This window comes from Algoriphagus machipongonensis, from assembly GCF_000166275.1.
GTDB lineage: Bacteria > Bacteroidota > Bacteroidia > Cytophagales > Cyclobacteriaceae > Algoriphagus > Algoriphagus machipongonensis.
Genome location: NZ_CM001023.1, coordinates 3114456 through 4037201 on the forward strand (window position 1 = coordinate 3114456; position 922746 = coordinate 4037201).

Annotated in this window: 795 protein-coding genes, 3 tRNA genes, 2 pseudogenes and 1 riboswitch (1 of these 801 cut by a window edge); of the genes and pseudogenes, 440 read left to right on the plus strand and 360 right to left on the minus strand. The window is 38.6% G+C overall.

The window, feature by feature from the left end; genetic code table 11:
- Positions 1-1238, minus strand: the 5' portion of a protein-coding gene (locus ALPR1_RS13005; protein ID WP_008201318.1) for an alpha-ketoacid dehydrogenase subunit alpha/beta. The gene continues 1177 nt to the left of window position 1, outside the view; the window shows 1238 of its 2415 coding nt (coding positions 1-1238); it begins with the start codon at positions 1236-1238; the stop codon falls past the left edge of the window.
- A 433-nt stretch (positions 1239-1671) separates the two neighbouring features.
- Between ALPR1_RS13005 and ald the strand changes: the two genes are divergently transcribed.
- Both ald and ALPR1_RS13015 read left to right on the plus strand, forming a co-directional pair.
- A complete protein-coding gene (gene ald, locus ALPR1_RS13010) occupies positions 1672-2790 on the plus strand; it encodes an alanine dehydrogenase (protein ID WP_008201320.1) in 1119 nt (372 codons plus the stop codon).
- A gap of 202 nt (positions 2791-2992) precedes the next feature.
- Positions 2993-3577: an outer membrane beta-barrel protein gene (locus ALPR1_RS13015; protein WP_008201322.1), complete on the plus strand. Its 585-nt coding sequence runs from the start codon at positions 2993-2995 to the stop codon at positions 3575-3577.
- A 41-nt stretch (positions 3578-3618) separates the two neighbouring features.
- Here ALPR1_RS13015 and ALPR1_RS13020 read toward each other — a convergent pair whose 3' ends face one another.
- Together ALPR1_RS13020 and ALPR1_RS13025 are read right to left on the minus strand one after the other, a co-directional pair.
- On the minus strand, positions 3619-4251 hold the full coding sequence (locus ALPR1_RS13020) for a LysE family translocator (RefSeq protein WP_008201324.1): 633 nt from the start codon (positions 4249-4251) through the stop codon (positions 3619-3621).
- Positions 4248-5798, minus strand: coding sequence for a GH3 family domain-containing protein (locus ALPR1_RS13025; protein ID WP_008201325.1), 1551 nt, complete (start codon positions 5796-5798; stop codon positions 4248-4250). The genes ALPR1_RS13020 and ALPR1_RS13025 overlap by 4 nt, the downstream gene beginning before the upstream one ends.
- Positions 5799-5846: 48 nt before the next feature.
- Here ALPR1_RS13025 and ALPR1_RS13030 point away from each other — a divergent pair, with 48 nt between their 5' ends.
- The 13 genes from ALPR1_RS13030 to ALPR1_RS13090 all read left to right on the plus strand — a co-directional run bounded on the left by ALPR1_RS13030 (position 5847) and on the right by ALPR1_RS13090 (position 16805).
- The gene (locus ALPR1_RS13030; protein WP_008201326.1) at positions 5847-6524 is read left to right on the plus strand and encodes a YggS family pyridoxal phosphate-dependent enzyme; all 678 of its coding nucleotides are present in this window, start codon (positions 5847-5849) and stop codon (positions 6522-6524) included.
- Positions 6525-6543: 19 nt separating this feature from the next.
- A complete protein-coding gene (locus ALPR1_RS13035; RefSeq protein WP_008201327.1) occupies positions 6544-6939 on the plus strand; it encodes a DUF423 domain-containing protein in 396 nt (131 codons plus the stop codon).
- Positions 6917-8224, plus strand: coding sequence for a D-alanyl-D-alanine carboxypeptidase (locus tag ALPR1_RS13040; protein WP_050776396.1), 1308 nt, complete (start codon positions 6917-6919; stop codon positions 8222-8224). Before ALPR1_RS13035 ends, ALPR1_RS13040 begins: the two co-directional genes overlap by 23 nt.
- A 164-nt stretch (positions 8225-8388) precedes the next feature.
- On the plus strand, positions 8389-8748 hold the full coding sequence (locus tag ALPR1_RS13045) for a hypothetical protein (protein WP_008201329.1): 360 nt from the start codon (positions 8389-8391) through the stop codon (positions 8746-8748).
- Positions 8749-8901: 153 nt separating this feature from the next.
- A complete protein-coding gene (locus tag ALPR1_RS13050) occupies positions 8902-9942 on the plus strand; it encodes a S66 peptidase family protein (protein WP_008201330.1) in 1041 nt (346 codons plus the stop codon).
- 3 nt (positions 9943-9945) lie between these two features.
- Positions 9946-10668, plus strand: a complete 723-nt coding sequence (locus tag ALPR1_RS13055) for an SGNH/GDSL hydrolase family protein (RefSeq protein ID WP_237701542.1) — start codon at positions 9946-9948, stop codon at positions 10666-10668.
- Positions 10665-11342, plus strand: coding sequence for a DUF4377 domain-containing protein (locus ALPR1_RS20365; protein ID WP_008201332.1), 678 nt, complete (start codon positions 10665-10667; stop codon positions 11340-11342). The genes ALPR1_RS13055 and ALPR1_RS20365 overlap by 4 nt, the downstream gene beginning before the upstream one ends.
- 9 nt (positions 11343-11351) lie before the next feature.
- Positions 11352-11963 (plus strand): fumarylacetoacetate hydrolase family protein, encoded by a 612-nt coding sequence (locus ALPR1_RS13065; RefSeq protein WP_008201333.1) that lies wholly within the window; start codon positions 11352-11354, stop codon positions 11961-11963.
- Entirely contained in the window at positions 11950-13821 is a 1872-nt protein-coding gene (locus ALPR1_RS13070; RefSeq protein WP_040303622.1) for a M23 family metallopeptidase, read from the plus strand. Before ALPR1_RS13065 ends, ALPR1_RS13070 begins: the two co-directional genes overlap by 14 nt.
- 30 nt (positions 13822-13851) lie before the next feature.
- Positions 13852-14301, plus strand: coding sequence for a thioredoxin-dependent thiol peroxidase (bcp, locus tag ALPR1_RS13075; protein WP_008201335.1), 450 nt, complete (start codon positions 13852-13854; stop codon positions 14299-14301).
- Positions 14302-14310: 9 nt separating this feature from the next.
- Entirely contained in the window at positions 14311-15162 is an 852-nt protein-coding gene (locus ALPR1_RS13080; RefSeq protein ID WP_008201337.1) for a transketolase, read from the plus strand.
- A 35-nt stretch (positions 15163-15197) separates the two neighbouring features.
- Positions 15198-16166 (plus strand): transketolase family protein, encoded by a 969-nt coding sequence (locus tag ALPR1_RS13085; RefSeq protein ID WP_008201338.1) that lies wholly within the window; start codon positions 15198-15200, stop codon positions 16164-16166.
- 102 nt (positions 16167-16268) lie between these two features.
- Complete coding sequence (locus tag ALPR1_RS13090; protein ID WP_008201340.1) at positions 16269-16805, plus strand: GNAT family N-acetyltransferase; 537 nt, start codon at positions 16269-16271, stop codon at positions 16803-16805.
- 56 nt (positions 16806-16861) lie between these two features.
- On the opposite strand, the gene ALPR1_RS13095 is transcribed toward ALPR1_RS13090, so the two are convergent.
- The 7 genes and pseudogenes from ALPR1_RS13095 to ALPR1_RS20900 all read right to left on the minus strand — a co-directional run bounded on the left by ALPR1_RS13095 (position 16862) and on the right by ALPR1_RS20900 (position 25051).
- Positions 16862-19228 carry a YDG domain-containing protein gene (locus ALPR1_RS13095; protein ID WP_008201342.1) on the minus strand — a complete coding sequence of 789 codons (2367 nt, stop codon included), beginning with the start codon at positions 19226-19228 and terminating at the stop codon, positions 16862-16864.
- On the minus strand, positions 19197-20102 hold the full coding sequence (locus tag ALPR1_RS20885) for a YDG domain-containing protein (RefSeq protein ID WP_237701543.1): 906 nt from the start codon (positions 20100-20102) through the stop codon (positions 19197-19199). The genes ALPR1_RS13095 and ALPR1_RS20885 overlap by 32 nt, the downstream gene beginning before the upstream one ends.
- Complete coding sequence (locus ALPR1_RS21010; protein WP_050776398.1) at positions 20035-21657, minus strand: beta strand repeat-containing protein; 1623 nt, start codon at positions 21655-21657, stop codon at positions 20035-20037. The genes ALPR1_RS20885 and ALPR1_RS21010 overlap by 68 nt, the downstream gene beginning before the upstream one ends.
- Positions 21658-21738: 81 nt before the next feature.
- Positions 21739-22197 (minus strand): annotated as a pseudogene (locus ALPR1_RS20890) (YDG domain-containing protein); the annotation flags it as partial.
- Entirely contained in the window at positions 22106-23086 is a 981-nt protein-coding gene (locus ALPR1_RS20380; protein ID WP_008201349.1) for a YDG domain-containing protein, read from the minus strand. The pseudogene ALPR1_RS20890 and the gene ALPR1_RS20380, both read right to left, overlap by 92 nt.
- Positions 23073-23660 (minus strand): YDG domain-containing protein, encoded by a 588-nt coding sequence (locus tag ALPR1_RS20895; protein ID WP_008201350.1) that lies wholly within the window; start codon positions 23658-23660, stop codon positions 23073-23075. The genes ALPR1_RS20380 and ALPR1_RS20895 overlap by 14 nt, the downstream gene beginning before the upstream one ends.
- Positions 23591-25051 (minus strand): YDG domain-containing protein, encoded by a 1461-nt coding sequence (locus ALPR1_RS20900; RefSeq protein ID WP_008201351.1) that lies wholly within the window; start codon positions 25049-25051, stop codon positions 23591-23593. The genes ALPR1_RS20895 and ALPR1_RS20900 overlap by 70 nt, the downstream gene beginning before the upstream one ends.
- Positions 25052-25322: 271 nt before the next feature.
- Here ALPR1_RS20900 and ALPR1_RS21015 point away from each other — a divergent pair, with 271 nt between their 5' ends.
- From ALPR1_RS21015 to ALPR1_RS13120, 3 genes are all read left to right on the plus strand, one after another.
- Positions 25323-26213, plus strand: a complete 891-nt coding sequence (locus tag ALPR1_RS21015; RefSeq protein ID WP_008201353.1) for a hypothetical protein — start codon at positions 25323-25325, stop codon at positions 26211-26213.
- Positions 26210-26863 carry a glycoside hydrolase family 99-like domain-containing protein gene (locus ALPR1_RS21020; protein ID WP_237701545.1) on the plus strand — a complete coding sequence of 218 codons (654 nt, stop codon included), beginning with the start codon at positions 26210-26212 and terminating at the stop codon, positions 26861-26863. The genes ALPR1_RS21015 and ALPR1_RS21020 overlap by 4 nt, the downstream gene beginning before the upstream one ends.
- Positions 26864-26999: 136 nt before the next feature.
- Positions 27000-27584 (plus strand): helix-turn-helix domain-containing protein, encoded by a 585-nt coding sequence (locus tag ALPR1_RS13120; RefSeq protein WP_008201357.1) that lies wholly within the window; start codon positions 27000-27002, stop codon positions 27582-27584.
- Here the strand turns inward: ALPR1_RS13120 and ALPR1_RS13125 are convergent.
- Complete coding sequence (locus tag ALPR1_RS13125; protein WP_008201359.1) at positions 27574-28869, minus strand: DUF5690 family protein; 1296 nt, start codon at positions 28867-28869, stop codon at positions 27574-27576. The two genes, ALPR1_RS13120 and ALPR1_RS13125, sit on opposite strands and share 11 nt — an antisense overlap.
- 300 nt (positions 28870-29169) lie before the next feature.
- Here ALPR1_RS13125 and ALPR1_RS13130 point away from each other — a divergent pair, with 300 nt between their 5' ends.
- The 5 genes from ALPR1_RS13130 to ALPR1_RS13150 all read left to right on the plus strand — a co-directional run bounded on the left by ALPR1_RS13130 (position 29170) and on the right by ALPR1_RS13150 (position 32714).
- Complete coding sequence (locus ALPR1_RS13130) at positions 29170-30279, plus strand: zinc-binding dehydrogenase (RefSeq protein WP_237701546.1); 1110 nt, start codon at positions 29170-29172, stop codon at positions 30277-30279.
- Between the two features lie 21 nt (positions 30280-30300).
- Positions 30301-30993, plus strand: a complete 693-nt coding sequence (locus ALPR1_RS13135) for a phosphonatase-like hydrolase (RefSeq protein ID WP_008201363.1) — start codon at positions 30301-30303, stop codon at positions 30991-30993.
- Positions 30994-31417: 424 nt separating this feature from the next.
- Entirely contained in the window at positions 31418-31921 is a 504-nt protein-coding gene (locus ALPR1_RS13140) for a DUF937 domain-containing protein (protein ID WP_008201365.1), read from the plus strand.
- 5 nt (positions 31922-31926) lie between these two features.
- On the plus strand, positions 31927-32328 hold the full coding sequence (locus ALPR1_RS13145) for a hypothetical protein (protein ID WP_008201366.1): 402 nt from the start codon (positions 31927-31929) through the stop codon (positions 32326-32328).
- The gene (locus tag ALPR1_RS13150) at positions 32325-32714 is read left to right on the plus strand and encodes a hypothetical protein (RefSeq protein ID WP_008201367.1); all 390 of its coding nucleotides are present in this window, start codon (positions 32325-32327) and stop codon (positions 32712-32714) included. Before ALPR1_RS13145 ends, ALPR1_RS13150 begins: the two co-directional genes overlap by 4 nt.
- A 74-nt stretch (positions 32715-32788) precedes the next feature.
- Here ALPR1_RS13150 and ALPR1_RS13155 read toward each other — a convergent pair whose 3' ends face one another.
- The 3 genes from ALPR1_RS13155 to ALPR1_RS13165 form a co-directional block, all read right to left on the minus strand.
- On the minus strand, positions 32789-34039 hold the full coding sequence (locus ALPR1_RS13155; RefSeq protein WP_008201368.1) for a M14 family metallopeptidase: 1251 nt from the start codon (positions 34037-34039) through the stop codon (positions 32789-32791).
- A gap of 70 nt (positions 34040-34109) precedes the next feature.
- Entirely contained in the window at positions 34110-35450 is a 1341-nt protein-coding gene (locus ALPR1_RS13160) for a Gfo/Idh/MocA family protein (RefSeq protein WP_008201369.1), read from the minus strand.
- Positions 35451-35524: 74 nt separating this feature from the next.
- Positions 35525-36292, minus strand: coding sequence for a 3-keto-disaccharide hydrolase (locus tag ALPR1_RS13165; protein WP_008201370.1), 768 nt, complete (start codon positions 36290-36292; stop codon positions 35525-35527).
- A gap of 127 nt (positions 36293-36419) precedes the next feature.
- On the opposite strand from ALPR1_RS13165, the gene ALPR1_RS13170 reads away from it, so the two are divergent.
- Positions 36420-38960: a M14 family metallopeptidase gene (locus ALPR1_RS13170; RefSeq protein WP_008201371.1), complete on the plus strand. Its 2541-nt coding sequence runs from the start codon at positions 36420-36422 to the stop codon at positions 38958-38960.
- 99 nt (positions 38961-39059) lie between these two features.
- Here the strand turns inward: ALPR1_RS13170 and ALPR1_RS13175 are convergent, their stop codons facing one another.
- The 10 genes from ALPR1_RS13175 to ALPR1_RS13220 all read right to left on the minus strand — a co-directional run bounded on the left by ALPR1_RS13175 (position 39060) and on the right by ALPR1_RS13220 (position 47973).
- Positions 39060-40214 carry a M56 family metallopeptidase gene (locus tag ALPR1_RS13175; RefSeq protein ID WP_161599233.1) on the minus strand — a complete coding sequence of 385 codons (1155 nt, stop codon included), beginning with the start codon at positions 40212-40214 and terminating at the stop codon, positions 39060-39062.
- Positions 40215-40292: 78 nt separating this feature from the next.
- Positions 40293-40658 carry a BlaI/MecI/CopY family transcriptional regulator gene (locus tag ALPR1_RS13180; protein ID WP_008201373.1) on the minus strand — a complete coding sequence of 122 codons (366 nt, stop codon included), beginning with the start codon at positions 40656-40658 and terminating at the stop codon, positions 40293-40295.
- A gap of 129 nt (positions 40659-40787) precedes the next feature.
- Positions 40788-41195, minus strand: coding sequence for an energy transducer TonB (locus ALPR1_RS13185; RefSeq protein ID WP_008201374.1), 408 nt, complete (start codon positions 41193-41195; stop codon positions 40788-40790).
- A gap of 33 nt (positions 41196-41228) precedes the next feature.
- The gene (locus ALPR1_RS21025) at positions 41229-42503 is read right to left on the minus strand and encodes a M56 family metallopeptidase (protein ID WP_008201375.1); all 1275 of its coding nucleotides are present in this window, start codon (positions 42501-42503) and stop codon (positions 41229-41231) included.
- Positions 42500-42874, minus strand: coding sequence for a BlaI/MecI/CopY family transcriptional regulator (locus tag ALPR1_RS13195; RefSeq protein ID WP_008201377.1), 375 nt, complete (start codon positions 42872-42874; stop codon positions 42500-42502). The genes ALPR1_RS21025 and ALPR1_RS13195 overlap by 4 nt, the downstream gene beginning before the upstream one ends.
- 304 nt (positions 42875-43178) lie before the next feature.
- Positions 43179-43805, minus strand: a complete 627-nt coding sequence (locus ALPR1_RS13200; protein WP_008201379.1) for a low molecular weight phosphatase family protein — start codon at positions 43803-43805, stop codon at positions 43179-43181.
- Between the two features lie 7 nt (positions 43806-43812).
- Positions 43813-44295 carry a DUF6428 family protein gene (locus tag ALPR1_RS13205; protein ID WP_008201381.1) on the minus strand — a complete coding sequence of 161 codons (483 nt, stop codon included), beginning with the start codon at positions 44293-44295 and terminating at the stop codon, positions 43813-43815.
- 42 nt (positions 44296-44337) lie between these two features.
- Positions 44338-44676 (minus strand): ArsR/SmtB family transcription factor, encoded by a 339-nt coding sequence (locus ALPR1_RS13210; RefSeq protein WP_008201382.1) that lies wholly within the window; start codon positions 44674-44676, stop codon positions 44338-44340.
- 55 nt (positions 44677-44731) lie between these two features.
- Positions 44732-45571 (minus strand): DUF4249 family protein, encoded by an 840-nt coding sequence (locus tag ALPR1_RS13215; protein WP_008201383.1) that lies wholly within the window; start codon positions 45569-45571, stop codon positions 44732-44734.
- On the minus strand, positions 45571-47973 hold the full coding sequence (locus ALPR1_RS13220; protein WP_008201385.1) for a TonB-dependent receptor: 2403 nt from the start codon (positions 47971-47973) through the stop codon (positions 45571-45573). Before ALPR1_RS13220 ends, ALPR1_RS13215 begins: the two co-directional genes overlap by 1 nt.
- A gap of 143 nt (positions 47974-48116) precedes the next feature.
- On the opposite strand from ALPR1_RS13220, the gene ALPR1_RS13225 reads away from it, so the two are divergent.
- The 10 genes from ALPR1_RS13225 to ALPR1_RS13270 all read left to right on the plus strand — a co-directional run bounded on the left by ALPR1_RS13225 (position 48117) and on the right by ALPR1_RS13270 (position 58016).
- Complete coding sequence (locus ALPR1_RS13225) at positions 48117-49082, plus strand: VWA domain-containing protein (protein WP_008201387.1); 966 nt, start codon at positions 48117-48119, stop codon at positions 49080-49082.
- Position 49083: 1 nt separating this feature from the next.
- A complete protein-coding gene (locus ALPR1_RS13230; protein WP_008201388.1) occupies positions 49084-49731 on the plus strand; it encodes a hypothetical protein in 648 nt (215 codons plus the stop codon).
- Positions 49721-50347 carry a hypothetical protein gene (locus ALPR1_RS13235; RefSeq protein WP_008201389.1) on the plus strand — a complete coding sequence of 209 codons (627 nt, stop codon included), beginning with the start codon at positions 49721-49723 and terminating at the stop codon, positions 50345-50347. Before ALPR1_RS13230 ends, ALPR1_RS13235 begins: the two co-directional genes overlap by 11 nt.
- A 117-nt stretch (positions 50348-50464) precedes the next feature.
- Positions 50465-51646 carry an acetyl-CoA C-acyltransferase gene (locus tag ALPR1_RS13240; protein ID WP_008201390.1) on the plus strand — a complete coding sequence of 394 codons (1182 nt, stop codon included), beginning with the start codon at positions 50465-50467 and terminating at the stop codon, positions 51644-51646.
- Positions 51647-51927: 281 nt separating this feature from the next.
- Positions 51928-52959 carry a toxin-antitoxin system YwqK family antitoxin gene (locus ALPR1_RS13245; RefSeq protein ID WP_040302831.1) on the plus strand — a complete coding sequence of 344 codons (1032 nt, stop codon included), beginning with the start codon at positions 51928-51930 and terminating at the stop codon, positions 52957-52959.
- A gap of 63 nt (positions 52960-53022) precedes the next feature.
- Positions 53023-53961, plus strand: coding sequence for a phosphoribosylaminoimidazolesuccinocarboxamide synthase (locus tag ALPR1_RS13250; RefSeq protein WP_008201392.1), 939 nt, complete (start codon positions 53023-53025; stop codon positions 53959-53961).
- A 13-nt stretch (positions 53962-53974) separates the two neighbouring features.
- Positions 53975-54355, plus strand: a complete 381-nt coding sequence (locus ALPR1_RS13255; RefSeq protein ID WP_008201393.1) for an STAS domain-containing protein — start codon at positions 53975-53977, stop codon at positions 54353-54355.
- A complete protein-coding gene (locus tag ALPR1_RS13260) occupies positions 54352-55272 on the plus strand; it encodes a ribonuclease Z (RefSeq protein ID WP_008201395.1) in 921 nt (306 codons plus the stop codon). The genes ALPR1_RS13255 and ALPR1_RS13260 overlap by 4 nt, the downstream gene beginning before the upstream one ends.
- Positions 55273-55274: 2 nt before the next feature.
- Entirely contained in the window at positions 55275-56069 is a 795-nt protein-coding gene (locus ALPR1_RS13265) for a queuosine precursor transporter (protein WP_008201397.1), read from the plus strand.
- Between the two features lie 204 nt (positions 56070-56273).
- Positions 56274-58016 (plus strand): DEAD/DEAH box helicase, encoded by a 1743-nt coding sequence (locus tag ALPR1_RS13270; RefSeq protein WP_008201399.1) that lies wholly within the window; start codon positions 56274-56276, stop codon positions 58014-58016.
- A gap of 152 nt (positions 58017-58168) precedes the next feature.
- Here ALPR1_RS13270 and ALPR1_RS13275 read toward each other — a convergent pair whose 3' ends face one another.
- Together ALPR1_RS13275 and ALPR1_RS13280 are read right to left on the minus strand one after the other, a co-directional pair.
- Complete coding sequence (locus ALPR1_RS13275) at positions 58169-60775, minus strand: FtsX-like permease family protein (RefSeq protein ID WP_008201401.1); 2607 nt, start codon at positions 60773-60775, stop codon at positions 58169-58171.
- Positions 60768-61106, minus strand: coding sequence for a PadR family transcriptional regulator (locus tag ALPR1_RS13280; protein WP_008201403.1), 339 nt, complete (start codon positions 61104-61106; stop codon positions 60768-60770). The genes ALPR1_RS13275 and ALPR1_RS13280 overlap by 8 nt, the downstream gene beginning before the upstream one ends.
- 197 nt (positions 61107-61303) lie before the next feature.
- Here ALPR1_RS13280 and ALPR1_RS13285 point away from each other — a divergent pair, with 197 nt between their 5' ends.
- From ALPR1_RS13285 to dprA, 3 genes are all read left to right on the plus strand, one after another.
- On the plus strand, positions 61304-62008 hold the full coding sequence (locus tag ALPR1_RS13285; protein WP_008201406.1) for a 16S rRNA (uracil(1498)-N(3))-methyltransferase: 705 nt from the start codon (positions 61304-61306) through the stop codon (positions 62006-62008).
- A gap of 87 nt (positions 62009-62095) precedes the next feature.
- Positions 62096-62449, plus strand: coding sequence for a MerR family transcriptional regulator (locus tag ALPR1_RS13290; protein WP_008201409.1), 354 nt, complete (start codon positions 62096-62098; stop codon positions 62447-62449).
- Entirely contained in the window at positions 62430-63551 is a 1122-nt protein-coding gene (gene dprA / locus ALPR1_RS13295) for a DNA-processing protein DprA (RefSeq protein WP_008201411.1), read from the plus strand. The genes ALPR1_RS13290 and dprA overlap by 20 nt, the downstream gene beginning before the upstream one ends.
- Here dprA and ALPR1_RS13300 read toward each other — a convergent pair.
- Both ALPR1_RS13300 and ALPR1_RS13305 read right to left on the minus strand, forming a co-directional pair.
- Positions 63548-64099 carry a PepSY domain-containing protein gene (locus tag ALPR1_RS13300; protein ID WP_008201413.1) on the minus strand — a complete coding sequence of 184 codons (552 nt, stop codon included), beginning with the start codon at positions 64097-64099 and terminating at the stop codon, positions 63548-63550. The genes dprA and ALPR1_RS13300 overlap by 4 nt on opposite strands.
- A 1-nt stretch (position 64100) precedes the next feature.
- A complete protein-coding gene (locus tag ALPR1_RS13305; RefSeq protein ID WP_008201415.1) occupies positions 64101-64955 on the minus strand; it encodes a hydroxymethylglutaryl-CoA lyase in 855 nt (284 codons plus the stop codon).
- Positions 64956-65276: 321 nt separating this feature from the next.
- Between ALPR1_RS13305 and ALPR1_RS13310 the strand changes: the two genes are divergently transcribed.
- On the plus strand, positions 65277-65801 hold the full coding sequence (locus ALPR1_RS13310; protein ID WP_153231813.1) for a hypothetical protein: 525 nt from the start codon (positions 65277-65279) through the stop codon (positions 65799-65801).
- A 72-nt stretch (positions 65802-65873) separates the two neighbouring features.
- Here ALPR1_RS13310 and metF read toward each other — a convergent pair whose 3' ends face one another.
- The 6 genes from metF to ALPR1_RS13335 all read right to left on the minus strand — a co-directional run bounded on the left by metF (position 65874) and on the right by ALPR1_RS13335 (position 76470).
- Positions 65874-66827: a methylenetetrahydrofolate reductase [NAD(P)H] gene (metF, locus tag ALPR1_RS13315; RefSeq protein ID WP_008201420.1), complete on the minus strand. Its 954-nt coding sequence runs from the start codon at positions 66825-66827 to the stop codon at positions 65874-65876.
- Positions 66824-69502 carry a methionine synthase gene (metH, locus tag ALPR1_RS13320; RefSeq protein ID WP_040302833.1) on the minus strand — a complete coding sequence of 893 codons (2679 nt, stop codon included), beginning with the start codon at positions 69500-69502 and terminating at the stop codon, positions 66824-66826. Before metH ends, metF begins: the two co-directional genes overlap by 4 nt.
- A gap of 22 nt (positions 69503-69524) precedes the next feature.
- Positions 69525-70577: a homocysteine S-methyltransferase family protein gene (locus ALPR1_RS13325; RefSeq protein WP_008201423.1), complete on the minus strand. Its 1053-nt coding sequence runs from the start codon at positions 70575-70577 to the stop codon at positions 69525-69527.
- Positions 70578-70637: 60 nt separating this feature from the next.
- Positions 70638-70736, minus strand: a riboswitch (SAM riboswitch).
- A gap of 87 nt (positions 70737-70823) precedes the next feature.
- Positions 70824-72140, minus strand: a complete 1317-nt coding sequence (locus ALPR1_RS13330) for a hypothetical protein (RefSeq protein ID WP_050776399.1) — start codon at positions 72138-72140, stop codon at positions 70824-70826.
- Between the two features lie 68 nt (positions 72141-72208).
- A complete protein-coding gene (locus ALPR1_RS20390; protein WP_050776400.1) occupies positions 72209-72604 on the minus strand; it encodes a response regulator in 396 nt (131 codons plus the stop codon).
- Positions 72605-72618: 14 nt separating this feature from the next.
- Positions 72619-76470 carry a PAS domain S-box protein gene (locus ALPR1_RS13335; protein WP_008201426.1) on the minus strand — a complete coding sequence of 1284 codons (3852 nt, stop codon included), beginning with the start codon at positions 76468-76470 and terminating at the stop codon, positions 72619-72621.
- A gap of 221 nt (positions 76471-76691) precedes the next feature.
- Here ALPR1_RS13335 and ALPR1_RS13340 point away from each other — a divergent pair, with 221 nt between their 5' ends.
- Entirely contained in the window at positions 76692-77012 is a 321-nt protein-coding gene (locus ALPR1_RS13340; protein WP_008201427.1) for a YbjQ family protein, read from the plus strand.
- 20 nt (positions 77013-77032) lie between these two features.
- On the opposite strand, the gene ALPR1_RS13345 is transcribed toward ALPR1_RS13340, so the two are convergent.
- Genes ALPR1_RS13345 through ALPR1_RS13360 form a run of 4 tightly spaced genes read right to left on the minus strand, consistent with a single transcriptional unit; the run spans position 77033 to position 79911 of the window.
- On the minus strand, positions 77033-77275 hold the full coding sequence (locus ALPR1_RS13345) for a (2Fe-2S) ferredoxin domain-containing protein (RefSeq protein WP_008201428.1): 243 nt from the start codon (positions 77273-77275) through the stop codon (positions 77033-77035).
- Positions 77276-78529: a DUF819 family protein gene (locus ALPR1_RS13350; RefSeq protein ID WP_008201429.1), complete on the minus strand. Its 1254-nt coding sequence runs from the start codon at positions 78527-78529 to the stop codon at positions 77276-77278. It abuts the gene before it with no gap.
- 55 nt (positions 78530-78584) lie between these two features.
- Positions 78585-79226, minus strand: coding sequence for an NUDIX hydrolase (locus ALPR1_RS13355; RefSeq protein WP_008201431.1), 642 nt, complete (start codon positions 79224-79226; stop codon positions 78585-78587).
- Positions 79216-79911 (minus strand): hypothetical protein, encoded by a 696-nt coding sequence (locus ALPR1_RS13360; RefSeq protein ID WP_040302834.1) that lies wholly within the window; start codon positions 79909-79911, stop codon positions 79216-79218. The genes ALPR1_RS13355 and ALPR1_RS13360 overlap by 11 nt, the downstream gene beginning before the upstream one ends.
- A gap of 317 nt (positions 79912-80228) precedes the next feature.
- On the opposite strand from ALPR1_RS13360, the gene aceK reads away from it, so the two are divergent.
- A complete protein-coding gene (gene aceK, locus ALPR1_RS13365; RefSeq protein ID WP_008201435.1) occupies positions 80229-81956 on the plus strand; it encodes a bifunctional isocitrate dehydrogenase kinase/phosphatase in 1728 nt (575 codons plus the stop codon).
- A 50-nt stretch (positions 81957-82006) separates the two neighbouring features.
- On the opposite strand, the gene ALPR1_RS13370 is transcribed toward aceK, so the two are convergent.
- From ALPR1_RS13370 to ALPR1_RS13380, 3 genes are all read right to left on the minus strand, one after another.
- Complete coding sequence (locus ALPR1_RS13370) at positions 82007-82774, minus strand: TIGR02757 family protein (RefSeq protein WP_008201437.1); 768 nt, start codon at positions 82772-82774, stop codon at positions 82007-82009.
- Complete coding sequence (locus tag ALPR1_RS13375) at positions 82774-83157, minus strand: hypothetical protein (protein WP_316929451.1); 384 nt, start codon at positions 83155-83157, stop codon at positions 82774-82776. The genes ALPR1_RS13370 and ALPR1_RS13375 overlap by 1 nt, the downstream gene beginning before the upstream one ends.
- Positions 83158-83450: 293 nt before the next feature.
- A complete protein-coding gene (locus tag ALPR1_RS13380; RefSeq protein ID WP_008201439.1) occupies positions 83451-84623 on the minus strand; it encodes a LysM peptidoglycan-binding domain-containing protein in 1173 nt (390 codons plus the stop codon).
- Positions 84624-84819: 196 nt separating this feature from the next.
- On the opposite strand from ALPR1_RS13380, the gene ALPR1_RS13385 reads away from it, so the two are divergent.
- The 11 genes from ALPR1_RS13385 to ALPR1_RS13435 all read left to right on the plus strand — a co-directional run bounded on the left by ALPR1_RS13385 (position 84820) and on the right by ALPR1_RS13435 (position 95873).
- Complete coding sequence (locus ALPR1_RS13385) at positions 84820-86169, plus strand: NfeD family protein (RefSeq protein ID WP_008201440.1); 1350 nt, start codon at positions 84820-84822, stop codon at positions 86167-86169.
- A 28-nt stretch (positions 86170-86197) separates the two neighbouring features.
- Positions 86198-86575: a globin domain-containing protein gene (locus ALPR1_RS13390; RefSeq protein WP_008201441.1), complete on the plus strand. Its 378-nt coding sequence runs from the start codon at positions 86198-86200 to the stop codon at positions 86573-86575.
- Positions 86568-87308, plus strand: coding sequence for a lysophospholipid acyltransferase family protein (locus ALPR1_RS13395; protein WP_008201442.1), 741 nt, complete (start codon positions 86568-86570; stop codon positions 87306-87308). The genes ALPR1_RS13390 and ALPR1_RS13395 overlap by 8 nt, the downstream gene beginning before the upstream one ends.
- On the plus strand, positions 87295-87582 hold the full coding sequence (gene gatC, locus ALPR1_RS13400; protein WP_008201443.1) for an Asp-tRNA(Asn)/Glu-tRNA(Gln) amidotransferase subunit GatC: 288 nt from the start codon (positions 87295-87297) through the stop codon (positions 87580-87582). The genes ALPR1_RS13395 and gatC overlap by 14 nt, the downstream gene beginning before the upstream one ends.
- A complete protein-coding gene (locus ALPR1_RS13405) occupies positions 87582-90362 on the plus strand; it encodes a tetratricopeptide repeat protein (RefSeq protein ID WP_008201444.1) in 2781 nt (926 codons plus the stop codon). The genes gatC and ALPR1_RS13405 overlap by 1 nt, the downstream gene beginning before the upstream one ends.
- Positions 90363-90448: 86 nt before the next feature.
- Positions 90449-91165, plus strand: coding sequence for an ABC transporter ATP-binding protein (locus ALPR1_RS13410; protein WP_008201445.1), 717 nt, complete (start codon positions 90449-90451; stop codon positions 91163-91165).
- A 57-nt stretch (positions 91166-91222) separates the two neighbouring features.
- On the plus strand, positions 91223-91771 hold the full coding sequence (locus ALPR1_RS13415) for a cob(I)yrinic acid a,c-diamide adenosyltransferase (RefSeq protein WP_008201446.1): 549 nt from the start codon (positions 91223-91225) through the stop codon (positions 91769-91771).
- A gap of 43 nt (positions 91772-91814) precedes the next feature.
- On the plus strand, positions 91815-92882 hold the full coding sequence (locus ALPR1_RS13420) for a branched-chain amino acid aminotransferase (protein WP_008201447.1): 1068 nt from the start codon (positions 91815-91817) through the stop codon (positions 92880-92882).
- A gap of 90 nt (positions 92883-92972) precedes the next feature.
- Entirely contained in the window at positions 92973-93479 is a 507-nt protein-coding gene (locus tag ALPR1_RS13425; protein ID WP_008201449.1) for a hypothetical protein, read from the plus strand.
- Between the two features lie 67 nt (positions 93480-93546).
- Positions 93547-94648 (plus strand): peptide chain release factor 2 gene (prfB, locus tag ALPR1_RS13430; protein ID WP_153231814.1). Its coding sequence is split into 2 segments (ribosomal slippage): positions 93547-93606 and positions 93608-94648, totalling 1101 coding nucleotides; the frame shifts between segments, so codons are not numbered across the junction.
- Positions 94649-94694: 46 nt separating this feature from the next.
- Entirely contained in the window at positions 94695-95873 is a 1179-nt protein-coding gene (locus tag ALPR1_RS13435; RefSeq protein ID WP_040302838.1) for an MFS transporter, read from the plus strand.
- Here the strand turns inward: ALPR1_RS13435 and ALPR1_RS13440 are convergent.
- The 5 genes from ALPR1_RS13440 to ALPR1_RS13460 all read right to left on the minus strand — a co-directional run bounded on the left by ALPR1_RS13440 (position 95870) and on the right by ALPR1_RS13460 (position 101152).
- Positions 95870-97222, minus strand: coding sequence for a M24 family metallopeptidase (locus ALPR1_RS13440; RefSeq protein ID WP_008201454.1), 1353 nt, complete (start codon positions 97220-97222; stop codon positions 95870-95872). The two genes, ALPR1_RS13435 and ALPR1_RS13440, sit on opposite strands and share 4 nt — an antisense overlap.
- A 68-nt stretch (positions 97223-97290) precedes the next feature.
- Entirely contained in the window at positions 97291-98649 is a 1359-nt protein-coding gene (locus ALPR1_RS13445) for an MATE family efflux transporter (protein WP_008201456.1), read from the minus strand.
- 3 nt (positions 98650-98652) lie between these two features.
- Positions 98653-99195, minus strand: coding sequence for an NUDIX domain-containing protein (locus tag ALPR1_RS13450; protein ID WP_008201459.1), 543 nt, complete (start codon positions 99193-99195; stop codon positions 98653-98655).
- A 60-nt stretch (positions 99196-99255) separates the two neighbouring features.
- Positions 99256-99738 carry an Lrp/AsnC family transcriptional regulator gene (locus ALPR1_RS13455; RefSeq protein ID WP_008201460.1) on the minus strand — a complete coding sequence of 161 codons (483 nt, stop codon included), beginning with the start codon at positions 99736-99738 and terminating at the stop codon, positions 99256-99258.
- A 208-nt stretch (positions 99739-99946) separates the two neighbouring features.
- Positions 99947-101152 (minus strand): tetratricopeptide repeat protein, encoded by a 1206-nt coding sequence (locus tag ALPR1_RS13460; protein WP_008201461.1) that lies wholly within the window; start codon positions 101150-101152, stop codon positions 99947-99949.
- 75 nt (positions 101153-101227) lie between these two features.
- On the opposite strand from ALPR1_RS13460, the gene ALPR1_RS13465 reads away from it, so the two are divergent.
- Complete coding sequence (locus ALPR1_RS13465) at positions 101228-101878, plus strand: hypothetical protein (protein WP_008201462.1); 651 nt, start codon at positions 101228-101230, stop codon at positions 101876-101878.
- Between the two features lie 65 nt (positions 101879-101943).
- Here ALPR1_RS13465 and ALPR1_RS13470 read toward each other — a convergent pair whose 3' ends face one another.
- The gene (locus tag ALPR1_RS13470) at positions 101944-103464 is read right to left on the minus strand and encodes a DUF4394 domain-containing protein (protein WP_008201465.1); all 1521 of its coding nucleotides are present in this window, start codon (positions 103462-103464) and stop codon (positions 101944-101946) included.
- 124 nt (positions 103465-103588) lie between these two features.
- The gene (locus ALPR1_RS13475) at positions 103589-104395 is read right to left on the minus strand and encodes a sulfite exporter TauE/SafE family protein (RefSeq protein ID WP_008201467.1); all 807 of its coding nucleotides are present in this window, start codon (positions 104393-104395) and stop codon (positions 103589-103591) included.
- Between the two features lie 200 nt (positions 104396-104595).
- Here ALPR1_RS13475 and ALPR1_RS13480 point away from each other — a divergent pair, with 200 nt between their 5' ends.
- Positions 104596-105399 (plus strand): universal stress protein, encoded by an 804-nt coding sequence (locus ALPR1_RS13480; protein WP_008201468.1) that lies wholly within the window; start codon positions 104596-104598, stop codon positions 105397-105399.
- Here ALPR1_RS13480 and ALPR1_RS13485 read toward each other — a convergent pair whose 3' ends face one another.
- The 3 genes from ALPR1_RS13485 to ALPR1_RS13495 form a co-directional block, all read right to left on the minus strand.
- Positions 105400-106056 carry a Crp/Fnr family transcriptional regulator gene (locus tag ALPR1_RS13485; protein WP_008201470.1) on the minus strand — a complete coding sequence of 219 codons (657 nt, stop codon included), beginning with the start codon at positions 106054-106056 and terminating at the stop codon, positions 105400-105402. It abuts the gene before it with no gap.
- Between the two features lie 133 nt (positions 106057-106189).
- Positions 106190-110314 (minus strand): hypothetical protein, encoded by a 4125-nt coding sequence (locus tag ALPR1_RS13490; RefSeq protein WP_008201471.1) that lies wholly within the window; start codon positions 110312-110314, stop codon positions 106190-106192.
- Between the two features lie 21 nt (positions 110315-110335).
- Positions 110336-115663: a hypothetical protein gene (locus ALPR1_RS13495; protein WP_008201473.1), complete on the minus strand. Its 5328-nt coding sequence runs from the start codon at positions 115661-115663 to the stop codon at positions 110336-110338.
- 264 nt (positions 115664-115927) lie between these two features.
- Between ALPR1_RS13495 and ALPR1_RS13500 the strand changes: the two genes are divergently transcribed.
- From ALPR1_RS13500 to pfkA (ALPR1_RS13560), 14 genes are all read left to right on the plus strand, one after another.
- Complete coding sequence (locus ALPR1_RS13500) at positions 115928-117190, plus strand: NAD(P)/FAD-dependent oxidoreductase (protein ID WP_008201474.1); 1263 nt, start codon at positions 115928-115930, stop codon at positions 117188-117190.
- 141 nt (positions 117191-117331) lie between these two features.
- Complete coding sequence (locus ALPR1_RS13505; RefSeq protein WP_008201475.1) at positions 117332-119746, plus strand: TonB-dependent receptor plug domain-containing protein; 2415 nt, start codon at positions 117332-117334, stop codon at positions 119744-119746.
- A gap of 80 nt (positions 119747-119826) precedes the next feature.
- A complete protein-coding gene (locus ALPR1_RS13510) occupies positions 119827-120459 on the plus strand; it encodes a hypothetical protein (RefSeq protein ID WP_008201476.1) in 633 nt (210 codons plus the stop codon).
- A gap of 102 nt (positions 120460-120561) precedes the next feature.
- The gene (locus tag ALPR1_RS13515) at positions 120562-120789 is read left to right on the plus strand and encodes a FeoA family protein (RefSeq protein ID WP_008201477.1); all 228 of its coding nucleotides are present in this window, start codon (positions 120562-120564) and stop codon (positions 120787-120789) included.
- A 5-nt stretch (positions 120790-120794) separates the two neighbouring features.
- The gene (gene feoB / locus ALPR1_RS13520; protein WP_008201478.1) at positions 120795-122921 is read left to right on the plus strand and encodes a ferrous iron transport protein B; all 2127 of its coding nucleotides are present in this window, start codon (positions 120795-120797) and stop codon (positions 122919-122921) included.
- 4 nt (positions 122922-122925) lie between these two features.
- Entirely contained in the window at positions 122926-123042 is a 117-nt protein-coding gene (locus ALPR1_RS20835) for a FeoB-associated Cys-rich membrane protein (RefSeq protein ID WP_153231815.1), read from the plus strand.
- A gap of 51 nt (positions 123043-123093) precedes the next feature.
- On the plus strand, positions 123094-124560 hold the full coding sequence (locus ALPR1_RS13525; protein WP_008201479.1) for an MATE family efflux transporter: 1467 nt from the start codon (positions 123094-123096) through the stop codon (positions 124558-124560).
- A gap of 455 nt (positions 124561-125015) precedes the next feature.
- Entirely contained in the window at positions 125016-125942 is a 927-nt protein-coding gene (locus ALPR1_RS13530; protein WP_008201481.1) for a universal stress protein, read from the plus strand.
- 124 nt (positions 125943-126066) lie between these two features.
- Positions 126067-126615, plus strand: a complete 549-nt coding sequence (locus tag ALPR1_RS13535; RefSeq protein WP_008201482.1) for an RNA polymerase sigma factor — start codon at positions 126067-126069, stop codon at positions 126613-126615.
- Positions 126616-126648: 33 nt separating this feature from the next.
- Entirely contained in the window at positions 126649-127005 is a 357-nt protein-coding gene (locus ALPR1_RS13540) for a hypothetical protein (RefSeq protein WP_008201484.1), read from the plus strand.
- A gap of 2 nt (positions 127006-127007) precedes the next feature.
- The gene (locus tag ALPR1_RS13545; protein WP_008201486.1) at positions 127008-127439 is read left to right on the plus strand and encodes a hypothetical protein; all 432 of its coding nucleotides are present in this window, start codon (positions 127008-127010) and stop codon (positions 127437-127439) included.
- 130 nt (positions 127440-127569) lie between these two features.
- Positions 127570-129630 carry a S9 family peptidase gene (locus tag ALPR1_RS13550; RefSeq protein WP_008201488.1) on the plus strand — a complete coding sequence of 687 codons (2061 nt, stop codon included), beginning with the start codon at positions 127570-127572 and terminating at the stop codon, positions 129628-129630.
- 108 nt (positions 129631-129738) lie between these two features.
- Complete coding sequence (locus tag ALPR1_RS13555; protein WP_008201490.1) at positions 129739-130101, plus strand: methylglyoxal synthase; 363 nt, start codon at positions 129739-129741, stop codon at positions 130099-130101.
- Positions 130102-130111: 10 nt separating this feature from the next.
- The gene (gene pfkA / locus ALPR1_RS13560; protein WP_008201491.1) at positions 130112-131098 is read left to right on the plus strand and encodes a 6-phosphofructokinase; all 987 of its coding nucleotides are present in this window, start codon (positions 130112-130114) and stop codon (positions 131096-131098) included.
- Positions 131099-131166: 68 nt separating this feature from the next.
- Here the strand turns inward: pfkA (ALPR1_RS13560) and fbaA are convergent, their stop codons facing one another.
- On the minus strand, positions 131167-132228 hold the full coding sequence (fbaA, locus tag ALPR1_RS13565) for a class II fructose-bisphosphate aldolase (protein WP_008201493.1): 1062 nt from the start codon (positions 132226-132228) through the stop codon (positions 131167-131169).
- Between the two features lie 270 nt (positions 132229-132498).
- Here fbaA and ALPR1_RS13570 point away from each other — a divergent pair, with 270 nt between their 5' ends.
- Complete coding sequence (locus ALPR1_RS13570; RefSeq protein WP_008201495.1) at positions 132499-133371, plus strand: substrate-binding domain-containing protein; 873 nt, start codon at positions 132499-132501, stop codon at positions 133369-133371.
- Here ALPR1_RS13570 and ALPR1_RS13575 read toward each other — a convergent pair.
- The 5 genes from ALPR1_RS13575 to dnaG form a co-directional block, all read right to left on the minus strand.
- Positions 133321-135282: an ATP-binding protein gene (locus ALPR1_RS13575; RefSeq protein WP_161599234.1), complete on the minus strand. Its 1962-nt coding sequence runs from the start codon at positions 135280-135282 to the stop codon at positions 133321-133323. The genes ALPR1_RS13570 and ALPR1_RS13575 overlap by 51 nt on opposite strands.
- A gap of 182 nt (positions 135283-135464) precedes the next feature.
- Positions 135465-136253, minus strand: a complete 789-nt coding sequence (gene surE / locus ALPR1_RS13580) for a 5'/3'-nucleotidase SurE (RefSeq protein WP_008201499.1) — start codon at positions 136251-136253, stop codon at positions 135465-135467.
- Positions 136253-136891, minus strand: coding sequence for a hypothetical protein (locus ALPR1_RS13585; RefSeq protein WP_040303628.1), 639 nt, complete (start codon positions 136889-136891; stop codon positions 136253-136255). Before ALPR1_RS13585 ends, surE begins: the two co-directional genes overlap by 1 nt.
- Before the next feature lie 90 nt (positions 136892-136981).
- Positions 136982-138193, minus strand: a complete 1212-nt coding sequence (locus tag ALPR1_RS13590) for a bifunctional 3,4-dihydroxy-2-butanone-4-phosphate synthase/GTP cyclohydrolase II (RefSeq protein ID WP_008201501.1) — start codon at positions 138191-138193, stop codon at positions 136982-136984.
- A gap of 84 nt (positions 138194-138277) precedes the next feature.
- Positions 138278-140215 (minus strand): DNA primase, encoded by a 1938-nt coding sequence (gene dnaG, locus ALPR1_RS13595; protein ID WP_008201503.1) that lies wholly within the window; start codon positions 140213-140215, stop codon positions 138278-138280.
- Positions 140216-140379: 164 nt separating this feature from the next.
- Here dnaG and ALPR1_RS13600 point away from each other — a divergent pair, with 164 nt between their 5' ends.
- The 6 genes from ALPR1_RS13600 (at position 140380) to ALPR1_RS13625 (ending at position 147831) form a co-directional block, all read left to right on the plus strand.
- Positions 140380-141474, plus strand: coding sequence for an Mrp/NBP35 family ATP-binding protein (locus ALPR1_RS13600; RefSeq protein WP_008201505.1), 1095 nt, complete (start codon positions 140380-140382; stop codon positions 141472-141474).
- Positions 141475-141478: 4 nt separating this feature from the next.
- Positions 141479-141727 carry a NifU family protein gene (locus tag ALPR1_RS13605; RefSeq protein ID WP_008201507.1) on the plus strand — a complete coding sequence of 83 codons (249 nt, stop codon included), beginning with the start codon at positions 141479-141481 and terminating at the stop codon, positions 141725-141727.
- A 13-nt stretch (positions 141728-141740) separates the two neighbouring features.
- Entirely contained in the window at positions 141741-144815 is a 3075-nt protein-coding gene (locus ALPR1_RS13610; RefSeq protein ID WP_040302842.1) for a T9SS-dependent choice-of-anchor J family protein, read from the plus strand.
- Between the two features lie 144 nt (positions 144816-144959).
- The gene (locus ALPR1_RS13615) at positions 144960-145700 is read left to right on the plus strand and encodes a PASTA domain-containing protein (RefSeq protein ID WP_008201511.1); all 741 of its coding nucleotides are present in this window, start codon (positions 144960-144962) and stop codon (positions 145698-145700) included.
- Positions 145701-145704: 4 nt separating this feature from the next.
- Positions 145705-147531, plus strand: coding sequence for a T9SS type A sorting domain-containing protein (locus ALPR1_RS13620; RefSeq protein WP_008201513.1), 1827 nt, complete (start codon positions 145705-145707; stop codon positions 147529-147531).
- Between the two features lie 3 nt (positions 147532-147534).
- Positions 147535-147831 (plus strand): rhodanese-like domain-containing protein, encoded by a 297-nt coding sequence (locus ALPR1_RS13625; RefSeq protein ID WP_008201514.1) that lies wholly within the window; start codon positions 147535-147537, stop codon positions 147829-147831.
- A gap of 24 nt (positions 147832-147855) precedes the next feature.
- Here ALPR1_RS13625 and ALPR1_RS13630 read toward each other — a convergent pair whose 3' ends face one another.
- Positions 147856-148965, minus strand: a complete 1110-nt coding sequence (locus ALPR1_RS13630; RefSeq protein ID WP_008201516.1) for a site-2 protease family protein — start codon at positions 148963-148965, stop codon at positions 147856-147858.
- On the minus strand, positions 148958-149587 hold the full coding sequence (locus tag ALPR1_RS13635) for an HAD family hydrolase (RefSeq protein ID WP_008201518.1): 630 nt from the start codon (positions 149585-149587) through the stop codon (positions 148958-148960). Before ALPR1_RS13635 ends, ALPR1_RS13630 begins: the two co-directional genes overlap by 8 nt.
- A gap of 103 nt (positions 149588-149690) precedes the next feature.
- On the opposite strand from ALPR1_RS13635, the gene ALPR1_RS13640 reads away from it, so the two are divergent.
- The 4 genes from ALPR1_RS13640 to ALPR1_RS13655 all read left to right on the plus strand — a co-directional run bounded on the left by ALPR1_RS13640 (position 149691) and on the right by ALPR1_RS13655 (position 150971).
- A tRNA-Ile gene (locus ALPR1_RS13640) sits at positions 149691-149767 on the plus strand.
- A 58-nt stretch (positions 149768-149825) separates the two neighbouring features.
- A complete protein-coding gene (locus ALPR1_RS13645) occupies positions 149826-150116 on the plus strand; it encodes a GIY-YIG nuclease family protein (RefSeq protein ID WP_008201520.1) in 291 nt (96 codons plus the stop codon).
- Positions 150117-150251: 135 nt separating this feature from the next.
- Positions 150252-150542 carry a GIY-YIG nuclease family protein gene (locus ALPR1_RS13650; protein WP_008201522.1) on the plus strand — a complete coding sequence of 97 codons (291 nt, stop codon included), beginning with the start codon at positions 150252-150254 and terminating at the stop codon, positions 150540-150542.
- A 138-nt stretch (positions 150543-150680) separates the two neighbouring features.
- A complete protein-coding gene (locus ALPR1_RS13655) occupies positions 150681-150971 on the plus strand; it encodes a GIY-YIG nuclease family protein (protein WP_008201523.1) in 291 nt (96 codons plus the stop codon).
- 149 nt (positions 150972-151120) lie between these two features.
- Here ALPR1_RS13655 and ALPR1_RS13660 read toward each other — a convergent pair whose 3' ends face one another.
- Both ALPR1_RS13660 and ALPR1_RS13665 read right to left on the minus strand, forming a co-directional pair.
- Positions 151121-152551, minus strand: coding sequence for a DUF1501 domain-containing protein (locus ALPR1_RS13660; protein WP_008201525.1), 1431 nt, complete (start codon positions 152549-152551; stop codon positions 151121-151123).
- A gap of 133 nt (positions 152552-152684) precedes the next feature.
- Complete coding sequence (locus tag ALPR1_RS13665; protein WP_008201527.1) at positions 152685-155060, minus strand: DUF1549 domain-containing protein; 2376 nt, start codon at positions 155058-155060, stop codon at positions 152685-152687.
- A 576-nt stretch (positions 155061-155636) separates the two neighbouring features.
- On the opposite strand from ALPR1_RS13665, the gene ALPR1_RS13670 reads away from it, so the two are divergent.
- From ALPR1_RS13670 to ALPR1_RS13685, 4 genes are read left to right on the plus strand one after another with little or no spacing between them, the layout of a single operon-like run.
- Positions 155637-156713: a hypothetical protein gene (locus tag ALPR1_RS13670; RefSeq protein ID WP_153231817.1), complete on the plus strand. Its 1077-nt coding sequence runs from the start codon at positions 155637-155639 to the stop codon at positions 156711-156713.
- A 44-nt stretch (positions 156714-156757) separates the two neighbouring features.
- Entirely contained in the window at positions 156758-157786 is a 1029-nt protein-coding gene (locus tag ALPR1_RS20395; protein WP_008201530.1) for a sensor histidine kinase, read from the plus strand.
- A complete protein-coding gene (locus ALPR1_RS13680) occupies positions 157783-158847 on the plus strand; it encodes a histidine kinase (RefSeq protein ID WP_040302844.1) in 1065 nt (354 codons plus the stop codon). Before ALPR1_RS20395 ends, ALPR1_RS13680 begins: the two co-directional genes overlap by 4 nt.
- Positions 158844-159617, plus strand: a complete 774-nt coding sequence (locus ALPR1_RS13685) for a LytR/AlgR family response regulator transcription factor (RefSeq protein WP_008201532.1) — start codon at positions 158844-158846, stop codon at positions 159615-159617. The genes ALPR1_RS13680 and ALPR1_RS13685 overlap by 4 nt, the downstream gene beginning before the upstream one ends.
- Here ALPR1_RS13685 and ALPR1_RS13690 read toward each other — a convergent pair.
- The 3 genes from ALPR1_RS13690 to ALPR1_RS13700 form a co-directional block, all read right to left on the minus strand.
- A complete protein-coding gene (locus ALPR1_RS13690; protein ID WP_040303638.1) occupies positions 159614-161953 on the minus strand; it encodes an outer membrane beta-barrel family protein in 2340 nt (779 codons plus the stop codon). The two genes, ALPR1_RS13685 and ALPR1_RS13690, sit on opposite strands and share 4 nt — an antisense overlap.
- Positions 161954-162014: 61 nt before the next feature.
- Positions 162015-163268 (minus strand): sensor histidine kinase, encoded by a 1254-nt coding sequence (locus ALPR1_RS13695; protein ID WP_008201534.1) that lies wholly within the window; start codon positions 163266-163268, stop codon positions 162015-162017.
- On the minus strand, positions 163265-163948 hold the full coding sequence (locus ALPR1_RS13700) for a response regulator transcription factor (RefSeq protein ID WP_008201535.1): 684 nt from the start codon (positions 163946-163948) through the stop codon (positions 163265-163267). Before ALPR1_RS13700 ends, ALPR1_RS13695 begins: the two co-directional genes overlap by 4 nt.
- 1141 nt (positions 163949-165089) lie before the next feature.
- Between ALPR1_RS13700 and ALPR1_RS13705 the strand changes: the two genes are divergently transcribed.
- The 5 genes from ALPR1_RS13705 (at position 165090) to ALPR1_RS13725 (ending at position 168718) form a co-directional block, all read left to right on the plus strand.
- Entirely contained in the window at positions 165090-165659 is a 570-nt protein-coding gene (locus tag ALPR1_RS13705) for an RNA polymerase sigma factor (RefSeq protein WP_008201536.1), read from the plus strand.
- Positions 165628-166833 carry a porin family protein gene (locus ALPR1_RS13710; protein ID WP_008201537.1) on the plus strand — a complete coding sequence of 402 codons (1206 nt, stop codon included), beginning with the start codon at positions 165628-165630 and terminating at the stop codon, positions 166831-166833. Before ALPR1_RS13705 ends, ALPR1_RS13710 begins: the two co-directional genes overlap by 32 nt.
- A gap of 91 nt (positions 166834-166924) precedes the next feature.
- Positions 166925-167317 (plus strand): hypothetical protein, encoded by a 393-nt coding sequence (locus tag ALPR1_RS13715; RefSeq protein ID WP_008201539.1) that lies wholly within the window; start codon positions 166925-166927, stop codon positions 167315-167317.
- Between the two features lies 1 nt (position 167318).
- Complete coding sequence (locus ALPR1_RS13720) at positions 167319-167855, plus strand: YceI family protein (RefSeq protein WP_008201541.1); 537 nt, start codon at positions 167319-167321, stop codon at positions 167853-167855.
- Positions 167852-168718, plus strand: coding sequence for a DUF5777 family beta-barrel protein (locus tag ALPR1_RS13725; RefSeq protein WP_008201543.1), 867 nt, complete (start codon positions 167852-167854; stop codon positions 168716-168718). The genes ALPR1_RS13720 and ALPR1_RS13725 overlap by 4 nt, the downstream gene beginning before the upstream one ends.
- A gap of 92 nt (positions 168719-168810) precedes the next feature.
- Here ALPR1_RS13725 and ALPR1_RS13730 read toward each other — a convergent pair whose 3' ends face one another.
- The 3 genes from ALPR1_RS13730 to ALPR1_RS13740 form a co-directional block, all read right to left on the minus strand.
- A complete protein-coding gene (locus ALPR1_RS13730; RefSeq protein ID WP_008201544.1) occupies positions 168811-170160 on the minus strand; it encodes a S41 family peptidase in 1350 nt (449 codons plus the stop codon).
- Between the two features lie 308 nt (positions 170161-170468).
- Positions 170469-171464 (minus strand): glycoside hydrolase family 43 protein, encoded by a 996-nt coding sequence (locus tag ALPR1_RS13735; protein WP_008201545.1) that lies wholly within the window; start codon positions 171462-171464, stop codon positions 170469-170471.
- A gap of 244 nt (positions 171465-171708) precedes the next feature.
- Positions 171709-173685, minus strand: coding sequence for a M1 family metallopeptidase (locus ALPR1_RS13740; RefSeq protein ID WP_008201546.1), 1977 nt, complete (start codon positions 173683-173685; stop codon positions 171709-171711).
- Positions 173686-173900: 215 nt separating this feature from the next.
- On the opposite strand from ALPR1_RS13740, the gene ALPR1_RS13745 reads away from it, so the two are divergent.
- The 5 genes from ALPR1_RS13745 to ALPR1_RS13765 all read left to right on the plus strand — a co-directional run bounded on the left by ALPR1_RS13745 (position 173901) and on the right by ALPR1_RS13765 (position 179059).
- Positions 173901-173974, plus strand: a tRNA-Pro gene (locus ALPR1_RS13745).
- 203 nt (positions 173975-174177) lie between these two features.
- Entirely contained in the window at positions 174178-175107 is a 930-nt protein-coding gene (rbsK, locus tag ALPR1_RS13750) for a ribokinase (protein WP_008201547.1), read from the plus strand.
- Entirely contained in the window at positions 175104-176522 is a 1419-nt protein-coding gene (locus ALPR1_RS13755) for an ADP-ribosylglycohydrolase family protein (protein ID WP_008201548.1), read from the plus strand. Before rbsK ends, ALPR1_RS13755 begins: the two co-directional genes overlap by 4 nt.
- A gap of 281 nt (positions 176523-176803) precedes the next feature.
- A complete protein-coding gene (locus ALPR1_RS13760) occupies positions 176804-177814 on the plus strand; it encodes a glycoside hydrolase family 43 protein (protein WP_008201549.1) in 1011 nt (336 codons plus the stop codon).
- A 69-nt stretch (positions 177815-177883) separates the two neighbouring features.
- Positions 177884-179059, plus strand: coding sequence for a PQQ-dependent sugar dehydrogenase (locus tag ALPR1_RS13765; protein ID WP_008201550.1), 1176 nt, complete (start codon positions 177884-177886; stop codon positions 179057-179059).
- Between the two features lie 160 nt (positions 179060-179219).
- Here the strand turns inward: ALPR1_RS13765 and ALPR1_RS20400 are convergent, their stop codons facing one another.
- Positions 179220-183593, minus strand: a complete 4374-nt coding sequence (locus tag ALPR1_RS20400) for an HYR domain-containing protein (protein WP_008201551.1) — start codon at positions 183591-183593, stop codon at positions 179220-179222.
- Between the two features lie 828 nt (positions 183594-184421).
- Between ALPR1_RS20400 and ALPR1_RS13775 the strand changes: the two genes are divergently transcribed.
- Complete coding sequence (locus ALPR1_RS13775; RefSeq protein ID WP_008201552.1) at positions 184422-185513, plus strand: transporter substrate-binding domain-containing protein; 1092 nt, start codon at positions 184422-184424, stop codon at positions 185511-185513.
- A gap of 296 nt (positions 185514-185809) precedes the next feature.
- Complete coding sequence (locus ALPR1_RS13780) at positions 185810-187231, plus strand: alanine/glycine:cation symporter family protein (RefSeq protein ID WP_008201555.1); 1422 nt, start codon at positions 185810-185812, stop codon at positions 187229-187231.
- A gap of 147 nt (positions 187232-187378) precedes the next feature.
- Here ALPR1_RS13780 and ALPR1_RS13785 read toward each other — a convergent pair whose 3' ends face one another.
- From ALPR1_RS13785 to ALPR1_RS13805, 5 genes are all read right to left on the minus strand, one after another.
- A complete protein-coding gene (locus ALPR1_RS13785; protein ID WP_008201556.1) occupies positions 187379-190552 on the minus strand; it encodes an efflux RND transporter permease subunit in 3174 nt (1057 codons plus the stop codon).
- A gap of 30 nt (positions 190553-190582) precedes the next feature.
- The gene (locus tag ALPR1_RS13790) at positions 190583-191695 is read right to left on the minus strand and encodes an efflux RND transporter periplasmic adaptor subunit (RefSeq protein ID WP_008201557.1); all 1113 of its coding nucleotides are present in this window, start codon (positions 191693-191695) and stop codon (positions 190583-190585) included.
- A 31-nt stretch (positions 191696-191726) separates the two neighbouring features.
- On the minus strand, positions 191727-193046 hold the full coding sequence (locus ALPR1_RS13795) for a TolC family protein (RefSeq protein WP_008201559.1): 1320 nt from the start codon (positions 193044-193046) through the stop codon (positions 191727-191729).
- A 44-nt stretch (positions 193047-193090) separates the two neighbouring features.
- Positions 193091-193666, minus strand: coding sequence for a TetR/AcrR family transcriptional regulator (locus tag ALPR1_RS13800; protein WP_008201560.1), 576 nt, complete (start codon positions 193664-193666; stop codon positions 193091-193093).
- A 133-nt stretch (positions 193667-193799) separates the two neighbouring features.
- The gene (locus ALPR1_RS13805) at positions 193800-194885 is read right to left on the minus strand and encodes an AI-2E family transporter (protein WP_008201561.1); all 1086 of its coding nucleotides are present in this window, start codon (positions 194883-194885) and stop codon (positions 193800-193802) included.
- A gap of 126 nt (positions 194886-195011) precedes the next feature.
- Between ALPR1_RS13805 and ALPR1_RS13810 the strand changes: the two genes are divergently transcribed.
- A complete protein-coding gene (locus ALPR1_RS13810; RefSeq protein ID WP_008201562.1) occupies positions 195012-195866 on the plus strand; it encodes an alpha/beta hydrolase in 855 nt (284 codons plus the stop codon).
- Positions 195867-195954: 88 nt separating this feature from the next.
- A complete protein-coding gene (locus tag ALPR1_RS13815; RefSeq protein WP_008201563.1) occupies positions 195955-197100 on the plus strand; it encodes a 1-acyl-sn-glycerol-3-phosphate acyltransferase in 1146 nt (381 codons plus the stop codon).
- Here ALPR1_RS13815 and ALPR1_RS13820 read toward each other — a convergent pair.
- The gene (locus ALPR1_RS13820; RefSeq protein WP_008201565.1) at positions 197097-198317 is read right to left on the minus strand and encodes a GAF domain-containing sensor histidine kinase; all 1221 of its coding nucleotides are present in this window, start codon (positions 198315-198317) and stop codon (positions 197097-197099) included. The genes ALPR1_RS13815 and ALPR1_RS13820 overlap by 4 nt on opposite strands.
- An 89-nt stretch (positions 198318-198406) precedes the next feature.
- Here ALPR1_RS13820 and ALPR1_RS13825 point away from each other — a divergent pair, with 89 nt between their 5' ends.
- From ALPR1_RS13825 to ALPR1_RS13875, 11 genes are all read left to right on the plus strand, one after another.
- Positions 198407-199000: a peptidylprolyl isomerase gene (locus tag ALPR1_RS13825; protein ID WP_008201567.1), complete on the plus strand. Its 594-nt coding sequence runs from the start codon at positions 198407-198409 to the stop codon at positions 198998-199000.
- 35 nt (positions 199001-199035) lie between these two features.
- On the plus strand, positions 199036-202155 hold the full coding sequence (locus ALPR1_RS13830) for an AsmA family protein (protein ID WP_008201569.1): 3120 nt from the start codon (positions 199036-199038) through the stop codon (positions 202153-202155).
- Positions 202156-202179: 24 nt separating this feature from the next.
- Positions 202180-203259, plus strand: coding sequence for a Gfo/Idh/MocA family protein (locus ALPR1_RS13835; RefSeq protein WP_008201571.1), 1080 nt, complete (start codon positions 202180-202182; stop codon positions 203257-203259).
- A 67-nt stretch (positions 203260-203326) separates the two neighbouring features.
- Positions 203327-204082, plus strand: a complete 756-nt coding sequence (locus tag ALPR1_RS13840; RefSeq protein ID WP_008201573.1) for an SDR family NAD(P)-dependent oxidoreductase — start codon at positions 203327-203329, stop codon at positions 204080-204082.
- A gap of 51 nt (positions 204083-204133) precedes the next feature.
- Positions 204134-204994, plus strand: a complete 861-nt coding sequence (locus tag ALPR1_RS13845) for a fumarylacetoacetate hydrolase family protein (protein WP_008201576.1) — start codon at positions 204134-204136, stop codon at positions 204992-204994.
- Positions 204991-205821 carry an amidohydrolase family protein gene (locus ALPR1_RS13850; protein WP_008201577.1) on the plus strand — a complete coding sequence of 277 codons (831 nt, stop codon included), beginning with the start codon at positions 204991-204993 and terminating at the stop codon, positions 205819-205821. Before ALPR1_RS13845 ends, ALPR1_RS13850 begins: the two co-directional genes overlap by 4 nt.
- 24 nt (positions 205822-205845) lie before the next feature.
- Positions 205846-206616 carry an L-fucose dehydrogenase gene (locus ALPR1_RS13855; RefSeq protein WP_008201578.1) on the plus strand — a complete coding sequence of 257 codons (771 nt, stop codon included), beginning with the start codon at positions 205846-205848 and terminating at the stop codon, positions 206614-206616.
- On the plus strand, positions 206616-207932 hold the full coding sequence (fucP, locus tag ALPR1_RS13860) for an L-fucose:H+ symporter permease (RefSeq protein ID WP_008201579.1): 1317 nt from the start codon (positions 206616-206618) through the stop codon (positions 207930-207932). Before ALPR1_RS13855 ends, fucP begins: the two co-directional genes overlap by 1 nt.
- Before the next feature lie 152 nt (positions 207933-208084).
- Positions 208085-208405, plus strand: coding sequence for an L-rhamnose mutarotase (locus ALPR1_RS13865; protein ID WP_008201580.1), 321 nt, complete (start codon positions 208085-208087; stop codon positions 208403-208405).
- A 216-nt stretch (positions 208406-208621) separates the two neighbouring features.
- The gene (locus ALPR1_RS13870) at positions 208622-209536 is read left to right on the plus strand and encodes an alpha/beta hydrolase (RefSeq protein ID WP_008201581.1); all 915 of its coding nucleotides are present in this window, start codon (positions 208622-208624) and stop codon (positions 209534-209536) included.
- A 188-nt stretch (positions 209537-209724) separates the two neighbouring features.
- Positions 209725-210414: an HAD family hydrolase gene (locus ALPR1_RS13875; RefSeq protein WP_008201583.1), complete on the plus strand. Its 690-nt coding sequence runs from the start codon at positions 209725-209727 to the stop codon at positions 210412-210414.
- A gap of 85 nt (positions 210415-210499) precedes the next feature.
- On the opposite strand, the gene ALPR1_RS13880 is transcribed toward ALPR1_RS13875, so the two are convergent.
- The gene (locus tag ALPR1_RS13880; protein ID WP_008201586.1) at positions 210500-212245 is read right to left on the minus strand and encodes an ABC transporter ATP-binding protein; all 1746 of its coding nucleotides are present in this window, start codon (positions 212243-212245) and stop codon (positions 210500-210502) included.
- Between the two features lie 238 nt (positions 212246-212483).
- On the opposite strand from ALPR1_RS13880, the gene ALPR1_RS13885 reads away from it, so the two are divergent.
- From ALPR1_RS13885 to ALPR1_RS20405, 8 genes are all read left to right on the plus strand, one after another.
- Positions 212484-214277 carry a helix-turn-helix domain-containing protein gene (locus ALPR1_RS13885; protein WP_008201588.1) on the plus strand — a complete coding sequence of 598 codons (1794 nt, stop codon included), beginning with the start codon at positions 212484-212486 and terminating at the stop codon, positions 214275-214277.
- Between the two features lie 120 nt (positions 214278-214397).
- Positions 214398-215372: an NAD(P)-dependent alcohol dehydrogenase gene (locus ALPR1_RS13890; protein WP_040303648.1), complete on the plus strand. Its 975-nt coding sequence runs from the start codon at positions 214398-214400 to the stop codon at positions 215370-215372.
- Positions 215373-215409: 37 nt separating this feature from the next.
- Positions 215410-216084 (plus strand): DUF4386 domain-containing protein, encoded by a 675-nt coding sequence (locus ALPR1_RS13895; protein ID WP_008201591.1) that lies wholly within the window; start codon positions 215410-215412, stop codon positions 216082-216084.
- A 333-nt stretch (positions 216085-216417) separates the two neighbouring features.
- Positions 216418-218124, plus strand: coding sequence for a GH39 family glycosyl hydrolase (locus ALPR1_RS13900; RefSeq protein ID WP_008201593.1), 1707 nt, complete (start codon positions 216418-216420; stop codon positions 218122-218124).
- A 79-nt stretch (positions 218125-218203) separates the two neighbouring features.
- Complete coding sequence (locus ALPR1_RS13905) at positions 218204-219202, plus strand: SAM-dependent methyltransferase (protein ID WP_008201595.1); 999 nt, start codon at positions 218204-218206, stop codon at positions 219200-219202.
- A gap of 124 nt (positions 219203-219326) precedes the next feature.
- Positions 219327-219911 (plus strand): aspartyl/asparaginyl beta-hydroxylase domain-containing protein, encoded by a 585-nt coding sequence (locus ALPR1_RS13910; RefSeq protein ID WP_008201597.1) that lies wholly within the window; start codon positions 219327-219329, stop codon positions 219909-219911.
- A 219-nt stretch (positions 219912-220130) separates the two neighbouring features.
- Positions 220131-220721, plus strand: a complete 591-nt coding sequence (locus ALPR1_RS13915) for a hypothetical protein (protein ID WP_008201599.1) — start codon at positions 220131-220133, stop codon at positions 220719-220721.
- Positions 220718-221611 (plus strand): DUF5694 domain-containing protein, encoded by an 894-nt coding sequence (locus tag ALPR1_RS20405; RefSeq protein WP_008201602.1) that lies wholly within the window; start codon positions 220718-220720, stop codon positions 221609-221611. Before ALPR1_RS13915 ends, ALPR1_RS20405 begins: the two co-directional genes overlap by 4 nt.
- 42 nt (positions 221612-221653) lie before the next feature.
- Here ALPR1_RS20405 and ALPR1_RS13925 read toward each other — a convergent pair whose 3' ends face one another.
- From ALPR1_RS13925 to ALPR1_RS13935, 3 genes are all read right to left on the minus strand, one after another.
- Positions 221654-222505 (minus strand): alpha/beta hydrolase, encoded by an 852-nt coding sequence (locus ALPR1_RS13925; RefSeq protein ID WP_008201604.1) that lies wholly within the window; start codon positions 222503-222505, stop codon positions 221654-221656.
- 210 nt (positions 222506-222715) lie between these two features.
- A complete protein-coding gene (locus tag ALPR1_RS13930) occupies positions 222716-223111 on the minus strand; it encodes a DUF1573 domain-containing protein (RefSeq protein WP_008201605.1) in 396 nt (131 codons plus the stop codon).
- A gap of 112 nt (positions 223112-223223) precedes the next feature.
- Positions 223224-224669, minus strand: coding sequence for an ATP-dependent DNA helicase (locus ALPR1_RS13935; protein ID WP_008201606.1), 1446 nt, complete (start codon positions 224667-224669; stop codon positions 223224-223226).
- A gap of 14 nt (positions 224670-224683) precedes the next feature.
- Here ALPR1_RS13935 and ALPR1_RS13940 point away from each other — a divergent pair, with 14 nt between their 5' ends.
- Genes ALPR1_RS13940 through coaD form a run of 4 tightly spaced genes read left to right on the plus strand, consistent with a single transcriptional unit; the run spans position 224684 to position 227114 of the window.
- The gene (locus ALPR1_RS13940) at positions 224684-225193 is read left to right on the plus strand and encodes an NUDIX domain-containing protein (protein WP_008201609.1); all 510 of its coding nucleotides are present in this window, start codon (positions 224684-224686) and stop codon (positions 225191-225193) included.
- A gap of 49 nt (positions 225194-225242) precedes the next feature.
- A complete protein-coding gene (locus ALPR1_RS13945) occupies positions 225243-225824 on the plus strand; it encodes a hypothetical protein (protein WP_008201611.1) in 582 nt (193 codons plus the stop codon).
- Between the two features lie 12 nt (positions 225825-225836).
- Positions 225837-226655 carry a DUF3822 family protein gene (locus tag ALPR1_RS13950; protein WP_050776401.1) on the plus strand — a complete coding sequence of 273 codons (819 nt, stop codon included), beginning with the start codon at positions 225837-225839 and terminating at the stop codon, positions 226653-226655.
- 3 nt (positions 226656-226658) lie between these two features.
- Complete coding sequence (coaD, locus tag ALPR1_RS13955) at positions 226659-227114, plus strand: pantetheine-phosphate adenylyltransferase (RefSeq protein ID WP_008201615.1); 456 nt, start codon at positions 226659-226661, stop codon at positions 227112-227114.
- Here coaD and ALPR1_RS13960 read toward each other — a convergent pair.
- Entirely contained in the window at positions 227102-227791 is a 690-nt protein-coding gene (locus tag ALPR1_RS13960; RefSeq protein ID WP_008201618.1) for an NUDIX hydrolase, read from the minus strand. The two genes, coaD and ALPR1_RS13960, sit on opposite strands and share 13 nt — an antisense overlap.
- 97 nt (positions 227792-227888) lie before the next feature.
- Between ALPR1_RS13960 and pyrE the strand changes: the two genes are divergently transcribed.
- On the plus strand, positions 227889-228533 hold the full coding sequence (gene pyrE / locus ALPR1_RS13965) for an orotate phosphoribosyltransferase (RefSeq protein WP_008201620.1): 645 nt from the start codon (positions 227889-227891) through the stop codon (positions 228531-228533).
- 157 nt (positions 228534-228690) lie between these two features.
- Here pyrE and ALPR1_RS13970 read toward each other — a convergent pair whose 3' ends face one another.
- Together ALPR1_RS13970 and ALPR1_RS13975 are read right to left on the minus strand one after the other, a co-directional pair.
- On the minus strand, positions 228691-229209 hold the full coding sequence (locus tag ALPR1_RS13970; RefSeq protein ID WP_008201623.1) for a hypothetical protein: 519 nt from the start codon (positions 229207-229209) through the stop codon (positions 228691-228693).
- A gap of 92 nt (positions 229210-229301) precedes the next feature.
- Entirely contained in the window at positions 229302-229814 is a 513-nt protein-coding gene (locus ALPR1_RS13975) for a gamma carbonic anhydrase family protein (protein ID WP_008201625.1), read from the minus strand.
- A gap of 148 nt (positions 229815-229962) precedes the next feature.
- Between ALPR1_RS13975 and ALPR1_RS13980 the strand changes: the two genes are divergently transcribed.
- From ALPR1_RS13980 to ALPR1_RS14020, 9 genes are all read left to right on the plus strand, one after another.
- Complete coding sequence (locus ALPR1_RS13980; RefSeq protein ID WP_008201628.1) at positions 229963-230688, plus strand: YceI family protein; 726 nt, start codon at positions 229963-229965, stop codon at positions 230686-230688.
- 65 nt (positions 230689-230753) lie between these two features.
- Positions 230754-232010 carry an anthranilate synthase component I family protein gene (locus tag ALPR1_RS13985; RefSeq protein ID WP_008201630.1) on the plus strand — a complete coding sequence of 419 codons (1257 nt, stop codon included), beginning with the start codon at positions 230754-230756 and terminating at the stop codon, positions 232008-232010.
- Entirely contained in the window at positions 231991-233088 is a 1098-nt protein-coding gene (dinB, locus tag ALPR1_RS13990) for a DNA polymerase IV (RefSeq protein ID WP_008201631.1), read from the plus strand. Before ALPR1_RS13985 ends, dinB (ALPR1_RS13990) begins: the two co-directional genes overlap by 20 nt.
- Positions 233089-233186: 98 nt before the next feature.
- The gene (gene miaB / locus ALPR1_RS13995; protein ID WP_008201633.1) at positions 233187-234665 is read left to right on the plus strand and encodes a tRNA (N6-isopentenyl adenosine(37)-C2)-methylthiotransferase MiaB; all 1479 of its coding nucleotides are present in this window, start codon (positions 233187-233189) and stop codon (positions 234663-234665) included.
- Positions 234662-235951: a sigma-54-dependent transcriptional regulator gene (locus ALPR1_RS14000; RefSeq protein WP_008201635.1), complete on the plus strand. Its 1290-nt coding sequence runs from the start codon at positions 234662-234664 to the stop codon at positions 235949-235951. Before miaB ends, ALPR1_RS14000 begins: the two co-directional genes overlap by 4 nt.
- Positions 235935-236480 carry an LPS assembly lipoprotein LptE gene (gene lptE, locus ALPR1_RS14005; RefSeq protein ID WP_008201637.1) on the plus strand — a complete coding sequence of 182 codons (546 nt, stop codon included), beginning with the start codon at positions 235935-235937 and terminating at the stop codon, positions 236478-236480. The genes ALPR1_RS14000 and lptE overlap by 17 nt, the downstream gene beginning before the upstream one ends.
- Before the next feature lie 33 nt (positions 236481-236513).
- Positions 236514-237272 carry a hypothetical protein gene (locus ALPR1_RS14010; protein WP_008201639.1) on the plus strand — a complete coding sequence of 253 codons (759 nt, stop codon included), beginning with the start codon at positions 236514-236516 and terminating at the stop codon, positions 237270-237272.
- A gap of 10 nt (positions 237273-237282) precedes the next feature.
- Positions 237283-237648, plus strand: coding sequence for a preprotein translocase subunit SecG (secG, locus tag ALPR1_RS14015; RefSeq protein WP_008201643.1), 366 nt, complete (start codon positions 237283-237285; stop codon positions 237646-237648).
- Positions 237649-237812: 164 nt separating this feature from the next.
- A complete protein-coding gene (locus ALPR1_RS14020; RefSeq protein WP_008201644.1) occupies positions 237813-238760 on the plus strand; it encodes a sterol desaturase family protein in 948 nt (315 codons plus the stop codon).
- Here ALPR1_RS14020 and ALPR1_RS14025 read toward each other — a convergent pair whose 3' ends face one another.
- Positions 238761-239480: a hypothetical protein gene (locus tag ALPR1_RS14025; protein WP_008201646.1), complete on the minus strand. Its 720-nt coding sequence runs from the start codon at positions 239478-239480 to the stop codon at positions 238761-238763.
- A 215-nt stretch (positions 239481-239695) separates the two neighbouring features.
- Here ALPR1_RS14025 and ALPR1_RS14030 point away from each other — a divergent pair, with 215 nt between their 5' ends.
- The 3 genes from ALPR1_RS14030 to ALPR1_RS14040 all read left to right on the plus strand — a co-directional run bounded on the left by ALPR1_RS14030 (position 239696) and on the right by ALPR1_RS14040 (position 242210).
- Positions 239696-239974 (plus strand): co-chaperone GroES, encoded by a 279-nt coding sequence (locus ALPR1_RS14030; RefSeq protein ID WP_008201648.1) that lies wholly within the window; start codon positions 239696-239698, stop codon positions 239972-239974.
- Positions 239975-240011: 37 nt separating this feature from the next.
- A complete protein-coding gene (groL, locus tag ALPR1_RS14035) occupies positions 240012-241643 on the plus strand; it encodes a chaperonin GroEL (RefSeq protein WP_008201650.1) in 1632 nt (543 codons plus the stop codon).
- Between the two features lie 171 nt (positions 241644-241814).
- Positions 241815-242210, plus strand: coding sequence for a response regulator (locus ALPR1_RS14040; protein WP_008201651.1), 396 nt, complete (start codon positions 241815-241817; stop codon positions 242208-242210).
- Between the two features lies 1 nt (position 242211).
- Here ALPR1_RS14040 and ALPR1_RS14045 read toward each other — a convergent pair whose 3' ends face one another.
- Genes ALPR1_RS14045 through ALPR1_RS14055 form a run of 3 tightly spaced genes read right to left on the minus strand, consistent with a single transcriptional unit; the run spans position 242212 to position 245316 of the window.
- Entirely contained in the window at positions 242212-243336 is a 1125-nt protein-coding gene (locus tag ALPR1_RS14045; protein WP_008201652.1) for a serine hydrolase domain-containing protein, read from the minus strand.
- 3 nt (positions 243337-243339) lie between these two features.
- Positions 243340-244848, minus strand: a complete 1509-nt coding sequence (locus ALPR1_RS14050; protein ID WP_008201653.1) for a S10 family peptidase — start codon at positions 244846-244848, stop codon at positions 243340-243342.
- Between the two features lie 57 nt (positions 244849-244905).
- Entirely contained in the window at positions 244906-245316 is a 411-nt protein-coding gene (locus ALPR1_RS14055) for a GNAT family N-acetyltransferase (protein WP_008201654.1), read from the minus strand.
- 24 nt (positions 245317-245340) lie between these two features.
- On the opposite strand from ALPR1_RS14055, the gene ALPR1_RS14060 reads away from it, so the two are divergent.
- Positions 245341-245607 (plus strand): hypothetical protein, encoded by a 267-nt coding sequence (locus ALPR1_RS14060; protein ID WP_040302854.1) that lies wholly within the window; start codon positions 245341-245343, stop codon positions 245605-245607.
- Here ALPR1_RS14060 and ALPR1_RS14065 read toward each other — a convergent pair.
- From ALPR1_RS14065 to ALPR1_RS14090, 6 genes are all read right to left on the minus strand, one after another.
- Complete coding sequence (locus tag ALPR1_RS14065; RefSeq protein ID WP_008201655.1) at positions 245604-245885, minus strand: GNAT family N-acetyltransferase; 282 nt, start codon at positions 245883-245885, stop codon at positions 245604-245606. The two genes, ALPR1_RS14060 and ALPR1_RS14065, sit on opposite strands and share 4 nt — an antisense overlap.
- Before the next feature lie 2 nt (positions 245886-245887).
- Positions 245888-246307, minus strand: coding sequence for a VOC family protein (locus ALPR1_RS14070; protein WP_008201656.1), 420 nt, complete (start codon positions 246305-246307; stop codon positions 245888-245890).
- A 13-nt stretch (positions 246308-246320) separates the two neighbouring features.
- Positions 246321-246683: a DUF2116 family Zn-ribbon domain-containing protein gene (locus ALPR1_RS14075; protein WP_040302856.1), complete on the minus strand. Its 363-nt coding sequence runs from the start codon at positions 246681-246683 to the stop codon at positions 246321-246323.
- Between the two features lie 64 nt (positions 246684-246747).
- Entirely contained in the window at positions 246748-248214 is a 1467-nt protein-coding gene (locus tag ALPR1_RS14080) for a hypothetical protein (protein ID WP_008201659.1), read from the minus strand.
- A 122-nt stretch (positions 248215-248336) separates the two neighbouring features.
- The gene (locus ALPR1_RS14085; RefSeq protein ID WP_008201661.1) at positions 248337-249491 is read right to left on the minus strand and encodes an aminotransferase class V-fold PLP-dependent enzyme; all 1155 of its coding nucleotides are present in this window, start codon (positions 249489-249491) and stop codon (positions 248337-248339) included.
- Between the two features lie 37 nt (positions 249492-249528).
- On the minus strand, positions 249529-250032 hold the full coding sequence (locus ALPR1_RS14090) for a GNAT family N-acetyltransferase (RefSeq protein ID WP_008201663.1): 504 nt from the start codon (positions 250030-250032) through the stop codon (positions 249529-249531).
- Positions 250033-250302: 270 nt separating this feature from the next.
- On the opposite strand from ALPR1_RS14090, the gene ALPR1_RS14095 reads away from it, so the two are divergent.
- Both ALPR1_RS14095 and arsS read left to right on the plus strand, forming a co-directional pair.
- Positions 250303-250638: an arsenosugar biosynthesis-associated peroxidase-like protein gene (locus tag ALPR1_RS14095; protein WP_008201664.1), complete on the plus strand. Its 336-nt coding sequence runs from the start codon at positions 250303-250305 to the stop codon at positions 250636-250638.
- 3 nt (positions 250639-250641) lie between these two features.
- Positions 250642-251694 (plus strand): arsenosugar biosynthesis radical SAM (seleno)protein ArsS, encoded by a 1053-nt coding sequence (gene arsS / locus ALPR1_RS14100; RefSeq protein WP_008201665.1) that lies wholly within the window; start codon positions 250642-250644, stop codon positions 251692-251694.
- A 99-nt stretch (positions 251695-251793) separates the two neighbouring features.
- On the opposite strand, the gene ALPR1_RS14105 is transcribed toward arsS, so the two are convergent.
- The 5 genes from ALPR1_RS14105 to ALPR1_RS14125 form a co-directional block, all read right to left on the minus strand.
- Entirely contained in the window at positions 251794-253557 is a 1764-nt protein-coding gene (locus tag ALPR1_RS14105; protein WP_008201666.1) for an SGNH/GDSL hydrolase family protein, read from the minus strand.
- A gap of 112 nt (positions 253558-253669) precedes the next feature.
- Positions 253670-254296, minus strand: a complete 627-nt coding sequence (locus ALPR1_RS14110; protein WP_008201667.1) for a YdeI/OmpD-associated family protein — start codon at positions 254294-254296, stop codon at positions 253670-253672.
- 24 nt (positions 254297-254320) lie between these two features.
- Positions 254321-254899: a YdeI/OmpD-associated family protein gene (locus tag ALPR1_RS14115; RefSeq protein WP_008201668.1), complete on the minus strand. Its 579-nt coding sequence runs from the start codon at positions 254897-254899 to the stop codon at positions 254321-254323.
- Between the two features lie 116 nt (positions 254900-255015).
- Entirely contained in the window at positions 255016-256455 is a 1440-nt protein-coding gene (locus ALPR1_RS14120) for an alpha-L-fucosidase (RefSeq protein WP_008201669.1), read from the minus strand.
- Positions 256456-256596: 141 nt separating this feature from the next.
- A complete protein-coding gene (locus ALPR1_RS14125; protein WP_008201670.1) occupies positions 256597-256986 on the minus strand; it encodes a hypothetical protein in 390 nt (129 codons plus the stop codon).
- A 183-nt stretch (positions 256987-257169) separates the two neighbouring features.
- Between ALPR1_RS14125 and ALPR1_RS14130 the strand changes: the two genes are divergently transcribed.
- Entirely contained in the window at positions 257170-257634 is a 465-nt protein-coding gene (locus tag ALPR1_RS14130) for a (2Fe-2S)-binding protein (RefSeq protein WP_008201671.1), read from the plus strand.
- Positions 257635-257643: 9 nt separating this feature from the next.
- Entirely contained in the window at positions 257644-259863 is a 2220-nt protein-coding gene (locus ALPR1_RS14135; RefSeq protein WP_008201673.1) for a xanthine dehydrogenase family protein molybdopterin-binding subunit, read from the plus strand.
- Between the two features lie 2 nt (positions 259864-259865).
- Here the strand turns inward: ALPR1_RS14135 and ALPR1_RS14140 are convergent, their stop codons facing one another.
- The 5 genes from ALPR1_RS14140 to ALPR1_RS14160 form a co-directional block, all read right to left on the minus strand.
- Positions 259866-260231, minus strand: coding sequence for a DUF2200 domain-containing protein (locus ALPR1_RS14140; protein ID WP_008201674.1), 366 nt, complete (start codon positions 260229-260231; stop codon positions 259866-259868).
- 99 nt (positions 260232-260330) lie between these two features.
- Positions 260331-261494, minus strand: coding sequence for a BamA/TamA family outer membrane protein (locus ALPR1_RS14145; RefSeq protein ID WP_008201675.1), 1164 nt, complete (start codon positions 261492-261494; stop codon positions 260331-260333).
- Positions 261495-262079: 585 nt separating this feature from the next.
- The gene (locus ALPR1_RS14150) at positions 262080-262595 is read right to left on the minus strand and encodes a MepB family protein (protein WP_008201678.1); all 516 of its coding nucleotides are present in this window, start codon (positions 262593-262595) and stop codon (positions 262080-262082) included.
- Positions 262592-263185 carry a hypothetical protein gene (locus ALPR1_RS14155; protein ID WP_008201679.1) on the minus strand — a complete coding sequence of 198 codons (594 nt, stop codon included), beginning with the start codon at positions 263183-263185 and terminating at the stop codon, positions 262592-262594. Before ALPR1_RS14155 ends, ALPR1_RS14150 begins: the two co-directional genes overlap by 4 nt.
- Positions 263186-263217: 32 nt before the next feature.
- The gene (locus tag ALPR1_RS14160; protein ID WP_008201680.1) at positions 263218-264345 is read right to left on the minus strand and encodes a ligand-binding sensor domain-containing protein; all 1128 of its coding nucleotides are present in this window, start codon (positions 264343-264345) and stop codon (positions 263218-263220) included.
- 117 nt (positions 264346-264462) lie between these two features.
- On the opposite strand from ALPR1_RS14160, the gene ALPR1_RS14165 reads away from it, so the two are divergent.
- Positions 264463-265350 (plus strand): winged helix-turn-helix domain-containing protein, encoded by an 888-nt coding sequence (locus ALPR1_RS14165; RefSeq protein WP_008201681.1) that lies wholly within the window; start codon positions 264463-264465, stop codon positions 265348-265350.
- Between the two features lie 149 nt (positions 265351-265499).
- Here ALPR1_RS14165 and ALPR1_RS14170 read toward each other — a convergent pair whose 3' ends face one another.
- The 6 genes from ALPR1_RS14170 to ALPR1_RS14195 all read right to left on the minus strand — a co-directional run bounded on the left by ALPR1_RS14170 (position 265500) and on the right by ALPR1_RS14195 (position 270920).
- Positions 265500-266396, minus strand: a complete 897-nt coding sequence (locus tag ALPR1_RS14170) for a polyketide cyclase (RefSeq protein ID WP_153231818.1) — start codon at positions 266394-266396, stop codon at positions 265500-265502.
- Positions 266397-266487: 91 nt separating this feature from the next.
- On the minus strand, positions 266488-267285 hold the full coding sequence (locus tag ALPR1_RS14175) for a CPBP family intramembrane glutamic endopeptidase (RefSeq protein WP_008201683.1): 798 nt from the start codon (positions 267283-267285) through the stop codon (positions 266488-266490).
- A 131-nt stretch (positions 267286-267416) separates the two neighbouring features.
- Positions 267417-268175: a nuclear transport factor 2 family protein gene (locus tag ALPR1_RS20410; protein WP_161599235.1), complete on the minus strand. Its 759-nt coding sequence runs from the start codon at positions 268173-268175 to the stop codon at positions 267417-267419.
- A gap of 385 nt (positions 268176-268560) precedes the next feature.
- Complete coding sequence (locus tag ALPR1_RS14185) at positions 268561-269106, minus strand: Yip1 family protein (protein WP_008201685.1); 546 nt, start codon at positions 269104-269106, stop codon at positions 268561-268563.
- A gap of 142 nt (positions 269107-269248) precedes the next feature.
- On the minus strand, positions 269249-270268 hold the full coding sequence (locus ALPR1_RS14190; RefSeq protein WP_008201687.1) for an FRG domain-containing protein: 1020 nt from the start codon (positions 270266-270268) through the stop codon (positions 269249-269251).
- Positions 270269-270503: 235 nt separating this feature from the next.
- On the minus strand, positions 270504-270920 hold the full coding sequence (locus tag ALPR1_RS14195) for a hypothetical protein (RefSeq protein WP_008201688.1): 417 nt from the start codon (positions 270918-270920) through the stop codon (positions 270504-270506).
- Between the two features lie 284 nt (positions 270921-271204).
- On the opposite strand from ALPR1_RS14195, the gene ALPR1_RS14200 reads away from it, so the two are divergent.
- Complete coding sequence (locus tag ALPR1_RS14200; RefSeq protein WP_008201692.1) at positions 271205-272260, plus strand: IS110 family RNA-guided transposase; 1056 nt, start codon at positions 271205-271207, stop codon at positions 272258-272260.
- Here ALPR1_RS14200 and ALPR1_RS14205 read toward each other — a convergent pair.
- Positions 272257-272445: a hypothetical protein gene (locus ALPR1_RS14205; protein WP_153231819.1), complete on the minus strand. Its 189-nt coding sequence runs from the start codon at positions 272443-272445 to the stop codon at positions 272257-272259. The genes ALPR1_RS14200 and ALPR1_RS14205 overlap by 4 nt on opposite strands.
- Positions 272446-272633: 188 nt before the next feature.
- Positions 272634-273116, minus strand: a complete 483-nt coding sequence (locus tag ALPR1_RS14210; protein WP_008201694.1) for a DUF4265 domain-containing protein — start codon at positions 273114-273116, stop codon at positions 272634-272636.
- Between the two features lie 175 nt (positions 273117-273291).
- Here ALPR1_RS14210 and ALPR1_RS14215 point away from each other — a divergent pair, with 175 nt between their 5' ends.
- Complete coding sequence (locus ALPR1_RS14215) at positions 273292-273486, plus strand: hypothetical protein (protein ID WP_008201696.1); 195 nt, start codon at positions 273292-273294, stop codon at positions 273484-273486.
- 128 nt (positions 273487-273614) lie between these two features.
- On the opposite strand, the gene ALPR1_RS14220 is transcribed toward ALPR1_RS14215, so the two are convergent.
- Entirely contained in the window at positions 273615-274091 is a 477-nt protein-coding gene (locus tag ALPR1_RS14220; RefSeq protein WP_008201697.1) for a hypothetical protein, read from the minus strand.
- A gap of 828 nt (positions 274092-274919) precedes the next feature.
- Positions 274920-275510 carry a hypothetical protein gene (locus ALPR1_RS14230; protein WP_237701551.1) on the minus strand — a complete coding sequence of 197 codons (591 nt, stop codon included), beginning with the start codon at positions 275508-275510 and terminating at the stop codon, positions 274920-274922.
- A gap of 212 nt (positions 275511-275722) precedes the next feature.
- Between ALPR1_RS14230 and ALPR1_RS14235 the strand changes: the two genes are divergently transcribed.
- Positions 275723-276106 carry a single-stranded DNA-binding protein gene (locus tag ALPR1_RS14235; protein ID WP_008201703.1) on the plus strand — a complete coding sequence of 128 codons (384 nt, stop codon included), beginning with the start codon at positions 275723-275725 and terminating at the stop codon, positions 276104-276106.
- Positions 276107-276294: 188 nt separating this feature from the next.
- On the opposite strand, the gene ALPR1_RS14240 is transcribed toward ALPR1_RS14235, so the two are convergent.
- The 12 genes from ALPR1_RS14240 to ALPR1_RS14290 form a co-directional block, all read right to left on the minus strand.
- Complete coding sequence (locus tag ALPR1_RS14240) at positions 276295-276717, minus strand: DUF1801 domain-containing protein (RefSeq protein WP_008201704.1); 423 nt, start codon at positions 276715-276717, stop codon at positions 276295-276297.
- 10 nt (positions 276718-276727) lie between these two features.
- Positions 276728-277189 (minus strand): SRPBCC family protein, encoded by a 462-nt coding sequence (locus ALPR1_RS14245; RefSeq protein ID WP_008201705.1) that lies wholly within the window; start codon positions 277187-277189, stop codon positions 276728-276730.
- Positions 277190-277317: 128 nt separating this feature from the next.
- The gene (locus ALPR1_RS14250) at positions 277318-277893 is read right to left on the minus strand and encodes a YdeI/OmpD-associated family protein (RefSeq protein WP_008201706.1); all 576 of its coding nucleotides are present in this window, start codon (positions 277891-277893) and stop codon (positions 277318-277320) included.
- A 15-nt stretch (positions 277894-277908) separates the two neighbouring features.
- A complete protein-coding gene (locus tag ALPR1_RS14255; protein ID WP_008201707.1) occupies positions 277909-278256 on the minus strand; it encodes a VOC family protein in 348 nt (115 codons plus the stop codon).
- Between the two features lie 9 nt (positions 278257-278265).
- Positions 278266-278580 (minus strand): DUF1905 domain-containing protein, encoded by a 315-nt coding sequence (locus ALPR1_RS14260; RefSeq protein WP_008201708.1) that lies wholly within the window; start codon positions 278578-278580, stop codon positions 278266-278268.
- 393 nt (positions 278581-278973) lie between these two features.
- Positions 278974-279900, minus strand: a complete 927-nt coding sequence (locus ALPR1_RS14265) for an alpha/beta hydrolase (RefSeq protein WP_008201709.1) — start codon at positions 279898-279900, stop codon at positions 278974-278976.
- 141 nt (positions 279901-280041) lie between these two features.
- Entirely contained in the window at positions 280042-281523 is a 1482-nt protein-coding gene (locus ALPR1_RS14270) for a cryptochrome/photolyase family protein (RefSeq protein ID WP_008201710.1), read from the minus strand.
- Positions 281507-281653 (minus strand): DUF2256 domain-containing protein, encoded by a 147-nt coding sequence (locus ALPR1_RS20570; protein WP_008201711.1) that lies wholly within the window; start codon positions 281651-281653, stop codon positions 281507-281509. The genes ALPR1_RS14270 and ALPR1_RS20570 overlap by 17 nt, the downstream gene beginning before the upstream one ends.
- Positions 281650-282279: a flavin reductase family protein gene (locus ALPR1_RS14275; RefSeq protein ID WP_008201713.1), complete on the minus strand. Its 630-nt coding sequence runs from the start codon at positions 282277-282279 to the stop codon at positions 281650-281652. The genes ALPR1_RS20570 and ALPR1_RS14275 overlap by 4 nt, the downstream gene beginning before the upstream one ends.
- 11 nt (positions 282280-282290) lie before the next feature.
- Complete coding sequence (locus ALPR1_RS14280; protein ID WP_008201715.1) at positions 282291-283388, minus strand: FAD-binding domain-containing protein; 1098 nt, start codon at positions 283386-283388, stop codon at positions 282291-282293.
- On the minus strand, positions 283388-283651 hold the full coding sequence (locus ALPR1_RS14285; RefSeq protein ID WP_008201716.1) for a TIGR03643 family protein: 264 nt from the start codon (positions 283649-283651) through the stop codon (positions 283388-283390). Before ALPR1_RS14285 ends, ALPR1_RS14280 begins: the two co-directional genes overlap by 1 nt.
- Before the next feature lie 168 nt (positions 283652-283819).
- Positions 283820-284293 carry a Cif family virulence factor gene (locus tag ALPR1_RS14290; protein ID WP_008201717.1) on the minus strand — a complete coding sequence of 158 codons (474 nt, stop codon included), beginning with the start codon at positions 284291-284293 and terminating at the stop codon, positions 283820-283822.
- 306 nt (positions 284294-284599) lie between these two features.
- Here ALPR1_RS14290 and ALPR1_RS14295 point away from each other — a divergent pair, with 306 nt between their 5' ends.
- Entirely contained in the window at positions 284600-284983 is a 384-nt protein-coding gene (locus tag ALPR1_RS14295) for a single-stranded DNA-binding protein (RefSeq protein WP_040303676.1), read from the plus strand.
- Positions 284984-285168: 185 nt separating this feature from the next.
- Here ALPR1_RS14295 and ALPR1_RS14300 read toward each other — a convergent pair whose 3' ends face one another.
- Both ALPR1_RS14300 and ALPR1_RS14305 read right to left on the minus strand, forming a co-directional pair.
- Positions 285169-287358 (minus strand): acylase, encoded by a 2190-nt coding sequence (locus ALPR1_RS14300; RefSeq protein WP_008201720.1) that lies wholly within the window; start codon positions 287356-287358, stop codon positions 285169-285171.
- 88 nt (positions 287359-287446) lie between these two features.
- The gene (locus tag ALPR1_RS14305) at positions 287447-288337 is read right to left on the minus strand and encodes an aldo/keto reductase (protein WP_008201723.1); all 891 of its coding nucleotides are present in this window, start codon (positions 288335-288337) and stop codon (positions 287447-287449) included.
- 129 nt (positions 288338-288466) lie between these two features.
- Between ALPR1_RS14305 and pfkA (ALPR1_RS14310) the strand changes: the two genes are divergently transcribed.
- Together pfkA (ALPR1_RS14310) and ALPR1_RS14315 are read left to right on the plus strand one after the other, a co-directional pair.
- Positions 288467-289441 (plus strand): 6-phosphofructokinase, encoded by a 975-nt coding sequence (gene pfkA, locus ALPR1_RS14310; protein ID WP_008201724.1) that lies wholly within the window; start codon positions 288467-288469, stop codon positions 289439-289441.
- Positions 289442-289514: 73 nt separating this feature from the next.
- Positions 289515-289778 (plus strand): hypothetical protein, encoded by a 264-nt coding sequence (locus ALPR1_RS14315; protein ID WP_040302869.1) that lies wholly within the window; start codon positions 289515-289517, stop codon positions 289776-289778.
- On the opposite strand, the gene miaA is transcribed toward ALPR1_RS14315, so the two are convergent.
- Positions 289763-290674, minus strand: a complete 912-nt coding sequence (miaA, locus tag ALPR1_RS14320; RefSeq protein ID WP_008201729.1) for a tRNA (adenosine(37)-N6)-dimethylallyltransferase MiaA — start codon at positions 290672-290674, stop codon at positions 289763-289765. The two genes, ALPR1_RS14315 and miaA, sit on opposite strands and share 16 nt — an antisense overlap.
- A gap of 44 nt (positions 290675-290718) precedes the next feature.
- On the opposite strand from miaA, the gene ALPR1_RS14325 reads away from it, so the two are divergent.
- Genes ALPR1_RS14325 through ALPR1_RS14345 form a run of 5 tightly spaced genes read left to right on the plus strand, consistent with a single transcriptional unit; the run spans position 290719 to position 294480 of the window.
- Positions 290719-291477, plus strand: coding sequence for a response regulator (locus ALPR1_RS14325; RefSeq protein WP_008201730.1), 759 nt, complete (start codon positions 290719-290721; stop codon positions 291475-291477).
- Positions 291477-291854: a response regulator gene (locus ALPR1_RS14330; protein WP_008201731.1), complete on the plus strand. Its 378-nt coding sequence runs from the start codon at positions 291477-291479 to the stop codon at positions 291852-291854. The genes ALPR1_RS14325 and ALPR1_RS14330 overlap by 1 nt, the downstream gene beginning before the upstream one ends.
- 3 nt (positions 291855-291857) lie before the next feature.
- The gene (locus ALPR1_RS14335; RefSeq protein WP_008201732.1) at positions 291858-292136 is read left to right on the plus strand and encodes a hypothetical protein; all 279 of its coding nucleotides are present in this window, start codon (positions 291858-291860) and stop codon (positions 292134-292136) included.
- Positions 292133-292897: an MBL fold metallo-hydrolase gene (locus tag ALPR1_RS14340; protein ID WP_040302872.1), complete on the plus strand. Its 765-nt coding sequence runs from the start codon at positions 292133-292135 to the stop codon at positions 292895-292897. Before ALPR1_RS14335 ends, ALPR1_RS14340 begins: the two co-directional genes overlap by 4 nt.
- The gene (locus tag ALPR1_RS14345) at positions 292897-294480 is read left to right on the plus strand and encodes an NFACT RNA binding domain-containing protein (protein ID WP_008201734.1); all 1584 of its coding nucleotides are present in this window, start codon (positions 292897-292899) and stop codon (positions 294478-294480) included. The genes ALPR1_RS14340 and ALPR1_RS14345 overlap by 1 nt, the downstream gene beginning before the upstream one ends.
- A 74-nt stretch (positions 294481-294554) precedes the next feature.
- Here ALPR1_RS14345 and pyk read toward each other — a convergent pair whose 3' ends face one another.
- Together pyk and ALPR1_RS14355 are read right to left on the minus strand one after the other, a co-directional pair.
- Positions 294555-295985: a pyruvate kinase gene (pyk, locus tag ALPR1_RS14350; RefSeq protein WP_008201735.1), complete on the minus strand. Its 1431-nt coding sequence runs from the start codon at positions 295983-295985 to the stop codon at positions 294555-294557.
- A gap of 7 nt (positions 295986-295992) precedes the next feature.
- Entirely contained in the window at positions 295993-296421 is a 429-nt protein-coding gene (locus ALPR1_RS14355) for an IPExxxVDY family protein (RefSeq protein WP_008201737.1), read from the minus strand.
- Positions 296422-296573: 152 nt separating this feature from the next.
- On the opposite strand from ALPR1_RS14355, the gene ALPR1_RS14360 reads away from it, so the two are divergent.
- The 5 genes from ALPR1_RS14360 to ALPR1_RS14380 are packed head-to-tail and all read left to right on the plus strand — an operon-like array spanning position 296574 to position 301810.
- Positions 296574-296810: an acyl carrier protein gene (locus ALPR1_RS14360; protein WP_008201739.1), complete on the plus strand. Its 237-nt coding sequence runs from the start codon at positions 296574-296576 to the stop codon at positions 296808-296810.
- Positions 296811-296829: 19 nt separating this feature from the next.
- A complete protein-coding gene (fabF, locus tag ALPR1_RS14365) occupies positions 296830-298080 on the plus strand; it encodes a beta-ketoacyl-ACP synthase II (RefSeq protein WP_008201740.1) in 1251 nt (416 codons plus the stop codon).
- A gap of 8 nt (positions 298081-298088) precedes the next feature.
- A complete protein-coding gene (gene rnc / locus ALPR1_RS14370; protein ID WP_040303678.1) occupies positions 298089-298829 on the plus strand; it encodes a ribonuclease III in 741 nt (246 codons plus the stop codon).
- Between the two features lie 31 nt (positions 298830-298860).
- A complete protein-coding gene (gene nadE, locus ALPR1_RS14375; protein ID WP_008201742.1) occupies positions 298861-300705 on the plus strand; it encodes an NAD(+) synthase in 1845 nt (614 codons plus the stop codon).
- Position 300706: 1 nt separating this feature from the next.
- A complete protein-coding gene (locus ALPR1_RS14380) occupies positions 300707-301810 on the plus strand; it encodes a prolipoprotein diacylglyceryl transferase (protein ID WP_008201743.1) in 1104 nt (367 codons plus the stop codon).
- Here ALPR1_RS14380 and yidD read toward each other — a convergent pair.
- The gene (yidD, locus tag ALPR1_RS14385; protein WP_008201744.1) at positions 301807-302034 is read right to left on the minus strand and encodes a membrane protein insertion efficiency factor YidD; all 228 of its coding nucleotides are present in this window, start codon (positions 302032-302034) and stop codon (positions 301807-301809) included. The two genes, ALPR1_RS14380 and yidD, sit on opposite strands and share 4 nt — an antisense overlap.
- 104 nt (positions 302035-302138) lie before the next feature.
- Here yidD and ALPR1_RS14390 point away from each other — a divergent pair, with 104 nt between their 5' ends.
- The 8 genes from ALPR1_RS14390 (at position 302139) to ALPR1_RS14425 (ending at position 314874) form a co-directional block, all read left to right on the plus strand.
- Positions 302139-303554, plus strand: a complete 1416-nt coding sequence (locus ALPR1_RS14390) for a POTRA domain-containing protein (RefSeq protein ID WP_008201746.1) — start codon at positions 302139-302141, stop codon at positions 303552-303554.
- A 74-nt stretch (positions 303555-303628) separates the two neighbouring features.
- Positions 303629-304444 (plus strand): PorV/PorQ family protein, encoded by an 816-nt coding sequence (locus ALPR1_RS14395; RefSeq protein WP_008201748.1) that lies wholly within the window; start codon positions 303629-303631, stop codon positions 304442-304444.
- Positions 304435-306543, plus strand: coding sequence for a ComEA family DNA-binding protein (locus ALPR1_RS14400; protein WP_008201749.1), 2109 nt, complete (start codon positions 304435-304437; stop codon positions 306541-306543). Before ALPR1_RS14395 ends, ALPR1_RS14400 begins: the two co-directional genes overlap by 10 nt.
- 64 nt (positions 306544-306607) lie before the next feature.
- Positions 306608-309037: a zinc-dependent metalloprotease gene (locus tag ALPR1_RS14405; protein WP_008201751.1), complete on the plus strand. Its 2430-nt coding sequence runs from the start codon at positions 306608-306610 to the stop codon at positions 309035-309037.
- A gap of 332 nt (positions 309038-309369) precedes the next feature.
- The gene (locus ALPR1_RS14410; protein ID WP_008201753.1) at positions 309370-310740 is read left to right on the plus strand and encodes a tetratricopeptide repeat-containing protein; all 1371 of its coding nucleotides are present in this window, start codon (positions 309370-309372) and stop codon (positions 310738-310740) included.
- Positions 310741-310763: 23 nt separating this feature from the next.
- Positions 310764-312803 carry a M3 family metallopeptidase gene (locus tag ALPR1_RS14415; RefSeq protein WP_008201754.1) on the plus strand — a complete coding sequence of 680 codons (2040 nt, stop codon included), beginning with the start codon at positions 310764-310766 and terminating at the stop codon, positions 312801-312803.
- 66 nt (positions 312804-312869) lie between these two features.
- Positions 312870-313958: an AI-2E family transporter gene (locus tag ALPR1_RS14420; RefSeq protein ID WP_008201757.1), complete on the plus strand. Its 1089-nt coding sequence runs from the start codon at positions 312870-312872 to the stop codon at positions 313956-313958.
- On the plus strand, positions 313927-314874 hold the full coding sequence (locus ALPR1_RS14425; RefSeq protein ID WP_008201758.1) for a tetratricopeptide repeat protein: 948 nt from the start codon (positions 313927-313929) through the stop codon (positions 314872-314874). The genes ALPR1_RS14420 and ALPR1_RS14425 overlap by 32 nt, the downstream gene beginning before the upstream one ends.
- Here ALPR1_RS14425 and ALPR1_RS14430 read toward each other — a convergent pair.
- The 3 genes from ALPR1_RS14430 to ALPR1_RS14440 form a co-directional block, all read right to left on the minus strand.
- Entirely contained in the window at positions 314862-317807 is a 2946-nt protein-coding gene (locus tag ALPR1_RS14430) for an ATP-binding protein (protein ID WP_008201760.1), read from the minus strand. The two genes, ALPR1_RS14425 and ALPR1_RS14430, sit on opposite strands and share 13 nt — an antisense overlap.
- Before the next feature lie 245 nt (positions 317808-318052).
- Positions 318053-320314, minus strand: a complete 2262-nt coding sequence (locus ALPR1_RS14435) for an aconitate hydratase (RefSeq protein ID WP_008201762.1) — start codon at positions 320312-320314, stop codon at positions 318053-318055.
- 147 nt (positions 320315-320461) lie between these two features.
- Positions 320462-321769, minus strand: a complete 1308-nt coding sequence (locus tag ALPR1_RS14440) for a TIGR00366 family protein (RefSeq protein ID WP_040302876.1) — start codon at positions 321767-321769, stop codon at positions 320462-320464.
- A gap of 105 nt (positions 321770-321874) precedes the next feature.
- On the opposite strand from ALPR1_RS14440, the gene ALPR1_RS14445 reads away from it, so the two are divergent.
- The gene (locus ALPR1_RS14445; RefSeq protein ID WP_008201766.1) at positions 321875-323629 is read left to right on the plus strand and encodes a sensor histidine kinase; all 1755 of its coding nucleotides are present in this window, start codon (positions 321875-321877) and stop codon (positions 323627-323629) included.
- Between the two features lie 8 nt (positions 323630-323637).
- On the opposite strand, the gene ALPR1_RS14450 is transcribed toward ALPR1_RS14445, so the two are convergent.
- Positions 323638-324654, minus strand: coding sequence for an acyl-CoA reductase (locus ALPR1_RS14450; RefSeq protein ID WP_008201767.1), 1017 nt, complete (start codon positions 324652-324654; stop codon positions 323638-323640).
- A 137-nt stretch (positions 324655-324791) separates the two neighbouring features.
- On the opposite strand from ALPR1_RS14450, the gene ALPR1_RS14455 reads away from it, so the two are divergent.
- From ALPR1_RS14455 to cas6, 5 genes are all read left to right on the plus strand, one after another.
- Positions 324792-325139, plus strand: a complete 348-nt coding sequence (locus ALPR1_RS14455; RefSeq protein ID WP_008201768.1) for a 4Fe-4S binding protein — start codon at positions 324792-324794, stop codon at positions 325137-325139.
- A 170-nt stretch (positions 325140-325309) separates the two neighbouring features.
- Entirely contained in the window at positions 325310-325633 is a 324-nt protein-coding gene (locus ALPR1_RS14460) for a DUF3276 family protein (protein ID WP_008201769.1), read from the plus strand.
- 82 nt (positions 325634-325715) lie between these two features.
- The gene (locus ALPR1_RS14465) at positions 325716-326801 is read left to right on the plus strand and encodes an AI-2E family transporter (protein WP_008201770.1); all 1086 of its coding nucleotides are present in this window, start codon (positions 325716-325718) and stop codon (positions 326799-326801) included.
- A gap of 6 nt (positions 326802-326807) precedes the next feature.
- Positions 326808-327905 (plus strand): redox-regulated ATPase YchF, encoded by a 1098-nt coding sequence (gene ychF / locus ALPR1_RS14470; protein ID WP_008201771.1) that lies wholly within the window; start codon positions 326808-326810, stop codon positions 327903-327905.
- 94 nt (positions 327906-327999) lie between these two features.
- A complete protein-coding gene (gene cas6, locus ALPR1_RS14475) occupies positions 328000-328908 on the plus strand; it encodes a CRISPR-associated endoribonuclease Cas6 (RefSeq protein ID WP_008201772.1) in 909 nt (302 codons plus the stop codon).
- A 40-nt stretch (positions 328909-328948) separates the two neighbouring features.
- Here cas6 and ALPR1_RS14480 read toward each other — a convergent pair whose 3' ends face one another.
- Together ALPR1_RS14480 and ALPR1_RS14485 are read right to left on the minus strand one after the other, a co-directional pair.
- A complete protein-coding gene (locus tag ALPR1_RS14480) occupies positions 328949-330223 on the minus strand; it encodes a type IX secretion system plug protein (RefSeq protein WP_008201773.1) in 1275 nt (424 codons plus the stop codon).
- 41 nt (positions 330224-330264) lie between these two features.
- Complete coding sequence (locus ALPR1_RS14485; RefSeq protein WP_008201774.1) at positions 330265-332187, minus strand: ABC-F family ATP-binding cassette domain-containing protein; 1923 nt, start codon at positions 332185-332187, stop codon at positions 330265-330267.
- 122 nt (positions 332188-332309) lie between these two features.
- Between ALPR1_RS14485 and ALPR1_RS14490 the strand changes: the two genes are divergently transcribed.
- Positions 332310-333482, plus strand: coding sequence for a PQQ-dependent sugar dehydrogenase (locus ALPR1_RS14490; RefSeq protein ID WP_008201777.1), 1173 nt, complete (start codon positions 332310-332312; stop codon positions 333480-333482).
- 31 nt (positions 333483-333513) lie between these two features.
- On the opposite strand, the gene ALPR1_RS14495 is transcribed toward ALPR1_RS14490, so the two are convergent.
- The 4 genes from ALPR1_RS14495 to ALPR1_RS14510 all read right to left on the minus strand — a co-directional run bounded on the left by ALPR1_RS14495 (position 333514) and on the right by ALPR1_RS14510 (position 337926).
- Positions 333514-334833, minus strand: coding sequence for an ABC1 kinase family protein (locus ALPR1_RS14495; RefSeq protein ID WP_008201779.1), 1320 nt, complete (start codon positions 334831-334833; stop codon positions 333514-333516).
- Between the two features lie 3 nt (positions 334834-334836).
- Positions 334837-335502, minus strand: coding sequence for a TetR family transcriptional regulator C-terminal domain-containing protein (locus tag ALPR1_RS14500; RefSeq protein ID WP_008201780.1), 666 nt, complete (start codon positions 335500-335502; stop codon positions 334837-334839).
- Positions 335503-335611: 109 nt separating this feature from the next.
- Positions 335612-336151, minus strand: coding sequence for an ATP-dependent protease subunit HslV (hslV, locus tag ALPR1_RS14505; protein WP_008201782.1), 540 nt, complete (start codon positions 336149-336151; stop codon positions 335612-335614).
- Positions 336152-336297: 146 nt separating this feature from the next.
- Entirely contained in the window at positions 336298-337926 is a 1629-nt protein-coding gene (locus tag ALPR1_RS14510) for a pyruvate dehydrogenase complex dihydrolipoamide acetyltransferase (protein WP_040302878.1), read from the minus strand.
- Positions 337927-338046: 120 nt separating this feature from the next.
- Here ALPR1_RS14510 and ALPR1_RS14515 point away from each other — a divergent pair, with 120 nt between their 5' ends.
- The 5 genes from ALPR1_RS14515 to ALPR1_RS14535 all read left to right on the plus strand — a co-directional run bounded on the left by ALPR1_RS14515 (position 338047) and on the right by ALPR1_RS14535 (position 343086).
- Positions 338047-339006 carry a YheT family hydrolase gene (locus tag ALPR1_RS14515; protein ID WP_008201787.1) on the plus strand — a complete coding sequence of 320 codons (960 nt, stop codon included), beginning with the start codon at positions 338047-338049 and terminating at the stop codon, positions 339004-339006.
- A 32-nt stretch (positions 339007-339038) separates the two neighbouring features.
- Positions 339039-339737 (plus strand): SOS response-associated peptidase, encoded by a 699-nt coding sequence (locus ALPR1_RS14520; protein WP_008201790.1) that lies wholly within the window; start codon positions 339039-339041, stop codon positions 339735-339737.
- A gap of 91 nt (positions 339738-339828) precedes the next feature.
- Positions 339829-340827, plus strand: coding sequence for a 3-oxoacyl-ACP synthase III family protein (locus tag ALPR1_RS14525; protein ID WP_008201792.1), 999 nt, complete (start codon positions 339829-339831; stop codon positions 340825-340827).
- Between the two features lies 1 nt (position 340828).
- Positions 340829-341404 (plus strand): hypothetical protein, encoded by a 576-nt coding sequence (locus ALPR1_RS14530; protein ID WP_008201794.1) that lies wholly within the window; start codon positions 340829-340831, stop codon positions 341402-341404.
- 107 nt (positions 341405-341511) lie between these two features.
- Positions 341512-343086 (plus strand): toxin-antitoxin system YwqK family antitoxin, encoded by a 1575-nt coding sequence (locus ALPR1_RS14535; protein ID WP_040303684.1) that lies wholly within the window; start codon positions 341512-341514, stop codon positions 343084-343086.
- A gap of 266 nt (positions 343087-343352) precedes the next feature.
- Here the strand turns inward: ALPR1_RS14535 and ALPR1_RS14540 are convergent, their stop codons facing one another.
- A complete protein-coding gene (locus tag ALPR1_RS14540; protein WP_008201798.1) occupies positions 343353-343874 on the minus strand; it encodes a cupin domain-containing protein in 522 nt (173 codons plus the stop codon).
- A 199-nt stretch (positions 343875-344073) separates the two neighbouring features.
- On the opposite strand from ALPR1_RS14540, the gene ALPR1_RS14545 reads away from it, so the two are divergent.
- From ALPR1_RS14545 to ALPR1_RS14560, 4 genes are read left to right on the plus strand one after another with little or no spacing between them, the layout of a single operon-like run.
- On the plus strand, positions 344074-345321 hold the full coding sequence (locus ALPR1_RS14545) for an ROK family transcriptional regulator (RefSeq protein WP_008201799.1): 1248 nt from the start codon (positions 344074-344076) through the stop codon (positions 345319-345321).
- A gap of 17 nt (positions 345322-345338) precedes the next feature.
- Positions 345339-348626 carry a VCBS repeat-containing protein gene (locus ALPR1_RS14550; protein ID WP_008201801.1) on the plus strand — a complete coding sequence of 1096 codons (3288 nt, stop codon included), beginning with the start codon at positions 345339-345341 and terminating at the stop codon, positions 348624-348626.
- A complete protein-coding gene (locus ALPR1_RS14555; protein ID WP_008201802.1) occupies positions 348623-349957 on the plus strand; it encodes a vanadium-dependent haloperoxidase in 1335 nt (444 codons plus the stop codon). The genes ALPR1_RS14550 and ALPR1_RS14555 overlap by 4 nt, the downstream gene beginning before the upstream one ends.
- A 26-nt stretch (positions 349958-349983) precedes the next feature.
- Positions 349984-351429: a sulfatase family protein gene (locus tag ALPR1_RS14560; RefSeq protein ID WP_008201804.1), complete on the plus strand. Its 1446-nt coding sequence runs from the start codon at positions 349984-349986 to the stop codon at positions 351427-351429.
- A gap of 51 nt (positions 351430-351480) precedes the next feature.
- Here ALPR1_RS14560 and ALPR1_RS14565 read toward each other — a convergent pair whose 3' ends face one another.
- The 7 genes from ALPR1_RS14565 to ALPR1_RS14595 all read right to left on the minus strand — a co-directional run bounded on the left by ALPR1_RS14565 (position 351481) and on the right by ALPR1_RS14595 (position 366968).
- A complete protein-coding gene (locus ALPR1_RS14565) occupies positions 351481-353355 on the minus strand; it encodes an FAD-dependent oxidoreductase (protein WP_008201806.1) in 1875 nt (624 codons plus the stop codon).
- Positions 353352-354212, minus strand: coding sequence for an ROK family protein (locus ALPR1_RS14570; protein ID WP_008201807.1), 861 nt, complete (start codon positions 354210-354212; stop codon positions 353352-353354). The genes ALPR1_RS14565 and ALPR1_RS14570 overlap by 4 nt, the downstream gene beginning before the upstream one ends.
- Positions 354213-354356: 144 nt before the next feature.
- On the minus strand, positions 354357-355955 hold the full coding sequence (locus ALPR1_RS14575; protein WP_008201808.1) for a SusD/RagB family nutrient-binding outer membrane lipoprotein: 1599 nt from the start codon (positions 355953-355955) through the stop codon (positions 354357-354359).
- A 2-nt stretch (positions 355956-355957) separates the two neighbouring features.
- Complete coding sequence (locus ALPR1_RS14580; protein WP_008201810.1) at positions 355958-359023, minus strand: SusC/RagA family TonB-linked outer membrane protein; 3066 nt, start codon at positions 359021-359023, stop codon at positions 355958-355960.
- Between the two features lie 401 nt (positions 359024-359424).
- Positions 359425-361011 (minus strand): SusD/RagB family nutrient-binding outer membrane lipoprotein, encoded by a 1587-nt coding sequence (locus ALPR1_RS14585; protein ID WP_050776428.1) that lies wholly within the window; start codon positions 361009-361011, stop codon positions 359425-359427.
- Between the two features lie 25 nt (positions 361012-361036).
- Entirely contained in the window at positions 361037-364348 is a 3312-nt protein-coding gene (locus tag ALPR1_RS14590; protein ID WP_008201812.1) for a SusC/RagA family TonB-linked outer membrane protein, read from the minus strand.
- 457 nt (positions 364349-364805) lie between these two features.
- Positions 364806-366968, minus strand: coding sequence for a glutamine synthetase III family protein (locus ALPR1_RS14595; protein WP_008201814.1), 2163 nt, complete (start codon positions 366966-366968; stop codon positions 364806-364808).
- A gap of 233 nt (positions 366969-367201) precedes the next feature.
- Here ALPR1_RS14595 and mtaB point away from each other — a divergent pair, with 233 nt between their 5' ends.
- The 3 genes from mtaB (at position 367202) to ALPR1_RS14610 (ending at position 371589) form a co-directional block, all read left to right on the plus strand.
- Positions 367202-368521, plus strand: coding sequence for a tRNA (N(6)-L-threonylcarbamoyladenosine(37)-C(2))-methylthiotransferase MtaB (mtaB, locus tag ALPR1_RS14600; protein WP_008201815.1), 1320 nt, complete (start codon positions 367202-367204; stop codon positions 368519-368521).
- Between the two features lie 111 nt (positions 368522-368632).
- A complete protein-coding gene (locus tag ALPR1_RS14605; protein ID WP_040302881.1) occupies positions 368633-370651 on the plus strand; it encodes an alpha amylase C-terminal domain-containing protein in 2019 nt (672 codons plus the stop codon).
- Between the two features lie 53 nt (positions 370652-370704).
- Entirely contained in the window at positions 370705-371589 is an 885-nt protein-coding gene (locus tag ALPR1_RS14610) for a diacylglycerol/lipid kinase family protein (RefSeq protein WP_040303687.1), read from the plus strand.
- 4 nt (positions 371590-371593) lie between these two features.
- Here ALPR1_RS14610 and ALPR1_RS14615 read toward each other — a convergent pair whose 3' ends face one another.
- Positions 371594-372664, minus strand: coding sequence for an acyl-CoA dehydrogenase family protein (locus ALPR1_RS14615; RefSeq protein WP_008201820.1), 1071 nt, complete (start codon positions 372662-372664; stop codon positions 371594-371596).
- On the minus strand, positions 372645-373271 hold the full coding sequence (pnuC, locus tag ALPR1_RS14620) for a nicotinamide riboside transporter PnuC (RefSeq protein ID WP_008201821.1): 627 nt from the start codon (positions 373269-373271) through the stop codon (positions 372645-372647). Before pnuC ends, ALPR1_RS14615 begins: the two co-directional genes overlap by 20 nt.
- Positions 373272-373545: 274 nt before the next feature.
- Here pnuC and ALPR1_RS14625 point away from each other — a divergent pair, with 274 nt between their 5' ends.
- Positions 373546-373899 carry a DUF805 domain-containing protein gene (locus tag ALPR1_RS14625; RefSeq protein ID WP_008201822.1) on the plus strand — a complete coding sequence of 118 codons (354 nt, stop codon included), beginning with the start codon at positions 373546-373548 and terminating at the stop codon, positions 373897-373899.
- Positions 373900-373933: 34 nt separating this feature from the next.
- Here ALPR1_RS14625 and ALPR1_RS14630 read toward each other — a convergent pair whose 3' ends face one another.
- From ALPR1_RS14630 to lpxK, 6 genes are all read right to left on the minus strand, one after another.
- Positions 373934-375622: a GMC oxidoreductase gene (locus ALPR1_RS14630; protein WP_008201823.1), complete on the minus strand. Its 1689-nt coding sequence runs from the start codon at positions 375620-375622 to the stop codon at positions 373934-373936.
- A gap of 109 nt (positions 375623-375731) precedes the next feature.
- The gene (locus ALPR1_RS14635; RefSeq protein WP_008201824.1) at positions 375732-376976 is read right to left on the minus strand and encodes an ABC transporter permease; all 1245 of its coding nucleotides are present in this window, start codon (positions 376974-376976) and stop codon (positions 375732-375734) included.
- 115 nt (positions 376977-377091) lie between these two features.
- Complete coding sequence (locus ALPR1_RS14640; RefSeq protein ID WP_008201825.1) at positions 377092-377580, minus strand: GyrI-like domain-containing protein; 489 nt, start codon at positions 377578-377580, stop codon at positions 377092-377094.
- Positions 377581-377583: 3 nt separating this feature from the next.
- Complete coding sequence (miaE, locus tag ALPR1_RS14645; protein WP_008201826.1) at positions 377584-378195, minus strand: tRNA-(ms[2]io[6]A)-hydroxylase; 612 nt, start codon at positions 378193-378195, stop codon at positions 377584-377586.
- Between the two features lies 1 nt (position 378196).
- Positions 378197-380149: a putative porin gene (locus tag ALPR1_RS14650; RefSeq protein WP_008201829.1), complete on the minus strand. Its 1953-nt coding sequence runs from the start codon at positions 380147-380149 to the stop codon at positions 378197-378199.
- Positions 380146-381192 (minus strand): tetraacyldisaccharide 4'-kinase, encoded by a 1047-nt coding sequence (gene lpxK, locus ALPR1_RS14655; RefSeq protein WP_008201830.1) that lies wholly within the window; start codon positions 381190-381192, stop codon positions 380146-380148. The genes ALPR1_RS14650 and lpxK overlap by 4 nt, the downstream gene beginning before the upstream one ends.
- Positions 381193-381233: 41 nt before the next feature.
- Between lpxK and ALPR1_RS14660 the strand changes: the two genes are divergently transcribed.
- The 3 genes from ALPR1_RS14660 (at position 381234) to ALPR1_RS14670 (ending at position 383637) form a co-directional block, all read left to right on the plus strand.
- Positions 381234-382334, plus strand: coding sequence for a Nif3-like dinuclear metal center hexameric protein (locus tag ALPR1_RS14660; protein ID WP_008201834.1), 1101 nt, complete (start codon positions 381234-381236; stop codon positions 382332-382334).
- A gap of 3 nt (positions 382335-382337) precedes the next feature.
- Positions 382338-383105: a zinc ribbon domain-containing protein gene (locus ALPR1_RS14665; RefSeq protein WP_008201836.1), complete on the plus strand. Its 768-nt coding sequence runs from the start codon at positions 382338-382340 to the stop codon at positions 383103-383105.
- Between the two features lie 112 nt (positions 383106-383217).
- A complete protein-coding gene (locus tag ALPR1_RS14670; RefSeq protein ID WP_008201838.1) occupies positions 383218-383637 on the plus strand; it encodes a hypothetical protein in 420 nt (139 codons plus the stop codon).
- Here the strand turns inward: ALPR1_RS14670 and ALPR1_RS14675 are convergent.
- Positions 383621-384244 carry a histidine phosphatase family protein gene (locus ALPR1_RS14675; RefSeq protein WP_008201839.1) on the minus strand — a complete coding sequence of 208 codons (624 nt, stop codon included), beginning with the start codon at positions 384242-384244 and terminating at the stop codon, positions 383621-383623. The two genes, ALPR1_RS14670 and ALPR1_RS14675, sit on opposite strands and share 17 nt — an antisense overlap.
- A gap of 53 nt (positions 384245-384297) precedes the next feature.
- Here ALPR1_RS14675 and ALPR1_RS14680 point away from each other — a divergent pair, with 53 nt between their 5' ends.
- Genes ALPR1_RS14680 through menD form a run of 3 tightly spaced genes read left to right on the plus strand, consistent with a single transcriptional unit; the run spans position 384298 to position 387622 of the window.
- Entirely contained in the window at positions 384298-384720 is a 423-nt protein-coding gene (locus ALPR1_RS14680; RefSeq protein WP_008201842.1) for a hotdog fold thioesterase, read from the plus strand.
- Entirely contained in the window at positions 384720-385937 is a 1218-nt protein-coding gene (locus tag ALPR1_RS14685; RefSeq protein WP_008201843.1) for a chorismate-binding protein, read from the plus strand. The genes ALPR1_RS14680 and ALPR1_RS14685 overlap by 1 nt, the downstream gene beginning before the upstream one ends.
- A complete protein-coding gene (gene menD, locus ALPR1_RS14690; protein ID WP_008201846.1) occupies positions 385934-387622 on the plus strand; it encodes a 2-succinyl-5-enolpyruvyl-6-hydroxy-3-cyclohexene-1-carboxylic-acid synthase in 1689 nt (562 codons plus the stop codon). The genes ALPR1_RS14685 and menD overlap by 4 nt, the downstream gene beginning before the upstream one ends.
- A gap of 5 nt (positions 387623-387627) precedes the next feature.
- On the opposite strand, the gene ALPR1_RS14695 is transcribed toward menD, so the two are convergent.
- From ALPR1_RS14695 to ALPR1_RS14705, 3 genes are all read right to left on the minus strand, one after another.
- Positions 387628-388749: a glycoside hydrolase family 16 protein gene (locus ALPR1_RS14695; RefSeq protein WP_008201847.1), complete on the minus strand. Its 1122-nt coding sequence runs from the start codon at positions 388747-388749 to the stop codon at positions 387628-387630.
- Between the two features lie 68 nt (positions 388750-388817).
- Positions 388818-389603, minus strand: coding sequence for a helix-turn-helix domain-containing protein (locus tag ALPR1_RS20415; RefSeq protein ID WP_161599236.1), 786 nt, complete (start codon positions 389601-389603; stop codon positions 388818-388820).
- 155 nt (positions 389604-389758) lie between these two features.
- Complete coding sequence (locus tag ALPR1_RS14705) at positions 389759-390628, minus strand: LysR family transcriptional regulator (RefSeq protein WP_008201849.1); 870 nt, start codon at positions 390626-390628, stop codon at positions 389759-389761.
- Between the two features lie 92 nt (positions 390629-390720).
- Here ALPR1_RS14705 and hutH point away from each other — a divergent pair, with 92 nt between their 5' ends.
- From hutH to ALPR1_RS14735, 6 genes are all read left to right on the plus strand, one after another.
- Positions 390721-392286 (plus strand): histidine ammonia-lyase, encoded by a 1566-nt coding sequence (hutH, locus tag ALPR1_RS14710; protein WP_008201850.1) that lies wholly within the window; start codon positions 390721-390723, stop codon positions 392284-392286.
- Between the two features lie 12 nt (positions 392287-392298).
- Entirely contained in the window at positions 392299-393549 is a 1251-nt protein-coding gene (gene hutI / locus ALPR1_RS14715) for an imidazolonepropionase (protein ID WP_008201851.1), read from the plus strand.
- A gap of 64 nt (positions 393550-393613) precedes the next feature.
- Positions 393614-395614, plus strand: coding sequence for a urocanate hydratase (locus tag ALPR1_RS14720; protein WP_008201852.1), 2001 nt, complete (start codon positions 393614-393616; stop codon positions 395612-395614).
- A gap of 118 nt (positions 395615-395732) precedes the next feature.
- Entirely contained in the window at positions 395733-396710 is a 978-nt protein-coding gene (gene hutG, locus ALPR1_RS14725) for a formimidoylglutamase (RefSeq protein WP_008201853.1), read from the plus strand.
- A gap of 133 nt (positions 396711-396843) precedes the next feature.
- Positions 396844-397665, plus strand: coding sequence for a mechanosensitive ion channel family protein (locus ALPR1_RS14730; protein ID WP_008201854.1), 822 nt, complete (start codon positions 396844-396846; stop codon positions 397663-397665).
- Between the two features lie 98 nt (positions 397666-397763).
- Complete coding sequence (locus tag ALPR1_RS14735) at positions 397764-398954, plus strand: 6-bladed beta-propeller (protein ID WP_008201855.1); 1191 nt, start codon at positions 397764-397766, stop codon at positions 398952-398954.
- Between the two features lie 19 nt (positions 398955-398973).
- Here the strand turns inward: ALPR1_RS14735 and ALPR1_RS14740 are convergent, their stop codons facing one another.
- On the minus strand, positions 398974-401910 hold the full coding sequence (locus tag ALPR1_RS14740) for an FAD-binding and (Fe-S)-binding domain-containing protein (RefSeq protein ID WP_040302882.1): 2937 nt from the start codon (positions 401908-401910) through the stop codon (positions 398974-398976).
- A gap of 170 nt (positions 401911-402080) precedes the next feature.
- Between ALPR1_RS14740 and ALPR1_RS14745 the strand changes: the two genes are divergently transcribed.
- The gene (locus ALPR1_RS14745) at positions 402081-402851 is read left to right on the plus strand and encodes a YdcF family protein (protein WP_008201859.1); all 771 of its coding nucleotides are present in this window, start codon (positions 402081-402083) and stop codon (positions 402849-402851) included.
- A gap of 5 nt (positions 402852-402856) precedes the next feature.
- On the opposite strand, the gene ALPR1_RS14750 is transcribed toward ALPR1_RS14745, so the two are convergent.
- The 4 genes from ALPR1_RS14750 to ALPR1_RS14765 form a co-directional block, all read right to left on the minus strand.
- A complete protein-coding gene (locus tag ALPR1_RS14750; protein WP_008201861.1) occupies positions 402857-404161 on the minus strand; it encodes a type II toxin-antitoxin system HipA family toxin in 1305 nt (434 codons plus the stop codon).
- Positions 404155-404490, minus strand: coding sequence for a helix-turn-helix domain-containing protein (locus tag ALPR1_RS14755; protein ID WP_008201862.1), 336 nt, complete (start codon positions 404488-404490; stop codon positions 404155-404157). The genes ALPR1_RS14750 and ALPR1_RS14755 overlap by 7 nt, the downstream gene beginning before the upstream one ends.
- A 122-nt stretch (positions 404491-404612) precedes the next feature.
- Positions 404613-408482 (minus strand): AAA domain-containing protein, encoded by a 3870-nt coding sequence (locus tag ALPR1_RS14760; RefSeq protein ID WP_008201863.1) that lies wholly within the window; start codon positions 408480-408482, stop codon positions 404613-404615.
- Entirely contained in the window at positions 408483-409295 is an 813-nt protein-coding gene (locus tag ALPR1_RS14765) for an SDR family oxidoreductase (protein WP_008201864.1), read from the minus strand. It lies immediately after the preceding gene.
- A 108-nt stretch (positions 409296-409403) separates the two neighbouring features.
- Here ALPR1_RS14765 and rlmD point away from each other — a divergent pair, with 108 nt between their 5' ends.
- Together rlmD and ALPR1_RS14775 are read left to right on the plus strand one after the other, a co-directional pair.
- Positions 409404-410810: a 23S rRNA (uracil(1939)-C(5))-methyltransferase RlmD gene (gene rlmD / locus ALPR1_RS14770; RefSeq protein WP_008201865.1), complete on the plus strand. Its 1407-nt coding sequence runs from the start codon at positions 409404-409406 to the stop codon at positions 410808-410810.
- Positions 410807-411184, plus strand: a complete 378-nt coding sequence (locus tag ALPR1_RS14775; protein ID WP_008201866.1) for a hypothetical protein — start codon at positions 410807-410809, stop codon at positions 411182-411184. The genes rlmD and ALPR1_RS14775 overlap by 4 nt, the downstream gene beginning before the upstream one ends.
- 149 nt (positions 411185-411333) lie before the next feature.
- On the opposite strand, the gene thiL is transcribed toward ALPR1_RS14775, so the two are convergent.
- A complete protein-coding gene (gene thiL / locus ALPR1_RS14780) occupies positions 411334-412362 on the minus strand; it encodes a thiamine-phosphate kinase (protein ID WP_008201867.1) in 1029 nt (342 codons plus the stop codon).
- 98 nt (positions 412363-412460) lie between these two features.
- On the minus strand, positions 412461-412877 hold the full coding sequence (mce, locus tag ALPR1_RS14785) for a methylmalonyl-CoA epimerase (protein WP_040303699.1): 417 nt from the start codon (positions 412875-412877) through the stop codon (positions 412461-412463).
- Positions 412878-412973: 96 nt separating this feature from the next.
- Between mce and ALPR1_RS14790 the strand changes: the two genes are divergently transcribed.
- The 3 genes from ALPR1_RS14790 (at position 412974) to ALPR1_RS14800 (ending at position 415260) form a co-directional block, all read left to right on the plus strand.
- Positions 412974-413300 carry a HesB/IscA family protein gene (locus tag ALPR1_RS14790; RefSeq protein WP_008201869.1) on the plus strand — a complete coding sequence of 109 codons (327 nt, stop codon included), beginning with the start codon at positions 412974-412976 and terminating at the stop codon, positions 413298-413300.
- A 155-nt stretch (positions 413301-413455) separates the two neighbouring features.
- Complete coding sequence (gene gcvT / locus ALPR1_RS14795; protein WP_008201870.1) at positions 413456-414550, plus strand: glycine cleavage system aminomethyltransferase GcvT; 1095 nt, start codon at positions 413456-413458, stop codon at positions 414548-414550.
- Positions 414550-415260 carry a 2-phosphosulfolactate phosphatase gene (locus ALPR1_RS14800; protein WP_008201871.1) on the plus strand — a complete coding sequence of 237 codons (711 nt, stop codon included), beginning with the start codon at positions 414550-414552 and terminating at the stop codon, positions 415258-415260. Before gcvT ends, ALPR1_RS14800 begins: the two co-directional genes overlap by 1 nt.
- A 4-nt stretch (positions 415261-415264) precedes the next feature.
- Here ALPR1_RS14800 and ALPR1_RS14805 read toward each other — a convergent pair whose 3' ends face one another.
- The gene (locus ALPR1_RS14805; RefSeq protein WP_008201872.1) at positions 415265-416023 is read right to left on the minus strand and encodes an SDR family NAD(P)-dependent oxidoreductase; all 759 of its coding nucleotides are present in this window, start codon (positions 416021-416023) and stop codon (positions 415265-415267) included.
- 193 nt (positions 416024-416216) lie between these two features.
- On the opposite strand from ALPR1_RS14805, the gene ALPR1_RS14810 reads away from it, so the two are divergent.
- Together ALPR1_RS14810 and ALPR1_RS14815 are read left to right on the plus strand one after the other, a co-directional pair.
- On the plus strand, positions 416217-417695 hold the full coding sequence (locus tag ALPR1_RS14810) for a sulfatase (protein ID WP_008201873.1): 1479 nt from the start codon (positions 416217-416219) through the stop codon (positions 417693-417695).
- Between the two features lie 67 nt (positions 417696-417762).
- Positions 417763-418233, plus strand: coding sequence for a hypothetical protein (locus ALPR1_RS14815; RefSeq protein ID WP_008201874.1), 471 nt, complete (start codon positions 417763-417765; stop codon positions 418231-418233).
- Positions 418234-418240: 7 nt separating this feature from the next.
- Here the strand turns inward: ALPR1_RS14815 and ALPR1_RS14820 are convergent, their stop codons facing one another.
- The gene (locus ALPR1_RS14820) at positions 418241-418579 is read right to left on the minus strand and encodes a nucleotide pyrophosphohydrolase (protein WP_008201875.1); all 339 of its coding nucleotides are present in this window, start codon (positions 418577-418579) and stop codon (positions 418241-418243) included.
- Between the two features lie 85 nt (positions 418580-418664).
- On the opposite strand from ALPR1_RS14820, the gene ALPR1_RS14825 reads away from it, so the two are divergent.
- A complete protein-coding gene (locus ALPR1_RS14825) occupies positions 418665-419279 on the plus strand; it encodes a MarC family protein (protein WP_008201876.1) in 615 nt (204 codons plus the stop codon).
- Between the two features lie 26 nt (positions 419280-419305).
- Positions 419306-419683, plus strand: a complete 378-nt coding sequence (locus ALPR1_RS14830; protein ID WP_008201877.1) for an iron chaperone — start codon at positions 419306-419308, stop codon at positions 419681-419683.
- Here the strand turns inward: ALPR1_RS14830 and ALPR1_RS14835 are convergent.
- A complete protein-coding gene (locus ALPR1_RS14835) occupies positions 419680-420942 on the minus strand; it encodes an aminotransferase class V-fold PLP-dependent enzyme (RefSeq protein ID WP_008201878.1) in 1263 nt (420 codons plus the stop codon). The two genes, ALPR1_RS14830 and ALPR1_RS14835, sit on opposite strands and share 4 nt — an antisense overlap.
- A 201-nt stretch (positions 420943-421143) precedes the next feature.
- Between ALPR1_RS14835 and ALPR1_RS14840 the strand changes: the two genes are divergently transcribed.
- On the plus strand, positions 421144-422709 hold the full coding sequence (locus ALPR1_RS14840) for a hypothetical protein (RefSeq protein WP_008201879.1): 1566 nt from the start codon (positions 421144-421146) through the stop codon (positions 422707-422709).
- Positions 422710-422914: 205 nt separating this feature from the next.
- Positions 422915-424141, plus strand: a complete 1227-nt coding sequence (locus tag ALPR1_RS14845; RefSeq protein WP_008201881.1) for a tetracycline resistance MFS efflux pump — start codon at positions 422915-422917, stop codon at positions 424139-424141.
- Between the two features lie 18 nt (positions 424142-424159).
- Here the strand turns inward: ALPR1_RS14845 and ALPR1_RS14850 are convergent, their stop codons facing one another.
- From ALPR1_RS14850 to ALPR1_RS14890, 9 genes are all read right to left on the minus strand, one after another.
- Positions 424160-425491, minus strand: a complete 1332-nt coding sequence (locus tag ALPR1_RS14850; RefSeq protein ID WP_040302885.1) for an NAD(P)/FAD-dependent oxidoreductase — start codon at positions 425489-425491, stop codon at positions 424160-424162.
- Entirely contained in the window at positions 425484-427301 is a 1818-nt protein-coding gene (locus tag ALPR1_RS14855) for a cyclic nucleotide-binding and patatin-like phospholipase domain-containing protein (protein WP_008201885.1), read from the minus strand. Before ALPR1_RS14855 ends, ALPR1_RS14850 begins: the two co-directional genes overlap by 8 nt.
- Positions 427302-427608: 307 nt before the next feature.
- Entirely contained in the window at positions 427609-429093 is a 1485-nt protein-coding gene (locus ALPR1_RS14860) for an ATP-binding cassette domain-containing protein (RefSeq protein ID WP_008201887.1), read from the minus strand.
- Between the two features lie 93 nt (positions 429094-429186).
- The gene (locus ALPR1_RS14865) at positions 429187-430662 is read right to left on the minus strand and encodes a sulfatase family protein (protein ID WP_008201889.1); all 1476 of its coding nucleotides are present in this window, start codon (positions 430660-430662) and stop codon (positions 429187-429189) included.
- A gap of 86 nt (positions 430663-430748) precedes the next feature.
- Positions 430749-431201, minus strand: coding sequence for a D-aminoacyl-tRNA deacylase (dtd, locus tag ALPR1_RS14870; RefSeq protein WP_008201891.1), 453 nt, complete (start codon positions 431199-431201; stop codon positions 430749-430751).
- Positions 431198-431911 carry an NAD-dependent epimerase/dehydratase family protein gene (locus ALPR1_RS14875; RefSeq protein WP_008201897.1) on the minus strand — a complete coding sequence of 238 codons (714 nt, stop codon included), beginning with the start codon at positions 431909-431911 and terminating at the stop codon, positions 431198-431200. The genes dtd and ALPR1_RS14875 overlap by 4 nt, the downstream gene beginning before the upstream one ends.
- Positions 431908-432534, minus strand: coding sequence for a thioredoxin family protein (locus ALPR1_RS14880; protein ID WP_008201898.1), 627 nt, complete (start codon positions 432532-432534; stop codon positions 431908-431910). Before ALPR1_RS14880 ends, ALPR1_RS14875 begins: the two co-directional genes overlap by 4 nt.
- A gap of 31 nt (positions 432535-432565) precedes the next feature.
- Positions 432566-432979 carry a YkvA family protein gene (locus ALPR1_RS14885; RefSeq protein ID WP_008201900.1) on the minus strand — a complete coding sequence of 138 codons (414 nt, stop codon included), beginning with the start codon at positions 432977-432979 and terminating at the stop codon, positions 432566-432568.
- A 4-nt stretch (positions 432980-432983) separates the two neighbouring features.
- Complete coding sequence (locus ALPR1_RS14890) at positions 432984-433505, minus strand: DUF7935 family protein (protein WP_008201901.1); 522 nt, start codon at positions 433503-433505, stop codon at positions 432984-432986.
- Between the two features lie 111 nt (positions 433506-433616).
- On the opposite strand from ALPR1_RS14890, the gene ALPR1_RS14895 reads away from it, so the two are divergent.
- From ALPR1_RS14895 to ALPR1_RS14910, 4 genes are all read left to right on the plus strand, one after another.
- Entirely contained in the window at positions 433617-433931 is a 315-nt protein-coding gene (locus tag ALPR1_RS14895) for a HesB/IscA family protein (RefSeq protein ID WP_008201902.1), read from the plus strand.
- 32 nt (positions 433932-433963) lie between these two features.
- Positions 433964-434467 (plus strand): DUF6265 family protein, encoded by a 504-nt coding sequence (locus tag ALPR1_RS14900; RefSeq protein ID WP_008201903.1) that lies wholly within the window; start codon positions 433964-433966, stop codon positions 434465-434467.
- A 127-nt stretch (positions 434468-434594) separates the two neighbouring features.
- Positions 434595-435089 (plus strand): DUF4136 domain-containing protein, encoded by a 495-nt coding sequence (locus tag ALPR1_RS14905; protein ID WP_008201904.1) that lies wholly within the window; start codon positions 434595-434597, stop codon positions 435087-435089.
- A 100-nt stretch (positions 435090-435189) separates the two neighbouring features.
- Positions 435190-435684 (plus strand): DUF4136 domain-containing protein, encoded by a 495-nt coding sequence (locus ALPR1_RS14910; protein ID WP_008201905.1) that lies wholly within the window; start codon positions 435190-435192, stop codon positions 435682-435684.
- 33 nt (positions 435685-435717) lie between these two features.
- Here ALPR1_RS14910 and ALPR1_RS14915 read toward each other — a convergent pair whose 3' ends face one another.
- From ALPR1_RS14915 to ALPR1_RS14935, 5 genes are read right to left on the minus strand one after another with little or no spacing between them, the layout of a single operon-like run.
- Entirely contained in the window at positions 435718-436176 is a 459-nt protein-coding gene (locus ALPR1_RS14915) for a DUF4268 domain-containing protein (protein WP_008201906.1), read from the minus strand.
- A gap of 5 nt (positions 436177-436181) precedes the next feature.
- Complete coding sequence (locus tag ALPR1_RS14920) at positions 436182-437045, minus strand: ChaN family lipoprotein (RefSeq protein WP_008201907.1); 864 nt, start codon at positions 437043-437045, stop codon at positions 436182-436184.
- Positions 437038-437403, minus strand: coding sequence for a dihydroneopterin aldolase (gene folB, locus ALPR1_RS14925; protein WP_008201909.1), 366 nt, complete (start codon positions 437401-437403; stop codon positions 437038-437040). The genes ALPR1_RS14920 and folB overlap by 8 nt, the downstream gene beginning before the upstream one ends.
- Entirely contained in the window at positions 437403-438425 is a 1023-nt protein-coding gene (locus tag ALPR1_RS20420; protein WP_008201911.1) for a DivIVA domain-containing protein, read from the minus strand. Before ALPR1_RS20420 ends, folB begins: the two co-directional genes overlap by 1 nt.
- 3 nt (positions 438426-438428) lie before the next feature.
- On the minus strand, positions 438429-439343 hold the full coding sequence (locus tag ALPR1_RS14935; protein WP_008201912.1) for a WD40 repeat domain-containing protein: 915 nt from the start codon (positions 439341-439343) through the stop codon (positions 438429-438431).
- Between the two features lie 37 nt (positions 439344-439380).
- On the opposite strand from ALPR1_RS14935, the gene ALPR1_RS14940 reads away from it, so the two are divergent.
- On the plus strand, positions 439381-440010 hold the full coding sequence (locus ALPR1_RS14940; protein WP_008201913.1) for a 4'-phosphopantetheinyl transferase family protein: 630 nt from the start codon (positions 439381-439383) through the stop codon (positions 440008-440010).
- Positions 440011-440086: 76 nt separating this feature from the next.
- Complete coding sequence (locus ALPR1_RS14945) at positions 440087-440665, plus strand: redoxin domain-containing protein (RefSeq protein ID WP_008201914.1); 579 nt, start codon at positions 440087-440089, stop codon at positions 440663-440665.
- On the opposite strand, the gene ALPR1_RS14950 is transcribed toward ALPR1_RS14945, so the two are convergent.
- From ALPR1_RS14950 to ALPR1_RS14960, 3 genes are all read right to left on the minus strand, one after another.
- The gene (locus ALPR1_RS14950) at positions 440662-441504 is read right to left on the minus strand and encodes a transglutaminase-like domain-containing protein (protein WP_040302891.1); all 843 of its coding nucleotides are present in this window, start codon (positions 441502-441504) and stop codon (positions 440662-440664) included. The two genes, ALPR1_RS14945 and ALPR1_RS14950, sit on opposite strands and share 4 nt — an antisense overlap.
- A 52-nt stretch (positions 441505-441556) precedes the next feature.
- The gene (locus ALPR1_RS14955) at positions 441557-443167 is read right to left on the minus strand and encodes an acyl-CoA carboxylase subunit beta (RefSeq protein ID WP_008201916.1); all 1611 of its coding nucleotides are present in this window, start codon (positions 443165-443167) and stop codon (positions 441557-441559) included.
- A 574-nt stretch (positions 443168-443741) separates the two neighbouring features.
- Entirely contained in the window at positions 443742-444542 is an 801-nt protein-coding gene (locus ALPR1_RS14960; RefSeq protein WP_040302893.1) for an N-acetylmuramoyl-L-alanine amidase family protein, read from the minus strand.
- Between the two features lie 106 nt (positions 444543-444648).
- On the opposite strand from ALPR1_RS14960, the gene ALPR1_RS14965 reads away from it, so the two are divergent.
- The gene (locus ALPR1_RS14965) at positions 444649-447336 is read left to right on the plus strand and encodes a putative LPS assembly protein LptD (RefSeq protein ID WP_008201918.1); all 2688 of its coding nucleotides are present in this window, start codon (positions 444649-444651) and stop codon (positions 447334-447336) included.
- On the opposite strand, the gene ALPR1_RS14970 is transcribed toward ALPR1_RS14965, so the two are convergent.
- Positions 447333-448547 (minus strand): arginine deiminase, encoded by a 1215-nt coding sequence (locus tag ALPR1_RS14970; protein WP_008201919.1) that lies wholly within the window; start codon positions 448545-448547, stop codon positions 447333-447335. The genes ALPR1_RS14965 and ALPR1_RS14970 overlap by 4 nt on opposite strands.
- 219 nt (positions 448548-448766) lie before the next feature.
- On the opposite strand from ALPR1_RS14970, the gene ALPR1_RS14975 reads away from it, so the two are divergent.
- Both ALPR1_RS14975 and ALPR1_RS14980 read left to right on the plus strand, forming a co-directional pair.
- Complete coding sequence (locus ALPR1_RS14975) at positions 448767-449519, plus strand: DUF4197 domain-containing protein (protein ID WP_040303711.1); 753 nt, start codon at positions 448767-448769, stop codon at positions 449517-449519.
- Between the two features lie 162 nt (positions 449520-449681).
- A complete protein-coding gene (locus tag ALPR1_RS14980; protein ID WP_008201926.1) occupies positions 449682-450119 on the plus strand; it encodes a response regulator in 438 nt (145 codons plus the stop codon).
- A gap of 88 nt (positions 450120-450207) precedes the next feature.
- Here the strand turns inward: ALPR1_RS14980 and lysS are convergent, their stop codons facing one another.
- On the minus strand, positions 450208-451914 hold the full coding sequence (gene lysS / locus ALPR1_RS14985; protein WP_008201928.1) for a lysine--tRNA ligase: 1707 nt from the start codon (positions 451912-451914) through the stop codon (positions 450208-450210).
- Positions 451915-452022: 108 nt separating this feature from the next.
- Complete coding sequence (locus ALPR1_RS14990; RefSeq protein ID WP_008201929.1) at positions 452023-453204, minus strand: proline dehydrogenase family protein; 1182 nt, start codon at positions 453202-453204, stop codon at positions 452023-452025.
- Positions 453205-453728: 524 nt separating this feature from the next.
- Here ALPR1_RS14990 and ALPR1_RS14995 point away from each other — a divergent pair.
- From ALPR1_RS14995 to ALPR1_RS15055, 13 genes are all read left to right on the plus strand, one after another.
- Positions 453729-454826, plus strand: a complete 1098-nt coding sequence (locus ALPR1_RS14995) for a chorismate mutase (RefSeq protein ID WP_008201931.1) — start codon at positions 453729-453731, stop codon at positions 454824-454826.
- Positions 454827-454912: 86 nt separating this feature from the next.
- Positions 454913-455956 (plus strand): 3-dehydroquinate synthase, encoded by a 1044-nt coding sequence (gene aroB / locus ALPR1_RS15000; protein WP_040303717.1) that lies wholly within the window; start codon positions 454913-454915, stop codon positions 455954-455956.
- A gap of 10 nt (positions 455957-455966) precedes the next feature.
- A complete protein-coding gene (locus ALPR1_RS15005; protein ID WP_008201935.1) occupies positions 455967-457208 on the plus strand; it encodes a 3-phosphoshikimate 1-carboxyvinyltransferase in 1242 nt (413 codons plus the stop codon).
- 3 nt (positions 457209-457211) lie between these two features.
- Positions 457212-458036, plus strand: coding sequence for a prephenate dehydratase (locus ALPR1_RS15010; RefSeq protein WP_008201937.1), 825 nt, complete (start codon positions 457212-457214; stop codon positions 458034-458036).
- Positions 458036-459190: a pyridoxal phosphate-dependent aminotransferase gene (locus ALPR1_RS15015; RefSeq protein WP_008201938.1), complete on the plus strand. Its 1155-nt coding sequence runs from the start codon at positions 458036-458038 to the stop codon at positions 459188-459190. Before ALPR1_RS15010 ends, ALPR1_RS15015 begins: the two co-directional genes overlap by 1 nt.
- Complete coding sequence (locus ALPR1_RS15020) at positions 459187-460035, plus strand: prephenate dehydrogenase (RefSeq protein WP_008201939.1); 849 nt, start codon at positions 459187-459189, stop codon at positions 460033-460035. The genes ALPR1_RS15015 and ALPR1_RS15020 overlap by 4 nt, the downstream gene beginning before the upstream one ends.
- 161 nt (positions 460036-460196) lie before the next feature.
- The gene (locus ALPR1_RS15025) at positions 460197-461174 is read left to right on the plus strand and encodes a Kelch repeat-containing protein (protein ID WP_008201941.1); all 978 of its coding nucleotides are present in this window, start codon (positions 460197-460199) and stop codon (positions 461172-461174) included.
- A 107-nt stretch (positions 461175-461281) separates the two neighbouring features.
- Entirely contained in the window at positions 461282-461974 is a 693-nt protein-coding gene (locus ALPR1_RS15030; protein ID WP_008201944.1) for an SIMPL domain-containing protein, read from the plus strand.
- Between the two features lie 146 nt (positions 461975-462120).
- On the plus strand, positions 462121-464394 hold the full coding sequence (locus ALPR1_RS15035) for an aminotransferase class III-fold pyridoxal phosphate-dependent enzyme (RefSeq protein WP_008201945.1): 2274 nt from the start codon (positions 462121-462123) through the stop codon (positions 464392-464394).
- A 53-nt stretch (positions 464395-464447) separates the two neighbouring features.
- The gene (locus ALPR1_RS15040) at positions 464448-465029 is read left to right on the plus strand and encodes an O-methyltransferase (RefSeq protein WP_008201947.1); all 582 of its coding nucleotides are present in this window, start codon (positions 464448-464450) and stop codon (positions 465027-465029) included.
- A gap of 94 nt (positions 465030-465123) precedes the next feature.
- A complete protein-coding gene (locus ALPR1_RS15045; protein WP_161599237.1) occupies positions 465124-466434 on the plus strand; it encodes a polysaccharide deacetylase family protein in 1311 nt (436 codons plus the stop codon).
- Between the two features lie 46 nt (positions 466435-466480).
- A complete protein-coding gene (locus ALPR1_RS15050) occupies positions 466481-467158 on the plus strand; it encodes a hypothetical protein (RefSeq protein ID WP_008201952.1) in 678 nt (225 codons plus the stop codon).
- Between the two features lie 160 nt (positions 467159-467318).
- Entirely contained in the window at positions 467319-468209 is an 891-nt protein-coding gene (locus ALPR1_RS15055; protein WP_008201958.1) for a dienelactone hydrolase family protein, read from the plus strand.
- Between the two features lie 40 nt (positions 468210-468249).
- On the opposite strand, the gene ALPR1_RS15060 is transcribed toward ALPR1_RS15055, so the two are convergent.
- A complete protein-coding gene (locus ALPR1_RS15060) occupies positions 468250-468819 on the minus strand; it encodes a Pycsar system effector family protein (protein WP_008201959.1) in 570 nt (189 codons plus the stop codon).
- 95 nt (positions 468820-468914) lie between these two features.
- Positions 468915-471095, minus strand: coding sequence for a B12-binding domain-containing radical SAM protein (locus tag ALPR1_RS15065; protein WP_008201961.1), 2181 nt, complete (start codon positions 471093-471095; stop codon positions 468915-468917).
- Between the two features lie 143 nt (positions 471096-471238).
- Here ALPR1_RS15065 and ALPR1_RS15070 point away from each other — a divergent pair, with 143 nt between their 5' ends.
- Positions 471239-472009: an NYN domain-containing protein gene (locus tag ALPR1_RS15070; RefSeq protein ID WP_008201962.1), complete on the plus strand. Its 771-nt coding sequence runs from the start codon at positions 471239-471241 to the stop codon at positions 472007-472009.
- 392 nt (positions 472010-472401) lie between these two features.
- Here ALPR1_RS15070 and ALPR1_RS15075 read toward each other — a convergent pair whose 3' ends face one another.
- A complete protein-coding gene (locus ALPR1_RS15075) occupies positions 472402-472815 on the minus strand; it encodes a DsrE family protein (RefSeq protein WP_008201965.1) in 414 nt (137 codons plus the stop codon).
- 11 nt (positions 472816-472826) lie between these two features.
- Positions 472827-473507: a hypothetical protein gene (locus ALPR1_RS15080; RefSeq protein ID WP_008201968.1), complete on the minus strand. Its 681-nt coding sequence runs from the start codon at positions 473505-473507 to the stop codon at positions 472827-472829.
- A gap of 343 nt (positions 473508-473850) precedes the next feature.
- Between ALPR1_RS15080 and ALPR1_RS15085 the strand changes: the two genes are divergently transcribed.
- Entirely contained in the window at positions 473851-475392 is a 1542-nt protein-coding gene (locus ALPR1_RS15085; protein ID WP_008201970.1) for a thiol-activated cytolysin family protein, read from the plus strand.
- A gap of 22 nt (positions 475393-475414) precedes the next feature.
- Here the strand turns inward: ALPR1_RS15085 and ALPR1_RS15090 are convergent, their stop codons facing one another.
- Both ALPR1_RS15090 and ALPR1_RS15095 read right to left on the minus strand, forming a co-directional pair.
- Positions 475415-477955, minus strand: a complete 2541-nt coding sequence (locus tag ALPR1_RS15090; RefSeq protein ID WP_008201972.1) for a serine/threonine-protein kinase — start codon at positions 477953-477955, stop codon at positions 475415-475417.
- A gap of 13 nt (positions 477956-477968) precedes the next feature.
- On the minus strand, positions 477969-478466 hold the full coding sequence (locus tag ALPR1_RS15095) for an ECF-type sigma factor (RefSeq protein WP_161599238.1): 498 nt from the start codon (positions 478464-478466) through the stop codon (positions 477969-477971).
- Between the two features lie 151 nt (positions 478467-478617).
- On the opposite strand from ALPR1_RS15095, the gene ALPR1_RS15100 reads away from it, so the two are divergent.
- Both ALPR1_RS15100 and ALPR1_RS15105 read left to right on the plus strand, forming a co-directional pair.
- Positions 478618-480243, plus strand: coding sequence for a M20/M25/M40 family metallo-hydrolase (locus tag ALPR1_RS15100; protein ID WP_008201976.1), 1626 nt, complete (start codon positions 478618-478620; stop codon positions 480241-480243).
- A gap of 134 nt (positions 480244-480377) precedes the next feature.
- Positions 480378-481463: a DUF4421 domain-containing protein gene (locus ALPR1_RS15105; protein WP_008201978.1), complete on the plus strand. Its 1086-nt coding sequence runs from the start codon at positions 480378-480380 to the stop codon at positions 481461-481463.
- Here ALPR1_RS15105 and ALPR1_RS15110 read toward each other — a convergent pair.
- Positions 481460-482173, minus strand: coding sequence for an NUDIX hydrolase (locus ALPR1_RS15110; RefSeq protein ID WP_008201979.1), 714 nt, complete (start codon positions 482171-482173; stop codon positions 481460-481462). The two genes, ALPR1_RS15105 and ALPR1_RS15110, sit on opposite strands and share 4 nt — an antisense overlap.
- A gap of 374 nt (positions 482174-482547) precedes the next feature.
- A complete protein-coding gene (locus tag ALPR1_RS15115) occupies positions 482548-484809 on the minus strand; it encodes a helix-turn-helix domain-containing protein (protein WP_008201980.1) in 2262 nt (753 codons plus the stop codon).
- A 97-nt stretch (positions 484810-484906) separates the two neighbouring features.
- Between ALPR1_RS15115 and ALPR1_RS15120 the strand changes: the two genes are divergently transcribed.
- Positions 484907-485521, plus strand: a complete 615-nt coding sequence (locus tag ALPR1_RS15120) for an FMN-binding negative transcriptional regulator (protein WP_008201981.1) — start codon at positions 484907-484909, stop codon at positions 485519-485521.
- Between the two features lie 19 nt (positions 485522-485540).
- Here the strand turns inward: ALPR1_RS15120 and ALPR1_RS15125 are convergent, their stop codons facing one another.
- On the minus strand, positions 485541-487142 hold the full coding sequence (locus ALPR1_RS15125; protein ID WP_008201982.1) for an AsmA family protein: 1602 nt from the start codon (positions 487140-487142) through the stop codon (positions 485541-485543).
- A gap of 199 nt (positions 487143-487341) precedes the next feature.
- On the opposite strand from ALPR1_RS15125, the gene ALPR1_RS15130 reads away from it, so the two are divergent.
- The 3 genes from ALPR1_RS15130 to ALPR1_RS15140 are packed head-to-tail and all read left to right on the plus strand — an operon-like array spanning position 487342 to position 490301.
- Complete coding sequence (locus ALPR1_RS15130) at positions 487342-488178, plus strand: endonuclease/exonuclease/phosphatase family protein (protein ID WP_008201983.1); 837 nt, start codon at positions 487342-487344, stop codon at positions 488176-488178.
- 1 nt (position 488179) lies between these two features.
- Positions 488180-489040: a 3-keto-disaccharide hydrolase gene (locus ALPR1_RS15135; RefSeq protein ID WP_008201984.1), complete on the plus strand. Its 861-nt coding sequence runs from the start codon at positions 488180-488182 to the stop codon at positions 489038-489040.
- A gap of 13 nt (positions 489041-489053) precedes the next feature.
- Positions 489054-490301 (plus strand): DUF2264 domain-containing protein, encoded by a 1248-nt coding sequence (locus ALPR1_RS15140; protein ID WP_008201985.1) that lies wholly within the window; start codon positions 489054-489056, stop codon positions 490299-490301.
- A 70-nt stretch (positions 490302-490371) separates the two neighbouring features.
- On the opposite strand, the gene ALPR1_RS15145 is transcribed toward ALPR1_RS15140, so the two are convergent.
- The 16 genes from ALPR1_RS15145 to ALPR1_RS15220 all read right to left on the minus strand — a co-directional run bounded on the left by ALPR1_RS15145 (position 490372) and on the right by ALPR1_RS15220 (position 506296).
- Complete coding sequence (locus tag ALPR1_RS15145) at positions 490372-491757, minus strand: Gfo/Idh/MocA family protein (RefSeq protein ID WP_040303723.1); 1386 nt, start codon at positions 491755-491757, stop codon at positions 490372-490374.
- A gap of 139 nt (positions 491758-491896) precedes the next feature.
- Entirely contained in the window at positions 491897-492109 is a 213-nt protein-coding gene (locus ALPR1_RS15150; RefSeq protein ID WP_008201989.1) for a YgaP family membrane protein, read from the minus strand.
- A gap of 177 nt (positions 492110-492286) precedes the next feature.
- Complete coding sequence (locus tag ALPR1_RS15155) at positions 492287-493327, minus strand: glycoside hydrolase family 113 (protein ID WP_040302897.1); 1041 nt, start codon at positions 493325-493327, stop codon at positions 492287-492289.
- Positions 493324-494544, minus strand: a complete 1221-nt coding sequence (locus tag ALPR1_RS15160; protein ID WP_008201991.1) for a bifunctional alpha/beta hydrolase/OsmC family protein — start codon at positions 494542-494544, stop codon at positions 493324-493326. Before ALPR1_RS15160 ends, ALPR1_RS15155 begins: the two co-directional genes overlap by 4 nt.
- A gap of 5 nt (positions 494545-494549) precedes the next feature.
- On the minus strand, positions 494550-495299 hold the full coding sequence (locus ALPR1_RS15165) for a DUF6503 family protein (protein WP_008201992.1): 750 nt from the start codon (positions 495297-495299) through the stop codon (positions 494550-494552).
- A gap of 20 nt (positions 495300-495319) precedes the next feature.
- The gene (locus ALPR1_RS15170) at positions 495320-496060 is read right to left on the minus strand and encodes a DUF6503 family protein (RefSeq protein WP_008201993.1); all 741 of its coding nucleotides are present in this window, start codon (positions 496058-496060) and stop codon (positions 495320-495322) included.
- The gene (locus ALPR1_RS15175) at positions 496053-497405 is read right to left on the minus strand and encodes a glycosyltransferase 87 family protein (protein ID WP_008201994.1); all 1353 of its coding nucleotides are present in this window, start codon (positions 497403-497405) and stop codon (positions 496053-496055) included. Before ALPR1_RS15175 ends, ALPR1_RS15170 begins: the two co-directional genes overlap by 8 nt.
- Positions 497402-498277: a hypothetical protein gene (locus ALPR1_RS15180; RefSeq protein ID WP_008201995.1), complete on the minus strand. Its 876-nt coding sequence runs from the start codon at positions 498275-498277 to the stop codon at positions 497402-497404. Before ALPR1_RS15180 ends, ALPR1_RS15175 begins: the two co-directional genes overlap by 4 nt.
- A gap of 11 nt (positions 498278-498288) precedes the next feature.
- On the minus strand, positions 498289-498999 hold the full coding sequence (locus tag ALPR1_RS15185; protein WP_008201996.1) for a glycosyltransferase family 2 protein: 711 nt from the start codon (positions 498997-498999) through the stop codon (positions 498289-498291).
- Positions 498989-500458 (minus strand): cellulose synthase family protein, encoded by a 1470-nt coding sequence (locus ALPR1_RS15190; protein ID WP_008201997.1) that lies wholly within the window; start codon positions 500456-500458, stop codon positions 498989-498991. Before ALPR1_RS15190 ends, ALPR1_RS15185 begins: the two co-directional genes overlap by 11 nt.
- Entirely contained in the window at positions 500459-502003 is a 1545-nt protein-coding gene (locus ALPR1_RS15195; protein WP_008201998.1) for a 4Fe-4S binding protein, read from the minus strand. It lies immediately after the preceding gene.
- Complete coding sequence (locus ALPR1_RS15200) at positions 502000-503355, minus strand: NAD(P)/FAD-dependent oxidoreductase (RefSeq protein ID WP_008202000.1); 1356 nt, start codon at positions 503353-503355, stop codon at positions 502000-502002. The genes ALPR1_RS15195 and ALPR1_RS15200 overlap by 4 nt, the downstream gene beginning before the upstream one ends.
- Before the next feature lie 48 nt (positions 503356-503403).
- A complete protein-coding gene (locus ALPR1_RS15205; protein WP_008202002.1) occupies positions 503404-504204 on the minus strand; it encodes a DUF547 domain-containing protein in 801 nt (266 codons plus the stop codon).
- A gap of 290 nt (positions 504205-504494) precedes the next feature.
- Complete coding sequence (locus ALPR1_RS15210; RefSeq protein WP_237701559.1) at positions 504495-505010, minus strand: rhodanese-like domain-containing protein; 516 nt, start codon at positions 505008-505010, stop codon at positions 504495-504497.
- A gap of 36 nt (positions 505011-505046) precedes the next feature.
- On the minus strand, positions 505047-505760 hold the full coding sequence (locus ALPR1_RS15215; protein ID WP_008202005.1) for a Crp/Fnr family transcriptional regulator: 714 nt from the start codon (positions 505758-505760) through the stop codon (positions 505047-505049).
- 62 nt (positions 505761-505822) lie between these two features.
- Positions 505823-506296 (minus strand): type I restriction enzyme HsdR N-terminal domain-containing protein, encoded by a 474-nt coding sequence (locus ALPR1_RS15220; RefSeq protein WP_008202007.1) that lies wholly within the window; start codon positions 506294-506296, stop codon positions 505823-505825.
- A gap of 27 nt (positions 506297-506323) precedes the next feature.
- Between ALPR1_RS15220 and ALPR1_RS15225 the strand changes: the two genes are divergently transcribed.
- On the plus strand, positions 506324-507988 hold the full coding sequence (locus ALPR1_RS15225; protein ID WP_008202009.1) for an amidohydrolase: 1665 nt from the start codon (positions 506324-506326) through the stop codon (positions 507986-507988).
- Here the strand turns inward: ALPR1_RS15225 and ALPR1_RS15230 are convergent.
- Positions 507973-508653 carry a ComEA family DNA-binding protein gene (locus ALPR1_RS15230; RefSeq protein ID WP_008202011.1) on the minus strand — a complete coding sequence of 227 codons (681 nt, stop codon included), beginning with the start codon at positions 508651-508653 and terminating at the stop codon, positions 507973-507975. The genes ALPR1_RS15225 and ALPR1_RS15230 overlap by 16 nt on opposite strands.
- A 208-nt stretch (positions 508654-508861) precedes the next feature.
- Here ALPR1_RS15230 and hemA point away from each other — a divergent pair, with 208 nt between their 5' ends.
- Positions 508862-510130 (plus strand): glutamyl-tRNA reductase, encoded by a 1269-nt coding sequence (gene hemA / locus ALPR1_RS15235; RefSeq protein ID WP_008202012.1) that lies wholly within the window; start codon positions 508862-508864, stop codon positions 510128-510130.
- Between the two features lie 99 nt (positions 510131-510229).
- Complete coding sequence (locus ALPR1_RS15240; RefSeq protein WP_008202013.1) at positions 510230-511798, plus strand: WG repeat-containing protein; 1569 nt, start codon at positions 510230-510232, stop codon at positions 511796-511798.
- A gap of 20 nt (positions 511799-511818) precedes the next feature.
- Here ALPR1_RS15240 and floA read toward each other — a convergent pair whose 3' ends face one another.
- From floA to proS, 3 genes are all read right to left on the minus strand, one after another.
- On the minus strand, positions 511819-512826 hold the full coding sequence (floA, locus tag ALPR1_RS15245; protein WP_040302900.1) for a flotillin-like protein FloA: 1008 nt from the start codon (positions 512824-512826) through the stop codon (positions 511819-511821).
- 3 nt (positions 512827-512829) lie between these two features.
- Positions 512830-513288 carry an NfeD family protein gene (locus ALPR1_RS15250; RefSeq protein ID WP_008202015.1) on the minus strand — a complete coding sequence of 153 codons (459 nt, stop codon included), beginning with the start codon at positions 513286-513288 and terminating at the stop codon, positions 512830-512832.
- Between the two features lie 90 nt (positions 513289-513378).
- Positions 513379-514860 (minus strand): proline--tRNA ligase, encoded by a 1482-nt coding sequence (proS, locus tag ALPR1_RS15255; protein ID WP_008202017.1) that lies wholly within the window; start codon positions 514858-514860, stop codon positions 513379-513381.
- A gap of 120 nt (positions 514861-514980) precedes the next feature.
- On the opposite strand from proS, the gene ALPR1_RS15260 reads away from it, so the two are divergent.
- The gene (locus tag ALPR1_RS15260; protein ID WP_008202020.1) at positions 514981-516309 is read left to right on the plus strand and encodes a hypothetical protein; all 1329 of its coding nucleotides are present in this window, start codon (positions 514981-514983) and stop codon (positions 516307-516309) included.
- A gap of 76 nt (positions 516310-516385) precedes the next feature.
- Positions 516386-517897, plus strand: coding sequence for an OmpP1/FadL family transporter (locus ALPR1_RS15265; RefSeq protein WP_008202021.1), 1512 nt, complete (start codon positions 516386-516388; stop codon positions 517895-517897).
- On the opposite strand, the gene ALPR1_RS15270 is transcribed toward ALPR1_RS15265, so the two are convergent.
- The 3 genes from ALPR1_RS15270 to ALPR1_RS15280 are packed head-to-tail and all read right to left on the minus strand — an operon-like array spanning position 517887 to position 520055.
- Entirely contained in the window at positions 517887-518417 is a 531-nt protein-coding gene (locus tag ALPR1_RS15270; RefSeq protein ID WP_008202025.1) for a shikimate kinase, read from the minus strand. The two genes, ALPR1_RS15265 and ALPR1_RS15270, sit on opposite strands and share 11 nt — an antisense overlap.
- Entirely contained in the window at positions 518414-519514 is a 1101-nt protein-coding gene (locus ALPR1_RS15275; RefSeq protein ID WP_008202027.1) for a BT_3928 family protein, read from the minus strand. Before ALPR1_RS15275 ends, ALPR1_RS15270 begins: the two co-directional genes overlap by 4 nt.
- Complete coding sequence (locus ALPR1_RS15280) at positions 519507-520055, minus strand: DUF1599 domain-containing protein (RefSeq protein WP_008202029.1); 549 nt, start codon at positions 520053-520055, stop codon at positions 519507-519509. The genes ALPR1_RS15275 and ALPR1_RS15280 overlap by 8 nt, the downstream gene beginning before the upstream one ends.
- A gap of 16 nt (positions 520056-520071) precedes the next feature.
- Between ALPR1_RS15280 and folP the strand changes: the two genes are divergently transcribed.
- Both folP and cdaA read left to right on the plus strand, forming a co-directional pair.
- Positions 520072-520953: a dihydropteroate synthase gene (gene folP, locus ALPR1_RS15285; protein ID WP_008202031.1), complete on the plus strand. Its 882-nt coding sequence runs from the start codon at positions 520072-520074 to the stop codon at positions 520951-520953.
- Positions 520950-521831, plus strand: a complete 882-nt coding sequence (gene cdaA / locus ALPR1_RS15290) for a diadenylate cyclase CdaA (RefSeq protein WP_040302903.1) — start codon at positions 520950-520952, stop codon at positions 521829-521831. The genes folP and cdaA overlap by 4 nt, the downstream gene beginning before the upstream one ends.
- A gap of 28 nt (positions 521832-521859) precedes the next feature.
- Here cdaA and ALPR1_RS15295 read toward each other — a convergent pair whose 3' ends face one another.
- On the minus strand, positions 521860-522471 hold the full coding sequence (locus ALPR1_RS15295) for a helix-turn-helix domain-containing protein (RefSeq protein WP_008202034.1): 612 nt from the start codon (positions 522469-522471) through the stop codon (positions 521860-521862).
- 312 nt (positions 522472-522783) lie between these two features.
- Here ALPR1_RS15295 and ALPR1_RS15300 point away from each other — a divergent pair, with 312 nt between their 5' ends.
- A complete protein-coding gene (locus tag ALPR1_RS15300) occupies positions 522784-523506 on the plus strand; it encodes a DUF5715 family protein (RefSeq protein ID WP_008202037.1) in 723 nt (240 codons plus the stop codon).
- Positions 523507-523613: 107 nt separating this feature from the next.
- Here the strand turns inward: ALPR1_RS15300 and kbl are convergent, their stop codons facing one another.
- Complete coding sequence (gene kbl, locus ALPR1_RS15305) at positions 523614-524810, minus strand: glycine C-acetyltransferase (RefSeq protein WP_008202038.1); 1197 nt, start codon at positions 524808-524810, stop codon at positions 523614-523616.
- A gap of 153 nt (positions 524811-524963) precedes the next feature.
- Here kbl and ALPR1_RS15310 point away from each other — a divergent pair, with 153 nt between their 5' ends.
- From ALPR1_RS15310 to ALPR1_RS15330, 5 genes are all read left to right on the plus strand, one after another.
- A complete protein-coding gene (locus tag ALPR1_RS15310) occupies positions 524964-525911 on the plus strand; it encodes an NAD-dependent epimerase/dehydratase family protein (RefSeq protein ID WP_008202040.1) in 948 nt (315 codons plus the stop codon).
- A 115-nt stretch (positions 525912-526026) separates the two neighbouring features.
- Positions 526027-528765, plus strand: coding sequence for a DUF1553 domain-containing protein (locus ALPR1_RS15315; protein ID WP_008202042.1), 2739 nt, complete (start codon positions 526027-526029; stop codon positions 528763-528765).
- 1 nt (position 528766) lies between these two features.
- Complete coding sequence (locus ALPR1_RS15320; protein WP_008202044.1) at positions 528767-530275, plus strand: DUF1501 domain-containing protein; 1509 nt, start codon at positions 528767-528769, stop codon at positions 530273-530275.
- Positions 530276-530277: 2 nt separating this feature from the next.
- Positions 530278-531153 carry a sugar phosphate isomerase/epimerase family protein gene (locus ALPR1_RS15325; protein WP_008202046.1) on the plus strand — a complete coding sequence of 292 codons (876 nt, stop codon included), beginning with the start codon at positions 530278-530280 and terminating at the stop codon, positions 531151-531153.
- Positions 531146-532528, plus strand: a complete 1383-nt coding sequence (locus tag ALPR1_RS15330; RefSeq protein ID WP_008202047.1) for a c-type cytochrome domain-containing protein — start codon at positions 531146-531148, stop codon at positions 532526-532528. The genes ALPR1_RS15325 and ALPR1_RS15330 overlap by 8 nt, the downstream gene beginning before the upstream one ends.
- Here ALPR1_RS15330 and ALPR1_RS15335 read toward each other — a convergent pair.
- Entirely contained in the window at positions 532525-532878 is a 354-nt protein-coding gene (locus ALPR1_RS15335; RefSeq protein WP_008202049.1) for a Spx/MgsR family RNA polymerase-binding regulatory protein, read from the minus strand. The two genes, ALPR1_RS15330 and ALPR1_RS15335, sit on opposite strands and share 4 nt — an antisense overlap.
- Before the next feature lie 118 nt (positions 532879-532996).
- Between ALPR1_RS15335 and ALPR1_RS21100 the strand changes: the two are divergent.
- Both ALPR1_RS21100 and ALPR1_RS15340 read left to right on the plus strand, forming a co-directional pair.
- Positions 532997-533050 (plus strand): annotated as a pseudogene (locus ALPR1_RS21100) (zinc-ribbon domain-containing protein); the annotation flags it as partial.
- Positions 533051-533071: 21 nt separating this feature from the next.
- Positions 533072-534049, plus strand: coding sequence for a DUF3667 domain-containing protein (locus ALPR1_RS15340; protein ID WP_237701564.1), 978 nt, complete (start codon positions 533072-533074; stop codon positions 534047-534049).
- 29 nt (positions 534050-534078) lie between these two features.
- On the opposite strand, the gene hemL is transcribed toward ALPR1_RS15340, so the two are convergent.
- The 3 genes from hemL to guaA all read right to left on the minus strand — a co-directional run bounded on the left by hemL (position 534079) and on the right by guaA (position 538716).
- Complete coding sequence (hemL, locus tag ALPR1_RS15345) at positions 534079-535371, minus strand: glutamate-1-semialdehyde 2,1-aminomutase (protein WP_008202053.1); 1293 nt, start codon at positions 535369-535371, stop codon at positions 534079-534081.
- Positions 535372-535374: 3 nt separating this feature from the next.
- Positions 535375-537027 (minus strand): ABC transporter substrate-binding protein, encoded by a 1653-nt coding sequence (locus tag ALPR1_RS15350; protein ID WP_008202061.1) that lies wholly within the window; start codon positions 537025-537027, stop codon positions 535375-535377.
- Positions 537028-537186: 159 nt separating this feature from the next.
- On the minus strand, positions 537187-538716 hold the full coding sequence (gene guaA / locus ALPR1_RS15355; RefSeq protein ID WP_008202062.1) for a glutamine-hydrolyzing GMP synthase: 1530 nt from the start codon (positions 538714-538716) through the stop codon (positions 537187-537189).
- Between the two features lie 244 nt (positions 538717-538960).
- On the opposite strand from guaA, the gene ALPR1_RS15365 reads away from it, so the two are divergent.
- Positions 538961-540682, plus strand: coding sequence for a M28 family peptidase (locus ALPR1_RS15365; protein ID WP_008202063.1), 1722 nt, complete (start codon positions 538961-538963; stop codon positions 540680-540682).
- Positions 540683-540968: 286 nt separating this feature from the next.
- Positions 540969-543692 carry a DUF6797 domain-containing protein gene (locus ALPR1_RS15370; protein WP_008202064.1) on the plus strand — a complete coding sequence of 908 codons (2724 nt, stop codon included), beginning with the start codon at positions 540969-540971 and terminating at the stop codon, positions 543690-543692.
- A 27-nt stretch (positions 543693-543719) separates the two neighbouring features.
- Here ALPR1_RS15370 and ALPR1_RS15375 read toward each other — a convergent pair whose 3' ends face one another.
- The 3 genes from ALPR1_RS15375 to ALPR1_RS15385 all read right to left on the minus strand — a co-directional run bounded on the left by ALPR1_RS15375 (position 543720) and on the right by ALPR1_RS15385 (position 547531).
- Positions 543720-545288 carry an L-serine ammonia-lyase, iron-sulfur-dependent, subunit alpha gene (locus ALPR1_RS15375; RefSeq protein ID WP_008202065.1) on the minus strand — a complete coding sequence of 523 codons (1569 nt, stop codon included), beginning with the start codon at positions 545286-545288 and terminating at the stop codon, positions 543720-543722.
- A 119-nt stretch (positions 545289-545407) separates the two neighbouring features.
- Positions 545408-546409, minus strand: coding sequence for a phosphotriesterase family protein (locus ALPR1_RS15380; RefSeq protein ID WP_008202066.1), 1002 nt, complete (start codon positions 546407-546409; stop codon positions 545408-545410).
- Positions 546410-546421: 12 nt separating this feature from the next.
- Positions 546422-547531, minus strand: coding sequence for a hypothetical protein (locus ALPR1_RS15385; protein ID WP_153231822.1), 1110 nt, complete (start codon positions 547529-547531; stop codon positions 546422-546424).
- A 152-nt stretch (positions 547532-547683) separates the two neighbouring features.
- Between ALPR1_RS15385 and ALPR1_RS15390 the strand changes: the two genes are divergently transcribed.
- From ALPR1_RS15390 to ALPR1_RS15400, 3 genes are all read left to right on the plus strand, one after another.
- Positions 547684-548094: a DUF4174 domain-containing protein gene (locus tag ALPR1_RS15390; protein WP_040302911.1), complete on the plus strand. Its 411-nt coding sequence runs from the start codon at positions 547684-547686 to the stop codon at positions 548092-548094.
- Positions 548095-548233: 139 nt separating this feature from the next.
- Positions 548234-548611, plus strand: a complete 378-nt coding sequence (locus ALPR1_RS15395) for a nuclear transport factor 2 family protein (protein ID WP_008202070.1) — start codon at positions 548234-548236, stop codon at positions 548609-548611.
- Between the two features lie 88 nt (positions 548612-548699).
- Positions 548700-549641 carry a PLAT/LH2 domain-containing protein gene (locus tag ALPR1_RS15400; protein ID WP_008202071.1) on the plus strand — a complete coding sequence of 314 codons (942 nt, stop codon included), beginning with the start codon at positions 548700-548702 and terminating at the stop codon, positions 549639-549641.
- A 106-nt stretch (positions 549642-549747) separates the two neighbouring features.
- Here ALPR1_RS15400 and ALPR1_RS15405 read toward each other — a convergent pair whose 3' ends face one another.
- Positions 549748-550338, minus strand: a complete 591-nt coding sequence (locus ALPR1_RS15405) for a DUF4136 domain-containing protein (RefSeq protein ID WP_008202072.1) — start codon at positions 550336-550338, stop codon at positions 549748-549750.
- Positions 550339-550733: 395 nt separating this feature from the next.
- Here ALPR1_RS15405 and ALPR1_RS15410 point away from each other — a divergent pair, with 395 nt between their 5' ends.
- Positions 550734-552155: a sulfatase-like hydrolase/transferase gene (locus ALPR1_RS15410; protein ID WP_008202073.1), complete on the plus strand. Its 1422-nt coding sequence runs from the start codon at positions 550734-550736 to the stop codon at positions 552153-552155.
- Between the two features lie 86 nt (positions 552156-552241).
- Here the strand turns inward: ALPR1_RS15410 and folE are convergent, their stop codons facing one another.
- Entirely contained in the window at positions 552242-552946 is a 705-nt protein-coding gene (gene folE, locus ALPR1_RS15415) for a GTP cyclohydrolase I FolE (protein WP_040302914.1), read from the minus strand.
- Positions 552906-553316, minus strand: coding sequence for a 6-pyruvoyl trahydropterin synthase family protein (locus ALPR1_RS15420; RefSeq protein WP_008202075.1), 411 nt, complete (start codon positions 553314-553316; stop codon positions 552906-552908). The genes folE and ALPR1_RS15420 overlap by 41 nt, the downstream gene beginning before the upstream one ends.
- A 294-nt stretch (positions 553317-553610) precedes the next feature.
- Here ALPR1_RS15420 and ALPR1_RS15425 point away from each other — a divergent pair, with 294 nt between their 5' ends.
- Entirely contained in the window at positions 553611-554321 is a 711-nt protein-coding gene (locus tag ALPR1_RS15425; protein ID WP_008202076.1) for a murein L,D-transpeptidase catalytic domain family protein, read from the plus strand.
- Here ALPR1_RS15425 and ALPR1_RS15430 read toward each other — a convergent pair.
- From ALPR1_RS15430 to ALPR1_RS15450, 5 genes are all read right to left on the minus strand, one after another.
- A complete protein-coding gene (locus tag ALPR1_RS15430; RefSeq protein ID WP_008202077.1) occupies positions 554272-555960 on the minus strand; it encodes a L,D-transpeptidase family protein in 1689 nt (562 codons plus the stop codon). The genes ALPR1_RS15425 and ALPR1_RS15430 overlap by 50 nt on opposite strands.
- 204 nt (positions 555961-556164) lie before the next feature.
- Positions 556165-557811 (minus strand): L,D-transpeptidase family protein, encoded by a 1647-nt coding sequence (locus ALPR1_RS15435; RefSeq protein ID WP_008202078.1) that lies wholly within the window; start codon positions 557809-557811, stop codon positions 556165-556167.
- A gap of 11 nt (positions 557812-557822) precedes the next feature.
- Positions 557823-558671: a 3-deoxy-8-phosphooctulonate synthase gene (kdsA, locus tag ALPR1_RS15440; protein WP_008202079.1), complete on the minus strand. Its 849-nt coding sequence runs from the start codon at positions 558669-558671 to the stop codon at positions 557823-557825.
- Positions 558668-559243: a KdsC family phosphatase gene (locus tag ALPR1_RS15445; RefSeq protein WP_008202080.1), complete on the minus strand. Its 576-nt coding sequence runs from the start codon at positions 559241-559243 to the stop codon at positions 558668-558670. The genes kdsA and ALPR1_RS15445 overlap by 4 nt, the downstream gene beginning before the upstream one ends.
- Positions 559225-560766, minus strand: a complete 1542-nt coding sequence (locus ALPR1_RS15450; RefSeq protein WP_008202081.1) for a GNAT family N-acetyltransferase — start codon at positions 560764-560766, stop codon at positions 559225-559227. The genes ALPR1_RS15445 and ALPR1_RS15450 overlap by 19 nt, the downstream gene beginning before the upstream one ends.
- Before the next feature lie 166 nt (positions 560767-560932).
- Between ALPR1_RS15450 and ALPR1_RS15455 the strand changes: the two genes are divergently transcribed.
- Positions 560933-561835 (plus strand): mechanosensitive ion channel family protein, encoded by a 903-nt coding sequence (locus ALPR1_RS15455; protein WP_008202082.1) that lies wholly within the window; start codon positions 560933-560935, stop codon positions 561833-561835.
- A gap of 52 nt (positions 561836-561887) precedes the next feature.
- Positions 561888-562811, plus strand: coding sequence for a DUF6089 family protein (locus ALPR1_RS15460; RefSeq protein ID WP_008202084.1), 924 nt, complete (start codon positions 561888-561890; stop codon positions 562809-562811).
- A gap of 1 nt (position 562812) precedes the next feature.
- Here the strand turns inward: ALPR1_RS15460 and ALPR1_RS15465 are convergent, their stop codons facing one another.
- On the minus strand, positions 562813-563637 hold the full coding sequence (locus ALPR1_RS15465; RefSeq protein ID WP_008202085.1) for a universal stress protein: 825 nt from the start codon (positions 563635-563637) through the stop codon (positions 562813-562815).
- 105 nt (positions 563638-563742) lie between these two features.
- Positions 563743-564207 carry a GNAT family N-acetyltransferase gene (locus tag ALPR1_RS15470; RefSeq protein ID WP_008202091.1) on the minus strand — a complete coding sequence of 155 codons (465 nt, stop codon included), beginning with the start codon at positions 564205-564207 and terminating at the stop codon, positions 563743-563745.
- Positions 564208-564282: 75 nt separating this feature from the next.
- On the opposite strand from ALPR1_RS15470, the gene ALPR1_RS15475 reads away from it, so the two are divergent.
- Complete coding sequence (locus ALPR1_RS15475; protein WP_008202092.1) at positions 564283-564795, plus strand: RidA family protein; 513 nt, start codon at positions 564283-564285, stop codon at positions 564793-564795.
- A 2-nt stretch (positions 564796-564797) separates the two neighbouring features.
- On the opposite strand, the gene ALPR1_RS15480 is transcribed toward ALPR1_RS15475, so the two are convergent.
- From ALPR1_RS15480 to ALPR1_RS15490, 3 genes are all read right to left on the minus strand, one after another.
- Positions 564798-565262, minus strand: a complete 465-nt coding sequence (locus ALPR1_RS15480) for a methylated-DNA--[protein]-cysteine S-methyltransferase (protein ID WP_008202093.1) — start codon at positions 565260-565262, stop codon at positions 564798-564800.
- Positions 565263-565351: 89 nt separating this feature from the next.
- On the minus strand, positions 565352-566047 hold the full coding sequence (locus ALPR1_RS15485; RefSeq protein ID WP_008202094.1) for an XRE family transcriptional regulator: 696 nt from the start codon (positions 566045-566047) through the stop codon (positions 565352-565354).
- Between the two features lie 354 nt (positions 566048-566401).
- Entirely contained in the window at positions 566402-566740 is a 339-nt protein-coding gene (locus ALPR1_RS15490) for a four helix bundle protein (RefSeq protein ID WP_008202095.1), read from the minus strand.
- Between the two features lie 272 nt (positions 566741-567012).
- Between ALPR1_RS15490 and dinB (ALPR1_RS15495) the strand changes: the two genes are divergently transcribed.
- Together dinB (ALPR1_RS15495) and ALPR1_RS15500 are read left to right on the plus strand one after the other, a co-directional pair.
- Positions 567013-568203 carry a DNA polymerase IV gene (gene dinB, locus ALPR1_RS15495; RefSeq protein ID WP_008202096.1) on the plus strand — a complete coding sequence of 397 codons (1191 nt, stop codon included), beginning with the start codon at positions 567013-567015 and terminating at the stop codon, positions 568201-568203.
- Between the two features lie 58 nt (positions 568204-568261).
- Positions 568262-568840, plus strand: a complete 579-nt coding sequence (locus ALPR1_RS15500; protein ID WP_008202097.1) for a GNAT family N-acetyltransferase — start codon at positions 568262-568264, stop codon at positions 568838-568840.
- Positions 568841-569190: 350 nt separating this feature from the next.
- Here ALPR1_RS15500 and ALPR1_RS15505 read toward each other — a convergent pair whose 3' ends face one another.
- Positions 569191-570009 carry a ferritin-like domain-containing protein gene (locus ALPR1_RS15505; RefSeq protein WP_008202099.1) on the minus strand — a complete coding sequence of 273 codons (819 nt, stop codon included), beginning with the start codon at positions 570007-570009 and terminating at the stop codon, positions 569191-569193.
- Positions 570010-570033: 24 nt separating this feature from the next.
- Positions 570034-570738: a ferritin-like domain-containing protein gene (locus ALPR1_RS15510; RefSeq protein ID WP_008202102.1), complete on the minus strand. Its 705-nt coding sequence runs from the start codon at positions 570736-570738 to the stop codon at positions 570034-570036.
- Between the two features lie 327 nt (positions 570739-571065).
- On the opposite strand from ALPR1_RS15510, the gene ALPR1_RS15515 reads away from it, so the two are divergent.
- The 5 genes from ALPR1_RS15515 to ALPR1_RS15535 all read left to right on the plus strand — a co-directional run bounded on the left by ALPR1_RS15515 (position 571066) and on the right by ALPR1_RS15535 (position 578687).
- Positions 571066-571674, plus strand: a complete 609-nt coding sequence (locus ALPR1_RS15515) for a hypothetical protein (RefSeq protein ID WP_050776405.1) — start codon at positions 571066-571068, stop codon at positions 571672-571674.
- Between the two features lie 184 nt (positions 571675-571858).
- Entirely contained in the window at positions 571859-573751 is a 1893-nt protein-coding gene (locus tag ALPR1_RS15520) for a tetratricopeptide repeat-containing sensor histidine kinase (protein WP_008202106.1), read from the plus strand.
- A gap of 26 nt (positions 573752-573777) precedes the next feature.
- Complete coding sequence (locus ALPR1_RS15525) at positions 573778-574587, plus strand: creatininase family protein (protein WP_008202107.1); 810 nt, start codon at positions 573778-573780, stop codon at positions 574585-574587.
- A 57-nt stretch (positions 574588-574644) separates the two neighbouring features.
- On the plus strand, positions 574645-575205 hold the full coding sequence (locus ALPR1_RS15530; protein WP_008202108.1) for a pentapeptide repeat-containing protein: 561 nt from the start codon (positions 574645-574647) through the stop codon (positions 575203-575205).
- A 524-nt stretch (positions 575206-575729) separates the two neighbouring features.
- Positions 575730-578687 carry a DNA polymerase III subunit alpha gene (locus ALPR1_RS15535; protein ID WP_008202109.1) on the plus strand — a complete coding sequence of 986 codons (2958 nt, stop codon included), beginning with the start codon at positions 575730-575732 and terminating at the stop codon, positions 578685-578687.
- Between the two features lie 80 nt (positions 578688-578767).
- On the opposite strand, the gene ALPR1_RS15540 is transcribed toward ALPR1_RS15535, so the two are convergent.
- Positions 578768-579322 carry an REP-associated tyrosine transposase gene (locus ALPR1_RS15540; RefSeq protein WP_008202110.1) on the minus strand — a complete coding sequence of 185 codons (555 nt, stop codon included), beginning with the start codon at positions 579320-579322 and terminating at the stop codon, positions 578768-578770.
- Positions 579323-579608: 286 nt separating this feature from the next.
- On the opposite strand from ALPR1_RS15540, the gene parS reads away from it, so the two are divergent.
- Positions 579609-580070, plus strand: coding sequence for a type II RES/Xre toxin-antitoxin system antitoxin (gene parS, locus ALPR1_RS15545; RefSeq protein WP_008202111.1), 462 nt, complete (start codon positions 579609-579611; stop codon positions 580068-580070).
- Positions 580071-580074: 4 nt separating this feature from the next.
- The gene (locus ALPR1_RS15550; protein WP_008202112.1) at positions 580075-580530 is read left to right on the plus strand and encodes an RES family NAD+ phosphorylase; all 456 of its coding nucleotides are present in this window, start codon (positions 580075-580077) and stop codon (positions 580528-580530) included.
- A gap of 74 nt (positions 580531-580604) precedes the next feature.
- Here ALPR1_RS15550 and ALPR1_RS15555 read toward each other — a convergent pair whose 3' ends face one another.
- The 8 genes from ALPR1_RS15555 to ALPR1_RS15590 all read right to left on the minus strand — a co-directional run bounded on the left by ALPR1_RS15555 (position 580605) and on the right by ALPR1_RS15590 (position 587255).
- Positions 580605-580784: a hypothetical protein gene (locus tag ALPR1_RS15555; RefSeq protein WP_153231823.1), complete on the minus strand. Its 180-nt coding sequence runs from the start codon at positions 580782-580784 to the stop codon at positions 580605-580607.
- 98 nt (positions 580785-580882) lie between these two features.
- On the minus strand, positions 580883-581461 hold the full coding sequence (locus ALPR1_RS15560) for a porin family protein (RefSeq protein WP_008202115.1): 579 nt from the start codon (positions 581459-581461) through the stop codon (positions 580883-580885).
- A gap of 38 nt (positions 581462-581499) precedes the next feature.
- The gene (locus tag ALPR1_RS15565; RefSeq protein WP_008202116.1) at positions 581500-582633 is read right to left on the minus strand and encodes a hypothetical protein; all 1134 of its coding nucleotides are present in this window, start codon (positions 582631-582633) and stop codon (positions 581500-581502) included.
- Between the two features lie 79 nt (positions 582634-582712).
- Entirely contained in the window at positions 582713-583741 is a 1029-nt protein-coding gene (locus tag ALPR1_RS15570; protein WP_008202117.1) for a hypothetical protein, read from the minus strand.
- Between the two features lie 174 nt (positions 583742-583915).
- A complete protein-coding gene (locus ALPR1_RS15575; RefSeq protein ID WP_008202118.1) occupies positions 583916-584647 on the minus strand; it encodes a 3-keto-disaccharide hydrolase in 732 nt (243 codons plus the stop codon).
- A gap of 12 nt (positions 584648-584659) precedes the next feature.
- Positions 584660-585562: a formate/nitrite transporter family protein gene (locus tag ALPR1_RS15580; protein ID WP_008202120.1), complete on the minus strand. Its 903-nt coding sequence runs from the start codon at positions 585560-585562 to the stop codon at positions 584660-584662.
- Between the two features lie 42 nt (positions 585563-585604).
- A complete protein-coding gene (locus ALPR1_RS15585; RefSeq protein ID WP_008202122.1) occupies positions 585605-586003 on the minus strand; it encodes a group III truncated hemoglobin in 399 nt (132 codons plus the stop codon).
- 1 nt (position 586004) lies between these two features.
- Entirely contained in the window at positions 586005-587255 is a 1251-nt protein-coding gene (locus tag ALPR1_RS15590) for an alkaline phosphatase family protein (RefSeq protein ID WP_008202124.1), read from the minus strand.
- Between the two features lie 311 nt (positions 587256-587566).
- Here ALPR1_RS15590 and ALPR1_RS15595 point away from each other — a divergent pair, with 311 nt between their 5' ends.
- Positions 587567-588244 (plus strand): OmpA family protein, encoded by a 678-nt coding sequence (locus ALPR1_RS15595; RefSeq protein ID WP_008202125.1) that lies wholly within the window; start codon positions 587567-587569, stop codon positions 588242-588244.
- Positions 588245-588305: 61 nt separating this feature from the next.
- On the opposite strand, the gene ALPR1_RS15600 is transcribed toward ALPR1_RS15595, so the two are convergent.
- The 5 genes from ALPR1_RS15600 to ALPR1_RS15620 all read right to left on the minus strand — a co-directional run bounded on the left by ALPR1_RS15600 (position 588306) and on the right by ALPR1_RS15620 (position 593685).
- The gene (locus tag ALPR1_RS15600) at positions 588306-590684 is read right to left on the minus strand and encodes a tetratricopeptide repeat protein (protein ID WP_008202126.1); all 2379 of its coding nucleotides are present in this window, start codon (positions 590682-590684) and stop codon (positions 588306-588308) included.
- An 84-nt stretch (positions 590685-590768) separates the two neighbouring features.
- A complete protein-coding gene (locus ALPR1_RS15605; protein ID WP_008202127.1) occupies positions 590769-591287 on the minus strand; it encodes a GNAT family N-acetyltransferase in 519 nt (172 codons plus the stop codon).
- A 4-nt stretch (positions 591288-591291) separates the two neighbouring features.
- Positions 591292-591900: a hypothetical protein gene (locus tag ALPR1_RS15610; protein ID WP_008202128.1), complete on the minus strand. Its 609-nt coding sequence runs from the start codon at positions 591898-591900 to the stop codon at positions 591292-591294.
- A 1-nt stretch (position 591901) separates the two neighbouring features.
- Positions 591902-592480: a helix-turn-helix domain-containing protein gene (locus tag ALPR1_RS15615; RefSeq protein WP_008202129.1), complete on the minus strand. Its 579-nt coding sequence runs from the start codon at positions 592478-592480 to the stop codon at positions 591902-591904.
- A gap of 77 nt (positions 592481-592557) precedes the next feature.
- Positions 592558-593685, minus strand: a complete 1128-nt coding sequence (locus tag ALPR1_RS15620; protein WP_008202130.1) for a TIGR03364 family FAD-dependent oxidoreductase — start codon at positions 593683-593685, stop codon at positions 592558-592560.
- Between the two features lie 329 nt (positions 593686-594014).
- Here ALPR1_RS15620 and ALPR1_RS15625 point away from each other — a divergent pair, with 329 nt between their 5' ends.
- Positions 594015-594593, plus strand: coding sequence for a phosphonate degradation HD-domain oxygenase (locus ALPR1_RS15625; RefSeq protein WP_008202132.1), 579 nt, complete (start codon positions 594015-594017; stop codon positions 594591-594593).
- 34 nt (positions 594594-594627) lie between these two features.
- A complete protein-coding gene (locus tag ALPR1_RS15630) occupies positions 594628-595533 on the plus strand; it encodes a pirin family protein (protein ID WP_008202134.1) in 906 nt (301 codons plus the stop codon).
- 83 nt (positions 595534-595616) lie between these two features.
- Here ALPR1_RS15630 and ALPR1_RS15635 read toward each other — a convergent pair whose 3' ends face one another.
- On the minus strand, positions 595617-596540 hold the full coding sequence (locus ALPR1_RS15635) for a helix-turn-helix domain-containing protein (protein WP_008202136.1): 924 nt from the start codon (positions 596538-596540) through the stop codon (positions 595617-595619).
- Between the two features lie 11 nt (positions 596541-596551).
- Positions 596552-597313 carry an SDR family NAD(P)-dependent oxidoreductase gene (locus ALPR1_RS15640; protein ID WP_008202138.1) on the minus strand — a complete coding sequence of 254 codons (762 nt, stop codon included), beginning with the start codon at positions 597311-597313 and terminating at the stop codon, positions 596552-596554.
- A 239-nt stretch (positions 597314-597552) separates the two neighbouring features.
- Here ALPR1_RS15640 and ALPR1_RS15645 point away from each other — a divergent pair, with 239 nt between their 5' ends.
- Both ALPR1_RS15645 and ALPR1_RS20575 read left to right on the plus strand, forming a co-directional pair.
- The gene (locus ALPR1_RS15645; protein ID WP_008202140.1) at positions 597553-598947 is read left to right on the plus strand and encodes an amidohydrolase family protein; all 1395 of its coding nucleotides are present in this window, start codon (positions 597553-597555) and stop codon (positions 598945-598947) included.
- Positions 598948-599674: 727 nt separating this feature from the next.
- Positions 599675-600226: a toll/interleukin-1 receptor domain-containing protein gene (locus ALPR1_RS20575; protein WP_083796181.1), complete on the plus strand. Its 552-nt coding sequence runs from the start codon at positions 599675-599677 to the stop codon at positions 600224-600226.
- 99 nt (positions 600227-600325) lie between these two features.
- Here ALPR1_RS20575 and ALPR1_RS15655 read toward each other — a convergent pair whose 3' ends face one another.
- Together ALPR1_RS15655 and ALPR1_RS15660 are read right to left on the minus strand one after the other, a co-directional pair.
- The gene (locus tag ALPR1_RS15655; RefSeq protein ID WP_008202145.1) at positions 600326-601645 is read right to left on the minus strand and encodes a toll/interleukin-1 receptor domain-containing protein; all 1320 of its coding nucleotides are present in this window, start codon (positions 601643-601645) and stop codon (positions 600326-600328) included.
- 298 nt (positions 601646-601943) lie between these two features.
- Positions 601944-602711 (minus strand): hypothetical protein, encoded by a 768-nt coding sequence (locus ALPR1_RS15660; RefSeq protein ID WP_008202147.1) that lies wholly within the window; start codon positions 602709-602711, stop codon positions 601944-601946.
- Between the two features lie 169 nt (positions 602712-602880).
- Here ALPR1_RS15660 and ALPR1_RS15665 point away from each other — a divergent pair, with 169 nt between their 5' ends.
- Positions 602881-603318: a VOC family protein gene (locus ALPR1_RS15665; protein ID WP_008202149.1), complete on the plus strand. Its 438-nt coding sequence runs from the start codon at positions 602881-602883 to the stop codon at positions 603316-603318.
- 53 nt (positions 603319-603371) lie between these two features.
- Here ALPR1_RS15665 and ALPR1_RS15670 read toward each other — a convergent pair whose 3' ends face one another.
- From ALPR1_RS15670 to ALPR1_RS15695, 6 genes are all read right to left on the minus strand, one after another.
- Entirely contained in the window at positions 603372-604466 is a 1095-nt protein-coding gene (locus ALPR1_RS15670; protein WP_008202151.1) for a hypothetical protein, read from the minus strand.
- Between the two features lie 173 nt (positions 604467-604639).
- The gene (locus ALPR1_RS15675; protein WP_008202153.1) at positions 604640-605800 is read right to left on the minus strand and encodes an efflux RND transporter periplasmic adaptor subunit; all 1161 of its coding nucleotides are present in this window, start codon (positions 605798-605800) and stop codon (positions 604640-604642) included.
- Entirely contained in the window at positions 605800-610131 is a 4332-nt protein-coding gene (locus ALPR1_RS15680; RefSeq protein ID WP_008202155.1) for a CusA/CzcA family heavy metal efflux RND transporter, read from the minus strand. Before ALPR1_RS15680 ends, ALPR1_RS15675 begins: the two co-directional genes overlap by 1 nt.
- Before the next feature lie 88 nt (positions 610132-610219).
- Positions 610220-611587: a sensor histidine kinase gene (locus ALPR1_RS15685; protein WP_008202157.1), complete on the minus strand. Its 1368-nt coding sequence runs from the start codon at positions 611585-611587 to the stop codon at positions 610220-610222.
- Positions 611584-612252, minus strand: a complete 669-nt coding sequence (locus ALPR1_RS15690; RefSeq protein WP_008202158.1) for a response regulator transcription factor — start codon at positions 612250-612252, stop codon at positions 611584-611586. The genes ALPR1_RS15685 and ALPR1_RS15690 overlap by 4 nt, the downstream gene beginning before the upstream one ends.
- A 210-nt stretch (positions 612253-612462) precedes the next feature.
- Entirely contained in the window at positions 612463-613680 is a 1218-nt protein-coding gene (locus tag ALPR1_RS15695; protein WP_008202159.1) for a PepSY-associated TM helix domain-containing protein, read from the minus strand.
- 191 nt (positions 613681-613871) lie between these two features.
- Here ALPR1_RS15695 and ALPR1_RS15700 point away from each other — a divergent pair, with 191 nt between their 5' ends.
- Positions 613872-614636, plus strand: a complete 765-nt coding sequence (locus ALPR1_RS15700) for a DUF6503 family protein (RefSeq protein ID WP_008202160.1) — start codon at positions 613872-613874, stop codon at positions 614634-614636.
- Between the two features lie 12 nt (positions 614637-614648).
- Here ALPR1_RS15700 and ALPR1_RS15705 read toward each other — a convergent pair whose 3' ends face one another.
- A complete protein-coding gene (locus ALPR1_RS15705) occupies positions 614649-615635 on the minus strand; it encodes an alpha-E domain-containing protein (protein WP_008202161.1) in 987 nt (328 codons plus the stop codon).
- A gap of 6 nt (positions 615636-615641) precedes the next feature.
- Complete coding sequence (locus ALPR1_RS15710) at positions 615642-617069, minus strand: circularly permuted type 2 ATP-grasp protein (RefSeq protein WP_008202162.1); 1428 nt, start codon at positions 617067-617069, stop codon at positions 615642-615644.
- 299 nt (positions 617070-617368) lie between these two features.
- Here ALPR1_RS15710 and ALPR1_RS15715 point away from each other — a divergent pair, with 299 nt between their 5' ends.
- Positions 617369-618274, plus strand: coding sequence for a YitT family protein (locus tag ALPR1_RS15715; protein ID WP_008202163.1), 906 nt, complete (start codon positions 617369-617371; stop codon positions 618272-618274).
- 211 nt (positions 618275-618485) lie between these two features.
- Here the strand turns inward: ALPR1_RS15715 and metG are convergent, their stop codons facing one another.
- Entirely contained in the window at positions 618486-620546 is a 2061-nt protein-coding gene (gene metG, locus ALPR1_RS15720; protein WP_008202164.1) for a methionine--tRNA ligase, read from the minus strand.
- An 82-nt stretch (positions 620547-620628) separates the two neighbouring features.
- Entirely contained in the window at positions 620629-621261 is a 633-nt protein-coding gene (locus ALPR1_RS15725) for a TetR/AcrR family transcriptional regulator (protein WP_008202165.1), read from the minus strand.
- A gap of 184 nt (positions 621262-621445) precedes the next feature.
- Between ALPR1_RS15725 and ALPR1_RS20840 the strand changes: the two genes are divergently transcribed.
- The 8 genes from ALPR1_RS20840 to ALPR1_RS20425 all read left to right on the plus strand — a co-directional run bounded on the left by ALPR1_RS20840 (position 621446) and on the right by ALPR1_RS20425 (position 631686).
- Complete coding sequence (locus ALPR1_RS20840; RefSeq protein WP_008202167.1) at positions 621446-621601, plus strand: DNA ligase, NAD-dependent; 156 nt, start codon at positions 621446-621448, stop codon at positions 621599-621601.
- Positions 621602-622023: 422 nt separating this feature from the next.
- Positions 622024-623562, plus strand: a complete 1539-nt coding sequence (locus ALPR1_RS15730) for a sulfatase (RefSeq protein WP_008202169.1) — start codon at positions 622024-622026, stop codon at positions 623560-623562.
- A 526-nt stretch (positions 623563-624088) separates the two neighbouring features.
- Positions 624089-626539 (plus strand): NAD-dependent DNA ligase LigA, encoded by a 2451-nt coding sequence (gene ligA, locus ALPR1_RS15740; protein WP_040302925.1) that lies wholly within the window; start codon positions 624089-624091, stop codon positions 626537-626539.
- A gap of 74 nt (positions 626540-626613) precedes the next feature.
- Positions 626614-627477, plus strand: coding sequence for a 4-hydroxy-tetrahydrodipicolinate synthase (gene dapA / locus ALPR1_RS15745; RefSeq protein ID WP_008202171.1), 864 nt, complete (start codon positions 626614-626616; stop codon positions 627475-627477).
- Positions 627478-627482: 5 nt separating this feature from the next.
- Positions 627483-628793, plus strand: coding sequence for an exodeoxyribonuclease VII large subunit (xseA, locus tag ALPR1_RS15750; RefSeq protein ID WP_008202172.1), 1311 nt, complete (start codon positions 627483-627485; stop codon positions 628791-628793).
- Entirely contained in the window at positions 628790-628978 is a 189-nt protein-coding gene (gene xseB, locus ALPR1_RS15755) for an exodeoxyribonuclease VII small subunit (protein ID WP_008202173.1), read from the plus strand. The genes xseA and xseB overlap by 4 nt, the downstream gene beginning before the upstream one ends.
- A gap of 133 nt (positions 628979-629111) precedes the next feature.
- Positions 629112-629813 (plus strand): hypothetical protein, encoded by a 702-nt coding sequence (locus ALPR1_RS15760; protein ID WP_008202174.1) that lies wholly within the window; start codon positions 629112-629114, stop codon positions 629811-629813.
- Between the two features lie 160 nt (positions 629814-629973).
- Positions 629974-631686, plus strand: a complete 1713-nt coding sequence (locus tag ALPR1_RS20425; RefSeq protein ID WP_008202175.1) for a toll/interleukin-1 receptor domain-containing protein — start codon at positions 629974-629976, stop codon at positions 631684-631686.
- A 9-nt stretch (positions 631687-631695) separates the two neighbouring features.
- Here ALPR1_RS20425 and ALPR1_RS15770 read toward each other — a convergent pair whose 3' ends face one another.
- From ALPR1_RS15770 to ALPR1_RS15790, 5 genes are all read right to left on the minus strand, one after another.
- Positions 631696-632208: a UpxY family transcription antiterminator gene (locus ALPR1_RS15770; protein WP_008202177.1), complete on the minus strand. Its 513-nt coding sequence runs from the start codon at positions 632206-632208 to the stop codon at positions 631696-631698.
- Between the two features lie 135 nt (positions 632209-632343).
- Positions 632344-635748 (minus strand): efflux RND transporter permease subunit, encoded by a 3405-nt coding sequence (locus tag ALPR1_RS15775; RefSeq protein ID WP_008202179.1) that lies wholly within the window; start codon positions 635746-635748, stop codon positions 632344-632346.
- A 2-nt stretch (positions 635749-635750) separates the two neighbouring features.
- Positions 635751-636884 carry an efflux RND transporter periplasmic adaptor subunit gene (locus ALPR1_RS15780; RefSeq protein WP_008202180.1) on the minus strand — a complete coding sequence of 378 codons (1134 nt, stop codon included), beginning with the start codon at positions 636882-636884 and terminating at the stop codon, positions 635751-635753.
- Positions 636885-636930: 46 nt separating this feature from the next.
- Positions 636931-638313 carry a TolC family protein gene (locus ALPR1_RS15785; protein ID WP_008202183.1) on the minus strand — a complete coding sequence of 461 codons (1383 nt, stop codon included), beginning with the start codon at positions 638311-638313 and terminating at the stop codon, positions 636931-636933.
- A 62-nt stretch (positions 638314-638375) separates the two neighbouring features.
- The gene (locus ALPR1_RS15790) at positions 638376-638975 is read right to left on the minus strand and encodes a TetR/AcrR family transcriptional regulator (RefSeq protein WP_008202186.1); all 600 of its coding nucleotides are present in this window, start codon (positions 638973-638975) and stop codon (positions 638376-638378) included.
- A gap of 298 nt (positions 638976-639273) precedes the next feature.
- On the opposite strand from ALPR1_RS15790, the gene purL reads away from it, so the two are divergent.
- The 9 genes from purL (at position 639274) to ALPR1_RS15840 (ending at position 649476) form a co-directional block, all read left to right on the plus strand.
- Positions 639274-642957, plus strand: a complete 3684-nt coding sequence (purL, locus tag ALPR1_RS15795; protein WP_008202188.1) for a phosphoribosylformylglycinamidine synthase — start codon at positions 639274-639276, stop codon at positions 642955-642957.
- Positions 642958-643456: 499 nt separating this feature from the next.
- Entirely contained in the window at positions 643457-644179 is a 723-nt protein-coding gene (locus ALPR1_RS15805) for an endonuclease domain-containing protein (RefSeq protein ID WP_008202190.1), read from the plus strand.
- A 222-nt stretch (positions 644180-644401) separates the two neighbouring features.
- The gene (locus ALPR1_RS15810; protein ID WP_008202192.1) at positions 644402-644926 is read left to right on the plus strand and encodes a GNAT family N-acetyltransferase; all 525 of its coding nucleotides are present in this window, start codon (positions 644402-644404) and stop codon (positions 644924-644926) included.
- A 185-nt stretch (positions 644927-645111) separates the two neighbouring features.
- Positions 645112-645570, plus strand: coding sequence for a hypothetical protein (locus ALPR1_RS15815; protein ID WP_008202194.1), 459 nt, complete (start codon positions 645112-645114; stop codon positions 645568-645570).
- Between the two features lie 135 nt (positions 645571-645705).
- Entirely contained in the window at positions 645706-646356 is a 651-nt protein-coding gene (locus ALPR1_RS15820) for a hypothetical protein (protein WP_008202196.1), read from the plus strand.
- Between the two features lie 227 nt (positions 646357-646583).
- Entirely contained in the window at positions 646584-647318 is a 735-nt protein-coding gene (locus tag ALPR1_RS15825; RefSeq protein ID WP_008202198.1) for a CPBP family intramembrane glutamic endopeptidase, read from the plus strand.
- A gap of 177 nt (positions 647319-647495) precedes the next feature.
- Positions 647496-648254 carry a DUF6090 family protein gene (locus ALPR1_RS20430; RefSeq protein WP_008202200.1) on the plus strand — a complete coding sequence of 253 codons (759 nt, stop codon included), beginning with the start codon at positions 647496-647498 and terminating at the stop codon, positions 648252-648254.
- Between the two features lie 170 nt (positions 648255-648424).
- Positions 648425-649087, plus strand: coding sequence for a hypothetical protein (locus ALPR1_RS15835; RefSeq protein WP_008202201.1), 663 nt, complete (start codon positions 648425-648427; stop codon positions 649085-649087).
- Positions 649088-649287: 200 nt separating this feature from the next.
- Positions 649288-649476, plus strand: coding sequence for a hypothetical protein (locus tag ALPR1_RS15840; protein ID WP_153231819.1), 189 nt, complete (start codon positions 649288-649290; stop codon positions 649474-649476).
- Here ALPR1_RS15840 and ALPR1_RS15845 read toward each other — a convergent pair.
- On the minus strand, positions 649473-650528 hold the full coding sequence (locus ALPR1_RS15845; RefSeq protein WP_008201692.1) for an IS110 family RNA-guided transposase: 1056 nt from the start codon (positions 650526-650528) through the stop codon (positions 649473-649475). The two genes, ALPR1_RS15840 and ALPR1_RS15845, sit on opposite strands and share 4 nt — an antisense overlap.
- 190 nt (positions 650529-650718) lie before the next feature.
- Here ALPR1_RS15845 and ALPR1_RS15850 point away from each other — a divergent pair, with 190 nt between their 5' ends.
- The 10 genes from ALPR1_RS15850 (at position 650719) to ALPR1_RS15890 (ending at position 658134) form a co-directional block, all read left to right on the plus strand.
- Positions 650719-651309 carry a cupin domain-containing protein gene (locus ALPR1_RS15850; RefSeq protein WP_008202202.1) on the plus strand — a complete coding sequence of 197 codons (591 nt, stop codon included), beginning with the start codon at positions 650719-650721 and terminating at the stop codon, positions 651307-651309.
- Positions 651310-651400: 91 nt separating this feature from the next.
- Positions 651401-652324, plus strand: coding sequence for a leucine-rich repeat domain-containing protein (locus tag ALPR1_RS15855; RefSeq protein WP_040302927.1), 924 nt, complete (start codon positions 651401-651403; stop codon positions 652322-652324).
- 143 nt (positions 652325-652467) lie between these two features.
- A complete protein-coding gene (locus ALPR1_RS15860; protein ID WP_008202205.1) occupies positions 652468-652797 on the plus strand; it encodes a DUF6984 family protein in 330 nt (109 codons plus the stop codon).
- A 97-nt stretch (positions 652798-652894) separates the two neighbouring features.
- The gene (locus ALPR1_RS15865; RefSeq protein ID WP_008202206.1) at positions 652895-653374 is read left to right on the plus strand and encodes a hypothetical protein; all 480 of its coding nucleotides are present in this window, start codon (positions 652895-652897) and stop codon (positions 653372-653374) included.
- Positions 653375-653516: 142 nt separating this feature from the next.
- Positions 653517-654386, plus strand: coding sequence for a helix-turn-helix domain-containing protein (locus tag ALPR1_RS15870; RefSeq protein ID WP_008202208.1), 870 nt, complete (start codon positions 653517-653519; stop codon positions 654384-654386).
- 107 nt (positions 654387-654493) lie between these two features.
- Entirely contained in the window at positions 654494-654850 is a 357-nt protein-coding gene (locus ALPR1_RS15875) for a cupin domain-containing protein (protein ID WP_083796183.1), read from the plus strand.
- A 226-nt stretch (positions 654851-655076) separates the two neighbouring features.
- Entirely contained in the window at positions 655077-655385 is a 309-nt protein-coding gene (locus ALPR1_RS15880; protein ID WP_008202212.1) for an EthD family reductase, read from the plus strand.
- A 124-nt stretch (positions 655386-655509) separates the two neighbouring features.
- The gene (locus ALPR1_RS21035) at positions 655510-655629 is read left to right on the plus strand and encodes a DUF6090 family protein (protein WP_262480525.1); all 120 of its coding nucleotides are present in this window, start codon (positions 655510-655512) and stop codon (positions 655627-655629) included.
- 227 nt (positions 655630-655856) lie between these two features.
- Complete coding sequence (locus ALPR1_RS15885; RefSeq protein WP_040302933.1) at positions 655857-656837, plus strand: hypothetical protein; 981 nt, start codon at positions 655857-655859, stop codon at positions 656835-656837.
- Positions 656838-656937: 100 nt separating this feature from the next.
- Entirely contained in the window at positions 656938-658134 is a 1197-nt protein-coding gene (locus ALPR1_RS15890) for a metallophosphoesterase family protein (protein ID WP_008202215.1), read from the plus strand.
- Between the two features lie 130 nt (positions 658135-658264).
- On the opposite strand, the gene ALPR1_RS15895 is transcribed toward ALPR1_RS15890, so the two are convergent.
- A complete protein-coding gene (locus ALPR1_RS15895; RefSeq protein ID WP_008202217.1) occupies positions 658265-659632 on the minus strand; it encodes a hypothetical protein in 1368 nt (455 codons plus the stop codon).
- A 312-nt stretch (positions 659633-659944) separates the two neighbouring features.
- On the opposite strand from ALPR1_RS15895, the gene ALPR1_RS15900 reads away from it, so the two are divergent.
- From ALPR1_RS15900 to ALPR1_RS15910, 3 genes are all read left to right on the plus strand, one after another.
- Positions 659945-661330, plus strand: coding sequence for a M61 family metallopeptidase (locus ALPR1_RS15900; protein ID WP_153231825.1), 1386 nt, complete (start codon positions 659945-659947; stop codon positions 661328-661330).
- A gap of 151 nt (positions 661331-661481) precedes the next feature.
- Positions 661482-662015, plus strand: coding sequence for a dihydrofolate reductase family protein (locus ALPR1_RS15905; protein ID WP_008202221.1), 534 nt, complete (start codon positions 661482-661484; stop codon positions 662013-662015).
- Between the two features lie 270 nt (positions 662016-662285).
- Positions 662286-663176 (plus strand): alpha/beta hydrolase, encoded by an 891-nt coding sequence (locus ALPR1_RS15910; RefSeq protein WP_008202223.1) that lies wholly within the window; start codon positions 662286-662288, stop codon positions 663174-663176.
- Between the two features lie 99 nt (positions 663177-663275).
- Here the strand turns inward: ALPR1_RS15910 and ALPR1_RS15915 are convergent, their stop codons facing one another.
- The gene (locus ALPR1_RS15915) at positions 663276-664013 is read right to left on the minus strand and encodes a phytanoyl-CoA dioxygenase family protein (protein WP_050776406.1); all 738 of its coding nucleotides are present in this window, start codon (positions 664011-664013) and stop codon (positions 663276-663278) included.
- 117 nt (positions 664014-664130) lie between these two features.
- Here ALPR1_RS15915 and ALPR1_RS15920 point away from each other — a divergent pair, with 117 nt between their 5' ends.
- The 3 genes from ALPR1_RS15920 (at position 664131) to ALPR1_RS15930 (ending at position 667137) form a co-directional block, all read left to right on the plus strand.
- Entirely contained in the window at positions 664131-664433 is a 303-nt protein-coding gene (locus ALPR1_RS15920) for a hypothetical protein (RefSeq protein WP_008202227.1), read from the plus strand.
- Between the two features lie 104 nt (positions 664434-664537).
- Positions 664538-665476, plus strand: coding sequence for a bifunctional Delta(1)-pyrroline-2-carboxylate/Delta(1)-piperideine-2-carboxylate reductase (gene lhpI / locus ALPR1_RS15925; RefSeq protein ID WP_008202229.1), 939 nt, complete (start codon positions 664538-664540; stop codon positions 665474-665476).
- An 86-nt stretch (positions 665477-665562) separates the two neighbouring features.
- A complete protein-coding gene (locus ALPR1_RS15930) occupies positions 665563-667137 on the plus strand; it encodes a phage tail sheath family protein (RefSeq protein ID WP_008202231.1) in 1575 nt (524 codons plus the stop codon).
- 134 nt (positions 667138-667271) lie between these two features.
- On the opposite strand, the gene ALPR1_RS15935 is transcribed toward ALPR1_RS15930, so the two are convergent.
- Together ALPR1_RS15935 and ALPR1_RS15940 are read right to left on the minus strand one after the other, a co-directional pair.
- Positions 667272-667910, minus strand: coding sequence for a hypothetical protein (locus ALPR1_RS15935; RefSeq protein ID WP_008202232.1), 639 nt, complete (start codon positions 667908-667910; stop codon positions 667272-667274).
- A complete protein-coding gene (locus tag ALPR1_RS15940) occupies positions 667894-668388 on the minus strand; it encodes an RNA polymerase sigma factor (RefSeq protein WP_008202233.1) in 495 nt (164 codons plus the stop codon). Before ALPR1_RS15940 ends, ALPR1_RS15935 begins: the two co-directional genes overlap by 17 nt.
- A gap of 261 nt (positions 668389-668649) precedes the next feature.
- On the opposite strand from ALPR1_RS15940, the gene ALPR1_RS15945 reads away from it, so the two are divergent.
- From ALPR1_RS15945 to ALPR1_RS15975, 8 genes are all read left to right on the plus strand, one after another.
- The gene (locus ALPR1_RS15945) at positions 668650-669345 is read left to right on the plus strand and encodes an SDR family NAD(P)-dependent oxidoreductase (RefSeq protein ID WP_008202234.1); all 696 of its coding nucleotides are present in this window, start codon (positions 668650-668652) and stop codon (positions 669343-669345) included.
- Positions 669346-669351: 6 nt separating this feature from the next.
- Complete coding sequence (locus ALPR1_RS20845) at positions 669352-669528, plus strand: Lacal_2735 family protein (RefSeq protein WP_008202235.1); 177 nt, start codon at positions 669352-669354, stop codon at positions 669526-669528.
- Positions 669529-670944, plus strand: coding sequence for an SDR family oxidoreductase (locus tag ALPR1_RS15955; protein ID WP_008202236.1), 1416 nt, complete (start codon positions 669529-669531; stop codon positions 670942-670944).
- A 385-nt stretch (positions 670945-671329) separates the two neighbouring features.
- Entirely contained in the window at positions 671330-671791 is a 462-nt protein-coding gene (locus ALPR1_RS20750) for a carboxypeptidase-like regulatory domain-containing protein (protein WP_085946736.1), read from the plus strand.
- A gap of 53 nt (positions 671792-671844) precedes the next feature.
- Positions 671845-673731, plus strand: coding sequence for an outer membrane beta-barrel family protein (locus ALPR1_RS15960; protein WP_085946737.1), 1887 nt, complete (start codon positions 671845-671847; stop codon positions 673729-673731).
- A 6-nt stretch (positions 673732-673737) separates the two neighbouring features.
- The gene (locus ALPR1_RS15965; protein ID WP_008202237.1) at positions 673738-673986 is read left to right on the plus strand and encodes a DUF2867 domain-containing protein; all 249 of its coding nucleotides are present in this window, start codon (positions 673738-673740) and stop codon (positions 673984-673986) included.
- Positions 673987-674117: 131 nt separating this feature from the next.
- Complete coding sequence (locus tag ALPR1_RS15970; RefSeq protein ID WP_008202238.1) at positions 674118-675596, plus strand: APC family permease; 1479 nt, start codon at positions 674118-674120, stop codon at positions 675594-675596.
- A 3-nt stretch (positions 675597-675599) separates the two neighbouring features.
- Complete coding sequence (locus ALPR1_RS15975; protein WP_008202239.1) at positions 675600-677057, plus strand: aldo/keto reductase; 1458 nt, start codon at positions 675600-675602, stop codon at positions 677055-677057.
- Between the two features lie 2 nt (positions 677058-677059).
- Here ALPR1_RS15975 and ALPR1_RS15980 read toward each other — a convergent pair whose 3' ends face one another.
- Positions 677060-680167 carry a WD40/YVTN/BNR-like repeat-containing protein gene (locus ALPR1_RS15980; RefSeq protein ID WP_008202240.1) on the minus strand — a complete coding sequence of 1036 codons (3108 nt, stop codon included), beginning with the start codon at positions 680165-680167 and terminating at the stop codon, positions 677060-677062.
- 160 nt (positions 680168-680327) lie between these two features.
- On the minus strand, positions 680328-682163 hold the full coding sequence (locus ALPR1_RS15985; RefSeq protein WP_008202241.1) for a rhamnogalacturonan lyase: 1836 nt from the start codon (positions 682161-682163) through the stop codon (positions 680328-680330).
- Between the two features lie 369 nt (positions 682164-682532).
- Here ALPR1_RS15985 and ALPR1_RS15990 point away from each other — a divergent pair, with 369 nt between their 5' ends.
- Together ALPR1_RS15990 and ALPR1_RS15995 are read left to right on the plus strand one after the other, a co-directional pair.
- Positions 682533-683975, plus strand: coding sequence for a hypothetical protein (locus tag ALPR1_RS15990; protein WP_008202242.1), 1443 nt, complete (start codon positions 682533-682535; stop codon positions 683973-683975).
- A gap of 93 nt (positions 683976-684068) precedes the next feature.
- Complete coding sequence (locus ALPR1_RS15995; protein ID WP_008202243.1) at positions 684069-684758, plus strand: DUF5995 family protein; 690 nt, start codon at positions 684069-684071, stop codon at positions 684756-684758.
- On the opposite strand, the gene ALPR1_RS16000 is transcribed toward ALPR1_RS15995, so the two are convergent.
- On the minus strand, positions 684755-685936 hold the full coding sequence (locus ALPR1_RS16000) for a dicarboxylate/amino acid:cation symporter (RefSeq protein ID WP_008202244.1): 1182 nt from the start codon (positions 685934-685936) through the stop codon (positions 684755-684757). The two genes, ALPR1_RS15995 and ALPR1_RS16000, sit on opposite strands and share 4 nt — an antisense overlap.
- A gap of 298 nt (positions 685937-686234) precedes the next feature.
- Positions 686235-686861 (minus strand): hypothetical protein, encoded by a 627-nt coding sequence (locus ALPR1_RS16005; RefSeq protein WP_008202246.1) that lies wholly within the window; start codon positions 686859-686861, stop codon positions 686235-686237.
- A gap of 454 nt (positions 686862-687315) precedes the next feature.
- On the opposite strand from ALPR1_RS16005, the gene ALPR1_RS16010 reads away from it, so the two are divergent.
- Both ALPR1_RS16010 and ALPR1_RS16015 read left to right on the plus strand, forming a co-directional pair.
- Positions 687316-688113, plus strand: a complete 798-nt coding sequence (locus ALPR1_RS16010; RefSeq protein WP_008202247.1) for a M90 family metallopeptidase — start codon at positions 687316-687318, stop codon at positions 688111-688113.
- Between the two features lie 74 nt (positions 688114-688187).
- Positions 688188-689486: an alpha/beta hydrolase family protein gene (locus ALPR1_RS16015; RefSeq protein ID WP_008202249.1), complete on the plus strand. Its 1299-nt coding sequence runs from the start codon at positions 688188-688190 to the stop codon at positions 689484-689486.
- Between the two features lies 1 nt (position 689487).
- On the opposite strand, the gene ALPR1_RS16020 is transcribed toward ALPR1_RS16015, so the two are convergent.
- Positions 689488-690042 (minus strand): DUF2911 domain-containing protein, encoded by a 555-nt coding sequence (locus ALPR1_RS16020; RefSeq protein WP_040303769.1) that lies wholly within the window; start codon positions 690040-690042, stop codon positions 689488-689490.
- A 388-nt stretch (positions 690043-690430) separates the two neighbouring features.
- On the opposite strand from ALPR1_RS16020, the gene ALPR1_RS16025 reads away from it, so the two are divergent.
- The 4 genes from ALPR1_RS16025 to ALPR1_RS16040 all read left to right on the plus strand — a co-directional run bounded on the left by ALPR1_RS16025 (position 690431) and on the right by ALPR1_RS16040 (position 693805).
- Entirely contained in the window at positions 690431-690943 is a 513-nt protein-coding gene (locus ALPR1_RS16025) for an OsmC family protein (RefSeq protein ID WP_008202252.1), read from the plus strand.
- 11 nt (positions 690944-690954) lie between these two features.
- On the plus strand, positions 690955-691773 hold the full coding sequence (locus ALPR1_RS16030; protein WP_008202255.1) for a class I SAM-dependent methyltransferase: 819 nt from the start codon (positions 690955-690957) through the stop codon (positions 691771-691773).
- A gap of 151 nt (positions 691774-691924) precedes the next feature.
- On the plus strand, positions 691925-692884 hold the full coding sequence (locus ALPR1_RS16035; protein WP_008202257.1) for an NAD(P)-dependent alcohol dehydrogenase: 960 nt from the start codon (positions 691925-691927) through the stop codon (positions 692882-692884).
- Between the two features lie 114 nt (positions 692885-692998).
- Complete coding sequence (locus tag ALPR1_RS16040; protein ID WP_008202259.1) at positions 692999-693805, plus strand: metallophosphoesterase family protein; 807 nt, start codon at positions 692999-693001, stop codon at positions 693803-693805.
- Positions 693806-693891: 86 nt separating this feature from the next.
- Here ALPR1_RS16040 and ALPR1_RS16045 read toward each other — a convergent pair whose 3' ends face one another.
- Positions 693892-694425, minus strand: a complete 534-nt coding sequence (locus ALPR1_RS16045; protein ID WP_008202261.1) for a pyridoxamine 5'-phosphate oxidase family protein — start codon at positions 694423-694425, stop codon at positions 693892-693894.
- 234 nt (positions 694426-694659) lie between these two features.
- Between ALPR1_RS16045 and ALPR1_RS16050 the strand changes: the two genes are divergently transcribed.
- The 14 genes from ALPR1_RS16050 (at position 694660) to ALPR1_RS16115 (ending at position 707999) form a co-directional block, all read left to right on the plus strand.
- Entirely contained in the window at positions 694660-696897 is a 2238-nt protein-coding gene (locus tag ALPR1_RS16050) for an FdhF/YdeP family oxidoreductase (RefSeq protein ID WP_008202263.1), read from the plus strand.
- A 22-nt stretch (positions 696898-696919) separates the two neighbouring features.
- Positions 696920-697648, plus strand: a complete 729-nt coding sequence (locus ALPR1_RS16055; protein ID WP_008202266.1) for a peptidylprolyl isomerase — start codon at positions 696920-696922, stop codon at positions 697646-697648.
- Positions 697649-697742: 94 nt separating this feature from the next.
- Positions 697743-699332, plus strand: a complete 1590-nt coding sequence (locus ALPR1_RS16060; protein ID WP_008202267.1) for a sulfatase — start codon at positions 697743-697745, stop codon at positions 699330-699332.
- Positions 699333-699363: 31 nt separating this feature from the next.
- Entirely contained in the window at positions 699364-700296 is a 933-nt protein-coding gene (locus tag ALPR1_RS16065) for an aldo/keto reductase (protein ID WP_008202269.1), read from the plus strand.
- A 12-nt stretch (positions 700297-700308) separates the two neighbouring features.
- The gene (locus ALPR1_RS16070) at positions 700309-701331 is read left to right on the plus strand and encodes a zinc-binding alcohol dehydrogenase family protein (protein WP_008202270.1); all 1023 of its coding nucleotides are present in this window, start codon (positions 700309-700311) and stop codon (positions 701329-701331) included.
- Between the two features lies 1 nt (position 701332).
- The gene (locus ALPR1_RS16075; protein WP_008202271.1) at positions 701333-702148 is read left to right on the plus strand and encodes a sugar phosphate isomerase/epimerase family protein; all 816 of its coding nucleotides are present in this window, start codon (positions 701333-701335) and stop codon (positions 702146-702148) included.
- A 12-nt stretch (positions 702149-702160) separates the two neighbouring features.
- Complete coding sequence (locus tag ALPR1_RS16080; protein ID WP_008202272.1) at positions 702161-702502, plus strand: L-rhamnose mutarotase; 342 nt, start codon at positions 702161-702163, stop codon at positions 702500-702502.
- 11 nt (positions 702503-702513) lie between these two features.
- Positions 702514-703428: an alkaline phosphatase family protein gene (locus ALPR1_RS16085; protein WP_008202273.1), complete on the plus strand. Its 915-nt coding sequence runs from the start codon at positions 702514-702516 to the stop codon at positions 703426-703428.
- 77 nt (positions 703429-703505) lie between these two features.
- Positions 703506-705068 (plus strand): M81 family metallopeptidase, encoded by a 1563-nt coding sequence (locus ALPR1_RS16090; RefSeq protein WP_008202275.1) that lies wholly within the window; start codon positions 703506-703508, stop codon positions 705066-705068.
- A gap of 80 nt (positions 705069-705148) precedes the next feature.
- Positions 705149-705601, plus strand: a complete 453-nt coding sequence (locus ALPR1_RS16095) for a nuclear transport factor 2 family protein (RefSeq protein ID WP_008202277.1) — start codon at positions 705149-705151, stop codon at positions 705599-705601.
- Positions 705602-705606: 5 nt separating this feature from the next.
- Positions 705607-706539: an SGNH/GDSL hydrolase family protein gene (locus tag ALPR1_RS16100; RefSeq protein ID WP_008202280.1), complete on the plus strand. Its 933-nt coding sequence runs from the start codon at positions 705607-705609 to the stop codon at positions 706537-706539.
- Positions 706540-706542: 3 nt separating this feature from the next.
- On the plus strand, positions 706543-707130 hold the full coding sequence (locus tag ALPR1_RS16105) for a TMEM175 family protein (protein WP_008202282.1): 588 nt from the start codon (positions 706543-706545) through the stop codon (positions 707128-707130).
- 6 nt (positions 707131-707136) lie between these two features.
- The gene (locus ALPR1_RS16110; protein ID WP_008202284.1) at positions 707137-707523 is read left to right on the plus strand and encodes a hypothetical protein; all 387 of its coding nucleotides are present in this window, start codon (positions 707137-707139) and stop codon (positions 707521-707523) included.
- Positions 707523-707999: an acyl-CoA thioesterase gene (locus ALPR1_RS16115; RefSeq protein WP_008202286.1), complete on the plus strand. Its 477-nt coding sequence runs from the start codon at positions 707523-707525 to the stop codon at positions 707997-707999. The genes ALPR1_RS16110 and ALPR1_RS16115 overlap by 1 nt, the downstream gene beginning before the upstream one ends.
- 33 nt (positions 708000-708032) lie before the next feature.
- Here ALPR1_RS16115 and ALPR1_RS16120 read toward each other — a convergent pair whose 3' ends face one another.
- The gene (locus tag ALPR1_RS16120; RefSeq protein ID WP_008202289.1) at positions 708033-708914 is read right to left on the minus strand and encodes a DUF808 domain-containing protein; all 882 of its coding nucleotides are present in this window, start codon (positions 708912-708914) and stop codon (positions 708033-708035) included.
- Positions 708915-708965: 51 nt separating this feature from the next.
- Entirely contained in the window at positions 708966-711002 is a 2037-nt protein-coding gene (locus tag ALPR1_RS16125; protein WP_008202291.1) for a beta-N-acetylhexosaminidase, read from the minus strand.
- A gap of 250 nt (positions 711003-711252) precedes the next feature.
- Here ALPR1_RS16125 and ALPR1_RS16130 point away from each other — a divergent pair, with 250 nt between their 5' ends.
- Positions 711253-712581: a GntP family permease gene (locus ALPR1_RS16130; protein WP_008202292.1), complete on the plus strand. Its 1329-nt coding sequence runs from the start codon at positions 711253-711255 to the stop codon at positions 712579-712581.
- 21 nt (positions 712582-712602) lie between these two features.
- Complete coding sequence (locus ALPR1_RS16135; protein WP_008202294.1) at positions 712603-713391, plus strand: polysaccharide deacetylase family protein; 789 nt, start codon at positions 712603-712605, stop codon at positions 713389-713391.
- A gap of 54 nt (positions 713392-713445) precedes the next feature.
- Here the strand turns inward: ALPR1_RS16135 and katG are convergent, their stop codons facing one another.
- On the minus strand, positions 713446-715692 hold the full coding sequence (gene katG, locus ALPR1_RS16140; protein WP_008202296.1) for a catalase/peroxidase HPI: 2247 nt from the start codon (positions 715690-715692) through the stop codon (positions 713446-713448).
- A gap of 382 nt (positions 715693-716074) precedes the next feature.
- Here katG and ALPR1_RS16145 point away from each other — a divergent pair, with 382 nt between their 5' ends.
- From ALPR1_RS16145 to ALPR1_RS16155, 3 genes are read left to right on the plus strand one after another with little or no spacing between them, the layout of a single operon-like run.
- Positions 716075-716638, plus strand: coding sequence for a LemA family protein (locus ALPR1_RS16145; RefSeq protein ID WP_008202298.1), 564 nt, complete (start codon positions 716075-716077; stop codon positions 716636-716638).
- A 35-nt stretch (positions 716639-716673) separates the two neighbouring features.
- Positions 716674-718383, plus strand: a complete 1710-nt coding sequence (locus ALPR1_RS16150) for a DUF2207 domain-containing protein (RefSeq protein ID WP_153231826.1) — start codon at positions 716674-716676, stop codon at positions 718381-718383.
- Positions 718384-718392: 9 nt separating this feature from the next.
- Complete coding sequence (locus ALPR1_RS16155) at positions 718393-718929, plus strand: dihydrofolate reductase family protein (RefSeq protein ID WP_008202302.1); 537 nt, start codon at positions 718393-718395, stop codon at positions 718927-718929.
- Between the two features lies 1 nt (position 718930).
- On the opposite strand, the gene ALPR1_RS16160 is transcribed toward ALPR1_RS16155, so the two are convergent.
- From ALPR1_RS16160 to ALPR1_RS16170, 3 genes are read right to left on the minus strand one after another with little or no spacing between them, the layout of a single operon-like run.
- Positions 718931-719722 carry an SDR family NAD(P)-dependent oxidoreductase gene (locus tag ALPR1_RS16160; protein ID WP_008202304.1) on the minus strand — a complete coding sequence of 264 codons (792 nt, stop codon included), beginning with the start codon at positions 719720-719722 and terminating at the stop codon, positions 718931-718933.
- A 43-nt stretch (positions 719723-719765) separates the two neighbouring features.
- The gene (locus ALPR1_RS16165) at positions 719766-720875 is read right to left on the minus strand and encodes a sugar phosphate isomerase/epimerase family protein (protein WP_008202305.1); all 1110 of its coding nucleotides are present in this window, start codon (positions 720873-720875) and stop codon (positions 719766-719768) included.
- Between the two features lie 19 nt (positions 720876-720894).
- Positions 720895-723441: a DUF7133 domain-containing protein gene (locus tag ALPR1_RS16170; RefSeq protein ID WP_008202307.1), complete on the minus strand. Its 2547-nt coding sequence runs from the start codon at positions 723439-723441 to the stop codon at positions 720895-720897.
- A gap of 350 nt (positions 723442-723791) precedes the next feature.
- Between ALPR1_RS16170 and ALPR1_RS16175 the strand changes: the two genes are divergently transcribed.
- The 6 genes from ALPR1_RS16175 (at position 723792) to ALPR1_RS16200 (ending at position 731447) form a co-directional block, all read left to right on the plus strand.
- Positions 723792-725027: a multidrug effflux MFS transporter gene (locus ALPR1_RS16175; protein WP_153231828.1), complete on the plus strand. Its 1236-nt coding sequence runs from the start codon at positions 723792-723794 to the stop codon at positions 725025-725027.
- A 315-nt stretch (positions 725028-725342) separates the two neighbouring features.
- Entirely contained in the window at positions 725343-726476 is a 1134-nt protein-coding gene (locus tag ALPR1_RS16180; protein ID WP_040302937.1) for a DEAD/DEAH box helicase, read from the plus strand.
- Between the two features lie 34 nt (positions 726477-726510).
- Positions 726511-728274, plus strand: a complete 1764-nt coding sequence (locus ALPR1_RS16185; RefSeq protein WP_040303780.1) for an arylsulfatase — start codon at positions 726511-726513, stop codon at positions 728272-728274.
- Positions 728275-728409: 135 nt separating this feature from the next.
- Positions 728410-729717, plus strand: coding sequence for an APC family permease (locus ALPR1_RS16190; protein WP_008202313.1), 1308 nt, complete (start codon positions 728410-728412; stop codon positions 729715-729717).
- 109 nt (positions 729718-729826) lie between these two features.
- Positions 729827-730693, plus strand: a complete 867-nt coding sequence (locus ALPR1_RS16195; RefSeq protein WP_008202315.1) for a cation diffusion facilitator family transporter — start codon at positions 729827-729829, stop codon at positions 730691-730693.
- Between the two features lie 46 nt (positions 730694-730739).
- Positions 730740-731447, plus strand: a complete 708-nt coding sequence (locus ALPR1_RS16200) for a class I SAM-dependent methyltransferase (RefSeq protein WP_008202317.1) — start codon at positions 730740-730742, stop codon at positions 731445-731447.
- Between the two features lie 34 nt (positions 731448-731481).
- On the opposite strand, the gene ALPR1_RS16205 is transcribed toward ALPR1_RS16200, so the two are convergent.
- From ALPR1_RS16205 to ALPR1_RS16255, 11 genes are all read right to left on the minus strand, one after another.
- Positions 731482-731901, minus strand: coding sequence for a nuclear transport factor 2 family protein (locus ALPR1_RS16205; RefSeq protein ID WP_008202319.1), 420 nt, complete (start codon positions 731899-731901; stop codon positions 731482-731484).
- A gap of 57 nt (positions 731902-731958) precedes the next feature.
- The gene (locus ALPR1_RS16210) at positions 731959-732972 is read right to left on the minus strand and encodes a bile acid:sodium symporter family protein (RefSeq protein WP_008202321.1); all 1014 of its coding nucleotides are present in this window, start codon (positions 732970-732972) and stop codon (positions 731959-731961) included.
- A gap of 162 nt (positions 732973-733134) precedes the next feature.
- A complete protein-coding gene (locus ALPR1_RS16215) occupies positions 733135-734619 on the minus strand; it encodes a mandelate racemase/muconate lactonizing enzyme family protein (RefSeq protein WP_008202322.1) in 1485 nt (494 codons plus the stop codon).
- A gap of 113 nt (positions 734620-734732) precedes the next feature.
- Complete coding sequence (locus tag ALPR1_RS16220) at positions 734733-735695, minus strand: RraA family protein (RefSeq protein ID WP_008202323.1); 963 nt, start codon at positions 735693-735695, stop codon at positions 734733-734735.
- A gap of 50 nt (positions 735696-735745) precedes the next feature.
- Entirely contained in the window at positions 735746-737023 is a 1278-nt protein-coding gene (locus ALPR1_RS16225) for a mandelate racemase/muconate lactonizing enzyme family protein (protein ID WP_008202324.1), read from the minus strand.
- Between the two features lie 26 nt (positions 737024-737049).
- On the minus strand, positions 737050-737985 hold the full coding sequence (locus tag ALPR1_RS16230) for an RraA family protein (protein ID WP_008202325.1): 936 nt from the start codon (positions 737983-737985) through the stop codon (positions 737050-737052).
- 60 nt (positions 737986-738045) lie between these two features.
- Positions 738046-739563, minus strand: coding sequence for a SusD/RagB family nutrient-binding outer membrane lipoprotein (locus tag ALPR1_RS16235; RefSeq protein WP_008202326.1), 1518 nt, complete (start codon positions 739561-739563; stop codon positions 738046-738048).
- An 11-nt stretch (positions 739564-739574) separates the two neighbouring features.
- A complete protein-coding gene (locus ALPR1_RS16240) occupies positions 739575-743108 on the minus strand; it encodes a SusC/RagA family TonB-linked outer membrane protein (protein ID WP_237701574.1) in 3534 nt (1177 codons plus the stop codon).
- A 43-nt stretch (positions 743109-743151) separates the two neighbouring features.
- Complete coding sequence (locus ALPR1_RS16245) at positions 743152-744165, minus strand: FecR family protein (protein ID WP_008202328.1); 1014 nt, start codon at positions 744163-744165, stop codon at positions 743152-743154.
- Between the two features lie 112 nt (positions 744166-744277).
- A complete protein-coding gene (locus ALPR1_RS16250; protein WP_008202330.1) occupies positions 744278-744865 on the minus strand; it encodes an RNA polymerase sigma factor in 588 nt (195 codons plus the stop codon).
- A gap of 104 nt (positions 744866-744969) precedes the next feature.
- Complete coding sequence (locus ALPR1_RS16255; RefSeq protein ID WP_040303791.1) at positions 744970-746100, minus strand: DUF819 family protein; 1131 nt, start codon at positions 746098-746100, stop codon at positions 744970-744972.
- Positions 746101-746255: 155 nt separating this feature from the next.
- Between ALPR1_RS16255 and ALPR1_RS16260 the strand changes: the two genes are divergently transcribed.
- Positions 746256-747098: a VOC family protein gene (locus ALPR1_RS16260; protein ID WP_008202334.1), complete on the plus strand. Its 843-nt coding sequence runs from the start codon at positions 746256-746258 to the stop codon at positions 747096-747098.
- 194 nt (positions 747099-747292) lie between these two features.
- Here the strand turns inward: ALPR1_RS16260 and ALPR1_RS16270 are convergent, their stop codons facing one another.
- The 3 genes from ALPR1_RS16270 to ALPR1_RS16280 all read right to left on the minus strand — a co-directional run bounded on the left by ALPR1_RS16270 (position 747293) and on the right by ALPR1_RS16280 (position 751220).
- Positions 747293-748378, minus strand: coding sequence for a DegT/DnrJ/EryC1/StrS family aminotransferase (locus ALPR1_RS16270; RefSeq protein ID WP_008202335.1), 1086 nt, complete (start codon positions 748376-748378; stop codon positions 747293-747295).
- Positions 748359-749648 (minus strand): glycosyltransferase family 4 protein, encoded by a 1290-nt coding sequence (locus ALPR1_RS16275; protein WP_008202336.1) that lies wholly within the window; start codon positions 749646-749648, stop codon positions 748359-748361. The genes ALPR1_RS16270 and ALPR1_RS16275 overlap by 20 nt, the downstream gene beginning before the upstream one ends.
- 117 nt (positions 749649-749765) lie before the next feature.
- Positions 749766-751220, minus strand: coding sequence for an NADP-dependent isocitrate dehydrogenase (locus tag ALPR1_RS16280; protein ID WP_008202337.1), 1455 nt, complete (start codon positions 751218-751220; stop codon positions 749766-749768).
- 215 nt (positions 751221-751435) lie between these two features.
- Here ALPR1_RS16280 and ALPR1_RS16285 point away from each other — a divergent pair, with 215 nt between their 5' ends.
- From ALPR1_RS16285 to ALPR1_RS16365, 17 genes are all read left to right on the plus strand, one after another.
- Positions 751436-752221 carry an enoyl-CoA hydratase/isomerase family protein gene (locus tag ALPR1_RS16285; protein WP_008202338.1) on the plus strand — a complete coding sequence of 262 codons (786 nt, stop codon included), beginning with the start codon at positions 751436-751438 and terminating at the stop codon, positions 752219-752221.
- A 14-nt stretch (positions 752222-752235) separates the two neighbouring features.
- Positions 752236-753741 (plus strand): lipopolysaccharide biosynthesis protein, encoded by a 1506-nt coding sequence (locus ALPR1_RS16290; protein ID WP_008202339.1) that lies wholly within the window; start codon positions 752236-752238, stop codon positions 753739-753741.
- A gap of 200 nt (positions 753742-753941) precedes the next feature.
- Entirely contained in the window at positions 753942-755633 is a 1692-nt protein-coding gene (locus tag ALPR1_RS16295) for a tetratricopeptide repeat protein (RefSeq protein WP_237701575.1), read from the plus strand.
- Positions 755626-756366, plus strand: coding sequence for a DUF4292 domain-containing protein (locus ALPR1_RS16300; protein ID WP_008202342.1), 741 nt, complete (start codon positions 755626-755628; stop codon positions 756364-756366). The genes ALPR1_RS16295 and ALPR1_RS16300 overlap by 8 nt, the downstream gene beginning before the upstream one ends.
- 5 nt (positions 756367-756371) lie before the next feature.
- Positions 756372-757619 (plus strand): murein hydrolase activator EnvC family protein, encoded by a 1248-nt coding sequence (locus ALPR1_RS16305; protein WP_008202343.1) that lies wholly within the window; start codon positions 756372-756374, stop codon positions 757617-757619.
- 109 nt (positions 757620-757728) lie between these two features.
- Positions 757729-757929: a Sec-independent protein translocase subunit TatA/TatB gene (locus tag ALPR1_RS16310; RefSeq protein WP_008202345.1), complete on the plus strand. Its 201-nt coding sequence runs from the start codon at positions 757729-757731 to the stop codon at positions 757927-757929.
- Positions 757930-757947: 18 nt separating this feature from the next.
- Positions 757948-759375 carry an Asp-tRNA(Asn)/Glu-tRNA(Gln) amidotransferase subunit GatA gene (gene gatA, locus ALPR1_RS16315; protein ID WP_008202347.1) on the plus strand — a complete coding sequence of 476 codons (1428 nt, stop codon included), beginning with the start codon at positions 757948-757950 and terminating at the stop codon, positions 759373-759375.
- A gap of 15 nt (positions 759376-759390) precedes the next feature.
- The gene (locus ALPR1_RS16320; RefSeq protein WP_008202349.1) at positions 759391-760782 is read left to right on the plus strand and encodes a LysM peptidoglycan-binding domain-containing protein; all 1392 of its coding nucleotides are present in this window, start codon (positions 759391-759393) and stop codon (positions 760780-760782) included.
- A 123-nt stretch (positions 760783-760905) separates the two neighbouring features.
- Positions 760906-762003 (plus strand): DUF4837 family protein, encoded by a 1098-nt coding sequence (locus tag ALPR1_RS16325; protein ID WP_008202351.1) that lies wholly within the window; start codon positions 760906-760908, stop codon positions 762001-762003.
- A 22-nt stretch (positions 762004-762025) separates the two neighbouring features.
- Positions 762026-764296, plus strand: a complete 2271-nt coding sequence (locus tag ALPR1_RS16330) for an NADP-dependent malic enzyme (RefSeq protein WP_008202353.1) — start codon at positions 762026-762028, stop codon at positions 764294-764296.
- Entirely contained in the window at positions 764293-764892 is a 600-nt protein-coding gene (gene ruvA / locus ALPR1_RS16335; protein WP_008202354.1) for a Holliday junction branch migration protein RuvA, read from the plus strand. The genes ALPR1_RS16330 and ruvA overlap by 4 nt, the downstream gene beginning before the upstream one ends.
- 177 nt (positions 764893-765069) lie before the next feature.
- Positions 765070-772038 carry a T9SS outer membrane translocon Sov/SprA gene (sov, locus tag ALPR1_RS16340; protein ID WP_008202355.1) on the plus strand — a complete coding sequence of 2323 codons (6969 nt, stop codon included), beginning with the start codon at positions 765070-765072 and terminating at the stop codon, positions 772036-772038.
- 56 nt (positions 772039-772094) lie between these two features.
- Positions 772095-772469: a glycine cleavage system protein GcvH gene (gcvH, locus tag ALPR1_RS16345; RefSeq protein WP_008202357.1), complete on the plus strand. Its 375-nt coding sequence runs from the start codon at positions 772095-772097 to the stop codon at positions 772467-772469.
- 59 nt (positions 772470-772528) lie between these two features.
- On the plus strand, positions 772529-772852 hold the full coding sequence (locus ALPR1_RS16350; protein WP_040302943.1) for a VanZ family protein: 324 nt from the start codon (positions 772529-772531) through the stop codon (positions 772850-772852).
- A gap of 68 nt (positions 772853-772920) precedes the next feature.
- The gene (locus tag ALPR1_RS16355; protein WP_008202360.1) at positions 772921-773595 is read left to right on the plus strand and encodes an energy transducer TonB; all 675 of its coding nucleotides are present in this window, start codon (positions 772921-772923) and stop codon (positions 773593-773595) included.
- Positions 773596-773743: 148 nt separating this feature from the next.
- Positions 773744-774415 carry an energy transducer TonB gene (locus tag ALPR1_RS16360; RefSeq protein WP_008202361.1) on the plus strand — a complete coding sequence of 224 codons (672 nt, stop codon included), beginning with the start codon at positions 773744-773746 and terminating at the stop codon, positions 774413-774415.
- 132 nt (positions 774416-774547) lie between these two features.
- Positions 774548-776116 (plus strand): N-acyl-D-amino-acid deacylase family protein, encoded by a 1569-nt coding sequence (locus tag ALPR1_RS16365; protein ID WP_008202362.1) that lies wholly within the window; start codon positions 774548-774550, stop codon positions 776114-776116.
- A gap of 132 nt (positions 776117-776248) precedes the next feature.
- Here the strand turns inward: ALPR1_RS16365 and ALPR1_RS16370 are convergent, their stop codons facing one another.
- Genes ALPR1_RS16370 through ALPR1_RS16380 form a run of 3 tightly spaced genes read right to left on the minus strand, consistent with a single transcriptional unit; the run spans position 776249 to position 781511 of the window.
- On the minus strand, positions 776249-777130 hold the full coding sequence (locus ALPR1_RS16370; RefSeq protein WP_008202363.1) for a YicC/YloC family endoribonuclease: 882 nt from the start codon (positions 777128-777130) through the stop codon (positions 776249-776251).
- Positions 777131-777145: 15 nt separating this feature from the next.
- Positions 777146-780442: a biopolymer transporter Tol gene (locus ALPR1_RS16375; protein WP_040302946.1), complete on the minus strand. Its 3297-nt coding sequence runs from the start codon at positions 780440-780442 to the stop codon at positions 777146-777148.
- A gap of 22 nt (positions 780443-780464) precedes the next feature.
- Positions 780465-781511, minus strand: coding sequence for an NAD(P)/FAD-dependent oxidoreductase (locus tag ALPR1_RS16380; RefSeq protein WP_008202367.1), 1047 nt, complete (start codon positions 781509-781511; stop codon positions 780465-780467).
- Between ALPR1_RS16380 and ALPR1_RS16385 the strand changes: the two genes are divergently transcribed.
- Genes ALPR1_RS16385 through ALPR1_RS16405 form a run of 5 tightly spaced genes read left to right on the plus strand, consistent with a single transcriptional unit; the run spans position 781510 to position 788645 of the window.
- Positions 781510-782220, plus strand: coding sequence for an MBL fold metallo-hydrolase (locus tag ALPR1_RS16385; protein WP_008202369.1), 711 nt, complete (start codon positions 781510-781512; stop codon positions 782218-782220). The genes ALPR1_RS16380 and ALPR1_RS16385 overlap by 2 nt on opposite strands.
- Positions 782217-782909, plus strand: a complete 693-nt coding sequence (gene pssA, locus ALPR1_RS16390; RefSeq protein WP_008202370.1) for a CDP-diacylglycerol--serine O-phosphatidyltransferase — start codon at positions 782217-782219, stop codon at positions 782907-782909. Before ALPR1_RS16385 ends, pssA begins: the two co-directional genes overlap by 4 nt.
- Entirely contained in the window at positions 782906-786163 is a 3258-nt protein-coding gene (gene porU / locus ALPR1_RS16395) for a type IX secretion system sortase PorU (RefSeq protein WP_008202371.1), read from the plus strand. The genes pssA and porU overlap by 4 nt, the downstream gene beginning before the upstream one ends.
- Positions 786160-787374, plus strand: a complete 1215-nt coding sequence (gene porV, locus ALPR1_RS16400) for a type IX secretion system outer membrane channel protein PorV (protein ID WP_008202372.1) — start codon at positions 786160-786162, stop codon at positions 787372-787374. The genes porU and porV overlap by 4 nt, the downstream gene beginning before the upstream one ends.
- Positions 787374-788645, plus strand: coding sequence for a M16 family metallopeptidase (locus tag ALPR1_RS16405; protein WP_008202373.1), 1272 nt, complete (start codon positions 787374-787376; stop codon positions 788643-788645). Before porV ends, ALPR1_RS16405 begins: the two co-directional genes overlap by 1 nt.
- Here the strand turns inward: ALPR1_RS16405 and ALPR1_RS16410 are convergent, their stop codons facing one another.
- Genes ALPR1_RS16410 through ALPR1_RS16420 form a run of 3 tightly spaced genes read right to left on the minus strand, consistent with a single transcriptional unit; the run spans position 788646 to position 790936 of the window.
- A complete protein-coding gene (locus tag ALPR1_RS16410; protein ID WP_008202374.1) occupies positions 788646-789596 on the minus strand; it encodes a glycosyltransferase in 951 nt (316 codons plus the stop codon).
- Between the two features lies 1 nt (position 789597).
- Positions 789598-790524 (minus strand): hypothetical protein, encoded by a 927-nt coding sequence (locus ALPR1_RS16415; protein WP_008202375.1) that lies wholly within the window; start codon positions 790522-790524, stop codon positions 789598-789600.
- Entirely contained in the window at positions 790499-790936 is a 438-nt protein-coding gene (locus tag ALPR1_RS16420; RefSeq protein ID WP_008202376.1) for a sugar 3,4-ketoisomerase, read from the minus strand. Before ALPR1_RS16420 ends, ALPR1_RS16415 begins: the two co-directional genes overlap by 26 nt.
- A gap of 97 nt (positions 790937-791033) precedes the next feature.
- On the opposite strand from ALPR1_RS16420, the gene ALPR1_RS16425 reads away from it, so the two are divergent.
- The gene (locus ALPR1_RS16425; protein ID WP_008202378.1) at positions 791034-791645 is read left to right on the plus strand and encodes an IMPACT family protein; all 612 of its coding nucleotides are present in this window, start codon (positions 791034-791036) and stop codon (positions 791643-791645) included.
- Here the strand turns inward: ALPR1_RS16425 and ALPR1_RS16430 are convergent.
- The 3 genes from ALPR1_RS16430 to ALPR1_RS16440 are packed head-to-tail and all read right to left on the minus strand — an operon-like array spanning position 791635 to position 794972.
- Positions 791635-792240 carry a 3'-5' exonuclease gene (locus ALPR1_RS16430; protein WP_008202380.1) on the minus strand — a complete coding sequence of 202 codons (606 nt, stop codon included), beginning with the start codon at positions 792238-792240 and terminating at the stop codon, positions 791635-791637. The genes ALPR1_RS16425 and ALPR1_RS16430 overlap by 11 nt on opposite strands.
- The gene (gene nhaC / locus ALPR1_RS16435) at positions 792237-793694 is read right to left on the minus strand and encodes a Na+/H+ antiporter NhaC (protein ID WP_008202381.1); all 1458 of its coding nucleotides are present in this window, start codon (positions 793692-793694) and stop codon (positions 792237-792239) included. Before nhaC ends, ALPR1_RS16430 begins: the two co-directional genes overlap by 4 nt.
- Positions 793695-793745: 51 nt before the next feature.
- Positions 793746-794972: an NAD(P)/FAD-dependent oxidoreductase gene (locus ALPR1_RS16440; protein ID WP_008202382.1), complete on the minus strand. Its 1227-nt coding sequence runs from the start codon at positions 794970-794972 to the stop codon at positions 793746-793748.
- Between ALPR1_RS16440 and ALPR1_RS16445 the strand changes: the two genes are divergently transcribed.
- Positions 794954-795433: an Mpo1 family 2-hydroxy fatty acid dioxygenase gene (locus tag ALPR1_RS16445; protein WP_008202383.1), complete on the plus strand. Its 480-nt coding sequence runs from the start codon at positions 794954-794956 to the stop codon at positions 795431-795433. The genes ALPR1_RS16440 and ALPR1_RS16445 overlap by 19 nt on opposite strands.
- Here ALPR1_RS16445 and ALPR1_RS16450 read toward each other — a convergent pair.
- Positions 795427-797715 (minus strand): hypothetical protein, encoded by a 2289-nt coding sequence (locus tag ALPR1_RS16450; RefSeq protein WP_008202384.1) that lies wholly within the window; start codon positions 797713-797715, stop codon positions 795427-795429. The genes ALPR1_RS16445 and ALPR1_RS16450 overlap by 7 nt on opposite strands.
- A gap of 196 nt (positions 797716-797911) precedes the next feature.
- Here ALPR1_RS16450 and ALPR1_RS16455 point away from each other — a divergent pair, with 196 nt between their 5' ends.
- A complete protein-coding gene (locus ALPR1_RS16455; protein ID WP_008202385.1) occupies positions 797912-798412 on the plus strand; it encodes a DUF4494 domain-containing protein in 501 nt (166 codons plus the stop codon).
- A gap of 45 nt (positions 798413-798457) precedes the next feature.
- Here ALPR1_RS16455 and ALPR1_RS16460 read toward each other — a convergent pair whose 3' ends face one another.
- The 3 genes from ALPR1_RS16460 to ALPR1_RS16470 form a co-directional block, all read right to left on the minus strand.
- Positions 798458-799480 (minus strand): DUF6515 family protein, encoded by a 1023-nt coding sequence (locus ALPR1_RS16460; protein ID WP_008202386.1) that lies wholly within the window; start codon positions 799478-799480, stop codon positions 798458-798460.
- Between the two features lie 18 nt (positions 799481-799498).
- Complete coding sequence (locus ALPR1_RS16465) at positions 799499-800230, minus strand: DUF2092 domain-containing protein (protein WP_008202387.1); 732 nt, start codon at positions 800228-800230, stop codon at positions 799499-799501.
- A 70-nt stretch (positions 800231-800300) separates the two neighbouring features.
- Positions 800301-800909: an HD domain-containing protein gene (locus ALPR1_RS16470; protein WP_008202389.1), complete on the minus strand. Its 609-nt coding sequence runs from the start codon at positions 800907-800909 to the stop codon at positions 800301-800303.
- A gap of 72 nt (positions 800910-800981) precedes the next feature.
- On the opposite strand from ALPR1_RS16470, the gene ALPR1_RS16475 reads away from it, so the two are divergent.
- A complete protein-coding gene (locus ALPR1_RS16475; RefSeq protein ID WP_008202391.1) occupies positions 800982-802058 on the plus strand; it encodes a PAS domain-containing protein in 1077 nt (358 codons plus the stop codon).
- Positions 802059-802100: 42 nt separating this feature from the next.
- Here ALPR1_RS16475 and ALPR1_RS16480 read toward each other — a convergent pair whose 3' ends face one another.
- Positions 802101-802973 carry an SDR family oxidoreductase gene (locus tag ALPR1_RS16480; protein ID WP_008202394.1) on the minus strand — a complete coding sequence of 291 codons (873 nt, stop codon included), beginning with the start codon at positions 802971-802973 and terminating at the stop codon, positions 802101-802103.
- 100 nt (positions 802974-803073) lie between these two features.
- Between ALPR1_RS16480 and ALPR1_RS16485 the strand changes: the two genes are divergently transcribed.
- Positions 803074-803880 carry a hypothetical protein gene (locus ALPR1_RS16485; RefSeq protein WP_008202396.1) on the plus strand — a complete coding sequence of 269 codons (807 nt, stop codon included), beginning with the start codon at positions 803074-803076 and terminating at the stop codon, positions 803878-803880.
- A gap of 48 nt (positions 803881-803928) precedes the next feature.
- On the opposite strand, the gene ahcY is transcribed toward ALPR1_RS16485, so the two are convergent.
- Positions 803929-805248 carry an adenosylhomocysteinase gene (gene ahcY, locus ALPR1_RS16490; protein ID WP_008202398.1) on the minus strand — a complete coding sequence of 440 codons (1320 nt, stop codon included), beginning with the start codon at positions 805246-805248 and terminating at the stop codon, positions 803929-803931.
- Positions 805249-805328: 80 nt separating this feature from the next.
- Positions 805329-806090 carry a biotin--[acetyl-CoA-carboxylase] ligase gene (locus ALPR1_RS16495; RefSeq protein WP_008202399.1) on the minus strand — a complete coding sequence of 254 codons (762 nt, stop codon included), beginning with the start codon at positions 806088-806090 and terminating at the stop codon, positions 805329-805331.
- 61 nt (positions 806091-806151) lie between these two features.
- On the opposite strand from ALPR1_RS16495, the gene rsfS reads away from it, so the two are divergent.
- From rsfS to ALPR1_RS16515, 4 genes are all read left to right on the plus strand, one after another.
- On the plus strand, positions 806152-806499 hold the full coding sequence (gene rsfS / locus ALPR1_RS16500) for a ribosome silencing factor (RefSeq protein ID WP_008202401.1): 348 nt from the start codon (positions 806152-806154) through the stop codon (positions 806497-806499).
- Between the two features lie 65 nt (positions 806500-806564).
- Entirely contained in the window at positions 806565-808634 is a 2070-nt protein-coding gene (gene ftsH, locus ALPR1_RS16505; RefSeq protein ID WP_008202404.1) for an ATP-dependent zinc metalloprotease FtsH, read from the plus strand.
- 62 nt (positions 808635-808696) lie between these two features.
- Positions 808697-809473: a UDP-2,3-diacylglucosamine diphosphatase gene (locus tag ALPR1_RS16510; RefSeq protein WP_008202406.1), complete on the plus strand. Its 777-nt coding sequence runs from the start codon at positions 808697-808699 to the stop codon at positions 809471-809473.
- Positions 809470-810306 (plus strand): hypothetical protein, encoded by an 837-nt coding sequence (locus tag ALPR1_RS16515; protein ID WP_008202407.1) that lies wholly within the window; start codon positions 809470-809472, stop codon positions 810304-810306. Before ALPR1_RS16510 ends, ALPR1_RS16515 begins: the two co-directional genes overlap by 4 nt.
- A gap of 7 nt (positions 810307-810313) precedes the next feature.
- Here the strand turns inward: ALPR1_RS16515 and ALPR1_RS16520 are convergent, their stop codons facing one another.
- The 3 genes from ALPR1_RS16520 to ALPR1_RS16530 form a co-directional block, all read right to left on the minus strand.
- Positions 810314-811171, minus strand: coding sequence for an inositol oxygenase family protein (locus ALPR1_RS16520; protein WP_008202409.1), 858 nt, complete (start codon positions 811169-811171; stop codon positions 810314-810316).
- A gap of 39 nt (positions 811172-811210) precedes the next feature.
- A complete protein-coding gene (locus tag ALPR1_RS16525; RefSeq protein WP_008202410.1) occupies positions 811211-812788 on the minus strand; it encodes a solute:sodium symporter family transporter in 1578 nt (525 codons plus the stop codon).
- Positions 812789-812992: 204 nt separating this feature from the next.
- Positions 812993-813418 carry an FKBP-type peptidyl-prolyl cis-trans isomerase gene (locus ALPR1_RS16530; RefSeq protein ID WP_008202411.1) on the minus strand — a complete coding sequence of 142 codons (426 nt, stop codon included), beginning with the start codon at positions 813416-813418 and terminating at the stop codon, positions 812993-812995.
- Positions 813419-813602: 184 nt separating this feature from the next.
- On the opposite strand from ALPR1_RS16530, the gene ALPR1_RS16535 reads away from it, so the two are divergent.
- The 6 genes from ALPR1_RS16535 to ALPR1_RS16560 all read left to right on the plus strand — a co-directional run bounded on the left by ALPR1_RS16535 (position 813603) and on the right by ALPR1_RS16560 (position 821147).
- Positions 813603-814985: a sigma-54-dependent transcriptional regulator gene (locus ALPR1_RS16535; RefSeq protein WP_008202412.1), complete on the plus strand. Its 1383-nt coding sequence runs from the start codon at positions 813603-813605 to the stop codon at positions 814983-814985.
- The gene (locus ALPR1_RS16540) at positions 814975-816318 is read left to right on the plus strand and encodes a sensor histidine kinase (protein ID WP_008202413.1); all 1344 of its coding nucleotides are present in this window, start codon (positions 814975-814977) and stop codon (positions 816316-816318) included. Before ALPR1_RS16535 ends, ALPR1_RS16540 begins: the two co-directional genes overlap by 11 nt.
- A 63-nt stretch (positions 816319-816381) precedes the next feature.
- Entirely contained in the window at positions 816382-817911 is a 1530-nt protein-coding gene (locus ALPR1_RS16545) for a glycosyltransferase family 39 protein (RefSeq protein ID WP_008202414.1), read from the plus strand.
- Between the two features lie 137 nt (positions 817912-818048).
- Positions 818049-818426, plus strand: a complete 378-nt coding sequence (locus ALPR1_RS16550) for a DUF3703 domain-containing protein (protein ID WP_008202415.1) — start codon at positions 818049-818051, stop codon at positions 818424-818426.
- Between the two features lie 201 nt (positions 818427-818627).
- On the plus strand, positions 818628-819509 hold the full coding sequence (locus tag ALPR1_RS16555) for a TraB/GumN family protein (protein WP_237701577.1): 882 nt from the start codon (positions 818628-818630) through the stop codon (positions 819507-819509).
- A gap of 108 nt (positions 819510-819617) precedes the next feature.
- Entirely contained in the window at positions 819618-821147 is a 1530-nt protein-coding gene (locus ALPR1_RS16560) for an FG-GAP repeat domain-containing protein (protein WP_008202418.1), read from the plus strand.
- Between the two features lie 72 nt (positions 821148-821219).
- On the opposite strand, the gene ALPR1_RS16565 is transcribed toward ALPR1_RS16560, so the two are convergent.
- Positions 821220-822032 carry a hypothetical protein gene (locus ALPR1_RS16565; RefSeq protein ID WP_008202420.1) on the minus strand — a complete coding sequence of 271 codons (813 nt, stop codon included), beginning with the start codon at positions 822030-822032 and terminating at the stop codon, positions 821220-821222.
- 487 nt (positions 822033-822519) lie between these two features.
- Here ALPR1_RS16565 and ALPR1_RS16570 point away from each other — a divergent pair, with 487 nt between their 5' ends.
- Together ALPR1_RS16570 and ALPR1_RS16575 are read left to right on the plus strand one after the other, a co-directional pair.
- On the plus strand, positions 822520-823344 hold the full coding sequence (locus tag ALPR1_RS16570; RefSeq protein ID WP_008202422.1) for a sialate O-acetylesterase: 825 nt from the start codon (positions 822520-822522) through the stop codon (positions 823342-823344).
- Positions 823345-823512: 168 nt separating this feature from the next.
- Positions 823513-823872, plus strand: a complete 360-nt coding sequence (locus ALPR1_RS16575) for a hypothetical protein (protein WP_008202424.1) — start codon at positions 823513-823515, stop codon at positions 823870-823872.
- A 60-nt stretch (positions 823873-823932) separates the two neighbouring features.
- Here the strand turns inward: ALPR1_RS16575 and ALPR1_RS16580 are convergent, their stop codons facing one another.
- The gene (locus tag ALPR1_RS16580; protein WP_008202426.1) at positions 823933-826416 is read right to left on the minus strand and encodes a S9 family peptidase; all 2484 of its coding nucleotides are present in this window, start codon (positions 826414-826416) and stop codon (positions 823933-823935) included.
- Between the two features lie 336 nt (positions 826417-826752).
- On the opposite strand from ALPR1_RS16580, the gene ALPR1_RS16585 reads away from it, so the two are divergent.
- Positions 826753-827619, plus strand: coding sequence for a UDP-2,3-diacylglucosamine diphosphatase (locus tag ALPR1_RS16585; protein WP_008202428.1), 867 nt, complete (start codon positions 826753-826755; stop codon positions 827617-827619).
- Between the two features lies 1 nt (position 827620).
- Positions 827621-828742 (plus strand): glycosyltransferase family protein, encoded by a 1122-nt coding sequence (locus ALPR1_RS16590; protein ID WP_008202430.1) that lies wholly within the window; start codon positions 827621-827623, stop codon positions 828740-828742.
- A 13-nt stretch (positions 828743-828755) separates the two neighbouring features.
- Here ALPR1_RS16590 and ALPR1_RS16595 read toward each other — a convergent pair whose 3' ends face one another.
- The gene (locus ALPR1_RS16595) at positions 828756-830993 is read right to left on the minus strand and encodes a M56 family metallopeptidase (protein ID WP_008202432.1); all 2238 of its coding nucleotides are present in this window, start codon (positions 830991-830993) and stop codon (positions 828756-828758) included.
- A complete protein-coding gene (locus ALPR1_RS16600; protein WP_008202434.1) occupies positions 830993-831361 on the minus strand; it encodes a BlaI/MecI/CopY family transcriptional regulator in 369 nt (122 codons plus the stop codon). Before ALPR1_RS16600 ends, ALPR1_RS16595 begins: the two co-directional genes overlap by 1 nt.
- A gap of 295 nt (positions 831362-831656) precedes the next feature.
- On the opposite strand from ALPR1_RS16600, the gene ALPR1_RS16605 reads away from it, so the two are divergent.
- The 4 genes from ALPR1_RS16605 to ALPR1_RS16620 all read left to right on the plus strand — a co-directional run bounded on the left by ALPR1_RS16605 (position 831657) and on the right by ALPR1_RS16620 (position 837420).
- Positions 831657-834329, plus strand: coding sequence for an MGH1-like glycoside hydrolase domain-containing protein (locus ALPR1_RS16605; protein WP_008202435.1), 2673 nt, complete (start codon positions 831657-831659; stop codon positions 834327-834329).
- A complete protein-coding gene (locus ALPR1_RS16610; RefSeq protein WP_008202436.1) occupies positions 834301-834903 on the plus strand; it encodes a ribonuclease HII in 603 nt (200 codons plus the stop codon). The genes ALPR1_RS16605 and ALPR1_RS16610 overlap by 29 nt, the downstream gene beginning before the upstream one ends.
- A gap of 80 nt (positions 834904-834983) precedes the next feature.
- Positions 834984-835358 carry a VOC family protein gene (locus ALPR1_RS16615; RefSeq protein WP_008202437.1) on the plus strand — a complete coding sequence of 125 codons (375 nt, stop codon included), beginning with the start codon at positions 834984-834986 and terminating at the stop codon, positions 835356-835358.
- A 196-nt stretch (positions 835359-835554) separates the two neighbouring features.
- Positions 835555-837420 carry an Nramp family divalent metal transporter gene (locus tag ALPR1_RS16620; RefSeq protein ID WP_008202438.1) on the plus strand — a complete coding sequence of 622 codons (1866 nt, stop codon included), beginning with the start codon at positions 835555-835557 and terminating at the stop codon, positions 837418-837420.
- Positions 837421-837437: 17 nt separating this feature from the next.
- On the opposite strand, the gene ALPR1_RS20435 is transcribed toward ALPR1_RS16620, so the two are convergent.
- The 6 genes from ALPR1_RS20435 to tsaD all read right to left on the minus strand — a co-directional run bounded on the left by ALPR1_RS20435 (position 837438) and on the right by tsaD (position 841637).
- Positions 837438-838106: a DUF502 domain-containing protein gene (locus ALPR1_RS20435; protein WP_008202439.1), complete on the minus strand. Its 669-nt coding sequence runs from the start codon at positions 838104-838106 to the stop codon at positions 837438-837440.
- A 241-nt stretch (positions 838107-838347) separates the two neighbouring features.
- Positions 838348-838788, minus strand: coding sequence for a hypothetical protein (locus ALPR1_RS16630; protein WP_008202440.1), 441 nt, complete (start codon positions 838786-838788; stop codon positions 838348-838350).
- Between the two features lie 94 nt (positions 838789-838882).
- A complete protein-coding gene (locus ALPR1_RS16635; protein ID WP_008202441.1) occupies positions 838883-839392 on the minus strand; it encodes an HNH endonuclease in 510 nt (169 codons plus the stop codon).
- A 1-nt stretch (position 839393) separates the two neighbouring features.
- Positions 839394-840191, minus strand: coding sequence for an SH3 domain-containing protein (locus ALPR1_RS16640; RefSeq protein WP_153231829.1), 798 nt, complete (start codon positions 840189-840191; stop codon positions 839394-839396).
- The gene (gene smpB, locus ALPR1_RS16645; protein ID WP_008202445.1) at positions 840154-840621 is read right to left on the minus strand and encodes an SsrA-binding protein; all 468 of its coding nucleotides are present in this window, start codon (positions 840619-840621) and stop codon (positions 840154-840156) included. The genes ALPR1_RS16640 and smpB overlap by 38 nt, the downstream gene beginning before the upstream one ends.
- 2 nt (positions 840622-840623) lie before the next feature.
- Positions 840624-841637 (minus strand): tRNA (adenosine(37)-N6)-threonylcarbamoyltransferase complex transferase subunit TsaD, encoded by a 1014-nt coding sequence (gene tsaD / locus ALPR1_RS16650; protein WP_008202447.1) that lies wholly within the window; start codon positions 841635-841637, stop codon positions 840624-840626.
- Between the two features lie 110 nt (positions 841638-841747).
- Between tsaD and ALPR1_RS16655 the strand changes: the two genes are divergently transcribed.
- From ALPR1_RS16655 to ALPR1_RS16695, 9 genes are all read left to right on the plus strand, one after another.
- Positions 841748-846292, plus strand: coding sequence for a translocation/assembly module TamB domain-containing protein (locus ALPR1_RS16655; protein WP_008202448.1), 4545 nt, complete (start codon positions 841748-841750; stop codon positions 846290-846292).
- A gap of 9 nt (positions 846293-846301) precedes the next feature.
- Positions 846302-847600 (plus strand): cryptochrome/photolyase family protein, encoded by a 1299-nt coding sequence (locus ALPR1_RS16660; RefSeq protein ID WP_008202450.1) that lies wholly within the window; start codon positions 846302-846304, stop codon positions 847598-847600.
- The gene (locus tag ALPR1_RS16665) at positions 847597-848547 is read left to right on the plus strand and encodes a Smr/MutS family protein (RefSeq protein WP_008202452.1); all 951 of its coding nucleotides are present in this window, start codon (positions 847597-847599) and stop codon (positions 848545-848547) included. The genes ALPR1_RS16660 and ALPR1_RS16665 overlap by 4 nt, the downstream gene beginning before the upstream one ends.
- A 3-nt stretch (positions 848548-848550) precedes the next feature.
- A complete protein-coding gene (locus tag ALPR1_RS16670) occupies positions 848551-849384 on the plus strand; it encodes a hypothetical protein (protein WP_008202454.1) in 834 nt (277 codons plus the stop codon).
- A 206-nt stretch (positions 849385-849590) separates the two neighbouring features.
- Positions 849591-850226 carry an MOSC domain-containing protein gene (locus ALPR1_RS16675; RefSeq protein ID WP_008202456.1) on the plus strand — a complete coding sequence of 212 codons (636 nt, stop codon included), beginning with the start codon at positions 849591-849593 and terminating at the stop codon, positions 850224-850226.
- An 83-nt stretch (positions 850227-850309) separates the two neighbouring features.
- Complete coding sequence (locus ALPR1_RS16680; protein ID WP_008202457.1) at positions 850310-851542, plus strand: hypothetical protein; 1233 nt, start codon at positions 850310-850312, stop codon at positions 851540-851542.
- A gap of 238 nt (positions 851543-851780) precedes the next feature.
- Positions 851781-853043: a serine hydrolase domain-containing protein gene (locus ALPR1_RS16685; RefSeq protein ID WP_008202458.1), complete on the plus strand. Its 1263-nt coding sequence runs from the start codon at positions 851781-851783 to the stop codon at positions 853041-853043.
- A 28-nt stretch (positions 853044-853071) separates the two neighbouring features.
- Positions 853072-854613, plus strand: a complete 1542-nt coding sequence (locus tag ALPR1_RS16690) for a hypothetical protein (protein WP_008202459.1) — start codon at positions 853072-853074, stop codon at positions 854611-854613.
- A gap of 208 nt (positions 854614-854821) precedes the next feature.
- On the plus strand, positions 854822-856156 hold the full coding sequence (locus tag ALPR1_RS16695; protein WP_008202460.1) for a YfcC family protein: 1335 nt from the start codon (positions 854822-854824) through the stop codon (positions 856154-856156).
- Positions 856157-856242: 86 nt separating this feature from the next.
- Here the strand turns inward: ALPR1_RS16695 and ALPR1_RS16700 are convergent, their stop codons facing one another.
- Complete coding sequence (locus tag ALPR1_RS16700) at positions 856243-857388, minus strand: cystathionine gamma-synthase (RefSeq protein WP_008202462.1); 1146 nt, start codon at positions 857386-857388, stop codon at positions 856243-856245.
- A gap of 130 nt (positions 857389-857518) precedes the next feature.
- On the opposite strand from ALPR1_RS16700, the gene ALPR1_RS16705 reads away from it, so the two are divergent.
- Positions 857519-858220, plus strand: coding sequence for a TVP38/TMEM64 family protein (locus ALPR1_RS16705; RefSeq protein ID WP_008202464.1), 702 nt, complete (start codon positions 857519-857521; stop codon positions 858218-858220).
- Between the two features lie 363 nt (positions 858221-858583).
- On the opposite strand, the gene ALPR1_RS16710 is transcribed toward ALPR1_RS16705, so the two are convergent.
- The 4 genes from ALPR1_RS16710 to ALPR1_RS16730 form a co-directional block, all read right to left on the minus strand.
- Positions 858584-859663, minus strand: a complete 1080-nt coding sequence (locus ALPR1_RS16710; protein WP_008202466.1) for a DUF1254 domain-containing protein — start codon at positions 859661-859663, stop codon at positions 858584-858586.
- Positions 859664-859837: 174 nt separating this feature from the next.
- Positions 859838-860917: a DUF1254 domain-containing protein gene (locus ALPR1_RS16715; RefSeq protein WP_008202468.1), complete on the minus strand. Its 1080-nt coding sequence runs from the start codon at positions 860915-860917 to the stop codon at positions 859838-859840.
- A gap of 349 nt (positions 860918-861266) precedes the next feature.
- Positions 861267-866291: a putative type IX secretion system sortase PorU2 gene (porU2, locus tag ALPR1_RS16725; RefSeq protein ID WP_008202469.1), complete on the minus strand. Its 5025-nt coding sequence runs from the start codon at positions 866289-866291 to the stop codon at positions 861267-861269.
- Positions 866288-867382 carry a putative type IX sorting system protein PorV2 gene (locus ALPR1_RS16730; protein ID WP_153231916.1) on the minus strand — a complete coding sequence of 365 codons (1095 nt, stop codon included), beginning with the start codon at positions 867380-867382 and terminating at the stop codon, positions 866288-866290. The genes porU2 and ALPR1_RS16730 overlap by 4 nt, the downstream gene beginning before the upstream one ends.
- Positions 867383-867775: 393 nt before the next feature.
- On the opposite strand from ALPR1_RS16730, the gene ALPR1_RS16735 reads away from it, so the two are divergent.
- The 9 genes from ALPR1_RS16735 to ALPR1_RS16775 all read left to right on the plus strand — a co-directional run bounded on the left by ALPR1_RS16735 (position 867776) and on the right by ALPR1_RS16775 (position 876497).
- Positions 867776-868105 carry a PadR family transcriptional regulator gene (locus ALPR1_RS16735; RefSeq protein WP_008202471.1) on the plus strand — a complete coding sequence of 110 codons (330 nt, stop codon included), beginning with the start codon at positions 867776-867778 and terminating at the stop codon, positions 868103-868105.
- A gap of 87 nt (positions 868106-868192) precedes the next feature.
- Positions 868193-870145 (plus strand): PspC domain-containing protein, encoded by a 1953-nt coding sequence (locus ALPR1_RS16740; RefSeq protein ID WP_008202472.1) that lies wholly within the window; start codon positions 868193-868195, stop codon positions 870143-870145.
- 64 nt (positions 870146-870209) lie between these two features.
- Positions 870210-871610 carry an MBL fold metallo-hydrolase RNA specificity domain-containing protein gene (locus ALPR1_RS16745; protein ID WP_008202473.1) on the plus strand — a complete coding sequence of 467 codons (1401 nt, stop codon included), beginning with the start codon at positions 870210-870212 and terminating at the stop codon, positions 871608-871610.
- A 24-nt stretch (positions 871611-871634) separates the two neighbouring features.
- A complete protein-coding gene (locus ALPR1_RS16750) occupies positions 871635-872093 on the plus strand; it encodes a carboxypeptidase-like regulatory domain-containing protein (protein ID WP_008202474.1) in 459 nt (152 codons plus the stop codon).
- Positions 872094-872275: 182 nt separating this feature from the next.
- Positions 872276-872845 (plus strand): RNA polymerase sigma factor, encoded by a 570-nt coding sequence (locus ALPR1_RS16755; protein WP_008202475.1) that lies wholly within the window; start codon positions 872276-872278, stop codon positions 872843-872845.
- On the plus strand, positions 872838-873653 hold the full coding sequence (locus ALPR1_RS16760) for a hypothetical protein (protein WP_161599241.1): 816 nt from the start codon (positions 872838-872840) through the stop codon (positions 873651-873653). Before ALPR1_RS16755 ends, ALPR1_RS16760 begins: the two co-directional genes overlap by 8 nt.
- 31 nt (positions 873654-873684) lie before the next feature.
- On the plus strand, positions 873685-874725 hold the full coding sequence (locus ALPR1_RS16765) for a hypothetical protein (RefSeq protein WP_040303827.1): 1041 nt from the start codon (positions 873685-873687) through the stop codon (positions 874723-874725).
- A gap of 23 nt (positions 874726-874748) precedes the next feature.
- Complete coding sequence (locus ALPR1_RS16770) at positions 874749-875546, plus strand: hypothetical protein (RefSeq protein ID WP_008202478.1); 798 nt, start codon at positions 874749-874751, stop codon at positions 875544-875546.
- A gap of 18 nt (positions 875547-875564) precedes the next feature.
- Positions 875565-876497, plus strand: coding sequence for a DUF4097 family beta strand repeat-containing protein (locus ALPR1_RS16775; RefSeq protein WP_008202480.1), 933 nt, complete (start codon positions 875565-875567; stop codon positions 876495-876497).
- A 52-nt stretch (positions 876498-876549) separates the two neighbouring features.
- Here ALPR1_RS16775 and ALPR1_RS16780 read toward each other — a convergent pair whose 3' ends face one another.
- Together ALPR1_RS16780 and ALPR1_RS16785 are read right to left on the minus strand one after the other, a co-directional pair.
- Positions 876550-877032 (minus strand): hypothetical protein, encoded by a 483-nt coding sequence (locus ALPR1_RS16780; RefSeq protein ID WP_008202482.1) that lies wholly within the window; start codon positions 877030-877032, stop codon positions 876550-876552.
- 2 nt (positions 877033-877034) lie between these two features.
- Complete coding sequence (locus tag ALPR1_RS16785) at positions 877035-878123, minus strand: ferredoxin--NADP reductase (protein WP_008202483.1); 1089 nt, start codon at positions 878121-878123, stop codon at positions 877035-877037.
- Positions 878124-878338: 215 nt separating this feature from the next.
- On the opposite strand from ALPR1_RS16785, the gene purB reads away from it, so the two are divergent.
- From purB to ALPR1_RS16815, 6 genes are all read left to right on the plus strand, one after another.
- Positions 878339-879682: an adenylosuccinate lyase gene (purB, locus tag ALPR1_RS16790; protein ID WP_008202484.1), complete on the plus strand. Its 1344-nt coding sequence runs from the start codon at positions 878339-878341 to the stop codon at positions 879680-879682.
- 170 nt (positions 879683-879852) lie between these two features.
- On the plus strand, positions 879853-880302 hold the full coding sequence (locus ALPR1_RS16795) for a GNAT family N-acetyltransferase (RefSeq protein ID WP_008202485.1): 450 nt from the start codon (positions 879853-879855) through the stop codon (positions 880300-880302).
- 4 nt (positions 880303-880306) lie between these two features.
- Positions 880307-880630: an MmcQ/YjbR family DNA-binding protein gene (locus tag ALPR1_RS16800; protein WP_008202486.1), complete on the plus strand. Its 324-nt coding sequence runs from the start codon at positions 880307-880309 to the stop codon at positions 880628-880630.
- 43 nt (positions 880631-880673) lie between these two features.
- Complete coding sequence (locus tag ALPR1_RS16805; protein WP_008202487.1) at positions 880674-881069, plus strand: hypothetical protein; 396 nt, start codon at positions 880674-880676, stop codon at positions 881067-881069.
- A 16-nt stretch (positions 881070-881085) separates the two neighbouring features.
- Positions 881086-881445, plus strand: coding sequence for a DUF1801 domain-containing protein (locus ALPR1_RS16810; RefSeq protein ID WP_008202488.1), 360 nt, complete (start codon positions 881086-881088; stop codon positions 881443-881445).
- Positions 881446-881652: 207 nt separating this feature from the next.
- Entirely contained in the window at positions 881653-882306 is a 654-nt protein-coding gene (locus ALPR1_RS16815) for a carbonic anhydrase (RefSeq protein WP_008202490.1), read from the plus strand.
- Positions 882307-882692: 386 nt separating this feature from the next.
- Here ALPR1_RS16815 and ALPR1_RS16820 read toward each other — a convergent pair whose 3' ends face one another.
- The 6 genes from ALPR1_RS16820 to ALPR1_RS16845 form a co-directional block, all read right to left on the minus strand.
- Complete coding sequence (locus tag ALPR1_RS16820; RefSeq protein ID WP_008202491.1) at positions 882693-883217, minus strand: transposase; 525 nt, start codon at positions 883215-883217, stop codon at positions 882693-882695.
- A 646-nt stretch (positions 883218-883863) separates the two neighbouring features.
- Entirely contained in the window at positions 883864-884793 is a 930-nt protein-coding gene (gene ctlX, locus ALPR1_RS16825) for a citrulline utilization hydrolase CtlX (RefSeq protein ID WP_316929453.1), read from the minus strand.
- A gap of 5 nt (positions 884794-884798) precedes the next feature.
- Complete coding sequence (locus tag ALPR1_RS16830) at positions 884799-885665, minus strand: hypothetical protein (RefSeq protein WP_153231831.1); 867 nt, start codon at positions 885663-885665, stop codon at positions 884799-884801.
- Between the two features lie 180 nt (positions 885666-885845).
- Positions 885846-888128 carry a xanthine dehydrogenase family protein molybdopterin-binding subunit gene (locus ALPR1_RS16835; protein WP_008202494.1) on the minus strand — a complete coding sequence of 761 codons (2283 nt, stop codon included), beginning with the start codon at positions 888126-888128 and terminating at the stop codon, positions 885846-885848.
- Positions 888129-888155: 27 nt separating this feature from the next.
- Positions 888156-888611 carry a (2Fe-2S)-binding protein gene (locus ALPR1_RS16840; protein ID WP_008202495.1) on the minus strand — a complete coding sequence of 152 codons (456 nt, stop codon included), beginning with the start codon at positions 888609-888611 and terminating at the stop codon, positions 888156-888158.
- Between the two features lie 49 nt (positions 888612-888660).
- Positions 888661-889938: a Gfo/Idh/MocA family protein gene (locus ALPR1_RS16845; protein ID WP_237701579.1), complete on the minus strand. Its 1278-nt coding sequence runs from the start codon at positions 889936-889938 to the stop codon at positions 888661-888663.
- Positions 889939-890189: 251 nt separating this feature from the next.
- Between ALPR1_RS16845 and ALPR1_RS16850 the strand changes: the two genes are divergently transcribed.
- The 3 genes from ALPR1_RS16850 (at position 890190) to ALPR1_RS16860 (ending at position 891559) form a co-directional block, all read left to right on the plus strand.
- Positions 890190-890263 (plus strand) — tRNA-Asn (locus tag ALPR1_RS16850).
- Positions 890264-890318: 55 nt separating this feature from the next.
- Positions 890319-890612, plus strand: a complete 294-nt coding sequence (locus ALPR1_RS16855) for a GIY-YIG nuclease family protein (protein WP_008202497.1) — start codon at positions 890319-890321, stop codon at positions 890610-890612.
- Between the two features lie 506 nt (positions 890613-891118).
- The gene (locus ALPR1_RS16860) at positions 891119-891559 is read left to right on the plus strand and encodes a hypothetical protein (protein WP_008202498.1); all 441 of its coding nucleotides are present in this window, start codon (positions 891119-891121) and stop codon (positions 891557-891559) included.
- Positions 891560-891852: 293 nt separating this feature from the next.
- Here ALPR1_RS16860 and ALPR1_RS16865 read toward each other — a convergent pair whose 3' ends face one another.
- Positions 891853-892542 carry a LytR/AlgR family response regulator transcription factor gene (locus ALPR1_RS16865; protein ID WP_008202500.1) on the minus strand — a complete coding sequence of 230 codons (690 nt, stop codon included), beginning with the start codon at positions 892540-892542 and terminating at the stop codon, positions 891853-891855.
- Complete coding sequence (locus ALPR1_RS16870; RefSeq protein WP_040302961.1) at positions 892530-893648, minus strand: sensor histidine kinase; 1119 nt, start codon at positions 893646-893648, stop codon at positions 892530-892532. Before ALPR1_RS16870 ends, ALPR1_RS16865 begins: the two co-directional genes overlap by 13 nt.
- A 201-nt stretch (positions 893649-893849) precedes the next feature.
- Between ALPR1_RS16870 and ALPR1_RS16875 the strand changes: the two genes are divergently transcribed.
- The 3 genes from ALPR1_RS16875 (at position 893850) to ALPR1_RS16885 (ending at position 899228) form a co-directional block, all read left to right on the plus strand.
- Positions 893850-894728, plus strand: a complete 879-nt coding sequence (locus ALPR1_RS16875) for an ABC transporter ATP-binding protein (protein ID WP_008202503.1) — start codon at positions 893850-893852, stop codon at positions 894726-894728.
- Positions 894725-898288, plus strand: coding sequence for a M1 family aminopeptidase (locus ALPR1_RS16880; RefSeq protein ID WP_008202505.1), 3564 nt, complete (start codon positions 894725-894727; stop codon positions 898286-898288). The genes ALPR1_RS16875 and ALPR1_RS16880 overlap by 4 nt, the downstream gene beginning before the upstream one ends.
- Positions 898289-898382: 94 nt before the next feature.
- Positions 898383-899228 carry an N-acetylmuramoyl-L-alanine amidase-like domain-containing protein gene (locus ALPR1_RS16885; protein ID WP_008202506.1) on the plus strand — a complete coding sequence of 282 codons (846 nt, stop codon included), beginning with the start codon at positions 898383-898385 and terminating at the stop codon, positions 899226-899228.
- Positions 899229-899294: 66 nt separating this feature from the next.
- On the opposite strand, the gene ALPR1_RS20440 is transcribed toward ALPR1_RS16885, so the two are convergent.
- The 6 genes from ALPR1_RS20440 to ALPR1_RS16915 all read right to left on the minus strand — a co-directional run bounded on the left by ALPR1_RS20440 (position 899295) and on the right by ALPR1_RS16915 (position 909121).
- On the minus strand, positions 899295-901988 hold the full coding sequence (locus tag ALPR1_RS20440; RefSeq protein WP_008202508.1) for a DUF4184 family protein: 2694 nt from the start codon (positions 901986-901988) through the stop codon (positions 899295-899297).
- A gap of 10 nt (positions 901989-901998) precedes the next feature.
- Positions 901999-902385 (minus strand): response regulator, encoded by a 387-nt coding sequence (locus tag ALPR1_RS16895; protein WP_008202510.1) that lies wholly within the window; start codon positions 902383-902385, stop codon positions 901999-902001.
- 140 nt (positions 902386-902525) lie between these two features.
- Entirely contained in the window at positions 902526-903020 is a 495-nt protein-coding gene (locus ALPR1_RS16900) for a cupin domain-containing protein (protein ID WP_008202511.1), read from the minus strand.
- Entirely contained in the window at positions 903017-907087 is a 4071-nt protein-coding gene (locus tag ALPR1_RS20445; protein WP_008202512.1) for a PAS domain S-box protein, read from the minus strand. Before ALPR1_RS20445 ends, ALPR1_RS16900 begins: the two co-directional genes overlap by 4 nt.
- On the minus strand, positions 907084-907626 hold the full coding sequence (locus tag ALPR1_RS16910) for a heme NO-binding domain-containing protein (protein WP_008202513.1): 543 nt from the start codon (positions 907624-907626) through the stop codon (positions 907084-907086). Before ALPR1_RS16910 ends, ALPR1_RS20445 begins: the two co-directional genes overlap by 4 nt.
- A gap of 142 nt (positions 907627-907768) precedes the next feature.
- Positions 907769-909121: a sigma-54-dependent transcriptional regulator gene (locus ALPR1_RS16915; protein WP_008202514.1), complete on the minus strand. Its 1353-nt coding sequence runs from the start codon at positions 909119-909121 to the stop codon at positions 907769-907771.
- 177 nt (positions 909122-909298) lie between these two features.
- On the opposite strand from ALPR1_RS16915, the gene ALPR1_RS16920 reads away from it, so the two are divergent.
- The 7 genes from ALPR1_RS16920 to ALPR1_RS16950 are packed head-to-tail and all read left to right on the plus strand — an operon-like array spanning position 909299 to position 917351.
- The gene (locus ALPR1_RS16920) at positions 909299-910177 is read left to right on the plus strand and encodes a glycosyltransferase (RefSeq protein ID WP_153231832.1); all 879 of its coding nucleotides are present in this window, start codon (positions 909299-909301) and stop codon (positions 910175-910177) included.
- A 14-nt stretch (positions 910178-910191) separates the two neighbouring features.
- Complete coding sequence (locus tag ALPR1_RS16925; protein WP_008202516.1) at positions 910192-911277, plus strand: mannose-1-phosphate guanylyltransferase; 1086 nt, start codon at positions 910192-910194, stop codon at positions 911275-911277.
- A 17-nt stretch (positions 911278-911294) separates the two neighbouring features.
- Complete coding sequence (locus ALPR1_RS16930) at positions 911295-914306, plus strand: hypothetical protein (RefSeq protein ID WP_008202517.1); 3012 nt, start codon at positions 911295-911297, stop codon at positions 914304-914306.
- A complete protein-coding gene (locus ALPR1_RS16935) occupies positions 914303-915127 on the plus strand; it encodes a hypothetical protein (protein ID WP_008202518.1) in 825 nt (274 codons plus the stop codon). Before ALPR1_RS16930 ends, ALPR1_RS16935 begins: the two co-directional genes overlap by 4 nt.
- Positions 915124-915660, plus strand: a complete 537-nt coding sequence (locus tag ALPR1_RS16940; protein WP_008202519.1) for a hypothetical protein — start codon at positions 915124-915126, stop codon at positions 915658-915660. The genes ALPR1_RS16935 and ALPR1_RS16940 overlap by 4 nt, the downstream gene beginning before the upstream one ends.
- 21 nt (positions 915661-915681) lie before the next feature.
- The gene (locus ALPR1_RS16945; protein WP_008202520.1) at positions 915682-916857 is read left to right on the plus strand and encodes a glycosyltransferase; all 1176 of its coding nucleotides are present in this window, start codon (positions 915682-915684) and stop codon (positions 916855-916857) included.
- Positions 916858-916859: 2 nt separating this feature from the next.
- A complete protein-coding gene (locus ALPR1_RS16950) occupies positions 916860-917351 on the plus strand; it encodes a GtrA family protein (RefSeq protein WP_008202522.1) in 492 nt (163 codons plus the stop codon).
- Between the two features lie 48 nt (positions 917352-917399).
- Here the strand turns inward: ALPR1_RS16950 and ALPR1_RS20850 are convergent, their stop codons facing one another.
- Positions 917400-917573, minus strand: a complete 174-nt coding sequence (locus ALPR1_RS20850; protein ID WP_193352726.1) for a hypothetical protein — start codon at positions 917571-917573, stop codon at positions 917400-917402.
- Positions 917574-917982: 409 nt separating this feature from the next.
- Here ALPR1_RS20850 and ALPR1_RS16955 point away from each other — a divergent pair, with 409 nt between their 5' ends.
- From ALPR1_RS16955 to ALPR1_RS16970, 4 genes are all read left to right on the plus strand, one after another.
- Positions 917983-918375, plus strand: coding sequence for a hypothetical protein (locus tag ALPR1_RS16955; RefSeq protein ID WP_202795638.1), 393 nt, complete (start codon positions 917983-917985; stop codon positions 918373-918375).
- Complete coding sequence (locus ALPR1_RS16960) at positions 918372-918563, plus strand: helix-turn-helix transcriptional regulator (RefSeq protein ID WP_008202526.1); 192 nt, start codon at positions 918372-918374, stop codon at positions 918561-918563. The genes ALPR1_RS16955 and ALPR1_RS16960 overlap by 4 nt, the downstream gene beginning before the upstream one ends.
- Positions 918564-918718: 155 nt before the next feature.
- The gene (locus tag ALPR1_RS16965) at positions 918719-920062 is read left to right on the plus strand and encodes an ammonium transporter (protein ID WP_008202528.1); all 1344 of its coding nucleotides are present in this window, start codon (positions 918719-918721) and stop codon (positions 920060-920062) included.
- A 96-nt stretch (positions 920063-920158) separates the two neighbouring features.
- Positions 920159-922666: a phosphocholine-specific phospholipase C gene (locus ALPR1_RS16970; protein ID WP_008202530.1), complete on the plus strand. Its 2508-nt coding sequence runs from the start codon at positions 920159-920161 to the stop codon at positions 922664-922666.
- Positions 922667-922746 lie beyond the last annotated feature (80 nt).

Consider the following 922746-nt stretch of genomic DNA (forward strand, 5'->3'; position numbering starts at 1 on the left):
AACGCTTTTCGAACAGTAGAAATAACATCCTTTCTGATAGGATTAATTGTGCGAGTCAGTTCTTCCGCCATCTGATTCAACAGCACTTTTCTCGAACTATCCTCTGCAGCCTCTCTTATAAGAGCAATCGCTTCTTGAAAGTCCGATTTAATTTCTTTAGAAAATTCCGCCCAGGCTGTCTCCTTTTGTTTCTTCACATCCGCCTTAACAGTAGCTTCTATCTTATCCAAGGTTTCGGCAGTGGCTATTTCAGAAGAAAGAATGTACTCCCTAAATTTCCTAATGCAATCCCAGTCTTTTTCCCACTTTAGCCTTTCTGCGGATTTGTATCTTTCGTGTGAACCGGAAGTAGAATGTCCTTGTGGTTGAGTCATTTCTTCCACATGGATCATCACTGGCACGTGTTCTTCTCTTGCTAAGGTACCGGCATCAAAAAATGCATTCATCAAAGCTTCATAATCCCAACCTTTTACTTTGATGATTTCTATCCCTTTCTGACTATCCGTTCTTTCAAATCCTGCCAAAGCATCTGAAATACTTCCTTTGGTGGTGTGGAATTCTTGAGGCACAGAAATCCCATAAGCATCATCCCAAATCGAAATGACCATTGGCACCTGCATCACTCCGGCTGCATTGATTGTTTCCAAAAACAAACCTTCAGAAGTTGAGGCATTTCCTATGGTACCCCATGCAACCTCGTTACCTTGTTTTGAAAATTTAGTAAGCCCTTTAAGGCCTTTATTTTGTCTATATAACTTTGAAGCAAATGCTAACCCCAAAAGTTTTGGCATCTGCGCTGCAGTAGGTGAAATATCTGCTGCTGAATTATACTTCTTTGTTAAATCTTTCCAGCTGCCATCTTCATTTAATGACCTGGTAGCAAAATGACCATTCATTAGTCTTCCTGCACTTGCTGGTTCAGCATCAACATTGGTATGTGCATAAAGCTGAGCAAAATATTGCTGAACAGTCAACTCCCCTAAGGCCATCATAAATGTCTGATCACGGTAATAACCAGATCTAAAATCTCCAAGTTGGAAAGCTCTTGCCATAGCGATTTGAGCGAGTTCCTTACCATCTCCAAAAATCCCAAATTTCGCTTTTCCCATAAAGACTTCCTTCCTACCAACTAGGGAGGCATGCCTACTTAAAAGTGCAACTCTAAAATCTTCTAAAATTGACTCTTTAGTAAAATTGGGTGAATGTTGATTTTTTGGAATTGGGTGTACTTCTGCCATAAATCGATTAGTCTAAAATTATTTTGGGCATATAATTGCTAACTACTAGCATATTCCAAAAATAGCCAAAACCTGTATTTTTACAAATTTACTAATCAGAAATTTTCGATTAAATATTTGGAAAGAGACGATTATTACAATTGACTACAAAATATAATTTTGTAAAAAATTATTTGTCAGCTAAAAAGATTGATAAAATCCTTTTCCAGAAGTAGAAGGTAACAATTTTTTCCACAGAAAAAAATTTTCCAAATTAAACTTGTTTAAAACTCATTTATTAAAAGATTCATAAAATTAGAATTCTTAAACAGAATATTATTTTGATTTCAAAGTTTTTTCGAAATCATACCAAATACTATTCTTTAAACTGCTTTTCAGTTTATTTTTGTGTTGTATCTTTGTAAACATTTATACAAATCCAAATTTACGAGCCATGATTATAGGTGTTCCTAAGGAAATCAAAAACAACGAAAATCGTGTAGCACTAACCCCCGCAGGTGCTAAAGAATTGGTCAAAAGAGGTCATACCGTTTATGTACAACATACTGCAGGTGAAGGGTCTGGCTTTCTAGATGAAGCCTATGTAGAAGCTGGTGCAAACATACTTCCAACCATTGAAGCTACTTATGAAATAGCTGAAATGATTATGAAGGTAAAAGAACCTATTGAACCAGAATATAAATTGATTAAAGAAGATCAATTGTTGTTCACTTATTTCCATTTTGCTTCTTACGAGCCTTTGACTAAGGCCATGGTCGAAAACAAATCGGTTTGTTTGGCATATGAAACAGTAGAAAAAGCAGATAAAAGCCTTCCCTTATTAGTTCCAATGTCTGAAGTGGCAGGAAGAATGGCTGTTCAAAAAGGAGCCAACTACCTTGAAAAACCCCTTCAGGGAAAAGGTATTCTTCTTGGCGGAGTACCAGGAGTTCTTCCAGCAAAAGTATTAATCTTAGGTGGAGGTATTGTAGGTACTCAAGCTGCTTGGATGGCAGCAGGACTAGGTGCAGATGTTACCATCATGGACGTTTCTTTGGCAAGAATGAGGTATTTATCAGATGTGATGCCTGCCAACGTAAAAACAATGATGTCTAACGAATACAATGTTCGTAAGATGATCCAAAATCATGATTTGATCATTGGTGCAGTTTTGATCCCAGGCGCAAAAGCTCCTCACTTAATCACTCGTGATATGCTGAAGGATATGCAACCGGGAACAGTACTTGTAGATGTGGCAGTAGATCAAGGAGGATGTATCGAAACTTGTAAGCCAACAACGCATCAAGACCCTACTTTTATCATTGACGATGTGGTTCATTACTGTGTTGCTAATATGCCTGGAGCAGTACCTTATACTTCTACCCTAGCATTAACAAACGCAACACTTCCTTACGCAATCCAATTAGCTGATAAAGGTTGGAAAAAAGCAGCTCAAGAAAACCCAGAGTTAGTCCCTGGATTAAACATCATTTCTGGAGACATTGTCTATCAAGCAGTTGCAGAAGCATTTGATATGGATTACACTCCTGTAATAAAATATCTTGCTGATTAAAACAATCACGAACTTTATTTAGAGCCTTTCAGTCATCTGAAAGGCTTTTTTTATGCCTAAATAATTCTAACCAATCATTAGAATCGACAGAGTTTATATACTTAAAGAAATAGAAAAATCTATTTAAGCTAAATTGGATAGCTATCACAATGTAATTATTCATATATTTATTTAAATTTTTACATCCTTTAATCTTCACAATATGAAAAAGCTTCTAGTATTAGTTACCATGGTTTTGATTTCCTTCTCTGGATTTTCTCAGATCAAGTCAAAAGCATCCGTAGGTCTTTCATTTTCTAATTTCTCCAATGATGTCAATGAAGCCAAAGCTCAACCTGGCTTTCAACTCGGTACCAATTTAATTTTTGGTAATAAATTCTACTTCGAGCCTGGGATTTTCTATCTCGCCAAGTCTACTGAATTTGTTACTGAAAACTCTACCGGTTCAACAACTAATTTCAGTGCAGATGTGAAAGGGTTTAGGGTTCCTGTAGGTGTCGGGGTAAATTTACTTGGCGATGGAACTTCAAATTTTGACATTCATGCCTCTGGAGGATTTTCAGGATATTTCATTACTGGAGTGGGTGACGATTTTGAAAAAGATGACTTTGAGAATCCGACTTGGGGAACATATTTGAGTGCAGGAATCGATATCTGGAAAATTTTTCTAGATGCTACCTACGAATGGTCATTGACTAATGTCCAAAAAGATGTCTCAGCAATAGACTTGGGCAAACATAGAAATCTCTATATCAACCTTGGAGTTAAACTCAATTTTGGCCAATAAATGTCAGTAAGAAGGAGTGCTTGAAAATGGTACTCCTTTTTTTATACAATTGACCCATTAAGAGTTAAATAAAGCATTCTTACTCCAAAGCCGATCATTATTGTCCCTACCACCTTGTTAAGGCCATTCATCATTTTAGGCGTCACCAAATGTGACAATTGTTTAGCGACATAAGCTTTTATAAGGTCAATACAAAAAACAGTGCCTAGAATCCCCAGATAATACACCATCACATCTCCTTGATCAAAACTCTTTTTCATCTGAACTATACTGGCAATAGAAATCCAGAATAGTAATACAAAAGGGTTGATCCCATTGATACTAAAACCTTTAATAAAAGCTGACCTTTTCTTGACTTGAGGAATTAAAATACCTCCTGTATTGGGTCTAACAGGATTCTTTTTCACCAATGAAGATATTCCAAAACCAATTAAGATTAACCCTCCTGAGTATCCCAATACCTCTTGAAAATAGGTAGCACCTGACAAGTAACTAACCCCGAAATAAGTAAGTAAAACATAAAAACTATCACTACTTAGGATCCCCAAAGCTAGAGTAGCAGCATACCGGAACCCATGCTCCAAGGAGCTTTGAATCAAAGTGAAAAATACCGGCCCTACCAGCGCGGAAAGTAACAACCCCATGCTGAGACCTTCTATCAATGCTGTAGTCAAACCTCAAACCCTTTTTCTTTCAAATAATCTAGCCAAGACTGAGAGCGTTCACCTTTGAGAACACGTGGAAACTTATTTTGCCCTCCTTCTTTGCCAATAGATTTCATCCAGCCATAAAATTCTGCAGCAGGCAAAACCTTCAATTTCACCTGCTTTAAAGCATGCTTTCTTTCTACGGCGTAATCATCATTCAATTCTTTAAGATGTTGATCTAATTTTTCTTTAAATAAATCTTCATCTATTTTCTCATCACTTCCGATAAACCAATAATGTGCAAATAAACTACCATAGGGAACCCCTAATACAGTAAACTCACGAACATTCACATTCAAGTCTTCCGCGGCAAGTTCCACTCCTTTGTTCATATTGTCCACAGACAAATGCTCTCCACATAGACTTAAGTAGTGCTTTGTCCTTCCGGTGATGATAATTTCAGATTCTTCTTTTGAAACAAACCTGACCACATCACCAATTAAATACCTCCAAGCACCTGCGCAGGTACTGATCAAAAGGGCATAATCTACCCCTTCTTGTATTTCATCAATTTTTAAGGTTTGAGCATTGTCTTTAATATTTCCTTCCTCATCAAAGTTCTCATCTTTGAAGGGGACAAACTCATGAAAAATCCCATTATTCAAAACTAAACGCATTGACTTTCTATTGGGCAATGCTTGGAATGCCAAAAAGCCCTCTGATGCAAGATAGGTTTCAATGTAAATCATGGGCTTTCCTAACAGTTTTTCAAAGCCCTTTTTATAAGGTTCAAAGGAAACCCCACCATGAACAAAAATCTTAAGGTTAGGCCAAATTTCATGAATATTATCTACCTGATATTCTTCAATGATCTTTTCAATCAAAATTTGTAGCCATGCTGGAACGCCTACAATAATTCCAATATCCCATTTGGGAGCATTTTTTACGATTTGATCAAGCTTTTCGCTCCAGTTTTTATTTCTAGAAATCTTCTTTCCTGGTTTATAAAAACGTTGGAACCAAATAGGCAATCTCCCAGTAGTGATTCCGCTTAGATCTCCAGAAAAATAGGTTCCATTAAATTCTAGATCTGTGCTCCCTCCCAACATTAAAATTCCCTTTGTAAAAAGCGAGCCCGGTAATTCATATTTAGAAAGTGATAAAATTTGTCTCACACCAGTTTTCCTGATCGCTCTTACCATATCAGTCGTGATAGGGATAAATTTTGAGGTAGCTCCCGAAGTCCCACTGCTAAGTGCAAAGTACCTAACTTCACCAGGCCAGGTCACATTGGATCTTCCTTCCTGCAACAAATACCACCATTCAGCATGTATTTTATTGTAATCATAAATAGGAACTTGAGTTTTGTATCGATTGTAAAACTCATTATCTCCAAGTTTAAAGCCTCTAAGTATAGCCGAGAAATCATATTTTGATGCAATCTCTGTATGCCGAGCTTTAATTAAGAGTTTTTTAAGAGTGTCTTTTTGAAGTTCTAATGGGGAGGAATATTCCTGCTCCAAACTTTCTCTTAATCTGATGCCTCTTTTTAGTAAAGTACTGATGATCGCCATATCTTTGTTTTAGGCCTTGTGGGCAAAAGTGAAGCATAAAAATAGAAAATGGACATTAAAGCCAATCTCGAAAACGTAAAAAAAACTTTCGTCAACCCAAACTGTTTGTTGGTTGCTGTAAGCAAAACCAAACCAATAGCGGACCTGAAAGCTGCCTATGCTACCGGAATTCGCGATTTTGGTGAAAACAAAGTGCAAGAACTGCAGGATAAACATCCGGAATTACCAGAAGATATCCGTTGGCATATGATTGGACATTTACAGAGAAATAAGGTTAAATACATAGCTCCCTATGTGTATTTGATCCATGGAGTTGACTCATTTAAGCTGCTTAAGGAGATTAATAAACAAGGGGCGAAAATAGATCGAGTGATTTCAGTCTTACTACAAATTCATATTGCTGAAGAAGAAAGCAAATTTGGTTTTGATAAAGCTGAGCTGGAATCCATGTTTAAAGACGATCATTTTAAAGCTTTGACTCATGTCAAAATAAAAGGTCTCATGGGAATGGCCACTTTTACCCAAGATCAAAACCAAGTGAGAAAAGAATTCAAAAGTCTAAAAGGACTTTTCGAAGAATTAAAACAACAAGAGCTTCCAGACTTTGTTAAGATGGAAGAACTATCCATGGGAATGAGCGGAGATTACCTGATCGCACAAGAGGAAGGAAGTACCATGGTGAGGATAGGTTCAGCGATTTTTGGAGCAAGAGATTACAATCACTAATACATTTAAAAGGCAAAAAATGAATGGCAGACAAACAATAATGATCGCAGCGCTTTCTGGTGCTTTGGCAGTAGGAATTGGAGCATTTGGTGCGCATGGACTTGCCGACATACTTACAGCAAATGGCAGAATAGAGACCTATGAAACCGCTGTCAAATATCACTTTTACCATTCCTTAGCCTTATTATTGATAGGAACTATCTTATTGATAAAACCCAATTGGAAAAGCCTTCAATTTAGTATTTGGAGTATGATTTTGGGTATCCTTATTTTTCCTGGTTCACTTTATGCTTTATCCCTAACGGGCGTGACCTGGTGGGGAGCAGTTACACCTATCGGTGGTGTTTTCTTTATCATGGGTTGGCTAGGTTTATTTTATGCAGCTTTAAGAAATGATCAGATTGTCGTTGACTAAAAAAATCCTTTTCATATTCCTTCTCTTTTGTTTTAGCCAATTTTCTTATGGCCAACTAACTAGAGATCAATACCTCAAACTAGAGTCTGCTTTAGGAGATCAGAGTTTCTTTTCAAAACATCTTTCGGGCTTTGAACTCTATGATCTTGACAGCCAAACGGTGGTTTTTGAAAGAAACAGCGAGCAGCGATTCATCCCAGCTTCTACCACCAAGCTTTTCACTCTTTTTGCTGGAGTGTCTATCTTAAATGATTCCACTCAAACGCTCAGGTACACCACTCAGGGAGACACTATTCGAATATGGGGAGCTGGAGATCCAAGTTGGGGCTATAAAGAACTATATCAACCAGAATTCAAAAAATTTCTAGCGCCCTTTCAAACAGTGATTTTCTCAGATGCGAATCAGGATTCTCCAGCTTTTGGATATGGCTGGCAATGGGATGACTATTATTATGATTACTCAGCCGAGAGAACCTCTCTTCCCATTTTTGGAAATCTTGTACAGGTGAAGAGAAATGGAAATAGACCGGTTGTTTCTCCCAAAGTTTTTCAATCATCAGTTTACCCTACTCAAAGAAGCACACGAGAACTGGAAAGAGACTTTCATTCCAACAGGTTCTATTACAATCCAAACAACTTTCGAGGGCGAGAAGAATTTATCCCATTCATCTATAGCCCTGAATTATTTACCCAATTGGCAAGTGAAGCCACAGGGAAAACATGGATTTACCAATCCGATAGCTTACCCAAAGAAAACCAAGTTTGGAGAGCCTCTCCCCTCCTTCCAATTCTAAAAGAAATGATGTTGGAAAGCGATAATTTTTTGGCTGAACAAACGATGCTTATGGTCTCAGACCGGATTTTTCAACGTTTGGATACAGAAAGAGCCATCGAATACTTGCTAAAAACTTATCTTTTTGACCTACCAGATAAACCCCAATGGGTTGATGGTTCTGGTCTAAGTAGACATAATTTGATGACTCCAAGAACCATGGTTGCACTTTTCGAAAAGATCTATAGGATGCTTCCTGACGATCAACTCTATGAATTATTGCCCACAGGTGGAGTTTCGGGAACAATTGAAAATAGCTATCAAGCTCAGGAACCTTACATTTTTGCCAAAACCGGAACCATGAGTAATAACCATAGTTTAGTAGGCTTAATCAAAACCAAAAGTGGAAAAATCTATTGCTTTGCTTTTATGAACTCTAACTACCCGTACAAGGCTTCTGTAGTTCGTAGAGAAATGGAAAAAGTGATGGTAATGATAAGGGATATGTTGTAAGTTTTAGAATGCAAGTTTTGGATCCATGAGATAGACAACTCCCGGTCTTTGATTTGTGAATTTGATATAAAAATTTTTCAACAATTATACTTTATGGATCACTGTAGCAGATCAACTTAATCTTACGTACAGTTAAAAATAAGATCAACTTTTATCTCCTCAATATGAAAAAGGTCCTCATCCCCTTCCTATCTGTTTTAATTTTTCTTGCTTCTTGTAAGGATTCCGAGGAACCCGTAAGTGCCTGCGGTGTCACTGATCCAGTTGAAAATTTAGCTTGGCTAAATGATAGCATTACCAATATTGAATCAGGTGATTTTAAAGATGAAACCTACTTGGTCATGGCTACTTACGAAGGTCAAACTGTATTCTTTTTTGGGTATTGCTGCCCCAGTTGCTTATCAATCGCGATTACATTTTATGACTGCAATGGAGATGTTATAGAGGAACAAGGAATTATCAATAACCTGGAAAACCAACAGGTAATTTGGAAGTCAAGAAATTCAACATGTAATTTAGATTAACCAGAATAATATTAGTATTCAGGATAGAAATTAAAGTGAATACCCGCTTGGTATTTCCTGCATATCTCCACATCGCAGAAGAATAGGAAACAGCTCCTAGACAACAAATAAAAAAACCTTAATTTCACATCTTAGATTTGATTTTATTCTAAGATGCAAAAACGAGATTTTCTAAAATCCATAGGCCTTTTGGCTACCTCAATTCCTGCTTTTTCTTTTGCCCTTCCAGAAGGGAATCTAGCGAAGGAATTGAAACCTTATGCAATCAAAAAAGGTGATACCGTTGGGCTAATAAGCCCTTCTGCTGCCTCTTCTGACAGAATGCAATTCACTTTTGCAAAAGAGGCATTGGAAGCATTGGGATTCCAAGTAAAACTAGGAGACCATGCTATGAGTCGAAGAGGTCACTTGGCAGGCACCGATGAAGAAAGAGCGGGTGATCTCAACCAAATGTTTTCCGATAAAGAGGTAAAGGCAATCGTGAGTGTAAGAGGCGGATCTGGCGCTGCAAGAATCTTACCTCTTATTGATTATAAATCCATCTCGATAAACCCAAAACCGCTTTTGGGATATTCAGACATCACAGCTTTGCATTGTGCGATCCAATCACAAACAGGTTTGATCACTTTTCATGGTCCGATGGGATCAGGAAGTTGGAATAGTTTTAATGTAGATCAATTTGAGCGCATGTTCTTTGATCAGGAAAAAATCACATTTGAAAATGTACATGCAGAAAGTGACGATTTGGTAGTAAAGTCCAACCGGATTCAAACTTTAAAAGGAGGAATTGCTGAGGGTAAAATCCTAGGTGGAAACCTGACCGTTCTTACAGCAATTTCCGGTTCTCCTTATTACCCTGATTTTAAAGACGCCATTCTTTTTATCGAAGATGTTGGCGAAGATCCCTATCGCATTGACCGTATGATGAGCACTTTAAAACTCAATGGAACATTGGACCAAATTAAAGGGTTTATTTTTGGTCAGTGTAGCGATTGTGAGCCTGGAGGCGGTTATGGGTCCTTGACGGTAGATCAGGTTCTGGACGATTTTATTTTACCACTCAATATACCAGCATACTCTGGCGCGATGATTGGACATATTTCTAAGCAATTTATAATTCCTGTAGGAGCTCAAGTTAAAATGGATGCAGATGCGGGCACCTTTGTAATGACAGAATCCGTATTTGATTCATAACCTATGATAAAACCAACTTTCATATTACTTCTATTCACAGCTTTACTTGCCTGTGAAAAACCAAAGTCTGAACCGATGACGACAATGACAGACCCAAAAGTCAACAACCAAGATCCCTTAAATTATCTGGCATTAGGTGACAGCTATACCATTGGAGAAGGAGTTTCTGATACTGAAAGGTATCCAGTTCAATTAGTATCTCTGTTAAATCAGCAATCTGATTCAAAATGGGATTCTCCAAAAATCATTGCACAGACAGGTTGGACAGTCAAAGAATTAGACGAAGGAATAAACAATACCAGCCTTGAAGATCAGCCCTATGATTTGGTCACTTTATTGATCGGAGTAAACGACCAATATAGAGGTGGCTCGGTAGAAGAGCTTAAAGTTAACTTTGAGCAAATGCTTTTACGGGCAATTGGATTTGCTGGCAATTTGCCAAATCATGTCATTGTGATTTCTATTCCAGATTGGGGAGTGACGCCATTTGCTGTTTCCAATGGTAGAGACCCAGAACAAATTGCTTCAGAAATTAATGCATTTAATTCAGCACAGAAAGTAATTTGTGAGAAGTACGGTGTGGATTACGTGGACATTACCGAGGATTACCGAATCAATGGAAATGAAGCAGAAATGCTCGTTTCAGACAATTTGCACCCAAGTGGGTTGATTTATAAATCATGGGCAGAAAAATTAGCAGACCTAATAAAATCAAAAGCATATTGAAAACATTATTATTCATATTCACCATTTTCTTAACAGAAATGGGATGCCAAAAAGAGGAGGATACTATCGAAACTTGGTGGGTTAATTCCTCCAAAAAAGACTGTACAGGAGTTGGCCAAATGAGTTGCCTTCAAATCCAGAAAGGTCAATCAATTGATCCAAATGCCTGGGAATTTTTCTATGGAAAAATAGAAGGCTTTGAATATGAGGCGGGAAATATTTACCAGCTTAAAGTCAATGTCACTCCAAAAGAAAAGCCAGTCCCTGCCGATGCTTCTTCTCTTAATTATGAACTAGTATCTATTATATATAAAGAAATGGACAAAAAGCTTAGACTTACAAACATCTGGAAAGTAGTCAAAGCTGGTTCCGTAGAAAACCCTGTGAATCCTAAATCCAAAGAATCACTGGTATTTGAATTCAATGCTTCTGAGATGAGCTATTTTGGGGATTTAGGGTGCAATACAGTTCGTGGGAAAATTCAGGACTTAGATGAATCCAACCTTGTATTGGGTCCTGGAGCGAGCACAAAAATGGCTTGCATGGATATGAGCTCAGAAAACGCCATTTTACAGGCAATTTCTAAAATAAAATCTTACCAAATTGCAGATAATCAACTTACTTTGTTTGATGAGAATGGAGCGGAAGTAATGCTCCTTCAAGCTGTAGATTAATATTTCCACATGAAGATCATTTGCGTTGGCCGCAACTACGTGGCACATATAGAAGAATTACAAAACGAAAAACCTTCAAATCCAGTCGTATTCCTTAAGCCTGAAACTGCTGTCCTCAAAAAAGGAGCTCCTTTTTTCTATCCGGATTATTCTGACAACATACATTATGAAGGAGAAGTGGTTTTGAAAATCAACAAGGAAGGGAAATACATTGAGAAGAAATTTGCTCATCGATATGTAAGTGAAATAGGATTTGGTGTTGATTTTACGGCAAGAGACCTTCAGGATCAATGCAAAGCAAAAGGGCTTCCATGGGAAATTGCCAAAGCATTTAATGGTTCAGCTCCCATTGGCACTTTTATTCCTGTTGCTGAAATCCCAGACTTGAAAAACATAGACTTTCACCTTTCCATCAATGGAGAAGTCAAGCAAAAAGGAAATACCAGCTTAATGCTTTTTGATTTTGAGACGATCATAGAATACGTTTCCCAGTTTTTCATGCTTAAGAAGGGTGATTTAATATTCACGGGGACACCTGCAGGAGTAGGCCCAATTCACAAAGGAGATAGACTGGAAGGATTCATCGGTACGAAAAAACTGCTTGATTTTGAAGTTAAATAAATCATTCGCTCTCTTTCTACTTTTGTTTTCAACTGCATCCCTCCTTTTAGCGCAGGAAATCGATCATGGCTATTTCAAATCTCCGATCAAACCTGGTGGAAGAAACTACTTATCAGGAAATTTCGCAGAGCTCAGACCCAATCATTTTCACACGGGCTTAGACTATAAAACCGGAGGTGTCGAAGGCGAGCCTATCTTGGCTGCTGCTGATGGCTGGGTTTACCGTATCAAGGTTTCTTCTTTTGGATATGGAAACGTCATTTATTTAAGGCATCCCAATGGTAAAATCACCCTTTATGGTCACCTGAGAAATTTCAATAAAAAACTGGAAGACTTCATGCGGAAGAAAATGTATGAAGCTCAAGTGAATGAACTGGAGGTATATCCCGAGCCGGGAGAATTACCTGTGAAACAAGGCGAACGAATTGCAGACAGTGGAAACACTGGAGGTTCGGGTGGTCCTCATTTACATTTTGAAATCCGAGACAGCTTGGAACGCGCTATGGACCCTTTACTCTTTGGTTTCCCTGAAGTGAGGGACAAAACCCCTCCTACTCCTCAAAAAATAGCGATCGTGCCTTTAGATATTGATTCTAGAGTTAATGGAAAATTTGAACGATTGGAAATAACACCCACTTATACAGGCGGAAATTATGTTTTACCATCTACTGTTAAAATCACAGGAAAAGTAGGTTTGGAAATACAAAGTTTTGACCGTTTGGACGAAGCTAGTAACAGGAATGGCTTCCCTACATTCCAACTTTCAGAAGCAAACCAAGAACTCTTTTCCTTGGTAGTAAACAAAGTAGATTTTAACTACACACGTCAGTTTTTACTTCATACCTACCGAAATCGCTTTACAAAGCTTTATACTCAGAAGGACTTGAAATTTCAGTATTTCAATCCATCGGAACCAGAAACTGGACATTTGGAACTGGACCCAGGAGTTAAAAAGACCTATGAATTAGCTTTAGTCGATGCTTATGGAAACAAAAGAACTGTATCCATCCCTTTACAAGGACAGGATTTAGAACATAATGTCAATGATGGAACCGCTCCCAGCCGAGCACAGATTTCTTATCTTGGTAATATACTCAAAATCAAAGCTCCAATTTCACCGGATGGAGGACTGGCAAAATTCTATGTTGGGGCTCATGAATTTGAAATGCTCCCTGCTTATCAGAATTCTCAAAGTAGAACCTATTTATGGGACATGAATTTTGGGATTCCTGAAGAAGTGGATATTTGTTCTGAGGTAGTTTTAGTGGGCGTTGACGCAAGAGTCCCGGCAGATACAGACCAGCTTTTTGCAAATGAAAACGTGAAGATTCGGTTTTCTGAAAGAACCTTGTTGGAGGATTTATTTTTGAGATTGGAACAAAGTGGATCTCAAAACTCACCAAGACTTACTATTAACGACCCCTCGGAATATCTGTGGAATGAAATGGAAATCACTTGGGACCTGCCCAACTTTAATGGTGACAAAGACAAGCTTTTTGTCTATCAACAATCTTCTAATGGCAGAAAATCCTTCGTTGGTGGAGTTTGGGAAGGACAGTCAATCCGTTTTAAAACAAGAAATTTTGGTACTTTTGTTTTGGACACTGACAAAGTTGATCCGACGATCACTCCAATCCGGCTTAATTCAAATGAAATTCGGTTTAAAATTCAAGACAGTTCCTCAGGGATTGAGAAATTTGAAGCGAATGTAAATGGTAAATGGTTACTGATGCGATATGAATATAAGCAAGCCCTTATTTGGTCTGAAACTGAAAATGGTGAAGCACTTAAAGGGCCGGTTGTTCTTAAAGTAACAGACCGTGCCGGTAATGTCAAAGAGTGGACCGGAACTTTATAAAAGAATTGTTTTATTTAAAATAAGAAGTTGATGGAATTAGAAGTTGGGCAAATGGCCCCTGATTTTGAAGCAAAAATTGAATCTGGAGAAACTATAAAACTTTCAGATTATCGAGGAAAGAAAGTGGTCCTATATTTTTACCCAAAGGACAATACTCCAGGATGTACTGCACAAGCATGTAACTTAAGAGACAATTATGAGGCTTTACAAAAGGCTGGATATGTAGTTTTAGGGATCAGTTCTGATGCTGAAAAGTCACATCAAAAATTTATTGAAAAACAATCACTTCCCTTTTCATTGATTGCTGATCCAGAGAAAAAAGTTCATGAATTATATGGCACTTGGGTAGAAAAATCAATGTATGGGAGAAAATACATGGGCACCGCCCGAACTACTTTTGTTATTGATGAAGAAGGAAAAATTGCCGAAATCATCTCAAAAGTAAAGACGAAAGAACACACTGCGCAAATCTTAAAATAAACCTACCTAATGGAAAAAAAATCAACCGAGCAACTTCAGGAAATTGCATCTCAAGTAAGAAGAGACATCCTGAGAATGGTACATCAAGTACAATCTGGGCATCCAGGAGCCTCATTGGGCTGTACAGAGTTTTTTACAGCTCTGTATTTTGATCAAATGAAACATGATAATAGTTTCAACATGGAAGGAAAAAATGAAGATCTCTTTTTCCTTTCTAATGGACACATCTCTCCTGTTTGGTACAGTGTCTTATCGAGATCAGGCTACTTCCCTAGTTCTGAACTAAAAACATTTAGAAAGATCAACTCAAGGCTTCAGGGACACCCTGCTACTGAGGAGCATTTACCAGGAATTAGAATCGCATCCGGTTCTTTGGGACAAGGGCTATCTGTAGCAATAGGAGCAGCTCAAGCTAAGAAAATAGATGGTGATGATCGTTTTGTTTATGCCTTGATGGGCGATGGAGAGCAAGAAGAAGGTCAAATCTGGGAAGCAGCTATGTATGCTGCACACTGGAAAGTTGACAACTTAATTGCTACCATTGACCTAAACAGACAGCAAATCGATGGGCCTACCGAGAAAATCATGGATTTGATTGACTTGAGAGCAAAATATGAATCATTTGGATGGACAGTGATTGACACTGAAAATGGAAATGACATGCAATCTGTAGTCGAAGGATTAGAAAAAGCCAAAAGTCTAGCTGGAAAAGGGAAACCTGTTTTGAACCTACTTCACACCGAAATGGGATTCGGAGTAGATTTCATGGTCGGTACACATAAATGGCACGGTATCGCACCTAGTGACGAGCAATTGGCTGATGCGTTGGCTCAACTACCAGAAACACTGGGAGACTACTAAACAACGCTATTTTTGACCTTCAATTCATAGAAAACATGGAAAAAACATTGGATTTAAAATTCAACTATACAGAAAAAAAAGATACAAGATCAGGTTTCGGTGACGGCTTCTTAGAGGCAGGTCGTAGAAACCCAAATGTCGTAGGGCTTTGCGCCGATTTGATTGGTTCCTTAAAAATGGGAGCTTTTCAAAAAGAATTCCCGGAAAGATTTTTCCAAACTGGAATCGCGGAAGCAAATATGATGGGTATCGCATCCGGACTAAGCATCAATGGCAAAATTCCTTTCACAGGAACGTTTGCTAACTTCTCAACAGGTAGAGTTTATGATCAAATCAGACAGTCTATTGCCTATTCTGAAAAGAATGTGAAAATCTGTGCATCGCATGCCGGATTAACTTTGGGAGAAGATGGTGCCACCCACCAGATTTTAGAAGATTTGGGAATGATGAAAATGCTTCCCAACATGACTGTAATCAACCCTTGTGATTACAACCAAACTAAAGCTGCTACGATCGCTATAGCAGAGTATGAAGGACCGGTTTATTTAAGATTCGGTAGACCATCTTGGCCTATCTTTACTCCTACTGATCAAAAATTTGAGATTGGTAAAGCTTGGAAAATGATCGAAGGAAAGGATGTTACCATCTTTGCAACTGGTCACCTAGTATGGGAAGCCGTTGTTGCTGAAGCAATTTTGAGAGAAGAAGGAATTTCTGCCGAGGTGATCAACATCCATACGATCAAACCTTTAGACGAAGAAGCTATTTTAGAATCTGTAGCGAAAACAGGTTGTGCTGTTGCTGCTGAAGAACATCAATACAACGGTGGCCTTGGAGATAGTGTAGCACAGACTTTAGCCAGAAACAATCCTGCTCCAATGGAGTACGTAGGTGTTAATGACAGCTTTGGTGAGTCAGGCACTCCTACTCAATTACTTGAAAAGTATGGGCTTAATGCCGCAAACATTGTAAAAGCTGCAAAAAAAGTCCTAGAAAGAAAATAACATAAATAGGCTTCTTTAAATAGAGCCTGCTATACTAAACCACAGTTTCAATAGGAACTGTGGTTTTTTATTTATCCCCTTTCTTTGGAAATTAACTTCTCAATGATTCAAATCAATTCCAAGCTTAGCCTTCAACCTGTACGCAACAAGGATCACCAGAAGCTTTTTAAGCTAATGGAGAAAGTTTATAAATCTGCCTACCAACATTTTTGGACAGATCATGGAGATTGGTATTTAGAGCTTTGCTATAGCGAAAGAAATCTTGAAAAAGAACTTTCCAGAGAACGGCCGCACTACTATTTTGTAGTTTTTGAAAATAAAACTGTGGGGATTTTAAAATATGATTTCCCTTTTTCACCTAGAAAGATTGAAATCCCAAATGCGATGAAATTGCATCGTCTTTACCTTGATGAGTCGGTGCAAGGTAAAGGAGTAGCCAAAGAACTGATGGTTCATATCGAAAAAGTAGCTATTGAAAACAAGTTGAATTTCATTTGGCTGGAAGCCATGAAGAAAAAACCTCAGGCTAAACGATTCTATGAAAAAATGGGCTATGAATGGGTTTACACTTATCAATTGGAATTTGAAAGGCTTTTTCCGGAAGTGAGAGGAATCCAGATTATGAAGAAAAGGGTATAAAAAAATCTTCCCCCCAAACGGGAGGAAGATTTAAACACTCACCAATCAATTTAAACTTACTTTTTGATCAATCTCTTATTCACTACTATTTGTCCTGTTTTCAACTGAACAGTATATAGACCTGGGCTGAAGTGATCAATATTAATTTGGTATTTAGGAGTTCCAGCCTTCACGCCTTCTTCCTCGTAAACGAGTCTTCCCAAAGCATCAAAGATTCTGATTCCAACATTGACAGATTGTCCTAACTCCACTTCAATATTCAAGTTGGAATGTGCTGGGTTAGGGAACATGTTAAAGTCTCCAAATCGGATTTCTTTGTTCAGTTCAAAGGATCTTTCAATAGTTTGCCCAACTCTATCTGTACTGAATACTGTCAATTTGGTAGATGTTGGAATTTCATTACCAATCCAAACTAAAGACTGACCTCTTACTTCGAAGTTCTCGTTTTCAACAATTGAATAAGTATGCTGATTATCAAGTGGGTCAATGGTATTGAAATTACCAATGATGGTCCCTCTCGTGATACCTTTTTGCATTACAGAGTTACTCAATTGGATGTCAGTTGCCATCGGCTTATCAGCTACTAAAACATTGATGGTAATTGGCTCTTCTAAAGTAAACCAATCATTTTCAGCTAATCCTGCCTTGAATTCATAGAAACCTGCTTGTAGAGAATTGTAAGAATCCGTTTCCACTTTTAGCTGGACAGGTTTACCCTCAAACCAGGTAGCTCCCATTTCAGCAATTTTCTTCTCAATTACTTCAGATGGTGTATTCCAAGGAACTTCGACAAGATCAGAAACGACACGTTTATTGCCTTTGCCTTTTGCTTCATGGATTACGATAGATCCACCACCAAGAGTTGTTGCGGCATCAGAATTATCATCGGCACCCAAGCCATCGGCACCCAAGCCATTGTCATAAATAATTCCTGAGTTACCCCAAATCTTAATTCTGAATTCGTCAGGATCTGAACCTCCATTATAATCTCCATCCAAAGCAACAAGGGTAAACTTAAAGCCTGGCTGTCCATTGATAGTACCTTCACCTCTATAGGTCGCTTTCTTGCCAGAAATCACCAAGCTTCCAGATTCATGCAGGGTAGATTTGAAGTTTAGATTTCCTGCTTTGAATTGGAATTCAGTATTTCCATCGACTTGGCTAGAACCTTTTTTGTATTTGGAAACAAAGCCGAAGTTGGCTTTTCCAGATAAGCTTTCATCTGCTTTGTATGCTCCGGCTGGTGACATAATCCAACCACCCCCAGTGACGAAGCTTCCATTTGGATCATATAGCGGTAAGTAAGCTACTGATTCAGCACAACCTGTTCCCACTATAGCATCTACTTTGTAAACGATTGGTAAACTTCCCAGAATAGTGGAAGAAACATTTAAAGTAACTAGACCATTAGCATCGGAGCTAGAGCTACCTACTGAATTTCCATTCAAATAGAACGTTACAGAGACTCCTGGTACAGCCGGAGAAACAGTAGCACTTAGGATAGCATTTGACCCCACTTGAACTGGAGCACTGGAAGCAGAAGCGTCGATGGTCACATCGTTAATAGTAAATACACCTTCATTATATGTGATATCATAATTTGATAAAACATTTGAAGGCGATAACGTAGCACTTATTATAGTTCCAGAGATGGAATAAGTTGCTTCCACATTATCACTTGAAATAAACCCTTCCAAAGAACCAGATAATTCAGGATCATCCTGACCACAATATTTGGATGCAGGATTAGGGGTAACTGAGGCTGGTTTTGCTGTGATGTCTGCTGTTGTAGTCGCCACTGAACCCAGGCTGTAGTTGCCTGCATCTGCTCCCGATAACGTTGCACCTGTTAAGGTAACTGTCTTGCCTGTGGCCACATCCTCATCCGAGAATGTTGCTGTTCCGCCTGTCAAGGTTACCGCATCCGGTGAGATCACCCCATTCAGGGTTCTGGTCAATACCGTTGCGCTGTTGTTGCCGTCGTATACCTTATTGTCAGCTGTGAAGTTTCCAGTGATTTCCAACGCTGTGATGTCTGCTGTTGTAGTCGCCACTGAACCCAGGCTGTAGTTGCCTGCATCTGCTCCCGATAACGTTGCACCTGTTAAGGTAACTGTCTTGCCTGTGGCCACATCCTCATCCGAGAATGTTGCTGTTCCGCCTGTCAAGGTTACCGCATCCGGTGAGATCACCCCATTCAGGGTTCTGGTCAATACCGTTGCGCTGTTGTTGCCGTCGTATACCTTATTGTCAGCTGTGAAGTTTCCAGTGATTTCCAACGCTGTGATGTCTGCTGTTGTAGTCGCCACTGAACCCAGGCTGTAGTTGCCTGCATCTGCTCCCGATAACGTTGCACCTGTTAAGGTAACTGTCTTGCCTGTGGCCACATCCTCATCCGAGAATGTTGCTGTTCCGCCTGTCAAGGTTACCGCATCCGGGTGAGATCACCCCATTCAGGGTTCTGGTCAATACCGTTGCGCTGTTGTTGCCGTCGTATACCTTATTGTCAGCTGTGAAGTTTCCAGTGATTTCCAACGCTGTGATGTCTGCTGTTGTAGTCGCCACTGAACCCAGGCTGTAGTTGCCTGCATCTGCTCCCGATAACGTTGCACCTGTTAAGGTAACTGTCTTGCCTGTGGCCACATCCTCATCCGAGAATGTTGCTGTTCCGCCTGTCAAGGTTACCGCATCCGGTGAGATCACCCCATTCAGGGTTCTGGTCAATACCGTTGCGCTGTTGTTGCCGTCGTATACCTTATTGTCAGCTGTGAAGTTTCCAGTGATTTCCAACGCTGTGATGTCTGCTGTTGTAGTCGCCACTGAACCCAGGCTGTAGTTGCCTGCATCTGCTCCCGATAACGTTGCACCTGTTAAGGTAACTGTCTTGCCTGTGGCCACATCCTCATCCGAGAATGTTGCTGTTCCGCCTGTCAAGGTTACCGCATCCGGTGAGATCACCCCATTCAGGGTTCTGGTCAATACCGTTGCGCTGTTGTTGCCGTCGTATACCTTATTGTCAGCTGTGAAGTTTCCAGTGATTTCCAACGCTGTGATGTCTGCTGTTGTAGTCGCCACTGAACCCAGGCTGTAGTTGCCTGCATCTGCTCCCGATAACGTTGCACCTGTTAAGGTAACTGTCTTGCCTGTGGCCACATCCTCATCCGAGAATGTTGCTGTTCCGCCTGTCAAGGTTACCGCATCCGGTGAGATCACCCCATTCAGGTTCTGGTCAATACCGTTGCGCTGTGTTGCCGTCGTATACCTTATTGTCAGCTGTGAAGTTCCAGTGATTTCCACGCTGTGATGTCTGCTGTTGTAGTCGCCACTGAACCCAGGCTGTAGTGCTGCATCTGCTCCCGATAACGTTGCACCTGTTAAGGTAACTGTCTGCCTGTGGCCACACCTCATCCGAGAATGTTGCTGTTCCGCCTGTCAAGGTTACCGCATCCGGTGAGATCACCCCATTCAGGGTTCTGGTCAATACCGTTGCGCTGTTGTTGCCGTCGTATACTTTATTGTCAGCTGTGAAGTTTCCAGTGATTTCCAACGCTGTGATGTCTGCTGTTGTAGTCGCCACTGAACCCAGGCTGTAGTTGCCTGCATCTGCTCCCGATAACGTTGCACCTGTTAAGGTAACTGTCTTGCCTGTGGCCACATCCTCATCCGAGAATGTTGCTGTTCCGCCTGTCAAGGTTACCGCATCCGGTGAGATCACCCCATTCAGGGTTCTGGTCAATACCGTTGCGCTGTTGTTGCCGTCGTATACCTTATTGTCAGCTCTGAAGTTTCCAGTGATTTCCAACGCTGTGATGTCTGCTGTTGTAGTCGCCACTGAACCCAGGCTGTAGTTGCCTGCATCTGCTCCCGATAACGTTGCACCTGTTAAGGTAACTGTCTTGCCTGTGGCCACATCCTCATCCGAGAATGTTGCTGTTCCGCCTGTCAAGGTTACCGCATCCGGTGAGATCACCCCATTCAGGGTTCTGGTCAATACCGTTGCGCTGTTGTTGCCGTCGTATACCTTATTGTCAGCTGTGAAGTTTCCAGTGATTTCCAACGCTGTGATGTCTGCTGTTGTAGTCGCCACTGAACCCAGGCTGTAGTTGCCTGCATCTGCTCCCGATAACGTTGCACCTGTTAAGGTAACTGTCTTGCCTGTGGCCACATCCTCATCCGAGAATGTTGCTGTTCCGCCTGTCAAGGTTACCGCATCCGGTGAGATCACCCCATTCAGGGTTCTGGTCAATACCGTTGCGCTGTTGTTGCCGTCGTATACCTTATTGTCAGCTGTGAAGTTTCCAGTGATTTCCAACGCTGTGATGTCTGCTGTTGTAGTCGCCACTGAACCCAGGCTGTAGTTGCCTGCATCTGCTCCCGATAACGTTGCACCTGTTAAGGTAACTGTCTTGCCTGTGGCCACATCCTCATCCGAGAATGTTGCTGTTCCGCCTGTCAAGGTTACCGCATCCGGTGAGATCACCCCATTCAGGGTTCTGGTCAATACCGTTGCGCTGTTGTTGCCGTCGTATACCTTATTGTCAGCTGTGAAGTTTCCAGTGATTTCCAACGCTGTGATGTCTGCTGTTGTAGTCGCCACTGAACCCAGGCTGTAGTTGCCTGCATCTGCTCCCGATAACGTTGCACCTGTTAAGGTAACTGTCTTGCCTGTGGCCACATCCTCATCCGAGAATGTTGCTGTTCCGCCTGTCAAGGTTACCGCATCCGGTGAGATCACCCCATTCAGGGTTCTGGTCAATACCGTTGCGCTGTTGTTGCCGTCGTATACCTTATTGTCAGCTGTGAAGTTTCCAGTGATTTCCAACGCTGTGATGTCTGCTGTTGTAGTCGCCACTGAACCCAGGCTGTAGTTGCCTGCATCTGCTCCCGATAACGTTGCACCTGTTAAGGTAACTGTCTTGCCTGTGGCACATCCTCATCCGAGAATGTTGCTGTTCCGCCTGTCAAGGTTACCGCATCCCGGTGAGATCACCCCATTCAGGGTCTGGTCATACCGTTGCGCTGTTGTTGCCGTCGTATACCTTATTGTCAGCTGTGAAGTTTCCAGTGATTTCCAACGCTGTGATGTCTGCTGTGTAGTCGCCACTGAACCCAGGCTGTAGTTGCCTGCATCTGCTCCCGATAACGTTGCACCTGTTAAGGTAACTGTCTTGCCTGTGGCCACATCCTCATCCGAGAATGTTGCTGTTCCGCCTGTCAAGGTTACCGCATCCGGTGAGATCACCCCATTCAGGGTTCTGGTCAATACCGTTGCGCTGTTGTTGCCGTCGTATACCTTATTGTCAGCTGTGAAGTTTCCAGTGATTTCCAACGCTGTGATGTCTGCTGTTGTAGTCGCCACTGAACCCAGGCTGTAGTTGCCTGCATCTGCTCCCGATAACGTTGCACCTGTTAAGGTAACTGTCTTGCCTGTGGCCACATCCTTCATCCGAGAATGTTGCTGTTCCGCCTGTCAAGGTTACCGCATCCGGTGAGATCACCCCATTCAGGGTTCTGGTCAATACCGTTGCGCTGTTGTTGCCGTCGTATACCTTATTGTCAGCTGTGAAGTTTCCAGTGATTTCCAACGCTGTGATGTCTGCTGTTGTAGTCGCCACTGAACCCAGGCTGTAGTTGCCTGCATCTGCTCCCGATAACGTTGCACCTGTTAAGGTAACTGTCTTGCCTGTGGCCACATCCTCATCCGAGAATGTTGCTGTTCCGCCTGTCAAGGTTACCGCATCCGGTGAGATCACCCCATTCAGGGTTCTGGTCAATACCGTTGCGCTGTTGTTGCCGTCGTATACCTTATTGTCAGCTGTGAAGTTTCCAGTGATTTCCAACGCTGTGATGTCTGCTGTTGTAGTCGCCACTGAACCCAGGCTGTAGTTGCCTGCATCTGCTCCCGATAACGTTGCACCTGTTAAGGTAACTGTCTTGCCTGTGGCCACATCCTCATCCGAGAATGTTGCTGTTCCGCCTGTCAAGGTTACCGCATCCGGTGAGATCACCCCATTCAGGGTTCTGGTCAATACCGTTGCGCTGTTGTTGCCGTCGTATACCTTATTGTCAGCTGTGAAGTTTCCAGTGATTTCCAACGCTGTGATGTCTGCTGTTGTAGTCGCCACTGAACCCAGGCTGTAGTTGCCTGCATCTGCTCCCGATAACGTTGCACCTGTTAAGGTAACTGTCTTGCCTGTGGCCACATCCTCATCCGAGAATGTTGCTGTTCCGCCTGTCAAGGTACCGCATCCGGTGAGATCACCCCATTCAGGTTCTGTCAATACCGTTGCGCTGTTTTGCCGTCGTATACTTATTGTCAGCTGTGAAGTTTCCAGTGATTTCCAACGCTGTGATGTCTGCTGTTGTAGTCGCCACTGAACCCAGGCTGTAGTTGCCTGCATCTGCTCCCGATAACGTTGCACCTGTTAAGGTAACTGTCTTGCCTGTGGCCACATCCTCATCCGAGAATGTTGCTGTTCCGCCTGTCAAGGTTACCGCATCCGGTGAGATCACCCCATTCAGGGTTCTGGTCAATACCGTTGCGCTGTTGTTGCCGTCGTATACCTTATTGTCAGCTGTGAAGTTTCCAGTGATTTCCAACGCTGTGATGTCTGCTGTTGTAGTCGCCACTGAACCCAGGCTGTAGTTGCCTGCATCTGCTCCCGATAACGTTGCACCTGTTAAGGTAACTGTCTTGCCTGTGGCCACATCCTCATCCGAGAATGTTGCTGTTCCGCCTGTCAAGGTTACCGCATCCGGTGAGATCACCCCATTCAGGGTTCTGGTCAATACCGTTGCGCTGTTGTTGCCGTCGTATACCTTATTGTCAGCTGTGAAGTTTCCAGTGATTTCCAACGCTGTGATGTCTGCTGTGTAGTCGCCACTGAACCCAGGCTGTAGTTGCCTGCATCTGCTCCCGATAACGTTGCACCTGTTAAGGTAACTGTCTTGCCTGTGGCCACATCCTCATCCGAGAATGTTGCTGTTCCGCCTGTCAAGGTTACCGCATCCGGTGAGATCACCCCATTCAGGGTTCTGGTCAATACCGTTGCGCTGTTGTTGCCGTCGTATACCTTATTGTCAGCTGTGAAGTTTCCAGTGATTGGCTTTGGTGAAACAGTTAAAGTAGCATTCCCATCACTAGTAACAGAACCACAATCACCAGTTACCACAACTCTATATTTTCTCCCAGACAAACTAACGCTTGGTTTCGTCAAAGTAAGCGTTGCAGTATTTACTCCCGAGTATATTCCTCCATTAACAAGAGGTGACCAAGAGCCATTAAATTCTTCCCATTGATAAGCTATTCCAGTGCCTGAAGTAGTAACAGAAAACAAAGCATCAGAACCATATGTAACTCCTGTGTTTTCAGGATCAGATACACTTGTAGAGACCAACAAAGTCGTCGACGGTTGGACACCAGGGTTATCAATAGTACCTATTGCCGGGTATTTTGTACCACTTAAATCATTACTAACCCATGCTTCAGTCGTCCACTCAAAAGTTCCTATTAAATTTGAAGCGACATCAGCAGTAAAAATCAATTCCAATGACTGTCCCTGCTGAATCTTATCATTATTAGAAAGCGCATTTAAAGTCACATAGGCTTGATCAACGTTAATTTCCCAATTTGGAATCGGTGTAATTGAAAGATTTGTAAATCCTAAAGGAATTGCAACTCTAATTGCCCCTAACCTTCCATTGGCTCCATTTGTGCCATTTTGCCCAGAACCAGGACCAGAACCAGGACCAGAACCAGGACCAGAACTAGAAGTTGTGTTATTTGAAATAACAAAAGTAAACTGAGCATTTGTACCTGGGCAAATTGTTAATGGGTTTGTAACTAGTGAAGCACTAAAAAGAAGAGCATCCGTAAACACAGTTGTAGCCACTAAACCCGAACTCTCTCCTGTAGCTGTCAAAGTAAAGGTCACACCAAGGTGATTCTCCTTAATCAGCATTTGATCATTGTAAATATTCCCATTAGAATCAGCCACTGCTGTCATATCATGAGGAAGCATACAAGTTGAAGGTTTAGGATCTTCATCTATATGAAGAGTGACTGTTTCACCTGGTTGCCATCCTGAACCTGTAATGATTACTATATCACCAGGTTGATAATCCTCCTTATCCGTGGTAACTGTGGCAGTGCCACTTTGGGCATTTACTGAGAAGACGTTCCCCATCATCAGGAAAAGCGTCAAACTCAACATTAGAAAGGCTGTGGGTTTGTAGATATTTTTCATAGGCTGTATTAAAAATCTCAAGTTCTTTAAGCCCCGATAAAAATTCACTCAAAATACGCTAGTTACCAAGGGCTTACTAAGGACACTATTCTTAACTTTCCACATAAATAAAGAATTAATTTGTTTTTTAATAACTGTTTTATGTTTTACATATATTTTTTTTTGCCGTTCATTTATTGCAGCGGATTTTAACCTAAAACACAAGTGATATTTTACACAAATGGCATTATTCCTGTATTTTTAAGGCATTAACCTTCTTAATTTCAATATTTTGAAAAATTCTTTTGTTTTAATAGTTCTTGTCACGCTACTTTTTTCTTGCGAAAAAAGCACAACTCTCACAACTCAAAAATTATCTGCCGGAATAGCAACTTTCGATGCTTCATTAAATCAAGATAACAATGAAGAATTAGTCGGAGTCTATTTTATGCCTTCCTGGAACACCTCCCCTGACCCATCGGTTGACAGGGATAGTTTTTGGTCTTGTCTTACGGGTAGAGGGGATTGCTCAAGCTTACAAAATCCTGGTATCTGGGGACCAAAAGGTAGAATTTACAACAATAAATATCCCTACCAGGGTCCTTATCTAGATCGAAAACCTATCGAAGAGCTCAAAGGCTTTTACAAACGCGATGATCCGGAAGTGATTAAAAAGCAGTTAGAGTATATGAAAAGCTATGGGATAGACTTCTTTGCATACGATTGGTTTTACGGACGTCATTATTATTACCATCTCTATTTTGGTCCCCAGTCTAAAATATATTATCCAAAAGGATGGAAGATCGACACCAACCGTGATGGACGAGTGGCTGTTCCAGGTTTGGTAGAATGGGGAGACCAATTGAAAGTACTTCTGGATGTCAATGCTAAACTTCCAAAAGAGAAGCAGATGAAATGGGCTATCAACTGGTGTGATGATAGCCATGAACGCTGGATGCACTGGTTGGAAATAGGTTCACCGGATGCAAAAGCCAGGAAAGCGAACTACGAAGGTGAAAAACCTGACAAGGAACTTTACTTGAAAGTTCATGAGAAAATCACCCAACTATGGATTGATGAATATTTCTCCAGGGGAGATTATTTAAAAGAAAAAGATGGAAGACCCATTGTCTATTTCTACTTTCCTCAGATGCCGAATCGCGTGCAGCTTTTTATGGCTTGAAACTCAAAGATCTTTTGGACTTATCTCAAGCAACCGCAAAAAAAGCAGGACTTCCCGGAATTAAATTTATTGCCGTAACCGCGGGGCCTATGTTGGAAAGAGAAAGAGCCTATGGTTTACCAACAAAATGGGTTGCAAAGAATCCCTCAAAACCTTGGGAAGGCGGAAGCTATCAGAACAAACAATTGCTTCAGGAATATGTGCCAAGGTTGAAAGACATGGGATTTGAAGGAATGACTGCATATGTCTATCACAACTTTATGGAAAAGGATAATAAGTCCTTTGCAGATATGCGGGAAACCTATAAGGGACATTGGAATATGTGGTCAGAGAAATTCAAGAATGATCCTAATTTCGAATATCAGGTTCCTGTGGCGATGGGTTGGGATATGAGACCTGCCGGAGGAACCTGGCCACAACAAACCGGATTCCCAAGTGAACCACAAAAAGATAAAGTTCATAGTACCAAAGCTACTTTCACCGCCAAATTAAAGGAGGCTCAACAAGTATCCAGGAAATACAGGCCCAGCAATGGAAATACGGTCATGATTTGCTGTTGGAATGAATATCTGGAAGGAAATTACATCGAACCTACTGAAGGACATGGCTTTGATTATTTAGAGTCTATCCGAGATGTCTTTGGTAATTGAACCTTTCTACATCAACTTTCTTTGTAATCCTAAAGAAAAATAACTGTCAACTTTTAATTTTAGCCCGTATTAAATATCATTTTCGTTAATTCATATTCTCTTGGTGAATAATTAATGGAAAGACATCTATAAAAATATGACTAGCCCCGAGCACTTAACAATACAGATAGGTAACAAGATCAAAGGAATTCGTAAAGAAAAGGGATGGAAACTAGGTGAGTTTGCCGATAAGTCTGGAATGAGTATAGCGATGCTTTCCAAGATTGAAAATGGAAGAGTAATCCCTACAATTCCATCTTTGATGCAAATCATTAATACCCTCAACCTAAACTTGGCGGATTTCTTCTCGGATTTAAAAGTTGATGGAGATTTCAACGGCTTTATCTTTCGCAAAAAAGAGGATTATGTCTCCCTTTCTAAAGAGGAAGATTCTGTTGGGTACCATTATCAGATGATTTTAAATTTCCCAATCGATAAAGCGTCGATGGAGATTTCACTTTTGACTTTGGATAGTCATGCGCAAAGAGAAAAATTGTCTACTTCCGGCTTTGAATACATCTATTTAATCAAGGGGAAATTGACCTATGAGTTAGGAGATGAAACTTTGGAAATGGAGGAAGGGGACTCACTTTTCTTTGATGGAGAAATGCCCCACGTTCCAAAAAATACCCAAAGTAATGAGGCGATTTTGCTCGTAGTATATTTCATCACTATGAATTAAGCTTTACTCTCAATTCTGGGGATTTTTTAATTTTTATTCTTAGGAGAAATAAAGTCAATACACACACCAGGAGCATTACTATTCCTGAAAACTGGGTTAAGTCTGTTAAAAAATTGACCCAGGTAACTTTTGTATTGCTAAACTCTTTAAAAAGCAATACTCCAACACTTCCTGTATAGCCTAAAGCATCTGCTGTATAGAATAAGAATCCAACATTCCCCTTGAATCTCAAGAGGGCTAAGAACCTTTCAAAAATCATACAGTGGAATAATATATAGGGTAGGTAGAGGCCTATTCCGTTAATAATCATCCACCATACTGGAGATATCGCTTGCTTTTCAAACATCCAAGTCACTAGGATAATCGTAAAACAACAAGCAATACTCAAATAGATCCCCCATTGGAAGGCCTTCTTGTTATCCTTGATAAGTACTCCAAAAGCCGCAATAATAAGAACTATGATTGCAACAGGAATTTCTGTCAAGGTCACCAGTTCAGGTTTTCCATCCGCACCTAGCTCAGCCCAGAACTCAACAATGAAATTGTCTCTAAAATCTCGAACAACAGTCAAAAGGACATAAACCACTACAAGTCCAATGAACACCATTCCATGCTCCCGAAGAAATCGCATCCTTTCCTTAGAGTTCATAGGAACCCTTTCTGTCCTTTGATCCAAATCTTCTTGAGTTCTAACCTGCTCTTTATTCAGCATCTTGATAGATGCCAAAAACACAGGAAAAAAGAGTAATGCGGTTAAGAAAGGCATTATAAACTCCCCTACATTAAACCATTGCATCAACCAAAGCCCGACAGTTTTCACAAAGCCTGTGGAAAAAATAAAAGTTGCACTAAGTGCTGCTGCTAATAGCTCTGTATTTTTTCGCCCTTCTATATAAGATAAAACCAACCCAAATATCATCCCCAAGGGTAAACCGTTGAAAAACATAGCCAATGGCTTTAAATTATTGGGTAGAAACGCGAATAGCAGTAACATCAACATTCCAAAAGTCACCAGTGATATCAGGTATTTCGTCCTAAACTCAGGTTTCATTTCGGATACCATTTTGATGCCTACAAACTTTGACAGCATATAACCAAGTACCTGGCTAATCACTAAAACAGTTTTGTAATCAAAGCCATAAAAGTCAAGTTCGGAATATTGCCCTGCCAAAAATGATTTCCTTACAGCATACATTCCTGTATAACATAAAAATGCTCCGACCATTAACCAGATTGTGGAATACCGACTGGTTGAGCTAATGTTTACAGAGGAATTGTTTTTCATTTAAGGAAAATTAATATCAGCTTTTTTACTTTTAGATTGTCGCTAATTCTTTCTTTTTAATGGAGATTGAAAAGAAGAAATATTTACTAACTCGAAGTTTTAGAGTTTCAAATCAATTGTTAGATTTATTAAACCTCATCTCTTTTTTGGAATCCAAAGGTAATTTTAGAATTGAACTTTACTTCGTCCCCAATATTAAGTGATTATTATCTTTTCTGAAATAGAAATTATTTTTCCTATTTGGAAAATTTTTGATGTTATTTGTATAATCTTTTACAAACCTAAAGTCTCAAAAAACTATTGAGACAACCTTTAGTAGAACAGACTATGTGCAATAATGAAGCAACTGCCATGGTTTTTGGAGCAATCCAGAAACCATTTTCATCAAAGAAAGTAAAATTTCCAGAGTTAAAAAGGCAGGAAGTTCTAATAGAAATCAGCTACTCCACCATATGCACCAGTGATCTCCATACCTTTTATGGAAGGAGAAATGCCCATACACCAAGTGTATTAGGCCATGAGGTGATTGGAAAAGTTGTTCTACTCGCTGAAGGTGGGGTCAATGATTATTTTGGCAATTCTTTAAAAATTGGTGACTTGGTTACCTGGTCCGTATATGCCCATGACCACAATGGAAAAATGGCCAAGAAAGGATTCCCACAAAAATCAGAGGATCTATTTAAATACGGTCATGAAGAAATGACTCAAAACAATGCTTTAAACGGGGGCTTTGCAACACATTGTCACCTGAGGGCAGGAACAGATATATTTAAAATCCCAAAAAACATCAACGCCAAAGAAGCTACCCCTCTCAATTGCACTCATGCTACCATTGCAGGTGCTATCCGTTTGGCAGGCGACGTCACAGGGAAAAATGTTTTGGTAATAGGTGCCGGAATGTTGGGATTATCTGCTTGCGCCATGTCCAAATATGCAAGTGCCAATAATGTCACTTCCATGGACATAGATCCTGATAGAATGGCATTAGCAAAAAAATTTGGAGCTGACCAAGCGCTTGATGCTTCATTAAAGACTGAAGAAATCATTTCTAAGGCAAAAGAATGGGATGGAATTGATTTGGTTATCGATACCAGTGGTTCCCCGGATGCTATGGAGAAAGGTTTGGAAATCTTAAACATTGGTGGCATTTCCATATGGGTTGGGGCCGTATATTCCCAGAGAGATTTCTCATTTAATGCGGAACAAATCGTTCGTAGGTTACTGACAATAAAAGGACTCCATAACTACAAACCAGAAGATTTGGCATTTGCTATTGAATTTCTTGAAATCAGCAAGAATCAATACCCTTTCGAAAGTTTGGTAGCTGAAGAATATCCATTAGAAAAATTAGATGAGGCATTTGAAATAGCCAATACATCAGGAAAATATAGAATTGGTGTCAAACCATAAATTTCAAAAACAATATTCACGATGAGTAAAAAACCAGAAATTGACATGATCGTTTTCGATATGGCAGGCACGACCGTCAACGAGAACAATGTGGTCTATAAATCACTTCAAAAAGCGATAAATAATTTAGGGAATAACTTTTCTTTAGATACAGTTTTGCTTCATGGAGGGGGAAAAGAAAAACTGCAGGCTATAAAAGATGTGTTAAAAACGACCTATAGTGATGAAGAAAAGATCAATTCTGATGCAGAAATCGCTTTTTCGGAGTTTTTAGTCACTTTAAAAGAGGCTTATGAAAATTTGGACGTAAGTACTTATGATGGTACCGAAAGCCTTTTTAGCTACCTCATGGATAGAGGAATAAAAGTGGTTTTGAATACCGGGTACAATCAAAAAACGGCCCTTTCACTATTGGACAAATTAAATTGGAAAGTAGGTGAGACTGTTGATTTATTAGTTACCGCGGATGACGTAAAAAACAGTCGCCCTGCTCCAGACATGATATTGGTGGCAATGGAGAAATTGGGAGTTTCCGATGCTAGTAAAGTAGCTAAAATCGGGGATTCTGTGGTGGATATAGAAGAAGGAAAAAATGCAGGTTGTGGACTTAACTTAGGAGTTACCACAGGAGCTCAAACCAAAGATCAGTTGATCGATGGAAGGCCTGATTATATCTTAGATTCATTATTAGAGATTAAAGAGATCATCGCTTAAGAAATGAACAGGAGGAGTTTTCTTTAGGCTTCAGGATTGGCGGAAAAACCATTTTTGTTCCGAATCTATCAGAAATCTTTGCTAGAAAACTTAATGCAAAAGTTAGTATTGGGCTAATAACTGACCTGCATCAGGATATCATTCATGATGCCGAAAAAAGACTTCAGCAATTTGCGGACGAAGTCAATAAGAAAAATCCTTCGGCAGTAGTTCAAATGGGAGATTTTGCCTACCCTTCACCTTAGTACAAATCAGTAATTGACCTTTTTAATAATTATTCCACTTGCCTCTTGGATTGCCTCCCAAGAGGCTTTTTTTTACCTAAAAAGGAGAATATCACAAATAGATTTTTTTAGCTTTAGAGTTTTTAATAGGATAAAAGACAGAATATTATGAACTTTAGCTAATACAAACTTTTAAAATCATGTTAGATCAACTATTAAATTTAGCTGAGGGACCTTTGGAAGAAATGCTTTCGGGCATGAATCAAGAAAACCCAAAATCATCAGCAAGTGCATTAAAAGAGTCTATTTTTTCGAGTCTTCAGAAGCAGGTAGCTACAGGAGATATGAATGGAGTCAAAGAAATGTTTTCAGGCGCCGAAACTTCACCAGATTCACCGATAGTCAATCAATTACAAAGCAATGTTTCCGAAGGTTTAATTGAAAAACTTGGGATCAGCAAAGAACAAGCAATGAGTATTGCTGCAGCTGCTTTACCCATGATTTTAAACTTTTTCAATAAGCGTGTAAACGATGCACCACAAGATAATCAAGACATCATGTCTTCTGTGGTTTCTGCGCTTCAAGGGAATTCTGGCAAAGTAAACCCGACAGACCTTTTAGGATCTCTAATGGGGGGAGGAAACGGTAAAGGAGGAATGGATTTAGGTGGATTAATGGATTTAGGAAAAGGTCTATTTAAATAATTGAAATGATGAGAAAGTATGCCCCACTGTACTTAGGCATTCTAGTTTTGGCCTTCATGTCAATTCAAACTACTTATGCTCAGAAAATCAAGCTGCCTTCTCCTGACTTTAAAAAAGACATGATGGAGGCCTTCTCTCCCTCTGATATAGAACTCTCGATTGATGCTTCCAAAAAAGAGGAATTGAAGAAATCCAATGGTGATTTCTTAGATCAGGTAATTAAAATTGCAGGAAGTGATTCCAACGATGAAGAAAAGAAAAAATCCATTTTATCACTCGGCAAAAAGCAATCCAATGCATTTTCAAAAATACTTGGAGAAAACAACGCCAAGAAGTACAAAAAATCAATAAAGAAAAAAATTAGACCTTTTAAAACTAAGTATAAACTTGCTACTCTTATTTTATGAAAAACTTCAAATTACTAACTCTATTAGCAGTATTTACTCTAATCGGATTTACAACGCAGGCTCAAGGTCTCAAAATACCTAAGCTGGATTTGGCTTCCCAAGTAACGGGGATACTAAATGATACAGGTGGGCTTGATCTTAGCTCAAGTCAACAAGACAAGCTTGAGAAAAACAATAAAAGTTTTGTTGATGAATTAATGAAAATCAGTGACAGTTCAGCCTCAGATGAGGACAAAAAAGCTAGCTTCCTTGGACTTAAGAATAAAAGAACAAAGTTCCTTACAGACCTTTTGGGAAGTGATTTGTTTAAAAAATATTCCGGGAAAATACTCAAATCGATCAATCCCCTTAAATCCAAGTTAGGGCTGGCCGCATTAGCATTCTAGCAATATTCAATTATCAAAGAAGCCGCAATTTTTTGCGGCTTTTTTTATGTTCTGAGGAATTTAACTAACCAATTCTAGTTCTTTTTATTTAATATCTTCATCAACTCTTCAGCTAAGTACTTCCCTTTCATTTTTATAACATCCCTTTCTGTGTTATCTCCTACTTCAAAAGTCATTGATTCAGCTTTATGAACGAAATAAAAATAAGAATTTGAAGTAACGCTTCGTTGAACGCCTTCATTAGGGCGAATATTGGGAATATAATCAGGAATCCTTTTGGAAGATCTCTTGATAACTTTTGGAATCAAGCCAGGAAAATTACCTTTTAATTCTTGGTTATTGATATAAAAAATATCCTCCCAAGTAGAATGAAAGTCAGCTGCAAAAACAAACTTCCCTCCTGATTCTTCCACTTTCTTTTCCATAAATTCAGACAAGGCCTTTGTTTCGGGCTGATTGAAATTCACCCAATCTCTGTTAAGATCTATTCCACCTGAATTATGTCTCCAATGCCCATTACCAACGCCATCAGGGTTTATTTGAGGCATTAAATACAAATTATAATTTGCTCTAAACTTCTTGGCAGCAGGAGTATCTCCAACAATCTCCTCTACAAATGCCTTCATTGCTAAATAGCCAGTTAATTCGGGTGGATGCTGCATGGAAATCACCATTAGCATATGTTGATCATCAGCATTTCCGATTTTCAAAATCTCCAATGGCCTTCCTTGATTGCTTTCTCCAATCTTGATTTTTTCCACAAAATCAAATCCCATCAAACTTTCTTTCCAATCCGCCACATGCTGAGTTCCGACTAAATCCTGAGCAGCAATCCAAGTAGTATCCTGAGAGCTCTGAACTTTTAAAAAAGCTTCTTTGGGTCTTTCTTCTCCAACAACTGGTAAGACAAAATCAGTCGAATCTACATTGGAATAGGAGTTTCCATCCTTACTTATTTTTGGATAATATCGATGAAATCCTTTATCAGAATAAGTGAATTTAATCCAGAAATCCTGAGGGCTTTCAGTCCAAATTTTAAAAGCATACCATGGACTTGGGTTGATGGGTTCGTTTTCCGGTAAGATGGTAATAGAAACCAAGGTATCATTGATCCTTATGGCATCATTAAGTCTTGCGCCTTCAAACTGATTTGAAAAATAAAGCCCATTCTCTAAATCAAATGTTCTCCTTTCTTGAAGGTTGATTTCTTTACTTTCCGTAGGAATTATTTGAATAGGCCCCTGCCCTTCCCACTGGGAAGTTGATTTACAGGAATAGAGAAAAATTAAAAGCAGGTAAAAGGTTGTTGATTGGAGGAATTTCATGTTGGGAAGTTAAAATAAAAACCCTTCAAATTTCTTCGAAGGGTTCCTATTTCGTCAATCGTATTTCAATTTATACTTTCGGCAATTCCCATCCATTATGATATTGGGCTTTAATCAATTGATTTGCTTCAGAATCGGTAAATAGATTCTTTTCTGCATCCCAATAAACTTTCTTACCAGTTTTATAGGCAATATTCCCCATTTGTGCATTGATTGCTGCTACACTTCCAGTTTGAATCGCACAATTCAACAAACTCGGATCATTCGCTTTTACCGCTTCGATGAAGTTTTTAGCATGATGATCCAAAGCACTTCCAGCTCCAGGAGTATGAGGAACTTCTGCTACTTTTGGAACACGCTGACCATCTTTGTTTTCGGTTTCAGGAATCACTTTCCATCCCCCTCTATTCACTACCAAAGTGGCATTGTTTCCGATAAATGCAATTCCTTCAGTCGTGCCATAGTTTCCTCCATCGATGCCTGTAGCATGCTCCCAAAGCATATTGAATCCATCATATTCATACACTGTCTGAAGCGTATCCGGTGTCTCAGAAGCATCATTTGGATAGGCAAATTTCCCACCAGAGGCCATTACGGATTTAGGAGCACTTACTCCCATCGCATAAAGTGCAATATCGATCTCATGAACTCCCCAATCTGTCATCAATCCACCAGCATAATCCCAAAACCAACGGAAATTAAAATGGAAACGATTTGGATTAAATGGACGCTCAGGTGCTGGTCCTAGCCACATTTTATAATCCACTCCATCTGGCGCAGGACCATTTGGCAATACCGGAACCGGCTTCATCCATCCTTGGTATGCCCAGCATTTTACCAATCTGATTTGACCCAATTTCCCTGATTTTACATAATCAATTGCCTGGGCATATTGAGAACCTGATCGCTGCCATTGCCCAACCTGTACTACTTTTCCATAGCGTTCTTGAGCTTTCACCATTAGTTGGCATTCCTCAATGGTATTTGCAATGGGTTTTTCTACGTAGACATTCTTTCCTGCAGAAACAGCATCACACATGATCAGACAATGCCAATGATCTGGAGTTCCAATGATCACAATATCGATATCTGGATCTTCGAGTAATTTTCTATAATCTTTATAAAGTTTCGGTCGCGTGCCTCGAAGTTTGAAAACATCTTCACTTCTCCTATCCAGCACGCTTTGATCTACATCTGCAATCGCGACGCAGTTTACCTCAGGCAATTTTAAATGTGCGCTCATGTTTGACCAACCCATCCCGTTTGCTCCGATAAGCCCATAATTGAGCTGATCAGATGGTTTTACTTTGCGGGTAAATCTTCCAAAATCAGAGGCTGTGAGTATTTGGGGCATACTTAATCCTGCCCCTACCAACATGGTATTTTGAATAAATCTTCTTCTTGATGACATGGTTTTTTGGGTTATTGAGAGTATTGAAAAAAAAGAGCAGAATAGTTAAATCCTGCTCCATTTTAGATTAGTAATTATAGCTTACGAACCCAGATATTTCTAAATCTTACTGGATTGCCATGATCTTGTAATTTGATTGGCAACTCTTCTGGATGAGCTTTATAGTTTGGAATACCAATGTATTCGGTTGGGCCTTTAAGAATCACATGATTTTGTACCAATACACCATTCATTAAAACAGTAACAGTTGCAGGGGAAGTTACAATGCCATCTTTGTTAAAGCGTGGTGCTTTAAAGATGATATCATAGTAATTCCATTCTCCAGCTGGTCTCAATGCCATTGCCAATGGAGGAAATTGCTTGTAAATACTTCCTGCTTGACCATTGGTGTAGGTCTTACTTTCATAACTATCCAAAACTTGAACTTCATATAAGCCCATCAAGAAGAAACCAGAGTTTCCTCTTCCTTGCCCTTCTCCCACAATTTCTGTAGGTGCAGACCATTCTACATGGTATTGAGCATCACCAAAAGGTATTTTTGATTGAATATCCCCTTTACCTCTGGTTACCACAAGCTCACCATTTTCTATTGTCCATTCTGCAGGACTTGAACCATCTCTAGCACTAACAAAATTATTCAAACTTGTTCCATCAAAAAGCACGATCGCATCGGATGGGGGGGCTGTATTATTTGCTCCTGGAGTGACTTTTGGTGGTACAGGTGTATAAAATTCTGTCGCCTCTGGTTTCATTGGTGGTGGAGTCTTTTCCTGGCCTAAAGCCAAAGTACTCAAACTCATTGTAAAAACTGCTGCCGCTAGTGTCAGCGAAATCTTTTTCATAGGAAGATTATTTTAGGTTAAGATCTACGGGGATAAATTACTGCAAAATGATAGCAATCAAAACACCATTGATGGATTTTTATGTCATTCAACCCAATTCTAAATGAATTTGAAATAAATTGTAACTATGAAAAAACCACTTACCCTACTAATTCTTGGAATCTTTCTGAGTCAATTTTCCTTTGGACAGGAGAATTATTTCTTTCCTGGAGAAAAATTTGACCCGGCTATTCCTTCCCCTTCTGACTTCCTAGGTTATGAAATTGGAGAATGGCACACTCGCTATGACCTGATAGTTAAATACTTTGAAAAACTGGATGAAATATCCGATATGGCCAGTTTAAAGACTATTGGGTATACTCATGAGTTAAGACCAAAAATCATTTTGACTATTTCTTCACCTTCCAATATGGAAAACTTAGAAGAAATCAGATTGAAACAACTTCAGCTAGCTGATCCAAGTCAATCTAAACCTGAAGTTAGCAGCATGCCTGCCATCATCCATCAAGGGTATGGTGTTCATGGCAATGAACCTTCTTCTGCCGAGGCAGCCATGTTAACTGCTTATTGGCTAATGGCTTCCCAATCGGAACTTGCGACCAACCTTAGAGAAAATTCCGTGGTTCACTTTGACCCAACGGTCAATCCAGATGGTAGAGATCGACATAGCCACTGGGCAAATACCAACAAAGGTTTTCCTCCAGTCGCTGATCCTTTGGATCGCGAGCATAATGAAGTTTGGCCAGGAGGAAGAACCAACCATTATTGGTTTGATTTAAATCGAGACTGGCTTCCACTTGCACATCCTGAATCTCAGGCAAAAATCGCTTGGTATCATACCTGGTATCCAAATGTGACCACCGACTTTCATGAAATGGGTACCAATAGCACATACTTCTTTGAACCAACCAAGCCTTATGGAAGTGAAAACCCTGTAGTTCCAAGAAAAAATTACGACGACATCAATGTTCGATTTGCTAAATATTTCTCCAAATACTTAGATGAAATTGGAAGTTTATATTGGACAAAAGAGGTTTTTGACAACAGTTACCCTGGTTATGGAAGTACCTATCCAGACATACATGGTGGACTAGGTTTGGTTTTCGAGCAAGCCAGTAGTCGTGGCCATTTGCAAAATAGCCAACGTGGAGAAATCAGCTTTGCTTTTACGATAAGAAATCATGTGAGAAGTTCACTTGCGACCATGGAAGCGGCTCTGGACAATAAGGATTTTATGCATGATTATTTAAGAGAGTTTTTTGAAACTGCTGTTTCAGAAGGCTCTGATGATCCAGCAGGAAATTATGTTTTTGGGGATGAATATGATGAAAGCCGAAATCAGCTTTTCGTTAAGCTTTTGCTAGATCATCACATAAAAGTATATGAAAATGACAGCGATATCGACCTAGGTAATTATTCTTTCAAAAAAGGAAAATCCTGGGTAGTTCCCACCTCTCAACCTCAATTCAGAATGGTTAGATCCATGTTTGAGGAAGTTACAGAATTTGCAGACTCAGTGTTCTATGATGCCTCTACTTGGACTATGGCACATACCTATGGAATGCCATTTGCCACTTCTTCTGGAATTAAACCAGGAGATGAAGTCACGGAAGTTTCAGAGATAGGATATCCATTTCCAGAAGGAAAAGCTTATGCATACTTAATAGATTGGGCCGATTACTACGCTCCTAGAATGCTGAATGATTTACAAAAGGCTGGAATTCATGTAGAAGTTATAAACAGACCCTTTACTTCTCAAACAACATCAGACGTGGTTGAATTTGGAGCTGGAACCTTGATGATTCCAATGGGTTTTCAGGATTTAGATGAAACTGAACTTCTGGAAAAGCTAAAGGAATTAGCGAACAAAAATCACCAACAAGTTTATGCAACCAAGACAGGATTAAATCTCCAGGGAATAGATTTGGGTTCAAACCTTGTGGGTGCTGTTACAGAACCTAAAGTCATTATGGTGGTTGGTGATGGAGTTTCTAGCTATGAAGCAGGAGAAATTTGGTATTTATTGGATTCTCAAGTTGGGATGCCAATCACCAAAGTAAACTCCGATGATATGGGCCGAGTAAACTTATTTGATTACAACACACTGGTGCTACCTTCTGGCAATTACAACTCTTTTTCCGAAGGGTTTCTTGACCATCTGAAGGACTGGCTTCAAAGAGGAGGAACTATCGTTTCACTTAAATCTGCAAGTTTATGGTTAAACCGTGCAGGAATCACCAATGAAAAAATGGTAGAACGGCCTGAAAATTCAGATCCAATAGCACTCCCCTATGCTGATCGAAATGCTTTTGAAGGTGCCAAAGCAGTGGGCGGAAGTATCTATATGGCAAAACTGGATTTAACTCATCCTATAACTTATGGCTACCGCAGAGACCAACTTCCTGTCTATAGAAATAGCTCCATTTTTGTCCAGCCTAGCCAAAATAAATATCTTACTCCCATTCGCTACACCGAAGACCCTTTATTAGGAGGTTATATCTCTGATGAAAACCTTGAACTCATGAAGCAATCGGCTAGTTTGATCATATCTCCGGTAGGTAGAGGAAGAGTTATTAATTTCTATGATTCACCTAATTTTAGAGGCACTTGGTTTGGAACCAATAAACTCTTTTTGAATGCCTTGTTTTTTGGAGACATCATGGATTAAATGAGTTTAAAAGACAATTAAAAAAGCCAGTAGGTAATCCCTGCTGGCTTTTATTTTAGGAAAAATCTACGAACAAATCGTAGATTTAGTTAAAATTTTTTATCTCTTATAAGTCAGTGTGATCGTACCGGCTACTTTTCCCATTGGGGTATCCATTGCAACATCATGCTTTGTAACCAACTCCTCTTCACTTAGACTTATTACTTCATAAGAGGTTTCTTCTCCACCATCCATTGTTGTGATGAGGATATTTCCATTGGTATAAAACCTATACGTTCCTGAGCCATTCATCTCTCCCTGACCTGAAGTAATACTCATAGTACCATCTTCATTGAGAGTCAATTTTCCTCCTTCGTGCAAGGCTCTACCTCCTTCTATCATAGCACTTAAATCAGGCCCTTCCGACTGCTCAAACTGAAAATCAGTTCCTGTCCAAGTTCCAGTCAGATCCGCTTGGTTAATGGCCATATCGCAGGAAAACAGTCCTATCATTAGAGCCAATAAGGGAATACTGAGTAGAAATCTATTCTTTTGAATAGCATTTGATTTTGATTTGTTCATCATCATGATTCGTTTTTTAGTTTGAAATTGATTGAAATTATTCATGAATTGTAATCCACAGTCTTTACTCAATTGCTTGAGCAAAAGACGAGAATAGGCAATTGGAGAATAGCTGTTTGTCACTTCTTGATCTGCTTGAAATTCATGGATTTCCCGAAGTTGTTTTTCTAAGGCATAAATCACAGGGTTAAACCAAAATATAGATTTGATCACTTGCAGGAATAATACATCCCAAGTATGCCCTTTACGGATATGAACAGATTCGTGAAGCAAAATCTGATTGAATTCTTGATTTCCTTCTGGATATTCTGGTAATAGGATATAGTTAAAAAATGAAGCTGGAATAAACCTTTCATGAATCACTATCACATGATCTCCTGTCTTTAATTTTTGAGATTTTGAGATCAAATTCCAGGTTTTAAACAAACCAATGACAAGCTTAGAAATAGAGTAAATCAATCCAATTATATAAACCAATTGTAGAATGCTGACCCAATTGAAAGATCGATTTTCCAATGTAGATGAATCAGAATTTACTTGCCCTTCCATCCAGTTTAATGAATTATTAATAGGCCGAATGGCACTTTCTCCTAGCCACTGAAATTCAAAGGAAAATAAAGGCAAAAGAACTGCAGCAGATAGTAAACCCAATAAGGTTACTCTACCCAAGGAAAAAAAAGTAAGATCTTCCATAAGGATTTTGTAAAACAAAAACACCAATAAGATCCCAAGACTAGCTTCCAATAAATATGTAAATAAGAATACCATCTCCTATTTCTTTTCGTAATTATCGATCATCTTTTGTAATTCTTCCAATTCCTTCTCAGAAACCTTTTTCTCCTTTACCAAAAAAGAGAGTACATTCTCCACTGAGCCATCAAAGAAGTTTTTGACCAATGAGTTAAAACTCTTTTTACGATAATCACTTTCGGGAATCAAAATGAAATACTCATTTGTTTTTCCATAAGTTTTATGCCCTAGGTAGCCCTTCTTTTCTAATACTTTTACAGCGGAAGCTAAAGTTGTATAAGGTGGCTTAGGTTCTGGAATCTGATCTAAAACATCTCTTACAATGCCTCTCTCAATCTTCCAAAACACTCGCATGATTTGCTCTTCATTGGCTGTTAACTCTTCCATAAACCTAATGTAATGAGAGTTTTTATAAAAACCTACGATTACTTCGTAATATCACGAATAAATCGTAATAATATATAAAAAAAGTCTCTGGTTAATCCCCAGAGACTTTTGCTATTATTAAACCATCAACTAAAGCTTGTATTTGACCGGTAATTGCATTTGAGTATTTACTTTTTCACCATCCTTTTCTCCAGGTGTCCAGTTAGGAAAAGACTTCACTACTCTTATTGCCTCTTCATCACAACCAGCTCCTATCCCTCTTAAGATTTCTGGACTCTCAATGGAACCATCTTTCTTGACCACAAAGGCGACTACAACAGTTCCTTCAATCCCTTTTTTCTGAGCAGCTTCTGGGTATTTCAAATTTTCTCCCATGAATTTAAACAGGGCTTCCATTCCCCCTGGAAATTCAGGAGTCTCGTCCACCTCTTTTAATGCCCTTTCACTCGTCTGAGAATATCCAGAATTTACTCCAACGCAAATGGTCAACAATAAAATCAGAACAGTGTAAATAGTTGGTTTAGCGTAAGTTTTCATTTTTAAATTATTTTAGGTTTGAATTAAGCCTGATTAGCCAAGTTTGAATCTAATCGGTAATCTCAATCGAGAATTAACCTTTGTTCCTCGTTGAGTCGCAGGAGTCCAATCCGGAGAATTTCTAATTACTCTCATTGCTTCTTCATCAGCTCCGGCACCTATTCCTCTTAAGATTTCAACATCAGAAATTTTCCCATCAGAATTGACTACGAAAACTGCGATAACAGTACCCTCAACTCCAAGTTTTCTGGCTTGCTCTGGGTATTTAAGGTTAGCAGCCAAATAAGCATTCCAACCCTCCATACCTCCTGGAGGCTTCGGCTGAACTTCCGTCACATCAAAAATTTCCTTTCCATCAGCTCCAACATCAGCAATTCTCGCAGCCATATTAGATGGTCCGATGGCAGTTGATTTTTCTACTTGAGTAGGTCCTTCTATCTCCTCTTCCGAGTTGGTCAAGTCACAGGAAAAAGCCACAAACATCAACCCCAAGACTGGTATCGCCATTAAGAAGCGAACCAATTGGCTTCTATTTGATTTAGTTTTGTTCATCATGATAATTCTTTTTTTGGTTTGAAATTGGTTAAAGTTGTTCATAAACTGCCAGCCCCTTCCAGCGCTGACCAGCTTGAGTAAAAGTCTAGAATATTCCCTCTGGGAGAAAGAATGCGTCACCCCTTGATCAGCTTGAAATTCATGAACTTCCCGAATGGAATTTTCATAGGCATAAATCAAAGGATTAAACCAAAACAATACTTTTGCCATCTGCACAAATAATAAATCCCAACTATGTTTCTTATTTACATGCACTGATTCATGTAAAATGATTCTTTGTTGATCTTCATCATCCAAGTGGAATTTTGGCAATAATATATATTGGAAAAATGATGCTGGCGTGAACTCTGGATGCTCTGCGATGTATTTATCTTGATAGAAAAATAGGTTTGATTTCCCCAGTAACCGGAAAGACTGCATAAACCCGAAAATCAGTCGAACAGCTGTCCAAATGACTCCCATTAAGTAAATTCCAAATACTACAGTTACCCAGGTGATTTCCATCCCAGCACTTTCATTTTCCATACCTTGCCCTACCCAAAATGTAGGAAGAGTCACTTCCTTAAAAATCGTTTGATTGGGTATCAGGTCAAATGATAGCAATGGAAATACTAAAGCAGCACCAAGCAAGGTGAGTAATATGAGACGATTTAAATCAAAAAAGGTCAAATCGCTCAGCATTACCTTATAGAAAATCAAGGCAACAGTTAGGCAAATGCTTGCTTCTAATAAATAGGTTAGTAACTCTATCATTTCTTGTCAGGTTTATCGTATTCATCTATCAACTTCTGCAAATCCTGAATCTCTTCATCTGAGATATTCTTTTCCTTTACCATAAAGGACAAAAAGTTACCAACTGACCCTTCAAAGAAATTTTTAACAATCCTGTTGATACTTTTCTTACTATACTCTTCCTGTGAAATCAGAGGAAAGAACAAATGAGTGGTCCCATATGTCTTATGACTCAAAAACCCCTTTTTTTCAAGCAATCGAATCGTTGAAGCTAAGGTGGTATAAGGTGGCTTCGGCTCTGGGAGTTCTTCCAAGACATCTCTTACCAAGGCATTTTCCCTCTTCCAAAAGATGCCCATAATCAGTTCTTCGTTATGGTTTAATTCATTCATAAACCTAATGTAAAATGAATTTTTTAAAAACCCTACGAATTTTTCATATTACTACGAATTTTAAATAAAAAGATATTTAAAAAAGGTTAAACCATATTTTCCACAAACTTATACCATTAATGTATAGTCAAAAATCAATGAGGAATTTGGGGTAAAATAATTAGCTAAAAAAAGAGAGCTCAAGAATATTCTTAAGCTCAACCAAGGAAATAATCAATTAAGAGACATTCTCCCCGATAATAAAATGGGGGAAATCACCTCTCTTAGTGTTTTAGTAAGTCTGAAAAAAGCAGGTAGACTTACTTTAATCTTCTGCACCCCTATTCTGGGCTACAATTTCGAAAACATAAAATAACTCAGAGGCAATCTGATGAGATCGTTCTTCATATTTTTCCTCCTCAATATCCGTATTGTCAAAAGCTTTCGGATCCTCATACCTTAAAGAAATCCTCTTTTCTGCACCAGGGATTATAGGACAGTTTTCATCCGCATGGTCACAAGTCATGATGGCTGCAAATCCTTCTTTAGCGCTCGAGGGATCATCATATCTTTTTGAGAAACCTAGAATAGCTTTCTGATATTGAGAAAACTCAATTTCATAAATTGGATTTTCCCCATCACTACCCTCCACCTTAAAACCACTGGAGACTAAAGATTTTATCGCGCGAGGATTAAACGCTGTGATTTCAACCCCACCTGAATAACACTTGGCAGGTATTTTAAAATAACTGCTTGCCACTTGTCCCCAAACCTGTGCAAACTGACTTCTACGGCTATTATGCGTGCAAATAAAATTCAGTAAAATTGGCTGTTTTGATTTTAGCTTTTGAGAAACATATTTCACTAAAACTTCCAGTTCCTCTTTCCTATGTTCTGTAATTGGCAATTGCCGAATTTTTAAAACACTTTTTTCTAATTTACTTGATAGCATAGCTTTCTTAACAACAACCACTATCTGGCGCGCAACAGGAATTAGACTCTTTTACTCGTAGGTTAGCTAATCGAACTCTTGGTTTGGCCTCAGACTGAGGAATTCCGCAAGAATCTTTTGCTAAACAATCAGTCATTTTTACTGTCAATTGAAACTCTTCATTCAAAAACTCTAAACCGTATTTCCCTATGGTTTCTCCTTGATACTCTACTTCTACCTCAAGATCTTCCAAACCTAATTTTTTTTGTGATAGGTCGATGATATTCAAGAGTTTCTCAGCACCTAATCGATGGTCGTAATCGCCAGCCTCCCAAAGCTGAAAATTAATCGCTTTTTCATCTCTAACTTTTCCACCACAGTCTATAAACCTTTTATTGATCTGACCTATTTCAGTGACATGGAAATGAGCAGGAACAGCTTCTCCGGTCGGAAGTCTAAATATCAACTGGCTCAATTGAGGTAATTTTGATTTAATTTCTGAAAGTTTCATTTCTTATGATTGTAATTTTACGATGAATGTGTACAAATTTTTTTAACAGCAATCTCCTTTTGAACAGCTTGACTGATAAGTATCAAACAGCTGATTAAATAAAAACTGCGCTTCCTCCCACTTACCGGGGTTAATACAATAACTAACAGACACTCCCTCAATAGTTCCTTGAATCAAGCCTATTTCCTTTAGCTCTCGCAGGTGTTGAGAAATGGTAGCTTGAGCCAAGCCTAGCTCCTGAACCAAAGTTCCATTTACACAAGAATTGGTTTTCAACAAATACTGGATAATGGCAATTCTCGCTGGATGCGCCAAAGCCTTTGCAAGTTTTGCCAACTCGTTTTGCTCTACTGTAAATAAGTCTGTTTTTGTAAGCCCCATAATTATATTGCAATATACCGATTAATAGATTAAATAAAATACATTGCCTTAATTTTTATTCTTCCTTCTCTTCAATTTTTACTTTTTCACTTAAAACAGGAGAAACCAGGAAATAGCCTAAAACATCTCCTTCTCCTACATCCACTTTAAAGTTGCTGTCTGGATTTTGTGGCGGTGGGCTAAACAACCCACCATCATTATAGAGTAAGCCCACCAATTGTGAAAAGTAATTATAGGCGTCTTCATTCATTCTAAAAAGCTCTAACCTCACTTGATCATCTTCTTCAAAGGCATAATTTAATTCTAAACCTTCTTCAAAAAATGTCAATCCAAAAGTGTCGTCAAACAACAAATAGTCGCTCCGATCATTCTTTAACGTATCATTCACGATAACTTTAATTCGGTAATAGTTATCATTTTGGTATGGGATTTTACCGTAAACCTTAATATAATATCCCTCATCTCTAAAAATCCTTTTTTCTTGAAAGCTATAGGTCAAACTATCTACTGTGGGAGGCTCTAGCATTAACCCTTTCGCACTATAAGCATTACCGTTCCAGTTGACCAATACCTCATAATTCTCTCCTATCCTGGCAACTTCAAATTCATTGATCGGCTGATAATCGTCTGAATTTTTATTGAAGTAAAATGGAATTATTTTTTGAGTTCCTGTAACTCTGATCTTCACCTCCGCATCTGTAATCACTTTGACATCTGTTGTGTCAAAATAATTTTCTGCAAGGGTCAGTTTAATTCCATTATAGTTTCTTGAATCCGTCCAAATCGCTTCGATAACAGGTACTTCCTCATCCAATGTTGCCAACGGCAAAACGACTTCTTCCTGACAAGAGAATAAAATGATAGCCGAAAATATGATCAGTAGATTCCTTTTCATCAAAATTGAAAATTATAAGTAATGGAAGGTAAAAACGTAAATAAGTAAGTCATGACCACTCCTTGCTTTTCAGAAACAATAGGTCCGTCCACATCAGGATCATAATTGATCTGATCGTTATAAATCTCTCGAAACTCATATGCAAAAGGGTTTTTCCTACCATATAAGTTGTAAACACTAAAATTCCAGCTCCCCCTCCATTTTCTGCCTTTATTCGGGTTCTTCCAGGTCACAGAGGCATCCATTCTATGGTAATCAGGGAATCGATCCTGATTTCTGTAATCTGGATAAACAGGTACTATTTGATTATCCGATTCATAAATCCCAACAGGGAATGTTACTGCCTGACCAGTTGTATAGACAAAAGTCAATCCCGCTGACCAGGATGGCGAAAACTCATGATTTAAAACTAGAGTCACATCATGAGGTCTGTCATACCTTGGGTTATATTTTTCTCCTAAACTTATCCCTTCTATTTCTCTCCAAGTTCTGGAGTAGGTATAAGCCAGCCAGCCTGTTGTTTTTCCCACATTCTTTCGAAGTAAAAACTCCATACCGTATGAGTAGCCGTCGCCTGCTAATAATTCAGTTTCTACCTGATCAGTAAACAAGACTGAAGCACCATTTTTTAGATCAATTACATTCTTGAAATTCTTTGCATATCCTTCTACTGAAAACTCCCATCTATCCGAATCAAAGTTCTTGAAAAAGCCTAAGGACACTTGATCGGATCTTAAAGGAGCAATGTATTTTCCTGCGAGAATCCAGCGATCTATGGGAAGACCAGCCGAACTGTTGGATGCAATTTGAACGTATTGAAAATTCCTGTTGTATGCTGCTTTGATAGAAAACTCCTCATTTACCAAGTACCTGAAAGCGACTCTTGGTTCCAATCCATGATAAAAGCGAATAGGCTCAAAATTTCCATATCTAACACTATCCGTAATATTATTGGTATCATCAGGAATATCATCCTGGTACAAGTAATCTACCCCTTTCCCAACTTGAGTATAAAGTCCCATTCTTAACCCAATCTCTGTACTTAATCTAGGGGTAATTGCAGCAGTCATACCTATAAAACCACTATTTAAAACCCCATTTTTAGGATTCGTGGTAATGGACTCGATCGCACTATCTTCAGCTGGGTCCAATAAAATCGGAGCAAAATGATAATACTGACTATGAAAACCCCAATAAGATTGAATTCGATCTGAATTGATCCAAGTCCACTGCCCTTTTAAACCTGACTCAGAGAGTCTATTATTCCAATAGAACCCCGTATTTGGCTCTTCAAACTCCACTTTATATTTGTAATTGGAATGATAAGCCTCCAGATCAAAAAAAGAATTCTCAGAAATGGTATGACTCCAATGCCCTGAACTAACCCAGTTTCTCCATCCTAAACCAAATTGCTCATCTAAACCCAAAAAGTCACTTCCCTCATAACTTGAAAAGGTCAATTTATCCTTATCGCCTATTAGAAAGGAAAGCTTGGCACTTAGGTCATGAAAATTGAGTTTGTTATTTTTCACATCCTCATTATTGGATAGTCTCAAAAACACGTCAGCATAGGTTCTTCTTGCAGAAATAGCAAAAGTAGATTTCTCCGAAAATAATGGTCCATCCAGCATCAAACGAGAAGAAATGCTTCCTATCCCCCCTTGCCCATGTATTTGCTGATTGTTCCCTTCTTTTAATGAAACATCTATCAAAGAGGACAACCTACCCCCATAATTTGCGGGCATATTTCCTTTATATAAATCCACATTATCCAAAGCATCAGGACTAAAGACAGAGAAAAACCCAAAGAAATGGGAAGGGTTAAAAACGGGAGCGCCATCTACCTGAACCAAATTCTGATCAGCCGATCCCCCTCTTACAAAAAGCCCCGTAGTTCCTTCTCCAGCTGTCTGAACCCCTGGAAGTAATTGAAGGCTTCTCAATAAATCTACTTCACCAAAAAGTGCCGGTATGTTCTTGATTGTCTCCATGGGGACCGAAGCCTTTCCCATAGACAAATTCTTTATCTGCTCATCGGGCCTTCTTTCCTGAATGATGATTTCATCCAAAGACATTTCTAAAGGCTTGAGAAAAAATTTTATTTCTTTTTCACTTTCGTTTTGTGAGATAGTTCGAATTGATTTTTCGTATCCGACATAGGAGACCACAATTCTAGCGGGCAAGTTTCGCTTGCTCAATCGGAATTTCCCATCCAAGTCTGTAACTACCCCCGAACTCACATCGTCTTCCCAATAAACATTGGCTCCAATTAAAGGGCTCGAATCTGTTACATCTACTACTACCCCCTCTATTAGCGGGCTATTTTGACCAAATACGGAACTAGAAATTCCTAGAATTATCCAAACAAATAAAAAATTGCTCAGCCTTAAAAAAAGGTACATTGGTTTTAAATTGGTGATTTAACTTCAACCTTAGACGTTTGTAGAAAATTAATGTTTGTTAATTCAGTAATTTCTGACACCATATATCATCCACTCATTCTAAAGCTGCTTTTAAAGTAAGGTTTATTTTATAATTTCAGGGCATGATTTGGGCATATCCCGACGTAAAACTCACAATACTCCTAGCAGTCATTTTTGCACTGCTCTATTTTATTTACCTCTACCGATTCTGGTCTATCAATAAAAAGCTAGAAGTAGAGAAAAGAAGGCTATTTACAAAAATGGTCCTTCGTACCACCTATTTTGTTTTATTTCTGGTCGCTTTTGCCGGGCCTTCTATCGGTACCTCCGTCAAAGAAATAAAAGAAGAAGGAAAGGATATTTTCCTTGCAGTGGATTTATCCCAATCCATGAACGCCACAGATATTGGCCCGAGCCGGCTGCAGAGAATAAAGTTCGAGCTCAAGGAGTTAACCAAAAGCTTTCCTTCAGACCGAATTGGACTTATTATATTTAGTTCAGAGGCTTTTATGCAATGTCCGCTGACATTCGACCAAAGTGTCTTGCAACTCTATATTGACGGGCTGAACACCGGACTCGTACCTAATTTCGGTACAGATCTGAATGCTCCTTTAAGAATTGCTTTGGACAGGTTTCAAAATGATGAAAGTCAAGAGGTAAAATCAAAATCCGTCATTTTGATTTCGGATGGTGAGAATTTCGGTGATGAATTGGAAAACATAGGTTCTGAATTAAAAAACTTAGGAGTAAAGGTATTTGCTCTGGGTATAGGGACAGAATCTGGAAGTACCATTCCTAGAGGAAATGGCATTGTGATGGATCCACAAACAGGAGAGCCGGCGCAAACAGTCTTAGACAAAAGACCCTTGCAACAAATAGCCGCAGAGACAGATGGACAATATTTTGAGATTTCAGATGAAGTTCAGGAAGTAGCAGACTTAATCAAAAGACTAGAACGCTTGGAGGGTGGAATCACCGGTTCAAGAACAGTCGAAGCCTCAGCAAATAAGTATTTCTATTTTCTTCTTGCTGCATTTGGCTTATCTTTATTAGATATGATTTTACCAATCAAAACCATCAAGTTGTAATATGAGTTGGAGCAAAGTATTGGTAGCCACATTATTATTAATCCCCAGTTCCTGGACCAGAGTTTCAAGGCTAAACTCCGCTATTGATGAGGCTGAGGAAAGTTATTCGCAAGCCAATTACGAATTGTCGATTGAAAAACATTTGGCCTTAATTGAAAATTTTCAATACTCATCCCCCGAATTAGACTTCAACCTTGGTTTGAGTTACCATCATGCAGAAAAGCCTGATGAAGCTACGGGATCTTATGATAAAGCTACACTCTCACCGATCAAAATGATTTCTTCTTTTGCATATAATCAAGGTGGTGTTTTACTGGGCAACAAAGAGGAATATGAGGCAGCTTTAAACAAATTTCAGTCGGCATTAATAATGGATCCCACCAATGAAACTGCTAGGTATAATTATGAAATGCTGGCACGTTGGTTGCAAAGAGATCAAGAGAAAAAAGATCAGGAAAATCAAGACAAGCCAGATCCTTCTGAATTTGCCAAGCGTAAAAAAGCGGAGGCAGATCGATTGGTTGAACAATTCCGATTTAGAGACGCTTTAAACGTTATGACCGAAGCATTGCAACAAGATGAAACTGTTGCGGCCTATCAGGAGTTTATTAATAGTCTAACCGAAGTCACAGAAATCGATGAAAAATAAAATTCTATTAGTTCTTACTGTACTATGGGGAGTTTCTATTTCTCAGTTGAGTGCACAGACAGCTGGTGAGTACTTTAACCAAGCTGCTAGATCTTATGTCAAAACAGATAAAGAACTAGCTCTAAATACCCTAAATGAAGGTTTAGGAAAATACCCTGGTGACTCGAAGCTTCAAGCGTTGAAAGAAAAACTTGAAAAAGAGCAGGAAGAGGAGCAAGAAAAGCAGCAGCAAAACCAAGACCCTCAAGAAAATCAAGATCAGCAACAAAAAGATCAAAACGAACAAGGGGAAGGCGAGCAATCTGAAGAACAGCAACAGCAGAAAGATCAAGGAGAAAAAACAGAGGAAGATAAAGCCAAAGAAGGCCAAGAAGGAGACCCTTCAGATCAAACTCAAGATGATGTTGGTGAAAATGCTAATGATCAAAAGGATGCGAATCTAGCCGATCGTCAAAAAGCCTTGGAGGAGTTTAAAGAGAAACTAAAAGCTATGAATTTGACTCCTCAGCAAGCAGCCCAAATTTTGGAAAGTATGAATGCAGCAGAGTTACGTTACATTCAGCAGAACAAGAAAAAGCCAACTCAAAGGCCAAAAAGAGGTATACCTGACTGGTAAAATCATACCCTTTCGCTTCCAATAATACCTTAAAAATTGAATTAGAAAGCTAATTGAAGAAATTGTTTTCAAATCTATATTTCCATTCAATTGATAATTCATAAAACCCAAATAAACATGAGTAAAGAAGTTTTTATTGTTGCAGCCGTAAGGACGCCACTAGGAAGTTTTGGTGGTAAATTATCGAAGCTAACTGCTGTGGAATTAGGAAGTATTGCCATCAAAGGAGCTTTAGAAAAAGCCAAAGTAGCAAGTTCTGAGGTGCAGGAAGTTTTTATGGGAAATGTCATCTCTGCTAATTTGGGTCAGGCGCCGGCAAGGCAAGCCTCCATTGGAGCTGGAATAGGATATGATGTTCCTTGCACCACTGTCAATAAAGTTTGTGCTTCAGGAATGAAAGCGGTCATGTTTGGAGCCCAGTCGATTATGCTTGGCATGAACGACGTGGTGGTAGCTGGAGGAATGGAGAGCATGTCCAATGTTCCTTTCTATGTTCCAAAAGCAAGATTTGGTTATAAATATGGAAATGCTGAATTCGTTGATGGATTGGTAAAAGATGGACTCTATGAAGTTTACAATCAATTTCCTATGGGCAATTGTGCAGACAACACGGCTAGGGAAATGAACATCAGCAGAGAAGATCAAGATTCCTATGCTATTCAATCTTACCAGAGATCGGCAGATTCCTGGGCCAAAGGTTATTTCAAAGAAGAAGTAATCCCTGTTGAAATGAAGGGACGTAAAGGGGAAACAATTCTTATCGATGAAGATGAAGAATACAAAAACGTAATGTTTGATAAAATCCCTTCTTTAAGACCCGTTTTTGAAAAAGAAGGGACTGTTACGGCGGCAAATGCCAGTACCATGAATGATGGAGCATCAGCCCTTATTTTAGTAAGCAAAGAAAAATTAGAAGAGCTTGGATTGAAGCCATTGGCAAAAATCAGAGGCTTTGCTGATGCTGCCAAAGACCCACTTTGGTTTACTACCGCTCCTGCCTTAGCCATCCCAAAAGCATTGAAACATGCAGGAGTATCATCAGATGAAGTAGATTTCTATGAAATCAATGAAGCTTTTTCTGCTGTAGCTATTGCCAACCAAAAGGAATTGAATCTGGACAATGATAAGGTAAATATCTTCGGTGGTGCTGTGTCATTAGGTCATCCATTAGGTGCTTCAGGTGCTAGAATCATTTCTACTCTCAACTCGGTCTTACATCAAAAAAATGGAAAAATAGGTGTAGCCGGCATTTGTAATGGAGGCGGAGGTGCATCAGCTATTGTTATTGAAAAAATGTAGTTTTAGATATATTAAAACATCAAATCACTGGGAAGACTTCCAGTGATTTTTGTTTTTATACAAAAGCTGAACTTGAAATTGAATCCTAAATCCCCTATTCTTTATAAGAATAAATATTATAATAAAAGTGCCTGCCTTATTGACAGTAAAACTCCTTCTGGTCCATTTTATGATTTGCCAGTCTATAGGAAAGTATCGATATTCCCTTTAAAACAGATAACAACGATTTTGTGAAAACCCCTACCCTAGTACTTGTATTTTGCCTGCTGAGTTCTTTTTCTATGGCTCAGGTTACCGTCAAAACCTATTATGATTTTGAGGAAACACAGGTGAAAGAAGTTTTTACCAAAGTCAATGGTGTTGCAGAAGGGGAAATCAAATTATATGATCCTGAAGGGAACCTCATCCAAGTAGGGAATTTAAAAAATGATCAAAAACATGGAGTATTTTATGAATTATCACCGAGAAATGGAGATACTCTTAGAATCACTCCATTCGTAGAAAATATGCGCTCAGGACCAGGGAAAAGCTATTATCCCAATGGAAAAATCCAACAAGAGCTGACTTACGAGGACAATCAAATTCAAGGATTAGTAGTGACCTATTTTGAAAATGGGCAGATTAAAGATCGAACCGTTTTCAAGAACAATAAACCTGACGGCTTGAGTGAAAAGTATTTTGAAACAGGTGAACCGGCTTCCAAAATCTATTACTCAGAAGGCACTTTGGATGGACCTTACGAAGAATATTACCAAGATGGAACCCCGAAAGTCATCGCAACCTATTCAGATGGGGAATTAGAAGGAAGGGAAACTGTTTATTTCGAAAATGGGGAAGTTGAAGGGATCAGAGAGTTTAGAAACGGAGAACTTCACGGCATCTACCATCTGAATTACGCCAGTGGAGAACCTCACAGGAGAGGTGAGTTTAAAAAGGGACTTGCTGAGGGAGAATTATTGGTATACTACGAATCAGGAGAACTGAGAGAAAAAGGCCTATTTAAAAAGGGCGTTGCCAAAGCTCCTTATGAAACCTTCTACCCTTCAGGTAAAATAAAATCAAGAACCCTATATGATGAAAAAGGTTATCAATTAAGTGAAACCACTTATTTTGAAAATGGACAGGTAAACTATGTACTTAAGTATCTCAATGGGGAGATTAATGGAGAAGTAAAGATTTATAGAGAAAACGGTACTTTGGAAGAAATCCGCAGATATAAAGATGGAGAACTTACAGGAAATCAGGAATTCTTTGATGAAGAAGGAAACCTCGTAAGAACCGAATCTTACGATAATGAATTCAAAAATTATTAAATATTAGAATCGCGAAGCTTAGAAAGGAAAAGCTTTTTCTATTTTTGCGAAAACTGTTTAAGCATGAGTAAAGCCATAAAAGAAACCCATTATCAATTCCCTGGTCAAGTAGGGTTTTATAAAGGAAAAGTACGAGACGTCTATATATTTGAAAAAGAGCTAGTTGTAGTCGCTTCAGACAGAATCTCAGCCTTTGACGTAGTTTTACCTAAACCTATTCCATTTAAAGGGCAGGTTTTAAACCAGATTGCTGCAAAATTTCTTGAAGCAACCTCTGATATTGTCCCTAACTGGGTTTCAGCTACTCCAGACCCTAACGTAACGATTGGTAAAAAATGTGAACCATTCAAAGTAGAAATGGTCATTCGTGGTTATATGGCTGGACATGCCGCCAGAGAATATAAAGCAGGAAAGAGAATATTATGTGGAGTGGAACTTCCTGAGCATATGAGGGAAAATGACCCTTTTCCTGAGCCAATAATAACTCCGACCACCAAAGCTTCAGAAGGACATGACGAAGATATCTCTAAAGAGGCCATTTTGTCAGAAGGAATAGTAAGTCCTGAAGATTATGCTGTGTTGGAAAAATATACTAGAGCCCTATTCAAAAGAGGTCAAGAAATGGCTTCAGAGATGGGTTTGATCTTGGTAGACACTAAATATGAATTCGGTAAATTCGGGGACGAGATATTCTTAATTGATGAAATTCATACACCTGATTCCTCTCGCTATTTCTACGCAGATGGATATGAGGAAAATCAGGCAAAAGGTCTTCCTCAAAAACAACTTTCAAAAGAATTTGTAAGGCAATGGCTGATATCGAATGGCTTTCAAGGGAAAGAAGGTCAATCAGTGCCTGAAATGACAGACGAAATTGTAGAAAGCATCTCAGATCGTTATATTGAGCTTTTCGAAAAAATCACCGGTCAAAAATTTGAAAAAGCGGATACATCCCAAATTAATAGTCGAATAGAAAAAGTAATCCTTACCCATTTGGGTTAATCCAAAAAACGCTATGAAATACTCAATAGATAAAAAAGAACAATACGTGGTTTTTTCTCCTTTGGAAGAAAAAATCGATTCAATCATTGCCCCAGCTTTAAAATCAGAGATTTTAACAATACAGGCTGAAGGTTACCCACACATGGTACTTGACCTTAAAGAGGTTAAATATGTAGATTCCAGTGGATTAAGCGCACTTCTTGTTGGAGATCGCGAATTCAGTAAAACTGGAGGGATTTTTATTCTTTCAGGGGTTCAGGATCATGTCATGAAGCTTTTAAAAATCTCTATGTTGGATAAAAAGCTGAATTTGGTAGCCTCTTTAGAAGAAGCTGCTGAAGCTATCTTTATGTATGAAATTGAAAGTGGTGAAGAAGAAGAGGAGGAGGATTGAGTCCGGACTTTGAAGTCACCATTTTAGGGAATACCTCTTCCATACCAGTCCATGGAAGAAACCACACCTCTCAAGTAATCCGTTTTGGCCAGGAGCTTTTGCTCCTGGACTGCGGAGAGGGAACTCAAATCCAATTGCGAAGGTATAAAGTGAAACCTTCCAAGATTTCTAATATTTTTATTAGCCACTTACACGGCGATCATTATTTAGGCTTAGTAGGACTTCTATCTTCATTTAACTTAGCCAAGAGAACCAAAGCTCTTACCATCTATGGTCCCCAAGGCCTTGATGAAATTATTACTACAAATTTTCGCTGGAGCAATACAAAGCTATCCTATCCATTAAACTTTGTTCAGACTAATACCCAAGGTCTAAACTTGCTCTTTGAAGAGCCTAAATTTCAGGTTTTTAGTTTCCCTCTGAAGCACCGACTACCTACCACTGGGTTTTTAATCTCAGAAAAACCAGGATATAGAAACCTTATAAAAGAAAAAATCCAGGGTCAGTCTTTATCAATCGAAGCGATTAAATCACTGAGAGAAGGGATGGATTATCAGGATGAAAATGGTAAATGGTTTAAAGTAGACGACTTTGCTTACCCTCTCCCAACCCTAAGAAAATACGCTTTCTGTTCTGATACGATTTTTGACCCAAGTATTAGCACTTATATAGAAAATGTTGATCTCCTTTATCATGAATCGACATTTACGAATGATGATAAAGCCCGTGCCGGAGAAACATTCCATAGTACTGGCGAACAAGCAGCTCAAATCGCTACCATGTCAGGTGCTAAAAAGCTCTTATTGGGTCATTTTTCTTCCCGGTACAAAGATTTAAGTCAAATGTTGGAGGAGGCAAAAACAGTATTTCCAAACAGTATTCTTAGTGAAGAAGGAGAAACCTATCCTATATTGTAGCTATGCTAAACAAATCTCAAAGTTCACGAAAAACCAATCTCTTTATTTTTTTAGGAGCCATCTTTTTGACCAATGCGATTCTTGCTGAGATCATAGGGGTTAAAATATTCTCTGGAGAAAAATCATTGGGATTTGAGCCTGTCAATTGGAATTTTTTCGGAGAGTTTGTTTTGGACTTCAATCTTACCGCCGGCGCCATTCTTTGGCCTGTGGTTTTTATCACTACAGATATTATCAATGAGTATTTTGGAAAAAAAGGGGTTAGGAAAATCAGTCTTTTGACAGCAGGAATGATCGCTTATATCTTTCTTGTTATCAGTGTAGTAACCAGATTAGTCCCTGCTGATTTTTGGTTGGACGTCAATGCTTCCAGTCCCTCTGGTGATGATTTCAATATAGATTATGCTTTCAACACGATATTTAGGCAAGGTGGTGGAATTATCATTGGATCTTTGACAGCCTTTCTTTTAGGGCAATTAGTTGACGTTTTTGTCTTCCAAAAACTTCGTAGCATCACCGGTGAAAAAATGATCTGGCTTAGAGCTACAGGATCTACTCTAGTCTCTCAGTTTATCGATTCATTTGTAGTTTTAGGAATCGCTTTTTATGTTTTCGGAAATTGGAGTTTAAGCCAAATAATCGCAGTGGGCATCATGAATTACATCTATAAATTCGTAGTTGCTGTGGGCCTTACTCCTCTTCTTTACCTAGGACATGGGATCATCGATAGGTACTTGGGGAAAGAGCTTTCGGAGGAAATGATCAACGAAGCAACCAAAGACAAGTCTTTCATTTAAAAACCAAATATATTTTGCCTACAAGACTTGATTCAAAGGTGGATTTATAGAAACTTTTGAATTTCTATTGGTTTTCAAAATATATTATCTTACATTTGCACCGTCAATAAGACGCATAATAATTTTTCTGAGCCGTGAAATCCTTACTGTCGCTTGTCTGGGATATTCAATAGGAGTACATGGCAAGAAAAGTAAGGAAACATCATGGAAAATACACTCAAGTTCTCTGACTTGGGAATTTCATCAGAAATTCTTAAGTCTGTGGAAGAGATGGGCTATACCCAACCTTCCCAAATTCAATCTCAAGCAATTCCTTTCGTACTAGACGGTAGAGATGTCATCGGACAAGCTCAAACTGGTACAGGTAAAACTGCTGCTTTCGGAATCCCTATCATTGATTTGGTAGATCCAGATTTCAATAAAGTTCAGGCAGTTATTCTTTGTCCTACCAGAGAACTAGCAGTTCAGGTAGAGGGCGAAATTCAAAAGCTTGCAAAATATCACAGAAAAATCAACTCTGTTGCCATCTATGGTGGTGAATCTATTGATAGACAAATCAGAGTTTTAAGAAAAGGTGTTCAGATTGTTGTAGGTACTCCTGGTCGAGTTCAAGATCACATCAATAGAGGAACATTGAAACTGGAAAACACTGGTATCATCGTGCTTGATGAAGCGGATGAAATGCTAGATATGGGTTTCAGAGACGATATTGAAGCTATTTTGCAGGAAATGCCTGAGAAAAGACAAACAGTCTTCTTTTCTGCTACGATGGCAAAGCCAATATTGGACTTGACTCGTAAGTATCAAAACAATCCTGAAATCATTAAAGTTGCTAAGAAAGAGCTTACTGTAGACAGAATCGAACAGGTTTTCTACGAAGTGAAACCTTCTTTGAAGCTGGAATTGATGGCGCGTTTAATGAATGTCAACAATTATGCATTGAGCGTTGTATTTTGTAATACAAAGAGAATGACTGATGAAGCTACAGAAGCTTTGGGTTCAAGAGGAATCCTTGCAGAAGCTCTTCACGGTGATTTATCTCAAGCACAGCGTGATAAAGTAATGAACAAATTCCGTAAAGGACTTTGTACAGTCTTGGTTGCTACAGACGTAGCAGCAAGAGGAATTGACGTTGACAACGTAGAAGCTGTATTCAACTTTGACCTTCCTTTAGACGATGAGTCTTATGTACACAGAATCGGAAGAACTGGACGTGCAGGTAAGTCAGGAAAAGCAATCAACTTTGTTACAGGAAGAAGAGATTTCGGTAAAATCAGAGATTTAGAGCGTTTCACAAAGGCGAGTATCGCAAAAATGGACCCTCCTTCTGTTTCTGACTTAATCGAATTGAAGAAAGCTCAGTTTGTGAAAGACGTTCACACAGTAATCAGCAAAGAAGAGGACAACCAAATTTTTGAAGAAACTGTAGGGCAACTTCTAACGGAAGGACTTTCTATCGAGCAAATCGCTTTAGGTTTGATGAAGCTTCAAATGGGAGATGCAGTGAAGGAAATGAGAGATCAAGACTTTAGCTTAAGCTCTTATGGTAATGATAGAAGAAGAGAAGGTGGAAGAAACGAGCGATTCGGACGAGGAGAAAGAGGCGAGAGAGGTCGAGGAGAAAGAGGAGAACGAGGTGGAAGACGTGAAGGCGGAAGACGCGAAGGTGGAAGAAGTGAAGGAGGAAGAAGAGAGCGCGTTCGTGAAGCTAACATGGAAAGATTATTCATCAACTTGGGTAGAAAAGACAGGATCCGTCCAAACGATATAGTAGGTGCTATTGCTGGTGAAGCAGGTGTACCTGGAAGATCAATCGGAGGAATCGATATTTATGACAACTTCTCTTTTGTGGATGTTCCTCAAAAAGATGCTGCTCACGTGATCCAAGTCATGAAATCAAATACGATAAAAGGAAAATCCGTTAACATGGAGATTTCAAAAGGTTAATTAGATTATAAGGTTAATTAGGTTTTTAAAGCACACTTCTGATTTGAAGTGTGCTTTTTTTGTTACTCCTCCCCCCTATACTGAAAAGAGTTCAAATCGTTAAACTTGAACTCTTTTACCTCATTTTTTCAAAAAGAAATGTTGATTAAAGCTTACTCAGATTTTAGAATAATTGTTGGGTTTGCTTTTATCAATTTCCAAATTTGCGAAGCTACTGTACCGACAATCACTCCTAATAATATAAATAAGGCAACACCCAAAGGGATAAAGCCTACACCAGAATGGAAAGCGAAAAAGCTGTCAAGAAAACTGGAAATTAGAATTAATGAAAAAGTACTTCCTATCACGGCAGCAATTCCCCAAATAATTAAGTACCTCTTCAACAATTTCTTAGATAAGTCATTTGTGTTTGCCCCAAAGACCTTCCTGACACAATAGTCTTTAATATGTGCTGTCATATTCAAGGAAACCAATCCAAAAAGGCCCAATAATGCAAGGATAACGGAAAGGGTGGCTGAAAACAAAATTAGCTTTGTAACACCATTCACATCAGCAATAGCTCGCTCGAACACATCTGTCTGCATTTTCCCTTCAAATAAGCCTAATGGTACGGTTTCGTGCCATATTTTTTTGACTGACTCCATCTGACTTTCCGCGGTACCCGGATTCATTTTCAAGGTTAAATAATTAAAAACTGAATCTGGGGAGGCACGGATCGTAATTGGTTCAATAGCATTATTGAAAAATGTAGTATGAAAATCCTCTACCACACCTATTACATGAAAATTCGCACTGTCAATCGTAACTGTTTGATCGAGTGGGAATTCCATTCCAAGCTGGTCCAGAAATTTCTGATTTACCAATAATGACTCTTGGGTGTCGGTAATCAAATCTGGATTAAACATTCGGCCTTGCTTTAATTTCAGATCCAGTAATTCAGGATAATTGGATTCTGCATTCAAAAAATTGACAGTGAATTTCTCATCCCCAAAAGCCACTTCCGTTTCTCTAATCCAATTCCCAACATAGTCCTGACTTCCGCTTACTTCCAGTACTGAAGATAGAGCTGAAAGCTTATTTCTTAATGGAACGTAATCTTTGGATTCCGGAACGTTGACGATAATCTTATCTGCTGAACTATACCCCCAATCCCTGTTGGCATTGATATAATTGGTTTGCACAAAGGCAATAGCAGCAACCATACTGATAATTGCTAGTGTAAACTGAAAAGATAGCAGCACACTGGTAAAAACACTTTTACTTCCAATCTTCTGATTGCCTTTAAGAATACCTATCGGCTTAAATGAGGACAAATACAAAGCTGGGTACAAACCTGTAATCAAAGTGATTACTATCAGAATAGACCCTAAAAACATCCAGATGTATTTATCTCGAAATAAATCAATTTGGAGATTTTTGGACGCGATGCTATTGAAGCCTGGAAGAAAAATAAATCCAGCAAATACACAGCCCAATAAAATGGCAAAAATGCATATCAAGAGGTTTTCACTAAGAAATTGAAAAACCAATTGACTTCTTTTACTTCCAATTACTTTTCGTACGCCGATCTCTTTTAATCGTTTGGATGCCATCAACACCGATAAGTTGATATAATTGAATACCGCCAACAAGAGAATAAAAAGTCCAATGGTACCCAATAGAATCTGTGGTCCTAATCCCAGAAAATCCCTAACACCTCTTTCGATTTTACCTACATTATTAATAATATCTGGATAGGCTATCAACCCCATATTGACATAAGGGTTATCGGGATCCACTTGATTTTGGATTTTGGTTAATTCATCCAAATCCGAATCAATCCTGGAAATATCTGTGCCTTTTTCCACCTGGATAAACGTCCACAACTCTTTACTCCATGCGTCTTTGATCGGAATATCTGTGAGGAAATGCGGATGCGTTTCAAAATTGACAAGAATGTCAAAATTAAACATATCCATGTCTTTTAAATCCTCCAAAACCCCTCCAACATGATAGAGTTTTTCTTCTCCATCAACCACTAAGGACAGCACCTGATCTATGGGGTTCATATCCCCAAAAAGCTTCTCCGATAGTTGATGAGTCAAAATCACCTGTTCAGGCTCCTTCAAGGCACTGGAATATCCGTACTCCATTCGGTACTTAAACATTTCCATAAAAGAAGGATCTACATAAATGGACCGCTGATAAAAGCTTTCATTATCCTGAATCAATAATGGGAAATCAATTAATACCTTTGTCTGATTTTTTAAATTGTTCAGGTGATCCGGAATCAAGTCGAAGATGGGTTCGGCCACAGTTCCATAAGTTACCATTCCCTCCTCTTCTTCTGTGGTATAGACCAATTGATAGATTTCATCTTTATTGGGTTGATTCAAACCCTTAAACCAGATGTTTGCGATGAATAAATAAGCCACAATACAGCAACCCACCGCGCAGGCTAATCCAAAAACTGAAATAAAGGTCGTTCCTTTTTGCTTCAATATATTTCTCCAACCGATTTTGAAATAACTTCTTATCATAACACCATTATTAGTATTTAAATGCAGGAACTTGCTGAACCCGATATTGCTCCATTTGAAAAAGCTAAAAACATGGAAAATAAACCTGAAGCGAGCATAGGCCAATCCTTTCTCCTCTAAATCCAGATAAAACATCTCATAGGCATCACCTTGGATCTGTTCCAAACGCTCTTGGATGCAATAAAACTCCAGAAACCGATCTGCAAGTTTGGGTGGATAATATTTGTGTTTCTTATCCATTTGAAAAATCTAAAGCTAATGGTGGCAATTGATCATAAAGACGGTTTCTGACCATTTTAACTTCATTTATAGCAGCAACGCCACTTGCCGTAAGGCTAAACAAACGCTTCCTTCTCCCTCCTCTTTCTTCAGTAGCCCCTCCCATTTGGGATTTAGCAAACCCCTTTTCCTCCAGACGGTTTAATACCGTATGAATCGCAGAGATATTTACATTTCTTCCAGTCTGACTTTTGATTTCTTCAGCTACCGAAACTCCATATGCCTCCTGATCCAAAATTCCTACAATCAATAAGACAAGCTCTTCCAACTCCCCTAAATGATATCCTTTCATATCACGAATATTATATTTACAAATATGAATCTAATTGATTTAATTCACATTTGTAAATTATATTTGAAAAGATTTTTCTTGGATAGATTTTTTTGTGATTTACTTAATCTGACAGAACCTTTCAAATAGTTTCCATATCCGATTAACTTGAGAGAATACCTTCTTTCTAAAAGAATAAATTTTAATTTTGATCTCTAATGCAATTATTCTTTCAGGAAAATATCACTCCCCCAAAAATCACCTTAGATCCGATTGAATCCAAACATTTGACTCGGGTTCTTCGGAAGCGCGAAGGAGATATCATTCATGTCACAGATGGCAAAGGCAGTATTTATGAATGCAAGCTGGTAGATTCCAATCCAAAAAAATCCATTCTTCAGATCATTTCAAGTGAAAAAGTTCCTGCAGATGATTACTACATCCATCTTGCAATCGCTCCCACCAAAAGCCCCGATCGAATGGAATGGATGATTGAAAAGATTACTGAAATCGGGTTTCATGAATTGACTTTGCTTTCGTCCATGAATTCCGAAAGGAGTTTTCTTAAAACTGAGAGACTACATAAAAAAATGATCTCTGCATGTAAGCAAAGTTTAAAATTTCACACCCCAAAAATTAACCAGACTACTGATTTAAAAGAGTTTTTTAATAATTCTGATTTCGAAGATTTCCAGAAATTCATCGCTTATGTAGATGAAAATCACGATCATCATTTGATGGATGTCGCTAAGCCTCAAGCAAATTACTTGATTTTGATTGGCCCAGAAGGAGATTTCTCTCCTCAGGAGATTGAAAAAGCCTTTGAATTTAACTTCAAGCCAGTTTCCCTTGGTAAAAGCCGCTTAAGAACAGAAACCGCAGGATTAGCTGCCGTACAAATGCTACAAGTACTAAACCGCTAATTTTTCCGTTTTTTTTACTAAAGCTTAAAGAGAAGCTTGAACTTATTTTACCAAAATGATTAATTTAGTGTTAAATCCATTTTTAAAGTGCCATACAAAGAGCGAGAAATAGTCAAAAAATATTATTCAATAGGTGAAGTTGCTCAGATGTTTAAAGTAGCTCCATCTCTGATTCGATATTGGGAAGGTGAATTTGATATAATACATCCAAAAAAAGATAAAAAAGGTAATCGCCGTTTTGTCAAGGATGATATTGAAAAAATCAGATACATCTATCATCTCGTAAAAGAAAGAGGGTACACCTTGCAGGGCGCCCAAGAAGTGATTAAGTCTGGCGAGGAACAAGGATTTGATAAAATTGCAGCTGTTCAAAAGTTGCAGCAAATCAAAGATTTTTTAATCAGTATCAGGGATGAATTCAATGAAAAATCCGACACATGAGGAACTTCGTTACTTCATAGCCCTTTGGTCAGCTCCTAAAATAGGGCCAGGAATTCTCAAGGCTATCATTGCCTATTCAGGTTCTGCAAAGCGATTTTTTGAAATCCCGAAAGGAAGGGCTGCCAAAACACCTAAAGTAGGAGAAAAACTACTTTCTATCCGAAACCAAGAGAAATCACTACTTCAAAAAGCAGATGACTTGTTAGAGCTTTGCGAAAGTAAAGGATACCGCATTCTTACAAGTCTCCATCCAGATTTCCCTAAGCGATTTAAAGCCCAAGAGGACAGCCCGTCATTATTTTTTTGTCAAGGAAAGGCAGATTTTAATGCCGAGCGAACGGTAGGTATAGTAGGCACAAGAAGCGCGACTGCCTATGGTAAAGCGGCAACAAGGAAAATAATTGAAGATCTATCGGTGTATCAACCCACCATCATTTCAGGCCTAGCCTATGGCATTGATATAGAAGCACACCGTGCTGCATTGCAGGAAAACCTTCCTACCGTGGCCATCATGGGATCACCAATTGGGCAAATTTATCCATCAGTCCATAGAAAAACTGCAGAATCTATGCTGCTCAATAAAGGTGGTTTGATAAGTGAATATCCTCCTGGTGGCAAAATGGCTCCTGGAAACTTCCCGGCGAGAAACCGAATAATTGCAGGTCTTTCTGATGCATTGATTGTGGTAGAGGCAGCCGAAAAAGGAGGCGCCTTAATCACCGCAGAAATCGCTTATTCATATGATAAGGATGTATTTGCAGTCCCCGGAAATTTACAATCTCCTTTTAGTGAAGGTTGTAATCATCTAATCAAAAAGATGAAAGCTAATATTTATACTGGACCCAATGATATCGCTGAAGCACTATTTTGGACAAAACCGGGAGAAGTAAAGGCTTCGAAGCCCAAATTAGATTTTTCAAGCAGAGATGCAGAAGAAGTAAAAATCTTAAAGATTCTTCAGGAGAATGGCGAAGCTGGAATTGATGAAATCAGTTTTCAGACAGAAATCCCCATAGGCCAACTCTCTTCTAAGTTACTTGCTTTGGAATTTGAAGGAATCGTAAAATCTTTGCCTGGTAAAAAATACCTTATTCTCGTCTAAGACTGTTTCAACTTTCTGATTTTTCTAGGAAAATACCAGAGATAAAACCCACTGATACTCATCAAGATCAAACCTAGAGAAGTTAAGGTAGAGTAAGTCAATTTTGCTCCCTCCTCGCCTGTCCAATAATAATCAATGATGCTTCCATCATGAACTTTTTCTATCCAATCGGAATGCCTAGTGTCTACCGATAGAACTTCTGAGGTATAACCATCCACCTGAACTTCAGTGAAATGCGTTTTGAAAGTGACTTTTGCAATCCCTTTATCAGGCCTTATATCTATCCTATCTACTTCACGAGACTCACCTAAACTGTCCATAACACTTTGTGCTATCTGGATCATTTCGGTAGGAGAAATCCAGTTTTCTTTTAATTCGGATTTAGTTTTTGTGGTAGGTGGAAGGAGTTCTACTTTCTTTTTCCAGGCTAATAAAACAGAGGTAATCCCGATTATAAAAAAGAAGATAATCAAGGGTAAACCGAGCCACTTATGAAAAACCCGATAAAACCTGACCGCTTTTACTTTTGATGCAATGGACTTCTTCATATTAAAACTCTGAAAAAACAAAACCTGTCAGTTTCAAGGCTTCTTTCAACTCTGCCTTATTTATAATCAGCTCATGCCCTTCTCCCTCCAGCGTGTCGATCAAAATTTCTGTTGCCACATTACCAACCAATTCATTTTCGGCAAAAGGACATCCACCGTAGCCATTTAAAGCACCATCAAATCTTTTGCAACCACCTTTGAGCGCGGAAATCACTTTTTCCTTAGTTCCAGCAGCCGTGCTATGTAGATGAGCCCCAAATTCAATTTCAGGAAAAGCCTGGGTCTGGACTTCAAATACCTTTTCTATCAATTCAGGATTAGCTTTTCCTACGGTATCAGCAATGGATATTATTTTGAGATCTAATTGATTGAGCTTTTCAACAAATTCAGCAATCAACTCTGGTGAATAGGCTTCATCGTAAGGATTACCAAAGCCCATACTTAAATAAGTGACTAAGGTTTTCCCTTTTACTTCACATAGGTTTTGTATTTCCTCTACTGTCTTTAAAGCTTCCGATATAGAGCGATTGGTATTCTTTTGCTGAAATGTTTCAGAAACAGACAAAGGAAAACCTAAATAATCAATCTCATCGAAATGTGAAGCATCTTCAGCACCTCTTAAATTGGCAACAATTGCCAAAAGTTTTGATTTAGCATGATGCAAATCCAAAAGTCCTAGCACCTCTTCAGTATCGCGTAGTTGAGGAACCGCTTTCGGACTTACAAAACTCCCAAAATCAATCGTATCAAAACCTATTTCCAATAATTGATTGATATAAGCAGCTTTGACAGCAGTGTCTATAAAATGAGGAATCCCTTGCATGGCATCCCTTGGACATTCTATCAATTTAATCATACTTTGAAATTACTAAAGATCAGCTTCCCTTTAATACAAAATTATTTGAATCCCATATTTTAAAGGACGAGTCAAGTGATACTCTCTGATAATCAGCAATTCACAAAATCAGTTTTTGGAGAACTCTTGGATAAACTGGGGATATTTTTCCATGATTTTCGTGGAAAATATTACTCTATTATTTTTTATGTATCACAAAAACCAATGAATAAGAATCACATAAATACCTATAAACCAATTAATTAAAACTTACCATTGAAGTCAACTTAATTTTTGGTAAAAGGATTGCAAAGTTGATATCAAAACCAACCACAAATGAAAATGAAAACTAAATCAACTTTACTTATTGGGGGAGCTATTTTGGTTTCAGCATTTGCATGTGAAACCAAGCAGTATAGCGAACAGGATAAAAAGGAAGTTACTTCATCTCTTCAAAGCTATGTAGATAGTGTAGAGACCGCTGTTCAAATTATCCCAGTGCACAACTGGACCGTAATTGAAGAACGATATGATAGCTTAGATTCCCATGCAGAGAAGGTTTATGAAGACCTGAATGTAGATGATCAAGAAATAGAAACCATAGAGGATCGTTATGAGAAGATCGTAGAAAATGGTAAAAATGAACAACAAGTATTCGAAGAAAAAGCGGATATGCACATGAAAAACGTGGAAACGTGGTGGAATAAAACCAGTGAAAACATTGAAACTGGTACAAAAAACACCATAGAAGACGTGGAAGATGCTACCCAAGAAAGTTTGACTTGGCTAGAGAAAAACTTTGAAAAACTAAGTAAGGAATCTCAGGAGAAATATGATGAGATCCGAAAATCTTTAGAGAAGGATTAATCACCAAATTCACCTCTAAAAAAGAACCCCGCCAAAATTTGGTGGGGTTTTGATTTTTAAGACTAAATGTTTTTAAAAAACCTCTTTTGCAATTTTATATGTAGTGCCTGCTTTACTCATCGTATAGAAATGTAATGAAGGAACCTTTGCTTTTATTAATTCGCGACATTGATCGATCGCCCATTCAATCCCCACTTCCCTAACTTCTGCATTTGTTTTACACTTTTCCAACTCATCCATTAATGGATCTGGTAAGTCCAAAAAGAAGGTTCGAGGTAACATGGTAATTTGGCCCATCGTAGTAATAGGTTTGATACCGGGAATAATTGGAACAGTGATTCCTGCAGCTCGAACTTCATCGACAAACTCAAAATACTTTTGGTTGTCAAAAAACATCTGAGTTACCACATATTCCGCACCCTTATCTACTTTTTCCTTCAATTTCCTTAAATCAAATTTCATCGAAGGAGCCTCAAAATGCTTCTCAGGATATCCTGCTACCCCCACACAAAAATCCGTTTGAAAACCGGTTTCTGTTTCCTCATGAAGGTACTTGCCATGATTCATGTCCACTATTTGCTCTACTAATTCGCTAGCAAAATGATGTCCATCGGGTTCAGGAATAAATTTCCCTTCCGTTTTAGGAGCATCCCCACGAAGCGCAAGAACATTTTCCACCCCAATGAAATTGAGGTCAATCAATGCATTCTCTGTTTCCTCCTTGTTGAAGCCACCACAAAGTAAATGAGGAACAGCATCTACCTGAAACCTGTTCATCATAGCGGCACAAATCCCTACTGTACCAGGACGTTTTTTTGTCCTTATCTTCTCCAATAATCCATTGGGATGCTTCTTATAAATATACTCCTCCCTGTGATAGGTAACATCTACAAAAGGAGGTTGAAACTCCATCAATGGAGAGATTCCTTCTAGTAACTCTTTTAAGCTTTGTCCTTTGAGAGGAGGTAAAATTTCAAATGAAAAAAGCGTTTTATCCGCATTTTCCAGGTGCTGGGTTATTTTCATATAGGTTGAGATGCTAATTTTTTATGTGGTTGGTAAGCTAAGTTAGGTGAAAGTAAGCGCTCTGCGTCAGCCAGAGAAATTCCTTTTCTTTCGGCATAGCTTGCCACCTGATCTTCAGCTATTTTCCCTAAACCAAAATATTTACTTTCCGGATTGGCAAAAAAGAATCCTGAAACAGAGGATGTCGGGTACATCGCATAACTTGTGGTTAAGGTGATTCCTGAGTTTTTCTCCATATCAAGCAAACGGGAAATGGTTTCTTTTTCAGAATGCTCAGGACAAGCCGGATACCCTGGCGCTGGCCTGATTCCTACATATTCCTCTCTAATCAATGAATCATTAGCAAGAGATTCTTCTGAACTATAGCCCCAATACTCTTTCCTTACCAATTCATGAACATATTCTGCCGCAGCTTCTGCCAATCTATCTGCCAGTGCCTTAAACAAAATATCGTTATAGTCGTCACCTTCTTTTTGGAATTCTGCCAGCTTTGACTCCATTCCAATTCCTGAAGTCACAGCAAAGCAACCCAAATAATCCTTTTTGTTAGGATGAAGGTAATCTACCAAAGATCGATTTGGTACCCCTTTGCCCTTTTTACCCTGCTGGCGCAAAAAGTGAAATTTGCCGATTTCATTCGCATTTTCATCAAGCACTATTGCGTCATCTTCGGTCCTTTGAACAGGGTAGATACCAAATACTGCATTCGCTAAAAGCCATTTTTCCTCAATCAGTTGATCAAGCATTTTATTCGCATCATCAAATAGCTTTTTAGCTTCAACTCCTACAATTGGATCATCAAAGATCTTAGGGTATTTACCACTTAGCATCCAAGTGCTAAAGAATGGTGTCCAATCAATATATTTTCGAAGAATATGTAAGTCTAGATCTTTTAGTACAGTCGTTCCTGTAGTATTAGGTACAACTGGGTCTACCACGTCCCAATCGATCGCAACAGGATTGGCTTTCGCCTCCTGATAAGTCACCAATTGCTTGGCCGATTGTTTAGCTTCGTGATCCTCTCTCAACTTCGCATAAGTCTCTTTGATCTGAAGTCTATAAGCCTCCTTCGTTTCTTCAGAAATTGCTTCTCCTGCCACAGGAACTGACTTACTCGCATCCATCACATGCACAACTGTCCCGCTATAAACTGGGTCAATTTTCACTGCAGTGTGAATTCTTGAGGTAGTCGCCCCACCTATCAACAAAGGAATCTTCAAGCCTTGTCTCTCCATTTCTGAAGCAACATTGACCATTTCATCCAATGATGGAGTAATCAAACCACTCAAGCCAATAATATCTACTTTATTTTTAATCGCTTCATCGATAATTTTTTGAGCATCCACCATCACGCCCAAATCGATAATTTGATAGCTATTACATGCCAAAACCACTCCCACAATATTTTTCCCAATATCATGGACATCGCCTTTAACAGTCGCCATCAGAATTTTCTTTAGAGAACTTTTCTCTTGACCCTCTTCAGGCAAAGGCATAAATGGCTCAAGATAGGCCACTGCTTTTTTCATTACCCGAGCTGACTTAACTACCTGAGGCAAAAACATTTTCCCTTCTCCGAAAAGATCTCCTACTACGTTCATTCCATCCATCAAAGGACCTTCGATCACTTTTAAAGGATTACTCAACTCAAGCCTGGCTTCCTCGGTATCCTCCACAATGTAATCTAGAATCCCCTTGACTAAGGCATGTTCTATTCTTTTTGAAACAGGATCAGATCTCCATGCTTCATTGACGGCTTCTTTCTTCCCTGAAGCTTTGACAGTCTCTGCAAAGTCCAAAAGTCGCTCTGTAGCATCTTCTCTTCTATCGAAAAGAACGTCCTCCACTTTCTCCAAAAGGTCCTTAGGTATATCGTCGTAAACCTCTAGCATAGTGGGATTTACTATCCCCATATCCATTCCATGGTGTATAGCATGGTATAGGAAAGCAGCATGCATCGCTTCTCTTACAGGATTATTTCCTCTAAACGAGAAACTCACATTACTCACACCACCACTAACTTTCGCTCCAGGCAGATTTTCTTTGATCCATTGTGTTGCCAAAAAGAAGTCCAAAGCATTTTTCTTATGCTCATCCATACCTGTGGCAACAGGGAAAATATTTGGGTCAAAAATGATATCCTGAGGATTAAACTTCACCTCATCGACCAACACCCTATAACTACGCTCACAAATCTCTATTCTTCTATCATAGGTATCCGCCTGACCATCTTCATCAAAAGCCATTACTACTACAGCAGCACCAAACTTTTTAATGGTCTTTGCCTGATTGACAAACTCCTCTTTCCCATTTTTTAAGGAAATAGAATTTACAATCCCCTTGCCTTGGATACATTTAAGTCCTGCAAGGATGATCGCCCATTTCGAGCTATCGATCATGATTGGAATTCTGCTTATTTCAGGTTCTGAAGCCAGCAAATTCAAAAATTTGACCATGGCTGCTTCTCCATCCAGCATACCTTCGTCCATGCAGACATCCAATACTTGTGCTCCACCACGGACTTGATCCAATGCCACATCCAAGGCGTCGTCGTATTGCCCATTGAGGATTAACCTTGCGAATTTTTTCGACCCGGTAATATTGGTTCGCTCACCAATATTTACAAAATTGATTTCCGGTGTTACTACCAAAGGCTCCAGCCCAGATAGTTTCATGTAATGTTTGTTATCTATCACCTCAATCCAACGTTTCTTCTACTTCTAATTGATTTAATTTACGAGGGGCAAAACCTTCTGAAAGGTTTGCCAAAGCTGCTATATGTTCAGGAGTGGTGCCGCAGCATCCTCCTAAGATATTCAGCATCCCTTCTTTTAAAAAGTCCCGGACCTGACCTGCCATTTCATCTGCTCCCTGATCGTATGCCCCAAATTCATTGGGAAGCCCTGCATTCGGATAAGCACTGACATAAAAAGGTGATTTCTGTGCAAGAACTTTAAGGTATGGCCTAAGTTCTTTAGCTCCCAAAGCACAATTAAGGCCTACAGAAAGCAAAGGAACGTGAGAAATTGAAATCAAAAATGCTTCAGTGGTTTGCCCTGACAATGTACGCCCTGAGGCATCTGTTATAGTTCCTGAAACCATGATTGGAATTCCTCCTTCCCTTGGATCAAGTGGCAAATTTCTTTCCTCAAAAACATCCTGAATGGCATAAAGAGCTGCTTTTGCATTCAAGGTGTCAAAAATTGTTTCTACCAATAATATATCAGAACCACCATCTAATAACCCTCTTACTTGCTCCGAATAAGCTTCTGCCAATTGGTCAAACGTAACTGCTCTATAGCCGGGGTCATTTACATCTGGCGAGAGTGAAGCAGTTCGATTGGTCGGGCCTATTGCACCTGCAACAAATCGGGGTTTATCTGGATTATTTGCTGAGTATTCCTCTGCCACTTCTCTTGCCAGCTTTGCGGATTCAAAATTGATTGCATAGGCTAAGTGCTCCAAACCATAATCAGCTTGGGCGATAGTGGTAGCAGAGAACGTATTAGTTTCAATAATATCGGATCCTGCGTCCAAATATTCCCTATGAATGGCTTTAATAATTTCTGGCTTACTCAATGACAGCAAATCATTATTTCCTTTTAGATCCTTCGCATAATTTTTCAACTCAGGAGTTCTAAAATCTTCCTCCGTCAACTTATATCGCTGAATCATAGTACCCATGGCACCATCGAGAATCAGGATTCTTTTTTGAATTTGCTGTAGTAGGAGTTCAGTTCTGTTTTGCATAATTGATTAATATTCAAGGGCTAATCGAGCAAAACACGGAAAAAAGTACAAAGACTTATCCGCTCATCTATTCCCGAATATTCGGGATGGGAATTAGCACCTTGGTTACAGGTTGCTAAGACGTCGTCGGGCCCTTCCCTCAGTCTTTCTCGATAAGCTGACCAAAGGTACTATCATTTTCCTAATAAAACAGTCGATTACAGCAATTTTGATAGGGTTTTGGACATATTTTTAGAGATTCTCAACTTATGGCCTTACTCCCACACCTATACTGAGATAAGGTGCTGCCATGTAGCTGCTCATGCTTAAATCTCCTAATTTGTAATTCCCCAAAGGAAGTTCATATCCAAACGAGGTGTTGAATACAATATCAAACAAATTGCGTTTTCCAATAGGCAAACCATATTCAATAAAAACTTCTGGTTTGGTCATCAAACCACTGCTCTTTATGTAACTGTCAAAATTCCTTTGCTCAAATAATTCCGGAAAATCAGGCTTTTCTTTAAGTGTATTGGTATAGCGTATATTTCCAAAACCTAGTCCTACAACCCCACCTATTCCAAAATTCTTGAACTGGAAAAATTTCATTCCTATGTTACCATAAACACGAAGACTATTGAGGGATTGCTCCCTTAAAGTGTTGGCTTCACCATGCATTGCTAAATTAAATACTTCAGCCCCATAGAGTAATGAACCTGTTTCTCCAAGAATCTTCAAGCCAATATTATGTGGCTTTCCGTCTAGTTCATTAAATCCAGCATCTGCAAGCTTTTCATTCAACTTGGTAGGTGATGTAAAATGAATTCCATTTATTAAGTAAAATCCAATAGATCCATCTTTATAAAAGAAATTTCGATCCGGCAGCGTTAAGCCTGCTCCAAGTCTGATAAATGCACCACTTTGGGCATTATCAAATGAAAGGTCTTTCATATTCCATTTACCTTCAAATGGACTAAATGAGTATCCTAATTTTAATAATACTTCTAAGGCTTCTTTCCTTCCCGGAAGGTCAAAATCATAACTTAATTGGAAACCTGTCTCCGTCAAAAAGTTGCCGTAATATTGACTTCCTTTTTGAATGTTTTTCTTTCGAAGAATAAAGCCTTGAGCGGGTTCAGCTAAAAACTCATCCAAGTTACCGGATTGGTTTTCAGGGAGCATCTGAAAATTCAAAAACCCAGCTCCAATAGACATATAATGTATCAATTGAAATTTTGACTCTTCTATAAATGAATAGCCAATATTCACTAATGCCCTTGAAGTTCTATACCCTATGTTATAACCGTCAAAAACGCTTTTGCTACCTCGGTTATGATATAGCTCCATTCCGATCACAAAATCATTGTATCGAGTTTGATATCCCAGGCCGATTGTATTGTATTTATTCCTTAATCCCGACAGGCCACGATCTTTCAGCAATTGGTCAAATTGATTGAGCTTGGCACCAGATGTTCCTACCACGACATAGAAGGAAGACCTCTTTGTCACCAATTGCTGTGCAGAGACACTAAAAGACCAACCGAGAATTAGGGTGAAAAGGAAAAATCGAAAAAAACGAGGCATGAATTTACTCAGTTATTAAGGTTGTCTGCACAATAGCTTCCTTGCAGGCAAAATTAATGCTAAACCGATTATTCTAGCGAATCTTTCCTATTAAGATGTTTGATTAATTTATCGTAAAGCACTTCTGGTATGAATGGCTTGGGAACAAAATCATCAAAGCCAATTTCTTTCATCTGGTCTTTTACCTCTTGAAATGATGTGGCTGTCAGCGCCAAAATAGGGACATTTGATTTTATCGGGTCGCTATCAGCTCTGATTTTCTCGGCAACTGCAAAGCCATCTAGGACAGGCATTTGAAGATCCAAGAGAACAAGATCAAAATGCTCCTTACCAAACATTTCCAAGGCTTCTTGCCCATCTGAAGAAATGACCACTTTTCCTGTATTCCATTTTTTCAGGAATTTCTTTATCAATATTTGATTGACATAATTATCCTCAGCTACTAAAATAGTAGCCTCCTGCAATGAACTTGGAAGTCTTACTTTACTATCGACTGCCTCTTTTTATTGAACTTGGCAATTTTAAAATCAGCGTAAAACTTAAAAGTACTGCCCCCAGAAATATTTGAATTCACCTCGATATCTCCGCCATATAGGTTTACCAGCCTTTTTACAATAGCCAAGCCTAAACCTGTTCCACCATATTTCCGGGTGGTTGAAGAGGAAGCCTGTGTAAATGCTTCAAAAATTGATTCTTTTTTATCTTCAGGCACACCGATACCCGTATCAATACACTCAAAATTAACTCGACAGATTCCCTTCTCGAGAATTTCATGGGACAACTTAATCGTAACTTCTCCCTTATCTGTGAATTTTATGGCATTGGAAAGTAGGTTATTTATTATTTGGCCTAACCTTACCGAGTCCCCAAGAAGTTTTTGTGGTAAATCGGGATCTATGAGACAAGAAAGCCTTAAATCTTTTTCATTTGCCTGAAAGCTATGGGAATGAACAATCCTGGTTACTAAATTCTTTAAATCCAATGGCAATTCTTCCAGTTCGACTTTACCAGAATCGATCTTATTATAATCCAGTATATCATTGATTAAAGCCATTAGATTCTCTGCGGAAAACTGAAGTGTCTTTAAGTTTTCCAACTGATCGGCGCGAGGATCTTCCTGCATCAATAGATGAGACAATCCAATCACCGCATTCATGGGCGTTCGGATTTCATGACTCATGATTGAAAGGAATTGAGATTTAACGAGAGAAGCCTGTTCTGCATTTTCTTTCGCCTTTACTAATTCCTTTTGGGCTTCTTTTAATTTCGAAACATCCCTAGCAATACCGGTATAAAAACTAGGATTCCCCTCCTTGTCCTCGATCAACTTTCCATGGGAATTAAAGACTCTATAATCACCATTTAAATGCCTTAGTCGAAATTCCAAGAACTGGTTTTGAGCTAAGAAATCCTGATTGTCTCCTAAGATTTTCTCAAATTCTCCCATGTCATCTGGGTTGAGAAATTCAAAAATACTTTTACCAATTACATCAGAGGCTTTATAGCCTAAAAACTGCTGCACATTAGGGGAAACATATTGAAGCTCAAACTTTTCTGTCAGAGAGAAAATGATTTCGGTACTTTCTTCAACCAGCGTTCTATACTTTTCTTCAGATTGTAGCAAATTGATTTTTGCTTGATGCTCATCTGTAATATCTCTGATAATACTAAGCACAAATTCCACTTGATCATTGATGACAATCGGTCTAAATGACCTAGCATAATAGCGGTCACCAAACGCAAACTCTGATTCCAAAAATTGGCGATCGTAATATACCTGGTCCAACAATGCATTTACTTCCTCATAAGGAGTCACATGCACTTCCCATAAAAATTTCCCCTCAAAATCCTCCCTAGTCATTCCCCAATTTTCAAAATTGGTGCCTTCCGCTACAATATATTTTCTCTCTTTATCCAGTAGGAAAACATTGGTACCTGGAATATTGGATGCTAAAATCCTGTATTGACGATCTCGTTCCTCATTAATATCCTCCAACTTTTTACGATCGTCAATATCCAAGATCAACCCTTCGTGGAGCTGGATTTTTCCTGACTCGTCTCTAACTTCTTGCGTTTGATCTTCTACCCAAATATAAGAGCCATCCCCTTTTTTAAATCGATAGGATCCTGAGAATGAAGGAACTCCAAATTCATTTTTTATTTCCTTAGATTTTTCCCTGATATGTCTAGCATCTTCGGCATAAAGTAAATCTAGAATTGATTTTTTACTCTCTACTAATTGCTGGGCGTTATATCCAAATCGAGCTACATTGTCAGAAATATAGACTATCCTAAAATCATCATTTGGATCTATCCTGAATAAAACCACAGGACTATTTTCAACAATCATTTTAGCCCTGTTGGCTAATTTTTTCGCTTCATATTTTTCACTAAGGTTCTGAAGAACTAAGGAGTATCCTATTTTTTGGTTTTGATCCGAATGAATGGCTTTAATTGACACTTCAAAAGGTTCAGCCTTATTTCCTTTGATCTTCAAGTTCACCTCATCTTGCCATATATTCCCCTCTTCAATTTTTGGAATAATCTCTTCTAACTTTTCTTCATGATTTTCAAACTCAAAAAACTCAGCAATTTTACCTTTACATACGTCATTTACTGTTTTATCACATAGTTTCAGCGCGGCTTCATTAGCATAAATCAGCTCCTGCTCTAAGTCAGTCACTACTATTGGATCCTTTACCTGAGCCAATATTTGTGACTGCAAGACAAGCTGTTCTTCCGTAGCTTTTTTATGGGTAACATCAGTACAGATACCAACCACCTCTATTTGATGCCCCATTCCTCCGCTTGGCACATCAATTTCATAATTGATAATAACATTTTTATCTTCTGGCGACTTCATAGTAAACTCTCCAGAAGTCGTCTGAAGCGATGTTATTGTTTCTCTAAGATTAGTGATAAACTCTTTTCTAAAAGGCTTATCTATCTTATAAATCATCGTGGAAAACTTAGCATACGTGGGCTTATTTCCTAGTCCAAACATATATGCCAAACCTCCAGAAAAATGAAACATTTTCCGGTGGACATTATATCTCCATGAACCTGATTTTGCTATCAATTCAGTAGTGGCCAAAAGGTTTTCATTCCTTTCTATTCTACTTTTCATTTTGCTTGCTTCGTAGGCTCCTAGGAACATATCTCCCATCTGCCTTAAAATCTGAAGCTCACTTTCGTCAAACTGTAAATTACTTTCGTTAACCTGAATTAAGAGTAATCCCTTAAGCCTATTGTTACTAACCATAGGGATAAGAATAAAGCAACATTCTTCATCGATACTCTTCAATTGAACTTTCTGAAATGCCGCATTTTGAAGTATTAGTTCTAATTCCTTCTGTACACTTCTTTTTTTCAACTTTCCCCAAAGGCATAATGAACTAAATAAAGTGCTTTCCCCCTCTCTCAAATGGATTTCAACTCCTTTTGCATTTAAAAATTCACCTACAATCGAGAAAGAGTCTTTTAAACTTTTTAGTAAATCAATAGGAGATTCATTTATCAATAAAGCAGAAACCTTATTGATCATGTTTTCTAGATCAAACCTCTTCTGAAGGGAAAAATCAGTTTGCACGTAATCCGTAATGTCTCGTGCGCTAAATATAACCCCTTGTATTTGAGGGTTATGCAATAGATTTTTAGCAAAACTTTCTATGTACTTGCTTTTTTCTCCTTCTCTATGAACCCAAAAATCAATATTTACTTCTTCCTCTGATTGTAGAGCAGATTCAAAATCACCTTTAACCAACTCGATAATTCCAGCATCAATGAAGTCTTGAAAATTCTTACCTACAATATCCTCGACTTTAAATCCTAGTTTTTGCCCTACTGAAGGACCGATGAATTTATAATTCCCCTCACTATCCAGTATAGTGATCAAGTCATGCGTGTTATTGAGGATACTTTCAAGAAAATGAAGGTTATACTTCGCGTTCTTTTCAGCGTTTTCCGGAGTCTGAACAAGCATCGACTCGGAATAGAATTTTGACCTGGCTCCTTTGACGATCACAAAGCGATTTTGATAACTGGAAGGCAATGCAATCAGACTCCATTCAAAAAGTAAAAAATCACCAGATAATGACTTTAAGGATTTAAAGAAATTTATTTGGGTTAGCTCTCCGCTTTCAAAATAGGTTTTGAGAGATTTCCGAACCTCTGGATAATCAATGAAACTTTGCCACTGATCTGAAATTAGCTCGTAGTTTGAATGGAAGTATTTATTAAAAAAAATGATTTCCTCAGAATCGATCATAAAGAGCGGCTCACTCATCTGATCAAAGAAGTCTGAAATATCAAATTGCTGGAATTCTGTCATACCGTCCTTACTACTTAACTCGCTTAGCCATTATACTAAAATTATAAAATGCGGACTAATATGACCAAAAGTCTGCTCTTTTTCTAAGTACAATCGAATTTTAAAGTAGTCAAACTAAAAGATGATTAAATAAAAACCTCTATTTCAAAGGGAAGCAAAACCAAATCAAACAAGTTTTCGTGTTAAATTAGATATTCAAAAAAATAAATAAAACTCAACTCATGATTATTTCGACTACCCCCAGCCTAGATGGTTATAGTATAGATTCGTACTTAGGAATTGTTTCAGGGGAAACAATTATAGGTGCAAATGTTTTCAAAGACTTTTTTGCTAGCATTACTGATATCGTCGGAGGAAGATCCTCTGCTTATGAAAAAGTATTAAAAGAAGCTAAAGCAACTGCTCTTTCAGAAATGGAAATGCAGGCAAGAGCTTTTGGTGCGGATGCCATTGTAGGAATAGATTTAGACTATGAAACCATTCGAGATGGCATGCTCATGGTTACTGTCAGTGGAACAGCTGTCAGAATCACAAAATCATAAAATAAAGAAGCCCTGAAAAATCAGGGCTTCTTTATTTGTTCTAATACTTTTGTTTTAGTGGCTTTTTTACAAATATGATTTCCTACAATCATGACAGGTGCAGACTTACAAAAGTCCATACACTTGGTAGTAATCATTTTACATTGCCCTTTAAGCTCTCCTTCCTTCATTGCCTGCTTCAGCTCCTTTTTCAAAGATTTTATCCCGGCTTTTTTACAATCGGAACCTGAACACACAAATATCAATTTTCTCTTAGCTTCCATTTATCCACTGGCTACAGCCTGCATCATTAATCCACATAAATAAGCTCCATAAGTACCGGCGGCATATCCAAGCACTGCTAATAAAACACCTACTGGAGCCAGCGAGGAGTCAAAAGCCGAGGCTACAATTGGGGCTGAAGCAGCCCCACCTACATTGGCTTGCGAACCCACTGCTACATAAAAGAAGGGAGCTTTGATTATATAGGCTACAATCAGCATGATAAGAATATGGAAAAACATCCATAAAATTCCAACTAAGAACAATATTGGTGAGTCCAATACTGCTCCTAAATCCATCTGCATGCCTATTGAGGCGACCAAAACATAAAGCAAAACACTTCCCATCCTGGAAGCCCCTGCTCCTTCTAGATTCCTTGCTCTTGTAAAGGATAGCGCCAAACCAATGGTAGTAGAAATTACCACTATCCAAAAGAACGCTGAGTCTAGAGAATATTGGCTCAATGAGGGGTAATTTTCTCCTATAAATGGTGCAATAATATCAGCAAACAAATGAGCAACCCCAGTTACTCCAAAACCCACTCCCAAAATTATCATGGTGTCTGAGAGTGTAGGGATTTTCATAATTCCTTTTCTAAACTCCTCTATTTTATCTCGCAATTCATAAATGGCTGAGCTATCAGCTTTGAATTTCTTATCGATTATTTCAGGCTTTGCAGCCCAATACAGCAAAACAGCCATCCAAAGGTTAGCCACCAATACATCCACAGCGATCATTTGGCTAAACAATGAAGGGCTAGCTCCAAACACTTCCAGCATGGCCGTTTGATTTGCTCCTCCCCCGATCCATGATCCAGCGATAGTTGCTAATCCTCTCCAAACCTCATCAGGACCACTTCCTCCTAATAGTTCTGGTTGAAAAAATCCTATGGTAGCCAATGCAAGCGGGCCACCAATCATAATCCCAAAAGTTCCTGCCAAAAACATAGTCAATGCCTTGGGTCCTAACTTCAAAATGCTCTTTAAGTCAATACTTACTGTAAATAACACCAAGGAAGCTGGTAAAAGGTATCTGCTGGCTACTTGATAAATCCCGGAAGTCTCTCCTGAGATCCACCCAAAGGAATTGAATAAAGCAGGAATAAAGTAACATAGAAGTACCGTGGGAACCACTTTATAAAACTTCCTTAAATACTTATTTGAACTTGACGCGGTTCCAAAAACCAAAGCTAAAATGGCCATCAGTATTCCAAAAACGATCGCATCATTCGAAAAAATAGGGCTAGTTTCTTCCATAATCCGAAATACGGAGTGAAAAGCTATAAAACCAACAAAAGTCTTGAAAATCCTATTAGATTTGCTTGCCGTTCTCCAATATCTGCAAGAACTCTCCTAAAATCATGGCGGTAGCTCCCCAAACCATCTCCTTTTCTACCTCGAAATACGGAGTATCCAAACTGAAATTTTTACTCAACTCTAAGTTTTTCCTCTTTCGAAAAGTAGGGTCAGTCAATTGACCAATGGTCGTTTGGATGATTCTATCCACCTCCTTTTCCTCAGGAACGAAGTCGGGTTTGATATGAGAAATACCGATGACAGGAGTAACTAAAAAATTACTTGCTGATATGTATAAATCCGTTAAGGTCCCTAAAACTTCCACAGTTTCAGGAACGATCCCAACTTCTTCAGAAGCTTCTCTTAAGGCTGTATGGATTAAATTCGGGTCTTCTTTTTCTTTCTTACCTCCCGGCAAAGCGATCTGTCCACTATGAGCTCCTTCATAAACAGGACGCTTGATTAATGGGAAAAATGCTTGTCCTTGATCAGGATAAAGCATTATTAGGACTGCTCCTTGCCTATGTGATCCTGATTCTCTAGTTAAAAACCTCTTTGGGTCCACGGGCTGTGGAGACATTATTAATTGAGCATCCTTTCCGGGAAGAGGATGTTCAAGCCCTGATTTCAGAATTTTGATAAGTTTATCAAACTCCATTCAAACTCAAATCTACTTTTTTGATTTTTTGATTGATATAAGATTCTGGCTGATATTGTTCTGATTTTTTTTGGAGTTCAAATCTATGAACAAAGTGCTCACCAAGATCTATGATCCAAGCCATTGGTCTATATCCACTTTCTTCTTGAAAATAACCAAAGACTAAAAAAGTCTCTGCATTGACCCAAATCCCCTCTTCAAACATTCCAGACGGTCCCATGAAAAGCAAGCGTTCTTTCATTCCATCTTCCCTATACCATACGACTTCAGAATCAGGGTTTAGGAAAGGCTGGTCTATTGCATCTTGAGCTTCAACCTTATAACTATAGATATCCATCGTTCCATTGCCATTTGGGTTTGGCAACTGATATGGATAGAGAGGATCATCTGGAAGTATTGGATTTTTTTCGGGCATTTCCATAGGATTTATGGAATCACTTTGGACCAAATTAAAATCAGAACTTAAAAACTCTCCAACTTCTGACTTCCAATGGTTCTTCCAAACAACCTCCTTTCCCAGACCTACTTCAAGAAAACTTTGAAGCATTTTCAGTTCATCATCCTCTGGGGTTAACGCAACTGCTTGATTTTCTGAATCGGAATTGGAAGATTCACATGAAGAAACACTCCATAGAAATGCTAATCCAATCAAAATCCTAAAACAATATGGAAAGTTGTCAATCATGGGAAATAAATAGCAGAAGTCGAAACTAATTCAGCGACACCAAAAAACAAAAAAGGCCGGAATATGACTCCGACCTTTTCCTGCTCTCAAACCTATTAAACCTATTGTAGATATTCAATTCATGAATACTTGCGAAAAGTAGAAAATGTTTTTATATCCTCCAAACAATCGATTGCGAAAGATTTTCAAAATTATATTTCCCTGCCTTTTTTCTTGTATAATTGGCTAAAAATCAGGATAAAAATCACAAAAAAAATTGTAAAAAATTTTATCCAACTTACTTTCGGGAACCGAATGTTTTGGATCAAACCTCTCCTATGGAAAATTCTCTTGAAATCTTGATATCTGAAAAAATTTTAGATGGCTTCGAAACTTATATCAAATCTTTTAAAGCTTACACCCGATTAACTCCCACTTATTTCAGTCAAAAAAATTGGAAAGCAATTCAAGTAAATCATAAACAGAGACTTCGACTCTATAAAGACTTGCTATTTCCTTTGGCAAAATCCTGTAAAGAGAAGATGGGAGATCAAAGAACAAACAGAGAACTCTGGTCAGGTATAAAAGAAAATTATTCCTTATTAATTGCGGATTTACCGGAACTAGAAATTGCAGAAACTTTTTTCAATTCAGTTATCCGAAAAACTTTTGACCAATTGGCAGTGGATGAAGATTTAATGTTCGTAATGGAAGGTCATGACTATTGTACGATTCGGGAAAACTCAGATTTGATAAGAACTTACCCAACAGGTCTGGGGCTTGACAAAATCATCAGACAAATACTGGAAGATTATGATTTTGGGGCTCCTTTTATGGATAAAGAACAAGACATCAAATTTTTGATTGAGGGGGTTCAAAAAGTCATTCTTACACGGTACCGTATTGCACCAGAAACTAGAACCCAAATTCTTAAACCTGTCTTTTATAGAAATAAAGCTGCGTACTTAATTGGAAGGACTTTCCTGGGACATAAATGGATGCCGTTTATTATTCCTGTGATGCATGGAGAAAAGGGCGTATTTGTGGACACCTTGATCTTTGACCCAAACTTAATGAGTCACATGTTTAGCTTTACCAGATCCTACTTTATGGTGGAGGCGGATGTCCCCTCCGAAGTAGTAGGGTTTCTGAGTTCAGTCATCCCACACAAAAAAATTCATGAACTCTACAATGCCATAGGCTTTAATAAACATGGGAAAACTCTTTTTTACAGGGATTTTCTTCATCACTTAGAAAATAGTAAAGATCAGTTTGTAGTGGCTCCAGGAATCAAAGGAATGGTGATGACTGTTTTCACTTTACCTTCTCTGAATATTGTTTTCAAACTTATAAAGGATCACTTCGAGCCTCCAAAGAACATGACGCGTCAAGAAGTGCGTGAAAAGTACAAGTTAGTATCCCTTCACGACCGAGTGGGCAGAATGGCTGACACTCATGAATTTGAATATTTTAAAATACCAAAGGATAGAATTAGTCCTGAACTAGTTCGAGAGCTTAGAAACACGACCAATTCCCTTTTAAACTTCACGGAAACACACCTGATTTTAAAGCACCTCTACACGGAAAGAAAGATGGAGCCATTAAACCTTTACTTGGGACATTGTAGCACCGAGGAGGGCGAAAAAGTGGTGGAAGATTACGGAAGAGCTATTTTACAATTGGCACAAGCCAATATTTTTCCCGGAGATATGATGACCAAAAATTTTGGTCTTACTCGGCAAAAAAGAGTGATCTTCTATGATTATGATGAAATTGAATTTCTAACCGATATGAATTTTCGGGTAAAGCCAAAAGCAGAAACCTACGAACAAATTTATGCTCCTGAACCTTGGTATGATATTGCCAAAAACGATGTTTTTCCGGAAGATTTTAGGCGTTGGATGATTGGAAGAAAAGACCTCAAAGAACATTTCCTTAACTACCAAAAAGAGTTGTTTGACCCTGCCTATTGGAAGGAAGTTCAATCCAGGGTTAACAATGGCGAACTGATTCATGCCTTTCCTTATCCTGAGGAAATTCGATTTCGCCCTGATCAAATCATTTAAAGAGATCGATAATCAATCTATGTAGAAGGGGGAATAAGCAACTTTGAATTTTAAAATTTCTCCTCTACTCCCAACCCAAAAAGCGCAAAATCATATTTGACCGGATCATTTGGATCAAATTCTCTCAACTTTTGGGTTAACTCCAAAGCTGTCAACCAATCCGTTTGTTTTCTCGTGATCAAACCTAGTTTCCTCCCTACCCGATCCACATGCAGGTCACAGGGACAAATCAGTTGGGATGGCTGAATTCTATCCCATATTCCAAAATCCACCCCCTTGTTATCTTTCCTCACCATCCAGCGGAGAAACATATTGATTCTTTTACAGGCTGCTTTTCTGGCAGGGTTTGCAATGTGCTTCCTCGTTCTATGAGGTGCATCTGGCAAATGAAAAAAGTACTCATGAAATGAAATCAACATCGACTCCATTGCATTGATTTCACTATTCCAACCCAGTAAAAAGGCCTCTTCTAAAGATTCATGTTTTTTGTAAAACCAACTTAAAAAGTGTACAAAATAAAGCGTATCAATGTCATTAAATGTCCTGTGTTTAAAATTCACCAGTGGTTTCAAATCATTATCACTATGATGAAGTAAAAATTCATGCGGTGCATTATCCATCATTTGAAACAACTCAATACACTTATTGATAATGGTCTTTCTTTGGCCCCAGGCCAAAATTGCCGCAAAAAAACCGGCAATCTCTATATCCTGTTTTTTAGAAAAACGATGCGGAATTGAAATAGGATCATGGCTGATAAATCCTGGCTGATTGTACTCTAAGACCTTTTGGTCTAAAAAATCTTTCAGTTGATGCATTAAAGCGCCACTTTTACTTCGCCACCTTGAGTTCCGTCAAACCATTTGAATGATAACTCATTGTCGACTTTTTCAGACATATGCCAATCAAAGCATTTAATGTTTGTCAAGGGCTTCAAGCTATCTTCATCAGGTACATAAAGACAGATATCAAAATCCGGGAGTTCTTTTGACTCGGTGCTATTCCACTTTTCCAGAATTAAGCCTTCATCTAAGATTCTTACTTTGTTTCCAAACACATGATCACTGAGTATTGAAGGCACACCATCTTTTCTACGAAGCTTAAACCCAGAAGGTCCAAACATGATCTGCTTGAACAACTTTGCTTCCAAAAGATCATTAGTAAAAGGTAAAGTTTCCCATTCTACATCTTTCAGGATCACTTTCCTTCCTTCCGGTTTAATCCTTGTCAGGAACCTGGAAAAAAGGGAAAACAAATAGGTCAGACCAATAAACAAAATACCGAAACTTGCCAATATTGGATAACAGAGCACAAAAATTGTGTTCCATATAAAGCGGAAAACGTGGTGAAAGAATAATTGGACTTTGTTCATACTTGAGATTCCTTGACACAAAATTAGCTTTAGCAGAAGGATAAACAAAAAAATAGCCCAATTGAGCAAATAAAAAACCCCGGATTACCGGGGTTTATATAAATCTTTATTAACTATTTGGATTAATACATGACTTCTACAGGAAATCTAGCATTGACCGCTTTTAGCTGATCATAAGCTGCCTGAGATAATTTAATCACCAATCTGGCATTATCACCAGTCTCTGGAAGGGTTCCCACTACTCTAGCAAAAATCGTAATATCATTTTCCTCATTCTTAATTCTCATGATAGTCCCTACGGGAGCAGTTCTATGAAGAACCAAATACTTTTTATGGCCACCTGTTCCTTCAATCAGTTCAGCTTGTCCAGTTTCTTTGATATTCTTGAACCCACCGGAAGCTTTGTCTGAACTAGATGGTATGGTCATCTCTTCTGCACTATTAACAACTCTAGGAGTTCCTACCACTGGTACAGTAGATGGACCAACTTCCCCTCTTCCAACCTTCAATTTCTGTCCAACTTTAAGATTATTTGAGCTCAACGCATTCCAGGTAATAACATCTTCCACTCTAGCCTCATACAGATTAGCTATAGAGAAAAGTGTTTCTCCATTTTTTACCTCATGTGTTACCCAGTCTCCTGGTGCAATAGGAACTGCATTTTCTGCAGCTTTCGGCGCTGGAGACTCCACTTTTTCTGGAGTTGAAACCGCAGGCTCAGATTGAACTGCTACTTGTTTAGGAATTTCTGAATTGGAGTTATTTGATACGGTTTTAGTTTCTACAGCTGCTACAGGTGTTGTCTTTGGTTCTTCTTCTACAACAGGAGCGACTGGCTGTGGTTCAGGGGTTGCGCTTTGATTTTCAATAATCAATGATTGCCCAACACTCAGGTCATTTCCTTTCAATTCATTCCAGGCCATCACCTCACTGACAGAAACGCCATATTGCTTGGAGATTGAAAACAAGGTTTCTCCGGGAACAACTTTATGCAATTTCGCTCCTTCAGGAATAGCCGACTTAGCAACAAAGGGAACTCGAATAGTTTGTCCTATTTTTAAGCCTTGTTTAAGAACTTCATTGGACTCAATGATTGCTCCAACGGCTGCCTGGTATCTCCTACTGATTCCAAACAGCGTCTCTTTTGGTTCTACTTCATGAAGGATAAAAGTCTTATCCCCTACTTTTTCAACCCCCACAGAATCCAAGGTTATCTTATTGGATGCAAAGGAGTTAAGAGAAACAAACAGAATACAAGAAAGAAAGGCTAATTGGAATTTTGATCCGAAAATCATAGTAACTTTTAAAGTTGAATAATTGTACTGTAAATGCAAGATTAATTTCGTTTAGCTCAAGACGCAAGAATTATGCTAGAAAAATAGAATTTAATGATTTGTAATAGACCAGCTTAATTTTCGCTTCTATGAAAGAATAAACGAAGTTTACGAAGGGTTTTCGTATATTTTCTGTGCAAATGCGTTAGAATATATTATGAAAATTAAGATCCTGCTGATTTTATTGATCACCTCTTTGATTCCCAATTTTTTAAGTGCTCAGGGAAGTCCTGTCAAAACTATTTTTTCATTCAAAATAGATGATGACATCGATCCGGCAATGAATAGAAGGGTGAAATTAGCGCTTGAAAAAGCCAAAGAGGAATCCGCTGATCTTATTCTGATCGAAATGGATACTTATGGAGGTGCAGTAAATGATGCTGACGATATAAGAACCATGCTCCTTGAATCAGAAATACCTATTCAAGTATTCATTAACAAAGATGCAGCATCTGCAGGTGCCTTAATTTCTATTGCCTGCGACAAAATTTTTATGGCTCCGGGAAGTAGTATTGGAGCAGCCACTGTAGTCAATGGAACAGATGGAGCCGCTGCTCCGGATAAATACCAATCCTACATGCGTTCGATGATGAGAAGTACAGCAGAGGCAAAAGGTCGAGACCCAAAGATCGCTGAAGCCATGGTAGACGAAAACATTGAAGTGGAAGGGGTCAGTGAAAAAGGATCTGTGGTTACATTCTCAGTTTCTGAGGCGATCAAATATGGATTTTGTGATGGAGAGTACGCTTCTATCAATGAGTTAATACAAGATCAAGATCTTTCCAGTGCTTTGATAATTAATTATGAAAATGATCTAGTGGAGCAAGTGATCGCTTTCTTCTTAAACCCAGCAGTAAGTGGTTTTCTGATCTTGATCATCATTGGTGGAATCTATTTTGAGCTTCAAACTCCAGGTATCGGCTTCCCAATCCTTGCCTCTATTGTAGCGGTCATTCTCTATTTCACTCCTTATTATTTAAATGGTCTGGCAGATAATTGGGAGATCATTGTTTTTGTTTTAGGAATTATCCTCTTGGCCTTAGAGCTATTTGTTATTCCAGGTTTTGGGATTTTCGGAATTCTGGGGATCATCTGCATTTTATCAGGATTGGTATTAGGCATGCTTCCTAATCAAAATTTCAATTTTGACTTTGTACCTGCTGCAGATTTATTTATAGCCTTACTTACGGTTATTTTAGCTTCCATTGCTTCCGTAGGATTCGTGTTTTGGCTAACTCCAAAAGTCAACGAATGGAAAGCATTCAGTCATATTTCCTTAGCAAATACCCAGCAACGAAAAGAAGGTTTTACTTCTAGCTTTTATTCTGACACCCTTTTGGGAAAATCAGGAAGGGTACATTCCAGACTAAGGCCAAGTGGGCGTGTAGAAATAGATGGGGAAATTTATGATGCCTTTTCTAGGGGTGATTTTATTGATAAAGATGAAAAGATCATTGTCATTTCTACCGAGGGAACTTCTCTAAAAGTTAAAAAAACAGAAGTTTAAACTTTTTAGAATTCCTTAAGTTTGTGGCATGAACCCATTTCAGTCGGTGTATGAAAAGATCGGAGAAGATCAAATTCGCCAACTCACCCATTATTTTTACCAAGAAGTTAAGAAAAACCAAGAATTGCGAAAGCTTTATCCAGAAGAGGATTTGGCTCCAGCAGAGGAGCGATTGTTTTTATTTTTACTTCAGGTTTTTGGAGGGCCGCAAACCTATTCCGATCGAAGAGGGCACCCTAGACTTCGCTTAAGACATCTCAATTGGAAAATCGACGGAAAAATGAGAAATCACTGGCTAAACGCCATGTTATCTGCTATGGACCAATTAGATTTAGAGCCCAATGTGAAAGAATTGATGATGGGATATTTTATTAAAGTGGCAAACCATATGGTGAACCATGAATAAAATTCTAAGTAGAGCATATTCAATTTATGCAGGGCTTTTATTTGTAATTAGCTTTCTGCTCATATTCCCCTTCATTCTATTATGTATCTGGATTCCAGGTTTTAAAAAGTTTGGGAGAAAAATCAATCGGTATTGGGCAAGAGTTTATTTTACTCTCATCTTTCTTCCTGTAAAGATCGAGGATCACGCTAAGCCTAAAAAAAACGAATCCTACATTTATTTAGCCAACCATTTTAGCTATTTGGATATTCCTATGATGGGTTTTATTCCCGGGGACGTTCAGTTTGTAGGTAAGGCTTCTATACGCAAGGCGCCACTTTTTGGCTATTATTTCAAGCAATTACATATTGCTGTGGATAGAGAGAGATTGAAAAGTAGAGCTGAAACAATGAAACAATCTCTTCAGGCGTTAGAAAATGGATCTGGGCTTGTGATTTTTCCCGAAGGTGGAATCTTCACGAAAAACCCACCAAAGATGATTCCATTTAAAAATGGCGCATTTAAGCTTTCTATTTCCAAACAAATCCCAATTATACCTGTCACTTTAGCTCATAATCACCTAATTTTGCCAGACGACGGACGATTACTCCTTCATTGGAGGCCGGCAAAAATGGTGTTTCATGAGCCGATCATTCCCTCGGATGAGGATACAGAAGTAAGTCTCAAAAATAAATGTTTTGAGACCATCCAAAATCAATTGGACCTAGAAGCCAAAAATTATGAAAATCGATAAAGCTACAATCAAGAAAATAGCACACTTAGCCAGACTTGAATTTGATGAAAATAGCGCTGAGAAGATGTCCAAAGATATGAGTCAAATTTTGGACTGGGTGGAGCAATTAAGTGAAGTAGACACTGAAAATGTGGAACCTCTGACTACTATGTCATCAGAAGTGAATGACATGAGAGAAGATAAAATAGGTCATCATATTTCTCATGAAGCAGGTCTTAAGAATGCCCCTAAAAAAGACGCAGAATACTTCCGCGTGCCGAAGGTTTTAGAATAATGAAAAACGAAAAGAATCAATCAAAATTTTCTTTCCCTGTAATAGCTGCCCTCCTACTGATCATAGCCGGAGGGCTTTTTGCGCTTTACTATTTGTTGATTAACCCGGTTCCATACCGAATTATTCAGAGTGCTACTTTTTTGGACCGGGTTCCGATTCTTTTTGACTGGGTACAGATTGGCCCCATTTCATTTCCTATCAATGTGGATAATTTCTTGATTTTTCAAGAATTCAGGACGCTACCCAGCCGGATGCTGATTCAGGAATCCTACATCTTTGGGGGAATTGTCTTTTTGATTTCTGTTTCCTTCCTTTCAGTACTTTCGGAATTTAAAAAACTACCAATTGTCGCGGGAGGAATTGGCTGGATTATACTTTTGACTGTCAGCAATTTCAATGGACTTAACATCGGTGGACCCAGCGCCAATTATCCATTGCTAATACTCTTGGCAGGTTCACTGCTACCTGTGATTATCTTTCATATTTATGGGCAAAGCCTCGCAATTTGGAAAAAGTGGATAGCAACTGCTATAAGCTTGGCAATTTCCATCATCCTATTGACCCAGTTAAGTCCGATAAATACACCATTGCTATTCCTTTCAGAGCATGCTACTTTATTAGCGATAGGCTTCGCTATCGCCTGGTTTTGCTGGAATGGGCATGGAATGATTTCTGGTCTTTACATTCTATTAGCAAAACAAAACAAAGGTATTGGAATGAAGATTTCCTGGCAAATGGCAGTGATTTCCTTGTTCTATGTTGGCCTTTTGTTCGTCCTTTTTATGGAAGTAAGAGGAGATCTTTACATTCCATTCTTCGGATTTTCCCCTTTATTGTTGATAGTACCAATAGGAATTCTAGGTTGGCTTTCTATAAAAAGTAAAACTGAGCAAATACCAAATTTGGCTGCTTCGCCAAGGCTCTTAAAGGCGCTTCACCTTTTGGGGTTTGGCATAGTCTTTTGGCTTATCTGGAAATTAATAATTACTGGAAATCAACCGGCTCTTGAGCTTCTAAAACATAGCTTTTTATATACTCAGATTGGTTTTTCTATATTTTTCATTGTCTACCTTTTCAGCAATTTCCTATCTATCATGGATTCTGGAAAAGAGATAGATCAAATTTTATATAAGCCTTATTCCCTACCATATTACCATTTGAGAATAGGTGGATTGATGGCGATAATGGTGTTGACGATTTACACGCAAGGCATTGTAGCAACTCAAGTCAATTCCCTGACAGATAATATTCTTGGAGATTACTATTACCAAACAGAGCAAAAATTAGAGGCCAGTATTTTATATGAAAACTCTTGGTATAAATACCGCAAAAACGATAGAGCAAAAAACCTGGCAGCTCAGTTACTTTTTCAACTCAACCAGCCAACTTTGGCGAAACAGCATTTGGAAGAAAGTTTTGCGGAAGTTCCTCAGGTTGACAATATCATATTACTTAGCAACCGTCTTCACAGGGAGAATAAAATCTTTGAGTCCATATTTTATTTAGAGAATGGACTGAAATTTTTCCCAAATGACCCTCATCTAACAAATAACCTAGCGCTTTTCTATGCGAAGGTCAATAGGTCTGAAGATGCTATTTCTTTACTGGAAGCTCATCAGGAAAATCATTCTATTATAAATAGTAATTTACTTGCTCTCAAGACTAAAATGGGATCAGTAGAGTCCTTTGAGGAACAGCCCAATGATTTGATTGGTCAAATCAATGCCCTTGCCACAAATAATGCTTTGGCAAATTATTCCAGTGATGAATTAAAAAGCAAAGTCAGATCAGGAGTTTTGAATGAAAATAGCTCCATGATTATTCAGGCTGGAATTCGGAATTTATTCTCAGAACGAAACCGAGAAGATCCCAGTAATGACCTGAAACTACTGGACAGTTTAGGAAAGCAGGAAGCTATGCTTGACTATCTGATGGACCTTCAGGAAACAGGTGTTATAAGAAGCTTGGGTGCTGGAAGGGTGACGGAAGCCATTAAAAATCTCAATGGATTGGCATTTAGGAATCCCGGCTCTGCAGGATACTACCTCAGTTTATCTTCACAGGTTTTAGCTCAAAACCTTGACTTAAAAAAATCTTCTCGAGAGCTATTGGTAGCCGAGGAAAAAGGCTTCCAGGCTTTTCAACCGCATCATCTATCAACATTAATTCTCGCTGGATACAAGGACAATGCTGAAGACATCAAAAGGGAATATCAGGTAATTGAGCCAAAGTACTTAGTGGAAACGGAAAGTCAAATCTCCCAATACTTGCAGATCATTGGTAGGTTTCACGAGTATTTCCCAAAAGACCTTTACGTCCTTTGGGAATCTTTTCCCAACTCCGAACTTAAGGCAGATTTAGCAATTCGGATCTTATCTCATAAATCTCATGGTCTGAGCAAAGTTCAACTCCAATCTCTTGCCGAAAACTTAAAAAGTAAAATTGGAGAAACTCCTGAGCTAGATAAGTTCCTAGCAAACCCTGATTGGCAAAATAATGAAAGCATACTGAGCTTTACCCGGTGGCTGAATGTGAGTGAGGAATTAACGGCAAACCCCTATTTCACTCCATTGATTTTGAGCGCTGCTGAGAGAATAACAGACCCATTGGAACAATATGAAATGCTTAATGAGGCTTCTTTATTTAATCATGACCCCATTCTTTGGATTCGAAAAATCCAAGCTGCTAAAAGAATGAATTTGGTTAATTATGCCGAAGATGCTTTATCCGAATTAAAAGAATGGGTACCTCAATCGAAGCTAGATTCCTTAGAATATTAACTTTAGCATTAAGTTTCACGTAAATTCACACATTCAACTACATTTTTTTATCCATATATCTTATCTTAAGCAAAATTTTAAAACCTATGAGCAGAGTCATTGAAACGCATGATATCAACAAAACCTATAGAATGGGCGCTGAAGTCATTCAAGCGTTAAAGTCTATTTCTATTACTGTTGAAAGAGGAGAATATGTGGCATTTATGGGGCCATCAGGCTCAGGAAAGTCTACATTGATGAATATCATAGGTTGCTTAGATACCCCTACTGCAGGTACTTATATTCTTAACAATAAGGATGCAAGTGATATGACAGAGAATGAACTTGCAGAGATTAGGAATAAAGAGATTGGTTTTGTCTTTCAGACATTCAATCTTTTACCAAGAGCTTCCTGTTTGGATAATGTTGCACTTCCTCTGGTTTATGCTGGTTATAGTAAAGAAGACAGAGAAGAACGTGCTTTCCAAGCACTTTCCAATGTAGGTTTAGGTGAGAGAACGAAGCATAAGCCCAATGAACTTTCTGGAGGTCAAAGACAAAGAGTTGCGATTGCAAGGGCTTTGGTCAATGATCCAAGTATCATTTTGGCGGATGAGCCAACAGGAAACCTAGATTCTAAAACCTCCTATGAAATCATGGAGCTTTTCCATGAATTACATGAGAAAGGAAATACAATCATCATGGTAACTCACGAAGATGACATCGCCCACTATGCCCATAGAATCGTGAGATTAAGAGATGGATTGATCGAAACAGACACAATTAATCCTAATCCAACCAGAGGTGTGACGATGCACGCTTAATAATCCTAAATTTTACAAATAGATTCTTATTTTTGTCAGATCGAATAACAGTTCTGAATGAAAATCTATTCTAAAACAGGAGATAAAGGTACCACAGCATTATTAGGCGGAAAAAGAGTCCAAAAATCTGACTTAAGAATTGATGCCTACGGGACAATTGACGAACTTAATTCTTTCTTAGGACTAGTAAGAGATCAACCAGTCAATATTGGAAGAGCAGACCTACTCAAAGAGATACAGGATCGGCTTTTTACTATTGGCGCTGATTTGGCCACTGTTCCGGGTAAAGACAAGGTAAAAAAACCGGATCTTCATAAGGAAGATATCACCTTATTAGAAAATGAAATTGATCAAATGGAGAGCAAGCTCCCTCCTTTGACCGCATTTATATTACCTGGAGGAAACCAGTCGGTATCTTTTTGTCATGTGGCAAGAACAGTTTGCCGCAGAGCAGAAAGGATAAGCGTACAACTTTCTACCTTAGAACCGGTTTCAGAATTGGTTATTCAATATTTAAATAGGCTATCAGATTTCCTATTTGTTTTAGGAAGACTGATGAGTCAGGAATTAGGAGCAGAAGAACAAACCTGGAAACCCAGGAAATAATGAATTATTGACGCTGGAATTATACCAGAAAAAGGCATTCGCTATGAAAACATCACTTGCCATCCCGGTAACAACAATTGCCGAATCTCGATTAGCAAAGACAGATTTTTCCAATCTAGTTTTTGGAAAAACTATCAGTGATCACATGTTTGTCGCTGACTATAAAAATGGTGAATGGACTGGTTTAAGAATTGAGCCTTATGCTCCTTTAAGTTTAAACCCTTCCAATGCAACCTTGCATTACGGACAATCCATTTTTGAAGGATTAAAAGCCTATAAGAATGAGGAAGGTGAAGTCTTAGTTTTTCGACCTGATGCAAACTGGAAAAGGTTAAATGAGTCAGCGGAACGTATGTGTATGCCTCACCTTCCTGAGGAAATATTCATGGAAGGGATGAGTCAATTATTAGACTTAGACCGAGGATGGGTACCAACTGCAAAAGGTGCTTCTCTCTATGTTAGGCCATTTATGTTTGCTACAGATGACTACATTGGTGTAAAACCATCAGACACCTATAAATTTATCATTTTCACATGTCCAGTAGGAAACTATTACAGCAAGCCTGTAAGTGTGAAAGTAGAGACTGAATTTACAAGAGCAAACCCAGGGGGAACTGGTGCAGCTAAAACGGCAGGTAATTATGCTGCTTCCTTGTATCCTGCATTGCAGGCCCAAAGAGCCGGATACGATCAATTACTTTGGACTGATGGACAAAGCCACAGTAAAATTGAGGAAAGTGGTACCATGAACGTCATGTTTAAAATAAATGGTACAATTATCACTGCTCCTTTAAGCTCAGGCACAATACTAAAAGGGATTACAAGAAATTCTGTATTGCAACTTGCGCGAGACTGGAATCATCCTGTTGAAGAACGGTTTTTGACTGTTGGTGAATTAGAAGCAGCTTTAGTAAATGGTACTATTGAAGAAGCTTTTGGAACAGGAACCGCAGCCACTATTGCACACATAGAGCGAATTCATGTCAATGGAAAAGATTATACGCTTCCCTCAAAATCTCCCGAGGCCTTCTCCAATAAAGTTTTGGCCGAGCTGGATGGGATAAAATATGGTAAGATTTCAGATCCCCATGAATGGATCATAAAAATCTAAAACGAAGCAGGGTGTTTAAACATCCTGCTTTTTTTATTAAATTTTCTTAGGAACTCATCAAATTATTCCATTTTTCGTTTAATTAGCTCTATGAAAAAGTTCTTAGTTTTTTCTATACTTTTTACAATAGGCACGATTGCTTTTGGGCAATCCAGAGATTTTGTATTACTCAAACGAGGAACAAACCAAAAGTCTCAAATCCGATATTACCCTGGAGAGGAGATTACTTATAAAAGTAAAAAGATCGGTTATTTCATAACAGATGTCATTGAAAGTGTGGATCAAAATTTCATCTACATGAGTGAAAATATCATATCTCCGCAAGACATTGTGGAAGTCGATATTCGCAAAAAAGACTCTCGTAATCGAACCCTTGGAGCGCTCAACTATCTTATTCTTGGAGCCGGTGTGATACTCGTATCTGCGGATATGGTCAATAGTCTATATCATGAAGGTGAATTATCTATAGATAAAGGCGTGGGTATTACTTCAGGAGCTTTATTAGCTACTGGACTGGCAATGTTACCTTTACGATATAAGACCTTTAAGCACAAGGGAAGAAATAACATCCAAATTGTAATGATGAGAATGGATTAATTCATTTCTCTTAGCATAAACAGATTTTTTTTCTGAATTTTGCCACCTAAATTTTATCACTAGACAGATGACTTCAGAACAACTGAAAGACTTGAAAGCTCGTACCTCGGCTTTAAGGAGGTATCTTTGACTACGATCGTAAGAAAGCTGAAATAGAAGATTTCGAGGCCGTATCATCACAGCCCGATTTTTGGAACGATCCAGAAGAAGCAGAAAAAACCATGAAGCAAATCCAGGCGAGAAAAACCTGGACTACCTCTTACGAGAATTTAGAGAAAGCGATTGAAGACCTAGAAGTGCTGTATGAATTTTACAGTGCTGATGAGGTATCAGAAGAGGAAATGAGCAGAGAATTCGAAAAAGCCAAATCTACAGTAGAAGAATTGGAATTGAAGAAAATGCTTTCCTCGGAAGAAGATCAGCTTAATGCCGTATTGGAAATCAACCCAGGTGCCGGTGGTACCGAAAGTAATGATTGGGCTTCCATTCTCATGAGAATGTATATCATGTGGGGAGAGAAAAATGGCTATAAAGTTCGTGAAGTAGATGTGCAGCAAGGCGATGTAGCAGGAATTAAATCATGTACCCTTGAGTTTGAAGGTCCATTGGCTTATGGATTCTTAAAATCAGAAACTGGTGTACATAGGCTTGTTCGGATTTCTCCTTTTGATTCAGGAGGAAGAAGACATACCTCATTTGCTTCCGTTTATGCTTATCCCGAAGTGGATGATTCCATTGAGATCGATATTAATCCTGCAGATATTGAACTTCACACTTCCAGATCCGGTGGAGCTGGGGGACAGAATGTCAATAAAGTAGAGACGAAAGTACAACTCACTCACAAACCCACAGGGATTGTAGTAGTTTGTCAAATCGAACGATCTCAACTTGCCAACCGTGAAAAGGCCATGCAAATGTTGAAGTCCAGATTATTCCAACTAGAGGTTGAAAAACGAAATGCGGAAATCGCAAAAATCGAATCCTCCAAGTTGAGAGTAGATTTTGGTTCGCAAATCCGAAACTATGTGCTTCATCCTTACAAACTTGTAAAAGATGCAAGAACAGGACATGAGACTTCAGACACCCAGCATGTACTGGATGGAGGTTTAAATGAGTTTATGAAAGCTTATTTATTAGCTCAAAGCGAAGAGGAAGCAAATAAAGATTAATCAAAAGGCCAGATCATTTTCTGGCCTTTTCTTGTTTAAGACCCGGATGAGAATACTACCCTCCTTTTTCACACTCAATTTTTTTCTTCTTTGTTTGAGTTCTTTTCTATTCTTCTCCTCATTCAATATGATCATTCCTGAGCTCCCCTCCTACCTTAGTAGCTTAGGTGGAGCTGAGTACAAAGGATTAATCATATCCCTATTTACGCTTTCCGCAGGACTTTCAAGGCCCTTTAGCGGAAAGCTAGCAGATAAAATCGGGAGAATACCAGTCATGATTTTTGGAGCTAGCGTTTGTTTCATTGCTGGCTTACTTTACCCCATCCTTAGTTTTGTTGGAGGTTTTCTTTTCTTAAGATTCCTCCATGGATTTTCTACAGGATTTACCCCAACAGGTATTTCAGCCTATGTTGCCGATATTATCCCATTTCAAAAAAGAGGGGAAGCAATGGGTATCCAATCTCTTTTCAGTTCATTAGGAATGGCCGCTGGCCCTGCAATTGGAGGATGGGTAGCTACAATTTGGCCCATAGAATTCCTTTTTTATAGCTCAGCTTTTACATCAATTCTTTCTATCCTGATAGTGATTAGACTTAAAGAAACTCTTCCGAATAAAGAACCTTTAACATTGGGATTATTCAAGCTTAAAAAAGATGAGATCATAGAAAAAAGGGTGATTTTACCATCAATAGTTCTATTTCTCTGTGTATTCTCTTTTGGTACTATACTTACCATAATCCCTGATTTCTCCACTCATTTAGGGATTGAGAATAAAGGTCTTTTTTTCGCAGTTTTCACAATTTCATCCCTAGGAATCCGACTGTTGGCTGGTAGAACTTCAGATAGGTTTGGAAGAGTACCTGTATTGCGTGTAGCCAGTTTACTTATGGTGTTTGCAATGATTACCATCGCTTTTGCTACCCAACAAAAAACTCTGATGATTTCAGGCGTATTGTTTGGCTCAGCAGTAGGAATGTATAGCCCTACAGTTGCCGCTTGGGTCATAGACTTATCCAGAGATCAGTTTAGAGGTCGGGCACTTGCTACGATGTACATTGCTTTAGAAGCAGGGATCGGTGTAGGTGCTATCGTTTCAGGTTCTTTGTTTAGCAATAGAGCAGAGAATTTTCAACTTGTCTTTCTTACTGCAGCAGCCTTTGCAAGTCTCTCATTTTTAATTTTGATGTTTTCGAAAAAAGAAGGAAAATTAATCTCCCTTCATTAATTACCTAGAATCTCCGTAGATCTTGGTATGGACATAATTTTCTTTTGACGTCCATTGTAATAATTCACTTTTTCTCCATCAAAAAAGGCCCCTTCTTCAAGCATAATTCTCACGTCTTTATTCCATTCCTTTACAAATACAACCGCATTCAATTCTATCGCATACCCGGTGTTTGCATGTAAAGGGAAGTCACCTGCTCCGGGAGTATCTCCTTGATTATCCCACATTCCGATGGTAGGACCTGCTGAATGTCCATAATAGCCCAAAGGGTGGGTATAAATGCTTCCTCTGATACCTTCGGCATCCATTACCTTACGAGATTCGCGAAGGATCTCATTCCCTGTTCTCCCGCTGACATAGTTTTGGGTCAAGATATCCTGAACTCGATTTCCAGCATTAAATGCTTCTTGAAGGTATTCTGGCACTTCGGTTTCACCTAATTTTAGCACATATGCCATTTCCTGCGTATCCGTATTGAGTCTGAGATAGGTAATACCAAAGTCTACATGCAAAAGATCACCTGGCATAATTACCATGGAACCCTGCTTGGTTGCAAATGATCTCTTCGCTTCATCAGTGCTTGGATCTGCTCTTTGAATATCAACAGATGGATGAAACCAAGTGTCCAATTTCAATTCTTTGATTTTTTCCCTGTACCACCAAACCACATCATCGGTGGTAGTTACTCCAGGCGTTATTACCTGCTCAGAAAGTCCTTCCTGAACAATTTGATGTGCGATTTCCTGAATATGACGGTAAGTAGCCATTTCAGCAGGTGTTCTAGTTTCTAAATACCTCACAGAAAGAGTCTGGGCAGAAACAATATTAGGCTTTAAATTCTCTGGTAGGTAATCATGAAAAAGTTGGTACTCATTCATAGTCAATCCATCAGCATGCCCATAATCTATGGCAAAATTCAACCCAATCTTTTTAGGGTTTTTAGCTTTGATCAAATCCATTAATGCTTCCCATTGATCAGGCTGACTTTCTGGATCCCATGCTCTTTTAAATGCCTTGCCTACATCATATCGAGCCACAGCATAAGTTTCTACATCAGCATTAGCTTCAGGCTGATACATGACCAAAATTGTCCTTCTTCTCGCTGCCATCCAAGTTGCAGGTAAAAGCTTGCGAATTACTGGATCTTCATTGTATTCACGAGAAATAACCACCCACATATCAATTCCCGTTTCAGTCATCAATTTTGGAAGTAGGTTATTGATTCGATCTTCAAGCCAGCCATCAATAACTTCGGCCTGATCCCGCTGTGTCAAAACAGCAAAATCTTGAGAAAAACCAACTTGGCACAAAGAAAAAATGAGGGCTAATGAAAGTATATTTTTGATCATATTCTGAATTTTTAATTCATGAATATAATCTAATATTCAAATCATGAATACAAAAATTGAAGGAATGGTCAAACTAACGGGGCAATGGGTTTAGACATTTTCATTCGCTGGGCACTAAGTTTTTGAAATCTCATATAAAGCATGACTGCTGTAAGGCTTAATCCAATGAATAAACCGTACCAAATCCCTTTCTCTTCTAAACCCATCTCAAATGCCAAGACATAACCTAAAGGAAGACCTATTACCCAATATGCAATTAATGTAACCATTGTCGGCACTTTTACATCTTCCATTCCTCTCAAAACGCCCAAACCTATTACTTGTGCTCCATCTGATAATTGGAATAAACCTGCAATAATCAATAAGGATGCAGAAAGTGTAATTACCTCTGGATCATCAATGTAAAGAGTGGGAAGAAAATCCCGGAAAACAACAAAAATCAGGGCTGTTGCAAACATAAATACCATAGCCATAGCATAAACCACTAAGCCAGCCTCTTTCATTGCTTTTAAATTGCCACGTCCTATTTGATTGCTGACACGAATCATTCCTGCCGTGGATAATCCAGCTACCATCATATAACTGACTGAAGCCAAATTTATAGCGATTTGATGCGCCGCAAGTGCATTAACTCCAAGCCAACCCATCATAATGGCCGCTGAGCTGAAAGCACTTACTTCAAAAATATATTGAAATCCTGTTGGGATGCCTACATTCAAAATTCTGCTAAACATAGGGAAACTCCATTTTCTCAACCTTAAGCTAAGGCTATATATTTGATATCTTTTGGATCTCAAAACATACCAGCCCATCATGATTGGCATAAATATTCTGGAAATCAATGTTGCCCACCCTGCTCCCATCAAGCCCATTTCCGGAGCACCAAATTTTCCAAAGATCAATAGATAGTTTAAAAACACATTGACCACATTACAAAATATAGTAATGTACATCGCCTGCTTGGTCTGCGACATTCCTTCAGCAAACTGTTTGAAATTTTGGAATATCATAAAAGGAAAAAGCGAAGCAGTAATCACCAAGAGATAAGGTATGGTCAAGTTGACTACCTCCTCCGGCTGATCTAAAAAATGAAGTCCTTGCGAAAGACCTATTACAATAAAGGTCAGAATCAAACTTGTAAACACGTTTATCCAAAGTCCATGTCCAAATAAGTTTGAAATACGTTTATTTTTACCTTTTCCTTCAGCAACAGAAATCAAAGGTGTTATCCCCATAGAGACCCCCATCCCGAACATCAAAATCACAAAGAAAATGCTGTTACCTAAGGAAGCTGCAGCCAAAGGAACTGCCCCAAGTCGGCCTACCATCATCGAATCTGCCACACCGACAGAAACCTGACCAAGTTGACTCATCATCACAGGAAAAGCCAATGTAAAAGTTATTTTAAAATGTTCTTTTATGGTCATAATCTAAAGGCCCAAGAGACGGGCAACTTTCAAAATTCCAGCAATACTAATTCCATCCGTGATTTCACCATTCATCACCATCGAAATCACTTCTTCAAAAGGCACACGCTTTATAGCAAGCACCTCTGTTTCCTCAGGCTCAATATCAGACTGAATAAGGTCCTGAGCCAGGTAAACAAACCCTTCTTCATCGGTGACTGAATTAGAAGTATGAATCTTCATAATACATTTCCAGTCTTTCGCTATTAGCCCGGTTTCTTCTTTCAGCTCTCTTTTTGCACTTTCAAGAACATCTTCTTCAATAGGTCCTCCTCCCATTGGAATCTCCCAGGAATATACATCTAAGGGATACCTGTATTGACCAACAAGCCAAGTATTGTTATCCTTATCAATAGGAATTATCCCTAATGCTTTGTTTTTGAAATGAACCTTCCCATATACACCTGGATTTCCGGCAGGATTTAGCACATCATGTGCCTCCACTTTGATCCAGGGATTTTCATATGGAGTTGTAATTGCTTTGGTTTTCCAGGGGTTCTTTTCCATTGTTATCAAAAAAAAGGGGTGACTTTCGCCACCCCTATCAAAATTTTTCCTGTATACTTCTTAAGCCGGGATCGGCAATACTTTAGAGTCTTTGAAAGTAGATAAAATCACCATTGATTGCATGGAATCTACTTCTTTAATTTCAGAAACTTTTTCAAGCATCAACTTCTGATAAGCTGTGATGTCTTTAGAGATGATCTTCAAAATGAAATCGCCAGTACCAGTGATGTGGTGACATTCGATTACTTCAGGAATACCATTGATCTCTTTCATGAAGGCATCAATATTTCCTTTATTATGACCAATCAAACTAACCAAAACAAATGTGCTTACACCCAACCCAATTTTCTCTGGGTCAAGCTTTGCATGATAGCTTTTTATAATACCAGATTGTTCTAATTTTTTTACTCGCTCCAAAGTTGGTGCTGGAGAGAGTCCAATATCTTTAGAAAGCTGCGCGTTTGTGATTTTAGCATTTGCTTGAAGAATTTCTAATATTCTTCGATCAATTTTATCAAACTTTATTCTTACGCTATTATCCATGATCTCTGCTTTTACAAAATTTTATGTTGTGCAAAATTATAGTAATTACTGAAAATTTTAAAACGATTTAAGAGATATTAATGGATGTTTTCGAAATTTTCTTAATAATTCTTAGGCATTTAGCGAAGATTCCTTTTAAAATCCCTCACCCCCTCGGAAAAATTCAAATTATCTCCTGTCTCAAACCTAAATTACGTGAGAAACTAATTTAAAGTTTATTCTTTTTGATAAACTCCCTAGCTTCTTTATGAGCGGGGTGTTTTCGCTTTGCGTATCGTTTTACTTCTTTAAAGTATTTCTTTGCCAATTTCTTATTACCAGCATCCATTTCAATTTTTCCTAATTGAACTAAAGCGTGTAGGTAATACCCACTTTCCTGAGATTCGGACTCCTCACCATAAGCAACTGTTTTTTCATAATACCTTTTTGCAGTTACCATATCACCTATCCGCCTATTATATTCCGCTACATAGAAAGACGCATACCTCCCACTGTTTGCTTCATACCCCACTTGCTTTGCATCTATCCTTTCTAGAATTTCCAAGGATTGAGCTAATGACTCTGGCCATCTGCCGACTGTATAAAGGTGTCTAGCATAAGACCGATGGAAATAAGGGTTATTTGGGAATTTGGAATGCAGGTATTCAGAAATCCTAAGCGCTTCATAAGGCTTCTTTTCTTCGGAAGCATAAAGTCTGAACAAAAAGTATTGCGCCTCTACGCGCGTATAAAAAGCATTCGCTGCTACTTGCTCAAGCTGCTGAAGCCCCAACTCTTTACTGCCTTTGGGAAACAAAGCCAACACTGGTCTTAACAAAGGGTAATGTTCAGGTATCCAAACTGAGAAATAATTAAACAAGGCATCTCCCAGTAGTAACTCAGGGTTAAATTCTTCTTCGCCTCTACTCAACTCCATGTATTTTAAGGCATTTTTCCCTGACCAGGCAGCCTTCGTCCAACTCTTCCTCTCTGAATACAACCTACTCTGAAAACCATATCCTGCCGCTAGAAAGAAAGCGGCTTCCTTATTGGTTTCATCCTCATCATAAATTTCCTCCGCCTTTTCAATCGCTCTATCTAGGTATTGGATAAAAATATCATCGTACTTTTCATTGGTCACATCCACCTCTATTCTCCACCAATAACCTAAAGCCATCAAGAAATCAGGCAAAGGATGATCAGGATATTGATAAGCTAAAACTGCAAAATCATGTTCAGCAACAGGGAAATTGAAGTCATACATGCTATTGATGGCTTTGGTAATCCGAAATTGAAGTCCCTTATCCAAGAGCAAATACCTCGAAGGCTCCTCCACCGTATAGGAGGAGTCCAAGGGTAAAGATTGGCTAAATGCATTTACATTTACCAGGTTCAGCCAAATAATCAAACTAATAGATAAAATTCTTGCTAACATATTATTCATGATGACTTCGCAAAAGTAGAGCTAATCCCAAACATTATTTTAGATTTATGTCATAAACCTTTTAAAATGGCACAACCTCTTTCTTCAGAAGCACAACGTCTTAAAGACCTAATTGATTTCGATAAAAGGATATATTTTTTCGTATTGGTACTTCTCTTTCTTACCATAAGGTATTTGACAAACACATTAATCTTAGAATCCATTCCGGATTATGATGCTTTAGAAAAGAGAGGAGATTTTATGATTTTTCATATTTTCAATGCTTTAAACTACATCTGGACACCTTTTGCTCTATTATGGAAATTTACGGTGATCTCGTTTTTATTTTGGTTGGGAGCCTTTATGTTAGGCTTCAAAGTGCCTTATAAAGAGCTTTGGAGGTTTGCCTTGGTAGCTGAGATGATTTTTATTTTCCCAGAATTGATTAGACTTCTGGTATTCCTTTCACCATCGTCCACTGTAACCTACCAACAAATTGATGAATATCGTGCACTCTCTTTATTGTCACTCCTAGGTGCAGAAAATGTCTCGCAACAATACCACTATGCATTGGGTACGATTAATATCTTTGAAGTGTTGTATGGTATTCTTTGGCTATATGGATTCCATATGATCAGCAGGAGAAGTTTGGGAGAAAGCTCTGCCGTGGTTTTTGTTTCCTATTATATACCTCTGATCATATGGCTAACCTTCTATGTGATGGTCTATAAGGAATGATGATTTCTACAAAAAAAATGGCCGATCTATAAAGAACGGCCATTTTTTGTATCTCTTATTCAACCTTAAAAACCAAGGCCTAAAGCCATTGCTGTTGGCATAAAATTCAAGTCAGAAACTTTACTCGCTTCTCCAGTCATCAAATCAACCGCATACACTGCAGACATTCCATTTACTGTAAATACGCCATAAGCCATATTTGAAGTGCCACCAATGTCAAAGCCATTGTCATCTTCAACATCTATACCTAATGGACCTATTGCTACCAAATCACCATCATTTGGAGGAGAGACTTGATAGAGCATATCATCTTCAGAATCTACTACATATAATGCCGTAGTAGTAGTACCAGCAAAAGAGTTGGTATAGGCCGCGGCCGGAGCATGAGGCATTCCTGGATTCAAAGATCCATCAACAGCAACTACAGTTCCCAAATCAGGGTGCAGCCTTAAGTTTTGACCAGTCTCCGTTACTAAGCGGATTCTGTCTACCGTAGGATTAAAGTCAAAGCCAATATACATTCCCATAGCCATCGGGTTTAATGGATCTCCTATGGCAGTCAAAGTACCATTTGCTGGATTCACGCTATATAATTGACTCATGTTAGAAACGGCTAATAATTGTCCATTAATAGGTCGATAATCCAAACCAGCGATCATTTCACCTGAACCCAGACCTTTAAATTCCACAGCAATCGGATTTGGATCAGTCGGATCAAATCTATAAAGCATGTTATTTGCATCAGCTGCATAAGCGATAGGGTTTGTCTTGAAAGCAATACTAATCACATCTTCTTTAAACATACCCAGCCATTCAGCATCCCCTGTCGTCAGGTCAATTCGGTATAGTCTTGTTTTAGTGTTTTTTTGACTAACTGCAAAAGCAATAGAATTATCAGGTGTGATATCCATATCACTTACTCCTTCTAAGTCTAAACCTAAATTCCCAACTTCCTCAAGACCTCCGTCATTTGGAGGCACTTGCTTATACAATTTGTTTTCCTCCAAATCAATGTCATAAAGAGTTGTCATGGTAGTTCCAGAAAAACTATCGGAATAAGCTACAGCTCCGATTCTAGGGTTCATTCCTCCATTAATAGAACCATCAATTGCTACAACAGTACCAAGCTCAGGATGTAGTCTCAGGTTTTGACCAGATTCTGTTACAAGTCTGATTCTATCCACTGTAGGGTTAAAATCTATTGACGCGTTTGCTCCATCATATGCCGGTGAAAAAGGTTCTGTGCCTAGCATGGTAGCAGCTCCAGAATTTTCATTGATATGATACAATTTACTGGCTGTACTTAAAGCATACAATTGACCAGTTGCTGGTCTATAATCGATGGAAATAATATTTTCTCCCATAGGCAACCCTGTGATTGCAATCATAGAAGTTGGAGATGACAAATCCTGCGCCTCATAGGTTAAAATCATATTATCTGCTGATAATGCTGTAAAGCTCACATCTGGAGCCATGCCGGGCTTTTCGACGACTGGATTTCTTCCATTTCTGTCATCGCATGAAACAAGAGCTGCCATACTAAAAACTGCAGCCACAAAAATTGATAAAATTTGATTGCTTTTCATTGGTAGTTGTTTTGATTTTCATGAGATACGATGCCCATACCCTATTTGGATTGAGCCAAACAAAAAAAAGGTCACATTCATGACCTTTTTTTTTGATTTAACTACCAATTCGTTTGACTTGAAATTACCTGAAAATCAATTCTTTGGAAATTATATAAACCCCCATAGCAAGTACAAACCATCCAAAGCCCTTTTTCAATGCATTTTCATTTATTTTTTTTGATAACGCGCTTCCGATAAAAATTCCTACAATAGAAAGCCCGGTAAATATCAATAACATCTTCCAATCGATGGTTTGATTCGAGACATCTCCTAAAAACCCGATCAATGACTTGGCAGCAATAATCAAAAGCGAAGTTCCGACTGCTTTTTTCATTGGAAGTTTGGCTAATAAAACCAAGGCTGGAATGATTAAAAATCCTCCCCCAGCACCAACTATACCTGTAACCAAACCGACAACCGAACCTTCCAAAGCTATCATTGGGTAATTGAAAACTACTTGAGAATTCTCTTCATCCAAATCATTTTTTCTACCCTTGATCATAGAATAAGAAGCCGCAAGCATGATCAACGCAAAAAACACCATGATTCCAACATTTTTAGCCACCTCAAAGCCAGCCAATGAAAATAATGGATCCGGCAATGCTGGCACTAAAAACTTTCTAGTCAAAAAGACCGCTATAAAGGAGGGAATTGCAAAAACTAGCGCTGTTTTGTAATCAACCAGTTGCTTTTTCATATAAGTAAAAGAGCCCAATAAGGAAGTGCTCCCAACTACAAAAAGCGAGTATGCAGTAGCCAATACAGGCTCTACACTTAAAATATAAACCAAGACTGGCACCGTCAGAATAGATCCCCCGCCACCGATAAGTCCTAAGGAAATCCCTATTATTATTGCTGAAATAAACCCAAATATATTTACTAAATCCATGCTATTATTTTTCAAGATTTGATACTACAAAACTACGGCAATGGGTTTATAGAAGTAGTGACAATTGTTACACTTCATCTTTTATAAAAAAATAATTTTTAGTAACACTCCACAAACATTTTTTAAGTACTTGAGAAACAATCAATTTTCTAAATTCAAGCTCAACATTTTTTTGTAATTTAATTTAAATAATAAAAGGCATGAAAATATTGATCCCCATGGATTTTTCGGAGAACTCAAGAAAAACGCTTGAGTTTGCTATTTCTTTATCTCGCACAAAAGCAACCACAATTACCCTAATCCATGTCATTGAAGTGATTTATGATTTTGCAGCACAATCTGCAATCGCAATTGAAGGGATGCACCGAGATGCGGATCAATACTTTCAAAAATTCATTTCTACTTTTAAGGAACCGGGAATTAAACTGGAATACATTCTTAAAGAAGGAACAGTTTCAATAATGACTGCAAAAATAGCAGAGGAATTAAGCGTGGACCTTATCATTATGGGAACACACGGTGCTTCGGGAGTGGAAAGGTCCATGATGGGTACTAATGCTGTCGAAGTCATTAAATCTTCTGAAGTCCCAGTTTTATTATTTCCTGAAAAAGCCCAAATAAGTGGGATTCAAAAAATGTCTTTGGCAATTGAGCTTAACGATCATGAGGAACCTTTTATTAATAATATTATCCAACTAAGTAAAACCTGGAATCTTAAACTCGACCTAATCCATGTTCAACAAAACAGAAGTTTCACGGAGGAATTGGCTCTTCTAGGTTTAGAAAGGTTTTTAGAAATAAATCACCCAGAGCTAGAGCCAAAAGTAAATACAATCAAGGCGGAAAAGGTCGAAGAAGGGATAGGAAGCTTTTTGAAAGAAAACCCAAATACCATTTTAGTAATGTGTCACAGGCATCATTCTTTTTGGGAACAAATCATGAGTAAAAGTAAGTCAATTGAAATAGCATATCATCCCAGTGTACCCTTACTAGTAATGATTTAACTACTTACTGATAAGCTCCTCAAAATCATCTCTAATATAAATCACATTTCGGCCCAACTCAATCCACTTCTTTTTCTCAAGTTGTTTCAATAACCGAGATACTACTTCTCTGGATGTTCCTAATTCGTTTGCTATCTCCTGATGAGTTGTGTGCATCTCATTAGATTTATACTGCTTCATTTTTGTGATGATATAGCGCATCAGTCGCTCATCCATCTTCTTAAAAGCTACGGCATCCAGGGCTACCAACATTTCCTGAAAACGGCTTTGATATGTATTGGCCACAAACTCTTTCCATTGCCTAAATTCATCCATCCATTTTTCATGGCTTCCAATAGGTATCCCGATGAGTATTGTTTTTTCTTCAACTATCGCTTTAATCTCACTAGGTTTGGAGGCTGAGCAACAAGTCAGTGAAAGAGCGCAGGTCTCACCTGCATCTAGGTAATACAAGAAAAGTTCCTTACCATCTTCATCGACTCTCAATATCTTAATAGATCCTTCTAAAACGATCGGCACCATTTTCACAAACTTCCCGGGCTCCATTAACACCTTTCCTGGTTCGAGGTTTAATACCTGACCTTGTTCCAATATTGCATTTAATAAATTGAGGTCCGTAAAACCTGGTAGGTAATTCTTTAATTCTTCTAAGCTCATAAAATCAAAATTACTGTTGGGTGCTAATAAATTAAGTGATTTTAATCACCAATAAACATGAATAATGAATTTACTTACCAAATGATAAAAAAAAACTCCCACCCTTTCGGATGGAAGTTCAAAGTAAACCACTTTAACAAGTGGGACAACACACAAACGGTACTTTTGTCAAGGGAGAAGTCCTTAGTATTCTGAAATGCCCCAAACCACGGCTTAAGGGACGAATGTCACTTACAAGGTTAGTCTCTGCCTTCTTAGCTTTTAAGTCTTTTGAAATCCGGTCAGACATGGTAGAAGTTCTTGAGGAGGGTCTCAAATGCGTCAAATGATCATGGATATTGGTAATGTTCCCAAACACCTCCACAACTAATACACTTAAAGGACTATCTTCAGGAAGTCCGAATGACCTCAATTTTTCTGCAATATCTTCTGATGTTACGACAGCTGTTCCTACCGGCTGCTCATCTTTGATATTCGCTATTAAATTCCCCTTTCTGATTAGATTTGGGTTTAAAGTCACGCTGCCTTTGGTATATTTTCCATTAGTAGGTTGAAAATACACCTGCTGTGTTAAGTCATTCTTGGCTTTTAGGACTTTCGGATCCGTATTGATCCTTACCCCTATTTTCATTTCAATTTCGCCTAATAAAATATTCCTGAAATCTCTACCATCTGCCTGATAAACTTGAGCATAGACCAATGTCCATAAACTCGTTCTTGGAGGCTTAGAGGTTACATTTTTACCATTAAATACAGCTTTTGCAAAAGGCGCACTCACGTACAAATGATTTTCATTTCTATTTAATGAACATAATAGCGTGGGGACTGGATGTTGAATTCCCGTGACACGTAATGGACGCCCATACCTCCCTTGGGCTGTAGACCAAAGATTGTCTTCACGATCTGCCCAATGACCATGGCCAACTCGGAACTCATATGTGAAAAAGCCGAACATCTCAGGGCTTTCTGCATGCATTCCTGCAGGTATCGGCAACATATAGTGCGTTTCACTATCATTAGCTTTGATCATGGGTTGCATGGCCCCTATCCCCGCTTTATCGTCGCTCTGTCCTGGGATTATAGTCCTTGTCAACTCAGGATCTAAACTTAGAGGTGATTCCTCTGGTGGGACCAATTGATCCCCTTCATTACTGGCCAGTAATTGATCAGGTGCATTCGCTAGCATCCTACAGAAATAGGTGTCATCTGGATTTTCTACTGGCTTATCAAACTCAATCCACAGATACCTTTTTCTTGCTTCCGAGGCACTATAATCTTCTGCTCTTTCATAAGGAGAAAAAGCGATACCCACACTGACCATTTTTGGAACTTGAGCTGGAGGAAGCACCGTAGGCAAAGAAAGTTGATCTGTCTCCACTTCTTCTGCTGCAGGATGTCCATCCTTCATCATTGGTTTGATTTTATAAGAAGCCCATAATTCATCAGGAAACCTTAATTCTCCATTGTTTTGCTTTAATTCATTTTTTGGGTCTAGGGCATCTATGTAAACAATCCGGGTATAATTTCTATTCACACGGTCAAATGAATCCGACTGTAATGCCTCAAATGAAACCGTATGCTTGAACTCCAGGTCTCCTAAATATGAGTTTTTTCTTTTCTCAGAGATTTTATCTTTTCTGAATTTAAATTCTCTTTCAATGACAAACCCTACATCCTTCAAACTATCCCAAGCCCAATCTCTATTGAGTTTGTAGCTTAAAGTGGCTACCCAATGATTATATAGGTCAGATTTGGTTGCAAAGGTTATAGAACTGCCATCTGGAGCTAGTGTATGCCTAATTCGAGAGTTACATCCAAATACGATCCTTTCTCCTTTAGGAGCCACTAAAGTCAATCCTTTAGCCTCTACCCCCAAGGCATTTGCCAACCTTTCTACAACACCCGACTGCTCATCCTCAGATTCCCTTATTAATAAGGATTTAAATACATCCCCCTTGATTGTAGGTACAGAATCTGGTTTTAAAAATAAGGCTTGAACGGGAGCAATTGCCTCGAAAGGCTGCAATAAATCCAGTTCTTCAGAGGGTTCTTTATACAGCATAAACTGCTGATTTTTACCATATCTACTATCCTTATCTTCATCTTCATCTATAAACCCAAAATAGCTTTCCGGAGAACTTTCCGTTTCAGCCACAGCTCTTAGAGAAATTCGAATATGTCTACCAGTGGGTAATACTAAACCCTCCAAGTCATGAATATCATCAAGCAATAAATCATCCCGTAAAAAAGGATTGGCAGGCTCTCCTAAATTCAAAACAGGAACATCGATGAATTCCATAGGAATGGTTAGGGTTTCATCAAATTTCTCAGGAAAATCTCTAGTGGTTTCGTAGAGTGTAATATAATTCTCATCTCCTTTCTGACTTAACTGAGTATCCATCTTTAAAGTCCTGACTTCTACTCTCACCTTGACTTTTGTAACGTCTGGATCAGATAAAGCCGGTTTCAAACCATCAGCTTCAATAGGAACAGCTTTTAATAAAGCCACGGGATCTTCTCCTATCCCTTGATATTTATCTGTAAATACAACTGCTGGATATTCTAATAAGGGTCGCTTGATTACAAAATTTGGGTTTGCGTCAAACTGTGTTTCATCATCATCTTGCGCATTGAAATAGGTCCTTTGATTATTTCTTATCTCAAATGGTTTGTCAATTCTAAGCATGGAAGGATTGATGTACCTTTTGAAAGAAACACTGGTTTCTGGACTTGGGGCAGCATTTATAGGATCATCTGTCAGACTTGGACCACCTCCTGAAATATCCGTCATCCGGATTCTAAATTCATAGGTGTTTCCGTATCTCAATTGAGTCTCAAGTGGTCCTGGCTTAAGCGCCTTATTCTGCGCTACTTTCTTTTGCTGAGCTTCTCCCAGCATACTCCCGTTATCCTCATGGTTTCTATAGATTTCTATCGCATCCTGATCCTCAGTCACTATATTTTTACCAATCCAATGAGCATAATACATGGGCAACCAATAATGATCACTATTTGGCCCACTAATTTTATTGGGATACACTTGATAGGGAAGCTCGGTTGAACTTGAGTCAAATTGACCTGAAAACATATTTTGAGACTCTTCAATCTCAACTTGGTTCAAACTTTCCCAGGAAGTTCCTTCCTCTGCTTTTCTAACATCTATATGATAGCCCATCACTCCCAAGGGAGCATCGATTCTTTCTCCAGAACCTTGGGCAGAGGGATTTTCTATCATTTGTCTTAAATACCACACAAGCAACTGTTCATCATCCCAGCCCAGTCTTATTCCTGCATCGGACTGTGGTGGCAACTCATCTTGCGTCTCCTCTAACAGATTTCCACTAACCGGCTGATTGGCATGTACTATTTTTGCAAAGCCATCACTGTAGGTTTGAGCTTCCATAAATAATTCATCCCAGGGTCCCAATGGAACCGGCTCAGCAGGATCTAAAGACTTTTTATACAAGACAGGAAACAAAACAGGCGCAAAAACAGGTCGCTTCTCTCCTATTGTTAAAGCAGGTATTTTTGCGGCATACCTTTTTATCAAAGGTCCATCTGCTTCATCCAATAAACCCAATTGGGCACTTGAATACGGATCATTAGTAATGTCTGCATATAGGTATCCTCCATCTTCAAACCATTCTTCTTTTACCTTGATACTTACCTCGTAAATCATTCCGCAGGCTTTTGCCAAGAGAGGCTGCCTCAAGATATTAGCAAATACTTTTCCCCAACTTAGTTTTTCCCTAGGCTTATAATTGACTGTTGGAATTTTATCCCGAACAGCGCAATGATAACCATCATCTGTAATTGCATTGGGGTGTCTTGGTTGGGTAAAATTAAACCTCTCCCGATAGGAAAGCGGAAGGTATTTTTTAATACTACTCTCCACTGGAACTGGAGGGGGAAGTTTATCTGAATTATCGGTAATAGGCAAAGGCATTGCCTCGGCCACTTTTTTGATCATATTAGCCTTATTAGCTGCGGGAATCACCTCCACAGACTCAATAATCGGCACTCTACTTGGCGAGGTCGCATTACTTAAAGGGAAATCATCAGTTCCCCTTACAATCCCCAAATTAAACTCAGGTTGAAAATTAGCGAATCCAGGCACATTTGCGGGATTTGCTAAACCTGTGGCCCAATTAGAAAAAGGGTTTGTGTTTCGTGGTACAACCACGATATGAACAGTCAGCGTGTTGCCATCAAAACGCTGAGGAAAAGTCATTAATGAAATTAATCTTTTTGGTTCCATGATCTGATTTTTTATAAAAAATTAGGCTATCTGGCGGCTTTCTTGCCAAGTCTCCTCAAAACTGATATTGATGATAAAGCAAATACTGATATCCAAACCGAAAGTCACTGATGCAGTACATTCAGTTCTCTCAGGACTCGATATCCTCTTCACACTACCACTTGCCTCAATGTAAATAGTCACACTGACGATACCACCAAGGAGATTTGCGTGTCCTTTGAAAAGCATAAATGCTGTAACTTCAATAACATTGGCATCTGCATACATTTCACAGCCTACCATGTAAGTCACACTCACATTACCAACAACCGGTAGCCCAACGGAAATATTGGCACCAAAACCGAACTTCATCATTAAGCTAGGCCCAATCTTGGTATCACATGCGATTTTAACTTCCACCGAACCGACAGCATAAATTGTCGCAGCTCCGATGGTAACACACATTACTTCTAGCCCACCATTAAACTGGACAAAACCTCCTGCCGTAGGAAGAAGTTGTTTAGGATCATTAGTCACTTTCAATGCTGCATTGAAGTAAACTCCTAAAGCAAGTCCTGCCTCAAGTCTTAGAGGACATTGAGGAGAGTTATAAACCGAATCTTCGGGTGGGAAGCGAATGAGAGGAATCTCTTTCTTGGCTTCAAACTTATATTCCCAGATTTCTCCAGCATTACTCATAGCAATCTGAAGCCCTTTCCTCATTACAGCTCCATAATCGCCTGTGCTCAACGCTGCTAACATCTGCAACAACTCTATTACAGGTTCTAAGGCTGGGCTAAACTCTACTTCCGGTAATGGTATACCATCCAGTGGTCCAGGATTATCTTTATCTCCTGCATAGCCCGTTTCTTTACCTTTTCCTGCATCAAAATTCCCTTTGATGGTGACTAGTCTTTCAAATGAACCTAAGTCAACTACCATCCCAACATTATTGACTTTACTTTTCCAAGTATCAGCCAAATCATTGGCAAAGGAATCCACATCAAAGTTCAACTTGGAATCGACATATTGCTTATTACCCGGTTGACCTTGAGTAGCCTTGTATTCTATATAGATTTTCAATGAATCCATATCCACCAAATAGAGTGGATCAAAATTCGGAACATCAAAGGCCAAAGCTTTATTCAATGCAGAATTAGCTTCACCGGACAATAGTTTAAATCCTTTCTCTACGACTTGACCAGCCTCTTCTTTGGCTGTGATCTCCATTAATTCGAGTACTTTCCTACCTCCATCAACAGCTGCGTTTTCTATAAAGGCTTTGACTTTATTCCCTTGTTCATCTACCCCATCAAGCAAAGCCATTGCTTTTCCATAGTTAGAATAGGCATCTCCGACGTTAGGGAAAATACTACTTCCATTCATCAGCTTATAGGCATCAGAAAAAATCGGTGGAGTCTTACTCATCAACTTAGAAATACCTTTTCTATAACTAGGAGTTAAGAACAGGGCTTTCTGAGTGGATGTACTTTGGAGGTATCCATAATTGATGGTTTCAGCTACTGGGTCCCTCAAAATTTCAAGAGGGTGTGCCAATCGCAATAAGTTATTATTGACATCAGTTTGGCTGACCACGGATTCTTTTACCCATTTCCCCATTCTAATTAAAGGAATTGGTATATGAGGAGGTAAAGGCGTCACTTCACCACTGCCCGTTTCATGCTGAACCATACTCCAACTTCCATCTTTTGGTAAAACCACCGAACCGCGAGTAGAGGCAACAAAAATTGGATCAGTAGAAGAGTTTCCTGGTTTTTCAGAAGGAGAAATATCAAAGCGATTGATTTGCATCATTTGCCCCGTACCCCCCACATCCATTACACAATCCACATCGCCTCCAATTAAACCGCCTTGCAAAGCTAAGAGCTGTCTTAATTGAACTGGAGTCAAAGGCACGCCAGGAGGAGATAGCTGCACATATCCCAGAATCTTTTTAGCAGGGGTTTTCCCTTCTTTATGACCTTGAACCAGATTTTCAATGGAAACATCCGCATCAAAATAAACAGCCACGCATTTTACTTCCTGATCAAACGGGGATCCCAAATTCGTTACCTTCTCACCAAATACATTGATATAATCCTGATTCGTACCTATGTTGTTTTTAGCAACAAAATCAGCTACAGTTCCATCTTCTTTGATGTTGGATATATTATATAAACCTCTCAATGTACCCGGATGAAGCTCATAAGGAGTCTCTTCTTTTTCAGGATCTCCTGCCACCGTTTTATCAATGTATTTGTACCTAAAATCAAATTGACCATCTGACTCTGGTTGCCAGCCGCTATCCGTTCTAAAAACAAATCCCGAGCTGGTTCTAAAAAGAGTAATTGTTCTTACCACTCGGATTCCCCAAGGGTAGACAATGCTTTTTACTTGAATAACTTCATGCCCTGTTCTACCTAACATCACATCAAACCTTGATTGACTGGTTTGGGCTATTGCTGCAGAAGGACTCAGCCATTTACTAAAAGTACTTGTTCCATACCCAGTAAAATCAATTTTACTAACAGGTACTCCCCTCTCTGTTAACTGGGAAGGATTTCCTTGGTTGACAAAAAATTCTCCATTAAATATTTCTGTGACACTTTGACCTAAAGTACTGGCTCCAGTCGCAGCACCATTTGCTCCAAGTACATTCGCAAGCTGGACTGTGAATCCGGCAAACATTGGAGAATCATTTTTCTTGGGCTCTGAATTAAATTTCTTACCATAATCACCTGCCGTCGCACGAATCTGAATACCTCCTTGTAAATCATTAGGGAAATTTGGTCTTATATTTTCAAGCGTAGGCTTAATAGTTTCCCTAGAATTAGTATGAGAAAGTTCTGCCAATGCTTTAAGCCCAAAAGGCAATGTGAATTGGGCATTAACTGGTGTTTCCTTTTTCTGGTATTTATCTAGAATGAATGAAACCAAAGGTTTTGGAGAAAGAGCAATCCTTTCCTGATGACTATTGACAAACCTCGTAGGTCCTCCATCATTTGGATAATAGTTGTACAAAATCGGTGGGTCTCCTGGCTTTCCTGTTCCGGGAGGAGTCATATTCAACACCGGCTCCCAAGCGACTTGAGGCATCATGAAAAGCCTCGTCATAGCTCCTGGGGCAATAACCTCCATTCCTTCCACGGAAATAAGCTGCCCATTAGTCTGAGTGACGACAGCTTCATGTTCAGATAAAGAATGTGCCACACCGGTGGTTACTCTTTCCCTTAATGGCATTCCAATGCTAACTCCTAGTTGATTGGCATTAGAACTCACATCTAATAAGGCGAAGAACTCTTGTTCATAAGTCCTATTAAAAGGCACAAGCTGATCTTCATAAGGAGGCAATCCATTATCAGAAGCCGCCGCAGTAGATTTGAGCGTTTCCATCACAGGCTGAGAAGCTAGTTGGCTAATTGCACCACTACTGGCAGCCACACCTGTTACCTCTGCATTTGTTACAGAAGTATTATTGTTTGTGTTAGGTCCAAAATAAAACTTGACCTCAACTTTATCCAATTCCTCATCGATGGGTTCCTGACTGATTTGGCAAACCAACCAACTTCTGATTCCTTGAAATCCTTTTTTAGCATTACCAAATTGCCTTGCAAAAATCCCCAGGTTCGCTACATAAGGATCCGGCAATGTTGGCATGTAACTTAGCATACCAAATACTAAGAAGGTCTGGCTCTTCACGATTTTCTTCCAATCAGATGAGCATTCTCCAAATACAAGAGCACCATTTGCAGGAGAGATCGTGAACAATGCGTTTTCTAAAGCAATTGCTATGCTCTTAAAATCCGGTACTTTATCAAATGGTAACTTGTTGTCCCATAATATATTATCATCAAAAAGATAAATTAAATTCTTGGCGTCTGAACCAGCCAAAATCAATGCTGAATTTTTCGTTTTTATTGAAACAGGTAAGCCGTTGACTTGTACCGGTCTATCTACATTGACCGTACTATTTGCAGTAACAGCAATCATCTCTGTTCCTTCAGCCAAGGAATTGTATAAAAACAGAGAGCCTTTCCTAAAGGCTAGGGAAACGGAGGTTCCATGCTCATTCAATTCATCTTTCCAGTGGCCTATTTCCTGAAATGCCCCTTCTCCATTGGAAAGTAAATCAGTTATTCCAATTCTTCCACTATCCACTAACAAAAATGGATTTTCTAACTTGACATTCTTTCCACTAAGCTCTTTCCAACTAAACTTCAACCCCTCTTTTAGTTGTTGAAGAAAACCTCCTGAACCTGCTACTTCTAAAGGTTCGGAAATATCCAGTTCAGCAGCGGGAATTGCCCACCATGAATTTTCAATTTCCGCAGTCCCTTTCATCGACACCATAGGGCTCTTCTGCTTTTCAGTAGAAAACTGCTGTTTCGAACATTCAAAAGGTATCAGAAGCCTAGAAAGCTGTGAATTATATTTGGGTACTTTTTTAGAACGTGAGAAGGAAGCTTTTTCCCCATAAACGGACCATTGGGCTGGTGCCACTTCTTTTAGCTGAATCTTGGATGCTCCAGTAAAATGGAAATTTAAAGCTTTTGGGGTTTGAACCTTTGCCTCAAAAGCATCTTTTCCATGCTTCTTTTTAGCGTTTGGGGCAGCAGGAGTTTGATCTAAATTTAAACTCACCTCCACTTTCGTAGTAGCGGCCAAAATTAATTTTTCTCCTTGAAGTACTGGGTCGGCAGTAAGATCTATTTTCCCATCTTTCACCAGTAAACCTACATATCTGGTCTTTGGAGCATTGCTAGCAAGCATGTCTGCTCTGATATAAAAACTACCCTGCGCCACATCGTAAGACTTTGCAACATGGATGGGTTGTGCTTTTACTCTGCTAACCTTGGTTGTTTTTGATTGTCTAAAGGAAGCTTTAAACAAAATCACTGGAAGATTGCTGTTTTGCTGGTAGATCCCGATAAGCTTGGTAACTCTGAAAAAATCTATCATCACCATGCGACCATCTACTTTGGTCAAAGGACCAATCGATTTTTCAACTTTTGCGCCAGCAGCCCATTTAGGTACACTCGTTTTAATCTGAGTAGTCCTAATGGGAACATCTCTAACAAATGCTTTTAATCTTACTCCATCTTTTACTGCGGTTTCCTTTTTGATGACTGGAGCTTTATCCGCAACTTTTTTGATTTTCTCTATTTTTTTCTTGGGAATCCGTTCCTCAAAAAAAAGCTCAGAACTTTCAAAACTAAATGGTTCTGCCTGAATTTCAGAACTATCCTGAATCAAAAGTGAGCGAGCAAGTTGGGGGATGGCTTCCTCCCATTTTTTTTCTTCTGTTGCATTCTCTGCTTTCAGATGACCAAAGACATTAGACAAAAGTGATTGCAAATGGTCTTTTTCCATGATAAAAAGGATTAAAAGTAAGACTTCATGTAATATTCTAAGCGGCAAAAATCAGAATTCAAAAAAATCATATGAAAACTATAACCACTTATCAGATAGGCTTATAAGGTAAACATTTATAATCAGAAAGCATAAAAATTCACCTATTATGAAAAGAACGTTTCCCAATTTTCAGGACACCTAAAATTATTTTCGTTAGGTGATAAAAGTCACCTTTTTCTCCCCTTGTCTTACTTAATTTTAGAATACAAAATAACGTAAGCCATGAACCACTATCAGATTTTAATCATCGGAGGAGGAACAGCTGGAATCACAGTTGCCGCCCAACTTAAAAGAAAAGATAAATCACTTTCAATGGCTATTATCGAGCCTTCCAAAAAACATTACTATCAACCTGCTTGGACTTTGGTAGGTGCTGGAACATATAATTTTAAAGATACAGAGAGAGATGAAGCCGATTACATTCCAAAAGGAGTTGATTGGATTCAGGATTATGCAAAAGGTATAGATCCAAAAACCAATTCTGTTGAAACAAAAGATTCAGGAAAAATAACATACGATTACTTAGTAGTAGCTCCAGGTTTAGTAATGGTTCCTGAGTTGTTACCGGGTTTGCCAGAGGCAATGGAAAAGGGAATAGTTTGTAGTAATTATACCGATCCGGAATATACCTGGGAAATGCTTCAAAAATTTAAAGGAGGAAATGCAGTCTTCACCCAACCCACCACCCCTATCAAATGTGGTGGAGCCCCCCAGAAAATCATGTACCTGGCAGAGGAATATTTTAGAAAATCTGGAGTCAGAAATGACACCAATGTCATCTTTGCAACTCCAGGAACTGTGATTTTTGGTGTTCCGGATTTCGCGAGAACTCTCAACAAAATTATTTTAGATAGGGATATTATCTTCAAACCCTTTTATGCCCCAGTAAGAATTGATCCAGACAAAAAGGAAGTTTTCTTTAAATACTCAAAACCGGGTGAAAATGGTTGTGTAATCACAGAAGGAAACAAAATAGGTGAAGAAATAATTGGGGAATCAGAAATCAAAATCTCCTTTGATTTTCTCCATTTGGCTCCACCGCAGGCAGCCCCAAAATTTATTAGAGACTCCATTGTCTCTATGCAGGACGGCCCAAATAAAGGTTGGATTGATGTAGACATCCACACCCTTCAGCATAAAAGATTTCCAAATATCTTTTCCCTCGGGGATGTCGCGGCATTACCTACAGCCAAAACAGGAGCAGCTATTAGGAAACAAGCACCTGTTTTGGTAGAAAATCTTTTGAAAATTATTCATAGCAATCACGTTGGATCTGCTTCCTATAATGGATACTCTTCCTGCCCATTGGTAACAGGTTATTCAAAAATGGTCTTGGCAGAATTTAAATATGATAACGTCAGAGATTCCGACCCTCTGATCTCAAAATTTGTAGACACCACAAAAGAACAATATTCAATGTGGCTACTCAAAAAGTATGGTCTCCCATTTATGTATTGGAATTTAATGTTAAAAGGGAAAGCTTAGCGCGAGACCGGTCATTTTTGACCGGTTTTTTAATTTTTAGTCCTTCTAAATAAACAAATAGCAGCTTTATCTAATGACTCCCTAATATGTCATTCTAATCGATTAATTTTCAGAATTAGATGTGAAATCTAATCTGATTATATGACCAAATATTACCTCCTTACTACAGCGCTATTTTCATTAATCTTGTTTTCTTTAAATGCCCAGGTAATTACTGTGCAGGAAAAGGACACAGAAGTGCCTTTACCTGGAGTTTTGGTTTTTGGAGAGGAACCTCATTTAAGCAAAATCACAGATAAATATGGTCGTGTTGATTTGTCAGGCTTTTCCAATGCCTCCAAAATACATTTTCAGCTGCTTGGATACGAATCAAAGAGCACAGATTTAGAAACGATCAGCGACAGTTCTTCCATCGTATTTTTAGTTCCTGGTTTGATTCAAATGGAACAGGCTGTGATTACAGCAAGTAGGTGGAGACAAAGTGATCAGGAAACTCCCAACAAAATCAGTGTTTTTAACCAAGAAGCCTTACAGCTACGCTCACCTTCAAATACTGCGGATTGGTTAGGCAGCAATGGGGATGTTTTCATACAGAAAAGCCAACAAGGTGGAGGAAGCCCAATGATTCGAGGATTTTCTGCTAACAGGCTACTCTATTCAGTAGATGGAGTAAGAGTGAATACAGCAATATTCAGAGGAGGAAATCTTCAAAATGTTATCTCATTAGATCCTTTAGCACTTCAAAATACTGAAGTTCTTTTTGGACCTGGTTCGGTCATGTATGGTAGTGATGCCTTAGGTGGAGTGATGGCTTTCGAAACATTGAAGCCCAATTTCTCAGATTCTGGAATAGAAGTGAAAGGAACATTTTTCAGCAGATTTGCCACAGCTAACAAAGAAAAGACTTTTCATGGAGATATTTCATTTGCTACCAAAAAATGGGCTTTCTTATCCAGTGCCTCCCATTTCGATTATGGTGATTTAGAAATGGGGAATAAAGGTCCCGAAGATTATCTGAGGCCATGGTATGTTATTCCTTCAAAAGATGGAGATCAGTCCATACTCAACCCGAATCCAGATGTTCAAAAACAAAGTGGGTATTCCCAACTGAACTTAATGCAAAAAGTTCGGTATAAACCCTCCAATAGGACAACATGGGATTATGCTTTTCACTACTCAAAATCATCAGATATCCCAAGGTATGACCGATTAATCGAAGGTTCATATGAAAAACCAAAATATGCTGAATGGAAATACGGCCCGCAGGTTTGGCTTATGAATCAACTTTCTGTAAGCCAATTAGGTCGTGGAAAGCTTTATGATCAAATGAGCATCAAATTGGCTCAACAGCATTTTGAAGAAAGCAGAATTAACCGAAGGTTTAATAATCCAACTTTGACTGATCGAGTGGAAAAGGTAAATGCACTTTCAATCAATGCAGATTGGGTCAAAACCTTATTCAAAGAAAACTTCTTGAGTTATGGTGCCGAAATAGTTTACAATAGTGTCAACTCCTCAGGAACCGAACAAAACATTCAGAACAATGAGGAACTTCCTGCCTCAGCTAGATACCCTAAATCTGACTGGACCTCGCTAGCAATCTACAGTACTTATCATGCACATATTTCCGATCAACTGAAATTTCAGGGAGGTCTTCGATTTAACCAAGTTCTGCTTTCTGCGGACTTCAGCTCAAATGAAGAATTCTTCCCTCTACCTTACCAAGAAACAACCAATAATAACGGGGCTTTGACTGGATCAGCGGGATTAGTTTATAATCCAAGCTCAAGTTTTACCATATCTCCTCAAGTCTCTACTGGATTTAGAGCGCCTAATGTGGATGATTTGGGAAAATTCTTTGATTCAGAACCTGGTGCTGTAATCGTGCCCAACCCGGATTTAAAGCCTGAATACGTTTACAACGCAGAAGTAAACTTAAATAAGCATTGGGGAAATTTCCTGAAGGTTGATGCTTCTGTTTATTATACCTTTTTGGACAGAGCCATGGTTAGGAGGCCTTTCGAGTTAGGAGGCCAGGATACGATTATTTATGAAGGAGTTCCAAGTAAAGTCCTAGCCATTCAAAATGCTGCCTCTGCAAGAGTTTATGGTTTACAGGCTGGTCTGGAATGGTCTCCATCCAAAAACTGGCTTCTTTACTCCAAATTAAACTGGCAAAAAGGTGAAGAGGAACTTGAAGATGAAACTACTAGCCCTACACGACACGCTGCTCCCCTATTTGGCTTAACAAGAATAACCTATTCAACCAAAAGATTGAAAGTGGAGCTAAGTAGTAATTATAGTGGAGAGATATCCTTTGAGGACATGCCTGTAGATGAAAAAGGGAAACCCCATCTGTATGCAAAAGATGAAAATGGAAACCCATACTCCCCTTCTTGGATGACTATAAATTTGCATAGCACTTATCAGTTGACTGGATTCTTGGATTTAATGCTCGGAATAGAAAATATAGGGGACAAAAGATATAGACCCTATAGCTCTGGAATGGCCGGACCAGGAAGAAATTTTAGTTTTTCGATCAAAGCTTCCTTTTGATATATCATTTCAAACCTTAGTGTTCTAATCATTTACTTTCGATTCAAAAATTCTATTTTTATAGAAATAGTTTCTAAGTAATGAGGGAAAGGGATAAGAAATTAGTGTCGATTACGGTGCTTTTTATGGCATTTGCCATTCTGCCAATATCATGTGACGTTTTATGTAATGATAGTTGTGGTTGTGGACCCAGCCCAGAAACAAAGGATTTTAATATTCTATCCTTTGAAACAAGAACCGTCGATGCTAATGGAAACGAACTAGACCCACTAAGTTTTCAACCCTACGATCAGGTCTATAAAGAATTTGGGATTGATGAATATGAATTTATTTCTTACGAGAGTAATTCAAAAATAATGACAGGTATCCCTGGGGTTGCCTACGCATGCTCTCCCATTCCTCCCAAGTCTCAAGAAAAGCTTATTACACTTGAAATTTACAACACTTCAGAGCTTGTCTTAGGGGATGGAACTACTTTAAAAGTCGGAGATTTATTAAATTCATTTTTTGAAATCGACTCCGATTACATTTCCGAACCAAAATCAATAGAGGATTTTTTTGCTGAACCCGTGGAACTTTACAATTATGAAAAGTTCAGGCTTTCATTCACTAAAAACCCTGAAAAGGAGACACTTATCACTTTTAGCCTTCACTTTATTTTTGAAAACAATAAAGAAATAACTGCCAATAATATTGTATTGAGCATTATGTGATTTTACCGTTTGAAAAAACTGACAAAAATCTTATTTATTTTTCTTTAGATTCATTCCAAATAGTTCTATTTTTGCGTCATCGGGTTATCACTCAATAAACCTATGCAAATTACTGCTGATACAATGACTGCTACAAAATCTGCCATAATTACGGAGATTGTAGCTTCGCCACTTAAAATTAACTTGATGGAACTTGGGTTTCTACCTGGTAAGACCATCACGTTAAATCATGCGGCCCCAATGGGTGGGCCAATGGCTTTCCTTTTAGACGAAACCTTACTTGCGCTCAGAAAATCTGAAGCGGCCTTGATTGAGGTTCAATTGCTTTAAATTTCATGTCTGAATCCACCATTCGATCTTCGACTCGAACTCCAAAAATAGCCATCATCGGTAACCCCAATGTTGGAAAATCAACGATTTTCAACCAATTAACTGGCTTGAACCAAAAAATCGGGAACTATCCTGGGGTGACGGTGGATAAAAAAATTGGCTGGATGAATTTTGAAGGTTCGACTTATGAGATAGTCGATCTTCCAGGAACTTATAGTCTTTATCCAAATTCTGAGGATGAGATCATTGCTCACCGAGTTTTAAATCACATTGACAAGGAGAAAAGACCTGACTATGTATTGATGGTCATAGATTCTTGTCAGCTTTCAAGAGGATTATTTTTAGCGACCCAACTAATAGACTTAGGTATCCAGCTTGCCATTGTTTTAAACATGGCAGACCTGGCTTCTAAAAACAACCTTGAGATCAGGAACTATGAAATTTACAAATCCCTTGGTGTACCTATTTTAAGTACGGACGCTAGAGGCATCAAAGGCTTGGATCAAATCAAAACATTGATCCATGACAAAAATTTCAGTATCGAATCTTCCTATTTAAACATTTCTGAAATTATTCCTCAGGCATTATTGAAGCCTATCCGGGAAAAATTTGAGTTGAGAAATGACTATCGGGCTTACCAGATGCTTCGTTTTGGTCCGAAAGATAGATCTATTGACCCTGAGGATAGATTATGGATACAGAGTCTCATAACCTCCGAAAACTTTGACTTAGAAAGTGCTCAGCTGGAAGAAACCAGCCAACGGTATCGTAAGATCACTTCTTTGATTGAAACATGTGTAGTAAAAAAAGAACCTAAGGCCCCTAAGAAAACAACTGTTTGGGATAAGGCTTTCCTACATCCATTTTGGGGTTATGCAGTTTTCATCGGAATCTTACTATTAATTTTTCAAACCATCTTCACTTGGGCTTCTGTCCCAATGGATTTAATCGATGGCTTATTCGCGGAAATCAGTTCATGGGTTAATTCCACCTTACCCCCAGGGCCTTTGACCAGTTTAATTTCAGAGGGTATTGTTCCCGGTATTGGAGGGGTTGTCATATTTATCCCCCAAATTGCTTTGCTCTTTGGCTTCCTGGCTATTCTTGAAGATACTGGTTATATGTCGCGAGTCGTATTCTTAATGGACCGTTGGATGCGCCCATTTGGACTGCATGGCAAAAGCATTGTCCCCTTGGTATCAGGTGTTGCATGCGCGATACCCGGAGTGATGGCAGCAAGAAACATTGGTAATTGGAAAGAAAAGATCATAACCATTCTGGTAACTCCACTGATGAGTTGCTCAGCAAGACTCCCTGTCTATGTCATTCTTATTGGCCTGACAGTACCTGATAAAAGTTACGGTTTTGTAAATCTGCAAGCCCTTACTCTTTTAGGACTTTATTTATTAGGAATAATTGGAGTATTAATTACTTCGATTCTTTTAAAATTCATCTTAAAATCTGAGGAGAAAAGCTTCTTAATGGTGGAACTTCCTACTTATAGAACACCCAGATGGAAAGATGTAATCCTAACCATGTATTACAAGTCAAGAACTTTCGTGGTGGAAGCTGGGAAAATCATTTTGGCAATCTCAGTGGTTTTATGGGTATTGGCCTCTTATGGTCCTCCTTCCAGAATGGACGAAATCCGTCAGAATGGGGAAGAAAGAATAGCCCAAGCTCCAGAAGAACAGCATGCAGAAATTGAATCTGAAACTGCCTCTCTCCTACTAGAGAATTCTTTTATTGGTATCATGGGAAGAGGAATTGAGCCAGTGATCAAGCCTCTTGGTTATGACTGGAAAATAGGCATCGCATTAATTACCTCCTTTGCAGCAAGAGAAGTTTTTGTTTCCACTATCGCGACAATTTATAGTATCGGCTCTGAAGATGAACTTACAATCAGGCAAAAACTTGATCAGCAGGTGAACCCTAATACTGGAGAAAAGGTTTTCAATTTAGCTACCTCTTTCTCACTCATGGTCTTTTATGTATTTGCCATGCAGTGTATGAGTACTGTTGCGGTGGTGTATAGAGAAACTAAAGGTTGGAAATGGCCACTCATTCAAACGGTATATATGACCTTCTTGGCGTATTTCGCAGCCTGGATTACCTATCAAATATTATCCTAATCTTATGGTACAGGAAATTCTAGTAGGCGTATTGGTTTTAGCAGCATTAGGCTTTTTAGGTTGGAAATTTTTGGGTAAATCCAAAAAACAGCCTGGATGTGACAAGTGTGCCAAAAACTAAACCAACCGGCCAATAGCCCTAGTATTACTATTTTTTAATACTTTTAAGTTCATGGGTAAAATTGCCAGCCAGAGTCTTCAAACAGCACTCTTTTCCTATTTAGGAGTAGTTATTGGATACTTCAATGTCCTTTGGTTATTTCCTTACGCTCTCGAAGCTTCACAGCTAGGAACATTCCGTACCATTCAAGATTTAGGGCTATTGTTCGTCCCTTTTGCCCAATTAGGTTTAGGACATGGCATTACTCGCTATTTCCCCAAACTTCAAACCAATCAATCGGCTTTTTTAAGTTTCAGCATTCTATTGGCAATGGGTGGATTTGCCATCGTGAGTATCCTTTTTATCTCACTCAAATCTCAGGTAATCAATTTGTTTGCCGTTCATTCTCCTGAGGTAATCGATTTCCTTCAAATCGTATTATTGATTACACTTTTTGCCTTGCTGAGCAGTATTCTGGATGCCTATTCGAGGTCCTATTTAAAAGTTGCTGTCCCTACTTTCATTAGAGAAGTATTTCTAAGATTATTGACTGGGATCTTGGTGGGGAGTTATTTTTTAAAATGGATTGATTTTGATTACGTGATGATCGGTCTCGCAGTGGTTTATGGAGCCGCTACCTTCGGGATGATCGTCTACCTATTTTGGTTAGGAGTTTTAAAGTTTGATTTTAGATGGAGCAATTTCCCTAAGGGTTTTCGAAGCTCCTTTCTAAAATTCAGCCTGATCACATTTCTGGCCACGGCAGCTTCTACGTTGATCATGAAAATAGACAGTATAATGGTCAGTTCACTCGTGAGCCTAGAAGCCAACGCTATTTACACTATTGCATTTAGTATGGCATTGGTGATTGAGTTGCCAAGAAGGGCCATTTCTCAAGTGGTAATGCCCGTGGTAGCTGATCATTTTGCTAAAGATAACCTCAGTGAGATCAATAAATTGTATCAGCAAGTCTCCAATAGACAGTTATATATCTGTCTTTTAATCTTTATAGGGATTTGGGGCAATATTGATGATTTATATTTCTTCATCCCGAAAAGAGAGGTTTATGAGGCAGGGAAATATGTGGTATTTCTTATTGGTTTGGGGAAGTTATTTGACGTGATGTTCTCCATTAATAGTGAAGTCTTGGTCTTTTCAAAATATTACCGATTCAACTTATTTTCTACGGTGGTAATGAGTCTGCTGATTATCGGATTGAACTATTGGCTGATCCCTATTTATGGCATAGAAGGAGCTGCTTTTGCAAGTGTATTGGTGATGTTCCTATTTAACTTTGTGAAGTACCTGTTTTTGAAAGTGAAACTAAGTTTCGACCCATTTTCATGGGAGACGCTAAAGATTATTGCGGTTGGAATATTGGCATATTCTCCCATAGAACTTATTCAGTTTGATCAAGGGCCATTGGTTAATATTATAATTACCTCAATCTGGATCTTTCTGAATTATTTAATTTTCTCTAAGGTTCTGGGAGCAGGACGTGAGGAATGGAAGTGGGTTCTAAGTCGATTTAAAAAATAAAAAAAGTCCGGATCTAGAGTGTTGCAAACCTCTAAGTAGACAAGATTTGAGCTGCCTTGAAACCGCAAACTTCCACTGTTATCCTGCCAACTGAATGACGAGGCCCTGATTACTCAGGGTGAGGCCTGTTTTTGGAGAGGGCTTCACTCGGTGATTTTGTTAATTGTGAAGTTTGAACATGTCGACGACCCGGACCGCTACAAATATACGGTTTATATGCGGGGAGGTTAAAAAGATTTCAATTAATTCCCTCAACTATTGACGAGCGGTATTTTAAAAACCTGAATTTTTTCCAAAATTACAGTAGATAACATATTGATCTAATCCTTTGAATTCTGGGGACTTTACTCCTAAAGATATAAAAATCAATATTTATCAAAACAATATTTTCCCAAACGATTAATATTTGTTTTAAATAGAATTAAATTTGCATTCTCAAACCTCCTTGGAACGCTATGTACCTGATTAAAAAGTTGATCGTCTGTTTAGACCAAAGCCCATTAGATCAAACCTTGGTCCAATACGCCGAATTTATTGCGAGCGTCAATCAGACCAAGAAAATATATTTTGTTAACGTCATCAAGAACCTAACAGTACCAAAAGAAGTAATTGAAGAGTTTCCCAACCTGGTTGAAAATATGATCAACGAGCGCAAGGAAGCTATGGAGAATCTTGTCAAGGAAAACTTCAAAAGCACAAAAGGCATCTCCTTTAATTATGTTGTAAAAGAAGGTTCACTATCTAAGAAAATCCTGAAACTAGCGGATGAAAAATCTGCTGATATGGTTTTGATCGGAAGGAAAGTAGAACTTCCAGGAACAGGCGTTGCTTCCCTCCGACTTGCGAGAAGAGCAAGTTGTTCTCTATTAATCGTTCCGGAAGGATCTGCCCCAAAGCTGACCAAATTATTGGTACCAAGTGATTTCTCAGAATATTCTAAAGATGCTTTGGAAGAGGCAATTATGATTGCTGATAAATATGGTAAAAACAAGATTGAGATCGTTTGTCAAAACGTCTTTTCTGTTCCATCGGGCTATCATTATACCGGAAAAAGCTACGAGGAATTTACAGAGATCATGAAAGTTCATGCAGAGATAAATTACAAGAAATTCATTCGAAAAATAGACACTAAGGGAGTAAAAATCTCTCCGGTTTATTCCAAGGATGAAAACGATGACCCGGTTATGAGTATTGCTACAAAAGCTAAGGAAGTGAATGCAGACGGGATTATTATCGGAGCAAAAGGAAGAACTGCAGCTACTGCCTTATTCATAGGGAGCATGGCGGAAAGACTGATTCGCTATAATGACAGTCTTCCTCTTTTGGTAACCCGACCAAAAGGTAAAAATGCCGGTATATTGGATTACATATTAGAAATCTAATAAAATGGATAACGAAAAAACTCTTTAAATACAGGAATAGCCTTTCTCTAAATGGAAAGGCTATTTTTTTAACTTTTTTTGAATCTTAACTAAACCCCATCTAACTTTTTTAGTCTAAATTCCAATGATGAACCCCAGAGATCAGGAAATTCTACACCTTATCCAAAATCCCAATAGTCGAGAAATGGGTTATCGGCAACTGATCATCACTTATCAAAAAAAAGTTTATCATGTCATCAGAAGGATGGTTATAATCCATGAAGATGCGGATGACCTTACCCAAAACACCTTCATCAAAGCCTATCATCACATTGAAAAATTCCAAGGGCATTCTAGTTTGTTTACTTGGCTGTATAGAATCGCAACAAACGAAACCTTAACCTTTCTTGAAAAGAAAAAAAAGAGACATTTCTTCTCTATTGATGACTACCAAGAAAAAATTGAGTCTTACTTGAGTCAGCCAGGTCAACTTGACGGAGATCAAATTCAAGTTAAGCTACAAAAAGCTATGCTTGAGCTCCCTGAGAAACAACGTCTTGTTTTTCAGTTAAAAAATCAAGACGACTTGACTTACGATCAAATCTCCGAAATTACTGGCACAAGCATTGGAGCTTTGAAGGCAAGTTTTCACCACGCAGTAAAAAAAATCGAACATAGTCTATTGGAAGAATAAACCTTAACATAGATTTTCAGTCTAACATTTAGTATGAAAAAATTACCAAACATTAAAGACCTTAAAGCACCCGAAGGTTATTTTGATGAACTCCCGGAGGAGATCATGGGTAAAATATCCAAGAAAGAGCAATACCCTTGGATCAAATGGGCTGCATCTATCATTGTGATCTTAGGTTTAGGAGTTTGGCAATACTCTAATTATAACTCCGTACCTACTGACTTATTGGTGGATCAGGAAGTTGATTTATTTATTGAAAGTCAATATTGGTCAGCAGAGGATATTCTCAGTATGTCAGAGAATCCCGATGAAATCCTCAATGAAATTATTCAAGAGGAAAATCCATTCATGGATGGAGAATTCTACTCAGAAGAAGAAATCTGGTTTTAATCATGAAAAAACTTACCCTATTTATCTTGTTTACCATCCTAGTTGGAGTGACTTACGCACAAAGAGGAAGAGAAAGATATGACCCAGAAAAATTAAAAGCTGCAAAGATTGCATTTATTACGACTCGTTTAGACTTACAACCAGAACAAGCAGAAAAATTCTGGCCTGTTTATAATAACTATTCTGATGAACGAGACAAAATGCTTCACGAAATGATTGGCCTCCATAAAAGAAGTGAGGAAGATCTTAGCGAGGAAGAAGCCAAAAGAAGAATTTTGAAGAGGTTTGCGATACAAGAACAGCTTCTTAAATCTGAAATGCAGTTTGTAGAAAAAGTATCCAAAGTTCTAAGCTACAACCAGATCTTTATGTTAAATGGCCTTTCAAGAGATTTTGCCAGGCATATTTATCAGCGAGAAAGAAAAGAAAGATAAAGAAAGCGGCTAAGCCGCTTTTTTTATCTTTCTACCTCAGTAAAACGCTATTTTTTTTAGAATCAAATCTCAGATTTTGGAACCTCCAAGCTTCAAATTTCATTAACATTGCAGCTTAGTTTTAAAATTTATGAAGGCACCCCAAGCAGTAAAAAAACCTGAAATTCTTGAAATCCATGGTCACCAGAGAGTTGACAATTATTATTGGATGAGGGATCGTGAAAATCCAGAAGTCATCGATTACCTAAACCAAGAAAACCAATATTTAAAAGAAACCTTAAAGTCTACTGACCAGTTCCAAGAAGAGCTTTTTGAGGAGTTAAAAGGGAGAATTAAAGAAGATGACGAAAGTGTGCCCTACTTCAAATCTGGTTACTTTTGGTATGCGAGATATGAAAAAGGAGGAGAATACCCATTATACTGCAGAAAAAAGGATTCTCTTGAAGGCAATGAAGAGGTATTCTTAAATGCCAATGATTTAGCCAAAGACCATAGCTATTTCCATGTGGGTGCCACTTCTACCTCAACTAATCAAAACCTACTTGCTTTTGCTGTAGATAATGTTGGTAGGAGAATCTATAAGATTCACTTTAAAGACCTCATTACGGGTGAGATTTTAGAGGAGAATATTCCAAACACTACTGGAAACCTTGTCTGGGCAGCAGACAATAAAACGCTTTTTTATTCTAAGCAAGATCCTGACACACTTCGTGCATACCAGATTTATAAGCATACTTTAGGTACGTCCATTGATCAAGACCTATTAGTTTATGAAGAAAAGGATGAAGAATTTACCTGTCACATTGGAAAAACGAAATCTGAGGAATACCTCATCATCCATTCAGAAAGTACCATTTCATCAGAAATTAGATTTTTGAATGCCAATCATCCAGAAGGCAACTTCAAATTACTTCAAGCAAGAATACCATTTCTAGAGTATGCAGCAGATCATTACGGGGATCATTTCTGGATCAGAACTAATGATCAAGCCCAAAATTTCAAGCTGGTAAAAGCACCTATTAACTCACCAGCAAAAGAGAATTGGGAAGAAGTCATCCCCCACAGGGAAGCAGTTTTACTTGAAGATTTTGATTTGTTTGCCAACTATTTGGTCACCCAAGAACGAAGTAAAGGTCTAACACAGATATTTATTCAACCTTGGGACGGTACTCCTGGTCATCAACTAGAATTTGAAGATGAGACTTATACCTCATGGATCAGTACAAACCCTGAATTCAATACAGAAATATTAAGATTTGGATATAATTCTTTGGTATCACCTTCCAGTGTCTATGACTATCATATGTCACTCAAAAGCAGAACACTGCTTAAACAACAAGAGGTTGTAGGAGGATACGATTCAGAGCTATACAATTCTTCAAGAATTTGGGCCAATGCCAAGGACGGAACAATGATCCCAATATCCTTGGTTTACAAAACAGAGTTATTCCAACCCGATGGCCAAAACCCTCTCCTACTATACGCTTATGGTTCTTATGGAATTAGCACGGAAGCCTATTTCTCTTCCACTAGGCTAAGCTTACTAGATCGAGGGTTTGTTTTTGCGATCGCACATATCCGAGGAGGAGAAGATATGGGAAGACAGTGGTATGAGGATGGGAAAATGCTGAAAAAGAAAAACACTTTCACAGATTTTATAACCTGCGGTGAGCATTTAGTTACTGAAAAATACAGCTCCTCAGAACACCTATATGCAATGGGAGGAAGTGCAGGAGGTCTATTGATGGGAGCTGTGATGAATATGCGCCCTGATTTATTCAAAGGTTTGGTTGCCAGTGTTCCTTTTGTAGATGTAGTCACTACCATGCTGGATGAAACTATTCCATTAACTACGGGAGAGTTTCAGGAATGGGGAAACCCAAAAAACAAGGAATACTATGATTACATCCTTTCCTATTCTCCTTATGATAATGTGGAAGCAAAAAATTACCCAAATCTTTTAGTAACCTCGGGCTTACATGACAGTCAAGTTCAATATTGGGAGCCGACAAAATGGGTGGCTAAGTTAAGAGATTTGAAAACGGATGATAATCTGCTTTTGCTACACACCAATATGGAAGCGGGTCATGGAGGAGCATCTGGTCGATTTAATGCCTTAAAGGAACTTGCTTTGGAATACACCTTTTTGTTCTACCTAGAAGGACTTTTAGCACAAAAAACACTTTCCTAAAGAGTGCTAACATTTGGCTATTGATAAAATTAAGTTTTAATAATTTTGTCAAGGTTGGTAAAAAGGATTTTTTTCTAACTTTGGCTTCTATCCTATTAATACCTACGAATGAAAATTGCCTTAATTGCTCACGACGGTAAGAAAGCCGATATGGTTCATTTTTTGAGTCGATCTCGAGAAAAGCTAGAGAAAGTAGATGTGCATTTAGTTGCCACAGGAACGACTGGCTCACATATCGAAAAATCGGGTTTCAAAGTAGAGAAGTTACTCTCTGGACCTATTGGAGGTGATGCTCAAATTGCCGCCATGGCAGCTCAAAAAGAACTGCATATGGTAATTTTCTTTAGAGACCCTTTAGACAAACACCCACATGAACCAGACGTGCAGATGCTTATGAGAATTTGCGACGTCCATAATATCCCTTTAGCCACTAACCCTGCTTCTGCAGAGTTAATGTTCAAAAGCCTATAAAAGACCTAGAATGGAACCTAAGACTATCAAAAAAATTGGAGTATTAACATCTGGTGGAGATTCCCCAGGTATGAATGCTGCTATAAGAGCCGCTGTTAGAGCTGGCTTTTATTACAACTTAGAAATGTATGGAATCTACCGCGGCTATGAAGGTATGATCCAAAATGATATTAAAAAGCTTGACTCTAAGAATATTACACACGTTTTGGAGCGTGGAGGCACCTTCCTGAAGTCCGCGAGGAGTTTAGAGTTCAAAACTCCTGAAGGCAGGAAAAAAGCATATGACAATTTAATGAGTCATGGAATCGATGCTTTAGTCGTCATTGGTGGAGATGGCTCCTTAACAGGTGCTCACTTATTCTTCAAAGAATACGGCATTCCATCCATAGGACTACCTGGAACTATTGACAACGATCTTTCTGGAACCGATTCCACTATTGGATTTGATACTGCTTGTAATACTGCTATTGAAGCAATTGATAAAATCAGAGATACTGCTACTTCTCATGATCGCTTGTTTTTTGTGGAAGTGATGGGAAGAGATGCAGGCTTTATTGCGATCAATGCTGGAATAGGAAGTGCTGCTGCAGCTATTTTGATCCCAGAGAAAAAAATGCCTATTGATCATTTGGTTGATAAATTGAAGATTCGATCTAAAGCAAAAAAATCATCCAACATTGTCATTGTTGCTGAAGGAGGTAAAAGTGGTGGTGCTGGGGAAATTGCCGGTAAAGTCAAAAAATACCTGCCGACTTACGACATTAAAGTGACCATCTTAGGCCATTTGCAAAGAGGTGGTGCGCCTTCTTCCTTTGATCGACTACTTGCTTCTAAATTAGGAGTTGCAGCAGTAGAAGGCTTGTTACAAGGTAAATATGACGTAATGGCTGGACTCATCAATAATAAGGTTGTATATACACCTATTAAAAAAGCAATCGTGGATGATAAAACTGTAGATGAGGAAGATTTCAGAATCGCTAAAATACTATCTACTTAATTAAAAAAGTACCTCAATAAAAAAGGCTGATTCTTTCGAATCAGCCTTTTTGCTTTTTACAGGTAAGATTAGTTTCTGTTTACTGCGTTTAGCATCTCAAATGCCTGCTCCAAACGCTTCACAAAATTCTCTTCCCCCTTACGAAGCCAGTTTCTTGGATCGTAATATTTCTTATTTGGACTATCTGCTCCATCAGGGTTACCCAATTGAGTCTGAAGATAAGCCTCGTGATTTTTATAATTCTTTAAAACACCTTCCCAGAATGCCCATTGCATATCTGTATCAATGTTCATTTTGATAGAACCGTAACTATTTGCTTCTCTGATTTCTTCTACTGAAGAACCTGATCCACCATGGAATACGAAGTTCAAAGGCTTGCCTGTTGTACCATACTTCTCATTGATGTACTCCTGAGAATTCTTAAGAATCTCTGGCTTAAGACTTACATTCCCTGGCTTATACACACCGTGAACGTTACCAAAAGCAGCTGCAATCGTGAATAAATCATCAATCTTTTTCAGATTTTCGTATGCATAGGCTACTTCTTCTGGCTGCGTATAAAGCTTAGATGAATCAATATCAGTATTATCTACTCCATCTTCTTCCCCACCAGTCACACCCAATTCAATCTCAATTGCCATATCAAGTTTTGCAAACTCCTTGAAGTAATTACAAGAAATTTCTACATTCTCTTCAAGTGGCTCCTCAGATAGATCAAGCATATGAGAACTGAAAAGAGGTTTTTTATGTGTTGCGTAATATGCTTTTCCAGCTTCCAACAAACCATCAATCCAAGGCAATAACTTTTTAGCAGCATGGTCAGTGTGGAGAATCACAGGTACACCATAAGCTTCTGCCATTTGGTGAACATGATGTGCTCCTGAAATACCACCAGCAATACTTGCTTTTTGTCCTTCATTGCTTAATCCTTTTCCTGCAAAGAATTGTGCTCCACCATTTGAAAACTGTATAATCACAGGTGAATTCAATTTTTTCGCAGTTTCCAATACTGCATTTACAGAATTAGAACCAATAACGTTTACTGCAGGCATGGCAAACTCATTCTCTTTAGCATATGCATAAAGGTCCTTAAGCTCCTCACCGTATTTTACTCCAGGTTTAAATTTCATATCTGAATTAGGTTTGTTTATTCCTTAAAAAAAGTACTTGTCCAGCACTTGTCTGCTATCAAACGTCCCAAAGATATAAATCCCATGGATAATATCCTTTACATCCAATTCTAAATTGACCGTAGAATCAAAGATTCTGTGTTTCTATAGAGAACAACTAAGTTTTCTAACGGAATTCTAAAACTTATTCCCTCCTCTTAATCAAAAACAATCATCATCATTCCATTAATCAAACTACCTTTTTTACATTTACTTTCAGAAAAGAAAGGCATGAAAACTCTTAGAATCACCGGTGTCCCTGAACACTTCAATTTACCTTGGAAAAAAGTCATTTCGAGACAACCTTTTGCCAGTAAAGGAATCGAGTTAAAATGGACTGAAGAATCTCGTGGTTCTGGTCAAATGAATAAAGCTATTAGAGAAGGTGAAACAGACATCGCCTTGATTTTAACTGAGAGTTTTTTACAGGATTTTGAAAATGGAAGCCCGGCCAAAATGATGGGATTTCATGTAAGTTCCCCTTTAATTTGGGGAATCCATGTTCATGGTAATTCTACTATTAATGCTCTCGATCAAATAGACTCTCCTTCGTTTTTGATTAGTAGAAATGGCTCTGGGTCTCAGCTGATGTCTTATGTTCTTGCCAAAAGAGAAAACTGGGACAGCGAAAACTTAACATTCCGAATCGTAGGGAATTTACCAGGAGCCTTACAGGTAATGAGCCCTGAAAAACCCGAGATGTTTCTTTGGGAAAAATACACCACAAAGCCTTGGGTTGACAGGCGTGAAATGAAAAGAATTGGAGAAGTATTAAGTCCTTGGCCTTGCTTTGCTATGGTTGTTTCTAATACTGCTCTGGAGGAGTTTGGAGAAATTATTTTTGAATTGCGTCAATTAGTTTATCAGGAATCATCCAAACTTCAAGATTCTGAAAGCACAGCAGAGGAAATCCATAAACTATACGACTTAAAATTAGAAGATGTCAAATCATGGCTATCCCAAACTCAGTGGGCAAAAGAAGCCATTATTTCTAAGAAGGAATTAAATCAGGCGATGGAAGAAATGATCCAGTTGGGGATATTAAAAAACAAATTAAGATTGGAAGACTTCCTTACGATGGATCACCTGACTTTGACCCTGTGATCCTTTAATAGGAATAGTCACACATACTTTGGTGCCTTTTTTCTTTTCACTTTGAATCGTAATATCACCACCGTTCATCCGAATAAATTCTTTACAAAGCTGCAAGCCTAATCCAGAACCTTTTTCCTGATTGGTTCCCTTTTGTGACTGGGTTATGGTGTAGTCTTTTGACAATACTGTTTCTATTTGAGCATCCGTCATTCCTAAACCATGATCCTGAACACACCACTTGATCATGTCCTTTTCACAAGAATTAGTAATTTCAATTGACTCATTTTTTTTAGAAAATTTCACCGCATTATTTAAGATGTTTCTAACCACAACATCCATCAAATCACTATCTGCAAAAACGGGAACGCTGTCATCCATCCTATTATCAACCTGAATCTTTTTCTCTTTCAAACTTGGTTCTATCAAAACCAAATTAGCATCTACTACTTCTCTAAAATTAAAAGGGGATTTCTTGATTTTAAAGCCTTCCATTTGAGACATAGACCACTTCAACGTGTTATTTAATGTAAAATGAACTGTATCTATATCGGTTTTTAGGGAATCCAGTAGTTCTTCAAATTCCTCTTTACTTAAAGCTCCCTGAGCAATTAAATCAAGGACTGATTTCACCTGGGCAACAGGACCTTTTAAGTCATGCCCTAATATTGAAAACAATTTATTTTTAGTTTCATTGATACTGGCTAATTCAAATGATTTTGTCTCCAGATCTTTATTTTGATCCTTGATTTTCTCCTTTTGCTCAACCAAGAACTTGTTGTACTTTTTAATATTACGGTTTAATATCAGCAACCAGATCGCTAGACTTACTATCGAGATTATAGCGATAGCAATAATCCAATTATTTCGCCGAGTTAGGGCAAGACGTTGAGCCTGACTCTCATTCTGCTCTTTCAGAAGTTTCAATTCTGTTTGATCTAGACTTTCTTGAAACATCCCCTGCATTAAAGCCAGCCTATCTCTATTGCCAGAATTAACCAATGAATCATTTAATACTAAGTAGATGCTTTGTTGATCAAAGGCATTCTTAATATCCCCTATCTGAACATAGTAATCGGAAAGGTATTTATGGTTTTGAGCAAGTTCATCGAGAAACCCATTTTCTTTAGAGATTTGTATCCCTTTCGTCAAGATTTCTTTTGCTTCTTTTAATTTGTTTAGTTTTAGATAGGTACCCCCTAATCTATGGGTGATACTTGCCTCAGTGGTCAAGGCATTTTGTTTTTGTGCAGTCTCTAAGGATTCTTCAAAAACCATCTGTGCACTATCGTAATTTCCCCTCGCAAAAAACACATCTCCAATCACTCTATTCGAAAAAGAGGATAGATAAGGTGAACCTGCATCTTCATTTTGCTTTTTTGAAAGCTTGGCATAATACAAAGCCGAATCATATACTTGCTTCTGGCTGTAAATGAATGCGATGTTATTAAGACTCCTTATTTCAGTAAAAAGATCATCATTCTCTTTGCTGATTTCATATGCTGTTTGGAATTGCTCTATCGCCTGGTCATAATTTCTTTGCTCGTAGAAAAGTGCTCCCATACTATTCATGAGTCTCGCAGCGACATTCATATCATTCACTTCAACCGCCAAATCATATGCCTCTTTTGAGTATTGGAAAGCCTCTTCATACCGGCCTTTTCTGTAATAAACCCAACCAATATTTTCTTTAGCAAGACTTTCCCCTGCTGTATCATTCAATGAAATTGCAAGTGCCTCTGCTTCTTTTGCAAAATCCAAAGCTTGTTGCTGTTCTGATTCCCTTAAATTAGTTGCAAGTAAGTTGAGCGTAAAAATTCTTTCTTTCCCCTCTTTATTCGGCAAAATAGATTTTAAACTATCTACATTGAGGATTTGCTGTGCTTCCAAAAGATTCGGAACACAGAATAGTAATATGAGCAATAAAAAATATTTGGGTTTCAGAGTTTTCACTTGAAAATTTCAATCTCATTAATCGGAAAAATACATCAATTTGGTGTCAAATCAACAAACCCATAAGATAATTTTTTGATGGAAATGTCAGATTAACACCACTTTAGAACTTTAGCAATAGAGCCAAAATCTTACAATACCGATGAAAAGGCCTAATCTTCTCGTAGATCAGTCCAATCCCAGTCTTTATTTATTTGACTGATGGCATGATGTGCAGTTAAGTCATACTGACACGGCACAATAGATACGTAATTATTAGCTATTGCCCATTCGTCATTATCCTCTCCCTTGTCAAAATTCACAAAATTACCTGCCAACCAAAAGTATTTTCGGCCATTTGGATCATACCGCTCTGCAAATTCTTCCTGCCATTTGGCATCAGCTTGACGGCAAACTTTTATACCCTTGATAGGCTCATTTCTTTTTGGAGGAAAATTAACATTTAAAGCTATCCCTTTGGGAATTCCGTTTTCCAAAACCTGCTTTGCAATGTTTTCTACCCAATATTCCACGTGTGAAAAATCTGCTTTAGAAGAGAAATCACACAGAGAAAACCCTATTGAAGGTAGGCCTTCCATTGCTCCTTCAATGGCAGCTGACATGGTACCAGAATATAAGACAGAAATTGAAGTATTGGATCCGTGGTTTATACCACTTACCACTAAGTCAGGGACTCTATCTTTCAATAAATAATGCTTTGCTAATTTAACACAGTCAGCCGGAGTTCCGCTAGATTTATATGCATCGACCTCTTCAAAAATCTCCTCCTCTGAAAGTCTTAGGGTCTCCCCAATAGTAATTGCATGTCCCATTCCAGATTGAGGGCTATCTGGTGCTACCACCACAACCTCCCCCAGCTTTTTCATGATCGATACTAAAACTCTTATTCCTTTGGAAGTAATCCCGTCATCATTTGAAACGAGAATGAGTGGTTTTGACATTAGTTTTGGTTCAATTCGTTGTAATAGGAAGTAATTCTCAATAAATCACCTCTCTTATCGTGCTCAAGTCTGTTTTTACGCATAAAAAGGCTCATTTCATCATCATGTCCACTGAGATAATCAAACAAGTCTTTCTTTTTCAAATTGTACTTCTGAATTCTTCCGTCCTTGAAAAAGAAATAATTAAAAGCTAAACGATATCCTATAGAAGTTTGAGGTCCCCAAAAAGGATTCATACCCATCGCACCATAGGACCCAATGCTTCTTGAGTCAGTAGCAATATACTCTCTACACAATAACGCAATATTGTTGCCTTGAGTCAAAACCTCAAAGAAAATTGGCACCTCATAGTCTCCATTTAAACTATAGGGAAGACTATAAAAATATCTGATCCCCCCGTAGGTTTCATCGTAAATCTCAAAATTCTTTACATTGGAAGCAGTGAAAGTAATGATACCTTCATTTTTTAACTGCACCAAGTTATTCTCCAGGTCATATTTTATCAACCCATTGTAAACGAGTCCATCTGCATCGTATATGGTTCCTTTATGCCAAACTTGGGAAGGAAACTGATCCTGAGCCATGACACTCATTAGGCCCAAGAAAAATAAGCTGAGGGTGAAAATTGCTTTTTTCATGGTATTTGTCATGACTTATATAACGTAAAATTAATTCTCAGGTTAGAATTTAATCCAATAGGGAATCTTAATTAAAGATAATAAATGTTTTTACTTCAAAATATTATGTCCCATTTTATCTCTTTTGGTCTGAAGGTACTTTTCATTATGAGGGTTTGGTAAGATTTCAATCGGAACTTGCTCAATAATTTCTAAGCCGTATCCAATCAATCCAACTCTTTTCTGAGGATTATTAGATATCAATCGAATTTTACCTACACCCAAATCTCTTAAGATTTGTGCACCTACACCATAATCTCTGCTATCCATTGGAAGCCCTAAAGCTAAATTCGCTTGTACGGTATCCATACCCTGTTCCTGCAGTTTATAGGCTTTTAATTTGTTGATTAGTCCTATTCCTCTACCTTCTTGGTTCATGTATAAAACAAGGCCTTTTCCTTCTTTCTCAACCATATTCATGGCAGCATGAAGTTGAGGTCCACAGTCACATCTGCAAGAACCAAAAATATCTCCAGTGACGCAGGATGAATGTACTCTTACCAAAATAGGCTCATCCGGTTCCCAAGTACCTTTCATTAAAGCTAAATGGATTTCATCCGTATTAGTTTGTCTGAAGGCAATCAAGTCAAAGTCTCCAAATTCAGTAGGCATATCCACTCCGATCTCCCGCTTGATTAATGATTCTTCCTTCAGCCTATACGCAATCAGGTCTTTAATCGAAACAAGTTTCAAGTTGAATTTTTTAGCCACCTCAACCAAATCAACTAATCTGGCCATGGTTCCATCTTCATTCATGATTTCCACTAAAACTCCAGCAGGTGAAAAACCTGCCAAGCGTGCAAAATCTATAGCTGCTTCGGTGTGTCCAGCTCTTCGAAGAACCCCTCCTCTTTTTGCTTTCAAAGGAAATATATGTCCTGGCTTACCCAATTCGCTTGGGTCGATAGAATCATCCACCAAAGCTTTGATTGTCTTAGCTCGATCTGAAGCGGAGATTCCAGTAGTGCAACCATGACCTATCAAATCAACGGAAACCGTAAATGGGGTTTCAAAAGCGGCCGTATTTTGGCCTACCATCATATCTAAACCTAATTTCTCACATCGATCTTCCACCAATGGAGCACATATCAGTCCTCTTCCATGAGTGGCCATAAAATTGACGATTTCTGGAGTTATCTTCTCTGCTGCACAAACGAAGTCACCTTCATTCTCGCGATCTTCATCATCTACAACAATAATAACTTCCCCATTTTTGATTGCCTCAATAGCATCTTCGATGGGGTCTAATTGGTATTTTTCCACTTGACTTGGATTTGAATTAATGACAGGAATGCAAATTTACACGGTTTCCTAACAAAACAGGTTGCAGCCAAAGAAAGTTTGGTTTTAGCCAATTACTATCCCTAATTCCTTGTCTATTTCTAACTGTACTTTTTTCAGTTCAAAGTAAATCTTTTGAAGTTCCTCTATATCAGCCGTTTCATCTTTTTCGGATTCAGCTGTTTTAATTTTCATTTTTGCCTCTTCCATCATTTTTTGCACCACCCGTCGCTTCAATCTTAAAATCGACTTAAACCCTGTCAAGGATAAATTGTCATTTTCCTTATTGATAAAAATCTGATGCCTTTCACTCCAATGTGTTGAAACCTCATGTCGAGGCGTAATTAAGTCGATAACAACCGATTTCATCTCTGAATCTTGATGGCGGATAAAAAAGTCAATCGTAGGAGCTTCTCCCATGTTCAAAATTTGACGGTATGTAATCAGGATTTTTTCATAAACCGGAGTCTCAAATTTTAAATCAGCTGTTTCTGCCAATAAATAATCACAGAGATGTAATTCATCATGATCAATTTTCTCCCAACCGTAGTTTAAAAGTAATCGAATCATTTCCTTTTCCTGAATTTTAAGAGAATCTGAAGCTGTGCTTTTTTCCTCCGTTGGTAAATATTCTTCAAAACCTAAATCATGAGGAGGCGCCTCTTCCCTTTTTTGAAATTGATCCCTTTGGGTTTTTATCAGGGATTTATTGAGCTCCGTATGGATCACATCCTCCTCAACTTCCAATAAAGAGGAAGCTTCCTGAGCGTAAACAGAACGAACAATCGGATCAGGAATTTTTCCAATGCTCTGGATCACCTCACGGATTACCTCCGCTTTCCTGATGGGGTTTTTCGCAAATTCGTCTTGGTAAAGCCCAATTTTAAAGCCTATAAAATCACGTGAATTTTCTACTAAATAGTCTTGAAAAGCCTGGCTCCCCACTTTTCGGGAATAACTATCCGGGTCCTCACCTTCAGGGAAAACTACGGCTTTCACATTTAATCCACCTTCCAGAAGTAAGTCTATCCCACGAAGGGAGGCTTTTATTCCTGCAGGATCCCCATCATAAAGAACCGTAACCTGATCAGTAAATCGTTTGATTAATTTTATTTGGCCTTCGGTAAGGGATGTACCCGATGATGCTACTACATTTTCAATTCCCGAGAGATGCATGGAAATCACATCCGTATAGCCTTCTACCAAATAACAATTGTCCTTTGCCCTGATGGCCTTCTTCGCCTGATACATCCCATACAGCACATCACTTTTATGATAGACAGCAGTCTCAGGTGAGTTGATGTATTTTGGTTGATTTTTATCTTTGGTGAGTATTCTAGCACCAAATCCAATAGGTTTACCACCTATATTATGAATCGCAAAGGTGACTCTTCCCCTAAATCGGTCATACACTCTGGAGGGATCGCCTTCCTTTTGCAAAATCAATCCCGCTTTTAAAAGAATTTCCTCTTGAAAACCTGAAGATTTAGCGGCTTTCAATAAGTGATCCCAGCCATCCAAGGCATAACCCAAATCAAATTTTTCTATGATTGAATTTGAAAACCCTCTTTCCTTGAAATAGCTTAGGCCTATTGATTTTCCTTCTGGGCTCAGTAAATTTTTCACAAAAAAATCACGGGCAAAACCCAAAGCTATATAAAGGCTTTCCCTTTCACTGTAAGCTTGATCTTGCTCGGGCGTTCTTTCTTCATCCTCCTCTACCTCAATACCGTATTTGCCAGCCAAATGGCGAATCGCTTCAGTAAAACCAACTCCCTCTACATCCATCACAAACTGGATAGGGTCCCCAGCTTTACCACACCCAAAACACTTGTAGATTTGTTTTGCCGGAGAAACTGAGAAGGAAGGGCTTTTTTCATTATGGAAAGGACAGCAAGCCCAAAGGTTTTGCCCCTTCTTTTTTAAAGGCACATAATCTCCCACCACCTCTTCGATGTCAACTCTTTCTTTTACTTTCTCTGTGGTGAGTTTACTGATTCCCATGATCTGAATTTAGCCTACAAAGGTAAAGGGTACAAGTGGTAAAAACAGGCTTATTTCTTGAACTAATTAACAAATACCCTAGTTAAACCTTCACGATGTAGCTCTCATTACTTTTCTAAGCGAATGAGAAGCCCTAAATTGCAAAAAAAATTAATAACCCTCCGATGGAATTAACTGCGGAAGCGATCCGAAAAACACTTTCTAGAGTCCAAGATCCCGATTTAAAAAAGGATCTCGTGACTTTAGGAATGATACAAAAAATAAAAATAGAAGGTAAATCAGTCAGTTTTGACGTGGTTCTTACGACTCCGGCTTGCCCTCTGAAAGAAGTAATAAAAAATAATTGCCTTGAGGCTTTAGAAGAAGATTTTGGAAAAGAACCCAAATGGGAAATCCATATGACTTCTCAAGTAACCACTGTACGCGAGGCAGCTCCAGTTCTCCCTCATGTAAAAAACATCATAGCTGTTGCATCAGGTAAAGGTGGAGTTGGTAAATCTACCACCTCTGTAAACCTTGCTGTTGCTTTGGCGGAATCTGGTGCTAAGGTGGGTTTAATTGACGCGGATATTTCAGGCCCTTCCATTCCGACCATGTTTAATGTCGAGGGAGAGCAGCCTACAGTCAAAAAGGTAGGTGAAAAAAATATCATTGTTCCTATTACTCAATATGGGGTTAAACTGATGTCCATTGGTTTTCTAACTCCAGCAGAAAGTGCTGTCGTGTGGAGAGGTCCTATGGCTAGCTCGGCTTTGAGACAGTTTATTTCAGATGTAGAATGGGGTGAATTGGATTATCTTATTTTGGATCTTCCTCCTGGAACATCTGATATTCACCTTACCATGGTTCAAACGATCCCGGTAACAGGCGCGGTTATTGTGACAACACCACAAAAAGTTGCTTTGGCAGATGCCAGCAAAGGATTATCCATGTTTAGACAGCCACAAATTAACGTTCCAGTACTAGGTGTTGTTGAAAATATGGCTTATTTTACGCCAGAAGAATTGCCAGAAAACAAATATTATTTATTTGGCAAAGAAGGAGGTAAAAGATTAGCGGAGAAATTTGAAGTACCGCTTCTTGGAGAAATCCCAATCGTGCAAAGTATTCGCGAAAGTGGTGATACCGGCTATCCAGCAGTAATGAAAAATGGCCAAACCAAAGAAGCATACAAAAATCTCGCTGAGGCAGTAGCCAGACAAGTGGCTATTAGAAATGCTTCAGATGCTAAGACTGAGGTTGTTGAAATTAAAGCATAAGAAAATGCAGACTGAACTAAAAAATAAAATAGAATTTGCTCTAGATACTATTCGCCCATATCTAGAAGCAGATGGAGGAAATGTAAGGATCGTAGAATTAACTGAAGATATGGTGCTCCGTATCGAAATGTTAGGTTCATGCGGCTCTTGCCCTATGTCCTCAATGACTCTTAAGGCTGGAGTAGAAGACGCCATCAAAAGAGCAATCCCAGAAATTACTAAGGTTGAGGCTATCAATTTGACTGTTGCCTAACATATTCTATTAAATGAAAAAAGGTTTACGGTTTTATTCAAAGGCCATCATGCTCCTTACAGGAGCTATTTTTGCATTCACCCCACTCTTTAGCCAGCAGTTTAAAGTCGTAGATGTAACTGGTCAATTAGAACACAGTCATTCTCATTTAGGGAAATGTGCTCATGTTTTGATTGAGGAGAAACAGGAAAAGGAACTTGGTTTCTTTGGAACCAAAGAATACTTTGAAAACTGGGTTGATGAAAAGATAGAGGCTCGTAAATCTAATCCTCAATTAAATGCCAGGACAAACGAAGAGGTTCGCTTAATACCTGTAGTTGTCCATGTTATCCATTCAGGAACAGCAGAGGGTGTTGGAGCAAACGTTCCAACCAGTCAAATCTTAGATCAACTCAGAATTCTAAATGAGGATTTCAGAAGGATGAATCAAGATGCTGCCAATACCCCAGCAGAATTTCTTCCTGTAGCTGCTGATGCTAATATTGAATTTATTTTAGCAAAACAGGACCCTAATGGACTTCCTACTGATGGAATCGTAAGAATGCAAGGGTCTAAATCTTCTTATGATCCAAATACAGACGCTACCCTCATAGGGCAGTTATCTCAATGGAATCCAGAAGAATATCTAAACCTGTATGTAACTACCTTGGTTAGCCCTTACATTGGTTATGGTTCATTCCCAATTTCAGACCTTCCTGGATTAAATTCGCCTCCAACTTCCTCTATAACAGATGGAGTTACCATTGATTACCGTTTTTTTGGTTCGGTTGGAAATGCTGTCAACTCATCTAAAGGAAGAACAGCTACCCATGAGGTTGGACATTATTTTGGCCTAAGACATATATGGGGAGATGGTGGATGTAACGTGGATGATTTTGTTGCCGATACTCCAAACCAAGACAGCTCAAATAATAGCTGTAGTACAGGCATTTCCAGAGAAAGCTGCGGATCTACAGATATGATCCAAAACTTTATGGACTATACTCCTGATGCCTGTATGAATTTATTTACTCAAGGTCAGGTGGATCGATTCAATGTGGTTTTAGAAAACAGCCCAAGAAGAGTTACCCTAATTAATAACAGAGCAACCAAAGAACCTGAATTATTAGATTTAGACCTGGCTATTTCCAGAATTATCGAACCTACAGATTTTGCTTGTGGAGTTACTGTAAGTCCACAGATTGAAGTTTTAAATGCTGGAAATAACAGATTGACTTCTGGCAGAGTGGAGTTGAGAAGAAATGGTAGTTTGCTAGAAAGTAAGAGATTCACATTTAGCATCGAAACTGGTGAAACGGCTATGTTGAGCTTTGCTGACTTTAATTTAATTCCATCCGGAACAAACGTAGAGTTCACCATTACTCAAGCAAATGACCAGAGTGATGAAAATCTTTCTAATAACACAAAAACCTCCAATCCAAAACTTCAACAGGAGGTTACGTTGCCATATACAGCTGACTTCTCGACTTTCCCAGGAGAATTTAATGTAGAAAATCCTGACGAAGGAATGACTTGGGAAGTCAAAAACATGAGCATCTCAGGGGTGAGTCAACCGGTGGCCAGTATCTCCAATTATAACTATGAGGCTCCTGGTGAATTGGATTATTTGATATCACCGCTAATCAATTTAGAAGAATACCCGAATGCACAACTGGTTTTTGAATTGGCTTATGCTAATTATGATCAATCGGGCTTTGAAGATCAATTAGTTGTAGCAATCTCTCAGGATTGTGGAAACACATTTGACCTCGCTTCAGCGACTTATCAAAAATCTGGACAAAGCTTGGAGACAGTGGATGCAACTCTTGATGAGTTTGTTCCGACCACAGGATCCCAATTCAGAACAGAAATTGTAAATCTCAATGCATTTAAAGATTTAGGAACAGTTAGAATTGCCTTTATCAATCAAAATGCTTTTGGAAATAACTTGTACATTAAAAACATCAGGGTATTACCTAATGAACAGTTCCGGTACAAACTAGAAATCACTGAATTGCTATCACCTACTCCTATTCTTGATGGAAGTCAGGAAGTAGAAACAGTGCTACTGAGAAATACTGGAAACCTTCCCATATCGAAGTTCTTATTTTCAAGAAAGACAAATGGAAGCGCTGAACAGACCTTCTTAGCTAGTGGTGCCTCCGTGGAACCTGGAGAAAGCTTTACTCTTTCGGGAAGTAATACTACCAGGGCAGGAAAAAATGTGATGAACATGAAGGTCAGCCTACCTAACTTTGATCAAAACGGTGGAAATGCAGATAGCCTTAGACGTTACATTATTGAAGATGCTAATACTATCGAAGCTCCATGGAGACAAAATTTCAATAATTCAACCAGTCTTAACCCTGAATATCAAACCATTAATCCTGAAAATGATGGCACTGCCTGGGAAATTGTACCTATCTCTAGCGGAGAAGGTCCGAATAATGTGGCTCGACTTCAAAATCAAGTAGAAGGCAATTCCTATTGGTTAGGTACTTCAATATTTGATTTAAGCGACCGCAGACAAGCCAGTGTCTTTTTTGATTTGGCAGTAGGTGAAGTGAGTAACAATACAACACTTCTTGTCCTTGCTAGCTCCAATGGAGGAGAAACTTATGAGGTAGCTCTGGAAGCCACAGGTGCAGAATTATCTACTGTTTCTGTAGGAGAAGCCAATCCAAATAGTCCTGGAGATTATGCAAGGAAATATGTGAACCTAACAGAGTTTGCAGGCACAAACAATACAGAGGTGCGATTGGCATTCGTAATCATTGCAGGAAGTGATAATGACACTCCTGTTTACATTGACAATATTGAGCTCTTTAAGGAAGCTAACCCAAGCCCTGTCATCCCAGGAGAAGGTATGTCGATCTTATACCCTAACCCTGCTCAGGATATTTTCAATATTGCCTTTAACTTCGCTCAATTTGAAGATGTCAATATTCAGATTATATCAAGTTCGGGAATGGTCGTTCAGGAATTGGAGTTCCCAAAAACTTTAAACCAGACCTATTCTTTCAGTACCCAGATGTTTTCAAAAGGTGTTTTCATTATTAAAATCACCAGCGATACTGTACGTGAAACCAGACGTTTAATCATTAATTAATCATAATTAAAGCCGAAGATTCTACTTCGGCTTATTTTTTGCCTTGGGATTAAACAGAATTTGGGAAACCCTTCGTTGTAGGGTTTGATTTTCCCATGTATCTTTAGCTATCGTATTACAAAAACGAGTTCATTCAGTATATCAATGAAGAAAGTCTTAATCAATTTATTTATTGTCATCGGTATATCGGTCCTACTGGGCTTTCTATTCCTGAAAGTTTACCTTCCGATGTATACCAATCATGGAGAGACGGTATCTGTACCTAATTTAAATGGCTATACTTTTGAAGAAGGAAAAGGAATATTAGAAAATGCCAGCTTGGAATATGAAGTTTCAGTAGATTCAGGCTTCAGCACAGATCAAAAGCCCTATGCCGTATTAAAACAATTCCCTGAAGCAAATTCTCAGGTAAAAACTGGTAGAAAGGTGTATTTAACCTTAAATGCTAGAAATGCACCAATGCTGAAAATGCCTAATTTGGTAAATACACCTTTGAAGAATGTTCAGGAGATCTTGTCAAATATGGGGCTTGAAAGAGGTGATATTGTTTATGTTCCGGATATTGGGATCAATGTCGTTTTGGAGCAAAAATATAGAGGTGTCAATGTTCCTGAAGGTTTCGAAATTCCTAAAGGTGCAAGGATTGACTTAGTGGTTGGCGATGGATTAGGAAATCAAATTTTAGAAGTACCAAGTTTATCCAATATGGACGAAATTGATGCAGAATTTTTAATTTTAGGATCAGGTCTAAGAGTTGGAAATAAAAACTTTGTCGAAAATGACACGGTTGCTGCAGGCAAAATATTCAAACAAAGCCCTCCAGCAGGAACACAAGTAAAAACAGGAGAACTAATAGAATTATGGATCTCTAAAGAAAATTTTTAATTGAATGGGCAATCGCCTAAATATAGTCTGTGCATGTTTTCTTTTTTTCAACTTAGGGTTGATATTAGAGACTCATGCTCAGATTGTTGAATTCGCCCCTATTCATCAAATAAAAACTGCTTCAAATCTCGATTTTAAAAGCAATTCTAGAATTTTTGAAGGGAATACCCTACCCTTTTGGGACGACTTTTCCCAAGGAGTAGACACCTTAAAATGGGAACTTTCAGGCGTTTCTTATACGGAAACAATTGGAGTAAACCCGCCTTCCATTGGACAACTGCTATTCAATGGAGTGAATGAAAATGGAAAGCCTTATTCTTTATCAGAAAGGGATAATGGTATTACAGATCAACTAACCTCCAAACCCTTTGACCTGAGTCAAACTAACTCGAACTCTCTTTATTTGAGTTTTTTCTGGCAACCAGGAGGTAAAGCAGAATACCCGGACAAAAACGATCAACTCTCACTTCAATTCTTAAATGAAGATGGGGCATGGATCACTATCTGGCACCAATTGGGAGGTGACACCCTGGACCGAACGGTGTTTACCCAAGAAATAATTCAGGTAAACCAAGAATTTCAACATGAGGAATTTCAATTTAGGTTTACAGCAGAAGGAAGACAAGTAGGACCTTTTGACAGCTGGCTTTTAGATTATATTTATTTAAATGAAGATCGTTCTGAAGATGATATCACCTATAAAGATCGAAGCCTTACCCAATCCAACTTGGTAAGTTTGGGAGACTATGGTGCCTATCCATTCGAACTACTGAATAGTCAACAAACTGGACAATGGGACAGCGTTCAGAATCAATTCTTGAATTTAGAAGATAGATTTAGAGCCATGGAATACTCTATTCTGGCAAAAGATACTTTGAGTAATTCCATCGTCTCTATCAACAGTAATACTCCTTTTAATCCCGTTCCCAACTCAAGAGAACGAAGAACCTTTCAAAGCTTGAACTTTGAGGAAGTGCCAAACGCAGAAAAAGCGACTTCCATTGAGTTCACAACCTACTTAACAACTGGAGATCAAGAGTTGTTTTCCATTTCCAATGGTGACACGACCTATTATCCAGAAGTAGATTTCAGGATCAATGATACTGTAAGAACTTATTTCCCTATTCAGGATTTCTTTGCATATGATCATGGATCAGCAGATTATGCTGCCGGAATTAACCAAAAGTCGGGAATGCTCGCTGTCAAATATGATACGCCTACAGATGTTTTTTTAAAAGGGATTTCTATCAACTTCACCAACGCAAACCAAGCAAATCAGGCCATCGATATCCTTGTCTGGGAAGATCTGGAGACAGAACCCATTTTTAGAAGAGAGGATTTAATCCCGGTAAAAGATGCAGGACAGGAATTCCTTTACTATTCATTGGATACCAATATTCAGGTTTCAGGAGAATTTTATGTAGGCTTTGCACAATTTACTAATGACTTTATTCATGTAGGTTTAGATAAGTCTGTTGATCATGGTGATAAGTTATTCTACAATATTGTAGGAACCTGGGTGGAGAATGAAGAAGTAAGCGGATCTCTAATGATTCGTCCTCATATCGCTTTAGAAGCCCCTTATGAGGAGACAATTGCACCAGAAGCAAGAATCAAAATTTTCCCAAATCCAGTAACCAGCTTTCTACATTTGGAAGGACGCTTTGGAGACTTAGCAATCTTTGACTCTTTTGGAAGGGAGATTTTTCTAGAAAGAGAACAGACAGAAGAAGGAGAAATTATTAATTTTACTGGCCAAAGGCCTGGGATTTATTTGGTAAAAGTAAGTTCTGAAGCAGAACAGCAAACAATTCGAATTTTAGTTAGATAAAAAATGGAAGACATAACTGTAGAAGACCTCAAAGCAAGACTGGAAAAGAAGGATAAATTTGTATTCTTAGACGTTCGTGAAGAATGGGAATATGAAGATGACAACCTAGGAGCTATGAATATTCCTTTGGCTGATTTACCTACCCGTCTAGATGAAATAGAAAAGTACAAGGATGATGAAATCTTAGTTCATTGTAGATCTGGTGCTAGAAGCGGAAACGCTAAAAAATTCTTAGAATCCAAAGGATTTTCAAAAGTTCGAAATGTTTTAGGCGGAATCATGGCCTATAGAAATCTTTAATTCAACTCCCTTCGGGGAGTTTTTTTATGTGAAAATAAATGGCTTTGGGGCAAAGCTTATCAAGAAAATAAGGATTGCTACCCAACCTATAATTTTTCTATTTGTACTCAATTGTTTATATCCCGAAACTTCAGGATGTCTTAAGCCCATCACTCTCCCGAGTAAAAAGGCAAAAAACAACCAACCTTGGTACCCCACCCATTCTGGGTTAAAAAATGCAATCGCATATTGGACAGCAGCAATAGTCAAAATCAAAGTCAATTTATTCTGAGTACTTAAGTTCGATTTGCTATAACACAAGTACAGATAGCCCAAATACAAGGGCCCCATCAACATTAAATCCTCCAACTCCATAAAAGGAGTAATAAAGCCCAATCCTGCATAGCCGATAAAACCGGTAAAAGCGATCAATGATATCTCTTGATGATGTTTTGGAAACAATCCAAATATCACATGTCCCCCATCCAGCTGACCAATGGGCAATAAGTTAAGGGCCGTAAAAAACAGTGCTAAATAACCTGCAAATAACAATGGATAATGAATCACCTCTCCCATGGAAGGAATCCTCTCTGGATCACCAAAAAGCTCACCTAGTCCCCAAAACAAGAGATTGTTTCCCAACTCAAAATTCAAAACCTCTTCCCCATACCCTTCAAAGTTGGGATCTGCATATTCCGGATGAACCTCATAAATGTACTCAGCGGGAGGAAGCGTGGAAAAACCATAGACTAATAAGCCCAAAGCCACTACAAAACCTGCCAAAGGACCCGCAACACCAATATCAAAGAATTTCTTCCGGCTGTTAACCATCCCTTTCATTTTAATCACAGCTCCAAAGGTTCCAATCGAAGGGATCCCAATAAACCCGAGCCATACAGGAATGAAAAAAGGGAGAGAGCATTTTACTTTATGATAAAGTGAAGTGAAAAAATGCCCTAACTCGTGAATTAGCAGAATACCTATGAAGGAAATCGAAAAAGCGGTAGATCTCCAGAAATAATCCATACTTAAAAAATCCTCTCCGGAGGCTAGAATTGATTTACTATAGACCCATTCACCACCTGCTAAAGTTGCTGTAAGTAGCGTCAGTATAAACAACAGTCCATGGACTAGATACTCCTTCTTACTATACATGTTTTAAGTAATCAAAAATGACATCAGGACCTGTCACGTGGACCGCCTGGATTCCCATATCTGCTGCTCCTTTGATATTTGCTTCCAAGTCATCAAAAAACACGACTCTTTCCGGCTCTGCTCCCAATTCATTCAACATCTTTTGATAAATGGCTGCCGAAGGTTTTGACTCCCCCATTTCATGACTTAAGAACACATGGTCAACTAAAGGTGAAAAATCTGGGAGTTGGAATTTTTTCTGAAGCATTTTATATACTTCGAGTATATGGATTTCATTGGTATTACTTAAAATACCTAGCTTGTAATGTTCCTTCAGCTTTTTGATGAGATCAATTCGTTCCTCTGGTATTTCCATCAAAAGAGAGTTCCATAGATCATCAACTTTTTGATCTTCCCAATCTTGGGAAAAATAAGATCTCACTTTATTTCTAAAAGAATTTGAATCTATGAGTCCTTTCTCATAATCTTTATGAAAATCAGTGATATAAAAAGAATCCACCTTATCATGGTGAATTTCAGGAAGTTCTGATTTAATTAAATTCAAAGATTTTTGATAGTCAATATCGATGATGACATTTCCCAGGTCAAAAATCAAAAAATCCGCGTCAAGAGCATTTTTCATGCAGAAATAGTGTTGTGTATTTGACTTCAAATATGTAACATTGCACTCCCAAAACCAAGGTTAAAAGCTTTATAGAAGCCAAAACCAAGAGGTTTTAATTTTGGGGCCTATAGCTCAGTTGGTTAGAGCACCTGACTCATAATCAGGTGGTCCCTGGTTCGAGCCCAGGTGGGCCCACCAAAATAAGGCTGGATTAGTTTCCAGCCTTTTTTATTTTTGACTCTTTTGCACTTCACACATGTCGGTCTGCTACATTATTTTTAGTCCTTCCTTGAATAAATTCTACACAGGAATTACCCAGGAACCTGTCCATATTAGAATCGAAAAGCATAACAAGCACCAATATGGAGCACATAGATTTACTGCAAAGGCAACTGATTGGGAACTCTACCTCCTGCTGGAAGCTCAATCCTATTCCCATGCCCGAAGAATGGAGTTAAAGATCAAAAAAATGAAAAGTGCAAAGTTTATCAGGGACCTAAAAGAAAACTTAGACTTGCAATCACTCTTGATCCAACAAACAATATGAGCACCTGACTCTCCCGACACGTCGGGACAGGTGGTCCCTGCCCACGAAAGATTTCGGGGCGAGCCCAGGTGGGCCCACAATAAGGCTGGATTAATTTCCAGCCTTTTTTATTTTTGACTCTTTTGCGCTTATCAGATGTCGGCCTGCTACATTATTTTTAGTCCTTCCTTGAATAAATTCTACACAGGAATTACTCAGGAACCTGTCCATATTAGAATCGAAAAGCATAACAAGCACCAATATGGAGCACATAGATTTACTGCAAAGGCAACTGATTGGGAACTCTACCTCCTGCTGGAAGCTCAATCCTATTCCCATGCCCGTAGAATGGAGTTAAAGATCAAAAAAATGAAAAGTGCAAAGTTTATCAGGGACCTAAAAGAAAACTTAGATATGCAATCACTCTTGATCCAACAAACAATATGAGCTCCTGACTCTCCCGACACGTCGGGACAGGTGGTCTCTGCCCACGAAAGCTTTCGGGGCGAGCCCAGGTGGGCCCACCACAATAAGGCTGGATTAGTTTCCAGCCTTTTTTATTTTTGACTCTTTTGTACTTAACAGATGTCGGTCTGCTACATTATTTTTAGTCCTTCCTTGAATAAATTCTACACAGAAATTACCCAGGAACCTGTCCATTTTAGAATCGAAAAGCATAACAAGCACCAATATGGAGCACATAGATTTACTGCAAAGGCAACTGATTGGGAACTCTACCTCCTGCTGGAAGCCCAGTCCTATTCCCATGCCCGTAGAATGGAGTTAAAGATCAAAAAAATGAAAAGTGCAAAGTTTATCAGGGACCTAAAAGAAAACTTAGACATGCAATCACTCTTGATCCAACAAACATTATGAGCACCTGACTCTCCCGACACGTCGGGACAGGTGGTCCCTGCCCCCGAAAGCTTTCGGGGCGAGCCCAGGTGGGCCCACGCCAACCCCGTTTACTTAATTGTATTCGGGGTTTTGTTTTTTAAACACAAAAACAATACAAGAATCTAGGATTAACTATTCTGCAATAAATCAAATTCAACTTTACCATGCCCATCGGGGGTGGTATAGAAAGGACGTTGCTCGATTTCATAATTTGTATCTGGAGCGATACCTAATGCGTGGTAAATTGTTTGATGTATGCTATCTATTTTTATAGGATTTTCTATGCTCTTACAGGGACGTTCGTCAGCAGTTTTACCAAATACATGACCTTTTTTGATACCTCCTCCAAAAAGTAACATGGAGCAGCCATCTGTAAAGTGTTTATGCATACCGTAATTCTTCATGTCTTCAATAATATCTGGAACTTCTACCTGTTCTTTAACTAGCAATCCAGGCCTACCTTCTGTCATCATATCTCGGCTGAATTCAGAAGCCACTATCACCAATGTCCTATCCAGTTTCCCGCTTTCATCTAAGTCAGAAATAAGTTGAGCAATGGGCTTATCAATCATTTTCTTCATGTCTTTAAGTCGTGTGTGCCCATTGTCATGGGTATCCCATCCCATAAACGGCTCATATTCTGAAGTTACTGTAATATATCGTGCCCCTTGATTAACCAGTCTTTTTGCTAGCAAACAGCCTAGCCCAAATTTACCTGTATTGTAGCGATCGTAACTTTCTTTAGGCTCCTGACTCAAATCAAAAGCCTTAGATTCCGGAGAATTGAGAAGCATATAGGCCTGCTCCATCGATCGTTTTAAAGACTCTTTTTGGTAGTCAGATCCATACTCCCCCATTGGTCCTGAAGAAAGAAGGTCATGATAAAGTTTGTTTCTAGACTCAAAACGAGAAGTAGACATTCCGATTGGAGGTCGAACACTATCCAAACCAGCAGTTGGATCAAGAATTAAGAATGGCCCATGCTCTGATCCGAGGAATCCAGCACTATGAAATGCCTTCAATTCCTCCCCTTCTCCAACTGAGAAGCGTTGGCCAATATTAATGAATGAAGGGATAACAGGATTAAGAGGGCCAAGCTCCTTAGAAATCCATGCCCCCAAATGTGGGACAACTACCGATTGTGGGGGTTCATAACAAGTATGAAAGTGATATTGGTGGCGAGTATGTAAAATATGTCCTAAGTCTGCGGCGACATAAGATCGGATTAAAGTACCCTTGTCCATCACATCTGCAATGGACTCCAAACCCTCAGAAAATTTTATTCCGTCTAATGCTGTAGGTATGGAGGGGAAAGTGCTCAACACTTCTTTAGACTCCATTCCTTTCCGAAATGGCGTAAATTTTTTAGGATCAAAAGTTTCTGTGTGGGCCATTCCACCAGCCATAAAAAGTAATATCACTGAATCAGCTGTAGCAGGGATTTTGTCAACACCGCAGGAAGATAGTAGCCCTGCCAATGGAGCCCCCATACCCATGGTTGCCATAGCCGCTGAACTAGTCCTTTTAATAAACTCTCTTCTATTCAATCCTGTACTCATCGTTTTTCTAAATTCTAATTCTTTTGTAATTGTTTTTCACAATAGTGTTGTTAAGGCCTGACTCCTGTTTCCAAACTTCAATAAGAGATCTTACCTAACTGAAAATCAATAGTTTAAAATCCACGATCCACTATTACTCAACCATCTGAAATTCTGGAAGCAAAATAACCGCCCAGAATAAATCCTGAATCTTGGCAGCATCTGGCTTTTCGCCTAATGATTCCAATGCTATTGTCAGCTCCTTTTCATTGGGTTTCCGGTTCAGAGCTTTAAGATAAAGTTCTTCCGTAAGCTTTTCTGGATCCTCAAATTGGGTACTCCATTGCTTGGCTCCTTTTTGTAAAGCTGTATTTAACCTTTCACCATTTGTCAGCTCTAAAGCCTGCAGTAAGCTTCCTTGCGTATCTCTACTTGTGGATACAATCTCCCGATTAGGTCTTCCTAATGCCTTGAGGAATGGGTTATTTGCAACGAGTGCTGCTCTTGCAAAAGATGGTGTTGGAAGTTCAGGTCTTTGCAGCTCATAAGGATTGTATTTTATGTCATCCTGCGAAAAAAGTGGATAAACAATGCCACTCACAGCATCAGAAAACTCTTCAGCTGTCATGCGCTTTTTAACCATCCCCTTAAATTTAAAATCATCGGCCATAACCTCATCGTAACTACCATAACCGATGGATTGGGATTGATAGATTTTGGAACTGGCTATCTGAAATATTAAGGCTTTTAAGTCATAACCCTTATCTACAAATTCCGATGCCATCCAATCGAGTAAATCCTGGCTCCATGGTTCATTATCCATTTCATCCACAGGCTCGACAATCCCTCTTCCCATCATCTGCTTCCAGATTCGGTTGACGATAGTACGATACATTCTACCATTCTCCGGTTGAACCAATTTGTCAGCAAGCTGCCGAAGCTTTTCTGCCTTGGTGGCGGTACTATCTATGCTACCAAGCTCCTCCCATAAGATCTCTGTTTTTGCCATTTTACCTGTAGGGATTTCACATCGGCTAATTTCAAGAGTCGAGTCCGCAAAAATATTGGCAAATGCATAGGCTTCCTCCAGCTTCCAATCCGATACAAAACTATCATGGCAGGAGGCACATTTTAGGTTTAGACCTAAAATCACTTGTCCCACATTTTGAGCAGCCTGCATCTCAGTTCTTTGACTGGCATTCACTGTTCCTCTCCATCTAATGCCAGCTATAAAACCCTTGGACTTTTCCGTTGGGTTAATTAGTTCTTTGACAAATTGGTCATAAGGTTTATTATCTCTCAATGAGGTGTATAGCCAATCGCTAATATTGAAACGGCCATTAGTGATATAACCTGTTCCAGTGTAATCATTTCGCAACGCATCATTCCAGAAGCTCAGCCAGTGAGTAGCATAATCATCATTACGGTTAAGCAGTTCTTCCAACCAAATTTCTCTTTTTAGTGGACTTGGGTCATTTCGGAATTCCTCCAATTCCTGAGGACTTGGAAGCAATCCTGTCACATCCATATATATCCGTTTGAGGTAAGTCCTATCATCTACAACCTCATTCCATTCCAGGTTATTAGCTTTAAAATAGTCATCAACCCAAAGGTCAATGGGATTCTCAAAACCAGTTTTACCGCTTGGAAGTGTTGGTTTTCTCGGAGCTAGTTCAGCTACTCGGAATACCGATTGCTGTGGAGCACCATCAGGCCAGGGAGCTCCTTTTTCAATCCAAAGTGCGATTAACTCACGTTCTTTTTTATTAAGCAGATTGCCTTTTGAAGGCATTACATCATCATGGTTCTTATTCAGGTTTATTCTGCGAACTATTTCACTTTCTCCAGGATTCCCAGGAATTAGAATTTTACCGTTTTCCCCTCCTGCAAAGACAAACTCCTTTTCATCCAAACGTAATTCGCCTTCAATCTTGGCTCCGCTGTGACATTTGTAGCAATTATGAGCCAAGACCATTCTCACCTCACCAATAAGTTCCATCTCCTTTTCAGGCGTAAGTTCTTCTTGGTAAACTGTCAGGTTTATTGGAGCACTTTCTATAGACATTCCTTCACTTGAGATTGGTAAAACTTCCGTGAGAAAATCCTCCCCATGAGTAAGTGATCCTCCAAAATGGCCAGTTACTGACACACCAATAGCCGTTACAAATAATGCACTCCTAAATACTTTTATTTGAGACCTGTTAAGCTTCCCTCCTCCTTTTGGAAGAACCAACAAAATAAACCCACTCAATACAGCTGTACCTACTCCTATCCATTTATGAAGATCAAGAACCTCACCACTAGTTCCCTCATTGGCAGCTAATAACCATCCCATGGGAGCAGCAAGTATAGCACTCACTGCACCTATAGCTGTTAACAGCAAAATTCCAGGTCTGATTTTAGAATTAAATTTACCAAAGGTAAATAGCTCCATAACCGCAGCTACCACTAGTAAAGCAATAGGGAAATGAACGATCAAAGGGTGTAATCGTCCCATAAACTCCCAAAGCCAAAATCCATTCTCTTGCATAAACTGACTAATTTCCTGACTAGTTATAATTATCAAACAACTGGTCTACAGGTTTTTATTTCAATTTTAAATTAACCTATTATTATTTGACTTCATTGCTTTTCTGCCGCTTTATGAAAACTACAATCGAATTCAGATTCTAAGTAAGAGCACATGTTGGGGAATAGAAGAAAGAAATGAGAAATAGGTTTTTTAATTTGGCGCTAATTCGAACTTTTTCTATCCTGCACTATAAGGGGTAAAGAAAATTCTCAGTCGAACAATGGCCTAAGAATCCTTTTATATCAATAATCAAGACTAGTGGACTGACCGGATTTTAGGGAATATTTTCATCATTAGCCTACTTGCTTATGCATCAAGTTGAAGGTTGTATTTGGTTAAAATACTATTGCTATAAATAACGATGCATGTTTAGCCTCGAAGCTTCAAGTCATACATTCTACGATTCATTCCAAGAATCCGACAATTGGTTACTTTTCATTTTAAACCCCAAGAGCATTCCAACATATTTGGATATTAATTTAAATCACTTGCTCATTAACTATGAATACCTCATCCAAAACCCGCATTTTGTGGATGCTTCTAATTCTATTAGCCTCCCTACAGTACTTAAATGCACAAACCATCAGCACTTCCAACAATGGTAGAAACCAAAATTTTGTCTATCAGGATGATAATAAAAAACTAAAAGTAGAATCCAACGGGAAAATCGCGATCAGTAAAGATGGCAAATCGATCTCCAGCATTTCTCCAGGAGGATTTATAAAAATTGAAAAAACTACTTTTGGTAACTCACGCTCGATCACCATCAAAAATGATGGTTCGGAACTACAATACGAATACAAAGAAGGAGGTAGGAGCAAACCATTTACGCCAGACGGAAAGGCATGGCTTGCAGAAATTCTTCCAGAATTAATGAATTCCACCACTTTAGGAGCTGAAGAAAGAGTGGATAGATTGTATGCTAATGGAGGAGCTAAAGCCGTTTTATCTCAGGTGGACCAAATGAATGGAGATTTTGTCAAATCAAGATATCTTGAATTGCTCATGAAGAAAAATCTAAGCCAAGCCGAAATTTCAGCTTGTATAGACAAGACTATTTCCGAGATCGATTCTGACCATTTTCAACTGGAAGTTTATAAATCTGTCTCTCCAAATTATTTCAAGGATTTAAATCAGCTAAACAAGGCGATAGGCGCACTGGATTCGGATCATTTCAAAACAGAACTTTTAAAGCCTATTTTCAAAACCAAGGTTATGGAAGGGAAAGGTCAAGAATCCATTGAATTGATCAAAATGGTAGATAGTGATCATTTTAAGACTGAAATCGCCAAAAGCATTTCCTTCAGTTCACTTTCAGACCAGGAACTAAAATTTATGGTGGATGAGCTGATACCAGCAATAGATTCAGATCACTTCAAAAATGATTTGCTGAAAACTGCTGTAGAAAAAGGAAACATGAATGAAAAAAGATCTTTGATTATTCTAGAGGGAGTAAAAAGCATGGATAGCGACCACTTCAAAGCTGATCTGTTGACCTTCTTGTGCAGAAAGCAAGGGTCGGAGACAATCAAAACCAAAATCAGAGAAACTGCGATAGAAACCATCGATTCCTCCCACTTTTTGGGCGAAATTACAAGGTGTACCTCTTAAACAGGAGTTTTATTAAATTTCGTTTCAGTACTTGATTCCTTATCATGTCAAGAACACTTTCATGTATTCTTTCTTTCGTATTGACTCTCAGCCTGGGAATATACCTGTTATATAACAGCGGATTGATAGCTTGGCTTGGAACAGCCTCTTGGTATCAAGGGGCTTTTCTACTGATCAGTTTAATCGCTGGCTTAGGAATTCATTTTGGAAGTAGAGCAATAAAAAGAAATCCTTCTTGGGAGCGTGGGAATGAAAGCTTATACATTTTATTTCTTTTGCTGATTTGGGGTACACTAGCCCTTTATTCCTATCTATTGGAAAATTTGATGAATTATGGTCTGGATAATACCAACTTGGAGACCAGTCTGGGCTTAACTTTAAAGGGTAGTATCATTGGACTCATAGTTTCTATTTTGATTGTGTGGATTAATTATTCCTGGATTGCCTACAGTCAATATTCAAAAAACACCATCCAACACTTGCGGAACGAACGAAACAAAGAAGAACTCCAATACAAATTGCTTCGGTCCCAGTTAACGCCCCACTTCCTATTTAACTCCCTTAATACTGCTTCAAACCTGATAACAACCAACCCCAATCAGGCGGAAAGTTTTATCCGAAAACTGGCTTTTAACTTTAATCATTTGATAAAAAATGGGATTCAACACTTGAATTCTCTGGAGCAGGAGCTATCGATCATAGAAAACTATATGCACCTGATGAAGGTACGATATGGAGATAAGGTCATCATGGAAAAGCGAATAAAACCAGAAGTAATCCAGCATCAATTGCCGGCTTTGGCCATTCAGCTTTTAGTAGAAAATGCGCTCAAACATAACGTTGCAAGTCAAGAACAACCTTTAAAAATCACTATTACAGCTGACCATGATCAGGTGGTGGTTACCAACACCATTACCCGCAAGCCTGAACAAATTCCTTCCATTGGAATAGGACTACCTAATCTGAAAGCCAGATACAAACTTTATGGAAAACAGGAGATTACCATCGAACAAACACCATCCTGTTTTTATGTGTATTTACCTTATGTATCTCATTCGAATAGCTCAAAATGACGAAGGTTCTCAGACATAATCCACTGACAAGATTGCTTCTTCCTTTGGGAGTTGGAGCTCTTGTTTATTTATGTGTTTTACTGGCATTTGACACAGTGGGTACGGCTCTTCAGGACTTTTTTACGCGGGAACTAATTTTCTGTATTGTTTGCAGTTATTTGATTCTGGAAGGTAACAGGCTTTTAATTCATTTTTTAGAGTCAAAACTCACCTCCTCTTTTGAGTTTAAAAATCAGGTAATCAAGCTATTGGTCTTTACGATAGCCGGAAGCTTACTAATTACCAGCGGGATGCTTATATCTTATTTCTCTTGGTTTGAAAACATGACAGACCCTCGGGTCTATACCAGAGAATTACAGATTTTTAATGGTCTTTTCCTTTTTGTTTCTCTGATGTATCAAGGACATTACGCGGGCTATTATTACATCCACAATAAATTCCAGAAAGAACTGGATTCAGAGAAAAAAGAAAAAGAACTTTTAGAGAAGAATAAAGACCTGTTTCACTACATGATGAACCCAGAGTTTCTTCTAGTGGGACTGGAATCCATTTTAATACGTATCAAAGAAAAAAACTTTGATTTGGCAGATGAGGGAATTCTACTACTCGCAGACATTTATAGGCATTCTCTAAAAAATCAAGAAGAACTGGTTCCCCTAAAAGAAGAGCTGCGAGCAATGCAATGCACCCAGATTTTTTTGAAACAATTTGTTTCCAAAAACATTTGTTTAAGCCCACTTCCTGAAAGTGATGATATGTTGATCGTACCTCGAACTTTGACAAAAATACTGGAAGCCATTGCCTATTCTCAGCTTTCTTCAGAATCAATGCCTCTCCCGCTCAGCTTGGAATTGGCAGAAAATCACTTGGTATTAAATTTTGAATCAAATTTTTCATTGACCAAAACTAATTTACTTCAAAACACATTGAAAGTGATAAAATCACAGTACGGCTGGTTAAACGACAAATTATATTGGAAAGACCTTTGTGAATTTTCTATTTATATTCCTTTAGAACAGCCATTTAAAGCCAAATATCAAGAACAAAACTCTAATAAATGAAAGTAATCCTGATTGAAGACGAGCTTCCGGCAATAGAGAAATTAAGTCACTTTTTGCAAAAATATGACCCGGATTCTCAAATCCTTGGAGTAGCTTCCTCCATAGCTGATACGGTTCCTCTACTAACAAAATATGGAGAGGAAGCTGATTTGCTTTTGGTAGATGTGCAACTGGAAGATGGGCTTTCTTTTCAGGCATTGGACCAGGTCTCCTTTTTCAAACCAGTGATTTTTATTACCGCGCACAGTCAATATGCACTAGAAGCTTTTCAGGCAAATGGGATTGATTATTTGGTAAAACCAATTCGCTATTCAGCATTTCAAGCAGCAATGGACAAATTCCAGCAATTGAGTGGAAAAGCTCTGAACCAAAATCAGAACAATCAGCTTTGGCAGTATTTTAATAAGCCTAGCTATAAGGACCGATTTATGGTAAAAATCGGTGAGCACATTCACACCATCCCTACCGCTTCTATTCGTCTGTTTAATACGGAAGGCAGAAACACCTACCTTTTCCTAGAAGATGGAAAAAAATTCATCACAGATTATAAAATGGAGTCCTTAGAGGAAATGCTTGACCCTACCCTCTTTTTCCGAGTCAATCGAAGTTTTATGGTTCACCTAAGTGCGATCAAAGACGTATTAGTTTACTCCAATAGCAGACTCAAAATAAATCCCAACTTCTCTTTTAAAGAAGAAATAATCGTAAGCAGGGATCGAGTAAATAGATTCAAAGAGTGGCTTGGCGGTACAATAGACCCGGTAACTTAAAAATTATACCGCGCAGTCAGTAAGACAATACGAGTTTCTCGCTTGGCTCTAAAGTCTTGAGAAAATGTGCTTGTCAATGTTTCTCCGGCAAACCGCTGCGTATCGAATAGATCTCTCACACTCAGCAGAAGACTTGCCTTTTCATTCAAGAATGACTTTTGAATACTTCCGTCCATGGAGTATCTGGCAAGATCTCTTCCCTGTGCTTCCACTTCGGGAGAATCATAATTACCCACGAGCTGCAGGTTAAATCCATATGGGAGCTTGAAATCCTGAGTAAGCTTGGCGTTCCAGGAGAACCCAGAATTAGTAAAATCCTCTCCAATATTGGACCCATCAACTGCAATACGAAATAGGGTTAAACCTCCATTCAGAGAATACCAATCGTTTATTTCTGAAACTCCGATAAATTCCAAACCATAAGACTGAGAAGAAAGCAAATTTGCAGGCTGAGAATAGGATATTCCATCTTCGACAATGGTTATAAAATCCAGCTGCCCATTCACTTTTCTATAAAAAAGGTTGGTGGTAAAACTAGATTTGTCAAAGTTCGCCAGATGCCCCACTTCAAAGGAATTGATCATTTCAGGTTTCAGGTTGGGGTTTCCTCTTCTAATATTCAAGGAATCTGTAATATCTGGAAAAGGATTCAATCTCCAGGCGGTAGGCCTATCGATTCTTCTCGAATAGGTAAACTTAAGCGAGTGGTTCTCATTTAGATTATACATTCCCTGAACACTTGGAAAGAGATTAAAATACCGCTGTTGATTCTCCTCATCAGTATTCTTGAGATAAGTATCTACCCTTGTATACTCCCCACGCAAACCCAATGCATATTCAAATTTTTCCTTTTTGGATGAAAAAATACCATACCCCGCATGGATCTGATCCTGATAGATAAACTGGTTACTGATCGCAGGATCTTCTACAAATGAACCTGAAGTTTCTTGAAACCTGAAGTATTGATAATCATTATCAAACTTCCTGATATTGGATTTCAAACCCGTTTCGAATTGTCCAGTTTCCCAAGGCTTGATATAGTCAGCCTGTAAGACCGTAATATTCCTAACTTCATCAGTAAAGGCTTTTTCCTGACCCGTTAAATTCTCAGGATTAGTTTCTAAGGAATTGCCAAAAATATCTATCCTCTGAGTTTTATATTGATTTCTATAGGAATGGCTGGCAGTGACTCTAAGAAGATTCCCTTTATCGTCAAAATTATGCTCGAATATTAAGGCATTGTCCAAGCCTTCATCTATTTCATCTTCATTGTTTCTACGCACATAGTCATAGGATGACTCAGATTCATTTGGATCTAGACTACTTAATTCTGAATACAAGGTGTTTGTTTGAAATTGATGGCCATATTGATAAACACCCTCATAACTCAACACATTATCTCCAAAGTAATAATCAGCTCCCAAATTCAGATTATGGCTTTTTTCACGATCTGATCCATTGGTAGTTTGCTCTAACCTTTCCTGATCTTCAAAAATCTCCCTAATAGAACTTCTCCTACTCACCTGTTTCCAGTTTCTGTAGTTATATCCACCAAAAACATTAAAAGTTTCTGTTCGGTGGTTGATTCTTCCACCTATATTTGATCGGCCTCTTGTTCCATAAGTACCTTCAACCCCACCGTGAGTCCCCAAGTCTTGCCCCTTTTTTAAAACAATATCAATTACACCACCTTCTGCAGCTGCATCATATCGAGCATTGGGGTTATTAATCACTTTGATTTCTTCCACCGCACTGGCTGGTAACTGATCCAAATTTTGGGTCAAAGAAGAGTTTCTTCCATTGATCAGAATATTCGTCCCACTACTCCCTCTCAATGAAATAGATCCATCTTCGGATACTGATATAGAAGGAGTATTTCTTAATACATCCAATAATGTACCGCCTGCATTTGCTAAATTATTTTCGGGAGTAATGGTTATTCCTTCTAAACTTGACCTAACTGGCATCTTACTCGTCTGCACCACTACTTCATCCAAATTCGCTGCCTCATTTTCCATCTCCATTTCTCCAAGAGAGACTTTACCATTCACATTCACATTTTCACGGACCAGATCTTTGTACCCAATAAAGAATGCCTTAAAGACATAACTCCCTTGATCAGCTTTGAGGGTAAATTTCCCTTGGTCATCTGTATCTGAAAAGGCAATAGGATCCACTGAAGAAAGAGATTCAAATAGCGCTACCTGAACAAAAGACAGGGGCTCATTTCTCTCCCCATCCCTTAATGTACCTGAGACCTCAAATTCCTGAGCCCAGCCCATCAGAGGATTACTAAAAAATAGGAGTAAAAGGAAAATTTTCAAGTTAGGTTTCATAGGATGCTTAGTTGGTTTTGATGTAAGAATAGCAAAACAATCTATACCAAATTTGAAGTACCTATCTAAAATCAATCTGAATGATATGAAATGGCTCTTCAAATGTATACTTGAGATTGAACCCATAATTTTTACAAATCTGGTCAACTATAGCCAGCCCCAATCCTACCGAATCTTGATGTTGCTCATCCTTTTTGAAGCGTCCAAGCATTTCTTTTGGGTCAATGGAAGGGGTTTTTCCATTATTTTTAATGAGAAGGATTTTACTATCTAGCGTAACTTCTATTTTCCCACCCTCTACATTATGCTTGATCGAGTTCGTCATTAAATTATGTATCAGGATTTCTGCCACATAGGGATGAATTTGCAAAATCACATCTGCCTGGATATTTTTTTTGAGTTGGATTGCATGCATTTGAATTACTTCTTCCAAACGACTGAGAACATTCTCTAAACCTCTGCTGAAATCCATTGGCTCAGGGGTTTCAAATTCATCATTTTCCAGTTTTGCTAAGATGGAAAGAGATTTTACTATTCTACGGATCCTCTCATTGTTGTCAAAAGCAGATTGGATCAATAAAGCCTGTTGCTCATTGATGGATTCATTCATCAGTAATTCCAATTTCCCCCTGACAACGGCTGAAGGAGTCTGAATTTCATGCGAAATATTTTCAGAAAACTCCTTAATATTTCGATAGTCCTTTAGCAGTTTCGATGACATTTTTTCGAGAAAACTATTAAGCAGATTAAACTCAAACACACCGCTTTTTTTGAAGGACAGGGGAACATTTTTCTGTAAAGTAAAATCCTGTAATTGTTCAAGGCTATTGTGAAAAGGTCGAAATATTTTCCTTGAAATTGCCCATAAAAAAAAGCCGATAAAAAGCAATTGAACCAAAAAGACGGTCAGCATGGTAGTCACAATTGTTTCCGTGATATCATCTGCCTCTACTACAAGGTTATAATATGAAATACGATAATGAGCACCATTAATCTTAAAAGATCGACTGGCTTTAAGCTGGGTTTCATTAGTATTCATAGCATCATGGTATGCCAAAGTATCCCTGAGCCAAAGATCCTCGATGGGCCAATCCATGGGTATCTCTTCAATCTGAAGTTTATCAAAAACTAATGTCTCTACTGGAGCACCTTGAGAAATCCTTTCGGCATAAGACTCAATTTCCCTGTCCAGCTCCATACCTAATTCAAAATCTATCTCGGAACCAAGTTTTTCATAAATCACTAGCGTACCGATGAGCAAAGCGGCCAAAGTGATCCCCAAAAACCATAAGCTAACAATATTAATTAGTCTCATAAGGCAGCGGTGTCAAATTTATATCCTAAACCATAGACAGTCCTGATGTAGTCTCTTCCTCCGGCAGCAGATATTTTTTTTCGGAGATTTTTGACATGCTGGTAGACAAAATCAAAGTTGGAAAGGTCATCTGTATAATCTCCCCAAAGGTGATGTGCAATGGCATTTTTACCAACCACTCTGTCTTTATTTGTTAGAAAGAAAAGTAACAGATCATATTCTTTTTTGGTAAGGTCCAGCAATTGATTATTAACTAACACCTGCAACTGAGAGTTTATAATGGTTATTTCATTATACACCACTTCATCGAACCCCTGCATTTTAGTTCTTCTGTAAATAGCTTTGAGCCTAGCTAATAGTTCGGCCAAGTGAAAAGGTTTTGCCAAGTAATCATCTGCCCCTAAATCCAGCCCAGACAATTTATCATCCAGTGAGCCTTTTGCAGAAATAATCAAAATGGAGATTTCCATTTTTCTTGATTTGATCAATTCTAGCAAAGTCAGACCATTGCCATCAGGTAGCATAAGATCTAAAATGATGCAATCATATCCGTAACTGAGAATTTTATCTTGAGCATCAAATAAGGTATTCGCACTTTCACATAGCATCCCTTGATCCGCAAGGTAGTTGCTGATGTTTTCTGTAAGCTCAGGATTATCTTCTACTAATAAAATCTTCATGGATGAAACTTCATATACAAATGGCCTTGGATTGGAATGCTGTAAAATCTTTAATTCCCAACCTTTAATTTTAACTCGGCGAAATCAGAACTGTTATCCTGAACCTCATTTTTAATTAAAGAGATTTTCTGATCCATATCTTTATTTTTTGACTAAAGAATGAAATAGAATTCTAATCAAGATATCAGGAAAAAGATAAGGCAATGACTTGAAGCAATTCTGAAGTTTTTTCGAAAACATGCAATTCATAGGTTAAGACTGCAAGATTTCAAGAAGAATGAAAAGAGAAATTTCATCTATCTACTTTTAAAGTTCGGGCAAATATCAATTAATCTATAGCTTTAATAAAAATAATTTATTAACCTGAAAAATAAATATTTATAAAATTTATTTTTTGCCTGATAGACAAAATCTATGGATACATTTAACGGGTTTGGTATCTCCGAAACCCATTAAATGGTTTAAAGAGACCACTTTTTAAGAACTTTGTAACTACAGGTCTCTTAGTGGTATATGCTCATCAAAATTGAATCTTCCCTAATTCCAAAATAGGCCATTTAAACCATCTCGTTTCTCTATGGATTTTGCTTCATTGACAATCGCATCAGTTTTAAGGATCTCTATTATTTCATAAATGACTTATTTGCCTCCAAAAAAGAGTAAAACCTACCCTTTAGCAAACTATAATTCATATAGTTACAACTATATAATTAAATCAAATTACACCCATTTTGATGAGGAAATTTAAATATTGAGTTACCCTATTTTCTATAGTTTAATCTTGGGAAAATCGAGTACTCAATTGTATTGAAAAGGAATCTTTTGGCTGACTAGAGCTAAATAGATGGTCTTTTAAGAAATCAGAAATGCACAGCATTTGCGAAGCAGGTTAGCTTATTTTGATTATTATAAAATCAAAAAAATAACACATTTAAATATCTATTTAAAAGCTACTTATCTATTCATATAAAGAATTTACTTTAATAAAGTATCTTCTTTTTTGTCCAATTTTCCTAAGAACTATAATTCTAATTTTCTGCTCACATGAAGTGAACAACACCTTTATCTAGGCACTTTTTTTAGATTTCCCACGCAACCAATTTGTATATTCCTTTGTACGGGCTATTGTAAGCATGGAAGTGTGATATCTGATAAACTGGAAACAAAAATCTGGCAAGGCCTGGTAGATAAAAACCGTAAAGACCAGGAGGTACTGTATAAGAAATATTACAGTTATGGGATGAGTGTTTGCCTAAGATACACCAACACAAGAGAGGTCGCGAAGGAAATCCTTCATGATGGCTTCATGATCTTGTTTTCTAACCCAAAAAAATACGACCCCAATATGGCATTCAAGCCATGGTTTAGAAGAATTCTGGTCAACCTCTGCATCAACAATTTCAAAAAGCATCAAAAAAAGGCTTTAGAAAACAGCATCGATACGATTCAGGAATCCACAGATTCTTACCCAAATGCATTAGAAACTATGCAATATGAAGAATTGCTAAGTCTAATCCTTCGGTTACCTCCAGCCTATCGAGCAGTATTCAATTTATATATTCTGGATGGTTTTAGTCATGAAGAAATTGCAGGGATGCTAGAAATATCCATTGGCACTTCCAAGTCAAACCTTTCAAGAGCTAGAGAAAAATTAAAAGAGATGTTAAACCCCAAAAGCTATGAGCGAGAAACCCTTCGACAAGAGCGATAAAGAGCTAGATGATCTTCTAAAAGAGATTGTTGAAAAGGCTGACATTCCTTTTTCTGAGGGTGATTGGAATGATATGCAAGCTCGTCTCGACGATGATTCCAATAAACCTGGGGGCTGGAATGCCAAAGGTTTACTATTGGGAGGAATTCTCCTGATAGGAGGATTATTAGGGTATTTTTTGCTGAATGCTGAAGACGCTTCCGAAAATACGCTCTTAGGAAAGTCCAATATCGAGTCAACATCGTACATAGAAAAAAGTAAGGAAGAAATAACCAAATTAAATCCAAAACAATCAGATGAACAGGTGAAAGAGAGCTTTGTAACGAAGCTAGCAATTTCAGATGTAACCATTTCAAATCCAGATGAGGCTTATGAAAAGGAAAATAAAAGCAATGAACCCTCCCAATCTGGCTTGTATTATGGCCTTAAAACTCCATTAAATGTTCAAAGCTTACCAAACTTTGCCAGGACTACCAGCTTCGGACTTATGAAGAATGAGCAAGTAATTCAAAAACAATTAGAAGCATTTGACATTAGCCAGAGGGAAGTTCAAACAGCATTTAATAAAAAGAACAAGGAAAAGTTTGGAGGGGTATTTAATATTTCTGCCCAAGTAGCTCCTGACCTAAGCGGAATCAAAATGGATCAAATGGAAAGAGTAGGAAATGCATTCGGAATTGGAGTAGAGTATTTTATCAAGCCTAAGATCAGTCTTAACTCTGGTTTATTCTACTCTTATAAACCCTATAGCGGAACAAATGGGTACGAAACAGCATATGGTCAAACGCCCCCTTCCTATGTTCTTGGAGTCTGTGATATTCTAGATATTCCAATTAATCTCAGGGTTTATCCATTTGAAGATAAGGTGCAGCGGATTTTTGGAAGTGTGGGGGTCTCTTCTTACCTGATGCTGAAGGAGCACTATGAACTCACTTACGAAGATGGGTCAGGTTATCCTTATTATGATGAAATAAATGTAAGAAACAAAAACAATCACTTCTTTGGGGTTGCCAATTTCAGCATAGGATATGAAAGAAAACTTGGAAAACAATTAAGTATTCAAGTTGAGCCCTATTATAAGGTACCCTTTCAAGGTGTTGGGGAAGGAAATGTCTCACTGAAAAGCACCGGAATTTTTGTCGGTCTAAAATTTTACCCTAAGGCAGCAAACTAAGGCTAATTACATCTATCAAATCAAAATTTTAACACTCCTCAATTTTGGAGTGACTGGAATTCTTTTGTCAAAATTTTAAATAATCACAACTATGAAAGCTAGAAAATCACTTCAGAAAAGCCATTGGGCAGTATTAGTCACCATCTCAACCTTTTTGATGATTTCTATATCATGCTCTTCAGAATCTGAAGATCAACTTCCCGTTCCTATGCCTGTAGAAGACAAATGCGAAGACAGCAATGTTTCTTTAGTCGATGACATCTTTCCAACCCTTCAGCAAAACTGTGCTATCTCAGGTTGCCATGTGGAAGGAACTGGAAGAGTTGATTTCACAATTAAAGAAAATATCATTCAGGTAGCTACACAAATCAGAACGAACACCGAGTCTGGGTTTATGCCGCCTGCGTCTTCAGGTTTATCTCTCACAACTGCGGAAAAGGAAGAAATATTTTGTTGGGTTTCCAGTGGAGCTAAAAACAATTGATATGAAAAGGTTTATTCTATTCATCTTCTTTTGGCTGATGGCAATAGGTGGCTATGCCCAAAACTTACAATCTGAAAGTGGATACATTAAGTTTTTTAGCAGTGCACTCATAGAAGATATTACTGCAGAAAACGAGCAGGCTTCTGCCCTATTTAATTTAAAAACTGGTGAGGTCGTCTTCTTGATTCCAATAGCTGGTTTTGAATTTAGAAAATCATTGATGCAAGAACATTTCAATGAGAACTACATGGAGTCTGATATTTACCCTGAAGCTTATTTCAAAGGTAAAATCTCCGGTTTTGATCCTTCTCAACCTGAAAACAATGCTATTGCTGAGGGGGAACTAACCATACACGGTGTTTCTAGCGAGGTTAAAATTCCGGGGAAATTATTTTTTATTGATGGACAGGTAAGGATGGAATCAGTATTCGACGTGAAACTGGAAGATTATCAAATTGAAATTCCCAAACTGATGTTCCAAAAAATAGCTGAAGTAGTGGAAGTCACTGTCAGATTTGAATTTCAAAACAAAGAATGATGAAAGCCTATAAAATCATTACCACTATCCTCATCCTATTCATTTCATTAGAATCAAATGCGCAGGATATGCTAGAGCAATTGAAAACTCAAAGTGATACTGCTTCTATACCTGTTTTTGGGACTTTTAAGGGTACTAGGATAATAAATGGACAATCAATTGAAACACGAGGAAAAGGCACCCTAGACGTATTAATTTCACATCGATTTGGGAAAATCAACTCTGGAGGGTACAACTTATTTGGTTTGGATGATTCTAGTGTCAGATTGGGATTAGATTATTCAGTAACTGATGGAATTACCATTGGTTTTGGCAGAAATTCACTTAACAAGGTTTATGACGGCTTTATAAAAGGTAGATTAACACATCAAAAAGTCAATGGATTTCCAGTTTCAGCTACTTGGTTGAGCGATATTTCGATTAACACCCTAAAAAAACCTGAACTGCCCATGACTTTCAAAAGGCGATTGCGATACGTTCATCAACTGTTGATTGCCAGGAAATTCAATTCGGCTTTATCTCTTCAACTGATGCCAAGTTTTGTACACAGAAATCTGGTAGCCACAGCATCAGAACCCAATAACTTATTTGCCTTGGGTATTGGTGGAAAAGTAGCTGTTTCAAAAAGAGTCAGTTTAACCGGAGAATATTACTACAGGTTTGGCGATGATCTTCCTGGCTACAATTCCCTTGGGATTGGGGTCGATATTGAAACTGGTGGTCACGTGTTTCAATTACATTTTACCAATAGTAGTGAGATGACGCCCTCAGGTTTTATCCCGTCCACTCAAGGTGACTTTTTTGATGGAGATATCCATTTTGGATTCAATATCTCAAGAGTATTCCAAATCGGAGGAAAATAACAAACTTCTAAATACCCTTTTAGCTTAAATGATGCAATGGAATAAATTTTTGAATTAGGATCTTAGACTCAAGTATGACATATATGCTAATTCTATGAACCTATCAGGCTCTTTACTTTGGCTATATACAAGTCATTTTGGTCTATGTAATCTTGCATAGTATAGGTAATATAATAATCAGGTATAATTCCTCTATTAGAACTGACTTGTTGCTTCGATTTTGGGAAGTAAATATGATATCTAGGCACCGCTATGGTCATATCCATATTATTCAAAACAACCTCGGATTTTGATCCCGCTGAAAACCCTTCATATCGCGTTCCTGTTTCCTCACCTAGGATAGTCGCATTCGCATATTCCTTCAGGTATCTTGCTATTGTTGATCCTGCCGAATAGGTCCTTCCATTCACCAGAACGAATATTTTTCCATTAAATACTAGTTTAGAAGGCTTGGGCAATTTATACGTACGCTCCTTGCCTTCCCATGAAACTGTTTTTTTCAAAAAGGGATCATCTAGTGATTGAGTCATGATAAATGGCACTATATCATCAGCACACTCATTCCTTCCCCCGGTATTCCCTCTAAGGTCAATTACCAATGAGCTAACATTCTTTTCTTTCAACTCCTCAAATATCTTTTTATAAGTTTGGTTCGGCTTTATATCATCTTGCTGAAGAACTCTATAATCAAAGGAAGGAAGTGTTAAATAAGCAATATCATTCTCAAAGCTCAGGGTATAAAAATGAGTGGTTCCGGGTTCTTCCTGGGCCCTTTCTGGGTAATAATTTGCAAGATTTTCAAATTGCTTTTCCCTAATCATAGAATTGATATTTACCTCTCGTTTGCGCCCCGTAAGATCAACCAACTCCAATTGAAAAACCTTAGGCTGATCTACATAAAAATAATACATCCAGGAAAACCCCATCTCAATATTTCTATCTACATAACTTGTAATTTCTCCATCTGAAGGGGTATAAGCATAGAGTTTAGAGAGAATCTGACTCGCAGTCAATCCATTGATAGAAACAATCTCCTCTCCCCTTTTGAGCGCTTTCTCATCAGAATAATCGAGCCAAACAAACAATTTACCGTCTATTACTTTCACAGAAAGAGGAAGGTAGGAATATTCATTTTTACCAAAGCCTGAGTGCACAGGATCACTCCAACTCCCAAGGGAGAAATGGCCTTCATTGCTTATTGCACATAGCCTACTTATCAGTTGAAATGATTTGATAAGGGAAATAGAATCCCCGGTAACTTCTGAGAAAATGCTATCTGCTTGTTTTTGAAAATTGGGATTATATATACTTAGTGCGGGATTATAAGTCTCAATACCCTTTCTAAGTTTAGTCAAATCAGCCTCCAACTGGACCTTTGATATTTTCTGGGCATCAATTGAAAAAGAGGCAAATAGGAAGGCTAGAAAAAACAGGTATTTCATTTCTTATGATTTAAGGCAGAGGAAATATTTCTTTGATAAATCTAAAAGGTTATGACTTTATTTCAAATTCAATAAAAATCCATTCTCAAATTTTCCAACTACCATTCCATTTCATCATATTCATTACACCCCACTCCGGTGACTTAAAGAGACTTATCAGATCGCCCAAAAACAGTTTTTTCTACCTTCTGAACATCCTTCAAAATAAAGCTTGAGCAATATTAAATCTAATGACTAAATAAGCCATAAGACTATTTTTGAAGGATAGCGTAATCAACTAGTTTCTACCAAAAATTAATCAAAAAACCTCAAGGTTGATATTTCCCAACTACTACTAGCTTATCTCCACTCAAGTCAACTTCAAATAAATTGGGAATACGGATGTAGCGCCCATTGACACTTTTATGGCTATGGATTGCCATCACCGTTGTTCCGTCAAAAGTTTCGAAAAGCATTCCATGCCCAAAATTCATTGGAGTAATAGGCTCATCTTCCTGAATCCATGGACCATTGAGCGTGCCATCTTCAGAATAAGCCACTCCTTGAACATAGTCACTATAGATCCAACTGGTCCAAATCATACCCAGTTTACCGGTTTGAGTTTCGAATAAATATGGGCCATCCGTCACCTTATTGGGTTTAACATTACCCTCATCATCTTTTTCTCTGCTCCAGGGTGAGTCACTGGCAAGAAATAACAACTCGCTTTCTCCAATTGTCCCGGATAAATCTGATTTCAATTCAATTTTCTCCATGGTACCATTTCCATTTTGTAACCACTCATGGCAAAAAATCATGTAAGGTTTTTCATCCTTGTCTACCCAAAAAGTTCCGTCTAGTGTTGGCATATCAGCAGGTAAATAAATGGGGTCTTTCATGGGAACATAGGGTCCTTCTGGTTTATCGCTTACCAAAACATGGCTTGCTCTTCGATTGATAGCATTTCCTGCAACGGTATCAATGTAAACATCCCTGTTGGTGAAGGTTCCGAAATAGTAATACTTGTCCTTGTATTGATGTAATTCTGCGGCCCATATCATAGGGTTTGGCCCCATCCATGAATTAGGATCAGTTTCTGCCACCTTAAAGGGACCTGTCCACAATTTGAGATCTTTACTTTTCCATAGAAGGCCGCCTGTTCCTGTCATATAATAGGTCTTGGAATCCTTATCGGCCAAAATACTGGGATCACTTAGTCGAATTGAATCTAAAGGAATATTCTCTTTTACTTCTGGCTTCCAGCCTTGAGCAAAGGCTGTGGAAAGAAACATCGCCAGTACAAGCGTTAATAGGTTATTTTTCATAGGTTTTAGGTTTAAAGTAATATCACAATATCACCCTTGATAATACAAAAATTTCATTCTTCATCATACCACTTTTGATTTACTACTCTCTAGATGTGGATTAATGGTTCCACATAATTTTCTAGAACATTAAAAAACTGTGAATACAAAAATCTTTTCCCCATCAAGATTCAATGAAGTCTGTTTTTAAAACAAAAAAAGCCTCAGAAATCACTTACTGAGGCTTACTATCAAATAGCTGAATTTACTTCCTTGGCCAAACATTATCTTTCACTTCATAATCAGGGAAGCGGCCATGAGGATCAAGTGTAATATTTTTGATTTTTCTTCCTCCAAAATCCATTTGAGCTTCAAAGGTTTTATTTCCATCAAACCACACGGTAACAGGCCAGGTAACTTCAACTGTATTCTCATCAATAATTTTAGAATTAGGTAAGCTTTTGATGTCAGTGCCTTCATCCTCAAACTCAACTCTCAAAACAACGGGGGCAGGCATTTGACCATCTTGTCTAACTGTCACGGTTGTTTTTCCATCTACAGTTTCAACATTTTCAATTGATCCATCGACTGCCTCAGTGGTAAATAGCCAGTAGTACCAAAACCATTCTAGATTTTGATCCAACTCATGATTCATAAAAAACATAAAATCCCAAGGTGAAGGGTGCTTATACTTCCAAACATCTGTGTACTTTCGAATCCCTTCTATCACCGCCTCATCTCCTACTATACCTCCTAGCATAGAAAGCATCAATGGTGTTTTTCCATAGGTTTGAAAACCATAACCTTCTCCACCATTATTGGCACTCCACATCATCGGAGCTTCATCTTCACTTCCGCTGATTCTTCCATACCGCTGGCCTAAACCATCCAAGTCATAAGCTTCATTTCTGGAATCAGCACCCGATAGGATATTCATGTATTGATTAAAACCTTCATCCATCCAACCGTATCGCGTTTCATTGGTACCCAACATCATAGGCCACCATTGATGTGCAGTTTCATGATCTGCAGCTCCTTGGTTTGAATTGATAACCATAGGATATTCCATCCCTGCACTTGGACCATCCTGAAGTGTTAACTGAGGAAAAGGGTAAGGAGCCCATAACTCAGAGTAAAATTCCATTGCATGTCTGGTTTTCTCTGCTGCTTGTTCAAAATACCTTGCTCTCTCAGGAATGAACACCATGTAAATAGGCACATAGCCTTTGCCGGGGATATTGGCTCTCGTTCCTTTCCAGATAAATTTATTGGATGTAGCCCAGGCAAAATCATTTACTTTATCAGCTACAAAATGCCAGGTCTTCTCGCCTCCACTTTGCGTTTTAGGGTCATTTTCACCTACAATCGTTAGTTCCTCATCTGATTCAAGAACTTTAGAATACTGATCCAAAGCTTTATCAGTCAACAGCTCTTCTGGGTTTTGAAGGACACCTGTCCCTGTTACAATCCAACCCTCAGGCATAGTAATGGAAACATCAAATTTCCCGAAATTATTGAAGAATTCGGCTGGCCCTAAGTACACACTTGTTTCCCAGCCTCTCAGATCATCATATTTTGCTAATCTAGGAAACCACTGAGTTGGCTGAAATAAAGTGCTGTCAAATCTCTGAGTCATTCTATGACCTCTACCACCATCTCCTCCTGGTAATTTGGTATGCCAATCGATCTCTAATTCAACACTTGTCCCTGCTTTGATTGGGTCCACCAATGAAATTGTCGCTACTGTTTGGGTAAGTCCATAAGCCCTTAAAGCCGGAGGATCATTCCTCCTACGAGGAGCAGCCTTTAAGTCTACTTCTTCCCCTCCTACGGTAATTCTGGTGACAATCATTCCTTCTGTTTGCTCTGCTGGCACAGAGGACCCTCGTGGTACATCAGCACGAAAAATATTATGGTCCAACCTGAGAACAATCGCTTCCAAATCATCTTTGCTATTGTTATGTACCATGATTTTTTCCGATCCAGTGATCGTTTGAGTAGATGGATCAAGGCTCGCATTAATAGTAAAGTCTGTCTCCATCTGCCAATAATTAGGTCCAGGTTTACCAGTAAAATCTCTGGTTCCCTCAGCAAATGCCTTGCGTATGGAATTAGTCATAGGCACATCTTGTCGAATAGCCCGAGTGTCCGTTTCAATGCTAGTTCTAAGAGGTTTTAGCTCTTCCTTTTGGGCAAAACAAAAAGAGGTGCTTAAAAGTAAAAAGAGTAAGGTTTTACGCATTTTTGTTAAATTTTTGAACTTGGTGGTTTATTCAAAATTACTTAAAATAAATTAGTTTAAAGGAGACAAAATGTGGAACTAAAATATTTAGGCTTAGTAAAAACTGATTTAAAACTTTTTTATAGAAATACTTTCAGATTAGAATTTGTAAAAAAGAATATTTTACTACATTTGCATCCGGTTTAGGAAAAGGAATCACCAATTTCTATACTGCTCGGGGTGTAGCGTAGCCCGGTATCGCGCCTCGTTTGGGACGAGGAGGTCGTAGGTTCGAATCCTGCCACCCCGACTTTAACATATTAATCCTGATAGCTTTATTGTTATCAGGATTTTGTTTTTTTAGCCTACTTCCTCATTTAAAAAGTATTTTTTGTTTAACCTTCCAAAAAAGTCATAGGATCAGTTAATTAATTATTTTTAACTCCGCTATTGGTTCAAAGGCTGTTTTGAAAATTGGCCTGAGTCTAATAATTTATTCAATTGTAGCCTGATATGAAATTAGTAGTCATAGGGAGTTCGAATATGGATTTGGTTATCTCCTTGCCAAGGATACCTGCTATTGGAGAGACAGTTTTGGGAGGGAAATCAAACATGGTTTTTGGAGGAAAAGGAGCCAACCAAGCTGTGGCCTCAAAACGTTGTGGAGGTCATGTTTCATTCATAGCCAAAGTGGGTAATGATATTTTTGGAGAGAATATGAAAAAGCACTTCCTGAAGGAAGGTTTTAATTCTGACCACATTTTAACAGATGAAGAAGAAGCTACTGGGATTGCTCAAATTTTTGTCTCGGAAAAAGGAGAAAACTCCATTGCTGTGGCACCTGGCGCTAACATGAAGTTAATTCCTGAAGATCTTGAAGCCTATATTGAATTAATAAAGGAAGCTCATGTAATTCTTTTGCAATTGGAATCCCCAATAGAGACAGTTGAATATATAGCCGATCTAGTTTTTCAGAGCGGTACAAAACTTATATTGAACCCCGCTCCAGCTCAAAAATTAAGTGAAAGCTTATTAGAGAAAGTTTGGTTGCTAACGCCGAATGAAACCGAAGCAAGTCTTCTGACTGGAATAGATGTGATTGATCAAATATCAGCACAGCAAGCTGCTGAACATCTATTAAAAATGGGTGTTAAAAACGTAATTATTACCTTGGGTGAAAACGGAAGTCTTTTATCCAATCCTGAAACTGTGGAACACTTTCCTGCTTTTAAAGTAACAGCAAAAGACACAACTGCAGCTGGAGATGTATTTAATGGTACATTGGCCGCTTCCATAACGAATGGCAAATCATTGCAGGACGCCATTTCTTTTGCCTCGGCTGCAGCATCCATTTCAGTTACGCGAGAAGGTGCTCAATCATCCATACCTACACAATCCGAAATAGAATTTTTTCTACAAAAACATCAAAAACAACGGACATGAAAAACCCAATCATAACTTCTATCCTATTGGCTATTTGTTTGGTTTTATCTTCTTGCAAAGACTCTGAAAAATCCCAACTAAATGAGAATGAAGATGTCATAAAAGACCCCACATTTTCCTATAAAGCTTATTCACACAAACCTACAGATCTTGTAATTTCCCGGTCAGAATACGCCAATAAATTATATGGATTTTGGCTTGCCGAATGTATTGCAAATTGGACTGGATTAGTTACAGAGATGGATAAGGTTGGAAATATTGGGGAGATCAAAACCGGCGATTTCTACACCAGAGAAGATTGGGGAACTCCAGACCTACCCAACATTTGGTCAGGTGACAATCCAAGTGATTTATCAGAAACGATAGACTTTGTATTTAGAGGCGAAGGCGAAGTTTGGGGTGCTGATGATGATACGGACGTTGAATATATGTACCAGTATTTGCTTTATAAAAACAAAACTTCTTTCCTAACTGGTGAGCAAATTCGGGAAGGTTGGCTTGAGCACATGAGACATGAGGAGGAAAACTACCTTTGGGTGGCCAATCAAAGGGCTTTAGATTTAATGCTTACTGGAGTTGTACCTCCTGCCACAAGTGATCCTGAAATTTCAAAAGACAGTATTTATCATAATTATTACGAAATGATAGATGCCCAGTTGACTACCGAGATTTTTGGTTTTTTTGCTCCTACCCGCCCAGATGTGGCTTTGAAAATGGCAGAGATGCCTATTTTGACCACAGCTAGAGAAAATGCCAAATGGATTTCTGAATTCTATGTAATCATGTATTCATTAGCCTCTTCTGTTGATCAAGATCTTTCAAAGAAAGAACAGACGCAATGGATGGCAAATGAGGCGAGGAAAAGACTTCCTGAAGACTCTTATGCAGCAAAAATGTATGATTTCGTAAAAAGTAAATACGATGCAAAGGTACCTTGGGAGCAAGCTCGCGATGAGGTCTATACTCGCTACCAAGTGAACCAGGAAGATGGATATACTATCACCTCCCAAAACATTTACTGTAACGGTTGTTTTGTGGGAGGCATTAATTTTGCCTCAAGTATTGTCAGCCTTTTATACGGAGAAGGAGACTTAAAAGAGACCATAAAAATTGGTGTTTTAACGGGTTGGGATTCCGATAACCCCACAGCAACTTGGGGCGGGCTTTTGGGATTTATGTATGGTAAAGAAGGAGTCGAAAATACATTCGGACGCAAATTTTCAGATAAATTCAATATTCATAGAACCCGGGTGAATTTCCCGAATGATGGAATGGACGATTTTACTAATATGGCCCAGACTGGCGTTTATATTGTAGATCGAGTAGTTCAAGAAGGAATGGGTGGAGGTATCGATCTCGATAAAGACGTTTGGTATATTCCCTCGGTTGAATTAGATATAAAGCCTGGAAATTAATTTGTTTTAATCTTCCAGCCTGACAATAGCCTACAGAATCCTGTAGGCTTTTTTTATATCCATTTTAAGGATTCACTGTTATTCACAATAGAAAGTTCTCGAAACACCAGTATAAATAATTCATTGTCAAAAGTTTAATCTTCTTTAGGTTCAGAAAAAATCAATCTCCCCAATTTACCAGCAGTTGTACATCGGTTTTTGGATCAGCCAACAAATTCCTCTAAATTCATTCAAAACCACTCTTTATCAGATTATTTCTATCTCTCCAAATACATCAATACATGACATTTGATTTAAAGTCTATCTTACCTGTTGAACCACATGCCTTTGTTTTTACTTTTTTGATATTCATATCTATTTGTGCCCAGTCATTCTCTCAGCAACCCACCAACTACACTTCTTTTAAGCCAGGAGGCCAATGGTTAGCTGATGATGGAGAGCATATTGATAGCCATGGAGGAAACATTATTTATGTGGAATCAACACAAACTTATTATTGGTATGGCGAGCATAGAGGGACTCCCCGAGGTGCTTCTTGTTATTCTTCAAAAGACCTTTACAATTGGAAAAATGAGGGCGTAGTTTTAGAGAAGGGAGAAATTGAAGTGTTCGAAAGGCCAAAAGTTATCTATGATGAAGTGAATAAAAAATTTGTCATGTGGTTCCATTTTGATAATTCTAAATATTTGGCTGCGGAGCTGGGTGTTGCTGTAAGTGACACCCCTACTGGACCATTTGAAATTCAAGAGCATTACCGCCCTAATGGTCATGAGTCAAGGGATATCGGTATGTATTTCGAGCCAGATACCAAAAAAGCCTACATAGGATATGCCGCAGATCATATCAACAAAACCATTAGAATGGTCGAATTATCTGAAAATTACTTGGCTACTACCTCCAAGGATGTTGATATTGAGGCGCATTGTGAAGGCCCAGGAATACTAAAGAAAAATGGAAAATTCTACTTGTTAACAAGTGGATGCTCAGGTTGGACCCCTAACCCTGCGACTTATTACACTGCAGAAAACATTATGGGTCCATATACCAAACATGGTAATCCTTTTGTTGGAGATGCAGGAAACAATTCATTCAATTCCCAGCCCTGCTTTATTTTTAAAATCCCAGGCTACAAAGATGCATACCTCTATATGGGAGATCGATGGAATGGGCGTGGCAAGCCTGAATCCGAATATGTATTCCTTCCAATCACGATTACTGAAGAAGGAGAAATGGAAATCCATTGGTACAATGAATGGGATCTCAGCATGTTTACCCCAGAAAAGAAAAATTAACCCAATAGGGATTAATTATCTCACTTTAAAAAAGAGTGTTTTAAAATCCAGTTTTAACCATCCACTATCATGAATAAGTTAATCAACACTTGTATTTTATCGGTTCTTTTGACCCAGTTTTCCTGTGCACAGAACAATTCATCCACCTCACCTACCCCAGAAGGCAATCTTGCAGTGGTAGAAGCTTTCCCAGCTTTGTCTTTTACCCGACCAGTGGATTTCCAGCATGCAGGAGATAATACCAAAAGACTGTTTGTTGTAGAGCAGAGAGGAGTAATTTCTGTTTTTGAAAATGATGCTAATGCCTCAGAAAAAACCGAATTCCTTTCTTTAGAAAGTCAAGTTGATGATTCCGGAAATGAGGAAGGCTTATTGGGGCTTGCTTTCCACCCTGAATTTGTGAGCAACGGCTATTTTTATGTGAATTACACAGCATCCAATCCAAATAGAACAATTATTTCAAGATTTTCCGTTTCTGCTTCCAACCCGAATCAGGCAGATCCTGCAAGTGAACTGGTACTTTTGGAATTCGAACAACCCTACTCCAATCACAATGGAGGACAAATTTCCTTTGGTCCAGATGGCTTCCTTTATATCGCTGTAGGTGATGGAGGAAGTGGTGGTGATCCGAAAGAGAATGGTCAAAACAAAAATACGCTGCTTGGAACGATCCTTCGAATAGACGTAAATAAGTCAAACGGCTCAAAAAGCTATTCTATTCCTTCGGACAATCCATTTGTTAATAACTCAAATGGATTTAGAGAGGAAATTTACGCTTATGGTCTTCGGAATCCTTGGAGATTTAGTTTTGACACCGCCAACGGACAGCTTTGGGTGGGTGATGTTGGACAAAATAAATTTGAAGAAATAGATATCATCAAAAATGGAGGAAACTATGGGTGGAACAGAATGGAAGGATTCCACTGTTTTAAACCATCCGATTGTGATAAAACAGGCTTGGAAATGCCAATTTGGGAGTATGACAGGTCAAATGGAGACATTTCTGTGACTGGGGGCTTTGTTTACCGGGGTTCAAATTTTAAGGAATTAGAAGGTTTATATGTTTATGCGGATTTTGTATCAGGAAGAATTTGGAGCTTAGATGCTTCTTCTCCTGCTAGCCCAGTCAATAAAGAACTTTTCGATATGGACTTTGCTATTTCATCCTTTGGAGTCGACCAAGACCAAGAGCTTTACATCTGTGGTTTTGATGATAAAATATATAAGTTCAAAAAGATTAATTGAGAATAATGGATTGACCCAAAAGAAGTAAATACAGATTGCATTTATTCCAAATAGGATAATTTAATACAAGACGCTCCCAAAAATTCTATCACTTCAAAAATTCGGTAACAAAAAAAGCCTCTCCTTACAACAGGAGAGGCTTTTATGTGTAATTAGGCTTTTACTTTTTGATCAATCGCTTGTTCATAACCAGCTGACCGGTTCTTATCTGCACCGTATACAGTCCTGAACTCAAATGGTCAATATTGATCTTATAGACTGCGTTTCCGCTTTCTACTCCTTCTTTCTCATAAACCAATCTTCCGACAGCATCAAAGATCCTGATCCCCACATTGACTGTTTGATCCAGTTCAATTTCAAGGGTCACATCAGATTCTGTAGGATTCGGATACATATTGAAATCTCCGAATTTAGGTTCACGGCTTAGCTCAATCACCCTTTCGATGGTCTGGCCTGCACGATCGGTACTAAATACTGTAATCCTTGCTGTGGCAGGTATTTTAGCACCTTTCCAAATGATTGATTTACCAACCAGTTCAAAATCAGCATTCTCAGCGATGGCATAGGTATGCTGATCATCCACAGCATCAATCGTTCTTAGATCACCAATCACACTTCCATTTCTGGTATCTCTCTTAAGGATGGTATTGCTCAACTTAATATCGGATGCCAATGGCTTATCTTCTACAAGCACATTCACTGTTATCGGTTCCTCAAGTATAAACCAATCGTTTTCTGCCAGTCCTGTGTTAAACTTATAGAGTCCGGACTGAAGGGAATTATACGATTCAGTATTGATGGTCAGGTCGATGTCTTTTCCTTCAAACCAATCAGAACTCATACTTGTGATCATTTTCTCGATTTCTTCAGAAGAAGTGTTCCAAGGAACAGTTACCAAATCAGTGACCACTCTCTTATTCTTGCCTTTTGCCTGATGGATGGCAATTGAACCACCCCCCAAGACTGTAGCAACATCCGAGTTATCATCAGCTCCTTTACCGTTATCATAGATGAGGCCTGAGTCGCCCCAGATTTTGATTCGGAATTCATCCGGAACAGATCCACCGTTATAGTCTCCATCGAGAGCAACTAAGGTAAATTTATATCCTGGAACTCCATTGATGGTTCCTTCACCTCTGTATGTAGCTTTCTTACCGGATATCACCAAAGTACCTGATTCATGTAAGGTGGACTTGAAGTTCAAATCTGCTGCTTTGAATTGGAATTCAGTATTTCCATCCACTTGGCTGGATCCCTTCTTGTACTTAGAAACAAATCCAAAGTTTGCTTTACCTGTCAGGCTTTTATCTGCCATATATGCCCCTTCTGGAGACATAATCCAGCCACCACCGGTGACAAAGTTTCCATTCGGATCATAAATCGGTAAGTAAGCCACAGATTCTACGAGTCCTGTACATTCAACTATAGTTGCTGATATTTTATAGACAACTGGTAGGCTAATTAATTCATCATCCGCTGATAAAGTTATTGTTGCCAAACCTGAATCATCTGTCAAAGCGATTTCCTCATAGACTCCATTATCTAAGGAGAATGTTACCTCAACTCCCGCAACAGCAGGAGATACGGTTGCTTTTAGAACTGCATCGTTTCCTAGCGGAACAGGAGTACCTGATTCGGAAGCATCAATGGTTAAAGGTACATTATCAAATATAGTCACCGTGGCATCAGCATTGGCTGTATTACCGACTGCATCCGTTACAGTTACCGAAACGACATTGTCGCCCAGGTTGTCGCAATCAAACGTAAAGGATGTTGGGCTAAATACCACATCACTACAGTTATCGGTCGCTGCAAAAATATCAGTTGCCTGCAGCGTCACTGTGTTTGTTAAGCCCAGTACTGCCGTTGGTGTTGGCGTTATTACGGTAATCACCGGAGCAGTTACATCTTTTACAATGACATTTTGAATAGCAGTAGATCTATTTCCACTACCATCATCAAAGGTCCAATTGATTTGGTAAGTGCCTTGCGCTGTATATTCAGTTGGATCAGTAGTCGTTCCTGTGATTGTACCACCACAATTGTCTGTGGTGGTTGGAGCACCAACTGACACACTGCATTCACCTGTCGCATCAGCCAAGATTGGGATCACTGGTGCTTCCGCATCTAGTACGGTAACCCTGAAGCTCTGCTGTATCGCTCCGTTGCCCGCTGCATCTACAGCGTCCACCGTTACGGTAGTAGTCCCTACGGGGAAAAATGAACCGGGGTCAATATTATAGCTGATGGTAGCACCAGGGCAATTATCAGCCACAGTTGCATTGAAGTTCACCACTGCACCACACTTGTTAGGATCATTGCCCGTCGTAATATAAGCCGGAACGGTAATCACCGGAGCTTGTATATCTACTACGGTTACGGTAAAGCTCTGCTGTATCGCTCCGTTACCCGCAGCATCAACCGCATCTACAAATACAGTAGTAGTCCCTACTGGGAAAAATGAACCGGGGTCAATATTATAGCTGATGGTAGCACCAGGGCAATTATCAACCACAGTTGCGTTGAAGTTCACCACTGCACCACAAGCATCGGCATCGTTGTTCACAGTGATGGGTGCTGGTACAGTCACTACAGGTGCTTGTGTATCTACTACGGTTACGGTAAAGCTCTGCTGAGCTGCTTTATTACCTGCTGCATCTTCCGCGTCCACCGTCACGGTAGTAGTTCCTACTGGAAAAGTAGCATTAACATAGAAATCAAGTGAATTTACAGAACCTAGGCCACTTAAGGTTATCAAGCCTCCGTTTCCACTGGTGGTACAATTGTCCGTAGCAGATACCCTCACGTTGACAGTGCCACTGCACGTACCAGGATCATTGCTCACCGTAATATCTGCAGGAACAGTCACTACTGGGGCAGTGTTATCTTCTACTGTAATGGTGGTAGCTGCTTCGCTGAATGCCCCTTTGCTATCGGTAACTCTTAACGTAACTGGTGTTGTACCCAACGAGTAAGGCCCTGCCGGGCTTACGCTAAAGGAAATCTCATCACCATCTGGGTCAGAGGAACCATTGTCAAAATCAGCAGCGGTAGCGGTACCCTGACAATTTGCATTTGCAGAGACCGTGACAGGCTGTGCAACTGCGATCGGTGGCTTATTGCAGTAACCATTTGGATCGGTTATCGTCACCGTATAGGAAGCAGAGGTTTTATTCCCTGCAAAATCTTCAAAAGTTAAACTGATTCTGATAGTTCCAATGTTGGCACAAGTATAAACTTCTCCATTAGAAATAATTGGGGGCTCAAATTCACAGTTATCATATTGTGCAATAAGTACTCCATTAGTAGTGGGATCGGCATCTGCGGTTCCATCAGGCCCAATTTCTAAGGTAACATCCTGAACCATTAATACTGGAGGGGTATTATCCTCGACAGTAATAGTCGTAGCAGCTGTGCTAGAACCGCCTTTACCGTCTTCAACAGTCAAATTCACGGCTGTCACGCCCAATGGATAAGGTCCTACAGGACTGACCGAGAAGGTAAGTGGATCGCCATCGGGATCTGTCGAACCTCCATCAAAAAGACTAGCGGTAGCCGTACCCTGACAATTTGAATCAGCAGAGACTGTAAGGGTTTTTGCTACAGCAATGGGTGGCTTATTTGGATTCAAAACAAAAATGACTTTGCCATTGTTACCGTTGCCACCGCCCTTTGTACCTGCGGTAATCATGACGTTAGTAGCAGTATTTCTTACGTAGGATCCACCGCCACCGCCGTTAGTTATACTAGTATTAAAGGCCCCGCCACCTCCAAAGGCCCCGCCACCTCCACTATAGCCACCGCCACCTCCACCGCCACCAAAACCAGCATCGACACCGGTTCCACCGGTTCCTCCTTTTAGGATTGTTCCTCCAACTCCGGGGCCGGCGCTTGGCAAATCAACTATATTAAGAGAATTATCTCCGTTTGCACCGCCGCTTAGATAACCACCTCCGCCTCCGCCTCCGTAAGCATCAGCGCCACTTTCACTAATCCAACCTCCACCTTGTCCTCCGCTTCCATTTGAACCTCCAGGAATCCCAGGGTTGCCGCCTGAAGTACCACCTGTCGTTGTATTAGTTCCACCAAAGCCAGGACCAGAGCCGCCGCTACCGCCTCCTCCACCTGCGATAACTAAAGGATTGCTCATAAAGTATACTGCAGAAGCATCGCCTCCTCCAGGAGCTATACTTAACATTGAAATTCCATTAGCCCCTACTTTAGGCAGTGTTGCATTTGGTCCAGCGGCACCAATTCTCAATTCTAGAACATCACCAGGATTTACAGAGAATGTACCAATTGCAGTTGCTCCTTTTCCTCCACTGACTAACGAACCCCCCAATATATTTCCCCCATCCGCTCCTAAGACCTCAATTGCGACACTAGTCACCCCACTAGGGATAATATATTGTTGAATAGGACCACCTGAATAATCGAAATTTTGTGTTATATTAACAATTTGCCCTTGGGTCGTTGGAACTATGTATAAAATTGAAATAAACAGCACACATATTCTGAGTAATTTTCCTATCATATTGTTCGATTTTAATTGCAAAAATTATTTTTAAAAAACACCTTATAATCTTGCTAATCGCAAGTGCTATTGTTCTTTGTTACCCTCTCTAAGGACTATTTGGTGAGCTGTAATAAAAAACAAATTCGGGTGCTTGTTTATCCAAGTCTTCCTATTGCTTTGTGAACAGAGGTGAGTGCTACTTTCAGATTTTATTTCGATGAAAATCTATTCATATTATTTAGAGTAGCTAAACGTATTTGAAACTCTAATTCACGTCACCTCAATACACTTTAAGTTCTCATCATCAAATCTTAAAATGAATTGCCAGTTGATTTAAATGATACTCCAGGGATGATATTTTTTTTGATTTTTAAATAGCAAAAAATGTATTTAGCCCCGAAAGTTAAACTTGCTCAGAAACTAGATGGATTAAAATGAACATAGGACGAGGATACATAAAGACTGTCCCAGTATATGGTTTTATTTCCCGAGGAAAAATTATAAATCAGTTATTCATTCTAAATCGAATGGCGTGATCGATTCTTTTCCAGGGATCCTTGGGAAAATATATTTGTGCTGATTGAGTCTTTTAGTTAAGAATCTGAGTTCTTTGAAATTTGACTTTTCTAAAGCTTATTTTTTTTCATTTCTTTTACCTGACAACTATTTTTGATTCAGAAACTGCCTTACTTTTTTTGATTTGGCCCATATTCTAACTAAAATCAACTATTAACTGCCCAATTTCCAGCCAAATACACCCTATTAAATTTGGCGACTCAGCAAGCAAATTTCAGCTATTTGCATATCAGAGTCTGAGTTATTTATTAACAATCCTAAATTTCAATTATGAGGTCCAGAAAGGTCTACTACCCCTTTATTTTACTTATTCTATTTCTAAGCAGTTCTAAGCTTATTGCCCAATCGGAAGTCCCTTCCACTGACACCTTACTCGTAGGGATCGCTGGTAGTCAGCCCTTTGTGTTTTCAAATAGCGTAGAAAACAAAGGCATTGCTGTAGAAATATGGGAGGATTTAGCTGCAAAAAAGAATTGGAATTATCGCTATCAATATTTCGACCAAGTGGATCTGGCGCTAAGCGAATTAGCAAAAGAAAATGTGGACCTAGTGGTCGGTCCAATAAGCATCACCTCCTCAAGATTGGAAAACATGCGTTTTTCCCAACCCTTCTATAATTCAAGTTTATCAATAGTATCAAGGTCTGATGAATTGACGCTTTGGCAGAAAGTCAAACCTTTCTTTAGCTTCAAATTATTAATAGCGGTGGCTATATTTTTATTTATTTTAAGCCTTGTAGGTACTTTATTATGGTTAGCTGAGCGAAAAAACTCTCCAGAGCAATTTCCAAAAGATCCTATCAATGGGATCGGAAACGGAATGTGGCTTGCTGTGGTGACTATGAGTACGGTCGGCTATGGGGACAAAGCCCCAGTTACTCTTGCAGGGAGAATCATTACGGGGACTTGGATTATTATCTCTATTATTTTTGCTACGTCCATGGTAGCTGGCATAGCAAGCACCTTGACTTTAAATTCTCTTGGAGAATCTACCATTTTGAACATAGAGGAGCTTTCAAACCAAAAGGCTAGCACATTAAGTGGATCTCCTTCCGCCACATTCCTGAAAGAAAATAAAGCCAAAGTAATTGATTCCAATTCACTTGATGAAGCAATTAGCAAACTGGAGTCAAAAGAAGTAGAGGCGGTAGTTTATGATAGACCACAGCTTCTCTATTATATCAAGCAAAATCAAAGTAAAAACTTACATCTTGCAAAGGCTGAATATTTCAAACAAGGCTATGGTTTTGCATTTCCGATAAATTCAGGCCTAGTATACGATGTAAACCGGGCCTTACTAGAATTAGCCGAAGATCAAGAAACTGAAAAAATAATAAACAGCTATTTGGAGAAAGATGAGTAGTTGACATTTGGCCCTACCTCACCTTCAAAATTTTATTAAGAATATATTTTTCTAAAACTCTATTGATTATGCTAGTGCTTAATAAGAAGGGCTACGATCAGGCAATTTTCAGTTTGAAAATCTAAGTAAAAGTATGCTTTTTCCCATAACACCTAATTTTCAAAGGCAATCGATCATGAATTAAGCCCATTTAAAATGATTCTTCTGCTATAATCTCAGAATTTTCACTTTCTTCGGGTTCGTAATAAACCCAAGCTTAAGAAAACTTTATAGATTTAGAAGTATACCAATAAAAAATGAAAGAGATAGTAGAAGCAATAAATGCAGTAGTTTGGAGTGATGCCTTGATACTCCTTTGCCTTGGAGCGGGAATCTATTTTTCCTTTGCTACCAAGTTCCTTCAGGTGACTTATATCAAGGAAATGGTTCAACTTCTTTTTCGAGGAGAGTCATCCAAAGAAGGAGTTTCCTCTTTTCAAGCTTTTGCCATAGCCATCTCAGGAAGAGTAGGTACAGGAAATATCGCCGGAGTAGCCACTGCCATAGCCATGGGAGGACCTGGAGCTATATTTTGGATGTGGGTAATCGCTTTTTTAGGAGCAGCATCAGCTTTTGTTGAATCTACTTTAGGCCAGATATATAAAGAAGTAGATAATGGAGAGTATCGAGGTGGACCAGCCTATTATATCGAAAAAGGAATTGGTCTAAAATGGTATGCCATGTTGTTTGCCTTCGCTACCATCCTGGCCACGGCTATTTTCATGCCTGGAGTTCAAAGTAACAGTATTGCTTTATCCGTTGAAAATGCTTTCAACATCCCCGTTACTTATACAGGTATTATTATTACTGCCCTTTTGAGTTTGATCATCCTAGGTGGAGTTAAAAGAATTAGTAAAGTTGCTGAAATTGTCATTCCGTTTATGGCGGCAGCTTATATCCTAATGGCAGTTGTTATCATTATTTTAAACATTGCAGAAGTACCATCCATTTTTGCCTTGATCATTAAATCAGCCATGAATTTAGAGGCTGCTTTTAGTGGTGTTTTTGGAATGGCTATCGCTTGGGGTGTGAAAAGAGGAATCTACTCTAACGAAGCGGGACAAGGAACGGCACCACATGCTGCTGCGGCGGCTGAAGTGAGTCACCCTGTTAAGCAAGGCTTGGTACAAGGCTTTTCTGTTTATGTCGATACCATCTTCGTTTGTACCGCTACTGCCTTGATGATCCTTTTTACAGGACAATACAATGTCGTAAATCCTGAAGGAGGGTTTATCGTAGAAAACCTGCCAGGAGTAGCTTTCGGGCCTGAATACACGCAATTTGCTGTAGGGACTCAGTTCCCAACATTGGGAAAAGGCTTTGTAGCAGTTTCTTTAATGTTTTTTGCTTTTACGACGATCATGGCTTATTACTATATCGCAGAAACTAACCTGAGCTATTTAATCAGAAACACCAATAACAGATGGGGAATATGGGTTTTAAGAGTTGGTCTTTTAGGAGCTACTTTTTATGGTTCCATTAAGACTGCAGCACTTGCTTGGACCATGGGAGATATCGGTGTTGGAATGATGGCATGGCTAAACGTAATCGCCATTCTATTACTAAGGAAACCTGCTTTGAAGGCCTTCAAGGATTACAAAAAACAGAAAAAAGAGGGCAAAGATCCAAAATTCATCGCCAAAGATGTGGGTATAGAAAATGCCGATTTCTGGAAATAACCTTCAATTGAAACTTTATAAAATGAGCCGACATTTACTGTGTCGGCTTTTTTTATACCCTTAAAATCTTTCAAAAAGAAAAAGAAAAATGCCCCCGAAAAGCAATAACTCATTGGGGGCATTCTTAATATTAATTACAATGATGATCTAGTGGTGATCGTGTGCGCTCGGATCATAATTAGCTTCCAATTCAGCCAAAGTCTTTTTCCCATAAGCTATTTTGGTTATGACCACATACAAAACTGGCACAAAGAAGATTGCTAAGAATGTTGCTGCCAACATCCCTCCAATCACTGTCCAGCCAATGGTCTGCCTAGCTACCGCCCCTGCCCCATTTGATAAGGCAAGAGGAACCACACCTAGGATAAATGCCATTGAGGTCATGATAATAGGTCTCAATCTCAATTTAACTGCTTCCAGGGTCGCTTTCAGAATTGGCATTCCTACATCAACTCGCTCTTTTGCAAATTCTACAATCAAAATAGCATTTTTTGCAGCCAAGCCGATCAAGGTAATCAAACCAATTTGGGCATAAATATTATTATCCAACTTCGGTAAGAAATGCAAAGCAATGATGGCTCCAAATGCACCTAATGGAAGTGCAAGTAAAACCGAGAATGGTACAGACCAACTCTCATATAAGGCTGCCAAAAGTAAGGAAACCAAGACAATTGCCAGTGCAAAAATCAGGATTGTGCTATTTCCAGAAGAAAGTTCCTCACGGCTCAAACCTGAGAAATCATAGCCATAACCTGCTGGCAGAACTTCTGCCGCAACTTCTTCTAAAGCAGTTATCGCTTGACCACTACTATAGCCTGGCGCTGCATTTCCATTTATCTCAACCGATCTAAATAGATTGTAATGCGCAATTGCAGAAGCATTCTCTACCACTTCATAATTTACCAATGCACTTAGCGGCACTGTCTCTCCACCTGTACTTTTCACATAATATTGCTGTAAATCGTCTATTCCAGCACGGTAAGAGGTATCCGCTTGTGCTACAACACGGAAGTTTCTTCCATATCTGGTAAAGTCATTCACATAAGCACTTCCCATGTAATTTGACATGGTGGTGAAGATTTCAGTCAAAGGAACTCCCAGTTTTTTCGCTTTTTCTCGATCTACTGTGACATGATAGCCTGGAGTCTTTGCATTAAAGAAACTGTAGGCCATTGCAATCTCAGGTCGCTGGTTTGCTGCAGCAAGGAATTGGCCCATCACGGATTCTAACTCCTTGATATCTCCCGAACTCGAACGCTGTTCTAGCATAAAGCTGAAACCTCCTGTTCTACCTAAACCAGGAATTGCTGGTGGAGCAACCACCACAACGTTTCCTTCAGTGATAGAAGAGAACTTCTGATTCAAGGTCCCCATAATCCCAGCCAACTGAAGGGATGGATCCTGCCTTTCCTCCCAGGGATCCATTTGTACAAAGAAAGTCGCTGAATTTGATTTAAAGGAAAAGCTAATCACGTTTAAACCACCAATACCCGTCACATGGTTGATACCTTCAGTATCAGCAAGGATCGTATTAATCTTGCTCATAACTTCTTGTGTTCGGTTACTTGAAGATGCTTCTGGCAATTCTAAAGTGATATATAATCTACCCTCATCCTCAGTTGGCAAGAACCCAGTGGGCTTGGTTTGAAACAAACCAAATGTTCCCGCAAAGATACAGATGAGTAAAATCAAGACGAGCGGTGCTCTTTTAATACTAGCCTTTACTCCACTGGTGTAGTTATTTGTAGTTCGCTCAAACCATAAATTGAATTTGTAAAAGAACTTATTCAAGCCTTTTCCATGCTCATTTACCTCAGATGGTTTCAGCAGTAGCGTACAAAGTGCCGGAGTTAAACTCAAGGCTACAAACGCCGAAATCAATACAGAGATGGCAATCGTAATAGCAAATTGCTGGTACATTCTTCCTACAATTCCAGGAATAAATCCAACGGGAATAAATACTGCACTCAAGATCAAAGCTATAGCAATTACCGGTGCCGTAATATCCTTCATCGCCAACTTTGTAGCTTCTTTTGCAGAGATTTTTCTGGAATCTATATAATGCTGTACTGCCTCCACTACGACAATCGCATCATCTACCACAATTCCAATTGCGAGAACAAAACCAAATAGAGTCAGGGTATTGATCGTAAACCCTAATAGCGGGAAGAAAATAAATGTACCAATGATGGAAACTGGTATCGCTAATACAGGAACTAAAGTTGCTCTCCAACTCTGTAAGAACAAAAACACTACAAAGATCACAAGCAATAAAGCTTCACCAAAAGTGTGAAGTACCTCATCAATGGATACCTCCACCACAGAAACTGATTCAAATGGAACCGTATACTTCATATCTGTTGGGAAAGACTCCTGCAACTCATCCAAAGCACCATAAACTCCTTCGGCAGTTTCCAGAGCGTTACTACCTGGAGCCTGATAAATCAAGAGAATAGCTGATTCTTCTCCATCCAATGTAGAATACCTTCCATAATCAAATTGTCCTAACTCGATTCTAGCTACATCTTTTAAAAACACGATAGAGCCATCCTGCGGATTCGTTCTTAACACGATATCTTCAAACTCTTCTGCTCGCTCTAATCGACCATTAACGGTAATTGGATATTCGAAAGCTTGATAATCGTATTGAGGCATACTCCCAACAGTACCAGCAGCTACTTGAAGGTTCTGTTCCTGAATGGCTGAAGTCACTTCTCTTGCAGTAATACCATATTGTGCAAGTTTATCAGGCTGAAGCCATACTCGCATACTAAAGTCCTGTCCAATGGCTGTAATATCTCCTACCCCATCCACTCTCAACAAGGCATCCTTGATAAAAATATTGGCGTAATTGGATAGAAACTTCCGATCATGAGTTCCCTCTGGGGAAGTGATACTTAGCACCATCATGATTGATGGGTTCCTTTTTCTTACCACTACTCCCAAACGCCGTACGGCCTCAGGAAGAGAAGGCTCCGCAATGGATACCCTGTTCTGAACATCCAACGTGGCAATGTCAATATCAGTCCCCACCTCGAAAGTGACATTCATTTGCATCTGCCCCGTACTGGTATTATTGGAAGATATGTATGCCATTCCAGGCGTTCCATTCACTTGTGTTTCAATTGGAGTGGCTACGGTTTGCTCCACCGTTTTGGCATCTGCACCTGTATAATTTGCAGCGACGGATACCACTGGAGGAGTAATATCCGGGTATTGGGTCACAGGAAGATTTAAAATCGCTAATACTCCCACCAGCACTATCACAATGGATATGACCATTGCAGTTACCGGCCGTTTTATAAATACATCTGATATCATCTGTTATTTAATCAAGTCTTTAAAAAAGATTTATTGGGCAGCTGTTTGCTCTGTAATCTGAGCGCCCTCACGAAGTTTCTGGATCCCATTCACCACGATCTTTACTCCTTCCTGCAACCCATTCCTTACGACTATATTTTCTCCGATTTGGGTTCCCAATTGGACTACTTGCTGCTTTACAGTGTTATCATCCTGTACTACATACACAAAGTACTCTCCCATTTGCTCCGTAACAGATTGATATGGTATCGTCAATTGCTCGCCAATATCCTGATTCAACACTCTCAAATTCACTGTCATCCCCGCAATCAATTCTTTGTCAGGGTTGGGGAAATTCACTCTGATGTTGATCGTTCCAGAATGTCTCCCTACTGCTCTATCGATGGTAGTAAATTCTCCAGAATAGGGATAAATACTTCCGTCACTCAGCTGGATTGTCATTAAAGAATCAAGTTTTTCCTCAGCTCTGAGTAAACGATTAAAGCGAGGAATCTCTTTTTCATTAATCACAAAATTCAATGCCATGGGATCTGTTGAAGAAAGGGTATTTAACAAGGGCTGTCCCGGTGAAACCTGAGATCCAAGTCTTACTTGGGAGATACCCACAGTTCCATCAAAAGGTGCCGTCAAAACAGAATAAGAATAATCAGTTTTTGAGGACTCCAGCTGTGCTTTTGCAAAAGCCATTTGAGATTTCGCATCCAAAACTGCTGTTTCCGCATGATCCAATTGCTGTTTGGCAATCGCGTCTTGCTCGTCTAGCCTTTTATATCGCTCAAAATCTTTGACCAACTTATTATAGTTAGCTTCAGCACTTGCTAAATTTGCCTCTGCTTGCTGCTGTGCTGCTGCATATTTGCTGCGGTCAATCTCATATAATCTCTGCCCTTTCTTGACTTCCTGTCCATCCTTAATGTAGATATTAGTGATGTATCCGCTAATTTGGGGTCTGAGCTCCACCTCATTCAAGGGAACTAGAGTCGCTGGGTAAGTATCCACACCCGTTACAGACTTTTTTACAACCTGATAGGTGTCTACTAAGACTGCAGTAGGTGTTGGTGGTCCTGCCTGTTGTTTTGTACCGCAAGACATAACCGTAAAAATCAGCGCTGAAAAGGCTACAATGCTAAAATTTGATTTCATTATATATTGAATTATAGATTCCTGTTTAATTTTATTCGATGATTCCTAAAGCTTTTTGAAGATCAAGCTTGCTCTCCAAAACCTGGAAAATTGCATTTAGGTGATTGATTTGAGCTGTTCTTAAATCAGATTCAGCCACAACCAATTCCACATATGCCTTGATTCCCTCATCGTATTGAAGCTTTATGATATCATAGACTTCTTCTGCCATCTCCATATTCTCCCGGATATTCTCCCACTCGTAAATGCTACTTTGATAATCAGAAAGTGCTACTTCGTATTCCGTCCTGATTTGACTTCCTAAGTTCTGTAAATCAATTGCTCCTCTTTCGACCTGAAGGTTGGCAACCCTAACTCTGTGATTTCTTTCGCCTCCTTTGAAGATTGGGAGAGAAAGTGTCAACCCCACTGAAGAAGTTGGGTAAGCCTGATTATATAAATTGGAAAAGCTTTCGTTGAAATAAAGCCAGTTGTACCTGTAATTCGCAGAAAGCTCAGGCAGGTAATTCCATTTTTCGTAGCTAGACTGGATTTCGGTCAATGTCTGCTGTGTCTGCATGATTTGATACTCAACTCTGTTTTCCAAAATGAGAGGCTCAGTATCATCCATATAGATTTCGGAAATCATTTCTTCCCGATCAAAAACAAGAGTAAAATCCAACTCATCAGGATATCCCATCAATTGCTTTAGATAAGCATATTTAGCTTTGAAAGAAGTTTCTACGCGGTTCAAGTCACTTTCTTCATTGGATAAAGCGATACTTGCTCTCTGATAGTCGGTCTTATCTACTAAGCCAGATTCATATCTGTTTTTGGCATCTTGAAGCTGCTTTTGAAGCCGACCAATATTCTCCTTTAGGATGTTGAGTTGCTCTCCAGCCAATAAAATATCATAGTAAGCTTTGCTTACCTCAACAATGGTATTGATCCGGGTATTTTCAATTGCATCTTCAAGCTGTTCCCGATAATATTTTGAACTTTTTGAAGCAAATAGCTGATCTCGGTTAAAAAGAGTCTGGTTTACCTGAAAAAGTACATTAGAGTTCCAAGGCTGACCAAAGGTGATCAACTGATCACCAATTACCTGGGTCTGTAATTTGATATTATAATTTCCTCCTGCCGATACATCAACCTGAGGAAACCAACCCGCCAAACTGGCTTTGATCTCATGATCTCCAATTTCCTCATCAATCTGAGATTGACGGATCAAGGGGCTATTGAGCAATGCATACTCCAAAACCTGATCAAGACTAATATCACCTTGAGGGATAGGCGATTCATCTTGTCCGTAGCTACTTGTTGAAATAAGCAATATGCTTAAAGCAACGAGTAAAACTTTTTTGTTAAACATAAAATTGAAATTGAATAATTTGATTTCTTTAATTTTCTATGAATCTATTTTTTGATACCAGCCCAAATGAGGTTAGGTATTTCTTCCAGGTCCAAATTGTTTTTCGCCAGCTTTTTCCCAAAACTCTTTCTCACCTTGACAATAGAATTCACATTGGTATTAACCATGATGGAAAGGATAACAGGATTTATTTTTTTGATGGCACCTTCTTCTACTCCCATTTCGAAAAATGAATAGCACCACTCATGCCAGATATTGGGTTTATTTTGATTCTCCTCAGAGTTAAAAGGAGAATTGAGAAATTGATCGTAAAAGCCGTGAATAGATGGGTTTTTAAAATAAAACTCAGAGAGATTTCTCCAGTAATTAAAAAAACGTTCTTCAAAATTGAGTTTCCTATCATCCTTTGATGACACGAAGTTTTTGATCTGTTGTGAAGCATATTCAAACAGACCCAAGATCAATTCATCCTTACTTTGAAAATAGGTATAGATGGTACCTGCTGCTACACCTGCATTTTTAGCTACTTGGCTTATAGGGCAGCCATGAAAGCCGTGCTCATTGATTAATTCAAGAGCGCTATCGAAAATACTGGTCTTTTTATCTGATAGTTTTTCCATAATGAATGAACGTTCAATCATTATGGAAAAAGAATAGTTCCTTGTTTCTTAAATTAGTTTAAAATTTTATTTGAATGGAATATTTACCTACTTCTAAAAGAATGATTGTCAGATACATTACATAGTTAAAAACTTACTTTTTCCCTCCCAGTTTTTTCTTAAACAGTTTCCAGAAATTTTCATTTTTTTCTGAGATAGGAATGTCATCACCCAATAAATAAGCATAGGCTTTTAAGGAACTATTTCTTTCCAAGGTGATTTTAAGCACACCTACCAAAGGGATAAACAAAACCATCCCCGATATCCCCCATAACCAGCCCCCAATCAATATGGCCAATAAAACCGCTAGGGCATTGACTCGTACATGGGCTCCCACTACTAATGGGGTGATGATATTATTTTCTAACAATTGAATTCCCCACAGGACTAAAAATGTAATAAAAGGATAGAAAAGCGTATCAGTGGTCAAGAAAACATAAAGAATGGCAAAAAAAGAACTGATAAAGACTCCCACATAAGGGATTAAATTCATCAAGGCTATAAACACGGCAAAAAGCAGAAAGTATTTCAGCCCTATTAGGTAGAAAAACAATCCTGCCAATAAGGCTACTATCACTGAAACTTTGAGTATCCCTCCCAGGTAATGTTGAATCACTTTTCCAGTTTCTTCTGCCCAATTCAATACCTCTACATTTGATTCAGAAGATCTCTTGAAGAGAAATTCAACAAAAAAATCTTTATAATACATCAACAAAAAAATGTACAAGGGAATGATACCTGCTAATGTTATGGATTGACCAGTTGCAAAAACCGTTTCATTAACCTTACTCCATTCGATCGCTTCAGTATCGAAAATGGAGTCAAATTGTGGAACTTGTACACCTAGTAATTCATTCAAATCATTTCTATAGTTCCCGACTTTTTGCATTAGCGAATCACCAATTTTTGGAAACTCACCGATGAGTCCTATCATTTGATCTAGCATCAAATACATCAATCCCAGAAAAAGGATACTCACTAGTAAAATACTCAAGAAAATAGATAAGCCCCTTGGAATTCTTCGAAGTTCAAACCAATTAGACAAGGGATTAAGAGCAAATGCAAAAAAAGCTCCCCAAACTAATGGCACTAGTATAAAATCTCCTTCCTTAAGAATTATTGCTCCAAGAACGATTGCCAGTAGCAAATTGACGGTATTCTGCAGGTATTGATTTTTCATGGCTTATTTTAGAAAGATACAATTTAACCCTGTCCTTAAAAATGACATAGATCATGTCTGGACTAAATTTATTCTCAAATAATTTTTAATTTACCACCTTAACCCAACCCAAAATCTCCCAAACAAATGAGAACCTCTCTACTTTTCATCTTTATTATTCTGCCTAATTTAATCTGGGCTCAAGCCAAAGTAGACACCATAGAGGTGTTTAGTGCTGCGATGAATAAAACACTGAAGGCTGCTGTAACCAAACCGGCTGGATATGAAACATCATCAGAAAAATACCCTGTCATTTACCTGTTGCACGGCGGAAGTGGTGCCTTCGATGACTGGCATAAAAAAGTCACAGAGCCAGGCCTAGTCAACCGGATGGCAGAAGAATATAATTTAATCATCGTAACCCCGGGAGTGGGACCTTCAAGCTATTATTATGACAGTCCATTGATGGATTCTGTTCAGTATGAAACCTATATCATTAAAGAGTTAATCCCTGAAATTGACAAAAACTATAAAACCTTAGCTAAAAGAGAATCCCGTGCAATTTCGGGTCTTTCTATGGGAGGACATGGAGCCATGATGCTTTCTGCCAAGCACCCAGAATTGTTTATTGCTGCTGGAAGCATGAGCGGAGTTATGAATATTGACACCCGGCTTTGGAATGTTCCTGATGGATTTCGGGAATCCAGAAATTCACAGCAAAAAGCAATGCTTGGAGATGACCTGGTTTATGATGCGCCTTTTAATACTTTCACTGCAGTTGGATTTGTCGATAAAATGAAAACAAATGGAGTTGCTTTAACAATTGACGTTGGTGTCGATGATTTTCTGATTGCTACCAATAGGCAAATTCATGAGCTTTTATTGAAGAATGAAACTGACCATGAATATACGGAGCGGCCAGGTGCTCATAGCTGGCCTTATTGGACAAACTCCCTTCCTTATCATCTTTTATTTTTCTCTAAGCACTTGAAATGGGAATAATTAGCGAATCCCAAACAATCATTTAAAAAAATATGCTTCACAAATTGCCCTAAATTTTGCTTTTTGCAACATAACCCAACAGCAAACTATGCTAAAATTTGATGCTATCAGGCCTTTTTATGATGCAGAAGCTAATTCCGCCATCCGGGAAATAGTGGATGATCCTATGATGGATGCCATGATGAGTTTCACCTTTCCAAACGATACCAAAGAACATTGGAAAGACTTAATGCTTCACACGCATTCCCTTCGAGATTTCCAGATAAATTTTATTTATCCGGGGGTTAAAAAAGTGCTTGAAAAAAGCTCTGACGGTTTAAGTATTGGAGGTTTTGAAAATTTGGAGCCAAATACTGCCTACCTATTTATTTCAAATCACCGAGATATCATTTTAGATACCTCATTGCTTAATGCCTCTTTGTATGAGAATGGCTTGGTTTTGACAACTTCTGCTATTGGAGATAATTTGATCAAGCAACCCTTCTTATACACACTTTCTCGGCTAAACAGGAATTTTGCCATCAAGAGAGGACTACAGGGAAGAGCACTGCTGGAAAGTTCTCAAATTGCTTCCGCCTATATCAAAAAGTCCCTTTTAAAAGAAAATAGATCTGTATGGACAGCCCAAAGAGAAGGAAGAACCAAAGATGGCAATGATGCAACTCATAGAGGAGTATTGAAAATGCTTACCTTATCTGAGGAGGGCAAAAACCCTTTTGGGTATTTTGAGAAAATCAAGGTCGTACCGATCTCCATTTCGTATGAATATGACCCTACGGATATATTGAAAATGCCGGAACTTTTGGCTAAATCCAGAGATGAAAAATATGTCAAAAGTGAAAATGAAGATTTCCTAAACTTACTGAGGGGAATCATGGGCACTAAGAAAAGAATCCATATTCAAGTAAATGGAGTATTGGATGAGGAAATTGCTGAAATCGCAAAATCAGAATCCAACTTAAGTGATAAGCTGAGTCAACTTGCATCAGTCATTGATCAAAAAATCTGGTCTGGGTACAAGTTATGGCCTAGTAATTACATTGCTCATGACCTGTTGTATGGAAATGAGGAATATGCTTCATTTTATACAGAAGAGGAAAAAAATGCTTATGAAAAAAGGTTGAAAAGCAAGGTAGATACAAGCAATGATCTAATGGTCAAAAATTTCTTGTCCATGTATGCCAACCCAGTCAATAATCAGAAAGAAAGCTTAAAATCAGATGTAGAGACTTAAGTAATATTAAGCATTACTTTGGTGGTGGTACCCTCTCCTATTTCAGATTCAATAGCCATGGTTCCACGCATCTCCTCTACAAGTTTTCTTACAAAGCTCATCCCGAAACCGAAGCCTTTTTCTCCTTTGGTTCCAGATTCACTAGATCCAGATTCTGTTAATAGTTTTTCGATTTTATCTTGACTCATTCCAAGTCCTGAATCTTTCACCTGAATATTTAACACAGAGAAATCCTTAGATAAATCAAGCCCTAATTTTACTTGAACACTTCCTCCTTCAGTAGTGAATTTGATAGAGTTTGAGATCAAATTCCCTATTATTTGCATCAATCGATGCCGTTTAAAAGGATAGGTTTGATGATTTTCCTCCAATGATACAGAAAGCTTAATTTTCTTGATCAAAGCCTGTGGAGCGAACATATCTAGGATTTTGGACCTTAGCGTCAACAAGTTGAATTCATGATCTTTTGGCTCTCTAGTATGCTGATTATTTTGTTCAGAATTTTTAGTCAATATTTCATCAGCTAACTCCAAAATAGAATTCCCACTATTTTGGATAAGTTCCATAAATTCCAAGACCTCCTGAATTTCAGATTCTGTCCCCTGAGATTTAATGATTTCAGCCAAACCCACAATTCCGGAAATCGGCCCCCTGATATCGTGAACTAGTTTTTTATGATCATGCTGAAGGCTATCCATATCAGCTTTGATCTGATGCACCATCTTATCCACCTTAAGTCTATCTACTATCTGTCGGGCGATCATTTGAAGTAGCTCTCTTTTTTCGATATCAATTTCCTTTTCCTCTACATCCATCACGCAAAGAGCACCTAAATTAAAACCTTCTTTGGTAACTAGCGGAACACCTAGATAATAGGTTAAATTAGGGTTCTCCTTTACATAAAATTTATCTTTAAAGCGATCATCATCTCTCAAATCATTTATTTCCAAGACCTCCCCTTCCTCATGATACAAAGTGAATTGACAAACAGAATCTTCCCGAGGCATTTGAGAAAGGTCAATACCATTTTTGGAGATCGTCCATTGAGTATAAGAGTCAATAAGGTTAACTAAAGAAATTTTCGTTCCAGCAACAGTAGCTGCCATTTCAGCGAGCCAATCAATCCCTTGTTTTGAATCATAGTAATCCAAGTCTAAATTGCTTAATGCCAGCAATCGTCCCAACTCGTTTTCTGAGCTATTATTTTCTTTATTCATCTTCAGCTAATTAGTAAGGGGATCTTAAAAAACAAAATTTAAATGAACGTAATTCAACTTATCAAAACATCATTTAAACCATCCACATTATGCAGTATTTAAAAAGCTTTTTATTCCTAACCTGCTTTGCTTTTTCCATGATAAGCTTGGACTTACATGCACAGAAAAAGGAAAAAATGCCTATTGGGTTAATTAAAACCAATTATGGCAAAATTTTGATCGCCCTAGACTCCCGAACTCCTAACCACCGCGACAGTTTCATAGAGCTCGCTCAGAAAGGCTATTGGGATAGCTTAACTTTTAATCGAGTGATTCCAAATTTTGTCAACCAAGGTGGTTGCCCCGATACAGAGGAAGGATTTAATGATCCTGAATATTTGTTGGCCCCTGAAATCCACCCTGAACTCACACATGTTTATGGAGCAGTGGGCGCGGGAAGAGATGGAAACCCGGAGAAGATTTCTGCTCGATGTCAATTTTATATCATTCAAAATCCAGAGGGAGTTCATCGTCTGGATGGTGACTACACTGTTTTTGCTCAAGTGATTTCTGGAATGGATGTGGTAGAAAAGATTGCAAAACTGGAAACTAACGATCAGGATGAACCCTTAATTCCAGTCACTATGAAGATCAAAATCAAGTATTTTTCACCCTCTAAAATCGAGAAATTAGGTAACTTGTAATATTGAAGAAACTATGGCTTTAATTTTTAGTCTCAATGAAAGGACTTTTTAGGAATTCGAAAATGTGGAAGTTTGGCTTAGGCTTTTTACTCATTTTTATATTGTTCTTACTACTTTTTCCGATTCTTTTTAAAGACCGACTTCAGTTGGCATTACAAAATGTTCTAGATAAACAGCTAGATATTGAAGTTGGTTTTTCCGAGCTCAATGTAAGCCTCATACGGCACTTTCCTTCTCTTACAGTTTCTATGGATGAGCTGTTTTTGGAAGGCTCTGCGCCTTTTCAAAATGACACCTTACTATATACCAAAGAGCTCGCATTGGGAATTAGTATCCCCTCCTTGTTTTCAGGAAACTACACTGTAGATGAGCTGTATCTTAAAGAAGCTGTGTTGAAACTCATGCGAGATCAAGAGGGCAATTCCAATTTTGATGTGGTAAAATCAAACCCTAGTGACAGTGTCAAAAAAGAAGAAACCAAAAATGATCTGAAATTAGAAATTGAGAAATTCTTCTTTAAAAACAGTAGTTTTTTGTATCAGGACACTTCACTGGATATGATATGTAAAGCTACTGGAATCGACTACAAAGGCAGTGGCATTTTAGAGAATGAAAATTTTAATTTGACGAGCGATATTGGAATTGATGAGCTGCAATTACTCTATGAAGATTTTCCTATTCTAAATAGAAATCGAGTACTAGCCAGCCTACTTACTCAGATTAATACAGAGTCCACTTCTTTGACTTTTTTAAGAAACGAGCTCCAGATCAATGAACTCCCGATGAATTTTGTCGGAAAACTAGAATTCATTCCTGGAGGATACGACATGAATTTCGTCCTCGAGTCATTTGACTCCAATCTTGGTGATATTCTTACTCTGGTTCCTCAGGATTTAATACCAGACCTTGCAAAAACCAGATTCTCCGGAAAGGGTGATATCGTAGCATCTTTGCAAGGGCTTTACCTACCAACAAAAAATGAAATGCCCGCATTGGTTCTCAATATGGGAGTTTCAGAAGGAGGAATTTCACATGAGAATGCCCCGGAACCCATAAAAGATCTAGGTTTCCGAATGAACCTACGCCTCCCTGCTCTGGACCCTGAACAAATAGAATTTGATTTGGATAGTCTAAATTTTGCCTTGGCCGATGGTTTCCTTTTAGGTGACTTACATGTGAGAAATCTAAATCCAACGGAGGTCAATTCTGTTTTCAAATCCGACTTGGACTTGGGTCTGTTGCAACAAGCTTTAGGAACCAAAGCTGTAGAATACCAAGGGAAATTCAAGCTAGATTTAAATGCAGATGGCTATTTAAAAAGCGAATTAGATCCAAAAGAATTAAGAAACCCACAAGTGGTTTGGACAAGAATCCCAAAATTCAATTTACAAGCAGGGCTATCTGAAGGATATTTTAAACAGAGTCAATTACCTGAGGGAATTCAGGACATCTCCTTTGATTTAAAAGTAACCAGCCCAGACAGTCTGCCTGAAAATTTGGGTATTGCACTAGACAAATTGAATTTTCAGGTTTTAGATCAAGTGACCTCGGGAAGTTTAAGCTATAATTTAAACCTTCAAAAGGATGTGAATGCAAACTTGATTAGCAGTTTTGACCTAGCCGATATTCCAAAATATTTACCTCTTGACTCATCCTATGTATTGAATGGGAAAATAACAATGGATTTGAAAGCATCAGGAAAACATAATTCTGAAATGAAGGAAATCCCGATCATTCAGGCAGATTTCAAATTGGAAGATGGATTTATTCAAACCCCTTTTCATCCTGAATCAATTCAAGATTTATCAGTATTACTTTCAGCCAAGAGCAGTTCGGCCTCATATTCTGACCTGAAAATCGAAATTAATCCCATTCAATTCAACTTTGCAAACCAACCATTTTCAATAACTGCCAATCTCGAAAATATGGAAGACCTTACCTATGACATGAGGTCCGAAGGAAGGCTGGATTTAGGCAAACTTTATCAGGTTTTTGGAATGGAAGGATATGATTTAGACGGCTTTTTGATCACTGACTTTAGGCTGAAAGGAAAACAAAGTGATGCAGTAAACGGAAACTTACAAAAACTTGATAATCAAGGAACTATTCAGGTTCAAGACATCATCTCTCGATCTGATTTACTTCCTTTACCTATAGATCTAAAAAAGGGTTTACTTGAATTCAATCAGGAAAAAATAACTTTTTCGGATTTTGTCACCTCCTATAATTCAAATGAAATAACTGTTGCAGGATATTTTTCAAATTACTTAGGCTATGCGATCGAACCGGGGGAATTACTAAAAGGAGAGATCAACCTTTCCTCTTCCTTTTTAGATCTAGATGACTTTATGTTCTTCGGAGAAGAAAGTTCGGTAAAAGTAGATAGCCTGGGTACAGTTTCGGGAGTTATTGTTCCTCCACAGGATGTGGATGTCAAAATAAATGCAAAACTGGATTCTATCCATTTTGGAGAGATTATGATCCGAAATTTTAATGGGAATCTCTCTACAAAACCGGGAATTATTAGCTTAGACAAAACAGATTTAGAATTAGTCGGAGCAAATATATCCATGAAGGGTAATTATCAGGCCACGGATCCCTTTTCAGCAACATTTGCTTATCAGATTGATGCTAAGGAATTTGATATCAACCGTGCCTATCAAGAAATTCCAATGTTCAGGGAAATGGCCTCTTTTGCAGAATATGCCAATGGAATTGCCTCATTAAACTATAATTTAGAGGGTAAAATCAATGCTCAGATGGAGCCTATACTTCCTTCGATCAAGGGCAATGGAGTTTTAGGTTTGAAAAAAGTGAAATTGAAAGGCTTCAAATTAATGAATACCATTGCCAAAGAAACCGAAAACACTGAATTGGAAGATCCTGATCTAAATGATGTGGAAATAGAAACTACGATAGAAAACAACCTATTAACCATCCCTAGGACCAGATTGAGAATTGCAGGATTTAGACCGCGGTTTGAAGGTCAGGTGAGTCTGGATGGCGATATGAGTATTGCATTTCGATTGGGTTTACCTCCTTTGGGGATCTTCGGCATCCCTATAAAGATTACAGGGAATCAGGAGGAACCAAACATAGAAGTGGGCAAGATGACCGAAGGAGATGCCCTTGAGGAAGTAAAAGAAAATAATTAAGAATAAGTACAAAGTGATTTATTTATGGAATCAATAAACCCATTAAGAATACTAGTAGTAGGCTGTGGCAACATGGGAGCTTCCCATGCCAAAGCTTATCATCAATTAAAGGAATTTGAGATTTGCGGTTTGGTATCTAGAGGGGAAAGCAAAAGTAAATTAAATCTATCGCTGGAAGCTAATTATCCGCTTTTTGAAGACTTTGAAGAAGCGTTATCCACTAGTAAACCTGATGCAGTTTGTATCAGCACCTACCCTGATTCACATGAGGAATTTGCTCTAAAATCCTTGGAAGCCAACTGTCATGTTTTTATCGAAAAGCCTTTAGCAGACTCGATTGCTGGTTGTGAAAAAATCATTGCCAAAGCTGCTGAAAAAAACAGGAAGGTGGTAGTTGGTTATATTTTAAGACACCACCCTTCTTGGATTCGATTTATTGAGGAAGCAAAAAAAATGGGAAAACCGCTCGTCATGAGAATGAACCTAAACCAGCAAAGTCAAGGGTTTATGTGGGAAGTGCATAGAAACCTAATGAAGAGCCTTAGCCCCATTGTAGATTGTGGAGTACATTATATCGATGTGATGTGTCAAATGACTCAATCCAAACCTATCTCCGTTTCAGCAATTGGAGCGAGACTTACGGAGGAAATTTCATTAGACAATTACAACTATGGGCAACTGCAAATTCGCTTTGAAGATGGATCTGTAGGCTGGTATGAGGCAGGTTGGGGTCCTATGGTCAGTGAAACCGCCTTTTTTGTTAAAGATGTTTTTGGCCCAAAAGGATCCGTATCCATCACTGCAAAAGAAGCTGGAGGAACAGGAAAATCAGATGATGTAGACAGTCATACCAAAACTGAATCTATCAGAGTTCACCATGCCGAAATCAATGAAAAGAACGAATTCACTCAACCTGATGAGTGGATTGACATGAAAGATGAACCTGGCCACCAAGAGCTTTGTAACCGCGAACAAATATTCTTTTTGAAATCTATTCAAGAGGGCCTTAATTTAGATGATCATTTAAGTGATGCTTTGAACAGTCTGAAAATTGCTTTTGCCTGCGATGAATCGGTAAAAACCGGTAAAACAATCATGCTATAACATACGGCGATTCAGGATACAGATAGAGTTCAAGCCAATCAAAAGAATTAAAATTTCAATAAATATCATGATTGATAAAACAGTAGTAATTACAGGCGGAGCAAGTGGGATTGGGCTGGCTATGGTCAAGAAATTTGCAAGCGAAAAAAGCAAGGTATTTCTTCTTGACCTCAACCCGGAAGGTGAACAAGTGAGTGAAGAATTGCAGGAAAAAGGTTTCCAAGTCACTTTTATAAAATGTAATATCGCTTCTACCTCTGAGGCTGAGGAAGCATTTACCAAAATCCCCGGGAAAATCGATGTATTAATCAACAATGCGGGTGTATCCCATGTAGGTAATTTAGAGAATACCAGTGAAGAGGATTTTGACAGAGTTTTTCAAGTCAATGTAAAAGGCATGTTTAACTGTGCCCGAGCTGCCATTAGTAAATTAAAGCAAGACGGTGGGGGGTCGATTCTGAATATGGCTTCTGTGGCCGCTACTATTGGCATCCCAGATCGATTTGCCTATTCCATGACCAAAGGTGCTGCTTACTCCATGACTTTGAGTTTGGCTAGAGATTATGTTGCTGATGGCATTCGATGCAATTGCCTTTCTCCAGGAAGGGTGCATACGCCATTTGTGGATGGTTTTATCGCTAAAAATTACCCCGGAAAAGAAAAGGAAATGTTTGAAAAACTTTCTGCTACCCAACCAATCGGTAGAATGGGGACACCAGAGGAAATCGCCAATTTGGCTTACTTTGTAAGTTCGCCTGCTGGAAGCTTTATCACTGGAACAGACATCCCAATTGATGGCGGATTCCTAGGACTAAAAATGTAAATAAATCAGGAATTGAATTCAATTCCATCATAAAACTTAATACCCAAAAAAATGAAACTAATTCGTTTTGGAGAAGCTGGTAAGGAAAAGCCAGGAATTATTGACAAAGAAGGTAACTATTTAGATTGCTCTGCATTTCAGGAAGATTGGGACGAATCTTTTTTCGAAAATAATGGACTTGATCGACTTGACGCTTGGTTAGAAGCCAACCTTGATAGTCTTAATAAAATTCCTGAAAACAGTAGAATCGGCTCTCCTATTGCGAGACCTTCCAAGATCATCTGCATTGGTCTTAACTACCGCAAGCATGCTATAGAATCCGGCATGCCAGTACCTGAGGTTCCTATTATTTTCATGAAGGCAACATCTTCTCTATGTGGACCCAATGACAATATTTTGATTCCTAAAAACTCCGAAAAAACCGACTGGGAAGTAGAGTTGGCTGTCGTAATCGGAAAACGTGCAAAATATGTTAGTAAGGAAAACGCAATGGATTATGTGGCTGGGTACTGTGTTCACAACGACGTTTCTGAGCGTGATTTCCAACTTCATCATGGAGGACAATGGGTCAAAGGAAAAAGTGCAGATAACTTCGCTCCTTTAGGTCCTTTTTTAGCAACCAAATATGAAATCCCTGATCCTCACAATTTGAGGCTTTGGTTGAAATTGAATGGCAAAACATTGCAGGATAGTAATACTTCTGATTTGGTATTTGATATTCCTACATTAATCGAACACCTAAGTCAATACATGACACTTTTACCTGGAGATGTAATTTCCACAGGTACTCCAGCTGGAGTTGGGCTAGGACTTACCCCTCCTACTTACCTTAAGGAAGGAGATGTAGTAGAATTAGGAATCGAGGGACTTGGAGTGGCAAAACAAACGGCAATCAACGATCCTGAAGCATGAGACTGGATTCACACCAGCATTTTTGGAAATACCATCCTAAAAAGCACGAGTGGATTACTGATGACATGAAGGTTATCCGGGAAAACTTTCTTCCGGATGACCTGATTCCACTTCTTGAGCAACAGGAGCTCCAAGGTTGTGTGGCTGTTCAAGCGGACGAAAGCTTATCTGAAACAGCTTTCCTTATGGATTTGTCAACGGAATATGAGCAGATAAAAGCAGTAGTTGGCTGGGCTGATCTAGGAAGTGATGACTTGGATAAAGATCTGGATCTATTTTCCAATCAGCCAAAACTCAAAGGATACAGAGAAATTCTACAGGCAAAACCGGTGGAGTACATGCTTCGAAAGGAGTTTATCCGAGGAATTGAAAAGCTGGGAAAAAGAGGATACACATACGATATTCTTGTTTTCCCAAATCAATTAGAGGCCACATTGGAATTTCTAAAAAAATGTCCGGAACAACCATTTGTAATAGACCATTTGGCCAAACCTTACATTAAGTTAGGAACATGGAGAGAATGGAAAAAAGAAATGAAACCTCTGGCTGAAAGAGACTATGTCTATTGTAAAATCTCCGGTATGGTCACAGAGGCAGATTGGAAAAACTGGAAAAAAGAGGATTTCAACCAATACATGGAAATCGCTTTGGAACAGTTTGGTCCCAAGCGTCTAATGTTTGGTTCGGATTGGCCTGTATGTAAAGTTGCGGCTGAATACGAACAAGTATTTGAACTGGTAGATGAGTTCACCAATAAGCTTTCTCCATCGGAAAAAGCGATGATACTTGGCGAAACCGCATCCAACTTTTACGGGATTAAGGAATAAAAAAAGATTGACAAAAACCCAAAAATGGATTTAAAATTAAAAGATAAAGTAATTCTTATCAGTGGTGGTGCCAAAGGAATTGGAGGAGCTATTTCCAACGGCCTAATTGATGAGGGAGCCATCCCAGTGATTATTGACCCTTCAAAAGAAGAGGGCAGTAAAATTTTGGAGAGAGCGCCACTTCACTCCATGCAAATCCCCATACGACTTAATAATGCCAGCGATGCCGAAAAAGCGGTTAAACTAACCTTGGAAAAATTTGGCAGAATCGATGGTGTAGTCAACAATGCTGGCGCAAATGACAGCGTTGGATTGGAACATGGAAGTCCGGAAGAATTTGAAAAATCTGTAGCAAAAAATCTTCATCACTATTATCATTTGGCTCACTTTGCCTTGCCTCACCTAAAAAAATCTCAAGGAGCCATTGTGAACATCAGTAGTAAAACTGCTGTCACCGGGCAGGGTGGCACCTCTGGGTACACTGCTGCCAAAGGTGCTCAACTTTCCCTAACTCGTGAATGGGCAGTCGAGCTTCTACCCTATAAAATCAGAGTCAACGCAGTCATACCTGCAGAAGTTTATACTCCCTTATACCAAAATTGGATTCAAACTTTTGATGATCCAGAACAAAAACTTGCAGATATTACTAAAAACATACCTCTTGGAAAGAGAATGACCAGTCCGGAAGAAATTGCCGCAATGAGTATTTTCTTACTTTCTGAAAAAGCCTCTCATATTACAGGCCAACACCTGTTTGTAGATGGAGGATACACCCACCTTGACCGATCCCTTTAATGAGCAATCCAACCCAAAAACCTGCACTAGTACCCAAAAAATTAATTCTACCATTTATTCTCATCACTTCCCTTTTTGCATTATGGGGTTTTGCAAATGACATTACCAATCCCATGGTGGCAGCCTTCAAAAGGGTGTTGGAATTGAATAACACTCAGGCTTCCTGGGTTCAGATGGCTTTTTATGGAGGGTATTTCACCATGGCCTTACCTGCGGCTTTTTTCATTAAAAAGTACTCCTATAAAACTGGAATTCTCCTAGGTCTAGGACTTTATGGTTTTGGAGCCTTGCTATTTTACCCGGCAGCTGCTTGGGAAAGCTATGGATTCTTCCTGGCCTCACTTTATATTTTGACATTCGGCTTAGCCTTTTTAGAAACCACAGCCAACCCCTACATCTTATCCATGGGACCTGAAGAAACAGCTACCCAACGATTGAACTTGGCCCAGGCTTTTAACCCAATGGGAGCATTGGCAGGTCTTTTTGTTGCCAAGCAATTTATTTTGAATGCTTTGCAGTCTAACGAAACGGATGCAGACGGGAATATCATTTTCTCTTCTCTAGATGAGTCAGCTAAAGCTGTGATCCGTACTGCAGATTTGATGGTTATCAGAAACCCTTACGTAATGCTTGGGCTTGTAGTCATAGCCATTTTGGTAATTATTGCGCTGGTCAAAATGCCAGAAAATAAAGAAACTGGGAAGATTGAATTTCGAGCGACCATGAAGCGCTTGCTCTCCAAAAGAAATTTTGTGGAAGGCACACTTGCACAAATGTTTTATGTAGGAGCCCAAATCATGGTTTGGACCTATATCTACCAATACGCTGAGGTGCTGGGCATATCGAATGCATCTGCCGTAAATTATGGATATGCTGCTTTAGTAGTTTTCCTGATTGGTCGATGGGTATGTACTTTCTTATTTAGATACTTTGCTCCTGCTCGTCTATTAATGATCTTTTCAGTTCTAGCGATTGCATTCACTGCAGGAGCTATCTTTTTACCAGGAATGACTGGACTTTATAGCCTTGTAGGGATTTCATTTGCAATGTCCTTGATGTTCCCAACGATTTATGGAATTGCCTTAGAAGGGTTAGGAGATGATTCGAAATTTGCCGCTGCTTATTTGGTGATGGCAATTGTGGGTGGAGCCATTATGCCTACGCTCCAAGGAATGATCATGGATATCGGCGGATCTGGTTATGACGATACGTTAATCCTAGGCGTACCTGAAGTGAACTTCTCATTTATCCTCCCTCTATTCTGTTTTGTGATGGTTTTGTTGTTTAGTGTGAGGGTGAAAGAGATTGTAAAGTAAAATGCTGGAAAATCTTTTGAGTTTGAAAATTGCTTTTTTGTAGCGAAAGTATTCAAAGTCAACTTCATACCCACAACTCTAAAAACTTTACTTATACCAAAAAGCTTAGCAACATTTAAATTCAAAATAGAAATGAATACCCAAACATTTGTTTGATATGTGACCTGAAAAATGAAGAAGAGGCAATTCAAGCCTATGTGGATTGTCACAAGGCAGTCGCGCCTGAAATATTAGAAAGCATCCGAGTTGCGGGAGTATTACAAATGAGCATTTACCGCTGGCAGAATCGACTGACCATGATTCTAATCGGGGACGAAGAATTTTCTTTTGAGAAAAAAGCAAAGCTTGATGAAGGAAACCCAAAAGTGCAAGAATGGGAATCCTTTTTAGGACAATATCAGACCAATTTACCCGGTACTCCTGCCAATTGGCGCTGGGCTATTACAGAGAAAATCTTTGAATTTAAAGCCTAAGAAATCTCTACTTCTGTAGTCAAAACACATAAATAAACAGCAGCAGGTCTATTGGATTTCTGAATTGGAAGGCTTTTCAATTATTTTGATTCAATATTTTTTTGCCAGCAATTCATCAATAAGGAGCCTGAACTTTAAGTTTTTAATTTTAAATTCCCGATTTTGGAAGAAGTAAAATTTATTGAACCTTTTAACAACTCCCAAAATTAGCTCTCCATGAAAAAAACTGGATTTTTACTTTTGTTTCTCGCAACTATGTTATCAGCACAAGCCCAACATATCATCCTTCCATTATGGGAAGGCACTCCTCCACTTCAAAAAGAAATGGATTTGGAAGAAGAGTTTGTTCAGGAAGAAATTATAAGAATAGGAAATGTTCAAAAGCCTACGATAGAGGTATTTCTTCCTACGAAACAAATTTCCACAGGAAAGGCAGTTGTGATTTTCCCAGGAGGAGGATACTCCATTTTAGCATATGATAAAGAAGGTACTGACTTTGCCAAGTGGCTGAATGCTCAGGGTATTGCTGGGATCGTCGTAAAATATAGATTACCAAGATCTCAATCTTTGACCGATAAAAAAGAAGTTCCCTTACTGGATGCTCAGCGTGCCATCCGAATGGTTAGATCTCAGGCAGAGGAATGGAATATTGACCCAACTCAAGTGGGTGTCATGGGCTTTTCTGCAGGTGGGCATTTGGCATCTACAATAAGTACCCAATATGATCATGAAGTAGAAAGACCTAAGGACGCGATTGACCAATTATCTGCAAGACCTGATTTTTCTGTATTGGTTTATCCTGTGATTTCATTCCGGGATGCTTCAGCTCATAGTGGATCCCGAATGAACTTGATTGGAGAAAATGCTCCACAAGAACTTGTTGACCGCTTTTCAGGAGAACTTAATGTAACCGAAGAAACTCCACCTGCCTTTTTGGTGCATGCCCAAGATGACAATGGCGTCCCTATTGAAAACAGCTTTTTATACTACAAGGCGCTACATGAGAAGAGAATACCCGCTTCACTTCATATTTATCCAAAAGGAGGGCATGGATTTGGTTTTGGATTTGGCAGAGGCCCCGTTTCCAATTGGAGAAATGTGTTGTTAGACTGGATGGTTGATTTGAAGTAAAAGACAGCAAACTGAAGGTAAGGAAGTTAGAAGTTGTCTTCCTGAGCTAAATTGAAGTGCCATAACAAAACCTTTTTTAATAGGACTTCGATCTCGATAGCTATACGGGATCGAAGCCTTACACCAATGTTACAACTTTAAAATCTTACCACTTTGCAACTTTACCACTCCATTAATTTTCCAATCTGATGATCAAAGTAATAGCCTTCGATGCCGACGACACCTTATGGGTTAATGAACCATTTTTCCGAGAAGCTGAAGAGGAATTTGCCAACCTACTTGAGGCGTTTATGCCCAGACATAGCAGCATCAAAGAACTCTATCGTACAGAAATAGAAAATCTAGGCTTGTACGGGTATGGAATAAAAGGCTTTATGCTTTCTATGATACAGACTGCTTTACGGATTTCTGATCATAAAATACCCGTAAAGCTCATCGATCGAATTTTGGAAATTGGCTATGATATGATGGAAAAGCCAGTAGAACTTCTTCCTGGGGTAGAAGAAGTTTTAGAAGAATTAAAAGGAAACTTTCGTCTTGTAATGGCTACCAAAGGCGATTTGGTGGACCAAGAGAGAAAATTGAAAAAATCTGGTCTCGATCATTATTTCCACCATATCGAAATTATGAGCGAAAAGAAAGAAGCGGATTTTGCAAAGCTGATTCGCCATCTTGATGTGGCTCCGGAAGAATTTCTGATGATGGGTAATAGCCTTAAATCAGACGTACTCCCTGTACTCGAACTTGGAGGTCACGCCATTCACATTCCCTATCATATTACCTGGACTCATGAAATGATAGAGCATGAAATCGAACATGATAATTTTTATCAGGCAGAGCATATTTCTCAAGTCATCCCAATCATTCGTGAAATGTAAATGGTTATTAAGGTATTAAATACTCCATTTCGCTTCACCCAAATTATTCTAGACTTATAACGGCCTATTACTATTTTATAGCACCTTAAATTCTCGCCTGATAGGTATACAATTGGTAGTACCTTCCCTCTAAAGCAATCAAATCCTCGTGTTTACCTTTCTCCACAATTTTGCCTTGTTCGATCACTAAAATTTGATCTGCCTGACGAATTGTGCTCAACCTATGTGCAATCACAAAAGTAGTTCTCCCTTTCATCAGATCTTTTAAACTAGCCTGAATCAAAGTTTCTGACTCCGTATCCAAATTGGAAGTAGCTTCATCCAAAATCAAAATTCTAGGATCTGCCAAAATCGCCCTTGCAATCGCTATTCTTTGCCTTTGACCACCGGAAAGCTTAACTCCTCTTTCCCCTATCAAAGTATCTAAACCCTCCTCAAATCGATCTGTGAATTCCTGAACGTGTGCAGCATGAACAGCTTGCTGAAGTTGATCCTCTGAGGCATCAGGTCTTGGGAAAAGAATATTTTCCCGAATCGTCCCTTCAAACAAAAAATCATCTTGAAGCACCACTCCCAACTGGGAACGAAAAGACTCTAAAGTTACAGACTGAATATCAACCCCATCCACTGTGATCATTCCTGCATCCGGATTTAAAAAAGTTGCTGCTAGGCCGGCAATGGTGGTTTTTCCCGAACCTGAAGTTCCTACTAGAGCAGTTACTGATCCAGCTGGGGCTTCAAAACTCACCTGTTTGACCACTTCTTTTCCTTCCTCGTAGGCAAAGGACACCTTATCAAAAATGATGTTTCCCTTCAATTTATCAAGCGTCTCTGTTCGTTTTTGATCATCAGCTTCAAGCGGAGTATTCATAATCTCCTCTGTTCTATCCAAACCAGCAAATGCCTCGGTCAATTGGCTCCCAATATTTGACATTTGCACAATTGGAGCGATCATAAATCCCAAGTATAAGGTAAAAGCTAAAAAATCACCAAAAGTTAATTGCTCCTGCATGATCATGTAGCCACCCAAGCCCATGATTCCAGCAGATGCCAATCCCAATAATAAAGTACCTGCTGAAGTCACAAAACTAGTAGCTGTCAAACTGGATTTCACGTTCTGAAATAGCTCATCAACCCCTTTCCCAAAGGTCACTATCTCTTGTTGCTCGGCATTAAACCCCTTGATTACACGAATACCTCCTAAAGTCTCGGTCAACCTACCTGTGACTTGTGCATTGATTTTACCCCTTTCCCTAAAAATAGGCCTGATTTTACCAAAAGCTTTTAAGGAAACAAGTCCAAAAACAACCACTGGGAGGAGAACAAATAGGGTCATTTTTGGAGAAATACTAATCAATAAGAAAAGAGAAATAATGGCAGTAATAATCCCTCCTATCATTTGTGCAAAGCCTGTCCCAACTAGGTTTCTAACACCTTCCACATCTGTCATAATTCGGGAAACCAGCTCACCGGTTTTGGTATTATCAAAAAAGCGAATGGGAAGTTTGATGATATGAGATTGAACCTGTGATCTCAGTTTTGCGATGAGGTTTTGAGCCTCTACACTCAAGATTTGTGTCAAGGCGTAAGAAGTGACCGACTGCACAACAATAGCCGCTACTACGGCAATTATAAGCCATTTGAGCATATTTAAATCATTGCTCGGTATCACATCATCCACCAGGTATTTACTGGCTCCCGGCAAAACCAGACTTGCCAATCTACTGATGATAATCAAAAATAAGCCTAAAAAAAGATGCCTTCTTCTTGGCCAAATAATGGTTTTAAAAACCTGACCTATCGTGATTTTACGCGCTGCTGTTTGAGCCATGAAATAGTTTATTAAGCTTGAAAAACCCCAAATTTTGAATTCCAGTTCAAAAAGGAGATGATTTCACATGAGATAAAGAAAATAAAAGAAATATTATTTTTAACAATCCGAAAAATGAGGATAAGATTCTCTTTTCTACCAGAAATACTTAGTTTAATTTCTTTAAAAAAAATACCATTTAAAGAATTGCCAAATCAGGTTAATTCATCCACTTTACTGTAACCAGAAACTTCTTGAAATGGAAAAACAAACTGAAAAAAGCATCTCCATAGCTGTTCTTCCATTTAAGAACATCAGCAATAGCGAGGAAAATAATTTTTTCTGTGATGGTATTACTGAAGAAATCATCAATGCATTTTCTAGGATCGAGCAATTGAAAGTCACTTCACGTACTTCCAGTTTCTATTTCAAAGACCATAGCTATTCTCTTCAAGAAATTTCTGAAAAGCTTGGAGTAAATGTGATACTCGAAGGTAGCGTACGCGTTTCGGGAAATTCTTTGCGAATTCGTGCTCAATTGATCGATGTAATAGAAGACACAACTTTTTGGACAGAAACTTGGGACAGAAAGAAGGAAAACCTTTTTGAGATACAAGATGAAATCAGTCTCATCATTGCCGACAAACTTAGAGAGCATGAAGGTCATTTGACAATTTCGGACCAACTTGTAAACTTCCCAACCCAAAACATCACAGCTTATGAACATTTACTGAAAGGTCGGTATCATTTTTATAAGTGGAATCCCGAAGATGTAAATATTGCTATAAATGAATTTGAAAAAGCATTAGCATTAGACCCAAATCTAATTGATGCACTTCTTGGCAGTGCCGATAGTTACAGTTTTATGGCCGTTGCTGGTTTTGCTCCTAGAGAAGAATCCTGGATGAAAGCGGTTGAAGCTATGCAATTAGCAAAAGTACTAGACCCTAATCATGCCGGACTAAATTTGATGTTATCCCATCATGCTTTTTTCACGGAAGCAAATTTTTCATCCGCAATGAAATTCATTCAAAAAGCTGTCGTGGCAAGACCTACCTACGCAGAGGCTCATCAGTTTCTTTCTTTTTTCAATACACTCAAGGGAGATTTCAACAAAGCTAAAGAGCATATTCTCTACGCTAAATCAGTTGACCCGCTCAATCCAGAAACTAGATTTTTTCAAGCTAATTACCTCTACAGAACAAACGAACTTGATGAAGCAATCAAGATATTAAATGCATTGTTGGAAGAAAATGAAAAGAACCTTCCTGCACTTATTGTCAGCACATACATACACATCAAAGAAAATCGATTAAAGGAAGCCAAAGCACTAATAAAAAAAACACCAAATGAAGTTTTTACTCCTGACGAAAAATTGGGTTTAAATACTTTAGTGGATGTCTTGACAGGAAATCAGGATACTGAATTGCTGAAGGAATTGGAAGAACATGCAAATGATCCTTTGGCCCATCATGCACATTCCTATTTATTTATCATTTATGCCAATCTTGGACGTTTTGATGAGGCATTCGCTGTATTAGAGAAGATATTTAAAGACAAATCTTCTATTCTTCTGCTTGGATTCAGTGATCCTCTTTCAGAGCCTATCAAATCCGACCCCAGGTATGCTGAATACCATAAGCGAATTTACCCTGAGGTTAGTGACCTTCATAAAGTCAAAAGGACACAGTCTAAATCTTTTGATAATGCAAACGCTAAAGCTCAGGTGGAAAGACTGCAAGGTTTTATTGAATCGGAAAGCCCATTTTTAAATCCATCGCTAAGCCTTCGGTCTCTGGCCGAACAAACTGATATTCACCCCAACCAATTATCCTGGTTACTCAACGAGTATTTAGGGAAAAATTTTAATGAATTCATCAATCAAAAACGTGTAGAGCATTTTAAGAAATTGGTTGTTGACCCTTCCAATTCTCACATCTCTTTAATTGGATTGGCCTATGAGAGCGGATTCAATTCAAAAACTGTTTTTAACACTGCTTTTAAAAAAGTCACTGGAATGACGCCCAAGGAATACCAGAAAAGTCAATCCTAGCACCACTTTTTTGGTTCGAAATTATAATTCCGAACCTCTTCCTACTATTCCGAACAATAACTCGACTCGCTTTTACTCTATTTGTCATGAATCTAAAAACAAAAAATCATGGCGAGCAAAATGAAAGCAATAGTAGCTACAGGATATGGAACCCCTGAGGTTTTCCAATTACAATCAGTTACCAAACCTGAACCAAAAGCGAATGAAGTCCTTGTGAAAGTGAAGACATCTGCTGCAACCAAAGCAGATGCGATGATGCGTACCGGGAAACCATATTTTGCTCGATTGTTCATTGGCTTGACTAAACCGAAAACAGGTATTCCAGGAACTGGATTCGCAGGAATCGTGGAACAAGTCGGAGAGAACGTTTCAAACTTCCAAGTCGGTGATCGAGTCTTTGGTGAAACAGCCTTTGGCTTTAAAGCTAATGCAGAGTTTCTGACTGTTTCTGAGAATGGTGTGATTCTCCCACTTCCAGAAAACATCGAATTTGCAGCGGCTTCTAACTTCTGCGATGGGCACCTTACTTCGTATAACTTCCTAAAAGAAATTGCTGACGTAAAACCTGGACAAAAGGTGCTGATAAATGGCGCATCAGGCGCACTTGGAATGTCAGCTGTACAAATCGCCAAGTATCTAGGAGCTGAAGTAACGGGAGTTTGTGGCGATAGGAATGCAGGACTCATCAAGTCCCTCGGTGCTGACAAGGTCCTCGATTACTACAAAGAAGATTTTACTCAAAGTGAAGACCGTTACGATATCATTTATGATACGGTGGGTAAAAGCTCTTTCAAAGCATGCAAAGGCATCTTAAAAGATAAAGGCATCTATCTATCACCTGTTCTTCAGTTTCCTCTAATGATTCAAATGGTGATAACCTCATTTTTTAAAGGCAAGAAAGCAAAGTTTCAAGCAACTGGCGCTAATAAGGAGGAAAAGCTTCGATTCATGCTATCAGAGGTCCTTGAAATTTATAAGGCAGGAAAGCTCAAGACTGTTATTGACCGTCAATTCCCATTAGAAAAATTGGCAGAAGCACACACCTATATTGATTCAGGACATAAAAAAGGCAATGTCGTCATCTATAATGCCTGAATTAAACCATTCAAAATTAATCTAAACCCTAAAAATCATGGAAAAGAGATTTTATAAACTTACTGGACTTCTATACTTAATTGTGATTATCTGTGCAGGTTTCAGTCAGGGATATATTCGCGGAACCATAATTATTCCAGGTAATGCTTTAGCTACCGCTACAAATATTTTGCAAAATGAAAGTTTGTTTCGATTAGGGTTGTCATTGGATTTGATAGCATTCATCATTGATGCTGTCATATCGGTTCTTCTTTATCAAATGTTTAAACCGTTTGGAAAAAACTTAGCGATGGTATCTGCTGCCTTGAGATTGATCGCTCATCCAGCTATAGGAAGCCTGAATTTGTTAAATCACTATATGGCAAATCTGGTCTTGGGTGGAGAATCTTTCCTTTCAACATTTGATCAAGCTCAGCTAGAATCACTGAGCCTACTATTTATGAATGCACACCAATATGGATATCTCATTGCAGGAGGTTTCTTTGGCTTACACCTACTACTACTTAGCGTTTTGATTTATAAATCAGATACCATCCCGAATATTTTCGGAAGCTTTCTTCTAGGATCAGCGATAGGTTACCTACTCGAAACATTCGGTAATTTCAATATGCCTGGATATGAAGATTATACTGCATTAATCGTAGGGTTTGCTGCAGCTTTAGGAGAAGTCTCATTTACCTTCTACTTGTTGTTCAAGAGTAAGAAACAATAAACAATCGGATACAAATAAATTGGCAGACATCTTTTTTGAGATAACTTAAAACTGAGCCAAAATTTGTTCCCATGACTATTCAATTCTGAAATTTCATTTTTGTTTAGGCTAATTCTATAGCAACCTTTCTTCAAGGGCTAAAGTCAAGAAGCTATTAGTAAAGTTCAGAAAACCACATTAAAACACTTAACAAACTCCATTCAGTTAGATTATCCCAAATACTGTAATTTTTCTTCAATGGTCAGGATTTACTAATGAGAACCAGTAACTTATGATTTAGATTTCGACCCTCATGTTTTCGCATGCTTTTTAAAAAACAATTAACCCAAACCTATGAAACCACTTTTAATAAAAACCCTTCTAACAATCCTCGTATTCCCCTTCACGATCATCCATCTGAGAGCTCAAGAACAAGTTGAAAAAGTAAACATTCAGGTGAATCTAGATGAAAAAATAGGTGAAATGGACCCCATTTGGGCATGGTGGGGTTATGATGAGCCTAATTATACATACATGAAAGATGGTAAAAAGTTGCTGTCAGAAATAGCTTCTCTAAGTCCTGTTCCTGTTTATGTCAGAGCACATAGCTTGTTGGTGACCGGTGAAGGAACCCATGCATTAAAGTGGGGATCAACCAATGCCTACACAGAGGATGCTGATGGTAACCCTGTGTATGACTGGACAATTGTAGACAGGATTTTTGATACTTACATCGAAAGAGGTATGAAACCTTTTGCACAGATTGGGTTTATGCCTGAAGCACTTTCATCCAAACCCGAACCTTACAGGCACCATTGGTATCCGGGAGCACCTTACGAAGAAATTTATACAGGTTGGGCATATCCTCCAAACGACTATAAGAAATATGGAGAACTTGTTTACCAATGGGTCTTACACTGCGTAGAGCGTTATGGCAAAGAAGAGGTTGACAGCTGGTACTGGGAGGTATGGAACGAGCCTAACATAGGTTACTGGCAAGGTACCATGGAAGAGTATTTTATGCTATATGATTATGCCGCCGATGCGGTAAAAAGAGCGCTACCCACAGCCAAAATTGGTGGGCCAGAAACTACAGGTCCGGGATGGGATAAAGCTGCAGAATTCTTAACCGCATTTTTAGATCATGTACGGGATGACAAAAGCTATGCAACTGGTAAAAAAGACATTCCACTGGACTTTATTTCTTTTCATGCCAAAGGCAGCCCCAAGTTGGTAGATGATATGGTTCAAATGAATATTGGAACGCAGTTGCGGGATATAAGTGAGGGCTTTAGAATTGTGGCTTCCTATCCAGAATTCAAAGATCTACCGATTATTATCGGAGAATCTGATCCAGAAGGTTGCGCCGCTTGCTCAGTAAATGATTATCCACAAAATGATTATAGGAATGGGACCATGTATGCCAGTTATACCGCTGCTGCATTTTCTAGAAAGTATGAGTTGGCTGACCATTTTGGAGTGAATTTATTGGGAGCAGTGACTTGGGGATTTGAATTTGAAGATCAACCATGGTACGCTGGGTTTAGAGATATGGCTACCAATGGTGTAGATAAGCCTGTTTTAAACGTCTTTAGGATGTTTGGTATGATGGAAGGTGATCGGGTAAAAATAAATCAGGATGGACTTGCCTATGATTTTCTAGAGGTAAGAGATCATAGTGTTCGTGAAAAGCAAGATATCAACGCAATCGCATCAAAAAGTGATCGAAGTGCTGCTGTGATGGTTTGGAATTATCATGACAACAATGACTTAACTGTTCCGGATGCATCCGTAAGTCTTCAAATTAAAGGCGTGTCTGGAAAAAAAGTATTAATAAATCACTATCGGGTAGATCAGGAACACAGTAACTCCTACACACTTTGGAAGAAAATGGGATCTCCACAAGCCCCTTCTAATGAACAGATTGAAGCACTTGAAAAAGCTGGCCAACTTGAGTTATATACTTCTCCTTTTTGGGTAGAATCAAAGGATGGTACGGTGGAAATTGAGCTGACAATACCAGCTCAGGGCATTTCCCTTTTTAAACTGGAGTGGAAATAGAAGAGGAATAACTTTCACACAATAAATTGAAGTCTTATCATTCTACATTTTTCAAATTAATAATGTACCACCAATTCAAATGAGTAAAACAGACGTATTAAAATCCATTCGTGAACTTGCTGGTTCCGTTTTCGAAAACTCAATTGATTATGAAAAGGGAAAATATGGTCTCGATGAGATCTACAATCATTTCCAAAAAATAACCAGTATTACAGGCTTTGACTCCAGGATTGAAAACTTAGCAGCAGTTCCCACAGCTAAAGGCAAAGCATTAGGGCTAAATTATGCTGCACAATGTTTATTGGATTACAAAAGAACTTTGAAATTCATCAAAGCAATTGTTTTAGCTATTACTAAAAAACTCAATGAAAATCCAGAAAAGGAAGTTCGTGTTTTTTACGCCGGATGCGGTCCATATGCGACCTTTTTAACACTAATCGCTCCCCTATTCCAAGCAAATCAGGTACAATTTTCACTTTTGGAAATAAATAAAAACTCAGTAGTATCTGCCAAAAAATTGATCGATTCCCTCGACTTATCAGACTATCTAATTGAATTTCACATTGGAGACGCAGTGACATTTAAAGTTCCAGATTCAGACTCATATGACATCGTTATTAGCGAAACTTTAGACGCCTTATTATACCGGGAATGCTATGTTCCTATTTTAGTCAATCTACTCCCCCAATTCAGGAATGATGTCCTATTATTACCTGAAAATGTACTGATAGACCTATCCTTTTCGAGCAGTTCAGACAGCAAATCCGAGGTAAAAGAATTAAAGATGGGAAATGCATTTAACGTTCGAGAAGCTATTTCTGCTTTACCTATTTCAGAGAGTATCCCTGCCGAGTTTCCTGAAAAAAAAATTGATTTGACCAATGTGAACTTGGATACTTTTGAAAAGCTATTCTTAGATACTAGAGTTAAAATCTATCAAGACATCTGGTTGGAAAGGAATGAATCCTCTCTCACCGTACCTTTTGAATCTATCCTTCAAAAACCAAATGATAGCAATTCCATTACTTTCACTTACCAAATGGAGCCAGAAATTGAACTGAAATGTAAATTTGAATGAGATAGTGTATATTATAAAAATTCATCAATCTGTAAACTCAGGGAGTTATAATTGATTTTTCATAAATTTTAGATTTAATAGTATATTTTTAATTCAACAGGTGTTAATAAAACTCCAACCTCAGATGGAAACAAAGCAAGAAACAAAAGACAGAATCCAATTACCTTTTAAATTCGATGTAGAGAAAATGGTTTTAGAGGCGAAGGCTTTGAAACAAAAGGAGTATGAATATTATAATGTTATCCCCTTACGTTCTCCGGCACATTTGGTAGACACCTCATTGCCATTCCCCCCGCCTGCTGATGATTATGCAGATGGAACCTGGACTGATTGGCTTGATACACCCGCTTTAAAAAGCAGTCCCTATTTAAAAAGCATTATCGAATTTTTTAGCGAATACACTACGGTAAATCTTGTTAGGTTATTGTTTTTAGCTCCAAATTCCATTGTCAAGGAGCATACTGACCCAACTTTAGGACTAGAGCAAGAGAAATCTATGATTCGCTTGACCATCCCTGTAGATAACAATGAAGGTGTAGAGTTTTATTTAAATGATGAGTTAGTCCCAATGAAAGTTGGAGAATGTTGGTATTTACGATTGACTGATCCTCACCGAGTTTTTAACAAAGGCACCACCGACCGTATCAATCTTACCATCGATATCATCCCAAATGATCAAATAATAGAAATCTTGAATAAGGCTATGTAAATGCCAGATCAATTCGACATAGCATGTAATTTTCTTCAAGCTCTAAAATTCTTAGGCACCCAATATTGGGAGTAGTTTTTCAAGAAGACACTTTCAGATGACCTAAACTATCTTGAAATAAGCTTATTGAAACCTCTAAAATTATATATTTATAGAAATATTAATGTTTAGAGATTGGAGTAGAACAAACACCTTCTTTATAAAGCTCAACCAACTACTATGAACAAGAAGAAGAAATTAAAAAAATTACTTTACGAAGCTTTTGTTCTTTTTGTCCCTGTGATGCTGGGTGTATACCTAGGCCTTTTGGCTAATAACTGGAGTAAGGAAAAAGAAGAAAAGGAGCAATCCGAAAAAGTACTTCAAAATTTATTTCAGGAAATAAACAACAATTTAATTTCCACAGAGGAATCATTAGCTTATTTTGTCCAATTGAGAGATAGCATCTACTATTTAGAAAACCGAAGCTCATTACCCTCTAATTTTTCGTTTTGGAAAGGCCTTAACCCACCACTTTTAAAAGATGCTTCTTTCCAATCAGCCACTTTATCTGGAGTACTTACCCGATTTGATATTGATTTATTGGAACAACTTTCCAGTGTTTACAAACTTCAGGATGATTTAGAACTTCAATCTAATACCTATGTACAAAGTGTGACAAGCCAAATAGGGGATGAAAAATTCACGAACAATAAGTACTTAATCATCCTAGAAAACTATGCTCATGATCAAGTTAGCACCGAAGAAAGGCTACTTTCTGAGTTGATGAAAGCCAAAGAGATTATTTCCGAAAAAATAGTCAATCCATGAAGCAAATATCATTCATAAGTTTGTTTTTCTTGCTTTTCTCCTGCTCTGAGCCATCTCAAAAACAGCAAGAACAAGACTCAAAAGATATTTTTTCAGGGCTTATGGATGATTTCCCAATCATCGACAAAAAACCTAGCCACCAAGTGCTAACGCTTGGCGTATTTCATTTTGATAGAAGTAGAGATGGCAGTGATGTGGTAGCCAAAAATCATATTGACATTACAACCGATGAAAATCGGTCTGAATTAGATGAGATAATCAAAAAATTAGAAGAATTTAATCCCTCCAAAATTGCAGTTGAGTGGAGGCCTGAATACCAAGATAGATTAGATTCACTATTTCGGGAATACCTGGAAGGAAACTACTCGTTAGAAAAAAATGAGGCTTTTCAGATTGGTTTTAAACTTGCAAAATCTCTCGGCCATGATAAGGTGTATTGTGTAGACAATAATCCACCGATGCCTGAAAGCATTAACGAAATAGATGACTGGGAAGCTTATGCAGATAGTTTAGGACATCTAGAATTATGGCAATCTTACGATCAGGAAAACTTAAGGTACAATACCTTTATGGACACTATACAGCGAAATCTGAATGTGAAGGATTACCTGCTTCTTATTAACTCTAAAAAGAATTCAGTCCGTAACAAACAAATTTGGACTACAGGCTTGGTGAATGTAGGCTATTTAGATAAATATGTCGGGGCAGATTTATTGGGTAGATGGTATCGTAGAAATGCTCGTATTTATGCAAATTCCAAAAACCTGGTAGACACGGATGAAAATTTATTAATCATTTATGGAGGAGCACATAAATGGATTTTGGATGAATTATTCGAATCCTCTCCAGATTTTCAAGTAATCCAGTTTAATGATTTAATAAGGAATTAAACTCAAACTTCCTGAAAGTTACTTTCTCACTCCCCAATTGGATTATTTCTCCAGTAAACTTGCAAAAAACACCATGTGGTATGGAAGGGCATTCTCCCAATATTTCCATGAATGGCCTCCGTCTCGCTCTGTGTAATCATGTGAAATTCCTTCGAAAACCAATCTTCTGTGCAATTCTCTGTTGGGTTGAATTAAAAAGTCATTTACCCCACAGTCGATCATCAAATGGATTCCATGTTCTTTGTAAACGTCGATATTATTGATAATACTTACCTCTTCGTAACGCTCTGGAAACTCTTCTTTGCTTCCCAAGATACCCGCAAATCCTTTTCCCACATCAATCATTGCTTGTTGTGGAAGACCCCATCCCTTAAGATCAGGATTTAAAGCTCCGCTCATACTTCCAGCCGCCAAAAACAGCTCAGGATGCTTAGCTGATAAATACAATGCTCCAAATCCACCCATAGATAAACCAGTTATCGCTCTCCCCTCTTTTTTGGCGATAGTTCTGTAGTTATTATCCATATAATTGACAACATCTTTAGAAATGTAGCTGTCGAACTGGCTATTCTCAACCACTGGGCTATCTATGTAATAACTAAATGCCTCACCTTCCGGCATCACAATGATAAATCCGTATTGATCAGCCAGTTTTTGGATTAAAGCTTTGTCTGAAATCTGCTTAGTCCAATCAGAAAACTTACCTACACCTCCATGTAATAAGTAAAGTGTGGGAAAATTTTTCTCTACCTGCTCATAAGAACTTGGAGTAACAACTACTGCTTTATAGGTAATCGAGGTTTTAGAGTTAGTTATTTGTACTGTATCTGATATTGCAAAACTTGAAGATACTATTGCTGAAAAAAGAAATAGAAGAAGGGCTGTGTATTTCATAAATATCTTGATTAGGGTCTGAATTAAACCAATTTTATTTATTGTTACAAAATGATACAATAGAAATACGGAAAATAAATTGATTTTTTATTTTCCTTTCTTGGCTTGTGAAAAAAAGACTTAACCAACAGTTATAATTGCATAAGATTTTCGGCAATAAAAAAGCCTCCCAATTTCTCAGGAGGCTTTCATTGTAGGTAGTATTTATCTTTATTTCGTCTTTGGAAGGACGTTAGAAATCAAGGATACTTTTTCTATTGGCTCTGAAGCATTAGAATAGATTCTTACAACAGAATTTTGTTTCCCCATTTTTCCAGTTGAATTAAACGAAACTTTAATTTCCGCTGTTTTTCCTGGAGCGATAGGGTCTTTTGGCCAACTTGGAACAGTACAACCACAAGTTGCTGCAACGTTGGAAATAATTAGGGGTGTTTTTCCTGAATTGGTTAATTCAAAAGTGTGAGATACTTTGTCTCCTTGGGTAATATCCCCAAAGTCCACTGACTTTTCCTTAAAGGAAATAACAGCTCCTGAGGCTTCCTGTGCATTTGCATTAAGGACAAGCGCAAATACAAAAAGACTAAATAAAACGGCAATTTTTTTCATGACTTTACTATCTGTTAGTTTTCAAATATTCAACTTTTCTGACTAGCATCAAAACAACGTAAATAAACACTAGCTGGTTTCAATAATGAAAATACCTTGCCAATTTTTCATTTCAAAGGCTATCTTCAGTTGCTTTTACAAAAAATAAAGGATTGAAATTCACTAGATAAAGTTCTTCCGTGGCTCTGGTGATAGCAGTATAAAGCCATCTGGTAAAATCCTGATCTATTTGATCTTCTTTTAAATAGCCCTGATCCACAAATACGGCTTTCCACTGCCCCCCTTGCGCCTTATGGCAAGTCAAGGCATAAGCAAACTTCACCTGTAAAGCATTCAAGTAAGGATCCTTTCTAATGAGCTCCATTCTCTCTTTTTTGCTAGCGACATCTGCATAATCCTCTGCCACCTGTTGATAAAGACTGCGGTATTGGTCTCGTGTAAGTGATGGACTGGGCGCATATAGTGTATCTAAGAGTACTTTCGCCTCAAACTGGGGTTCGTCTGGGTAATCCAGCAAGCGTAGTTCTAAAGTCGCAAAACGGAACCCATACAACTCTTCAAAAGATTTTATTTTGGTCACTTCAGCCATGTCTCCATTGGCAAGAAAATTCACCCGGTCAGACTCAGCCATATAAGTATAATTGTTCTTAACGATCATCAATAAATCTCCTCCGCAAATTTCATCTTCATAGAAATGGATGGTTTGACGAATATAAAGGTTGTATTGAACTGCGGATTTATTGGATCTTGTGACGATCGTTGTGTTTTCCGTACCATACTTGTCATAGGCATAGCGAAGCCCATCTTCCAGGCGTTCCCCTGTCATCTTAAAAGTATCCTTAAACAAATTGGTACTGATTTCTATCTTAGGAGTTTCTTGGGTTAATTGCCCCCTGAGTTGGGTAGCATTGTAGAGAATGCCAGACTCTAACTTTTGCCTCATCACCTCAGTCAACTCGATTTGGTCTGCGGTTAATCTAAAATGCCTCAATAGGTACCCAGCATCCAAAGCAGGGCTGTACTCACTTCCCACCGGTGGCAATTGGGCAGTATCTCCCACGAAGATCAAGCGATTTCCAGAACCCTGGAAGGTAAAGCGGATCAGATCTCCCAAAAGGGTTCCTGACATTCCTCCATCATCTGCAATCATGGAAGATTCATCTACGATGAACACAGTATCCTTGTAGTAGTTTTTCTGAAGAATAAACCCATTCCCAAGACTTCCATCCTCCCCTTTGGGCTTGTAGATGATTTTATGAATGGTAAAAGCAGCCCTTTGGCTATAATTACCCATCACCTTGGCTGCCCTGCCTGTTGGAGCTAAGAGTAATGCCCGCATATTCAAACGAGGAAGGGATCGAACCAAGGCTGAGATCACAGAAGTCTTACCTGTTCCTGCATATCCTCTTAAAACAAAAGTAGGTTCGGAGCTGGTATCAGTCTTCAAAAAAGCATTCATCTTCTCAAAAAACTCCCTTTGACCATGAGTGGGAGGAAAAGAGAAATTTTTGATCAATAAATCCGAGGGCTTCGGCAAGTGCTGATTATCTTTAGCCATAGAAGCGAATGTAAATGTCAAAAGACGAAATCAGCAAGGAAATAGAATCAAAATTTGGAAATCAGCTTAGAGTTAGGGTAAATGGCATCTTAATTCAGGATGAAAAGCTGTTAATGGTCAAGCATCTTATGGGGAATGGCAAAATTCTTTGGTCAGTACCTGGAGGAGGAATGAATTTTGGGCAATCTGCCTCAGAGAATTTGCAAAGAGAATTCCTGGAAGAAACGGGCTTAAATGTTAAAATAACCAAATATTTGTTCGTTCATGAGTATTTAGACCCTCCTTTACATGCGATGGAGCATTTTTTTAGTGTAAAATCCACAGGAGGTTGTTTGAAACTCGGAGAAGATCCCGAACTTAGTAGGGAATTCCAGATTTTGAAAGAACTTACTTGGATGAGTCTGGATGACATTAAATCTGTTCCAAAAGAATCCATTCATCAAATATTTAGACAAATTAAATCCCTTGATGACTTAGGTTTGTGGAAAGGATATTTTAATTTTGGAAATAATTCCATAAAATAGCACGTTTAAAAAACCTTCAACCTTACCTTGATTTTAAAAATTAATCAAAATGAATCTAACTAAAGTATTATCCTTTGTCTTCCTTTTAGCGGCACTAGGTCTTGGCTACCTTCTTTGGAAAGGCGTTGACGATGTAGTGGAAACTGAAAAAAGAATTGCTTTGATTGAAGCAGCAGTCATTGAAAAGCTTCAAATGCTGAGAGATGCAGAATTAGCATATCAAGCTTCTAACGGAGAGTACGCAGATAACTGGAATGATCTTAAGAATTTCATCCAAACAGGTAAGATCTGGATCGTAGAAAGAAAAGAAACAACTAAATTATTGGAATACGGTAAAGAAGAAACAACCGTAACATTCGATACTTTAGGCTCTGTTAACGTAAAAGACTCATTGTTCAACGAAAGAAAATATCCTGACTTCAATCTAGAAGCTTTGGCAGTCGTTCCAGGTTCTGGAGGAAAGCAGTTTGAATTCTTCGCGGATAAAATCGAAAGAAACAGTTATGAAATTGCTGTATTCGAGATTAGAGACCCTGCTCCAGTTAATCCTGAAAGACAACTTAACAACAACGAAAAAGCTTTAAAAGTAGGATCCAGAACTGATGCTTCTACAGAAGGTAACTGGAAATAATCCAAAAGGATTTTGGAAAACACTCTGAAAGTATACAAAAGTGATAAGTTTGATGTGGAGGACACAACAAGCTTATCACTTTTTTTATATCCCCACTCATTAGCAATATTCGCTAAGGACAAGAATCTTGCGAATATTGGTATACATTATTACACCTCCTTTGATTGGGATGATTTGGATAAAATAGTGGTATCAGACCCACTGTTAAAACTGGATCTTCCAGCCAAACTTTATATCCACCAACCGGTATTTAGCTTGGTTCCTGGAGTTTTGTTCCAACCTGGACAAGAGGAAAGCTACCTATCCTTTGCAGGAAAGATGGAAAAAGACCTGTTTTACTATTCTTCACCCATGGATAGCAATAACATACAGCTTGTATCCTTTCTTTCTAAAAAAGCTAAGAAAGCTTTAGAAGCACGGTTTTCTGAGCTATCCTATCATCATGGAGCAAGTTCCTTTCTCTCCTACCTATTCAAAGAGCGGTTCAATCTTATAGGACAGGAGATTTCTGTCTGCATTATTGACAATTACATTTATCTCGCAGCTTTTACTGATCAGGAAATTTCTGTCTTCAATATTTTTGAAATCAAGAGCCGAGAGGATATTCTGAAATATATCAGTATTTTGATCACACAGCTGGGTTATGAAAAAAACCACGTAAGGATAACTGTCTACGGAGCTACCGAACATTATGAGGTGACTGAAAATTGGGCAAAAGATTACTTCTTACATTTCAGAATTTTGAGACCACATTCCAATCAAAATTATTCACATGGGTTTAAGCATTTGAAGTCAGGTGGACTTTTTGAAGCATTTTGGCAATTCGAATAAAAGATGAAAAAAATAGCCATTTTCCCTGGATCCTTTGATCCCTACACGATGGGCCATCATGACATTGTTGTCAGAAGCTTGAAACTTTTTGATGAAATCATCATTGGGATAGGCTACAATTCGACCAAACAAAATCGCTACTTTGATATAGATTTAATGGTCAGTAAAATTGAGGAGGTTTATAAGGATATCCCTCAGGTAAAAGTGATCGTTTACAACGAGCTTACCTCTACTTTAGCAAAAAAGCACAACGCAAATTTCCTTATTCGAGGTTTAAGAAACACCACTGACTTTGAATATGAAAACTCAATCAGTCAGATGAACCGATATCTAAATGATGAGTTGGAAACAGTCTTCCTGATCACCTCTCCTCCTATTGCAGCGATAAGTTCTACGGTCATCCGAGAAGTACACCGCTATGGTGGTGATGTCGCAGAATTCCTTCCTTATAAGATTTGAGGCTTGGGGTGACCTTTAATAAACTGCTTAAATAAGTATCGCATAGATGGATATGAATTAACTAAGGCAACTTTGGCATCACCTTCATAAAACCATCGAATATCATCAATCCCTTCCTCCTTTTGTGGAGTCATCCCCTTATCACTAATACACTCCATTTCATACCAATAGGTCTTTTTAAGAATGCTTTTCCGGTTTTGGGAATACGTATGCCAGGTATTGTAAAGATGCTTGGTAGCCTTTACTTTGATAGCACACTCCTCCTCCACTTCTCTTATTGCACACTCTTCGGGAGTCTCGCCTTTTTCAAATTTTCCTTTTGGGAAATCCCATTTGCCCAATCGGTAAATTAATAAAACCTGATGTTTCTTGTTGGTTACCACGCCACCAGCAGCTTTGATGATGTTAAAACGACTTTTTACAAACTTCTTCAAAACAGATCTGTCTTTTGAGACCAAGGTAATAGAATCTAAATCCTTTAATTTCCTTGTCCTCATGACATACAATATCTTGATTATCAGATCATGAGAAGGCTCATGAAAAAGCACATCATCCTTCCAATCTATCTTTTCCGGTAACTCCTCTGATGCTTGGTAAATCGACTCATAGCTTTTTTTGGCTTCGAGCTCCTCATAGGAAATCAAGTTCAAGGGCTTGTCGTTTACAAAAATTCTCATGGTAAAACATCGTCTTAAATGTGGTCAATCGATCAAAAATGCATAAAAAAATCAGCAGCAACAACCTTCAGGAAAGTTTATCACTTATTTTTGGGGTATGGAAATTTTAGACTCAAGCGTAGCTGCAGAAGTAGCAGATAAATTACTGGAAATTAAAGCGATTCAATTAAAACCTGAATCCCCATTCACTTGGGCTTCCGGATGGAAGTCTCCAATTTATTGTGACAACAGAATTTCTTTGTCTTTTCCTGAGGTTAGGAATTTGATCAAAGACCAACTGGTCAAAAGTGTAATGCACTATTTCCCAGAAGCAGAGTCCATTGCGGGTGTTGCTACTGCAGGAATCCCTCAGGGAGCATTAATTGCCAATGACCTTGAACTTCCTTTTATCTATGTGAGGTCGAAGCCAAAAGGTCATGGTATGGAAAACATGATAGAGGGCAAAGTTACACCAGGTCAAAAGGTAGTTGTTGTGGAAGACTTGGTCTCAACTGGAGGAAGCTCATTAAAAGCAGCCGCTGACTTAAAAAAAGCAGGTTTTGAGGTGTTAGGAATGGTAGCCATATTTAGCTATGGTTTTGATATCGCTTCTGAAAACTTTAAAAATGCAGGAATTAAATTAATCTGCCTGAGCCATTATGAAGCCTTGCTTCCAAGAGCTATCAAGAAAAATTACATAAGCGATGAAACGTTGAAGTCGCTTTCATCATGGAGAAAAGATCCAGGAAGTTGGACACCATAAAAATGAAAATTTCTCATTAAATTTTTTATCAAAATGAATACCCACCTTCCGGTGGAAAGGGAGTCGAAATGCTTATCTATTAATTTAAGCGCTTCGACTCCTATCATTTTTACATTAAAATATCTTGAAGTCAGCCTCTATTTTAGCCCTGGGAAGATTAGGAGTTTTCAGACCTAACAGTGTTTGGATAGATTCTATAATGACTCATTAAGCCCACTAATAAAAATATAGCTAGCAAGCCAACAAGCATCCATTTGGAAGTCGTAAAGATGGAAGCTAGGGTTGCAAGTACCTGATGTCTTTCTGGGAAGTCATTCAAAATTCCAATAATCAGGATATTCTCAAAGAAATCCATAACAAAGATCCCCAAAGGGAGAATTGCTACTTTGCTTGATTTCCAAAAAATTCGCAACAATCCGATAGCAAGAAGTCCATACACGAGCATGTAGGGGAAATCCAAAGCGATTATTCCAAATTTGTATGCATTCCTCTCGGAAAGTGAAAGATTTCCAAGTGATTGGTACGCCTGATCTACAGAATAGGCGAATTTTAAGTCCAATGCATATTCAGAAGGAAGAAAATAATTCAACAACACGTTGAATAAAAAGAAAAGTAGAGTTAGAAAAACCAGCGTCGACCTTTTCTTAAGCCATAAAAAAATTGCTTTTAAAATCATAAAAAATGTATTTAAACCAAAGAATATTAATTAAAAGTAACTAAATACTACCATTTCAAAAAATAATGGGATTAAATAATCGCATCAAGTCATTATTTTTCAAACCACTTAGCATACATGGGGTAATTTTTAGCCGTCCTATCAATTACTTCCTGCATATTCTCTCCTGTATCCTTTACTTTTTTTGCAGGCATTCCTGCATAAATAGAATTGGCTTCCACAACGGTCCCAGCAAGAACCACTGCTCCGGCAGCAATTACAGCGCCTGAATGGATTACAGCTCCATCCATTACAATAGCCCCCATTCCTACCAAAACCCTATCGTGAATGGTGCAACCATGAACAACGGCATTATGAGCGATTGAGACCTTGTTCCCAATAATTGTGGGGAATTTTTGGTACGTACAGTGGATGACTGCCCCATCTTGTATATTGGTATCGTCCCCAATTTTAATAAAGTGAACATCGCCCCTAATAACAGCATTAAACCATACGGTACAGTTATTTCCCATCTCTATTTCTCCTACAAGAGTTGCATTGGGTGCCAACCAACAATTTTCACCTAATTTTGGCTCTTTTGAATTCACTGGAACAATTAATGCCATAGCTTGTTTATAGATGTTGAAATTCAAATCTAAGAAGATCTTAAGAGTGAATTTTAATTTTGTAAATGAAACTTTTTAAAAAAATTGGAGTTTACATGTATATACATATAAATTTGCACATTCAACTTTATCTTAATAATCAGTAGAAATGAAAACTATTAAACTAACTGGATTCTTACTAGCAAGTGCTTTACTTACATTCTCATGTAACAAGCCGTCTGAAACAGTAGAAACATCTGAAGCAAAAGAAGTAGCAACTTTAGAAGGTAAAAGCCTAAGCATTGATCCTGAAGCAACTACCATCGCATGGAGAGGTTACAAACCAACTGGACAACACTTTGGTAAAATTCCTGCTGTAAATGGTGAATTGGCGCTAAGTGGATCAGAAATTACTGGAGGTAAATTCACCTTCGATATCACAGGTCTTAAGATCGAAGATATGGAAGAGACTGATGAGAGCTACGGTAAGCTTTATGGTCATTTGCAATCAGCAGATTTCTTTGATGCAGAAAACCATCCTCAGGCAACATTTGAAATTACTGAAGTAATGCCTTTCTCAGAATCAGATAAAATTGCAGTAGAAGAGCAATTTGAGTCAGAAAACACGCCAAAAAGTGCAACTGAACTATCTCCTGAGCAACCAACGCACTGGATCTCAGGTAACCTTACTATGAGAGGTAATACAAAAAACATCAAATTCCCTGCAGCAGTATCCATTGACAATGGTGTAGTATCTGCTAAAGCTGGATTTAACATTGACAGAACTGCATGGGGTCTATCTTACGGTGACGAGGCTGATGCAGTAGATAAGACAAAAGATAAATTTATCTATAACACGGTTTCTTTAAACCTTAATGTTACAGCATCTGAATAAGCTTCCTGAAGTTTATTCTTTTAAAAAGAGGAATTCGATTCGAATTCCTCTTTTTTTGTATCCAAATGGAAAAATTCCCTTTCAGCTACAAACCTGACTTTCCTGACTGGCAACAAAAACTGTTGTACTGGGCAGACCAAACCCAGCCCTTTTTAGCCTATTTTCAAGGGAATCAATACCCCTATCCCGAAAACCCCTTCGAACATTTATTATTTACTGGAAACCAAGAACTGAAAGAAGCTGAAATCTGGGATGATTCATTAAAAATTCAAAAGGTTGGAATAATTGGGTATGATTTTAAAAACAGGCTGGAAAAGCTTGAAAGTAATAATCCTACCCTCATCCCACTTCCTGATTTGTGCTTTTTCCAGCCTCAAATCTCTTTATGTATCCATGAAGAGGAAGTCCATAGTAAAACCAACCTTTCTCTTTCCTTTTGGCAGCAGGTTGAAGCCATTTCTTTACCGAAAGTAAATACTAGTTGCCAGATCAACCCCTTGTTAAGCAAAGAGGAGTATATAGAATCTGTGCTCAAAATCCAGGATTTCATCAAAGAGGGCGAAACCTACGAGTTGAATTTTTGTCAAGCGTTTACGGGTGATTTTGTCAATTGGGATCCTATTTCAGCTTTTCATAAACTCCAGAAGCTCTCCCCTATGCCATTTTCAGCACTCTTCAAGGCAAAGACCCAATGGTTGATTTCCGCATCTCCCGAACGTTTTCTAACCAAAAAAGGAAGGAAATTAATTGGTCAACCTATCAAAGGCACTATTCACCGTGGGAGCAATCAGAAGGAGGATTTGGCTAATAAATCAGATTTACTTGCAAGCGAAAAAGAAAGAGCTGAGAACCTGATGATCACAGATTTAACCCGGAATGACTTGTCCAAGGTTTCACTTACAGGTTCAGTTAAAGTAGATGAGCTTTTTGGCATTTATCCTTTTCCAAGAGTCTTTCAAATGATCAGTACAGTTTCGTCTATTTTAAAACCCGGGGTTGGATTTGAGGAAATCATCCAGGCAACTTTCCCGATGGGCAGTATGACGGGAGCACCTAAAATCCGTACCATGAAACTGATTGAAGAACTGGAAAATTTCAAAAGAAATTGGTTTTCGGGAGCCATTGGCTGGATAGATGAGCAAGGCGATTTTGACTTTTCTGTTGTCATCAGAAGTATCATTGCTGATTTAGAGATTAAAAAACTTTATTTTGGTGTTGGCAGTGCCATTACCTCAGATGCAAATGCAGCCTTAGAATATGAGGAATGTCTATTGAAAGCTCAAGTGCTGCTGGAAGTACTCGATGGAAAATCCAAAAACTAATACAGTCAGAAAAATCATACATGTGGATATGGATGCTTTTTATGCATCTGTAGAACAAATGGATCATCCTGAGTGGAGAGGGAAGCCTTTGGTAGTGGGTGGAAGTCGTGCCCGAGGAGTAGTGGCTGCCGCCAGCTATGAAGCTAGGAAATATGGTGTTTATTCTGCCATGGCCTCCAGTATTGCTGTACGAAAATGTCCCCACCTTATTTTTGCCAAACCCAGATTTGATCGATACCGTGAATTATCCCTGATGATTCGAGAAGTGTTTTACGAATACACTGATTTAGTTGAGCCTTTGTCCTTAGATGAGGCATTTTTAGATGTGACAGAGAATAAAAAAGGAATAAACTCTGCAATATTAATTGCCAGGCAAATCCGGCAAAAGATTAAAGAGAAGACAAACTTAAACGCCTCTGCTGGAGTCAGCTATAACAAGTTCCTTGCTAAAATTGCTTCAGATTTAAACAAGCCCAATGGTCAAGCATATATTTTACCGGAAGATGCAGAAGAGTTTTTAGAGAAACTTCCCATTGGAAAATTCTTTGGAATCGGTAAAGTCACTGCTGAAAAAATGCAGAAAATAGGAATACATAATGGGGCTGATTTAAAACAGTTTTCCCTTCAATTTCTCTCTAAAAAATTCGGTAAATCAGGACTTCATTATTTCAATATTGTAAGAGGAATTCACCTTTCTGAAGTCCAGCCACATCGGGTTAGGAAATCTCTCAGTGCAGAAAACACTTTTGAGGTAGACCTAACCACTGATGAGGAACTGCTCAATAAACTACAGCCTATCTACGAAGAGGTCATTCGAAGACTTGACAAATCAGGCATCAAGGGTAGAACTGTCACTTTGAAATTGAAATACTCTGACTTTAGTCTTCAAACCAGGAGCAAAACTTTAGAGCAATATCCTGATAAAGAAATGATTTGGGAGATCGCAAAGGAACTATTAGAGCAGGAAGTGGTTTCTAAACCCGTTCGTTTATTAGGGCTAGGACTTTCCAATTTAAATATCACAGAAGAGCATGAGCATTTCGGGGAGCAACTGAAGATTCCTTTCGAAAAAGAATAGCTCCGAACCTTTTTACAGATCTTCGTAAATAAACAGCAAAGTAAACTGCCATTTTGTCCGCATTTTATTAATTTCGCATCCCGAAAGTATTTCTATACATGGATAATTTAATTAAAGACATTGATATCATCTCTGGAGAAGAGGCACAAGCATGCGACTTCAAAACTACCGTAGATGAGAATACGGGTAAATCCCGAAAATTATATATTGAAAGTTATGGCTGTCAGATGAATTTTTCTGATTCTGAAATTGTGGCTTCCATCATGAAGGAAAATGGATTTGACACCACCTCTGATTTCAATCAGGCTGATGTGATTTTCCTAAATACTTGCTCTATTAGAGAAAAGGCAGAGTTAACTGTCAGGAAACGACTTACCGACTTCAATAAAGCCAAAAGAAATAAGCCTGAAATGACCATTGGAGTTTTGGGATGCATGGCTGAGAGGCTAAAAGACAAGCTTCTGGAAGAAGAGAAGATTGTTGATGTGGTTGTTGGGCCAGATGCATATAGAGACCTTCCCAACTTGGTTTCCTCAGCTGAAGACGGAAACAAAGGAGTCAACACCTTTTTATCAAGAGAAGAAACGTATGCAGACATTGCTCCAGTAAGATTAAATTCTAATGGAGTTACAGCTTTCATTTCTATCATGAGAGGCTGTGACAATATGTGCTCCTTCTGTGTAGTCCCATTTACCAGAGGAAGGGAAAGAAGCCGTGATCCACATTCTATCGTAGCAGAAGCTCAAGATCTTTACGCCAAAGGGTACAAGGAAGTGACTCTTTTAGGACAAAATGTAGATAGCTACAAATGGTCGCCAGAAGAAAACAACAAAGCAAGGCTTAATAAAAAAGAGGAGGCTGTTAGTTCGGTAATTAATTTCGCAAACCTTTTAGAGATGGTAGCGCAAGTTTCTCCTACTCTAAGAGTTCGATTCTCCACTTCACATCCAAAGGACATCACGGATGAGGTTCTTTATACGATGAAGAAGTATGACAACATCTGTAAATACATTCACCTACCTGTTCAGAGTGGAAACAGCCGTGTTCTAGATTTAATGAATAGAACTTATGACAGGGAATGGTATCTCAATCGAGTGGAATCAATTCGTAACATTTTGGGTGACGAATGTGGAATTTCCTCGGATATGATTGCAGGGTTTTGCTCCGAAACTGAGGAAGAACATCAAGACACTTTGACCTTGATGGATATCGTAAAGTACGATTTCTCTTACATGTTTTTCTATTCCGAAAGACCTGGCACCTTGGCAGCAAAGAAGTATGAAGATGACATTCCGCTCGAAGTCAAAAAGAGGCGATTGGCTGAAATCATCAGCAAGCAAAGCAAACTCTCTCACGAAAGAAATAAATTAGACATCGGAAAAGAGCAAGTAATTCTAATTGAAGGAATTTCTAAGAAATCCGATCAAGAATATCGAGGCAGAAACTCCGCAAATAAAGTAGTGATCATTCCGTCGGGTGATTATGGCATAGGAGATTATGTCTTGGTGAAAATCAAAGACTGCACTCCTGCTACTTTATTTGGAGACATCCTTGAAGTAAACCCTACGCTTTCATGATTTCAAATTCGGAAATACAAACTGTCAAGCAAAGGTTTGGAATCATTGGAAATAGCCCTTTGCTAAATCATGCCATTCAAGTGGCAATGCAGGCATCTCCAACAGATATGACGGTGCTTATCACAGGTGAAAGTGGTAGTGGTAAGGAAAGTTTTTCCAAAATCATCCACTCACTCAGTAAGAGAAAACACGGTAAATTCATTGCCATCAACTGTGGAGCCATTCCGGAAGGAACTATTGACTCAGAACTTTTCGGACATGAAAAAGGCTCATTTACAGGTGCTCATGAAGCTCGAAAAGGCTATTTTGAGGTAACAGATGGCGGATCAATTTTTCTAGATGAAATAGGTGAAATGCCACTTGGCACCCAAGCTCGACTTTTGAGAGTTTTGGAAAATGGTGAATTCATAAAAGTTGGCTCGTCGAAAGTTCAAAAAACCAATGTCCGGGTTATCACTGCCACCAATGTCAAGCTTCTTAATGCGGTAGAAAAAGGAAAGTTTAGAGAAGATCTATATTATAGATTAAACACCGTTCCGATTTTCGTCCCTCCCCTTCGTGAGCGAGGAGAAGATATAGTTCTGCTTTTCAGAAAATTCACTTCGGACTTTTCTGAAAAATATCATGTCAAACCAATTTCCTTAGATCATGAAGCCCAAAGGCTGTTGATGAGATATCCATTCCCTGGGAATATTCGTCAGCTTAAAAACCTAGCGGAGCAAATTTCTCTTCTGGAAGAATCACGTGAGGTAAATGGCGAAACAATTTCAAAATATCTCCCAACAGACAATTCCAGACTCCCGATGGCGTTAAGTCATCAAAGTTCCGGTAAAGAGGCAACGGATTTTTCTGAAAGAGACATCTTGTATAAGGTTCTTTTTGAGATGAAAAAAGACATGAATGATCTCAAGAAACTCGTGTTGGAAAGCTATCAGAGCGGAGGATTAAATCAAAGTATCATTCAAAAGCACCAAGGGCTATTTGAAGATATGGATAGCGGGATCACTCCTAAAGAAAAATCAGATTCTTCTTCCAATTACTCAGTACCTTTGGTCATCTCTCCCCAGAAGAACAACGAGCCTTCGGAGGAGTATGAAGATGAAGGAATAGAAGATATTTTCCATGAGGAAGATGATAATTCACTTTCTTTGGAGAAAAAAGAAAAGGAAATGATCCTTAAAGCTTTGCGCAAGCATAATAACAAAAGAAAATATGCTGCAAGCGACCTAGGAATCTCCGAACGAACACTCTACAGGAAGATCAAACAATATGAAATTGATCAATAAAACGTATCTACAACTCCTTTTGGGAGCGTTTTTGACTCTGAGTCTATCAGGTTGCTCGGTCAATTATAGCTTCACAGGAACTACCATCAATTACGAGGAGGTACAGTCTTTTTCCGTAGAAAACTTTTTTAATGATTCTGGAGGCGGGCCTGCAAATATGCAGCAGCTATTTACTGAATCATTGAAAGAATACTACCAGAGAAATACACAACTGGAACTCGTCAGATCGAATGGTGACTTACAGTTTGCGGGAGCTATCAATAGGTATTCCCTCACACCACAATCTGCGGTATCTAGTTCCAATCCTAACTTACCTGATCGTGCAGGTCAAATGAGGCTTACCATAGCCGTAGAAGTGGAATACCTAAACCTGAAAAATGAAGAGGAAAATTTAAGAAGGACATTTTCGTTTTTTAAGGATTATGACCCTAGAACCACGACCTTATTAGATGTAGAAAATCAACTGGTTGAAGAAATATTTGAAAATATTATTCAAGATGTCTTTACAGCCACGGTAGCAAACTGGTAAATTCCCTATATTAAAAGCCCAAAAGCAAAAAGAGTGAACGCAGCGCAGTTTATAGAAATTATTAAGAAATCAGAATTTCCTGAAAAAAGTGATATTCTAGCACTTAAAAAGATTCAGGAAAATTTTCCGTATTTCCAGATACCTCATGTTTTAACTGCCCGTTTTGATTATCTAAAAAATCAGGAGAAACACGGAGAAGCTCTTGGTTTTGCAGCGATCACTAGTCCCGATAGAATCTGGCTAAAGGAGTTGATCGAGAAAAAGCCTAGCGTTGCTAAAGAGGCTCTAAAATCAGGAGAAAAAGAAGATTTGCTTCCAGAGGAAGCGAAAGGAAATAAAGACCCTAACTTAAGGACACAGTCCTTGGTAAAACTTGGTAATGACCTAAAAGGCACTCCATCACCCGCTGAAAAGCCTGCAGAGGAAAAACCAAAGCCGGTTCGAAGAAAGAGAAGAGCTCCAAAAGATGACTTAATCGAAACGATCAAAAAGAAAGAGAAAAAGACGATCGTAGATGCTAAAAAGAAAGAACAAATTGATTTGATCAAAGCTTTTAGCAAGAAGTCAATCAAAATGGCGACGATAAAAGAAATCGAAGCCAATCAAAACACAGAGAACCTTGCTGAAAAAAGCACCAAGATTAATGACAACTTGATCTCAGAATCTTTTGCAAAATTACTTGTCTCCCAAGGCAAAAAGCCGAAAGCAAAGCAAATTTATGAGAAATTGATGTTGAAATTTCCGGATAAAAGGTCTTACTTTGCGGACTTGATTGAAAAACTGAAAGAATAATCCTAATTATATGTTTACTTTATTAATCACCATTATACTGATTTTAGCAGTATTGCTAATCTTGGTCATCCTAGGTCAAAACTCCAAAGGTGGAGTTGGAGCAGCTTTCGGTGGTAGTGCTTCCCAAATCATGGGAGTTACCCGTACCGGAAACGTTCTTGAAAAAGCAACTTGGGTTTTGGCAGTATCTATCTTGGTACTTTCATTAGCAACTTCTGCTTTCTATTCAGGAAGTCAGCCAAACCAATTTTCTTCCCCTAACATTGAAAGCGCGAAGCAACAAACCGTATCGCCTACGTTTGGAAATGACGAAAGCGTTCTTCCAACAGAAACTACTCCTGCTACTAGCGAGGACACCACTTCTGGGGGTGAATAAGTAAGAAAAACAAAACATTTGTTAAAGTCTGCTCTAAAAGGGCAGACTTTTTTTGTTTGTCTAAGTTTGAACTGGTATTTTCCAATCTAGTAGTCACCAAAATTCTGGTCGCCTTGATTTGATTTTGAGCTATCGGAATTCTTTTTACCATCCAATTCACCTCTATGTACTCAAAACCTATTCGTCTCGAGGATCTTCATATCGAGAATTGGCCCAACCTAATACTATGGGCAGCACCAATCATGTTCCTTTTAGTTTTTATAGAATGGGGCATCAGCGCTTACCAAAAAAAAGACACCTACAATACCAAAGACTTTTTTGCAGCATCCACTATCGGCTTGGTTAACGTAGGGATCTCTGCTTTGATTAAAGTGGCCACTTTCGGTTCAGCTCTGTTCTTTTACAATATTTCTCCATTTACGATCCCTGTGACTTGGTGGTCTTTTATCCTTTGCTTTATTGCGATCGATTTCGCCAGGTATTGGGCACATAGAATTGCTCATGAGCAACGTTTTTGGTGGGCGACACACATTACGCATCACAATAGCTCAAAGTACAATTTATCTGTCTCTTTTCGTTTGGGATGGACACAGCACATCAAAGTCATCTTCTTCTTCCCAGTGATGTTTATGGGCTTCAACCCATTTGTCTTTTTCATCTGCCATCAAATTGCTGTTCTTTATCAATTTTGGATCCACACAGAATACATCAAGAAGCTACCTAAGCCTATTGAATTTATTTTCACTACTCCATCCCACCATCGAGTACATCATGGCAGCGACGCGCATTACCTTGATAAAAATTACGGTTCAACGTTTATTATTTGGGACAGGATGTTTGGCACTTTTATGCCCGAGGCAGAAAGACCTACTTACGGGATAACCAAGCCTGTAACTTCCTACAGTCCTATATACCTGGTATTCCACGAGTGGAATGACATCTTCAAAGACCTTAGAAAAGCAAATAGCTTCAAAGAGGCATGGAAAATCCTATTTGATAAGCCAGGTGCAGAAATCATTGCCAACAGGGAAAAGGCCGAATCTGAAAAGAAAGCAGCTTCTGATTCCTTGATCAGGGAAGAGCTCTTGTCATTGGAGGTTCAGGAAAAGTAATTAGGCATCAGAATTAGATACATGCTGCAGTAGCAATCGTTTACTGACAGGAAGCAAAGTTTCTTCTAAGGGGAAATCATGATGGCAATGTAGTCTCCAGGTGGCTGGATTTGGCAGCTCCTGGATATCTTTAATTAACTGCAATTTAATTTTCTCGAGCGTGTTGATTATTGTTTTCTGAAAAACACCTACCAACCACATCCGAATACTTCTAAACCTCTCCCCTGCCATTTGCAATAGATTGGACTGGTAGCGGAAAGCTAGTATCTCATTGGAATATTCTTTTGAGAGAAGCAGAAAACCCTCTTTGGTATAAATGGGCATAATCCCAACGGGCTCAAAAGCAATCTGAGTTTCCACATATTGGTAGATTTCCTTCCCTTTTTGGATTTGATTGGCGAGCATGGGCAGTGCAAAATCTGTGATATTGGCTATTTCCTGCATCAAATCTCCTTCGGGTTCTTTCGCTGCATAATTGAGTTTCCCCTTTTCAAAGTCAATTCCGGTCAATGCCTTGGGAAATAAGTTTTTCAAGTTGGATTTCCCTTTTTTAAGATCGTCGAGATTTCTATGATGATCTATGAGCTCTCCCAAGACAGGGTAAAGCTTGGAGGCATCAAACTGTTGGTCTGTAGACTGCAAATAAGAGAGTAATTGATACTTTTTGTATTCAAAATCAATCAGCCCTTCGGCAATCCAGTTTTTAGGAAGTGTCTTCATAGGAAATAGGTTTACCAAAAATTAATAAAATCTGACATAAGTTTTGTCATGTTTGGAAAAATTGACAGACAAAAAATTGAAAAAAAACGACTCAATATGCGCTATGACCTGACATTAACAGTCGATTTGTCAGCCTTTTTGACAAATCCTTTCTTGGCATAAGAAGTGCTATTAGGCATATGCATTTTAATCTAACATTTAAACAAATAAATTATATGTCAAACGTGAACATCAAACCTCTTGCAGATCGGGTTTTAGTACAACCAGCTGCAGCGGAAGAAAAAACCGCTTCCGGACTTTATATCCCGGACACTGCCAAAGAAAAGCCACAAAAAGGTACTGTCGTAGCAGTGGGGAATGGTAAAAAAGATGAGCCCTTGACTGTACAAGTTGGAGACACCGTACTTTACGGAAAATACTCCGGTACTGAGCTAAATGTGGACGGCGGAGATTACCTCATCATGAGAGAATCTGACATTTTCGCCATTCTGTAAGTAATCACTTAATCGTAAACCAAAAAATCAAAGAAATATGTCTAAGGAACTATTTTTCGACACAGATGCTAGAGACCGCCTGAAAAAAGGTGTTGACGCTCTTGCCGATGCAGTAAAAGTAACATTGGGACCAAAGGGACGTAATGTGATCCTTGATAAAAAATTCGGTGCACCTACTATCACTAAAGATGGTGTTTCTGTAGCTAAAGAAATCGAATTAGAAGAGCCTATCGAAAACATGGGAGCTCAACTTGTAAAAGAGGTGGCTTCCAAAACTGCAGACAATGCAGGTGATGGTACTACTACTGCTACTGTCCTAGCACAGTCTATCTTCAACGTAGGTATTAAGAACGTTGCCGCTGGTGCTAATCCAATGGATCTTAAAAGAGGAATCGACAAAGCAGTTACTGCTGTTGTAGCTTCTTTAAGAGCTAACTCAAAAGAAATCTCTACTTCTAAGGAAATCGCTCAAGTAGCGACTGTTTCTGCAAACAATGACGAAGAAATCGGAACCATGATTTCTAACGCCATGGATAAAGTAGGAAAAGATGGTGTAATCACTGTAGAAGAAGCAAAAGGTACTGAAACTGAAGTTAAAACTGTAGAAGGTATGCAGTTTGACAGAGGATACCTTTCTCCTTACTTCGTGACTAACACAGAGAAAATGGAAGCTGAATTAGAGCAGCCATACATCTTGATTTACGACAAGAAGATTTCTTCTATGAAGGAATTGCTTCCTGTACTTGAGCCAGTAGCTCAGTCTGGAAAACCATTGGTAATCATCTCTGAAGATGTGGATGGTGAAGCATTGGCTACTTTGGTAGTAAATAAAATCAGAGGTGCTCTGAAAGTTGCTGCTGTGAAAGCTCCTGGTTTCGGTGACAGAAGAAAAGCTATGTTGGAAGACATCGCGATCCTTACTGGCGGAACTGTAATCTCTGAAGAGAGAGGCTTCAAGCTAGAGAACGCTACTACTGACATGCTTGGTAGAGCTGAAAAAATCAACATTGACAAAGACAATACTACTATTGTTAATGGATCTGGTGATGCTACAGCAATCAAAGGAAGAGTATCTGAAATCAAAGCTCAGATCGACAAAACTACTTCTGACTACGACAGAGAAAAACTTCAAGAAAGACTTGCTAAGCTTTCTGGCGGTGTAGCTATCCTTTATATCGGAGCTGCAACTGAAGTAGAAATGAAAGAAAAGAAAGACCGTGTAGATGATGCACTTCACGCAACTAGAGCTGCCGTTCAAGAAGGCGTTGTTGTAGGTGGTGGTGTTGCATTGGTCAGAGCTAGCGAAGCTTTGGTTGATCTTAAAGGCCTAAACGAAGACGAGGATACTGGTATCAACATTATCAGACAAGCGATCGAATCTCCATTGAGAACTATCGTATTGAATGCTGGTGGTGAGCCTTCTGTCGTGATCAACAAGATCAGAGAAAACAAAGGTAACTACGGTTACAATGCTCGTACTGACAAATATGAAGACTTGTTCAAAGTGGGTGTAATTGACCCAACTAAAGTAACAAGACTAGCACTTGAAAATGCTGCTTCTATCGCTGCATTGCTATTGACCACTGAATGTGTAGTAGCAGACGTGAAAGAAGATGCTCCAGCTATGCCTCCAATGGGTGGCGGCGGAGGAATGGGCGGAATGATGTAATTCCAACTATTCAAAAATTTTAAAAGGAGGTCCTTAGGCCTCCTTTTTTATTTGCCTGATAACTAGGCATCGTATTTATTTAAGGCAAAAAACCACTAAAATACTTTTTTAAGGCAAGGGAATAATTGTATTTTGTACTTTATTGCCCCAACTAGATATCAAAATCGTTAAATGATTCACTTTGACGCCATTTTTCTCGTGGATGACGATCCTATCAATAACCTAATAAACAAACGGTTATTGAGTAAAGTGGAGATAACTGAGAGAATTCAAGAATTTTTAGAAGGTCAGTTTGCCATAGAGCGACTGAATGAGGAACCTTTGGATAAAACCCTATTGATTTTTTTAGATATAAATATGCCTGTAATGAATGGTTGGGAGTTTCTGGAAGCCTACATGGAGCAGCATCCAAACAGAAAAGATAAAATTGTTATCCTTTCTAGTTCCATCGATTTTCAGGACAGACAAAAGGCAAAAGGATACCCTGTCGTTTCAGGATTTTTAGAAAAACCCCTCACTTTGGATAAGATCCATATGCAATTATCAAAATATAGGATCAAGGAATAATTTAATCCAATACAGGACCAAGACGATCCCAAATCTGTCTGATGAGTAAAAATGGAACAGGCAAATCGCCTGGAGCCCCGCCCATTCTCACAATCACTAAATTCTGCGATGGGACAACCATTACAAACTGTCCATTCTTTCCCATAGCCTGATACATGTCTGCAGGTGCCTGCGGCACCAAACTTCCAGGCAACACCTGTTGACTTTGAGGGACCATGTAAGAATTTTTGCCATTCAACCAGGTGAGGTAACCATAGCTTGGGTTTAAATCCTGCGAACTTTGATGAAGGTCTTCAAAAAAATCTCTATCCCCTATTTGTTCATTGTCCCATTTTCCATTTGCCAGTAGCAGTAAGCCAAACCTAGCCATAGACCTTGCATCACTATAAAAAACATTATTATCTCCTGTTTTCTGCCACATCCCTTTCATACCAATCTTATTCCCCAGCCTCTCTTTAAAAAAAGTCTGATAACTCATGCCGGATGCATTGGTAATTACTTGATCTAGCAAGGTATAGGGAGCATTATGATAGGCCCATCGCTCTCCTGCCTCAGCTTTGAAAACAAGGTTTTCCTGGTTGGTTTTTTCTGGGTAAGCAACTTGATCATCCAAGCCAGTAGTCATGCTAAGGTGATGGCGAATTCGAATATCACGCTCCTCGCTGTTCGGCATGGATGTCCACCCTTTCCCCAAATACTCTTGCGTTCGGTCTTTTAAGGACAATAATTTTTCATCCTCAGCTAAGCCAATCAAACTTGCAGTCAAGGTTTTTCCTGCGGAAGCCCAATACCAAAATGAATTCTGATCCATTGGCCCCAAGCCCGTAAGCTTATTTCCCCAATACTCCTCCACAACAATCTTTCCGTCCTTAAGAATAATAAACGCGCGAGTATCTTGAGTAGGCAACCAAGATAATAATTCCGCTAAGGCAGTCCCATCCCATCCCAGAGTTTGAAAATTAGTTTCCTCCCAAATTGAAGATTCTGTGGGCGGGTAATATAGGGAACTATTGGAATTTGGTTCCTGTGCATCGGCACAAGAGGAAAAAAATAAAATCCAGCAACCAAACACTAATTTTCCAATCACTTGAAAAGCTCTAAAAACTGAAAGATTGCTGGATTCCATAAATTATTTTCTTAAAGTATCTTGAATAAATTCTTTTAAATCAGTCCTGAATTTCTCGGCTGAAGGTAAATGGGTATACATCATATGGCCCGCTTCATAATAAGTCATCTTGATTCTATCTGAAGCAGATTTTGGTAAACCTAAGTGTGAAATAGAATGCTCAACCCCATAAAACACAGTTGCCAAATCATAATATCCATTCATAATCAACACTTTCATATTAGGATCCTTACTAAGGGCATCAGCCATATCTGGCAAAGTCGTGATCGCGCCTGTTGTACCCCAATACTGATTACCTCTATGAGACCAATCCCATTTAAACCCATCCTTGCTGTAAGCTGAAGGTGCATACAATAAGTCCTTGCTTACTCCTAAGGCACCATGAAAGTAGTCAAGAAATAAACTGGTATAAGCAGGTGAAATTGCATCACTTTGCGGGTCAGTAAAGGCAGACATGGACATAGGATCAAGATTAATCCCTTTATATCTAGAATCGAGTCTTCCCACAGTCATGCCTTCATCTCTCAATAATTCCTGGAATGTTTCTCCGGCATCCATCTTCAGACCAGCTCTTAACCAAACCTCAGCATCAATACCAGTATAACCTTCTAATTTCTGAGCAATAGAATTTTTATCTGCATCGGAAATGGTATTTCCCTTGAATAATGCCGGGGCATATTCATTTTCAGTAAAATCTCTAACTTCCTGAACAAAGGATTCTATATCCGATCCCTTATTGGTGATTTTGTCATGATATCTTGCCGTTACTGCTACCGTAGGTAAGTAAGCGATATTAGATATATCCTCGTTTGGTACGAAAAACAAAGTTCTCAGGTCAAAAACAGAGGAAACCATGATTACACCGTTCAAGGCATAGCCTTGGTTCAATAAATAGCTCATTACCCCAGCATTTCTGAAAGTACCATAGCTTTCTCCCAAAATGTATTTTGGAGAATTTAAGCGATCATACTCCTTCAAAAACTGCATGATAAACAAGCTGACGCTCCGGATATCCTGATCTACACCCCAAAAGTCTTTTCCTGTAGCGTCTCCAATCGGAACGCTAAGCCCTGTACCTACAGGATCCATCATCACCACATCCGCTACGTCCAGGATAGAATATTCATTATTTGCCAATTCGTATGGCCCAGCCTGATTATAGTTAGGGTCATCAACTACAATTCTTTTGGGACCCATAATCCCCATATGAAGCCAATAGGAAGATGATCCAGGACCTCCGTTATAAGAAAATATTATCGGACGGTCTTTTTCAGGGTTCTCTTTAAAATACGCTGTAAACCCAAAAAGGGCGATAGGCTTATTCTGTTCATCTTTCAATTGGAAAGTTCCAGCTTTTGCGTTTAGGTTAATGGTTTTACCATCAATCGTTACGGACTGCTTCGAGTCGAAAACTTGTCCTTCGGGGATTATATCTGTTTTTGTTTCGGTTTTTTCCTGAGCTATCGCAAAGGTCGAAACCAAAAACAAAACCAGTAGAAATCTGATTTTCATGATTTTTAAATATTTATTGGTTGAAATGGTTTAATTATGAAGCAGTTTAACAAAAAATCAGGACATAGGCTCACCAACCTTCAACTGATAACATCGCTCATGTAAGTGAAAGCCTAATTTCTGATAAAAGGCCTCGGCATCCTCTGCAGAAAACAATATCAATCGTGCAGTTGGGGCAATTTCTCTTGCTTTCAAAAGCAATTCTCTACCGATCCCCTGTCTTTGATGAGATTTCTTGACCGCCAAATCAGCTACAAAAGTGCGATAACAATAATCAGAGATCCCCCTCATAAAACCAATAAGATTCCCCTTATCATCTCTTGCGGTAACCCAGAGATTTGCTCCGCTCACCATCTGCTCTAGAAGCGTTCTATCTTCCATGGGTCGTCTTTTGGCGAGCGTTGATTTTTCTAACACTTCAATAAATTCCTCTAAAGAAATGTGTTGCTCTATTTGAATAGAAAGCATATATTAAATTATTAATTCAAAAATATGACAGGAGGAGCTGGGTTTAGTATGTCAGGAAATCATTCGATGAAAGACAATCGAAATTTGGGAAAAATCCGTCCCAAATCAAGTGCTTCAAGTCAATATGATTATAAGAAAAAAATGGATTTGGTTGATCAAAAAAATCTAGATCAAGCAATACAATTTAGAATAGATCGGAAATACCAAAGTGATCAAAGAAGAAAATGGATTTTTAGAATGCTTTGTATCGGAGGAATTATCTTGACTATAATCATTTATTTAACAAGCTAGACCAATACATCTTGTAATTCCTTTCTTTTCTGAAAGGTTGCTTTTGCAAACGGGCAGAGTGGCAATACTTTGATCTCTTCTTTTCTTACATAGTCCACCAGTGCTTCCAAGAGTTGAGCTCCTATTCCTTGTCCTTTCAATGACTCATCTACCTCAGTATGTTCGATGATCAATTTCTTGGGGCCTGCCATGACATAAACCATTTCAGCAACCTGCTTTCCTCCTTGTTCTAAATAAAACCAACCTTTCTTCCCGTCAAACTGATGTTGTATTTCCATAATTAAGTTTTCGTCCTTCCTTCTACCATCTCATTATAAACCTTGTTAACTGGCTCCCAAAGCTCGATACTATGACCATCCGGGTCTAAAATATGAACAAATTTACCATAGTCAAAAGTCTCAATTTCATCGAGAATAGTTACTCCCTCCTTTTTTAATTCCACTACTAACTCCTCAAGATTTTCCACACAATAATTCAGCATAAAATCCTTTTCTGAAGGTTTGAAATAAGTAGTATCGTCCTTCATTGGAGACCATTGAGTAAAGCCTTTTTGCTCTGGATTTTCCGAGCTTCTCCATTCAAATGTGGACCCATAGGCATCTGTTTCTAGGCCTAAATGTTTTTGATACCAATCCTTCGTCTTCGCAGGATCTTTGACTTTAAAAAACACACCTCCGATTCCAGTCACCCTTTTTTTCATGATTTCTATTTTTTTATGACTCTTTCCCTTTGACAATTAAAAACCAATTTCCTTCAAGCTCTAAATAACCATAGTCATAACAGTAGTGGTATTGGTTTCCTTTTTTATTAGTATAAATATGCGTATTGTATTTAAAACTAAAGCCGGCCTGCACCAATTTATCTCTTGGTGCTTTGGCTAGGTTCTCCCCTTTTGGAATCATACCTTCTAGGATGTTCCTATTCCTTTTGAGAGTATAATTGATATTTCGAATCAAATTCGTCGTAATGGCATTTTGTTGATTATTGTACGTATTTCTACAGGAATCATCACAAAACTTCTTATCAACCCTTCCTCTAATCGGCTCGCCACAATTTAAACAGGTCCTTTTCTCCATGCTTTTCTTAAAAAGTAAACCTTAATCTACTAATAAAAGAAGAATTTAGGAATAGTGTTTTAAGTCAATTGTAAACAAATTGAGCTGTCAGCTTTGTACTTGCATCGGATTTTAACCTGACCCAATGAGCTGAGTAACCGACCGGAAAAATGTAAGGCACATATTCTCCCGGTTTTACTTGGATCATTTTATACTCCGACCACTCTTCATTCCCCAAGAAATCTACTTCTATTGTAATCGAGACTGGAACTGTTCCTTCATTTTTAAAATGAATCATTTTTTTATCGAAACCATTCATAAGATACGGATCTGAAACAGTTCCTGCATCCACCTCTTCATTTTGCCAAACTGCCCCAATTCCAGAAGGTTTTCCATAATTCCATAGGTCATCTATATTTTGGAACAATAATCCAGATTGAGGTTGTCCCACTCCATGATCAGTTTGATCACCTGCCATCACGAACATTCCCCTCCAAAAAACAAAATCAGGAACAATTCTGAGGTGATAAGAAATCGGCTTTATTCCCCAAACAAAGCCCCCATAGGTCATCATTGGTAATTCATAAAAAATTCCATGTGCATCCATTATGAATCTTTCTGTTTGAACTTCTCTGATCCGCATCCACTCCGTATTCCATGCATGGTCAAATGAGTGACTTCCTTTTGGCATCCTGTATCTTTTCCATTCTTTGGATCGATCATTATAGGCCTTTAAAATTACAGACTTCTTATCCCAGCCAATTGCAAAAATAGGGTTACCATAAATGGATTTACCTGCAAAATTAGAGCTATTCTTTCCTCCTACACCTATGAAAGCTGTTCGTTCTAGAATAGTCCATTTTTCACTTTTTCCATCCCATTCAGCTAGTCTTCCAGCAAATGATTCTTCTAGAAAATCACGCTCATCATAAGAGTTATTAGCTACCACCACCCTTCCATTTCCAGTATGTCCATCTTTAAAATGCACGTACCCTGTTTTTGGAATTTCTAACTCATTATACAAATTAAAAAGCTCTTTAACTTCAAGTGTGTTTACATCACATTCGAAAAACAACCCTTCCATGGTAAGAAAATAGACTTTGTTTGTCGGATCAATTAAATGCTCCATTGTAGCCGCCAGTCTATGTTTGGATAGCTCTAGACTAGTCCTGACCTCTCCTTCACTATCAATAAAATGAGGGCCTATAATCGCCTGCTCAGATGGGTTATGAATCATACGGTTAGCAAATGTCCCAGTAATGCTTTCAGGGTGCTTTTGCATGGACATATCTTCAGAAATTTGATATAATCCAATACCTGAACCTTGAATATGCGCAACATACCCAATCATCCATAGCTTATCAGCCCACGGGATCAATGCCCCTATCCCACTTTCACTTCTATTTTTATCCGATGGGCCCACAACAGATATGTGAGGAAATACACCATTTACCTGAATTGGAATTTTCTTGGTTGTTTCTTGATTTTGAGCAAATACCTGAGAAAATGCTAACAGGGAAACAATAAATATACTTAACACTATATTTTTCATAACACGAAAAATACGGATAATTATTACTTTTAAAAAAATCAATAAGAATCCAATTATAAAAATGGATTATCTAAAAATAAAAATTCTAAAAACAGCTTATAGCAATACTTATTTCTGTTTTTCTACAATATTTCTTTCTTAATCGCTTCAATCAAACTCTCAATATTTTTCTCTGTATTAAAAACATTAACCGAAACCCGAAGATTTTCGCCTCTGGCAGAAAGGTAAATTTGATGCTCGTCCAAGCTTTTCTTCAATGAACTCAAAACCACATTTTCGGGCAAAACAGGGCAAATCAGATGGTAAGCAAGAAATTCATCTTTTTCTACCATTCCTCCATTTGCCAGAATAAAATCTCTTAAAGGCTGATTAAGATTTTTTGCATATGCCTGAATTTGTTCGGGTCTCCATTCCAATAATTGGCTTAAACTTGCTTTGAGCATAGGCATCATGATGAAATTGCTGGTTTCCCCCACATTAAACCTACCAGCTCCGGGCTCATATTGATCTGAGTAATCTGATAGAGAGCCAAAATCCCTTGCATTTACTCGATTCATCCAAGACTCCTCCAGTGGAATCCCATTGGCAAACTTTTCTCCTATGTAGGCCAAGGCGAGAGAATAGGGTCCCAATAGCCATTTGTAAGCAGCACAAACCAACGCATCAATACGATATTTATCAACATCCATTGGTAGAGCTCCTACTGATTGGGTGCCATCCACGATAAAATAAGCCCCTACTTGATGACACTTTTCACCAATAGCTTTTAAATCAAACTTCACTCCGCTCATCCAGTGGATCGAACTGATTAAAACTACGGCAGTCTTTTCATCAATAGCCTCTATGAGCCGTTGATTCCAACTTTCCCCTTTCTGCTTTTGCTGAGAATCAGGGTCAATGGTTTGTAACTCTGCCTGATTCTCTCTCGTCCACCTTTCCATCGCAAAATAACCACTCGGGAACTCATCTTTCACCACAACCGCCTTCTTCCTGTTACCCGCTTTTATGTTATTCAATACTGATGTAAATCCATAGGAAGTTGATGGCACTACTGCTACTTCACTTGCCTGGCAATTCACCAATTGGGCAAAGGATCTTCTAACCTCTACAACCCCGTCAAAAAAATCATCTGGCTTCAATTGAAAAGGATTCCTTTGGTTGATCAGGGATTGAATACCCGCTTCTTCAGAACTTTTGAGCAAGGGCGCCCTGTAGGCATTGTTTAAATAATGTACCTCTGGCTTTAGACTGAAAAGCTCTTTTTGACAGTTTAGCATACTATTTCTTTTAATCTAAAATTGTATAAACTCGTTTTCACAAATTATCTGAAATATCCTTAAACATGATATAAGTATCGACCCTACCCAATTTGCGGTGTCGAAATCCTCCGGGTGTTGTTCCTATAATATTGAACCCAAACTTCTCCCATAGATGGACCGCAGGCTTGTTGGTACTCACTACAATATTAAACTGAATCCCTTTAAACCCTTTTTCCGTGGCAAAAGAGATTGAGTGCTCACACAACATGGCCCCAAAGCCTTTACCCTGATGATCTGGATGTACCATATAACTGGCATTGGCAATATGATCCCCTAAACCTATCTGGTTGGGTTTGATGATATAGGTAGCCAGAACTACTCCATATTCATCGACCAACACAAAACTATCCATATAGGATGCAAACCAATAACCTTCTAATTTTTCCTTCGGTGTGTCAGGTTCAAAAACGTAGGTATCTCCCAACTGAATCACCTTTGAGAAAATTTCCCAAACCTCATGCTTATCTTCCTCAAAAACTGCTTTACGAATATGTGGCATGAAAAAACTTACAACTTGGTTTGTAGCAAATCTATTGGAAAAATGAATCCGATACTCGTCTTGGTTAAATAAATAAACCAAAGTCCATTCATCAAGTTTTCTCGTAAGTTATGGTTAAACGTGAACCTTTAATAGTAAATATAGATTCCCATTGTGGCTTTGCCCTATGAATAGATTGTCATTCAAAAGACAAAACCCCATTAAACTCAAGTTCTCCAAGTGAGATAAAAAAGAATAAAATATCTTAACAAAAACAAGCAATCCTACATCATGCAAAAAACGTATTACGATCCAGCAGACTTAAAAAAATTCGGAAAAATCAGTGAATGGAATGAAGAGTTGGGGAACAAGTTTTTCGATTATTACAACAGTGTTTTTGAAGAGGGAGAATTGAGTGCAAGAGAGAAATCATTAATAGCTCTTGCGGTAGCACACACAATTCAGTGCCCTTATTGCATCGATGCCTATACCGGTGATGGATTGACACGGGGAATCACTAAAGTAGAAATGATGGAAGCTCTTCATGTAGCCGGAGCTATTCGAGGTGGAGCCTCCTTAGTACATGGGGTTCAAATGATGAATAAAGTGAACAAATTGGAAATGTAATTTATGATTAAGTCTTTAAAACGTAGAAATAGTGAGCTTGCAGATGGACAGAAACAATTAAAAATTCTATCCAACGAGTTATTTTCAGAGGGTCATTTGCCAACTTTTAAGCAAAAGATTTCTGAATCCGGGCAGTTTCCTCTTCGTGCTAAAAACTTAGAAATCCTTCAAATCAATGTAGGGTACATGTGCAATCAGGTTTGCAAGCATTGCCATGTGGATGCGGGGCCTGACCGCAAAGAAATAATGACTCGGGAAACCATGGAGCAGTGCTTGGAAGTGTTAAAAAACACCACTGCACACACTCTTGATCTGACAGGGGGAGCACCGGAAATGAACCCAAATTTCAGATGGTTTGTAGAGGAAGCTAGTAAAATTGGAGTCAAAGATTTTATCGTTCGCTCCAATCTTACAATCATGAGGTCGAACAAAAAATATTACGATCTCCCTGAATTCTTTAAGAAACATGGTATCCATGTGGTCAGCTCTATGCCTCACTGGACTCAGGGAAAAACTGATTCCCAACGTGGAAATGGGGTGTTCCAACAATCAATTGAAGCTTTGAGAATTTTAAATGAGTTAGGTTATGGAATGGAAAACAGCCCTTTGAAACTTGATTTGGTTTACAATCCATCGGGAGCATTTCTGCCAGCCGACCAAAAATCCTTAGAAGCTGACTTCAAATCTGCTCTTAGAAAAGATTTCGGAATTGAATTCAATGAGCTTTTTGCTATCACGAACCTACCGATCAGCAGGTTTTTGGATTACTTGGTTGCCACAGATAATTACGAAGATTATATGTACAGCTTAGTAGAGGCATTTAATCCTGCTACTGTGTCCAATGTCATGTGCACCAACACACTTTCTGTGGGTTGGGATGGAAGCTTATATGATTGTGATTTCAATCAAATGTTGGATTTACCTGTGAATAGTAAAATCAAACATATCTCGGATTATCAGGAGGCAATACTTCAAAACAGAGAAATTGCTATTAGCCAACATTGCTATGGTTGTACTGCGGGTGCCGGTAGCAGCTGTCAAGGAATTGTTTCCTAAAAATTCTCGCTATTTGACAAACTCTAAATAACACAACGAACCCCTCCCGAAGTTGAGAAAAGGAAGCAACTTCGGGAGGCTTTTAATAGTACGTATTTTTTATTTTTTCAATTCCGGTAAAAGCTCTTCTCCGATGATTCGATATCCCTCTTCGTTGGGATGTAAACCATCAGAAAACAGGTTTTCATTTAACGTTCCATCCACTTTCAACAATCCTTTCCCTAGGTCCTTATATTCAACATTAGCTAAATAAACCATTTGAGAAATTTTAAGGTTCAAGGAAGCGATTTCAGCCTCCATTCCCCTTCTCGGAAGTAATCCTACCATAAGAATTTCGCTTTTAGCCTGTCTATCCTGAATTGCTTGAATCAGATTTTCTAAGCCCTCCAAAATTTCCTCATGGCTATTAAGGTGAATATTATTCGTTCCTATCATCAAAACGATTTGCTTTGCCTCAAACCCATCTAATTCATCGTGATATACTCTCCAAAGCACATTTTCTATTCGATCCCATCCATAGCCATAATTTCTCACTCCCAGAGGTTCAAATAATTCTTTCCAACTAGTCGGTCCATTGACGTTTTTAATAGCCGGCTCACCACCCCAGAAATTCACAATTGAGTTTCCAAAAATTAAGATTTCAGGAGCTTTTTCTTGATTCATCTCCAAAATTCGCTGATGCCTCTCCACCCAATTATAAACCGCAATATCACGGCTTTGACTCATGGGAATCGTCGTCGAGAGATTACCCAGAGGTTCATTTAAAACCTCTCGAATCAACTTTTCATAGGCATCCGCATACTCCAGCATCCCCAAATCATTGGGATGGATAATATCCACAAATGAATCATACCCAAGTCCCAAGTCTTCCTTTTCTAAAAGAAAGATTCCAGAAATACCTTCTGACTTCAGTTTTAGGAAAGCTTTCTCATATTGTTCATTTAGGCTTTTAACATGAACATGATTTTTCATGTTGGTCGTAGCATCCGCATATCCCACATGTTCTGTCAATATGATGGGAGTGTTGGGCCGTTTTTCTTTTAGCTGATGAACAGCATCTAAGGTAAGTTGGTAGACATCATCATTTTCTGGACTTAAATTGGGCAAGCAATCCAAAATGTAAAGCTTGGCATCTATCTCCGTCAATAGGTCAATGATTTCAGGCTCCATTTTTCCATTTCCAGAAAAACCCAGATTCAATACAGGCCTCTCTAGTTTCCTTTCTAAAATATTTGTCCAAGCCATCCCAGGTCTTGAAGCACAGGCTCCTTGGCAAATGGAGGTTCCATAGGCAACGATTGGCTTCTCATTCTTTAAAGGAAGTATTTTGAAAATGGCATCCTCACCCACTCCTATTTCTAACTGGGTCACTTCATTATAAAGCGGTAAAAACAATTGATATTCTCTTCCATACTGATGGTATTTTTGAGAATCCTCATCGATTACAAACTTGTAATTTGACTCGGATCCAATCGAGTATTTCCCCCAGCTCCTTTGCCAATCTCCATCATAGGATTTACTATATAGATCCAGACCACTTTTGCCAGTGGCAGGCATATGGGGAAAAGAAACTCCACCAGACACGGCATATTTTACCTCAATAGTTTCCGAGTTAGTCCAAAATCGTATCGATAAACCTGCTGCCTGCTTTGACAAATTCCATACGGCATCTCTCACATTCTCCTCGGCTCTCGCCGGCAACCTATGGTAAATTGAAGGAAGCTCCTCACTCCAGGCTTGGCCACTTATTACAGGCACCTCGCTGGATTCTGGGTTCCACCATTTGAGCGTCACACTTTCTTCTTGGGCCATCAAGTTTGTTGCCCAAATAAAAGTGACTAACAAAACAATAATCTTTCTCATTTTAAAAACACATTTTAAGGAACAACAAAATCGGAAATATTATGGAGTATCGGTAATTCTTAAAAAATGAACAGGCAAAAGAACTCGAAGTATCAAACCTGAATTTTAAAGTTTATATAGGTTCCTGCAGTCCTTTACCCATCAAAATTTTGGGAATGCACTTTTCTATTCGAGCAAGCCTGGTTTTCGATTGTTTTGCCTGTGTGAAGTGAAGGAGATAGCCACGCTGTCTTCCTGGCGTAAGACTCTCAAAGGCCTCTTTAAAACCTGGATCTTCATCCAATTTCATTTGTAGTTCCTCTGGAATCATCATTTGTGGTTTATCTTTCTTCTCTGGCTCTATCCCCGCTTTCTCCACTTCAATTGATTCAAAAAGATACTCTCTAATGGTTTGATCCAATTCCGTAATTTCAGAAACACTTTTGAATTTTAATGACCTTGAAAATTGCGTGTTTTCTCCCGGCCTCTCTAATATTCTTTCAGGGTCTTTTAGCAAAGATCCTTTAAAAAAATTAATGGAGCAGTAATCTTTAAAAGCAGCTATAATCAATACATTTTTACCATTCAGGGTGTACGTTGGAACTCCCCATTTCACTTCCTCTTTCAGACCGGAACTCAGCACAATTTGCCTTAGCAGATGCAATTCCTTCGTCCAGGAGTGAACTTTGCAGTTGGGTGTACCTCCCAAATTACATCTTCCACAACCTTCAGTTAAATATTGATCTACGTCCAAGGGCATTATATTTGATTTCTTCAATTTCCATTAGTCGTTTAGTCCCTTACCTTCAAAAATTTTAGGCATATATTTTTCAATTCTTGTCTCCCTGGTTTTGGATTGTTTGGCTTGTGAAAAATAAAGCATGTAACCTCGTTGCCTTCCGGGAGTCAGGCTTTCAAATGCTTTTTTCAATTCGGAATCTACCTCTAGTATAGATTTGAATTCCTCTGGCATTGGGAATTCTGAGGTTTTCTTTAATTCAACTTTTAGCCCTGCTTTTTCCACCTCAATCGCTTCAAAAACATATGCTTTGATGGTCGCTTTTAGTACTTGAATTTCCTTCAATTCTGTGAACCTCATTTGTCTAGCCGCCTGGACATTTTCTGTTTGTTGAATCAAAATTCCTTCATGATCTTTTAGAAGGGCACCTTTGTGAAATAGGATGGCACAATAATCCTTAAAACCATGAATCAAGACCACATTGCTTCCACGAAAAGTGTAGCAAGGAACACCCCATTTTAATTCCTCGATCAATTCAGAATCAAGAATAATAGATCTTAAAAGCAAATACTCCTGCTGCCACTGGGAAGGTTTTTCGAAAAAGAAATCAACTTTTGGGTTCATCTGAAAACAAGATTTTGAAAAACAAAGAAGAATGAAATCAAGGATCAAGATAAAAAAATAGTCAGCCAAATTAACCTGGCTGACTACTCAAAATTATTTCAAATGGTAATACCCAATCAATTGCCTTCAAATTTTAAGACAATTGCTGGTGCTCCTGAGAGCTTTTTCTGCAGACTTTTGGGAATTGAAACCAAGGTCTTGCCATCTTCAGTTTTCCATCGAAGGGATTTATTTTCTCCCAAAATCGTGATCTTGCTCCCTTCTTTGGGAGCATTTTTGGTCCAAGAAATTGTTTCGCTAAGTTCTTCTCCTTCTTCTAGAGGCAATAAAGCATACATTTCTTTTTCCTTCCCTTTTGTAAAATAGAGTTTTTCATCTTTAAAATCCTGAATCGCTCGGGTATTATAAATTCCCTCTCCATTCACTTCCATCCAAGCTCCAATTTCTTCCAATCTAGAAACCTGCTCAGGTAAGAACACTCCATCTGCGGTGGGTCCCACACCCAATAATAAGTTTCCTCCTTTTGCCACTATCTCTATCAACAGGTGAATGACTTTTCTGGAAGGTTTAAATTTATCATTTGGAACATACCCCCAAGCACCACCTAAAGTGATGCAACTTTCCCATGGATCGGAAGACATCTCCGATGGAATACCTTGCTCAGGAGTTCTATAATTTTCAAATGGACCATGAACCGTACGATCCACAATTAATATTCCCTCTTGATTTTCCCTTGCCATCTTAGCCACTTTAGGCATATCGATTTCCTGACTGAATTCAGGGATTGGTGCACCCCAGCTCAAGACCTCTTCATTTACTGTGGATTTGGGTCTAACCCATCCCCCATCCAACCAAAGGATATCAATATCCCCATAATTGCTGGTGATTTCATTCAATTGATTATGCGTAAACTGAACATATTGATTCCATCTCCAAGGGTGCTTACGGATGTCATAATTGACATTTCTATCAGGAGTAGCTCGATAATCCCACCAGTAATATTGAGAATGCCAATCTGGTTTAGAATAATAGGCTCCAATCATCATATCCTTTTCTCTAAAGGCATCAAAAACATATTTAGCCACATCTGCTTTGGGATGATTTGCAAAGGGCCCATTGGTGATTTTATAATCCGTAAACTGGGTATCAAACATATTGAAGCCATCATGATGCTTGGTGGTAAAAACCACATATTTCATTCCTGCTTTGGCAGCAGCATCCGCCCACTGGCTGGGGTCAAATCCTTGTGGGTTAAATTTCTCATTTAGTCCCCAATACCAATCTTTATAATCCTCATAGCTCTGAGTTGTATCTTTTCTGTTGATCCAATCTTCATTGACAATGCTCCATGACTCGACGATTCCCGGCACTGCATAAATGCCCCAGTGAATCAAAATCCCGAATTTTTGATCTCGCCAATGTTCCAGCTTCTCAGCCACTTTGGGATCAGTTGGGTATTCGTATTCAGAAGATGTTGGATGTAAGGTATTCTGAGCTTCCGCTCCAATAGTGACCATTAATGCCACCAGAATCAACCAAAAATATTTTTGGATCATAGGGTTTTGGAATAAATACTAAAGAAAATATTAGGTGGTAATACTACCTGCTAAAGGTAAAAGGGATTGATTTGATGAGCAAAGCCAAGGCCTTGATTTCTGAGCAAAATGTGAAAATAGCCTCCATCAAGCGCTTTATGCTCACTTTACTTCCCTCTCGATACTATTTTTTACTGCTCTTATTGTGATTATTGCCAAAACTAGAAATGGAATAGTTGAAAAAACAATCTTCATGTTTAACCCTATTAATCCAACAAAGCACATAAACCCTATTAATAATCCCAATCCTGCTATTCCTATATAAATGAGGATTCTATTGGGTTTAGCCTGAAAAACAGTGATCAGCAAAAGGATTTGCCCTATTATGGGAAAAACTGTCAATGGGTGAAGCACAGATTTGGGGTCAACAAACAATTTGGCCGCAAATTCTCCTTCCACCTGGAACAAAAAGGAATGATTACCTCCTCCCCATTCCAAATATCCAAATAGAGAACTAACAATCATCAGGAAAATCAAAAGCCTAATTTTCATTTCAAACTGGATAGAAACTCAATCTTACCCTCATTAATTTAACAAAAGACTATCCCCAATTCAACTCATATTTTTTACTATCTGAAAGATTTAACCAGAGATCAAAATTCCAACCTCCGTTTATAATGATTCCCTACTATTTAAATTATCAATTCCTTATCTTAGAAATTGACACAGCTGACTATGCCCCAATATATCCTACATATCAATGGCTCTCAAAAAACCGTAGAGACCGAAGATGATACGCCCTTACTATATGTCCTTCGGGATAATTTAGAACTCAACGGACCAAAATTCGGATGTGGCCTCTCCCAGTGTGGTGCATGCATGGTATTGATAGATGGTGTTGCTACTACTTCCTGCATGAGACCTATTTCAAGCATAGGAGAATCAAAAATCACAACGATAGAAGGTTTGGCAAGTGAAAATGGAAAACTTCATGTTGTTCAAGAAGCCTTTATCGAGGAACAAGCTGCGCAATGTGGCTACTGCCTCAATGGAATGGTAATGGCCTCCGTGAGTTTGCTAAATGATAATCCCAAACCAACTGACCAAGAGATTCGAAGTGCCCTTCAATTAAATCTTTGTCGCTGCAGTACTCATTCAAGAATAATTAAGGCTGTTCAAACTGCCTCTAAAAAACTTTAATCCCAAATCATGATTGAGCTACCCAAAACCTCCAGAAGAAAGTTTCTTAGAAAGATCGGATATATCAGCGTGGGATTCCCTTTACTCAGCTCCTGTTTTGCTGAGCAGGAACAAAAAATGGCTTCCAGAGTGGATTTCGAAGGTGATTTTCCTGGAAATCTAAGAGATGCCTCTCAGGTTAATGCTTGGCTTCAGGTACTTGAAGATGGCTCTGTGCTTATTTATTCTGGCAAGGTAGAGCTAGGTCAGGGGATTCGAATGGCAGTCTGCCAAGTAGCTGCGGAAGAATTGGATTTGGAACTTGAACAGGTGGAAGTTCACCTAGCTGAAACAGAAGTAACCCCTGATGAAGGATTTACTTCAGGAAGTGGCTCGATCCCGGGTAGTGCTATGGCCGTAAGGTATGCCGCTGCCACTGCCAGACAAAAACTTTTGGAACTGGCCAGTAATAAGCTAAATACAGGTGTAGAAAATTTGATTTTCTATGGAGGAAAAGTGAAAACCAAAACAGGAAACAAGAGCTTAAACTTTGCAGAAATTTTAGATGGAGCACAGATTGACATGGAAGTCAGCAAACCTGTCTCAATTAAAGACTATGCTGAATATCGCTATGTAGGCAAATCCGTTCCAAGAAAGGATATTCCAAAAATGGTTCGGGGAGAAGAAGTTTATATTCAAGATCTTCGATTTCCGGGAATGGTTCATGCAAGAGTATTGCGCCCCCCAAGCTATCAAGCCCAGCTAGACAGTTTAAACACATCAGGTCTAAATGCTGCCGTTTCAGGCGTTTTAAAGACCCATGTGAGTGGAAGTTTTGTTGGGGTAATTACAGAAAGAGAGTTTCAGGCTGTAAAAGCTGTAGCGTATTTAAGGCAGAATTCTGAATGGACTTCAGAAACCAACCTACCAGCCGAAGAGCAACTTTTTGATCATTTAAAATCTATCGCTGAGCCTTCCAGAGAAATCCGAAATAAAGGAGATGTTCTTTCCGCTTCGGAAGGCAAAAATCTATTTAAAGCAAAATACACCAAGCCCTACATCATGCATGGCTCCATTGGCCCTGCTTGTGGCATTGCTCTCTATGATGGGAAGAAATTGACTGTTTGGTCACATAGTCAAGGAATTTATCCAATGAGGAGGGCGATGTCTGCCATGCTCAATATGGATGAAAATGATATTCATGTGATTTCAGCACCCGGAGCTGGATGTTTTGGGCATAGCACTGCTGATGATGCTGCTGCCGATGCAGCAATTCTGGCTTTGGCATATCCAGGAAAACATGTGAGAGTTCAATGGTCCCGACAAGACGAACATACCTGGGAGCCTTATGGCACTGCAATGATCATGGAAATGGAGGCGAGTTTGGATGATCAAGGGAGAATCAGCACTTGGAAATCAGATATTTGGACTGACTCACATAGCTTGCGTCCCGATAGAGATCCTGCCACACTTATAGATGCTAGGTACCTAGAAAACCCTGTTCAACTGAAAGGAAGAGGTTATTTGGGCGGAGGACATAGAAACGCTGATCCCTATTACTCTTTCCCTAACATGCAGGTAAATGCCCATTTTTTTGATGGTCCATTACGTATTTCCTCATTGCGAAGCTTAGGGTCCTATTCTAATATTTTTGCTATTGAGTCATTTATGGATGAACTGGCAGAAAAAGCAGGTATAGATCCATTTGAATTCAGAATAAAGCAACTAGACGATCCAAGAGCCATCGCTGTAATCCAGAAGCTTCAGCAGATGTGTAGCTCGGAAAATATGGGTGATGGAGAAGGTGTAGGAATGGCCTTTTCCCGGTACAAAAATAATACTGCCTATGCAGCTGTTGCCGCTAAAATTAAGGTAGATAAAAATGAAGGGACAATCGAACTTCAAAAATTGTGGGGAGTAGGTGATGTAGGTCAAATCATCAACTTAGACGGAATTAAAAACCAATATGAAGGCGGAATGATCCAGGCTGCCAGCTGGACGCTGCTTGAGCAAGTAAGTTTTGAGAAAGATAAAATAAGCAGTAAAAATTGGTCTAATTATCCCATTTTCAGATTTATAGATGTTCCTCAAGTGGAAGTAGCCATGATAGACCGACCTGAAGAAAAAGCAGAAGGTGGCGGAGAAGTTTCTATGCCGCCTACAGGAGCAGCGATCGCCAATGCAGTATACCAAGCAAGTGGCAAGCGGGTGAAAAATTTACCAATCACCGCGGAGAAAATCTTGAGCTAAATCTAGCTTGACCTCAGTATTTTCTCCATTTTCTTTCCTTTGGCCAGTTCGTCGACCAACTTATCCAAATACCTTACCTGCTGAGTCAAAGGATTTTCAATTTCCTCCACACGATACCCACAAATCAAACCGGTAATCAGGTTTGCATTTTGATTGAGATTTGCTTCAGCAAAAAAGGCGAAAAACGTCAATTTCGCTGTGATCATTTCTTGTAATTTTTTCTCATCAAAGCCAGTCAACCATTCGATCACTTGATGTAATTCTTCTTTGGTCCTGCCCTTCTTCTCAACTTTGGTTACATAATGAGGATACACTGATGCAAATGTCATTTTCGCTATTCGCTCATTGTGTTCAGCCGTAGTTTTCATATTTGTGAGATTACAAATTCAGCATCAAGATTCAAAATCTGATCAATTGGGTTGCTTAAAAACTTTAAATCTAAAGTTAAAAAAATGGTTTGTCTCTGTTTAGTTTCTATTGTTCCAGGCTGAACCAAAAATTATATACCAACCCAAATCATTGTTGGACCAAGCCACATCTACCCCTGTTCTAATTCCAAACTTCCGGGCTATTAAATACCTGAATCCAGTTCCATAATTATAGACCAAATCAGCTTCTGAAAAGGATATTTCCTTCGTAACAGCTTTACCCGTTCCTACAAACCCTAAAACGCTCCATCGATCAGTAATATCATACCGCTGTTCCGTTTCTACAAGGTAAGTCTGATCCCCTTGATATCGGGCCATAGGCACTCCCCTCAAGGAAACACTAGGCTTCAAGTAAAATGGTGCATCATCAAATTGCATTCTTCCTTCCAACCTAAAGCCACTCACCCATTTTGGAGCCAATTGAAGGTATTGAAATGCTGCGATATTTAGATTTTGATACTCATAATCACTACCTGTCCAGGAACCATTCATCTTAAAATCTGAGACGATGTAGAGTCCCTTATTTGGCGTAAAGACATTATCCCTTTTGTCATATTCCATCGCTATTCCAATACTGCTCAGATTATTATCCAGGGATTTATCAGTTGCAAATTCTGGAAGGTTTTCTAAGCCGAAATCAGGACGAACTTTATTTCTCAAGTATAGATATTCCAGCCCTACAAATAATTGGGTTTTTCCAATCTGCCGAAGTACCGAAGCAAAAACAGCAGTGGTGTTAAAATTAAAGCCAAACTTACGCTCACTTACCATTGGCAAGTCCCTATAGAAATCCATGTTTACATCTCCATATGCCGCTCCAACTCTATATTTTAAATGTTGCTTTGGTAAGGAAGCTATGCGCATTGCACCTACTCCCCAAGTTTTATTTCCGGTAATCCCACCAAATGCAGCAGTAATATCCGGAGGTACAAATTCACCCAGATTTTGATTCTTATTGGGTTTAATAAATATAGGAGAGAAAACCACTCCAATACCTCCTAATGCAGGCTCTGTAACAATTTGTGCCACAGGAATAAAGCCATGAAAATTGATTAAGAAATCACTGAGATCAAGCTTGTTATCCAATGAATCTCGAAAAACCTCCATGGTCAATTTCTCCTTTTTTGGCTTATCCTGAGCCAAAACAAAATTGAGGGATAGGAGGCTGACAAAAAATACAAGTGCAGTCCGGTAAAAATTCATTGCAACTAGGTTCAAATCAACAATTTAATAGACTCAAACAAATTAATGTTTTCAAAGGAATATAAATACCTATTCTTCCACTTTTTGTCCTTTTTTATCCATAGTTAACCCAAAAATAATTAAAGATTTAAATTTTAAACTTCTAAGAAGTTGATACACTACCAGATAGAATTGAATCGTAAAAATTTCACCCCTCAATTGCAATCAATCTACTCCAGAACTCCTATTTTTTGATCTCTTGCAATTTATAGAGGTCCTTTGATATGGTTAATTCAAACCCGTGAGGGACAAATCCCTGATCCTTTTTAACTCGTACCCAAAAGGGAGTTTGAGGTAAAATATTGGTTGAATTGAACTCCTCTATAATCTTATTCTCAATCTCACAGATCATGCCTTGCTTTTTTTGCCGCAAACCTAAAAAATCAACGTTTCAAAATAAAGCTCTCATCAGGGTTTTTGACGAACATCAACATATGAAAAAGTAATTGGGGTTTGATGGGATTGATTAAAAAATTGGGTCAGGAAAATAGTGAGAATTGTTTGTTCTGATGGTTTCAGGACACTGTAATAGAAATAAACTTGTTCCTACTTTGTATTCAAATACAGGCGTTTTACTTTCTCCAAATCGGTCATTTTTCCAATCTCGAAAAAGTAAGACAATTGCCATTTTTGAGTTCTTTCCGCTTGTTTATTTTGAGTATTGTCCCAAGGTGGATAAACCCGAAAACCTCTCTTCCCTTCTTTTCTTTCTGAGGTAACAATTCCCTTCTTTATCAATTCGGATTTTGGGAATACAAATTGACCGAAACGTTCTCCTGATGTGACATTGATTAGGTAAAAATCAAATGAGTCAGATTCTGAAAAAGGCTCAGTTATTCCAAGAAGATTTCGCTTCCAAAAAGTCACAAACTGCCCTGATTTTTTGGGTGTTATTTTAGAACTCCTACAGATTATCTTCAGTCTATTCAATTTAAATTGACAGGCATCATATTCTTTCCCCTCCCCTTCGTTCTTCAGTTCTGAAATTTTGAAAGATAACTCATTGTATATTTCTGTTTTTACCCGGTCTAGGCTTTCATTCAAAGCTTCAATCTTATTCATTTATTGATATTTGAGTGCAAATTAGCTTTTTCAAACACAGTAGTCCAAGAACGTTCTTCCCCTAAGGAATCTGATTTCGCTTTGGCCTGAATCGTAATCGTCTTGCCATCATCACTCAATTCCCAAACCTCCGTTACATATACAAGCATTTGTTCCATAGGGTTTTCCTTATATGGCTTATGAATCATCAGGTGAACGGTGGAATTAACAGTCAGTGTTTGCCTATCGGTAGACCATTTTGAGCTAAACTTCTTCCCTCTATCAGGCCCATGATCAATTTGGCCGACTTTACCATCAAAGGTCAGTTTTTCAGTACCTGCAACCGGCACCTCACCAGGAAAGGAACTTGATGTCGCAATAGTAAGAAAAGTGGGCTGTTGTGTTATTTTCATGGTATTCGCCAGCATACGATCACCAGCGTCGAAGCTGCAAACAATATTTCCACCCATACTTATCGACTCCTTGGATTTCCATACCCCGGAAAAGTCAGCACGTTGGGTGTTATTAGGTTGTTGAGCTTCTGTTGCAAAATAAGTAACACCCGCTAAAAGAATAATCAGGCAAGAGAATACGGTTCTTTTATTTTTCATTTTTAAATAGACTTAAATTTTGAGTTAGCTTTTTATTGGTTGGTATTTTCCTTTTCGACAGGAACGTTGGGATCAAAACGATATACCCCATCTAAAGATCCAACCCACATACTTCCGTCATTGGCTTCCATCATCCCAAAAAGCATCTTTCCTTTAATTGGATTTATTTCGGCCACCTTAATCTTGTCCTGAGACAATGAAAGTCCTTCATAGCGGGAAAGTATCCAGCCTTTGTCTCCTTCTGAACCCATCCAAATGTCTCCTTTACTATCTTCAATCATATAACCCACAAAATTCTGTGAGAAATTAGTAAATGTACCGCTACCTGCACTGAGCGAAGCCGAAGGTTCATAGCGCCAAAGACCATCATTGCCACCGAGCCAAATATTTCCTTTTGAATCCTTAAGAAGTGATCGAACATTCTTGAAAGGTTTACCATGGTAAGTAACAGGGGTGAATTTTTCCCTATCATAAATAAAGGTATTACCCCTAGTGGCAACCCAAAGATTACCTGTTTTGTCTTCAACAATAGAAGTCACTTCATTTGGAGGACGTGAAAAATCAGGAATGATTTTCCCTGTATGATCTTCCCTGATTGAGTCTTCTTCAATTATAAAATTTTGAAGGATTGATTCTCCAATAGCTTGGACTTTTCCACTTTTCCTGAGTACTGCCGAAGGGTCAAAACGGCTTAATCCTCCATTGACACCGAGCCAAATATTGCCGGATTTGTCTTCGTAAATACTCGTGACTTCATTATTCAAAAGTCCGTCTTCGGTTGTAAAATTTTGAAAGCCTTCTCCATCATAATAATAAACACCAGACCCAATGGAGCCCAGCCAAATAGCACCCTTGCTATCTTCCAAAATAGAAAAGAAGCGAGCCGAACTCACTTCGCTGGTCAAATTGATGAAATTTTTCTGTTCGTTATCGTATCGATAAACACCCTCAAAAGTAGCAATCCATATATCACCATTTTTATCTTGAAGAATCGTACGAGTGATCGCTTTAGGTCCTTGAGAGGTAGTTTGGACTTTAATTTCAGAGCTTATTGCCACAGGATCAGAATTCTCTTGTGCATCTTTGGTTTTGCTTGGTCCACAAGAAGCGAACAGAACAAGCGTCAAGAATAAAGTGAGAGCGGAAACGTATTTTATCATTTTATCGTTTTTACTACCTTACAATGATTGATTCAGCGAATCTACTTTGATATTAACTATCAGAAGAATCCTAATTGTAAAGAAGAATGTAAACTTTGTAAATAAACTATTGACAGAATGGATCTCTTGCAAAAACTCCTCTCCCAAAAACGTAACTACCTGTTGGGATCTGTTTTACTGATTATTATCTCTTTGGCGAGCGTGGGGTTTAACATGGTGGGCAATGATGACTTTGATCTTGCTAGGCAAGAAGTTTTGCTTCGAAAAATCGGGCATGAAATACTCTTGCAATCAGGCGATAGTACCTCACGGGTGCTTCCAATAGAAAAGATCGCCGAAAATGAATATCAGATCAGTTTTGAGAATGAGCTTACTTTCCAAGCCGATTCCCTTGTAAACACGATCCAACGATTGTTAGCCGAAAGCCCCTTTCCGCGTGATTATGTGGTAAGCGTGGTAAACCCTGCCGAGGCCAGTGTAATTTTTGGATATGCTATTTCCAAAAACAAGAAAGATGACATTAAAGCTTGCTTAGGTAGAGTCCAACCACTTGGAAACTACACGATCAACATTCAATTTAAACCAGCAGCTATTTCTTTCTCAAAAAATGAGTTCCTAATTGGTTCTCTTATGGCATTAGCATTTTTCGGATTTATTTTTTTGAAATCTGTCAAGCCGAGAAAGTCAACTTCCGACAATGGAAATAAGGATTTGCTCAGTTTGGGATCCTCTTCTTTCGATGTAGAGTCCCAAAAACTTCTGATTAATGGAGAGACCATTGAGCTGACTAAAACTGAAACTCGTGTATTGCATATTTTTGCTTTGTCTCCTAACGAAGTAATAGAGCGAAGCCGGCTACAAAAAGAGATATGGGAAGATGAAGGTGTGATCGTGGGCCGAAGTCTTGATATGTTTATTTCAAAACTCAGAAAAAAATTGAAACCAGACCCTAATATCAAGATTGCTGTTAAACGGGGAAAAGGGTATAAACTTGAAATTGCTTAAGATCAAAAGGTTTGACGGAGATGGATGTTTGGTGATTTTTAGTAAGAAAGCAATGACAAAATCACATGTTAATTGTGTTTTGAAGCAAACTAAGCCCAGTGCTAAGATTGACCTGACTCCATCTAGTGGGAAATGAACAATACGCTTGGTTACCCACCGTAATTATTCTTTAAATCTTTTTTCAAGTTTCTAAAGACATATTCGTGCTCTTGTTCAATCCCGATTTTTTCTAAGGGTTTCCAATAAAATCTTGGATAAAGCTCAGAGGTATATGTTGTAATTCTTGTCATTTTAGTCTGTCCCTTTTCTAATTCGTCAAAAAGATAGATTGCCTCTTTAAAACCCAGCCATTTTCTTCCAGTCAATTGATAGTCGATTACATCCATTTTCAATAGTTTGCCTCTTTCCAGCTCAGTTATCTTTTCAACTATCTTCCCACCTTCAAAATAGCATATCCTTATTCCGCCAACCTTCTCTTCTTCTAGCACACACTTTTGAGGTATTGGCAAGTCAAGTTTCATTAAGAAAGGTTTTTCCGCATCAAGTGTGTCAACAGACTTGATGGTCTCATAAACTTGAATGGGAGAATAAGGAAGAACTATCTCTGATTTGACCTCTATGATAAATTCCTCATTTTTTGTCAGTTCAGTTTCAATAAATGCAAATGTCAGAAAGAGGAAGAGGGGTAAAATTGAGCTTTTAATTAAGTTGTCTTGGTTATCCTTGTTTCGGTTCTTCTTAATCAAGTATTTCACAAATGCTCCAAGTCCAATTGCAATCAATATTAACGGCATAGCCAATAAGATACATACCATACCTTCAAGCTCTCCAGCTAAGAGTAGAATAAAAAAAATGGCAAGGGAAATAATCAGCCCCCAAAGGCTGATTGACTTGAAGGTTGATTTTCCCAATATATACCCAAGTGCAAAAGGTAAAAACACAAAAAATGAAAGTCCATATCCAATAAGTTCGAAATGCAACAATGCGAAGCCTAATGATAAAAATATAAGACTAATTATTATTGATAGGACGAATTCTCTTTTCATATGGTGTGTGGCTTTCAAGGCTAAGAAACGTGTCCCAAAAAGCATGTTTTCTTAGTTGTTTTTGCTGTGTGTAGTGTTATTATTTATTCTTTCATTTTCTGAATCTATTAAGAAATATCCACAACAATATAAACCCTATATTCAAGGTGATGATGTAAAGTAAAATCCCTAACGGGTTAAATCCAGTTGGCTCCTCTTGAATTACCTTTTCTAGAAACAGAATTGAAGTGGATAATTTTTCTTCAGTAAATAACTGGTTATTTGCAATGTTACTACCCCAATGGATTCCAATAGCAAAAAAAATTGTTCCAGATTTTAAAAGAGCATTTGCAAATACAAAGTGTCCAATAACTATTGAAATTGCATAAAATATTGCTCCAAATACCCCGATGTTAAAAATGTTGTGCATGGATACAAAAACCACAACAGCAACTAAGTTGGCTATTCTCAAATTGTAGATTGAAATCAGTTTTTTGTATCCATAACTTCTGCAAATAAATTCCTGTACCGCAGCTGTTGGTAAAATCCAATAGAGATTTTTTAATATATCCAGGTAATTAATATTTTGATGAAAAATTATTTTGTCACCTGTCAGAAAACTTTTTAAGTTATATCCAACTAACACAGCTGCTATTCCTAATATTAGCCCAAATGGCAAGTATTTTAAATTGATTCCCTTGAAGTTGAATCCTAATTCGTCAAGATTCTTCTTTTCAGTTTTATATAAAATCCAATTAGCCAATACGACTAATATTAGTCCGATGAATGGAAAAACTTCTTGTGTACCACGGGGTAGTGGCAGGAAATCTGGTAAAAATAGAGCAATGAGAATTAGAACCACAAACAGAAGCAGTCTGCTTAAATTAGGATAGGTTTTAAATAAATTCATTGTCTTTTATAATTACATATGACGATCAGCTAGGCAAAGTCGGCTCAGCTTATCTCAAATGTATCGGATTCAGATGCTCTTTGCAATCAACTAAGCATGCCGAATGGGCTTAGCATCTGTTTCCACAGGTTCTATTTTCTTCGTTGAGCTTCCTCAATAAGCTTCCCGTTTTCATAGATGTTAAGGGTAGTTACATTTGAGCCTTTTTTTAGAAATTCATATACAACATTTTCGAAGTTCAGATAAAACATATTCTCAGCTTCTGGAAACAATTCTTTTGTCCATCCTGGCTTACCGTCATTGATATCAGTGACCCTTAAAAGTTTACCTTCGGTTTTGATGTTGACGATTCTGTCAGGTAGCACGTAATCACCCACGTATTTGCTTAGTGTCTCATCTGACAAATCGACCTCAGCAAGTGGTTGATGATCATAACTGATAATTCGAGTAAGTTTCCACTCATCATTTATCTGTTTCCAGAGAGCAGTCATTTTTCCAGAACCCACCACTTTTTCTGTTCCATTCTTAAGCTGCAAATAGAAGACATGGTTACAAAACTCCAATGCACCATAGTTGTCCATCGGATAAACTTTGAGAGATCCATCAATTAATTCTCTTCTTAGCGGTTGTCTTGTTCGCTGTTCTTTACCACAAAAAACAGCCATACCCTTCATTTCATCATCTTTTGAAGCTGTAAATCCACCTTTATCATGGAAGAACTCAAAGTCTTCTGACAAATAGGATGCATACTTTTCCAAGTCGCAAGCATTCTGAGCTGAAAAGTATATACTATCCATTTTGGCTATTTCATCATAGAGTTCACCGGATTGTTGAGAAAGACATGGTAGTCCCGTTATTGAAATTATGAGTACAGTTAACAGAAATTTCATTTTCATAGGATTAGGTTTCAGAGTTAAAGACCAACTAGAAAGATGAATGTTTCCGTTTGGCGTTCATGTGTGGTAACGGGATTCAGCTTGAAGATGGCGGGCATTTGAAAATCTTCACTACCAGCCTACTCCTAGCTTCTAAAAGATACTAAACTTTCTTTTTACTCTGAACTGCCCACTGTCTTCCAAGGTGATGTTGTAGCGCGTATTTCTTTTTTCCAGAGTTCAATGGTGATTTTCACCTTCCCACCTAGTCCCTTTTCCACAATTTCATAAAAGGTTTTTAGTGTTAGGTAGCTTCCATTGTTTCAACTCTTGAAATGTAGGTTATCTTTTTATCATCCAATTGCTCTTATGTTAGATCCTTTTCTCATTTTGCCTGTTTTCAATTTCTTAACAATCCAAAAATTAAAATCGGTAAATAACTTACTAGAATATTCAACAAAGCTAAGCCATACTTAAATCTTTGAATTTTAGCTACTCCGATAATCAATAGACCAAAAGACCAAAGCCATAGCAAATAAATGACCCCGTAATTAAGATTTTCAAAACTTGGTTCAAGTCCGAACACAAAAATTGAAATTTGATAAATTAGGACGAGACATAATGGGAATAACGAAAGGGAGCAAACATTTACCATTTTTCTTAGGGTGGATTTTCCTTTCCAAATCTTTCCAAATAACTTAATAAGTCCGGGGATAATTAAGCCAAGCATCAAGAAAGATAATCCAATACCTGAAGGCAATGCTAGAAAGAAAGCCCAAACTCTTTCTCCTTCATCAAAAATAGAGGTTATATCTGGATATGCATCCAGCCCGAAAATTAAACCGATTGCTATAATTGGTAAAACCAATAATGGTTGCTTTTCTCTATCTGCTAATTCTTCAAAAGTAGCTCTAGGTTTAAGCCAAATGCTTTTGTATAAATCCATATTTTATTATATTCGCTACAACGGTTTGAGTAAAATTAGTGCGGGATTACAAGGCACTTCCTTGTCCGATTTGTAGTTAATTATTTTATGTAATGACTTTCATTTCAATACTTTAGCTCGTATTTACTATAACCGATGTTGCTTAGTGATTTATTTTTTTTCTTTCAACTTCTTTTTTTATTCCATCTAAGTCTGGTTGAATTGTCATCCAGTTAATGTTTAATATTTCAAGTCTTTTTAAAACTTGCCAAGCAACTCTATGTGATAGAGTAAATAAACTTGGTTTTCCAATTTTTTCATTTATTAATCGCTCGTTATCAGCATTCTTTTTACAATCAAATAAATATTTATCTAACGATTTTATTTTGCCTTCTTTATTAAAAAGATTTTCGTCAATTGAACGACCTTTAAAATAATTAATAAACAGTCCTTGTTGTGCTACCATATTATTATTCTGAAATCCTTCAACGAATATTCTTTTTAAATAAAAGTCTTCTTGACATATTTCAATTAATCTTTCTGGAATTGCCCAAATTCCAATTTTAGAATTATCTTCTTTGTTTGGATGTTTTATTTTCTCAGTTGCAAAAAATATTGCCTTATTGGGATTAAAAGTAAAATCTAATAATCTCGTATGAACACCATAATGTTGAGCTAAAGCTAATTCTTTTAATTGTTCTGGTTTTGGAAAATCTTTTATAAGCTCAAATGCTTTAAAATTATCATCAATTAAAGTTGAGTTAATTAATTTAAAAGAGTCATCTTCGATTTTGTACCCCAAACTATTTAAACCTCTAATGAAATTTATAAAGTCAATTAATTCAGGCAAAAAATGACCATTTCCTGATTTTATCACATTTAAACTATTGTTTTCTTTGTTGGAATTTAAATCTCGGAATGCAGTTGGGATTAATTTCCAGTTAAAGTCTCGATGTCCTCTAAATATGTATTTTGCACCAATATTAGCATAGCTTGTCTCATTTAATTCAGAGAAAGGGTCGTTAAAACATTCAAAAAAACCATCACAGTTTTCTTCGAAGTCATAAACCCAATGAGTAATTTCATCAATCGGTTTTACACCTCGAATTATTTTTCCTAAGGGATTTATTTCAGGTTCGTGCTGAAGTCTTAATTCTATAGGTAATTCTTTTAATTGATTCATTTTTTTCTCATTAAGCACAACGGTCCGCGGCTAAGAAACGTGGGGCATTTCGAAGCGATAAGCTTTTGAACTTAGATAATGTTAGTTCGGGGGTATAACCTTATTTTTCCCACAGGCCACCCCATGTTTTCTTAGGTGCTGTTACAAGCAGTATCTCTTAAATATTTTTTAGCGTGTTTGGTCACAATATTTTTTTTCAATATAATCCAAGGTTCCATAATGACTATTTTCTATTTTATTCCCTATGAAAATATTCTCTCAATCCAAAATCCTCTGTTCTCTTCAGCCTGTGAATTTTAATTTCATCGGGTATTGAATTCCATCCATCCCTCGGAGCCTGTATATCCAATGTTTCAGGAACAGGGTAATACAAAAGAATCGAAGAAATCGAATGCTTATCTCTACCAAACTCCGCGATAAATTTTTGCCCTTCCTTAGCGGAATAGGTGCCTTTCCAACTTGAACCCTCAATTTTTTTCCCAGCATGATAAAATTCAAATTGAACTGATGTACCCGATTTAAGCCCCGTACTAGTGCCTGTCACTTCACCAATTGTATATAATTTTTCATAGGAATCATAATATATGTTCCATAGAACCATTCCTAATATACCCAAGACAAAGCCTAGAAGTAATTTTTGTTTATCATTCATCTCAAATCATTAAGCTCTAGATTAATTCTTATCATCTGATTTTGAGGGCTTTTTTGGTGTTTTTAAACCTTTGTAATGAATAATATTCAATTTGAGTCGAGGTTTTTGAATTTTGCTGGTAACGGTTTGGCTATGGTTTCGTTGCGTGAAAATCCGCGAGGATTTTCCGCCGTAAACCGAACCCGCACGAACGTACCGTTCGGTACGGGCGGGGATAGCAATGAACTATAGTTCCCATGATATAATCTGGTTCGTTTTAAGGACAGAACCAAAAAGAATATATCATGGACACCGAAGTTTCTCCTAAGTTATTCATTGGTATTGATGTGCACAAGCGCCAGTGGAGCGTTTGCATCATTACAGCCAATTGCCATCATAAAACCTTCAGTCAGGCACCTGATCCCAAAGCCTTGAAGTCTTACTTGGATAAGTTTTTTCCAAAATATCAGATCATTTGCTGTTATGAAGCCTGTAAGTTTGGTTTTTGGATCTATCGGGATCTAAAGAGTTTCGGATATGAATGTCTGGTGATCAATCCAGCTGATCTTCCCACTACCAATAAAGAAAGTAGTGAAAAAACCGATCCTGTGGATAGTCGCAAAATGGCCAAAGCTCTCCGTGCAGGACTGCTGCGAGGAATCCACGTGCCTACCCTGGAAACAGAAGGTGATCGCCAGCTCTTCCGATATCGCAAAAGGCTCTGGGCAGACTTGGTTAGAGTAAAAAACAGGATCAAGGACAAACTCCTTCAAAACGGGATAGAAACACCTCCTAAATACGATAATCCTTATTGGACAAAGGATTTTCTGGACTGGCTGGCCATCGTAGAGCTCCCTTCGGACAGCAGCAGACTGGTAATGGATTTATTGCTCGATCAGTTTGAATTTACCTACCGTCACTTTTTGAAGGTCTCCATTTCTGTCCGTGCGCTACAGCGAAAATCCAAATACAAGGCAAACTCCAAGCTGCTGAGACAGATTCCCGGGATAGGTCCTTTGACAACAGTACAATTGCTCACCGAAATAGAGGATGTTAACCGTTTCAGGAATTTCAAACACTTCAACAGTTATATCGGGCTCAAACCGATGGTCCATTCCAGCGGTGAATCAGACCGAAAAGGATACATGACTTATCGCCATCATCAGGGACTGAGAAGCTCACTGATCGAATGTGCCTGGACCACTGTCCAACGCGATCCGGTGATGCTGAATCGATACGAGGAACTATTGCAAAGACATACCGGCAAACGAGCCATAGTTATCATAGCAAGAAAGCTCTTGTCAAGAATATATCATGTCCTAAAAACGGGTGAACCTTACCAGGTAGGATATTCAACTTAGTCCGTGGCAGAGACCATTGGATCAAGCCCATCAAAAAGCTCCAGACCTCTCAACACTGTGTGAGTCCAATAATTAGGAACTCTATTATAGTATGGGGCTGGAGCACTTACTAAACTAACCGGAAACTGAGACCATAAATAGCATGGATCTCTGATGGAAGCATGGCTTGTATTTGATGATCGCAAGATATGGACTGATACTGTAGAAGTAAAGAACAAGGCGAGTGAACAACCCACCCGCAAGGCAGCGCTTTGTCCATTCTTGACTTCTTTCAATCAGTCCAAAAAACAGGCAATCAACTCAAAAACAGCCAAAACAAAGAAAAAATGCTAGAAAATGAACTTTTGATTATTCATGGAAGCCGGTGTTGTGCCTAGTTGTTTTTTAAATCCGTTTTATGTTTTTCCGAAAGACAGGGTTCTGCATATTCCAAAATTCCATCGTTCTCATATTCCGCTAATATTTTCTGGATTTGAGAATAATTTACATCTTTCAAAATCTCCATTGAAAAGTACGAATCACTTAATCCTTCGCTTTTGCAATCCAGTTCTTTGAGTCTATTTCTAATGATTTCCTTGTCAAATCCTTTTTCGGTAATGACCACTAAAATTATAGAGTTCCCAGAATGTTTAGTTGTCATTTTATAGGTCAGCATTTTTTCCGATTCGTCAAATTCCGCGTAAAATTCGTCATCTGTTGCGATTTGTGGTCCGTAGAATGGAATATTATCCAGTTTGTAAATTCCGTTATCCTTGTCAATTATTTCAGCCCACATAGTTTCAACAGTCAGTTCGTCCAGAACATTGCTGTGATATTTGAATAAAATTTTCTCGTATTTTTCGTTAGTTTCTGTCATTCCGCAATTAGGCACAACACTTGTAGTTACAGCACTCCCACTATCTTATTGCGTCTATATTCGCATTGTCCACAGGGGTAGGAGGTGTTGTGGAAACCAAATTAAGAATTTCGTCGATCACATCAAGCGGACTTTTAAAATAAAAAACCTAGGGACTTCAAAAAGAGGACTTGGAATGCTGATCAACCCCGAATCCCAGCAAAAAGAAAAAACATCCAGTAAAGAGTTTGACACTGAGGATGTGAAAATCTACTCCCTTAGAATCCCAACTCCCATGTTCGACAAACTCAAATATGAAATCGGCCGAGAAACCAAGCTATCGATGAGGGATATGATTTTGAAGGCGGTGGCGGAGCATTGTGGGATTTAGCCGCTGGCTTTGCGTTTGTGGCGGACATTCTTATTCGTTAGCCGAATATAGGCCAAAAGCTAAATTGAAAAACTGGTAATGGTTTTTTAGTTAAACTGCCATATAGCAAAACCGAATGTTGTAGGCTGTTATTCATCTCTTTTAAGTTGCATAATTCTTTCAAATCTGTTTCTAAGACCATTCGTCATATAGAGCATAAGTCCAACTAAAATCAGGGCAAAGAATAGGAGAAACAGCAAAATGTAAATCTTAGGTCCCTTAAGCATTGTTTGAATACCGAACAACACGCATAAGAAAAGAACCAGCAAAACGTAGAAGGAAAGTACAATTCCAGAATTAGGTCGCAAATTCGTATTTATTATTGTTTTCTCACCTTCTTGTCTGATTGTTCCGGTCAGATAAGCAAAGCTATTTTCAAACCACGTGATGTAAGCGAATGTCCATTTGTGAGTAAACTTAAAACTATTGTCATCATTTAATGAGCCCGTAATATTTTCGGAAAAGTCATGCCAGGGTTTGTCTGTTATTCCGGTAATGTCGATGCGAACATTGTCAACTGAGCTACGCACAATATATCTGTAGTTACGACTGAAAAGTAAGTTCATTTGATTTGTCAACTGGATTCAGTTTGATGGTTATGTCTTTATAGCCTACAACGGTTTGGCTAGCCTCAGGCCGACCATGGTCACAATTTTCTTTCCCCTAGAGTTAAGCGTACTTGGTGCATAAAGTCATCGATTTGCATTTCAAACGAGGCTTGAGGCTAACTTTTGTTGTGGCCTATATTCATTTTAATATTTTCATCAATTGTACGAGAAAAAACAAGATAACTGAAATGATCGAAGCATAAACTCCAATTCGAGAATATATATATTTATACTTCCATGTAATTTCTTTAGTTCCCAAATATTTAATTCCTGAATTTTTTAGATAAGCAGGGAGTCTATGATAGTTTGAGTAAGCATCCCTTATGAATTCGTAATTTTTGTTCTCTTTGGTTATTAATTGGATATTATAATCCAAACCAGTTCGGGTATAGGTCTCTTTTAATCTATATCCTTGAATTTCATTAAGTTTTAAAACTATCGCTGAAAATTTGAGCAGTGGTTTAATCTTTATTGTTTCGTTCTCAAAAATTATTGTTCTGTTCCTTGAATTAGTCAGCCAATAGAAAAAGATCAACCCAACTGAAATTCCAACAATTATAAATAACCAATCGATTTCAAAATCATTGAAGTAACTTTTAATAGAAATACCTAGGAGGATCAAAAATGAACATATCCCGCAAATCTCTATAAAAGGAAAGTCATGCTTAAGCTTATATTTTTTTGATCTCGTTTTCAATTTTTTTTTATAGGCCACAACGGTTAGTGTAGGCGCTGGTGCGAGGCCTCAGCCGAAGCATAGCGCTTACACAATGTTGTAGAGCGTTTTTATACCCAGTCTAAATTTACAATTTTCAGTTTTCCTTCTATCATTTGTCTTGCCGATCGCTTTTCATTCTCCTTGAGTTCAATGACTGAACTCAGCTTATCAACCAAGTGATCATCTTCCTGTTGAGTTAGGATCAATTGAAAATTTACATTAGACTTGTCAGGTTGCTCTTGGTGATACGACGTGATCAAGTAGTGTCTCAGAATTTCTATTTTCCAATCCTCCTCCATTAGTCCGAATTCTTCCATCACAATCAAAATACTATGGGTGTTTTCAGTCCAATCTAAGTGAAAGTCCCATACCTGATTTGTAGTCCACTTTTTGGGATTTTGTTCATACCAGTTTACAGGTATGAATGGGAATAATGTTCTTACCTGATCAATGTATTGATCGAATCCTTGAATGTTTGCTGGAAATCGATAGATCACTTTACTGGAGTTTCCAACTAGTTGATCAACAAACTCACGCCTCTCTTTTTCTGATTTGCCTACAATCAGAAGATGTTTCTTTTCATTACTTTTTTCTATCGAGTCTATCATACTATCTCTATCCCATCTACTCAATGCTCTACAACACTTGTATATACGCAACTTTCCTTTTTCTCACTAAACCTACTAAACTTTTTTGATATAATAATCTACCTATAAAGCCTCTAAACCAATTTTATCCGACAACAAACGACTACAAACGGATACAAACGACTAACTCCCGATTAAAGCCTGACCCATCCTACAACTTTGGCTTATCGAATTCCTCTAGCGAAAACGAAAAACAAATTTTTCACAACAAAACAACAAACATTATGAACACGCTAAGAAACAGAGTACAGCTAATCGGACGTCTTGGATCCAAAGTAGAAATCAAAAATCTTGACGGGGGTAAAACACTCGGCAAAGTATCCATGGCCACTAATGAGTATTACAAAAACCAAAAAGGAGAGCGCGTAGAAGAGACCACCTGGCACAACATCGTAGCTTGGGGAAAACAAGCAGACTTACTGGACAAGTACACTGATAAAGGTTCGGAAATCGCCATAGAAGGCAAACTCAGCAACCGATCTTATGAAGATAAGGAAGGGAATAAACGATACATTTCTGAAGTGGTTGTACAGAGCATTTTGCTTATGGGAGACCGTAAAGCCAATGTTCCTGCAGGAGCCGAATCGGAGGATGATTTACCGTTTTAATTTCTAAAAGAAAAGACCGGGATGCTTAAAACCCCGGTCTCCTTTTTTACATTTTTGAAATATTTTATTGAGATATGTTTCACGTAATTAGATTTCTATCCCACTGATAAAAGCCAACTGAAAACTGCCTTTCAGCTTTCTCACCTACCTCCGGTAAGCAGGCTTTAACCTTCTGACTTTACAGCTACCTAGCACCCTCTCCTATTCAGGTTACCCATAGTACCCTTACAAAGCTTCTCTAAAACCGGCAAATTGATATCCTCAAGTTTATTCACATAAATACAGGCCTTTCCCATTTTAAATTTACCGAGCTGATCTAACAACAATTTATTCGCCTCAGATTCGGTATATACATAAAGTGAAAAAGCAGCTTTCCTTGGTGAGAAACCTATTAATGGCATTTCCCCTTCATGACCACTATCGTATTTGTAGTGATAGCGCCCAAAACCAATAATACTTGGCCCCCACATTTTCGCTTCAAAACCAGACCATTCACTCATCAAATCAATCAGTTGGAAACTTTCCTTTTTCTTTCGCTCGCTGCTGACAAAGGAGTCAATAAAATCACTTACGCTAACCTCTGTTTCAGTTGTTTTATTCGTCGACGCCATTTTCAGAACCTTACTTTTCTAAAATCTTCTTTAAATTCTCCAGACTCATCATTAAGTCCTTCCCAAGCATTTTTTGAAAAATCCATTTAAAGAGACTCATGGGGAATTTGGTCGGTCCTCGAAAATCCCAAGTCACCTGCGTTTGCTTATCATTGATAGAGGAAATTAAAAATTTAGAGGTTCCCACATTTTTCATGGGCCTCTCAAATTTCATCTCATATTCTATCCGTTCTCCTTTGACGATATTTGCAATTTTCTGCTCCCCAGCTCCCACACTTTTATCGGTACTATCCCACTTATAAACAAAGCCAACAGTCCCATCTTTACCAATATACTCAGTTTTCTTATTGGGATCCTTCAAATTCCAAACGCTGTAATTATCCATGTTTTTGGAATATTTTAGATAATCAAAAACAACGTCCTTGGGTTGATCAATCACCACGGATTTTTCAACAATCATTTCACTTGCCATGCTATTTAAATTTAGGTTTAACTTTTACACAGACACTTCACAAAAAAATCTGGAAATCACAATCAATCCATCATTGAAAGCTTACTAATTTACACAAATTCAATGATTTAAGACCCTGTCAACACAGTTTAAAACTGTTTCGGCTTCTTTTCCTGGCTCGCACAAAGTACAATTTCATCTATGCGTTTTTTACGTGTTTCGGGCCTCCTAGCCGAGATAACCCAATACAGCATTTGTTTTCGAATCGATTTGCTCAAGCCCGTAAAAAAGTCTTTTGCTCCGGTGAATTTATCCAGAGCAATATTTAGATCGGCAGGAACTTCCAAGTTTTCCACCGAATCCAGAAAAGTCCAGCTCCCATTTTCTTTGGCGACTTCAATACATTGAAAACCTGCTTCCGTCATTAATCCTGATTTGATCAAATTTTCAACTTTCTCCTTATTGATTCTTGACCAATTGCTTTTGGGTTTCCTTTTGGTAAAATATTGCTGGTATCTATCCTGATCCAAGGGTCTTTTGATTCCATCAATCCACCCAAAACAGAGTGCTTCATCTACGGCCTCGCTCCAAGTTAAATTGGGGGAATCCGAGCTTTTAGTATAGACAATCAACCAAATTCCATCTTTACTTTTATGATTTTCAGAAAGCCATTTTCTCCAATCTTGTGAATTGGCTGGGCAAAAAGTTTCAGTAGTGAAATTCATTTCTTTTAGGACAGTTTATTGATCTGACCAAACCGCCAATTCATTTCCGGCTGGATCAATAAATTGAAATCTGCGCCCCCCGGGGAAGGAAAAAATCTCCTTTGAAATCACTCCTTGATTTGTAATAATAGTTTCTCTAACGCTTTCCAGTTGCTCGTGATATAATACCACCAAAGCCCCATTTATTGCTTCCTCATCTGATTTTTCAAATCCTCCATCTAAACCACTATTCGAGAAAGCGGTATACTTGGGGCCATAATCTTCAAATTGCCAATTAAAGCAATTCTGATAAAAGGATTTTATTTCCTGTAAATCCTTTGCTTTAAATTCCACATAATTAATATGGTTATTTATTTGTGCCATTATATTTTTTCAAATGAGAATGTTCATCGTAAGCAAGTCATCTTCTTGCAATAAAAGTTTCTTTCTAATCTCTGATTTTATAGGGAGAATATAGCTTTTCTTTTTGGTATCAAACCAAATAGAGGTATTCCAATTTATGCCCTTTAACTGAGCTATAGCCTTCATTCTCCCCCACCCCTCTTCTTGCCACTGAAGGTTACTTCTTATTTCATTAGAATAATCTGAAGGTAGGGTAATAAAATACCAGCCTCCTTCAGAATTATGCCTCCATAATTTTGCGGAAAACTGATATTTTATTTTTCCTTCCAAGGAATGATTGATCATGTAAAGATTTATATAAAGAACAACCTATGGTTTCAAGAAACCATTTTTCCGGCTGTTGAGACTCCTATAAAGGGATAAGAAACTGGCAGCTGAGTTTTACAATGGTTAAGCAGGCTGCAAACTTCCTGCCTCCGGTAGGCAGGCTTTAGACTTCATATTATCAAATATTTCTTCTCAAAATCCCCCTACCCACTTTTGTTCAAGATTATCAACTAATCAACAAGCCCTCTTCAAGGGGGAATCGCATCGATTCCAAAACCACTTTCTTTGATTCATATGAAGATTCCAAATTGGACTGGGACTGCGAACTAGCAGCTTAGACTTACTTTCGTTGGACAGCTGAATTTTGCCTTTCTTACTTCGTACTTCGTAAATCTTACCTCCGACTTCTTTTTATTTTCCTTCCAAAAATTTATTCACTTCAAGCCAATGAATAAATGCATCAAACCATTTGTTGCTGGTTCGATTTGGGTTACCAAGTCCGAATCCATGGCCCCCATTTTGGTATAGGTGAAACTCCACAGGAATTCCTGCTTTATACCATGAATCAATCACTCCAAACTGACCTCTAAACAGAAAATCATCCGAAGCAATTACATTAAACATTGGTGGTGCATCTTCAGGGACATCCACAGGTCCCATTCCTCCATAAATTGGTCCAATAAATGCCAATTTCATGGTTTCGGAATTTAAAGTAGAGTGCATAGTCAATCCTGCTCCTGCAGAAAATCCAATCATTCCGATTCGGTTGATATCAACTCCCCATTCATCTGCTCGATCCAAAATCATCGCATAGGCAGCTTCCGCATCTTCTAATTGATTCGATAAGTCCATTGGAGCTGGTCTTACTGGGGTTTCACCAGCAGAATTTCCTGAAGGTGGCGTAGCTGGAGTTCTTGGACGATTCATCCAATCACTAAAATCATCCAAAGAATCTGGCGTCGGATGCAATCGGTATTTTAGTACAAATGCGGCAATTCCTTGCTTTGCAAGAGCTTCAGCAACTTCCCAACCCTCGTTTCCCAAGGATAACCATCGAAAACCACCTCCTGGGGCGACGATGACAGCCGTACCATTTCCAGTTCCTGGTGCAGGAAGAAATGGGGTAAGTGTTGCTGTAGTAATATTTCTTGCCATGGGATCTCCCCATTGACGAAACCAAGACTCAGAGGCTGGCTGGTCGTCAACACCCCCGGTGTTTAAAAGAATGGCATTTGGTTCATCAGGAGCCTCAAGTGGGTAGATCGTTCCATCCTGAGCTTGTGCAGAAAAAGCACATAAAAGAAAAGAAGCCAAAAAGGCTAACTTAAATTGGTTCATAGGTTTATGGGTTTAAAATAATTTGGCTTAAGGTAGAAAAAATGATGAATATTCTAATAGTATCGCAGTTGAAAAATAATATTTCGTTCTTTCTAAAAAATTGAGACCTAGAACTGAGACCTTACCTTCCTTTTGGAGACCCTATCCGCCCAACTTTTCCAAAAACTTTTCTGCCTTTTCTAAATGAGCCTTTTTCTTTTTCTGATCCATCTTGTCCCAGGTATGATTCATCATCGAAAGCCGGGGATTTGATTTGAAAAAATCGGAGTGAGCATCAATAAACCTCCAAAAAAGTCCATCCCAAACCGATTCCCATTCTCCTTTCGGGTAATTGCTCATTTTTTTCAGGTAATTGGAACCTGCGACATAAGGTTTGGTCGCGAAAAGACCTCCATCTGCAAACTGACTCATGCCATAGACATTGGGAACCATCACCCAATCGTAGGCATCGATAAACAACTCCATAAACCAGCGATAGACTTCGTCCGGATCAAATTCACAGAGCAACATGAAGTTTCCCAAAATCATCAAACGCTCGATATGATGACAATATCCAGTTTCCAACACCTTTTTAATCGTCTGGTCCACTGGTTCTATTCCCGTACTCCCATCATAAAAGCTTGCTGGGATCTTTCGTTTGAAACCCCAAAAATTTTTGGTTCTGGAAAAGCTTCCTTTACTCTCGTACATTCCTCGTATAAACTCTCTCCATCCGATGATTTGCCGAACAAATCCTTCGGTAGAATTGATGGGTACATTCTCTGATTTGGCAAAGGTTAAACTATCTTCCAAGACAAATTCTGGAAGTAGAAAACCCACATTGATCAAGGGAGAAAGTAGGCTGTGGTTGAGGTAAGATTCCTCCTTGACAATGGCATCTTCGTATGTCCCAAATTCATGAAATCGAGACTTTAAGAACTGCTTAAACCAAGCCTCAGCCTGTTCAGTATTGATAGAGTAAATAGGTTGCTTGTTAAGTTTTCCGGGATTATCCTGAAAATACTTTTTCGTATAGCTGCATGCTTCTTCCCAAAATCCTGTGGCATCCGGAAACTGAATAGGTGGAGGAGTTTTTCCCTTAGGGTATTTCTTTCGATTTTCTTTATCATAAGTCCAACTCCCTCCTTCTGGATCCTGATTTTTATCCAATAAAATTTTTCTCTTTTTCCGCTGCTGCTTATAAAAAGTAGTTTGGAAAAAAGACTTTTTATCAGGTTTAAAAAACCCTCCTAAATCCTTCTTGGAATTTAAAAAAGCGGGATTTTCATAAAATGTCAGGTCACAGGAACCAGCCATTTTCTTGATTCTTTTTTCCAGCCAATCATCTACAGGGTCTATACAATGAACCTCTTTGATCTTCTTTTGATCGATTTCATTCGAGAAATTTCTAATATCGGAAAGCTCGGAATTCGAATCGATGTAATGAACCTTATTCCCTTTCTTTTCCAAAAACCTTTGAAATGCTTTCATGGAAGCACGATGAAAAGCGATCTTTTGCTTGTGAAAGTTGTACTGCTTAAAAAACAGAAATTCTTCAATCAGATAAATTTCATTCCCGTTTTCCAGTAACGAACTTTTTGAAAACAGTTGATGAGGAAAAATAAGATTAATCGCTTTTTTCATTCCATTTGTTTCTTCTACATTTTTCACTGCAATACTTCACCTCATCCCAATTCTTTTCCCATTTTTTTCTCCAGAAAAAAGGTCTTTTGCAGATCGGGCAAACTTTAGAGGGCAAATCAGCTTTCTTCATTCAAAATCAGGAATCTCTTCTTCTCTCACATAAGGAAAAGTGGCCAATTTATTCAATCCGTAATAGCTGTTGAGACCAGAAATTCCCACGCCGGCATATCCGTTTAAATCCACTTGCCCCAACTCATTAATTATGTGATCAGGTAAATGAATGATCTCCACGGAACCAATGACAAAAAGACATCCATTGGGCAGTGGGATGCTCTCCTGATACTTCATGCCGATCTTTACAGCGCTTTCTTTTACAAACGGAGCAAAGAAATTATCCAGGTACTCAGGCTCCAATTTCATCCTTTCAAACTCAGAATCTCCTCTCTTTAGCTTTGCAGATGTGAAGTGAGCCTTTTTAATAAAAGATTCTGAAATATGGTTGATGGTGTAAAAGCCTGAATTCAAAATATTGGGATAGGTATCCCGTGGAATTTCTGTCTGAGGTCTCATGATAAATCCCAATTGGGCCGGATTGGATCCCAAATGAACCACAGAAGAAAAAATCGCCACATTTTCCTGATCGCTTTGAGATTTTGTCCCGATCAAATTCGCTGGTTTGATACCTGAAATGGAATTGATCAGATTCAATCGAAACTTCCGCTCAAGTTGGTCTATTTCTTCTTTTTGTAGCTGCATGTTGTTTTTGCTTAATCAAATTTGATTTCTTTCTTCACCTTTTTCCAAAAGGCAAAAAAGGAAGGATAATAGCCTTCAACACTACTAATCCATTCCCTTGGTTCCTTTCGGCCTTTGTAATGAAGGTTGAGGGGATGCTCTTTATAAATCAATTTTTCAGGATTTACCTGCTTTATCAAATCCGAAAATTCCCCAACGAAGACCTGAATACCTGGAATGTTTTGGGCTAATGACAAGGCAAAATCAAGGCATTTTTTGCTCACAGGATATTTGCTGAAAAGAGAGGATTCCAAGAGTAAAACGCGTTGATATCCCTCCCCAGAATGCCAGTTGGGATCCAGATTGTAATAGTTGTAAACCAAGGTGCTTTTCGACTTTTCCAACTCAGGATTGTCAATACTTGGAAGGGTGGTTTTTGTGGTAAATTCTTCTGTTTGCAAAAGAAGTTCTGGAGTTTTCAATTCATCAAACTCATGATATGCTACATCTAGGAAGGTCCCTTTTTGCTCACTATTAAAATACTTGTTGATATTTTCCTGATTGGCTAAGTATTTCTTATTGGAGAAAGCCCCGGCTACCCATTGCCAACTTAGATGGTTGCTGGCCAGATCTCCATCCAACAAATGGCTGTACATCCATTTGGCTGGATTCAGCCAATGTGAGTTTGCGATATTACAGCATATGGAGGCCACGTACATACGCATGTGATTATGCATGTAGCCAGTTTGATACAGGTCTAGGATGCCCTGATCCACCGCCTCAATTCCAGTTTTCGCTTGGATTATAGCGGATGGAATTTGATGATTTTGAACGGGCTTTTGCTCATTTTTAAGGTCCTCAAAAATGGCTTCTCCCTTCGCTAGCCATACTTGCTGCCAATAATCTCTCCAAGCAAGTTCCTGAACGAGTTTTTCGCATTGGCTCCACGGAAAGTTTAAACTTTTGATATATTCAAAAACCTGATTCGTAGAGATGACACCTCTGGAAATATACGGGGAGAGTTGAGTCACGGCCCCATCCTGAAAATTTCTGGAAGCCGCATAGCGCAGAGGATCGATCTTTTCTATCCTTTTTTTGATCCCTTTGGTATTTGTGGGAAAATCTAGCACTAGGTGATTTTATTATTGGAAATGCTTCTTTGTCTGCTGCATTTGAAGCGAGATATTTCCTCACTTCTTTTTTTCAAATGCTTTTGGCTTACACCACTATTGACACGCTTTCTCCACATTTTGAAGGAACGTTCTTTCAATTCTTTTCGCATCAAGCGGATAACCTCAGATTCAGAAACCCCAAATTGATTTTTGATGGCTTCAAAGGGAGTTCGATCCTCCCAAGCCATTTCTATAATCCGATCAACTTCTCTTTCTGTCATTTGCTTTCAAATAGTTTTCAATGATTTCAGATTTTTTTCAATAACCTGAATATTCAAGACTACTTAGATAAAGCTGATCAGTCTAAAAAATGTTTTCAAAGGGAGAAAACTTTAAGGTGGAATTAACTTAAAAATGATATTTCTCGATTTTTCATCCCAAGGTATTTTCTATTCTACATTAGCCGAGGCGAGTTCTCTAAAAAGTTTCCACTCTCCCTCTTTATTTTTCTTAAGAAGTACCAAAAAAGTATCCTTTAATTCATGCACAGTTCCAGTCTCATCCGTATAAAACATTGAACTCACTCCAAAATCATAGGCAACAGTATCAGAGACAATGACTGTCTCTTTTGGATTCATCTTGATACTATCATACCTAAACTTATTTCCATGCTTTTCTTTTAATGCCCGATAAGCGTTCCACTCCTCGCTTCCAGGGCCTATCGATATCATATCCTTTGTTACAAATTGACCTAAATCTTCATAACGTCGTTCTTTCACGGTTTTTTCAAATGACTTCCTCATTTGATCAATTTTTTCCAGTTCCTGAGCTATGTTGATGGTGGGTTCATTCTGATTTTTTTTTACTTCAGTATTACAAGAAACCAAAGCAAAAAAAAGAATTAAAGGCAGTAAATATTTCATAAAAAAAAGAATTTGGCCAAAAACATTTTTCCTATGAATATAAGAATTTCACTTATTCCAATCAAAAATGTAAAAGTTATTTTGAAAGCACAACACATTCATTATCAGGTAAAAGCGTATACTTTTTTTTTTTCCAGACACCTACCTTCAATGGCTTTAAACCTAATTTATCCGACAACAAACGACTACAAACGGATACAAACGACTAACTCCCGATTAAAGCTTGACCCATCCTACAACTTTGGCTTATCGAATTCCTCTAGCGAAAACGAAAAACAAATTTTTCACAACAAAACAATAAACATTATGAACACGCTAAGAAACAGAGTACAGCTAATCGGACGTCTTGGATCCAAAATAGAAATCAAAAATCTTGACGGGGGTAAAACACTCGGAAAAGTATCCATGGCCACTAATGAGTATTACAAAAACCAAAAAGGAGAGCGCGTAGAAGAGACCACCTGGCACAACATCGTGGCTTGGGGAAAACAAGCAGACTTACTGGACAAGTACACGGATAAAGGTTCGGAAATCGCCATAGAAGACAAACTCAGCAACCGATCTTATGAAGATAAGGAAGGGAATAAGCGATACATTTCTGAAGTGGTAGTGCAGAGCATTTTGCTTATGGGTGACCGTAAAGCCAATGTTCCTGCAGGAGCCGAAACGGAGGATGATTTACCGTTTTAATTTCTAAAAAGAAAAGACCGGGATGCTTAAAACCCCGGTCTATTTTTATACATTTTTGAAATATTTTATGGAGATATGCTTCACGAAATTAGATTTCTCTACCGCTGATAAAAGCCAACTGAAAACTGCCTTTCAGCTTTCTTACCTACCTCAGGTAGACAAGCTTTAGATTTAGGACTTTCTCCCTATTTCTCTCCTCGTTTCCCCGGCTGATACCTCTCCTCTGCCCTCGCTTCAATATCTTCTTTGTAATAGGCCACATCCTTAAACTGAGCATCAGCATACCTTTGAGCTTGATCATCGAAATGCGGCGAATTGGGATCTGAACTTTGTCCTCCTGCAAGCAATGACTTCGCTTTTACCTTTTCCCCAAACTCAACCACAGCAACAAAACTATTTCCTCGGTATCCATATAGCCTTTTGGTATCTTGAGTAGATCTGGCGCCATAAGCAGCCAATGCTCCCCAGGTTCCTGAAGCTAAACCAACAGGCACATAGGGTTTGTCATCATCGAATTTCAAGTTGATATCACCAGTTAATCGCTGAAACCTATTGATTTCTGACCAAGGGGTATTCCAAGTTCCAAAATCAGCATCCATCTGTTGCAAAGTTGTTCGGAAGGTTTCCAAAAGCTCGGTAGCCTTAGGGTCTGGAACACTACCTTTTCCTTCATTGAACTCCAATAAGTTATTGATATTTCCATGATTCCGCATAAAATTCATTCCAAAGAAATGTGCCAAAGACATGGCTACCGATTCTTTTCCGGTACGGTAATCCCAAGCTTCTAAAACTTTCATTGGCTCGACAAATTCCGGGTCCCTCAAACCCTTTTCATCATAAGCTTGCAATAGCATAGGAATCAACTTTTCGAATGCCGGTAAATAGGGATCGTAGGCTAAATCAATCAGCTTATCCAAATCCAAGTTTTTTGCATCTTTCAAAACTCTTACAGCATGCACGGCTCTATAATTCTCAGATTCCGGTGCCATATAAACGGGATAATCTTCTTGCTTTGGGCTGAATTCCGCAGCAGCGGTGTAAGGAGTTGAATTACAATTTTGGATCCATCCGGTACCTGGATTGAGCAAGGTGATACTTTCATCGACTGTATGTAATTCCTGCCAGTCAGATGCTGGATCAGAACCATCCACCGGCTTAGAAAAATCAAATCCTTCGTTTCTTTTAGGAATGAAATTGCCATGGAAATAAGCAATATTCCCATCTGCATCCGCATAGACCGTATTATTTGAGGAATTGGTTCGGATGTTCATCATTTCTTTAAATTCCGCATGATTGCTGAGTTTGGTACGCGTAAAACTCTGTGTCAGGGCATTCACCGGATCCCAATTGATTTTTGTCACCACCCATTGATCCTCTAGTTTATGAGTTACCGGACCATGGTGCGTGCGGTACATCGTAAAGCTTTTCTCCTCAAGCTGTCCAGCCTTTTTATATTTTAAAGTAATAGGAAGCTCAGTCACTTCTCTGGTTTCATCTCCATATTGGTAGCTGTACTTTCCATCCTTCTCACTAACATCCTCCACAAATTCATCTATAAAATCCACACCGGTGGAGGTATGCATCCATCCAGTTTTTTCATTGAATCCTTGATAAACGAAAAACTGTCCCCAGGTTACTGCACCATAGGCATTGAGTCCTTCCTCACTCACTACATGAACTTCAGGTCGGAAGTAGAAAGAAGTATGCGGGTTGATCAAAAGCATGGCATTGCCTGATTCCGTAAGTGAACCAGCTATCGCAATTCCATTGGAGCCTTTGGGTTCTTCGGTCAAATCAACAGGATCTAATCCGCTTCCAAATTCATTTAATGCCACGGATTGATTTTCCCCATAAAATGCCGCAATTCTCCTTGTTGGAATTTGCTCAATATCGCCTCCAATAGAACCTTCGCTGAAGAACATGGGCATCCAAGGCTCGTAATGCGTAATCACTTGTGGCTCCACTTCCGGGTGTGTTGCCAAATAATAATTCACTCCATCGGCAAAAGCGACACAAAGTTTTTTCAGCCAATCAGGAGCAGTATCATAAGCTGCTTTTGCTTCCGCTTCTGTCATGTAAAGGTTTGCTCTCAAATCAGAGTAAAGTGCTATTTCACCCTCCATTTCAGCGAGTCTTCCAGTCGCCCAAACATAGTTTCTTTCTACTCTTCTAAAATCATCCTCGCATTGGGCGTATAACAAACCAAAAACTGCATCGGCATCACTTTGCCCATAAATGTGAGGAACCCCAAAATCATCTCTAATGATTTCTACTCTGGAGGCTGTGTCTTCCCAGCGTTCTTGTTCAGTTAATTCTTTGGGTTGGCAGGCAAAAACCAATAAAGGAATTGCCAAATAGAGTAATCGAAACTTCATCTTTAATTTAGATTTGGGTGGTTTTTCAGGAAACTGAATTCAATAGTCCCGAAAATAAACTATTTGAATTCCGTGGGCAACAGAATTTTTATCGGTGTTGCTGGTAGTAATTGGCTCTAAACTTCTTTTTAAACTCTTCTATCACTTCATCTGGGATAGTAAAACTTTCCTCATAACCTTTCAGCATCTTTCCTACTTGTTCTACTCCACTGGTTCCAATTACCAATGATCCTACTACCGATTGGGTTAACCCAAATTTGATCAAAAATGCCTCAGGACTAAACCCCAGATTTAGAATCTCCTTTCTCATTTCCACCACTTCAGAAGCTTTAAAATCCAAGAAATCCTTTTCAGGTTTATTGATCAACAAGCCTTTGGCAAAGCTTCCTCTTACCAAAACTTTGGTTTCGGATCCAGAAATTGTAGAAAAAGCACTTTCCTCAGGCCTTCTATCCAAGGGATTGTATTGCATCATGATCGTAGCCGGTTTCGATGCAGACAGCACTTTTCTGATCACATTGGGCCGAATGGAAGAAATCCCAAAAGCCCTGATCTTTCCTTGAGTTTTCAATAATTCAAAGGCTTCCAAAGTTTCATCCCAAGGGTCTTCAATCGTGCCACCATGAAGTTGATACAAATCAATGTAATCCGTTTGGAGGCGTTTAAGACTTTGCTCAACTGCCCCTAGGATATATTCCTTTTTTGGGTTCCAATCCCAGCCAGATCCATCAGGTCGGAGTTGATTCCCAACTTTCGTTGCCAAAACCAATTGATTTCTTCTACCTTTCAAGGCCTTTCCAAGCATCTCTTCATTCCAACCTTGCTGATACAAATCAGCTGTGTCTAAAAGCGAAATTCCACCTTCAATAGCGGCATCCAAAATTTTCTTACTCGAATCATATTCCTCTGGAAGTGACATACATCCCAGTGATAGTTCTGAAATTTGAAGCTTAGTTTCTGAAAGTTCCCTTCTATTCATAAAAAATTAATCTCTTTTTAACCTTGTTTTCTTGATTTTCAATAAAGCTGAAATTTTTGATCTTTTAAAATCTATTATTCCTGAATTCTTTTAGAGAATCCCTATTTTTGGAAACCTAAACCTATTGAAATGAAGAAAATTGCAGTTTTTACTTCCGGAGGAGATAGCCCTGGCATGAATGCATGCGTAAGGTCTGTGGTCAGAACAGGTATTTATAAAGGACTGGAAGTATATGGAATCTACAGAGGATACGAAGGAATGATTGAGGGAGATATCAAAAGGATGTACTCTCACTCTGTAAGTAATATTGTACAACGAGGTGGAACCATCCTAAAATCAGCCCGATCCATGGAGTTCAAAACACCAGAAGGTAGAAAACAGGCATATGAAAACCTCAAAGCCCATGGGATTGAGGGAATAGTGGCTATTGGAGGAGACGGGACATTTACAGGAGCTAAAATCTTCCAAGAGGAATTTGGAATACCTACCGTAGGTTGCCCAGGCACCATTGACAATGACCTTTACGGAACTGACTTTACGATCGGATTTGATACAGCGGTTAATACTGCCTTGGAAGCAATTGATAAGATCAGAGATACTGCCGCTGCCCACGACAGAATATTCTTTATTGAAGTGATGGGAAGAGATGCAGGGTTTATTGCCGTGGAATCAGGTATAGGTGGAGGAGCAGAATTTGTGATGGTACCTGAGACAAAAACTGATTTGAATAAGGTGGTGAAAAGCCTCAGAAACATTAGAGCCAATAAAAGCTCTAGTATCGTAGTAGTCGCTGAGGGTGATGAAGAAGGCAATGCCGAAACCATCATGCAAAAGGTAAAAGATAAAATTCAAGATCCTGAGAAAGACTTTAAGGTTACAACCTTGGGACATATCCAAAGAGGCGGAAATCCTACGGCACATGACCGCTTATTAGGTAGTCTTTGTGGAATGGCTGCGGTAGAAGGTCTAATAGATGGAAGAACAAACTGCATGGCCGGTATCATGGATCAAAAAGTAGTCTACACTCCTTTTGGTGACTGTATAGGAAAAGAGAAACCACTCAACGAACTGCACCTAAAATTAATTGATATACTAAGTATCTAACATGGGATATATTCCGATTTTCTTAACAATGGGAGGCGCCTGCCTCCTATTTTTTCTCACTGTAAGGAATAGCATGCAGCGGAAATTAAATTTACAAAGAGAATTATCTTCTAAACTGGGCCTAAATCACCCCGAACTGGAAATTATCCTTGGACAAATCGTCATCCCTGAAGAAATCTCTAAAAAATGGAAATCTATCCATCCCGATAAAAAACTTCCAAAGAAAAGCCGAGAACTTATTCAAGCACTAAAAATCAATAGAATTCAGTACAATCAATTAATCAAGAAAGCTCCCTATAACTGGGTGGCAAAAGCTTCTGGTTATTCTCCTATTTGACTTACAATATATTCAAAAACCTTATCACCTTCAGAAGGATCAAACCACTGAATTTCAGCATCTTTTCTAAACCAAGTTAATTGCCTTTTTGCATATCTTCTGGAATTTCTTTTTAATAATCTGATCGCTTCTTCCTGATCATAATCTCCTTCCATAAAACCAAAAATCTCTTGATACCCTACTGTTTGAAGGGCGTTAAGGTGACGTTTTTCAAATAAACCTGCAGCCTCCTCAAAAAGCCCTTGCTCGATCATTTGATCCATCCTCAAATCGATTCTTCGGTATAGCTCTTCCCGCTCCCTATTCAAACCGATTTTGATGGTCTTAAAATCTCTTTGAACTTTGGTCTTGACTCGAAAACTACTGAAAGTTTTTCCTGTTCCTCTAAAAACTTCTATCGCTCGCATCAATCGCTGAGGATTATTTTGATCAACTACCTGAAAATATTCAGGGTCAATTTTGGCTACTTCCTTTTGCAAATAAGCTAGCCCCAACTCATTGAATTCTTGGATGATTTCTTCTCTAAACTTGGGATCAATAGCAGGCATCTCATCCAATCCATTTACTACCGCATCAGCAAACAAACCCGAACCACCAGTCATGATCACCAGTTTATTTTTCTGGAACAAGCTCTCTAGAATCTCTAAAGCATCTTTTTCAAATTTCCTGACATCATAAGATTCCTCTATTGAAAGCGAATTGATTAAATGATGAGGTACTTGATTGAGTTCATCCAAACTAGGTTTAGCAGTCCCAAGATTCATTTCTCTATAAAATTGCCTGCTATCGCAAGAGATAATTTCTGAATTAAATTTTTTGGCTAGATTTAAACATAAATCAGTTTTACCTACCGCAGTAGGACCTACGACCAAAATAAGATACTTGGGTGCTGCCAATAGTAAATGGGGTTAAACAGAATTCAAAAATCCAAAACATAAAGATGAAAAGCAAAAGGGTGCTTATCGTGGATGACAATGACCTCAACAGAAAACTGTTCGAGAATTTAATAGGGCAAGTTTGCCAATTTGATAGTGCGAAAAACGGTCTTGAAGCATTGGACCTGCTCAAAAAAGCTGCCTATGACCTGATCATAATGGACATTCAAATGCCTTTAATGGACGGCCTTACCGCGATGAAGCAGATCAAATTGTCTAAAATCAGCGACTCTCCCATCATCGCTGTAACAGCTTTTGCCGAATTGGAAGATAAGAATACTTATCTGGACCAGGGCTTTGATGATTTTGTAACTAAGCCAATACGACCCAGAGATTTCCTGGAAAACGTCAAGAAAACACTGAAAAGCAAAAACCCGAAACAAGAGACGCCTCATTCTGAGTCCATCCATGATCCGATTACTACTACCTTGGATTTAGGTACTGTCCGGCAATTGATGAAATATAATTCTGGAGAAACTATCAGAAACGTATATTTAGACTTCTTGAAAGAAACTGAAATGTTAATAGATGAAATTCTTTCGTTAAATTCAGAGAATAATTTGGATTCCATTTCAGAAAAGCTACATATACTTAAGGGAAATAGTGGTACACTAGGTGCAAACCAAATCTATCTATTAGCAAAAGAAGGTGAGTATCTCGCCAGAAATAATCAATGGGATCAGAAGAAAAACTTATTACAAGACCTTCAATTAGAAATCCTGAATTTTAAAAAATATTTAAAGGAAGAAACTATTTTTGAATAATGAATAAATCAAAAAGAATCCTCGTAGGTGAAGACAGCTCCGTCATCATCAATTTAACCAGAAGTGTGCTCGCTTTTGAAAGCTTCGAAATGAAAGCTGCCAGAAATGGCAAGCAGGTCCTTGAAGCATTGGAAAAGGAGGAGTTTGATTTAATTTTAATGGACATCAGCATGCCTGTGATGGATGGTATTCAATGTACTAAAGCCATTCGAGCATTGGATGACCCTATAAAATCTAAAATTCCGATCATCGCCATCTCTGGAAATGTTAATAATCACACCATGGATGAACTCAGAAGCTTTGGCTTTGATAATTTCATCCAGAAACCATTGGATTACGATAAAGTTTTGGCAACCGTCAAGAAACACCTTAGTTAAAAAATGGCAGTAAAGTACACAAAGCATTTTCTAGACAAACTTGAAAACCTTTTTGCCTCTTCAGAATACATGTTGAGATACGAAAAAGGTAATTTCAAATCTGGCTATTGTGTACTGAAAGAAACCAAAATCGTGATCATCAATAAGTATTTCCCGCTGGAAGGAAAAATCAATGCTTTGATTGATATTTTAGCCGAACTAAATTTCAACCCTCAGGATTTTTCGGACAAAGCAAACCACGATTTCTTAAGAGAACTACAGCAAACCACTCTGAAATTTTGAAAGTCACTTTTCTTGGAACCGGTACTTCACAAGGTGTTCCTGTCATTGGATGCTCTTGCCCTGTTTGTAGCTCATTAGACTTTAGAGATAAACGGTTCAGGTCTTCCATCCATCTTCAAATAGGTGAAATTAGCCTCGTAGTAGACACCGGACCTGACTTCAGGAGCCAAATGCTTCGGGCAGGAATAAAACGTCTTGACGGCGTTCTTTTCACCCATGAGCACAAAGATCATACTGCAGGGCTAGATGATATTCGCCCTTTCAACTTTGCTCAGCAAAAAGACATGCCCATTTTTGGTAGGCAACAAGTACTCGAACAGATAAAAAGAGAATTTGCCTATGTTTTTTCTAGTAAGAAATACCCAGGAGTCCCTCAAATAGACCCTGTGGAAATCACAGAAAAAGCTTTTTCGATTGAAGGAATTCAGATTACCCCTATTCCTGTATTGCATTATAAACTTCCAGTGCTTGGTTTTAGAATAGGAGACTTCACCTATATCACCGATACGAATCATATTCCAGAAGAATCCTTGAAGTTAATAGAGGGTACCAAAGTTTTGGTCCTAAATGCACTTCAAAAAACTCCTCACATTTCTCATTTTACTCTAGAGGAAGCCGTAGATATGGCTCAAAAAATCGGGGCAGAAACCACCTATTTGACGCATATTTCGCATAAGCTAGGCCTTCAGGAGGAAATCGACCAAGAATTACCTTCGGGAATTTCTTTGGCCTACGATGGTCTTCAGGTAACTTTGCCTTAATGCATCTCAATTATCACTTCCTAAAGTACCTTTGCCCAGCCTTAAACGATCAGTTTCAAGGGCAGAAAATCATTTCTTGTTTTTCGCAAAGCAAAAATGAGTTAATCATTGAGACGACAGGCTCAGAAGGTGAGCAATGGATGAGAGCCCACCTAAAAGCACCGCAGATTTACTTGAGCTTCCCAGAGCAATTTCGGCGTACCAAGAGGAATAGCATGAATCTATTTCCCGAATTGCTAGAAGAAACCATTCAGTCTTGTGAAGTACTTGCCTTTGAGCGCTCCTTTATCTTTCGCCTTCAATCCGGTAAAATCTTACTATTTAAGCTTCATGGCAATAGAAGTAATATTCTCCTTTATGAATCTGAAGGACAGGTTCCCATTAGAACTTTTAGAAATGATTTAGGAGAAGACAGAAGTTTGGATTGGCATGAACTGCCAAGGTCTCTGGATTTGAGCAAAAAAAGATTTTTGGAATTAGATGGAAACGCATCTCAATTTTTGCCGACCCTAGGGGCAGTCCCAAGAGCTTGGCTGAAAGATAGAGGATATCCCAATGCTAAACTGGAAATGAAATGGTCTCTGATGGAGGAAATGGTAGATATACTAGACTCTCCGCTGTTTTCATTAGTGGAAAAAGCTCAAGGAACCATCTTGACCTTGCTCCCTGAACCCGAAGCACTAAAAAATTTCTCAGACCCTATTTTAGCAGTAAATGAGCTTTTTTATCTGGCTTTGGTTAAGGATAATTTTGAAAGGGAAAAGTCAGAACTTCTCAAAAAGCTAAATGCTCAATTGTCCAAAACACAATCCTTCCTGAAAAAAGGAAATACAAAACTCCAGGAGCTTAAGACTTCAGCCCCACCCTCTCAATTGGCGGATGTAGTCATGGCAAACCTCCATGAGTTTGCAGGGGGGAAAATGGAAGCAGAAATATTAGATTTTTATTCGGGAGGAAAGGTTAAAGTCAAATTAAAACCCAATCAAAAACCTCAGGATTTTGCGGCACAATTGTATCGTAAAAGCAAAAACAGAAAGTTGGAATGGGATCAACTCGAAAAGACCTTACAGGCCAAACAAAGCCTTCTGGAAGATCTTCAATCCCAAATAGTTAAACTGGAAAAAATAACTGATTTCAGAGGATTAAAAGGCTTTAAAAAAGAGGAAGTTTCCGAAAAAACACTGCTTAAAGAATCCAGCTCATTGCCATTTAAAATATTTGAAATTGAAGGGTTCACGGTTTGGGTTGGAAAATCAGCCAAAGACAATGATGAAATGCTTCGAGGTTTTGTGCATAAGGATGACCTTTGGCTCCATTCCAGACTAGTTCCGGGCTCTCATGTGGTCATCAAATTAAAAGGTCAAAAGAACCTTCCTCAGGCGGTCTTGGATCGTGCTGCGGCTTTGGCAGCTTACTATTCCAAATATAAAACTGAATCCCTGGCTCCCGTGATTTATACAGAAGCAAAATATGTAAGAAAGGTCAAGGGGTCGCCCGCAGGTTCTGTAAAAGTTGACAGGGAAACCGTATTGATGGTTCAACCAAAAGGACCCGATGAAATGATTTCCTCAAAAAACCCTTGATTTTCATTTGACCAAACAAAAAAACACCCTCATCGCTGAGGGTGTTTTTTTATACTTTTTGAAAATCTTGAGGCTTAACTTACCACATGAATTTTCAACATATTCGTTCTTCCTTTTCCTTTCAGAGGCATACTTGCTGTATTGATAATGATATCTTCTGAGTTAACGTGATCATCATCTTTCAGAATATTTTCGATATCCACAAATGTAGCATCAGTAGAAACTAATTTATCATAGAAATAAGCTCTAATTCCCCAAACCAATGACATTTGGGTAATCAATGTTTTATTACTTGTGAAGACAAAAATATTCGCAAGTGGTCTATGAGAAGCAATTCTGAAACCAGTAAACCCTGAAGAAGTAATACCTACAATCGCTTTTGCTTTCACATTCCTGGAAAGTCTGGAAGCCATCAAAATCAAGTTATTACTTAAGAAGGTATCGTCATCTTCTGGAATCTTATACAAGTTATGATAGATCTCCGCATTCGCCTCTAAGTAACCGATAATGCTACTCATGGCCTTCACCGCATTGACAGGGTATTTACCAGAAGCAGTTTCTGCAGAAAGCATCACGGCATCTGCTCCGTCAAGGACAGCATTTGCAACATCATTGGTTTCAGCTCTAGTAGGTCTTGGGTTGACAATCATGCTTTCCATCATTTGGGTAGCAATAATTACCGGCTTACAAGCAAGCTTACACTTTTCAACAATTCTCTTCTGCCAAAGTGGTACGATCTCCATTGGAACTTCTACTCCAAGGTCTCCTCTTGCCACCATGATCGCATCTGTAGCTTCGATGATTCCATCGATATTCTCCAAAGCCTCAGGCTTTTCGATCTTCGCTACGATTTTACAATGCTTTCCTTTGGCTTCAATTCTTTCTCTCAGATCCTCGATATCTTCGGCTGACCTCACAAAAGAAAGTGCAATCCAATCCACTTCTTTAGATAAACCAAAAGCTAAATCTTCAATATCTTTTTCTGTTAATGAAGGAGCACTGACTTTGGTATTTGGTAGATTGATTCCTTTTCTGGATTTCAAAATCCCTCCGTGGATGACAGTACAATTAACATTTTTTCCATCTGTATCATTCACTACAACCTCCAGATTTCCATCATCAATCAAGATTCTATCTCCAGAAACCACATCTTGCGGAAGATTTTGATAAACGGTACTAACAAGAGTGCTTGTACCCACCACAGGGTCATTGGTAATGGTGATTTTCTCACCAGGTTTAATTTCTACCCCGTTATTTTCTACCTCACCCACTCTGATTTTGGGACCTTGCAAATCCTGAAGGATACCCAAATTCAAATTTTGCTCTTTATTTATTTTTCGAATGATTTCGATTACTTCTTGGTGGATATCATGGCTTCCATGAGAAAAATTCAATCGAAACACATTGGCTCCAGCAGCTGCCAGACTTGAAATAGTTTCATAATTATTGGAAGCAGGGCCGATTGTTGCTAGGATTTTTGTCTTGTTAAATTGCGTATAGCTCATTGGAACATTAATAAGTTAATAGGTTCTCTTTTGATTTTAATTTCGAAATATCCAGTTTGACAATGTTTTGAACAAATGAATTTTTTGCCAACTGGTTTACAAATGTATGAATACTCGTCTGAAAGGTATGGTCTTGTACCAAAAGGAAATAGTCCATAAATTTCAATTCCGGTATAAGATAGGTGACTTGATTACCGGAGTTTAGCGCTTTATTTTTCAAAAGTTGGATATATCCATGTGGTAAAGAAAGGAAATATTGTGATATTTTCAGACTCGGAGAGGTAAGAAACTCCAATTCAAGGTCATCTTTTCTCACAAGATTAATATCTAGGTCACGATTGATTAACCAGGCCATCTTATAGTCCTTTACAGGGGACTGGAGGCCCAATAGCTCAAAATCATACGTATGTTCTACAAGTAATTTGGTCTTCTTCATTGAGGAAGAAAAAAGATGAGGTCAAAGTTAGAAATTTATATCCATCTAAGCAGAACTGTCTTTTATAATAAAATTTACTTGAATCTTTTCTTTGCCAATTAGCCATTAAATATATTTCTTTGCGAAGTGTTAATAACTAAACTGATCACAAAATGTCTGAAATTGCACAAAAAGTAAAAGCCATCATAGTTGACAAACTTGGCGTAGAGGAGTCTGAAGTAACAACTGAAGCTAGCTTCACCAATGACCTTGGGGCTGATTCTCTAGACACAGTAGAACTGATCATGGAGTTTGAAAAAGAATTCAACATCTCCATTCCAGATGACCAGGCTGAGCAAATTGGCACGGTAGGACAAGCTGTTTCCTACTTGGAGGCTAACGTAAAGTAATAACCCATAAATTCATTCCATGAATTTAAAAAGAGTTGTTGTAACCGGTATTGGTGCCCTTACCCCAATAGGCAACACGGCAGATGAATTCTGGACCGGGTTGATTAATGGGGTGAGCGGTGCTGCGCCGATCACCAGGTTCGACGCTTCTTTATTCAAAACTCAATTTGCCTGCGAGGTCAAAAATCTTGATATCGAGCAGTTCATTGATAGAAAAGAAGCTCGAAAGATGGACCCATTCACCCAATATGCCATGATCTCTGTAGAAGAGGCCATGAATGATGCAGGATTTGATTTAGAAAAAATCAATAAGTCTCGCGCCGGTGTGATCTGGGGATCAGGTATCGGAGGTTTAAAGACTTTTCAGGATGAGGTTACTTACTTTGCCAGCGGTGATGGCACACCACGCTTCAATCCTTTCTTTATTCCAAAGATGATCGCTGATATCAGCGCAGGATTTATTTCTATTAAATACGGTTTTAGAGGACCTAATTTCGTAACAGTGTCTGCTTGCGCCTCAGCAACCAACGCCTTGATCGATGCATTCAATTACATCCGGTTGGGTAAAGCTGATATCTTTATCAGTGGTGGCTCAGAAGCTGCAGTAACGGAAGCTGGAATTGGCGGATTTAATGCCATGAAAGCTCTTTCCCAACGAAATGACTCTCCTGAGACTGCCTCTCGACCTTTTGATAAGGATAGAGATGGATTTGTTTTAGGTGAAGGAGCAGGTGCTTTAATTCTAGAGGAATATGAACATGCCAAAGCTAGAGGAGCAAAAATTTATGCCGAACTAGTAGGTGGCGGTATGTCTGCTGATGCTTATCACATTACAGCTCCACATCCAGAAGGACTGGGAGCAAGTACTGTAATGGAACAAGCCTTGGAAGATGCAGGTCTAGAGCCAGAAGCTATTGATTATATCAATGTGCACGGTACCTCCACTCCTCTAGGAGATGTAGGTGAGACCAAAGCTATCGGAAAAGTGTTTGGAGAGCATGCTCACAAGCTAAATATCAGTAGTACAAAATCCATGACGGGCCATTTACTTGGTGCTGCCGGAGCTATTGAAGCTATTGCTTCGATCTTGGCAATCCGAAATGGAATTGTTCCTCCTACGATCAATCATTTCACAGATGATGAAAGTTTTGATCCAGAATTGAACTTAACTTTCAATACAGCCCAAAAGAGAGAAATCAATTACGCATTGAGCAACACCTTTGGATTTGGCGGTCATAACTGCTCCGTCATCTTCAAAAAATATAATTGAACCGGAACTTGAAAATTCTTCAGAGACTCGGAATCAACACTCTCTTCTTTAGCAAAAAAGATAAAAGGCTTGCTGCCTCCATCAAAATGATGATGGGTAGCAGGCCTTTTAACATTGCACTCTATAAACTTGCTTTGACCCCTTCAAGCTTAGGAGAGGAAACCAGCAAAGGATTTAAAATTTCAAATGAACGTCTGGAATTTTTAGGAGATGCAATCTTGGGAGCGGTTGTAGCGGAATACTTATTTCAAAAATACCCCTATCGAGACGAGGGCTTTCTAACAGAAACCCGATCAAAACTCGTCAATAGGGAATCTCTAAATGCCACGGGAGTAAAAATTGGCCTAAAAAAAATTCTCAACCTGGAAATCGGTGATAGAAATTTCATCGGTAATAAATCCTTGTACGGAGATATCTTAGAGGCTTTTCTCGGTGCAGTCTACTTGGATAAAGGCTATCATTTCACAAAGAAATTTATCCTCAAGAGAATTCTGCTTCACTTTGACCTGGATGGCATGATCACCACTGTTTCCAACTATAAAAGTAAAATCATCGAGTGGTCGCAGAGAGAAAATAAGAACATCGAATACAAAATATTGCATGTTCACGGTAACCAAAGGTTCAAGGAGTTCATCGTGGCATTGGAAATAGATGGAGAAGAAGCTTCACAAGGAAAAGGACCAACCAAGAAAAAGGCAGAACAGGAAGCTTCTAAAAATGCCTGTGATGAATTAAATATTACAAACTAAGAAGCGTAGCTTTACCATTCTTTTGGATTACATGACATCTCCTATTAAAATTTCTGCAGCTACTGTTAACCAAACCCCGCTGGATTGGTCAGGAAACTTGGACCGGATTATCAGGGCTGTGAAAGAGGCTAAATCTGAAAAAGCAGAAATACTTTGCCTTCCTGAGTTGGCTATCACTGGATATGGCAGTGAAGATTTATTTTTAAGTTATTGGTTTCCTCAAAAAGCACTAAGCCAACTGAGTAAACTAATCCCGGAATGTAAGGGCATAACGGTAGCAGTGGGTTTGCCAATCCGAGTTCAGGATAAAGTTTATAACACAGTCGCAGTCATCGAAAACGCCGAACTAAAAGGCTTTGTCGCAAAGCAATTTATGGCAATCGATGGAGTACATTATGAATTTCGATGGTTTACCCCTTGGAAAGCAAATGAAGTCATTCAGGTAGAGTTTGAAGGCAAGTCCTTCCCACTGGGAGATTTGACGTTTCACCATAAGGGAATTCACTATGGTTTTGAGATTTGTGAAGATGCTTGGAGAGGAAATGAAAGACCAGGTTATAGATTGAAAGACCGAAAAGTGGATCTGATTTTCAACCCAAGTGCAAGTCATTTTGCCATGGGTAAAAGTCAATTACGAGTGGAGCTTATCGAAGAAAGCAGTAAGATTTTCGACTGTTATTATTGCTATGCCAACCTACTGGGAAATGAGGCAGGCAGAATGATTTTTGACGGAGAAATCATGCTTGGAAAATCTGGAGTGGTAATTTCCAGAAATGAATTACTTTCTTTCCAGGACTTTCAGGTAAGAAGCTTTTATTTAAAACCCGAAGTTCAAAATTTACAGCCTGTCATTTCGAAGGAAAAAGAATTTGCTCAGGCAGCTTCACTTGCCCTTTTTGATTACTTGAGAAAAAGTAAGAGCAAGGGATTTGTTCTCTCACTAAGTGGCGGTGCGGATTCATCCACCATTGCCATTTTAGTATCTGAAATGGTCAAAAGAGGGATTAAAGATCTAGGATTATTGCTCTTTTGCCAAAAAGCAGGAATTCCACTTCCTCCTAAAGAGATCACCGAGCCAGAAAAATACTTGGTTGGTAAATTATTGACCACCGCCTACCAGGGAACAAAAAACTCCTCTGACGATACATTTAATAGCGCAAAAAGCTTGGCAGAAAGTATTGGAGCTACATTCTATCAATGGACGATCGATGAGGAGGTAAAAACCTATACGGAAAAAATCGAACAGGCCATTGGTAGGAAATTGACTTGGGAGCAGGATGACATCACCCTTCAAAACATCCAAGCTCGAAGCAGATCCCCAATTATCTGGATGCTTGCCAATATCAATAATGCCCTGCTCCTTTCTACTTCCAACAGAAGTGAAGGTGATGTGGGATATGCCACCATGGATGGAGATACCAGTGGAAGTATATCTCCCATTGCTGCAGTGGATAAATTTTTCATCCTACAATGGCTATCTTGGGCCGAGAAAAATTTAGATCAGCCAGGTCTCAAATGGGTTAATTCCTTACAACCTACTGCAGAGCTAAGACCACTAGAACGAACCCAAACGGATGAAAAGGACCTCATGCCTTATTCGGTTATTCTGGAAATAGAAAAATTAGCCATTCGGGACAGAAGATCGCCGATGGATATTTATTTAATATTGAATGAAGAGTTAAAACTGGAGAGTAGCCTCCTAAAGGAATACATCAAAAAGTTTTTTCGACTCTGGTCAAGAAATCAATGGAAAAGAGAACGTTTGGCTCCTTCCTTTCACCTTGACGAATTCAATGTTGATCCAAAAACATGGTATCGATTCCCCATTCTTTCTGGAGGATTTACCGAAGAATTAGAACAATTAGATCAGATTTAATATGATGGAATCATTGCTGAATTATGTAGTCTGGGATCCAAATCCTGCTGTTTTTAGCGGATTTGAGAGACTTAGATGGTACAGCCTTTTATTTGCTTTGGGATTTATTATTTCTCAGCAGTTTATGGTTTACTTTTTCAGGAAAGAGGGACAAGACGAAGTATTGGTTGATAAATTGACCATTTACATGGTTTTAGCTACCATTATTGGAGCTAGACTAGGTCACGTTCTTTTTTATGAACCTGAAAAATATTTAAGCGACCCCATCGAAATCCTTAAAGTTTGGGAGGGTGGCCTTGCCAGTCATGGAGCTGCTATAGCTATTCTTTTTGCACTTTGGCTTTACGCCAAAAGAACTCCGGGACAAAGTTACCTATGGGTGGTAGATAGAATTGTGATTGTGACGGCAATGACTGGAGCACTCATTCGATTTGGTAATTTGATGAACTCTGAAATTGGTGGAAAAGATACCGGATCTGATTACGGATTTGTTTATGCTTGGCATGCTGAAGACATTTTATCAACGCTCCGGGTACCTATAGAATCCATTGAGGCATATAAGCCAGAAGACAGATCCTCTGAATTGATCCAAAATGGAATCGTCCCCGTAAATATTGAAATGGAAATTTCAAAAGGGGCATTTACTGTGGAAGACCTTGAGGCAACCTTAAGAAGAGATGTCAAGTATGCTTTGACTCAGTTCTACACAACTAGAGAATACCTTGCAGAACCTCTGGAAACCCCCTTAAACTTATCTGTTGAGATGAAGGGAGACCATTACTTGGCAACAATTAAAACCTTTGGGAAAACAAAACATCCCACGCAGATCTATGAGTCTCTTTCTTATTTCGTGATATTCTTGATCCTTTTGGGTATTTGGAACAAGTATAAGTCCAGACTTCCAGATGGAATTCTCCTAGGCCTGTTCCTAATCACTGTATTTGGAATGCGTTTTATTTGGGAGTATTTCAAAGCCGTTCAAGTGGACTTTGAAGAAAGCATGGCATTAAATATGGGGCAATTATTAAGTATACCTCTTGTTATTGCTGGAATTATTTTAGTGATTAGAGCACTTAATAATGGCTTAAAACCAGAAAAAAACTAAGGAACGGGGTCATGCCCATGACCGCCCCAGGGGTGACAGCTGGCAATTCGTTTAATCCCTAGCCAGCCCCCCTTGAATATCCCATGCTTCATGATTGCTTCTTTGGTATACTGGCTACAAGTAGGAGTATACCGACAACTTGAAGGAAATAAAGGAGAAATCGTGTATTGGTAGACCAAAACAGGAAATATGGCTATCTTTCGAATTAAGGTTTTAATGGACATCTTTAATTAAGTAGCATAACGACCTCTATTAACCAAAATTACTCATTCTGAATTCCCTATTGACTTTCAACTTTAAAAATATTGCAATCGCTTCTGGATTGGCAATGATTCTCTACCTCGGATTGGGAGTAGAACGGTTGACTGCGCAAACGGATACCTCTTTCAGTCCTGCAAACACAGGAACACCTGATAAAATCAAGGTGAATAATATCTATATCATCGGAAATGAGAAGACGAAAAAAAGTATCATTCTCCGGGAATTGGATTTCATTGAGGACTACTACTATGATTGGGAAACCTTTATAGAAATAATCCAGGCGGATCAGAAAAAGATTTATAACCTCCGACTTTTTACTTCAGTAGAAATCACTCCTCTATTGACAGGTGATGAAGAGGCCGAAGTCCTGATTACTGTTAAAGAAAGATGGTACATTCTTCCATCTATCATTTTCCAACTTGCCGATAGAAACTTTTCCGAGTGGTGGACCAATCAAGGAAGGGACTTTTCCCGTGTCAACTATGGATTAAGACTAAGCCATAGCAATGTGGGTGGTAGAAATGAAAAATTGAGATTTGCTGGCCAACTTGGGTTCACTAAAGCTCTTGATATTCAGTACAGTAAGCCTTACATTGATAAGAACCAAAAGCATGGGCTTGCAGTCCAATTCAAATATTTCAACAACAAAACCCTAGCTGTCAAATCTGAATACAATCGCCAGGTATTTTATACCTCACCTGATGAGGATGTTTTAAGGAAGAATATCGCAGCCGCTCTTAGATATACCTATCGAAGAAGTTTTTACAACTTTCACTATGTCACTTTAGGCTTTAATCACACCTGGGTCAGTCCATTGGTTTTAGCAGAAAGCCCAAATTATTTTCAGCATGGAACCAATTCTCTCAGGTATCTCTACATGACCTATACCTTCCGTCATGATCGAAGAGATAATGTGGCATATGCTACGGATGGGGAACTTTTAGAACTCTCCATGACCAAATACGGGATATTTTTCACAGACGAATTAGATGAGGTTGAAGTGAATCTGACTGCCAATAAATACTTTAAAATAAGCGATAAGTTCAATTTCAATACAGGCTTGACAGCAGAATGGTTTCTTAGTGCCAGACAGCCTTATACGCTCGTGAGGGGAATCGGATACAACCCAAACTTTATCAGAGGGTATGAACTGAATGTTATCGAAGGTCAACAGCTATATGTCCATAAAAATAGTTTTAGATGGAAGTTTTTTGACCATGACTTTGATATTTCCAAGGCGGTTCCTTTAGAACAATTCAACACCATTCCTATCCGACTTTATCTAAGTGCAAATTTTGACCATGGGTATGTCACGGACAGAAACGACATTCCTACCAACCAACGATTAGCTAATCAATATTTGATAGGCTATGGTTTGGGGATTGATATGGTTGGACTTTATGATAATGTTTTACGTTTTGAATATTCCCTAAACAATATGGGCGAAGGGAATTTCTTCTTCAATTTTAAAGCCCCTTTCTAAAAGCAAGTATCTCCAAAGATTTTAATATTGAATGAAAATTAGTTAACTTAATTATTCATTCATATTTTTTTACTATGAGGCGGTTAGCTTTTTTATGCATCGCTTTTTGGTCTTGCTATTCTGCTTTTTCGCAAGTTTCCCCAATAGACCAATCCCACGGTGCCAGAAGTAAGGGTTTGGGAAATCTCAAAGTAAATCTCCCAGATGCCTGGTCAATTTTTAATAATATCGGTGCTTTGGATAGAGCTCAAGCTTCTGAAATTGCTTTGGGATATGATCATCGCTACGGGTTGAAAGAATTGACAAGTTTGGACTTGGCGGGACTGATTAAAACCAACCAAGGAACTTTTGGAGTTGGGTTAGCAAGGTTTGGTGGAAAGTTATTCAATCAGCAACTTTTTGGAATAGGCTATTCTCAGACTTTAGGTATAGCGAGTTTTGGGGCGAAAGTCGATTGGTTTCAAACTCAAATACAAGATTTCGGAACAGGAAATTCCTTGGTATTAAGTATTGGAGGAGTAGCCGATTTAGGCCCTAACATTCAGATGGGAGCATATTTTTCGAATCTAAACCGAGCAAAGGTCTCCAAAAATTCAGAAGACCACTTACCTACTTTGATTAGTTTTGGTATTAAATACACCCCCATTTCAGATCTACAAATTCAATTAGAAGCTGAAAAAGACATCTTGGTCAAGCCTACAATAAAAGCAGGAATTGAATATGAGATTCAAGAATGGGTAATCCTGAGAACAGGGGTAAATAGCAATCCATCCCGACTGTTTTTTGGTCTAGGATTAAGACCAAAAAATTTCCTGATTGATTATGCAATGGGCCAAAACACCTCTTTGGGAAGTACTCATCATGTTAGTTTGGGATACCAATGGAAGTGAAATATTGGAAAATAGCACTACTTCTCATTCTGAACCTGCAGACTTTATTACTCTGGAGCCAAACCCCACCAAAACCAGAAATAGACCCTGAAACGTTTATAGAAAGATTATTTCCAGTGCAAGATGAAGATTTGGATTACGAATCCATTTATGAGGTGCTTTTTCAGCTATATCAAAACCCAATCAACATTAATCTTGCAAATGCAGAAGTACTTCAGGCTACCTACCTTTTGACGCCGACCCAAATATCTTCTTTGATAAATTACAGAGAAAAATATGGTCCGCTTTTATCACTCTATGAATTACAAGCAGTTCCCAATTTTGACTCTTTTACAATTCAGCAAATTTTACCATTTGTTATCCTAGGTAAAGAAGGAAACACTTCAGGTAAAAAGTTTTTAAAACGGATCATTGATGAAGAGCAAGCCTATGTACTTGTTCGTCATAGAATGGTTTGGGAAACCAGAAAAGGTTTTACAGCCCCAGACACTGCCAAAAATGGAAATCTAAGCAGCCGTTATTTGGGAGATCCTAATGACCTTTACCTAAGGTTAAGGATTCAACATTCACGTGATTTTAGCTTAGGGATTACACTTGACAAAGATGCTGGTGAACAATTTACTTGGGATTCTAAAACCAGGAGGTTTGGATTTAACTTTTTTTCTTATCACTTCACTAAGTACAGTTTGGGTAATTGGAAAGTGATAAACCTAGGAGATTATCAGGTTCAATTTGGACAAGGGTTGGTTTTCGGGGCAGGATATTCCCTGGGAAAGGGATCCGAAACGGTACCGACTGTCAAGAAAAGTAGCATCGGCATACTTCCTTATACCGCAGCCATGGAGTTTGGCTTTTTTAGAGGAGCGGCAGCTACTTATCAAGAGGGAAATTGGCAGGCAAGTATCATGAGCTCACTGGCACCTAGAGACGGAAGGTCGAGCTCAATGCTCGATAGTCTAGAAAATGAGGTGGAAATAATTTCTTCCCTAGGACAAAGTGGGCTTCATAGAACAAAAAGTGAGCTCTCCACCAAAAATCAGTTTAGAGAACTCAATCTTGGGGGCAACTTTCAATATTCATTATCCAATAAATTTCAGATTGGAAGCAATTTTTTATGGACAAAGTTTGACCAAATATGGATCAAATCTCCTACCCCTTATAATCAGTTTGATTTCTCAGGGAAGACCAATTGGGTAAGCAGTGTGTATTTTAATTACAATTGGAAAAATTTCTTTCTCTTCGGAGAAACCGGGATGTCTAAATCGGGTGGAAATGGATCCGTATTTGGTTTTATCTCGAGTCTAAGTAAAGAGGTTGGTTTTTCTTTAGTCTGGAGAAACTACGACAGAAACTTCCATAGTTTTTATGCTAATGTTTTCTCCGAAGGAACTCGCCCAATGAATGAAAGAGGTCTTTATCTGGGGATTGAAATTAAACCCAAAACGAAATGGAAGGTGAATGCTTATTACGACTATTTTAAATTCCCATGGCTCAGGTATCGCTCTTATTCACCCTCTTCCGGGTATGAATGGCTATCAAGGATCACCTTTCAACCCAGTAAAACCTTAAAGACTTTTATTCAAGTTCGACAGGAACAAAAAGACCGAAATATTGCTGATAATGGGTCTCCTTCCCTACTTTATCAAACCAAGCCACTTAATAAAATCAACAGTTTAATAAGTTTAGAATATCAAATAAGCCCTCAGGTTTTCATTCGGTCTAGGATTTTGGCCAGTCGGGTAGATTATGATGGAGAAAAGTCATATGGATATATGTTTTTGCAAGACCTACGCTATGGAAATGAAACCTGGAAACTTACGGGGAGAGTAGCTCTTTTTGATACGGATAACTATGACAACAGGCAATATGCATTTGAAAACAATGTGCTTTGGACCTTTTCCATTCCTGCTTTTTCAGGTCAGGGAATGCGATATTACTTAATAGGACAATATGATGTAAACAGCCAACTAACTGCCTACCTTAGGTTTGCCAGAACCAATTATACAGATCGGGAGAGCATTAGCTCAGGACTTCAAATGATTGAAAAACCACATCAAACGGAGACAACTTTTTTGCTGAGATACATGCTTCATCGATAATATTATATCAATGGTATAATTTCAAGCCCGATTTTTTAATAATTTGTCAACAAACCACCAAACTATGAAAAAAACACTACTCGTACTCCTAGTAAGTATCTTGAGTCTTCCTGCGATTTATGCCCAAAACTTAGATTTGGCAAAATTCAGCAAAAGGGAAGGTTTTGTAGATTTCTATCTAGATGAAGAAAAAGGGAAAATCTACCTAGAGGTAGAAGACCTCGAAAAGGAATTTCTATATGTCAGTTCTCTGACTGCTGGGGTAGGCTCCAATGACCTGGGATTAGACCGAGGCCAATTAGGTGAGACCCGAGTGGTAGAATTCCGAAAAACCGGCAATAAGGTATTTCTAGTACAGAAAAATTATGGATTCAGAGCCTACTCAGACAATCCTGCCGAAGTAAAATCAATTCAAGATGCTTTTGCGGAATCTATCCTTTGGGGTTTTGAAGTTGCCCAAAAGAATGGTGATAACCTGATAGTGGACGCAACCAACTTTTACATGCAAGACACACATGGAGTTGGAGATAGATTAAACAGAAGTAGACAAGGGAATTTTAGAACAGACGCCAGTAGATCTGGACTCTACTATCCTACCACCAAAAACTTTCCGAAAAACACGGAAGTCGAAGCCACAATCACATTGACAGGCCAAATTACTGGGAGAGAACTCCGTTCAGTAACCCCAGGATCAGATGCTGTGACAGTCAGACAGAGACATTCATTTATAGAGCTTCCTGATTTGGACTATCAAAAAAGGGAGTTTGATCCAAGAGGCGGATTTTTTTCCATAAGTTATATGGACTTCACAACGCCAATCACTGAGCCTATTTTAAAAAGATTTATTTCAAGACATAGACTAGAGAAAACAGATCCAAGTGCAGCTGTTTCTGAAGTAGTTGAACCGATCGTTTATTACTTGGATCGAGGAACTCCCGAGCCAGTAGCTTCTGCACTAATTGAAGGAGGAAACTATTGGGCCCAAGCATTTGAAGCTGCAGGTTTCAAAGATGCTTTCAGAGTAGAATTAGCACCTGAAGGGATGGACTTATTAGATGTAAGATACAATGTCATTCAGTGGGTTCACCGCTCCACTAGGGGTTGGTCTTATGGAAGCAGCGTGAGAGATCCTAGAACTGGAGAAATCCTCAAAGGTCATGTTTCTTTGGGCTCACTTCGTGTACGTCAAGATTACTTAATTGCACAAGGTCTTATTCAACCTTATGAAAATGGTACAGAGCCAGATCCGAAAATGCTAAAACTTGCTTTGGATAGGTTGAGACAACTATCTGCACATGAGATCGGTCACACCATCGGATTGGCACACAGTTATGCAACTTCCGCTGAGAACAGATCTTCAGTGATGGATTATCCTTATCCTGTCATCACCCAGGATTCAAATGGAGAATTAGACCTGTCTGTTGCTTATGATCAAAAAATCGGAGAATGGGATAAGTGGGCTATCAAATATGGGTATGGAACAGTCCCTGCAGGGATGTCAGAATCTGAGTTTTTAGAAAAAACTCTGGAAGACACCTATGCAGCAGGATATGAATTTATTACAGACTCTGATTCCCGTGATCCAAGTGGTGCACATCCACGCTCGCATTTATGGGACAATGGTTCCTCTGCATCTACAGAGCTTGAGAGAATGCTTGAGCTAAGAGCAAATAAATTAGCCAGCTTCGGATTAAATGCTATTCAAGATGGGACGCCAACTGCCTTATTGGAAGAAGTTTTAGTTCCTCTTTATTTGATGCACCGATACCAAGTGGAAGCTACCTCTAAAGTAATCGGAGGACTTGACTACCAGTATAAAGTAAAAGGTGACAATCAACCTAACCACAAATGGGTTCCTTCTTCCACCCAAAAAGAGGCTTTAGATGCTCTTTTATTGACCATCTCTCCTGATCAGTTAGAAGTTCCAAAACATATTTTGGCTTTGATACCTCCAAGACCTTACGGCTATGGAAGAACGAGAGAAACCTTTGTTTCGAGGACAGGACCTGTATTTGATCCAATTGCTCCTGCAGAAACAATTGTTGATTTAACCCTTTCTTTCCTATTGGATGAAACAAGAGTAAATCGAATGTACCTGCAAAACCTACAGGATGAAAGTTTACCTAGCTTTGAAGAAATTCTTAATGAAGTGACTGGAAATTTATTTGACTCTTCTCTCCCATCTGGCTTGAAGACCGAGATTAAATTAATGACCGAAACAAAAATGGTAGACCACCTCATTTCGTTGGCGAAGAATGGGGCTGCTTCCAATTCAGTACGAGCGATTTCCAGAGCTAAATTGGATGAATTAGCGAACCAAAGTATCACGAATAGGAACAGCAGTGCACTTCTAAGTCAGCACTCTAAATACCTAGCAGATAAAATCAATGCTTTCTTAGATCTTCCAGTGGAATTAACAGTTCAAGAAACCTTGAAGGCACCTGATGGATCTCCAATAGGCTCGGAATCTATGACTTGCGATTTTGACTATTAATTAAATCAGTCCTTTTCAAAATGAAGCAGCCTTACTTTTAGGGCTGCTTCATTTTTTTATAGCTACGTTTCCAAAAAAGGAACTTCTATCGATATCCACTAAATCTGGATGATGCCCTAGCTAAGGTCCAATCAATGCTTTTTTTTAACTCTTTCATCTCAAAGAACCGGCTTTTTGGAAGTCTATTAAAGCTTTTATTGCCATTTAAAACTGGGTATAATCGCACTTCATTTTTCACTATTTGTAGAATATTATTTTGTAAAAATTGCTTTTAAAAACCATGACATTTTAAAATATTTGGAATAAGGAAATTTATTTAATTTTTTAAGTCTATGGATGAAGGAAAGAAAAGATGTTTCGTAGTGATGGGTTTTGGAACCAAAACCGATTATGTCAACGGAAGAAAACTCGACTTAAATAAATCTTACCGCCTCCTTATCAAACCAGTTGTTGAGCAAAAAGGAATTGAATGCGTGAGGGCTGATGAAATCCCTCATTCTGGTTCGATTGACGTTCAGATGTATCGCGAATTATTAAAAGCTGACTTGGTGATTGCAGATCTATCTACGGCAAACCCAAATGCGCTTTATGAATTGGGGATTAGACATGCACTGAGACCCTATACTACAATTGTTATTTCTGAAGATAAATTGGTTTACCCTTTCGATCTTAATCATATTTTGATCACCAAATATCAACACTTGGGAGATGCGATAGACTATGAGGAAGTGGGGAGGTTTAGGCAAGCATTGGGGAATTTAATTGATGAGGTCATAGATAAAAATGAGTCTGATAGCCCTGTATATACCTATCTCAATTCTTTAATCCCTCCAAAGACCCAGCAAGAAATAAAAGAATCCATAGAGACTTCTCCGGAGTCTTCCCAAAATGAAGACACGGGAAAGGCCCTTTCATTGATCATTCAAGAGGCTGAAAGTGCGGTAGAAATAAAGGATTTTGATTCAGCAAGAGATTTATTCCAGTCTGCAGTTCTTTTATCCAAAATAAATCAAGAACAAAGTGATACTTATTTAATTCATAGACTGGCATTTTGCACCTATAAAGCTGCCAAACCAGATTTAATTTCCTCGCTTTACAAATCTCTTGATCTACTTATTTCCATCAACCTTGCACACACCAATGATCCAGAAACCGTCTCCACTGCTGGGGCAGTCGAAAAGAAACTATATGAGTGCGGAGAAGGCGATCAACATTTAGAAAACTCTATCCTCTATTATCAAAGAAGCTTTTACCTGCTCAATAACCGATACAATGGAATCAATTTGGCCATTACCTTTGTCTATCGCTCAAACTCAAACATTGTTAGCAATGAAAAAGAGCGAATTGCAGATTTGGTTTTTGCTCAAAGAACTTGGAAAAGGGTGATATTTTTATGTGAACGTGATTGGCCTATGATCCTAATAAAGGAGAAAACGGATGCTTCTTTTGACTCGACAACTGAGGAGTCTCAAGAGATGGAAGAATACTACGCCCGACAAAAGTTTTGGATTACAGTTAACCGGGCAGAAGCTTACTTTGGCCTAGGGAACTTTGAATTATATGGCAAATACCTAGAAGAAGCAAAAAAAATTCCGCATCCAAAGTGGATGTGGGAGAGCTTTACAGATCAAATTGGTAGATTAGAGGCTGAATTAAGAAAATCCGGTCATTTAATGGATCCGATTTGGACCCCGCCGGCATAACTAAACCATATTGCCTAGATTTTATGCAAAACCCATTATTGGCTCAATTTGCCACACCATTCGATACCGCCCCTTTTAACAAAATAAAAACTGAAGATTACTTACCTGCAATCAAAGCTAGTATCGATGAAGCAAAATTAGAAATTGAAGCGATCAAAAATGAGGAGCAGCCAAGTTTTGAAAACACGATTGAAGCCCTCGATCGATCAGGTAAAAAGCTAGGAATCATAAGTTCGATTTTCTTTAATCTAAATTCAGCCGAGACGAGTCCTGAATTACAAAAACTGGCTAGAGAAATTTCCCCTTTGCTAACACAGCACTCCAATGATATTTTATTGGATCAGGTATTATTTCAAAAAGTAGCTTCAGTTTTTGATTCACAGGAAAATTTAGATTTAACTCCAGAGCAGAAAACCCTTCTTGAAAAAACTTTCAAATCTTTTGTTAGAAATGGCGCAAAGTTAGGCCCAGAGCAAGGTGAAACTTTAAGAAAAATAGATCAAGAACTTGCACAGCTAAGTTTAAAATTTGGAGAGAATGTCTTGGAAGAGACCAATAAATATGTCCATTTCGAGACTGAAGAAAGCGCAATTGAAGGATTGCCAGAAGGAATAAAAGAAGCAGCATCTCAAATAGCTGAAGAAAAAGGAAAACCAGGACAATGGGCATTCACCCTTGATTACCCGAGCTATATCCCTGCTTTAACCTATGCCAAAAACAGAGACTTAAGAAAGCTTTTATTTTTAGCATACAACACCAAGTGTTCTAAAGGTGATGAACTTGATAATCAGCAAATCATTAAGGACATCCTGAACTTAAAGGAAAAGCGAGCACAGCTTTTAGGGTATAAAAATCACGCTGAATTCATTTTGGAGGAGCGTATGGCAAAAAGCCCAGATGAGGTCACACAATTTTCTGAATCACTCCTAGCTAAGGCCAAACCAAAAGCTGAAAAAGAGATTGAAGAATTAAGCAAATTTGCCAAAGACCTTGACGGTATCACAGAACTCCAAAAATGGGATTTCGCTTATTATTCCGAACTTCTCAAAAAGGAGAAATACGCAATTGATGATGAGCTTTTAAAGCCCTATTTCCAGTTAGAAAAAGTGATTTCAGGAGTTTTCCAAACTGCCCAAAAACTTTACGGATTAGAGTTCATTCCTAATTCCGAAATACCTGTATATCATCCAGATGTACTAGCGTATGAGGTAAAAGATCGGGAAGGAAAGCATCTAGCAGTGTTCTACGCTGATTATTTCCCAAGAGCCGGAAAAAGAAACGGTGCTTGGATGACCAGCTACCAAGGGCAAAGTGAAAGAGATGGAGTAGAGAAAAGACCTCATATTTCTATCGTTTGTAACTTTACCAAGCCTACCAAAACGAAGCCTAGTTTACTGACATTTAACGAGGTAACCACCTTATTCCATGAATTTGGCCACGCCCTTCATGGTATGGTTGCCAAAACAAAATACGAGTCAATCTCTGGCACTAGCGTCTACTGGGATTTTGTGGAACTGCCATCGCAAATATTTGAAAACTGGTGCTACGAAAAAGAATGCCTTGACTTATTCGCTGAGCACTATGAAACGGGTGAGAAAATTCCTTCTGATCTAATTGAAAAAATTAAGAAGGCAGCGAACTTTCAGCAGGGGTATCAAACGGTCCGTCAAATTAGCTTCGGACTACTAGACATGGCATTCCACAGCACAAAGGCTCAGGAAATCACCGATATTCCGGAATTCGAAAGAGGCATCATGAAGAGAACTGATTTACTTCCTCCTGTTCAAGGGACATTGATGGCAACCTCGTTTTCACACATTTTCCAAGGTGGATATTCTGCTGGGTATTACAGTTACAAATGGGCTGAAGTTTTGGATGCAGATGCATTCGAATTGTTCCAGGAAAAAGGCGTTTTTGACCAAGAAACAGCTGCTTCTTTTCAAAAGAACATCCTTTCAGCTGGAGGAAGTGAGCACCCTTCCATTTTGTATAAAAGATTTAGGGGACGTGAGCCAAAGCAAGATGCTTTATTAAAACGAGCTGGATTAGTTTCCAAGACTTAAAATAAAGAACACTTCTATTCAAAAATTGAATTATATTAATCTCAGTGTCTGAAAAAATGCCTTTTTATGATCCAAAATAGCCTTAAAATGCCTCCTTACTTGAAGGCACTTTCTGTACTGATATTTATTATCGTCTTGGTTTTTTTCCTTATCGTAGGAAAGAGCCTTTTAGTACCCTTGTTTATGGGTGGCTTTTTTGCTGTTCTGTTTACGCCTTTAAGCAATTGGTTGGAAGCACGTAAGGTTCCTAGAACACTTTCCAGTGTCATATCTTTGATAATCAATATCACCTTAGTCGTAGGGTTTGTTGCATTTATTATTTCAACAGTAGCCAATTTTACAAATGACTTTGATAATGTTTCTGAGAAATTAACAAGCTATGCAAAAGAGGTTGATGAATGGACCTATGAAAATTTTGGGATTGATGAGAATCTAGATGAAAAAGCCAGTAACGATTTCATAAAAACGGTGCTTCAGGAGAACAGTAAAAACATCACGGGTTTTGCATTAAAAACTGTTGGTTCTCTTTCGGGTTCTATTCTGATTCCAGTTTTTATGTTCTTCTTCTTGCTATATCGAGATCATTTAACAGAAGTGATGATCCGAATTTATCGTGACAAAGACCCTCAACTTGTCAGGATGCGGATTACCAGTCTTAGAAAATTACTCCAAAGCTACGTCATCGGAGTTTTGAAAGTGATGGGAATATTGGCCGTTTTGAACGTTACAGCATTTACAGCACTTGGAATAAAGCATGCAATTTTCTTTGGTCTAATCGCCGCTTTCTTAAACATTATCCCTTATGTAGGCCCTTTGGTTGGTGCCATGATGCCTATGATTTATTCATTCCTGACGAAAGACAGCTTATTCTACCCCATTGCAGTTCTTGCTAGTTATCAATTGATCCAGTTAATTGAAGGAAATATATTGACTCCAAAAATCGTAGGTGGTAATGTCAATCTAAATCCATTTATTACGTTTCTTGGATTATTAGTAGGGGCCTCGATCTGGGGCATTGCCGGAATGATATTAATCATACCAGTATTGGCAATCTTGCGTGAAATATTTGAATTAAGTGATCAAACTAGTCCTTTTGCCTTACTTTTGGGGGAAGAAAAACCGCATGAAAAAACTAAACCAAAAGAAGACGATTAACCTAGGATTATTCCTACTCATCCTATTTTCATTTTCTTGTGATAGCCTTGATGACAAAAAGGGGCGTTTTCTTCTTAAAGGAAATGAAAAACTAGAAGAGAATGATCCAAAGTCAGCGATTGAATTTTATCAGGAGGCGATTGACTTAGACAGTGCCTATTTTGACGCCCATTACAATAAAGCAATGGCTCATTTAAGGTTAAATCAACTTGATCAAGCTATTCATGCTTTTAGCGACGGGATTCAGGTTAATCAATCTAGCTTTGAAAGCTATTTCCAAAGAGGGTTAGCCTACTTGGATAATGGCGAGTTTTATAAAGCCCGGGAAGATGCCCAGCAGCTGGTTCAGATGGATTCTAAATCCTGGAAAAGCTACTTTTTGACCGGATTGGTAGAAGAAAAATTAAACAACTACCCTCAAGCATTGGCTTCTTTCGAAAAGGCGGTCGAATTGGATCCCACTAATTCAGATCTTTTAGTCAATCAGGCAACCTTGCTTTATTACGAACAAAAATCAGAGGAGGCATTAATAATTCTCGATAAAGCGGAAGAAGTCAACCCAGCTGAACCCAATCTCCACAACTTAAGGTCAATGATTTACTTTGATAGAGAATCCTATCAAGAGGCTTTAGACGCAGTAAATAAAGCTATTGCCTTGAATAATACCCAAGCCTATTTCTATAATAACAAAGGCCTGTATATGATGTTTACAGGAGATTTAGAAGGCGGATTGGATTTAGTGAACCAGAGTATCAAAATGAACGAGAACAACCCTTATGCGCTTCGAAACAAAGGGATTTACTATGTATTGACTGGTGACAAGGTAACTGCGCTTCAATATTTGGCAGAATTAAATGAAAATTACCCAGATATGCCTTTAGTTGAAGAATACCTCGAAAAGGCTCAGGGCTTATAATTCTCTTTTGAAATTACATCCTTGATGCTTTTTAATAATTCTGCAGCATCAATCGGTTTGGCAACAAAACCGTCAAACCCGCATTGATCAATTTTCTCCATGATTTCCAATTTGGCTGCGGCAGTTAAGGCAATGACTGGTTTATCAGAAAACGACTTAATAGCTACCGTTGCATCAAAGCCATCCATTACTGGCATTTGGATATCCATCAGAATGCAGTCATAAGAATTGGATTTAGCTGCGGCTACTGCTTCCTCTCCATTCAACACACGATCATATGTGTATCCCCATTTTTTGATGATTTTACCCAAAACCAATGCATTAACATCGTTATCCTCTGCCATCAGTAAGTGTAAAACTTTTGGAGCTAAGCTGACATTTTCAGCGGGAACCAAGGCATTGGTCTCATGCTCGGCAACATCAAATTCTAATTCAAAATAAAACTTACTTCCCTTTCCTACCTCAGACTCAAGCTGAATAGTTCCTCCCATTAATTGAAGTAGTTTTCTAGTAATTGAAAGCCCTAAACCTGTTCCACCATATTTAGTACTAAATGTTGGTCTTACCTGGTCAAAATCATTAAAAATCTTGTCTTGATTTTCCTTGGCAATACCTATCCCCGAATCTTTTACTTCAAAATAAACCTTCGCTTTCTCATTAGAAGATTCTTTCAGTTTTACTGTCACATCCACATCCCCTTCGTTGGTGAATTTTAAGGCATTTGTAATCAGGTTATTCAGTATTTGAGAAAGTCTGGTTTTATCTCCTTTCAACCAAATCTCAAGCCCTTCTGAAATATGTAAATTCAAATTGTTTTTACTATCCCCAGCATGAAAAGAAAGACCTTTGATTATTTGATTAATAAGATTTTGGAATTGGAAAGGTTCTTTTTCAATAGTCAATTTTCCAGCTTCAATTTTCTGGAAATCGAGTAAATCATTGATCATAATGATCAAATTATCAACCGCAAAGTTGATCGTGTTCAATGCTGACTCTTGTGAAGAATTAGTTTCCTCTTGCAGCAAAGAATAGACAGATCCTGAAATGGCATTGAGAGGTGTTCTGAGTTCATGGCTTATCATGGATAAAAACTCAGACTTTATTTGACTTGCTTTTTCAGCGGTCATTCGAGCCTCATTCAGCTTATTTTCAAATTCCTTTTGCTCGCTTATATCTGTCAGATACCCGTACCAAACCATGTCACCATTTGCCAGCAACTGCGGCCTTGCTGCACCTAAAACCCATCGGTATTCCTCAGAGTTCACTCCAGACTTGACTCTAAATTGACATTGCCATGGCTCTTGCTTTTTAGAAGAAGCGACAGAACTCATGATTACTTTAGGCAAATCCATCGGGTGGACTTTGCTAATGGCAACCGAAATATCAGAAACCTCATCCATTTCTTCAGGGCTAATTCCCAACACGGAAGTGATTCCCTTAGAAAGGAAAGAGAAGTTCATCCTACCCTCACTATCCAACACCATCTGATACAAACCTCCAGGCACCTGCTCTGTCAGGTTCATCAGAAAATCATTATTTTTTTCTAATGTCTTCTCCAGTTCAAGTTTTTCAGAAATATTCCTGAAACTTAATTGAATGTACCGTTGTCCATCTATGTTGGTTGATTTTACCGAAGTCTCTAAAAAGAACTGCTTTCCTTGCCCATTTAATATGTTGGAATGAGTCTTGAATATCTCCTCATCAGAGTTTTTTATCCAGTCTTTCCAAAGCTCTGAATGTTCAAAAAGACTACTTAATTCCTTTAAATGCTTTAACTCCTGAGTGGAATCCAGACCAAATAATAAATTGGTTTGCTCATTGGATAAAAATATTTCACCATCAGGAAAAACTACCATTGAAGGCTCAATTGAAACATTAAATAGCGTTTCTAATGCTTCAATTTTCTTGTTTTTCTTTTGGTTTGAGTAATCATCCCAAATGATTCCTGCATGAATTTTCTGCTGCTCTTCAAAGGGCAGAATTTTTACCTTCAAGAACTTTTCTTGAGCACCAGCCAATTGGATCTCGAACTCCTCCGATTCTCCTGCTTTACTCAAGGCGAGTTGGAAAGCTTTTTTCCATAGTTTTTTAAATTCCTCAAGTCCTGAGCTCAAAGATTCATTTGCAAAATCTATGGTTTTAATTCCTCCAAAAAACTGAGCTGCTACTGGGTTTAGAATTAGTTTTTCCTCTTCTGAATCATATTGCCATGTTCCGGATTTATTCTGATCAGGAGCTTCTATCATCAACTGCTCAACCTGCAATTCACGATTTTTCTTCTCTGTTCTTTCGGTAATATCTCGGGCTATAATAAAAAATCTGTCCGGCGAAAACTGGACAGAACATTCTAATACTTTAAATCCACGTTTCTTTGTCTTGACCCTTACTTCAAAAAACACACTTGAATCCTTCAGACTATGGTTCCTCCATAAATCTCTTACTTTTCCTAAATCATCAGGATGTATATGGCTACAAAGGCTATTATTCAACAATTCTCCAACCTCATAACCTAAAACGGGTTGTGCCGCTCCGTTTAAGTAGGTCAGATAATCATGTTGACCAATAGCAATAATATCTAAACTAGATCTAAAAAATTGTTGAGACTCCTTTTTACTTGGTAAACCATGCGTCTTTACTTCTTTGCCTTTATAGAAAAGAAAATAATTGGTACCACTTTCATGGGGAAGCTCAAGCTTGAAGTTAAAATCTTTTCCTTCGTGAGTTAATATCAATTCCTCTTTGAAAATATAGGCATTGATATCCAGTCCCAATCCTGCTAAGGTTTTCTCCTTTAAAGATTCTCCAATTTGATTTTCGAATGACTCATTCCCATAAAAAATACTGTAGGGGTAGGTATCATCTGCAAGAAACACCATTTCTGATGATTCATATATGATTTTCTTAAAGGTGCTATTAATACCTCGTTCTTGCATTTGAATTTGAAAAACCTATAGGGCGGATAAGTTGATACAATGGATTGGCTTATTGTACCAATACACTCGTAAACATACATTAATTTGTATTTCATATCAAATATTTTGACTTATAAATACATTTTTCTGTATAAAAAATACATGAAAGGTATGTTTGGTTTTTAATTCCAAGCCCAAAATGCAAGGAGCATAAAAAAAGCCGTGATAATTTCTTATCACGGCTTTTCAAATTTAAATTCTTACAATTATGCTTTTGCTTTAATAAGGTTCAATGCGGAACCCGCTTTAAACCAATCAATTTGTGCTGCATTGTAAGTATGATTTGCAACGATTATATCTTTCGAACCGTCAGCATGAACAAACTCAAGGGTAAGAGGTTTTTCTGGAGCAAATTGCTCTAGGTCTAGGAAGTTGATTGTATCATCCTCCTGGATTTTATCATAATCAGCCTCATTATCAAAAGTCAATCCAAGCATACCTTGCTTCTTCAGGTTTGTTTCATGAATTCTGGCAAAGGATTTTACTAACACCGCTTTCACACCAAGATGCCTTGGCTCCATAGCAGCATGCTCTCTAGAAGAACCTTCTCCATAGTTATGATCTCCAACCACAATAGTAGGAATACCAGCAGCTTTATAGGCTCTCTGAGTAGCTGGAACTGGTCCATACTCACCAGTTAGTTGACTTTTCACTGAGTTTGTAGCGTCATTAAATGCATTAACCGCACCAATTAGGCAATTGTCAGAAATATTGTCCAAATGTCCCCTAAACCTTAACCATGGACCTGCCATAGAAATGTGGTCCGTAGTACATTTCCCAAATGCTTTGATCAAAAGTTTAGCACCTGAAATGTTCTTTCCATCCCAAGGAGCAAACGGATCTAGCAGCTGAAGTCTTTTAGAATCTGGCTTAACTTTAACTTCCACATTACTTCCATCTTCTGCTGGAGCTTGGTATCCGTTATCCTCTACCGCAAATCCTTTTTCTGGAAGTTCATCTCCTTTAGGAGGATCTAATTTCACTTCAACCCCATCTTCATTGATCAATTTATCAGTTATTGGGTTGAAACCTAAATCACCTGAGATGGCGATAGCAGCTACCATTTCTGGAGAAGTTACAAATGCGTGAGTGTTTGGATTTCCATCCGCTCTTTTCGAGAAGTTTCTATTGAAAGAGTGAACAATGGTGTTCTTCTCTTTTTTATCTGCACCAGCTCTTGCCCACTGACCAATACATGGTCCACAAGCATTGGTAAAGATAGTAGCATCCAAATCAGTAAAGATTTTAAGCAAACCATCTCTGTCTGCTGTAAACCTTACTTGCTCAGAACCTGGGTTAATCCCAAACTCTGCTTTGGTTTTCAATTTTTTATCTACAGCCTGTTTTGCAATAGATGAAGCTCTTGATAAATCCTCATAAGATGAGTTAGTACAAGAACCGATTAGTCCCCATTCTACTTTTGTTGGCCATCCATTTTTCTCTGCTTCAGCTCTTACTTGAGATACTGGAGTTGCTTTATCTGGTGTAAATGGACCATTAACGTGTGGTTCTAAAGTATCAAGATCAATCTCGATTACTTGATCAAAGTATTGCTCAGGATTCGAGTAAACCTCGCTATCACCTGTTAAGTGTTCTTTTACTCCATTAGCCAATTCAGCTACATCCGCTCTATCAGTCGCTTTCAAATAGCGCTCCATTGACTCATCATAACCAAATGTTGAGGTGGTAGCACCAATTTCAGCGCCCATATTACAGATAGTACCTTTACCAGTCGCTGAAAGAGATTTAGCACCGTCTCCGAAATATTCAACGATACAACCAGTACCTCCTTTAACAGTAAGAATACCGGCTACTTTAAGGATAACGTCTTTAGCAGAAGTCCAACCGTTCATTTTACCAGTCAACTTCACTCCAATAAGTTTTGGGAATTTAAGTTCCCATGCCATTCCTGCCATCACATCTACAGCATCAGCACCACCAACACCGATAGCTACCATTCCGAGACCACCAGCATTCACGGTATGAGAATCTGTTCCGATCATCATACCTCCTGGGAAGGCATAGTTTTCTAATACTACTTGGTGAATAATACCTGCACCTGGCTTCCAGAAACCAATTCCATACTTGTTGGAAACTGACTCCAAAAAGTTAAAAACCTCCCCACTGGCAGTAAGTGAACTACTTAAATCTGCTTTAGCACCATTTTGTGCCAAGATCAAGTGATCACAGTGCGCTGTGGAAGGAACTGCTACCTTATCTTTTCCAGCTTGCATAAACTGTAAAAGTGCCATTTGAGCAGTTGCATCTTGCATGGCAACTCTATCTGGAGCAAAATCCACATATGATTTCCCTCTCTCAAAGCTTTCTGTAGCATCTCCATCCCAAAGGTGAGCGTAAAGTATTTTCTCTGCTAAAGTAAGTGGTTTTCCTACCACCTTCCTGGCAGCTGCTATACGCTCAGGATACTTCGCATACACTGCCTTGATCATTTCTATATCAAATGCCATTTATAAAGGATATTTTATGTTGTATTAAAAGGTTCTGTTTTGTCGAAGGCAAATATAGAAATATAGCCCAATAATCGGTAGCCACAGACAACCTGTAAACTAGGGTTTATCCTAATTTAAAACCATTTTAAGCGCGCGCCACCAATTTTAAGCTAAAAAATAAACAACCATGCCTAAATAAATACCTCCAATCAGACATAAACCCAGGCAGTACTTGAATAAATCTTTCGCTTTCACCCCCGTAATAGTTATTAACGGTAATGCCCAAAATGGTTGTAATAAATTACTTATTTGATCGCCATAGGAAAAGACTAAAACCATTTTTCCAATAGACATTCCCATCGCTTTTGCAGAATCCAGAATAATGGGCCCCTGCACGGCAAATTGTCCTCCCCCTGAAGGAATAATCAAATTAACAGCAGCTGCGGAAACATACGAAATTAGCGGCAAGGTACTTTGACTGGCGTTGGAAACTAAACCTGAAGAAAATTCTTCTAGTAGTCCTGAATGAGTCATCAGTCCTAAAATACCTGCATAAAATGGGAATTGAATAAAAATATCAATTGAGGATTTTATCCCTGAACCTATTGCTTTTTTGAACTGCCCCATCGATTGATAGGCTATTAAAGTCAAGCCAAAAAGAAGAAAATTGATTGTATTGATATTGACTGAGGCAAGTTCTGGAACTGAACCAAATACAAAATTAAAGAAGGCAATTAGCACCATCGCAAAGCCTATGATAAAAGCGAAGTAACTTCTTTTTCCTGGAAGAATGGCTTTGAGAGGTTTTGCATCAATTTCAATTTTAGCGGATTTTTCGCTATTGGAAAAGACCAATAAGGATAAGGCAAAAACAAATACCAAACCTATCGAAACCCAAAAATTAGAAATACTCCCAATTGTCTCTGAAATCGGGATCACCCCTATTTTACCCTCCAAAAAATGACCTTTTTCAGCCACTTTCAATGGCGCAGAACCTGAAAGCCCTCCATGCCAAACGGCCATTCCCAAATATCCTGCCGCGGCTAAAAGTGCTGGATTTGGATTATATCCTTTTTCTTTGGCCGCAACATATACAAACCTAGCTAACAAGGCCCCAATAACAAGTCCAAAACCCCAGTTTAATAATCCTCCAACCATAGCAATTATGCCGGTCATCAATACTCCTTGAGTCTTATTTTTTGGGATATGGGCGATCCTTTTTAAAAATAAATGTACGGGCTGAAAAACAGCTAAGGCATACCCAAAGACTAAAATCATTATCATTTGAAGCGTAAAAGTCAATAGGCTGAAAAATCCCTGTTGCCAATACCCTAATGATATCAATGTTCTTTTTCCAAATGAAACTTCTTCCTTGATCCCAAAAATAATCACCATCAAAAAACATAGTACTGTAAGTCCTATGACCAGAGCAAATGGAGATGGGAAAAATTGCTTTCGAGAACGTTGAATCAATTTTACAATTACTTTTTAAGTATAAATTTTAGACCTAATATTATCTTTTAAACCTTACTTCACAACTCAAGTAAGCCCTTGAGCCCCCCTTTTAGTTTGACTTAAATGGAACTAATTTATAATCCTTTTTCTGTAAGTCTTTTAATATCAGGAGCCTTAGTCGCTGCACTTTCGGCTTTTATTGCAGTAAAACTTGGCAGTTCAACGAGATGGATCGCATTAACCATGCTTTCTGCTTCAATCTGGGGCTTTTTCTATGGATTTGAATTAGCAAGTACTTCAAAAGAAGCAATGCTTTTTTACGTCAAACTAGAATATTTGGGCGTATTAACCACCCCCACATTTTGGTTAATATTCTGTATTAAATATACAGGATTGAAGCCCAAATATTCTGCATTGACTTACTTTTTTGTAGGGATCATTCCGCTGATTTCTTACCTAATTTTGATGACCAATGAACTACATCATCTTCACTATGCTAGTACAAGTGTAAATCTAAATGGCCCATTTCCTTTATTAGATATAAAAATTGGGCCTTGGTACATAGTCAATATTATTTACTCGTATTCTGCATTTCTGATAGGTCTGATCATCTTATGGAGCAGATTCCGAAATTCAGATCCGCTTTATAAAACACAAACTAAGTTGATTTTTGCTGCCGGGGTATTCCCTATCCTTATCAACTTATTATATCAATTGGGGCTTTTTAGAATTTATGCAGAAATAGATAGTACCCCTTTCGCCTTTCTGTTTACTTATTTGATTCTAGGCTTTGCCATCATCAGATTTAGCTTGTTTAGCATTATCCCCATAGCAAAAGAAAAAATAATAGCCGTGATCACAAGAGGAGTCCTGGTGATAGACTCTAAATTGAATATCATTGACTACAATCCTGCGGCAAAGGATTATTTTGAAAAACCTCAAATCATAAAATCCGGAAATAACCTGAATAAAATATTTGAGAATTTCCAGCCTATTCTCGATTTGGTAAATTCCAATAGGCATCAAACAATGGAAGTACCTGATACTATTCATGGTGAAAGAAAAATTGTAAGAATAGAGTCCATTCCAATTTTAGACAAAAAATCCTCACTTTCAGGAACTTTACTCTTATTTGAAGATATCAGTGAAGAAGTAATAACTAAAGAAACACTTCAAACTCAAGCCAAGGATTTACAGCAGTTAAATGACTTAAAAGACAAGTATTTTAGCATAATTTCCCATGATCTGAAGAGCCCTATTTTCGGAATAAGAGAGCTATTACACTTAACCCAAAGTGGTGATGTTTCTCAAGAAGAATTTATGGAAATGCTGCCAGAAGTGACACAGAACATCGAAAATATTGCCAGTCTCTTGGAAAATTTATTGGCCTGGACAAGCACTCAAATTAAAGGTGAGCACATCCAGATAAGTGAGTTCAATCTTTTTAAGGTTTTAGAGGAACAAGCCGATTTGGTAGACAGAATAGCACAAGGAAAAGGTATTAATATAGAGTTGGCCGATGAGAGGAATGTCTTAGTAAAGGCTGATCAGAATATGATCGAATTGGTGTTGAGAAACATCCTCAGCAATGCTGTTAAATTTTCACATCGAAATAGCAAGATTAATATCTCTGTTTCAGAAAGTGGGGAGTTTGAAAAAGTCTGTATTGAAGATTTTGGAACAGGTATTTCAGAAGAAAATCTGAAGAAACTGAGGCAGGGCATTTCATTTTCTACCAAAGGAAGACAAAATGAATCTGGCACTGGCTTAGGTATTCTTTTGGTAAATGAATACATCCAAAAAAACAATGGTCACATTGAGATCAACTCAGAACTTGGAAAGGGTACAAAATTTTGTATTTATATCCCTAAAGCTTAGCCCCTTCTCTAGTTTAAGCCTTGTAAAAACTCCAAAGTATCTACTTGATCTGCATAATCCCAAGGCTCAGGCTCCTGTGCATTCCCGAATGGAATGGCTCCTTCCCAATAATCCGGATTTGCCACAACACATTGAATTTTACTCTGGATGCCGTCCATTTTTTTAGATAAAGCTTCTTTTGACTGGTATGTTTCAAAATAAAGCACCGAAATAGGCGAAACTAATTCTTCTGATTCTTTCACCAGTAAAAACCCATTATCCAGGTGCTTGTCACCATTAACTAAGTATATGGATTTATTGTATTCGTAATTGTTATGGTACTTATGGTGATTAGAAATAGGAGAATAAACTTCCAATGCTGGAAGTAAATTCTGAAGCTGCTCCTCCGATTGGATAAATACTTTTGACACGTTTCTGCAGCCCAAGCCAAAGTATTTGAAAATATCTTTCCCTAAAGCCTCAAGTTCCTCTTTACTTTCTTCTCCTGACAAAACTGCCACTGAGGTTCTATTTTGCCTTATTACACTTGGGTATTTACCAAAATAATAATTGAAGTATCTAGCCGAATTATCACTTCCAGTGGCTATATAAGCATCTTTCCCTTTGAGCATTTCTTCCACTGAGATTAACTCTTCAAAGGAAGGTTCAATTTTTATTAGCTCTTGTATCAACCAATTCATCAAAATTGTATCGGAGGAACTTAATTTGACACATGCTTTATTCCCGCTGATTAATACAGTCATCAGATCATGAAAACCTACCATCGGAATATTACCGGCCATCATGATCCCCACAGATTTGGGGTCGGCAGGCTCATCAATTTTATATTTAGACAACCATTGATCCAATTTGTCTTCATGTAAGAAATTGACAATCCCTGAAAATGCTGAGGCAATGGATTCTTCGGTAAACCAACTATTCCCGTTTTGAGCTCTCCAGTTAAGTTCCTCACGAGTTTCCTCGTCCATGGATTGAATATTCAAACCAAGATTTACAAATGCCTTTTTTCTAATTTTTAAATCCATGAGTCAATTTTAGAGCTGCAAATTTATCTATTTTGGCAGGAAGGATCAGAAAAGATTGGATTAAATTACCTTGCTATTCAAATTTTTATTGCCTGTTGTCTCAAGGCTTGTTACTTTTGAATTTAAATAATTGAGTTATGGCAATAATGATTACCGACGAATGCATCAATTGTGGTGCATGCGAACCTGAATGTCCAAACACTGCGATCTACGAAGGTGGTATCGAGTGGACCTGGGGTGGAGGTACTACATTGAAGGAAGTTACTCTGGAAGATGGTACCGTTGTAGATGCAAATGAAAAGCAAGAACCTGTTTCCGATGAATTCTATTACATAGTAACTGAAAAGTGTACTGAGTGTAATGGGTTTCACGAAGAGCCACAGTGTGCAGCTGTTTGCCCAGTGGATTGTTGTGTGGATGACCCTGATCATCCTGAAACAGAAGAAGTGCTTTTAGCTAAAAAAGAAATGATGCACGGAGAGTAAACCTGCAATTGGACTTTGATTCAAATATTTTCTGAATTTTAGGCTTCTTTTACATCAAAAATTGATGGATTTTGCCAAAAAAATGGTTGATAGCTTTGAATTCTAGAAAGGTTTTACCTTATCTTGGGTCGTATATTATTAAAAACAAAAAAATATTAAAGACAAAAACAGTGGAAGATAACAGAGGTTATGATAGGGAAGAGATCTTTTCGAAAAAAGTAAAAGCAGGTAAGAGAACCTATTTTTTCGATGTTAAATCAACCCGTGCCAACGATTATTATTTAACAATTACAGAAAGTAAAAGAAAAGCTAACGGCGATTCTTTCACTTATGAGAAGCATAAAATTTTCCTTTACAAGGAGGACTTCTTCAAATTTGCAGAGGCATTGAACGAATCTGTAGATTATGTGAAAACAGAATTATTACCTGATGTTGATTTTGATCAATACGAGCAGGAGGAAGAAGAATCTTCCAGCGAATTGAAATGGGAATAGAATCTGATTCGTAAATTTTATTTTCGAAAGACAGAAATAGTATATTAGAGGAGGCAGTTTTGCCTCCTTTTGTTTTCTATATATGCAGCGTTTTTTTATTCATGTAATACTAATCATCTTAGGGCTCCTACTATTCGGTTGGTATTTTTCAAACATTACCCTTTACCTGGTCATCTCTTTGATCATAGCGGCCCTATTAAGGCCTATGACCAATCAACTGAATGATTTTCATTTATTGGGTCAACATATCCCCAGATGGTTAGCGATCATTATTTCTTATTCAGCCATCGTCTTCATATTCGTTTTACTAAGCTTTCTATTCTTCCCTTTGATCAACAATCAGGTGTTGATTTTAAGTGAATTAGACTTAAACACCATTTACGAGGAGATAAATATCCCTATTCAAAAGGTTGAAAACTTCTTATTCCGATATCAACTCCTAGAAAGCGAGCCTGGATACCTTTTTAATCAACTCAAAACCCAGATTATTGACACCATCAAGGGAATAGACTTTGGCGCTTTTATTTCCAACATATTAAACACGACCAGTAGTGTATTTATTGGGTTGATGGCGATTTTATTCATCACCTTTTTCCTATTGCTGGAAAATGGGCTACTAAGAAGAAACTTACTAAACCTGATTCCCAACCCCTATTTTGAGCTTTCAGTGGCGACTTTCACTAAAGTCGAAAAACTGCTTTCCAATTACCTATCAGGCTTATTACTGCAGATGTTGGCTATCTTTTCAATTGCGAGTTTCGGATTGACCATTGTAGGTGTGGACTATGCATTGACGATCGCTTTATTTGCGGCCGTGGCAAATCTGATCCCCTATGCCGGACCACTTTTAGGCGCTACCTTTGGGATTATTGTTGGCGTATCGACAGGCAATTATGAGCAAAATCAAGAATTGAATTACCTTTTATTAAAAATACTCTCCGTATTTGGGGTGGTGCAAGTCATGGATAACATCTTCCTTCAGCCAATGATTTTTTCTAAATCAGTAAAAGCGCATCCCCTTGAAATTTTTGTTGTTATCTTTGCCGGAGCAAAAATCGCAGGGATCACCGGGATGATTTTTGCCATACCAGTTTATACCATTTTTAGGGTTTCGTTTATGGAATTTTATCAGGGGTATAAATCCTATAGAATCTTTAAAATAAAATAAGAAATAATGGCCTTACAGTGTGGCATCGTAGGACTTCCTAATGTTGGGAAATCCACTTTATTCAATGCGCTTTCCAGTGCTAAAGCAGAAGCTGCTAATTTCCCTTTTTGTACTATTGAACCAAATGTGGGCGTAGTAACTGTCCCAGATAAGAGATTACAGATCTTAGAAGGATTGGTTAGCCCGCAAAGGGTATTACCAACAGTGATTGAGTTTGTAGACATCGCTGGACTCGTAAAAGGAGCAAGCAAGGGTGAAGGCTTAGGAAATAAGTTTTTGGCAAATATCCGTGAAGTGGATGCAGTGATCCATGTGATCAGATGCTTTGATGATGAAAACATCGTCCATGTTGCGGGTAGTGTTGACCCTGTTTTTGATAAGGACGTAATTGATACAGAACTTCAGTTAAAGGACTTAGAGTCAATTGATAAAAAGATCCAAAAAACAGAAAAGGTTGCTAAATCAGGTGATGCTAAGGCCCGAAAAGAGCTTGAAACTTTAAATTTATTTAAGGAAGCTTTGACTTCAGGAAAAAACGCAAGATCTGTTGATGTGGAAAAAGAAGACCTGGAAGCAGTTTCTGATCTTCACCTTTTGACCATCAAACCTGTACTGTATGTCGCAAATGTAGATGAGGAAAGCATCTTAAAGGGAAATAAATACGTAGATCAATTAAAAGAGAAGGTTCAGGAAGAAAATGCTGAAGTCATTCTTCTATGTGCTGCGATCGAATCACAAATCGCTGAATTCGAAGATTTTGAAGAAAAAGAACTGTTTTTGGGTGAATATGGTTTAGAAGAGAGTGGGCTTAACAAACTAATCAGTGCAGCTTACTCGTTATTAGATTTAATTACCTATTTCACTGCAGGAGTACAAGAGGTTAGAGCTTGGACGATTAAAAAGGGCTGGAAAGCTCCCCAAGCAGCCGGAGTAATCCATACAGATTTTGAAAGAGGATTTATAAAAGCAGAAGTAATAAAACTAGCAGATTATCAAAATTTCAAAACAGAAGCTGGGTGCCGTGAGAATGGAAAAATTTCCATAGAGGGCAAAGAATATGTGGTCAAAGATGGCGATATCATGCATTTTAGATTCAATGTTTAATATTTCTTGAAAAAATTTGTACTTTCGCAATTCATAATCACCCATTAAAAACGTATTTTATTTATCTATTGTCTCAATTTATTTTTAAATCACCGTGAGAGTTAGACTTATATTTTCCCTAAAAAACAAAGGCTCATATTTGCCTTTTCATCACCAGTACATCCTTGCGCAATTCTTAAAAGGGTTGATCGTCAAAGGTGGTCGTGAAGAATTTTACAATTATAACTTCTTCAACTTTTCTGGCCTTAAAGGGCAGACAAAAGTAAGTCGAAGTGGATTGCATTATTACTCCAGCTTGGTGACCCTTGTATTATCTTCACAAAGCGAAGATTTCATGGACTATTTATTGGAACAAGTTTTTGCTACCCCTAAAGTGGAACTTGGAAACCTTATTTTAGTCCCTGAGTATACGGAGATTGAAATAGAACCGGTATTGGAAACTTCCAATAAATTCGTTTGTATTTCTCCCCTAGTATTGATCACTCCAGCATTCAATGAGGAAGCAGGTAAAAGATTCATCAGTCCAGATAGCGATGAGTTTTCTGATTTGCTTTATGAATCTACCTTAACTCGTATGGAGAAATCAGGCTGGTATACTCCAGAGCAAATGGAATCCTTCTTTAAATTTCAGGTTGTTCCTGACATGGTTTATGTCAACAAACTGAAAGAACAACAGAAGAAATTCGCAAGAATCTATGCCGTTTATGACATGGATGTCAAATATGAGGTAAGAGGTTACACCCTACCATTCACTTTGTATGCAGCTCCTGAGGTTCAGGACTTTGTTTTCAAATGTGGATTGGGAGCGTTTACCCATAAAGGTTTTGGAATGTTGGATTTGGCAACACATCCTCCAGGATCCAGAACAAAAACTTACAAATTCAAAAGAGAAGGATTTGTACCTTATAAGCCTAATGAGCGAGTTAGACAGAATGTCGCTCCTCCAGCAGAAGGCGAAGAGAAAGAAAGTGACAGTGGGTCTGAAGAAAAATCAGAATCATAAAATAATCCCTCTTGATAATTATCGAGAGGGATTTTTCTTTTTAAAGCCTTCTTTTGTTTGGCTGCAGTACTACATACCCTACTAACTGATCATATCGAGAACCTAAGGCTCGATAATAAACCATCACCTCATAGATGTTTTCAGTTTCAAAATAACTTCCTTCCAAGGTATTGGTCACAAATGTATCTCCCTCTAGGTATCCTAGTTGGAAATCATACCACCCTTGTTTCAATAACATCGAAGTTTGGTAAACGTTAAATTTATCGCTCCACTCCATTTTGGCTTCAGGAGTTTTACCCCAATTTGTTAGGGCCCCTATCAGGTACAGAGGATCATTGCTTTGTGGAATATCTGCCTGAAACGTCATATAAACATATTGACTTTCCACTTCTGGGTCCCCTCCTGGCCTATCATTATTATCTACTATATATTGTCCATTAAGGTCTAAATACTGAGAATAAGCCTCGGTTGGCCTAGGATTCATAGGTAAAGTTTCTCCAAAAACAGCATCTTCTTCTACTCGCATCGAAGCAATATTTTGACCACGTGCTCTCATAAATCTCAGATCAATAAATCGGAATTCATTTCCGGCATCAAATGTATTATCCCCATCAAAATCTTCATATCGGAGCACTTTGGTGCTCTGATTCATGAAAGTAGGCTTGGATAAAAACTTAGCATTATCCCACCGCTGATTTTGACGAACCACTATTTTAATCTGGGTCTCAGGGCTTGTAACATCTACCTTGGAGTAATTAACGATAGTATTCACCTGCTGCAAACCTCTCCTTCCTGCCGTTTGAGTTGGAGGTACTACAGCGGCTCCAACAGTCAAAAGATCCTCGTAAACCATGAATCGCTTGGTTAAAATAACTTCACTTTCATCCCTCCTTCTATAAACCTTGACTACATAATTCCCTGACTTGGTGACTCTTGGAACCTTAAACTCATAATGGATATAGGGGATTCTTGTGTTGACCGAATAATCATAATCCTGAACATTAAATTCATTATAGGCAATTAAAAAGTCATTGTTTTTCAATGCCGATTGCTGCCAATCAGCATCGCAATGGATCAACTTGGCCGTATACAACTCAGGATCATATGCTAGATCATCAAAAAACAATACCAAAGGCCTTCCTCCATTGATGGACACAACGGGAGCATCCAGCTGACTTCCGGTGGTTTCCCCCATAGGAAACAGCCTGACAGACTGAATATGATCTTTATAAACCTTATCTTCTATTACTTGGCCAAAAACATTGGTACCAAGCAATAAACTTATCAAAGTTAGAAGTCCTGTTAATCTTTTCATGCTCGTCAAAATAGTCAAATTGAAAAGCAAAATAAGCATCCCTAGGCGATTGTCTCCTGAATCATAGAAATTTGATCGACCAAAGCCTCCCATTTATCATTCATTTCATTCAATTGTTTATGAAGTTCTTGATGTTTGAGCTGGGCTTTTTTTGCTTCTTCATCATCAGAATATAGGGACGGATCCGCCATTTTGGTTTCAAGCTGACTCTTACTTTGCTCTAGCTTCTCTATACTAGCTTCAACTTTAGAAAGACTTTCCTCTAATTTCTTAAGCTCTTTTTTAGCTTGATTTAGCTCAACTTGACTTTTTTGAGGGGCAGGCTTCGATTTTTTCGGAGCTTTTTCAGCTGTAGGCTCCTTTTTCTCAACTTGTTGAGATTTCCAAAAAGCATACTCTTCATAGGTACCTGGATACTCCTTTATTTCATGATCTTCTATAAACCAGATTTTATTGGCCACTCCCTTGATGAAATGTCTATCGTGTGATACCGTTACAAAAGTCCCTTCATACTGCTGTAATGCTTGAATCAAAATATTGACCGACTGGAAGTCCAAATGGTTTGTAGGTTCATCCAAAAGCAGAAAATTGGCTTCAGAAATCAAGGTTTTCGCAAGGGCTACTCTAGACTTTTCTCCTCCTGATAATACTTTTATCTTCTTAAACACATCATCATTTGTGAATAAGAAGCATCCTAAGACATTTCTGAGTTCAGTTTCTGTTTTGGCACTTCCTTCCTGACTCATCTCCTGAAGAACCTCATTTTCTAAGGTTAAAGCTTCTAATTGATGCTGAGCAAAAAAGGATTTAATAACATTGTATCCTTCCTCCCTTTCGCCATTGATCTTTTCTGAGCCATCAATGATTCTCAATAAAGTAGACTTTCCCTTACCATTTGCTCCAATCAGTGCGATCTTATCACCACGCTCAATTCTTGCTGTCGTGTTTTTCAAGATGACATTTTCCCCATAAGCTTTTGACACATGGTCTAAAACCACCACATCTCTACCTGATTGCTTTGAGAATTTAAACTTAAAATTGACAGAAACTTGATCATCCACTACCTCGTGCACTTTCTCCATGCGATCCAATGCTTTAATTCTGGACTGAACCTGATTTGATTTGGTAGCTTTGGCACGGAATCGCTCAATAAACTTTTCCGTTTGTTTAATCATTTGCTGCTGATTCTCGTAGGCATTTTGCTGAATCTCCATACGTTCTTTCTTCTCTTCCTTATAAAAGGAATAGTTACCAGAATAAAGAGTGAGAGTCTGATTTGCTACCTCCACAGTACTGCTGATGCAATTATCTAAAAATGTTTGATCGTGTGAAACTACCACTACCGCTCCTTCGTAGGTTTTAAGATAGTTTTCTACCCATTGGATGGAAGGTAAATCCAAGTGGTTGGTAGGCTCATCCAGCATTAGTAGAGAAGGCTTTTCCAATAAGAGTTTTGCGAGCATCACTCGCATCCTCCAGCCTCCGGAAAAAGTTCTTAGCGGCTTTTGCAGATCAGAGGTTTTAAAACCAATTCCTTCTAAAACCTCCTCAGCTTTTGCCTTAATTGTATACCCTTCATTTGCTTCAAACTGATCCTGAAGTTTGGCAAGTCGATCCATAATTTCCTCAGAATGATCCGTTTCCATTTGGATAAGGACTTGGTTTATTTCTTCTTGCAGATCAAGGGTTTCTTTAAAAGCTGCCAAAGCCACATCGAGAATACTATCATCAGATTGGTAAGACAGCAAGTCTTGATTTAAAAATCCAATGGTACAATCTTTTGCTTTCTGAACTTCTCCCGATGAGGGTTGAAAATCTCCAGAAATAATTTTCAAAAGTGTAGATTTACCTGTACCATTCTGACCAACCAAACCTATTTTATCTTTAGGCTTGATATGGAGGTTGGCATTTTCGTAAAGCGGACGTCCGCCGATGTAATAGGAAAGGTTGCTGATCGATAACATGCCCCAAAAATAAAGATTAACCCGTTCATATACCTTTGAAAAAAGAACATTCTGATTTTGATTAGTTTACTTACTGTAAGACAACAATAATTATGAAAAGCTTATCAACATTTACATTTTCTATGCTTTTTGCAGCAGTATCTCTGAATGCAAATGGCCAGCAAGGAGGAGAAGCTTCTCTTCAAGCGATAAAAATTAACGACGATTCCAAAAAAATTGACATTTCTCAAGCGAAAGCTGAGGTTCAGTTGGACAAACTGTCTCTACCTCCCAACTTTAAGATTGAGGTCTATGCTGCAGATGTTCCCAATGCCAGATCATTAGCTTTGAGCGAGGAAGGAATTGTCTTCGTCGGTTCACGGCAGGAAAACAAAGTCTACGCAATCGTAGATGAAGATGGAGATGGCAAAGCAGATTCCAAATACATACTGGGTGAGGAAATGAATATGCCAAATGGCGTTGCCTATAGAGATGGTGATCTTTATGTTGCTGAGGTGAACAGAATTTTAAAGTATAAAGACATCAAAAACAATTTGAGTAATCCTACTTTTGAAGTGATTTATGATGGGTACCCAACAGAATCACATCATGGTTGGAAATTTATTTCTTTTGGACCTGATGGGATGCTTTATGTACCTGTAGGAGCCCCATGTAATATCTGTGATCCTGAAGAGGATATTTTCGCTTCTATCACTAGAATTGACGTCGATGCTTCTAGTCCAAGCCCAGAAGTGTATGCGCATGGCGTGAGAAATACCGTAGGATTCGACTGGAATCCAAAGACAGGAAACCTATGGTTTACTGACAATGGTAGAGATATGTTGGGTGATGATATTCCAAATTGTGAATTGAATAAAGTAACTGCTTCAGGACAGCACTTTGGCTATCCTTTTTGGCATGCCGGAGATGTAAAAGATCCAGAATTTGGAGAAGCAGGAGGACCGAAAAGTGATTATGTAGCGCCTGCTGCCTTAATGGGACCTCACAATGCACCGCTGGGTATGAGGTTTTATGAAGGAAGTATGTTTCCAAATGCCTACCAAAACCAAATCTTTGTTGCGAAACATGGATCTTGGAATAGAAGCAAAAAAGCAGGGTACATTGTAGCCGTAGAAAAGTTAGATGCAAACTCTAATGTAGTGAGCGAAGAAACCTTTATCGAAGGCTGGCTTGATGATGCCTCGCAAGATGTTTGGGGTCGACCTGTAGATGTTCAAGCTCTACCTGATGGCAGTTTGCTTGTTTCAGATGATATGGCAGGAGTTATTTACCGGGTTACTTATACCGGAATGTAAAAATTTGAGGGAAGTTTTCACTTCCCTCTTTTTATTTTAACCAATCTGGTTTTGTGGTGATTATTTCCGCCTGCAGTTGATTTAAGAGGTTGTATAGCCCAAAATAAGTCCTGTTGATATAAAGACCGTGACGTGAGCCTCTCGCCTGCCTAGACTTCTTAAACATGGCATCATTAGAAACCCGGTCGCCTAGCAAGAAGATCTGTTCAAAAAAGCTATCATCTGAAAAATCAAAACTTTCGGAATGGAAAGGTTTCCCAAGTAAGGATATCATCTCTTTAAAAACAGATTTGAAATACTTTTGCTCCTCAGGGGTGTCTTTATCCGATATAAACTCCAAGTCGAAGAATATTTGATCCAGCTCCTCTGCATTGATCAATAAATCTCTCTTGATCAAGGAGAAATAACCTTGGTAAAAATCCTCGGGAATTACTTTTACACACCCAAAATCAATCACCCCAAGTTGATCCTTATCCTGAACAATAAAATTACCTGGATGCGGGTCTGCATGCACCTGACCAAGGTTATGCACCTGATGATGATAAAAATCCCAAAGCGCCTGTCCTATTTGATTTCTGGACTTTTGAGAGGGATTGGTTTCTAACCATTCTTTTAGATGTTTTCCATCCATCCAATCCATGGTAATAATTCTCTCTGCACTTTGCTCTTCGTAATAATTCGGGAACTTCAAATTGGGAATCTCTGAGCAAGCTGCTGAAATTTCTTTCGACCTCTCCACTTCGAGTATGTAATCCGTTTCTTCTAGCAGTTTTTCCTCAACCTCCGCCATATAATGGTCCAGCTCTCGCTCATTCATATTCAACAGCCGAAGGGCAAATGGTCGAACTAACTTCAAATCCGAACTTACTGAATCTGCAATTCCTGGATATTGAATTTTAACCGCCAGATCCTGACCATTTTTTGAGGCTTTATGAACCTGCCCTATGGATGCAGCATTAACCGCAGACCTGGTGAAAGAGTCGTACATCTGCTCTGGTGATTTTCCAAAGTACTTTTGAAAAGTCTTCACCACTAACGGATAAGAAAGCGGTGGCGCAGAATATTGAGCCATGGCAAACTTGTCCTGATAGGCTCTAGGCAATAAGTTTTTATCCATTGACATCATTTGAGCCACCTTTAATGCAGAGCCTTTCAACTCACTTAAAGACTTATAGATGTCTGTGGCATTGCTTTTATGTAGTTCATCTTTGTTGAGATCATGCTGAACGACCTTTTTGGCATAATGCTTCACATAATTTCCACCAACTTTTGCACCAGTGGAAATAAATTTTGCAGCTCGCTGCACTTTAGATACAGGAATCGAAGTCTGCTCGGTTAGGTTATCTCTCATGGCTTATTTAGACTGGTACATAAATTTTGCGAAGTCCAAAAAGGAATCCAATGCACTTTTTCCCATCAAGTCAAAAGCTAAATTGACTGACTTTTCTATCGCTGCATCTGTTTTTTCAAATCTTGGAGACCTGTCATCAAGCCAGTATTTAAAAACAAACCAAAGTTGTATCCACATGGCTTCATCGTACTTTTCGCTGATATATGGCCTCTTTGCTATCTCTTCCGTTTCCTCCCCTTCCAGAATGATGTCATTCGCGAATTCTTTGAACCTTGCCTTAAACTCACTGGTCTCTTTAGGTAGTGCGGTGATTTTTTGACTTGTACTGGAATAGACACTTAGCAAATAAGATCTATTTTTCTTCAGTTCTTCAATCCAAGTAAAGAGAAAACCAAGAAATTTTTCTCTTGCACTGTATTCATTATAAACTTCCTCCGAAGAAATTTGCTTGATCGTCTCTTCAAAAATTTCTATCCAAACAGCTGATTTAATCGCATCAAAAGAGGAATACCAAACGTAAAACTCCTCTTCTTTCAACTTAATGTCTCTCGCAAATTTAAAGATCGATTTTGGAGCTGTGCCATGTTCTAAAACATGAGACTTAAATGCGTCAAGAATGATTTTTTTATAGTCTTTCTTAGTACTTTTTTTTGTTGCGGCAGTTGTCATATGGTATACTTTTATCTATATGCTTAACTGCTAAAAGTGGCTATTGGTTTATTATTTAGGCATAAAAAAACCGGAGATAAATCTCCGGCCCTATTTTATGCTCTTTATTTTACACCACCTTTTCAATCACCAAGTTGTGATTTGTATAAATACAGACATCAGCAGCGATGTTCAAACTCTCTCTTACCATTTCTTCTGCGGACATTTGAGGAGCAAATTGTTTCATGGCACGAGCAGCAGATTGTGCATACATACTCCCAGAACCAATGGTTGCAATTTCCATATCAGGCTCTATCACATCTCCAGTCCCAGAGATAATCAAAATATCATCTTGGTCAGCTACAATCATCATTGCCTCCAGTTTGCTAAGCATCCTGTCGGTTCTCCACTCCTTGGCCAATTCAACAGCTGCTCTTTTCATATTATTCCCAAAGGCACCCAGTTTTTCTTCAAACTTCTCTAGAAGTGTAAAAGCATCAGCCGTGGAACCAGCAAAGCCAGTCACAATTTTTCCACCCTGTAAAACTCTAAGTTTCTTAACTGTACTTTTTGCTACTGTATTACCTAAAGTTGCTTGTCCATCTGCTCCAATGACTACTTCTCCATTATGACGAATTGCGACAACCGTGGTAGATTTAATTCTTTCCATATTTTCTATTTTCTAAAACTTCTAGTAAAAATCTCAGTATCCTTTATTGACTCGATTAAAACCAATTTCTGCTTTATTACCAATAACCGTACAAAAAGCAAAAAGTCCTGAAATCAGGACTTTTTGGCAGTTTAATATTTGATAGATCAGACTAGCAGTCTGATTGGATCTTCTAATAGACTCTTCAGAGAAAGTAAGAAGGCTGAGCCAACAGCTCCATCTACTACCCTATGGTCGCAAGACAGGGTTACCTTCATCACATTTCCAACTTTCATCTCTCCATTTTTCACAACTACTGTTTCCTTGATCCCGCCTACTGCTAGGATACAAGAATCTGGTGGATTAATGATCGCAGTAAATTCTTCAATACCAAACATCCCTAAGTTTGAGATAGTGAAAGTATTTCCTTCCCAATCTTTTGGTTGCAGCTCTTTATTCTTGGCCTTACCTCCTAAGGATTTTGCTTGAGTAGAAATCTGAGAAAGAGTTAGGCTGTCTGCAAAACGAATGACTGGCACTAACAATCCTTCTTCTACAGCTACGGCCATTCCAATATGAACATGATCGTTATATCTGATTTTATCTCCCAACCAACTGGAGTTCACTTTTGGGTTCTGACGCAATGCAGCAGCAGAAGCCTTAATGACCATATCGTTGAAAGAAATTTTCACCGGAGAAATCTCATTCATGCTTTTTCTCGCTTCAATCGCCTTGTCCATGTTGATTTCCATGGTTAAGTAGAAGTGAGGAGCACCAAATTTACTTTCAGCCAACCGCTTAGCAATGACTTTTCGCATTTGAGAAACCTTCTCCTCGGTAAAGCTTTCCTGACCTACAGCTGGTGCTGCACTAGCTCCTGCTTGAGGCGCTGCAGCTGGCTTGAAGTTTTCAATGTCTCTTTTGACAATTCTTCCTCCTTCACCAGATCCACTCACCTGTCGGATATCCAAACCTTTTTCTTCAGCCATTTTCTTAGCTAAAGGAGAGGCTTTTACTCTTTCACCATCAGAAGTAACAGGGGCAGATGTTGCCACAGGTTCACTATTTGATTTGGAAGATTCGGAAGTTTCTGGAGATTTTTCTGGGGCTGCTTCTTTTTTAGGTTCTGGTTCTGGCTCAGAGCTAGATGCTTTCTGTGCTTTCAGCAAAGTTTCATAGTCAGCTCCCTTTTCTCCTATGACAGCAATTACGCCATCTACAGGAACGCTATCTCCAGCTTCCACACCGATGTAAAGCAAAGTACCATCTTCGTAGCTCTCAAGCTCCATAGTGGCCTTATCGGTCTCTACTTCGGCAATGATTTCACCAGATTTGATTTCATCCCCTACCTTTTTCAACCAAGAAGCTATTGTTCCTTCTTGCATGGTATCAGACATTTTTGGCATGGTTACGACCATGGCATTAATATCCGAAACATCAATTTTTTCGGCAGGTTCTTCTGTTTTGCTTGGTTCGGCAGCTTTTTCCTCTGCTTTAGGAGACTCCTCTTTTGGTTTAGAATCTTCTGCACCATTTAACAGGTGCTCGTAATCCTCCCCTTTTTCCCCGATCACAGCGATAACGCCATTTACAGGAACTGAGTCTTTCTCTTTTACCCCAATATATAACAAGACACCTTCGTCGTAGGACTCAAGCTCCATTGTTGCTTTGTCAGTCTCTACTTCAGCCAGGATATCTCCAGGCTTAACGGTATCTCCTACTTTTTTCAACCATGCAGCGATCACACCTTCTTCCATGGTGTCGCTCATTTTAGGCATTCTAATAATTTCGGCCATGAGTTATTGCGCTCTATTCGTTTTTAAAGTGTCCAAAAATAGTTTTTATAAACTCTATATTCAAATATAAAACTAGTATTTTCCCCCTGCATTTCAGCCATCTTTCACCAACTTCCTGATATGCCCATCATTCAAAACGAAAATTACCAAAGACCAAAGTGGCTTTTTAATCGGCATTTGGAAACAATTTATCCAGCTTTGTTTCGAACTGTAAATTTGCAAAAACCTGTCAGGGAAAGAATTACAACCGATGACAAGGATTTTTTAGATTTAGATTGGTATAAACAAGAGAGTCCAAAACTAGTCATCATCAACCATGGTCTAGAAGGAAATAGTTCCCGATCCTATATTTTAGGAATGGCAAAAACTTTTCTTGAAAATAAGTTTGATGTCTTAGCTTGGAACTACCGAGGCTGCGGAGATGAATTAAATCAAACTCCAATCTTCTATCATTCTGGCGCTACCTATGACTTGAATCGAGTGATTGAACACGCGAGCCCGAATTATGAGGAGATTTATCTTGTAGGCTTTTCATTAGGCGGAAACCTCACATTGAAGTATATGGGAGAAAATGGAACCAGTACTGAAAAGATCAAGAAAGCCGTGGCAATTTCTGTCCCTCTTCATCTGAGTAGTTCAAGTCAAAAAATCTCAGAACTTGAAAACACCTTATATTCCAAACGCTTTCTCAAAACTTTGAAAGAAAAGGTTCAATTGAAGGCGAAAATCCACCCAAATGATATTCCTGTGGAAATGCTTCGTAATGTGAAAACCTTGGCGGAATTTGATAATTACTTAACGGGACCTTTGCATGGATTTGCAGATGCCGAAGAGTATTATGAGGTAAACTCCTCACTTTACTTTCTAGACAAGATTAATAAACCTACTTTGGTCTTAAATGCATGGAATGATCCTTTTCTGAGTAAACAATGTTTTCCTGTTGATTTGGCGAAAAAGTTAGAAAAAGTCTACTTCGAATTCCCAAAGAATGGCGGACATGTAGGTTTTACCAATAAAATTCCCAAAAATCCTTATTATTCAGAGCAAAGAGCTGTTGAATTTATAACACAGGATATCTAACTTCCAGTCTCTTTACCCCTAACCAAACAATCATGTGTGGACGATATTCATTGAGCAAAAGTAAAATTGAACTGGAAGAAAGATTTCAAGCTGAAATGCTGTCTGATTTCAAGCCACGATATAATGTCGCACCCACACAATTGGTCCCGGTAATTACATCGGGTAGTCCCAATGGGTTTTCATTTTTTTATTGGGGCATTACTCCGGAGTTTGGAAAAAATAAGCCAGTGTCTCAAAAGTTAATCAATGCCAAAGCAGAAACAGTGGATCAAAAGGTATCCTTTAAAAGTTCTTTTCAAAAAAGACGATGCCTTGTTCCTGCAGACGGTTTTTATGAGTGGAAAAAACTAGGCAAAAAAACTAAAATCCCCTACCGCTTTACACTGAGAGATGAGGAACTTTTCTCCATGGCCGGAATATGGGAAGAGTATGAATCCGTAAACGGAGAAACCCAACATACATTTTTGATCTTGACTACCAACCCAAACCCCATTGTCTCAGATGTTCATGACCGAATGCCGGTAATTTTATCAAAAGAGTTAGAGAAGAAATGGTTAGATGGCTATACCAGCATAGATGAATTAAAAGAACTTTTGAAACCACTTTCGGGAGACCAGATGTTGAGTTACTCAGTATCGCCATTGGTTAATTCCGTTCAGAATGATACTCCTGCGGTCATGAGAAAAACCTCTCCTATGGATCAGCATGGCAATTACACTTTGTTTGGTTAAATCCAAACCTTTTACTTCTATCGTTGTCTTTTATAGGAATACCTAAAGTATTCCGATATTTGATTCCTTTTTTTAATTAAACCCAAAGATCATGAACAATTCCAAAATATTGGGTGTAGGACATTATGTCCCTGAGCGCATCGTCACCAACGATGAGTTATCAGAAATGATGGACACCAATAATGAATGGATCGTCGAAAGGACAGGAATAGAAGAGAGAAGATGGTTTACTCCTGGATTTGACACTGTAACAAGTTTATCCAAAAATGCCTCATTAATGGCTTTGGAAAGAGCCGGACTTCAGGCGAGTGAAATAGATTTTATCGTTTTCGCCACCATAACACCTGACTACTATGTACCTGGAAATGGTGTCCTTTTACAGCGTGAGCTAGGAATCCCTGGTATAGGAGCGTTAGATATACGAAATGCTTGCTCAGGGTTTATTTATGCCCTCTCAGTGGCTGACCAGTTTATCAAAACTGGGATGTATCAAAAAATATTAGTCGTAGGAGCAGAAATTCAGTCATCAGGGCTTGATAAAAGCGATGAAGGAAGGTCCAGTGCGGTTATTTTTGCGGATGGTGCTGGCGCAGTGATCTTGGGAAAAGCAGAGAATCAAAACACAGGAATCCTGTCTACCCATTTACATGCTGACGGTACTTATGCTGAGGAGTTGTATTGTAAAGACCCTGGTAGTTCTAGAGAAGATCGTTTTTCTCAAGACTTGTTTGATTCAGGAAGTTTCTTTCTCAAGATGAATGGAAATGTCGTATTCAAACATGCGATAGTCAGGTTTATTGAAGTGATCAATGAAGCTTTGGAAGCTAATCAATTAAGTAAGGAAGAGATTGACTTATTGGTACCGCATCAGGCTAATTTAAGAATCAGTCAATACATCCAACAAAAATTGAAAATGCCAGATGAAAAGGTATTCAATAACATTATGAATCTAGGAAATACGACTGGAGCCACAATCCCTATAGCTCTTAGTGAAGCTTGGGAGCAAGGACGTATCAAAGAAGGTGACTTAGTTTGCCTTGCAGCTTTTGGATCTGGCTTCACCTGGGCTTCTGCACTTATAAGATGGTAAGATGAACTTTTCTAAAAGCAATCTGGATTTAGAACTTTGGCAAAACCAAGAGCTCTATAAAAGGCAGTATCGACTTAAACTTCATTTTTGGGAAATATTATCAGAGGTAGCAAGTGCTATTGATCCCAGAGAGTTAGAAAAAGTTCTTCCAAGCCATAAATCTTACAAATTATCAAGAGGCAATGACTTATTAGGAATGCCATACCAAGTTTTGGATATTCTAAGAAATTTTGATGAGGAACAAGGTTTAAATATCAGAGTACTAAACTGGTTTGGGAAGGGCATGTACCTAATGGTCCTTACTGGTAGTCAAAAAACTGATATCTGCTCAAAAAGCTTATTAAAGAACGATTTCCTTTTTGGAAAAACAGAGAGCCCTTGGGACTACCCGGGCTTAATAATTGAAAATCTAACAACAAAAAATTTCCAAAACGATTATATTAATCCTCATAAGTTAAACGTTTGGATCAAGCACATTAAATTGGAAGGTGATTCGGAACATGTCAAAAAAACAATCAGTAGGAATTTAATGACTACCATTCGAGTATTGACTAATATGGAACATAGCAGTATTTAACTTATTTTTAACCTGAAATCATATTATACCGTACAATATTTTCAACTGACCCTAAAAGATTAAAATTTAGCCTATCCGAAAAAGGTTAAATGCCTAAAAACAACTTTATGAAATATATCCTTATCATAGGTTTCCTTTTATTTTCCACTACCCTTTTTGCTCAACAAGCCCCCATCGTAAAGATTTTCAATAAAGATTCCACTTTAATGGCTACTGGTGTTCTTGATGGAGTGATTAAACAAGGACTATGGAAATATTATAACCCAAGAACTAATCAACTAATTACCGAAGGAACTTTCAAGGACGGGGTTAGAGACGGGGCATGGACTTCTTATAATTCCAGAGGTTTAAAAAAGGTTATTGCAGAATACCGAGATGGCAAATTGTTTGGTCCTGCACAGGTTTTTGACCTGGACGGGGCCCTAATTACTGAAATGGTTTTTCAAGACAGCGTATTAGTAGGACAGTTTACGGAATACTATGGAAAAACTAATTCACCTGATTACGTGTCACCGAAACAGGTGAAAAGAGAGGGAAGATACAAGGATGGTAAAAAAACGGGAGAATGGTTTTCTTATCATGAGTTTGGAGAAACTGCCGTTAGGGAATTCTTTAAAGAAGATAAAAGGCATGGTCCATATCTTGAATATGATCCTGAAGGGGTCTTACTGCTTGAAACTACCTATAAAGAAGGTGAGTTAGACGGTGAGTTTAAAAGATACTTTTATCCCAACAGAGTTGTGGAAGAAGGAAAATATTCAAAGGGTAAAAAGGTAGGTGTTTGGAAGAGATATTTTCCAGAAAACAATCGCTTGGAAGCGGAAGAAACCTACGATGATCAGGGTAGAAAAATCGGAACTTGGAAATACTATTACGATAATAATAGGGTCGCAAGGATAGAAAAATATGACAACGGGATTCCTGTAGGCACCTGGGAAGAGTATTTTCCTAATAAATCTATCTCAAAGAGAAAAACATTTGAATTGGGTGTACCCGTTGGACCCTATGTGGAATATCATGAATCTGGAGAGCTTTCAGTGACAGGCCAATATAAATCAGGTATGAAAACTGGTTTGTGGAAGAGCTTCTTCCCTTCAGGTGAAATCTATTCCATAGGTGAATATAGAAATGATCAAAAAACAGGTCTTTGGAAATATTTCAATAAAATCGGGATTCTAATTGCCGAAGGCGAATATAAAATTGGGCATGAAACAGGTCAGTGGGTTTACTACTATGATGGAGGACAACTCAAATCTGTAGGTAGCTATAAGATAGGATTGGAAGATGGTACTTGGGGATTATTTTATGACAATAAACAACTCACTCAAGAAGAATATTGGGACTCAGGAAGATTATTGAATGTAGGAGAATATCATTCATATGACGGTTCCGAGACTTTTGACAAAGGCACACTAGAGGATGGCAATGGCACTAGATTCACTTACTATGTCAATGGAAAAAAAGAATCTCAAGGAAGTTATAAAGATGGAAAAGCTGAGGGAACATGGATATTTTACCATGAAAATGGAAGAAAAGCTTCGGAAGGTAATATGATTGAAGGAAAAAAGGACGGTGTTTGGAGATACTACAACCCCGCAGGTAGATTAGAAGATTTAATCAACTATAAGGATGATGAAATAGTGGAGGACCTTGAGGAGTATTACAAACCCATTATGTTCTAAGCTTATATAATATTAGAACCAAAAAAGGCAAGTGTGAAATTTCCACTTGCCTTTTTTGATTAAATATTAACTAATCGATTCATACTAAGAAAAAGTGTTTTTAACTCTAAAATTTTGAATTATAGACATTTATATTTAAATTCATTGACTTTTAAAACTTGTCCGATAGACCATTTTTTTAACTGTATTAGTTTATTTTAAGGGTGATTGAGCTACGGACTCTTAACGATTATTAATTTTTTAAGCCCGGCATGACCGGGCTTATTTTATTTTCTAGAGTAATCATCCTCCACCCTAACGATATCTTCTTCATTGGATGGATTTTCAGGATCTGAGTGCATCCAAATTTCAGCAACAATCCCCCAATTCTTTGTTCCTACCAATCGATGTCTTTCGCCTTTAGCCAGGGAAATTGTTTCACCAATTTTCATTAATTCTTCTGGACCTTGTTCATCGCTATCACTTCTAACGATGGCAGATTCACCAGCAATCAATTTCCAGATTTCTGACCTTCTATAATGATATTGCCAAGACAATCTAGCCCCTGGGGCAACCAAAAGAAATTTCGGTGAAAGCTTTTGCTCTAATTGAGCTTCAGACAATTCTACTTCATCGAAAAAAGCCTCCTTAAATTTTAAAATTTGTTTTTCATCCAAAACAAAAAAACCTCCCCAGGGACGAGTTTGGTCAATTTTTGAAATTCTAAACTCTTCCTGGTTTAAAAATTCTTCTACTTTAGAAAACACCTCTTTTTTGGAGAGATGTGGTAAAAGATCAATCGTAATCATAATTCAATTTTCTAATTAAATAATAAAGTAAATAAATAGAGTTTAATAATTCCTCATATATCAAATCTTTTAATGGGCCACAAGAATTCAATCAATTAATCTCTAATGCAATACGAAATTGCATTATGTTCTATTATTTTTTTAAAAAAGTATTTTTTGAAACATAAAAAATACCTTAATTGAGGATTAACTTTAACCTATGCACCTGATAAACCCACAAGCAGTAATTGATAAAATGGACGGAGTCGTCGAAATCAAGAGCTACTTAAACAAAATTAAAATCATTAAAAACTTGTACCTGAAGGGTGCAAATACCGCAAGCGAAATTTGTTCTGAAGTTGGAATATCACTCCCAACAGTGAATGCGCTCTTAGGCGATTTGATGAATTCCGGAGAAGTGATCAAACATGGACGCGCTGAGTCTCAAGGCGGTAGAAAACCTGACTTGTATAGATTGGCTGAAGATGCGTTTTATGTTTTGTCAGTAGATCTATCAAGATTTCAGGTAAATCTGGCGCTTTATTCCTGTAATCAATCACTAGCAGCTTCCAAGGAAAGTCACAAAATCACCTTAAATAACGAAAAGGAAACCTTTGATAAGCTTTGCGATATCATTGATGAATACCTAGTCAAAACGGGTATTCCTTCGGAAAAAATCATTGCCATTGGATTTTCAATGCCAGGATTACTAGACTCAATTGGCGGTGTGAACTACACCTATTTGAAATTTGGTAAAAAATCTTTGCTTGAAAACCTGGAAGAAAGATTTTCCAAAAAGATATTTCTAGAGAATGATGCGCGGGCAATGACCTTAGCCGAATTTAAATTTGGCTCAGAACACTCACATAAAAACGTTTTGGGAATATTTGTAGGTTGGGGGATTGGCCTTGGGATCATCATAGATGGCAAAATCTATCAAGGTGCTTCTGGTTTCGCTGGAGAATTTTCTCATTCCCCTATTTTCGAATCTAGAGATGTTACTTGTACCTGCGGAAAAAAAGGATGTTTGGAATCAGTAGCTTCAGGCACTGCCATCGTCAAAATGGCTGAAGAAGCCATTAAGCTTGATCCAGATAGCATTTTAGCGCGAATGGTAAGAGATCACCAAGGTGAATTAGAACCTGCATTAGTGGTAGAAGCTGCTTTAGCTGGAGACCAACGTGCGATCACCATATTATCTGAGGCAGGCTTGGACCTAGGTAGAGGTATTTCTATCTTAATACAGCTATTAAACCCTGAATTAATTATCATTGGAGGTTCTGTGGCAGAAGCAAATCAATACTTAATTACCCCTATTCAGCAAGCCCTAAACATCTATAGCATGGCCAAATCCAGAGAAAAATCTCAATTGGCTCTCTATCAGTTGGGTGAAGATGTCGGACTATTGGGAGGCGTTGCGGTTGTCAATGAAAAGTTATTCGAAGACCTCATAAACAGGCTGAGTTAATACTAGCCCAATACACCATGTATTTTCCTGACTTCTGCAGTAAATTTTCACTGCTAATTGGATCATTATTTATTCTATCACTTGGGAATGAGTCCCTTGCTCAAGAGAATTCTACCCATTTTGAAAAATTATCCAATAGAAAGACCGGAATCACATTCAAAAACCAATTAAAAGAGGACGAGAAAAATAACATACTACGCTATGAATATTTTTACAATGGCGGAGGTGTTGCCATTGGGGATTTAGATAATGATGGCTTGAAGGATATATTTTTCACAGGCAATATGTCCTCCAATAAACTCTATAAGAATCTTGGAAACTGGAAGTTTGAAGATTTAACCAAAGATTCTGGAATCGGAGGAAAAGATGTCTGGACCACTGGAGTCAGCATGGCAGATGTGAATGGAGATGGCCTATTGGATATTTATGTTTGCTACTCTGGCAAAGGAATCCCATCCGAAAGAGGGAATGAGCTATGGGTCAATCAAGGAAATTTTGAATTTAAGGAAGCAGCAGAATCTTATGGAATTGCTGACAAATCAAATAGTACGCAAGCCCTGTTCTTTGATTTTGATAGAGATGGGGATTTAGATCTTTACCTTCTAAATCACAACATAGAAGTCATTAATGAACTTGAGTTTAGCGAGGTCAAAGACATCAGACACCCTTATGCTGGAGATAAACTCTATCGAAATGACAATGGAAAATTTATTGATGTCAGCGATCAATCTGGAATCAAAGGGACAGCACTAGGGTTTGGACTTGCTGTAGTTTCCTCGGACATCAACCAGGATGGCTGGCCAGACCTTCTGGTCACCAATGATTACATAGAGCCAGATTACCTCTACATCAATAATGGAGACGGAACTTTTTCCGATCAAATGAAAGAATACTTTCAGCACATTTCCCATTTTTCTATGGGGGCAGACATTTCTGATATTAACAATGATGGAAAACTGGACATCTATACGCTGGACATGCTTCCTGAGGACAATGAGAGGCAAAAACTTCTTTATGGCCCTGAAAATTATGAGCAATATGCATTGATGATCCAACAAGGTTTCCATCATCAGAATATGCGAAACATGCTCCAACTAAATCAAGGGGAAGGCAATTTTTCAGAAATAGGACAGCTTTCTAATATCTCTAATAGTGACTGGAGTTGGTCAGCTTTGTTTTTGGATGCCACCAATAGCGGGAACAAGGATTTGTTTATCACTAATGGCTATTACAGAGATTATACAAATAGAGATTTTCTGAAGTATAAAGGTGATTATTATTTCAAACAAGCAATTGCAAATGAGAAAGCTGACACGCTTCATTTAGTCACTAGCATGACCTCCACTCCTATTCATAACTACATTTTTGAAAATGAAGGAGATTTAACTTTTTCAGATCGCACAATGGACTGGGGTTTTGAGGAGAAGGGATTTTCAAGTGGCGCCTCATATGCTGATTTAGACAATGACGGGGACTTAGATTTGATAGTCAATAATCTGAATGAATTTGCTTCGATTTATGAAAATAAGACTGAATCAAGCCATTGGATACAATTGCTATTAAATTCACCTTCAAAAAATAAATTTGGTATTGGAGCGACAGTGGACTTATACTCAGGGGAAAAAACACAGACCATTGAAGTTCAAACTGTACGTGGTTTTCAATCCTCTGTCAGTCCTAGGCAACATTTTGGATTAGGTGCTTCTGAGAAAATAGACTCACTTGTTGTCACGTGGCCTGATGGTTCAATCCAAAAATTACATGACCTTGCCAGCAACCAATTGTTGGTTTTGAATCAGGAAGACAGTAACCCATCCAATCCAACTCAAAGAATAACAAGTCAATTATTAACCCCGATTCCAACGGTTCCAGACTATACACCAAACCCTAACACGTTTAATGATTTTAAGAGGCAGCCATTAATGCTAACCATGGCTAGTAGTATAGACCCAGTACTTTCTCAGGGAGACTTAAATGGGGATGGAATACAAGAATTATTTGTAGGCGGTTCAAAGGGGAAGGCAGGAGAAATTTTCTCAATGTTAAATGGACAATGGCAAAAATTCTCTGGCTATACCCCAGACAATGGACATACAGATGCTGTTGCTATTTTTAAAGATTTTAATGGAGACGAATTTCAAGATCTGTTTGTTGGAAGTGGTGGTTACCATGATTACATAGGATCCGATGAGGCTTTGTTAGATAGGCTATATCTAAATGATGGTAATGGAAAATTAATCCTTCAAACCAATTTCCCAGATTACAAGTTTAGCACCGGAACGGCTCAAGCAATAGATATCAATGGAGATGGTGCAATGGATTTATTTGTTGGAGCCAAACTAATTCCTGGTAGATACCCGATCATTCAGGAAAGTAAGATTCTCATCAATGATGGGGAAGGAAATTTCATCGAAGATTCGAGATTCACTCTTCCAAACAATGGGAAAATTGGCATGGTCACTTCTTCAGAGAAAATGGATTTAGATGGAGATGGAAATATGGACCTGATCTTAAGTGGGGAGTTTATGCCTTTGACTGCTTTGGTAAATAACGGGGCTGGTTTTGAAGATCAAACACCTAAATATTTTTCCGCAAACCTTTCCGGATGGTGGGGCAGCTTGGTTAAAGCAGATATTGACAATGATGGAGACTTAGATTTAATTGCCGGGAATTTTGGTCTTAACTCCCAGTTTGAAGCCTCTGAAAACAAACTTCTAAGACTTTATGCAGATGACTTTGATCAGAATGGGTCTGTAGACCCGATTTTAGAGTGTTTTGTAGAAGACAAGATGTATCCATTCCCAAGCAGAGATGAACTATTGATGCAAATGGTAGGAATGAGAAGTAGGTTTACAGACTATGCTTCCTATTCCAAAGCAACTATGGAGGACCTTTTCACACGTCAAGAGCTAGAAAAAGCTCAAATTCTTGAAGCCAATACTTTAGAGTCTTATTACTTAGAAAACAGAGATGGTCAATTTATAGCCAAACCACTCCCCAAAATAGCTCAGTCATTTCCGGTATACAGCATACTTCCTATTGATTTAAATTCTGATGGAAACCTGGACTTAATATTAGGAGGAAATCAAACAGCCATTCGAATCCGTATTGGTAATATAGATGCAGGAATGGGATTAGTTTTACTAGGAGATGGAAAAGGAAATTTCGAATCGGTTTCTCCTTCCAAATCTGGGTTATCGATCAAAGGAGATATCAAATCCATAGTACCTATCACCTATGAAGGAAAGACAGATATTCTATTTGGCATCAATCAAAAAGCTCTTAAAATCTTTGAAGTAAAATGAGGCAACCCTTCCAAAAAGCTTTCTTTTTAACAGGCCTATTTATTAGCATAGGATTACTGGGGTTTGCTAATCCAAAACCTGTTAATTGGCCTAAAATCTATGCGGAAAAGCACTTTCATTTGACTGAAGTAATGGTTACAGATGTAGCCAGTCCTCCTGTAGCGGCAAGAATTTATGCTTACTCTAACCTTGCATCCTATCTTCTAATCCAAAACCAAGGAATTGAGTTTAATCATGGCCCTCTATTAGAGAAAACCTACCTAAACGGACATTCTTGGGACATTCCAAATGTCAAATTGAGTTCTCCGGAATTTGCAGGAATATTAGCTATGCTAAAAGTAGGACAAGCAATAATGCCCTCTGGGTATTTGCTTGAAGAAAAGCAAGAGGAATGGATTAAAAGTGCTCTTAAGCTTAAAATAGTTTCTAAAAAAGAACTTCAAAAACATCTAGATCAGGCAACATCTGTTGCAAAAGCTGTCATAGATGTAGCCAAAAAAGATGGATACATGCAATTATCCACACTCACTCGATACACTCCTCAAAAAGGTGAAGGTTTCTGGTACCCAACTCCCCCAGCCTACATTGAAGCTGTAGAGCCGGAGTGGGAAACTATCAAACCTTTCTTTATAGGCAAATTGGAGGACTTCGCTCCTGCCCCCATGGCTCCTTTTGACATGTCAGAAGGAAGTTCCTTTCATGGGCAATTAATGGAAGTGTATAATACCGTCAATGAGTTAAATGATGAAAGGACATTAATTGCCAACTTTTGGGATTGCAATCCTTTTAAAGTAGAATTCTCAGGCCATATGGCTATTGGGGTAAAAAAAATATCACCGGGGGGGCATTGGATGGGCATCACTGGGATCGCGGCTGAATCCGAAAACCTTTCCTTTTCGGAAACCACCTATATACATGCCTTGGTTGGAATGTCTCTGCATGATGCTTTTATCTCCTGTTGGAAAGCTAAATATGATACAGACCGGATTAGACCGGAGACAGTGATCAACCAAAAAATTGATCAACGCTGGAGACCTATTTTACAAACCCCACCTTTCCCAGAATACACTTCAGGTCATTCAGTGATAAGCAGGGCTTCAGCGGTAGTTTTAACTGGATACTTTGGAGACAATTTTGAGTTTATTGATAGCTCGGAAACCTATTTTGGACTTCCGGAAAGACCCTTCAAATCCTTTCTTTTAGCTTCTGAAGAGGCCGCTATATCTCGTTTATATGGAGGTATTCACTTTAGAGATGCCATTGAGGAAGGTGTAAAGCAAGGAGAGAAAATAGGTGATATGATTTGGGCATCAGTAAAAGACAAACCTTAACTCGGATAAAGAAATAATTACACGTCATGAGATTTTCACATACCATTTACTTATTCACCGGTATTATACTGTCTTCCCTTTTTTCATCCTGTCAAAACAAGGAAGTTGAGTCGACTGAAACAGAAATACCATCTAAACCTAATATCGTCCTGATATTCGCTGATGATATGGGATATGGTGATTTAGGTGTCTATGGAGCCACCCAATGGGAGACTCCAAATCTTGATAAAATGGCATCTGATGGTGTAAGATTCACTCAATTTTATGTTCCTCATGCGGTTTGTTCAGCTTCCAGAGCAGCCTTATTGACGGGGACCTATGCGAATAGACTTGAGATTTTTGGAGCTTTGGATCACTCTGCTAAGCATGGATTAAACCCAGAAGAAACAACCATTGCTGAAATGCTTAAAGCCAATGGATATGCCACTGGGATCGTAGGAAAATGGCATTTGGGACACCAAGCACCTTTTCTTCCCACCGAACAAGGGTTTGACTCCTACTATGGACTTCCCTATTCGAATGATATGTGGCCCCATCACCCAGAGGTGAAAGGATACTACCCTCCTCTTCCATTATATGAGAATACAGCTGTTATAGATACTTTGGATGATCAAAGTATGTTGACTACTAATTACACTGAAAAGGCTTTAGAGTTCATTGAAAATAGCAAGGATAAGCCATTCTTCTTATACCTAGCACACAGCATGACTCATGTACCTCTTTACGTTTCAGATAAGTTTAAAGGAAAATCCGAGCATGGTCTTTACGGAGATGTAATGATGGAAGTGGATTGGTCTGTGGGTCAGGTTAGAAATAAATTAGATGAGCTTGGACTCGCTGAAAACACTATTGTGATATTCACCTCAGATAATGGACCTTGGCTTTCTTATGGTGGTCATGCAGGCTTGACAGGAGGACTTAAAGAAGGTAAAGGTACTTCATGGGATGGTGGCATTAGGGAACCAGGAATTTTTGTTTGGCCAGATCATTTTCCCGCAGGAAAAGTAGAAACACAAGCTGCCATGACTATTGATATCCTACCAACCCTTGCAGAAATCACAGGTTCTAAGCTCCCTGAATTGCCAATCGATGGGAGAAGTATTTTACCTATGCTTGAAGGCAAAGAGATGGACCCTAAGCCTTACTTTGCTTATTATAATCGAAATGAATTGCAGGCTGTAATTTTTGGTAATTGGAAGATGGTTCTTCCACATTCTTATAGAAGCATTCCAGAGGGAACAGAAATGCGAAATGATGGTATTCCTGTAAAATACCATATGCTGAATCTGGAAAAGGCAGAACTTTTCGATTTATCTGTTGACCCAAATGAGACTAAGGATCTATCAGCGAGTAATCCTGAAATTGTAGCCAAATTAAGCCAATTTGCAGATGAAGCCAGAGCTGATATGGGTGATGCTCTAACAGATTCCGAAGGAACAGGATTAAGAAAACATGGAAGATTAGAGGAATAAAAATAGAGGGTAGGCTCTTTTGAAAAAAGAGCCTATTCTTTTACTCTAAATTCAATTACTTTTTACTTCCCCTTCCCAATTGACTGCCAAAGAAAAAGGATCCAGAATCTCATCCAGTAAAACAGAAACTTGCAATCTTGTGAGTTGCATTTCTGTTGTAAAACTTCCTTCTAATTCACTTCGCTTCCAAGTTTGCGCTATTTCCAGTAATGGCGTATTAGGTTTAAGTATTTCAACAATTTCTTGAAATCTTTCTCCCGTCAAATAATCTCCAGAAGCTCCCCAATAGTCTTTCAAAGCAGGATAAAGTGGTCTCAGCCCATCTACCAGTTCAAATTCTGTCACCAAACGATCCGGATAAAACCAAGTTTGATTTGCCCATAAATAAGGGACGCCAACTCCTTTTAGAATTCCAGTAGCTCCTATTTTCTGCATGGCTATGAAGTGATTGTCATTTGGGTTCATATCAATAAAAGGCAAAAGATAAGCGCCCTGATTTAGGAGAATTGATTGAACCTCTCTGACGGAAACCGCTTGAAGTTTTTCTTTATTCTTTACCGCTATTGAAGCGAGTACTCCGGCAGCTTGTCCAATGCCCAAAACAACTGGTTGAAGCCGGGTAGCTCCATTGACAATATTAGAAACAGAAATACTTTTCTCCGCCAAAATCAAAGCTGGGTGCTCTTTGGGAATCAAAGCTCCTAGTGGAATGGAATAGGAAGGCACCCTAATCTTCACAAAGTCAATTGCTGGAGCATCCAAGTTCTTTTTATGATGATGGTCAATAGTATAATCACCTACAGCTATTCCTGTTCTAAAAAAAGGTTTTGGTGCTTCATAAGGAGTTCTAACATAAGGTAAAGTGAAGTCAACCATCCCTTCATACCTTCGGGACTCCCTATGATAAGGTATCATAGGTAAATTATCTTCCGTAGGATATTCATCTTCTGCAATTCCTAAATGCTTGTAGCCAAGATCGTGTTGGATATAATAAATGAATCTAAGACTTGCTTGTTTGGCCTTCTCTATTGCATCTTCACGTTCTTGCGGACTCATCTCTACTAAATTCAAATAATAGTCATTCCCACAGTTAGGCCAATTGATCATGTATTTGCCATTGGGTAGTTTTCCATAACTCAGCATTTTATCACAATCCAAAGTAGGTGCATTGTCAGAAATTGGGTCTGCATGTGCACAGGCACAAGCAAACTCATCAGGATCATAATTTTCGGGTTTTGGTATTGTCCTATCTGCCTCCTCTCCATAATCTTGCAAAGTCACCACATAGGTTAGGTCCTGAATGATATCATTGCTCTTTTCAGGCGCAAAACTTTCCCCAATTTCATCTCTCGCATCCATCCCAAGTCGATAGGGTAATCCCTGAGAAGCTGCCACATCGCCCAATTCCGTTGCGTCAATAAGGATAGAAGCCGTCGCTAGTCTTTTCTCTCCATCTTTAATATACGTGACTTCCCAAGTACCTCCTGAGTAATCTGCATTACTCCAATCACTTTCGAATGAAACCGTTAATTTCTCCACTGATTTTACCATGTTTTGGAGGATCTGATTTCCAACTTTTGGTTCAAATAGTGTATTACTTACCCAACCGGTTGCCAATTTATCAGCTCCTCCATAGTATGCTTCCAGTTCAGCTTTGAATTCTCCCCAAATCCCAGAAGGAAGTCGATAATTCCCATCGATTGCAGAAACTCCAGCAGAAGTTAGCATTCCCCCTAGCCATGGAGTAGTTTCTATGATCAATGTTTTGGCACCCAACCTACCTGCAGAAATACCTGCTGCAGTTCCGCTGGCGCCACCTCCCACGATGATTATATCATAACTATCCTGAGCTAAGGCGTAAGAAAGCTGACCTAAACATAAAAGGATTGTTAGTAATGATATGCGAAAGTGATTTTTTGTAATCATGGTTTAATAAAAGGTAAGCAAGCACCAATCAAGGCAGATTTTTCTCCTAATTCAGAAACTTTAATTGGGACTGGGTACCCCATGGTTTCCAGGTATTGAAAAGTGGTCGGGAGGTAGAATTCAGAAGCTAAACTTATTTTTCCACCTAATACTACTGCCTCTGATTTCAATCTAATCAAATAGGGAAATAAAAACTCCCCCAAAGATCTTCCAAAAGTGCTGAAAATATTTTCAACAATGCCCGAGTCTATTTTTTGGGTAAATAAATCTTTCACACCATTGATTTGAAGTCCATATTGATCTTTTGCATAGCTAACAAACCAAGAGGTTCCCAAAAAATCCTCGGCAATTCCACCCCTAAACGGTGCTGTCCACAACTTCCCATCTTTTACTACTTCATTGATTTTAATGGAAGAACCTAAGCCTGTTCCCAGTGTAATTCCAATGGAGTTATCATAGCCTCTGCCCGCTCCTGCATAGCTTTCCCCTTTTAGAAAAGCCTCTGCATCATTAGAGAATAAAATTCGGTCTTTAATAATCCCAAGCTCTTTTGCTAGTAAATCCTTCACGGACTGTTTGTATAATGTTGCCATTTTACCTTGATCCTTGATCAAAGAAATCCCTTTATCATAATCAAATGGTCCCGGCATAGCAATACCCAAATAGAAATCATTATTCGATCCTGCAGCTTGTTTTATAACTTCTGACCAAGAAGAAATAATCTTACCCTTTTCTCCATAGGTATTTACATCTGCTTCAAAAAATTGATGAATAGAGGCTGAGTAATCATCAAGAGCTACCTGAGCGGCAGAAATATGAGATCCTCCAATATCTACTCCTATTAATGGTTTATTCATAGAATGAATTGATAAAACTAATTGGGATAATGTGCCTTACCAATAGGCTATATTTCTTATTGGCAATTAAAATTATTGATAAAAAATGAAAGAGGTTTTGAGTAAACCCAAAACCTCTTTCAAAAATTAGTTATTCATTAAGATTTATTGATCCCACCATACTTTAGTAGTCCAATTATCACCTCCCATATTGGAAATCGCATTGCTAAGTCCCTCAGGGTTGGTAGTGCTCTCAGAAGCAGGATACAATTGTCTCGTTGGAATTTGACCACCAGAGAAGTTTCCAGAATAATTGACTGGAGTTAACTCAGGGTAACCTGAACGCTTCCAGTTATTCCAAGACTCTACAAAATTGGCAAATACTCCAGTAGTTGCCCAAATTTGCTCATTGATCATTTTTAAAGATGATTCTTCACTGCTTGTATCCAAAGGATTTGCAGCAGCAAAAGCAGAGGCAGCTGAGGAAGAAACACTTTCTCCACCGAATTTCCCAATTGACATTAATGCTCCTTCTACACCAGCAGCATAATAAGCAGATGCAGAACCAGGAACACCATATCCTCTTACCGCAGCATCAGCCAATAAAAGCTGAACTTCAGCGTAAGTCAAGATAAACACCGGTGCGTCTCTATCTCTATAAATCGCTGTTGGTCTTGAGTAAGCTCCAATAGGTGCAAGATTATCTCCAGAACCAGTTCCTCCTGGGAAGTTTGGTGCATTGGAAATATCTTTATCACCACCTTTCAGATCATAGCCATTAGGTAAACCAATCTGAACTGCTGGATCATTATTTCCAACCACTGATCCGTCTTTGTTGGCAGCAAGACCTGCTGGAGGCACTTCAGCAACTACAGAAAGTCTAGGGTCATCAGAAGATTTAAGGAAATTAATCAACTTATCAGACCATCTTACCTCATATACATCATCAGTTACGTTTAAGGCATTAGCACTTGAATTGGCATAACCGTTGTTTTGATCAGATACCAAGACTGCTTCATCAGCAGGTGATGCAAAAACTCCGCCTGCTACTGCCTTTTGAACATAAGACTGGGCAGTTGAAGGATCAACGTCAACCAATCTCATAGCCATTCTCAACATGATAGAGTAACCCAATTTTTTCCACTTGCTCAAATCGCCACCATAAAGCACATCATTTCTGATAGGATCAGCAGACTCACTTATTGAACTTAAAGCAGTTTCCAAATCAGAAAGCATCATCATATACGCTTCAGACTGTGTATCATATTTTGGCTGGGTAATTCCTTCTTCAGCCATTAAAGCCTCAGAATAAGGTATATCTCCATAAACATCAGATACAAAAGAAAGTGTCAAGACTTTCCAAATCTCCCCTACAGCAGCAAGGTTTGTAAATCCTTTTTCTTCTGCAAGAGCTTGCATTTGATTCACTCGAGATGCAGCAGAGAAGCCATCGTTCCATACACTTTGTATATAACTGTTGGTACTTCCAGATGCTACATATTTATCCGCATTGGAATAATAGTTTGCACCTCCAGTGGAGGTAGATGCCATCACTTGTACCCACATACTCTGGAATAGGATCGCGCCTGTATATCCAGTCATCATGTTTCCATAATTATAGGAAACAGTAGGTAAAATCAGGTTAGGATCAAACACATTGGATCCTGCACTGTTTGGATTGGTGTTGATATCAGCAAAGTCTCCGTCACAACCAGCAGTAACTAGGAGTAGGCCTGAAATCAATATGGTTATATATTTTTTCATAATTAGTTCAGTTTAAAGTTCAGGTTAAAACCAAATGATCTAGTACTTGGCAAAGCCGTTCCTTCTATACCAGCATAATTGATATTAGAACCAAAGCTTGCTTCAGGATCAATATTCTTGGCTTTTCTCATCAGATATCCCAAGTTTCTGGCTACAAATGAGATGTCCAAACCTTTAATTACTGGAGTATTTCCAAACAATGAAGCTGGTAAAGAATAGCCCAACGTCAATTGTCTTAATTTGATGAAATCACCATCAACCACAGAAGTACTAGTTACATTTTGTGCCAATGCCTTGTAGTAATCTTCTGCTGGAGCAGTTACTCCACCATTGGTAACACCTGATTCTCTTCCTTCTAATGTTACTTGGTTTAATCCTCTGAAAGTCGAGTAGAACTCTGTTGCGGAAAGAACCTTGTTACCATAGTTATAATCAATCAAGAAAGAAAATGAAATCCCTTTGTAATTGAATTCGTTATTCCATCCACCATAAAGAGTTGGAATTACTGTTCCCATATTGATTAATTCTCCACGAACTGGCAGTCCTGCTTCATCCACCATGATGCTACCATCTGAATTGTATGCATAGTCATAGGCTCTGATCTGTGGACCAGCTTCTCCAACAACAAAGGCAGTTACTGCATTTCCTAGAGTAGCTCGGTTTTGTCCTAAGTTGATAGGATTGTTATTCTCATCCGTACTCAAGACTTTATTCTGCACTTTGGTCAAGTTGAAAGAAGTAGACCAAGTGAAATTATTTGTCTGGATTGGTTTACCTGTCACCAATACCTCCAAACCTTTGTTTTCGATAGAACCAGTAGCTACTACAGCACTATTGAAACCAGATGCAATACTTAAGCTCGCATTCATAATCTCATTATTAGTAGTCTTAGTATAGTAAGCCAGATCAAACCCTAATCGGTTATTGAAGAAATTCATATCCAATCCAATTTCAAATTCATCCGTTGTATAAGGCTTCAAGAATAAGTTTGGAAGGGAAGTTGGAGCAGATCCTGCTGGCACACCTGCAAAGGAGTTGGCAGAAGAATAATAGAATTGATTGCTATAAGCAACTCCTGGATCACCACTTGTAACAGCATAAGAAAGTCTTAACTTTCCAAAATCCATAGATGGAATATTCAGGAACTTATCAAACAAGAAAGCTGCAGAAACTGATGGTGAGAAAATACTATTATCATCAGAAACTGGGCTTGTCAATGTACTGTACACATCATATCGACCAGTAGTTGAAAGAGTTAAGAAATCTTTGATTCCGAAATCCAATGAATAGAATCCAGAATGAACTTCCAATTCTGAGAAAGAATATCCTCTTGAGAAAGCCTCTACGTTAAATGGAGAGTAAAGGTATGGTAACACAAAACGGCTACCTCCAACACTTACAGACTCGAATTTATTCTTACGAATATTACCTCCTACTAAGGCATCCATTACCAAACCTTCCGTCAGGTCAACTTTTGCCCCGAAAATACCATCAATATTTAGTTCTGACCTAGTGGATTGACCTCTAGAATTCAAATTACCCTGAAGGTTTGCAGAATATGCCAACCCATAAGGATCAATGCTAAAGAAATCATCATTAGAAACATCATTTCCGATTCTGACCATAGCATAAATATTATCAGTAAAACTATACTTGGTAGACAAAGCAGAAATAGTTCTTTTTCTTCCCAAATCATTAATTCCTTGATTTACAATGAAATAAGGATTTGTTACGTATATATCATCACTGAATACTGTTTCAGCTCCTGTATCGGTATTGTAGCCCGGCGCAAAAATACTTTGACTAACATTAGGTGCTAAAAACAAGAAGTTGTTTGGGTTCTTTGGACCATCACTTAGGTTTGGAATGTTATCAGACTTTTGATCAATGTAATTGACCATAGCTGTCACATTCAACTTATCTGTAATGTTCTGATCTACATTCAAATTCAAACTCAAACGATCCATATCACTATTAGGAACAATTGATTTTGAGTTCAAATTAGAAACAGACATTCTAAAAGAACCGTCTGAACCCAACCCTTTAGAAACTGAAACCGTGTTGGTAAAGTTGGAGCCTGTTCTATAGAATTCTAAATAACCATCATTGGTAGGTGAATAAGGATATTGATTTCCATCAAACCCAATAACGTTACCTCCCATAGGTTCACCCCATGCTAATCTTCCAGTAGTTTGAGCATCGGTAGCTGTAGTTGGTCTTTGACCTCCTGTACCCTGACCATATTCATTTTGGAAATCTGTGAAATCCACAGGGTTTTCCACCATATAGTTAAGGTTATAGCTTGCACTCCAATCACCACCTTTACTACCTGATTTTGTTGTAATCAAAATTACACCATTAGAAGCACGAGTACCATATAGTGCCGATGCTGCTTGACCTTTCAATACAGTCATGGTTTCGATATCATCAGGAGAAAGGTTTCCGATACCGTCTCCATTATCACTTCCACCCCATTGTCCAGCGCCACCTCTTTGGGTATTGTCCATAGGCACTCCATTGATCACATAAAGTGGTGATCCAGAGCCATTTATACTTGGTGTACCTCTCAATAATACCTTTGAAGTACCCCCAGGACCGGAACTGGTTCCTTTTACCACTAAGCCCGCAACTCGACCTGCAAGAGAGTTCGCTACGTTAGTTTCACGCGCTTTTGTCAGGGATTCACTGTCTACTTCAGTCAAAGAATATCCTAAGGTCTCTTTCTCCTTGCTGATACCTAATGCGGTAACCACAACCTCTGAAAGTTCGCTGGCATCCTCTACTAAATTCACATTTAATTCAGTTCTGTTTCCAACAGGAAATTCCTGAGAAGCATAACCGATAAATGAGAAAACCAAAACTGAATTTGGTCCAACAGAAATCGAATACTCGCCATCCACATTGGTGGTAGTACCCGTCTGTGTACTCTTGTCAAGAATAGTAACTCCGGGCATAGGTAAGCCTTCCGCAGTCACAACCCCTTTCAAGATTCTACTTTGACCCTGAGCCAGTGCTACTGCACATAACATCAATGCCAAAGTGAAAGAAATTGATAGAATTTTTCTCATAGTTGGTAATTAATGATTTGAAATGAATTTTATGAATCGACTTATGGCAAATTGATCAAACCCCATTTTTGGCAAAAAAAAGGTCTTTTTACTGAAGAAATAATCCCTTTAATTCGACCATTTTACCATTTATTCATTAGGTAAAACCATTTATAACATAAGTCAATTTGCTAAATCTAGATATTTTGCAAATCAAATAAAAACTATTAAATAATATTTTCTATCAAACAACTGAATGTTTTTATATTTTTTTAATTAAGTGATTAATACCAAAGTAAATTTTACAAGCTAAAAATGGCTAACAATCAAGTTTTGAGAATCTTGGCACTACTTCTGTTATTTTTTGACATAAAAAAAGCCTCCCAAAATTTGAGAGGCCTTTGTTTTATTGTTTTCAGGAATCAATTCATATCCCAGAAAATCTTATTACCCAATATATCTTCTGGCTGTACAACAGCATAATTTTCTGTATTGTAAGATTGCTCAGAACCAGGATATACCCATCTCTGAGGGGGTAAATTCTGCTGATTGGATTTATCTTCCCAAAAATTCAAATCCAATTTATTTAGTCTTCGGATTTCTGTCCAGTTTTCGTTGGATTGAATCACATTAAAGTGAAGCCATTTCTGCTCTGCAATCAAGGTTAGCTTTTCATCCATTCCTGAGGCTGAATCCCAAGCAACAGCATCCATACCTAAATAAGCATTGATAGAATCATCAGTTGGCTCAATTGGTGCTTCCGCTTCTGTATTATTACTGATACCTCTCAAGTATTCATAAAATCCAATCGATTGCTTAATAGACTCCTCGTAATGAGACTTAGCCATTCCATCCTGACCTTCTTTTAAGTAGTATTCTGCAGCCATCAAGTGAACCTCAGCAGCAGTAATAATCACACCTGGGAAATATTGATTTCTACTAATGGTAGATCTATTGTAAATACTCAACGTTTGAGTCAAAACCAATTCATTTTGATCAGTAGCATTCATCAATGGATCAAGTCCTAAATATTCACCTGATTCAGAGTTTGTACCTGGCTCAAACACATAAGTCAATCTTGGATCAGCATTATTAACCATGTGGTCAAGAATTTTTTTGCCTGCAAGGTTACCATCCCAATCTTCTAATCCTGACTGGAACTGATTAGCTGGCATCAAAGTACCTAATGTGTGAATGTTAAACAGGATGTTGCTGTCATTATCCGTAACTAATGGATATTGGCCTGGGTTGGAAAGAATTGTTCCAATTTCGGTTTTAGCTCTTGCTCCTAATTCGCTGGTACCACTTACTCTTGTCAGCATTCTCAATCTTAGAGAATTGATATATCTGATCCATAGATCAATATCTCCTCTATTAATCAAATCCTGTGTATTGAAGTCAGCTTCTGTTGCTGGATTAATAGTCAAAGACCCCATCTCATCTGCAAATCCAGCCAAGTCATCTAACATAGTACTGTAAATGTCTTCGGCCTTATCATAGCTAGCATAAGATTCAGTGTAATCTCCACCATTGATACTTAGCATTCCTGCTTCACTCCAAGGGATATCGCCGTAAATATCAACGATTCGTTGAGTCCGGTCATAGAAATATGTTGCTGCTGCAATCATGAAAACACGATTATCAGCCTGCTCTTCCTGTGACAGCTTACCGTATACTTTTTGAAGCTCTCTATATTGAGCCATGAAGTTATAAAAGACACTCCATCTTTCTCCTACTGCCGCAGAGCCAGGTACATATTGGTTTTCCTCATTTACCCACCCTACGACTTGACTATACCTGTTGGAAGTAATTCTTCTCACTACAAAATAATCTCTATACCCCGGTAGAACATAAAGTCTATTGGAGTGGATCATTCCTGTAAATTGCTTTCCTACTGAAGTTTCAGAAACTTTAGAAGGATCAGTATAATTATCTGCAAAATCTTCTACTGTACAGCTGCTAATTCCGCCAATCAGTAGTGCATATATAAATATTCGTTTGATATTCATTTTCATTCTTTTTTTAAACCTTCTATTAGAATCTAGCATTTAACTTCACACCGAATGTTCTTGTAGCAGGGTTAGTTCCTGCACTAGTCAATGTCTGAGTCCATCTAGATCCACCAGTTAATACTTCTGGGTCTAGATCCTTAATATTTCTATATAAGAAGAACAAGTTTCTACCGAATACGGAAATATTCACATTCGAAGCACCAATTTTATCAGTGATATGTGGAGGTATATTATAGCTTAGAGACAGTTCTCTCATTTTTAGATAATCATTGTCCTGGATATACAATTCATATCTAGACTGGCTATACTGAGGTCCACCCCAGTTATAAGTACTATTGTAATAGATTGCCTGAGAAATCACATTGCTATTGGTAGATCCATCTGCAACTACCCCATCCATCAGCATACCATCGTGATAAACGGTCTCACCATTTGGTCCCTGAGCAGTAGAATGATCTACTTGGACACCCTGACCGTCAGCATTTTGATAGTAAGCTAGACCACCTCTTTCTTCGTTCATGTTGTTCAAACTAGCCTCAGTCAAACCACGACTGATCATCCAGTTAATACCTGTTGGCATTACACTACCACCGATTTGGAAATCCAAAACAGCATAAAGAGAGAAGTTTTTATAAGAAACCTCATTGATGATACCACCTACTGCATCAGGCATAGCATTACCTACCTGAATCCAGTTGTCTGCATCAATTTTATATAGACCGTTTGGCTGTACAATTTTATTTCCATTATCATCTCTTTCAATTGGATGAGCAAAGAAATCCCCCATAGGTCTACCTACAACAGAGCGAAGTTGCGCAGCGTTTCCATCATAATCAGCATGCAATAATTCTGTAGCATTATTAGCTAGCTTTTCAACTTTGTTGACGTTTTTAGCGATGTTTAAAGTCATATTCCAATTGAAATCTGGAGTTTGAACGATCGCACCATTCAAGCCAACTTCAACACCTGTGTTCCTAAGGGTACCAATATTTGTCAATACAGAAGAAGCACCTGATGAATTAGGCAAAGTCAACGGTAAAATTTGATCTCTAATCTGTGCATTATAGTAAGAGATATCTAATCCAAATCGATTATTAAAGAATCTAGTATCCAAACCAAATTCAAATTCATGCTTTTGCTCAGGTTTGATTCCATCATTTCCGAATGAAGAAGATAAATTGGTGTAAAGTACATTTGCACCTCCTGGCTGTTGCTCACCCAATGAGTTTTGGTTGTAAGCAATGTTTGCTCTATACACATCTGGATAGTTACCCACAATACCCCAAGAACCTCTCAACTTGGAAAATGTGATAAACTGAGGCAAAGTGATTGCGTCAGAAATAGCAAAACTTGTGTTTACAGAAGGATAAATGAAAGCATTGTTATCAGGATTCATAGTAGAAACTCTATCTCTACGAATTGTACCTTCTACAAACCAAATGTTCTTGTAATCAAAGTTTACAGTACCCAAAAATGCATCGATCACTCTATTGGTTCGATCAGAGCTACTATTTGGAATATTGGTTGAAGCAACAATATCAAAAAGATTTTCCGTGCTCAAACCTCCATTTGTACTTCTCCCTATACTTCTGAAGCTTTCTCTTCTAGCGGTATAACCTGCCATCGCACTTACCGAGATTTCATCTGTGATACTTTTAGTATATGAAAGTAATAAGTCACCATATAAGATACTGAAAAGCTCTGTGCTCATTCCAAAACCACCTGATGGCCCGAATGCTAAAGGTCTGGTAGAGTAATTACTGTTTTCGTTGTATCTATTCGTAAAGTCAGTCGAAATTCTGGCTCTCAATTTCAAATCATTCGTAATCTGGAAATGGTTCGTTAAACTACCAATCACACGATTACTCTTCTCTGAAGAAAGATTTTTATTTACTCTCCAAGCATAATCAGCAATAGCACTTAAGAATCCACTACCTGTGATATTTTCATCTGGAGTCAAACTCTGACCATTTCCTGTCACGAATCTATATCCTCTAGAAGTTTGATATTTATCTAAGTACCAAGCTCCATTGTCAAAACGCGTCATCATTCCTCCAAAATTGTTGATCATTCGATCAATTGAATAAGGGCGGTTTTTTGTGTTTTGATTGATGTAGTTAATCATCAAATCAGTCTTGATACGCTTACTTACATTATAGCTAGCATTCAAATTGACAATGTTTTTAGAGTTCTTAGAATTCAAACTCAAAGCCTCATTGTCCTGACGAGTTAAAGAAAGTCTAAAGTTTGATTTCTCAGTGGCGTTTGAAATCGCCACATTTATCTGAGAACTGATTGGACTATTAAATAGTGCAGCATAGTTATCTTCCTGTGCATTATAGGGTCTAGAAATACCGTCCCATGCTAGCATTGGCTGACCGTCGAATTCAGGACCGAAATTGTTTGTAGTATTAGGTACAGTTCTGATCCCATCCTCTGTGTAGTTAAAACCATCTTCCGCTTGCCCTAAGTTGGCCACATGATTTGGAAAACCTGGACCTCTTACATTTTGATATCTTGGTAGGTAGGCAATTTCATCCATGGTAACATTGGCATTAAAATCAACCTGCATTCCATCCCTTCCTACTTTACCTTTCTTTGTTGTAATCAATACCACACCATTTACTGCCTCAGAACCATAAAGTGCTGCAGCAGATGCACCTTTCAAAATAGAAATGTTTTCAACATCCGCAGGGTTGATATCCAAAAGTCCATTTCCTCTTAATCGTTGGTCTCCCCAATAATTGTTATTAGAAACTTCCTCATTTCTGATAGGAACACCATCCAATACGATCAAAGGCTGATTCTTACCGGTAATTGAGTTAATACCTCTAATTTGAATGTTTACAGCAGAAGTAGCACCACCTGCACCTGAAGCAATTCTCACCCCTGGAGCTTTACCATATAATGCACTTACCACATTCGGAGTACCTGTTTTAATCAAGTCATCAGAAACAATAGTACTGGTAGCATACCCAAGAGACTTTTCCTTTTTGTCCATACCAAATGCAGTAACAACAAATTCGTCTAATTCACTGGTATTTTCCTCAAGATTTACATTGATCTCAGACTGATTCCCTACAGTTACTTCTTGGGTATCATATCCAATAAAGGAAAAAACTAAAACTGAATTAGCTCCCACCGTAATGGAATACTCACCATCCACATTTGTGGTGGTACCTTTTTGATTCGACTTGTCTAGAATCGTGACTCCAGGCATAGGTAACCCATCCGCAGTCACAACTCCTTTTACGACTCTGTCCTGGGCTTGAGCTATGGCTATCAAACCAAGCATAAACACCAGAGTAAAAGAAATTGATAAAACTTTTCTCATAGTTGGTAATTAAAGGTTAGAAATTATGTTTTTGTTAATTTAATCCTACCACTCCTTCCCTTCTAAAAATCCAATTTTTCAAAATTCATTTCAAAAGATTAAAAGTCTGTTTCTAAAGGTCTTAGCAACAAAAATTACGAGCCTGACCAATATCACAATGGCGAATATGAGGTAAATCTAGAAATATTCGTATTTATTCAAAAAGAATTGTGAAATTTTTTTGCTCAACATCCCTTTATTTATCTAAATTTTTTAAAAAAGACCCTTTGAAGCAATTTTATTTTAACTATTGAAGGTTTCACAGATTTAATATTTCGTTAAGTGTTCAAAAAATTCTCAATTTTTATCAATACTATAGGATAGTTAATAAAGATAAATTAACTCTTCAGCTTTTTTTGAGGCAAAAAAAAGCCTCCCAATCTCTTGGGAGGCTTCTATTTGTTAGAATTGGTTTTGATTATCTCAAAAACAACATTTCTCTATATTTCACTAATGGCCAAGACTCATCATCTACCAATAGTTCCAATTTATCTACTGCATATCGGATCTTGTCAAAATAGGCTTCTTTTACTTCGGTTTGGTAACCTTTTGCCATTTTAACCAAATCAGTCTCTTTGTTTAGCTTCTTACGAGCATCCACCATAGCAGTAATGTCTGCTTTCAATGACTCTACATGCTTCGATATCTCCTTGATAGTTTCTACCGCTGCAGTATGATCTAAACCTAGACCTTTTAATCCATTTGCGTTTTGGATAATTTTATTTTGGTACAAGATCGCTGTCGGAATGATGTGATTCAATGCCAAATCACCCATCACTCTACCTTCTATCTGAACTTTCATCATAAAGTTCTCCAAAAGAATTTCGTGACGTGCATGAAGCTCCACTTCATTCATTACATTATGTCTTTCGAAAAGCTCCTTGGTCTTTTTGGCTGAATATACATCCAAAGCCATTGGAGTAGACTTCAAGTTAGACAATCCTCTTTTCTCAGCTTCAGCTGCCCACTCATCAGAGTAACCATCACCTTCGAATCTTACCTTTTTGCTATCCTTGATGTATTTTCTCAACACATTTACGATCGCAATTTTCTTCTCCTTACCGGAACTCATTTCTTTTTCGATGTCCTTGGCCATATCGGTCAATACATCAGCAACGATTACGTTCAATGCAGTCATTGGACCAGCAACGTTTGCCTGAGATCCTACTGCACGGAATTCGAATTTGTTACCTGTAAATGCAAATGGTGAAGTTCTGTTTCTATCTGTATTGTCAAGAATGATTTCAGGAATCTTAGAGATACCTAATTTCATGTACATGTTATCACCCTTCTCGATCTTAAGGTTTCCGTTTTTCTCCAATTCGTCAAGAACCTCAGTCAAGGTAGCACCTAAGAATACAGAGATAATAGCTGGAGGAGCCTCATTCGCACCTAATCTAAAGTCATTACCAGCAGAAGCAATACTTGCTCTCAATAGATCAGAATGATCATAAACAGCTTTGATTGTCGCTACTAAGAAAGTTAAGAACTGAAGATTCTCTCTAGCAGAATTACTTGGCTGGAATAAGTTGACACCAGTATCAGTGATCAATGACCAGTTATTATGCTTACCACTTCCGTTTAAGCCAGCAAATGGCTTTTCGTGAAGAAGTACTTTTAAATCATGTCTTTCAGCAACTTTCTCCATCACATCCATCAACAATTGGTTGTGATCAGTCGCCTTATTAATTTCTTCAAACAATGGGGCCACCTCAAATTGTCCAGGTGCTACCTCATTGTGTCTGGTCATTACAGGAATTCCCAATTCTAGAGCTGCGATTTCAAAGTCAACCATGAAATCTTTTACTCTTGTAGGAATAGAACCAAAGTAATGGTCATCTAATTGCTGACCTCTAGCTGGACTATGTCCATAAACAGTTCTTCCTGCCATAACCAAATCAGGTCTTGCAGCATACAGCGCTTTGTCTATAACAAAATACTCTTGCTCAACACCCAAAGAAGGCTGTACTTTCTTTACGTTTCTGTCAAAAAGCTGACAGATTTTGATTGCAGCTTCATTCACTGCATCCATAGACTTCAATAAAGGAGTCTTATAATCTAGAGCTTCTCCAGTATAAGAAACAAAGATTGTAGGAATACAAAGTGTATTTTCAAAGATGAAAATCGGAGAAGATGGATCCCATGCAGTATATCCTCTAGCTTCAAAAGTTGATCTGATACCTCCATTTGGGAAAGAAGATGCATCTGGCTCTTGTTGTACCAAAGCACTTCCCTTAAACTTTTCTAGACCACCAAGCGCATCGTAAAATGAATCATGCTTTTCTGCGGTGGAACCTGTCAATGGTTGGAACCAGTGAGTATAGTGAGTGACACCTTTGGCCATAGCCCAGGTTTTTACAGCGGATGCTACTTCTTCAGCTGTTGAATTGTCAATCTTGGTCCCTTTATCGATAGCCTCCATAACTTTCTTATAAACGCTAGGAGCTAAAGACACCTTCATTTGAGAGATACCAAAAACATTGGTCCCAAAATAATCTGAGATTTTGTTAGATGGTGCTTTAACAGCTACTCGCTGTCTCGCCTGCACCATTGACAAGGCTTGTTGTCTAAGTGTTGCCATTTCTACAATTTGTGGTTTAAAATTATATGTACAAAAATAGGAAAATACTGATTCGAAAATGAAAACTAGTAATATTTGACCTCATTTTTTAGAAAATTTACAGTTTTATCAAAAAACAATGGTCTTTTTCATAGCAATTCGGTGAAATTACTGATTTTTCGACTTCAAATTGGAAAATTGAAAACAAGGATAGATTACTTAACTTTGCAAGTTCAATAAGACAGAGAGAAAGCGTGAAAAAGGTAGCATTCTATACTTTGGGCTGTAAGCTCAATTTTTCTGAGACTTCTACGATCAGTAGACAGTTTGAAGACAAAGGATATTTGAAAGTGGATTTTCAGGAAAACCCTGATATTTTCATCATCAATACTTGCTCAGTGACAGAAAATGCTGATAAGAAATGTAAGAAGATTGTGAAGGAAGCCAAAAAGATTTCACCTAATTCTTATGTTACCATCATCGGTTGCTACGCACAATTGAAACCGAAGGAAATTTCTGAAATCCCAGATGTGGATGCTGTGCTTGGGGCTGCGGAGAAATTCCGGTTGATTGAATTGTTGGATGACTTTGCCAAGGCTCAGGAAACAAAAGTTCTGGCTTCCGAAATTCAAGAGGCAACCACCTTTAATAATGCCTACTCTATTAATGACAGAACCCGAACCTTTTTAAAGGTACAGGATGGCTGTAATTATGGATGTGCTTTTTGTACCATTCCTCTAGCCCGTGGAAAAAGTAGAAGTAACACTATTGAGAGTGTTTTGGAGTCTGCAAGAGAAATTGCTGCAACAGACGTTAAAGAAATCGTGTTGACCGGAGTCAACATTGGCGATTTTGGGATCGTTGATGGAAAGAGAAATGAACGCTTTGCTGATTTGGTTTTTGCTTTGGATGATGTTGAAGGCATCAATAGATTTAGAATCTCTTCTATCGAGCCTAACTTGCTAACCAATGAGATCATCAGTTTTGCTGCGCAATCCAAAAGATTTGTTCCTCATTTCCATGTACCGCTTCAATCCGGGTCTAACACCATTTTAAGAAAAATGGGAAGAAGGTACCTACGTGAGCTTTACGTGGATCGTGTTTCAAAGATTAAATCCTTAATGCCTCATGCTTGCATTGGTGTGGATGTCATTGTAGGCTTTCCTGGGGAAACCGATGAGCTATTTCTTGAAACCTATAATTTCTTAAATGAATTAGACATTTCTTATTTACACGTTTTTACCTATTCGGAAAGAGCCAATACCCGGGCTACCGAAATGGAGGGCGTAGTACCTAAGAAAGTTCGAAATGAACGCTCAAAAATGCTTAGAATCCTTTCTGAAAAGAAAAGAAGGAAGTTTTATGAAGAAAACCTTGGAAAAACTTTCACTGTCTTGTTCGAGGAAGATATTGAAAATGGGAAAATGCACGGGTTTACTGAGAACTACATTCGAGTAGCAGCTAAATATGATCCACTTCTAATCAACGAATTAAAGACAGTGACGCTTGATCAGATAAATGAGCAAGGAACTGTGGAAGTGCTAGAGCCGGAAGTAGTTTATGAAAAACATTAAGTATCTATCCATTCTCATTAAATAAGTTTCTAATAAAATTCTAGCTCTCTAGGTCAAATACTATTATTGATCATCATTTTTTCTAAATTCAGCTTTCCTAAATGATTTCATGTGAAAGAATCTGAGAAACTAAGTTTGGTAAGAGATGAGCCTTGGCTTGAGAATTTTGCTGATAAAATATGGGAAAGACACCAAGGGTTTAAAACTGCCCTTCGAGAGATAGAGGAATTCAGCGGAAACATTCTGGAGTTTTCACGGATTCATGAGTTTTATGGAGTCCATTTTGAAAGCTGGAGAAACGGATGGGTTTATAGGGAATGGGCGCCTGCCGCAGAACAACTCTATTTTTTTGGAGATTTCAACAATTGGGATCGTCAATCCCACCCTATGAAAAAGAGTCATCGAGGGGATTGGGAAATATTTTTACCCTTCGACCAATATAAGAATTCCTTCACCCATGGAAGTAAAGTTAAAGTCCATGTAGTAGGTGCCAATGGTGCTTCAGATAGAATCCCTGCCTACATCAGGCGAGCAGTTCAAGATGAAAAAAACCATGACTTCGCAGGTCAACTCTGGTTTGAAAGTAAATTTGAGTGGACTGATCAATCATACTCCCCACAAGACAGCTTAAGCCAACCCCTCATTTATGAATGCCATGTGGGAATGGCTCAAGAATCTCCAAAAGTTGGGAGCTATCGGGAATTTGAAGAGAACATACTTCCACGGATAAAAGAAGCAGGATACAATACCATACAGTTAATGGCTGTGATGGAACATCCCTACTACGGTTCTTTTGGTTATCATATTTCTAATTTTTTCGCTTCCTCCTCCAGATTTGGAACACCAGAAGATCTAAAATCCCTTGTCAACAAAGCCCATGAAATGGGAATAGCTGTGGTGATGGATATTGTACACTCTCACGCTATTAAAAATACCAATGAGGGATTAAATGAATTTGACGGCAGTGATCATCAATATTTCCATGCAGGTCCAAAAGGTTACCATGAAGGCTGGGACTCAAAAGTTTTCGATTATGGGAAATGGGAAGTAAAGCAATTCCTGCTAAGTAACATTCGCTATTGGCTTGAAGAATTCCATTTTGATGGGTTTAGATTTGATGGTGTCACTTCCATTATGTATCAGCATCATGGACTGTTTATGGATTTTGATAATGTTGATCTCTATTTTGACTCACAAGTAGATGAACAAGCGATCATTTACTTGAAGCTGGCGAATAAACTGATTCACGATTTTAAAAAAGGCAGTATTTCCATTGCCGAAGATGTCAGCGGGATGCCCGGACTCTCCAGAAAGATTGAGGATGGGGGGATAGGTTTTGATTTCCGTATGGCCATGGGTGTCCCTGATTTCTGGATCAAAACACTCAAGCATAAAAAAGATGAGGAATGGGATATGTTTGAGCTATGGCATGAATTGACCAACAGACCTCAAAATGAAAAATCAATTACTTACGCTGAAAGTCACGACCAAGCATTAGTTGGGGACAAAACCCTTGCATTTAGGTTAATGGATAAAGAGATGTATTTCTCCATGTCGGTATTGGAACAAAATCTGGTAGTTGACCGGGGTGTTGCTTTACACAAGTTAATCCGAATGATCACCTTTTCCCTAGGAGGTGAAGGGTATTTAAATTTTATAGGGAATGAATTTGGTCACCCCGAATGGATTGATTTTCCTAGAGAAGGGAATGATTGGAGCTATCAACATGCTAGAAGGCAATGGTCTTTGGCTGATGATCCTTTGCTGAAATATGCTCAATTAAATGCCTGGGATCAGGCGATGATTCAATTAGCTACACATGACCATGTTCTTTCTGCTCCACATGCAAGGCAGCTATTTTTGGATCCTGACAAAAAAATCATAGCATACGAAAGAGCCAACTTAGTTTTTGTTTTTTCCTTCCACCCCACAGAATCTTATTCCGGCTTTAGCGTTCATGTTCCAAAAGCTAGTTCATACCAACTGATTTTAAATTCAGACGATGAAACTTTTGGGGGTTTTAATCGAATTGACTCATCCATTGATTACTTGGTCAATGAGCATCAATGTATTCAGTTGTACATCCCAAGTCGGACGGTTCAAATTTTAAGGGGGACAAATAAAAGTTAACTTTTTTGAGGGAATAGCCTCAGTGAATATCAATACCCGAATCAGTGAATAAGTTGAAACAGTTACACTTTATAGTCAATCCAATTTCCGGAAAAGGAAAATCCTTGGTAACTGAAAAATTACTTCATACGCATTTCCCCACCTCGGAATACACTATCGATATACAATTCACGAAATTTAAAAAACATGCTATTGAGCTTGTTCATGAAGCTATACAAGCTAATACAGATTTGATTGTCGCCTGTGGTGGAGATGGTACTATCAATGAAGTTGCATCTCAACTAGTCAACTCAAAAATCCCATTAGGGATTATTCCACAAGGTTCAGGAAATGGCCTTTCCTCCAACCTAAAGATTCCTAGAAATTTGGATCAGGCACTTCAGGTGATTAAAAATTTTAAAGTGGATGCCATTGATGTAGGTAAAATAAATGACCACTTTTTTTTCAGTAACACCGGAATTGGTTTTGATGCCTCATTGATCAAACATTATGAGCTTTCCCAAAAAAGAACCTTAAAAGGCTACATCCAGGCTGGACTGACAGCTTTCTTTGAAAAGAAAAAGTCTGAGGCATTACTTGTGAAAAAGGATGAAAACCAATTTTCGATCTTACCATTTTTGATTTTCGTCTCGAATTCAAATGAAATGGGATACCGAATGAGTATCACGCCAAAAGCATCTCTGCAAGATGGACTATTGGATGTGGTGATGATCCCACAAACAAACCCAATCAACAAAGTAATCTGGAGTACTTCTCTCCTTTTGAAAAAAAGTCATTGGTTTCAGAAAATTCAAACTTTCCAGACAAATAAAATCCAACTTGAAGGCGAAGAAATAACTGAGTTTGAAGTACAGATTGATGGGGAATTCAAAACACTACTGACAAAAGAAATAACTATTCAGGTTCTCCCCAAAAGCCTTAAAATCCTCATGCCTTAACTGATCAAAAAGGAAAAATCAGTAGTGCGTGCTGCCCAACGGTATTAAAATCTCTCCAAACTCTATTAAGCTCAGTATGAGTTTTTGCAGCCTCTAAGCCAGCAAAAGGATAAAGCTTAGCATTTACTTCTCTACATTTCTGAGTCAGTTTTCGACTGATCTTACTTACCTTCTTCAGTTTTTTCTTCGAAATCCCCCCCTCTTGATCCAGTTGCAACCAAGCATTTTCTACTGACTTATAAAATTTAGCTTTTTCCTTCTTTAACCGGGATTTCCGCTTTTTCAAAAGGCTTTCGAAGTACTCAATATGCTTAACATCATAAGCCCTATATTCATTTCTCTTCCAAAAACTAGCCTCAATCAAATCTATCAAATGCTCTGTGATCCCCAGTATATTTACTGCAAGAGTAGCCTCCGCGAACTGTAGAAATGGGAACTTATAAATCGGGTCTGGAAGTTGAGTTTTTGAAGGTTCTATTTCAAAACATCTGTTTAGAGGGACTTCTTGATTTTCTACTTCAAAGGCATGGCTCCCTGTAGCTATCATCCCCATATAATTCCATCCATCGAGAATTTTCACTTCGTCTTTCTTCAGCAAAAATGCTTTTACCACCGGCTTTCCATCAGTATCTAAAACCGCCTTTCCATTTTCTAGAATTTCACAATTAGCAGTCAAATTTGTGGCATGCAAGGCTCCAGAAGCATAAGTCCAGCTCCCATCAATAATGTATTGATCGTTTACTTTATTGGCTTTTCCTCCCACAAATCCGCTCCCTGCCAGGCATAAAGCCGAATTAGGAAATACCTCTTCACGGGTTGGTTTATCCATGAAACCTACAAACCAAGCTGCTCCAGCACAAAGCGTCACCGTCCAACCAAGACTTCCATCTAGCTTGGCTAGTTTTTCTTCAATTTGGAGTGCTTCTTTTAGATTACATCCTAAGCCGCCAAGTTCCTTTGGCACAAATAGTTTAAACCATTTTTCCTCGTAAATAACTTGCAGCCATTCCTCAGGAAGTTTACCTAAATTCTCAGCTTTTTGAGCGAGTTCGTGACTAAACAGTTCTGAATTCATTTTCTCTTGAATTGAGTTCTTTTTTCCAGTCCAAATACCCAAAAATGGCTACAATGAATAGGAAAAGTGTTAAAAACGACATTAAAATTAGCTGCTTGTGGAACAGCAAAGGAATTGCAACCAAATTAGATACATTAAGCCAAATCCAGTTTTCAAGTTTTCTTTTTGCTAAAAGCCACATCCCAGCCCAGGCAGTAGAGGAAACAAAAGCATCAATCACCGGAACATCTGAATCAGTAAACTGACTCAATATAAAATATAAAAACCCCCAACCGCCAAGGGCAATCATCCAAGTAATTCTCTTATCATTGGTGTTACTTTTTGTAATCTTTAAGGCTCCACTTTGACTTTTACTTTTCCACATGATCCAGCCGTATATACTCATGACCAAATAATACCCATGCAGTAAAGTCTCTGCATAAAGCTTAGCATCAATGAGAAGAAAACCACCGCATAAAATACCGATGATTCCCGCTGGGTACAGCAACACGTTGTTTTTCCGAGCCAATAAAACTTCAGTAACGCCAAAGGCCACTGCTATCCACTCTAGCAATCTTGTTTCTTGTATCTGCTGCAGAAGCAGATCAAAATCCATAAAACTTTCCATTTGAATAATTTTAAATTCATTATTCAAAAAAGGGAGAACTATTAATCTAATCCCTACGCCGGCACTACCCGGATCAGGTGCTCAGCAATCTCTTGCTGATGGGTATGATCTCAGCCCGTAAATTTAGGGCACCCCTTAATTGAGCTCGCAATATAGAAAATTACCGCTTTCATAAACAGTCATTATGTCCTACAAACCTGATTTACATTCCAATTATCCACTTGGAAAATCCTGACGGGATTAAACAATCGTATTTCTGTATCGTTAAATAGTTATGAATGAAATATTTAAACCAGAAGGAAGAATAACGAGAAGGAAGTATTTGGTGTTATTTATGATATTCTATTTCACCAACTTACTAAGCCTAATGATGATGTGGCAGTCCTACCAAATGGAAGCCTGGCCTACCTTTTTCTCATTTACCATCGTCTTAATTGCCTCTATCGTAGTACTCTTGATTCAGGCAATCAAAAGGTTTCATGACATCGGTTTGGACTGGAAATATGCACTTTACCTATTAATTCCACCACCAGTAAACTTCATAGGATTCATCTGGCTTGCAGCCAAAAAAGGACAAAATGGCCCTAATGAATATGGTCCAGATCCCCGTAAAACGGATATCATCTAGGTGTAATTTAATCTGATAAATTCTTAATGGGAGTCTACTTAATGGCTCCTTTTTTCAATTCCTTTACGGCATAGTCAACTGCTCGCGCAGTGAGTGCCATATAAGTAATTGAGGGGTTCTGTGTGCCCGTAGAAGTCATGCAAGCCCCATCAGTAACAAAAACATTTTCTGCTAAATGCATCTGGTTATACCCATTGAGTAAAGAGCTTCCGGACTCCCGCCCCATACGAACTCCTCCCATCTCATGAATATCTAGACCAGGAGCTTGTTTACTGTCATTTTTGCTAATGTTATGACAACCTGCTTTGACAAGCATCTCTTCTCCTTGCTCGAAAAAATCCTGCAAAATCAATTCATCATTGTTATCATAATCCACATTAATGCTTAACAATGGAACTCCCCACTCATCTTTTTTATCTTGGCTTAATCTAACGTGATTGCTTTCCTTGGGAATAGTTTCCCCTTGCATCATCATATAAACAGACCAAGGTCCAGGTTTTGAATTGGCTGTCTTTAACTGCTCACCTAAAGCAGTATCCGCATGTCCAAATCCAGCCCTTCCAGCTGTATAAAATGTCATATATCCCCTTAAGAAATCCATCTCCTGCTTTTTGACATTTCTGAAATTAGGCATCATGACCGCAGTGGGTCTTCTCCCGAAATAATACTCATTCTCAAACCCTTCAAAAGACGCATTTAGGGACCCTCTGTAATTGTGAAATGCCACATATTTCCCTAACAAACCTGAGTCATTACCAAGGCCATTGGGAAAGCGGCTAGAAGTACTATTCAATAGGATTAAATTAGAATTTAAAGCTGAGGCATTTACGAAAATGACTTTTGCATAATACTCCTTTGTTTCCTTACTAATCCTGTCAACAATCCTTACTCCGGTTACTTTTTCCTTCCTTTCATCATATATCAAGGATTCCACTACAGAATCTGGTCTCAAAGTCAAATTCCCGGTTTTTGCAGCAGCAGGTAAAGTAGAAGAATTGGAGTTGAAATAACCTCCAAAAGGGCACCCTCTATAACATTGGTTTCTCGCTTGGCACTTCGTCCTACCTTGCGCAAAATGGACCTCCTTAGGTTCGGTCAGATGAGCACATCGACCGATGATGACATCTCTATCCTGAAAAGATGAAGTGATGCGTTTCTGAATCTCCTTTTCTACGCAATTCATCTCCCAAGCTTTCAAAAACTCTCCATCAGGTAGCGTATCCAAACCTTCATAACTTCCACTAATACCGACAAACCGCTCCACATAACTATACCAAAGAGCTATATCTTCATACCGAATTGGCCAGTCTACTGCAAAACCATCTCTTGCGGGACCTTCAAAATCATATTTACTCCAACGTTGGGTTTGCCTTGCCCAAATCAACGACTTTCCTCCCACTTGATAGCCTCTTACCCAGTCAAAAGGCTTTTCCTGCTCGTATGGATGCTCTTGATCTTTTACAAAAAAATGAGCGGTATCCTCTTTATAGGCGTAACACCGATTGACTACAGGGTTTTGAATTCTATTTTCCAGAGTAATCTGATTTCTATGTGGCATTTCCCAGATACTGGAAGTCATCGTGGGGTAATCTTTTAAATGCTCCACATCTCTCCCTCTTTCTAAAACCAGTGTTTTCAAACCTTTTTCACAAAGCTCTTTGGCAGCCCAGCCACCGCTAATTCCCGAACCTATGACGATTGCATCAAATTCATTTGATTTCATATTGAAAATTAATCAATGATTAGCAGCAAACCTGACCGCTAAAAGAAGTCTTAAATAAAAAAAACCTTCAATGTGCAATTGAAGGTTTCATTTATATTTTGAATTATAATTATTCGTATCGAAGTGATTCTATCGGATCCAATTTACTGGCTTTGAATGCCGGAAAATATCCAGAAAGCAATCCTACGATTATACAAATCAAGAAAGCTACAAACATCCACAACCAAGGAATCAAAAATCCTCCTACCCCAATTACTAGCGAAATCAGGTTTCCGATGGCAATTCCTAAAATCATTCCCATGATTCCTCCCAATACACAAATCATAATAGCTTCCATCAAAAATTGTTGTCGGATTCTGAGTGGAGTAGCTCCAAGTGCTTTTCTAATTCCTATTTCACGAGTTCTTTCTGTGACCGAAACAAGCATGATATTCATCAAACCGATTGAAGCTCCAAGTAGTGTGATGAATCCAATACCAAATCCTCCCATTCTCAAATATCCAGCGACTTCTTCCAAACTTTCTGCAACTGATTGGCTTTTTGTTAAATCAAATGAGTCTTCTCGGATTACTCGGTCTTGTCGGATTTTCCTCATCATACCTGTGGCTTGTCCCATATCATAATCGATCTTAGAACCATCCGAACTCAATGCAGTAATGTTGTAATTAAAATTGCCTGTTCTATCCAGTCGGCTGGCATTTTCTACAGGAATGACTACTTGTCTATCCGCTCCTTGATCTTGACCTACCCCACCTTGTTCTTCCAAAATTCCAATAATAGTATATGGTCTTCCAAAGAAGGATATTTTCTGGTTTAATGCCTCCTCATTTTCTTCAAATAAGGTGGAAACTATTTCAGTCCCTACAATACAAACGTTGTTTCCATGCTGCACTTCCATATTACTGAAGTTTCTTCCCTGCTCTACCTTCATCGCTTTAATGCTTAGGTAATTTTCATCTGCCCCTGTAATTCTTGAATTCGGATCGGTCTTCTTCGAACCCTTTTTGATTTCAGCGGATCCTGATACTCTGGTGTAAACGGTCGATAAGCCAATTGATTTATACTCTTCCTTAAAAGCCTGTGTCTCTCTATAAGTAATTTTAGGATAGGTTTTTTCTGTTACTCCTTGCTGAATTGCTCTTCCTCCAGAAAAACCCTTGTTTCTAATATCAAAAGAGTTAGCTCCCAGCCCGGAAAAACTATCAGCGATTTGAGTTTTAATTCCGTCTATTGCCGTAAGCATCCCCACAAGGGAAGAAATACCAATCGCAATGATTGCGCCGGTCAAAATAGTTCGGAGTAAATTAACGCGAATGGAATTTAATGATTCGCGAATATTTTCGATCAATTTCATAGGTTGTCCGAATTGGAACAGGTTTTAAAAATTATTGATTCAATCAATTTTAAGTATAATCAATTCACCTTGATTTCTCTAAAACCTTGGTGAATTTTAATATTTTTTCAAGGTATTATTTACTTCCCTTCTCTTTGATGGGAATCCATATTACCTCTACGGAATCTACAGAAAAGGGGTCATAATCAGGTCCAAAAGTCTCGAAATGATTCCTATCATCCAATTCAAAAGCAGAATTTGGAAGCCAGTTATTCAAAAAGCCCATCAAGATTGTTTGAATCTCCCCCATATTTCTAGCGTATTCAAATGTGGCGTATTTCCCTCCATCTAAAACAATCTCCTCAAAACCATCTGGACAAGCGTCTTTTACTATTTCAATAGCAGCGCACTTCTCGAATTCAGTATTCAGAGACAAACTCTTGCTTTGCATATCTTTTCCATATCTCTGAATGGAATAATAATCTGAAGGGTTAAGTCCTTCTTTTTTATTTATCGCCTGTCTAAAAGGCCTCCAAAGAGCCGATATATCCTGACTACCCAAAGTAGTAATCGTCTTTTTTCCAAAAAGGGTCTTTGATGTTATCTCTTCGACTTTCACTTCCATAAATCAATGCATTCTATTACCTCTCAAACCAATTTCTTTCAACACTTCGGCTTCAAAAGTAAGCCATTCCTGCCATCGAGAGTTCACCTTCTCAGGATCATTGTATTTCCTTGCTAGCTCTATAAAAGTCACATAATGACCGGCTTCTGAGATCATCAGTTCATAATAAAAACTTTGTAGCTCAGGATCTTCAATGTTTTTGGAAAGCAATTTAAATCTTTCACAACTCCTTGCTTCAATCAATGCATTTAGCAACAAAACTTCGGTCAATTGCTGCCATCTATTTCCTCCTTTTTTTACAAACCCCTGAAGTTTCATTACATACTCGTCTTTCCTAGGTTCACCAAACCTCATGTTTCTCTTACGGATCTGGTCCATCACTCTTTCGAAATGCCCCCATTCCTCAGAAACGATTGGCGTGAGGGTATCCACAAGCTCAGGCAGATCAAAAAACCTCAAAATCAAACTGATACAAGAAGAAGCTGCCTTTTGCTCGCAATAAGCATGGTCAGTTAAAATATCCTCAATTTGCATCTCAGCAATATTTACCCACCTTGGATCTGTAGGTAATTTGAGGTGTAGCATTTTCTGTTTTGTATTTTCTTCCCAACTCATATCAATCAAATAAATACCAAGAAATTCCTAAGTCGATAAATGATTTATATCCAGTATAGCCTGGAGTAACGAAATACCCTTCCTCTTTCATTAAGCCACTATTGAAGTGGTTGTATTTCAATAACACACGAGTTCGGTTGATTCTAAAATCAAGAAAAACATCACCCACAGGATAGGCAAAAACATTAAATGAATTTTGAATAAAGAACTGCTGGGTAGCTGGTGAATAAGCATCAGCAAAATAATCAGACTTAAATCTGATATCTATCCCTAATTGGATATAAACGTTGTCATTAAAGGCAGGGCTATCAAAGTAAAATTTGGTATTCGCATAAAACTTGGGCACTCTAAAGGCATCACTTCCAACGCCTGAAATCTGAGTAAAAATCAGCTCATTCTCCCATCTGAATTTTTTTCCAATCTGAAAGTTGGCAATAAGGCCAGGCATCAACATAAAGGCCTCTCCATCATTTTGAGTAGCAATCCTATCTTCATTAAAATAGATGTAATTGTTCACCCTATTGATCGTCAGACTAGGTCTCAGCCTTATTTTATCGAAATTAAGGATTACTTTTCCCTTAATCTGATCTACCCCAGTATTCTCAAAATCATTGTCCCACTGGTAGAAGTTACCCATGTAATTTTGCTGTACAGAGGTAGGTTTATACAAGGCTTTGGTATACTCCAGTTCTAACCAAGGAGAGACAAAAACTCCATTGAGACGATATGCTCCAGGCAGTAAATATTCCCCATTGGCAGTTAATGACCAGTTTTCAGAAAGCTCTCCCACCAATTGTCCTCCGATGTAAACTTCATTGAACTTATCATCTTCCTCAAAGTAAGGGTTTTGCATTCTACCTGCTCTGAATTTGGCATAAGCATTATAGAAAAACCCACCAAAAGTCCCTTTCAAACCCACTTCATTTCTCCATTCAGCAAATCTGTTTGGGTTAGTAGAAATGGTGTCACTTTGATTGTAACGTGTACTTGGGTAAAACAATGAATCTGTGGTCCTTAAGTCGGTATTGAATGTGAGTTTTTTGATTTTTCTATCAAAAATATGATAGAGTTGAAGGCCATCTTCTACCTTGTATTCATGGTAAAAATGATACTCTTGTCGAAGGTCTGTAGCCTGGGTATTTGACAACCAAACTTTTGCATCTTCATAGGTATAGTAAACGGATGTAGAATCAACTTCCGGCGGAATGATCCCACCAATTTCATTGACCAGATGCCTCATTCTTGAAAAATTCCCCAAAAACCAATACTTCCCATTTTCGGTTCTATAATTCGTATGAAGAGAATAGGAAGTTTGCTCGACCATATTATCATCTCGAGCTACCGGATTCAAAGTCTTTCTTGCTTTAATCGTGTGAAATTCAAAACCTACATTCCACCTAGGGTTGATATTTCGAGCGAAGGCTATATCCAGTAAATTCCTATGGCCACCTCCAAAAAATGCTGCCATCTCAGTGAAAGGAGATTTTGTATCGTAATATCTGTTGTTTTCTGGTGCTTTAAAATAAATATCGTAAGCGGAATATCCTGACCTCGTCCCGATTAAGGTTGGGATTTGATAAAAAACCGGTTTTGCTGCACTCCCTAAATTTGCAAGATCCTGATATTTCCATCCACTCTTCGCTACCGTGTCATAATTATGAAAATTGTTTAGGATAGTATCCTGAGGATAAAGAATCAAATTATTTCTTTTGATATCTTTTTCGAAAAAGAAAAGTGATGTTTTCGGTCCATACACCTGCTTGGTACTATCATCCAAAAGTGGTCGCCTACCCTCTACTTCTTCCTCTTCTTCACCCTCTTGGTTGACCAACTCTCTATTCCTTTGTTGGTTGTTGGTATTGGTGATCGGCCGCTGTGCCAAAGCATCCAGCGACAGGCCCAAAACCATGATGATGAATAAACCGAGAACTCTGATTTTCACAATTTCTTTCACTTTTGAAGAATTACCTGATCGATAAGTCTTTCTAGTTGTTGCGCATCTTCAGTGGGAAATTCCACTTGAATTGGCAGGACAAAAATCGGAATTTCTCTTAGAATTCCTTCCTGAGCAGAAAATTTAACTTTTACCGCATCTTTTTCCGTAGTGAGAATAACTGGATTTCGAGATTTATATTTTAGGTATAAGCTCCTAATTTTCTCAAAATCGCTATCCTGATATTCGTAGTGATCAGAAAAAGTTAAGACATCTAACATTTCGAAATGTTCTGAAACATGAGCTTTTAGATGCGAATCACTTGCGAGACCGCTAAACAGAATCACCTGAGGATGAAATTCTATTTCTTGCCCCAAAGCATAGGGCTCACCATACCCAATTCCACTGAATAAAACAGGAACATCGGTATCAACATATTTCTTTATCATTTGGTGATATTGTCCCTTTATTTTTTCATTTGCATGGTTTGGAGTTTTAGTCACAACCACCATATCTGCCCTTGAAGCTCCTGAGCGACTTTCCCTTAACCTTCCCATGGGAAGTAAATAATCAGCAAAAAAAGGCCTGTCAAATGTGGTTAGAAGAATACTAAGGTCTGCCTGAACGTAGCGATGCTGAAAAGCATCATCCATGACAACCAAGTCCACATCAGGGAAATTGCTAGAAATCTTTTGGAAGGCTTCCAACCTCTTTTCGCCAACAAACACAGAAATTTCTTTTCCGAATTTTTGAAAAATCTGAAATGGTTCATCACCAATTTGTGCCGGGCTACTCGAAAAATCGGCTTTTAAAAAGCCAGAACTTTTTCTTCCATAACCTCTGCTTAAAGTGGCCAACTTTCTTTGATTCTTTATGTTCCTAATCAGATACTCTACCATAGGGGTTTTGCCTGTTCCTCCTACGCTGAGGTTTCCTACCAAAATACTAGGAATGGGCGTAGGTGTACTTTTCAACCAGCCAAGGTCAAAAAGCCAATTTCTGATTTTAGTGATCAGATTATAAAGCACTGAAAACGGATAAAGCAAAAAAGCGTAAGGGCGCATTCCTGAGAATTACTAATTTTGATCAAATAAACATAAAAATTATGGGATACAAGATTGGAGAACTGATTTCGTGGTTGGAATCTTTTGCACCACCAGCCTATCAGGAATCCTACGATAACGCAACTCTGATCACTGGAGACAGAAAGTCCGAATTGACGGGCGTTCTCTGTACTCTGGATTGTACAGAAAATGTGGTCGATGAAGCAATAGAATTGGGAGCGAATTTGATCGTTGCCCATCACCCCATTGTCTTCCGAGGATTAAAAAGCTTTACCGGTCGAAACTATGTAGAGCGAACAGTGATCAAAGCAATCAAAAACGACATTGCTATTTTTGCCATCCACACGAATTTAGACCATGTCGCAGCAGGCGTAAATAAAAGAATATCAGATAGATTAGGTTTATTAAAAACCAAAATTCTACAACCTAAAAAGCAGCTTTTAAGCAAGTTGGAATTTTTCGTTCCCAATGAACAAAAATCCAAGGTCCTAGATGCAATTTTTAAAGCAGGAGCAGGAAAAATTGGAGAGTATTCCGATTGCTCTTTTCAAACCTTAGGAACAGGGACTTTTACTCCTTCAGAAAAAGCGAATCCAAGTATCGGAGAAAAAGGAAAGCCCGAACAAGTGGATGAAACCAAAGTAGAAGTTTTGGTATCCAATCATTTGCTGGGAAAGGTGCTTGGTGTATTGAAACAAAGTCATCCTTACGAGGAAGTTGCCTATTACGTAAGCAATATTGAAAATGAAAACCAAGAGGTCGGCGCAGGCATGGTTGGTGAATTGGAAATGGAGATGGAAGAAATTGAATTTTTGGACTACCTCAAAGACAAAATGAACCTAAAAGTCTTGAAACACACCGGGCTTTTGCAAAAGAAAATCAAGAAAGTTGCTGTTTGTGGCGGGGCTGGAATATTTTTACTCAACCAAGCCAAAAAAGTGAAAGCAGACGTATTTATCACCTCAGACGTGAAATACCACGAGTTTTTTGATGTAGAAGAGCAATTAATTCTTTGTGATATTGGGCATTATGAAAGTGAAATTTTCACAAAAGAATTACTTGGGGAGCTATTGTCACAAAATTTTCCTAATATTGCACTCTATTTGACGAAAGTAGTTACAAATCCCACATCCTACCGATAGTACATGGAAAGTACAGTAGCACAAAAGCTCGAGGCTATACATAACCTTCAACTCATTGATTCAAGACTTGATGCACTAATTAAAGTAAGAGGTGCTCTTCCTGAGGAAGTTCAAGATCTAGAAGACGAGATTGCTGGCTATGAAACCCGTTTGGATAAGTTCCAAGCTGAGATTGAAGCATACGAAGAGGAGATCAAAACCCTCAAGGACAACATCAAGGAATCTGAGAAACTTATCAAGAAGTATCAGGAGCAGCAGATGAATGTTCGAAACAACAGAGAATACGATGCCATCACCAAGGAGTTGGAGTTACAAGACTTGGAGATCCAGGTATCAAAGAAGAAAATCTCTGAAGCTTCAGTCAAAATCGATCAGAAAAAAGTTGACCTTGATGAGTTAAATGCAATCATGAAGGATCGCCAGAAAGATCTTGATCTTAAGAAAAGCGAACTTTCTACCATTATCTCTGAAAGTGAGTCAGAAGAAGCGAAACTTAATAATGACCGCGAAAAGGCCATTAAAAAAGTGGAACCTCGATTAGTTAAATCTTACGAGAGAATCCGAAATAACGCTAAAAACGGACTTGCCGTAGTTATGGTCAAAAGAGGAGCTTGCGGAGGTTGTTTCAACACCGTGCCGCCTCAAAGACAAGCGGATATTCGTGAAAAGAAAAAATTAATCGTGTGTGAGCACTGCGGAAGAATCCTTGCTGGAGTTGAGGATGTAATCGAGGAGCCACCACCACCAAAAAAGAGAAGATCAAAAGCTTAATTCTCTAAAATACCAAGCATTAAAAACCCCGGAAATAATTAATTTTCGGGGTTTTATTTTTTTCTATTTGAATGCTTGATTTTTCGGGCATTATTTTAGTATCTTGAAAGCTATGAGAAGTTTAGGAATCCTAGTAGTCATTATGTTTTTATCAGTTTCATCCTTTGCGAAAACGGATGATCCCAAGACAATTATGGTCCTATTCCAAGCAAAGGAGCTAAAAGCACTCAAAACTTCCCTTTCGAAAATCGAAGCCCATTTTTCTGGTGTGTTCAAAACTAAAACTTATGAGGGTAATTCAGTCCCCACATTGGTGATAGAAGTACCCAATGAAGAATTTGACAAATGCATGCTCGGTGAGTTTATCATCAATCTTGGAAATAAATCTCAAGTTCAACTTCAAGACATCGCATTTAGAATGTTTGATTTGACAAAGGGGAAGAACGAGCTTCAAAGTTATTTTTCTGAATATGAAGATTTACAGCAGCAAAGAAAGAATGATAAAACTGCTAAGGCTAAAGTAAATCCTTAAGGTGATCCACATCATTTCTTTTCAATAACTGAAATCCACCTTTTTCATCCTGTTCCAACAAATACAAACACAAGTTTTGATGTTCAAACTGATCCATATCTTTGAGATCTAGTTTTAAAATCAAACTCAAAAATATCCGCATTGCCCTACCGTGCATACAAACTAAAACCGTTTCACCAGGGCCGTCAATAATTTTATCTATTCCCTTTTGCATTCGGGCTGCCACCATATTAGGGCTTTCTCCTCCCGCAATCGCATAATCAAGGTTTCCTAACTTCCACTGATTCAGCATATGATCATAATACTGACTTTCATCCTTGGTCATAGGTGTTCCCTCATAATCTCCCCAAGAAATCTCATTCAGTTCAGCTAAGGCTATGACGGGCGTTCCAAGGTCTAAAAAACTCTGAATAGATTGCTGCGTTCTGATCAGTGCGGTGTGATACAATTGATCAAATTTCACTCCTTTGTAAGCTTCAAAAAAACATGCTGCCTGCTTCCTTCCAGTCTCATTTATATCAGCATTGATCCCACTTCCCTGAACTACACCTTTTAAATTAAAATCTGTTTGTCCGTGCCTAACTAGGTAAATTTTTTTTCGATTCAAGATTCTCTATTTTTGTCTGCAAGCCCAAAGAAAACTTATTTACTTCAATTTTCATGGTATTCAAGCAAAAGCCTTCAATAGAAGCGCTCAATAAGCAGAGTGAAAACAACATGGTCGAGCACTTGGGCATCGTTTTTACTGCAATTTCTGAAAATTCTATTTCAGCCAAAATGCCTGTAGATCACCGAACAAAACAACCCTTAGGTTTGTTACATGGCGGTGCAAATGTTGTCTTAGCAGAGACCTTGGGTAGCATTGCCAGTTCACTGACATTAGACCTTGAAAAACATTTCTGCGTAGGTCTGGAAATTAATGCCAATCACCTTAAGTCAGTAAGAGAAGGCTTTGTAACCGGCACTGCAAGTCCCATTCATTTGGGCAAAAGCACACAAGTATGGGAAATAAAAATCGTCAATGAATTGGAGCAGCTTTGCTGCATCAGTAGAATTACGATGGCTATTTTAGATAAAAGATAATGAACACGGAAGTTTCAAGCATTCATACGAAAACAGAAACCATCCAACAAATGCTTCAATTGGGTCTCAAATCTGAAGGCTCTTTTGCATTTTGGAGAAAGCCCAATTCATCCCTTTTAGAAATGGTTTTGGATGAATCCAGTACTCCACAAAAAGTGGAACTGAATATAGAAACTCTGGAGCCAGGATTTGTTGTTCACCCTTTTGCTGACCAAGAGGATAAAAAAGCCTATTTCATCAAAGCAAATAAATACCTCAATTTCCATCTGGACAACCCAATAGAAATAGACGAGCTTCCCGAATGGGCGAAAATTCAATTACAAGGAGAAGAAAAGCTAAATGCGAAGGAAATTAGAGACCTTCTTCTTGGGCAAACTCAAAGTAACTCTAATCAGTTTTCTGAAACTTCTGAAGATAAGGATCACTTTATCCAGTTAGTCAAAGATGGGATTCAGGCTATTCAAGATGGCTTGGTAGAAAAAGTAGTTCCTGCAAGAACGAAAACCATCAAGATCCCTGAAGAATTTAATTTAGGCTGCACGCTGTTGAGCTTAATGAATTCTTATCCCAATGCATTTATCAATTTCTTCCATATCCCAAACGTAGGCACTTGGATCGGAGCTTCTCCTGAATCTTTGATTGAAACGAAAGGGGACTATTTTTACACGATGTCTCTGGCGGGTACTCAACCTGCATTCGGAGACAATCCACTTAAAACAGCCGCATGGACTCAAAAAGAGATCGAGGAGCAAGCTTTGGTAAGTCGGTACATAGTTTCTTGCTTTAAGAAAATAAGATTAAGAGAATACGAGGAGCATGGTCCAAAGACCGTCATAGCCGGAGATTTGCTGCATCTTAAATCAGATTTCCGAATCAATATGCAGAGCACTGGTTTTCCAGATCTTGGTTCGATTATGCTGAACCTCCTCCATCCTACCTCTGCGGTTTGCGGAATGCCTAGGAAAGAGTCTCATGATTTCTTACAAAAATATGAGGGTTTTGACCGTTCCTTTTTTGCTGGCTTTCTTGGACCAGTGAATATTCAGGGAGAGACATCAATTTATGTTAACCTAAGAACGGCCTCTCTTTTTAGTGATCAGGCTATACTTTATTCCGGCGCAGGTGTTACAGAAGATTCTGATCCCCAAAAAGAATGGGAAGAAACTGAGTTAAAATGTAAGATCATCGGTAAGTTCATCCAAAATCCTCAAAGTTGATCTTAACACACATCACCGATTTAGTAGCTATATGTGCCAAAAAAGGGATTAGAAACGTAATTCTATCTCCTGGCTCACGTTGCGCCCCATTGACATTGGCTTTTGCCAGACACCCCGATATACATACTCGCACTGCCTCTGACGAACGATCTGCTGCTTTTATAGCCTTGGGTATGGCCCAGCAACTAGAGGAGCCTGTAGCCTTAGTTTGCACCAGCGGTTCAGCAGCACTAAATTATTACCCTGCCATTGCCGAGGCTTTTTTTCAGCAAATCCCCTTATTGGTATTGACCGCGGATAGGCCTAAGGAATGGATAGATCAATACGATGGACAGACCATCTTCCAAGATGAGGTTTATGGAAAACATATCAAGGGGAGCTTCCAATTTCCAAATAGCATTTCGTCTCCAGATGATCGATGGATGGCCAGCCGAATCAGTAATGAGGGAATCAATCTTGCCAAAAAATTTCCTGCAGGTCCAGTCCATATCAATATCCCTTTAAAAGAACCTTTCTACCCCGAGCAGCAGGAGCAATTGCTCTTCCCAAAAGATCCGCACGTTTTTGTTTTTGAACAGGCACAATCAATCTTAACAGATGAAACACTGGCCAAGCTAAAAAACCGGTTAGGGTCAGTCAAAAGGGTTTTAATTATTCCAGGTCAAAGTAGACCTAACTCCAAATTACAAGAGCAACTGGATCTATTATCACAAAATAAAAATGTGGTCATTGTTTCAGATACGATCAGCAATTTCCAATCTGCTGAAAGCATAGGGTATCATGATCATTGGTTAGGGAACTCCGGATTAACGGCATTACTTGAACCAGACCTTATTATCAGCTTTGGGAAATCAATTATATCAAAAGGTCTCAAACTATTTCTTCGAAAAACAAAAGCATCTCACTGGCATATTCAGGAAGACGGAAAAGCCAAAGATACTTTCAAAAGGCTTACTCGAATTCTGCCTACTAGCCCTCTCCCATTCTTTCATTGGCTAAATAACAATTTGGGTACTCAAGACCAGGAGTTCCACCAGAATTGGCATGACTTAGACTCCAAAGTTGAATCGGAGTTACCAAAAGTGCTAAAATCAATGGAATTTGGTGAGTATAATGCTCTTTATGAATCGATAAACAGAGTCCCCTCCCGATCCAAAATTCATGTTGCCAATAGTATGGCAGTCAGATATATGAACTTCTTGGGGAAAAGAGAGCAAGAAATCATTTGTAATCGAGGAACCAGTGGAATCGATGGTTCTAACTCTACAGCAGTAGGCTGCACGTTTACCACCAAAGAGATCGTCACTTTGATTACGGGCGATATGGCCTTCTTTTATGACAGAAATGCTTTCTGGCATAATTACGCGATGCCCAATCTTCGAATTATCCTGCTAAACAATCATGGAGGGGGTATTTTTAGAATGATTGAAGGGCCCTCAAATCAACCTGAACTCGAAGAGTTTTTTGAAACAAAACAGAAGCTGTCAGCACAGCACCTTGCCACCGAGTATGGGTTTTTCTATTCAAAAGTTGTAAATCTATCTGAACTGGAATCTTCACTTCAAGACTTTTATGATGACTCACTTCATCCAAAGATCCTGGAAATCGAAACTTCAAGTCCTAAAAATGAGGAAATCTTAAAAGCTGTAAAAGCTAAGATTTCGCAAGCCTTAGCCAAAGGTTAAATCAATTATTCTTTCTGAAAAACCCTCACATAATCAACTTTCATTTCCTGAGGAAAAACTGTTGATCCATCTGGTGAACCCGGCCAAATACCTCCAACAGCAACATTGAAAATAAAGAACATCGGTTTATGAAATTCGTCTAAACCTGCCGGAGTAATATCGATCACATGAAATTCTTCTCCATCTAATAGCCAAACGATTTTTTCAGGATCCCAATCAATAGAGAAAACATGGTACTCGTCATTGAATTTTCCTGTAGACAATTTCGTGCTTCCACCATAATTTGCATAGCTCCCAGCATTATCCCAGTGAACAGTCCCATGAGTGGTTCGATCTCTATCATCGATGTCTCCACCAACCATTTCCATGATATCTATTTCTCCACTTTTCGGCCAACCCACAGCGTCAATATTTTCTCCCAGCATCCAAAGAGCCGGCCAGAGCCCTTGCCCTTTTGGGAGAATGGCCCGAATATCAATTCTTCCATAGGTAAATGATTTTTTTCCTTTGGTTATCAACCTAGAGGAAGAATAACTTTTTCCGCTTGTAGTTTCCCTTTTTGCAGTAATTATAAGTTTCCCATCCGCTAGTGAAGTGTTTTCTTTCTTATAATATTGAAGTTCCTGATTTCCCCAGCCACATAGATCTGGACACCCATCCCCTAGTTCAAAAATCCAATCCTCTGAAAGTGTGGTAGAGTTAAATTCATCAGCCCAAACCAAATTATATCCAGCATACGTTTCAGGGCTTTTATAACCAGCATCTGGACCTAAACCTAAAGCTTCTGCATTCATGGTCACTTTTTCTGTACTTACCACAAAATCTGAATCCGAGGAATGAGCCTGAACCACTACTGTATAATCTCCTTTTTCAGTGTACTTAAAAGTTGCTGAATTTCCATCCACTCGTTGCGGGGTTTCTCCAGACGTCCCAAAACTTATTTTAAAATAAATGGCATTGGTAGCAGAAAATGAAGCTCTTACCTCTCCGTCTCCAAGCTTTTCAACTTCAAGAACAAAATCTGTAATTGTCTTAATTTGATCATCTACCTCATCACCGCTAGAGCAGGCGAATAAAAAAAATATCCCAAGGGATAGGATGATACTCTTTTTTAAAATTTCCATCATTCAAAATTATTTTGGGCGCAGATACACTATATGATCTTAAAGCCCAAAAGAACTTAAAATGTTTAAAATCAAAAGGAAAGTTCGGGAGAAATACTTCTCCCGGATTTTTGTATCAAATAAATCATAAGTCCTATTTGACCTAATTCTGCCAAAGTCAAAACAACCAACCCTAGGATTGCACCAATCCCAGAAAAGATAAATACCCCGGAAATTATGGTAAGTGCGCCAATGACTGTTCCCATAGAAGAAAACTGTTTTTTGAACGCGAGAAAGCCCATTCCTAGGAGGATGTAACCAAAGCCAAATGAACTTATTTTCACGAGGTAATAATCAGTCATTGCAAAAGCCGAGGAGGTCAGCGCTATTAAGTCTGCAAAATACCAGATTCCACAAGCAGCTAACATGATCCAAAAACTGATTTTTAGTAATTGGTTGGATAGCAAACTACCAAGTTTTATCCAGCCAAGTCCGAAGAGGACATAGCCTCCAAATGAAAGGGTCTTTGCAATGATAAATCCGATCATTCTAAAAGAGTAATCTCCAGACACATATTCTCCTTCCATTACAATTTCAAAAATGGATGCAAAGAAATATAATATCCCTCCTGCCAAAGCTAGATATAGAAATTTCGGGATTGCGAACGATTGTTCAGAATCACTTCCTTTCCTTTCTTCCCTAATTCCAAGGGCTTCAAATAATGTCTTTACTGTATAACTTCTGGGAGTTACTTCTCCTGCTTCGATCCGCTGAATCGTGCGGACATTCAGGTTACACATTTCGACCAACTCTTCTTGAGTCAATCCTTTTGCCTTTCTCATTTCAGAGATTTTTTTTCCAAGTTCTGGTTGTTTCATTGTAAATAGTTTTTGATTAACCATGGCAATTTCTTGGATTGAATTGTGAATTAAGGCGAAATAGGCTCGGTTTTGACCCGACATTTGCCCGACATTAGCTTTAAAGGCCAATTTAACAAAAAAACATCATCAGTTTTTTTTGAGTTTCTATGCTATCAAGTTAGGAGTGGTAACACTTTTTTCAAGGCTGGGTTTCTGTTTTCCGCCTTCCATACGGCAGACAATTCAGTAAACTCCTCTGTATTTGGGATCTCCATAAATCGTACATTCAATTCATACCCTTCTTTTAAGGACGTGGGTACAATGGCCACTCCCAATCCATTTTCCACCAACTTGAAAATAGTCAAGGCATGGACGGACTTATGTTTGGTCTTTGGGGAAAATCCCGCATCTCTACAGATACCCAAAATCTGATCATAATAATGCTTGCTGTAATCACTGGAAAAAAGGATGAAATCCTCCTCTGCAAATTGCTTCAAACTTTTGAATGTGCTTTTATTGATGGGATGAGCTTGAGAAACCACAATGGAAAAAGAATCCTTCAAAACAGTCTTTTTGCTTAAGCTTTCAGGAACAATAGCCATTCTTACATAGCCCAAATCCAATCTGTCTTTTTGGATCATTTCTACTTGCATCGCATTACTTAATTCTTCAAGGCTTGTTGTAATTCCCGGCTGCACCCGATTCAATTTCTGTAATAAATCTGGTAGCACCCGATTTGCAGCAGACCCTAAAAACCCAATCCTTAACTCACCCAATTTCCCCTGCTCAATTTGCTTAAGCTGTGCTTTGGTTGTATCCAGGTGGTTCAAAACAAAATCAACTTCTCCTTTTAAAAATGCTCCTGCAGCAGTCAGCTCAACATGCTTTTGATCTCTTTCAAAAAGTCTAACCTCCAGCAATTCTTCTAATTGTTTGATCTGCCTGCTCAAGCCTGGCTGAGAAATAAATAGTTGCTCAGCTGCTTTTCTAAAATTCAATTCCTCTGCTACTGCTTTAAAATATTTCAGATGTCTTAATTCCATTGATGCTTTATAATTATCACTAATTGACAATAATAGTATCAAAAAGCATCATTAAAAAGCCGTACCTTTGAAAAAATCAAAATTCAACTTTTATGATCACCTTCAATTTTGGTCAAGACCACTTGACAGCATCGAAAGCCATCCAACTGGCACGTAAGGAAATCAAAGGGGTATTCTCTGAAGAAACCGTTCAAAAGATTGAAAAATCAGCAGCTGCAGTAGCAAAAATTGCCCAGGGAGAAAAAGCGGTTTACGGTATTAACACTGGATTTGGGCCACTTTGTACTTCTAAAATCTCCTCAAAAGACACGACTACCCTTCAAGAAAATCTTTTGAAAAGTCATGCGGTTGGAGTGGGTGAGCCTGTAGATTTAGAAATCGCAAAATTGATGATGGTTTTGAAAATCCATGCATTGGCACAAGGGTTTTCGGGAATTCGATTAGAGACCATTCAAAGGATTCATTGGATGTTGGAAAATGATTTGACTCCCTTAGTTCCCATCCAGGGTTCTGTAGGAGCCTCAGGAGATTTAGCTCCTCTCTCCCATTTATTTTTACCCTTAATTGGCTTAGGCAAAATCTGGCATCAAGGAAAGTTTGTTTCATCCTCAGAAGTATTGAAAGAGCATTCTTTGAAACCATTAACCTTAGGCCCTAAGGAAGGTCTAGCCTTAATCAATGGCACCCAATTTATGGCAGCTCATGGAATGAAAATCGTGGAAAGGCTACATAATATCCTAACGCACGCCAGTATTTCCGGAGCCATGATGATCGAAGGTTTAATGGGATCAGTTAAACCTTTTTCTGAAGAACTCCATCAGTTAAGACCATTTGTGGGAAACCAGCATGTGGCTCAAACCATATTAAACTTACTTCACGAGTCGGAGATTGTAAACTCTCATATCAATTGCGCTAGAGTCCAGGATCCATACTCTTTAAGATGTATGCCTCAGGTCCATGGTGCGAGTTGGAATGCTTGGCTTCATATCAAGGACACTTTGGAAATCGAGATAAATTCAGTCACTGATAACCCTGTTGTATTTGATGAAAACAACACGATTTCAGGTGGACATTTTCATGGACAGCCTATTGCGATGACTTTAGACTACGCCTGTCTGGCAGCTTCCGAAATTGGAAATATATCTGATAGGAGAATTTACCTTTCAATAGAAGGCGATACTCCTGGTGTTCCAAAATTATTACTCAAGGAAACAGGCCTGAATTCAGGTTTGATGATTCCACAATACACCACTGCAGCATTAGCATCAGAAAATAAAGGGTTATGCTTCCCTGCCTCAGCTGACTCTATTCCTACTTCCTTGGGGCAAGAAGACCATGTCAGCATGGGTAGTATCGGTGGTAGAAAAGCCCTTCGAGTAATCGAAAATGTGGAAAAAATCCTCGGGATTGAGATCTTCTATGCAGCTCAGGCTATGGACTACCATCAACCTATGAAGTCTGGGAAAATCATGACCGCCATTTATGAAAAAGTTAGAGAGCTAATTCCACCTGTTGTTTCAGATCGTGTTATGAATGATGATATGGAGACTGCAATTTCTTTAATCCGGTCTGGTGAACTAGTGAATCTCGCTCATGAGGTAGCGAAAAATGAAGGAACCCAATTTGAAACAGAGTGGAGTAGTATTTTTCAATATTAAAGACATAAAAAGATGCAAAACTTAACACTCATAGGGCCAGTTTCTCAGCTTTTGACCATGGATCATCTTCCTCTTCGCGGAGCAATTCAAGATGAGTCTCTGGAGATCATTAGCAATGCAGGTATTCTATTGGAAGGAGAACTTATCAAAGCTGTTGGGAATTTCAGCGAATTAAAATCAAGCCTTCCTTCAGGCACTTTTCATTTGATAGAGCTTAAGCAGGATTTTGTCATGCTTCCCGGTTTGATTGATTGCCATACCCATATTTGCTTTGGCGGTAGCCGAGCTAGGGATTTCGCCATGAGAAACGCTGGCAAATCTTATCTAGAAATTGCTGAGGCTGGTGGCGGAATTTGGGACACGGTTACTCAAACCAGGAAACTAGAAGAAAAAGAACTTTCCCAAAGAACTGCTTCCAATGCAAATAGACATTTGATGGAAGGAGTTACCACCATAGAAGTTAAAAGTGGATATGGGCTTACAGTTTCAGAAGAACTGAAAATGCTTCGAGCCATCCAGAATGCAAATACTAATACTGCTGCTGACCTTATCTCCACCTGCCTTGCAGCACATATGAAACCACGAGATTTCGACGGGTCCAATGAGGAATATTTGGAAATGGTTTCGCAAAAGCTTTTTCCAATTTTAAAGGAAGAAAACCTAAGCAATCGTATAGATTCATTTATAGAGAAAAGCGCTTTTTCAGCTTCTGAAATCGCTCCTTATTTTGAAAAGGCTAGAAAACTAGATTTTGATATCACTGTACATGCCGATCAATTTAGTACAGGTGGATCCAAGGTTGCCGTTGATTTCAATGCTCGATCTGCCGATCACCTAGAAGCCTCTGGGGAAAAAGAAATTGCTTATTTGGCTCAATCCGAAACAACTGCTGTGGCATTGCCAGGAGCATCTTTAGGATTGGGTTGCTCATTTACTCCAGCCAGAAAAATTTTAGATCAAGGGGGATCTCTGGCCATAGCAACAGACTGGAATCCCGGTTCAGCTCCAATGGGGGACTTGATCAATCAGGCTTCTATTTTGGCAACCTTCGAGAAACTCAGTTCGGCTGAAGTTTTGGCTGGCATCACATTTCGAGCTGCTCATGTACTTAACTTAATGGATAGAGGTATTCTTAAATCTGGTATGTTGGCCGATTTCATTCTTTACCCAAGCGCAAACTATCAAGATATCCTTTATCATCAAGGAAAAATGAAACCTGCTCAAGTATGGAAAAGAGGATTTAACACCTCAGAAAACAGATAATAAACTCAAACTTCAAGAGTATAAACCCATCACGTAAATCGTAAACTACTTAATTCTAGCTCTCATGACTTTCCAAGATCAAATCAAACAAGGCATTCCTTCTTCCCTCCCAGAAAAAAGAGAAAGAAATCCAGCTTTGAGTCATGCTCCAAAAAGAAAGGAAATTCTATCTGAGGATGAGGTAAAGTTAGCGCTGAGAAATGCACTTCGCTATTTCCCAAAGGAATGGCATCAGGAATTGGCTACTGAATTTCATCAGGAATTAATGAGTTATGGTAGAATCTACATGTATAGATTTATGCCAAAATACGAGCTTCAAGCGAGACCAATTGAGGAATACCCTGCAAATTCTCCAAAAGCTGCAGCCATCATGCTGATGATTCAAAACAATTTGGACCCGGCGGTAGCCCAGCATCCAGAAGAATTGATCACTTATGGAGGAAATGGGGCAGTTTTTCAGAATTGGGCGCAGTATCTTCTAGTCATGAAGTACCTATCGGAAATGACTGAGAAGCAAACACTGCACATTTATTCTGGGCATCCCATGGGACTTTTCCCTTCCTCCGAAGAGGCACCAAGAGTCATTGTCACAAATGGAATGATGATTCCTAATTACTCCAAACCGGATGATTGGGAAAAATTCAATGCACTGGGAGTGACACAATATGGTCAAATGACCGCAGGTTCGTACATGTATATTGGCCCACAAGGAATCGTTCATGGCACTACCATTACAGTCATGAATGCTTTTAGGATGAAATTAGATAAAGGACAAAGTCCAAAAGGAAAGATTTTCTTAACTGCAGGCTTGGGTGGAATGAGTGGAGCTCAGCCCAAAGCAGGAAATATTGCGAGCTGTATTACCATTTGTGCTGAGGTAAATCCTGCCGCAGCCACAAAGCGACATGAACAAGGTTGGGTGGATGAATTAATCCAAGATCTTGACGAATTAGTGCAAAGAGCAAAGCTTGCCAAGTCTAATGAGGAAACAGTATCTATTGCATTTATTGGAAATATAGTAGATGTCTGGGAGCGATTTGACAAGGAAAATATTTTCATTGAAATCGGATCTGACCAAACCTCCTTACACAACCCTTGGGCCGGAGGTTACTACCCGGTAGGGCTTTCTTTTGAGGAATCAAATCAGCTGATGGCCGAAGATCCAGAACAATTCAAGATCAAGGTTCAGGAAAGTTTGAGAAGACAAACTCAAGCCATTAATAAGCATGTGGCAAAAGGAACTTACTTTTTTGATTATGGTAATGCATTCCTTTTGGAGGCGTCTAGAGCGGGAGCTGATATAATGGCTGAAAATGGAATAGATTTCAAATACCCAAGTTATGTTCAGGATATTTTAGGCCCTATGTGCTTCGATTATGGATTTGGACCCTTTCGGTGGGTTTGCACCTCCGGAAAGCCAGAGGATTTGAAAAAATCAGACCAAATTGCAGCCGAAGTCTTGAAAGAGATTATGGTTAATTCTCCTGAATCTATCCAGCAGCAAATGCAGGATAATATTACCTGGATTGAGGAGGCTGAAAGCAACAAGCTGGTCGTAGGCTCTCAAGCAAGAATTTTATATGCAGATGCAGAAGGTCGAGCTAAAATTGCGCAAGCTTTTAATGATGCTATTCAAAAAGGCCTGATCACCAAGCCCATCGTATTAGGAAGAGATCACCATGATGTCAGTGGAACAGATTCTCCATACCGAGAAACCAGCAACATATACGATGGAAGTAAATTTACTTCAGACATGGCTATTCATAATGTCATCGGTGATAGTTTCCGGGGGGCTACTTGGGTCTCTATCCACAATGGTGGTGGTGTTGGATGGGGAGAAGTAATCAATGGTGGTTTTGGAATGGTCCTCGATGGATCGCAAGAAGCTGAAAGGAAATTAAAATCTATGCTCTTTTATGATGTAAACAACGGGATCGCAAGAAGGGCTTGGGCAAGAAATTCCGGTTCATTGGAAGCCATCAAAAGAGAGATGGAAAGAAGTCCTGAGCTCAAAGTTACCGTTCCAAATTTAGTCGATGAAGATATTCTAAAGGATCTAAATTAAATTCTTCTTATTGGAAATATTGGCCTTGAATTGAAATCATTTCAGTTCAAGGCTTTTTCATTTTATACAAATACAATTCCTAAATTAGAGTATTCACTTTTTATCAAAACTTGAGCCCATGAACTTGCACGAAAACCCAAACCCTGAACATTGGATAGGAAGAAAAGCTGACCAGCCAGAATATTGGCACCAATTTGTAAAATGTATTTCCGATTTTAAATGGGATGAGGGAGGAAGCCATAAAGTAGGAATCCTCGGTTACCCAGGTGAAGAAGGTGTGATCAGAAATCAAGGTAGACCTGGCACGAAAAAGGGACCTGAATTAATCAGAAGTTTCCTTGGAGGTATAGCTTTTCATTTACCAGAAGATAGCTCCATTCTAGATTACGGAGATATAGTAACAAATGGACAAGACCTGGAAAGTACCCAGGAATTAATTTGTGAAACAGTGAAGTCCCTATTAGACAGCAAGCATTTTCCTGTTTTACTAGGGGGTGGACATGATTTAGCATATGCCCATGGAAAAGGAATTCTTAATCACTTAAGTACTAAAAATGAAAAATTGGGAATCATTAACCTAGATGCACATTTTGACTTACGCCCCAAAGTAAAAGATAAAGGGCATTCAGGCTCTCCGTTCTCCCAGTTGTACCAAGAATTTCCAGATCAGTTTAACTATTTAGCACTGGGGATTCAACGCGCTGCAAACCCAAGGTCCTTATTTGAAACGGCGAAACAAGTGAAGGCAAATTATTTGGTCATGGAGCAATTCCGCCTACAAAATTGGGAATACATAGAAGAGCAAATCATTTGGTTTTTAGACTCTGTAAATAAGGTTTATCTCACCATAGATCTTGATGGCTTTTCATCTGCTTATGCCCCTGGAGTTTCTGCTCCCTCACCGATGGGATTCAGTCCTCAGATAGCATTTAAGGCTTTTGAATTGATCGCAAAAAGCAAAAAAATGATCTCTTTGGATATAGTAGAACTCAATCCGCTTTATGACAAAGATGACGCTACTGCAAGGCTTGCATCAAGATGTGTAGAATATATCCTACGGAAAATTTTCGAAGGGAAAACAATAACAAATCGTTAATTTATTCTTATGTAATGCATTTTTAGCAATATTATTTTTTAAGGTTGCAAAAAAATAAGCAAATTACTTCTAGAATTATCTTTTAAAACCTAACCTCTTCCGACTTTGGAGAAGTTTTTAAAATCTTTTAATTATGGAATTTGATATTAATGAAATTGCAGATCTAATTATTCTCTATGCTCCAAAGGTGCTTGGAGCTATTATCACATTAGTTATTGGTTTTTGGATTGCAGGATTACTATCCAGCAAAATCAAAAAGTCATTAGAGAAAAATAACGTAGACAAATCCTTAGCACCTTTCATCTTCTCCGTAGTCAGTATTACACTAAAAATGTTGGTGTTATTGAGTGCTGCCTCAATGTTTGGGATTGAGGTCACTTCTTTCATTGCCATCTTTAGTGCATTAGCCTTTGCTATAGGACTAGCTCTCCAAGGCAACCTAAGCCACATGGCTGCCGGTATTTTAATTTTATTTTTCAAGCCTTTCCGAGTGGGAGACTTTATTGTCACCAATGGCTATTCAGGTACAGTTAAAGAGATACAAATTTTCAACACGATCCTTACCACATTAGACAATAGGATCATCATAGTCCCTAACGGAGCTATCGCTTCGAATCCACTAGAAAATTTAACTGCCAACGCTGAAAGAAAAGTGCCAATGACATTTGGAATTAGCTATGGAGCAGATATTGATAAAGCTCGTAGTGTTATTAAAGAAGTAGCGGCCTCTTGTGAGTTCATTGACCATTCAAAGCCCATCGATATATTAGTTTCTGAGTTGGCAGATTCCTCAGTGAATTTTGCTGTTAGGCCTTGGTGTAAAACAGAAGATTTCTGGAATGTTCACTTCTTTATGCAAGAGAATATTAAGAAAGCATTTGATAAAGCAGATATCGGGATCCCATTCCCACAAAGAGATGTTCATCACTTCTACCCAGAAGGAAAAGCATCCTAATCTCTTTTTAACCATTTACAAAGAGGCTGTTTCTACCAAGATTCAGCCTCTTTTATACTTTAATATTAGAAGTTTTTTTATCCAATCTTTGAAACCAGATGCAATATTCCCTTGATAACTACCTGGTAATTTTTAGTCTCATATTTTGCATTTTCTCTTGCTCCCCTAGTCAAGAGGAGCAAGTGGGACTTACGGAAATAACTATATCAGAATCCCATATTTTACCTTTTGATGAAGCAGTTTCAGCCATCAGCTTTGTACCTCTAAAAAATAGAGAGGAGCTCCCGGTTAATTTAAACTGTAGTGTATGGGATTTAAAAATCACAAGTAAATATATCATCTATTCGACCCTCTGTAATCCAGAGGCGAAGATTCATCTTTTTGACTTAAAGGGAAATCATATAAATACGTTTGAGAAAATTGGGGGAGGTCCAGAAGAATATCAGAATATTCAGGGAGTATTTTATGAGGAAGACACCCTACATCTTTCCACAGGAAATGGTGAAATCAAACAATACCTGTTCCCCAGTTTTGATTATGCGGGCACTGTTTCTTTAGGAAAGTCCATGTTCATTCCCAATTTTGCTAAAATTTCAGGAAGCAAATGGCTTTTTTCTGCCATGTTTGATGGTGATCTGGATGAAAACAAAATGTTTAACCTCTTCAATAGTGTGGATATTACTACGCTAGAGAATAAGGAACTTTCATTGAAAGCCACTCAACTTAGCAATGAAATAAGTGAAGGAGAAATGGATAAAATCGGAAATAATTTTATTCTCAACTATGCATTTGCTGACACCTTATATACTTATGATGGAGAGGTAGTTAACCCTTATATTCGATTAGATTTTGGGGAAAGAAGCCCTACGAGCGAAGACTTAAAAATGGACTCAGAAAGTTTTGAAGCTACCATTACAAATCAGGGCATGATAATCAATATGGGCAAAATCTGGCAAACCGATTCAATAACGCATCTGAAAACTTTTGCCCTAGCAAAGAATCCTGATTTAGATTTATCCAATATCCGCACGTTCCCTATCCATGAAGTTTTTATCAATCACCGATCAAATCAAGTTGTTGCATTCCCCTCTCTGGTAGGTTGGAGCAATGGCAAGGGAGATGCAAAAGATGGATGGTTTTATGAGGTTCTCCAGACTGATGATTGGGTAAACGCATTAGATAATGGGCTATTTGGATCTTACACTTCACAACTTGAGGAAATGCTAGACGGCTTGGGTGATTTTGAAGACCCAATCCTGATCAAGTACCAAATTAACAGCGGAAATTAATCAGTAATATTTAATGACATTACCCTCGGAGTGCCTCCCATAAAACCTCCACAGGATGCTTTGCTTTCTTACCTGTTCCATCAGCTATCTGATGACGGCAAGAAGTACCCGGTGCAGCTATAATCGTATCAGATTCAGCGTTTCTAACAGCAGGAAAAAGCACCAACTCTCCTACTTGTTGGGAAACCTGGTAATGTTCTGCCTCATAGCCAAAACTCCCTGCCATTCCGCAACATCCACTCGGTATGGTTTCTACAGAATAATTTTCTGGAAGTGATAGTATTTTTTGGGTCCAAAGCATGGAAGACAATGCCTTTTGATGACAGTGCCCATGAAGTTTGATCTTTTGAGCTTTGTCAGTAAATAAGTCAGATTTGATATTACCAGCTGCAGCCTCCTGAGCTAAGAACTCATCAATTAGCTTCACATGAAATTTAAGTTTCTTTGCTGCTGGCATTAATTCAGGAGAGACTATTCGAGGGTACTCATCACGGAAACTTAAAATTGCTGAAGGCTCCAAACCAATCAGCGGAGTATTTCCATCCACCAAATTTTGAAAAATCCTGACATTTGCATCCGCGTGTTTTTTAGCTTTTGGCAAAAGCCCTTTGGAAAGTGCCGAACGACCACTTTCATGGTGATCTACAACCTTCACTTCATACCCTAACTTCTTAAGCAAAGAAATTGTCTTGATTCCGATATGGGTATCATTGTGATTGGTAAATTCATCGACAAAAAAGTAGACCGATTTGATCGTTTGACTAGGGCCTGGAAGTAATGTGTAATTCTTATTATACCAATTCCTCAAGCTTTGAGAGCTTATTTCAGGAAGATTCCTTTCTGGTGCTACCCCCAAAATTGACTTCATTATTCCTCCTGTCACTCCGTTATTCAAAAAGAAATTTGCAATACCGGGCATCAAAGAACCGAATCCATTAAGCTCATTGATGTAGGCAAAAGCCTTAGACCTAAGAGGGGTACCGTTAACTTTTTGATACTGAAATAAGAATTCAGCTTTCATACTTGCCATGTCCACATTGGATGGGCATTCAGAAGTACAGCCTTTACAGGAAAGACACAAATCCATGGCTTCTTTGATTTCTGGATGGTTAAAGGCATTTTCCTTTTTATCCATGGTCAAAAATTCACGGAGTGTATTGGCTCTACCCCTTGTGGTATCTTTCTCATTCTTTGTCGCCATGTAACTTGGGCACATAGTACCACCTGAACCAGGAAGTTTTCTACAATCACCCGATCCATTACATTTTTCTGCCATTCGGAGAATCCCACCTACAGCTGAAAAATCCAAGGCAGTTGGATGAACCGGAGTTTCTACATCTGGCTCATACCGCAAGAATTTATTCATTGGAGCGGCATCCACAATTTTGCCTGGGTTGAAGATATTTGATGGATCCCAAGTGAATTTAATCCTTCGGAATAGCTCATAATTTTTCTCCCCTACCATTAATGGGATAAAAGCTGCACGGACACGCCCATCTCCATGTTCACCGGAAAGTGAACCCTGATATTTCTTAACCAATTCGGCAGAAGATTTGGATATCTGATAAAATGCCTCCACATCCTTGGACTTTTTCAAATCCAAAATTGGACGCAAGTGGATTTCTCCGGCACCAGCATGAGCATAGTGCACGGGCTTTTGCTGAAAACCAACCATCATTTCATCAAACTCATCTATGTAATCTGCCAAGTCAGCGATATCAACCGCCGTATCTTCTATACAGGCAACAGCTTTTGCATCTCCGGGAATATTTGCCAAAAGACCTAGCCCTGCAGAACGTAAAGCCCAAGCTGCGGATACCATAGAAGGTTCGATAATTGGATAAGCATACCCAATTCCGGAATTTTCAAAATCCTGAACCAAGGCCTCCCCTTTTTTAGTTGCTTCCTCCAGAGTTTTTCCTCTAAACTCAACCATCAAAATGGCCTCAGGATCTCCCTCTACGAAATAACGGTTTTTGCTGTACTCGATGCTTTCTTTGGTACAATCCAAAATGATTTTATCCATCAATTCCACTGCGGTAGCAGGATGCTTCATGGCAGTTTGAGATGCTACCATGCTTTGATGGATGGATTCAAAATGAGCTGCAACGACTATCTCAATAGGATCTGGTAAGGGATCCAGACTGATTTTTATTTCAGTTGTAAAAGCTAATGTTCCTTCAGAGCCAGATAGAAGTTTACAGAAATTGAATTTCTCCTCCCCTTCAAAAACTTCAGATTTTAACAATTCATCTACTGCATAACCCGTATTTCTTCTATGAATTGATTTTTTGGGAAATTGAGCGTGAATCTCTTCTCTAGCTTCTTCATCACTTAACTCCTCCAATACTCTTCTATAAATATCCCCCTCAAGTGATTGCAATTTTGTTTTCTTCTCAAACTCTTCCTTAGAAAGTGCCTCAAACTTTACTGGATTTCCATCACTCAAAATCGTATGGAGAGAAATCACTTTATCACGCGTCACTCCATAAACAATGGAAGTGGTACCTGATGAGTTATTACCTACCATTCCACCAATCATCGCTCGGCTTGCAGTAGACGTAATTGGACTAAAGAAAAGTCCATGGGGTTTAAGGTATCTATTGAGTTCATCCCTTACTACGCCAGGTTGTACCCTCACCCATCGTTCTTCCACATTCAATTCCAATATTTGGGTGAAATGCTTTGAGACATCTACCACAATCCCATTTCCAACACATTGCCCGGAAAGTGAGGTTCCGGCAGTTCTGGGAATTAGGGAAGTTTGATTCTCAGATGCAAACTGAATCAGTTTCTGAATATCAGCTTCGGTTTTTGGGAAAGCTACCGCCAGCGGCATCTCCCGGTAAACAGAAGCGTCAGTAGCATATAGGGTTTTTGTTAGGGTATCGAACTGAAGTGTTCCCTCCAATTTGATAGATAAATCCTGTAGTAAAGGCAATAGGTTTGAACTCATGCTCAAAAATAACTTTCCTAGTCAGATTTAAGAAACATGACAGAGGAAAGAATTTGATTTGGCAAGGAAATAATTCCTCCAAGGATAAATTCATAAAACGATCATTTTCCAGTGAATTTGAAAATTGAGGCATTCCACCCTTTCTTTGCAGGAAATACCAATCGATCTACATGTTTTTCTACCTATCCCAGTTTTTAAGTTTTTTAGCTATGCCCCTGACTATTGTCATCATTCTTATTGTCATGGGAGCAGTTTACATCAAAAGAAAATGGGGAAAGAAAAGTCTTTGGGCAGGCATCATTTTACTTTGGTTTTTCTCCAACCAATTTATTTCGAATCAGGCCATGCTTGCCTGGGAACCTGATTTCAAAGAATTTTCAGAGATTAAAAACCATGAAATCGGAATAGTTTTAACTGGTGTGACCAACTTAAGCAAAACTGCTTATGATAGAACTTTTTTTAATAAAGGAGCGGATAGAATCACACATGCGCTACAATTGTATAGGATGGGGAAAATCAAAAAGATTTTGATCACAGGAGGACAAGGACTAAATCCTGTCAATCCTCAATCTGAAGCTGAATTACTACAGCGCTTTCTGATCATGACAGGAGTTCCTCCCGAAGATGTGATGATTGAGGATAAGGCAAAAAATACCGCTCAGAATGCGCAGTTCACCAAGACTTTTTTAGAAGAAAAAGGAATTAATATAGATCAGGAGTTTCTCTTGATCACCTCAGCATTTCATATGTATAGATCTAAGGGTTGCTTTGATAAGGTTGGCTTGAAGACAGAAACCTTTCCCACGGATTATTACAGTTATGACACCAAATACGACTTCCCTACTTTTATGTATCCAAGTCCGTCTTCTATTGAAAATTGGCATAAACTCGTTAAAGAGTGGATTGGGATAACCGTATATAAATTGGTTGGATACATCTAAGCCAACTATTGAACCAATAAGGTTTCTTTTATTCCTAAAGCTAATTTTTCATCGACTCCTGCCAGCTTTGCAAATTCAAGCCAACGACTGACAGTCGATTTTACTTGTTTTATTTTTTCCTCCGGCTTTTTGATATTCATGTTTTTGGCGATGAGCAAAAAGTCCTCATCTGATATATTTTCGCGTTTACCATTGACAGATAAAGATTGCGAACTCACCCAAAGACTTCCAGGTCGATAAGCATGGCAAATATCATAGGCTGGTGAAAGCCTCCATTTTCCATCTTGATCCATTAAAAAAGCAAAATTCTTAGTATGGTCATCACAATTTCTCGCCAGCACGTTGAAAAGCATTCGGATATACATTTGTTCTGCTTCAGGATAACTTAGCCTGAGCATTCTCATTGTTTCAAAGACTTGCTCATAGCTATAATCCCCTACCTGGTTGAAGTCAAAATGCCTTAGCCCACATAGACTTTGCATGTGGATTTTATCTCCATTTTCCTTCCGGTCAAATCTTTTAGTCATAAAGTGAGCACGCCCATTTTCTTCCAACAACCGGCATTCGCTCATCTCCACCCCTGCCTCTAAAGCCATGAGATAATATGCCATTTCCACTCTTCCATATCCTACTGTCGCTCCAAATTGGGAATCATGAACTCCATCAAACTTGATAATCCAATAGGAGAATCCTTTTGGCGCTTTTACTTGCCCGCTTTTTACTGCTCCAGTAGACGGGTTATACGCAATGACAGCCTTTGCTCTTGCTCCACCTGCAGAAGTACCAATTTTCAGGATGTCTGACAAAGCCGATTGTTCTTCTGTATCGAGGTTTGACTGAAAGTCAAGCCTCGAGTTTAGGATTTTCCCCGCAATCCCGACGAGGCTTTCTATTTCCACAGAACTGGCCCTTACTAACTCTTTTCGCAAAGAAGGTCTGATCTCCAATGCTCCAACTCCCCGCTTTCCAATAAAACAAAGCTGCTCCACGGGGTTAAGACTGTCGCTTGCTCGCCCATTTTGCACGAGCCATGCATTGATCAATTGATTTCCATACTTGTCAGGTAGCATATCTGCCAATAAGCCCGGAAGTCCTTGGAAAGTGTTGTAAGCATCCCCTCTCGATTTCCTTAACTCCGGGAATTGAAAAATCTTCCTTCCCTGTGACAAAGGCATTTTTACAGGAGAAATATCTAAGCCGGTTCGAAGAAACTCCCGATCATATTCAAAGCTTGCCAATTGATCCTGCTCATCCCATAAAATAGCCCCGGCCAATTGATCCCAAATCCATATTTCTGCTGCTACTACCATTCGGAAGGAGGATTATCAGCTGCCAAATCTGAATTACGAACCCGCTGTCGATCCTGCTTCTTTTGAAGCTTGATGTACTCCATCGGGCTCACCGTGTTTTTCAACTCAAAAGCCTCTAACCACTGCAACTGATCCAAAACTCGGAGCACTTGAATCAAAGTGATGAGATTAACTTTCTCTCCTCGCTCCAAAAGACTGAGGGTAGATCTGCTAATCCCTGCCTCCGTAGAAAGCTGCTCCTGTGATTTTTGCTGAGCGATGCGCTCTGCCTTAACAAAGGCGCCGATCTTATCAAGAATCTGTATGTCACTTAAACTATTATAATGCATGAGATATCATTCTTTATATACAAAAATAAAGATATTGAATGATAAATCATACATAAAATTAAAAATAAAATGAATGAAAAATCATTCAATAAGTTAAAAATAGAATATTAATGAATGATAAATCATTCAACCAAATATGATCTACTCCATTTCCACTCCCAATTCCATCCTTTTTGCTCTAAAATGATCGGGTGATATGCCAAAGCTGCTTTCGCTGTAGGAGCATTAAAAAACCGTTGATCATCGGTCAAAATAGCGGTATTCTCTCCATTCTCATTAAGTTGAATCAAATCCATCACCGTAGAAGGAATATCTTTAGAATAGGTAGAGTTGGCCTTAAGCAACTTATTCTTCAGGCTCCAACTCAATTCGTAACCTGTTGCAGGAAGTTCAGCATATACGATTTTCGTTCCAGCACTTTGTTCTTTCGCAAAAGCCAAATACTTGGAATACATCTTTAATCCGGGATTTTCCAATTGCTTGGGACGAAAATCCATAGCCTCTAAACTACTTACCACATGCATTACTTTTCTTGCTCTAGAAATAGCCACATTCAACCTGTTTACACCACCTGACTTCCCAAGAAGACCAAAATTAGTCATCAACTTCCCTTCCCTATTGGGGCCATAGCCCAAGGATAAAATCACCTGATCAAATTCATCTCCCTGCACATTTTCAATATTTCTAACTTTTATCGACTCCTCCTGATACCCTGCCTCCCATAGCATTTCACCAATCATCTCCATCTGAAAATAATTACCTGTGACAATCCCAATCGTATCATGAGCAGCAGCGTTTCTGATTTTTTGAACGATTTCCAAAACTGCTTCCCCTTCCATAAGATTGGTTTGGTTCTCCCAAACTCCTTCCACTTTCCTCCAAGTAATCGCAGGATCTCCCTTTTTTACGGTTTGGTAATCTGGTAAAACCTCCAACTTTTCGTCGTAAAAATGCGCATTGGAGAAATGAATAAGAGCAGGATCAGAAGAACGGTAATGCCCATTTAATTGCCTTTTTTCAAAGAAATAGCCAGCTAACTCCAATAGTGACTCAGACTCGTATTCTACTCCTTCTTCATCTGCTTCCCATTTCATCTGGTAAAAATCAGAAGGTCTCAACTGTTTAGAGTCACCAACCACCACCACTTGTTCACCTCTCCACATAGCAGGTAAGCCTCGCTCCACTTGACATTGAGAAGCCTCATCAAAGATCACCAAATCAAATTTTTCCGAGATTGGAAAAAGTGCAGAAACCGTTTCTGGACTCGCCAGCCAACAAGGCATTAGCTTAAATACTTCTTCACCTAACTCTTCAACAAGCTTTCGAATGGGCCATTTTTGCCTTTTTTTACTCACCTGATGCAGCAACTCCCGATAAGTAACCCTATTCCCCAGTCGGTTAAACACCAATTCAGAATTCATTTGCTCTCGGAGCCTAAGCAAGGCAAAGTCCTTTGAAATCTGTCTTTTTTCTAAAATGGAAGTTTTCAAACTATCCATTTCCTTACTGATCTTCAAACTTCCTGCTTCAGCGAGCACCGGAAATCTTTTCTCTATTTCAGAAATCCATGTTAAATACCAAGAGTCTTCTATAACCTGCAACTGCTCCTCCGTAGAATTTGAATGAAACTCCTCTTCCACCTTCTCTGCCAATAACTTTTTGGAAGGATCCCAAGAATCTAAAAACCCATCAAATGCCTGCAAATCGGTAAAAAGTTGATTTAAATTCGAAGTTTCTACCTGCACTTGGTCAAATAGTAACCCTTCAATCTGACTAGCGCTGAGGTAATGTTTCCAAGAAACCACCTTCCTTTCGAAATCTTGAAAATGCTTAAAAACAAACCCACATTGATGTATAAATAATCTGGGCTTTTTAGAAAAGTCTAAAAGATTCACAAAATCTGGGATGTTTGCCAATAACCTTTCCCATTCTAAAACCTCTTCAATTTCTTCTAGGGTCTTTTCTAAGTCTAAAACATCAGGCTGAAGAGTCCCCAACTTTGGTAGCTTCTGGATTTCCTTTTCCCATTTTTTGAGATTCCAAAAATCCTCACTTGCTAAGGCTAGGTTGTCAGAATTGAATTTTATACCATAGGTATCAAACCAAGCCTTTACAAGCGGAAATTCCTTGCTTTTAAAAGGAAGCAATACCCTATTCAGCCATGAACCCATTTTTGATTCAAGAGTTTGAAACTCCTCTTCCAAACCTTCTAAGCTAGCTGGATGCCCAAAATGATTTTGATTAATTACTGATCTCGCTGAATTTAACACAACTTGAACTTCATTCAAATAATGTTTGGTTTGAGAAGAAAATGCTATTTCTAAGGCTAAAGAAGAGTTTTTTAAGGATTCTAATCTTGTTTTTGCTTGAAGAATTTGCGCAGAATATACTTTGCCATGGACGATCCCAGACTCCATCCTATCAATCACTTCCCCGCCTAAACCTTCTTCTTTTTTGACTTTTTCAAAAGCCACAACTTCTTCGATTACATTTTGAATGGAAGAAAAATGCTCGGGATGGAAATGAGAAAACGATAGCCTCTTCTCCCAAAAACTGTCTTTAAATTTGTATTGAAAATCCCTGTAAAGCTCAAACTCCTTTTTGAACTCATTCAATTGACCCCAATTCAAGTGAAGGAATTCAGAGGCGTTTAAAGTAGGATTATTTAGCCCCGTCATCTGCAAGTACATTGCTTTAATGGGCAACCCAGCCAAATCAGTATCCCTTAATGCAGTCCTTAGCTCCTCTCCTTTTTCAGAAAGCAGCTGTATCGTTTTCGAGTGATTTGAAATCTCCCTTTCCAAAAAGATGGAATCAATACCCCGATTAATTTCCTGGTATTTTTCAATAGACTCGATCTGGGATTTAATTTTTTTAAATAGGTCTTTTCGATCTGTTTTAAAATCATGTACCAAAGCCAAAAACTCTCCAAAACCTACACTTTCCAACCGGTTATAGACTACATCCAGTGCTGCTCTCTTTTGTGAAACGACCAACACTTTTTTCCCTCTAGCAATAAAATCCGAAACCAAATTGGCTATTAATTGGGATTTTCCTGTGCCCGGAGGTCCTTCCACCACTAAGCTTTTACCTTGCCTTACTGCGTGCAACACACTTTCTTGGGAGGCATCCAAAGGAAAAACTGGAAATAAGCGATTTTCCGGGGGTACATTCCCATAAGCTTCCCGAGCATATTTTGACTGGAAAAGCTCTTCAAGAGTCAAATCACTAAAATGCTCAAGCAAATAATCATACTCTCTCAAAAGGAAACTTCCTTTTTGAGAAAACTGCCCCAGAACAGCGTAAGTCTTTAAGCTGATTTTACCATCTTGAAATTTTCCTTCATCAATAGATTTTTGAGAAGTAGGAAAAGTAAGCACACGGTTTTCAAACAAACTTGAGCTCAGCTGAATTTTAAAATGCTTCTCTAAAATCTTAGCGAGCCCGATTCTGAATTCAGTAGGCTCTTTTGGAAGCATTTCCAATTCATTCTCCAATAATTCTATGGGAAGATTTTCTTGATAGGCTTTGCTATATGCCAAAAGAAAAGCCTGATTCCATTGCCAGGATGCACTCGCAGATAAATACCATGTATCTTTTTCTTTGAGCAAGGAAACCTGTCGCATCAAGACAGGTGCACGAAGCACTTGACCATTGATCATTTTCCCCTCTAAGTACGGCCACGCCAAATTCAGGGAATGATCTCCTGTCTCCTCCAAGGTTAGCTGATTTCTAAACTCAACTCTAGAAAGGGTTTTAGAAAGCTGATTCACCAAGGCCATCCTTGGATCCACGGTAGGGATAACAGCTATTTTTTTCTTTCCTGAAAGCAGGCTTTCAATAAGTGAAAATGCAGGCTCGCCATTCAAAAAATCTAAACTTTGAAGATCTATTAAACCTGAATTTAACGTTTTAGGTAGGTATAATGACTTGTTTTTGGAGGACAAGTCGGTCAGTCTGTTTAGGTAAGTTTGAAAGACAGACTCATTCATTTAATTAAATGGAGATTCAGGTTCCTTTGCCATTTCCCGATAGACCACCCCATCCATAATCCCCGGAATCCACTTGTTTAAAAATACCGCAAGTTTTCCCTGCGTCGTCAAGACCAAATCCCTTTTCCTCTTTTTGGTGGCTTTCAATATTGCCTGTGCAACATCTTCAGAAGACATCATGTTTGCTTCATCTCTAGGAGAAGCTCCCTGAGTTTCACCTGTAGCTGTCAATGCATTATTTCGAATGTTGGATGCTGTAAATCCAGGAGAGGCTACCAAAATATGTACTCCTTTGTGCATGACTTCTGTTCGCAGGGATTCAAAGAAGCCATTCATTGCATATTTACTCGCAGAGTAAGCAGTTCTTGCCGGAGTTCCTCTATAGCCATTGATCGAAGAAATCCCTACGATAGAACCTCGGTTCTCCATGATGGAAGGCAAACAGTATTTGGTGGCATAGACAGTCCCCCAGAAATTAGTGTCCATCACCTTTCTAAAGACTTCCATTTCTAAATCCTGGAACAGGGCTCGCATAGAAATTCCGGCATTATTGATCAAAACATCAATTCTACCAAATTTGGCAAGAACCTCCTCAGCCATTTTTTTATTATCTGCTTCGGATCCAGCATCAGCTAAAATCGCCAAAACCTCAATTCCTGCATCAGCAAGAATTTTTCTTTCCACTTCTAGCTTTTCCTTATTACGTCCTGTAATGGCAATTTTTGCCCCTTTGCAACCAAAAGCTTTAGCACAAGCAGCTCCAATTCCTGAAGTGGCTCCTGTTACGACTACGACTCTGTTTTTAAGTTCCATGGATGTACAATGTCTCAAAGATAGTCAAAACAAAAAAAATCAATGGATAGTGCCACCTTTTAAACAGGTATTTTCTTTGGCCCTAGGTTTTTCCCTAATTTTGTGCCCATGTCGCGTAAAATGAAAAACAAAGTTGTCACAAATTTACCCATAGAGCGAATTGCTACTGAAGGTAAATGTGTGGGACACCACGATGGGAAAGTCGTCTTTGTATCCGGAGTGGCCCCAGGAGATGTGGTGGATGTAAGAATTACCAAAGGTCGTAGTTCTTTTATGGAAGGTGAACCCGTAAAATTCCATCAATACTCCAAAGATAGAGTAGAAGCTTTTTGCTCTCATTTTGGCACTTGTGGTGGGTGCAAATGGCAACATATTAATTATGAATTGCAAAAGAACTATAAAAGGCAGCAGGTATTAGACCAATTCCAAAGGATTGCCAAGGTGGAGACACCAGAGATATCTCCAATTGTTGGTTCAGAAAAAACCACTTATTACAGAAATAAGCTCGATTTTACTTTCAGTAACAAGAAATGGTTGACACTGGAGCAGATTCAATCTGAGGATGAATTTGACAGAAATGCTTTAGGATTCCATATTCCTAAGATGTTTGACAAGATCGTTGATGTCGATCACTGTTACCTTCAAGGCGGAATTTCAAATGATGTCAGAAATGAACTGAGAGCTTTCGCATTGGAAAATGAGCTCAGTTTTTATGATATCAGAAATCAAGTGGGCTTACTTCGAAACCTGATCATAAGAACCACGAGCACGGGACAAACCATGGTCATCGTTCAGTTTGGAGAATCTGACTTAGAGTTGATCCCAAAAGTAATGGAGTTTTTAAAAATCAGATTCCCAGAAATTACCTCCTTGCTTTATGTGATCAATACCAAAGGCAATGAAACTTTCCATGATTTGGAGCTAGTCACGTATGCAGGTTTACCCTATATAGAAGAAGAGATGGAAGGGTTAAAATTCCGAATCGGTCCCAAATCTTTCTATCAAACAAATTCCGAACAAGCTTACGAATTGTATAAGATTACTCGTGATTTTGCAGAGTTAAAGGGTGACGAAATTGTCTATGATTTATACACTGGAACTGGGACAATTGCCAACTTTGTTGCCAAGAAAGCGAAGCAAGTAATCGGGGTAGAATATGTAGAAGCTGCTATAGCAGATGCCAAGATAAACTCGCAAATAAACGGAATCGAAAACACCCTGTTTTATGCCGGGGATATGAAAGAAATTTTAAACGATGAATTCATCGAAAACCATGCTGCTCCGGACGTCATTATTACGGATCCACCTAGGGCTGGAATGGATGAAAAAGTTGTTCAAATGTTGCTAAAATTAGCTGCTCCAAAAATAGTTTATGTCTCCTGTAACCCTGCTACGCAGGCTAGAGATTTAGCACTTTTGGGTGAAAAATATGACGTGCAAAAAGTACAGCCAGTGGATATGTTTCCACAAACTTATCATGTTGAAAATGTCGTACTCTTAACTCTCAAAAAATGATTTCAGATTTTAACGATCCCGAATTGAGTGGGAAATATTTGGGCACGATCACCCAGGATTTTGTAAAAATTTCAGATGTTTTGAAGGAAGCTTCTTACCAAATCAGGTCTAGAAAATTCTCAGATTACCCCATATTTCCTATCTCCAAAGAGATACAACCTATCGGAAAAATCTTCCTGGGAAAGGATGAAAAAGACCTGGACTGGAATTACTTTATCACCTATGTAGATGAATTTGTCCAAAGAAAATTGATCTCCGAAGAGGCACTGGAAGAATTCCAAAAGGCTTATAAAGACCCTGATGAGTTCTGCTGCCTTTTTGTCATGGATGGTGCATTTACGAGTTTTGTATACGTACCTTACCCGAATGATTGAGAAAACTGACTCACATAAAAAAAGCTTTACCTTTAATTTAGGTAAAGCTTTTTTATTATCTGGGGATCAATAGATTATTAAAACCCAACTTAAGTCATTATTGACTACGTAAAATACTTAGAAATGGCTTTTTTACCTATCTAAGTAACTTAGAAATGCACCCAGCCTTGCGCTTTAATCTGAACGCCTGTTCCGCTTTTTGTCACAAGTAGTTTTCCATCTTCAGCTTTGGTGACGTGACCTATGAAATGCACATCTGGATGCTTCTCCAGCTTAGCGAAATCTTTTTGGTCTATGGTAAATAACAACTCATAATCCTCACCTCCATTTAGCACACAAGTGATCGGATCCAAGTTCAACTCCACAGCAGTATCAAATGTCTGTTTGTCTATAGGAAGTTTGTCTTCGTAAATAGTTGCCCCTACTCCGGAAGCTTTGCAAATGTGAAAAATCTCCGAAGCCAATCCATCAGAAATATCCATCATACTTGTGGGTACTACTTCTAGTTCTGCAAGCTCATGAACGATATCCATTCTAGCATCAGGTCTCAATTGTCTACCCGTAACTACTGTGTATTTCTCCAAGTCAGGCTTCATATCCGGATTGGCTAAAAACACCTGCTTTTCTCTTTCCAAAATCTGAAGTCCAACAAGAGCTCCACCCAAGTCACCCGTGACACAAAGAATGTCATTTTCCTTTGCTCCAGATCGATAAGAAATCTGCTCCTTTTTAGCTTCGCCAATAGCAGTAATTGAGATCGCTAATCCCGACCTGGAAGAGGTGGTATCTCCACCAACTAAGTCTACACCATAATGGTCACATGCGGCATAAATTCCTTCGTACAAAGCCTCCACAGCTTCCAGAGAAAATCTATTGGAAAGACCAATACTCACCGTGATTTGTTTCGGGATTGCATTCATGGCAGCGATGTCCGAAACGTTTACTGCTACAGCCTTAAAACCCAAGTGTGGTAATGGCGCATAGGATAGATCAAAATGAACTCCTTCCATCAACAAATCAGTACTGACAACTTTCACATGATCACCTGCATCAATAACAGCAGCGTCATCCCCTATCCCTTTTAAGCTTGAAGGATTTTTGATTACCACTTTTTCGTTGAGTCGGTCTATTAAACCAAATTCTCCTAAATCGCTTATTTCTGTTCTGTTTTCTGACATAATTTTATTTCAATCTGCTTTATCAAAGGTTTCCTTCTTTTTGAAACTTTCGACACCTTATCGATTTCTTATTTACTTTATAAAACTACCCTTATGGCTTACTCTTTACTGCCACCTGGCTTTTCCTGACACAATTCAATCAAAACCCCATTGGTGCTCCTAGGATGCAAAAATACCACTAATTTATTATCTGCTCCTTCTTTTGGGGTTTCATTCAATATTTCAAAACCTTCGAGTTTCAGCCTTTTTACTTCCTCATATATATCTGCCACATCAAAGGCAATGTGATGCACCCCTTCTGACTTTCGTTCAATAAACTTTGAGATCGGGCTATCTTCCCTTGATGCCTGCAATAATTCCACCTTTGTTTCTCCAACTTGAAAGAACGAAGTCTTTACTCCTTCTCCCTCCACATCTTCTGTTTTGAAATGATCCTTACCTAATAATCTGGAAAAAAGTTCATTAGATCTCTCCAAATTTGTTACAGCTATCCCGATATGTTCAATTTTCCTCATTTTTAAATTTCTTATATTTGCCATTGAATTATTTGCAAGGTAAATATGTTCCGACTTTACCTAGTACATTGAATATAAAAGTAAAAGCATAAAGATATGATTATCGTTTCTGACAAAGCCAAAGAGCGCATCCTTGAACTTAAAAAAGAAGAAGGGCGTGCAATGGAAGAAAATATCCGTGTTTCGGTTAAAGGCGGGGGCTGCTCAGGTTTGATGTATGATTTGGGTTTCGATGCTAAAACCGTAGAAACTGACCAAATTTTTGAAGACAATGGCGTAAAGATTATCGTAGACAGAAAAAGTTTACTTTATCTTGCTGGAACTACCCTCGAATTTACAGACGGATTAAATGGGAAAGGATTTCAATTTATCAACCCAAATGCATCAAGAACATGCGGTTGTGGTGAAAGCTTCTCAATTTAAATTATTACATAACGAACTCTATTAAAGACAGCTTCTGAAGCTGTCTTTTCTTTTTTGCACAAAACTTTAAAATCAACCTAATACTTTTTGAATACCTAATTCCCCAAATTCCACCTCATTCCTTACCTTTGCCCACTATAAATTTTAACCTTACTATGGAAGATCAAATCAAAGAAATTCAGCTCAACGACCTTCACATTGCCTTAGGAGGCAAAATGGTGCCTTTTGCAGGGTATAATATGCCTGTTCGTTATAGTTCAGATAAAGAAGAGCATCTCTGTGTGAGAAATGGCGTTGGCGTATTTGATGTATCCCATATGGGTGAATTTATGGTAGAAGGCCCTGAGGCTTTAAACTTGATTCAGAAAGTTACTTCAAACGATGCATCCAAGCTAGTCGAAGGACAGGCACAATATTCTTGTTTCCCTAATGAAACAGGGGGCATCGTGGATGACCTGATTGTTTATAAATTTTCAGATGAAAAATACATGTTGGTAGTGAATGCATCCAACATTGAAAAGGATTGGAATTGGGTAAACAAATACAATACAATGGGAGCCCAATTAACCAATATCTCTGACGACATTTCACTTTTTGCTGTTCAAGGCCCAAAAGCAATTGAAGCTGTGCAGGCACTTACACCAGTCAACCTTTCTGAGGTTAAATTCTATCATTTTACACTTGGCGAATTTGCCGGTGTCAAAGATGTGATCATTTCAGGAACAGGTTATACAGGTGCTGGTGGGTTTGAAATCTATGTTAAGAATGAAGATGCCGAACAAGTTTGGAAGGCTATTTTCGAGGCTGGAAAGGATTTTGACATCAAACCTATAGGACTTGGGGCAAGAGATACGCTCAGAATGGAAATGGGTTATTGTCTGTATGGAAATGATATCGATGATACTACTTCTCCCCTAGAAGCAGGTTTAGGCTGGATCACTAAATTCACCAAAGACTTTACCAACTCTGAAGCCCTTTTAGCTCAAAAAGAAGCTGGCATTACCAGAAGACTGGTAGGCTTTATTATGCAGGATCGAGGAATTCCTAGGGGGCATTACAAAATCGTAGATGCTGAAGGAAATGAAATCGGTGAAGTTACCTCCGGTACACAATCCCCCAGTATGAATGTAGGTATCGGCTTAGGTTATGTGAAGAAAGAATTTGCAAAGGCAGGAACCGAAATATTTATCCAAGTAAGAAATAAAAACTTAAAGGCAATTGTAGAAAAACTGCCTTTATTGAAATCCTGATGAGAAAAACTGAAATCTGCTTCAGCCCGGAGTTAATCCATCTTTATGATTTGCAGGAAAAGATCGTTGTAGTAGTGGACATTTTTAGAGCCACTTCTACAATGGCCGCTGCTTTGGCTAATGGGGTCACGGAAATCAAAACTTTTGAAAATTTGGAATCCTGCAAAGAGATGGCCACTAATGGTTATTTAATCGCGGGAGAAAGAAATGGTAAAACTGCACCTGGGTTCCAATTGGGAAACTCTCCTGTCGCTTACCTTCAAAACAAATACGCTGGTCAAAAATTAGCGATGACTACCACCAATGGAACCTTAGCTATTTCCAAGTCTAAAGGAGCATCTGAGGTTTTGATCGGTTCTTTCCCTAATCTCAGCGCTACAGTAAACTATCTTCAGTCACAGAAAAAGGATGTTTTGATCCATTGCGCTGGCTGGAAAGGCATGTTCAATTTAGAGGACTCTCTCTATGCGGGAGCTTTGACCAAATGTCTTGAATCAACCCATATCGCATCGGATGATGGTTCACTTGCTATGAAAGCTTTGTATGAAAAAGAAGGTCATGACCTTAAAGGCTTTTTATCCCAGGCTTCTCATGCCAAAAGATTGCAGAACCATAATATCGATTCAGATATAGACTTCTGCCTCACCCTAGACCTTTTTTCTATTATTGGAAAAGTGGAAAATGGTGTGCTTAAAAGCCAGGAGATTTAATTAATTATTTCGCTAAAATTCCACCATCAATAGGATAGGCTACTCCGGTTATCCAAGATGCCTCATCAGAGACCAAAAATAAGGCCAGCGAGGCGATATCTTCCGGTTTTCCCAGGCGATTCATCAAGGTGTTTTTTGCAGTCTCTTGGACGATCGTATCGGGATTATCAAATGCTTTTGCCGAATCCCAGATAAGAGGAGTGTCAACAGGTCCGGGGCACATTGTATTCACTCGGATATTTGGACCATAGTCAACGGCCATTTCTTTCACCAAAGCCACGAGTGCAGCCTTACTTGCACAATAAGCCGCATGATTAGGAAAACTTTTGAATGCTGCTATCGAACTATTTGCCAAAATAGTCCCACCTCCACTTTTTATCATTTCCGGAATAGCAAAACGAGAAAGAAAAAAAACTGCATTGAAATTCGTGTTCATTGTTTCCTGCCATTCTGCTAATGAAATTTCAGTAACTGAACCGAGACCGAGCTTACCCGCATTCGTAACAACAATATCCAACTTCCCAAAATTGCTTATCGCAGCTTTTACTAAAGCCTCATTCGTCTCTATTATCCCAACATCACCTTTTACAAAAACAGCCTTCCCTCCAGCCTCATTTAAACTTCTCTCCAACTCTATCCCATTTTCCTGATTTCTTCCGCTTAAGATTAAGAAAGCCCCTTCTTCCGAAAAACGTTTTGCAATCGCTTTCCCCATCCCACTGGTGGCACCAGTTATTATTGCTGTTTTACCTTTTAACCTCATATCATATAAATTCTTTACCTGAGAAAAATAGCTTTGTTAGTAGCCAAAGCAAAATATGGCCATCGAAAAAATCATATTTCACTTTCAATATCTTTTTACCATTGAAATCAACCCATGGATTTACCATTAAAATAAACTAGATTCTAATCTTGTTAAACCTGATTTAACTTAATTTTCAATCTCTTAAAGCCACATGACTAAGATTTCAACTTGCCTTTTTTTCTTATCACTCTTATTATCGATACAGTTATTTGCCCAAACTTCCTCAGGTACAAATCCGAATATCCTGTTTATTGCCATAGATGATCTTAGGTCGGAATTGGGGCATTTTGGAAGCACTCAAATCCAAACGCCAAATTTGGATGAGCTAGCTAAAACCTCTGTCAGTTTTAAAAATCATTTTGTCCAAGTACCCACCTGTGGTGCTTCCCGAGCTTCCATGCTTACAGGAACACGCCCTAGACGAAGAGCAGAATTAGGTAACTTGATCATGCAGGATGAGTTTTCAATTAGAGCGGAATTAAGTCGCCCAGAGACCTTTATTCATCACCTTCGAAGAAATGGCTACAGAACTGTTGGAATAGGCAAAATTTCGCATTCCGCTGATGGCTTTGTGTATGGTTACGAAGAAGAAGTTTCTGATAAAAAGGAATTACCTCATAGTTGGGATGAATTTCTATTTGATGCCGGAAAATGGGGTACTGGATGGAATGCATTCTTTGCTTACGCGAATGGAGAAAATAGGCAAAGCATGAAAAGGCAGGTAAAACCTTATGAGTCTGCCGAGGTGGATGATTTAGGCTATCCAGATGGACTATCTACCCAACTTGCAATCACAAAGCTTAGGGAATTAAAAGGGAATGATCAACCTTTCTTTTTGGGCGTAGGATTATTCAAACCTCATTTGCCTTTTACGGCACCTAAGGAATATTGGGATTTATATGAAGAGAATGAAATCTTACTGGCTCAAAACCCTTCAAAACCACAAAATGTCTCCAACCAAAGTTTAATGGAAAGTAGCGAGTTTAATGGCTATCAGCTCGGTGAGGAAAAAGCTAGCCTGAATACCCAGTTATCTGATGCCTATGCAAGAAAAATCAAACATGCATACTATGCTGCCGCTAGCTATGCCGATGCTCAGGTAGGATTGATTTTAGATGAACTCAAAGCTCTTGATTTAGAAGAAAACACGATCGTAGTTGTCTGGGGAGATCATGGTTGGCATCTTGGAGAGCAGCAAATTTGGGGTAAACACACCCTTTTCGAAAATGCATTAAACAGTGCTTTAATCATCAAAATCCCTGGAAAAGAGGAAAAGGCCCGCATAGAAAATTCCATTGTCGAGTCAGTGGATATTTATCCCACGCTTATAGAATTAGCCGGGATTCCAACTCCGTATGAATTGGATGGTGAAAGCTTGGTCTCTTTGATTGAATCCTCCATTTCACCTAAAGAGCAAACTGCATACAGTTATTTCAAAAACGGGATCAGCTTACGGGAAAAACGATATAGGTTGACAAAATACTTTCGGGAACAAAAACCGGTTATTGAACTTTATGATCATCAAAGTGATCCTGCAGAATCTATCAACATAGCAGAAAAACACCCTGAAATTGTTCAGCAATTATTACCTCTTTGGGAAAAAGGGAATACAGGGATTTTTGAGAAGTAGGATTAAACCTTGGTGAGAACTAAGAAGTAAAAAATAATTCTTATTTTCATCCTAAACTTTTCCTGTTATGCTATACCTAATTTGGAGTGTTTTTAACATTCTGTTTTTTCTAACTTGGGCTTATCTGGCAATCTGCTTTTTAACGGGCAAGCATTCTATTTTCAAAAAAAGTTTTTCAATAGGTTATATCATTTTGATAATAGGAATAATTAGTCTCATCAGTGGCAAGTCCAAAGAATCCACAAACAGTTCTACACCAAGCAACAAACCTGTCAATATTGAAATTATTAAAATTGAAGAAAGCACCCTAAACAACTTATACCTTACACTAATCCGAGATAAGGAAACAGATTCAATCCTTCACGATCTATCTTCTTCAACTCTTACAGGCTTTATTTCAGGTTTAAAATGGACTCACATGGGCATAAGTGAGAATAATGGAAATCTGACTTTACTTGGCACTATTTCTTGGAAGCTATTGGGATGGACCATTTATACTCAAAACAAAGAGGTCATGATAAAGGAATCTACAGTTTAAAATCTCATCATTTTAGCTTTTCATTGTTTTTGTGTCGATCTAAATCACGAATATTCTTCTTCTCCATATTCTTTTTTAACGCAGCAGTCAGATCTACTCCCGTTTGGTTTGCCAAACAAATTAACACCCACATCACATCGGCCATTTCATCTCCCAAGTCTTTCCCTTTGTCAGACTCTTTAAACGACTGTTCCCCATAAGTTCTAGACATAATCCTGGCTAACTCCCCTACCTCTTCCATAAGGATCGTCATATTTGTAAGCTCATTAAAGTATCTTACGCCCACTGTATTGATCCAATCATCAACCAATTTTTGCGCTTCTGCTATTGTGATATCATTTTTCATTTGAGAATTCTATGGTTTTTAGCAATTTGAGGTCAATATTACTTTGTAGAAAAGAATTGGCTACCAAAATCAAATTTAAAGACTTTTGACGATCGACTTACTTCCTTTTATACTTTCTGTATTTACTGGATTTTTTGCAATCATGAACCCAATTGCAAATATCCCAATCTTTACCTCTTTAGTGGAAGATGCAGATAAAGAAACCAAGAGACAAATCAGTAAGAAAGCCACCATCGTAGCATTCATTATCGTATCGCTCTTTGTCATATTGGGGAAATTTATTTTTGAGGTATTTGGCATAACAATTCCAGCTTTCAAAATCACCGGAGGGCTTCTGATATTCTTTGTGGGTTTTGAAATGCTTCAATCTAAAAAATCAACTGTAAAGCATTTAAAGGATACCGCCTTTGATGAAAACATAGCCATTTCCCCTTTAGCAATCCCGATCCTTGCAGGTCCAGGTACTATCGTGACAGCGATGAATTTCGTATCCTCAGGAGAATACATACATATTGTAATCGTCATTTTAACATTTGCGGTAATGTGTATTCTAACTCATTGGGCATTCCGAATCAGCAATCGAGTGGTTAATGTGCTAGGGAAAAATGTTATCACCGTCATAGGCAAAATCATGGGGCTAATAATAGCCATCATAGGCACTAATATGATCATTCAAGGAATTAAAGTTGCATTTGAATAAAATTCAAAACACTAATCCATTTGATTATGAACCCAAAACCAAACTCTATTGAAGAATACTTTTCTTGGTTTTCTCCCGAAATCCGTGAAAAGCTCCAGAGCATTCGAGACACTTTAAAGAAAGCTGTTCCTGAGGCAACTGAAGTCATCAGCTACCATATGCCTGCAATAAAGACAAGCGAAGTCTTAGTTTATTATGCTGCTCAAAAAAATCATATTGGATATTATCCTACCAACGAACCGATCATCGAATTCAAAAAAGAACTCGCCGGGTATGTTACCTCCAAAGGAGTTATTCAAATTCCATATGATCAAGAATTGCCATTGAAACTGATCAGTGATATTGCGATTTTTCGAAGAGAACAAGCATTGATAAAACTTGAAAATAAAAAGAAGAAGAGTTAAGCCAGCACTTCCTTCACTGCAGATAGAAGCGCATCTATTTCTGTCTTATTATTATAAATATGAGTGGAAATACGAATGGCATTAATTCCTCCCTCTGGCACAATCCTAAGCCTGAATCCTTTCTTACTTACTTTATGATATACTTCCTCATAGCCCATATTTTTAGGCTTGATGGAAATCATACAAATTCTAGATTCAGCTTCCCAAGGAGTAATAATCTCTAGCTGACTGTCAAACTGCGTCAAACCTTCATACAGGTATTGGTTTAGTTCCCGAACTCTTCCCTCCACTTTCTCCTTTCCTATTTCTAAATGAAAATTCTTTGCTGCCAAAACACCCTTGATCATGGGTAAACTTTGGCTTCCATAATCATAGCGGTGGGCAGTATTGACATAGCCTTTAAGAGATGGTGGAGAACTATTCAAATCAAAACCTACATCAGAATAGGCTCCTACCTGAAAGGCCTGTAATCGATCTAAATTCTCTTCTTTGACATATAAGAAGCCAGATCCATTTGGCCCAAGCATCCATTTATGGTAGCTGGTGGCATAAAAATCCACACCAAGCTCATGTAAGTTCAAGTCAAAAGTTCCTGCTCCGTGTGCTCCATCAATCGCTGTAAAAATCCCTTTTGACTTGGCAAATTCTGCTATTTCTTTAATGGGAAATACCAAACCGGTCGTGCAGGTGATATGTGGTATTGCGATGACTTTCGTACGAGGGGTCACCAGTTTTTTAATCAAATCAAGATTTTCTGCCTGGGTTGCAGCAGGCTCAAAAGGAACCAAAACAATGTTATCAAGTTTGGCTCGATTTAGCCAAGGCAAAGCATTTCCCACATGCTCATGATAGGTGATGATGACTTCATCTCCAGCTGACAAAGGCAATCCCCAAGCCATGATATTGATGCCCTCGGTAGTATTATGAGTTAAAGAAATTTCAGATTCCTTGATACCAACAAAATCAGCTAATTCACCTCGAAGAGGATTTATATGTCCATACTCTCCAATTGTATTGGTCTCATCTAAAGAATTTTTAATGGCTTTCAAAACCGGAGTTGGTGAAGGCCCGAATGTGCCGTTGTTTAGATAAACCCTATCCTTTGTTAATGGAAATTGCTCCCGAACCTGGTCCCAAAACTCATCTCCACCAATGGAATGATCCATCTTAAACTCTTTATTTTGAGCCGTAAATCCAACTAAACTAGGCATCACTGCCCCTAAAGATAATTTTTGGATAAAGTCACGTCTAGAATTCATAAGTGATAAAAATGGAAAAAGATTGTTGAATCTAATAAGGAGATTTAGATAATCCCATTCATAGAATATCTATTTTCATCTTTCCTAGTCACATTCTATTTGAATAAGACTTATAATAAAACCTACTAAAGGAATTTTGAAAACCTTTTATTCTCGTTGAGAAAATCGCAAATTCATTTTTCTTCTTAATCTAGATACAAAATGAATCAACTATTATTGACACTATTTTTAGCATTTAGTATTTCTTCTACCCTAACAAGTGATCGTGGAGAAGGTCAATTTCAATCAAATACTTTCATCGATGATGTGGTTCATTATAGCGATTTTGGAGCTAAAGGAGATGGGGAAACTGACGATTTAAGAGCTATTGTAAAAGCCCATGAATTCGCCAATCAAAACCAATTGCCAGTAAAAGCTAATGACAAAGCTGTTTATTTTATTGGAGGAGATGACTTGACAGTAGAAATCCAGACAAATACTGACTTTGGTAATGCCACATTTATCATCGATGACAGAAATGTGCAGAATCGAACTGTACCAGTTTTCTTGGTCCGCTCTTCACTTGAATCTTATTCACTAGATGGAATAAAATCAGTCAAGAGAAACCAGAAAAAGTTAGACTTGGAATTGCCTGGTCCTGCCTTAATAACCCTAACTGATGCTACCACTAAAAGATATATTCGTTTTGGCCCAAATCAGAACAATGGGGCTTCACAAACGGATATTATTTTGGTTGATAAAAATGGAAATGTGGATAAAAATGCCCCGATTATTTGGGATTTTGATCAGATAACCGAAATGTCAGTACTGCCTATCGATGAAAAAATCTTAAAAATCACAGGCGGACATTTTATCACGATCGCCAATCAAGAGGAATCTAAATACAACTATTACAGCAGAAACATTTCCATTCAGCGTTCCAATGTAATCGTGGATGGTTTAGAACATCGTATCCAAGGCGAGCAAGATCATGGGGCTCCCTATGGAGGGTTTCTTAATATTAGCAATTGCACGAACGTATCGGTACAAAACACCATTTTAACAGGACATAAAACGTACCAAACCATTGGAAATGCCGGAACTACGGTTTCTATGGGTTCCTATGACATTTTGGTAAACCGAGCCCTTAACGTTTCCTTTATCAATTGCACTCAAACCAATGATATTGATGACAGTACTTTCTGGGGAATCATGGGTTCGAATTACTCCAAAAATCTACTTTTCGATCAATGCACTTTCTCCAGATTTGATGCCCACATGGGGGTTGCTAATGCAACGATCCGAAATTCTACTTTGGGGCACATGGGAATAAACGCAATTGGGACAGGAACTTTCACGGTAGAAAATTCTGAAATTCGTGGTAGAAGCTTGATCAACCTTCGATCAGATTACGGAAGTACCTGGGAAGGCAAATTAATAATTCGGGATTGCACTTTTATTCCGAATGCTGGAAAAACCTACAATGCTTCTCTTATCAATGGCTATAATTCCGGGCAACATGATTTTGGCTACACTTGCTATATGCCGGAGGAAATTCTCATCGAGAATCTAAAAATTGATGACTCTAATCACCCCGAGGATTACCAGGGGCCAGCTATTTTTGGCAACTTCAATTCTGAAAGAAAAGATGAATCTTATGAGGAAAAGTATCCGTATGTCCTCACCAAAGAAGTTCACTTGAAAAACGTGACCACCACCAGTGGTAAAGACATTAGGCGAAGTAATAATGAGGTGATGTTTAAAGAAGTGAAGGTTAAAAAGAATTGATTTTTGCTGATTTCATGGTCTCGGGTTTAAACCGGATGAAAAAAGAAATTACCAATCTTTTGTCTGCATCTCACAGAGATCTACCCTAACTTCTATCTATAAAATTTAATACCAAGGTATGTGTTAATAATGTTGAATTATCTGCGATACATTAAGAAAAAAAAATAAATTTTATGAAAGTTTTCCCTAATGGAAACACCTAAATATGACAGGTAATAAAAAGAAAGGAGTACAGCCAATAACTGCCATCTTACTTACGGTATTCCTGGATATGTTGGGAGTTGGTATCATTATTCCAGTTATGCCTGCCCTTTTTTTTCAACCCGACAGCTCTATTCTTCCAGTAATGGCTAGTGAGGCTTATCGGTCGATAATGTTTGGGTTATTGGTAGGTTGCTATCCATTGATGCAGTTCTTTGGAGCTCCTATTTTGGGTGCTTTATCAGACAGGTTTGGAAGAAAAAAAATGCTGATCCTGTCCATAATTGGTGTCCTTATTGGTTATTTACTTTTTGCCTGGGCGATCATCATTAAAAACCTTTGGCTTCTATTTTTTAGCAGGTTATTACCCGGTTTTGCTGGAGGAAATGTGTCCATTGCTATGTCAGCCATTTCTGATATTAGCGAGGAGAAAGAAAAAACCAAGAATTTTGGACTGGCAGGTATGGCTTTTGGCATTGGTTTTATTCTTGGCCCAGCCCTTGGAGGATTTTTGGGAGACGATTCCATAGTAAGTTGGTTTCGTTCTGACACTCCGTTTTGGTTTGCCGCCATATTAGCATTAGTCAATCTTATTGTTGTGCATTTCTTTTTTTCAGAAACGTTAATTACCAAGCGAGAATCCAAATTCAGTTTATTCATGGCACTTCGTAATATTGTATATTCTTTTTCTTTGCCTGATTTGAGAGGGACATTTACCGTTGTCTTACTTTTATCAATAGGCTTTTCGCTTTTCACTCAATTTTATGCGGTTTTCTTAATCCAAAAATTTGCGTTTACAGAATTGGATATCGGATTACTTTATTGCTGGATTGGATTATGGTTCGCATTTACCCAAGGCGGTATAGTACGCGTTTTGGCAGATCGATTTCGTCCACAGAAATTGCTTTCAATTTGCGTCTTACTTCTGGGCTTTTCGCTTTTGGCAGTTTTGCTTCCTTCTAAGGCATCCTGGTTGTATCTCATTTCACCATTTATTGCCATATTCCAAGGAATAATAATGCCAAATATAGCTTCACTTGTCTCTTCAAAAGCAGATGAAGGACGACAAGGGGAAATGCTCGGAATCAATCAATCCATGCAATCACTCGGTGAAGTCATCCCCCCATTTATTGCGGGCACCTTATTTGCCATCAATTATAACTTGCCTTTTATCACCGCTTCACTATTAATTTTCATAGGATGGGCTATCTTTTTACGAATCAATAAATAATCCTGATCCTTGAAAAAATCACCTTTTTAATTGCATCACCTTTCTATCAGTAATGGAATCCAAAGAAGTAAATACACCTGAAAGCGTCTTTGCAACCAACCATTTAAAAGGTTCAGGAGGTGCAGGAAAAACTCTTCGTTTTAAAACTTTTGCAAGTGGATGATCAAGGCCTTGGATCTGGGCAGCGAGCAGTTCTCCAACCAGCAGGGTTTGGGGAATCCCATGGCCCGAGAATCCCAACCCATAATGGATATTTTGGTGTTTGCCAGTTTTGCCGATAACAGGCATAAAATCTAGACTCATCCCTATCCAACCGCCCCAGAATGTATGTACTTTAAGGTCAGCATAATCTACAAATCGTTCCCGAAAAATCATTTCTATTTTCTTAAACAGATCGGGCATATAAGTTGAACCTGACACCTGAAATCCAAATGGAATTTTGACATATTTACCTCCTGTGATGATGGTATTGCGGGCAGTCAGTCGGTAATTTTCCAGCTGCTCATGAGCAGTATATATTCCTTCCCTACCAGCCCATCCTAAAACAGAAAGTTGTTCTGAATTCAAAGGTTCTGTCTCACACATGGCTGCATAAATCGGTGTGACCATTCTCTTTTTCCATCCCAGTTCATTAGAGTATGCATTGGTAGCAATTACAGCGGATTTGGCCGATACAACTCCATTTTCACAATATGCCCTTACAGGCTGGGTTTCTGTCAGATTTAATACTTTTGTCTTTTCGAATAACTGAACTCCTTTTTCTATAGCAAGTTTTCGAATCCCGTTGATTAATAATCCTGGATTCAAAGTTCCTCCTACTGAATCAAAAATTCCTGCCACAAAAGAAGACGGAATTCCTCGCTCCCGCATGGCTTCCGGTCCTAAATAAGTGAAATCCATCCCTAAAGCCTCACTTGCATGGGCTACTTTATTTAGTCTTTTAATTTGATCTGGGTGCACTGCCGCCATAATATTTCCATTGGGCGCATATTCACAGGCAATGTGATTTTTTTGAATAAAATCTTCCAGCTTCCTAACTGCCTCCATTGCAAAATCACACAATTCCCTCGCTCGCTCAATCTTATACAATTTTAAAAGTGAAGGAAAGTCTTTACCGATTAATCCATCCACATATCCAGAGTTTCGGCCACTACCTCCAGAACCAGAAAATTCTTGCTCCAAAACTGCAACGGACATTCCTGCTTTCCTTAGTTCGAGTGCAGTATATAATCCTGTATACCCCCCACCTACGATGACCACATCAACTGATATATCTTGGTTCAGTGAAGGCTGAATATTTTCTGGTTCATTCAACCAGGCACTAATAGGACTGAAGGGAAAATTATTCATTATTGGTGTTTGGTTCATCCATTATTCCTAGTTCTTCTTTCCATTTCTCTATTTGAGAAAGACCATATTTATAACCAAACTCAACGAGCCCAACCCCAGAATCCACGTCCATACTTTGAAATTCATCAATCGGGGGATGGATGAATAAATCTACCGGAGCATCTGCAAAAATGCGATATTGGAGATGATCCGAAGCGATATACATAGACTGCAATATATTCGTCGCTAAACTCGGAGTAATTTTCTCCCGATTAAATGGATTTAATTTTTGGAGCAATATGCTCCATCCAGACGCGTGAGGTGAAAAGGGCTTACCCATAGAAATACCACTTTTACTAGAAGCAATAATTGCAATGGATTTTCCTGCTCCCAATTTAGCGAGCATATCCGTCGGGCAGGCATTTACTAACCCTCCATCGACTAAACAATCTCCATCTTTCATAAAAGGTGGAATAATTCCGTTTACTGCAGTACTTGCTCGAATCGCCTCCCAAAGCGGCCCTGTTCTATGTACGACTAATTTCCGGTTGACTAAACTTAGTGAAATACAGAAGAAATCAATCCAAAGATCTTCAATATTCCGACCATGTGAAACGGTCTTAATCGCCTTTGTAAAATTATTCCCGGAAAAAAGGGAGACTAATGGCACGGTTAGCTTTTTTGCCTTCTTAAATTTATCATCAGCTTCTTTTACTATTGGATGGAATTCTTTTGGATCAGTGATTTGGGCAAAGCCTCCCCCAATCAATGCTCCTCCTGAAGTACCTCCAATAATATCTACTGGAATCCCTCCTTCCATCATTGCCTGAAGTATCCCCATCTGCACAGATGAACGAACTCCACCTCCACTCAACGCTACTCCAATCGCATTCCCAGTTAAAAAACGAGCCAACCGTTGTATATCTCCTAGATTATTCCTTGATATATGATAATGCTTGCTGAGCTTGCGTTTTTCGAACCATTTCAAGGTGTTTTTTGGATAATTTTCCTTGGATGGATGTAGTAAAACAAGTTCATGATCCGCATGATTTAGAGAAAGACAAGCCTGATTGACACGATTTTCAAAAATGGTAGGATCTGAATGTTGACTGGAATCTGCCAACCAAATAATTTTATCAGCTCTAGCCAAACAAGTTTCAGTCCACTTATTCCATTGGTCATCTGCCTGATACAAGACTAATGAATAATTATCTTCATATCGAATTAGAACTTCCTTCAAAACATCCTCCTCATTGAGAGGAATTGATCCATTCAATTCAGATTGTAAAATTTGGGAAGATAAATGGCGGACACTTGAATACTTTTCTATCGCATGACTTAAACTTTCTAAAAAACCTTCAACTGAAACATTGGAGGAAAGTGGAATAAATGCGACAGTAGAAATTCTGTGATTAGGAACAAAAGAACGTTTTGTCCTATTTACAATCGTTTTTATAAAGTCAAGAGATGTGTTTTTCTGCTCCTTCAAAAGCTGAATAAAATCATTTTTACTCAACTGAAGTAAAGTGGAATTTCTAACTGCAATAATGGTGGCATTGCGCTTTGTTCCAAAAACTGCTCCCATTTCCCCTACTACTTCACCTCGAGCGATCTCACCTAAAACTTCACTTTCTTTTTCATCTATTTCAAGAATAGCCCTTAATCGGCCTTCAAACAATATATAAGCCTCCTGGGAATTATCTCCCTGTTGCAGGAGAGCATGTCCACATTTAATCTCTATAAGTCTACCTCTATTTAGTAAATCATTAAAAATCTCATCATTTAGGTCTTTAAAATAAGGCGCTTCTTTTAATAATTTCTGAATAAACATGAATGGTATAATTAAAAAACAATTTCACTAAATATAATACTATTTCATGAAGGACAATCCTCTATCAAGTCCAAAAAATCACTAGATAAAAAGAAAAATCAGTTATAAACTTTATAAAGTAGTTATATGTAGATACGCTACTAATTCTAGAACTAGAATGAAAATAAATAACCTAGATTTATATCCATAATAACAAAAACTCAATCTTCCCGGTACTCATATAATTCATGGATAAATTGGTAGGAACAGTTTTTTTCATTCTTTTAGTTTTCTAAAAAAAACAAAAATTAATTAGGATCGACCAAATCTAACTGCCACTTAACTCCATCATCTTATCCACTGCATCAGGAACATCCTCTGTATAATGACTGACATAGATCAACGTAATGTCACTTTGCTCACAAATTTGTTGAACAGTTTCCTTAAATAGTTTCCGTTGAAATTCATCCATACCCTGAGAAGCTTCATCAAGGATTAGCAATTTGGGTTGTTTAATTAATGCTCTCGCCAATAAAGTCCAACGCTGATGTTCTAATGAAACTCTTTGTATTACGGTATCCTTTAAGGGAGTCAATTCAAACAGTTTCATCCATTCCTCAGCTAAAGCTTCTTGTTCTGGGCTAACTTTTTTAAATAATCCCATAGTATCAAAAAGCCCAGATAAAATCACTTTTCGACAGGTTTGATTAGCAGGAAAATACCGGCTGAGTTCTGGCGCCACAAAACCTGTTGGACGCTTTACATCCCAAATACTTTCACCTGTTCCTCTTTTACGACCAAAAAGCCAGAAATCTTGAGAATATGCTTGAGGGTTCTCTCCTATCAGCAAGCTCAATAAGGTTGATTTTCCTGCTCCATTTCTTCCTTTTAGCAGCCATCTTTCACCAGGCTGAATCTCCCAATTGAGTTTATCTAAAATCGTATGATCCTCGTATTTTATCGTTACATTCTTCAGTTTCACAACCGATTCATCCACTTTTTCCTGCTTTTCGGGGAGCAAGCTTTTTAATAATTCCCAATCCCAAGTTGGCACATTTAAAGGTTCAATTTGAGTCCCATGGAAATCTTTTTTCTCCCAACTTTTGAGAACACCATTTTTGGAAATCCTTGCTATGTGGCTAATTCCATCTGGAATTTCATTTCCTGAAGTTGTAATCAACACCAATACTCCATGATCGCTGATTACTTTTAAAATTTCACCAAATTCCTCCCTACTTTTCACATCCAAGCCAGTCATGGGTTGGTCCATTAAGTATACTTTGGGTTGACGCATTAAGCCTAATCCTATCGCCAGTCTCCGGGATTCACCATTTGACAACTTGAGTAGTGACTCCTCCATCAAAGGCTCTAAATTTAATAGCTCGGAAACCTTTTGAATGGTCCAAGGCCCAGGAAGCTTTGGATCTACTTCCAATAAGTATTCACGAACGGTCACTGTTTCTTCAGACTCCGATGAATTGAATCGCTGTTGGAAATAAAAATTCTGGATATGAGAACGGTTTTTAAAAACATACTTCTGAGAGACATAAGCAATCAGATCTCGGAAACTGTTAACTTCTCCGGCATTCGTTTTCTCTTCTACGTAACTTTTAGAAAAAGGCCTTTCGATCTTGCCAGATGAAAGCACCGTATTCCCTCTTAAAGTCTCAATAAATGCTGTGAGTTCCCATCCGGAATCACCTATAATCGCCCAATTCTGACCTTTCTCCCATTGGAAGTTGAGGTTTTGAAAAGCTTGTTGCGCCTTAAATAAAATAGTGGCCTCCTGAATGGATAAAATTAAATCAAACAAAGTAGTTTATTTTTAAGGCTCGAAAGATTGAAAAATAATCTCAGCCTATCAATAAAGTTCAGGTGAAAAGCTAGAAATACCCTTTCAGAATTTTCATCTATTGATTTCGAGATAATTTTCTGCTCTAAGACTATCTGTACGATCATAGAGGTAATTCCACTGGTTCATGTATTCATCAGCAGGCCAAAATTTATCATTAATTTCCTTTAGCTTTTTACTCAATGACTTTTCCAATTTTTTCTGTAATGAATTGTATTCGCTTTGATTGACCAGATTATTTAACTGAAATGGATCGTTTTCATTATCATACAAAAGCCAAGGTCCCAATAAATCTTTAACATAAGTATAGCGTCTCGTTCTAATGCCACGGTATTCCCTGCCTCCATTTTTAAACTGCCATTCATGAAAAGGAACCGGCAGCATAATTAAAGTCGCATCATTTTCAAGATCCTTACCTGATAAAAGATTTTTCGAAAAGTCTTTTCCTTCAATTGATTTAGGTATGGGTATATCACTCAATCCCAATAGAGTTGGAAGGATATCCGGAGTGCCAATTGGGTCCAAAACCCTTCTGCTCTCCAGTTTACCGGGATACCTAATCAACATCGGTACTTTGATCGCCTCATCCCAGGGCCTTTGTTTCTTCACTACTCCCCTTGACATCAACATATCTCCATGCTCAGAGGTAAATACAAAAATGGTATTATCTGCAACTCCTGCTTTCTCTATTCCTTCCAGCAAATCCCCAATGGCCTTATCGATGGCAGTAGCATGAGCATAGTATCCGGCCAAAACTCTTCTGGCACTATCTTGATATTCCTCAGGCACATTAGGTCTCAATTTCAGCGTGCCGGCATCATATAAATCCTGATACTCTTTGGGTGCAGAAAAATAGGGATCATGGGGAGGTCCATAGGAAAGCATAAGTACAAAAGGCTTTTCCTTATTCTTTGAGATATAACTGATCGCACTATCTGTCTGAGGAAACACATCATACCCTTCCCAAACATGCTTCTTATCTTCCTCATCAAAATAAAAACTGTTGTTATAATTATGGGTCACCTCTCTGACTTTCCAATAATCAAACCCTTGTCTTCTATCCTTTGGAACCGGCTGATCTCTTGCACTGAATGGGTCGGCACCTCTGGCATGACCGTTAAGATGCCATTTACCGATGTACCCTGTTTGATACCCAGCCTCTTTATAGATTTCCGCAAAGGTATAAGCTTCATTAGGAAGTGGTTTATCATTATAAAACACTCCATGTGTCAATGGATATTGTCCTGTTAGAAAACTAGCCCTCCAAGGCGCACAAACAGCCATGGTAGTTACCGCATTCTCAAAAATCAAACTTTCGGTAGCAAGCTTATTTAGGTTTGGAGTGATAATCTGATCATTTCCTGCGTATCCCACTTCCTGAGCTCTCCATTGATCAGCTAAGACAAAAACAATATTTGGAGGAGTTTGAACATTAGAAATTGGTTCATTTGGAGTATCACTTCTAAAGCCAAAAAAATAAACAGGTATTAAAATTAATACCGACAATACGATGGGTAGGACGATCTTCATTAAGGTAAAGTAGTTTCAAAAAGTATGAATCCTATCCTGCCCTCACCCGATCAGACATTAAATGAAGGGATTAATTACAGCTTCAATTATACTTTATTCTTACTGTCTATCACAATAGTCACCGGGCCATCATTAACGAGGGAAACTTTCATGTCTGCTCCGAATTCGCCTGTTCCAATGGCTTTGCCCAATTCAGCTTCCAAAGTAGCGATCATCTTTTCATACATCGGGATTGCGATATCGGGTTTCGCAGCTTTGATGTAAGAAGGACGATTCCCTTTTTTTGTACTTGCATGAAGTGTAAACTGAGAAATCAATAAAATCTCCCCATTGACATCAAGAAGACTTTTGTTCATAACTTCATTTTCATCGGGAAATATCCTCAGGTTGATTATTTTTTTAGAAAGCCATGAAATATCCTCTACCGTGTCTGCCTCTTCAATTCCCAGCAAAATCATTAATCCTGTACCGATTTCCGACTTAATTTCCCCTTCAATTTTTACCGATGCTTCGGATGCTCTTTGAATTACTACAATCATTTACTTAGGTCTTGCATTTCTCCAGAGGAGATAATTTCAACTGAATTTGTTTTTTGTGCCTTGGCAATCTTAACCAGAGCTTTGGCAACTTGATAATCATAGATCGGACGGAGATTTTTAAAAACCCCTAACCAAACTAAGGGCTTCATCACTAGGGTTGCAATCTGCTCACCTAATCTAAATTCAGATCTATTCCCCAAAAGTAAAGAGGGTCTAAAAAGCCCCAAAAAGTCAAAACCAACGGATTTTAAATCTTCTTCAATTTTTCCTTTTGTTTGACTGTAAAAAATAGAGGAGTCTTTATTTGCTCCTGAGGCAGAAACATATAGAAATTTAGTCGCACCAAGGGACTTTGCCCACTCAGCAAACCTCATGACCATATCATGGTCAATTTGATAAAATTTTTCCTTCGAACCAGCTTGCTTGATGGTAGTACCAAGAGAGGAAAACCCATGGATTTCTGCCTTTTGCTCCAAAATAGCTTCCTTCAAAGAATATAACTCCCCGCCCAAAGTGTCAGCCACGAGTAGATTTTCCCAATCCCAGCTTTTGATTTCGAGTAAATCGCCCTCCAGTTGTACGAGTTTTTGATGCTTTAGCGCAAGCTTCCTTCTACCAACACTGATTACATAATCATATTGATTTAAAAGTTGATGCAAAAGCTGCATCCCTACCATACCGGAAGTACCTGAGATTAGTGCTACGTTCATGCCATGACATATTCAGAAATGAGTTTCATAATTTCTTTCTCTAATGACCTATTTCGATCTCTTGCATACCAAAGGTAGGTTCCTTCGGAAAATTCCTTCGAACTCACTCCATGTGTATTTTCTTTGTAAGCTAACAATCTATCTTGAAGAAATTTCGGTCTAGGTCCCCAAGTATACAATTCTTCCTCAAGGTTTTGATCAAAAGCTATTAATTTAGGAATCGACCTTGCCCCATTGGTTAAGTATCGATCCATAACTTCAGGGTTTTCATCTCTGAAGATAATTTTTATCGAAATCAACGGGTTTAATTCCGCAATTTTTGCTAGAAACGGAATGCTTTGTGAGCCATCTCCACACCAAGCTTCTGTCAAAATCACCCAAACTTGAGGTTCACTTATATTTTTGATCAAAGCTTCCATTTCAGGAGAAATCTTTGATGTTTTCTCTACCCGCTTCATTCTGACCATATTCATTCGGGTATAGTCCAAATAGGACTCCGACTGATTCATGCCAGTGGTTTTTCCTTGGGCAATTAAATCAAGAGTCAATTGCTTTAAGCCTGGATAATCAAGTGCTTTTTCTAATGTTTTTTTGGTAATAACTGGCGTACTTTGATCAAGCATAATTTCTGGATTTGGGAGGTAACAGTCAGAATTACTGTTGAGTTCTCTCCCAATCTAAAAATTCGTCAATTTCGTCTTTTACCTTGGCATAAACAGCCAATACTACCGATAGGTCATCGGCAAAGCCAAAAAATCCCAGAAAGTCAGGAATCATATCAATCGGAGCTATGAAATAAACCATGGCTAGAACTATGAGCCCAAGCGTACTAAACGAAAGTTTATGTGCCCCATTAAAGTGAGCTTTGATCATTCTGATAAATACCCCCAAAGGTTCTATCAACTTCTTAACTCTAGAGTTTCCTCCTACACTAACCACCTTCTCTTTTACCTGAACTAGTAATTCTTTGACTTTCTCCTCTTGTTTCACCAAAGCATTCACTTGTTTACCATACAAATTCTTTGCCTGGTCAAGTACATTAGTTGCTTTAGATTTAAAGGATGTCATCGTATTAAAAGAATAATTGAATTTCTGATTTTACTAATTTCAACGCATAAGATACCGCGTCGTTTTTTTGCTCCAGAGATTTGGCAAAAATAGACTTAGCCAGATCCATACCTGAAGCTTCGTTGTCTAAACTTTGCCTGCTTTGATTTAGTAGCGTAATCACACTTTCCACAGCATTTTTTACCCCTTCCCAGGTTTGTTCTGAAAAATACACTTGCTGAGAGAAATTATGGTTAAACTCCTCTCTTACCTCATGCAATAATAAGGCATGGAGTTCATTGGCGGTCATGGAAGCAGGGTTTGATCTTCTCACCAAATTATTTGGAGAAATCCGCTCCAATAGTAAACAAAGCCTTTCGGCAGCCTGTAAACGAATGGGCAGTACAGTCTTTGTATTTTGAGTTTTCAATTCAACCAGCATTTTCTCACGCTCTTTGGAAAGAAAAGATACCACAACTAAATACATACCATATAGCACGATGCCAGCTGGTAAAAGAATTTTAAGCAAATCTATTAGATAATCCATTTTCAGGTAATTTCATTCGAATATCTACAAATTATCCCTGCCAAAAAACAAGAGAGATTGTAAATTTGAATTCGAAAGGAACCAATTTCGAGCCAAAAACATTGGATTCACATGATTATCCCCGTTCAAATAACAGAAAAAGCTGAGGCCGAGATCAAAAACATCATGGCTAACAAAAATATCCCCGCGGAATATAGCCTTCGAGTAGGTGTAAAAGGCGGTGGATGCGGCGGAATGGCATATGCTCTAGGCTTTGACAAGCCAAAACCTGAAGATCAACAATTTGAAGTGGCAGGAATTCCTGTGTTAATCGAAAAAAGACACTACATGTTCCTCATGGGTATGCAAATTGATTTTTTTGAAGGGGATGAAGCGAGAGGCTTTACTTTTATCAATCCGGACTTACCAAAGCGTCACGATCAATAAGATTTTTTATATTCATTGGAAAATGACTTTCTATGAAAAAGCTGCTCCTTATAATTTTATTGAATATCCTATGGGTACCGGTATTTAGCCAAGTAAAACACCTAAAAGATGGGGAAAGTCCGGGAACTGGTTCAATTGAAGATTTGGACTGGCTTGTCGGGTACTGGACTGGGACTGGTCTTGGCGGTGAATGTGATGAGACCTGGATGCCAGCAGTGGATGGAAATATGGTGGGAACGTTTCGGTTTTGGAGCGAAGGCAAATTGGTATTCACCGAATTCATGAATATGGTTCAAGAAGGAGATACTTTTTACCTGAAATTAAAACACTTCAATCCTGATCTTTCTGGCTGGGAAGAAAAAGAAAAATGGACCACTTTTCGTTTGGTGGAAACTGGCGATAAAACCATCTGGTTTCATGGGTTTACGATGAAACGCGTGGGCGATAAAATGCAGCTTTGGCTAGAATTGGAAGAGAATGGAGAAAAAACCACCATGGAGTTTTTCTATTCAAAGCAGAAACAACTTGGGTTTTAAGCCTAACAAATTGATACTTAAAACATAAAGCTAAAGATTTTTAAAAGCTTGAAATTCTAATAATAGACTTTTAGTAAACTAAATTCCTTTTTTTTCGTAAATTCATAGCATCTAACCCCTTTTTAATATGAAAAATCTACTTTTAGTTGCCGGAATTCTTTTCACCTTAATTTCATGTAAAACTCCTGAAAATATTATCGTAGATCAGGTTATTAATAATTCTGGATTATCCGGTAATAAAACCTTCCAAGTGATCACCAAAGCGGATGCTTCCAGAGATATCCTCATGCTTAATAAGCTTTTTGAGAAAAAAATGAAAGAAAGAGGGTATTCCATAGATGAGCAAAACCCAGATCTTCTGGTCCAATCTGTAATCGCTTCGATCGATTATGAAAAAGAAGTTCTGGAGTATGCAGGCATTGGCTTACCGGCTAATGCAACGTCAATTTCTAATCACTTTGAGTCAGGAAAATATGGAAAAGTCATTTTTTTAATCCAAAATGCTGAAACATATGAAGTCTTATGGATGGGTACAGGAACTGGGGTCTTGACAACAAATGAAATAATTGACAAAGGTTCCATAAACTCCGCCTTAGACCAATTAATAGCCGGATTAAATTAATTTCCTAAAGAATTCTAGTCGGAAATTTTCAAATAATGGGCTTTTAGTAAACTAAACTTCTCTTTATTTCTGAATTCATAGCATCTAACCCCTTTTTAATATGAAAAATCTGCTTTTAGTTGCCGGAATTCTTTTCACCTTAATTTCATGTAAAACTCCTGAAAATATTATCGTAGATCAGGTTATTAATAATTCTGGATTATCCAATAAAAAAACATTTCAAGTGATCACCAAAGCGGATGCTTCCAAAGATATCCTCATGCTTAATAAGCTTTTTGAGAAAAAAATGAAAGAAAGAGGGTTTTCTAAAGAGGAGCAAAACCCAGATCTTCTGGTCCAATCAGTAATTTCTTCGATTGATTATGAAAAAGAAGTTTTGGGATATGGCAGCGTTGGCAATGCTTTTTCTACAATGTATTATCCTGTTAAACTTGAGTCAGGAAAATATGGAAAAGTCATTTTTTTAATCCAAAATGCTGAAACATATGAAGTCTTATGGATGGGTACAGGAACTGGGGTCTTGACAACAAATGAAATAATTGACAAAGGTTCCATAAACTCCGCCTTAGACCAATTAATAGCCGGATTAAATTAATTTCCTAAAGAATTCTAGTCGGAAATTTTCAAACTAAAACTCTTCAAATCCAGGTTTTACATTATCCCAAAATGCATCCAGCTTGATAATCCTTGGTTTCAAAAAAGAGATGATATCGGGCCAATCCTTTTGATCCATTACATTCACTCCCGGAAGTACTTTTTCAATTTTACTGATAGTCTGTCCTATTTCATTTTCAGCATGTAACTGCCAACTCCACTCCTCCTCTTGCTCAACCTCCAGAAGCTTTTTAAATTGTACAAATTGCTCAAAAAATAATTCCTGAAGCTCTACATCTGAATGGCATATTTCAATACCCACTGAAGCAAAATCTCGCTCTGCCTTCATTCGAAAGTACACGTCTTTGACTCCCGTTTTATAATTTGGCCAATTGACCCTAAAACCTGAAGCACTGCGTATTGGCTTCAAATATTGACCAAAAGCAAGCCAAAATTCTTTTCGAATTCTAGAAGTTTCTGCTCTACTGTACATGTTTTTTAATAGGATTCGTGACTATCCTTTGGCAAGACCAAAATTATTTCTCCTGACTCTTTGTATTGAGGGTCCAACTTATCCAAACTATCCTGAGTAATGGTATGAATATTTAGAATGTTAAGCTCGGGAAACTCTCTTTTTAAATACCATAATATACCCTCTCCATCTTTGGAGTGATACGAACCATTCACATGCAATATTTTCTTTTTTGCAGAGATAGCCGAAAAAAGGGATTCTGCCATAGTAGCATCCTTTAATGCTTGAGCTTGAACCATGTAATCAGAATTCCCCGGTGCTCCATGCATCATGTCTTTCATGGCCACATAACCTGGTAAATCCATATCAATTTCATAGGGCAATTGAGCAAAGTATCTCTTTGCCTCATCAGACAAACTATCCAAGGCCACTTTCCCAGATCTACTTACTAAAGAGGCATACTTTCTAGGCACATTACTGGCAATAAACTCAAGGTTATTTTCTTTGGCAAAGCGCATCAAAGGCCTATAATCCGTACTGTAATTATTCCAAAGTTTTGCTTCAGCCTCAAAGTTTTTCTCGGTGATAAAACCCGAAAACCATTCATCTATTGACAATTGATCATCTCTTTCAAAAAATTCTGCACCCAAAACTAAATCAGGAATTTCGGCTTGCATTCCTTTTAGAACCTCCAATTGAAGCCAGTGGGCCAGACTATTGTTATGAAGCTCTCCAAAGAAAGTAATATCCGCTTCCGAGCTTTTCTTGAGCACATCTTTAAGCTCTATTTTTTTGCCTTTGCTAGTGAAAAACTGATAGGCTTCTCCCTGTGCGATAGCTCCCAAAATTGTCATAATATTCAACAAAAGGAACAGAGAAATCTTAGTCATAATCTTGCGGGTAGTGTATTTCAACGGCTGAGTATTTTACCAAGCCACCCAAGGACGGGTGATGCTTTTTTAAAGTGATTTTTATTTCTTTTGTGTCGGGATAATATTTTAAAATATCCTCAATGATTAAGTGTCCAAGGTGTTCCAATAGTTTCACCCGAACATCCATCCTATCCTTAATAATCTTATACAATTTTGTATAATCTACAGTGGACTTTAGATCGTCTTGGAGCATTGCTTTTTTAAAATCTGTTTCAAGCTCCAAATCCAGTGTAAACCTATTCCCAAGGACATTCTCCTCAGGATAAGCACCATGATAGGCATGAAACTCAATCCCTTCTAGCGATACTTTTCCCATTAGTCAAATTGGTCGAAAAATGATCCTGACTTTTTACTGGAATCCTCACTGGATTTATTAGACTCAGGTTCTTCTGCTTTAGGATTTGTTTCTTTTTTGGGTTCTACTTCTTGTTTAGGAAGCTCCGCTTGAGTTTTGGGTTTTTCTTCTACAATTGGCTCTTCTTCAGCTACCGGAGTTTCGACAATTTCCTCCTCTACTTCGATTTCCTCCTCCGCTTCTGAAACTATTTCCTCCTCTTCTTTGGGAGCTTCTTCTACTTCCTGCTGGATATCCGGAGATCCATCATGCATTTCCAACTCAATATTCTCCTCTATTACTTCCATTTCAGCAATAGGATCTTCCTTTTTGGGGACCTCTATTTCCTCTTGCTTGGTCTCTTGAACCAAGTTTTCAATATTGGCATATGTAAAAGCATTGGATCGACTCAACTCATCAATTGCGCGTTGATGTGCTTTGGCATCTATCCTGGCAAAATGAGCATCGGATAAATCAATTTGATTGAGCATGTCTTGGGAAATCCTTTTCAGGCTTTTCACCAAAGCCTCTCTTTGCTCCACCAGTCCTTCGTAAGACCTCACCAAGCCCTGCATACTTTCTCTCAATTCGACAATCGTTTCTTTGGCTTTTACCTCCGCAGCTCCCAAGAGAATACCCGCTTGTTCTTCGGCATGAGCTTGAACTTTTTTGGCATATTCCTTGGCCTCAGCTACCGTTTTATCTGCCAAGGTATTGGATTCCGCAATAATCAAATCAGCAGCTTCATTAGCTTCCTCAATCATCGAAGCACCTGTATCCTCTGCAGTTTTTAAGGTTCGGAATAAAGATTCCTCCACATCCTTAAGCCTCTTGGCCTCAGCTTGAGTATTTTGAAGTTTCGATTTCAGCTCAATATTTTCCTGATGAACCTGATCTAAAACCTGGCTTACCTCTTCTAAAAATTGCGCTACTTCTTTTTTTTCATAGCCTCTGAAGGCTGTTTCAAATGATTGTTGCCGAACGGCTGCAGGTGTTATTTTCATGTGTTAATTCTCTTCAATTTGCCATATGGAGATGGTCCTATCATCTGATACAGAAACTACCTGCCCAGAGTAAGAGCTCCATAAAACTTTATTTATTGATGTACCGTGTCCGGCATTCCTTGCTTTATCTATTACTTTCAGCAGCTTTCGCTCTTCTACGTCCCAAACTTTAATGGATTTATCCATGGAACAGGACACCATGTATTTGCCATCCTCCTTGAAAGATAAATAATTAATAGCATACATGTGTGCTACAATTGTTTCATCTAAGGCATAATCCGAGACATTCCAAAATTTCAATCTGGCATCTCTTGACCCACTAACCAAAGTCTTTTCATCTGGCGAATAAGTCAAGCCAAAAACGGATTTCTCATGCCCTGAAAGATTGGCAATTGGCTGGTAATCATTTCTGAGATCTAATACTTTGATGGAATTATCGCTTAGCCCTAAAGCTAAATGCAGGTTATTCGGAGAAATTGACATCACTCGAATACTCTTAGAACTCAATTTCACTCTCTTTTTCAAAGATTGATTTGGGATATCAATGATCGTCAAAATACCATCCCCAGTCCCTATGAATGCCTCACTCCCAAAGATTTTAATATCAAAAATGGCTTGATCAGTAAACTTAATCGACCAGATTTCCTTGTTTTCATTTAGGTCAATGACATGAATTCCTTCAAAATTATGACCAATGAAAAGTAAATTTCTCTCTTTGTCCACTTCCAAAGCATAAACAGAATGCGGAAGCTTTGCGATCAGCTTCCCATCGTCGGGTTGATCAAGATCCCACTCGACCACCATTCCATCTCCTGCACCAGTATAAAAAAATCTTGGATCGGTTCCTTCAGTCAAAGCATAAATGCAGTCATTATGCCCGGTCAGCGTATGTAATTTATTAACTTGAATTTTTGACATATATTGGACGGTGACTTAAGCAAAGCCCTATTGGCGTATGCAAACAAAAATAGAAAAAATTGACGCTTCATCGGCCTTAGCCATCAAGATAATTGAATCACAACAAGAAGAAGATCTTGATTTTCTCAGCTTTCGAGAAAAACTTTCCTATGCCAACATCTCTCACATCGAAAAGAGAAAGGAATGGGCGACAGCAAGGTTGGCTATTAAGGATGCCCTAGAAGTGCTACATATCCCCTATCCTGGCTTTTTTAAGGATGAGCATGGCAAATCTCAATCCATGACTGGAAATGGCTACGTGTCCCTTTCCCATACGGAAGGATTTGCTGGAGCTATCTTTCACAGGGAACTTCCTGTGGGGATTGACATGGATTTTATCCGTGAAAAAATATTGAGAATTGGTTTCCGGTTTCTAGATCCCTCAGAATTAGATTTCTTGGAAAAGGATCCTCTCCACTATACTTTGGCTTGGTCTGCAAAAGAGTCTATCTTTAAATGTCAAGGAAGGAGAGGCGTAAGTTTCCGGGAAAATATACTCTTGGAGCCTTTTGAGCCCGGAGCTACTGTTATCAAAGCCAAGATCCGAGGAACAGAGTTTGCCGATCACTACTACAAGGTGCAAGCAAGAATTCTTCAAGATGTGGTTTTAACTTATACCATTTGGTAGTTTAGAATAAAACCCTTTTCCGACTTCCTCTGTACGAGTCAATATTTCTGAAATCAGAAAATTCATCAAATACACTATGAAGAAACATCTCTTATTTTTCTACCTAATTTTCTCTTTGGGCCTTAGTTCACATGCGCAAAATATTGGAGACATGTCTCTAAATGATGCGGTGACAGATAAAAACACTTCGATTTCCAGTTCTCTCAAGGAGAAGGCATTGGTTTTAGTTTTTCATAGTATGAATTGCCCTTTTGCAAAGCTTTATGAGGAAAGAATCATAGACATCAGAACCAGATTTCAGAATCAAGGAATTTCCTTTGCATTGGTTAATTCTGAGTCTGTTGGAAAAGAGCAAAACCCCGAATTACTTCGAAGTCATATTGATGAAACAGGTCTAAACATGCCCTATCTTATGGATGAGGATCATGAGTGGGTCAAGCAATTTGAGATCACAAAACTTCCTGAAGTGATCGTTCTGGTACCGGGTGAGGATGGAATAAAAATCGCTTACCGAGGTGCTATTGACAATAATGCACAAGCAGAGAGTGCCGTCACAGAAAAATTCTTGGAAAGAGCTTTAAATCAAATTTTGAAAGGAGAGCAGCCCGGACCATCTCAAGTCCGAGCGGTAGGTTGCAATGTCAGAAGCTTCTAAGCTTGCAATATTTCGATCAATTCTTTGATCTCCTCGACTTTTTCCATCTCACCCAATTTCTCAAATGAATTACCTAGATTCCGTAAGGTCCTAAGCAAGATTTGCAGGTAAGCACAAGGTTCAAAATACTCCTCTTTAGGATCTAACTTTAAGTGCTCTAGGTAATTGTATATATCTTGTTTACTAAAAATCAATCCTTTATTAAATGCATTAATGTAGAAGGTTAGACTTTCCGTTTTATAGGTTAAAACAAAGAGGTTTGGGAGATTCACTCCATAAACTGGTAAACCCAGCTTCTTCCCCACCAATAAGTAAATAGCACATAAACTTAAGGGGTTTCCTTTTTTAGAATCCAAAACAGCCGACAACATACTGTTTGCTGGCGAGTGGAAATTCTTTGTATTTGCAGAGAACCTTAAGTTATTAAAAAGCACGTTATTGATTATCCTTATTTGATCATAAGGAGGCAGATCATTTTTAAAAGCTGTCCATACTTCGAAATAGATTTGATGCATTTCTGCATTCAACTTTTCATATTCCAAATCTGGATATTGATAGGTGTTGATAATCCAAAGTCCAGTGAGCAAGTCCCTGTCCTCTGAATCTCTCCATTGGATCAATCTTCTTTTCAACAATGAAAACTGCAAATCATGCACCAACTCCTCAATCTCCTTCTGAATTTCGGGATTAAAGCTATTCTCCCATTTCTCTTCTAAAAATGGGATGATCTCCGTTCCCAGAGAAATGATTCTTTCCCTAACATGATTCCGCACCTCGTTATCAGTGTCATCCAACAGAGAAACCAAAGCATTAAGCTCTCCATTTGTCAAGGTACTCATAGGCAAAATTCTATTTTAATAAGTTGGTTTTAATAAGTTAGCAAAAAAGCGTTTAAGTCTGAATAACCCCAACGTTAAATCTATCCGTGATGGGAGCATGATTTGCTGCCTCTATCCCTGTACTGATCACCTTTCTGGTTTCTCTTGGATCAATCACTCCATCTACCCAAAGTCTAGAAGCAGCATAATAGGGACTTAATTCTTCCTGATATTTATTCGTAATTTCATCAAGAAGTTCCTTTTCATCTTCTTCCGAAATCTCTTTCCCTTTCTTCTTTAGTGATGCTACTTTTATCTGAAGTAAAGTCTTAGCAGCAGAAGCACCTGACATGACTGCCATTTGAGCTGTAGGCCAAGAGTAAATCAATCTAGGGTCATAGGCTTTGCCACACATGGCATAGTTTCCTGCGCCGTAAGAATTCCCAAGTACAATCGTAAACTTTGGGACTACTGAGTTTGCCATGGCATTCACCATTTTTGCTCCATCTTTAATAATCCCTCCATGCTCGGCTTTACTTCCTACCATAAAACCACTCACATCTTGTAAAAATACGAGCGGTATTTTCCTTTGGTTACAATTCATAATAAACCTGGCTGCCTTATCTGCAGAGTCAGAATATATCACTCCTCCCATTTGCATTTCCCCATCGGCAGTTTTGACAATTTTCCGTTGGTTTGCTACGATTCCTACGGCCCAACCGTCAATTCTTGCGACCCCGCAAATGAGCGTCTTGCCATAATCTTTTTTATATTCATCTATTTCTCCCCCATCTACCAATCCTTTGATCACCTCCAGCATATCATAGGGCTTAACACGTTCCATTGGGAATTTCTCCAGCAATTCATCACCTGAGATCATTGGGGCTTTAGGCTCCATTCTATCAAACCCTGCTTGAGGGTTAGATCCTAGTTTATCAAAAATATTTCTGATCGCATCTAAGCAATCTTGATCAGAATCAAATTTATTGTCGGTGACACCAGAAATCTCACAATGGGTGGATGCCCCTCCTAAGGTTTCATTATCTACACTTTCTCCTATCGCAGCTTTTACCAAGTACGAACCCGCTAAAAAAATGGAACCTGTCTTATCAACGATCATCGCCTCATCCGACATGATTGGTAAATAAGCACCACCCGCCACGCAGCTTCCCATAATTGCAGCAATCTGTACGATTCCCATGGAAGACATTTTAGCGTTATTTCGAAACTGCCGCCCAAAGTGCTCTTTGTCCGGAAAGATCTCATTTTGCATTGGGAGAAAGACCCCGGCACTATCTACCAAATAGATGATTGGCAAGTGATTCTCCATAGCTATTTCCTGAGCTCTTAAGTTCTTTTTAGCGGTCATAGGAAACCAAGCTCCAGCTTTAACAGTGGCATCATTGGCTACAATGACGACCATTCTTCCTTTCACAGTACCAATACCTGTAACTACTCCAGCAGAAGGACAGCCTCCTTCTTCCACGTACATCCCATCGGCAGCAAAAGCCCCAACTTCCAAAAAGTCAGAATTATCATCTATCAGGTATTCAATTCTCTCTCTCGCTGTAAGCTTACCCTTTGCATGTTCTTTTTCTATTCTTTTGGCTCCGCCTCCCTGCTTTACTTTTTCTGATTTAGCATGAAGTTGGTCTAATAATGATTGAAAAGATTGTGTTGTCATCGAGTAATTGTGATTAAAAGATTTATTTGGGTTTATATATCTCAAACCTAAATTTTAGGGTAAGAGTTTGCCTTAATATAAACAAAAGCCCATTTCCGAATAAGAATTTGGCTGAATTCGAATGAGGATCATGGTGATTTCAAGATTAAGGGAATGGAATTGAAAAATTAAAGGCCACTTTCCGGAATCCTTGGGGGTATTTTCATATTTGGATAGGTTAAAGAAAAAATAGGGAGCCAACAATTTTAAAAAACAAATTTTAGTATTGAATTACATTTTACTAGCTCTTTAAGTAACTAACTGTTAAATTACATTAAAAGTTGCTAGCCCTTTAAATTTAACGCTTGGCCTATCAAAGAGATTTGGTAGGCTTTTTTTTGGATCGTTGTCCTATTGAAATGGGTGAGAGTTTAGATTGAATATTCGTTCCAAAAAGACAAATCTTTAAATGAATCTATTTCTCCTTTAGACCAAATCGAAGATAAGGATCTAAATAATTTCTTTACCCATTTAAAAAAACAACAGCCCTTTTTCTCTCGAAAAAGGGCTGTTGTTTTTGAAGACCTACTCGATCTTATCTAGCCTCAATACTTTCTTTATAGTCTCTTATTGATCTAAAAATCGCTGATGCCATGTATTCCTGACCTTGTTTACTCATCAGGAATCGTTCTTCATTGGAGTTAGATAAAAAACCCAACTCAACCAATACGCTCGGCATGGAAGGAGTCCACAAAACATAAAAAGGTCCTTGCTTTACTCCTCTACTTTTTCTTCCTACCCTATCTTTAAATTGAGCTTCAACATTTCCTGCCAAGGTCACAGAATTTTCGAAATAGGCTTTGGACATGAGGTTAAACATCATGTATGATTCCGGAGAGGAAGGGTCAAACCCTTCGTAGTTTTCTTCGTAATTATCTTCCAGTAAGATTACTGAGTTTTCTCTTTTGACAATGTCAAAATTCGCATCAAAGTGTTTCATCCCCATGACCCAAGTTTCTGTCCCATATGCTGATCGATTGGCAGCAGAATTGGAGTGGATGGAAACAAATAGATGTGCCTTGTTTTTATTAGCTATGATAGGTCTTTCTTTAAGTTCTGGAAAGCTATCATCCTTTCGTGTATATATGATTTCAACATCTGGCAAAAACTCTTCGATATACTTACCGACCAAAAGTGTAACCGCCAGGTTTATGTCCTTTTCTTTTGACCTAGATCCTAAATTTCCAGGATCTCTACCGCCGTGTCCAGCATCTAAAACAATCTTAGTCATTTTATAGGCTGGCTCCATAGATTCATTTTTTATGAAGCCCCCAAAAACAATTGGAATGCATATTATAAGACTTAGAAGAATTTTTTTGTTATTAAACCGTTCCATGAGGGCAATAAAATTAACTTTACGCGAAATTTCACTCAAATTAAACAAAGAGAAAGCATCTGTGCAGGGTATTAGGCTCCTTTTATTTTCAGTACTCGGACTTTTCATGGTTCCTTTTTTGGCAACTGCACAACAACCTACCAAACAGGCAGAGAGAAGGTTAGTTGTGCCAGACTCACTTGCCTTTCCAAATTTGGACACCATACCGGAAGCTAACCCACCCGCATTAAGTGACACTTTACCTTCCGATAGTGTGGCAAATATTGTGCCTACAGGCCCTATTCAATCAGATATCACTTATTATGCTGAAGATAGTATCGTTTCTGATTTTAGCGAAAATAAGGTTTATCTCTACAATAAAGCCTGGTTTGAATATGGGGAAATGAAGCTAGAAGCAGATCTGATTGTCATAGATTGGAAAAATTCGACCCTTTATGCCTCAGGAGTGACGGACAGTTTGGGTAATGTTACCGGGAATCCATTTTTTAAAGATGGATCCAGTGTCTATGAAATCCGGAAGGAAATGCGTTATAATTTCGTCACGCAGAAAGCAATTATCAAAGATGTTGTTACCGAACAACAAGATGGAGTTTTAAGAGGTGAGACTATCAAAAAAACAGAAGATGGTAGTATCTATCTGAGCCATGGCTATTATACCACCTGTTTGCTCACTAAGCCTCACTGGCACATATCTTCCAACAAAATCAAGTCAATCCAAGGAAAGCAGGTGGTTTCAGGACCGTTTAACCTATACTTCAATGGCATCCCTACTCCCCTTGGATTACCCTTCGGTATTATACCTGATACGCCCGAGGAAAAAGCATCTGGAATCGTATTTCCATCTTATGGTAGTGAGCAAGTAAGAGGTCTTTATTTGCGGGACTTTGGGTATTATTTTGCTATCAACGATTACGTCCATGCCAGAGTCACAGGAGATATTTATTCCAAAGGAGGCTGGGGAGCAAAACTACAGTCTATTTATAAAAAACGGTATCGATTCAATGGTAGCTTTAATCTGGATTTCCAGAAATTCGTATCTCCAGAAACCGAGTTAAATCCCACGAACTACAACACGTTTAGAATTCAGTGGAGTCATACTCCCGAAACCAGGGGAACCAGTCAATTTTCTGCCTCAGTAAATGCAGGTAGCACCAGTTATTTTAACAATGTGATTAATCAAAATAACTATCAAAATAACGTTACCTCTGACTTTACCTCGAATGTCTCCTATTCGAAGACGTTTACCGGAACCCCATTTTCCCTTTCTGCCAATATGAGACACTCACAAAGTGTGACAACGGGGGAAGTAAGAGTGGATTTACCGACGATTTCAATGAACATGAACCGTCAAACTCCATTTAGAAATGTAAGATTTGAACCCTTAAAGACGTTGAATGTCGCTTGGAACTTCAACTTGCAGAACTCGATCACCAACCGAATTGATAATTCATTTGGGGTTTCGAATGACTTGAATACCGGAAACGAAGAGGCAGACATTGTTCCATTTAATTTTGCAAATGCCCCGCTCCTTCTAGACAATGCAAAAAATGGTATTAGAAACAATATCCCGATCAGCTCCAACTTTACACTTTTCAAGTATTTTACAGGAAGTATCGGCGCAAATTTAACGGACCTTTGGTATCTCAACCGAATTAATTACTACTACAACCCAGAGGAAGAAAGGGTAGACAAAATATTAGAGGATGGGTTTAATAGAGTGACAACCTACAATACTTCAGTATCTCTTCAGACTAACATATATGGATTTTTTAATTTCAAAGGAAAAGGAAAACTTCAAACCATAAGGCAACATATTCAACCTTCCATTGGCTTTAGCTTTACTCCTGATTTCTCAGACCCATCTTTTGGTTACTATCAGGATGTTCAAATTAATGAAGAAGGCGATAGAAGATTATTCTCAAGGCATCAAGGCTTTGTTTATAGTGGAGCTCCATTGGGAGAGTCACGTTCCATGACTTTTAACATCCGAAATGTAATAGAAGCAAAACTTAGAAATGACTCTGATTCTGCTGAAGAAAGCACCCGAAAAATACCGCTTCTTGAGACTTTAAATTTAAGTTCCAGCTACAATTTTGCTGCTGATTCTTTTAACCTATCCCCAGTCAGTATCAGTGCCAGAACCAGTTTTTTTGACAGGAAGCTTTCCGTCAATATGAGCTCAACACTTGACCCTTATGCTACACGTACATTTGTAGATGCAGAGGGTGGGGAAACCATAAGAAGAGTGAATGAATTCGCCTGGAAATATGGACAGGGAATTGGAACCATTCGAAATGCTTCTCTGAACATGAATATCTCATTAAACCCAGGAAACAATCAAACCCAAGGAGAAGTACGGGATGAGGTGACCAACAATTTCCTGGAGCAAGGTGGTGTTTTGGATGACTTTGCCCAAAGTGAAATCAATAGGATCGTTACAGACCCCAGCCAATATATAGACTGGAATATCCCTTGGAATGTCAGCATAGGCTATAATCTGAGCTATAGTAAACAAACTTCAGGGACGATTATGGTCACTCAGGGGATGAACTTAAGCGGAAATGTATCACTCTCTGAAAAATGGAAAATCAACTTTAATACGGGACTTGACTTACAAGCTCAAAAGATCACTCAATCCATGATTGGAATCGCCAGAGATCTACACTGTTGGCAGATGAATGTCAACTGGATTCCGTTTGGACGATTTACCTCTTACAACATAGACATCCGTGTCAAATCCAGTATCCTTCAGGATTTGAAGGTTTCAAGAAGAAGATCATTCTTTGATAATTAGAACCTAGCTCGACTCAAGGGCATCGTCATACATCTAGGGCCACCTAAGCCTCTAGATAGCTCTGAGGAAGGTATCTCCAGCACATCTACACCCAATTGCCTTAAAGCTCGGTTGGTGTGAATATTACGGTTGTAGGAAATCACTCTTCTCGGCCCGATCGCAAAAACATTGGCTCCATCAAACCATTGTTCCCGTTGGGAATAATCAGGATTCCCATCTGCAGTATGTAGAATCTCAAGGTGAGGAATCTCTCTCTCCAAGACTGTCAACAAAGACTCATTCAAAACCTCTCGTTTGATTTGGGCTTTTCCATCTTTAATACCTTTCAGGGTGTAAAGTGATGTTTGCAAGACCGAATTCATCGCATCCGGATAGGTTAAAACCAAATTTTCATCCAAAATGGTGAATACCGTATCCAGGTGCATGTATTGGCGTTTTTGAGGTAAATGAACTTCATAAACTCTTTCTACTGGACCTTCTGCCAACATCGCTTTTGCGGCATGATAAATAGCTTTCTCATCCGTTCTTTCTGAATTCCCAATAGCCACCGCTTTACTGGAAAGCACAATAACATCTCCCCCTTCAATACTTGGTGGGTTATCATGACCTAAAACCGGATAAAGTCTTTTAACATTATCCTTGAAATCCATGTGGTTTTCAAAAATCGTCCGAAGCAAGTCAGCTTCTCTTTGCCTTCCATCCATTTTCATACTTGAAAAAATAATTCCAGAGGGAGTAATCGCCATGGGATCACGCTGGAAATATAAATTTGGGCAAGGTGAAATCACAAAAGCTGACTCCATCAATTCTCCTGCTTTTAGATTGGGGATTTTTCTTCTTAATTCGTGGATTTTCAATCCAGCAGTTAGAATCGTAGCACATTCGGCGGTTGAATAACGCTCCAAAATATCTTCAGCCAAATAAACCATCCCCGATTTCAATAAAGCTTCACGCATCAGGCTGAGAAGTATGGTTTGATCATACAAAACCCGTATCAACAACTCCCTCAACTGATATACATGAGCACCAGTAGAATCCTTTATCAAATTCGAAAAAGCATCATGTTCGCGCTGCAATGCCTCTAAATAAGGCACATCCTCAAAAAGCAAAAAATCTTTATTATATGGGGTAAGACGATCAATTTCCTTTCCTGGCCGATGCATCAGAACTGCTTTAAGCGTTCCAAATTCAGAATTGAGCCTTAGATTCATATTATTAATATTCTAGTATTGTGATTCAATTATTATTAACATTTAAATAATATATGCCAATATTTAATATAATTGAAATTCTTCCTCCGATATATTTAATTCCGCTCAGGAAAGGGAAACCTGATTTAAGTGAAAACAAAAAGTATTTTTTTCAAAGCTTTTGACAATTGGGGTACTATTGTTGTCTTGATAAATGCACAAGAATTTAAACCAACACCAATGAAAAGTAACTATATAAAAATTTGGGGTGCTCAGCTCTGCATCCTAGCCAGTCTATTTTTAGCTGCTTGCGATACTTTAACCCAGTTGGGTAGTCAAGTGGGGCTTGGCACACCGACAGAAGCTGAAATAAACTCTGGACTGAAACAGGCTTTGGAATATGGAACGAGCTATGCATCTGACAGACTTTCTCAGGAAGATGGATATTTGGGGAATTTAGCAATCAAAATCGCATTTCCAGAAGAAGCTAAGAAAGTTGAAAACACTCTCCGGTCCATTGGCCTAGGGAATTTATGCGACCAAGTAATCACTAGTGTCAATAGAGCTGCGGAAGACGCTGCAAAAGAAGCTAAACCTATCTTCGTGGCTGCGATAAAAGAGATGTCAATCAATGATGTAAAAAACATCTTAATGGGTGAAAATGATGCTGCTACCCAATATTTTGAAAACAAAACCACCACTTCATTGGAAACTAAATTTAAGCCGGTGATTGAAGGGAGTTTAGAAAAAGTAGGAGCCACAAAATATTGGGGAGATGTGGTTAGCCAATATAACAAAGTGCCATTAGTGAAAAAGATTGACCCTGATCTCACCAGCTTTGTCACACAAAAAGCGATTGACGGATTGTTTTATGAAATCGCGAAAGAAGAACTGAAAATCCGAGAAAATGTCACCTCAAGAAGCACTTTATTACTTCAAAAGGTTTTTGGGTACGCTGACCGCGAGAAAGCTTCAGGAACAACGACACCATAACCTATTTCCTCATTAGCCTTGTTTAAAGCACATTTACCCATTCCTGAAGCAGGTGAGACCTCTTATTTATTTGGGACTGATAATCAATTAATTAAAATGTAATCTTCACATATTTTTGATTATTGCCCCACTTTGCTACCTTGGTGTCTGACACCCTACCTAATGAGAGATACATTAACTATATTTTATGCAGACGATGATCTGGATGATTTAGAATTCTTTAAGAAGATAATACAAATGAATGGGGGAAACTACAGGCTTATCACCCATAAGAACGGTGATCAATTGCTTCAGGCATTGGAAAACCCACCACCATCACCAGCCTTGTTGTTTCTAGATATCAATATGCCAGGAATGAATGGCCTGGATATTTTGAAAACACTTCGGGAATCCGAGCGCTACATGAAATTACCTATAATAATGCTTTCTACTACGAAGGAGGATTCAGTCATTCAGAAATCTCTAGAATTAGGAGCCTCTTATTATGTCCCAAAAGCAAGTAATTTTAAAGAGCTCAAACAATCCATTGAATTTGCACTCCAAATCAATTGGGGAAACTTCGTCCCGAACCAAAACAACTTCCTTTACCACAGTAATTAACTGGGTTTTGAAAAAACTTTCAATTCATTAAGAGCATAAAAAAAACCGGACTTTTCAGCCCGGTTTTTTTATTTATATCTGTTGCGAATTAATCTACTAATGAGACAGTCAGGGTATCCCCTTCTTTAGTCACTTTAGCAACTCCTTTGCCCGTCAAACCTTTCATAGAAACATCCCACTTTTTATTGCTCAATCCTGCTTTAGCCTTCAAGTCAGGCAAAGAGGCTGGTGACTCTGCTTTAAGAAGTTCGAAAATTACTTTTTCCTCTTCCGTCATTTCCACCTGTTTTTTCTCAGGTCTCATTTGTGGGAAGAACAAGACTTCCTGAATCGTGGTCTTATTGGTTAAAAGCATGGTCAAACGGTCGATTCCGATTCCTAGCCCTGATGTTGGTGGCATTCCATATTCCAAGGCACGAAGGAAATCTGTATCCATAGCCATGGCTTCATCATCACCTCTTGCAGCCAATTTTAATTGATCCTCAAATCGTTCCCTTTGATCAATCGGATCATTTAATTCTGTATAGGCATTGGCGATCTCTTTACCATTGACAAATAGTTCGAATCGCTCTACCAATCCTGGCTCTGTTCTATGCTTTTTCGCCAGCGGTGTCATTTCAATTGGGTAATCTGTGATATAGGTAGGCTGAATTAGGTTTGCCTCCACTTTTTCACCAAAAATCTCATCTACCAATTTGCCTTTACCCATGGAATCATCTACTGCGATTCCCATTTCAGAACATACTTTGCGCAAGCCTTCCTCATCCATCTTGCTCACATCAATACCTGCATATTCTTTGATGGAATCATACATTGTCAGCCTTCTATAAGGACCTGCAAATTCGATTTCGTTGGCTCCAACTTTAATTTTTGTCTTACCATGAATGGATTCGGTCACCTGTTCTATCAACTCCTCCACCATTTCCATCATCCATACATAATCCTTATAGGCCACGTAAATTTCCATGGAGGTAAACTCAGGATTGTGCGTACGGTCCATTCCTTCATTTCGGAACATTTTACCGAATTCATACACCCCATCAAATCCACCTACAATTAATCTCTTCAAATAAAGCTCATTTGCAATACGCAAGAACAAAGGCATGTCCAAGGTATTGTGATGAGTAGCAAATGGTCGTGCTGCCGCACCACCATGAACCGCCTGCAAAATGGGAGTTTCCACTTCCAGCCAGCCATGATCATCAAAATAGCGACGCATGGTAGAAATAATTTTTGATCGGGTTTTGAAAGTAGCTTTGACCTCTGGATTTACAGTAAGGTCTACATATCGCTGCCTATATCTTAATTCAGGATCCGTGAAACCGTCGTGTACATTACCATCCTCATCTCGCTTCACTACAGGTAATGGCTTCACAGATTTAGACAATAAAGTAAGTTCAGTCACATGCAAAGAAATCTCACCTGTTTGGGTGGTAAAAATATATCCCTTCACACCAATGAAATCTCCGATTCCAAGAAGCTTCTTAAATACTGTATTATAGAGTGTTTTATCCTCTTCAGTACAGATATCATCTCTACGAACGTAAATCTGCAACCTTCCAGTAGAGTCTTGAATTTCTGCAAAAGAGGCAGACCCCATAATCCTTCTACTCATCAATCGTCCAGCTATAGAGATGCTCTTGTAGTCGTTCTTTCGGTTTTCGTAGTTTCTATGAATATCCTCTGCTGTGACATTGATAGGAAAAGCCTCCGCAGGATAGGGATTGATTCCCAACCGCATCAATTCTTCCCGATCTTTTCTTCGCTCTAATTCCTGTTCGCTCAAAAGTTGCATTTTCTGTATTTGAAATTTATTACTTCTTTATTTATTCTTTTTGTTATCGAAAGTGGCCTATTTAACTGCAAATTAAAAACCTACTTCCCTAGGGCAAGCTGGTACATTCTACTGCTTTTTCCTTCTTGCCATTTCTCTTTTTATTAACTCAAACTCACGGCTACTTTGTCCCGCAATACTTGAGTTTTCGGATGCTCTGCGAGTCAAATAAGGCATTACCTTCTCTACCGGTCCATAAGGCACATATTTCACCACTCTATAACCAGCATTCGCCAAGTTAAAAGAGATATTATCACTCATACCATATAGCTGCGCAAAGAAAACCTGATCCGAATCAGGGTCAATGTTATATTTCTCCATTAATCTAGTCACCAAAAGGTTACTATTTTCATTATGGGAACCACTCATTAAAAATACTTTCTCATGGTTTGCTATGGCAAACTCTACTCCAGCATTATAATCGTGATCTGTAGCAGACTTATTCGGTTGGATAGGACTTGGATAATCAAACTTTTCAGCTCTTTCCCTTTCCTTTTCCATATAAGCACCTCTTACTAATTTGGCTCCCAGGAAATATCCTTTTTGGGCAGCATCCTCTTTTGCGCTCTTAAGCCTGCCGAGCATATCATGGCGATACATCTGGAAAGTATTATAAACCACGCAACGTTCGCGGTTGTACTTTTCCATCATCTCATAAGTCATGGCATCAACCGTATCCTGAAACCAAGACTCCTCTGCATCAATCAATATTTTCAAACCTAAGTCATGAGCAGTCTTACAAAGCATATCCACTCGCGCTTTAGTTTTATCAAAGCCCTTTTGCTCCTCTGCAGTAAGCTTCTCACCAGCCTGAATTTTGATCAAGTGGTGATAATCTCCTAGACCTGTCACTTTGATCACCCCAAAAGGCATGTAATCTGTCTTTGCAGATTCGATCATGGTCTGTTTTATTTCTTCTGTAGTCCTCTCAAAACTCTCTTCATCTCCTTTTCCTTCTACTGAGTAATCCAAGATGGCTTCTATACCAAATTGAGAAAGCTTTTCACAAGCCTGAATACTTTTCTTAATTGTCTCTCCACCACAAAAATGACCAAAAATTGTCTGTTTCATGATCCATTTAATAGGCAGCTTCAATTTTAAAGCTATATGAGTAAGTGAAATACCTAGATCAGATAGTGCTTTATTATTGAGTAAAGAAAACACTAGGTGCATTTTTCTTAACTCTGCATCTGATTTTGAGGCAAAGGCCACTTCCAAATTCTCAAAGGATATAGACGATTTTGTGGACATGTTTATAAAATAAGGTGCAAAGATATCAAAAAATCTACTTTTGGGGGACATCCTTGATTAAGAATACGCACTCCTTTTTTATTGGCTTTTTACTAGAGGAGAATATATTCTCTTAATTAAAGTCAATCCCTTGGAAAGCATAGAAAGAAAAATAACCTATTCGAACTCAAATATTTATTCATTTTATTTCAGGAACATTCAAAACAAAATTAAAACCTAAACAGAATTTTATTCTGAATTACCTTCTTTCCACCAGTGAATTTAAAATATGAAAAGAAAAACAGGCTTAAATTATGGACTTATTAAAATTTGGACGAAAAATTAATTTTGATTTTAAAAAGTACTCACTTACATTTGGGGCATGTTAATCACAGCAGCGATTTATTTTACCTTCTTTTACTTTTACTTTCGAAGCCAAAATCGAATCGGAGCTGCCTATTGTCTAGACAAAATCTAAAAGAAAATAAACTATACAAAGAGCCCGATTCGAAAGAGTCGGGTTTTTTCATTTAATGCTTAGCCGTATGAAAACGCACAAACAAATCAAAGACTGGGGCCTGGGACTATCAGGACCATTAATCATCGCCGGCCCATGTAGCGCCGAGTCACCTGAGCAAATCGAGAAGATTTGTATTGAAATGAAAGAGGAGAATGTTATCCCTTCTATGTTCAGAGCAGGTATCTGGAAGCCAAGAACAAGACCAGGAAGCTTCGAAGGTATTGGAGAAGAAGGCTTAAAGTGGATGGAGATCGTTCGTCATCACCTTAACATCCCTATTACTGTGGAAGTTGGAAATGCTGCTCACGCAGAAATTGCCCTTCGAAACAAAGTGGATGTAGTATGGGTAGGTGCAAGAACTACAGTAAACCCATTTGCTGTTCAGGAAATTGCCGACGCATTAAAAGGAACTGATATTCCTGTGATGGTGAAAAACCCAATGAACCCAGATTTAGACCTATGGATGGGTGCATTAGAGAGATTCCATGCCGTTGGGTTAACCAAACTTGCAGCAATTCACAGAGGTTTCTCTGATGCTTATGACAAGCGATTCAGAAATAAGCCAAACTGGTCTATGCCAATGCACTTGAAGCGTGTTTGGACTGGAATGGAAGTAATCAATGATCCTAGCCACATTGTAGGTAAAAGAGACGGGATTCTTGAAATCTCTCAAAAGGCAATGAACTTCGGTCTAGACGGATTGATGATCGAAACTCATCACGATCCAGACAATGCATGGTCTGATGCCAAGCAGCAGGTGACTCCAAAGAGATTGAAAGAAATCCTTGCTGCCATTGACTTCAAGAAACCATTGGAATCTGAGCAGCCAAATGAGCGTCTTAATGACCTTAGAAGAGCAGTGGATCACTTAGATGATCAATTGTTGGATATCCTTCAGGAAAGATTCGCAGTAATCGATCAAATCGGTGCCCACAAAAGAGAACATCACCTTTCTGTATTCCAATCTGATCGATGGAAAGACGTAATGGAAAGCCGTACTCAAAAAGGAGTACAGAAAAACCTAAGTGAGAAATTTATGAAGGAGTTACTTTATTCTATTCATGAAGAATCAGTGAAGCGTCAGGAAAAACAACTTCGCGAATCTGAAGCTGTTAAAAAATAAATACACAGGCTAAGCAATTTATAGTTTTGGGCGGAATTGTCCGCCCAAAACTTTTGCCTACCCCTTTTCTATTCAAATCAATTCCTGTGGACCCAGTAATTTTCTCTACCGCTATTGCCTCAGACTTGGAAAAAGTGCTTAAAAGCATTTCCTTTTCCCAACTTTTTGTTCTGACAGATCAAAACACAAATCAGCATTGTCTGCCCAAAGTAAAATCTGTTTTCCCTGAGAACACCTTTTTTCACACAGTATCGGCAGGAGAAAAAAATAAAAACCTGAGTACTTGTGCTGATATTTGGTCTGCCATGACTAAGGCAAGTCTTGACCGAAAAGCTCTATTTATCAATATTGGCGGTGGAGTCATAGGTGATATGGGTGGCTTTTGTGCCAGTATTTATAAAAGAGGGATTCGATTTATCAATATTCCCACTACGCTTCTTTCTCAAGTAGATGCAAGCGTAGGCGGAAAACTAGGAGTGGATTTTGAAGGTCTAAAAAATCATTTAGGTACTTTCAATGAACCGGAAACGGTGATGATTTCTCCTGAATTCTTAACCACTCTCCTCGCTGAGGAACTACGTTCTGGTTATGCGGAAATCATCAAACACGGATTAATCCAAGACCGTGATTATTTCGAAAAACTCGAAATCCATCATTGGGAAAACCAATCTTGGATGGACCTAATAAAACATTCCGTAGGAATCAAAAAAAAGGTGGTCGAAGAGGATCCAAAAGAAGGAGGACTTCGAAAAATACTTAATTTTGGACATACCATTGGACATGCCTTTGAATCCTATTTTCTTGATAGCCCAAAGCACTTGCTTCATGGTGAGGCCATCGCTATCGGCATGATTGCCGAAGGATATCTTTCTTATCAAAAATTAGATTTGAGTAAGTCAGAATTAGATATTCTTACCGATTTTTTTCTGACTATTTATGGCAAATTCGATTTCGAGGAAAAGGATCTCTCTCCGATTCTTGATCTTTGTCTCCAAGACAAGAAAAATGAAGGTTCTGTCCTGATGTTTTCCTTGCTTAATGAAATTGGAGATTGCGGCTACAATATTCCCGTGAGCCGAAACGAAATTGAGGAAGCCATATACTATTATAAAAACCTAGCAAAGTCTTAAACCAATTCCCGTGAGTACCGATACCAAAGAACATTTGCAGTTGAACCAAAAAAGTGATTTCTCAACTGTCACTATCCCCCTATCCGCTTCAAAAAGTGAATCAAACAGAGTTTTGATCATTGATGCTCTCACTGAGGTAAGCAATAAAATTTCCAATCTGGCAGAGGCAAGAGATACTCAAACTATGATCCGCTTGCTGCAGACAAACCCTCCGGTTTTTGATGTTTTGGATGCCGGAACCACCATGAGGTTTTTAACTGCTTTTGCGGCAGCAACCAATCAAAATAAAGTAATGACCGGTACTCCTAGAATGTGCGAAAGGCCTATAGGAATATTGGTGGATGCATTAAGAACAGTGGGTGCAGAAATCCATTACATGGGAGTGGAAGGCTATCCTCCATTGGCAATTCACGGCTTAAGTGAACAAACCACGAATCAGGTGAAAATCAGAGGAGATGTCTCTTCTCAATACATTTCGGCTATGTTGATGATTGCCCCGACTTTACCAAAAGGCCTGGAACTGGAGTTGGAAGGGAAAGTTGGTTCTAGAACTTACATTGAAATGACCTTAGAGTTGATGGCTCAATTTGGCATCAAGTATGAGTGGAAAGGCAATAAAATTTCTGTTGATTCACAGCAGTATCAACCAACCACCTTCGCGGTAGAAAGTGATTGGTCTGGAGCAAGCTATTGGTTTAGTTTACTTGCATGTGCAGATTCAGGGTCTTTATTTTTAGAAGGCTTGAAAGAAAACAGCCTGCAGGGAGATTCCAAAATCGTAGAAATCATGGACCTTCTTGGAATAAAAAGCACGTTCAAAGAAGGGGGCGTCTTACTACAAAAACAAGAGGTAAAAGGCCTAAAGGAATGGGATTTTACCCACTGTCCAGATTTGGCTCAGACAGTTGCTGTAACCTGCGCCATTCTAGGTCAAAATGCGATTTTCACAGGGCTGGAAAGTTTAAAAATCAAAGAAACCGATCGGATTTTAGCTCTTCAGCAAGAGTTGGCAAAATTCAATGCAGAACTGAAAGAGATAGAAACAGAGGTATATCAAGTGATTCCTTCCGTGACAATGCCACAAGAAGTAAAAATCCATACTTATGAAGATCACAGAATGGCCATGGCATTTATGCCTTTAGTCACTAAAACCCAAGTGGTTTTTGATGACCCTGAAGTAGTAAACAAATCCTATCCTAGTTTTTGGAAGCATTGCGAACTTGTAGGTATTACCTTGGTTAATCAAGCCTAAACCATGAGCAATTTAAAAATCGCCATTCAAGGAGTCCCAGGATCCTTTCACCATCAAGTCGCTTTGGCAAATTTTGGTGAAGAAACAGAAATCCTTCCTTTCAACACTTTTGAACTAGTAGCAAAATCAGTGGCCACAGGTGATGCAGATTTCGCTGTGATGGCTATTGAGAACTCAATTGCGGGAGCAATTTTACCCAATTATGAACTAATTGATCGATATGAACTGACGATCAGGGATGAATTTTACCTACCGATTGCACATCAGCTCATGGCCTTACCAGGTCAGAAAATTGAAGACATTCATGAAGTTCGTTCACATCCCATGGCATTACTTCAGTGTAAATCTTTCTTTGCTCAATATCCTGACATTATCTTAAAAGACGATGTGGATACAGCAGCAGTAGCCAAGCAAATTGCTACTGAAAAATGGACAGGAATCGGAGCTATTGCCTCCAGTATTGCAGCTGAAATTTATGGTTTAGAAATCATCGGCAAGAATATTCAAACAGTTCAAAGTAATTTCACGAGATTTATCATTCTTCAAAGCCAAAAAGAGACAAACCCGTCCAACCCGAATAAAGCTTCCATTAAAGTGACTATTCAAAATAATAAAGGGGGACTTGCCAAACTATTGACACTAATGAGTGATAATGACCTGGATTTAAGTAAAATTCAATCCATTCCAGTGATACAAAAACCTTGGGAGTATGCATTCTTTATGGATACTGTGTTTGAGGATTATGTAAAATTCAAACAGACCATGATTGAGATACAAAAACGCTTCGGTGAGGTGAAAATTTTCGGAGAATATATCAGCAGAAAATAATGAAAGGATTTTCAAGCAAAATCGAAACAGTTGAGGAGTACTATTTTTCTGCTAAGCTCAGGGAAGTTTCAAAAATGATTTCTGAAGGAAAAGCAGTGATCAATTTAGGCATTGGAAGCCCAGACCTCGCTCCTGACCCCAAAGTCATTGAAGCGATGAAAAATACTGTTGACAATACGCAATCTCACGGCTACCAGAGCTATCAGGGCATCCCTGAGTTGAGGGTTTCCATTGCCAACTACTATCAAAAATCCTATGGAGTCAGTCTAGACCCAAACACTGAAATCCTACCACTCATGGGTTCGAAGGAAGGAATTATGCATTTGAGCATGACATTTCTTAATCCAGGCGATGAGGTTTTAATACCAAACCCAGGCTACCCTACTTATGCTTCGGTGACAAAATTATTGGAAGCTTCCCCAGTATATTATTCCTTGGATTTACATAAAAACGGGAGACCTAATCTTGAGGAACTGGAATCGAGAGACCTTAGCAAGGTAAAGTTGATGTGGATAAACTACCCGCATATGCCTACTGGAGCCAAAGGTTCGAGAATAATTCTTGAGGAACTTGTGGCATTTGCAAAAAAGCATCAAATCGTCCTTTTACATGACAATCCTTATAGCCATATTCTTACCGAAGAACCGCTAAGTATTTTAAGTATTCCCGGCGCTAAAGATGTTGCTATGGAGCTAAACTCTTTGAGCAAAACTTTCAATATGCCAGGTTGGAGAATCGGGATGTTGGTGGGTCGAGCGGATTGGTTGCAAAAAGTATTGAAAGTCAAAAGCAATATGGACTCGGGAATGTTTTTGGGACTTCAAAAAGGAGCCATCACTGCATTGAACTTAGGCCAAAGCTGGTTTGACGATCTACAAGAGCTTTATGGAAACCGTAGAAAACTGGTTTGGAAACTTGCTGACAAATTAGGATTAAGTTACGACCAGAATTCTGCTGGAATGTTTGTTTGGTGTAAAGTTCCTGAAGGAAAAACAGCAGATGAGATCGTGGACCATTTGCTTTACGAACACCATATATTTATCACACCTGGGAGGATTTTTGGTCCCGCGGGAGAAAATCACGTACGAATTTCACTTTGTATGCCTGAATTCAAAATTTTAGAAGCCTTCCACCGCATAAAAACATCATCATGAAAAAAATACACATCATCGGACTAGGTCTTCTAGGGGGATCTTTTTCTCTTGGAGCCAAAAAGAAACTAAATGACTTAGTCATTACAGGTTTTGACATCGATCCAAAAAATCAAAAAGATGCGCTCACCTTAGGTATTATTTCGGAGGTGAAAGAAACTCCGGATTTAGATACAGACCTAGTGATTTTAGCTACGCCTGCAGATACTTTAGGAGGCCTATTAGTAAAAACCTTAGATCAGATTGGGCCTGAGACATTGGTCTTTGATGTAGGGTCAACCAAATCTTCCTTAACGAAACTGACTGCAGGCCACCCAAAAAGATCTCAATATTTAGCAGCGCACCCAATTGCAGGAACGGAATATTCAGGACCAAAAGCAGCTTTTGAAGATCTATTGGACAGGAAAGTGATGATTATTTGCGAATTGGAGAAAACAGATCTTCACCTCAAGGAAAAAGCTTATGAGCTCTTCGATGCACTTAATTTAAAACTTAGGTTCATGGACCCAGAAGAGCATGACAGGCACTTGGCTTTTGTCTCCCATCTTTCTCATATATCTTCTTTCATGTTAGGTCAAACCGTATTGCAGAAAATGGCTGATGAAAAGAACATTTTCGATATGGCAGGATCTGGCTTTGCTTCAACCGTGAGGCTTGCAAAATCTAGCCCCGCTATGTGGGCTCCAATTTTAACGGAAAACAAAGAGAATATTTTGAACGCCTTAGATGGGTACATTGCAAATCTTTCCTCATTCAGGGAGAAAATAGCCCAGGGAGAAACAAAAGAACTGTTTGATGAAATGGCTTCCATAAATAAAATCAGAGATATTCTAGAACTTGGAAAATAGGTTTTCTGGATGCAAACAAGACGTCACTTATCGAATCGATAGGTGACGTTTTTTTTGATAGAAACTTTTTTAGCTCGCAACATTTTAATTCATGACATAAATGAATGATTAAAGCAATTCTAATTTTTGTATTTTCATAACCTCAACTAACCTAAAATATCATGAAGCCTATTTTATTTTTTCTAGCGATTTTATTTTCAATAAGTTCTTTTGCTCAGTCAAGTGATCAATGGATCATTTTGGACACAAAAAACGAGGCCTCTCCTCGACATGAAAATTCATTTGTGGAGTGCGATGGAAAGTTTTATGCCTTGGGAGGCAGAGCTGACCGTCCTGTGGAAGAATTTGATCCTGAAACGAAAACTTGGAAACAACTTGCGGACGTTCCAATGAATTTCCATCATTTCCAAGCGATATCTTTAAACCATGAAATCTATGTAATCGGAGCATTCACAGGAGGATATCCTCATGAAACTCCTATCCCAAACTTCTTGATTTTCAACCCAAAAACGAACCAATGGAGAGAAGGCCCTGAAATCCCAAAAGATAGACTTCGTGGATCTACAGGTGTTTTTACTAGAGATGGCAAAATCTATTTGGTTTGCGGAATCATAGATGGACATTGGGATGGACATGTGACATGGTTTGATGAATATGATCCTGCTACTGGAAAATGGACAGTTTTACCAGATGCACCAAGAGCCCGAGATCATTTTAGCGCCACATTGATTGATGATAAAGCCTATGTCGCGGGTGGAAGAAAGTCATCTGCAGTGATTGGAAAAGTATTAGACCTCACTGTTCCGGAAGTGGATTATTTTGATTTTGAAACAAACACCTGGCACACAGTAGCTAAACCATTACCCACTGAGCGAGCAGGAACATCCAATGTTGCGGTTGGCCCCTACCTTATCGTCATGAATGGAGAAAGTGTTGCTCAAGTTCCTGCGCATGCTGAAGTTGAAGCATTAGACACTCGAACCGGTTCTTGGTCAAGATTACCAGATTTAAATCAGGGAAGACATGGAACGGGAGTCGTTTATTACCAGGGAAAAATCTATGTAGCTGCAGGCTCGGCCAATCGAGGCGGTGGCCCTGAACTGAATAATATTGAGATGCTTCCATGGGAAAACAAATAATAGTTCCTCACTTCCCTTATTAACATCATTTAGTGAGACAAAAAATTACAGTGATACTTTCTGGCCTCGGTTTTGACTAATTAAATGTATAAACCAACAAAAGAATTATGAAATATCTACTATCACTTTTAATCGGGCTAGCGCTTACTATGCCTGCAATAGCTCAAGAAGATTTATCTATTCCACTGATAGAAGTTGAAGGATATTCTGTAAGAAAAATGGCGCCTGATGAAGCTGTATTTTCCATTAACCTACAAGAAAAATCTATGAAGGTATCGGAGGCTATTGAGGTCTTGAATGCAAAGACAAAAAACTTAGCCAAGGCATTGGATAAAGCAAGAATCAAAGACTATAAATTGGTGGCAGATAACTACGCTGTAAATATCAATAGAATCTATAGAAGCGGATATTCTAGAGACAGTGGTTACGTGGCTTCCCAAACTTTGAAAATCACTACCAACAGTAAAAATGAGGACTTACAAAAAATCGTTGAGTCAATTCAGGACGCTGGAGATATGAGCTTTAATTTACATTTCCAAGTCTCTGAAGAAACCCAAAAGTCTTTGGAAGATCAACTACTCACTGAAGCTTTAAAAAATGCAGAAAGTCGCGCAAGGTTGATCTCTGAAACTTTAGGCATCAAAAGTATTCGAGTTCACCGTGTCTCCTTAAACTCTCCTAATCAACCCGTTTACAAAATGCAGGCAATGAGAGCTAGTGCTGATAGTTCAAATGAGGCTATGATTGCTCCTGATGAAATGAGCTTGGAGAAACGAATAATTGTAAAATACACCTATTAATTAGGCTCCTAATTGATAAAAGAGACTCACACGAGTCTCTTTTTTTTGTCCTTTCAAAAGCGGAGAACCATCATTTCAGTTTCAAAAAAAGTTTTTAATGTTGATCTTTCATTTTCAATACTCTTTAAACCCAAGACTAGAAATCAATGGAGGAATTAAAATCCTTGCTAAGAAAGGAATTTGGATTTGACCAAACCACCATAAAAAAGCTCAATGGCTATTTCAATCAGAATTTTGAGATTACTCAAAAAACTGAGAAACACATCTTAAAAACTTATCCTTTTGAGCAAGAACTTTTTGACACTTTAGAGGCTGAAACTAAAGTCCTCACCTATCTTAACCTTAAGGAAAATAACTATTTTCCGAGACCTATTCCTTCCTTAAATGGAAATAAAATTCAAGTAGTTTCCATCGCCGGAAACAAAACAATCGTCAGATTACTTTCCTATTTAGAAGGTGAGTTCATAGCTAATGCAGCCCCCAAAACCGAACTCTATCATTCATTAGGGCAGTTTCTAGGTAAAATGGACAATCAACTGAAAAGCCATTCAGACTATGTTTTAAAAGCCAGGGTTTTAGATTGGGATCTACAAAATTTACAGTTGAACAAAGAATTCTTAGAAGAGATCCCCCATCCTTCAGATAGAAATTTGGTAAGACATTTCTTTCTCCAATTTGAAGAGCATGTAAGTCCAAAGCTTCCAGGTCTTCGAAAACAAGTCATCCATTGTGATGCAAATGAATGGAATGTTTTAGTGCAAAATCACCAAGTAAGTGGAATCATCGATTTTGGAGATTTATGCTACTCCCAATTAATCAATGAAGTGGCCATCGCTTTGACCTATGTCATCTATGACAAAGAGGATCCTTTGGCTTGGAGCATTGATTTTTTAAAAGGGTACCACCATGAAAACCCACTATTAGAGGAGGAAATAGATTTATTGTACTACTTGATTGGAGCCAGACTTTGCATCAGTCTCTCACAGTCGGCTCACGCCCGAAATGCTGATCCTGAAAATTCATATGCTTCGATAAGTGAAAAATCAGCTTGGAAGCTATTGAGAAAATGGATTTCTATCAGTCCTTTAGAAGCTACAAACTGCTTTAGAAAAGCGGTAAATCTACCGACTCCAGAGGCTCCTAAACCCCAAATGCAATTAGAGCGTCGACATCAATCGATTAGCTCCATACTTTCTGTAAGCTATAAATCGCCCATCCCCATGTTAGGTGCTACTTTCCAATACATGTATGATGCATTTGGCAATTCAATATTGGATGCATATAACAATATACCCCATGTTGGACATTGTCATCCTAAGGTTGTTGAAGCGGGTCAAAGACAAATGGCAACGCTCAACACCAACACTCGATATCTGTATGATTTACTCCCTGCCTATGCTGAAAAGCTTTTAGCAAAGTTTCCACCATCCCTGAGCAAAGTTTACTTTGTCAACTCAGGCAGTGCGGCCAGCGATTTGGCAATGCGATTAGCTCAAGCACATACCGGCAGCAAAAACTTCATGGTGATGGAACATGGGTATCATGGCAACACTCAAATCGCCATGGATATCAGTGATTACAAGTTTTCCAACAAAAAAGGTTTGGGACAAAAACCCAATATTTTGAAAGTACCCATTCCAGACAGCTATTTAGGAAAGTACCAAGAGGATGACGGAAGTGCTGGAAAGAAATATGCTCAGGATGCGATCTCAATGATGGGAGATTTCCATGATAAAATAGGTGCATTTATTACAGAACCCATCGTAGGCTGTGGTGGGCAAGTTCCCCTAGCCAAAGGTTATTTAAAAGAGCTTTACCCTGCTATCAGAAAACAAGGTGGTATCTGTATTAGTGATGAAGTACAAACTGGTTTTGGAAGGATCGGCCATCATTTCTGGGGCTATGAAGCTCAGGAAGTAGTTCCCGATATGGTTATTCTAGGAAAACCCATGGGAAATGGACATCCTATTGGAGCCGTCATTACGACGGATGAAATTGCCGCTTCTTTTAGCCAAGGAGTAGAATTTTTCAGTTCTTTTGGAGGCAACCCAGTTTCTTGCGCAATAGGATTAAGTGTTTTGGAAGTATTGGAGGAAGAGCAATTACAGCAAAACGCGCTTGAGGTAGGCACCCATTACATGGACTTATTTAAAGATCTTCAAACAAGGCATTCCTGTATTGGTGATGTGAGAGGATCAGGTTTATTCTTAGGGGTTGAGATTGTTCAGGAAGGGACTAAAAACCCAAACACCTCACTTGCTTCCTTACTCAAAAATGAACTTAGAAACAGAAATATTCTGATCAGCACAGATGGTCCAAATGACAATGTACTGAAGACCAAACCCCCACTCTGTTTTAATAAAGCGAATGCAGAAACAGTGGTTTCAACCATTGAAGATGTACTGAAAGAGATACAATAATTGTGACTTTTTAAACACAACAAAACTAATTTCCCAGCCTTTAAAATTGAATTATGGAAGATCATAAGATCCGGAACAAACCAGCTATACACCCTCAAATCGAAGCTAAATCAGCAGAAATAGGTTTCACCATGCCTTCTGATTTATATATTGGGTCACTTTTAAAATCGCTCGTTGCAAGCAAACCGAAAGGTCATTTTCTAGAGCTAGGTACTGGGATTGGGTTATCGCTTTCTTGGATGATTGACGGTATGGATTCTGATTCCACTTTAACCACCGTGGATAATGACTCTCAGCTTATTGAAATCTGCCAAGGTTTTTTTGGTCATGATTCAAGAATAGATCTGGTTTTGGAAGATGGAAAGACCTGGCTAAAAAATTATAAAGGACCTAAGTTTGATTTAATTTTTGCAGATGCTTGGCCAGGTAAATACAGCCATTTGGAAGAGGTTTTTGAGATGTTAAAAGTTGGAGGTATCTATCTAATCGACGATATGGATGAGCAGCCCAATTGGCCAGAAGGTCATGCAGAAAATGCTGCTGCATTGATTGAAAAATTAGAACAGCGTAAAGATTTTCATTTAACTAAAATGAACTGGTCTACTGGAGTGATCCTAATGACCAAAATCTGCTAAAAAGTAACAGTATGTAAATACCAGTATTGGATTGGCGGTATTCCATATGTTGTTCAAAATTAAGATATTGGACCACACCCTTGATCTACCCAAAATGAAATCATCTTTCCGAATTCTCACATTCTTTATCATTAGTTTGAGTTTTTCCTGTTCAAAACCTGACTCCGTCATTGGAACATCAGAAATCACCAAATGGCCTAATGGTAAAACAGGAGCAGTTTCTATCACATTTGATGATGGAATAATCAATCAGTTAACCATTGCAAAGCCTATTCTTGATAGTTTGGCATTACCTGCCACCTTTTATATCATCACAGGGAAAGTAGAAGGTTCTGGGAAAGGGAAGTTTATCGGGAGAAGTCCTGAGGAAATCATCCAAGAAACTCAAATCACCCCTACCGATTCAAATAGTTTCTTTGAAAGAGCCTCACTTATTGCCTTCACAGGAACTACCGAGGCAGAGGATTATCATGCCAGAGTCGGCTCTTTGTATGAATCTGGTAAAAAAGACGAAGCTTACAAATTACTAGATGAAGGATATGAGAAAATAAGGAACGGAAAAATGATTAACACCGGCGAGGTGATATTTCATAATAATGTAGAAGACACAACTACTTGGGAGCAATACAAGCTCTATTCATCTCAAGGTCATGAAATAGCATCACATACGGTGACCCACCCAAGGTTAGCTGTGCTAGATGAGAAAAACATGCTTTATGAATTGGAGCAAAGCAAAGCGGACCTATTAAAATTTATTGGTGAAGAGTCAATTTTCTCGGCCGAAGGTCCCTATGGAACGGAAAATGAGCGGGTCATGGAATATGCTCATGAGATTTATCCTGCTTTACGTAACAGAATGCCAGAAGATTGGCTAGAAGAAATTAACCGTGGAAGTGATGCTAATCCAGGGGAATCAAACCGAGAGTATGTTCAATGGCAGAGAGGTCCTCAAACACGGCATTCTATTGAGGAAATGAAAAGCTGGGTAGACACGGTAATGAACCGTGATAATATTTGGCTGGTATTAGTGATTCATGGAGTTGAAAACTTAGGTTGGGAACCCAAAACCAAAGAGGAATTAACCCAGTATTTCTCCTATATGAAAGCTAAGGAAAACGACTTATGGATAGAAACTTTTAGAGATGTTACCAAATTCATTCGTGCTAGGCAAAACAGCCAAGTAAAAAGCAGCATGGAAGATGGAACTATATCTATTTCTTTAGAATCTGAATTGGATCCATCGGTTTATTCAGTCCCCTTAACCGTTAAAACCTATATTCCAGAAAACTGGAAACAAGCAAAAAATAGTAATCAGGAATCTTTAGAAATAAAATCAGACTCGAAAGGAAGATATGTGATGTTTCCATTGAAATTATCAGAATCCTCGACATTTATTACCAATTAAAGGTTAATTAGTATTATTAGAAACGAAAATCAAACCAGTTATTTGAATGATTCAGAAGCTCACAGCTGTTTTTTTCCTTATGCTAATTTTTTGTCTTAACACATTTGCTCAAAAAAAGATAGAAGGAAAATTCTATCTAAAAACTCCAAAATCGATAATAGATCAATACCAAAAGTTTGAGTTCTCAAAAGATGGCACATTTCAATATGAGTCTGGTGGAGATTTGGGTCCTGAAACTTTTGGACATGGCAATTACCAACTTTCGAAAGAAAAATTGACACTTAATTACTCTCCCCATAAAGATTCAATTAGAAGTGAAATTTATACTAACTCTCTAGAAATCAAAACAGCACCTGATCTGGTGGAATTTCAATTTGAATTTTATGATTTGGAAAATAAAATGCCAATACCCGCAACAGTTTTTAAATTTTTTGAAGACAAATCGAAAAACAAATTTTTTCAATCAAACCAGAATGGAATTTGCAATTTAACTCTACCAAAAGGTGAAGAAAACCAGACATACACTATTTCATTTTTAGGATATGAGAAAATAGAATTAGACCTTAAAAATGACACTTCCAAAAAAGTAAAGGTTGGTTTAGCCTATAGTTTAGGAACTCAAATAATCGATAAATCAATCGAATATAGCTTAGAAAAAACTTCTAAAAACAGCATTGATTTTACTAGTGGAAGTAAGCTGGTTAGAATTAAGAACAAAAATTAAAGTGTGCTTTCCTCTGAATAGAATTAAATCCTCCCATTGATTCTTGAGAACCATTCAAAAATCACAACAATTCAAGGCCAGCACCTTTTACTTCGTATAAAATCATTATCAAATCATTCTGATTTTTAATATCTTATCTACCAAACAAAATAACCCTACCATGAAAGAACTTAAAAAAGAAGATATTAAACAGGAGGTATTTGATCTATATGATGCCTATGCTCATAACAAACTTGATCGAAGAACATTTGTAGAGAAATTATCTACCTATGCGGTAGGCGGAATTACAGTTGCCTCCCTTATGAGTGCCATGATGCCAAATTATGTTGACACCAAAACCATCCTACCAGATGATGAGCGATTGGAGTCAGAATACATCACGTATAATTCTCCAAAAGGTGGCGGAGAAATCAAAGGGCTTTTATCCACCCCAACGGGAATGAGCGGAAAAGTACCAGGCATTGTAGTGGTCCACGAAAACAGAGGATTGAACCCTTACATCGAGGATGTTGGGAAAAGATGTGCAGTTGCAGGATTTATTTCATTAGCTCCAGATGCTTTAACCCCTCTGGGAGGTTATCCTGGAAATGATGATGATGGTAGGGCAATGCAATCCAAAAGAGATAGAAATGAAATGTTGGAAGATTTTATCGCAGCATACGAAACCTTAAAAAACCATCCAAATTGCACAGGAGAAGTTGGGGTTGTAGGATTTTGTTTTGGAGGATGGATTTCCAATATGATGGCTGTAAGGATTCCAGATTTAGGAGCTGCGGTCCCATTTTATGGAGGTCAACCGTCGGCTGAGGAAACTGCTAAAATCAATGCACCTTTGATGCTTCAATATGCAGGTTTGGATGAGCGAGTTAATGCTGGCTGGCCAGCCTATGAAGAGGCTTTAAAAGCTAACAATGTGGAATATCAAGCTTATGTCTATCCAGATGTTAACCATGGATTTCATAATAATACCACATCGAGGTACGACGAAGCAGCAGCAACGTTAGCTTGGGAACGCACTATTAGCTTTTTCAAAGAACATCTGAAAGGATAACAGAAATAAAAAAGAGAGGTCTATAAGCCTCTCTTTTTTATTAATAGATCATTCCGATATAAATCAGGAAGGTGGCAATACCCATTGCTAAGCCTGCTATAAAAACATTATATGCATGTCTTAAAAGCTTGTATTTTTTACTCAGGACTTTGGCTTGGTAAAAAAGTGCAATTGACATTTGCTCTTGGATCTCATTTTTTGAAGGTAAAATTCTTTTAACCTCTGCCAAGTATTCCTCCATAGATAAGTCAGCACTTGTTCCAAAAAACAGAATACTCGATTTTGGAACCACGTGGTCGATGGTTTTCTTCCCCATGATTTTGGGTTTCGCAGACTGGACCGCTAAAATGGTAGACACAAAACAAGTAGCAAGCATCAATATTACTGGAAGCAATGTAAGAGGGTTTAAAACCTCAATTTGATGAGAAATTGTCCCATAGCCCATGATTGCCACGACAGAAGAAATCACCAATGCATTGATACTAATAATGATATTGGCTTTATTATCTGCAATCTGTAAAAGGTTGCAATTATTCTTAAAAGTTACTCTGAAAAATGTCTGATGTTCGCGATCAGCTTTTTCCTTTTTTATAGGTACAGGTTGTTCCATTGATATCATTTAAGATGATGGAATTTACATAAAAAATTAACAATAAATTTGGTAAAAAGAGCTTTCGGCAAAATCAATCTAGCAATCCTTTTAAACTAAACTTTAAAAAATAAAAGACCTTGATCTCTTAATATTTCCCACACTTCTGATTCTATCAACTCCTCAAAGTCACCCATTTCTTCTTCATAATTTTCTCTTATTACTTTCAAACGGTTAAGTTCCTGAACATAAGACACTTTCAACAACATCTTATAAACCCATTCTCCAAATTGCACCGGTAACTCCATTGCAAAATCTTCCTTTTTTCCTGAAAAGATCAACTCACAAATATCGTCTTCCTCATAAATAACCATCTCAGGCTCAGCCCCAATCCACAATATCCTATGTTGGTCTTGGTATGAAAATTTCTTTTCTCCTGTCAATGCGTTTCCAATAAACTGAGGTGAAATGCTAGTCTTTGGAACATCCACTTCAAACCAATCTTGATGCGGGATATCAAAACCTACCCCATGCATATAATTGAAAAGAGACTTTCTAAGGCCCTCCGAAAACTCAGCATGGTCCGTCCCTACAGGATCTTCAAAAGGAAGCTCGTTATTAGCAAAAGACCCTTGGCCTTCTCCTACTCTTTGCACTCGAAAAAATTCAGGATCCAAACCAACCGGACTATGTGCTGTCATCGCAAAACGATGCCAAAAAGCCGACTGTAATACTCCTACTTCAAAAAGCTGTCTAACCATTTCCATTGAATCAATAGTTTCTTGGGAAGTTTGAGTAGGAAATCCGTACATCAAATAAGCGTGCACCATTATCCCGGCCTGACTGAAATGATTGCAAACTTGGGAAACCTGACTAACGGTCACCCCTTTCTTGATTAAAGACAATAACCTATCTGAGGCCACCTCTAAGCCACCCGACACCGCAATGCAACCAGAAGCTCTCAAGAGACGACAAAGGTCTTTAGAGAAACTAATTTCAAAACGAATATTTGTCCACCAAACTACAGAGAGTCCTCGTCTCAATATTTCTATTGCCACGTCGCGCATTAAAGCTGGAGGAGCGGCCTCATCCACAAAATGAAATCCGTTTTCACCTGTTTGCTCCATGATAGTTTCGATTCTATCACAAATAATAGAAGCTGTAATCGGCTCATATCGTGCGATGTAATCCAAGGAGATATCACAAAAAGTACATTTTCCCCAGTAGCACCCATGGGCTAATGTCAGCTTGTTCCACCGCCCATCACTCCATAGACGATGCATGGGGTTCGCTACTTCAATCACAGATAAATAATCTTTCAAATGTAAGCCTTCATAATCTGGAGTGCCCACATCCCGCTGAGAGACATCCTTTTGACTCGAATTCGTATTAAATCTAACTTCTCCATCCTCCCTATAGAATGTTCTTTTCAAATTTTCCAGGGATGACTGCCCTCTCAAATATTCTAAAAGAATACGGATGGGAGCTTCCCCATCATCCAATGTGATATAATCGATGTAATTAAAAATCCGCGGATCTTTTAAGGTTCTCAACTCGGTATTTGGATAGCCTCCACCCATAATTATAGGTAACTCCGGAAACATCTCTTTTAGGTATTGCCCACACTTTAAGGCTCCGTATAAATTCCCTGGGAAAGGCACCGAAAAAGCTACCACAGTTGGCATCACTTCCAGCATTTTGTCAGAAAGAAGGCTGATCATCATTTTATCAATGAGTCCATTTTCTCCCTGTAAAGCTTGATCCAACTCATCAAATTCATTTGCAGATAAACCCAACTGTTCGGCATATCTGCTAAAGCCAAAATTGGGGTCAATCACTTCAGTTATCAGATCTCCAATATCCTCTAGATAGTGTGTTGAAAAATAGCGGGCTTTATCTCGTACTCCCAAAGTACCAAAAGCCCAATCAAGATCATCTAACTGCTCAAACCTACTCGCTTCAGGTAAGAAATCACCCTCAGAGATTCTATAGGCAAGTGTTGGGTTTTTATCCTGTAGAAAAGCAATGACAGAATCAATGGTCTGTAAATAACTGGATTTAAGCCTATAAATTCTTGCAGCATTCTCTGAGAGTTCGAAATCATTTTGCTCTATTTCATCGAAAACAGAAGTTAAGCCCTGCTTAGAGAATAGTTCTAATATCAGTTCAATCCCAAGGTCCATCTGGGCAGAGTCTACACTAATCGTATTCAGGTAGCCTTTTAAATAAGCCGTCGCAGGGTAAGGCGTGTTTAGCTGAGTAAAAGGAGGCGTTATTAAAAGAACTTTTTGAGACACAGTAAATGAATTGAATACTTGCCCAATTTCGTAAAGAATCCCGACTCCATTGCCAGTCTTTTAAAGATTTAACCAAAGTACCATCAGCAAATCCGTTTATCGGCTTAATATTTGGTAGATTTAATTGTCACAAATTTTTAATCATGCGAGACAACAAATTCAACATTGCCGTATTAATTGACGGCGACAACGCCTCAGCCAAGTTAATCAAGGAGATTTTAGAGGAAGTTTCAAAATATGGAAAAGCCACGATTCGTAGAATTTATGGTGACTGGACTACTCCCCAAATGAATAGCTGGAAAGAAATGATCAATCTTCATTCTTTCAGTCCTATTCAGAAGTTTTCCTACACTACTGGTAAAAACTCAACAGACAGTTCATTGATCATCGATGCTATGGACATTTTACATAGTAGTAGCGTGGATGGATTCTGCATCGTATCAAGCGACTCTGATTATACAGGTTTGGCCAAAAGAATTCGTGAGGAAGGCATGTTTGTCATGGGTATAGGGAGAAGGATTACTCCAAAAGCTTTTGTACAATCTTGTGAGATTTTCACTTTCGCTGAAAACCTCGGACCCGATACGGATGAAGAAAAATCAACGGAAACAAAAGCAGAAAAGCCAAGCTCAGGCAATACCAAATCTGGAGCGAGCAAATCAGATTCTTCTAAAAAAGAATCGCCTAAACTGGATCTAAACTTGATAAATAAAGCTTTTGAGATCTCTTCCGATGAAGAGGATGAAATTCATATTGCTAAAATCGGGGCTTCCTTAAGAAAAATCGACCCCTCATTTGACCCTAGATCTTATGGCTTCAGGAATTTAACTGAGCTATTTAGGAGTCTGAAAAAATATCAAGTGATCAAGAATGAGGTTAACGGACTGAATTATCCCCTAGTTAAATTGAAATAATTTCATTTAAATCATGGAAGGTGCTGCTTCAATTATTCTATTATATCAGAACTTCCATGACTTCTCTTCTAAAATGAGTCCTTCTCAAAGAATTATCAATTCTTTATCTATCCCCAATTATACCGGACGATTTGCTTTTAAGTCATTTTAAAAGGTCAAGAGAGCATAGGTTCGATTTTCTTCATTCCCAACAAAAACCTGTATGTTTTTATTGGGACATATTGATATACTGAAAAAAAAGGCTGTCTCATAAATCTGTTTTTTGTCGAACTGAGCCTCCACGATGAGTTTTGGTATAGAAGGCTTGATATAGCAATCAATCCACTTCTCGTATCGCGCAATATGACAAAATGCATTATTGAGACAGCCTCTTTACATTGGTTTGGAAATAATTATTTACTCTCTTTAATATAGCCCCATCCTGCCTGCTGCTTCATGATGATTTCTAAAATTCCATCGGGAACAGTTTCTACACCAGGAATAAGGTTGGACATTTCTAACTTATGTCGATTGAGTGTCATTTCACACACTTTAAAGGACACATTGTTTTTGGAAGCCAGCATTTCAAGCTCTTTTTGAACTGATGATTTATACTTTACGACCATATCTATCGATCCACTATAAATGACCATTTCAAATTCTGATTCGGGATATTGGTTGGACATCATAGTTATATGACGCATGGCAGATTGATGTACGCTTGGGTCGGCACTTGTTACATCAAAAACAATTTTCACGGGTCTCTCCTGGGATTTTGCTGTCCCAAAAACCGCCATGAGGAGGAATATTATTAAGACTTTTTTCATTGCTGATAATTTTATCCTCCTGCAAAAATATATCCGCAACCATGTTCCTGAGCTCTTCCAAGAGCCCAAACTCCTGATGGAACAATTTGAATACCTGGCAATACTCCATCTTTAAATTCCTGATATACATCTTCCATTTTTAGATTCATGGCTCCAGCTATTTGCCCACTATACACCTGCATAGCCAAATCACAAACACAAAACATGGCACCTCTATCTAGCAAGCCTTTTATACCTTGAATTTGAGCCATAGGGAAATCCCCCGGCTTTGGATCATAATACGGGTTTCTAAGAGCTGGAGCATTTGTAGCATTATCATTCACCTTAAATACTTCCCCCAACTTGTACTTCGCCCAAATTGCATCATCAAATGCAAATGGAATAGCCCCGTGCCTCAACACAGAAATTGCTGTAATATCTGAGTCCTCGCTCCCTGTTTGATTATTAGTCAAATAAAAAGCCCAGTTCCAAATAATGGCAAATCCGTTATAAGGTTCTGCACCATCATATACTATCCGATGAGAACCTTTGATTTTTTTAAGCCATTCTTCGGCCTCATGCATGGATTTCTTACTTTCTCCTGCCTCTTTACCTATAGCAGGATTAAGAATCCCTGAAATCCCCCCGATAGCTGAACTTAAAGCTATTTTACCAAGAAAATTTCTTCTAGAATTACTATTTATATCGTTCATGGAAATAAAAATTTTATGGTTTAAAAATATTGTCTTACTCGAAAAACATGGTATTTAAATTAGTTAATTAAACTAACAATGTCAATTAATACACTGCTTTTCAGATATTTACTAAAAAATCATATTTCTAAATAATTCAGCAATAAAACACCTTAACCCTTAGATAAACACTAAAAATAATCCTATTTAAAAAATACAATCAGAGTAATAATTTTACAAAATCACATTGAATATTGATTTCGATTTGAGCTAAAAACAAAAAAAATCACTTTTTTCTCGTTACCCATTACCACTTTAGGAAAGTTTTGTCGCCTATAGAATTACAACCAAAATTCTATACGCCATGAAATTATTATTTTCATCTAGACTATGGGCTTTTTTTAGCTTTGCCCTACTTCTTTTTATCTTTTCTTCCTGTGATATCGGAAACAAAGAGGACCCCATTAAAGTCTCTCCAGATGCCGCAACCATAGGAGATTACATCAGAACCTTAGGAGATGACTCAAAAGGTTTATTAAATACCCAAAATATTTCTGGTGCCTCACAGAGGACTCAAGTTAATAGCCGAACCTCCAGTTCAGGTTTCAGTGGTGGTTATACGGAATGTAAAACCGTTACTTATGACTTAAAAAATAACTTTGAGAACATCGCCATTCTAAGACCTACCAACGGAATCATCTATCCAGGTGCCTTGGTAATTGCTGACAAGGAAACCCTGGGAGGCCTTCCGACTCCGGCTGGTGTGGACCGAGCACCTGTCTCATTAAGGCTTGATTTGCCTGGGATTGGTGAAAACGGAAATATCATCGTGGATAATCCAAGCAATACGACTGTTCAACCAAAAATTGATGAGGCTTTAGAATGGTGGAATGCCAATGCCTATCAAGATGGCTATGTTAATGCGGCAAACTCAAGCTATTCTGCCAGTACTTCTTACAGCTCCAGACAACTTAGCATGGATGTAGGACTAAATGTGGAATGGGCTAGAGGCGACGTTTCAGCTCAATTCAACTATGAGTCAACAAAGACTGAAAGAGTAGCCATGATGGTATTTAAGCAGGTATTTTATTCAATAACAATGAATGAACCTTTCAGTCCGGGGGAAGTTTTTGGACCAAATACTTCCTTAGAAGATGTAGAGCTTAAGTTTAGTGCCTCTGCTCCACCTGCCTATGTACAAGCTGTCAACTACGGTAGGATTATCATGTTTAGAATGATATCCACCACAGAAGCTACAGATGTCCAATTGGAAGGTGCTTTAAATTACGCGACCGGACTTACTTCAAACATTTCTGCAGAATTAGAAGCGACCTACAAAAACATATTGAACAACTCCTCCATCACAGTTGTGACAATTGGTGGAAATGCTTCAGTGGCCTCAAAGGCGGTAGAAGCAACAAGTTTTGGAGATTTGAATGAGATTATCACTGGTGAGAATGCCGTATACACCAGAAACAATCCAGGAGTACCGATTTCATATAAACTAACTTACCTGAAAGACAATAGCACTGCTAAACTGGGTTACACAACAGAGTATGAGGTAGAAACCTGTCAAGACTATCAGTACCCTTCCAAACCTGTTTCATTAAACAATAAAAATGGCTTTTTAGGACCAACAGTAAGGTTTACAATCGCCTACAAACAAAGAGTCAATGGAATTGAATATAACAAGTCCATTGGAAGTGGATCTATAAAAACTAATACCAAAGCAGTTAAAACAATACCTGCAGGAGCTTATGGAATCCGGGTGACTATTGAGGTTTTAGACGGATTTAAATGGAAGTTCCTAAGTGATAAAACCTATAGTAAACCAACCCAAGTTTGCTTACAGACTACCACCAATACTTTAAAGACGAAGATATACCTGAATGAAATCTCCTGTTAGGTTTCCCTCAGTCAAGGGTATTCTAGATTGATTCTCTTGCCGCCAAAAGGGAAGATTGAATAGACGAAATCTCTTTTTCGGAAGGCTCAGAATTCTTTTGAAAGTTTTCTAAGGCCAGTTCTAAAAATTCTATGGCGGTAGAATAATCCCCAATAGCTAACATGCACTCTCCAAGTGCTTGTTGGCTTTGGGCTATTTGTGGGTGACCATTTGGATAGGCTGCTTCTCTTATCTTAAGAGCTTCAAGGAAGTACTCCTTCGCCAAGGCATAGTTTTTTTCTTTCATTTTCACTTTCCCCAATCCATTCAAAGGAGAAGCTAACCTAGGATCACCCTCCGGCAATATTTTTTGAAAATTTTCATGTGATATCTGATAATTTACTCCTGCCTTGGCATATTCACCCGCTTCAAATTGTGCATTTCCTAAGCTGCCAGTTAGCGCCCAATAATAATAGTGGCTTTTACCAACGAGGGAATCTGTGATTACCAAGGTCTTTTCATAGATGGGAAATGCATCTTTAGGCATACCCATTTTTACCAATGTTCTTGCATAATTCGCCATACTCGCCATAGTCTCCACATGAAATTCACCAAGAATTGATTTCCGTTGATCCAATGACTTTTCTATATAACCCAAAGCAATCGAATCTTTTTTCATGGACTGGTACAGACTACCTAAATGATTATAGGTATAGGCGATTTCCAAATGCGGCTCCTCAAAAAGCTCTTTTTTCATTTCTAAGGCTTCCAACAAGTATTTTTCCGCTTTGGCATAATCTCCTCTTTCCCTAGCATTTGCGCCTATCATATGTAGTTCAAACGCCAATTCTATATGAGGAGGATTAACATGCTTATTACTTATATTAAATGCTGCTTGGTAAACAGAATCAGCCCTATCAAATTCGCCATAATCATAGAGAACATTCCCCAATTCAACCAATGCATTTGACAAAAACATACTTTCTTGATCTCCTACCTCTTTTAGCCTTTGTATAGCTTTTTCAGAATAAAATTTAGAGGAATCATAGCCCCCTTTAAGGTAATACATGGCTGCCATTTGAGACTCATTATCAGACAAGGTTTCTGTAGTCACATCCTCAAGCCCCAGATTGATTTGATAGGCTTTCTTCGTAAGCTCCTCTCCTTTTTCATAGTCTCCTAAGTTCAAAAATATAGGGGCAAGTCTAGAAATCATCGAGGCATATAAATATGGCTCATCACCTAAATTTTTTTCTAGGTTCTCATAGCCTTGATTTAATAACTGGATGGCAGTAATCGTATCTGCTCCACCAACATTTGGGTCTGCAGCCATAAAAACATCAGAAAGTAGATCTGTAATTTGATTTGCTCTCCTCGCCTCAGATTGGGCTAAATTCCGCTCTTGACTCAGCCTTACCGTGTAAAAAATACCACTTCCCACTAAAATTAATATTGCGATAGAGATTGACATGACTGCGGCTCTATTCCGCTTTAAATACTTTTTTCCTGAATAGGCTAAAGTCCTAGGTCGAACAGAAACTGGATAATCATTGAGAAATAATTGCAAATCCCTCATCATTAGCTCTACCGACTGATATCTATCTTCAGGCTTTAGTTTTGTTGCCTTTTCATAAATAGCTTCTAAATCAGTCAAGAAAGCCTGCCTTGGCAATTCCTCGATTTTAAAACTTGGGCTATCGCCCAATAGGATCGATTCTTTGAGTTTGGTAGGCTCTTTGAAAAATTCCTGATAGGGATGAGCTCCAAATAGAATTTCATAAAAGATAATTCCTAGTGAATAAACATCTGAAACAGTTCCTGCATTTGTTCTCTGAACCTGCTCAGGAGATGCATAGGCCAAAGTAAAACTTCCTGCCGCCTCCTCGCTATCTTCCAAAATCTTGGACACCCCAAAATCCAATAATTTCACCTGACCTTCCTCATTGACGATGATATTTTGAGGCTTTAGATCTAAATGAACTATTAATGATTGATGGGCATATTGAACTGCTTTGCAAACCTGAAGAAACAATTCCAGCTTTTGAATTAAACTAGCATTCTTTTTTTTAATGTAATCAGACAGGTAATCTCCTGACACATATTCCATGGTAAAAAAAGGACGATTCGTCTCCGAGTATCCTCCGTCATATAATCTAGCAATATTGGGATGATTTAATTTAGCCAGGATCTGACGCTCTCTTTGAAAAACCTCCTGCATTGCAGGGTTTAAAATCAAAGGCTTTAATAACTTAATCGCTACTGTTTGGTCAAATTGCCCGTCATTTCTTTCAGCTAAGAAAACTGTCCCCATAGCGCCACTACCAATAATTTTTTTCAGCTGAAATGACCCTACATTTTCTCCCAAAAGGCTTTCTTCATCATCTAGTTTGTCAAAAATATTTTTGGGAGATTCTGCAAAAATGTGATGACTTTTTTCATCTGATGCCAGCAAATCCATTAAAAGATCATGGAGTTCACTATCCTCTTCCTTAATTGTAAAAAGGATTCTCTGTTTTTCCACCTCTGAAACTTCAGTCAGTTTATGAAAAAGGTTTTCAACTTGACCCCATTTTCCATTCCGCATGATTCTAAAAAATTTAATTCTTTAATTCTTTGCTCAACCAAGCCTTTGCTAATCTCCAATCTCTACGAACTGTGTCGATTGAAACCCCCATCATTTGAGCAATTTCTTCATGTTTATATCCTCCGAAAAAATGAAACTCCACCACTCTACAATGTCTATGATTGATGGCTTTTAACCTTGTCAAGGCCTCATTTAAATGTAAGACCTCCTCTGGTGTAGTTACGACAGGATTTGAAATCGCCCCATAGGTCAATTGAATCTGATCTCCTCCCCTTTTCACTCGTTGTTTTTGCCTTGCATAATCAACCAGAAACCTCCTCATTACAATCGCTGCAATCGCCAAAAAATGATTCTTATCCTGAAACCCATTTTCATGTTTATCCATTTTTAGATAGGCTTCATGAACCAAGGCAGAAGTATCTAAAGTATTTGAATTATATTCAAACCTCAGTCTATGATGAGCAAGTTGACTTAACTCCTCATAGCAAGATAAAAATTGATTTTTGATCAAAGAATACTGACTAGTACTAGAATTGTAAGCTGGAGAATACATTTTGAACTACAAAATAATGTGTCTGTAAAAGAAAAATACAGCTCTAAAATAAGCCTATTGTCCAAAAACACCTAATGTAACTCAATTATTATTAAGCGATTAGATAAAAATGCAAGGGAAATTATTGAATAAAGGTCCCTTAGATGCTTCTTCCATTTTACTTTACTATTTTCATAATTCCATTGTTCACCCTCAAGAGATGAAATACACTTACCTAATTATTGCCCTCTTTCTTAGTTTCAAAAGTTATTCACAAGCTCTAGACCAAACTTTGCTTAGTCAGCTCACTGACAAAAACTGGCAGCACGGAATCAGTCTTCTTCAAGAAATCGTAAGCATCCCAAATGATGCTTTCTACCCAGAACAAGCCGAATTAAATATCAAATGGTCTGAGGAGCAATTTAAAAAGCGAGATTGGTCTACTCAAAGGCTAGAGACGGGTGGCATACCTCTTTTACTCGTAGAAAAGTCATCTCTTGGAGCCACAAAAACCATTTTGTTTTATTTCCATATGGATGGGCAAGCAGTAGATAGAAGCTTATGGGATCAAGAGGATCCTTACACGCCTGAATTAAAGGAGCAAGATGCTCAGGGAAATTGGGTTACCATTTCTAAAGACAGATTAAAATCTGAATATAATCCTGATTGGAGAATTTTTGCAAGATCCGCATCAGATGACAAAGGTCCCCTCGCTATGTTTTTGACAGGTATGGATGCTTTAGAAGATGAAGGAATTTCCCCTGATTTTAACATAAAAGTGATTTTGGATTTTGAGGAAGAAAAGGGGTCCCCAAAGCTTCCGGAAGCTGTAAAAAAATACAAATCCTTATTGGCATCTGACATGATGCTGATCATGGATGGTCCTCGTCATACCAGCAATGAGCCCACTTTAAGCTATGGCGCAAGAGGCATAGCAGATTTGACCCTCACTACCTATGGACCGAGGGTACCGCAGCATAGCGGACATTATGGTAATTACGCTCCAAATCCAGCATTGCTATTATCCCAGCTCTTGGCTTCTATGAAAGATGCAAATGGAAGGGTAATTATCCCAGGCTATTATGATGGCATAAATCTAACTCAAACTGAAAAGGAGATTTTATCAAAAGTGCCAGATGATGAAAATTCAATTCAGCAAAAACTAGGCATTGGAAGAACTGATCAAGTGGGTAAGACTTATCAAGAAAGTATTCAATATCCCTCACTGAATATCAGAGGTTTGGAATCTGCATGGGTCGGCAGCGAAGCACGAACAATCGTACCTGCCACTGCCATTGCAGAAATTGATGTAAGACTTGTTCCTGAATCAGACCCAGAGAGGCTGTTTGGATTGATCAAAAACCATATCGAAGATCAAGGTTTTCATATTGTTGCTCAAGATCCAACAGATGAAGAAAGAATGAAGTATCCTAAAATTGTAAAAGTAGATTTTATTATCTCTTATCAGGCATTTAGGACTCCCATGGACTCTGATGCAGGAAAATGGCTAAGAGCTTCCATGAATAGAGCTTTTGGAAAAGAACCTGTACAGATACGAATATCAGGTGGATCCATTCCTATTTCCCCGTTTGTAGATGCTTTAGGCATCCCAGCAGTGACCATCCCTACAGTCAATGCAGATAATAACCAACATAGTCCAAATGAGAACATCCGCTTAGGGAATTACAAAGACGGAATTATTACTGTCATGTCTATTCTCACTCAAACGACTCAAAATGCTTTAGAATTTAAATAAAATATAGATATTCATAGATTAATTGTTACTAAACAGCCTTTACTCTGATTATGAAAACCTTTAAAACCGCCCATTTATTTTTTCTTTTAATAGGAATACCCTTCTGCCTACGTGCACAGGTCAACCAAAATTCATTGGCTGAACAAAACATTAACCCTCACAATGAGCGTTTTGAGCAAACTAGTAATACTTATTATCAACAACTTGTACAGAAAAATCATTTTGAAGGTGAAAAAAGCCTTTCTGATACAATTCCTGCAGATCAAGGAATAATCGTAGAAGATGGATATATCGAAAAATTTGATAATTATCTGATTGGAAGAATCACCACTATAAATGATAATGAGCGTTTTTCTGTCACCTCAAATAACAGTACTACTAAGATCTACCCAAATGGGAATTTAAGGCTCTTATTAAACTTGAATTATAGGTTTCTCTCATTTAACATCAATATCATTCCTCAATTTAATACTAGTAATAATGATGATTTTGAAAAAGGAAAAACCACGGGAGTTGGCTTTTCGACAGGTTTGAATTTCAAGCATTGGTTCCAGCAGCTAGAATACACAAGAACCACTGGATATTATTTAGAAAACACCGGGGATTTTGATCCTGCCTGGCAAGAGGGAGATCCTTATATTCAATTTCCTGAACTCCACTACAGAAGCGTCAGCGGAGTAACAGGCTATAGTTTTAATGAGAAATTTTCCACCAAAGCATTGATGACGAGCACAGAACGCCAATTAAAAAGCGTAGGCTCATTCATTCCAACACTAGCTTATAGATATTACATTGTAGACAATAGAGAAGAGCTAACGGCAACGAACAGCACCCAGAAAAGTAAAAATTTTGAAATTTTGGCCAATGCTGGATACTATTACACCTATGTCTTAAATAAGGAATTTTACATTTCAGGAGGAGGAGCCCTTGGATATGGTTTATTAGCCTCTAAAATCACCACCAGATCAATGAATGATCGCATCAATAGCAACCAAACGAATGGGGTTTTTAAATGGGATGCTAGAGGAGGAATTGGTTACAATGGTGAAAGGTTTTTTTCCGGTTTTTATGTTACCGCAGAAAACAGAAGGTATAGGCAAGCAAATACGTCTGTAATCAATGAAAACTGGCGTGTTTTCATGCAATTGCATGTGGGCTATCGATTCAATGCTCCTGAAAAACTTCGCAAAACGGTGGAATCAATTCCGATTATCAATTAACCAATCGCGTTGTTTTTTTCCTTAAAGCTGTATAAAAAAGGTGCTTTATGTGATCCTCCAGTATAAAGCTTATCATGGCGTTTCAAAATATCCAAACTCAGCATTTTACGTTGAAAATTTGCTCTATTCAGGCTTTCTCCCAAAATAGCCTCATAAACTTGTTGCAACTCTTTCATCGTAAACTTTTCAGGTAATAGATTAAAGCTCAAAAGTTTATGATCCAAATGAATCCTTAAATGCTCTAAGGCTTTATCTACAATTTCTCTGTGATCCATCATTAAATCAGGAAGGTCATCATAATCATACCATCCAATCGAATCCGACAACATATCAGGTTTTGGTGTCACATTTTCGTAATTGATTAATGCATAATACCCCACGGTAATAAACCTATCCAGCATCCAGTGAGAATCTAAAAAATGACCTTGTTTTTCAAGGATTTCACGCATCGTTTCTGAATCATGTCGATCTTTTGATCCAAAAGTTTGAAACTGTTGTAAGAAAATTTTATCCAATCCGGTTCTTTCTGAAAGCCCCCTCTTTACAGCATCATCCAAGCTTTCAACTACCTGCACGAATCCACCAGGCAAAGCAAACTTCTTTGTGTTATGATATTCTAAGATCAGAATTTTCAGTTTTTCTCCTGAAAATCCGAAAATTACAGAGTCATAAGAAAGATTTGGGATATACTCACCCTTAGGAAGGTCCATGATTTCAAATGGGAAAAACAGTTATTAGAATTGGATTTTCAAAAATAAGCAATTACTATTGTTTCGCAACGATACAATAAATAATCCATGGAAAACACTTTTAGCAATGATAACTTTAATGTTTTGCACTTACTTTTTCAGTAAGCGTAACGCTATTTTCAGCTAAAAGCTCAATGGATTATCATTCAAAACGAACAAAAGATGTATTTCGCGCTTGCAAAAGTTGATTCTGTAACGCTAAAAACTAAATAATTGATATGTACTCCATTTAAAAGGAGACCACCAACCAACCTATATATCAGTTTATAAACAGATGCTACAAAAAATTAAATAGCGAGCTGTTTACACCCACGGGAGCCCACAAGCTCCCGTTTTTAGTTAATTTTATTTCCAGCAATCACCATCTTGATTGTGCCGTAATCATACTTCCCATCAAAATGCTCCCTTAGTGAGGACATGCTCGAATGTTTTTCTAATTGATCATTAATTTCAGCGATCACCTCTTTCGTTAAACAGTCTTCCAATTGTATTCTTCCTGTCTCGATGCCATGGGCCAAATGACTTTTAATGGTGGATTTAGCCAAACTCCTAGCGCTTGCCATTTCATCAATTGTTTTCCCTTCTTTATACAACATGTAGGTCACTTCAAATGAATCCCCTTTTTGTCTTTTAGGCTTTAACGTACCACTCTTCTTCCTACCCGTTTTTGACTTAATTCCTTTGAGCTTTTCTTTTGCATTTTCCTTGGCTTGTTGAATAAATTTCCTTCTCATTGCCATTAAATCCTCCTCTAAATCTTGCATTTTAGAAGGTACTTGTCCTGTAGAAATAGCCTCAATTATCTTTCCCAGCTTACAGATATCCAAATATTTTCTAAGGAGACTTTCTTCCACCGCCTCTAAGCCTTCTAGATATTTCTTTGTTCTGGAAAACTGTTCGACCAAGCCTGCCTGAGATAAAATCCTTTTTAACGATTCCGTAAGTATTTCACTATAATACTCCTCTCCCTTCGTGATTCTTTCCTGCAATTGCTCCATTTCATTTTCTTGAAGGAGATACAATAGTTGTCTTCGGAATTTTCCGGTATTCCCAACTTCAGAGGATAGTTTCTGGTATACCTCTGGAATAGCTATTTGCATTTCAGTATCCTCAAATTCCAAACTGCTGCTTTGCTCTTTTTGAAAACTTTCCAATTCTTTGAGTATCGGCAACAAATCAAAAGTTCGGTTAATTAGGGAGCCTACGTATTGTCGCTGGTGATGGCTCAGGAGTTCCTGAAGCGAACTTTGATTGCCAGCACTCTGCGTAAAGTTTACCACTTGATGATCTGAGTAAACCAAATGAGACTGGATTCTACTTCTAAGAATCAAACCATCTAAGCTCCTCAATCTACTCAAAGCCACGTAAACCTGCCCAGGAGCAAAAGCCTGCCCCACATCTACGATTGCTCGATCAAAGGTTAAACCCTGACTTTTGTGTACCGTAACAGCCCAAGCAAGCTTGACAGGGAATTGTGCAAAAGTACCTACAACGTCTTCCTCTAATTCCTTTGTATCGGGGTTAACAACGTATTTTTTGTTCTCCCAAACCTCTTTCCTTAAAGTAAACTCCTCCTCAGTATCCTTCATTTCCACCAAAACCTCTTCTTTTGAAAGGTGGATGATTTTGGCAATCTTCCCATTGAAATAACTCCCGTTTCCAGAACTATCATTTTTAACAAACATGATTTGGGCTCCCTTTTTCAACTCAAGTTTCTTCGGTAAGGGATACAAATTTTCAGGAAAATCATCTTCCACATCAGCCTCATAATAAAATGAGCTTTCGGAAAGACTATCCATTTCTTTTTGATTGATCTGGTCGGCCTTGTAATTATGCGTGGTAATCGTAATATATTCTTCTTCCAGCTTCTTGATTTCTTCCGCTGACTTATAATGACTGTTTAGGATCTGAACATCATTTTGGGTCACCTTATTTTCCCGGAAGTGATTTAAAACATCAATAAATACATCATCCTGTTGTCTAAAAATCTTATCCAGTTCCAAGTACACCATTCCTGAATTATGAAGCGCCTTGGCCTCAAAAAAATGCATGCTAGCATAAAATCTATTCAGTATTTGCCATTCATGATCTTTAACAATGGGAGGCAATTGATACAAATCTCCGATCATCAGCAGCTGAACGCCACCAAAAGGCTCCTTAAAGTTCCTTTTGACACTCTTCATCCGATAATCGATAGCATCCAAAATATCAGCACGAAGCATACTTACTTCATCAATTACCAATAATTCTACAGCCTTGAGCACACTTTTTCTAATCTGATTCAAAGGATGTCTTCTTCCTAAAGTGTGCTGTGTAAAAAAGCCATACTGATCGGTATAATTCCCTTCGGGCTCACTAACCGGAAGAAAACTTCCCATAGGCAATAAAAACTGAGAATGAATGGTCACACCTTTTGCATGCAAAGCTGCGATCCCTGTTGGAGCCAAAATTAAATGCCTCTTATGGGTACGCTTTGCCAAATCCCTCAAAAATGTGGTCTTCCCTGTCCCTGCTTTTCCTGTTAAAAAAATTGGGGCTCCTGTGTTGTTGACAAACCTTGCGGCGTAGTCAAGTTTATCGGTGGCCTGCTGATCCATATAACTAAACTAATAATACTTTTTCTACCAAAAAACTGAATGTTTGGCGATTTTCAAATTTTCCTTTTTATAAATTCAAGCACAAACTAACTTGAAAATGTACATACATCCTCTCAATAAGTGGGAAAATGAACCTGCTATTATCGATTTAATAAAGAATTACTCCTTTGCAACACTTGTGACTCAGACTGATGGGAAACCTTGGGCAACCCATATCCCCTTAATTCTTTCCAAAAATAAACAGGGGGATACCATTTTAACCGGCCATATAGCTAAGGCAAACCCACAATGGAGAAACATTGCTGAAGGAGAAGCCCTTGCAATATTCCAAGGCCCTCATGCTTACATTTCATCTTCTTGGTATAACCACGAAAACGTCCCTACTTGGAATTACCAAGCGGTTCATATTCAAGGTACCTTAAAAATCATCACTGGACATGATTTAATAGACCACTTAAAATCACTGGTCGATAAATTTGAAGAAGGAAGACCCAACAGAGTTTCTGTGGAAGGAATGAGTAAAAACTACCTTGATAGCCAATTAAAGGGCTTAGTAGGATTAGAAATGACAATTACTGAAGTTCAAGCTGCTTCAAAACTTTCGCAAAACAGAGATAAAGAGAATTTTGATCGAGTGATTGATCATCTGGATGCTAGCTCAAACCCTCTAGATCGAGAGGTAGCTGCTGAAATGAAAAAGATCAGAAAATAGAACTTGACCAAATTCTTTCTCAATCACTCCCAACAAAAATTTTCGCTAATCCTGAAGGAACAATTTCCTCCACTCCCTCTTTGATTGATTCCCAAATCAGGTTAAAAGGACTTCGATAAACATTTCTCTTAGTCTGGTATGTCGCTGTTTGGTAGCTATTGCTTCCCGGTAAATTATTTTTTGAAGTAAGTAAATTTGCCACGGAGGAGATCAAACCTTTCTTTTTATTCCCTGTCGAATTTTGATCCAAAACCTCAATTTTTAAGTTTTGGTAATCAAATGCCAAGGAATTTTGTGAAGAATATTGATTGGCTTTCATACTTAAATTTAAGCCCAGTACACTCCCTGATTCAACTCTTATATTCGCCATTTGAATCAATGTTTGGTTGATCCTCGGTAGCTCAAAGGCCTTTATAAATGCATTTAATTCAAAAGTTTCATTTCCAAAAGGCACATAAACATCCATCCCAACTTCGGCTTCCTCATTGAATATTGCGTTGGCATGGATCTCCATCGTCTTATCAAGTTGAAGCGAATCCTTAGAAATCATGTTATAAATATCACCCGAAACACTACTAAATTCTAAACTAGCTGGTTCCGAATTTCCATCTTTAATTTCCTTATAAACTATTTTTGAATTCCTGATCGATACTGTATCCAGATAAAGCGGAAAAGGAATTTTTTCGACCATTCCCTCAAACATAGGTTTAACTGGCTCATCGGGTCGGGGTTTATTTTTATCTCGAAGATCTACCAAAACCAAGCTGTCTACAGTTAATAACCCTGCTTTTACAGACCAGTCCCCATAGATGCTACTTTCTGTATCAATATGCCCCAGTTTTACTGTCTGAATATCTAATTCAATTAGGTCCTGTTGATATGCTGCATTTTGGACTGCAGCATCTATTCCCTCCTTAAATTTCAGGGAAATTCCCTCGAAAAGAATCTCATTATTTAAGGATTTATAGTCAATAGATTCGACGTTAAATTCCTGCTCTGAATCTATTTGTATCTGAACATTTTTTATGCTTGCCTCTAAGCTTGCCAACTTAAAAGGCACTGCTTGTTTGATTATTATAGAATCAGATTCTAAGCCATCGGCTTTTATGTTTAAGTCTGTAAAATGTCCAAATCGAAAAAGACTATCGGATTCCACAAACATTTCTGCAGTTCCTTTTTCAAGAACAAAATGTTTGATTTCTCCCCTAGATATTATATCCTGAAAAATCAATTGAAAAGCTTGAGAGCTATTTTGACCATGGCTTCCTTTTTCCCTTTGAATCAGGCGAAATGCTGGTTCGATAATCTTCAGCTCATCAATTTCAAGCTTATCTTCAAAAATCAACTTCCATAAATTCACCCCGGACATCCTAATGCTTCTCAAAGAACCATTGACTTTAGAGGAAAGAGAATCATTCATTGGATTCATCAAAATATCCCGAATTACTACTCTCCTTTTAAAAAGCTGAATATCAATATCATCAAAAACCAAATCATAATCTCGGTCTGGATTTGAATTGACCGTTTCAGGAATTCGATGTGTCAGCCAATTCTCTAAAAAAAAGGTACCTGCCACTCCTGTTATCAAAAGGATTAAGACAATTAACCCAAACTTCTTCATAGATGATTATTTGAAGGAAATATAGGTTTTTCTATTCCAATTCTTCTTCCAACCATCAAATCGATTGAAGTATTTTTGTGAAGTATATTTATTAGCATGGAAAATTTAGAATAATGTAAAAATCAGACTTCTCTCATCCTTTAAAATTGACCATTCACCAAGGAAAAGGCCATTTTTGAGTTTGGCTTACTTACCTTTCATGATAAAATCAATTTTCACTATAGAAATAGAAATGAATTCAGTTTCAAAGCACCTATTCTTGTTACTTTTCTTTTTTAGTAGCATCACAATAGCACTAGCCCAAAAGGATACAAATACAATTACCGTTTTGACCTACAACATTTACCATGGGGAAGATCCAGCAAATAGAGGCACTAGTAATCTGGATGAAATTGCTGCTTTAATCCTTCAATATTCTCCTGATGTAGTAGCCATGCAAGAAGTAGATAGCATGACCACTCGTACTGCTGGAGTTTATGGTAAAAAAGTAGATTTGGTTCAGGAATTGGCTAAATTGACTGGATACTCAGGGTATTTTGCAAAAGCAATGGACTATGCAGAAGGAGGATATGGAGAAGGCTTATTAGTCAAAGGAGAAGCTATTTTCAGCACTCAAAACCTTCCTATCCCTCATGGTGGAGAGCCTAGAGCTGCGGCTTGGGCAGAATTTAAATTGTCGAATGACAAGAAGATTGCTATTGCTGGAACCCATTTCTGTCATGAATTTGAAGAAAATAGAATAGCCCAAGTCAAAGAAATAAGTAAAGTAGCAGGCCAATCGAATTTGCCTGTTATTTGGGCTGGAGACCTGAACCTAAGACCTGACTCTGAAGCTTACCGAAGTATAATCGGAACATGGAAAGACGCAGGTTCAGACCCAACACCCTATTCGCCGACTTTTGGATCTTTAAAAGATGGCCCTCGAATCGATTATGTTTGGTTTGACCCTAGTAAATTCACGCTAGAAAGCTATCAGGTTCTTGATGTCCCATTTTCTGATCATTACCCCGTTTTAGTCACTTTAAAATTTAAATAATATGAAAAATCTAACCCTCCTTGTTTTATGTAGCCTTGTACTTTTCGCCTGTAGCTCAGGCTCAGAAAGCTCCAATGAAGAAGTAACTCCAAAATTAGAATGGAGAGAGCTTTTCAATGGAAATGATCTAGAAAACTGGGTAGTCAAAATCAGCAAACATGAGGTAAATGAGAATTTCGGCAATACTTTCAGAGTGGCAGATGGTATGATGCAGGTTAGGTATGACGAGTATGATGAGTTTGATCGTCAATACGGCCACATCTTTTATGATGAAGCATTTTCTAACTATGTTTTACAGGTCCAATACCGTTTTGTAGGTGAGCAAGCCAACGGAGGTGAAGGATGGGCTTGGAGAAACAGTGGAGCCATGCTACATGGCCAGGATCCAAGAACAATGTTGAAAGACCAGGATTTCCCAATTTCTGTGGAAGCACAATTTTTGGGTGGAAATGGAACTGATGAAAGAAGTACTTGCAACTTATGTACACCTGGAACGAATGTAGTTTTAGCAGACACGCTTTTCACCCCTCATTGTATAAACTCTTCTTCTAAAACATATGCTGGAGATCAATGGGTAACAGCTAATTTTGTTGTCTTAGGTGATTCTGCCATTCACCACATGGTGGGCTTAGACACAGTCTTCAGTTACAATAAACCTCAGATTGGTGGCGGTAATGTCAACCCTTCTGATCCTGCAGTCAAAATTGATGGTAAACTTCTGAAAGAAGGTTTTATTTCTCTTCAAAGTGAGAGCCACCCAATTGATTTTAGAAAAGTATCTATTGTAGAAATAGATGATCTAATAGGGCAAGACGAAAAATTGAATGAGGCTGTAATAACACTTCTTTCTGATTCAAAATAAAATCACCTATTGAATGACTTTTAACAGAAGAGATTTTATCAAAACAGTTCCTGCTTTAGGAGCAGCTATGGGTATTTCCGCACAATCTTCAGGAAATACTATAAAAAAAGTAGCCGGGAACGATCGTCAAACTTGGTTAAACCTACTTTATAAAATATCTCACCCTGTGTTGGATGCCATGTCTCAAGGCAAACTCACAACCTTGATGCCTGTGGAAGTACCTGAGAATGCATACGGTGGTAGAGATGAAGTAACCTACCTCGAGGCGATAGGAAGGTTATTGGCTGGTCTAGCTCCCTGGCTTGAACTCGAAGGAGTGACAGGTGAGGAAGCTGAAATGCAAAAAGAATTGCGTGAGAAAGCACTATTGAGCATCAAACACTCAGTGGATCCTGATTCTCCTGATTATATCAACTGGACCAAAGGAGCTCAACCACTCGTTGATGGAGCGTTTTTAGTTCATGGAATAATGCGAGCTCCAAAACAACTTTGGGAGCCTTTAGATGCTGAGACAAAGGCAAGATTGGTCAAAGAACTCATTGCTCAGAAACTTGCCATTTTACCTTATTACAATAATTGGATATTGTTTGGGGCTATGATCGATGCATTCTTATTTTCTGTAGGTGAGCAAGGGGATTTGATGAGGATGGACTTTGCCATCAAAAAGCATATGGAATGGTATGCCGGGGACGGCTGGTATGGGGACGGGTCTGAATTTCATTTAGACTATTATAACTCCTACGTTATCCAACCTATGCTTATCCAAGTGCTAGAAATAGCCGTCACAATTCGCAAATCCTACACCTCTGATTTGGAGAAAGCCAAAACGAGGATGCAAAGGTATTCAAGACAACTAGAAATGTTGATTTCTCCAGAAGGCACTTATCCTGCTATAGGAAGATCGATTTGCTATAGATCTGGAGCATTCCAACCTTTAGCTGAAGTTGTTCTTAAAGAATCCTTACCTGAAGAAATCACCAATGGCCAGGTTCGTTCGGCCTTGACCGCAGTCTATAGCAAATTGTTTTCAGCCAAAGGTACTTTTGATGAAAATGGATGGCTCCAACTGGGATTAGCAGGGCATCAACCAGGCTTAGCTGAACCTTATATAAGTACTGGTAGCTTGTATTTATGTTCCCTTGGTTTTTTACCATTGGGCCTACCCGCAAATCATGACTTTTGGACCGCTCAAGCGGAAGACTGGACCAGTGTGAAAATTTGGAATGGAGAGGATATGGAAAGAGATTCAGCCTTGAAGTAATTACGAGGAAAATGAAAAAGCCCGCTAGAATTTAATTTCCAGCGGGCTTTTTTTCTCTTATTTCTTAGGCTTATCCTCTCAAAGTGATTGGAACAGGCTTATTGTTTTTCCAGCTTCCTCTGGTAAAATCAGGCACATCGATCGAGTTAGATCTATTGGCAACAGACCACTCACTTAATGGTGAAATACTGCTCCATAAAGCTGCATCATACACGTCTTGATCCAATGGAAGACCATTTCTAAGACAATCAATTAATCTCCAGTCCATGATAAAGTCCATGCCTCCATGTCCTCCAACTTCTTTCGCTAATTCCCCTACTTTTTGAACAATTTCCGGGGTATATTTTGTCTCAAGGTCTTTAAATTCCTCATCTTTTAACCAGCCATGGCCTCTTGCCACTTTAGGAGTAGGGTACTTCTGGGCATAACCTTCCGTTCCACTTACTACATGAAGTCTTGAATAAGGTCTAGGGCTAGAAACATCATGTTGAATCATAATGGTTTTCCCTTGCTTCGTTTTCACCACCGTGGTATTCATATTTCCCCTAAACTTCTTCTGAGCAAATTGGCCAAAGAAATTATCCTGCTCAGCTAACTCCTGTGCAGTCTTAGCCATGGAGAAATCATCGGAAGATACAGAGGTCAAATAATCCATTTGATCTCCTCTATTAATATTTAAAATTTGACAAATAGGTCCTAAGCCATGAGTAGGATATAAATTACCATTTCGATAATTCTCCTTTAGCCTCCACATTCCTTGATAACCTTCCTTATTGAAGTTAAGTGATAATAAATCGTGAATATAAGCTCCTTCGACATGCAATACTTCTCCAAAGTATCCTTCTCGAGCCATCTTTAAAGTCATCAACTCAAAAAAGTCATAGCAGCAATTCTCTAATTGCATACAATGCTTTTTGGTACGCTCTGATGTCTCAACTAGCTGCCAAGTTTCGTCAAGGGTTCTAGCGATTGGAACTTCACAAGCGGCATGCTTACCAGCTTCCATCGCATATACAGCCATTGGAGTATGCCATTCCCATGGAGTAGCAATGTATATTAAATCAAGATCTGGTCTTTCGAACATTTCTTTCCAAGAATAAGAATTTCCAGAATATCCATCTGGCTTGTGTGAAGTGTCCTTGAGCATTTCTTTGGCTTTTTCTACTCTCTCTGGCATGAGATCGCATAAAGCCTTTATTTCTACTCCTTCAATTTTACTCAATCTATTGACAGCTCCAGGGCCTCTCATCCCCAAGCCTACTATCCCTACTCTCACAGTTTCCAATTTAGGGGCAGCATATCCAGACATATTAAAGACCTGTGGACCTCCATTGTATTTTCTGATTGCTTCGGGAAGTTTCTCGGTATCCTGGCCGAAAACTGACCCTGCTCCCATGAAACCTAGTCCGGCTAATCCAGTCGCTTTTAAAAATTCTCTTCTTTGATTATTCTTCATTTTGGCTGTATTTGTCATTAATACTCAATACTAAGGCAAAAATTAAAAAATTCAACGCTTTAGGGTAGGAACGGTGAATTCACCCTACCAAAATAACCAAATAGTCTACCTTTTTTCTCCCTGCAATGAATCTATATACTCATTTAGCCGAAGTTCTAGAGCAGGTTTTTATACCAAAAATGGCATACAAGGGACAGATGCTGACTATGCTTGTAAAAGTAAAGATTGCTGCCACTGCTAAAAGCAAATACCCAACAGTGTCATTAAATACTCCTAAATAATAGACCCCAACCAAAATCGCTGCTACGACTAAACGGATGACTCTGTCTGCATTTCCCATATTCCTTTTCATGATTTCTGAAGTTTATTGTAAAAAGATTTATTTCTAACTCCTTATCGATGAAATAAATGTATTGACTAGTCACGGGGAAATCCATGACATTTGTCACACAAGAACATGAAAATTCTTATCTACCAAAGAATGACTATCCTCTGATCCAGAAAAAATAAAATCAACAGTTGACTAGTATTAATTCGCTAAAAAATATTTAGCCATCACTTTTTCTGCTTCTTTTCCCTGAGGGGTAAAATCAGGCTCCCGGTCATGTCTATTGGGGTACCATTTCCAAAAATACACCCCAGCCATCCATGATTTATCCCAAACTGATTCAAAAAATGCCTCATAACATAGCGCCTGTGCAGATTCAGAAAACTCTATCTCCTTCCTCTCATTCGGCCAAACCCAAGGTTCAATGGCCGCATCTACGGTATTACAATAGCCTATTTCAGTAAAGAGAACTGGCTTTTTGAATTTCCGAACCATCTTTTCAACTGCCGGTAATTGCTTATTCCAACCAGCTTTTAATTCTTTCAAGTCAGGGTTATGCTTTTTTGATAAGGGAAAATAAGCTTGAATCCCTATATAATCCAGATCATCCCAGAATTTGATTTTTTCATACTCAGTGAAATTAGCAGCATAAACCAATTTTCCAGAATATACTTTTCTGACCTCTGCAATTATTGCTCTCCAATCATTTTCTCGGTCAGAGGTTTTCTCTAATTCTGTACCAATACAAAGCATGGGTATCTCAAGCCTTTCTGCCAGTTTAGCATAATCCAAAATGAACTGCTCATAATTATCAAACCAAGTCTCCCAGTCATCCTCATTCTTCATCTCAATTTCTCCTGGCCAACTTCCTCTTACCCATAAATGAGGCTTCAGCATATTCATTATTCCTAATACCTGTGAAGAATCATGGGTTGTTTGAATCCCTTTGGCTGACTCTCCCCACCATTGCCTTTCGGCATCCACTTCCCATCGAATTTCCGGGGTATTCACATCACTTTGCCAACCAAATGGAGTCTGTGACAAAGCATTGGCTCCTGTTGATTTTAAAGCTCTTAACTCACTCCCATCCAAAGGTGATCGACTACCTACCCAGCATACGCCTTTCCACTTTTCTGTCACCACCAATAATTCCTCTTCTGGTATTGTCCACCAAATCATTGTGAGCACAATAAAAATTGCGATCGAGCTCAACAAATATCTAGTGTACCAAGGTTTTATCATTTTTTCAGAAGTGTTTGAATTACAATCTCTTCCTCTAATGTACGATGAACTGGGCATCTATGCGATATTTCCAATAATCTATGTCGCTGATCCTCATCTAAATCCCCTTCTAACTCTATCAACCTCGTAAATCGGCTTACTTTAGATTTTTTATCTGTAGGGTTAATGCTGTCTTTCAGGTGGACTTTGTCATGATTCAGGAAAACAGAAACCTCTTTTAGAGGCCATTTTTTCCTATCTGCATACATTCTTAAAGTCATTGCAGTACAACTCCCCAAAGAAGCCATCAGAAAATCATACGGGTTTGGCCCCAAATTCTCTCCTCCTACCTCCAAGGGTTCATCAGCAATCAAATGATGATGAGGAGTCTTGATTTCTGTTGTGTATTTCGGTCCGGAAAGTCTGACTTTCACCTGATTCCCTTCCGTATCATTGAGCTGATTTTCATCATCCAAAGTGATATACCTTTTGCTCCAGCTGGCAATTACTTCTCCCACATATTCACTGTCTTCAGCTTTGGTAAGCATGTGATCAGATCCATCTAAGGAAATAAAACTTTTGGGATGTCTAGCGGCTTGATACAACTCCGCTGCATTATTAATATCCACAATTTCATCCTGTGGTGAATGAATGAAAAGAAGTGATTTCTTAATATTTTTAAGAGTGCTTTCTAGTGGTTTTTGGTTCAAATCGTCCAAAAACTCCTTAGAAACCCGAAAAGGTCTTCCTCCAATAACTACTTCAGCACTTCCTTTTTTTTCAATTTCTGAAATACTCTCTTCCTTAAACAATTTTTTAACATGGCCAGGAAAAGCAGGAGCTCCAATTGTCACAATAGCCTGAATTTCATCTAACTCAAAACCCGCATATAAAACTGCTGCTCCTCCAAGCGAATGTCCAACAAGCATTTTAGGAGTTTCATATTCCTTCTCTAAAAAATCATATGCGTCCAGTAAATCTGAAATGTTAGACGAAAAATCACTGTCTTCAAATTCCCCTTCACTCCTTCCCAAGCCAGTAAAATCAAAACTTAATACCGCAATACCTTTTTGAGATAATGAGGTACTGATTCTTCTTACTGCAGAAAAATTCTGGGAACAAGTGAAACAATGAGCAAATATCGCAAAGAACTTAGGGCTTTGATCAAGCGGCAAATACAAGTGTGCAGCAAGCTCGATATCCTTTCGGTTTGTAAAAGTGAGTTTTTTGGGATTCATCTGATTTATTCCTTCAATACATCCACTTTCAGATTTTCTAAAATGATTTCTGAAAGGACTTCCAAATCACCTGAAAGATATAAATCCTGTATTTTTTCTACAGAAACACTCTCATCCTCAGGCTTCAAGTTAATATAATTTTGGAATCGGATACCTCCAACTTCCTTAACAGAGGAAACCTCTCTAAACCTTACTCCTCCACCATCTGTATGATAACTGTAAGCAAGGTAATCCATGAGGTAATCATCCGTTCCAAACCAATACAAAAACTCATCATCGTAATCTTCTCCTCCACCTGATTTTTCGAAAGTCACTTTTATCAAATGGTATTCTTCCCCTTTAATAACTGTTTTTCCAAGATTCTCTTTAATAACCGCTTGGTCATTCAATCCAAAGGGTAAATAAGCAAAATAGGCAACAGAGTTTACCGAGCGTGAATATTTCCCTATCCACTCCTCCGAAAGTGTATCTATTTCCACACCATTGATCGTACGTTGAAATCCGCTATTGTTTAAAACATCTTTTATCAGCCCAAGAGAATCGGAAATCTCCCTGCTATAGTCAAATCTTTCGGAATTCTTAAAGATGGAATAGTGTATATCCCTAAAATCAAATTCAATTTTCGCAGTTTTGTAATTTTCACCACCATGGGCTTCTATGGCCTTATCCACGATTTTCTCTGCTTCAGTTCGTGTGTCACAAGACATTGCTCCAAACACAAAAGCCAATAGGATGATTGCAGTAGATATTTTCATTTAGAGAGGGATTGCGATGATTAATTTTCTTTTAATAATATTTCAAAATCTGAATATTCGTATTTCGCTCGAACATATAATTTATTTCCTTTCCCATCAACGCGATAACTGGTTCTTTCGCCGTAAAACAAGAAAGGATTTTCTTTTACCATGGAGTTGTTTTCCACAAAACTTCGGTGATCCGATAATTGCACCTCATTACCTAGCATTTCAAAAGTAACAGGGTCAAAATAATACCACCAAAGATCCTGTTCAGGCCCATAATCCACTTTAACAACTTCTGCACTGACACCACTAGCTATGACTTTTTGACCTTCATAAGTCATCAAAGCACCTTCTTCTAATAATTTCCAAGGCTGAGCTATCACATAAAAAAGTGCATCAAAATCCTTTTTCTTAGAATTTAAAAAATCTTGATTTTGAACCGCATTTTCCCCAACAAAATAGGACGAAGTAGCTCCATCAAAAGTAAAAAGGTGCTTTAACCCATCGTTTTCCCAAGAAACACTTCCTTCAAAATAAGGTATTAATCTAAATTGAATATCCTGCATCATTTCACTTTCCACTCCTCCATCTTCTGTAAATAGAGTAGTTTTCTTTTTGAAGTTAAGTAATTCTAGTTGACCCCAAGTTTTTTGACCTCCATGAGCTTTAATCGCTTTCTTGATTACCTCATGCGCTTTTCGCTCCTTTTCCGGTTTACAAGAAAGAAGAGCTGAAAACACAAAACCTATAAGAATAAAACTAAATCGGTTATACATATTCCTGTTGGTTATTCTTTGACAAATGAAGGTTCCTCTTTTTAATATCCACAGTTAAAGCTATTCCTAAAATCAGATATTCTATCAATAACAAATATGGGTTTTCTTTAAAATTTGGATTGCTATACGCCTGATAAGACAAAAAGACCGTTCCTGACCAGAAAAACAATGAGCGAATTTTTGTCAACAGGCTTAATCCAAAGGCAGGAATAATATACCAAGGGTGAATAACCGGTTGGAATAATAAATAAACGAGATAAATCATCGTCCAAACCTCCGCCATTCCCAAAAGGGATTCAGGCTTCTTTTTCCAGGAAATAAATATCATTAATCCCACACTCAAAAGTCCTAAAATCTTGGTCAACACAGCAATAGTATTATACCCTTTAATCCAATAACCAACCTCACGAAACAGATAGTAAACAGAGGCATTGAATTCAAATTTACCCTGATACAACTGCAGACTTTTCATTAAATTTTGCCAAGAATCCCCAATCAACAAAGTTCCAAATGCTAAAAAAAGAACTGCGCCTGAGGCAAGCCAAAAAGGGATTGATTTTCTTAATTTTTCATTAAAAATTAAGCTCGGAGCCAACATTAGAGGCAAAATTTTTATTCCAATTGCCATAGACCAAAAACCTCCTGACATCGCATATCTCTGCCTTGCAAAAGCCCAAAGGGCACCTAAAAGCATAACCAATACAAGCCCCTCGAAATGTAAGTTTCCAATCAATTCCAATATTACTAAAGGGTTAAACCAGTAAAGTAAAATCACTTTCCTATCGGCCTGTACACTTCGAAGTAAGTTCACCAAAAGGATAAATACTCCAATTTCACCAAAAATCAATAAGGTTCTAAGTATACCTATACCCAATATTAAACTCTGACTTCCCCAAAATGCCCCAACTCCAAAGATCACTTGATTACTTGGTGGATAAACCGAGTAATAGTCAGGTGAATTCATCACTTCAAATACCTCTTCCAAAAATGGGGTTACCAGTTCTGAGTTAGAATTAATCCACTCATTTGGTGTTTCTATGTAGGGATTTTGCCACATCAAAAGTAATTCGCCATCCCATAAAAACCTGGCATAATCATCAGACCATTGGGGTATCGTAAATAAAAGAGAGAAACGTAAGATCAACCCTGCCACAAACCACCACATGATACTCTTTTTCTTTCCTGAGGTCCATTGGTAATAAAGGCACATCAAGGCAAAACTTGCGGTAAATAGGATGAAGGTTCTTGTAAAGTCCTCTCTAGGTGTAATTCCTAATAAGGCAATTCCCAAAAGTAGACCAATCCATATGCCTACTTTCCATAAAATCTTTTGTGTGGGAATCACAGCCCTAGAGCCCTTCTCAGCTCCTCATCATCAAGGCTATTTCTGTTCCAGTAATCAAGTAATTCCTTGCTTCTACGAGTCGCAATTGTCCGCTCAATTTCCCCGTCTGCTTTGGTCTGGATTTCTTCCCAGTTCAAAATCTCAAACGGAAAAAAATTCTGATACTGAACGACTAATTTCCTATTGATGGTTTTATACTCCAACGTCAATTCCTCATGATCTCCACTTAAGCGACGCTTTGAAATAGAGGCCCTCTCAACCTTTAAAGGAATATGTGAAAATCGCTGAAAAATCAGAGAGGGTATGATCCTTACATCTCCCTCTGGAACAAGGTTGGGATTTAGACGGATGGTATTAAAAATTTCGTCTTCAGAAGCTCCTTCCAATTTTAATTCCTGATCTCCTTCTGATTCAAAATAGGAAAACAGCTGAGCTTTATAAGATCCATTTTTCCAGTTCATCTGAATAAAAGACTGGCCACACCATTCAGTTACAGAGGCGACAATTTTAAAGGCATTTTCATCATCATATACAGGCGTGAATACCGAGAGCATGGTGTTGTAGGGATACACTCCTGTCAGAAACTCACGCGTCATATTCAATTTCATCACTTTTCTCGCATCAGCACCTGCCTCCTCTGGATTATCCAACTTCACCTGGTTTCTTTTAGAAAAATCTTCTGTCACAAAAATCATCACGGCAGTTCCTTCTCTCATTTCACCATAACGGTATTGCTCCAAATCAAACACATTGATTTCGGCTTTATTTTGATACCAATAGCCTGAGAATTGATCTTCGTCCACACCTGATCTATAGCCTCCCTCACAACTCACAAGTATTAATAATGTAAATGCCAGCAATATCTGTTTCATCAAATAAGTATTTACCAATATTTAAAAATCGTAAAAATTATTTTGTATCCCGCACCAAAAACACCTTTGACTGTTCCACTTACTTTCGAAACTCCTATTCTCTTTCGATAGTTCACAGGGACTTCTGTATAACGTAGCCCCTTCTTATGTGCCTTAATCTGCATCTCAATGGTCCAACCAAAATTTTGATCTACCATATTCAGATCCAATAATTTCGACCAAATAATAGCTCTAAAAGGCCCCAAATCAGAATAATCAGCTTTTTGAATATACTTCATCATGGTCGTAGCTAACCAGTTTCCAAATACCTGTGGAAAGGTCATCGATCCAGATTCTTTTTGTCCTTTTGCCCTTGAGCCAATCACCATATCAGCTTTTCCTTCCAAAATAGGCTGAACCAAATCTGTCATTTCCTCGGGATAATCGCTGTAATCTCCATCTAAAAAAACCACAATATCCGGCTGAATATCCTGAGATTTCACCCAGTCCATTGCCGTCAGACAAGCTCTTCCGTAGCCTTTTTGGGGTTCAAATACGACCATAGCTCCTGCATCTTCGGCTGCCTTCTTGGTGTTATCCGTAGAATTATTGTTTGCCACAACCACATTTCTGACAAACTCAGGAATTTCAGCTATTACTTTCGGAATAGATTTCTCTTCATTATAAGCTGGGATGATTACGTCAACGATAGCTGAATTTCTATCCAACAGTTTATTTTCCAAGACTATATGCTTTAAATGAGGTAATAAATACTAAACTATAGCCAAAGGCTAACATCAAATGAAATGGAAGCATTTGTATGGTTCCCCATTGAATATGTAAAAACACCATACCCCAAAACAAAAGAGCCAAAAGTCCTTCAAAATAGGTTGTGGCGGGGATTTTGAACTTTATATATAAGTTATTACGAAGACCTTGTTTTCCGCTTTCCAAATTGAATTTAGGCGTTCGAATGAAAGGAGACTTTTTACCTGTCAAACCCTCCCAAACAGCTTGTGAATTATGAAGTGACAAAGCCATGGAAACAGAAAGGAATATTGGTAATTGCCAAAAAACCTGTCCCAGACTTTTCAAAAAAGACCTCCTTGCATAAAAATAACTCACTAAGTAAACCCCAGCAATAATCACAAATCCAATCATAAATATTCCCGCCAATTGAAATAGGCGCTCAGGGATCATCCCCTTTATTCCTGCCCACCAAACACCAATGCTGCTTAAACTAACCAGCAAAATCGCAATAAAAATGCTGCTATTGAACAAATGTGCAAAAGCATGAAATTTTACTCTAAAAGGAAGCTTCTGACTCATCACTCCGGAAATGTGTTTTCGAGCACATTCTGCTCCACCTTTTGTCCATCGAAATTGCTGAGATTTCACTGCCGACATGATTGGAGGCAACTCTGCAGGAGATTCAATTTCCGGCCTATAAATAAATTCCCAACCCTTGCGTTGCGCTCTATAACTTAAATCCAAATCTTCTGTTAAGGTATCATCATGCCAATTTCCAGAATCTAGAATGCAGGATTTTCGCCATACACCCCCGGTTCCATTAAAATTGATAAAAGCATGCTGATAATTTCTTCCCATTTGTTCTATCAGGAAATGCGCGTCTAATGCAAAGGCCTGTAGTCTTGTCAAAAGAGAATAACTTCTATTGAGATGAGTCCATCTACTTTGGACCATCCCTACCTTTTCGGAAGAAAAATAAGGCAGTGTTTTCAATAAAAAATCAGGATCTGGGACAAAGTCAGCATCAAAAATTGCAATGAACTCACCTTCTGCATTCACCAAACCTTCTTTCAAAGCTCCAGCTTTAAACCCAACTCTATCTTGTCTATGAATGTATTGGAAATTGACTTCAGGATAATTCTTTATTTTCTCTTGAATCAAATCTACTGTTTCATCCGTGCTATCATCCAGAAGCTGAATTTCAAGCAGCTCTTTGGGATAATTTAAATTGGCAGCGGCTTCGATCAACCTATCTACTACATAGAGTTCATTAAAAATGGGGAGCTGTACAGTTACTTTGGGCCAAGTGTCCATCTCTTTCATGGGCGTGGAAGCCAGCCATTTTCTTGCTTTCCAAAAATTCCAAAGCAAATTCCCCTGGGCCAGACTGTAAATAAAAATAAACAGCAAGCCAAGGGTATATATCCCTATTAACAGGTAAATAAAGATCATTTAATTATTCAACTTAATGGAATCATTTCCAATAATAATGGGCAATTCATTGATTCGGCCTTCTTCTGACCCATTTTCTAATTTCAATACTCCTCTTGGGCAAACGGAGGAACAAACACCACAGCCAACACAACTTGATCTGACAATATTCTGGCCTCTTTGCGCATACCAACGAACATCAATTCCCATTTCACAATAGGTAGAGCAATTTCCACATGAAATACATTGCCCACCATTTGTCGTAATTCTAAATCGGGATTTGAATCGCTGTACTATACCGAGGTAGGCTGCCAAAGGACATCCAAATCTACACCAAACCCGGTTTCCCATAAATGGATAAAATCCTGTCCCTACCACTCCTGCGAAAACAGATCCAATGGCAAAACCATAGAACGAATGTAGTTGGTTCGTAACATTTCCCAAAAGAGCAAAGCCTGAGAAATAATTTACTATGGTCAAAAGGGTCATTCCAACTGCCAGAACCAATACACCATGAATAATATAGCGTTCGTATTTCCAAGCTTTTAGGCTTTTATCAGATAGCTGTCTGTAAGGGTCCCCAACGGTTTCTGCCAAACCTCCACATCCACAGACCCAGGAGCAATACCATCGTTTTCCAAAAAAATATGTAAACAAAGGAACGCCTATGATAATCAGTAATATCCCCCAGATCAACATGAACATACCAACGCCACCAGAACTTAAGAATGTATCAATTTGGTAGTCATAAAAGAAGTCATAATCTAGTGGCCAAATATTTTTAAAATCGAAATAGGGCTGGTTAAAAAGGACAAGAATCTCAGGGATCAAAAAGGCAAAAGCCGTCTGAAAAAACATGACCGAGGCAGTTCTCAATTGCTGATATTTATTGCCGCGGTATTTTCTAAACATCCTTACTCCCATCACGATAATGGCCAGCGTATAGATAAACCCATACAGAAACCATTGACTCGCCGGGTTTCCACTTAGTATCACACTCAGAGGATCTACCATCGCAACCAAGTTGACTAGGTAGGCTGGAAACCAATAAAGGATCACATAAAACAAGATCAAATAAGCTCCGGTGAGCATTCCCATCCAACCTCTGTTTTTCATTGAGGACTTGAAAACACCATTGTTTTTCACTCCTTCAGGTTCACCCTGATACTTAGGAAGATTGTAAAGCAATCCACCCAAGGCTGCTAAACCGACCGATAAAAACAGAAATAACCAGGGATTATCTGATACGGGGCTAGCAAGTGCTGTTTTGGCCAAGGGAAAACTATAATCATCCCAAATAACCTGATCCCAAAGTGCCTGGTCTTTCAGTTGATCATTGTACTCGTTAAAATGTTTATTGAAATCAGTTAAAAAAGAAAAATTGGATGAATATTTCTGGCCATACATAGGAGCCAAAATTTCAATCATTTTCTCAGTGTGAATGTCTTTGGTATTCTCTCGAACCTGAGTTTCGGTCAGGGTATAATTCCCAAGAAAAGGAAGAACTGTAAAAACCGTGATCCCCACTAAAAACAAGATTAGCCCTATTTTTTGTATCAGTTTCATACGCTAGCTCCAAACAATTTTTGAATAAATGATTTCTTTGCTATTTGAACAGTCCGTCCACTGGCCTTTTGATAGGCCTTTTGAATTTCAATATGGTATGGAGCAAAAAACTCAGGATCAAACATCCCTTTTTGCAATTTTGATATCACTTGATCGGCTTGCCATTTTCCCTTAATTGCTTTATCGAAAAATGCATGATCCAATCTGAAACCAAAATTATTGACGCCTAGAATCCTTCCATCTTTGGCTGAAAGCATCCGAAAAGCAACTTTTCCGTTAGGAGCTTCCCAATAAAAGGAGTTGACCTCATCCTCTTTCCATTGCGGAGGGACAGTTCCATAGGTTTGATATTCTATATCCAAAAACTTGGCTGAGTTAAACCAAACTCCAGGTTGATAGGCTGTTGGTTTTCCATTTATGGTATAGGCTAAAGTTTCTCCATGCATTCTGCCTGTATACCAAACCTGTTCTACAGTTTTCCTGTCTTCTCCTGGAGCTTCATGAAATTCTGCGCAATCACCTATTGCATAGACATTTGGAATATTAGTACGAAAATAAGAGTCTACTTTCACACCTCTGTTGACTTCTAAGTCCGTTTCTCGAAGAAAATCAACATTAGGTTTTACCCCAGCAGTTAATCCAACAAACTGACATTGAATTTCCTCACCGGCAGAAGTAATCACGGATTTCACCTGCCCATTCTGATTGGACTGAATTTCCTTCAATTCTGTATCCAACTTCAAGTCAATATGGTGTTCGAGAATATGTCTGCCCACTAACTCAGCTTCTTCTTTGGGCAAAATATTATCCCAAAACCGTTTTTCTCTAACCAAAAAAGTGACTGGGATTTTTTTATATGAAAGCATTTCTGCCATCTCAATTCCTATCAAACCTCCTCCTACAATGATTGCCCTATTGACACCTTTTTCCGTAATTTTCTCCATGGATTCCAAGTCTTGCTTGGAGTAAAGCCCCTGAACACCTTGCAAATCCTCTCCTGGCCAACCAAATTTATTAGGTTTGGAACCAGTGGCAATGACTAAGTCATCATAGGCTAGGCTTTCTCCAGATTGGAAATTCAGAGTGCTGTTTTCAAAATCCACTTCATTTACCCAATCTTCTTTTAAATCGATTCTGTTTTTCTCCCAAAACCAAGGTTCATAAGGTTGAGTGTGCTCAAACTTCATATGTCCCATAAAAACATACATGAGGGCAGTTCTGGAAAAAAAATATTTAGATTCTCCAGATATGAGGGTGATGCGCACATTGTCATCCAACTTCCTAAGTTGACGAGCACAGGTCACTCCGGAAATCCCATTGCCAATTATGGCAACGTGGCGATTGCTTTTCATGGAATAAACGTAAGTCTAGTTTTGATGGATCAGAAATAAAAGATACAATTATTGTTCGTTAAGAGACCAATCGTAATCCAAATAACTGATTTTAGCTTTTGAGTCAATCTTGACTTTACTATACTTATTTAAGAAGTCGATCAATTTTCCATTTTTCGTGAAATCACCCTTAAACCAGGAAAAAATAGAAGAAATCTCAACTGAATTTTTACTGATCTTATTTCTCACTCCATCATTAATAAATGCAACTGCCTGCTTTTCTAGCTGTTCATTTAATGTTGATGGCATAAATGCTTCATTAAGTAGCGGTGGGCATGAAAAAGAAGCACAATTGACTGCGAAATGAATTCTTGGCTCAGAAAACTCTTTTCTAAGAATGCCATGTTCGATTTCATCTAAGCTAAATTCCTCTCCACCTATTTTAAAAAACTTATAATGCCAAACATCACTGATCAAAGGAATTTTTAATGCTGGGCCCAGGTCTTTAATACTTTCAGTTGGGTAATTATCTACAATTAACTTCACCGTAAAAGCATTGTAAGCGTTTATCCAATAGGCCATTTGCTCATCTTTTGACCAGGAGTTTCTATCAGGTGGATTCTTGCTTAAAGTATTCAGATATGCATCGAGTTTGGCTTTATCCTTTAAAAAGCCCTTGTAATCAACCATCCCTTTGGAGTCTACATATTGACTAACTAAGTCATCCCAAGCTTGATGGCTTGGTGGAGCAATTTCACTCCTTGCATTTCCAGAAACATTTTCTTTCCCATTTGATTCCGAATTTGAATTTTGGCAAGAAAGAAAGAAAAGCGCCAGGATGCTGAATAAATATGTTTTGTAATTAGTCATAAGTCTTTGTGCTATTTTCCTCAAAAGGTGAGTATTGAAACTATGAATCTGTTATTGATAGGTTCAGTAACCTAAACCTTAAACATCTGTCTGGTTTTACGTGATCAGGAATAAAAGATTTAAAATTCATGCTTTTAAAACCCATTTGTAATTCAAATGACAGATTTCATCATCTCCTAATGCCCGCTTAATATAATTTGCTATTTGAATAGGGCTTTCAGAAATGATATTATTCAAATGACTGAATTTAAGTTAATAGCTTTACCAAAAGGACTAGGACATTAGGATGATCAATATACTTTTTCGCCTTTGGTAAGCCATATCCCCCAAGCTTTGGAATAAGTATGTACTTTTTTTGTTGTGAGCCCCTCATGATACAATGGCTTTTCATCATTAGACCATTGGATGATGCCTCCATATAAATTAAACACCTTCTTAAATCCGTTTTCCTGAAGTTTTTTACCAATTTCTTGAGATCGAGCTCCCACTGTACAATAAACCAAAACCGGTTTTTCTTTATCCAGAGAGTCGATTTTGTCAAAATCAAAAGTATCGAAGCCCACCCATTGAGCGCCTTCAATATGTGAAACTTCATATTCTTCTTTTTCACGGGTATCCAAAATCTGGAAATTTGACAAATCAGATATTTCGTTAGGCGCTAAAACAGGAAATTCATTGTCATACAGCCCAGAAAGTAGTGTTTTGTAGGCAAAGGATTGACCGAAAGAGAAATTGGTCATGAAAAACATGAAAACAGCAAGTATCAGTAGGCGTTTTGATTGAAAGGGATTTATTGAAGTTTTCATACCCAGTAAACTTACGAAACAATGCTGTGGTTCAGATCACGCGTAAAAATCTGATAAACGGGCCAGACCTCTTTTATCTTTCACGATGATTCTTTTGCCTTCCAACTCAATTAAATTGTCTTTTTTAAATTCGGAAAGTAGTCGAATCACCGATTCTGTCGCAGTTCCTACCATGCCAGCGATTTCTTCCCGACTTAATACCAAGTCAATTTTCTGGGTTTCTCCCCCATCTACTCCGTAAGAGCTTGCCAACTGCAAAATCACAAAAGCCAATCTTTCACGAATACTTTTTTGTGTCGCATCGGTTAACTTTTCCTCCATGATTCCAAGTTCATGGCTTAGGGCTTTTGTAATTCTCTTAAAAAATGGCGTGTTATTGAATAAGGTAGCTAAGAAAGTTTCTTTCGGAATAAAACAGATTTTGGCATCCTCCACAATCATGGCAGAGTTTGAATAATTCTCTTCTCCAAGCAAAGCCGAGTAACCTAAAAAATCCCCTTCTTTCGCTAAATGCAAAATTTGTTCTTTACCGTTGGAAGCTGTTTTGTAAACTTTTACTACGCCTGAGTTAATACAAAAGATCCCTAGAGGTTTGGTTCCTTCGTAATACAGTATCTGCCCCTTTCTATGCGAAATCAGGTTTTTATTCTCAGAAATATTACAAACATGCTGCTCTGGTAAATCCGATAACATGGAATGCTTTCTGCTCGCACAAAGTTCACAGGGTGTATTTGCTGAATGGGACTTCATAGGAACCTAGTAATTTTGACCAAAAGGTAAAAAAAGACTGAGTATAATCATAAAAGAATGCATTATTTAGGAGGTTCAGGGAATGTCTTTATTTGTTGAAACTTACCAGATCCCTCATCCCATGACAAACACAAATGATTCAAACCATTGGTGATAATCAAATATTTAGCATTTATTTTTTGATTATACAGGCAGGCCTGTTGCATCGTTTTTTGATTCAATTTTATTTTTGGGGCCTTGCACTCAATCAGAAGGTAAGGTTTACCCTCTTTGTCCCAAACCACTAAGTCTGTCCTCTTTTGAAGTTTATTGTAAACCAAACCTCTTTCGAGTACAATCAATCCCTTCGGATAATCTAAATGATGTATTAAAAAATTAATCCAATGCTGTCTAACCCATTCCTCTGGGGTTAAAATCAAATACTTCTTTCTGAGACTATCAAAAATACCTAATTTCCCATCCACTTCCTGAAGCTTTGGCTCAAAAGGAGGTAAATTAAGGTTGGGCAGTTGTACACGATTTAGATCCTGATCCATCCTTCAAATATGTGAATTTAAACCCATCTGAAATTGAAGAGTCACGTAAAGTTAATCCCGTTTTTATTGATAGGAAGTTTCGCTTTCTTTTTCTCCTGTCAAAATCCCAAAACAACAGTAGACAGCATTTATTATGGCGGCACCATTTATACTGTCAACCCAGAATTTGAGATTGCTGAAGCGATTGCAATCAAGGATGGGAAATTTGTTTCTGTGGGGTCTCAGGATGACATATTAAATTCCTATGAGTCCAGCCATACCATTGACTTGGATGGAAAAACAGTTTACCCGGGCTTTATAGATGCTCACACCCACTTTTTCAGGTATGGAGAAGGCCTAAGAGTTGTGGATTTAGTGGGTGCAAAATCATTTGATGAGGTACTATTGAGAGTGGAAAACTATGCAAAGTCACACCCTGATGAAGAATGGATTTTGGGTTCGGGCTGGGACCAAAATTTATGGGAAGGTCAAGAATTCCCAAGTCGAGAGGAATTGGATGAATTGATTTCAGAAAGACCTGTTTTGTTAACCAGAATTGATGGACATGCGGCTTTAGCAAACCAAAAAGCACTTAGCATTGGCGGAGTCAATGCTAGCACCAAAATGCTTGGAGGAAGTGTAATTGTAAAAAATGGAAAAACCACCGGTGTATTGATTGATAATGCCATTGACTTAGTCAGTGAAAAAATTCCTCAAACTTCGGAAGAGCAAGCAAGACAAGCTTTATTAGCAGCACAAGAAAATTGTTTTGCCGTAGGCCTCACTTCAGTGGTAGATGCTGGATTGGACAAAAAGACCATTCAGCTCTATGAAAAAATGCACCAAGACTCCTCATTGAAAATGAGGATATATGCCATGGTGGCTCCAAGCCCGGAAAATATGGAGTATTTTTTTGACAAAGGTCCCTATCAAAACGATCACTTGACAGTCAGAAGCTTTAAAGTTTATGGAGATGGAGCTTTGGGTTCCCGAGGCGCAGCTTTATTAAAGCCTTACTCTGATAAACCTGATGAAACAGGGTTTCTACTAAGTAAGATCGAAGATTTCGAAAATCTTGCCAATCAATTTCATGAACATGGTTTCCAGATGAACACCCATTGTATTGGAGATTCTGCAAACAGGGTCTTATTGGATATTTATGCAAAGGTCCTTAAAGGAAAAAATGATTTGCGTTGGAGGATTGAGCATGCGCAGGTGGTAAATCCTGAAGATGTTCCAAAATTTGCTGAGTTTAGTATCATCCCTTCCGTTCAGCCTACTCATGCAACCTCCGACATGTATTGGGCAGAACAGAGATTGGGACCAGAAAGAGTTAAGCATGCATATATCTACAAAGAGTTGCTTGATCAGAATGACATGATTGCTTTAGGCAGTGATTTCCCGGTAGAATTCATCAATCCTATTTATGGCTTTCATGCTGCTGTCGCTAGAAAAGATCAAAACAATTGGCCTGATGAAGGTTTTCAAACAGAAAACAAACTTACCCGAGAGGAAGCTTTAAAGGGAATGACTATTTGGGCTGCCTATGCCAATTTTGAAGAAGATCTAAAAGGGAGTATAGAACCCGGAAAATTGGCTGATTTGGTCATCATGGAAAATGATTTGATGCTTGAAAAATCTGAAAATCTAAGAGACTTACCCATCTGGAGTACTATTGTGGGTGGAGAAACAGTCTATCAAAAGGCTAAGTAAGGATTGATTTTCTCAACCCAGCTGGGTTTAAAAATCTTGATATTGAGTAAATCATCGGCAGTTTCGTAATCCCCATGTTGATTTCTGTAGGCAACAAGCACTTTTGCCTCTGAATAGGATATGTAAGGATGTTTTGCTAATTCGGTAATTTCTGAGCTGTTGAGATTTATTCTTTTTGAGATGAGTGGTTCAAACTCAAAGTAATTCCAAATCTCTTGGACGGTCTCTTCTTTTAATCCATAAACTTCCAAAAGTTGGTTTGGGCTGTGAAAACCTCCAAGTTGATGTTGGTACTTTATAATCCGACTAGCGAGACTTGGCCCAATTCCAGGTACAATTTGTAGAGTCACTGAATCAGCTTCCAAAATGGAAATACGTCTTAAGTTTTCCTGTTGCGCGGTCTTATCAGGAGTTCTTATCGTATCTTGGGTATTAAACAAAGGATCGGGCGAGCTGATTAAATTAACTCCAGCTGATTCTAGAGAGTCTATTTTCTCTATATAATTTAAATGGAACTCTTTTGCCTTTTCTTTTCTTACATGCTCTAGAAATGTAGGAACAACGATTAAAAGACTCAGAAAAGGTATCAAAAACAGAAAACCTCTGGATTCTTTGTTGGAAAAACCCAAGTAAGATTTAAGCCAGTAAAAAATCTTGCCTTTCATTTTCAAAAAAATTAAAGTAAATCACATTGATTGAAACTTTCAATCAGTCATAATTTAAGAATATTGGTTTCTGAAAGCAAAAATCAAGACATTTGTAACTCAAATAGATGGATTTTATTTAGACAGATTCCAAATTAATAGATCCTCCAGTAAAAAAGGCTGTTCCCAAGAACTCGTCTATTAAATTTGTGAGGCAAGACTTGTACCCATGCAAATCAAGTTCAGAGCTTTAAGTTTATCACATAAAACCGCACCTGTTCAGATCCGAGAAATTATAGCTCTCAGTGATCAGGAAATAGAGCGCATTCTATTGAAGCTAAAAGATTTCTTTAGCTTGACAGATGTGCTTGTCCTATCCACATGTAACAGAACTGAGGTTTATTACAGTCATGATTTAGATTTAAGTACCGAAATCATCAAGTTGGTAGGTTTAGAAAAAGGCCTTCCAGATGTGGTGAATTATCTTGAGTACTTTAAAATCTACAACGAAGATAGAGCTGCCATTTCCCATTTGTTTAGAGTATCTATGGGCTTAGAGGCACAAGTGGTTGGAGATATCCAGATTTCTAATCAAGTAAAAAGAGCCTATCAGGCATCTGCAGATTTAGAAATGGCGGGGCCATTTTTACATAGATTGATGCACACCGTATTCTTTACCAATAAGAGAATCGTGCAGGAGACAGCCTTTAGAGAAGGTGCGGCATCTCTCTCATATGCGGCAATAGAGCTAATTGAAAGTCTTACAACGAATATCTACCAACCGAGAATACTTTTAATCGGAGTTGGTGAAATTGGTGAGGATGTTGCCAAAAACATGGTCTACCTCCCAAATGCGAAGGTGAAAGTCACAAATAGGACACGATCCAAAGCAGAAGAAATTGCGGGTCCATTAGGGTTTGAAGTAATTGATTTTGAAAATAGCTTTGACGCAATGAAAGAGGCAGATGTTATCATCTGCTCCATCATGAAAAATGAACCTTTCATCACCAAGGATTTGGTCAAGCAATTTGATATAAAAAGCTACAAACTGTTAGTTGACTTATCTGTACCGAGAAGTATCGATACTTCGGTAGAGGATGTTCCTGGAGTGATCTTATACAATGTAGACAACATTAGAAGTAAAACTTCTGAAGCATTAGAAAAAAGACTGGCAGCTATTCCATTGGTTGAGGATATCATTGCCGAAAGCATAGAGGAGTTTTATAACTGGAAGAAAGAAATGATGGTATCCCCTACCATCAATAAGTTAAAGCAAACTTTAGAACAAATCCGCTTAGAAGAATTAAGTAGATACCTCAAGAATGCTGATAAAAAGGAATATGCTGTTATCGATAAGATTACAAAAAGCATGATGCAAAAAATCCTTAAAGTTCCAGTAGTACAGCTGAGGGCTGCCTGCCAAAGAGATCAAGCGGAAGAAATGATCGAGTTTATTTCAGATCTATTTGACTTGGATCAGGTTAACACCAAGAAATAAATAAGAGATTAAAGCAAAAAGAGTGATGACCAAAGGATTGATATACCCTTTGGTCATTTTATATTTAGGCCCTATTAAAAAAAGTACAGCAAAACCAGCATGAAAGTAACCAAATTCCTTCTTAGCTTTTTCATCTTTTCATTTTCACTACTTTCATTTACCCAGGCACAGACATGGGAAGTTTATGATGAGAATTTCAAACTCAATTCACGCTTAATCTATGACCAGGTAGAGATTTTAAGTGAAACTGTTCGGATTGGAAAAAAAGACTCTGTTTTAAGCTTGCTTTCTCCTAATCTTAGCCCTGCCATTTCTCTTAAAGGAACTGAGGTTTATCAATATTTATCTCCCTGGATTTTGGTCAAAGGCCCTGAGGGTATTGGCGCATTTCACGAGTATGGACAGCAGGCCCTTCCTCTAGAATATGATGAAATACAGACTTACTTTAATTTATTGCTCGCTAGAAAAGGGAATGAATTCTGGGTCTTTGAAAAGGGAAGTGGTAAAACCACTGCATTAGGCACTTTAGATTGGGCAAAATTCACCAAAACCGGGATGCTTTTAACGAAATCCAGTGATGGATATTCTATACCATTATCCAATGCCGGATCTAAAACTTTCGAACTATTAGAAGATTCCGAAGGCGATTATTTACTAGCAAAGGAGCCTACTGGTTACGGCCTTATCAACCGAGAAGGGGATTATGTTATGGATCCCGTAGTGGATCAATTAGAGCATAACAAAGGCAACTTTTACTTTGGCTATGACGAGAATCAGTATTTGCTTTTGGAGGGCGGCGACCTAAAAGCTAATGTGCGATATAACTCCTTCCATAAAATCACACTTGAGAATGGCCTCATGTTGGAATACATCCATGGAAAACTTCGCAGAGTCATGGAAGAAGACGGGATTTTGCTTGATGCTGTAGGGATAGAAGAGGTAACTATCATTGGTGAAAACCTATACAATGTCAGATTTAGAGATGGAAACCTGGGGCTGTTAAGCAAGTCTGGTTGGTTAGTAAGACCAAATTCACCGTTGAAATCTATTCAGATGGGATCTGACGGACTATTTCCTGCAAGTGATGGTAATGCAGCAGGGTTTGTAAATTCCATGGGAGAATGGGTTGTTCAACCACAATTCGCACAAGTCACTTTATTTTCAGAATCATTAGCAGCCTATTCCAATGGTGGAAACTGGGGATTACTTCAAACTGACGGTACGATCTTAACCCAGCCTTCTTGGGATGAAATCAAAGCTTTCCAAAAAGGATTTGCTATTGCTAGAGCGAATGAAAGCTATTACTTATTAAACAGTCAGGGGAACCCGATTAACCAAGAGCCTTTAGATCAAATTCTACTTACAAGCGATGGTAACTTTTTAGTGGAAAAAGAAGGGAAATATGGAATTCTTGATTCTTCTGGTACTGAAATGATCCCTACAGAATTTGATAATATCCAGAGAGATGGGAAAGATAGAATCATCGTACGTAAGGATGGTAAAACTGGCTTAATCTCAGATTCCGGAGAAATTTTGTTACCTCTTGCTTTTGAAGAGCTTATCTTGGATACTGAGGCGAACAGAGTACTCACCAAGAACCTTTACGAACCTGTGGTAGTCGTAGAAGCTGAGGAAGAAGGGAAAAGGAGAAATAAAAAAAGGAACTGATTTAGTTCCTTTTTTTAATCTTATTTCTTGTCTGACTTCCCTTTGTTGGAGTCTTTGTTTTCATCGGATTTTGATATGGAATCTCTCATGGAAGTATCTGATTTAATATTTTCCATTCTATAATAATCCATCACTCCTAACTGACCACTTCTAAAGGCTTCGGCCAATGCTTTTGGAACCTCTGCCTCAGCTTCCACAACTTTAGCGCGCATCTCCACATTTTTAGCACGCATCTCTTGCTCCAGGGCAACAGCCATAGCTCTTCTTTCCTCTGCTTTAGCTTCAGCAACTTTCAAATCAGCAGATGCTTGGTCTATTTGAAGCTTCGCACCAATGTTAGTTCCCACATCAATATCTGCAATATCAATGGATAGAATTTCAAATGCAGTTCCAGCATCCAATCCTCTCTCCAGAACCAATTTCGAAATCTTATCGGGGTTTTCCAGCACACTTTTATGATTGGAAGCGGAGCCGATAGATGTAACGATTCCTTCACCCACTCTAGCCAAAATAGTTTCTTCGCCTGCACCGCCGACAAGCTGGGCAATATTCGCACGAACAGTCACTCTTGCTTTAGCTATCAGTTGAATTCCATCTGCAGCAACAGCTGCGACATTTGGAGTATTAATCACCTTTGGGTTTACAGAAATCTGAACCGCCTCAAAAACATCTCTACCGGCAAGGTCAATTGCCGTGGCCTGCTTAAAGGACAAATTGATATTTGCTTTGTCCGCAGAAATCAATGCTCTGATAACATTGGGCACATTTCCCCCAGCCAGATAATGCGTCTCCAGATCATTGGTGGTTAATTCCAATCCTGCTTTGGTAGCAGTAATCAATGAATTGACAACTATACTTGGTGGGACTTTTCTAATTCTCATTCCCACTAACTCTAATAAGCCAACTCTGACATTAGAAAACTGTGCAGTAATCCAAAGATTTACCGGCACAAAGTAGAGGAAAATAAAAAGTAAGACTATGCCTGCGAGAGCAGCCACGAGGATAAACATTGAACTATTTGGATCCATAATTTATTTGACTAAAATTTTATTGTTTTCAATTTTGATAATAGTAATATCGGAGCCTACCATTATAAATCCAGACTCGGATTTTACCTCATATATTTTCTCAGAAAACTGAGCTTTTCCTATTGGTTTGATATCTGAAATGGCCTTACCGGGCATCCCTACTTGCAAGCCGGATGTTCTTCCGTCAAAAGCTCCTCCCTTACTCGTAGTTTTTAATGAATACTTATTCCAGACTCCTGATCTAAAACTGTAAACAATAGCAGCTACATTTAATAAAGCAGCAATGCTGGTCACAAACCAAGCGGTCCCAGCATCAAAACTTAAAAATGCATACCCTACCCCCATCAGGCTGACAACCAAGCCAAAAATTCCTACGATGGTTGTCCCCGGAACGAAAAGAACCTCCGCCACCATAAGGGTAAGGCCAATCAGCAATAAAGTAATCAGGATAACTATTGTCATTTCAGGTTTAAGTCTATTCCTAAAAATACAAGAATCCTACATAGGTAATCCTATAAAAATAAAAAAACCCGGAAAATTCCGGGTTTATTTTTAATAAGCTTTCGCAAAGTAAACTCTTCCTTCCGAAGGTTTACCTGTTAAAACGCAAGTCCCTTCTTCCTCTTTTCGAGCTAGAGGAATACAACGAATTGTTGCTTTCGTCAATTCCTTGATTTTATCTTCAGTTTCTGGAGTTCCATCCCAATGTGCTGAAATGAAACCACCTTTGTTTTCTAGCACATCTTTAAATTCTTCCCAAGTATTGACTTCAGTAGTTTTTTCTTCTCTGAAATCAAAAGCTTTCTTGTAAATCGCCTCTTGAATTTCTTCCAACATCCCTGAAATTTTTTCAGCAATTGGTTGAGAGGAAAGTTCAAACTGAGATTTGGTCAAATTATCTCTACGAGCAATCTCGATGGTTCCGTTTTCCAGATCTCTAGGTCCGATCGCAATTCTCAATGGGACACCTTTCAATTCATACTCAGCAAACTTCCATCCTGGCTTATGAGTATCACGATTATCGTACTTCACAGAAATACCTACTTTTCGAAGCTCTGCCATGATTTCATTAGCTTTCTCAGAGATGGCATCAAACTCTTCCTCTTTTCTGTAAATCGGAACGATCACCACTTGAATTGGTGCCAATTTAGGAGGAAGCACCAAACCATTATCATCTGAGTGAGCCATAATCAGCGCTCCCATCAAACGGGTACTTACACCCCATGAAGTTCCCCAAACGTAATCTAATTTACCATCTTTGGCAGCAAACTTTACATCAAAAGCCTTGGCGAAATTCTGTCCTAAGAAATGGGAGGTTCCTGCTTGTAAAGCTTTTCCATCCTGCATCATTGCCTCAATACATAATGTATCATCAGCACCCGCAAAACGCTCATTGGCACTTTTTCTACCTCTTACTACAGGCAAAGCCATGAAGTCTTCAGCAAAAGTGGCATAAACATTCATCATTTGTAGGGTTTCAGCTTCTGCTTCCTTTGCAGTTGCGTGTGCAGTATGCCCTTCTTGCCATAGAAATTCAGCTGTCCTCAAGAATAATCGAGTACGCATTTCCCATCTAACAACATTTGCCCACTGATTCACTAATAGTGGAAGATCTCGGTAAGATTGGATCCAATTCTTATAGGTACTCCAAATAACCGTTTCAGAAGTAGGTCTAACAATTAATTCCTCCTCAAGTTTAGCATCGGGATCAACAATCACCCCTTCCCCATTTTCACCATTTTTCAACCTATAATGGGTGACTACCGCGCATTCTTTTGCAAAACCCTCCACATGGCTCGCCTCTTTGCTTAAGTAAGATTTAGGAATGAAAAGTGGGAAATAAGCATTTGTATGGCCTGTTTCCTTGAACATCCTATCTAATTCAGCCTGCATTTTTTCCCAAATGGAGTAGCCATAAGGTTTAATCACCATACATCCTCTGACCGCAGAATTTTCTGCCAGATCGGCTCTTTTTACTAATTCGTTATACCAAAGTGAATAATCTTCACTTCTCTTAGGTAGTCCTTTACTCATTATAATTGATTGAGTTAATTATTTCTGTATTTTTGTTAAATTGAGCAAGGCAAATATAAAGCAAAAAGTATAACCCTTCACCTTTGCTCACGTATAAGAAAGTAACAATCAACTTCAACTATGAAGAAAATATCCATACTATCAACATCTTTATTCCTTGGAGCGCTAGCAATGAGTGCTTGTAGCACTAGCCAGTACGCAAACTCCGGAGGACAGGATAACATGTACTTTATGGCTTCTGATGCTAAGTTAGCAACAGAATACGCTGTACAGAACAATAATCCTGAGTCTTTTGAGAGTCTTGGCTCTGTGAATTTAGATACATACCCAAATGAAAATTTCAGTTCAAAAAATGTAAACCCTGAGTATATCGCTAAATACTCTAATACGGAAGAAGTATCTTCTGATGATATGGTTTACTTTGATGAAGGTGGAGATGTATCCAGTGAAGGTGATATCAATGCCTATAACGATTACAGAGTTAATCAAGGAAATTCTAACAACGGAAACTTTGGAAATAGCTTCTTCCCTACCATGTCATTCAGCATGGGTTATATGGGAGGATTTAGCCCATGGGGCTATGGCTATATGCCTTTCTATGAACCATTCATGATGCCGGGTTATATGTATCCGTCTTATGGATTTGGGTTTAGACCTGGATTCAGTATGGGAATCAACATTGGATTTGGAATAGGCTTTGGCTCTTTCTGGGGTCCAAGTTATGCTTGGGGCGGTTACCCTGGTTACGGTTGGGGTGGTTATCCTAGCTATGGCTGGGGAGGTTATCCTGGTTATATAAATAGACCAATCTATGTTCTTCCAGGTGGAGAATATGGTGACAGAAGAATCGTTAGAGGCGCTAGAAGCACAAGAGGTGCTGGTTTAGCAAATGCATCTAACGCAAGAAGTTCAGCTATCTTACCAAATACTTCAAGAGCTCAAGCAAGAAATGCTGCTGTAAATTCTCCTAGAAATAGAAGCTTGGTTAGCGGTTCTAATAATAGCTCAAGAGTAACTTCAAGAGACTTTGGGAATTCTCAAAATGACTATTACACAAGTAGATCTAGAGTTGGAACTACAAGAAATGTAAGCTCTCCAGCTGTAAACAGAACTCCTACTAGAACTACTCGAAGTGCAATGCCTAGTTCTAGACCTAGCTATACGAGAAACAACGTTAGAACTTCTAATGCTTATAACAACTCTACTAGAAACAACAGAGGCTATACTAATTCAAGACCATCATACAATAGATCTTCTAGCCCTTCTTATAATAGAAGTAACATTCCGGCAAGAAGAACACCAACTTATAGTCCATCCAGAACTACTAGCCCTACCAGATCAACCATGTCTACACCAAGTAGATCATCTGGAAGCAGCGTAAGTACTGGATCAAGGAGTAGCGGGAGCTCAGTCTCCAGAGGATCATCACGAGGAGGAAGGGGAAATTAATTCCCCTTTTTTTTGAATTAATTTAACCTACTCTACCACTTCCTACGTTATTTTACTAAACCAATAAAACGATTCAATGAGGTTAACATTCCTTATTTTCTCTTGTATAATTATATCCAGTTCTACCCTATTCGCGCAGAGTGGGTATTTCGAAGATGCTTATAGATTTAGCCATGTTCAATCCAATGGTTCTTCCAGAATCATGGGGATAGGTGGGGCTCAGTGGTCTATAGGTGGTGATGTATCAAATATAGCCGGTAACCCAGCCGGGCTTGGTTTCTTTAGGACTTCTGAAGCAAGCCTCTCAATTGGATATTCGGACTGGAAAGTAAACACCAGTTATTTAGATCAAAATAAGTCATACAATACGACTAATTTTCACATCCCTAATCTTAGCTATGTCATGGCCAACCCCAAAACAGATCTGTCAAGGGGAGCTTTTAAAGGTGGGGCATTCGGAATTAGTTTACAAAGAGTAGCCAACTTCAATACTGAATATGGTTATTACTCTGACGAACTTGGAAACACATCCATTATCGATTTCTACATTCAAGATGCTTTTGGGATACCAGAATCTCAGATAGAATCTTTTGGATTGACAGGCATGGCATACCAGACCTACCAGATTAACCCTGTCCTATTTGACGAAAATGGTAACCCTATCAATAATCCTGATACTTATGATTCATTTGTCACCGGATTCCCGTTTCAGGATGAAAATGTAAGACAAGAAGGAAGTTCAAATCAGTTGACATTTGGTTATGGAGCCAATTTCAATCATAAGATTTTTGTGGGTGGATCAGTAGGTATAAGAAACCTTTCTTTTACCTCAATAAAATCCTACAACGAAGAATTCCCAGATGGACCATTGATTAATTCCTCTCTAACAGAAAGGTTATATATAAATGGTTCGGGGATTAATGTCAATTTAGGTTTGATCTACAAACCCATTGATTATTTGAATTTTGGGTTCACTTTCCAAACCCCAACTTGGTATGCGTTTAATGAGGAGTATGAAGCAGCAATGTCTGCTAACTATGATAATTTTAACTACGAACCAGAAGACACTATACTTGGCTACACTGAAGCTTTTTCAGATTACTTAGTGAGTTCATATGGTCTTAACACCCCACTCAAACTTGGGGGTGGAGCAACTTTTTTCTTCGGAAAGAATGGGTTTATTTCTGCAGATGTAGATTGGGTTGATTATTCAGCAGCCAATTTAAAAAGTAGAGATTTCAATGAAGGGCCAGACAATGAAGCCATCAAAAGTACCTACACCAGCACAATCAATTATCGTGTTGGAGCAGAATTTAAGTTTAATGTCTTAAGAGTCCGTGGTGGTTACGCCTATTATGGTGACCCTATTGCAAACTCTAACTTTGACCGCAGCACCAATCAAATTACTGGTGGCCTAGGAGCTAGATTCAATAAGTTTTCGGTTGACTTTACAGTGATAAATCAGAAATCCAACAATCTATATAGTAGCTACCAAGTTTTAGATGCTCAAAACAATAACATTGGCCCAGTGACCTCATTAGAAAACAGAATTTTCACAGGTATGCTAACGCTTGGACTTAGTTTTTAATCAATTTTATTAATTCAGACATTAAAAGCTCAGTGGAAAAATCTCCTCCACTGAGCTTTATTTTTGCCTGGTCATAATAAAATTCTCTATCAGCAAGTAGGCTCTTCAGCTTTAAGGTGATCTCTCCATGTCCTAGATCCTTGAACATAGGTCTATGCTGTAGCTTTGGCAAACTCAACCTTTCAGAAATCTCCTCTAATGGAACATCCAGATAAACGGATGCACCTTGCTTGTTTATTATATCCATGTTGTCATTGAAGCAAGGGCAACCTCCACCAGAGGCAAGAACGAGGGATTCTTGAGATGACATGACTTCTATTAATGTTTCTGTTTCCCATTCTCTGAATCTCCCTTCTCCAAAATCATTAAAAATATCGGGGATCTTCATCTGGAATTTCTTTTCGATTAATTGGTCCAAATCATAATATGGAAAATCTAAAGCAGTGGCCAATTGCCTTCCAAAAGTACTTTTACCTGATCCAGGTAAACCAACCAAAACAACTTTCAGAAAATCGTTCATGGCATAAATAAATCTATCACCTCAGCGGCATCAGGTGTATTGTTATCATGATATTTACCTATCACCACCCCATCTTTTAAAACCATAATACCTGGATTAGATCGGATCATTGTTTTTACAACAGTAGCATCTGCTTGTAAGCCAGTAATCCCCCAACCACGGCTGCTGATCAAAGAATCTACTTCTTCTTGTGCTGCCGCAGCGACTAATACTACCTCCACAGGCGTATTATTTAGATTTGTAACCAAAGCATCGATTTGCTCTAAGTTGGAAGAGCTCATTTTAGGCATATTGCTAACTAGAATCACCAATTTATTTCCAGTAAACATTTCCGCAGAATAATCTCCGCTATCGTTCCAAACAGCAAAATCAGAGATTTTTGGTAGAGCTTCAGGGTTTTTCAAATTCATCTCGACAAACTCATAACTTTCATCAGAAGGATACTGATCAAATTCAACGGTCTCTCCACCCTTTTTCATCACATAGGTATATAGCAAAGGAGAAGATGGCTCCATGGCTCTAGGAATGTCCACACCTATCTTGTAAGCTCTGAAATCTATGAATGGAAGATTTCTAATCGCAAGGATTGATAGTATCAAAGAACTGACCAATGCAATTACTACTGTTACCTTGGTCCATTTAGAGGAATAACGAGGTAAATCATCCTTAAAAATCAATAAAATCGTAATCAAGACTAATAGTATGATGTCCTTATAGAAAGATTCCCATGGCGTCAATTTGATAGCATCTCCAAAACATCCGCAATCCGTGACCTTATTGAAATAAGCTGAATAAAATGTCAAGAAAGTAAAAAAGAGGATCATGGCTCCTAAAGACCAAACAGTGAATTTACTTTTCACTCCTAATATCAACATAACTCCTAAAGTCACCTCCAACACGACCAAAAACACACCGATTGGTAAGGCAAATGGTTCTAGATATTGGAAAAACCCGGCAATGTCATTTGAAAAAACATCAAAATATTCTTCCAGTTTAATCGATGTACCGACAGGATCATTGACTTTAATTAATCCTGAAAAGATGAATAATCCACCAACTAGGAACCTTAGCACCCATAAAAACCCATCTTTAATCATGATGATATCCCAATTTAATTAAACAAAATACTGCATAGTTAATCATGTCCTGGTAGTTAGCTTCGATTCCTTCTGAGACTAAAGTCTTACCAGCATTGTCCTCAATCTGTTTGACACGAAGGAGCTTCATCAAAATAATATCGGTTATAGAGCTCACTCTCATTTCTCTCCATGCCTCTCCATAGTCATGATTTTTATTTTCCAGCAATGCTTTGGTATCAGCTACCCATTGATCATAGCTAGGCTCTAAAACATCAAATGGGATTTCCATTCTCTCATCCTCCTGTAAACTGATTTGGAGCAAAGCAATCAGGCAATAATTGATGATTCCAACAAACTCATCTACGATTGGGTCATTTACTTTCTGATTTCCTTTTTCCTGGATAGATCTAATTCGTTGAGCTTTGATAAAAATTTGATCTGTAATCGAAGAAAGTCTCAAAATCCGCCAGGCCGTACCATAATCGATTGTTTTCTTGCGGAATAATTCTTTACAACGGGTAATAACTTGTGTATATTCGTTGCTAGTTAGCGTCTCCAAATTTTATTTTAGTTTAATGATTCCTGAAAAGGGCGTTTCTTCTTTCGAAGATAAATTATTTCCCCAAAAATATACATTTCAAATCAACGGACGGCTTCATGTATGGAAGAGTCCAAAGATTATGGGTATATTAAACCTAACGCCTGATTCTTTTTTTGAGAAAAGCCGATTCCAATCCCAATCTAAAGATTTTGGTTTACAAGTTTCTAAATTAATTTCTGATGGCGCGGACATCTTGGATATTGGAGGATATAGTTCCAGACCAGGAGCAGATAAAGTAAGCGAGAAAGAAGAACTTGAGCGAGTGATCCCTGCGATTGAATGGATAGCTGAAAACCATCCAAACACCTTAATCTCAATAGATACTTTTCGTGCAAAGGTAGCTGAAAAAGCAATTAAGTCTGGAGCACATATCATTAACGATATTTCAGCAGGTGATTTAGATCCAGAGATGATTCCTGCGGTTTCGGAGCTCAAAACGCCCTATATCGCCATGCATATGCGCGGAAATCCAGAAAACATGCAGGAACTAACAAATTATTCTGATATTTTAGGGGAAATATTGAACTATTTCGCTGAAAAACTGGAACAATTTAGAAAGTTTGGCATCAAAGATGTAATAATTGATCCAGGATTTGGATTTGCAAAGACTCTCGAACAAAATTACTTTTTGCTCAGAAATTTGCAGCAATTTCAATGTTTATCAACTCCAATTTTGGCAGGGGTTTCTCGCAAATCAATGATCTACAAAACATTGAAAGTTGAGCCGGAGGATGCATTAAATGGAACCACGGCATTAAACATGTTTGCTCTTTGTCATGGAGCAAACATACTGAGAGTACATGACGTTAAAGAAACTAAAGAAACATTAAACTTATACCACACAATTTACCCTTGACATTATTATTTAAAATAGGATTTTTAGACATCTCCATCGTCAATATGATAGATATTGCTTTGGTAGCAGCCCTATTATATCAGATTTATAAGTTGTTAAAGGGTAGTGTTGCAATAAAAATCTTTTTAGGCTTCCTCTCTATTTACCTAATCTACCTCTTGGTAAGAGCTTTGAGAATGGAGCTCCTTTCAGCCATCCTTGGTCAATTCATGGGAGTCGGTGTGATTGCTGCCATCATTATTTTTGCTCCAGAAATCAGAAAGTTTCTACTCCTGATCGGGAGATCGTCTTTTCTATCCGACGACAACATGTGGAAGGATTTGCTCTTCTTCTGGAGAAAGCGTGAAAACTCAGCCTTTAACATCAGTCCTATTATTGATGCGTCAAAGACTTTGGCAGGAACGAATACAGGAGCTTTGATGGTAATTTCAAGAAGCACAGAGCTGAAATTCTATGCGGAAAGTGGAGATATCCTAGATGCTGACCTTTCCAAAAGACTATTAATTTCCATTTTTAATAAATACAGTCCTTTACACGATGGAGCTGTAATACTTCACAATGGCAAAATCAAAGCTGCAAGATGTATCCTACCAGTCACTGAGCGTGAGGTACCCGCTCAATTTGGTTTGCGACACAGGGCTGGGATAGGAATGTCAGAAGCAACGGACACATTAATTTTGATTGTTTCTGAAGAAACCGGCCAGCTTTCCATGGCAAAAAATGGAAAAATCCTTCATAACATGTCATTTCAGGAAATCCGTGAAACCATCAATGACTACCTCAATAATGAGGATGTAGATAGTAGGTTTGAGGATATTGAGGATTATGAAATGAAAAAAAGAAGGAAACTTGCAATGACCAAAAAATCAGTATCCTAAAAATGGCAAGTGAAAATTTGCCATTTTTTTATTTTAGAAAATTGATTTTAGGAAAATATTTGAATGGCATGCCTTTATTGACTTTGTAGGTATTCCATAAAATCATCCCAATTATCAACAGCCATATTGTTATTTTTATTCCGGCGTTGATATACATCCCAGACATAAAAATACTTGGAGCAATATCGCCTGAGCTTATTAAAAATTTCAAAACCCAACCATTGATAAGAAGACCTAGGTAATAAATGGTTATCCAAGTCAATTGGAAGTTGACGATTTCTCTCCCTAAAGCAGCAACACCCTTCACTTTGTCTTTTCGACTCATCCAAAGTACAAGAGGAAGAATAACCCCTAGAATAGGAAGGAGCAAGAATGCCAAGCCTGACATGTTCATTCCAATTAAATATCCTTTATCTTCAGTTTGACTCCAATCAAGCACCTCTTCAGGACTCATTCCAAAAATTTGAAACAATCTTTTGATGGTATCCATCCTAGGTACTGCTTCTGCATTTTCAATGCGCTGAACAGTTCTCAAACTGACGCCAGCAGATTCGGCTAATTCATCCTGCGAAAATCCATTTTTTAACCGAAGTGTTTTTAATTTTTCGCCCAGTGCCTTATTTTCCATTTTCGTTTTCATTTGGTTGAGTCCAAAAGTAAATTTGATAAACTAAAAACTCTGTGACAAGAATACGTCATTCTTACGTCATTTGTGACGCAGGGACTTATTTCACTCAAATCACCACTCGTAAGCTCAATCTGGCCTCACAAAAATATCTTCTGGGGTTTGAAACTTAAAAAAATTAAGTTGTATAGGCTACCAAATAAAGGTAGTCCCATCAACGTTTCATAAAAATACAGACTCACACTTATATTTGATTTGGATTAATTTTTGCTTACCAATTGCACATGATGATAAGCAGAAACCGTTAAACCAAGTACTTATTCACCAATGAAGAAACCTCCTTTCATCCAAATTGCTTCTTTCTTTTTACTTTTTTCGGCAGGTGCCTTAGCTACACAAGCTTATATGCCAGAATTGAAAAAGCAGTTAAAAGACACTTATACAACCATTTCCAATACAGTAATACCTGAAAAGAAAAAAACTGAAATTCCCGAAGCCATAGAGGTAGAATTGCCCGAGCTCAGGGTAGTCCCTCCCATTCCAAAGGAAGTCACCAAAGAATATGACAAACACTTGTATGCAGCTGAGCATAATGGATTTGGATTGATTGAAAATGAAGAACATTTCAACAAACTGATAGATGAGGAAAAGCTTGTCTTGATCAAAGAGGGAACTGGCTATGAGGTAATGAAATTAACACATAGTCACCCTTACATTACACCTTACTCAAAAGAGGTGCTGGAGGAAATAGGAATCGCTTTTCAGACAATCATGGAATCCGATAGTTATTTCACTCTTACATCGGTTACCCGCACACCAGAACAACAAAAAAGTTTACGTAGGAGAAATAGTAATGCAACCAATGGAAATAGTTCACATTCTTATGGAGCATCATTTGACATATCCTACATTCGATTCAATGGGAGGAAAAGCTGGAGTAGAAAGTCCCAGAAAAAACTTGAAAAAGTGTTGGAAGAATTCGAAAAAGCTGGAAAAATCTTTTTTATCAAAGAAAGAAAGCAAAGATGCTACCACGTTACTGTGAGATAATTCTTATTCCTTGGTAAAAGAAAAGGGGGATTCTAAAATAGAATCCCCCTTTTTTGATGTTGATATAACAGTCCAAGTCTTACTACTTCGGACATTTGAATATTAGATTAATCAATTACTCCCAATTCCTTTCCTACTTCAATAAAGCCTGCAATCGCTTGATCCAGATGTGCTCTCTCATGACCTGCAGAAACTTGGACTCTGATACGAGCTTGACCTTTTGGAACCACTGGATAATAAAAGCCAATAACATAGATTCCTTTTTCCAATAATTTCTCCGCCATTTTCTGAGACAATACTGCATCATAAAGCATCACAGGTACAATTGGATGTGTACCCGGCTTAATATCAAATCCAGCAGCAGTCATTTTCTCACGGAAATACTGCGTATTATCTTCTAATTTATCTCTTAACTCAGTGGTGCTGGTCAACAAATCAAAAACCGCTATGGATGCACCTGTAATAGAAGGAGCCAAAGTATTGGAAAATAAATACGGTCTTGATCTCTGACGAAGCAGCTCAATAATTTCTTTTCTCCCAGAAGTAAAACCTCCAGAAGCCCCACCTAATGCTTTTCCTAAAGTTCCAGTGATAATATCAATTTTACCCATCACTCCACAATGCTCATGAACTCCCCTTCCGGTTTTACCCATAAATCCAGTGGAATGACATTCGTCAGACATAACCAAGGCTTCGTATTTTTCTGCCAAAGCAACAATCTTATCTAACTGCGCAATTGTCCCATCCATTGAAAAAACACCGTCTGTAACAATAATCTTTTGCTTTGCTCCTTTTGCTACTGCATCTTTCAACTGAGCCTCTAAATCCTCCATGTCATTATGTTGGAATCTAAACCTCATTGCTTTACATAGTCTGACACCATCAATAATAGAGGCATGGTTCAAAGCATCTGATATGATCGCATCTTCAGGCCCTAAAATCGGTTCAAACACTCCCCCATTGGCATCAAATGCTGCTGCATACAAAATGGTATCTTCTGTACCCAAAAATTCAGAAATCTTCTTTTCAAGCTCTTTATGAATGTCTTGTGTACCACAAATAAATCTCACGGAGGACATTCCAAAACCATGGGTATCAATAGAAGCTTTAGCTGCCTCCACGACTTTAGGGTGAGAAGAAAGTCCCAGATAGTTATTGGCACAGAAATTCAATACTTTCTGACCACCTGTGATGGTTATTTCCGCCGATTGAGGAGAGGTAATAACACGTTCCTTTTTGAACAATCCTGCTTCTTCAATTGATTTAAGCTCGGCTTCTAATTTTGGTTTTAGTTGGTCGTACATAAAATTTTATAAATAAAATGATTCTAAATCTCTAGTAATCCACTTGTCAAAAACCCTAGCCGGGCTTTAGATTTTTCTTACTTTTGCGATTGTATTCCCAAATATAAACAAAAACCTAAAGCAGGGCTTTAGGTGATTTTCTAAACAGCAAACATGGAAAAAATCCTGGTCATTGGTGCAGCCGGTCAACTTGGTTCAGAATTGACAAAATCTTTAAGTGATATGTATGGTGGAGAATCAGTTATTGCCACCGATTTAAATGAGTCAGCAAAATCAAAATTTGATTACTGCCAATTCAAAGCCTTGGATATTATGGACCAAGACACGGCAAGAAACCTGATCAAAAATGAGAACGTCACTCAAATTTATCATTTAGCCGCTGTGCTTTCTGCAGTGGGAGAGAAAAAACCACTTTTCGCCTGGGACCTAAACATGCAAAGTTTGCTTTTTGTCCTTGAAATAGCTCGAGAGTTTAAATTGAATAAAGTTTATTGGCCTTCATCCATCGCCGTATTTGGACCCAATACTCCAAAGGTGAACACTCCGCAATATTGTGTTAAAGAACCTAATACTGTATACGGGATCTCGAAACAAGCTGGAGAAAGATGGTGCGAATATTACTTCCAAAAATACAATGTCGATGTAAGAAGTCTTCGCTACCCTGGATTGATCGGCTATAAGTCACTTCCTGGCGGAGGTACTACAGATTATGCAGTAGACATTTATCATAAAGCATTAGCTGGTGAGAAATTTGATTGTTTCCTGCGTGAGGACAGCTTTCTCCCAATGATGTATATGCCAGACGCTATTAAAGCGACTTTAGATTTGATGCATGCTCCTTCTGAGTCTGTGAAAATCCGTTCAAGCTACAATTTGGCCTCCATGAGCTTTTCTCCTAAGGAGATCTACCAAAGTATTTTAAAGCATCACCCAGATTTCAAAATAGAATATCACCCAGATTTTAGACAGTCAATTGCTGATAGCTGGCCAGATAGTGTGGATGATTCCTGTGCCCAAAAAGACTGGGGATGGCAACCTGATTTTGACCTTGATAAAATGACAGAGGATATTCTCACCAACCTCCCAAATTTTTCTTTTTAAGAAAAAAGGCTTGAATTTTAAAATTCAAGCCTTTTTAGATTTTACCCGTAATTGCTAGGCAAATTTACTTCCATAGTAAAATGAAAATCATTAATTTTAGGGTTGATAAACCCTTATGTCAAAGAATAGAATACTTATACTTATAACAATTCCAGTAGTTTTAACCCTATTGGGTTTTTTCTTATTTGGAAAAGAAAAGGAAGTCGACTTCAGTACACAGATCAAACCGATCTTAAATAAACACTGCATTTCCTGTCATGGAGGTGTTAAGAAAAACGGAGGTTTCAGCGTACTTTTTCAAGATGAAGCTTTAGCTGTGACAGAGTCCGGACACCCCGCAATTATCCCTGGTGACCCAGCAAACAGTGAAATGATCAAAAGACTCACTGAGTCTGATCCAGAGATGAGAATGCCTCTTGATAAACCTCCACTTTCTAAAGAAGAGATTGATCTTTTGAAAGAATGGGTTAGCCAAGGAGCCAATTGGGGGAAACATTGGGCATATGAACCAGTCCAGGAGCCAGTTTCACTGGACCAAAAACTTGAGGCAGGCATAGGATCCGCTGAAAGTGATAATTTATCAAACCCAATCGATTTTTACGTTGGTGAAAAATTGGAGGAACAAGGTCTGGCATTTTCAGAAGAAGAAAATTCCATGAAACTTCTTAGAAGAGTTTCTTTGGATATCACAGGCTTACCCCCTAGCGATTCATTGGTCAATTTATATCAATCAGGAACCATTAATTATGATCAAGCTGTAGACTATCTTTTAACCGAAGAGACTTTCGGAGAAAATTGGGCGAGTTGGTGGCTTGACCTTGCCAGATACGCCGACACTAAAGGATATGAAAGAGATGTGTCAAGAACCGTCTGGCCATTTAGGGATTACGTTATTAACTCATTTAATCAAGATAAACCCTTTGATCAATTTACTATTGAGCAGCTGGCTGGAGACCTCCTTCCGAATCCTACCAATGAGCAATTAACTGCTACAGCCTTCCACCGAAACACCATGAATAACGATGAAGGTGGAACTCAAGATGAGGAATTTAGGGTTGCAGCAGTTTTAGACCGTGTCAATACCACCTATGAAGTTTGGCAAAGTACCACTATGGCATGTGTTCAATGTCATAGTCATCCCTATGACCCCATCAAGCACGAAGAGTTTTATGAATCCATGGCCTTTTTCAATAATACCAGGGATGAAGACACTCATGATGAAGAACCACGTTTGAGGTTTTATACTGTTAAGGATCAAATTAAAGTCGCGGAGATTACCAGCTGGTTACAAAATTTTGAATCTGAAAAAGAAGTTAAAAACAGAACAGATTTCTTAACCTATTTTGAACCTAAATATGAGTCTCACATCGCAACAGACTTTATTAAAGCAGAATTGATTGACACCAAATGGCTAGGTCTTTGGGATGGAGGGTCAGCCTATTTTAGAAATATTAATACCCAAGGATCCGATCAAATGCTCCTTAATTACAGAAGTGGCTTAAATGGTACTAGGATTACTATTCGTATTGGTGGGCCAGAAGGCGAAATTTTAAGTCAATTCACATTAAACAAAACAAAGGGAGACGAGATTCATACATTCCCGATTAAACAAATTGAAGGTATCCATGATCTCCATATTTCAGCTAAAAGCCCTGAAGCTGGACCGCAACAAAATACTTCTGCCTTAGTATGGTTTGCTTTCATACCTTCTCTTCCCGGAAGCGACCAACCCGGTTTTTCCACGATAAAGGACACTTGGCAATCAGTTTTAGAATTTAACGGCACAAAGCTTCCAATTTTAATTGAGAATCCTGATTACATGAAGCGGGAAACCCATGTTTTCGAGCGTGGTAATTGGATGATGCATGGTGATAAGGTTCAACCAGATGTACCGAGCGAATTAAATGGATGGAAACCCGAATGGCCAAGAAATAGATTAGGTTTTGCCTATTGGCTTACCGATAAAGAAAACCCTTTGACTTCGAGAACTCTGGTCAATAGAGTTTGGAATCAATTAATGGGTAGAGGATTAGTAGCATCAATTGAGGATATGGGGACACAGTCCGATGCTCCCTCACATCCTGAGCTTTTAAACTATCTTTCTTGGGAGACGATGAACACCTTTGACTGGAGCATGAAAAAATTAATCCGTCAAATAGTAACCTCATCTACATACAAACAACGTTCAGTGGTTTCACCTGAGTTGTATGCCCAAGACCCACAAAATAAATATTACGCTAGAGGGCCACGAGGAAGACTCAGTGCAGAGCAAATTAGGGATCAAGCCTTAGCTGTATCCGAATTATTATCAGATAAAATGTTTGGCCCAAGTGTAAAACCTCCTCAACCAGAGGGAATTTGGCAAACGGTTTATAATGGTGAATCTTGGAATGAGGCTAAAGGAGAAGACAAATACCGAAGAGGAATTTACACATTCCTAAAAAGGACTAGCCCCTACCCTTCCTTCATTACATTTGATGCTGGAAGTAGAGAGGTATGCCTAAGTAGAAGAATAGTTACCAATACACCTCTGCAAGCTCTGGTTACTTTGAACGATCCTGTATACCTGAATGCAGCCTCTAATTTAGGAAAACTGATGCTGGATCAGGAATCAGATCCAACACAAGCAATTGCTTATGGTTATCAAAAATTGATGTTAGTTCCTATTTCAGATCAAAAATTGGAGGCACTAACTGACCTCTATGAACAAACATTAGTAGAGTTTAAAGCGGACTCTGTTGCGACAAAACAATTCTTCATGATGGAGGATTTGGAAGCTACCCCAGAGTTAGCCTCTATGGCGGTTGTAGCCAACGCTTTAATGAATTTAGACGAATTTCTTACCAAACCTTGATATGAAGCAGGTCGAAAAGCTATTAAAGGAGCTTAATCAACAAACTCTGGAAAGACAAACCAGAAGGCATTTTCTGATGGATTGTGTCAGTAAAGTTGGTGGTCTCGCCCTAGCTCCATTGATGTTTGGCTGTGATACAGGATCATCCAATAAGGCAGTAAAAGGGCTCGATTTAAGTGAAAGAGATTTAAATCCATTGGCTCCTTTACCTCCACCTTATGCAGGTAAAGCAAAATCAATTATCTACCTCCACATGGCCGGAGCACCGTCTCAGTTGGAGTTATTTGACTTTAAGCCAGAACTGGCAAAATACCATAATAAGCCATGCCCAGAATCTTTGTTGGAAGGTAGAACTTTTGCATTTATCAGAGGGGTGCCTAACCTTCTGGGCCCACAGGCTGAATTTAAGCAACATGGTGAATCAGGAGCTTGGGTATCTGATTTCCTTCCGCACTTTTCTAAAGTGGTAGACGAAGTTGCATTTCTAAAAGCCGTGCACACTGATCAGTTTAACCATGGCCCTGCACAACTTTTTATGCAAACAGGTAGTCCAAGGTTAGGAAGACCAAGCTTAGGGAGTTGGGTTACTTATGGCCTAGGAACTGAAAACCAAAACCTTCCCGGATTTGTAGTACTTACTTCAGGCGGCAAAACTCCTGATGCAGGTAAAAGTGTCTGGGGAAGTGGCTTTCTCCCTTCAGTTTATCAAGGAGTTCAGTGCCGATCAAAAGGGGATCCTGTACTCTATTTGAAAGATCCTGATGGAATGTCTAGGGATATGAAGAAAAACCTTGTGACAGCCATCAATAAAGTAAATAAGGAAGAGTTTGATCAATACGGGGATCCAGAAATATTGGCGAGAATAAACCAATATGAAATGGCTTACCGCATGCAGATAGAGGTTCCTGAAGTGATGGATATCAATGATGAACCAGAGTATATCCATGACTTATATGGCACTCAACCTGGTGAAGAATCCTTTGCTAACAATTGTTTGCTTGCCAGAAAATTGGTAGAAAAGGGAGTTCGCTTTGTTCAGCTTTATGACTGGGGATGGGATTCTCATGGAACAGACCATGATGGCTCAATTGATATGGGCCTCCGAAATAAGTGTAGAGAAATCGACAGACCCATGTCAGCGCTTTTGATGGATCTAAAACAAAGAGGGTTACTTGAAGATACGCTTGTGGTTTGGGGCGGTGAATTTGGAAGAACTCCAATGCAAGAAAACCGTGAAGGAAAAACCCAAAGCTTCCTGGGTAGAGATCACCATGGAGATGCGTTTACTATGTGGATGGCCGGAGGTGGCATTAAGAAGGGAGCAAGTTATGGCCTAACAGATGACTTTGGATTCTCTGGAATTGGAGAACAGGTTTCTGTGCATGATGTCCATGCTACTATTCTTCATTTAATGGGCTTTGACCATGAACAGTTTACCTATGATTTCCAAGGCAGACCTTTTAGGCTGACCGATGTAGAAGGGGAATTAATTCGAAAAATCCTAGCTTAAAAATGCTAAAAATCACTAAACTCACCTTAATCCTGGCTTTAGGATTACTTCCTTTCTCTCTTTTAGCTCAGAAACAATTGATGTTTTTCCAAACCGATTGGGGCAACCAACTTCCAATGGATGATTTCCTGACAAAGGTAAAAGCCGATGGTTATGATGGCATTGAAGTCTGGATGCCCAATTCAGAGGAGGCAAGAGCAAACTTGAAAGCTGGTTTAAAAAAGCATGACTTAAAGGTCGTATTTCTAAATGGAACCAATAGAGCACTGCCTTATGAAGAGGCACTTGAAGCCTATGAGGAGGGTTTAAGATACATTTTAACTTGGGATCCAGTAAAAATCAACAATCACACAGGAAATGATTTTTGGACAGTAGAGCAAAACCTTGAATTCCTTAAAATTGCTGATCAGATTTCAAAAGAATCCGGAGTACCTATAATTCACGAAACTCACAGAGGACGATTTTCTTATACTTTACCGGCTGCGGTATCCATGCTTGAAGTTTTTCCTAGTTTGAGATACACTTTGGATATCAGCCATTGGATGGTGGTTCATGAGCGATTAATAGGAAAAACAGATTCAAATCTTCAAAAAATTATGCCTGCAGTTGATCATATCCATGCCCGTGTAGGCTATGCAGAAGGACCACAGGTAAATGATCCCGCAGCACCCGAGTGGAAAAATGCCGTTGAAGTTCATCTCGAGATCTGGGAAGAAATTATTCGAAACTCTAAAGATGAGACTTTTACCATTACCACAGAATTTGGCCCTGCGCCATATATGCCTACAGTTCCATTTTCCAATGTTCCGATTGCAGATCAGTGGGCAGCCAATGTATATATCATGAATGCGATAAAAGCTCGTTTCTCCAATGATTAATTTTATTTTCCCGCTATTTGGTAGGTTCCATCCTATTTTGGTTCACTTACCAATTGGTTTTCTCGCCTTTGGAGTTATTCTGGTATTTCTTTCCCGCAGGGATACAAAAGAATATTTATCAGCGATCAGGCTTTCATTTTTACTAGGAGGAATTTTCGCCACATTATCCTCTGTGTCTGGTTTTTTTCAGTATCAATACGAAGGATTCACCTGGGACACCGTTCAATTTCACTTTATTTTCGGGTGGATTACTGTCATTTCTTCCTTTGGTTTATTCTACCAAATCAATCGTTTCAATGATTTTCCAAAACACTTTCAAATCAAAGCAGGGGTTCTTTTCGTAATCTTATTATTTACCGGACACCTGGGAGGTAATATCACTCACGGAGAGGAATATCTGACAGAGGTATTACCTCCGGAACTACAAAGCATGATGGGGATTGAGGTTAATCAAGAAGAGGAGTTGATTATCCCAGAACAAGGCTGGGAGCAACTAGCCTACTATGATCAGGTAGTACAACCTATTTTAAATCAGAATTGTAGAAGTTGTCACAATCCTAGGAATAAAAAAGGAGAATTAGACTTGAGTACTTACGAAACCTTATTGGAAGGTGGAGAAAATGGCGCGGTTTTAACGGGTAACTCTTTAGAGAACAGCCCTGTCTTTTCCAGACTAATATTACCCAAGGAAGATGAAGATCATATGCCTCCAAAGGAAAAGCGCCAGCCAATCGAAGAAGAGATTGAACTTATCAAGTCCTGGGTAGAACTTGGAGGGAATTTGGATTCAAAATTAGGAGACGCTGATATCACCTCAGAAACTTTAGAACCCTTTTTCTACCATGAAGAGAAGCCTTTTTACCCAGTAGATGAGATTGAGCCTGCCAGTCCAGAAACTTTATCTCAATTAAAATCTGAGGGATTTTTTGCCGAAACTGTTTCCGAGGAATCAAACTGGCTAATTATTTCCTGCTTAAACTTTCAAGGGTTTGAAGACGCTGATTGGAAAAAGTTAAAAACAGTACAAAATCAAATTGTCTCTTTGGATTTGACAGGTACAAAAATTTCTGATGCTATTATTGACAGCGTTAAAACACTCCCAAATTTAACGGTGTTAAAGCTAAATCAAACAGAAATTTCAGGAGCAAATCTTTCCTTACTGAAAGAAAACACTCACTTAAAAAACTTATTCCTTAACAAAACAAAAGTGACCTTAGAAGAAATAAAATCCTTAGAAGGTCACCCTGGTTTAGAAAAAGTTTTTGCATTTGATACACCTGCATCAGAGTCAGATTTCCAGCAGAAGTTTAATTTTTATCTGGGAATAAAGAAATACGAACTCCCTCCTTTGCCTACCGACACTATTGTATATTAGGCTAGGTGTTCATCGATTAACTCAGGAACGAAACCCAAAGTCAAGGATCCATCAGGATAAGTTATTACGGGTCTTTTGATCATGCTGGATTTCTCTGTCAAAATCTCTAAGGCCTGCTTTTGATTGTTTAAAGCCTCTTTGGTTTCATCATCCAGCTTGCGAAATGTCATCCCTTTTCTATTGATTAGAGAGTCAATATCAGTCTTTTCCAAAAAGCCTTCTAATAATGAAATGGTTGGCTTCTCCTTTTTGTAATCATAAAATTCATAAGAAACACCCTTTTCCTGAAGGTAGTCAAAGGTTTTCTTCATGGTGTTACAATTCTTAATTCCGTATACTTTTACTGACATATTCTTATTTTTGAATGCTAATTTAAAAGGAATGAGGTAAAGACCCTTTTATTTTACCACATTCCTTTACATTTCAAAAAATCATCCTTTGAAAAAATCCCGAAAATTAAATCAATGCTTGAATTGCGGGAAAGAATTGTCAAAAGAATATAATTTTTGTCCCAACTGTGGTCAAGAAAACAAAGACCAAAAGGTGTCCATCTTTCGGTTTGTACAGGATTTCTTTTCTAACTATTTAAATTTCGAGGCCGTATTTTTCCGAACCCTACCAGCTTTCTTTTTTCATCCTGGACGTTTGACCAATACTTTTAATGAAGGGAAAAGAAGACAATTCATTCATCCAATCCGACTTTACCTCATCAGCTCTCTTTTCTACTTCTTTGTTGCTTCCTTAGCCATACCAGGAGATGTCCTTGATCGAATCATGTCTGGAGAACTCACCCCCAAGAATGTTAATAACCAGACTGGAGGAATTGTCAAATTCAATATTGACGACAATAATATCTTGGATTCTCTAGAGAAAAGTGGAGATCTGGAGGAATTGAGATCACTGGGAGTTAACCTTGACACCTCAAAGTCTAATCTTGAAAATCTTCAAGCAATCAATCAAGTCATAGAAGATACGCTAGCAAAGGGAAAAAGCGATTGGATAAGGCTAAGAAGACTATCCATAGATCCAGAAATTTCTGACACCGAATTTGACTCCACGATTAGCAAAACTTCCTTTGACATACTAAATTCTCTAGGGTCTGAGCAAAGACGCAGGTTTATTGCAAATTCTGGACTTTTTATTTCTAGCGCTATTCAAAATCTACCGGTAATGATGTTTATCCTATTACCGTTTTTCGCGTTCTTACTATGGCTATTATACATTCGAAGTCATAAGTATTATGTAGAACACCTGATCCATGGTTTACACCTTCATTCCTTTGCTTATATGATTTATGGGCTTGGAATATTATGGATAGTAGGAACGGGGCTGGCAATTACCATTGCATACCTTATCTGTTTCCTTTGGGTGACTATATACACCTATTTATCTTTAAAAAATGTTTCCCAACAAGGATGGTTCAAAACCTTATTTAAGCTCTGTGTGCTCGGCTTGTTTTACTTTACGGTATTATCAGCTGCCGTTGTTTTAGAACTTTACATATCACTGATGATTTTCTAATAAAAAAACCGGCCTAAGCCGGTTAAATATTATTTATGAATTTCCTTCATACTTTCCCGATGGGCATCCAATATCTTTTCTATTATTTCATCAGTCAAAGCTGTAGAAAGGAATAAGCTTTCAAACTGGGAAGGTGCCAAATACACTCCTCTTTTCAGCATGGCTTGGAAGTATTTTCCAAATAAGCCTGTATCTGATGTTTTCGCAGTCTCGAAGTCATACACTTCATGATCTGTGAAAAACATAGAGCACATACTTCCCAATCTATTGACGGTGTAGTTTAAGCCAAGCTCCTTATTGATATTTAGAATCCCTTCACTGATTAACTCTCCAATATGATTCAACCTTGCATATTCTTCAGGATGCTCATTTAGATGAGTTAGCATCGCCAAACCTGCAGCCATTGCAATAGGATTACCTGACAAAGTTCCCGCCTGATATACAGGACCCGCTGGAGAAACAAAATCCATTATTTCTTTTTTACCTCCATAGGCTCCAACCGGCATTCCACCTCCGATGATTTTACCCAATGTGGTCATGTCTGGAATCACACCATACAATTCTTGAGCGCCACCTTTGGCAAGTCTAAACCCGGTCATCACTTCATCAAAAATCAAGACCATTCCTTCTCGAGTACAGATTTCTCGAAGCCCTTTCAGGTATCCTTCTTTTGGAAGGCAGAGTCCCATATTACCGGGAACTGGCTCAAGAATTAAAGCGGCTATTTCACCTTTGTTTGCAGCTACCAACTTCTCAACAGCTTCCAGATCATTGTAAGGAGCAACTAAGGTGTCTTTTGCAGTACCTTTTGTAACTCCAGGAGAATCAGGATCTCCCATCGTCATGGCTCCAGAACCAGCTGCAATCAAGAAAGAATCTCCATGTCCATGGTAATGTCCTTCCAGTTTAATAAACTTATCTCTTCCAGTATACCCACGGGCCACACGGATAGCTGACATGGTGGCTTCCGTACCGGAATTCACCATTCTCACCTTTTCAACTGAAGGAACCATACTTACGATCAATTCAGCAATATCCACTTCCTTAGCTGAAGGTGCTCCAAAGGAGGTTCCTGTCTCCATGGCTTCAAGCACTGCCGCTTTAATTTTGGGGTGATTATGACCCAAAATCATTGGCCCCCAGCTATTGATCAATTCGATAAACTCATTTCCATCTTCATCAAAAAGGTATGCTCCTTCAGCCTTCTTGATGAAAAGTGGCTCCCCGCCAACAGCACGAAATGCTCTAACAGGTGAGTTTACACCACCAGGTATAAAATTTTGGGCATGTGAAAATAGCTTCTTGCTTTTTGAAATCTCCATGAATTACTGTACTGGTTTCAACTCCCCTGCCTCCATACTGAAAACAGGGACATATTGGTTATTATTACTGTTTTGAAAATTAAATCCCCAAGTGACTTTACCTTTTTGAAATACTGCTTGATCCAAATTTCTTTTAAAGTCAAAGCCCTTGGATGGCCCCATATTATTGGATACCCAATAAATTAACTCTCTTCCCAAAGTGGTATTTAGGCTAGGATACTCCAAATTTTTGGCATAAAAATTCTCCTTAAACTGCTGCATAGCCTCTGCCTGAAAATGTGGAGTATTGTTAGAAATGAAATGAAAATTTGGGAAGGCTAACATTTCATAATTAGCAAAATTAAACCCTAACCAAGAATCCATTACATAAAAAGGTACTGAGGTAGTTACAGATTCCATCAAACCAAATGTGGGCTGGGCAATGGAAGGATCATCAGTCAACAAAATGATCTGATCTACATCCAGCTCCACACTATCCATCCCTGTCCTTACTCCTTGTTTTTGAAGAAAATCAATTACATTTCCTCTATTTACTTGTTGAGCATCGACCACTGAAAAACCAGCCGAAGTCAACTGATCTGTCAATAACAATCCTAGTTGCTCGTCTCTGGAGCTACTGCTATAGCCCAACGCCACTTTCTGACCCCAGTTTTGTTTCCTTAAAGCATCAACTACACCTTTGGAAATGGAGGCTACAGAAGGTCTGAATAGGTAGCTGAACTGTGTATTTTCAAACCGCTCACCAAGATTGGATAAAGGGTGAATTAAAGGGATTTTTGAAGTTTCTGCATAGGTGCTTACAATATCTACCTCATCAGGATAAATGGGGCCAATAATTACATCAGCTTTGGCAATATCTGGATCAGATAAAAGCTCTTGAAGGTGATCCAGATCTCTCTTGGAATCAAAAGTCTTTAACGTCACCTCTTTTCCTTCTTCCTTCAGTCTTGATACCGCAAAATCAATTCCTTGGTACAATTCAAAAACAAAATTTGAAGGATCTATAGCACTTATCGAACTTGGGCCTGAACCCGTAAAGGGAAGTATCACGACAATATCTAGCACCAAGTCTTTCACTTGATTTTGAGAATCTGCTCTTTTACCCTGCAATTCGTAGTAAGCAGCTCTTTCAGTGGCAGAAAGAATTGTCTGGCTTTCCAATACTACCTTTAAGGCAGCTCCGAAACCTTTATTTTCTTTAAACTCCTGAAGATTAGCCACCATAAAGCTGGCACTGGTTTTCTTTAAATTTTCAAAAGTCGCATCTTCAGCCAATTCTTTGACGGAATCTTTCTTCACTTTTTTAATTGCTCGAAGCGCCTCGACATTTTGTTGGTTTTGGAAATAAGCTAGGGCCAACAAATAGTTGGATTCATCTGATTTCGTCCAAACTTTTGATGCAATCGGCTTTAATGCTTCAATTGCTTGCTCAGGCTGATTCGCTCGATATGCGGCTTCGCCTAAATGGAAAGCAGCGTAATTTGCAAGGTTACCATATTTTTCAGCATCTAAAAACTCTCTGAAAAGCGGCATCGCCTCCCAATAATTTTTAGATTTTAGGAAATCCTGGGCTTTTTGATAGTCCGCAGGGATTGTCTGCGCAAAAGTGAGGGTGACCAGAAAAAAAGCGCAAAGCATTAAGAAATATTTTCTCATGTATCTGAAAGTGAATCAAACATCAAAACAGGGTTTGCAAATTTAACCCAATATTTTCAAACCCAAAGTTTGGGCCGAAATGACTAAAAAAGTAAAACCTGAAGAAATTCACTCCAGGTTTTACATTTTTTAATAGTATATCAATTAATTATTTGAATTTTACTCCCATTCAATGGTTGCAGGTGGCTTGGAAGAAATGTCATAAACAACTCTATTTACACCTTTTACTCGATTGATAATTTCATTGGAAATCTTGCCCAAAAACTCATAAGGTAAGTGAATCCAATCAGCAGTCATTCCATCTACAGAGCCTACAGCTCTTAATGCAACCACTTTTTCATAGGTTCGCTCATCTCCCATCACACCCACAGATTGAATAGGAAGAAGCATCGCGCCTGCCTGCCAAACATCATCATAAAGTCCATGATCCTTCAGCCCCTTGATAAAGATGTGATCCACCTCCTGCAATGTTTTTACTTTTTCTGCCGTTACATCGCCTAAAATTCTGATTCCCAGACCTGGACCCGGAAATGGGTGTCGACCGATGATAGTTTCCACAATTTCCAAGGCTCTCCCCACTTCTCTTACCTCATCTTTAAATAAAGTATTCAATGGTTCCACTACGGATAGCTTCATAAAGTCTGGCAAACCTCCCACATTATGGTGAGATTTAATGGTAGCTGAAGGTCCTTTAACTGAAACAGATTCGATCACATCAGGATAAATCGTACCCTGACCTAACCATTTCACTCCTTCTATTTTATGGGCTTCATCATCAAAAACCTCAATAAATACTCGACCAATAGCTTTTCTTTTCCCCTCTGGATCAGTAATCCCTTCCAATGCATCATAAAAACGCTGCTTAGAATCCACACCTATGACATTTAAGCCCATATGCTTATATGAGTCTAATACTTCCTCGAATTCATTTTTTCTAAGAAGGCCATTATCTACAAAAACACATGTCAATTGATCACCAATTGCTCTGTGAATCAAAGTCGCTGCAACTGAAGAATCTACTCCTCCTGATAAACCCATCACTACTTTATCCGAACCGATTTTCTCTTTTAGATCCGCAACAGTAGCATCAATAAAAACATCAGAAGTCCAGTCCTGAGCACAGCCACAAATATTAACTACGAAATTTCTTAAAAGATTTTTCCCCTCGGTAGAGTGAGTCACTTCCGGGTGAAACTGAATCCCATAAGTTTCTTCATCCTTCACCTTAAAAGCTGCTACACGTACAGAAGTCGTACTCGCAATCACTTCAAATCCCTCTGGTAACTCCTTAATCGTATCACCATGAGACATCCAAACTTGAGATCCATGACTCATTTCTTTCATTAGATCATAATGTGTATCAATATGATCTAAACTTGCTCTACCATACTCTCTTATTTCGGAAGGAAGAACTTCTCCACCGTATTTCTGAGCTAGTAATTGGGAACCATAACATACGCCCAAAAGTGGTAGCTTTCCTCTCAAAACATCCAGGTCTAAATCAGGGGAGCCCTCGTCTCTTACGGAGCAAGGTGAACCTGATAAGATCACTCCTTTAATGTCAGAAGTGATTTCTGGTACTTTGTTATAAGGATGGATTTCGCAATAAACATTCAGTTCTCTAACTCTTCGGGCGATGAGCTGTGTGTACTGAGAACCGAAATCGAGGATCAAGATTTGTTCTGCCATGCGCAAAGGTAAGCAGGTCAGTTAAATTGAGGAAGTGTTCTGCGAAATTTTACAGAATAATGTTTGGTCACCCTGAGCAGAGTCGAAGTTTTGGAAAATAGAAGGATAAAAAAATGCCTTTGAAACAACTCTAGTATTGGTTCTAAAAAAACGTGAAAGAGCTACCGTAAATCCATTTTCTATACAAATTTCCACTGTTTTTTTAGTATTTAGCGTTCGAAAACTGAATTGACTCCCTACTTCCATGAAATCTAAAATTGCGCTCCTAGGCCTACTCGCCGCTTTATCTTTTCAAACCTTCGCTCAAAAATCTCCAATCAATCCTATCACAAAACCATACTTTAAAATGGTCAGACCGGAATTCAAAGGAGATTTGGCTTATGAAACCGTGGCTTTTGTGGAGCAATACTGGAGGGTAGCCGGAAATACAGGCTTCAACAATTCAGTGGATTGGATTGTAAAAGAACTGGAAAAGTCAGGATATGTAGCAGAAGAAAATGCTACAGCAGAGAATCGACTGACATACCGAATCGAAACAAGGGAAATGGATAGACCGACTTGGGAACCAGTTTATTCTTCTTTAAAGATTGTCGGTGAGGATAACTTCCTTTTATCTTCAGAAACAAACAGAAACATGATTTACATGAATTCTAGCTCTACTCCTGAAGAAGGAATTATAGGAGAAGTAGTTTATGTAGACTCCCAAGATGAATTAAATGAAGAGGACCTGCAGGGTAAAATTATATTTTCTGATGTTCTGGGCTATAGGCACCTTCAGTCATTTGTAAAGAAAGGCGGAGCCTTAGGAATCCTGACCTATGATATGCCTCCCTATCTTCAACCTGAGAAAAACATCACTTCTATTCAATTCCGTGGTTTAAGGCATGATCCTGAAAATCCAACTTGGGCTTTTGCACTTTCATTTGAAGCAAAAGAAAAGTTAAAAACAGCACTGAAAAAAGGGCAAGTACAGGTAGAAGTTAAGGCGAAAACCAAAATCTATGATTCTGAGGAATTAACTGTGGTAGCCAATGTCAAAGGTTCTGAACTTCCTTTGGAAAGTTTGGTCTTTTCTGCTCACATCCAAGAACCGGGAGCAAATGATAATGCTACTGGCGTAGGAACACAATTAGAAATGGCTAAAATCACAGCTGATCTGATGAAACAAGGCAAGCTCGATCTGAAGCGGACCTTAACTTTCCTTTGGGGAGATGAGATCATTTCTACCAGAAGGTATATTGAAGAGGAAGATAAAAGAGATCCAGAAATCAATTGGGGAATATCTCTCGATATGGTAGGTGAAAATACTGAAGTCACTGGAGGAACTTTCTTGATCGAAAAAATGCCTGACCCAAGTGCGATCTGGACAAGAGGAGAAGACAAGCACAGCGAATGGGGCGGCCGCCCATTGACTGTTGAGGACATGAAACCTCATTACTTAAATGATTTTATCCTGACCAATTTCGAGGCACAAGGAGAATATGCAGACTGGATAGTCAAAACCAATCCTTTCGAAGGAGGTTCAGATCATACTCCGTTTTTACGGGCTGATATTCCGGGATTATTGCTTTGGCACTTTACCGATCAATTTTACCATACGGATAACGATCGTTTAGACAAAGTCTCTCAAAAGACAATGGTCAATGTCGGAACTGCGGCTTTGGCTTCAGCCTATACATTGCTGAATGGAGATATTAAAACTGGAGAAAAGTTAGCTGATTTACTTCTTGCCAAAGCGACTCAGAGACTGCAGGTCGAGGCGATATTAAGTAAGAAAGCGATCGAAAATGGCGAAGATGCAGCGGAACAAAAGTTAATTCTCTCGACTTGGAAAGATTGGTACATGGATTCTCTGGAATCGATCAAGGATATTTCTACAACACCTAATAAGGAATTAGAGAATTCTATTTCTTTGGCAAAGAAGAAATTGGAAGGCATTTACCAAACAATACTGCTTTCACTTTAAAATATTACCAAAGTGAATATCCAATACTTAAACACATTAGTAAAAAACGATCCCATATGAAATTTAATTCTAAATCGGAATGCTAGCCCCTTAGGCCATCTTTATCCTAGTACTTCCCCCGTCAAAAGCATTTATTTTTCGTGAATTTGAAATTTTCAACACGAAGAAAATTCCTTTAAGGTGCAATCATCTCTAAGATATTTGTATTTTCCATAGTTATAAATCAGGTATTTAGCTTAAGAAAATATCTATTTCTCGTTTTTTCAACACGCCTTAATTAACCCAAATGAAAAGTCTGCTTAATGGTCTAGGTTCAATTTTCCTTTTTCTTATTTTCACAGGTTGTGGCTCTTCAACAAATGACAAAGATTCTTTGGATCCATCAGGATTTACTTTGTCGGAATCGGACCTCCCCGAATATGAAAAAAATATTGATCATCAGAGATTAATCAGCGCTTGGGGAGATAGACAAGGCGAATCCATCCGGACAGGCGAGCACATTTACAATAACATTTGTTTCAATTGTCATGGAAATCCCGATCAGGAAGGATCGATGCCCAATGCATTTAAATTTTGGAAGGATGAATTTAAAGTAGGAAAAGACCCCTATTCCATTTACCAAACGCTGACTCGAGGATATGGGTCCATGCCTCCACAAGTGAATTTGACACCGGTAGAAAAGTACGATCTCGTCAATTACTTGAGAGAGAATTTTTTAAAAGAAGATAACCCTGGACAATTTGTTGAAGTTGATTCCACTTATTTGGCTAGTCTACCAGCAGGCACCAATATCGGTCCGGAACCCAAGGAATTTAAGCCTTGGGCGGAGATGGATTATGGGAATTTTTTAATCAACACCTATGAACTGGTTGATCAAGATGCCGCCCCTAGAGAACGATCTTCAGGTAAAGCTCCACTTCCTGATGAAAATCTCATAAACTCCAATTTTGCTTATAAAGGCATTGCTGTGAGACTTGATGAAGGAGATGGTGGAGTTGCTGCAGGCAAAGCTTGGATGATGTTTGATCATGATTTGATGCGAGTAGCAGGTGCATGGACAGGAGAAGGATTTATCGATTGGGAAGCGATATTATTCAATGGAAGACATAACATTTCGCCAAGAACAATCGGCGAACTTCATTTTGAAAACCCAGTAGCTCCAGCTTGGGCCAACCCAGCTACAGGCACTTTTGATGACCCAAGGTTTACAGCTAGAGATAAAAGAAAATTTGGTCCATTACCTCGGGAATGGACACATTATAAAGGCCTCTACCAACACGGTGATCAGATAATTATTTCTTACACGGTGGGCAAAGCAAGAGTTTTGGAAACTTTTGGGTTGGAATATTTGGATGACCAACCTGTTTTCACCCGAACATTGAATATTTCTCCTTCGGATAAAGTGCTAAAAATGAGAGTCGCTCCAAGCAGCACAGCCGTTGCTTTAGTAGGTAATGGGGCTACTTTGAAAGATCAGGGAGGTTTTAATGTGTTGGAAGTAAGTTCTAATCAAAACTTGAACATCAAATTACTGATAGCAAAATCAGGAACCCAAGGACTTCAGGAATTTGCCAAATCAATGGCACCACCCGAGGATTTAAATAAGATAAAAGACGGTCCTGCAAGATTTCCTGAAAAGCTGACCACCAAAATCATCAAAGGAGAGCAAGACGGTCCTTTCCAGGTGGATATCATGAACCCACCTTTTGACAGTCCATGGAAAAATCAGTTTCGATTAAGTGGTTTGGACTTTTTTAAAAACCCAAATAAAGGAGTCATCTGCTCCACCGATGGAGATGTCTGGTTGGTGGAAGGATTCTTAGAAGATTCAGGAGAACTCACTTGGCAACGTATTGCTTCAGGCTTATTTCAGCCTTTGGGAATAAAAGTGGTCAATGAGGAAATCTTTGTCACCTGCAGAGATCAATTGGTTCGTTTGCATGATTATAATGGGGACAATGAGACAGATTTTTACGAGAGTTTCAACAATGATCATCAGGTGACTGACCACTTCCATGAATTTGCCATGGGGCTTCAGGTGGATGAGCAAGGGAATTTTTATTATGCCAAGAGTGGCCGTCATGCCCGAGAAGCATTGACCCCTCAGCATGGGACTTTGATCAGGGTAAGTAAAGACGGCGAAAAGACAGAAATCATTGCCAAGGGATTCCGAGCAGCTAATGGTGTATGTCTAAATCCTGATGGGACTTTTATCGTGACTGATCAAGAAGGCCACTGGAATCCAATGAATAGAATTAATTGGGTCAAAGAAGGAGGATTCTATGGAAACATGTTTGCTTATGACCCTCCTGCCGATAGCACAGAAAGTGGCATGGAACTGCCTTTGGTTTGGGTGGAGAGAGATATTGATCAATCACCTTCCGAATTACTTTGGGTGGACAGCAAAAAATGGGGAGCTCTGGATGGAAAATTACTAAACCTATCCTACGGCTATGGAAAAGTATTTGTCATTCCGTATGAAAAGATTGGAGAACAAGTACAAGGAGGAATCGTGGAACTACCGATCCCGAGATTTTCTACCGGAGTGATGCGAGGAAGTTTCAATCCCGGGGATGAACAACTATACCTTTGTGGCTTATCAGCTTGGGGATCCACCCAGCCACAATTAGGTGGACTTTATCGAATCAGAAAAGTCGATCAACCTTTGGCCATTCCCGTAGGCATCAAAGCCACTACAGCAGGGATTGAGCTTAGCTTTACCGATGAACTCGATCCTGCCAGCGTCAATCAAATCACTAACTACACTGTGGAAACTTGGGATTTGTTGAGATCAAGAAATTACGGGTCCGAGCATTACAATGAAAAATTGCTAACGGTGACAAAAGCAGAGCTTGCGGAGGATAAAAAGACGATTCTTCTAACTATCCCAGACATTAAACCAACTTGGGTCATGGAGATCAACTACCAATTAAAGGATAAGAATGGCAATAGCATTGATGGATCAATTCAGAATACAATTCATCAATTGGGAGAAATAGCTACCAGGTAACACTCTTATTGGTCTTTTCGGTATGTATTAACAGCTTTTATAGAAATGCTTTTGCCCAAGTTTGGCTTCAATTTCTTTCGCTGTTTTAGTGATAGAAAGCCCTCCCAAATTGGTACATCTAAGAGTATTAGGGATACTTTTCCCTACCTCATACATGGTTTCAATCACCTCATCTAAAGGTATCAGGTGATCATAATTTGCCAAGGCCATATTTGAGCAGGAAAGGGCATTAGAAGCTGCCATCACATTTTTGTTGAGGCAGGGAGCTTCTACCCTATTTCCAATTGGGTCGCATATCATTCCTAAGGAACTTTGCAGTGCCATTGAAGCTGCAGAAATACTTTGATTGAGGCTTGCACCCATCAAACTGACTATCGCTGCTGCAGCCATGGTAGAACCAGAACCACATTCAGCTTGACAACCTCCAACTTCTGCAGCAAAGGTGGAATGTGCTGCGATAAATACACCAATTAATCCGGCAACCATCAATGCTTTATTGGTTTCCTCATCAGAAAGTCCCAAAGAATCTGCTACTCCTAAAACCGCACCGGGCATAGCCCCACAGGATCCTGCTGTAGGCGCCGCAACGATAACTCCCATGGAACTCTTTACTTCCATGATGGCGGATACATACATGATAATCCGGTTTAGTACATCCCCATCAATTAGTTTCTTTCCTTCCATCATGGATTTGAAATTCACAGATTGAGGCCCTAAAATCCGGTCTTCAAACTTGGTACCTTTTAGGCCTGTATCTACAGCATTTTTGAGAATTATTCGGATTTCATCCATTTTTGAAAGCACTTCATGTTCAGGAATATTTCCTCGCATACTTTCATATTTTACCGCTAATTCCCAAAGACTTAAATTCTTGTCTTTGTTGTAAGTCATCATCTCCTCACAAGTGATAAAAGGAACTTCAGGATTCTTACCAGCCAAGACTGGAAGCACTGGCTTGATTTGTTTGATTTGAGAGACTCCTTCTATTTCTTTTAATTCCTCTAGAATAGATTTATCGATAAATGACAAATCAGTTACAGCCAAAAATTCTCCTTGATCAGTATGGATTTCTAATTCCTCTGAATCTAAGGATTGAGCAAGAAACGTCTTGATTTTTGACAAATCTGAAGAATAAACCAATGTCACATATTTATCTCCAGCGAGTGAAACTTTCACACCATCAATTTCTATCACTTCAATCATGCCTCCTCCCGTAGAATTGGCGATTACCTGATGCTTTTCCCAAGGATTTGATAAAGTGATTTGATAAGTATTGGGGTGATCATACCTAAGCTCCTTGATATTTATTTTAAATTGAATACCTGCAGCTCCCAGATGCATTTCGGATTGAACCAATCGCTCATCATAAGCTTCCCAGCCCAAAAAACCTCCGAATAAGCCCATGTCTGAGCCTTGATCCTTATGTGTAGTTGCCAATGAACCATTCGGATCAAAATCTATTTCAATCGTAGAAATTCGTCCATCCATAAGATCATGACATATCCTGCCTATCCTTAAAGCTGCTGCACAATGAGAACTCGAAGGACCTCTCATCACAGGACCGATGACATCATTAAAAATACTAGGGTAATTCATGGAGCAATTCTTTAAATGAAAGGAACATTGTATAATTTCGACAATGTTTACCAAACAATCAAATACTTTACTCTGGACTAGTAAACAACATGATTTAAAGCACCTTACAAGGGAGAACCTTACTTTTTTGAGAAAGCTTTTTCCGGATTTTCTTCCAATAACAATTTCCAATCGGATTGATCAAATCCTTTTTCGTTAAGAGCTGGCATCAACTCTTTAAAAATATTAGTGAAGGGCTGAAAATCTCCCCCATCGGGTTTGGCAGGATCGTACCAACCGGCATCATGAGAGATCAGGATATTTCCCAAAATGTCATTTTCTTTGGCAAAAAGTAAGCGATCCACATATTCCTGAATAGACCAACCTATTCCATCCAAGCTGATCCAAACACCCAATTGAGCAGCTGAAAGATAATTTTGAAAATCCTGCTCCGCTTGAGCATGAACCCAGACAAAAGCAGATGGATCAATCTCCATATTTTGTAGAATTTCTACTTCCTGCTTGGCGGTATTCCAAGTTCCGGTATGAGAAGCAATCGTCAAATCGGTAACCGAATGGGTAATTCCTGCTGCTCTAACTAATTTGGCATCCAGCTCTCTCAAAGGTTCCTCCTCATTGACAGAAATCTTAATAAAGGCCGGTTTGATTCCACTTTCATCAATCCCATTTTCAAAATCAGAAATCCAGCGATTAGCGATTTGAGAAGCATTTTCTGTTTTAACAAAGTCAGGAAGATATTTGCCACCCACGGCTCCATAAAAGCCGGTATTGGTCATGATTTGTATCCCGGATTTTTCACTTAATATTTTGAGCAAACCTGGATCTTTAGCCAAATAACTTGGCGTACAGTCAAAAATCGTTTTTACACCTAATTCTTTTACCTCTAGTAAATAAGGCAATACTTTTTCGATGACTTTATCCCTATCATATCGATTAGATGATACGGAATCCGCACCGATAAAATCCACCAACATATGTTCATGGATCAGAGTAAGACCAAGTGAATCTAATGAGATGGCTCCGGTAACTGAGTTGAAACCAGCCTTTTCTTCATTTGCTGGTTTAGAGCATGAAAAAGAGAATATTGCAATCAGCAATAAGAAAGAATAACGACTTTGCATTTTTGAATTTACTTATCTCAATTCATAAAAGTAAAAAGTTTGAACATCCTTTTCTACGGCATCAGGATCTTCTCCAGGTTTAGAGGTAGAAAAAATAAGATCTCGAATGATATTTAATTTTACATCCAACTCACCTTCCCAAAGTTTTTCTTTGCCTTTGAAAATTTGATAAACGCTAGTGGATTTATACTTATCCACAACTTCCATAAACTCTTTACCTCCCGCCATATTTTTAGGCAACTGATCCACCTCATCTTTAGGTGCTGCCCTTTGGAAACTTGTTAATAAGTAATCATTTGAAAAAGTAAAGCTGATATACTCACCTGCGGCCAAACTCTTAAAAAACTCCAAATTACTTCCTACTTCAGTGGGTTCAATTAGCTGATAGCCATCTTCCGGTTTTAAATCCCAATAATCTAACAAAGTCAATTCAGGAAAAGAATAGACATACAATTCTGGAGAATTTGGAAACAAAAGGTATAGTGTATCTGGAGCGAACTGAACTAAAGGATCCAATTTTGAATAATACCCCGGGTTTTTAGCCAAATGACTTTCTTTTGGAATATATTCAGAATTTAGAATTTCATAGGTCTTGATATCTCTAAGGGTAATAAAAGGATAAGCGGTGCTATAATTTTCTTCTTTAATTACACTGGGACGGTCTTTTTCTTCAATCGAAAAAGTATAAAGGATGTTTTTATAGGTATTAAAACCATGGCTTCCTCCCACTGTGCGCGTAACAAGCTCATAATTGTTCTCCCATTTACTTTGCAGAATGAAATCCAGATCATAGGAGTAAGTACCGGTAATGGTCTGAATTAATATTTCTTCATCTGCCCCATATCTAGCGGCTACAAAATAGCCTGCTTGCATGCTGTTTTTACCATCTCCTGTCAAATTTGCAGATTTTAAAATCTCTCCATCAGGGTTGATCCTCAGGAATTCTGAAGTTTTCCAGTCATAAAATAAAAATTCAGAATGGTCGATTTTGGCATCAACCAGAGTTGGTTTTGTCAGCCTATCTATCACCAAACTATCTATAATCACTAGCTCGGGAATATAGCTTGTAGCACTTTCCCCTTTCTCCTTTCTCCTTTTCAGAACATGCAAAGAGCAAGACAAAAACAGTCAATAAAAAAATGTTTTTCATAATTTAATTTTACTAACAAGATAGGTAAGCAAGCCTAAAATCCAAAAATTGTTAAACCTCTTGAAGTTTATCTTGTTATGTTTTTATGAACCTCTACAGGATTTTAATTTTTGTCTATTTAGTCATGTCTCCTTTTACAAGTTTTGCCCAAGATCTTTCCGAGCACCGATGGAAGGATCGATTAGTTATCCTGCAAGCAAATGACCTCAATAATCAACTCTTAAAGGAACAGATACTCGAGTTGAGGAACAATAATGAAGGACTGAAAGATCGACAAATTATTGTTTACCAAATCATCCAAAACAAGTATCAAAAAGGGATTTATGATGAAAATGAATGGGTGAAATCCGAGGGGAAATTCACTTCTCATAATGAAGGGGATTCTCCTTTTCAGTTTACCCTTATCGGTTTGGATGGAGGCATCAAACTAAAAAATAATGAGCCAATTAGCTGTGAGAAGTTATTTGGGACAATTGATCAAATGCCCTTGAGGCAATCTGAAATCCGAAGAAAAAAAGATGGGGATAATTTTTAACCAATGAATTAAACGTTCCACGCTGACTTACTTTTTTGCTCTTTTAAATTCATTAAAAGTTAAAATATGGAATTAATACTTCCGTTATTTTAATGGTTGGTGTAGTTCCCTAATTGTTTGAAAATTAAAATTCCTAAAAATGGCAAAGATCATTTCCAGTCCTGATTGTGGAAACTCCCCGAAAATGGCCTTCCTAAAAGAATTCAATATTGCTTTTGTAGAAGGGGAAATCCCATTTCTTGTAGACAGTGTTACCGAGGATATTGTATGGAATTTAGTTGGAGACAAAGAGATTAAGGGAAAAGAAAATTTTGCTCAGGAATTAGAAAATATGAAAACGGAGAAGGTTTTAGAGTTGAAGATAGAGCAAATCCTATCCCATGGGAAAGAGGGAGCGATCCATGGAATCTTGAAAATGCAAAGTGGAAAGAAATATGCTTTTTCAGACTTTTATAGATTTAAGGGAGCAAAAGGCGATAAGATTAAATCTATCACTTCCTATGTAATCATTATTTAATAACCAAAAAGTAAGTTATTCATGATATGATTTTTTCCCTTATTTATTCGCTATATTATTTTTTTATAAATTATTTAAATAACTAATTATGCCAGAAATAACCTACACAGTTGAAGTCAAAACAGGGTACAAAGGGACTAATGCAGACATTGAAATTTTTTTAATGGGCACTAAAGGGAATTGGAAAGAGTTTCAATTAATGGATAATCCAGGACTTGATGATTTGGAGCCAAACCAAATAAGCACATTTACTTTTTACGATGATATTGATATCGGCACAGTCACAGATATTGCTTTAAGACCACGAGGGCCTGGACTGTATCACGATAATTGGAAAATGGATGAAATTAAAATAAACTCCAATGCTAAAGACTCAATGGAATCTACATTTGGCGAGCGAAAAAGATTATTTGTTGGAGATGCGGAACCAATAATTCTCAGAGCAAATGAATTTCCTTCAATAAATTTAATTAATAAAATAGAAAATATTAAGGTAAGTAGTTACGTAATTGCCGAAAATAATTTCGGGGGTAATGCTACAAAAGATCATAAAGAAACTTCTGAAATCATTGAAAGTGAAAGCTTAACAATTTCAACTGAAGATTCTCTTGCATTAAAACAATCTTACGAGATGCAAACAGGAGTAAAAGTTGAAGGAATTGTTGATGTCTCTTCAACTTTTTCAAGTGAAATAGCGGCTACTTTTAAGCAAGTTGTAACAAACCAAAAGGAAAAAATTATAAAGAGGTCTAATTCATTTTCATATGAGGGGAAAGACAACCATTGCAATTTTTTTATCTATACAGATTATGAAATAAGAGTTATCGGAACTTATGATATAGGAAAATCGAAAAAAGGCAAAGTCGAAAAACCTATTGAAAAGCATAGAACAGTTGTGATTAGATCATTCAAAGCCGTCGATCAAAAATTAGATGGATCAAATGAAAGTTTTGAAGAAATGTGGGTCAAGGCGGGTGAATCATTAGAAAATATTCCTAAAACTCCCACTTTAGCTGATCTTGAGAAATAAAAATTGGAATCAGAGCTTCTTATTTTCCTTAGATAATTTATTCAGCAGAATAAATAATAAAACCCGATTCTTTTGAATCGGGTTTTATTTAAATCACAATATTATATTATTGGGCACTTGCCTGAAATTGGTTAAAGTCAAAGTTTTCGAATATCGCTCCAACTTTTTCCTGCATGGAAGACATATTTTTAATGTCTTCTGCAGTTAGTGCTCCAGAAGCATATCCTTGCCATATCTGGTTTCCGGATTTAGCATCCATAAAATTTACCAGGACAGTACCCTTATCAACGGGTATCATCTGTACAGCCTCGGATCTTGGTCCAAAACCTAAATAGTCTTGTCCATTATCCAAAATGTACTTTCTCAATTCAGTATCTTCTTCAAGTACTGTAAAATTGATCAGCATCTCTGGAGCCTTTTCATCTTTGGCAAAGCCTCTAGCTTCCATTTGAAGCTCTACGGCATCTTTAATCATCTTTCTGGACGATTTATTATTGAATACCAAAGCATCAGCCGGTCCAACCAGCGCATAGGCGTTAGGGATCGTTTCTTTATCGGAAATCCAAGCATAGGTTCTGTAATTCTCTAAGCTTGCATCCCCATCTTCTCTAGTGACTACTTTCATCCCTTTGTTAGTACAGGAAGATATAGCCAGCGAGAATATTGTGAATAATAATAAATAGCTTAATTTTTTCATGGTCCTTGAATTTTTGGTGAAACATGTCTAAAGGAAATGCACTTATTTCAACCATATCATAGGCCTTTAACCCTGTTCTGGGTAGTTCTAATCAAACCTCCTTTAGGATTACACTTATATATGTTCCAATACCATTCCAAGAGAACGAAACAGCGTTTAAATACATAAAACACTGATTATTAACATTTTAAAAATTATTCACGTAGAAAAACCTCAACAATTTGAGGAAAAAATTTCGACGCCATGAGCAAAAGAAATGGCTTAATTTCAAACCAGAGACCATTAAACAATAATTTCCCCCCTTCTATATCACAAAGTATAGGCAATTCCTAACGGCTATAGTACTTTTAAATTGATGTATCAAATGCCTTAAGCGCACGAATTATTTTTAATCTATGAAAAAAGTATCCTACTTATTGCTATCCCTTACTTTACTAAGCCTTAATAGCTTCTCCCCTCCTGAACCCAAACCCAATAAACAACCTAATATCATCCTAATTTTTATTGATGACATGGGTTGGGCTGATTTTTCCAGTTTTGGAAATACCGATGCCCAGACACCAAACTTTGATCAAATGGCTTCAGAAGGCATCAGTTTTGAGCAGTTTTATGTCAACTCTCCTATTTGTTCGCCTTCCCGAGTAGCCATCTCCACAGGCACATATCCTCAGCGTTGGAACATTACTTCTTACTTAGATAATCGTGCTCAAAACCAAAAACGAGGAATGGCAAGCTGGCTGGATCCTTCAGCGCCTATGTTGGCAAGAAGCCTCCAAGAAGCAGGATATGCCACGGGCCATTTTGGAAAATGGCATATGGGAGGGCAAAGAGATGTGAACAATGCTCCTGCTATTACTGAGTATGGTTTTGATGAATCTCTTACAAATTTTGAAGGAATGGGAGCAAAATTATTGCCCCTCACTAAAGATGAGACAGGAAAAGTCGGGCGTATCTGGGAAGGTGCAGAAATACTAGGAGAACCTGTTACCTGGATGCAAAGGTCCGAGATTACCACAGGCTTTATCAACGAGGCAATACAATTTATTGACGAAGCGGAAAAGGAGGAGAAACCCTTTTATGTAAATATTTGGCCAGATGATGTACATAGCCCTTATTGGCCTCCATTTGAAGATTATGGCCTTGCCAAAGAAGATGGTAAAAGAGGTTTGTACCTGGCAGTTCTGGAAGCAATGGATCAGCAGTTTGGTAAACTTTTCGATTACATCAAGTCCAATGAAAATTTACGAGACAACACCTTAATCCTTATTTGTTCTGACAATGGTCCGGAACAGGGAGCTGGTAGAGCCGGAAACTTGAAAGGCTATAAAACCCATTTATACGAGGGAGGAATTCGCTCCTCTTTAATTGTTTGGGGAGCTAGCTATATTGATGATCATGCAAAAGGATCCCGCAATAAAGAATCTGTATTTTCTGCAATAGACTTGAAGCCTTCATTGCTAAAGTTTGTGGGAACTACGGATTCTAAAAACTCTATTTCAGATGGAGAAAACATGATTAAAACCATTCTTGGTGAATCTAAAAAATCCCGTCAATCTCCAATTTTTTATAGCAGGCCTCCAGACAGAAAAAACTATTACGGGTTTGAAAATCTACCTGATTTGGCAATACGTGAGGGAGACTGGAAACTTTTATGCGACTATGATGGAAGCAGACCTGAATTGTATCAATTAATTGACGATCCTGGAGAAAAGCAAAACCTTGCTGAACAACATCCCGAGAGAGTAGCCTCTATGAGGGATAAAGTAGTCTCTTGGTATCAATCGATGCCGGTTTTGGAAACAGAGACCATAGAATAGTAAAACTCACTTACTCTAAGACCTTTAAAATAAGAAAGCCGAACTTCACAGTCCGGCTTTCTTTGTTGGTTTAGTATCTTATATTTTTATTTCTCCAAAGAGATATATTTCAAAAACTCATTCCTGGATTGCTCATCTTTTTCAAACTTCCCAGAATAGAAAGAAGTCACTGTGGAGCTATTCGTATCCTGAACACCTCTAGAACTTACACACATATGATTAGCGTCCAATATCACTGCTACATCATCTGTCTTCAGCACTTCTTTAAGCTCGTTTCCTATTTGCATAGTCAATCTCTCCTGAACCTGTGGTCTTTTGGCAAAATACTGAACGATCCTATTGATTTTAGAGAGTCCAATTACTTCCCCTTTAGAGATATAAGCAACATGGGCATTACCATATATTGGCACAAAATGATGCTCACAATGGGAGTGGAAAGTGATATCCTTCTCCACTAGCATCTCTTTGTACTTGTACTTATTTTCAAAAAGCTTGGCAATAGGCTTATTTTTTGGATTTAAGCCGCTGAAAACTTCCTTAACATACATTTTTGCTACACGATGGGGAGTTCCTTTCAAACTATCGTCCGTCAGGTCCAATCCCATGATATGCATGATTTCACGAAAGTGTTTCTCGATCAATTCGACTTTTAAGTCATCATCCATCTCAAAAGCATCCTCTCGCAAGGGAGTTTCAAGGGAGGTTCCTACATGCTCCTCTCCAATTTCCTCTAGGGAAGCTTGTGAAATGTCAATTCCCATCGTATTCAACAAAGTTTCTTTCTGTTTCATATAGTCGAATCGTTAATTCGAATTTCCGATCAATTTTTTCCCTTAAAATATTCCAAATAACCACTGCAATGTTCTCAGCGGTTGGGTTAAGTTGAATGAATTCATCGGTATCCAAGTTTAAATTTTTATGATCAAATCTTTTTAATACAAACTCCTTGATCAAATCGCTCAAGAGTTTCATATCATATACGTATCCCGTCCTGGGGTCTATTTCCCCCCTCAATTTCACAATCAATTCATAATTGTGTCCATGAAAATGAGGATTATTACACTTTCCAAAAACAGCTTTGTTCTGCTCATCAGACCAATCTGGGTTATGTAAACGGTGGGCTGCATTGAAATGCTCTTTTCTAAAGACGGTGACTTTCATGAATTAGTTGAACAGGGATAACTCATTTTTGTTTAATTTTATTTAATTTTTATTAAACAACCTTCAGATATCGCTGCCCTTCAATGGTTTAATTTTAAATATCCTGCAAAAGTACAGAATAATATTCGGCATGAAAAACCGTTATTAACCCTAGCGCCTTAATAACGGGAAATCTGCCTATTTAGGTTCCCCTCATCCAATGTCCTAAAAGTGACTTAAATCATAAAGTTCTGATTAGATGGAACTTTTAAAATAAATTTTCTGCTTGTACCTTTACGATATCACCCAGATTATATGATTACATCAAATTTCCTAATTCCCATTCTTTGGATTTTCAGCTTACATACGCCTTCACCTGCATCGATCGAAAAAGTAGAAACGGTCATTGAATCCGAAAATCCAACATCCCTTTACGATCAATTAGCTGAAAAAACCTCAACTCTACCCAAAAAGGAAGTATTTGAGTTGGCCATGCAAGGATGGAAAAATTTAAGTAGTGAACTGAAATCACATGTAGTCACCATCATAGACTTTAGCTTACCTTCTACTGAAAAACGCCTTTGGATCATCGATCCTCATAAACAGGAAGTGTTACTTCAATCGGTCGTTTCTCATGGCAGAAATTCAGGGAATTTAATGGCAACGACCTTTTCCAATACTCCAGAATCTTACAAAAGTAGCTTGGGCTTTTATAAAACTGCAGAAACCTACCATGGTAAACATGGCTATTCTTTACGTCTGGATGGTTTAGAAAAAGGATTTAATGATCAGGCCAGAAATAGAGCGATTGTTATTCACGGAGCTGATTATGCTCGTGAAGAATTTGCCAAAAGCGTTGGTCGACTAGGAAGAAGCTTAGGCTGCCCTGCCTTACCTTCTGAAATATCATCAAAAGCGATAGATTTCATAAAAGAAGGATCACTTCTTTTTATTTATGGTCAAGATGAAAAATATCTTAAGACCTCTCAATTGATTCAGCCTTCGGAGCAGATCGCAGGGCTTTGAGCAACTCCGCGTCCCTATTGTAAATATCAGGTCGGAAATGTCCTTGGCCTTTATCGTCTGTCCAAAATGTCAGGTATAGAAGTAATACAGGAACCTCCCTATTTAATTTCACTACCTCCTCATTTTCTTGATGCATCGCTTCAGAAATCTTTTCAGTAGTCCATTTTTTATCCCTCAGTAAGGATTTTGCAAATTGATCAGGATACTGTATTCGAATACATCCATGACTCAAAGCTCTTGACTCTCTCTGAAATAGACTTCTTGCTGGTGTATCATGAATATAGATGTTGTAATCATTAGGGAACATAAATTTCACCAATCCCAATGAGTTAGAACCTCCTGGTTTTTGCCTAATTCTAAAAGGAAATTCCTCTCCATCTTTTTCTTTCCAATTCACCTTATTAGGGTCCAAGACCTCTCCTGTGTTTGACACAACCTCCATATTTTTCTCCTGTAGGTAGGCCTTATTCTTTTTCAGGGAAGGAAGTATTTCATCTTGAGTAATGGAAGAAGGGATATTCCAATAGGGACTAAAAACAATGTAGCTCATAGGTGCAGAAAACACCGGAGACTCATTATATTCTTTACCCACAATGACTTTGGCACTTAAAGTTGTATCCCCTTTATCCAAATAATCTAATTGATAATTGGCAATATTTACGAGTACCAGTTCCTCATCCCAATTGATTTCTGGAAGCCAACGCATTCGCTCCATGTTGACAGAAGCAATGTCTATTAATTTTTCTGGTGAATCATTGAGAAAACCAGCGGTCAAATCTCCAATCGCTCCATCCGGTTTCATTCCATTTTCTATTTGGTACTTTTTCAGACCTTCCCACATAGTGGAATCAAAAAGCAATTCATCTTCTGTCTCATAGGTATCCAGAAAACCCCAAAACTGAAGTCTTTCTCTAAGCTTGGGAACAGACTGGTTTCTATCTCCCACTTTGAGGGATTGCTCAAAACTCACTTGCTTCCAGTTTAAAGTATCTCTTTCACTGGTTTCATAAAGTGTTTTCAAGACTTCTCTTCCTTTACTATACATATCTAACTTTGGATAGAGGCTAGCCAATGCATCTTCTATGTCCTCTCCTTCAGCAACGGAATTCAGCAGTTCTAGAGGATCTGTGTTTGACTCTTTTGCCTCAAGCTTCCAATAGGTACCTCGTGATTCAGGGCCTATTTTACCCAACTCCAAATCCTTAGCTAGCCTAAAAAACGCATCGGTCATTAGAAAGTCCAAGTCTACCAATTCTGGTGTAGACTTCGGTTTTAATATCTTTTGTTGGCTTTTGATATCTTCAAAAAACTCCTGGATCAAAGCAAGATTATAATCCTCTGGATTTAACCCATCGTATTTTACATTTTCCAACTCTTCAAGAAAATCATTGGCTGTAGAATTGATCTTTCCATTCTTTGACCAAACCTCTTCAAACTCTCGGTTTTTATAAAAAGACTTGAGTTCATCAGAAGTCTGAAATCTTTTACCTTCAATTTGAACCGATTGACCCTCCTCGAACTTAGATAGCCTAGTTTCGATTTCCTCGGTCAAATCTGATCGCTGAAGTTTGGTGAATAAAAAGAATGCTGCTGTGACTAAAAACAGCACAAATAAGATAATAAGTGGTTTGTTTTTCATAGTTCGGAGTGGCTATCATTAATAATAGACCTACTCCCTCTACTTCAAATTGAATGCTCCATATGAAGCATTTTAAAAAATCAGCTTAAAATTGCTTTCAAGGCTCATTTTGATGGAAAAATGAGATTTTACGCCACATTGATATTTCTTTTTAGAGAAAAAGATTACCGGATTTGGGGAAAGCAAAGGCAATACTTTTTGGTATTATTTACCTAATGCAACCAGCACTTCCTCATCCCTTTCATAGATATCTTCCCTAAAGTGAGCCTCTCCTTTGGAATCTGCCCAAAAGGTTAAATACACCAAGACTACTGGAATATGGCGATCCAGCTGCACTACTTTTTCATGGGTCTGGTGCATGGCTTCATCAATTTTTTCACTTGTCCAATAAGGGTCATAGGATAAAAGTTCTTTGGCGAAATCCTGAGGGTTTTGAATTCGGATACAACCATGACTTCTTGCTCTATCATCCAGTGCAAACAATGAACGGGCATTGGTATCATGAATGTAAACATTATGCTTATTGGGAAACATAAACTTCACCAGGCCTAAAGAATTTCCTGGCCCTGGTTTTTGACGAACCATGTAGGGAAAAGATTTAGAATTCCAGTTAATGGTAGAAGGATCTAAGACCTTTCCAGATGAGGTAACGACCTCCATGTTTTTAGCAGCAATGTAATTGGGGTTTTTCCTGACGCTTGGAATGATTTCACTATGGGTAATCGAATAAGGAATATTCCAATAGGGGCTAAAAACGATGTAGCTCATCTCCGCCATAAAAATCGGGGACTCATGGTATTTCCTACCTACAATCACACGCTCCGAAATCAGGGTGTCTAAATTTTTTAAATAGTCCAATTGGAAGTTGGCTAAATTCACCAATATAAACTCAGCATTCTTGACTGTATCGGGAAGCCACCTCAAACGCTCCATATTAACCCTAGCCTTGTTCAATCGATCTTTGGGAGAATCATTGAATGCTTGAGCTGTCTGTGGGCCAATCACCCCATCGATATCTAAACCATGAGTCCCTTGAAAATCCTTGATTCCATCCATCATGATAGAGTCATACACCTTTTCATCTTGGACAGCATACTCTTCCAAAAGCTCCCAGTAAATCAGTCTTTCTCTTAGTCTGGGAATGTCGGAATTAGAATCTCCTACATGAATGGATTTGGAGATTTTAACTTTCTTCCAATTCAAAGTATCTTCTTTCACTTTTTCTGAAAGCTCACGAATTACCTCTCTACCCTTTTTATAAATACTGAATTTCGGGTACAAACTCTCCAAACTTTTACGAATAGCTTTTGTTGCTACCGCTTTTTCCAATAGTGTAGGATAATCATTCGTAGGCTCTTTTCTGGCAATCTCCCAATCCTCACCAAACTGCGAAGGATCCACCTTCCCTATTTCTAAGTTTCTGGCCAATTTAAAAAAAGCATCACTTAAGAAAATATCTAAATCAGCCAGATCACCCGGAGCATTTTTGATACCATTTTCCTTATTTGACTCAAAGGTGGAAAAGAATGACTCTATAACATTCAAATGATAATCCTCTGGCACCAAACCATCAAATTCGGCCTGTTTAATCTCAAACCTTAACTCATAAGCTTCTTCTGTTAATATTCCTCCAACTGACCATGCATTTTTAAATTCACGGTCATTGTAAAAATGGATGATATCATCCGCAGTCAATAAGGACGTATTACGGATTTCAATATTTTCCATGGGCACATCAGATTCCATTCTAAATCTGATTAACTCTGCCACCTCTTCATCTGATTGAGCAAAGACAAGGCTGGAGAAAGTAAAAAATACTAGCGAAAAAGATATAAAAATCGTTCTACTCATGAATCAGGCTTTTATTGAATTTCGAAATCTTGATATTTTCTCCCCACTTTCCAAGCTTCTTTAAGCATTTCCAAAAATGCTCCCATTTTGTGGAGAGGAATCAAATTTGGACCGTCACTCAAGGCTTTTGCAGGCTCTGGGTGGGTTTCAATAAAAAAGCCATCTATCCCTGTTCCAGCTGCTGCTCTCGCTAAGATTGGGGCAAATTCACGTTGTCCTCCAGAAGTCCCTCCTTGTCCTCCAGGCTGCTGCACCGAATGGGTAATATCAAAAACCACCGGAGCAAATTGTCTCATAATAGGCAAGCCTCTCATGTCTACAACAAGGTTATGGTAACCCAAAGAAAATCCTCTTTCCGTCAAACAGACATTTTCATTTCCTGTGGACCTTACTTTGGTCACGGCGTATTGCATGTCTTCTGGAGCCATGAATTGACCGCGTTTAATTTTCACTGCTTTTCCAGTCTCTCCTGCTGCCAATAGCAAATCCGTTTGCCGGCATAAAAAAGCTGGAATTTGTAAGACATCCACTACCTCGGCAACGTCTTTGGCTTGGTAACTTTCATGGATATCAGTCACTAAGGGAACGTCAAGTGCTTTGCCTACTCGCTGCAAAACTTCCAGAGACTTGTCCATACCTATACTTCTGAAAGAACCAGAGGAGGTTCTGTTGGCTTTATCAAAAGAGGCTTTGAAAACATAGGAAAAGCCATGTTCCTCTGCCCAAGCTTTCACTTTTGTACCAATTTCCATACAAATATCAAAGCTTTCCACGGCACAAGGCCCAGAAAACAATACAGGTTTATCCTCTCCTAAAACCACCGAATCGGTGATTTTCATTGGTTTATTATTTCTATTCATGCTTCTTTTTTTGACAGACTTTCAATGATTGGGATTAGCTTGCCTTTACTGTGTAGTATCAAGTCCCCAACTTCTCTAAAAACGCCTTCCCCACCTTTACTTTGTGTCACCCAATGCGCAAAAGGCTTGACATAGCTCACGGCATCAGCAGGAGCAATTGCTAAACCTACCCGACTGAGAATCGGCACATCTATTAAATCATCTCCAATATAAGCGACCGTCTCCAGATCAATTTCCATGATCTCCATTAAATCGTTTAGCTTCTTTCCTTTATTCTTTACTCCATGGTAATGAAAATCGAATTTGAGTTCCTCACAGCGGTTCATAACCACCTGCGATTCCCTCCCGGTGATGGCACCGACGAGGATTCCAGATCTTCTTAAATGCTTGACGATCATCCCGTCTTTCACATTGTACTTTTTAAACTCTAAGCCTTGGTCATCATAGATAATTCCACCATCAGTCATGACACCATCTATATCCGTGATTAGAACTTTTACATTTTTCGCTTTTTCCCATATTTCATCCGGGACATTTGAGAAATATTCGGAAATTACTTTTTCTGCTTCCATTGGATTGAGTATAAATCTAATCGTCTTTGTTCTAAATTTCTGACACTTCCAGCCTTCCTTTGCTTCGTTAACAAATCTAAATCCACATCTGCTACAATAATCGTCTCTTCATTTTCTGAAGCCTGTGCAACTACTGCATCATGAGGAAAAGAGAAATCAGAAGGAGAAAAAATTGCCGCTTGTGAATACTGAATATCCATGTTTTCAACTTTAGGCAGGTTACCTACTGAACCAGTGATGGCAACATAGCATTCATTTTCAATTGCCCTGGATTTGGCGCAGGTATTTACCCTGAGGAATGCATTTTTGGTATCTGTCCAAAATGGCACAAACAGAATATCCATATTTTGCTCTGCGAGAATTCTTCCCAATTCTGGAAACTCCACATCATAACAGATCAATATCCCAATTCTTCCGGCATCCGTATCAAAAACGTTTATTCCATTACCGCCTTGAAGCCCCCAATAAGCCGCTTCATCTGGCGTGATATGAAGTTTGTATTGCTTGGCCTGGGTTCCATCTCTCCTACATAAATAGCTGACATTCCTGAGTTTCTTACCATCGTATTCTGGCATAGATCCCCCGATGACGTTCACATTATAAGAAACCGCCAAGTCACTCATTCTCGAGACAATTTCATTAGTATAATCGGCCAAATTCCGTATAGCTTCTGAGGCATCCATATCATTGAACTCTGCCAAGAGAGGTGCATTGAAAAACTCAGGAAGTAAGCAGAAATCAGATTTATAGCCAGAGACAGTATCTACAAAGAACTCCACTTGTTGCATCAAATCATCTACATTGGAAAATCGACGCATCTTCCACTGAACCAAACCCAATCTGACGATGGATTTTTTGTTACCTATTAGCTTTTCGTCCTTTTCGTAATAGATATTGATCCATTCTAGAAGCGTTGCATAGGCTCTGGAATCTGTATCTTCCGGAAGATATTTGGTAATCACTTTCCTTACATGGAATTCATTAGCCAACTGAAATGACAGCACAGAATCAAAAATCTCCTTGTTTTTGACTAAGTCAATGTATTTCCGAGGAGTCATTTCATCCGCATAATCTGCATACCCAGGAATTCTACCACCAGCAATAATGGATCGGAGGTTTAGGTTCTCACAAAGCTCCTTTCGAGCATCATACAACCTTCTCCCAATTCGCATACCGCGATATTCTTTATCTACAAAAATATCAGTACCGTACAAGGTATCTCCATCTTCTGTATGGGTATCAAATTTACCGTAACCGGTGATTTCATCATAGGTATGATTATCTCCAAATTGGTTATAATCTACAATTAGGCTCAAAGCAGCAGCTACAACTTTTCCATTATCCTCAATACAAATCTGACCTTCGGGAAAAACTCGTAATTGATTTTTGAGTTCTTCTTTTGTCCAAACACCATTTGGGTTTTTATAAATAGAAGTCATGATCCCTCGGATATCCTCATAGTCCGAAAGTTTTATATTTCGAAGCCGCAGTCTATGCTCTAGTTCTTCTTTAATCTTACTCATATGCCAAAATTAACAGAATCAAATCAAATACATTAAAAGCCAAGTTTCACCACATTTAGTGCTAAATATTCTTTTGGGCTTTTAAAGAGGCTCAAATATATATAGTTTAAGACCCTATTTATCAATATTTTTAAAAGTGAAATTTCGATAAAGCACCCGAGTCTCTATGCAAGACAACTTAAATCAAGTCGCAAAAGAAAAAGCTCAATCATTCATTGAATGGTTTCAGGAGCTAATGAATTACAGCCTTTTCAATTTAGGGGAATCACAATTGACAGTAGGATTGATTCTTACCCTATCAATTTCTTTTGTTTTCCTTTTTATCGTGACGGAGTGGATCCGAAGATTTATGGTTCACAAAGTCTTGAATAGATACCAGATAGATACCGGAACAAGGCAGTCTATTGGTACAATGGTCAAATACATTTTAATTTTAGCGGGTATTTTTTCTATTCTCCAAACCAATGGAATTGACCTGAGTGCTTTTGGAATCTTAGCAGGTGCGCTTGGTGTAGGTATCGGTTTTGGACTTCAAAACATCACCAACAATTTTATCTCTGGACTTATTATCCTTTTTGAGCAACCTATAAAAGTGGGTGATCGAATTGAAGTTGGAGATGTCACTGGAGATGTCATTAAAATCTCTGCACGATCTACTATGATTGTGACAAATGATAATATTTCCATCATCGTTCCGAACAGTCAATTCATTGATAGTCAAGTAATAAATTGGTCTCACAATGATAGAAACATCCGATTTAATTTCGCTGTAGGAGTATCTTACAAGGAGAATCCTGAAAAAGTAAAAGCCATTTTAATGGAAGTAGCCAAAGCACATAAAGGAGTCTTGAGTGTCCCTGAACCAGATGTTCTATTTGAAGATTATGGTGACAGCTCCATCAATTTCAATCTACGAGTCTGGACTTCAGAGTATATTAACCGACCAAAAATCTTAAAAAGCCAGCTTTATTACGAGATATTTAGGAGATTTGGGGAAGAGGGGGTTGAAATACCATTCCCTCAGCGAGACCTACATTTACGATCTGGGTTTGAAAATATAAGTAAATAGACTTAATTTTCGACATCTATATCTTTTCGTATAGGAATTCACGGGGTTTATCATGAGAAAACTGTTATTCATATGTCTATTTTTGAGCGCTTGGTCAGCCCATTCTCAAAGTTTCTATAGATATAGGTTTGAAGAGCCCTGGTCTATTTCTGCTAGCATTGGACCTACTCAATATTTTGGTGAGTTATATTCTTTTTGGAAATACAGCGAAGGGATTCAACCGGATTGGAATGCAAATTTCGCTATTCGAAGAACCATAGGCACCAACCTCAGGGCCAGACTGGAAGGCACTTATTATAAAATGTCTGGGGCCGATGAACCCTCTGATCCAAGAGCTTATAGATTTCCAAGAAACCTGACTTTTAGAGCAAAAAACTGGGAGATATCCAGTATCATAGAATACCATTGGCATCCTGTCAAAGTTCCTAATATCCATAGACCACTTTGGAACCCTTATATCTTCGCTGGTTTGGCTTTATCCACTAACAACCCAGAAACTCAATTGGATGGGGAATGGGTGGATTTACGTCCATTGCAGCTTGAAAACAATCCATATGAGCGGTATATCATTGCTTTCCCTATGGGACTTGGACTTAAATATAAGTTGAATGTCTACATGGATTTAATCATTGAAGGAAATTATCGATTCACTCTGACCGATTATATGGATGATATCTCTGCCTACAATGTCAGTGAATTTTATCTGGACTTAGTGGAAGACTATGTGGATGGAAGTAACCCCGACCGATTGAGATTAGCCATTAGAAACCCTAGGTATTTAGATGACAATGGCATGCCGGATGTAGATAAAATCTTACAAAACGGCGGCAGAATCCGTAGAGGGTCTGGTCTAAGACATCGCTTTGACGGATATATGACCATCAATGTGGGGCTTGAAATCCATTTATCTGAAGATATTTTTGAGAACTGGATATTCCGAAACAGACTTTACGAGAAACGATTTAGATTCTGGTAAATTAGATTTTTACACTCAATACAGCCAAGTCACTTTTATAAACAAGGCTTTCAGTAGTACCTATCTGGTAACTTGGAATCTTTTCATGATGCCCAGTGACTAGAGCAACAAGGTGTACTTTATTGAGCTCCCCAAATTTCTCCAATCCCAACCCTACACTCTGGAAGTTGAAAGTATGTGGATGAAAAGTCACTTCTTCATTTCCTTTGACAAACTGATTCATCCTTTCCTGCAACTCCACAGAATCAATAAAGTGATCCGGTGTATTGATATAAACTAAATGGACGCTAGCTCTAAAAAGCTTGACCAGAGGTTTAATTAAAGAAAAAGCTTCTTTTGCTTCGTGGGTAAAACTTGAGGCAAAAGCAATTTTACGAAACACATTACCATCTACGGGTTCTTTTACGGCCAACACAGGACAAGCTGCATTTCTTAATACTTTTTGTAAGGTGCTACCAATAAAGTTACTTCCTTCATTTCCCTTCCCATAAGCACCCAAAACGATCAATTCGGGAGCATATTCATGGGCTACTTTAAGAATCAAATCATTCGGTACACCTATTTTCACGATTGCCTGAATAGGCGCTTTGGCTGGAGCAATTGTCTTAAAAAAGTTGGGTAACAACTCCGAAGCTTCCTCATATTCTTGCTGAATTTGAGGATGTTTGGATTTCTCCTTCTCCGATAAAAACTCCCAATCCAACTCTGTTGGAATGACGGTTACACACAGAATTTCAGCTCCTGACTTTTGACTTATTTTATAAGCAGTACGCAAAGCAGCTACAGAATAGGGGGAAAAATCAAATGGTACAAGTAATGTTTTCATGATTCATAGAATTTTGCTCAAAACTCAATATCCTAATAAATCAAGCTACAATCCTTAAGGAAGATCAGTTGTAAACATGATAAAAATCCTGTTTTAAAATAGTGACTAGACCAAATCTAAAACCATTTTCACATCACAGCGACAGTATTTTCCTGCTTCAGGCACAGATTCTACAAAACCCAGTTTCTTATAAATATGGAGAGCAGGCTGGAGCTTGGTACTGCTGTAAAGCACCATTTTAGTCCCTCCCATTTCTTTTGCTTTCTCAAGGATTGCTTTTCCTAAAAACATGCCAACACCATGGCCTTGAGCGCTCTTTTTCACTCCCATTTTTACCATTTCAAAGACACCATCCTCCACTTTTGCCAAACCAACCGTCCCAACGATCTCATCCCCCATTTTCGCAAAAACAATATCACCACCTGCTTCAATAATGGTTTTTTCCGGGTTTTCTAACTGAGCCACATCAAAAGGCTCCAAAGTAAAATATTCCTCTACCCAGGTTTTATTAATCATCTCAAATTCAGATTTGAGATCTGATGAAAATGGAATGATAGCCAGCTCGCTCATGTAAATTTGGGGTTAATAAGGCTATAAAAGTAATAAGAATCGCTTAGCTTAGGAATACTAAAAACCAACCAACACATGAATTTAAAACAAATACTTGTCGCATTGGCAATTTCGTTTTGCCTTCCTTTCATTGCTCAGGCACAAAGCCCAGAAGAAAAAATTAAAGCATTGGGACTAGAACTACCTGAAGTGGGTACTCCAATGGGAACTTATGTAAAATGGAGACAAGTGGGAAACACACTTTATTTAGCTGGAAATGGACCTGATGTTTTTGGAAAAGTAGGTGCAGATCTCACCGTGGAAGAAGGTTACCAAGCCGCTAGAGAAACTGGAATCGAAATCCTGGCAGTGCTCAAAGCAGCTACAGGAGGTGACCTAAGCCGAATCAAGCAATTTGTAAAAGTCCTGGGAATGGTAAATTCTGCACCTGATTTCACCAAGCATCCTGCTGTAATCAATGGCTTTTCAGACTTGATGGTAGAAGTTTTTGGAGAAGCTGGGAAACACGCCCGATCCGCAGTAGGCGTTGCTGCTTTGCCTAATGATATCGCAGTGGAGATTGAGGTAATCGTCGAACTGAAAGACTAAACTCAAAACAAGCTTTGCTGTACTGGAAATCCTTCTATCTCCAGCAAAGCTTGTTTTCTTTCCAAGCCTCCTGCATAGCCAGTCAGTTTCCCATCCGTCCCGATAATTCGATGACAAGGCACAATCACTAAAACAGGATTGGCGCCAATGGCAGCACCGACAGCTCGGATTGCAGCTACATTCCCAAGCTTTTGCGATAGCTTCATATAAGTGGTTGTCTGTCCAAAAGGGATTTCATTCACCGCCTTCCAGACACTTTTTTGAAAATCCGTGCCTTCTAACTCAAGAGGAAGATCAAAAGATTTCCTCTTTCCGGACAAGTATTCATCCAGTTGATGCTTCACCTCTTTGGCCATTCCTTGCAAGGGTTCTTCACTCAAAGCATCTTGGGTAAATTGAAGTCGGGTGAGTTTTTCATCTTGAATTTCCAAGAGGACATTTCCTAGTGAGGTAACTATTATTGGCATCAAATAAAAGATTATATGTAAGGTTAATCTATTTCTATTGTATTTCGTCGAGCGAAGTGAGACTTATTTCCAATGTATTATTTAATCAATCAACTCATCGCCAAGCGATACCTCCAGATTTCTCTCACTTGATCAATTTCCACTTCAAAAGGCGGATAGATCGGATTTGCAGAACAAAGCAATAGCTTTTGGTCTGATTGAATACGGTTGTAAGCTAGTTTGAAAGTTACTCCATCCTGCTCGGTGACGATGACATATCGCTCCCCATCCTTTACAGCCAACCAATCATCCACATACTCACAGACAATCCATGCTCCATCTGGTATCGGCAACATGGAATCTCCATCCACCTGAAATACCCGGTGTTTTTTATCCGTTGGCAAGAAGGGCAAAGCAAACCTAGGCAACTCAGAAATATATTCTGGATCGGCAAAGCCCGCCAGGTAACTTGCCTTGGCGCGTTGCGAAACCACTTCAATCAACTCTCTCCCCTGCTCGTCTACTGTCGTGGCTAAGATACGCAGCTTCCTACCTCGCAGAAATTGATCTGTTTCCAGCAATTCCCGGAGTTTGTATTCCGAATACGAAGTCAAGTCCTCACGCAATAAGATATCCAAAGACACTCCCAGCGCATCCGACAGTTTCACTAAGGTGTCTAGCGGTGGATTGACACTGGACTCATACCCTGCGAGCTTAGATCTGGAAATCCCGATCGTCGAAGCCATGATCTCTTGGGTGAGATTTTTTTGTTTTCTAAGGAATTTAATATTGGTATTTAGAGTCATTTTTTGTCTTTTTATTAAAAAAGATAGCTCTTCGAGCAGATAGAAATAAGATAGCCTAAAGGCAGATAATTCAAGATAGAACTTAAGCCAGATGTCAGGCTGAGCGGAGTCGAAGCCTAGTCCTCGACTCCGCTCGGACTGACCGAAAGCTATCTTAGGAAGCTAAGTTGATTATATCTTACGAATCCTATCTCACCGAAGGCTTATCTCAGGAGCGAAACGACCTATCATTGCAAAGCATATCTTATCAATAAAAGATAGCCCTGCGGGCAGATAGGTTAAGATAGCCTAAAGACAGATGTTCAAATGATTAGACTTTCTTTTTCGCATCATAACTTATTTTGATTTGCCTATTTAGTGTAATCTTTTCGCGATAAAATGGATTTTACTATACTCTTCTTCTAAAACTATTTTACGCTCAAATCCCAAATCAATCCAATGCTCAACGCTTTCAGAAAGGGATGCTCTGGCTATATAGTAAAACTTCACTCGGTCAAGAAAATGGAATCTTGCATACCCTTCAGCGATATTTGCTCCTACCGTGTCTATTGAACTTATCATTTGATCTCCCCAGTTTTTTCGGAGATGATAGTCTAATCGCTGATAAATTGACCATGCCTTAGACGATAATCTTCTCGACAATTGATATATCTCAAGTTCCTTTACAGGTATAAATTTCGACTTTGTTTCCATATTATATGAGCTATTTAGAAAGTCACACTTACCTCGCCAAAGGCTTATCTCAGGAGCGAAGCGATATCTGATAGCTCTTCAAGCAGATAGAAATAAGATAGCACTGCAGATATCTGACGAAGCCTATCTTCCCCTATCTCGCCGCAGGCATATCTCGCGAAGCTTATCTTTCTCTTTCTGTCAACCTCCTTCAATCTTTTATTTTCTATACTCAAATATAAAACTTTTGTTTAAATTATAAACATTAAAATGTCAATATAATTAACAAAAGAATGGAAGCGAAGAGAAGTATCGTACACATGGATTTGGACTCCTATTTTGTGTCGGTAGAGCGGTTATTTGACAGCCGACTCAACGGAAAACCTATCCTAATCGGAGGCTCGGGAGATCGTGGCGTAGTGGCTTCCTGCAGCTATGAGGCGAGGAAGTTTGGGGTGCACTCAGCCATGCCCATGCGCACAGCCCGGCAACTTTGCCCCGAGGCATTGATCATTCGGGGAGATTTTGAAAAGTATAGCCAAAAATCCCACGAGGTTACCGAGATCATTCGGGAGGAAGTTCCCCTATTTGAAAAATCCTCCATCGACGAGTTCTACATCGACCTAACGGGAATGGATCGCTTTTTCGGTTGCTTCAAGCTTTCGCAGCAGATCCGACAGCGTATCATGAAGGAAACAGGATTACCCATTTCTCTAGGGCTTTCAGAAAACAAAACTGTCTCCAAAGTCGCTACCGGAGAGGCCAAACCCAACAATGAAAAGCAGATTCTATTCGGAGAGGAAAAGCCTTTTCTAGCCCCTCTTTCCGTACGGAAAATCCCCATGATCGGAGAAAAAACATCGCAAACCCTTTACAACATGGGAGTCAAAAAGGTGCAGACATTGCAGCAAATGCCCGCCGAACTCCTGCAGGCTACTTTTGGAAAAAATGGAAATATGATCTGGGAAAAAGCCAATGGAATCGATCGCTCTCCGGTCACCCCCTATTCTGAAGCCAAGTCCATCTCTACCGAAAACACCTTTGAGCAGGACACCATCGATGTGAAAATGCTGGAGGCGACACTGGTGGCTATGTGCGAGCAACTCACAGGAAAACTTCGTCAAAACCTACAATTGACCGCCTGCGTGAGTGTAAAGATTCGCTATTCGGATTTTGACACTCATACTGTACAGCAACGTATCCCCTACACCTCGGCGGATCATACGCTGATTCCATTGGTGAAAGAACTCTTCCGCAAGCTTTATAACCGACGTGTCCTCATCCGTCTGATCGGAGTGCGTTTCAGTTCGCTGGTCTATGGCAACTATCAGATCAAACTCTTTGAGGACACCCAAGAGCAGATTAATCTCTACCAAGCCATGGATAAAATCAATGGAAAGTTTGGAGAAAAAACCATCTGCCGAGCTGTAGGAATGAGCGTGGGAAGAAGGAGGTTCAATCCTTTTAATGGGGTGACTGTTTAATAAAAGAGTATTTGAAATTCTATTTCCCATATCCGATATTGCTCCAAATCCACATAGTTTGAAAACAACGCAGCATCTCTTCACCTCCTCACGACTAGGTTTCCGTCTTTGGCAAGATTCTGACCTCGACGTCTTCAGCGCCATGAATTCCGACCCGGAAACCATGAAATACTTTGAAAAGCCACTTTCCAAAGACGAGTCAAAAGCGATGATGGAGCGAATGAACAATATGTATAAGGAGAAAGGCTATTGTTATTTCGCAGTAGATCTGATGAAAACAGGAGAACTAATAGGAATGATTGGGCTGGGCTGGAAAACTTTCAAAGCCGAGTTCACTCCTTGCGTGGACATAGGATGGAGGATAAGAAAAACATACTGGAACTATGGCTATTCTACCGAAGGAGCAAAACGATGCCTGGAGTATGCAAAGGAGCTTGGAATCAAGGAAGTCTTATCCCTAGCTTCTTCAGACAACAAAGCCTCGATCAGGGTAATGCAAAAAATCGGAATGGAATATTGGTTGGACTTCGATCATCCAGATCTAAAAAAATCAAAGCATCTGAATCCTTGTAGTTTGTATCAAATAATACTTGGAAATACAATAGAAATAAACCTCCCTTCGGTCGGTGAAATATAATGGAATTCAGAAAGATGAAGTCAGAAGTATAAAAAAGATAGCTCTGCGAGCAGATAAGTTAAGATAGCCTAAAGGCAGATAGTATTTCGAGTAGCTTATCTCGGGAGCGTAGCGACTATATCTCGTCGCCTGCCTGCCGAAGGTAGGAAGGCTTATCTCATTTTTAAAAGATAGCTCTGCGAGCAGATAAATCAAGATAGCCTAAAGGCAGATAGTATTTCGCGTAGCATATCTCAGGAGCATAATGACTATATCTCGCCGGAGGCGTATCTCGGGAGCGTAGCGACCCAATAAAAAAGATGCCATTCCCAAAAGAAATGACATCTCCCCACCTAACCCAACTATAAAAACTAAGCTAAAAACAAGGAAGCTATACCTAATACCTGATCCTTGTTCAATGGTTCGTCCCATCCTTCAGAAACTGCCGCGGCATCGATTCCTGTAAGTGATGTAACATCCACTCCACCATGAGTCACATTATCTTCTCCAGCATAAATAGCTTGCGTAGCTGCAGGAAGAGATCCAATACTTGCATTGGTAATCCAACCTTTTACTGTATCCTGACCTTTTTTCGTTCTCAATCTTCTCACCATAGAAGCATGTCTCGCCTCAACTGAGTGAATAGATAATGCCGCTGTCAAAACAACATCAGATTCCATCACATTTCCCGCCTGTCCTTTGTAAGCTCTTACTCCAGTATCTTCAAATGCCTGAGCAAGTGCTAGGAAAGTAGGATAGTCCATAAATGGAGAGAAATTCCCTCCTGCGGTGAAATCAAATTCAGGTTCTGCAACAGGCATTCCACCCAGTACATTTCCGATTACCTCTGTTAGGAAGTTGACATGTGCTAACTCATGGTCACGGATTTTTGTGAAAATATTCAGGTCTGCACCGTCAATCACTCCTGACTCTACTCCCATCTGGTAATACCTGTATTCTAAATGTTCCAGCGTCAAGGCATAATTCAAAACACCTATCAAGCTTTCTGTATCTGCTTTAGCCACTTTTGGCAAAGCTGTTAAAACTCCCAGTGGAACTGCAGCCATAGCTACCTTCTTACTGAGATCTCCAAACTGGCGGAAGGCCTCTCTTCTGGAGAAAAACATATCTTTTTCTTCCGAACTATTCGTGTCCGGGCACATCGTATCAAGCAATTTTAATAAGTTCATTTCTTCTTGTGGTTAAGGTGAATATTAGCTAGTAGGTAATTGACTGAAATCAATCGGCGTGGTCACATAAGTGGACGCTGCCGTCAATACTTCAGTAAAATTCAAAGTCCGTTCTAGACCATTTGAGTCTATCAAATCATCTCCTGCAAAATCATCCGAACCTGGGTTGATCAAATCTCGAATCGCTGCAGCATGTCTTGCCTCTACAGAGACGATTTTCCCCGCAATCAATAAGTAATCAACATTCTCAATAAACTGTCCGGCACCATTATAAGCTGCAACTCCTAAATCTTCAAAAGTCTTAGCTGCTCCTAATACAGATGCCCTGTCATTAAAATCAATAGAGCTAAAGTCCACTTCTAAATCAGCTATTGCTGCTTCTCCTAACGCTGCTTTGAAAAATTCTCTATGAGCTCTTTCATGCTTTTCTAAATCGCCCATGATTGTTTTTTCTTCAGCACTCGCGTTGGCAAAATAGCCCCCTGTCATCACTGTCGCGTAAAAAGCCGCTTCCAGCTGCTCTAAAGCATAGGCATAATTCAATATACCAATGTCTCCAGAACCCAATTTAACCCCCTCATTCATGGTTGGAGGCATCATATCTTCATCGTCATTACAGCCCATCAAAAGCAATCCCGCTCCTGCTACAGACATTGTCCCAAATTTCAGGAAGTTTCTCCTGTTTGTATTTGTCACCAGTCCTTTAGGCTTGATCAATTCATTCTTCATTTTAGATTGTGTTTAGGTTAATAATCCGGTTTTGTTTTCCATGGAAAAAATGAAACCATATGACCAAAACAGTTTCGGTCGGATGATTTAGAAGGAACTACGAAGTCTATTGGCCAACTGGATTGAGAAGAATTAAAAAATGATCTTCTTAGTGAAAGAAAAAAAATATTAGTCTCAATAAAATACTATTATTACTGTCTAAAAATCCAATTTTTTAACTATATTAAGAGCATAAACGATTGACTTACAATCATTTTTGCTTCAGGAACCCGCTAAGGGTAATTAAATTTTTATTTACACACATTTTTCAAACAAAAATCCAAAATCATGAAAAATTATTTTCAAAGTTCGCTTTGTGGGCTGGCAATGGTGCTCACATTGACAGTTCTTGTATCAAGTTGTATTTCTGATGAAAGTAGTATGGATCAACCATTAGATCCAACCACGAATGTTGAAAAAACGGAGGTCTACCCGGAAGTTTTTTCATTAGAAAACCTCAGAATGGATCCCGAAACGCTTAAAATGCTGGCAAACCTACGAGCTGCTACTGCAAAATACCACGACATAGAAGTGGCTATGGAGGATGGGTACGCTCAAGGGTCAGAATGTGTCTCTTCTCCTGCTGGAGGTATGGGGTATCATTACGTTAATTTTGCCGCCATGGATGGGGAATATGATCCCACCATGCCAGAAGCATTGCTTTATGAAATGTCTAAAAATGGACAAATGAAGTTGGTGGGAGTGGAATTTGTTATTGTTAAGGAAGCATGGGATGCAGGAAATGAAATGGTCCCATACTTTGGAATGCAGGAATTTGACACAGCATTTGACCCTGAACCACTTCCTTTTGATAACTATCAGCTACATATTTGGATCTGGAAAAATAATCCAAGCGGTATTTTCACCATGTTTAATCCAAATGTTTCTTGTGAATAGAACATTCAAATGAGCATATTAATTAAAGGGTGGAGAAGTCAATCTTCACCCTTTGACTCAAAAAATAAAATAAGGTATTTGAAAATCATTTTTCATTATTGAACTTTCAACTTTATATTTTTTAATTCATCCCAAGTGAATTATCTTACCGTCTTATTAGCTATATAGTTTTAGAAGTCACCCAATGTTCCATCTTATTTTAACTATTTCCTTAATCTGGGCCATCCCCCATTTTGAACAGGAAAGTTCTGATAAAATTGAACCAGAGGTACTTTTGGATTCACTGATAAGTAAAAGTGAAAAATACCTCTACTCCGAATGGGATAGTGCCTATTCCTATTTGAGCAAAGCCGATTCTCTTTCCCGACTTTTAGAAGAAGAAAATAAAACAGGCCAAATAGCCAATTTGTTTGGAACCCTATATTATGTCGAAGGCGACTATGTGGAGTCTATCAGATATTATTCTATTGCAAACGAAATTTTCACGAAAACCCAGGACGAAGCTGGTTTAAGTTATGCCCTAAATGGACGGGGGTTAATTTACCTGAGTCAAAATGAGTTAGAAAAAGCAATTGAAATTTTCAATAGATGCATTGAGATCAACAAAAAATTAGGTGACACATATGGTGTCGGAAGAAATTATTTCAACAGAAGTATTGGAGAATCTGACTTAGGGCAATTTGAGAATGCTCACCGCTCTATTGATTTAGCATTGGAATACCTCTCCGAACATCAAGACAGGGTAATCTTTACGATGACTTTAAATAGAGCTGGTAAGATTTACTTTGACGAAGGAAAACTGGAAGAGTCAGAGAAATATTATAAGCGTGTATTAGACTATCCTGGCGAATTGAGCAATTGGGCCAAAGCTTTCGCAAATACTGGATTGGCCGAAATCCAAATAGCCCGAGGAAATCCCCAAAAGGCATTAGAGCTGGGAGAGATTGCTCAAGAATCTGTAACTAAAACACGAGGATTTTGGGACAAGGGTCGATTATCAAAAGCAATGATGACCGCTAATGAGCAACTTGGTCAATTTGAATCTGCATATGAACATTCCAGACTTTATAAATCCTATTCAGATAGCCTTTATAATGAAAATAAAAATGCTGAAATAAGCTACCTGCAACTGCTTTTGGCCAATGCAGAAAATCAGGATTTATTGCAAAAGAAAGAACTGGCGGAGAGTAATGCCGAATTCAATAAGAAATTTACATTCATTCTGATCCTAGCTTTGATAGGACTGATTATAGGCTTTGTGCTATACGGAAGAGTAATCAAGCAAAAAGAGAAAATCAACAAGGTCCTTCTTGAGAAGCAAAAGGAAATTCAAGTTCAAAATGAAAAGTTGGAAACCATCAATGAAGAGAAAAATAAACTATTCTCAATTCTTTCCCATGATCTAAAAGCTCCTATCAATTCTGTTAAACAGCTCTTGGAACTGGATGAGAATGGACTCCTTGATGAAGATGAACAAAAAACTGTAAGGAAACTTCTTATCAAGCAAGTTTCCGATACGGATGATATGCTGCGGAAGCTCCTTCGCTGGTCACATGCTCAACTAGATGGAATTCTTACCAAACGAACTTCAACAGATCTTTCTGAAGTAGTTAAAGAGCAAGTGGATCAATTGGGCTATCAAACCGTTTCAAAAAACATCAGCATTGATTCCTCATTGGTTTTTGACAATATTCAGGTTCTTGTAGATCCACAACAACTTCGAATTGTACTCCAAAACTGTCTTCAAAATTCAATTAAATTCTCCAATCCTGATAGCAACATCAAACTATGGAACTCATCCCATGAAAATGATGATTATATCAACCTCCACATTAAAGATGAGGGCATAGGCATCACTGAGGAGAAATTGAAAGAGATATCCTCACAGGTGGTTCGCGTAAAATCTACTGAAGGAACACAAAAAGAAAAAGGTACTGGTCTCGGATTACTTCTTGTAAGACAGTTTATGGAAAAAAATCAAGGAGCAATATCAATCCAAAGCACGCCTAATGAAGGAACTGAAATCATACTCAGCTTTGAAAAAATCAATACCTTAAAAGAAAATATTGATTCTTAGTCCATAGTTCTAATTCATTCCATCTCATGAAAAACTTTTTACTCCTTCCACTTTTACTTTTGACGGCTTTACCTCTTTTTTCCCAACAGTTGAGTACCCGTGAAATGGACCGAATCAATTGGATGGAATTTGCGGAATTTGTCCCTGAAAAAATCAATACTGTACTCCTCCCTACAGGCACTTTGGAACCTCACGGTGTAGTGAATAACGGAGCCGATAATACCGCACCTTTCGCTATGGCAAAGGATATTGCTGATGAACTTAACGCGATGATTGCTCCTACCCTAAATTATGGGATCACAGGTAGCATGGCCGCTTATCCTGGAGCATTTCAAATTTCCGAGGAAGCTTATGCCCCCTTTATCCGTGACATTCTAAAAGGCCTTGCCAAAAACAAATTCAAGAACATCATTATCCTTAATGGCCATGGTGGTGGCCAAACAGCAGTTCTGCAAAAAGTGGCAGGTGAAATTGCTAATGAGTTGGGAGTACGAACCCTCGTTATCAACTGGTGGTCTTATGCTTCTGATGTGACCATGGAAGTCTTTAAAGAAGATGGAGGACATGCAGGACTTAATGAAACAGCCTACATTCAGGCAATTGACCCAAGCTTAGTGCATAAGGAAAAGTACGATGCTGACATGGCAACTGCCTATCCAAAAAATGGAACTTACTCTGCGGTCCCTTTTCCTTCCAGCATAGGCTTATATCAAGAAGGTCAAGGATACCCCAACTTTGATGAAGCTCAAGCCAAAGAATACTTCCAGAAAGTAAATGCAAAAGTGGCTGCATTGATCAAAGAAACGATCCGAAAATGGGATAAGGCGGGGCTTTAACTCCTTTCTTCTTAAATCATTTCATACCTAACCCTTTAGCTTTTAGACTTTGTTTTAATGTCTTATTTCTCAGACCAAAATTATCAAAATCTTAATCCAAATAATTTCATTCCTGCAGAGTATGAAAGTTGTGATTTTACCCAATGTGACTTTTCAGGGCTAGATCTCCGTGGTTTCAGCTTTGAAAACTGCAGCTTCCATAATTGTGATCTCAGTAACACCAAGGTTCCGGGAGTTTCTTTTCGAGGGGTAAGATTTGACAACTGCAAAATGCTGGGAATTCATTTTCAGGCCTGCAATCCATTTTTAATTGAATTCACTTTCAAAAACTGCCAATTGGACTATTGTGGTTTTTACAATCTCCAGTTAAAAAAGACCGTATTTTCTTCTTGTCGAATGCTGGAAGCTGACTTTACAATGGCTAACCTCACCTCCAGTAGCTTTGTGGGTTCTGATCTTAGCGGAGCTGTTTTTGAGCAATCAGTATTGGAAAAGGTGGATTTTCGTGATGCACAAAACTATCGCATTGACCCCGAGCTCAACCGTATCAAAGGAGCCAGATTCGATCTGGATGGGCTTCCGGGATTGCTTGGGAAGTATGGGATCAAGATTGGTTGATAAAACCACTTTGACCGAAGTCAAAAGCTTCGGTTTTTTTTATTCCTAATTTTCAGGTTTCTAAAAATAAGTCCAGACAATTCCCTCCACACACTTGCTTTCCAGTTTACTTTTTGACTACATTATAAACATTGAAATGTTAATTTAATTGACATTTTTAAAATAAGTAAACCAGAAATACTTGGAAATACAGTAGAAATCAACCTCCCTGCGGTCGGTGAAATACTACTCTAGTTTTATTTCACCGCCTGCCTGCCGAAGGTAGGAAGGCGTATCTCGCGCAAGCATATCTCAGAAGCGAAGCGAACCTATTTCTTGTCAGGCTGAGCATCTCGTAAAGTTATAGGGGTCGAAACCTTGTCCTCGACTCCGCTCGGACTGACACAAAGCTACCATAGGTAAAGAGATCACCATATCTCGCGCAAGCATATTTCGGGAGCGAAGCGACCCTATTTCGCCGCCTACCTTCCGAAGGGAGGAAGGCCTATCTCAGGAGCGAAGCGACTGTATCTAATTTAAAAATCATGTTTGTTAACTGTCATTCTCACTTCAGCTTTAAATACGGAACTCTTTCTGTGGATGCACTGATAGAGGAAGCCAAGAGCAAGCGTCTCGATGCTTTCGCCTTGACAGACATCAATTGTACCGCAGGAGTATTCCCCTTTATCCGCGCTGCACAAAGAGTCGGTATCCATCCCGTCATCGGCATTGACTTCAGAAATGGAAATCAGCAGCAATACATCGGTCTGGCCCGAAATCAGGAAGGTTTCTTCGAACTCAACAGCCATCTTTCGGATCATTTGGTTCATAAAAAACCATTCGGAAAACGAGCCCCGGATTTTGACCACTGCTTTATTATTTACCCACTTCCTGATCGTCCCTTTACCCTCCGGGAAAATGAATACATCGGCGTTCACCCTACCCAGCTCAATCATCTAATCTCTTCCCCTTGGTTTCGATTCAAAGAGCGCCTGGTCATGCTCCAACCGGTGACTTTCACTTCCAAAATTGATTTCAATGCCCACCGTCTTTTGCGAAGCATAGACTTAAACACGCTACTGAGCAAACTCCCTACGGAAGAACAAGGAGATCCTGCAGACCGCTTCTACAGCTATGCAGATGCGGTGGCACGCTGCGAAAACCATAGCTACCTACTCGCCAATGCCCAGAAATTACTGGAACATTGCCAGTTTTCATTCTACTTCCAAGCCGTCAAAAACAAACGGGATGTCTTAGGTTCGGACTGGGAAGATTACGATTTCCTACGTCAGGAAACTTTCAAAGGAGCACTCAACCGTTATCCAGACCTAACAGCAACGATTTCACAGCGTATAGAAAAGGAACTGGAGCTCATCCAGCAAAAGGCTTTTACCTCCTACTTTCTGATCAATTACGACATCGTGACCTTTGCGCAGCAGCGCAACTTCTATCATGTGGGCCGTGGATCCGGTGCCAATAGCATCGTCGCCTATTGCCTGGGGATTACTGATGTGGACCCCATCGAACTGGACTTGTATTTCGAGCGATTTATCAATCTCTACCGGGAAAATCCGCCCGATTTTGACATTGACTTTTCATGGAAAGACCGGGATGAAGTCACTGATTATATTTTCAGAAAATACAACCAAGGCAAACAGGAACATGTCTCGCTTTTGGCGGCTTATAGCACCTTCCAGTACAACTCTGTCTTCCGTGAACTTGGGAAGGTTTTTGGCCTACCCAAAAGCGATATTGAGTCTCTGATCCATTTTGCGGATAAGCCTAATTTCGAACCAGATCAGTTTGGCAAGCTCATCATCAAATACAGTCAGGTACTGCATGACATGCCCTCCCATTTGACAGTTCATGCCTGTGGAATCCTGATTTCACACAAACCCATTCATTACTACACCGCCACGGAAATGCCTCCCAAAGGCTTCCCGCTTTCACACATCGACATGCATGTGGCCGAGGATATCGGACTGCATAAGTTTGACATTTTGAGCCAGCGTGGCTTGGGACATATCAAAAGTGCGATCGAAATCATCTACCAAAACCAAGGGGTAAAAGTAGACATCCGTAAAGTGGAGCAGTTTAAAAAAGACCAAAGAATCAAAGAACATCTCCGGGATGGGCATACCATCGGCGCCTTTTATGTGGAATCTCCTGCTATGCGCATGCTACTGGCAAAGATGAAAGCCGATGAATACCTGGAACTCGTCGCTGCCAGCTCCATCATCCGTCCGGGAGTGGCGAGATCAGGAATGATGCGTGAATACATTTTGCGACATGTGGATGAGGAGCGACGCAAAATCGCCCATCCCGTTCTCGCCGATATCATGCCCGAGACCTATGGGATCATGGTCTATCAGGAAGATGTGATCAAAGTAGCGCATTACTTCGCCGGTTTGAGTCTGGGAGAAGCCGATGTGCTACGAAGAGGCATGAGTGGAAAATCCCGCTCCAAGGATGAATTCCAACGGGTGAAAGACCGCTTCTTCAACAATTGCCGGGAAAAAGGACATGACGATAAAATTGCCGGGGAAGTCTGGCATCAGATCGAAAGCTTTGCCGGATATTCCTTTGCGAAGGGACATTCCGCTTCCTTTGCTGTGGAGAGTTACCAAAGTCTCTATCTCAAAGCCTATTTCCCACTGGAATTTATGGTGGGAGTGATCAACAACTTTGGAGGCTTTTATCATACCGAGTTTTATATCCACGAACTCCGAATGAACGGTGCCGACATCCAAGCTCCGCATATCAATGAAAGTGAGTATCTCACCCGGATCACCGGAATAACAGTGTACCTCGGATTTATACATCTTAAATATCTAGAGAAAGCTTCCGTAGAAAAAATCCTCACCGAGCGCAGAAAAAACGGTCACTTTATCGGACTGGCTGATTTCTGCGGACGGGTAGAAATCAGCCTCGAGCAACTCTTGATTTTAATTCGGATCAATTGCTTCCGATTCACCGGCAAAACCAAGCAGGAACTGCTTTGGGAAGCGCATTTCATTCTCAACAAGCGGAAAGCAATCCCCGGACCGACAGATCTTTTCAAGCAAAATACCGGATTCAATTTTCGCCAGCCTGCAGTACCCCAACTAGAAGAAATCGACATCCGTCAGGAAATCGTGGATCAGATCGATATTCTGGAATTTCCGTTGGACTCCCCTTTTCACCTGATCAAAGATCAAAGCATTTGTGGGATCAAAGCCGCCGAACTCAAGAGCTACCTTGGCAAAACCGTGCAGATTGTCGGCTATTTAGTGACCGTCAAATACACACGGACAGTCAAAGGAAATGTAATGAATTTCGGTACTTTCATCGATCGGGAAGGTCACTGGATCGATACGGTTCACTTCCCTCCCGTGGTCAAAAAATATCCTTTCAAAGGCCGAGCAATCTACCTGATCGAGGGCAAAGTCACCGCCGAATTTGACTTCTACAGCATCGAAGCTAGCAAATGTGAAAGACTGGAGTATTGGAATGCAGGAGAATAGTTAAAATATTCGAACCATCCCTAGTTCAAGTCTTCGGACTTGGACTACATAAAAACACAGTCTACAGTTTGTAAACATCATTACTCAATCAATAACACATCAATCAATTTCTCTGGCAATCCGGCATAATTGACGGCACTGCTATACAAATAGTCCTCTTGAGAAAGAACGATACCTGCTTTTACGGGATTTTGATGAATATAATGAAGGCACCGACTTACTTTTTCATTTGTATTCAGCTCAATTGGATGACTATGCTGCTGCCAGACTTGAAAGTGAGTGTTATTTGAGTTTGCTCTCCCTGCCTTGCCAAAATGCCAAAGCAAAATATCTTTTCTACTTTCTGTATGACTAGTCTTTATCGCTTCTAAAATCTTAACAGAAGTAAATTTTTTGATATCTCTCATTAACCCTTGTAAAGTTAACTCCCCATTCCGGCCAAGGATCATATGGATATGACTTGACATGATACAATAGGCACATAAATCAAGGCCTTTAAATTTCTGACAATACCTAAGTGAATCCAAAAAGATATCTCTATACTCCCTACGGGTAAATAAATCTATCCACTCTATAACAGTGAAGGTTACAAAATAAAGTTTATCCTGATCTCTAATTTTATATTTTCTACTCATCGAAAAAAAACTAACTAATTAAGTTAATTAGTTTTTTTCATAAACCAGCTTAATCCTAACTTTGTCCAAGTCTGAAGACTTGAACCAAATATCCTTTCAAAGGCCGGGCAATCTACTTGATTGAAGGCAAAGTCACCGCTGAATTTGACTTCTACAGCATCGAAGCTACCAAATGTGAAAGACTGGAGTATTGGAATGCGGGAGAATAGTTAAAATAAAACCAGAATAGGCTGATCATTTTAAGACAAATTACGTTATATTAAAGGACAATTTTCCTTTTTCAGTCATGGCAAAAAAATCTTCCAAAGTCAAAGAGCCGGCAGTTGCCTATGAAAAGACTTCAAATCTTTCTGTATCTGATATTCTACATATTGATGATCATCCTTTGGACGAGCCTTTCGATAGATTGGAAGTATTCCGTAATGGTTTGCCTAGAAAGTCTTTCGACAGTCTGAAGGAGCTATCGGGTATGGATTACAATACACTAGCCACAGCTTTGGGAGTTTCATCCAAAACCTTGCAGCGAAAGGAAGTTTTTGATACAATTCAATCCGAAAAAATCTATCAACTCGCATCATTATATGCTTTAGGCATCAATTACTTTGGCAAAGAAGGCTTTAAAAGATGGATGGATCGACCACTTTTTACTTTAGGGAATAGAAAGCCCCTTGAACTGATTGACGTTTCAGAAGGAATAGACCTTCTCAAATCAGAAATCATGAAACTTCAATACGGTATTGTTATTTGAGAAGATGATTGTCTATCGAATTGCTTTGACAAAGTACAACGATCTCAGTGGTGAAGGAGCCAAACGCTATGGAGGACGTTGGAATAAAGTTGGGGTTCCCGCCATTTATGCTGGATCTAGTATCTCATCCTGCCTCTTAGAAAGATTGACAATAGATCCTGAGTTGTTCTCATCTGAGAGATATATTCTCTACTCGGTCATGGAAATTCAGATTCCGAACAAGCTCATTTTCTACCCTGAAAAAACGGAATTACCAAAAAACTGGAACAGCCTCCCTCCGACAAAAGACTCTCAGGAATATGGTTCTAACTTACTTCATTCAGGCCTTCTCTGTTTTGCAGTTCCTTCCGTAGTGGATCCAAGTTCAATGAATTTTGTGATCAACCCACTTTCAGAAAATTTCAACCTCCTCGCATTCAAAACATATTCATTACAACTCGACCAGCGGATAGTCATATGATTTTTCGTTAGGAAATCCACTTTTTCCCGAAGGCTAATAGCGTATTAAATTGATATCAAATCATCCGCTCTTCCCTATTCCTCCACAACTTTCAATTTATAATAAACCACCTGATCCTCTTCCGTTTCGAAGAAATCCTGATTTTTATTGGCAAGAATTTCACCGTTTTCAGATACAGATAAAATTGTCCAAGTCTGAAGACTTGAACCAAATATCCTTTCAAAGGTCGGGCAATCTACATATATCGAAGGCAAAGTCACCGCTGAATTTGACTTCTACAGCATCGAAGCTACCAAATGTGAAAGACTGGAGTATTGGAATGCGGGAGAATAGTTCATGTCTTTAAACTGAACTATTTCAGCTCATACTTTAAAGCAACACCAAGTCCTCCAAAGGTTTTTCCCGAAGATAAAATCGGGTTAAATCTCAATTCAGGTTCTAAGCTGAGTTGACTTGAAAGAGGGATGCTTCGGCTTACTTTTAGCATCATCCCTAAACCAAACCTGGGACTGATCGAATGATCGTCAACAGTGACTTCAGGCTCTCCATTAATTTGATTCCAACCCACATAATATTCCAATGTAGGGCCTATAGCAAGGTTGACAATCTTAGTGTGATATTTATACAATATGGGTAAAGAGATGTACTGCTCATTGATATCGAAAAAGTAAATAGCATTCCCCCCATTTTCGAAAATAACATTCACATAGCCGCCTGTCTGATAGGTTCTGTAATAAAGTCCAGACTCAATTCCGCTTTTGGGGGTCAATTTATGGTCTATCACCAAACCAAAACCAGCAGCTAGCCCATTGACGTCATTTGAAAATTCTGCTAGCAAGTTTGCTCCTACTTTTGTCTGAGCATACGAGGCGGACAATTGAAAAATCCCTGCTAAAAAGATCACAAGGCAGACAACGAAAGTTTTATTCATAAAACAAATAAACTATATTTTTAATAAATAGTTGTATTTTATTCATCAATTAATTTCAATTTATAATAAACCACCTGGTCCTCTTCTGTTCCGAAAAAGTCTTGATTCTTTTTAGCTAAAATTTCACCATCCTCAGTGTTTGCTCTGCTGAAAATCAGGCCTTCTGGGACTTCTATGCCATTTTGAATCAACTTGTTTTCTTCATCAAAAACTGCCGCAAGGGTTTGATTCATCTGATCTAAATTTGAAGCTGTTGGATCTATCTCCACCGTTTCTTCCGGAACCCCTTTCTTATAGAAAACAATCGTCTTTCCTTCCAGTCGATACAGCTGTAAAATGGTAGCGGGTCTTTGATTGCTCATGGTATATTGCATCGCGACCTCAAAATCTTCAGCTCTTGGCAAAACAGCATCTTCCACTTCCAAATCAACTGTCTTTTCAAGAACTATTTCCTCTCCAATCTCCTCATAGACAAAGTACTTTAACTCATGATCAAAATGTAGATACCATTTATCCTTCAACTTCTGAATTTTAGGAAAGGGAAAGAAATAGTAATTCCCATCAGCATATATGGATGTCTTAGGAAAATCCATCGTGTCATGCCTCTCCATGGAGACTGTGTCCAATACTTCCAAAAAAGGTACGGAATACAAATACTTCACAAAATCTATTTCATTTCCTATTCCCAGGTCTCCAAAATTCACCGGCTTGAAATAGGTGATCTTTTCTCCCAATGAGGTAAATGCTGGGTCTAAGGAATTATTATGAATGATGTACTGATAGGGTAATAAAATTGACCGTTTAAAATCCCCATCCTTGGTGATAAAATGAAAGCCGCTTACCGAACTCAAAATCTGCAACATTTCATTTCTATAAGACAGCAAGAATATCCCCTGCATGGAATTCGGGCCTTCAAAAGGAATCTTCAAGTTGGATGTGATTTCTCCTTTGGAATCGATAAACAAAAGTTCCTGATCATTTTTAGTAGTAGCAACAAACTCCTGCGAAACCGAATCATAATCTTGAATCCACAAATCTCCCAGATAATTTATCTGTAAGGAATCAGTAATTTCTATTTGAAAATCCTGCTTAAAATCCGTAGCTGCTTTCTTTTTGGTACAACTAGCCCCTAGAATCAATAGGATGAAAAATGAAAAGTATACCTGCTTCATATCGTGTCTTTAAAACCAACAGCAAGATAGAGGCAGAGACTTTTGCTGATTGTTAAAACACCTTAGCTTTTGTTAAAAGTTATTTTCGGCAGGCCATTAAAATTTGACTTTCGAAAATTCGATCATCTTGTATTATGATGAAAAAATCCTTGAGATAAGAGTTCAAAACTTTGAATTCCCCTTTATCCAAGCTGGATTCATAGCTACTCACTAAACTCCAAATTTCTGTTTCCTTAGCAAGAAACTCTTGGCGTATTGCCTGCATCAATGACTCTTCTCTACAATATCCCCTATATAATCGCTCAGTCACATGCTCAATATCAACCAAGTTGCTCACCTGAGAATAAGGAGGATTCACCAGTCCGGTCATATCAAAATCATAAGCTAAAGGAACCACGGTTTTTGAATCCAGTTTGAGGATTTTCATGTTGTGTTGAAACATGGAGGACCAATCCGTATTGCCTATCATCAACTGAAAAAAATCATGTCTTACCGCTGCTGAATCTTCTAAGACCGTTCCCAGAATCTTTTTCCCATCCAATATTTCCCCTTCAAAACGATCCGCCACCTCATCATCATCTTCAATAAAGAAGCCTACCAATTCAGTAACTTCACCCTTTTTATCATCTTCGTCTTCTAAATAGACCTTAACCATCCTTGTTTGAAAAGCGTAGTCAACAACCGGCTCAGCAAGTTTATAACACAGGTATTCTTTTATGATATCATCATCGGCCCCTTTAGACCGAGTACAGGGTATAACCAATTTCAAACTTCGATTCCCCTGAAAAACGGTCCCCTTAGCGACTTTTTTCTTCATCTTTACACGTAAAGGAGGATAATAACAGTTTTCCAACCTGAAATTACCACGGACTCGAAGGTCAATTTTTAACGAATCCCAAGACCCTGTTTCCGCATTTTTCACTTGCATGAAACTATCTACGTAAGTAGAATCGTTGGACTCTTTTCTAAGGTCCTTCAAAGAAAATTTCAACTTGATTTCAAGCGTTTCCTGTTCTTCAAAGAGATCTTTCGACTCCTGTGAAAACCCTGAAAAAGAGACCAATAGAGTCAAACAAAAAAATAAGACTTCAGATAAAAATTTCTTCATAATTCCAATATTCTGTGTTTTACCAAAACCTGTAAGAATGTCATCGTAAAAAAATCACAGCATCACTAATTCCTTGACATTCAAATAATTCAATTAAAAATTAATACCCTAAACAAAATAATTAATTAATAATTTGACCGCCAGTATTTTAACTTTCTAGAATATAGGACTTTTTTAATTCATTTTCTCTAAAAAAACATTCTTAAACTCCACTTCTGCACCTTCTGCCTGTAAAGCAATCTGTCCTTTTTGAGCAGTTGCTCCATATCCATCATTTACTAAATCCCCATTTAACCAAACGGTAATTCGATCTTTCAAGCAAGTGATTTTAATGTGATTCCATTCTCCCAATGGATTCTCAGAATCATCCGTAAGATTTCTTACTCTTCTTTCCTTACCTTCAGAAACACCCCAGTTTTCCTTAGGACCTCTCCTGCTCTCCATATCATCCACTTTGATATCTTGCTGAATACACCAAAAATCTCCTGCATTACTATGCATTAATTGAACTTCAATAGACTTGGGGAACATATCATATAAAGCTCTTGGCTCAGAAGCATGTACCAATATTCCGCAGTTCCCCGGTTTTCCTGCGAAGCGGTAATCAAGTTCTAACGTAAAATTTTCATAAACTTGATCTGTGATCAAGTGGCCTTCAGGAGTCCCTAAACTTACCAAAAGTCCATCTCTTATGATAAAGGGAATTCGCAAACTACTATCAGCCTCCAGATCGGGAACATCCATATGCCACCCTTCTAAACTTTCTCCATCAAATAGTTTGATGGTTTCGCCACCTGAGGAAGGCTCTTTTTTTAATTGCTCGGTGCCAGATTGTTTTCCTATAAAGGCAAATAAAAGTGTGATTACTACTAATACTCCAACAATCGATTTTACTGAATCAACCATAATTCCTATTACTTATTTACCAAAAATATTAAAAACAAATGCTCTATACTTTAGCAGAGCCACGAAAATAGCTCCTCCAAATGCATTACCTAGCAAGGCCGAACCTTGAAATGTCAGGTAATCCCAAAGGCTGATATCCGGAGATCTCAACATCCCTGAAAACACTTCTATACTACCGATAATACTATGGTGTAAGCCTGCGAAAGCCAAGACAGAGGTTATCAAAAAGATAATGACTATCCTACTAATTGTGTCTCTCACAGAAGCCAATAACCAAGAAAGCAAGCCCATTAACCAACCTGCCACGATAGCACTTACCAAAATCACAGGCAACTTCGCAGCGATCACGTGTTTGGCAATCGTCACCATCACCTCATTATTGAAAATGCCGAGTCTTGGCCCTAGCCAGTTTAACAACAATGCGATGGCATAACCACCAATTAAGTTTCCAATTACCACCAACCCCCATAACCTTAACATGGCCCCAGAGGTCTGTTTTTTATTGAGAACAGGTAAGGTCAGCAATGCAGTCTGCTCAGTAAAAAGAATACTTTGCCCCATTACGACCAAAATAAATCCCAATGGGTATACCAAGGAAATCATTTTGAATATCGAATCTTCTCCCATTTTCCCCTCGAGAAAAAAGAAAACCGAACATATCATCAAGTAACTAAAGCCAATCTCCAAACCGGCAGTCACAGAGCTCAATAAAATACTGCTCGTGCTCTTATTATAAGTTTCTAAAGCATCCGAAAGCTGATCCCTTAAAATCTCTCCATGAGACTTAGGTGCATCTTTACCAGTCTTTTTGGTCCCTTGAATCTCTTTATCTATTACTTTCTGCTTTTTCTTTTCTTCTGCGGCCAATTTCTTTTCTTCAGCAGCTAGTTTCTTTTCTTCATCCGTCATATTCATAGGATTTATTTTAAGGGAATCTATTATATCAAATTTGGCAAATCAGTGTTTTTGCCTGCCTTCCCAGATTCTCATAAACAACATATGCGCCATTCTGCGCGCATGTTCCTTCGCAAAGCTGGCTACTTCCCCTTCAAAATATCGATCTATGGTACCAAACCATAATTCCAGCCAGTTTCCAAAATGCTCCTGAGCTATGGTATTATTTACTGCTGTATCTACTTCCTGGTGCACTTTGGTTGGGTTGAATTTTCCTGCTCCCGGCCCTGTTTGAAGCAAGATCATTTCCCAGAAATCCGAAAGATGTTCAAAGTGATGATCCCAGTCTTCAACAACTCCATTGAATATTGGTCCAAGGGTTTCATGCTTCCTTATTTGGTCATAAAATCTACGAACCAAAAAATCTACTTCTTTCCTACTTCTGATATCAACTCTATCCATTTTATTTTTTCAATATAGGCTGAAGTACCTCAAGATTCCCGTCGATATCCTCTGGCAGTGGCAATCCTAAGATCTCACATATTAATGGGTAAATATGAATATTTTCAAATGAACCGATTTTCAAACCCTCTTTAATCTGTGGCCCATTTGCATAGAAAATTCCATGCATTTCAGGATATTTTTGACTGAATCCATGTGTTCCTCTAACTGTCGTTTCATCTATACGCATCCTTCTGGAAATCACCTCACGGTATTCTTCATTTTCCATAAAATAATTACCGAGATCAGCTAATAGAATAATGTCACCAATTCGATCTCCATAAACACTTACATCCTTGTAATAATTCTCATCTGAGGAATCAAAAACCACAAAACCCGCCTCTTTCTTTTTCATCAACTTAATCGCTTTCATTTTTTCATTTGGATCATCGAGATATATATGCGCTAAAGCCCCGCTATTTACTACTCGTCCAGAAACCCCTTCTGTGATTTTATCCAAAGGAATGTATGTGTCTTTAGTAACGTTTGCCATCCCATGGTCAGAAACGATGATGATATTCACATCTTGGCCGAGGCTTTTTACTCCTTCAAATAAGGACCCTAGCTCTTTGTCCAAGCGATCCAATCTTTCAGAAAGCTTCTTATCGTTTTCTGCCCCATACATATGCCCCACATCATCCATGTCAGAGAAATACATGGTAATCATTCTAGGTTTTAAGGAGTCCGGCATCTGTAGCCATTCGAAAACCTGACTTATTCTTGTCAGATTTTTGACTCTACCATCATAATCAAAATAATAGCTTGGTCGAGTTTTTTGCACATCCGCTTCCGAACCAACGAAAAAATAACTGGCCGATTTCATCCCATTTTTTTCTGCAAGAACCCAAAGCGGCGTGCCTCCATACCAACTCCCATCTGTTATTACTTCCCTTTTATTGATTCGATATTCTTGATCTTTTTCAGGATTATAAAAGGAATTATCCACAATACCATGATGCTCAGGTCTCATTCCAGTAGCAATCGTATAATGGTTAGGAAAAGTCTTCGTGGGGAAAGAAGGAATCAAAGACTTTGCTGAGGTCCCGGAGGAAATAAATCGGCTAATATTTTCTGGCTGGAACCTCTCGACATAATCGTATCTAAATCCATCCAGAGATATCAAAATGACCACTGGTTCCTTTTTTTCCTGTGAAAAGGATAAAAAATGGCAGCCAATAACCAAAATAACAATGAGAAAGAGTGATTTTTTCATTAGAAAAGAATTTAGACGAAAATACCTGTTGAAAACTTTAAATCAATAAAAATCCCTGAAGTAACCCTGATCCTTTCACTTTTTCTGAAGATACTGAGATTAGTTTCCACAAGGTCAGAATTGCAAATTTCAAATCAACCTTTTTCTTCCTTTCATTCTCAGTTCAATTCCCAAAATCAGGAATAAAAACGTTGGGTCTCTCCCCAATTTCGGGAATTTATTTCCATAGAAAAACGGTAAATCGGCCTAAATAAGCCGGATTCGCTGTGGTATGTGAATTGAATTAGAATTGATATCAAACAAAAAAAATCATGAAAACGACCAACAAAATTCTTTATACCCTAATGATTGCTTCCGTAAGTATGGGAGCCGTAAGTTGTAAGTCAAGTAATGCTGTCAAAGGCGGCGCTATTGGTGGTGCAGCTGGTGGTATCTTAGGCGGTGTTATCGCCGGTAAAGATAATACGGCAACAGGTGTCCTAATCGGATCAGCTATCGGTGGTTCTGCAGGTGCAATAATCGGTAACGAAATGGATAAAGCAGCAGAAGAACTTCAAAGAGATTTAGAAGGCGCAACAGTGGAACGTGTTGGAGAAGGAATTAAAATCACCTTCGATTCAGGGCTGATGTTTGACGTCGATAAGGCAACATTAAATTCTAACTCCAGGGATAATTTAATGGAGCTTTCCGAAACGTTAAAGAAATATGATGAGACCAACATCCTTGTTGAAGGCCATACAGACGCAACAGGATCAGACGATTACAACTTAGATTTATCCAGAAAAAGAGCCTATTCGGTTGAAGATTATTTGACAAACTTGGGAATTCAAAAATCAAGATTGGAAATCACTGCATATGGGGAAAATCAACCTATTGCTACCAATGAAACCGAAGCTGGAAGACAACAAAACAGACGAGTAGAAGTAGCTATTTATGCCAATAAAAAAATGCAAAGAATGGCTGAACGAGGCGAGTTAGGTCAGGATTAATCTGATTAATGAACCCTTTTTATATATCCGAAAGGCGACCATCAGGTCGCCTTTTTTTTGATTACTGGCTTGAAGAATTCTGCAATTGCTCCTGATAATACTTCATCCGTTCCTCATTGCCAATAGCCTTATTCAATAAAAATAAGTTGGACAGCACGGACTTACTGGATCCGTATTTCAGAGCTTCCTCAAATACTTCAATCGCTTCTTCTTCCTTCCTTTGAACAATCAGTGCTGTGCCTAGATTAGTTAAAGCAGAAAATTGATCTTCGTGGCCCGCTTCGACTGCTGCTCGAAAGTATTTTTCGGCATCAGCATAATTTTTATCTTTCAAAAAAGCGATTGTACCAAGATTAGTGGACACCACAGAGTTGGTGGGATCCAATTGATAAGCTATTAGGAATTTGGTCTTTGCCGCCAAGGTATCTCGGGTTTCTATCAGTGCTTTTCCATAAGCTGGGTAATAGGATGGGTATTTTTCTGCTCCTCCAAATTCTTCAATCTCACTTTCAATCTTCCCATATTCGGATACTGCCAGAGCAAAGTTTTTTGCTTCGAAAGCATCGTTTCCTGCTCTCATGGTAAGTAGAAATGCGGTTTCTTCCACCGAATATTCATCATCTTCAGACTTATAACTAGCCGCTTTATCTAAATCACCTTCTTCAGTATATAAGTAGGCCAAATTTCTTCTTAATTCCGGTTCTTCTTTTTCAGCCAAAGCCAATTCAAAATATTTGATTGCATTTGCATTATCATTAAGACGCATGTAAGTGAGTCCCAAGTTTTTATATGCAGGGTGAAGATCCGGCTTTTCTGCATTCAAGCTTTCTAAGTACAGGGATTTTGCTTTTTCATACTCTCCTTCCTCATAGGAAATAGCAGCCAATTTAAACTTGGAGAAATAATTATTAGGTAGTTTTTTGAGACTTTCATTCAATACAACTTTTGCTCTAGCGGTATCTCCTACTCCTAGTAAAGCCTCAGCAAATGGGGCCAAATACTGTGATACAGGAGCATCTTTCCCCAAAATTTGATACATACGATCATATTGCTTTACTGCTTCTTCATAATATGGTTTTGCTGAATCCACCGAGGTCTTTTTGATTTCTGCACCTTTTAACCTCAATTCCTCTGCATACATCACATGAGTCCTCCAGCTAGTCGGTGCAGTTTTCACTCCAGAGGAAGAAAGCGCGATAGCATCTTTCCAGACTTTTGCCCTATCTACCGTCTTCCAGCTAAAAGCAAGCATCACCGGCAAAAGAACAAGAATTGCAACCATCGCTTGTTGCTTCACCTGAAAATTCAATAGCAGTCTATAGAGCCCATAAACCAGCAAAAAACTAAATGCGAGAGAAGGAATGAATAAAAATCGCTCGCCTAGATTGGATCCAATTGTTAAAGATTGAGTCAAGTTTGCGAAAATGGAGAAAGTCGCCAGATAAAAAAGAATTCCGAAACTAAATAAACTTCTACTCTTAAAGCCTTTATACACCAAGTAAAATAACGCTCCAAAAAGGATCAAACTTACCCAGACCAATGGGTTTTGGAAACTTTGAACATCAAAATGAGAGAAGGAATAATCCCAAGACAATGGATGTGGAAATACCAATAACTTTAAATATTGGAGGTAGATGTAAAGGTTAGTAGCAAGTCTCTCCCCACCACTCAAACCATATAAAATCGAATTGATTTTTGAGTCATAAACTGTTGCGGCACTGTCCAGAACAAAAGCACGACAAATCATATAGATCACCACCGGAATAAAGAACGGAATCACCTCTTTTAGACTATCCAATACCTTTTTGTTTTGGAAGAAATAGGCAATAAAGGCTACTACAGCCATCAAAGTAATCGTTTCTTCTTTTGATAAAAGAGAGAGAAAAAACAAAAACCCTATCAAAATTTGCTTACCTAAAGTCAGTCTATTTTCGCTTTTGAACCAGATTAATATAGCCGAAAAAGCAAACAAGGAAGCCAGCAAAGTATCCCTACTTTTAACAGAGGCCACCACTTCTGTATGCAAAGGATGGACAGCATATAAAGCTAAAATCAGTAAGGGAACAAAAATCGGCAGCTCTTTTTTCGAACATAGGTCAACCAATAATTTGCCTACGATAAGCAATAAAAAGAAGTATAGAACTACATTAATAACATGCCCATTGGAAGCATTAAACTCTCCAAAAATCTGATACTCTACCGCAAATGTCAGCAATGTAAAAGGCCTATAAATACTGGTATTGACGGGATTTATGGTAATGAAATTCATGGAACCGTACTTAAATAACTCGGTCCATTCAGACAATCCCTTTTGTGTTACTCTATTGAAATAAGCATAGATTCCATCATCACCTGTGTATTCATAATCATAGGTATGAAAATATAAACCAGCTCCTAAAAGCGAGATGGCTATTATCCAAAAAATAACTTTTTGCTTCATTCTATTCTTTTTAGAAACAGGAAATTAAGGATAAAAGTCAAAAATATGAATAGCGAAGATTTAAGTGCTTCAATTCTATAAATTTTAAAATTCCTTTTTCATCAAAAAATCTGTCTGCACTTCATCTCCAAAAGGGAAAGGGTGTGAACTGAATTTTTCAAGGCCATTCTTTTCGTAAAATCGGATCGCCCTTTTATTATGCTCCCAAACTCCTAACCACATGTATTTTTTCCCTAAACTCCTTGCATAGGATTCGGCATGATCCAACAATCTTTTACCCAAACCTAAACCAAGGTAAGCTTTCAACAAATAGAGTCTCGCAATCTCCAAGCTTTCTGGATCTTGAATGTCTGTTTGTGCTGGAACCAGGTTCACCTTGCAGTACCCAATGATGTGGACATCTTTTTTTGCGATAAAAAAAGTGGATGCTTCGTTCTGAAATTCATCCTTAAATTGATTGATCGTAAAGGCTTCTTCTAAATAGGCCATCACATTCTCGATTTTATTTCCTTCACGAAAAGATTCCAAAAAAGACTCTCTTGCCATTTTTACCAAGTCTTCCAAGTCATGGATTTTTGCTTTCTGTATTTGAACCTCTTGCACCCGCTTAGTTTTTATTGAGAATCTTCAATGCCTGATCAATTTGAGAATTCGGAAACTCTCCTAAAATGGCTCGATATTCGCCACTGGGATGAATAACTACAAAGCTTCTACAGGGATAAGGATATTTAAAAAACGCTTCTTCAAAGGCATTATCTGGATCAGGTATCCAAGTAATTATCCCTTGATATTTCTCCAAACCATGAGGATTTTTGTAAATATAAGATGGCTCAGAAGCATCTCTTTTCTCTGCAGTTTTTAATAGCCATTCATGGCTTTTTTTAAAATACTTGGTATCGTAAGCATGATCACCTGTAGAATTACATTCGTCTTTACCCGGATAATAAATAACAATTAGCGATTTCTGATTATTTAAATCTTCTAGCTTGCCTAACTTTTCATAAAAAGAATAGGGATCTACTTTTCCAAAAGGCATGCGGTGGATCAACATCATCAAGTCTTCCTCTTCGCCAGGAATCCCAAAATAAGGTCCGTTGAGAATTTTGTCTTGAAATTCCTCTTTTGAAACGGACTTACCTAATTCATCTCTATACCTCGTCTGGCTAAGGACAGAGATAGAAAAACTTAAAAACAGAATAAGTAAAAGCCACCTCATTCTACCTCTTTTGCTCAAAGAAATAAACTACCAGCATCTTCACAGGTACTTTCCCCTCATTGACGGGATTGTGCGTTAAGCGCCCATCAAACAACATAGAATCCCCTTCATTTAAGAAAACACTTTGGTCTTTGAAGATATATTTCACGGAACCTGAAATGATGTATTTGTATTCAAAGGCCTCGGTAGTTACAAAGTTCCGTTTGGCTCCTGGTTGGATTTCCAGCAGCACAATATCGATGGTGCTACTAGGCATTTTCCTTGTAAAAATCCTAGAGTAATCGAATCCTAAGGCATCTTCTTTTTCAAACTTTTGATACTCATTTTTCCTCTGCACAAAGACTTTGGTTCCACTGCTAAATTTACTCAACTCAGTAAAAAATGAATCAAAATCAACCTCTAAGGCTTGAATGATTTCAATCAAAACCAGTAAAGAAGGGATAGTTCTTCCATTTTCAATTTGGGAAATAAGTCCTTTGGTAACTCCTGCACGATCTGCAATGTCTTGAAGCGTGAGACTCTTTTCTTTCCGAACTGATTTAATTTTATTACTTATTTGCGCGACTACTTCATTTTCCATAGTCTGAATACTTTTTCATAATCTATTGGGTAACAAAAAGACAAATTGTCAATATACAAACTGTTGCAAAATACGATTTATATTCTTTCAACCACTTCCTCTCCTAAACCAAATGAAAGTGTCATTCCTGCTCCTCCCATTCCATTGACAATAGTCACTGAATCGTCTATATCTTTCACAAAATCAATGGCTCCATTGGTCATTTTCGGATAGATCCCATGCCAGGAAGAACCGATACTCCAGTCTTTAAACTGTGCAAATGTCTTTAAAAAATCAATAATTAGTTGATTGATATGATTCTGATCAAAGGGATCTAAATTCAAACCATATTCATGACTATCCCCAATCGTGAGTTCTCCTAGTCCATTTTGAGATACCATGACATGAATTCCCAATTCCAATAATTCAGGATATTGTTCTTGATAGATACTTTTCAATTCGGGTAAGGACTTCGCTACTTCAAAGCCTTTGTAATGAATAAAACTCAAACCAGCACATAGCGGTGGGCCTATTCGCCAATCTTGGGGTTGCTGAACCAGTCGCATCATCTGCAGCTTGCACTTGGTTATTGGAGTAGCTTCAAAAACCTCTGGATACAAAGTCTCAAAGTCAGCCCCAGAGCAAACAAAAACTTTGTCAGCAGACCAGGATTTCTTCCCACTATAAACCGTATTCCCTTCAATTCTCGAGATGGCTTTGTTCCAAATAAACTCCACATCCTCCAATGAATTCAAATATTTGGCAGTCTTAAGAACCGCTTCTCTCGGATCTACAATCATCTCATCAGCAGACCAAAGAGCTCCTTTGAGCCCTTCTAACTTGGTGGCGGGACTTAGGGCTGCTACCTGAGTTGGAGAAAGAGCTTTTGCAGATTTGACACCATCCATAGCAGCGGTATACTCTTCTACTACTTTCATCTCCAAGTCGGTATAGGCAAGGTGAAGCGAGCCCGTTTCTTCTGCAAAAAACTCTGCTTTCGCACTCATTTCTTTCCAGATTTCCTTAGCTCTTAAAGCACGGTCATAAGCTGGCCCAAGAGTTTGTCCGATGGGCCAGATCATCCCAAAATTTCTTACCGATGCTCCTTGTGCCTGAGGATGCCTTTCAATAACCCTGACTTTCCAACCTTTGGATTGGAGGGCTCTTGTGATAGATAAGCCAACAATTCCGGCTCCTATTACGATCGCTGAAGGTTTAGTACTCATTAAACTATTACTTTTTTGTATTTCAAATCTAAAAAACTAAATCTCTTATAAAATCGAGCTCATGTTACAAAAAAAGGGAGCTTTGTGCAAAACACTCACTCCCTTTGAGGCAAAACCAACTCAATAATTGTTTAGCAAAATTAAACATTTGTAAACAAAAATAAAATTAGAGAAGTGAAGTGTATGTTAATTATTTCTTCCTTTCGATGTTTATATTTCAAGATACCTTAATCACCTTTCAATTGATTTTTTCACCAAAATTTAACGTGACAATATCATTAATATAGCCTTCTAAAGGTTATTTTGGTAATGAATTAAAGTAGCTAAAAATGAAGCCTACATTTATTGAAAAGTCCAAAAACAAAAGGTTAGCTCTGATTTTTGATTTGTATGAAAAATATGGAGACGATGATTACATCGGCGAACCTGTTTCACAAATTGAACATATGTGTCAATCTGCTCAGTTGGCAGAAAAAGAAGGCTATGATGAGGAAGTTATTTTAGCTGCTTTTTTTCATGATATTGGACACCTGTGCGTTCATTTGGGAAGTTTTGAATCGATGAATGGCTATGGAATCAAAAGCCATGAAAAGATTGGCGGTGATTTTTTAAGGGATATGGGCTTCCCTGAGCGCATTGCCAAATTGGTGGAGAATCATGTGCAAGCAAAGCGATACCTAACTTTTAAAAACCCTGCATACTTTGACAAACTTTCGGAAGCAAGCAGGAAAACCTTGGAGTTCCAAGGTGGAAAAATGAATGAATCTGAGGCAAAGGAATTTGAAAACGATCCCTTATTTGAGGTTTCTATAAAAATGAGAAATTGGGATGAATTGGCCAAGCTGGAAAATGTCCCCCTTCCAGATTTAGGAGTTTACCGGAAAATAGCTGAAAGACTGATCGCTTAATTGAAGTATATTTAAGTAATAAAATCCCCACGAGATGCAATCTAACATAGGATTAGTATTGGAAGAAAAGGCCACCAGCATTGGTAATTTTATGGTTGGCAGATTACTTCCATTTAAACAAAAGAGGGCGGTAGGTCCATTTCTATTTATCGATCATATGGGACCCGCTTGTCTTAAAGAGCATCAAAACGTCGACGTTCCTCCTCATCCACACATTGGGATATCTACTTTAACCTATTTGTTTGAAGGCTCCATTTTTCATCGGGACAGTCTAGGGAATGCGATCGAAATTAAACCCGGTGAAGTAAATTGGATGACGGCTGGTAAAGGCGTGGTTCACTCTGAAAGAACGCCTGAATATTTGAGAAAGGATGATAAATTCTTACATGGGTTTCAAATATGGATTGGCTTGCCAAAGGAGTTAGAACAATCGGATCCCTCCTTTCATCACATCAATAAAGAAGAAATCCCAACTTGGGAAGAGAGCGGTATCGCCTACAAATTAATCGCAGGAGAAATCATTGGCAAAAAGTCTCCGGTGCCGACTCATAGTCCATTATATTTCCTAGAAATCAGCACGAAAGAAGCGCAAAAAATCACTATTGGAGATAAATTATTTGGGGAGGTAGGGATGTATGTTCTATCCGGATCAGTAAAAATTGAGGGGAATGATTATGGTAGCAAGCAGCTACTTGTGGCCAAAAATGCTTCCCTCTGTGAATTTGATACAAATGGAGAGACGACGCTCTATCTTTTTGGTGGTGATCCTTTTCCGGAAGAGCGTTTTATGTTTTGGAACTTTGTACATTCCGATAAAGAGGTTTTAGAGCAAGCGAAAAAAAACTGGAAAGAACAGAACCTGGAGGCTTTCCCAAAAATCCCGAATGATGATCAAGAATTTGTTCCTCTCCCAGAAAGCAAGTTCAAAATGAAATCATAAGCTCTTTCTCCCAAATCAAGAACTTTTGAGCTAAAAGGAATTTTTGAATTCAATAGGAAACCTTCTAAAAAGTCCTGGAGCAATTAATTAAAAGATGCCCTAAAATCGAGAGGAGAAAGATTTGTTTTGTTTTTAAACAATTTGCTAAAGGACTGCGAGTGTTCAAAACCTAATTCAAAAGCTATTTCTCCAACGGATAAATCCGTGGCAGAAAGTTTCTCTTTTGCAATCGCAATTAGTTTTTCATGAATGTGATTTTGCGTACTCAAACCTGTTAAAGATTTTAAGCAATTGGAAAGATAATTAGGAGTAACATTCAGCTCATTTGCGACAAACTGCACGGTAGGCAATCCTTGATTTCTCAAACTATTCCTTTTGAAATACTCATTTAGCACATCCTCCAAGCGAGTAAGTAAGCTATGATTTTGCTTCCTTCTGGTAAGAAACTGCCTTTCGTAAAAACGCTCAGCATAATTCAGTAATAATTCGATTTGAGAAATAATTATTCCTTGGCTAAACTGATCAATTGAAGCCTGATATTCCAGCTGAATATTCAACATTAATTGCTCCATGATCTGTTCCTCTTTTTCGGATAGAAAAAGAGATTCTGTTACTGCGTATTCAAAGAAAGAATATTCTTTTATCCGCTTCGCCAAAGACGTGTTCCAGATAAAATCAGGATGGATCAGCAAGATCCACCCTGATGGCTTTTTATTCGGATCACTTTCTAAATACGCTACATTCAATATCTGATTGGGAGCAAAAAAAGACATCATCCCCTCGTCAAAATCGTACTCCATTTGTCCGTAACGGTATTTCCCGGGAACATCCTTTTTAATAGAAATAGAAAAATAGCCAAGAAGCCAACTCACATGATTGTACTCAGGAAAGTACTTTACAGTGCTATAATCTATCAAACTTACCAGAGGATGCAAAGGAGGTTTCAAACCTCTGAATTTGTGGAATTCAGAAATCGAATTAACCTTGACTATAGGAGTACTTTTCATACAAATATTGATTAAAGAAATATTCCACCGGAAACTTCGATTCGCTGCCCATTGATCCAGCGGGCATCTTCGCTGCACAAGAAGGCTACCACTCCTCCAATGTCTTCCGCTTCCCCAACTCTTCCCAATGCCGTAGCACCAGAAATCAGCTTTCTTTTCTGTTCGTTATCCCGGTTTTCTCCTCCGCCAAACTCAGTTGCAATAGCACCAGGAGCGACTACATTTGCTCTTATTTTTTTACCTGCCAGTTCCTTCGCCAGATAGCGGGTCAATACATCCACTCCACCTTTCATGGCTCCATAAGCAGAGGAATTAGGAAGGCTAAATCTTGACAATCCTGAAGAAACATTAATGATGCCTCCTCCCTCGCTGAGGAAAGGAACAGCCTTTTGTGTGAGAAAATATACTCCTTTTAAATGAATGTTTGCCATCTCATCAAACATGGCTTCGGTTGTATCCAAGAAAGGAACATACAATCCCGTTCCGGCATTATTGATCAGGAAATCAAATGTTTCGCGCTGCTTTTCGCTTTGTAGGTACTCATACAGAACCGTAAAAAACGCATCAAATCCTTTGATATCACTGGTATCCAATTGTAGAGCTTTCGCAGTTTGCCCCAATTCCTGAATTTGAGTAACAACTTCATTGGCAGCTTTTTCATTGGTATGGTAGGTAATAATTAAGTCATTTCCTTTTTCGGCCAACCGAAGAGCCATATCTCTTCCCAATCCGCGACTTCCTCCTGTTACTAAAGCTATTTTTTTTCTATTCATTTTATCTGTTGTTTTTGTTTCTACAAATCTCAGGTAAATACTGTTCCGAGGTGTAGCCAAATCTAGGAATGATGTAGCCAAATTCATGAATTTAATAAATTGAAAATGAACTTAGTCCAAGAGACAAAGAATGAAAAATAAGCTATCCATGTGCAGTTATCATTAGACAATAAGTAATTAGCATTAACTTGACTTTTTACCAGTTGTATATATTGGTATTTCTAAAATGATTTTTGAAGATGAACAAATTACCTTATTATTTTTCTGCCTTGATTTTTTTAATCGCTTGTAAAACACCACCCAAAGAAAAATTCGATTTACTGATCACCAATGCTACTGTCATAGACATCGCTGGCGGTCTAGTCTTACCCGGTAAGTTGATCGGTATCAATGGAGATACGATCCGAATGGTATCTGATATGGAATCTGTGAATTCGTTTGAATCTGAACAATTGATAGATGCAGAAGAACAATATGTTATGCCGGGTCTATGGGACAATCATGTGCATTTTCGAGGGGGCGATTCCCTTATTCAGGAAAACAAAGATTTGTTACCGCTTTATTTAGCTTTTGGAGTCACTACAGTAAGAGATTCTGGTGGAGACATTACGCCAAGTGTACTTCAATGGAGAAAAGAAATAAGAGAAGGTAAGCTCGTAGGGCCTAACATTTTCACCTCTGGGCCAAAGCTAGATGGGGAAGAATCATTTTGGGCTGGTTCAATTCCCATTTCAAAAAAGGAAGAGATCCCGGCAGCATTAGATTCACTGGAAAAGTTAGAAGTTGATTTTGTAAAAACGTATGATAGCCCTTTATCTCCAGAGCTGTACTATGAAATAATAAAGCAGGCAGAGCAGCGGGGGCTAAAAGTTACTGGTCATGTACCATTATCCGCAAACCATTTTGAGGCTTTGGAATATGGGCTTGACGGAGCCGAACACCTTTTTTCTTTTTTAAGTCTTGGGTCTCCTGTAGGTGATAGTTTAAGGGAATTGAACAATAGGTTTAATATGTTCCCAGAGGTTGCCTCAACTTTTGATGAAGACATCATGAATGAAGCCATCACCAAAATGGGTTTTAAAGAATTTTATGTCATGCCTACATTATATGTATCTCAAGTATTATTGGAATTGCATGAAAAAGACACCTCAACTGACAACATTTTACCTTTAATAGGACCTGGAATTCAAAAGACCTATGAAAGAAGGATTAATCAGGCGAAAAACAGAAGCCAAGAAGGAAGACAATTAATGGTAGAAATGGATATTCTAGAGAGAAGTTTAATAGCCCCCATGCACCATTCGGGTATCACAATTTTGGCGGGTTCTGATTGTGGCCCCTCAAATTCCTATGTTTATCCTGGAACCGCTTTACATAGTGAATTGGCTTTGCTTGTAGAAGTAGGTCTCAGTCCCCGTGAAGCTTTAGCTGCCTCCGTCATCAACGGCCCCAAGTTTTTTGATTTAGATAAATATTATGGAAGTGTTGAAGCAGGAAAAGTAGCTCATTTGATATTTCTAGATAAAAACCCACTCGAAAACATCGAAAACACTAGAAGTATCAGTAGGGTCGTAAAAGGAATCAACTCCTACGACCATACAGAACTTCAAGACTGGAGATCCCCCTTCAAATAGTTACAATTGAAGGGGTTCCATTTATTTTCAGGTTTAAAACCCTGTGTTTACCATGTAATATTTTTCAGGACATGTATTTCATCCCCCCTTTCGGCGTAGTCAAATCACTCTTGGCACTGGGTGTAGTTTGCAAACTACAACTAGTGCGTGTCTGATACCTGAGAGTAGTATTTTGATTGAGTTTACATTTAAAAAAACTACTTATCCAGTTCTCCCTCAATCAACTCCAAAATATCATCTATATCCTCAAGCAGAGGTTGATAATGATTTGTTTTTGTGGCCTAAGAGGGTTCCAAGGTGTAGCCAAATCTTGGAATGATATGGCCAAAAAATGTGATTTAAATCTTCTGCCCTATTTCGGAAAACCTGTGATCTAATTGAGTTTTCACAAAAAATACCCAGTGTTGGGTATTGCGATATAGAATTTAGTTGACGTTCTTAGGAATTCTAAAATCGGCAAAAGTTTATTAAATTAATTTATTTTCAAAAAAATTTTAAAATGATTGTTATCAATAATTTAAGGCCATTAAAAAATAAGATTTATAAAGCCAATTGGTAAAGTTTATACAAGCCTAGTTTACTAGAGTAATATCAGAAAATGAATTAGTAGAATTTGAATTAAAACTATTAAATTCAATCTTGAAAGTACAAATACTTTAGCTTGCTTAAATGCGAAAATAATGACAAGAGGTTATAATAAAGCTAATTTTCAAGAAAACTAAGTTGGATTTTTGAATTAAAAGAAGTTAAAGAAAGACCTTGTGTATTTCTTAGTCATAAGAAAGAGGATAAAAATGAATGTAGAAAAATAGCTGAATATTTAAAAGAAGCTGAAATAGATTACTATTTAGATGAGTTAGATGATGACTTACAACAAGCAGCTGCTCTAAGAAATGCAGAATTTATTACAGAAAGTATTAAAAAAGGTATTAGAGAAAGTTCTCATATGATGGTAGTTGTTTCTGAGAAAACATATAAATCTCAATGGGTTCCTTTTGAAATTGGATATGGTCATTCTGCAATATTGGATAAAGGATTACAAGAAGGAATCAAAGAGAATAAAATTAAACTTTCAGTTTTAACATTGAAGGATATTTCCGAAAAGGACCTTCCTGATTTCCTTCAAGTTGCATATGTCATAAGGGGAATCAAAAGCTTAAATGATTATCTTTCTAAGGTTACTAAAAGATTAGAAAAGTCATCATATAATGAAGGTAGATTATTTTCAAATAATAAAATAGGACACCCATTGGACAATGTGTTAAATTGGAATTTGTAAAATCCCCTTATTGTAGTCAGATCATCATTGGTTCTAGGTATAGTCTGCAAGCTATATCAATTCAGAATAATTGAAATAAAAAAATATTAAATCCAAATTTCAATAAAACTGAATTTTTATAAAATCATTTTTGGCAAAAAATTCAAATTTATCCTTCATATTATTCAAATCTTCATATTGCTGGATTAATTCATCGGTAAAATTAATTTTAAAATCTACTACATATCTTCCATTAAGGTCAATTCCTCTGCTTTTTATATATTCTAATACTGAACGGCACTTCATTAGCTGAAAATGAAAACTATAATCTTCATTTAAAACCCCTCTTTTATCAACCTCTTCACTTTCTGAAACCTCTCTAAGTTCTTCTAATATATCATTTAACGTTTTATAATTATTAAAAGCTTCGATAATTTCAGTTGTATCTTTAGGAAGATTTTCAAACCATATTCTTTCCTCATTCGTAAGAAAAGAATAATAATAAGGCACTTCCAACTTTATGGAAAGTTCGTCTTCAATACTTAATACATAGATTAAATAATCCAATTCTCTTCTTGATTGAGCGTTTAAATTAAATTTATCAAAATCAAAATATATAGTGAAATCCCATTTAGTCAAGGATCCTATTTTTTTAATTTTATCCACCCTTTGCGCTTCAAACAAGGTATCGAGGACAGATTGAGCTTCCTTCAATTTTGATTTAGCTTCTTTATTTATATTTAGGACTATTTTTGCGGATTCTGTGTTATTATCTATCATTTTTTCAGCTAAAAGTTTTCTTTCTTCCGCTAACTGAATTGATAAGAATAAATATATTGATAAAGATAATAAAAGTATTATCCCAATATTTCTAGTCCAGATCATTTTACGATAGTTGCTTACCTCTAAACTAGCAAGGTCCTTTGCTGCTTTACCATGCAATTGCGCAGCGAGTTTTAATATTTCTTTTTTGAAAATAGGATTCTTAAGAGTAAGGTCTAAATCTGTCCTCATGTTACGCAAATCAACGTAGAAAGGCTCTTCCTTAAAGGAATTTTTTAGAACAGGAGGTAATGAAACATTTTCCTTTTCACTCATTTTGTGAAAATCATCTTCCCAATTTAAGTGACCATCAGATAGCACAATTAGTAGGGATTCTAAAGACTTTGTATTTAACCAATATTCGATTTCTTTATTTACCCATTTTGACTTGGCTGACCTTGGAGATGCTATATAGATCAAATATTCTGAATCATCCAAAGCCTGTTTGATATTAGACCAAAGGTGTGGGGTTATAGAGAGATTGGTCTCATCTCTAAATAAGTCAAGATTTCTTAGTTTATACCAAGGTTTGGCAAATCGCTCTAAGGACGATTGCAAGGCAGGTGCCAATTGTCCATCCGAAACGTGAGAATACGAAATAAAACCATTATACTTCATTTAGATGGATTGATAATTGAAGAAAAACCATTTTTCATTTCTTTTAATGAATATTAATTTATTATATAAAATTATATTTAATTTGAATATTGAAAAAATATTAATATCAAGTTAAAAAATTTAAATTATTGAGTTTAAAAAGTACGAATCTAAATTATATAAATTACATCTCTTTTTCTTATTTAGCCTTTCCCCTCCTAGTAAGGCAGCTCTTGTTAATGGATGTAGTTGCAAACTACACCTATTGCCTTTCTCAGGCTTTAGATGAATATTTTGATTGAGTTTACAATTAAAAAAACTACTCATCCAGTTCCCCTTCGATCAACTCCAAAATATCATCTATATCCTCAAGTAGCGGTTCATAATGATTTGTTTTTGTAGCCTCAGAGGTTAGCATAAAAATCAGTAAATCATTTTCAAAAGCCCGGGAATCCAGAATTCCCAAGTTGCTCTGCAGATTTGATTCAGCTGGAATATCAAGCGCCTGACTCAATCCGGTTTGCTCAAAAATGGTCAGAATACTGTAATCCTCCGTTCGAAATAAATCCAAGACATCCTCCCGCTGACTACTCAGCTCAGCTTCTTGCCTTTTGATATCATCCATCGTAGCGAGCCAAGAAGTCAATTTTTTCCGCAGCTCAATGCTGGAGATATTTTTCAAATTTCCAGAGTTGATGAGTTCGTTTAAAAATGAATTATTGGCATTGAAAGAAATATCATCCGAGAAAGTGCCAAATAGTAATTCTGAAAGCCTCTGATCGGTGGCTTGACCTGATTCCGAATGGATAAAATTCAGGATTTCCCTGGCCCCATCCAGATTCTTTTGGTTGACAGCCAGCAACTCGGTTAATTTCATTTTGCTCACCTGAAACTCAAATCTTAAGCCCTCTAGATAGTTCTGTTCGTTATTGGAATCTATCCTTCGGAGGTTTGCATTATTGATAGCTAAAGCGATTAGAATCCCTATCACCACCAGCACAATCTCCCCTAGTGCATAAATCAGGTAATTATTAATCCTCTTTTCTTCAACTAGCTTCAGGCGAATTTTTCTAAAAAATTTGATCATTTATTATTCTGTTTAATCCCTTTAAGATAAACAGTTTTGCGGAAAAGGTTTTTGGAGGCATTTGAACAAATTCCCTGTCGTAAAACCGCCATTTTTTGACGGAACTTAACCTCCTAACTGAGACAGGATTTGGATAATTTTAAGTATTGAAACAAAATCAAAAATCAAGATGGCACTAATAAACCCCTACATTAACTTCAATGGAAATGCGGAAGAAGCATTTAATTTTTACAAAGCGGCTTTTGGTGGAGAGTTCGCAAACATTATGCGGTTCAAAGACATGCCTAGTTCGGAGCATCCCATTTCAAAAAAGGAAGCAGACAAAATCATGCACATTGCACTTCCTATTGGTGGAAATATTCTAATGGGAAATGATGTTCCTGAATTTATGGGCAAGGTCAATGAACAGGAAAATCGCTCCAAAATCTCGATCAGCGCTGAAAGTAGAGAGGAAGCCGACAGATTATTCAATTCACTTTCCGCAGGTGGATCGGTGGAAGTTCCCATGGATGACAGCCCCTGGGGCTCCTATTTCGGCATGTTCCGGGATAAATATGGAATCGAATGGATGATCGATTTTGATCCAAAATTTAATGGAAAACCATAAAAAATAAGCCTCGTGTCTCCACGAGGCTTTGCTAATTTTTTAGAAAAGAATACCTATTTGATCATTTCCTTAATCACAGGAGCCGCTTTTTCGTCAGGATATTCCAAACCCAACAATTTGAATACAGTACGCGCTACCATCGCGGATTGCCATTGACCTTCTATTTTCATTTCGCCGGTAGCGGGCGTATCAGGCCCCATCGCTGCCATCCAGATTTCTCCTGCCTCCAAAATGGATGAACCATGACTTCGCCAGCTTGTTTTGCTGGTACCTCGTCCATGATCTACCCCGATAATCAGAGTAGTTTTATCCTTGTATTGGGGATCAGACTGGATAAATTCCCAAATCTCCTTGATATAAGCATCGGTTTGCTTTGCTGACCAGATGTACTCATCGTAATGATTCTCATGTGCCCAATCATCCGTTTCTCCATAGGCTATGTACAGCACCTTCGGCTTCTTGGATTTTAAAGCGGACATCGCATAGCTATGTGTAAAAGGATCCAACCTCACTCCTCCCCAAGGACCACGAATTTCGCTTTGTAATTTGTTGGTCAGGATTTCTTCTGCAGTCAGATCATCTCCTTCCGCAATATCAAAACCCGCATTGACTGGAACTCCGCTTCGCTCTTCATTGACAATGTAGGGGAAGACATCCCAGGAACCGAAAGCCATCACCTTTCCCTGGTATTCCGGCATCGTGTTTAAATACTCCAAAAGTGTCACGTTGGGATTATTGATTTTATCATTACTGTTGATACGTTCATCATCTGCAAAACCACTCAAAAACTCATTATAACCCGGATAGGAAAACCACATGGAGTTTTGGTTATTCACCTTGTTTCCATAAGCTCTATTTCCATAAATCTGACCCTCTTTGCTGATTGTATTCCAAAAAAACGGAAGTAACATCTCTCTCCTTTTCAAAGGGTCGGAATTCCAAAAATCATCCAATAAAGACCCTGGGCTTTTGATCATGCCTGTATCATTCACCATGAGTGAATCCGCTCCTTTAAAAACTTCCTGCCATCTCAATCCATCAAAGGTGATTAGAATAACATTTTCGGTTTTGTACTCTTGCGCCAAGGACACCTGAGCCATGGAGAATACGGCTAAAAGTAAGAGGCCTGTAAATTTGATCTGTTTCATTTTCTAGAATTCGTCTTGATGAATGTTTGTAAAAGAGGTATTCCCCATCTTAGAGCTACCTCCAATGTATTCAATTAATGCCAAAGCTATTACTTTCACATCAAGCAAGCGTCAAATTCTGATTAACAAAAAGTGAACATTCGTACTAACAAAAATTAAAACACATTCTCCTGTTATGGAAGTAAGTTAAAGCCTCCCTTTATTAAAATTTTAGAATTTTCATTCAAATTGGAATTTGGAAGCACTTCTACCAACTCGTCATTCTGACGCCCCAGCTCCACCTTCACTTTGGCTAGTTGAAATCCATTATCAACGGTTCTTTCCTGAACCAACACATAATCTACTCCTTCTGAACTTACGATGGCAGTGGAGGGCAGGGACCAGGCTTCTTTAGGGTTAAGCTTGATTTTAGCTTCCAAAAACATCCCCGGTACCAATTTTCTTTCCAAGGCTTCATCCAAAACATGGGCATGAACTGGGATAAATCGCTGTTCGCTAATCGCTTTTCCAACCATATGAATTTCCGCCGCAAAGTTCTGCCCAGGCATATCTGGAAGTGTAAAACTCACTTCCTGCCCTTTCTCCATAAAAATCGCATCCTTTTCAAAAACATTGAGCTCAACATGGATATGCTCAGTATTGATCAAGGTAGCAGCTTTGGATGCTGATGGAAGAAATGCCCCAGGAACCGTATGAATACTTTCCACAAAACCTGAAATGGGTGAAACCACAGGGATCCGATCTTGAATCGTCTCGGCTGTCAATGAGGAAACATTGATATGAATCATCCCCAACTGCTTCTTTAAACTTTCCGCCTGCGCCAAGGTGGTTTGGTATTCAGATTCTGCTTTTAAATAACCCTTTTGCGAAGCGATTTTTTCATCATAAAGGGTCTTTTGTCTTTCAAATTCTTCTTTTAAATAACTCAACTGGCTTTTCGCCTCCAGGTAATTTTGCTGCAAGCGAACAAACTCAGGGCTTTCTAGATAAAAAAGGACTTCTCCTTTTCTGACTTCCTGCCCCTCGATCAATTTAAGACCATTGACATAACCACCATAGAAAGGCGTAATATCTTGGATGCCTTCAACGGGAACTTTCACTTCACCCTGAACTTTCACTTCCTCAGCGAAATTCTGATTTTCTAATGTACCCCATTGCATATTCATGGATTCGAACTGCGGCTGCGTAAGAATAATGCTATTCTCATCACCAATTGAAGACATTACTTCTATTCCTTCCCCATCATCCTGATTACTAGAATTGCACTGGGTAAATAGGACTACTCCAAAGGCCAGTCCCAAGCGGATCATTAAATTTGATTTTATATTTTCCATCAGTTGATGAGATAATTAAGTTCTAATACATTCATTTGATAGCTATATCGACTTTCAAGGTATTGCAGCGTGATATTGATCGAGTTTTCCATCAACTGTACATACTGTAAAAAATCAATTTCTCCTTCTTGAAAGGATCGCTGAGCCTGCTCCATGAGTTGGGTTGCCAGCATCTTTCCTTCCTCTTGGTAATATTGGATTACCTCTTGGTTTTGATCTAGCTTATATTGAGTTTGAGCATATCTGGAATCCAATTTCTTTTGATAGTTCAAAGCTTCCAGTTCCATCATTTCCTGTTGAAACTTACTGGCTCTCACATGTGACCTTTGGGCTCCAAAAAACAACGGAACTGTAATTCCCCCCTGAAAACCAGGGTACACTTTAGACCCTACTCCAGAGTTGGTTCCCCTAAATACCTCAAATTGTAAATCAGGAAGTAGCTTTCTCTTTTCCACCTGAACCTGATGGCTTGCTTGTACTAAAGCACTCTCGTAATAATTGACTCCGGGATGAGATTCCAAATCAAAATTCATGGTATCCTCTTCAGATAGTGAGGTAGGTACAATTTCCAATTCTCCTTCCCAATTCAGTAAGAGCTTCAACTGCTCCATGGAAACTTGGTAATTTTGGGAGGCTTCTTTCAATTTCAATTCAATTTCTCTTTGCTTTCCGGAAGCCGTTAATTTTTCCAGGTAATTAGTTTCTCCCAGTTCAAACCTTCTATTGGAAGCATTGGCAAACTCGCCATACAGGCTATCTAAATAAGTAAAGTGATCTCCAATTTCCTTCCAGTGAACTGCGGTCAGATAGGATTTACTTACTTCTCCCTGCAACATTCGTTTCTTAATCTCTAGTTGATTTTGCTCCATCTCTAACTGGTCTTGAAGCACATTTTTCTGTGCTGAATACAAGGTCGGAAAGGCAAAATTTTGGCTCAATCCTATTTTCCAGTTGGAGATTCCATTCTCGGCGATATCATTTTTATCTTCTGAATAATACAGATGGGTTTTATCCAAATTCCAACCTGCTTTAGTTCCCACATCCAGAGCTTCCAGATTTTTCTCAGCGGCTTGATAGCCTAGGTTATTTTCTAAAGCTATAGCTACCGCTTCTTCCATGGTCAACACCTGATTTTGATCCTGAGCCTGAGATAGGCTGATCATACCAAAAAAGAGCAAAATAGAAGTCACAACACTTTTGGTTTTGAGGCCTGAGTTAAAGCTCGACTGCTTAAACCAAACATATAATACGGGCAGCACAATCAGCGTCAATAATGTCGCAGAAATCAATCCCCCTATTACTACCGTAGCCAAAGGCCTTTGCACTTCCGCTCCTGCTGATCCTGATATGGCCATAGGTAAAAAACCTAACGCAGCGGCCGAAGCAGTAAGCAAGACGGGTCTGAGTCTTTCTTTGGCCCCTTCCCTCACCAATTTCTTTAAATCTGTATAACTGGATTCCATAGACTTAAAATGTTCTATTAATACAATTCCATTGAGTACCGCAATCCCGAAAAGAGCGATAAAACCCACCCCGGCAGAAATACTAAATGGCAAATCTCTTATCCATAAAAGCAGGACTCCTCCAATGGCAGAAAGTGGGATAGCGGAATAAATCATCAGAGCATCCCTTGCAGAGGAAAAAGCAAAATACAAAAGCACAAAAATCAAGAATAGGGCAATAGGGACAGCAATTAGTAGCCTATTCCTTGCCTGTTGAAGGTTTTCAAACTGCCCTCCATAATCAATTCTATACCCGTCCGGAATATCAATTTGCTCTCTAATGATAGCCTGAACATCATCTACCACAGACTGCAAATCACGATTTCTAACATTCACTCCTACTACAATTCTCCTTTGGGTGTCATCCCTGGAGATTTTTGCGGGGCCTTTGGTATAAGATATTTTAGCAAGTTCGGCCAATGGAATACTTCCTCCACCGGGCACTAAAACCGGAGCTTGCTCCAAGTTTACAATGTCCTTCCTGAAATCTTTTTCAAAACGGACCACTAAGTCAAATTGCTTTTCCCCTTCAAACACTTTCCCTGCAGAGGCTCCGGCAAAGCCCATGGTCACGATTTCATTGAGATCAGAAATATTCAGGCCATACTTGGCAATCTTACTTCTGTTGTATTCAATTTTCATTTGAGGTAATCCATCGACTTTTTCTACCACTATATCAGCAGCACCTTCCACGTCTTGAATAGCAGCTTCAATCTCCTCTGCCACTCGTAGTAGCTCATCCAAATCCTCACCAAAAATCTTAATTGCTAAATCTGCTCTCACTCCGGTAATCAACTCGTTAAAGCGCATTTCTATCGGCTGAGTAAATTCAAACTCCAATCCCGGAATCACTTCCAATGCTTTTTTGAATTCATCCGCCAATTCATCCTTGGTTTCCACCGTGGTCCATTCCGAAGGAGGATGCAAAGTCACGATCACATCCGTTTCTTCCATGGACATAGGATCTGTGGGGATTTCCGCGGCACCAATTCTAGTCACTACCTGATTGACTTCAGGAAACTTTTTAAGAACCTGCTCGATTTTAGTCATGGTCTCCACGGTGTTTGAAAGTGTGGTCCCCGTTTTCAAAACTGGTTGAATCACAAAATCACCTTCATCCAAAGTGGGAACAAACTCGGCTCCCATACTCATAAAAAGAAAGACAACTCCTATCAACAGGGCAGCAGCCGAACCCAAAACTATCTTGGTATGATCCAACGCCCATTTAATTGAAGGTTCATAAACCTTATTCACCTGTCGGATCAATCGAGTTGAAATATTCTTAGGTCCAGGAGGAGTACTTTTCAAAAAGAGGGAAGAAACCACGGGTACATAAGTGACTCCTAAAATCATGGCTCCAATCAAAGCAAAGCTAAACACCTCTGCCATGGGTCGAAACATCTTCCCCTCCACTCCGGACAAGGATAAAATTGGGATGAAAACGATGATGATGATGATTTGCCCAAAGATGGCTGAATGCATCATTTTGGATGCTCCTTGAAAGGTAATCTTATCTTTTTCCTGCTGGATTTCAGTTCTGGATTTACCAGAAAAATTATGGTGAACTTGTGTGAATTTAAAGGCGATAAATTCTACAATAATCACGGCACCATCGATGATAATCCCAAAGTCAATGGCCCCTAAACTCATCAGGTTGGCATCCACTTTAAAGATATACATCATGGATAGCGCAAAGAGCAAACTCAAAGGAATCACAGAAGCCACAACCAATCCCGAACGAAAATTCCCTAACAAAATCACCACTACAAAAATCACTATCAAACACCCTTCAATCAGGTTTTTGGAAATGGTATTGGTGGTTCTACCTACCAGTTCGGATCGATCTAAAAATCCATTGATAACAATTCCTTCTGGAAGACTTTGTTCCATTTCTTCCAGTCTTTCTTTGACCCTTTCAATGGTACCTTTGGAATCAGCACCTTTTAGCATCATGACCTGACCGAGTACTTTCTCCCCTTCTCCATTGGCAGTAATAGCTCCAAATCGGTTAGCATGCCCAAAGCCTACATTGGCAATATCTCGAATCAAAATTGGAGTGCCATCTCTTGATTCTATCACGATGTTTTCGATATCTTCAAGAGAGGTCACCAAGCCTTCTCCACGAATGAAAAAGCTCTCATTGGTTTTCTCAATATAGCTTCCTCCTGCGATGGAGTTATTTTGTTCCAAGGCTGTAAAAACAGTGGAAAGTGGGATTTGCATAGACTTCAACCGCTCTGGATTGATCGACACTTCGTACTGCTTCAAAAATCCTCCCCAAGTATTCACCTCCACTACTCCTTCAATTCCTGAAAGTTGCCTTCTAACTATCCAATCTTGAATTGTCCGTAAGTCGGTGATGGAATACTCAGCCTCATACCCGGGCTTCACATCGATGATATATTGAAAAATCTCTCCCAATCCTGTGGTAATTGGGCCCAGACTAGGTTGACCAAACCCCTCAGGAATACTTTCCTTGGCAATCTTTATTCTTTCCTCAATCAGCTGCCGGGGAAGGTATGTGCCCATTTTATCTTCAAAAACGATCGTCACGACCGAAAGCCCGAATTTAGAAACAGAACGAATTTCTTTGACTCCCGGAAGATTAGCCATTTCTAATTCTACCGGATAAGTCAGGTACTTTTCAACATCTTCCGTCGCCAAATTTCTTGAGGTGGTAATCACCTGAACCTGATTATTGGTAATATCAGGAACGGCACCGATGGGAATGTGGGTAAGAGCATACACTCCAAACCCAATCCAAGCCGCTATAAATAAAAAAACGATGAGCTTGTTGTGAAGGCTCCACTGGATAATCTTGTCTAACATAACATGGAATTAGCTGCCGTAAAATTCCAATATTAGTTTTTGGTAAGACTTTACTAATTCTTAAGATTACCTTAAATATGTTGTTAGGTCAAAAAGTAAGACGAAAGGTACTTCCTTCCTCCTTATCACTCATTACGCTTATTTTGACGCCTGTCTCTAGGGCCAGTTTTTTGACAATCGCCAAGCCCAAACCAGTCCCTGGAATCACTTTTTCTAAAACTTCAGGATCACGATAAAAAGGGTCAAATATCTTAGAAAGAGACTCTTGACTAATTCCTGGCCCCTCATCTTTCACCAAGATATATCCCTCTCTATCCGTTTTACCTACAACCAGATTCACAGTCCCTTGGGTATATTTGACGGCATTTTGGATCAGATTATTAAGAATCATTTGTAAGGACTTTTCACTGACATGTACAAAAATCGGGACCGAAGACTCAGGAATAAACTGAACATCACGCCCTGTTTCAAGCTTTGCCTGATCTGCCAGCTCTTCCACAAAAGAGATGATCTCTACCTCATCTTTGGGTGAAATATTTGCTTTCTCCACTCGAGCCAAGGCCAGTAGTTGGTCAATCATAGAAGACATGCGGTCAATACTCGTTAAGGCCGTTTGTATCTTTTCTACATATTGCTCAGAGGTCCTGGGCTTCCTGATCAACACCTCTAACGTTCCCCGTAAAACAGAAAGTGGAGTCCTCAATTCATGAGATGCGTCTGAGGTAAATTGCTTTTCCCTGATCATGGACTGCTCCAACCTATCCAACAGTTCATTGATGGATCGAGTCAACTGACCTATTTCATCCTCCCTGTCTAAAATGGGCACTCGCTCATCCAAGCTACTTTGAGTAATTTGATTCGTTTTATGAATGATTTTCTGAATAGGTTGTATGCTCTTCCCAGCTAAATATAGCATGATCAGATATAAGGAAATCAAAATCCCCGGATACAATACCAGTAAAATCAATCGGAGCTTACTGAGCAATTCACTTGCATCTTCAAAGGAAGTGGCCACCAATAAATAGCCTTCCAGTTCCCCTTTATTTTTTAATAGAATTTGTTTCTGCCTGACTTCCTGATCGCCAATTTTAATGGTCCAAGCGTCTTCATCTGATCCTCTTCCAGGAAAGTATTTTAACCTATTATTCCTCAAGTTGGGAGACTTATCCATGGAGTTACCTTCCAAGTCTACAATCTCAATAAAAATGGGATTCAACTGTATTTGCTGGTGTTCTTGTTCCTGCCATTCGTCTTTATGCATGAATTTGATTACACCATTTTCCAAAAATATCTGCCCCACATGCTTTTGAGTCTCTAATTCCAATTCCTTGTCGATATTTTGTACAACCGTGAAGCTTACGACGAGGTAGATGATAGCAAAAACCACCATCACGATTAATGCTGTCACCAAGGTCAACCTTCTTGCTATCTGCTCTTTGTAAGACCTTCCTTTCATCGTTCTTTTGCTATATATCCTACTCCTCGGATCGTCTGTATATAATCCTCATCTTTTTGCAAATCCAGCTTTTTTCGAAGAGAATTAATAAATACATCAATTACCCCTGTGTTATAATCGAAGTGAATGTCCCAGACGCTTTCGATGATCCTCGTTCTCCGGCAAACTTTGTTTTTATTACGCATGAGGTATTCAAGCAAGGCAAACTCTTTTTGGGTCAACTGAATTTCCTGCTCATTTTTCAGCACTATGTGACGCTCAGTATCCAGCACAATCGGGCCTAAAGTGAATTTTTCTTTGGCACCTTTTTTTGCTCTTAACTGTACCCGGATTCGCTCCAAAAGCTCTTCAAAATGAAAAGGTTTTTTGATGTAATCATTCGCTCCAGATTGCAGACCAAAAATAGTTTCATCTACTGTATCCTTGGCAGTCAGGAAAATGATGGGGGTGTCTGAGAACTGCTTTCTAAATTGTCTGGTCAATTCTATACCGCTGATACCTGGAAGCATCCAATCTAAAAGTAGCAAATCATAGGACCCTGACAGTGCCAACTCAAGTCCCGACTTGCCGTTATCAGCCAGATCCACGGCGAAAGCCTCTTCCTCCAAACCTTGCTTAAGGAAATTAGAAATACCCGGTTCATCCTCAACAACCAAAATCCGCATCAGCTTAATTAATTTTCATTGAATAATCTCTGTCATTTTCCTCTTTGACAGATGGAAAATAAATCAAATCTCTAAAATTTAAGCTCATTTAGTCTGAACTCACTCTTAAGATTCCCTTAAAAGTCATCTAAAAAAGAGATTTAACAATTTCATTTTCAATCTTATGCAAAAAGAAAGACCTTTTGAAAATTTTCAAAAGGTCTTTCATTATTAAGCAACTTCCAATTTTCTTGCTTGTGTCTTCTTCTTTTTTGAAGGCTTCTTTTTCTTTTTATTCAGCCAAATCAATGTTCCAGTTATTGGCAAACTTGTGGCAACCAAACAAGCTAAAAACCATATAAACTTAGTAAACTGCCCATAAATATCTCCAGTGTGAAGCGATTTTACCGATCTTCCAACTTGCTGTCTCCATGGCAAATCTGAGAATAGATTAGCCTCCTGGACTGATAAATCAGCGGTATTTAATTTCAATTGATCAGATCCTGCTCTTGCAAAAAATCCCGTTCTATACTTACTAACAGAGACCGTATTATCTCCTTCTTGAGGCAAAGAGATTCTTAAGGTTCCCTCATAAAGTAGTTCTTCATTTACTTTTGAAATCAACTCATCCAAGGTAAATACCCCTGCAGCACTTTTTATCACTTCCTCTTCAGCAACTTGTTCTGAACGCTCATTTGATTTACGGCTGGTATCCCAAGTATTTTGCCAACCCTCTCTATACCATGAAAAAGACCAAAAAGGACCTGTCAACCCCATAATGAGTAGAAAAATCAAGGAATAGAAAGCTAATGTATTGTGCAAATCATGGTTGACTCTCTTCCAGTTTGCATTCCATTTTACTTTCAAACCCTGTCTCCAATTTTTCACTTTCTTTGGAAACCAAATTACAATCCCTGTCAAAACCCCTAAGGTAAAAAGCAAGGTTGCCACACCATTGATAAACCTACCTAGTTCTCTATTGGACATGCTCTCCAGGATAGGAGTCTCTATTTTATCTATCAGCAACCAGCGGTGTAAGCTAAACATATAGCCCATGAACTCAGAAGCTGCTGTTTCAGGGCGTGTTCCCCCTAAAATTTCAGCAGTATAGGGATTGACGAAATAGCTGCTTCCTCTTCCCTCTTCACCTTCTTTTTTCAGAGTAAACTGTACACTTTCACCTTCCTCATCATTCCAGTTGATTCCGATCACTTTAGATTGCTCAGAGCTTTCCAACTTTGTCTTAATCTCCTCTGGCGACATTCTTTCACCAGTAGCCTCTACATGGTATAATTCAGGACTGGCCATTTCCCTAATTTCTGAATTATAAACATAGATGGTTCCACTGAAACAGACTAGGATTACAACGATCCCAGAAATCAATCCTGCCCACAGGTGAACCTCATTAAAAATATGCCGGACTGAATTCCAAAGGGTTGATTTTCTCATGGTTTAAATAGGAGTTGATGGTATGATTATTTCGACCTTGGTTGGATGAAGCACCAAATTTAATAATCTCAATTGTTATTTAGACTAATTCCAAAGTATTTTTTCAAAAAAGTTTAGAATCAGTCTAAATATTTATTTTTCCATCAAATTCAACTACATTCAAAATCCAGAAAACCAATAATCACCCAAAAATGAAAAACCTCCTCTTTTTAGGATTCGCGTGCTGTTTTATGTTGCTTTTATCATGCTCAGAAAATAGCAAGGAAACTCTTCAGCTAAATCCAGAATTTGAGAAATTACTGAATGCCCATGGGGATTGGGAAAAATGGATCAATGCAAAGGCCATGAGTTTTTCCATGATTCATGAAACCACCTTGACTCAGGAAAACTATTTTGTCAATCTGGAATCAAGAAAAATCAGATTAGATGAATCTACTTTCAGTATTGGTAAAGATGATACGGGAACTTGGGTGAGCCCAAGAAGAGAAGCATTTGGAGGAAGATCAGTAGACTTTTATCATAACCTATACTTCTATTTTTATGCCATTCCTTATGTATTGACAGATCCGGGAGTCAGAGTTCTTCCTGTGGAAAACAAAACTGTAAATGGCACTTCTTATAAAACCCTACATGCTACAATGAACCAAGGGGTGGGTGAAAGTTCGAATGATCAATTCTACCTTTTACTTCATCCAGAAACAGGAAGACTGGAATATCTATTATACTCAGTCACCTATTTTGATGAGAATTCACAGACTTTAAATGCCCTTAAATACGCTGATTATAGAGATGCTGATGGATTGGTATTCCCTAGGACTCTCACAGGATATGTTTATGAGAATGACTCTACTAAAAACATGAAGTATCAAGTGAGTTTTGCAGACGTATTGATTCTTGACGAACCCTTTGAGGATTCCATCTTCGAAAAACCTGAAAACGGAGTTTATGCTGATTAGGCCTCTATAGGGTTATCCCTGCTTTTGCTCCTGCTTTTGATGGGTGAAATTATCCTTCGTTCTGAAAAAATTCTCATCGACCAAATTAGAAATGTTATTGATTTTGATCTGAAGATTATCCAGATATTCATGAAGGCCAGTATTAATAATATCAGTTACCTCACAATACTCCAATTTTGATCTTAATTCACCCATAGCCTTTTCAGCAGAGTTTTGAAACCCACCAGAAGAATTCCCTGAAATACTCAAAAGACATCTTTCTGATTCTTTTAGGCAATAATAAATCGAGCGTGGAAAGTACTTATTGAGCACCAAAAATTCCACTACCCCGGAAGGGTCAATATTTCCATAAATTCTACGGTAGGAGTTAAACCCTGTCACAGACTTTAACAAGGCCATCCAATGCAAGAAATCCAAAGGCGTACCAACCTCACTTGGAGAGGGTAATAGAATGTGGTATTTCACATCTAAAATTCTGGAAGTCTGGTCAGCCCTTTCGAGAAATTGTCCTAATTGTCTAAAAAACCATCCCTCTGCTCTTGCAACGGTATTGTCTGCAATGCCATATATCAGAAGAATCTGATTTTTTATTTTCTCAAAAAAGTCTCGTGGGTCTTCTCTCTTCCAAAGCTTTTTCTCCGCCCCATGTTTGATCATGTAATAAAGTTCATTTACTTCTTCCCAAGTTTCCTTGCTAAGGCTCTCACGAATAATCCTGGCATTTTCTCTGGAATGGTAAATGGTATTGACCATGGAATTGGGATTCTTCGCATCAAAAGCCAAAAAGTATAGTACTTGCTCTCGAGAAAAGGTCTCATGGGTTTCCATGTACAATTTGAGATCCCCTGTTGCAGCAATTAATGGTTGCCATTGTTCTTTAAGACCAATAGGCAGGTCCTGCATCAAATTAAAATTCACATCAATAAAACGCGCATAATTCTCTGCTCGCTCTAGGTATCTCCCTAGCCAATAAATATGATTTGCTACTCTACTAAGCATTTTTTTTTAGTTATATAAAACCCAAGTATCCTTACTACCCCCGCCTTGTGAACTGTTCACTACCAGTGAGCCTTTTTTAAGTGCTACCCTTGTCAAAGCTCCTGGAATTACTTCAATTTCTTCTCCATAGAGAATATATGGTCTCAAATCCACATGCCTTCCAGAAACTCCTTCATCAGTCAAAGTTGGAACTGTGGAAAGTGACAATGTGGGCTGTGCAATGTAATTAGTCGGATTGTCTTTAATTAATCCTCTGAAGGTCTCATGTTCTTCTTTCGTCGCCTTTGGACCTATCAACATTCCGTACCCTCCAGCTGCGTTTGTTTCTTTGACCACCAGATTTTCAATGTTCTCCAAGACAAATTTCCTATCCTTTTCTTCCCTACATAAGTAAGTGGGAACATTGTTTAATATAGGCTCTTCATCCAAATAATATTTGATGATCCTTGGCACGTAAGCATAGACTGCTTTGTCATCCGCCACACCTGTTCCCGGAGCATTGGCAAGACCAATATTCCCAGCTTTGTAAGCATCAAAAATTCCAGGTACGCCTAGCATTGATTTTGGATTAAATGTCAAAGGATCTAAAAATGAATCATCGATCCTTCTGTAGATCACATCAATTTGCTGTAGACCTTTGGTGGTTTGCATGTAGACTTTTTTGTCCTCCACAATCAAATCCACTCCATTCACTAATTCCACTCCCATTTGAAGGGCCAGATATGAATGCTCGAAATAGGCTGAATTGTATATTCCTGGTGTCAAAACACCAACTACCGGTTTAGCTTTCCCACTTAAATTTTGAAGCATTTTCAAGAGCTTCATGGGGTAATCGGAAACAGGCATTACCCCTTTTTGATTGAACAGCTCAGGATATACTCGTTTAATGATTTCACGACTTTCAAGCATATAGGAAACTCCAGAGGGGCACCTTAGATTATCCTCCAAAATGTAAAACTCTCCATTTTTATCCCGTACAAGATCTGTCCCTGTAATGTGGCACCATATTCCTTTGGGTGGTGTCAAACCTATACAAGGCTCTAAATAGTCCTTACTTTTTAAAATCAATTCCGATGGGACTACCCCATCTTTTAATATTTTTTGCTCATTGTAGATATCCTGTAAAAACAGGTTGAGCGCATAAATTCTTTGTTTTAAACCTGCCTCTAATTTTTTCCATTCTTGGTTGGAAATGATCCTAGGTATAATATCCAAATGAAGAATCTTCTCCATGCCTTGATTGTCATGGTAGACATTGAATGTCATCCCCATGGCCAATTGTGTTTTATTGGCTGAAGATTGAAGGTGATTCATCTTCTTTGAAGAGGCTTTTTTTAAAAAATTAGAAAACCCATCGTAGTGTGATCTCACTTCCCCATCAGGTGTAAACATTTCGTCGTAATGCTCTCCTGCATTATATCCTTCTGTATTCATGTATCGTTAGCCTTTAAAATTAGAGGTCAAATAATATAGCTCAAAATAGATAAATTTCAAAATTTCTTATAATTCACGGTGAAATTTTTACTGATTTTAGGTTTTTACCATCTTTTTTTCAAAAAATAGATTAAATCATTAAAACAAACGACAACTAAAACAATCAAACATTTGTTTTGAACTTTACAAATTTGACTTAAATATTTATCAATATAAATCGATGTCTGGTAAGTTCATGAATTCATTTTAATTCTTTAATAACAAATTTATCCCATCAGTTAAATAGTGTATTTTACGGCATGATTCAACCACATTCTTCACTTCCAGAACAAAACTTCCTAGCTAGGTTCACTTCTTGGAATACATGGAAGGACATCTTATTTATTATCATAGGTATTTGCATGGCCAGCATTGGTCTAAAAGGTTTCCTCCTTCCCAATGGCTTCTTTGACGGCGGGGCAATGGGAATGTCTCTCTTGTTAGAAATCCTGACTCCGGTCAACCTTTCCATCTTGATTGTCCTGGTCAATATTCCATTTATCCTTTTAGGCGCACAACAGTTTTCTATCAGCTTTGCCGTAAAGTCGAGTTTGGCCATTTTCGGATTGGCACTTTTGGTTCACTACATTGAAGTTCCAGCAATCACTGCCGACAAACTTTTAATCGCTGTCTTTGGAGGCTTCTTTTTAGGAAGTGGCATAGGGTTTTCCATTCGAGGTGGAGCTGTGATAGACGGAACGGAGGTATTAGCCATATCGGTGAGTAGAAAATCAAGCTTGACAGTGGGTGACTTTATCACTGTTTTCAACATTTTCCTTTTTATCGTCGCTGCCATTTTCGTCAATATAGAAACAGCCATGTATTCTATGCTGACCTATTTTTCAGCTTCGAAAACGGTAGATTTCCTGATCAATGGTGTGGAAGAATACCTTGGCGTGATGATTATGTCACCACAAACTGAAGAGATTAAATCCATGATCTCACATGGACTGGGAAGAGGGGTTACGGCTCTAAAATCTGATGGAGGATATGGTGAGAAAGCCAATCTATTTCCCGAAAGGAAAGTTCTCTTTTGCGTGATCACTCGACTGGAAGTCACTCGTCTTCTTACTGAAATAGAAAAAATAGACCCCAAAGCCTTTGTCATACAATACCCAATCAAAGACACCAAAGGTGGGATGATCAAGAAAAGACCTTTGCATTGATTTGGAGTCAAGATGCTAGAAAAAAGAATCAAGACTTAAAACCAAAAAGAGCCAAGAGAATAATTCCCTTGGCTCTTAATTCTTGAATCTATATTCTTGATTCTTAACCTTTCCTAGCTCTTGATATTTAATACTAAATACTTTGTACTAGATACTGAACAAAGGCTTGGATCCGGATAATTATACGGGAAACTCAGCCTGATAGTCTTTCTTACGAAATAGTGGAACCACTGGCAGTTCCCTCATGAGGCTGAATTAGCTTTAACTTTCCGTCTTTATCTTCCGCCATCAAGATCATGCCTTCTGAATCAATTCCCATCATTTTTCTTGGTGCTAAATTGATCAACATGGTCACTTGCTTTCCAATCAGGAACTCAGGCTCAAAATGCTCAGCTACACCACTCAATACTGTTCTATGTCCTAGCCCAGTATCCACTTTCATTTTGATCAACTTCTTGGATTTCGGCATTTTCTCCGCTTCCAATACCGTTACCACCCGCATGTCTAATTTAGCAAAATCATCATAGGTGATAATATCTTTCATCGCTGGCACAGGAGCGTTTGCTGCTTCGTTTTCTTTCTTCGCGTCCATTAATTTTTGCACTTGTTTTTCAACTACTTTATCTTCAATTTTTTCAAAAAGCAATCCCATTTCTCCTAAAACTGTTCCTGCTTTCACCAATTCAGGCTGACCTGATTCTTCCCACTTAAACTCATCCATTCCAAACAATTCCTTCAGCTTATTCGCCGTAAAAGGAAGGAAAGGCTCAGACACAATTGCCAGATTTGCGGCAATGTTTAATGCGATATTTAATATGGTTCCGGTTCTAGCCTCATCGGTTTTGATCACCTTCCAAGGCTCGGTATCAGCCAAATATTTATTTCCCAATCTGGCTAGATCCATCACAATTCCTAAGGCTTCTCTAAATCTATATCGCTCAATAGAAGAAGCTATTTTTTCAGGGAATCCTGCTAAGGCCTCCAATACCTCTTCATCATAACCCGTCAATTCTCCTCTCTCAGGTATAACATCGTTGAAGTATTTCTTGGTCAGCACAACGGCACGATTCACGAAGTTTCCATAAATCGCAACCAGCTCTGAATTATTCCTTCCCTGAAAATCCTTCCAGGTAAAATCATTGTCCTTCGTTTCAGGAGCATTTGCCGTCAACACATAGCGAAGCACATCTTGCTTCCCTGGAAATTCTTCTAAATACTCATGCAACCAAACCGCCCAGTTTCTGGAGGTGGAAATCTTCTCTCCTTCCAGATTCAAAAACTCATTGGCAGGAACATTATCCGGCAAAACATAACCTCCATGAGTTTTTAGAATTGCTGGGAAAATAATACAGTGGAAAACGATATTATCTTTCCCGATAAAATGAACCAGTTTGGTATCCTCATCTTTCCAGTAAGGCTCCCAATCTTTTCCGTTTTCAGCAGCCCACTCTTTGGTAGATGAGATGTAACCGATTGGTGCATCAAACCAAACATAGAGCACTTTACCTTCGGCGTCGTTTAGGGGCACTTTGATTCCCCAGTCTAAATCTCGGGTCATAGATCTGGCCTGCAAGCCGTCACCAGCTTCTAACCAAGATCGACATTGTCCAAGCACATTGTTTTTCCAATCATCAGCATGATCTTCGATGATCCATTTTTTCAGGAAACTTTGGTATCTCGCAAGATCCAAAAACCAATGTTTGGTCTCTTTAAGTACAGGAGTTCTACCACTCAATTTTGACTTTGGCTTAATAAGATCTGTTGGACTTAATGAAGAACCGCATTTTTCACACTGATCGCCATAAGCATTTTCATTCCCACATTTCGGGCATGTTCCCTCTATGTATCGATCTGCTAAAAACTGTCCAGCTTCCTCATCGAAATACTGCTCAGTACTTTGTTCTAAAAACTCTCCTTTATCGTAAAGATCCTTAAAAAACCCTTGTGCAGTTTCATGATGGATTTTCGCTGAGGTTCGGGAATAGTGATCAAAGCTGATTCCAAATTCCTGAAAACTCCCCTTCATGATCTCATGGTATTGGTCTACCACTTGTTGAGGGGTTTTACCCTCTTTTTTTGCTTTGATCGTGATCGCTACACCATGCTCATCCGAACCACATACATAAAGCACATCTTTCCCTAAAGACCTTAAATACCTTACATAGATATCAGATGGAACATAACACCCTGCCAAATGCCCAATGTGCAAAGGCCCATTGGCATAAGGTAAAGCGGAGGTAATGGTATATCTTTTAAAATTATTTTGACTCATTTGCTGAGGAAGATTCAATATGTTGGGTGAATAAGAAGATTATTTCTGGCCGCAAAGATAAGAAAATCAATCGAGGGAGGTATTAGCCTTCGACAAATTCATTCCTTGCTTCTTCTGTCAGTATTCCATTATAAATCACCGATACGGCTTGATCATAAATTTCAGAGGGTGACAGCTTCATTCCCTCTTGAAATGTTTTTGGAAACTGGGAGATAAACTTAGGGTCTAAAAGCGATTGAACTGCTGACGCATATAACATAACGATCAAATTGATATTCAACCGTGGATTGACTAAACCTTGATCCATACCTTGCTGGATCAATTTATGAAATCTCAAGTATGCGGAATTATTGATATATGTGCACAAGTCCTCCCAAACTTCCGGAGCATATTCTCTCAAATCCTCGAATAGATCTGGGTTGATTGGAGCCAGATAGTTCGCTACCACAGTCAAAGCAGATTGGAGTTTCAAAGGGAAAGAAATGTACTTATTATCTAAAATCGCCTCAATTTTTGCCGTCATTTTTGTTTTCAAAACATCAAATGAGGACTCCAACAATTCTAATTTCCCTGGATAATATTTATACAGAGTCTTTTTACTCATTCCGAGCTCTAAAGAAATTTCATCCATGGTGGTTTGCCTGTAGCCGTTCTTCAAAAAAAGTTTGTAGGCAGTATCCAATATCTTTCCTTCTATACTGTGTTTTTTGCTCATTGGATTTATTAAAAAACAAAGATTTAAAATAATGAATTGATATACAATTAAAACCTATTGTACCCATTATACTTTCCCCTCTAATAATACCTACCTGACAGTTTATGGCTAAAAAAAATGTCACTCATTGCTCCTTCCCAAACCAAATCCTATTTTTACAAGCCCAGATTTTCACTAATTGACTATGAACCACCAGGAAGCTGCCCAAAGAATCGCCCAACTCAGCAAAGAAATCGACCACCCTAACCAATTGTATTACATGGAAGATCAGGCGGTTATTTCGGATTTTGAGTTTAATCAATCGCGGAATGATCTAAACCTATTAAAACCGACTCTTTAATTGATTACAGGTAATTGGTAGATTCTGACTAATGAAAACCTTTTTCGAATTCAGGAAATAATACGAAGCCCCCTGAAAAAGAAAATATGGAATGCCCTGAAATAAGTCATTCGGGATTTGTCTATTGACACAACCCCATTATTTAGGTTTTGGATATAAGACTCAGAAGATCCTCACAGTGGTTTTTCGTTATCCGCAAAGAGATTTTATATAGTGAGCTATGATGGGGATTAACATATGCCGTATATTTTGGAGAAAAGTGAAATAAAGGGATATAAATATGACTTTGTTCATGAAGGAGAAAAAAAACTACCTGTTGCATTTATTGGTCGAACCTGGAAATAGGCTGATTTTGATATTGTAACGAAATAAGAAAAATTTAAAAGGTAGAAATAGCCTTTATTAATCCGTACATAAGCACAATGAAAATTTTTACTAATAAAACAGTTACTCTAATATGGTGCTTAATCGCATTTGCAAGTTGTAAAAAAGAAACTGTGCAACCCCCAAATGTCATTGTGTTTTTGGTCGACGATTTGGGTTGGAACGATACATCTTTGCCGATGGATGGGCAATCGACTCTGTATAATCAACGTTATCAAACTCCTAATTTAGAAAAATTAGCATCTCAAGGAAAAATGTTTACCCACGCACGTTCTAATGCGATTTGTGTACCCTCAAGGGTTTCATTACTCACAGGACAAAATTTTATGCGTCATCAAGTCAAAGGGGATATTATTGAACAATACAACGTCCGTAAAACCCTTTGGTTTCCTCCGGGGAAAGTCATTGAGAAGCCTGAAAATATGCTTCCTGCAATGTTAAAAAAACAAGGCTACCGCACCATTATATCGGGGAAATACCACGCTTGTGATCTTTGTCCTGAAGACAAAAGTCCCACTCCAGAGGCGGCTGGTTTTGATGTGAATATAGCAGGTACGGGGTTTGGTGCACCAAAAAGTTATTACGGTATAGACAGTTTCCAACGAAAAAACACAGAAACACAGCCTATGCCGGGTCTAGAGAGCTATTTTGGGAAAGAAATCCACCTTACCGAAGCGCTAACCATCGAAGCCCTAAAAGCTTCAAAAGTGGCTGTTGACAAAGGGCAGCCTTTCTTTTTATACCTCAGTCACCACGCTGTGCACACACCGATACAAGAGCAAAAACCATATCGAGAAAATTATACTTTGACTGAAGGAGAACCAGAAGCAGAAGCCGCCTATGCAACGATGATAGAGGGCGTTGATAACAGTTTGGGAGAAGTCATAAAAGCTCTTGACGATTGGGGGATTGCTAATAATACCTTATTGATTTTTTATTCGGACAATGGTGGGCGTGTGCTGTTTAGAGGTAAGAAATCGCTATATGGCGACTTTGAATTTAATTACCCCTTACGAAGTGGTAAAGCCTCAAATTATGAGGGAGGTATTCGCGTTCCTTGTGTCGTACGCTGGCCAGGAAAAGTGAAAAAACAAACCGTTTCTGATGCCCCTCTTGTTATAGAAGATATTTATACAACAGTTTTGGAAGCAACGCACACAAAAATACCTGATGATTACGCAATTGATGGAATGAGTTGGTTGCCTGTTTTAGAAAAAGAAGAACCCCAAAAAGCATTTAAAGACCGTTCAATGTTCTTTTTTATGCCCTATCGTTTTGACGGGGTAACATATAACGGCAATGACTTTTCTAATGGAGGTGTAAAACCTTCGGCCTCCTTTATAAAGGGTGATTGGAAGTTGATTTACTTTTTCGAAGAAGAAATTTTTGAGTTGTATAATCTTAAAGAAGATGTTGGTGAGCAAAAGAATCTTTTTGCTTCGCAACCTGAAAAAGCCAAAGAAATGATAAACGCTTTAAATCAAAATATGGCAGAAAAAAAGATTACTATTTTACCTAAGCACTTACCCTCTCAAGAGCCAGTATTGTGGCCTAAGGCAGCATACGATAAACTTTAGAATAGTTAACTTAAATTCCTTCAATTATCATTCTTAACATTTTTTTTCAAGGTATTGAATAGTTCTTTTGAGTTCAGCTATGACCTTTGAATTCTTTGGTTACCAACTTCATTATTTTTATCTGGACAAAAACCATTTAGTGATCAAAAATCACTTGTGGCCATGGGTAAACGATAAATACAAAGTCGAAAACATACAACAGATTATTTTCGAAACCTCCTACAAAAGGTCTACCTCGATGAGAGTAATCACCAAAGACTTCAAATCAAAACTCTACTCTGGTGGGAGTTTAAGAAAAAGTATCTGGAAATAACTTGAAAAGGATATAGACCAGATGAATATGAATGTGAAGGATGAAGCATTTTAATAATTGATGTTTCTTTAAATATCATCCAGAACTCTTAGCTTATTTCTTTACGTCACTTTGTGACTAAAAAAATTCAACTAAACATGAAAGCCTAAAATTCAATTGCTCCTTCCCAAACCAAATCCTATTTTTACAAGCCCAGATTTTCACTAATTGACCATGAACCACCAGGAAGCTGCCCAAAGAATCGCCCAACTCAGCAAAGAAATTGACCACCATAACCAATTGTATTACATGGAGGATCAGGCGGTTATTTCGGATTTTGAGTTTGATAAATTGCTAGAAGAACTGGTTCAATTGGAAACCGAATTCCCAGACCTTTTACAGCCAGACAGCCCCAGTCAGCGTGTGGGAGGCACCATCACCAAGGAATTTGAAACGGTAGTTCATGCTTATAAGATGCTATCCCTTGGAAACACCTATTCAAAAGAGGAATTAATCGCTTTTGATGAAAGAGTACAGAAAGGCCTTGGCGGAAATCCCTATGAGTATTTCTGCGAAATGAAATTTGATGGTGTTGCGATCAGTTTGGTATATGAAAATGGGAAATTAGTAAGAGCAGTCACCAGAGGGGATGGTACCAGAGGAGATGATGTGACAGCTAATGTTCGGACCATTAGAAACATTCCTCTTTATGTAAAAGGAGATAAAATCCCGGAGAGATTTGAGGTTCGGGGAGAGATCTTTTTACCGCATAGAGAGTTTGAAAAAATCAATGCCGAGCGGAATGAAAATGGCGAAGCCCTCATGGCCAACCCCAGAAATGCTGCTTCAGGAACCTTGAAAATGCAGGATAGTTCTGTAGTAGCTAAGCGCAGGCTTAATTGTTATTTCTATCAGTTATTGGGAGAAGATATCGGAGTCAACGCCCATGATGAGGCTATTTCTTTGATAGAATCCTGGGGTTTCAATGTTTCTCCAACTTATAGAAAAACCAACACCATCGAAGATGTATTGACCTATATTGAGGATTGGAGAGAGAAGCGTTTTACACTTCCTCTGGATACTGATGGTGTAGTCTTAAAAATCAACGATTACGAACAACGGGAGGAATTAGGCTTTACCGCCAAAAATCCTCGCTGGGCAATTGCCTATAAATACAAAGCTGAGAGTTCGGAAACAGAACTTCTCTCTGTCACCTATCAAGTTGGCAGAACAGGTGCAATCACACCTGTTGCTAATTTGGCTCCTGTGAGTCTTGCGGGAACAACCGTAAAGCGAGCTTCTCTTCACAATGCCAATGAAATTGAGCGATTGGGACTTCATACAGGCGATGTGGTTTTTGTAGAAAAAGGTGGAGAAATTATCCCGAAAATCACGGGAGTATCCTTAGAGCAGAGAAAACCCGATTCTAAACCAATAGAATATATCAGCGAATGTCCTGAGTGTGGAACTCCCCTGGAAAGGAAAGAGGGAGAAGCCAAGCACTTTTGCCCAAATGCCAGCAACTGTCCTCCACAAGTTTTGGGTAGAATTGAGCATTTTGTTCATAAAAGAGCGATGGATATTGACTCTCTAGGAACAGAGAGAATCCGAGCATTAATCGATCAGGGATTTATACAAAACCCGGCAGACATCTATGATTTAGAGTCCAAACAAAGTGATCTTTTGGGGCTTGAAATGTCCCAAGATCAATACGAATTAGAAGGAACGGGGCTGCTCTTTGTCAAGCTTGAGAAAGCATTATTTGCATTGACAGAGCAGATTTCTTTCAAGCAAATCAGTGACTGGCTAGCCGCAAATACCGAACTCCCTTTATTCGAAAAGCTCAAAGCATTTCAGGAACAAATAAGGAAGTGGAAAAAGAAAGTTCCTGCCAATACCGGCATGGTGGACTATCTCATTGGAAATCTAAAATCCCATGATTTACCGAAATTGGAAGACTATGTTCCAGTTGCTGTAGTCTTGGAAATATTCTTGGGAAGGCGCATTCAATTTGAAGCGATTTTAGAGGCCTCCAAAAGACATGGAACAGTCCATAGAATTCTTTTGGACTTAGACCTTGAATTAAGTCAAGAATTGAGAGAGCGAATCAAAAAGCTAAAGGCAAACACCTTTCAGGAAGGAGTCATAAGCAATATGATGGAAGGTATTGCTGCTTCCAAAAAGCAACCTTTTGAAAAAGTCCTTTTTGCATTAGGAGTTAGAAATATTGGAGAAAACACTGCTGCCTTATTAGCTCAGCATTTTGGATCAATAGACAAATTAAATGAAGCAAGTACAGAAGAACTTTTAGAAATCAATGGCGTGGGTGAAACCCTGGTACAAAGTATTCATGAATTTTTCTCCCGACAGGAAAATCTCGACATTATTTCAAGATTGAAAAAATCAGGGCTTCAATTTGATGCGGAGCAAATTGAAACTGTATCCTTGGGAAATGCATTGGAAGGAAAGAAAATTTTAGCCTCAGGTAAGCTAAACCAGTTCAAAAGAGATGAGATTGTGGATTTCATCAAATCTCATGGAGGTCAATATGTTTCATCCGTCTCTAAAAAGTTAGACTTTATCATTGAAGGAGAAGATATGGGTCCAAGTAAAAAAGAGAAAGCTCAAAAGCTGGGAATTCCATTAATTTCAGAAGAAGATTTCCTAAAAATGCTCGAAGAATAACAAATTTAGAAAACACCTGAGTGCAATTCAATGAAGCCCCTTATCTTTAAGGTCCCAAACCTAGTTACAAAATTATGATCCAATTAAAAGGCACCGGCGTAGCATTAGTCACCCCATTTCATGATGACTGTTCTATTGATTTCGAAGGTCTCAAAAAACTAATTGACTTTGTCATCGATGGTGGTGTAGATTATCTGGTAGTTTTAGGAACTACCGGCGAAAGTGCCACGCTAGCACCTGCAGAGAAGAAACAGGTATTGAAAGCTTGTTTGGAATACAACAATGGAAGAGTACCTGTGGTATATGGGATTGGAGGAAATAATACTCAGGGAGTTTTAAATGACCTAACCAAAACAGATTTTACAGGAATTTCGGCGATTCTTTCCGTAAGTCCTTTTTATAATAAGCCAAGCCAAGCAGGGATAATAGCGCACTATACGGCCATAGCTGACAATTCTCCCGTACCGGTAATTTTATACAATGTTCCGGGCAGAACCATGTCTAATATGACTGCAGCAACCACGGTAAGGTTGGCGGACCATCCCAATATCATTGGCATGAAAGAAGCCAGCGGTAACTTGGAACAATGCATGCAGATAGCAGCCAAAAAACCAAAAGACTTTATGTTGATATCAGGCGATGATCTGATGACCAAAGCAATGTATAGTATCGGTGGATGTGGCATCATTTCAGTTCTTGCCAATGCCCTACCTTCTACTTTTAAGGCAATTTGCCATGGCACTGAAAAGGAAAGCCTAAAAGCAGCTTTATCCTTGTTGGACTATAACTCTCTGATGTTTGAAGAAGGAAACCCTGTTGGGATTAAAAACCTTTTAATGCATATGGACATCTGTGGAGATCAATTAAGATTGCCGATGTTGAGAGCCAGTTTAGAACTCAACCGTCAAATAAAAGCTTTGCACCAAAAATCTAAATAACCTGAATGCATAATGCTCGATCCATTTCGGAACTAAACCAATTAATTCAACAAGTCCTAGACAGTGAATTAGATCCGGTTTATTGGGTCATTGGCGAGTTATCTGACTTTAGATTATCACCTCAGGGCCATGCCTATTTTGAGTTGGTCGAGAAAAACGGCAATAAAATTCAGGCAAAAATCAGAGCAAATCTCTGGCAATTCACATACCGGAATGTTGCTACTCGCTTTGAATCCTCCACAGGCACCAGTCTTAAAAATGGAATGAAAGTATTGGCCCAGGTCGCAATCAATTTTCATCCTCTTTATGGACTTAGCGTAAACGTCAAGGACATTGATCCATCTTTTTCTCTAGGGGAAAGAGCCCGTGTCCGTCAAGAAACCATTGATCGGTTGACGCGTGAAGGAATGCTTCAGCTCAATAGCCAACTCCCAATTCCAGGGGTCATCCAAAAAATTGGAATCATCAGCAGTGCCACGGCGGCTGGTTATGGAGATTTTATCAATCAGATTGAATCAAACTCCGGAGGGTATAAAATTTACCATAAGTTATTCCCCTCACTGATGCAGGGAAATGACGCAGTTAAAAATTTAATTCAAGCTATTGATTCGGCCGAAAAATCTAAAGATTTACTGGGACTAGAATCAATAGTCATTATCAGGGGTGGCGGAGCTCAATTGGATTTAGACTGCTTTGATGAATATGAGTTGGCGGTAAAAATTGCCAAATGCAGCCTTCCCGTATTTACAGGCATTGGGCATGAAAGAGATGACACCATTGCGGATATGGTTGCTCATACAAAGCTAAAAACACCTACTGCTGTAGCAGAATTCTTACTTTCGGGATTCCGAGAGTTTGAGGAAAGATTGACCTTGGCAAGCAGAAGAATGGAGCGAGCAACTAAGCTTAAGATTCATGAGCAAAGTACCATAATTCAACAATTTAGCCAGCGCCTTCAATCCTATTCCCGAAATCGTTTAATCCAAGAACATGATAAGCTGAACTCTTGGCTTTTGAGAATCAATACTTCCTCTAAAAACATGTTGGAGTTGCAGCAATTGAAGCTGGAAAATTTAGAGAAAGGCATTCGTCAGAATACAACCAGAATCTTAACAAAGGAAACCGAGAAGCTGGAAAACAAATCCCACTGGTTAAAGCAACTTGATCCCAAATCGATCTTAGCCAAAGGTTATACCAGAACCGAAATATCAGGAACGCCTATTCATCTTACCAAAGCGAAAGTTGGGGATGAAATGACGACCCATACCTTAGCGGAAAAAATCAACAGTACGATTACACAAATTGAGGAAGAATGACAGAAAAAAACTATACGGAAGCAATGACTCGACTGGAGGAAATTTTAATCCAGCTAGAGGAAGGTAAAAAAAGTGTGGATGAACTCTCGGAACTTGTAAAAGAGGCCTCAGAGCTCGTTAAACTATGTAAAACAAAGCTTAAAACTACGGAAGAGGATATTCAAAAAGCATTTGAAGAAGCTTGATTTCCTAAATAAAAAAGCAATAATATTAGAAATTTAAGGTTAGAGATATAAATCCTGATAAAGGATTGGCATATTTGTTGTAAAATTTGCAATAAATCCTGAACCCATTACTTCACTTATCAGGAATCTTCCTATGCATAGATTACTTTCCATATCACTTTTTTCTTTGACACTGCTATTTGCGAGCATTGCAAACGGGCAAAATTTCTACAAAGAAAAAATCTCAAGAGATCATATTATATCCTTTGGAATAGGGCCCGCATTCGCATACATGGATAATGGAGGACAGTACCGTGATTTTAATTTTAAGTTTAAGCCTTCCATCTCAGCCGCAATAACCAAAAGGTTATCCCCTTTGTTTGATGTGCGTGCAACAGGTGGAATCCAGTGGATTGAAAGCGGAGGAGATCCAAGCCAAAGAGTGATTGATCATTGGAAACTTTACAATTCCTCATTTACAGCGAAAGGCACTGCTTTGTTTTTTGACGTAATGCCTAGCGTCAACCTTATTCCTTTTGCCAATCATATGAACCGTAGTTTTGCCAATTTTTATGGAGGCTTTGGTTTCGGTGTGATGTATACAAGCACCGAGCAAACGAAATCTTTTGAGGAAAATGAAATACCTCAGAGAGAAACGCTTACGACAGCCTATGTGCCATTTAGAGCAGGTCTAAGTTTTCAATTAGGGGCTTATGCCGATATCGCTGCCGAGGGTACTTTGATGCTATCCTTTACTGACAATATGGACGGAAATGTAGGATTCAACAGATTTGGAGACCATCTAGGTCAGGTCCAGATTGTTTATCGAAGATATATTTATCCAAAATTGGATTAGTAGAAAGGAGCTTTTAGCTCCTTTTTTATTTCTAAAAACTCCCATTGATCTATGGAAGTGGCTAGGCCTAATGCTAGCGAATCCCAAAGCAACTGACTATTTGAAGTTTATGTGAATAAAACTTAACTTCAGACTGTACTTTTATACTAGCTGATTTTTTATGGCCTTTGATCCAAAATCAATATTTATCTCTTATGCCTGGGGAGGCTTAAGTGAAGAAGTTGCCAATGAACTGGACCAACTGATAACAGAAAAAGGACTACCTCTCGTAAGAGACAAAAGAAACCTTGGTTTTAAAGGCCTCATAAAAGACTTTATGAGGAAAATTGGAACAGGAAATTCTGTCCTTCTTGTCATCAGTGATAAATACCTCAAGTCACCCAATTGCATGTTTGAGCTATTGGAAGTTCAGAAAAAGGGAAACATCCATTCCCGGGTTTTCCCTATTGTATTGGGAGATGCAAACATCTACAAACCCATTGGCATAATTTCCTATTTAAGGTATTGGGAGGATCAAATCGATGAGCTCAATAAGGCACTAAAAGACTTGGATAGCTTTGCCGATACGCAAGGAATAAGAGACGACATTGATCTCTACACTGACATTCGAGGCGCTATCGCACAATTAGCCAATATCTTTCGGGATATGAACACCCTCTCTTTGGAGGAGATGAAAGCTAAAAACTACTCCCCTTTATTAGACCAACTTTTAGATAGAACGGAGGATAATCAAACCCCTAGCCCCACTCCTAGCCCTAAAACAAATAAATACGGCAAAGTACTTTATCATATCCCCGATATGATGCAGATCGAAGCATGGACACGTTGTATTGTACGTTTAGCTTGGGATGAAATTCTATTGAAAGAGGGCCTTAATTTACCAAAAGACTCTGAAGTCATAGAAGAAATACGTCTTGGAAAAGTGATGCAGGTAAATCTAGAAGAAGGAAAAGGGGATGGAAATTTTGAAATCGACCCCCTCTCTTCTACCGAGCAATTTATTTTCGAAGATGATTACACAGAATGGCTTTTTGATGTTCGAGCCAAGAAAGAAGGAACCTTCACTTTGGTATTAAGGGTAACCTTACTTCAAATTATTGAAGGATTTGGAGAAAGGAAAAAAGACATTGTCTTAGAGAGAAATGTCAAAACTGAAGCATTTGTACCTGAATCTCTCCCTAACTTTGAGGTAGCCCAAAGTAGCTTAGCCAAAGGGGATGAAAAAGGCAAAATATATCCTACTCTTTCCGACGAGATGGATGTCAATGAAGTCCAAAAAGTAGAATCTTTAGCGCCAAACCCTAGGAAAAGAAGTCCTGCTCCCCCTCCTATGCCTGCTCCTTCAGCGGAACCTATCGAGAGAGAAGCTACTTCTCCAGGAAATACATCAGACCCTAAACCAAAATCTGTTTTAAGAAAACTGATGCCTTATGCAGCCTCGATCGCTTTTGTGATTATCGCAGGCATATTTATCCTTCCTAATTTCAACAATCAAAGCAGTCCCGTCTCTAGCGGGGATATGGTGTCCGAAAAGCCTTCCGAAATGATTCCTCCCCCAGTAATAGAGGCACCAAATCTCCCAATTACAATAGAAAATGAAAACGTCCTTATTTCTATCAAACCAATTGGCAATAATTCAGCAGGTCAAGGCAGTTTCAAAGCAAAAGTTTTCTTGGTAAATCCTGCATCTTTAGATTCGTTGTACAGTGATTCAACCATTGTAGATTTCATTCCAATTTCTGACACAGTGAGGTACCTCAAGGGAAATACTAAAATCTATTCCGCTGCAGAAATTAAGGACTCTATTAAAACTAAAAGAAAACCTGCTGCAGCATTTCAGGCACCTGCGCAGGTGGTAATTGACAATAATTAACGATGTCTTCTATTGGCTAACCTTACCCAGAGACTGCAAGAATTTTCTAGGGATGCTTACGAGCATATTTTGATAGATACTAGGAATTCGAATTAAGAAATAGTCTTTATTTCCTTTCTCTATTACCTCCCCAGTCATATGTTGGAGAGCGCCGCCAATCACTTCTACCTTTTCTCCAGCCTCGATGACACTTCCATCTGACTCCACCGCTACACCGGTAGAAATGATCCTTTCAATGGTCTCAAGCTCCTCATCTCGTACTGTTGCATGCTGTCCGGAGAAATGAACAAACTTCACCGCCCCGGGCACTTGAAGGCATTCCCATAATTGGTTGCGGGTTGTTTTCACAAAAACATATCCATTAAAAAGTGGTTTTTCTACCTTCTTCTTCCGGTCTGACCATTGTCTGATTTCTTCAATAATTGGCAAATAAACTTCCTTGCCATTTTCTCTTAATCTCTTTGCTACCTTTTTCTCTGATCGAGAGGCAGTATACATGACAAACCACTTCAACTCATTCATTCTTGTAATCTATTTGGGTATTCAAAATTAACATTTTTTAGCAGCAAAGGTCGAACCAAGTGGGCTTAAAAATCAAAAAACCCCCGGGATAGAACCCCGGAGGTTTTATTAAAAAAACCACCAACCTTAAAACAATCATGCTTTAATTCTCTTTAGGCGCATATTTAACTTATCGGCCAAGAGATACATGACTGGTACAATTACTAACGTGAGGAAGGTCGCAAAGGTTAACCCGAAAATAACTGTCCAGGCCATTGGACCCCAAAATGCTGCGTTATCCCCTCCTACATAAAACTGTGGATCAAAATCACTCAAAAGCGTACCGAAATTAATATTCATACCAATCGCAAGTGGAATTAATCCTAAGACTGTAGTGATTGCTGTCAGCAATACCGGTCTTAACCTGGTTTTTCCTGACTCTACAATACTAGAGATCATCAGATTAAATGGTAAATGATCTTTTGGACCCATCCCCAACTCTTCTCGCTTACGCTCTCTCACCAAATTGGTATAGTCAATCAATACAATGGCATTATTTACCACGACACCAGCCAGGGAAATAATACCGATACCCGTCATAATCACAACGAAGTCCATATTGAAAATCACCAATCCTAAGAACACCCCAATGGTACTTAATACGACTGATGCCATGATGATAAATGGTGTAGTCACAGAATTAAACTGTGCTACGATGATCAGGAAAATCAAAGAAACAGCGATTCCCAATGCTCCCAGCAAGAAGTCCATTGATTTCTGTTGCTCCTCTTGCTCACCCGTATATTTCATAGAGATTCCATCTGGAACACTGTAATTCTGAAGGGCCGCCTGAATTTGCGCATTGACTTCAGTAGGGTTATAGCCATCCAAAACATTGGAGTAAACAGTTATCGCTTTATCCAGATCTTTTCTTTTTACAGATCCATAAGTAGAACCGTATTTAATCTGAGCTACCGCTGAAATCGGCACTTCACGCTTAGTTCCAAACTTATCTCTAAACCCGATTTTCTTATTGACCAAAGTATTGATATCATACCTGAAACCTTCCTTCAACCTAAGCTGGATTGGATAATCATCCTCTCCTTCTTTGTATTTAGATACTTCCAGACCAAATAATGCCGTTCTTAAGTCATTGGCAATTTCAGAAGTAGAAAGCCCAAATCTTCTGGCTTTTTCACGATCGATATTCAAAATCACTTCTGGGCTACCAAGAGATAAATCAGACTTCAATTCTTCAATACCAGGAATATTAAGGTTAGTCAAATACTCCCTCGTTTTATTTACATAAGCGATCAACTGATCGTAATCTTCTCCTACAAACTCAATGTTGACTGCCTTACCTGTTGGCGGACCATTTCGTTGCTTATCGACGGTGATCAATACCCCTGGATATTTTTCAACCAATTCACGAATTGCCTCCATGGCATCATTGGTGTTGATTCCTTGACGATCAATATAATCCACAAAACCAATGGTAATTTTCGCCTTATGAGGTGTAGGTTGGTTACTTGGACCTTCCAAAGGATCTCCAGTTCCTTCACCTACCTGGCTAATCACAGACTCCAAAATATCGGTATAATCATCCAGTGCCACCATCAACTCATCTTCCATTCCGTCCACAAACTCATTTGTCGCCTCGATGTCAGTTCCAATAGGGAACTCAATAAAGACATTGATCAACTGAGGCTGATTGTCTGGAAAGAATAGCACTTTCGGAGCTCTAATTCCTAATAGTACCAATGAGAAAAATAACAATAGAACTGTTCCTCCTAGGAATAGGTAGGGTTTCTTTCCATTGAGGGCGAACTCCAACATGGATTCATAAAAGTTCTCAAGCTTCACCAAGAGTACTGTCTGGAACCAACGAATGGCTTTACGAAGTAAAAAGACATTAAATAACGTAAGAAAACATCCTACCAATAATAATGTCCCTATCGCAGTGACACCTAACAAATAAAAGATCGTAGAAAGAACTAATAATACTCCAGCCACAATGATCGATTTCTGCTTTGGTTTATCCTTTGTCACATCCTCTACTTTCATATAAAGTGCTGTCAACACCGGGTTAATCACCAAGGCCACAAACAAGGAAGAGGAAAGTACAATAATCAAAGTGATTGGAAGGAACTTCATGAATTCGCCCACGATGTCTTTCCAAAATGCCAATGGTAAGAATGCTGCAAGTGTGGTGGCGGTGGATGTAATGATTGGCCATGCCACTTCTCCAACACCCTCTTTTGCTGCCTGCACAGCATCTTTCCCTTCAGACATCAATCGATAGATGTTTTCTACTACCACGATTCCATTATCCACCAGCATTCCCAGAGCCAAAATCAAAGAGAATAGCACCATTAAGTTTAAGGTGATCCCAAATGCATTTAGCACCAAGAAAGAAATAAACATGGAAAGTGGAATCGCAATCCCTACAAACAATGCATTCCTAAAACCAAGGAAAAACATCAGTACCAAAACCACCAGAATAACTCCGAAAATAATGGAGTTTTCAAGGTCAGATACTTGAAGTCTGGTTTGCTTAGACTGATCATTGGTTATAGTTATTTCCAAATCTGGAGGAAATCTATTGGCCTTTGTAGTCTCAATAATCTCTTTGATCTTATCCGCAGCGTAAAGCAAATTCTCTCCACTTCGTTTCACCACGTTGATGGTAACTACCGGAAGGTTTTTGCTTCGGGCATAACTTGTTCTTTCCTTATAAGTGTCTTTGACTTCAGCAACATCCCGTAGGTATACAATCTTTTGATTATCTGTCTTGACAATCACATTTTGCAAGTCCATAGGATCATCAAACTCCCCATCTACACGAAGGGTACGCTGATAATCACCCGTACGGATATTTCCTCCGGAAATGGTGACGTTTTCCGTTTGCACTGCTTGCGCAATATCATTAAAACTTACTCCCACAGACTCCATCTTGTAAGGGTCTGCATTGATCTGAATCTCGCGCTCCACAGTTCCTGCTAAATCAGCTTTGGAGATTTCCGGTAATTTCTCAATCTCATCTTCCAGATACTCTCCAAACTTCTTCAGTTCGGCTTCCGAGTAATTTCCAGAAATATTCACGTTCATGATTGGGAAATCAGAAGTATTCACTTCCAGGACATTGGGATCTTGATCCAGGTCTGTTGGAAGTTCACTTTTGGATTTATCCACGGCATCTTTTACATCCTGAATAGCTTTGGAAATCTCCACTCCAGGATTAAACTCAATCACAATCGATGAGAAATCCTGAACAGAGGTAGAATTAATATCCTTGATATCATTCAGTGATTTCAACTCCTTCTCTATCGGACGGGTAATCAGATTCTCCATATCCACTGGAGAGTTTCCAGGGTAAGGAGTTCCTACATAAACCGTAGGAATTACAATTTCCGGGAAACTTTCCTTCGGCATATTTCTATATGCACTTAGCCCCAGAACAGTAATAATTAATGTAAGAATGACCACCGAAGTGGAATTGTCCACACTCAGGCTAGACAATCCAAATTCACGAGTTTTTTGTGGTTTTTGATTTTCTGCCATCTTTATTGCTGTGCTATGTTCACATTGAAATTATCTCCAACTTCACGGAATCCCTTGTCCACCAACATCTCGGTACCTGTAAGTCCCTCTAAAATCTCAGTTTCCTTATCAAAGGTTTTTCCTCTTTCCACATATTTCTTCACAGCTTTTCCACTTTCTACTGTAAACACATAATCTCCACGGTTGTCGCTAAGAATTAAGTAACTCGGAACAATAACCGCATCAGCACTTTGGTAATCCAAAATCTTTAATACTGAAATCATGTTAGGCTTCACCATGGACATGTTAGGAAGGAGAACCTCCACTTTGAAAGTCCTGTTATTTGGATTGATGATCGCACCTACTGAAGAAACTTTTGTTTGAATATCCTTATTGATTGATGGGAAGTTCACATCTACTGAATCCCCTTTGGAAAGGACTCCTATATAGCTTTCAGAAATATCTGCTTCGATAAATAAGTCACTCTCTCCGATAAATTGGAACATGCCCATTCCAGGCTGAACCAATTCACCCAATCTCACTTCAACCGTTTCAATCGTACCTGAGAATGGTGCTCTAATTATTGCTTTATCCAGATTGGTACGAGCTGAAGCCAAGTTTCTTTCCAGTCCTTCTTTTCTGTTTTTAGCTTCCAAGTACTGAACCTCAGTACCAATTTGCTGATTCCAAAGCCTCTCCTGCTTTTCGAATAAAGTCGTAGCGAGTTCTAATGAATTCTCTAATTCGTCGATGTTACGCTCGATAATTTCGGCATCAATTCTTGCCAAAACTGTCCCTTTATTCACTCTCATCCCTTCTAAAACTGGAACTTCAAGAATTCTTCCTGAGGTCTCCGCACTGATCATGACATTCTTCTTAGAAAGCACTGATCCAGTCACCTCTACATAATGATCAAATTCTCCCTTTTTTGCAGGAATGGTAGTGATCAGAATAGACTTTTGATTTTGCTTAGCAAAATCAGGATCCAATTTCATCAACTCTTCTTCCAACTCAGCGATGGAAGTCGTCAGTTTATTTGATTCAGCTTTGAGCTCCTCCAATTCAGCCTTCTTTTCCTCCACCTCATCCTTTGGCTCACAAGAAAAGACCAGAAAAGCTAAGCCTAATAGGGGTAAAAATCTATGTGATAATTTCATTGTATATAGTTAATGTCGTTGTTACAAATTTTATGAAGGTCAAATCTTATTGACCTAATCCATCTTTTAATATGCCCAATGCCTTCTCCAAATCTACTTTCGAAATCAAACCATCGTAAAGGGCTCCCAAATAATTAATCTCAGACTCAATCAAAGCTGCATCAGCCTCCACAACTTCCAAGTTGGATCCGACTCCTTCATTGTACTTAATTTTAGAGATATCATATACCTCTTTGGCCAGTTCCATACTTTCTTTCTGCACTGCCAAAACCTCCAGGTCATTGGCTAGGTTTTGCTTAGCCTGATACACTTCCAATGCTATGTTTTGATCCAAATAGAATCGCTGGTTTTCCAGCTGCTGTAACTGTAGTCTGTTTCTTTGAATTCTTGCGCTCTTAGATAGGCCATCAAAAATTGGAATGTTCATCGTTACTCCGAGCATGGAGGAACTAAACCAATTCCTAGATTGAAACAAAGTATTGAATGAATCGCCTGCTCCAGATCTCGTATAACTTGCATTAAAATCTAAGGTCGGCATGTATTGGGAGGTATTATATCTTAGATCCAACTGGGTTAATTCCATGTTGGTGTTTAATTGATCCATTTCCACTCTATGCTCAACTTCCATTGCCTGAAGAGCCGCTAAATCTTCCTCTGGGTTTAGCTCTGCCAAAGTTTCTGTTATCACAACGTCATAATTCTTAGGTAGTCCCAGTTGAATTTTTAGCAATTGCTTAGAAATATCGTAAGCAGTCATGCTTTGCTTTAGTTGAGAAAAGGTATTATTCCGCTGCACCTGAATTCTGGAAACCTCGATTTTTTCTGTAAATCCAGCTTCGTTCATCGCTTTGGTTTCCTCCAATAAGGAGTCGATTCTACTCAAGTTGGATTGAGAAAGTTTGATTCTCTCCGCATTCACCAAAACCCCATAATAGGCCTTTTTGACATTTTCGATAACATCATTTTCCACTTTGATTTTATCATATTCCGTCAAAGCCTTATAGGTTTTGGCTGCTCTCAGTCCCACGAAGAATGATCCATCAAAAATCATTTGTGATAAAGTAACCCCTGCATTCCCAGAGTAACTTACACCAAACCTGGCCGGAATCACATCGGAAGGAATACTCGGATCTCCAAATGGAGGTTCGTTTGGTAAAAACACTACCTGAACCAATGGATTATAATTAATCCCAACATTTCCATTAATCTGTGGTAGACCAGCAGCCGTTTCTTCCTTAATGGTCGTTTGCGACACCATCACTTCTAACTTGGCATTCTTGGAGTCTGGGTTATTTTCTAAAGCAAATTCCAAGGTCTCCTTTAAATTCAGCTGGAGAACTTCTAAAGGTGGTGCTTCCTGTGCAAATGCCTCAATCTTAAGAAAACTCAAGACGAGCAGGACAGCTAAATAAATCTTCTTTTTAAACATGGTACTATTCTAAATAAAAGTCGGTTTGAGATTTAAATTTGTTTGGAAAGCCTTAGCTCTCATTAATTATATCGATGTCTTTCTAAATATGCCTGTCTTCCTTTCTCTGTGAAAATCCCGTGCAGAAAATGATTCATCATCTCTACCTGTAGATCCAATAAACTATGAGAGCTGGTATTGAAGTACGTCGGGTCAAAAGCTGCACTGATCTGATTCACACGCATTTTGGCCAAAATTTCGGAGTTAATTTCTTCGCGAAAGTAACCCAATTTTTTACCTCTTTCTAAGACTTTGACGATGTCTGTCACGATTATTTCATCCCGAAAACACTCAAACATTTCCCAGGCATCTGGAAAGTACCTTTGCACCTCCAATACCGCCATCGGGTTCATATTTTCCAATCGCTCACGAATGGTTTTGGAAGTACAAATTAAATGTTCAATTACTCCATCGTCTTCACTTAGAATTCCAGTCAACTTCTCCTGATCTTGACTTAAAATCATCCCAAAAGCCTTCTTTACCAGCTCGCGCTTATCCTTAAACTCCTGGTAAATTGTCTTTTTAGAAACTCCAGATAGCCGAGCAATATTCTCCATGGTTACAGTGCGAACACCATACCTGCTAAACTGCTCAATCGCTACATCTAAAATCTTCTCCCTCATCTAGTTTTAACTCTTTAATAAATCAGGATGCAAAACTACGGAAACTTTAGGCTCTTCAAAAGTTTCCGTAGTATCAAAAGCGAACAATCTCCTGCTTTAACAAAAAAATAATATTGAAATCCGTACGATTTTGAACATTTGACAGAAATACCAAAAATTCCATTGAGTCAAACCACCTAAAAAACTCATTCCCTGCTCTGGAATTTCAGAAAATATCTTGGGGAGGCAAATTACCCTCTTCCAAATATTTCAATCTAAAGTCCAATTTCTTACCTTTGCAGCTTACTAGCCTAAGGACATGATATTCTTCTTCGAATCCCCTCAAAACCTTATCTACGCCGTACAAACTCCACAACCCTTTGCTCCTGAAGACGTCCAGAAATTAATCTGGCTTTTCGGAGAAGCCAAAGCACTGGAAACCAACAATGTAGAAGGTAAATTCTCTGGTCCCAGAAAAGAAATGATTACTCCCTGGTCCACCAACGCCGTGGAAATTGCCAAAAACATGGGAATTGAAGGTGTGGTAAGAATTGAAGAATTTTTCCCGATGAAGGCCGGAGATCAAATCGACCCTATGCTCCAGAAAGCATACGAAGGTTTGGATCAGGATATTTTTGATATCCATTTACAGCCTGAGCCAATTGTCGAAATCAAAGATATTGCTTCTTACAATCAGAAAGAGGGACTTGCCCTTAGTCAAGAGGAAGTAGACTACCTGGAAAATGTTTCCCAACAGCTAGGGAGACCTTTGACAGACTCTGAGGTATTTGGTTTTAGCCAGGTAAACTCTGAGCATTGCCGCCATAAAATTTTCAATGGCACCTTTATCATCGACGGAGAGGAGAAGCCAATGACGCTTTTCCAACTGATCAAGGAAACCTCTAAAAAGCATCCGAATAGAATTGCCTCTGCCTATAAAGACAATGTGGCATTTGTAGGGGGGCCAAGAGCACAACAATTCGCCCCAAAAACTCAGGATAAAGCAGACTTTTTCGAAACCAGAGATATCGATACCGTCATCTCTTTAAAAGCTGAAACACATAATTTCCCCACTACGGTAGAGCCTTTCAATGGAGCGGCAACGGGTGGTGGTGGAGAGATCCGTGATAGAATGGCTGGAGGAACAGCTTCTATTCCATTAGCAGGTACTGCTGTTTACATGACCTCTTATTCAAGGTCTGAAAAAGGAAGAAGTTGGGAGAAAAACCTGCCAGAAAGACCATGGTTATATCAAACACCGATGGATATCCTAATCAAGGCATCCAATGGAGCTTCTGATTTCGGAAATAAATTTGGTCAACCACTGATTGCAGGTTCAGTTTTAACATTCGAACACGAGGAAGACGATAAGCAGCATGGATTTGACAAAGTAATCATGCTAGCAGGTGGTGTAGGTTTTACCAATGCCAAATACACGAAAAAGGAGGAGCCTAAAGCAGGCGACCAAATCGTGATCATGGGTGGTGACAACTACCGTATCGGAATGGGCGGATCTGCAGTTTCTTCCTTAAACACGGGAGAGCTTTCCAATGCCATCGAACTCAACGCGATCCAAAGATCCAATCCTGAAATGCAAAAAAGGGTTGCCAATGTCATCCGTGCCATGGCAGAAGATGAAAACAACCCCATCATCTCCATTCACGATCATGGAGCAGGTGGACACCTAAACTGCCTTTCCGAATTGGTAGAAGATACGGGAGGCACGATTCACATCGACCAACTTCCTGTAGGAGACCCTACCCTTTCCGCTAAGGAAATCGTGGGAAATGAATCTCAGGAGAGAATGGGCTTAGTGATCGGTAAAAAAGATATTGACACACTTCAGACTATTTCTGAAAGAGAAAGAGCTCCTTTCTATGTCGTAGGTGAAACGACTGGAGATATGCACTTCAAATTTGAGAATCAGAAAACGGGTGAAAAACCAGTAGACTGGAATCTCAGCTATATGTTTGGTTCCTCTCCAAAAACAATTTTGGAGGACAAAACGCAGAATGCCTCTTTTTCTGAAGCAGCCTATTCTCAGTCTGAAATCACAAATTACATACAAGAAGTGTTGCAGCTTGAGGCCGTGGCTTGCAAGGATTGGCTGACCAATAAAGTCGATCGATCCGTTACCGGTAGAGTTGCCAATCAGCAGACTACTGGAGCCATCCAATTGCCATTAAATGACGTGGCTGTGATGGCTTTGGACTTTACAGGAAATAAGGGAATCGCTACTTCCATTGGACATGCGCCAGTTGCAGCATTGGCAAACCCAGAAGCAGGTAGCCGCTTGGCGATTGCAGAAGCCATGACCAATTTGATTTTTGCTCCAATTCAGGATGGGTTGGCAGGAATTTCCCTTTCTGCCAACTGGATGTGGCCTGCAAAGAATGAAGGCGAAAACGATCGCTTATATCGTGCCGTGGAATCAGTTTCTAAATTTGCGATTGATTTGGGAGTGAATATTCCTACCGGAAAAGACTCTTTATCCATGACTCAAAAATATCCTGATGGGAAAACAGTCTATTCTCCGGGAACGGTCATTATTTCTACAGTGGGTGAATGCTTCGATGTTCAGAAAACGGTAAAAACGGCACTTCACCCGATCAAAGGAAGTAGAATCCTATATATCAACTTCTCCAATGATGATTTTAAGTTAGCAGGCTCTAGTTTTTATCAAGCCCTCAATAAAATCGGAACGGAGACTCCAGATGTAAAAAGCCCTGAATATTTTGCCAAGGCATTTACAGCGATCCAAGACTTGATTGATCAAGGCTGGTTATTGGCAGGGCATGACATATCTTCTGGCGGTTTGATCACGGCATTACTTGAAATGTGCTTCCCAAGCCCAGGAGTGGGACTGAAAGTTCATGTGGACCGTATGGGTGAGGAAGATTTGGTGAAAGTCCTATTTGCTGAAAACCCAGGAATTCTGATTCAGGTAGCCGATGAAAATGCCGTGGAAGCACTTTTAGTCGAAGCGGATGTAGATTATGTGGAATTAGCGAAAGTCACAGACAGCGGCAAACTGGACTTAAAAGGAAAAGATATCAGCCTGGATATTGCAGAACTTCGTGATACTTGGTTTAAGTCTTCCTACTTATTGGACAAAAAACAAAGCGGTGAGAAATTAGCAAAAGACCGTTTTGAAAATTATAAAAATCAGGCCCTATCTTACGAATTCGCTGAAGGATGGAAAGGAAGTTTTGAAGGAGCCGGTCTGGATCCATTTAGAAAATCTTCCGGCAAGGCCAAAGCAGCTATCATCCGGGAAAAAGGTGTGAATGGAGATCGTGAGATGGCCTATTCACTTTGGTTGGCTGGCTTTGATGTCAAGGACGTTCATATGACCGATTTGATTGCAGGTCGAGAGAACTTGGAAGATGTGCAGATGATCGTCTTCGTAGGCGGATTCTCTAACTCCGATGTATTAGGATCAGCCAAAGGTTGGGCGGGTGCATTCCTTTATAATCCAAAAGCAAAACAAGCGCTTGACAACTTCTACGCTCGTCCTGACACCTTAAGTTTGGGTGTTTGTAACGGTTGCCAATTAATGGTAGAGTTAGGTCTAGCCACTCCTACCCATACAGAAAAGCCCAAGATGCTTCATAATGAATCGCATAAGTTTGAATCTACTTTTGTGAATGTGACCATTCCTGAAAACAGCTCTGTGATGTTAGGTTCACTTAGTGGACAGAGGCTGGGTGTTTGGGTAGCTCATGGAGAAGGGAAATTCTCTCTTCCATTGGCATCTGACCAATACAATTTCGCCATGAAATATAGCTATGAAGCCTATCCAGGTAATCCAAATGGATCGGATTATGCGACCGCCGGTATTGCTTCTGCGGATGGACGTCACTTAGCGATTATGCCACATATTGAGCGTAGTTTGAAGCCTTGGAACTGGCCTTACTATCCTAGCGACAGAAAAGATGATTTCACCCCTTGGATGGAGGCATTTGTGAATGCGAGGAAGTGGATTGAGACTCACAATTCTTAAACTTCAACATTCATCATTCGATATTATTCTGATTGGAATATTGAAAGATTGAAAAATTTCACACACAAATCCCTTGGAGCAATCTGAGGGATTTTTTTTTGATATTTTTCTATATATTGAAATACTTTTAGTTCATTATATAAAAACGATTTTTATGCGATTGCTACAAATGAAAAAGAGGGAAAGCGTTTTAGGGAAATTTACTTTTGATAATAAGCTAAAAGTCTGCAATCCTACCCAATTTGTGAAGAGTGGTACAGATCTAAGATATATTCAAGTATTATTGGGTCACAATTCCAGTAAAAAGACAGTCCCGATAGCTATCGGGATACACTCATGTCAGTGAAAAGAAACTTAGACTAATCCGCTTCCCGTTCGATGATCTATAGAAAGACAAAACCTGTGACTAGCTGATTCAATTCGGCACATAGTCACTATAAAACAGTAACAATAAACAAGTTGTAAACAAGCTAATAAAAATCAGTAATTGAATTAAAATATGGCGAAAATCCCAATCGAAATTGAAAAAATAAATACCGCATATCGAAATTTTAGCTCAAATGATAATGCAGAAAATGAAAGGACAGAATATTTAGTTTCAATAATTGAGAAAGGACAGAATTGGAATAAAACTTTCCGTTGCGGACTAAAAGAATTGACAAAATTGCGTGACGAAATTTCGGATATAATTGACAAGACAACGACTGCCGAAAAGCTAAATATCACAAATGATAGAGCAAAAATACTTGACAAACATTATGAAGATGATGAATTGTGTCAAGGTTGTAATTATAAACTAACCCATAACTGTTTGACTTGTATTTTCGATTTACAAAGTCCACTCGAAAGAAAACTATTTCTTGCGTTGAACAAAAAATACATCCGATTTGAGGCTCAATATCCTCTAAACTGGAAAGGAGAAAATATTTCCATCGCTGGAAAAACCTATGATAATCCCAGAAATAATTTCAAAGATGTTTTAACTGTAGCGGATTTTTATATTGAGAAAAAAGGAGTCAAATTATGTGTTTATACAGATGGACACACTTATCACGAAAGAACTGAAGAACAAGCTCAAAGAGATAAGCGAATTGATAGGAAATTACAAGAACTTGGTTTTCAAGTATTGAGATATACAGGAAAAGATGTAAACGAAAACACAGATTTAATAGTCAATGAAATCAAAAAGTGGATAGAAAAGCCAGTTTACAATAACGTATAAAAACAGTAGGGGAGCATAATTCAAGTAAGACGACAGTCCCGATTTCTATCGGGATACACCCATGTGAGTCAGAAGAGTCTTCAAAAAATCAGGAGTCCATTTGACGACTTATAAAAATATAAAATAAGGTAAAACCGTATCTATCAGCCCAAAAACAGGTAAGTATATACGGAAAAACCGTAACAATAAACAAGTTGTGGTGCATATAAGACGACATTGGCAATGATAATAAGACAAGAAACCCAAAATGACCATAAGGAAGTCTTTAGCGTAATTGAAAGTGCTTTTAAAGACGCTGAATTCGCTGACCACACTGAACAGTTTTTGGTCGAACGATTAAGAAAATCGGACGCTTTCATTCCTGAACTATCAATGGTAGCGGAAATTGACGGTAAAACAGTTGGACATATTCTATTGACAAAACTTAAAATCAAGAACGAGTCGAATGAATTCGATTCATTGGCGTTGGCACCTGTTTCTGTATTACCTGAATTTCAAGGAAAAGGAATTGGTGGAAAACTAATACTTGAATCGCACAAAAAGGCAAAAGAATTAGGGTATAAATCAATCGTTCTTCTAGGACACGAAAAATACTATCCAAGATTCGGATATGAACAAGCAGATAAGTACGGAATAGAATTGCCATTTGAAGTTCCGAAAGAGAATTGTATGGTAATTGAATTAATAGAAAATGGACTGAAAGGAGTAAATGGAATGGTTGAATATCCAAAAGAGTTTAATGAATAAAAAATACGACACCACAACAACGCATATAGCTTATGGCGGGTGAACGGCTGCCAGGAAGGTTTTCGCTCCTTAGCCAGCTTTGGTTTCGGTGGACAGGAAAGTGCTTCGAAACCGCCACAAAGCCATATGCAAACCGTTAGCCTTCACCAAAAAAAATATGGATGCTAAAAAAATAATATTTTCAAATGCCTGGCTTTAACTTGATAATTGGACTTTTAATAATTTTAGGGGTAACTAAAATAACCACTGAAAGATTTCCTTATACTAAAAAACAAAGAGTTACAAATTTTTTTATACTAATTGCAGGATTTATTATTCTTTATTTTGGCTACAAATGTCGAGTTGAAAACAATGGCTTTATTCTTGGCGTTTTACCAAATTTTTTAACTGGTCTTTTTTATCCTTCTCTAATAGTTATGTCAGGATTCAGGGTGAAGAATTTCTTGAAAAAAGAAGAATATTCATGGATAATATTCACCCTTTTTATTTGGACATTATATGAGTTTATGCTGATTTTCGATGGAAGGTTCTTTGATATATTTGACATAATTGCAACTTTAATTGGATCAGTAATCAGTGTACCAATACTTCTTATGTTAACAAGTTCTACACATAATACACCTAATGATCACTATGACAACTGAAACTTTCAATCATGAATATTTTTTCAGTATTAAAAATGAATTATTAATAAAGGCGAAAGGCTAACACCGTGTATAGTTCATGCCCTTCGGGACACGCACCATACACAAACCGTTGTGGGCAATTCTGAGAACAAAATGAAGCTTCCTGCATTTAATGCAAAAATTTTTGTACCGTTTAAAGGAATCGATTGGAGGATCAATTCTTCAAAATTAATGTATGGAGGTTATATTCTATTCTTGATGATTGGTTTAATAGCCAGCCAAGTGAATTTATCTTCAAACATTGATTATTCAATTAGGACTTTACTTTTTTCTATATTAGGAATGATTTTTTATTCAGCCTATTGGGGTTCCAGGGAAAAGGAAAAGAAATATGGGAAATTAGAGGGTGAACTTGAAATATGCGTGGAAAGAATCAGAATAAATGACTATTCGTATTCTTGGACTGAAATAGAAAAATTTGAGTTTAGAACTTTTCAAGTAGTTGATGAAAAATTATGGTCTGAAACGTATCCGATTGCAAGATACTACGGTGGACCAGCTTATTCTCAAGGTGTGAATAACTTCATTGAGTTTATGGTTGATGATAAGAAAGTGAAAGTTTTTTTTCAATTGGAAACCCCTTCACACAAAGTTGAGCTAAAGAGAATGATGCGTTTGCTTCTTTTTCATGATCGAATAGATCTCTCCACTACCTATCTGGGATTAAACTTGGATTATGAGGAAATTCAAAAATTGAAAAAAGCCAAAGCTAAGTATTTTATCGACCTGGAGGCACAATTCTAATTTTACAAGACTTCTCAATTGGATGATAAAATAACCTGTACAAAAATCCTACAAGTTCAATATCAAGAAGAAAAGCCCATAACATCACCTTGGAATACAGCGGGCTGTTTCGAGTTAATAGAAAGTTTCATATTTGTAATAAGTTAGTAGTAGGCTGAATAGGGATGGACTTTGAATGCCCGCCGTTTCCAAGCCAAACCGTTAGCCTTCATTACATTTAAAACTGAATGACAGAAACTATACATAAGCAACTAACAATAAAACGGGGAATTCTGGCCATTGTGGTCATGTACGCATGTCAACTCCTAGCCGGAATTATTATCTCTTATGGGTTTAAGTTCTTTTCGCCTAATAATGAAGTTCCTATCGAGATCTTAGGACTCACTTCTGCTTTGCTAAGTGGCATCATGATAATTACTTTTTTCTGGTGGGATATCCGTAAATCAGGTGAACCTTTTTATCCTGAGATAGGACTTCAAAAAAGTAAGATTAAAAAAAGCAAAGGTCTTTTATTGGTTTTATCAGCATTGATATTAACGCACTTTTTGGCATGGATATATAGATCATTAATCTTACCTGCCTTAGGTCACGAAGGAATCATTGGAGGCGGCTCCAAGATGTTTAGCTACATCAAAACAAATGGAGGATCACTTGAAATGTCTGGTTTTTTACTACTAGCACTCCTTGTTGGACCCATTATGGAAGAAGTTGTATTTAGGGGATATTTGCAATCTTCACTAGCAAAGAAAATACCTTCCTGGGCTGCTATATTGATAACTTCTATTGTTTTTACCGTTGGTCATAATCCCATGATATTATGGCCCATGTATTTTCTGTATAGTGCAACATGGGGTTGGATCTTATTACGCACAGGCTCATTAAAAATGGCGATCCTAATTCATGTTCTAAGTAACTTATTTTATGCTGTTGTAGGTTTTGCGGGGTGGGATATTCTTGCCTAATTTGAATATGAGTCAAATAGTATTAATTGCTTTCCATGATAGTAAAAAGCTTACAAGATTCAGTTTTGATGCTCCATATTGCAGTAACAAATAAAACGAAAGGCTAACAAAACCTAAACTGCATTAAAACGCAGTTTAGCCAAACCGTTGTGCTTCATTATAAGAAACCGCTAACCAATGATAAAATTCTTTAGAAAAATTAGACAAAACTTACTTTCAGAAGGTAAAACTGGAAAGTATTTGAAATATGCCATCGGAGAAATTATCCTTGTTGTTATTGGCATTTTAATGGCTGTACAGATTAATAATTGGAATGAAAATAGAAAGAATAATATAATTAAACAGTCATTACTTGAAAATCTAATTGTTGATCTGAAAAAGGACATTGAAAATTTAGAAGCCCTTAATAATGTTAATACAAATGCTGAAAAAGAAGGATTTTACCTCGCTTCATTTTTAGATAATACCTTGAATGAGGTAGATACTTTAAGGCTTGCAAATTCAATCATTTTTTGTGGATATATTCCAAATAAATCTATCATATCATCTACCTATAATGACCTCATTAATAGTAATAATATTCACTTATTCAATGATGTAAAATTAAAAAGGCTTTTAGATGATTATTATGTGCCAAATTTATGGTCTGAACGTATGAATGCCCGAATTCTTAAAACCGTTTGGTATGATTATCGTGATGAAATGTCAAAATTTCATAGTCCTAAACTTTATCAGGATTTTTATGAAATACAAAAATATATAGACGCCTATAATGCTTCAAAATACGATGTGCAATGGTATAAAATCCAGCATAATGAGTACCTGAAAACCCAAGTGGGAATGATTGGAGCATACAGAATTTTAATAAGGCAAGATTTTGAAGCTTACATTCAAAAAGCTAAAGTAATAACAAACTATTTAGAAAATTTAAAATAACAAAAGCACAACATTGTATAAAAATAATAGCGGTTCAATCGCTAAACGAAAATAATTAAATGGAAAAAGGTCTGTGTTTAATCGAAAAATTAAAGCCTTAAAACCCGCTACTATTCTTATACCAGACCGTTGTGGGCAATTTAAACCAACTGCCAGAAGCTATATACTGAATGAGGAAAATTATATTAATACTACCCTTTTTTCTACTGACTATTCTAGGTTGTAAAGCACAGAATAATCAACCTTCCAATTTTATTCCTAAAGGATATGCCGAATTTGAAAAATATTTTGGAGACCTAAATAAAGATGGATTGGAGGATTGTGTTTTGATAATCAAAAAGTCTGATACAGCAAACATTGTGACTAATCGTTTTGACAAAAAAGTTGACAGAAATAGACGTGGAATTGTTGTCTTATTTAAAAATGAGAAAGGTTATGAACTTGCCGATAAAAACTACAATTGCTTTTCGTCAGAAAATGAAGATGGTGGAGTTTATTTTCCACCAGAATTATGGATTAAAATTGAAAACGAAAAACTTTATATCCATTACGGACACGGCAGATATGGATATTGGGAATATACCTTCCGATATCAAAACTCGAATTTTGAATTAATTGGATATGATTCAAGTAGCAATCGTGGACCAATCACAATGACAGAAACAAGTATCAACTTCTTGACAAAAAGAAAATTAGTCAAAGAGAATACAAATGAAAATGCAGAAGGTGGAGATGAAATATTTAAGGAAACTTGGAATAATATTGAAATAGATAATTTAATCAAACTATCTGAAATAAAAGACTTTGACGAATTAGATATGTATAATTATTAAATAAAAAACTGCCCACAACAATGGCTTCCATGAATAATCAAAAGTTCATTTTCTAGCATTTTTTCTTTGTTTTGGCTGTTTTTGAGTTGATTGCCTGTTTTTTGGACTGATTGAAAGAAGTCAAGAATGGACAAAGCGCTGCCTTGCGGGTGGGTTGTTCACTCGCCTTGTTCTTTACTTCTACAGTATCAGTCCATATCTTGCGATCATCAAATACAAGCCATGCTTCCATCAGAGATCCATGCTATTTATGGTCTCAGTTTCCGGTTAGTTTAGTAAGTGCTCCAGCCCCATACTATAATAGAGTTCCTAATTATTGGACTCACACAGTGTTGAGAGGTCTGGAGCTTTTTGATGGGCTTGATCCAATGGTCTCTGCCACGGACTAAGTTGAATATCCTACCTGGTAAGGTTCACCCGTTTTTAGGACATGATATATTCTTGACAAGAGCTTTCTTGCTATGATAACTATGGCTCGTTTGCCGGTATGTCTTTGCAATAGTTCCTCGTATCGATTCAGCATCACCGGATCGCGTTGGACAGTGGTCCAGGCACATTCGATCAGTGAGCTTCTCAGTCCCTGATGATGGCGATAAGTCATGTATCCTTTTCGGTCTGATTCACCGCTGGAATGGACCATCGGTTTGAGCCCGATATAACTGTTGAAGTGTTTGAAATTCCTGAAACGGTTAACATCCTCTATTTCGGTGAGCAATTGTACTGTTGTCAAAGGACCTATCCCGGGAATCTGTCTCAGCAGCTTGGAGTTTGCCTTGTATTTGGATTTTCGCTGTAGCGCACGGACAGAAATGGAGACCTTCAAAAAGTGACGGTAGGTAAATTCAAACTGATCGAGCAATAAATCCATTACCAGTCTGCTGCTGTCCGAAGGGAGCTCTACGATGGCCAGCCAGTCCAGAAAATCCTTTGTCCAATAAGGATTATCGTATTTAGGAGGTGTTTCTATCCCGTTTTGAAGGAGTTTGTCCTTGATCCTGTTTTTTACTCTAACCAAGTCTGCCCAGAGCCTTTTGCGATATCGGAAGAGCTGGCGATCACCTTCTGTTTCCAGGGTAGGCACGTGGATTCCTCGCAGCAGTCCTGCACGGAGAGCTTTGGCCATTTTGCGACTATCCACAGGATCGGTTTTTTCACTACTTTCTTTATTGGTAGTGGGAAGATCAGCTGGATTGATCACCAGACATTCATATCCGAAACTCTTTAGATCCCGATAGATCCAAAAACCAAACTTACAGGCTTCATAACAGCAAATGATCTGATATTTTGGAAAAAACTTATCCAAGTAAGACTTCAAGGCTTTGGGATCAGGTGCCTGACTGAAGGTTTTATGATGGCAATTGGCTGTAATGATGCAAACGCTCCACTGGCGCTTGTGCACATCAATACCAATGAATAACTTAGGAGAAACTTCGGTGTCCATGATATATTCTTTTTGGTTCTGTCCTTAAAACGAACCAGATTATATCATGGGAACTATAAGTAATTGCTTGTTCTCGCCTACCTCTGAAAATCCTCGCGGATTTTCAGTTTGGTCTGTACTTGCAAAGTTAAGTGCTAAACCACGCAACTACTCATAGCCCAAGCGTTGTAGCCAATATAAAATCATTATAATGGAAAGAAGAAAATTCATTAAAAACACTACTTTTTTTGGTAGCGCTTTATTGATTGGATGTAATGGAAATCCTTCAGAAACTGAATCAATAAAACAAAACGTCAACGCAGATACACTTTACATTCCACCGAATGACAAACGAATAAAACTTAGCTATGAACAAACGGGTGACCAACTGACAACCGTCGAACTGAAGCTGCCACCAAAAATGTGTGGGCCAGCTCCTCATTCCCACGATGAGCTAGACGAAATAGTTCGTGTATTATCAGGTACTTTGACCGTAATGGTGGAAGATTCAATAGTTAAAATCCCAGAAGGTGGCTGGCATTTTAGACCGAGAAAAAAGATTCACGGATTTTGGAATGAAGAAGATGAACCTGTACATTTTATAGAGATTTACCCAAACCAAAATTTTGACGTAATGCTACAAAGAATATGGGATTTACGTAATAGATTGATTAAAAGCGGAATTTCGCTAGACTCCAAAGCGGCTTGGGAAAAAGTTGATGAGATTCAAAAAGAATGGGGAATTAAAATGTATCACGAAAGACGTAAAGAAATAATCGATAAGTACGGATTGAGAGGTTAAATAAAAACTGGCTACAACAATATACATGACGATCATGCTCCTAACGTCGCACGCCGCATGTACTAACCGTTACACACAATTATCAACCACTATGGTAAAACTATTTCTCACTTTAACTGTAGCCTTACTAAGCCAGATCACAGTTCTTGGTCAGGCGAACCAACGATTTAATTCATTCGAAGAGGCATTAAGAGACCCTGAGAAAGTTAAATGGCTAGACTTGGTTTGTGAAGATATTCCAACAATTACGGAACAAATTGATAATTTCCCGAACCTTGAATCCTTTTACCTTACTGGATGCGAACTCGATGAACTTCCGGAAGGTCTTGGACAGGTTCAGAGTTTAGGGTTATTGAACGTTCAGGACAACAACTTAAGATCATTGCCGACAGAGTTAAAGGATTTGAAGCAGCTAACAGTTGCAAATCTGAGGAATAATAACTTTGAAGAATTACCAGAAGTTCTACTGACCCTACCCAATCTGAGAGAAATAGATTTATCTGGCAATGCACAACTGGATCTGAATAAAACTTTGAACTCGCTTTCTAAAGTTCAAAAACTCGACTTCTTGTATCTTAGTGGACTAGATATTTCCATAATTCCATTGAATGTCAAGGAGCTAAAACTATTGGAAGAACTGCATTTATCAAGTAATCCCAATCTGGATTTGCCTAATGTTTTTTCTCCGTTATCAACTACTCCCAATTTGAAAATACTGGTCTTATCAGATAACCAGATAACCTCTATCCCGAAAGAGATAACTTTGCTCAATCAATTGAAGGGATTGGTTCTCGACAATAATCCAAATATTGAGATCGACATACTAACCGAACACCTTGAACAATTACCCAATCTCAAGGTACTATTGCTCAGAAAGAACGAACTGACCAAACTGCCTGAAAATTTAGATGGCCTTCTGAACTTAGCCGTTTTAGAACTTAGTGAAAACAATTTCTCCGAATCGGAACAAACAAGGATTAAGTCCTTGTTGCCAAATACAAACGTAATATTTTGAAAAAAAAAGTGTGTAACAAGCACTAAAATGAATATGCGAACTGAGACCTTTGATAAGACAATAATACGAACCAGAAACTTCAGTGCTTCTAGCAGCTGGGGCGCATACTCATTTTAGTTGGTCGTTGTGTGGCATTGAAAAAAATGAGAGAAATATCTAAGTCAGAATTGAAATTGGTTAGCTATCTGCTTGAAAAGGCTGGTAGACAGACTCATATTCCGAAGATGGTAAGGCCATTACAGGATGGAGGAATGGGATCCATATCTTTTGACTTGAAAGGATCACGAAAACGAGACTCTCAAATAATTGGAGGATCGTTTAAGGATTCTGATGGTGTTCTTGTAGACTTTGAATTAACTGCTGACGAAAACAATGAAGTATACGAGCTGGATTTATGGAAAGTGGACTTTTCAATACTACTTAGATATCCTCAGCTGAATGAAATAAAAATAACGCCACACAACAATGGCTAAAATGCATGCCCGACCTACCCGACCAAAGCACGACATTTTAGCCTGGACGTTGTGGGGCATTAGGATTTAAAATTGTAAGAGCGGAAAAGAAAGTTAAATGAAAGAAGTTCAATTAACAGACGAAGAAATATCTATTCTTCAACAAGAAATTAATCATGCTGAGGATTATCGAACAAAGAAACTGAAAGAAGTAACGCTCATGGTTATCGGAGGGGTCATACTTTCAGCTACAATTTTTATTTTCAACAAAGGATTAAAGTTTAGTCAGATAATTATTCCATGTGCTGGACTTGGACTACTGATGATATTAATTTCTTTAATTGCTTGGTTTTTTGCGTACAAGCCTATAAAGAAAATGAAAAACGATTTATCTAATCAGACTAAGCTAATTGGGCATTCTGAAATTGAATCAATAAATGTTTTTAACAGAAAAATTACTCTAGTAGATGGGACCAAGGTTTGGCAAATGAATCAACATCAAGAAAAATGGAAAAAGGGGGATTTGATAATTTACAGTATGACCCCTAGTAATGAATATATATTTGAATGTGTGAAAACGCCCCACAACAAAAGCTAGCGCCAAGCCTAAGTTGAAAAGAAATTTGGTTGCTTTTTGCTCTAAGTTCTAACAATGAAACACGAATAGAAAACGCAAACATGGCCGGCCTGACCGCTAGCCAAACCGTTAGCAACAATTGAAATAAGAAATAAAGTTGGTGATGAATATCTACAAAATACATAAAGCTAATCCAGATATTTTTACTCAATTGTCTTTAAGAGACCAATTATTCTGTTACTACCAATGCCCTCAAAGGGAGAAAATCATTCAGCTTTATTCTAATCACAATCAATTGACATTTACATTAAGTGGAAAAAGAATAGTAAGACAAGGAGATAATAAATGGATACTTAGTCAAGAAACTGGATTTTTGGTAAAGAGGGGCGCTTTTCTTCAAGAATTGCCTAATAATTATTCAGATTGGGTAGTATTAGTTTTATACTTAAAGGACGATTATCTAAAGAAAGTTTTTGAGGAATTCAGACCACATTTTTCACTAGGGAATTTACCTAAAGTTGATTCGGAAATAATTCAAGAATTTACCATTGACGAAAAAATCCAAAACAGTTACAACAGCCTGCTTCCTTATTTCTCGAAACCACAATTATTGCCAGATTCTATTTTTGAGGGGAAATTCAAAGAATTGTTGTTTAACATCCTTATCCATCCAAATAATAAAAAAATTCTGGCCTATATCAATCAAATCATTGACAATTATACCATACCGATTTGGGAAATAATGGAAACCAATTATTATTATGATTTGAGAATCTCAGAATTTGCGGAAATTGCTAACAGAAGTACAAGCACCTTCAGACGAGAATTTGAAAAACATTATCAAACTACTCCTGGTAAATGGATAACAGCTAAAAGACTAGAAAAAGCTACTATACTGCTCCAAACTTCGAACAAAACTATCAGCGAAATAACTTTTGATTGTGGGTTTAAGAACATATCTCATTTCAGCAGAATTTTCAAAGAAAAGTTTCAATTGTCACCCACTGAATATCGTGAGCATAACAAACAATGAATAGTACCTGAGTAATAAAGTAAAAAGATTGACTTTTTAAGAAAATCTCAACTCATAATGGATTTCTAAATTGGTGGTATACTTATTAATCACTAAAATTTAGAACAATGAAGTATCTATTATTATTATCCATGCTGTTTTTATACTCTATTACCTTCGGACAAATTCCTGTAATTAATGAGCCAGAAGGTAAAACAGTAATTGAAAATGACAAAATGAAGGTAGTTGAACATGTCAGTCAACCGAAAGGTGACGTATGTGGATTAGGAATGCACCATCATGAACCACATTTGACTATTGTTTTAACTGATGCAAAAGTTCGGATTACACCTGAAAATGGGGAACCTCAAGAAATGGAAGTGAAATCCGGAACATCAATTTGGTTTGATGCCGCTGAAACTCATTCGGTTTCAAACATTGGAAACCAACCCACAAAAATGATTTTGGTATATTTGAAAGAATAAAAGACAAAGCTGTTGCCAACATTTTGTATAAGTAATGGCTGTTAAAAAATTAAATTTCAAGGCTTGTATCCCGCTCAAACTTTGTAGCGAGTTGACAGTAAATACCACGCAATCTGCCATTACTTATACAATTTACCGTTGTGCATCATTATCAGAAACCACTAATGAGTGAAAAAGGGGTCGCCGAAAACCTAGCAGAGTAGGTATAAAATCAAACATAAAAATTATGAATCTTATAGTACTTTATCCACAACCAACAGACCTAGAAAAATTTGAATCAGAATATTCTGCTCACGTTAAATTACTTCACGAGAAAACAGGAATACCCAACGATGTAAAACCTTATACAGTAACTAAATTTTTACAAGGACCTGAAGGTAAGCCACCTTTTTATCAAATGTTTACAATGCCTTTTGATTCGCTTGAAGCATTAAATGAAGTAATGTCTTCGTCAGGAATGCAAGAAGTTGCAGCAGACGCAAATAGGATTTCAACGGGAGGTGCACCAACAATCTTAATCGGAAAATTAAGTTAAAAAATAAGTCACTATTTTTAAGACTAACCACTAACCAATAATAAAATTCTTTAGAAAAATTAGACAAAAAATACTGACCGAAAATAAGTTCAGTAAATATCTAGTTTATGCAATTGGAGAAATTATTCCAGTAGTAATTGGAATATTGATTGCCTTAAGTATTAATAACTGGAATGAGCAGAGTAAAGAATCAAAATTGGAACTGGAAATATTAATTGGATTTTCAAAAGGTATTCGGACTTAGCCTTTTAGCGTTTATTATCCTTCTTTTTATAGTGGGTTATGCATTCGGAATTTCAATGAAGATAATCGGCTCGGCATTTTTTCTTTTACCAATAGTAATTGGATATTCCTATTTGAAGTATGGGGTGAATTGAATGAAAAACGTTTGCCAATCGTGTAGACGGCATTTAAAAGACTGATTTCACTTAGTGTTCCAACCATTTACACTAAAAACGCATCTTTTATTTGATGAAGAATTTTTTCCTAACCCTTATGCTTATAGGCTGCCTTTTGGTTTCTACTAAGAGCAATGCTCAAGAAAACTACCTAAAATACCATTCGAAGGTAATTGAGTGCGAACGACTAATTGTTAAAGAAAAATACAGTTCTGCAATTAATATGTTTGATTCTCTCTTTAAGCAGTTTGATTTCTTGTTTCTAAGAGACATCAAAGTTGCTACTGAACTCAGTGCATTCGAAAAAGATTATAAATCAGGAATGAAGTTCACTAGGCTGGGGATCAAGGCTGGGTGGACACTAAAAAGCATCAACAAAAATGACAATTTAAAGTCATTAAAAGATGGTTCAGAATGGGAGAAGATTGAATCAGAGTATGACTCACTCCACAAAATTTACTTATCAAGACTAAACCCTCAGATTAAAGAACAAGTACATGAAATGTTTAAGAAGGATCAGAAAAAGGCACTTGGTGCATTTATCAGAATTGGACAAAAGTCTAAAAGAAAGTATTCTGAAGAAAAATTTGCTCCTCATAGCGAACATCAGTTAGAGATCCTGGAGCAAATTATAAATGAATATGGTTATCCTGGTGAACGACTTATTGGAGATGACTTATGGGGTTCAGTGATTTTAAGTCACCATATTTCAATATCAGTGAATTACAATTCGAAAGACACTATATATAATCATTTAAGGCCGAAATTATTGAATGCATTGAAACAAGGTGAAATATCACCCTATGAATTAGCTCAAATAGAAGACTGGCGAATTGCTGCTTTAAACGATCATAAATTAACATCATATGGCTTTCTCGGTGCCATTCCAGACGATATAGTTCTTGAAACAATAAATAAAAATAGAACTACAATTGGATTAAGGAGCATTGACCTAAGAAATGAATTAATAGATGTTGAAAATGAAACAGGAATGAACATGCATCTACCCAAAGGATGGCAGAATGGAAAAATTAAACACAAAACAAAGGAGTAGTTAACCGATGTGATAGAATCAATACTAGTACTTTTGAACCACATAATTAGCTTCGACAGTACAATGGTGCTAGTTTTATGAATCAAAAGTTTGAAAAAACATGAATCGATTAGTACTATCAATTCCGGTCTTATTTAGTTTCCTGTTAGTTGGATGTAGCCAATCAAATGACAAAGAAATTGATGACACTTGGACATTTGTCAGTATGCCTGACTTTCTAAATGTTGATTGTGACTACCCACAAGAAGGTTGGGAAGATGCCCTCTCCTACATTTTAACTTCAGTAAAGGAAGAAAATCCAGATTTTTTGGTTGTTGCCGGAGATTTAGTCATGGGACATTGGGATAGTCCAGAATGGAACGATAAAGATACCATTGCAAAATATGCAGATCGATACTATTCAGCCTGGACAAGAAGAATGAATGACCATGGATTAAAATTTTACACTTCGATAGGGGATCATGAAGTGGGGGATAATCCTTGGAATAACCCAAAGAAATTAAAAGCAGTAAAGCTTTATAAAAATGCTTTTGCAAAGTATTTAGATATGCCAAAAAATGGACCAGACCACATGAAAGGCACAGCATTCTGGTGGCGGCATAAAAATGTCTTATTTATTTCTACAGATGTCTTTGAGGAAGGAGAGAGTGATCAAGGGTTTATAAAAGCAGGCGTTACGGGTAAGCAACTAGAATGGCTCAGGCAAGTATTGGAAGAAAACAAAGACGCTGACCATAGAATTGTATTGGGGCATGCTCCTACCCTTGGTCCTGTCAGAAAATGGAGTTCAAGTGGGTTGATGATAAAGGAAGGTCAAGATTCTGAGTTCTGGCAAACAATGAAGGAATACAATGTTGATGCGTATTTATGTGGTGAGGTCCATGCCATCACATGTACAGAAAGGGACGGTATTATGCAAGTAGCACACGGTGGCTTAATTGGATACAATACTCGGACTAATTATATGGTAGTTAAGGTCAGTCAGAATAAAATCGAATTAGAAATAAAAGAGATCGAACTATTGCCTCATGGGAATCATCTATGGCAAACAAAAAATAATAGACCTCTGGAAAATGTTACAATTTCGAAGGAAAATAAAGCGAAAGGTTTTTATCCTGTTGGATCAGTAACGATAAGCAAAACAGATGGTAAGCAATTTATCAATCGCAAAGGTTATTTTTTAAGAAAATATGAGACAAGTAATGAATATGCCGTCCCTATTTTTAGAAAAGATAATGACCAAGGTTTACCATATCAGCTGCCAAAAGTATTGATAAATGAAGACCAAAATAACTAAAGACTTCCAATAACATCTTGTGTGAATTATAGGATGAAGAACAAAACAAAATTCAATTGGAAAAATATTTTCCAATCCTAATTCCTGTGGCATTTCAATTGATTAATCTTATCCTCTTCAAGAGGACTTTTTAATCATTCCCAACAAAATTGGCCCTTCCAAAAAATCTTCGATTCACGAAGTTGTTGAGATTAGAACCAAATCGGTAATTAAACCCAAATCTGGAATCGACATTATATGCTGAAGGAAGGGTTACCCTCCCGCTTAATATATCCTGTTCGGTGAAATCTCCTGATGCTAGGTAAATCTGATCCTTTACATAGTTTCCTTCCACTCTCATAAAAAAAGAAAAATTCCCAGTGACACGGACTTCTGCACTAATATTCAAACCTGTGGACCAAGAGCTAAAATCATCTAGATAATTTCTCAGACGATATCCCACTTCCAGGTTACCCCATCGTTGATTTAGGCCAAGACTGGCTCTCAGGCTATGAAGGACCCTAGTTTCTTGAACTGCTCCATAAATCGTTTCTTCAACATATCTATTATTCCTGACCTCAACCCCATAGTTCACTCTAAGAAATCTGGAATTCTGCACTGATTCCGGAAAAAAATTGTACTCAACAGCCGGTCTAAAGCTGGTCTGAAATTTATAATTAAATCGGGTGTTCTGACGACCTGCTATATCATACCCATAGGACCATTTGGGTGAAATAGCCTTCACAAGCTGGTGACTAAATCCAAATTCTGATACATCAAATTTATTCTCCACTTCATCAATGATCTGGTTACCGTTTTCATCAAGAACCGGATTGCCATTGTCATCCACTCTTGGTTCTTTTTGAATCGTCCTTCTCAGTCTTTCATCTATTCTCCCGGAAAGGGATATTTTCCATTTATCTGTGATCCGGTCAATATTGATATCTCCACCAAAATTGATTTGCTTGCTCAATTCCTCTAATTCAATGTTTGCATCACTACCGACGTTAAATACCCAGTAGTTCCATGGATCAACTGTTTCCCGTGCAGTATCTTCCAAAACGCTAAGTTCAGTTTTCATGTTGATTTCGACCACCTCCCCTGCTTTGGTCTTCGCCACAAAAGGAGCCAAACCTAATTTGATAAACCGGGTAAGTTTTTCCCGAACTTCAAAGTCAGTATCCGTCTGTTTATTATTGACATACAGGGTGTCTGTTCTTCCCGCATGAATGTTTTGTTGACCTATAAAAATCAGTTGATATTGTCTTCCACCCCCACCAGATTCATTGTCATTAATGAGCACAAAGACGTCTGCTAGTTGATTATCCCTGTAGAAATCCACCGCTGTAATTTCTGTTCTGATAAAATCCATATCACAGCCTCCATCTCTCCGATTACAGCCATCGATAAACACCCGTAGCTTATTGGGAGGGTTGTTATTTTCAATTAATGTTTGACTAATCGCAGGAGGGTCAAAGGAAAAGAATATCAGAATTAGTAAAAATGGTGTTTTTCTCATTTGATTTGGGGTGAATCACGTGGACCATAGCCTTTAAATCAAGGTTGGATGGCAGTTATTATTATATAATACCATTATCATTTGAGAAAAAATATAGATTTCATATGAACGAGCTAAGAAATTGATTGTCGGTGCGGGCTAAAAAGTATCCAAAACTTTCCTATTTCCATTTTAAATAGCCAGAGATCAATAAATAGGACAAACAAAATTCTTACTTTGGTTTAGTAACTCCCAATTTTACTGTTAGCAGTGCCGAAATAAACGTATTAGGCCGCAATGGATTTTTTACAAGGGGCACAAACCATTTTCAACATGAGAGGAATCTTCGTTCTATTTTCGTTTTTCATTTATGTCTCAAATCTAAATGCCCAGCAAAAGGTTAGCTATTTGCTTCAACAGCAAGCAGATTTAAATAAAGTAACCATTCAAATCACATTTGAAGGTTTATCGGCCAGTGATGCCAATTTAGTGATTCCAAGAAGTGCACCAGGAACCTATATTCTAACCAACTACATCACCTTTGTGGATGATGTTGTAGGTTATACAGCTACAGGAGAGCAGTTGCCAGGGATGATTGGGGATGGAAGCTTCTTTACTTTTGGAGCAAGTAATGAGCTTTTGAATAAGGTGAGTTATACGGTCGACATTCAAAAAATGGAAATTGATTTATTGGATGCCTCCACGAGTTCCAAAGCCAGAGAAGACTATATGGGACTATTCGGCTATTCTATCTTTGGGTTTATTGAAGGAATGGAAGCAGAGGCCGTCAATTTAACGATCAACACTGAGCCTTCTTGGCCTATTTTCAGCACGCTAAGACCTGATACCAATCGCAAATCGGGAACGGATACATATAAGATTGAAAACTATGCCGCTTTGGTTGATGCCCAGTATCTCTTGGGTAATGGAGTCCAGGTCATTCGAGTTGAAGAAGCACAAATCCCTTTATATGTAGCAGCCTATGCTGCGACAAGAAATGATTTGGAAGGTATAGGGAAAACAGGTTTATCATCGCTAAAGAAGCTATCTGATTATTTTGGATACGTTCCTATGCCTCATTATACCTTAGTTTATGAGTTTCTGGAACCCATATCACCTAGACATGACTACGGTTTCAATATGGAACATCTCAACAGCATGACGGCGCACAGGGATATTTCGCTGGAATATATTCCGAATAGAGATTTAGGAACTATCGTACATCATATGGGGCACTCATGGGTTCCATTAAGATCCTGGGGAGAAGGATACCGCCCATTTGCATGGCAAGTGGCCCCACTAATCGAAACAATCTGGCTGAATGAAGGATTTATTTGGTATGTTTCTTTCCAGCAAATCCTAAGCGACGAGGCAAGGTTAAATTGGTGGAAATCCAACATGGACAATGCCCCAGATTTTATTAAAACCAAAACCTTAAAGGAATTATCTCTTTTAGGTTCAACCCAATATGCCTCTGATTTTAGAATAGGAAAAAACCTTTTTTCAAGAGGAGCTTTAATGGCTTATGATTTGGATGAGTATATTCAAAAACAAACCAATGGGAGTAAATCCTTTAGAGACGCGATTCTTGGTTTGCTAAATTGGTCAGAAGACAATCAAAGAGCATTTAAATACAATGAGATTGAGCCCATCATGTCCAAGGCAACGGGAGTTGATTTAAGTCCGATATGGAATAAATGGCAAAATGCCCCGGAATAGCTTATGTTATGGTTAGGTAATATTTTAAATTAGGTGTACCTATAAGCCTTTGAATGGAAAAAGGTTGCACAATCTAGGGTAGTTATGAGGAAGCTGTAAATAGTTAAAGCTATGTTCCAGAATCTTCTACCCATCAAAAAAAGATAATCTCATGCCCAAAATCATATACTATGTAGCCAGTTCCCTTGACGGTTTTATAGCGGGACCCAATGATGAAATAGGTGATTTCGTTCCAAGTGGAGATGGAGTAAATAAATACTTAGCTGACTTAAAAAAATTCAGCACAGTGATCATGGGTCGCAGAACATACGAATTTGGTTATCAGTACGGTCTTGAACCAGGGCAGCCTGCCTATGCTCATATGGAACACTATATTTTTTCCGATTCCTTAAAATTTGAAAAGAAGTCTGACTTGGTACACATAGAACCAAAATCAATTGACCGAGTAAATGAAATTAAAAGTAAAGCTGACACTGACATTTACTTATGTGGCGGAGGAGAGTTTGCTGGCTGGTTATTAGATAATGGGCTTATTGACCAGTTAAAGTTGAAACTCAACCCGATTATTCTTGGGGAAGGAATAAAGTTATTCGGTAACTCAAGCCAAAAGGCAAAATGGATTTTAAAGGAAACGGAATCATTTAAGGATGGACTCACTATCCTGACTTATGATATTAGAAAGTAATACTGAATGAGGAAGGATGTTCCATTTAAACAATCAGCAAGCTCTTTTGAGAATAATGAATACTTCTACTAAACCTTACCACAACCCGATAGTTTTTAGTTTAAAGCACAGAATTGATTAAAAAGTCAAGCTTGTCTCCTTTCAATATATCCGTTATTTTGATGGGGAAATGAATAAAAAGACTAAGCTGATATACGACATCAACCTTTTTTTTTAAAACTTAGCCCCCTATCTCCTACCCAAAATTTTCTAAGCTTTATTTAAGAATACATGAAAATTAAATTACCCTATCTTATTGGAATAACCTTGTTGCTGGGGATAATTTACTTTGGGTACATTAAAATATCTGAGGGAATACGGGAGAAAAACCGTCAGGAAAAAGTAAAAAAACTAGAGAATACAGCCTCAAAAAATGTAACCATTCTCCCTGATATCATATCCATTGACTACCTGGGAGAAAAACGAACCTTGGCCATCTATTTGCCAGAAAATTATGCGCTAGACAGCACTGATTACTCTGTGATCTACTTTCTAGATGGACAGTCCCTTTTTGACCAGAAGATCCAAGAGGGCACTGAATGGCAGATTGATGAGGTTTTGGATAGTCTTGGAAATCTAGGCCAGCAGCAATCCATCGTCATAGGTATTTATAATTCATCTGAGAGAATCAAAGAATACAAACCCTTCCCAGAAACAGGTTTTTTTGCTGACAAAAGCTATGAGGGAGACCAGCATGCTGCTTGGATTATAGAAACCCTCAAGCCATGGGTAGATTCAAAATACCGAACCAAAAAAGACCCAGAGTATACCATCATTGCAGGAGCATCTTTGGGTGGGTTGATGTCTTATTATATGCTGATGAATTACCCTTCCACTTTCGGCGGAGCTATCGTGTTTTCTCCATCATTTTGGGTAAATGAAAAGGTATTCTCACTTCATCAAAATAATGAGTCCCTATTCACTCAAAAAATTTACTTCAATGCAGGAGAGCTGGAAAGTTCAAACATTGAAAATATATTGAAAATGCGTGATACCCTTCTGAAACAAGGCATGCCCAAAGAAAACATCAAACTAGACATAGAAGATGGATTGGGTCATTCTCACTCTACTTGGAAAAATGGATTTAGAAACGCTTATCCCTGGATTGTAAACAGGCCTTAATTTAAATTGAAAAAGGGATGTAAAAACATCTATTAATATGCCTCCTCCCTGACTCCCTTACTATTTGCATCCCATAGTATTTACTGGTTGTATTATGAACTAAACATCCAAAATCGCTCTTCCTTTTTCACCAATCCGCAGCAAAGTTTCTTCAGTGATATATTTCTTTTGATCGATCTGTTGGGGTTGCTCTTTTGAGCAGAAGTAACTGTGGATACTCCTCCTGATTTTTGAAGTTTCGTTCATTGTTCCTCCATGCCAAACATGGGAATTAAAAATGAAGACAGAGCCTGCGGGGGCAATTATTTTGATTTCCTTAGGATGTTTGTCTAAAGGATTAATCAGGGCTTCATCGGGCAACTCACTCCATTTATGTGAGGAAGGAACAATCCGTGTGGCCCCATTATTCTCTGTAAAATCGTCCAATAACCAAATACTATTACAAACCTGATACATTTCATTCACAACAGTATTTTTCCAATCTACATGTAGCTTTTGAAGCCCTTGACCTGGTTTTGCTGCTCTGTAATTAAGAGATGACAATTTGTATTGTTGGCCTAAAACAGCTTCAATCCCGGCCAAAACACGTGGATGCGTATAAAACATATCAAACACCTCTCCTTTGTTAACCAAGTCTGCTAATCGGTCGGCCCCTTCCTCTTTCGGGTGTCGAATGTATTTGGACTCTACTAATTCTGCGCCTGCCTTCTCCCCTTCTGATTCAATCAATTCGGCAATTCTATTATTGACTTGATTGACTTGATCATCACTTAGTAACTGCCCTAAATTGAGATAACCGTAAGTATCCAAAAAATCAATTTCATTTTTCGTAAGCATATACATTCATTTTAAGAATCAAGATACAGATATAATGATATTAGTTTTTCAATATGAGTTTAGGTAATAAAAGCCAAAAATCCACAACTTTTCTACTCTCCTGCGTATCTCTTTAATGTGAAAAAATTCATCATACCTGGAATTGCCTTTTTGATTTTTATCGCTGGTTTGGCGGCCTTGATGGTACCTTTTATCCCTGTTGGTTGGTTATTGATCGCTCTGGCCTCCTTACTCATGGCTCCTTACCTCCCTATAGTCCGCCAATTTATAGGTTGGTTGACCAAGATCGACAATACTGGATTCGTAGAAAAAGCGGGTGAAAAGGCAGCAAATCTTTACCGATGGGCCAATGATCCCAAAAGAGCAAAGAAACTGGAGGCTATTTTAGAAGAAAATAAACAAGAGAAAAAAACTAAGTAAGGCAACTAAAATTACTACAAATAACAAATTAAAATAGAGCTCTTATTCCTTAAGAGTTATTGATTAATTTCTCGACCTTTAATTTTTAGACCAATCCATTCAACATGCAAATCATCCCAGAAGATAAAATCAGCACCCTTTTAGATTACAAAAAACTGATTGAAGAGCTTCGCGAAATTTTCAAATCTGATTACACCATGCCTGTTAGGCATCATCATTTTTACAAAACAGAAGACGGCGAAGAAAACACCCTTATTTTAATGCCTGTATGGAATAATGAATACATGGGTATGAAGCAGGTCACTGTGGCACCGACTAACGCCAAAAACAACATGCCTTCTATTTTTGCACAGTACATTCTAAGTAATTCTAAAACCGGTCAACCACTGGCGATGATGAATGCTACGGAACTAACTGCACGAAGAACAGCTTGTGCATCCGCCCTTGCATCCTCTTATCTTTCTAGAAAAGATGCTGAAAACCTCTTAATTGTCGGAGGTGGAAGTGTTGCAAATCATTTGGTTCAAGCTCATATGTCAGTAAGGAATTTCAAAAAAATTAGTGTTTGGATGCGAAACCAAGAAAAAATGGAAGCCTTTGTCAATAACCTAAAGGATCAAGGAATCCCTGCGGAAAGCGTCTCCAATTTAGAGGAGTCCGCTCGCAATGCAGATATTATCTCCTGTGCTACCTTATCTAAAGACCCTATCATTAAAGGGGAATGGGTTAAACTTGGAGCACATTTAGATATGATTGGTTCCCATAAACCTACTACCCGAGAAACAGACAATGACGCTATACGTAAAAGTTCAATTTTCTTAGATTCCCGTGAAGGAGCATTACATGAGTCAGGCGAACTTGCTATTCCTATTGCTGAAGGGATTATTACAGAAAATGACATCAAAGCTGACATCGTAGAACTAGTAAAAGGGATTCATCCGGGAAGAAGTTCGAATGATGAGATCACTTTATTTAAATCTGCAGGACTTGCCGTTGAAGATCTTGCTGCCGCACTCCTGATCTACAAAAGCTACAATGCTTAGTTTTGTATTTTTTGCTGGGTTATAGAAAATGATCCTTAACTTATCTAGCAACTTTCTTAGTACACACTTTTAAAACTTATTTTTCTATGTCCGATAAAAACATCAAAATGCCTGGAGTTTACATCGAAGAAAAAAATGCTTTTCCAAATTCCGTTGTCGGCGTCGCAACTGCCATTCCTGCTTTTATTGGATACACTCCACAGGCAAACCTTAACGGAAAATCCTGCATCAATAAACCGGTGAAAATAAGCTCATTTAATGAATTCAAAAGTATCTTTTGCTTTCCTAATGAGCCCAATTCTTCAAACCCCAAACAGCAATATACTCCTTCATACTATTTGGTAAAACAGGAAAAAGAGCCAGAAAATACTCCTTGGCTAACAATAAGAGGTAGTTACTATGCCATAGTACCAGATCCCTCCACTGTTTATTACCTATATAGCAGCATTCTATTATTCTTTCAAAATGGAGGTAGTGATGCTTATATTGTATCTGTGGGTACTTATGGTTCTCCATCGAATGCAGCACAGAAAATCGGAGAAGACCTTATAAACCCTAATATTCGCCTAAACGATTTAGTGAAAGGGTTACAACTCTTAAAAAATGAACCGGAGCCCACTCTTTATGTCTGTCCTGAAGCAACGCTGCTTTCTAAAGCTGAATTTGGAAAATTGACTCAAATGATGCTTCAGCAAAATGAAGAAATGGGGACTGCAATCAGTATTTTGGATGTTCCTTGTGGAAAAAATCCTGACCCTATTACTTTTAATGAGGGAATAGAGTCTTTTAGGAGAAGTATAGGAAGTAAAAGTCTAAGCTATGGAGCGGCATATTATCCTTTTGTGGAAACTACCATCATGCAAGATCGGGACATTGATTTCACCATCTTATTTGGAGGAGATATAAGCAAACTCCAAGAAATCATCAACCCTAAAGATCACCCTGATAAAAACGTATCGGATTTATTTAAGCAAATTGAAGACAAGCCTTCAAAATTCACAGAGAAGCAAATTCACAAATCCTTGTATATGCTTAGCAAAGCTTATAAAGAGATAATTTCTAAGGTTTTGAAAGAAGCAAATACACTTCCTCCAAGTGCTGGCATCGCGGGTGTAATCACGATGACTGATAACTCTTTTGGAGTTTGGAAAGCACCTGCAAATCAATCCTTAATGGGAGTCATCAACTTACCCATACGATTGACGGATTCTCAACAGGAAAACTTTAATATAGACCCGGCCACTGGTAAATCCATCAATGCAATTCGTGTTTTTAATGGTCAAGGGATATTGATTTGGGGAGCTCGAACTTTAGATGGCAATAGCCTAGATTATAGATATATATCTGTTAAGAGAACTTTGATATTTATAGAGCAGTCCTGTAAGGCAGCATTAAAAGCTTATGTTTTTGAGCCTAATGATAAAAACACCTGGTCAACAGTAACTAAGTTGATCAGCAACTTCCTTACCTCCATTTGGAAGCAAGGTGGTTTGGCTGGAGCTAATTCAAAGGATTCCTTTTCGGTTGCCTGCGGAATTGGGACTACTATGACTGAAAATGACATTCTAGAGGGAGTATTAAGATTATCAATAAAAGTTGCACTAACACATCCTGCAGAATTCATAGATATTTCACTAGAACAAAAAATGGCAAAAGCTTAAAAGCTAATTCTTGAGTTGATTTAATTTTCTTGTTTTACAAGCTCAATAAATCAAAAAAACTGGCGCCTATCTAGAAAATATTGGCGCCAGTAGATAATATATTTTGTTAGAAGAGGATTTGGAGCATCATCATCCTAACCCCTGCTCAACTCCTCCATTTCGGAAATAGCATCATCAAGCTTTTTTAAAATGCCTCCATATATGGTTTTCACATCTTCTCTATGGATTTTTTTAGCAAAAACACTCATCAATATAGCTCCCAGCAAAATAGGAATCGTGGATTGAATATGCACCCCAAAAATTAGATCATTCGAAGACTCAACCACTTTTTCCCGTATCCCCAAAAAGATATCGGAAAACCACAATCCAAAATAAAAAGTTAGAATTAAGGCAGGGTATACTACTCTATACATGCTACCATATCGCTCTATAGAGTTTTCTATCCAATCTTTAAAAGCTTTCAAATAGGCATAACTATTTTGACCCTTATCCACTTTCTCTAGTGCCTTCATTTCATTTGTTGCAGTATAAGCCACATATAACATCATGACGAGCACTATACTTCCTGCCAATAGAGCCCCCGCAAAATAGGATGCTATCCAAAGCATCGAAGACCCTCCAATTATCAACCAAATATTGTTTCGAAACATTCTGCTATATTTCTCAATAATGTGGGCTGACTTTCGATTATATAGGTCATTGACTTGAGGAGCAACCAATGCTTCTTCATTTAAAAACCCATCTTTCCATATATTTTCAATTGACTTTTCCATCTAATATTTTCTTTAAACGTTCTTTAATTCTTTTAATTCTCACACCAATGTTATTGGCGTTAGTGCCAATAATCACCGAAATTTCTTGATAGGACTTCTCCTCCAAATACAAGAGTATGACCGCTCTATCTACTTCTGAAAGTTGCCTTATGGCTGCATAAAGTTGGGCTAGCGATTCATCTGAAAAATCAGAAGTACTATCTTCTGGCCGATCCACCGGTTGATGACCAGAAAGAATTACCTGCTTTTTCTTTTTACTACTCTTCAATAAGGTCAGACACACATTTAGGCTCAGTCGGTAAATCCAGGTAGACCATTCTGACTGATCATTGAAGTTGTCTCTACTTCTCCAAATCTGAAGACATACCTCTTGGTAATAATCTTCAAAATCCTCTTTTGTATCAGTATAAGCTCTACAGATTTTGATGATAATGCCTGCATGTGGTAATATGAATGAAGTATAGAAATCGCTGCTCACTTTCTGCCTGTTTATATTGGTTAGTGGAGAAAATTAAAAATCATTACAGTCTGGGCATTATTTTTTTTCTAAGGAAAGCATCCAATTTGAAATAATCCTTAAACCAAAACAAACAATTCAGGCCTTCCCCAAATTGCTTTTTCATTTCTACCCATCATTTTTAGATTAAACAAATACTGGAAATCGAAGTTGATGAGTTAAGTATTGGCCTTTATAGCAAGGCAATTTAGATCGAAGTCAAATCCTTAAATTATATCAACTTTGAAGAATTATTTGATTGTAGGAGCATCCTCCGGAATTGGTAAATCTCTTGCGAAAATATTGACAGAATCAGGGCATCAAGTTTATGCGACTTATAATGAAAACCCCATTGACAGTCTTTCTTCCAAGATCAGTTATTCTCACCTGAATGTAATGGAAGAGGAATTAGACTTGAATTTTCTACCTGAAAAACTCGATGGAGTTGCTTATTGCCCTGGAAGCATCAATTTGAAGCCTTTTGCCAGAATTAAACCAGAGGCATTCAAAGAAGATTTTGAACTTCAAGTCTTGGGAGCCATTAAAGTTTTACAAGCAGTTAGCCCAAAATTGAAAGCTTCAGAAAATTCTTCTGTAGTCCTATTTTCCACGGTGGCTGTTCAGATGGGATTCAACTTCCATACTCAGGTAGCTGCCTCTAAAGGTGCTCTGGAAGGATTGACCAGGTCTTTGGCGGCTGAATGGGCTCCTTCTATCCGTGTCAATGCAATCGCTCCTTCTGTGACAGATACTCCTTTGGCTAGTAAACTATTGGGATCAGATGAAAAAAAGGAAGCCAATGGACAGAGACATCCGTTAAAAAAAATAGGCATGCCTGAGGATATAGCTGAAATGGCTGCCTTTCTTCTCTCCGAAAAATCCTCCTGGATGAGCGGTCAAGTACTTCATGTAGATGGGGGAATGTCAAGTATTAAATAAAAAATCATGTTTGGAATATTCAAGAAGAAATCAAAAATCGAAGTGCTGGAAGAAAAGTATAAAAAACTTCAGCAGGAATCATATAAGCTATCCACGGTCAACAGAACTGAAAGTGATAAAAAATTAGCGGAAGCAGAGGAAGTGATCAAAGAAATAGAACTCCTCAAAAAACAAGACCAATAAATGAGAGTACTCCTGACTGGCGCTTCTGGTTATATCGGGAAACGATTACTCCCTGTTCTGATAGAAAATGGCCATCAGGTGATTTGTTGTGTCCGAGATACCAGTAGGTTTAACCCAGAGCCAGAATTTGAATCTCATATAGAGGTAATAGAAGTAGATTTTTTGGAAAAGGAATCCCTGGATAAAATCCCAAAAGATATTGATGGAGCTTATTACCTATTGCATTCCATGGCGGCCTCCTCTGATTATGAGGAATTAGAGCTTAAATGTGCCAGAAATTTCAGAGAAGCAATTAATCAGACGGATGCAAAACATGTTATTTACCTGAGTGGAATCGTTAACGAATCATCCTTATCCAAACACCTCTCTTCAAGAAAAGCCGTGGAAGTGGAATTAAAGGAAGGCAAGTACCACTTCACTACTTTTCGAGCTGGAATCATTATTGGTTCGGGCAGTGCATCCTTTGAAATCATCCGTGATTTAGTGGAAAAACTTCCGATCATGATCACCCCAAAATGGCTTAACACAAAATGTCAACCGATTGGGATTGCTGATGTCATTGCCTTCTTACAAAAAGCACTTTTAAAAAAAGAAGTTTACGATCAAAATTTTGACATAGGTGGTCCAGATATCCTATCATACAAAGAAATGCTTCTTGGCTTTGCGGAAGCCAGAGGTTTAGAAAGAAAAATCTATATCGTGCCGGTCATGACTCCCAGGCTTTCTTCCTATTGGCTTTACTTCGTCACTTCTACCTCATACAAATTAGCTACAGCTTTGGTCAGCAGTATGAAAGTAGAGGTGATTTGTCAACCGAGTTCTATCAATGAAATCCTAGATGTGAAGCCAAGTGATTACAAAACAGCCCTGAAAAAGACCCTTTACAAAATCAAAGGGAACGAGATTCTATCCAGTTGGAAGGATTCCTGGAGCAGCGGTGTAATAGACCAAAAAATAGATATCAACCTTTCTGTCCCTCAATACGGTTGCTTTAAAGATGTGAGGTCCATGGAAGTAAAGGATACGGAGTTGACTAAGGAAAAAATCTGGCAAATCGGTGGGGATAAAGGCTGGTATTATGGGAATTGGTTATGGAAAGTGAGAGGTTTTTTAGACCAGTTGGTAGGAGGCGTAGGATTAAGAAGAGGAAGAAGTCACCCTTCCCGACTATTGCCGGGGGATGCATTGGATTTTTGGAGAGTGCTTTATGCCAATCAAAAAGAAGGAAGGTTATTACTATTTGCAGAAATGAAACTTCCAGGAGAAGCTTGGCTTGAGTTTAACTTAAAAGATGGCATACTCAAGCAAACTGCAACTTTCCGACCCTCAGGAATTTCTGGACGCCTATATTGGTATGCGGTTTTCCCTTTCCACGGCTTTATTTTCAATGGAATGCTAAATAAGCTAGCTAGTTGAATCATCGGGGTTTCAAACTATTAACAGTTTAAATTTTTATTGTTTTGATGATTTTTCGAGAACAGTTTTCAAGCAATTTCTACAGATAGAAACTCAAATAATAAGTCAATTCCACATTATGGAACAGAAGAGTTTGAAATATTTTTTTTAAAAAAACATATAACTATTTCATGATTTAAAAAACTAACATTGATTTCTTAAATACAACCTATCTATTTATTTTTCAGGTATTTACAAAAAATTAATATTATTCTAAAAATTTATTCCAATTGTATTTTTTTATTGCGTTTGTAGTTTTTTAATTATAAATTGTACATAATAAACTTCAGTAGATGTTTATTTTCAGTTGATATTTTTCTCTTTTTCCAATTTTTCTTTTTTACCTATGAAACAGTTCTTCTTTTTACTTGCATTCTTGTTGGTACTTGGGGTTAGAGCCCAATCAATTTCCGGAAAAGTACTCGAACCATCTGGATCCCCTTTATCATTTGCCAATGTTCTTTTACTGACTACCTCGGATTCTTCTTTGATCAAAGGTGCTGTTACTGACACCTTAGGAAACTTTGCGATTTTTAATGTTCCTAGCGGGAAGTATCTTATTTCTGCTTCAATGATGGGATATAAACAGGTTTACCTACCTCCTATTTTGGTTGAGACTACCCCTGTTGAAGGAATTACTCTTTATCTACAAGAAGACAGCCAACAGCTGGATGAAGTGATGGTCGTGGAGAAAAGACCATTTGTAGAACAATATATTGATAAGATGGTGGTCAATGTTTCAAACAGTATTATTGCCAGTGGGTCTACGGCTCTAGAGGTATTGGAAAAGCTCCTGGGGTTACCATAGACAGACAAAACAATTCTCTCCGACTTCGAGGTAAAGACGGGGTAATCGTCCAAATGGACGGAAAGCAAACCTATTTATCCATGGAGGATTTGGTCATCTTGCTTAGTACCATGTCTAGTGATAACATTGATCAGATCGAGTTGATCACAAACCCTTCTGCAAAGTATGATGCTGCAGGGAACTCAGGCATTATCAACATTAAATTGATGGAGAATAATGATATCGGAACGAATGGATCAATATCATTAGGAGCTGGTTCTGGGCGTTTTGACAGAGAAAGAGGAAGCTTGCAAATCAACCATCGAGCAAAGAAAATCAACGTGTTTGGTAACTATAGTGCAAATGCAGGAGGAGGATATTTTGATCTAGATAGTAGACAGTTTATTGAAAAGGGAGAGCAACAAAATTACATTGATCAAAAAACCTACATTGTATTTGATAACTGGGGTCAAAACGCAAAAGCAGGAGCAGACTATTTCTTAGGGAAAAACACAACAATAGGTGTGGTTTGGACTGGATTCTGGAGTAATAATGGCGAAGATGGAATTGCCAGTAGCGATTTCCAAAGGAAAAATGGCGACTATTATTTAGAAACAAGTACAGCTAAACAAATCAGTAGTATCTCTAAAAACAATGTTGGCAACCTGAATTTTCAACATAAATTCGGTGAAAATGGTGGACAGCTTACTGCAGACTTTGATCTTGGCCAATTCAAAAGACAATACTCAAATACATTACAGACTGATAGTCACACTCCGGAGGAACCTACCCAACCAAGGCAGGGTCTCTTAACTGAAATGCCTACAACTATCACAATCAGAACTGCTAAAGTTGATTATAGCCGTGTGGTATTCAACAATTGGAATATGGAAGCTGGTCTCAAAACTGCTTTTGTAGAAAGCGATAATGATTTAACCTTATCTCAAGGAGAAGAAGGAAACCTCGTTATAGACCCCATATTATCAAACCATTTTATTTACACCGAAAATGTAAATGCTGCATATATCAGCTTTTCTGGTAAACTTGGTGAGGCCACCCAAGCTCAAATGGGTTTAAGAGGAGAACATACAATTTCTGAAGGAAAATCTCTTAACTCGGAAAGTTCCGTTAAAAGAAATTATTTGAATGTCTTTCCCAGTGTATTTATCTCTAATAAACTATCAGAAAACCATGCTTTGGTTCTTTCTTATAGTTATCGAATCAATCGACCTAGCTACCAATTCTTAAATCCCGCACGATCTTATGTTGACCCCTTTTTATACAGCCGAGGTAACGCATTCCTACAACCGGAATACACTCATTCGCTTGAATTAAAACATGGTTTCAAGGACAAGCTTTATACTTCAGTAGGTGCAAGTTTTGTAACTGATTTGATTTTTTACCTTATACAACCTGTTGATAGCATCCGTACAGAAAGAACTCCAGATAATGTCGGCAGCTCCCAATCATATAATATCACTATCAGCTATCCACTTGAAGTTATGAAAGGGTGGAATGCTCAATTGAATTTCACAGGACTATATAGTCGGTTTAATTACCTCTATCAGGAAAACCCTATTATAGTGGAACAAATTTCCAGTAGGTTAAACATGTCTAATACTTTTGCATTTCAAAAAGGTTGGACAGGTGAATTAACTGGATGGATTAGCTCCCCCTCTATCCAAGCTCTGGCTCGTGCACCATGGCTGGGTTCGCTTGATCTTGGAATTCAAAAATCTTTTAGCTCGAAATTTAAAGCCAGATTGAGTATCCAAGATATTTTTCACACCAATAAGTTTATTGGAAAAATAGATGTACCGGGCTTTAACTCAGACTATCACCTCCAATTCGATACACGAGTAGCAATGATTAACCTAACCTATACTCTAGGCAACCAAGATTTGAAAGCAGCTCGACAAAGAAAACTTGGATCAGAAGAGGAATCTCAGCGGACAAACTGATTTTAAGTGGAGATTGGTGAAAAAAGAACCTTTTGGCGGGTGGTCTATGCAAATAAGCAGGAAAATCGACTTTTATCATTTGCAGAAATGAAACTTCCAGGAGAAGCTTGGCTAGAGTTTAACTTAAAAGATGGCGTACTCAAGCAAACTGCAACTTTCCGCCCCTCTGGTATTTCTGGGCGCCTTTATTGGTATGCTGTTTTCCCTTTCCATGGCTTTATTTTCAATGGAATGCTTCGGTTCCTAAGTCAATGATTATAGGGATCAATTACTTATTTCAATATTAATTCTACTGCCGAAAAGATCAGAAAAATCATTATTTCTGACGATTAAAACATATTTTGCTTTTTCAATCAAGTTAGAAATTAATAAACCACCTCTCCTCTGTGAGCAACCCTAAATTGACTCGGCAAATGGGGCTTTTAGCTCTAATTGCCACCGGAGTCTGTTCTATGCTTGGAGCCTCGATTAACGTGGTTCCATTTATGATCCAACGGAATGTCCCAGGCATCGGACCCTATGTTTTACCAGCTTTTCTATTTGCAGCAATTCCCGCACTTTTTGCCGCTTTTGCCTATGGCATCCTCTCCTCAGCCATGCCAAGAGCCGGAGGAAGTTATATCTATGCAAGTCGAGGCCTCAACCCCTATTTAGGTTTTGTAGCCAGCTTCTCTCAATGGTTTGGACTATCTATCGTTATTGGGGTTATTTCTTACCTGACCGTTCCTTTTATCCGTGATATCACATCTAGTTTTGGTTGGGATGATATCTCAAGTACACTCGAAATAGGCTGGGTAAGAGTTGGTCTTGCATTGAGCTTTATTTGGGGGTTTGTCATGATCAATATTCGAGGCATAAAAACCTATGAGAAGATCGTATTACCCATGATGTTTTTAATGTTTGCTTTGGGTGGAATTGTAATTATTTCAGGTATATTTTTTGACTCCAGTGATTTTTTAATTGCTCTCCAAAAAGAGGAAGCAAGAACCTTTGTGCCAACTACTGAAACTGAGTTTGATTTGCGGGTATTTTTGTCCGCGGCAGCTCTTCTTTTTTCTAGTTTTATCGGTTTTGACTCCATTGCCCAAGCAGGTGGTGAGGCCAAAAATCCCACTAAGAATTTACCAAAAGCAATCGTCTTGGCCATACTTGGAGTTGGGCTATTTTATTTCCTCTTCTCAGCTTCTGTTTATCATATTATCCCTTGGAGTTTTATCGCGGAAGAGGCTATGATTAAGGATATTTCTGCGCCAGGATTATTGAGTTACGTGTTACCCTCTGGCTTGGGAATAGCCATCATTGTAGGAGCAGCAATTGCTTTGATCAATGATTTGCCTGCCATGCTATTATCCGTTTCCAGACTGATGTTTGCCTGGTCAGAGGATGGGATTTTCCCAAAAGTAATTTCAAAAATCCACCCTAAAAACAACACGCCATTTGTCGCCTTGTTGGTAGCTGGATTAATGGCTAGCATAGGGGTATTAGGGTCTCATTTTGCTGGTGATTTCTTTTTGGGAATTGACATTATGGTCACTTCCATGATGGTGAATTTTCTATTGATGTGTATTACACTGATCACAATCCCCAAGGTTAATCCTTTGATAGCAAAAGATATTTCTGTTTTAAAAATCAGGAAGATACAGCTACTGATAGGCTGGGCGGGAATAATTTCCCTCACTGGTTTTCTTGGTATTCATACATATAAAGACCTAACAGCCACTACGAGTGCATGGTACTTTCACTCCACCCCTATTTGGTTAATCGTAATGGGTTTGGCTAGTATCATTTTCGCTTATAAATGGAAGCAATTAAAAAATAAAGAACCTAATTTGAGACAACGGTTTTTGGAACTCCCAAAAGAATAAAAAATGAATGCAAAAATTGAATTAGCGGAAGATTTAAAAATTTCAAGAATAGTAACAGGTCTTTGGCAAATCGCCGATATGGAAAGGGATGGGAAAACGCTAGACCCCATTGCTACTTCAAAGCATATGCAGGCATATATGGAGGCCGGTTTAACCTCTTTTGATATGGCCGATCATTATGGCTCAAGTGAAATTATTGCTGGTACTTTTAAAAATAGTCTCGCTGACAAAAATAGCATTCAACTGTTCACCAAATGGGTTCCAAAACCGGGAAAAATCAGTCGTGAGGATGTTCGTAAAGCAGTAAATATTGCGTTGGTTAGGATGCAACAGCCTTCCATTGATTTATTACAATTTCATGCTTGGTTTTATCCTGATCCAAGCTGGCTGGATGGACTTTTTTACCTAAAGGAGCTGAAAGAGGAAGGGCTGATCAAGCATCTGGGAGTTACCAATTTTGATGCTGCCCACTTAAGAATTGCCTGTGCCAGCGGCATCCCTATAGTCAGCAATCAGGTGTGTCATTCTGTTATTGATCAAAGGGCTTCTCAGCAAATGAAAAATGTCTGTGAAACCTATAATGTGAAACTATTAGCCTTTGGAACGCTAGCTGGTGGCTTTTTAACAGACAAATGGCTTGGGAAAGCAGAACCAAAAGAGGATGAAATAAAAATCTGGTCTCAAATGAAATACAAGCGTTTTATTGATGCAGCAGGTGGCTGGACTCCTTTTCAAAACCTCTTAGAAATTCTCAAAAGCGTGGCAGATAAGCATCAAGTATCGGTCGCGAACATAGCTGGTCGTTATATTTTAGAGTCCCCAACGGTCGCTTCTATCATTGTGGGAGCGAGACTTGGTGAAAGCGAACACATCGCTGACAATAAAAAGTTGCTTGATATCAACCTTGATGCAAAAGATATTGAGTCTATAAAAAAAGCACAAAGTCAATTAAAAGCCATCCCGGGAGATTGTGGGGATGAATATAGAAAACCTCCATTTTTAACTGCCTCTGGTGATTTGAGTGATCATTTAGAAACCATTCCAAAAGCTTTCACCCCAGTCAAAAAGAGTGAACAAAGATCACAGATCTTTAGTGGTACTGAATGGGAGGAGTATGCAGGTTATTGTAGAGCTGTGAAAGATGGAAATCGAGTTCATGTTTCAGGAACTACCGCCACACATGGCCCAAATATGATTGGCGGTAAAGATCCTGCCGCACAAGCTCATTTTGTGATCGATAAGATTGAAGGAGTCCTTACTTCATTTGGAGGCTCCTTAGAGGATGTGGTACGCACAAGAATCTTTGTCAACAATATCAATGACTGGGAGCCAGTAGCCAGAGCTCATGGAGAAAGATTTAAGGATATCAATCCTGCCAACACCCTTGTGGAAGCAAAATTAGTTGGAGATGGCTATCTGGTCGAAATTGAAGCAGAAGCAGTTCTTCAGCAAAGAATATAAATCTATTTTGAAGAACCTTGATCAAGTACTGATTCAAATGGTTTCCATTCTGTTTCCATAAATGAATTGACAGTTTTTGAAAAATCTTGCACCATTTTAGAAGCTTGACCCAATATTTCTTGATGTTGGGATGAAAGAGCATTCGTCTGAGCTGCAGCAATTTTTAAAGCATCTTGAACTTTGGAATAAGGAGATGATTCAAAAGATTGCCAGGCCCCTACCTGCCTATCCGGTCTAGGGATTTGTCCTTTTGCCCTCAGGTCTTTCAATTTCTGCTTCATTTTTTTTGTCAAAACAAGCGTTGAATCTCCAGTATTTCCCTCTTCTTCAAGCTTTTTAATCAATTCATCAACCCTTTCGATTTTCCCATCGATATCTTTTAAAAGTCCTGCTATTATCCCTAACTGGGCATCAGCCGCTTTTCGATATTGATAAAGTTGTTCATCTACTTTTGGATCTAAATCAAACCTTGGGTCTGGCACTACCCTGACTATTGTAGAATCTTTGTAGTCACCATAATGTAAAACAATCTTATAATCTCCTGGCAAAACAGGGATATCTCGGGAAAATTCATCCGAACCTCTTCCAGTAGGTGAAGAAGAAACTTCATCTAACTTCCAGATCATATAATTCAACCCCTGCACTAAATCATTGGACTCCAATGTATTGATAAGGTTATTTTTTGAGTCAAAAACCTCTGCTTTTACAATAGACTTCTCTTCCGGTATTCCCTTTAAGTAAAATGGGATTTTCGTTTTTTGGAAAACTTTATTCTCTCCTTCAAAAGTCGTATTAAAACCAGTCCAGATATTTCCCGGAGGGTTAATGAACAAGCCTTTTACTTGGACAGCGTCATTCATTGGCAGTGCCGTAAGTCGATCTTTTAGGCGATTGGAAGCTATTTCTCTTAAAGACAATAAATCATCCAGAACCCAAATAGCACGGCCAAAAGTACCTACGATCAAAGCAGACTCTGGCTCTTGAATTTTTAAATCCATAGTGGAAACAGAAGGAAATCCATTTTTGAATTGCTCCCAACTCTTTCCTTCATCAAAACTTAACCACAACCCATTTTCTGTCCCCAAGAAAACTAATTTTGGCTCTACTGGATCCTGAATGACAGTCAGTGCATATCCTTTCACATTACTTTCATCTACCATCCTTGTCCAGGTTTCCCCAAAGTCGATGGTTTTAAAGAGATATGGCGCATAATCTCCCTTTCTATAATCATTTACCACGACCCAAGCTGTTCCTTTATCGTATCGAGAGGCTTGGATCTGAGCCACCCAACCTTCCTTTGGCATTTCCTGAATATTGGAAGTTAGATTTTGCCAGCTTTTGCCTGCATCAGTAGTCAATTGGATTTGACCATCATCAGTGCCTACCCAAATAACATCCTCATCTAAAGCACTTGGAGAAACCGTCAAAATAGAATTATACCGTTCTGCACCAGAGACATCTAGCGTGAGTCCTCCATAGTCGGCTTTTTGGTGAAGCGGATTATTAGTAGTTAAATCAGGTGAAATAATTTCCCAGGTGGCTCCCTTGTCTTTGGTCTTGTGGACAAATTGAGATCCGTAATAAACTGAGTTGGAATCAAATGGATTATCTGCAAAACCAGCATTCCAATTGAATCTCAAGATTGTGGACTCATCCATTGCAGGAGGCTGAATGCTCACATAATACCCGGTCAGCTTATCATATCTATATAAATCACCGTTTTGGGATGAGCCGTATCCGAACCTTGAATTATCCAAATCCGGAGAAATATCAAAGCCGTCTCCTCCTACCAAATACTGCCAATAGAGCGTTCTGATCCCTCCTCTTTTCCAGGTGTAAGCTGGACCTGACCAATTACCATTGTCTTGCATCCCTCCATACACATTGTAAGGAACATCATGATCTACACCCACATGGTAAAATTGGGCAACAGGAATTGACTCTGGGAAATACCAACTTTTACCATGGTCATAGGTAATTCCTAAACCACCATCTCCTCCAATGATAAAATGTTGTGCATCATTTGGATTGACCCAAAAAGCATGAAAATCTGCATGAATTCCTTTAGTCTCATCAGCAGGAATCATTGGTGTAGTATCAAAAGTTTTGGCCCCATCATAACTGACAGATAAGGGCTGATAAATATTATATACCCGATCAGGATCTTCGGTATCCACTGCCAAGTCCTGGAAGTAAAAAGGTCTATTATTGGCAAATTTTGGATTATCGTTGATCAACTCCCATGAATTACCCCCATTATCACTTATGTATATCGCATTTTTCTCCGCTTCTATTTTTGCATACATTCTTTGGGGGTTGGAATGTGCTATCGCTAATCCAATTCTACCCAAATCACCTGCCGGAAGACCTTGATCTACTCCTTGCTTCACCCAAGTTTCTCCAGCATCTTTTGAAACAAAAAGCCCAGATCCTGACCCACCAGAGGTAAAATAATAGGGAGTTCTTTTATGCTCGTACAATGCTGCAAAAATGATATTCGGATCATTTGGATGCATAACCAAATCTGCAATTCCTGAACGATTATTTGAAAACAATATCTTTTCCCAAGTTAAACCTCCATCTTTTGTTTTATAGAGCCCTCGATGTTCATTTTCAGTGAATGGATCTCCCATGGCACCTACGTATACCTTATTGGGATCAGTAGGATCCACCAAGATTCTATGAATGGTCTTCGTATGCTCCAAGCCCATGTGTTCCCAAGTTTTACCTGCATCTTCACTTTTGAAAATCCCCATTCCTAGATTCATGGAATTTCTGGGGTTCCCTTCACCAGTCCCTACCCAAATAACATTTGGATCAGTTTGTTGGATTGCTAATGCCCCGATATTTTGGGTTGGTTGCTCATCAAACACCGGAGTCCAGGCAGACCCACCATTTTCAGACTTCCAAACTCCTCCAGATGCTGCTCCTACATAGATGATCTTGGGCTTGTCAGTTACCACATCAATAGCAGTAATCCTTCCACTCATATTGGCTGGACCTACATTTCTGATATTCAAATTTTCAAGTCCTGATAGATCGGTTGTTTGAGCTGATAATAAGTGGGCGATTACAAAAAATACTAGAAAGAGCGTATTTCTAAATTTCATAGAGACTGGATATTTTACAGGGTGATACGATTTCAAGCAATTTAACCTATCTAAAGAGATGCTGGGATTATTGATAAGATAAAATTAAATAGTCGGTAAAATCCCGATAGAATTCTACTCTGTTTTCGGATTATTTTTTTCCTCTTTTTTTCCTCCCTGTTTATCTTAACAGCTCTTTTTTCATTCCCTTACCAAGGTAAAAGCTTGGATGTGGTGGCTGGTTATAACCTACATTTTGCCATGCTATACTTATGCGATATTGAGAGTCTTGCATTAAGGTGGGTATTCTAAAAGCAGTAGGAATAGTACTAGAATAAACTCGAAGTTCAGTATTGTCTTCACTCCTTAAAATCAACTCTTCTCTCCAGTCGCCCAATATATCCCCAGACAAAGCAGGAGTAGCTTTTGTCCCATTGTTAGAAGTGGCTCCTTCTGCCTCAAATACCACCCCTTTACCATATTTGGAAATACGATTACGATCTAGTAATTCTCTAGTAAGATCTCCGTCCCACCAAATAAGGAAATTCATTTCGCGTGGTGCTTCGCCAATTTCATTGCCCTGAATATCATACAATGCAGTGCTTCCCGACCACCACATTTGTGCTCCAACACGGGAAGAATCTATATTCCCGGCTACTCCACGTCCAACATCTTGATCTGGAGCAGCTTCAAAAAGCACCTGACCATTACGTGCATTAAAAAGTGCTACACCTGGTCCTTTTGTCCCCTCTTCTATTTCATGGATACCGAAAACTTCCAAATCTGGAGTCGAAGGATCAAGGTCGCTGACATGAAGGGCATCCCCATGTCTAAACCAAGTAGAATAAAGACCTTCTCCATTATCATCCACTACCATCGCCCCAAAAACAATTTCATCTTTCCCATCGAAATCGACGTCTGCAACCGATAAACCATGATTCCCCATACCTGAATATGGGTTCTCTCTATTTTTTGAATCGAAGACCCAGCGACTTTCCAGTTTTCCATTTTCAAAATCAAATGCTGCCAAAACGGTACGCCCATAATATCCTCGACCCATAATCAAGCTTGGCCGATTCCCATCAAGGTAAGCTACGCAAGCAGTGAAACGATCCACTCGATTCCCAGAACTATCATTACCTCCGTTACCACCAACTCCACCCCAACCTCCGATGTTACCACGGGATGGGATGTAATCCACTGTATTCAGAGATTCACCTGTATTTCCATCGAATACTGTCAGATATTCTGGCCCCTTTAGAATTTTTCCAAAAGTTTTGGACTGGGGATCTAAGTCTCTCCAGTCTTTTGAGGGATCACCTATCACATTCCCCAATGCATCTGAGCTTCCATCGGCAGTTTTGCAAGCAAATTCAGCTTTGCCGTCACCGTCCAGATCAAACACCATAAACTGGGTGTAATGGGCACCTTCCCTTATATTTTTTCCCAGGTTTATTTCCCAAAGAAAAGTGCCATCCAATTCATAGGCCTGAAATATTGGAGGGTCAGTTAGCCCTCTTTGTGAATTATCCCTGCTTTTCCCAATTTGGTGAACAACGATTTCATATTGTCCATCACCATCCAGGTCACCCACAGAAACATCATTTGGAGCATAACCTTCAGGCTTTCTTAAAGGGATAGAAAAATATGGCTTTGCAACTGTTAAAGCCCCTATAGAAAAATCTCCTTTTTCATCCGACTCCTTACTCCCCCTAACTGATTTGACAAACCAGGTATTCTTCTGAGTATGATCAAAGGATTTATCCTGATACCAGGTTACTCCCTCTATAGGATCATTATTGACTTTGGAAACTTTACCATTACTATCTTTTCGGTATAGATTGAAAGCAAGGTCAGCTGAATCTTCCTTAAACAATCTCCAACTTACAAAAGCAGTATGATCGTCTGTTTTGATGGCAACTACTCCGCGATCAAGGTTTTCCACTTGCCTTTGGGCAGGTAAAATTGTAGGGATTGTGATGAGGGTTAAAAAAGTAATGTAAAATTGAATTTTCATAGGTTATATCTATAGCAAAAGAATTAGAGGCACATGACAAGGAAGAGCCTTAAAATACAATAAAATATCTCTTATTCAGGAACCTGAACATCAGCTTGTACTATAAATATCTTGAAGGTTTCAAGAACAATCCATCATACCCTAGGGGAGTACTCATTTGAAATTTGATCTCAAACTAGGCACTAATGCTCTGGATATTGGAAGAATAAAGCGTTACTCATCCCATTAAAACCCAACGAGGAAACAACATTTCATGACTTTAAGCTTTAGAAAACCATAGAAGCCAATAGCTCTGACAGTCAAGAGTTTGAATTTCAAAAGAAAGGTGGTAAATTTTAAAACTTCGATTTTTACTTGAACAATAGCAGTATGATTAACCAATCCATTTTTTTTGCGATACATCCTGATGCACCCAAAGACATGCGGGTCTTTGGGGATAAGATCAAATCCTCTGGAACCCGTGGTTCTACAAAGGCGGTGGGTTTTGAAAGTAAAGATTTTCAGCCTACTCCTGGGCTACAAATCCCTGAATTAATCAGCTCATTTAGAGGAGGAATTGATACGATTCTTTTCTCTTTCCCTTCAGTTCCACTATATGGAAATACGGAAAGGACAGATGCCTATAAATCCTTAATCCAAGCACTCAGAATTGGGACCAATTTCATCATTGTACATTATGAGTCTGACAGGGAAACAATCGGGAACTGGTTTACTGCCGCAGGCCATTCATTAAGCGCAATTTCCTGGGTACCCATACCTAGTTATGTAGACTTTACTGATTGGGCTGAAGATGCTTATGTAGCCTTAAGAGATGCACATGACAATACTTTTTATTTAATGGAACCTTGGGAATTCCCTAGATCGGGAGATCAACTACTGGCAGATAGTATTGAAGAATACACCCATCTTAATTCGATTCAAGCTCCTCTGATTTTTCAAGGTGGAAATTGCTTGATTGCGGATGATTTTTGGATTTTGGGTAAGGATTATTATCAAGACACCATAGACTATATTCAAGATCATACGTTGCCATTAAGAGTTAACCCTGGGCAAAAAGTCGAAGATTTGGTTCGTCAAAGTTTTTCTGATTATGTAGATAAAAACCGCCCCATGTTTGTTGCTGGAACGAAAAAGAAAATTCCATTGGCAGCCTATGTGGGATCTAAGGAAAACGATGAGTTTATCCTTGATATCGTGGGTGCTGGAACCGGCCCTTATCAACCTATTTTCCATATTGACATGTTTATGAGTCTTATTGGCAAAAACGAAGAGGGTAAATTTGAAATGATGGTAGGTTCACCGAAACTTGGAAATGAACTTCTTGGTCTTTCTGACAGAGCACATAACCTTCAGGCTGCTTACGATGAAATAGCTCGTTCTTTTGAAAAGGAAGGAATCATTGTTCATAGAAACCCTCTTGTTCACTACCCTGAATTTACAGGTAGAAAAATCCCAATTAAGTATTTACAAAACTTAGCCATTCAAAATCCGGATGACAAAGATGTAAATAGTGCATTAAAGGATTTATATAGTTTGGGAGCTAGGGAAAACGATTTTGCTCTAGTCAGAAACTGGCATCACATCACCAGTAATAATTGCCTTGTGGAAAACAGCGAGAAATTTGGCAAACATGTGTATTTACCCACTTTTGGACATGGGGAATACACCCAATTATCAGCTTTAGACGACCATATGAAAGACCTTTGGGAAAGCTTTGGATTTACGGTCCATCAGTTGGGTGATTTCAACAGTTTTGCAAAAAGACAAGGCGTTGTACACTGTATCTCAAAATTCATCAAAAGGAGTGATTAACAATGAATTACATTAAACATTAATAAGTACCTCCTATTTTTATATATTAATTTTCAATAACCAAACAGTCCCAAACTTTATAAAAAATAATCCATGTCCAAACAATTCAAGGTAATAGAAAGAATGGACTTTTTGCTTGAGGGCTGGCAAAAATCAAATGATTCCAGACAGGTGTTTTTAAGTTGCTACCGGTTGATGACTTTCAACATGCTCAAAGCTATAAATCAAGGTGGTTTTCACGATCCTGATTGGATCACACAGTTACTTCATCGATTTGCTGACTATTATTTTGATGCTTTGTATTGCTATGACTGCGGGGAAAAGCCCTCAAAAGTATGGCAGGAAGTCCATCAATTTACTTCTGAAAAGGATCTTCGAAATGTTCAATATCTCCTGATGGGAGTAAATGCACATATCAATTATGATTTGGTACTCACTTTATATGACATGCTACTCGAGGAATGGTGGCAGCTAAGCAAAAAAGAACAGATCCTCCGATATCAGGATCACTGCAAGGTAAACGAGATTATTGCTGCAAGTATCGATCAAGTTCAAGATGAATTACTGAGTCCCTCGGATCCAGTTATGAGTTGGATTGACAATGCTTTTGGGAGAGTGGATGAATACCTTCTCTCAAAATTGATCACAAACTGGCGTCAAGAAGTTTGGGATCAAGCCTGTGTATTACTGGGTACTTCCACTGATGAAAAGAGAGAAGTTTTAAGATTAAAACTTGAGAATAGCGTTTTGAAACGAAATAAATTAATTGCCTTGGATTTTTAACTTTTTACACCGGATCGGCTTTCAGTGATTTTATCCACCACCAAGGAAATTGCCCCATCTCCAGTCACGTTGCAAGCTGTACCAAAGCTATCCATGGCAATGTAAAGCGCAATCATCAAACCAATCATCTCTTCGTTGAATCCTAACATGGACTGAAGAACGCCTATTGCTGCCATAATCGCTCCTCCTGGCACACCAGGCGCTGCTACCATGGCAATTCCCAACATAAAAATAAAGCCTGCAAACATCCCAAAATTAAATGGAACACCTTCCAAGATCATCAAAGCCATCGCACAAGCAGTGATTTTCATGATACTCCCAGAAAGGTGAATCGTCGCACAAAGCGGAACTACAAACCCGGCTATTTTCGGAGATACTCCATTCTTTTCTGCTTGCTCTAAAGTCACTGGTATTGTAGCAGCAGAAGACTGCGTTCCCAAGGCTGTAAAGTATGCAGGCATCATGGTTGCCAATAGCTTCAATGGATTCTTTTTGACGATTGCACCTGTGATTACATATTGAAGGATCAACAGGAAGATATGCATGGCAAAAATGACTCCGATGATATTTAAGAAAACGGAAAGGATCGAATAAACCTGACCGCTGAACGCCATGTTAGCGAAAATCCCTAGAATAAAGATGGGCAAAAGTGGAATGATCACATTCTCAATCACCTGCATGATGATGGATTCAAAGTCCTTCACCACTTTTTTCAAGGTAGAATTTTCCTGATATGAAAGCCCAAGGCCTATGACAAATGCTAAGACCAAAGCAGACATCACGTCGATCACAGCTGGGATTGTAATACTGAAATAAGGCACTAAATCATTTCCTCCTTCGGTCACTTCTGCAGCTTCATTGACATGGGAAGCCAATAAAGAAGGAAAAATCGTCGAAGAGGTAAAATAACTCATAAAGCCAGAAAACAGGGTTGAACCATAGGCAATAGCCGCGGTAAGCAGCAATAATCTCCCTGCTCCTTTTCCGAGATCAGAAATGGCAGGCATGATTAAACCCAGGATAATAAGGGGAATGGCGAAATTCAGAAACTGACCAAAAAAGGCATTGAAGGTGGCAAAAATCCTATTGATAGATTCCGGTAAAAACAGTCCAAAAACAATTCCTAATACGATGGCTATAAATACTTTGAAAAGTAAATTGGAGAATAACTGCTTCATTTTCGATGTTAATTGATTCGCTTTCCAGCTTTCTGGTTTTCAATTGAGCTTGCTAAGATAAAAGGAATGTCTTTGAAGAGACCAATGGTCTTGAAATAATTAAGAAGGGCTTTTTATCCAAACTCTGCTTCTCCCTATAAACTGAATCAAAAACTTGACATCAAAATGAAAACAAAAAAAGCGGTGTGTGCCCTTTGAGACACAACACCGCTTAAAAATCAATCAATTTTTTGGACTCTAATAAACTAAGATATCCCTCTATTTACAGAGCGCCTTTGATATAATAATTTCTGATTCATTATATCCCTTCAACCCAAGAGATCGTTCTAGAATACTCAATTCCATCAACCATAGTAGTAAGAGTATAATCTCCTTTGGCTTGCGGATGTACATAATATCTAAATGGAAGTATATACTGACAATTTCCATCATTATTTGTTACAATTCTTATTCTGTCTGATCTGAAATTAGATAATACATCAATTTCCTCCCCGTTAAAGTGTATTGAAAATCCATTATCTTCAATAAATGCCTCAGCATCCGCCATGATAGAGCTTATCTGCTCTTCCGTTAAACTCCCTAAACATTCCCCTTCATTTAAGATACCCTGTAAGGTAAAATTGATAGTCGCCCAAGACCCCATTGGAACTTCAACAGGGGTATCTTCTCCAGGTAAAGCAGGAATTCGGACACTTTCTCCCCTAATTAAACTAAGGTCAACCTGATTATCATTAATTTTTTGAGTTCCATTGCTCAATCTCAAAGAATTTCCTGAAATAAGTTTGTCTGTTGACTTTAAAGAAAAGTCTTTCTCTGCTGATAGAACTTCCGATTCAGCATTTACATCATCATTGACAAAATCTACATTGCTACAGGAATAAAAAACCACGGCAAGTAAGAGTAAAACAATTTTAAAATTTTTCATATAAAATATATTAATGTTAAAAATAATCTATTTCAATATAGTACAAAACAGCTCAATTAAACCATGAAATACATTTTTTTGAATATAAAATAATTTTTAGCAGCATTATCACTTTATGAAAAAGAATCGATTTAACTTAATAAAAGCATTCTAATTATTATACAATACGATTATTAGATAAATCAATTAGATATTTTTAATAATTAAAAATGAAATCTTTTTTATAACTAACCAATCATTACATTACCTAATCTAGGTGCTACTATTGTTTTTAATGATTCCTAATCTCCACATCTTAGATATCATTTGATTATTAAAAGGTTTAACCTCGAAATTGAATTAACATTGATCATGGCCGTATTTCGGCAAATCTTGAATTCTTTCACTTATTCAAAGACCTAAAAAAACTATAACTTCCTAACTTGTGGAAAATCCAAACCCCTAAAATACACCCTTGAAAATTTTCACTCTACTATTTGCCATTTTCCTTGTTGTCCTCCTCGTTTGGACTATTTATAAATCAAAAGTTAAAAAGAGCGGACTAAAAGTCCCCGAACTATTTCCCGAAAAATGGAGAAGGTTTTTGGAATCAGAAGTTCAATTTTATTCCAGACTCAGCCCAGAAGAAAAGTCCACTTTTGAAGCAGATATTCAGAGGTTTCTTAAGCGAATCAGAATTACCGGAGTGAAATGTGAAGTGACTGATGAAGATCGTCTCTTGGTAGCAAGTAGTGCTGTGATCCCAATTTTTAGATTTCCAGAGTGGGAGTACAAAAACCTTTGCGAAGTGCTTCTATACCCTGACTTATTTACTGAGAAATTTGATTTCACTGGAGACCACAGGTATACCTCTGGCATGGTAGGAAGTGGCGGTCCTATGAATAATGTGGTTATATTCTCTAAACCTGCCCTTCGCCAAGGATTTGAAAATAGAAGTGACAAATTCAATGTTGGTATTCATGAATTCGTCCACCTGTTTGATAAACAAGATGGTTCAATTGATGGCATTCCTGCAATCATTATGAAAAACCAGTCCGTTTTACCCTGGTTACATCTTATCAAGTCAAATACATCTGAAATTCTCTCCGGTAAAAGTGATATAAACCCTTATGGGGCAACAAATAATCAAGAGTTTTTGGCCGTAGTAAGTGAGTATTTTTTCGAGAGGCCTAAGCTGTTTCAAAAAAAGCATCCAGAACTTTATAGAATTCTATCTCAGGTCTTTCAAAATGATCTGGCTAAACGAAATTAATGGGAACAACACAGCTCAGGATAGTATCTTAGAAAGATCTTAGTTTATTAAACAAGAAACCCAAAATCTGTTAGATGATGCATTTTTCTAAAAGAATACTAAGCTGCTTTTTCCTATTCAGCTTAAGCTTAACTAGTTATTCACAAAACAACACCCCGCCCGACACAGTCGCTGGATTCCCTGTCAATTACAACGAAGATGCCATTCCTCCTTACACTTTACCTAAGCTTCTAGAAATGGAAAATGGGCAAGCAGTCAAAGACTCCAAAACATGGATGAATAAAAGGAGACCTGAGCTATTAAGGGCAGTCGCTGAACTCCAATACGGCAAAACTCCCCCTGCTCCTAAAAAAACAGCATTTGACGTTTTAGAAAAAGATGGAGTAGCATTTGATGGAAAAGCAACCCGAAAACAAATCAGGGTGTATTTGACAGAAGACAGCAAAGATCATCCAATGGATTTGCTGATCTATTTACCTAAAAATTCTACTAAGAAAACTCCGATTTTCTTCACGATATCATTTTCTGCCAATAATCAATCTGTTGATGATCCTGCTGTGAAAATTGGTGAAATTTGGAACCGAGATGGCGTAAAAGTAAAAGCCGATCAACCCGGTAGATTCCGAGCAACGAATGTGGAACAGTTCATCGATGAAGGCTATGGGTTTGCGACTGTTTATTATGGGGATATTGATCCAGATTTTAAAGATGGCTTTGACTTTGGAATCAGAAAAGAATTTCTAAAAGATGGAGAAACTGGTATTCAACCAGATGAGTGGGGAACGATCTCTGCTTGGTCTTGGGGTTTAAGCAGAGCCATGGATTATTTTGAAAAGGATAATGATATCGATGAAAATCGAATTGCTTTAATGGGGGTTTCCAGACTTGGAAAAACAGTCCTATGGACAGGAATTAGAGACACCCGCTACAAAATGATCATAGCCAGTTGCTCTGGTGAAGGAGGAGCAGCTTTAGCCAGAAGAGATTATGGAGAAAACATCAAACACATGTCCTCTCCTTCTAGGTATGCTTACCAGTTTGCTCCCAATTACCACGAATATTCCACTCATCTAGAAGACTTCCCCTTCGATGCGCATTCGCTTGTGGCCATGATTGCTCCAAGACCCTTATTGCTTCAGACTGGAGATACAGATTTTTGGTCTGACCCAAAAGGAGAGTTTCTTGCAGCTCAAGAAGCAAGTAAAGTATACCAATTGTTTGGAGAAAATGGACCAGAAGGAAAAGACATGCCAGCGGCTGGAGACACTAATCTTTTAGACAATAAATTAGGCTATTATATGCATGACGGGGGACATGGTACAGTTCCTTCTGATTATCCAGTTTTCATCCAGTTTATGAAGAAATACCTATGAATTAATAGGAAACAGGTATTTCTACCATAGTCTTATCCCAACCCATTCGCATCACACCTTTACCTGCTTCTGATTCCTCAAATCGGATGGAAAATGATTCAATAGGTTCCTCAATAGACTTGCTTGGAACAGAAATTCGAAGAACATCTTTACTTTCATCGTATTTAAATGCGCCCCAATAATCTAAGTCAGAATTGATAATGATGGTCCACTCTCCCTCATTAGGAATAGCAAACAAAGAATAGGTACCCGCAGAAAGTGCTTTGCCTCCTAGGGTGATATCCTGAAAAGCTTTAAACTCCACCGCCTCATTGGCTCCAACTCTCCAAACTTTACCGAATGGAACTATCCCACCGAAAACAACTCTATCTGCCTTGTTAGGTCTGCTGTAATATACTTTTGCCACAACTTCCTCTCCCGCTTTGCGATCATGAGCGAAATTATCGGGTAAATACGCTACATCCATGGGGCTTTTGTCTGGACCTCTAAACGACTGCGCATTGCTGAAATAGCCAAGGCCAAAAATCATAAATAAAGAAAAGATAATTTTTTTCATTGCTTTTATATTTAATCCATTTGAAAAGTATCTATTTATTTCAAATAATCCATTGTAACCTTTGTAGTCTGTATAACAAAGGGCTTTAAATCTGATTTTTTTTACATAGTTCATCGGTCTTATACAACTTACACATTTTGGACACCTCGAATTTTCTATATAAATTAAATAATAATTCACATTCACATTTATGATTTTTTCTATTTAGATGAATGGCATATTTCATATTTGATGGATTGTTTCGCTAGCAGGTATTGTACTCCATAGAGAGTACAATTTGATTTTAGTTTCCTGCATTTGGGAATCTGATTTTCTACCGGGAAGAATTGAATTTTCACGAATCTCGTTCGTCAATTCTACTTTTCTGATTTTTAAATATTTCCATCAAATGAAACAACAAGAAGAAATCAAAAGCAAGTTTATCCGAACCCAAAAAGCCCTCATTTTAAAACCCTCCATGGGAATTGGGGTAAAAGTTTCAAAAACCCGTATTATTTCCGGTCTCTCTTGTGAAAGCCGAGAAGGAGATTATGTCCTCAAAACCGATATGCCTAGCCAAGTTGGAGGTAATGAAACTGGACCTACAGCTGGAGTCTTGGGCAGAGCTGCTTTGGGCAGTTGCCTTGCGATTGGTTATATGATGTGGGCTTCAAGACTAGATGTGATCATTGACAGTCTGGAGGTTCATATAGTAACTAAATTTGATGATGGGGCATTATTTGACACTTCGGATTCTCCTCCTGGATACACAGAAATTAAGTATCATGTGAAAGTAGTCAGCCCTTCTCGCAAGGAAGATGTTGAGAATGCAATTAATGAGGGAGATAAGCATAGCCCTTATCTAGATGTATTCTCTAGAGCACAAAACTGCGTTCGGGAACTAGAAATTAAAACTACTTAGACCCCAATATTATGAATCCAGATTTGCAAAGGAGAGTTCAAAGATATGGATGGGATAAGGCTTCAGAATTCTACGAAAAGAGTTGGGAGCAACAGCTAAAACCTGCTCATGATTTGTTGCTTGAATCCGCCCAGGTGAAAAAAGGCGAATCTATTTTAGATATAGCAGCGGGGACTGGTTTGATAACTTTTAAAATGGCAGAGAAGGTTGGTTCTAAGGGTAACATCTTAGCAACAGATCTTTCTGATGAAATGGTAAAAATTGGCAATAACTTAACCTCATCTAAAAGCTTATCGAATGTGGAATTTAGGAGAATGGATGCCGAAAACCTATCTATCGATAGTGGGATTTTTGATCTGGTAACATGTGCTTTGGGAATCATGTATTTTCCCGATCCTGATAAAGCTTTGTCGGAAATGTATCGAGTATTGAAACCCGGAGGCAGATGTGCAGTTGCAATTTGGGGGTCCAGGAAAAAATGTGGTTGGGCGGAAATTTTTCCAATTGTAGATGCCCGTGTAAGCTCCGATGTTTGTCCTATGTTTTTTAATCTGGGAGAAAAAGATGTGATAAAACTTCCTTTTCAGAAAGCTGGATTTAAAGATGTTTCAATTCAAAAAATAGAAGTCACCCTCCATTATCCTAACGAAGAAGAAGCTTGTCAAGCATCTTTCATGGGCGGACCTGTAGCCATGGCCTATTCTAGGTTCGATGATAAAAACAAAGAAGATGCTCATAGAGAATACATTGAGTCTATTCAAGCATTTAAAACAGCAAATGGCTATGATATTCCTGGGGAATTTGTTGTAGCAAGTGGCGTTAAAAATTAATCAGTACCATTTTTCATCACTAGAGATCAAGGACTTGTAAATTGAGATTAGAATCACATGAATTATCACATTCTTTGGATATATGGTTAACATTTAAAATCTTTCTAGTCCATTGAAAGTGTTCAACTATTATTTTTAAACAAAAAATTCTTTGAAAGCTGCAGTAAGAAGAAACTACGGAAACCAAGAGGCTATTTTTATTGAAAACTTGAATAAACCAATACCCAAGGAGGATGAGGTCATAGTTCAGGTGAAAGCAAATACTGTCAACCGTACAGATTGCGCGAACTTAACTGGCGAACCATTTATAATGAAGTTAATGCTGGGATATTCAAGTCCGAGTAAAATCATTATTGGAACTGATTTTTCGGGAGTGGTAATGGAATCAGGATTTTTAGCCGGAAACTTTAAAAAAGGAGACCGAGTATTTGGCTTTTATGATATGGGATTAGAATCCCAGGCTGAATTTGTCTGCGTTAAAAAAGATTACCTTTTGCCAATTCCGGACTCCATAGACTTTAAACAAGCAGTCGCTGGACTGGAAGGTGCACACTATGCTTACTCTTTCATTCATTATGTAGATATCCAGCCTGGACAAAAAGTACTGATCAATGGGGCCACAGGAGCAATAGGATCAGCTTTACTTCAATTTTCCAGACAGTTTGATATTGAAATAACAGCCACCTGCAACACAGAAAACATTGATTTAATAAAAAAACTAGGAGCGGACAAAATCATTGACTTCACGAAGGAAGATTTTACCAAAACAGAAGAATCCTATGATTATATTTTTGACTCTGTCGGAAAAAGTACCTTTGGGGCATGCAAACCGATCTTAAAGGAAAAAGGAATCTACATTTCTTCTGAATTAGGGCCAAAAGCAGAAAATATATTTTACTCTCTTGCATCAAAATTCCGTAAAAATAAAAAAGTGGTTTTCCCCATACCCTTTAGTCAAAAAAAGACGATGCCTTACATCATCAACTTATTAAAATCAGGAAAATTTAAACCTGTCATCGATCGGGAATATCCTCTATCAGAAATCTCTGAAGCCTATAAATATGTTCTATCTGGGAATAAAACTGGAAATGTGATCATTAATCACGACTAATTAATTCAAGAATTCTGTTAATTAAAACTGAACGAATGTTAACCCAACCGTAATAAGGAAAATATTTAGCCCTCGCATAAGTTCAATAACTTTCTTCTCTTAAAATATATTCATGTGAAACGTCGACCCTTCCTACAAAAAATCTCCTTGCTTTCTTCAGTAGCTGTAGCATTGCCTCTGACAAGCTTTGGAAAGGATTTACCTTTTCGAGCTCCTCGATTAAAGTTCATCACCGCTTCAGATGGCCATTTTGGGCAACCAGACACTGATTATACAAGTTCACATAATAATCTGATGAACGCCATCAACAAAGAAGAGAATGTAGATTTTGTAGTTTTTAATGGGGACTTAATACATGACGAACCTGCCTTCATGCCACAGGTAAAAACTTTTTACGATAAATTGAATTCGCCCTATTATGTGTCTAGAGGAAATCATGACAAGGTATCATCCCAAGTCTGGGAGGAAATTTGGGGCACGAAAGAAGACCATGCATTTCAAACAAAAGATGGATCTGGGGTCATCTTACTTAGCGCTTCCAATGAAGAGGGCGAATATCTCTGTGGAAATGTCGATTTCCTAAAATCCAAATTGGATTCTTTTACTTCCCTATCTCATGTTTTTGTCTTTATTCATATCTCCCAAAAAGAATGGACCCGGCATGGAATAGAATGCGCAGCGCTAATCAATTTAATAGCCCAATACCCCAATGTAAAAGCAACGTTTCATGGTCATGATCATGATGTTGACGGAATTATGCTGGACCAGAAAAAACCTTACTTATGGTCTGGACATTTTGGTGGAAGTTGGGGAAACCCCTTTCCCTCCTACCGGGTTTGTGAAATTTCTGAGGAAGGAAAAACAATCACTTACCTTAAATCTGTAAAAGAAGGTACGGTCTTAAATGCTCATTTACTTTAAAGACAACAAATAAAAAAGGATCCAAACGTATTTGGATCCTTTACTATATCGATAAATAGCTTGTTACTTTTATTTTTCGGGCATTATTAAATTTTCAATTCGCCTTCTACTCCTACATCCATTGGCTTTCCAGTAATCATTCCAAAAAGCATCTTCACACCTGCCAAGCCAGCCCCATTCTTCGTTCCCCAATAATGTCCGGCCTGAGGATTAAATTTAATTACAGAGATCCTAGGATCATCTTTTCCTTTCGGAAACCAATTTTTGGCAATGGAATCCCATAATTCATGAATCATTTCTTTGTTTTGGCTGATTTCTGCATTTCCCTGAAGTTCTAAAAACTCCATGGAACTAGGCTTCTGAAACAACAATCTTGCTCGGGAATTCTTATTTATTTCTTCATTTTTTGCACTATCAATAGCACTTAGAAACCAAAGGGTACCGTCTTCATCAGACTTCTGAACACTCATAGGACGGGCTGATTGACTATCATCAAAAGAAACCTCAGTTTGAAAAAAACACAAACTAGAAGAATCCACCATCTCTCTGATTTTTTTGACTGCCTCTTTGCCAGTCAAATTTTCAATGCTATGCTTTATTTCTTTATTTAAGGTATCCATAATTCTTTTTTTAAATGTTCAGTTATTGTAATGCAATGGGCTTGCCATATACTTTTTACACCTCCAAATTCAGATCAAAAGGCTTGAGAGGCATATTTTGAATTAAAATAAAGGAGTCCTGTTTAGCATTCACCGTCAATTTTGCCCAAACTGAGGAATTGAATTCATTACCCTTTAGAGATATTGGGACTGTACTTTCTTTAATTATCGTAATTTTAGTATTCTATCTCCGTCATGAAAACAGGTAAACCCGCCACATCTGCAGCCGGCCCTAAAGCTATTTATCATGCTATGGAAAAGGCTTTCCAATCCATGAAGGTTTCTAAAACCTTCCGAATCCTTGGTGCCTTAAACCAAAAAGGAGGAGTGGATTGTCCTGGCTGTGCCTGGCCTGACCCCAAGCATAGGTCTCGTCTTGGTGAGTACTGTGAAAATGGCGTAAAGGCTATCGCTGAAGAGGCAATGGATAAGAATGCTGATGCCGATTTTTTTAAAAACAACAGCATCCAAAAGATGCGGCAGCAAACTGATTATTGGCTGGGGCATCAGGGCCGATTAACCCAACCTATGAGGATCAAAAAAGGAGATTCTCATTATTCACCAGTCTCTTGGGAATTGGTTTTTGAGGAAGTATCCAGTCAGCTAAATAAGCTAAACTCTAAAAATGACGCTATATTTTATACTTCTGGAAGAACCAGTAATGAAGCTGCTTTTCTCTACCAGCTATTTGTAAGGATATTTGGCACCAACAATATGCCTGACTGCTCCAACATGTGTCATGAATCAAGTGGGGTAGCATTAAGCCATACCTTGGGAATTGGGAAAGGGTCTGTAAAGCTAGAGGACTTTTACTTATCAGATTTGATTTTGATCTTCGGCCAAAACCCGGGAACGAATCACCCGAGAATGCTCTCGGCATTGAAAAAAGCGAAGGAAAACGGCGCAAAAATCGTAGTTATCAATCCACTCAAAGAAGCTGGTTTACTGAGTTTTGAAGACCCACAGTCCATTTCGGGAATTTTAGGAATAGGAGCACCACTTGCTGATTTATATCTGCAGGTTAGAATCAACGAAGATGTAGCACTTGTTCAGGCTGTTGCTAAGAAGTTAATGGATCGCGCCAAAAAGGATCCGGCGATATTAGATCATGATTTTATCCAATCAAAAACTGACGGATTTGAAACCTACCAACAATCACTAGAGGAATTAGATGAGGAATCTTTGATTCTCAGGACAGGACTAGAACCTGAACAAATTGAAGAGTTTGTAAATCTAGTTTCCTCCAGAAGCAAAATCATCGCTTGCTGGGCAATGGGACTGACACAGCATGTCAATGCTGTGGACAATATTCAGGAAATCGTCAATCTCCTTTTACTCAAAGGAAGCATAGGGAAACCTGGCGCAGGCACGTGCCCGGTGAGAGGTCATAGCAATGTGCAGGGAGATAGAACCATGGGAATATGGGAGAAACCAAGTAAACAGTTTTTGGATTCATTGGCAAGTACTTTTGGTTTTGAGCCCCCCAGAAACCATGGAGTGGATGTAGTTGACTCCATCCAATTAATGCACTCTGAGCCAGGCAAAGTTTTTATGTCTATGGGTGGAAATCTACTTTCCGCTGCCCCTGACACGTCTTTTACCCAAGTTGCCCTAGAAAACTGCGCAATGACCATCCATGTCTCCACCAAACTGAATCGCTCACATTTACATCATGGAGAAGTTGGTTTTATTCTCCCTTGTTTAGGAAGAACGGACATCATTCAGGAAAAGTCTGGCGTTCAGAAATTGACGGTGGAAAACTCCATGGGTCTTGTACATAGCACACAGGGAAATCAAACTCCAAGATCAGGTTTTCTTCTTAGCGAACCCCACATCATTTCTCAAATCGCCTCGAAAACAGTTGGAAATGAAATAGTCAATTGGAATCAATTGATAGATGATTATGATCAAATACGAGAATTGATAGCTAAATCGGTGGCTGGCTTTGAAGACTTCAATAAGAAAATAAAAGATCATAATGTACTCGAGCTTCCTAACGGACCAAGGGAAGGCCATTTTCCAAATGATATTGGTAAAGCTAGATTTACGATCAACTCCCTTTCAGAAAATCAATTAGAAGAGAATGAATTACTGATGATGACGATTCGTAGCCATGATCAATTTAACACGACCATTTATGGCATGGATGATCGCTATCGAGGTATTTATGGCATCCGAACAGTTGTTTTAATGAATCAATCAGACATCAAGAACCTGAAACTTGAAGTTGAAAAGCCCATTACATTATTTAATGAATATCAGGGTAAATTAAGGAAAGTGGAAGGTTTGACTATTATCCCTTATAATATTCCTGAAAAGTGCATTGCCACCTACTTTCCTGAGTGTAATGAGCTTGTTCCGATAGGAATAAAAGCCCGAAAAAGTAATACTCCTGCTAGCAAATCCATTAAAATCAAAGTTCATCAACCCTGAATTAACATCATCCTTGATAGTCATGAAATCAAAAGTAATACCTCACCTACTCCTCGCCATCCTTATTTTTACTGCTTGTAAAAGCAATCAAATATTAGGAGATTTTTCTCCAGAGGAAATTTCAAAAATCGAGTATTTTAAAGAATTGATCCCAAAAAAAGACCCTTATTATCATGTCTTAATTGCCACATCCGAAGGGGACATGATGGTACAGCTATTCAATATCACACCTCTCCACCGGGATAATTTCATTTCAAAAGTTAAAGCCAACTATTATGACAGTCTGGAATTTCACCGAGTGATCAATGATTTTATGATCCAAGGAGGTCGCCATAAGCTATCTCCAGAGGAAAACCCCTATCAAGGAGAATTAATCCCCGCTGAATTCAGAATAGAAGAAGGCGTTTACCATCGAAGAGGAGCATTGGCAGCTGCAAGAACCAACAATCCCGAAAAGGCAAGCAGCAGCACTCAGTTCTACATTGTGCAAAGAAAAGCTTATCGTAAATCTCAATTAGACAGTTTGATAATTGAGCGGGAACTTACTCTAAACGATGAACAAAAAGCACTTTATTTATCGACTGGAGGAACTCCCCATCTGGATGGAGGATACACGGTTTTCGGCAAACTTGAAATAGGATATGATGTATTAGACAAGATTGCTGAAACTGATACAGATGAAAAAGATCAACCCGTAAACCCCATCAGAATGAAAATGTATTTACTGAACCAGCCCAAAAAACTGAAATAATTTCCAGGCTAAACTCTTACCTAAAGAACATTCCCCATTCTAGTTCTTTTGAATCAAATTAAATACCAGTAATTTCAAGAGAAATTTTCTTTTTATGAAACAAACCAAAATTCTTCTTCTCTATATTTTCAGTCTGGCAATGGTCTCTTGTAAGTCAAATCCAGAACCACCAAGTAACCCAAATATTGTTTTCATCCTAGTGGATGACCTTGGGTACAATGATGTGAGTTTTATGGGAAGTGAATTTTATGAAACACCAAACATAGATAAGGTGGCATCGAAGGGAATGATTTTCACGAATGGATATGCAAATTCTGCTGTTTGTAGCCCATCTAGAGCGAGTTTAATGACTGGTAGATTTACGGCTGTTCATGGGATCACTGATTGGATAGGTGCTCCTCAAGGGGAAGCTTGGAGGAGTTACAAACGCTACTCCAAATTACTCCCGGCTGAGTACAATCATCAACTATCCAAAGAAATAACAACACTGCCTGAGGCCTTAAAGCAGGAGGGTTATAAAACCTTCTTTGCGGGAAAATGGCATCTTGGATCTGCTGAAGAAAATTCACTACCTACAGATCATGGGTTTGACATCAACAAAGGTGGCTACCATGTAGGTGGTCCTTATTCTGGAGGCTATTTCTCTCCATTTGAAAATCCTTTCATGGAGGATTTTGAGGAGGAAAAAGGAATCAGCCTTTCTATGAAATTAGCAAAAGAAACTAACCTCTTCATCGAGCAAAATAAAGAGGAGAAGTTTCTAGCTTACCTTTCATTCTATGCCGTCCATGCCCCAATCCAAACTTCAAAAGAAAAGTGGTCCAAGTACCGAAATAAGGCTGAAGCCATGGGTATTGATTCAACTGGGTTTGAAATGGAGCGGGTTTTACCTGCTAGAAAGTATCAGGACAATCCAGTGTATGCCGGATTGATTGAGCAAATGGATGAAGCTGTAGGTGCCGTTGTAGATCAGCTAGAAAAATTGGGCTTATCCGAAAACACCATCATCGTATTCACCTCAGATAATGGAGGAGTAGTTTCAGGAGATAATTATTCTACAAACCTGGATCCATTAAGAGGAGGAAAAGGCTATCAATGGGAAGGTGGAACAAGAATACCCTATATGATTTATGTCCCTTGGCTTGAAAACAACGGACAGAGAAATGATACGCCAGTTAGTGGAGTAGATTTTTATCCTACTCTACTTGATTTTGCTGGTGTAAATGAGATTTCGCAGCCTTTGGATGGTCAGAGCATTCGTCCCGTATTAGAAGGAGGAACCTTGGAGGAAAGATCCATCTATTGGCATTATCCTCATTATGGTAATCAAGGAGGTGAACCTAACTCGAGCATTAGAAAAGGAGATTGGAAGTTAATCCATTATTGGGAAGATGGACATGAGGAGCTGTATAACCTTGGCAATGACCTCGGTGAAGTAAATGACCTTATAAAAGAGAATCCAGAAATCGCCTCTTCTTTATCTAAAGAGTTATTAGGATGGTTGGATTCCAATCAAGCAAATTATGCGCATATAGATCCACTCTACAATCCAGATTCTGCAGCCATAGTTTTAGAAAATTACAAGACCAATTTAATTCAGCGATTGGAAAACCAACGCAAAAACATGCTTTCCAAAACTTTTCAGCCTAACAAAGATTGGTGGGGAAGTAAAACCGTAGACTGATCATTCTAAACCCAAAAAACCCGTATAGATTATGGAATATCGTAAGCTGGGCAAAACCGATATGGAGGTTTCCATCCTTGGATTTGGAGCCTCCCCTCTAGGTAATGTTTTCGATGAATGCACCGAAAAAGAAGCCTTGGAAACAGTCGCTCATGCCATTGATCATGGAATAAATTTCTATGACGTTTCTCCATTCTATGGGCTGACTTTGGCTGAAGAACGACTTGGAAAAGCATTGGAATCAAAAAGGAAAGAGATTTTTCTAGCGTCTAAATGTGGCCGTTATGGCCTCCAGGAGTTTGATTTTTCCAAAAAGAGGATTTTAAAAAGTATTGACGAATCACTTTCCAGACTTAAAACAGATTACGTAGATCTACTTCAGTTACATGACATAGAGTTTGTAGACAAAAGCCAAATACTGGAAGAAGCGATTCCTGCGATTGAAGAAATCAAATCCAGTGGAAAAGCCAGATACATAGGAATCACAGGCCTTCCTGTTAGATATTTAGCTCAAATAGCAAGGGAAGTAGAAATAGACACTGTACTTTCTTGGGCTCATTACAATCTCTTGGAAGATGAGATCAATGATGAACTTGTGCCACTTTCTAAAGAAAAAGGTTTTGGATTAATGAATGCTGCCCCATTGATGCAGCGAATTTTATCAGACGCTCCACTACCGGATTGGCATAGATCACCTGATGAAGTGAAAGCTATGCAGCCTAAATTGTTGGCTATTTGCAATAAATATGGAGTCCGATTAAGTGACGTTGCTTTGCGTTATGCGATGGATCACCCTGCCATTTCTTCCACCATTGTCGGGATGAATAACAAAGCTCTTGTGGCTAAGAATTTAGAAGCAGTGGATTTTGAAATTCCTGCAGAGCTACTGGATGAAATCACAGACTTATTAGCCCCAGTAAAAAACAAAATGTGGTTTGAAGGAAAGCCTGAAAACAACTTATAAAATTAAAAAATGATGAAAGCATTAGTAATCACTGAAGTTGGAAAGACTGAAATCCAAGAGGTGGAAAAACCAAATATCTCTTCAGAAGAAGTCTTGGTGAAAGTTGGAATGGTAGGATTTTGCGGTGGTGATTTAAATAGTTTTAGAGGTCTTTTCCCTTTGCAGGAATACCCCAATATTATAGGACATGAAGTGGGAGGAACCATAGAGGCAATTGGAGAAAATGTACCTGATAGCCTTTCCATTGGTACCAAAGTCACCGTTTACCCTTATCAAAATTGTGGAACCTGCGTCGCTTGTCGAAAAGGCAGACCTAACTGCTGCAAAACCAATAAAACTATGGGCGTCAGGAGACCGGGAGCGATGACACGATACATAGCTGTGCCCTATCAGGATGTTTTCCCATCCGAAAAATTATCCCTCAAAGAGTTAGCTCTTGCTGAACCATTGACAGTAGGTTTTCATGCAGCCGAACGAGGTCGAGTAAATGAAGAAGATTGTGTCGCTGTCTTGGGTTGCGGAATCGTTGGAATGGGGGCAATTGCTTCTTCTGTAGAAAGAGGAGCAAAAGTTATCGCTATTGATTTAGATGATAATAAATTGGAAATCGCCAAAAAAATCGGAGTGGCTCATACCATCAATCCAAGTAAGGTAGATCTTCATGAAACTCTCCAAACCATAACCAATCAGGATGGACCTGATGTTATTATTGAAGCTGTCGGAAGCCCTACAACTTATAGAGCTGCTGTAGAAGAGGTGGCTTTTACAGGCCGGGTTGTTTGTATTGGCTACGCCAAAAAAGATGTGGACTTCAATACTTCCCTATTTGTACAAAAGGAAATAGAAATCCTTGGATCCAGAAACTGCTTAGGAGATTTTCCAATTGTGATTCAGTATCTGGAATCGGGAAGATTTCCTGTTGACGAGGTAGTAAGCAAAATCGTAAGCATTGATGAAGCGCCACAAACTATGATTGACTGGGATGCCAATCCTGTCGGTATCACCAAAATAATGATTGACTTTGACCAAGAATAACATGATTAAATCCTCAGCGACGATTGCCTTAGTACCCCAAATAACTTATGGTCCCTGGATCTATTGGAAGGATCTGGAGTCAAGCATGCAAAAAGCTTCCAAACTTGGGTTTGATGCGATGGAGCTTTTCACACCTGCATCGGATACAATAGATGAAGGGCGGTTAAAAGAACTATTAGATCAGTACCAACTTGAATTATCTGCAGTAGGTACCGGAGCAGGAAAAGTTATTCATGGAATGACTTTAACTGACCCAGATCCCGTAATTCGTCAGAAAGCCATATCCTTTGTTTCCGATATGATTTCATTCGGGGCAAAGTTTGGAGCTCCTGCAATCATAGGTTCCATGCAAGGGAATGTACTTGAAGCAAAGGATCGGGAATTAACGCTTTCTTGGTTGGCAGAAGCACTGGAAGTACTGGGAAAAAAAGCTCATGATTCTGGGACATTTCTGATTTATGAGCCACTTAATCGGTACGAAACCAATTTGATGAACACCATGAAAGCTGGAGTAGAGTTCCTTGAAAAGCTAGACACCAAAAGCGTAAAGCTATTGGCAGATCTATTCCATATGAATATCGAAGAAGCAGACATTTCTGAAAGCATCTTAGCCTCAGGCCCACATATTGGACATATTCATTTTGCAGATAGTAACAGGAAGCCAATAGGTTTAGGACATACTGAGATGTCCTCGGTTTCAGAAGCAATCAAATCAATCAATTATGAAGGATACATTTCGGCAGAGGCATTTCCCGAACCTAGTCCCGATGAAGCTGCGGCTCAAACCATACAATCATTCAAAAAATACTTTAGATAAAGCCCAATTGCCATGAAGAAATTTTGCTTCACCCTGGATTTAATAGATGATCCTGAAATGATCAAAGAATACGAACAGTATCATGCTGCTGGACAAGCTTGGCCAGAGGTAACCCAACACGATTTTGATTGTGGGGTACGCAACATTGAAATTTTCAGAACTGGAAACCGAATGTTTATGATTTTGGAAGCCGGAGATGATTTCTCATTAGAGGAAAAAGCTAAAAAGGATGCTGAAAACCCAAAAATCCAAGAATGGGAAAAACTGATGTGGAAATACCAAAAAGCCATTCCTTGGGCTAAACCGGGTGAAAAATGGGTCTTAATGAATAGAATATTTAAATCAGGCGAATAATATAAATCAAAATGAAAAACACGTTCCCTTTAATTGCTTTCAGTTTCTTACTGCTATTTTTTAGCAGCTACACCCCAAAAGCTAAATCTCCCAAACACGTTCTTATTTTTGGTATCGATGGATTGAGTGTAGAAGGGCTAGAGAAAGCCAAAACGCCAAACATTGATAAGTTATTTTCAGACGGAGTTTTATCCATCAACACCCGATCTGTTATGCCCTCGGTAACCCTACCAAATTGGACGAGCCACTTAACCTCTGGAGGTCCCGAGCAACATGGAGTGACGTTTAATGGATGGACTTTAGAAGAGCATGAATTAAACCCAATTGAGAGTGATGCTGAGGGCTATTATCCCTCAATTTTCAAAACCCTGAAAGAGCAGACTCCTGAAATCAAGACCGCATTTTATTACAATTGGGGGAATTTGATCAACTCTTTTAATCAGAAATATCTAGACGAAGTGAGTTTTGAAGCAGATGATCAGTATGTGGAAAACTATGAAAAGGCACTACAATTCTCCAAGGACAATCAAGAGGTTCCTACTTTGATTTTTCTTTATACAGTTCATGTAGATCATGCTGGACATAGCAATGGCTGGATGTCCAAAGAATACATCAAAGCCATTGAAGCCGCTGATAAGGCAATCGGAGATTTCATTAAAAACATGAAGTCGGAAGACCTTTTCAAGGATACCAGTTTCTTACTGATCACAGATCATGGAGGAAAAGGAAATGGTCATGGTGGGCTTAGTATGGGAGAAATGGAAGTTCCATGGGCTATCACCGGGCCCAATATCAAAAAAGACCAAAATTTTAAGTCCCCAAATAGCAATGCCAATACTGCCCGGATCATCGCCGATATTTTTGGAGTAAAAGAATTGCAGCCCTCTGCCATTGGTATAACTCCGAAGGGAATATTTAAGAAATAGAGAAAAATACCGCATACTTGTATAGCCCAAATGATCTGTTCAATGCGACATTTCAATACCACCAACCTTAAAACTTTATGAGAATCTCAATTTTTGGACTTATTGCCCTTTTTCTGGCATTTGGATGTACCAATTCCGAAACCAAGGAGAGTGACCTCCCTAGAATTGCCATTGCGGGATTAGCCATTGAATCAAGTACATTTTCTCCCGCTACAAGTGATGCAGCTGCCTTCAGAACTCGTGTTGGCGAGGAGATATTTAGCTATTATCCATTTTTGGATTCAGGATCTGTAGACAAATCACGTGCAGATTGGTTTCCAACCTTGAGAGGCCATGCCATTCCTGGGGGAATTGTCACTCGTGAAGCCTATGATTCATTAGTTGGAGTTACTTTGGAAATGTTAAAGGAAAACCTTCCGTATGATGGATTATTTTTCGACATCCATGGTGCAATGAGTGTGGAAGGATTGGATGATCCCGAGGGAGATTTCATTGTAAAAGTTCGAGAGATCGTGGGAACAGAAACTTTGATTTCGACTTCCATGGATTTACATGGAAATGTTTCAAAAAGACTGGCCGAAAACACAGATTTAATCACTTGTTATAGAATGGCTCCGCATGAGGACGCTTTGGAATCAAAGCAGAGGGCTGTTGAAAATATGCTAGACAGATTAGAAAGTGGGAAAGGAAAACCAGCCTACAAAGCATGGATTCCAGTTCCAATTCTTCTGCCTGGAGAAAAGACCAGTACTCGTATTGACCCGGGAAAAAGTCTCTATGCAAAAATCCCTAGCCAGACTGAAAAAGAAGGAGTCATTGATGCCGCCATATGGATTGGTTATGCATGGGCAGATGAACCAAGGAATCATGCTGTAGTCATGGTCACAGGTGATGATGAGAAGGCAGTATCAGAGTCTGCTGAATATTTAGCCAATAGCTTTTGGGATGTGAGAAATGAATTTGAATTCGTGGCTCCTGTTGCCACTTTGGATGAGAGTTTAAAAATGGCTTTGGCTAGTGATAAAAAACCATATATGATCAGTGACATGGGTGATAACCCTACAGCCGGTGGTGCCGGAGATGTCACTTGGACTATCACAGAAGTTTTGAAGCGTCCAGAGTTTAAGTCACCAAATGGCCCCACCCTGATTTACGCATCTATTCCAGGTCCGGAGTTTGTAGAAAAAGCCATCGCAGCAGGTGTGGGCGCTGAGGTGGAAGGTACCGCTGGTGCGGCCGTGGATGATCGCTTTGCTCCACCTGTACCCTTAAAAGGAACAGTTGAGTTTATTAAAGAAGGTGATCGTGCAGCAGAGGTGGAAGTTGTGGTAAGAGTCGGTTCGGCACATGTGATTGTCACCAAAAAACGTAAACCCTATCACAATGAAAGCGATTTCACAGAACTGGGATTAAACCCAAGAGAAGCAGATATCGTGATGGTGAAAATAGGGTATTTAGTGCCTGAACTTTATAATATGAGAGGTGATTGGGTTATGGCTTTGACACCAGGAGGTGTGGACCAAGACTTGGAGAGATTAGGCTATAAACGCATCAATAGACCTATGTTTCCATTGGATAAGGATATGGAAAACCCGGATTTAAGCACTCGGTTTATTCCAGCTTCTGACGAATTGAAATAGAAGTAAAAATTATTTAGAAATGCTGTTCATAATCCGAACAGCATTTTTTTTATATTCATTACCTAACAAATCAAACACTTATGAAAAAGTTGCTGATACTTGGCCTTTTTATCTTTTTGGGGTCTCCTTCATTTTCTCAGACGCAGCAAGAAGAAATTGAAATAATAGAGGTCCTAATACAAGAGTCATTTGATTCACTTTTCTCAGCTTTCAACAGCGAAAAAATCGAAAACTATTATACCGAAGACTTCCTTTTATTGGAAGATGGTGAAGTCTGGAACAATAAAATCATCAAAGAGTACTTTGATAATGCCATTAAAAAGCAGCCTATTCCCACACGTGTCAATAAATTTGAATTCATTGAAACCAAGGTTGATGGAGATATGGCCTGGACTGCCTACCACAACTATGCTAAGATTTCCAGAGATGGAGAAGTCATCCGTGAAGTCCACTGGCTAGAAAGTGCTGTGGCTGTAAAAACAGCCGCTGGATGGAAACTTAAAATGTTGCATAGTACACCAATTAGAGATTAATAATTATGAGTTTTTTAAAAAGATATTGTCTGATTTCCTTAGGCATTTTCATGGGTTTCCACTCTCTTAAAGCCCAGGAAAATATTAAAATCCCTACCGAAACCCAGCAGATTTTATTCCTTGGAAATAGCATCACATATGGGGGCCAGTACATTGCCTTTATAGAAACATATTACCGTATCAAACACCCGAATTCGTCCATAGAATGGCTGAATTTAGGTTTACCCAGTGAGACCGTTTCTGGACTATCTGAAGAAGGGCATGCGGGCGGAGCTTTCCCAAGACCCGATTTACATGAACGATTAGACCGAATTTTTGAACAATTACAACCTGATATCATTTTCGCCAATTATGGTATGAATGACGGCATTTACCTTCCTCTGGATGATAATCGATTTGCATCCTATAAATCGGGAATTGAATGGCTAAACCAAAAGATTGACTCCATCGCTGCAGCTGCAGTTTTCGTCACACCTCCGGTTTTTGACCCTAAAAAAGGCGAAGCTTATGCCAATGTGCTCGATAATTATTCTGATTGGCTGATCAGCAAAAGGTATACGGATTATTGGAAAGTCATTGACTTACATTGGCCCATGAGAAAGTTTTTGGAAGATCAGCGTAAAAAGGATCCAGCCTACTTTTTGGCAAAGGACGGCATTCATCCAGGAGCAATAGGGCATTGGTTGATGGCAAAACCTATTCTTGAATACTTGGGAGAATACGTCGAGAATTTCGACTCCTTTGAGGAGGCAGTAGCAACTGAAGAGAATGCTCCCGAATTATTGATGCTTATCAGCCAAAAGCAAGCTATCTTAAGAGATGCCTGGCTTAGATCCACCGGACACTTAAGACCTGGACTTGCAGAAGGATTACCTCTAGAAGAGGCCCTTAAACAATCTGCAGAATTGGAAGAGAAAATCCAAAGATTGCTAAATTGATATATGCAAAAGGGAAGATTAGAAGCTTTTAGCGATGGGGTTTTAGCCATTGTAATTACAATCATGGTGCTCGAGATCAAAGTCCCCCATGGCGACGAATTATCAGATCTAAAACCCTTGATCCCAATCTTACTAAGCTATATCCTGAGTTTTATCTACATCGGCATTTACTGGAATAACCATCACCATATGTTACATACAGTAAAACATGTGAGTGGTAGCATTCTTTGGGCAAATCTTCATCTACTCTTTTGGCTTTCTTTAATTCCATTTGTCACGGGATGGCTTGGTGAAAACCACTTTGCATCCTTACCCATGGCTTTGTATGGAATCATCCTCCTCATGTCAGCAATAGCTTATTTTATTCTTCAAAGGATTATTATTAAAGCACAAGGCAAGGAGTCCATTTTAGCAAAAGCAATTGGTAAAGACTTAAAAGGAAACCTATCTCCGATCTTTTATATTTTGGGTATTTTGGCGAGTTTTTATAAGCCTTGGATCGCTGGCATATTTTATATCTTAGTAGCCTTAATGTGGCTGATTCCGGATCCGAGAATTGAGCGGACCCTCCGAGAATCCCATAAAAATTAAGCTTTAATGAAAATCAATACTAAAATTGTTTTAATCCTAAGCTCTATTTTCTTAGGAATTCTTGGAGTGCTTATGTCATTTTTTCCACAGGAAATAGCCATTCATTTTAAAATTGATCAAAGTACAAGTATCTTTTTTCAGCTAACAGGTGCGCTATATGTAGGCTTTGCTATGGTCAACTGGATGGTTAAAGGAAGTACTATGGGAGGTATTTATAACCGACCTATTGCAATTGGGAATTTCACTCACTTCGTAGTAGGTGGCTTAGCCCTTTTGAAATACTCATCCAACAATCAAGATTCCGTTGAACTTTTAATATTAACAGGGCTATATGCTGTTTTTGCTGTAACTTTTGGATTAATCGTATTTACTCACCCTCTAAAAGAAGCCTAATGGAGAATCTACATAAAACATCTTTTCAATTTATCAGTGAGCCTTCAGATGTGAATTTCGGAGGTAAGGTCCATGGAGGTGTAGTGATGAAATGGATAGACCAAGCAGCCTATACTTGCGCGAGAACCTGGTCCGAAAGCTATTGTGTCACCGTGTATGTAGGTGGTATACGGTTCTATAAACCCATTAATATTGGCGAAGTCATCAAGATTGATGCAGCCGTGATTTACACTGGTAACTCAAGTATTCATATCATGGTGGAAATTTACAGCCGCGGGTTTTCCGACCAGAAGTTTGAGAAAAAGACACATTGTATCATCATTTTTGTTGCGGTAGATGAAAATGGTAAATCCATCAAAGTAAAGCCTTGGATTCCTAAAACTGACCAAGAAAAGAAGCTAGAAGAATATGCCATGCGCCTCAAAACACTTCGTGAAAATATTCACAACGAGATGAAGCCTTTCTTTAATGAATAATTACGTTGGATTTTAATCCACAAGATTAGGAAATCAAGCATGCTTCTTCTTTCCTGCAAATAGCTTATGGAAAAATTCGAATGCTCCGAATGCTGCAAAACCCACTAATAGCCCCAAGATAATTTCCTTGATAATGGAAGGCCAGCTTGGCAATAGATGATGGAAAAAATCTATGTTATGAACAAATATTCCTCCTGAAACTAATATCAAAGCGACAGTTCCTACGATGGTCATTCCTTTGATCACCTTCGGCAAAGCACTGACTAAAACTCTCCCTACTTTATCAGAGAAGCTATTATCTTCTTCATTGAGGTTGATCAACTTTAGTCCAAATTCATCCATTCTCACAATCAGTGCCACAACTCCGTAAACACCTACTGTTGCCAACAAAGCGATAAGAGAAACCACTATTATCTGTTGTAAAATCGGAGCGTCCACAACTGTACCGAGGGTAATAATCACAATCTCTATGGAGAGAATAAAATCTGTAACTATTGCAGATTTTACTTTCTCCTTTTCAATTTCTAGTATTTGTTCTTCTGTTAAATCTACCGCCAAGGAAACGGCCTTTTTTTCTTGATGAGGAACCAAATATTCGTAGATCTTTTCGGCCCCTTCAAAAGCTAAATAAACCCCTCCTATCAGAAGAATTATTTTTATAGCAAAGGGAACAAAGGCACTCAAGAGAAATGCAACAGGTAAGATGATCAGTTTATTTAATAATGAGCCTTTGGTGATTGCCCATAATACAGGGATTTCTCTGTCAGAGACAAAACCTGATGCCTTCTCTGCATTTACTGCCAAATCATCGCCTAATAACCCGGCAGTTTTTTTTGCTGCCATTTTACTCATGACTGCGACATCATCCATTAATGTGGCGATATCGTCTAGTAAAGCAAATAATCCTGATGCCATTTAGTTTAACTCTTAATATTTTACTCAAAAGATGTTTTATACCTCTAACTTTTACTTTGCAATTTTCTCTAAAAACAACTTCTCCACAAAAAACTGCCAGTCTGAAAAGTCTTTTGCTTGATTGGCCAGGTGCACATGATGATCCTGATCCAAAATGTAATTATCCGGCTTATTCAATTGCCTTGTTTTGCCATAAACTTCCTCCAAGTTTTCCTGAATAGATTTCCACTTTGCAGGCATGCCTTTTAATTCTGCTTCAGCTATATTTCTCTCTTCACCACTTGGATGATCCAATTTAGCCAAAGTGATCAAAGCTTCATTGGTGAATTGAACTGCTTTTGCAACTTGCTCATAAACCTCCAAGTTATAAATATTTCTTCTAGCTAATTTTTTAGAAGTTTCTATTTCTTCCAAAACTTCATTTACTTTTTTTAGATTTTCCTCGGCCTTGCTAACTCGCTCTTGGTACTTTTCTGTCCAAACTCCGGCTGAATCCAAGTTTGGCAAGTCGATAAGTGCACTGTTTTTTGGATCTTCTAAACCTTTTAAGCGGTTCCGATCCTTCCCATCCAACAAGGCATTTTTCCAAAATGCTACTGCCTCTTCCAGTTCAGGAACAAACTCATGAGAGGGAGCAGCAAGTTCAGGCCCAAACATACGCTGCCTATAGGCGCTATGTAATTCTTCCGCATCCCTTTGATATCCTGACCATGTATACTCTGAGAATGTTGCAATTCCTCTTTGATACAATTCAAATAATGGCGAATCATCATCCCAAAGCGTAAGGAGTAATCCATCTGCTTTATTATTGATTGAAATATTAGCAAAATCACGGATATTTTGGGTATTGCTATTTTCCAGAGGCATCAAATTCCAACGAGTTTGTCCTGCAGTAGCCCCCATGACATTGAAACCATTTTTGGTAAACCATTGGATAGCCAAATTATTTCCGGGGGACTCTGGCAGGCTATAATTCCATCTCATGTAGACGCAGTTCTTTGGGAACATGTCTACATACTCATTCAACTTATATTCATTGGCAGCCCAAATACTATCTGCTTGTGCTTTTGACAATTTAGAATCATAAATCGATCCGTATAAACCTGCATTTTTCAAAGGCATATCATCCCAAAAGATGGGAGTCAAACCATTATCTTCCGCATATTTACTCACTCGATTTAGCCAAGTCAGTTGTAACTCCAAAGGTGACATTCCGGATCCTCGTCCTGTAGTATGGACTTCATCTCCTCCAACATGTAAATAGTCTGCGTGAGGAAATGCTTTTAATGCATCAGCATATAAATCAAACTGTACATCGTAGGTTTTATCATCCAGTGGATTAAAAGCCCAATCGCTAGCAGGATCATCTCTTAAAGCAGCATATTCCTCATGTTTTAAAATAAATGAAGCATGTCCCAATCCTTGAACTAAAGGTGAGATTCGAATATTTCTTGCCATTGCATAATCAGAAATCGCTTTCCACTCATCAATTGAATATGCATCTTGGGAAGCGACAACAGGTTGAAGTTCATAGCCTAACTTATCTTCAATCTCAATAATAATTGCATTAATCTTCAATTCGGCTAATCGATCCATCAATTCGTAGTAATACTCCTTCTTTTCCAAGTGATGCTTCACATCCAAATGGACTGCTCGGTAAGCTAATTTTGGCTCATCCTTTACTACAACCTGAGGCACAAAGGAATTTTGATCTTCAGAATCTTGAACAATTTGAGTTAATGTCATTAATCCATACCATAATCCTGATTCTGTACCGGAAGAAATTTGAATTTGATCGGATTCTATATGCAATTCATAGCCTTCATTTTTCAATCCTAATTCAGAATTTATCAAAAGTTGCAGACCTGAATCAGAAAAACCTTCAAGTTTTCCTCCTGAAGTAAATTCCTCTTTTGCCTTTTCTAATGGTTCTTTTACTGAGCTCGGATCTAGAGAAGAAGCTCCCTTCCAAGATAGTTCTATGGGGACAGGTAAAAGCTTGATATCCGCATCTTCTTTGAGCTTCGGGCTACAAGAGAAGGCAAACCAACAAACGATTAAAGAGTAAAAAGCTAAATTGATTTTCATAGTATATGTTTAAGGGCTATTGCTAATTCTAAACTTTAAGCTCGAAGTTAATTAATTTTTTTTCCTAAGAACCCGAGCTTTCTAAAGAAATTCATTTTTTGCACATGGCTAAAACTGAAAAGATGGCGAAATCAGACATTGACAGAACTTTATCTTATCCTAGGCTTTTTTATTGAGCATTTTTATTTAATTTTTATGTTAAACCTTTGGTAAATACTTACCATCAACCCAAAATTAACCTCATATTTCCATGGTAACACTTTTGATTATCTTGGTGGCGCTCGTCTTGATTATGACTGCCATTGTCAAGTTTGATATCCACCCATTTCTAGCTCTATTTGTTGGAGCAATTTTTTACGGGCTGCTTTCAGGCATGTCCACTGATCTTATTTTAAAATCTATTTCTGATGGTTTTGGAGGAGTACTGGGAAGTATAGGACTATTGATTCTCTTAGGGGTCATGATCGGAACCTTCTTGGAAAAGACGGGAGGAGCATTGGTCATCGCACAAAAGATACTTTCATGGATCGGTGAGAAAAGGGTTACCGCAGCTATGCTTTTTAGCGGATACATCCTTTCTATCCCAGTCTTCGGTGATAGTACGTTTATCATGATGAACCCGATTAGTAAATCACTTTCTCTAAAGGGTAAAATACCTTATGCTGCCACTACCATTGCTGTAGCCTTGGGAGCAACGGCTTCTCATTCCCTAGTACCCCCTACTCCTGGACCGATTGCCACAGCAGGAATTTTAGAGGCAGATTTAGGGATGGTTATCTTTTGGGGTTTTATTATCAGTTTAATCACTCTTATCCCAAGTTATATTTTTATCAAAAAAGTGGTTTGGAAGATTCCATTAGAACCAACATTTGCCACTAGCAAACCTGAAAAAGAAACTACAAAATCTCCTAGTCCACTTAAGTCATTCTTACCTATTACCATACCTTTGGTATTGATTGTTTTGGCATCTATAGCCCAATACCCAACTCAACCATTGGGTGACAGTTCGTTTACCAAGATTATTTTGTTTTTAGGAAGCCCAGTGATAGCCTTGCTGCTTGGCGCATTTCTTTCTTTCACACTTCCCACTAAATATGACAAAAAGCTCTTAAGTGCGAGCGGTTGGTTAGGTGAAGCTTTGCTAATTGCTGCTCCCGTGATCTTAATTACCGGTGCCGGTGGAGTTTTTGGTAAAATGCTTCAAAACTCTGGAATCGGCGATTTGGTGAGTTCTAGTTTGAGTACCTCCAATTGGGGCATTTTCTTACCGTTCTTAATTGCTTTTTCTCTCAAAACTGCTCAGGGATCATCTACGGTGGCAATGATCACTACCGCATCAATCGTAGCGCCATTATTAGCCTCGCTGGGCCTAGATTCCGAAACCATGAAGGTGTTCGCTGTTTTGGCAACTGGCGCAGGTGCTATGGCAATTTCCCATGCCAATGACAGTTTCTTCTGGGCGGTCACCCAACTCTCCGGATTGACCATTAAACAAGGAAATAAGGCCCATAGTTTAGGGACTTTCATCATGTCCACCACAGCAATTATTACGATTTACATCATTACACTATTCATGTGATAAGATAACCTGCTGATTCAAATGAAAAAGGCCATTTTATTAATCTTGGTGGTTTGCTGCTTGACAGAAATTTCTGCTCAGATATTGAGGAAATCAATTCCAGATAAATTGGTTGTCTTGACATTTGATGATGCTCCTGCAAGTCATTTCTCGCGTGTAGCTCCCATGCTTCAAGAATATGGTTTTGGAGGAACGTTCTTTGTTTGCGAATTCCCCCCGAATTCTAAAGACAGTACGCTTTACATGAACTGGAGGCAAATACAGGCATTAGATCAGATGGGTTTTGAAGTAGCTAATCATACCCACACGCATGCCAATGTCAGCAAGTTGACGAAAGAGGAATTCAACCAGCAAGTTGGATATATAGAGGAAAAATGTGACTCATTAGACATTTCAATACCCACAAATTTTGCCTACCCTGGCTATGGCTTAAATGCTCAAAGCTTGAAGTTTCTTGAAGACAAAAACTATCACTTTGCAAGAGCTGGTGGAAGTCGGCCCTATGACCCTGAACTTGATCACCCCTATTTAATTCCCAGTTGGGCTACTGATAGTACCAACAAAAAGGAAATTTTTGAGGCTTTGAAAATGGCTAAAAATGGAGAAATTGTAATTCTAACTATCCATGGAGTTCCAGACATAGAGCATCCTTGGGTGAACACTCCTCCAGATATGTTTGAGGAATATTTGACTTTTTTAAAACAAAATGACTATCAGGTCATCTCTTTAAGAGATTTAGAATACTATGTGGATTATGCGATGGCAAGAAAAATCATTACACCTGATTTGAATAAAAAGTTGAGCAATTAAAAAAGGTGGTCTTTTATAAGACCACCTTTCAATTCAATTTGAAATATTAATCGATTATTTTAAATCAAATCGATCCAGATTCATCACTTTGTTCCAAGCTGCTACGAAGTCTTTGACAAATTTCTTGTCAGAATCCGCACAAGCATAGACTTCAGATAAAGCACGAAGCTCAGAGTTAGAACCGAAAATCAAATCCACTCGAGTTCCTGTCCATTTTGGTTCACCGGTTTTTCTATCGCTACCTACAAAGATGGATTGGGAATCTGTGGTTGCGCTCCAAGTTGTATTCAAATCCAAAACGTTTTTGAAGAAGTCGTTTGTCAAAGAACCCGGAGTAGAGGTAAACACCCCATGTTTAGAATTATCAAAATTCGCCTTCAAAACTCTCATTCCACCTACCAAAACAGTCATTTCTGGAGCAGTCAAAGTCAATGTTTGCGCTTTGTCTACCAATAGCTCTTCAGCAGAAGCTTTATGCTTTGGTTTATAATAATTTCTAAATCCATCAGCAGCAGGTTCTAGTGCATCAAATGATTCGATTTCTGTTTGTTCCTGAGATGCATCAGATCTACCTGGAGAGAATGAAACTTCTATATCATGTCCTCCGGCTTTAGCAGCTTTCTCTACTGCTGCACATCCACCTAAAACAATCAAATCTGCCAAAGAAACTTTCTTTCCATCAGATTGTGAAGCATTAAAATCGGATTGAATTCCTTCCAAAGTCTTCAAAACTTTAGACAATTGAGAAGGATTATTTACTTCCCAATTTTTCATTGGTTCCAGACGGATTCTTGCTCCATTGGCACCACCTCTTTTATCTCCACCTCTAAATGTAGAAGCAGAAGCCCATGCAGTGGAAACCAATTCCGACACGGATAACCCGGCATCAAGAATTTTTGCTTTTAGGGAAGCAATGTCAGACGCTTCTACAAGTTTATGATTCACTTTTGGAATAGGATCTTGCCAGATCAACTCTTCTTTAGGTACTTCTGGGCCTAGATAAAGTGCCAAAGGACCCATATCTCTATGAGTCAATTTGAACCAAGCGCGGGCAAAAGCATCAGCAAACTCATCTGGATTTTCATAGAAGTGTCTTGAAATCTTCTCGTATTCAGGATCAAACTTTAAGGCCAAATCTGTTGTCAACATCGCTGGAGCATGTTTTTTACCTGGGATATGTGCATCAGGAACGGTTCCTGCTCCTCCACCATCTTTTGGTCTCCACTGATGTGCTCCTCCTGGACTTTTGGTTAATTCCCATTCATAGCCAAAAAGATTTTCGAAGAAGTTATTACTCCACTGTGTTGGAGTGGTTGTCCAAGTAACCTCAATGCCACTGGTGATTGTATCTTCAGCATTTCCTTTACCTAAGGTATTTTTCCAACCAAGACTCATCTCCTCAATGGGTGCTCCAGCTGGCTCAGCAGCTACATATTTATCAGCATCTCCAGCACCGTGAGTCTTGCCAAAAGTATGACCTCCAGCTATCAAAGCCACGGTTTCGTAATCGTTCATCGCCATGCGTCCAAAGGTTTCTCTGATATCTCTCGCAGCACCAATTGGATCAGGCTTTCCTTCCGGACCTTCTGGGTTCACATAAATCAATCCCATGTGCGAGGCACCAAGCGGATTTTCAAGCTCTCGGTCTCCACTATACCTTTCCTTATCACCAAGCCATTCTCCTTCAGATCCCCAATAAACATCTTCCTCTGGCTCCCAGATGTCTTCTCTACCTCCACCAAAACCAAAGGTTTTCAGTCCCATTGATTCCAAAGCGCAGTTTCCTGCCAGAATCATCAAATCTGCCCAAGACAATTTTCTTCCGTACTTCTGTTTGATTGGCCAAAGCAACAATCTGGCTTTATCCAAATTGGCATTATCAGGCCAGGAATTTAATGGAGCAAATCTCTGAGCGCCTGCACCGCCCCCTCCTCTACCATCGGCAATCCGGTAAGTACCTGCACTATGCCAAGCCATACGTATCATAAAAGGGCCATAATGACCAAAATCTGCAGGCCACCAATCTTGGGAGGTGGTCAACGTTTCTACAATATCCTTCTTTACAGTTTCCAAATCCAAAGTCTTGAATTCTTCGGCATAATTGAAATCCTTATCCATTGGATTAGTCAAAGAAGAATGCTGTCTTAAGATTCCAAGATTCAAGGAGTTTGGCCACCAGTCTCGGTTTCTAGTTCCTCCACCAGCGCTGTGTTGCATTGTACCTCCAGTAAAAGGACATTTTCCTCCTTCTGAGTTGGTTTCAAAACTTGAGCCATTCGAATGTGAATGATGTTTTTCCATAGTGATTAAAATTTTGTGTTTTTTTGAGCTTACTTGAGCTAATATAGAAAAAAGAATATCTATTAAAGACAATATTCAATAGATAATAACTATGATCAAATTAGAATATCAATCCCTATTTGATCTTCAGTAATTTAATGAAAAATGGGCAAAAGGCATTCTCATAATTTAGCTTTCTGATAAGAATCATTTAATCTTAACCTAACGGTATTTAAGGTGAATTCTTTCTTTAACAGCCTCTTTTTCTATGATTAAAAAATCTCAAATGCTTTTTTGAAATGAAAATCTCCAAAAAGTTGGTAATTAAAGTGAGGTTAAATACCTGAATTTAGGTAACTTAACTACCTCTCTTTTATTAAATCAAAAATATAAACGCTATACCATGTCCACCACCTTAATAATCTTAGCTGTTGTCATAGCCTTAGGTTTTATGATCGTCAGTATTTTCAATCGATTTGTACGAAATAAAAATTTGGTCAAAGACGGATGGAGTAATATCGATGTTGCGCTGAAAAGGCGTTATGACTTAATTCCTAACCTTGTCGAAACCGTCAAAGGATATGCAAGTCATGAAAAAGAAACTTTGGAAAGAGTGATACAGGCCAGAAATGCTGCCATGGCAGTTCCTCCTGGTGACATTAACCAACAGATTCAAGCGGAAAACCAACTTCAAAAAACACTAAGAAGCATTTTTGCCCTCAGTGAGGCCTACCCGGATTTAAAAGCTAACACCAATTTCCTCCAACTACAGGATAAGCTTAACGAGATTGAAGAAAACCTGGAGAGAGCGAGAAGATATTACAATGGTACCGTTCGGGAAAATAACACTTATGGGGAAAGCTTCCCTGGAGTCCTTTTCGCGGGAATGTTCAGCTATCAACATTTTGATTATTTCGAAGCTGATGAAGAAAGCAGAGAAAATGTGAAAGTAGACTTCACTGTCTGATAAAGTCCTTATTGATTATCCAAAACTCCTCCAAATTGAAATTACTTTTATTGAAAGGTGCGTTTTTTTGCATGCTTTTATGCTTTGGAATTAATCAGGCATATGCGCAGGGATTTATTGTCAACACTTATAATGTTGAGATTACAATTTATGAAGAAGGGTACTTTGAGGTAGTGGAAAAATACGATCTCGACTTTTCAGTTCCTAAGCATGGTATTTATCGGGACATTCAGACTCAATATGACTTTCAAACTGCTGATCAAAACTTAGAAAAAAGAGAAATTCAAATAAGCGAGATTGAAGTTCCAAATTATAAATTTGAAAAAAGCTCCAAGTTTGAACAGCGGATGAGTGGAAACGCTCAAATAAAAATTGGAGATGCTGACATCACTTTAGAAGGTCCTCAACATTATGAGATCAAATACAGGGTGGATAATGCTTTCATTTTTGAGCCAGACCAAATATTTTTCTACTGGAATGTAAAACCCAGTAATTGGATAGCACCTTTCCGACAAATCAATTTTAAGATTCATCTACCTTCCGGAATAACCTTGAATGAAAATCAATATTTTATTTATTCAGGCACAACCGGAATTGACACCCCTAGCAATGATTTTCAAACTTCTTTTGAAAACGGGGTTTATCAAGGCAATAGTTTGGAGGATTTTGTTTCCGCCAGTGGAGAAAATGTGACAGTATTGTTAAAACTACCTCCAGGAAGCATTCAGGAAATCAAACCATTTTGGCCTTTCTGGTCAAATTTTGGATGGTCAATCATCTTAGCCATTGGGTATTTTGTTTTTTACAGAACATGGAAAATTCATGGCAAAGATGACCATGCACCTACCGTGACGAGCTATTACCCACCAAAAGGAATGGATCCCGCAATGGTGGGTTATCTAATAGATGATTCTGGAGATAATGTTGATTTAATCTCATTAATCCCCTACTGGGCTACAAAAGGTTTATTGAAAGTTGAAGAAATCGACAAAAAAGGCTGGTTTGCCAAAGATGATATCAAGTTGATAAAACTGAACCCCATTGAAGATAATGCACCCGATTACCAAAAGACTTTATTTAATGGTTTGTTTACCAAATATGGATCCCATGACGAGGTTTTGGTAAGCAGTCTTAAGGATAAATTTTATACTACCATGAGCAGTGCAAAAAGCTCCCTTAAGAAAGATGCCCAGAAATATTATGACCCTCAGTCTAAGAAAACCAGGAACTATACCATCTTCTTTGTGATCCTTTCTATTTTCGTTTTAGTTCCGAGCTTTTTGTTCTTCTGGGGCATATTAGCAGCAATAGCAGCTTTTGTTTCTTGCGTATTTCTTTTGATCATGAGCCAATTTATGATCAAGAAAAACAAGGTAGGAACTAACATCCTTTCAGAACTCAAGGGCTTTAAAACATTTATTAAGGTTGCGGAAGAAAATAAATTGAAAATGCTTCTTAAGGATGACCCAAACTATTTTGAGTCAACGATGAGTTACGCTCTTTCCTTTGGGTTATTCGATAAATGGACCAAAAAGTTTGATGCATTGCATATTCCACCTCCCACATGGTACACTTCTACTTCAGGCAGAATGATGTCGATGAATCATTTTTCCCAATCTTTTTCAAGCTCTATCAATTCAGCCCAAAGCACCATGGTCAGTTCACCATCCAGTTCAGGTAGCTCTAGTAGTGGAGGTGGTTCATCCGGAGGTGGATTTGGCGGCGGCGGTGGAGGCAGCTGGTAAAAATTAATTATGATTAAAAACAGTGTATTTATAGCGACAAGCTTGGACGGGTTTATTGCCGGTAAAAACAATGAGTTGGAGTGGCTTTCCACTTTTCCGGAAATAAATCAAATCGATACCGGCTTCGAACAATTCACTTCCCAAGTTGATGCCATACTCATGGGACGAAACACCTTTGAAGTTGTCGCAAATTTTGAAGGAGAATGGTTTTATAAAAAACCTGTATTCGTATGGAGCAATTCCCTTAAGGAGATACCAGATAGGTTAAAAAGCAAAGTTTTTTTGGTTCAAGGGAATATTTCAGAGATCCTTTCTAAAATTCATGGGAAAGGATTTTATAGGCTTTACATCGATGGAGGAAAAACCATCCAAACCTTCCTGAAGAAAGATCTAATTGACGAAATGGTTATCACAACAATTCCGGTTTTATTGGGCTCAGGAATTCGGTTATTTGGAGATTTACCAAAAGAACTTGTTTTTGAATGCATCAACTCTACCCGATTTTTGGGTAAAGTTGTGCAAAACCATTATGTAAGGTCCAGGTAATTTAACGGGCGGTCCATCCACCATCTACGGTCAACATAGAGCCCACCATATATTTTCCAGCATCAGAGGCTAAAAACATAGCAGCACCTTGAATTTCTTTCAATTCACCCCATCTACCCAACGCTGTGGCTCCTACAATGAATTTCTTTCCCTCTTCTGTATTAGCAATCGGCTCGTTCATCTCTGTTAGAAATGGTCCTGGACAAATCGCATTGACATTGATTTGAAAGGGAGCAAACTCCAGACCTAATGCTCTTGTCATCTGTACAACGGCTCCCTTACTACTTGTATATGGTGTCCTATTAGAAAGTCCTACCAGGCCTAAAGTACTTGCCATATTGATAATACTACCACTTTTAGCTTCCTTCATATAAGGAGCTACAGCTTTGCTACAAAGCCAAGTTCCGGTAACATTGATATCCATCACTTTTTGGAAATCTTCCAAACTCAATTCATCGATAGCCCCCCGGATATTGATCCCCGCTGAATTGATCAATATATCAATCCTCCCGAAAGCCTCCATCGCCTTTTTCGCCATCAATATCGTTTGCTCCTCATTGACTACATCAGCAGCAAAAGCGATGGCTTTAACTCCAAATTCGCTTGCGATCTCTTCTGCAGCTTTTTCACCTTCTTCGAGCGTTCTACTTACCAACATTACATTCGCTCCAGCACTTGCAAGTCCTGCGGCCATAGCCTGCCCCAAACCTTTTGAACCTCCTGTAATAATTGCGGATCTTCCTGTTAGATCAAAAAGTTTAATTCCTGGTAAGCTTTCTTTCGATAATTTCATATTTCAAATGATTTTCAAATTGTTTAATCTTTTAAAAAAGGGTTCAACCCAAACCCAGAGTTGATTTACTGAAGGAGAGACTTTTAATCACATTTTCTTCTTCAAAAGCCAGTCGTTGCTCCTGATTAAGTTCAGAAACGCTCGGTAGGCTTCCAATAAAGGTCTTATCTTTCACTTCCTTAAGCATTTTCGCCAGTTCTGTTGCTGGAAGATTCCCCATCGTGGCCCAGTATTCCTGACTCAAAACAGGTATTTCTAATGGATCTCTGGTGATCATTTCCAAACTAAAATTGATCTTAGGATTGTATTTTTTGCATAGCGCCACTCCTGCTTCAAGGTCCACAATCCCTTTACCCAAGGGTACCTCAGAAAGCAAAAAACCATCCTGATATTCTTTAACTCCCATATCTTTGACATGGGTAGAAAAAGCCATGGGTGCTAAAGTTTCTATCACTTTATTAGGATCCTCCAAAAGGGCAACATTATTTCCAAAATCCACCGTTACGCCTACCCATTCGCTACCCAAATTTTGGATGATTTCTGCTAGTTCAGATGCTTTCCAATCCTTATGATTTTCCACTGCGAGCTTTACCTGATGTTTTCGGACAATAGGTTCTGCTAATGAAAGAGCAACCAATGAGGCGGCCTTGAAATTTAAAAACTCTTTTTCGGAGTGAAAATTTTCATATCTCCTACCATTCAGGCATACCGTTCTGAGCACATCAGCCCCCGCTTCTTTGGCTGCAACAATCTCTTGTTCAAACTTGCCAACATCCTCCGTGGATTTGGGTAATCCTATACTTCCTTCAAGGTACAAATTTGATTTTTCTCTGGCCTCTCTTACTTTTTTAGCAAAATCGGAAGCCCAACCATTCACTCCAACCTGAACCCCTCCTGCTCCTATTTCTTTGCAATGGGCAATTAAATCAAGTGCATTCTGAAAACCAGGATATTTGGAACTGTTGGCTTTAGAATGCCAGCGCGCACCATAGGAATGCACTACTACCCCCATGGGAACACCTTGAAGGTAATTAGGAATATCAAAAAAGGGGATATTCATTGCCATGGCACCAAGCCCGGCAGTTTTTAAGAATGATCTTCTATCATATCCAGTAGAAGATGCATTTTGGGTTGGCGTGTTTTGGGCTTGCATATTGCATAGGTTAGGTGGGTTATTCTGGATCCAAAGCCTCCATATGTTCATTCAGCTCTTCAGGACTCCAAGGATAAACTCTCCCTTGAGTGGTCAACCTCATTTTTGACACAGTCCTTCCACTGATTGGTGTGGCTTCATTTCCCCATTCATTTCTAATATACGTAAGAATTGCAGCAATACTGGCATCATCCATGGTAGAATGAGAAGGCATCACAGGCAAGATATCAGGAGCATCATAAAGCTTCCCATCCACGTTGATGGCACCTTCAATTCCGTGCAATAAAATCATTGATAATCGTCTTTCGTCACCAAGAACCCATTCTGAATTTGCTAAAGGTGGCCCCATCCTTGGAACTCCCACTCCATCTGAGCCATGACATCCAGCACAAGTAACCAAAAATTTCTGCCTTCCTTCTGCAAATTGCTTCAATGCTCTATCATCCAACTGACTATTTTGAGCGAGCTCTTTTGAGGGTGTAAAACCAGGCCAGGAAAACATATTTTTCATTTGCTCAGCTCTACTTTCACCTATTGGTAAATCATTTCTTTTGAACAATGATGGTTCTGAGGTGAGTGCGATCGGGTCTCTATCTTTAAGCGTACCAGCTTGAATAGCAATACCTGAAATAAGAATTTTTTGCTTCCAGTTGAATTCTTCTCCCGGGGTGTCTGCTTTAGAGAGTAATTCGGAAACCTCTTTTTTATCTCCATTTTTTACGATAGCAGAGGTTAGAGCTTCGAGGAAGATCTCCTTCATCGGGTCTCTTTCTTGCCAGTTAGGCGCCTCCCATAGCGTACTTAAAAATTGAAACTCTCTCCCATTCAAACTACTCATCATTGCATCCCTTATCAATGCATCCGAACCGAATTTATCTAGAAGGTTTTTGAGAACAACATTCTGTTCCTGTGGCGTCAAAACATAGCTACTCAGCGCTATTTGCAAGGCCTCCTTAACAGAAGCATCAATACTCCAGTTTGCCACATATTTACTCAAGCTGTTTCTTACCTGGTTTGAATCATCTGCAAAACCTTCTAAAAGCCGAAGAGAACTATTTCTGATCAGAATGGAAGAATCATTCAAAAGACTATATAAAAGTTCAGCATCAATTAAACCCAGTCCCTCTAAGGTCCATAAGGCATGAAGTTTTGCTAGCTCATCCCCTTGTGGGTCTATCAAAAGTTGAGTCAATAATATTTGAATAGAAGCATCTTCCTTCTCTACTAAAAGTCGTTGTGCTGTTTCTCTATACCAAGCATTTTCACTTGAGAGATACCCTATCAATTCTTCATTGCTAGCCTCAGAAAGTTTTGGGGTTTTCGAAGGGTCAAAATCTTCAGGGACAACTTTCCAGATTCGTCCCAAATGAACAGGTAAAATCAATCCTCTGCCTATTGTTTGCTCCCTTAGATAGGGGGTCAAATATTCACCATGCTGAATCAGACCTCGGTACATATCTGCAATGTATAAAGCACCATCAGGCCCATTGCTTAAATGAACAGGGCGGAACCTTTCATCTGTTGAAGCCAGGAATTCTTTTCCCGGATGCGGATCATGTCCTTCTAAAATATTGGCACTTTCCGAAACCACATTCCTTTTCACCAAATTTCCGGCAGGCTCTGCTACGAAAGCATTTCCATAAAATTCATTGGGAAAAGCATCACCACGATAAATCAAAGGAGCACAAGCAGCAGTAAATTCTACTAGCCGAGACTCTTCATTAAGTACACCCGGAATGTATCCTCTATTTACCGCTGGAGTAGCTCGGATCGGATAGACCGTTCTTTCTGCAGCTACACCATAGTCTAGACCTATGGATGGTTTGTGATTCGGATTTCGAGAAAGGTAATTAGGTGGAACTAAATCTGCATGAAGCTGAGACCAGTTGTAATTGTAATATAGTCTTCCTTCATCATCGTTGCTTATTCCCCATTGTCCTCTAAACTCAGTACTGTCTCGGATCCATTCTTCATTTTGATATTTGTACCGAATTCTGGATTTGGCATTGTAGTACCAGTTATCCAAATTTCTTAGCAATCCGTTATCAGAGTGTTCTGGGTTACCTGAAGCAGCATAAGTAGAATCCAATAAAACCTTTGTATCTGCTTTGAGGTCTCCGTCTAAGTCTTGTGTTATCCAAAGCGATGAATTCTCTGAAACTAATACTCCATCCTTAAAAAATGCCATGGCTCTTGGCATGATTAAATTGTCAAGATAGATAGTACTTTTATCCATCTCTCCATCTCCATTTTCATCTTCTAAAATTGAGATTCTTCCGATTGGCAACTCCTCTTCAGAGCCCAAGGTATCGGTCATGAAGCCACGCATTTCTACTACCCACAGCCTCGCATCCTCATCAAACAAAAAGTAAACGGGATCCTGAACCATCGGTTCTTTTGCTACTAACTGTAGTTTGAAACCAGGCTCGATCTGGAAAGATTCGTATTCCTCCTCTGCACTTTGAGCGGGTGATGGATTAGCTTCATCCTCCGAACTGGAAGTACCACAGGATGAAAATATTATACAACTAATAATCAGGGATAAAAGAGGACTAATAAGCCTCATTGAAAGCGGCATTTTTGGGGATTGAAATTGATTTACTTTTAGAATTATCTATTGAATTAAAACAGAAATATAGGCTTAAAGTTTGATTTTTTTTAAGGGAGTTCAAGCCTGTTTTATAGCAGTGGTTAAAATTGATTCTGTGGAAACACAAAAAAATAGAGTTTTTCTACCGGCACCTGTAAAATATATTTTATGAATTCCTCTTGAAAAAAGCATATCAATTATTTGAAACACAAAAAATGTTGTAATTTTTTACATAATTAATAAAAAAATTGAGTGAAAATTTCGAACTCATCCTGATGTAATCATGTTGCTAGTGTTTAAATTTTGACAGATATAAATAAAGTCAATTGGGTCAAAAAGTTACAAATAAGGAATATTTTAAAATTGTCTTGGTATTGGGTGCTCTTTGTACCATAAGTCCCTTTTCCATAGACATGTATCTACCGGCTTTTCCTGCCATGTCAAAGGATCTTGGTACTTCTATTGCCAACATTCAACTTTCTTTGACTGCATATTTAGTAGGGATTGCAATTGGTCAGCTTTTTTATGGTCCATTATTAGATAAGTTCGGCAGGAAGAAGCCTTTGTATGTAGGGTTGGGAATTTATGTTATTGCCTCTATCGGATGCGCTTTCACCGATTCTGTCAATACGCTTATTATCATGCGATTCCTTCAGGCAGTGGGAGGATGTGCCGGAATGGTGGCTGCCCAAGCCATGGTTAGAGACATTTTCCCGATAACTAAAACCGCTCAGGTTTTAGCCTTGCTTACTTTAGTAATAGCTGTTTCACCAATGATCGCCCCGACTTTGGGAGGTTTCTTGACAGCATATTATGAGTGGCATTGGGTGTTTATCGTGTTAGCATTACTTACCATTATTATATGGATGGCAGTGATATGGGTTTTACCAGATGGTGCAAATCCCGACAAGATGGTTTCCCTAAGACCAAAGCAAGTCTGGAAGAATTATATCCTCGTCATGCAAAACCGTCAATTTTTGGTTTATATGCTTGCTGGCGGACTGGCTGGAGCAGCTCCCTTTGCTTACATCGCCGGTTCTGCGGATGTGTTTATGAATATCTATGGTTTAAGTGAAACTCAATACGGTTGGATTTTCGCAGTACTTGCCTTTGCGATGATTGGTTCTACTCAACTTAATCACTTGCTTTTACGAAGATTTTCATCCCAGCAGATCATCAACTTTTCACTTCATTACCAGGTCGCCGTTGGTCTTGCCTTAGTCTTTGGAATTTATTTCCAATGGCTAGATGTGGGTTCTCTTCTGGTTTTGATGTTTATTTTCCTGACAGCTCATGGTCTAAATGGTCCAAATACAGCGGCACTATCAATGGCTCCCTTTTCTAGAAATGCAGGTAGTGCATCTGCCATTTTAGGAAGTATACGAATGGCTTTTGGCGGTCTCGCTTCTGCGGGTGTCAGCTTTTTCCATGATGGCACCTCATTACCCATGGTTTCCGGAATGGCAGCATGCGCTTTGGCAGGATTCATTGTCTTGAAGATGGATCAAAACATCACCGGAACGATCAGTAAAATTTATAAAAAAGAAGCCGTCGCAAGTTAAATTGAGACGGCTTCTTTGCTATTTCTTCATCAAAGCCTCCAGAAGTTCCGGGTAAATACTACTAAACTCAGTGGAACCTCTTTTTCAGTTGGCAACAGGATAAAAGCAGAAGACAGAGGCTAAAAATGTATAGGTTTTGAATTTTCATTTTTGGGAATTGAAATTGATAATTCAAATGTAAATTTTCTCCTTCTGGCTTAGAGGGGTTGATTTGTACCTTAAATGGCATCAGCTTGTTAATCAACTACCCTTATCAATCCCCAATTTCCCTCTTCAATTGAGATAACATCCTTAACTTTGGCAAAATTGATGATTATGAATTTTTCTGACCTTGGTTTGAACAAGCAGTTGCTAACTGCCATTGAAAAAGCCAAATATACTAAGCCCTACCCTATCCAAATTGAAGCCATTCCTGCATTTTTGAATCGCAAAGATATTTTGGGAATAGCCCCAACAGGTTCGGGTAAAACCGCTTCCTATATTCTACCCATCCTTCAGTTATTGCAAGGCAAAAAAGAACATAGGAGCAGAAATATTCCAGTTTTGGTTTTAGTACCCACGAGAGAGTTGGCAGCGCAGGTAGCACAGGTAGCAGATAACTTTTCCCGGTTCTTGGAAAGAAGAATCAAAACACTTGCTGTATTCGGTGGAGTTTCCATCAATCCGCAAATGATGAAATTGAATGGAACAGATATTTTGGTTGCTACTCCAGGAAGACTATTAGACCTACTGTCTAAAAACGCGCTCTCCATTTCAGATGTTGAGATTTTGGTTTTGGATGAGATGGATAAAGTCCTAAACATGGGCTTTCGGGAAGAAGTAGATCAAATTCTTGCAGATATTCCCAAAAACCGTCAGACGATCCTTTTTTCCGCGACCCAAGACGAAACCTTAGAAGAGGTTATTTCATCCCTCCTTAAAGATCCCAAAAGAATTTCTGTAAAAGCTGCTGAGGTGGATATGAATCTTATCAACCAATATGCTTACCGAATCAGTGCAGAGAAAAAAGGGCCCTTGCTCCGACATATTATTAACTCGGGGGATTGGAGCCAAATCTTGGTTTTCACTTCTTCAATTCGAACTGCCAATAACCTTGTTCAAAAGCTGGTGAAGAATGGAATTGATGCGTTGGCTTTCCATGGAGATAAAAGCCAAGGAGCAAGAACAGAAGCTTTAGCAAGGTTTAAATCAGGTAAAACCCGGGTACTAGTAGCTACTGACCTAGCTGGAAGAGGAATTGACATTCAGTTTTTACCTTTAGTAATCAACTTTGAATTACCTCGATCCCCAAAGGATTATGTTCACCGTGTGGGAAGAACAGGGAGAGCAGGAGCTACGGGAGAGGCAATTTCCTTGATTACAGAAGAAGATTTACATCATTTTAAGATCATTCAAAAGAAAATGAAAAAGCATGTGCAACTCAGAAGCACCGATGATCTTGACCTTTAAGGAGAAAAATAATTTTTAACCAAGACTAATGGATATGAAATCACTAAAAAAGCACCTTTCTTTTTTAACCATTCTTTTATTAGTCTTTTGTGCCTCAAAATTCACATTTGCTCAAAAACCACCTAATATCATCCTTATTATCACCGATGATCAAGGGTATGGGGATTTTGGCTTTACAGGAAACAAACATGTTTCCACCCCAACGATAGATCAGTTGGCAGAGAACAGCTTTGAGTTCACTAACTTTTATGTGTCTCCAGTTTGTGCACCTACTCGTGCCAGTCTGATGACGGGAAGATATTCTCTTCGCACAGGCATACGAGATACTTATAATGGCGGGGCAATGATGTCCCCCGATGAAATCACGATAGCTGAATTACTTCAAAAATCCGATTACACCTCCGGAATTTTTGGCAAATGGCATTTGGGAGATAATTATCCTATGCGGCCCAGTGATCAAGGTTTTGACGAATCTTTAATTCACTTATCAGGCGGAATGGGACAAGTCGGTGACTTCACTACCTATTTTCAAAAGGATCGAAGTTATTTCGACCCAGTACTTTGGCATAATAACCGCCAAGAGTCCTATCAGGGCTATTGTTCTGATATTTTTGCAAGTGCCGCGATTGAGTTCATAGAAAAAAATAAAGATCAACCATTTTTCACCTACTTATCATTTAACGCCCCACATACTCCACTTCAGGTTCCTGAGGAGTATTATCAAAAGTATAAAAACATCGACACTAGCACTGGTTATGAATCAGATGAAAGACCATTTTATCCTATGTCTGATTCTCAAAAAGAAGAGGCAAGGAAAGTATATGCCATGGTGGAAAATATCGATGATAACCTGAAAAACCTCTTTGCAAAATTAAAAGAACTGGAAATAGAGGATGAAACTATCATCATTTTCCTCACTGATAATGGGCCGCAGCAGCAGCGGTACTTGGCAGGCCTTAGGGGTCTTAAAGGGAATGTATATCAGGGAGGAATTAGAACGCCTTTATTAATTCATATCCCGGAAAAACTCTCAGAGAACCGAAAAATAAATACCCTCTCTGCTCATATAGATATCCTTCCAACCATTGCCGATTTAGTAGGGATACAACTTCCTTTGGACAGGAAAATCGATGGAAAAAGCCTTTTACCTCTATTAATAGGTGAAGTCGATTCATTTGAAAACAGAAGCCTTTTTTCTTATTGGAACAGGAAATTCCCGGAGAAATACAGCAATATTTCTATTCAAAATTCAGAATGGAAGCTTGTTGGGAAAACAGATTATGATGCCTCAATTGAAGATTTTCAATTATATAATTTAAAGGAAGATCCTTACGAACAATCAAATTTGATTACCTCCAAAATCTCAAAAGGCCTGGAGCTTAAAAATGAGTTGGACCAGCTTTACTTAGAATTAATTTCAGAAGAAAATCTAATTAATCCACCCAAAATTCATGTGGGAAATGAAGCTGAAAATCCAATTTTTCTCAACCGTAACGATGCTTCGGGACAAAGAGGGATTTGGGCACAGGAAGAGGTGTATGGTTTCTGGGATGTGAAACTTGAACCTGGAACATACGACTTCAAATTCAAATTTATAAAGCCTGTTCCTTCCAATGGTAAAATGTTTTTAGAAACCGGTGCGATTGTAAATCAGCTTCAATTAAAATCTGAACAAGATTTAGATATTATAGAAATGAGGGGAGTTGAGCTACCTAAAATGGAAACAGAATTAATCCCCTTCTATCAAGTTAACGGGAAACAGATTTTTCCATTTTGGGTAGAAATTTTAAAAAAATAGCACTTTTTAGCTCGTTTTAAATTGACGAATAGCTCTCCCTATTATCAAAAAAACCACCTCTCTTTATAATTCATATTCATTAGATACATTTTTTGGCTTATCTTTTTAGCTACAAAATTCTAAACCATCCAATTCATGCCAGATTATTCTAATTCAGAAGTCCAAGAAAAATTACCAAGAAATTTAGGACTTTGGGGAATTTGGATGTTGGTGGTAAATGGGTTAATCGGTGCTGGGATTTTTGGTTTACCTTCGGGAGCAGCGAGATTGGCTGGAGAATATAGTGTTTGGATTTACGCTTTTTGTGCGCTTCTGATGCTTCCGGTAATTCTTTGTTTCGCCGAGCTTGGCAGTTATTTCAGAGGAACTGGAGGCCCCATTAAATATGGGAAAATGGCTTTTGGTTCTTTTATTGGTTTTCAAGGTGGCTGGCTTTATTATTTAGCAAGGTTAATATCTTTTGCTGCCAACACGGTTTTGCTTACTGATAGCATTGCTTACTTTTTACCCATTGCGGCTGAAGGTTATGGAAGAATCATTTCCTTGGCCATTACCGTAGGTGCCTTGACTCTGATCAATGTTTTGGGGTCTGTAGAATCTATTAGATCTATGACCCTGTTTACAATCATTAAGTTTTCAGTGCTGATTGGATTAGTTTTCGTAGGCTTTGTGGTTTTGGGTCCTGATGTTATCCCTAATTTTAATAGCCCTCTCCCAAGCAGTACCAATTTAGGAGCGGCAGCTTTATTGCTGATTTATGCTTTCGTAGGATTTGAAGGAGCAGTTGTTCCAGCAGGAGAAGCTAAAAGACCTCAAAGAGATATGCCATTGGGCCTTTTACTAGGATTGGGAATAGTGGTCGTTTTATACATGTTGATCCAGTTAGTTTCCCAGGCAGCAGTTCCTGATTTAGCAGCTAGTAAAACCCCTTTATTAGATGCAGCATCTGCTCTTTTGGGAAGTACCGGAGCAGTGCTCTTGATGATAGGAGTTGCCACTTCTGTATTAGCTAATTTGATTGGCTCCATGTTTTCGGCTACCCGAATCACTTACGGTTTAGCAATTGAGAAATCACTTCCTAAATGGTTTGGGGAAGTTCATTCCAACTATTTAACGCCTGCAAATTCAGTCCTATTTTTCGGAGTTGTTGCCTTCATCTTAGCAGCTATGGGTTCCTTTACTTTTTTGGCTGCCATGACCGTTTTATCCAGGCTATTTCTCTTTATCATGAGTTGTGTTGCCATTCCGGTTTTACGCCCCAAGTTTAAAAATCAAAATGGTTTTGTAATCAAAGGGGGCTTATTGGTTCCGATTTTAGGCGTTCTGGCTTGTCTGTGGTTGATGCTTCAGGTGAGTTGGACCTCTGTTTGGTTAACAGGTATATTAATATTGATTGGAACAATTTTATATTGGTTTGGAAGGCAACAAAAAGCTGTAGAATAAAAAATTGAAAATTGTTTCATAGGGTTCCTAAAAGCCTGAACTTTGTCGACCCTTACATTTTCCTGAAGGAAAAACTCTTTGTTTTCCTCTTTAATTGGATTCCATTAAAATGCCCAATAAGAACTTAGCCATACGTACCGTCATTTTCAGTTTGCTGGGAAATATTGCTTTGGCAACTATCAAATTTATTGCCGGTATTTTTGGGAATTCCTATGCATTAATCGCTGATGGAATCGAATCCGTTTTGGATGTTTTTGCCTCAGTTTTAGTTTTGATAGGCCTCAGGTATGCTAATCGACCTCCAGATGAAAACCACCCATATGGGCATGGTAAAGCGGAACCTTTAATCACATTCGTGGTTGTGGTGTTTCTGATTGTTTCTGCTTCGACGATTGCTTATCAGTCGATCCAGCACATCCTTACTCCACACGAACTTCCAGAAAACTTTACTTTATGGGTTTTGGGAGCCATCATTCTATGGAAGGAAATATCCTATCAAATTGTTATTCGAAGAAGCATTAAAATAAAGTCCAATTCTCTAAAAGCTGAGGCCTGGCATCATAGAAGTGATGCAATTACTTCCATTGCTGCATTTATAGGGATTTCTGTCGCCCTCTATTTTGGAGAGGGATATGAATCAGCAGATGACTACGCTGCTTTAATTGCTGTTTTATTTATTGTTTACAACAGTTACAAGATTTTTAGACCTGCTTTAAGCGAAGTCATGGATGAGAATAATCATGACGAGCTAATCAGTAGAATAAGAGAAATCTCATTGCAGGTAAAAGGTGTAAAAGGAACAGAGAAATGCTTTATTCGAAAAGCAGGCATGGAGTATCATGTAGATTTACATGCCCATGTAGAAGGAGATCTCACAGTGACGGAAGGCCATGACATTGCCCATCTGTTAAAAGATAAGCTTCAAAAAGAAATCCCTCAACTTGGACATGTTTTAATTCATATAGAGCCTGCCTGAGCAATAATTATTACCTTTCTAGCTAATACCCAAAATTCACTTTCTAATGGAAAAGTCTTCTGTAAATGAAATAAGAGCTCGATTTGACAAGGATGTCGAACGATTTTCTAACCTAGAAACTGGCCAGTTAGCCACTATTGATGCCAGCATTTCATTGGAATTGATCACAGAGTCTGCCAAAAGAATTGTTCCACATGCAAGTCATGTTTTAGATGTAGGTTGCGGAGCAGGAAATTACACATTAATGATGCTATCAAAGTTACCAAACCTGCATTGCACTTTGGTAGACTTAAGCCAACCCATGCTAGATAAAGCAGTAGAGCGAGTATCTAAAGTTTCCAAAGGAAAAATAAAGAGTGTCCAGGCAGATATCAGAGAAGCTGAGCTAGAAGACCATGGGTTTGATATTATTTTAGCGGGTGCTGTTTTGCATCATTTAAGAGATGATGAAGATTGGGAACAAACTTTTACCAAGCTTTATCACTTACTGAAACCAGGAGGTTGTTTGATGATTTCAGATTTGATCACCCAAGAAAATCCTATTTTAGATGAGTATACCTGGGATAGGTATGGAGATTATTTAGAGGGATTAGGTGGCAAAGACTATAGAAAAAAAGTCTTGGATTATGTAGCCAAAGAAGATTCACCTAGATCTATGAGCTACCAGCTGGAATTGATGAAAAAGGTTGGGTTTAGCAGTACAGAAATCCTCCACAAAAACATGTGCTTTGGGGCATTTGGTGGAATCAAGTAAGAATATCAATCAGAAGAAAGCAGAAATAAATCTATTAAGGGAGCTTGTAAGCCTGTCTGGCTAGGAGCTTCCAACTTCCTTTTTCCTTTTGCCAAACTAACATCACCCCGATTTTGATCGGGTTTATTTTGTCTCCTTCAACCACATCGGCAACTAGATAATGGCGTACGATTCCAATATTCTTTTCAACCAAAATCTCTTGATTTTCAAATGAAATAGAGGCAAAATCTGATTTACCTGACACTAGTGCCTCTATAAATTGATCTTGATTTTCTAAAGTCCCACTAGAGTGTCCATAAGTTAGTGAAGCAGAACTTAGCTCCTTTAAATTTGATTCAGTAGGATCAATTAGAGCAAGCCTAAGTTTTTCAACTTGATTTTCAAGGTCTTTCTCAGTTTGAGCAAAGGAGCAAAAACTACAAATAATAAAGGCGAGTGTTACTATGGATTTCATCGTTTTGATCTGGATTAAAATGATTGTATTTCTGGGTTTGAAAAACTGAAATTGAAATTAGCTCTCCTCTTCAATGGGTTTTTTGTGCCAATAGGAGGCTAAAATGGACCCTGACACATTCATAAATGGACCAAAGACCGCTGGTGCGAGACCCACGGTAGCAATTTTCCCCATTTCTTTTGCTATTCCCGAAGCAAGTCCCCCATTCTGCATTCCTACTTCAATGGCAATTGTTCTGCAATCCCTTTCATCCATCCTAAATAGACGACTTGCCCAATATCCCAGCGTATAGCCCGCAAGGTTATGAAAAACCACCATTAAAATGAGAATAGGTCCGATCTCTAACAAGCTGTCTCTTCCTGCTGCCACAATTACCACCAAAATAAGGGCGATGGCTGCCATAGAGATGATTGGCATTAAATCATCCAACCATTTTGCTTTTCCTTGTAGGAAATAATTAAAAATCAAGCCTGCTCCAATTGGAATGATGACCATTTTCACAATACTAAACATCATGTCTACCACATCAATTGCTACAAATTCACCTGCTAACCATCCCATTAGATATGGTGTAACAAAAGGTGCCATCAAGGTGGTTACTGAAGTTATAGTAATAGAAAGTGCCAAATTTGCTTTCGCCAAATAACTCATCACATTTGAAGCCATCCCACTTGGCGAGCAACCTATCAGAATCATTCCAGCTGCTATTTCTGGTGGAAAACCACTGATTTTCGCAAGTGTATACCCTATAAAAGGCATGATCGAAAACTGGCAAATAACTCCGATCAAAACACCTTTGGGCATCTTAACCACGCCCAGAAAATCTTTAATGCTCATGGAAGTCCCCATTCCAAACATGATCACTTGTATCAATGGAACGATGAGTGCACTGAATTTAAATCCATTGAACTCAATGAAATATTGCGGGAAATAAAGGGCAATTGCCACTGAGCCAAATATTATCATCGAAAAAGCGTACCCTCTTAAATTAGGATTGCCTAAAAATGATATGGCGCAGATAAAGAAAAATCCGATCCATAAAAAGCTGGCATTTGCGATACCGGAGAACAAGCTGGTTGCAATAGCCGCAACTAATAAAACGAGGGAAAGGATTGTGAGTACCTTAGTTATTTTAGGGTTCAAATTGCTGATATTTTGGGTGGTATTGAAATTTAATCTGAAAGCTTGTCAAAATGCAAGCTCTCAGATATTTCTTTTTTAATAATCAAGATCTTAACTATAGGTCCTGTCATGAGAACGTTTATCATTCCACATGTCGGTAGGCGCAAAATAAGAATTATCAGATGGGTGAAGGTGAGCCTTGATCACTTCTTCATTCAAATCGATTCCTAGTCCCGGAGCATCCAGAGGTACAGGTGCATATCCTTTATCTATCATTTTTCCTCCACCAGTCATAGTCACCAAATCTTCCCACCAAGGTACATCGACAGAATGATGCTCCAAGGCAAGGAAATTTTGCGTTGCCGCAGCACAATGGACATTAGCCATAAATGAAACAGGAGTCCCTGCTTGGTGCATGGCCATAGAAATCCCTTTTTCTTCGGCATAGTCTGCGATACGTTTTGTTTCCAAAAGACCTCCTGAAGATGCCAGGTCAGGATGCACAATATCCACCGCATGATTATCTATCAGGTCTTTGAAATACTTAAGAAGGTAAATGTCCTCTCCCGTGGTGGTTGGAGTATTAAGTGCAGTAGTAATGGTTTTATGCTGCTCCCACATTTGCCAAGGCACCATATCCTCAAGCCAGGCAAGTCTATATTTATCCAAAGCCTGACCTAATCTGATACAGTTGTTTAGATCAAAATGCCCATAATGGTCTGTAGAAAGTGGAATCTCATATCCTACCATTCCTCTCACATGGTCAACAATCTTGGCGAGTTCGTCCAGTCCTTTTTCGGTAATTTGAACTCCTGTGAATGGATGCGCAGTATTTGCGTAGGACATGTATCCACCTTGCCATTGGCTTTTTCCCTGCTTAAATATCTCAGGGTTTACGATACAACCAGGTATGTCCATGATTTCCCCAATGGAAACATCCATTTTCAGCCAAGTATACCCTTGTTCTTCTGTTCTGTATTTAATGAGTTTCAGCTGCTCCTCTGGAGAACTTGCCTCAGGAGTATCTGCATATAATCTCACTGAATCCCGATACCTTCCACCTAGCAATTGCCAAGCGGGCACATTATATGCCTTTCCACAAAGATCCCAAAGTGCCATCTCTACTCCACAGACTCCCCCTGCCTGACGGGATTGCCCTCCAAACTGCTTGATGATTTTAAATAATTTTTCCACGTTGCATGGGTTCTCTCCCAAAATCCGACTCTTCAGCATCAAGGCATATTTGGGATCCGCTCCATCTCTCACCTCTCCCAGCCCATAAATTCCTTGATTGGTATCGATTCTAAGAATGGCTGTTCCTCCCATAACGTTGGTTAGTGCATATCTCAGATCTGTAATTTTCAGATCAGATGGTGCTGAAGCTCTTTGGACATTTTTGGTTGTTTCCGCCATAGTATCTTCTATACTCAGTCCCATCAATGCTGAAAGACTCAGCCCTCCCAATGCCGTTTTCTTCAAAAAATCTCTCCTATTGTCTTTTGTCAAAGGATTATCAATTTCGGCTTGACGTTGTGCTACGTATTGCTGCTCTCTGATTTTATTCTTTTCAATGAGGTCTTTTAAGGTATTTTTCATGGTATTTCGGGTTTTTGTTAGATCAATATGATAGAGGGCTAGTTAGTTTTTAACCAGCAAAATGAGTCTGATCAAGGCCAAAAAATCACCTTTCCAGATTCACTCGTAAAAGTTTAATAATTTCTCTCTTTCAGATAGTTATCCAGTTCTTCTTTGGTCATCGGAAGTTTGCCAGGATAGTTATTCAACCAGTCCAAAAAGTCTTTCTTGATTTCTTCTGTCCATTGGCTGTCGATTTGTCCTGCAAGGTATTTTCCTTCCCGAAGTCTCTGATGACCAAACTCATCTCTCAGGCCAGTAACTTCAGAAGTCAATACCAAGTCCTCCACCAAATAGGCTGGAATGAATATCACTCCATACTTTTTAGCCAACACCACATCTCCAGGAAGTACAGTTGCACGACCGATTCTGATTGGAGCATTAATGGAGGTCAACATCATTTGTTGAATGTAAGATGGATCTTGTCCTTTCATCCAGGCATTAAATCCCTCAATTTCTGATAGACCTTCCTGATCTCGAACTGAGCCATTGAAAACTACTCCTCTTTGGGATTTTGCATAAATGGCATTCCCTAAATTATCTCCTATCAGTGTGCCATCAGCGATTTTTCCATAGCCATCTGCTACATAAACATCCCCGTTGGTGAGAATATCAATCGGCCAAGAATTGGTCCCTCCTTTTGGAGATCTCCCTTCTTTTTCGACTCCTTGATCCTTCACTTGTTTTTCTAAATCGGGTCTTAATGGCATGTATTGGGCGGTAACTACCCTACCAGTCATCGCTTCATCTGGAAGCATTATTTGCCAATCACCTTCGTATTGATTCTGATATCCTTTATTTCGTAAAACTCCCCAAGCTTCTTCTATGGAGATGTTTTTTAGTCGCTCTAGTATGGAATCAGAAACTTTTGGTCTTCCATCAGGAAATCTCTCTCCAGTCCATTGGGAAGTCAACGCTTTGATATACTCTGGTGAGGCCCCCACATTCTGGGCTTCTACGTTCACAGAGTGAATCATCATAATGGCAGAAAGTGCAAAGGCATAAATAAAGCCTTTTTGTAAAAATTTACTAGTCATGGGTCATGAAGGGTTTTAAGGTTAATTTTTGGGTAATTGAATTCTATTTTTTACTCAAAAAATGGAATTCCAGGTACGGCATGTTTTTTCATTCCTTCCTCATTAATTTCTACACCAATGCCTGGTTTTTCGGAAAGAGTAATGAAGCTGTTTTCAGTTCTTGGACCATCGTAGGTCACGATATCCTTCCAAATCTCATCCGTGTCCATATAGATTTGCCATTCCATAACCTGAAAATTAGGTACCGAGGCACAAACATGACAGCTAGCCATAGCCCCCAGAAATGATGCAACCATATGAGGCGAAAAAGGCACGTAATAAAGATTAGCCAAATTAGCAATGCGCTGAGCCTCGCCTAATCCACCGGCCTTTTGTAAGTCGGGCATGATGATATCTAAAGCTCCATCAGAAAGTAGTTTTGTAAAACCGTAGGCGAGATAAATATTTTCACCAGCACAAATTGGAGTGCTTGTCTCCTGATTAATATTCTTATAGACTTCTGGGTTATCAGCAGGAACAGGTTCTTCGAGCCACATCAGGTTCAAAGGCTCATACATTTTAGCCATCTTCATCCCGGTTACAGCATCATACCTTCCGTGCATATCCACACAAATATCGATATTGGGACCTACTTCTTCTCTTACCGCCGCAATAGCATTGTACATGCGGTCAATTTCAGCTGGGTTGGCAGTCCAATTATACCGATCGTATTTATTAGGATCCCTTCCATTATCCACATCAAATTTCACTGCATTATACCCTCTATCCACGGCATCTCTTGCTGCAGCAGCATAATCTGAAGGTTCTGGATTAGTAGTAGCATAAAGCGCCGTATCGCAATAAACACGGATTTTATCCCGGAATTTGCCTCCTAAAAGTTGGTAAACCGGAACGTTAAATACCTTTCCTGTGATGTCCCAAAGTGCTGTCTCTATAGCCGTCAAAACCGCAACAAAAACACCAGACTGAGCACCTCCAAAAAAGGACCCTTTTCTTAATTGCTCTGCTAACCGATTAGGATTTAGTGGATTTTGACCCTTGATCTGATTACCGAGTCTTTTCACTAAGTAATAAGATCCATGAATGGCATCTACGGCCTCGCCACAACCCCAAACATCTTGGTTGGTATATATTTTAACATATACAGCCCCTCGAACGAAGCCGCATTTGACATCTGTAATTTTTAAATCAGATGGATTTGAAAAACTGTTTTGTTTTTGAACTGCTGCTTGTAATCCTTGGCCAAAATTGGTCATTAAACCAGCACCGGTTAATCCAAGTGCAGCTCCTTTTTGTAGGAATGATCTACGTGATTTTTTGTTATTCATGGGTGGGTATTGAGTTTACTAATAGGTTACCAGGTTCTTTTCTTTAGGATTTCCTGTATTTGTTCTTTTGCAATAGGAAGTTCGTCGATATGATCATTTAGCCATTGGGAAAAATCTTTTTCGATTTCGTCAGACCATCTGGTATCTATTTGACCAGCTGTATACTTCCCTTCTCTCAAGCGCTGATGACCAAACATATCTCGAAGGCGAACCACTTCTGAAGTAACTACTACTTTTTCGGCCAAATGTGCCGGGATAAAGGATACTCCCCCATTTCTTCCTAGGACCACATCTCCTGCCATGACTGTCACTTGATGAATTCTAGTAGGTTTATTGATTCCAATCAGCATGGTGTTTAAATCCCCGGGCTGATTATGATGGGAAGGATGATAGCTGGAAACATAAGAGGTAAATGAACCGATTTCTTTCAATCCAACTATGTCGCGTATAGCACCATCATAAACGATCCCATTTCCTGATTTGGCGTAAATCGCATTGCCTACATTATCTCCAATGGTGGGGCCACCATTATGGATTCCAAACTGATCAACCACATAGACATCTCCAGGCTGTAATAAATCTACAGGCCAGGAATTTTGACCACGCTTTCCTTCTTTTTTTCCTCGCTCATCAATGGCGTCATGGATATCAGGACGTCCGGGCATAAATGTGGCTGTCAAAGCTCTTCCCACCAAGACACTGTCTGGGTTAATGGTTAGGCCCCAACCGTCTGCATATTGATAGCGATAGCCTTCATTTTTCATAACAGCCCAGGCCTCATCATGAGTAACTTCTTTCATTCTCCTGAGAATATCATCCGATACTTTTGGCCGACCATCCTCAAACCGCTCTCCGGTCCATTTTTGGGTTAGAAAAAGCATTTCTTCTTTTGATATCTTCTGTGCAAAAGATTCTATCACAAAAAAGGATAGAACAAGTAAGATTATATAGGTTTTTGTCATTTTGGAATATAACTAATATTAAAAAAACCGAGTTTGACAATTACAAACTCGGTTCTATTTTTATTTATCCCACCAAACTTTCGTAGCTAGATTATCCGGACCTTGGGTAGAAATGGCGGCATTGACATTTTCCGAGTTGACAGAAATTTCTGAATTAGGATAAGTCAACCGGTTGATAAAATCCACTTCTTTTCCTGGAAAAGGATTAGAGTCTAGTACGGGGAATCCTGATCGGCGAAAATTTGCAAATGCTTCTGGACCATTCAAGAATGATGAAACCCAATACTGCGTGTTGATTTGTTCAAGCGCTTTGGAAGCATCAAAAGGATTAGCAGCTAGATAGGCATCAATCTCATCGGAAGGAATTGCTGAGTTCTCATCTACGAAGCCTAATTGTTCCATATGAGCTCTTACTCCAGCATTATAGTAGGATTCAACATCCCCTGTTGTAATCCAACCTCTTTGTCTGGCTTCAGCCAGCAATAGATTATTTTGAGAGGCAGTTACAAGGAAGTTTGGAGCTGTATTTTTTGCTACCCTTCTTCTGTCTGCCTGAGCAAATTCATAGAAACTTGCTAATCCAAGATCTGCAGCTGCTTTGACAGCACCCGCATTGTCATTACCCATAGGCATTCCTACATGTACACTTGCGTCGTAAGTACCGCTTGCAACTGTTTGTTCTGGACCTGACTTTGCTCCTACATAGGTAATGGCAATGGCAGAAAGTCGAGGGTCATTTTTGCTTCGTAAATAATCCACAAATGGAGCCGTCAAGTAAAAATTGGAAGCTTCGGTAGAATTAAGAAGGTTACCGATCGTATTGGTGTAGTTAGGATCATGAAGGATCACTGCATTGTCTTCATTAGATAAAATCACACCTCCCTGAAATGCTGATTGGACAACTTGTTGGGCTTTGCTAGCATCTACCTCACTCAATCTCATACCAGCTCTTAGTAATAATGAATACCCAAAGCTTTTCCATTTTTCCAAATCACCACCATACAGGATATCCGCTGTTTCTACTCTCCCAGAAAGATTCAATGCGGAAGTCGCCTCTGTCAATTCTTTAATTAAATCCTCATAAATCACTTGCTGAGAATCATAGACAGGAAGATAAACCTGTTGAGAATAACCTTGCCCACCTTCGAAATAGGGAATACTGCCGTAATCATCCGTTAAAATCATAAATGCAAAAGCCTGAATGATCCTAGTCATCTGAAGCAGATTTGATCTCTCGGGTTGATCTTGGATTCTATTAATGACATCACGCGTATTTTTGATGACATTTCGGTAATAACCCTGCCATAATTCCTGAGTGGCATTCCGGTTATCCTGATTGTAATTTGCTCCTGTCAAAACTCCTGAATTAGGAGAAATAATCTGCTGAACAACTCCAATATCATAGATCAAACTACCATTAGGATAAGCACAGCCAACGATTGCTGCATTTAATTGGAATGCAGGGTCTATGGAAGTAGCAGAAACTTTATTGGTATTCAGCTCATCGAAATTACTATCACAAGAAATCACAAAAGCTGCTGCAACTAAAAACGATATATTAATAAGTAACTTTTTCATGACTCTGGGGCTTAAAATTTGACATTTAGATTAAATCCTAACCCTCTGGTAGAAGGTAAACCTGTAGATTCCATACCGACCAAATTATCGGAAGAATACCCGAAGGATTCAGGATCTATGTTATCAACCCATTTTTTTAGCATGAGTACATTATTCGCAACAAAATTGAGTTTGACGGATTTGAAGGGCTGATTCGCTGGTAGATGTTTCGTAAAATCATATCCCAATGTGATTTGCCTCAATTTCCAGTATCCCCCATCAAAAACAACAGGTTCTACCAAAGCTTGAGATCTCACCACCTCCCAATAGGATTGTACAGGTGCCACAGCGGTATTGATTTCTCCTGCCTCATTTACACCCTCACCAACTACGCCACCTTCTCTTCCTTCCAAGGTCATTTTATGCAAACCATGTCGGACAGCATTAAAGTTGGTTCCGGAAAGCATGATGTTGCCTAACTTAAAGTCTATCAAGAAAGAAAGCATGACACCTTTGTAATTGAAAGAGTTAGTAAAACCTCCCACCCAGTTTGGCAATGCACTTCCATAATTTACTAAATCAGAAGTTCTTAATGGGATTCCGTTAGCTCCGAAAATTTTACGGCCTTGGTCATCTCTTTTGTATCCAAATCCAGCAACTTGTCCCATTTCCATTCCTACAATCTGTCGAAGTTCCCCGTTGAAAACATGGGTACCAACTGTGATTCGCTCTCCAGGTTGGTCGGTCAATAAGCTCAAAACTTCAGTTTTATTGTATGCAGCATTCATGGATGCTTCCCAAGTGAAGTCGTTAGTTTCAACAGGCACCAAAGTCAAAAGCATTTCCACTCCTTTGTTTTCACTTTTTCCACTATTAATGGAGGTGTTAACAAATCCAGAAGCATCCGAAATCTGCGCACTTACAATCTGATCAGTTGTCAACTTTCTATAAAGCGCCATATCTAGACTTACCCTGCTTTGAAACATGCTCAATTCAAACCCAATTTCCGCCTCACCGATTCTCATAGGTCTAAGGTTTGGGTTTGGAAGGTTTGTTCCATTTGGTCCTCCCACAGGCTGACCACCAAAGAGGTTATTATTGATTCCGTAAAAAAGCACATTGGAATAAGCCCCGACGTCAGCATCACTACCCACCTCAGCATAGGCGGCTCTTACTTTTCCGAAATTCAACCAGCCAGTCGTATTCAAGTTTTCATGAAATACCCAGCTAGCAGATACCGATGGGTATAAAATGCTTCGGTTTTCTTTTGAAAGTGTAGAGAACCAATCGTTTCGAATAGTACCAGTCAAGAAAAATTTATCCTGAAATGATAATTCCGCAGAACCATAAAGCGAGTTCACTGCTCTTTCATTTAAATCATAGAGAGGATCTTTTGCTCTTCCATTTTGAACGGTGTACAAATCTCTTACGACAAAGTCGGTCACCTGTACGCTATTTAAATCCGATCTTCTCTGCATGTGGTTGCCACCGACATTTACATTTACTCCAAATTCACCAAACTTTTTGTTTGCATTAATTAAGAAGTCAGTGTTGATCTCTCTAAATCGTCTTTGTTCTTGGGTATAGACCCCGTTGACAAAACCCGCCGGTGCTGGAGCTCTGGATGCTTGACCCGTAGGAAAGTTGTTGTAATCCTGATCTCTACTCCAGTAATCTTGCCCAACTCTACCTTGAACAAATAGCCAATCGGCTAGGTAATATTTCAGAGCAATATTTCCGAAAATTCTATCTCGCTTGATATTTTGAAACTGATCAGAAAGTGTAAAATAAGGATTGGTTCTGTTTCTGAATCTTGAATAAACCGCCTCATTTCCATTTTCATCATATCTGTTATCTCTCAACACGTCCAGCGGCATAGAATTAGCCATATTATAAAGTGCTACCGGGATTGTATTATCCTGCTGACCAATGTTTGGTGGGTTTTCATTCTCCTCGTGAGAATAATTGAAATTACCTCTAAAGCTAAATTTAGGACTGAGGTTATAGGCAAAACCAAGGTTTATTGTCTTCCTGTTATAGGTATTATTAGGAACTATCCCCTTGCTATTAAGATCTGAAAAGGATAAACTCATTCCTCCTTTTTCACTTGAGGTTGCCAATGTGATTGAATTGGTTACATTTTGACCATTTCTGAAAAACGCCTTCACTCTTCCTCTTATCGGCTCGTAAGGAACTGTAACTCCGTCAAAAAGTACCTGAGTCATTCCAGGTTGAAACTTCTCACCAAACGACCATTGACCAGAAGTAGGATTAGGTGTAGTAGGTCTTACGTTTTGCTCTCCCTGACCATACTCATATTGGTAATCTGTAAAATCTAGAGGTTGCTCATTGGTGTAATTCAGGTTAAAGGTAACTCCGATTCCTTTTGAATCATTTTTACTCTTAGTAGTGATCATGATGACTCCATCTTTCGCTCGGGAACCATATAATGCAGCAGCTGCGGCACCTTTCAAAATCGTCATGGTTTCCACATCATCTGGATTTATACTTGACAAACCGTCTCCTCCATCCGATGTATTTCCTCCACCTCTTACACCGATACTACTATCTGATGCATTATTTCCGGGGTTTGAACCAAAATTGGTGTTATCAATCGGAACGCCATTCACTACAATAAGAGGATTATTTTGACCTGAAATGGATGACTGGCCTCTGATTCTTATTTTTGAGGTACCTCCTGGACCAGAGCCCAAAGCTGAAATACTTACTCCTGCTACTTTCCCTTGCAGTGCATTCATCACATTAGGAGTTCTATTAATAGAAAGCTCATCTGAATGAACTGTTGAAGTGGCATAACCTAAGCTCTTGGCTGATTTTTCAATTCCCAGAGCAGTCACTACGACTTCTTCCAGGTTACTCTCATCCACTTCTAATTGAACATTTATTATAGATCGGCTACCTACTACAATTTCCTGATCCACATATCCGACAAATGAGAAAACCAATACTGCGTTTTCATTTTCTACATTTATCACATAATTACCTTGAGAATCAGATACCGATCCTGTTGTTGTCCCTTTCAATAGAATGTTTACTCCAGGGAATCCATTGCCATTTTCATCGGTTACTCTTCCACCGATTTCAATTCTCCTTTTTTCAACTTTAGAGTTTTCTATTCCACTAAAAGTATTCCCAGTATTAATTGTGTTGGAGGCAGGTAAAGAATTTACTAAAACAGCATCCTGGCTAATTAAGGATGGAACCTGACTTCGCTTTTTCTGAGATATAATATAAAATCGTTCTCCGGCCTTCTCATATTTAAGACCAGTACCTTTGAGTAGCATGTTTAATGCCTGCTCCACAGATTCAAAAGAATCCATTGTTGCCAGAGTCTTTTTTGCCTTCACGATTTCATCCTGATAGGCAATGGAGACCCGAAACTCTTGCTCAAGCCGGTTTAGGCTTTGCTGTAAATCAATAAAAGTTTTGCTGGCTTTTCCAGCAGTGTTAATAGTCTGCCCAGACGCAATTAAGTCTGTGACTTGCGAATTTGCATGCCACAAAACCGAGCAGCCTATACACATGAATAGTAATAGCTTTTTCATGTTTTAGGGGGTTGAGGTTATTTTGGGTAAAAATCATTTTGGGTTATTTAATCAAGTACTTGTTACTTTCTTTCGTTAATTCAACATTGAAAATCAATGCGATCTGATTTAAAAATGAATCTGCATCAGATAGAGGCATGGAGCCAGAAGCTGTTAGGTTTAATGCTTCTTCATTTTGAACCTCGATCATTACGCCATAATTTTCTTTCGCCATTCTCACTATTTCGGCTAGGCTTGTTTGATCAAGATTTAGAACATCGTCTTTCCAGGATGTATATAAAGAGGTGTCTACTCGTTCCTTTTTAAATTTATTGTCTTTGAATTTCACTAAATCGCCAGGTTCCATGACGATTTTACCTTCCTTATCTTGGACTGGAAAACTCAAAGTGACTAATCCAGAGTTGAGAATCACCTCTGTTTCTTCAGAACGGTTATAAACATTAAATTCGGTTCCAAGCACCTCGATTTCCACCCCTTTGGAGCTTATCACCCTAAAAGGCTGGTGATCGACTTTATGCACTACACTAAAAAAAGCTTCACCCTCAATCATGATTTCACGGGAGGTTTGCTTTTCCCAGTTATCGTAAAAACTAAGTTTCGAATTGGAGTTTAATATGACCCTGGAGCTATCTGGAAGATTGATTTCTAACTTTTCTCCATAGCTAGTCGCAAATTCAACCTTTTTAGGAAGAGAAATCATCCAGAAAACAGAAAGTGTCAAAACAAAAAATGCCAAAATCCCGGCAGCAATTCGCCATGGGAATTTCCTTGTCATTTGAGATTCAAAAGTCTTTTTTGGCAATTGGACATTTTCCTGAATTTGCCCCCAAACTGCTTTTAGTTCATGGGGAGACATTTCCACTTTTGATTGATTTAGGACAAGTACTATTTCTTTTGCCTCATCCAAAAGCTCAATTTTAGAAGGATTTGATTTCATCCATTGCATCCAGAACTCGTCATGTTCTGGAGTAGGATAAAGCACCCATTCTTTGAAAAAAGTATCAAACGTAAAGTCCTCTAAAGTAAATTTATCGTAATCGGGATGACTGTAACTCACATGATCTGAATTTAGATTTCAGATATAAGAGTCTTAAGGATTCAATTCCTCATCAATATTTTTCACTTTTTTTTCAAAAAGCATTAAATAAAAAGGAAACTTTAGAGAAAAATCAGATTTTCACCTTCATCAACTTCAATGATTTTGAAAGAAGATTATGCGCTGAGGCAACACTTATCCCCATCATAGAAGAAATTTCAGTATAATCCATTCCATGGAAAAAGCGAAGTATTAAAATTTCCCTTTGCCTTTTCGAAACCTTTCTCAATGCTGATTTTATTTTGGATTTATTGGAGTAGGATTCATCCGATTCAATGATTTTTTCTTCTATTGTCAAATCACTTCCTAAAAAAGTATCAGTAGGCTCATCGGTAAATTTCCTACTTTTATTTATTGATTTGACTAAAATATTCCGAAAAGATTTGAAAAGATAATATTTGACCGAGTTCACATCCGTTAAGGAATTTCTCTTTGTCCAAAGCCAAGTAAATAGTTCCTGAATACAGTCTTTGACTACTTCCCTGTCGTAGCAAATATTCATCCCATAATTAAAAAGTAAATTTGCATACCTATTATACAAACTGGAAAAAGCCAAATTATTTCCTTTTGCCAGACTCCTCCAAAGAGTCTTGTCATCTGCATGGCTATCTTTTAAAGCCTTTTGAGATCTTGAAGTAATAAAATTTATGCTATCGCCCATTTACAAAACAAATACCTTGTAAAATAGCCAATAATTTAAATATAATTTTGAATTAGATCAAAAAACATAAACTTTTTATTTATCTCAACATATTCTGAATTAATTTATCCCAGCATCCCAACCACCAAAAATCCAGCATATGTTCCTAAAGCATTCCCCAGACTCCCTACCAGGATTCCTGGTATCAATAGATCTGGTCTATTCAGGCTTTCAGCCGCTGCCAGAGCAGTTGTGTTACCTCCTACATTCGCCAAAGATGCTACGGAGACTATATCCCAATCAATTTTTAAAATAGCTCCCAATCCATAAATCACTAAACCATGAATCAAGATCAAAATACCAACAAATAATATTAAAGTTCCTGCCAGATCACCTATACCAGCAATCGTATTAAAATCACAAAGAGTCCCAATCACTCCCAAAAAGACCAAAATCAAAAAGAAGCCGATGGTATGAGTTCCTTTCATCTTTTGGACGATTGGGAATTGTGCAAGAATTAATGCGAGAGTAGTTAGCGTTATGATTTCAGGAATAATTGGAAAGTAAAAGCTTAAGGCTTTTGCTGCAGCCATTGCTAAAAATGCCAAGCCAAAAACTGTTGCCAATGAGGCAATAGAAATCGATTCATGGGTTTTAATTTCCCCAAGCTCTCCATTAGGAGGAAGAATCTTTTTCTGTGGCAAAATCTTTTGCAAATATTTAGGTAACAGCAGAGTGATGATGATCCAAGGTGTACCGATCAGATTATCTACAACGGTAGTAGCTGCAAACAAATCTGCATTTTCATTGATTTGATAGGATAAAGCAACGGCATTAAAATTAATACTTCCACCAATGTACGTACCCGTGTACATTCCCGCTATCACATTTGCCAAAGGCCCTATTTCAACTTTCGGGTTAACTATAAACCAAGCAATTAAAACCCCTATAATTGTCCCAAGAGCACCTATTCCAAACATCAATAAAATCGGGAAACCAGCATTTTTCACGCTTTTGAGATCCACATCTAAAAGGGCTATAAAAATCCCCATGGGAGCCAAATACATAAACACCCCATTATAAATAATATGTCCAGAAGTAGCTGTTGGGATTAGGCCAATATTAGAGATCAGCGCACAAATTAGAATCACTAATATGGGAGTACCTATTGTCCTGCCTATTTTGTTTTTAGCTAAAATGACCGAAAAAAATACAGCCATACATAACATCCCACTTACGTAGATGGGGTCTTGCATCCAAGTCATATTGAAAAATAGGCAAACAAATTGAAAAATTGATCGGCAATTTCAAAAAACAATTCCCGATTGGGACAGACTCTTTAATTGTTAGCAAATCAAGGAAATATCATCTTCAAAACTTATCTTCATAAGATCATTAAACTTTATTTGTTATGAGACACCTATTTACTTTTTTGATTTTAGCTTTCGCTACGATCTCATGCACACCTGGAGTTTCTCCTCCTATTACTAGTGAAATATCAACTTCTGATTACACTCCAGGAAGAGTTGTTTGGCACGATTTAGCTTCCCCAGACCCAGAAGTTTCTTCTCAGTTTTATAAGGCTGTTTTCGACTGGGATGCTGTACCTTATGGAGAAGGGAGTAAGAAGGTATGGATATTCAAAAAAGGCAATACACCTGTGGGCTTAATGGCCTATTATGACAGCAAAAACAGTACTGGTGAATGGATTGGCGCCATTTCTGTCCCAGATGTTGAGGCAGCTACCAATACCGCAAAAAGTCAGGGAGCTACAATTATGAAAAGTGCAATGAACGTGGAAAACAGGGGAATGATTTCGTTTATCCAAGACCCTCAAGGAGCCCATATTTCATTAATCAAGTTGAGCAATGGTGACCCTGAAAAAAAGCCAGCAGAAGTAGGTACATTTCTAGGCCAGGAATTATGGTCTAATGATCCTAGCAATTCAGCTGGCTTCTATTCTTCTACAATTGGATATAGCACTTCAGAATCTGAAATGGGAGATGGTGAGTATACAGTATTTCAGTTTAATGGCGAAAACTGTGCTGGAATGCTTCAAAACCCAGCGCCTACTCTTCGATCTCATTGGGTTCCCTACATTAGAGTTTCGGATGTCAATGAAACTGTTGCCAAAGCAAAAAGTGCTGGAGCAAGGGTTTTAATCGAACCAGCTCCAGAAATCAGAAATGGTTCGGTAGCACTGCTTTTAGATCCTACAGGAGCTCCTTTGGCTGTTCAAGTATATAACCCTTAATTTTTGAAAACATGTTTAAGAAAATACTAATAATAGCATTTATAATAGGCACTGCTCTTTTTCTTCATAGTTGCGCCAATATGCATATGACTGGAGGAGTGGGAATGAGTTTTTCCGGAGGCCCATATGGTGTGAGAATGACCCCAACAATGAACGTTGGTGTATATGGCGGTGGCGGTTACAGATGGTAACCACTACTTAAAAAACAATCTTATTTTTTCGATGATAAAGGCTTGTTCTTCCTCTTTAAGCCAAGGGTTTAAAGGCAGGGACAAGCCTTTTTTGGAAATTTTTCTAGCAGTCTCAAATTCGCCCGAAGTCAAAAAAGGCTTCATATCAGGTAATATATCCGGGTAGTGAATACTGGTTTTGACCCCATGACCTTCTAAATAACGCTTTAGAGAATCTCTATTTTCGGTTTGGATCACGAATAAATGTCCATTGTAATCCAATTGATCCACACCAGAAGGTAGTCTTAATAAATCAATGCTAATCAGGCTTTCTATGTATCGTAAGGCTAGTTTTTTTCTAATGGCTTGCATCTCAGCCCAATATTCAAAAAACACATTTATGAACCCTGCTTGAATGCTATCTATCCGACTATTTCTACCTACCAGCAGATGTTGATCTCGTTTTATCTGTCCATGATTCAGTAATAATCTGAGACGATTTGCAAGCTCCGAATCTGCAGTTATACACATCCCTGCTTCTCCTAATGCACCCAAATTTTTGGTGGGGTAAAAACTCAAACAACCCACATCTCCCCAAGTCCCAGCAGCTTTTCCAGACTGAAATGCACCGAAGGCCTGAGCAGCATCTTCCACTACGAAAAGCTTATGTTCTTTTGCCTTTTTAACCAGTGAGTCCATAGCGGGCATTTTACCGTACAAATGAACAGGAATCACCGCTTTGGTCTTTTCAGTAATCGCTTGATGCCAATTTTCCGCTAATAAGCCATCTTCATCCGTATCCCAAAAAACAGGTTGTGCTCCAATTAAAGAAACTGCCTCAGCTGTAGACACCCAAGTTAATGCTGGAACAATCACCTCATCTCCCGCTCCTATCCCTAACCCTCTTAAAGCTATCTCAAGTGCATCCGACCCATTAGCGCATGAAACAGAAAAGGAAGCCTTCAAATAGCTTGAAATGGACTTTTCTAATTTCTCTACTTCTGTTCCTCCCGAATACATTCCTTTCTCGAGCATCTCTGTGAACTTTGCTTTTAGAGAATCCTGTATTTTAGGAGCTATTTGAGAAAGGTTAAGAAAGGGGATTTCCATTCAATAAATTCGCTAGTTGAACACTTAAGTTTTTCCTGGAGAAATGATCTATAGAAGTATCTTGATCTGCCTTTTTGTTTGAATCAAACATAGTTCTTAGCCTCAATTGGATTTTAACATGATCAGAATAGGAAAGCACTGGGCTTTCACCTGCTTGGACCAAAATCTCTGAAGAATCTCCTTTTGGGTCGCCCAAAGCAATAACAGGAATCCTAGTAGCCAGATACTCAAAAAGCTTCCCAGGAATATTCCCTTGTGCATTTTTGGTATTAGTTAAGATCAATACCAATCCATCAGCCTTTTCATAATAAGCAAAAACCTCTTCATGGGAGACATAGCCCACAAAGTTGACATGATTCTTTAACCAGGAGTCTTCCTCAATTTGACTTTTGACTTGATCACTTACTCTCCCAACAAATGTGAAGGAAACATCTTCGTCCAAAGGTTTAAATTCTTCCTTCATTGCAAAAAGTAAATTCATTGGGTTTCTGATTGAGTCAATTATCCCTGAATACACCAAATGCAATCTACCCGACTTTTGAGGAACCGGGTCAAATTTCTCTGGAATATCAGCTGGATCAAACCCGTTAGTCAGCAATTCCACAGAGCGATTGGAAAGCTCTTTTAAATTTTTTTGGAATGTTGGAGAAATGGTGGTGACTACATTTGCTTCCTGAAGCACTGACTGCTCCATTTCTTGGTGTTTTTTCTTCACGTACCGCTGCATAGGAAGCTTATCTAAAAACTCCCACTGAGACCAAGGATCCCTAAAGTCTGCAAGCCAAAATATACCGGTTTTCCTTTTTAGTTCCCGCCCAATCAAATGCATGCTGTGAGGAGGCCCAGTGGTAATAATTGCATCAAACTGCCCTTTTTGAATTAATTCCTCTAAAAATTTGACCGAAGGTTTTACCCAAAACACCCTTGGATCCGGGATCATCAAATTTGCGCGCAACCAAATCGCGGCTTTCTCCACCCAGCCTTTTTTGCTCTGCTCCAACACTCTACCCGGATGGGTTTCCTTTTTTCCTCTAAGCTTATCCAGCAATTGATAGGGTTCCCATATTGGGAATTTAATCACCTCTAATTGAGGTGAAATTTCCGATAAAAGCGTTTCATCCTGCAAGTCAAAATCTGGATTTTCAGGTGTAAAAATTATGGGCTCCCAACCCGCTCCTGGAAGGTATTTTGCGAATTTCAGCCAACGCTGGACCCCTGAACCTCCACTTGGAGGCCAATAATATGTGATAATCAGAACTTTTTTAGACATAGGAATCAACAAGGTACTATTACAATCTATCAAGATATAGTCCAGAATTAATTTTCTTAAAAAAGTAAAAGGGAGATAGTTTCCTACCTCCCTTCAATTCATTCTATTTATTAAATATTACTCTCCTTGAGAAAGGGAATATCCTCTTACTCCATCAAAGGAATAAAGATTTTCGGTTTTGATAAAATCAAATCCGTTGCCAGCAATTTCATCCATCAATTTGGTCACTAAAGCATGGCTGATTGGAGACATTTCCGCATTTTGGAATCTACATCTCCAATGATCAGTACAGAAGGTTTCTTTCATACCCCCTGGGAATACTTTAATACCTCTATTGGTGATTAGTTGAAGCTGAAGTCCTTCCACATTGATTTTTCTAAGCTGCTCACCTAAAACCTGCGGATCTCTACCACTCTCATCCCAATCAAGGAATACGTCCACACCAATTAACTCTTTCTTCTGTTTTGGCTTTTCGCTGACAAAAATATTCATTGGTTCAGTGCTCTCTTTATCATAAGAAGCAGGCGTCATTTTTTCAGGCTTCTGTCCGATTCTATCGATAACCGCTTGAGCAAACTCTTCAGTACCTACTTTCTTTGATGAAAGCTCTTCTTGGTAGATATCTCCTGTATGGATTCCATCTTCCAAAGTTTTCATCCATGCATTTGCTACTTTCTCGGCAACTTCTGGCTGTCCAATATGCACGAGCATCATAATTGCTCCATTCAGAAGTCCTGAAGGATTGGCAATTCCCATACCTGTGATATCTGGAGCAGATCCATGAATTGCTTCAAACATGGCTACTTCTTCCCCTACGTTAGCTGATCCTCCCAATCCAACAGAGCCAGTTACTTGAGCAGCTACGTCAGAAATAATATCACCGTATAAGTTTAGAGTAACAATCACATCAAACATTTCTGGTCTATCTGCAATCAAAGCAGTACCGATGTCAATGATTTTATGTTCAGTTTGAATATCAGGATATTCCTTAGCTACCTCATCAAAAGTCTTATGAAATAGACCGTCGGCTATCTTCATGATATTATCCTTGGTCATACAGGTCACTTTCTTTCGGCCATATTTTTTAGCATACTCAAAAGCATAACGAATGATTTTTTCTGAACCGGGCTTTGAGATCAATTTTAATGACTGACAAACTTCCTGCGTTTGTCTATGTTCAATACCAGCATATAGATCCTCTTCATTTTCACGAATGATCACCAAGTCCGTCTTAGGAAAATGCGTTTGAATAAAAGGAGAGAATGCTTTACAAGGTCTCACATTAGCATAAAGACCAAATGTAGTACGTGTAGTCACATTCAAAGACTTGAATCCACCTCCCTGAGGGGTGGTTATCGGTGCCTTCAAAAACACCTTTGTTTCTTTTAGAGACTCAAAAGCGCTAGGCTCCATTCCGGAACTTATTCCTTTAAGGTATACCTGCTCACCGATCTCGATGACATCATACTCTAGTTGAGCTCCTGCAGCCTCAAGGATTGACAAAGTTGCTTTCATGATTTCAGGACCTATCCCGTCACCATAAGCCACTGTGATTTTTCTTTTTGAAGACATAATATCTGTAGTGGATTTAGTTATAATTGATCTTGCCACAAAAGTAAATAAAAATGGCAGAAGGGAATTTTGGGCGCAAAGAATTTCAATAATTCTCTTAAAAATAAACATTATTTAATGACGTGAAGAAAAATCTAGATGGATTTTTCTAAGTCTTAAAATTTGGGATTGAGTACCCTGCTCGTATATTTGTTTTAAACTCACCTACGTTTTTTATGGCTGAATTCAATAATATTCTGACAGAGGTAAAAGAAGGCGTTCTATATCTAACCGTTAGCAGGGAAGAAAAAATGAACGCATTGAATTTTGAAACTCTAGAGGAACTGAAAGCAATATTTGAGGAAGTCGCTGATAGCAAGTCCATCAAAGCAGTCATCATCACCGGTTCAGGTGAAAGAGCATTTGTGGCTGGGGCTGATATCAGTGAGATCGCAGAATTAAATGAGGTAAATGCTCGTAAATTCGCCGAAAATGGTCAAGAAATCTTTGCCATGATTGAGAATCTTCACAAACCTGTTATTGCTGTAACCAATGGTTTCACATTAGGAGGCGGTTGTGAACTGGCCATGGCTTGTCACATTAGAATTGCCACTGCTAATGCAAAATTTGGACAGCCGGAAGTAAACCTTGGAATTATCCCAGGATATGGTGGTACTCAAAGATTGACCATTCTTGTCGGTAGAGGGAAAGCAAATGAAATGATGATGACAGGGGACTTGATCGATGCCAATGAAGCAAAAGATTTAGGTCTGGTTAATTACGTTCTGCCAACAAAAAGTGACGCACTTGCCAAAGCGGAAGAGATCGTCAAAAAAATTATGAGCAAAGCCCCATTGGCAATTGGTATGATTATAGATTGTGTAAACTCTGTATATCTATCTGACGAAAATGGATTTCAAACAGAGGCCAATAGTTTTGCAAGGTGCGTTAAATCAGGAGACTATAAAGAGGGTACTTCTGCATTTTTGGAAAAAAGAAAGCCTGATTTCAAAGGAGAATAAGTCTTTCATACCCCATGAGTAATCTCAAAAAACTTGCTGGGCAAACAGCAGTTTATGGACTTAGCAGTATTTTAGGTAGGTCCATCAATTTTTTATTGATCATGGTCTATACTGCCTACTTGAGTAAAGAGGAAGTAGGCTCCTATACATCAATATACGCACTCATAGGGTTTTTAAATATCATTTTTACCTATGGAATGGAAACCACTTTCTTCCGTTTTTCCACTGGTAAAAACTTAGATCCCGCCAAAGTATTTAATACCACCCAGTCACTATTATTGACCAGTTCTTTGCTTTTGGGAACAGGGCTATATTTAGGCGCCCCCTATTTAGCTGAATGGATGGATTACCCAGGTCAGGCCTATCTATTTCGCTGGACAGCACTGCTCTTGACCTTTGACGCTGTTTTAGCGATTCCATTTGCCAAACTTCGATTAGAGAATAAAGCCTTGGTTTTTGCAGGTGCCAAGATCTTAAACATCTTACTTAATGTGGGTTTCAACCTACTGCTGATTATTGGCTTTCCTTATTTAATAGGCCTTGACACAATTCCTGCAGATTTTCTTGGGTACAAAATTGAATGGGGGGTTGAATACATTTTATTAGCAAACCTATTTGCAAATGGGCTAATCGTACCTTTTGTATGGTGGAAAGCGGGCATGTTCAAATTTCAATTGGATGGAGAAATCATTCGACCCATGTGGAAATATTCAATTCCACTTTTGTTTATGGGCCTTGCCGGAGTCACGAACGAGCTAATATCAAGACTTTTATTTGAGTACATACTTCCAGATAATTTTTACCCGGGTTTTAATAGCAGGGAAGCAGCAGGAGTTTTTGGAGCTAATTTCAAGTTGGCCATCTTAATGAATTTGGTGATTCAGGCATTTAAATATGCCGCTGAACCCTTTTTCTTCAAGCAGTCTAATGATAAAAACTCGCCTCAATTGTATGCTACGGTGATGCATGCTTTTATTATTTTCTGTACCCTTTTGATGATCGCCATTTCTGCCAATCTCAATTGGATAGGTCCCCTTTTCTTAAGGAAGCCTGGCTATGAGGAAGGATTATTTATAGTTCCTATGCTACTTATGGGATACTTGCTTTTGGGAGTATATTTCAATTTATCCATCTGGTTTAAAATCACAGATAAGACAAATTATAGTTTTTGGATCACCTTGACTGGAGCGATTGTAACCTTGTTGGTCATCTGGATACTAGTTCCTATTTGGGGTTATCTAGGGGCAGCACTAGCAACATTTACCTGTTATTTCTTGATGGCTTTGATCTGCTACCTTTACGGCCAAAAGTATTACCCTATCCCTTATCAAACAGGGAGAGGAGTCTTTTATATGTTTTTGGCATTTGCAGTCAGTTACTTAGCCTTTTTCTTAAAATTACCTCAACCGTTTATTAATTTTTTAGCCAAAAACAGCCTTATTCTAATTTATATTTTGGTGGTTTTAGCTTTGGAAAAAGACAGAATTAAAACCTATCTCAAACCCAAATCAAGTTTGTAAAGCAATTTCTACCGAATTTGGGATTAATTTTGAAAGTATCGTGTTAGTAAGGAAATGCAGACACTTGACATTCCTGACTTTAGCTATGAAGCTTTGCCTAAATAAATGTCAATTTACTTAAAAGGCATTATGTTTGTGACTTGATTCCGAATTCAACCATTGCAGTGATTTTCAATAGATTTCTCCTTATATCGATCCTTGTGCTATTTGCCGGAACTTCCAGCTTTGCGCAAAAAAAACTTTCCAGAAAAGAGCGTAAGGCTCAGGAAACAGAAGCTAAAACCACCCGATATTATATCGAGGGGGAAAAATATCTTGTCCTGGGTGAACTGGACAAATCCTACTTCTACCTGCAGAAAGCACTTGAATTTTCTCCCGAAGAACCTGCGATCAGCTACAAAATCGCAGAAGTGCTTTTGCGTGGGAACAAACCGGAAAAAGCTCTTCCCTATGCGGAAAAAGCAGCTAACCTGGATATAGAAAATAAATACTACGCTTTGATGGTGGCAGAAATCAACACCAATCTCAATCAACCATTAAAAGCAGCTGCAATTCTCGAAAAGCTTACTGCAGACGGGGAAAACAATCAGCAATACAACCTTGACTTAGCTTCCATTTACTTGAATGCTGGGGAGTATGATAAGGCACTCATCGTACTGGACCGTGCGGAATCGTATTTCGGAATCATGGAGCCAATCACCCGACAGAAGCAACGTATATACCTGGGCAAAAACAATTTAGAAAAAGCAATTGAAGAAGGAGAGCGACTGATTGATGCAAAATCTGGAAATCCAGACTATGTATTAAGCCTTGTTGAAATCCTATATAACAACAACCGTATTGACCAAGCTTTGGATTTGGTTTTGGGAGAAATCGAAAAATTTCCAAATCAGCCTGAATTACACATGGCTGCCTATACTTTGCACAAAGAAAAAGGACAAAGAAATGAATCTGAAAATTCCATCATTACAGCTTTTTCCAGTCCCGATTTAAATCCAGAGATTGCTTCAAAATCCTTTAGTTCTATCGTCGATGAAATGCAAACTTCAGAGCGCGATAGTTTATTGGATAAGTTAGAGCGCCTTATGATTCAAAATCACCCGCAAGAAGCCAGTGTTTTTGAAGCCATAGGAAAGAGAAGATTGAAAGAAGGGCAAAAGGATGAAGGAATAGAGCTCTATAAAAAATCTTTGGTGATCAACCCCAAAAATCAAGAATTACTAGAGCAGGTAATCACCAATTCATTTGGAGAGAATGCAGATTTCAACGAATTGGAGAAATTTACAATTATGGCAGTAGATGAATTTCCGGAAAAACCAGAGTTTTGGTTTTATGACGGAGTCATTAAAAATGCCCAAAAGAAAGATTCTTCAGCTGTTATTTCTTTGGAAAAAGCGGTAGAACTCAATGCTGGTAAAAATTTAGGTTTGGATCAAGCTACATACGGAGCTTTAGGAAATGCTTTTTACAATTTGAAGGAAACAGATAAATCCTTTAAATACTTTGATAAAGCTGTGGAGCTGAATCCCAATGATGAACAAGTCTTGAATAATTACGCTTACTTTTTGTCGTTAGAAAAGAAAGACTTGGAGAAGGCTAAGAAGATGTCAGAAAAAGTTGTCAGAAGATTTCCAAATAATGGCACTTTCCTTGATACATATGCCTGGGTATTGTTTCAGACTGGCGATTATCAAGGTGCAAAAAAATACATGGATCTTGCTATGGAGCATGAATTAGAACCAAGCGGTGTCATGCTGGAACATTATGGAGATATTTTATACCATTTGGGGCAAAAATCAGAAGCAATCAGCTATTGGAAAAAAGCTGAAAAAAGCCCAGAAGCTTCTGAAAAACTCCCTCAAAAAATAAAAGAAGGCAAATACCATGAATAAGCTTTTTGCAGGATGCTATATTCTGTTGGCAATAGGACTTTTTACCGGCTGTTCCAAAAAGAATATCCTCTACAAAGGGGATGGAAGTATGGAGGAATTTTCACCTATTTACAGTGATTATGACTATTTATCAGCCAAAGCCAAAATCATTATAGAAGAAGAATCTGGTAAAACTACGAGAGGGAGCATGAATTTAAGGGCCAAAAAGGATAGCATTCTTTGGTTTACCGTGAGTCCAGGAATGGGGATGGAAGCAGTTAGAGGCCTAATAACACAAGAAAAAATTCAGATCAAAGATCGAATAGGTAAAGAGGATGTCAATATGACTTTCACGGAGTTTGAATCTCTATACGGATTAAAACTTTCTTTAGACCTTTTTCAAAACTTACTTTGGGCAAACCCTCCTATTCCATTTGACTACAGTGATCGACTTGTTAAAGTAAGAAAGGATTACGAGCTCACTCAAATAAGAAATAAGGTAAGATACTTCAGCAAAATAGATATAAATAGCAGAAAGGTGTCTGAGCTTGTCAGCAACTCTTTAGATGATAGAGGTTCTTTACTTGCTAGCTTTGCAAATTTCCAAGACGTCAATACCAAACCCTATCCATTAGAGGTACTATATAAACTCGCCTATCAAGTTCAGGGAAGCACTCAAAATACGATCATCAATCTTACTTGGAACTCGATCGAACCTCAAGTTGAACCACTTAATTTTCCATTCAGATTTTGATTTTTATGAATAGAAAAAGTCTGGTTATTTATTCTCTATTGTTGACAGTTTTCTTCTGTCTAGGCACTGAATTACAGGCTCAGACAAAAAAAACCAGAGAACAGCTGGAGCGAGAAAAAGCAGAAGTTCAAGAGCGCCTCAGAGAGTTTGATAAGATTCTGAAGCAAACTACCGAGATCAAGAAAAACTCGATTGGACAGCTAAATGCAGTAACAAGAAAAGTTCAAACCCAGTCACGGTTGGTCAACACTTTGGCTCGAGAAGTGAAATTACTTGATCAAGAGATTAAGGAAACCGAGGATAAAATCGAGAAATACAAAAAAGAACTGATTGATTTGAAGGCTGAATATTCTCGAATGATTTATAATGCTTCTAAACTCAACAGAGGGCTATCTATCGTTTCGTTCGTTTTCAGTTCAGGCAACTTCAATCAATTGTATATGCGATTGAAATACCTCAAGCAGTATACTGACAACCGGAAACAACAAGCCGAGCAGATAGAGAAAGTGAGCATACAGCTGGCAGAGGAACAGATAGCTTTAGATGCCAAAAAGCAAGAAAAAGAAGATATTCTAGAAGAAGAAAGAAAAGAGAAACTTGCCTTGGAACAGGCGAGAAAAGAACAACAGGGAATAGTTAATACCCTTTCCAAAAAAGAAAAAGACATACAAAAGCAAATTGCTGCAACTAAAAAACAACAAGATCAGTTAAATAGAATGATCAAGCAGGTGATTGAAGAAGAAATCCGCTTGGCAGAGGCTGCAGCTAAAAAGTCGAATAGCACCACGAAAAAAAGTGCTGGAAGTAGTATGCCTCTAACCCCAGAAGCGGCTGCTTTATCAAGTTCATTTGCAGGAAATAAAGGAAGACTTCCTTGGCCGGTAGAAACTGGTTTCATAGCGCAAGGATTTGGTACTTACCCCCACCCTACCCTCAAAGGTATCACGATGGATAGTGACGGGGTGGATATCCGTACACAACCCGACTCAGAGGTCCGAACAGTATTTGATGGGACAGTATCTAAAATCACCACTATGCCTGGTTTTGGTGGAACTGTGATTATCAAACACGGTGAGTATTATACCATGTATAGTAAGCTAAAAACCATCTCTGTAAAATCAGGTCAAACTGTAAGTGCAAAAGACGTAATTGGCAGGGTAGCTACAGGAGAAGATGGACAAGCGGAGGTACATTTCCAAACATGGAAAGGACTAAAAGTAATGGATCCTTCGACCTGGATTACGTCCAAGTAGTTATTATTATCGTATATTTATAAAAAAGAAGAACTCTCATCCAATAACTTTGCGTAAGCAGATGACAGTTATATCTTTGCAACCTAATTTATCTTAAACAAACACCATCATGACAACATTAGCTTTCTTTCAAAATATGGGCGGTGGCTCGATCGTATTGATCGTATTAGTCGTTCTTCTATTGTTTGGTGCTAAAAGAATTCCTGAATTGGCTCGTGGCCTTGGTCGTGGTATCAGAGAATTTAAAGATGCTACCAAGGATATTCAGAACGACCTTGAAGAGGGACTGAAAGACGACAAGAAAAAGTAATCTTATAAGCCAATAAAATTGGAAAAATTCATTTCATTCGACGAAATAAAAAAATCGCTCGAAAAGAAGGAAACGGATTGTCGCTCGATAGTCCAATATTACTTAACCAACATTCAGACGAAGGCGCATCTCAACGCCTTCGTCGAAGTTTATGAGCAATCTGCTTTGAGTCAAGCTGATTTGATAGATCAGAAGCTTGAAGAAGGTAAAGCTGGTAAGCTTGCAGGCATGGTGATCGGTATCAAAGATGTACTTTGTTACGAGGGACATGAATCCAATGCCTCTTCAAAAATCCTAGAAAATTTTGAATCTCAATTTACAACAACCGCAATTCAGCGTTTGATTGATGAAGATGCTATTATTTTAGGTAGACTTAATTGTGACGAGTTTGGAATGGGAAGTTCCAATGAAAATTCGGCGCATGGAAAAGTTCTTAATGCAGCAGATGAAAGCAGAGTACCTGGAGGTTCTTCTGGAGGTTCAGCTGTTGCCGTTCAGGCAAATCTTTGCACAGCTTCTCTTGGAACAGACACAGGAGGTTCCGTAAGACAACCAGCCGCTTTTACTGGAGTAATCGGGATGAAACCTACCTATTCAAGAATTTCTCGATGGGGACTGATTGCCTATGCATCCTCTTTTGACACCATTGGTATATTTTCCAAAACTGTCAAAGACAATGCACTATTATTGGAGATTATGGCAGGTCATGATGAAAATGACAGCACTTCTTCCAGAAAGCCAGTCTTTCCTTACAGCCAATTACTCCATTTCGACAAAAAAGCAAAAGTTGCCTTTTTAAAAGAGACCTTAGAATCACCAGCACTTCAACCAGAAATCAAAGCTAACACATTGGCTATTTTGGAGAAGTTAAAGTCTGAAGGCCATGAAGTTAAGGAAGTGGAATTCCCTCTTTTGGATTACCTACTACCAACCTATTATATTTTAACGACGGCCGAGGCAAGCTCCAACTTATCTCGTTTTGATGGTGTGAAATACGGTTACCGAACTCCAAATGCTCACAACTTGGAGAGCATGTACAAATTGACTAGAAGCGAGGGATTTGGTGATGAAGTCAAAAGAAGAATAATGCTAGGTACTTTTGTGTTAAGTGCCAGTTACCATGACGCATATTTTACCAAGGCTCAGAAAGTCAGAAGATTAATAAAAGAGTATACTGAGAATCTTTTAAATGATTTTGATTATATTATAATACCAACTACCCCATCCACGGCGTTTAAGTTTGGGGAACATAGTGGAGATCCTGTCGCGATGTACCTTGAGGATTTATTCACGGTTCAAGCCTCAGTTTCTGGTGTACCGGCCATATCCATTCCAAATGGAAAGGATGCTCAGGGGATGCCTATAGGACTGCAAGTCATTTGCAATTCGTTTAAAGAGGCAGAACTTTTTGCTTTTAGTAATTATCTTAGTGAATTAACGTCTTAAATCTGAAATAAACCCATGAAAAAAACCTGGTTCAATTCTATCCTACTTGCGATTTTCACATGTACGATCCCTTTGTCTCAGGTATATTCACAAGACGACCAAAACGTCGTTTCGGGGCCTAATTTAGATGAAGAGGTAATGCCAAATTACCACTACGAGTACATTCCAGATTTCACATATGAAGAAATAGAAGAGCGGATTTCCAACATGGAAACAAAAATGCCCTTCGAACTGAATGATCGTATTTTTTCATTTATCCAATATTTCACCGTTCGAAACCGTGATTATACCAAAATGGTTTTGGCGAGAAAAGACTTGTTTTTTGACCTTTTTGATGAAACGCTTCGGAAGCATGAAATGCCTGAAGAGATCAAATATCTATCTATAATCGAATCTGGGCTTGACCCTCAAATCCGTTCCCGAGTTGGGGCAATGGGACTATGGCAGTTTATGCCCGCCACCGGCAGAATGTATGGTATGCAAGTGTCTCATCACGTAGATGATCGTATGGATCCAGAAATGGCGACTGATGCAGCTGCCAAATATCTAAAGTCCCTTTATCGCATGTTTGGAGATTGGGAGGTTGCCATGGCGGCATATAATTGTGGTCCTGGAAATGTCCGAAAAGCAATCAGAAGATCCGGTGGAAAAAAGACATTTTGGGAAATCTATAATTACTTACCAAGGGAGACAAGAGGTTATGTACCTCAAGTTCAGGCCATGCTTTATATACTTAATCACCTAGAGGAGCATAACTTAAATCTGGAGGATCCAACCTATTATAGAGAAACTGAAAAAATCAGATTTGACCGAGCGCTAAGTTTAGAAAAACTAGCGGAGTTGACTGATTTATGTACAAAAGATTTAGAAAGCTTAAACCCTTCCATTAAATACGGAAAGCTTCCAGAAGAAAAGCGTTCTATGGAATTAAGAATCCCAAAAGCGAAGGCAGATTTTATCAAGCAAAACCTCGCTTGGATCAGTGATTCATTAAATAATAACCCGACCACCTACCTTACCGATAATGGGAAGTTTCTTTTGAAGCCGATTGAAGACATTGAGGAAGAACAACTGGAAGCCTATATTTATCGCGTGAGATCAGGTGATGTGTTAGGAAAAATTGCTTCTCGGAATGGAGTATCAGTTTCCCAATTAAAATCCTGGAACAACTTACACTCAAACCTAATCCGAGTAGGGCAGAAACTGACAATTTATTCTGGAAACGGGCCTGTTTTTGCAGAAACCAGAACCAACTCATCTGGTCAGCTATTATATACTGTTCGCCCCGGTGATTCTCTGTGGATCATCTCTAAAAAACACGCTGGCTTGACCGTAGAACAAATAAAAAGGCTAAACAACCTGAATAGCAACAACATAAAGCCTGGACAAAAGCTCATAATCGGTTAATTCCCCAAACTGAATTTTATTGTTTTTTAACAGGTGAATGCACTGGTTTTAAATTTTTAAGTAAACCAGAATTGTTATTTTTAGGTTTCTACCTTTAGGGAACAAAAGATCAATCAATACATTATGAGAGCTTTAAAATATATTTTAGTCGCCTTTTCATTTGGGATTTTATTTTCCTCATGCGAGGAAGGTTCTGGTGATTATGACAGTTCAAAACCAAAAGCCCGAGGAACAATTGGGGAAATTATTTTAGTCATTGACTCTACAAAATGGGCTGGGCCTGTGGGTGATGAACTGAAAGATATTTTTGAAGCCGACCTTCCTGGAATGATCCGTTCGGAACCTAGATTCAAAGTAAACCGGGTGGACCCACGAGCTATGACTCGAATGCTCAAAATGTCTACAAATCTTATTTATGTGACAACCTTTGATGATAAAGGTGGAGCAAGTCAAGTAATCAACTCCCAATTCTCCAAAGCTTCAAAAGACAAGGCGGAAGCTGATCCAAGCCTCTTCCAATTGAGAATGGAGGATGAATATGCGAGAGGACAAGAGGTACTATACTTATTTGGAAATACTGAAGACGAACTAGTCGCCAACTTGAGAAAGAACAAACAGCGATTGATCAATCTTTTTGAAGTTAGAGAAAGAGGAAGATTAGAGAAAATTATTCTTGCAAGAAAAAATACTGCTGCCTTACATGAGGCTGAAACTAATCTGGGCATTAAAATCAATGTTCCAGCTTCCTATCAAGTAGTAAAAAGTAAGCCTGGCTTTCTATGGGTAAGACAACCTACGCCGACGGCAAATAGAGCCGATATTAGCCTGTTTTTTTATGAAACTGACTATGTAGCTGAGGAACAAACCTTTCCAGAAAATATTGTCAAGTTAAAAGATGAAATCACCAAGAATGAGATTTTTGGAGACCCCGAAGATCCAACCTCTTTTATGGTTTCTGAAAAACAAATCCCCCCAGCTTTCCGAAACATGGTGATAAATGATAATTTTACTACCGAAATCAGGGGTTCTTGGAAAACTAACAATATCAGCATGGGAGGAACCTACTTAGGTTACCTCATGGTAGATGAAAAGAAAGGGAAGCTGTATTATATGGAAGGCTTTGTGTTTTACCCAAATGAAGTTCATAGGGACGCACTGCGTGAAATTGAAACAATCCTTTTAAATACTGATGTTAGTTGGACGCAAGAGCAAGGATCCTGACCCAAACTAACTTAGAGCTTATATGGCAATTAAAATCCGCAAAGAGGACGCGCTCAATTACCACCAACAAGGAACACCCGGTAAAATTGAGGTAATACCCACAAAACCTCTTTCGAGTCAAATGGATTTGGCTCTCGCCTATTCGCCGGGAGTGGCAGAACCATGCAAAGAAATTGCATCAAATCCCGAAAACGCATATAAATACACCGCAAAGGCCAATCTGGTAGGAGTAATCTCCAATGGATCAGCAGTTCTTGGACTAGGTAATATTGGAGCTGCAGCCTCCAAGCCTGTGATGGAAGGGAAAGGCGTTTTATTCAAGAAATTTGCCGGTATTGATGTTTTCGATATTGAAATAGACGAAAAAGATCCAAAAAAACTTATCCAGACTATTAAGTCCTTGGAGCCTACTTTTGGAGGTATAAACCTGGAAGATATCAAGGCTCCAGAATGCTTTGAAATCGAGAAAACCCTAAAACGGGAAATGAATATACCTGTCATGCATGATGATCAGCATGGCACGGCCATTATTTCTGGAGCAGCCTTATTAAACGCTCTTGAAATCGTAGGTAAAGACATTTCTGAAATTCAGCTTGTAGTCAACGGTGCTGGAGCTGCAGCTATTTCCTGTACTCGGTTTTATGTATCTCTAGGAATCAAAAGAGAGAACATAGTTTTATGTGACATCGACGGCATTCTAAGAGAAGACCGTGCAGATTTAGATGAAATAAGAAAAGAATTCGCTACTTCAAGAGATCTTAATAGCTTGAGCGATGCGATGAAAGGTGCTGATGTTTTCTTGGGTCTTTCTGCAGGTAATGTAGTAAGCCAGGAGCAGCTCAGATTGATGGCACCTAACCCTATTGTTTTTGCTTTGGCAAATCCTGACCCTGAAATCACTTATGACCTAGCGGTTGCTGCTAGAGAAGATTTGATCATGGCTACAGGTAGATCTGACCATCCCAATCAGGTGAATAATGTTTTAGGATTTCCTTACATTTTCCGTGGAGCTTTGGACGTAAGAGCTACTTCTATTAATGAAGAAATGAAGCTTGCTGCTGCCCATGCAATTGCAAAATTGGCAAAAGAGCCAGTTCCAGATATTGTTAATAAGGCCTATGGAGAGAGTAAACTTGGATTTGGTAAACTTTATCTAATTCCAAAACCACTAGACCCAAGGTTGATCACGACCATTGCGCCCGCGGTGGCGAAAGCAGCCATGGACTCAGGAATAGCCAAAAACCCGGTTAAAGATTGGGATGCTTACGAATTAGAACTTCAAGAAAGAATCGGTATCGATCAGCGTTTGATGTCAGTGGTGATAGCAAGAGCGAAGAAAGATCCAAAGCGTGTGGTATTTGCTGAAGCGGATAATAGAAAAATACTCAAAGCGGCACAGATGATTCGCGATGAGAAAATTGCAAATCCGATCTTACTTGGTAATAAGGAGAGAATCCTAACACTTATTGAAGAGAATTCTTTAGACCTTCAAAATGTCACCATCATCGACCCAATGGAGGAAACGAAGATGCTTTCTCAGTTTACAGAAATTCTTTATAAAAAGCGTCAGCGAAAAGGTATGACACCTGGAGATGCCAGCAGATTGGTTACCCAGCGAAATTACTTTGGAGCTATGATGGTGGAAACTGGCTTGGCAGACGCATTTATTTCAGGTTTGACAAGGGATTATCCTAAAACAATCCTGCCTTCCTTACATACGATTGGGGTAAAACCAGGCACAAAGAGAGTAGCGGGTATGTATATCATGAATACCGATAAGGGCCCTTACTTCTTCGCCGATGCTACGGTTAATTTAAACCCAACCGCAGAAGAGTTGGTCGAAATTATTGGGTTGACTGCTGATGCAGTGAAGTTCTTCAATATCGAACCAAGAATCGCTGTTCTTTCTTACTCTAATTTTGGTTCTGCCAAGGGAGATATCGCAGAAAAAATGGCCAAAGCCACTGCACTCGCTAAAGAAAGATACCCAGATTTGATCATTGAAGGTGAAATGCAGGCTAATGTCGCTCTGAATGAAGAAATTCAAAAAGAGGTTTACCCATTCTCTGCATTGACCAATAAAAAAACCAATACACTTATCTTCCCAGATTTAAGTTCTGGTAACATAGCTTATAAATTACTTGCTGAGTTAGGAAGCTCAGAAGCTATTGGGCCAATTCTTTTAGGCATGAACAAACCGGTACATATTCTTCAATTAGGTAGTTCTATACGTGAAATTGTCAATATGGTGGCTGTTGCCGTTGTTGATGCTCAATCCACTGACTTACCATGATAGATTATTTACACGGGAAACTCGTTTTTAAAGACCCCACTTATGTACTAATTGATGTAGGAGGAATTGGCTACCATGTCAAAATCTCCCTACAGACTTATAGCCAAATCAAGGATGAGGAGCAAATCAAGCTCCTCACCTACCTTCATATTAAAGAGGATGCTCATACACTCTATGGCTTTAAGAATGCTGATGAGAAAAGACTTTTTTTATTGTTGATTTCCATCAATGGGGTAGGTCCAAATACTGGATTAATGATCCTCTCCTCTTTAAGTACTGAGGAAATAGAACAATCCATTCTTTCGGGAGATGTGGCTACTATTCAGCATGTTAAAGGAATAGGTGCAAAGACAGCCCAACGAATCATTCTGGAATTAAAGGATAAAGTTGGAAAAGCTACTGATTCCAGTTCGGGAGATTCTCAAGTTGGATTTTTAAATGCACACAATAATCTACGTGAGGAAGCGTTAAAGGCATTAATCACGTTGGGATTCCCAAAAACTGCTGCTGAAAAAAACATCAGGGCTGTTTTGAAAAAAACCACGGGAGAAATTTCTTTAGAAGAATTAATTAAAGCATCTTTAAAGACACCATAATTTGAAGCTGCATTGAACTTTCGGAAGTTACTGACTTTTTGCAGGAGGAAGTATTTCGGTGGTTTGCCCAAATATTTCACTCTCTTTGGGTTTATTCTGGCCTTTTCTACTTCCCAGGCTCAACAAACCGATACCGATAGCATCCAATCGCGAATCGATTCTCTTAATCTTAGGAGAATGGCTCCCTCATTTTTGCTTTGGCAAAATATGAGGACAAATCCTCTGTACCCTACCCGGAACCCATTCTTAGTACCTTCCTCCCCATTTTTACCTAAAAGTTTAACCAATCAAAATGTACAAGTTTTGGTGGACTCCACCTTACGTTACAATGTGGTTGAAGAAGTGGATAGTACTCGGCTGGGGAATGAGCAGGAATATGATTTTGAAGAGTTTTCGAAAATTCAAGAATACAAAGTTAGGCAGGACTATTGGAGAAGCAGAGCACGAGGCGGTGATGGTGAAAGCGCAGTAGAAGGAAGAGGTTTAATTCCACCTCTCACAGTAAGTCCCTCATTTGACAGAATCTTTGGTGGAAGTGAAATTAATATTGTCCCCACCGGTTATGTCAATTTAGATTTTGGGGCAATATTCCGAAGAGTTGACAACCCTACCCTACCCATTAGGCAGCAACAAAATGGAGGCTTTAACTTTGATCAGCAGATTCAGATGGCTGTCAATGGGTCTTTAGGCGAGAAAATGAAAATTGGGGCAAATTTTGACTCCAATAATTCTTTCGACTTCCAAAATCAACTTAAGGTAGAGTACGACGGATTCCAGGAAGACATCATCAAATCCATTGAAATCGGTAATGTCAGTATGCCTGTTCAAAACCGGTTGATTCAAGGGGCACAAAACCTTTTTGGAGTAAAAACACAGTTACAATTCGGGAAGTTGAATGTCACTGCCGTAGCCTCCACCCAAAGAGGAAGAAGAGACGAATTGGTTATTGATGCCAATGGACAAGGTCGAACATTTGATATTCAAGCATCTAAATACGATGAAAATCGACATTTCTTTTTAGCCCATTTCTTCCGAGATAATTACGAACGCTGGCTTAGAGGTTTGCCTCAGGTACTTTCCGGTGTAAATGTCACCAGAATAGAGGTTTATATCATGAACCGAGCCTCAAACACGGAGACATTAAGAAACTTTGCTGCATTCATGGACTTGGGTGAAGGACAGACATTATTAAACCCTAACAACCCAAATATTGGCATGGGGACTCCTGGAGCACCTGCTGCGAACGGCTCAAATAATCTTTTTAGGAACATCTCCCAGAATCCATCATTTAGACCCTTTGACACGGGCTCTAGGGCAATGGAATCAAGCCTTGGGATTAGGAAAGGAGTAGATTTCGAACAAATAAATGGTGCTAGAAAATTAGCCCCTACTGAATTTTATTTTAATGCTCAATTAGGCTACCTCTCTCTTTTTAGAAAGCTGCAGAATGATGAGGTTCTTGCTGTATCCTTTGAATACACTTACAATGGGCAAGTGTATAAAGTGGGTGAATTGACAGAAGATTATCAAAACCGTCAAGAGGATGAACTGATATTCTTAAAGCTATTACGCCCTGCCAGAATTAACCCAAGAGTTCCGACATGGGATTTGATGATGAAAAACGTTTACAACCTAAACGCAAATCAACTTCTAAGAGAAGGGTTCCAACTCCAAGTTATATATAGAGATGACAGAACCGGCTTAGATAACCCTTCCTTACTTGAAGGAAAAAATGTCAAGGACAAACCCTTAATCAGGCTAACGGGACTGGATAATCTAAATCCGCAAAATGACCCTGCCCCTGATGGTAATTTTGACTTTGTAGAAGGACTAACCATGCTATCAGATCGGGGTTTATTAATATTCCCAGTTTTGGAGCCATTCGGCTCAAACCTTGAAAAATACTTTGAACCCGAAGAGATCGTCCTAAAGGACAAATATGTATTTGACACTCTTTATAGAACCACACAAGCTGATGCTCAGCTAGTCACCAGGCTGGATAAATACTTTATTAAAGGTAGACTTACTGCAGGCTCGGCCTCAGAAATTCAACTGCCTGGTTTAAATATTTCACCTGGATCCGTCATCGTTTCTGCAGGTAATATTCCATTGACAGAAGGGGTAGATTATACAATTGATTACAATGTAGGTCGAGTGGTCATCATCAATGATGCAATTCTTCAATCAGGAAAGAAAATTGCCATCAGTTTTGAAAAAGCAGATCTCGTTTCCTTCCAAACCAGAAGTTTACTGGGTACTCGACTAGAATATCTCTTCAATGATAAATTTAACTTAGGAGGTACATTCTTATACCTCAATGAAAGGCCGAATGTCACGAGGATTGCAACAGGAAACGAAACTCTAAGAAATAGCCTTTGGGGTTTAGATGCCAACTTTAATGATGAGTCCAGGTGGTTAACCAAGCTTGCAGACGCTTTACCATTTACCGACACAAAAGAGCAATCACTGGTTCAATTCAGTGGAGAATTTGCTCATTTAATCCCTGGCACGTCTAATAAAGTAGATGGAGATCAAGCATCTTACATTGATGATTTTGAGGCCGCAGTTACCCCATTTAATTTAGGAGGAGCAGCGAATCAAAACTGGAAGCTTTCTTCTACCCCAGAAACTCCTGACGATCGTTTTGACCTAAGCAATCAAACCGAGGATATGCTTGGGGCTACCTACCGAAGAGCACGATTGGCATGGTACAATATTGACAACATCTTTTACAGAGAAAGTGGCCCTGGAGTCCCCACAAATATAACTAGAGAGGATCGTAGGAATCACTATGTGAGAAGGGTTGTACCACAAGAAATCTTCCCTCAGCAAGACAGAACGGTAATTATTACTCCTGAACCTCTTTTCGAAATGGCCTATTTCCCAAGTGAGCGAGGAATGTATAATTACAACACCAATCTTAATTTTGACGGTTTACTTCCTGAACCTAAAAAGAATTTTGGTGGAATTACCAGAGCTATCACTACCGAGGTTGATTTTGATCGTACCAACATTGAATACATAGAGTTCTGGCTGTTAGACCCATTTATTGAAGGAGAAAACGGAAGGGTTCTCGACGGTGTATTCAACCAGAATAATACCACAGGTGGTAAATTATTTTTCAATCTTGGGGATATCTCAGAAGACGTCATGGCAGATGGTCGACATGCATTTGAAAACGGATTACCTGCTGATGGAGATCCTTCTGAAACTTCCTCAAATGAATGGGGAAGAATAACAAGAGAACAATACTTGCTCCCTGCTTTTGATAATTCAGAATCCTCGAGAGAAAATCAAGATGTAGGCTTAGATGGTTTGAAAAATGAGAATGAGGCAGATTTCTTTAGATCAAGATTTTTGGATCGCATAAGCGTCTCTCAAGATGCGAGAAACCAAATCAATCAAGATGTATCGGGGGACCTCTTTCAGTATTATCTCGATGAACAATTTGATCAAAATGATACCAAGATTCTGGAGAGATACAAAAAATTCAATGGAATGGAGGGAAACACTCCAGTTTCCGCTAATCAAAATCTCCCCTACACTCCTTCAGGTTCCAACTCACCTGATAATGAGGACCTAAACACCGATAATACCATCAATGAACTGGAAAACTACTACGAGTACGAGTTAGACCTTAGACCTAGCAAAATGGTGGTTGGCCAAAATTATATTGTTGATAAGGTGACCCACAATGAAGCTGGGGAAAATGTGGATTGGTATTTATTTAGAATTCCAGTGAGACAACCTGATAGAGTTCAAGGAGACATCTCAGGCTTTAAGTCCATACGATGGATGAGAACTTACCTGACGGAATTTGAACAGCCAGTAGTATTGAGAATGGCTAATTTCAGAATGGTAGGTAGTCAATGGAGAGTATTCCAAGAATCTTTATTCGAGAAGGGACTTTTTGAAATCCCAGAGCCTGACAATTCCAACATTACTGTGGATGTGGTGGGAATTGAGCAAAACAGTCAAGGTAGTGCGACACAAAGTCCGTATGTATTACCTCCGGGAATCAATAGAGACCGTGATAATACTTCCACTGTAGAGAGAAGATTAAATGAGCAATCACTTAGGATATGTGTTGAAGATTTAGCTCCTCATGATGCAAGAGCGGTATTTAAAAACCTTAACCAGGATTTAGTCCAATTTGAACGAATTAAAATGTTCCTTCATGCTGATAGCGAGGATGCGTTGGATGGTGAAATTACCGCATTCTTACGTATGGGAACAGATTATACTGACAACTATTATGAAATAGAGGTTCCTTTATTAATTACACCTAAAGGAACCCGGGATCCAAGACAAATCTGGCCTTTAGAAAATGAAATAGATATTGCCATTCAGGATATTGTTGGGGTTAAAGTAGAAAGAGATAATAATCAAGTTCCTCTTAACCTTCCCTTTAGCCAGCAAATTGGGCAATATAAAGTAACTGTTGTAGGTCGGCCCGAATTAAGTCTCACTCAAGGGATGATGATTGGGGTCAGAAACCCAGGAGACACCGGTGGGTCCAGCCGAAGCATTTGTGTTTGGGCAAATGAGTTGAGAGTAACTGGCTTCACCAAATCCAATGGTTGGGCTGCCAACGCATTAATGAATGCAAAAATTGCGGATGTAGCTGTAGTATCTGCTTCTATTCGTCATAGCTCCATAGGGTTTGGGGGTTTGGAAACGAGGCTTTCGCAAAGATCTCGTACTGCAACCACCCAATACGATATTTCTACCAATGTTGATGTACATAAATTATTGCCTTCAGAACTTGGGGTAAGCATCCCCATGTATTTCAGTGTTGCAAACTCCACATCTAAACCCAAGTTTGACCCTCTGAACCCAGATGTGCCATTAGAGTTGGCTTTAGGGAAATTTGAAACAAATGCGGAACGAAATGCCTATAAGAAAATAGCATTGGATCAAATGAACAGTAAGAACATAAGCTTTACCAATGTTCGGAAAATCAAATCTGACCCGGAAGCAAAAAGCCATTTCTATGATCTTAGCAATTTCTCCTTCTCCTATGCGTATGGTATAGTCAAACAGAACAATGCAGATATTCAGGATTATAACTTTAAAACCAATAAAGGGAATATCACCTATAGTTATTCTCCTAAAGCTTTAACCATAGAACCTTTTAAAAATAGTGAATGGCTAAGCTCACCTCATTTAAGATTGATAAAAGACTTTAATCTCAATCTGGCCCCTTCACAGGTTTTGGCAAGAATAGATGTAGACAGAAGGTTCTTAAGGTCTCAGTATAGAAATGATCAGTTGAGTTCAGATGGGGTGGATCCACTTTTCCAGAAAAGCTTCTTCATCAACCGTTTTTATTCTTTAAACTGGGATTTGACAAATAACCTGAGAGCGGATTATTCCGCCAGAGTGATGGCCGTGGTGGATGAACCTGAAGGTGATTTGGACTCTGAAGCCAAGCAAGACTCTGTAAAAAGCAATTTCTGGAGGTTTGGAAGAAAGACTAATTTCAACCAGACATTCAACTTAAACTATACGATTCCTTTTGATAAATCCCCGATAACTGACTGGATCCGAGCAGACTATAAATATGGAGCAACCTATACTTGGCAAACTGGAGCCATTGGGCAAAAAGACACCTTGGGAAATGTAATTCAAAACACAAGGAACCAGAATATTACGGGTAAAATCGATCTGGTAAGACTATACAATAAGAGCAAAAAGCTAGAAGCTTTAAACGCTCCGAAAAGACCCAATATCCCAGGTAGAGATAATGTCGAAGCAGAAGACACCATTGGTACACCTTTCAGCAATAAACTTTTGAAACTATTAATGATGGTGAAAGAAGTTTCATTCACCTATGATAAAGTTGAAGGTTCTTTCCTACCTGGATATTTGCCAAACACTGGATTGTTAGGAATGGATCGAGCCCTTGAAAACCCTGGCCTTGGGTTCTTATTTGGTAGTCAGGACCCAATGATACGTTACCGATTGGCAGCTGCAGGCGCAATGGCACCTAGTTCAGAATTAACGATGCCTTTTAGTCAAAATAAAGCGACAAACCTTAGACTCGGAAGTATTGTAGAACCATTCCAAGATTTTAGAATCACACTTACAGCTACCAAAAGGGAAGTTGGTGATTATCAGGAAATCTTTAGAAACTCAATGGACTCTCCAGGGGATTTCGTTTCTATAAGTCCAAAAAGAGTTGGTGGATATAGTATTACTACCATAATGCTCGGAACATCTTTCTCAAAAGATGATTCGGAAAACAACTCCCCTTTATTTACTGATTTTGAGCAAAACAGAGCCATTATTAAAAGCAGGTTAGATTCAGAAAACAGCGCGGCTGGAGAATATTCTATTAATGGGCAAGATGTACTTATTCCTTCCTTTTTGGCTGCCTATAGAGGACAAGATGCCTCTGAGGTAAAACTCAACCCATTCCCTAAAACCCCACTACCTAATTGGAGGATAGAATATAGAGGACTCTCAAGGCTGAAAGGGTTGAGTGATATTTTTAGTAGCATCAATATTTTACATGAATATAGTTCTACCTATGATGCCAGTAATTTCTCCAATTCATTGCAATACCAGCAAGGCTTGGAGCTTTACAATACCTTACAATCGATCCCAACTTCGGATATTACCAATGACGAGGGACTGTTCATCCCAATTTATGTTCTCAATCAAGTAGTGCTATCCGAGCGTTTTTCTCCTTTGATAGGCTTAGACTTATTGACAAAAGACAGACTAAACGTTGCTATCTCATATAATAAAGAAAGAAATCTGGGTCTTAACTTCTCGAATTCCCAAATCACAGAGCAGAAAAGCAATGATGTTGGGCTAGAAATCGGTTATACCAAGGCCGGAGTCAAGGTTCCTTTTAAAATTCAAGGGAGACAGACTGTTCTTAAAAATGATTTGACGTTTAGGTTAAACACCAAAATTGTAGATACTCGACAAGTACAGCGGAAAATTGAGGAAGGCAGTACAATTACCAATGGAAACTTAAACATACAGATCAGACCTACAATAGGATATTTAGTGAATCAAAATCTGAGTGTGACTCTTTACTTTGACAGGACCATCAATGATCCAAGAGTCACTACCTCCTATAGAAGGTCTTCTACATCATTTGGAGGCCAACTTCGATTTAATTTATCACAATAGATTTTATTTAGCCTGATTCCTTTTAATTTTGGGCTTCCTTACAAAAAATTTCAAATATGAATATTCCACAAGAATTAAAGTACACAAAAGACCACGAGTGGGTAAAAATTGAAGGTGATATTGCGACCATTGGAATTACTGATTTTGCACAATCAGAATTGGGTGATATCGTATATGTGGAAGTAGAAACAGTCGGTGACTCTTTAGATGTAGAGGAAGTCTTCGGTACTGTAGAAGCTGTAAAAACTGTTTCCGACTTATTTATGCCAGTAAGCGGAGAGGTTACCGAACTAAACGAAAAATTGGCCGACGAACCAGAATTGGTTAATTCTGATCCTTATGGAGAGGGATGGATGGTGAAAGTGAAAGTTTCAGGTGACACTTCTTCTTTAATGTCTGCTGAAGAGTACGCTGAATTAGTGGGAGCTTAATACGATTTCAGTTGAGATTGTTTTTGAGTTTAGCTTGGTTACTAACCATTAGTGTAGCCATGTTGACTCCTGGAGACAAATTTCCTGAAGTCGATGCTTTTGATTTTCAGGATAAACTCATCCATTTTATCTGCTTCTTCATCCTAAGCTATTTGTGGTGCGGGGTTGGTATTAGAGAAAATGAAAAGGGGAAAATCAGCAAGAGATTATTAGTTAATTACCTGATTTTTGGAGTGTTAGCAGGGATTGTTTTGGAATCACTGCAACAATTCATCCCCTTTCGTACGTATGATATAGTAGACATGGTTACAAATATGATAGGAGGAGTCGCAGGATTCTTCACATATTTTAAGCTGTCACAGACAAAAAAGCACTTGGAATAATGATCCTAAATTGTTAGAATTGTTATTCTTAAACTAGAAAAAAATTAACCTGTATAAACTAATTCACCATGGAAGCAAAAAAGACTCCGAAGGCTGATCTAACCAAAAAATCAGGAATGTTCCTGAATCTTGGTTTAGCAGTGGCTGTAGGCGCTACACTTGCTGCCTTTGAATGGAAGTCATATGACGACGGTGCATTAAAAGACCTTGGTCAGGTGACAGACAATTTCGAAGAGCTGATTGATATTCCAATCACAGAGCAGCCACCGCCACCACCACCACCAGTAGAGCAGCCAATCATCGAGGAAATCCCAGATGAAGTTGAAATCGAAGAAAAAATCGAAGTAAACTTTGATGTGGATGTGAAAGAGGAAACTGTTATTAAAGAAGTAGTAATCGCTGAAGCTCCTGTAGAGGAAAAAGCTGATGAAATTTTTGACGTAGTAGAGAATCAACCAGTTCCTCCAGGTGGTATGTCAGGTTGGAATCAATATTTAAGTAAAAACCTTAAGTACCCTACTCAAGCAAGAAGAATGGGTATTGAAGGTACTGTAATTGTAGTATTCGTTGTAAACACCGATGGATCTATTCAAGACGTTGACGTTTTGAGAGGTATCGGCGGAGGTTGTGATGAGGAAGCAGTTAGGGTAGTTTCGAATGCTCCAAACTGGGAGCCAGGTAAACAAAGAGGTAGACCTGTTCGAACAAGAATGAGACTTCCAATCAGATTTAAACTGAGCTAATAAAATTGAAGGCCCGAGCAATCGGGTCTTTTTTTTGCTCAAAATTTAACAACTTTTTAATTAGTTAAAAGATGTTGTTCTAGTAGGCTCTTGTAATAGAAGTAGTTAACTTCTTAGGAAATCATTTTTACCTAAACAAACAAAAGCCATGGAATACAAAAAGACCCCTAAATCGGATCTGAGAAAATTGTCCGGAATGATTTTTAATCTGGGCTTAATGCTTAGCGTAGCTGCTGTTTTAGTAGCTTTTGAATGGAAATCTTATGAACGTGTATTCGTGAAAGATTTATCCAGTCAGGAAAACACATGGGATTTATTGGATATCCCTAATACAATTCAAGAACCTCCTGCTCCCCCACCAGTTCTCGAGCTCCCAAAAATTGAAGCGGTGGATGATGATATCGAGGTGGATAAATTAGACGATCTGGTTAATTTCGACATTGAGGATACACCAGCTCCTGCAGAAATTATAATATCTGAACCGCCGGTGGACGATATCCCTGACGAGATTAGAGAATTTGTGGAAGTTCAAGCATCATTTAAAGGAGGTATGGAAAAATGGTACGAATACCTCAAGAAAAATCTTAATTACCCCACACAAGCAAGAAGAATGGGGATTGAAGGAACAGTGATCGTCAGGTTTGTCGTAAATACTGATGGAAGTATTCAAGATATTGAAGCTGTGAGAACTATTGGTGGTGGATGTGATGAAGAAGCAATGGATGTCATCAGAAACTCACCAAAATGGAATCCAGGAAGAATGAGCGATAGACCTGTCAGGTCAAGAATGACTATGCCTATTCGATTCAGATTAAACTAAACCAATTTCATTCATTTGAATACCAAAGACCATGTTAGTGAAAACATGGTCTTTTTTTTTTGCTTCGCTCTATCACAACTCCTAAGAAGAAATTCCATAAATTATAAGATTACAACGAAGCAAAGCTCCACCATGAAAAACATCCTTTTATCTCTATTGCTTTTATGTCTTCTCTCCTGTAGCAAAAAACAAAACTCTTTTGACTTAATAATTTTAAATGGGACAGTTTACGATGGCACCGGGAATAATCCGAGCCAGATGGATTTAGGGATTACCGGAGGAAAAATCCAGCAAATAGGCGATTTAAAGGATGCGAATTCAGAAAAAATCATTGATGCTTCTGGTTTAGCTGTAGCTCCTGGATTCATCGATATGCACACACATTTGGAGCCTATTATGGAATTGCCCTCTGCAGAAAGTTTATTGAGACAGGGAGTGACATTTGCTTTGGGTGGACCAGATGGAGGCGGTCCCTGGCCATTTGGAAGCTACCTAGACAGTCTTGATAAACTAAGCTTAGGAATCAATGTTGGGTACCTCATTGGGCATAATACCATTAGGAGAACTGTCTTGGGAATGGAAGACCGCTCACCTAACGCAGAAGAACTTAGCCAAATGGAAAACATTGTACAAACTGCAATGGATGAAGGAGCCTTTGGTATTTCCACTGGTTTGAAATATTTACCTGGAACATTCTCAGAACTTGATGAGGTTATTTCACTATCAAAAGTGGCAAGTGATAACAATGGAATTTACACCTCCCACCTTCGAGAAGAAGGATTAGGCCTAATTGATGCTGTCAAAGAGGCCATTCAAATTTCAAAAGATGCTTCTATACCTGTAGTCTTAACACATCACAAAGCAATGGGTATTAAAATGTGGGGTGCAAGTTCACAAACACTAGCATTGGTAGATTCTGCCCGAAGTGTAGGTCTAGACATCATGATGGATCAATACCCTTATGCCGCTAGCCATACGGGAATTAGCATTCTAATCCCCAGTTGGGCGATGGAAGGAAATAAGTTTCAAGAACGAGTGAAAGAACCTGCTTTAAAGGACAGTATCAAGGCAGGCATCATATTTAATATCTTAAATGACCGAGGAGGAAGAGATCTCAGGAGAATTCAATTTTCAAGAGTTAGTTGGGATGAAAACCTAGAAGGCAAAACTTTGCATGATTGGCTGGAAATAGAAGGTTTAGAAAATACGATAGAAAATGGGGCTGAGCTTGTAATTCAAGCTCAGTTAAATGGTGGTACCGGAACAATTTACCATGCCATGGATGAGGGAGATGTGGCAAATATCATGAAGCACCCTATGACCATGATCGGATCAGATGGCAGACTTTCTCAACCTGGAAATGGACATCCACACCCCAGAGCCTATGGGACCTTCCCAAGGGTTTTAGGGCACTATGTTCGCGAAGAGAAGGTTATCACCTTACAAACAGCTATTCATAAGATGACAGGGCTATCAGCTCAAAGAATTGGATTGAAACAAAGAGGATTTATAAAAGAAGGATATTTTGCAGATATCACGATTTTCAATCCAGAGACAGTAATTGATAAATCAACTTTTACTGACCCGCATCAATATCCTGAAGGAATAGAATATGTGTTAGTAAATGGGGACATAGAAGTAGAAAATGGAGAGTTAACAGGAAAATTTTCCGGTAAAGTGATCCGGAAAAACAATCAATAAAATAAAGTCAATGTTCCAAAAGTCCTTTAATAGTCAGAAAAGCGAAGTGTAAGTCTAAGCATTTTCAAGAAAGCTAGTCTTACACTCCGCTAATTGTGACAAAACCACCATTGAAGTAGTCTCTAGTTTTATTTATAAAACATTCATGGACTGCTCTTTGATTTTCTCCAGCTCATCCTTCATCAGAATGACATGCTTTTGAATACCAGCATCATTTGCTTTAGAACCAATTGTATTTATTTCCCTGCCAATTTCCTGGCTGATAAAGCCTAATTTTTTACCCTGATTCTTATCTTCTTTCATGATTTTAGAGAAGTATTTCAAATGGGTATCTAAACGGACAATCTCTTCTGTAATATCTAGCTTCTCGAAGTAATAGATCAATTCCTGTTCAAAACGATTCGCATCAAATGAATTTTCATCCAGCCATTCATTAAAATGGTTTTTGATTTTGCCTTTGATTCGCTCTTTTCTGGTCCCCTCCTCTTGTGAAATTTTCTCTAACCCATTGGCTATGGATTCAACATTTCCGACAAGTTTTTCCATTAATGAATTTCCCTCATCTTGTCTAAAAGAATCACAATTCTTCAAGGCTTCCAAAAGAACCTTTTTTACTTGATTCCACTCCTCGGCTTCATTCTTATCGTCAGCCGTTACATTATTGATCACATTTGGAGATTGAAGTGCCAACTTAAATACATCATCACTATTACTGCCAACAGACTCAGCCATGGCAGAATATTTTTGATAAAAAGTGGCAAACAATTCTTCATTTATGGAAACTGGCAATTCCTTGGAACCCTTAGACAAGAATTCAATATTCACACTGACTTTCCCCCTGTCAAGAGCACCTTGGACCACATTTCTAATTTCGTGTTCCTTATCAGAAAATTGCTTTGGACTACGTATGGAAAGATCCAAAAACTTTGAGTTGAGCGACTTGACTTCCACATGGATCATCATCTGCTCATTCTCGAATCCGGCATTTCCAAAGCCGGTCATCGATTTGATCATAATTAATTTTGAAAATTAGAAATTGATACCCAATGTCACATAGTACATCAGGTCTTCATTTTTATAGTTTCTGACAGGCTGGGCCACATCAAATTTCACAAAGTAATTTAAAAGTACTGTTCTCAATCCTGCGCCATAACTTTGAAGCCATGGGTTATTGAAATTGTTCAGCACAATTGTAAAGGGTGATCCTTCGGTATTTATTACTTCTGTATTCCTATCATTTACTTTCTCCCATGGTGCTGACTCATCCCATGCCGATGCAATGTCATAAAATCCTACTAGTTGGAAGTTACGGATAAAGTTCGACGTGATATTTCCTCTTGTTAGATAGGAGAATATAGGAATCCTCAATTCTGTGGTGAAGGAAATAACATTTCTTCCCCGAATCTCATCATACTTATAGCCTCTTAAATCCACAAAATCTGCGAAAAGAATATTGGAATTCTCCTCCCCTGTTGGGTTTCTGATAGGCGTGCTTTCTGGTCTATTGGTAGGAGGTCTATAAAACTTATTAAATAACCAATTATCCATTCCTCCCACCAGGTAAGTCTGAGGGTTTTTACCCATAAATGAACCTACATACAGCTTGGATGCTAGCACGATGTTTTTATGAATACGCTGATAGTTTCTTAAGTCTAGATAGAAATTACCAAAAGATCTAGACGACCTATTCATCGCCTGATACTGCATATAACCTACTTTCCCTTTAAAACCGACTTGTGAATAAAGTCCCAAAAGTGTGGTTCTATCTATTACAAACTCAGCTCTTCCCCCAAGGTAATTGACATCAAATCGGTTTTGATCAGGATCTTGTCCTAAAACCAGAGAGTCTGGATTTAAATTAAAATATTGCGTTTTTGCTACAAAAGGAGCTAGAGTAAATCTAGCGTTGATGTTTAAAGGATAAGAGAATCCTGCCTCCACTTTTGTTAATACATACTTCTGGAAAGTAATGTCTCCCTCTGAAATGCGTATCGTTTTTCTGTCAAACCTGCCTCTAAAGTCTATTCTGCTCTTTCTATATTCATATTCAAAGAATATATCTCCTCCAGACCTAAAATCCAGTGTGGTCATCACCCCTCCATAAAAGGAATGATTATCCAAAAAGTCTGTCATTTTACCTGTCAGACTCACTCCAAATCCTCTCAATGGATCCACTACAAATCTAGTATTGATACTATTTGTCAAAAACTGAGGCTCCATTCTTCTTGGACCAGAAACTCTTTTTTGAAGGCTCTGCTTCCTAAATGAATCCAATAAATTAATCTTATTGGTCTGACCTGAGCTACTCTCTTTTGCAATTACTGGGTTTGGTAAAGAATCGAAAGTATAATTATCAGTATCAATCCCATTTTTTGACTCGAATCGAAGTCTATCTAAATTTATAGAAGTCTCTTTAGCGTTATTTAGCGTATCAGCAATAATATTCACAGTATCCTGAAGAGTCAAAGATGGTTTCGGCTCAAGAGCCTCCATTTCCTTTTGATTCTGCTCTTCCATAAGCCTTCTTGCAGCAATCCTTTCATTCAGAGACTTGGCTTGCTGTAGCTGTACCCTTGGAGTACTCGGAGTAAATTGATCAGCACCTGAATAGCTCTCAATCTTCAAGAAACTTTCCCTACCATCTCTCACGGCATAGGCTATTTTATTCATCCTACTATTGACATCAAACACCTCTAAGCTTTTATCAAACCCTGAGATTTGATTGGCCAACTGAGAACCTACACTAAGCCTCATCAAGTTATTGATACCACTCAAATCACTGAGGAAAACCACTTGATTTGAATTGAGTTTCCTTGGATAAATATTTTTGCTATTCGTATTGGTAAGTTTTGTGGTGACGATGGAATCCCCAACCTCCATCAAATAGAGATTATAAAAATTAGGCAAACTATCTAGGCTTATATTTTTGGTGTCCAATGAGTCTGGTAACTCAGTAAAATTGGAAGAATAAACAATGGTTGAATCATTCAGAAAAGCTGGGGTCAAATCATCAAAAATATCATTTGTCAACCTCTTCCCTTGACCTCTGGTATTTAGAGTATAAACATCCGTTTTACCATTGGAAATAGCGGAAAGGACCATATTCCGACCCGACTCATTGAAATCTAAGCTTAAGATCTGCGTGATGTTCCTTAAGTAAATCTTGTCTTGACTACTTCCATCGATGGACCGTAACCTCAATAAGGTCGTTCCTCTTTTAAAAGATGCAATGGCCAAGTTTGCAGAATCTTTCCACGCTATAACTGGGCTACTATAATTCGGCTCTTGATCCTGATAAACAGCTCCTCCCTGAAGTATGGTTCGTTCATTTCCAGAACTGATCTCTCGGATTTGAACCTTGTATTTACCCGCGTTATTTATCACATAAGCCAGGTTAAGCCCATCAGGACTAAATTTGATATCGTTGATTTTACCGATCACCTTGGGAGAGGTAGAAGCAATTGCTCCTTTCTGATCAATATCAATGAAATTATTATATACCTGTTCATTAACAGTAATGTAATACTTCTTCCATTCTTCTTTGAATGAATTGTAGTTTAAGCCTACTGTATTGGCAATACTATTTTCCTCATTTCTATTGATTCGGGAGAGGTTTAAAATACTCGAGATATACCTTCTTCCATAGCGCTCAGCAATGTAATTCCAAACTGATTGCCCCACTAAAGCCGCTTCTCTTTCCTTCAGTTTCAATAGTTTCGGGTTATCTTCCTCTTTTAAATAATGTCTGACAAAATCATCCATTTCAAGACTCCATCCTGAAGCCAAATAAAGAGCAATTCCATCTATATACCATTCCGGAAATCCATTCACTAAGTTGGACTGAAACGCATCCCCTACAGAAGAACCATAAAGCATTTCCTCAATAATAATTTTTGAGGTTGCATAAATTAAATCCTCTTTAAACTTATCCACCTCACCTTTATAGGAAACCTCTGCGATAAGTCTGTTAAAGTCTGTTTGCCCTTCTTCATAAAGCTCCATTTTATTCAAATTGAGATTACTTTGAAGCAGTTCTTCAGGTGAGTTGTAAAGGTAGATTTTTGGCTTTGTATAGGCTACATAGCCTATCATTTGGGTCAATCGATCAAATTCACTTTCCAAATATTCAATCGCCATTTTTGCATTGGCACCCCCACGATCATAATAGTACACTTCAAAGTTGTTTGAAGTGTAATAGTACCAATCAAATTGCTGGTGTTGAATTCTGTTTTTACCAAACTTTTCCTGGTCAAATTGTCCCAGAACTAAAAATGAATTCAACCATAAACCAGCAAAAATCAATATTCTGAAAAGGTGATATCGCATTCTTATTGCTGAAAGATGTTTTTTAAATATAATTAAAATACCTAGCTATGTCTACTTCCTTGGAAATGGATGTTTTTTCCAATAAAAAGCTACACATTAATTTACTAAAATAAGGAACTAAAGAAACTCCTTTGGCCCCAAAACCATCGAATATGTAAACGCTCTCGGCCTCAGGATGTTTTCCCAAAAATGGTTTTCGGTCTCTTGTAGCCGGTCTAATTCCAGTTTTATGAGAAATAATTTCATCTACTGGTAAAGAGATTAAATCTTTCAACCTTCCCAAAATTTCTTCTTTTGCACTTTCTGTGGGTCCCTCCTCTAAGTCATGTTTGGTGTAAGTCGATCCTACTCGATGAACCCCGTCACCCAAATGAATTCGGAAAACACCTCTATTTACGATGTAATCCGGGCAAAAGGCTTGTCTTACTTCCAAAATTTCTCCCTTAACCGGGGCAAATGGCAGAAAATTAAAAAAAGACGAGTTCATGGCTCCAAGACCATTGCAAAATATTATTGCTTTTGTTTTGATGTCTTTATACTTCCAAAAACCATCTTCTCTGGACAACTCTTTTTCATCAAAATATTCCTGAATCAACTTTTCTCCAAAATAGTCTTGCATTCCTTCAAGCATTTGATTGATAGCTAGCCAGCCTGAATTCTTAAGCATCACACCACCATAAATATCATTCAAATTTTCGCCTTGACTTTCAGTGTAGATTTTTTCTAAATATTCCTGAAAGCCAGCTTCAGCACTATGTCCCATCCATTCATTTTGCTCCTCGATGGTAAGAAATGGCCTGTAAATATTTTGTTTATGGATAAATTTCCTTCCTGTCTCCGCTTCTAACAAATTATAGAAAGGTTCGATCTCAGGAAATAGCAAATCTGCATTCCATGTTTTTACCATTTTTCGGCCTGTGACAGGGTTAAACAAACCCGCCGCCACTCTACTTGACTGGTTTCCTTTGGGTTGATCAATGATACAGACTTTTTTTCCTGCTTTCATTAATCTAAAAGCCAGCGCTGTGCCGGCAATCCCCTGCCCGATTAGCAAAAAATCTATTTCCATGGCTCAAATTAAAGGTATAATTCTTTATTTTGTTGACTTAGCCCAGACAAATACGATGCTTCATATTGCAACTTTTACATTTAATCCTTTTCAAGAAAACACATACCTGCTTTACGACGATTCAGGGGAGGCAGCTTTGGTAGATCCCGGATGCTACGAAGCCCATGAGAAAAAAGAATTAAAGGAGTTTATTCAGGAAAATAAACTTCAGGTAAAGCAACTCCTAAACACCCACTGCCATATCGATCATGTACTAGGAAATGCATGGGCTATGCGCGAGTTTGGCATACCATTACTAATTCACCAAGACGATTTACCGGTTTTGAAATCTGTAGAATCTTATGCGTCAAACTACGGTTTTCCAGCATATGAAGGCTCTGAACCGAGTGGCTTTTTGGAAGAAGGAGAGTTTATTTCCGTTGGAAAAGAAAAGCTCAAGGTTTTGTTTGTTCCTGGTCATGCACCGGGGCATGTGGTATTTTATCATTCAGATTCCAAGCAATTGATTGCTGGAGACACCCTTTTTAGAGGGAGCATCGGCAGAACTGACTTACCTGGTGGCAACCATGAGCTTTTACTTCAAAAGATAAAATCGGAATTATTCAATCTCCCGGATCAAACGGTTGTATTTCCGGGACATGGCCCAGAAACCAACATTGGCTTTGAAAAAGTTCACAACCCATTCGTGGGTCAAAACGCAATGTCTTGAAACTAAAATCCCATATTCCGAATATCATCACCTTGATGAACTTACTTTCCGGCCTAATAGGGATCGTCTGGGTCATAAATGGTAACATTATTTCGGGAGCCTATTTTATACTTTTATCTGCTCTCTTTGATTTTATTGATGGTTTTGCAGCAAGATTATTAAAAGTTCAAGGGGAATTAGGAAAGCAATTAGATTCCTTGGCTGATGTAGTTTCATTTGGCGTTTTACCGGGATTCATACTTTTCTCCATGGCCAAAATCAATGCTGAGATTGATTGGCTGCCATACTTAACCTTGGTATTACCTTTATTATCTGCTTACCGTTTAGCAAAATTCAATATTGACACCAGACAAACAGATCGATTCATTGGCGTTCCTACACCAGCTGCAGCACTTTTTGTAAGCACATTGCCTCATTTTGCAGTAAAATGGGTTAAAATCGGGACTGTTATCACATCTCCTGTGGTTTTAGTGGGAATAGCAATTGTCCTTTCGGTTTTATTGATTTCTGAAATCCCTTTAATAGCATTGAAATTTAAATCCTTCGATTTCTCTTCAAATATTTTCCGCTATATCCTGATTTTTGCCAGTATAGCACTTTTTATTTGGCTTGGTTTGGCGGGCATCCCATTGATAATCCTTGCGTATATTGGCTTATCAGTGATAGAAAATGGAATTAAACGGGAATGATCCCTTTCAAAAATCTTATTGGTTTAGCGATCTTATTTAACATCGCGCTCTCTGAAATTGCTTTTTCTCAAAGTAACTTTTACACTTTTAAAATAACCGAGCCTGGGGTTTACCAAATTACGGCGGAGGAGGCTAAAAAACTTGGAGCTTCCACAATTGAAGAAGTAGCAATTTTTGGGTATCCAGGAATGCTTCCGCAGAAGCTAGATCAAAGTCAACTTTCCCTCCAGGAAATCCCAAGTCTTATATTAAATGGCAGTAAGTATTTCTATTTGGAGGGGCCTCATGTATTTCAAGAAAATGAAGAAATTGGCTGGGAATACAAGCATCATTTGTATTCTGACAGTCTTAGCTATGTAATTCATGTTTCTCACCAAGGGAAATTATTAGAAGAGCAGGAAATAAAAGGCACACCCAAAGACAATGAAGAAATACTTTTTCAGCTAAAAGCTTTCAAAGGAGAAGAAAAAAATATTCTCAATTCGGGCAGGGAATGGTATTCCGAACCTATTTTTCCTGGAAGCTCAAAAACCATCTCTGTCTTTACAGATTCGGGGCATCCAGAAAAATGGAAACTTTTTGGAAAACTAATGGCAAGTTCGGTTTCTAACTCAATAATTACCGTATTGGCAGACGATAAGCCTATTTATGAACTGCCGATCGATGCCATTCCCACCAGTACTTATGGTGCAAAAGGAAAAGAAGAATTCATTTATACTGAATTTACTCCCACTGAAAATCGACTGGAAAGGATTCGCTTTCCTTTTCAATCAGCAGATTTAAATGCAATGGCCTATTGGAATTACATTGCAGTAGCAATTCCTTTTTCCAGTTTTGATCTAGCTCCTGGAATCTATTACCATTGGAAGAATAGTAGCTATTCCATTAAAACATACTCAAATTTACAATACTGGGATGTGAGCAACTTTTACCACCCAGTTCGAATTAAGGAATCTGATAAAATATCAATTTCTAGCAAAAAGTTAGCAGTTTTTAACCCTTCAGAAGCTCCTAAACTTCTCCGGCAAAAATTAATTCCTGTCTCAATAAAAGAAAATTTAGGGTCTCCCTCTCTCCTCATCATCACCACCGATGAATTTTCGTTTGCAGCAAATAAGCTGAAATCCCATAAAACCAATCTTGGGATAAACACTGAGGTGGTGTTTCTCAAGGATATTTACAATTCATTTTCCTACGGAAATAAGGACATTACTGGGATCCGAAATTTTATCGCAAAGATCTATCAAGAAAGCAAATCGCTAAAAAATGTCTTGATCCTTGGGAAAGGCACTTTTGATTATAAAGGAAAGTTGGGAGGCAGACCCAACATCGTCCCCACTTATAGCAGTAGAAACAGCTTAGATCCTTTAAAATCATATAGCTCCGACGATTATTATGCCCTGATCGATTTTGGTCAAGGGATGTGGGAAGAAACGTTGGCAGGTGATGAAAGCCTACAAATTGGAATTGGAAGGTTACCAATAATCAATAAGGAGGAGGCCAACCTGGTCGTTGACAAGATTATCAACTATGAGAATTCATCGCAACAAGGTTTTTGGAAAAAAGATATTAGCTTCTTTGCCGACGATGGAGATAAGTCCGTTCATATGCAACATGCGGAATCTTTTTCCTCCTATTTAAATCAAAATAACCCAGAGATTCATCAAAATAAACTTTACTTAGATCGTTTTGAGCAAACAAGTGCTGGTGAATCTCAAACTTCTTTTTCAGTAAAAGACGCCCTTCAAAAAACATTGGATGATGGCACTCTTATATTGAATTACATAGGTCATGGAAATGAGTCAACTCTAACCCATGAGGAAGTTTTTCAAGTAAAGGATATTGAAAATTGGCCTGTCCAGAAAAAACTTGCCCTATGGGTTACTGCAACTTGCGAGTTTGGGCGTCATGACAATCCATTTCTGCGTTCAGCTGCGGAAGAATTATTAATTGCACCAAATAAGGGTGCCATAGGCCTGTTAAGTACCGGAAGACCTGTTTTTTCCAATGTCAATTTCTCGCTAAACCAATCTTTTATTCGGTCTGTATTTCAATCAGAAAATGGCATTTATCAAGACTTGGGAGAAATTTATAAACAAACTAAAAATCAAAGCCTGAACGGGTCTCTTAATAGAAATTTCTCTTTAATTGGAGATCCTAGTCTCAAATTAGCAAACCCTGAGCTCAGCATTGAGGTCACCTCTATACAAGATAAAGAGGGGAATTCATTAGAGAATATTCACAGGACGAAAGAGGTAATACTAGAAGCATTATTGATCGACCCACTGACTGGAGCAACTCAATTTGGTTTTGAAGGAACGTATGAGTTGGAAATACTAGGAAAACCTGTGGAAACAGAAACCTTGGGAGATGAAAACAATCCTTTTTCTTTTTCTGAAGACAAAACAGTTCTTTTCAGAGGTAGCGGTATAGTCAGTGAAGGGGAAATAAAATCGACTTTTATCTTACCAAAAGGCATTGATGAGGCTGAAATTTCAGGAAAAATCAGGTTATCGGCCCAAGAGTCAAAAGTAAATGGCTTTGAAGCTTTCGGGTACAGCTCGGCAATTATTTCAAATGAGTCTGGAGATATTATTGATTCGGAAGGCCCAGCAATTGAGGTTTTTGCAAATGGAACAGCTATTCAAAAGCAATCATTTCCCTCGAAGTCTTTAAATATGGAGCTTGTATTTGAAGATTCTTCAGGGATTGATATCTCTGGGCAGTTTGCAGGGCGTAATATTCTGATTCAGGTAAATAATGGAGAAGAAATAAATTTAAATCAGGATTTTGTCGCCTCAGACAATTCCTATAAAAAAGGACAAGTAAGCTTTTTTCTCACGGGTTTAGAGGAAGGAAAAAACCAAATTCTAATCCAAGCTTGGGATAATTTAGGAAATCAAAGTATCTTGAGCTTAGAAATTCTTATTGAGGGAAGTGAGCGGTTTAGGATATTGAATTACCAAACGTATCCTAACCCAACAAACGACGTTAGTAACTTTGTATTGGAGCATAACCGACCTGGAGAAAATATACAAATGACAATTTCTGTATTTCAAACGACAGGTCAGGCAATATATTCGGATTCATTTCGTTTGATCAACGCTGCGGCAAAGATCGAAGACATATCATGGATATTTTTACAAAACCAAACGAAATATCCCGCAAAAGGAACTTATATTTACAAAATAACGCTTCAAACAGAAACCGATAATTCAATGGCGGTAGCAAGCGGTCAAATCGTGATTAAATGAAAATAAAGGCCATTAGAAAAAGGGATTTAGTATTCCTATTAATTTTCACCCTGGCTAGTTTTACAACTTTCGCTCAGAATAGCACTATCATATCGGGGCAAGACCCCTCGAGGAGAGTGATCACTACAGCTGTGCCTTTTTTAAATTTTGCTCCTGATTCAAGACACTCCGCTATGGGGGATGCAGGCGTTGCAACTTCTCCTGATGCAAATTCAGCACATTGGAATGCTGGAAAACTAGCTTTTGTAGATGGAAAAATGGGATTTTCACTTTCCTATTCCCCTTGGCTTGGGAAACTGGTCAATGACATGTCCTTAAGTTACCTCACAGGTTATTTCAAAATCGATGAAGTTTCGACTTTTGGATTTGACTTGAGGTATTTTAATATGGGCGACATCCAATTGACAGACGGTTTAGGGAACGAACTAGGAGAATTTAATCCCAGAGATATTGCTATTGGTGGTACCTATTCCAGAAAACTATCTTCAAACCTTGCTTTGGGTATTTCGGCAAGATTTATTCACTCTAATCTATCTGGAAACATTTCCTCATCTGGTGGAAACGAAAGTAGACCAGGTATCAGTGTAGGGACAGATGTTGGTCTTTACTACCAAAAACCTATCTACTCTGGAGCGAAAGAAGGCACCTGGTCCTGGGGCGTAAGCATCACCAATATTGGTCCTAAAATCACTTATAACAGTGCGGATGACTTAGATTATATTCCCACCAACTTAAAACTGGGAACTGCTTATTCTCTTGATTTGGATCCAATGAACACGATCACATTCGCTCTGGATTTCAACAAATTATTAGTACCCTCACCTCCAATTTATCAGACAAATGAAGATGGATCATTAGTCACTGATGAAAATGGAAACTTGGTAATTGCTCAAGGGAAAGACCCAAATCGCCCGTTAATTTCTGGAATGTTTGGTTCATTCGCAGATGCTCCAGGTGGGTTTTCGGAGGAAATTCAGGAGATCACATTATCTTTTGGTGTAGAATATACTTATGCAGAAAAATTCAATTTAAGGACCGGTTACTTTTTTGAAAATCAAAGCAAAGGTGGTAGAAAATACTTTACCATGGGCGTAGGGTTTGACCTGAAGCGAATAGGATTTGATTTCTCTTACCTCGTTCCACAAAAGCAGAATCACCCTTTAGCTGAAACTTTAAGGTTCTCTTTACTTTATACTATTCCGAACGAATAATGGAATTAGACAGGTCCAAAGCTCCTGAATTTAAGGTTCCGGAGGATTTTGAACTATCCCCACCTCAAAAACTCACATTAGAAAACGGGGCAAACTTATTTTTCACTTACACTCCAAACTTGGAGGTGGTGAAAATTGAAGTAATTGGTTTAGGTAAAAAGGCATCTCTCCCACTTTCCCAACACTTAATCCCAGAATTTGCTTTGGCTTTGCTTCAGGAAGGCATATCCACACTAAATGGGGAAGAACTGGCTGAATATTTTGATTTTCACGCAAGTGAAATTAGTCCTATTCAGACATTCTCGCATGAAGGACTTAGCCTGTTGACTACAAAAGCACACTTAAACCCGGTACTTGAGGTATTCTTAAAACTATTTACAGAAGCAACTTATCCTCAGGAAGCGCTGGAAAAGCGAAAATCACAAAAAAAATTGGGGATTAAACTCCAGAAAGAAAAGTCCTCCATTAGAGCCACTCAGCTATTTCGTCAATCTCTTTTTGGTCTGGATCATCCTTATGGCACAATACCATTGGAGGAACATGTGGACGAAGTCACTCAAGATCGCCTGTTTTTTTATTACCGAGAAATGCTCTGGCAGGAAATGGAGATCTTTGTCAGCGGAAAGCTTTCAGAATCTGAACTACAACAATTAACCTTTAAACTAGGGAAACTACCCAATAGAAAAGCTACCAATCAAACTCTTTTGCCCGATTCAAAAACACAATTATTATGGGAAGAGTCAAGAGAAAATGCGGTACAAAGTAGTATTCGAATGGGTTGTCTTTCTATTCCAAAAACGCATCCGGATTACATTGGGTTATCGGTATTCAACACTATTCTGGGAGGTTACTTTGGTTCTCGATTAATCAAAAATATCCGAGAAGATAAAGGACATACTTATGGGATTTTTTCTAGCCTTGGAGAAATTGGTGACATCAACTACTGGGTAGTTGCGGCAGATGTTCAAAAAGCATTTTACCAAGAAGTGATCGATGAGATTTATTTAGAAATTGATAGATTAATAGAAGAGCCTACCTCTGATGATGAAATTGAAGTAGTTAGGAACTACATGATCGGACAAATGCTCTCCCGCTTTAGTTCATCTTTTGATTTAATGGACAGGTTTAGATCAGTCCATCAAAGCGGATTGGATTTCAATTTCTATTTTGACAAACTTGGCTATTTAAAGACTTTCACTACGGAGGATATCCAAGCAATAGGAAGGAAATACTTTAAGGAAAAAGACTTTGTGAGAATAGTAGTCGGTTAATCAGGTAATTCTAACATATAGCCAAGCTAAATCAAGCTTAGTTTTCGACCAAATCTTATATATCCCAAACATAAGACTCTTTATTCCCAGCTCTTTTCCAAGCTCAATAAAGCCTTCGGCCACTTCAAAATTCCCTGACCATAATGCATGCTTGAGTTCGTATAGTAATCTTTTTTCAAGTGCTTTATTCTCACTCTCACTTTCATTCATCTCTTTGATTTTTTGACAAACAAGCAGCGTGCTTGGTAACATTACAGAGTGGTATGGAGTATATTGTCTGCTAGAAAGTGATTCGGAGTGTTTTCTTTTTAACACCCCTACATGATCCGAAAAAACGACGGGATATTCTCTTGCTAACCGAACCTGTATATCAAAATCTTCATAACTTAAGTTCTCATCATAGCCCCCCTCTTTTACTAAAATGGGTCTATTGAAAACAATGGTCGGTGAGCAGATATAATGATATTGAACCAAGGTTTCATAAATACGCTCAATTTCAATTTGCTTTCTTAACTCTCCTCCATTCCCCCTCTTATAAAAAGTCTGAATAAGTCCGCTTTCCTCCAAAATATAAGCATCTGAAAAAACAAAGGCAGCTTCTGGAGATTGCTTTAGGCAATCTATTGACATTGATAAATGATCTGGATAGAATACGTCATCTCCTGCAAGGTCGACCACATATTGGCTTTTTACTTGGCCCAAGGCAGCATTAAATGCTACAGGATAGGACAAAGGTTCATCATGTGAAATAAGCTGTACTGATAAAGTCCCGGATTTCTCGTTAATCCAATTTTGGATTACATCCAGGGATTTATCCTTGCTCCCATTGTCAATCACAATTAATTCCTTCCAAGAATAATCCTGAAGCCTCACACTTTCCAGACATTCCTCAACCCATTCTTCTTGATTGAAGCAAATACAAATGATTGTAACCGACTCAGATGTAAGCATTTTAGAGATTCTTTACCCAGGTAATCTTATTGGAAATATCATTTGAAAACCTGGATTTAAAAAATATTAAATCATGATTTGGTGAAACCTCTAGATCTGAGGAGCCTAAATCTATGATTTCCACCTTTTCTTCACTTGCCAATTTAAAGAGGTTATATAACATCAGCTCACCACCATATTTCACTTGAACCCTAGGATTGATAGCTGAAAGAAAATAATAAATCGTTTCAGGGAAAAGTTTGACTGCTAAGCTATGACCGATTGCTACCTCGCCCTGCATTAAACTAATCAAAAAATACCTGTCAGGGTATTCAGAAACCTGCTGAATAATTCTGTTTTCATCAAGATTAACATGATATCCCCTTTGCTGATTCCAAGCCCTTATATCTTGAAGGAAATTAAAATTATTGATTGAACAATTGCTAACTATTACTCCAGCATCCTTTGCTCTACTTTGATAGCGGGAATTCTCTTTCTTCAAGAACTTCTTTATCTTCTTTTTCCCAATAAAAAACTGATGGCTAAGCACTTGCTCCTGTTCAAACTTATTTTTAAACAATAAATAAGCTATCAGATCATGATTAATTTCATATGGTTTGGGTGCTTGAGTAAGCTCAATTTTTTTTATCCCTTTTTCTTTGAGATAAAACTCTACATGATTTAGAAATTCTTCCAAAGACTCAGAGCTCAATTTATCCGAAATAAAAAATCCCCCAAAGGGGGCTAATGGAAGTGACTTTGCTATTTGATCAGAATTTATCGAGAATAAAATACTTGCCTTTTCTTTACCCTTTTTAAGCCAAATAAAGTCCAAAAGGTCATCCCCAGGATTGGGGAAATTAGCGAGTAAGTACTTTCGTTCCTCCAGAAAGGATGAATCCACTCGCAATTCATAACCATCGCTAAATTCCTTTTTGTATGTTGTCAAACTCTAATTTGTTTCTGATATAATCTTGTTCTGAAAACTTTTGGTCTCCTAAACCAAGTAAAACTGCATTTTCACTAAACTGAATTGACAACCAATTCAAAGGAGGAACAACCAAGCCTTTGGAAGAGGAGTCTAAAATGAAATTCAATTTACGTTTATCGCAAGTGGTAACCTCAATAGTTAATTTACCTGCCATTGCAACAATCACCTGAGATTCTTTATAATGAGCATGGTCACCTCGGGTTTCCCCAGATTTTACATTGGAAATCCAAAAACACCTGAGGATTCCATTCGGAAACAAGACTTCGTTTTCCAGAAAATGCAAGGCTCCATTTTCGGTGCTATGGCCTGAAAACTCAATTATATAGGGTAATCTTTCTGATATTATTTCAGCATTTTCTTCTAATCCCATCAACCCTAAAAATAACAGAAATCAAACGGATTTACGGTTACTAAAAGGTTAAATTTCTAATTTAGTATTTCTAACAAAAAGTAAATTTTCCTTAGTGATGGAATCCCTTCCTCTTGACGACACTTATTTAACCATACAAAAAACAAGTGATGGATTATACAAAGACAGGAGTAGTAAATTCTTTTATTTCGCATTCCCCGTTAAGGAGGAAGAGGAAATCAAAGAAAAGCTCGGTGAATTAAGGAAAACCTATTATGATGCAAGACATCATTGCTTTGCCTATGTTCTTGGAAAAGAAGGAACTGTATTCCGGGCCGTTGATGATGGTGAACCAAATCATTCTGCTGGAGACCCGATTTTAGGTCAAATTCGTTCAAACAACCTAACGAATATCCTGATTGTGGTGGTACGATACTTCGGCGGAACAAAACTAGGAATGGGAGGCTTGATCCAAGCCTACAAAACCTCCGCGGCCTTAGCAATTGAAGAAAATGAAATTGTAGAAGAAAAGGTTATGGAAAGCGTTCAGATCCTTTTTGAATATCCTGCAATGAATGAAGTTATGAAATTGGTTAAATCCCATGACTTAACCATTCTAAATCAGGAAATGGCTTTAAATTGTCAAATGACACTAGCGTATAGAAAGGGAATTGAGGAAGAATTAATCGAAAGTTTAGATTCAATTGAAACTCTACAAATCAAGTCTTAAAAAGCTCATCCAAGTAACCTTCTTTTTTTAGTTTTTTAAAAACCTCCAGACATGCCCAGGCATCAGTTGCCGCATAGCGCTGTTGTTTCTCTGTTAAAACTTCCGCCTCCCAATTAGAAACTTGCTCAGATTTTGAAATCCTCATTTTCAAAACCATTGCACAAAGATTTCTAACCCCAACATTGTGAAATCCTACCTTTTTCAGTTCGTCATTTAGGTCAAAAAATGATAAGGGGAAGAATGAATCTGTCAGTTTTGCTAAGCCTTTGATATCATCATGCACAGCAGCGCCTACCTTCACAATACTTTCTTTTTCTAGGATATTTCTTAAGGAATCAGGGAACTCACCAATTTCATTTAAACGAAATAAAAATGCTTGGGTGGCCGTCGATAACTGCAATAAAGCAACTTGATTAATTACTCCCCGACGGAAAGCAGGTTTGGTTTCCGTATCAAAACCGATAATGCTTTGCTTTGAAAGAAATTCAGCTGCTTCCTCTACATCTTCTTTTTGATCTATCAGAAACATTTCTCCTTCAAATTGCCCCAAAGGCAACTTATTTACTTCTTCCTTACTTATTTTAAATGGAATCATGCCAACTCTTCTTCTTTCTCGTAATAATTAATCCCAATTTTTAGGTACCCAAATAAAATAGTCATTATTGGACTGATGATATTAAAAAAGCAATAGGGTGCGTAAGTCAATGTAGCCACGCCTAATACAGAAGCTTGGGTAGCTCCGCAGGTATTCCATGGAACCAAAACAGATGTTACGGTTGCGGAATCTTCTAGCGTACGACTTAAGTTTTCTGGTTTCAATCCTCTTTTTCTATAAACGTCTGCATACATTCTACCAGGAACTAAAATTGCCAAATACTGATCTGAAGTAGTGATATTAAAGAACATACAAGTTGCTGCAGTAGAAGCAATCAATGAACCTACTCTGTGAACTTTACGGATGATGGCTTCTGCCAAAACACGAAGCATACCACTTTCTTCCATTATTCCTCCAAAGACCATCGCACAGACAATAAGCCAAATGGTATTTAACATACCTGCCATTCCTCCAGTAATCAGTAATTCATTCACCACATCATTACTGGTAACGATACTTATTTCACCATACATGGACATCATCACAGCTTTAAAACTCTGATAAGCATAAGAAGCATCTTCTGCGGCAATAGTTGAAATTATCTCAGGTTGGAAAATCAACGCAAATACTCCTCCTAACAAGGCCCCAGCTAATAAAGCTGGAATAGCGGGTACTTGTTTAATAATCATGGTTAAAACGATGATTGGAACAAGAAAAAGCCATCCGCTGACATTAAACTTCTCCAAAATCACCTCAGAAATAGCCTTTACATCATTCACTGATCCATTGGTTTCATAATTAAAACCAATTACGATAAACATCAACAAAGCGATGATGATCGAAGGAACAGTGGTTTTTGCCATATGCCGGATATGAGTAAATAAATCCGTTCCTGCCATTGCAGGAGCCAAATTTGTAGTGTCAGAAAGTGGGGACATTTTATCTCCAAAATAGGCTCCAGAAATAATGGATCCGGCAATTATACCTTCGTCAAAACCCAATGCCTTACCAATCCCCAACAGCGCCACACCCACGGTCGCTACTGTAGTCCAGCTACTTCCTGTAGCAACCGAGACTACTGCGCTTACAAAGCAGGCTGCAACAAGGAAAATGGTTGGATTAAGTACTTGGAGTCCATAATAAATCATGGCGGGAACTACCCCACTCAACATCCACGTACCTGCTAAAGCACCAATCAGGAATAATATAAGGATACTTGACATCGCAGAACTGATACTTTTTACTATTCCATCCTGCAAAGTTTCCCAGTTAAAGCCTAATCTGAAAATTGCAACCAAAGCTGCTACAGTTGCCGAGAGTATGAGGACAATTTGATTGGATCCAGAAAGGCCATCGGTTCCAAAGACCCGGATATTTAAAACCAGAAGAACAATTAAAAAAATTAAGGGAATAAGGGCGTCTGAAACCTTGGGGGCACGAGTAATTCCTTCCATTAATTGGTATTTAGTGAATTTAAGCTTTGAATCTAATCAAAAAAAATCACTTTATTTTTCAGCTATCAGACCTGCTAGTTCTTTTCCGACTTGCCATCCAACTGCAACCCCCATACCACCCAATCTCACGCCAACAGCCACTTTTTTACTTACATGCTCAATTAGAGGCATTTTCTTTTCTCCAAATGCCATAATACCCGTCCATTCTTTATCCCATAGAATTTCCTTATCTGGAAATATTACTTCCTCTGCCATTTTTTTCAGATGAGATTGAATACTTGTATTTACAGAGAAATCTGTACTCTCCTCACTGGCAAAATCAATATTTCTTGCTCCTCCCAAAAGCAATCTTCCATCTATTTCTCTAAAATAAATGTACCCTTTATCCATATGAAAGCCACCTCTCCATGGGATTTCGAATTCTAAAGGTTTGGAAAGTAAAACAAGGCCTCTTCCGGGAACAAGGGCTGTGTTTTCAAGTATTTTTTTAGTGAAAGCATTTGTACAAACAGCTACTCTCTTAGCTCTAAATTGGATGGGGTTTTTGCTAAAATTTGAGGTAACTACAGTGACACCAGAATCAATATCTAAGCTTTCCACATTTGCTCCAGTGAGTACTTTTACACCCAACTCACCGGCTAATTTCCATAAGCAGTTTAAATATCTACCTGGGTCTAATTCCCCCTCGAAACCATTTTGGATTACCATTTTAATTGAGTCAGAAAATCCCAGCTTGGAATGTTTATGAACTTCAGTAAAAACATCTTTTGGAAAAAGATCTGCCAATAATTGATTCACCTCTATCATTTTAGCTGAAGCAGAAAGCAAGGACTCATCTAATAATTCGTAACCATTGCTCTCTCGATAGCCAAGTTTCTTATCACCAAACTTCTTTCTGATCTTTTGAAGACCTTTATACCGCCTGCTAACCAGACTAAGCACTTCATCTTGCTCCATATGCTCAAGATCATCCAAAATCTCTGTAAGGCTACCAAAACAAGCGAATCCAGCATTCTTTGAACTCGCTCCAGAGGGAAATATACCCCGCTCCAAAACTAGAACTTTCGCTTTCGGATGCTTCTTCTTGAAATGGATTGCGGTAGAAAGTCCAACAAACCCTGATCCTATAATTAATAGGTCATGATCTAAAAAATTCTTTTCCTCCCAATAACTCAACATTTTAATCCTGCTTTCTATGAATAAATAATCGATGGATTTAGTAATTTGAATAAATCTAGCAGAAATATCCCCAAAATGCCATGAGAAAGATTGATGCATTACTTAACGAATATGGATTAAGCCATCAAAATCAAACCAACAAATTGATACACTGGATTTGCGTTCCTGCTATATTTTTTAGCATTGTCGGACTGATTTTCTCCATTCCAGCCAAATCAATTGCTGAATTCATGCCATTTTTAGGGGATTTTGCAAATTGGGCGACTTTGGTTCTAGCTATCGTATTAGTCTATTATTTATCCATTTCACCCCCTTTGTCATTAGGGATGTTTTTCTTTTCTGCTCTTTGTCTCGCATTTGCGAATTTTCTTGATTTATACTTCCCGGGAAAATTATGGCTAATAAGCATTGGGATATTTGTTATCGCTTGGTTTTTTCAGTTCTGGGGACACAAAATTGAAGGCAAAAAACCTTCCTTTTTGAAAGACATCCAGTTTTTGCTCATCGGCCCCGCATGGCTTATGCACTTTATTTACAAAAAAATAGGCCTATCCTATTGAATGGAATCTGATGGAGTAACACCATGATTCGGGCCGAACATCTCTTTTAGCTTTTGAATACTTTGCTGGTTTTTTAAAGTATAAATGCTTGCCAAAATAGATTTTTTCTCCCTCGCTGTAAGCCTCCAATTTAACGAAGCCCTTTGCATCGTTTCTTGACTTCCACTCAACTCCCCTGCTTGCACTTGCTCTGGCGCATATTCAAACTCCACCTTTTCCAATGGAAATGGCATAGATTCATTCATATAATTAAAAAGCACCTCATTTTGGATGGTCTGAACATGATCCCAATTGGAATAAATATTCTTAAGAGGGGTAAAGATTTTTTCGAACAACTTAGGAGGAGTTGTAGGTGGGATCTCTGTGTTTTTTTCAGAGTCTCGAATCGTAATTAAAACTACCCCTGAGGTGTTTTCAGCAATCCATTCTTGAAAAACATAAGTAAACCTTAATGCATCCTGTATCCCAAAATTATCCGACAAACCAGTATCCATTGCCTCCATCTCTGGTTCTGAAGGAAGTTGAATATTTGGAGTGATAAATGGAAAAGTCGCACTCATTCTTAATGCTGACAAAAACCTTAAATTCCCCGGGTCATGACCATGAAAAAATCTCATAAAATCAATGGATTGTTTTTTCTCAGCTTCCCCACTCTTTCCGAGCACAGAAGTTCCAAAATAAGACATCGAGTTAGGCGATATCACCAGCTTTCTTCCATCATTGGTAATCAAGGCGGTAACAGGTAGCAAGGGAATTTCCCCGGAGCCTTCCGGCTCTTTATAAGCAGAAAGCGGTTTATCCAACACACCCTCTGTATTGATATTCAACTGATTCTCAAAAGCATACCCTCTATCCTTCAGATATTTATATCCTCTATATTCAAAATATTGATTCCGGATCAAAAGGTCATTCACTAACAAAGTAAAAATGATCGAATTCAAATTATCAGCAGAAATTTGATCCAAGTACTTTGGGTTCAAAGGATCATATTCCGGATTGCTCTGAGACCTTAAATAGATCTCACGAAAAAATGCCTCACCTAATACTCCACCAGATGCACCGGTAAACAATTCTGTATGTTTGATAATCTCGCCTTGCGCTATACCATAGATATTCTGTAAGACATGGAAGGTCCATAACGAAGCCCTCTGTCCTCCTCCACTAGCTGCAACCATCACCATTTTTGGTTTCTCCTCATCTGGGAATTTTGACTTCCAGTTTTCAAGAACCTGAATCGTTTGGGAACGATCTTTTATCACGGTATCCGGATGTAATAGCTGATTCAGTCTTTCAAGATTGTAAAGCTCTGGCTTAGTGTTATAATTAAGACCAAAAGCTTCATGAGGCCTGTTCAGGAAAGAAAAGTTTGAGAAGTAGTTCACTAAAATCAAGAAGGCAAGTACCACCACAGTTGACCATTTCCTTAACCAAAAGCTAATAGCTCCAACAAGCATTACGAGTATAGCAAGCAACAGCGTGACACTCATTGCAGCTGGTAATTGAAGCACCGGTTTTTCCTTAAAGAAACCTAGGAACAGAACAAACAGAATCAAAAAAACCTGGATCAAAAAAAGATTTAAGTGGTTTTGATCAAATACCCGTAGAAGTTTAGTTCCTTCAAACCTAGAAATATCCGGCCTGACTTTCTCCATTCCCAACTTCAGATTAATAAAATAGAGAACCTTGTCATTCTTATTTTTAAGCTCCTTGTATTGACTAATGACATTGGCTCGCGTAAGGCGAACTTTCCGCAATCTTTTATCAACTGATCCTGCAAAAAGAATAAAAAAGTCCTTATTAGTAAATGAGAAATACCCGAAAATCAGAGCAAAAGTCAAAATTCCGCCACCAGAAAACCCTAAAAAATAATGAAGTACTATCCAGTCTGAGGAGAGATCGTTTTGGAGTTGAAAGTTGATAAACTTGATAATGTAAATGAGGTAAAAAGTAAATGGGATCAGGGAGTTATTGATGCAAAAATGAATAAAGGGCTTGGGTAAAACTGCCAAAAACTTGAACTGGCTACCATCCATAATGTAGGTAGTCATGTGAAAAGCCATCGTGAGCATTGCGAAACCTATCCCAACCATAAAAAAGCTAATCCAAGAAACTTGATGTAAATATTCAGGATCGAGAAAAAGGAATGGAATACCTAGCATCACCCCAAATTGCTCTGTAATTATCCCCAAAAGCATAATCCAGACAAAAATTAGAGCCAGATTTTTTCGGAGGTGAAGTAGTAAAAGTTGAACAGGGAAACTGAACCAGATTTTATCTCGCATGCTTAAGGATTTCGGTTTAATTTACAGCTTTTAAACATTCTGTACCAATTCTTATTGGTCCTGATTGACTGAAAAATAAAGACCATTGATTTTCAAATACTTACTCAAATTAAGGAAAGCGATTTCTGACTTTTAAGATGATTCTTATGGTTGTTCAATTGATAAGATTTAGATTCACGGTTCAAATTAGAAAAAGATGAGAACCTGGTTTTTGTGCAAAGTAAAATACGCGAAAGAGAACGAAGAAGGACTACTGAAAAACATTTCAGAGCAATACTTAGTTGATGCTGTTTCATTTACTGAAGCGGAAGCAATTATTTACGACAGACTTGGCGAACAAATCAGAGGAGATTTCCAAGTGACCAACTTAAGTAAAAGTAATATCGTAGACGTATTTTTTTACGAGGATGCTGACATTTGGTACAAATGCAAGATTTGTTATTTGGTGACCGATGCTGATAGTGGTAAGGAAAAGAAAGTCACACAATATATGATTGTGACTGCTGAGGACGTGAAAGAGGCTTTTGACCGTATTCAGGAAAGTTTAAGCAATATGTTGGTAAGCTTTAGGGTTCCAGACATTGTAGAAAGTCCAATCGTTGAGGTTTTCCCTTATGAAAAAGACGAGGTAGCAGAACAGCTTCCCGAAGGAAATTTCAAACCTTTATCTGAAGTAGAAGAAGATCAAGAATCATAAAAAAAAGCCTCAAAAGAGGCTTTTTTTTATATCTCAAGGTAAATGTTACTCTTCTACTTCCTCTACCTGCACGATCTCATACAAATCTTTTCCGTCTTCCTGAACAGGCATATAATAAGTGTCACCAATTTTCACATAAGTCTGATCTCCGACCTTCACTTCCTCTCCACCTTCAGGAAGTGCATCTACAGTGGCACCTGCTGGTGGCGGAACTACCGTATACCCACCATCTGACTTTTCATAAAAGGTACCTCCATAATAGTAATTATTTATTGTTGGGCTAACTTCCACTTCTTTCGATTCTTTGGGGATTACTTTTACTGTAGCACCCTGCGGAGCTTCCACCACCACATACCCATCATCCGTCTCAACGTAAAATACTCCTTCATCATAATTATAATCCTGATCATCGACAGAAACCACGATGGCAGTTACAGCCAAAGTAGCCACTAGAAATCCCCATGGATGCCAAACCGGCCCCCAATAATAGGGTCTGTAAGGGTGGTAGTAATAAGGCCTAAACCAGCTAAATCCAAATCCCCCCCAAACATACGGAGGTCGCGGATATGGTCTATAAGGAGGTCTATAAGGTCTGTAATTCCTTACATTATTGTTTCTGATATTGACATTGTTTCGGTTATTAACATTCACATTGACATTTCTACTATTATCAATATTTACCCGATTCCCAACATTATTGGTATTGCCAACCCTATTCCCATTATTATTCCCAGTTCTGTTTCCATTATTGGACTTGATATTAGAAACTTTACTGTTTGTATTCCTTTTTTGAGTGACCCTATTTGATCCTCCATTCAGCGTATTTCTATTACTAGAATTTGAGGCTCTGTTAAAGTTTGATGGTCTAGAAGTATTTCGGGTTGGTCTAGTCTGCCTTGTCGTTGTATGCCGGCTCATATTTCTGGAGGGAGCTTGACGAGTTGTCGCTGGCCTTGCTGCTCCTCTTGATCCTGCTCTCATTCTTTGGGCATTCACCAGGTCTGTCGAAATCAGCATCATCAAAACACCGAAAGAAAGAATCAATAGTTTATTTTTTGAAGTTTTCATAAGCTAAAGTCAATAGGTTTAATTTTGCGACATCCAAGTAATTTGGGTGGCATTTGGAGGAGGTAAAAATTCGAATATTGAATCTGGATAATCTGGGTTGATTTCCCAATCTGAAAAATCCGTCTGAAATTGATGAGCATAGGGTCCATCGAGATAAGTAATCAAAATCTTCATAGGCAGAAAATAAACATCATCTGAGATCCAAAGCTGAACCGTCATGGCCGAATTGCTTCCTGCAATATGAAAGGCGCTTTTATCTCCAATACGAGAAATACCCAACATTTCGACTACATCCATTTCCTTCAAAAAGTCACTCGAAAAACTAGGATAAAGAAAATCTGCAGTGGTCAATTCTATCCCAAAATCATCGTAAAGCCAATCAATTGTTTCGATCAAATTATCTGGTGCATCTGCCGCAGAAAAAATATTATTCTTATAAGAATAATAGATGACTTGCTCTCCATTATAGGAGTAAACATCTTCCTTATTTTCACCTTTTACACGGACCGAAAACTTATCCGGACCTTTTAACTTAACCTTACTTTCAGAAAAAACCTTGATAAAGAAATCTTCAGCGTAAACAACATCCTTGGAAATATTTGATGTGAAACCTAAGGATTTCAGCTCACCAAAGATGGAACTCATTCTATCCAATATTAAAACTGCTGTTGAGTCTACTTTCTTCTCTTGTGCATAGGCAATACTGAATGGCAAAATAAACAAACACCAAAAACATAACTTTTTCAACATATTGCTTGAGTTAAGTATGAAAAATAATACTCAATATAATTATACTTTTAAAAATCTCTTGTCTAAAGCGCTATATCTTTGCATCTTTTTGGTGAATAATGACAAACTGAACTAAATCCTCAATTGAGACATTAGCCCGTTCTGCTGCATCATTGATATCTTCCCGACTTACCTGTGCAGCAAAAGTTTTATCCTTTAATCTTTTCTTCACCCCTTTCACCTGCATCCCCTCATATCCTGTTGGCCTCATGAGTGAATACGCATGGATTAATCCACTCAACTCATCAAAGGCATAAAGCATTTTATCCATCTTTGTCTCTGGCTCCACTCCAAAATACCTAGGTCCATGGGAGGCTATCGCTCTAATAATTTCAGGATCAATTTTCCGGCTTTCCAACTCAAGTATAATCTTCTTGCAATGTTGCTCTGGCCATTGATCCCAATCAGCATCATGTAGCAAGCCTGCTAAATACCACTTATGCTGCTCCTCCAATGATAAGCTCTCGGATGCTGCAAACTCTTTCATTAAGTGAGCAACCTGTTTCATATGAACAATCAATTTTTCATTTTTCACCCAATCATTCAAGAGTTCCAAAGCCTCCTTTTCTGTAATTACATTTCCTGCATTTTCAGCACTACCAAAACTTGTTTTATTTAATTTAAGAGACGAGTTGACCATTTGAAATATATATTTTTGTATTTTATATTATAAATTATGTAATTTAAATTACTTTTTACTTAATTTTGAGATATGAATAGTGTCAAAGGTTTAGAGGTACTGGCCCAATTAGCAATCACTTCAGAATATATTATGCAAGTGACGATGGATAGATCTGGGGTTGTATTAAGTTCTGATTCAGGAATTGGTCCTGTTCCTTCTTTGTTTGACAAAACTCAAAAACCTGTTCATTTTTCGGATTGTTTTCTATCCACGGATTGGGTAAAGTATGAAAATAATCGATTAAAAGCCTGGAACAATCATCATCAATCTTTCAAAGTGGAATTACAAAAGATCAATTACCCTTCAGGCAATTTAATGAAAACCAGATGGGAATTTTTCTTTGTTTCGGAGGACTTTGGCACTTGCCTGGGAATAGGACATCCCGTAGACCAAATCAAACCCTATAATATTCAACTCGGGGATTTTATGGACAGTGAAGAGTCTTCTACCGAAATTCTTGATACGCTTTTGGAAGATAAAATTCTTGGATTTTGGGAATTCAATCCTTTAGAAAAAGTAAATACCATGAGTTCCGGATTGGCACAGACTTTAGGCTATTCTGAAAAAGAGATAGAAGAAAACAAAAATATTTCATGGGAGAAGCATATCCACGAAGAGGATTATCAGCAGCTCAAACATGACATCAAAAACCATTTTAAGGTCACTGGAAACATTCCTTTTAAAAAGGAGTTTCGTTTAGTCTCCAAAAGAAACCAAACACTTTGGACCATGGCATATGGTAAAACAATCCAATGGACAGAAGGTGGCTATCCAAAAAAAGTACAAGGGATCATCTTGGACATTACAGAAAAGAAAAAACAAGATCTCTGGCTGAAAGAACACCAGTATTTCTTGAAAGAATTAGCATTCCAGCAGTCCCATACATTAAGAGCAAGAGTAGCTAATATCATGGGACTTTTGGATATTCTTACCACTGAAGAACAAACAGGGGAAACCAAAAGGCTTTTGGACATCATTAAAAAAGAGACCACCCAATTAGACCAAGCTTTGAAAAAAAGCATCAAAGAGTCTGTAAACCAAAACAGAAACTTTGAAAAAGACCAAGGTCAATCTTTAGGAAGCTTAAAAACATCTAAAGATGCCTGATTTTCCATTTAGAGTTTAAATAGCCCCAAATAATCTTGGGGCTTAAGCTTTTTTTCCTCTTGCCACTTCCATCATATCCCACATCTCACTTGGAATCAAATCAAGGTTATTGAACTCGCCAGCACCTTTGATCCACTCTCCTCCATCTATCGTGATTACCTCACCATTCACATAGGCGGAAAAGTCTGAGACTAAATAAGCCGCCAAATTAGCTAGCTCTTGATGTTCGCCTACCCGACCCACTGGTACTTTTTTAGCTGGATCAAATTTCTTCACCAAATCGCCTGGGAGTAACCTAGACCAAGCACCTTCAGTTGGAAAAGGACCAGGAGCAATGGCATTAGACCTGATTCCATATTTAGCCCATTCTACCGCTAAAGATCTAGTCAAAGCTAGGACTCCTGCTTTTGCAGCTGCTGAAGGAACAACATAACCTGAACCAGTCCAGGCATAAGTAGTAACAATGTTTAAAAAGGTTCCCTTTTGCTTTTGATCTATCCAGTCTTTCCCTGCAATTAATGTCATCATGGAAGTGCCTTTGAGAACGATATCCAAAACTGTAGTAAAAGCATTCGTAGAAAGTCTTTCCGTAGGACTGATGAAATTTCCAGCCGCATTATTCAACACGACATGAATTTGGCCCAACTCTTCTTTAGCCTTCTTCCACATTGCTTCTATTTGCTCTTCTTGTCTTATATCACAAGAAATAGGAATTACTTTTCCTCCTTTATTACTCATCATTTCTTGTGCTGACTGGTCAAGAACATCCTGTTTTCTGGAGGTTATTACAATATTGGCTCCCAACTCCAAAAAATACTCTCCCATGGATTTCCCTAGTCCGGTACCACCACCTGTAATAAGTATATTTTTACCTTTTAATGCCCCTGGGCGAAGCATCCCTTCTGTATAAGTCATATTTTTTTAATCTATTCTATCCAAGATAGTCATTCGGCCTAGTAATTGAAAGAAAGATTCCTAAGCAAAAAAAATCTAATTTTATAGCTTACAATACTCAATGAAAAAGTTCAACTTCCTTTACATATTGCTCGCAATAGGTCTGTTCTCTTGCCAAGAAGCCGAGGACAAACATATAAGTACCGATTTACCTACCGAGGCCACTCAGCTTTTTGAATTATCTACAGCATACAGTGAAAGTTTATACTTTGGGTTATTGAGCTTTGAAGAATATCTCGCGATGGATTCCACAAGCATTCTTCCAGGATGTCCAGCCTTTGAAGTAAGCGAAGAAACGAAAACAGTCACTTTGGATTTTGATGCAGCAACTGAATGTGAGCAAAGTGGAACCTATGAAAGATCTGGAAAGCTAATAGTTAAATTTTCATTGGCTGAAACACCTTCAAGCCATTGGATACTTGAATACGATGATTATACTTTTCAAAAGACTAAGCTAAGAGGGATACGTAATTTCAGGAAATCTGACACGGGTGAGATCACAGAATCCTTTGACCCCATTACTCAGGTCACTGAAAATGAACTCACTTCAATTTATTCTGGCTTTATGACTCACCAAAAAGCAGAGACAGTTTCTAATTCCCTAGGGATAATTTCTGGTGGCACCATATCTGGAAGGAATGCAGCAGGAAGGGATTTTTCCATAACAATCCCAGACGAAAGGCTTATGTTGACCTCTTGCTTTCAATCCAATCAGCTTATTCCTGTAAATGGTTCAGAAACTTGGATCATCCAAAGAGGAAATGACCGGCAGGTAATACATAAGCTCACCTACGAATTGATCGATTCCTGTCAGGTTGCAGCTAATGTGATTCTTTCTGATGGAAGAAAATTACTTCTCAATCCATAAAAAAAGGCAGCTAATTAGCTGCCTTTTTCTTTCTTAAATTTTATCAGATTAGTATCTGTAATATTCAGGCTTAAATGGCCCTTCTACAGTTACACCAATGTATTCTGCTTGTTCTTGAGAAAGTGTTTCTAATTCTACACCTAATTTGGATAAGTGAAGAGCAGCAACTTTTTCGTCAAGATGCTTAGGCAAAACATAAACTCCTGGCTGATAGGATTTATGGTTTTCCCACAATTCCAACTGCGCAAGTGTTTGGTTAGTGAAGGAGTTTGACATCACAAAAGATGGGTGACCCGTAGCACAACCAAGGTTCACTAATCTACCTTCTGCCAAAATGATCAACTCTTTTCCATCCAAGTCATAAAGGTCAACCTGAGGTTTGATCACATTTTTTGTATGGCCATAGTTTTTATTCAACCAAGCCATATCGATTTCATTATCGAAGTGACCAATATTACAAACAATAGCTTTGTCCTTCATTGCTTTAAAATGCTCACCAGAAAGAATGTCTTTGTTTCCAGTAGCTGTCACAATGATATCTGCCTCTTTAACTGCATCTGCCATTTTCTTCACAGCAAATCCATCCATTGCCGCTTGAAGCGCACAAATTGGATCGATTTCAGTAACAACTACACGTGCACCAGCACCTCTCAATGAAGCTGCAGATCCTTTTCCAACATCTCCATATCCTGCTACTACTGCAACTTTTCCAGCCATCATCACATCTGTCGCTCTTCTGATCGCATCCACTAATGACTCTTTACAGCCATATTTATTATCAAACTTAGACTTGGTTACAGAATCATTCACGTTGATTGCTGGCATTGGAAGAGTTCCGTTCTTCATTCTCTCATACAATCTATGAACACCTGTAGTAGTTTCCTCAGACAATCCTCTGATATCCGCCACAAGCTCTGGGTATTGATCTAGAACCATATTGGTCAAATCACCACCATCATCCAAGATCATATTTAAAGGCTGACGCTCTTCACCGAAGAATAAGGTCTGCTCTATACACCAGTCAAACTCCTCATCGGAAAGACCTTTCCAAGCATAAACTGAAATACCTGCTGCTGCAATTGCTGCTGCTGCATGGTCTTGGGTAGAGAAAATATTACAAGAAGACCAAGTTACTTCAGCACCTAACTCAACTAAAGTCTCGATTAAAACGGCTGTCTGAATAGTCATATGAAGACATCCTGCAATTCTAGCCCCTTTTAATGGCTTGCTTTCGCCAAATTCTTCTCGAAGCGCCATTAAACCAGGCATTTCTGCTTCTGCAAGTTTGATTTCTTTTCTCCCCCACTCTGCAAGAGAAATGTCTTTTACCTTATACTTCACGTATTTTTCAGACTTAGTTTCTGACATATTATTGATAGTTAAAGAATTAATTCACTTAAAACTCCGGCAAATGTACCGCTTAAAATCCATATTCTAAAATCTGGAGACTACTCTAAAAACTTAACCTCCTTTAAATCAAAGATCCTTTTTTCTCCAGTTTCGGTTAAAATTTCAAGCCTTCCGTAGGAATCTATTCCTGAAATTTCACCCATAAATTCTCGACCTTCAGCCTCAAACTTTGCCAATTCATTTATTAAATAAAGGTGTGTTAAGTATTCAATTTTTATCTCTTGATGTTTCCCTTTTTTTAGCTGAACATAGCTTTGTTCTATGTGCGTTACAATCAATCTAAATAACTCTTCAAGATCGAAATTGTTGCCAGTGACCTTGGATAAAGAAGTTGCTTTTGAATGATTAAAATCTACTTGATTGATATTCAGACCTACCCCCACAACACTGTAATCCCATAAACTTCCCGAAAATGTGTTTTCAATCAAGATTCCACCAATTTTACCAAACCCTGGCACTACCAAGTCATTAGGCCATTTTACTTTTAAAAAGGGGATATATTCTTGAAGAATCCTTCGGATACCATTTGAAACACACATATTGAGTAAAAACTGTTCGCTTGTATCCAAAAAGTCAGGTTTTAGTACCAATGAAAAAGTCAGGTTTTTCCCGGGTTCAGAAATCCAATTATTCCCCCTTTGTCCCTTCCCTTTTGTTTGGTGCTGACAGATGACGATACTGCCTTCCGAAGCTTGTCGCAACCTGACCATCTGTATGGCCGTGTCATTAGTAGAGTGACAGTCTGGCAGGAAATGAACATCTTTCCCCAAAAAAATGGTATTGGCAAGAATTTTATACATAAATTTTAGGTTCGCTGGAAAAGAGTTAAAATTACCCGGCACCCAAAATTAAACTAATAATATGACAGCAGAAGAGCTGAGCAAAGTAATCATCAACGGAATGGAGGAAAAAAAAGCCTCGAACATTGTATTGATGGACCTAAGACATATTAAAGACTCCGTTTCAGATTTTTTTGTGATCTGCTCTGGAAATTCAGACACCCAAATAGAAGCCATTTCCGATTCGATTGAAGAGCAAGTGATCAAAGCTGGGGATGAAAACCCCTGGAGGAGTGAAGGAAAAAATAGTAAAAACTGGATTTTGATGGATTATGTGAACGTAGTTGCCCATATTTTCCTTAAAGAGAAGCGGGAGTTTTATGGATTGGAAGATCTTTGGGGAGATGCTAAAATCACCCACTTTGGCTAAAATGCTTCAAACTTTACCAAAACTATCCCGTTTTACCTTAAGTTTACAGAATTACACACTAAGCGATGAGCGATAAAAATAAAAACAAAAAATTTGTACCCAAGACACCACAACAAAAACCAAATTTTCAACTTTGGTTGATTATTGCGGCTGTGTTGGTACTTCTTGGCCTTACCTGGTTGCAAAACAGGTCGGCTGTCATTGACATTACACAGAAGAAATTTGAGGATATGTACCTAGCAGGTGATGTATCCAAGGTGATGATGGTAAAAAATATGGAGCGAGTGGATATCACTCTTAAGCCTTCTGTTTTATCAGAGCCTAAGTATAAAAACGAATTAGAGTCTGGCTCCACCTTTTTCAATCCCTCTGGCCCTCACTATTCCTTCCAAGTGGCCTCTGTGGATAAATTTGCCAATGACTTTGACGCTTTAAAAGAAAAAGCTTCACCTGAAAACAGAATCGATCTTGAGGTTTCTACAGAAGAAAATTGGAGCTCTTATTTTAGCAGCTTCGGTTTCCTGATCTTGCTGTTTGTGTTTTTCTGGTTTATGATGAGAAGAATGGCAGGTCCGTCTGGTCCTGGTGGCCAGATCTTCAATGTAGGTAAGTCCAAGGCACAATTATTTGATGCGGAAAACAAAGTCAAAATTACTTTTGACAATGTGGCAGGTCTGGATGAAGCCAAAGAAGAGATTCAGGAAATCGTCGAATTCCTTAAAAACCCAAGTAAATTCACCAAACTAGGTGGAAAAATACCAAAAGGTGCTTTACTGGTAGGACCTCCGGGAACAGGTAAGACCTTATTGGCAAAAGCTGTAGCTGGTGAAGCAGCTGTACCATTCTTTACACTTTCAGGTTCCGATTTTGTGGAAATGTTTGTGGGTGTGGGAGCTGCAAGAGTTCGTGACTTATTTAAGCAGGCAAAAGAAAAAGCACCGTGTATTATCTTTATAGATGAGATCGATGCGATCGGTAGATCCAGAGGAAAAGGACAAATGCCAGGTTCAAACGATGAACGTGAAAACACACTTAACTCGCTTTTGGTGGAGATGGATGGATTTGGTACTGATTCAGGTGTCATTGTTTTGGCAGCAACCAACAGACCAGATGTCCTAGATAGTGCTTTGCTAAGAGCAGGCCGTTTTGATAGACAAATCTCTATTGATAAGCCAGACATTGTGGGTAGAGAAGCTATTTTCAAAGTCCACCTGAAGCCAATCAAAACCAATCCAGATATTGATCCTAAGAAATTGGCTGCTCAGACCCCTGGCTTTGCAGGAGCTGAAATCGCCAATGTTTGTAATGAGGCAGCTTTAATCGCAGCCCGAAGAAATAAAACTGCTGTAGATATGCAGGATTTCCAGGATGCCATCGATAGAACAATTGGAGGATTGGAAAAAAGAAATAAAATCATCTCTCCTGAGGAGAAGAAAATCGTTGCTTATCACGAAGCTGGACACGCTGTGGCAGGATGGTTCTTGGAGCATGCTGACCCATTGGTGAAAGTTAGTATTGTACCAAGAGGAATAGCTGCGTTAGGGTATGCTCAGTATTTACCAAAGGAGCAGTTCTTATATCAAACCGAGCAGTTGATTGACGAAATGTGTATGACGCTTGGAGGTAGAGCTGCCGAGGAAATTATCTTTAAGAAAATTTCTACCGGTGCGCTAAGCGATCTGGAAAGAGTTACAAAAATGGCTTATTCCATCGTCTCTATTTATGGTATGAATGATAAAATCGGAAACGTTTCATTCTATGACTCTAAAGGGGATGGTTATAAAATGACCAAGCCATATTCAGAAACAACTGCTGAAACAATTGATGAGGAAGTAAGACAACTGGTTCAGAAGGCCTATTTAAGAACAAAGGAACTTCTGACAGAAAGAATTAATGAATTAGAAATCTTAGCGAAAGAACTTCTTGAAAAAGAAATCTTGTTCCAAGCGGATCTGGAGAAACTAATCGGTAAAAGACCTTTCGAAAGAGAGACTACTTACCAAGCGTATACCAATAAAAAGGAAAGTGCGCCAGTCCCAGTCGTAGATCAATTAGAGGAACCAACTTTGGATCCAGACACTACTCCTTCCGATAAACAAAAATCAGTTACGGAACCGAAGGAAGAAAATTCATAAGTTTTAAAGCCCCTTCCTAAAAGGGGCTTTTTTTATACCCAATTCCAAGTTTATCTTTATTCATGGCAGAAACCACCCTGGACATAAAGCTGAATGGTAAAAAACTGTTTTTTGCTTCAGACTTCCATTTAGGAGCTCCTAATAAAGCCGAAAGCAGTCTCCGTGAAAAGAGAATTATCCGTTGGTTGGATAGCATTAAGAAAGAAGCTGCCGCCATCTTCCTAGTAGGGGATATTTTTGATTTTTGGTTTGAGTATGGTACTGTTATTCCCAAAGGTTTTATTCCCTTTATATCCAAAATTTCTCAATTGAGAGATGCTGGTATTCCTATCTACTTTTTTACTGGGAATCATGATTTATGGATGAAGGACTACTTTACAGAGGAGTTAGGAATTCCTGTTTTTTTCGAACCTATTCACATTTCTGTGGAAGGAAAGAGACTGTTTGTTGGACATGGAGATGGTTTGGGGCCGGGAGATTATTCTTATAAAAGGCTTAAAAAGGTTTTTGTCCACCCCTTGTCAAAATGGCTTTTTAAATGGCTTCATCCAGACATAGGAATCAAAATTGCACATGCCTGGTCAGGCCATAGTCGAATCACCAATATCGAAAAGGATGAAAATAAATTTCTTGGAGAAGATGAGTGGCTATGGGCTTATTGTAAGGAAATTGAAAAAGAAACCCATTTCGATTACTATATTTTTGGACATCGCCATTTACCATTGGAGCTTGAGGTAGGAGAAAACTCCACCTACTTTAATCTTGGGGAATGGGTCAGTCAAAATACTTATCTAGAATTTGATGAGAAGGAAGTACTTTTGAAAACATTTGAAGGATGAATCGGCCATTCTTTTTAGTACTCCTCTTTATAAGTTTTACTTCTCTTGCACAACAAGAAAAACTGGGAAATCCCATATCCGAAATAACTATTGAGGGTCTGGACCTTGTTTCACTAGACACCAGGGATCAAATTTTCGCCAGTTCAACTTCTGGAGACATCTATCAGTTCAGTGAAAAAGGAAAGCAATTGAACCTTTTTTCTCCAGCTCGTCAGGGGAGATTACAACAATTAGAAGCCTCTTGGACAGTCAATATTTTTAGTTTCTCAGAGGATCTTCAGGAATATCGGATCTTGGATCGATTCTTAAAACAGCTGACCGAGAACAGCTTTCTACAAACAGATATTAACCTCGCGAAAGCTGCTACCTTAGGAAATAACAATATTGTATGGGTATGGGACGAGTCCGATCTAAGCCTCAAAATTCTCGACTATAGAAGAAACCTGGTGACACAATCCCAGCCGCTCAACCTTATCCTTAATTTAGGTCAAGTGGAAGTCTTGGAAATCAGGGAATTCAAGAATCGTTTGTTTATGAATGTTGAGGGAGAAGGTATTTTCATATTTGATAATCAAGGAAATTTCATTGAAAAAATCTCCTTGATCACAAAGCAAAGAATGTGTTTCTACAAAGAGCATTTACTTTGGGTAGAGAACACGCAATTAAATGCCATATCTATTTCTGACAACCAGGTATCGACTCTCATCGATGAATTACCATCAACTTTTGAATTTCTTCAAATAGGTCAAGAAAAGCTGGTTTTAAAGAGCAAAGGAAAATTGACCTTATACCCTATACCAAGCTGGCTCAAATCCTTTCCAGTTAATGAATAGTCCCCGTTTAAAACTTTAAGGTATCTGGCAAAAACTTAGCTGCCAAATCTTCATAATAAGGGCGCAATTCTTTGACATTTGGGGGAACAGCAGCCTTCGAATACAAATCGTAAGGATTGAATTTATCCACCCATTTAAATAATTGATGGTCATCCTTATTCATTAAGTGATCATAAGCCTTCTCTCTGTGCTGTGCATAAAAGCTATGATAACGAAGCATTGCCAAACCCTCTTCCGGCAAATAATCTTTCATGATTTGGTAAATATATTCATCATGGCCCCAAGACATATGCACTTGATCTAGCCCACAATTAGGCTTATACACCCCATATTTAGAATTCAGCAAGGGGTCCTGGCTATCTGGATTTTGTTTAAAAAATTCTGGGTAAACAATTTTATCCGAATGTTGGCATCCAACCGGAAAAGTATCACCCACCACACACCATTGAGGTTCCCCAAAAAGGCAAAGAACTTTACCAAGGTCATGCAGGAACCCTGTCAAAACAAACCATTCAGGATGTCCATCAGCCCTAATTGCTTCTGAGGTTTGAAGTAAATGTTGTGTCTGGTCCAAATCTGTATCCGGATCAGAATCATCTACCAAAGTATTTAAAAACTCCACAGCCTCCCAAAGAGTGATTTCTTTCTTGTCAAACTTGAGAAACTCTTTCTCTTTTTCAAGGACAAAATCATAGGTTTGATTGATATGGTTTAGCCTGTAAAACTCCTTGACGGTTTCTCGTTTGGGATCATCATAGTTCCGAAACTCCTCTTTTGCCTTTTCAGGAGCAGGATTTTCAGGATATCTCTCTAGTAAGTCTTCTTCCCAGAGTTCTTCCATTTCATGTGGGCTTACTTTTTTCATAGCATTAAAATTAATCTAATATACAGACATTCAACAATTTCACTGTCCTAGCCAGATATAAATAATTACAGTTAATATCACCAAAACACCTCCCAAAAGTCGAGAGTATTTCCATGGATTTAAGTCTAAAGGTCCAGTTTTAGGGAATTCAAATGTTCGAGTATTCGGAGAGAAATAAGAGACGACAAACATGACCGCCATGTTTAGAAGGAATTCAATTCCCCAAATATGTACAAAATGAATATCTACTTTTAATATGAATACGGTTAAAATATAAAATCCCAGCCCTACAAATAAACCTGCCTTTGCTCCCAAAGCAGAAATACGAGGTAGAAAAAGTCCTGCAATGATAATCGAGGCAATAGGAATGAAGAATATCCCGTTCAGTTGCTGTAAAAGTTGGTATAATCCTTCTGGAGCTCCAGCCACCAAAGGAGCTGTCATGATAGCACAAATAGCCAATACGATAGAGGTAACTTTCCCTACCCATACCAGCTGCTTATCCGTCGCGTCCTTTTTCAGATGTCTTTTATAAATCCCCAAACTGAAAATGGTTGCCGTGCTATTTAACACACTATTGAATGTACTTAAAACAGCTCCCATCACTACTGCTGCAAAGAATCCGGTCAACCCTACTGGCAATACTTTCTTGATAAGTTCAGGGTAAATTAAATCCTGATTATCATAAAGACTGTCCCCAAAATAATAAAATCCGATCACCCCAGGCAAAATGATAATTAATGGAACGAATAGCTTTAATATTCCGGTATAAAGCAAACCCTTTTGCGCCTCTGCCAGATTCTTAGCTCCAAATGCCCGCTGAATAATCGTCTGGTTCATACACCAGAAATACAGTTGATTTATCATCAAACCGGTAAATAAAGTCTCAAATGGGAGAACTGAGTCTTTAGCACCTATTACATTGAATTTTTCAGGAGCAGCTTTATACACCTTGTCTAGACCTGTGAGTAAATTACCACTCCCAATATCCCATAAAGCAAATCCAAGTACCAGCAAGCCTCCTAAAAACAATCCTATACCATTGATAGTATCAGAATAAGCTACGGCTTTTAGGCCCCCAAAAATAGCGTAAATAGAACCTATGGCTCCAATGACGATTACAGTCAACCATAAGCCTTCTTGTTGGCTTATTTCAAGGGTTTCCGAAACATTGAAAATACTTTCTAAATTGATTGCGCCCGTGTAGAGAACAATAGGCAAAAGGGTAACTACAAAGGATACGATAAGGAATAAAGCGACCAAAGTTCGAGTAGTTCTATCAAACCTATATTCCAAATATTGAGGAATGGTAGTCAACCCCATTTTTAAAAACCTTGGGATGAAATATAAGGCACCGATCACCAAAGCTATGGCTGAAGTCACCTCCCATGCGATGATAATGAAACCATTTTTATAGGCTGAGCCATTCATTCCTATCAAATGCTCAGTGGAAATATTGGTCAGTAGCATGGAGCCGGCAATCACCAAACCACTCAAGCTTTTCCCTCCTAAAAAATAGCCATCTTGAGTATCTAGTTTATCTTTCCGGAGTTGGTACCAGGAAAATATGGCAACGAATGATGTAAAGGCTAAAAAAGATAAAATGGTTAGGGTCATGTCAATTGGTTTAAGCCAATCGTCGAATATACTTCAGATACTTAAAAACCCTAGAAAAGAATTACGAAAACGATTACGTTTTTTATATAGCTTAAAGTAGCTTTTTGAAGGAGTTTTCAAACATCTTTCCCTTGTTTCTGCCATGTTTTTAAACCAAAAAAGGCCCTTAAACAAGGGCCTTTTTTATCAAATTTAATTTTCGAATTAACCGATTTTTACCAGCTCAATATCGAAAATCAAGTCTTTTCCTGCTAACTGGTGGTTAGCATCTAGTGTTATTTTTTTCTCATCCAATCCTGTAACGATGACAGGCATTGGCTGACCATTTCCCCCTTGAAGTGTTAATTGCATTCCAATTTCTGGCTTGATGTCAGCAGGAACCTGCTCAATAGGCACATCAATCATCATATCATCTCTGCGCTCACCGTAGGCTTGGGCAGCAGGAATATTTACTGTCTTTTTATCGCCAACAGCCATACCATCGACAGCAGCATCAAATCCTTGAATCATTTGACCTGCACCTAGTGTAAATCCTAAGGGCTCTCTATTGACTGAAGAATCAAAAACACTTCCATCTTCTAATTTTCCGGTGTAGTGCACTTGCACCGCATCGCCTTGTTTAGCTTGCATGTTATTTCTTTTGGTTAAAGCACAAAGGTACATAAAACTTTTAGGGCATAAAACCCGGACAGTACTGTCCGAATACAGTATAAAAACGTACATTTATGAACAGTACTGTCCGAAAAAATAGCCTATAAGGGCTTTTGAGGGCATTGGCATCATTTTCCCCTTACTATAGACCAAACAAGAAACCATGGAAAATCAAGATCTGGGAAAAATTCTCATTATAGACGATAACGAAGACCTACTTTTTGCTGCCAAAATGCTTCTTAAAAAGCATGCAAAGGAAGTTTCTATTGAAAAAGACCCCAGAAGAATCCCTTTTTTGATCAATAACAATTCCTATGATGTCATCCTTTTGGATATGAATTTCCGGGAAGACACTACTTCAGGTAAAGAGGGCTTCCACTGGCTAAAACAAATAAAGGAAATTGACCCTAGTGCCGTAGTCATCTTAATCACTGCATTTGGTGATGTTGAAATGGCTGTGCAGGCATTGAAAGAAGGTGCGACAGACTTTATTCTAAAACCTTGGCAGAACGAGAAGTTGCTTGCTACACTTTCCTCAGCGATTAAATTGAAAGAAAGTTATAAGGAAGTAGAAAAACTCAGTTCTAGACAGAAACAAATGCAGTCTGACATGAAAAAGCCTTACAGCGACATCATTGGTCAGAGTGCTTCCATGAAAAATATTTTCTCCATCATTGACAAGGTAGCTCAGACAGATGCCAATGTGTTGATTTTGGGTGAAAATGGTACAGGTAAAGAGTTAATTGCAAGAGCTATACATGATCGTTCTCACCGTAACGATGAGATTTTCGTGGGTGTGGATATGGGAGCAATAACGGAAACCCTATTCGAATCCGAGCTTTTTGGCCATAAAAGAGGTGCTTTCACGGACGCCAAAGATGACCGAGCAGGTCGTTTTGAAGTAGCTGATAAAGGAACCCTATTTTTAGATGAAATAGGAAACCTTTCCATGCCTTTACAGTCCAAGCTTTTAACTGTATTGCAAAGAAGAGAAGTAACCAGAATCGGTACCAATAAAGCTATTCCTGTAGATATCAGATTGATATGTGCTACCAACATGCATGTACATGAAATGGTCATGGAAAATACCTTTAGACAAGATTTACTCTATAGGATCAACACGGTAGAAATTTTCCTTCCTCCACTGAGAGAAAGACAGGATGATATTCCACTTTTGGCAAACCATTTTCTAAAGTCTTACTCACAGAAATACCGCAAAAACTTCGAAGGTTTCAAACCTTCTGCAATGGAACTCCTTCAACGATACAATTGGCCAGGAAACATCCGTGAGCTTCAGCATGCTATTGAAAGAGCAATTATCATGGCCGAAGGCGATGAACTGGATTCTAGAGATTTCTTCTTCCTTTCTGCAAAACCTGCATCCGAAAAAGCTCCTGCTAACAACACTTTGAATCTGGACGATATGGAAAGAAGTACGATTCAGAGAGCGATCGATAAAAACGGAGGAAACATTTCAAAAGCTGCTAAAGAGCTAGGCCTAACTAGAGCATCTCTTTACAGAAGATTAGAAAAATATGGATTATAAAGTTGGCTTACTGGGTAGAATCGCCTTTCTAGCCGCTAATCTCTTCCTATTGGCCTACACAATTTTCAATGATTGGGGTGTCTTTATGATCTCTCTCTTCTTGATTTTGGTAGTGATCCAAATCATCTTTTTACTTAAATACTCAGAGAGCTCCTTCAAAAAAGTGCGTGTCTTTCTGGACAATATCAAACAGGATAATTATTCGGAATTATACCCAGTCAAATTTGATGGAACCGAAACAGATGACTTGCATATTGAATTCAATGCCATACTGGCAAAGCTGAAAGAAGACCAAGTTGAAAAAGAAGCCAACTACCAATATTTCCGATCAGTTTTTAAACACCTCAGCATTGGCTTAATCACATTTGGAGAAAATGGTGAGATTCAAATTGTCAATACTGCCGCAAAAAGAATACTGGATGTTGAAGAATTGAAGAACATTTCTGAGGTAGAAATGATCAACAAGGAACTTCACCTTGCCATCCACAACCTTCGAACTGGTGGTTCTGAACTTATCAAAATAGCGCATCCAGATGGAATCATGCAGCTTTCGGTATATGTCATTGAGCTATTGATGAGAGGCGAGAAATTTAAATTGGTCTCACTTCAGAACATTCAGTCAGAACTGGAAGAAAAAGAAATGGAAGCTTGGCAAAATCTTGTCAAGATATTGACTCATGAAATCATGAATTCCATAGCTCCAATCTCTTCTTTAGCAGGCACGATAAAAGGAGATATTGAGTCCAAAATGGATGAGATTAGCCCAGTGAGTCCTTCCGATATGGAAGACTACCTTATGGGGATAAGTACTATCGAAAAACGAAGCGAAGGTTTGATCAATTTTGTTTCGGACTTCAGAAGCCTTGCTCATATTCCTGCCCCTAAATTCAGCAGCATCGGAATCTCCAAATTATTTGATCAGCTAGAAACTCTCTTAGCCCACCAATTGGAAGCAAAACAAGTCAGCTTGCATAAAGAGTTAAATCCACCTGAGCTCATTCTATTCGGTGATCAGACTCAAATTGAACAGGTATTGATCAACTTAGCTCAAAATGCAATTCATGCTGTAGAAGATTGCGAAAACAAAATAATCACGCTAAGGGCTTTCATAGATGAGGCAGGAAAAATTATTCTTGAAGTAAGTGATACTGGAAAAGGCATTGAAGAAGAAGCTCTATCGAAAATTTTCATTCCGTTCTTTACTACGAAGAAGAAAGGTTCTGGAATAGGCCTGAGTCTTTCCAAGCAAATCATGCGAAGACATAAAGGAAATATCCAAGTGAGATCCATTCAAGGAGAAGGCACGACATTTAAATTGATTTTTAACGGGTAAACCATTTTTCTTCAAGCAGAGAACACGGTATATGACTTCCTCACTAACCATTAGCTAAATTCTGTGAACAAGCAAAACTTTTTATTAGCCAGCTTTGTCTTACTCAAGTTTGTCTTACAATACTTGCTAATAGATGATGGCTATGAACTGCATCGGGATGAGTTTTTGCATTTAGACCAAGCTCATCACTTAGCATGGGGCTATATTTCAGTACCCCCTGTCACTTCTTGGTTTTCCTATGTTATTTACCTTTTGGGGAAATCGGAATTTTGGGTCAAATTCTTCCCCGCCCTTTTTGGAGCATTAACCATCGTCTTGGTTTGGAAAGCCATAGAAAAGCTCGGAGGAACTTTGTTTGCGTGTACCTTGGCAGCCACAGCATTACTTTTTTCTGCTTTGGCAAGGCTAAATATCCTCTTCCAACCTAATTCATTTGATATTCTTGCCTGGACATTTGTCTACTTTTCCCTCATCAGTTATTTCAAAAGCAACAAAACCATTTGGCTTTATTGGATGGGAGTCGGTTTTGGTTTTGGCTTCCTCAATAAATACACGGTACTATTTTTGGCTCTAGGGTTAGCATTGGGTTTACTTTGCACCCCACAAAGAAAGATTTTCAAAAACCCTCATTTATATGGAGGTCTTGGTTTGGGGTTGATCATTGCACTGCCTAACATTATTTGGCAAGTCATCAATGACTTTCCTGTCATATGGCACATGAGAATGCTAAGTCAGTTTCAGCTAGTCAATGTAAACCGGGTGGAATTCCTTACGGAGCAACCTCTATTTTTTATAGGTTCCATTTTTATTTTAATTGCTTCACTCATTTCTTTTTTCACTTTCCCTCCATTTAAAAACTACCGGTATTTATTCTTTTCACTCTTTTTTACGCTAGCAATTTTCGCCTATTTCAGGGCAAAAGCCTACTATGCGATAGGCCTCTATCCTATCCTTTTCGTATTCGGTTCTATTTACCTTTCAAAAATCTTAGCCGTAGGATGGCTTCGGTATCTAAAGCCCATAACCTACCTCATCCCTATTGCAGTATTTGTATGGATTTGTCCATTGATATTCCCAATTCATTCCCCTGATAAATTAAAAAAGGTCTATGAAGAGAATATAGACTTGAATTTAACTACTTGGGAAGATGGAAAAACACATTCCATTCCTCAGGATTTTGCAGATATGCTGGGCTGGAAAGAACTAGCTGAGTTGGTAGATCAAGCTTACGCCAAAGCTCCATCAGATGAATACACATTGATTATTTGTGATAATTATGGGCAAGCAGGTGCTATCAATTTTTATTCAAAAACCAAAGGACTACAGGCCATCACCATGAGTGCAGATTATGTCAATTGGCTTGATTTGAGTAGAGAAATAAAAAATGTGATTTTGGTGAGAGAGGCCACGGATATAATTTCAGAACGTGAGATATCTTTCTTTGATCAGTCCGAAGCCATAGGTAGTATCACTGATCCCAATGCAAGAGAAGTAGGCACTAAAGTTCATTTGTTGATTGGAGCTAAAACCGATATCAATGAGATTTTAACAAATGAGGTCAAAGAAAAGAAAGCAGAGTTTGTAGGTTATTAAACAGATCTTTAAAACTATATCCTTTCAGAAAGATCATCGAGTCAAGTTCAGACTCTTTTTCTTAATTTCAACTTAGAAGATCTCTCACCAAGTATTTTTACTTATCAAAAAATCCTGAATTTTAAATAAAGGCAGAAATGAAATTTTATACCGCAATCCCCAAAAGTCTAAAGCCCTACTACGATTCAGAAATTGAAAAGTATTATTTGGCACTTGAAGGTGGGGATTTAAATAAAGCCTGGAACCATTTGGAGCGAGCTCATATCATAGGTCAAAGATACCCTTACAACCATAGTTATGCTCACTGGAAAATGCTTCAATTTGGGTTTAAAATAAAAAGTGGAAAAGAAATTCTGGGGCAGATACCGAGGCTTATCGTCGGAGGTGTCAAATCTTTTGTTGGCAAAATACCCGAAGGTAATCCTGGTGGAGCGAATGTCCCGCCCTTAAAACCATTCCCAATAGAACAGGAAATAAAAGAAATTTTCATGAAAGCAGGATTAAGCCCATCTTAGGTTTCAAATTGACTTTTCTTAAAGCAAGAAGTTTGCAGTCTTTTTTATTTAATCAACCTTTTTGGGTTTCATCCGAAGTTTATAAACCTCTACTCAATTATTCTTTCTTTGTAGGGAAATCTCATCACACTTATTTCAAAAAAATATTATTAAGTTAAACCCCCTTTGATCTCCGAGTGTTGAATCTATTAAATGAATCAAATGTCATTGAAACAGTTATTGATTTACTCCTTACTCCTACTCAGTTCTAGGATGACATTTGGTCAAAATGATCAAAACCTTCTTTCTGTTCAGACCATACTTTTTAAAGTTACCAACCCGGAAACTCAATACACTTCCTTTTTATTTGGAACGCATCATGCATTTGGAAAATCCTTTTTTGACTCATTATCTGATGCCAATGATGCCTTAAATAGAAGTGACCTACTGATTAAAGAAAATCTAAATATCCCAGGCCATTTGGCGGAAGACATCATCAATAGCCGTTCGAAAATCACAGAATGGAAAAAGCTCTTGAATAAAAATGATTTGGCTTTCATCGAATTACTATTTTATTCAAGCCCTACGAACTACCAAAAAATGACTGCTGCTGAGATGTATACTTTCCTAAATAGGTATTTTACTCAACAGATATGTATTGACAGGGAAGAAACAGATACATCATTAACTCTGGATGATTATATCGGGCTGAAGGCAAAAGAGCAAGGTATTGAGCTCAAAGGCCTTGAAACTACCGAGGACCAAATAGAGCTTATCAATCAGGATGTAGCGGGATTGCCAACTAAAGTCCATAAAAAAAGACTCGCAAATATTATAGAAAAGATAAAGTCTAGAAATACCACCTATTGTGGTCAGTCTGAATGGTATGCTCAAATGGACATCGATTATGAACTGGAAAATCCTTGTGAAAACACACTGGTTCTCAAGGATAGGAATGATAAATGGATGAAAACTCTCGAAGGGGAAATGCTTTCCAAAAACTGCTTCATCGTTGTGGGTCTAAGCCATCTTATGTACGATTGTGGGTTAATCAACCAGCTTCAAAACAAAGGCTTTATTGTATCCCCAATTAGTTTAAAATGAAATCTCGAAAAGGAGAAGAAATAAAGATTTTCTAATGACATTAGCTAAAGAAAAACACTTCCACATTTTGAGAAATAGGAAAAGTTAGAGATCCAATGACTATTAAAAATGACTCTTATCCCTATTAAAAAATCACTAACTTTTATTGGGCTCTTATTTAGCACCTATGCAATTCAAGCGCAAGACACTCATCCACTCAAAGGAAAAGTTCTAGCAGAAAGTTATTGCGCCTCATGCCATTCCTTCCCTGCTCCAAGCTTATTACCTAAAGAAATTTGGAGAAAACAAGTACTACCTCAAATGGCCGCTTTTATGGGAATCAAGTCAGCCCAAGATACCCTAGGAGTTTGGGAGAATAAACCTGCAGAAGAAATTGCCCAGCTTAAAAAACTAGGAGTCTACCCTTCCAGAAGTCTACTTAGCAAAGAAGATTATAAAGAGATCGTCAATTATTACCTAGCTGAAGCACCCATTAAATTAGCTCCGCAAAAACCAAAAGATCTACCTGAGACATTACAAGGCTTTACTCCAAAAAAGTTATTTATAGAAGGAATAAAAAGTCCAATGACCAGCCTTGTTGCCATAAATGAGGAAAGAAAGGAATTGATTATTTCTGATGCTAACACCAACCAACTCTACGTAAAAGTTCAAAATGACGAACTGTTTACCTTACCTCCCACCAGCAGCCCTGCAGTACATTATATTAAGAAGAGCCCAAATACTTATAACTTCCTTTCCATAGGTTCAATTGCACCAAGTGACCTTTCTCAAGGAGCACTTTATGAGATGGATTTAAACTCTAATTCTTGGAATCAGGTGAAAGATGAGCTTTCAAGGCCAGTTTACGGAATTTGGGCAGATCTTGAAAATGATGGTATACCAGACTTCATCCTATGTAATTATGGAAACCATGGTGGAAATATATCTCTTTTTATGGACGGAGACTTCACCACTAATCCACAAATTCTTGGGGGAGCAGGTGCAAGAAAAGTGGAAGTGGTCGACTTGAATCAAGATGGGAAGCTTGATATTTTGGCCCTCTTTTGTCAAGGAAATGAACGCTTCTCTGTTTTTTATAATCAAGGAAAGGGACAATTCGAAAGTGAAAAAATATTACTCAGATTTTCACCTTTAATGGGCTCTAGTTACTTTGAAATGCGGGATATGAACGCAGATGGAAAGCTGGACCTTTTGATTAGCAATGGAGATAACTGGGACTATTCCTCCGTTTTAAAACCTTACCATGGCTTTCGCATTTATGAAAATCTGGGAGGAGAAAACTTTGAAGAATCATGGTTTTATCCCCAATATGGAGCTACCAAGGTAATGAGCTTAGATTTTGATGATGATGGTGATCTTGACTTAGCGACTATCGCTTTTTATGATGAATTAGACAACCCCGAACACCAGTTTTTGCTTTTTGAGAATCTCGGAAACATGGTATTCAAACCGAAAAGTGTTCCCGAAGCAGCCTTGGGAAAATGGTTGACGATGGATGTGGGAGATATAGACGCAGATGGTGACTCAGATATTGTTTTGGGAGCCTATTCACATAATGTATTAGAATTCACAAAACTCCTTATTCAGGGAGTTGAGGAAATACCCAATGTCTTGATTCTAGAAAACAACAAATACTGAAGTCAGATTAGGAATAAAAAAAACTCCGCACAAAATGATTTGCACGGAGTTTTAAAAGGAAAATTATCCCAATTAATCAGCCAAAGTAACTGTTCTTGTCACTTCATTAAATCCACCTGGAATTAAATTTCCAGCTGAATCCAACAGCTCCAATTTGATAGTTACTTCTCCTTTTGGAAGACCTTTGATGATATATGGAGACCATTCGGTGATCATAAATTCTTGACCATTAATAGTAGCTCTTACTTTGTTACCATCTTCAGAAAGTGTAGTATTCAATAAGAAGAAATCCAACATTAAGTTCTCTGTGTCAGCTCCGCTGTATTCACCTTTTGGACGGCTATAGATCATTGTTGGCTTTTCCAAGTCAACACCTTGATCATCTCCTGCATCACCTACTACAATCTTTTTTGCAACAAATGAATCGGCGTTTTTCACAGACTCATGGTAAGATCTACTTAAGAAGGCCACCAAATAATGCGTTCCTTCGGAAACCTCCTTTTTAAACTCAGGCTCATAATGCGCAGAATAAGGATCATTATCCATGATAAAGTGGATATGCTGACCTTTTCCTGAATTGGCTAGCATACTAGCTACACCATTTTTTTCTGTTTGAGCTCCTAATTCGTAATCTCCTACCTCGAAAGCAAAATCAACTTCACCCGCAGCTCCAATTGTCAAATTACTTGGTTGTGATAATTTCAAAGATGAACTGGCATAAGCTGGTGAATCCGTGAATTTCTCGATAGTGATTGTGGCAGGAGTAGATTCAGCACTCATTTCAGTCTCTGCACCCATTGCTTCCTCATTTTCTGTACTTTTCGTACCGCAACTTGCAGTCATTAACAATACCGCCGCAGCTGTACCTAATATTTTAACATTCATAATTTTCGATTTTTGAAATAAGTTCTTTTTCATTTTCTAAAATTTGCACAAAGGCTATTCCAGTACTATAAAGAAAAAATACCGGGTCGATTTTAAAGTAATTTCAACAGTTTTTAAACCAACAATCTTTGATTTTGATTCATTAAGACACGAAAATACTCAAGGTGATTCCTTTTTTTAAGATTTAAGGCCAAATTTTAATCAAATAATTAAAATTGATTTAATAGTAGCTCAAAGCCAAACACTTAAATGTGAGTTGAAAATATCCCCTGATCCTGCGTCATTTTTCCCGAAATTGGGGAAGATATTTCCAGTTGATCTACTTTCATCACTGTTTGTAGCAGAACGATTTAAATAATTAGAAGAATAAAGAAAATACAATTGAATTATACTGAACAGCAAATCTAGAAAAGCCAAAAAATCGATTCTATGTATTAATTTATAGCTATTTTGAAGAAATATTCAAACCACTCCATACTCCTTGTAAATGAAACTAATACGTCTTTTTGCAGTCCTTTTTTCCATTTCAATTTTAGCTTCTTGCAGCGAAAAAAGTGATAATTCTCAATCTCAAAAATCCGAAAAAGAGAACTTTCATTTATACCTCCTAATGGGTCAATCCAATATGGCAGGGCGAGGTCTTGTAGAGGCAATCGACACACTCTCCCACCCGAGAGTTTGGATGCTGGATTCTACCATGAACTGGGTTTTGGCTAGAGATCCGATGCATTTTGACAAACCAGTAGCGGGCGTTGGGCTTGGTCTTACCTTTGGAAAAATCATGGCGAATGAAAATCCTTCTGTAAAAATTGGATTGATCCCAACGGCTGTTGGAGGTAGCTCCATCAATGCTTGGTTTAAAGATTCCATCCATAATCAAACCAAGACTTTTCCTTATAATGACATGATCGACCGAGCTAAAAAGGCTTTGGGCGATGGAACCTTAAAAGGGATTTTATGGCATCAAGGTGAGTCCGATACAAGAAATGAAGAATCCATTGCCAACTATCCTGCAAAGTTCTATGCCATGATAGACTCTCTTCAAAAGGATTTGGGGATAGAACCAGTCCCTATTGTCATGGGTGAAATAGGCCATTTTTTCTATGGAAGAGCTCCATTGGCAAAAAACATGAATGACACATTTTCCCAGATTGCCAGCGAAAACCCATGCATTGATTTGGTGAGATCGGATGGATTAAATCACAAAGGAGATAGTACTCATTTTGACTCCAATTCTTATCATGTATTGGGCATGCGCTATGCGGAAAAGATGATAGACCTTCAAAAAGATTGTTTAAGCGAGTCGAAATAGTCTAATTATTTTTTTAATTTCAATAGTTCGATTTTAAAATTCAACAGGTTAAATATCAACTATTTATGAAAAAAAATATTTGTTATTCTTCTAACCTTCACTTTTTGCTCTGAAGTCCTATCTCAGGATTTTAAAGAATTAAAAGATACGAGTCACGCTTGTTCTTCCATGAATCCAGTTTATAAAAATGGGGAAGCTCTTGGTTATTTTCATGTGGTGGAAGTGATGCCAAAACCATCTCTTCCCTTTGATTCAATTGCTCAGACGCTTCAAGAAAAGATCACTTTTTCACCTGACTCTTCGGGAACCATCATATTTCAAACTTTGATCAACTGCGATGGAAAAGCTGGAGACTTTCAGTTTTTGGCTTGCAGCCCATCAGATTCTAACACTTGTCGTCAAGTATTGGAGTTTTTTCAAAATGAAGTCAGTTGGCAACCGGGAATACAAAAAAGTAAAGCTGTTGACGTTTTGATACGCATAGAAGTTGAAATCGAAAAAGAAGGAATCAAAATCAGAAGATTCTAAAAAAAAGGTCCGATTCTAATGAGAACCAGACCTTTTAATCGTAGAAATAGCCGATAAAATCTACTTGGTTTGTGCTTTTTCACGCTGGAATTCCAGCATATCTACCGGAGGAGGTGTATTATCACCCAATAAATGCTGAACAAAATAATCTCCCATTCTCCAGAAGAAATATTCTGTCATATCACCAAAGCCATGTCTTTGACCCGGTAGCATCACAAAATCAAAACGCTTCCCTGCCTTGATCAAAGCATTCGCCATACGAATGGTATTTGCCGGGTGAACGTTATTATCCACATCACCATGAGAAAGCATCAAGTGACCTTTTAGGTTTTTTGCTAAGTCTGGATTCTTCTCAATCTGGTATACAAAAGTTGTATCCCCCTTTGGAGAAATCTGCTCTTTCACACCATGGTGCTTTTCTGACCACCAACGGTTGTAGATATTGTTTTCATGATTGCCCGCAGAGGAAACTGCCACCTTGAAAATATCAGGATAAACCAACATCGCAGCTGTGGACATAAATCCTCCACCAGAATGCCCATGGATTCCCACTTTTGACTTGTCTATGAAATCATGTCTGTCGGCCAACTGCTCAATGGCAACTTTCTTATCTGCCAACCCATAATCTCTTAAATCTCCATAACCATAATTATGATACCATTTAGATCTTCCAGGGTGCCCCCCTCTATTTCCTAAGGTAATGACCACAAAACCAAATTGTGCCAACCGGTCCGTTCGATCCAATCTTGGTGAAAAGGACTTATTCACTGCTTCTGTTTGAGGACCAGGATAAACATACTCTATGATTGGATATTTGCGGGTAGAGTCAAAATCAAATGGTTTATACATTACCCCGTACAAATCGGTAATCCCATCATCTGCCTTAAAGGTAAAAGGCTCTGGAAATTGATATCCTGCAGCAAATAGTTGAGACAAATCAGCTGTTTCTAGATCCATCACTTTTGCACCATTTCTATCCTGCAATACAGACACTGGGGTCGTATTCACTCTTGAATAGTTATTGACAAAAAATGTCCCTGCATCATTCATATCTGAAGAATGATTAAAATCTCCCTCATTTAATAATCTGATGGGTCCTCCGTCCAAGGACACCGAGTATAAATGTTCGTAATAAGGATCTTCTCCTTCTTCACGACCATTGGCAACAAAAAACAATCTTCTCCCATCTTCATCCACTCTCTCTACACGATCACTGTGAAATGCGCCTGAGGTTAACTGTCTTTTGAGAGTCCCATCTTTAGCATATAAATAAAAATGGCCCCATCCGTCACGCTCAGACCAAAAAATCAATTCCTCTCCCCCATTTACCAATTCTGGTCTGCTTAAATCAATATAGGTATTGCTTCTTTCTTCAATAACCACCTCTTTTGAATCTGTGGATAAGTTCCAGCGTACAATGTCTACTTTCTTCAAGTCTCTGGAAGTGATACCAAAGTAAAATTCATCTTCATCACCAAGCCATGTACTTGCTCTAAAATCATCATCTCTTGCATTTGCAGGCGCAGGAGTAGACCAAAGTGAAATTGATTGATCTTTGAAGGTGGCCACTGGCAAATTCTTCATTTCTTCAGACTCAAATGAATAATGATACAAGTAAGAAATCGGCTGCTCTTTCTCGCCTGGCATGGCATATTTATAAGTTTCCAAAGTAGGGCGAGGGTCTCTTGTGTTATGCAAAACCCATAGATCTTTCACTTTTCTTTCATCTGATCTTTGCGTTATGAATTCCTCTGAATCTTCACTCCAAAGAATATAAGCTCGCTTTCTCTTATCCTTGTTTTTCTCTACTTCCACATTGTCATCACCTCTACCAGAAAAACCATAGCCAAAATCCTCTTCACCATCCTCAGTGATTTGATTCTCAACGATGGTACTATCCTTTTCATCTTTAGCAGCTTTCAGGAAATTTTCCTTATCCATCCAATACAGGTTATTATGCTTCGCAAAAACGATCTTAGATGAATCTGGAGCTATGGAAGCCCATGAAAGTCGCTTGGGATCCTCTTCAGCATCGGTTATTTCTACCAATTGCTGATTGCCGATATTGTATTGAAAAACAAAAGTCTTTTTCTCTAAAGAATCCTTAGCATTCTTATTCTTTTCCTTTATTTCTGCCCAGTCCTTTTTTAAAACCTCTTCGGTTCCTTTGATCTTGAATCGGATAGTGTTTTCATCCTCCATAAATTTAAGATCATCCAAATCCAGATGCTGCCCATCGACCGGGTCTTTCATGATTTTGGTGATTTCCATCGCCAGTTTATCCTTGTCAAAAAGTGCTGTTTTTGACTTTCTCGCAGGATCTACCAAATACCAATTGTTGCCTTCGCTAGTCTTGTATTCATACCAAAACTTATCTGACTTTTTAAGCCAGTGAGGTGATACCGAAGTGGAGAAAACCATTTTGCGCATTTTCTCAGGAGAGAATCTCGCAGCAAGCTCATAATTGCCTGGATAGACTTTTTCCTGCGAATAACTTTGCTGAAAGATTAATAGCAGTGCTATTGTGAGTAAAGTGTTTTTCATAGTATTCTATTTGGGAAAACGAATCTAACTTATTGCAAAATTTAATATTGAACCACTGATATAAAATTTCCAAGAACTTACTTATTAAATCATTTTCAAGCTTTTGACATGGTGAATATTCCAAAATATTAAATTAACCTCCTCCTTTTAAGAAAGAATAGTTCCTGAATAAATGGAGGTATTTGATTAAAATCAGGGATAGGACGGCCTTTTTCACAGCTTTTTAACATTGGGGTTACATTAAATAACCTAACCCGTTAATTATTACCCATTTATTAATATTTGAATTATAAAGGGTTCAAACTCAGGCTTTACCTTTCAACTAAAACCAGAAGCGTGAAAACCAAATTCAAAACAATCGTCGTTTCCGATGTGCATTTGGGAACCAAAGGCTCAAAATCAAAGGAAATAGTTCGTTTCCTTAAACAATACGAATGCGAAAACCTCATTTTAAACGGTGACATCATTGATGGGTGGCAACTTAAAAAATCTGGTTCTTGGAAAAGGAAGCACACTCGATTTTTCAACAAAGTCATCAAAATGATGGAAAACCATGACACCAAAGTTTTCTATTTGAGAGGAAATCATGATGACTTCTTAGATCAAATTCTCCCCTTACAAATAGGTAAATTATCTATCATTCAGGATATGATTTATGAGAGTAATGGGAAGAAATTTTTTATTACCCATGGAGATGTTTTTGACAGCATCACAACCAACCTGCGCTGGATTGCCTACTTAGGAGACATCGGATATACATTTTTACTTTGGTTAAATCGCGCTCTCAATCATTATAGAATCAAGCGTGGCTTACCTTATTTTTCTCTTTCTCAATATGTCAAAGGCAAGGTGAAATCTGCTGTTTCCTATATTGATCAATACGAAGAAGAGCTCGCAAAAATGGCAAGAGCAAAAGGCTGTGACGGGATTATCTGTGGTCATATTCACAAAGCAGAAAACAGGGAAATTGATGGCATTCAGTATTTAAACTCAGGAGATTGGGTGGAAACCATGAGCGCTCTGGCGGAAGATCATGAGGGCAACTGGCAATTGATTTATTACAATGAAATCAATTTTAAATCGGCGGAAGACCATGTGATTTTACCCATTCAAGAACCTGAAGTGCAATTTGGTCCTTTTAAAGAAGTCTCATTTTATTCCTCTGAAAATAAGGACTTGGGCCAGCCACCATTCCGGATTTGATATGAAGTTTATTTTTATTGTTCAGGGAGAAGGCCGAGGACATATGACTCAAGCCATTTCATTTTCAAACCTATTGAGAAATGAAGGACATGAACTAGCAGCGGTCATTGTGGGGAAGAGCAAAAGAAGGAAAATCCCTGAGTTTTTCTCAAAGCAAATCCTAGCCCCAATCCACTCGGTCGAAAGTCCAAATTTTGTTACTGATAAAGAGGAAAAGCAAGTACTGATAGGGAAAACCATCTTCCAAAACCTTCAAAAAGTCAGCTTGTTTTTAAAAAGCCTCAAGCAAATCCATCAAGTGGTAAAAGAACATAAACCAGAGGTAATTCTAAACTTCTACGACCTCCTTGGAGGGATCTACAACTTCACCTACCAACCAAAGCTTAGGTTTTGGGCAATCGGACATCAATACCTTTCTCAGCATCCAGATTTCCCTTTTGCTGAATCCAAAGGTTTTGCCAAAGAGTGCTTTCAATTAAACACCTGGTTGACCGCTTTGGGTGCAGAAAAAAAGCTCGCGCTATCCTTCCGAAGATTAGCAAATCCCATTCATGCAGACATCACTGTTGTCCCTCCGTTGTTAAGGTCGGAAGTCAAATCATTTAGTATCTCAAATGAGGATTTTTTCTTGGCTTACATGGTTAATTCCGGCTATGCAAAGGAAGTTATCTCTTTCGCTAAGAAATATCCAAGCTTAAAAATTAAGGCTTATTGGGACAAAAAGGATGCAGCTGAAACAGAGCAACCATTGCCTAATCTAACCTTACATCAAGTTAATGACCAAAGTTTTTTAAATGACATGGCTTCCTGCAAAGGTCTGGTTTGCACGGCTGGATTTGAATCCATCTGTGAGGCCATGTATTTAGGAAAACCTGTCATGGTTATTCCTGTCAAAGGACAATACGAACAGGCCTGCAATGCCTTAGACACTTTGAAATCAGGAGTGGGGATCACATCAAACAATTTTGATTTTGGATTGCTGGAAGAAGAAATCAAAAACGCTAATGAAAGGCCTAATTATTCACACAATTGGTGTAATTCCTGGCCCAGTGTTTTAATGGAAATCCTTCCCAAAAAAGAAATGACTGAACCAGATATGTTACTGGCTCAATCATTATCATAAGGAAATATTTTCATTAACAGCCAGCAAGGGCACGTTGCTCTGGTGTCAGTTCATCCACCACTTTGAAGGACAACATTCCATTTTCTACCATCGGTATATAAGGAAAATTAACACGCTTTACCTGTCTTCTTTGCACAGCATTCAAGGATAGAAACTGCTCTTGAAGACTATTGAATAATTCAAACATTAATTCTCTGTCCGCCATGGGCTTGGTTGAATATTTTCTTCCCTCTTGGCTGAGCAACTCATATTTCAAATATATCTGTTGATAAGCTGTCACTCTATCTTTGGAGGCAGGCGGAGGTGGCTGAGGTAACTGACTTTTTTCATCTTCTGTCAAATCCTCCCACAATTTATAATAAACTCCATTTTCCGATTCTAATTTCACAAAAGGTGCATAAGGATGAACCGGACGCTTTGTAGTTTGCTTAAGCTCCAAAGGAATTCTGTAATATAAACTTCCCAGTTCTGAGAACCGCGCTAGTAACTCTTGTTGCTCCGCTTGAGGCCGATTTATAAAATGAGGTTGAAGATTTCTATCTAGTTCATAAATCTTAAGTTTCTCTCGATATTCTGCAATAGGGGAATCGTTCTTCTTAGGCCATGGCATCCCTCTATTCACCCTATTTTCAGATGGGTAGAGATAAAGCTTATCTTCTTTAGTTAATGGGGCTGTAAAACCTGAACTAGGCCCATAAGTTTTTTCAAAACCTTCTTCAGTATAAAGATGTATCTGATGTTCTTGTGGAAACCTTTCAGACCGGGCATTGGTATGAACAAAGCTATTGAACACGTGAACTATTTCGGAATGGTTTATCTTTTCCAGCTCGGTATTTTGAATATGCTTTCCATCAAGCCAAACAGCAAAATCTTCCGAATTCTTAAATGATTCAAATTCCTCTGAAGTTGGAGATGATTTCTTAGGAGTAGAAGGAACAAAAACTAACATCTTCTTCTCTTCATCAGAAAGCATGTCATAAGATTTCTTTACTAATTCACTTTTCTCGTTTTCAACAAAAAATGTAGCATTTCGATAATGCTTATCCTTCCCAAAAGAAGGTTTATCTGAACCCACTTTAACCCCTTCATCTAAAGAGCTATATTTTATTTTATTGATACCTGCCTCTCTAAATTCCGTTTGATAGTCTTGAATTACTCCCAACTCTGTATTCGAAGAAGCATACAAATTAATCAAAAGGTCATCTGACTTTAGCGCTTTTAGCAATTCGGCCAAATCTCCAAAATCCTCAGTGGCCCCATTGTAAATGAATTTATTTGAGTTTAAAACAATAATTTTTATCTCATTTTCAATTGTCGACTGCTCTTTAGATTCAATCGGGGCTTCGGTAGCTTGTGCCTCCACCTTCTCACTAAACACATATACCATCGCTCCCAAAACAGGAATCATTACGAGCAATTTGAGCCATTTCTGAAATGGATCGGATTGTTTGTTCATCATTTTCAATCTTTTTTTGGTGAGAGAAAAATTCAAATTACTGACTAAGGAAAACCGAACCTCCTGACTTGCTAAGGCTAGCAACATCTTTTGATAAGTATCGAGTGAGGTGGTTTTTAGAGCCTTTTGATCTGCTATGAATTCATGATTTAAGCGGATCGCATGTTTGGCCAAATACAAGCCTGGGTGAAACCAAAATGGAATCAATAGGAACTCAAGGAATAAAATATCATAGCTGTGACCTTCTTTGACATGAGTGTACTCATGTTCAATGATTGCATCAGTTAATTCCCCGTTTTCAAAATCAGTTTTTGAAACAAAAACATAACTCAAAAAAGAAAAGGGTAATGAGGCTTTTGGAATTAAGACCAATGTTATTCCTTTATAAATTACTTGGAGGTTTTGATGAGCTTGATCTAAAATCAGCTTGATATTCCGGATGAATCGGATCAGAAACCCAAGGGTAATCAGTCCATAAATACTCCACAAAATCTCATTCCAAGGAATGGGTTGAATGGAAGTATTGGAGGTTTCTACAGCAAAATTTGTCGAAGTGATGCTTTGTTCCGGAAGGACAAACTCATTTGAAAACTCTGTTTCAACAGTATCAGTATAAGCTACTTCTTCTTTTTCTGAAGCTACCTCAATCGAATTGAATGGAATAATAAATGAGAATACTACAGCGCCAAGTAAGAAAAAGCGATTGAATTGGTGCATTACCTCCTTTTGTAAAAACAGCCTGTGAATCAATAATAAAATGACCAGGCATAGCATGGATTTTAATAGATACTCCATTATTTCTTCTGTTTAAGTTTCCCCTCAATAATTTCTTTTAAATCCTCCAATTCAGCTGCTGTAAAGTCTGCTTTATTGGTAAAAAAGGAAGCAAATTGTGCGGGTGAATCATTAAAAAAATTCTTTATCAACCCTTTGATATGCTTGGAGAAATAGTTCTCTTTTGAAACCAAAGGGAAATATTCTCGAGATTTACCTTGAGCAGTATAGCCTACGAATTCTTTATCCTGCATCCGTTTTAAAAGTGTTGAAATGGTTGTTGGCGCAGGTTTTGGATCCGGATATTCATCCAACAAGTCTTTCATGAAAGCTTTTTTTAGCTTCCACAAATGATTCATTAATTCCTCTTCAGTTCTAGATAGTTTCATCTTTTGATTTCGTTTACTCTACAAATGTAGATCAATTTTCTTATTCTACAAACGTAGATCAAAAAAATATTCTACAAATGTAGAATACCTGTTATTTCAGAAATCAAATTTCTATTCTATCAGCATAAACATTTATTCTAAGTTTCAAGTATTTAGAAAGCATAGAATTGAATAAATCCACGTAATTATTGAAATTAGAAAAAATAAATGGTCATTTTTTTAAACACTAGCTTCAATAACATCCCATTATCCTAATAAAATCATAATTTCGAATCTAGCTCATTTGATTTTAACCATGGTAGCTGAAAAAATACGTTTACAGGAAGATAGAGATTGGAAAAAACATTGGAAAAAGTGGGGTCCATACCTCACAGAACGCCAATGGGGAACCGTGCGGGAGGATTACAGTCCTGATGGATCGGCATGGGAAAATGTGACCCATGATGATGCCAGAAGCAAAGCCTACCGCTGGGGCGAGGAAGGAATTGGAGGAATTTCTGATTACAAGCAAAAATTATGTTTGGCTTGGGGATTCTGGAATGGAAAAGATCCATTTATAAAAGAAAGACTTTTTGGGGTTACTGGAAATCAGGGGAACCACGGGGAAGACGTCAAAGAATTATATTATTACCTAGACTCTACTCCTACTCACAGCTATATGAAAATGCTGTATAAGTACCCTCAGGATGAATTTCCTTACAAAGACCTATTAGATGAAAATCAGCGGAGGGGGAAAACTGACCGAGAATATGAATTAATAGATACTGGGATATTTGAGGAAGATCGATATTTTGACATTTTCATTGAATATGCCAAAAATGACGAGGAAGATATCGTAGCCTATGCCACTATTCACAATAGAGGGCCTGAGGCATCTTACCTCTGCGTCATGCCTACTGTTTGGTTTAGAAAGACCTGGTTTACCGGCCATGAGCCTTTCATGCCTAAACTGAGCAAAATCAATGAGAATACCATCCGTGCTTTCAACCCAAAATCCGGAAATTATACCATCTCATTCGATAATGATCCAGAGTTAAAGTTCTGCGACAATGAAACCAATCGCCAAAAGATCTATGACATTGGCAATGAGAAGAAATACCTAAAAGATGCCATCAATGATTATGTGGTTGAGGATGACAGTACTCATATCAATCCCGATGACTATGGAACGAAAGCATCAGCTATTTACCACTTAAATATTCCGGCTGGAGAAAGCAAAACAATAAAATTACGTTTAGCGCATCAGGTTATTGACCAACCGCTTGAAGCTTGCGATGCCATTCTAGAAAAGGCAAAAAAAGAAGCCGATGAGTTTTATAATGAACTGCAGGAAAGGATCACGGATGATGATCTAAAAATGATTCAACGTCAAGCCTATGGGGGAATGATGTGGTCAAAACAGTTTTATTATTACGATGTAGAGCGATGGCTTGAGGGAGATCCAGGAAGGTATAAACCACCAGTTTCGAGGAAAAAGGGTAGAAATAGCAATTGGAAGCACTTGCAGAATTATGACATCATTTCTATGCCTGACAAGTGGGAATACCCATGGTATGCTGCCTGGGATTTGGCGTTCCATTGTATTCCTATCGCTAGAGTTGACCCCGAGTTTGCCAAAGACCAACTTCTTCTTTTGCTTAATGAATGGTACATGCATCCCAATGGCCAGATTCCAGCTTATGAATGGAATTTTTCGGATGTCAACCCACCTGTGCATGCCTATGCAGTACAGCGAGTTTTTCAAATCGACAAAAAGGCCAACGGAGGAAAAGGGGATTTTGAATTTCTAGAAAGAGCCCTTCATAAATTGATGCTCAACTTCACCTGGTGGGTTAATCAAAAAGATAGTGACGGACAAAACATATTCGAAGGTGGTTTCTTAGGGCTGGACAACATTTCAGTTTTTGACAGAAGTCACGCTCAACAATACCAGGGAAAACTTGAACAAGCAGATGCTACTTCTTGGATGGCAATGTTTTCATTGAATCTCCTGAGAATTAGTCTTGATTTATGCGAACAAAACAAAGTTTACCAATTTACTGCGACAAAATTCCTTGAACACTTCCTATACATAGCAGGTGCCATGAGTAATATCTCTGCGGAAGGAATTTCCTTATGGGATGACGAAGACAGCTTCTTTTACGATGTATTCCATGTGAAAGGGAAGGAATCTAAACGAATGAAGGTCCGTTCCATTGTCGGCCTAATTCCACTTTTCGCTGTAGAACCGATCAGGGAGGATTTATTTGATCAATTGCCTGAATTCAAAAAGCGACTAGAGTTTTTCTTAAGGGAAAAACCCAAACTCGCTGCTTTAGTGTCAAGCTGGGTTCAACCAGGATTCGATAAGAGAAGGCTATTTTCTTTATTAAGAGGGCATCGAATGAAAAGCATCTTACACAAGATGTTGGATTCTAATGAATTCTTAAGTGAATACGGAATACGGTCACTTTCCAAATATCATCTGGAAAATCCCTACACAATGAATATCGCTGGGGACCAACTTTCTATAAAATACACTCCTGGAGAATCCGATACCGTCATGTTTGGTGGAAATTCCAACTGGAGAGGACCTATTTGGTTTCCGATTAACTTCCTGATTATTGAGTCCCTCAAGAAATTTGACTTTTATTATGGAGGCGATTTTTCCATTGAGTACCCTACAGGTTCGGGTAGATACATGACTATGGATATCATTGCCAAAGAACTCTCCTATCGTTGTATGAAAATCTTTATGAGAGATGAGAATGGATACCGTCCATTTAACAGTGATAACAAGAAGTTTCAGGAAGATCCTCATTTCAAAGATTACATTCTATTTTATGAATATTTCCATGGGGACAAAGGTGCGGGGCTAGGCGCTTCCCACCAAACAGGATGGACTGGTTTAGTGGCTGAAATGATTCATAAATATTACAAAATCAGAGAAGATAAAGAGCATGACTCTAAAACCCTTTTTAGAAGCTAATAGAATTGAAGCGGGCTGCGATGAAGTGGGTAGAGGTTGTTTGGCAGGACCTGTGGTAGCTGCGGCAGTAATACTCCCTTCTGACTATTCCAATGAATGGATCAATGACTCCAAAAAGCTCGGTAAAAAACAGAGGCAGGACCTTATTGAAGAAATAAAAGAAAAGTCTCTTTCTTGGAAAGTAGCCGAAGCCAGTGTGGAAGAAATTGATCAGATCAATATTTTGAATGCCTCTTTTTTGGCTATGTCACGGGCTATTGAAGGTTTAGAAGTTAGCCCCGAGCACCTTCTCATCGATGGAAACAGATTCAAATCTCATTTAACTTTACCCTTCACTTGCGTCATTAAAGGGGATGGTAAATTTGCAAGTATTGCGGCAGCATCTATCCTTGCAAAAGTTTACCGAGATGAATTAATGGAAAAGCTAGCCCTAGAACATCCGCATTATGGTTGGGAACGAAATGTGGGCTATCCCACCAAAGCTCACCGAGAAGGGATTAGAGAACATGGCCCTTGCATTTGGCACCGCAAGAGCTTCCAACTTTTACCCCGTCAATTAGACTTAGACCTATAAAAGCACAAAAAACATTTCCATTTGACAGCTTAAATAACTGAATAAAAAAAAGTTATTTTAATAGGATAAACTAGCTAACTATGGAATCAAAATTTGAGGCAGGAATTAATATTGCGATAAAAATCCCAAAAAGTAAATATGAGAAAACAGTTGAATTCTACAGGGATATTTTAAAACTGGAGGTTGAGGAATATCCAATTTCCAACCCAACCGTCTCGAAAACTCACAAAGTCATTTTTGGAAATAATGTTCTCTGGCTGGATTGTGTGGACAATTATACACATTCGGAAACCTGGTTACAGCTTACCGTTCCTGACGTAGAGGAAGCCGCAAAATATCTTGAATTAAGTGGTGTAGAGACTTGCGATGAATTAGAGGAGCTTCCCGAGAATATGCATTGGATTCAAGATCCCGCTGGAACCGTTTTCAACTTGCAAAAGCGAGAATTAAAATAACCCAATTAAATAGCCATTCCTTCATTGTCATCTTAGCTACTTAGCTATCAACAGGATAGAATTGATAGACTTTCCATGCATGAATTTGATGTTTTTTCAACTTTTTTGTTAGATAACTCTAACTTTATTTTTTCCTTCACCGGATTTTTGTTTAGCTTTCGGATGAATTAGACTTTCAAACCAAACCACCAACCCTGTGAGTTCAGAATCGCTCAGTGAAGTACACGGTAGTGTTCCAACCCATAATAAAAAAGGCTGGAGAAAAATATTAGCGTTTTTAGGTCCTGCTTACTTAGTAAGTGTGGGATATATGGACCCAGGAAACTGGGCCACAGATCTTGCCGGTGGATCAGAGTTTGGGTACAAGCTCCTTTGGGTGCTTTTGATGTCCAATTTAATGGCTTTGTTGCTTCAGTCACTTAGCGCTAGACTTGGCGTGGTATGTAAGCTAGACTTGGCCCAAGCATCCAAGCAAGCTTATCCAAAATGGGCAAATATCCCGCTCTATATATTAGCTGAGATTGCAATTGCTGCCTGTGATTTGGCAGAGATCGTGGGAATGGCGATTGGTCTTAACTTATTGTTTGACTTGCCACTTATTTGGGGTGTTGCGATTACTGCTTTGGACACCTTACTCCTTCTATTCCTATTAAACAAAGGAATGCGTACCATGGAGCTATTTATCATTTCCTTGGTATCCATCATCGGCTTTTCATTTGTGGTGGAGATGTTTATTGTAGGGCCCGTTTACGGTGAAGTGGTCAAAGGAATGGTACCCTCGTCGCTAAGCGGGAATGCACTTTATATTGCTATTGGTATTATCGGAGCGACAGTTATGCCCCATAACTTATACCTCCACTCCTCCCTTGTGCAGACTAGAAAAATCGATCCCTCTACTAAAAGCATAAAAAATGCCCTGAAGTTTAATTTCATCGATTCTGCTATTGCGCTCAACCTTGCTTTTTTGGTGAATGCCGCCATCTTAATCTTAGCTGCTGCAGCATTCCATGTCAATGGGTTTTATGATGTGGCAGAAATTCAGGATGCCTCCAAACTTCTGGAAAACTTATTCGGGAAAATCGCTCCAACCTTCTTTGCGATAGCTTTGATCGCAGCAGGACAAAGCTCCACGATCACAGGAACGCTGGCAGGACAGATTGTAATGGAAGGTCACCTAAAACTAAGGATTCAACCTTGGGTGAGAAGGATGATCACAAGGCTTATTGCTATTATTCCAGCCATTATTACCATTCTATATTTTGGAGAAGAAGCTCTTGGAAGGTTGTTGGTATTGAGTCAAGTGGTACTGAGTTTACAATTAGGTTTTGCCGTAATCCCGTTGATTCATTTCAATTCGGATCGGAAATTAATGAAGGAGCACACCATCAAATTATGGGTAAAAATCCTCGCATGGGTTTGTGCTGGAATCATTGTTTTCTTGAACATCCAATTGGTTATAAATGAACTTCAAGGGTGGCTAGTAACTGCAGGAGACAATGCTATTTACCTTTACACCATTGTTATCCCACTGATATTGGCCTGTTTTGCCTTATTGGTTTACATCTTTATTCACCCATTCATTAAACCAGGAGAATTAAAGAAACGCTTGGTTCCCCATGCCAAAGGAGTAGATTTCATAGAAGGGCAACCTATTAGTTACCAACACATTGCTATTGCAGTAGACTTTTCGGATAATACGCAGGCGATCATCCAAAATGCTATAAAACTAGGAGGAAAGTCTGCCAATTATTTATTCGTTCATGTGGTAGAAAGTGCTGCTGCCAGATATCTAGGAAAAAACACTTTAGATCATGAGACGCAACAAGATGTGAACAGCTTAATTCAATATCAGGATAAGTTAATTTCTCTCGGATACAATGCTAGCCATGAATTAGGCTTTGGAGTAGCTGCAACTGAAATAGCAAAAATCGTCAATGATCAAAAAGTAGATTTAGTGATCATGGGAGCTCATGGCCACTCGGGCATCAAAGACCTGCTATTTGGAACTACGGTCAATAAATTGAGGCATAAAATCGATACGCCTATTCTGATCGTTCAATAGATAAATCAAATGTCTTGCTATGCTTCTTTAGGTACTAGCGGCTCACTAGCCTTAAGGTCAGATTTTGCTAATAAACCTTTGGTCCCAGCGCCCATCCCCATGATTGTACGCATGGCATCCTGAGTGGAGACATCCAAAAGTGTTACATCTTTCCTTTTGACATGATAAATATTCCCATTGGTGGGATTTGGAGCAGTGGGAACAAAAACGGTCACATAATCATCATTTACCTGATCGGTAATAAAGCCAGTCATTTTTGTACCGGTATTAAAGGGATCAATCAAAACAACCTCAGAAAAAGGTAATTTTTTCACTCCAATGAACTGGTACACTGTCTGGTGAATCAGACTATACAATGGGATTTTTGACAAGTATTTTCTCTCAAAACCCTTGAAATAGACTTTCCCTACTTTATTGCGTACAAGTACTCCTATCCCGAAAACAAATACGCAGAATATCCCTAATGATAGCACATTAATAAACCAATGCGGCTCTCCTCCACCCCCGTCGATTAATGCGCTAAGTGGGGCCACTATTTTAAAAATGAAATTAAATACGACCGATAGAAGTATTAGGATAATTGTTAACGGAAGCAAAATCAAAAACCCTTGGATCATGGTATCCTGAAGAAATCCTCTTTTATTATTTGGCTCGGTTGATACTATTTCATTTGTTTCAGGAAGCATGGTCTTAGGGTCAGAATGTTAATAATCAAGGAATTGAATTTAGATCCTTGTCATTTTACTAATCTTCAAAACTATACCAAACCCAAAATCACACTCAGCCAGCGTAAAAAGTGCAATACTAAAAAATGGATTTATTGATTTGGGGAGTAAATTCCTCAAAAACGAGAACTTTCTTTCCTTTAAATAAAAAAGACCGTCCATAAGGACGGTCCCGATCTAGGTGATTGATCTACTTTCTTTATTATTCAAATTTGCGTTCAAAGTACAACTTCCCCGCACTATTCGAGCTACTAGAAACAGGCTCTAATACCAACCTGTTTTCATCTAATTCTACAATTTTGGCTTCTCTCACTTGGTCAGCATCATAAATTTTGAGAATATGATCTTCTCCTAATTCAACTTTAGCCTTCCTTAGGATTATCTCACTTTTCACGAAATCGGTATAAGCTAAAGTATCCCCTGGGAGAAATTTATAAACAGTGTTTTCAAGTCTGAATTTTATCTTCGCTTCCATATCTTCTCTGAAAGCAGCACTTGAACCAAGATATTGTGCAGATGACTTCAACTTTTTGATACCATCAAAATCAACTAATTGCCAACTCCCTATCAGCTCTTCATATTGAGCCTGATTCCAGCTCATTGCAAGCGTCAAAAAAAGAGAATAGATTAACGAAAACTTCATATTCAATGAAAGGCAATTTCTTTGCCAAAAATCACATTGCCTTCGATATTCATTTTCGAGGATAAAATTCCGGAAATAAAATACGGTTCTGGATCTAGCTTACTGCTTTGCTAGCCAAGAATGGCAACCATTCAGCAGCTTGTCTTTCTGCATATTCTGCTAAAAAATAGGATAAAGTAGGCCTAAATGGCTCATTTCTTAAAGTTAAACCAGCTTGTTCAGGAGACTTATCGCCTTTATTGACATTGCACCTATGGCAGGCAGTGACAAGGTTCATCCAATTCGTTTTACCTCCTTTGGACCTGGGAACTACATGATCCACTGTGAGATGCTTTTTGCTTCCACAATATTGGCATTCTCCATTATCTCTTTTGAATAAATTAGAACGATTAAGTAGCACCCCACGGTAAGGTATATTTTTATAGTCAACGAGACGAATGACAGCCGGGTATTCAAAATTTCGACTTACCGTCCTGATTTTTAAAAGCTCATAAGTAGTCAGGCAACTAGCTTTTTCTAAAAGTAATAAGACGATTGCTTTTTGCACAGGGACTACTGCCACCGGAGAATGATCCAAATTCAAAACCAATACTCTTTTTTCCATGCTAACTTAAAATTGACCTGCCTTCCACCTCAAAGCGGCTTCCAGCATTAGTTTTTTGAATTGATTCCCATTCGTCAATATCGGAGATTTTCATTTTTTCATCCATCCACATGACTTCTTCCGCACCCAAATACATTGACATATGAGTAATTTTACTCTCTAAATCCTTGAAAATAAGCAAATCTCCCGGGATAATGTTTGAGGAAGGGATCATTTTTCCTGGAAGTCGTTGATCTTTCCACCCATATCCCGCTGTTGAATAAATTAATGCAAAGCCCAATTTCTCATCCAAACCAAAAATGCTTCTACCTCCAGACTGGAAAGGAGCATTGAGATATTTTAGCGCTATATCGATCAATTCCTCCCTACTAGATTTGATGGCATGGCTTCTAACAGACCCAGTAAACCCGATATGATCTTGCCAGTTGAACAATTCCAAATCTGAAAAATGCAGTCTACTTCCGGGAAGTAAATAAAGATTTGTGCCCAGATATTCTATCACCGCTACTGGGCTGGTGACAACTTGGAAATCTTGATTTAGAAATTCTTGATACTCGTCTGAATTGATGTTTTTGAGAGATTTGGATGTAATCCAGCCTTCCAATTCGGTGTCTTCATGAAAAATTTTATACCAATTCTGGGTCGAGGTGATCTTCCGCACTTGGTAGCACTCCCCAAAAAGTAATTGGGAGACTAATGCAGAATCGAAACTAGGTTCTTTGTAGAGCGGTAAAATAGACTGGCGGCATATCCCATAAACATCAGTCAAGGGCCATTCGCTGGAGTTCTCTTTTCGCATCTTTTTCTTTCAGGTCGTGTCGTTTATCATGAAGCTTTTTGCCTCGACCTAGAGCAATTTCCATCTTTGCTAATCCTCGGTCATTGATAAATATACGAACTGGAATGATAGACAGACCTTTTTCCTGCGACTTAGTTTCCAATTTTTCTAGTTCTTTCTTGCTCAGCAGAAGCTTTCTATCTCTGATAGCTGCATGATTGTAGTTAGCAGCCATGGAATAAGGCGCAATGTGCATTTGTCTCACATATAATTCGCCTCTCAAAAAAACACAAAAGGCTTCTGTCAAGGAAATTTTACTTTCTCGAATAGACTTGATTTCAGTTCCTTTCAAAACCATCCCACAGGTATAAGTATCGATGAATTCAAATTGAAAACTCGCTTTCTTATTTTTGATATTGATGATTTTTTCAAACTTTTTTGACTTCGCCATTTTTAGAATTTCATTTTTGCCAAAGGAGTCACTTCATAGGATGAAAAGTCCTTTGCCAAATACTTGTAGTACGCGGCCATGGCAATCATGGCTGCATTGTCTGTACAATATTCAAACTTAGGAATATATACATTCCATTGATGCTTTTCAGCTAATACCTGTAAACTATTCCTTAATCCTGAATTTGCAGATACTCCCCCAGCGATAGCAATTTCTCGAATTCCATATTGCTTCACAGCTTGTTTGAGTTTTATCTGCAGCATCTCGATCAGGGTATATTGTATACTCGCACAAAGATCATTCAAATTCTCCTCTATGAACTTGGGATTTTCTTCCAATTGATCTCTCAGGAAATACAATACTGCAGTTTTGATACCACTAAAAGAATAATTTAAACCGGGCATTCTTGTTACTGGAAATTTAAAAGCTTTAGGATCCCCTTCTTTTGCATATTTATCGATTAAGGGGCCTCCTGGGTAAGGTAAGCCCAATAATTTCGCAGTTTTATCAAATGCTTCTCCTACGGCATCATCTTGCGTTTCTCCTATCACCTCCATTTGAAGAAAATCTCTAACAAGCACTAACTGGGTGTGCCCACCACTTACTGTCAGGCAAATGAATGGAAAAGAAGGCTTTGGGTCTTCAATAAAATGGGCCAAAATATGCGCTTGCATATGGTTCACCTCTATTAAAGGAATGTTTTTTCCAAATGCCAGGGCTTTGGCAAAACTAACCCCCACCAAAAGGGAACCCATCAGACCCGGACCTCTGGTAAATGCAACCGCCGAAAGCTGATCTAAATTGATCCCTGCAGAAGAAACAGCCTCCTGAACGACTGGGATAAGGTTTTCCTGATGAGCCCGAGAAGCTAATTCCGGAACCACGCCCCCATATTTTTCGTGGACTGATTGTGTGGCGACAATATTATTAAGTACTTTGCCATCTTGGATGATAGAGGCAGAAGTCTCGTCGCACGAGGATTCAATTGCTAGAATAAAGTTATCGTTGGTACCCATTGGAAAAGAACGCGAAAGTTACGGATTTTTTGCACAAAGCGTTTCGTATTATCCTATGGATAGTTATATCCCTCTTATTTCTACTCATTTTCATTGCACTTTGTCTTCAGGTGACTGCTGTCCAAAATTGGGCTGTAGACCAGGTTACCACCTATATCAATAAGCGAAGTGACTTCACGACTGATATAGGCAAGATCACTCTAACTTGGTGGGATGCTGTAAAACTACAGGATGTCACGATTCGGGACCACAAAGACAGCTTAATGATTGGTGCCAAGCAAATTGAGGTAGACTTTGAACTTCCCTCATTAATCGGCTCTATCAATCCCAAATTGGAAGAAGTCCGTCTGGGCAACCCAAATCTCCACCTGATCAATCATGCAGGTGACAGCATTCTGAACATTAATTTGTGGGTAATACAATTGGGAGAAATATTTGGTTCCGGAAATAGCTCAAGTTCTACCGCAAAGTTTGGAATCGATCAGGTTAAAATTCGGGAAGGTACCGTCTACATAGAAAATTTAAATTACGAGCTATTTGAAACTGGTTTTGATTACAATCATCTCAAGTTTGAAAACGTATTCTGTAATGCTGAGGATTTCTATGTTCAGGGAGCAGAAATAGGCGTCAACATCAGAATGATTACAGGGAATGAAGGCTCCTCCAATCTCGAAATTCAGGAATTGATCACAGATTTTAAGTACTCTCCAGAATTCATGGAGTTTGCTGATTTGAGCTTAAGATCTGAAAAAACACATATCAAAAATTACCTTCGTTTTGATTTCCTTTCAGATACAGCTTTGGCAAATTTTGTCACAGATGTAGAGCTTTTGGCAAAAATGGATGAGTCCAAAATCAACTTGGAGGATCTTAGAAAATTTGCCCCAAACCTCCCTCCGATTGAAGATGAAATTTATCTCAGCGGGGAAGTCTCTGGAACCATCTCTGATATGAAGTCAGATGAGTTCCTGATCCGATTGGGACAGAAAACAGCACTTTTTGGAGCTTTTCAACTTGATGGTCTACCCAACATCGATGACACCTATATCAATCTCTCTTTGCAGAATTCAACAGTTTTGGCCAGAGATTTAGGCCCTTATTTAAATCCGGAAATTGAAAAGGAGATTTTTAAATTTAATACGATTCGATTTGATGGTGATTTTGCGGGTTACCTAAGAAGATTTAATACCTCCGGAGATTTCAAAACCAGCATAGGTGATATCAAGGGTAGAATCAACTTTGATTTGGTAGACGGCAAACCATCCGTCGTTTCCAGAGTAACGATCAACGAATTAGACCTTGGGATCTTGGCAGAAGACAGAGCGCTCTTTCAAAAGGTCAGTTTGGATGGAAATGTAACCTTACAAGGAGATTCCAGAGAAAATATACTGATCGGATTAGATGCAGACATTAGTAAAATAGGGTTAAACAATTATAATTTCTCCCAAATTTCAACCGATGCCACCTATGGGTTAAACCTATTTAAAGGGAATCTGGAAATAGCCGATCCAAATCTTAAAATGCAGGCTACTGGACTACTTAATTTAAATCAATCAGTGGACTCTGTTAGAATGCAGGTAAATCTTGACACTGCGTTTTTACAGACAATCAACCTAACGGATAAGCTCAACTACCTCAGTGGACACCTGAACATTGACACCAAAGGGGTAAAAATAGATGACATTCAGGGGATCGCTAGGTTTACCGATATGGAAGTTGGTTTTGAAGATCGTTTCCTAGAATTAGGAGACTTCAACTTCCAATCACTTTTTGCCGGAGGGACCAGAACCATGTCTATCAACTCAGATTATCTCGTAGCAGCAGCTTCTGGGCAATTTAATTTGGAGCGGATTTCTAAAGATCTGGATGTTCTTCTGGATCAATACATAGCCATTATCCTGAATGAACCTCAGCCAGTGGCTGATTTGGAAAGTATCTTTTCTGAAACCTACAATCTGGATTTGAACATTCGGATGTTTGACGTCAACCCAATTGTTCAGCTTTTCGAACCCGACTTATCCATTTCCAAAAACACGATTTTGGAAGGAGCATTTTACCAAACGCCCGAGAACACTGTATTTAATTTTTTCACGAGCATTGATACGCTTTCTTACAAGAATAAAACTGCTTATGCTACCAATATTGACTTTAACACCTCTAAAATCATTAACTCAGAGGATATTTTAGCATCCTTTTACATCTATTCAAAAGCCCAGGAATTGGGTAAAAAAATAGAGTTTTCAAACCTTGGTCTGGAAGCCATCTGGGATCAAAATAAAGTTGCCTTGGACTTCACTTTAGATCAAGACTCCACCCAAAGTTCAGCTCGGATCAATGCAAATGCTCAATTTTCTGCGCAAAACACCAAGATCTCTTTCGACCCATCCTCCCTCGTTGTTTTGGATCGGGAGTGGAAATTTGCCAATGAAAACCTCATTACCATCATACCGGGAAATATCAGTTTTTCCAATGTTAAAATCCAGCATGAAAACCAGTTCATTGCGCTGGATGGTTCAATCTCAGATGACCCATTGGAACAACTTCAGCTTTCTCTCAATCAAGTCAACGTAGATCTTTTAAACACTTTGGTTCCTCAGGAATTTGAGGGGACAGCCAATGGAGTTCTGGCAGTTGAGGATGTTTTTGAAAAACCATTGTTACAAGGTGATATTGGCATTGACAGCCTAAAAATCAATAGTTTTCTCATAGGAAATCTACGTGGCGTAGCTGACCTTAATAGCGATCGACTCGCAGTTAATCTTACCAATACACGAGGTGATAAAAAAACCATCGACATGGAAGGTGAGATTGGTTTGGAATACCAGGACATCAATATTGATGCAAACCTCAGCGAAACCAACTTATTGATTCTGGAGCCTTTCCTTTCCAATTACTTATCCCAAATGGGAGGTACTGTAAGTGGGGACTTCCAGATTCGTGGGACCACAGCAAATCCTGAGGTTCTGGGAACAGGCGTGGTCAGAGGAGGAGAGCTTAGAGTAAACTTCCTCAATACTTCCTACCTCTTGGATGGAAACATAGGATTCAAGCCAAAACAGATCAGTTTTAGAGACCTGATCTTGAAAGACGTTAATGGAAACAGAGCCTATTTGACTGGTGGAATAGACCATTCCGGATTCAAGGATTTTTACCTGAACATCAAATCCAATCTCACCAATTTCCAAGTACTCAACACAACTGCAAAAGACAACCAAACTTTTTATGGAAGCGCATTTGTAAGTGGAACTTTAGATATTTTGGGGAGCACCACGAACTTGGATATTAATGCTCGAGCTACCAGCCAGCCCAATACACGGATTTTCATTCCACTGGCAGATGATTCGCGAGTTGCTCAAGAGGAATTCATCCACATTATCAACATCCAGGATACGGTAAGGGTACGCGAAGTAACGGAGGAAATCAATCGTTTGGACATTGAAAATATCAGGATGAATTTCATCCTGGATATCACACCGGATGCTTTGGCAGAAATCATCATTGACCCTAGAACTGAAGAAGGAATTACTGGTAGAGGTCGAGGTGTTTTAAATATGAACATCGATACACAGGGGAATTTCTCACTGACTGGAAACTATGAGATCACAGAAGGGAAATACAATTTCTCTCTCTATAACATTGTCAAAAAACAATTTAACATTAGGCCCGGCGGTAGAATTACCTGGTATGGCGACCCCTATGAAGGGGTGATGGATTTGACTGCTGAATACGTAGAAAACGTATCTATTCAGCCTCTCCTAAATGCTACAACCACCACCGATCCTGACAATACCCAATCCCGAAGAAGATACCCTGTCAAAGTAATTATGGACTTGGAAGGAGCTCTTCTTTCACCCAACATTGATTTTGGATTTGACTTCAGTCAGTTCCCTTCAAGTGGAGATATTCAAACCACTGTTTCCGCCTTCCAAAACCGCATAGCGAATGACGAACAGGAAAAAAACAGGCAGGTTTTCTCTGTGATCATGTCCAGATCGTTTTCTCCTGAAGGTCAGTTCTCTGGTGTGGCCAATATTTCATCCAGTTTGGGACAGCTTCTTTCATCCCAACTCAATGCCTTCTTGGGCCAAGTGGATAAAAATCTTGAAATCGATGTGGATTTAGCCTCTTTGGATGCCAATACCCTTGAAACTTTCCAGCTTTCTGTAGCCTATACCTTTTTGGATGGGAGGTTGAGAGTTTCTAGAGATGGAGGATTTACCAATAATCAAGGAAATGCAAATGCCGCTTCCATTATTGGGGATTGGCAGGCAGAATACCTGCTGACAGAAGATGGGGTATATCGAATCAGAATTTTCAACAGAAATAACTTCAACGTATTTACCTCACTTTCGCTTTCTAAAAATGTTGCAACCTACGGGGTTTCATTATCCCAAAATGTTTCGTTCAACTCCTTTTCAGAGCTCTTTCAAAAATTGACACGAAAGAAGGATGAAAAGCTTAGGATTAATGATACAGATGATTTCCTTCGGTACAATTATGAGGATGGGGAACGATGGACACCAATCAATCTAGACAATATAGAAAACCGTCTTGACTCCTTAGATCGTATTAGGCAATCTCAACCAAAATCAGATTCTGTTCCTGCCAAACAAGATTCCTTAAACAATTTCCTTCGAATAGAGCTTTTGAAGTAAAGTGATTTTATGAAAAAGTTAAGTGTTTTTTGGTTCCGTAGAGACCTTCGATTGGAGGATAATACAGGCTTATATTATGCCCTGCAACAGGAAACCGATGTATTGCCATTATTTATTTTTGACCGAACTATCCTCGACGATCTGGAAGACAAAACTGATGCTCGTGTCAGTTTTATTCATGATCAAATTCAAAATTTAAAAGAGGAGCTAGAAAAAAAAGGAAGCACCCTTTTAGTGAAGTATGGCACTCCTGAGGAAGTTTATCAGGAGCTTATCAAAAAGTTTGAAATTCAGGCTATTTACACGAATCGTGATTACGAGCCCTATGCCAAAAAGCGCGATCGTGCCATTGAAAAGCTTGCAGAAGAAAAGGGTATCAGCTTTTTAACATTTAAGGACCAGGTGATTTTCGAGCCAGGAGAAATTCTAAATGGGTCAGGAGAATTCTACAAAGTTTTCACTCCTTTCAGCCGCGTTTGGCTTAGCAAATTTGAAGAAACAAACATCGAAGCTCTCTCCTATTTTCACTGGAAAAACCTATATCAGACCAAGCCTGAACCCTTGATCTCTTTAAAAGAAATGGGTTTTGAAAGATCGAGTATTTCTATACCCAGCTCCAATCCCAACGAGGAAATCATCAAGTATTATGATAAAACACGAAACTTTCCGGCTGAAAATGGAACCTCTAGACTTGGAATTCATTTAAGATTTGGAACGATTTCAATCCGTCAGCTTGCTTTGAAAGCAGCATCACTGAATGAGACCTATTTAAATGAATTAATCTGGCGGGAATTCTATATGATGATCCTGGATTATAATCCTCAGGTGGTAGATAAGGCTTTTAAACCTGCCTATGATCAAATCCCATGGAGAAATAATGAGGAGGAATTTAAAGCCTGGTGTGAAGGGAAAACAGGTTATCCTATTGTGGATGCAGGTATGCGTGAATTAAACCAAACAGGATATATGCATAACCGTGTTAGGATGATCGTAGCATCTTTTCTAACTAAACACTTGCTGATTGATTGGCGTTGGGGAGAGGCCTACTTTGCCAAAAAACTATTGGATTTTGACTTGGCAGCAAATAATGGAGGCTGGCAATGGGCTGCAGGAACAGGAACAGATGCACAACCTTATTTTAGAGTCTTTAATCCAAGTTCCCAAACAGAGAAATTTGACAAAGATCTTAAGTATATCAAAAAATGGATCCCGGAATTTGGAACGGAAAAGTATCCAAAACCGATTGTAGATCATAAATTCGCCAGACAAAGAGCACTGGATACATATAAAAAAGCCTTAGATCGATGAATATAGGAGATAGAGTAAGATTATTGAGAGGAACTGAAGAGGGAGTTATCCGAAAAATTTCCTCCAGCGGAAGAATAGAAATTGAAATTGAAGATGGTTTTATGATTCCAGCCCTAAAAAATGAAGTGGTTGTCATTCATGAAACAGAAAAGAAATATTTTGGAGAACAGGAATCTAACACCCCTGAACCGGAAATACCACAAACGATCTCAGCCCCAAAAGATCAAGGTTTGTACTTGGCTTTTGTTCCAATTAACGATCAGAGTCTGAGTCTCTATTTGATTAACGATAGCAAAAAGTCCTATTTAGCACATGTTTCGGAAGTTTTTGGTGACAATCATCGAACCCTGATGGCAGGAACCCTGCGGGCTGGAGAAACCCAAAAATTTGACGATCGGTTGCTGAAGGAAATGGACGAATGGCCTTCTTTTCTACTTCGGTTCATTCCCATTCAAGACCGACTTGAGAAAGCCCTACCGGCTTTTGAGAGGCAATTAAAGATGAAAGCAACTCAGTTTTTTAAGCACTTGAGCAAAGCCCCACTTTTAGGAAAAACCGCTTATTTATTCCATCTAGAGCAAACGACGAAAGAGCTTGACATCAAAGCTTTGAACCAGGAGCTTGAAAGTATTCAAGGAAAATCTGAACCACATTCGGCAAAAAAACCACCTAGATCGATTGACTTGCATATAGAAAAGTTGACTACCACTCCCTTAGGGATGAGCAATTCAGCCATGTTAAAGCTTCAAATGGAGGTTTTTGAAAAGAACCTGGATCAGGCTATAGCAAGTGGAATGGATGAGATTACTTTTATCCATGGAATAGGAAATGGAGTTTTACGAAAAGAAATTCACCGTCATTTGAGTCAATTAGGAAATATTAAGTACTTTCAAGATACACAGAAAGACCAGTGGGGTTATGGTGCCACCCTGGTGAAAATTTCCTAAATCATGCAGACGAAGGTCTCTCCGGTTTTTCAAGTTTTTGAGCGGCAGCACACCGAAGCCAAAGCGCTTTTCTTGGTGCTGGGTAAGCAAATCAAATCCAAAAAGTGTATTGAGCTTTTGGGCAAGATGGAGTTCCTCGAACTTTACTGCAAAATGCTAGGTAAAATACATTTCGAACAAGAAGGGCTGGAGTTTGATATCTTTTCCTCGTTTAAAAGACTGGAAAAGTACCTGCGTAAAGTTCACCATCTTAAATTGGTGGAACGTAATTTTTTAGAGCAGGAAAGAAAAACAAAGCAGAGCTATAAAAGCTATTGCCAGCATCTTACTAAGCAGAAAAAGAAGCTTTATAATGACACTTTTGATCTTGTAGTGGGTAGTTCTCTCAAGAATTGGGAACACCTGTTTATAGAAGCATTACAAGCAAGCAAGGGGTTAAAGCCTTTAGAAATAAGCTCGGCAATCCATCAGGTCATCAATGAAGAATTGGGCTTTTTGCAACTCGAGATGAAGGCAAACTTGGACAGTAATGCTTTAAAGGAAACTTTTGATGCCTTGAAAACTATCATCATGCTAGAAAACCTCTTGATCCACTTGGGTTTCAATCCAATTTTTGTCGAAAGCATTCATGGAGAGATCAAAGCATTGAAAGACAGTTTAAAGCCATGGTATTCCAACCAGCTTTCTTTACAGTCACTCACTCATTTTGTGGCTGAAAAAGAAGCTCCATCCCAAAAATATCTGGATTGGATAATCGAACTCAAGAGTCAAAAGAAGGTTCTTTTCTCTCAGGCAGAAAAACAAGCTCATCAGCTGTTTAGTAAAATATTGGTTTAACTTTTTCCTGATTGTGCATTTGGCACACATAAAATCAAGGTTCAACAAAACGTAAAAAGGAAGTGCTGCCATTCGCTCGCTAAAGCCTTTGCCTATATTGATTTTAAGTTCGTTTTAGAATTGGTACCTGCTTACCACTTAAGCACTCTCATTTTTAAGAAAATCATAATATATTACTCTGGAATTCAGCTAATCCAATTTTTAGAATGAAAATCATTTCTACTAATATTGCTAAGCCCACAACTTTTCTTTGGAACGGAAAAGAGGAAAGTACTGGGATCTATAAAAAACCAACAGACAAACCGATTTTTTTAACCAAAAATGATGTGCTCAGCGATGAGGTATCCAATAGGCTTAATCATGGGGGGTATTACAAAGCCTGCTATACCTTTTCAGCGGAGCAATACCCCTATTGGAAAAACCTATATCCTAACTTAGATTGGTCTTGGGGCATGTTTGGTGAAAACTTGACACTCGCTGGATTTGATGAGCGGGAAGTTTATCATGGTGCGATTTACAAGTTGGGAGAAACAGTGGTTCAAATTTCACAATACAGAGAACCCTGTTACAAATTTGGGCATAAGTTTGGCACTCAAAAAGTGCTCAAACAATTTATCCAACATGGCTTCGGTGGAACTTACCTTAGCATATTGGAGGAAGGATATGTGGCTCCGGGTGACGAATTTGAACTTATAGATCTGCCTGAGGAAAGACTTACGGTAGCCGAACTATTCCATCTGATTCATGCCAAGGAAAAGAATCAAGAACATTTGAAAATTGCGGCCAAAAGCAAAGCTCTCCCTCCAAAAAAAAGAATTTTATTGACTGCCATGCTTGAGTAGGGATTCACTACTTTTTTGATCAATCAAAATGCTTTTTGCTATCTATATCTCTAGTAAATCAAACTTCAAACCCATTATTTAAAATGAATATTAAAGCCTGGGAGAATTTTTATGAAAACACTCAAAAACTATCTAAACCTGCGAGTGCTTTAGAATTGCTTTCATCTTCCGACAACATGGAAGTTATCCAGCTATTAATTAGTGTTTTACAAGGGTTTATAGTTAAAGAGGACCTACATAACCACCTAAAAATCTACATAAATAAAGAGCTTAGAAACGATCTCATTCAGGAAATGATCGCAAACCCTCCCACTCAAGAAAAAAGCCTTGAATACTGGTCAAAAGAAATTTTTGAAGATCAAAAATTCGGAATGATTCTAATTGGCTTGGAAGAATTTAGCAACTCATTTGCAGAAAAAGCCGCTAAGATAATTCATCCATTATTAAAGGTGGCAGGTTTGCCTTTAAATGGTTTCTCATTTTTATTTTTTATGGGAAACTATGGCTTTACCCCTTTTGGCATCCACAAAGAATCAACTGGAGAAGATGGCTTCCTTTTTCACCTAGGGCCAGGCAAGAAAATCTTTTATACCTGGGATAGTCCGCGTTACAATTCTATTCAGCATCAGAAGGAAACATTTCACAATATTTCTGAAATGCTAAAGGAAAGTCAAAAATATCCATTGAATCCAGGGGATACTATGTTTATCCCTCATTATGTCTATCATGTTGCTGATACACCTGATTTCTCCATGAGTCTAGTTTTGGATTATATCAACCCTCCAATGGACAGGTTTGAAAATGAATTACTGGTTGAGACAGGTGAGGAAAAGCTTATTGAACATAGTGACTATGGCAAACCTATAGGTATGGAAGAGTCCATTTCTTCATTGGCAGATAGGTTAAGTATTGAAACCATCCAAAAAAAGCTTTCGATTCGGTTAGAACGTAAGTTGGCAAGCTTAAAAAGCAATGGTGGCATTAGAAAAAAATCGATCAGGAATTCTAAAACTTTAATTCCCAATGTAGATTTTCTATTTCAAGGAAAATCAATTTTCCCTCTCATTTGGGATCTACACAACCCAGATGAGATATTAATTTTTGCGAGAGGACATAGAATTCCCAAAAAATACAACCCACAAATCATTGAGTTATTGGAAAAATTAAATGATGGTAACCCAATATCTTCCTACGAAGTGATGGAAAAAATGGAGCCTGGATGGGATTTGATAGATTTTTACGGCCTGGTTCAAGAGTTGGCCAGTGTAGAAGCCATCCAAATTCAACCTTCAGAAAAGGTTATTGAAAACATTTAATTCAGATAAATTCTTTCATACTCAGATTGATTATCACTACCAAGCTTCTGAAAATCAAACTTTCTTAAGTTAGCCCAAGCTTTAAAGGAGCTAACTTTTCTTCGACTACAAATCTCCATACACTTCCTAAAAATGGTTGAATAGATAGGCAATCTCGTCATTGGTCGCATTGCTATCATCTTAGCTTTCAATCTAGGTAATTTAGTATCGTACTAGATATGCTATTTGTCAGTTGCCCATGAGAACATTTAAATACATCGCCTTACTATTTCTTGCGATACTCATTTGGACGGCCTTTATCGGTTTGGGATTTGTTGAAGGATTTCTCTTAAAAGGTATCACTTCAAAAGACAGTCCAGAGGGATTTATTGAAGCTACTAAAGAAAGAATAGCCGAAGAGTTTGTTGGCAATTTCGCTATGATACTGATTGAAAACGGTGAAATATCTGAAGAACTCACTTACTCCGTAGACAGACCCGTCAATGACCAATCCATTTTTCCTGTTGCCTCAATTAGTAAGTGGATCACCTCCTTTGGAGTCATGAAATTGGTAGAGCAAGGAAAACTTGATTTGGATACGCCTGTAGATGAATATCTAAGTAGATGGCATTTACCCAAAAGTGATTTTGACAATAGTCAGGTGACTGTTAGAAGACTCCTCTCCCATTCTTCTGGGCTAATTGATGGTTTGGGATATGATGGTTTTCCTGCCAATGAACCAATCCAGACAATTGAAGAGTCCTTAACGAAAGCCTCAGATAGCGGCTATTCCGAAGGCAGGGCATTTATAGGATATGAACCTGGTAGCCAATACATGTATTCTGGGGCTGGCTATACGATATTGCAGTTACTGATAGAAGAAATCAGCGGACAATCTTTTAAAGAATTCATGGAGCAGGAGGTACTGAAGCCATTAAACATGGTACATTCTACTTTTGAATACCAGCAAAACCCATCCCCTCAATTTGTCCAGATTTTTAAGGATGATGGCACCATAAGACCTATGAACAAATTCACGGCTTTAGCTGCTGCAGGACTGTACACCAGCACAGGAGATTTAGCAAAATTTTTAATCGCTAACATTTCGGAAAACAGGGTCCTTTCTCAGGAAACTATTCAATCCATGGCCAAAGCGGAGACTTTTATTGGTGATATTGAGGTTTATGGCTTAGGTCCTCACCTTTACAGCCAAAATGATCCAAATTCCAAAATAATAGGACATGACGGCAGTGGAAATAATGCAATAAATACGGCCGCGAGAATTGATCTGGATTCTAAATCTGGAATTATCATTTTAGAAACAGGAAATAGAGATATGGCTTCCATTTTGGCTGATGAGTGGATGTTTTGGAAGGCTGGTATTGCGGACTTTGTGGTCATGCAGCGCAACATCCCCTTCCTTTTGACATTACTAGTAATTGGATACCTTTTAATAATCTCCTTTGGTGTCTTGATCATTCGAAAAAGGAATAAATTCCAGAAAACTGCTTCGATTTCCTAAGAGCGGGTATTTTCTTAAATTGTGGGTTATGAAAAAATCCATGAAAAGACAGCTATTAACCCTTTTAATAATCTTTCATGGAAATCTACTTCTGGGGCAAACTTCTTTGAATGAAATCAACCTCAATCATGGGGATTACAAGGTAGGTTTCAAACATTATACTGTCTCAGACAGCACGAGAACATATAGCCGAGCCTATGAATACACCAATCATAAAATAGCAAGACCGATACCGGTTAGCATTTGGTACCCTTCCGAACAGAAATTAGGAAATAAGTCCCCTTTGCAGGTTTTAAACTACTTTGAAATTTTAAAGGAAGAAGAGGAATGGGAAAACCTTCCCAACGATCAACTCTTAAATTGGTTCTACTACCCCAATACGCCTGAAAATCAACTTCATCTAAAAGAACAAACCAAGGCCTATTCAGAAATTGATTTTGCCAAAGGAAAATTCCCAGTGATCATTTACACTGCTAGCTTCCAGGCATCCTCAATTGAAAATTTTGCCCTATGTGAATTTCTAGCCAGCCATGGATACCTTGTGATTTCCAGTCCTAGCCGAGGAACGGATACTCGCTGGTTTAGCAATAATCTGGCTATGGAAATAGAAACACAAGCCCGGGATGTGGAGTTTTTGATCAAAGAAGCCGGCAATTTAGCTATAGCCGACTACAGCAAATTTGCAGTTATGGGTTTTAGCTTTGGGGGTTTATCCAACATCATAGCCCAAATGAGAAATGATCGTATCAAAGCTATAGTCAGTTTGGATGGGACGGAAAGGTATCAATATGAACTTCTTGAAAAATCACTATCCTTCAATCTCGATAAAATGGATGTGCCATATCTTCATATGGCCCAAAAAGACATTCCTGATATCGTATTGAAGGAGGATAAAATAGCGCCTGAGCTCAATTCAAAATTTGTGTTATATGACAGCGTCAGGAAAGGTCAAACCTATCGATTAAAATTTCATCATCTAACCCATTCTTATTTCAGTTCTCTCGGGATTCTTTTTAGTGAAAGAGACCCTCGGCAGGATAAAAGCGATCCTGAAATCATGGAGTCTTATAAATGGGTCTCAAATTATACATTGAATTTTTTAAACGCCTATTTAAAAGAAGACGAAAATGGAATGGCATTTTTGGAAACCAGACCAGAGGAAAACACATCGAAGGAAGGGTTAATAAGCCAAATGGTCAAACAAGGGGAACGCAAGGTTTTCAGTTTTCAGGATTTCAATGATTTAGCTTCAGAACAGAATTATGAAAACCTTTTTCAACTCTATAGCTCCATCTTAAAAGAACATCCTTCCTTGAAGCTACCTGAAGGAAACCTTAACACAATTGGGCTTCAACTAATTTTCAACCCTAAGACTTCCCAACAAGGCATCAATGTTTTCCAACTAGCAACTAAGCTTTATCCAAATTCTGCCAACCTTTATGATAGTCTCGCTGAGGGATATCTATTCTTGGGTAACAATGAAAAGGCTATTGAAAGCTTTCAGACATCACTCAATCTGAATCCAAATAACCAAAATGCCATTATACGACTAGAGCAGCTAAAAAATTAAATACTCCAGATTTTTCAATTCAGAAAGCAATTAATTACCCTCTCAATCCCCCTAAAACCAAATATTATTTTTCAAATTATCTCATCTCCTTGCACAGCTGAATTTACCAATGTATTTTCAGAAGCTTTTTACTATTGTCAATTACCGTTTTTTTTGAGTTTGAAAGTATAACATCGCCCATTTCCTATTTATCATCAATGAGCATAAAATGAAGAAATTTCCCAATGCCTTTGTCATAATTTTAGTAGCAATAATTTTTGGATGGATTCTGACTTTTTTAATTCCCAAAGGAACTTACCAACGGGAATTCAACCCTGAAACAGAACAAACTATAGTGGTTCCCAACTCCTATACACAACAAGACGCACCACATCTTTCTCCCTTTGATCTACTGTTAGCTATTCCCAGAGGTATTGCTGAAAGAGGAAGCTTAATTGTATTGATTCTATTGCTTGGAGGATGTTTCTATATCATAGAGAAGACAGGTGCATTAAATCAGGGCTTAAATCAATTAATCCTTCTTCTAAAAGGAAAGGAACTTTTAGCATTAATTACGCTTACCATCTTGTTTCTGGCAGCAGGTTTTACAATCGCAATGCAGGAAGAAATTATCGCTATGGTGCCTGTGCTCATGCTTTTTGGACGCTCTCTAGGATACAATCCATTGACTATTTTAAGTGCTACTTTCGGGTCTGCAACAGTGGGTGCAGCATTTAGCCCATTTAATGTTTTTGGAGTTGTAATAGCCCAACAAGAGGCCCAGTTGGAATTGCTTTCTGGCTTAGAATTCAGGTTAACATTTCTTCTGATCGCCTCTTTAGTTTGGATAGTAATTGTTGTCCAATATGCTAGAAAGCATCGGGTGGAGAAATCAACCTTAGTCTTAAATGTGAATGGCCTTACCAAAAGAAGTAAGCTCATATTATCCTTACTCGGTATCACATTTGGAATTGTGACTTACGGTCTGGTTAGTTTAGGTTGGGGTTTTGAAGAAATGTCGGCTTGCTTTTTTGCTTTAGGTTTAGTGTCTGGTCTCATCGCCAAATTCGGTATCAACAAGACCACCGAATTATATGTCGGTGGCTTTAAGGAAATGATTTTTGCCTGCGTCATCATAGGACTGGCCAATAGTATTTCACTTGTTTTAAGTGAGGGAGTTATTATTGATACGATTGTCCACGGATTATTTTCTCCTTTAAAAAATGTGCCTCCTTCTGTATCTGCAGTTTTAATGATGTTTTCCCAATCCATCCTACATTTCCCAATTCCTAGCTATTCCGGACAGGCTATTTTAACCATGCCTATTTTAACCCCCTTGTCTGATTTGATAGGGCTCTCCAGACAAGTAACCGTGCTGGCCTATCAATATGGCACGATCACAATGGACTTGATTGTACCCACCAATGGGGCATTAATGGCTGTGATCGCACTGGCGGGTGTAAAGTACAATGATTGGATCAAGTTTATTATCAAACCGGTTTTAATCATTTTTGCAATTGCTGCAGTAGCTATCCTGATTGGAATACAAATTGGATATCAGTAAAGCGACAAGGCAAGATTGAAATGATCTAAACTTCAACAAAAAAACCAGCCTATTCGACTGGTTTTCATTTTATAGACTTTCTAAAATCAGATTTTAGCTAAGGCGTTTGCTAAATCTTGTTTCAAATCCTCAGCATCTTCTACTCCTACACTTAGTCGGATCAGAGAATCAACCAACCCCACTTTTTCCCGCTCTTCTTTAGGAATACTCGCATGGGTCATAGAGGCAGGGTGTCCGCAAAGAGATTCTACTCCGCCCAGTGATTCTGCCAAAGCAAAAAGCTGAAAGTTCTCCATTACCTTGACTGCATCCTCTTGCTTATTGCCAACCAATGTAAATGAAATCATCCCCCCGAAATCACGCATTTGTTTTTTAGCAATGGCATGATTCGGGTGATCCTCAAATCCTGGCCAGTACACTTTATCTACTTTAGGATGCGTCTTTAAATAAGCTGCAATGGTTTTGCCATTTTGGCTATGACGCTCCATTCGCAAATGCAGGGTTTTGATGCCTCGAAGGACCAAGAAACAATCCTGAGGACCTGGTGTAGCACCGCAGGCATTCTGTATAAAGACCAGTTGGTCTGCAATTTCATCATCATTCAATACCAAGGCTCCCATCACCACATCAGAGTGCCCTCCCAAATATTTGGTTACAGAATGCATCACGATATCCGCTCCCTGATCCAAAGGGTTTTGAAGGTAGGGGGAAGCAAAAGTGTTATCCACTGCAAGCAGGACTTTATGTGCTTTGGCCACTTTAGCCACTCCTGCCACATCTATGATATTCATCATTGGGTTAGTTGGAGTCTCTACCCAAATCATTTTTGTCTTTTCGTTGATATACTCGGTGATGGATTCTGGATCGCCCATGGGAACGAAGTGGAATTTGATTCCATATCGCTCAAAAACCTTGGTAAACAGACGGTAGGTTCCACCATAAAGGTCATTGGTGGAAATAATCTCATCCCCTGGATTGAAGAGTTTCACCACGGCATCAATAGCACCTAAACCGGAGGAGAAGCAAATTCCATGTTTTCCATTTTCCAGCGCAGCCAGGTTATTCTGTAATGCAGTTCGGGTTGGGTTGTGCGTTCGGGAGTACTCATACCCATTATGATCGCCTGGAGAGCGCTGCACATAAGTGGAAGTCTGATAAATCGGAGTCATAATGGCTCCGGTGCTTGGATCTGGCTCTACTCCTGCGTGGATGGCTTTGGTTCCAAATTTCATATCTATCTGGGGTTTTATTCTTTTTGAATCTTGTTAAAGGAATTTTTCCTTCCTAATAGGGTGTATTCGGGTTTCACTTGCTAAACTTGCAAGCGCTGGGAAGAATACTCTTTCCCAAAGCTGATCAAAGATGACAAAAAAGGGCAGTATTTTCAAAACAATTTCCTCCTACTTTGGACATCACCCTACGGGCATCCTAGCCTGGCTTTGGGTCACATGTATGCCATTTATCGGCTCTGCGATTTTTGCGGTGAACTATGATTTCCTATCAAAATATAGCCTTAGCCAAGCCATAGATTTCTTAGTATATGTCATTATCGGAGCATTACTTATGGGATTGGCCTTGCTTCCCACCACATTGATCGCTTTAGCTTCAGGCTTTTATTTCGGTTGGGTTTCCCTACCTTTTTTAATTTTAGGTTACTCCTTGGCTTCCGTAATAGGTTATGGTATAGGTAAATTGATCAATACTGATCTCTCAGAAAAAGTCTTTAAGAAAAATCCCAAGTTCAAAGCAGAGGTTGAGGCACGAAAAGAAAAAGAAGGTTCCTTAGTGTTTTTTGTACGTATCAGTCCTGTCGTACCTTTTGCTATTTCCAATTTCCTTTTTGCTTCCCTAAAAGTCAGTATTGCAAAAGTGCTGATTTATGGAATTCCTGGGATGCTCACCCGAACTGTCATTGCATTCAGCTTGGGAGTAGCTGCAAGTTCCTATCTCGCCGCCAAAGAATCTCTAAACACTCCTCTTCAATGGGCAATAGGATTGGGTCTATTGATAGTCGGAGTATGGGGGATTTATGGATATGTGAAAAAGAGTAAGCGACCTCAGTAAGCAGCTTGCCTACTGGAGGTAGGTTGCAGTAAGCAGTAATCAGTCATTCTAAATGTCAGCCTGAGCACTGGAGCGACAAAAGTCGCGTATATCGAAGGCATTATTGATGTCGGTCGCAGTAGGCATCTTGAAGATTTTAAAATCTCTGCAAATCAAAACGTATTTGGGATCGCGAAAGGAGAAAGATAATCACGCTTTAACGGTAAATTGTATGAGTAGTGGCAGATTCCGTGGTACTTTCTTGTCAAACTACTATGTGGTTATAGTTGGCTACAAACTTTACTATTTGCCGTATTGCCTACCATTACTTATACAAAATGTTAGCAAACGTTTCTAACTTGGTCTATTTGTGTAGACTATTAATTATTTAACTGTTGGTAGTATATATTCACCATCGATGATAGATTGCCCGGGCATATATACACGAAAGTTTATCCAAAATGTCTCTGTAGGAATGACCAATTGATTTTCTGAATTATCAAAATCCTCTTGAAAAACATATGTTATAGTGAATGATTTTCCATCAGGATTTAACTTGATATCCCTGTTACTAAGAGTAGAACCCATATCTGTTTTTAGGTACTGGTCATCACCATACACTGTAATAGAATAAAAGCCCAATTCAGGATTGACCATTTCAGGTACTGCATAGGTCACTTGATATTTGTTTCCTTTATTCACATCATACTTGCCCGTTAAATACACCGCATCTTTATCAGGTAAAAGTCCGGTGCCAATAGCAACACCTCTGTTGCGGTCTTCTAACGAAACCGGATTATCTATAGTGCCCATTGTGCCCATGATACCTTGCTGGTTGGCAATCTCAACATATTTCTGATGAATTTTATTGAACTCGTCCATGTTCCACTTAGTCGCCCTAAATGGTTTTGGTTGATATCCGTCTAAGTATTCAATTTTCAATTGATTCTGGAATTCACTTGATTTTTTTACATCTTCAGGGTCTTTAGAATCTACCTGTGTTCTTACATTGGCTACAAAATAGTCACTAGTAACCGATGCCGGAATAACATATCGTCCGGGTCCATAGAAAACTTTGTAAGTTACGTGATCGTGATTCCATATGTGCAATGACATATAACGTCCATCAGTTTCCGGTAGGGTAATTGCTACATCACCACCTCCATCTAAAATGGAAAATGAATATTTCGTATCACGGTTCATCATCGGAGCAGGTTGCTTATCCAGCTCCATGATATCATAATGATGATGCCAATTGGTGTTATTTGCTCCTTGCTCAAACTCTCTTTGCATGGCCATGTCTGCCATCGCCAATGCATAATTCTCTTCGTTTACACTAACGGTAGCTTGGTCATCTGTCATTTCTTTAACATCAGACAGTTTTTCAGTTTTGTTCTTTTTATTTGATGAATTACATCCGCTCAATAGCTGAGCTAAGATTGAAAAAAGGATTAAGATTCTCATAATTTCAAGTTTTAATGTATAAAATATTCAATTATTTTCTGTTTTGAAATGTATGAGTAGTGGCAGATTGTAGGCTTCTTCCCTGCCAAACCGCTTTGCAGTAAAAGTGGGCTACAAACCTTGATATTTAGCACTTTCCCTGCCATTACTTATTCAAAATGTTGGCAAGAGTTTTTATTCTTCTAACAATTCAAATTTTATGGTTTCGGTAGCAGTTTTCATATAGTCCAAAATTGCTTCTTTACTTTCTGGACGATAAAGCCTTATTAGAATTGCCCATCCATCAACTACGTCGATATTGTTTTTAGCATCAGGACAGTTGAAATGGAAGGTGTAGGTGCCATCTGCATTTGCTTCAGCCATTCTGTTGTTTAGCGCAAAGTTGTCAGTAGCAATCCACCCTTCTTTATTATAAGTAGTAACAGAGAAGAATCCTCCTTTATCAAATTGTATAGGTGGAACGGGGAGTGTTAAGGAGGCACATTTTCCTTCTTGAATTTCATTACTTGGTTGAATCGTATTAAGATATGCAGCATGTTCTACCGGCAGACCAAAAATGCCAACAGCAGAAGCTATTAAAAATTGTAATGAGTCAACTTCTTCTTTGGAGCCGAAATAAAACTCCGGTTTATTTGCTTCAGCCATTCTGCCTTTCAATCTTACTCTTGTTTCGTCCAAAGTTTTTGTATCAAATCCTTTGGCTTGGTAAGGTTTACTTGAGTTGGCTAAAATCTGAACTTTGTTTTGGTGTTCATGTGCTTCTGCATAACCCAATGAGTCTAGGGTTCGAACACCTGTTCTCATATTAAGGAATATGTGATTTCCAAGAGCTACATCTTTTGTAGTAAAGGTTTTGGATTCGCCAGGATAAACGACTCCAATAGTGTACTCATTTTCATCAATAACCTGAATGACAGAATAGACATCCCAATCAGGATTGACCAACGTCGCACCTTCGGAAATATCTACTACTGCGTGAGAATACATGACGTCTTGATTCTCTCTAACTACGAATTGATTGTCTTTATCTGACATTTTTCTGGAATGCCTGAAAGTGTTTACCTCATATTCTTTAGAGTGATTGACCATGTATAAGTCGGTCTCTGCGATGGTAAAGTTGATTTCATCCACCAAAATTTTACCGTCTTCCGTGTATTCTTTTGCATAGGCTGGTTTTTCATTTTCTTTTGTTTTCTTCCCGCTATTGCAGGAAAGTAGAGCTAAACCAATTAAGGCAATTGCTAATTTTTTCATCGTAATAATCTTTTAATGAATAACTGTAATTAATTACTTCGGGTAAAGCAAAATCACCATCAAGCACAGATTTTTCCCGTCAGTATATTCTTGTTGTTTAATTTAATTCTGACTAATGGTAAAATTACTAAATCCTAAAAAATTGTATATGAGAATTATACGGATTTATAGAAAGTGGGAGAAATTCAATAGCTCTTGTAGGAATTGATACCTTTTCTTCATCAAATTCGGGCGGGCTAGTGTGGGGAATGTTTGCCAACTTATTTATTGTCACTACAAAACCATCTTTATTTTCCTGATTCGGGTAAATAGTTACTGTTTTCTCTGCTATTATTTTTTTTCTTCTCAACTATCGTAACAAATACATCTTTCCATAACCTTTCTTAAAGGCCTTGTCACCGGCAGTAGGTCGATGCTCCATAAACTGCCCATCTTTTCTAACTAGAACGCGGTAGATATAAACCCCATTTGCTAGTTGATCACCGAATTCATCTTTCCCATCCCAGGCATATTCTGTGATATTATTTCCGATTCTTAAAGGTCCCAGTTCGTTTTGCAAAATCTCCCGAACCACCTTTCCAGTCACAGTCATAATCTGAATCTTGATTTCGTCGGGTACCTCAGCACCTGTTACTGTAAACACAAAGCGAACGCTCGTACTAAATGGATTAGGATAGGGATAGAAATTAGTAATCTGGGACTCATTGATCACCTCAAAACTTATTTCATAGGGCTCCTCGGAATCCGCATTTGCCACCCTCAGGGTGTACATCCCATCTTCTAAAGGTCCAGGCAAAAAGGAAACTTTAAAGCGGGCATCTTCAGAAGCTGGAGACCAATTGAGATTAGGATCAGAAAAATTCACTCGCTTGTACTCACAGCTCTCACAGTTTTGCTTGAGGAAAATATCCAAGCCCACAGTATCCTTTTTATAAAGTAGCGTTTGATCATTGATCAACTGGGCTGTCACCATTACAGTTGGAGAAACGATATCTCCATCCATAATGTAAATACCATCAAAATTCACATCCAATACAGAGCTACTTTCATCAGCCTCCACCAAAACATAGGGACCAAAGTCCACCTGATTATTCCTAAAAGTCTGCTCCTGCTGAATCCTTGGATTGGCAAAGACTTCCAGTTCGTTTACTCCTCCCTTTCCTATAGAGCTAAAATCAATGGCAAATTCGAAAGACTCTCCTGCTTTGAGCGCAGGGAATTTTTTGGAGAATTCCTCCACCTTTTTAGAAGCTACGTTTGTCCACTTCCAGTTTACCTGAATGGAATCCAAGAAATTGTATTTAGAAATATTTTTAAAGCTCATTCCAATACTGGTCTGCTCCCCTTCCCTCAAATTGATTTGTTCCTGGGATGTATTCACCGTCAAAGCTCCCTCTGGAACGCCAGAATAATTCACCTGCCACCTATCGAGTTGAGCCGGAGCTGTGGAGTTTGGGTCATTCATTCTATATCTCAGCCTCAAATAAGGATAGGTTTCTGCATCAATGAAATCCAAGGCTATTTCCTCTTCATAAGTGTTTTCCAAGATCAGCTCTTCGCTTCCGTCATTTTTGACACCCAATACATCGAAATAGGTGAATTCCTCTTCGTTGATCCAAGTTCTTGCATTGACATTTTGAAAAAATCGTTCCCAATTAGAAGCCGGACCTACTCTAGGAGTAATGATCATGCCTTGTGTGAAATAACCTTCCAGATCGGTCTTAAAGGATAGGGTCTGTTGATTTGGAGGAAATTCCTGATTTGATTTACCGATGATCTCCATCGCCTCTCCAGGATTCATTCCTTTCTGCCCATACAGAATATAAGGGTCACCAGTTTGTAAATTTCTTAGTGTAGCTTCATTAGCTCCAAACTCTTTGAGCAAAGCATAAGCTTCATCTGGCCAAGCATCAAAAGTTACATTTCCAACAGAAAAAATCACTACAAAATCTCCTTCTTTGACGCCTTTCACATATTGCTCCAAGACGGTTTGACCTGGTGTAGTTATCCAAGAATTCTGAATACTCTGAATCACCTGAGGAACTCTACCACAAGCTCGCGAATCAAGAATATCGAAACCCGGAACCGGAATAGCGAGGTAAGGCATCAGGCTTTTTTGATCAAAAGCCACCAAGCCCAACGAACCGTTCGGGCAGAGTCTGCTATTCGCATTATTAACATTATCGATAATCTGAGGCACCTGATCCAGATAAAACTGGGTATTTCTAAAACTCAAGGTATCCACACCTGCACCGACGGTAAACACCTCAAAACCCAACTTCTTATCCACGTATTTAAAGGCGTTCCGCTGTGGGTTCACCTCCAGGTTTTCCAATTGATTTTCTTCCAACTGGGAAATCGTTCTTTGTGTCCATCCTGATGGGCCATTGGGTATCAAGGAAAAACTGGATTGGGTCCAGGCATCATTTTCTCCCGCCTGTGGTTCCTGAAATTTACTTCTCCAGAAATAGGTTGCAGAATCCCCTGAGCTCATCAAACTCACAGGCCAATCGACCAAACCACTAGTGGTAATACGAATCTCTTTTCTAAAGGCCGAATTGAAGTTGGATGTGGAGTCTAACTGCAGGATGATTGTCCTTTCCTCATTGGTTTTGCCCGGAATCTGAGAGACTAAATTGACATCAGTTTCAGAGACTATTCCATAGTTTAATGGATATAAATTCATCGTTCCGCTCAAAGGAATAAACTCTGTCACAGAAATAGAATTATTGGTGTAAGTCAGTTCAGGAATTGACCTGGCTTTGTTTACTTCCAGCGTAAAAACATTGTCACCAGCTGCGTTGATCCCAATGTTTGGTACAGAAAAAACCAGCGTATCCTTTCTCGATACATAAGGAATTTCAATGGCATCGTAAGAAAATTCGGTCCCGTCAGGAAGCTTTCTTTTAATTTGATAGGTTACAGAATCCGTATTGACAATCCCGATATTTCTCAAAACAAAAGTCAGCTTGATACTATCCGAAAGTGCATTGAGTGGATCCTCATTAAAGCTTTCGAAGAAAACCTCGGTCTCATCCAGAGAATAATCCGCTTTGTCCGCGGGGAACATACGAACGCCAGGGTCTCCCAAAAGCACCATTTGCTCCATATGTGAATAACTCAAAGGCGAGGTTCCATAGCGATTTACAAAATCAATCTCGCCAAGCTGCTTTACCTCTCCTACTGTCTTATAAATACTGCTGCTATCAGCAAAAGCTGTGGAATAGAAAGAATCAGAATATCGATTTAGGATGACATCTACTCCAATTGCGGTATTTGCCATCACATTGGAAGCGCCTTTCTCCGGAGTAATCACCCAGTCCTCACTTTGGGTGTACACGGTTCCATATGCATTTCCATAATCACAGCCATTGAAAAGCATCACAGGATACTTTCCTCTGTTTTGATAATTTAGTGTAGGGTCTGAGGCAAATCCGATTTCAATATCGATCACAGTCGGCGAACCATGACCAAAAAAAGTCACTAATGATCTACCCTCATTAAGATCCCCGGTGATATCAATCAATTCCACTGTAGAGTTCGACCTCTTTCTGTAGGTGGTTACATTTCCTCCCAAGTACAGTCCTTCAGCGATGGTTTTATAATTATTGAGAAAGTTGAAATAACGGTTGAGCTCAAATTCAGAAACCCCGCCACTCAGGTGAATCAACTCTTTTTGCCAAGGTTCGCTGACACCCACAGCATCTTTTTCTATGGCTTTACTAAGGTAATCGGCCAGGTGCTGGGAATTCTTTGCCGGAATTCTTCCCACTGCCATCGCAGGAACCAGGGGCTGACTTGGATCCAGCCCAACCACAAAATTATTATCGGCTGTAGGATATCCCCCGGGAGGCACTAAGTTTTGAAAAGAAAAAGCAGATGGATTATTTCTGTAAAAATAGTTGACGCCATTTTGCCTAGCTGTGGAATACATTGTCAATGACCTTCCCGCCAAAAGTAAATGAGTAGGCTGATGTGCAGGGTAATAGGTTCTCAAAAACTCAAACAAAGCCGTTGGCCCCTCTTCTCCATAGCCATATTGATCATAGATCTCTTCCATAAAAATGGTAAGAGTTTTATATCCCCCTCCCAAAGGAGAAGCTCTATGTTCGGCATAGGATTGTAATGGATTTTGAAATTGATCCGCAGGAATCTCCAAGGCATGATGCCCCACCAAAATATAGTCTGCTTCCTGTGAAAGGTAATTCTTAAAATTCACCGTTTTCATTCTTTCTACAGGAATCAAAGAAGCTTCACTTTGAACCCAAACCTTACTGCTATCGCCTACTATCGCTCCTTGGAAACTCAACTCTCCCCCCGATTGTAAAAGCTCAACTTTCTCAGGCTGGTAGTAATCAGAAATCTCCAACGCCTCATAGTTTCCAGTCACCTGAGGAATCTTTATTTGCTGATTTCCTGGAGGCAGAATAAATAGCTCGGTATCAAACTCTCCATTGACAACATTCTCTTGGTATACAATTTTGGCGTATGCAATAGACTGATTATCCGCTCCTTCTGTCCCGATTGATTCCAGAGTAATCACCAAAGATCCATCTGGATTAAAATCACTCATGTTGAGCGGAATTGTCAATTGGGGATACTCATAACCATAGTAATTTTGGGTCTGTATCACTCGTTGGGAATTGGCATTTGGACCTGCAGAAATACGAGCAACGTGATTATGTAAAGATCTTCCTACTAGCCCAATTTCCAGTTGAGCAGTTCCTGAATTTCTTGGGCTTCCCAAACCAGAAAATGTCACCTGTCTTGAATCTCCTTTTCTAATTAAAGTACTCATCCAGCCCTGCCCTTGATCATATGATGAAAGTCGAAAATCAAATGCATAACCTACACCCAGAGAATACTGCTCTCCAAAAACCTCCAGCTTTTCAGAAGCATAGGAATTAACAATGGGTTGATTGGCCTGGGGAGCATTTCGTTGATTCATCCTCATTCCTTGTTGACCTAATGAGACTGTCAGGAAAAAAGCTGTGGTATCAGAATGGGTGTTAAAATATGGGTTGGGAAGTTTATCAAACTTGGTGTAAAGTAAACTATCTAAAGTCCCGTCATTTCTTATTCCATAAAAATCAATGTAATCGCTTGGATCTAGCTTCCCATCATCTTCCCCTGAAATATAAATTGCTACCTCTTTGCCCCTGTGGAATAGCTGAATATTTCGGGGATCAAGGTTATTAATATCAATACCTGAGGCTGTTAAAACATCAGGTGAAATTCTATAAATCCCATCTTTTGCGGTAGGTATTTTATAATAAGTTTGATCGTAAGAATACCAAGCTACTTGCTGAGCAAAAGCTTCTGAGGAAAGAAGCAACAATAATATTGGGAGAATATGAATCAGTGCTTTTTTCATCTATCCCAACCTTTAAATTTTCTAAATTCTGGATCCAGTTTCTCCAAACTTACTTTCACGCTAAAGACATGTGAATAAGGAGTATCAGACACATTACCAATGTCAGAAAGAGCATAATCAATTTGAAATTTTTGGCTTAGCACTACCCCAAGCCCCATACTTGGCTGTATATTCAAGCTCTTACTTCCGTCAAAATCCTTGATATACTGAAAATTTCCAAGACCTGCTCTTAGATAGGCAATTCCTTGAAATCCAGCTTCTATCCCTATTTTGGGATCAATACTCATAAAGGAAGTGCTGATAATGGTATTTCTCTCTCCATCAAAAGTCATATCTAAATCAGCCACAGTAAGCAGATTGAAGTTGCTACCCAATTTCCAATCATAGGCTATGCTGGCAATCGCCCGAGGTAAAGTCAATTCAACGGAGTTAATCGGAACCTCATTATCAGTTTGAGCATAAATCTCCTTGACCAATTCTGCATTATGTGACCAGGCATTAAAGGTGGAAGTAATATCTCTAATCATTAATCCAGCTGTCAATCGATCTTTCACATAAATACCTCCTACATCCAATCCAAATCCCCAAGCTTGGGCGAATTTCCCTACATTTCTATGGATGATTTTGGCATTCATACCCACTTTAAATTTATCAGATAAATCCCGGGCATAGCTCAATAACAAGGCATAATCGGCCGCATTGAAGAATTGAATATTATTATAATTCAGGGCCCCGTTGGCATCATATAAAAATCGAGTATCAGGAATGTCATCCACTCCAAATCGGATCAGAGATACTGCTACCTGGCTTTCTGATTTGATGGGGGTAGAAAAGCCCAGATAATCGTATTGTGCTACTCCTGCAAAATATTCGGAGTGCATTAAGGTAAACTCATATTTATGCTGGATACCAAGCAGCCCGGCAGGATTCCAATAGGCTGCAGTCACATCTCTTGCCGCTGCGGCTTGTGCTCCTCCCATCCCAAGGGCTCTTGCTCCCACTCCAATACTTAAGAATTCATTGGAATATTTCGGGGCAATTGATTGGGATTTTACGTCTTTTGGCAAACAAAACATACAAGCCAAAAGCATCAAAAAGTAAATTATTCCTAGTTGCTTTTCCTTCACAAAACCAAAATAAAGCAAATATCTAAGTCCTTGTTATTCCTAGGCTTTTTTCTTTTTCAAAATCAGAAAGTGTGTACGTCCCCGAACACAATTCTGTTCATAATTTTGCACTATTTAGGGAAGATTGAAAATGTTACACTTTGGGTCATTTTTTTTTAAAAGATTTTTAAAATTCAGAAAACTGCATTAAAAGCAAACAGATGAGGTTTTTTAGATAATAGGCAATGGAAAGCCCCTCTTTATCGCAAGGAATTAGGTTATACAAGGTAGCTTGGAAAAGATTGGTATCATTTTTCTATTAAAAAGATCAAACGGAAATAAAATTTTCCATTTGAAAGGAAAATAAATCACCTAAATATGAATGTCGCCAACACACAGATTCAAATGCGCAAAGGGCTTCTCGAATTTTGCGTTTTGCACATTATCTCTCGGGGCGAGGTGTATACTTCAGACTTAATAGATGAACTGACTCAAGTGCAGATGATCGTGGTCGAGGGCACACTTTACCCGCTACTCAACAGACTGAAATCTGCCTCATTAGTTCAATACCGATGGGTAGAATCAGAATCAGGTCCACCTCGGAAATATTATTCGATCACCGAGGAAGGTAAAGAATTTCTAGGTACGCTTTCTACTACCTGGACTTCATTAGTCAATTCCACCGAACAAATCACCTCTAAGAATTGAACCTATGAAATTGAGTAGCACATATACGGATCAAGCTTTCTCTATCACCCGCGAGATCCCATGTGGCAACCTTAAAATGAACAACACATGAAAAAGACGATAAGCATCAACATCAGTGGAATTCTCTTCCACATCGAAGAAGACGGGTACGATTCCCTTCGGAAGTATCTCGACGCGATCAATAAGCATTTCTCTTCTTATAAAGACAATCACGAAATCATTTCGGATATAGAGAATCGTATTGCCGAAATTTTCCTGAGCAACCTCAAGAACAATAAGCAGGTAATCACCGCAGAAAATGTGGAGAAACTCATTGAAAAAATGGGGACCATTGCTGATTTTGCCACTGTGGAAGAAGAAAAGATTGAGGAAGAATATGAAAAAGCAGGGCCAAAGTCTGAAGATTATTATAAATATGTGACCCCTCCACATTCTGAAAAAGGAGGTTATAAAAAACTGGTCAGATTAGAGAATAAGAAAATTCTGGGTGGAGTTTGTGCTGGTATAGCTCATTATTTTGCCATAGACCCGCTTTGGACTCGTCTGATCGGAATCCTTTTGTTATTCAGTGGAAATATCCGCTTTAACTCAGGATTCTTTGACATTTTCCCTTTTGACAATTTCCGATTCGGTTTAAGTTTCGGCGTCATAGCGGTTATTGCATACATCGTCCTTTGGGTAATTTTACCAGTTTCCTATGAAATCAATGAGGATAAAAACATCAAAAAACTCTATAGAAACCCAGATGATAAAGTGTTGGGTGGAGTTGCTTCCGGACTGGGAGCCTACTTTGGCGTAGAAGTAATATGGACAAGACTTGCCTTTGTACTTCTAATTTTAGCTGGAGGAAGTGGATTCCTGATCTATTTGGTGCTGTGGATAATCACTCCTGTAGCGAGTTCTATCACCGAGCGAATCCAGATGAAAGGTGGAGAAATCACCTTGGATAATATTGACACGACGGTAAAGGAAAGTCAAAACCCAATCCCTCCAGTACCAGAATCTAATACCAGAAAAATTCTTCTTACGCCTTTCCGAGTTATTGGACAGGTGATTGAAGCTATCGGAAAAGCACTAGGCCCTGTTGGCCGTGCAATCTTAGCTGTGATTCGAGTGCTCTTTGGACTCTTTGTATTCTTCTTGGGATTAGCAATAACCATTGCTCCTTTGATTGCAATGGCAGTATACTTCGGTATTTTCACCAATGATGATTACGGAGTGATGATGGATAATTTCCCGATAGAGCTTTTCTCTAACCTGATCCCCGTATGGCTAGTAGTAGCAGCATCTTTCTTATTGATAATTCCAGGAATCATCATCTTGCTATTAGGACTTAGTGTTTTGGCAAAAAAGAATATCATCGGAGGAAGAATGGGCTTGGTAGCATTGGGACTTTGGTTGCTATGCGTAGGTATCTGTGGATTCCAGATTCCAAGAATAGTAGCCCTCTTCAAATCTGAAAACTGGTATAAGAGTGAAGAGGTGCTTCCGGTAGATGAAGGGGTTATGATATTGAAACTGAACCCAATCAGCGATGATGCAAGCTTTAATAAAGTTTCACTAAAACTTGTTGGAACTTCTGACACCCTAGTGAGCATAACCAAAGACTCTTTCTCTAGAGGTAGATCTAAAGCTGAAGCTATGGAGAACGCAGAGCATATTGCTTATAACTATGCAGTTTCAGACTCTGTAGTCACATTTGACGAAGGTTTTGACGTGAATTCTCTCGACAGCTTTAGAGATCAAAAAGTGAATCTGATTCTGAACATACCCTATGATAGACCTTTCATCATGGAAAGATCACTTCTCGAAATTATCAGAAACACGATTTATAGAAATGGATATCGCTCCTCGGATGTGAACCAGCGAAATGTCTGGGTATTTAACCAAGCAGGCTTAGTATGTATCACCTGTCAGGATAAAGACGAAGAGGATTACGATGAAGAGGAGGGTGTGGAAATGTTGGATTCGCTCAGTCGGTCCCAACTGGACAGCATTACCAGACTTAAATTTGCAGATAGTTACTTTTTAAAGGACTAATTCTAGAGGCATCCAATTGGATGCCTCTTTTTTTGTAACTTCTGTTCTCAAAACATTTAGAGATATGGATGTAACCGTTAAATTTTTAGGAGGTGCCGGAGCAGTTACTGGCTCCAAGTATTTAATAGACCTCGGGGACTTTGAGTTTCTGGTAGATTGTGGGCTTTATCAAGGTGCCAAAAATCTGCGAAAGCGAAACTGGGACAAATTCCCTATGCCCCCCACAGATATGGAGGCAATAATCCTCACCCATGCTCATTTAGATCATGTAGGTTACCTTCCTAAATTAGTAAAGCAAGGTTTTAAAGGCCCCATCTATTGCACAGAAGCGACCGCGGAGCTTGCGAAAATCCTACTCTTAGATTCTGGAAAACTTCAGGAAGAAGAGGCAGAGTATGCCCGAAAGAAAGGCTATTCCAGACATGAATCCCCAGAACCCCTTTACACCAGAGATGATGCGGAGTCAGTTTTTCCGCAGCTAGTTCCCCAACAATTTGAAACACCCTTTCAGATCAACCCGAATGTAAGTGTAACCTATTACCATGCAGGGCATATTTTAGGAGCTGCCATTGTCAAAGTCATCGTCAAAGGAGATACACAGGAGAAAAAGCTAGTCTTCTCCGGAGACTTGGGAAGATACCATGATCCTATACTTTACCCTCCCACCCGTATCCCAAAAGCCGACATATTGTGGATAGAATCCACTTATGGGGACCGGGTAAGCCCGCCAGTCAAAGCGGAGGAGGAATTAGGAAGAGCTATCAGAGATACTTTTGATCGGGACGGACTAGTCATTATTCCCGCATTTGCTTTGGGAAGAACACAGTTAGTCATGTATTACCTATATCAACTGATGGAAAAAGGGAAGATTCCCAAGGTGCCTATATTCTTGGACTCTCCTATGGCAATTAATGCCACCAAGCTCTACTTAGATTACAAAAATGACCATCAGCTCACCGCTTGTTTGGAAGAGGAAGATCATCACTTATTTGATCATCCTCAACTGCATTATTTTCGGAAGCAAGAGGAATCCCGCTCTCTAAATGAGTACAGAGGTAATGCAATCATTATCTCTGCCAGTGGTATGGCCACTGGAGGTCGTGTACTACACCATTTATTCCATCACCTTCCGAATGAGAAAAATAGTGTGATATTCGTGGGATATCAAGCCTATGGGACCAGAGGAAGGAGACTCGTGGATGGAGAAAACGAGGTGAGAATCTATGGTCGTGAAGTTCCTGTCAAAGCCAAAATATATCAAATTGATGGCTTATCCGCTCATGCAGACCAAGAGGAGCTGATGGATTGGGCAGAAGGTTTTACAGACAGACCTAAAATCACTTTTATTATTCATGGTGAAGAACAAAGTGCTACCGTTTTAGGTCAGAAACTTCATGATGAATTAGGCTGGCAAACTGTCATCCCTCAATATCTGGAATCATTTATGCTGTTTAAAAACATATAGCTGACCAGTAATTTATTAATCAAAATGAAACGACTTGCTAACCTATTCTTACTTGCTACTCTATTTTTGAGTTTGTTTCAATGCACTCCCTACCAACCCGAAGGGCAAGGGGTCGTGGGCACCATCACCTGGATAGAAGGAAATCAAATGCCTAAAATTGGTGATGAGAAAGAAGAAGATGCAAGTGAGGTTTTGGTAAAAAGGAAAGTTCAAGTGTATCCAATAACGAATATCTCTGATGTAAAAGTTGAGAATGGCTTAATCACCGGTATTGCTACTGAGATGGTTAAAGAAGTTACTTCAGATGAAGAAGGGAAGTATGCCTTAGACTTAAGTCCTGGTAGATATACCGTTGTAACGGTAGAAGAGGATGGATTATTTGCCAACATTTTTGATGGAGAGGGAAATATACAGCCTGTTACCATTAAGGAGAATGAGTGGGTTTTGCTAGATATCCTGATCAATTACAAGGCGGTGTATTAATTTGGATTAGAAATTCAAAAAATATTTTCACCCAACACAATATTTTTTTTTATCACAACCTTCTGATTTTAAATATTTTAACTTCCTTCGTAAAAGAAAAAGAAAAAAACATTAACTTTTTTTATCAACCCAAGCAACCATTTTTGATAGCTGCGCATCTACCTAAATGAAAGCCACTAATAATGTTCAGCAGAACCAATTTTTCTACCGAAACAGGAATAATACAAGGTTGCCTAAAAGGCGATCGGTCAGCCCAGCGTCACCTGTATGATACCTATTCGGGAAAATTCTTGGCCATCTGCATCCGATACCTAAAAGATCGGGAACATGCAGAGGATGTGATGATAGAAGGCTTCATGAAGATCTTTGAAAAACTTTCCCAGTATCAACACAAAGGAAGTTTTGAAGGATGGATGAAGCGGATCATTGTCACCCAGGCTCTCATGACATTAAGAAGCAATAGGCACTTGATGATGGAAGTAAACATGGAGAATGAATCTCAGTTTGAGGATCAAAACTATGAGCTAACTCATCTCGAAACCCAAGAGCTACTGGAAATGGTCAAAAGTCTCCCTGTGGGATACCGAACAGTCTTCAACTTGTATGCAATAGAAGGCTACTCACACCAGGAAATCGCAGACCTACTTGGAATCAGCGTAAGTACTTCCAAATCTCAGCTCAACAGGGCCCGAAATGTCTTAAAAGAAAAAATTGCCAGTCTAACACCAAATGAAAGGAGAAACAATGGCTAAATCATCACAAAAGTTGGATCAGGTTTTCAAAGAAAAACTAGATCAACATAGCATCAAGCCCAGCGCTTTAGCCTGGGAAAGATTAGAAAAGGAGCTTCCCAAAGAATCAAAATCCAATCAAAGGATTTGGTGGGCTGCGGCAGCTTCAGTGGTGATCTTGCTTTCTGCTGGCTATTTCTTATACCCAGAAAACCAGAGTGCGGATACAGGTGAAATGCTTGCAAACAATCAAGTAACCGAAACTCCTGCAACTGAAGGAACACTCAATGAAATTCCTACAATAGCAGAAGTTACTCCAAAAGAAGAAACCATTACACAGGATGAAAATGCTCAAGAAAATACGCTAGAGCCTAAACAGCCTGAAGTCAAAAAGAATACTAAAACCAACTTAAACAAACCAACTACTATTCAGCAAGAAGCTAAAAATGAAGCACCTCAAAACCTGATTGCGATGACCGAAACGCAGGAAGAAACTAAGGTGACAGAAACCCAAAAAGTAGAAGTACCTGAAGTAACACTCGAAAAAGAATTGCCCCAACCAGAAATGCAGATTACAGCACCTGATTTGGATAAGACTATAGCAGAAGCTCAAGTGACCGACGAGGCTCCAGCTTATCGTGTGAAAATTTATTCTGATGGACTTAAAGAGAAGCCTAAAGACAAAAGTTTGATTGCCGGTATCGGAAAAACAGTCAATGAAGTTGAGGGACTACTCGACAAAGTAGATCAGGGATTTGCAGACCTTCAGGATGCTAAGAATAATCTCTTTACAAGTATGGTTTCTAAAAAAGAGCGAGCTGATAAATAGACCCACCACCCATAGAAAACGACACCAAATCATGAAAAAATACATATTATTATTTTGCCTGATGGCCATCGTGCAAATAGGATTTGCCGGAAGCATGCCATCCAATGATACCTACAAAACCGTCATGAGTGACAGTGTTGTTGTAGAATTCGGAAAATCTGGAAAAGTAGTTATCATCGTGGATAGCAAAGAGGATTTCGAAAAGCTTAAACTGATGAATATCAACCAGATCATCAGAGAATTGGACCTGGAGGAAAACGAAGACACAGGGGATATGACGATCGTCGAAATCAAGAAAAAAGACGGTTCTACCAAAGAAGTGGTTAAAGTCAGAGAGGACTGGGATGAAACAGAAGTCTATATCGGTGGAATGAGAATTCTGGTCGATGAATCTGGTGCAAACACCAAAGTCAGGGTGGAGCCCGGAAACAACAAAAGGAAAGATCCCTCCTTCCGCACCTATTTCAATGTGGATCTTGGAGTCAACAATTACCTGAATAGCGACGGGAAGTTTCCTACTTCCGACAATCCTTATGCTGTTAAAGGCTGGGGAAGCTGGAATGTAGGATTAAACTTCATGGCAGCACAAAAGCTCTCCAAAGGCTTTTATTGGAACTTTGGTCTAGGCTTTCAATTCTACAACTTCAAATTTGAAAACAGAGATTTTCAGGCTGTTAGAGGCGATAATATGATCGACTTTATCCAAAGAACGGATGTTGACGGATTTAAAAGTAAAGTCTCTGCTTCGTACATCATGGGTACTACCATGCTTGAACTTGACTTCGGGAAAATGAATGACAACGGAAGAAGAGGACTTAGAATAGCTGCAGGACCTTATGCTGGATACCGATTGGGTGGGCAGTCTAAATATGTCTATAGAGAACTAGGCGGTTCGGGACGTAAAAAAGACAAGCAAAACACCGGGTTATACTTAAACAACTTCAGGTATGGTGTAAGAGGTGAAGTAGGAATAGGAAGAATAACATTCTTTAGTACCTACGACCTTAACACACTGTTTCAGGATGAAAAAGGCCCTGAGTTAAACCCAATCACTTTTGGGATAGTATTCTAATATCACTATAGCAATTTTTACCGATGAAAAACCAACTATTATTTCTTTTACTCTTCGTTTTTTCGATCTCTACAGCAGTCGCACAAAACGAACCAGACACGGTGATTTACACCAAAGATAAAGTCATAAAAATCTTCGGAAACACTTGGAGATATACCAAAAATGACAATGACAAATGGACTCTTGAAATAGAAGAAGACGATAAAGTCGAAGTTAAAACTAGATACAGAAACAGAAAATTTGATGTTGACTTTAATACGGAACTGGGAATCAACCTCGTCACTCCTACCGATCAAATGCCTGAAGTAAAACCTTGGGGATCTTGGTACTATGCGATGAACTTAGAGGGAAATTACAAACCAGCCAGAAACTTCCACCTGATCTCAAATATTGGGGTCAGCTGGTACAACTTCAAGTTGGAGGATCGAAGCTTGATCGCTGTTAAAAACCCTGATGGAATTACCTGGGAAGAATTTGAAGATGGAACAGGAACCAAGTCCAAAATTTCGGCTTCTTACCTAAACTTCACTTTAGTCCCTACGGTCTTGACTAACAATCAAAAATTGAGATTAGGACTTGGAGGCTATGTGGGGGTTAGAATCGGCGGCCGAGGGAAATTCGTTTACGATGACGAAAATGGAAACAAGCAGAAGCAATTTGAAAAATCCAATATGTACGTCGAAAACTTTCGGTATGGTGCCAGAGGGGAAATAGGAGTCGGTGATGTGACACTATTCTTCAACTATGATCTAAACAACCTGTTTCAGGAAAACTTAGGTCCAACAGTAAATGCTATGAGTTTTGGGGTGACCCTTCGATAACAGAAAATCAAACAAACTATGAAAACACTTTATTTAAAATTTAGCCCTCTTATGGTTGCCATGCTATTATTTGCATCTGCAGCCTTTGCCCAAGAGGTGATCGTCGACACCAATAAAACTTATTCTAATATCAGTAAGGTAGAAGTGAGTGGGGGATGGCTTGATGTAAGCTATGATGGAAGATCTGGTACTGATGTGGATGTTCAGGCTTATTTAGAGTCCAATAACAGCGACCAAGACATCATTTTTGTGACAGTAGGCGATGTATTGAAAATCTCTTACGAAAAAAGTAGCCGAAATAGCTCATGGGGAAACAACAGAAACAAGGGCTTTATTAAAATCTCTGGTCCAATGGCAATGGAATTGGATATCAGAAACAGCTCAGGAACCATCAGCGTTGATGGGGTAACCAATGATGAAACGAACCTTCGTGTCAGCTCAGGAAAAATATCCGCTTCAAACATCATAGGTGACCTTCGAGTGAAAGCTAGTTCTGGAAATTTGGTTCTGGATGAAATTGATGGTGATGTAGTAGCAGGCGTAACATCTGGAAATGCTGATATTTCAAATGTATCTGGAAACGTAGATTATGAATCAACTAGTGGATCGTTAGAAGCAGAAAATGTAGATGGAGAGTTGAGTGCTTCACTAACTTCTGGTAATGCCAAATTAAATAACATTGGCTCTTTAGGTTCTCTAAAATTCACTTCTGGAAACATTAGAGCTTCCAATTCCGGACTATCTGGCAATACAAGATTCAACGGTACTTCTGGTTCATTTAAGATTCAGAGTCCAACAGATCTAAAGTCTTTGAATTTTTCTCTTAGAGCATCTTCCGGACGCTTGAAAGTGGGAGGAATAAACACAGGCAGAAACCTTGAAATAGATAATGGTAATTCCGAATGGGTGAAAGGCTCTATTTCATCGGGAAACATAACTATAGAAAACTAAACCAACTCTATAAAAAAGTAAAGCGCCAAAATATTGAATTTTGGCGCTTTTTTTATTCCGGTCTGGAAGCTTGCCGAATCAGTTCTTTTTCTTCTTTTTTCAGTTTTAGGAGTCTTGCCATCCGATCTGGAGTCGGCTTTGCCAAAGAGAAAAACACAAGAGTTGCAGCAAAAAGTAAGACATAATAAGGGTTTTCGAAAAACACCAAACCCACTGTCGATATCAAAGAGCAGACAAGAAGTAGTATCACTCGCTCTCTCGTCGCATTTGCATAGACTTCCACTTTCTTCAATAGCTCCTCATACTCAAAAGAGAGCTTAATTTTCCTGTGAAAGAGAAAATACTGAATCACAAGAAGTGCCGTTCCTGCTCCAGACAATAATCCATCTACAAAATCAGGGAGAACAGGTAATCCCCAATCCAGATTACCCGAATTATAGTAAAGATAGACCATCCCAAATAAGGGCAAGGCAATCATCAACAGGATCAAAACTAGTTGCTCCAGTTTTTTATAAATTTTACGGATTTCTTCCACTCCTATTCGATGCTGATTTTCACGTCACTGGTTTGAGGTCTCCCTACACAGCAAAGCACATATCCTTCCTTAATTTCATTTTCGCTAAGGCCAGCATCCTCATCCATTTTCACTTCCCCGCTTATCAGCTTACCTCTACAAGCAGTGCATAGACCACTTTGGCAACTAAATGGCATATTGAGGTTCTTGTCCAAGCCAGCTTCCAGAATTGTCGTGTCAGGAGCTACAGACACCAAATGCTCCTCCCCTTCCAATAAAATTGTCACATCTCTGGTCAAGGCACCTTCATGGCTTTCATGCTGAGCGGCCTCTGCTGCCGCTGAATAAAAGCTCTCTTTATGAACCTTGGAAGAATCAATAGTTAAAGAGTCCAAAACCTCTATGGATGTTTCTAAAATCCCTTCAGGGCCACAGATGAAATATTCAGTCTGAAATTCTCCTTCTGCCTCAGCCTTTTTCACAAAATCAGAAATGGTTTCTCTAGTAAGACGGCCTTTCAACCCGGTCCAAGCCTCTGTTGGCTGACTCAGGTTATGAATTACTGTCAGTTGTTCATACTTTTCCTCCAAAGCATCCAATTCCTTCTTAAAAATGATATGTTCCTCATGTCGGCTACAATAGAGCAAAGTAACCTTGGATTTAGGCTCATTCGCTATAACTGACTTAAGAATTCCCATCAAAGGAGTGATACCACTACCTCCGCCGATAAGGAAGAAGTGTTTTTGATTTTTTGAATGAAAATCTGTCGTGAAATTCCCCAGTGGCTTTAAAACATTCAATGTTTTACCAGGATGAATTTTTTCATTTAAAAAGTTGGAAAATAAACCTCCTGGAACGCGTTTTACTGAAATCCCAGGAAAAGGGTCTACATAAGGAGAAGTACACAGACTATAAGATCTCCGTTGCTCCTTACCCTCAAAATCCATAACCAAGGTCAAAAACTGACCGGGTTTATAGTCCAGATATGGATCTGGCTGTTCAAAATATATACTGACAGTATCAGCTGTTTCTTTTACTACCTCCCTCACTTTAAGTGGCAAGTAAGAAGGTTTCTTAGGTGCCTCTTTCTTTTTCTTAAATAAATTGAACATCCGAAATAATCTGGTTTTGTACTTGACTCTGTGCGCAAAATTAACCTCTCAGCCCAAATAATTGTCTTCTAGGGCGAGATTTTCGAAGACTTAACCCCAATTAACTGAAGTGGGTTCGGAAAAAGCCCATAAATGTTTTGAAATCGAATGATGAAGGCCCGAATTTTAGAGGCAAAAGCCTAAATTGCAGGCTCCAAAAACAAACGGAAATTCTAATGGAATTAAATGCACTGACTGCGGTCACCTCTGTGGATGGACGCTATGCTGGCAAAACTGCCCCTCTAAGAGCTTATTTTTCTGAATTCGCCCTGATAAAATATAGAGTTCATGTGGAAGTCGAATACTTTATCGCCCTATGTGAATTGCCTTTACCGCAATTAAAAGATTTTGATAAGAGTCTATTTTCAGACTTGAGATTAATTGTGGATAAATTCTCACTGGAAGATGCAGAAAAGATCAAAGCCACTGAGCGTATCACCAATCACGATGTAAAAGCAGTTGAATATTTCCTTAAGGAAAAATTTGACCTTTTGGGATTAGAGCCATTCAAAGAGTTTATTCATTTTGGTCTGACTTCTCAGGATATCAATAACACCTCCACGCCTCTGATGATGAAAGCAGGAATGCAGGAGGTAATTCTTCCACAGCTGGAGGCAGTTATGTTAAAACTAGAGCAAAAAGCTGAATCTTGGAAGGCCGTGCCTATGCTTGCAAAAACTCATGGGCAACCGGCATCTCCCACGCGTTTAGGTAAAGAAATCAATGTTTTTGTAGTGAGAATTGAAAAGCAGTTAGAACTATTAAATCAAATTCCTTACACTGCAAAGTTTGGTGGTGCCACAGGAAATATGAATGCACACCAGGTAGCCTATCCAGAAATTGTCTGGAATGAATTTGCTGTCAAGTTTGTCAAAGATTATTTAGGATTGGTTCGTAGTTTTCCAACTACCCAAATCGAACATTACGATAATTTAGCTGCTCTTTTTGACGGCCTTAAGCGCATCAACACCATTCTTCTCGATCTTGCAAAAGATGTATGGCAGTACGTCGCCATGAATTATTTCAAACAAAAGATCAAAGCTGGAGAAATTGGTTCTTCTGCAATGCCTCATAAGGTCAACCCAATTGATTTTGAAAATGCTGAAGGGAATCTAGGTATTGCCAATGCACTTTTAGAGCACTTATCAGCCAAATTACCTATCAGTAGACTTCAGCGTGACTTGACCGATAGTACTGTTTTAAGAGTGATAGGTGTACCTCTTGGTCATATGGTGATTGCATTGGAATCGCTGGCCAAAGGACTTGACAAATTAGAACTTAATGAAGCGGCAATCCACGCCGACCTAGATGACAACTGGGCTGTGGTCGCAGAAGCTATTCAAACAGTTTTGAGAAGGGAAGCTTTCCCAAAACCCTACGAAGCTTTAAAAGACCTGACAAGGACCAATACAAAAATCACAGAGACTTCCATCCGAGAATTTATTTCCAACTTACCCATTTCGGATGAGCTGAAAGCTGAATTAAACCAAATCACCCCCTTTAATTACACAGGGATTTAATCGACTTCTTACAGCAATTAACAAAGGAAAACCAAGGCAAGATGTCTTGGTTTTCCTTTTTTTAGGCAAGGAGTTCTATACGAATTTTAAGACTTATTAAGACTATTTTAATCTTAAGAGACTTTGAGGTTTTCTAGATGCTGACTAAATTCATCTTTCACTATAAATATATGATCAAAACGCTCCGTACAGATTCCACGAATTCAGACTTTCAAAAACTAGTCGAAAAACTAGATGCCTATCTGGCAGAGATTGACGGAGAAGAAACCGCTTTTTATTCCCAGTATAATAAAATTGACAGCTTAAAGAGTGCCGTAGTCATTTTTGAAAATGAAAAAGCTGTTGCCTGCGGGGCATTTAAGAAACTGAATGAAAACTCGGTGGAAATAAAAAGAATGTACACCGAAAAATCGGCCCGAGGAAAGGGATTTGCAAGAAAGGTTTTATCGGAGCTTGAAGTTTGGGCCAAAGAAGTTGGCTTTGAATCCTGCGTATTGGAAACCGGCAAGAGACAGCCAGATGCTGTTGCTCTTTACCATAAATGCGGCTACCAAGTCATCCCTAATTATGGACAATACAAGGGAGTTGAAAATAGTCTTTGTTTCGAGAAAAAAATCTGAATGAATGGCCACATTAGAACTTTTTAGATCCATTTGCATGATTTTACCTCGAGTGGAAGAGGTTAAACACTTTGAGATAATTTCTTTTCGGGTAAAAAAAAGAGTTTTTGCTACCATTGACCCTAAACAGGACAAAGCTTCATTAAAATTTAGTTTAGAAGATCAGACAACATTTGGGCTTATCGATAAATCCATGATTTACCCAGTCCCTAATAAATGGGGAAAGGAGGGCTGGACAACTGTGGAGCTAAAAAAAGTAAATATTGACTTATTGAAAGAACTATTATCCACAGCATATCAGACAGTTATAACTTCCGAACAAGGTTAGCATCTTAACAAACATTTAATTCTTTTCAAGTAAACACTCCGATATGAAAAAGCATCTTTTTTACAACTTCCTATTTTTAATGTTTTTGCCCCTTTTCTCTTTCGCTCAATCTGAGATCGGTAATAATAAAGATGAAAGAGAAACAACCAAACATTACAGTCTGATGTATTCCCCTTATTTTGTTATCTCATCCATTGAGGGCGAATCAGAATATGTTTATAAATCTCATGAGTTTGAAAATGGTGATAGGCAAATAGACTGGATTATTCCAGAATCAATTGAATCCATGGAGGTCTTGAAAGGGAAAAAAGCAACTGACAAATATGGATTAAATGGTAGTAATGGGGTGATTGAGATTCAAATTAAATCCGAATTTTATTTGAATCTTTCAGAAGAAATTAAAGCTAAATTCATAGAATCGAAAATTTCTAAGAAATAGAGCTCCCAATAAAAAAATGGTACTAAAAGACATTGAGCAATTCTTTTTTAGGCAACCTGAGCCGAATCAAAGTTGCTTTTTGGCTTTGAGAAATTTGATATTAGCTCATGATCCCGCGATCACTGAAACCGTCAAATACAGCATGCCTTGCTTTTGCTATTTAAAAAAGGCTTTATGCTACCTCTGGCTGGATAAGAAATCACAAGAGCCATACATCCTTTTTGTAGATGGAAAAGCGCTTCAGCACCCTATGTTAGAGTCCGGAGATCGGGCTAAAATGAAGATACTTAGAATCGACCCTGAAAAGGACCTCCCAAAGGAATTAATATCGGAAATCCTATTAGAAGCAATAAGCGTCCGTCAAATAGCTAAGTGAATTATGGCACCGCGCTTCTCAAGGAGCGGAATAAAAAGACCTGAAATTTTGCAATAGAGAAGAGCCTCATTTTTTTTGATTAATCCATATTTAAAGCATCAAATTTTCAGGTTAAAATTTCTCCTTTTGCATAGGTAAGCATATTTTGTGATCTTGAAGAATTAACAATGTATTTATCAAGTCAATTTGACCCTAGAATAAAACCATATGAACCTTTATCAAAAAGTTTTTGAAAACAACGAAGAGTGGGTATCCTCTAAACTTGCTTTAGACAAGGATTATTTTAGCAATCTCTCCAAAGGACAAAGCCCAGAAATCCTGTACATAGGATGTAGTGACAGTAGGGTTTCGGCAGAAGAAATGACTGGTATTGCTCCCGGAGAAATGTTTGTTCACCGAAATGTAGCCAACCTAGTCCCCAATAATGATGGAAACTCTGCGGCTGTCATTGAGTATGCAGTAGACCACTTAAAAGTTGGACATATTGTAGTTTGTGGACATTATTTTTGTGGAGGTGTCAAAGCTGCTATGCAAGCCCAGGATTTAGGAATCTTAAACCCTTGGCTAAGAAATATCAGAGATGTTTATCGTACCCACAGTCAGGAGCTAAACAAGATTCAAGATGAAGAAAGTAGATACAAGAGGCTCGTCGAACTCAATGTACAGGAACAATGCACCAATGTGATCAAAATGGCTGTATGGCAAAAAAACCACTTGACTCGCCAAGGCCCAACGATCCACGGATGGGTGTTTGATATCGAAAGTGGAAAGATTATTGACCTAAATATAGATGTTCCCAAGATCTTAAAAGGCATTCAAGAAATTTACGATCTAGGAATGGTCAAAGGAGCAGAATTATAATTCATTCCCATTCGTCTTACGGCGAATGGGTTTTATTTTTTTTGGTAAAAAGATTTCTTTTTTAACGAGCTTTTTTATTCTAAAATGGCCCGCATTCGTGTCTCCACGAATGATTCTTCAACAATTCTCTCAAAATTTCAATATCGGCGAGTGAAGACACTCGCTTAGGCGATAGAGAAAACTTTTTATTCTAAAATTGTTCTCATTTGTGTCTCTACGAATGATTCTTCAACCTTCCCCTTAAAGTTTCTTTACCAGCGAGTGAAGACACTCGCTCAGGGAATAGAGAAAACTTTTTACCCTAAAATCGTCCTCATTCGTGTCTCCACGAATGACTTTAAGATTCTAAATCAAAATAAACTGGTATTTGGACAATAAATCACTCTTTAAAAAATCCTTTCAGAGATATTATTTAGAAACCCAAATCTATCTTTACCTGTCTCATAAAACTGAAAAGATGAGTAATCATACGATATAGGATCTTCAGAAAGCATCCACTTTTTCTGACATGGATTATTATGAATATAGTCTAATTTTTGAATTGCAATTTCAGGAGAATAAAGCTCTATTTTCATGGAATCTTCTTTCCAGAATTCATAATTTTTCTTTGTGCTCTTTACCCTAAATTTTTCCAAAATAGTATATGAATTAGCACGAATTAATTTCAAACATTCATGCCCGGTAAACTTCAAAAAGCTTGCATGTGGCATTTCCTTGCCATTAAGTTTTAAGCACTCTATTATTAGATGAATATGGTTTGGCATCACCACAAATCCGTATACTTTAATACAGTTCTTATCAGAAAGGTGTTTTAAGCTTGAAATGATTATGTCTTTCCTAAAATCACTTTTTAAAAATGGAATCCAATTTCTAATAGTGGAAGTAAAAAAATATACTTTATTAAGTTCCATTTGACAATTTCAGTAATAATTAAATCAAATAAAAGATTAGTATTCAATAATAGAGAATGGGTACATTCAAATGGGTTAAGCGAGAATAGTTTCGCCTCCAAGTGTCTTCACGAATGATCCCTCTCAAAGTATCATTACACACGAGTGGAGACACTCGCTTCGGCGATAGAGAAAACTTTTTATTCTAAAATTGCTCTCATTTGTGTCTCTACGAATGATTCTTCAACCTTTCCCTTAAAGTTTCATTACCAGCAAGTAGAGACACTCGCTTCGGCGATAGAGAAAACTTGTTTATCCTAAAATTGATCTCATTCTTGTCTCCACGAATGATTTTTCAACCTTCCTCTTAAAGTTTCTTTACCAGCGAGTGGAGAAACTCGCTTAGGCGATAGAGAAAACTTTTTATTCTAAAATTGCTCTCATTTGTGTCTCTACGAATGATTCTTCAACCTTCCCCTTAAAGTTTCTTTACCAACGAGTGAAGACACTCGCTTAAACGATAGAGAAAACTTGTTTATCCTAAAATTGATCATATTCGTATCTCCACGAAGGATTTTTCAACCTTCCCCTCAAAGTCTTATTTCCAGCGAATGGTCAAAGGAGCAGAATTATAATTAATTCCCATTCGTCTTACGGCGAATGGGTTTTATTTTTTTGGTAAAAAGATTTCTGCAATCATACATCGAGCACTTCCACCTCCTAGTTTTTCTATGGTTGGGATTTGTGGACTGATGATAGTAGTATATTTTTCAATTAATTGAATTTGTCCTGGATTGAGGGAATCATAGGCCGTTTGAGACATAATGGTGAATTTTTCTCCCCCATCATTACTTAATTCCAGCATGTTTCCTGCAAAATTAAACTTTTGCTTCGGGGTAATTGGGATCACTTTTTTACCATTATTAGTCAAAGTCCTTTGAACCAATTGCTTTTCTGAGGCTTTGGGAATACTATCCAAACAAACCACAGCCAGATCACGCCCAATATGCATCATCACATTCGTATGATAAATAGGACTTTGAACACCTTCTATTTCCTGCACTGAATGAAATCCAACCACCTTGTAATCGAGTAACTCAGCCACATATTGCAGAGGAAAAGGATGTGTTCTCTCGGAGTAACAGGCAAATATCGTTTTGCTTTCATGATCCATAACCATGCTTCCCGTTCCCTCTAGATATTGACCGTCATTTTCAAAAAAGCTTAAATCTAAAATATCAGAAACCTGATATCCTTTATGCATCAACATCTCTATCAGATCCTTACGTCGCTCCAACCTTCGGTTAGGAGAAAACATGGGGTACATAATCAACTTTCCATCTGAATGAGTACTGAACCAGTTATTAGGAAAAACAGCATCTGTTTTCACTGGGTTCTCAGTATCTTCTACCACTTCCACATTCACTCTCTGGTCCCTTAAAAGCGCCACAAAACCATCAAACTCTTTTCTCGCCAACTCTTGAATCTCTTTTCCGCTTCTATCGTCCATCTGCTGATAAAAGTTATTTGCAGCAGTCTCCGTATTGAAGCCAAAATTGGCAGGTCTTACCATCAGAATGTTTGGGGAAGTTTGCATAGGCATTAGTCTTTTGTAAAACGATAAAGAATAGGCTCCACCTCAAACCGCACCTCACTGACCGTGTAAAAAGCGTCCCCTTTCATAGTAAAACCAATAGCCTCGCCTTGTGGTTCAGGAACATAAGGCAACCGAACAGGTTTTCGGGAAAGAGTTTGAATCACAGACTCTCCTTCTTTTACCTGCCAATAATAGATTTCAAGGTAATTTTTAATGACTATTTGCTTCCCATCTTTTGAGATATCCCCAGCCACAGCACTTGTAATAGGCAGTTTCATTACTTCTTCTAACTCTGCTTCCTTCTCCTCAAATTTGGAGGCCGGCAGCCGAAAAAGGGTATTCATTTTATCTCTCTTAGAAAGAATTAAAATATCACCAGTCAATGGATCAATCATCAGTGTTTCTGCATCCATTGGCCCATCGGGATAGGTTAGCTTAATTTTTTCTACCGAAACTTCCACCTCTTTTTTTATCTGTTCAGGCTCTGGAAATCTGTAAAGAATTATCTCATCTCGCTTCGCCGAATTGTCTCCAATATCCCCTACATAAATAGTGGCTTGACCATCTTTCCCGGGGCCTACAGCGATATCTTCCCAATCTTGATTATTGGCCCCCTTCAATTTAACCTCCCCTATTTCATTGCCTAATGAATCTAAAACATAAACTATCGATTTTCCTCCACTATCATTGTGAACGTAGATGAATTCTGGGTGGATCTGACCAAAGGCCAAACCACTAATTTCATTGAGTGTTTTTGACTCCACGGTATTAATGGATATGCCCTCTCCATAAATGGAAACAACAGGAAAATCCTGAGCAGTAGCTGCCCTTAAACAAAAAACACCGAATAGTAATAGCCCTAATTTTTTCATATTTGAATTAAAGAGCCCTAAAATAGACAAAATCATTCAGCCTATTACAGGCTTCATCATTTGGTAAATTAAATAGGGATAACATCAAAAATAGATAACGTTCAGAAATCTATTTCGAATGTGAAAAATTTACGTTCTCTCCACAAACAGAAAAACTACTGAGCCTCAAAACCTATCTTCTCACACCTTGAACGGCAATTTATAGATTCTTTGTCCATTCATTTGGTACATGGCATTCGCCAATGCAGGGATAAATGGCGGCACAGGCGGTTCTCCCACACCTGTCGGTTTGATTTGACTTTCTATGATATGAACATTGATTTTTTTCGGAGAAGCAGGCATTCTAATAATCTGATAGGTATCAAAATTATTTTGCTGAACCTGACCGTTTTCAAAGGTGATCTCCGAAGTAGTGGCCAAACTCGTGGCAAATTGGGAACCTCCTTCAAATTGTGAGCGAATCCGGTCTGTATTTACTGCTACCCCACAATCCACTACATAGTGCACCTCAGGAATACTGATTTTACCATCATCTCCTTTTTCTAAGACTACCACACATCCAACATAGGTCAGAAAGCTTTTATGGGCAGCAAAACCCATGATTTTACCTGCTGCTTTGTTGGCTGACCAATTGGATTTTTCTTTTAAGGTCTGGATGACATTTTTCATCCTCCCTGTATTCCAAGGAAAGTCGGCTATGTTTTCTCCATAATTCTCATATTGACCTTCCACCATTTCTGATTGAAAAGTGATGTCTCTGTCTGCCCCCAAAAGTTCTATTGCATTATCGAAAGGGTCTTTACCTCTTGCTTCCGCTATTTCATCCATCATAGTATGAATAGCAAAAGCATGGTGAATATTACTTACAGACCTTAACCACCCCACACGGGTATTTCCGGTAGATTCATGCGATTCAATTCGGATATTTGGCACATCAAATGGAAAGTCAACACAACCTAGGCCCATTTCACCACCCGAAGGGTGCAATTCTTCTTTGCTACTGGTAGAACCGATTGCAGGAAATACAGTATGGTGATTCCAACCGGTCAACCCCCCATTGGAATCCAGAGTCGCAATAATTCTTTGAGCACTATGAGAATGAAAAAAGTCAAAATGAAGATCATCCTCTCTTGTCCACTGTACCCGTACCGGGGCATTTACAGCTTTGGAAATCAAGGCGGCTTCCACCACAAAATCAGGCTTGGATTTTCTTCCAAATCCTCCTCCCAATAAGGTCACATTTACTTTTACATTTGCCACATCCGAACCTATTGCTGCGGCAACAGCCCCTCTGGCCCATTGTGGGTGCTGGCTAGGTGCCCACACCTCACATGATCCATCTGCTTTTACATGAGCTATAGCTGCTGGGGGTTCGATGGTGGCATGAGCGTAAAATGGAGCTTCAAAGGTCCTTTCAATTTTCCTTGCTGCTGTACGGTTAACTGCATCAAAGTCCCCTCTTACTCTTCTTGGTTTTCCATTGCTTCGGGTGCTTTGAAGCATGTCCGCAAGTTGCTCAGCAGAGTTATAATTTTGATTCTCTCCGAGATCCCATTCTATTTCCAATACTTCTCGTCCCTTCATGGCTGACCAAGTATTTTCAGCCACTACAGCAACCCCTTCCAATGCCTTATCCAACCCTGGAGGGTTACCAGAACCTTCAATCTTCACGACTTGAACAACTCCTGGAACAGCCAATGCTTTCTCATCATTATAAGAAATAATTTTTGCCCCAATTACAGGTGATCTCTTAATAACGGCAATTTTCATATTGGGGAGATCCACATCCGCTCCAAAAACAGCCTTTCCAATAGTTATATTCTTTAAATCATAAATGGGAACATCTTTTCCTATGAGATTGTAGCCAGAAAATTCTCGCAACTTCACACTTTCCGCTGCTGGAACAGGCATGTCTTTCAGCTTTCCAATCAAATCCCCGAAACTGACACTTTTACCTCCGGAATGTTTAACCATACCGTCTTTGGAATCACATTCCCCTTCATCGACTCCCCAGTCCGCTGCTGCTGCTGCAATCAACATTTGTCTGGCGGTAGCTCCAGCTTTCCTCATGGGTTCATAAAACATTCTGACAGAGAAGGAACCATCTGTGTTCTGATTCCCATATTTTTCTTCATCACCTTCTGCCTGAACAATTTTTATTTTTGACCAATCAGCTCCTAATTCATCTGCTAAAATCTGTGGTAGAGTGGTACGAATACCTGTCCCCATCTCAGATCTATGCGCAACCAAGGTCACTTGATTGTCAGAATTGATGCTTATGTAAACATTAGGTGCAAAAGTGATGGTTTCTCCTTTCGGTCCAGCACATTGAAAATTCACACCAAGGATCAGCCCTCCTGTAGCAAGAGAGCCCAATTTTAAAAAATCTCTTCTGGATGGAACAAAGACTTGACTTTGATCCTTACCCTTGAGTTTTTTTAGGAATGGAAGATTTGGAAGCATGGGTTTATGTTTTAATGGGAGAAAATATTAGGAATTTGATGCGGTAAGAATAGCCTCTTTGATTCGATTATATGTACCACATCGACAAAGGTTTCCAGCCATTGCTTCCTCAATCTCTTCTTCACTAGGATTAGAATTTGAATTCAATAATGCTGCGGCATTCATTATTTGACCAGACTGGCAGTAGCCACATTGAGGCACAATATGCTTAACCCAAGCTTTTTGAACGGGATGATCTCCATTTTCAGAAAGCCCCTCAATGGTAGTGATTTTACCTTCACCAACAGCTGAAACCTGCAAAGAGCAGGACCTTACGGCAACTCCATCCAAATGAACAGTGCATGCTCCACAAAATGACTGGCCACATCCAAACTTTGTACCTTTCATTCCTAGTAGGTCTCGGATTACCCATAGAAGCGGCATATCCTCCATGGCATCCACCTCCTTAATTTCACCATTAATATTCAGGTTGTACGTAGGCATATTTTTATGATTTAGGGTTTATTCTTTATATAAGTTACATCTAGAAAATTCAAGCTCCAATTAAATTCCATTTTTCACGATAAGGTCGGAAGAGCAATTGATTTGCTTCTTCACTATTCTTAAAAAGTTCTTTCTTAGAATCCCATTTAAGCTCCACTTTTAGTTTATAAGAAATCAAAGCCAGATGCATGGGCATGGTCATTTTTCTGGCATACTCAAGATAGGACTCCGGCTGAGTTCTTGACTTAATCGCATCGATAAAGTTCTGCTGATGGCCCGGAGAACGTGCAATACTCTTTGGGATTTCCGGAATATCTTCCATCACTTTCCCATCAATTCGAATCTCCCTACTAGAATAATCACAAATAAGAGTTCCTTTACTTCCTTCAAAATAAGCTCCAATATGTCTATCAGCTGCACCTGGCACATTTGGAGGTACAGAGGTCCAGTGAAGATTTAATCTCTTGAACTTAAAATCTACATCAATCCATTTGGGAGTATCCCCTACCCCATCTGACTCCTCTCCCACCGCAGAGATCTTTTTCAAACCCGAGGGATTCATAGACCACCAGACGATATCCGCGATATGACACCAGAAATCTTGAAACACCCCTCCCGAATATTCCAAAAAATACCTGTAGCTGAAATGGCATTTTTCAGGTGCATAGTCGGATAAGGGAGCGGGCCCCAACCACATATCCCAATCAAGGTGTGATGGAGGAGTTTGGTAACTCAACTTTTCAATCAATGGCGGTTCGCCCGTTTTCCAAAGTCTTACCGTTTTTATTTTACCCAATACTCCAGATTGAATAATTTCTGCAACCCGATGATAATTATCCCCAGCATGAATTTGAGTTCCTAATTGAAAAATTCTTCCTGTTTCTTGTTGGGATTGGAGCATTAGTTTTCCTTCCCTTTGAGAATAAGAAAGAGGTTTTTCACTATACACATCTTTTCCTGCTTGAAAAGCCAATATTGCAATCTGAGCATGCCAATGATCGGGTGTGGCAATAGTCACAGCATCTATCTCTTTATTTTCGAGTACTTTTCGGAAATCAGAATAGATTTTAGCCTTAGTTTCTGGATGTATTTCCTTCAATTTCGATAAGGCGATTTCCGCATGCTCTTGGTCTACATCACATATTCCGACCACTTCAACATCTGAAAGATTTGCAAACCAATTTAAGTGGTTTAACCCCATCCCTCCCAATCCTATATGTGCAACCCTAACTCTGTCAGAAGCTGCTGCTTTGACTCCTTGAAAGGGAAGAAACTGAAGCCCTAGGGTAGTGAGAGCAGAATACTTGACAAATTTTCTTCTATTCATGTGGAGATTCATATGCTTAGGTTATTGGGTTTAAAAAATTTGAAAAATAAATTAATAAAAGCATTCTATATTCAGTGAAGAAATTAACAAAACATTCGGGTTTTTCATCTTTTTTGAAAAAATAAGTCTCTGATTTTTAAGCAGGAATGTATTAAGGCAAAAGATTTTTTTGGCTGGGGTTTGGATTAAAAGATTCAGCCTCCTACATTTGCAACACCAATTCGGAAAACGCTCCGAATGAAACACAAAATTCCTTCTTAGCTCAGTTGGTTAGAGCATCTGACTGTTAATCAGAGGGTCCTTGGTTCGAGCCCAAGAGAAGGAGCATATAAAGCCTCATTTCGAAAGATCTGAGGCTTTTTTGGTTTTAAAGATATGCCATGGATTTTTCAGTATATATCCTATATTCCAGGAGTTTGGACAAATTCTACATTGGATATTCAGCCAATTTCACAGCAAGGTTGGCTTATCACAACAGTACCCAAAATAAAATCTGGACGAAAAGAGGGCAGCCTTGGGAAGTTCATCTGCTAATTGATAGGCTAGAAAAACACCAAGCTTTGAAGATGGAAAAACACCTGAAAAAAATGAAGTCCAGAAATTATCTCATTAAACTAAAAGCCGATCCTTCGGCAATCGTTGCGCTGATACAAAGATTTAGGAAAAGCATCTGATCCCGATTCATCGGGAAGGGTCCTTGGTTCGAGCCCAAGAGAAGGAGCAAAACCTGATACGAAAGTGTCAGGTTTTTTTATGCCAACATTTTTTCTAATGATCAGAATTTCCTTAAATAATATTCAAGACAATGCTAACACAACTGAACCGGGTAGGTATTGCTCGATCTGAAAGTTAAAAAGATTTGTATTCTTTGTCAGGCTGAGCACTGGAGCTACGGTAGTAGCGTATATCGAAGGCTTTGGAACTATATAATAGCAAAAATTAATAATTCTAATAAGTTCTCGACTACGCTCGAACTGACATACATGATGATTTGATTTACATTTCTGAGTTCTCGACCACCTGACTACCGGACTGGAAGGAAAAGCAAAAGCCACACATTTCTTAGAAGATTTTTACCTCACTTCCTACATTACGTTTTCACTTTCCTCCCCTGCTTTCCTACAAAATCCTTATTTTTATTCATCTTAACTTTTAAGAATTACCTAACCCAGCTTCGACTATGAAAAAATCACTTTTATGCCTCATAACACTTACTCTCATTTTTCTTGGAAATGAAACCTGTTTTAGTCAGACAATCCTTAAAAAAGAAACTATTAGCGACCTCAGTAAAACGCCCAACTACGTATTCGGCGTAAAAGATGAAGATGGTTTCAAAAGCGCATTAACAGTATATGATACCTTCATAGAAAATGGAGTAGAGATTGAAAATTTTGAAATTGTAATGAAAGGCCCAGTCGTCAAAACGATGATGAAAGAATCTGAACTTGAAAAGTATTTTGAGAAATATCAAGGCAAGGTTCGGGTTAGTATTTGTAGTGTAGCGATGAAAAGACTTGGAGTTTCCAAAGAACAGCTTTTCCCGGGATTGGATGTCGTAGAAACATACACGATACGCATTCTTCAATTACAGGCTTTGGGCTATAATTGGATCACATACTGAGAAAAAAACATCACTCCGCTAAAGGTAATTCTTAGATAAAATTTAACCCGAGTTTTAAAATTTCCTGAAAAACTCCTTTTAACTTTTGAAGAATACCTATTCGGATTCCTAGGAAGCATTCCACTTTACCTGAACTATTTTATCTGACTGATTTCAAAATGAAGTCAAAATCGATGATTTGATGCTTGAAATAGCTTACAAACTGACTTTGAATATTTTCAATCTTGAAAAGCAAATTCCTTGTCTTTGAAAAAATATTTCAGACAACAAATCACACTTGATTTCAAACTCTCCTAGCCCAGCAACTTATTTAACTCAGCTCTATAAGTCTGCCCGATTGGGATTTCATTCCTATCAATTTTGATTCGATTACCCTCGATAGTTTGGATTTTGGCGGTATTGACCAAATAGGATTTATGGACCCTTAGGAATTTTCCTTTTGCCAATTTCTCTTCTAACTCAGAGATTTTCTCAGGGCAAATTAGCATTCCCGATTGATGGAACACCTTGCAGTAATTCCCCAAAGCCTCCACGTAGAGAATATCCTGTAACTCTAATTGGATGTGCTTTTTATCTGATTTAAGAAAAATCCGCTCTGGTTCATCCTCTTTTTTGGAAGCTGGAGCATTTGAAGAGCACACCTTATTGATTGCCTTGATAAACCGATCCAGACTGAATGGTTTCAGCAAGTAATCGGCAATATCCAGTTCATAACCTTGGAGGGCAAACTCCTGATGAGCAGAAGTTACAATCACCTTGGGAGGGTTTGGCAGAGATTTTAAAAGCTCAAAACCTGTGAGTTTTGGCATGTTGATATCTAAAAAAATCAGATCTACCTGATTACTCCTGAAATACTCCAAAGCCTCAAATCCATTGTAGAAATTGCCCGCTTTTGCCAAAAATGAAAAGTTCTCACAATAGCCTTCAATAATACGATGCGCAATAGGCTCATCATCCAAAATCACGTAGGTTACCTGCTCCATAAGATTTCCAAAACCAAAGTATAGATACCGTTCTTTTGAGTGATTTGCAAGGAATGTCCCCCTGGATAGGTTAATTCCAGTCTTCTCTTTAAGTTCTCCAACCCGATTCCATTTTCCTCATCTTTACCCTCTAAATCATAATTATTAACCACTTTCAGGCTAAGCTTATCCAGATTTACATACAGATCAATAGTAACAAAAGCACCTTCAGTAAGTTTTTCCACCCCATGTTTAAAAGCATTCTCAACCGGAACAATAAAAAGCAAAGGGGCGATTTTTAAACCATCAATGACATCTACTTTAAATTTAATGTCAGGTGCATTCCGGTGTCGCAATTTGTGCAAGGCCAAAAAACTCTCAAGGTATTCCACTTCCTTGCTCAGCAAGACCTCATTTTCTTTTCCTTCATAAATGGTATACCGCATCATATCCGATAGCTTTAGCACCACCTCAGGCGCAGCATCAGATTTTTCCACACTTAGTCCATAGAGGTTATTAAGTGTATTAAAGAGAAAATGCGGATTGATCTGGTTTTTCAGCATAGCCAGTTCAGCCTGATTTTTCTGGTTTTCCAGATCTCTCATCCTTTTCCATTGCTCAAATACCCAAAGCAGCAGGAAAAACGGAATCGGAATCAACAACATGAAAATTGCCAATTCATGGTGTTCTCTCAAGTAAGTTTCATTCCATCTAAGCAAAGAAAACCCCACCCAAATCAGCCCATAAACAAGAAAAATGACCTTTTGAAATTTTTTGAAAAATGCGGGAGCAACAAATTGGGCTATGCCCATCCAAAATAGGATCAGCAAAAATATAGAAACAGGATTATCAGGAATCGACATCCATTGATCCAAAAGCAAAGTTCCAGTGAGAAATAGTGCCAAATAGAGAATCCTGAGTAAACTCTGCTTTCGAAGGCGAATCTTTCGACTGTAGTAAAAAACCAAACTGCACAACATCCACCATGAACCAAGAATCAGGATATTTTCAAGGTATTCATCAAAGTCAATTTTGATAAACCCCACCCTCTGAAGTAAAAAGCTGACGAGTACCGTCACAGCGAAACCCCATGCCAGTGCCTTGAAAAAAGATGATTTTGGAAACATCCTTCTAAGATAAGGAAGCCGGGATTGTTTGAAAATATTGATGACCAACCTCAGCATTTTGATGACGAACACTAAGAAACCTAGGTTCAGGCTTCCTTTTTCATTTTTTCCATGTTCATCCTCGAAACGAACCTGTTCGACATTTTAATTATTTGAATCCCTACCGATTGCTAAGATTTGCCGAAGCTAAAAACACAGGCCATGAACCAACTCGAAATCTGCACTCTCAGCAAAACCTATCCCAACGGTGTGAAAGCTCTAAATGATATTTCCATCACCATCAACAATGGAATGTTTGGTCTTTTAGGTCCTAATGGAGCCGGAAAATCCAGTTTGATGCGAACACTTGCCATGCTTCAGGAAGCGGGTTCAGGGGAGATACTTTTTAACGGCCAAGCTGTACAAAAGAATCCAGAAGCAATCCGATCTGTATTAGGCTATTTACCTCAAGAGTTTGGAGTTTATCCCAAAGTTTCTGCCTTGGAATTATTAGATCATATCGCAGTCCTCAAAGGGATCACGGATTATGGACAGCGAAAGGAACAGGTGAATTTTCTTTTGCAACAAACCAATCTCTACGAACATAGAAAAAAGGCTGTGCATTCCTATTCGGGCGGGATGAAACAACGATTTGGAATTGCTCAGGCGCTTCTTGGTGACCCCAAACTGATTATAGTGGATGAACCCACCGCAGGTCTTGATCCTGAAGAAAGAAATCGATTCCTAAATCTTCTGAGCGAAATCGGTGAAAACATCATCGTCATTCTTTCTACCCATTTGGTGGATGATGTGTTGGAGCTTTGTCCTCAAATGGCAATTATGAATCAAGGTAAAATCCTTGTTCAGGGAAATCCAGTCTTGCTCACTGCAAGTTTGAAGGGCAAAATATGGTGTAAAAAAATCACCAAATCAGAGTTGCCCCAGTATCAGGAAAAGCTGAATATCATCTCTTCAAAATTGATTGCCGGAGAAACTCTGATTCATGTAAAAGCTGATGAATTACCAGCTGCTGGTTTTGAATCTACCATTCCCAATCTGGAAGATTTCTATTTCACCACCCTTAAAACTTTTAAGAAATGAAAGGCCCCAAATTTTTATCCCTGCTTCGATTTGAGCTCAGCTACCAACTCAGAACCAAAGCAGTGTACCTCTTTGGCCTGATCTACTTTGGCTTTGCCTGCTTGATGGGAAGTCAAGGTGCCACCCCAGCTGGCGTGAATTACAATTCGGAATATGAGCTGTTCTTCAAAATGGGCTTGATCAGTTTGGGAGCGGTTTTTTCCATCATGTTTTTTGTAGTGACGGCAGTTCAGAGAGATAGCAAATATGGAATGGAAGAACTTATTTTTTCCAGTCCACTTTCCAAATCAACATTCTTTTTCAGTCGTTTCTTGGGTGCCTGGCTTGTAGGAATACTGGTGATTATACTAGCAATTCCAGGCTTTTACCTTGGAGTTAATATCTCCGATCTAGATCCAAGTAGAGTAGCAATCTTTCAGATTCAGGATAGCATTGCTGTAGCAGGGATGCTTCTGATTCCATCAGTTAGCATCTGCACTGTCCTGCTGTTTTCCGTTTGCCTCCTTACCAAAAACTCTTTGGCTACCTATTCCGTGGCGGTTTTAATTTATGCTTTGTATTTCATCTCTGCCATTTTCCTGAACTCACCGCTCTTGGCAAATGCGGCTCCAGTTTCCAGCGAAAACTTATTCCTAGCAGCTCTGGCGGACCCTTTTGGGCTATCAGCTTTCTTCGAGCAAACTAATCTTTGTACTCCTTTTCAAAAAAATCAGGAGCGAATTTCATTTATCAGTTTGCTGGGGTTGAACAGGTTGATCTGGTTAGGGATCAGCGGATTTATTTTGGTAGCTTGCTATCGCAAATTCTCTTTTAGACCCTCCCATCAAAAACAGCAAAAAACTGACCTCCTCAAAGAAACTGAAGGTCTAAATAGTCTTTCATTCCCCAAACCAAAAAAGGCTACCATTTCAATCCGTAATTATTTCCCAATCCTAACTTCTCTGATCCGAATGGATCTGAAATTCATATTTCAAAGTATCGCTTTTTGGGCTGTATTGGGAACTTGGGTAATACTGGCTGTAACCGAAATCTATTCTAAACTCTATGCTGGAGGAACCTATGATGAGAATTACTTTCCTGCCAGCCAACTCCTTTTAGAGCAGGTTCAGCAACCTTTGTATTTGTTTGGAATCTTGCTTCTGGTGTTTTTTTCTCGTGAATTGGTTTGGAGAATGAAAAATGGGAAGTTCCATGAAATCATAGGTGCCACACCTATTCCAAACACCTATTTTTTCATCTCAAAACTTGGCACACTTTCAATTCTAGTGATACTTTTGATCGGTGCCACAATGGTAATTTCATACAGCTTCCAGTTGGTTCAAGGCTATTTGGATTCAGACAGCTTCGCAATATTTAGTCTTTTGCTCTTTCCGGGAATCCCACTACTCTTCTATGCTTGCCTCTTTCTCCTAATTCAGAATTTCTCTCGAAGCAATTACCTTGGAATGGGACTTTCAGTCCTTGCATTCGCCTTATTTGCTGGGCCTTTGGGAACCGCAATAGGATTAAATCATCCTTTATGGCAAATGGGCGATCTACCTCCTCTAAACTACAGCCAGCAAGCAGGATGGGAAATGAACAGTCCAGGATTTTGGATTTTTGCTTTGCTTTGGTCAGTTCTGGCCCTGTCGGCAATTCTGCTTTTGGCCAAACATTGGACCGGCGGATTGAATAGAATCAAAGTCATTCAAGCCTGGAATAAATCCACATTTTTCGGACTTGGGGCTTTGCTGGCATTCTTCGCTTTATCGGGTTTCTGTGCGTATCAGATCAACATTATCGAGGGATATCAAAGTAGCGATCAACTGCTGGATAAGCAGGAAGCCTATGAATTAACTTACAAGCGATTCGAAAATGCTCCGGTACTGAGTTATTCTTCCATTCAATTGAAAGTCGATCTTTTCCCTTCAAAAGGAACCTACCATGCTTTGGTAAAAGGAAAATTAAAGAATAACTCAGAGGAAGTCATAGATAAAATGCTCCTCACGGAGAAAGAGTTTTTGGAAAATCTCTGGATTGACCAAGCTTCTAATCTCGAGAAAAACGAGCTCCTGAAAGTCTACGAAATAGAATTTGAAAACCCGGTATTGCCAGAGCAAGAGATAGAATTCTCTTTTGAGGTAAAAACTAACCCAACACTATTCAAGTATGATCCAGCCATTATTCAAGACGGTTCATATCTCAATTTAAGGGATTTTGCCCCCTACTTCGGATATTCTGAAGGAAGAGAAATCAGTAATAATCAGGAAAGAAAAAAACGAAACCTTCCTCTCAAGCCTGACAGCTTTTCTTCTCAAGATCATCTCGAACAGCTCGAAGTCAATCTAATGAAAGTGGAATTTGAAGCCGAGATCAGCACCGAATCAGGACAAACAGCGTTAACCTCCGGCGATTTAATTACGAAGAAAACGGAAGGAAATAGGGAGATTTTCTTTTACAAAAGCCCTGAGAAAATTATGCCTGCTATCGCTATTTTTTCAGGAAATTATCAAGTAGAATCCCTCTTAACAGATAATCTTCAGCTTCAAGTTTATACAATTCCTGCCCATCGCTTTGCATCCAAGGAAACACTAAACACCATGAAATTGAGTTTGGAATATCTATCCAAAACCTTTGGTGATTATCCTTTTTCATCGCTTAAAATCGTAGAAATCCCTTCTTTCTGGGGATTTGGGGGATTTGCCCATCCCGGCATCATCAGCATGGTGGAAGACAATTATTTTCTGGTAAAGCCACAGCCTGAAAATCAGTTCGACTTGCGTCGCAAACGTGCGATCCACGAAGTTGCACATCAATGGTTCGGGCATTTGTTGGCACCTAGAAATATCCCTGGAGCTTCCTTCTTTGTAGAAGGTTGGGCAAAATATTCAGAGGCATTGGTCTTGAAAGAAACGGTAGGAAAACCGGCCATTTGGAATCTAACAGATAATGCTAGCCGAACCTATTTTTCAGGAAGAGCATTTGCCACTGAAACCGAGCCTCCACTCAGCGAAATGGAAAGCCAAAACTACTTGGCTTATGGAAAAAGTATCTTGAGTTTATTGGCAATTGAGGACTTAATAGGACCAGAAAGACTGAACACAGTTATCCGGAAAATGGTCGATCAAAGCCGAAATAAAAGTGTTCCTAGCATCGCTTTTCAGGATTTTCTCAACGAATTAAATCTCACTTGCAATGCTACTGAATGGACACTAATCCAGGATTGGCTGGAAAAAGTAATTCATTACGACATCAAAATCGAGTCTGCTCAATCTAGCGAACTTGACAATGGAAGTTTCGAGACCAGAGTAACCTATTCTGCAAATAAACTCGAAACCCGGCCTGATGGATCCATCAGGGAAATAGAATTGAATGAGCCGATAAGAATTGCTTCTTTTGAGAACCACCCAAATGAAAACATCTTGGAGAAAGATATTATTTCATCAGAAATATTTACCCTAGAAAGTGGCAAAACCGAGCTAATCCTACATTCTAAAGTAAAACCAAAATGGGTAGGAATCGACCCTTGGGGAACCAGACCTGATCAAGATAGAAGGGATAATTTCATCAGGCTAGATTGAATTATGTAATGAGATTTATAACATTCAATTCCTATTTAAGTATGGTATGATCTTAGCAATTCAATTATCTTCAAGCTGCAATTGGATCTAATTTATGTACAGACTAATCCTCATTCTCCTACTATTTACTCCGCTTTGCTCTCAAGCCCAGACTGTCTGCACCTTAGAAAGCCGTGAAAAACTGGAAGGCTTTTTGGATCAGCTTTCTCAAAATGATTATTCTGAAAAATCCCCAAATGAACTGAATATTGAAATTGGGAAATGGTTTCTAGCAACTCCCTATGTGGAGAAAACACTGGAATTGCCAGGCACCGAAAAATTAGTCATCAATACCACTGGTGTTGACTGCACCACTTTTTTGGAAACAGTGGTCACACTGACCCGAATTTCCAAATCAGGTTCGGTTTCCTTTGAGGGCTTTGAAGAAGAATTGGAGAATCTCCGCTATCGAGGAGGGGAAAATCAGGGTTATCCTTCTAGACTTCATTATTTCTCAGATTGGATTTTCGATAACCAGGAAAAAGGAATCATCGAAGATGTGACTTCGAAAGTCGGAGGAAGCCCCTACCCAAATGCTCCAACTTTCATGTCTGAAAACCCACAATTTTACAGACAGTTGAGTGAATCTGAAAACCTAGAAGCCATTAAAGAGGCGGAAACAAAAATTGAAAAACGTGGATATTTCTACATTCCTAAAGCGGAAATTGCATCGCTCGAAAAGAATATCCAATCGGGCGATTTGATCGCAATTACGACCTCCATGCCTAATCTGGATATCGTGCACACAGGTTTTGCCATTGAGAAAAATGGAAGAATTCATCTCCTACATGCTAGTTCGAAGAATATGGAAGTGGAGATATCCGAAAAGCCACTAAGCGATTATCTTGCTGGAAATAAAAGTCAATCCGGAATCATGGTGGCTAGGTTGAAAACTCAATAAAAAAGCCCTCCCCTCTGGGATAATTCCCATACAGGAAGGGCAGGGTGATCAGAACAACTTTCTTACTTATTTAAAGTTTTTAGACACTTTCAAGGTGAAATATTGGAATTTGTAGCCTGTTCCAGAGGCAGCTGCTACGTTGGAAAATTGGCCGTTTAGTCCAAAATCAAATCCGCTGACCCTATAATTCAATTCAGCCTGAGCTCTGAAGGATGGATCCAAACTCTGTTTTTCTATTTGCTGAAAACCGGCAGCAGCTTGGAGTTTAAGAGCCATTTTGGATACCAGAGGCATTGGGGTGCTGTAATCCACAAAAATCTCAGTACTCATAAATCGTTTGGGTGCGAAATACAAAGTAGTCTCCGAATCACTATAACTCAATGCCGAGAAATTGACTCCGGTTTTTAAAGTGGGTTCTGTTCTCAGAAGTCGATAAATCGATCCGAAAAACTGAATTCTCGAATTCTGATCGTTGAGCAAACCGTAGCTTCCTTGTGAGTAAAACCCGGTTTTTCCTCCAAACATAATGTGAGTCAGATAACCTAAATTTTGACTCCTGATATTTTTCCCGAGCAAATCGGCAGTAAAGTTCAATAGATCAGATCCATAGGTAAGACCAAACATCCTTCTATCATTGGGTTGGAATTTGGTTTCAAATTTCCCCGTCACTCCGATAAATGAATCAACATCACCAGATTTTACCTGCTGCACGGTTAGTTCGGCACTACTTTGCCAAGCCTGACTCCAAATTATGCTTGCTCCACCGGCTACAAAACTGGATTTAGTCTGCTGTCCTTCGGGAGCTTTCACCTGGCTGGCTCCTGCTCGAATTCCAACTTGTACAGGAGCATTTCGTTGATTTTGCCAAAAAACTGACTGTTCAGTCCTGGTATTTTTGGCGATATCTGCAAAATACCCCACAATCACTCCTGCAGTTTGAACAGAACGGTCACTGATAATGCCATTCAGTTTTTGAAGTTGAGACTCTGATAATTCTCCCCTGTATTTTTCAATGGTTGCCTCTGCTTTTTTCCATTGCTTTTTGCCAAGCAAAACCTCCACGTATTCCTGGATGTAATAGGGTTTTGGAAATTCTTGTACCAAAGTGTCGTAATAGGCCAAGCCTTGGGAATAATTACCCGCGGTAGTAAACAGCCTAGCTTTCATGACCAAGGATTGATCCGGATCTACCAGCTCAATATTCTCTGAAAGAAATGCTTCTGCCTCTTTGGTTTTGATGTTCCAAAGCATGGCATTGAAGTAATTGACAGTCGCACTTTTATTGACAGAATCTTGACTCCATGCTCTATAGGCCGCTTCCAGTGCTTTGGAAGGCTTTTTATTCATAAAAAGAGCATAGGAAAGATTGATTTTGACAATGGTAGGCTCGTAATCCAATGGAATCAATTGATTAAAAACAGCTACAGCCTGAGCAAAATCCTGATTCTGAAGACAGAGATCTCCTTTGAACAAAAGGATCTGGGAATCCTCTGGATTATGAAGAAGAATGCTATCCAATTGACTGATTGCATCCCCGTACTTCTCTTGAGTTCTGAACTCGCTGGCTTTCTGGATATACTGTTCCCGCGTTGCAGGATCTAAGGCATTGTTCTGTCCATTAGCCATGAAAGGAATTAAAATTAATCCCAAAAAGCCTATAAGTTTAAAAGGAGTATTGATATATTTCTTCAAACTCTTACAAGCATGGAAATACAATTCAGCAATTTTTCGATAACCGGTTCGGAAAAACCCGCCTTGAAAGTAGAAGTGATCGGCGAAGCCAAAGGCAGTGCCACGGAAATATTGAGAGGCAAATTGCCCGAAATATTGGCGAATGAGGCTGATCTCGTCTATTTGGATATCAGAGGGCTGACTGATAATGACCTGGGATTTGTCAATGAGATAATTCACATGCATTACACGCTTGCCGAACAATCCAAAAAACTGATCTTGCTTTATAAAAAGGGATCTACTTTTGAACCTTGGATTAACACTTCTGGAATCGACAAATTCGTTGAACTTGCGATTACGGCTTAGTGTGAATTGATCTAGGATGGAAGCGAGAATTAGTCCATAAATCAAGGATCCAACACCCATCATAAATACATCCCAAAACGAGATAAAGTCCGGAAAGAAGAATATCCTATACAAAATCGCCATTCCTATTCCAGGAAGCGTCAACCACCAAAACCTCCTTTTTTTAGAGTCTGAGGGTGTTAATATTGGTTGAGTTTCCAGATGAATCATAAAATGAATCACCCAAAGCAATCCAAGTAAACTGAACCCATACTGTAGAAAATCATAGACTGGAAAGCCATAGATCCCCTTAAGGATGGATGTCTGAAATACTGGAAATAACTCCACGACCCAGCCATCATAATGGGTCATCCCATCCAGCACCAAATGGGTACCTATCCCCAACATGATCGACAACAGAATCCCAATCCAGTTTTTTTTCAGGGCCAAAAGCCAATTAAATTTTAGGTATTGAACTGTTCTGGATTGGAACCATTTCGGAGATGCCTTAAATAGCGGCATCTTAATCAGACAATGGAAAATCAAGGCAATTGCAAAAGCAACTGGCAAGTCAAATAGGAAAATCCCTGTAATCTTATGCCCGATATTTTCGCTCAGTTTAAGTTGAAGATAAAACTCCAAATCAGGCACCACACTTCCTACGACAAGACCAGTCTGGGAAAGACGCTTGGAAGTTTTGGAAAAAGGCAAAATCGCTGCTGGATGTGAAAAGGTAAAAGGCATGTGATTGGGATTAGGCTACTTTGGCAGTTTGAGAATTTGAGACAATTTCTACCACGAGTTCTTCAGTGACATTACTTTTAAGCAAGTACTCCACTGAGCCATATTCCATGGCAGCAATCGCTACTTCCAGGTTTTCCATGGCAGTGCAAAAAACCACTTCGATTCCTGGATAATATCCTTTTACTTCTTTGAGGATATCCAGCCCATTTGAATGCTCCATTTGATAATCCAAAAAGATCATCCCCGGATTTAGGTGGATATTTTTCAAGCAGGTCTCTCCGTCCTCAAATGTGTGGATTTTGGAAAAGCCAATCTTGGCTAGAATTTGTCTTAAGACTTCAGTCCAGAAAGGGTCGTCGTCGACAATAAAGGCGGGTAAGTGTTTGATGTTTTTCATTCTTATTTTTTTCAAACAACTATTTCACATATGAGACCAAAATAAAAAAGTGCCTTAGAACGACTCTAAGACACTTTTTACAAATTTAAATTCCATATTTTGGAATGCTGTTCTAAAAACAGGAATATCTTTAGGTTAAATCATCTTCCAAAATCATCTTGTAACCTGACTATATCTTCTTCATCTGAAGGATTTGCAGCATCAGTGTGTTGCCAAATCTCGGCTACAACACCCCAATCTTCCAAACCAATTAATCGGTGTCTTTCTCCTTGAGTCAATTTGATTTTATCGCCCTTACTCAGGGTTTTTATCTCTCTTTCGGTATCGTCATTACTTGTTGCTACTGCCACATTTCCTGCGATACATCTCCAGATTTCAGCTCTTCTGAAATGGTACTGCCAGCTCAACCTTTTATTTGGTGCTACCAACAGAATTTTAGGGCTCAATTTTTCCGAGATTTTTAATGCTTCAAAATCTTCCTCCGGAAAAAATTCCTGGGCAAACTGAGATGCCTGACTCTCTTCCAAAACCAGAAAACCTCCCCATGGACGATCTCGGTCTTGCTTTACAATTTGTAATTCCAGATCATTCATCAAAGACTCTGCATATTCAAATATCTCCTCTTTTGTTTTCATTTGTTTGTTGATTTCAAATCCTTGGCTACTAAATGAAGGACCTGATCTAAATGATTCATCAAATAAATCATCCTTTCTGATTTTTGTTGGTTTACTATTTCTGTTTCTATCTCTATTACTTCCTCGCTGATCTCCTGGACCCTCATCATCTTAATCGATGGTTTTATTTTATGGACCAACTTCCTTACTTCATCAAAGTTCCCTTTTTCAAATTCTTTCATTGCCTGCCTGGCAGATACCATGACGCTAGTATGGAATAAATGAATCATTTTATCCATAAAATCGGCATTCCCTTTTGCAATATTTTCCAGTTCGTCCAAGGAGTATAAAGGCTTCGATGAAGTAGCTTTTTCTGGAATTTTCGAAACGGTTTCTTGGCTTCCTATTAACAATCGAGAAATCATGTTCAACAAGTCCTTTTCCTGAAATGGCTTTGCCAAAAAATCATCCATTCCATGTGAAAGATATTTTTCTCGATCCCCTTTCATTGCAAAAGCAGTCAAAGCAATAATTGGAATTTTTGATTGTAAATCGTCTCGAATCACTTTTGTAGCCATCATACCATCCATGACAGGCATTTGAACATCCATCAAAATCAAATCAAGCGAATGATCTTTTGCAGCCTGAATAGCTTCCTCACCATTGTTTGCAGTGATGGTCAACATCTCATTTTGTTCCAGGATAGTCGTAGCAACCAATCGATTAAATTCATTATCATCAACAACCAGTATTTTTTTACCTTTCAGCAAAGCTTCGTTGATCGAGGAAGAGTCTTCAACTGGAAGGTCACTTTCTTGACCTTTTGGCAATTTGAAATTGACTGACACGATTGTTCCTAATCCTTTTTGGGACTCGATTTTCATTTGCCCTCCCATCAGTTGCACTAGTTCTTTGCTGATGCTCAAACCTAGGCCTGTTCCACCGAATTTTCTTGTGATCGTAGTATCTTCTTGTACGTACTTTTCAAAATTGCTATTGACAAAGTCATCATCCATTCCAATCCCTGTGTCAATGACTGAAAATTTAATTTCCTGATGACTTTCAGTTTCAGAAATAGAATGACATTGAAGTACTACTTTTCCTTTTTCTGTAAACTTGATTGCATTGGAAAGTAGGTTTAGCAAAATCTGACTTATCCTGATAGGGTCACCTATCAGAACTTCATTGATTCTGGAATCATAATTTAAAATAGAATAGTCCAAGCCTTTACTTTCAGCTTTGGCTTTCATCATTTCAAACGTATGCTCAATAATGTTTTTAGGTTTAAACCCAATGGCTTCTATGGTCATTTTTCCAGCTTCCAATTTTGATAGGTCCAAAATATCTTTGATAATCACCATAAGATGACTAGCGGAATCCTGGATTGCTTTAATGTATTTATTTTGCTGGTCGTTTAATGCTGATTTCGCCAATTGCTCACCCATGCCTACAATCGCATTCATTGGTGTTCTGATTTCATGGCTCATATTGGCAAAGAAGATTTCCTTAGCTCGCTTTGATTTTTCAGCCTCCTCCCTCTGCCGGATAAGCTCTTCCTCCAGTCTTTTTTGATCAGTGATATCCAAGTGAATCCCGATGGATCCGATCAGTTCATTTTTATCATTATAATTTGGAGCTCCGCTGATAAACCACCATCGATATTCTCCATTGGGTCTTTTATATTTCAATTCATAAGAGTCCGAAACCCCACTTTTCCTACTTTCGGACTTGATTAATAATTTTTCTTTATCTGATTCATTGAGCAGCAAATCTGTTGCTTTCCTACCGATGAAATCCTCCAATTCGTATCCTGCCATCTGGCAAAAAGTCTGATTGGCATGGAGGACATGTTCATTTAAATCAACTTCCAAAAGTCCCAAATTCATATTGGAGATGATATTTCTGAACTTCTCCTCCTGCTGAAACAACCGCATTTCTGATTGCTTTCTCTTCTGGATATTGACCAACATCTGCGCAAAGACAAACAAAAGTTCAATCTCTTTATGAGAATAGGTGTGTTGATGATTAACAGAATCAAATCCCACAAATCCCATAAGATCTTCTTTGAACATCATAGGAATGGCTATCAAACTTTTGATTCCCTGAGGCTCAAGAATATCATACAGCCCATCAAAGCCCAATTCTTTCAGTGTGGAAACGTCATTTACCGAAAATGGCTTTCCTTGAGCATGGGCATCTAGCCACTGGGGAACATATTCTAAAGGTACATCTTGGGTATTTTCTATTTCACGGGAAATTCCTGGGCCACACCATTCATGAGTACAAGAACAGGTGAAGGCATCGAGATCATATGAAAATATATAAGCTCTATCAGCATTGACGAACTCTCCTATTTTTTTCAACGAGGCATCAATATTGGTATCCACCTCGTCCAAATCGATATTGATGTAGGTAGAAGAAATATCTATCAAAATGTTTTTGAGTTTCTCCTGATTTTCCAAAAGAGCTTCAGTCTTTTTTCGTTCGGAGATATCTACTAAAATCCCATTTATTCTTACGGGTTTTCCATCTTCAAAAATCAATTTCCCTTTATCCTGAACCCACTTCACTTTTTTAGATGGAGTAATGATTCTGTATTCCTGAATGTATTCATTGTTTTCTTGGACATCTTCCAAAATAGTATCCAAAACATGAAGATCATCAGGATGTATAGTTTTGCTTCTCCATGAATTATCTTCCAAGAGAATATCCATATCCAGCTCAAATAGGTCTTCCGCTGATGGTGTAAAAAATATCCCAGAAAGATCAGGATAGCTAACTGACCAAATCACATCTTTGAGTTCATTTAGAACACTTCCCAGCTTTTTATTAAGGGATACCAACTCTTTCTCGGCATTTTTTTGTTCTGTGATATCAGAATGTGTCCCAATAATTTTTAGAGGAATTCCCTGTGGGTCTTTTTCGATAACTATGCCCCTATCCTTGACCCATTTGATACTGCCATCTTCATGAAGCATTCGGTATTCCAATTGGTGAGAAGATATTTCTCCCCGCTTATACCTCAAATCATTTTCAACCAAAATTGGATAGTCTTCCTGATGTATATGGGAATTCCAGACTTCTCCCACGTTGACAGACTGATCAAATGTAAGTCCTAGGAAATTTTTAGCCTTATTAGAAAAGCTAGTTTTATTAGTTCTAAAATCATGCTCCCACACATTATCACCGGAAAATTCCAGAACCTGTCTGAAGGTCTTCTCAAATTCCTGAATTTTATTTTTAGAGATCTTCTCTTCGGTTACATCCTCTACCAAGGTGAAGTAGTGAAGGAACTCTCCATTTTTATCAGATACTGCCTGACCATTTACCCTTGCCCAAAACCATGTTCCATCCTTTTTGTAATGTTTCAACTCAACTTTATAGGGTTCTTTTTTAAAAAAAGAATCAAGCATTTTTTTTAATTCTTCCTTCTGGGTTTCTTCACCTCTTCCCAATTCAAGGGGAGTTTTCCCAATAATCTCAGATAAATCATATTGGGTCTGTCTTAGGTATCCCTCATTGGCATAGGTAATATATCCTTCCTCATCAGTATAAATGATCCCATCTAAGTTGGCACTAGCCACATAGGATAGATTTTCCAAACTTTCTTTTTGATGCGAGATGGTTTCGATCAGTTCTTTGAGATCTGCAGTAACCAATTCTTGGTTTTTGATCAGATGGAGCAAATCCACCAATGGATCAAGCGCCGCAAAATCAGAAATTGAAAGGTCATTGGAAACCAATTCCTCTATAGAACTAAACCAGGGAGAACCCAAAAACAAGAGTAATTCCTGATCTTCAAAATATTCAAACTGTCCTCTGAAAAGCGTGGCATTATCCTTTTTCCTTTTTAAAAGAACCGTTTTTGAGGAGTTTTGAGATAATATTTCAAATTCAAAATCAGTTTCTTTTGGTCTTTCAATAAGAAATAAGTCTTCCACAGATTTTCCTTGGATATCACCCAGCATTTTTAAAAGGCTTGGACCAAAAAACTTGATTTTTTTGTCCTTGGAAAACGCAAAATGAAACGGAAACGTCGTGTCCAGATGCTTCTTTTTGAGGTCTATATGTGGTTCATTTTTGTTCACCAGCTTACTTTAAATGCTTCATGGTCATGACCATTTTCCCTTCCATAGAGATGAATGATTTCTACAGGAGTTTCAAATAATTTACCTAAACCAGATAACAATCCTTCCATAAATCCCACTAAACCTTCTCTTTTTGAAAAATAATGAACGACCAAAGATTGGTCCTCAATACCATCAATTTTGAACTCAGGTGGAGTCAACTTAGGATAGATCAGCATGATTCGGTCATGAAATAAGGGAAGATTGATCAAGAAGTCCTTCAGATTAGTTCCTCCTGCCTTCATTAAACCTCCATATTTTTCATTTCCTGTTTTAAGAATCCACCATTCTCCAAATGTAAACAAGACCTCATCGACCGAGATATTGAGCTCTTCAGAAGCTGCTATTGCCAGTTGGTAAGTGACTGAGTCATCATATGGTTCGGTGCTGATGAAATAATCGATGTTTATATCGCTTTTCAATTTGATGATTTCCCACTTTTCCTTACCAAAATTGGTAGTAATCAATTCTTGAATCGATTTATTTACGAGTCCGTACATAGGTTCCTTTTTTAAAGAATCAGATAACAATCTAAAAATCAAGCCAAATCAAAAACCACTTTTAAGAGCTAAAAAGAGCGTATTTAAAACTAAATAGTATTTATTTATTCCTAATTCTGGAAAAATTTTCCAGAATTAGGAATTATTCCGCTTTGATTTCACCCTCTTGAATCATTTTGTAAATCGTACTTTTCCCGATGTCCAATGCTTTCGCTGTCTCGATCACATCTCCATTATTCTTTTTAAGATAATGATTGACAATATCGCAGGTATGCTGCCTCAAAGTCTTGTTTTCCATCAAAAACATATTTTCCTTTTGCACTGAAAAATAGCTGATGTCTTGTGCTTTGATTTCCTGTCCATCTGCCATCACTGCTGCCAGCTCAATAACCGCTTTTAGCTCTCGAATATTCCCTGGAAAAGGGTATTTCAAGAGTTTGTCTTTGGCATCAGCTGCGAGTGAAAGGGAAGAGATCTTATTCGTCTTGACAAAATCATCCAAAAAATGCTTTGCCAAAATCAAGACATCTGAACCTCTCTCGCGTAAAGGAGGTAAATCGATCGGCAAACCCATCACCCTGAAAAATAAATCTTCCCGAAAATTCCCTTTTCTGACTTCATCCGACAGATTTTTATGGGTAGCAGAGATGACTCTGACATCTAGCTTCACCGATTCATTTCCTCCCACTCTGGTTAGCTCACGCTCCTGAAGAACTCTGAGAAGTTTTGACTGGAGATTAAGATCCATTTCAGCAATCTCATCCAAAAAGATGGTTCCGCCATTGGCTTCTTCAAACTTTCCGATCTTCCTACTTACTGCTCCGGTAAAGGCTCCTTTTTCATATCCAAAAAGCTCACTTTCTATTAGGTCTTTTGGAATAGCGGCCATGTTAACCGCCACAAAGCTTTTCTTCTTTCTATCACTATTATAATGAATCGCTTTTGCTACCACTTCCTTTCCTGTCCCAGTCTCACCAGTAATCGACACATTGATATTGGTCTTGATCGCCTTTTCGATCAAGGAAAAAACACTTTTGAGAACGGGACTATTTCCTAAAATAGTTTTTTCAAAAGTGTACTTCTGCCCCAGTTCCTCCTTAAGAGTTTCTACCTCCTTTTTTAAGGATTGATTTTCCCGGATCTTAATGACACTGTTCCAAAGCAAATCTTTGGTAGCCTCATCTTTGACCAGATAATCACTTACACCGGCTTTGAGCAAACCAACAGCTACACTGATATCTTCTTGGGAACTGATCACCACTACCGGAATGCTGGGATTGTATTCTTTGATCTTTTGAAAAAGTTTGTCCCCCGGTAAATCTGGTAAGGAAAAATCGACAGTGATCAAGTCAGGTTTTTCCTGAAGCTTTAATAAACAGGCTTTGGCTGTAGCAAATAAATGAACTTCATAGTCCGGGTTTAAACCTAAGTGATACTCCAGAATCTGCCCGTACCAAGGATCATCTTCTACAATAAATATTTTAAACTGGCTCATAGCATTTCATTATTCCCTTAAGGTACAAAAAGGTTTTCTAACAATACAATTTTTGGAATTAATTCCATTTTCTGGAAAATAAAGAAACATGAAAATATTTAATAATCTGATTTTCAATGACTTAAAATAATGGATTATGATTTGACTAATTGTTGGCACATCGAAAACCCAACAAGGATGAAAACATTACAGAATCAAAAAAGGGAAAACGTGATCAGTGAGTTGCTTCAAAGTGCATTGAATTATGACCCGGAAATTCAGCACCATTACGCCATCGTAATTCCATGCTACAACGAAGAAAAAAGATTTGCTTATCAGGAATTCAAAACATTTGCCCTGCAGCATCCAGAGGTTTTGCTATGCTTGGTCAATGATGGTAGCAAAGACAGAACATTAGCTGTACTCAGAGGCATTCAGACCGAAAGCCCAAGCAACATTGCAGTTTATGACATGCCTCAAAACGGAGGAAAATCAGAAGCTGTAAGGCAGGGAATGTTGTTTGTCCATAGAAATTACGATTCAAAATTGATCGGATTTTTGGATGCTGATTTGGCTACGCACCCTGAAGAATGGTTGCTAATGGCAAAATACAAAGAGGCACATCCAAAATATGGTGCAATCGTGGGAAGCAGAATCCAGCGATTAGGAGCTGACATTAACCGCGACGACAGCAGATCCCTTGTCAGCAGCATGATCAAAAAAATCATCAAAGCCATTTTGCGCGCCAACTTCCAGGATACTCAGTGCGGAGCCAAAATTTTCCAGAGAAACCTGGTTCCTTTTTTATTCAAAAATCAATTCGAAACTCCTTGGCTCTTTGATGTCGAGATCTTCTTGAGACTTCAGCAAAAATTCGGGAAGACCACCTTACAAAAAGGAGTGTTGGAGTACCCTCTTCTACACTGGTCAGAAATCGGAGATTCCAGATTAAAACTAAAAGACACCATCAAAATCCCATTGCAATTATTGGGACTCTATTATCACTATCAAATTAAAAGAAAACCAAAGAGCATCCTGAATAACAAACAGTTAAAGCTTGCCCTTCAATCAAACTAAAAATCAAACAACCCATGAAAAATCAAAATAACTACGTAGCCATCATGGCAGGTGGAGTCGGAAGCAGATTCTGGCCAATGAGCAAAACAAGCTATCCAAAGCAATTCTTGGATATTCTGAACACTGGAAGAACATTGATCCAGTCTACCTATGACAGGTTCTCTACTTTCATTCCAGCCGAAAACATTTTTGTAGTTACCTCTACAGAATATGTATCCATCGTAAAAGAGCAATTACCTCACTTGCCAGAAGGTAACATCGTGGCTGAGCCAGAGAGAAAAAACACGGCAGCCTGCGTGGCTTACATTTCTTTCAAGTTGAAGAAAATGAATCCAAATGCCAATATGATTGTGGCTCCAAGTGATCACTTGATCGGGGATTTGGATCTTTTTACAAATACCTGCAAAAAGGCATTGGATTTCACTGCAAAGCAATATGCTTTCGTCACGCTAGGTATAAGGCCTACTCATCCCAATACCGGATATGGCTACATCCAATTCGATCTAGAAAAAAGTAAGTCTGGAGTATTTAAAGTAAACAGATTCACTGAAAAGCCGGATTTAAGCACTGCCAAAGAATTTCTTTCTGAAGGTAACTACCTATGGAATTCAGGGATTTTCATCTGGAAAGCAGAGGATATCGTGGCTGCTTTTTGGGAGCATTTCCCATACATGTTTGACCTTTTCCAAGACAGAATCACTGATTTGAATACCTCAAACGAGGCACAGGCAATTCGGGAAATCTACGAAAAATGCCCTTCTACTTCCATTGATTACGCCATCATGGAAAAAGCTAAAAATGTCCATTTGATCCCTTCTGACTTCACTTGGAATGACCTAGGAACCTGGAACAGTGCCTATGAGAATTTCCGAAAAGACGAAGAAATGAATGCCAACAATAGCAAAAGCGCCATTCTGGTTGACAGTAAAGGATGCTTGGTTCACTCCAACGAGCAAAAACTGATGGTGATAGGTGGTTTGGAGGATCTCATCATTGTGAATACACCTGAGGCACTATTGATCTGTAAAAAAGAAAACGAGCAACAGATCAAAGAATATGTAGCCAAAGTGAAGGAAGTACAAGGAGTTTTATACATCTAATCAAACCTGACAGTCAAGTGAAAAATCAAGATCATATGCTTTGGAGTGAATTTCTAGGGAAAAGGCTTCTTCTAGTGGCCTTGTCCCTAGGACTCCTTACTCATGGGATCATTGTGTACTTCACTTTGCCGCAAACTTATGATGCCTATGTGCACATGTTTTTTGCGGATCACTATTCCAGATTCTGGTTCGAACCATGGGAATATCGCTGGTACACCGGCTTTTTGACCATCAGCTATCCTCCTTTAGTTCATCAGTTAATAGCACTGATCAGTAAGATTTTCCCTTTGAAGATCGCTTTTGCCATCTATGCCATCTGCATCTTCGAAGCACTGATACAAGGAGTTTACAGGTTCACAAAAATGTTCTACTCTAAGCAAACTGCCGGAGTAGCTGCCATCTTAGCAGTAGTATTGAGTTCCTTGGTAGAAACCCTGCATGTTTATGGACAGGTACCTACACTGACTGGGCTTGCATTTCTCTTGAATGCATTACCCTTCCTTTACCAATACATCAAAACCTCCGATTGGAGATACCTGTTGATGTCATTGGCTTTCATTGCTGTGACTGTGAGTTCACATCATGTGACTGCGATATTCGGGATGGTTTTCTTCATCGCTCCGACCATGTTGATGGCAGGTATTGATGGCAACCCGGAGCTGGGAAAGAAAAGCCTTTTCGGAGGATTTCTTCCTGGTCTTATCGTTGTGGTTTGGAAGAAAAAGAAAGAAATCCTGCTTTTCGGATTCTCGACGATCTTTCTAGCCATTTCATTGATCTTCCCTTATTGGTACTGGAGTCGTACTGACCCTATTACTCAAGTTTCTATTCCTCATGGATCCAGAGACAATTTTCTGGAAGAAACCAGCTCAGGACTTGTATTTTATATCATTCCGCTTTTGCTGATTTTCGCTCTCATTCCGGCAATCTCTTTCCTTATTACCCGCAAGAAAAGACATTTGGGTTGGGCAGTTTCTTTCTACACCTGCTTGCTTTTGGGAAGCGGTGGCACCACTCCATTACCGAAAATGATTTTGGGAGAAAATGCCTTCAACATTCTGACATTAGACAGATTCGGGTTTTGGGCTTCTATTATCGCTATCCCTTACATCAGCCATTTCTTGGTATCCTTCATCGGAGGAACAGTCAAAAATTATTGGACTGCAAAATATGGCGAGACTTCCCATTTCGTTATCTCAGGATTGAGTGGCTTTTCTTACCTACTATTCATTATCTACATCTTCCACTTGGCCAGCTTTCGTCCTTTGCAGCCGAAATCAGTTGAAATTGAGCCAATTATAAATTTCCTAAACCGTGATGATCATATGCGCTGGAGATACCTGACTTTAGGTTTTGGGGATCAAATGGCTTGGTTATCCTCCAATACCTTGGCGGCAACTATTGATGGAAATTACCATTCGGCAAGAAGGCTTCCTGAAATGACTTCCAGAGCAGTAGAGCGATTGGAAAACGCAAAATATTTGATGGAAGATGGAATGGCGTCTTTGAATGACTTCCTGACCCTAGCTGAAAAGTACCAACTTAAATATGTTTTCAGCAACGATCGATACTATGATCCTTTGCTGTTTTATTCAGGATGGAATAGAACTATCCGTTTGGAAAATGGGATCATGGTTTGGGAAAAAGGCAATATCTCCACAATCCAACCAATCAAGCCAACTGACCTGAATCCTCTACTTAAAAAACTTTGGGGAATTCTGCCATTGACTACACTTTCAGTGGCCATGCTTCTGACTTTGGTTTACTTGTTTTATTTCAAGAAAACCCAAAATGAATTGATCGCTGAAGAGGAAGTTTCTAATTATCCAAAGTCCGTCATTCATTCTTCAGCTTGGATTCCATTTGTCCTATTCAGCAGCTTTTTGATCTTCCAGATCTATGAGCTCTTGTTGATTGACGAGCAAAAAGACCCTACCACCACAATCTATTCCCATTTCAATCACCTGGATTTCCAGCGATTTGAGGAAGCTTTCCAATTCTTTAAACCAGGGCCTGCTTATAGCTTGGATCAATATCTTTTGGAAAAATCTGTGAGCGACGGAGGCCTTTTGCCATCATTTGCCAAACTGGATCATCTGGAAATTGATACGCTTGAATTGAAAGATAATTCCGCAAAAATGAAGGTTCATACCTCTTGGAGAACTTCTCTTGGTCCAAGAGAAAAAGAAGAAGAAATGAGCTTGGAGAAGATGGATAACAAATGGTTTATCCTTCCTCCTCAGCTTGAACTGGAAATCCCTGAGGAGCAAGTCATCACCTATACTTACACGCTTTTCAAGAAAATGGGAAAGCGAGTAGTCAGCAGTTTCCCAACTGTCAAAGATGACCGGATCAAAAAACCATTTGCCGGCTTTTACCAGGCTAATTTGGTGCAAGTGGGAGAAGAATTCAACCTTACTGGTGAACTGATCAATGCTGATAATATTCCGATTACACTGGCAGTGAAAGCAGTAATCACCTATGAAAATGACAGTACTGTAAGCTTTTTCCCACAAAGAAAAATCCATTACAATCTGGCTCCAAAAGCTTCTACTTGGTTTGAAGTTCCATTGGGAGTTCAAGAAACAGAAGGCGACAAAAAGATCAAATCCATCTCTTTGGAACTGGAAACAGACATCAGTGAGCGCGGCTACATCAGAGGTGGAGAGCTTTCTTACAAAGTCTTGAATGAAGGAAGCCATTCTTCTCTTTTCGAGGCAACTATGAAAAACCCATTCACTGCCGAAATCACGATTCCAGGAGTATTAATCTCAGAAAAGGATTCTTTGGGAAGAATTGTGCAAGTGGACCTTTGGACTTATCCAAAATCTATTAGAAGTGGACTTGAGGCAAATTTCGAGATCCCTTTCCAAAAAATTGAATCAATATCCAAGATCATTTCTGAGATCCCAATTCAACTAAAAATTAACGGCCAATCCCGTGAACTGCTGGAGAACAAAACTTCCTCCACTGAAAGGATCAGCTTCTTACCGCATTGCTTCATCTCACAAGAAATCTATTTACAATGAAAAACACGAGCTACCTTTTCTTATTGGTTTTGAGCCTCTTTGCTTGTCAAAAAGAAGATATCAAACAGCCTGTTTTCATTAATCCAGAAATCATGCATTTGACCTATCAAGACAGTTTGAAGTTTGAGGTGGAAGGCGAAAACTGGTCTGTATACATCCAAACTCCTGTTCACATCATCTATCCAGAATTCACTCAGGAAAACGGACAACTCACAATTCTTTTGACACCAAAAGAAGGAGTTATCGAAGGCTCTGCTTATGTCACTCTTCATCATGAAGAACAGCATTTCAATTTTCCGATCTATTTGAAAAATCAGGGTTCTGAAATTCAATTGGAAGATCTAAGAAGTCCAAAGACGGTAAATACAGATTCATCAATGGTTCAACAGCAAATCCTATATGCTTTTGATCAATCAGGAAATTTGACCGAAGTAAAAGAAGGATCCTATTTTCAGGAAAACTACCTGGAACTAAGCCCAAAGACAGGGATTTTCAAAGGGATCACAGGCACTGCAGTTTCCAGCTATTATGTAGATCCAGGAACTGTCAAAGAAATTCCTTTAAGCTATTCTGTAGACCAGATGAATCAAACTTTGACTATCAAAGCTGGACCCTTACTGGATCAATTTCAGAACACGGTTGCCAACGGAACATTAGTCATTTTCTTAGTTGAAAAAGAAGGAAAAACAACCCGCTTAGAGGCTGTAGTTCAAGAGGCTTACAGCCAATTAACCTTCCCCCTTTATAGAGCCAAAAACGCAAACGTAACTGCGAAAATCGCTCATATTTCTTCTTCCACCTTAACTCTGTCCCAGCCATGACCAGATGGATATTCTTAGGTTTCTTGCTGATAGTGGGAGTTCTTTTGGCTTCCATGGCTAGACTTCAGGAAAAGAATGACGACATCCCATATTTCCTTCGATATGATTCTTTGGCAGCAAATTCTAACCCTGCCATTCAATTGGAAGTGGTTTCCACTGAAATCCCAACCGAAGAGCAATTAGAAAAACTAAAGAAGGACCACGCTGCGATTTGGGCGCACCTAAATGAACTCTACCAGCATCCAAATCCAAAACCTAGCAAGGAAAGACTGACCGAAAGATTCTATATGCACCTCGCAAAAAATTACAAAGAGGGACCTTCTGGAACTATCAAGAGAAAGGATTTAAGCCATTCACTTCAGATACAAACCTGGTCAAGAGATGGACTTTCCTGCAACATTCTGGATCAGGAAGCTCAATTCAGACTAGAATTTCCCGACGGAACCACAAAAAACTTTACAACCAAAATTGCAATCAGTCTGCTGTTCCAAGGAGACAATTGGAGACTGGACGCTATCAGATTTATTGACTAAAAACATCAAACATAAAAGACTATGAAATTAGCATTTATTACTCCCTACCCACCAAGCCAGGTAACATTAAACGAATACGGTTACCATTTGACCAGAAGTTTCCTTGGCAAAAAAGGAATTGAGAAAATCTATATCCTTACCAATAATCTGGAGGACAATTCGGAATATTCAAGATATGCCACCGAAGGTTTGGAAATCATCCCTTGCTGGGATTTTGATAGCGTGTTCACAGTATTGAATCTTAGAAAAAAACTAAAAGAACTTCAACCGGATGCAGTGATATTAAACCTCCAATTCATGACTTTCGGAGCAGGAAAAATCCCTGCAGCGCTGGGTCTCTTGACTCCTTGGATGTGCAAATTATTGGGAATCCCTTCTGTGACCATTCTTCATAACATTACAGAAACTGTGAATTTGGAAACGATCGGCATGGCAAATAGCAAACTGAAAGGCAAGCTTTTCCTTTGGATCGGTGAGCAATTGACCAAGTTTATCCTGAAGTCTGATTTGGTCGGAGTGACCATCTCCCAATACGTGACCATTTTGAAGGATAAATACAAAGCCGATAATGTCGTCCTCCTACCCCATGGCAATTTTGAACTACCAGAGAGAAATTATGCCTCGGAAGAATCTGAGGAAATCAACCTGATGGCATTTGGCAAATTCGGAACTTATAAGAAAGCGGAGGTAATGATTGATGCGATGGAAATCTTACAGGAGAAATATCCTCATCTGAAATTCACATCAACTGTAGCAGGAACAGATAACCCAAATGTCAAAGGCTACATTGATGGAGTAAAAAGCAAATATGCTCATTTACCCAATGTAGAATATACTGGATACATTCCTGAAGAAAAAGTCTCTCAGATCTTCTGGGACAGCTCTTTTGTAATTTTCCCATACACTACGACCACAGGAAGCTCTGGAATTTTGCATCAGGCAGGAAGCTATGGAAGAGCTTGTATTTTACCAAAAATCGATGATCTGGAACGAGTGGTGGAAGAAGAAGGATATGGAGGAGCCTATTTTGAAACAGACAATGCAGAAAGTCTTGCTAATGCTGTTTCTCATTTGATTGAAAATCCCGAGGAGAGAAAAAGAATCGAAGATCAAAATTACAAAGCTGCTAAAGGACTACCTATGGGAGAGCTTTCACAATGGTATTTAAGTCATATCCACCAACTAATCGAAAATTAACAATGGTCTTACAATTAAACAGAGGTATTGAAAGTTTCCTTCAGCTATTCTATCCCATTTTCAAAAAATGGCTGGCTTATGATGTGTATGCCTACCTGGCCGTTGGCGCAATCAATACAGCCTTAAACATTCTGCTATTTGCTGTGCTTTACGAAATGGTTCTTCCAAAAGAAGGTCTATTCTTAGCAGGATTTTATATCGCTTCCTATACGATCGCGTTATTATTAGCTTTCTTTATCACCATTCCTACTGGCTTTTGGTTGAGTAAGAATTTTGCTTTTCGAAGTGCTTCCACCGGAGCAAAAAAGACTGGGAAACAGCTCTTCAAATACATTCTTGTGGTTGGCCAAGGTCTGGGAAGTGATTATTTGATTCTAAAGGGTTTGATCCTTTTTTTGAGCATGGAACCGACTTTAGCCAAAATATTCTCTACAATGATTGTTTTGACGGTCAACTTTCTGCTTCAGAAGTATTTCACTTTCAAAAATGCGTAATGAGAGCAATTTTCAAACTCTCAGCCTTTCATTGATTAATGAAATTTTCTATTCCAGAACTGTTGCAATAATTCGCAAAGGGCCTCCATGTTCAGGAGTGAGAATGGTGTAGGAAGAGTAATAATACCCCAAATGCGTCAAGCCTTCTGCATCCACTCTATGTTGAAATCCATCCGGGTTATTTGGCCAGTATAAAGTGTTAGAATCTAATGCATAGGACAAGTCAATCCATTCAAGATTTGCGAAAGGATCTGTTTTGGTGGCGGTAAACTTCTCTTCTTTTGCGGATCCACATAAATCAAAAGGGATAAAATCATCAACACCGCGCTATCAACTTAGAGTAATTCAAAAAATTTCATCTGTTAATTCGGTTCGTTTCTTTCAAAAAAAATGAGTTCCAAGAACTGATTAAAGTCTGCTTGAAAAAACCTACACGATAAAGCAAGCTCTTGCAAAGATACCAGCCCCTATTCTTAATTAGGAGTCATTTTAGAAAGGCCAATAAAAGAACGACTAATGCTTAAAACCCCATCTATTAGCTCGATAAGAATAAAAATGTAAATAAAACTTGACTTTTGTAAAGTCTTGTTTACATTTGTAAAGTTAACTTTACAAAAACAGTATGGAAACGATGAAATTAGAACGAAAGAAAAGATTAAGAAAACTTGCCATTTGGAGCTGGTCATGGGTAGCCACCTTGATGATCGCAACATTTGGACCTATGTTTATCTGGGAGGGAAATGCCTTCCTCACCTACTTCTTTATCGCAATTAATTTAGCGAATGGCGTATTGATGATTCTAGCCAACAGAAACCTTTTCAATCATTTCGATGAATTAGAAAAGAAAATCCATCTGGAAAGCATGGCAATTTCCCTTGGTTTAGGAATTGTAGTCGGCATTACATTTTCTCTGCTAGGCACATTGCATTTAATCCCTTTTGAAGCAGATATTAGCTTTCTTGTCATGTTTATTGCAATCAGCTATATGATAGCCTTGTCTATAAGTAAAAAACGTTTTAAATGAAAAACCGTGTCAGAGATTTTCGCACAGCAAAAGGGATGACTCAGGAAGATTTGGCCGAAATAATCGGAGTCTCAAGGCAAACCATAAATGCCATCGAGAAAGAAAAATTTGATCCGAGTTTACCGACAGCCTTTAAGATGTCTAAATTATTTGAAAAGCCTATTGAAGATATTTTTCAATTTGAATGAATCACCTAGTATTCGGATATAAAAACCTGTTTTTTAAGCATTTACAAAATCAATTTTTACCTTACATTTCTTTAGTGAATTTTGATATCATGTATTTTTATTCTGAATTTTACTTATACCACAGAATAAAAGATTAAATCCACTATTTTTGGGTCATGGAAAAAAGTGGAATGAAATTCAAGTGGAAAGTAGCTTTCCTGATTACAATTGCCGCCCCGGTTTTAGGTTTATTTTGGAAACATGCCCAGCCTGTCCTTGAGAATTTTGGAACAGAAGAGGATTTGGTTTTTGCAGATATTGCCTGGCTTTTGACAGCCTCGTGTTTAGTTTTATTGATGACTCCAGGACTTTCTTTGTTTTATGGAGGGATGGTTAATAAGAAAAACCTGATTTCCACCATGCTCCAAAGTTTCATTTCCCTAGGAGTGATCACCATGCTTTGGGTGGTCGTTGGCTTTAGTCTCGCCTTCGGAGATCCAATTGGAATTACCATTGATGGCGTGAAATACGGTTTGATCGGTAATCCTTTTCAATATCTCTTCTTCGATCAAGTGGCCGAATTACCGCATAATACCCTCGGACCCACCATCCCTTTTATTTTATTCGCCTTGTTCCAAATGAAATTCGCAGTGATCACTCCTGCTATCATCACAGGTTCATTTGCCGAGCGAGTAAGATTTATTGGCTACCTCTTTTTTATCGGTATCTTCTCAATTTTTGTCTATGCACCACTTTGTCACATGGTTTGGCATCCCAATGGACTGATCGGATCTTATTTTGGAGTCCTCGATTTTGCAGGTGGTACAGTCGTTCATATTAGTGCAGGAATGGCCTCTCTGGCTGGAGCCTTATTTTTAGGCAAAAGAAACAAGCCCAATCATGAGCCTTCCAACATTACTTATGTACTTCTGGGAACAGGGATGCTATGGTTTGGCTGGTTCGGTTTTAATGCTGGTTCCTCTTTTGGTGCCAATGGAACTGCCGCTATCGCCTTTGCCACCACCACTATCAGTTCCGCCACGGCAATGATGACCTGGGTTCTTTTTGATAGAATTCAGGGAAGAAAAATTTCAGCTTTGCAGGCTTGTATAGGAGCCGTAGTCGGCTTGGTAGTGATCACTCCAGCAGCTGGATATATTACCGTACCGGAAAGCTTCTTCTTCGGAGCAATTGGAGCAATGGTTTCAAATTTGGCAATGAATGCCAAATCTCTTAAGAAAATCGATGACACTTTAGATGTTTTTGCCTGCCATGGAATAGGCGGAATTATGGGAATGATCCTGACAGCAATTTTCGCGGGAAAAGAAGGTTCCAGCTTACTGCATGGTGGAATCGGAGTATTTGCCTCACACATGTTGGTATTGATAGGAGTCTGTATTTTCTCCTTTGGGATGGGCTACATCATCTTCTTTGTTTTAAACAAATTCGTGACCCTGAGAGTACGTGAAGAGTATGAAGAAATCGGTCTGGATATGTCTCAGCACGGGGAATCTTTATAGTCCATTTATCCTAAAAACGGATCGGTAATAAAAAGCTAAACCAAAATTAACCTTGGAAAATAGGTCAAATCCAATCCTTGCCCTTATTTTTCAACTATGAATAATTCCAGGAGAGAGTTTCTCAAAAAGACCGCCTTATTAAGCGGAGCAGCAGGACTTTGGCAAGTTTTGCCAAGTTCAATAGAAAAAGCATTAGCTATCAGTCCTGATCCAGGGACAACTTTTGAAGATGCAGAACATGTGGTCATGTTGATGCAAGAAAACCGTTCTTTTGACCATTGCTTTGGTACACTTAGAGGTGTGAGAGGCTACAATGATCCAAGAGCGATCACCATTCCGGGAAACCTTCCTGTATGGATGCAAGCTGATAAAAAAGGCACCCACTTTCCTCCTTTTCGTTTAGACATCAATGCCACAAAAGCTACCTGGATGCGTGATATCCCTCACTCTTGGGAAAATCAAGTTGATGCGAGGAATCGGGGGAAGTACAACGATTGGATAGAATCCAAAAGACCTGGAAGAGAAGAGTTTAGGGAGGTCCCATTGACTATGGGGTATTATACGCGAGAGGATATACCTTTTTATTACGCCATGGCTGATGCCTTCACTGTTTTTGACCAACACTTTTGTGCGGCACTGACTGGAACCACTACCAACAGAAGTTATTTTTGGACTGGAAAAACCCATGGAGAACCTGGTGATAAGGCAAAAGTTAGAAATGGAGAAGTGAACTATTCCAATGAAGCCAAATGGAAAACATTCCCAGAAAGACTAGAGCAATCTGGCATTCCTTGGAGAGTCTATCAAAATGAGATTAACCTTTCTTCATTGGTGGAGGATCATTCATTACTTGCTAATTTCTCTGACAATAATCTAGAATGGTTTTCACAATACCATGTCTTTTTCAGCCCGGGATATTATGAGTTTTTGGAGAAACAAAAATCAAGTCTAGAAAGTGAATTAGCCGAATTTGATCGAAATGGAGCTCCCGCAAATTCAGGTCCTGGATATTTAAAAGAGATCGAAAAGAAAAAAGATGATTTAGCCAAAGTTGAGGAGCATCTGGAAAAATTCAGTCCTGCCAACTTTGATAAGCTTTCGGAATTTGAAAAAAGCATCCATCAAAAAGCTTTTGCCAGAAACACAGATGATCCAAATTTCCACCAAGTGGAAAAGATCACTTATACTGAAGATGGCGAAGAAAGAACGGTGAGCGTTCCAAAAGGCGATATTTTACATCAGTTTAGAAAGGACGTCAACAATGGTACTTTGCCTGCAGTTTCCTGGCTCGTGGCACCACAAAAATTCTCAGATCACCCAAGTGCCCCATGGTATGGTGCTTGGTATGTTTCTGAAGTTTTGGACATTCTTACAAAGGATCCTGAAGTATGGAAGAAAACTATTTTCATTATCAATTATGATGAAAACGATGGCTACTTTGATCATCAGCCTCCTTTTGTAGTTCCAGATCCAAAAAACTCAGCAGAAGGGCTTATCTCTGAAGGTATTAATACAGAGGGAGAATATGTCTATGAAGAAGAGGAAAGGAAAGCTGGTTTTAAAGAGCATGAATGTAGAACCAGTCCAGTAGGTTTGGGCTATCGAGTTCCATTGATCGTCGCTTCTCCCTGGTCACGAGGAGGCTATGTTAATTCTCAGGTTTCTGACATTACTTCCACCATTCAGTTTTTAGAGACATTCCTGAGCAAAAAGTCCGGAAAACAAATCAAGGAAAATAACATCTCAGGCTGGAGAAGAATGATTTCTGGGGATTTGACTTCTGCTTTTAGACCTTACAATGGGGAACCATTAGAGAAGCTTAAGCCGGTCAACCGAAATGAATTTATGACTCAGATTCATAAGGCACAATTTAAAGGCTTACCAGATAATTTCATGGCCATACCGAGATCGGAGGCTAAGAAATGGGACACCAATCGATTGAAACAAGAAGGAACCCTTCCTAGCCAGGAGCCTGGTAGCCGACCCTCCAATGCTTTGAATTACGACCTACGCGTTTTGGGTAAGCTCAATTCAGCTAAAAATGCATTTGAGATAAGTTTTGAAGCTTCCAAAGAACTGTTTGGGGATGATACTTGGGGAGCACCTTTTCAAGTGTATGCACCGGGAAAATATAAAAGCTCTGATTCAGAAAATTGGGAGGAAGCAAGAGTTTGGCAATTTGCAGTGAAAGCCGGAGATCGATTGGAATACACTTGGCCCATCTCCGATTTTGAAGGAAATGAATATCACTTAAGGGTGTATGGACCTAATGGCTTTTATAGGGAATTTAAAGGAAAGCCTACCTCAGCCATCCTGGAGGCGAATATGCAACCAGTAAAAATGGGAGGATCCATTAGTAGGACTGCGCACCTAAAATTAACTAGTCATTTGGCTCCCTATTCTATTCAAATCTTGGAAAACAATTATAGAAAAGGGAATTACTCTCTCTCTTTGTCAACCGGAAAACCCATCATTAAAGAACTGGATTTTGAAGCCTCCCACGGCTGGTATGATTTTACGGTGAAGGCAGATGGGCTAGAATGGACTTTTGCAGGAAGAATGGAAAATGGGGAAGAAAGTATTTCGGACCCTTTACTTTCTTAAAAATAACAGCCTCCACCAAAACAAAAGCCCCGATAATTTCGGGGCTTTTTCATGGAAAGAAAAATAACTGTTCTGGATAG

Excerpts from the sequence above, each read along its gene's own strand:
- ALPR1_RS13855 (WP_008201578.1), top strand. The coding sequence starts at position 205,846 with ATGGATTTAAAATTAAAAGATAAAGTAATTCTTATCAGTGGTGGTGCC.
- ALPR1_RS16230 (WP_008202325.1), bottom strand. The coding sequence starts at position 737,985 with ATGACAAAAACCTATATAATCTTACTTGTTCTATCCTTTTTTGTGATA.
- ALPR1_RS16770 (WP_008202478.1), top strand. The coding sequence starts at position 874,749 with ATGAAAAACCAACTATTATTTCTTTTACTCTTCGTTTTTTCGATCTCT.
- ALPR1_RS15930 (WP_008202231.1), top strand. The coding sequence starts at position 665,563 with ATGTCCGATAAAAACATCAAAATGCCTGGAGTTTACATCGAAGAAAAA.
- ALPR1_RS14165 (WP_008201681.1), top strand. The coding sequence starts at position 264,463 with ATGGATCTCTTGCAAAAACTCCTCTCCCAAAAACGTAACTACCTGTTG.
- ALPR1_RS13810 (WP_008201562.1), top strand. The coding sequence starts at position 195,012 with ATGAGAACCTCTCTACTTTTCATCTTTATTATTCTGCCTAATTTAATC.
- ALPR1_RS16370 (WP_008202363.1), bottom strand. The coding sequence starts at position 777,130 with ATGATCAAATCGATGACCGGCTTTGGAAATGCCGGATTCGAGAATGAG.
- ALPR1_RS15845 (WP_008201692.1), bottom strand. The coding sequence starts at position 650,528 with ATGGACACCGAAGTTTCTCCTAAGTTATTCATTGGTATTGATGTGCAC.
- ALPR1_RS14090 (WP_008201663.1), bottom strand. The coding sequence starts at position 250,032 with ATGCCACATATTCGTAAAGCAGTTTTTGAGGAAGATAAGCATGAGGTT.
- ALPR1_RS15620 (WP_008202130.1), bottom strand. The coding sequence starts at position 593,685 with ATGAGTACTAAACCTTCAGCGATCGTAATAGGAGCCGGAATTGTTGGC.
- ALPR1_RS13615 (WP_008201511.1), top strand. The coding sequence starts at position 144,960 with ATGAAGAAAGTCTTAATCAATTTATTTATTGTCATCGGTATATCGGTC.
- ALPR1_RS14730 (WP_008201854.1), top strand. The coding sequence starts at position 396,844 with ATGGAATTTGATATTAATGAAATTGCAGATCTAATTATTCTCTATGCT.
- ALPR1_RS14500 (WP_008201780.1), bottom strand. The coding sequence starts at position 335,502 with ATGACAACTGCCGCAACAAAAAAAAGTACTAAGAAAGACTATAAAAAA.
- ALPR1_RS13805 (WP_008201561.1), bottom strand. The coding sequence starts at position 194,885 with ATGAAAAATCAATACCTGCAGAATACCGTCAATTTGCTACTGGCAATC.
- ALPR1_RS14955 (WP_008201916.1), bottom strand. The coding sequence starts at position 443,167 with ATGACAACACAATCTTTTCAATCATTATTAGACCAACTTCATGCTAAA.
- ALPR1_RS15770 (WP_008202177.1), bottom strand. The coding sequence starts at position 632,208 with ATGAATGAGTTGAAGTGGTTTGTCATGTATACTGCCTCTCGATCAGAG.
- ALPR1_RS15015 (WP_008201938.1), top strand. The coding sequence starts at position 458,036 with ATGAAAGGATTTTCAAGCAAAATCGAAACAGTTGAGGAGTACTATTTT.
- ALPR1_RS16460 (WP_008202386.1), bottom strand. The coding sequence starts at position 799,480 with ATGAAAACTTCAAAAAATAAACTATTGATTCTTTCTTTCGGTGTTTTG.
- ALPR1_RS13460 (WP_008201461.1), bottom strand. The coding sequence starts at position 101,152 with ATGTTAGCAAGAATTTTATCTATTAGTTTGATTATTTGGCTGAACCTG.
- ALPR1_RS15600 (WP_008202126.1), bottom strand. The coding sequence starts at position 590,684 with ATGAAGCAAAAAGTTATTTTTTGGATAATAGCCATCTCGCTTTTAGGA.
- ALPR1_RS14195 (WP_008201688.1), bottom strand. The coding sequence starts at position 270,920 with ATGAATGATAAACAAAAATTACTTCTAGGCTTTGTCTTGGGTATATTA.
- ALPR1_RS16250 (WP_008202330.1), bottom strand. The coding sequence starts at position 744,865 with ATGGGCGATAGCATAAATTTTATTACTTCAAGATCTCAAAAGGCTTTA.
- ALPR1_RS15115 (WP_008201980.1), bottom strand. The coding sequence starts at position 484,809 with ATGGATCAGCAGGCCACCGATAAACTTGACTACGCCGCAAGGTTTGTC.
- ALPR1_RS16820 (WP_008202491.1), bottom strand. The coding sequence starts at position 883,217 with ATGGAACTTAATAAAGTATATTTTTTTACTTCCACTATTAGAAATTGG.
- ALPR1_RS14450 (WP_008201767.1), bottom strand. The coding sequence starts at position 324,654 with ATGGATTTAAAAATTAGAAAAAAGGCATTTGTAAATCTTGGTTTGAAT.
- lptE (WP_008201637.1), top strand. The coding sequence starts at position 235,935 with ATGAAATTGATCAATAAAACGTATCTACAACTCCTTTTGGGAGCGTTT.
- ALPR1_RS13555 (WP_008201490.1), top strand. The coding sequence starts at position 129,739 with ATGAAAATTGCCTTAATTGCTCACGACGGTAAGAAAGCCGATATGGTT.
- ALPR1_RS14520 (WP_008201790.1), top strand. The coding sequence starts at position 339,039 with ATGTGTGGACGATATTCATTGAGCAAAAGTAAAATTGAACTGGAAGAA.
- ALPR1_RS13500 (WP_008201474.1), top strand. The coding sequence starts at position 115,928 with ATGAACCACTATCAGATTTTAATCATCGGAGGAGGAACAGCTGGAATC.
- hslV (WP_008201782.1), bottom strand. The coding sequence starts at position 336,151 with ATGGAAAGAATTAAATCTACCACGGTTGTCGCAATTCGTCATAATGGA.
- ALPR1_RS14810 (WP_008201873.1), top strand. The coding sequence starts at position 416,217 with ATGACTAAGATTTCAACTTGCCTTTTTTTCTTATCACTCTTATTATCG.
- ALPR1_RS13585 (WP_040303628.1), bottom strand. The coding sequence starts at position 136,891 with ATGAAAAAAGCAATTTTCACCCTCAGCTTATTTTTCTTGGGCCTAATG.
- ALPR1_RS16045 (WP_008202261.1), bottom strand. The coding sequence starts at position 694,425 with ATGGATACCTTAAATAAAGAAATAAAGCATAGCATTGAAAATTTGACT.
- ALPR1_RS16590 (WP_008202430.1), top strand. The coding sequence starts at position 827,621 with ATGAAGTTTATTTTTATTGTTCAGGGAGAAGGCCGAGGACATATGACT.
- ALPR1_RS16275 (WP_008202336.1), bottom strand. The coding sequence starts at position 749,648 with ATGTCTAAAAAAGTTCTGATTATCACATATTATTGGCCTCCAAGTGGA.
- ALPR1_RS16430 (WP_008202380.1), bottom strand. The coding sequence starts at position 792,240 with ATGATTCCATTTAAAATAAGTAAGGAAGAAGTAAATAAGTTGCCTTTG.
- ALPR1_RS15465 (WP_008202085.1), bottom strand. The coding sequence starts at position 563,637 with ATGAAAACATTACTTGTACCATTTGATTTTTCCCCCTATTCTGTAGCT.
- ALPR1_RS14665 (WP_008201836.1), top strand. The coding sequence starts at position 382,338 with ATGGAAAGTACAGTAGCACAAAAGCTCGAGGCTATACATAACCTTCAA.
- ALPR1_RS16935 (WP_008202518.1), top strand. The coding sequence starts at position 914,303 with ATGAAAAACACGAGCTACCTTTTCTTATTGGTTTTGAGCCTCTTTGCT.
- ALPR1_RS16690 (WP_008202459.1), top strand. The coding sequence starts at position 853,072 with ATGAAAAAATCCATGAAAAGACAGCTATTAACCCTTTTAATAATCTTT.
- ALPR1_RS13850 (WP_008201577.1), top strand. The coding sequence starts at position 204,991 with ATGAGACTGGATTCACACCAGCATTTTTGGAAATACCATCCTAAAAAG.
- ALPR1_RS14065 (WP_008201655.1), bottom strand. The coding sequence starts at position 245,885 with ATGGAAATACAACATCAGTTTGACGGGAAGAAAGGTTGGTTTTATTTA.
- ALPR1_RS14805 (WP_008201872.1), bottom strand. The coding sequence starts at position 416,023 with ATGAGGTTAAAAGGTAAAACAGCAATAATAACTGGTGCCACCAGTGGG.
- ALPR1_RS14740 (WP_040302882.1), bottom strand. The coding sequence starts at position 401,910 with ATGAGTTCAAACCTATTGCCTTTACTACAGGATTTATCTATCAAATTG.
- groL (WP_008201650.1), top strand. The coding sequence starts at position 240,012 with ATGTCTAAGGAACTATTTTTCGACACAGATGCTAGAGACCGCCTGAAA.
- ALPR1_RS15570 (WP_008202117.1), bottom strand. The coding sequence starts at position 583,741 with ATGAAGAAATTTTTATCTGAAGTCTTATTTTTTTGTTTGACTCTATTG.
- ALPR1_RS14990 (WP_008201929.1), bottom strand. The coding sequence starts at position 453,204 with ATGTCCACAAAATCGTCTATATCCTTTGAGAATTTGGAAGTGGCCTTT.
- ALPR1_RS14455 (WP_008201768.1), top strand. The coding sequence starts at position 324,792 with ATGGCAATAATGATTACCGACGAATGCATCAATTGTGGTGCATGCGAA.
- ALPR1_RS13425 (WP_008201449.1), top strand. The coding sequence starts at position 92,973 with ATGAAAAAGTTCTTAGTTTTTTCTATACTTTTTACAATAGGCACGATT.
- ALPR1_RS15300 (WP_008202037.1), top strand. The coding sequence starts at position 522,784 with ATGAAGAAACCTCCTTTCATCCAAATTGCTTCTTTCTTTTTACTTTTT.
- ALPR1_RS16800 (WP_008202486.1), top strand. The coding sequence starts at position 880,307 with ATGGCCACATTAGAACTTTTTAGATCCATTTGCATGATTTTACCTCGA.
- ALPR1_RS13355 (WP_008201431.1), bottom strand. The coding sequence starts at position 79,226 with ATGGAGTTTGATAAACTTATCAAAATTCTGAAATCAGGGCTTGAACAT.
- ALPR1_RS16235 (WP_008202326.1), bottom strand. The coding sequence starts at position 739,563 with ATGAAAAAGTTACTTATTAATATATCGTTTTTAGTTGCAGCAGCTTTT.
- ALPR1_RS13360 (WP_040302834.1), bottom strand. The coding sequence starts at position 79,911 with ATGATTGACAACTTTCCATATTGTTTTAGGATTTTGATTGGATTAGCA.
- folP (WP_008202031.1), top strand. The coding sequence starts at position 520,072 with ATGATTCCTGAAAAGGGCGTTTCTTCTTTCGAAGATAAATTATTTCCC.
- ALPR1_RS16555 (WP_237701577.1), top strand. The coding sequence starts at position 818,628 with ATGTCATTGAAACAGTTATTGATTTACTCCTTACTCCTACTCAGTTCT.
- ALPR1_RS15725 (WP_008202165.1), bottom strand. The coding sequence starts at position 621,261 with ATGAGCAAAAAACACAGTATAGAAGGAAAGATATTGGATACTGCCTAC.
- ALPR1_RS16445 (WP_008202383.1), top strand. The coding sequence starts at position 794,954 with ATGAGAAAGATTGATGCATTACTTAACGAATATGGATTAAGCCATCAA.
- ALPR1_RS16135 (WP_008202294.1), top strand. The coding sequence starts at position 712,603 with ATGAAAAAGGCCATTTTATTAATCTTGGTGGTTTGCTGCTTGACAGAA.
- ALPR1_RS13735 (WP_008201545.1), bottom strand. The coding sequence starts at position 171,464 with ATGAAAAATAACCTATTAACGCTTGTACTGGCGATGTTTCTTTCCACA.
- ALPR1_RS16015 (WP_008202249.1), top strand. The coding sequence starts at position 688,188 with ATGATGCATTTTTCTAAAAGAATACTAAGCTGCTTTTTCCTATTCAGC.
- ALPR1_RS15445 (WP_008202080.1), bottom strand. The coding sequence starts at position 559,243 with ATGGAAGCAGAAAAAGTAATTTCCGAATATTTCTCAAATGTCCCGGAT.
- dtd (WP_008201891.1), bottom strand. The coding sequence starts at position 431,201 with ATGATTGTAGTAATTCAAAGAGCATCCGAAGCATCGGTAAAAATTGAA.
- ALPR1_RS15655 (WP_008202145.1), bottom strand. The coding sequence starts at position 601,645 with ATGAAGTATAATGGTTTTATTTCGTATTCTCACGTTTCGGATGGACAA.
- ALPR1_RS14145 (WP_008201675.1), bottom strand. The coding sequence starts at position 261,494 with ATGAATTTTTACCGGACTGCACTTGTATTTTTTGTCAGCCTCCTATCC.
- ALPR1_RS14000 (WP_008201635.1), top strand. The coding sequence starts at position 234,662 with ATGATTTCAAATTCGGAAATACAAACTGTCAAGCAAAGGTTTGGAATC.
- ALPR1_RS14575 (WP_008201808.1), bottom strand. The coding sequence starts at position 355,955 with ATGAAAAAATATATAACCATATTGATTTCAGGCCTACTCCTAGTTACT.
- ALPR1_RS16665 (WP_008202452.1), top strand. The coding sequence starts at position 847,597 with ATGAATATAGGAGATAGAGTAAGATTATTGAGAGGAACTGAAGAGGGA.
- ALPR1_RS16515 (WP_008202407.1), top strand. The coding sequence starts at position 809,470 with ATGAATCGGCCATTCTTTTTAGTACTCCTCTTTATAAGTTTTACTTCT.
- ALPR1_RS15485 (WP_008202094.1), bottom strand. The coding sequence starts at position 566,047 with ATGACTCTAAATACCAATATTAAATTCCTTAGAAAACAAAAAAATCTC.
- ALPR1_RS13800 (WP_008201560.1), bottom strand. The coding sequence starts at position 193,666 with ATGGAAAAACTATCAGATAAAAAGACCAGTATTTTCGATAGCGCTCTT.
- kdsA (WP_008202079.1), bottom strand. The coding sequence starts at position 558,671 with ATGAATAGAAATAATAAACCAATGAAAATCACCGATTCGGTGGTTTTA.
- ALPR1_RS14895 (WP_008201902.1), top strand. The coding sequence starts at position 433,617 with ATGATTATCCCCGTTCAAATAACAGAAAAAGCTGAGGCCGAGATCAAA.
- ALPR1_RS13765 (WP_008201550.1), top strand. The coding sequence starts at position 177,884 with ATGAATAAGTTAATCAACACTTGTATTTTATCGGTTCTTTTGACCCAG.
- ALPR1_RS15780 (WP_008202180.1), bottom strand. The coding sequence starts at position 636,884 with ATGAAATTATCACATAGATTTTTACCCCTATTAGGCTTAGCTTTTCTG.
- ALPR1_RS16695 (WP_008202460.1), top strand. The coding sequence starts at position 854,822 with ATGAAGAAATTTCCCAATGCCTTTGTCATAATTTTAGTAGCAATAATT.
- ALPR1_RS15020 (WP_008201939.1), top strand. The coding sequence starts at position 459,187 with ATGAAAAAAATACACATCATCGGACTAGGTCTTCTAGGGGGATCTTTT.
- sov (WP_008202355.1), top strand. The coding sequence starts at position 765,070 with ATGGCTCCCTCATTTTTGCTTTGGCAAAATATGAGGACAAATCCTCTG.
- ALPR1_RS16615 (WP_008202437.1), top strand. The coding sequence starts at position 834,984 with ATGGAATCAAAATTTGAGGCAGGAATTAATATTGCGATAAAAATCCCA.
- ALPR1_RS13970 (WP_008201623.1), bottom strand. The coding sequence starts at position 229,209 with ATGATTTTAAAAGCAATTTTTTTATGGCTTAAGAAAAGGTCGACGCTG.
- ALPR1_RS15645 (WP_008202140.1), top strand. The coding sequence starts at position 597,553 with ATGAACAAATTACCTTATTATTTTTCTGCCTTGATTTTTTTAATCGCT.
- ALPR1_RS13175 (WP_161599233.1), bottom strand. The coding sequence starts at position 40,214 with ATGGAAGATCTTACTTTTTTTTCCTTGGGTAGAGTAACCTTATTGGGT.
- ALPR1_RS16355 (WP_008202360.1), top strand. The coding sequence starts at position 772,921 with ATGGAAGCAAAAAAGACTCCGAAGGCTGATCTAACCAAAAAATCAGGA.
- ALPR1_RS14190 (WP_008201687.1), bottom strand. The coding sequence starts at position 270,268 with ATGAATCAATTAAAAGAATTACCTATAGAATTAAGACTTCAGCACGAA.
- ALPR1_RS20435 (WP_008202439.1), bottom strand. The coding sequence starts at position 838,106 with ATGCTTCCTGAAACAAATGAAATAGTATCAACCGAGCCAAATAATAAA.
- ALPR1_RS13550 (WP_008201488.1), top strand. The coding sequence starts at position 127,570 with ATGAAGGCACCCCAAGCAGTAAAAAAACCTGAAATTCTTGAAATCCAT.
- ALPR1_RS16020 (WP_040303769.1), bottom strand. The coding sequence starts at position 690,042 with ATGAAAAAAATTATCTTTTCTTTATTTATGATTTTTGGCCTTGGCTAT.
- ALPR1_RS15870 (WP_008202208.1), top strand. The coding sequence starts at position 653,517 with ATGAATATCTACAAAATACATAAAGCTAATCCAGATATTTTTACTCAA.
- ALPR1_RS14265 (WP_008201709.1), bottom strand. The coding sequence starts at position 279,900 with ATGAACCAATTTAAGTTAGCCTTTTTGGCTTCTTTTCTTTTATGTGCT.
- ALPR1_RS14965 (WP_008201918.1), top strand. The coding sequence starts at position 444,649 with ATGGTTCCTTTTTTGGCAACTGCACAACAACCTACCAAACAGGCAGAG.
- ALPR1_RS13650 (WP_008201522.1), top strand. The coding sequence starts at position 150,252 with ATGTCGGCCTGCTACATTATTTTTAGTCCTTCCTTGAATAAATTCTAC.
- ALPR1_RS16260 (WP_008202334.1), top strand. The coding sequence starts at position 746,256 with ATGAGACACCTATTTACTTTTTTGATTTTAGCTTTCGCTACGATCTCA.
- ALPR1_RS15855 (WP_040302927.1), top strand. The coding sequence starts at position 651,401 with ATGGTAAAACTATTTCTCACTTTAACTGTAGCCTTACTAAGCCAGATC.
- ALPR1_RS16605 (WP_008202435.1), top strand. The coding sequence starts at position 831,657 with ATGGTAGCTGAAAAAATACGTTTACAGGAAGATAGAGATTGGAAAAAA.
- ALPR1_RS13265 (WP_008201397.1), top strand. The coding sequence starts at position 55,275 with ATGCTAAACAAATCTCAAAGTTCACGAAAAACCAATCTCTTTATTTTT.
- ALPR1_RS14315 (WP_040302869.1), top strand. The coding sequence starts at position 289,515 with ATGCAGCGGAAATTAAATTTACAAAGAGAATTATCTTCTAAACTGGGC.
- ALPR1_RS14485 (WP_008201774.1), bottom strand. The coding sequence starts at position 332,187 with ATGTTATCGATCAGCAACCTTTCCTATTACATCGGCGGACGTCCGCTT.
- ALPR1_RS14550 (WP_008201801.1), top strand. The coding sequence starts at position 345,339 with ATGTATTTTCCTGACTTCTGCAGTAAATTTTCACTGCTAATTGGATCA.
- ALPR1_RS16840 (WP_008202495.1), bottom strand. The coding sequence starts at position 888,611 with ATGCCTACGTACAACCTGAATATTAATGGTGAAATTAAGGAGGTGGAT.
- ALPR1_RS15685 (WP_008202157.1), bottom strand. The coding sequence starts at position 611,587 with ATGAAAGGAAGGTCTTACAAAGAGCAGATAGCAAGAAGGTTGACCTTG.
- ALPR1_RS15995 (WP_008202243.1), top strand. The coding sequence starts at position 684,069 with ATGTCCAAACAATTCAAGGTAATAGAAAGAATGGACTTTTTGCTTGAG.
- ALPR1_RS15730 (WP_008202169.1), top strand. The coding sequence starts at position 622,024 with ATGAAAATTTTTACTAATAAAACAGTTACTCTAATATGGTGCTTAATC.
- ALPR1_RS14250 (WP_008201706.1), bottom strand. The coding sequence starts at position 277,893 with ATGAATTTCACTACTGAAACTTTTTGCCCAGCCAATTCACAAGATTGG.
- ALPR1_RS16940 (WP_008202519.1), top strand. The coding sequence starts at position 915,124 with ATGACCAGATGGATATTCTTAGGTTTCTTGCTGATAGTGGGAGTTCTT.
- ALPR1_RS13205 (WP_008201381.1), bottom strand. The coding sequence starts at position 44,295 with ATGAAACTTTCAGAAATTAAATCAAAATTACCTCAATTGAGCCAGTTG.
- ALPR1_RS14835 (WP_008201878.1), bottom strand. The coding sequence starts at position 420,942 with ATGAATTCTAGACGTGACTTTATCCAAAAATTATCTTTAGGGGCAGTG.
- ALPR1_RS16205 (WP_008202319.1), bottom strand. The coding sequence starts at position 731,901 with ATGAAATCCATAGTAACACTCGCCTTTATTATTTGTAGTTTTTGCTCC.
- ALPR1_RS14580 (WP_008201810.1), bottom strand. The coding sequence starts at position 359,023 with ATGAGAAAAATTCTATCAATTTCTTTCACTTTGGCATTGATGTTATGT.
- ALPR1_RS13245 (WP_040302831.1), top strand. The coding sequence starts at position 51,928 with ATGGCTCAGGTTACCGTCAAAACCTATTATGATTTTGAGGAAACACAG.
- fucP (WP_008201579.1), top strand. The coding sequence starts at position 206,616 with ATGAGCAATCCAACCCAAAAACCTGCACTAGTACCCAAAAAATTAATT.
- ALPR1_RS13510 (WP_008201476.1), top strand. The coding sequence starts at position 119,827 with ATGAGGGAAAGGGATAAGAAATTAGTGTCGATTACGGTGCTTTTTATG.
- ALPR1_RS14615 (WP_008201820.1), bottom strand. The coding sequence starts at position 372,664 with ATGAATTCAGAACTGTTTAGTCACGAACTCGCTCAAAAAGCTGAGAAT.
- ALPR1_RS14075 (WP_040302856.1), bottom strand. The coding sequence starts at position 246,683 with ATGGAGAAAAGGACCTGTTTAAATTGTGGCGAGCCGATTAGAGGAAGG.
- metG (WP_008202164.1), bottom strand. The coding sequence starts at position 620,546 with ATGAGTCAAAATAATTTTAAAAGATATACCATTACCTCCGCTTTACCT.
- ALPR1_RS14330 (WP_008201731.1), top strand. The coding sequence starts at position 291,477 with ATGAATAAATCAAAAAGAATCCTCGTAGGTGAAGACAGCTCCGTCATC.
- ALPR1_RS13300 (WP_008201413.1), bottom strand. The coding sequence starts at position 64,099 with ATGAAGAAGTCCATTGCATCAAAAGTAAAAGCGGTCAGGTTTTATCGG.
- ALPR1_RS15480 (WP_008202093.1), bottom strand. The coding sequence starts at position 565,262 with ATGCCAATAATAGTTACCTCACTAGGAAATGTCCTCTTGGAAATTCAA.
- ALPR1_RS15790 (WP_008202186.1), bottom strand. The coding sequence starts at position 638,975 with ATGAGGGAGAAGATTTTAGATGTAGCGATTGAGCAGTTTAGCAGGTAT.
- ALPR1_RS13255 (WP_008201393.1), top strand. The coding sequence starts at position 53,975 with ATGAAATACTCAATAGATAAAAAAGAACAATACGTGGTTTTTTCTCCT.
- ALPR1_RS15760 (WP_008202174.1), top strand. The coding sequence starts at position 629,112 with ATGCATAGATTACTTTCCATATCACTTTTTTCTTTGACACTGCTATTT.
- ALPR1_RS14775 (WP_008201866.1), top strand. The coding sequence starts at position 410,807 with ATGATTTCAGATTTTAACGATCCCGAATTGAGTGGGAAATATTTGGGC.
- ALPR1_RS15705 (WP_008202161.1), bottom strand. The coding sequence starts at position 615,635 with ATGCTTAGTAGAGTAGCAAATCATATTTATTGGCTAGGGAGATACCTA.
- ALPR1_RS15370 (WP_008202064.1), top strand. The coding sequence starts at position 540,969 with ATGAAAAGTCTGCTTAATGGTCTAGGTTCAATTTTCCTTTTTCTTATT.
- dprA (WP_008201411.1), top strand. The coding sequence starts at position 62,430 with ATGAAAAATCCGACACATGAGGAACTTCGTTACTTCATAGCCCTTTGG.
- ALPR1_RS15915 (WP_050776406.1), bottom strand. The coding sequence starts at position 664,013 with ATGCTTACGAAAAATGAAATTGATTTTTTGGATACTTACGGTTATCTC.
- ALPR1_RS13985 (WP_008201630.1), top strand. The coding sequence starts at position 230,754 with ATGGAAAAATTCCCTTTCAGCTACAAACCTGACTTTCCTGACTGGCAA.
- ALPR1_RS16900 (WP_008202511.1), bottom strand. The coding sequence starts at position 903,020 with ATGAAAACAAAAGAGGAGATATTTGAATATGCAGAGTCTTTGATGAAT.
- ALPR1_RS13530 (WP_008201481.1), top strand. The coding sequence starts at position 125,016 with ATGTACCTGATTAAAAAGTTGATCGTCTGTTTAGACCAAAGCCCATTA.
- ALPR1_RS13280 (WP_008201403.1), bottom strand. The coding sequence starts at position 61,106 with ATGAAAGGATATCATTTAGGGGAGTTGGAAGAGCTTGTCTTATTGATT.
- ALPR1_RS16730 (WP_153231916.1), bottom strand. The coding sequence starts at position 867,382 with ATGCTTTTGGCTTGTATGTTTTGTTTGCCAAAAGACGTAAAATCCCAA.
- metH (WP_040302833.1), bottom strand. The coding sequence starts at position 69,502 with ATGAAACTATCTGGGCTGGAGCCTTTGGTAGTAACACCGGAAATCAAT.
- ALPR1_RS15510 (WP_008202102.1), bottom strand. The coding sequence starts at position 570,738 with ATGAAGAATGAATTGATCAAGCCTAAAGGACTGGTGACAAATACAAAC.
- ALPR1_RS15140 (WP_008201985.1), top strand. The coding sequence starts at position 489,054 with ATGACTTTTAACAGAAGAGATTTTATCAAAACAGTTCCTGCTTTAGGA.
- ALPR1_RS13230 (WP_008201388.1), top strand. The coding sequence starts at position 49,084 with ATGAGTTGGAGCAAAGTATTGGTAGCCACATTATTATTAATCCCCAGT.
- ALPR1_RS14170 (WP_153231818.1), bottom strand. The coding sequence starts at position 266,396 with ATGAAAAGAGAATTCGTCCTATCAATAATAATTAGTCTTATATTTTTA.
- ALPR1_RS14555 (WP_008201802.1), top strand. The coding sequence starts at position 348,623 with ATGAGGCAACCCTTCCAAAAAGCTTTCTTTTTAACAGGCCTATTTATT.
- dnaG (WP_008201503.1), bottom strand. The coding sequence starts at position 140,215 with ATGGGAATCAGTAAACTCACCACAGAGAAAGTAAAAGAAAGAGTTGAC.
- ALPR1_RS16970 (WP_008202530.1), top strand. The coding sequence starts at position 920,159 with ATGAATAATTCCAGGAGAGAGTTTCTCAAAAAGACCGCCTTATTAAGC.
- ALPR1_RS13895 (WP_008201591.1), top strand. The coding sequence starts at position 215,410 with ATGGAAAAGAGATTTTATAAACTTACTGGACTTCTATACTTAATTGTG.
- ALPR1_RS13495 (WP_008201473.1), bottom strand. The coding sequence starts at position 115,663 with ATGGAAAAAGACCATTTGCAATCACTTTTGTCTAATGTCTTTGGTCAT.
- ALPR1_RS15860 (WP_008202205.1), top strand. The coding sequence starts at position 652,468 with ATGAGAGAAATATCTAAGTCAGAATTGAAATTGGTTAGCTATCTGCTT.
- ALPR1_RS16600 (WP_008202434.1), bottom strand. The coding sequence starts at position 831,361 with ATGAAACTATCTAGAACTGAAGAGGAATTAATGAATCATTTGTGGAAG.
- ALPR1_RS16420 (WP_008202376.1), bottom strand. The coding sequence starts at position 790,936 with ATGGGATTAGAAGAAAATGCTGAAATAATATCAGAAAGATTACCCTAT.
- ALPR1_RS13490 (WP_008201471.1), bottom strand. The coding sequence starts at position 110,314 with ATGGAACCAAAAAGATTAATTTCATTAATGACTTTTCCTCAGCGTTTT.
- ALPR1_RS16865 (WP_008202500.1), bottom strand. The coding sequence starts at position 892,542 with ATGGAGCAGGTAACCTACGTGATTTTGGATGATGAGCCTATTGCGCAT.
- ALPR1_RS15310 (WP_008202040.1), top strand. The coding sequence starts at position 524,964 with ATGGAAAAAATCCTGGTCATTGGTGCAGCCGGTCAACTTGGTTCAGAA.
- ALPR1_RS13535 (WP_008201482.1), top strand. The coding sequence starts at position 126,067 with ATGATGAACCCCAGAGATCAGGAAATTCTACACCTTATCCAAAATCCC.
- ALPR1_RS20415 (WP_161599236.1), bottom strand. The coding sequence starts at position 389,603 with ATGAAACAACCAGAACTTGGAAAAAAAATCTCTGAAATGAGAAAGGCA.
- ALPR1_RS21025 (WP_008201375.1), bottom strand. The coding sequence starts at position 42,503 with ATGATAGAGTTACTAACCTATTTATTAGAAGCAAGCATTTGCCTAACT.
- ALPR1_RS14305 (WP_008201723.1), bottom strand. The coding sequence starts at position 288,337 with ATGAATAGAAGGGAACTTTCAGAAACTAAGCTTCAAATTTCAGAACTA.
- ALPR1_RS15315 (WP_008202042.1), top strand. The coding sequence starts at position 526,027 with ATGTCAAAGAATAGAATACTTATACTTATAACAATTCCAGTAGTTTTA.
- ALPR1_RS13840 (WP_008201573.1), top strand. The coding sequence starts at position 203,327 with ATGATTGATAAAACAGTAGTAATTACAGGCGGAGCAAGTGGGATTGGG.
- tsaD (WP_008202447.1), bottom strand. The coding sequence starts at position 841,637 with ATGGGTACCAACGATAACTTTATTCTAGCAATTGAATCCTCGTGCGAC.
- ALPR1_RS15240 (WP_008202013.1), top strand. The coding sequence starts at position 510,230 with ATGAAAGTAACCAAATTCCTTCTTAGCTTTTTCATCTTTTCATTTTCA.
- ALPR1_RS13310 (WP_153231813.1), top strand. The coding sequence starts at position 65,277 with ATGAAAACTAAATCAACTTTACTTATTGGGGGAGCTATTTTGGTTTCA.
- ALPR1_RS14535 (WP_040303684.1), top strand. The coding sequence starts at position 341,512 with ATGAAATATATCCTTATCATAGGTTTCCTTTTATTTTCCACTACCCTT.
- ALPR1_RS15680 (WP_008202155.1), bottom strand. The coding sequence starts at position 610,131 with ATGTTAGACAAGATTATCCAGTGGAGCCTTCACAACAAGCTCATCGTT.
- ALPR1_RS13945 (WP_008201611.1), top strand. The coding sequence starts at position 225,243 with ATGAATCTAACTAAAGTATTATCCTTTGTCTTCCTTTTAGCGGCACTA.
- ALPR1_RS15635 (WP_008202136.1), bottom strand. The coding sequence starts at position 596,540 with ATGAAAAGTACTCCTATAGTCAAGGTTAATTCGATTTCTGAATTCCAC.
- ALPR1_RS14745 (WP_008201859.1), top strand. The coding sequence starts at position 402,081 with ATGTTTTTCTACCTATCCCAGTTTTTAAGTTTTTTAGCTATGCCCCTG.
- ALPR1_RS13395 (WP_008201442.1), top strand. The coding sequence starts at position 86,568 with ATGAATAAAATTCTAAGTAGAGCATATTCAATTTATGCAGGGCTTTTA.
- floA (WP_040302900.1), bottom strand. The coding sequence starts at position 512,826 with ATGGATCCAAATAGTTCAATGTTTATCCTCGTGGCTGCTCTCGCAGGC.
- purL (WP_008202188.1), top strand. The coding sequence starts at position 639,274 with ATGATATTCTTCTTCGAATCCCCTCAAAACCTTATCTACGCCGTACAA.
- ALPR1_RS14750 (WP_008201861.1), bottom strand. The coding sequence starts at position 404,161 with ATGGTAGTAGCAGCAGAAATATGGATTTGGGATCAATTGGCCGGGGCT.
- ALPR1_RS16130 (WP_008202292.1), top strand. The coding sequence starts at position 711,253 with ATGGTAACACTTTTGATTATCTTGGTGGCGCTCGTCTTGATTATGACT.
- ALPR1_RS15420 (WP_008202075.1), bottom strand. The coding sequence starts at position 553,316 with ATGAAAGTCACCGTCTTTAGAAAAGAGCATTTCAATGCAGCCCACCGT.
- ALPR1_RS15275 (WP_008202027.1), bottom strand. The coding sequence starts at position 519,514 with ATGATTAAAGATGGGTTTTTATGGGTGCTAAGGTTCCTAGTTGGTGGA.
- miaE (WP_008201826.1), bottom strand. The coding sequence starts at position 378,195 with ATGAGTTGGGAAGAAAATACAAAACAGAAAATGCTACACCTCAAATTA.
- ALPR1_RS16165 (WP_008202305.1), bottom strand. The coding sequence starts at position 720,875 with ATGCAAGCCCAAAACACGCCAACCCAAAATGCATCTTCTACTGGATAT.
- ALPR1_RS16965 (WP_008202528.1), top strand. The coding sequence starts at position 918,719 with ATGGAAAAAAGTGGAATGAAATTCAAGTGGAAAGTAGCTTTCCTGATT.
- ALPR1_RS13820 (WP_008201565.1), bottom strand. The coding sequence starts at position 198,317 with ATGAATAAAGAAAATAATAGCTCAGAAAACGAGTTGGGACGATTGCTG.
- ALPR1_RS13730 (WP_008201544.1), bottom strand. The coding sequence starts at position 170,160 with ATGAAATACCTGTTTTTTCTAGCCTTCCTATTTGCCTCTTTTTCAATT.
- lpxK (WP_008201830.1), bottom strand. The coding sequence starts at position 381,192 with ATGCGCCCTTACGCTTTTTTGCTTTATCCGTTTTCAGTGCTTTATAAT.
- ALPR1_RS14120 (WP_008201669.1), bottom strand. The coding sequence starts at position 256,455 with ATGATCCAAAAATATTTTTGGTTGATTCTGGTGGCATTAATGGTCACT.
- ALPR1_RS13415 (WP_008201446.1), top strand. The coding sequence starts at position 91,223 with ATGAAAATCTATTCTAAAACAGGAGATAAAGGTACCACAGCATTATTA.
- ALPR1_RS14025 (WP_008201646.1), bottom strand. The coding sequence starts at position 239,480 with ATGAAGACACTTCCTAAAAACTGGATTGCCGAAGGGCTGATTGATTTT.
- ALPR1_RS13085 (WP_008201338.1), top strand. The coding sequence starts at position 15,198 with ATGGAAAAAACATTGGATTTAAAATTCAACTATACAGAAAAAAAAGAT.
- ALPR1_RS16120 (WP_008202289.1), bottom strand. The coding sequence starts at position 708,914 with ATGGCATCAGGATTATTTGCTTTACTAGACGATATCGCCACATTAATG.
- ALPR1_RS14415 (WP_008201754.1), top strand. The coding sequence starts at position 310,764 with ATGCAAAACCCATTATTGGCTCAATTTGCCACACCATTCGATACCGCC.
- ALPR1_RS13450 (WP_008201459.1), bottom strand. The coding sequence starts at position 99,195 with ATGGAAAAGAACCCCTGGAAAACCAAAGCAATTACAACTCCATATGAA.
- ALPR1_RS14300 (WP_008201720.1), bottom strand. The coding sequence starts at position 287,358 with ATGAAGTTTCGATTACTCTATTTGGCAATTCCTTTATTGGTTTTTGCC.
- ALPR1_RS15170 (WP_008201993.1), bottom strand. The coding sequence starts at position 496,060 with ATGTATAACCGATTTAGTTTTATTCTTATAGGTTTTGTGTTTTCAGCT.
- ALPR1_RS16170 (WP_008202307.1), bottom strand. The coding sequence starts at position 723,441 with ATGAGGCTTATTAGTCCTCTTTTATCCCTGATTATTAGTTGTATAATA.
- ahcY (WP_008202398.1), bottom strand. The coding sequence starts at position 805,248 with ATGTCAGAAACTAAGTCTGAAAAATACGTGAAGTATAAGGTAAAAGAC.
- ALPR1_RS15435 (WP_008202078.1), bottom strand. The coding sequence starts at position 557,811 with ATGAGTAGAACGATTTTTATATCTTTTTCGCTAGTATTTTTTACTTTC.
- ALPR1_RS16955 (WP_202795638.1), top strand. The coding sequence starts at position 917,983 with ATGAAATTAGAACGAAAGAAAAGATTAAGAAAACTTGCCATTTGGAGC.
- ALPR1_RS15700 (WP_008202160.1), top strand. The coding sequence starts at position 613,872 with ATGAAAAACCTCCTCTTTTTAGGATTCGCGTGCTGTTTTATGTTGCTT.
- ALPR1_RS15155 (WP_040302897.1), bottom strand. The coding sequence starts at position 493,327 with ATGATAAAACCTTGGTACACTAGATATTTGTTGAGCTCGATCGCAATT.
- ALPR1_RS13935 (WP_008201606.1), bottom strand. The coding sequence starts at position 224,669 with ATGGCTAAAGATAATCAGCACTTGCCGAAGCCCTCGGATTTATTGATC.
- ruvA (WP_008202354.1), top strand. The coding sequence starts at position 764,293 with ATGATAGATTATTTACACGGGAAACTCGTTTTTAAAGACCCCACTTAT.
- xseB (WP_008202173.1), top strand. The coding sequence starts at position 628,790 with ATGACAGAAAAAAACTATACGGAAGCAATGACTCGACTGGAGGAAATT.
- ALPR1_RS16300 (WP_008202342.1), top strand. The coding sequence starts at position 755,626 with ATGAATAAGCTTTTTGCAGGATGCTATATTCTGTTGGCAATAGGACTT.
- ALPR1_RS13710 (WP_008201537.1), top strand. The coding sequence starts at position 165,628 with ATGAGCGAGAAACCCTTCGACAAGAGCGATAAAGAGCTAGATGATCTT.
- ALPR1_RS13165 (WP_008201370.1), bottom strand. The coding sequence starts at position 36,292 with ATGAAAAAGATTTCGCTGACACTAGCGGCAGCAGTTTTTACAATGAGT.
- ALPR1_RS15215 (WP_008202005.1), bottom strand. The coding sequence starts at position 505,760 with ATGAAGTCCCATTCAGCAAATACACCCTGTGAACTTTGTGCGAGCAGA.
- ALPR1_RS13435 (WP_040302838.1), top strand. The coding sequence starts at position 94,695 with ATGAGAATACTACCCTCCTTTTTCACACTCAATTTTTTTCTTCTTTGT.
- ALPR1_RS15410 (WP_008202073.1), top strand. The coding sequence starts at position 550,734 with ATGAAAAAAGTATCCTACTTATTGCTATCCCTTACTTTACTAAGCCTT.
- ALPR1_RS16640 (WP_153231829.1), bottom strand. The coding sequence starts at position 840,191 with ATGCGAAAAGAGAACTCCAGCGAATGGCCCTTGACTGATGTTTATGGG.
- ALPR1_RS15350 (WP_008202061.1), bottom strand. The coding sequence starts at position 537,027 with ATGAGAAAATATTTCTTAATGCTTTGCGCTTTTTTTCTGGTCACCCTC.
- ALPR1_RS15900 (WP_153231825.1), top strand. The coding sequence starts at position 659,945 with ATGAGAGGAATCTTCGTTCTATTTTCGTTTTTCATTTATGTCTCAAAT.
- proS (WP_008202017.1), bottom strand. The coding sequence starts at position 514,860 with ATGAGTAAAGGACTACCTAAGAGAAGTGAAGATTATTCACTTTGGTAT.
- ALPR1_RS16030 (WP_008202255.1), top strand. The coding sequence starts at position 690,955 with ATGAATCCAGATTTGCAAAGGAGAGTTCAAAGATATGGATGGGATAAG.
- ALPR1_RS13685 (WP_008201532.1), top strand. The coding sequence starts at position 158,844 with ATGAAAGTAATCCTGATTGAAGACGAGCTTCCGGCAATAGAGAAATTA.
- ALPR1_RS13380 (WP_008201439.1), bottom strand. The coding sequence starts at position 84,623 with ATGATTTTCGGATCAAAATTCCAATTAGCCTTTCTTTCTTGTATTCTG.
- ALPR1_RS16160 (WP_008202304.1), bottom strand. The coding sequence starts at position 719,722 with ATGAAATTATCGAAAGAAAGCTTACCAGGAATTAAACTTTTTGATCTA.
- ALPR1_RS14905 (WP_008201904.1), top strand. The coding sequence starts at position 434,595 with ATGAAAAATCTACTTTTAGTTGCCGGAATTCTTTTCACCTTAATTTCA.
- ALPR1_RS15990 (WP_008202242.1), top strand. The coding sequence starts at position 682,533 with ATGATTAACCAATCCATTTTTTTTGCGATACATCCTGATGCACCCAAA.
- ALPR1_RS20835 (WP_153231815.1), top strand. The coding sequence starts at position 122,926 with ATGGTACAGGAAATTCTAGTAGGCGTATTGGTTTTAGCAGCATTAGGC.
- dapA (WP_008202171.1), top strand. The coding sequence starts at position 626,614 with ATGATCCAATTAAAAGGCACCGGCGTAGCATTAGTCACCCCATTTCAT.
- ALPR1_RS13790 (WP_008201557.1), bottom strand. The coding sequence starts at position 191,695 with ATGAAATCAAATTTTAGCATTGTAGCCTTTTCAGCGCTGATTTTTACG.
- ALPR1_RS14395 (WP_008201748.1), top strand. The coding sequence starts at position 303,629 with ATGAGGCGGTTAGCTTTTTTATGCATCGCTTTTTGGTCTTGCTATTCT.
- ALPR1_RS14140 (WP_008201674.1), bottom strand. The coding sequence starts at position 260,231 with ATGAAAACTACGGCTGAACACAATGAGCGAATAGCGAAAATGACATTT.
- ALPR1_RS13700 (WP_008201535.1), bottom strand. The coding sequence starts at position 163,948 with ATGAAGATTTTATTAGTAGAAGATAATCCTGAGCTTACAGAAAACATC.
- ALPR1_RS14680 (WP_008201842.1), top strand. The coding sequence starts at position 384,298 with ATGGTATTCAAGCAAAAGCCTTCAATAGAAGCGCTCAATAAGCAGAGT.
- xseA (WP_008202172.1), top strand. The coding sequence starts at position 627,483 with ATGCATAATGCTCGATCCATTTCGGAACTAAACCAATTAATTCAACAA.
- ALPR1_RS13150 (WP_008201367.1), top strand. The coding sequence starts at position 32,325 with ATGAAAAACTTCAAATTACTAACTCTATTAGCAGTATTTACTCTAATC.
- ALPR1_RS16785 (WP_008202483.1), bottom strand. The coding sequence starts at position 878,123 with ATGTTCAATTTATTTAAGAAAAAGAAAGAGGCACCTAAGAAACCTTCT.
- ALPR1_RS15805 (WP_008202190.1), top strand. The coding sequence starts at position 643,457 with ATGGCGAAAATCCCAATCGAAATTGAAAAAATAAATACCGCATATCGA.
- feoB (WP_008201478.1), top strand. The coding sequence starts at position 120,795 with ATGTCTGAATCCACCATTCGATCTTCGACTCGAACTCCAAAAATAGCC.
- ALPR1_RS13740 (WP_008201546.1), bottom strand. The coding sequence starts at position 173,685 with ATGCGTAAAACCTTACTCTTTTTACTTTTAAGCACCTCTTTTTGTTTT.
- ALPR1_RS16595 (WP_008202432.1), bottom strand. The coding sequence starts at position 830,993 with ATGGAGTATCTATTAAAATCCATGCTATGCCTGGTCATTTTATTATTG.
- ALPR1_RS13220 (WP_008201385.1), bottom strand. The coding sequence starts at position 47,973 with ATGTACCTTTTTTTAAGGCTGAGCAATTTTTTATTTGTTTGGATAATT.
- pnuC (WP_008201821.1), bottom strand. The coding sequence starts at position 373,271 with ATGGAAAGTTTTATGGATTTTGATCTGCTTCTGCAGCAGATACAAGAA.
- ALPR1_RS15035 (WP_008201945.1), top strand. The coding sequence starts at position 462,121 with ATGGAGGAATTAAAATCCTTGCTAAGAAAGGAATTTGGATTTGACCAA.
- ALPR1_RS14345 (WP_008201734.1), top strand. The coding sequence starts at position 292,897 with ATGCATCTCAATTATCACTTCCTAAAGTACCTTTGCCCAGCCTTAAAC.
- ALPR1_RS13915 (WP_008201599.1), top strand. The coding sequence starts at position 220,131 with ATGAACAAGAAGAAGAAATTAAAAAAATTACTTTACGAAGCTTTTGTT.
- ALPR1_RS15295 (WP_008202034.1), bottom strand. The coding sequence starts at position 522,471 with ATGAAAACGAAAATGGAAAATAAGGCACTGGGCGAAAAATTAAAAACA.
- ALPR1_RS13925 (WP_008201604.1), bottom strand. The coding sequence starts at position 222,505 with ATGAAATACACAGCCCTTCTTCTATTTCTTTTTTCAGCAATAGTATCT.
- ALPR1_RS16950 (WP_008202522.1), top strand. The coding sequence starts at position 916,860 with ATGGTCTTACAATTAAACAGAGGTATTGAAAGTTTCCTTCAGCTATTC.
- ALPR1_RS13305 (WP_008201415.1), bottom strand. The coding sequence starts at position 64,955 with ATGATTAAATTGATAGAATGTCCAAGGGATGCCATGCAAGGGATTCCT.
- ALPR1_RS15060 (WP_008201959.1), bottom strand. The coding sequence starts at position 468,819 with ATGGAACAACCTGTACCTATAAAAAAGGAAAAAGCTGATCGCGAACAT.
- ALPR1_RS15070 (WP_008201962.1), top strand. The coding sequence starts at position 471,239 with ATGCGAGACAACAAATTCAACATTGCCGTATTAATTGACGGCGACAAC.
- ALPR1_RS14625 (WP_008201822.1), top strand. The coding sequence starts at position 373,546 with ATGAATGAAATATTTAAACCAGAAGGAAGAATAACGAGAAGGAAGTAT.
- ALPR1_RS15090 (WP_008201972.1), bottom strand. The coding sequence starts at position 477,955 with ATGCGGAATGGAAAATGGGGTCAAGTTGAAAACCTTTTTCATAAACTG.
- ALPR1_RS16290 (WP_008202339.1), top strand. The coding sequence starts at position 752,236 with ATGAGTAATCTCAAAAAACTTGCTGGGCAAACAGCAGTTTATGGACTT.
- ALPR1_RS15270 (WP_008202025.1), bottom strand. The coding sequence starts at position 518,417 with ATGAACGATTTTCTGAAAGTTGTTTTGGTTGGTTTACCTGGATCAGGT.
- pfkA (WP_008201491.1), top strand. The coding sequence starts at position 130,112 with ATGGAACCTAAGACTATCAAAAAAATTGGAGTATTAACATCTGGTGGA.
- ALPR1_RS14885 (WP_008201900.1), bottom strand. The coding sequence starts at position 432,979 with ATGACATCCTTTAAATCTAAAGCAACTAATGTACTTGACCAGGCAAAG.
- ALPR1_RS15325 (WP_008202046.1), top strand. The coding sequence starts at position 530,278 with ATGCTAAAAATCACTAAACTCACCTTAATCCTGGCTTTAGGATTACTT.
- ALPR1_RS13040 (WP_050776396.1), top strand. The coding sequence starts at position 6,917 with ATGATCAGATTGTCGTTGACTAAAAAAATCCTTTTCATATTCCTTCTC.
- ALPR1_RS14840 (WP_008201879.1), top strand. The coding sequence starts at position 421,144 with ATGAATCAACTATTATTGACACTATTTTTAGCATTTAGTATTTCTTCT.
- ALPR1_RS15135 (WP_008201984.1), top strand. The coding sequence starts at position 488,180 with ATGAAAAATCTAACCCTCCTTGTTTTATGTAGCCTTGTACTTTTCGCC.
- ALPR1_RS14060 (WP_040302854.1), top strand. The coding sequence starts at position 245,341 with ATGACAGGAGGAGCTGGGTTTAGTATGTCAGGAAATCATTCGATGAAA.
- aceK (WP_008201435.1), top strand. The coding sequence starts at position 80,229 with ATGGAAAATTCTCTTGAAATCTTGATATCTGAAAAAATTTTAGATGGC.
- ALPR1_RS16270 (WP_008202335.1), bottom strand. The coding sequence starts at position 748,378 with ATGGAAATCCCCTTTCTTAACCTTTCTCAAATAGCTCCTAAAATACAG.
- ALPR1_RS14040 (WP_008201651.1), top strand. The coding sequence starts at position 241,815 with ATGATTCACTTTGACGCCATTTTTCTCGTGGATGACGATCCTATCAAT.
- ALPR1_RS13960 (WP_008201618.1), bottom strand. The coding sequence starts at position 227,791 with ATGAGAATTTTTGTAAACGACAAGCCCTTGAACTTGATTTCCTATGAG.
- ALPR1_RS13625 (WP_008201514.1), top strand. The coding sequence starts at position 147,535 with ATGGAAGACATAACTGTAGAAGACCTCAAAGCAAGACTGGAAAAGAAG.
- smpB (WP_008202445.1), bottom strand. The coding sequence starts at position 840,621 with ATGGCGAAGTCAAAAAAGTTTGAAAAAATCATCAATATCAAAAATAAG.
- ALPR1_RS13480 (WP_008201468.1), top strand. The coding sequence starts at position 104,596 with ATGAAAATATTGATCCCCATGGATTTTTCGGAGAACTCAAGAAAAACG.
- ALPR1_RS13515 (WP_008201477.1), top strand. The coding sequence starts at position 120,562 with ATGCAAATTACTGCTGATACAATGACTGCTACAAAATCTGCCATAATT.
- ALPR1_RS14425 (WP_008201758.1), top strand. The coding sequence starts at position 313,927 with ATGAAAAAACTAAACCAAAAGAAGACGATTAACCTAGGATTATTCCTA.
- ALPR1_RS13975 (WP_008201625.1), bottom strand. The coding sequence starts at position 229,814 with ATGGCATTAATTGTTCCAGTGAATTCAAAAGAGCCAAAATTAGGTGAA.
- ALPR1_RS16070 (WP_008202270.1), top strand. The coding sequence starts at position 700,309 with ATGAAAGCATTAGTAATCACTGAAGTTGGAAAGACTGAAATCCAAGAG.
- ALPR1_RS13050 (WP_008201330.1), top strand. The coding sequence starts at position 8,902 with ATGCAAAAACGAGATTTTCTAAAATCCATAGGCCTTTTGGCTACCTCA.
- ALPR1_RS15455 (WP_008202082.1), top strand. The coding sequence starts at position 560,933 with ATGCAAGACAACTTAAATCAAGTCGCAAAAGAAAAAGCTCAATCATTC.
- ALPR1_RS13905 (WP_008201595.1), top strand. The coding sequence starts at position 218,204 with ATGAGTAAAACAGACGTATTAAAATCCATTCGTGAACTTGCTGGTTCC.
- ALPR1_RS16960 (WP_008202526.1), top strand. The coding sequence starts at position 918,372 with ATGAAAAACCGTGTCAGAGATTTTCGCACAGCAAAAGGGATGACTCAG.
- ALPR1_RS15690 (WP_008202158.1), bottom strand. The coding sequence starts at position 612,252 with ATGCGGATTTTGGTTGTTGAGGATGAACCGGGTATTTCTAATTTCCTT.
- ALPR1_RS14850 (WP_040302885.1), bottom strand. The coding sequence starts at position 425,491 with ATGAATAATTTTCCCTTCAGTCCTATTAGTGCCTGGTTGAATGAACCA.
- ALPR1_RS14210 (WP_008201694.1), bottom strand. The coding sequence starts at position 273,116 with ATGACAGAAACTAACGAAAAATACGAGAAAATTTTATTCAAATATCAC.
- ALPR1_RS16875 (WP_008202503.1), top strand. The coding sequence starts at position 893,850 with ATGAACCAACTCGAAATCTGCACTCTCAGCAAAACCTATCCCAACGGT.
- ALPR1_RS14445 (WP_008201766.1), top strand. The coding sequence starts at position 321,875 with ATGGAACTAATTTATAATCCTTTTTCTGTAAGTCTTTTAATATCAGGA.
- ALPR1_RS13755 (WP_008201548.1), top strand. The coding sequence starts at position 175,104 with ATGAAAAACCCAATCATAACTTCTATCCTATTGGCTATTTGTTTGGTT.
- ALPR1_RS20430 (WP_008202200.1), top strand. The coding sequence starts at position 647,496 with ATGATAAAATTCTTTAGAAAAATTAGACAAAACTTACTTTCAGAAGGT.
- miaB (WP_008201633.1), top strand. The coding sequence starts at position 233,187 with ATGGATAATTTAATTAAAGACATTGATATCATCTCTGGAGAAGAGGCA.
- ALPR1_RS15960 (WP_085946737.1), top strand. The coding sequence starts at position 671,845 with ATGGACGGAAAGCAAACCTATTTATCCATGGAGGATTTGGTCATCTTG.
- porU (WP_008202371.1), top strand. The coding sequence starts at position 782,906 with ATGATCCCTTTCAAAAATCTTATTGGTTTAGCGATCTTATTTAACATC.
- ALPR1_RS14595 (WP_008201814.1), bottom strand. The coding sequence starts at position 366,968 with ATGGCAACACTTAGACAACAAGCCTTGTCAATGGTGCAGGCGAGACAG.
- ALPR1_RS14295 (WP_040303676.1), top strand. The coding sequence starts at position 284,600 with ATGAACACGCTAAGAAACAGAGTACAGCTAATCGGACGTCTTGGATCC.
- ALPR1_RS14875 (WP_008201897.1), bottom strand. The coding sequence starts at position 431,911 with ATGAACGTAGCACTAATCTCAGGTACTTCCGGTATGGTAGGGATGCAG.
- ALPR1_RS16115 (WP_008202286.1), top strand. The coding sequence starts at position 707,523 with ATGGAGAATCTACATAAAACATCTTTTCAATTTATCAGTGAGCCTTCA.
- ALPR1_RS14695 (WP_008201847.1), bottom strand. The coding sequence starts at position 388,749 with ATGATGGAAATTTTAAAAAAGAGTATCATCCTATCCCTTGGGATATTT.
- yidD (WP_008201744.1), bottom strand. The coding sequence starts at position 302,034 with ATGTCCATTAAAACCTTAATTCGAAAGATAGCCATATTTCCTGTTTTG.
- ALPR1_RS16280 (WP_008202337.1), bottom strand. The coding sequence starts at position 751,220 with ATGTCTTCAAAAAGAAAAATCACAGTGGCTTATGGTGACGGGATAGGT.
- ALPR1_RS15475 (WP_008202092.1), top strand. The coding sequence starts at position 564,283 with ATGAATTTAAAACAAATACTTGTCGCATTGGCAATTTCGTTTTGCCTT.
- ALPR1_RS14135 (WP_008201673.1), top strand. The coding sequence starts at position 257,644 with ATGATTGAGCTACCCAAAACCTCCAGAAGAAAGTTTCTTAGAAAGATC.
- mce (WP_040303699.1), bottom strand. The coding sequence starts at position 412,877 with ATGAGGAAAATTGAACATATCGGGATAGCTGTAACAAATTTGGAGAGA.
- ALPR1_RS13660 (WP_008201525.1), bottom strand. The coding sequence starts at position 152,551 with ATGAGTACAGGATTGAATAGAAGAGAGTTTATTAAAAGGACTAGTTCA.
- ALPR1_RS16025 (WP_008202252.1), top strand. The coding sequence starts at position 690,431 with ATGAAACAACAAGAAGAAATCAAAAGCAAGTTTATCCGAACCCAAAAA.
- ALPR1_RS13385 (WP_008201440.1), top strand. The coding sequence starts at position 84,820 with ATGAAAATTAAGATCCTGCTGATTTTATTGATCACCTCTTTGATTCCC.
- ALPR1_RS13250 (WP_008201392.1), top strand. The coding sequence starts at position 53,023 with ATGAGTAAAGCCATAAAAGAAACCCATTATCAATTCCCTGGTCAAGTA.
- lhpI (WP_008202229.1), top strand. The coding sequence starts at position 664,538 with ATGCAAATCATCCCAGAAGATAAAATCAGCACCCTTTTAGATTACAAA.
- ALPR1_RS16050 (WP_008202263.1), top strand. The coding sequence starts at position 694,660 with ATGAAAACAGGTAAACCCGCCACATCTGCAGCCGGCCCTAAAGCTATT.
- ALPR1_RS16145 (WP_008202298.1), top strand. The coding sequence starts at position 716,075 with ATGTCCACCACCTTAATAATCTTAGCTGTTGTCATAGCCTTAGGTTTT.
- fbaA (WP_008201493.1), bottom strand. The coding sequence starts at position 132,228 with ATGAAATTTAAACCTGGAGTAAAATACGGTGAGGAGCTTAAGGACCTT.
- ALPR1_RS14380 (WP_008201743.1), top strand. The coding sequence starts at position 300,707 with ATGATGGAATCATTGCTGAATTATGTAGTCTGGGATCCAAATCCTGCT.
- ALPR1_RS15785 (WP_008202183.1), bottom strand. The coding sequence starts at position 638,313 with ATGTTTAAAAAGAAGATTTATTTAGCTGTCCTGCTCGTCTTGAGTTTT.
- ALPR1_RS15550 (WP_008202112.1), top strand. The coding sequence starts at position 580,075 with ATGATTGTCTATCGAATTGCTTTGACAAAGTACAACGATCTCAGTGGT.
- ALPR1_RS14240 (WP_008201704.1), bottom strand. The coding sequence starts at position 276,717 with ATGGCGTCGACGAATAAAACAACTGAAACAGAGGTTAGCGTAAGTGAT.
- ALPR1_RS13330 (WP_050776399.1), bottom strand. The coding sequence starts at position 72,140 with ATGCCTCGTTTTTTTCGATTTTTCCTTTTCACCCTAATTCTCGGTTGG.
- surE (WP_008201499.1), bottom strand. The coding sequence starts at position 136,253 with ATGTCAAAACCACTCATTCTCGTTTCAAATGATGACGGGATTACTTCC.
- ALPR1_RS13065 (WP_008201333.1), top strand. The coding sequence starts at position 11,352 with ATGAAGATCATTTGCGTTGGCCGCAACTACGTGGCACATATAGAAGAA.
- ALPR1_RS16885 (WP_008202506.1), top strand. The coding sequence starts at position 898,383 with ATGTACAGACTAATCCTCATTCTCCTACTATTTACTCCGCTTTGCTCT.
- ALPR1_RS13335 (WP_008201426.1), bottom strand. The coding sequence starts at position 76,470 with ATGACAGAATTCCAGCAATTTGATATTTCAGACTTCTTTGATCAGATG.
- ALPR1_RS13410 (WP_008201445.1), top strand. The coding sequence starts at position 90,449 with ATGAGCAGAGTCATTGAAACGCATGATATCAACAAAACCTATAGAATG.
- pyk (WP_008201735.1), bottom strand. The coding sequence starts at position 295,985 with ATGAGCTATACGCAATTTAACAAGACAAAAATCCTAGCAACAATCGGC.
- ALPR1_RS16810 (WP_008202488.1), top strand. The coding sequence starts at position 881,086 with ATGGTACTAAAAGACATTGAGCAATTCTTTTTTAGGCAACCTGAGCCG.
- ALPR1_RS14855 (WP_008201885.1), bottom strand. The coding sequence starts at position 427,301 with ATGTTTATTCAGAAATTATTAAAAGAAGCGCCTTATTTTAAAGACCTA.
- ALPR1_RS16565 (WP_008202420.1), bottom strand. The coding sequence starts at position 822,032 with ATGAATGTTAAAATATTAGGTACAGCTGCGGCGGTATTGTTAATGACT.
- ALPR1_RS14115 (WP_008201668.1), bottom strand. The coding sequence starts at position 254,899 with ATGAACCCAAAAGTTGATTTCTTTTTCGAAAAACCTTCCCAGTGGCAG.
- ALPR1_RS13885 (WP_008201588.1), top strand. The coding sequence starts at position 212,484 with ATGGAAAAACAAACTGAAAAAAGCATCTCCATAGCTGTTCTTCCATTT.
- ALPR1_RS15460 (WP_008202084.1), top strand. The coding sequence starts at position 561,888 with ATGAGAAAACTGTTATTCATATGTCTATTTTTGAGCGCTTGGTCAGCC.
- ALPR1_RS14530 (WP_008201794.1), top strand. The coding sequence starts at position 340,829 with ATGAACTTTTCTAAAAGCAATCTGGATTTAGAACTTTGGCAAAACCAA.
- ALPR1_RS13030 (WP_008201326.1), top strand. The coding sequence starts at position 5,847 with ATGGACATTAAAGCCAATCTCGAAAACGTAAAAAAAACTTTCGTCAAC.
- ALPR1_RS14220 (WP_008201697.1), bottom strand. The coding sequence starts at position 274,091 with ATGAACTTACTTTTCAGTCGTAACTACAGATATATTGTGCGTAGCTCA.
- ALPR1_RS16685 (WP_008202458.1), top strand. The coding sequence starts at position 851,781 with ATGAGAACATTTAAATACATCGCCTTACTATTTCTTGCGATACTCATT.
- ALPR1_RS14155 (WP_008201679.1), bottom strand. The coding sequence starts at position 263,185 with ATGAAAAATAAAAGAACCGTATTCTCTTGCCTGATTATTCTTTTAGCG.
- ALPR1_RS14150 (WP_008201678.1), bottom strand. The coding sequence starts at position 262,595 with ATGAATAAGATTGAAGCTTTGAATGAAAGCCTAGACCGGGTAAAAACA.
- ALPR1_RS14435 (WP_008201762.1), bottom strand. The coding sequence starts at position 320,314 with ATGGCATTTGATATAGAAATGATCAAGGCAGTGTATGCGAAGTATCCT.
- ALPR1_RS13275 (WP_008201401.1), bottom strand. The coding sequence starts at position 60,775 with ATGGATAAGAAACACAAATATTATCCACCCAAACTTGCAGATCGGTTT.
- ALPR1_RS15030 (WP_008201944.1), top strand. The coding sequence starts at position 461,282 with ATGAAATATCTACTATCACTTTTAATCGGGCTAGCGCTTACTATGCCT.
- ALPR1_RS13845 (WP_008201576.1), top strand. The coding sequence starts at position 204,134 with ATGAAACTAATTCGTTTTGGAGAAGCTGGTAAGGAAAAGCCAGGAATT.
- ALPR1_RS16095 (WP_008202277.1), top strand. The coding sequence starts at position 705,149 with ATGAAAAAGTTGCTGATACTTGGCCTTTTTATCTTTTTGGGGTCTCCT.
- ALPR1_RS14080 (WP_008201659.1), bottom strand. The coding sequence starts at position 248,214 with ATGAAAAATATAGTGTTAAGTATATTTATTGTTTCCCTGTTAGCATTT.
- ALPR1_RS14130 (WP_008201671.1), top strand. The coding sequence starts at position 257,170 with ATGCCCCAATATATCCTACATATCAATGGCTCTCAAAAAACCGTAGAG.
- ALPR1_RS16410 (WP_008202374.1), bottom strand. The coding sequence starts at position 789,596 with ATGCTTACATCTGAGTCGGTTACAATCATTTGTATTTGCTTCAATCAA.
- ALPR1_RS13125 (WP_008201359.1), bottom strand. The coding sequence starts at position 28,869 with ATGAAAAACAATTCCTCTGTAAACATTAGCTCAACCAGTCGGTATTCC.
- ALPR1_RS13035 (WP_008201327.1), top strand. The coding sequence starts at position 6,544 with ATGAATGGCAGACAAACAATAATGATCGCAGCGCTTTCTGGTGCTTTG.
- ALPR1_RS15335 (WP_008202049.1), bottom strand. The coding sequence starts at position 532,878 with ATGTCAGTAAAAGTATACGGAATTAAGAATTGTAACACCATGAAGAAA.
- ALPR1_RS14540 (WP_008201798.1), bottom strand. The coding sequence starts at position 343,874 with ATGATTACGATTGATCTTTTACCACATCTCTCCAAAAAAGAGGTGTTT.
- ALPR1_RS14510 (WP_040302878.1), bottom strand. The coding sequence starts at position 337,926 with ATGGCCGAAATTATTAGAATGCCTAAAATGAGCGACACCATGGAAGAA.
- ALPR1_RS15610 (WP_008202128.1), bottom strand. The coding sequence starts at position 591,900 with ATGAGGTGGCTTTTACTTATTCTGTTTTTAAGTTTTTCTATCTCTGTC.
- ALPR1_RS14030 (WP_008201648.1), top strand. The coding sequence starts at position 239,696 with ATGTCAAACGTGAACATCAAACCTCTTGCAGATCGGGTTTTAGTACAA.
- ALPR1_RS13445 (WP_008201456.1), bottom strand. The coding sequence starts at position 98,649 with ATGACCATAAAAGAACATTTTAAAATAACTTTTACATTGGCTTTTCCT.
- hutG (WP_008201853.1), top strand. The coding sequence starts at position 395,733 with ATGAACTTGCACGAAAACCCAAACCCTGAACATTGGATAGGAAGAAAA.
- ALPR1_RS20425 (WP_008202175.1), top strand. The coding sequence starts at position 629,974 with ATGGCCTTTGATCCAAAATCAATATTTATCTCTTATGCCTGGGGAGGC.
- lysS (WP_008201928.1), bottom strand. The coding sequence starts at position 451,914 with ATGCAACTTTTGAGCGAACAGGAATTAGAGCGAAGAAAAGATCGGGAA.
- ALPR1_RS16680 (WP_008202457.1), top strand. The coding sequence starts at position 850,310 with ATGAATATTAAAGCCTGGGAGAATTTTTATGAAAACACTCAAAAACTA.
- ALPR1_RS13605 (WP_008201507.1), top strand. The coding sequence starts at position 141,479 with ATGCAGACTGAACTAAAAAATAAAATAGAATTTGCTCTAGATACTATT.
- ALPR1_RS15120 (WP_008201981.1), top strand. The coding sequence starts at position 484,907 with ATGTACATACATCCTCTCAATAAGTGGGAAAATGAACCTGCTATTATC.
- ALPR1_RS15815 (WP_008202194.1), top strand. The coding sequence starts at position 645,112 with ATGCCTGGCTTTAACTTGATAATTGGACTTTTAATAATTTTAGGGGTA.
- ALPR1_RS14940 (WP_008201913.1), top strand. The coding sequence starts at position 439,381 with ATGCAAACAAAAATAGAAAAAATTGACGCTTCATCGGCCTTAGCCATC.
- ALPR1_RS13440 (WP_008201454.1), bottom strand. The coding sequence starts at position 97,222 with ATGATCAAAAATATACTTTCATTAGCCCTCATTTTTTCTTTGTGCCAA.
- ALPR1_RS14755 (WP_008201862.1), bottom strand. The coding sequence starts at position 404,490 with ATGCATTATAATAGTTTAAGTGACATACAGATTCTTGATAAGATCGGC.
- ALPR1_RS15615 (WP_008202129.1), bottom strand. The coding sequence starts at position 592,480 with ATGGAAAATGAAGTAGTCGCGCAAATAAGTAATAAAATTAAATCAGTT.
- ALPR1_RS16795 (WP_008202485.1), top strand. The coding sequence starts at position 879,853 with ATGATCAAAACGCTCCGTACAGATTCCACGAATTCAGACTTTCAAAAA.
- ALPR1_RS16080 (WP_008202272.1), top strand. The coding sequence starts at position 702,161 with ATGAAGAAATTTTGCTTCACCCTGGATTTAATAGATGATCCTGAAATG.
- ALPR1_RS13725 (WP_008201543.1), top strand. The coding sequence starts at position 167,852 with ATGATGAAAGCCTATAAAATCATTACCACTATCCTCATCCTATTCATT.
- ALPR1_RS13815 (WP_008201563.1), top strand. The coding sequence starts at position 195,955 with ATGCTAAAATTTGATGCTATCAGGCCTTTTTATGATGCAGAAGCTAAT.
- ALPR1_RS13240 (WP_008201390.1), top strand. The coding sequence starts at position 50,465 with ATGAGTAAAGAAGTTTTTATTGTTGCAGCCGTAAGGACGCCACTAGGA.
- ALPR1_RS16375 (WP_040302946.1), bottom strand. The coding sequence starts at position 780,442 with ATGCGATATCACCTTTTCAGAATATTGATTTTTGCTGGTTTATGGTTG.
- ALPR1_RS13270 (WP_008201399.1), top strand. The coding sequence starts at position 56,274 with ATGGAAAATACACTCAAGTTCTCTGACTTGGGAATTTCATCAGAAATT.
- ALPR1_RS16075 (WP_008202271.1), top strand. The coding sequence starts at position 701,333 with ATGATTAAATCCTCAGCGACGATTGCCTTAGTACCCCAAATAACTTAT.
- ALPR1_RS13775 (WP_008201552.1), top strand. The coding sequence starts at position 184,422 with ATGAGGTCCAGAAAGGTCTACTACCCCTTTATTTTACTTATTCTATTT.
- ALPR1_RS16540 (WP_008202413.1), top strand. The coding sequence starts at position 814,975 with ATGGATTATAAAGTTGGCTTACTGGGTAGAATCGCCTTTCTAGCCGCT.
- ALPR1_RS13670 (WP_153231817.1), top strand. The coding sequence starts at position 155,637 with ATGCTTCTAATTCTATTAGCCTCCCTACAGTACTTAAATGCACAAACC.
- ALPR1_RS15010 (WP_008201937.1), top strand. The coding sequence starts at position 457,212 with ATGAGCAATTTAAAAATCGCCATTCAAGGAGTCCCAGGATCCTTTCAC.
- ALPR1_RS13890 (WP_040303648.1), top strand. The coding sequence starts at position 214,398 with ATGAAAGCAATAGTAGCTACAGGATATGGAACCCCTGAGGTTTTCCAA.
- ALPR1_RS14670 (WP_008201838.1), top strand. The coding sequence starts at position 383,218 with ATGAGAAGTTTAGGAATCCTAGTAGTCATTATGTTTTTATCAGTTTCA.
- ALPR1_RS16700 (WP_008202462.1), bottom strand. The coding sequence starts at position 857,388 with ATGAAATTTGGAACCAAAGCCATCCACGCAGGAGTAGAGCCAGATCCA.
- ALPR1_RS15365 (WP_008202063.1), top strand. The coding sequence starts at position 538,961 with ATGAAATCTAAAATTGCGCTCCTAGGCCTACTCGCCGCTTTATCTTTT.
- ALPR1_RS13340 (WP_008201427.1), top strand. The coding sequence starts at position 76,692 with ATGATTATTTCGACTACCCCCAGCCTAGATGGTTATAGTATAGATTCG.
- ALPR1_RS15230 (WP_008202011.1), bottom strand. The coding sequence starts at position 508,653 with ATGAAAGGCAAGATTTTTTACTGGCTTAAATCTTACTTGGGTTTTTCC.
- rlmD (WP_008201865.1), top strand. The coding sequence starts at position 409,404 with ATGTCGCGTAAAATGAAAAACAAAGTTGTCACAAATTTACCCATAGAG.
- ALPR1_RS15695 (WP_008202159.1), bottom strand. The coding sequence starts at position 613,680 with ATGAGAAAATCAACCCTTTGGAATTCAGTCCGGCATATTTTTAATGAG.
- ALPR1_RS14200 (WP_008201692.1), top strand. The coding sequence starts at position 271,205 with ATGGACACCGAAGTTTCTCCTAAGTTATTCATTGGTATTGATGTGCAC.
- ALPR1_RS16425 (WP_008202378.1), top strand. The coding sequence starts at position 791,034 with ATGGAATCCCTTCCTCTTGACGACACTTATTTAACCATACAAAAAACA.
- hutI (WP_008201851.1), top strand. The coding sequence starts at position 392,299 with ATGCAAAACTTAACACTCATAGGGCCAGTTTCTCAGCTTTTGACCATG.
- ALPR1_RS13540 (WP_008201484.1), top strand. The coding sequence starts at position 126,649 with ATGAAAAAATTACCAAACATTAAAGACCTTAAAGCACCCGAAGGTTAT.
- ALPR1_RS13140 (WP_008201365.1), top strand. The coding sequence starts at position 31,418 with ATGTTAGATCAACTATTAAATTTAGCTGAGGGACCTTTGGAAGAAATG.
- ALPR1_RS15515 (WP_050776405.1), top strand. The coding sequence starts at position 571,066 with ATGAAAAATTATTTTCAAAGTTCGCTTTGTGGGCTGGCAATGGTGCTC.
- ALPR1_RS16465 (WP_008202387.1), bottom strand. The coding sequence starts at position 800,230 with ATGTTGAAAAAGTTATGTTTTTGGTGTTTGTTTATTTTGCCATTCAGT.
- ALPR1_RS16925 (WP_008202516.1), top strand. The coding sequence starts at position 910,192 with ATGAAAAATCAAAATAACTACGTAGCCATCATGGCAGGTGGAGTCGGA.
- ALPR1_RS13880 (WP_008201586.1), bottom strand. The coding sequence starts at position 212,245 with ATGGCTCAAACAGCAGCGCGTAAAATCACGATAGGTCAGGTTTTTAAA.
- ALPR1_RS14255 (WP_008201707.1), bottom strand. The coding sequence starts at position 278,256 with ATGGCACAAATAAATAACCATATTAATTATGTGGAATTTAAAGCAAAG.
- ALPR1_RS13135 (WP_008201363.1), top strand. The coding sequence starts at position 30,301 with ATGAGTAAAAAACCAGAAATTGACATGATCGTTTTCGATATGGCAGGC.
- ALPR1_RS15320 (WP_008202044.1), top strand. The coding sequence starts at position 528,767 with ATGAAGCAGGTCGAAAAGCTATTAAAGGAGCTTAATCAACAAACTCTG.
- ALPR1_RS15075 (WP_008201965.1), bottom strand. The coding sequence starts at position 472,815 with ATGAAAAAAGTCTTAATAATATTCCTCCTCATGGCGGTTTTTGGGACA.
- ALPR1_RS13630 (WP_008201516.1), bottom strand. The coding sequence starts at position 148,965 with ATGTATAGTAAGAAGGAGTATCTAGTCCATGGACTGTTGTTTATACTG.
- ALPR1_RS14400 (WP_008201749.1), top strand. The coding sequence starts at position 304,435 with ATGGAAGTGAAATATTGGAAAATAGCACTACTTCTCATTCTGAACCTG.
- ALPR1_RS15525 (WP_008202107.1), top strand. The coding sequence starts at position 573,778 with ATGAAAAACTTTTTACTCCTTCCACTTTTACTTTTGACGGCTTTACCT.
- ALPR1_RS16520 (WP_008202409.1), bottom strand. The coding sequence starts at position 811,171 with ATGAAAAAAGTAAGCCCACATGAAATGGAAGAACTCTGGGAAGAAGAC.
- ALPR1_RS13090 (WP_008201340.1), top strand. The coding sequence starts at position 16,269 with ATGATTCAAATCAATTCCAAGCTTAGCCTTCAACCTGTACGCAACAAG.
- pfkA (WP_008201724.1), top strand. The coding sequence starts at position 288,467 with ATGAAGAAAATTGCAGTTTTTACTTCCGGAGGAGATAGCCCTGGCATG.
- ALPR1_RS14765 (WP_008201864.1), bottom strand. The coding sequence starts at position 409,295 with ATGGAACTTAAAAACAGAGTCGTAGTCGTAACAGGAGCCACTTCAGGA.
- ALPR1_RS15085 (WP_008201970.1), top strand. The coding sequence starts at position 473,851 with ATGAAATTATTATTTTCATCTAGACTATGGGCTTTTTTTAGCTTTGCC.
- ALPR1_RS16760 (WP_161599241.1), top strand. The coding sequence starts at position 872,838 with ATGGCTAAATCATCACAAAAGTTGGATCAGGTTTTCAAAGAAAAACTA.
- ALPR1_RS14465 (WP_008201770.1), top strand. The coding sequence starts at position 325,716 with ATGCAGCGTTTTTTTATTCATGTAATACTAATCATCTTAGGGCTCCTA.
- ALPR1_RS14975 (WP_040303711.1), top strand. The coding sequence starts at position 448,767 with ATGAAAAGTAACTATATAAAAATTTGGGGTGCTCAGCTCTGCATCCTA.
- ALPR1_RS13780 (WP_008201555.1), top strand. The coding sequence starts at position 185,810 with ATGAAAGAGATAGTAGAAGCAATAAATGCAGTAGTTTGGAGTGATGCC.
- ALPR1_RS15180 (WP_008201995.1), bottom strand. The coding sequence starts at position 498,277 with ATGAAACAGATATTGCTGGCATTTACATTATTAATACTTGTGAGTTGT.
- ALPR1_RS16920 (WP_153231832.1), top strand. The coding sequence starts at position 909,299 with ATGAAAACATTACAGAATCAAAAAAGGGAAAACGTGATCAGTGAGTTG.
- ALPR1_RS13900 (WP_008201593.1), top strand. The coding sequence starts at position 216,418 with ATGAAACCACTTTTAATAAAAACCCTTCTAACAATCCTCGTATTCCCC.
- ALPR1_RS16085 (WP_008202273.1), top strand. The coding sequence starts at position 702,514 with ATGAAAAACACGTTCCCTTTAATTGCTTTCAGTTTCTTACTGCTATTT.
- ALPR1_RS15400 (WP_008202071.1), top strand. The coding sequence starts at position 548,700 with ATGCCAGAAATAACCTACACAGTTGAAGTCAAAACAGGGTACAAAGGG.
- ALPR1_RS14125 (WP_008201670.1), bottom strand. The coding sequence starts at position 256,986 with ATGAAAATTAGGCTTTTGATTTTCCTGATGATTGTTAGTTCTCTATTT.
- ALPR1_RS15850 (WP_008202202.1), top strand. The coding sequence starts at position 650,719 with ATGGAAAGAAGAAAATTCATTAAAAACACTACTTTTTTTGGTAGCGCT.
- ALPR1_RS13475 (WP_008201467.1), bottom strand. The coding sequence starts at position 104,395 with ATGGATTTAGTAAATATATTTGGGTTTATTTCAGCAATAATAATAGGG.
- ALPR1_RS14920 (WP_008201907.1), bottom strand. The coding sequence starts at position 437,045 with ATGACTAAGATTTCTCTGTTCCTTTTGTTGAATATTATGACAATTTTG.
- thiL (WP_008201867.1), bottom strand. The coding sequence starts at position 412,362 with ATGTCAGAAAACAGAACAGAAATAAGCGATTTAGGAGAATTTGGTTTA.
- ALPR1_RS15775 (WP_008202179.1), bottom strand. The coding sequence starts at position 635,748 with ATGGCAGAAAATCAAAAACCACAAAAAACTCGTGAATTTGGATTGTCT.
- ALPR1_RS13345 (WP_008201428.1), bottom strand. The coding sequence starts at position 77,275 with ATGGAAGCTAAGAGAAAATTGATATTTGTGTGTTCAGGTTCCGATTGT.
- ALPR1_RS13185 (WP_008201374.1), bottom strand. The coding sequence starts at position 41,195 with ATGAAAACTTACGCTAAACCAACTATTTACACTGTTCTGATTTTATTG.
- ALPR1_RS15625 (WP_008202132.1), top strand. The coding sequence starts at position 594,015 with ATGAAGCCTACATTTATTGAAAAGTCCAAAAACAAAAGGTTAGCTCTG.
- ALPR1_RS20410 (WP_161599235.1), bottom strand. The coding sequence starts at position 268,175 with ATGAAATTTCTGTTAACTGTACTCATAATTTCAATAACGGGACTACCA.
- ALPR1_RS13155 (WP_008201368.1), bottom strand. The coding sequence starts at position 34,039 with ATGAAATTCCTCCAATCAACAACCTTTTACCTGCTTTTAATTTTTCTC.
- ALPR1_RS15560 (WP_008202115.1), bottom strand. The coding sequence starts at position 581,461 with ATGAATAAAACTTTCGTTGTCTGCCTTGTGATCTTTTTAGCAGGGATT.
- ALPR1_RS13570 (WP_008201495.1), top strand. The coding sequence starts at position 132,499 with ATGAAAACTCTTAGAATCACCGGTGTCCCTGAACACTTCAATTTACCT.
- ALPR1_RS16325 (WP_008202351.1), top strand. The coding sequence starts at position 760,906 with ATGAGAGCTTTAAAATATATTTTAGTCGCCTTTTCATTTGGGATTTTA.
- ALPR1_RS15530 (WP_008202108.1), top strand. The coding sequence starts at position 574,645 with ATGTCTTATTTCTCAGACCAAAATTATCAAAATCTTAATCCAAATAAT.
- ALPR1_RS14490 (WP_008201777.1), top strand. The coding sequence starts at position 332,310 with ATGCTTTTTGCAGCAGTATCTCTGAATGCAAATGGCCAGCAAGGAGGA.
- ALPR1_RS14735 (WP_008201855.1), top strand. The coding sequence starts at position 397,764 with ATGCAATATTCCCTTGATAACTACCTGGTAATTTTTAGTCTCATATTT.
- ALPR1_RS13470 (WP_008201465.1), bottom strand. The coding sequence starts at position 103,464 with ATGAAAAGCAATCAAATTTTATCAATTTTTGTGGCTGCAGTTTTTAGT.
- ALPR1_RS16525 (WP_008202410.1), bottom strand. The coding sequence starts at position 812,788 with ATGACCCTAACCATTTTATCTTTTTTAGCCTTTACATCATTCGTTGCC.
- ALPR1_RS15955 (WP_008202236.1), top strand. The coding sequence starts at position 669,529 with ATGAGAGTACTCCTGACTGGCGCTTCTGGTTATATCGGGAAACGATTA.
- ALPR1_RS13455 (WP_008201460.1), bottom strand. The coding sequence starts at position 99,738 with ATGGATAATAGCGTAAGAATAAAGTTTGATAAAATTGATCGAAGAATA.
- ALPR1_RS13325 (WP_008201423.1), bottom strand. The coding sequence starts at position 70,577 with ATGCAAAACAGAACTGAACTCCTACTACAGCAAATTCAAAAAAGAATC.
- ALPR1_RS16915 (WP_008202514.1), bottom strand. The coding sequence starts at position 909,121 with ATGAGCCAGTTTAAAATATTTATTGTAGAAGATGATCCTTGGTACGGG.
- ALPR1_RS16635 (WP_008202441.1), bottom strand. The coding sequence starts at position 839,392 with ATGGAAAAAAGAGTATTGGTTTTGAATTTGGATCATTCTCCGGTGGCA.
- ALPR1_RS13715 (WP_008201539.1), top strand. The coding sequence starts at position 166,925 with ATGAAAGCTAGAAAATCACTTCAGAAAAGCCATTGGGCAGTATTAGTC.
- ALPR1_RS13195 (WP_008201377.1), bottom strand. The coding sequence starts at position 42,874 with ATGAATGAATTAAACCATAACGAAGAACTGATTATGGGCATCTTTTGG.
- ALPR1_RS16580 (WP_008202426.1), bottom strand. The coding sequence starts at position 826,416 with ATGAAAAACACTTTACTCACAATAGCACTGCTATTAATCTTTCAGCAA.
- ALPR1_RS14215 (WP_008201696.1), top strand. The coding sequence starts at position 273,292 with ATGCTGATCAACCCCGAATCCCAGCAAAAAGAAAAAACATCCAGTAAA.
- ALPR1_RS16910 (WP_008202513.1), bottom strand. The coding sequence starts at position 907,626 with ATGTACGGACTCGTAAATAAATCGATTCAAGAATTGATTACTACCAAT.
- ALPR1_RS16660 (WP_008202450.1), top strand. The coding sequence starts at position 846,302 with ATGAAAAAGTTAAGTGTTTTTTGGTTCCGTAGAGACCTTCGATTGGAG.
- ALPR1_RS14095 (WP_008201664.1), top strand. The coding sequence starts at position 250,303 with ATGCAAAAAACGTATTACGATCCAGCAGACTTAAAAAAATTCGGAAAA.
- ALPR1_RS16180 (WP_040302937.1), top strand. The coding sequence starts at position 725,343 with ATGAATTTTTCTGACCTTGGTTTGAACAAGCAGTTGCTAACTGCCATT.
- ALPR1_RS15395 (WP_008202070.1), top strand. The coding sequence starts at position 548,234 with ATGGCAAAGATCATTTCCAGTCCTGATTGTGGAAACTCCCCGAAAATG.
- ALPR1_RS14910 (WP_008201905.1), top strand. The coding sequence starts at position 435,190 with ATGAAAAATCTGCTTTTAGTTGCCGGAATTCTTTTCACCTTAATTTCA.
- ALPR1_RS13225 (WP_008201387.1), top strand. The coding sequence starts at position 48,117 with ATGATTTGGGCATATCCCGACGTAAAACTCACAATACTCCTAGCAGTC.
- ALPR1_RS16815 (WP_008202490.1), top strand. The coding sequence starts at position 881,653 with ATGAACCTTTATCAAAAAGTTTTTGAAAACAACGAAGAGTGGGTATCC.
- ALPR1_RS13210 (WP_008201382.1), bottom strand. The coding sequence starts at position 44,676 with ATGGGGCTTACAAAAACAGACTTATTTACAGTAGAGCAAAACGAGTTG.
- ALPR1_RS13680 (WP_040302844.1), top strand. The coding sequence starts at position 157,783 with ATGACGAAGGTTCTCAGACATAATCCACTGACAAGATTGCTTCTTCCT.
- ALPR1_RS15490 (WP_008202095.1), bottom strand. The coding sequence starts at position 566,740 with ATGGAAACAAAGTCGAAATTTATACCTGTAAAGGAACTTGAGATATAT.
- guaA (WP_008202062.1), bottom strand. The coding sequence starts at position 538,716 with ATGGCAGAACAAATCTTGATCCTCGATTTCGGTTCTCAGTACACACAG.
- ALPR1_RS16560 (WP_008202418.1), top strand. The coding sequence starts at position 819,618 with ATGACTCTTATCCCTATTAAAAAATCACTAACTTTTATTGGGCTCTTA.
- ALPR1_RS15910 (WP_008202223.1), top strand. The coding sequence starts at position 662,286 with ATGAAAATTAAATTACCCTATCTTATTGGAATAACCTTGTTGCTGGGG.
- ALPR1_RS15895 (WP_008202217.1), bottom strand. The coding sequence starts at position 659,632 with ATGAGAAAAACACCATTTTTACTAATTCTGATATTCTTTTCCTTTGAC.
- ALPR1_RS16495 (WP_008202399.1), bottom strand. The coding sequence starts at position 806,090 with ATGTATAAAATTCTTGCCAATACCATTTTTTTGGGGAAAGATGTTCAT.
- ALPR1_RS16100 (WP_008202280.1), top strand. The coding sequence starts at position 705,607 with ATGAGTTTTTTAAAAAGATATTGTCTGATTTCCTTAGGCATTTTCATG.
- ALPR1_RS15810 (WP_008202192.1), top strand. The coding sequence starts at position 644,402 with ATGATAATAAGACAAGAAACCCAAAATGACCATAAGGAAGTCTTTAGC.
- ALPR1_RS13835 (WP_008201571.1), top strand. The coding sequence starts at position 202,180 with ATGGAATCAATAAACCCATTAAGAATACTAGTAGTAGGCTGTGGCAAC.
- ALPR1_RS15045 (WP_161599237.1), top strand. The coding sequence starts at position 465,124 with ATGAAATCATCTTTCCGAATTCTCACATTCTTTATCATTAGTTTGAGT.
- ALPR1_RS14260 (WP_008201708.1), bottom strand. The coding sequence starts at position 278,580 with ATGATCAATCATTCCTTGGAAGGAAAAATAAAATATCAGTTTTCCGCA.
- ALPR1_RS15195 (WP_008201998.1), bottom strand. The coding sequence starts at position 502,003 with ATGAAACTGATACAAAAAATAGGGCTAATCTTGTTTTTAGTGGGGATC.
- metF (WP_008201420.1), bottom strand. The coding sequence starts at position 66,827 with ATGAAAATAACCCAGCACCTGGAAAATGCGGATAAAACGCTTTTTTCA.
- gcvH (WP_008202357.1), top strand. The coding sequence starts at position 772,095 with ATGAATATTCCACAAGAATTAAAGTACACAAAAGACCACGAGTGGGTA.
- ALPR1_RS14950 (WP_040302891.1), bottom strand. The coding sequence starts at position 441,504 with ATGAGTACCTTGACAAATGGAGAGCTTAATGCTTTGGTTTCTCTGTTG.
- ALPR1_RS14660 (WP_008201834.1), top strand. The coding sequence starts at position 381,234 with ATGGGATACAAGATTGGAGAACTGATTTCGTGGTTGGAATCTTTTGCA.
- ALPR1_RS13160 (WP_008201369.1), bottom strand. The coding sequence starts at position 35,450 with ATGTCATCAAGAAGAAGATTTATTCAAAATACCATGTTGGTAGGGGCA.
- ALPR1_RS16675 (WP_008202456.1), top strand. The coding sequence starts at position 849,591 with ATGAAAATCATTTCTACTAATATTGCTAAGCCCACAACTTTTCTTTGG.
- ALPR1_RS16090 (WP_008202275.1), top strand. The coding sequence starts at position 703,506 with ATGAGAATCTCAATTTTTGGACTTATTGCCCTTTTTCTGGCATTTGGA.
- ALPR1_RS15665 (WP_008202149.1), top strand. The coding sequence starts at position 602,881 with ATGGCACTAATAAACCCCTACATTAACTTCAATGGAAATGCGGAAGAA.
- ALPR1_RS14685 (WP_008201843.1), top strand. The coding sequence starts at position 384,720 with ATGAACACGGAAGTTTCAAGCATTCATACGAAAACAGAAACCATCCAA.
- ALPR1_RS20570 (WP_008201711.1), bottom strand. The coding sequence starts at position 281,653 with ATGAAGAAAGCTGATTTGCCCTCTAAAGTTTGCCCGATCTGCAAAAGA.
- ALPR1_RS14525 (WP_008201792.1), top strand. The coding sequence starts at position 339,829 with ATGAACAATTCCAAAATATTGGGTGTAGGACATTATGTCCCTGAGCGC.
- ALPR1_RS16350 (WP_040302943.1), top strand. The coding sequence starts at position 772,529 with ATGTTGACTCCTGGAGACAAATTTCCTGAAGTCGATGCTTTTGATTTT.
- ALPR1_RS15040 (WP_008201947.1), top strand. The coding sequence starts at position 464,448 with ATGGAAGATCATAAGATCCGGAACAAACCAGCTATACACCCTCAAATC.
- hemA (WP_008202012.1), top strand. The coding sequence starts at position 508,862 with ATGCAAATCAAGTTCAGAGCTTTAAGTTTATCACATAAAACCGCACCT.
- ALPR1_RS16745 (WP_008202473.1), top strand. The coding sequence starts at position 870,210 with ATGGATGTAACCGTTAAATTTTTAGGAGGTGCCGGAGCAGTTACTGGC.
- ALPR1_RS16055 (WP_008202266.1), top strand. The coding sequence starts at position 696,920 with ATGAAATCAAAAGTAATACCTCACCTACTCCTCGCCATCCTTATTTTT.
- ALPR1_RS14760 (WP_008201863.1), bottom strand. The coding sequence starts at position 408,482 with ATGAATGAGTCTGTCTTTCAAACTTACCTAAACAGACTGACCGACTTG.
- nadE (WP_008201742.1), top strand. The coding sequence starts at position 298,861 with ATGACATCTCCTATTAAAATTTCTGCAGCTACTGTTAACCAAACCCCG.
- ALPR1_RS13485 (WP_008201470.1), bottom strand. The coding sequence starts at position 106,056 with ATGAGCTTAGAAGAATTAAAGAATTACCTACCAGGTTTTACGGACCTC.
- ALPR1_RS15380 (WP_008202066.1), bottom strand. The coding sequence starts at position 546,409 with ATGCAAAGTCGTTATTCTTTCTTATTGCTGATTGCAATATTCTCTTTT.
- ALPR1_RS14945 (WP_008201914.1), top strand. The coding sequence starts at position 440,087 with ATGAAGAAACATCTCTTATTTTTCTACCTAATTTTCTCTTTGGGCCTT.
- ALPR1_RS13910 (WP_008201597.1), top strand. The coding sequence starts at position 219,327 with ATGGAAACAAAGCAAGAAACAAAAGACAGAATCCAATTACCTTTTAAA.
- ALPR1_RS16830 (WP_153231831.1), bottom strand. The coding sequence starts at position 885,665 with ATGAAAAAATTAGGGCTATTACTATTCGGTGTTTTTTGTTTAAGGGCA.
- ALPR1_RS14980 (WP_008201926.1), top strand. The coding sequence starts at position 449,682 with ATGAGAGATACATTAACTATATTTTATGCAGACGATGATCTGGATGAT.
- ALPR1_RS14900 (WP_008201903.1), top strand. The coding sequence starts at position 433,964 with ATGAAAAAGCTGCTCCTTATAATTTTATTGAATATCCTATGGGTACCG.
- ALPR1_RS13940 (WP_008201609.1), top strand. The coding sequence starts at position 224,684 with ATGTCAAAAGACGAAATCAGCAAGGAAATAGAATCAAAATTTGGAAAT.
- ALPR1_RS16110 (WP_008202284.1), top strand. The coding sequence starts at position 707,137 with ATGAAAATCAATACTAAAATTGTTTTAATCCTAAGCTCTATTTTCTTA.
- ALPR1_RS15675 (WP_008202153.1), bottom strand. The coding sequence starts at position 605,800 with ATGGAAAATATAAAATCAAATTTAATGATCCGCTTGGGACTGGCCTTT.
- ALPR1_RS13350 (WP_008201429.1), bottom strand. The coding sequence starts at position 78,529 with ATGGAAGAAACTAGCCCTATTTTTTCGAATGATGCGATCGTTTTTGGA.
- arsS (WP_008201665.1), top strand. The coding sequence starts at position 250,642 with ATGATTAAGTCTTTAAAACGTAGAAATAGTGAGCTTGCAGATGGACAG.
- ALPR1_RS16215 (WP_008202322.1), bottom strand. The coding sequence starts at position 734,619 with ATGAAAAATACCTTAAAAGACCTCATTGAAAAGAATAAAATCAGAGAG.
- ALPR1_RS14175 (WP_008201683.1), bottom strand. The coding sequence starts at position 267,285 with ATGAATTTATTTAAAACCTATCCTAATTTAAGCAGACTGCTTCTGTTT.
- ALPR1_RS13930 (WP_008201605.1), bottom strand. The coding sequence starts at position 223,111 with ATGAAAAAAATTGCCGTTTTATTTAGTCTTTTTGTATTTGCGCTTGTC.
- ALPR1_RS14630 (WP_008201823.1), bottom strand. The coding sequence starts at position 375,622 with ATGAAATCAAATGAATTTGATGCAATCGTCATAGGTTCGGGAATTAGC.
- ALPR1_RS16630 (WP_008202440.1), bottom strand. The coding sequence starts at position 838,788 with ATGAAGTTTTCGTTAATCTATTCTCTTTTTTTGACGCTTGCAATGAGC.
- ALPR1_RS14545 (WP_008201799.1), top strand. The coding sequence starts at position 344,074 with ATGCACCTGATAAACCCACAAGCAGTAATTGATAAAATGGACGGAGTC.
- ALPR1_RS13120 (WP_008201357.1), top strand. The coding sequence starts at position 27,000 with ATGACTAGCCCCGAGCACTTAACAATACAGATAGGTAACAAGATCAAA.
- ALPR1_RS13170 (WP_008201371.1), top strand. The coding sequence starts at position 36,420 with ATGAAAAAACCACTTACCCTACTAATTCTTGGAATCTTTCTGAGTCAA.
- ALPR1_RS14705 (WP_008201849.1), bottom strand. The coding sequence starts at position 390,628 with ATGGAATTAAGACATCTGAAATATTTTAAAGCAGTAGCAGAGGAATTG.
- ALPR1_RS13695 (WP_008201534.1), bottom strand. The coding sequence starts at position 163,268 with ATGAGACTAATTAATATTGTTAGCTTATGGTTTTTGGGGATCACTTTG.
- ALPR1_RS13645 (WP_008201520.1), top strand. The coding sequence starts at position 149,826 with ATGTCGGTCTGCTACATTATTTTTAGTCCTTCCTTGAATAAATTCTAC.
- ligA (WP_040302925.1), top strand. The coding sequence starts at position 624,089 with ATGAACCACCAGGAAGCTGCCCAAAGAATCGCCCAACTCAGCAAAGAA.
- ALPR1_RS15220 (WP_008202007.1), bottom strand. The coding sequence starts at position 506,296 with ATGGATCAGGATCTAAATCGTGTACAACTGCCCAACCTTAATTTACCT.
- ALPR1_RS15160 (WP_008201991.1), bottom strand. The coding sequence starts at position 494,544 with ATGAATCCCAAAAAACTCACTTTTACAAACCGAAAGGATATCGAGCTT.
- ALPR1_RS16855 (WP_008202497.1), top strand. The coding sequence starts at position 890,319 with ATGGATTTTTCAGTATATATCCTATATTCCAGGAGTTTGGACAAATTC.
- dinB (WP_008202096.1), top strand. The coding sequence starts at position 567,013 with ATGGAAGCGAAGAGAAGTATCGTACACATGGATTTGGACTCCTATTTT.
- ALPR1_RS13825 (WP_008201567.1), top strand. The coding sequence starts at position 198,407 with ATGCAGTATTTAAAAAGCTTTTTATTCCTAACCTGCTTTGCTTTTTCC.
- ALPR1_RS14325 (WP_008201730.1), top strand. The coding sequence starts at position 290,719 with ATGAAAAGCAAAAGGGTGCTTATCGTGGATGACAATGACCTCAACAGA.
- ALPR1_RS14050 (WP_008201653.1), bottom strand. The coding sequence starts at position 244,848 with ATGAAAATCAGATTTCTACTGGTTTTGTTTTTGGTTTCGACCTTTGCG.
- ALPR1_RS14915 (WP_008201906.1), bottom strand. The coding sequence starts at position 436,176 with ATGTACAGTAGAGCAGAAACTTCTAGAATTCGAAAAGAATTTTGGCTT.
- ALPR1_RS20420 (WP_008201911.1), bottom strand. The coding sequence starts at position 438,425 with ATGAAAATAACACCTGCAGCCGTTCGGCAACAATCATTTGAAACAGCC.
- porV (WP_008202372.1), top strand. The coding sequence starts at position 786,160 with ATGAAAATAAAGGCCATTAGAAAAAGGGATTTAGTATTCCTATTAATT.
- ALPR1_RS14185 (WP_008201685.1), bottom strand. The coding sequence starts at position 269,106 with ATGGATTTATACAAAAGCATTTGGCTTAAACCTAGAGCTACTTTTGAA.
- folB (WP_008201909.1), bottom strand. The coding sequence starts at position 437,403 with ATGGGAAAAGTATCGCTAGAAGGGATTGAGTTTCATGCCTATCATGGT.
- ALPR1_RS13525 (WP_008201479.1), top strand. The coding sequence starts at position 123,094 with ATGGGTAAAATTGCCAGCCAGAGTCTTCAAACAGCACTCTTTTCCTAT.
- ALPR1_RS15540 (WP_008202110.1), bottom strand. The coding sequence starts at position 579,322 with ATGAGTAGAAAATATAAAATTAGAGATCAGGATAAACTTTATTTTGTA.
- ALPR1_RS15205 (WP_008202002.1), bottom strand. The coding sequence starts at position 504,204 with ATGACTAATTACAAAACATATTTATTCAGCATCCTGGCGCTTTTCTTT.
- ALPR1_RS16945 (WP_008202520.1), top strand. The coding sequence starts at position 915,682 with ATGAAATTAGCATTTATTACTCCCTACCCACCAAGCCAGGTAACATTA.
- ALPR1_RS13610 (WP_040302842.1), top strand. The coding sequence starts at position 141,741 with ATGAAAAAAGGTTTACGGTTTTATTCAAAGGCCATCATGCTCCTTACA.
- ALPR1_RS14020 (WP_008201644.1), top strand. The coding sequence starts at position 237,813 with ATGTACTCAAAACCTATTCGTCTCGAGGATCTTCATATCGAGAATTGG.
- ALPR1_RS16735 (WP_008202471.1), top strand. The coding sequence starts at position 867,776 with ATGAATGTCGCCAACACACAGATTCAAATGCGCAAAGGGCTTCTCGAA.
- ALPR1_RS16000 (WP_008202244.1), bottom strand. The coding sequence starts at position 685,936 with ATGAAGCAGTTATTCTCCAATTTACTTTTCAAAGTATTTATAGCCATC.
- ALPR1_RS16755 (WP_008202475.1), top strand. The coding sequence starts at position 872,276 with ATGTTCAGCAGAACCAATTTTTCTACCGAAACAGGAATAATACAAGGT.
- ALPR1_RS16880 (WP_008202505.1), top strand. The coding sequence starts at position 894,725 with ATGAAAGGCCCCAAATTTTTATCCCTGCTTCGATTTGAGCTCAGCTAC.
- ALPR1_RS14390 (WP_008201746.1), top strand. The coding sequence starts at position 302,139 with ATGATTCTCTACCTCGGATTGGGAGTAGAACGGTTGACTGCGCAAACG.
- ALPR1_RS13015 (WP_008201322.1), top strand. The coding sequence starts at position 2,993 with ATGAAAAAGCTTCTAGTATTAGTTACCATGGTTTTGATTTCCTTCTCT.
- ALPR1_RS16750 (WP_008202474.1), top strand. The coding sequence starts at position 871,635 with ATGAAACGACTTGCTAACCTATTCTTACTTGCTACTCTATTTTTGAGT.
- ALPR1_RS14830 (WP_008201877.1), top strand. The coding sequence starts at position 419,306 with ATGAACCCAAAACCAAACTCTATTGAAGAATACTTTTCTTGGTTTTCT.
- ALPR1_RS14285 (WP_008201716.1), bottom strand. The coding sequence starts at position 283,651 with ATGACAGAAAGAGAAGTTGATCGGATTATAGAAATGGCTTGGGAGGAT.
- ALPR1_RS14355 (WP_008201737.1), bottom strand. The coding sequence starts at position 296,421 with ATGAAGAAGACCAAATTACTTGTAGAACATACGTATGATTTTGAGCTA.
- ALPR1_RS15055 (WP_008201958.1), top strand. The coding sequence starts at position 467,319 with ATGAAAGAACTTAAAAAAGAAGATATTAAACAGGAGGTATTTGATCTA.
- ALPR1_RS16610 (WP_008202436.1), top strand. The coding sequence starts at position 834,301 with ATGACTCTAAAACCCTTTTTAGAAGCTAATAGAATTGAAGCGGGCTGC.
- ALPR1_RS15125 (WP_008201982.1), bottom strand. The coding sequence starts at position 487,142 with ATGAAGAAGTTTGGGTTAATTGTCTTAATCCTTTTGATAACAGGAGTG.
- ALPR1_RS14055 (WP_008201654.1), bottom strand. The coding sequence starts at position 245,316 with ATGCTTTCTATTCAAATAGAGCAACACATTTCTTTAGAGGAATTTATT.
- ALPR1_RS16765 (WP_040303827.1), top strand. The coding sequence starts at position 873,685 with ATGAAAAAATACATATTATTATTTTGCCTGATGGCCATCGTGCAAATA.
- ALPR1_RS14245 (WP_008201705.1), bottom strand. The coding sequence starts at position 277,189 with ATGGCAAGTGAAATGATTGTTGAAAAATCCGTGGTGATTGATCAACCC.
- ALPR1_RS16705 (WP_008202464.1), top strand. The coding sequence starts at position 857,519 with ATGACAAAAAAGGGCAGTATTTTCAAAACAATTTCCTCCTACTTTGGA.
- ALPR1_RS13045 (WP_008201329.1), top strand. The coding sequence starts at position 8,389 with ATGAAAAAGGTCCTCATCCCCTTCCTATCTGTTTTAATTTTTCTTGCT.
- ALPR1_RS15210 (WP_237701559.1), bottom strand. The coding sequence starts at position 505,010 with ATGAAAACTTCAATAAATCCCTTTCAATCAAAACGCCTACTGATACTT.
- ALPR1_RS16845 (WP_237701579.1), bottom strand. The coding sequence starts at position 889,938 with ATGAATAGAAGAAAATTTGTCAAGTATTCTGCTCTCACTACCCTAGGG.
- ALPR1_RS14360 (WP_008201739.1), top strand. The coding sequence starts at position 296,574 with ATGTCTGAAATTGCACAAAAAGTAAAAGCCATCATAGTTGACAAACTT.
- ALPR1_RS15190 (WP_008201997.1), bottom strand. The coding sequence starts at position 500,458 with ATGATCTTTATTTACCTGTTAATAGGGATATATACCCTTGGCTTGCTG.
- rsfS (WP_008202401.1), top strand. The coding sequence starts at position 806,152 with ATGACAGCAGAAGAGCTGAGCAAAGTAATCATCAACGGAATGGAGGAA.
- fabF (WP_008201740.1), top strand. The coding sequence starts at position 296,830 with ATGAATTTAAAAAGAGTTGTTGTAACCGGTATTGGTGCCCTTACCCCA.
- ALPR1_RS16450 (WP_008202384.1), bottom strand. The coding sequence starts at position 797,715 with ATGCGAGATAAAATCTGGTTCAGTTTCCCTGTTCAACTTTTACTACTT.
- ALPR1_RS16470 (WP_008202389.1), bottom strand. The coding sequence starts at position 800,909 with ATGGTCAACTCGTCTCTTAAATTAAATAAAACAAGTTTTGGTAGTGCT.
- ALPR1_RS16065 (WP_008202269.1), top strand. The coding sequence starts at position 699,364 with ATGGAATATCGTAAGCTGGGCAAAACCGATATGGAGGTTTCCATCCTT.
- ALPR1_RS15640 (WP_008202138.1), bottom strand. The coding sequence starts at position 597,313 with ATGAATAGAAAAAAAATAGCTTTAGTAACAGGAGGAAGTCGCGGATTG.
- ALPR1_RS15865 (WP_008202206.1), top strand. The coding sequence starts at position 652,895 with ATGAAAGAAGTTCAATTAACAGACGAAGAAATATCTATTCTTCAACAA.
- ALPR1_RS13760 (WP_008201549.1), top strand. The coding sequence starts at position 176,804 with ATGACATTTGATTTAAAGTCTATCTTACCTGTTGAACCACATGCCTTT.
- secG (WP_008201643.1), top strand. The coding sequence starts at position 237,283 with ATGTTTACTTTATTAATCACCATTATACTGATTTTAGCAGTATTGCTA.
- ALPR1_RS13600 (WP_008201505.1), top strand. The coding sequence starts at position 140,380 with ATGGAATTAACTGCGGAAGCGATCCGAAAAACACTTTCTAGAGTCCAA.
- ALPR1_RS15985 (WP_008202241.1), bottom strand. The coding sequence starts at position 682,163 with ATGAAAATTCAATTTTACATTACTTTTTTAACCCTCATCACAATCCCT.
- ALPR1_RS13215 (WP_008201383.1), bottom strand. The coding sequence starts at position 45,571 with ATGAAAAGGAATCTACTGATCATATTTTCGGCTATCATTTTATTCTCT.
- ALPR1_RS15575 (WP_008202118.1), bottom strand. The coding sequence starts at position 584,647 with ATGGTTGATTCAGTAAAATCGATTGTTGGAGTATTAGTAGTAATCACA.
- ALPR1_RS15430 (WP_008202077.1), bottom strand. The coding sequence starts at position 555,960 with ATGAAAAACAAACCACTTATTATCTTATTTGTGCTGTTTTTAGTCACA.
- ALPR1_RS13025 (WP_008201325.1), bottom strand. The coding sequence starts at position 5,798 with ATGGCGATCATCAGTACTTTACTAAAAAGAGGCATCAGATTAAGAGAA.
- ALPR1_RS13055 (WP_237701542.1), top strand. The coding sequence starts at position 9,946 with ATGATAAAACCAACTTTCATATTACTTCTATTCACAGCTTTACTTGCC.
- ALPR1_RS15890 (WP_008202215.1), top strand. The coding sequence starts at position 656,938 with ATGAATCGATTAGTACTATCAATTCCGGTCTTATTTAGTTTCCTGTTA.
- ALPR1_RS13145 (WP_008201366.1), top strand. The coding sequence starts at position 31,927 with ATGATGAGAAAGTATGCCCCACTGTACTTAGGCATTCTAGTTTTGGCC.
- ALPR1_RS14635 (WP_008201824.1), bottom strand. The coding sequence starts at position 376,976 with ATGAAATTGATCGAAAATATTCGCGAATCATTAAATTCCATTCGCGTT.
- ALPR1_RS14495 (WP_008201779.1), bottom strand. The coding sequence starts at position 334,833 with ATGAGAGATAACCTAACCGAGCAGACTTCGATTCCTGTATCTAAAGTG.
- hemL (WP_008202053.1), bottom strand. The coding sequence starts at position 535,371 with ATGGAGATTTCAAAAAGCAAGAAGCTATTTTCACATGCCCAAAATTTT.
- ALPR1_RS15165 (WP_008201992.1), bottom strand. The coding sequence starts at position 495,299 with ATGAAAATATCTACTGCAATCATCCTATTGGCTTTTGTGTTTGGAGCA.
- ALPR1_RS15820 (WP_008202196.1), top strand. The coding sequence starts at position 645,706 with ATGAAGCTTCCTGCATTTAATGCAAAAATTTTTGTACCGTTTAAAGGA.
- ALPR1_RS13080 (WP_008201337.1), top strand. The coding sequence starts at position 14,311 with ATGGAAAAAAAATCAACCGAGCAACTTCAGGAAATTGCATCTCAAGTA.
- ALPR1_RS16330 (WP_008202353.1), top strand. The coding sequence starts at position 762,026 with ATGGCAATTAAAATCCGCAAAGAGGACGCGCTCAATTACCACCAACAA.
- ctlX (WP_316929453.1), bottom strand. The coding sequence starts at position 884,793 with ATGCAAACTTCCCCAAACATTCTGATGGTAAGACCTGCCAATTTTGGC.
- ALPR1_RS16365 (WP_008202362.1), top strand. The coding sequence starts at position 774,548 with ATGAAAAACATCCTTTTATCTCTATTGCTTTTATGTCTTCTCTCCTGT.
- ALPR1_RS16200 (WP_008202317.1), top strand. The coding sequence starts at position 730,740 with ATGGAAAAGTCTTCTGTAAATGAAATAAGAGCTCGATTTGACAAGGAT.
- ALPR1_RS20395 (WP_008201530.1), top strand. The coding sequence starts at position 156,758 with ATGTCAAGAACACTTTCATGTATTCTTTCTTTCGTATTGACTCTCAGC.
- ALPR1_RS15980 (WP_008202240.1), bottom strand. The coding sequence starts at position 680,167 with ATGAAATTTAGAAATACGCTCTTTCTAGTATTTTTTGTAATCGCCCAC.
- ALPR1_RS16570 (WP_008202422.1), top strand. The coding sequence starts at position 822,520 with ATGAAACTAATACGTCTTTTTGCAGTCCTTTTTTCCATTTCAATTTTA.
- ALPR1_RS15905 (WP_008202221.1), top strand. The coding sequence starts at position 661,482 with ATGCCCAAAATCATATACTATGTAGCCAGTTCCCTTGACGGTTTTATA.
- ALPR1_RS16305 (WP_008202343.1), top strand. The coding sequence starts at position 756,372 with ATGAATAGAAAAAGTCTGGTTATTTATTCTCTATTGTTGACAGTTTTC.
- ALPR1_RS14515 (WP_008201787.1), top strand. The coding sequence starts at position 338,047 with ATGCCCATCATTCAAAACGAAAATTACCAAAGACCAAAGTGGCTTTTT.
- ALPR1_RS13180 (WP_008201373.1), bottom strand. The coding sequence starts at position 40,658 with ATGGAAGAGTTAACAGCCAATGAAGAGCAAATCATGCGAGTGTTTTGG.
- ALPR1_RS16835 (WP_008202494.1), bottom strand. The coding sequence starts at position 888,128 with ATGCTTCCAAATCTTCCATTCCTAAAAAAACTCAAGGGTAAGGATCAA.
- ALPR1_RS15975 (WP_008202239.1), top strand. The coding sequence starts at position 675,600 with ATGAATGCAAAAATTGAATTAGCGGAAGATTTAAAAATTTCAAGAATA.
- ald (WP_008201320.1), top strand. The coding sequence starts at position 1,672 with ATGATTATAGGTGTTCCTAAGGAAATCAAAAACAACGAAAATCGTGTA.
- ALPR1_RS15375 (WP_008202065.1), bottom strand. The coding sequence starts at position 545,288 with ATGAATTACCCTAGTATTTTTAATGATGTCATCGGTCCTGTGATGAGA.
- ALPR1_RS16105 (WP_008202282.1), top strand. The coding sequence starts at position 706,543 with ATGCAAAAGGGAAGATTAGAAGCTTTTAGCGATGGGGTTTTAGCCATT.
- ALPR1_RS14560 (WP_008201804.1), top strand. The coding sequence starts at position 349,984 with ATGAGATTTTCACATACCATTTACTTATTCACCGGTATTATACTGTCT.
- ALPR1_RS15130 (WP_008201983.1), top strand. The coding sequence starts at position 487,342 with ATGATAAAATCAATTTTCACTATAGAAATAGAAATGAATTCAGTTTCA.
- ALPR1_RS15710 (WP_008202162.1), bottom strand. The coding sequence starts at position 617,069 with ATGAATACAGAAGGATATAATGCAGGAGAGCATTACGACGAAATGTTT.
- ALPR1_RS15265 (WP_008202021.1), top strand. The coding sequence starts at position 516,386 with ATGAGGTTAACATTCCTTATTTTCTCTTGTATAATTATATCCAGTTCT.
- ALPR1_RS15200 (WP_008202000.1), bottom strand. The coding sequence starts at position 503,355 with ATGAAAAGCAATCGCCACGTTGCCATAATTGGCAATGGGATTTCCGGA.
- ALPR1_RS15470 (WP_008202091.1), bottom strand. The coding sequence starts at position 564,207 with ATGAGCGAGCTGGCTATCATTCCATTTTCATCAGATCTCAAATCTGAA.
- ALPR1_RS14800 (WP_008201871.1), top strand. The coding sequence starts at position 414,550 with ATGAGAAAAACTGAAATCTGCTTCAGCCCGGAGTTAATCCATCTTTAT.
- ychF (WP_008201771.1), top strand. The coding sequence starts at position 326,808 with ATGGCCTTACAGTGTGGCATCGTAGGACTTCCTAATGTTGGGAAATCC.
- ALPR1_RS16805 (WP_008202487.1), top strand. The coding sequence starts at position 880,674 with ATGAAAAAGCATCTTTTTTACAACTTCCTATTTTTAATGTTTTTGCCC.
- ALPR1_RS15715 (WP_008202163.1), top strand. The coding sequence starts at position 617,369 with ATGATTCAACCACATTCTTCACTTCCAGAACAAAACTTCCTAGCTAGG.
- ALPR1_RS14105 (WP_008201666.1), bottom strand. The coding sequence starts at position 253,557 with ATGAGAAAGATTATTGTTTTGTTAGTCACTTTTATTTGGGCAACAAAC.
- ALPR1_RS16475 (WP_008202391.1), top strand. The coding sequence starts at position 800,982 with ATGAATAGTGTCAAAGGTTTAGAGGTACTGGCCCAATTAGCAATCACT.
- rbsK (WP_008201547.1), top strand. The coding sequence starts at position 174,178 with ATGAAATTAGTAGTCATAGGGAGTTCGAATATGGATTTGGTTATCTCC.
- ALPR1_RS15025 (WP_008201941.1), top strand. The coding sequence starts at position 460,197 with ATGAAGCCTATTTTATTTTTTCTAGCGATTTTATTTTCAATAAGTTCT.
- ALPR1_RS14480 (WP_008201773.1), bottom strand. The coding sequence starts at position 330,223 with ATGAAAAGATTAACAGGACTTCTAACTTTGATAAGTTTATTGCTTGGT.
- ALPR1_RS16870 (WP_040302961.1), bottom strand. The coding sequence starts at position 893,648 with ATGTTTCCAAAATCATCTTTTTTCAAGGCACTGGCATGGGGTTTCGCT.
- ALPR1_RS13235 (WP_008201389.1), top strand. The coding sequence starts at position 49,721 with ATGAAAAATAAAATTCTATTAGTTCTTACTGTACTATGGGGAGTTTCT.
- ALPR1_RS20845 (WP_008202235.1), top strand. The coding sequence starts at position 669,352 with ATGTTTGGAATATTCAAGAAGAAATCAAAAATCGAAGTGCTGGAAGAA.
- ALPR1_RS13690 (WP_040303638.1), bottom strand. The coding sequence starts at position 161,953 with ATGAAACCTAACTTGAAAATTTTCCTTTTACTCCTATTTTTTAGTAAT.
- ALPR1_RS14565 (WP_008201806.1), bottom strand. The coding sequence starts at position 353,355 with ATGATTACAAAAAATCACTTTCGCATATCATTACTAACAATCCTTTTA.
- ALPR1_RS15565 (WP_008202116.1), bottom strand. The coding sequence starts at position 582,633 with ATGAAGCAGGTATACTTTTCATTTTTCATCCTATTGATTCTAGGGGCT.
- coaD (WP_008201615.1), top strand. The coding sequence starts at position 226,659 with ATGAAAAAAATAGCCATTTTCCCTGGATCCTTTGATCCCTACACGATG.
- ALPR1_RS16530 (WP_008202411.1), bottom strand. The coding sequence starts at position 813,418 with ATGCAAGCTAAACAAGGCGATGCGGTGCAAGTGCACTACACCGGAAAA.
- ALPR1_RS13875 (WP_008201583.1), top strand. The coding sequence starts at position 209,725 with ATGATCAAAGTAATAGCCTTCGATGCCGACGACACCTTATGGGTTAAT.
- ALPR1_RS15630 (WP_008202134.1), top strand. The coding sequence starts at position 594,628 with ATGCAATCTAACATAGGATTAGTATTGGAAGAAAAGGCCACCAGCATT.
- ALPR1_RS16240 (WP_237701574.1), bottom strand. The coding sequence starts at position 743,108 with ATGAAAAAGCTATTACTATTCATGTGTATAGGCTGCTCGGTTTTGTGG.
- ALPR1_RS20750 (WP_085946736.1), top strand. The coding sequence starts at position 671,330 with ATGAAACAGTTCTTCTTTTTACTTGCATTCTTGTTGGTACTTGGGGTT.
- ALPR1_RS14110 (WP_008201667.1), bottom strand. The coding sequence starts at position 254,296 with ATGCCCTTGGACGTAGATCAATATTTAACTGAAGGTTGTGGAAGATGT.
- ALPR1_RS15875 (WP_083796183.1), top strand. The coding sequence starts at position 654,494 with ATGAAGTATCTATTATTATTATCCATGCTGTTTTTATACTCTATTACC.
- ALPR1_RS15590 (WP_008202124.1), bottom strand. The coding sequence starts at position 587,255 with ATGAAAAAATCACTCTTTCTCATTGTTATTTTGGTTATTGGCTGCCAT.
- ALPR1_RS15110 (WP_008201979.1), bottom strand. The coding sequence starts at position 482,173 with ATGGACCTTCCTAAGGGTGAGTATATCCCAAATCTTTCTTATGACTCT.
- ALPR1_RS15330 (WP_008202047.1), top strand. The coding sequence starts at position 531,146 with ATGATTAATTTTATTTTCCCGCTATTTGGTAGGTTCCATCCTATTTTG.
- ALPR1_RS15595 (WP_008202125.1), top strand. The coding sequence starts at position 587,567 with ATGAAAACGACCAACAAAATTCTTTATACCCTAATGATTGCTTCCGTA.
- ALPR1_RS13795 (WP_008201559.1), bottom strand. The coding sequence starts at position 193,046 with ATGTTTAACAAAAAAGTTTTACTCGTTGCTTTAAGCATATTGCTTATT.
- ALPR1_RS15425 (WP_008202076.1), top strand. The coding sequence starts at position 553,611 with ATGATTACATCAAATTTCCTAATTCCCATTCTTTGGATTTTCAGCTTA.
- ALPR1_RS16190 (WP_008202313.1), top strand. The coding sequence starts at position 728,410 with ATGCCAGATTATTCTAATTCAGAAGTCCAAGAAAAATTACCAAGAAAT.
- kbl (WP_008202038.1), bottom strand. The coding sequence starts at position 524,810 with ATGTACGACCAACTAAAACCAAAATTAGAAGCCGAGCTTAAATCAATT.
- ALPR1_RS15825 (WP_008202198.1), top strand. The coding sequence starts at position 646,584 with ATGACAGAAACTATACATAAGCAACTAACAATAAAACGGGGAATTCTG.
- ALPR1_RS15390 (WP_040302911.1), top strand. The coding sequence starts at position 547,684 with ATGTCTCCTTTTACAAGTTTTGCCCAAGATCTTTCCGAGCACCGATGG.
- ALPR1_RS13655 (WP_008201523.1), top strand. The coding sequence starts at position 150,681 with ATGTCGGTCTGCTACATTATTTTTAGTCCTTCCTTGAATAAATTCTAC.
- ALPR1_RS14845 (WP_008201881.1), top strand. The coding sequence starts at position 422,915 with ATGACAGGTAATAAAAAGAAAGGAGTACAGCCAATAACTGCCATCTTA.
- parS (WP_008202111.1), top strand. The coding sequence starts at position 579,609 with ATGGCAAAAAAATCTTCCAAAGTCAAAGAGCCGGCAGTTGCCTATGAA.
- ALPR1_RS16535 (WP_008202412.1), top strand. The coding sequence starts at position 813,603 with ATGGAAAATCAAGATCTGGGAAAAATTCTCATTATAGACGATAACGAA.
- ALPR1_RS13980 (WP_008201628.1), top strand. The coding sequence starts at position 229,963 with ATGAAAACTATTAAACTAACTGGATTCTTACTAGCAAGTGCTTTACTT.
- dinB (WP_008201631.1), top strand. The coding sequence starts at position 231,991 with ATGGAAAATCCAAAAACTAATACAGTCAGAAAAATCATACATGTGGAT.
- ALPR1_RS14410 (WP_008201753.1), top strand. The coding sequence starts at position 309,370 with ATGGATGAAGGAAAGAAAAGATGTTTCGTAGTGATGGGTTTTGGAACC.
- ALPR1_RS16385 (WP_008202369.1), top strand. The coding sequence starts at position 781,510 with ATGGCTCAAATTAAAGGTATAATTCTTTATTTTGTTGACTTAGCCCAG.
- ALPR1_RS16715 (WP_008202468.1), bottom strand. The coding sequence starts at position 860,917 with ATGAAAAAATTAGCAATTGCCTTAATTGGTTTAGCTCTACTTTCCTGC.
- ALPR1_RS13285 (WP_008201406.1), top strand. The coding sequence starts at position 61,304 with ATGCAATTATTCTTTCAGGAAAATATCACTCCCCCAAAAATCACCTTA.
- ALPR1_RS13870 (WP_008201581.1), top strand. The coding sequence starts at position 208,622 with ATGAAAAAAACTGGATTTTTACTTTTGTTTCTCGCAACTATGTTATCA.
- ALPR1_RS16125 (WP_008202291.1), bottom strand. The coding sequence starts at position 711,002 with ATGAAAATCAATTTAGCTTTTTACTCTTTAATCGTTTGTTGGTTTGCC.
- ALPR1_RS15585 (WP_008202122.1), bottom strand. The coding sequence starts at position 586,003 with ATGGATAGAGTTGATATCAGAAGTAGGAAAGAAGTAGATTTTTTGGTT.
- ALPR1_RS15260 (WP_008202020.1), top strand. The coding sequence starts at position 514,981 with ATGAAGAAAATATCCATACTATCAACATCTTTATTCCTTGGAGCGCTA.
- ALPR1_RS15580 (WP_008202120.1), bottom strand. The coding sequence starts at position 585,562 with ATGAATATGACGGATGAAGAAAAGAAACTAGCTGCTGAAGAAAAGAAA.
- ALPR1_RS13405 (WP_008201444.1), top strand. The coding sequence starts at position 87,582 with ATGAAAAACGAAAAGAATCAATCAAAATTTTCTTTCCCTGTAATAGCT.
- bcp (WP_008201335.1), top strand. The coding sequence starts at position 13,852 with ATGGAATTAGAAGTTGGGCAAATGGCCCCTGATTTTGAAGCAAAAATT.
- ALPR1_RS14270 (WP_008201710.1), bottom strand. The coding sequence starts at position 281,523 with ATGAAAAAAGCGATTAATCTTATTTTTCCTCATCAACTGTTTTCAAAA.
- ALPR1_RS15450 (WP_008202081.1), bottom strand. The coding sequence starts at position 560,766 with ATGAGTAAGATTAAAGAAGAACTAGAGCATAGACTGCGGCTTCGAAAT.
- ALPR1_RS13785 (WP_008201556.1), bottom strand. The coding sequence starts at position 190,552 with ATGATATCAGATGTATTTATAAAACGGCCGGTAACTGCAATGGTCATA.
- ALPR1_RS14995 (WP_008201931.1), top strand. The coding sequence starts at position 453,729 with ATGAAAACGCACAAACAAATCAAAGACTGGGGCCTGGGACTATCAGGA.
- ALPR1_RS14430 (WP_008201760.1), bottom strand. The coding sequence starts at position 317,807 with ATGCAAGAACGAGGTATTAATAGCACCTTTAAGAAAATCATATATGAA.
- ALPR1_RS13505 (WP_008201475.1), top strand. The coding sequence starts at position 117,332 with ATGACCAAATATTACCTCCTTACTACAGCGCTATTTTCATTAATCTTG.
- ALPR1_RS15835 (WP_008202201.1), top strand. The coding sequence starts at position 648,425 with ATGAGGAAAATTATATTAATACTACCCTTTTTTCTACTGACTATTCTA.
- ALPR1_RS14420 (WP_008201757.1), top strand. The coding sequence starts at position 312,870 with ATGATCCAAAATAGCCTTAAAATGCCTCCTTACTTGAAGGCACTTTCT.
- ALPR1_RS15935 (WP_008202232.1), bottom strand. The coding sequence starts at position 667,910 with ATGGAAAAGTCAATTGAAAATATATGGAAAGATGGGTTTTTAAATGAA.
- ALPR1_RS16440 (WP_008202382.1), bottom strand. The coding sequence starts at position 794,972 with ATGCATCAATCTTTCTCATGGCATTTTGGGGATATTTCTGCTAGATTT.
- ALPR1_RS16255 (WP_040303791.1), bottom strand. The coding sequence starts at position 746,100 with ATGCAAGACCCCATCTACGTAAGTGGGATGTTATGTATGGCTGTATTT.
- ALPR1_RS16775 (WP_008202480.1), top strand. The coding sequence starts at position 875,565 with ATGAAAACACTTTATTTAAAATTTAGCCCTCTTATGGTTGCCATGCTA.
- ALPR1_RS16380 (WP_008202367.1), bottom strand. The coding sequence starts at position 781,511 with ATGGAAATAGATTTTTTGCTAATCGGGCAGGGGATTGCCGGCACAGCG.
- ALPR1_RS15880 (WP_008202212.1), top strand. The coding sequence starts at position 655,077 with ATGAATCTTATAGTACTTTATCCACAACCAACAGACCTAGAAAAATTT.
- ALPR1_RS13545 (WP_008201486.1), top strand. The coding sequence starts at position 127,008 with ATGAAAAAACTTACCCTATTTATCTTGTTTACCATCCTAGTTGGAGTG.
- ALPR1_RS20440 (WP_008202508.1), bottom strand. The coding sequence starts at position 901,988 with ATGCCTTTTACCTTTTCACATCCAGCAGCGATTTTGCCTTTTTCCAAA.
- ALPR1_RS13620 (WP_008201513.1), top strand. The coding sequence starts at position 145,705 with ATGGGCAATCGCCTAAATATAGTCTGTGCATGTTTTCTTTTTTTCAAC.
- ALPR1_RS15145 (WP_040303723.1), bottom strand. The coding sequence starts at position 491,757 with ATGAAGAATAATCAAAGAAGAGAATTTTTAAAAGCGACTGGATTAGCC.
- ALPR1_RS16195 (WP_008202315.1), top strand. The coding sequence starts at position 729,827 with ATGCCCAATAAGAACTTAGCCATACGTACCGTCATTTTCAGTTTGCTG.
- folE (WP_040302914.1), bottom strand. The coding sequence starts at position 552,946 with ATGAAACAGAAAGAAACTTTGTTGAATACGATGGGAATTGACATTTCA.
- ALPR1_RS13370 (WP_008201437.1), bottom strand. The coding sequence starts at position 82,774 with ATGCATCAACTGAAAGATTTTTTAGACCAAAAGGTCTTAGAGTACAAT.
- ALPR1_RS14720 (WP_008201852.1), top strand. The coding sequence starts at position 393,614 with ATGACTTTCCAAGATCAAATCAAACAAGGCATTCCTTCTTCCCTCCCA.
- ALPR1_RS16895 (WP_008202510.1), bottom strand. The coding sequence starts at position 902,385 with ATGAAAAACATCAAACACTTACCCGCCTTTATTGTCGACGACGACCCT.
- ALPR1_RS14290 (WP_008201717.1), bottom strand. The coding sequence starts at position 284,293 with ATGAAATATTTACTGCCTTTAATTCTTTTTTTTGCTTTGGTTTCTTGT.
- ALPR1_RS14085 (WP_008201661.1), bottom strand. The coding sequence starts at position 249,491 with ATGCTAAACTGTCAAAAAGAGCTTTTCAGTCTAAAGCCAGAGGTACAT.
- ALPR1_RS14865 (WP_008201889.1), bottom strand. The coding sequence starts at position 430,662 with ATGAAGATCGTCCTACCCATCGTATTGTCGGTATTAATTTTAATACCT.
- ALPR1_RS20405 (WP_008201602.1), top strand. The coding sequence starts at position 220,718 with ATGAAGCAAATATCATTCATAAGTTTGTTTTTCTTGCTTTTCTCCTGC.
- ALPR1_RS16310 (WP_008202345.1), top strand. The coding sequence starts at position 757,729 with ATGACAACATTAGCTTTCTTTCAAAATATGGGCGGTGGCTCGATCGTA.
- ALPR1_RS16320 (WP_008202349.1), top strand. The coding sequence starts at position 759,391 with ATGAAAAAAACCTGGTTCAATTCTATCCTACTTGCGATTTTCACATGT.
- ALPR1_RS13420 (WP_008201447.1), top strand. The coding sequence starts at position 91,815 with ATGAAAACATCACTTGCCATCCCGGTAACAACAATTGCCGAATCTCGA.
- gcvT (WP_008201870.1), top strand. The coding sequence starts at position 413,456 with ATGGAAGATCAAATCAAAGAAATTCAGCTCAACGACCTTCACATTGCC.
- ALPR1_RS15050 (WP_008201952.1), top strand. The coding sequence starts at position 466,481 with ATGATTCAGAAGCTCACAGCTGTTTTTTTCCTTATGCTAATTTTTTGT.
- pyrE (WP_008201620.1), top strand. The coding sequence starts at position 227,889 with ATGGAAATTTTAGACTCAAGCGTAGCTGCAGAAGTAGCAGATAAATTA.
- ALPR1_RS15660 (WP_008202147.1), bottom strand. The coding sequence starts at position 602,711 with ATGATCAAATTTTTTAGAAAAATTCGCCTGAAGCTAGTTGAAGAAAAG.
- ALPR1_RS13830 (WP_008201569.1), top strand. The coding sequence starts at position 199,036 with ATGAAAGGACTTTTTAGGAATTCGAAAATGTGGAAGTTTGGCTTAGGC.
- ALPR1_RS14235 (WP_008201703.1), top strand. The coding sequence starts at position 275,723 with ATGAACACGCTAAGAAACAGAGTACAGCTAATCGGACGTCTTGGATCC.
- ftsH (WP_008202404.1), top strand. The coding sequence starts at position 806,565 with ATGAGCGATAAAAATAAAAACAAAAAATTTGTACCCAAGACACCACAA.
- ALPR1_RS15520 (WP_008202106.1), top strand. The coding sequence starts at position 571,859 with ATGTTCCATCTTATTTTAACTATTTCCTTAATCTGGGCCATCCCCCAT.
- ALPR1_RS13465 (WP_008201462.1), top strand. The coding sequence starts at position 101,228 with ATGGCACAACCTCTTTCTTCAGAAGCACAACGTCTTAAAGACCTAATT.
- purB (WP_008202484.1), top strand. The coding sequence starts at position 878,339 with ATGGAATTAAATGCACTGACTGCGGTCACCTCTGTGGATGGACGCTAT.
- ALPR1_RS16550 (WP_008202415.1), top strand. The coding sequence starts at position 818,049 with ATGAAATTTTATACCGCAATCCCCAAAAGTCTAAAGCCCTACTACGAT.
- ALPR1_RS14640 (WP_008201825.1), bottom strand. The coding sequence starts at position 377,580 with ATGGAAGTGAAAGTCGAAGAGATAACATCAAAGACCCTTTTTGGAAAA.
- ALPR1_RS14045 (WP_008201652.1), bottom strand. The coding sequence starts at position 243,336 with ATGGAATCCAGCAATCTTTCAGTTTTTAGAGCTTTTCAAGTGATTGGA.
- ALPR1_RS14970 (WP_008201919.1), bottom strand. The coding sequence starts at position 448,547 with ATGAATCTAAGGCTCAATTCTGAATTTGGAACGCTTAAAGCAGTTCTG.
- ALPR1_RS15250 (WP_008202015.1), bottom strand. The coding sequence starts at position 513,288 with ATGACAATAGTTATCCTGATTACTTTATTGCTGATTGGCCTTACCCTT.
- ALPR1_RS16155 (WP_008202302.1), top strand. The coding sequence starts at position 718,393 with ATGATTAAAAACAGTGTATTTATAGCGACAAGCTTGGACGGGTTTATT.
- ALPR1_RS20840 (WP_008202167.1), top strand. The coding sequence starts at position 621,446 with ATGAACCACCAGGAAGCTGCCCAAAGAATCGCCCAACTCAGCAAAGAA.
- ALPR1_RS14070 (WP_008201656.1), bottom strand. The coding sequence starts at position 246,307 with ATGAAAAAAAGGGTGACTGGAATCGGAGGTGTGTTTTTTAAAGTCAAA.
- ALPR1_RS14815 (WP_008201874.1), top strand. The coding sequence starts at position 417,763 with ATGCTATACCTAATTTGGAGTGTTTTTAACATTCTGTTTTTTCTAACT.
- ALPR1_RS14590 (WP_008201812.1), bottom strand. The coding sequence starts at position 364,348 with ATGAGAAAAGTTTTATCAATTTCTTTTACTCTGGTGTTTATGCTTGGT.
- ALPR1_RS13635 (WP_008201518.1), bottom strand. The coding sequence starts at position 149,587 with ATGAAAAATGCTCTTGACGCGGATTTTTTGATTTTTGACCTGGGAAAT.
- ALPR1_RS20400 (WP_008201551.1), bottom strand. The coding sequence starts at position 183,593 with ATGATAGGAAAATTACTCAGAATATGTGTGCTGTTTATTTCAATTTTA.
- ALPR1_RS15670 (WP_008202151.1), bottom strand. The coding sequence starts at position 604,466 with ATGAAACAGATCAAATTTACAGGCCTCTTACTTTTAGCCGTATTCTCC.
- ALPR1_RS16005 (WP_008202246.1), bottom strand. The coding sequence starts at position 686,861 with ATGAAAAATTTTAAAATTGTTTTACTCTTACTTGCCGTGGTTTTTTAT.
- ALPR1_RS14405 (WP_008201751.1), top strand. The coding sequence starts at position 306,608 with ATGAAAAAAACACTACTCGTACTCCTAGTAAGTATCTTGAGTCTTCCT.
- porU2 (WP_008202469.1), bottom strand. The coding sequence starts at position 866,291 with ATGAAAAAAGCACTGATTCATATTCTCCCAATATTATTGTTGCTTCTT.
- ALPR1_RS16225 (WP_008202324.1), bottom strand. The coding sequence starts at position 737,023 with ATGAATAACAAAAAATCACGTAGATCATTCCTACAAAAAGGAGCTGCA.
- ALPR1_RS16285 (WP_008202338.1), top strand. The coding sequence starts at position 751,436 with ATGGCTGAATTCAATAATATTCTGACAGAGGTAAAAGAAGGCGTTCTA.
- ALPR1_RS14160 (WP_008201680.1), bottom strand. The coding sequence starts at position 264,345 with ATGATAAAATACGTTTCCGCTCTCACTTTATTCTTGACGCTTGTTCTG.
- ALPR1_RS16510 (WP_008202406.1), top strand. The coding sequence starts at position 808,697 with ATGGCAGAAACCACCCTGGACATAAAGCTGAATGGTAAAAAACTGTTT.
- ALPR1_RS14335 (WP_008201732.1), top strand. The coding sequence starts at position 291,858 with ATGGCAGTAAAGTACACAAAGCATTTTCTAGACAAACTTGAAAACCTT.
- nhaC (WP_008202381.1), bottom strand. The coding sequence starts at position 793,694 with ATGGAAGGAATTACTCGTGCCCCCAAGGTTTCAGACGCCCTTATTCCC.
- ALPR1_RS16480 (WP_008202394.1), bottom strand. The coding sequence starts at position 802,973 with ATGACTTATACAGAAGGGATGCTTCGCCCAGGGGCATTAAAAGGTAAA.
- ALPR1_RS14570 (WP_008201807.1), bottom strand. The coding sequence starts at position 354,212 with ATGAATAAACCATTAATAGGAGTAGATATTGGAGGATCTCATATTTCT.
- ALPR1_RS15150 (WP_008201989.1), bottom strand. The coding sequence starts at position 492,109 with ATGAAAAGGAATATGGGAAATGCAGACAGAGTCATCCGTTTAGTCGTA.
- ALPR1_RS13200 (WP_008201379.1), bottom strand. The coding sequence starts at position 43,805 with ATGCTATCAAGTAAATTAGAAAAAAGTGTTTTAAAAATTCGGCAATTG.
- ALPR1_RS20900 (WP_008201351.1), bottom strand. The coding sequence starts at position 25,051 with ATGAAAAATATCTACAAACCCACAGCCTTTCTAATGTTGAGTTTGACG.
- ALPR1_RS15885 (WP_040302933.1), top strand. The coding sequence starts at position 655,857 with ATGAAGAATTTTTTCCTAACCCTTATGCTTATAGGCTGCCTTTTGGTT.
- ALPR1_RS16710 (WP_008202466.1), bottom strand. The coding sequence starts at position 859,663 with ATGAGAATCTTAATCCTTTTTTCAATCTTAGCTCAGCTATTGAGCGGA.
- gatC (WP_008201443.1), top strand. The coding sequence starts at position 87,295 with ATGAAAATCGATAAAGCTACAATCAAGAAAATAGCACACTTAGCCAGA.
- ALPR1_RS16455 (WP_008202385.1), top strand. The coding sequence starts at position 797,912 with ATGAGAACCTGGTTTTTGTGCAAAGTAAAATACGCGAAAGAGAACGAA.
- ALPR1_RS13665 (WP_008201527.1), bottom strand. The coding sequence starts at position 155,060 with ATGCAAGAGAATGGATTTTGGCTTTGGGAGTTTATGGGACGATTACAC.
- ALPR1_RS16185 (WP_040303780.1), top strand. The coding sequence starts at position 726,511 with ATGAAATCACTAAAAAAGCACCTTTCTTTTTTAACCATTCTTTTATTA.
- ALPR1_RS16860 (WP_008202498.1), top strand. The coding sequence starts at position 891,119 with ATGAAAAAATCACTTTTATGCCTCATAACACTTACTCTCATTTTTCTT.
- ALPR1_RS16670 (WP_008202454.1), top strand. The coding sequence starts at position 848,551 with ATGCAGACGAAGGTCTCTCCGGTTTTTCAAGTTTTTGAGCGGCAGCAC.
- ALPR1_RS14890 (WP_008201901.1), bottom strand. The coding sequence starts at position 433,505 with ATGGATTATCTAATAGATTTGCTTAAAATTCTTTTACCAGCTGGCATC.
- ALPR1_RS14585 (WP_050776428.1), bottom strand. The coding sequence starts at position 361,011 with ATGAATATCAAACGAATATTTATATATGCACTACTGATTGGCGGAATT.
- ALPR1_RS14790 (WP_008201869.1), top strand. The coding sequence starts at position 412,974 with ATGATTATCGTTTCTGACAAAGCCAAAGAGCGCATCCTTGAACTTAAA.
- ALPR1_RS15100 (WP_008201976.1), top strand. The coding sequence starts at position 478,618 with ATGCAAGGGAAATTATTGAATAAAGGTCCCTTAGATGCTTCTTCCATT.
- ALPR1_RS14935 (WP_008201912.1), bottom strand. The coding sequence starts at position 439,343 with ATGTCAAAAATTCAAGTTAATAAATTACATACGCTGACCGGGCATAAT.
- ALPR1_RS16060 (WP_008202267.1), top strand. The coding sequence starts at position 697,743 with ATGAAACAAACCAAAATTCTTCTTCTCTATATTTTCAGTCTGGCAATG.
- hutH (WP_008201850.1), top strand. The coding sequence starts at position 390,721 with ATGATCACCTTCAATTTTGGTCAAGACCACTTGACAGCATCGAAAGCC.
- ALPR1_RS15535 (WP_008202109.1), top strand. The coding sequence starts at position 575,730 with ATGTTTGTTAACTGTCATTCTCACTTCAGCTTTAAATACGGAACTCTT.
- ALPR1_RS14880 (WP_008201898.1), bottom strand. The coding sequence starts at position 432,534 with ATGCTTGATCAAAGTACGCCAGTTATTACCAAAAAAACATTAGAAAAA.
- ALPR1_RS16740 (WP_008202472.1), top strand. The coding sequence starts at position 868,193 with ATGAAAAAGACGATAAGCATCAACATCAGTGGAATTCTCTTCCACATC.
- ALPR1_RS15505 (WP_008202099.1), bottom strand. The coding sequence starts at position 570,009 with ATGAACTTATTAAAATTGCTTGATACGATGTGCCCGGACACGAATAGT.
- ALPR1_RS16220 (WP_008202323.1), bottom strand. The coding sequence starts at position 735,695 with ATGACTAGTAAATTTTTACAAAAAGGCTTTATTTATGCCTTTGCACTT.
- ALPR1_RS15080 (WP_008201968.1), bottom strand. The coding sequence starts at position 473,507 with ATGAACGATATAAATAGTAATTCTAGAAGAAATTTTCTTGGTAAAATA.
- ALPR1_RS16575 (WP_008202424.1), top strand. The coding sequence starts at position 823,513 with ATGAATCCAGTTTATAAAAATGGGGAAGCTCTTGGTTATTTTCATGTG.
- ALPR1_RS13390 (WP_008201441.1), top strand. The coding sequence starts at position 86,198 with ATGAACCCATTTCAGTCGGTGTATGAAAAGATCGGAGAAGATCAAATT.
- ALPR1_RS16485 (WP_008202396.1), top strand. The coding sequence starts at position 803,074 with ATGAAAAAGTTCAACTTCCTTTACATATTGCTCGCAATAGGTCTGTTC.
- ALPR1_RS14275 (WP_008201713.1), bottom strand. The coding sequence starts at position 282,279 with ATGCAGCTACAAAAAGAAGAAATAGACCAACTTGAGCGGAAGTTTCGA.
- katG (WP_008202296.1), bottom strand. The coding sequence starts at position 715,692 with ATGGAAAAACATCATTCACATTCGAATGGCTCAAGTTTTGAAACCAAC.
- ALPR1_RS16405 (WP_008202373.1), top strand. The coding sequence starts at position 787,374 with ATGGAATTAGACAGGTCCAAAGCTCCTGAATTTAAGGTTCCGGAGGAT.
- ALPR1_RS13720 (WP_008201541.1), top strand. The coding sequence starts at position 167,319 with ATGAAAAGGTTTATTCTATTCATCTTCTTTTGGCTGATGGCAATAGGT.
- ALPR1_RS15405 (WP_008202072.1), bottom strand. The coding sequence starts at position 550,338 with ATGAAAAAATTAAGCTATTTATTATTATTCACAATATTCTCGCTGGCT.
- ALPR1_RS14820 (WP_008201875.1), bottom strand. The coding sequence starts at position 418,579 with ATGAAAAATGATATCACAATAGCAGAAGCGCAAAAATTGGTTGATGAT.
- ALPR1_RS14960 (WP_040302893.1), bottom strand. The coding sequence starts at position 444,542 with ATGGAACGGTTTAATAACAAAAAAATTCTTCTAAGTCTTATAATATGC.
- ALPR1_RS16360 (WP_008202361.1), top strand. The coding sequence starts at position 773,744 with ATGGAATACAAAAAGACCCCTAAATCGGATCTGAGAAAATTGTCCGGA.